Origin of the sequence: Citrobacter sp. MNAZ 1397 (genome assembly GCF_023613995.1) — a bacterium.
GTDB classification, from domain to species: Bacteria; Pseudomonadota; Gammaproteobacteria; order Enterobacterales; family Enterobacteriaceae; genus Phytobacter; species Phytobacter ursingii.
In genome coordinates this window covers 918,798-1,841,543 of the sequence record NZ_JAKIVH010000001.1, presented here as the reverse complement: position 1 = coordinate 1,841,543, position 922,746 = coordinate 918,798, and the positions used below count along the sequence as shown (strand labels likewise).

Annotated in this window: 846 protein-coding genes, 4 tRNA genes, 5 other RNA genes, 7 pseudogenes and 2 other annotated features; of the genes and pseudogenes, 425 read left to right on the top strand and 437 right to left on the bottom strand. The window is 52.9% G+C overall.

The features are described from left to right. The first annotated feature begins 454 nt into the window (after positions 1–454). Positions 455–2,377, top strand: a complete 1,923-nt coding sequence (dhaR, locus tag L2097_RS08480) for a dihydroxyacetone kinase operon transcriptional regulator DhaR (protein ID WP_250353149.1) — start codon at positions 455–457, stop codon at positions 2,375–2,377. Between the two features lie 10 nt (positions 2,378–2,387). On the opposite strand, the gene L2097_RS08475 is transcribed toward dhaR, so the two are convergent. From L2097_RS08475 to L2097_RS08455, 5 genes are all read right to left on the bottom strand, one after another. After that, positions 2,388–3,140, bottom strand: a complete 753-nt coding sequence (locus tag L2097_RS08475) for an alpha/beta fold hydrolase (protein WP_250352589.1) — start codon at positions 3,138–3,140, stop codon at positions 2,388–2,390. A gap of 186 nt (positions 3,141–3,326) precedes the next feature. Beyond that, positions 3,327–5,012 (bottom strand): NAD-dependent malic enzyme, encoded by a 1,686-nt coding sequence (locus L2097_RS08470; protein WP_142518785.1) that lies wholly within the window; start codon positions 5,010–5,012, stop codon positions 3,327–3,329. A gap of 185 nt (positions 5,013–5,197) precedes the next feature. Then, positions 5,198–6,136 carry an AEC family transporter gene (locus L2097_RS08465; RefSeq protein ID WP_047370704.1) on the bottom strand — a complete coding sequence of 313 codons (939 nt, stop codon included), beginning with the start codon at positions 6,134–6,136 and terminating at the stop codon, positions 5,198–5,200. Positions 6,137–6,352: 216 nt separating this feature from the next. Further along, entirely contained in the window at positions 6,353–8,002 is a 1,650-nt protein-coding gene (fumA, locus tag L2097_RS08460; protein ID WP_142518784.1) for a class I fumarate hydratase FumA, read from the bottom strand. Positions 8,003–8,092: 90 nt separating this feature from the next. Further along, a complete protein-coding gene (locus L2097_RS08455) occupies positions 8,093–9,604 on the bottom strand; it encodes an anion permease (protein ID WP_047370703.1) in 1,512 nt (503 codons plus the stop codon). Positions 9,605–10,239: 635 nt separating this feature from the next. Here L2097_RS08455 and L2097_RS08450 point away from each other — a divergent pair. Together L2097_RS08450 and L2097_RS08445 are read left to right on the top strand one after the other, a co-directional pair. Then, complete coding sequence (locus tag L2097_RS08450) at positions 10,240–13,023, top strand: flavocytochrome c (protein ID WP_250352588.1); 2,784 nt, start codon at positions 10,240–10,242, stop codon at positions 13,021–13,023. Positions 13,024–13,067: 44 nt separating this feature from the next. Beyond that, complete coding sequence (locus tag L2097_RS08445; protein ID WP_250352587.1) at positions 13,068–14,036, top strand: FAD:protein FMN transferase; 969 nt, start codon at positions 13,068–13,070, stop codon at positions 14,034–14,036. Here L2097_RS08445 and dcuR read toward each other — a convergent pair. Further along, positions 14,017–14,736, bottom strand: coding sequence for a two-component system response regulator DcuR (gene dcuR, locus L2097_RS08440; protein ID WP_047370700.1), 720 nt, complete (start codon positions 14,734–14,736; stop codon positions 14,017–14,019). The two genes, L2097_RS08445 and dcuR, sit on opposite strands and share 20 nt — an antisense overlap. Further along, the gene (locus L2097_RS08435) at positions 14,733–16,310 is read right to left on the bottom strand and encodes a sensor histidine kinase (RefSeq protein ID WP_142518780.1); all 1,578 of its coding nucleotides are present in this window, start codon (positions 16,308–16,310) and stop codon (positions 14,733–14,735) included. The genes dcuR and L2097_RS08435 overlap by 4 nt, the downstream gene beginning before the upstream one ends. A gap of 218 nt (positions 16,311–16,528) precedes the next feature. Between L2097_RS08435 and L2097_RS08430 the strand changes: the two genes are divergently transcribed. Then, on the top strand, positions 16,529–17,401 hold the full coding sequence (locus L2097_RS08430; protein WP_047370698.1) for an N-acetylmuramic acid 6-phosphate etherase: 873 nt from the start codon (positions 16,529–16,531) through the stop codon (positions 17,399–17,401). A 124-nt stretch (positions 17,402–17,525) separates the two neighbouring features. Here L2097_RS08430 and L2097_RS08425 read toward each other — a convergent pair whose 3' ends face one another. Then, on the bottom strand, positions 17,526–18,008 hold the full coding sequence (locus L2097_RS08425) for an RES family NAD+ phosphorylase (RefSeq protein ID WP_250352586.1): 483 nt from the start codon (positions 18,006–18,008) through the stop codon (positions 17,526–17,528). A 51-nt stretch (positions 18,009–18,059) separates the two neighbouring features. Next, entirely contained in the window at positions 18,060–18,953 is an 894-nt protein-coding gene (locus tag L2097_RS08420; protein WP_085007105.1) for a LysR family transcriptional regulator, read from the bottom strand. Positions 18,954–19,196: 243 nt separating this feature from the next. Between L2097_RS08420 and L2097_RS08415 the strand changes: the two genes are divergently transcribed. Further along, positions 19,197–20,393: an MFS transporter gene (locus L2097_RS08415; RefSeq protein WP_250352585.1), complete on the top strand. Its 1,197-nt coding sequence runs from the start codon at positions 19,197–19,199 to the stop codon at positions 20,391–20,393. Between the two features lie 206 nt (positions 20,394–20,599). Beyond that, complete coding sequence (locus L2097_RS08410; protein ID WP_250352584.1) at positions 20,600–21,103, top strand: GNAT family N-acetyltransferase; 504 nt, start codon at positions 20,600–20,602, stop codon at positions 21,101–21,103. A gap of 451 nt (positions 21,104–21,554) precedes the next feature. On the opposite strand, the gene L2097_RS08405 is transcribed toward L2097_RS08410, so the two are convergent. Both L2097_RS08405 and L2097_RS25770 read right to left on the bottom strand, forming a co-directional pair. Then, positions 21,555–21,986 carry an SRPBCC family protein gene (locus L2097_RS08405; protein WP_250352583.1) on the bottom strand — a complete coding sequence of 144 codons (432 nt, stop codon included), beginning with the start codon at positions 21,984–21,986 and terminating at the stop codon, positions 21,555–21,557. Between the two features lie 242 nt (positions 21,987–22,228). Then, positions 22,229–22,444: a winged helix-turn-helix transcriptional regulator gene (locus L2097_RS25770; protein ID WP_350028995.1), complete on the bottom strand. Its 216-nt coding sequence runs from the start codon at positions 22,442–22,444 to the stop codon at positions 22,229–22,231. On the opposite strand from L2097_RS25770, the gene L2097_RS25765 reads away from it, so the two are divergent. Further along, a complete protein-coding gene (locus L2097_RS25765) occupies positions 22,349–22,744 on the top strand; it encodes an NmrA family NAD(P)-binding protein (protein ID WP_350028994.1) in 396 nt (131 codons plus the stop codon). The two genes, L2097_RS25770 and L2097_RS25765, sit on opposite strands and share 96 nt — an antisense overlap. A 256-nt stretch (positions 22,745–23,000) precedes the next feature. Here L2097_RS25765 and L2097_RS08395 read toward each other — a convergent pair whose 3' ends face one another. Next, a complete protein-coding gene (locus L2097_RS08395) occupies positions 23,001–23,837 on the bottom strand; it encodes a MipA/OmpV family protein (RefSeq protein ID WP_250352581.1) in 837 nt (278 codons plus the stop codon). Positions 23,838–24,040: 203 nt separating this feature from the next. Between L2097_RS08395 and L2097_RS08390 the strand changes: the two genes are divergently transcribed. Both L2097_RS08390 and L2097_RS08385 read left to right on the top strand, forming a co-directional pair. Then, positions 24,041–24,718: a response regulator gene (locus tag L2097_RS08390; protein ID WP_085007112.1), complete on the top strand. Its 678-nt coding sequence runs from the start codon at positions 24,041–24,043 to the stop codon at positions 24,716–24,718. Further along, positions 24,718–26,106 carry a sensor histidine kinase gene (locus L2097_RS08385; protein ID WP_250352580.1) on the top strand — a complete coding sequence of 463 codons (1,389 nt, stop codon included), beginning with the start codon at positions 24,718–24,720 and terminating at the stop codon, positions 26,104–26,106. The genes L2097_RS08390 and L2097_RS08385 overlap by 1 nt, the downstream gene beginning before the upstream one ends. Before the next feature lie 283 nt (positions 26,107–26,389). Here the strand turns inward: L2097_RS08385 and L2097_RS08380 are convergent, their stop codons facing one another. Next, entirely contained in the window at positions 26,390–27,292 is a 903-nt protein-coding gene (locus L2097_RS08380) for a LysR family transcriptional regulator (protein ID WP_250353148.1), read from the bottom strand. 90 nt (positions 27,293–27,382) lie between these two features. Here L2097_RS08380 and L2097_RS08375 point away from each other — a divergent pair, with 90 nt between their 5' ends. Next, on the top strand, positions 27,383–28,399 hold the full coding sequence (locus L2097_RS08375; RefSeq protein ID WP_250353147.1) for an NADP-dependent oxidoreductase: 1,017 nt from the start codon (positions 27,383–27,385) through the stop codon (positions 28,397–28,399). A gap of 230 nt (positions 28,400–28,629) precedes the next feature. Continuing rightward, positions 28,630–31,377, top strand: a complete 2,748-nt coding sequence (locus tag L2097_RS08370; protein ID WP_250352579.1) for an ATP-binding protein — start codon at positions 28,630–28,632, stop codon at positions 31,375–31,377. On the opposite strand, the gene L2097_RS08365 is transcribed toward L2097_RS08370, so the two are convergent. Beyond that, positions 31,374–32,540: an MFS transporter gene (locus L2097_RS08365; protein ID WP_250352578.1), complete on the bottom strand. Its 1,167-nt coding sequence runs from the start codon at positions 32,538–32,540 to the stop codon at positions 31,374–31,376. The two genes, L2097_RS08370 and L2097_RS08365, sit on opposite strands and share 4 nt — an antisense overlap. A gap of 166 nt (positions 32,541–32,706) precedes the next feature. On the opposite strand from L2097_RS08365, the gene L2097_RS08360 reads away from it, so the two are divergent. Next, positions 32,707–33,513, top strand: a complete 807-nt coding sequence (locus L2097_RS08360; protein WP_250352577.1) for an SDR family NAD(P)-dependent oxidoreductase — start codon at positions 32,707–32,709, stop codon at positions 33,511–33,513. Between the two features lie 547 nt (positions 33,514–34,060). Continuing rightward, on the top strand, positions 34,061–35,974 hold the full coding sequence (locus tag L2097_RS08355; protein WP_250352576.1) for a methyl-accepting chemotaxis protein: 1,914 nt from the start codon (positions 34,061–34,063) through the stop codon (positions 35,972–35,974). Between the two features lie 127 nt (positions 35,975–36,101). On the opposite strand, the gene L2097_RS08350 is transcribed toward L2097_RS08355, so the two are convergent. The 3 genes from L2097_RS08350 to L2097_RS08340 are packed head-to-tail and all read right to left on the bottom strand — an operon-like array spanning position 36,102 to position 37,834. Beyond that, positions 36,102–36,950 carry an MBL fold metallo-hydrolase gene (locus L2097_RS08350; RefSeq protein ID WP_250352575.1) on the bottom strand — a complete coding sequence of 283 codons (849 nt, stop codon included), beginning with the start codon at positions 36,948–36,950 and terminating at the stop codon, positions 36,102–36,104. A gap of 13 nt (positions 36,951–36,963) precedes the next feature. After that, positions 36,964–37,290 carry a hypothetical protein gene (locus L2097_RS08345; protein WP_085007123.1) on the bottom strand — a complete coding sequence of 109 codons (327 nt, stop codon included), beginning with the start codon at positions 37,288–37,290 and terminating at the stop codon, positions 36,964–36,966. 4 nt (positions 37,291–37,294) lie between these two features. After that, complete coding sequence (locus L2097_RS08340; protein WP_047370673.1) at positions 37,295–37,834, bottom strand: hypothetical protein; 540 nt, start codon at positions 37,832–37,834, stop codon at positions 37,295–37,297. A gap of 164 nt (positions 37,835–37,998) precedes the next feature. Here L2097_RS08340 and L2097_RS08335 point away from each other — a divergent pair, with 164 nt between their 5' ends. From L2097_RS08335 to L2097_RS08305, 7 genes are all read left to right on the top strand, one after another. Next, positions 37,999–38,910, top strand: coding sequence for a LysR substrate-binding domain-containing protein (locus tag L2097_RS08335; protein WP_250352574.1), 912 nt, complete (start codon positions 37,999–38,001; stop codon positions 38,908–38,910). Between the two features lie 158 nt (positions 38,911–39,068). Next, on the top strand, positions 39,069–39,512 hold the full coding sequence (locus L2097_RS08330; protein WP_047370671.1) for a VOC family protein: 444 nt from the start codon (positions 39,069–39,071) through the stop codon (positions 39,510–39,512). Between the two features lie 106 nt (positions 39,513–39,618). Beyond that, positions 39,619–40,185, top strand: a complete 567-nt coding sequence (locus L2097_RS08325) for a GNAT family N-acetyltransferase (RefSeq protein ID WP_047370670.1) — start codon at positions 39,619–39,621, stop codon at positions 40,183–40,185. 179 nt (positions 40,186–40,364) lie between these two features. Continuing rightward, on the top strand, positions 40,365–41,270 hold the full coding sequence (gcvA, locus tag L2097_RS08320; RefSeq protein WP_085007128.1) for a transcriptional regulator GcvA: 906 nt from the start codon (positions 40,365–40,367) through the stop codon (positions 41,268–41,270). Between the two features lie 75 nt (positions 41,271–41,345). Then, entirely contained in the window at positions 41,346–42,173 is an 828-nt protein-coding gene (locus L2097_RS08315; protein WP_250352573.1) for an EamA family transporter, read from the top strand. A 20-nt stretch (positions 42,174–42,193) separates the two neighbouring features. Beyond that, entirely contained in the window at positions 42,194–43,084 is an 891-nt protein-coding gene (locus L2097_RS08310; RefSeq protein WP_250352572.1) for an oxidoreductase, read from the top strand. Positions 43,085–43,415: 331 nt separating this feature from the next. Continuing rightward, positions 43,416–44,165 carry a phage antirepressor KilAC domain-containing protein gene (locus L2097_RS08305; RefSeq protein ID WP_047370666.1) on the top strand — a complete coding sequence of 250 codons (750 nt, stop codon included), beginning with the start codon at positions 43,416–43,418 and terminating at the stop codon, positions 44,163–44,165. On the opposite strand, the gene L2097_RS08300 is transcribed toward L2097_RS08305, so the two are convergent. The 3 genes from L2097_RS08300 to L2097_RS08290 all read right to left on the bottom strand — a co-directional run bounded on the left by L2097_RS08300 (position 44,160) and on the right by L2097_RS08290 (position 46,606). Next, positions 44,160–44,930, bottom strand: a complete 771-nt coding sequence (locus tag L2097_RS08300) for a hypothetical protein (RefSeq protein WP_250352571.1) — start codon at positions 44,928–44,930, stop codon at positions 44,160–44,162. The genes L2097_RS08305 and L2097_RS08300 overlap by 6 nt on opposite strands. 2 nt (positions 44,931–44,932) lie before the next feature. Next, on the bottom strand, positions 44,933–45,130 hold the full coding sequence (locus L2097_RS08295) for a hypothetical protein (RefSeq protein WP_039079301.1): 198 nt from the start codon (positions 45,128–45,130) through the stop codon (positions 44,933–44,935). Between the two features lie 153 nt (positions 45,131–45,283). Beyond that, positions 45,284–46,606, bottom strand: a complete 1,323-nt coding sequence (locus L2097_RS08290; RefSeq protein WP_250352570.1) for a cation:proton antiporter — start codon at positions 46,604–46,606, stop codon at positions 45,284–45,286. Between the two features lie 223 nt (positions 46,607–46,829). On the opposite strand from L2097_RS08290, the gene L2097_RS08285 reads away from it, so the two are divergent. The 3 genes from L2097_RS08285 (at position 46,830) to L2097_RS08270 (ending at position 51,707) form a co-directional block, all read left to right on the top strand. Further along, positions 46,830–49,226 carry a membrane-bound PQQ-dependent dehydrogenase, glucose/quinate/shikimate family gene (locus L2097_RS08285; protein WP_250352569.1) on the top strand — a complete coding sequence of 799 codons (2,397 nt, stop codon included), beginning with the start codon at positions 46,830–46,832 and terminating at the stop codon, positions 49,224–49,226. A gap of 739 nt (positions 49,227–49,965) precedes the next feature. Beyond that, positions 49,966–51,159: a zinc-dependent alcohol dehydrogenase gene (locus tag L2097_RS08275; RefSeq protein WP_250352568.1), complete on the top strand. Its 1,194-nt coding sequence runs from the start codon at positions 49,966–49,968 to the stop codon at positions 51,157–51,159. Between the two features lie 50 nt (positions 51,160–51,209). Further along, complete coding sequence (locus L2097_RS08270) at positions 51,210–51,707, top strand: 2-oxo-tetronate isomerase (protein ID WP_085007135.1); 498 nt, start codon at positions 51,210–51,212, stop codon at positions 51,705–51,707. Between the two features lie 14 nt (positions 51,708–51,721). On the opposite strand, the gene L2097_RS08265 is transcribed toward L2097_RS08270, so the two are convergent. The 9 genes from L2097_RS08265 to L2097_RS08225 all read right to left on the bottom strand — a co-directional run bounded on the left by L2097_RS08265 (position 51,722) and on the right by L2097_RS08225 (position 57,865). After that, on the bottom strand, positions 51,722–51,856 hold the full coding sequence (locus L2097_RS08265; protein WP_082137055.1) for a DUF2474 family protein: 135 nt from the start codon (positions 51,854–51,856) through the stop codon (positions 51,722–51,724). Beyond that, complete coding sequence (cydB, locus tag L2097_RS08260) at positions 51,856–52,866, bottom strand: cytochrome d ubiquinol oxidase subunit II (RefSeq protein ID WP_250352567.1); 1,011 nt, start codon at positions 52,864–52,866, stop codon at positions 51,856–51,858. The genes L2097_RS08265 and cydB (L2097_RS08260) overlap by 1 nt, the downstream gene beginning before the upstream one ends. Further along, positions 52,866–54,266 carry a cytochrome ubiquinol oxidase subunit I gene (locus L2097_RS08255; RefSeq protein WP_047370659.1) on the bottom strand — a complete coding sequence of 467 codons (1,401 nt, stop codon included), beginning with the start codon at positions 54,264–54,266 and terminating at the stop codon, positions 52,866–52,868. Before L2097_RS08255 ends, cydB (L2097_RS08260) begins: the two co-directional genes overlap by 1 nt. 69 nt (positions 54,267–54,335) lie before the next feature. After that, positions 54,336–55,211, bottom strand: coding sequence for a manganese catalase family protein (locus L2097_RS08250; protein ID WP_047370658.1), 876 nt, complete (start codon positions 55,209–55,211; stop codon positions 54,336–54,338). 21 nt (positions 55,212–55,232) lie between these two features. Beyond that, the gene (locus tag L2097_RS08245) at positions 55,233–55,739 is read right to left on the bottom strand and encodes a ferritin-like domain-containing protein (RefSeq protein ID WP_250352566.1); all 507 of its coding nucleotides are present in this window, start codon (positions 55,737–55,739) and stop codon (positions 55,233–55,235) included. A gap of 69 nt (positions 55,740–55,808) precedes the next feature. Beyond that, complete coding sequence (locus tag L2097_RS08240; protein WP_047370656.1) at positions 55,809–56,306, bottom strand: YciE/YciF ferroxidase family protein; 498 nt, start codon at positions 56,304–56,306, stop codon at positions 55,809–55,811. Positions 56,307–56,409: 103 nt separating this feature from the next. Further along, a complete protein-coding gene (locus tag L2097_RS08235) occupies positions 56,410–56,592 on the bottom strand; it encodes a con-10 family general stress protein (protein WP_047370655.1) in 183 nt (60 codons plus the stop codon). A gap of 705 nt (positions 56,593–57,297) precedes the next feature. Further along, on the bottom strand, positions 57,298–57,483 hold the full coding sequence (locus tag L2097_RS08230; RefSeq protein WP_047370654.1) for a hypothetical protein: 186 nt from the start codon (positions 57,481–57,483) through the stop codon (positions 57,298–57,300). Between the two features lie 205 nt (positions 57,484–57,688). Then, complete coding sequence (locus tag L2097_RS08225) at positions 57,689–57,865, bottom strand: con-10 family general stress protein (protein WP_071845887.1); 177 nt, start codon at positions 57,863–57,865, stop codon at positions 57,689–57,691. A gap of 510 nt (positions 57,866–58,375) precedes the next feature. Between L2097_RS08225 and L2097_RS08220 the strand changes: the two genes are divergently transcribed. Next, complete coding sequence (locus L2097_RS08220; protein ID WP_250352565.1) at positions 58,376–58,702, top strand: four-helix bundle copper-binding protein; 327 nt, start codon at positions 58,376–58,378, stop codon at positions 58,700–58,702. Positions 58,703–58,737: 35 nt separating this feature from the next. Here the strand turns inward: L2097_RS08220 and L2097_RS08215 are convergent. From L2097_RS08215 to L2097_RS08205, 3 genes and pseudogenes are all read right to left on the bottom strand, one after another. Continuing rightward, positions 58,738–59,298: pseudogene (locus L2097_RS08215) on the bottom strand (phosphoketolase family protein); the annotation flags it as partial. A gap of 45 nt (positions 59,299–59,343) precedes the next feature. Further along, positions 59,344–60,144 (bottom strand): hypothetical protein, encoded by an 801-nt coding sequence (locus L2097_RS08210; RefSeq protein WP_250352564.1) that lies wholly within the window; start codon positions 60,142–60,144, stop codon positions 59,344–59,346. Between the two features lie 117 nt (positions 60,145–60,261). After that, the gene (locus L2097_RS08205; protein WP_047370650.1) at positions 60,262–60,705 is read right to left on the bottom strand and encodes an ester cyclase; all 444 of its coding nucleotides are present in this window, start codon (positions 60,703–60,705) and stop codon (positions 60,262–60,264) included. 115 nt (positions 60,706–60,820) lie between these two features. Here L2097_RS08205 and L2097_RS08200 point away from each other — a divergent pair, with 115 nt between their 5' ends. Further along, entirely contained in the window at positions 60,821–61,735 is a 915-nt protein-coding gene (locus L2097_RS08200) for a LysR family transcriptional regulator (protein ID WP_250352563.1), read from the top strand. A gap of 14 nt (positions 61,736–61,749) precedes the next feature. Here L2097_RS08200 and L2097_RS08195 read toward each other — a convergent pair whose 3' ends face one another. The 4 genes from L2097_RS08195 to L2097_RS08180 form a co-directional block, all read right to left on the bottom strand. Continuing rightward, positions 61,750–66,441 (bottom strand): ATP-dependent helicase, encoded by a 4,692-nt coding sequence (locus L2097_RS08195; RefSeq protein ID WP_250352562.1) that lies wholly within the window; start codon positions 66,439–66,441, stop codon positions 61,750–61,752. 298 nt (positions 66,442–66,739) lie between these two features. After that, on the bottom strand, positions 66,740–67,504 hold the full coding sequence (locus L2097_RS08190) for an inositol monophosphatase family protein (protein WP_250352561.1): 765 nt from the start codon (positions 67,502–67,504) through the stop codon (positions 66,740–66,742). Between the two features lie 9 nt (positions 67,505–67,513). Further along, positions 67,514–68,533, bottom strand: a complete 1,020-nt coding sequence (locus tag L2097_RS08185) for a LacI family DNA-binding transcriptional regulator (RefSeq protein WP_250352560.1) — start codon at positions 68,531–68,533, stop codon at positions 67,514–67,516. After that, the gene (locus L2097_RS08180) at positions 68,530–69,300 is read right to left on the bottom strand and encodes an MBL fold metallo-hydrolase (protein ID WP_284453922.1); all 771 of its coding nucleotides are present in this window, start codon (positions 69,298–69,300) and stop codon (positions 68,530–68,532) included. Before L2097_RS08180 ends, L2097_RS08185 begins: the two co-directional genes overlap by 4 nt. Before the next feature lie 306 nt (positions 69,301–69,606). On the opposite strand from L2097_RS08180, the gene L2097_RS08175 reads away from it, so the two are divergent. From L2097_RS08175 to L2097_RS08155, 5 genes are all read left to right on the top strand, one after another. Beyond that, positions 69,607–70,656, top strand: coding sequence for an ABC transporter ATP-binding protein (locus L2097_RS08175; protein WP_047370644.1), 1,050 nt, complete (start codon positions 69,607–69,609; stop codon positions 70,654–70,656). A 29-nt stretch (positions 70,657–70,685) separates the two neighbouring features. Then, positions 70,686–71,825 (top strand): ABC transporter substrate-binding protein, encoded by a 1,140-nt coding sequence (locus tag L2097_RS08170; RefSeq protein ID WP_047370643.1) that lies wholly within the window; start codon positions 70,686–70,688, stop codon positions 71,823–71,825. Positions 71,826–71,899: 74 nt separating this feature from the next. Next, positions 71,900–72,730, top strand: a complete 831-nt coding sequence (locus L2097_RS08165) for an ABC transporter permease (RefSeq protein WP_047370642.1) — start codon at positions 71,900–71,902, stop codon at positions 72,728–72,730. Continuing rightward, positions 72,730–73,587: an ABC transporter permease gene (locus L2097_RS08160; RefSeq protein ID WP_229220836.1), complete on the top strand. Its 858-nt coding sequence runs from the start codon at positions 72,730–72,732 to the stop codon at positions 73,585–73,587. The genes L2097_RS08165 and L2097_RS08160 overlap by 1 nt, the downstream gene beginning before the upstream one ends. Positions 73,588–73,687: 100 nt before the next feature. Beyond that, positions 73,688–74,596: a LysR family transcriptional regulator gene (locus L2097_RS08155; protein WP_250352559.1), complete on the top strand. Its 909-nt coding sequence runs from the start codon at positions 73,688–73,690 to the stop codon at positions 74,594–74,596. Positions 74,597–74,695: 99 nt separating this feature from the next. Here the strand turns inward: L2097_RS08155 and L2097_RS08150 are convergent, their stop codons facing one another. Next, positions 74,696–75,862, bottom strand: a complete 1,167-nt coding sequence (locus L2097_RS08150) for an iron-containing alcohol dehydrogenase (RefSeq protein WP_047370640.1) — start codon at positions 75,860–75,862, stop codon at positions 74,696–74,698. 814 nt (positions 75,863–76,676) lie between these two features. On the opposite strand from L2097_RS08150, the gene L2097_RS08145 reads away from it, so the two are divergent. Next, the gene (locus L2097_RS08145) at positions 76,677–78,728 is read left to right on the top strand and encodes a sensor domain-containing protein (RefSeq protein WP_250352558.1); all 2,052 of its coding nucleotides are present in this window, start codon (positions 76,677–76,679) and stop codon (positions 78,726–78,728) included. A gap of 140 nt (positions 78,729–78,868) precedes the next feature. On the opposite strand, the gene L2097_RS08140 is transcribed toward L2097_RS08145, so the two are convergent. From L2097_RS08140 to L2097_RS08125, 4 genes are all read right to left on the bottom strand, one after another. Continuing rightward, positions 78,869–80,119, bottom strand: coding sequence for a flavin-containing monooxygenase (locus L2097_RS08140; RefSeq protein WP_250352557.1), 1,251 nt, complete (start codon positions 80,117–80,119; stop codon positions 78,869–78,871). Positions 80,120–80,248: 129 nt separating this feature from the next. Next, positions 80,249–81,067: an ABC transporter permease gene (locus tag L2097_RS08135; protein ID WP_250352556.1), complete on the bottom strand. Its 819-nt coding sequence runs from the start codon at positions 81,065–81,067 to the stop codon at positions 80,249–80,251. Between the two features lies 1 nt (position 81,068). Next, complete coding sequence (locus tag L2097_RS08130; RefSeq protein WP_047370636.1) at positions 81,069–81,923, bottom strand: ABC transporter permease; 855 nt, start codon at positions 81,921–81,923, stop codon at positions 81,069–81,071. Positions 81,924–81,986: 63 nt separating this feature from the next. After that, positions 81,987–83,018, bottom strand: a complete 1,032-nt coding sequence (locus L2097_RS08125) for an ABC transporter substrate-binding protein (RefSeq protein WP_047370635.1) — start codon at positions 83,016–83,018, stop codon at positions 81,987–81,989. 16 nt (positions 83,019–83,034) lie between these two features. On the opposite strand from L2097_RS08125, the gene L2097_RS08120 reads away from it, so the two are divergent. Beyond that, complete coding sequence (locus L2097_RS08120) at positions 83,035–83,286, top strand: hypothetical protein (protein WP_047370634.1); 252 nt, start codon at positions 83,035–83,037, stop codon at positions 83,284–83,286. Between the two features lie 74 nt (positions 83,287–83,360). Continuing rightward, positions 83,361–84,323, top strand: coding sequence for a LysR family transcriptional regulator (locus L2097_RS08115; protein WP_250352555.1), 963 nt, complete (start codon positions 83,361–83,363; stop codon positions 84,321–84,323). Positions 84,324–84,342: 19 nt separating this feature from the next. Here L2097_RS08115 and L2097_RS08110 read toward each other — a convergent pair whose 3' ends face one another. The 9 genes from L2097_RS08110 to L2097_RS08070 all read right to left on the bottom strand — a co-directional run bounded on the left by L2097_RS08110 (position 84,343) and on the right by L2097_RS08070 (position 92,351). Continuing rightward, positions 84,343–85,272 carry a 2-hydroxyacid dehydrogenase gene (locus tag L2097_RS08110; protein WP_047370632.1) on the bottom strand — a complete coding sequence of 310 codons (930 nt, stop codon included), beginning with the start codon at positions 85,270–85,272 and terminating at the stop codon, positions 84,343–84,345. Next, positions 85,269–85,718 (bottom strand): type II 3-dehydroquinate dehydratase, encoded by a 450-nt coding sequence (locus tag L2097_RS08105; RefSeq protein ID WP_085007246.1) that lies wholly within the window; start codon positions 85,716–85,718, stop codon positions 85,269–85,271. Before L2097_RS08105 ends, L2097_RS08110 begins: the two co-directional genes overlap by 4 nt. A 12-nt stretch (positions 85,719–85,730) precedes the next feature. Then, positions 85,731–86,345, bottom strand: a complete 615-nt coding sequence (locus L2097_RS08100) for a glutathione S-transferase (RefSeq protein ID WP_250352554.1) — start codon at positions 86,343–86,345, stop codon at positions 85,731–85,733. After that, entirely contained in the window at positions 86,342–87,337 is a 996-nt protein-coding gene (locus L2097_RS08095; RefSeq protein WP_250352553.1) for an NAD(P)H-quinone oxidoreductase, read from the bottom strand. Before L2097_RS08095 ends, L2097_RS08100 begins: the two co-directional genes overlap by 4 nt. After that, positions 87,334–88,491, bottom strand: coding sequence for an ABC transporter ATP-binding protein (locus L2097_RS08090; RefSeq protein WP_229220819.1), 1,158 nt, complete (start codon positions 88,489–88,491; stop codon positions 87,334–87,336). The genes L2097_RS08095 and L2097_RS08090 overlap by 4 nt, the downstream gene beginning before the upstream one ends. A 190-nt stretch (positions 88,492–88,681) precedes the next feature. Beyond that, positions 88,682–89,839, bottom strand: coding sequence for an acetylornithine deacetylase (gene argE / locus L2097_RS08085; RefSeq protein ID WP_082137053.1), 1,158 nt, complete (start codon positions 89,837–89,839; stop codon positions 88,682–88,684). A 15-nt stretch (positions 89,840–89,854) separates the two neighbouring features. Beyond that, positions 89,855–90,529, bottom strand: coding sequence for a DUF1028 domain-containing protein (locus L2097_RS08080; protein WP_250352552.1), 675 nt, complete (start codon positions 90,527–90,529; stop codon positions 89,855–89,857). Between the two features lie 4 nt (positions 90,530–90,533). Next, positions 90,534–90,968 carry a RidA family protein gene (locus L2097_RS08075; protein ID WP_085007251.1) on the bottom strand — a complete coding sequence of 145 codons (435 nt, stop codon included), beginning with the start codon at positions 90,966–90,968 and terminating at the stop codon, positions 90,534–90,536. Positions 90,969–91,088: 120 nt separating this feature from the next. Continuing rightward, on the bottom strand, positions 91,089–92,351 hold the full coding sequence (locus L2097_RS08070) for an MFS transporter (RefSeq protein WP_250352551.1): 1,263 nt from the start codon (positions 92,349–92,351) through the stop codon (positions 91,089–91,091). Between the two features lie 518 nt (positions 92,352–92,869). Here L2097_RS08070 and L2097_RS08065 point away from each other — a divergent pair. Continuing rightward, positions 92,870–94,372 carry a sensor domain-containing diguanylate cyclase gene (locus L2097_RS08065; protein WP_250352550.1) on the top strand — a complete coding sequence of 501 codons (1,503 nt, stop codon included), beginning with the start codon at positions 92,870–92,872 and terminating at the stop codon, positions 94,370–94,372. Positions 94,373–94,432: 60 nt separating this feature from the next. On the opposite strand, the gene L2097_RS08060 is transcribed toward L2097_RS08065, so the two are convergent. The 5 genes from L2097_RS08060 to cfa (L2097_RS08040) form a co-directional block, all read right to left on the bottom strand. After that, positions 94,433–94,831, bottom strand: coding sequence for a helix-turn-helix transcriptional regulator (locus L2097_RS08060; protein WP_250352549.1), 399 nt, complete (start codon positions 94,829–94,831; stop codon positions 94,433–94,435). A 120-nt stretch (positions 94,832–94,951) separates the two neighbouring features. Further along, a complete protein-coding gene (locus tag L2097_RS08055) occupies positions 94,952–95,647 on the bottom strand; it encodes a LutC/YkgG family protein (RefSeq protein WP_047370622.1) in 696 nt (231 codons plus the stop codon). Further along, positions 95,647–97,080 carry a LutB/LldF family L-lactate oxidation iron-sulfur protein gene (locus tag L2097_RS08050; protein WP_250352548.1) on the bottom strand — a complete coding sequence of 478 codons (1,434 nt, stop codon included), beginning with the start codon at positions 97,078–97,080 and terminating at the stop codon, positions 95,647–95,649. The genes L2097_RS08055 and L2097_RS08050 overlap by 1 nt, the downstream gene beginning before the upstream one ends. A gap of 9 nt (positions 97,081–97,089) precedes the next feature. Continuing rightward, entirely contained in the window at positions 97,090–97,809 is a 720-nt protein-coding gene (locus tag L2097_RS08045; RefSeq protein WP_085007257.1) for a (Fe-S)-binding protein, read from the bottom strand. Between the two features lie 93 nt (positions 97,810–97,902). Further along, positions 97,903–99,051 carry a cyclopropane fatty acyl phospholipid synthase gene (gene cfa, locus L2097_RS08040; RefSeq protein ID WP_250353145.1) on the bottom strand — a complete coding sequence of 383 codons (1,149 nt, stop codon included), beginning with the start codon at positions 99,049–99,051 and terminating at the stop codon, positions 97,903–97,905. Positions 99,052–99,262: 211 nt separating this feature from the next. Between cfa (L2097_RS08040) and L2097_RS08035 the strand changes: the two genes are divergently transcribed. Continuing rightward, on the top strand, positions 99,263–100,060 hold the full coding sequence (locus tag L2097_RS08035; protein WP_250352547.1) for a helix-turn-helix domain-containing protein: 798 nt from the start codon (positions 99,263–99,265) through the stop codon (positions 100,058–100,060). Here the strand turns inward: L2097_RS08035 and L2097_RS08030 are convergent. Continuing rightward, the gene (locus tag L2097_RS08030; protein ID WP_250352546.1) at positions 100,057–100,959 is read right to left on the bottom strand and encodes a LysR substrate-binding domain-containing protein; all 903 of its coding nucleotides are present in this window, start codon (positions 100,957–100,959) and stop codon (positions 100,057–100,059) included. The genes L2097_RS08035 and L2097_RS08030 overlap by 4 nt on opposite strands. A gap of 105 nt (positions 100,960–101,064) precedes the next feature. Here L2097_RS08030 and budA point away from each other — a divergent pair, with 105 nt between their 5' ends. The 3 genes from budA to L2097_RS08015 are packed head-to-tail and all read left to right on the top strand — an operon-like array spanning position 101,065 to position 104,328. Continuing rightward, positions 101,065–101,844: an acetolactate decarboxylase gene (gene budA, locus L2097_RS08025; RefSeq protein ID WP_047370616.1), complete on the top strand. Its 780-nt coding sequence runs from the start codon at positions 101,065–101,067 to the stop codon at positions 101,842–101,844. A 13-nt stretch (positions 101,845–101,857) separates the two neighbouring features. Beyond that, positions 101,858–103,537, top strand: a complete 1,680-nt coding sequence (gene alsS / locus L2097_RS08020) for an acetolactate synthase AlsS (protein WP_085007261.1) — start codon at positions 101,858–101,860, stop codon at positions 103,535–103,537. Positions 103,538–103,557: 20 nt separating this feature from the next. Further along, positions 103,558–104,328, top strand: a complete 771-nt coding sequence (locus L2097_RS08015) for a (S)-acetoin forming diacetyl reductase (RefSeq protein WP_250352545.1) — start codon at positions 103,558–103,560, stop codon at positions 104,326–104,328. Positions 104,329–104,670: 342 nt separating this feature from the next. On the opposite strand, the gene ychF is transcribed toward L2097_RS08015, so the two are convergent. Next, the gene (gene ychF / locus L2097_RS08010) at positions 104,671–105,765 is read right to left on the bottom strand and encodes a redox-regulated ATPase YchF (protein WP_039079207.1); all 1,095 of its coding nucleotides are present in this window, start codon (positions 105,763–105,765) and stop codon (positions 104,671–104,673) included. 126 nt (positions 105,766–105,891) lie between these two features. Continuing rightward, positions 105,892–106,476, bottom strand: a complete 585-nt coding sequence (gene pth / locus L2097_RS08005; protein ID WP_085006993.1) for an aminoacyl-tRNA hydrolase — start codon at positions 106,474–106,476, stop codon at positions 105,892–105,894. Positions 106,477–106,749: 273 nt separating this feature from the next. On the opposite strand from pth, the gene ychH reads away from it, so the two are divergent. Continuing rightward, positions 106,750–107,025 (top strand): stress-induced protein YchH, encoded by a 276-nt coding sequence (gene ychH / locus L2097_RS08000; RefSeq protein WP_039079205.1) that lies wholly within the window; start codon positions 106,750–106,752, stop codon positions 107,023–107,025. Positions 107,026–107,142: 117 nt separating this feature from the next. Further along, positions 107,143–108,192 (top strand): MerR family transcriptional regulator, encoded by a 1,050-nt coding sequence (locus L2097_RS07995; RefSeq protein WP_250352544.1) that lies wholly within the window; start codon positions 107,143–107,145, stop codon positions 108,190–108,192. Here the strand turns inward: L2097_RS07995 and dauA are convergent. The 4 genes from dauA to lolB form a co-directional block, all read right to left on the bottom strand. Beyond that, positions 108,187–109,866: a C4-dicarboxylic acid transporter DauA gene (gene dauA / locus L2097_RS07990; RefSeq protein WP_071845882.1), complete on the bottom strand. Its 1,680-nt coding sequence runs from the start codon at positions 109,864–109,866 to the stop codon at positions 108,187–108,189. The genes L2097_RS07995 and dauA overlap by 6 nt on opposite strands. Before the next feature lie 122 nt (positions 109,867–109,988). Then, positions 109,989–110,936, bottom strand: a complete 948-nt coding sequence (gene prs, locus L2097_RS07985; protein WP_090085106.1) for a ribose-phosphate diphosphokinase — start codon at positions 110,934–110,936, stop codon at positions 109,989–109,991. A gap of 124 nt (positions 110,937–111,060) precedes the next feature. Continuing rightward, positions 111,061–111,927, bottom strand: coding sequence for a 4-(cytidine 5'-diphospho)-2-C-methyl-D-erythritol kinase (gene ispE, locus L2097_RS07980; RefSeq protein ID WP_085006995.1), 867 nt, complete (start codon positions 111,925–111,927; stop codon positions 111,061–111,063). Further along, entirely contained in the window at positions 111,927–112,550 is a 624-nt protein-coding gene (gene lolB, locus L2097_RS07975) for a lipoprotein insertase outer membrane protein LolB (RefSeq protein WP_047370555.1), read from the bottom strand. The genes ispE and lolB overlap by 1 nt, the downstream gene beginning before the upstream one ends. A 201-nt stretch (positions 112,551–112,751) precedes the next feature. Between lolB and hemA the strand changes: the two genes are divergently transcribed. Genes hemA through kdsA form a run of 6 tightly spaced genes read left to right on the top strand, consistent with a single transcriptional unit; the run spans position 112,752 to position 118,070 of the window. Continuing rightward, a complete protein-coding gene (gene hemA, locus L2097_RS07970) occupies positions 112,752–114,008 on the top strand; it encodes a glutamyl-tRNA reductase (RefSeq protein WP_103279496.1) in 1,257 nt (418 codons plus the stop codon). Positions 114,009–114,044: 36 nt separating this feature from the next. Next, positions 114,045–115,127, top strand: coding sequence for a peptide chain release factor 1 (gene prfA, locus L2097_RS07965; RefSeq protein ID WP_085006989.1), 1,083 nt, complete (start codon positions 114,045–114,047; stop codon positions 115,125–115,127). Then, complete coding sequence (prmC, locus tag L2097_RS07960) at positions 115,127–115,966, top strand: peptide chain release factor N(5)-glutamine methyltransferase (RefSeq protein ID WP_047370552.1); 840 nt, start codon at positions 115,127–115,129, stop codon at positions 115,964–115,966. Before prfA ends, prmC begins: the two co-directional genes overlap by 1 nt. 6 nt (positions 115,967–115,972) lie before the next feature. Continuing rightward, complete coding sequence (gene sirB2, locus L2097_RS07955) at positions 115,973–116,365, top strand: invasion regulator SirB2 (RefSeq protein ID WP_085006987.1); 393 nt, start codon at positions 115,973–115,975, stop codon at positions 116,363–116,365. 3 nt (positions 116,366–116,368) lie between these two features. After that, positions 116,369–117,178 (top strand): invasion regulator SirB1, encoded by an 810-nt coding sequence (gene sirB1 / locus L2097_RS07950; protein WP_047370550.1) that lies wholly within the window; start codon positions 116,369–116,371, stop codon positions 117,176–117,178. Positions 117,179–117,215: 37 nt separating this feature from the next. Then, positions 117,216–118,070, top strand: a complete 855-nt coding sequence (gene kdsA, locus L2097_RS07945; RefSeq protein WP_085006986.1) for a 3-deoxy-8-phosphooctulonate synthase — start codon at positions 117,216–117,218, stop codon at positions 118,068–118,070. A 72-nt stretch (positions 118,071–118,142) separates the two neighbouring features. On the opposite strand, the gene chaA is transcribed toward kdsA, so the two are convergent. Beyond that, positions 118,143–119,243: a sodium-potassium/proton antiporter ChaA gene (gene chaA / locus L2097_RS07940; RefSeq protein ID WP_103279492.1), complete on the bottom strand. Its 1,101-nt coding sequence runs from the start codon at positions 119,241–119,243 to the stop codon at positions 118,143–118,145. 269 nt (positions 119,244–119,512) lie between these two features. Here chaA and chaB point away from each other — a divergent pair, with 269 nt between their 5' ends. Together chaB and L2097_RS07930 are read left to right on the top strand one after the other, a co-directional pair. Next, positions 119,513–119,743, top strand: a complete 231-nt coding sequence (gene chaB / locus L2097_RS07935) for a putative cation transport regulator ChaB (protein WP_250352543.1) — start codon at positions 119,513–119,515, stop codon at positions 119,741–119,743. Between the two features lie 178 nt (positions 119,744–119,921). Beyond that, entirely contained in the window at positions 119,922–120,617 is a 696-nt protein-coding gene (locus L2097_RS07930; RefSeq protein ID WP_250352542.1) for a gamma-glutamylcyclotransferase, read from the top strand. Positions 120,618–120,630: 13 nt separating this feature from the next. Here the strand turns inward: L2097_RS07930 and L2097_RS07925 are convergent, their stop codons facing one another. The 3 genes from L2097_RS07925 to L2097_RS07915 form a co-directional block, all read right to left on the bottom strand. Continuing rightward, entirely contained in the window at positions 120,631–120,873 is a 243-nt protein-coding gene (locus L2097_RS07925; protein ID WP_047370543.1) for a DUF1883 domain-containing protein, read from the bottom strand. 215 nt (positions 120,874–121,088) lie between these two features. After that, positions 121,089–122,873 carry a methyl-accepting chemotaxis protein gene (locus L2097_RS07920; RefSeq protein WP_250352541.1) on the bottom strand — a complete coding sequence of 595 codons (1,785 nt, stop codon included), beginning with the start codon at positions 122,871–122,873 and terminating at the stop codon, positions 121,089–121,091. A 108-nt stretch (positions 122,874–122,981) separates the two neighbouring features. Further along, the gene (locus tag L2097_RS07915) at positions 122,982–123,335 is read right to left on the bottom strand and encodes a DsrE/DsrF/TusD sulfur relay family protein (RefSeq protein WP_047370541.1); all 354 of its coding nucleotides are present in this window, start codon (positions 123,333–123,335) and stop codon (positions 122,982–122,984) included. A gap of 67 nt (positions 123,336–123,402) precedes the next feature. Between L2097_RS07915 and nasR the strand changes: the two genes are divergently transcribed. From nasR to L2097_RS07885, 6 genes are all read left to right on the top strand, one after another. Then, the gene (gene nasR / locus L2097_RS07910) at positions 123,403–124,593 is read left to right on the top strand and encodes a nitrate regulatory protein NasR (RefSeq protein ID WP_250352540.1); all 1,191 of its coding nucleotides are present in this window, start codon (positions 123,403–123,405) and stop codon (positions 124,591–124,593) included. 232 nt (positions 124,594–124,825) lie between these two features. Next, positions 124,826–126,085, top strand: coding sequence for a CmpA/NrtA family ABC transporter substrate-binding protein (locus tag L2097_RS07905; protein WP_047370539.1), 1,260 nt, complete (start codon positions 124,826–124,828; stop codon positions 126,083–126,085). A gap of 1 nt (position 126,086) precedes the next feature. Then, positions 126,087–126,968 carry a nitrate ABC transporter permease gene (gene ntrB, locus L2097_RS07900; RefSeq protein ID WP_047370538.1) on the top strand — a complete coding sequence of 294 codons (882 nt, stop codon included), beginning with the start codon at positions 126,087–126,089 and terminating at the stop codon, positions 126,966–126,968. A gap of 1 nt (position 126,969) precedes the next feature. Beyond that, on the top strand, positions 126,970–127,764 hold the full coding sequence (locus tag L2097_RS07895) for an ABC transporter ATP-binding protein (RefSeq protein ID WP_047370537.1): 795 nt from the start codon (positions 126,970–126,972) through the stop codon (positions 127,762–127,764). Between the two features lie 10 nt (positions 127,765–127,774). Next, positions 127,775–131,842, top strand: coding sequence for a nitrite reductase large subunit NirB (gene nirB, locus L2097_RS07890; protein ID WP_250352539.1), 4,068 nt, complete (start codon positions 127,775–127,777; stop codon positions 131,840–131,842). Further along, entirely contained in the window at positions 131,836–134,415 is a 2,580-nt protein-coding gene (locus tag L2097_RS07885; RefSeq protein WP_250353143.1) for a nitrate reductase, read from the top strand. Before nirB ends, L2097_RS07885 begins: the two co-directional genes overlap by 7 nt. Here the strand turns inward: L2097_RS07885 and L2097_RS07880 are convergent. Further along, positions 134,392–134,943, bottom strand: a complete 552-nt coding sequence (locus L2097_RS07880) for a YbhB/YbcL family Raf kinase inhibitor-like protein (RefSeq protein WP_047370535.1) — start codon at positions 134,941–134,943, stop codon at positions 134,392–134,394. The two genes, L2097_RS07885 and L2097_RS07880, sit on opposite strands and share 24 nt — an antisense overlap. Positions 134,944–135,107: 164 nt before the next feature. On the opposite strand from L2097_RS07880, the gene L2097_RS07875 reads away from it, so the two are divergent. Then, entirely contained in the window at positions 135,108–136,529 is a 1,422-nt protein-coding gene (locus tag L2097_RS07875; protein WP_284453920.1) for a YchO/YchP family invasin, read from the top strand. On the opposite strand, the gene narL is transcribed toward L2097_RS07875, so the two are convergent. Beyond that, positions 136,526–137,176 carry a two-component system response regulator NarL gene (gene narL, locus L2097_RS07870; protein WP_039079179.1) on the bottom strand — a complete coding sequence of 217 codons (651 nt, stop codon included), beginning with the start codon at positions 137,174–137,176 and terminating at the stop codon, positions 136,526–136,528. The two genes, L2097_RS07875 and narL, sit on opposite strands and share 4 nt — an antisense overlap. Further along, on the bottom strand, positions 137,169–138,968 hold the full coding sequence (gene narX / locus L2097_RS07865; RefSeq protein WP_250352538.1) for a nitrate/nitrite two-component system sensor histidine kinase NarX: 1,800 nt from the start codon (positions 138,966–138,968) through the stop codon (positions 137,169–137,171). The genes narL and narX overlap by 8 nt, the downstream gene beginning before the upstream one ends. Positions 138,969–139,274: 306 nt before the next feature. Here narX and L2097_RS07860 point away from each other — a divergent pair, with 306 nt between their 5' ends. The 5 genes from L2097_RS07860 to narI all read left to right on the top strand — a co-directional run bounded on the left by L2097_RS07860 (position 139,275) and on the right by narI (position 147,724). Beyond that, a complete protein-coding gene (locus L2097_RS07860; protein WP_250352537.1) occupies positions 139,275–140,669 on the top strand; it encodes a NarK family nitrate/nitrite MFS transporter in 1,395 nt (464 codons plus the stop codon). A 392-nt stretch (positions 140,670–141,061) separates the two neighbouring features. Then, entirely contained in the window at positions 141,062–144,805 is a 3,744-nt protein-coding gene (locus tag L2097_RS07855) for a nitrate reductase subunit alpha (RefSeq protein WP_250352536.1), read from the top strand. Further along, positions 144,802–146,340, top strand: coding sequence for a nitrate reductase subunit beta (gene narH / locus L2097_RS07850; RefSeq protein WP_250352535.1), 1,539 nt, complete (start codon positions 144,802–144,804; stop codon positions 146,338–146,340). The genes L2097_RS07855 and narH overlap by 4 nt, the downstream gene beginning before the upstream one ends. After that, positions 146,337–147,047 (top strand): nitrate reductase molybdenum cofactor assembly chaperone, encoded by a 711-nt coding sequence (gene narJ, locus L2097_RS07845; RefSeq protein WP_085006976.1) that lies wholly within the window; start codon positions 146,337–146,339, stop codon positions 147,045–147,047. The genes narH and narJ overlap by 4 nt, the downstream gene beginning before the upstream one ends. Continuing rightward, positions 147,047–147,724 (top strand): respiratory nitrate reductase subunit gamma, encoded by a 678-nt coding sequence (narI, locus tag L2097_RS07840; RefSeq protein WP_085006975.1) that lies wholly within the window; start codon positions 147,047–147,049, stop codon positions 147,722–147,724. The genes narJ and narI overlap by 1 nt, the downstream gene beginning before the upstream one ends. Here narI and L2097_RS07835 read toward each other — a convergent pair. After that, positions 147,721–148,617 (bottom strand): DMT family transporter, encoded by an 897-nt coding sequence (locus L2097_RS07835; protein ID WP_250352534.1) that lies wholly within the window; start codon positions 148,615–148,617, stop codon positions 147,721–147,723. The genes narI and L2097_RS07835 overlap by 4 nt on opposite strands. Positions 148,618–148,725: 108 nt before the next feature. On the opposite strand from L2097_RS07835, the gene L2097_RS07830 reads away from it, so the two are divergent. Further along, the gene (locus L2097_RS07830) at positions 148,726–149,169 is read left to right on the top strand and encodes an Lrp/AsnC family transcriptional regulator (protein ID WP_047370527.1); all 444 of its coding nucleotides are present in this window, start codon (positions 148,726–148,728) and stop codon (positions 149,167–149,169) included. Between the two features lie 63 nt (positions 149,170–149,232). Here the strand turns inward: L2097_RS07830 and L2097_RS07825 are convergent. The 8 genes from L2097_RS07825 to L2097_RS07790 all read right to left on the bottom strand — a co-directional run bounded on the left by L2097_RS07825 (position 149,233) and on the right by L2097_RS07790 (position 151,644). Beyond that, a non-coding RNA gene (locus L2097_RS07825) (RtT sRNA) lies at positions 149,233–149,361 on the bottom strand. Between the two features lie 44 nt (positions 149,362–149,405). After that, positions 149,406–149,536, bottom strand: a non-coding RNA gene (locus tag L2097_RS07820) — RtT sRNA. Positions 149,537–149,580: 44 nt separating this feature from the next. Beyond that, positions 149,581–149,711, bottom strand: a non-coding RNA gene (locus L2097_RS07815) — RtT sRNA. A 44-nt stretch (positions 149,712–149,755) separates the two neighbouring features. Further along, positions 149,756–149,840: transfer RNA gene (locus L2097_RS07810), tRNA-Tyr, on the bottom strand. Positions 149,841–149,876: 36 nt separating this feature from the next. Further along, a non-coding RNA gene (locus tag L2097_RS07805) (RtT sRNA) lies at positions 149,877–150,008 on the bottom strand. Positions 150,009–150,051: 43 nt separating this feature from the next. After that, positions 150,052–150,136, bottom strand: a tRNA-Tyr gene (locus tag L2097_RS07800). A 158-nt stretch (positions 150,137–150,294) separates the two neighbouring features. Continuing rightward, positions 150,295–151,137 (bottom strand): formyltetrahydrofolate deformylase, encoded by an 843-nt coding sequence (purU, locus tag L2097_RS07795; protein WP_047370526.1) that lies wholly within the window; start codon positions 151,135–151,137, stop codon positions 150,295–150,297. Positions 151,138–151,173: 36 nt separating this feature from the next. Then, positions 151,174–151,644 (bottom strand): YchJ family protein, encoded by a 471-nt coding sequence (locus tag L2097_RS07790; RefSeq protein WP_085006973.1) that lies wholly within the window; start codon positions 151,642–151,644, stop codon positions 151,174–151,176. Between the two features lie 111 nt (positions 151,645–151,755). Between L2097_RS07790 and rssA the strand changes: the two genes are divergently transcribed. The 3 genes from rssA (at position 151,756) to galU (ending at position 154,882) form a co-directional block, all read left to right on the top strand. After that, the gene (rssA, locus tag L2097_RS07785; protein WP_047370524.1) at positions 151,756–152,667 is read left to right on the top strand and encodes a patatin-like phospholipase RssA; all 912 of its coding nucleotides are present in this window, start codon (positions 151,756–151,758) and stop codon (positions 152,665–152,667) included. A gap of 92 nt (positions 152,668–152,759) precedes the next feature. After that, positions 152,760–153,773 carry a two-component system response regulator RssB gene (gene rssB, locus L2097_RS07780; RefSeq protein ID WP_047370523.1) on the top strand — a complete coding sequence of 338 codons (1,014 nt, stop codon included), beginning with the start codon at positions 152,760–152,762 and terminating at the stop codon, positions 153,771–153,773. Between the two features lie 197 nt (positions 153,774–153,970). Further along, positions 153,971–154,882 (top strand): UTP--glucose-1-phosphate uridylyltransferase GalU, encoded by a 912-nt coding sequence (galU, locus tag L2097_RS07775; protein ID WP_047370522.1) that lies wholly within the window; start codon positions 153,971–153,973, stop codon positions 154,880–154,882. Positions 154,883–155,148: 266 nt separating this feature from the next. Here galU and hns read toward each other — a convergent pair whose 3' ends face one another. Beyond that, a complete protein-coding gene (gene hns, locus L2097_RS07770; protein ID WP_039079166.1) occupies positions 155,149–155,562 on the bottom strand; it encodes a histone-like nucleoid-structuring protein H-NS in 414 nt (137 codons plus the stop codon). A gap of 550 nt (positions 155,563–156,112) precedes the next feature. Between hns and tdk the strand changes: the two genes are divergently transcribed. After that, entirely contained in the window at positions 156,113–156,727 is a 615-nt protein-coding gene (tdk, locus tag L2097_RS07765; protein WP_047370521.1) for a thymidine kinase, read from the top strand. A 539-nt stretch (positions 156,728–157,266) separates the two neighbouring features. Here tdk and adhE read toward each other — a convergent pair. Next, positions 157,267–159,948, bottom strand: a complete 2,682-nt coding sequence (gene adhE / locus L2097_RS07760; protein ID WP_047370520.1) for a bifunctional acetaldehyde-CoA/alcohol dehydrogenase — start codon at positions 159,946–159,948, stop codon at positions 157,267–157,269. A gap of 476 nt (positions 159,949–160,424) precedes the next feature. Between adhE and L2097_RS07755 the strand changes: the two genes are divergently transcribed. From L2097_RS07755 to oppF, 6 genes are all read left to right on the top strand, one after another. After that, positions 160,425–161,072 (top strand): YchE family NAAT transporter, encoded by a 648-nt coding sequence (locus L2097_RS07755; RefSeq protein WP_047370519.1) that lies wholly within the window; start codon positions 160,425–160,427, stop codon positions 161,070–161,072. A 774-nt stretch (positions 161,073–161,846) separates the two neighbouring features. Then, positions 161,847–163,478, top strand: a complete 1,632-nt coding sequence (gene oppA / locus L2097_RS07750; RefSeq protein ID WP_047370518.1) for an oligopeptide ABC transporter substrate-binding protein OppA — start codon at positions 161,847–161,849, stop codon at positions 163,476–163,478. An 84-nt stretch (positions 163,479–163,562) separates the two neighbouring features. Continuing rightward, on the top strand, positions 163,563–164,483 hold the full coding sequence (gene oppB / locus L2097_RS07745; RefSeq protein WP_047370517.1) for an oligopeptide ABC transporter permease OppB: 921 nt from the start codon (positions 163,563–163,565) through the stop codon (positions 164,481–164,483). A gap of 14 nt (positions 164,484–164,497) precedes the next feature. After that, positions 164,498–165,406 (top strand): oligopeptide ABC transporter permease OppC, encoded by a 909-nt coding sequence (oppC, locus tag L2097_RS07740; RefSeq protein WP_047370516.1) that lies wholly within the window; start codon positions 164,498–164,500, stop codon positions 165,404–165,406. Positions 165,407–165,417: 11 nt separating this feature from the next. After that, positions 165,418–166,431: an ABC transporter ATP-binding protein gene (locus L2097_RS07735; protein WP_250352533.1), complete on the top strand. Its 1,014-nt coding sequence runs from the start codon at positions 165,418–165,420 to the stop codon at positions 166,429–166,431. Continuing rightward, entirely contained in the window at positions 166,428–167,432 is a 1,005-nt protein-coding gene (oppF, locus tag L2097_RS07730; protein WP_047370514.1) for a murein tripeptide/oligopeptide ABC transporter ATP-binding protein OppF, read from the top strand. The genes L2097_RS07735 and oppF overlap by 4 nt, the downstream gene beginning before the upstream one ends. A 40-nt stretch (positions 167,433–167,472) precedes the next feature. Here the strand turns inward: oppF and L2097_RS07725 are convergent, their stop codons facing one another. After that, entirely contained in the window at positions 167,473–167,802 is a 330-nt protein-coding gene (locus L2097_RS07725; RefSeq protein ID WP_047370513.1) for an HI1450 family dsDNA-mimic protein, read from the bottom strand. Between the two features lie 34 nt (positions 167,803–167,836). Beyond that, the gene (gene cls / locus L2097_RS07720) at positions 167,837–169,297 is read right to left on the bottom strand and encodes a cardiolipin synthase (protein ID WP_047370512.1); all 1,461 of its coding nucleotides are present in this window, start codon (positions 169,295–169,297) and stop codon (positions 167,837–167,839) included. A gap of 143 nt (positions 169,298–169,440) precedes the next feature. Here cls and L2097_RS07715 point away from each other — a divergent pair, with 143 nt between their 5' ends. The 3 genes from L2097_RS07715 (at position 169,441) to L2097_RS07705 (ending at position 170,652) form a co-directional block, all read left to right on the top strand. Further along, complete coding sequence (locus tag L2097_RS07715; RefSeq protein ID WP_139153702.1) at positions 169,441–169,614, top strand: YciY family protein; 174 nt, start codon at positions 169,441–169,443, stop codon at positions 169,612–169,614. Positions 169,615–169,678: 64 nt separating this feature from the next. Further along, entirely contained in the window at positions 169,679–170,296 is a 618-nt protein-coding gene (locus L2097_RS07710) for a LysE family translocator (RefSeq protein ID WP_047370511.1), read from the top strand. Positions 170,297–170,313: 17 nt separating this feature from the next. Beyond that, positions 170,314–170,652, top strand: coding sequence for an SMR family transporter (locus L2097_RS07705; protein WP_047370510.1), 339 nt, complete (start codon positions 170,314–170,316; stop codon positions 170,650–170,652). Positions 170,653–170,708: 56 nt separating this feature from the next. On the opposite strand, the gene L2097_RS07700 is transcribed toward L2097_RS07705, so the two are convergent. Further along, a complete protein-coding gene (locus L2097_RS07700) occupies positions 170,709–171,005 on the bottom strand; it encodes a YciI family protein (protein ID WP_085007829.1) in 297 nt (98 codons plus the stop codon). 219 nt (positions 171,006–171,224) lie between these two features. On the opposite strand from L2097_RS07700, the gene tonB reads away from it, so the two are divergent. Then, positions 171,225–171,947, top strand: coding sequence for a TonB system transport protein TonB (gene tonB, locus L2097_RS07695; protein WP_250353142.1), 723 nt, complete (start codon positions 171,225–171,227; stop codon positions 171,945–171,947). A 28-nt stretch (positions 171,948–171,975) separates the two neighbouring features. Here tonB and yciA read toward each other — a convergent pair whose 3' ends face one another. After that, complete coding sequence (yciA, locus tag L2097_RS07690) at positions 171,976–172,377, bottom strand: acyl-CoA thioester hydrolase YciA (protein WP_047370508.1); 402 nt, start codon at positions 172,375–172,377, stop codon at positions 171,976–171,978. A 184-nt stretch (positions 172,378–172,561) separates the two neighbouring features. Beyond that, a pseudogene (locus L2097_RS07685) lies at positions 172,562–172,824 on the bottom strand (transposase); the annotation flags it as partial. A 257-nt stretch (positions 172,825–173,081) separates the two neighbouring features. Here L2097_RS07685 and L2097_RS07680 point away from each other — a divergent pair. Next, positions 173,082–173,588, top strand: coding sequence for a ferritin family protein (locus tag L2097_RS07680; RefSeq protein ID WP_250352532.1), 507 nt, complete (start codon positions 173,082–173,084; stop codon positions 173,586–173,588). Positions 173,589–174,262: 674 nt separating this feature from the next. Next, positions 174,263–176,827, top strand: coding sequence for a bifunctional diguanylate cyclase/phosphodiesterase (locus tag L2097_RS07675; RefSeq protein ID WP_250352531.1), 2,565 nt, complete (start codon positions 174,263–174,265; stop codon positions 176,825–176,827). Positions 176,828–177,153: 326 nt separating this feature from the next. On the opposite strand, the gene L2097_RS07670 is transcribed toward L2097_RS07675, so the two are convergent. The 4 genes from L2097_RS07670 to L2097_RS07655 all read right to left on the bottom strand — a co-directional run bounded on the left by L2097_RS07670 (position 177,154) and on the right by L2097_RS07655 (position 180,543). Next, positions 177,154–178,113, bottom strand: a complete 960-nt coding sequence (locus L2097_RS07670; RefSeq protein ID WP_250352530.1) for a diguanylate cyclase domain-containing protein — start codon at positions 178,111–178,113, stop codon at positions 177,154–177,156. A gap of 678 nt (positions 178,114–178,791) precedes the next feature. Beyond that, positions 178,792–179,331, bottom strand: coding sequence for a septation protein A (locus tag L2097_RS07665; protein ID WP_250352529.1), 540 nt, complete (start codon positions 179,329–179,331; stop codon positions 178,792–178,794). A gap of 39 nt (positions 179,332–179,370) precedes the next feature. Continuing rightward, positions 179,371–180,114, bottom strand: coding sequence for a YciC family protein (locus L2097_RS07660; RefSeq protein WP_142518691.1), 744 nt, complete (start codon positions 180,112–180,114; stop codon positions 179,371–179,373). Positions 180,115–180,147: 33 nt separating this feature from the next. Then, on the bottom strand, positions 180,148–180,543 hold the full coding sequence (locus L2097_RS07655) for a YkgJ family cysteine cluster protein (RefSeq protein ID WP_047370505.1): 396 nt from the start codon (positions 180,541–180,543) through the stop codon (positions 180,148–180,150). A gap of 281 nt (positions 180,544–180,824) precedes the next feature. Here L2097_RS07655 and ompW point away from each other — a divergent pair, with 281 nt between their 5' ends. Further along, positions 180,825–181,460, top strand: coding sequence for an outer membrane protein OmpW (gene ompW / locus L2097_RS07650; protein ID WP_047370504.1), 636 nt, complete (start codon positions 180,825–180,827; stop codon positions 181,458–181,460). A gap of 54 nt (positions 181,461–181,514) precedes the next feature. Here the strand turns inward: ompW and L2097_RS07645 are convergent, their stop codons facing one another. From L2097_RS07645 to L2097_RS07630, 4 genes are read right to left on the bottom strand one after another with little or no spacing between them, the layout of a single operon-like run. Beyond that, positions 181,515–181,700 carry a hypothetical protein gene (locus tag L2097_RS07645; RefSeq protein WP_047370503.1) on the bottom strand — a complete coding sequence of 62 codons (186 nt, stop codon included), beginning with the start codon at positions 181,698–181,700 and terminating at the stop codon, positions 181,515–181,517. Positions 181,701–181,732: 32 nt separating this feature from the next. Next, the gene (locus L2097_RS07640) at positions 181,733–182,023 is read right to left on the bottom strand and encodes a hypothetical protein (protein ID WP_250352528.1); all 291 of its coding nucleotides are present in this window, start codon (positions 182,021–182,023) and stop codon (positions 181,733–181,735) included. Positions 182,024–182,047: 24 nt separating this feature from the next. Beyond that, a complete protein-coding gene (locus tag L2097_RS07635) occupies positions 182,048–182,188 on the bottom strand; it encodes a hypothetical protein (RefSeq protein ID WP_250352527.1) in 141 nt (46 codons plus the stop codon). After that, on the bottom strand, positions 182,185–182,352 hold the full coding sequence (locus L2097_RS07630; RefSeq protein WP_250352526.1) for a hypothetical protein: 168 nt from the start codon (positions 182,350–182,352) through the stop codon (positions 182,185–182,187). Before L2097_RS07630 ends, L2097_RS07635 begins: the two co-directional genes overlap by 4 nt. A 36-nt stretch (positions 182,353–182,388) precedes the next feature. On the opposite strand from L2097_RS07630, the gene L2097_RS07625 reads away from it, so the two are divergent. Next, positions 182,389–182,727 carry a MarR family winged helix-turn-helix transcriptional regulator gene (locus tag L2097_RS07625; RefSeq protein WP_250352525.1) on the top strand — a complete coding sequence of 113 codons (339 nt, stop codon included), beginning with the start codon at positions 182,389–182,391 and terminating at the stop codon, positions 182,725–182,727. 35 nt (positions 182,728–182,762) lie between these two features. Here L2097_RS07625 and trpA read toward each other — a convergent pair whose 3' ends face one another. From trpA to L2097_RS07600, 5 genes are read right to left on the bottom strand one after another with little or no spacing between them, the layout of a single operon-like run. Further along, positions 182,763–183,569 (bottom strand): tryptophan synthase subunit alpha, encoded by an 807-nt coding sequence (gene trpA, locus L2097_RS07620; RefSeq protein ID WP_142518686.1) that lies wholly within the window; start codon positions 183,567–183,569, stop codon positions 182,763–182,765. Next, positions 183,569–184,762, bottom strand: coding sequence for a tryptophan synthase subunit beta (gene trpB, locus L2097_RS07615; protein ID WP_047370500.1), 1,194 nt, complete (start codon positions 184,760–184,762; stop codon positions 183,569–183,571). Before trpB ends, trpA begins: the two co-directional genes overlap by 1 nt. 11 nt (positions 184,763–184,773) lie before the next feature. Then, complete coding sequence (trpCF, locus tag L2097_RS07610) at positions 184,774–186,132, bottom strand: bifunctional indole-3-glycerol-phosphate synthase TrpC/phosphoribosylanthranilate isomerase TrpF (RefSeq protein ID WP_250352524.1); 1,359 nt, start codon at positions 186,130–186,132, stop codon at positions 184,774–184,776. Positions 186,133–186,135: 3 nt separating this feature from the next. Further along, positions 186,136–187,731, bottom strand: a complete 1,596-nt coding sequence (gene trpD, locus L2097_RS07605; protein ID WP_079497526.1) for a bifunctional anthranilate synthase glutamate amidotransferase component TrpG/anthranilate phosphoribosyltransferase TrpD — start codon at positions 187,729–187,731, stop codon at positions 186,136–186,138. Then, positions 187,731–189,293 (bottom strand): anthranilate synthase component 1, encoded by a 1,563-nt coding sequence (locus L2097_RS07600; RefSeq protein WP_047370497.1) that lies wholly within the window; start codon positions 189,291–189,293, stop codon positions 187,731–187,733. Before L2097_RS07600 ends, trpD begins: the two co-directional genes overlap by 1 nt. Positions 189,294–189,315: 22 nt before the next feature. After that, positions 189,316–189,410 (bottom strand) — a sequence feature (Trp leader region). A gap of 158 nt (positions 189,411–189,568) precedes the next feature. Here L2097_RS07600 and rnm point away from each other — a divergent pair. From rnm to rluB, 3 genes are all read left to right on the top strand, one after another. Continuing rightward, positions 189,569–190,450, top strand: a complete 882-nt coding sequence (gene rnm, locus L2097_RS07595) for an RNase RNM (protein WP_250352523.1) — start codon at positions 189,569–189,571, stop codon at positions 190,448–190,450. Beyond that, positions 190,447–191,067 carry an L-threonylcarbamoyladenylate synthase gene (locus L2097_RS07590; protein WP_047370495.1) on the top strand — a complete coding sequence of 207 codons (621 nt, stop codon included), beginning with the start codon at positions 190,447–190,449 and terminating at the stop codon, positions 191,065–191,067. The genes rnm and L2097_RS07590 overlap by 4 nt, the downstream gene beginning before the upstream one ends. Positions 191,068–191,164: 97 nt before the next feature. Beyond that, positions 191,165–192,058 (top strand): 23S rRNA pseudouridine(2605) synthase RluB, encoded by an 894-nt coding sequence (gene rluB / locus L2097_RS07585; RefSeq protein WP_047370489.1) that lies wholly within the window; start codon positions 191,165–191,167, stop codon positions 192,056–192,058. Positions 192,059–192,251: 193 nt separating this feature from the next. Here rluB and cobO read toward each other — a convergent pair whose 3' ends face one another. Both cobO and L2097_RS07575 read right to left on the bottom strand, forming a co-directional pair. Then, positions 192,252–192,842, bottom strand: coding sequence for a cob(I)yrinic acid a,c-diamide adenosyltransferase (gene cobO, locus L2097_RS07580; RefSeq protein ID WP_047370488.1), 591 nt, complete (start codon positions 192,840–192,842; stop codon positions 192,252–192,254). Then, complete coding sequence (locus L2097_RS07575) at positions 192,839–193,597, bottom strand: YciK family oxidoreductase (RefSeq protein WP_250352522.1); 759 nt, start codon at positions 193,595–193,597, stop codon at positions 192,839–192,841. The genes cobO and L2097_RS07575 overlap by 4 nt, the downstream gene beginning before the upstream one ends. A gap of 228 nt (positions 193,598–193,825) precedes the next feature. Here L2097_RS07575 and sohB point away from each other — a divergent pair, with 228 nt between their 5' ends. Continuing rightward, complete coding sequence (gene sohB / locus L2097_RS07570; RefSeq protein WP_047370486.1) at positions 193,826–194,872, top strand: protease SohB; 1,047 nt, start codon at positions 193,826–193,828, stop codon at positions 194,870–194,872. Positions 194,873–194,918: 46 nt separating this feature from the next. Here the strand turns inward: sohB and L2097_RS07565 are convergent, their stop codons facing one another. After that, the gene (locus L2097_RS07565; protein ID WP_047370485.1) at positions 194,919–195,170 is read right to left on the bottom strand and encodes a YciN family protein; all 252 of its coding nucleotides are present in this window, start codon (positions 195,168–195,170) and stop codon (positions 194,919–194,921) included. A gap of 398 nt (positions 195,171–195,568) precedes the next feature. Between L2097_RS07565 and topA the strand changes: the two genes are divergently transcribed. The 6 genes from topA (at position 195,569) to acnA (ending at position 203,070) form a co-directional block, all read left to right on the top strand. Continuing rightward, entirely contained in the window at positions 195,569–198,166 is a 2,598-nt protein-coding gene (gene topA, locus L2097_RS07560; RefSeq protein WP_047370484.1) for a type I DNA topoisomerase, read from the top strand. Positions 198,167–198,352: 186 nt separating this feature from the next. Next, positions 198,353–199,327 (top strand): HTH-type transcriptional regulator CysB, encoded by a 975-nt coding sequence (gene cysB, locus L2097_RS07555; RefSeq protein ID WP_039076931.1) that lies wholly within the window; start codon positions 198,353–198,355, stop codon positions 199,325–199,327. A 317-nt stretch (positions 199,328–199,644) separates the two neighbouring features. After that, a complete protein-coding gene (locus tag L2097_RS07550; RefSeq protein WP_075203587.1) occupies positions 199,645–199,806 on the top strand; it encodes a YmiA family putative membrane protein in 162 nt (53 codons plus the stop codon). Position 199,807: 1 nt separating this feature from the next. After that, on the top strand, positions 199,808–199,978 hold the full coding sequence (locus L2097_RS07545) for a YciX family protein (RefSeq protein ID WP_167337881.1): 171 nt from the start codon (positions 199,808–199,810) through the stop codon (positions 199,976–199,978). 138 nt (positions 199,979–200,116) lie between these two features. After that, the gene (gene ymiC / locus L2097_RS07540; RefSeq protein WP_327078458.1) at positions 200,117–200,215 is read left to right on the top strand and encodes a small membrane protein YmiC; all 99 of its coding nucleotides are present in this window, start codon (positions 200,117–200,119) and stop codon (positions 200,213–200,215) included. A gap of 179 nt (positions 200,216–200,394) precedes the next feature. Further along, positions 200,395–203,070, top strand: coding sequence for an aconitate hydratase AcnA (gene acnA / locus L2097_RS07535; protein WP_250352521.1), 2,676 nt, complete (start codon positions 200,395–200,397; stop codon positions 203,068–203,070). A gap of 50 nt (positions 203,071–203,120) precedes the next feature. Here the strand turns inward: acnA and ribA are convergent, their stop codons facing one another. Further along, entirely contained in the window at positions 203,121–203,711 is a 591-nt protein-coding gene (ribA, locus tag L2097_RS07530) for a GTP cyclohydrolase II (RefSeq protein WP_047370482.1), read from the bottom strand. 187 nt (positions 203,712–203,898) lie between these two features. On the opposite strand from ribA, the gene pgpB reads away from it, so the two are divergent. From pgpB to yciH, 5 genes are all read left to right on the top strand, one after another. After that, on the top strand, positions 203,899–204,663 hold the full coding sequence (gene pgpB / locus L2097_RS07525) for a phosphatidylglycerophosphatase B (protein WP_250352520.1): 765 nt from the start codon (positions 203,899–203,901) through the stop codon (positions 204,661–204,663). A gap of 141 nt (positions 204,664–204,804) precedes the next feature. After that, on the top strand, positions 204,805–205,113 hold the full coding sequence (locus L2097_RS07520) for a LapA family protein (protein WP_047370480.1): 309 nt from the start codon (positions 204,805–204,807) through the stop codon (positions 205,111–205,113). Positions 205,114–205,119: 6 nt separating this feature from the next. Next, positions 205,120–206,289 (top strand): lipopolysaccharide assembly protein LapB, encoded by a 1,170-nt coding sequence (lapB, locus tag L2097_RS07515; protein WP_047370479.1) that lies wholly within the window; start codon positions 205,120–205,122, stop codon positions 206,287–206,289. Positions 206,290–206,475: 186 nt separating this feature from the next. Further along, positions 206,476–207,213, top strand: coding sequence for an orotidine-5'-phosphate decarboxylase (gene pyrF / locus L2097_RS07510; RefSeq protein WP_250352519.1), 738 nt, complete (start codon positions 206,476–206,478; stop codon positions 207,211–207,213). Beyond that, positions 207,213–207,539 (top strand): stress response translation initiation inhibitor YciH, encoded by a 327-nt coding sequence (gene yciH, locus L2097_RS07505; RefSeq protein WP_047370477.1) that lies wholly within the window; start codon positions 207,213–207,215, stop codon positions 207,537–207,539. The genes pyrF and yciH overlap by 1 nt, the downstream gene beginning before the upstream one ends. 112 nt (positions 207,540–207,651) lie before the next feature. Here yciH and osmB read toward each other — a convergent pair whose 3' ends face one another. The 3 genes from osmB to yciZ all read right to left on the bottom strand — a co-directional run bounded on the left by osmB (position 207,652) and on the right by yciZ (position 209,160). After that, the gene (gene osmB, locus L2097_RS07500; RefSeq protein ID WP_039076988.1) at positions 207,652–207,870 is read right to left on the bottom strand and encodes an osmotically-inducible lipoprotein OsmB; all 219 of its coding nucleotides are present in this window, start codon (positions 207,868–207,870) and stop codon (positions 207,652–207,654) included. Between the two features lie 258 nt (positions 207,871–208,128). Then, positions 208,129–208,887: a DNA-binding transcriptional regulator YciT gene (yciT, locus tag L2097_RS07495; RefSeq protein WP_250352518.1), complete on the bottom strand. Its 759-nt coding sequence runs from the start codon at positions 208,885–208,887 to the stop codon at positions 208,129–208,131. Positions 208,888–208,977: 90 nt separating this feature from the next. Then, positions 208,978–209,160: a protein YciZ/DeoL gene (yciZ, locus tag L2097_RS07490; protein WP_047370475.1), complete on the bottom strand. Its 183-nt coding sequence runs from the start codon at positions 209,158–209,160 to the stop codon at positions 208,978–208,980. A 194-nt stretch (positions 209,161–209,354) separates the two neighbouring features. On the opposite strand from yciZ, the gene L2097_RS07485 reads away from it, so the two are divergent. After that, a complete protein-coding gene (locus tag L2097_RS07485) occupies positions 209,355–210,224 on the top strand; it encodes a crotonase/enoyl-CoA hydratase family protein (protein ID WP_047370474.1) in 870 nt (289 codons plus the stop codon). Here L2097_RS07485 and pdeR read toward each other — a convergent pair. The 10 genes from pdeR to pspF form a co-directional block, all read right to left on the bottom strand. Beyond that, positions 210,221–212,212 (bottom strand): cyclic di-GMP phosphodiesterase, encoded by a 1,992-nt coding sequence (gene pdeR / locus L2097_RS07480; RefSeq protein ID WP_250352517.1) that lies wholly within the window; start codon positions 212,210–212,212, stop codon positions 210,221–210,223. The two genes, L2097_RS07485 and pdeR, sit on opposite strands and share 4 nt — an antisense overlap. A 311-nt stretch (positions 212,213–212,523) precedes the next feature. After that, positions 212,524–214,458, bottom strand: a complete 1,935-nt coding sequence (locus tag L2097_RS07475) for an exoribonuclease II (RefSeq protein WP_047370472.1) — start codon at positions 214,456–214,458, stop codon at positions 212,524–212,526. 139 nt (positions 214,459–214,597) lie between these two features. Then, complete coding sequence (locus L2097_RS07470) at positions 214,598–215,755, bottom strand: carboxymuconolactone decarboxylase family protein (RefSeq protein WP_250352516.1); 1,158 nt, start codon at positions 215,753–215,755, stop codon at positions 214,598–214,600. 252 nt (positions 215,756–216,007) lie between these two features. Beyond that, positions 216,008–216,796, bottom strand: coding sequence for an enoyl-ACP reductase FabI (fabI, locus tag L2097_RS07465; protein ID WP_039076945.1), 789 nt, complete (start codon positions 216,794–216,796; stop codon positions 216,008–216,010). A gap of 746 nt (positions 216,797–217,542) precedes the next feature. Next, positions 217,543–218,349, bottom strand: a complete 807-nt coding sequence (gene sapF, locus L2097_RS07460; protein WP_250352515.1) for a putrescine export ABC transporter ATP-binding protein SapF — start codon at positions 218,347–218,349, stop codon at positions 217,543–217,545. A gap of 1 nt (position 218,350) precedes the next feature. Next, complete coding sequence (gene sapD, locus L2097_RS07455) at positions 218,351–219,343, bottom strand: putrescine export ABC transporter ATP-binding protein SapD (RefSeq protein ID WP_047370470.1); 993 nt, start codon at positions 219,341–219,343, stop codon at positions 218,351–218,353. Next, a complete protein-coding gene (gene sapC / locus L2097_RS07450) occupies positions 219,343–220,233 on the bottom strand; it encodes a putrescine export ABC transporter permease SapC (RefSeq protein WP_047370469.1) in 891 nt (296 codons plus the stop codon). Before sapC ends, sapD begins: the two co-directional genes overlap by 1 nt. Continuing rightward, on the bottom strand, positions 220,220–221,185 hold the full coding sequence (gene sapB, locus L2097_RS07445) for a putrescine export ABC transporter permease SapB (protein ID WP_250352514.1): 966 nt from the start codon (positions 221,183–221,185) through the stop codon (positions 220,220–220,222). Before sapB ends, sapC begins: the two co-directional genes overlap by 14 nt. Then, on the bottom strand, positions 221,182–222,825 hold the full coding sequence (gene sapA / locus L2097_RS07440) for an ABC transporter substrate-binding protein SapA (RefSeq protein WP_250352513.1): 1,644 nt from the start codon (positions 222,823–222,825) through the stop codon (positions 221,182–221,184). Before sapA ends, sapB begins: the two co-directional genes overlap by 4 nt. A gap of 98 nt (positions 222,826–222,923) precedes the next feature. Beyond that, on the bottom strand, positions 222,924–223,904 hold the full coding sequence (gene pspF / locus L2097_RS07435; RefSeq protein ID WP_250352512.1) for a phage shock protein operon transcriptional activator: 981 nt from the start codon (positions 223,902–223,904) through the stop codon (positions 222,924–222,926). A 166-nt stretch (positions 223,905–224,070) separates the two neighbouring features. On the opposite strand from pspF, the gene pspA reads away from it, so the two are divergent. The 8 genes from pspA to tyrR all read left to right on the top strand — a co-directional run bounded on the left by pspA (position 224,071) and on the right by tyrR (position 230,279). Then, complete coding sequence (pspA, locus tag L2097_RS07430; protein WP_047370465.1) at positions 224,071–224,739, top strand: phage shock protein PspA; 669 nt, start codon at positions 224,071–224,073, stop codon at positions 224,737–224,739. 66 nt (positions 224,740–224,805) lie between these two features. Next, positions 224,806–225,030, top strand: coding sequence for an envelope stress response membrane protein PspB (gene pspB, locus L2097_RS07425; RefSeq protein ID WP_039076954.1), 225 nt, complete (start codon positions 224,806–224,808; stop codon positions 225,028–225,030). Next, entirely contained in the window at positions 225,030–225,389 is a 360-nt protein-coding gene (gene pspC, locus L2097_RS07420) for an envelope stress response membrane protein PspC (RefSeq protein ID WP_250352511.1), read from the top strand. The genes pspB and pspC overlap by 1 nt, the downstream gene beginning before the upstream one ends. Before the next feature lie 17 nt (positions 225,390–225,406). Then, positions 225,407–225,625: a phage shock protein PspD gene (gene pspD, locus L2097_RS07415; RefSeq protein ID WP_250352510.1), complete on the top strand. Its 219-nt coding sequence runs from the start codon at positions 225,407–225,409 to the stop codon at positions 225,623–225,625. A 92-nt stretch (positions 225,626–225,717) separates the two neighbouring features. Then, positions 225,718–226,032 (top strand): thiosulfate sulfurtransferase PspE, encoded by a 315-nt coding sequence (gene pspE, locus L2097_RS07410; RefSeq protein WP_250352509.1) that lies wholly within the window; start codon positions 225,718–225,720, stop codon positions 226,030–226,032. Between the two features lie 113 nt (positions 226,033–226,145). After that, entirely contained in the window at positions 226,146–227,543 is a 1,398-nt protein-coding gene (locus L2097_RS07405) for a YcjX family GTP-binding protein (RefSeq protein WP_250353141.1), read from the top strand. Beyond that, positions 227,540–228,586: a TIGR01620 family protein gene (locus L2097_RS07400; RefSeq protein WP_250352508.1), complete on the top strand. Its 1,047-nt coding sequence runs from the start codon at positions 227,540–227,542 to the stop codon at positions 228,584–228,586. Before L2097_RS07405 ends, L2097_RS07400 begins: the two co-directional genes overlap by 4 nt. 151 nt (positions 228,587–228,737) lie before the next feature. Continuing rightward, positions 228,738–230,279 carry a transcriptional regulator TyrR gene (tyrR, locus tag L2097_RS07395; protein ID WP_047370460.1) on the top strand — a complete coding sequence of 514 codons (1,542 nt, stop codon included), beginning with the start codon at positions 228,738–228,740 and terminating at the stop codon, positions 230,277–230,279. A 42-nt stretch (positions 230,280–230,321) separates the two neighbouring features. Here tyrR and tpx read toward each other — a convergent pair whose 3' ends face one another. Further along, the gene (gene tpx / locus L2097_RS07390) at positions 230,322–230,828 is read right to left on the bottom strand and encodes a thiol peroxidase (RefSeq protein WP_250352507.1); all 507 of its coding nucleotides are present in this window, start codon (positions 230,826–230,828) and stop codon (positions 230,322–230,324) included. 117 nt (positions 230,829–230,945) lie between these two features. Here tpx and ycjG point away from each other — a divergent pair, with 117 nt between their 5' ends. Then, positions 230,946–231,920: an L-Ala-D/L-Glu epimerase gene (ycjG, locus tag L2097_RS07385; RefSeq protein WP_250352506.1), complete on the top strand. Its 975-nt coding sequence runs from the start codon at positions 230,946–230,948 to the stop codon at positions 231,918–231,920. On the opposite strand, the gene mpaA is transcribed toward ycjG, so the two are convergent. Beyond that, positions 231,902–232,615: a murein tripeptide amidase MpaA gene (gene mpaA / locus L2097_RS07380; protein ID WP_250352505.1), complete on the bottom strand. Its 714-nt coding sequence runs from the start codon at positions 232,613–232,615 to the stop codon at positions 231,902–231,904. The genes ycjG and mpaA overlap by 19 nt on opposite strands. A 187-nt stretch (positions 232,616–232,802) precedes the next feature. On the opposite strand from mpaA, the gene L2097_RS07375 reads away from it, so the two are divergent. After that, positions 232,803–234,419, top strand: coding sequence for a peptide ABC transporter substrate-binding protein (locus tag L2097_RS07375; RefSeq protein ID WP_250352504.1), 1,617 nt, complete (start codon positions 232,803–232,805; stop codon positions 234,417–234,419). Between the two features lie 353 nt (positions 234,420–234,772). After that, positions 234,773–234,961, top strand: a complete 189-nt coding sequence (locus L2097_RS07370) for a YdiH family protein (protein ID WP_039076991.1) — start codon at positions 234,773–234,775, stop codon at positions 234,959–234,961. A gap of 55 nt (positions 234,962–235,016) precedes the next feature. Here L2097_RS07370 and L2097_RS07365 read toward each other — a convergent pair whose 3' ends face one another. Together L2097_RS07365 and L2097_RS07360 are read right to left on the bottom strand one after the other, a co-directional pair. After that, positions 235,017–236,237, bottom strand: coding sequence for a diguanylate cyclase domain-containing protein (locus L2097_RS07365; RefSeq protein WP_250352503.1), 1,221 nt, complete (start codon positions 236,235–236,237; stop codon positions 235,017–235,019). A 143-nt stretch (positions 236,238–236,380) separates the two neighbouring features. Then, positions 236,381–237,748, bottom strand: coding sequence for an MHYT domain-containing protein (locus L2097_RS07360; protein ID WP_250352502.1), 1,368 nt, complete (start codon positions 237,746–237,748; stop codon positions 236,381–236,383). A 455-nt stretch (positions 237,749–238,203) separates the two neighbouring features. On the opposite strand from L2097_RS07360, the gene L2097_RS07355 reads away from it, so the two are divergent. The 3 genes from L2097_RS07355 (at position 238,204) to ynaL (ending at position 240,944) form a co-directional block, all read left to right on the top strand. Further along, positions 238,204–239,400, top strand: a complete 1,197-nt coding sequence (locus L2097_RS07355; protein ID WP_250352501.1) for a methyl-accepting chemotaxis protein — start codon at positions 238,204–238,206, stop codon at positions 239,398–239,400. Between the two features lie 135 nt (positions 239,401–239,535). Beyond that, a complete protein-coding gene (zntB, locus tag L2097_RS07350; RefSeq protein ID WP_250352500.1) occupies positions 239,536–240,519 on the top strand; it encodes a zinc transporter ZntB in 984 nt (327 codons plus the stop codon). A gap of 275 nt (positions 240,520–240,794) precedes the next feature. Beyond that, positions 240,795–240,944 (top strand): proline-rich small protein YnaL, encoded by a 150-nt coding sequence (gene ynaL / locus L2097_RS07345; RefSeq protein WP_167337880.1) that lies wholly within the window; start codon positions 240,795–240,797, stop codon positions 240,942–240,944. 31 nt (positions 240,945–240,975) lie between these two features. On the opposite strand, the gene ttcA is transcribed toward ynaL, so the two are convergent. Both ttcA and L2097_RS07335 read right to left on the bottom strand, forming a co-directional pair. Then, a complete protein-coding gene (ttcA, locus tag L2097_RS07340) occupies positions 240,976–241,911 on the bottom strand; it encodes a tRNA 2-thiocytidine(32) synthetase TtcA (RefSeq protein ID WP_047370453.1) in 936 nt (311 codons plus the stop codon). Positions 241,912–241,960: 49 nt separating this feature from the next. Next, a pseudogene (locus tag L2097_RS07335) lies at positions 241,961–242,224 on the bottom strand (tyrosine-type recombinase/integrase); the annotation flags it as partial. Between the two features lie 132 nt (positions 242,225–242,356). Between L2097_RS07335 and L2097_RS07330 the strand changes: the two are divergent. After that, on the top strand, positions 242,357–242,557 hold the full coding sequence (locus tag L2097_RS07330; protein ID WP_047370451.1) for a hypothetical protein: 201 nt from the start codon (positions 242,357–242,359) through the stop codon (positions 242,555–242,557). 344 nt (positions 242,558–242,901) lie between these two features. Here the strand turns inward: L2097_RS07330 and L2097_RS07325 are convergent, their stop codons facing one another. From L2097_RS07325 to nifJ (L2097_RS07310), 4 genes are all read right to left on the bottom strand, one after another. Continuing rightward, entirely contained in the window at positions 242,902–243,327 is a 426-nt protein-coding gene (locus tag L2097_RS07325; protein WP_250352499.1) for a hypothetical protein, read from the bottom strand. Positions 243,328–243,795: 468 nt separating this feature from the next. Beyond that, on the bottom strand, positions 243,796–243,891 hold the full coding sequence (locus L2097_RS07320; protein WP_142518653.1) for a YoaK family small membrane protein: 96 nt from the start codon (positions 243,889–243,891) through the stop codon (positions 243,796–243,798). A 462-nt stretch (positions 243,892–244,353) separates the two neighbouring features. Beyond that, a complete protein-coding gene (locus tag L2097_RS07315; RefSeq protein ID WP_047370447.1) occupies positions 244,354–244,566 on the bottom strand; it encodes a KTSC domain-containing protein in 213 nt (70 codons plus the stop codon). Positions 244,567–244,688: 122 nt separating this feature from the next. Next, a complete protein-coding gene (gene nifJ, locus L2097_RS07310) occupies positions 244,689–248,213 on the bottom strand; it encodes a pyruvate:ferredoxin (flavodoxin) oxidoreductase (RefSeq protein ID WP_250352498.1) in 3,525 nt (1,174 codons plus the stop codon). Positions 248,214–248,762: 549 nt separating this feature from the next. Here nifJ (L2097_RS07310) and L2097_RS07305 point away from each other — a divergent pair. The 3 genes from L2097_RS07305 (at position 248,763) to L2097_RS07295 (ending at position 250,235) form a co-directional block, all read left to right on the top strand. Then, positions 248,763–249,233: an Hsp20 family protein gene (locus tag L2097_RS07305; RefSeq protein WP_047370445.1), complete on the top strand. Its 471-nt coding sequence runs from the start codon at positions 248,763–248,765 to the stop codon at positions 249,231–249,233. A 232-nt stretch (positions 249,234–249,465) separates the two neighbouring features. Beyond that, positions 249,466–249,672 carry a hypothetical protein gene (locus tag L2097_RS07300; protein ID WP_047370444.1) on the top strand — a complete coding sequence of 69 codons (207 nt, stop codon included), beginning with the start codon at positions 249,466–249,468 and terminating at the stop codon, positions 249,670–249,672. Positions 249,673–249,968: 296 nt separating this feature from the next. Next, positions 249,969–250,235, top strand: a complete 267-nt coding sequence (locus L2097_RS07295; protein ID WP_250352497.1) for a putative hemolysin — start codon at positions 249,969–249,971, stop codon at positions 250,233–250,235. Here L2097_RS07295 and hslJ read toward each other — a convergent pair. Both hslJ and L2097_RS07285 read right to left on the bottom strand, forming a co-directional pair. Then, positions 250,229–250,657 carry a heat shock protein HslJ gene (gene hslJ / locus L2097_RS07290; RefSeq protein ID WP_229222201.1) on the bottom strand — a complete coding sequence of 143 codons (429 nt, stop codon included), beginning with the start codon at positions 250,655–250,657 and terminating at the stop codon, positions 250,229–250,231. The genes L2097_RS07295 and hslJ overlap by 7 nt on opposite strands. 112 nt (positions 250,658–250,769) lie before the next feature. Continuing rightward, positions 250,770–251,759 (bottom strand): 2-hydroxyacid dehydrogenase, encoded by a 990-nt coding sequence (locus L2097_RS07285; protein WP_250352496.1) that lies wholly within the window; start codon positions 251,757–251,759, stop codon positions 250,770–250,772. A 208-nt stretch (positions 251,760–251,967) separates the two neighbouring features. Between L2097_RS07285 and L2097_RS07280 the strand changes: the two genes are divergently transcribed. Both L2097_RS07280 and L2097_RS07275 read left to right on the top strand, forming a co-directional pair. After that, on the top strand, positions 251,968–254,610 hold the full coding sequence (locus tag L2097_RS07280; RefSeq protein WP_250352495.1) for a YdbH family protein: 2,643 nt from the start codon (positions 251,968–251,970) through the stop codon (positions 254,608–254,610). Next, positions 254,607–254,801, top strand: coding sequence for a YnbE family lipoprotein (locus L2097_RS07275; protein ID WP_250352494.1), 195 nt, complete (start codon positions 254,607–254,609; stop codon positions 254,799–254,801). Before L2097_RS07280 ends, L2097_RS07275 begins: the two co-directional genes overlap by 4 nt. A gap of 4 nt (positions 254,802–254,805) precedes the next feature. Here the strand turns inward: L2097_RS07275 and azoR are convergent, their stop codons facing one another. Continuing rightward, positions 254,806–255,411, bottom strand: coding sequence for an FMN-dependent NADH-azoreductase (gene azoR, locus L2097_RS07270; RefSeq protein ID WP_039076975.1), 606 nt, complete (start codon positions 255,409–255,411; stop codon positions 254,806–254,808). Positions 255,412–255,612: 201 nt separating this feature from the next. Between azoR and hrpA the strand changes: the two genes are divergently transcribed. After that, complete coding sequence (hrpA, locus tag L2097_RS07265) at positions 255,613–259,515, top strand: ATP-dependent RNA helicase HrpA (RefSeq protein ID WP_250352493.1); 3,903 nt, start codon at positions 255,613–255,615, stop codon at positions 259,513–259,515. 694 nt (positions 259,516–260,209) lie between these two features. On the opposite strand, the gene L2097_RS07260 is transcribed toward hrpA, so the two are convergent. The 5 genes from L2097_RS07260 to L2097_RS07240 are packed head-to-tail and all read right to left on the bottom strand — an operon-like array spanning position 260,210 to position 265,464. After that, positions 260,210–260,869 (bottom strand): O-methyltransferase, encoded by a 660-nt coding sequence (locus tag L2097_RS07260; protein ID WP_047370438.1) that lies wholly within the window; start codon positions 260,867–260,869, stop codon positions 260,210–260,212. A 15-nt stretch (positions 260,870–260,884) separates the two neighbouring features. Next, the gene (locus L2097_RS07255) at positions 260,885–262,273 is read right to left on the bottom strand and encodes an efflux transporter outer membrane subunit (RefSeq protein WP_047370437.1); all 1,389 of its coding nucleotides are present in this window, start codon (positions 262,271–262,273) and stop codon (positions 260,885–260,887) included. Further along, on the bottom strand, positions 262,270–263,352 hold the full coding sequence (locus L2097_RS07250; RefSeq protein ID WP_047370436.1) for an HlyD family secretion protein: 1,083 nt from the start codon (positions 263,350–263,352) through the stop codon (positions 262,270–262,272). Before L2097_RS07250 ends, L2097_RS07255 begins: the two co-directional genes overlap by 4 nt. Before the next feature lie 25 nt (positions 263,353–263,377). Further along, a complete protein-coding gene (locus tag L2097_RS07245; protein ID WP_250352492.1) occupies positions 263,378–265,033 on the bottom strand; it encodes an MFS transporter in 1,656 nt (551 codons plus the stop codon). Continuing rightward, positions 265,033–265,464, bottom strand: a complete 432-nt coding sequence (locus L2097_RS07240) for a MarR family winged helix-turn-helix transcriptional regulator (RefSeq protein ID WP_250352491.1) — start codon at positions 265,462–265,464, stop codon at positions 265,033–265,035. Before L2097_RS07240 ends, L2097_RS07245 begins: the two co-directional genes overlap by 1 nt. Before the next feature lie 216 nt (positions 265,465–265,680). Here L2097_RS07240 and L2097_RS07235 point away from each other — a divergent pair, with 216 nt between their 5' ends. Beyond that, a complete protein-coding gene (locus L2097_RS07235) occupies positions 265,681–266,478 on the top strand; it encodes a YdcF family protein (protein ID WP_250352490.1) in 798 nt (265 codons plus the stop codon). Between the two features lie 198 nt (positions 266,479–266,676). Continuing rightward, positions 266,677–268,116 carry an aldehyde dehydrogenase gene (gene aldA / locus L2097_RS07230; RefSeq protein ID WP_250352489.1) on the top strand — a complete coding sequence of 480 codons (1,440 nt, stop codon included), beginning with the start codon at positions 266,677–266,679 and terminating at the stop codon, positions 268,114–268,116. A 70-nt stretch (positions 268,117–268,186) separates the two neighbouring features. Here aldA and L2097_RS07225 read toward each other — a convergent pair whose 3' ends face one another. Together L2097_RS07225 and gap (L2097_RS07220) are read right to left on the bottom strand one after the other, a co-directional pair. Then, positions 268,187–269,077, bottom strand: coding sequence for a prolyl oligopeptidase family serine peptidase (locus L2097_RS07225; protein ID WP_284453982.1), 891 nt, complete (start codon positions 269,075–269,077; stop codon positions 268,187–268,189). A 139-nt stretch (positions 269,078–269,216) separates the two neighbouring features. Continuing rightward, positions 269,217–270,218 (bottom strand): type I glyceraldehyde-3-phosphate dehydrogenase, encoded by a 1,002-nt coding sequence (gap, locus tag L2097_RS07220; protein WP_250352487.1) that lies wholly within the window; start codon positions 270,216–270,218, stop codon positions 269,217–269,219. 182 nt (positions 270,219–270,400) lie between these two features. Between gap (L2097_RS07220) and cybB the strand changes: the two genes are divergently transcribed. The 3 genes from cybB (at position 270,401) to L2097_RS07205 (ending at position 273,073) form a co-directional block, all read left to right on the top strand. Beyond that, positions 270,401–270,931 (top strand): cytochrome b561, encoded by a 531-nt coding sequence (gene cybB / locus L2097_RS07215; RefSeq protein WP_250352486.1) that lies wholly within the window; start codon positions 270,401–270,403, stop codon positions 270,929–270,931. A gap of 215 nt (positions 270,932–271,146) precedes the next feature. Continuing rightward, the gene (locus tag L2097_RS07210; protein ID WP_250352485.1) at positions 271,147–272,472 is read left to right on the top strand and encodes an MFS transporter; all 1,326 of its coding nucleotides are present in this window, start codon (positions 271,147–271,149) and stop codon (positions 272,470–272,472) included. Between the two features lie 364 nt (positions 272,473–272,836). Further along, positions 272,837–273,073 carry a DUF1272 domain-containing protein gene (locus L2097_RS07205; RefSeq protein ID WP_071845876.1) on the top strand — a complete coding sequence of 79 codons (237 nt, stop codon included), beginning with the start codon at positions 272,837–272,839 and terminating at the stop codon, positions 273,071–273,073. Positions 273,074–273,077: 4 nt separating this feature from the next. Here the strand turns inward: L2097_RS07205 and L2097_RS07200 are convergent, their stop codons facing one another. Beyond that, complete coding sequence (locus L2097_RS07200) at positions 273,078–273,770, bottom strand: tetratricopeptide repeat protein (RefSeq protein ID WP_250352484.1); 693 nt, start codon at positions 273,768–273,770, stop codon at positions 273,078–273,080. Here L2097_RS07200 and L2097_RS07195 point away from each other — a divergent pair. Then, a complete protein-coding gene (locus L2097_RS07195) occupies positions 273,740–274,396 on the top strand; it encodes an MgtC/SapB family protein (RefSeq protein ID WP_250352483.1) in 657 nt (218 codons plus the stop codon). The genes L2097_RS07200 and L2097_RS07195 overlap by 31 nt on opposite strands. A gap of 66 nt (positions 274,397–274,462) precedes the next feature. Here the strand turns inward: L2097_RS07195 and L2097_RS25680 are convergent, their stop codons facing one another. Then, positions 274,463–276,085 (bottom strand): methyl-accepting chemotaxis protein, encoded by a 1,623-nt coding sequence (locus L2097_RS25680; RefSeq protein WP_284453918.1) that lies wholly within the window; start codon positions 276,083–276,085, stop codon positions 274,463–274,465. Positions 276,086–276,557: 472 nt separating this feature from the next. On the opposite strand from L2097_RS25680, the gene L2097_RS07180 reads away from it, so the two are divergent. The 4 genes from L2097_RS07180 (at position 276,558) to L2097_RS07165 (ending at position 280,448) form a co-directional block, all read left to right on the top strand. Beyond that, on the top strand, positions 276,558–276,833 hold the full coding sequence (locus L2097_RS07180; protein WP_250352482.1) for a metal/formaldehyde-sensitive transcriptional repressor: 276 nt from the start codon (positions 276,558–276,560) through the stop codon (positions 276,831–276,833). Positions 276,834–276,865: 32 nt separating this feature from the next. Next, complete coding sequence (locus L2097_RS07175) at positions 276,866–277,984, top strand: S-(hydroxymethyl)glutathione dehydrogenase/class III alcohol dehydrogenase (protein WP_250352481.1); 1,119 nt, start codon at positions 276,866–276,868, stop codon at positions 277,982–277,984. Positions 277,985–278,138: 154 nt separating this feature from the next. Further along, the gene (locus L2097_RS07170; RefSeq protein ID WP_047370424.1) at positions 278,139–279,836 is read left to right on the top strand and encodes a methyl-accepting chemotaxis protein; all 1,698 of its coding nucleotides are present in this window, start codon (positions 278,139–278,141) and stop codon (positions 279,834–279,836) included. Positions 279,837–280,007: 171 nt separating this feature from the next. Then, a complete protein-coding gene (locus L2097_RS07165; protein WP_250352480.1) occupies positions 280,008–280,448 on the top strand; it encodes a lysozyme inhibitor LprI family protein in 441 nt (146 codons plus the stop codon). Positions 280,449–280,562: 114 nt separating this feature from the next. Here L2097_RS07165 and L2097_RS07160 read toward each other — a convergent pair whose 3' ends face one another. The 3 genes from L2097_RS07160 to L2097_RS07150 all read right to left on the bottom strand — a co-directional run bounded on the left by L2097_RS07160 (position 280,563) and on the right by L2097_RS07150 (position 286,565). Next, the gene (locus tag L2097_RS07160; protein WP_250352479.1) at positions 280,563–282,947 is read right to left on the bottom strand and encodes a glucose/quinate/shikimate family membrane-bound PQQ-dependent dehydrogenase; all 2,385 of its coding nucleotides are present in this window, start codon (positions 282,945–282,947) and stop codon (positions 280,563–280,565) included. A gap of 255 nt (positions 282,948–283,202) precedes the next feature. Further along, on the bottom strand, positions 283,203–285,500 hold the full coding sequence (locus L2097_RS07155; protein ID WP_250352478.1) for an FdhF/YdeP family oxidoreductase: 2,298 nt from the start codon (positions 285,498–285,500) through the stop codon (positions 283,203–283,205). Between the two features lie 141 nt (positions 285,501–285,641). After that, complete coding sequence (locus L2097_RS07150) at positions 285,642–286,565, bottom strand: LysR substrate-binding domain-containing protein (protein WP_047370421.1); 924 nt, start codon at positions 286,563–286,565, stop codon at positions 285,642–285,644. A gap of 292 nt (positions 286,566–286,857) precedes the next feature. On the opposite strand from L2097_RS07150, the gene hglS reads away from it, so the two are divergent. Together hglS and L2097_RS07140 are read left to right on the top strand one after the other, a co-directional pair. Next, complete coding sequence (gene hglS, locus L2097_RS07145) at positions 286,858–288,201, top strand: 2-oxoadipate dioxygenase/decarboxylase HglS (protein WP_047370420.1); 1,344 nt, start codon at positions 286,858–286,860, stop codon at positions 288,199–288,201. 42 nt (positions 288,202–288,243) lie between these two features. Further along, complete coding sequence (locus L2097_RS07140; RefSeq protein WP_250352477.1) at positions 288,244–289,752, top strand: carboxylesterase/lipase family protein; 1,509 nt, start codon at positions 288,244–288,246, stop codon at positions 289,750–289,752. On the opposite strand, the gene L2097_RS07135 is transcribed toward L2097_RS07140, so the two are convergent. Further along, entirely contained in the window at positions 289,749–290,591 is an 843-nt protein-coding gene (locus L2097_RS07135) for a LysR family transcriptional regulator (protein WP_047370418.1), read from the bottom strand. The two genes, L2097_RS07140 and L2097_RS07135, sit on opposite strands and share 4 nt — an antisense overlap. Positions 290,592–290,702: 111 nt before the next feature. Between L2097_RS07135 and L2097_RS07130 the strand changes: the two genes are divergently transcribed. From L2097_RS07130 to rimL, 4 genes are all read left to right on the top strand, one after another. Then, positions 290,703–291,872: a pyridoxal phosphate-dependent aminotransferase gene (locus tag L2097_RS07130; RefSeq protein ID WP_047370417.1), complete on the top strand. Its 1,170-nt coding sequence runs from the start codon at positions 290,703–290,705 to the stop codon at positions 291,870–291,872. 12 nt (positions 291,873–291,884) lie between these two features. Beyond that, positions 291,885–292,664 (top strand): transporter substrate-binding domain-containing protein, encoded by a 780-nt coding sequence (locus L2097_RS07125; RefSeq protein ID WP_047370416.1) that lies wholly within the window; start codon positions 291,885–291,887, stop codon positions 292,662–292,664. A gap of 385 nt (positions 292,665–293,049) precedes the next feature. Further along, a complete protein-coding gene (locus L2097_RS07120) occupies positions 293,050–294,705 on the top strand; it encodes a glucan biosynthesis protein D (RefSeq protein WP_229220548.1) in 1,656 nt (551 codons plus the stop codon). Positions 294,706–294,752: 47 nt separating this feature from the next. Then, positions 294,753–295,304, top strand: coding sequence for a 50S ribosomal protein L7/L12-serine acetyltransferase (gene rimL, locus L2097_RS07115; RefSeq protein ID WP_250352476.1), 552 nt, complete (start codon positions 294,753–294,755; stop codon positions 295,302–295,304). Here rimL and ydcK read toward each other — a convergent pair. Beyond that, positions 295,299–296,279, bottom strand: a complete 981-nt coding sequence (ydcK, locus tag L2097_RS07110) for a YdcK family protein (protein WP_250352475.1) — start codon at positions 296,277–296,279, stop codon at positions 295,299–295,301. The two genes, rimL and ydcK, sit on opposite strands and share 6 nt — an antisense overlap. A 137-nt stretch (positions 296,280–296,416) precedes the next feature. On the opposite strand from ydcK, the gene tehB reads away from it, so the two are divergent. Next, positions 296,417–297,010: a tellurite resistance methyltransferase TehB gene (gene tehB / locus L2097_RS07105; RefSeq protein ID WP_250352474.1), complete on the top strand. Its 594-nt coding sequence runs from the start codon at positions 296,417–296,419 to the stop codon at positions 297,008–297,010. Here the strand turns inward: tehB and pepT are convergent. Then, positions 297,007–298,236, bottom strand: a complete 1,230-nt coding sequence (gene pepT / locus L2097_RS07100; RefSeq protein WP_250352473.1) for a peptidase T — start codon at positions 298,234–298,236, stop codon at positions 297,007–297,009. The two genes, tehB and pepT, sit on opposite strands and share 4 nt — an antisense overlap. A 117-nt stretch (positions 298,237–298,353) precedes the next feature. Between pepT and L2097_RS07095 the strand changes: the two genes are divergently transcribed. Both L2097_RS07095 and L2097_RS07090 read left to right on the top strand, forming a co-directional pair. Continuing rightward, positions 298,354–299,949 carry an ABC transporter substrate-binding protein gene (locus L2097_RS07095; protein WP_250352472.1) on the top strand — a complete coding sequence of 532 codons (1,596 nt, stop codon included), beginning with the start codon at positions 298,354–298,356 and terminating at the stop codon, positions 299,947–299,949. A 157-nt stretch (positions 299,950–300,106) separates the two neighbouring features. Next, a complete protein-coding gene (locus L2097_RS07090) occupies positions 300,107–300,769 on the top strand; it encodes a DUF3313 domain-containing protein (protein WP_047370409.1) in 663 nt (220 codons plus the stop codon). 36 nt (positions 300,770–300,805) lie between these two features. Here L2097_RS07090 and L2097_RS07085 read toward each other — a convergent pair whose 3' ends face one another. Continuing rightward, complete coding sequence (locus L2097_RS07085; RefSeq protein ID WP_250352471.1) at positions 300,806–301,702, bottom strand: DMT family transporter; 897 nt, start codon at positions 301,700–301,702, stop codon at positions 300,806–300,808. Positions 301,703–301,873: 171 nt separating this feature from the next. Between L2097_RS07085 and L2097_RS07080 the strand changes: the two genes are divergently transcribed. Continuing rightward, on the top strand, positions 301,874–302,743 hold the full coding sequence (locus tag L2097_RS07080; RefSeq protein ID WP_047373277.1) for an AraC family transcriptional regulator: 870 nt from the start codon (positions 301,874–301,876) through the stop codon (positions 302,741–302,743). Here the strand turns inward: L2097_RS07080 and L2097_RS07075 are convergent. Beyond that, positions 302,723–303,889, bottom strand: a complete 1,167-nt coding sequence (locus L2097_RS07075) for a benzoate/H(+) symporter BenE family transporter (protein ID WP_250352470.1) — start codon at positions 303,887–303,889, stop codon at positions 302,723–302,725. The two genes, L2097_RS07080 and L2097_RS07075, sit on opposite strands and share 21 nt — an antisense overlap. Before the next feature lie 91 nt (positions 303,890–303,980). Here L2097_RS07075 and L2097_RS07070 point away from each other — a divergent pair, with 91 nt between their 5' ends. After that, a complete protein-coding gene (locus tag L2097_RS07070) occupies positions 303,981–304,553 on the top strand; it encodes a helix-turn-helix domain-containing protein (RefSeq protein WP_250352469.1) in 573 nt (190 codons plus the stop codon). A gap of 317 nt (positions 304,554–304,870) precedes the next feature. Continuing rightward, positions 304,871–306,835: a peptidase U32 family protein gene (locus tag L2097_RS07065; protein ID WP_229220542.1), complete on the top strand. Its 1,965-nt coding sequence runs from the start codon at positions 304,871–304,873 to the stop codon at positions 306,833–306,835. Between the two features lie 55 nt (positions 306,836–306,890). On the opposite strand, the gene L2097_RS07060 is transcribed toward L2097_RS07065, so the two are convergent. Further along, a complete protein-coding gene (locus L2097_RS07060) occupies positions 306,891–307,205 on the bottom strand; it encodes a hypothetical protein (RefSeq protein ID WP_250352468.1) in 315 nt (104 codons plus the stop codon). A gap of 543 nt (positions 307,206–307,748) precedes the next feature. Here L2097_RS07060 and L2097_RS07055 point away from each other — a divergent pair. Continuing rightward, entirely contained in the window at positions 307,749–309,629 is a 1,881-nt protein-coding gene (locus tag L2097_RS07055; RefSeq protein WP_502799307.1) for a methyl-accepting chemotaxis protein, read from the top strand. A gap of 78 nt (positions 309,630–309,707) precedes the next feature. On the opposite strand, the gene L2097_RS07050 is transcribed toward L2097_RS07055, so the two are convergent. The 3 genes from L2097_RS07050 to L2097_RS07040 are packed head-to-tail and all read right to left on the bottom strand — an operon-like array spanning position 309,708 to position 312,252. Then, complete coding sequence (locus tag L2097_RS07050; RefSeq protein ID WP_071845874.1) at positions 309,708–309,836, bottom strand: DUF2474 domain-containing protein; 129 nt, start codon at positions 309,834–309,836, stop codon at positions 309,708–309,710. After that, a complete protein-coding gene (gene cydB / locus L2097_RS07045; RefSeq protein WP_250352466.1) occupies positions 309,836–310,846 on the bottom strand; it encodes a cytochrome d ubiquinol oxidase subunit II in 1,011 nt (336 codons plus the stop codon). The genes L2097_RS07050 and cydB (L2097_RS07045) overlap by 1 nt, the downstream gene beginning before the upstream one ends. Beyond that, on the bottom strand, positions 310,846–312,252 hold the full coding sequence (locus L2097_RS07040; protein WP_250352465.1) for a cytochrome ubiquinol oxidase subunit I: 1,407 nt from the start codon (positions 312,250–312,252) through the stop codon (positions 310,846–310,848). Before L2097_RS07040 ends, cydB (L2097_RS07045) begins: the two co-directional genes overlap by 1 nt. 152 nt (positions 312,253–312,404) lie before the next feature. Between L2097_RS07040 and L2097_RS07035 the strand changes: the two genes are divergently transcribed. The 7 genes from L2097_RS07035 to L2097_RS07005 all read left to right on the top strand — a co-directional run bounded on the left by L2097_RS07035 (position 312,405) and on the right by L2097_RS07005 (position 320,067). After that, the gene (locus L2097_RS07035) at positions 312,405–313,814 is read left to right on the top strand and encodes an aminotransferase-like domain-containing protein (RefSeq protein ID WP_047370400.1); all 1,410 of its coding nucleotides are present in this window, start codon (positions 312,405–312,407) and stop codon (positions 313,812–313,814) included. 347 nt (positions 313,815–314,161) lie between these two features. Next, positions 314,162–315,304: a putative ABC transporter substrate-binding protein YdcS gene (gene ydcS / locus L2097_RS07030; protein ID WP_229220536.1), complete on the top strand. Its 1,143-nt coding sequence runs from the start codon at positions 314,162–314,164 to the stop codon at positions 315,302–315,304. Between the two features lie 17 nt (positions 315,305–315,321). Further along, complete coding sequence (locus tag L2097_RS07025; protein ID WP_250352464.1) at positions 315,322–316,335, top strand: ABC transporter ATP-binding protein; 1,014 nt, start codon at positions 315,322–315,324, stop codon at positions 316,333–316,335. Next, positions 316,335–317,276 (top strand): ABC transporter permease, encoded by a 942-nt coding sequence (locus L2097_RS07020; protein ID WP_250352463.1) that lies wholly within the window; start codon positions 316,335–316,337, stop codon positions 317,274–317,276. Before L2097_RS07025 ends, L2097_RS07020 begins: the two co-directional genes overlap by 1 nt. Further along, positions 317,266–318,072 (top strand): ABC transporter permease, encoded by an 807-nt coding sequence (locus L2097_RS07015; RefSeq protein ID WP_142518596.1) that lies wholly within the window; start codon positions 317,266–317,268, stop codon positions 318,070–318,072. The genes L2097_RS07020 and L2097_RS07015 overlap by 11 nt, the downstream gene beginning before the upstream one ends. 25 nt (positions 318,073–318,097) lie before the next feature. After that, positions 318,098–319,522, top strand: a complete 1,425-nt coding sequence (patD, locus tag L2097_RS07010) for an aminobutyraldehyde dehydrogenase (protein ID WP_142518595.1) — start codon at positions 318,098–318,100, stop codon at positions 319,520–319,522. Between the two features lie 314 nt (positions 319,523–319,836). After that, entirely contained in the window at positions 319,837–320,067 is a 231-nt protein-coding gene (locus L2097_RS07005) for a hypothetical protein (protein WP_047370394.1), read from the top strand. Positions 320,068–320,256: 189 nt separating this feature from the next. Here L2097_RS07005 and L2097_RS07000 read toward each other — a convergent pair whose 3' ends face one another. Then, positions 320,257–320,697: an ECs1072 family phage-associated protein gene (locus L2097_RS07000; RefSeq protein ID WP_047370393.1), complete on the bottom strand. Its 441-nt coding sequence runs from the start codon at positions 320,695–320,697 to the stop codon at positions 320,257–320,259. A 307-nt stretch (positions 320,698–321,004) separates the two neighbouring features. Between L2097_RS07000 and L2097_RS06995 the strand changes: the two genes are divergently transcribed. From L2097_RS06995 to L2097_RS06980, 4 genes are all read left to right on the top strand, one after another. Continuing rightward, on the top strand, positions 321,005–321,301 hold the full coding sequence (locus L2097_RS06995; RefSeq protein ID WP_502799293.1) for a hypothetical protein: 297 nt from the start codon (positions 321,005–321,007) through the stop codon (positions 321,299–321,301). A gap of 128 nt (positions 321,302–321,429) precedes the next feature. Next, positions 321,430–321,687, top strand: a complete 258-nt coding sequence (locus L2097_RS06990; protein ID WP_047370391.1) for a zinc ribbon domain-containing protein — start codon at positions 321,430–321,432, stop codon at positions 321,685–321,687. A gap of 181 nt (positions 321,688–321,868) precedes the next feature. After that, positions 321,869–322,042, top strand: a complete 174-nt coding sequence (locus L2097_RS06985) for a GhoT/OrtT family toxin (protein ID WP_071845873.1) — start codon at positions 321,869–321,871, stop codon at positions 322,040–322,042. 104 nt (positions 322,043–322,146) lie between these two features. After that, positions 322,147–322,320 (top strand): GhoT/OrtT family toxin, encoded by a 174-nt coding sequence (locus L2097_RS06980; RefSeq protein ID WP_071845872.1) that lies wholly within the window; start codon positions 322,147–322,149, stop codon positions 322,318–322,320. A 60-nt stretch (positions 322,321–322,380) separates the two neighbouring features. Here L2097_RS06980 and L2097_RS06975 read toward each other — a convergent pair whose 3' ends face one another. The 3 genes from L2097_RS06975 to L2097_RS06965 are packed head-to-tail and all read right to left on the bottom strand — an operon-like array spanning position 322,381 to position 328,923. Further along, a complete protein-coding gene (locus tag L2097_RS06975) occupies positions 322,381–324,552 on the bottom strand; it encodes a virulence factor SrfC family protein (RefSeq protein ID WP_250352462.1) in 2,172 nt (723 codons plus the stop codon). Then, positions 324,549–327,530: a virulence factor SrfB gene (locus tag L2097_RS06970; protein WP_250352461.1), complete on the bottom strand. Its 2,982-nt coding sequence runs from the start codon at positions 327,528–327,530 to the stop codon at positions 324,549–324,551. Before L2097_RS06970 ends, L2097_RS06975 begins: the two co-directional genes overlap by 4 nt. A gap of 4 nt (positions 327,531–327,534) precedes the next feature. Beyond that, entirely contained in the window at positions 327,535–328,923 is a 1,389-nt protein-coding gene (locus L2097_RS06965) for an SrfA family protein (RefSeq protein ID WP_250352460.1), read from the bottom strand. Positions 328,924–329,203: 280 nt separating this feature from the next. Between L2097_RS06965 and L2097_RS06960 the strand changes: the two genes are divergently transcribed. After that, positions 329,204–330,802 carry an ABC transporter substrate-binding protein gene (locus L2097_RS06960; protein WP_250352459.1) on the top strand — a complete coding sequence of 533 codons (1,599 nt, stop codon included), beginning with the start codon at positions 329,204–329,206 and terminating at the stop codon, positions 330,800–330,802. 11 nt (positions 330,803–330,813) lie between these two features. Further along, positions 330,814–331,047: a YdcY family protein gene (locus L2097_RS06955; RefSeq protein ID WP_047370386.1), complete on the top strand. Its 234-nt coding sequence runs from the start codon at positions 330,814–330,816 to the stop codon at positions 331,045–331,047. A 1-nt stretch (position 331,048) separates the two neighbouring features. On the opposite strand, the gene L2097_RS06950 is transcribed toward L2097_RS06955, so the two are convergent. Both L2097_RS06950 and L2097_RS06945 read right to left on the bottom strand, forming a co-directional pair. Further along, a complete protein-coding gene (locus tag L2097_RS06950; RefSeq protein ID WP_250352458.1) occupies positions 331,049–331,498 on the bottom strand; it encodes a DMT family transporter in 450 nt (149 codons plus the stop codon). Then, positions 331,498–332,013, bottom strand: a complete 516-nt coding sequence (locus L2097_RS06945) for a GNAT family N-acetyltransferase (RefSeq protein ID WP_250352457.1) — start codon at positions 332,011–332,013, stop codon at positions 331,498–331,500. The genes L2097_RS06950 and L2097_RS06945 overlap by 1 nt, the downstream gene beginning before the upstream one ends. A gap of 38 nt (positions 332,014–332,051) precedes the next feature. Here L2097_RS06945 and L2097_RS06940 point away from each other — a divergent pair, with 38 nt between their 5' ends. The 4 genes from L2097_RS06940 (at position 332,052) to L2097_RS06925 (ending at position 336,795) form a co-directional block, all read left to right on the top strand. Continuing rightward, a complete protein-coding gene (locus tag L2097_RS06940; RefSeq protein ID WP_250352456.1) occupies positions 332,052–332,627 on the top strand; it encodes a helix-turn-helix domain-containing protein in 576 nt (191 codons plus the stop codon). A 67-nt stretch (positions 332,628–332,694) separates the two neighbouring features. Beyond that, on the top strand, positions 332,695–333,732 hold the full coding sequence (gene curA, locus L2097_RS06935) for an NADPH-dependent curcumin/dihydrocurcumin reductase (RefSeq protein ID WP_250352455.1): 1,038 nt from the start codon (positions 332,695–332,697) through the stop codon (positions 333,730–333,732). Between the two features lie 259 nt (positions 333,733–333,991). Beyond that, positions 333,992–334,648 (top strand): GntR family transcriptional regulator, encoded by a 657-nt coding sequence (locus tag L2097_RS06930; protein WP_047370381.1) that lies wholly within the window; start codon positions 333,992–333,994, stop codon positions 334,646–334,648. Between the two features lie 215 nt (positions 334,649–334,863). After that, positions 334,864–336,795 carry a methyl-accepting chemotaxis protein gene (locus L2097_RS06925; protein ID WP_250352454.1) on the top strand — a complete coding sequence of 644 codons (1,932 nt, stop codon included), beginning with the start codon at positions 334,864–334,866 and terminating at the stop codon, positions 336,793–336,795. 52 nt (positions 336,796–336,847) lie between these two features. Here the strand turns inward: L2097_RS06925 and pqqU are convergent, their stop codons facing one another. Further along, positions 336,848–338,962, bottom strand: coding sequence for a TonB-dependent receptor PqqU (gene pqqU, locus L2097_RS06920; RefSeq protein WP_250352453.1), 2,115 nt, complete (start codon positions 338,960–338,962; stop codon positions 336,848–336,850). A 258-nt stretch (positions 338,963–339,220) separates the two neighbouring features. Here pqqU and yncE point away from each other — a divergent pair, with 258 nt between their 5' ends. Further along, positions 339,221–340,282, top strand: coding sequence for a 7-bladed beta-propeller protein YncE (gene yncE, locus L2097_RS06915; protein WP_250352452.1), 1,062 nt, complete (start codon positions 339,221–339,223; stop codon positions 340,280–340,282). Positions 340,283–340,348: 66 nt separating this feature from the next. Here yncE and ansP read toward each other — a convergent pair whose 3' ends face one another. Beyond that, the gene (ansP, locus tag L2097_RS06910) at positions 340,349–341,842 is read right to left on the bottom strand and encodes an L-asparagine permease (protein ID WP_250352451.1); all 1,494 of its coding nucleotides are present in this window, start codon (positions 341,840–341,842) and stop codon (positions 340,349–340,351) included. 763 nt (positions 341,843–342,605) lie between these two features. Between ansP and L2097_RS06905 the strand changes: the two genes are divergently transcribed. The 7 genes from L2097_RS06905 (at position 342,606) to L2097_RS06880 (ending at position 349,288) form a co-directional block, all read left to right on the top strand. Then, positions 342,606–343,622, top strand: a complete 1,017-nt coding sequence (locus L2097_RS06905) for an MsnO8 family LLM class oxidoreductase (protein WP_250352450.1) — start codon at positions 342,606–342,608, stop codon at positions 343,620–343,622. Beyond that, positions 343,619–344,740, top strand: coding sequence for an amidohydrolase (locus L2097_RS06900; protein ID WP_250352449.1), 1,122 nt, complete (start codon positions 343,619–343,621; stop codon positions 344,738–344,740). Before L2097_RS06905 ends, L2097_RS06900 begins: the two co-directional genes overlap by 4 nt. Positions 344,741–344,803: 63 nt before the next feature. Then, complete coding sequence (locus tag L2097_RS25885) at positions 344,804–346,117, top strand: LLM class flavin-dependent oxidoreductase (protein WP_502799292.1); 1,314 nt, start codon at positions 344,804–344,806, stop codon at positions 346,115–346,117. A gap of 28 nt (positions 346,118–346,145) precedes the next feature. Then, positions 346,146–347,078 carry an ABC transporter substrate-binding protein gene (locus L2097_RS25880; protein ID WP_502799291.1) on the top strand — a complete coding sequence of 311 codons (933 nt, stop codon included), beginning with the start codon at positions 346,146–346,148 and terminating at the stop codon, positions 347,076–347,078. A 10-nt stretch (positions 347,079–347,088) separates the two neighbouring features. Then, positions 347,089–347,598 carry a GNAT family N-acetyltransferase gene (locus tag L2097_RS06890; RefSeq protein WP_142518578.1) on the top strand — a complete coding sequence of 170 codons (510 nt, stop codon included), beginning with the start codon at positions 347,089–347,091 and terminating at the stop codon, positions 347,596–347,598. A 9-nt stretch (positions 347,599–347,607) separates the two neighbouring features. Further along, entirely contained in the window at positions 347,608–348,531 is a 924-nt protein-coding gene (locus L2097_RS06885) for an amino acid ABC transporter permease (RefSeq protein WP_250352448.1), read from the top strand. Then, the gene (locus L2097_RS06880) at positions 348,515–349,288 is read left to right on the top strand and encodes an amino acid ABC transporter ATP-binding protein (protein WP_047370371.1); all 774 of its coding nucleotides are present in this window, start codon (positions 348,515–348,517) and stop codon (positions 349,286–349,288) included. Before L2097_RS06885 ends, L2097_RS06880 begins: the two co-directional genes overlap by 17 nt. 45 nt (positions 349,289–349,333) lie before the next feature. Here the strand turns inward: L2097_RS06880 and L2097_RS06875 are convergent, their stop codons facing one another. Both L2097_RS06875 and L2097_RS06870 read right to left on the bottom strand, forming a co-directional pair. After that, positions 349,334–350,644 carry an MFS transporter gene (locus tag L2097_RS06875; protein ID WP_250353140.1) on the bottom strand — a complete coding sequence of 437 codons (1,311 nt, stop codon included), beginning with the start codon at positions 350,642–350,644 and terminating at the stop codon, positions 349,334–349,336. A 578-nt stretch (positions 350,645–351,222) separates the two neighbouring features. After that, positions 351,223–352,419, bottom strand: coding sequence for an L-talarate/galactarate dehydratase (locus L2097_RS06870; protein WP_039079073.1), 1,197 nt, complete (start codon positions 352,417–352,419; stop codon positions 351,223–351,225). 316 nt (positions 352,420–352,735) lie between these two features. Between L2097_RS06870 and L2097_RS06865 the strand changes: the two genes are divergently transcribed. The 4 genes from L2097_RS06865 to pptA are packed head-to-tail and all read left to right on the top strand — an operon-like array spanning position 352,736 to position 355,220. Further along, entirely contained in the window at positions 352,736–353,749 is a 1,014-nt protein-coding gene (locus L2097_RS06865) for a LacI family DNA-binding transcriptional regulator (protein ID WP_250352447.1), read from the top strand. A 4-nt stretch (positions 353,750–353,753) separates the two neighbouring features. Further along, positions 353,754–354,284 carry an AAA family ATPase gene (locus tag L2097_RS06860; RefSeq protein WP_142518575.1) on the top strand — a complete coding sequence of 177 codons (531 nt, stop codon included), beginning with the start codon at positions 353,754–353,756 and terminating at the stop codon, positions 354,282–354,284. A 32-nt stretch (positions 354,285–354,316) separates the two neighbouring features. Beyond that, the gene (locus tag L2097_RS06855) at positions 354,317–354,934 is read left to right on the top strand and encodes a glutathione S-transferase family protein (RefSeq protein ID WP_250352446.1); all 618 of its coding nucleotides are present in this window, start codon (positions 354,317–354,319) and stop codon (positions 354,932–354,934) included. Positions 354,935–354,989: 55 nt separating this feature from the next. Then, positions 354,990–355,220, top strand: a complete 231-nt coding sequence (gene pptA / locus L2097_RS06850) for a tautomerase PptA (RefSeq protein ID WP_142518573.1) — start codon at positions 354,990–354,992, stop codon at positions 355,218–355,220. 267 nt (positions 355,221–355,487) lie between these two features. Here the strand turns inward: pptA and L2097_RS06845 are convergent, their stop codons facing one another. Then, positions 355,488–356,060, bottom strand: coding sequence for a flavin reductase family protein (locus tag L2097_RS06845; RefSeq protein ID WP_142518572.1), 573 nt, complete (start codon positions 356,058–356,060; stop codon positions 355,488–355,490). A 194-nt stretch (positions 356,061–356,254) separates the two neighbouring features. Here L2097_RS06845 and L2097_RS06840 point away from each other — a divergent pair, with 194 nt between their 5' ends. Beyond that, positions 356,255–357,349: a malate/lactate/ureidoglycolate dehydrogenase gene (locus tag L2097_RS06840; protein WP_250352445.1), complete on the top strand. Its 1,095-nt coding sequence runs from the start codon at positions 356,255–356,257 to the stop codon at positions 357,347–357,349. A 36-nt stretch (positions 357,350–357,385) separates the two neighbouring features. On the opposite strand, the gene L2097_RS06835 is transcribed toward L2097_RS06840, so the two are convergent. Further along, complete coding sequence (locus tag L2097_RS06835; RefSeq protein WP_250352444.1) at positions 357,386–359,185, bottom strand: diguanylate cyclase; 1,800 nt, start codon at positions 359,183–359,185, stop codon at positions 357,386–357,388. 243 nt (positions 359,186–359,428) lie between these two features. On the opposite strand from L2097_RS06835, the gene L2097_RS06830 reads away from it, so the two are divergent. The 4 genes from L2097_RS06830 to L2097_RS06815 all read left to right on the top strand — a co-directional run bounded on the left by L2097_RS06830 (position 359,429) and on the right by L2097_RS06815 (position 363,705). Continuing rightward, entirely contained in the window at positions 359,429–360,130 is a 702-nt protein-coding gene (locus L2097_RS06830) for an ABC transporter ATP-binding protein (protein WP_250352443.1), read from the top strand. Next, positions 360,127–361,089 carry an ABC transporter substrate-binding protein gene (locus L2097_RS06825; protein ID WP_250352442.1) on the top strand — a complete coding sequence of 321 codons (963 nt, stop codon included), beginning with the start codon at positions 360,127–360,129 and terminating at the stop codon, positions 361,087–361,089. Before L2097_RS06830 ends, L2097_RS06825 begins: the two co-directional genes overlap by 4 nt. 42 nt (positions 361,090–361,131) lie before the next feature. Beyond that, entirely contained in the window at positions 361,132–362,787 is a 1,656-nt protein-coding gene (locus L2097_RS06820; protein WP_250352441.1) for an ABC transporter permease, read from the top strand. A 75-nt stretch (positions 362,788–362,862) separates the two neighbouring features. Beyond that, the gene (locus L2097_RS06815; protein WP_229220517.1) at positions 362,863–363,705 is read left to right on the top strand and encodes an arylamine N-acetyltransferase; all 843 of its coding nucleotides are present in this window, start codon (positions 362,863–362,865) and stop codon (positions 363,703–363,705) included. Here L2097_RS06815 and L2097_RS06810 read toward each other — a convergent pair. Next, positions 363,687–364,277 (bottom strand): TetR family transcriptional regulator, encoded by a 591-nt coding sequence (locus L2097_RS06810; protein WP_047370358.1) that lies wholly within the window; start codon positions 364,275–364,277, stop codon positions 363,687–363,689. The two genes, L2097_RS06815 and L2097_RS06810, sit on opposite strands and share 19 nt — an antisense overlap. 112 nt (positions 364,278–364,389) lie before the next feature. Here L2097_RS06810 and L2097_RS06805 point away from each other — a divergent pair, with 112 nt between their 5' ends. Further along, positions 364,390–365,892 (top strand): MFS transporter, encoded by a 1,503-nt coding sequence (locus tag L2097_RS06805; protein WP_250352440.1) that lies wholly within the window; start codon positions 364,390–364,392, stop codon positions 365,890–365,892. Here L2097_RS06805 and L2097_RS06800 read toward each other — a convergent pair. The 3 genes from L2097_RS06800 to yddG all read right to left on the bottom strand — a co-directional run bounded on the left by L2097_RS06800 (position 365,876) and on the right by yddG (position 367,745). Continuing rightward, a complete protein-coding gene (locus tag L2097_RS06800) occupies positions 365,876–366,352 on the bottom strand; it encodes an RES family NAD+ phosphorylase (protein ID WP_250352439.1) in 477 nt (158 codons plus the stop codon). The two genes, L2097_RS06805 and L2097_RS06800, sit on opposite strands and share 17 nt — an antisense overlap. Then, entirely contained in the window at positions 366,352–366,798 is a 447-nt protein-coding gene (locus L2097_RS06795; protein ID WP_229220514.1) for an Xre family toxin-antitoxin system antitoxin, read from the bottom strand. The genes L2097_RS06800 and L2097_RS06795 overlap by 1 nt, the downstream gene beginning before the upstream one ends. 65 nt (positions 366,799–366,863) lie before the next feature. After that, a complete protein-coding gene (gene yddG / locus L2097_RS06790) occupies positions 366,864–367,745 on the bottom strand; it encodes an aromatic amino acid DMT transporter YddG (protein WP_047370354.1) in 882 nt (293 codons plus the stop codon). A gap of 223 nt (positions 367,746–367,968) precedes the next feature. Between yddG and fdnG (L2097_RS06785) the strand changes: the two genes are divergently transcribed. The 3 genes from fdnG (L2097_RS06785) to fdnI (L2097_RS06775) are packed head-to-tail and all read left to right on the top strand — an operon-like array spanning position 367,969 to position 372,561. Further along, positions 367,969–371,016, top strand: a complete 3,048-nt coding sequence (fdnG, locus tag L2097_RS06785; protein WP_250352438.1) for a formate dehydrogenase-N subunit alpha — start codon at positions 367,969–367,971, stop codon at positions 371,014–371,016. Positions 371,017–371,027: 11 nt separating this feature from the next. Beyond that, positions 371,028–371,912: a formate dehydrogenase subunit beta gene (fdxH, locus tag L2097_RS06780; RefSeq protein WP_250352437.1), complete on the top strand. Its 885-nt coding sequence runs from the start codon at positions 371,028–371,030 to the stop codon at positions 371,910–371,912. Beyond that, entirely contained in the window at positions 371,905–372,561 is a 657-nt protein-coding gene (gene fdnI / locus L2097_RS06775; protein WP_250352436.1) for a formate dehydrogenase-N subunit gamma, read from the top strand. The genes fdxH (L2097_RS06780) and fdnI (L2097_RS06775) overlap by 8 nt, the downstream gene beginning before the upstream one ends. Before the next feature lie 90 nt (positions 372,562–372,651). Here fdnI (L2097_RS06775) and L2097_RS06770 read toward each other — a convergent pair whose 3' ends face one another. Further along, a complete protein-coding gene (locus L2097_RS06770; RefSeq protein ID WP_250353139.1) occupies positions 372,652–372,840 on the bottom strand; it encodes a CcdB family protein in 189 nt (62 codons plus the stop codon). A 33-nt stretch (positions 372,841–372,873) separates the two neighbouring features. Continuing rightward, positions 372,874–373,692: a polyphosphate kinase 2 gene (gene ppk2 / locus L2097_RS06765; RefSeq protein WP_047370349.1), complete on the bottom strand. Its 819-nt coding sequence runs from the start codon at positions 373,690–373,692 to the stop codon at positions 372,874–372,876. Positions 373,693–373,937: 245 nt separating this feature from the next. On the opposite strand from ppk2, the gene araJ reads away from it, so the two are divergent. After that, the gene (gene araJ, locus L2097_RS06760; protein WP_229220509.1) at positions 373,938–375,113 is read left to right on the top strand and encodes an MFS transporter AraJ; all 1,176 of its coding nucleotides are present in this window, start codon (positions 373,938–373,940) and stop codon (positions 375,111–375,113) included. 41 nt (positions 375,114–375,154) lie between these two features. On the opposite strand, the gene L2097_RS06755 is transcribed toward araJ, so the two are convergent. Together L2097_RS06755 and L2097_RS06750 are read right to left on the bottom strand one after the other, a co-directional pair. Further along, positions 375,155–375,592 carry a VOC family protein gene (locus L2097_RS06755; RefSeq protein ID WP_250352435.1) on the bottom strand — a complete coding sequence of 146 codons (438 nt, stop codon included), beginning with the start codon at positions 375,590–375,592 and terminating at the stop codon, positions 375,155–375,157. A 182-nt stretch (positions 375,593–375,774) separates the two neighbouring features. Further along, positions 375,775–377,490 carry an ABC-F family ATP-binding cassette domain-containing protein gene (locus L2097_RS06750; RefSeq protein WP_250352434.1) on the bottom strand — a complete coding sequence of 572 codons (1,716 nt, stop codon included), beginning with the start codon at positions 377,488–377,490 and terminating at the stop codon, positions 375,775–375,777. 376 nt (positions 377,491–377,866) lie between these two features. Here L2097_RS06750 and L2097_RS06745 point away from each other — a divergent pair, with 376 nt between their 5' ends. After that, complete coding sequence (locus tag L2097_RS06745) at positions 377,867–379,270, top strand: glutamine synthetase family protein (RefSeq protein ID WP_250352433.1); 1,404 nt, start codon at positions 377,867–377,869, stop codon at positions 379,268–379,270. 102 nt (positions 379,271–379,372) lie between these two features. Here the strand turns inward: L2097_RS06745 and L2097_RS06740 are convergent, their stop codons facing one another. From L2097_RS06740 to L2097_RS06725, 4 genes are all read right to left on the bottom strand, one after another. Then, positions 379,373–381,070 carry an NAD-dependent malic enzyme gene (locus L2097_RS06740; RefSeq protein ID WP_047370344.1) on the bottom strand — a complete coding sequence of 566 codons (1,698 nt, stop codon included), beginning with the start codon at positions 381,068–381,070 and terminating at the stop codon, positions 379,373–379,375. A gap of 177 nt (positions 381,071–381,247) precedes the next feature. Then, on the bottom strand, positions 381,248–381,382 hold the full coding sequence (gene sra, locus L2097_RS06735; RefSeq protein WP_047370343.1) for a stationary-phase-induced ribosome-associated protein: 135 nt from the start codon (positions 381,380–381,382) through the stop codon (positions 381,248–381,250). Positions 381,383–381,549: 167 nt separating this feature from the next. Then, positions 381,550–382,626, bottom strand: a complete 1,077-nt coding sequence (locus L2097_RS06730; RefSeq protein ID WP_250352432.1) for a mannuronate-specific alginate lyase — start codon at positions 382,624–382,626, stop codon at positions 381,550–381,552. A gap of 57 nt (positions 382,627–382,683) precedes the next feature. Further along, positions 382,684–384,228: a methyl-accepting chemotaxis protein gene (locus L2097_RS06725; RefSeq protein ID WP_047370341.1), complete on the bottom strand. Its 1,545-nt coding sequence runs from the start codon at positions 384,226–384,228 to the stop codon at positions 382,684–382,686. Positions 384,229–384,832: 604 nt separating this feature from the next. Here L2097_RS06725 and L2097_RS06720 point away from each other — a divergent pair. Both L2097_RS06720 and L2097_RS06715 read left to right on the top strand, forming a co-directional pair. After that, entirely contained in the window at positions 384,833–386,050 is a 1,218-nt protein-coding gene (locus tag L2097_RS06720) for a diguanylate phosphodiesterase (protein ID WP_047370340.1), read from the top strand. A 281-nt stretch (positions 386,051–386,331) separates the two neighbouring features. After that, positions 386,332–387,891, top strand: a complete 1,560-nt coding sequence (locus L2097_RS06715) for a GGDEF domain-containing protein (protein ID WP_047370339.1) — start codon at positions 386,332–386,334, stop codon at positions 387,889–387,891. Positions 387,892–387,894: 3 nt separating this feature from the next. Here L2097_RS06715 and L2097_RS06710 read toward each other — a convergent pair whose 3' ends face one another. Further along, complete coding sequence (locus L2097_RS06710; RefSeq protein WP_047370338.1) at positions 387,895–388,320, bottom strand: GNAT family N-acetyltransferase; 426 nt, start codon at positions 388,318–388,320, stop codon at positions 387,895–387,897. Positions 388,321–388,392: 72 nt separating this feature from the next. Next, a complete protein-coding gene (locus tag L2097_RS06705; protein ID WP_250352431.1) occupies positions 388,393–389,664 on the bottom strand; it encodes a lipase family protein in 1,272 nt (423 codons plus the stop codon). A 154-nt stretch (positions 389,665–389,818) separates the two neighbouring features. On the opposite strand from L2097_RS06705, the gene L2097_RS06700 reads away from it, so the two are divergent. Both L2097_RS06700 and L2097_RS06695 read left to right on the top strand, forming a co-directional pair. After that, positions 389,819–390,523 carry a GNAT family N-acetyltransferase gene (locus tag L2097_RS06700; RefSeq protein WP_250352430.1) on the top strand — a complete coding sequence of 235 codons (705 nt, stop codon included), beginning with the start codon at positions 389,819–389,821 and terminating at the stop codon, positions 390,521–390,523. A 95-nt stretch (positions 390,524–390,618) separates the two neighbouring features. Beyond that, the gene (locus L2097_RS06695; RefSeq protein WP_250352429.1) at positions 390,619–391,011 is read left to right on the top strand and encodes a cell envelope integrity TolA C-terminal domain-containing protein; all 393 of its coding nucleotides are present in this window, start codon (positions 390,619–390,621) and stop codon (positions 391,009–391,011) included. Positions 391,012–391,065: 54 nt separating this feature from the next. On the opposite strand, the gene L2097_RS06690 is transcribed toward L2097_RS06695, so the two are convergent. Next, positions 391,066–392,481 (bottom strand): MFS transporter, encoded by a 1,416-nt coding sequence (locus tag L2097_RS06690; protein WP_250352428.1) that lies wholly within the window; start codon positions 392,479–392,481, stop codon positions 391,066–391,068. Between the two features lie 121 nt (positions 392,482–392,602). On the opposite strand from L2097_RS06690, the gene L2097_RS06685 reads away from it, so the two are divergent. Together L2097_RS06685 and L2097_RS06680 are read left to right on the top strand one after the other, a co-directional pair. Further along, positions 392,603–393,517 carry a LysR family transcriptional regulator gene (locus tag L2097_RS06685; protein WP_250352427.1) on the top strand — a complete coding sequence of 305 codons (915 nt, stop codon included), beginning with the start codon at positions 392,603–392,605 and terminating at the stop codon, positions 393,515–393,517. 64 nt (positions 393,518–393,581) lie between these two features. Next, positions 393,582–394,022: a GNAT family N-acetyltransferase gene (locus L2097_RS06680; RefSeq protein WP_250352426.1), complete on the top strand. Its 441-nt coding sequence runs from the start codon at positions 393,582–393,584 to the stop codon at positions 394,020–394,022. Here L2097_RS06680 and L2097_RS06675 read toward each other — a convergent pair whose 3' ends face one another. Together L2097_RS06675 and L2097_RS06670 are read right to left on the bottom strand one after the other, a co-directional pair. Beyond that, positions 394,023–394,346, bottom strand: a complete 324-nt coding sequence (locus L2097_RS06675; RefSeq protein ID WP_047370332.1) for an AzlD domain-containing protein — start codon at positions 394,344–394,346, stop codon at positions 394,023–394,025. A gap of 1 nt (position 394,347) precedes the next feature. After that, the gene (locus tag L2097_RS06670; RefSeq protein ID WP_047370331.1) at positions 394,348–395,088 is read right to left on the bottom strand and encodes an AzlC family ABC transporter permease; all 741 of its coding nucleotides are present in this window, start codon (positions 395,086–395,088) and stop codon (positions 394,348–394,350) included. A 116-nt stretch (positions 395,089–395,204) separates the two neighbouring features. On the opposite strand from L2097_RS06670, the gene L2097_RS06665 reads away from it, so the two are divergent. After that, complete coding sequence (locus L2097_RS06665; RefSeq protein ID WP_250352425.1) at positions 395,205–396,041, top strand: helix-turn-helix transcriptional regulator; 837 nt, start codon at positions 395,205–395,207, stop codon at positions 396,039–396,041. A gap of 110 nt (positions 396,042–396,151) precedes the next feature. On the opposite strand, the gene L2097_RS06660 is transcribed toward L2097_RS06665, so the two are convergent. Continuing rightward, a complete protein-coding gene (locus tag L2097_RS06660) occupies positions 396,152–397,045 on the bottom strand; it encodes a DMT family transporter (RefSeq protein ID WP_250352424.1) in 894 nt (297 codons plus the stop codon). 118 nt (positions 397,046–397,163) lie between these two features. Between L2097_RS06660 and gcvA (L2097_RS06655) the strand changes: the two genes are divergently transcribed. The 9 genes from gcvA (L2097_RS06655) (at position 397,164) to L2097_RS06615 (ending at position 404,485) form a co-directional block, all read left to right on the top strand. Then, a complete protein-coding gene (gene gcvA / locus L2097_RS06655; protein ID WP_229220499.1) occupies positions 397,164–398,063 on the top strand; it encodes a transcriptional regulator GcvA in 900 nt (299 codons plus the stop codon). Positions 398,064–398,126: 63 nt separating this feature from the next. Further along, positions 398,127–398,657 (top strand): GrpB family protein, encoded by a 531-nt coding sequence (locus L2097_RS06650; RefSeq protein ID WP_250352423.1) that lies wholly within the window; start codon positions 398,127–398,129, stop codon positions 398,655–398,657. A 256-nt stretch (positions 398,658–398,913) separates the two neighbouring features. Then, a complete protein-coding gene (locus tag L2097_RS06645) occupies positions 398,914–399,768 on the top strand; it encodes a transporter substrate-binding domain-containing protein (protein WP_250352422.1) in 855 nt (284 codons plus the stop codon). Positions 399,769–399,775: 7 nt separating this feature from the next. Further along, positions 399,776–400,438, top strand: coding sequence for an amino acid ABC transporter permease (locus L2097_RS06640; protein WP_229220497.1), 663 nt, complete (start codon positions 399,776–399,778; stop codon positions 400,436–400,438). Then, complete coding sequence (locus L2097_RS06635; RefSeq protein ID WP_250352421.1) at positions 400,435–401,076, top strand: amino acid ABC transporter permease; 642 nt, start codon at positions 400,435–400,437, stop codon at positions 401,074–401,076. Before L2097_RS06640 ends, L2097_RS06635 begins: the two co-directional genes overlap by 4 nt. Before the next feature lies 1 nt (position 401,077). After that, positions 401,078–401,893, top strand: coding sequence for an amino acid ABC transporter ATP-binding protein (locus L2097_RS06630; RefSeq protein ID WP_047370325.1), 816 nt, complete (start codon positions 401,078–401,080; stop codon positions 401,891–401,893). After that, positions 401,890–403,143, top strand: a complete 1,254-nt coding sequence (locus tag L2097_RS06625) for a M20 family metallo-hydrolase (protein ID WP_250352420.1) — start codon at positions 401,890–401,892, stop codon at positions 403,141–403,143. Before L2097_RS06630 ends, L2097_RS06625 begins: the two co-directional genes overlap by 4 nt. Next, complete coding sequence (locus L2097_RS06620; RefSeq protein WP_047370323.1) at positions 403,140–403,841, top strand: DUF1989 domain-containing protein; 702 nt, start codon at positions 403,140–403,142, stop codon at positions 403,839–403,841. Before L2097_RS06625 ends, L2097_RS06620 begins: the two co-directional genes overlap by 4 nt. A 56-nt stretch (positions 403,842–403,897) precedes the next feature. Next, complete coding sequence (locus L2097_RS06615) at positions 403,898–404,485, top strand: cupin domain-containing protein (protein WP_047370322.1); 588 nt, start codon at positions 403,898–403,900, stop codon at positions 404,483–404,485. 57 nt (positions 404,486–404,542) lie between these two features. Here L2097_RS06615 and gap (L2097_RS06610) read toward each other — a convergent pair whose 3' ends face one another. The 3 genes from gap (L2097_RS06610) to L2097_RS06600 form a co-directional block, all read right to left on the bottom strand. Beyond that, positions 404,543–405,553, bottom strand: a complete 1,011-nt coding sequence (gene gap / locus L2097_RS06610) for a type I glyceraldehyde-3-phosphate dehydrogenase (RefSeq protein ID WP_250352419.1) — start codon at positions 405,551–405,553, stop codon at positions 404,543–404,545. A gap of 79 nt (positions 405,554–405,632) precedes the next feature. After that, on the bottom strand, positions 405,633–406,613 hold the full coding sequence (locus tag L2097_RS06605) for a GlxA family transcriptional regulator (protein WP_085007741.1): 981 nt from the start codon (positions 406,611–406,613) through the stop codon (positions 405,633–405,635). Between the two features lie 188 nt (positions 406,614–406,801). Continuing rightward, on the bottom strand, positions 406,802–407,545 hold the full coding sequence (locus L2097_RS06600) for an alpha/beta hydrolase (protein ID WP_502799306.1): 744 nt from the start codon (positions 407,543–407,545) through the stop codon (positions 406,802–406,804). A 150-nt stretch (positions 407,546–407,695) separates the two neighbouring features. On the opposite strand from L2097_RS06600, the gene L2097_RS06595 reads away from it, so the two are divergent. After that, positions 407,696–408,703, top strand: coding sequence for a GlxA family transcriptional regulator (locus L2097_RS06595; RefSeq protein ID WP_250352417.1), 1,008 nt, complete (start codon positions 407,696–407,698; stop codon positions 408,701–408,703). Here L2097_RS06595 and L2097_RS06590 read toward each other — a convergent pair. Genes L2097_RS06590 through eitA form a run of 4 tightly spaced genes read right to left on the bottom strand, consistent with a single transcriptional unit; the run spans position 408,700 to position 412,746 of the window. Next, on the bottom strand, positions 408,700–409,935 hold the full coding sequence (locus L2097_RS06590) for an MDR family MFS transporter (RefSeq protein WP_250352416.1): 1,236 nt from the start codon (positions 409,933–409,935) through the stop codon (positions 408,700–408,702). The genes L2097_RS06595 and L2097_RS06590 overlap by 4 nt on opposite strands. A 14-nt stretch (positions 409,936–409,949) precedes the next feature. Beyond that, positions 409,950–410,711, bottom strand: coding sequence for a siderophore ABC transporter ATP-binding protein EitC (gene eitC / locus L2097_RS06585; protein WP_047370317.1), 762 nt, complete (start codon positions 410,709–410,711; stop codon positions 409,950–409,952). Continuing rightward, the gene (locus L2097_RS06580) at positions 410,711–411,748 is read right to left on the bottom strand and encodes a FecCD family ABC transporter permease (RefSeq protein ID WP_047370316.1); all 1,038 of its coding nucleotides are present in this window, start codon (positions 411,746–411,748) and stop codon (positions 410,711–410,713) included. Before L2097_RS06580 ends, eitC begins: the two co-directional genes overlap by 1 nt. Next, entirely contained in the window at positions 411,748–412,746 is a 999-nt protein-coding gene (gene eitA, locus L2097_RS06575) for a siderophore ABC transporter substrate-binding protein EitA (RefSeq protein WP_250352415.1), read from the bottom strand. The genes L2097_RS06580 and eitA overlap by 1 nt, the downstream gene beginning before the upstream one ends. 279 nt (positions 412,747–413,025) lie before the next feature. Between eitA and L2097_RS06570 the strand changes: the two genes are divergently transcribed. Next, entirely contained in the window at positions 413,026–413,439 is a 414-nt protein-coding gene (locus L2097_RS06570; protein WP_250352414.1) for a nuclear transport factor 2 family protein, read from the top strand. 366 nt (positions 413,440–413,805) lie between these two features. Here L2097_RS06570 and L2097_RS06565 read toward each other — a convergent pair whose 3' ends face one another. Next, entirely contained in the window at positions 413,806–417,171 is a 3,366-nt protein-coding gene (locus L2097_RS06565) for an AAA domain-containing protein (RefSeq protein ID WP_250353138.1), read from the bottom strand. Between the two features lie 1,101 nt (positions 417,172–418,272). On the opposite strand from L2097_RS06565, the gene L2097_RS06560 reads away from it, so the two are divergent. Together L2097_RS06560 and L2097_RS06555 are read left to right on the top strand one after the other, a co-directional pair. Then, positions 418,273–418,863 carry a phage tail protein gene (locus L2097_RS06560; protein WP_085007735.1) on the top strand — a complete coding sequence of 197 codons (591 nt, stop codon included), beginning with the start codon at positions 418,273–418,275 and terminating at the stop codon, positions 418,861–418,863. A 17-nt stretch (positions 418,864–418,880) separates the two neighbouring features. Continuing rightward, positions 418,881–419,216 carry a hypothetical protein gene (locus L2097_RS06555; RefSeq protein ID WP_047370312.1) on the top strand — a complete coding sequence of 112 codons (336 nt, stop codon included), beginning with the start codon at positions 418,881–418,883 and terminating at the stop codon, positions 419,214–419,216. A gap of 305 nt (positions 419,217–419,521) precedes the next feature. Here the strand turns inward: L2097_RS06555 and L2097_RS06550 are convergent, their stop codons facing one another. From L2097_RS06550 to L2097_RS06535, 4 genes are all read right to left on the bottom strand, one after another. Beyond that, the gene (locus tag L2097_RS06550) at positions 419,522–420,286 is read right to left on the bottom strand and encodes an SDR family oxidoreductase (RefSeq protein ID WP_047370311.1); all 765 of its coding nucleotides are present in this window, start codon (positions 420,284–420,286) and stop codon (positions 419,522–419,524) included. 50 nt (positions 420,287–420,336) lie between these two features. Next, a complete protein-coding gene (locus tag L2097_RS06545; RefSeq protein ID WP_250352413.1) occupies positions 420,337–421,290 on the bottom strand; it encodes a 2-hydroxyacid dehydrogenase in 954 nt (317 codons plus the stop codon). Positions 421,291–421,357: 67 nt separating this feature from the next. Continuing rightward, positions 421,358–421,732, bottom strand: a complete 375-nt coding sequence (locus L2097_RS06540) for a VOC family protein (RefSeq protein ID WP_250353137.1) — start codon at positions 421,730–421,732, stop codon at positions 421,358–421,360. Between the two features lie 127 nt (positions 421,733–421,859). Beyond that, positions 421,860–423,188 (bottom strand): MFS transporter, encoded by a 1,329-nt coding sequence (locus L2097_RS06535; RefSeq protein WP_047370308.1) that lies wholly within the window; start codon positions 423,186–423,188, stop codon positions 421,860–421,862. Between the two features lie 696 nt (positions 423,189–423,884). On the opposite strand from L2097_RS06535, the gene L2097_RS06530 reads away from it, so the two are divergent. After that, entirely contained in the window at positions 423,885–425,075 is a 1,191-nt protein-coding gene (locus L2097_RS06530; RefSeq protein WP_250352412.1) for a citrate synthase family protein, read from the top strand. 61 nt (positions 425,076–425,136) lie between these two features. Here the strand turns inward: L2097_RS06530 and L2097_RS06525 are convergent, their stop codons facing one another. Together L2097_RS06525 and L2097_RS06520 are read right to left on the bottom strand one after the other, a co-directional pair. Continuing rightward, positions 425,137–426,600 carry a pyridoxal phosphate-dependent decarboxylase family protein gene (locus L2097_RS06525; RefSeq protein WP_047370306.1) on the bottom strand — a complete coding sequence of 488 codons (1,464 nt, stop codon included), beginning with the start codon at positions 426,598–426,600 and terminating at the stop codon, positions 425,137–425,139. A 17-nt stretch (positions 426,601–426,617) separates the two neighbouring features. Next, a complete protein-coding gene (locus L2097_RS06520) occupies positions 426,618–428,003 on the bottom strand; it encodes a diaminobutyrate--2-oxoglutarate transaminase (RefSeq protein WP_071845871.1) in 1,386 nt (461 codons plus the stop codon). Positions 428,004–428,786: 783 nt separating this feature from the next. On the opposite strand from L2097_RS06520, the gene lysC reads away from it, so the two are divergent. Continuing rightward, entirely contained in the window at positions 428,787–430,148 is a 1,362-nt protein-coding gene (lysC, locus tag L2097_RS06515) for a lysine-sensitive aspartokinase 3 (protein ID WP_250352411.1), read from the top strand. A gap of 57 nt (positions 430,149–430,205) precedes the next feature. Here lysC and L2097_RS06510 read toward each other — a convergent pair whose 3' ends face one another. Beyond that, on the bottom strand, positions 430,206–433,133 hold the full coding sequence (locus L2097_RS06510; protein WP_250352410.1) for an HD domain-containing phosphohydrolase: 2,928 nt from the start codon (positions 433,131–433,133) through the stop codon (positions 430,206–430,208). 346 nt (positions 433,134–433,479) lie between these two features. Here L2097_RS06510 and L2097_RS06505 point away from each other — a divergent pair, with 346 nt between their 5' ends. Then, complete coding sequence (locus L2097_RS06505) at positions 433,480–434,757, top strand: glycoside hydrolase family 10-like protein (protein WP_250352409.1); 1,278 nt, start codon at positions 433,480–433,482, stop codon at positions 434,755–434,757. Between the two features lie 212 nt (positions 434,758–434,969). Here L2097_RS06505 and L2097_RS06500 read toward each other — a convergent pair whose 3' ends face one another. Further along, entirely contained in the window at positions 434,970–435,335 is a 366-nt protein-coding gene (locus tag L2097_RS06500; RefSeq protein ID WP_047370302.1) for a hypothetical protein, read from the bottom strand. A gap of 118 nt (positions 435,336–435,453) precedes the next feature. On the opposite strand from L2097_RS06500, the gene L2097_RS06495 reads away from it, so the two are divergent. Next, on the top strand, positions 435,454–436,065 hold the full coding sequence (locus L2097_RS06495; RefSeq protein WP_047370301.1) for a GNAT family N-acetyltransferase: 612 nt from the start codon (positions 435,454–435,456) through the stop codon (positions 436,063–436,065). Here the strand turns inward: L2097_RS06495 and L2097_RS06490 are convergent. Then, positions 436,058–436,951 carry a LysR family transcriptional regulator gene (locus tag L2097_RS06490; RefSeq protein ID WP_047370300.1) on the bottom strand — a complete coding sequence of 298 codons (894 nt, stop codon included), beginning with the start codon at positions 436,949–436,951 and terminating at the stop codon, positions 436,058–436,060. The genes L2097_RS06495 and L2097_RS06490 overlap by 8 nt on opposite strands. A 141-nt stretch (positions 436,952–437,092) precedes the next feature. Here L2097_RS06490 and L2097_RS06485 point away from each other — a divergent pair, with 141 nt between their 5' ends. Genes L2097_RS06485 through L2097_RS06460 form a run of 6 tightly spaced genes read left to right on the top strand, consistent with a single transcriptional unit; the run spans position 437,093 to position 442,794 of the window. Continuing rightward, positions 437,093–437,791 (top strand): CoA transferase subunit A, encoded by a 699-nt coding sequence (locus tag L2097_RS06485; protein WP_250352408.1) that lies wholly within the window; start codon positions 437,093–437,095, stop codon positions 437,789–437,791. 9 nt (positions 437,792–437,800) lie between these two features. Continuing rightward, a complete protein-coding gene (locus tag L2097_RS06480; protein ID WP_142518426.1) occupies positions 437,801–438,457 on the top strand; it encodes a CoA transferase subunit B in 657 nt (218 codons plus the stop codon). An 11-nt stretch (positions 438,458–438,468) separates the two neighbouring features. Further along, entirely contained in the window at positions 438,469–439,650 is a 1,182-nt protein-coding gene (locus L2097_RS06475) for an acetyl-CoA C-acetyltransferase (protein ID WP_250352407.1), read from the top strand. A gap of 11 nt (positions 439,651–439,661) precedes the next feature. Continuing rightward, positions 439,662–440,579: a 3-hydroxyacyl-CoA dehydrogenase family protein gene (locus L2097_RS06470; RefSeq protein WP_250352406.1), complete on the top strand. Its 918-nt coding sequence runs from the start codon at positions 439,662–439,664 to the stop codon at positions 440,577–440,579. A 39-nt stretch (positions 440,580–440,618) separates the two neighbouring features. Then, complete coding sequence (locus tag L2097_RS06465) at positions 440,619–442,013, top strand: GntP family permease (protein WP_250352405.1); 1,395 nt, start codon at positions 440,619–440,621, stop codon at positions 442,011–442,013. A gap of 10 nt (positions 442,014–442,023) precedes the next feature. Beyond that, positions 442,024–442,794 (top strand): 3-hydroxybutyrate dehydrogenase, encoded by a 771-nt coding sequence (locus L2097_RS06460; protein ID WP_250352404.1) that lies wholly within the window; start codon positions 442,024–442,026, stop codon positions 442,792–442,794. Between the two features lie 26 nt (positions 442,795–442,820). Here the strand turns inward: L2097_RS06460 and L2097_RS06455 are convergent, their stop codons facing one another. The 3 genes from L2097_RS06455 to L2097_RS06445 are packed head-to-tail and all read right to left on the bottom strand — an operon-like array spanning position 442,821 to position 444,010. Next, complete coding sequence (locus tag L2097_RS06455; protein WP_250352403.1) at positions 442,821–443,261, bottom strand: DUF6691 family protein; 441 nt, start codon at positions 443,259–443,261, stop codon at positions 442,821–442,823. Positions 443,262–443,279: 18 nt separating this feature from the next. Continuing rightward, positions 443,280–443,711, bottom strand: a complete 432-nt coding sequence (locus L2097_RS06450; RefSeq protein ID WP_250352402.1) for a YeeE/YedE family protein — start codon at positions 443,709–443,711, stop codon at positions 443,280–443,282. Further along, a complete protein-coding gene (locus L2097_RS06445; RefSeq protein WP_047370291.1) occupies positions 443,708–444,010 on the bottom strand; it encodes an ArsR/SmtB family transcription factor in 303 nt (100 codons plus the stop codon). Before L2097_RS06445 ends, L2097_RS06450 begins: the two co-directional genes overlap by 4 nt. Before the next feature lie 330 nt (positions 444,011–444,340). Between L2097_RS06445 and L2097_RS06440 the strand changes: the two genes are divergently transcribed. After that, positions 444,341–444,892, top strand: a complete 552-nt coding sequence (locus L2097_RS06440) for a cytochrome b (RefSeq protein ID WP_229221193.1) — start codon at positions 444,341–444,343, stop codon at positions 444,890–444,892. A gap of 55 nt (positions 444,893–444,947) precedes the next feature. Here the strand turns inward: L2097_RS06440 and L2097_RS06435 are convergent, their stop codons facing one another. Further along, entirely contained in the window at positions 444,948–445,706 is a 759-nt protein-coding gene (locus L2097_RS06435) for a DeoR/GlpR family DNA-binding transcription regulator (protein WP_250352401.1), read from the bottom strand. A gap of 86 nt (positions 445,707–445,792) precedes the next feature. Between L2097_RS06435 and L2097_RS06430 the strand changes: the two genes are divergently transcribed. After that, on the top strand, positions 445,793–446,377 hold the full coding sequence (locus L2097_RS06430) for an NUDIX domain-containing protein (protein WP_229221195.1): 585 nt from the start codon (positions 445,793–445,795) through the stop codon (positions 446,375–446,377). Positions 446,378–446,384: 7 nt separating this feature from the next. Further along, a complete protein-coding gene (locus L2097_RS06425; protein WP_047370288.1) occupies positions 446,385–446,747 on the top strand; it encodes a hypothetical protein in 363 nt (120 codons plus the stop codon). 46 nt (positions 446,748–446,793) lie between these two features. On the opposite strand, the gene L2097_RS06420 is transcribed toward L2097_RS06425, so the two are convergent. Beyond that, complete coding sequence (locus L2097_RS06420) at positions 446,794–447,723, bottom strand: DUF7916 family protein (RefSeq protein WP_250352400.1); 930 nt, start codon at positions 447,721–447,723, stop codon at positions 446,794–446,796. Positions 447,724–447,931: 208 nt separating this feature from the next. Between L2097_RS06420 and L2097_RS06415 the strand changes: the two genes are divergently transcribed. The 6 genes from L2097_RS06415 to L2097_RS06390 all read left to right on the top strand — a co-directional run bounded on the left by L2097_RS06415 (position 447,932) and on the right by L2097_RS06390 (position 457,447). Further along, a complete protein-coding gene (locus L2097_RS06415; protein ID WP_250352399.1) occupies positions 447,932–448,681 on the top strand; it encodes a GntR family transcriptional regulator in 750 nt (249 codons plus the stop codon). Positions 448,682–448,936: 255 nt separating this feature from the next. Beyond that, a complete protein-coding gene (treZ, locus tag L2097_RS06410; protein WP_250352398.1) occupies positions 448,937–450,724 on the top strand; it encodes a malto-oligosyltrehalose trehalohydrolase in 1,788 nt (595 codons plus the stop codon). Then, a complete protein-coding gene (gene treY, locus L2097_RS06405; protein WP_250352397.1) occupies positions 450,721–453,261 on the top strand; it encodes a malto-oligosyltrehalose synthase in 2,541 nt (846 codons plus the stop codon). The genes treZ and treY overlap by 4 nt, the downstream gene beginning before the upstream one ends. 47 nt (positions 453,262–453,308) lie before the next feature. Further along, entirely contained in the window at positions 453,309–455,384 is a 2,076-nt protein-coding gene (gene glgX, locus L2097_RS06400) for a glycogen debranching protein GlgX (protein ID WP_047370283.1), read from the top strand. A gap of 147 nt (positions 455,385–455,531) precedes the next feature. Continuing rightward, positions 455,532–456,494 carry a dicarboxylate transporter/tellurite-resistance protein TehA gene (gene tehA / locus L2097_RS06395; protein WP_250352396.1) on the top strand — a complete coding sequence of 321 codons (963 nt, stop codon included), beginning with the start codon at positions 455,532–455,534 and terminating at the stop codon, positions 456,492–456,494. Further along, complete coding sequence (locus L2097_RS06390; protein WP_250352395.1) at positions 456,491–457,447, top strand: zinc-dependent alcohol dehydrogenase family protein; 957 nt, start codon at positions 456,491–456,493, stop codon at positions 457,445–457,447. Before tehA ends, L2097_RS06390 begins: the two co-directional genes overlap by 4 nt. A gap of 14 nt (positions 457,448–457,461) precedes the next feature. Here L2097_RS06390 and L2097_RS06385 read toward each other — a convergent pair whose 3' ends face one another. Further along, positions 457,462–458,796: an aminotransferase-like domain-containing protein gene (locus L2097_RS06385; RefSeq protein WP_250353136.1), complete on the bottom strand. Its 1,335-nt coding sequence runs from the start codon at positions 458,794–458,796 to the stop codon at positions 457,462–457,464. A gap of 102 nt (positions 458,797–458,898) precedes the next feature. Here L2097_RS06385 and L2097_RS06380 point away from each other — a divergent pair, with 102 nt between their 5' ends. Beyond that, positions 458,899–459,777 carry a DMT family transporter gene (locus tag L2097_RS06380; protein ID WP_223883591.1) on the top strand — a complete coding sequence of 293 codons (879 nt, stop codon included), beginning with the start codon at positions 458,899–458,901 and terminating at the stop codon, positions 459,775–459,777. 60 nt (positions 459,778–459,837) lie between these two features. Further along, positions 459,838–460,728: a dihydrodipicolinate synthase family protein gene (locus L2097_RS06375; RefSeq protein WP_250352394.1), complete on the top strand. Its 891-nt coding sequence runs from the start codon at positions 459,838–459,840 to the stop codon at positions 460,726–460,728. Between the two features lie 43 nt (positions 460,729–460,771). On the opposite strand, the gene L2097_RS06370 is transcribed toward L2097_RS06375, so the two are convergent. The 19 genes from L2097_RS06370 to L2097_RS06280 all read right to left on the bottom strand — a co-directional run bounded on the left by L2097_RS06370 (position 460,772) and on the right by L2097_RS06280 (position 490,087). Next, on the bottom strand, positions 460,772–464,788 hold the full coding sequence (locus tag L2097_RS06370; RefSeq protein ID WP_250352393.1) for an eCIS core domain-containing protein: 4,017 nt from the start codon (positions 464,786–464,788) through the stop codon (positions 460,772–460,774). 3 nt (positions 464,789–464,791) lie between these two features. Then, the gene (locus L2097_RS06365) at positions 464,792–466,207 is read right to left on the bottom strand and encodes an ATP-binding protein (protein ID WP_250352392.1); all 1,416 of its coding nucleotides are present in this window, start codon (positions 466,205–466,207) and stop codon (positions 464,792–464,794) included. A gap of 105 nt (positions 466,208–466,312) precedes the next feature. Then, positions 466,313–467,536 carry a hypothetical protein gene (locus tag L2097_RS06360; protein ID WP_250352391.1) on the bottom strand — a complete coding sequence of 408 codons (1,224 nt, stop codon included), beginning with the start codon at positions 467,534–467,536 and terminating at the stop codon, positions 466,313–466,315. Positions 467,537–467,555: 19 nt separating this feature from the next. After that, positions 467,556–469,298 (bottom strand): hypothetical protein, encoded by a 1,743-nt coding sequence (locus L2097_RS06355; RefSeq protein ID WP_250352390.1) that lies wholly within the window; start codon positions 469,296–469,298, stop codon positions 467,556–467,558. Between the two features lie 62 nt (positions 469,299–469,360). Next, positions 469,361–472,663, bottom strand: a complete 3,303-nt coding sequence (locus tag L2097_RS06350) for a contractile injection system tape measure protein (protein WP_250352389.1) — start codon at positions 472,661–472,663, stop codon at positions 469,361–469,363. Further along, on the bottom strand, positions 472,650–475,502 hold the full coding sequence (locus L2097_RS06345) for a baseplate wedge protein (protein WP_250352388.1): 2,853 nt from the start codon (positions 475,500–475,502) through the stop codon (positions 472,650–472,652). The genes L2097_RS06350 and L2097_RS06345 overlap by 14 nt, the downstream gene beginning before the upstream one ends. Then, positions 475,502–479,185 carry a baseplate J/gp47 family protein gene (locus L2097_RS06340; protein ID WP_250352387.1) on the bottom strand — a complete coding sequence of 1,228 codons (3,684 nt, stop codon included), beginning with the start codon at positions 479,183–479,185 and terminating at the stop codon, positions 475,502–475,504. Before L2097_RS06340 ends, L2097_RS06345 begins: the two co-directional genes overlap by 1 nt. Then, a complete protein-coding gene (locus L2097_RS06335) occupies positions 479,169–479,603 on the bottom strand; it encodes a GPW/gp25 family protein (protein WP_250352386.1) in 435 nt (144 codons plus the stop codon). Before L2097_RS06335 ends, L2097_RS06340 begins: the two co-directional genes overlap by 17 nt. 3 nt (positions 479,604–479,606) lie before the next feature. Next, complete coding sequence (locus L2097_RS06330) at positions 479,607–479,906, bottom strand: PAAR domain-containing protein (RefSeq protein WP_250352385.1); 300 nt, start codon at positions 479,904–479,906, stop codon at positions 479,607–479,609. An 11-nt stretch (positions 479,907–479,917) separates the two neighbouring features. Then, on the bottom strand, positions 479,918–481,705 hold the full coding sequence (gene vgrG / locus L2097_RS06325; protein WP_250352384.1) for a type VI secretion system tip protein VgrG: 1,788 nt from the start codon (positions 481,703–481,705) through the stop codon (positions 479,918–479,920). Further along, positions 481,702–482,412 carry a CIS tube protein gene (locus L2097_RS06320; RefSeq protein WP_250352383.1) on the bottom strand — a complete coding sequence of 237 codons (711 nt, stop codon included), beginning with the start codon at positions 482,410–482,412 and terminating at the stop codon, positions 481,702–481,704. Before L2097_RS06320 ends, vgrG begins: the two co-directional genes overlap by 4 nt. Before the next feature lie 25 nt (positions 482,413–482,437). Next, entirely contained in the window at positions 482,438–482,608 is a 171-nt protein-coding gene (locus tag L2097_RS06315) for a DUF5908 family protein (protein ID WP_250352382.1), read from the bottom strand. A 17-nt stretch (positions 482,609–482,625) separates the two neighbouring features. Further along, positions 482,626–483,084, bottom strand: a complete 459-nt coding sequence (locus tag L2097_RS06310; RefSeq protein WP_250352381.1) for a phage tail protein — start codon at positions 483,082–483,084, stop codon at positions 482,626–482,628. After that, a complete protein-coding gene (locus tag L2097_RS06305) occupies positions 483,074–483,538 on the bottom strand; it encodes a phage tail protein (protein ID WP_250352380.1) in 465 nt (154 codons plus the stop codon). Before L2097_RS06305 ends, L2097_RS06310 begins: the two co-directional genes overlap by 11 nt. Before the next feature lie 71 nt (positions 483,539–483,609). Further along, positions 483,610–485,193 carry a phage tail sheath family protein gene (locus L2097_RS06300; protein ID WP_250352379.1) on the bottom strand — a complete coding sequence of 528 codons (1,584 nt, stop codon included), beginning with the start codon at positions 485,191–485,193 and terminating at the stop codon, positions 483,610–483,612. A 132-nt stretch (positions 485,194–485,325) separates the two neighbouring features. Continuing rightward, positions 485,326–486,135: a hypothetical protein gene (locus L2097_RS06295; protein WP_250352378.1), complete on the bottom strand. Its 810-nt coding sequence runs from the start codon at positions 486,133–486,135 to the stop codon at positions 485,326–485,328. Further along, on the bottom strand, positions 486,135–486,716 hold the full coding sequence (locus L2097_RS06290; RefSeq protein WP_250352377.1) for a Pvc16 family protein: 582 nt from the start codon (positions 486,714–486,716) through the stop codon (positions 486,135–486,137). The genes L2097_RS06295 and L2097_RS06290 overlap by 1 nt, the downstream gene beginning before the upstream one ends. Before the next feature lie 1,029 nt (positions 486,717–487,745). Beyond that, positions 487,746–489,128: a M24 family metallopeptidase gene (locus tag L2097_RS06285; protein ID WP_250352376.1), complete on the bottom strand. Its 1,383-nt coding sequence runs from the start codon at positions 489,126–489,128 to the stop codon at positions 487,746–487,748. 41 nt (positions 489,129–489,169) lie between these two features. Beyond that, a complete protein-coding gene (locus L2097_RS06280; RefSeq protein WP_250352375.1) occupies positions 489,170–490,087 on the bottom strand; it encodes a LysR family transcriptional regulator in 918 nt (305 codons plus the stop codon). Positions 490,088–490,574: 487 nt separating this feature from the next. Between L2097_RS06280 and L2097_RS06275 the strand changes: the two genes are divergently transcribed. Together L2097_RS06275 and L2097_RS06270 are read left to right on the top strand one after the other, a co-directional pair. Next, positions 490,575–491,921 carry an MFS transporter gene (locus L2097_RS06275; RefSeq protein WP_250352374.1) on the top strand — a complete coding sequence of 449 codons (1,347 nt, stop codon included), beginning with the start codon at positions 490,575–490,577 and terminating at the stop codon, positions 491,919–491,921. Then, positions 491,918–493,405, top strand: a complete 1,488-nt coding sequence (locus tag L2097_RS06270) for an amidase (RefSeq protein WP_250352373.1) — start codon at positions 491,918–491,920, stop codon at positions 493,403–493,405. The genes L2097_RS06275 and L2097_RS06270 overlap by 4 nt, the downstream gene beginning before the upstream one ends. Positions 493,406–493,476: 71 nt before the next feature. On the opposite strand, the gene nifJ (L2097_RS06265) is transcribed toward L2097_RS06270, so the two are convergent. After that, positions 493,477–496,989, bottom strand: a complete 3,513-nt coding sequence (gene nifJ, locus L2097_RS06265) for a pyruvate:ferredoxin (flavodoxin) oxidoreductase (RefSeq protein ID WP_047370274.1) — start codon at positions 496,987–496,989, stop codon at positions 493,477–493,479. Positions 496,990–497,402: 413 nt separating this feature from the next. Here nifJ (L2097_RS06265) and nifH point away from each other — a divergent pair, with 413 nt between their 5' ends. The 14 genes from nifH (at position 497,403) to nifM (ending at position 510,608) form a co-directional block, all read left to right on the top strand. Then, entirely contained in the window at positions 497,403–498,284 is an 882-nt protein-coding gene (gene nifH / locus L2097_RS06260) for a nitrogenase iron protein (protein ID WP_039078970.1), read from the top strand. A 25-nt stretch (positions 498,285–498,309) separates the two neighbouring features. After that, on the top strand, positions 498,310–499,758 hold the full coding sequence (gene nifD / locus L2097_RS06255; RefSeq protein ID WP_047370273.1) for a nitrogenase molybdenum-iron protein alpha chain: 1,449 nt from the start codon (positions 498,310–498,312) through the stop codon (positions 499,756–499,758). A gap of 55 nt (positions 499,759–499,813) precedes the next feature. Next, positions 499,814–501,376: a nitrogenase molybdenum-iron protein subunit beta gene (gene nifK, locus L2097_RS06250; protein WP_047370272.1), complete on the top strand. Its 1,563-nt coding sequence runs from the start codon at positions 499,814–499,816 to the stop codon at positions 501,374–501,376. A 44-nt stretch (positions 501,377–501,420) separates the two neighbouring features. Further along, positions 501,421–501,639: a putative nitrogen fixation protein NifT gene (nifT, locus tag L2097_RS06245; protein ID WP_047370271.1), complete on the top strand. Its 219-nt coding sequence runs from the start codon at positions 501,421–501,423 to the stop codon at positions 501,637–501,639. 10 nt (positions 501,640–501,649) lie between these two features. Then, a complete protein-coding gene (locus tag L2097_RS06240) occupies positions 501,650–502,309 on the top strand; it encodes a NifB/NifX family molybdenum-iron cluster-binding protein (RefSeq protein ID WP_229221207.1) in 660 nt (219 codons plus the stop codon). Positions 502,310–502,484: 175 nt separating this feature from the next. After that, positions 502,485–503,858 carry a nitrogenase iron-molybdenum cofactor biosynthesis protein NifE gene (nifE, locus tag L2097_RS06235; RefSeq protein WP_250352372.1) on the top strand — a complete coding sequence of 458 codons (1,374 nt, stop codon included), beginning with the start codon at positions 502,485–502,487 and terminating at the stop codon, positions 503,856–503,858. Between the two features lie 10 nt (positions 503,859–503,868). After that, positions 503,869–505,251 carry a nitrogenase iron-molybdenum cofactor biosynthesis protein NifN gene (nifN, locus tag L2097_RS06230; protein ID WP_250352371.1) on the top strand — a complete coding sequence of 461 codons (1,383 nt, stop codon included), beginning with the start codon at positions 503,869–503,871 and terminating at the stop codon, positions 505,249–505,251. Further along, complete coding sequence (locus L2097_RS06225; protein WP_047370267.1) at positions 505,238–505,702, top strand: NifB/NifX family molybdenum-iron cluster-binding protein; 465 nt, start codon at positions 505,238–505,240, stop codon at positions 505,700–505,702. Before nifN ends, L2097_RS06225 begins: the two co-directional genes overlap by 14 nt. Before the next feature lie 198 nt (positions 505,703–505,900). Then, positions 505,901–506,728, top strand: coding sequence for a Fe-S cluster assembly protein NifU (gene nifU / locus L2097_RS06220; protein WP_142518399.1), 828 nt, complete (start codon positions 505,901–505,903; stop codon positions 506,726–506,728). Between the two features lie 34 nt (positions 506,729–506,762). After that, positions 506,763–507,965, top strand: a complete 1,203-nt coding sequence (nifS, locus tag L2097_RS06215) for a cysteine desulfurase NifS (protein ID WP_250352370.1) — start codon at positions 506,763–506,765, stop codon at positions 507,963–507,965. A 12-nt stretch (positions 507,966–507,977) separates the two neighbouring features. Beyond that, entirely contained in the window at positions 507,978–509,120 is a 1,143-nt protein-coding gene (nifV, locus tag L2097_RS06210; protein WP_142518397.1) for a homocitrate synthase, read from the top strand. Between the two features lie 2 nt (positions 509,121–509,122). Further along, positions 509,123–509,380 (top strand): nitrogenase-stabilizing/protective protein NifW, encoded by a 258-nt coding sequence (locus tag L2097_RS06205; RefSeq protein WP_047370263.1) that lies wholly within the window; start codon positions 509,123–509,125, stop codon positions 509,378–509,380. After that, a complete protein-coding gene (locus L2097_RS06200; RefSeq protein WP_250352369.1) occupies positions 509,377–509,817 on the top strand; it encodes a nitrogen fixation protein NifZ in 441 nt (146 codons plus the stop codon). Before L2097_RS06205 ends, L2097_RS06200 begins: the two co-directional genes overlap by 4 nt. Further along, positions 509,814–510,608 (top strand): nitrogen fixation protein NifM, encoded by a 795-nt coding sequence (nifM, locus tag L2097_RS06195; RefSeq protein WP_250352368.1) that lies wholly within the window; start codon positions 509,814–509,816, stop codon positions 510,606–510,608. The genes L2097_RS06200 and nifM overlap by 4 nt, the downstream gene beginning before the upstream one ends. Before the next feature lie 608 nt (positions 510,609–511,216). Here nifM and L2097_RS06190 read toward each other — a convergent pair. Then, complete coding sequence (locus tag L2097_RS06190; protein ID WP_047373270.1) at positions 511,217–511,747, bottom strand: flavodoxin; 531 nt, start codon at positions 511,745–511,747, stop codon at positions 511,217–511,219. Positions 511,748–512,105: 358 nt separating this feature from the next. Here L2097_RS06190 and nifL point away from each other — a divergent pair, with 358 nt between their 5' ends. The 6 genes from nifL (at position 512,106) to L2097_RS06160 (ending at position 520,514) form a co-directional block, all read left to right on the top strand. Further along, positions 512,106–513,593 (top strand): nitrogen fixation negative regulator NifL, encoded by a 1,488-nt coding sequence (nifL, locus tag L2097_RS06185; RefSeq protein ID WP_047370260.1) that lies wholly within the window; start codon positions 512,106–512,108, stop codon positions 513,591–513,593. Then, entirely contained in the window at positions 513,590–515,161 is a 1,572-nt protein-coding gene (nifA, locus tag L2097_RS06180; protein ID WP_047370259.1) for a nif-specific transcriptional activator NifA, read from the top strand. The genes nifL and nifA overlap by 4 nt, the downstream gene beginning before the upstream one ends. Positions 515,162–515,328: 167 nt before the next feature. Continuing rightward, positions 515,329–516,729, top strand: coding sequence for a nitrogenase cofactor biosynthesis protein NifB (gene nifB, locus L2097_RS06175; protein WP_250352367.1), 1,401 nt, complete (start codon positions 515,329–515,331; stop codon positions 516,727–516,729). After that, the gene (locus L2097_RS06170; RefSeq protein ID WP_250352366.1) at positions 516,726–517,241 is read left to right on the top strand and encodes a nitrogen fixation protein NifQ; all 516 of its coding nucleotides are present in this window, start codon (positions 516,726–516,728) and stop codon (positions 517,239–517,241) included. Before nifB ends, L2097_RS06170 begins: the two co-directional genes overlap by 4 nt. A 193-nt stretch (positions 517,242–517,434) precedes the next feature. Then, positions 517,435–518,673 (top strand): EAL and HDOD domain-containing protein, encoded by a 1,239-nt coding sequence (locus L2097_RS06165; RefSeq protein ID WP_047370256.1) that lies wholly within the window; start codon positions 517,435–517,437, stop codon positions 518,671–518,673. A gap of 263 nt (positions 518,674–518,936) precedes the next feature. Further along, positions 518,937–520,514 carry a methyl-accepting chemotaxis protein gene (locus L2097_RS06160; protein ID WP_250352365.1) on the top strand — a complete coding sequence of 526 codons (1,578 nt, stop codon included), beginning with the start codon at positions 518,937–518,939 and terminating at the stop codon, positions 520,512–520,514. A gap of 246 nt (positions 520,515–520,760) precedes the next feature. On the opposite strand, the gene L2097_RS06155 is transcribed toward L2097_RS06160, so the two are convergent. Then, the gene (locus L2097_RS06155; RefSeq protein ID WP_250352364.1) at positions 520,761–522,176 is read right to left on the bottom strand and encodes an aldehyde dehydrogenase family protein; all 1,416 of its coding nucleotides are present in this window, start codon (positions 522,174–522,176) and stop codon (positions 520,761–520,763) included. A gap of 98 nt (positions 522,177–522,274) precedes the next feature. On the opposite strand from L2097_RS06155, the gene L2097_RS06150 reads away from it, so the two are divergent. Continuing rightward, a complete protein-coding gene (locus L2097_RS06150; RefSeq protein WP_250352363.1) occupies positions 522,275–523,177 on the top strand; it encodes a LysR family transcriptional regulator in 903 nt (300 codons plus the stop codon). On the opposite strand, the gene L2097_RS06145 is transcribed toward L2097_RS06150, so the two are convergent. Further along, positions 523,169–523,648 (bottom strand): carboxymuconolactone decarboxylase family protein, encoded by a 480-nt coding sequence (locus L2097_RS06145; protein WP_250352362.1) that lies wholly within the window; start codon positions 523,646–523,648, stop codon positions 523,169–523,171. The two genes, L2097_RS06150 and L2097_RS06145, sit on opposite strands and share 9 nt — an antisense overlap. 92 nt (positions 523,649–523,740) lie before the next feature. On the opposite strand from L2097_RS06145, the gene pdxR reads away from it, so the two are divergent. Next, a complete protein-coding gene (pdxR, locus tag L2097_RS06140; RefSeq protein ID WP_250352361.1) occupies positions 523,741–525,138 on the top strand; it encodes a MocR-like pyridoxine biosynthesis transcription factor PdxR in 1,398 nt (465 codons plus the stop codon). A 383-nt stretch (positions 525,139–525,521) separates the two neighbouring features. On the opposite strand, the gene L2097_RS06135 is transcribed toward pdxR, so the two are convergent. The 8 genes from L2097_RS06135 to sad all read right to left on the bottom strand — a co-directional run bounded on the left by L2097_RS06135 (position 525,522) and on the right by sad (position 535,577). Next, positions 525,522–526,973 carry a tagaturonate reductase gene (locus L2097_RS06135; protein WP_047370247.1) on the bottom strand — a complete coding sequence of 484 codons (1,452 nt, stop codon included), beginning with the start codon at positions 526,971–526,973 and terminating at the stop codon, positions 525,522–525,524. Positions 526,974–527,317: 344 nt separating this feature from the next. Next, positions 527,318–528,286 (bottom strand): sensor domain-containing diguanylate cyclase, encoded by a 969-nt coding sequence (locus L2097_RS06130; RefSeq protein ID WP_250352360.1) that lies wholly within the window; start codon positions 528,284–528,286, stop codon positions 527,318–527,320. A gap of 110 nt (positions 528,287–528,396) precedes the next feature. Further along, a complete protein-coding gene (locus tag L2097_RS06125; protein WP_250353135.1) occupies positions 528,397–529,389 on the bottom strand; it encodes a sensor domain-containing diguanylate cyclase in 993 nt (330 codons plus the stop codon). A gap of 209 nt (positions 529,390–529,598) precedes the next feature. Next, the gene (locus L2097_RS06120) at positions 529,599–531,044 is read right to left on the bottom strand and encodes a GGDEF domain-containing protein (RefSeq protein WP_250352359.1); all 1,446 of its coding nucleotides are present in this window, start codon (positions 531,042–531,044) and stop codon (positions 529,599–529,601) included. 122 nt (positions 531,045–531,166) lie between these two features. Next, positions 531,167–531,523 carry a DUF4186 domain-containing protein gene (locus L2097_RS06115; protein WP_047370243.1) on the bottom strand — a complete coding sequence of 119 codons (357 nt, stop codon included), beginning with the start codon at positions 531,521–531,523 and terminating at the stop codon, positions 531,167–531,169. Continuing rightward, on the bottom strand, positions 531,523–532,449 hold the full coding sequence (glsB, locus tag L2097_RS06110) for a glutaminase B (protein WP_250352358.1): 927 nt from the start codon (positions 532,447–532,449) through the stop codon (positions 531,523–531,525). The genes L2097_RS06115 and glsB overlap by 1 nt, the downstream gene beginning before the upstream one ends. 49 nt (positions 532,450–532,498) lie before the next feature. Beyond that, entirely contained in the window at positions 532,499–534,088 is a 1,590-nt protein-coding gene (locus L2097_RS06105; RefSeq protein ID WP_250352357.1) for a methyl-accepting chemotaxis protein, read from the bottom strand. A gap of 100 nt (positions 534,089–534,188) precedes the next feature. Then, a complete protein-coding gene (gene sad, locus L2097_RS06100) occupies positions 534,189–535,577 on the bottom strand; it encodes a succinate-semialdehyde dehydrogenase (RefSeq protein ID WP_250352356.1) in 1,389 nt (462 codons plus the stop codon). A 104-nt stretch (positions 535,578–535,681) separates the two neighbouring features. On the opposite strand from sad, the gene ptrR reads away from it, so the two are divergent. Next, on the top strand, positions 535,682–536,560 hold the full coding sequence (gene ptrR / locus L2097_RS06095; RefSeq protein WP_047370239.1) for a putrescine utilization regulator PtrR: 879 nt from the start codon (positions 535,682–535,684) through the stop codon (positions 536,558–536,560). On the opposite strand, the gene L2097_RS06090 is transcribed toward ptrR, so the two are convergent. Then, positions 536,514–536,996 (bottom strand): GNAT family N-acetyltransferase, encoded by a 483-nt coding sequence (locus tag L2097_RS06090; RefSeq protein WP_250352355.1) that lies wholly within the window; start codon positions 536,994–536,996, stop codon positions 536,514–536,516. The genes ptrR and L2097_RS06090 overlap by 47 nt on opposite strands. A gap of 147 nt (positions 536,997–537,143) precedes the next feature. On the opposite strand from L2097_RS06090, the gene L2097_RS06085 reads away from it, so the two are divergent. Further along, positions 537,144–538,088 (top strand): L-lactate dehydrogenase, encoded by a 945-nt coding sequence (locus tag L2097_RS06085; protein WP_047370237.1) that lies wholly within the window; start codon positions 537,144–537,146, stop codon positions 538,086–538,088. Positions 538,089–538,174: 86 nt separating this feature from the next. On the opposite strand, the gene L2097_RS06080 is transcribed toward L2097_RS06085, so the two are convergent. From L2097_RS06080 to dtnK, 3 genes are read right to left on the bottom strand one after another with little or no spacing between them, the layout of a single operon-like run. Beyond that, positions 538,175–538,936, bottom strand: a complete 762-nt coding sequence (locus tag L2097_RS06080; RefSeq protein ID WP_047370236.1) for a DeoR/GlpR family DNA-binding transcription regulator — start codon at positions 538,934–538,936, stop codon at positions 538,175–538,177. Position 538,937: 1 nt separating this feature from the next. After that, a complete protein-coding gene (locus L2097_RS06075) occupies positions 538,938–539,924 on the bottom strand; it encodes a D-threonate 4-phosphate dehydrogenase (protein WP_047370235.1) in 987 nt (328 codons plus the stop codon). Next, complete coding sequence (dtnK, locus tag L2097_RS06070) at positions 539,917–541,152, bottom strand: D-threonate kinase (RefSeq protein WP_250352354.1); 1,236 nt, start codon at positions 541,150–541,152, stop codon at positions 539,917–539,919. The genes L2097_RS06075 and dtnK overlap by 8 nt, the downstream gene beginning before the upstream one ends. Positions 541,153–541,327: 175 nt before the next feature. Between dtnK and L2097_RS06065 the strand changes: the two genes are divergently transcribed. The 6 genes from L2097_RS06065 to L2097_RS06040 all read left to right on the top strand — a co-directional run bounded on the left by L2097_RS06065 (position 541,328) and on the right by L2097_RS06040 (position 547,179). Continuing rightward, a complete protein-coding gene (locus tag L2097_RS06065; protein WP_250352353.1) occupies positions 541,328–542,467 on the top strand; it encodes an iron-containing alcohol dehydrogenase in 1,140 nt (379 codons plus the stop codon). Positions 542,468–542,488: 21 nt separating this feature from the next. Continuing rightward, positions 542,489–543,373 (top strand): dihydrodipicolinate synthase family protein, encoded by an 885-nt coding sequence (locus L2097_RS06060; protein WP_142518371.1) that lies wholly within the window; start codon positions 542,489–542,491, stop codon positions 543,371–543,373. Positions 543,374–543,448: 75 nt separating this feature from the next. Continuing rightward, on the top strand, positions 543,449–544,867 hold the full coding sequence (locus L2097_RS06055; protein WP_142518370.1) for a sodium:solute symporter family protein: 1,419 nt from the start codon (positions 543,449–543,451) through the stop codon (positions 544,865–544,867). Between the two features lies 1 nt (position 544,868). Then, positions 544,869–546,032, top strand: a complete 1,164-nt coding sequence (locus L2097_RS06050) for a sialidase family protein (RefSeq protein WP_250352352.1) — start codon at positions 544,869–544,871, stop codon at positions 546,030–546,032. Further along, the gene (locus tag L2097_RS06045; protein WP_047370230.1) at positions 546,029–546,499 is read left to right on the top strand and encodes a NanQ anomerase/TabA/YiaL family protein; all 471 of its coding nucleotides are present in this window, start codon (positions 546,029–546,031) and stop codon (positions 546,497–546,499) included. Before L2097_RS06050 ends, L2097_RS06045 begins: the two co-directional genes overlap by 4 nt. A 2-nt stretch (positions 546,500–546,501) precedes the next feature. Further along, positions 546,502–547,179, top strand: coding sequence for an SDR family NAD(P)-dependent oxidoreductase (locus L2097_RS06040; RefSeq protein ID WP_250352351.1), 678 nt, complete (start codon positions 546,502–546,504; stop codon positions 547,177–547,179). A 52-nt stretch (positions 547,180–547,231) separates the two neighbouring features. Here the strand turns inward: L2097_RS06040 and L2097_RS06035 are convergent, their stop codons facing one another. Next, positions 547,232–548,026 (bottom strand): PhzF family phenazine biosynthesis protein, encoded by a 795-nt coding sequence (locus L2097_RS06035; protein ID WP_047370228.1) that lies wholly within the window; start codon positions 548,024–548,026, stop codon positions 547,232–547,234. 170 nt (positions 548,027–548,196) lie between these two features. On the opposite strand from L2097_RS06035, the gene L2097_RS06030 reads away from it, so the two are divergent. After that, positions 548,197–549,399, top strand: coding sequence for a sugar transporter (locus L2097_RS06030; RefSeq protein ID WP_047370227.1), 1,203 nt, complete (start codon positions 548,197–548,199; stop codon positions 549,397–549,399). A 103-nt stretch (positions 549,400–549,502) separates the two neighbouring features. Here the strand turns inward: L2097_RS06030 and L2097_RS06025 are convergent, their stop codons facing one another. Next, positions 549,503–550,177 (bottom strand): MarC family NAAT transporter, encoded by a 675-nt coding sequence (locus L2097_RS06025; protein ID WP_250352350.1) that lies wholly within the window; start codon positions 550,175–550,177, stop codon positions 549,503–549,505. A gap of 239 nt (positions 550,178–550,416) precedes the next feature. On the opposite strand from L2097_RS06025, the gene marR reads away from it, so the two are divergent. Genes marR through marB form a run of 3 tightly spaced genes read left to right on the top strand, consistent with a single transcriptional unit; the run spans position 550,417 to position 551,500 of the window. After that, positions 550,417–550,851, top strand: coding sequence for a multiple antibiotic resistance transcriptional regulator MarR (gene marR, locus L2097_RS06020; RefSeq protein WP_039078921.1), 435 nt, complete (start codon positions 550,417–550,419; stop codon positions 550,849–550,851). Between the two features lie 18 nt (positions 550,852–550,869). Beyond that, positions 550,870–551,253, top strand: a complete 384-nt coding sequence (gene marA / locus L2097_RS06015) for an MDR efflux pump AcrAB transcriptional activator MarA (RefSeq protein ID WP_139153698.1) — start codon at positions 550,870–550,872, stop codon at positions 551,251–551,253. A gap of 31 nt (positions 551,254–551,284) precedes the next feature. After that, positions 551,285–551,500: a multiple antibiotic resistance protein MarB gene (marB, locus tag L2097_RS06010; RefSeq protein WP_047370225.1), complete on the top strand. Its 216-nt coding sequence runs from the start codon at positions 551,285–551,287 to the stop codon at positions 551,498–551,500. Between the two features lie 37 nt (positions 551,501–551,537). On the opposite strand, the gene eamA is transcribed toward marB, so the two are convergent. Beyond that, entirely contained in the window at positions 551,538–552,431 is an 894-nt protein-coding gene (eamA, locus tag L2097_RS06005; protein WP_047370224.1) for an O-acetylserine/cysteine exporter, read from the bottom strand. Positions 552,432–552,627: 196 nt separating this feature from the next. Here eamA and ydeE point away from each other — a divergent pair, with 196 nt between their 5' ends. Next, complete coding sequence (gene ydeE / locus L2097_RS06000) at positions 552,628–553,815, top strand: efflux MFS transporter YdeE (protein ID WP_229221076.1); 1,188 nt, start codon at positions 552,628–552,630, stop codon at positions 553,813–553,815. 8 nt (positions 553,816–553,823) lie between these two features. Here the strand turns inward: ydeE and L2097_RS05995 are convergent, their stop codons facing one another. The 3 genes from L2097_RS05995 to L2097_RS05985 form a co-directional block, all read right to left on the bottom strand. Then, the gene (locus L2097_RS05995; RefSeq protein WP_047373267.1) at positions 553,824–555,059 is read right to left on the bottom strand and encodes an MFS transporter; all 1,236 of its coding nucleotides are present in this window, start codon (positions 555,057–555,059) and stop codon (positions 553,824–553,826) included. A 155-nt stretch (positions 555,060–555,214) separates the two neighbouring features. Beyond that, complete coding sequence (locus tag L2097_RS05990) at positions 555,215–556,318, bottom strand: cobalamin-independent methionine synthase II family protein (protein ID WP_250352349.1); 1,104 nt, start codon at positions 556,316–556,318, stop codon at positions 555,215–555,217. A gap of 152 nt (positions 556,319–556,470) precedes the next feature. Continuing rightward, complete coding sequence (locus L2097_RS05985; RefSeq protein ID WP_250352348.1) at positions 556,471–556,866, bottom strand: rhodanese-like domain-containing protein; 396 nt, start codon at positions 556,864–556,866, stop codon at positions 556,471–556,473. A gap of 67 nt (positions 556,867–556,933) precedes the next feature. Between L2097_RS05985 and ftrA the strand changes: the two genes are divergently transcribed. Then, a complete protein-coding gene (gene ftrA, locus L2097_RS05980; protein WP_047370220.1) occupies positions 556,934–557,938 on the top strand; it encodes a transcriptional regulator FtrA in 1,005 nt (334 codons plus the stop codon). 109 nt (positions 557,939–558,047) lie between these two features. Next, positions 558,048–558,143, top strand: coding sequence for a protein MgtS (gene mgtS, locus L2097_RS05975; protein WP_039078912.1), 96 nt, complete (start codon positions 558,048–558,050; stop codon positions 558,141–558,143). 289 nt (positions 558,144–558,432) lie between these two features. Here mgtS and L2097_RS05970 read toward each other — a convergent pair whose 3' ends face one another. The 3 genes from L2097_RS05970 to L2097_RS05960 all read right to left on the bottom strand — a co-directional run bounded on the left by L2097_RS05970 (position 558,433) and on the right by L2097_RS05960 (position 560,109). Next, positions 558,433–558,630, bottom strand: a complete 198-nt coding sequence (locus L2097_RS05970; RefSeq protein WP_047370219.1) for a hypothetical protein — start codon at positions 558,628–558,630, stop codon at positions 558,433–558,435. A gap of 533 nt (positions 558,631–559,163) precedes the next feature. Further along, a complete protein-coding gene (locus L2097_RS05965; RefSeq protein WP_167337878.1) occupies positions 559,164–559,325 on the bottom strand; it encodes a hypothetical protein in 162 nt (53 codons plus the stop codon). A 397-nt stretch (positions 559,326–559,722) separates the two neighbouring features. Further along, entirely contained in the window at positions 559,723–560,109 is a 387-nt protein-coding gene (locus L2097_RS05960; protein ID WP_250352347.1) for a winged helix-turn-helix transcriptional regulator, read from the bottom strand. A gap of 99 nt (positions 560,110–560,208) precedes the next feature. Between L2097_RS05960 and L2097_RS05955 the strand changes: the two genes are divergently transcribed. Next, positions 560,209–560,940: an SDR family NAD(P)-dependent oxidoreductase gene (locus L2097_RS05955; protein WP_047370216.1), complete on the top strand. Its 732-nt coding sequence runs from the start codon at positions 560,209–560,211 to the stop codon at positions 560,938–560,940. 63 nt (positions 560,941–561,003) lie between these two features. On the opposite strand, the gene L2097_RS05950 is transcribed toward L2097_RS05955, so the two are convergent. Next, a complete protein-coding gene (locus L2097_RS05950; protein WP_502799290.1) occupies positions 561,004–561,552 on the bottom strand; it encodes a thioredoxin fold domain-containing protein in 549 nt (182 codons plus the stop codon). 257 nt (positions 561,553–561,809) lie between these two features. Between L2097_RS05950 and L2097_RS05945 the strand changes: the two genes are divergently transcribed. Genes L2097_RS05945 through L2097_RS05930 form a run of 4 tightly spaced genes read left to right on the top strand, consistent with a single transcriptional unit; the run spans position 561,810 to position 565,600 of the window. After that, positions 561,810–562,625, top strand: a complete 816-nt coding sequence (locus tag L2097_RS05945) for an SDR family NAD(P)-dependent oxidoreductase (RefSeq protein ID WP_047370214.1) — start codon at positions 561,810–561,812, stop codon at positions 562,623–562,625. 26 nt (positions 562,626–562,651) lie between these two features. Beyond that, positions 562,652–563,413 carry an SDR family oxidoreductase gene (locus L2097_RS05940; protein WP_250352346.1) on the top strand — a complete coding sequence of 254 codons (762 nt, stop codon included), beginning with the start codon at positions 562,652–562,654 and terminating at the stop codon, positions 563,411–563,413. Between the two features lie 41 nt (positions 563,414–563,454). After that, positions 563,455–564,654: an MFS transporter gene (locus L2097_RS05935; RefSeq protein WP_502799305.1), complete on the top strand. Its 1,200-nt coding sequence runs from the start codon at positions 563,455–563,457 to the stop codon at positions 564,652–564,654. Positions 564,655–564,664: 10 nt separating this feature from the next. Next, positions 564,665–565,600: a GlxA family transcriptional regulator gene (locus L2097_RS05930; RefSeq protein WP_250352344.1), complete on the top strand. Its 936-nt coding sequence runs from the start codon at positions 564,665–564,667 to the stop codon at positions 565,598–565,600. 53 nt (positions 565,601–565,653) lie between these two features. On the opposite strand, the gene L2097_RS05925 is transcribed toward L2097_RS05930, so the two are convergent. Next, positions 565,654–566,586: an AraC family transcriptional regulator gene (locus tag L2097_RS05925; protein WP_250352343.1), complete on the bottom strand. Its 933-nt coding sequence runs from the start codon at positions 566,584–566,586 to the stop codon at positions 565,654–565,656. Between the two features lie 121 nt (positions 566,587–566,707). On the opposite strand from L2097_RS05925, the gene L2097_RS05920 reads away from it, so the two are divergent. Both L2097_RS05920 and cspE read left to right on the top strand, forming a co-directional pair. Then, on the top strand, positions 566,708–567,241 hold the full coding sequence (locus L2097_RS05920; protein ID WP_047370209.1) for a carboxymuconolactone decarboxylase family protein: 534 nt from the start codon (positions 566,708–566,710) through the stop codon (positions 567,239–567,241). Positions 567,242–567,632: 391 nt separating this feature from the next. Continuing rightward, a complete protein-coding gene (gene cspE / locus L2097_RS05915) occupies positions 567,633–567,845 on the top strand; it encodes a transcription antiterminator/RNA stability regulator CspE (protein WP_250352342.1) in 213 nt (70 codons plus the stop codon). Between the two features lie 175 nt (positions 567,846–568,020). Here the strand turns inward: cspE and L2097_RS05910 are convergent, their stop codons facing one another. The 5 genes from L2097_RS05910 to L2097_RS05890 all read right to left on the bottom strand — a co-directional run bounded on the left by L2097_RS05910 (position 568,021) and on the right by L2097_RS05890 (position 573,472). Then, complete coding sequence (locus L2097_RS05910; RefSeq protein ID WP_047370208.1) at positions 568,021–569,157, bottom strand: response regulator; 1,137 nt, start codon at positions 569,155–569,157, stop codon at positions 568,021–568,023. Continuing rightward, positions 569,150–570,223, bottom strand: a complete 1,074-nt coding sequence (locus L2097_RS05905; protein WP_250352341.1) for an HDOD domain-containing protein — start codon at positions 570,221–570,223, stop codon at positions 569,150–569,152. Before L2097_RS05905 ends, L2097_RS05910 begins: the two co-directional genes overlap by 8 nt. A 5-nt stretch (positions 570,224–570,228) precedes the next feature. Further along, a complete protein-coding gene (locus L2097_RS05900; RefSeq protein WP_250352340.1) occupies positions 570,229–571,323 on the bottom strand; it encodes a sensor histidine kinase in 1,095 nt (364 codons plus the stop codon). 3 nt (positions 571,324–571,326) lie between these two features. Further along, complete coding sequence (locus L2097_RS05895; RefSeq protein ID WP_047370205.1) at positions 571,327–572,439, bottom strand: FIST N-terminal domain-containing protein; 1,113 nt, start codon at positions 572,437–572,439, stop codon at positions 571,327–571,329. Between the two features lie 238 nt (positions 572,440–572,677). Beyond that, positions 572,678–573,472: an AraC family transcriptional regulator gene (locus L2097_RS05890; RefSeq protein WP_250352339.1), complete on the bottom strand. Its 795-nt coding sequence runs from the start codon at positions 573,470–573,472 to the stop codon at positions 572,678–572,680. 77 nt (positions 573,473–573,549) lie between these two features. Here L2097_RS05890 and L2097_RS05885 point away from each other — a divergent pair, with 77 nt between their 5' ends. From L2097_RS05885 to L2097_RS05870, 4 genes are all read left to right on the top strand, one after another. Further along, positions 573,550–575,601 (top strand): FUSC family protein, encoded by a 2,052-nt coding sequence (locus L2097_RS05885; RefSeq protein ID WP_250352338.1) that lies wholly within the window; start codon positions 573,550–573,552, stop codon positions 575,599–575,601. Then, positions 575,591–575,806 (top strand): DUF1656 domain-containing protein, encoded by a 216-nt coding sequence (locus L2097_RS05880; RefSeq protein ID WP_250352337.1) that lies wholly within the window; start codon positions 575,591–575,593, stop codon positions 575,804–575,806. The genes L2097_RS05885 and L2097_RS05880 overlap by 11 nt, the downstream gene beginning before the upstream one ends. Next, complete coding sequence (locus L2097_RS05875) at positions 575,803–576,666, top strand: efflux RND transporter periplasmic adaptor subunit (protein WP_250352336.1); 864 nt, start codon at positions 575,803–575,805, stop codon at positions 576,664–576,666. Before L2097_RS05880 ends, L2097_RS05875 begins: the two co-directional genes overlap by 4 nt. 169 nt (positions 576,667–576,835) lie before the next feature. Beyond that, on the top strand, positions 576,836–577,123 hold the full coding sequence (locus tag L2097_RS05870) for a hypothetical protein (RefSeq protein ID WP_250352335.1): 288 nt from the start codon (positions 576,836–576,838) through the stop codon (positions 577,121–577,123). Between the two features lie 107 nt (positions 577,124–577,230). On the opposite strand, the gene L2097_RS05865 is transcribed toward L2097_RS05870, so the two are convergent. Further along, positions 577,231–577,662, bottom strand: coding sequence for an NUDIX hydrolase (locus tag L2097_RS05865; protein ID WP_250352334.1), 432 nt, complete (start codon positions 577,660–577,662; stop codon positions 577,231–577,233). A gap of 60 nt (positions 577,663–577,722) precedes the next feature. After that, positions 577,723–578,292, bottom strand: a complete 570-nt coding sequence (locus tag L2097_RS05860; protein ID WP_250352333.1) for an LOG family protein — start codon at positions 578,290–578,292, stop codon at positions 577,723–577,725. 187 nt (positions 578,293–578,479) lie between these two features. On the opposite strand from L2097_RS05860, the gene L2097_RS05855 reads away from it, so the two are divergent. Then, complete coding sequence (locus L2097_RS05855; RefSeq protein ID WP_167337877.1) at positions 578,480–578,626, top strand: hypothetical protein; 147 nt, start codon at positions 578,480–578,482, stop codon at positions 578,624–578,626. A gap of 80 nt (positions 578,627–578,706) precedes the next feature. On the opposite strand, the gene L2097_RS05850 is transcribed toward L2097_RS05855, so the two are convergent. The 3 genes from L2097_RS05850 to L2097_RS05840 form a co-directional block, all read right to left on the bottom strand. Further along, the gene (locus tag L2097_RS05850) at positions 578,707–578,883 is read right to left on the bottom strand and encodes a hypothetical protein (protein ID WP_167337876.1); all 177 of its coding nucleotides are present in this window, start codon (positions 578,881–578,883) and stop codon (positions 578,707–578,709) included. A 117-nt stretch (positions 578,884–579,000) separates the two neighbouring features. After that, positions 579,001–579,303 carry a hypothetical protein gene (locus tag L2097_RS05845; RefSeq protein ID WP_047370198.1) on the bottom strand — a complete coding sequence of 101 codons (303 nt, stop codon included), beginning with the start codon at positions 579,301–579,303 and terminating at the stop codon, positions 579,001–579,003. Between the two features lie 195 nt (positions 579,304–579,498). Next, positions 579,499–579,693, bottom strand: coding sequence for a hypothetical protein (locus tag L2097_RS05840; RefSeq protein ID WP_047370197.1), 195 nt, complete (start codon positions 579,691–579,693; stop codon positions 579,499–579,501). Between the two features lie 467 nt (positions 579,694–580,160). Between L2097_RS05840 and L2097_RS05835 the strand changes: the two genes are divergently transcribed. After that, complete coding sequence (locus L2097_RS05835) at positions 580,161–580,445, top strand: hypothetical protein (protein WP_047370196.1); 285 nt, start codon at positions 580,161–580,163, stop codon at positions 580,443–580,445. A gap of 237 nt (positions 580,446–580,682) precedes the next feature. Here L2097_RS05835 and L2097_RS05830 read toward each other — a convergent pair whose 3' ends face one another. Both L2097_RS05830 and clcA read right to left on the bottom strand, forming a co-directional pair. Next, positions 580,683–580,961 (bottom strand): hypothetical protein, encoded by a 279-nt coding sequence (locus L2097_RS05830; RefSeq protein WP_250352332.1) that lies wholly within the window; start codon positions 580,959–580,961, stop codon positions 580,683–580,685. Positions 580,962–581,199: 238 nt separating this feature from the next. After that, positions 581,200–582,597: a H(+)/Cl(-) exchange transporter ClcA gene (gene clcA, locus L2097_RS05825; RefSeq protein ID WP_284453916.1), complete on the bottom strand. Its 1,398-nt coding sequence runs from the start codon at positions 582,595–582,597 to the stop codon at positions 581,200–581,202. Between the two features lie 230 nt (positions 582,598–582,827). Between clcA and L2097_RS05820 the strand changes: the two genes are divergently transcribed. Next, positions 582,828–583,346 carry a DUF6622 family protein gene (locus L2097_RS05820; RefSeq protein ID WP_250352331.1) on the top strand — a complete coding sequence of 173 codons (519 nt, stop codon included), beginning with the start codon at positions 582,828–582,830 and terminating at the stop codon, positions 583,344–583,346. A gap of 68 nt (positions 583,347–583,414) precedes the next feature. On the opposite strand, the gene L2097_RS05815 is transcribed toward L2097_RS05820, so the two are convergent. Together L2097_RS05815 and dcp are read right to left on the bottom strand one after the other, a co-directional pair. Next, positions 583,415–583,657, bottom strand: coding sequence for a hypothetical protein (locus L2097_RS05815; protein ID WP_250352330.1), 243 nt, complete (start codon positions 583,655–583,657; stop codon positions 583,415–583,417). Positions 583,658–584,066: 409 nt separating this feature from the next. Continuing rightward, on the bottom strand, positions 584,067–586,112 hold the full coding sequence (gene dcp / locus L2097_RS05810) for a peptidyl-dipeptidase Dcp (RefSeq protein ID WP_250352329.1): 2,046 nt from the start codon (positions 586,110–586,112) through the stop codon (positions 584,067–584,069). A 172-nt stretch (positions 586,113–586,284) separates the two neighbouring features. Here dcp and ydfG point away from each other — a divergent pair, with 172 nt between their 5' ends. The 3 genes from ydfG to ydfZ all read left to right on the top strand — a co-directional run bounded on the left by ydfG (position 586,285) and on the right by ydfZ (position 588,185). Beyond that, a complete protein-coding gene (gene ydfG, locus L2097_RS05805) occupies positions 586,285–587,034 on the top strand; it encodes a bifunctional NADP-dependent 3-hydroxy acid dehydrogenase/3-hydroxypropionate dehydrogenase YdfG (protein WP_047370190.1) in 750 nt (249 codons plus the stop codon). Positions 587,035–587,124: 90 nt separating this feature from the next. Further along, positions 587,125–587,811, top strand: coding sequence for a GntR family transcriptional regulator (locus L2097_RS05800; protein WP_047370189.1), 687 nt, complete (start codon positions 587,125–587,127; stop codon positions 587,809–587,811). A 170-nt stretch (positions 587,812–587,981) separates the two neighbouring features. Next, the gene (ydfZ, locus tag L2097_RS05795; protein ID WP_047370188.1) at positions 587,982–588,185 is read left to right on the top strand and encodes a putative selenium delivery protein YdfZ; all 204 of its coding nucleotides are present in this window, start codon (positions 587,982–587,984) and stop codon (positions 588,183–588,185) included. A 32-nt stretch (positions 588,186–588,217) separates the two neighbouring features. Here the strand turns inward: ydfZ and L2097_RS05790 are convergent, their stop codons facing one another. The 4 genes from L2097_RS05790 to L2097_RS05775 form a co-directional block, all read right to left on the bottom strand. Continuing rightward, entirely contained in the window at positions 588,218–589,681 is a 1,464-nt protein-coding gene (locus tag L2097_RS05790) for a mannitol dehydrogenase family protein (protein ID WP_047370187.1), read from the bottom strand. 205 nt (positions 589,682–589,886) lie between these two features. After that, positions 589,887–591,221 (bottom strand): MFS transporter, encoded by a 1,335-nt coding sequence (locus L2097_RS05785; protein ID WP_250352328.1) that lies wholly within the window; start codon positions 591,219–591,221, stop codon positions 589,887–589,889. A 59-nt stretch (positions 591,222–591,280) separates the two neighbouring features. Then, entirely contained in the window at positions 591,281–592,495 is a 1,215-nt protein-coding gene (manD, locus tag L2097_RS05780) for a D-mannonate dehydratase ManD (RefSeq protein WP_250352327.1), read from the bottom strand. Positions 592,496–592,603: 108 nt separating this feature from the next. Then, positions 592,604–592,930, bottom strand: a complete 327-nt coding sequence (locus tag L2097_RS05775; protein WP_250352326.1) for a YnfA family protein — start codon at positions 592,928–592,930, stop codon at positions 592,604–592,606. A gap of 143 nt (positions 592,931–593,073) precedes the next feature. Between L2097_RS05775 and L2097_RS05770 the strand changes: the two genes are divergently transcribed. Then, complete coding sequence (locus L2097_RS05770; RefSeq protein WP_039078872.1) at positions 593,074–593,415, top strand: DUF1283 family protein; 342 nt, start codon at positions 593,074–593,076, stop codon at positions 593,413–593,415. A gap of 62 nt (positions 593,416–593,477) precedes the next feature. Further along, positions 593,478–594,038 carry a spermidine N1-acetyltransferase gene (speG, locus tag L2097_RS05765; RefSeq protein WP_047370183.1) on the top strand — a complete coding sequence of 187 codons (561 nt, stop codon included), beginning with the start codon at positions 593,478–593,480 and terminating at the stop codon, positions 594,036–594,038. Positions 594,039–594,056: 18 nt separating this feature from the next. Here the strand turns inward: speG and L2097_RS05760 are convergent, their stop codons facing one another. After that, positions 594,057–594,755 (bottom strand): YnfC family lipoprotein, encoded by a 699-nt coding sequence (locus L2097_RS05760; protein ID WP_250352325.1) that lies wholly within the window; start codon positions 594,753–594,755, stop codon positions 594,057–594,059. Positions 594,756–594,923: 168 nt separating this feature from the next. Between L2097_RS05760 and L2097_RS05755 the strand changes: the two genes are divergently transcribed. The 10 genes from L2097_RS05755 to osmV all read left to right on the top strand — a co-directional run bounded on the left by L2097_RS05755 (position 594,924) and on the right by osmV (position 604,180). Next, positions 594,924–595,271: a type 2 periplasmic-binding domain-containing protein gene (locus tag L2097_RS05755; RefSeq protein ID WP_250352324.1), complete on the top strand. Its 348-nt coding sequence runs from the start codon at positions 594,924–594,926 to the stop codon at positions 595,269–595,271. A 193-nt stretch (positions 595,272–595,464) separates the two neighbouring features. After that, positions 595,465–595,770, top strand: coding sequence for a DUF1161 domain-containing protein (locus tag L2097_RS05750; RefSeq protein ID WP_047370181.1), 306 nt, complete (start codon positions 595,465–595,467; stop codon positions 595,768–595,770). 155 nt (positions 595,771–595,925) lie between these two features. After that, positions 595,926–598,364: a selenate/tellurate reductase subunit YnfE gene (gene ynfE, locus L2097_RS05745; RefSeq protein WP_250352323.1), complete on the top strand. Its 2,439-nt coding sequence runs from the start codon at positions 595,926–595,928 to the stop codon at positions 598,362–598,364. 10 nt (positions 598,365–598,374) lie between these two features. Then, positions 598,375–598,992, top strand: a complete 618-nt coding sequence (locus tag L2097_RS05740; RefSeq protein ID WP_047370179.1) for a DMSO/selenate family reductase complex B subunit — start codon at positions 598,375–598,377, stop codon at positions 598,990–598,992. 1 nt (position 598,993) lies between these two features. Continuing rightward, entirely contained in the window at positions 598,994–599,851 is an 858-nt protein-coding gene (locus L2097_RS05735) for a dimethyl sulfoxide reductase anchor subunit family protein (RefSeq protein ID WP_047370178.1), read from the top strand. 20 nt (positions 599,852–599,871) lie between these two features. Beyond that, complete coding sequence (dmsD, locus tag L2097_RS05730) at positions 599,872–600,486, top strand: Tat proofreading chaperone DmsD (protein ID WP_250352322.1); 615 nt, start codon at positions 599,872–599,874, stop codon at positions 600,484–600,486. Between the two features lie 255 nt (positions 600,487–600,741). Continuing rightward, a complete protein-coding gene (gene osmY / locus L2097_RS05725; RefSeq protein ID WP_250352321.1) occupies positions 600,742–601,452 on the top strand; it encodes an osmoprotectant ABC transporter permease OsmY in 711 nt (236 codons plus the stop codon). Between the two features lie 20 nt (positions 601,453–601,472). Then, positions 601,473–602,375 carry an osmoprotectant ABC transporter substrate-binding protein OsmX gene (gene osmX, locus L2097_RS05720; protein ID WP_047370175.1) on the top strand — a complete coding sequence of 301 codons (903 nt, stop codon included), beginning with the start codon at positions 601,473–601,475 and terminating at the stop codon, positions 602,373–602,375. Between the two features lie 9 nt (positions 602,376–602,384). Continuing rightward, a complete protein-coding gene (gene osmW / locus L2097_RS05715; protein WP_047370174.1) occupies positions 602,385–603,032 on the top strand; it encodes an osmoprotectant ABC transporter permease OsmW in 648 nt (215 codons plus the stop codon). Then, positions 603,032–604,180, top strand: a complete 1,149-nt coding sequence (gene osmV, locus L2097_RS05710) for an osmoprotectant ABC transporter ATP-binding protein OsmV (RefSeq protein ID WP_047370173.1) — start codon at positions 603,032–603,034, stop codon at positions 604,178–604,180. The genes osmW and osmV overlap by 1 nt, the downstream gene beginning before the upstream one ends. Positions 604,181–604,278: 98 nt before the next feature. Here the strand turns inward: osmV and bioD are convergent, their stop codons facing one another. The 3 genes from bioD to ynfL all read right to left on the bottom strand — a co-directional run bounded on the left by bioD (position 604,279) and on the right by ynfL (position 607,347). After that, positions 604,279–604,974, bottom strand: a complete 696-nt coding sequence (gene bioD / locus L2097_RS05705; protein ID WP_047370172.1) for a dethiobiotin synthase — start codon at positions 604,972–604,974, stop codon at positions 604,279–604,281. A 125-nt stretch (positions 604,975–605,099) separates the two neighbouring features. Beyond that, positions 605,100–606,320: a sugar metabolism global transcriptional regulator Mlc gene (gene mlc / locus L2097_RS05700; protein ID WP_047370171.1), complete on the bottom strand. Its 1,221-nt coding sequence runs from the start codon at positions 606,318–606,320 to the stop codon at positions 605,100–605,102. A 130-nt stretch (positions 606,321–606,450) separates the two neighbouring features. Next, positions 606,451–607,347, bottom strand: a complete 897-nt coding sequence (gene ynfL, locus L2097_RS05695) for a multidrug efflux transcriptional activator YnfL/SxtR(Kp) (RefSeq protein ID WP_103279307.1) — start codon at positions 607,345–607,347, stop codon at positions 606,451–606,453. A gap of 108 nt (positions 607,348–607,455) precedes the next feature. On the opposite strand from ynfL, the gene ynfM reads away from it, so the two are divergent. From ynfM to L2097_RS05670, 6 genes are all read left to right on the top strand, one after another. Continuing rightward, positions 607,456–608,706 (top strand): multidrug efflux MFS transporter YnfM/SxtP(Kp), encoded by a 1,251-nt coding sequence (ynfM, locus tag L2097_RS05690; RefSeq protein ID WP_047370169.1) that lies wholly within the window; start codon positions 607,456–607,458, stop codon positions 608,704–608,706. Between the two features lie 178 nt (positions 608,707–608,884). Further along, a complete protein-coding gene (locus tag L2097_RS05685; protein WP_250352320.1) occupies positions 608,885–610,372 on the top strand; it encodes a carboxypeptidase M32 in 1,488 nt (495 codons plus the stop codon). Between the two features lie 59 nt (positions 610,373–610,431). Continuing rightward, positions 610,432–610,902, top strand: a complete 471-nt coding sequence (locus tag L2097_RS05680) for a GNAT family N-acetyltransferase (protein WP_250352319.1) — start codon at positions 610,432–610,434, stop codon at positions 610,900–610,902. A gap of 312 nt (positions 610,903–611,214) precedes the next feature. After that, the gene (asr, locus tag L2097_RS05675) at positions 611,215–611,610 is read left to right on the top strand and encodes an acid resistance repetitive basic protein Asr (protein ID WP_047370166.1); all 396 of its coding nucleotides are present in this window, start codon (positions 611,215–611,217) and stop codon (positions 611,608–611,610) included. Positions 611,611–611,705: 95 nt separating this feature from the next. Further along, on the top strand, positions 611,706–611,789 hold the full coding sequence (gene ydgU / locus L2097_RS25875) for a small membrane protein YdgU (protein ID WP_090088754.1): 84 nt from the start codon (positions 611,706–611,708) through the stop codon (positions 611,787–611,789). Positions 611,790–611,890: 101 nt separating this feature from the next. Further along, positions 611,891–612,712 carry a trypsin-like serine peptidase gene (locus L2097_RS05670; RefSeq protein WP_047370165.1) on the top strand — a complete coding sequence of 274 codons (822 nt, stop codon included), beginning with the start codon at positions 611,891–611,893 and terminating at the stop codon, positions 612,710–612,712. A gap of 2 nt (positions 612,713–612,714) precedes the next feature. Here L2097_RS05670 and L2097_RS05665 read toward each other — a convergent pair whose 3' ends face one another. The 5 genes from L2097_RS05665 to L2097_RS05650 form a co-directional block, all read right to left on the bottom strand. Next, positions 612,715–614,877 (bottom strand): bifunctional diguanylate cyclase/phosphodiesterase, encoded by a 2,163-nt coding sequence (locus L2097_RS05665; RefSeq protein ID WP_250352318.1) that lies wholly within the window; start codon positions 614,875–614,877, stop codon positions 612,715–612,717. A 113-nt stretch (positions 614,878–614,990) separates the two neighbouring features. Continuing rightward, on the bottom strand, positions 614,991–615,320 hold the full coding sequence (gene mdtI / locus L2097_RS05660; RefSeq protein ID WP_047370164.1) for a multidrug/spermidine efflux SMR transporter subunit MdtI: 330 nt from the start codon (positions 615,318–615,320) through the stop codon (positions 614,991–614,993). After that, entirely contained in the window at positions 615,307–615,669 is a 363-nt protein-coding gene (gene mdtJ, locus L2097_RS05655; protein ID WP_142518516.1) for a multidrug/spermidine efflux SMR transporter subunit MdtJ, read from the bottom strand. The genes mdtI and mdtJ overlap by 14 nt, the downstream gene beginning before the upstream one ends. Positions 615,670–615,782: 113 nt before the next feature. Further along, the gene (locus L2097_RS25870) at positions 615,783–615,881 is read right to left on the bottom strand and encodes a protein YdgV (protein WP_455430649.1); all 99 of its coding nucleotides are present in this window, start codon (positions 615,879–615,881) and stop codon (positions 615,783–615,785) included. Between the two features lie 189 nt (positions 615,882–616,070). After that, the gene (locus tag L2097_RS05650; RefSeq protein WP_142518325.1) at positions 616,071–617,138 is read right to left on the bottom strand and encodes an AI-2E family transporter; all 1,068 of its coding nucleotides are present in this window, start codon (positions 617,136–617,138) and stop codon (positions 616,071–616,073) included. A gap of 362 nt (positions 617,139–617,500) precedes the next feature. On the opposite strand from L2097_RS05650, the gene umuD reads away from it, so the two are divergent. Both umuD and L2097_RS05640 read left to right on the top strand, forming a co-directional pair. Continuing rightward, positions 617,501–617,923, top strand: coding sequence for a translesion error-prone DNA polymerase V autoproteolytic subunit (gene umuD, locus L2097_RS05645; protein ID WP_229221892.1), 423 nt, complete (start codon positions 617,501–617,503; stop codon positions 617,921–617,923). Positions 617,924–617,936: 13 nt separating this feature from the next. Then, positions 617,937–618,109, top strand: a pseudogene (locus tag L2097_RS05640) (DUF1304 family protein); the annotation flags it as partial. A gap of 62 nt (positions 618,110–618,171) precedes the next feature. Here the strand turns inward: L2097_RS05640 and L2097_RS05635 are convergent. Next, a complete protein-coding gene (locus L2097_RS05635; protein ID WP_167337875.1) occupies positions 618,172–618,864 on the bottom strand; it encodes a fimbrial protein in 693 nt (230 codons plus the stop codon). 371 nt (positions 618,865–619,235) lie between these two features. Further along, entirely contained in the window at positions 619,236–619,946 is a 711-nt protein-coding gene (locus L2097_RS05630) for a fimbrial biogenesis chaperone (protein ID WP_250352317.1), read from the bottom strand. Positions 619,947–620,822: 876 nt separating this feature from the next. Between L2097_RS05630 and L2097_RS05625 the strand changes: the two genes are divergently transcribed. Next, complete coding sequence (locus L2097_RS05625) at positions 620,823–621,104, top strand: flagellar transcriptional regulator FlhD (RefSeq protein WP_052958824.1); 282 nt, start codon at positions 620,823–620,825, stop codon at positions 621,102–621,104. A 309-nt stretch (positions 621,105–621,413) separates the two neighbouring features. Beyond that, the gene (locus L2097_RS05620) at positions 621,414–622,970 is read left to right on the top strand and encodes an EAL domain-containing protein (protein ID WP_250352316.1); all 1,557 of its coding nucleotides are present in this window, start codon (positions 621,414–621,416) and stop codon (positions 622,968–622,970) included. Between the two features lie 67 nt (positions 622,971–623,037). On the opposite strand, the gene L2097_RS05615 is transcribed toward L2097_RS05620, so the two are convergent. The 9 genes and pseudogenes from L2097_RS05615 to L2097_RS05575 form a co-directional block, all read right to left on the bottom strand. Next, positions 623,038–623,784: an IucA/IucC family C-terminal-domain containing protein gene (locus L2097_RS05615; RefSeq protein ID WP_250352315.1), complete on the bottom strand. Its 747-nt coding sequence runs from the start codon at positions 623,782–623,784 to the stop codon at positions 623,038–623,040. Continuing rightward, entirely contained in the window at positions 623,771–624,607 is an 837-nt protein-coding gene (locus L2097_RS05610; protein WP_250352314.1) for an ABC transporter ATP-binding protein, read from the bottom strand. The genes L2097_RS05615 and L2097_RS05610 overlap by 14 nt, the downstream gene beginning before the upstream one ends. Continuing rightward, entirely contained in the window at positions 624,580–625,611 is a 1,032-nt protein-coding gene (locus L2097_RS05605; protein WP_250352313.1) for a FecCD family ABC transporter permease, read from the bottom strand. The genes L2097_RS05610 and L2097_RS05605 overlap by 28 nt, the downstream gene beginning before the upstream one ends. Beyond that, complete coding sequence (locus L2097_RS05600) at positions 625,601–626,587, bottom strand: FecCD family ABC transporter permease (RefSeq protein ID WP_250352312.1); 987 nt, start codon at positions 626,585–626,587, stop codon at positions 625,601–625,603. The genes L2097_RS05605 and L2097_RS05600 overlap by 11 nt, the downstream gene beginning before the upstream one ends. Next, a complete protein-coding gene (locus L2097_RS05595; protein ID WP_250353132.1) occupies positions 626,584–627,495 on the bottom strand; it encodes an ABC transporter substrate-binding protein in 912 nt (303 codons plus the stop codon). The genes L2097_RS05600 and L2097_RS05595 overlap by 4 nt, the downstream gene beginning before the upstream one ends. 33 nt (positions 627,496–627,528) lie before the next feature. Continuing rightward, on the bottom strand, positions 627,529–629,625 hold the full coding sequence (locus tag L2097_RS05590) for a TonB-dependent receptor (RefSeq protein WP_502799289.1): 2,097 nt from the start codon (positions 629,623–629,625) through the stop codon (positions 627,529–627,531). A 475-nt stretch (positions 629,626–630,100) separates the two neighbouring features. After that, positions 630,101–630,943, bottom strand: a complete 843-nt coding sequence (wcaA, locus tag L2097_RS05585; protein WP_261802797.1) for a colanic acid biosynthesis glycosyltransferase WcaA — start codon at positions 630,941–630,943, stop codon at positions 630,101–630,103. A gap of 84 nt (positions 630,944–631,027) precedes the next feature. Beyond that, positions 631,028–631,306, bottom strand: a pseudogene (locus tag L2097_RS05580) (pentapeptide repeat-containing protein); the annotation flags it as partial. A gap of 307 nt (positions 631,307–631,613) precedes the next feature. Continuing rightward, positions 631,614–632,528, bottom strand: coding sequence for an alpha/beta fold hydrolase (locus L2097_RS05575; RefSeq protein ID WP_250352311.1), 915 nt, complete (start codon positions 632,526–632,528; stop codon positions 631,614–631,616). Between the two features lie 91 nt (positions 632,529–632,619). On the opposite strand from L2097_RS05575, the gene L2097_RS05570 reads away from it, so the two are divergent. The 4 genes from L2097_RS05570 to L2097_RS05555 all read left to right on the top strand — a co-directional run bounded on the left by L2097_RS05570 (position 632,620) and on the right by L2097_RS05555 (position 635,763). Next, a complete protein-coding gene (locus L2097_RS05570; RefSeq protein ID WP_250352310.1) occupies positions 632,620–633,195 on the top strand; it encodes a CGNR zinc finger domain-containing protein in 576 nt (191 codons plus the stop codon). A 579-nt stretch (positions 633,196–633,774) separates the two neighbouring features. Continuing rightward, the gene (locus tag L2097_RS05565; RefSeq protein WP_250352309.1) at positions 633,775–634,341 is read left to right on the top strand and encodes a TetR/AcrR family transcriptional regulator; all 567 of its coding nucleotides are present in this window, start codon (positions 633,775–633,777) and stop codon (positions 634,339–634,341) included. A gap of 64 nt (positions 634,342–634,405) precedes the next feature. Then, entirely contained in the window at positions 634,406–634,882 is a 477-nt protein-coding gene (locus tag L2097_RS05560) for a nuclear transport factor 2 family protein (protein WP_142518311.1), read from the top strand. Positions 634,883–635,295: 413 nt separating this feature from the next. Continuing rightward, complete coding sequence (locus tag L2097_RS05555; RefSeq protein WP_085007753.1) at positions 635,296–635,763, top strand: DUF2846 domain-containing protein; 468 nt, start codon at positions 635,296–635,298, stop codon at positions 635,761–635,763. 206 nt (positions 635,764–635,969) lie between these two features. On the opposite strand, the gene L2097_RS05550 is transcribed toward L2097_RS05555, so the two are convergent. Next, complete coding sequence (locus L2097_RS05550; RefSeq protein ID WP_250352308.1) at positions 635,970–636,443, bottom strand: GNAT family N-acetyltransferase; 474 nt, start codon at positions 636,441–636,443, stop codon at positions 635,970–635,972. A gap of 473 nt (positions 636,444–636,916) precedes the next feature. On the opposite strand from L2097_RS05550, the gene L2097_RS05545 reads away from it, so the two are divergent. From L2097_RS05545 to L2097_RS05515, 7 genes are all read left to right on the top strand, one after another. Next, on the top strand, positions 636,917–637,453 hold the full coding sequence (locus L2097_RS05545) for a dihydrofolate reductase family protein (RefSeq protein ID WP_250352307.1): 537 nt from the start codon (positions 636,917–636,919) through the stop codon (positions 637,451–637,453). Between the two features lie 255 nt (positions 637,454–637,708). Beyond that, positions 637,709–638,095 (top strand): VOC family protein, encoded by a 387-nt coding sequence (locus L2097_RS05540; RefSeq protein WP_250352306.1) that lies wholly within the window; start codon positions 637,709–637,711, stop codon positions 638,093–638,095. Between the two features lie 91 nt (positions 638,096–638,186). Then, positions 638,187–638,669, top strand: a complete 483-nt coding sequence (locus L2097_RS05535) for a glutathione peroxidase (RefSeq protein WP_250352305.1) — start codon at positions 638,187–638,189, stop codon at positions 638,667–638,669. Positions 638,670–638,975: 306 nt separating this feature from the next. Next, the gene (gene codB / locus L2097_RS05530; protein WP_250352304.1) at positions 638,976–640,238 is read left to right on the top strand and encodes a cytosine permease; all 1,263 of its coding nucleotides are present in this window, start codon (positions 638,976–638,978) and stop codon (positions 640,236–640,238) included. Between the two features lie 2 nt (positions 640,239–640,240). Beyond that, positions 640,241–641,476 carry a PucR family transcriptional regulator gene (locus L2097_RS05525; protein WP_250352303.1) on the top strand — a complete coding sequence of 412 codons (1,236 nt, stop codon included), beginning with the start codon at positions 640,241–640,243 and terminating at the stop codon, positions 641,474–641,476. Beyond that, a complete protein-coding gene (codA, locus tag L2097_RS05520) occupies positions 641,473–642,711 on the top strand; it encodes a cytosine deaminase (RefSeq protein WP_250352302.1) in 1,239 nt (412 codons plus the stop codon). The genes L2097_RS05525 and codA overlap by 4 nt, the downstream gene beginning before the upstream one ends. Before the next feature lie 747 nt (positions 642,712–643,458). Then, entirely contained in the window at positions 643,459–644,997 is a 1,539-nt protein-coding gene (locus L2097_RS05515) for a methyl-accepting chemotaxis protein (RefSeq protein WP_047370140.1), read from the top strand. A 266-nt stretch (positions 644,998–645,263) separates the two neighbouring features. On the opposite strand, the gene L2097_RS05510 is transcribed toward L2097_RS05515, so the two are convergent. After that, positions 645,264–646,247 carry an NAD-dependent epimerase/dehydratase family protein gene (locus L2097_RS05510; RefSeq protein WP_250352301.1) on the bottom strand — a complete coding sequence of 328 codons (984 nt, stop codon included), beginning with the start codon at positions 646,245–646,247 and terminating at the stop codon, positions 645,264–645,266. A gap of 94 nt (positions 646,248–646,341) precedes the next feature. Here L2097_RS05510 and L2097_RS05505 point away from each other — a divergent pair, with 94 nt between their 5' ends. Next, positions 646,342–647,250, top strand: a complete 909-nt coding sequence (locus L2097_RS05505) for a LysR family transcriptional regulator (protein ID WP_250352300.1) — start codon at positions 646,342–646,344, stop codon at positions 647,248–647,250. 57 nt (positions 647,251–647,307) lie between these two features. Here the strand turns inward: L2097_RS05505 and L2097_RS05500 are convergent, their stop codons facing one another. Next, positions 647,308–647,766, bottom strand: coding sequence for a winged helix-turn-helix transcriptional regulator (locus L2097_RS05500; protein WP_047370137.1), 459 nt, complete (start codon positions 647,764–647,766; stop codon positions 647,308–647,310). 61 nt (positions 647,767–647,827) lie between these two features. Between L2097_RS05500 and L2097_RS05495 the strand changes: the two genes are divergently transcribed. Next, positions 647,828–648,064: a tautomerase family protein gene (locus L2097_RS05495; RefSeq protein ID WP_085007691.1), complete on the top strand. Its 237-nt coding sequence runs from the start codon at positions 647,828–647,830 to the stop codon at positions 648,062–648,064. 106 nt (positions 648,065–648,170) lie between these two features. Here the strand turns inward: L2097_RS05495 and araE are convergent, their stop codons facing one another. Next, positions 648,171–649,589, bottom strand: a complete 1,419-nt coding sequence (gene araE / locus L2097_RS05490; protein ID WP_115465160.1) for an arabinose-proton symporter AraE — start codon at positions 649,587–649,589, stop codon at positions 648,171–648,173. A 307-nt stretch (positions 649,590–649,896) separates the two neighbouring features. Further along, positions 649,897–650,796, bottom strand: coding sequence for a LysR family transcriptional regulator (locus L2097_RS05485; RefSeq protein WP_085007693.1), 900 nt, complete (start codon positions 650,794–650,796; stop codon positions 649,897–649,899). Positions 650,797–650,894: 98 nt separating this feature from the next. Between L2097_RS05485 and L2097_RS05480 the strand changes: the two genes are divergently transcribed. Beyond that, positions 650,895–651,617, top strand: a complete 723-nt coding sequence (locus L2097_RS05480) for an SDR family oxidoreductase (RefSeq protein ID WP_250352299.1) — start codon at positions 650,895–650,897, stop codon at positions 651,615–651,617. Positions 651,618–652,056: 439 nt separating this feature from the next. Here L2097_RS05480 and bamE read toward each other — a convergent pair whose 3' ends face one another. The 3 genes from bamE to L2097_RS05465 all read right to left on the bottom strand — a co-directional run bounded on the left by bamE (position 652,057) and on the right by L2097_RS05465 (position 654,691). After that, positions 652,057–652,404 (bottom strand): outer membrane protein assembly factor BamE domain-containing protein, encoded by a 348-nt coding sequence (gene bamE, locus L2097_RS05475; RefSeq protein WP_250352298.1) that lies wholly within the window; start codon positions 652,402–652,404, stop codon positions 652,057–652,059. Continuing rightward, on the bottom strand, positions 652,401–652,922 hold the full coding sequence (locus tag L2097_RS05470; protein ID WP_229222878.1) for a hypothetical protein: 522 nt from the start codon (positions 652,920–652,922) through the stop codon (positions 652,401–652,403). Before L2097_RS05470 ends, bamE begins: the two co-directional genes overlap by 4 nt. Positions 652,923–653,611: 689 nt before the next feature. Continuing rightward, positions 653,612–654,691, bottom strand: coding sequence for an FAD-dependent oxidoreductase (locus tag L2097_RS05465; protein ID WP_250352297.1), 1,080 nt, complete (start codon positions 654,689–654,691; stop codon positions 653,612–653,614). Positions 654,692–654,769: 78 nt separating this feature from the next. Here L2097_RS05465 and L2097_RS05460 point away from each other — a divergent pair, with 78 nt between their 5' ends. Continuing rightward, on the top strand, positions 654,770–655,225 hold the full coding sequence (locus L2097_RS05460) for a MarR family winged helix-turn-helix transcriptional regulator (RefSeq protein WP_250352296.1): 456 nt from the start codon (positions 654,770–654,772) through the stop codon (positions 655,223–655,225). Positions 655,226–655,398: 173 nt separating this feature from the next. On the opposite strand, the gene L2097_RS05455 is transcribed toward L2097_RS05460, so the two are convergent. Continuing rightward, positions 655,399–656,472, bottom strand: a complete 1,074-nt coding sequence (locus L2097_RS05455; RefSeq protein ID WP_142518291.1) for a LacI family DNA-binding transcriptional regulator — start codon at positions 656,470–656,472, stop codon at positions 655,399–655,401. A 268-nt stretch (positions 656,473–656,740) separates the two neighbouring features. Here L2097_RS05455 and L2097_RS05450 point away from each other — a divergent pair, with 268 nt between their 5' ends. Beyond that, a complete protein-coding gene (locus tag L2097_RS05450; RefSeq protein WP_250352295.1) occupies positions 656,741–658,006 on the top strand; it encodes a maltoporin in 1,266 nt (421 codons plus the stop codon). Between the two features lie 246 nt (positions 658,007–658,252). Here L2097_RS05450 and L2097_RS05445 read toward each other — a convergent pair whose 3' ends face one another. The 6 genes from L2097_RS05445 to L2097_RS05420 all read right to left on the bottom strand — a co-directional run bounded on the left by L2097_RS05445 (position 658,253) and on the right by L2097_RS05420 (position 665,395). Next, entirely contained in the window at positions 658,253–658,573 is a 321-nt protein-coding gene (locus L2097_RS05445) for a PTS sugar transporter subunit IIB (protein ID WP_047370128.1), read from the bottom strand. A 67-nt stretch (positions 658,574–658,640) separates the two neighbouring features. Next, positions 658,641–660,698, bottom strand: a complete 2,058-nt coding sequence (locus tag L2097_RS05440) for a beta-galactosidase (protein ID WP_250352294.1) — start codon at positions 660,696–660,698, stop codon at positions 658,641–658,643. A gap of 31 nt (positions 660,699–660,729) precedes the next feature. Then, entirely contained in the window at positions 660,730–661,929 is a 1,200-nt protein-coding gene (locus L2097_RS05435) for a glycoside hydrolase family 53 protein (RefSeq protein WP_250352293.1), read from the bottom strand. 4 nt (positions 661,930–661,933) lie between these two features. After that, a complete protein-coding gene (locus L2097_RS05430; RefSeq protein ID WP_047370125.1) occupies positions 661,934–662,785 on the bottom strand; it encodes a sugar ABC transporter permease in 852 nt (283 codons plus the stop codon). Between the two features lie 10 nt (positions 662,786–662,795). Beyond that, on the bottom strand, positions 662,796–664,103 hold the full coding sequence (locus tag L2097_RS05425) for a carbohydrate ABC transporter permease (RefSeq protein WP_047370124.1): 1,308 nt from the start codon (positions 664,101–664,103) through the stop codon (positions 662,796–662,798). Between the two features lie 56 nt (positions 664,104–664,159). After that, positions 664,160–665,395 carry an extracellular solute-binding protein gene (locus L2097_RS05420; protein WP_047370123.1) on the bottom strand — a complete coding sequence of 412 codons (1,236 nt, stop codon included), beginning with the start codon at positions 665,393–665,395 and terminating at the stop codon, positions 664,160–664,162. A 353-nt stretch (positions 665,396–665,748) separates the two neighbouring features. On the opposite strand from L2097_RS05420, the gene L2097_RS05415 reads away from it, so the two are divergent. The 3 genes from L2097_RS05415 (at position 665,749) to galK (ending at position 669,138) form a co-directional block, all read left to right on the top strand. Further along, the gene (locus L2097_RS05415; protein ID WP_047370122.1) at positions 665,749–666,858 is read left to right on the top strand and encodes an ABC transporter ATP-binding protein; all 1,110 of its coding nucleotides are present in this window, start codon (positions 665,749–665,751) and stop codon (positions 666,856–666,858) included. Between the two features lie 82 nt (positions 666,859–666,940). Further along, complete coding sequence (gene galT / locus L2097_RS05410; protein ID WP_250352292.1) at positions 666,941–667,987, top strand: galactose-1-phosphate uridylyltransferase; 1,047 nt, start codon at positions 666,941–666,943, stop codon at positions 667,985–667,987. Positions 667,988–667,989: 2 nt separating this feature from the next. Continuing rightward, complete coding sequence (gene galK, locus L2097_RS05405; RefSeq protein ID WP_250352291.1) at positions 667,990–669,138, top strand: galactokinase; 1,149 nt, start codon at positions 667,990–667,992, stop codon at positions 669,136–669,138. 152 nt (positions 669,139–669,290) lie between these two features. On the opposite strand, the gene L2097_RS05400 is transcribed toward galK, so the two are convergent. The 4 genes from L2097_RS05400 to L2097_RS05385 form a co-directional block, all read right to left on the bottom strand. Beyond that, positions 669,291–669,827, bottom strand: a complete 537-nt coding sequence (locus tag L2097_RS05400; RefSeq protein WP_250352290.1) for a GNAT family N-acetyltransferase — start codon at positions 669,825–669,827, stop codon at positions 669,291–669,293. A 238-nt stretch (positions 669,828–670,065) separates the two neighbouring features. After that, the gene (locus tag L2097_RS05395) at positions 670,066–670,569 is read right to left on the bottom strand and encodes a DUF1003 domain-containing protein (RefSeq protein ID WP_250352289.1); all 504 of its coding nucleotides are present in this window, start codon (positions 670,567–670,569) and stop codon (positions 670,066–670,068) included. A 432-nt stretch (positions 670,570–671,001) separates the two neighbouring features. Continuing rightward, entirely contained in the window at positions 671,002–671,766 is a 765-nt protein-coding gene (locus tag L2097_RS05390) for an ankyrin repeat domain-containing protein (RefSeq protein WP_250352288.1), read from the bottom strand. Further along, entirely contained in the window at positions 671,741–673,159 is a 1,419-nt protein-coding gene (locus tag L2097_RS05385) for a Tle-like phospholipase domain-containing protein (protein ID WP_502799288.1), read from the bottom strand. The genes L2097_RS05390 and L2097_RS05385 overlap by 26 nt, the downstream gene beginning before the upstream one ends. A 215-nt stretch (positions 673,160–673,374) precedes the next feature. Here L2097_RS05385 and L2097_RS05380 point away from each other — a divergent pair. Beyond that, a pseudogene (locus L2097_RS05380) lies at positions 673,375–673,692 on the top strand (DDE-type integrase/transposase/recombinase); the annotation flags it as partial. A 193-nt stretch (positions 673,693–673,885) separates the two neighbouring features. Here L2097_RS05380 and L2097_RS05375 read toward each other — a convergent pair. Both L2097_RS05375 and L2097_RS05370 read right to left on the bottom strand, forming a co-directional pair. After that, the gene (locus tag L2097_RS05375; protein ID WP_250352287.1) at positions 673,886–674,650 is read right to left on the bottom strand and encodes an ankyrin repeat domain-containing protein; all 765 of its coding nucleotides are present in this window, start codon (positions 674,648–674,650) and stop codon (positions 673,886–673,888) included. 170 nt (positions 674,651–674,820) lie between these two features. Beyond that, positions 674,821–675,738, bottom strand: coding sequence for an alpha/beta hydrolase (locus L2097_RS05370; RefSeq protein ID WP_250352286.1), 918 nt, complete (start codon positions 675,736–675,738; stop codon positions 674,821–674,823). A gap of 367 nt (positions 675,739–676,105) precedes the next feature. Here L2097_RS05370 and L2097_RS05365 point away from each other — a divergent pair, with 367 nt between their 5' ends. The 7 genes from L2097_RS05365 (at position 676,106) to L2097_RS05335 (ending at position 683,279) form a co-directional block, all read left to right on the top strand. Next, complete coding sequence (locus tag L2097_RS05365; protein ID WP_250352285.1) at positions 676,106–676,387, top strand: YtcA family lipoprotein; 282 nt, start codon at positions 676,106–676,108, stop codon at positions 676,385–676,387. Next, entirely contained in the window at positions 676,384–677,412 is a 1,029-nt protein-coding gene (gene mdtN, locus L2097_RS05360) for a multidrug transporter subunit MdtN (RefSeq protein ID WP_047370114.1), read from the top strand. Before L2097_RS05365 ends, mdtN begins: the two co-directional genes overlap by 4 nt. Before the next feature lie 9 nt (positions 677,413–677,421). Next, complete coding sequence (locus tag L2097_RS05355; RefSeq protein ID WP_250352284.1) at positions 677,422–679,356, top strand: FUSC family protein; 1,935 nt, start codon at positions 677,422–677,424, stop codon at positions 679,354–679,356. Next, positions 679,353–680,822, top strand: a complete 1,470-nt coding sequence (locus L2097_RS05350) for an MdtP family multidrug efflux transporter outer membrane subunit (protein ID WP_085007068.1) — start codon at positions 679,353–679,355, stop codon at positions 680,820–680,822. Before L2097_RS05355 ends, L2097_RS05350 begins: the two co-directional genes overlap by 4 nt. Before the next feature lie 119 nt (positions 680,823–680,941). After that, positions 680,942–681,487, top strand: coding sequence for a GNAT family N-acetyltransferase (locus tag L2097_RS05345; protein ID WP_047370111.1), 546 nt, complete (start codon positions 680,942–680,944; stop codon positions 681,485–681,487). 126 nt (positions 681,488–681,613) lie between these two features. Further along, on the top strand, positions 681,614–682,258 hold the full coding sequence (gene leuE, locus L2097_RS05340) for a leucine efflux protein LeuE (RefSeq protein WP_250352283.1): 645 nt from the start codon (positions 681,614–681,616) through the stop codon (positions 682,256–682,258). Between the two features lie 277 nt (positions 682,259–682,535). Then, positions 682,536–683,279, top strand: coding sequence for an SDR family oxidoreductase (locus tag L2097_RS05335; protein ID WP_250352282.1), 744 nt, complete (start codon positions 682,536–682,538; stop codon positions 683,277–683,279). A 304-nt stretch (positions 683,280–683,583) separates the two neighbouring features. Here the strand turns inward: L2097_RS05335 and L2097_RS05330 are convergent, their stop codons facing one another. Further along, a complete protein-coding gene (locus L2097_RS05330; RefSeq protein WP_250352281.1) occupies positions 683,584–685,419 on the bottom strand; it encodes a M48 family metallopeptidase in 1,836 nt (611 codons plus the stop codon). Between the two features lie 1,029 nt (positions 685,420–686,448). Here L2097_RS05330 and L2097_RS05325 point away from each other — a divergent pair. Continuing rightward, entirely contained in the window at positions 686,449–686,931 is a 483-nt protein-coding gene (locus L2097_RS05325) for a cold-shock protein (RefSeq protein ID WP_250352280.1), read from the top strand. A gap of 183 nt (positions 686,932–687,114) precedes the next feature. Further along, positions 687,115–687,360, top strand: coding sequence for a YmjA family protein (locus L2097_RS05320; RefSeq protein WP_047370106.1), 246 nt, complete (start codon positions 687,115–687,117; stop codon positions 687,358–687,360). Positions 687,361–687,466: 106 nt separating this feature from the next. Here the strand turns inward: L2097_RS05320 and L2097_RS05315 are convergent, their stop codons facing one another. Further along, positions 687,467–688,360, bottom strand: coding sequence for a PhzF family phenazine biosynthesis protein (locus L2097_RS05315; RefSeq protein ID WP_250352279.1), 894 nt, complete (start codon positions 688,358–688,360; stop codon positions 687,467–687,469). Positions 688,361–688,591: 231 nt separating this feature from the next. Between L2097_RS05315 and L2097_RS05310 the strand changes: the two genes are divergently transcribed. Both L2097_RS05310 and L2097_RS05305 read left to right on the top strand, forming a co-directional pair. Next, positions 688,592–690,016 carry an EAL domain-containing protein gene (locus L2097_RS05310; protein ID WP_250352278.1) on the top strand — a complete coding sequence of 475 codons (1,425 nt, stop codon included), beginning with the start codon at positions 688,592–688,594 and terminating at the stop codon, positions 690,014–690,016. Positions 690,017–690,500: 484 nt separating this feature from the next. Beyond that, entirely contained in the window at positions 690,501–692,063 is a 1,563-nt protein-coding gene (locus tag L2097_RS05305; protein WP_250352277.1) for a methyl-accepting chemotaxis protein, read from the top strand. A 141-nt stretch (positions 692,064–692,204) separates the two neighbouring features. Here L2097_RS05305 and L2097_RS05300 read toward each other — a convergent pair whose 3' ends face one another. Then, the gene (locus tag L2097_RS05300; RefSeq protein ID WP_250352276.1) at positions 692,205–692,747 is read right to left on the bottom strand and encodes a GNAT family N-acetyltransferase; all 543 of its coding nucleotides are present in this window, start codon (positions 692,745–692,747) and stop codon (positions 692,205–692,207) included. A gap of 40 nt (positions 692,748–692,787) precedes the next feature. Then, on the bottom strand, positions 692,788–693,999 hold the full coding sequence (locus tag L2097_RS05295) for an MFS transporter (RefSeq protein ID WP_229222484.1): 1,212 nt from the start codon (positions 693,997–693,999) through the stop codon (positions 692,788–692,790). Positions 694,000–694,329: 330 nt separating this feature from the next. Here L2097_RS05295 and L2097_RS05290 point away from each other — a divergent pair, with 330 nt between their 5' ends. Then, the gene (locus L2097_RS05290; protein ID WP_047370100.1) at positions 694,330–694,869 is read left to right on the top strand and encodes a DUF2058 domain-containing protein; all 540 of its coding nucleotides are present in this window, start codon (positions 694,330–694,332) and stop codon (positions 694,867–694,869) included. A 1,061-nt stretch (positions 694,870–695,930) separates the two neighbouring features. Here the strand turns inward: L2097_RS05290 and L2097_RS05285 are convergent. Then, positions 695,931–696,629, bottom strand: coding sequence for an RluA family pseudouridine synthase (locus tag L2097_RS05285; RefSeq protein WP_250352275.1), 699 nt, complete (start codon positions 696,627–696,629; stop codon positions 695,931–695,933). Positions 696,630–696,696: 67 nt separating this feature from the next. Then, a complete protein-coding gene (locus tag L2097_RS05280; RefSeq protein ID WP_250352274.1) occupies positions 696,697–697,587 on the bottom strand; it encodes a LysR substrate-binding domain-containing protein in 891 nt (296 codons plus the stop codon). A 307-nt stretch (positions 697,588–697,894) separates the two neighbouring features. On the opposite strand from L2097_RS05280, the gene L2097_RS05275 reads away from it, so the two are divergent. Both L2097_RS05275 and L2097_RS05270 read left to right on the top strand, forming a co-directional pair. Beyond that, complete coding sequence (locus L2097_RS05275; protein ID WP_250352273.1) at positions 697,895–698,500, top strand: glutathione S-transferase family protein; 606 nt, start codon at positions 697,895–697,897, stop codon at positions 698,498–698,500. Between the two features lie 132 nt (positions 698,501–698,632). Beyond that, complete coding sequence (locus tag L2097_RS05270; RefSeq protein ID WP_250352272.1) at positions 698,633–698,980, top strand: DUF1304 domain-containing protein; 348 nt, start codon at positions 698,633–698,635, stop codon at positions 698,978–698,980. Between the two features lie 81 nt (positions 698,981–699,061). On the opposite strand, the gene L2097_RS05265 is transcribed toward L2097_RS05270, so the two are convergent. From L2097_RS05265 to crrC, 5 genes are all read right to left on the bottom strand, one after another. Further along, the gene (locus L2097_RS05265; protein WP_047370095.1) at positions 699,062–699,922 is read right to left on the bottom strand and encodes a hypothetical protein; all 861 of its coding nucleotides are present in this window, start codon (positions 699,920–699,922) and stop codon (positions 699,062–699,064) included. After that, complete coding sequence (locus L2097_RS05260) at positions 699,919–700,578, bottom strand: hypothetical protein (protein WP_047370094.1); 660 nt, start codon at positions 700,576–700,578, stop codon at positions 699,919–699,921. The genes L2097_RS05265 and L2097_RS05260 overlap by 4 nt, the downstream gene beginning before the upstream one ends. A 204-nt stretch (positions 700,579–700,782) precedes the next feature. After that, a complete protein-coding gene (locus tag L2097_RS05255) occupies positions 700,783–701,853 on the bottom strand; it encodes a helix-turn-helix transcriptional regulator (RefSeq protein ID WP_250352271.1) in 1,071 nt (356 codons plus the stop codon). 180 nt (positions 701,854–702,033) lie between these two features. Continuing rightward, entirely contained in the window at positions 702,034–705,150 is a 3,117-nt protein-coding gene (locus L2097_RS05250) for a multidrug efflux RND transporter permease subunit (protein WP_250352270.1), read from the bottom strand. A gap of 195 nt (positions 705,151–705,345) precedes the next feature. Further along, on the bottom strand, positions 705,346–705,753 hold the full coding sequence (crrC, locus tag L2097_RS05245; protein ID WP_047370091.1) for a colistin resistant protein CrrC: 408 nt from the start codon (positions 705,751–705,753) through the stop codon (positions 705,346–705,348). 375 nt (positions 705,754–706,128) lie between these two features. Here crrC and L2097_RS05240 point away from each other — a divergent pair, with 375 nt between their 5' ends. Together L2097_RS05240 and L2097_RS05235 are read left to right on the top strand one after the other, a co-directional pair. After that, on the top strand, positions 706,129–706,833 hold the full coding sequence (locus L2097_RS05240) for a response regulator (protein ID WP_250352269.1): 705 nt from the start codon (positions 706,129–706,131) through the stop codon (positions 706,831–706,833). Beyond that, positions 706,830–707,906, top strand: a complete 1,077-nt coding sequence (locus tag L2097_RS05235) for an ATP-binding protein (protein WP_250352268.1) — start codon at positions 706,830–706,832, stop codon at positions 707,904–707,906. Before L2097_RS05240 ends, L2097_RS05235 begins: the two co-directional genes overlap by 4 nt. A gap of 15 nt (positions 707,907–707,921) precedes the next feature. Here the strand turns inward: L2097_RS05235 and L2097_RS05230 are convergent, their stop codons facing one another. The 5 genes from L2097_RS05230 to L2097_RS05210 form a co-directional block, all read right to left on the bottom strand. Then, positions 707,922–708,836, bottom strand: a complete 915-nt coding sequence (locus L2097_RS05230; RefSeq protein ID WP_085007085.1) for an ATP-grasp fold amidoligase family protein — start codon at positions 708,834–708,836, stop codon at positions 707,922–707,924. 195 nt (positions 708,837–709,031) lie between these two features. Further along, positions 709,032–709,685 carry a formate dehydrogenase-N subunit gamma gene (gene fdnI / locus L2097_RS05225; protein ID WP_047370087.1) on the bottom strand — a complete coding sequence of 218 codons (654 nt, stop codon included), beginning with the start codon at positions 709,683–709,685 and terminating at the stop codon, positions 709,032–709,034. Beyond that, the gene (gene fdxH / locus L2097_RS05220; RefSeq protein ID WP_047370086.1) at positions 709,678–710,565 is read right to left on the bottom strand and encodes a formate dehydrogenase subunit beta; all 888 of its coding nucleotides are present in this window, start codon (positions 710,563–710,565) and stop codon (positions 709,678–709,680) included. Before fdxH (L2097_RS05220) ends, fdnI (L2097_RS05225) begins: the two co-directional genes overlap by 8 nt. Positions 710,566–710,577: 12 nt before the next feature. Further along, entirely contained in the window at positions 710,578–713,628 is a 3,051-nt protein-coding gene (fdnG, locus tag L2097_RS05215; protein WP_250352267.1) for a formate dehydrogenase-N subunit alpha, read from the bottom strand. A gap of 535 nt (positions 713,629–714,163) precedes the next feature. After that, positions 714,164–714,853 carry a VIT1/CCC1 transporter family protein gene (locus tag L2097_RS05210; RefSeq protein ID WP_085007088.1) on the bottom strand — a complete coding sequence of 230 codons (690 nt, stop codon included), beginning with the start codon at positions 714,851–714,853 and terminating at the stop codon, positions 714,164–714,166. Between the two features lie 361 nt (positions 714,854–715,214). On the opposite strand from L2097_RS05210, the gene L2097_RS25760 reads away from it, so the two are divergent. Further along, the gene (locus L2097_RS25760) at positions 715,215–715,475 is read left to right on the top strand and encodes an SDR family NAD(P)-dependent oxidoreductase (RefSeq protein WP_350028993.1); all 261 of its coding nucleotides are present in this window, start codon (positions 715,215–715,217) and stop codon (positions 715,473–715,475) included. On the opposite strand, the gene L2097_RS05205 is transcribed toward L2097_RS25760, so the two are convergent. Continuing rightward, positions 715,426–716,205 carry an SDR family oxidoreductase gene (locus tag L2097_RS05205; RefSeq protein ID WP_085007089.1) on the bottom strand — a complete coding sequence of 260 codons (780 nt, stop codon included), beginning with the start codon at positions 716,203–716,205 and terminating at the stop codon, positions 715,426–715,428. The genes L2097_RS25760 and L2097_RS05205 overlap by 50 nt on opposite strands. Beyond that, positions 716,205–716,531 carry a nuclear transport factor 2 family protein gene (locus L2097_RS05200; RefSeq protein ID WP_250352266.1) on the bottom strand — a complete coding sequence of 109 codons (327 nt, stop codon included), beginning with the start codon at positions 716,529–716,531 and terminating at the stop codon, positions 716,205–716,207. The genes L2097_RS05205 and L2097_RS05200 overlap by 1 nt, the downstream gene beginning before the upstream one ends. Before the next feature lie 90 nt (positions 716,532–716,621). On the opposite strand from L2097_RS05200, the gene L2097_RS05195 reads away from it, so the two are divergent. Continuing rightward, positions 716,622–716,948 carry a winged helix-turn-helix transcriptional regulator gene (locus L2097_RS05195; protein WP_085007091.1) on the top strand — a complete coding sequence of 109 codons (327 nt, stop codon included), beginning with the start codon at positions 716,622–716,624 and terminating at the stop codon, positions 716,946–716,948. Positions 716,949–717,030: 82 nt separating this feature from the next. Here L2097_RS05195 and L2097_RS05190 read toward each other — a convergent pair whose 3' ends face one another. Then, positions 717,031–717,576, bottom strand: coding sequence for a GNAT family N-acetyltransferase (locus L2097_RS05190; protein WP_250352265.1), 546 nt, complete (start codon positions 717,574–717,576; stop codon positions 717,031–717,033). Positions 717,577–718,015: 439 nt separating this feature from the next. Here L2097_RS05190 and L2097_RS05185 point away from each other — a divergent pair, with 439 nt between their 5' ends. Both L2097_RS05185 and guaD read left to right on the top strand, forming a co-directional pair. Next, a complete protein-coding gene (locus L2097_RS05185) occupies positions 718,016–718,258 on the top strand; it encodes an HTH-like domain-containing protein (RefSeq protein WP_250352264.1) in 243 nt (80 codons plus the stop codon). 279 nt (positions 718,259–718,537) lie between these two features. Then, positions 718,538–719,857, top strand: a complete 1,320-nt coding sequence (gene guaD / locus L2097_RS05180; protein ID WP_250352263.1) for a guanine deaminase — start codon at positions 718,538–718,540, stop codon at positions 719,855–719,857. 78 nt (positions 719,858–719,935) lie between these two features. Here the strand turns inward: guaD and uraH are convergent, their stop codons facing one another. The 3 genes from uraH to L2097_RS05165 are packed head-to-tail and all read right to left on the bottom strand — an operon-like array spanning position 719,936 to position 722,116. Further along, positions 719,936–720,259: a hydroxyisourate hydrolase gene (gene uraH, locus L2097_RS05175; protein WP_250352262.1), complete on the bottom strand. Its 324-nt coding sequence runs from the start codon at positions 720,257–720,259 to the stop codon at positions 719,936–719,938. Then, on the bottom strand, positions 720,256–720,756 hold the full coding sequence (uraD, locus tag L2097_RS05170; protein ID WP_085007095.1) for a 2-oxo-4-hydroxy-4-carboxy-5-ureidoimidazoline decarboxylase: 501 nt from the start codon (positions 720,754–720,756) through the stop codon (positions 720,256–720,258). The genes uraH and uraD overlap by 4 nt, the downstream gene beginning before the upstream one ends. After that, positions 720,734–722,116 (bottom strand): nucleobase:cation symporter-2 family protein, encoded by a 1,383-nt coding sequence (locus L2097_RS05165; RefSeq protein ID WP_250352261.1) that lies wholly within the window; start codon positions 722,114–722,116, stop codon positions 720,734–720,736. Before L2097_RS05165 ends, uraD begins: the two co-directional genes overlap by 23 nt. A 267-nt stretch (positions 722,117–722,383) precedes the next feature. On the opposite strand from L2097_RS05165, the gene hpxO reads away from it, so the two are divergent. After that, complete coding sequence (gene hpxO, locus L2097_RS05160; RefSeq protein ID WP_250352260.1) at positions 722,384–723,538, top strand: FAD-dependent urate hydroxylase HpxO; 1,155 nt, start codon at positions 722,384–722,386, stop codon at positions 723,536–723,538. Positions 723,539–723,847: 309 nt separating this feature from the next. Here hpxO and hpxR read toward each other — a convergent pair whose 3' ends face one another. Continuing rightward, the gene (hpxR, locus tag L2097_RS05155) at positions 723,848–724,771 is read right to left on the bottom strand and encodes a LysR family hpxDE operon transcriptional regulator HpxR (RefSeq protein WP_250352259.1); all 924 of its coding nucleotides are present in this window, start codon (positions 724,769–724,771) and stop codon (positions 723,848–723,850) included. Positions 724,772–724,898: 127 nt separating this feature from the next. On the opposite strand from hpxR, the gene hpxD reads away from it, so the two are divergent. Next, a complete protein-coding gene (gene hpxD, locus L2097_RS05150; protein WP_250352258.1) occupies positions 724,899–725,936 on the top strand; it encodes a molybdenum cofactor-independent xanthine hydroxylase subunit HpxD in 1,038 nt (345 codons plus the stop codon). 8 nt (positions 725,937–725,944) lie between these two features. Continuing rightward, entirely contained in the window at positions 725,945–726,910 is a 966-nt protein-coding gene (locus tag L2097_RS05145; protein WP_250352257.1) for a PDR/VanB family oxidoreductase, read from the top strand. Positions 726,911–727,025: 115 nt separating this feature from the next. On the opposite strand, the gene L2097_RS05140 is transcribed toward L2097_RS05145, so the two are convergent. The 4 genes from L2097_RS05140 to argC form a co-directional block, all read right to left on the bottom strand. Continuing rightward, the gene (locus L2097_RS05140; RefSeq protein ID WP_250352256.1) at positions 727,026–728,564 is read right to left on the bottom strand and encodes a methyl-accepting chemotaxis protein; all 1,539 of its coding nucleotides are present in this window, start codon (positions 728,562–728,564) and stop codon (positions 727,026–727,028) included. Positions 728,565–728,985: 421 nt separating this feature from the next. Then, positions 728,986–730,017, bottom strand: a complete 1,032-nt coding sequence (locus tag L2097_RS05135) for a methionine synthase (RefSeq protein WP_103279229.1) — start codon at positions 730,015–730,017, stop codon at positions 728,986–728,988. Between the two features lie 27 nt (positions 730,018–730,044). Continuing rightward, positions 730,045–731,025 carry a DUF1852 domain-containing protein gene (locus L2097_RS05130; RefSeq protein WP_250352255.1) on the bottom strand — a complete coding sequence of 327 codons (981 nt, stop codon included), beginning with the start codon at positions 731,023–731,025 and terminating at the stop codon, positions 730,045–730,047. Between the two features lie 242 nt (positions 731,026–731,267). Beyond that, positions 731,268–732,191: an N-acetyl-gamma-glutamyl-phosphate reductase gene (gene argC, locus L2097_RS05125; RefSeq protein ID WP_250352254.1), complete on the bottom strand. Its 924-nt coding sequence runs from the start codon at positions 732,189–732,191 to the stop codon at positions 731,268–731,270. Between the two features lie 111 nt (positions 732,192–732,302). Here argC and L2097_RS05120 point away from each other — a divergent pair, with 111 nt between their 5' ends. After that, a complete protein-coding gene (locus tag L2097_RS05120; RefSeq protein WP_250352253.1) occupies positions 732,303–733,190 on the top strand; it encodes a LysR family transcriptional regulator in 888 nt (295 codons plus the stop codon). 117 nt (positions 733,191–733,307) lie between these two features. Here the strand turns inward: L2097_RS05120 and tcp are convergent, their stop codons facing one another. Then, a complete protein-coding gene (tcp, locus tag L2097_RS05115; RefSeq protein WP_047370080.1) occupies positions 733,308–734,972 on the bottom strand; it encodes a methyl-accepting chemotaxis citrate transducer in 1,665 nt (554 codons plus the stop codon). A gap of 236 nt (positions 734,973–735,208) precedes the next feature. Between tcp and umuC the strand changes: the two genes are divergently transcribed. Next, the gene (umuC, locus tag L2097_RS05110) at positions 735,209–736,462 is read left to right on the top strand and encodes a translesion error-prone DNA polymerase V subunit UmuC (protein ID WP_047370079.1); all 1,254 of its coding nucleotides are present in this window, start codon (positions 735,209–735,211) and stop codon (positions 736,460–736,462) included. A 7-nt stretch (positions 736,463–736,469) separates the two neighbouring features. On the opposite strand, the gene smrA is transcribed toward umuC, so the two are convergent. Beyond that, complete coding sequence (gene smrA / locus L2097_RS05105) at positions 736,470–737,033, bottom strand: DNA endonuclease SmrA (protein ID WP_142518237.1); 564 nt, start codon at positions 737,031–737,033, stop codon at positions 736,470–736,472. A 554-nt stretch (positions 737,034–737,587) separates the two neighbouring features. Here smrA and ogt point away from each other — a divergent pair. The 3 genes from ogt to uspE all read left to right on the top strand — a co-directional run bounded on the left by ogt (position 737,588) and on the right by uspE (position 740,159). Further along, positions 737,588–738,103: a methylated-DNA--[protein]-cysteine S-methyltransferase gene (gene ogt, locus L2097_RS05100; RefSeq protein ID WP_047370077.1), complete on the top strand. Its 516-nt coding sequence runs from the start codon at positions 737,588–737,590 to the stop codon at positions 738,101–738,103. Between the two features lie 208 nt (positions 738,104–738,311). Beyond that, positions 738,312–739,064: a fumarate/nitrate reduction transcriptional regulator Fnr gene (gene fnr, locus L2097_RS05095; RefSeq protein WP_061495443.1), complete on the top strand. Its 753-nt coding sequence runs from the start codon at positions 738,312–738,314 to the stop codon at positions 739,062–739,064. 144 nt (positions 739,065–739,208) lie between these two features. Then, entirely contained in the window at positions 739,209–740,159 is a 951-nt protein-coding gene (gene uspE, locus L2097_RS05090; protein WP_047370076.1) for a universal stress protein UspE, read from the top strand. Between the two features lie 44 nt (positions 740,160–740,203). On the opposite strand, the gene L2097_RS05085 is transcribed toward uspE, so the two are convergent. Beyond that, the gene (locus L2097_RS05085) at positions 740,204–741,079 is read right to left on the bottom strand and encodes a LysR family transcriptional regulator (protein ID WP_047370075.1); all 876 of its coding nucleotides are present in this window, start codon (positions 741,077–741,079) and stop codon (positions 740,204–740,206) included. A gap of 101 nt (positions 741,080–741,180) precedes the next feature. Here L2097_RS05085 and L2097_RS05080 point away from each other — a divergent pair, with 101 nt between their 5' ends. Then, the gene (locus L2097_RS05080; RefSeq protein ID WP_250352252.1) at positions 741,181–741,636 is read left to right on the top strand and encodes a multidrug/biocide efflux PACE transporter; all 456 of its coding nucleotides are present in this window, start codon (positions 741,181–741,183) and stop codon (positions 741,634–741,636) included. Positions 741,637–741,657: 21 nt separating this feature from the next. Here the strand turns inward: L2097_RS05080 and L2097_RS05075 are convergent, their stop codons facing one another. The 3 genes from L2097_RS05075 to pntA all read right to left on the bottom strand — a co-directional run bounded on the left by L2097_RS05075 (position 741,658) and on the right by pntA (position 745,801). After that, a complete protein-coding gene (locus tag L2097_RS05075) occupies positions 741,658–742,779 on the bottom strand; it encodes a mechanosensitive ion channel family protein (RefSeq protein WP_047370073.1) in 1,122 nt (373 codons plus the stop codon). A gap of 90 nt (positions 742,780–742,869) precedes the next feature. Then, on the bottom strand, positions 742,870–744,258 hold the full coding sequence (gene pntB / locus L2097_RS05070; RefSeq protein ID WP_047370072.1) for a Re/Si-specific NAD(P)(+) transhydrogenase subunit beta: 1,389 nt from the start codon (positions 744,256–744,258) through the stop codon (positions 742,870–742,872). A gap of 10 nt (positions 744,259–744,268) precedes the next feature. Beyond that, a complete protein-coding gene (gene pntA / locus L2097_RS05065; protein WP_047370071.1) occupies positions 744,269–745,801 on the bottom strand; it encodes a Re/Si-specific NAD(P)(+) transhydrogenase subunit alpha in 1,533 nt (510 codons plus the stop codon). Positions 745,802–746,328: 527 nt separating this feature from the next. On the opposite strand from pntA, the gene ydgH reads away from it, so the two are divergent. The 3 genes from ydgH to folM all read left to right on the top strand — a co-directional run bounded on the left by ydgH (position 746,329) and on the right by folM (position 749,601). Then, complete coding sequence (gene ydgH / locus L2097_RS05060) at positions 746,329–747,273, top strand: DUF1471 family protein YdgH (RefSeq protein WP_250352251.1); 945 nt, start codon at positions 746,329–746,331, stop codon at positions 747,271–747,273. A gap of 184 nt (positions 747,274–747,457) precedes the next feature. Further along, complete coding sequence (locus L2097_RS05055; protein WP_250352250.1) at positions 747,458–748,840, top strand: amino acid permease; 1,383 nt, start codon at positions 747,458–747,460, stop codon at positions 748,838–748,840. Positions 748,841–748,878: 38 nt separating this feature from the next. Next, on the top strand, positions 748,879–749,601 hold the full coding sequence (folM, locus tag L2097_RS05050; RefSeq protein ID WP_250352249.1) for a dihydromonapterin reductase: 723 nt from the start codon (positions 748,879–748,881) through the stop codon (positions 749,599–749,601). Here folM and L2097_RS05045 read toward each other — a convergent pair. Further along, entirely contained in the window at positions 749,598–749,933 is a 336-nt protein-coding gene (locus tag L2097_RS05045) for a GlpM family protein (protein ID WP_103279205.1), read from the bottom strand. The genes folM and L2097_RS05045 overlap by 4 nt on opposite strands. Positions 749,934–750,062: 129 nt before the next feature. On the opposite strand from L2097_RS05045, the gene rstA reads away from it, so the two are divergent. From rstA to tus, 3 genes are all read left to right on the top strand, one after another. After that, on the top strand, positions 750,063–750,782 hold the full coding sequence (gene rstA / locus L2097_RS05040) for a two-component system response regulator RstA (protein WP_047370065.1): 720 nt from the start codon (positions 750,063–750,065) through the stop codon (positions 750,780–750,782). A 26-nt stretch (positions 750,783–750,808) separates the two neighbouring features. Further along, the gene (gene rstB / locus L2097_RS05035) at positions 750,809–752,098 is read left to right on the top strand and encodes a two-component system sensor histidine kinase RstB (protein WP_047370064.1); all 1,290 of its coding nucleotides are present in this window, start codon (positions 750,809–750,811) and stop codon (positions 752,096–752,098) included. A gap of 78 nt (positions 752,099–752,176) precedes the next feature. Then, the gene (gene tus, locus L2097_RS05030; RefSeq protein ID WP_250352248.1) at positions 752,177–753,106 is read left to right on the top strand and encodes a DNA replication terminus site-binding protein; all 930 of its coding nucleotides are present in this window, start codon (positions 752,177–752,179) and stop codon (positions 753,104–753,106) included. On the opposite strand, the gene fumC is transcribed toward tus, so the two are convergent. Continuing rightward, positions 753,103–754,503, bottom strand: coding sequence for a class II fumarate hydratase (gene fumC, locus L2097_RS05025; RefSeq protein ID WP_250352247.1), 1,401 nt, complete (start codon positions 754,501–754,503; stop codon positions 753,103–753,105). The genes tus and fumC overlap by 4 nt on opposite strands. A 145-nt stretch (positions 754,504–754,648) precedes the next feature. Beyond that, positions 754,649–756,295 (bottom strand): class I fumarate hydratase FumA, encoded by a 1,647-nt coding sequence (gene fumA / locus L2097_RS05020; RefSeq protein WP_229220666.1) that lies wholly within the window; start codon positions 756,293–756,295, stop codon positions 754,649–754,651. 198 nt (positions 756,296–756,493) lie between these two features. Between fumA (L2097_RS05020) and manA the strand changes: the two genes are divergently transcribed. The 4 genes from manA (at position 756,494) to add (ending at position 761,184) form a co-directional block, all read left to right on the top strand. Then, positions 756,494–757,672, top strand: coding sequence for a mannose-6-phosphate isomerase (gene manA, locus L2097_RS05015; protein ID WP_250352246.1), 1,179 nt, complete (start codon positions 756,494–756,496; stop codon positions 757,670–757,672). A gap of 98 nt (positions 757,673–757,770) precedes the next feature. Beyond that, positions 757,771–759,324 carry a YdgA family protein gene (locus L2097_RS05010; protein ID WP_047370059.1) on the top strand — a complete coding sequence of 518 codons (1,554 nt, stop codon included), beginning with the start codon at positions 757,771–757,773 and terminating at the stop codon, positions 759,322–759,324. Positions 759,325–759,546: 222 nt separating this feature from the next. Beyond that, the gene (gene uspF, locus L2097_RS05005; protein ID WP_047370058.1) at positions 759,547–759,981 is read left to right on the top strand and encodes a universal stress protein UspF; all 435 of its coding nucleotides are present in this window, start codon (positions 759,547–759,549) and stop codon (positions 759,979–759,981) included. 201 nt (positions 759,982–760,182) lie between these two features. Further along, the gene (gene add, locus L2097_RS05000) at positions 760,183–761,184 is read left to right on the top strand and encodes an adenosine deaminase (protein WP_250352245.1); all 1,002 of its coding nucleotides are present in this window, start codon (positions 760,183–760,185) and stop codon (positions 761,182–761,184) included. A 32-nt stretch (positions 761,185–761,216) separates the two neighbouring features. Here add and L2097_RS04995 read toward each other — a convergent pair whose 3' ends face one another. After that, positions 761,217–762,257: an oxidoreductase gene (locus L2097_RS04995; protein ID WP_250352244.1), complete on the bottom strand. Its 1,041-nt coding sequence runs from the start codon at positions 762,255–762,257 to the stop codon at positions 761,217–761,219. 214 nt (positions 762,258–762,471) lie between these two features. Here L2097_RS04995 and blr point away from each other — a divergent pair, with 214 nt between their 5' ends. From blr to nth, 10 genes are all read left to right on the top strand, one after another. Continuing rightward, positions 762,472–762,609, top strand: a complete 138-nt coding sequence (gene blr, locus L2097_RS04990) for a division septum protein Blr (RefSeq protein ID WP_041851532.1) — start codon at positions 762,472–762,474, stop codon at positions 762,607–762,609. 239 nt (positions 762,610–762,848) lie between these two features. After that, complete coding sequence (gene ydgT, locus L2097_RS04985; RefSeq protein WP_041851533.1) at positions 762,849–763,064, top strand: transcription modulator YdgT; 216 nt, start codon at positions 762,849–762,851, stop codon at positions 763,062–763,064. A 74-nt stretch (positions 763,065–763,138) separates the two neighbouring features. Then, positions 763,139–763,576, top strand: coding sequence for a DUF2569 domain-containing protein (locus L2097_RS04980; RefSeq protein WP_250352243.1), 438 nt, complete (start codon positions 763,139–763,141; stop codon positions 763,574–763,576). A gap of 77 nt (positions 763,577–763,653) precedes the next feature. Then, the gene (gene rsxA, locus L2097_RS04975) at positions 763,654–764,235 is read left to right on the top strand and encodes an electron transport complex subunit RsxA (RefSeq protein WP_041851535.1); all 582 of its coding nucleotides are present in this window, start codon (positions 763,654–763,656) and stop codon (positions 764,233–764,235) included. Further along, the gene (gene rsxB, locus L2097_RS04970; RefSeq protein WP_047370054.1) at positions 764,235–764,813 is read left to right on the top strand and encodes an electron transport complex subunit RsxB; all 579 of its coding nucleotides are present in this window, start codon (positions 764,235–764,237) and stop codon (positions 764,811–764,813) included. Before rsxA ends, rsxB begins: the two co-directional genes overlap by 1 nt. Continuing rightward, entirely contained in the window at positions 764,806–767,001 is a 2,196-nt protein-coding gene (gene rsxC / locus L2097_RS04965; RefSeq protein ID WP_250352242.1) for an electron transport complex subunit RsxC, read from the top strand. Before rsxB ends, rsxC begins: the two co-directional genes overlap by 8 nt. Continuing rightward, positions 767,002–768,054: an electron transport complex subunit RsxD gene (rsxD, locus tag L2097_RS04960; protein ID WP_085007303.1), complete on the top strand. Its 1,053-nt coding sequence runs from the start codon at positions 767,002–767,004 to the stop codon at positions 768,052–768,054. Between the two features lie 9 nt (positions 768,055–768,063). Then, positions 768,064–768,684, top strand: coding sequence for an electron transport complex subunit RsxG (rsxG, locus tag L2097_RS04955; RefSeq protein ID WP_250352241.1), 621 nt, complete (start codon positions 768,064–768,066; stop codon positions 768,682–768,684). A gap of 2 nt (positions 768,685–768,686) precedes the next feature. Beyond that, the gene (locus tag L2097_RS04950) at positions 768,687–769,379 is read left to right on the top strand and encodes an electron transport complex subunit E (protein ID WP_085007302.1); all 693 of its coding nucleotides are present in this window, start codon (positions 768,687–768,689) and stop codon (positions 769,377–769,379) included. Beyond that, positions 769,379–770,014, top strand: a complete 636-nt coding sequence (gene nth, locus L2097_RS04945; RefSeq protein ID WP_047370049.1) for an endonuclease III — start codon at positions 769,379–769,381, stop codon at positions 770,012–770,014. Before L2097_RS04950 ends, nth begins: the two co-directional genes overlap by 1 nt. 12 nt (positions 770,015–770,026) lie before the next feature. Here nth and L2097_RS04940 read toward each other — a convergent pair whose 3' ends face one another. Then, a complete protein-coding gene (locus tag L2097_RS04940; RefSeq protein ID WP_047373255.1) occupies positions 770,027–770,458 on the bottom strand; it encodes a CopD family protein in 432 nt (143 codons plus the stop codon). 739 nt (positions 770,459–771,197) lie between these two features. Here L2097_RS04940 and dtpA point away from each other — a divergent pair. Then, positions 771,198–772,700 carry a dipeptide/tripeptide permease DtpA gene (gene dtpA, locus L2097_RS04935; protein WP_229220657.1) on the top strand — a complete coding sequence of 501 codons (1,503 nt, stop codon included), beginning with the start codon at positions 771,198–771,200 and terminating at the stop codon, positions 772,698–772,700. A gap of 104 nt (positions 772,701–772,804) precedes the next feature. Continuing rightward, the gene (gene gstA, locus L2097_RS04930; RefSeq protein ID WP_250352240.1) at positions 772,805–773,407 is read left to right on the top strand and encodes a glutathione transferase GstA; all 603 of its coding nucleotides are present in this window, start codon (positions 772,805–772,807) and stop codon (positions 773,405–773,407) included. Positions 773,408–773,475: 68 nt separating this feature from the next. On the opposite strand, the gene tyrS is transcribed toward gstA, so the two are convergent. The 4 genes from tyrS to anmK all read right to left on the bottom strand — a co-directional run bounded on the left by tyrS (position 773,476) and on the right by anmK (position 777,132). Further along, complete coding sequence (tyrS, locus tag L2097_RS04925) at positions 773,476–774,750, bottom strand: tyrosine--tRNA ligase (protein WP_047370046.1); 1,275 nt, start codon at positions 774,748–774,750, stop codon at positions 773,476–773,478. A 124-nt stretch (positions 774,751–774,874) separates the two neighbouring features. Next, positions 774,875–775,531 (bottom strand): pyridoxamine 5'-phosphate oxidase, encoded by a 657-nt coding sequence (pdxH, locus tag L2097_RS04920; protein ID WP_047370045.1) that lies wholly within the window; start codon positions 775,529–775,531, stop codon positions 774,875–774,877. A gap of 57 nt (positions 775,532–775,588) precedes the next feature. Further along, positions 775,589–775,912 (bottom strand): C-type lysozyme inhibitor, encoded by a 324-nt coding sequence (mliC, locus tag L2097_RS04915; RefSeq protein WP_085007299.1) that lies wholly within the window; start codon positions 775,910–775,912, stop codon positions 775,589–775,591. A 95-nt stretch (positions 775,913–776,007) separates the two neighbouring features. Next, positions 776,008–777,132 (bottom strand): anhydro-N-acetylmuramic acid kinase, encoded by a 1,125-nt coding sequence (anmK, locus tag L2097_RS04910; protein ID WP_250352239.1) that lies wholly within the window; start codon positions 777,130–777,132, stop codon positions 776,008–776,010. Between the two features lie 280 nt (positions 777,133–777,412). On the opposite strand from anmK, the gene slyB reads away from it, so the two are divergent. Further along, positions 777,413–777,880 (top strand): outer membrane lipoprotein SlyB, encoded by a 468-nt coding sequence (slyB, locus tag L2097_RS04905; protein WP_047370042.1) that lies wholly within the window; start codon positions 777,413–777,415, stop codon positions 777,878–777,880. Between the two features lie 87 nt (positions 777,881–777,967). On the opposite strand, the gene slyA is transcribed toward slyB, so the two are convergent. After that, positions 777,968–778,408 carry a transcriptional regulator SlyA gene (gene slyA, locus L2097_RS04900; protein ID WP_047370041.1) on the bottom strand — a complete coding sequence of 147 codons (441 nt, stop codon included), beginning with the start codon at positions 778,406–778,408 and terminating at the stop codon, positions 777,968–777,970. A gap of 177 nt (positions 778,409–778,585) precedes the next feature. Between slyA and L2097_RS04895 the strand changes: the two genes are divergently transcribed. Genes L2097_RS04895 through L2097_RS04885 form a run of 3 tightly spaced genes read left to right on the top strand, consistent with a single transcriptional unit; the run spans position 778,586 to position 781,700 of the window. Continuing rightward, positions 778,586–778,822, top strand: coding sequence for a DUF1656 domain-containing protein (locus tag L2097_RS04895; protein ID WP_047370040.1), 237 nt, complete (start codon positions 778,586–778,588; stop codon positions 778,820–778,822). A gap of 2 nt (positions 778,823–778,824) precedes the next feature. Further along, positions 778,825–779,688, top strand: coding sequence for an efflux RND transporter periplasmic adaptor subunit (locus L2097_RS04890; protein WP_250352238.1), 864 nt, complete (start codon positions 778,825–778,827; stop codon positions 779,686–779,688). Beyond that, the gene (locus L2097_RS04885; RefSeq protein WP_250352237.1) at positions 779,658–781,700 is read left to right on the top strand and encodes an FUSC family protein; all 2,043 of its coding nucleotides are present in this window, start codon (positions 779,658–779,660) and stop codon (positions 781,698–781,700) included. The genes L2097_RS04890 and L2097_RS04885 overlap by 31 nt, the downstream gene beginning before the upstream one ends. Here L2097_RS04885 and sodC read toward each other — a convergent pair. The 3 genes from sodC to L2097_RS04870 form a co-directional block, all read right to left on the bottom strand. Next, positions 781,690–782,211: a superoxide dismutase [Cu-Zn] SodC gene (gene sodC / locus L2097_RS04880; protein WP_250352236.1), complete on the bottom strand. Its 522-nt coding sequence runs from the start codon at positions 782,209–782,211 to the stop codon at positions 781,690–781,692. The genes L2097_RS04885 and sodC overlap by 11 nt on opposite strands. Before the next feature lie 78 nt (positions 782,212–782,289). Continuing rightward, positions 782,290–783,186: an aldo/keto reductase gene (locus L2097_RS04875; RefSeq protein WP_250352235.1), complete on the bottom strand. Its 897-nt coding sequence runs from the start codon at positions 783,184–783,186 to the stop codon at positions 782,290–782,292. A gap of 48 nt (positions 783,187–783,234) precedes the next feature. Further along, positions 783,235–783,474 carry a DUF1289 domain-containing protein gene (locus tag L2097_RS04870; RefSeq protein ID WP_047370035.1) on the bottom strand — a complete coding sequence of 80 codons (240 nt, stop codon included), beginning with the start codon at positions 783,472–783,474 and terminating at the stop codon, positions 783,235–783,237. 119 nt (positions 783,475–783,593) lie between these two features. On the opposite strand from L2097_RS04870, the gene L2097_RS04865 reads away from it, so the two are divergent. The 4 genes from L2097_RS04865 to rnt all read left to right on the top strand — a co-directional run bounded on the left by L2097_RS04865 (position 783,594) and on the right by rnt (position 786,573). After that, the gene (locus L2097_RS04865) at positions 783,594–784,190 is read left to right on the top strand and encodes a TetR/AcrR family transcriptional regulator (protein WP_047370034.1); all 597 of its coding nucleotides are present in this window, start codon (positions 783,594–783,596) and stop codon (positions 784,188–784,190) included. Between the two features lie 53 nt (positions 784,191–784,243). After that, entirely contained in the window at positions 784,244–785,338 is a 1,095-nt protein-coding gene (locus tag L2097_RS04860) for an alkene reductase (RefSeq protein WP_047370033.1), read from the top strand. An 84-nt stretch (positions 785,339–785,422) separates the two neighbouring features. Continuing rightward, positions 785,423–785,830 carry a lactoylglutathione lyase gene (gloA, locus tag L2097_RS04855; protein WP_047370032.1) on the top strand — a complete coding sequence of 136 codons (408 nt, stop codon included), beginning with the start codon at positions 785,423–785,425 and terminating at the stop codon, positions 785,828–785,830. 92 nt (positions 785,831–785,922) lie between these two features. After that, entirely contained in the window at positions 785,923–786,573 is a 651-nt protein-coding gene (gene rnt / locus L2097_RS04850; protein ID WP_047370031.1) for a ribonuclease T, read from the top strand. Positions 786,574–786,611: 38 nt separating this feature from the next. Here the strand turns inward: rnt and grxD are convergent, their stop codons facing one another. Further along, complete coding sequence (grxD, locus tag L2097_RS04845) at positions 786,612–786,959, bottom strand: monothiol glutaredoxin 4 (protein ID WP_041851561.1); 348 nt, start codon at positions 786,957–786,959, stop codon at positions 786,612–786,614. A 340-nt stretch (positions 786,960–787,299) separates the two neighbouring features. Between grxD and L2097_RS04840 the strand changes: the two genes are divergently transcribed. Both L2097_RS04840 and sodB read left to right on the top strand, forming a co-directional pair. Further along, complete coding sequence (locus L2097_RS04840) at positions 787,300–788,136, top strand: C40 family peptidase (protein WP_250352234.1); 837 nt, start codon at positions 787,300–787,302, stop codon at positions 788,134–788,136. Positions 788,137–788,256: 120 nt separating this feature from the next. After that, the gene (gene sodB / locus L2097_RS04835) at positions 788,257–788,838 is read left to right on the top strand and encodes a superoxide dismutase [Fe] (protein WP_250352233.1); all 582 of its coding nucleotides are present in this window, start codon (positions 788,257–788,259) and stop codon (positions 788,836–788,838) included. Between the two features lie 29 nt (positions 788,839–788,867). Here sodB and L2097_RS04830 read toward each other — a convergent pair whose 3' ends face one another. Continuing rightward, a complete protein-coding gene (locus L2097_RS04830) occupies positions 788,868–790,037 on the bottom strand; it encodes an MFS transporter (protein WP_047370028.1) in 1,170 nt (389 codons plus the stop codon). A 166-nt stretch (positions 790,038–790,203) separates the two neighbouring features. Beyond that, a complete protein-coding gene (gene cydH, locus L2097_RS04825; protein ID WP_090086635.1) occupies positions 790,204–790,293 on the bottom strand; it encodes a cytochrome bd-I oxidase subunit CydH in 90 nt (29 codons plus the stop codon). Between the two features lie 298 nt (positions 790,294–790,591). Here cydH and purR point away from each other — a divergent pair, with 298 nt between their 5' ends. After that, positions 790,592–791,617: an HTH-type transcriptional repressor PurR gene (purR, locus tag L2097_RS04820; protein ID WP_047370027.1), complete on the top strand. Its 1,026-nt coding sequence runs from the start codon at positions 790,592–790,594 to the stop codon at positions 791,615–791,617. Between the two features lie 16 nt (positions 791,618–791,633). On the opposite strand, the gene punR is transcribed toward purR, so the two are convergent. Then, a complete protein-coding gene (gene punR, locus L2097_RS04815; protein ID WP_047370026.1) occupies positions 791,634–792,545 on the bottom strand; it encodes a DNA-binding transcriptional activator PunR in 912 nt (303 codons plus the stop codon). Positions 792,546–792,657: 112 nt separating this feature from the next. Between punR and punC the strand changes: the two genes are divergently transcribed. Together punC and cfa (L2097_RS04805) are read left to right on the top strand one after the other, a co-directional pair. Continuing rightward, a complete protein-coding gene (gene punC, locus L2097_RS04810) occupies positions 792,658–793,857 on the top strand; it encodes a purine nucleoside transporter PunC (protein WP_250352232.1) in 1,200 nt (399 codons plus the stop codon). Positions 793,858–794,158: 301 nt separating this feature from the next. Further along, on the top strand, positions 794,159–795,307 hold the full coding sequence (gene cfa, locus L2097_RS04805) for a cyclopropane fatty acyl phospholipid synthase (protein WP_085007293.1): 1,149 nt from the start codon (positions 794,159–794,161) through the stop codon (positions 795,305–795,307). Between the two features lie 133 nt (positions 795,308–795,440). On the opposite strand, the gene L2097_RS04800 is transcribed toward cfa (L2097_RS04805), so the two are convergent. Together L2097_RS04800 and L2097_RS04795 are read right to left on the bottom strand one after the other, a co-directional pair. Continuing rightward, positions 795,441–796,082, bottom strand: a complete 642-nt coding sequence (locus tag L2097_RS04800) for a riboflavin synthase subunit alpha (protein WP_103279168.1) — start codon at positions 796,080–796,082, stop codon at positions 795,441–795,443. A 127-nt stretch (positions 796,083–796,209) separates the two neighbouring features. Then, complete coding sequence (locus tag L2097_RS04795; RefSeq protein ID WP_250352231.1) at positions 796,210–796,818, bottom strand: class I SAM-dependent DNA methyltransferase; 609 nt, start codon at positions 796,816–796,818, stop codon at positions 796,210–796,212. Positions 796,819–797,309: 491 nt separating this feature from the next. Here L2097_RS04795 and mdtK point away from each other — a divergent pair, with 491 nt between their 5' ends. From mdtK to L2097_RS04765, 6 genes are all read left to right on the top strand, one after another. Further along, positions 797,310–798,683 carry an MdtK family multidrug efflux MATE transporter gene (gene mdtK, locus L2097_RS04790; protein WP_047370021.1) on the top strand — a complete coding sequence of 458 codons (1,374 nt, stop codon included), beginning with the start codon at positions 797,310–797,312 and terminating at the stop codon, positions 798,681–798,683. A gap of 116 nt (positions 798,684–798,799) precedes the next feature. Beyond that, a complete protein-coding gene (locus L2097_RS04785; protein ID WP_250352230.1) occupies positions 798,800–799,084 on the top strand; it encodes a hypothetical protein in 285 nt (94 codons plus the stop codon). A 148-nt stretch (positions 799,085–799,232) separates the two neighbouring features. Beyond that, complete coding sequence (locus L2097_RS04780; protein WP_250352229.1) at positions 799,233–800,174, top strand: 2-hydroxyacid dehydrogenase; 942 nt, start codon at positions 799,233–799,235, stop codon at positions 800,172–800,174. 266 nt (positions 800,175–800,440) lie between these two features. Then, positions 800,441–800,517, top strand: a tRNA-Val gene (locus tag L2097_RS04775). A 10-nt stretch (positions 800,518–800,527) separates the two neighbouring features. After that, positions 800,528–800,604: transfer RNA gene (locus L2097_RS04770), tRNA-Val, on the top strand. Between the two features lie 221 nt (positions 800,605–800,825). Next, positions 800,826–802,337 (top strand): T6SS phospholipase effector Tle1-like catalytic domain-containing protein, encoded by a 1,512-nt coding sequence (locus L2097_RS04765; protein ID WP_250352228.1) that lies wholly within the window; start codon positions 800,826–800,828, stop codon positions 802,335–802,337. A gap of 102 nt (positions 802,338–802,439) precedes the next feature. Here L2097_RS04765 and L2097_RS04760 read toward each other — a convergent pair whose 3' ends face one another. Continuing rightward, positions 802,440–803,495 carry an NAD(P)-dependent alcohol dehydrogenase gene (locus L2097_RS04760; RefSeq protein WP_142518195.1) on the bottom strand — a complete coding sequence of 352 codons (1,056 nt, stop codon included), beginning with the start codon at positions 803,493–803,495 and terminating at the stop codon, positions 802,440–802,442. Between the two features lie 307 nt (positions 803,496–803,802). Between L2097_RS04760 and L2097_RS04755 the strand changes: the two genes are divergently transcribed. The 4 genes from L2097_RS04755 (at position 803,803) to L2097_RS04745 (ending at position 807,048) form a co-directional block, all read left to right on the top strand. Then, on the top strand, positions 803,803–804,594 hold the full coding sequence (locus L2097_RS04755) for an inositol monophosphatase family protein (RefSeq protein ID WP_250352227.1): 792 nt from the start codon (positions 803,803–803,805) through the stop codon (positions 804,592–804,594). 257 nt (positions 804,595–804,851) lie between these two features. Continuing rightward, positions 804,852–805,076: a protein YnhH gene (ynhH, locus tag L2097_RS25865; protein WP_425503335.1), complete on the top strand. Its 225-nt coding sequence runs from the start codon at positions 804,852–804,854 to the stop codon at positions 805,074–805,076. 14 nt (positions 805,077–805,090) lie between these two features. Beyond that, complete coding sequence (gene pykF / locus L2097_RS04750) at positions 805,091–806,503, top strand: pyruvate kinase PykF (protein ID WP_047370016.1); 1,413 nt, start codon at positions 805,091–805,093, stop codon at positions 806,501–806,503. A gap of 308 nt (positions 806,504–806,811) precedes the next feature. Next, positions 806,812–807,048, top strand: a complete 237-nt coding sequence (locus L2097_RS04745) for a major outer membrane lipoprotein (RefSeq protein ID WP_007374746.1) — start codon at positions 806,812–806,814, stop codon at positions 807,046–807,048. 65 nt (positions 807,049–807,113) lie between these two features. On the opposite strand, the gene ldtE is transcribed toward L2097_RS04745, so the two are convergent. From ldtE to zinT, 10 genes are all read right to left on the bottom strand, one after another. Then, a complete protein-coding gene (ldtE, locus tag L2097_RS04740; RefSeq protein WP_047370015.1) occupies positions 807,114–808,130 on the bottom strand; it encodes a L,D-transpeptidase LdtE in 1,017 nt (338 codons plus the stop codon). Positions 808,131–808,225: 95 nt separating this feature from the next. Then, a complete protein-coding gene (sufE, locus tag L2097_RS04735) occupies positions 808,226–808,642 on the bottom strand; it encodes a cysteine desulfuration protein SufE (protein WP_047370014.1) in 417 nt (138 codons plus the stop codon). A 13-nt stretch (positions 808,643–808,655) separates the two neighbouring features. Continuing rightward, positions 808,656–809,876, bottom strand: coding sequence for a cysteine desulfurase SufS (gene sufS, locus L2097_RS04730; protein WP_250352226.1), 1,221 nt, complete (start codon positions 809,874–809,876; stop codon positions 808,656–808,658). Next, positions 809,873–811,144 (bottom strand): Fe-S cluster assembly protein SufD, encoded by a 1,272-nt coding sequence (gene sufD, locus L2097_RS04725; RefSeq protein WP_250352225.1) that lies wholly within the window; start codon positions 811,142–811,144, stop codon positions 809,873–809,875. Before sufD ends, sufS begins: the two co-directional genes overlap by 4 nt. Then, on the bottom strand, positions 811,119–811,865 hold the full coding sequence (sufC, locus tag L2097_RS04720; protein ID WP_047370011.1) for a Fe-S cluster assembly ATPase SufC: 747 nt from the start codon (positions 811,863–811,865) through the stop codon (positions 811,119–811,121). Before sufC ends, sufD begins: the two co-directional genes overlap by 26 nt. 16 nt (positions 811,866–811,881) lie before the next feature. Beyond that, a complete protein-coding gene (gene sufB / locus L2097_RS04715) occupies positions 811,882–813,366 on the bottom strand; it encodes a Fe-S cluster assembly protein SufB (RefSeq protein ID WP_250352224.1) in 1,485 nt (494 codons plus the stop codon). A gap of 8 nt (positions 813,367–813,374) precedes the next feature. Beyond that, positions 813,375–813,743, bottom strand: coding sequence for a Fe-S cluster assembly scaffold SufA (gene sufA / locus L2097_RS04710; protein WP_250352223.1), 369 nt, complete (start codon positions 813,741–813,743; stop codon positions 813,375–813,377). A gap of 354 nt (positions 813,744–814,097) precedes the next feature. Then, the gene (locus L2097_RS04705) at positions 814,098–814,727 is read right to left on the bottom strand and encodes a histidine phosphatase family protein (protein ID WP_250352222.1); all 630 of its coding nucleotides are present in this window, start codon (positions 814,725–814,727) and stop codon (positions 814,098–814,100) included. Between the two features lie 426 nt (positions 814,728–815,153). Further along, positions 815,154–815,792, bottom strand: a complete 639-nt coding sequence (gene leuE, locus L2097_RS04700; RefSeq protein WP_047370007.1) for a leucine efflux protein LeuE — start codon at positions 815,790–815,792, stop codon at positions 815,154–815,156. Positions 815,793–815,907: 115 nt separating this feature from the next. Next, positions 815,908–816,558: a metal-binding protein ZinT gene (zinT, locus tag L2097_RS04695; protein WP_047370006.1), complete on the bottom strand. Its 651-nt coding sequence runs from the start codon at positions 816,556–816,558 to the stop codon at positions 815,908–815,910. A gap of 187 nt (positions 816,559–816,745) precedes the next feature. Here zinT and L2097_RS04690 point away from each other — a divergent pair, with 187 nt between their 5' ends. Further along, a complete protein-coding gene (locus L2097_RS04690; RefSeq protein ID WP_047370005.1) occupies positions 816,746–816,955 on the top strand; it encodes a hypothetical protein in 210 nt (69 codons plus the stop codon). Positions 816,956–817,137: 182 nt separating this feature from the next. On the opposite strand, the gene lpxP is transcribed toward L2097_RS04690, so the two are convergent. The 3 genes from lpxP to ydiJ all read right to left on the bottom strand — a co-directional run bounded on the left by lpxP (position 817,138) and on the right by ydiJ (position 821,728). Beyond that, positions 817,138–818,055, bottom strand: coding sequence for a kdo(2)-lipid IV(A) palmitoleoyltransferase (gene lpxP / locus L2097_RS04685; protein ID WP_047370004.1), 918 nt, complete (start codon positions 818,053–818,055; stop codon positions 817,138–817,140). Between the two features lie 209 nt (positions 818,056–818,264). After that, a complete protein-coding gene (menI, locus tag L2097_RS04680; RefSeq protein WP_047370003.1) occupies positions 818,265–818,675 on the bottom strand; it encodes a 1,4-dihydroxy-2-naphthoyl-CoA hydrolase in 411 nt (136 codons plus the stop codon). After that, the gene (gene ydiJ / locus L2097_RS04675; protein ID WP_250352221.1) at positions 818,672–821,728 is read right to left on the bottom strand and encodes a D-2-hydroxyglutarate dehydrogenase YdiJ; all 3,057 of its coding nucleotides are present in this window, start codon (positions 821,726–821,728) and stop codon (positions 818,672–818,674) included. Before ydiJ ends, menI begins: the two co-directional genes overlap by 4 nt. Before the next feature lie 194 nt (positions 821,729–821,922). On the opposite strand from ydiJ, the gene ydiK reads away from it, so the two are divergent. Then, positions 821,923–823,035 (top strand): AI-2E family transporter YdiK, encoded by a 1,113-nt coding sequence (gene ydiK, locus L2097_RS04670; protein ID WP_250352220.1) that lies wholly within the window; start codon positions 821,923–821,925, stop codon positions 823,033–823,035. 174 nt (positions 823,036–823,209) lie between these two features. Next, positions 823,210–823,317: antisense sRNA RprA (rprA, locus tag L2097_RS04665), an RNA gene on the top strand. Positions 823,318–824,008: 691 nt separating this feature from the next. On the opposite strand, the gene L2097_RS04660 is transcribed toward rprA, so the two are convergent. Together L2097_RS04660 and ppsA are read right to left on the bottom strand one after the other, a co-directional pair. Beyond that, positions 824,009–824,224 (bottom strand): hypothetical protein, encoded by a 216-nt coding sequence (locus L2097_RS04660; RefSeq protein WP_047369999.1) that lies wholly within the window; start codon positions 824,222–824,224, stop codon positions 824,009–824,011. Between the two features lie 493 nt (positions 824,225–824,717). Beyond that, the gene (gene ppsA, locus L2097_RS04655) at positions 824,718–827,096 is read right to left on the bottom strand and encodes a phosphoenolpyruvate synthase (protein WP_250352219.1); all 2,379 of its coding nucleotides are present in this window, start codon (positions 827,094–827,096) and stop codon (positions 824,718–824,720) included. Positions 827,097–827,428: 332 nt separating this feature from the next. Here ppsA and ppsR point away from each other — a divergent pair, with 332 nt between their 5' ends. The 3 genes from ppsR (at position 827,429) to hemP (ending at position 829,788) form a co-directional block, all read left to right on the top strand. Beyond that, positions 827,429–828,262, top strand: a complete 834-nt coding sequence (gene ppsR / locus L2097_RS04650) for a posphoenolpyruvate synthetase regulatory kinase/phosphorylase PpsR (protein ID WP_047369997.1) — start codon at positions 827,429–827,431, stop codon at positions 828,260–828,262. A gap of 152 nt (positions 828,263–828,414) precedes the next feature. Next, positions 828,415–829,461 carry a 3-deoxy-7-phosphoheptulonate synthase AroH gene (gene aroH, locus L2097_RS04645; protein ID WP_250352218.1) on the top strand — a complete coding sequence of 349 codons (1,047 nt, stop codon included), beginning with the start codon at positions 828,415–828,417 and terminating at the stop codon, positions 829,459–829,461. A 135-nt stretch (positions 829,462–829,596) separates the two neighbouring features. Then, the gene (gene hemP / locus L2097_RS04640) at positions 829,597–829,788 is read left to right on the top strand and encodes a hemin uptake protein HemP (protein ID WP_085006320.1); all 192 of its coding nucleotides are present in this window, start codon (positions 829,597–829,599) and stop codon (positions 829,786–829,788) included. A gap of 4 nt (positions 829,789–829,792) precedes the next feature. On the opposite strand, the gene selO is transcribed toward hemP, so the two are convergent. From selO to thrS, 14 genes are all read right to left on the bottom strand, one after another. Continuing rightward, a complete protein-coding gene (gene selO, locus L2097_RS04635; RefSeq protein ID WP_250352217.1) occupies positions 829,793–831,235 on the bottom strand; it encodes a protein adenylyltransferase SelO in 1,443 nt (480 codons plus the stop codon). A gap of 61 nt (positions 831,236–831,296) precedes the next feature. Beyond that, entirely contained in the window at positions 831,297–832,007 is a 711-nt protein-coding gene (locus tag L2097_RS04630) for an EAL domain-containing protein (protein WP_250352216.1), read from the bottom strand. A gap of 324 nt (positions 832,008–832,331) precedes the next feature. Next, positions 832,332–832,793 carry a C40 family peptidase gene (locus tag L2097_RS04625; RefSeq protein ID WP_085006323.1) on the bottom strand — a complete coding sequence of 154 codons (462 nt, stop codon included), beginning with the start codon at positions 832,791–832,793 and terminating at the stop codon, positions 832,332–832,334. A gap of 76 nt (positions 832,794–832,869) precedes the next feature. Beyond that, positions 832,870–833,616: a vitamin B12 ABC transporter ATP-binding protein BtuD gene (btuD, locus tag L2097_RS04620; protein WP_047369992.1), complete on the bottom strand. Its 747-nt coding sequence runs from the start codon at positions 833,614–833,616 to the stop codon at positions 832,870–832,872. Next, positions 833,616–834,167 (bottom strand): glutathione peroxidase, encoded by a 552-nt coding sequence (locus tag L2097_RS04615; protein ID WP_047369991.1) that lies wholly within the window; start codon positions 834,165–834,167, stop codon positions 833,616–833,618. Before L2097_RS04615 ends, btuD begins: the two co-directional genes overlap by 1 nt. Before the next feature lie 207 nt (positions 834,168–834,374). After that, positions 834,375–835,355 carry a vitamin B12 ABC transporter permease BtuC gene (btuC, locus tag L2097_RS04610; RefSeq protein ID WP_250352215.1) on the bottom strand — a complete coding sequence of 327 codons (981 nt, stop codon included), beginning with the start codon at positions 835,353–835,355 and terminating at the stop codon, positions 834,375–834,377. 99 nt (positions 835,356–835,454) lie between these two features. Continuing rightward, complete coding sequence (gene ihfA, locus L2097_RS04605) at positions 835,455–835,754, bottom strand: integration host factor subunit alpha (protein WP_006820203.1); 300 nt, start codon at positions 835,752–835,754, stop codon at positions 835,455–835,457. A 4-nt stretch (positions 835,755–835,758) separates the two neighbouring features. Continuing rightward, positions 835,759–838,146 (bottom strand): phenylalanine--tRNA ligase subunit beta, encoded by a 2,388-nt coding sequence (pheT, locus tag L2097_RS04600; RefSeq protein WP_250352214.1) that lies wholly within the window; start codon positions 838,144–838,146, stop codon positions 835,759–835,761. Between the two features lie 14 nt (positions 838,147–838,160). Continuing rightward, positions 838,161–839,144 (bottom strand): phenylalanine--tRNA ligase subunit alpha, encoded by a 984-nt coding sequence (pheS, locus tag L2097_RS04595; protein WP_047369988.1) that lies wholly within the window; start codon positions 839,142–839,144, stop codon positions 838,161–838,163. A gap of 51 nt (positions 839,145–839,195) precedes the next feature. After that, positions 839,196–839,319: a sequence feature (Phe leader region), on the bottom strand. Continuing rightward, positions 839,270–839,314, bottom strand: coding sequence for a pheST operon leader peptide PheM (gene pheM / locus L2097_RS04590; RefSeq protein WP_001386830.1), 45 nt, complete (start codon positions 839,312–839,314; stop codon positions 839,270–839,272). Its footprint overlaps the feature before it by 45 nt. A 243-nt stretch (positions 839,320–839,562) precedes the next feature. After that, positions 839,563–839,919, bottom strand: coding sequence for a 50S ribosomal protein L20 (gene rplT, locus L2097_RS04585; RefSeq protein ID WP_013366084.1), 357 nt, complete (start codon positions 839,917–839,919; stop codon positions 839,563–839,565). Between the two features lie 50 nt (positions 839,920–839,969). Further along, the gene (rpmI, locus tag L2097_RS04580) at positions 839,970–840,167 is read right to left on the bottom strand and encodes a 50S ribosomal protein L35 (protein ID WP_001124225.1); all 198 of its coding nucleotides are present in this window, start codon (positions 840,165–840,167) and stop codon (positions 839,970–839,972) included. 96 nt (positions 840,168–840,263) lie between these two features. Further along, positions 840,264–840,806, bottom strand: coding sequence for a translation initiation factor IF-3 (infC, locus tag L2097_RS04575; RefSeq protein WP_071845866.1), 543 nt, complete (start codon positions 840,804–840,806; stop codon positions 840,264–840,266). A 3-nt stretch (positions 840,807–840,809) separates the two neighbouring features. Continuing rightward, positions 840,810–842,738 (bottom strand): threonine--tRNA ligase, encoded by a 1,929-nt coding sequence (gene thrS, locus L2097_RS04570; RefSeq protein ID WP_047369987.1) that lies wholly within the window; start codon positions 842,736–842,738, stop codon positions 840,810–840,812. Between the two features lie 366 nt (positions 842,739–843,104). On the opposite strand from thrS, the pseudogene L2097_RS04565 reads away from it, so the two are divergent. Further along, positions 843,105–843,327 (top strand): annotated as a pseudogene (locus tag L2097_RS04565) (DinI family protein). On the opposite strand, the gene L2097_RS25860 reads toward L2097_RS04565, so the two are convergent. The 3 genes from L2097_RS25860 to fumD all read right to left on the bottom strand — a co-directional run bounded on the left by L2097_RS25860 (position 843,283) and on the right by fumD (position 846,743). Further along, on the bottom strand, positions 843,283–843,789 hold the full coding sequence (locus L2097_RS25860) for a hypothetical protein (protein ID WP_502799287.1): 507 nt from the start codon (positions 843,787–843,789) through the stop codon (positions 843,283–843,285). The pseudogene L2097_RS04565 and the gene L2097_RS25860 sit on opposite strands and share 45 nt — an antisense overlap. A 64-nt stretch (positions 843,790–843,853) precedes the next feature. After that, positions 843,854–845,746 carry a potassium transporter Kup gene (locus tag L2097_RS04555; protein WP_250352213.1) on the bottom strand — a complete coding sequence of 631 codons (1,893 nt, stop codon included), beginning with the start codon at positions 845,744–845,746 and terminating at the stop codon, positions 843,854–843,856. Positions 845,747–846,527: 781 nt separating this feature from the next. Further along, a complete protein-coding gene (gene fumD, locus L2097_RS04550; protein ID WP_047369986.1) occupies positions 846,528–846,743 on the bottom strand; it encodes a fumarate hydratase FumD in 216 nt (71 codons plus the stop codon). A 110-nt stretch (positions 846,744–846,853) separates the two neighbouring features. Between fumD and L2097_RS04545 the strand changes: the two genes are divergently transcribed. Further along, complete coding sequence (locus L2097_RS04545) at positions 846,854–847,099, top strand: helix-hairpin-helix domain-containing protein (RefSeq protein ID WP_250352212.1); 246 nt, start codon at positions 846,854–846,856, stop codon at positions 847,097–847,099. A gap of 27 nt (positions 847,100–847,126) precedes the next feature. Here L2097_RS04545 and L2097_RS04540 read toward each other — a convergent pair whose 3' ends face one another. Next, complete coding sequence (locus L2097_RS04540) at positions 847,127–847,885, bottom strand: DUF481 domain-containing protein (RefSeq protein WP_085006330.1); 759 nt, start codon at positions 847,883–847,885, stop codon at positions 847,127–847,129. A gap of 292 nt (positions 847,886–848,177) precedes the next feature. On the opposite strand from L2097_RS04540, the gene pfkB reads away from it, so the two are divergent. The 3 genes from pfkB to L2097_RS04525 all read left to right on the top strand — a co-directional run bounded on the left by pfkB (position 848,178) and on the right by L2097_RS04525 (position 850,475). Then, positions 848,178–849,110, top strand: a complete 933-nt coding sequence (pfkB, locus tag L2097_RS04535; protein WP_250352211.1) for a 6-phosphofructokinase II — start codon at positions 848,178–848,180, stop codon at positions 849,108–849,110. Between the two features lie 107 nt (positions 849,111–849,217). Further along, positions 849,218–849,508, top strand: a complete 291-nt coding sequence (ghoS, locus tag L2097_RS04530) for a type V toxin-antitoxin system endoribonuclease antitoxin GhoS (protein ID WP_085006332.1) — start codon at positions 849,218–849,220, stop codon at positions 849,506–849,508. Positions 849,509–849,614: 106 nt separating this feature from the next. Further along, positions 849,615–850,475 carry a fructosamine kinase family protein gene (locus L2097_RS04525; protein ID WP_047369981.1) on the top strand — a complete coding sequence of 287 codons (861 nt, stop codon included), beginning with the start codon at positions 849,615–849,617 and terminating at the stop codon, positions 850,473–850,475. 34 nt (positions 850,476–850,509) lie between these two features. On the opposite strand, the gene L2097_RS04520 is transcribed toward L2097_RS04525, so the two are convergent. Then, positions 850,510–851,046 (bottom strand): YniB family protein, encoded by a 537-nt coding sequence (locus L2097_RS04520; protein WP_047369980.1) that lies wholly within the window; start codon positions 851,044–851,046, stop codon positions 850,510–850,512. Between the two features lie 145 nt (positions 851,047–851,191). Here L2097_RS04520 and hxpB point away from each other — a divergent pair, with 145 nt between their 5' ends. From hxpB to L2097_RS04500, 4 genes are all read left to right on the top strand, one after another. Further along, positions 851,192–851,860 carry a hexitol phosphatase HxpB gene (gene hxpB / locus L2097_RS04515; protein WP_250352210.1) on the top strand — a complete coding sequence of 223 codons (669 nt, stop codon included), beginning with the start codon at positions 851,192–851,194 and terminating at the stop codon, positions 851,858–851,860. Between the two features lie 136 nt (positions 851,861–851,996). Beyond that, the gene (kduD, locus tag L2097_RS04510; RefSeq protein ID WP_142518162.1) at positions 851,997–852,758 is read left to right on the top strand and encodes a 2-dehydro-3-deoxy-D-gluconate 5-dehydrogenase KduD; all 762 of its coding nucleotides are present in this window, start codon (positions 851,997–851,999) and stop codon (positions 852,756–852,758) included. Between the two features lie 96 nt (positions 852,759–852,854). Continuing rightward, complete coding sequence (locus tag L2097_RS04505; protein ID WP_047369977.1) at positions 852,855–853,445, top strand: metal-dependent hydrolase; 591 nt, start codon at positions 852,855–852,857, stop codon at positions 853,443–853,445. A 130-nt stretch (positions 853,446–853,575) separates the two neighbouring features. After that, on the top strand, positions 853,576–854,967 hold the full coding sequence (locus tag L2097_RS04500; protein WP_250352209.1) for an L-cystine transporter: 1,392 nt from the start codon (positions 853,576–853,578) through the stop codon (positions 854,965–854,967). A 54-nt stretch (positions 854,968–855,021) separates the two neighbouring features. Here the strand turns inward: L2097_RS04500 and cedA are convergent, their stop codons facing one another. After that, positions 855,022–855,276: a cell division activator CedA gene (cedA, locus tag L2097_RS04495; protein ID WP_071845984.1), complete on the bottom strand. Its 255-nt coding sequence runs from the start codon at positions 855,274–855,276 to the stop codon at positions 855,022–855,024. A gap of 210 nt (positions 855,277–855,486) precedes the next feature. Here cedA and katE point away from each other — a divergent pair, with 210 nt between their 5' ends. After that, positions 855,487–857,745, top strand: coding sequence for a catalase HPII (gene katE, locus L2097_RS04490; RefSeq protein WP_250352208.1), 2,259 nt, complete (start codon positions 855,487–855,489; stop codon positions 857,743–857,745). A 36-nt stretch (positions 857,746–857,781) separates the two neighbouring features. Here the strand turns inward: katE and chbG are convergent, their stop codons facing one another. The 7 genes from chbG to osmE form a co-directional block, all read right to left on the bottom strand. Beyond that, entirely contained in the window at positions 857,782–858,540 is a 759-nt protein-coding gene (gene chbG, locus L2097_RS04485) for a chitin disaccharide deacetylase (RefSeq protein WP_250352207.1), read from the bottom strand. Between the two features lie 7 nt (positions 858,541–858,547). Further along, entirely contained in the window at positions 858,548–859,894 is a 1,347-nt protein-coding gene (locus L2097_RS04480; RefSeq protein ID WP_250352206.1) for a 6-phospho-beta-glucosidase, read from the bottom strand. 100 nt (positions 859,895–859,994) lie between these two features. Continuing rightward, positions 859,995–860,831 (bottom strand): transcriptional regulator ChbR, encoded by an 837-nt coding sequence (gene chbR / locus L2097_RS04475; protein ID WP_047369971.1) that lies wholly within the window; start codon positions 860,829–860,831, stop codon positions 859,995–859,997. 20 nt (positions 860,832–860,851) lie between these two features. After that, positions 860,852–861,196 carry a PTS N,N'-diacetylchitobiose transporter subunit IIA gene (gene chbA, locus L2097_RS04470; RefSeq protein WP_250352205.1) on the bottom strand — a complete coding sequence of 115 codons (345 nt, stop codon included), beginning with the start codon at positions 861,194–861,196 and terminating at the stop codon, positions 860,852–860,854. Positions 861,197–861,247: 51 nt separating this feature from the next. Beyond that, positions 861,248–862,606, bottom strand: coding sequence for a PTS N,N'-diacetylchitobiose transporter subunit IIC (gene chbC / locus L2097_RS04465; protein WP_047369969.1), 1,359 nt, complete (start codon positions 862,604–862,606; stop codon positions 861,248–861,250). A gap of 79 nt (positions 862,607–862,685) precedes the next feature. Next, positions 862,686–863,003, bottom strand: coding sequence for a PTS sugar transporter subunit IIB (locus L2097_RS04460; protein ID WP_047369968.1), 318 nt, complete (start codon positions 863,001–863,003; stop codon positions 862,686–862,688). A gap of 274 nt (positions 863,004–863,277) precedes the next feature. Beyond that, entirely contained in the window at positions 863,278–863,619 is a 342-nt protein-coding gene (osmE, locus tag L2097_RS04455) for an osmotically-inducible lipoprotein OsmE (protein WP_041851625.1), read from the bottom strand. A 253-nt stretch (positions 863,620–863,872) separates the two neighbouring features. Here osmE and nadE point away from each other — a divergent pair, with 253 nt between their 5' ends. Continuing rightward, positions 863,873–864,703, top strand: coding sequence for an NAD(+) synthase (nadE, locus tag L2097_RS04450; RefSeq protein ID WP_047369967.1), 831 nt, complete (start codon positions 863,873–863,875; stop codon positions 864,701–864,703). An 84-nt stretch (positions 864,704–864,787) separates the two neighbouring features. Continuing rightward, complete coding sequence (gene cho, locus L2097_RS04445) at positions 864,788–865,654, top strand: excinuclease Cho (RefSeq protein ID WP_047369966.1); 867 nt, start codon at positions 864,788–864,790, stop codon at positions 865,652–865,654. Here the strand turns inward: cho and ves are convergent. The 3 genes from ves to L2097_RS04430 all read right to left on the bottom strand — a co-directional run bounded on the left by ves (position 865,648) and on the right by L2097_RS04430 (position 868,142). Beyond that, the gene (gene ves / locus L2097_RS04440) at positions 865,648–866,205 is read right to left on the bottom strand and encodes an environmental stress-induced protein Ves (protein ID WP_047369965.1); all 558 of its coding nucleotides are present in this window, start codon (positions 866,203–866,205) and stop codon (positions 865,648–865,650) included. The genes cho and ves overlap by 7 nt on opposite strands. A gap of 311 nt (positions 866,206–866,516) precedes the next feature. After that, positions 866,517–866,987 carry an ATP-independent periplasmic protein-refolding chaperone Spy gene (gene spy, locus L2097_RS04435; RefSeq protein ID WP_085006339.1) on the bottom strand — a complete coding sequence of 157 codons (471 nt, stop codon included), beginning with the start codon at positions 866,985–866,987 and terminating at the stop codon, positions 866,517–866,519. 414 nt (positions 866,988–867,401) lie between these two features. Continuing rightward, complete coding sequence (locus L2097_RS04430) at positions 867,402–868,142, bottom strand: class I SAM-dependent methyltransferase (protein ID WP_085006340.1); 741 nt, start codon at positions 868,140–868,142, stop codon at positions 867,402–867,404. A 1,247-nt stretch (positions 868,143–869,389) separates the two neighbouring features. Here L2097_RS04430 and L2097_RS04425 point away from each other — a divergent pair. Beyond that, positions 869,390–870,736 (top strand): glycosyltransferase family 9 protein, encoded by a 1,347-nt coding sequence (locus L2097_RS04425; RefSeq protein ID WP_502799304.1) that lies wholly within the window; start codon positions 869,390–869,392, stop codon positions 870,734–870,736. 82 nt (positions 870,737–870,818) lie between these two features. On the opposite strand, the gene astE is transcribed toward L2097_RS04425, so the two are convergent. The 15 genes from astE to L2097_RS04350 all read right to left on the bottom strand — a co-directional run bounded on the left by astE (position 870,819) and on the right by L2097_RS04350 (position 888,981). Continuing rightward, on the bottom strand, positions 870,819–871,784 hold the full coding sequence (gene astE / locus L2097_RS04420; RefSeq protein ID WP_085006342.1) for a succinylglutamate desuccinylase: 966 nt from the start codon (positions 871,782–871,784) through the stop codon (positions 870,819–870,821). 11 nt (positions 871,785–871,795) lie between these two features. After that, positions 871,796–873,121, bottom strand: a complete 1,326-nt coding sequence (astB, locus tag L2097_RS04415; RefSeq protein WP_250352203.1) for an N-succinylarginine dihydrolase — start codon at positions 873,119–873,121, stop codon at positions 871,796–871,798. Beyond that, a complete protein-coding gene (gene astD, locus L2097_RS04410; protein WP_250352202.1) occupies positions 873,118–874,596 on the bottom strand; it encodes a succinylglutamate-semialdehyde dehydrogenase in 1,479 nt (492 codons plus the stop codon). Before astD ends, astB begins: the two co-directional genes overlap by 4 nt. Further along, positions 874,593–875,627, bottom strand: a complete 1,035-nt coding sequence (gene astA / locus L2097_RS04405; RefSeq protein WP_250352201.1) for an arginine N-succinyltransferase — start codon at positions 875,625–875,627, stop codon at positions 874,593–874,595. Before astA ends, astD begins: the two co-directional genes overlap by 4 nt. After that, positions 875,624–876,844: a succinylornithine/acetylornithine transaminase gene (astC, locus tag L2097_RS04400; protein ID WP_085006346.1), complete on the bottom strand. Its 1,221-nt coding sequence runs from the start codon at positions 876,842–876,844 to the stop codon at positions 875,624–875,626. The genes astA and astC overlap by 4 nt, the downstream gene beginning before the upstream one ends. A gap of 402 nt (positions 876,845–877,246) precedes the next feature. Beyond that, complete coding sequence (locus tag L2097_RS04395) at positions 877,247–878,332, bottom strand: iron-containing alcohol dehydrogenase family protein (protein ID WP_250352200.1); 1,086 nt, start codon at positions 878,330–878,332, stop codon at positions 877,247–877,249. Between the two features lie 40 nt (positions 878,333–878,372). After that, the gene (locus tag L2097_RS04390; RefSeq protein WP_047369955.1) at positions 878,373–879,521 is read right to left on the bottom strand and encodes an alpha-hydroxy acid oxidase; all 1,149 of its coding nucleotides are present in this window, start codon (positions 879,519–879,521) and stop codon (positions 878,373–878,375) included. Next, the gene (hisC, locus tag L2097_RS04385) at positions 879,518–880,684 is read right to left on the bottom strand and encodes a histidinol-phosphate transaminase (protein ID WP_250352199.1); all 1,167 of its coding nucleotides are present in this window, start codon (positions 880,682–880,684) and stop codon (positions 879,518–879,520) included. Before hisC ends, L2097_RS04390 begins: the two co-directional genes overlap by 4 nt. A gap of 56 nt (positions 880,685–880,740) precedes the next feature. Beyond that, positions 880,741–882,423, bottom strand: a complete 1,683-nt coding sequence (hutU, locus tag L2097_RS04380) for a urocanate hydratase (protein ID WP_047369953.1) — start codon at positions 882,421–882,423, stop codon at positions 880,741–880,743. 42 nt (positions 882,424–882,465) lie between these two features. After that, positions 882,466–884,016, bottom strand: coding sequence for a histidine ammonia-lyase (hutH, locus tag L2097_RS04375; RefSeq protein WP_250352198.1), 1,551 nt, complete (start codon positions 884,014–884,016; stop codon positions 882,466–882,468). A gap of 116 nt (positions 884,017–884,132) precedes the next feature. Next, positions 884,133–884,918 (bottom strand): ABC transporter ATP-binding protein, encoded by a 786-nt coding sequence (locus tag L2097_RS04370; RefSeq protein WP_047369951.1) that lies wholly within the window; start codon positions 884,916–884,918, stop codon positions 884,133–884,135. After that, positions 884,918–885,799 carry an ABC transporter permease gene (locus L2097_RS04365; protein WP_047369950.1) on the bottom strand — a complete coding sequence of 294 codons (882 nt, stop codon included), beginning with the start codon at positions 885,797–885,799 and terminating at the stop codon, positions 884,918–884,920. The genes L2097_RS04370 and L2097_RS04365 overlap by 1 nt, the downstream gene beginning before the upstream one ends. Before the next feature lie 11 nt (positions 885,800–885,810). After that, the gene (locus L2097_RS04360) at positions 885,811–886,794 is read right to left on the bottom strand and encodes an ABC transporter substrate-binding protein (RefSeq protein ID WP_047369949.1); all 984 of its coding nucleotides are present in this window, start codon (positions 886,792–886,794) and stop codon (positions 885,811–885,813) included. Positions 886,795–887,023: 229 nt separating this feature from the next. Continuing rightward, a complete protein-coding gene (locus L2097_RS04355) occupies positions 887,024–887,611 on the bottom strand; it encodes a HutD/Ves family protein (protein ID WP_250352197.1) in 588 nt (195 codons plus the stop codon). Beyond that, positions 887,608–888,981 carry a formimidoylglutamate deiminase gene (locus tag L2097_RS04350; protein ID WP_250352196.1) on the bottom strand — a complete coding sequence of 458 codons (1,374 nt, stop codon included), beginning with the start codon at positions 888,979–888,981 and terminating at the stop codon, positions 887,608–887,610. Before L2097_RS04350 ends, L2097_RS04355 begins: the two co-directional genes overlap by 4 nt. A 237-nt stretch (positions 888,982–889,218) precedes the next feature. On the opposite strand from L2097_RS04350, the gene hutC reads away from it, so the two are divergent. From hutC to L2097_RS04320, 6 genes are all read left to right on the top strand, one after another. Continuing rightward, positions 889,219–890,010 carry a histidine utilization transcriptional repressor HutC gene (gene hutC, locus L2097_RS04345; protein ID WP_142518138.1) on the top strand — a complete coding sequence of 264 codons (792 nt, stop codon included), beginning with the start codon at positions 889,219–889,221 and terminating at the stop codon, positions 890,008–890,010. A gap of 165 nt (positions 890,011–890,175) precedes the next feature. After that, positions 890,176–891,438, top strand: a complete 1,263-nt coding sequence (gene hutI / locus L2097_RS04340; RefSeq protein WP_250352195.1) for an imidazolonepropionase — start codon at positions 890,176–890,178, stop codon at positions 891,436–891,438. Further along, positions 891,435–892,253 carry an N-formylglutamate deformylase gene (gene hutG / locus L2097_RS04335; RefSeq protein ID WP_250352194.1) on the top strand — a complete coding sequence of 273 codons (819 nt, stop codon included), beginning with the start codon at positions 891,435–891,437 and terminating at the stop codon, positions 892,251–892,253. The genes hutI and hutG overlap by 4 nt, the downstream gene beginning before the upstream one ends. Positions 892,254–892,430: 177 nt before the next feature. Then, the gene (xthA, locus tag L2097_RS04330) at positions 892,431–893,240 is read left to right on the top strand and encodes an exodeoxyribonuclease III (RefSeq protein ID WP_250352193.1); all 810 of its coding nucleotides are present in this window, start codon (positions 892,431–892,433) and stop codon (positions 893,238–893,240) included. A 60-nt stretch (positions 893,241–893,300) separates the two neighbouring features. Beyond that, positions 893,301–894,497 (top strand): sulfurtransferase, encoded by a 1,197-nt coding sequence (locus tag L2097_RS04325; RefSeq protein ID WP_085006356.1) that lies wholly within the window; start codon positions 893,301–893,303, stop codon positions 894,495–894,497. A 2-nt stretch (positions 894,498–894,499) separates the two neighbouring features. After that, positions 894,500–894,913 carry a pyrimidine (deoxy)nucleoside triphosphate diphosphatase gene (locus L2097_RS04320; protein WP_250352192.1) on the top strand — a complete coding sequence of 138 codons (414 nt, stop codon included), beginning with the start codon at positions 894,500–894,502 and terminating at the stop codon, positions 894,911–894,913. On the opposite strand, the gene L2097_RS04315 is transcribed toward L2097_RS04320, so the two are convergent. Further along, positions 894,876–895,160: a YnjH family protein gene (locus L2097_RS04315; RefSeq protein WP_047369940.1), complete on the bottom strand. Its 285-nt coding sequence runs from the start codon at positions 895,158–895,160 to the stop codon at positions 894,876–894,878. The genes L2097_RS04320 and L2097_RS04315 overlap by 38 nt on opposite strands. A gap of 235 nt (positions 895,161–895,395) precedes the next feature. On the opposite strand from L2097_RS04315, the gene gdhA reads away from it, so the two are divergent. Beyond that, positions 895,396–896,739 carry an NADP-specific glutamate dehydrogenase gene (gdhA, locus tag L2097_RS04310; protein WP_047369939.1) on the top strand — a complete coding sequence of 448 codons (1,344 nt, stop codon included), beginning with the start codon at positions 895,396–895,398 and terminating at the stop codon, positions 896,737–896,739. Between the two features lie 88 nt (positions 896,740–896,827). Here gdhA and L2097_RS04305 read toward each other — a convergent pair whose 3' ends face one another. From L2097_RS04305 to L2097_RS04290, 4 genes are all read right to left on the bottom strand, one after another. Further along, positions 896,828–896,998 carry a hypothetical protein gene (locus L2097_RS04305; RefSeq protein WP_167337872.1) on the bottom strand — a complete coding sequence of 57 codons (171 nt, stop codon included), beginning with the start codon at positions 896,996–896,998 and terminating at the stop codon, positions 896,828–896,830. A gap of 180 nt (positions 896,999–897,178) precedes the next feature. Beyond that, positions 897,179–899,125 (bottom strand): DNA topoisomerase III, encoded by a 1,947-nt coding sequence (locus tag L2097_RS04300; protein WP_047369938.1) that lies wholly within the window; start codon positions 899,123–899,125, stop codon positions 897,179–897,181. 4 nt (positions 899,126–899,129) lie between these two features. Continuing rightward, complete coding sequence (gene selD, locus L2097_RS04295; RefSeq protein WP_085006359.1) at positions 899,130–900,173, bottom strand: selenide, water dikinase SelD; 1,044 nt, start codon at positions 900,171–900,173, stop codon at positions 899,130–899,132. Positions 900,174–900,289: 116 nt separating this feature from the next. Next, a complete protein-coding gene (locus tag L2097_RS04290; RefSeq protein WP_085006360.1) occupies positions 900,290–900,841 on the bottom strand; it encodes an NAD(P)H nitroreductase in 552 nt (183 codons plus the stop codon). A gap of 162 nt (positions 900,842–901,003) precedes the next feature. Between L2097_RS04290 and sppA the strand changes: the two genes are divergently transcribed. The 3 genes from sppA (at position 901,004) to pncA (ending at position 904,656) form a co-directional block, all read left to right on the top strand. Next, positions 901,004–902,857 carry a signal peptide peptidase SppA gene (sppA, locus tag L2097_RS04285; RefSeq protein WP_047369935.1) on the top strand — a complete coding sequence of 618 codons (1,854 nt, stop codon included), beginning with the start codon at positions 901,004–901,006 and terminating at the stop codon, positions 902,855–902,857. A 130-nt stretch (positions 902,858–902,987) separates the two neighbouring features. Next, positions 902,988–904,004, top strand: a complete 1,017-nt coding sequence (gene ansA, locus L2097_RS04280; RefSeq protein ID WP_250352191.1) for an asparaginase — start codon at positions 902,988–902,990, stop codon at positions 904,002–904,004. Between the two features lie 10 nt (positions 904,005–904,014). Beyond that, positions 904,015–904,656: a bifunctional nicotinamidase/pyrazinamidase gene (gene pncA / locus L2097_RS04275; RefSeq protein ID WP_047369933.1), complete on the top strand. Its 642-nt coding sequence runs from the start codon at positions 904,015–904,017 to the stop codon at positions 904,654–904,656. Between the two features lie 34 nt (positions 904,657–904,690). Here pncA and L2097_RS04270 read toward each other — a convergent pair whose 3' ends face one another. The 10 genes from L2097_RS04270 to msrB form a co-directional block, all read right to left on the bottom strand. Next, positions 904,691–906,046 carry an MFS transporter gene (locus L2097_RS04270; RefSeq protein WP_047369932.1) on the bottom strand — a complete coding sequence of 452 codons (1,356 nt, stop codon included), beginning with the start codon at positions 906,044–906,046 and terminating at the stop codon, positions 904,691–904,693. A 169-nt stretch (positions 906,047–906,215) separates the two neighbouring features. Continuing rightward, positions 906,216–906,974 (bottom strand): DeoR/GlpR family DNA-binding transcription regulator, encoded by a 759-nt coding sequence (locus L2097_RS04265; RefSeq protein ID WP_047369931.1) that lies wholly within the window; start codon positions 906,972–906,974, stop codon positions 906,216–906,218. Positions 906,975–907,109: 135 nt separating this feature from the next. Further along, entirely contained in the window at positions 907,110–908,093 is a 984-nt protein-coding gene (gene ydjG, locus L2097_RS04260; RefSeq protein ID WP_250352190.1) for an NADH-dependent methylglyoxal reductase, read from the bottom strand. Positions 908,094–908,100: 7 nt separating this feature from the next. Further along, positions 908,101–909,048 carry a carbohydrate kinase family protein gene (locus L2097_RS04255; RefSeq protein ID WP_085006502.1) on the bottom strand — a complete coding sequence of 316 codons (948 nt, stop codon included), beginning with the start codon at positions 909,046–909,048 and terminating at the stop codon, positions 908,101–908,103. Between the two features lie 4 nt (positions 909,049–909,052). Beyond that, a complete protein-coding gene (locus tag L2097_RS04250) occupies positions 909,053–909,889 on the bottom strand; it encodes a ketose-bisphosphate aldolase (protein ID WP_250352189.1) in 837 nt (278 codons plus the stop codon). Positions 909,890–909,910: 21 nt separating this feature from the next. Next, a complete protein-coding gene (locus tag L2097_RS04245; protein WP_250352188.1) occupies positions 909,911–910,954 on the bottom strand; it encodes an NAD(P)-dependent alcohol dehydrogenase in 1,044 nt (347 codons plus the stop codon). A gap of 22 nt (positions 910,955–910,976) precedes the next feature. Next, positions 910,977–912,359 (bottom strand): MFS transporter, encoded by a 1,383-nt coding sequence (locus L2097_RS04240; protein ID WP_250352187.1) that lies wholly within the window; start codon positions 912,357–912,359, stop codon positions 910,977–910,979. Between the two features lie 138 nt (positions 912,360–912,497). Continuing rightward, complete coding sequence (locus L2097_RS04235) at positions 912,498–913,571, bottom strand: zinc-binding dehydrogenase (protein ID WP_047369925.1); 1,074 nt, start codon at positions 913,569–913,571, stop codon at positions 912,498–912,500. A gap of 308 nt (positions 913,572–913,879) precedes the next feature. Continuing rightward, a complete protein-coding gene (locus L2097_RS04230) occupies positions 913,880–914,158 on the bottom strand; it encodes a YeaC family protein (protein WP_250352186.1) in 279 nt (92 codons plus the stop codon). A gap of 40 nt (positions 914,159–914,198) precedes the next feature. Next, a complete protein-coding gene (gene msrB / locus L2097_RS04225; RefSeq protein ID WP_047369923.1) occupies positions 914,199–914,612 on the bottom strand; it encodes a peptide-methionine (R)-S-oxide reductase MsrB in 414 nt (137 codons plus the stop codon). Between the two features lie 342 nt (positions 914,613–914,954). Here msrB and gapA point away from each other — a divergent pair, with 342 nt between their 5' ends. Both gapA and L2097_RS04215 read left to right on the top strand, forming a co-directional pair. Further along, complete coding sequence (gapA, locus tag L2097_RS04220) at positions 914,955–915,950, top strand: glyceraldehyde-3-phosphate dehydrogenase (protein ID WP_047369922.1); 996 nt, start codon at positions 914,955–914,957, stop codon at positions 915,948–915,950. Positions 915,951–916,149: 199 nt separating this feature from the next. Beyond that, positions 916,150–917,034, top strand: a complete 885-nt coding sequence (locus L2097_RS04215; protein ID WP_142518129.1) for a D-hexose-6-phosphate mutarotase — start codon at positions 916,150–916,152, stop codon at positions 917,032–917,034. A 45-nt stretch (positions 917,035–917,079) separates the two neighbouring features. Here the strand turns inward: L2097_RS04215 and L2097_RS04210 are convergent, their stop codons facing one another. Then, positions 917,080–917,937, bottom strand: coding sequence for an aldo/keto reductase (locus tag L2097_RS04210; RefSeq protein ID WP_250352185.1), 858 nt, complete (start codon positions 917,935–917,937; stop codon positions 917,080–917,082). 91 nt (positions 917,938–918,028) lie between these two features. Further along, positions 918,029–918,775 carry a MipA/OmpV family protein gene (locus L2097_RS04205; protein WP_047369919.1) on the bottom strand — a complete coding sequence of 249 codons (747 nt, stop codon included), beginning with the start codon at positions 918,773–918,775 and terminating at the stop codon, positions 918,029–918,031. A 434-nt stretch (positions 918,776–919,209) separates the two neighbouring features. On the opposite strand from L2097_RS04205, the gene yeaG reads away from it, so the two are divergent. Both yeaG and L2097_RS04195 read left to right on the top strand, forming a co-directional pair. Beyond that, entirely contained in the window at positions 919,210–921,144 is a 1,935-nt protein-coding gene (yeaG, locus tag L2097_RS04200) for a protein kinase YeaG (RefSeq protein WP_085006506.1), read from the top strand. 201 nt (positions 921,145–921,345) lie between these two features. Then, the gene (locus L2097_RS04195; RefSeq protein WP_047369917.1) at positions 921,346–922,629 is read left to right on the top strand and encodes a YeaH/YhbH family protein; all 1,284 of its coding nucleotides are present in this window, start codon (positions 921,346–921,348) and stop codon (positions 922,627–922,629) included. Positions 922,630–922,746: the final 117 nt, after the last annotated feature.

The following is a 922,746-nucleotide window of genomic DNA, read 5'->3' as shown; positions in this document are numbered from 1 at the left end:
TACTCCGCAGGAGGTGAACCAGGCCATCCGCTGCGCGCAGGCCTGATGTTGTAGGGTATCAGCGGCGGATAACCGACATCCGGGTTTCCCTGGCCGATGTGCTGATTCTCCTCTGGTGCGAGAAAAAGAAAATGTCTAAAAATTGGGTTTCATAGTGAAACACTCTTATGAACAAACGTTCCAGATTGAAACGCTGCTGCCGTAAAAAAGGTGAAAATGCGACCGGCGATCACTTTTTAACCTTTTTCTCGCTGCAGGATATATTTTGTCCAGGACGTCAGCGTACCCGGACGGCGATCTCTGCCAGTCGCCTCGTACGGCGGCCAATGAGAGGCGGATCGCATGACGCACTATCGTTGTTGATGAAGGTTCCATAATGGAACGTTTTGCGTTGATTTCTTTTTGGGGATACAGCGACAATAACCGTCTCTACCTGACCCCGACGGAACTGCGTATGACTCAGTATCAGATGACAGAACAGGATGTCGCCTCCTTCATCGCCCATTCCTGGCAGCGCTGCGAAAAAATGATGCAGCGTGAAACCTGGGGGACACCGCATCAGGCGCAAGGGCTGACGTTTGAAACCATCAGCCGTCGTAAAACCGGGCTGCTGACGATTGGTCAGGCGGCGCTGGAAGATGCCCTGGAATATATGGAAGGGCGCCCCTGCGCGCTGTTCATTCTTGATGAGTCCGCCTGTATTTTGAGTCGCTGCGGTCATCCCGACACGCTTGATGCGCTGGCCCGGCTGGGGTTCCTGCCCGGCAGCTACTGTGCGGAAAGTATTATCGGCAGCTGTGCGCTATCCCTGGCCGCGATGATGGGCCAGCCGGTTAAGACGCTGGGCAACCAACATTTCAAACAGGCGCTGTTCCCGTGGGCCTTTTGTTCAACGCCGGTATTCGATAATCATGGCCGTTTGTCAGGGTCTATCGCGCTGTGCTGCCGGGCGGAGCATGCTTCATCAGCGGATCTTTCGCTGACGCTGGCAACGGCCAGGGAGATAGGCAACTCACTGCTGACAGACAATTTGCTGGCGGAATCCAACCGCCACCTGAACCAGATGTACGGTCTGCTGGAAAGTATGGATGACGGGGTGATGGCCTGGAATGAGCAGGGGGTGTTGCAGTTTCTCAACGTGCAGGCGGCGCGCATGCTGCATCTCGACGCCCAGGTCAGTCAGGGGAAAAATATCAGCGACCTGGTGACATTACCCGCGCTGCTTCGCCGGGCGATTAAACATGCCCAGGCGGTTAACCACGCAGAAGTGACATTTGAAAGCCAGCATCAGTTTATTGATGCGGTGGTGACCCTCAAACCGATCGTCGAAGCGCAGGGTAACAGCTTTATTTTGCTGCTACATCCGGTGGAGCAGATGCGTCAGCTAATGACCAGCCAGTTGGGTAAAGTCAGCCATACCTTTGAGCAGATGCCTGCCGACGATCCGCAAACCCGCCGTCTGATCCAGTCTGGTCGGCAGGCGGCGCGCGGTGCGTTTCCTGTTCTACTATACGGGGAAGAGGGGGTGGGGAAGGAGCTGATGTCTCAGGCTATTCATAATGAGAGTGAACGTGCCGGGGGGCCATATATCGCCGTCAACTGCCAGTTATATGCTGACAGTGCGCTGGGGCTTGATTTTATGGGCAGCGCGGCGACAGAAAATGAGAAAGGGCGTCTCAGCCGCCTGGAGCTGGCCAACGGCGGAACGCTGTTTCTGGAAAAAATCGAGTATCTGGCCCCCGAGCTACAATCAGCGTTATTGCAGGTGATTAAGCAAGGGGTGCTCACGCGGCTTGAGGCCCGGCGTCTGGTGCCGGTGGATGTCAAAGTCATTGCCGCCACCACGGTCGATTTGGGGAATCTGGTTGAGCAAAACCGCTTTAGCCGCCAGCTCTACTATGCTTTGCGCGCTTTTGAGATAGTGATTCCGCCGCTGCGGGAGCGTCGTGAGAGTATTCCTTCACTGGTACAAAACCGTCTGCGCGGACTCGAACGGCGATTTTCTTCGCGCCTTCGGGTGGATGACGATGCGCTGGCCCGGCTGGTGGCCTACTCCTGGCCGGGGAATGATTTTGAACTCAACAGTATTATTGAAAATATCGCTATCAGCAGCGAACAGGGCCATATTCGCCTGAGTCATCTGCCGGACTGGTTGTTTAACGAAGGCGGCGCGCAGCAGGAACCGGGCGCCAGGTTGTCGGCAAATCTCACGTTTTCTGCCGTCGAAAAAGAGGCCATTATCCAGGCCGCCAGGGTGACCAACGGGCGAATACAGGAGATGTCGCGGTTGCTCAACATTGGTCGTACCACCCTGTGGCGCAAAATGAAGCAGTACGACATTGATGCCAGCCAGTTTAAGCGCACACACCTGCGCTAATGGCCTGGGGTTATTCGTATTCTGAGCAGAACGCGGCCAGCGCAGCGGCAAGGGCGGGTGGGTTCTCCCACGACATATTATGTCCGCAGTCGGCCAGTTCCACGGTGGCGATACCCATGGCACTCAGCTGCGTAAAATCAGTATCCGGCAGGGATTTTTCGCCAAACAGCAGGCAGACAGGCTTATTAAGTTCAACAAACATCTCAAACCACTGATTGCCGGCAATCAGGCTGGATGCGCCACGCCAGACAGCCCAGGGGGCGGCGGCCGATAAACTTCCGGTCCAGGGGTTTTTATAGTTGTTCATCATGAGCGCATAGACATGGGTGATATAGGTCTCTTCATCGACCCGGCAAATCTGACGGCTAAAAAATCCCCCATCGGGGCGGAAGTTAGGCTCGGAGACGATCAGTCCACGTAAACCGTCCAGTTGAGTTGCGGCTTCAATGGCGATACTCCCGCCCATGCTGTGTCCATACAGAAAGTAGTCATTGAGCTGTAAATGGGTAATCAGCTCGGCGACGACACGGGCCTGTTCGCTGATGGAATAGCTAAATTCTTTCGGTTTCTCGCTGTACCCATAACCCGGCAGGTCAATCAGGATGGCGCGTCGGCCCTGGAAGTTTGGGTCGCAAACCACGCGCGGGTACTCGTACGAAGAGGCACAGCCAAGGCCGTGTACAAAGACCAGCGGCACACCGTCGCCGGGGAGATCTAACCAGCGGACAACACAACCTGCCCGGGTAGAGAAAAATGCGTTCATCTGTTTTTCCTTGCGATGAAGTTTTTTGCGCGGGCCGACAGCATCCACGCATCAGCGAGAGAAGGCCATCATCACTCCTTCATTCAGGGGATGTCAAAAGTTATAAACTGCTAAGCAGATCAGGCATTTTACGAGACGGTGTGTGGTTTGAAAGCAGGGGAGGTCCATTCCCCTGCCTGCGCGAACTTAGAACGACGCGCGTTTATAGGGGGCGTATTGCGCTTCCCAGAAGGTTTTCTCGATGGCCGCATTCAGTTCGTCGTCGCTGGCCTGCGGGGCGACCCCATCCTGCTGAGCGGCACGTGCAGTGGCTAAGGCAATGGCGCGGGAAATCTCACCGATATCCTCCACTGCCGGTAACAAACCGCCGCGCTCCAGGGTGGCCTGCGGTGAATGTGCGGCCAGCGCCTGGCTTGCCGCCATCAGCATGTTTTCCGTTACCCGTTTGGCTTTCCCGGCGAGGATCCCAAGCCCCAGCCCCGGGAAGATATAGGCGTTGTTGCACTGGGCAATCTCGTAGACCGCGCCATCGTAATGCACTGGCGCAAACGGACTGCCGGTGGCAATCAGCGCCGCACCCTGGGTCCATTCAATCAAATCGCGTGGCTGCGCTTCCGCCCGTGAGGTCGGGTTGGAGAGCGGCATAATGATCGGACGCGGGCAGTGGCTGTACATCTCTTTGACGATCTCTTCACTGAACAAGCCCGGTTGACCGGAAACACCGATCATCACCGTCGGGTGGGCGTTACGCACCACATCCAGCAGGGAGATATTGTTCTGCTCCACATCCCAGTGGGCGATAGCCTCGCGCGGCGTGACCAGTTTTTGCTGGAAGTCGAGCAGGTTCGGCATGTCGTCCGTCAACAGGCCAAAGCGGTCAACCATAAAGACGCGGCCGCGCGCCTGCGCTTCGCTAAGACCGGTTGAAACCATATAGGCAATGATTTTTTCCGCAATGCCGCAGCCTGCGGAGCCACCCCCTAAAAAGACAATCCGCTGGTCCTGTAAATTCACGCCTGCGGTGCGCGAGGCGGCAATCAATGTACCCAGGGTGACGGCAGCGGTGCCCTGAATGTCATCGTTGAAGCAGCACAGTTTATCCCGGTAGCGGTTGAGCAATTTCGTCGCGTTCTTCTGGGCAAAATCTTCGAATTGCAGCAGAACGTCGGGCCAGCGGGCTTTGACCGCATCGATGAACATATCCATAAATTCCATGTACTGGTCATCGGTGATACGTGGGTGCCGCCAGCCCATATACAGCGGGTCTTCCAGGCGTTGGGTATTGTTAGTCCCGACGTCAAGCATGATAGGCAGCGTGGTGGCCGGGTTGATCCCGCCGCAGGCGGTATAAAGGGAGAGCTTGCCGATAGGAATGCCCATTCCACCCACGCCCTGGTCGCCGAGGCCCAGAATGCGCTCACCGTCGGTTACGACAATGACACGGATATCGTTACGTGAAAATTGTTGCAGCATCTCATCAATCTGGTGGCGGTTCGGCCAGGAGATAAAGAGGCCACGGGCGCGGCGATAGATATCGGAGAAATGCTCACAGGCTTCGCCCACCGTCGGGGTATAAATGATGGGGAGCATTTCACTTAAATGCGTGCGCACCAGGTTGTAAAATAATGTCTCGTTGGTGTCCTGAATATTTCGCAAATAAACATGTTTCGAAATGTCACGTTTGAAATGGCAAAACTGCGCCCATGCCCGGTCAGTTTGTTCTTTAATGGTTTCTATCGTGTCGGGGAGCAGCCCATTTAAATTCAGTGCCTGGCGTTCTTCCTGAGTAAACGCCAGCCCTTTATTTAATAATGGAGTTTCCAGCAATACCGCCCCGGTATAGGGCGTGTACAGCATCTCTTTTTTTAACATGTTACGACTCCTGAATAAACACATACCTTGCCTGCAAAAACGGCAACGTATTGCCGTTATTAATGAGGTCGCCTGGTGTTGATTAAAGTTACGCCATGCCATTCTAATCGCACATGGCGTTGGTTTTTGGTTTGTTTAATTTAAAAAAGCTTTAATTAGTTAAATAACATCTGTTGATACTTGATTTATGAAACCAAATAAATCATGAACCCTTCGGTTATTACGCCAAGTGCCGTGCCTAATAATATGGACGATGACGCTGATTCGACATAGGTGTCACTACGCAGGGCAAACATGCCGGCGGCAATAGCTGATGGGGTCGCACCAATAATAACAACTTGCTGCATCAGCGTATGATTGAGACCGAACGCTAACCCGGCAACGGCCATCATGATCGGCTGAATTAAATTTTTAATGCCAATATTGGTACAGGTCTGAATGTTGAAAGAAGGACGCTCGCCGTAAAACAGCAGACCGAGTGCGAAGAGCGATAAGCCACCGGCGATTTTGCCTACCATCTCAATGGGCGAGCTGAGCAGGTGCGGCAATTTTACGCCTGCCAGGCTCAGCAGAATACCGGTTACCGGGATCCAGACGATAGGGTTACGCGCCGCTTTCCACAGATTTTGCAACACCATTTTCACCGGGTTCAGGTCTTCGGTGTGATTTTTATCGCCCATACGGATAAGGACAATGGTCAGTGGGATCATAAATACGCTGGTCACCACATTGCCAATCAACACGCCGAGAAAACCTTCTGGCCCGATTAATACCGCCAGTACCGGTGCGCCAAAATAGGCCATATCCGGGAAGGCGCAGACCAGTGATTGAATGGCGCTGGTCTTAATATCGTGGCGAAACACGAAGCGGGAAACAAGCAGAGTAAATAAATAAGAACCCATCAGGCCAATAACCAATACTGCCATAAATGACAGATTTTGTATTTTCTCCGGGTCAGTATTTAATGCGCCAATAAATAGATGAAAGGGCAGCGCGAAGCGGATAACCACAGATGCCATGACATTGGCATCTTCACGTTTAGTATAACCTAATTTCCCGCTCAACCAACCTAATACCATGATGAAAACTAAAGGGAACAAAGATTGAAGTAAAATTGATTGCATAAATGATCCTGTGCCAATGTTTTATTATAAGGGATACTGACAGTGGATAATTTAGCGATCTCTTCTGCAATAATGAGTGATGGTAGTCACATTCACTCTGGTTTAAATAATTACAGAATGCTTACTTTAGTTTAATTAGTAAGGAGAGGTGATGAGCTAATAATATTGCTTTTGCGGGAAATCGCAAGCCGGAAAATACCGGCCTGCGTAAGTTAATTATTTCATTGCACAATTAGCGCATTGTTTATTCTGGATCTGCTGGAAAAAGTCATTGCCTTTGTCATCCACAAGAATGAAGGCCGGGAAATCTTCCACCTCGATTTTCCAGATAGCTTCCATACCCAGTTCCGGGTACGCCACACACTCAAGGCTTTTTATACTCTGCTGCGCCAGTACCGCCGCCGGGCCGCCAATGCTGCCGAGGTAGAAGCCGCCGTGTTTATGGCAGGCATCGGTCACCTGCTGGCTGCGGTTGCCTTTTGCCAGCATCACCATGCTTGCGCCCCGGGCCTGTAACTGATCAACATAAGAGTCCATACGCCCGGCCGTGGTTGGGCCGAGGGAGCCAGAGGCATAGCCTTCCGGCGTTTTCGCCGGGCCTGCGTAATAAATCGGGTGGTCTTTAACATACTGCGGCAGGGCCTCGCCACGGTCGATAATCTCCTGCAATTTCGCATGGGCGATATCGCGAGCGACGATGATCGTGCCGGAAAGGGACAGGCGGGTTGAGACCGGGTGCTGTGACAGCTGTTTGAGAATGTCGGCCATCGGTTGATTGAGGTCGACTTTTACCGCATCACCTTCACCGGCTTCGCGCAGTGCCTGTGGAATGTATTTTCCCGGATTCGACTCCAGTTTTTCAATCCAGATACCATCGCGATTAATTTTAGCTTTGATATTACGATCCGCGGAACAGGAGACACCCATGCCCACCGGGCAGGAGGCGCCGTGGCGCGGCAGGCGAATGACCCGAATATCGTGGGCGAAGTATTTGCCGCCGAATTGCGCGCCGAGACCAAGATTTTGTGCCTCGATCATCAGTTCTGCTTCAAGCTGAACATCGCGGAACGCCTGGCCGTGCTCGTTGCCTTCGGTCGGTAGCCCATCGTAGTAATGGGTAGAGGCGAGTTTGACCGTTTTCAGGGTGGATTCCGCAGACGTGCCGCCAATGACAAACGCAATATGGTACGGCGGGCAGGCGGCAGTACCGAGGGTACGCATTTTTTCCACCAGGTATTTTTTCAGCTTCGCTGGCGTTATCAGCGCCTTGGTTTCCTGGTAGAGGTAGGTTTTGTTGGCAGAGCCGCCGCCTTTCGCCATACACAGGAATTTGTACTCGTCGCCATCGACGCTGTAGAGGTCAATCTGCGCAGGCAGGTTGGTGCCGGTATTGACCTCTTTGTACATATCCAGCGCCGCGTTTTGCGAGTAGCGCAGGTTATCTTCGGTATAAGTGTTATAGACGCCGCGGGTCAGCGCCGCTTCATCACCGCCGCCAGTCCATACGCGCTGGCCTTTTTTGCCCATGATGATCGCCGTGCCGGTGTCCTGGCAGGTCGGTAACACGCCTTTGGCGGCAATCTCAGAGTTACGCAGGAATTGCAGCGCCACGTACTTGTCGTTTTCGCTGGCCTGCGGGTCGGTCAGAATCCCGGCAACCTGTTGCTGATGCGCCGTGCGCAGCATAAAGGCGGCGTCGTGGAAAGCCTGTTGCGCCAGCAGAGTAAGAGCCTGCGGCTCGACTTTCAGTATCTGCTGCCCCTCAAACTCGGCAACAGAAACATGCTCGCGGCTGAGGAGATAATATTCCGTATCGTCATGCGCCAGCGGGAAGGGATCCTGATAGTAAAACGGTTTCGTCGACATAGCTCTCTCGCTTTTTTTAAGGTTAGAGCCGCATACATCCATGCGGCAGCGACAAAAAAACGCCGCCGGAGGGTCTCCGGCGGCGAGGAATCAGAACATCATGGAAATCCACGGATAACCAATCAACAGCAGGGCGGCCAGGAAGATGGCACCGAAAATGGTCCCCAGACGCCAGTAGTCTTTGGTGGGCAGATAGCCGCTACCGTAGTAAATCGGACTTGGGCCGGTACCGTAGGGGGTGATGATGCCCATCACGCCCAGCGACGTGACCATCACCAGTACAAAGACCTGCATATTCATTCCTGGAATGGTTGACGCGATGGTCAACATAGCCGGCAGCAGTGCGGTGGTGTGCGCCGTGGTACTGGCGAACAGGTAGTGCAGCAGGTAAAACGCCAGCAGCAGAACAATGGTCGCCACGCCCGGTGAGACGTTGCCCATCAGCGAACCGCCTTCTTTACCCAGCCACGCGATAAAGCCGGTGGAGGAGAGACCGTCGGCCAGCGCTACCAGGGTGGCAAACCAGACGAAGGTGTTCCATGCGGCTTTGTTGCTGGTGATGTCGTTCCACTCCAGCACGCCGGTCCACAGCATCAGCACGATGATAAGCAGCGCGGCGAGGGCCGGTTCAATCCAGTTGGCGGCAAAGATCCACATCACCAACGCGGAACAGACGAACACCAGCAGCAGGATTTCATTGCGCGACAATTTGCCCAGCTTTTCCAGCTCACGGCTGGCCCACAGAGGGACTTCATCGTTCACTTTCACTTCCGGCGGGTAGAACCAGTACGCCAGCAGCGGCATGGTCAAAATCAGCAAAATACCCAGCGGCAGGAATGCCAGGAACCAGGTCCCCCAGGAGATGTCGAGCCCGGTAATGCTTTTTACCAGTGCCAGAGACAGCAGGTTTGGCGCCAGCGCAGACAAGAACATGGAACTGGTGATACAGGCCGCAGTGATCGCCACCCACATCAGATAGGAGCCGATTTTACGCGCGCTCGGATCGTTGGGTTTTGAACCGTACAACGGCGGCAGGTTGGCAATGATCGGGAAGATGGTGCCACCGCTGCGTGCGGTATTAGACGGTGTGAACGGCGCCAGCAACAGATCGGCGAAGGTGATGGCGTAGCCGAGCGTCAGGCTGCGACGGCCGAGATATTTCACCAGAATCAGCGCCAGACGGCGACCGAAGCGGGTCTTGTCGTAGCCGGCGGCAAACATAAAGGCACCGAAGATAAGCCACACGGTGGAGTTGCTAAAACCGCTAACCGCCCATTTAAAGGACTGCGCTGCGAGTTTGAATTTCGGATCCACGAGTTGCTCAGGGCTGAACAGCAACCACTGGCTGCACAGCGCAATCACCACCACGCCGGTCATACCGATAACTGCGCCGGGCAGGGGTTCAAAGATAAGCCCGACGATCACGCCCACGAAGATGGCGAAATAGTGCCATGCAAACGGTGGCAGGCCTTGCGGAACAGGCACGAACAGCAGGAGTACCGCGACAATAACCGGTAGCGCCAGCATCAATAGCTTGCTCGGGTTGCCACTCTTTTTACTGCTCACCTGTGAAGGTGCTAAAGCGGATGATTTCTCTTTCATAGTAGCGTTCTAAGGTTGATAAGGATTCTGTTTCCACGCCGGGTAATACGAATTTAATGACTTTAGTTACAAAACTTTTTTTACTTATTAAATTCAAACCTGGCACGTTAAATAAATGGGTTTTAGCCGCAATAAAGCATGCGAAAAATTAAAAATCGGGTCTTTTTCTATAATGCTATTTTCGCTTTATCAGCAATTGATCGCGATCAAGAAAATTATCTAATGGCGTCTTTGTGTACCATTGAAATAAAAAACAACGAGGCTTTTTTATTTTTGCTGAATCGATACACTTTTTCTCTGTGCATGTTCGTGTTTATTACATTTTCTAGCTGATTTATGGTTATAATTTATTGATTTTATTAATTTTTATTTGATTTTATTCGTTTTTAAATACTTACGAAGTAGTAGCTTATTGGTTATATTTGTTAGCGCAAATGTTAATTGTGTTTTATTTAATTAATAACACCTTTGAGTTATTAATGTTATTGAAGGGATTAAATAGTTTTATAACTAAAGTAAGCAATTAAGAAACTAAAGAAATTATTATATTAATGGCATGGATTCGGCAAAAACGACAACGAAAATAACGTCCGACAAGAATTCTCAAATTTCACTTTTAAGTTTGGAGTTTATTTATGAGCCTTTACTCGCAAATTTTCACCCCCTTTACACTACCGAATGGTACCGAGCTAAAAAACCGTCTGCTGATGGCGCCTATGACCACCTGCACAGGCTATTTTGACGGTACGGTCAGCAGTGAGTTGATCGAGTATTACCGTGAGCGTGCCGGGGCCATCGGGGCGGTGATTGTTGAATGCTGCTTTGTTGATAATCTGGGTCTTGCGTTCCCTGGCGCTATCGGGATTGATAACGATGCAAAAGTGGCGGGGCTGGCGAAAATTGCTAACGCCATTAAATCCAAAGGATCAAAAGCTATCCTGCAGATTTACCACGGCGGTCGCATGGTCGACCCGAAACTGATTGGTGGCCGCACACCGGTTGGCCCAAGCGCGCTGGCGGCACCGCGTGACGGCGCGGCCACGCCGGTTGCCCTGACCACTCAGGAAGTGGAAGAGATGGTCGCGAAGTTCGGTGACGCCGTACGCCGCGCCATTCTTGCTGGCTTTGATGGCGTTGAGTTACATGGTGCCAACACCTATCTCATTCAGCAGTTCTATTCACCAAACTCCAACCAGCGCGATGACGAGTGGGGCGGCAGTCGCGATAACCGCGCGAAATTCCCACTGGCGGTGCTTGATATCACCCACAAAATGGTCCGTCAGTATGCGGATGACGCCTTTATCATCGGTTATCGCTTCTCACCGGAAGAGATGGAAGTGCCAGGGATCCGCTTTGATGACACCCTGTATCTACTGGAAAAACTGGCTGCGCGTGGCCTGGATTATCTGCACTTCTCCGTTGGCGCAACATTGCGTCCTTCCATTGTTGAAACCACCGATCCCACGCCGCTGATTGAAAAATATGTCGCCCAGCGTTCCGAAACCCTGGCCCAGGTGCCGGTGATGGGCGTGGGCGGTGTGGTAAACGCGGCTGACGCCCAGGACGCGGTTGACCACGGCTATGATCTGATTGCCGTGGGGCGCGCCTGTATTGCGTATCCGGACTGGGCGGATCGCATCATGCGGGGTGAAACGCTGGAACTGTTCATCGACAGCACCCAGCGTGAAGCGTTGACCATCCCGGAACCGCTGTGGCGCTTTTCGCTGGTCGAAGCGATGATCCGCGACATGAGCATGGCGGATAAAAAATTCAAACCGGGCGTTTACACTGAAACGGTACAGGATGATACCCGCGAGCTGGTACTCAATATCAGCCTTGAAACCGACCGTATCGCTGATATCGAACTGCTGTCAGAGGCTGGCGATGATGTGGATTTTGTCACCAGTTTTGATGAGATTCGTTCACGCATTCTGACCGCCAACAGCCCGCATGTTGATGCGATTTCCGGGGCAACCAGCCAGAGCGAATCGGTGAAAAAAGCGGTCTCCAAAGCGATGGTGAAATCGGGTAAAGCGCTGGCGCAGGAAGAGGGCGCGGATGACACCACGCCGAAAAATTATGATGTGGTGGTGGTCGGCAGCGGCGGCGCCGGACTGGCGGCGGCGATTCAGGCGCATGACGAAGGTGCACGCGTACTGATCGTCGAAAAAATGCCAACCTTTGGCGGTAACACCATCAAAGCATCCGCCGGGATGAATGCCGCTGAAACTCGCTTCCAGCGTGTGAAAGGCATTGAAGACAGCAAAGAACTCTTCTATCAGGAGACGCTGAAAGGCGGCCAAAACCGCAACAACCCTGAGCTGTTGCGTTGTTTCGTGGAACACGCGCCGCAGGCCATCGAATGGCTGGCGAATCGTGGAATTATGCTCAACGACATCACCACGACGGGCGGCATGAGCATTGACCGTACCCACCGTCCAAAAGACGGTTCAGCGGTAGGTGGTTATCTGATTAGCGGTCTGGTACGTAACGTGACCAGGCGCGGCATCGACGTGATGCTCGATACGTCGGTTGAAGAGATCCTCTGCGAGCAAGGAAAAGTCAGCGCGGTACGTCTTGTCAATGACGAAAACGAAACCCTCACCGTCGCGGTGAAAAGCGTGATTGTTGCTACCGGTGGGTTCAGCGCTAACAGCGAGATGGTGGTGAAATATCGCCCGGATCTGGCGGGCTTTGTCACTACCAACCACAAAGGGGCAACCGGGGGCGGTATTGCGCTGCTTCAACATATCGGTGCAGATACCGTGGATATGGGCGAAATTCAGATCCACCCGACGGTGGAACAGAACACCTCTTACCTCATTTCCGAATCGATTCGCGGCGGCGGGGCGATCCTGGTTAACCAGAAGGGCAACCGCTTCTTTAATGAAATGGAAACCCGCGACAAAGTCTCCGCGCAGATCATCGCCTTGCCGGAACAGTATGCGTATATCGTCTTTGACGAACATGTACGGGCGAAAAACAAAGCGGCAGATGAGTATATCGCCCGCGGCTTTGTGACCAGCGCCAGCTCACCGCGTCAGTTAGCGGAGAAACTGGGTATGGATTATCATGCTTTCCTGGCAACGCTTGAGCGTTACAACGGCTTTGTTGAGCAGCAGCATGATAGCGATTTTGGCCGTACGACCGCACTGCGTAACCCGATTAATGAAGGTCCGTTCCACGCGATCCGCATTGCGCCGGGGGTGCACCATACTATGGGGGGTGTGACCATCAACACTGAGACAGCGGTGCTGAATAAACAGCAGCAGGTCATTCCGGGGGCGTTCGCCGCAGGCGAGGTGGCCGGTGGGATCCACGGCAGCAACCGTATCGGCGGTAACGCGGTAGCGGACATCATTATTTTTGGTTCACTGGCCGGGCACCATGCGGCAAACTGGGCGAAAGCGCAGGCCTGATGATAAGCCCCGGCCTTGACCGGGGCATTTTTTTAGGAGTGAATATGGAACAGCAAGAAGGTGTCTGGTCATACTCCGCCGTCCTGATGGGATCGCCAGTCCTGCTCAAATTATTCCTTCACGATCCCTCGCTTGCCGCCCGCACCTTTCGCCTGATTAAACGTTATGAAGATCTCTTCACGGTCAATCGCACGCCTTCGCAAGTGATGGATATCAATCTGGCCGCCGGGCAGCATCCGGTGGTGGTGAGCCGTCCGGTCTATGAGTTAATTGCCTGCGCGAAGGCGGCAAGCCTGGTCAGAGGCGGTTGCTTTAATCTGGCGATTGGGCCACTCGTCAAGCGCTGGCGGATTGGTTTTCGCCACGACAATGCCGTACCACCCGCGGATGAACTGGCGGCCCTGCTGGCGCTGACCGACCCACAAAACGTGTTACTGGACGAGGCCGCAGGCTCGGTTTATCTGGCGCTGCCGGGGATGGAGATCGATCTGGGGGCGATTGCCAAAGGCTATATTGCTGACCGGGTACGTGATTTCCTGGGTCGGGAAGGGGTTACACAGGCGTTGATTAATCTCGGCGGTAACGTGCATACGCTCGGCGCGCCGCAGGGAGGCTGGGGCATTGGGCTGAAAAAGCCGTTTTCGGCGGCAGATGCGCTGGTCGGGGTTATCGATGTGGAAGATAAATCGGTGGTCACGTCGGGAACCTATGAGCGCTTTTTTGAGGTAGACGGCAAACGCTACCACCACATTCTTAATCCGGCGACGGGATACCCGCTCGACAATGAACTCGACAGTGTGACGGTAATATCGACCGACTCACTGGATGGCGATATCTGGACCACGCTGTTATACGGGATGGGAGAGGAACAAGGGTGTCAGGCGCTTCGTCAGAAGCCGGAGATCGAGGCGATATTCATCACCAAAGACCGACGGGTGGTGGCCTCATCCACGCGTAATGTCCGTTTTACGCTGATGGATGATAGCTACACGTTTACTGACAGTACTGTTTAAGCAATCCGTACTGCTCCTCAAGCAACCGATAACGATAGACCGGGCGCCCCGTGACCCCGTAGTGGATGGTGGTAAACAAAATGCCAATCTGCGCCAGCCACATCAGATATTTACGACAGGAGACGCGGGAAATATTGACCGCATTCGCCAGCTCATCGGTCGAAAATTCGATATCCGGGTGCGCATCAATCCACTGACAGATAGTCCGCAACGTCTGCGGGGTCAGCCCTTTTGGCAAGCGCCGGGTATCGGCAACCTCCTGCGGCCCGCCGTGGAGCAGCCTGTCCACATCCGCCTGTTCGTAATACTGCTGCGCGCCCATCAGTTTCTTTTTTTCCTGCCAGTGGGTCAGGGCTTCTTCAAAGCGCGGAAACTGGAACGGTTTGATTAAATAATCCACCACGCCGTAGTGCATCGATGTCTGAATTGTCGCGGCATCGGAGGCGGAGGAGATCATGATGACGTCGATTTTACGTCCGCTGGCGCGGATGATCGGGAGCAGTGACAGGCCGTTGTCCTGCTGCATATAGACATCAAGCAGGATCAAATCGATATCCAGCGCCGGGTCGTTAATCATGTTTTCGGCCTGACGCAGGGTGGAGGCGACGCCACAACAGGTAAAGCCTGATAACCGCGTGGTATAGACGCGGTTCAGCTCCGCGACCATGGCGTCATCATCGACAATTAATACATTAATCACACGCTTTTCCTCTCACTGTCCCAGGGGAGTTGTACAAAAAATTGAGTAAATACGCCAGGTTCTGACTCCACCGTAATGCTGCCGCCGAGATTTTCGCACTGCTGGCGGGCGAGGAACAGCCCGACACCACGGTTTTCGCCTTTGGTTGAGTAACCTTTATGGAATATGGCATCGATATGTTCCGGGGCAATACCGGGACCATCGTCGCTCACTTCGGCGCTTAGCCAGCCGTTTTGATAATGCAGCAGCAGACCAATTTCGCCGTCAGATTGCCTGGACATGGCGTCGAGGGCATTTTCAATAAGATTACCCAGGATGGTCACCAGCGCCGTCACCTGCTGCTGGTTGGGGTTATCCGGTACCAGGGATTCATTCGCCAGGGTAAGGATAATCCCGGCTTCTCTGGCGCGATTGATTTTGCCCAGCAGAAAACCTGCCACCACAGGAGACTGAATCTGATGCTGGAGGGTGCCGATGTCGTTCTGATAACCTTCTGCCGTCTGCAGCACATACTCTTCAAGCGTGTCATAACGCTTCATGTTGAGCAGGCCGAGGATCACGTGCAGCTTGTTCATAAATTCGTGGGAGTGGGCGCGTAGCGCGTCCACATAATTGACCATCCCATCGATACGTTGCAGTAACTGACTGATTTCGGTCTTATCCCTGAATGTGCTGACCGCGCCAATGACCCCGTCCTGGCCGCGCACGGGCACGCTGTTACACAGCAGTAAATGCCCGTTGCAGCCAATCTCCTGATCGGACAGTGGCTGCCCGCTGTGCAACACGGTTTGCAGATCGGCAAAGAGGGGCGTGTGGCGAATGTCGCTGGTGACGTGGTTATTGGTGTTGAGCAACATCTGACGCGCCGCCTGGTTGGCCAGGGTGATATTTCCCTCGCGGTCAACGGCAATAACCCCTTCTTTGAGGGATTGCAGCATGGCCTGGCGTTGCTCAAAAAGGGTAGAAATTTCATAAGGCTCCAGGCCAAAGAGAATACGTTTGAGCACCCGCACCAGCACCCAGATGCCGAGCGAGCCGACCAGTGCGCTAAACAACATCGCGAGCAGCAATCCCCAGCGGCTGTGGCTTATTTGCTTATCCACTTTACTGAGCGAGATGCCGATAGCGACCACGCCGATTTGCTGATGCCGGGCATCAAATACCGGTGTAAACACGCGCAGCGCCTCGGCGAGAACGCCATGGTTGACCGAGACATTCTCCCGGCCATGCAGGGCCGGGATCAGATCATCACCAATAAAGTGTTTACCGACTTCACTGACGTCGCGATGGGATAAACGGATGCCGTTCATATCGGTCACGACCACAAAAAGCAGGTCATTTCTGCGTTGTACGGCCTGGGCGAGGTCTTGTACCGTTTCGTTACCGGTGGGCATAGACAATGCGCGTTTGATCTCCGGCTCATCGGCAAGCGTGCGGGCAACGGCCATCGCAGTGTCCTTTACCCCTTCACGGGTGACATTGGCGATCTGAACAAAATAGAGCGCATAAACCACCAGTAGCACCGAGACAATGACGCTGCACAGCATCAGCGTAACCAGGGTACTGAGTTTCATGGCGCGTTTGCGCGAAGCAGGATGTGGATGCCTTCCGTTCACTGCGGCCTCAAAATCATTCACAGAAAGAGGGTAATTATCGCCGAACGGGCGCGTATCTCAAAGCGGCTAACGGCTTGTCACCTTTGAATTTATCCCCTCATTTACGTGACACGTCTCGCAAGGCAATTATATGAATCGCTTTATAGTAGGGCAGGATAAATAAAAAGGAGGTAATGATGAGCACTTTGTTAACGGCAGCGGCGAAAGCACGACGTAATGACCGGACAACGGAGATAGACAGACTCTCAACAGACGATGTCCTGCAACTCATTCATCAGGAAGATATCGCTGCGCACGACGCAGTGGCGCACTGTTTGCCTGATGTAGCGAGAGTCGTTGAGCATGCGGTGGCGGCACTCAGTCGCGGCGGGCGCGTGGTGATTATCGGGGCCGGGGCCTCCGGCGAACTGGCGCAGCAGGCAATTTCTGATTTTTCCCCGGACAGCCAGGCGCAGGTGCGCTGCATTGCAGTTAATGACACCCAGGCAGACGACTACGACGGTGGGATCGGTGCGCTACAGGCGATTGATTTTAACCACAATGATGTTCTGCTGGCGCTAACGTTAAGCGGTAAAACGCCATGGGTGTGGGGCGCGTTGCGCCAGGCCAATAATACTGGCGCAATGGTGGCGGTATTGACTGCCGATCAACAAAGCGAAGCGGCAAGCCTGGGGGATATTGTGATTGTGCCGCCAACGGGCGCGGAAGTGGTTGCCGGTTACGGTCATCCCAAAGCACGACGCGCGCAGCAATCCATTCTTACGATGTTAACGACCACGCTGGCTATCCGCAGTGGCCGGGTATACAGCAACCTGCGGGTGGATATTCCGGCGACGAAAAGTAAATGGCAGGAGCGCCAGATAGCGATCGTGATGGCAGCCTGTGATTGTTCACGTAAAGAGGCGAAAGCGGCGCTGGCAAGCTGCAATCAGCAGTGCAAAACCGCCATTCTGATGCTGCTCGCAGGCATGGAGGCGTGGGATGCCAGCGAAGCGTTACAGCGTAATAACGGGCATTTACGCCTGGCGCTGAAAGAGAAGAGAGGATGAGTGTTCGGCCACCACTGCACAGGCAAGGTGGCCAGCGTGCTGGATAAACGCTGAGGGCATGGGTAAATCCACGCCCCGAAGAAGCGAAAGACAGTGCGATAAAGAACCGCCTGAACGCGTCCATTCATTCAAGCAGAAATACACGAGAATGACTGTCATGGTTCCAGCTAAAAAGAACCAGATGCCAACGTCCGGGCGCTTTTCGTGAAGGGTCAATGAGCCCCTTTATCCCAAGCGATTCCAGATGATTACGGACTTTCCATGACCGCGGAACACCGCCTTCGCGGACAATTTCCTGCCATGGCGCGATAGCATCGCTAAGGTCAATACCTGCGGCCAACAGTGCTTCATCATTTCTGAGATCGATAATTTTATCAGTGGTGACGCTAACTCTGACAATGTCGAGGTTGGCACGCCTGTTAGCACTGTGGGACTTCATCGCTGCCTCAACCCCTTCTGGCGATGAACTCAGGTACAGTGTGGGTTGATCACTGTCTGAATAACGGCCCGGCCCCCTGGAACCCGATAACGCAAAATTGCGATAAGCGGGATCGATTGCCCGATAAAAAATACCGTCGATATCAGTTAAATAGTTCGCTATATCCATAAATTATCTCAATTTTCATCTGACATGCAGAAAACGCTCTGTCATCAAAAATCAGGGCAATGCCAGGTACGCTTTATGTTCATCAAATAAGGCAATTAAGTGGTCCGCAACCACTCTTACCCGCCGTGACCCCGCTAAGTCTGAATGCATCACCAGCCATAACGCCTGATCCACGCCAGGATCAGGATTAACGCAACGCAGACCGTTTTGCCTTGCCATAAAGTGTGGCAAAACGCCTAAACCGAGGCCTGCTAAAACCGCGGAGACCTGGGCTGCAAGGGTGTTTGCTTCCAGACGGCATGGCCTGCCGCGAAGCATACGCGTTATCCACCGCGCAGCAGGCAGATGCTGGTGTGATTCCGGCCAGCCTACATAGTGCGCGTGAGGTAAAGATAAGCCCGCAGGCCCGCCAGGCACTTTTTTTAGATAGGCATCAGAACCGTACAATCCAAACCCCACGGTTCCCAGACGCTTTAACGTCAGATTTCCGCTGTCAGGTTTCACCATACGTATCGCTAAATCGGCATCTCTTCGGTGCAGATTCACTGATTGCACGCCGCTGAGCACGTCGACCCGCAGTTCCGGATAGGTGTTCATAAGCCCTTCCAGCGAAGGCAGAATAAAATGGGTTGCCAGATTGTCTGATGTCGCCAGCCGGACAAGTCCTGCGACATTACCCTGTAATTTAGCCTTCTCAGCAAAAGCGAGACCGGCATATTCCAGCGCTTCTGCCTGTTCCACCAGGGCCTCACCATCATCCGTCAACCGGTATCCGCTTTGATGTCTGCTGAAAAGCGGCACGGACAGTGACTGCTCAAGCCTGTCCAGCCTTCTCGATATTGTGGCGATGCCCATTTCCATTGCTTCTGCTGCGCCGCTCAAGGTTCCTGCACGGGCGATTGCCAGAAAAATCCGCGTATCGTCCCAGTTAAAATTGGCACTCATAGTTTTTCCGTTTATGGAAAACGGCTCTCCATTTTCAGGTCTATTTTATCGATTTTAACAAGTTAATACTGCAGTTCCCATAAGGAGATAAACATGCAAAAACCTGAACTGATGCCATCGCTCAAGGTAACCGACCTTGCCGCAGAACGAGGCTCGCCGGACGGAATCAAAGGCGCGAATGCCTGAAATCAGTCGCTGAAAAACGCCGCAGAGAAATTTCCCTTTTTTAAGAGTATTTATTTTATGAATGAAACGGCTGTACATGTAAATTCCGTGCCTGTGCGCACATGGCTGGCAGTAACCGTACTCGGGATCAGTGCATTTTCCATCGTGACAAGCGAGCTTGCGCCGGTGGGTATGCTCAGTACGTTAGCAAAGGATTTGAATCAGACCGAATCCGCAGCGGGTCTGGTCGTGACCGCTTATGGCTGGGTTGGCGCGCTCGCGGCGTTGCTTTCGGCAGCGATACCTGCGCGTATTTCCCGAAAGGCTCTGCTTGTTAGCCTGATGTTTATTCTTGCACTTTCCTGTGTGGCAGCGACCTGTTCCTCCTCCATGAGCACCTTGATGAGTGCACGCATGGTCGGCGCTGTAGCGCACGGAGCTTTCTGGGCATTGATTGGCATCGTCGCCGCCCAGCTTGTTCCGGCTGAAAAGCTTGGACTTGCCACCTCCATCATTTTTGGCGGCGTCTCGGCTGCCAGCGTTCTGGGTGTGCCTTTGTCGAGTTTTATTGCAAGTCTGGCCGGGTGGCGCAACGCATTTATGCTCATTTCGTTTTTGGCGCTGGCTGCCGCCTGCGCGTTATTCTGGACGCTTCCCACACTGGCGGCGCCTCAACCATTAAGGCTGCGTCTTTACTGCGGGATATTCAAAAACCCCGTGCTCATATCCCTGTATTGTGCAACGGCCTGCATTATTTCGGCTCATTTTGCAGCCTTCACCTACCTGGAACCGCTGCTGATGAACGTCCATGCTGTGCCAGCGGCTTGCGTATCAGGTCTGCTGCTGTTGTTCGGACTTTCGGGCCTGGCAGGCAATATGATTGCCGGTAAGCTGATTGACCTGCATCTTAAAAGCCTTATTTTCACTTCGCTGCTCCTGAGCGCGGTTGCGCTCGGTATGCTTGGCATGGGCAGCGTCGCACCGCTTCCATTCTGGTTAATGGGTATGCTGCTTGCCATGTGGGGGGCAGGTATCTCGGTTGTGTTCGTCGGATTACAGACGTGGTTACTTCATAGCGCCGGTGATGCCGCACAACCCGCGTCAGCCATCTACGTCGCCATTTTCAACGCAGCGATTGGAACCGGTGCGCTTGCAGGGGGACAGGCGTTAGCCATTACAGGTTTTCAGGGACTGGCGTTACTGGCAGCAGGGGTCATTGCCTGCAGTATGCTGCTTGTCTTTATGTTGAAAAACCCCGGGGAGAAGGCGTTCTGACAATTCGACTCATTTTCGGGTCCGTTCGAATGAAGAGGGCGACGACCCACTCAGCAGTCAGGATGGATCGATGCAGATGCAATAAGTACAGCGTCCGGGCAGACATGGCAACGCGACTGTTCGTACGCGGTGATGGCATCGTGATATGTTGATTCAGGATGAACAGGTCACCGAAGCAAACACCTTTACGTAACAAGGAATCTCAGATGGAATTAGACACCGCGCGTCTAACGCTTGAACCTTATAATGACTCACACTACGAAGGCTTAAGAAGAATGGATAGCGATACCCGTGTGATGCGTTATATCAACCAGGGTATTGCTAAAACACCGGAAGAAACCTGGGAAGGTATCAGACGTGTCCAGGCCCGCTGGGAGCAATACGGGTACTCATGGTGGGTTATCAAAGAGAAAGCGTCCAAAGAGATCGTTGGCGCAGCCTGCCTCCAGCATCTGGCAAGCGTCGATGGCGCGCCATTAGAGATTGGCTGGCGTCTCGTCCCGGAACATCATGGCAAAGGTTATGCCACCGAAGCCGCCAAAGCGATTATTGCTTTCGCGGTAGAGCGGACAGGTACAACGTATCTGGTTGCGGTTGCCGATCCTGACAATATTCCCTCGCATCGCGTCATGCAGCGCCTTGGCATGACGTATAAGGCAATTGAAGAGCATTATGATGTGCCCTGCGTCGTTTATGAACTGACTCTTTGAGGGACTGATTAAGCCTTTCGCTTATAGCTTCTGCGAAGCAGATTGTCGAATAAGGCCATTATTTCAGGGCAGGCGCGCCGCAGAGTAATGTATTGATGATGAGGAGGAGAATAGTCTTTCGCTCCTCGTTTCCGCAGGCGAGATTGCGCTGTTTGTGTCAGACGCAAACGTTATTCGTGTCACGTCAACGCAAGCAGTGAATCGCCACGACTTTGATAGTCATTCTGTTAGTTGACTACCGTGCTTCTCGGCTATTGATGATGAACGTTAATTCCTGCTCCTCACTCATAGCCGACATCTTAAGCGTCAACCTGCCGTCTTTATGTCCACAGCGGGGGGACCAGTTCATCAACGGCCCGGGAGTGATTACATTATCCGTGGCGATTCAGCCAGGGTTATCATCCGTCCCTTCGAAAGAGCCGGGGAGGGGCTTATTGCTTTTCGGTGTCATTTACATCGAACCGGTTGCGGCGAGGTACTTAGCCAGTCCCTCCATCACCTCCGGGAAGTCCGCGCTGACGCCCTCTCCGAAAGCCTTCGCCTGCGGCCCCAGGGCGCTGATAGCATAAATCAAGGTACTCTGATCGGGGCCGGATTCCTCAATGCGATGTTCAACTTTGACCCGTGTTTCATCCAGCCAGGTCTCATCAATGAAATATTTTTCCTCAGAAACATCGGTAAGCTGACTACGGATAATATCCCCGTCGGGTAACGCCATAGTGAACCAGGTTCCCGTCTGAAATGGCCCCTCGATAGTGATTGACGTTACGCCGGGGTTCCATTGCTTCCAGTTATCGGTGTCAATAAAGGCTTGCCAGATTGCTTTCGGCTTGCTTCTTACCGCGAGTGTATAGGCCTTGTTCCAGACATTGTTTTCATTCATAAAATTGCTCATCAGGTAGCGTAAGTGACATCGAGTATGTGTACTTATAATGACGTAATGCCAAAAATGCCAGGCTCAATTTCTCATTGAGGGAGAGTCATCTCGCTCAGGCAGGCATCTGATAAATTAATCACGAACCAGCAGGCCCGCGAAAGGGCCGCTGAGATGTCATCCTGACTGGTGACCAGTTCCCTGTTGATGGACAAAGAAGACTTTTAACAACGTTCACTTATCGCGCTGAATTAACGGGACGATGTCGTCTTTTTTTCAGCCGCCTCATCAAAGGCTTTTCGGGAAGCCTCAATATCCTGCCATGTATCCCTGATCCAGGCGGTGAACCCGGCGAGAGGTTTCAGCATCGAATGGCCACGGTCAGTCAATTGATATTCCACCCGAGGAGGAAGCTCCGGGTAATTGCGCAGGGTCGGGAAGTCAGGGCCTTTGTACGGGATCCACATAGCGAAAAGGCTCAGGCTTTGAGGGCCGCAGGGATCACGCTCGCGATTGGTAATCTTTTTGACAGGGCTTCCATTGAACACGCTATGGAAGGTATTAAAGGCGTTTTCAGCGTTCAGACCAGCTCTCCGCGGGGAGAAATAAGCGATGAGCAGGAGATCATTCAGGGAAAAGCCATCGCTGACAGTGCCCTTGCGACCGGCGTTAGCCATCTTGTTTATTCCTCGTCCGGCGCAGCCGGAAAAGGGCTCACAGGTATGGGACATTTATTCCGGCACTGGAGAAGGTGTTCGGTGAGATGATGAAACTGGATCAATGGCTTACAGGCCCGGGTAAACACCTGTTCAACGCTGCACTTAACGCGCCACAGACTGAAATCACGCTACGCTAAATGATTGCCGGAAGCCCTCGGGCCCGCCGGCCACGTTATTTCAGCGTGGCCATGACTCACAGAACATCCGAAGTAGCGCCCCCCGTCATCTGAGCCGGGACGGCGCGAAAGGGATTCATTGAGATTGCATAGCCATAAGTTTGCCGGAAACGCACCGCGAATAGCGATCAGAAACGGTATGTCACCTTCAGGCTTCCGGTGGGCGATGCTTCACGTTGAACAATGGGGCTATTACGTGCATCCCCCGTCAACTGCGTAAAGCCAGCTTCGGTAATCACGCTCCAGTCCTGATTAACCTTATACGTCCAGTCAATATTCGTTGACCAGGCATAAATGCCGGAACCGGCATCATATCGCGTAAAGCCTGATGCGACCGACTGTGATGCGCTTACCCCGTAGTAAGTCTGCATATACTTGCTCGTCCCCCAACTGCCGGTTAACGCCAGCGTCACGGAGTTTTTCGCTGACTTATAGAGCGGGCTGACAATACCAAAATGCAGGGCCGTGCCATTGTCTCGCTCAGAAAGAGGCACCTCAGCCTGCAATTGCACATTAAGCCAGTCGGTCACCCCATATCCCAGGGTCGGTACACCGATAGCTGAACCTTTGATATCGCCCATACCGCGCAAATAATCGCTGCCTCCGTTTATCGAGTCGCTGTCCACGTCACGATCTTTACGGCCTGCACGGTAACTCAGCGCTGCGCTGTAGTTAAATTTGCCGATGTTGTTGCCGTAACCGAGACCGCGCGTAGTGCTGACGAAGAGACCATTTGTCATAGCGTAATCAAGTACCAGGGCAGTGGTGACACGACTTTTATCCGAACCCGAATAGTAGGGCGCAACATCCACGCCTCCACCCAGGGTCAATTCGTTGCTCTGTTTCTGTTCCGCCGCCAGTACCGGGGTGGTCAGTAATGCCAGGACAACGCCCGGCACCATTTTTTTCAGGCTGCGGCACGGAAATGAACAGGGGGACTCAGGATGCAGGTTTATATTTTTCATTAAAGAAGTCCTTGTAGATTCAACTGATTACGATACTGACGTTGTTACACGCCAGAACGCTCAGTGTGCCTGCTCCCCCTAAAGTTCTTATGAGCCAAAAATGAAGAAAGACTGAAGCGCGTACCGCTGCGGCAAACCTGATAGATTTCCTGATACCGTTTTTCTTCAGACGATCTTCATTCACTGTTGATACAGTCATTATTGTGAAAATACTCCTAATCGAAGACGACCTGGATCTCGGCAACGGCGTACGTATTGCGCTTGCGGATCAAGGGTTTGATGTTATATGGGTTCGCCGCAAAGAGGATGCGCTGCATCAAATCGATGCCTGCGTGCCAGAACTTGTGCTGCTCGACCTTGGACTGCCCGACGGCGATGGCATGAGCCTGATGGCGTACATGCGCCAGCAGCTCAAAGGGATTCCCGTCATCATCCTGACAGCACGAGGTACGCTGCAGGATCGCCTGAGTGGGCTGGATGCCGGGGCGGATGATTATCTCGTCAAACCTTTTGTTCTCGCTGAGTTACTGGCAAGGGTACGGGCACTTGCGCGACGCAGTTACGGTTTTCGGGATGAGGTGATAGACATTCGTGGCTTAACGCTCCATGTGCCGACCCGACGCGTGACAGTCAGCGCACGTAATATTGAACTGACGGCAAGTGAATATGCCCTACTTGAAATTTTAATGTTGCGCACCGATCGCGTGCTGACACGTAGGTTTCTGGAAGAGAGAGTATTCGGCTCAAAAGAAAATATGAGCAATGCTCTTGATGTGCATATGGGCAATTTGCGGCGCAAAATTGGCGAAGGCTATGTGAGAACGGTGAGGGGCGTCGGGTATGTGATTGATACCGTGCCGATCCAGAAAGGGGACGGTTGATGCGAAATTTTTGGCGCAATCTGAGGCACCCAACGCTGGTCCGGCGAATTATGGTCGCCCAGATGCTGCTGCTTACACTCCTGTGGTCTCTCTTTCTGACCTTCGTTTTGTGGGAGGATTTGCGCAGCCCTTCGATACTGACGGGCAGTAAGACTTACGACATCGTTTTTACCCTGGTTCAGAGTATGAGCGAGCGCCCGCAGGAGAGAACTGTCGTTCTTGACGCGTTCAGTAAGGCGTTGCGGGAAGGGTATGGCGGCGGTGAAGATCCAGCGCTCTCAATCAGCCTGATTGTTCGCCAGAATAAAGCGCTAATTTATTCATCTGCTGGCGCGCCAACCGCGGTAACAAATACCCGAATTGGGGAAATTCAGCGTATTCAGAGTGAGGGGCGCTTTTGGACCAGTCGTACATTAAAGTCAGATAACGCGGATGTTGAGGTAACGCTTGTTACCCCCGCCGCAGGCTGGAATTTCTTTTTTTACCTTAATTCGCGTGGCTACTACATATTGCCGCTGCTGGTGTGCATTCCTTTTCTTTTGTTTCCTGCGTGGTTATCCATCCGCATTGCAATGCGCCCCTGGAACAACGTGGTTAATGAAGTTTCCTTACGAACGCCAGACGATCTCTCTCCCTTAAAAGAGGTGCCAAAGCACAGAGAGCTTCGCCAGATGGTTGACGCGATCAATGTGTTTCTGGCCAGGGTGCGAGAAAGCACGGAAAGGGAACGGGTTTTTATTGCCGATGCCGCTCACGAACTGCGTACTCCCCTGGCGGCGATGCGTATCAATGTTGAGGCCTTGCAGTCTTATGTAAGCAGCGACAGGCAACAGGCGTTGCTGGCGGGAATTATTCGCAGCAATAGCCGTGCGGCGCGTCTCGTCAATCAATTGCTGCTGTTGATGCACAGTGAAGCGCGCATGGATGCTGTTATGGAGCCTGTGGCGCTGACGACGCTTATCCAGGAGAGAATGGCTGTTCTGGCGCCGCTGGCCGCGGAGCGCAGGGTTGAGCTTGAATTCTACTCTCATGATGATGCCTGGATTACCGGTGTCAGGGAGCGCCTGATGTCGCTGATCGACAACGTCATTGAAAATGCCGTCAAGTACAGCCCTGAGGGCGGACGGGTTGAGGTAGACGTCCGCGTGTTAGATAAATCCACTGAGCTACGTGTCTCAGATGCCGGACCGGGTATTCCCGTTGAATTGAGAGCGCGCGTGTTTGATCGATTTTTTCGCGATCCTAATCAGATACAAAGCGGGAGTGGCCTCGGGCTTGCCATCGTCAAAGCGGTTGCGCAGCAACACAGCAGCAACGTCAGCCTCAGTACGTCTGCAGAGGGTGGGCTCATGGTGACCGTGGAGTTTCCACACCGCCAACTCGGTTGAATGAAAATACGTAACCCAGTCCAGCGGAGAGCCTCTGGCGGAATAATGGAGTTGACAGTGAAATATCTGACTCTGGCTACACTCTTATGTTCAATCTTGCTGAGCGGGTGCGCCATTACCGTCAGCGATTTGAAAAGCAGCCAGCATTATAACGATGAGGCAGGCAGCACGGAGTAACGGTAGAGCAGGCGAAGCGGCAGCGTCAGGCTGGTCTGCTGCAACCTGCCAATGAGATCCCGTGATGTGTGCTCCGTACTCTGTGCTATCGCCACAGGCCGGTGGCTCAAAAAGGGGTAAGCATATGATCCAGAAAAGCGCGTACCGCAGGATTGGCGCGTCGGCTTTCGTGCCAGACAGCCGACAGATCGCGCCGCTCCACCGCAAAATCGCCGAGCAGGGGAACAAGCTTTTTCTCGCTTACCCGAGACGCCGCCATAAAATTCGCGGCCATCCCGATCCCGGCGCCGGCAACTATGGCGGCAATGACCGCTTCGCTGGTATCCGCAATGATCGTGGACGACGGCACCATTTCTAACTCGCGCTCCCCGACGCGAAACGGCCAGCGAAAAAGCTGCCCTGTATTTTGGTAACGCAGATTGATTGTCGTATGCCCGGACAAATCATTGGGATGTTGCGGAGGCGCGCAGCGGGCTAAATATTCAGGCGAGGCGTAACAACCTATCTGATAGGGCGGAAGGCGACGCAACAGGAGGCTGGAATCCGCGAGCTCGCCAAGTCGAATGGCAATATCAATATTCTCATCAACGAGGCTGACCACCCGGTCACTCAGGCGTAAATCAATCGTCACTTTTGGATAACGTGCGCAAAAGGCGGGAAGGAGAGGAGCAATCACATGGATCCCCACCGGCAGTGACGCCGCAATGCGTAATATCCCAGCGGGCTCCGCACGCGCCTGTTTCGCTATCTGTTCAATCTCCTCGGCATCCCGTAATAATCGTAGCGCCCGCTCGTGCAATTCACGCCCTTCGGCAGTTAACACCAGCGAGCGTGTCGTTCGGGTGAACAAGGTGATGCCGAGCTGCTTCTCAAGCCGCTGAATACTTTTACTGATGGCAGAGGGGGAAACAGAAAGCGAACGGGCGGCGGCACTGTAGCTACCCAGAGCGCCTGCGCGAGCGAATGCAATAAGACCCGTGAGTCTGTCTAAACCGATTTGTTCCTTCATGGCATAAGTAAAGCGAAATCCAGCCATATTATCAACCCGGGTTATTGATCCTATGCTCTGTCACCTGAGGTCTTTTAGAGCGAGATGATGATGACTGAGATGATGAAAGCAGTACAACTCCATGCGTTTGGCGGGCCTGAAAACCTGCTTTATGAAGAGACAGCCCGGCCACAAGTGGGCAACGACGATGTCCTTGTGCATATGCAAGCAGCCAGCCTCAACCCGCCTGACTGGTATCTGCGCGACGGCTTTCGCACACTGCCACCTGAATGGCGGCCCGATCCCGCTTTTCCACTTATTTTGGGGACGGACATATCAGGCGTTGTTGCGGCGGTCGGTAAAAATGTGACGGCGTTTCGCCCCGGAGATGAGGTCTATTCGATGGTGCGTTTTCCTGAAAACGTGATGACGGGCAGTGGCGCCTATGCCGAGTATGTCAGCGTTCCTTCATCAGAGCTGGCGCGCAAACCCCGGGGGATTGGACATGTGCAGGCGGCCGCTGCGCCAATGTCATTGCTCACGGCCTGGCAGTTTCTTATCGAAACGGGGCATGACGCGATGAATCCCTTCCAGCCTTTTGCGCATAAAGCGGTGCCATTACAAGGCCGGACGGTGCTGGTCAATGGTGCCGGCGGCGGCGTGGGACACCTTGCCGTGCAAATCGCCCGCTGGAAAGGGGCGAAGGTGATTGCAGTGGCCTCTTCGCGCCATGAAACGCTGTTGCGTGAGCTGGGGGCAGATGAATTTATCGATTACACCAAAACAGCCGCCGAGAACGACGTCAGAAATGTTGATCTGGTTCTTGATGCGGTGGGTGGGGCAAATATGGATCGTTTTCTGCGTTGCATAAGGCCTGGCGGGGCGCTCTTTCTGGTCAATCCGTTGGGTTTTACCGCAAGGGAAGAGGCTGCCCAAAAAGGGATTACGGTCTCTTCCACGCAGGTACGCTCCAGCGGCGCGCAATTAGATGAAGCAGGACGTCTTCTTGAAGCGGGACTTATCCGGGTTGTTATTGATAGCACCTATCCGTTAGCAATGGCTTCCGCCGCCCATCAGCGTGCTGCAATGGGGGGGATTCAGGGCAAAATTGTACTGACGAACTTCTGATAATGGCGCCTGTTTATGACGCATCGGCTGATACCCGATGCGTTGACGTCGACATCACAGAGCTATGCGACAGGGGGGATGACTCTATAATTATCAACGACTCAGGTCAGGTTGTCTGAATTCCGGGCGGGCAGGCGATCGCAGGGTCTTACCTGTATCCTTGCGTTAATCATGACTTTCCCCGCATGCTATGAAGGTGTGATGGTTAACAAACAGAAGATCTCAGGACGATGATAACAACCGATGAGGTACGCTTTGCTGAATGGCAGATATGGCCGCAGCTCAGGATCCTGCTGCACCGGGGGAAGCCGGTAAAAATATCTGCCAGAGCGTTTGATGTTCTGGTTGTTCTGGTCAGGGCTGACGGTAAAGCGGTCAGTAAAGCGTCTTTACTGACTCAGGTGTGGGGAAATGAAATCGTCGAAGAGAATAATCTTCAGGCGCAAATTTCAGCGCTGCGCCGCCTGTTGGGGCGCGATCGACATCTTCTTGTGACTGAATTTGGTTGTGGCTATCGTTTTAACATCGCTGGCGTGCCGTTGCAGGCTTCCCCTGACCCGGAAATAACGACCCCGGTTGCTATCCCCTTTTTGAGCTCGATTTTAGGGCGTGACCAGGCGGTACAGGAGGTCTGTGATTTATTAACTCACCACCCGCTGGTGACGATAACCGGTTCAGGGGGCGTGGGGAAGACGCGTCTGGCATGGGAAGTTGTTAACATTCTACACCCGCACTTTCCGGATGGATTCTGTGTGGTTGAGCTGGCGCATATTACTGATGCCGCCAGTGTTCTCTCTGTTTTTTCACAGGCATTACACCTGCCATTATCCGGCGTTCAGCATGATGCCGATTTACGCCAACAGCTGGTGCGACGCCAGTGTTTGCTGCTGATTGATAACTGTGAGCATGTGACGAGTGAACTGGAACCGCTGATTACGCTGCTTCTGAGGCTGGCTCCCCGGATCAAATTGTTATTGACCAGCCAGGTGGCGTTGCAGATTACCGGCGAACAACAATATTTACTCCCGCCACTGCAAGTCCCGCAAGAAACGGGCAGCGATAACGCCGCGTTAATGTCTTTTGCCAGCGTCCGTCTGTTTATTGAGCGAGTCCAGGCCAACCAGCATGATTTCCATCCCTCTGAGCGTGAACTGGCGCTGATTGGCGAATTATGCCGTCACCTTGATGGCTTGCCGTTGGCCATTGAACTGGCGGCTTCACGTCTGCCATTTATGAGTATCAGGGAGATTTATAATCGGCTGGAGGACCGTTTCCCGTTATTGAGCAATACCCACGGTTCTCTGGAACCGAGACATCAGAAAATAGTGACGACCCTTGAGTGGACTTATCAGCTACTCAACGCACGCGAGCAACGGTTATTCAGGACGCTGGGCATTTTTACCGACACATTCAGCGTGGAATCTGTCAGCGATTTTCTCCTTACAAACGACAATCATCGCTGGCAGGTTATTGACGATTTACAGCGGTTGTTGTCCCTGTCACTGATTCAGGTCAGTAGTCAGATACCCGTTACGCGTTTTCGTCTGCTGGAAACCATGCGTCAATTCGCCTGTGCGAAGCTCAGGGCGCAGGGTGAATATACCGCGCTGGCGGCCGATTTTGCCCACTACAATAAAGTGCGGGTGGAACAGGCGCAGAATGACTGGCTCAGTTTGCCGACGGAACAGTGGCGGGAACGCTATCGCCCTGGTCTGAATGACTTGCGTAGTGTTTTACAGCAAACCCTGGTCGAAGGGCATGATGCCTCAACAGGCGTGGCGATCTTACAGGCGATGACGCCGTTCTGGATTGAATACTCACTTTATGATGAGTGTCAGCGTCATATTTCTCCTCTGCTCTATGAACCGGGTGCGCGGATTGAATTAACGTTACATCAGAGAATGCATCTGTGCGCCGCAGCAGGTAAGGCATCAACCTGGGCGAAAGGCCCTACCTCTGAAACCCATTCAGCCTGGCAAACCGCACTGGCGCTGGCAGAAAAGCTCGACGACAACGAAACGCGTTTACAGGCGCATTACGGCTTATGGCTGTACTGCCTGCGCACGGGGGGGCTGGAAACCGCGCGTGAACATGCGCAGTCTATGTGCGAGCTGGCGCGGGAAATAAATGATGCGCAAGCCCATGCCGCCGGGCTGCGTATTCTCGGCGTATCGCTGCATTTTTTAGGGCAGCATAGCGAAGGCCGCGATTATCTGCTGCAATCTCTGGCCTGGTACGAGCAGGAGAAGATGAGTCATTCCTTCCGTTTCGGTCTGGATCAGGAGACCGCCGGTATGGCTTTTTTGTCACGCTTACTCTGGGTTCAGGGGGAGTATAAGGCCGCGAAACAGATGGCCTGGCGCGGGGTTAAAAAAGCCGCGCGTTTGCAGCATGCCTGTTCTCTCTGCTGTGCGCTGGCCGAGGGAGCCTGCATGACAGCGGCACTGGAGCGTCATCCACGATGGGTGGTCAGGGCTGCAAATTGGCTGGTTCAACTGGCGGCAAAGCATGATTTGTATTTCTGGAAGACCTATGGCGAGCTGTTTCTTGTCTGGGCCCAACAGTTCCGTCATACCGCCGTGAGTCAAACCACACTGTTTAGCTCGCTGCGGGCGATGGGATTAGACTGGCAGTATTCCCCTTTGTTGTCTGAAATTGATGTCGGCCTTGCGCAGCAAACCACCAGCCGGGGGCAAGAAAACTGGTGCGCACCAGAGCTGATGCGGCTTTACGCCATGCAATTATCTCCGCAAGAGCAGCGCTTAGCGCTAACGCAGGCACTGGACAAAGCGCGTCAGCAACAGGCTTACGGTTGGGCCCTGCGTATTGCGTATTCGCTGGCGACAGCGCAGGCCCAGTCCGGGGAAAATGACGCGGCTATGCAGTTATTACAGGAAGCTTTACAGGATGTCGATGCCTCAGACAGGGCAACGGATGTCAAAAATGCGCTGACCCTGTGTGCCCGAATAGAACGTTAATCTTTTCGTCTTACGGCAAGTAACATGCCGCTGAGTACAAATGCGCCGCCTGCTAAAGAAATCAACGTCCAGTTATGTGTGGCTTCCCATAATCCGGTGGCCGTCAGTGAACCACAGGCTCCACCAATAAACATAACGCACATAAAGAGAGTATTGAGACGGTTTCTGGCATCCGGACGCAAAGCGTAAATAGTATGCTGGTTAGCGATTAATACACATTGTTCGCCTGCATCCAGCAGCAAAATACCCACTACCATTCCGGCCATATTGTTCCAGCCTAAAAAAACAATCCAGGCCAGCAGCATGAGGGCTACACCAAAAACGACCATCCACAATGGCCCCCGACGATCGCTGAAACTTCCCGCCACAGGCGCACAAAGAATGCCGATTAATCCCAGGGTTGCCAGCATTCCGGTTACCCCCGCGCCGTAACCGTAGCGATGGGCTAACCAAAAAGGCAGCACGGTCCACAATACGCTGAACGAGGCAAACAGCATGGCTTGGGTAAGCGTTGCATTACGTACCTGCGGCTCGCTTTGCCATAGATGTCCTAATGAACGTAATAGCGTCAGGTAGTTAAATGTTGGCGCGGGCAACGACTGAGAGGGCAAAATGCGCAAGATAAAAAACAGTGCCAGCAGTGTCATAACCGCCCCGAACAAAAAGACGCCGCGCCAGTCGAAATACTGTCCGATAAGACCGCCAATCGCCCGCCCGGAAAGAATACCGGCGAGAACGCCGCTCATCACAGTACCCACCGTTTTTCCCCGGGAAGAGGGAGCAGAGAGAGAGGCCGCAAGCGGCACGATCTGTTGGGCAACGGTTGCGGACATACCCGTAATAAAAGAGAAGAACACCAGCACCGTCGCCGTTGGGGATAACATCATGCCGATCAGGGCCAGAAAAAGTACCTGCGCCTGTCGCAGGATAAGCCGCTGACGCTCAATATAATCGCCTAATGGGATGAGAAAGAATAAACCCGCCGCATAGCCCGTCTGGGTGGCCATTGGGATCAAAGAAACCGCTTCCCGTTCATTGGGAAAGGAACCCGCAATCAAATTCAGAACGGATTGATTAAAATAAATATTCGCCACCACAATACAGCAAATAATCGCCAGCATCAGAATCCTGGCCGAAGAAAGCGCGTGGTTATGGGTACACATTGACCACTCCTTACCCTGAATACAACGTTGCCGCAGTATAAGCAGGGGGAGGCTTAACGCTTTGAGCACTTTTTTCAGACGTCTGAATTCTGCCGTGCAAGCCCCTGAAAAAGGGATTTGTTACTCCTATTGTTCTGATAACTCTGTTTACTATGAGGAGCAATGTATGGATTTAAAACTGACTGGAAAGGTGGCTCTGGTCACCGGGGCACGAAGCGGAATTGGTTTCAGTATTTGTGAAGAACTGGCGCTGAACGGGGTGCATGTAGTGATGGTATCCCGACAAGAATCGGGCCTGATGATGGCCGCGAAGAAGATTGCCGATAAATACGGCGTGGCGACGCTGCCGGTCGCCGGGGATGTAACCGATCCCACACTCCCTGCTCGGGTAGTTGAACGCGCGGAAAATGTTTTCCAGCATGTTGATTTATTGGTCAATAATGCCGGGAGAGCGCATGCGGGCACGCTGTTAACCACGTCGGAAGAAGAGTGGCAATTAATGACAGAGACCAAATTTTCAGCGATGCGACGTTTTTGCAAGGCAGTTATACCAGGTATGCAGAAACGAAACTGGGGACGTATCGTTAATATTTCATCCATTGGCGGTATTTATCCTAACCCGCAGCTTTCCGTCTCTCATGCCCTGAACGCGGCCATCAACAACCTGACCCGTAGCTTAGCGCTGAGCGTGGCGCCGGAAGGCATTCTGGTCAATGCGATTGGCGTGGGCGCTGTCGCGACGGATAACTGGGCGCAGAATATGCTGCCAAATGTCCGCCATCGCCGTCCTGAGCTGGCGGGGAAAACAGACGAAGAGGTGATGGTGTTGTTGGGTAAAGAGAAAACCCCGGTAGGGCGTTTTGGGCTTCCTGAGGATATTGCGGCAATAACGGCTTTCCTGCTTTCTGAACGAAATCAGTTTGTTACCGGACAGACAATTGAAGCGTCCGGCGGAGCAGACCGCTTTATGTGATTCCTTCCGTTCGCTCAAAAGTGAGGTATTGCGTCTGGTTGAACCGCGCCGTAAAACAGGTGTGGTTCGTCAGGTCAGGGCTAAACGACTAAAGAGGATTGCCGGAGGCGTTAATCAGCGTTGCCAATAGCTGAATGATTAATATTATTGATATCACCCAGAAAAATGTCCTAAATGATAATTAATCACATGCCAAACGTTAATGTCGGAATATCCGGAGATAAGGGGGGTATAATATATCTTATAATTTCGAATTATCTTTTATCTGACGTAAACAACTTTGCAGGATCATGATTACCACGATAAGAACACATTAATGTGCAGCCTTGCTCACATTATTTATGCAACATTGTTCATTTTTGTGGAATATATTTTCTCCCGGTCTTTTTTTTGATTTTTTCATTAAATTAAATGTCGTCATTGACGATAAGTAACGTGATAGCCAGGTTTTTCTGACTCCTCAAAAAGAAATGAAAAAATGCTTTCGGATGTGATGTGAAATGAAAACATCTTTTGAAAATTAAAAAAGATCACCGAGGATACTTCTATGTCAAAGCTGTTACCGTCAATAAAGAATCTGCCTGTGGCTGCCAAGCTGTTTGGCGGGTTTGCAGTTTTAATCGTTATTATTGTTTTGTCCTCACTCATCAGTATTCAGCAGTCCGCGAGTATCCGTGAGCATGCCTTAAAGGGCAAGTTAATCAATGAAATCAGCACCGAACTTAATACGGCGCGACGTAACCGTTTGACTTATCAATTAAATCATGATGATAAATCACTGCAGGCAAATAAAATCGCCATTGATAAGATGGATCAAAAAGCGATTACGGGTCTCGACTTTACCTGGGACAGTGATGCCCGCGTTTTGTTTGATGACTTGCGCAGTACTATTCCTGACTATGCCACCCATCGTGACACCTTCGTTAAACTCGAACAGGTGACCGTCGAAAAATCGCAGAATTTAACATCGCCAACTTTGAAAACGGTACTGGATAAATTCAGTTCCCGCCTTGAGCAGCAGGAAAACGTTTCAAAGGATGAGGTTGCGTTACTTAATCGCCTCAATAGCCTTTGGGCGGCCGCTTATCAAATTCAATCATCCGCCGGTAAGCAGGGGATGGATACCTTTAAAGCGCAATATGATGAGGCGTTGAAGGTTATCCATTCTGAAAATGTCACTTTTACCAGCGAAGACAAAGAGATGGCACAGTCATTCCTGAACGGAATGCAGGAGAACGTTGTCGCTTATACGAATGCCCTGAAGGAATCGCAGAGTGCCGCGACAGAACTCACCGGCGTTGCAGAAAAAATTAATACCGTTACTAATGATTTAGTTACTGGTCAGACTCAGAAAAATATCGATATTATTCAACGTGTCATGATAATTATGGGCATCGTCGCGGTTTGTGCAGTGCTGACAGGGTTACTGGTAGCCTGGCTGCTTACCCGCCAGATGACCCGCCAGATTAAACACAACCTGACGCTGGCAGAACGTATTGCCCAAGGCGACCTGACCGCCACCATTGAGCCGCAGTCAACCGATGAGCTGGGCCGTCTTACGATGGCAATGGGCGTCATGAACGATAAGCTTCGTGACATGATCACCCAAATTAAGGAGTCGGTCATTCATGTGGCAAATGCCTCGTCGGACATTTCCGCAGGCAATACTGACCTTGCTTCCCGCACCGAAGAGCAGTCTGCTGCGGTAGTTGAAACGGCGGCGAGCATGGAAGAGTTGACCTCAACGGTTAAACGCAATGCAGACAATGCGCGTGAAGCCAGCCAGCTTGCAGGCGTGGCGGCAGAGCATGCACGTTCCGGCGGTAAAATTGTCTGGGACGTGGTCAACACGATGGAAACCATCACCGAAAGCTCCAACAAAATTACCGATATTATCAGCGTAATAAATGGTATTTCGTTCCAGACCAACATTCTGGCGCTTAACGCTGCCGTTGAGGCGGCGCGTGCGGGCGAGCAGGGCCGCGGATTCGCGGTGGTGGCAGGGGAAGTAAGAAGCCTTGCCCAACGTAGCGCGCAGGCCGCCAAAGAGATTGAAGGGCTGATAAAAGAGTCCGTGCAACGCGTCACAACCGGTTCAGAAATGGCCAATAAAGCCGGTACGACGATGGAGCAGATTGTCTCCTCCGTCACCAACGTGAGTGGGATCATGAACGAGATTTCCAGCGCCTCGGAAGAGCAGAGCAGGGGTATCGATCAGATTGGCAAAGCCGTCACGGAACTGGATTCCACCACCCAGCAGAACGCCGCGCTGGTTCAGGAGTCGTCTGCGGCGTCACTCTCACTGGAACAACAGGCCGAACAACTGGCACAGTTGGTTTCCGTGTTCAAGCTGAATTCAGAGACCGCTAAGCCGAAATACACACCTGCGCCAGTGCGTGGCAAAGCCAGCCTGCGCCCCGCAACGTCAACAGCGAGTGGCTCTGACTGGGAATCGTTCTGACCATCAGCGCATAAAAACAGTGCCCTCCTGAGGGGGAGGGCACGGCTTAACATGTAATGAGAGGCCCGGAAAACGCCGGGCGCTTAACCACGGCATTGCATCTATCGGCGCTACACACCGCCGGAAGTCATCTCCGTTCCTCAGGGCACGAAAGCGCGTAGCCCGTCTCATTTCTGACAACTCCGGCAAAGCCAGCGTTGCCTAAATGCATACCTGCAATCAGCAGTTTTTCACGCCCGGCTTGTGCGAGTATCTTTTTTCGGGTCTCTTCGGCCTGAGCGGGATCGGCATCAAACATGATGGTCACGGTGGGGTGTGCTGTCTGAATATAAGGATAGTGAACGATATCTCCCCATATCAGTAAGCTTCTTTCAGCCGAATCAATGCGAAACCCGGAATGTCCCGGCGTATGGCCCGGCAACCAGACCGGAGAAATGTCCTCTGTTATGTTGTCCTCGCTAAAGAGACGGACATTGCCTGCATAAGCATCCAGCGTCTGACGGGCCAGCCTGAAATTACGCTGTCCGCGCTCATTCGCCATTTTGAGCTTTTCATCATCCCGCCAGTATTCCGCTTCGCGATAATGCATAAGGAGTTGCGCATGTTCAAAGACAGGCCGTCTTTCGGCATCAAGCAGGCCGCCAATGTGATCCGGATGGCAGTGCGTTAACAATACGGTGTCCACATCGTTATGGCTGACGCCGACGGCTGCGAGGTTGGCCTTAAGTTGCCCCCCTGCATTGTTTACACCGCCTGTGCCGGCATCAACCAGTAGGGTTCGCCCCCGACCGCGGATAAGATAGCAGTTGATATGGATATTTCCCGGTTCTGTGATGCCGGCCTGGCGCTGAATGGATGCGGCATCCGCCGTTGCAATGCCTGACAGCAAATCCAGACTGGCGGACATATAGCCGTCGCTCAGCGCCGTGACCTGAAAATCACCAACCTGGCATGACGGGAAGAAGGGAGGGTTCATAAGGGCCTCGGAATCAGTTTAGGGCATACGGGTGCGGAGCAGAAAATGCAAAACAGCGAATACGCGCCATGAATCCCCAGGCCTGCTGAGTGGCGCTATCCAGTTTGCGCATAAAATGTTCCATCACCTCAGGCGTACGTTGTGTCGTCAGGCGATAAAACAGTTCGGCATAGACCGGATGCCCGCACCCCGGTTTAACCGTGATGAAGATGATATGTATGTTGTCCGGTTCTGCGGCAAGAATGTCACGACAAAGGTCGCTACAGATGCGGGTGAACGCGGGAAGATCGCTGAAACGGCCTGCGTATTCCTGCGAAAGATAAAAGGTCAGGTTGGGCATGGTCTTACACCTCCCGTTGATGCTCAAAAGCATGCTGCAGCTGCGATGTCAGAGGTTCGTAAAGATAAACATCAGGCATGTGTATCAGTGGTAAGGCGCATTCACGCGGCAACACGCACATCGTGCGGCGGGCCGGAGAACGCGCCAGTCCGACCGCGTGCATTTCTGTTGCCTGGTTTATCGACGCCGCGACCAAAGCACTGCTCGGTTGGGCGCTGAGCAGCAGAATTTCATCTGACGAAACGGCCGGGGCCGACGCGTCGTATGCATACAGATTACGCTGCCAGTCAGTGATCCAGACCTGCCAGCGAGAGAAGTTACCGCCTCCTTTGTGTCGATATTCCTCACTGCTAAGCACATCGGCATCCTTCACCGTGTGAATCGCAAGATAAGCAGGGCAGCCCGGTTTTATGGCACGAAAACGCTGAGACGAACGAAATCCAGTCACCGAGACCAGCGCTGGCAATTTTTCCCGACTGTAAAATTCATTCCATTCCCCCTCGCTCGTAGGATCGCGATATGAGCATTCAACGAAATACAACATTGTCCTGATTCCTCATGCGTAAACAGCAGATCATAAATAGTCCTGCTTAATGATTTTTACTCATGCTATGAGGTGTTTTACGTGCGATAAATCGATAATATTTCATTAATCAGTGACATTAATTCACTGAATGGCGTAATCAGTTGCGAAAAAGAGTCCCGTTTATGCGTAGAAAAATACCCAGTAGCACATCCCTGCAGGCGTTTGATGCCGCCGCACGACACGGCAATTTTGCCAGGGCCGCAGAGGAACTCTCCCTGACGGAAGGGGCGATTAGCCGTCAGATAGCGCGCCTTGAATCTTTGCTCAACTGCAAACTGTTTGACCGCACGGGAAGCCGCGTAAAGCTTAATCCTGCCGGAGCCCGCTATGCTCGCCATGTTCACGAAACTCTGGCGCGGCTTGAGAGGGATACCCAATACATCATGGGATTGCCAGAGGGGGGAAAGAGTCTTGATATTGCTGTCTTGCCGACCTTTTCCAGTCGCTGGCTCATTCCCCGGCTGAAAGGCTTCATGTCGTTGCACCCGGAGATTACCTTAAATATCGCGGCCAGCACCGACCCCTTTATTCTGACCGGAAGTGGCTTTGACGCTGTGGTTCATTTTGAGCACCCCGCCTGGGCGGGCATGCGCGTGCAATTTCTGTTTCAGGAAACACTGGTTCCGGTGTGTCATCCCTCGCTGTTATCGCAAGCGGATATGTTTCAACAGTTAAACGCACTTCCGCGTATTCACAGACGACAGAATCCGGAGGCGTGGCATCTGTATGCCCGGGAAAAGGGAATAAGCCTGGATAATCCGGGACAGGGCGTGCGCTACGATCTGCATGAAATGGCAATAGCCGCCGTGATGGCGGCGCAGGGGGTGGCGCTGGTGCCGCGGATGTATGTCGAAAATGAATTAAAACATGGCCTGCTTGTTTCACCCTGGCCGGAATCAGCAACCCTGAGCAAAAGATTCTGCTTAATCAAACCGACGGAAACGGGGATGAATAATGCTGCGGTGGAGGATTTTGAACGCTGGTTGCTTGCTGAAATTGCACCCCATCCCGACGCCCTGGCAAAAGCGCCTTAACAGCAGAGTGTCTTGCATCAGGAAGCGTGCAAGCCCGGGCGCTTTGCTCTGAAACACTACAAATATTAGTAGCCGACGGCGATTATCTTGTTGTTGACCTCAGGTTAACTTGAGCTTTTATGATGCCGGCCACAAGCTGACAAGGAGTTATTCTGAATATGCACGAGATCGATGTTGGATTCACCCATGTTGCCTTTATGGTCAGGGACTTGGACAAAAGTATTGCTTTCTATCGCCGCTATGCAGGCATGGAGGTGATACATCAGCGCGAACCCGGCATTCCGGATGCCCGTAAGGTCGCGTGGTTAAGCGATCGTACCCGTCCGTTTGCGCTGGTGCTGGTTCAGGCGGATACCGTAACAGATACGCCGCTGGGGCATTTTGGCCACCTTGGCGTGGCTTGTGCGACCCGCGAAGAAATCGACCGTAAAACCGAGATGGCAATAGCGGACGGTGTATTACGAAAAGCGCCGGAAAACCTGGGCGACCCCGTCGGTTATTATGTGTTTTTTGCCGACCCGGACGGCAACACGTTAGAACTGTCATTCGGGCAACGTGTCGGGCTGGAAGCGATCCGGGCTGAAAACCAGGATGCCCGTTAGCAGAAAAGAGAAACAGAAGAAAGCGTACCGCCTCGCAAATTATGGTTTGCGGGGCTTTCAATCTGGAGATGCGGGTATTTCGCCCGGATGAGTTAAGAGAGGAAACATGGCGTCCGAATTGCCGCTATACACTCCACGGTTATTATTGCGCGCACTGATGCGTGATGATCTGCCGCAGCTTGCGCGCTACCGTAACCTGCCCGAGGTCGCCAGGTTTCAAAGTTGGGATCATTATACTGTGCATGATGCGGAGCAATTATATGCGCAGCAGTGTTCGCTGGCGTTCAACAGCGAGGGAACCTGGTATCAACTGGCCGTTGAGCGGCTGGAAGATGGCGCGCTGATCGGCGATTTGGGTATCCATTTCTTTGATGAGGGAAGGCAGGTCGAACTGGGTATGACCTTTGATGTGGGGTATCAGAAACAGGGGTATGCCAGAGAGGCCATAAATCACCTCATTGCCCTGCTGTTTAATGATTTTGCAAAGCATCGACTCACCGCTGTTATTGATACGCGCAACACGTCGGCGGTGAACCTGCTGGAAAAACTCGGTTTCCGCCGTGAAGCACATTACCGGCAGAATATTTTCTTTAAAGGCGCATGGGGCGATGAGTATCTCTATGCACTCTTAAAGCGCGACTATACCCAGGCCTCTTTTTCGTCGTCCGTGTAAGTTATCGCCGTGCCACCGATTTCTCCGGCAACGTCTTTTCGACTGGCTTTTCTGTGAATCAGTTGCCGGGCAACTGGCTTACACGGCGTTATGCCGGGTAGCCGATTCTGTTATTTCGCTGGCGCAGAGGCGCACCGCTATGGTGATATGAGTAATCACTCATTAGCAGGGCGAAAAGCATGCGTCACCTTCCACCGACTGCCACCTTGCGCGCGTTTGAAGTCGCCACGCGTCATGCCACCTTTACCGCGGCCGCCGAAGAACTGTGCATTACCCAAAGCGCCGTCAGCCATCAGCTAAAAAACCTTGAAGAACTCTGGGGGCTGCAACTTTTTCAGCGCGGCAAGACCCTGAGCCTGACGCCTGCCGGCGCAGCGCTTGCGCCGCTGGTGCGCGAATTTTTCAGCAAACTGGATACGACCCTCGCCGATCTGCGTGAACAAAATGGCCGCGTAAGATTGCGTGTCAACACCACCTATTCGTTTGCGCTGAAATGGCTGTTGCCGCGTCTGCCAGCCCTGGCGCGGTTACATCCGGACATTCTGGTGTCACTGGACAGTTCGGATAAAGTCATCAATTTCGCGGGGACCGAGTCCGATGTGGCCATTCGTTTTGGCCACGGTAACTATCCCGCGCTGTTTACCGAATTTTTATTTCGCGAACAGATATTCCCGGTGGCCAGTCCGTCACTGTTGCAGCGTTTTGGCACCCCTGCTGAACCCGCCGAGCTGTTGCGCTACCCGCTACTGACGCGTGACGGTGCTGACCTGGTACCAAAATGGGATGCCTGGTTTGAGCAAACCGGCGTCAATATCAATGTCCTGCACGAGAGTGTGCGCTTCGCGGATACCAATATGACCATTGAGGCCGCGCTTCTCGGGCAGGGTATTGCGCTGGCGCGTAGCGGACACGTGGAAAAAGAGATTGCCGATGGCACGCTGATTCGGCTTTTTGATATCCGGTTTCCTTCACCGGCGGCCTATTATTTTGTCTGCCCGCAGGGGATCGAGACGCAGCCGCACATAATAAAATTCCGTCATTGGTTACTGGACGAGTCCGTGCAGGCGCAGCGGCATTATCGTTAATGTATGAGTATTTGCTCATGCCAGGATGACAACGCTTCACTGTTCATCAGGGTGAATGCTGTTTAGCATCAGTGCATGCCTGCGACCATTATCTCACTGACGTTATTTGCGGCTTTGCTGCATGCCACCTGGAATGCACTCTTACACGGAGGCACAGACAGGCTATGGTCTATGACCATCATGTGCGTTGCGATTGCCGTTGCCAGCATCGTCATCGCGCTGTTTCTGCCGCTACCCGCTCGCGCAAGCTGGACATATGCGCTGCTGTCCGCCCTGTTGCATGTGGGCTATAACTGGTGTCTGGTACGCAGTTATCAGAGTGGCGAGCTCAGTCAAACTTACCCGGTTGCACGAGGCTCGTCGCCGCTTCTGATAACCTGCACGGCGGCGCTTTTCGCCGGGGAAAAAATCGCCTTTCATACCCTTGGCGGCATCTTACTTATCTCGGGCGGGATCCTGATGCTGGCATTCAGAAACCGTCGGCTGGCGATGCCGGGCATAAAACAGGCCCTGGCGACCGGGGCGTTTATCGCCGCTTATAGCGTGGCAGATGGCATGGGGGTGCGCCTTTCCGGTAATGCGCTCTCCTATACCGTGTGGATGAGCATGCTCTGGGGGGTGTTGATGCCTGTGCTTTATATCAGCCTGCGCGACAGTAAAAGTTTGCTTCGCTGGCGCCCGGGTTTACTGAGTGCGGCGACAGGCGGGCTGGTATCGCTACTGGCTTATGGCATCATTATTTTCGCCATGGCTGCGGCGCCGATGGGCGCCGTGTCTGCGCTGCGCGAAACCAGCGTGCTGTTTGTGGCCGCGCTCGGTTATCTGTTTTTTGGCGAAGCGTTGACGTTCAGAAAACTACTGGCGTGCGCGGTGATTGTCACCGGCACACTGCTCATGGGTTAAGTGAATCAGGAGAACCAACGATGTCAGAAAATCCGACCATCGCGCTCATTGGCCCCGGTGCGATTGGTACAACCATTGCCGCCGTACTGCATGAAGTTGGCCGAGCGCCGCAACTTTGCGGACGTACGGCGCATCCGGCGTTAGTGTTGCGTCACGATGAAGGCGAAATTGTGGTGCCGGGTCCGGTATTAACCGATCCGGCGAAGATCGAGCATCCCGTCAGCCTGGTTTTTGTGGCGGTGAAAACAACCCAGAATGCTGACAGCGCGGGCTGGCTGAGGGCATTGTGTGATGAAAACACGGTGGTCTGCGCCCTGCAAAATGGTGTGGAACAAAAAGCCCAGCTAGAGCCCTGGGTCAATGGCGCAACGATACTGCCGTCGGTGGTCTGGTTTCCGGCACAGCGTGAGCCGGATGCTTCCGTCTGGTTGCGCGCCAGCCCGCGGCTGACGCTGCCGGATGTCCCGCAGGCAAAACGGGTCGTTGAGGCATTGCACGGCACGCGCTGCTCGGTTGAACTGTCGGCTGATTTCTCTTCTGTTGCATGGCGTAAGCTGCTGCAAAATGCAGCTGCCGGCCTGATGGTGCTTGCCAATCGCCGCGCCGGAATGTTCACCCGTGAAGATATCAGCGAACTGACGCTGGCGTACCTGCGCGAGTGCCTTACTGTTGCCAGGGCCGAAGGCGCGGAACTGGACGACGCGGTCGCACAGGAGATTGTGGCGGGTTTTAAACGTGCGCCAGCCGATTTAGGGACCTCGATTCTCGCTGACCGTCAGGCCAACCGGCCAATGGAGTGGGATATTCGCAACGGTGTCATACAGCGCTACGGCCACCGTCACGGTATCCCCGTTCCCATCAGCGATGTCCTGGTCCCCCTGCTGGCGGCGGGTAGCGAAGGGCCCGGCTGATATGCGCAAGGCCACTTACTGACGCTTGCGGCAGTGGGACACTGATAGCAGGAGAGGATGTTGTATGCCGTCTTCATGGAAGACGGCTTAGCGGAGTATCCTGATGGCCCGGTGCGTCTCCGTTCAGAAAGCGCGTTTTTGCGTTTCATCCCGCTCAGTGCGCCAGTAGCACGACGACGCGCGCTCTCCACACCGACAATGTTGTACTTTCACTACCGGCATCTTCCCAAAGCATCCCCCTCCTGCGTTTAAAAATCATACTGGATATTTAACCAGGTAATTGTATACTAATTCTGCAAGTTGGTGGTTTTTAGCATAAGTGGTGAACGCTATGGTGATTCCTTTGGATACTCTCAATTTGAATGATCGGTCGTCAGTGATGAGCAGCCGTGAAATCGCAAAGCTGACAGGGATAGCCCACAATGAAGTTAAACGCATGGTCAAAAGCCTTGAGACGACCCAGCGTCTGTCGCAACCCGTGCAGATGCAGCTCTACGAGCGAGAAGGGGAGATGCGTCAGGAGTTTCTGCTTAATAAGCGGGATTCAGTGTTGACCGTAGCGCGTATCTCGCCCGGTTTTACCGCAGATATCCTGGACAAGTGGCAAGAGCGTGAACGAACCCTGAATTTGCCGGATTTCACCAACCCGGCGGCAGCGGCTCATGCGTGGGCCGAGCAGTATGAAAAGCGTCAGCAGGCGGAAGCGCAGCTCGCGCTGACGCTGCCAAAGGCTGAGTTTTTTGACTGGTTCGTCAATGTTGATGAGTCGCTGGGGTTCCGTCAGCTTTGTAAAATGCTCAAGGCAAAAGAGCCCGAGTTTCGTCAGTTTTTGCTCGAGCGCAATATTATGCAGCGCGTCAGCGGTACGCTACTCCCGGCGAAGCAGTATAGCCAGGCCGGGTATTTTACGGTGCATGATGGCGTAGGTGAAAATCAGCGCACCTGGTCACAGGCACGCTTCACCGCGCGGGGAGTGAAATGGATTGCCGGGCTGTGGGCCGCGCATCTCGCGTCACGTCAGATAGCATTGCGCCCGCCTGAACGTACTGAACCCGCCGCGCCCGGTCGCAACTGGCTATAAATGTTGCGCCGGGGTGTCCGTGCTTTTGTGAATGCCCATCGCCATCACCTGTGCCGGGTGGAACAGCGACAAGCTTTCCACCTGCGACAGCAGCAGGACTTTGCGGAAATCTACCGCCGCGCGCACGTCAATGTCATGGTCGGCGTACCATGCGCTGTAGTTGTGCTCCACATGCAGATCCAGCGTTTCGCGGTCGCGATAACCGCTCAGCATAGGGATCAGCACAATGTTATTGGCATCCGCGCTGTCAAAGGTGGCGGTGTGGATCATGCCAATATAGATACGTTGCGACGTCAGGGTAATCCAGGCCAGATCGCCTTTCTCCATACACTGATAGACCAGCCCCTCAACACCGTTGGCGCGGGATAAATGCTTATACAATTCTCTGCGCCCGCTGGTATCAAGACGTGCGGCAGGTGACCAGTTTGAACGCCATAAACAAAAAACGACGGCGAAGGCCAGCATAATGACCACCGGTGCCTGGATGCCTAAAAAGGTCCAGTTGATAAACGTCATATGCCAGTGGTGATATTCCGGACCAAAGATACCGGGTAACGCATTCGTGACGAGTGAGCTTACCAACAACACCAGCCATAAAACGGCGGTTGCCAGCATACCCTGTAACACGAAGACGCAGCCATAAAGGGCGACAAGGAAATAGACATCCCAGCCAAAACTGCGTTTGAATTTGAAACGGGTTGAGAGATCGTGCGAGCTATACCAGTAACCACACACCATCAACACCATAAAAATCGCTGTGCCCATCCCTAAGCCCTCTTTAATGCATCAACATGCCGTTTGAAATCATCCTGGACCTTCTGGCAATGGATATTCACCGACGTGTTACCATCCGCATCAACAACAATCCGTTCGCCATCCTCAATGGCGTCCTGAATTTCACTGTGGCTCATCACCTGCAATAAGGCGTCCGGGCTGGCAAATAAAGATTTAAAAAACGTTCTCATCAAAAACCTCCGACACTAAGTATAGAGGCAAGTGACAACTCTTCTGGTCGCCGCAGGCGTGAAGCCGGGTTTGCTACGCAAATCCAGATTATCGCTACCCGGTGTAGGAGGCGGGGCGTCTTGGTTCGGGGACTACCACGGCGAAAAGCGGCCTTACTGGTCCTCTTCACGCTTTCGGCGTAGCGTCAATAAAGGCGTCACCGAAATACCATGGATAAACACGCTGAGGGTCACAACCGTGATGGCAATATCCGCCATTCTGTTTGCATCGACGCCCGACAGACCATGAACCCAGGCATAAGCGATATAGTTCAGGCTACCGATACCCCGGATGCCGAGCCATCCGAGACTTATCCGATGGAACCGTGATTCTTTAGCACGCCATGTCAGGATAAACACCGAAAGCGGGCGCACGACAACGAAGATAATCAATGCCAGCATCAGGGCCGTGGCGTCCCAGTGTAATGCGAAAGTCACCCCCAGAACGGTGACCAGCGTGGCTGCCAGCAAACGCTCCACCGTATCGCCAAAAGACAATGCATCACCGATGACCAGGCCGACTTGCTTTATTGGGTTGCGCTCTTCAAGCGCATGGCGGGTATGGGGATTCACCTGCATTTCAGCGGGCAAATCATGGCCTTCTTCCTCAGAATGACGTTTCTGCACGCTCACTTCCGCACTACGCAAGCCGACGCCTGCGGCGAACGCCGCCAAAAAACCGGAAGCGCTCACCGACATGGCCAGCGAGAAGCTCAGACAGATGAGGGATAAGGCGATGAAATCGCTGGGAGCCACTTCCCCTTGCGCATGGCGGGAACGGGTCGCAGCAAGGCCAATGACCCGGCCAAGCAGAAAACCTATCAACAAACCGCCCACCAGGGCCCAGACCAGGTCAATGCTCAGCCAGTGTAGCCATTCATCCCCGCTTATCGTACCGCCTGCTTTATACCAGACCAGTGCCAGCATCAGGAATGGCAAAGCGGTGCCATCATTCAGCCCGGCCTCGCTGGATAAAGCGATTCGCAGGCGATCGCCGTCGCGTGCGTCGTTGATTGCCACCAGACTTGCCAGTACCGGATCGGTGGGGGCCAGGATAGCGGCTAATGCCAGTGAGAGGGGCCAGGAGAGATCTGTCAGAAAATGGGCCACAACCATAATGCCCGCAATGGTTAATAACATACCGGGCAGAGCCAGCAGTATTCCCATTCTCCAGTAAGGGGAGTTAAGCGGAAGACGAATTTTAAGGCCGGTAATAAACAGGGATGCCGCCATGGCAATTTCGGTTATCCGGCTGGTTAAGGATGCGTGTTCGACGATATCAAGATTAATCAGGTCAAGACCCCAGGGGCCGCAGCCGATACCCACGATAAGATACAGCCCAAAGACAGGTACCGGTACGCGGCTAATCCAGCCATAGGACAACGACATCAAAAGTAATAAACCACCGGTTGCAGCAGTCCACGCCAGATATCCCATACCTCTCCTCAATCCTCTGCACAGCGCCTGTTCATCGAAAGGGTATAGTCCTTAACCGCGCGTTCTTCCAGGCCGGACAATACGCATAACGCACCAGCGCTCATCTCATCATGTTGAAAGTAAATAGATTTTATGGTTTGAATACTCCCGATTCTGGTTTTGAACACGCCTTATGTGAAATTTCCTAAGCTTTATTGACGTGAATTTACAAAAGGGGTGGGCTGTGTCACAAACAACATCGCGTTTTTGGGGGCGAGTAACCGCTGTTCTGGTGCTCCTCTTCGGGCTTGCATTTTTATTGCCCGGTGGCTGGCTGGCCTTTATTGGCGGTTCGCCTGGGTATCTGCTTTTTGGTTGTGGCTTCTTACTCAGTAGCGTGTTGTTGTGGCGAAAGCATCTGGCCGGGGTCTGGATTTATCTTTTCACTTTTGTCCTGTGCGTCATCTGGTCCCTGTGGGAAGTTGGCCTTGATGGCTGGCAACTGATGCCTCGCTTACTGGTGCCTGCGCTTTTGGGATTATGGGTAAGCATGCCCTGGGTGATACGCCCCCTGACGCGCTCAGCGCCGGCCAGACGAAACAGCAGTGCCGCCGCTCTGGTGTATGTGGTCGCTATTATCGGCGTTTTCTGGAGTGGCTGGCAGATTTCGGATGCCCGTTTTGTCCATCACCAACCGTTTCCGGCAGAAAAAACGCCTTCTCTGGCGGACGGTGAAACGGACTGGAAATATTACGGTCGCACCGCCGATGGTCAGCGATATTCACCGCTGGCACAGATAACACCTGCAAATGTCGGGCAACTAAAACTGGCGTGGCGCTTTAACTCTGGCGATGTTATGCAAAAAGGAGAAGATAAAGCCGGACGTGAATTTAACCTTGAAGTGACGCCCGTCAAAGTGGGCAATGCGTTGTATATTTGTACCCCCCATCGGCAGGTGATCGCCCTTAACGCCACGACGGGGAAGATATTGTGGAAGTTCGACCCACAGAACGATACCTCGGCAAATGAATATCTGGCGTGTCGCGGTGTGGCGTGGAGCGAAAATAGCGGGGATACGATGTGCCCGCAAAAAATTATCACCACCACGGCGGATGCCAGGATGGTGGCGCTCAACGCGCAGACGGGTAAGCCCTGTACAAACTTCGGCAATCATGGCTTTGTCAGCCTGACCGATCATCTGGGCGAGGTGCCGCCCGGCTTTCATTTCATTACTTCACAGCCGATGGTTATGGACGGGCGCATTGTGCTGGGCGGGTGGATATACGATAACCAGTCCACCGGTGAGCCCTCTGGTGTCGTACGGGCCTATGATGTTAACAGCGGTGAGCTGGCGTGGGCCTGGGATATGGGGCGCACTCCGCCGACAGCGCCGCTTAAGCCCGGCGAGAACTATACCCGTGGGACGCCGAATGGTTGGGGAACCTATACCGCAGATGCGCAACTGGGCCTGGTTTATATTCCGTTAGGCAATGCCACGCCTGATTATTATGGTGCGGGTCGCCGCCCCTTTGATGACCGTTACTCCAGCGCCATTGTGGCGCTGGATATCCGCACCGGTGAGGAGCGCTGGCATTACCAGACAGTTCATCATGATGTATGGGACTATGACGTGCCCATTGGTCCAACGTTAATTGACCTGCCAGGTGATGGCGGTGAAACGATACCCGCGCTGGTGCAGACCACCAAAATGGGGCAGTTATTCTTACTTGACCGTCGAACGGGCAAACCACTGGCGCAGGTTAACGAAAAACCTGTTCCACAGCGTCCCTCACTGCCGGGCGAGCGATTATCCCCGACACAACCCGATTCCGTGGGGATGCCGGCTCTCTCTCCGGCTGATTTACGCGAAACCGACATGTGGGGCGCCACGCCGTTTGATCAGCTCTGGTGCCGCATCCAGTTCCACCGTTATCGCTATCAGGGCAAATTTACGCCGCCCGCAGAGGGCACCTCCATTGCCTATCCGGCATTTGACGGGGTGATCGACTGGTACGGCGCCTCTGTCGATCCGCGTCATCATGTGCTTATTGCCAACACCAGCTATATCCCGTTCACCATGCAGGTCATGAAGAGCGAGGAGGCGATTAAGCAGGGGTTAATGCAGAAATGGGCCGGCTGGGGCAGTGGAAAACCGTATCCCAAACCGAAAGCGTTTTCTGTCGGGCCGCAATATGGCACCCCCTGGGCGGCAATCGTTAAGCCCTGGCTGGGGGCGCTGGACGCCCCGTGTAACGCGCCGCCGTGGGGGAAAATTTATGCCATCGACCTGGTAAGCAAAAAAGTTATCTGGGAACGTCCGGCGGGAACCACCCGCGATATGAACATTTTCGGTACGCATACCAATCTGCCTCTGCCGACGGGGATTTTTATGATGGGGGGAAATGTCATTACACAAAGTGGGCTGATTTTCACCGGCGCTACTGCAGATGATTACCTGCGCGCATTTGATGAAGCCAGTGGTAATGAACTCTGGCGCGCGCGGCTTCCTGCGGGAGGGCAGGCGACGCCGATGACCTACCAGGGCGATGACGGCAAACAGTATGTGGTCATTGCTGCGGGTGGGCATGGTGGTCTGGGTACCCGCTCCGGAGATGCATTAATGGCGTATGCCTTACCGTAATTAAACAGTGTTTAATCACGATATTCGCGTTCCCGTATTTTACTTTCACAGGCCTGCTTATTCAGCAGGTCTGTTTTATCGGGTCACAGGAGATGCCCAATGTAACCCTCTTATCTGTTTGCTTTAATTGATGCATAAGCCATACGCAATCATCAACAAGCGTAACGGTATTTCAGATTTAACGTAGCGTTTGCCGCCTGGCATATTTTTCACCACAACGCCTATAGTTACTCTCTTAGTAAAAACAGGAGGAGGCTTGTATGCAATATATTGAAAAAGATGATCCCCGCGAAGCACCTGAGTCCGGTGATAAAAAACCTGATCCGGTTAAAAAATAGAAGGGTATAAAGGCCACGCTGGGTGGCCTTTTATAATCAATTTCTTCTTTTCTACCCAGCCTTGTTAGCGCCGATAACCTTAGCCTATAACACATGGGCGTTTCGCGTATTTAGCAGCAAGATTCATTAACCCTTCGCCCAACAATATCAGTCATTCCTGTCGTTCTCGGCAAATATATTTTTAAAAAAAGATTCCGCTGCGCTTGTTGTTTTTATTTTATTGGCTAACGCAAGGGGCGTTAAATGGAATCTCTATTTTTGTTCTATCCTTTATATTCTTAACAGATAAATAGGGTGATGAGCAATCAACGCGGCCTAAATAAAGGGCAGCAGATAATTCAGATTAATACGCAAAATTTACCGTTCTGTTTATTCGACGCCGTTAATCAGGAGACGCGCCTATGAAAGCACTCACTTATCATGGACCTCATAACGTTAAAGTTGATACGATGCCCGACCCCGGCCTTGAAGCCCCTGATGATATTATTCTGCGGGTAACCGCAACGGCTATTTGCGGCTCAGATTTACATCTCTATCACGGTAAAATACCTGGCACCCATCATGGCGATATTTTTGGTCATGAGTTTATGGGTGAAGTGGTTGAAGCGGGTCCGGACGTAAAAAATGTCAGTCCTGGCGATCGGGTTGTTATCCCGTTTGTGATTGCCTGCGGCGACTGTTTTTTCTGCCGACTGCAGCAATACTCCGCCTGCGAAAATACCAACAGCGGGAAGGGCGCCGCCCTTAACCGCAAGAGCATCACGCCCCCTGCGGCCCTGTTTGGCTACAGTGACCTTTATGGTGGTATTCCCGGCGGACAGGCGGAGTACGTCCGTGTTCCGAAAGCGAATACCGGTCCCTTCAAAGTCCCCGCCCACTTACCGGATGAAAAAGTGCTGTTCCTTTCCGACATCCTGCCAACGGCCTGGCAGGCCGTGAAAAATGCGGAGATAAAACAAGGAGCGAGCGTGGCAATCTACGGCGCCGGGCCGGTAGGATTACTGACAGCGGCGTGTGCGCGACTGAATGGGGCCGAGCAGATTTTTATGATTGATCACAATGGCTATCGGCTGGCGTTTGCCCAACAACGCTATGGCGTTATTCCCATTAATTTCGACAAGAATGACGATCCTGCCGCCTGGATAATTGAAAACACGGCGGGCCATCGTGGTGTCGATGCGGTGATTGATGCGGTGGGCTTTGAAGCGAAAGGGAGCCTGACCGAAACTGTCATGAGCAACCTCAAGATTGAAGGCAGTAGCGGCAAAGTTCTCCGGCAAGCCATTGCGGCTGTGCGCCGTGGCGGTATTGTGAGCGTACCTGGCGTCTATGCCGGTTTTATCCACGGCTTTATGTTTGGCGATGCCTTTGATAAAGGATTGACCTTCAAAATGGGCCAAACCCATGTCCATGCTTTCCTGCCTGATTTGCTTGAACTGATTGACAAGGGACACCTTTCACCGGAAGAGATTGTCACTCACCATCTCTCCCTTGAAGAGGCGGCGAGGGGATATGAAATCTTCGATAAGCGTCAGGAAGAGTGCCGTAAAGTTATTCTGATACCGGGTCTGGACGCAGAAAAAGCGACCCTCTAACGGAAGATGGCGGTAGCCTGCGCCACCGCCTTTTTATTAACAGGAGGTGAATGATGACGACACCCGCTTTGTCTATCGCCAACGAACTGGGGCGATTATTAACTGAAAAAAAATTAAGACTGACCACGGCAGAATCCTGCACCGGCGGGCTGGTCGCCTCGGCGCTCTGTGCCGCGGACGACACGCCTTCATTTTATGGCAGTGGATTTATTACCTATACGGATGACGCCAAGATCACGATTCTGGGCGTCAAAGAAGAGACGATTTCAGCCCATACCGCTGTCAGTGAACAGACGGTGAGAGAGATGGCCTGTGGCGCTATCGACCGTTCCGGGGCGGATGTCAGCCTTGCCATCAGCGGTTATGCCGGACCGGATGGCGGTGAGGACGGAACCCCTGTCGGGACGGTCTGGTTTGCCTGGCAGCTTCCTGACGATGTTGTTGTCGCCAAAGTAAAACGTTTTGCGGGCGATAGCGAGTCGGTGATAAAACAGGCAACGAGTTACGCATTAGGAACCTTAATGATGCTCTTAACGGATAATCAGTAAGCGCCTCTCGTTAATCAGGTATGAAGGCCTGCCATCGACATCAACAATTTAATTACTGTGCTGGCGATAAATAAAGCCAGCACACTGCCAAACCACAGCGAAATAAACCAGATAATTTTTTTCGCTGTGCCGCTTTGTCTACTGTTCATTAATGATAGCCCTCCCCGTGCTCAATTTTTCCGCGAAACACGTAATAGCTCCAGAAGGTATAGACAAGGATCACGGGAATAATCAGTAACGCGCCCACCAACATGAATCCCTGACTTTGCGGCGGCGATGCTGCCTGCCATAACGAAATATCGGGCGGAATAATATTTGGCCAGATACTGATGCCGAGTCCGCTAAAACCAAGAAAAATTAAACCCAATGTCATCACGAAAGGCAGGGTATGATGATGCGGATTAGGTAATGTCCGCCACAGACCCACGCTTAAAATCAGTACCAGTAAAGGTACGGGCGCAAAAAACCAGAGATTCGGAAAACTGAACCAGCGCGTCGCAATCGCAGGGTGGGTCAGTGGTGTCCAGAGACTGACGATCGCCATGGCCAGCAGCAAGCCTAAAAGTAATGTCCTGGCAGCAACGCGCATTTTATGCTGCAAGGCGCCCGCGCTTTTCATCACCAGCCAGCTTGCGCCAAGCAGACCATAAGTCACCACAAGTCCAAGACCGCAGAACAGGTTAAATGCTGTTAGCCAGTCCAGCGCGCCGCCGCTAAAGGTTCGGCCGGTAACGGTGAAACCATTGATAACCGCGCCAACGACCACCCCCTGAGTAAACGTGGCAAGGAACGAACCAGCAAGGAATGCATTGTCCCAGAAAGGCTTATGGCGAGGTGTCGCTTTAAAGCGAAACTCAAAGGCAACGCCGCGAAAAATGAGGCCAATGAGCATAAGCGTGAGAGGAATAGCCAATGCGTCGGTGATCACGGCATAGGCGAGAGGGAAGGCCCCAAACAGCCCGGCACCGCCGAGCACCAGCCAGGTTTCATTGCCATCCCAGACCGGTGCGACGCTATTGACCATGATGTCCCGTTCCCCTTCGTCCTTGATCAGCGGGAACAGAATGCCAATGCCAAGATCAAAGCCATCCATCACGATATACATCAGTGTGGCGAAGACAATAATAACAAACCAGATAAGCGATAAGTCGATACCCATTATTTTCTCTCCCCGGTTTGCAAGCTTTCGCCAGCGGCTGAGAGCGGGCGTGCAGGTCTGCCATCGGTGGGGTGCGCATCCCAGGGCTGCGGCCCTTTTTTGATCAGGCGCGCGATATAGCCATACCCGACACCAAAGACGGAGGTGTAGACGATAATAAAGGTCGCCAGACTCAGACTCATTTGCAATGTGCTGTGTAAGGAGACAGCGTCAATCGTGCGCAGGAGACCGTACACCACCCAGGGCTGGCGGCCTGACTCCGTGGTCACCCATCCTGCAAGGAGGGCGACAAGGCCTGCCGGGCCCATCCACAGCGCGAAATGCAAAAATGGCCTTGAGGTATACAAACGGTGTCGATATCGCAGCCACAGCGACAGAATACCCAGCGCGATCATCAGTAATCCCATCCCGACCATCAGGCGAAAAGACCAGAAAACAATCGTGGAGTTTGGCCTGTCTGCTTTTGGAAAGTCTTTTAGCGCCGGAACCTGTTCATGCAGGGAATGGGTCAAAATCAGGCTGCCCAGGGCGGGAATGGCAACAGCGTAACGTGTCCGTTCTTGCTCCATATCCGGCAAACCGAAAAGCAATAAAGGCGTGGCTTCACCGGGCGGATTTTCCCAGTGTCCTTCAATGGCGGCGATTTTGGCCGGTTGATGTTCCAGCGTGTTGAGTCCATGCATATCGCCTACAAAAGCTTGCACCGGGGCTACCACCAGCGCCATCCACATCGCCATTGAAAGCATTTTTCTGATGGCTGGGGTGTCATTACCACGCAATAAGTGCCAGGCCGCCGAGGCGCCGACAAAGAGGGCGCTACTTAAGAAGGCGGCAATCGTCATATGCAGCAAACGGTACGGGAATGAGGGATTGAAGATGACGGCAAACCAGTCGGTGGGCACCACCTGACCATTAACAATCGAAAAGCCTTGTGGCGTATGCATCCAGCTATTGGAGGCCAGGATCCAGAAGGTGGACATCAATGTGCCGAGCGCCACCATACAGGTAGCAAAAAAGTGCAGACCCGGGCCTACCTTGTTCCAGCCGAAGAGCATCACCCCTAGAAAACCGGCTTCAAGGAAAAAGGCCGTTAAGACTTCATAGGTCAGCAAGGGACCGGTAATGCTGCCGGCAAACTGGGAAAACCCGCTCCAGTTAGTTCCGAACTGATAGGCCATCACCAGACCGGACACGACCCCCATCCCAAAGTTAACCGCAAAAATTTTTAACCAGAAATGATACAACGCGCGCCAGTCAGGATTTTTAGTCTTCAACCATAACCCCTCCAGTACCACGAGATAGCTGGCAAGCCCAATCGTGATAGCCGGAAAGAGAATGTGAAAAGAGACCGTAAAGGCGAATTGTATTCTTGCCAGATGGAAGGCATCTAATTCCAACATCGCGATCCCCTTATCAAAAAAACACCCCTTAGCTAAGGGGTGAATAACACAGGCATGCGACTGCAGCTGTTATTTGGGTTGTGGTTCCCCGTCTCCGAGTTCGGCGCCGGTAAGGGGGTCGACAGAAGGGTCGGATTGCGTACGTTTCGTCATCGCTTTAACCAGCGCCTGTTGCTCTTTACTGAGGGTGACAGAGGCCAGGCCATCGCCGCCGTCAACGGCGGGTTGCGGATCGGCAACATACTCAAAGTTTTCATCGCTATTCCAACTGCCACGCGGGTCATCCCCTTCGGACATGTTGTAATAGACGTTGGTGTATTGCTCGATAGGCGGCAATTTGCCCGGCGGGAAATTGTTGCGAATCGAATACAATGCTTTCTCGAAGGAGAGCATATGCGCGGCTTCACGGGTCATTAAGAAACTCAGCGCGTCTTTCACACCCGGATCGTCGGTAACGTTAATCAGACGCTCATAAATAATCTTGGCGCGCGCCTCGGCGGCGATATTGGAACGCAGGTCTGCCGTGACTTCGCCGATGGTATCAATATAAGCCGCAGTCCAGGGATAACCCGCTGAGTTTGTTAAGGCCGGGCCGCCGCCGTAGAGCAGGGAGGTGACATGGCTGTCATTCCCATTCTGCGTTAATGAACGGTAAAGCTCCGCTTCGTTCTCCGTCCCTTCTGCCAGCTCGCCTTTAGCGCCTTTATTGAGCATGCCTACCAGGGAGCCGATGATTTCGAGGTGGCTTAACTCCTCGGTCGCGATGTCCATGAGCATCTCTTTGCGACCGACATCATCATCACCCAACCCCTGGGTGAAATAACGGCAGGCTGCGGCTAATTCGCCTTGCGGTCCGCCGAACTGTTCCAGTAATAGATTGGCAAGGCCGGGGTTTGGTTCACTGACGCGAACGGTATATTGCAGCTGTTTAACGTGTCGAAACATAGTGTCTCCTGATGTGGCGTGTTATTTTTTCGCTTCGACGCCGTCGGCGGCATCACGCAGTAAAAATTGTTCGGTCACATCCGGCAGATGCTTACGTGCCCAGTCTGCCATTGCCTCTTCCTGGGCGAGGATTTGCTCGAAGATTGCCACGCTTGCAACGTCGCCGACCTTTTTTGCCGCGCTGATTAAAGAGGTATAACAGGCGATTTCGAACTGCTCGAAAACGTAGCTGCTAATCGCCCCTTTTACGATCTCGTCAGAGGCAAACATGCCGCCTGCGGCCTGACCCATGGCGCTCATTTTGCTGGTGGCATCTTTCATGATGGAGCGGTTAATGCCGTTGCGATCAAGCACCTCTTCAAGAAGAGTGATTTGCCCTTGAGTCTCCGTCAGATGCTGTTCAATTCGCGCACGCAGGTCTGGATAATTATCGATACGTTTGCTCATGGCGCTGAGCATTGACTCGGCCTGTTTTTCCATCGCGTGGGCATCGCGCAACCAGTCGTGATAATTCTCTTGTGGGGTCATGTTCTTTTCCTTTCATCGTCATTTTTACTTACCAGTAATTGAAATTAAGCGAATGAAATACGAGGGCGTTTATTTGCCTTCAGCTTTCTTATTAATCGATGAAGTTGCAATTTTGGTCAGGAGATTGTCGGTGGTTTTTTCTTCTTCGAGCGTCGCGGAAAGCAGGTCATGCGCTTTTTTAAGGCCTAACTGGCTTGCCAGAGTACAGAGCGTGCCGTAAGAAGCAATTTCATAATGTTCCACTTTCTGCGCAGCAGCAATAAGCCCGGCATCACGAACACTCCCTTTCTCTGTCGCTTCGATGACTTCACCTGCTTCCTCAATAAGCCCTTCCATCGCATGGCATTTCATACGCTTGAGCTTAATATTCGGCTCGGCTTCAATGAGTTGGTCGAGACGTTCAATTTGTCCCTGAGTTTCTTCATAATGTTTTTTAAACGCATCAGCGAGCTCAGGGTTAGATGATTCGCGGGCAAGTTTCGATAATGCACGAGTGAGCTGTTTTTCTGCGCTATAAATATCTGAGAGACTATGGATAAAGAAATCAGTCAGTGAGTTGATTTGCATAAATATTACCCTCGATGTCAGCGAAAATAATAGCGAGTCGAACTCGACTCGCTATCAATATTGATATTTAACTAAACGTTAAATATCGAAAATCGGCGAAAGCTTAGTTACCCGATTTGCGGCCGCCGCCATGGCTTTGCTGACCGCCTTTTTTTCCTGCCTCAGAAGCGCGCTGCGGATCATTTTTAAAATTACCGCCACTATGTTGACCACCTTTACGACCTGCTTCGGATGCTTTTTCACGATTTTCTGCGAAATTACCAGAACCGCCACGATGTTCAGCCATGTTATTTCTCCAGTTTCGTTGTTTAAATAAAACGACATATTTTGCATCTCATGTCGTCGGTGTTCGTATTCAAAATTAGCCGAGTACTGAAATTAGTCAAAGCGAAGCGGGAAAGTTATTTCTGACTGAGAATTAACCAACTGCTTTTATTTTAAGCGTTAGTGGTATTTTGCATATATCTTTTCAAATAAGGAGGTTAAGTCATTATTCAATGCAAAAGAATTAATAACCTGCGTTATCATCTATCAAAACCAGGGATCCAGGGTGCTTTTCTTGACATTAATTGACATTTCTCGCGCTTTATTTGTCTGCGATTGATAACGTATTTTAATGTTTTTAAGACTAATCTCAGAGGATCGCTATGTGAATAAATTATTGAAAAATGACGGAGATACTCATTTGGTGGTGGTGTGCGCATTGCGTGTCCGTGGGAGAGAAACGTTCTGATTGAATACGATAATTGATAGAGGGTGTACCACGGCTGGAGCAGGGAAATGGCCCTGCGTTTGCGGGGGTTACAAACCTTATACAGAGTTGCGCTCAGACAGCGCCTGATCACGTCTGTATGCCATAAAGACGTGATCGGCAACGTGACGGCATTGCCGCGATAAAATGCGGAAGAACCAGTGAGCCAGTGGGATCGAATAAATCAACGTGCCGGGCGCGAAGAAGAGTGATGCGCAGAAACCGCAATTCCCGTCGCTTTTATTCTCCGTCGTTCAATAATTTACGGTTGGCTAAATATTGCACCAGCCGTAACTGCAAGGGGGTAAGACGAAGCGGTATATCGTCGTTGTTATAGTAATGAATGGTGATGATACCTTGAGAATAAACGACAGCATTTTCTGCTATGTCTGATTCATTCTGTTGTGGCGTGCCTTTTACTGACATGAAAAACTCTCTTGTTTTTTACGATTGAGTTGCGAGTACATTGCAATATTATGACTGACGGCTTCATGTGATAAATCCTGGATTAACAGATGGTTTAACGTTATCTGTACGGTTGTAAGTATGTTTCTAAATAATAAACGAGCCGTTAGCGACTCGTTTATTAAATATCGGTCAGAGCCGAATCTTCAGGAGGTAGAGCGAACAATTATTTTTTGTCGCCGCTGTGGCTGTTCTGGCCACCTTTTTTACCCGCTTCTGATGCGCGTTCAGGATCATTTTTAAAATTCCCGCCGCTGTGCTGACCACCTTTTTTTCCTGCTTCTGAGGCTTTCTCACGATCTTCTGCGAAATTACCTGAACCACCTCTATGTTGTTCCGCCATTTTATATCTCCCGTATGGGTTTTAATATAATCGATACGGCAATGAATACCGTGTCAATCGCGTTCAGGAATTAACTCTAGTTGTTCTTAAAAATTCGTCAAAGCGTAGCGCGGAAACATTTGGTCGTAAAGATAAGGGGAATTTTCTGCGATTTATCGCAATAAAAAGTTGCATTACAAATAAAAGTTTATTGAATCAATGGAATTGGCGTGAAAGTGTATGGAGTGATATTGATTGCATGTGTTATTAGTTGTGGGATGTTGCTGATTTTCTATGTTCTAAAAGTCGCATTTATACAAATCTTTACAAATGATAAGGGAATAAATTCTACGCTCAGTAAGGACGGTATAGTAAATCGATGGCCTGGTGGATCTGCGATTCTCTGTTTTGATTTGCTACGCTGTTTAATACGCCGTTGCCGAGCGTGACATCGGAACATAAGAAGTTGATTTTGCGTGAGAGAGCGAATTTCAGAAAGGGTGATTCGCTCATCAACATGAGGAGACGAATATGCATTCCGAACATCAGGATTGTATTGATGCCTGTTATCAATGTGCCATAGCCTGCGAGCACTGTGCCGCAAGCTGTCTGAACGAAGACGACCTTGCGATGATGCGCGCTTGCATCAAGCTGGATGTGCAGTGTTCCGCCCTGTGTCGCCTGGTGGCCCAATTCATGACGCTGGAAAGCGATCATATTATGCCGCTTTGCCGTATTTGCGTGGATGTCTGCAGAGCATGTGCCGAAGAGTGTGGGAAGCATCAGCACGCACATTGCCAGCAATGCGCTCAGGCCTGTCGGACCTGTGCGCAAGCGTGTCTGCAAATGGTCGCCTGACACCGGGGCAAGAAAACCACGGTCTTTCGTTATTCTTAAACCGTGCCTTCCCCTTGCCGGGAAGGCCATTTCCCGTTTTGTATCTCAGGGAGATCCTCGCCATATTCCCGAACATAATGATGATGCGCGGCAATTTTCTGCTGTAACGCCTCCAGAATATCCTCCACATTTCCCTGCAAAGACGGCACGCGTAAAAGCGCCTCCTGAGCCAGATGAAAACAGTCGAGCCCGTTGAGCACTGTCATATCAAAGGGCGTGGTGGTGGTGCCTTCTTCCATAAAACCGCGAACATGAAAATTTTGATGGTTATTACGCAGATAAGTGAGACGGTGAACCAGGCTCGGATAGCCGTGGAAGGCAAAGATAACCGGTTTATCACCTGTAAAAAGGGTATCGAATGCCACTTCACTCAGGCTATGCGGATGCTGATCCTGTGTCTGTAGTGCCATTAAATCCACCACGTTCAACACCTGTATGCGCAGTGCCGGGAGATAGCGGCGCAGAAGGTCGACGGCGGCAATCAGCGCTGGGTTATCGAACACGGCGCCGAAAGCATGCGCAAGCGAATAACCCAGCTCGCCCCCTTCGTTAATGGAGCCGGGCGTGGCAAGGGCCTGGCCGTTCTAGGCTTACGAACGGGATCAGGGGGTATTCTGATAAGCCACCTGTTGGGCGCCCGTATCAAGCTGCTGTTGCACCGCGTCGATATCTTTTTTCGTCGCGGGGTCATCTTTGTCATCATCGCGCATTTTACGTTTGACCATCGACAGCAATGCGCGCAGCTCACGCTCGACATCTTTAAACAGTTGCGCGTCTTTATGGCGCGAATCGCGCTCCTGCAATTGTTCGCGGATCCCGTTATAAATCGACTTCATGCTGCTGGCGCTATTATCCGTTTCGCTGCCATCGCTCGCTGATGCGTCGTCTGCCGGGTCATCAATGAAGGACTGCGCGCCAGCAAGCGTAGCGGTTTTGCTCCCGGCGTCACCGTCAGTCAGAGACTGGATAGCGCTATAAGCCGCCGTACTGCTGTGAGGGGTGGCGGCGCTGTCACTTTGCCCGAGTTGCGATGCCGCCTGACCCAACTGGGCCGAGAGTTGTTTGAGCTGTTTAAGGACGTAAGCCGAGGCGTGACCAAAACGCATCAGCAAGGCTTTCAGACGCTCGATTTCACGCTTTATCGCCTCCAGTCTGGCGCGCGCGTCGGCTTTGCGCGAGGCGGCGCTGAACTCATCTAACCGGTTAAGGGCTTCAAGGTCGTTCTGGAGACTGGCGAAGTAATCTTTCGCCTGCTGGCTTAATGAGACCGTACTGTCAGCAGGAGGGGGTGTCTGTTCGGGAAGCGGGCTTGCTGAATTTTGCTCGCGGTTTCGGGACGTCGTGTCCAATGTCGCGGTGGATAACAAAAAGCGGGCATTACCTGTCAGGGTTGGTCGTAGCATGCGTATCACTCCGGAGGTCCATTTTTTCTATTAACGGCACGCTCAGCGGATGCTTTAACAACATTCGCATCCTCTCAGGGCAATTACGCCGTGAAAGGATGCGAAAAGCAGAGAAAATCACGGTTGTGGCGGAAACTGTCCTAACTGCATAAATAAACCGAGCCAGTCTTCCATATGCCAGGTGGTCGTAATACGCTCACCGTTAAGCTGATGCATTTCATGCAGGCGAATGCTCACTGCTTTGCCCGTTGCGGCAATACCCATAAAGGTGCCTTTATGCGTGCCGGTTATCTCGGCGCGAACGGCAATCTGGCCCGGCACCTGAATTAAATCATGAATAACGATGCGAACATCCGGGAACGCCTCGGCAAACATAGCAATGATAGGCTTGAGTCCTTCCGGTCCTGGGCCCTGGCCGGGCGCTAACGGGATATCAGCCCAGTCGGCGGTGACGGCCTCATTGACTAAGTCCGGCTGTTGCAGGCTAAAGGCCTGATAGAGCGTTTCGACGGCTTTACGTTCTGTCAAAAGACGATGGGCGATTTCATGATTGTCTGACATTGTTTTACCTCTGGCTGGGGGGCTTTTTTTAGCGAAAACTGTATTGCGCCGTCAGTATCCCATCGGCAAGTGTTATAAATGAAATAGATAACAGATATAGAGGAATATTCGTTCTATGGATTTTAGAGGGCTTGATCTGAATCTGCTGGTGGCCTTCGATGCCCTGATGGAAGAACAGAATGTGACCCGTGCGGCCATTCGGGCCTCGGTGAGCCAACCGGCCATGAGCGCAGCACTGTCGCGCCTGCGAACACATTTTGCCGACCCGCTCTTTATTCGCAGCGCAGCTGGCCTGGTGCCGACCGCCAGGGCGAAGGAGATTGCGATTCATGTGACGAAAGCGCTACAGGAGTTGACGCACCTGCTGACGCCGGATGACGACTTTGCGCCGCACGAGAAAAAAATCGCCTTTACGCTGGGGATGTCTGAGTACCCGACGATGGTGTTGCTGCCGGGCATCATGCGCACTATCAGCCAGCACGCGCCTGGGGTAACCCTTCATGTGCACACCTTTGTCGATCGCGATGAGGCAGTGTCGATGCTCGATGCCGGCAAAGTCGATCTGGTTATCGGCATTGCGCCCACTCAGTCGGAGAGCCGAATTCTTTCACAGCCGCTTATCAGCGACGAGTTTGTGACCCTGGTGCGTGGTGACAGCGACGCGGCGCGCAACGGCATGACGCTCGAAACCTACCTCAGTATGGGACACATCCTTGTGTCGCCGGAGGGGAATCATTATGGCCTCGTGGATGAGTGGCTCCGGGCCAGAGCGTTACGCCGGGAGATTCGCCTGACGTTACCCGTCATGGTTGCCGTCTCCTCAATTGTTCAACAGACAAATTATGTCGCGACAGTACTCAGGCGTAGCGTGCTCGCCAGCGAGCAGAGTAAGGACGTGGTGATGCTTACGCCGCCCGTCGAATTGCCCGCCATTCAGTTTAATTTGCTCTGGCATCGCCGTTCCGATGGCGGCAGTGCGCAAAAATGGCTACGCAAACTGATTTGCGCGTACGCCAGTGAACTGATGTAAAGAGTGGGATGTTGTTAACCCCAGTCCAGCCCGCGCGGTGAACTCGAAAAACCGACGTCACGCAACAGGGTAAAAAGCGGCATCTGGCGCACCGGGGTGTCGTTAATCTCTTCCAGCGTGAAGTGCAGACGCGGCTCTCGCCGAAGCGCAACCGCCAGCGCCCGGAAGACTTGTCCGACAATCGCGTCGTCATCGTCTGGCCAGACAATCATCTTCTTTCCACCCTGGGCAAGGTAGAGACGCAGTATCCCCCCGGCAATCACAATCAGGGCGCCGTTGCGGCGAGTGGGAACCAATGAGGAAACATGAGACGGCCATGGCAGTTGCGTACCGAAGGGGTTCGCCGGATCGCTGGCAGACAGCGCGACCGGCGTGAAGAGGGCTTTCTCGGGTTTAATCGTCGCCAGCTCGCGCAGGCGATCGATGGTCAGACGTTCGGCAAATTGCGTACCGCCCATACCTTCCACAAAACGTCCGTGCAGGATTCGTCCGACATCTTCCATGTTGCGATAAACGGTCTGCATCGCCGGAAAGCCGCCAGGCAGATTCTCCATCATGACCGCCCGTCGGCTGACTATCCCATAGCGGTCGAGCATGTTATCCGCCAGCGCAAGTAACCATTCCGTGTCATTAAGCTTATCAGCGTGCAATAACGACCAGCGCCCGGCAAGCGTCGGCGTGCTCAATGATATCTGTGTCGGCAGGGGCGCGCGAGGTGCCAGCGCAGGGCGACCGCGCCGGCTTCGAACGCGACGTTGAGATGAGGGACGAGGCGAGTTTCCGGCGCGAGAGAGCGCGCGCAGAGGCGACCAGATATCGGTGGTGATATACCCCTGCCAGACCAGCCCCCACAATGCTTCGTGCAGGGCATCAGCCGTCAGCGACAGTGTTTCATCGCCTGGGGCGCGACGCGATTCGATAAGCGCGCTGAGCTGATGGGCGAACCAGGCCCCGCCATGAGACAGTGCGCCCAGGATAGCCTGCTGGAGTGGCGAAAGAGTGGTGCTGTCTTGTGGCATGATAAGAGTTTCCGCAGCATATTCCTGGATATGCAGGGCGACCAGCCCGTCATCGTCGCCGAGTTTTTTCTGCCCGGACCAGATCACTTCGCCGGTGGACAGCAGCTCATCCAGCATCTCCGGGGCGTAGTCTCGCACGCGCGCGGGTAAAATCTGGCTTTCCCACAGTGTTGCCGGTAAGCCCAGCCCGGCCAGTTGCTCGATAACGCGCAGGACACCGTCAACGCCTTCAAACACGCCGCCAGAGAGGTCGCTATGAAACGCCGGGCTGCCATCCGATCCCGCAAGCAGTCCCTGACGCTCCAGTAGCAGGCGGGTAAAGGCCGTCGCCGGTACCGGACGTGTCGCTTCACGTGCGGCCTGCAGCGAGCGGATACGCAGGCGACGGAAAATCTCTTCGCCCACCCAGTCTGAGGAGGAGAGCGCATGTAGCTGCCCGGACTGGGCGGGCTGCCCGGCGCGCAGGCGCATGACTTTGCCCTGTTCGCGCAATTTTTCCAGCGCCTCCTGCGCCACGGCGACGCCAAGGCCGAACGCGTGGGCGATCTGCTGGACGGTAAATAATGTGTGGGTCTGAACGTAGCGCAAAAACAAGTCAGCGAGCGGTGTCGCCACCGGATTGAGCCAGGCATCGGGCAGATCCGCAGGCAGTCGCACCCCCAGCGCATCCCGAAGCCGTGCGGCATCATCCATACAGGCGATGCGCTGGCTTTCGCCTATCGTAAGCGTAAAGGCGCGCCGTTCAGCCAGCAGTTCATCCAGCCAGACGCTGACTGCCTCCCGGCTTTCCCGGTGGCGTGCGGCGAGGTCGTCCAGGGTCATTGGTCCCAGCTCGCGCAGCAGGTCAAAAAGGCCTTCTTTACCACGGGCTTTGCGCTCAGGTGCAAGGCGCTGCAACTCCTCCTCGATCCGGCGAATAACGGAAGGATCGAGCAGTTCACCGGGATCGGCCTGGCCCAGCAAGTTCCCCAGCAGTTCACTATCCAGAGACAATACCGAGGCCCGGCGTTCGGCCAGCGGGGCATCGGACTCATACATAAATTCTGCGACATAGCCAAACAGCAGGCTGGCGGCGAAGGGGGACGGGGTGGCGGTAGTAACCGCGGAAATCTGCACCTCCCCGGTATTCAGGCGGCGCATCAGCCTGTCCAGGGCGGGCAGATCGTAAACATCCTGCAGACATTCGCGTACGGTTTCGAGCAGGATAGGGAAATCCGCATAGCCACGTGCGATCTCCAGCAATTGGCCCGCCCGCAGGCGCTGTTGCCAGAGCGGAGAACGACGGCCAGGCGTGCGCCCCGGCATCAGCAATGCGCGCGCGGCGCACTCGCGGAAACGGGCGGCAAAAAGCGCGGAGTTGCCGACCGCATCCCGAACAAGTCGGCTGAGCTTTTCGGGGTCGAAAAGAAACACGGCCGCGTCCGGAATTTTGCCCTCGGAATCCGGAAGCCTGGCGACGATACCGTCATCACTGGCGACAACAGAGGCGTCGGCCCCCCATAACGCATGAAGACGTCCGGCGATCGCCAGCGCCCAGGGTTCATGCACCCGACGGCCATACGGTGAGTGCAGAATGACGCGCCAGTCGCCCATTTCATCGCGACAGCGCTCCAGCACCAGATGCCGGCTGCCCGGAATAATCCCGGTGGCGCTGCGTTGTTCCTCAATGAGTCCTTTGATGTTAGCGAGTGCGTTTTCATCATGGCTCAACCCCGGCAAGGTCAGTTTGTCGGGGGAGGAGAGAAACGCATCGTCGGCGAGCGCATGCATAAAATCGCCGATCAGTTCACCAAGTTCGGCCGGACGACCGCTCCCTTCTCCACGCCAGAACGGCAGCTTGGCGGAGCGACCGGGAGCCGGGGTCACAATGACCTGGTCGTGGGTGATTTGCTGGATGCGCCATGAGGTTGCCCCAAGCGTGATGATGTCATTGACGCGGGACTCGTAGACCATCTCTTCATCAAGCTCCCCCACTCGCCGGGCGCCCACCTGTTCTTCCCCTTCCGGGAGCAGCACGCTGAACATGCCTCTGTCAGGGATGGTGCCGCCGCTGGTCACTGCCAGCAGCTGTGCGCCGGGGCGGGCGGTGAGTTGGCCGCTTTCCCGTTGCCAGATAATCCGTGGGCGGAAAACAGAGAAATCACCGGACGGATAGCGCCCTGACAGCATATCGAGGGTGGCGTCAAAGACCTCCCTCGGCAGGGCTTTCCACGGCGCTGCGCGACAAACTGTGGCATACCAGTCATCCACATTCAGCGCCTCCATCGAGACGGCGGCGACGGTTTGTTGGGCCAGCACATCAAGCGGATTTCGCGGCGGAGTCAGGCTCTCAAGTTTGCCCGCCAGCATGCAGTCGACCACAACCGTGGAATCAATCAGCTCACGCCGGGTACGCGGATAGAAAAGGGCTTTTGATATACCGCCAACCTGGTGCCCGGCGCGGCCGATACGCTGTAAGCCGCTGGCGACAGAGAGGGGGGAGGCAATCTGAATCACCAGATCCACCGCCCCCATATCGATGCCCAGCTCAAGGCTTGATGTGGCAACCACGCAGCGTAATTCCCCCGATTTCAGCGCCTGTTCAGTGACCGCCCTTTGTTCTTTTGATACCGAACCATGATGAGAACGGGCGATAAACGTCGCACCGGTTTGCGCCCGGTTGGATGTCGCCCCGGACGACGAAACATAGTGCGCGGCGTCGGTTTGCACGTCGGAAGCCTCTGCCATGCGCGATGCATAAAGTTCATTGAGCCGGGCGGTCAGTTTTTCGGCGAGCCCACGGGAGTTGGTGAACACAATGGTGGAGCGATGGTTCAGTACCTGGTCAAGAATACCGGATTCAATATGCGGCCAGATAGAACCTTCTCTGCCAGCGTGGCTGGTTTCGCCGGTACCGGTGCTGGTGGAGAGGACGTCATCCAGATTGGCAAGGGGCACCACAATACGAATATCCGGATGGCGAAGCGCCGGTGGGTTAACCACGGTGACCGGACGATCGCCCCCCAGAAACTGCGCAACGTCGCTCGGCGAACGCACCGTCGCAGACAGACCGATCCGTTGGGCTGGCCGGGCGAGGAGGGCATCTAACCGCTCCAGACTGAGCGCCAGATGCGCGCCACGTTTGTTGCCCGCCACCGCGTGCACTTCATCAAGGATAACGGTTTCGACGCCGCGTAGCGTTTCGCGCGCTCTTGAGGTCAGCATCAGGTAGAGCGACTCTGGGGTGGTAATCAGGATATCAGGAGGGCGGCGCACAAGCGTTGCCCGCTCCTGAGTTGACGTGTCCCCCGTGCGCATCGCCACACGGATGACCACCTCCGGCACGCCGTGTTTTTTTCGCTGTTCGCTGATGCCCTGTAACGGGATCTGCAGGTTGCGCTGAATGTCGGTGCCCAGCGCTTTTATCGGCGAGATGTAGAGGATACGCGTGGTTTTTTTCCGTTCGACGGTATCCGCAGACGGGGTGTCACCTTCACGAAAAAGCTGGTCGAGGGCGTAGAGAAAGGCAGCCAGCGTTTTGCCGGAACCTGTAGGCGCGATAGCCAGCACATGTTCCCCGGCATTCGTTGCCGTCCATGTCTGCGCCTGTACCGGCGTGGGATGCTGAAAAGCAGAGACAAACCAGTCGCGGGTGGCGGGCGAAAAGATATCAGTGAGTACGGAGGGTAAAACGGTTTTCTTTGACATCTTTCCTGCTCCCTGTGATGTCTGCTGCGACCGGAATAGTAATAATGGCTAAAGGATAAGTGTAACGCAGACGCAGGGGGTTGAGCCGAGGGTATTTCATCATTAATAACAGTGACGTGACGGGCGGCATTCGGGCGATTGTTGGCGAAAAATTTAAAGCGCAAGCGCCACCGCCCGAAGGGCGGGAACCTGCAACGAAACCCGGATGGCGGCGCAGGCGCCTGATCCGGGCTACGGAAGATGAGCGAGTAGCCCCGGTAAGCGCAAGCGCCACCGGGGAAGCCCTCGAAGGGCGGTGTTAGTGACTCACCAGCAGCGCGGAAAGACGCGCCTGAACATCAATACATCCGGCCAAAACCAGATTGCCATTTAACAGACCGTCATCGGCCAGAAACGCATTACTGACACCGCCTGCCTCCACGATGATCAACATCCCTGCCAGCGCATCCCAGCTATTCATATGTTCTTCGTAATAGGCATGCACCTGCCCGGTAGCCACATGGGCGAGCATCAACGCTCCGGCACCAAACCGGCGGTACTCCATGCCTGCATTGATCACGCGGGCGATCGTGCGGGTATAGTTTTCGACCGGCGCGCGGCTGGAGCGTCCCATACCAATAATTACTGTCTCCGGATCCGGCTCGCGCAACGTCAGACGTTTATCATTAAGAAAGGCCCCCTTGCCGCGACGGGCAAAGAAAAATTCATCACGATCCGGAGCGTAGATAATCCCCAGATCAATTTCATTCTGGCGAACATAAGCCAGTGAGATGCACCAGTAATCCATTCCCTGAATATAATTGGTGGTGCCATCGATAGGATCGAGCACCCAGGTGCCCTGTTCACCGGCCTGCAGGCCGCTCTCTTCCCCAAGGAAACCATCCTGCGGGCAGTGGCTGCTCAGCCAGTTTTTGATCTCTTTTTCCACAAACAGATCCGCATGGGAAACAAAATCCTGGCGGGCTTTTTTATCGACCTGTAATCCCGCATTACGTAATGCCTGCGCCTGTGCGCCGAGCTTACGAATCAATGCACATAATGACTGCTGCTGTTCTTCCGTCATGGCCTGCTCTTATTGAGATAATGGCGACGTGCGCCGATGAATTAATTGCACATCCACCCATGTCGTGCGCGAAGGCTGTTGTGGATCTTCAGCCCGTTCCAGCAGGCGGGTTAGGGCCTGGCGGGAAATCTCCGCAACATCCTGATGCAGGGTGGTCAGTTGATAACTGTATTGCGCCGTTTGCGGCGTATTGTCAAAACCAATGAGCTGGAAATCGTCCGGGGCGTGTCTGCCGCGCTGGCGCATTCCGTCAAGAAAACCGCAGGCGAGCTGCGCATTGGCGCAGAAGATCCCCTCAGGATGTTTATCGGCGCTGAGGGCGGCCTGAAATCCCCCGTCGTATCCCTCCGTGGGCGCGATGAGCGTCTGCAAATCGCGCGTGGTATCCACGCCGAGTGTGGAAAGCGCCTGATAAAAAGCCTCTCCGCGCATCCGTCCGGCCCAGGTCGAGTGGGCGGTATTTAGCCAGCCGAAACGTCGGCAGCCATTGCCGACCAGTTGCCCGGCTGCGAGCGTGGCGCCACAGGCATTATCGGAACAGACATAATCCACGAACGGAATATCCGGCTGACGGTTGATGCCGACCACCGGGATCTGCTGCGAAACGCACTCATTGACCAACGTTTCCGGCGGCTGTCCCGAGGTGACGATAACCCCGGAGACGCGAAACTGAGCAAAACGCCGTAGGGTGCGGGCCAGATCCTGTTCGCTGCGAATTTCGCTTACCAGTGCCTGAAAACCGCGACGCTGGATCTCGCCGAGCAAAGCATCAAGCAAACTGCTGCGAAACGGATCGCTGATGCGCGAGACCATGACCCCAATCAGATGACTGCGCCGACGATTGAGTCCCTGGGCAAGGAAATTAACCTGATAGCCAAGCTCTTCCGCCGCGCGTAACACCCGCTGCCGGGTGTCAGGAGAGATACTGCCGTTATTGCTGAGCGCTCGTGAGACAACCGCCCGCGAGACACCTGCCCGGTGGGCCACATCCTGCGCGGTCACGCTCTGTTTACGTGGCAGTGTGCTCATGCCGGACGTTCCTCCGGGGCATTGTGTGGCGTAGTCAAGGTTATCTGTAGACCGTCATAACTGACAAACAACCCGTTCCAGGGTTCACAGGCGGCCTTGAGGTCATCGAGGATCGCGTCGTAGCAGTGATAGAGTCCGAGTGCCGGGATATCCAGTTGCTGGAATAGCGCCAGGCAGGAGGGAAAATCACCGTGGGAGGCGTCCTCGCTGAGCGCCGTCAGCGATGCGCACTCCTGGAAAGCAAGATCGGCCCCGGCCATTAGCGCGATGGACTGCGGCGTTGGGCGGCCGTCACCACTATAAAACAGTGTCTGCCCGCCCTGGGTGATGCGAATGGCGCGATTGGGCAATTCATGCTGGGTTTCGGCGGTGCGGATATGCCAGTCGTGCCAGTGCCATGTGTCGGTCGCGTCGCGCCAGTCGAGATCAAAACCCAGCGCGGTCTGCGGCCAGCTTGCCAGCGCAGCCAGTTGCATCAAGACCGGACGTTGCTGCGGCTGACTGTAGATAACCAGCGGTTTCTGGCGCGAGAAGCTTTTCCAGTAATTCAGCAGCGCCGTCAGCCCGACACAGTGGTCCGGGTGGACGTGGGTGAAATAGATAACGTCGATATCGTTGATATCCCCGCCACGCTGCCAAAGTGCTCTCGGAATGGTGGGGCCACAGTCAATCAGCCATTGCCGGTTCGTATCATCCATTATCCGCAGCGCAGAGGTATTTTGTTCGCGGGAGAAGGCGCTACCGCAGCCAAGCACATCTATTTTCATTTTCCCTCACCAAAAATTTTTGACGCTTAGACCTGCCCATCAGGCGTAATTGTTGCAGTCAGTTTGGTTTCAGGCCAGCGCGCAAGAACCGGAGCGTACACATTGTACGTGAGGTTATGAGCACTGCCCTGGGCCAAACTGGCAAATAAAATAGCCTGATGGGTAGAGTCTTAATTAAATTGTCACAAATACCCGACAAAGTAGGCTCACATAATGTCGAGTCAACATTGCATTTTTTTTACATTCGAATGAACACGTGTTCATCGGCGTTAAAAAAATAAACGCAGCGATTTTTGGGTAGCGAATATGAGTTATTTACAGGTGGCCGGGCTTAAAATTAGCTATGGCGAAAAGGTGGTATTGCATAATATCGATCTGCAGGTCGAGAAAGGGGAGATGATTGCCCTCTTAGGCCCGTCAGGCTGCGGAAAAACAACGCTGCTAAATGCACTTTGCGGTTTTATTCCGGTGCAAACCGGGGAGATTACCGTTGCCCGGCGCGATATTACCCACAGTGCGCCAGAGCAGCGAAATATCACCATGGTGTTTCAAAGCTACGCGCTATGGCCGCACCTGACGGTGGCACGCAACATTGGCTACGGGTTAAAGCTCCGTAAATGGCGGCGTGACGATATCGACCGCCGTGTGGCGGAGCTGTTGAACATTGTCAATCTCACCGGTCTTGCAGACGTGAAGGTGACTGAACTCTCTGGCGGGCAGCGCCAGCGCGTGGCTCTGGCGCGGGCACTGGCAATTGAGCCGGACGTGCTGGTTCTCGATGAACCCCTGTCGAATCTGGACGCCAAAGTGCGCCTCAACGTGCGCCACGAAATTAAAGCCCTGCAAAAACGTCTGGGTTTTACTTCATTAATTGTCACCCACGATCAGCAGGAAGCGCTGGTTATGGCAGACCGTGTTGCGGTATTAAATAATGGTCGCATCGAACAGATTGGCACCCCGGAAGATATTTACCAGCGTCCGGCAACGCCCTTTGTCGCTGATTTTATGGGGGCGGACAATAAAATTTCTGCTAACGATCTCTTCGCCGCATCGGATATTTCCCTGCGCGCTCAGGGGAAATATTCTGTCGGCGATTTCCGCGATCGCACCTTGTATTTTCGCAGTGCCGATACGGCGCTCAGTACAGTCAATACGCACACGCCGGAAGATGGCCTGACGCTTCATGGCGTCGTTGAGCAAAGTGCGTTTCTTGGCAATTTATATCGCCACAGCGTGCGTTGTCATGATCGGTTATTACTGGCGGATTCAACACAGTGTTGGCCCGCACAGTCAACCGTCCGACTCCACGTCCCGGCGCTCGCGTTACATATTTTTCCATCATCACAAGCACGTTGACATCATCGTATTCACTTTGGGGACAGACCATGTTTATTAAAACGAAAGCTGCGGTAGTGACTGCATTATTTCTGAGCTATGGCGCGCAGGCCGATACCATCCTGAACGTAGCCACAGCAGGCGATCAGAATATGGTGGATTACGTGAAAACCTGGCTCGGACCGAAATTTGAAGCGGCGCATCCCGGCGTAAAAGTCCAGGTTGTTGGCACCGGCCCCGGGGATGCCGGTTCGAATAAAATCATCGAAAAACTGACTGCGCAAAAAGAGAGCGATGCGAAAACCTGGGATATTGATGTGGCGGTCGTTCATCAGAAAGCCGGGGGCGAACTGGTGGAAAAGGGGCTGCTTGCGAAATACCGCCAGCAGATTAGCACCGGCAGCATGGTCAGCGCGGAGAACGCGAAAAATGCCCTCGGCGTCAACGTCGACGGCTACGTGATGCCGATGTTTTTGAGCCAGACTGCCATCGCCTGGAACAGCGAGGCGATCAAAACCCCGCCAGCCTCCTACGATGAACTGGTGAGCTGGACGCAGAAAAATCCGCAGGCCTTTGGCTATAACGGTATCAAAAACGGGATGTCCGGCGTGAGCTTTGTGGTGGGCTGGATGTATGCCTACGGTACCGATGCTCAGCGTCTTTCTGCGCTGCCTTACGACAAAGGCGTGGAGAAAAACTGGAGCCAGGCATACGAGAAGTTAAAAGCGTTCAATAAGAACGTGACCTTTACCCCAGGCAATGCCGGTACCCTCGATATGCTCAGCCGTGGCGAGATCACCATGGGGCCGGTGTGGGTCGATATGTTCTACAGCTGGAAAGATCAGGGCAAGCTGCCGCCATCGATCAAACTGGCGCTGTTGTCGCCGGGTATGCCGGGACAACCGATGTACTACGTGACCCCGGCGAAGGCGGCTAACCCGCAGCTGGCGCGTGAGTTTATCGAGCTGGCGACCAGTCCGGACGTGCAGGCACAGGGGATTGTGAAACAGTTTAACTGGTATCCGGGTATCGATGCCGAACATGTGAAGCCGAAGCTGGACCCGGCCACCTGGCAGAAGCTGTTCGCGGAAATTTCGCCGAAAGCGCTGGCCGATTACGGCAAAAGCTTCCCGATTACCCCCTATTTTGACGACATTAAAGAAGGCTACGAAAGCCAGGTCGCTAATTAGAAGATATACGGTTAAAGCTCAGGCGCGGCACAACGCCGCCCTGAGCGTTTCATTATTCTGATGTCAGGTCTGCTATGCGTACTTCGCTGAAATATCTATTGCTGGTCGCGCCCGCCGCGCTGATGATTGCCATCCTCTTTTTATACCCGCTGGGGTTCTCGCTGATTGCCGCGTTTACTAACGATGCGCGGCAGCTTACCCTGGCCCATTTCAGTAAGGTCTACGCGCTCTATTCCAGCGATATCGCCTTTACGCTGGTGATTGTGCTGATTTCCGTGGCGCTGCTGGCGGTGATTTCCATCACCCTTTCGGCGGTGATCACCTTGTCACCCTGTCGGCCCATTGTGCGGATGCTGGGTTTTTTGTACCGCCTGCCGTTATTTATCCCCTTTATTGTGGCGGCGCAGATGATGCGCACCTTTCTGGCTAAAAACGGCCTGATGAACAATGCGCTGGTGGCAACCGATCTGTTCACCCCAATGGAGACGGTCTCCTGGCTGGGCTGGAAAGGGATCATCATTACCTTTGTCTGGAAACAGCTGGCGTTCGCCACATTGCTTATCTGCGGCGCGATGGCGGCGCTGGAGCAGTCACAAATCCTGGCCGCGCGCAATCTCGGGGCATCACGCCCGCGTATTCTCTTCGACATCATCCTGCCGCAGGTGCTGCCCGCCATCGGCGTGGCGCTGGTGCTCTCTACCGTGACCATGATGTCGGTGCTGTCTGTACCGCTGATGATTGGTGTGGGTACGCCAACAATGATGACCGTGGATATGGCGTTCCGCGTGAATTCCTATGGCGATTATGCGGTGGCCAATGCGCTGGGCGTAGTGTCGCTGCTGATTTGCGGTGCACTGTCGTGGTTCTATCTGCGCCACAGTCTGCAACAGAAGGGAGGCGAATGATGAAAGAGGCAATGATGACGTTACCGAATACGTGGCTGGCGAAAGGGCGCAGAAAATTGAGTACCAGCCTGCCCCTGCAGACGCTGTTGTTGATTTTTATGCTGCTGGCGATGTTTGGCCCACTGTTGAATTTGCTTATCTGGACGGTAGCGGAGAGTTGGTTTTTCCCGCATACCCTTCCTGCTCAGTGGGGGCTTAAATACTGGTATCAGGTCTTTAGCCCTTATAGCGATGTCTCCGGTTCATTGATAACCAGCGTGTTGATTGCGGTGTTATCGGTGGCGGTGTGCCTGCTGATTTCGGTCCCGGCAGGATATGCGCTCTCCCGACGGGGCATGCCGTTACGGGTGCTTTTTATGCTGCTGTTTTTGATTCCGCAGGCGTTTCCGAACCTGACGGTATATATGAATATCGCCCGGCTGTTCTATCAGTGGGGGCTCAACGGCACGGTAGCCGGCGTGGTGCTGGTGCACAGCGTACATGGCCTGATGTACTCGGTGTGGATCTGCGTGGCGGCGTTTTCCGCCGTGGATCCGCTGCTGGCGAGGGCGTCACGTAACCTCGGCGCCGGACCGGTTTACACCTTCTGGCATATCGTACTGCCGCAGGCCTCGCCGGGCATTATTGCCGCCAGTATTTTTGTCTTCCTCGAATCACTGGATGAATTTACCGGCACCTTTTTCGTCGGCGCGCCGGATATCACCACACTACCGCTGCTGCTGTATAACGCCAGCATGTCGGGCAATTATCAGGTGTCGTCTATTACCGCCCTGATTTTGCTGGTGCCGTCGCTGCTGTTTATGCTGGTCATTCATAAATTTATGCGCCCGGAAATGCTGTCGAAACTGGGGAAATGATAAAGCGGTTATTAAACTGGCGAAACAGCCGTTGCCCTTGTGAATACATCAAATAAATCACTACAATGCATAACCATTATCGACGACATGTTGAGAATTTATGGAGCGCATCAGTGACATCTCGCTGTTCCTGCGAGTGGTGGACTTAGGTTCAATCAGCGCCGCCGCGCGCAGTGAAAATCTGTCTCTGGCGGTGGCCAGCAAGCGAATACAACGGCTGGAGGAGAGTCTGGGCGCACGGCTCCTCAATCGTACAACCCGGCGTCTTTATCCCACCCCGGAAGGGGAATTACTGGCATCACAGGGGAGGCCGTTGATTGAGGCGCTCAATGCCCTTGGCGAATGTCTGCATACCAGCCGTTCCGAAGTGACCGGGACTATCAGGGTCACGATGTCGGCGTCCTTTGGGCGCTTATTTATTTCGCCGCTACTGGCGGAATTTCAGTCGTTACATCCGGATGTCAATTTTGTCGCGCACCTCAGTGATGAAGTCGTTGATCTGGTGAAAGGGGGATACGACCTCGCTATCCGCATCGGCAATCTTAAAGACTCCAGTCTGGTGGCGCGACGCGTCGCCCCAAACCGACGCGTGTTGGTAGCGTCACCGTCCTATCTGGCGCGACGTGGTGTGCCGCAGCATCCAGCCGATCTGGCTACGCATGACGGATTACTCATGACGGATGTCGATGGCAAGCGGGATATCTGGAAACTGATAACGCCTGAGGAAGGGATTTTTCGGGTGAAAATAAACAGTAAAATCGAGAGTAATTTCGGTGAATTGTTACGCGACGCGGCGGTATATGGCCGGGGTATCTCCCTCCAGTCGGTCTGGCATGTTGCCGATGATCTTAACGCCGGGCGCTTGCAGGTTATCCTGCCGGATTATCCGCTACAGGAAAGTCATATTCACGCTGTGACGCCCACACGGCTGATGCAGACGCCGCGCATTAAGGCGTTTATCGATTTTCTCCAGGAAAAGTTTGCCGAATCGGCGCTCTGGGAGCGATAAGTCAAAGGGAAAGCCCGGTGGGATAGTGTCGGAAAAACGATCCACGCCGTGGCGTGGATCGTTGTTTGTCGCGTAGCCGGATAGGCTAAATGGCGTTAATCAGAGCGCGCCTTCCCCTTCGTAGGCCTGACGATACAGTTCGATGACCTGCTCTTTGGTCGCTTTTCTTGGGTTGGTTAACTGGCAAACATCTTTTTTCGCGTTGTCCGCCATAATGGCAAAGTCTTCCGGTTTAACCCCCAGGCTTTTCAGATCGGCAGGAATACCGACCTGTTTGCTCAGGCGACGAATGGCGGATATCGCTTTTACTGCCGCTTCATCGGTCGACAGTCCGGCGACTTTCTCACCCATGGCCTCTGCAATATCACGGAAGCGATTAAGGTTGCCGATAAGGTTAAATGACTCAACATACGGCAGGAGAATCGCGTTACATACGCCATGAGGAAGGTTATAGAACCCGCCCAACTGGTGTGCCATCGCATGGACATAGCCCAGTGAGGCGTTGTTAAACGCAATCCCGGCGAGATACTGGGCATAGGCCATGTTGTCCCTTGCTTTCATATACTCACCGTTCGCTACCGCTTTGGGCAGGTACTGCGTGATCATTTTAATGGCTTGTAAGGCAGCGGCATCGGTTAGTGGATTAGCCATTGTCGACACATAGGCTTCGATAGCGTGCGTCAGCGCATCCATGCCGGTCGCAGCGGTAAGGGAAGGGGGCATACCGACCATTAATACCGGATCGTTGATGGAAATTTGCGGTGTGACGCGCCAGTCCACGATTGCCATTTTCACCTTGCGCTCTGTATCGGTAATAATACAGAAGCGGGTAATTTCAGAAGCGGTACCTGCGGTGGTATTAATCGCCATCAACGGGATCATATCATTGCTGGATTTATCGACCCCTTCGTAATCGCGAATATTGCCGCCATTTGCCGCGACCAGACCAATCCCTTTTGCACAGTCATGAGACGAACCGCCGCCGAGTGAGACAATCCCGTTACAGCCATGTTCGCGGTAGCATTCGATGCCTGCAGCGACGTTTTTATCCGTGGGGTTTGGTTCCGCGCCACCAAATATATGCACATCGATACCGGCTTCTTGATAAATTTTCGCGACCTTATCCGCCATGCCGTTTTTTGCCAGAAATGCATCCGTGACGATAAGGATTTTTTTCACATTTAACGTTTTTGCCAACGTACCGGCTTCCTGAACACTACCTTCACCAAATACATTTCGTGTTGGTAGAAAATAATATGTCGACATTGATCATCCCCTGTTCATAAATGTGATTGTAAGAGTGTCCATGACTGCGTTTAAACTCCTGGCAAAGTGTCAGTGCCTCAGAATATCGATACTCTGATGCTGTGAATAAAAGCGCTGACTGAACATGCGCAGGCAATGTTAAGGAAAAGCTGACAGGGAACAGTGAACAACCTCACAAAACAAGTGGTTTTTTAACAAAAAGCATCAATTTTATTTACAGAGGGGGTTTCTAATCATCACGTTATGTTATTAACTTGTTGTAAAGGAACAAGGTAAAAATGATCAGTGGACGGGCATCTTCATCTGGCGATTTACTGAGTGTTTTTGGTGTAATTGATTGTATTTGAACTATTATTTATTCAGGCAGGCGGCGTAATCCGCAGAGGCGCATGATCTCTCCTGTCGCGTGGGTCATACTCAGCAGAGCGTCAGGGCCGCTGCCGGGACGATACGGTGATTGGCCTGGGTGCTTCTCTCGTGCATTCATCTGTTGCGAGATGCCATCCGGGACAGGAACAACGTTCGGGCAGTTACGTTTAAGCCAGTGCGGATACGTTCCTTTTAATCACGACCGTAGTACAAGACACTCATTACCATAAATTGGGGGGTGAACGTACAGGAAAGCTATTTCCAAAGAACGCGAAAGAATACATGATATATACGTTGAATAAGATAATGCGATTCTGTTAATTTCCGCGTCATAAGCCTGTTAACTGCCGGTGCCCATATTGAGTTTAATTATTTTGGGGTGAGGTTGAAACAGTGAATACGCACTGAGGGAAAATCACCCTTTTTTGATCGTGGCGGGGGCAATATGAATAAATCTCACTGGGATGAAAGTGGCTTATTTCAGGCAATCCTCGACAAATGTCCCGTCGGAATAGCGGTAATTGATTATGAGGGACTTTATCTCACTGTTAATCCCGCTTATTGCGATATCTATGGCTACACGCAACATGAGATGTTGCATCACTCCTTCACCATGATTTTTCCCGCTGCCGATAAACAGGCTGTGCTGGAGCGCCATCATCGATTTATCAAAGAAGGCACCCGCCTTGGCGGAGAATGGCCTGTCCTGCACCATGATGGATCGCAGATGACGGTCTTTTCTGAGTCCGTGACGTTTTACCCTACCCAGGGGCTACCGGCCAGGCTGGTCTACGTTCAGAACATTACCGAACGCAAAAAGGCGCAGGAGCAAATGAAAATTGCGGCTGCCGTGTTTGAGGCCAGCCAGGAAGCCATTGTCGTCACCGACGGCGATAATAATATCATCAGTATTAACCCGGCTTTCACCACCCTGACGGGGTGGTCTCTGGAGGAGGTTAAGGGACGTAATCCTCGGGAGTTTAAATCAGGCCGCCATCCCCGTTTTTTTTATACCGAGATGTGGCAGGCATTAAACGACACCGGGCAATGGATGGGTGAGGTATGGGATCGACATAAAGACGGCACTGAATTTCTCAAAGAGTTGAGCATTTCGGTAATAAAGGATCCAACTGGTAATGTGATTAATTACGTTGGCATGTTTTCTGATATTACCTTACGCAAACAACAGGAAGAATTGATCTGGCAACAAGCGAATTATGATGCGGTCACTGGTCTGCCCAACCGTCATTTGTTTCAAAGTAAACTGGAACAGGCCGCCCGGCATGCCTCGCGAACACGTCATATTATGGCATTGATGCTGATCGACCTCGATCAATTTAAATCGGTTAATGACAGCATGGGGCACCGGGCGGGCGATGAATTGTTAGGCCGGGTGGGGATGCGTTTACTCGAATGTGCCGGCAACGCCGAATGTATCGCCCGGCTCGGTGGCGATGAATTTGCAATTATTCTCGCGGATATTAACGATCCGTCAGAATGCACGGATATTGCCCGCAGTATTCTCAGAAAGCTGGAGATGCCCTTTACGATCAATGGTGAGACGATGTTTGTTTCGGCCAGTATTGGCATTTCTCTTTATCCCACGGATACAGAAAACCTCGAAGATTTATTTAAAAACGCTGACCAGGCGATGTATGCGGTTAAAAATGCGGGACGTAAGAATTTTCGTTACTACTCCCGCGCCCTACATGATGCGATTCATGCGCGCCTGCGGATGATGAGAAATTTAAGAAAAGCGCTCGAAGAGAGCCAGTTTGCGGTCTATTACCAGCCTATTGTCTCGCTGACCACGGGGCGTATTACCCGAATGGAAGCACTGGTTCGCTGGATCCACCCGGTGCAGGGGATTATTAGCCCGGATGCCTTTATTCCGCTGGCCGAAGACACCGGCCTTATCGTCCCTTTGGGGAACTGGATCGCAAACCAGGCCATTACGCAACTGGCTTACTGGCGGCAAGAATATGATCCTCAACTTAAAATGACCATTAATCTGTCGCCGGTGCAGTTACGCAGCCAGGAATTTGAAGATATCCCCTGGATTCGGGATCTGCAGAGCAACAAACTCAATGGTGATGCGATCACCATTGAAATTACCGAAGGGCTGCTGCTTAACTCGGAAACACGCGTGAATCACAACCTCAAAATGATGCATCAGACGGGTATTCAGATTGCTATTGATGATTTTGGCACCGGTTATTCATCGCTGGCCTATCTGAGAAAATTTAACATTGATTTTCTCAAAATTGACCGCTCCTTCGTTGAGGATTTAAAAGGCGTAGGCTTTGAACTCTGTACGGCGATTATTGCGATGGCGCACAGCCTGGGACTCGGCGTGATTGCCGAGGGGGTAGAAACAGAGGAACAGAAAAAATTGCTGATTGATCTGGGGTGCGATTATATGCAGGGATACCTGTGCTCGAAACCATTGCCAGCCGGTGAGATCGAGAAGCTGTTTCTGTCATCGTATGTCCGATAAGCCTTCTGTTTCAAAAAGGGGCCGCATTCATCTGACCCCCGTAAAATAACGGGGAGCCAGGATTGATGCGGTGTTTCCGTTTTATCTTTCCACAACCAGATGGCAAAAAAATGGGGGATAGCCCAGCTATACCACCAACATTATGATTTAACGTAGTCGGTGTAGGCGTTCTGCAAAACAATATGATCAGCAATATATTTTGCGTCGTGCCATACGCCGTAAATAAACGAGGACGCACGATTCACCAGGTTCGGCAGGCCCAGAAAATAGATACCGCGTTCTGCTGAAATACCGCGCTTATGGAACGGCAGACCTTTTTCGTCGAAGGCATCCACGTTCAGCCAGCCGAAATCAAATTTAAAACCCGTCGCCCAGATAATCGTGGTAATACCGGCGGCGGCGATATCTAATTGTGTCAGCGGGTTGAGCAGGCATTCCGGGTCTGGCTGTAACTCCCATGCCTGTGGTTCCGGCGGCAGATCCAGCCCGTTGCGTTCGATATACGCGTCCGCATCGCGCAATACGTCAAAATAGGCGCTATCGCCCGCAGCGATATTCTCAGCCAGCCCCCCGGCAAAACTCAGCACGCCGTTATCCCAACCTTTGGTGATACCAACCAGCGTAATGCCCGTATGCGCCAGACGGCGGAAATCGACGGTTTTTCCCCCTTCATAACCGCTTACCGCAAAGGCAACGTGCTCTTTTTTCGGTTTTATTTTCACTTCATCCCACAGACCCAGCGCCCCCAGCCACCAGCAGTAATCACGGTCACGGTAAGTGCGCGGCGGACGATAATGCTCACCGACAGACAGATAAACGTCGCGCCCTGATTGACGGAGCTCTTCGGCAATTTGCGTACCGGAAGCACCTGCGCCTACGACCAGCACGGCGCCCTCAGGCAATTGCTGTGGATTTTTGTAAACCGAGGAGTGGATCTGGTGCACCCCGGCGCTTTCCGGAACGATCTGCGGGAATGATGGTTTCTGAAACGGGCCTGTGGCGGCGACCACATTGTCGGCTTCAAATTCACCGGCAGAGGTGAGAACGTTGAATCCGCTGCGTCCTGCCAGGCGCGTAACCTGATGCACTTCAACGCCTGTGCGCACGGGGGCGTTAATCATTTGCGCATAGTCTTCAAAATACTGTGCCATGCGCTCTTTCGGCGGGAAAGCTTCCTGAGAGATATTGTCGAATTTAAGCGACGGGAAGCGGTCGTGCCACGCAGGCCCGTTTGCTACCAGCGAATCCCAGCGTTCAGAGCGCCAGCGTTCAGCGATCCGGCTACGCTCCAGGACAACGTGAGGCACGCCCATTAAGGCCAGATGTTCGCTCATGGCAATACCGGCCTGACCTGCGCCGACAATCACGGTATTAATTTTTTCTGCTGACATAGTGAATCCCTAAATATAAGCGGCCCTCGATAGTTTTATCGCTACGCGTCATCGGGGCAGTATTAATGACAATCAGGTTTTTTAAATGCGCCACGTCGGATTATCCGGCGTGCATTTATTCACGGGTTATTAATGTCGGGTTTCAATATTTAATATTTTCCCCAGACCTAAAAACGTGTTGGCGATAATGAGCATCAGGGCGGTGACGGCAATATAAATGACCGACAGGGCGGCGAGTGTCGGATCGGCAAATTCGCGGACATAGTTGTACATCGCCACCGGTAAGGTCTGTGTTACCTGAGTCGTAATAAACAACGATGCGGTGAATTCGTTAAAGGAGAGGATCGCGGCAAACAGCCAGCCGCCAAACAGGCCCGGTAAAATCAGCGGTACGGTGATGGTCCATACCACGCGTAGCGGCGATGCCCCCAGACTTGCCGCCGCCAGTTCAATACGCTGTTCAAGGTTTTTTAACGACACATACACACTCCGCAACACAAACGGCAGTACCAGGACAATGTGGCAGAAAATCACCAGCGGGTAACCGCGCCCGAGGTTGAGCTGCGAAACCAGCATCAGCAGCCCCAGACCAATCGTGAAGTGGGGAATAAACAGCGGTGAAAGCAGGATCCCTTCCAGCGCCTGCTTGCAAGGAAACGAATAGCGTTCAATGGCAATCGCCAGCATGGCGCCGATGATGACCGCCAGCGACGATGCCCACGCGGTAACAACCAGCCCTGAGTAAAACCCATGACGGAAATCGTCATAATTTACCGCCCGCTCAAACCAGCGCAGCGACCAGCCTTTGGGCGGGAAAAACAGCACGGCGGTGCTGCTGAACGAGGAGATAAACACCACGATGGTTGGCAGCATGACAAACAGCAGAATAGCGGCGACCAGCAGACGACCCGCCAGCGTTATCAGTTTGTCGTTAAGTGAACGGGTCATATTAATGTTCTCCCATCGCGTGCAGGAATCGGGTCATGCGTTTTAGCGCCATCAGCAACAGGATGGTCAGGATTAAACCGGCGATACTCAGTGCGGCAGCAAACGGAAAGTTCATCGATGAGAAGCCCAGTTGATAGACCATCGTGGCGACGGTGCTGACGCGTCCGCCGCCAATCAGTTGCGGTGTGGCAAAGGCGCTAAACGTCCAGGCAAAAGCGGTAGTGAGGCTGGCGACGATGCCGGGGATGGACAGGGGGATCGTTACGGTCAGCAGGGTGCGGATTGGCCCTGCACCGAGGCTGCTGGCGGCTTTCTCATAATCCGGATTGATGTGCGATAACGCGGTCGCCAGCATCAACACCATGATCGGCATGGTGACATGCACCAGTGCCAGAACCACGCCGGTTTGCGTAAACATAAACTGAATGGGGGTTGAGATAACACCCAGCGCCAGCAGCAGGCTATTAAGGAAGCCGCTGTTACCCAGCACGATAATCCAGGAATAGGTACGCACCACTTCGCCAAGAAACATCGGCGTAATCGCAATAATCAAAATAGCGGACTTGATCCATAGGGTGCGGGTACGCACCAGCGCATAGGCCAGCGGATAACTCATCAACAGGCCAAAAATAGCGGTTTTGGCGCTCAGCATGACAGTGTTAATAAACGCATCGGCATAGATACTTTTAAACAGACTGTTGAAGTTTGCCAGCGTAAATCCGCCCACGTCGAGCGAACCGGGTATATACGCGCGCACGCTGAATTGCATCACCGCGAGCATCGCGATGACCAACCCGACTGCGGTTAGCGTGGCGGGAATAATGAACCAGGGTAAAAATGTCGGTTTTCTCGTCATAACGTGCTGCCTGAGTAAAGTGCTGCCGGTAGAACCAGGGCGACCCGTAAGCCGCCCGCTAAATCAATGAGACATGATGTTTTCAGAGAACCACTGACGCCACTCGGCGGTTTTCTCCGCACGCAGTTGCGGATCGGTATTGATGGTGGCGTTCCATTGCTCAGGTGTGGTCAGCATGCCCGGCAGTTTCGCCAGTTCAGGATCGATATGCGCATTGGTTACCGTTGGGCTGCCGTGATAAATCTTCGCCACCTGTTCCTGGATTTCGGGCTTGAGAGCAATATTGATAAACCTGTAAGCGAGTTCGCTATGGCGGGTGCCTTTGTTGATCCCAACGGTATCTACGCCCAGAATCGCGCCCTCTTTCGGCATTGCCAGTTTGACGTCCACCCCTTCGGCCATCATGTTGTAGGCGTTCATCGACAGCATGACCTGAACCGGTGTTTCGCCGGTGGAGATGAGTTGCTGGCTATTGGCGTCATCGGTATAGAAGGATTTGATGTTCGGGATCAGCGCTTTGAGCTTCGCCTGGCCCTGCTGCCAGTGGGCCGCATCGGTGCCGGAGAGTTTGGCGGCCACAGCAATAATGTGGCTTGGATCCCAGTCGGGCAGCGCGAGTGTGCCTTTGAGCTCCGGTTTCCACAGATCGTTCCAGCTCGCGAAGGTTTCGCCTTTGGGTACCAAATCCGGACGGTAGCCGATGGTGTAAACGTAGCCCCAGACGCCGAGGTGATAAGGGCTGACTTTAGCCTGTTGCACCAGGTTTGCCGCGTTCGGGATTTTGCTCATATCGAGCTTTTCAAACAGCCCTGAATTCGCATAGAGATAGCCCACGTGCGCAGTGGTGAAAGTCACGTCCGTTTCCGGTGAACCTCCGGCCAGTTTGGCTTTGTTGAGGCGATCAATGGTGCCGCCTGTAACAAACTGCACTTCCACGCCGGTTTCTTTCGTAAAGGCTTTCGCGATGGTCTCATCGATCAAATCTTTAAAGCCGCCGCCCCAGGTGCTGACAATCAGTTTGTCCGCGGCCATCGCATGTCCTGCGCTTAGCACACATGTGGTTAACAACGTTAAGGCACGAATTTTACGCAACATATTCTCATCCCCATATATGAAATGGCTGTTGTGGCTATCTGAAACCCGGCGCGCCAGAACGGTGCAAACGGTGTTCCCTGGTGTGAAAGCGATAATGACGTGGCGAAGGGATGGCGTAAAACAGCCTTTTCCTCGCCGTTGCATCGGAATTTCTGAGGCTAAAAAAAGCGCTGCTTTGCAACGGATTTTCTTAATCAGTGATAAGGATGAAGAGAAGAAGGGCACAGTAAAAGCAGGGGATTATGCTGTTATTTTTCATTTGGCATGATAAATGCATGAAAATGAGTGCTATTAGAATGACTGGCGCGACATGATCGCGTCGGCGATCTCAGGAGAACCTGCATGCTCAGTCGCATTACCCAGCGTCAGCTGGAATACTTTGTCGCCTCCGGGGAGGCTGGCAGCATCATTGGCGCCTCAGAAAGGATCCATGTTTCATCGCCCTCGATCTCGGCCGCCATCACGCACATCGAATCTGAACTTGGCGTACAGCTCTTTGTGCGCCATCACGCGCAGGGCGTTTCGCTTACCGCCATCGGCCATCAGGTTCTGAAAGAGGCGAAGCTCATTCTGGAGCAGATGTTGAATCTTTATACTATCGCCTCGGAATCCATGAACAATGTGCGTGGCCCGCTACGTGTAGGCTGTCTGGACACGCTGGCCCCGATGTTGACGCCCGAACTGGTCTTCGGCTTTGGACGCGCCTTTCCTGGCGTGCGCATTACGCTTGTCGAAGGCAACCACGAACAGTTGCTCAAACAGTTACGTACCGCCGATATCGACATCGCACTGACTTATGATTTAGTCCCCGCCAGCGATATCGCCTTCACATCGCTGGCGCAATTGCCGCCGTATGTGATGGTGGGGGAACATCATCCATTTGCGACGCAGTCGGCGGTGACCATTGAGGATCTGGCGACCATGCCGATGGTCTTGCTGGATATGCCGTGGAGCCGTGAATATTTCCTCGGGCTGTTTAGCGAAGCGGGCGTTACGCCTAATGTGGTGATGCGCTCCAGTAATATGGAAGTGGTGCGCTCGATGGTGGCAAATGGCGTGGGATTTGGCATCGCCAACGTGCGACCAAAAGCGCATCTGTCCCAGGATGGCAAGCGCCTGATTCGCGTACGCCTGGCAGGGGCGAACAGAGCCATGCAACTGGGTTACGCTACCGCGGCCCATACTCAGCACTCAATGGTGGTTAACGCCTTTGCTGAGCGCTGCCGTGTTTTTATCTCCGATCAGTATATTCCCGGCATGGCGGCGCCGAGTTATTTCGATCCGCAGGTGGTGCGGGTGGCGTGACGCCGGGCGTGGCGACAACTTAGTAGCCACGCTCCGGAAATACCTGCCCGTTGACCGGTTCGCCGCGTGCGGCGCGCTGTATGTTGTCTGCAACCTGTTGTGCGGCGCTGGCTGGAATGGCGACCGATGCCAGATGTGGCGTGATAAGGACATTGTCCATGCGCCATAACGGATCGTCTGGCGGCAGCGGCTCGCGATCAAACACATCCAGCGTGGCCTGGGCAATCTGCCCCGCGCGCAAGGCCTCAGTCAGTGCCGCCTGATCGACAATCGCACCGCGCGACACATTGATAAACGCCGCGCCTGCGGGGAGGCGGGACAGCCGTTCAGCGCTGAGCAGGCCCGCCGTCTGCGGCGTGAGGGGCAGCATGACCACCAGAATGTCGCTCTGGCTGAGAAAATCATTCAGCGACGTCAGTCCGCTGCAACACTGAATACCCGCGATCGCTTTTGGCGTACGCGACCAGCCGCGCACGTCGAAACCCTGTCGTGCCAGTTCCTGGGCCGTATACGCACCCAGTTCCCCCAATCCCAACACCCCGACGCGGATGCCGGAAGGACTACGCGGATGCAGGTAATGCCAGCGCTGCTCACGCTGCGCGCGCTCGAATGCCGGGATATCGCGCGCGTAGCGCAGAACGGCAAAAAGCACGTAACCGGCCATCATACGTGACATATCCGGGTCGGACAGACGAACAATCGGAATGGCCGGCAGATCGTCGCGCCCCACCAGTGAATCGACCCCCGCGCCGAGATTAACCAGCAGCTTGAGATTGCGATACGGCGCAAAGAATCCGTATGGCGGTTTCCATGCCAGCGCATAGTGCACATCATCAGGATGTTGCACTGTTTCGGCGCGGCAAATTCTCACGCCGGGCAAATGTGGCGCAAGTAAGGCCGACCACGCGTCGAAACTATCGAATTCGCTGTAAAACACTAAGGTACTCATGCGCTGTGCGCCTCCATCAGCGTGACCACCGCATCAATTGCCAGCTCGTAACCTACCGCGCCCAGTCCGGCAATCACCCCGGTTGCTGCTTTCGATATCAGAGAGTGGTGGCGGAACGGCTCGCGCCTCCAGATGTTGCTCATATGCGTTTCAATGATCGGGCCGTCAAACATCAGCAAAGCATCAAGAATGGGCACGGAACGGTAGGTCAAACCTGCGGCGTTGATGATTAACCCTGACGCGTGCTGACGTGCTTCCTGAATCCAGTCAACCAATACGCCCTCGTGATTGCTCTGGCGAAAATGCAACACCACGCCGTGTGTCCCGGCGCGGCGCTGGCAGCGCTCCCCGAGACTGACAAAACTTTCGCTGCCGTACGTGCCGCTTTTATCCAGCCCATATAAATTGGCGTTCGGCCCATTAAGAAAATAGATCTGCGGTGACATGTTCACTCCTGATTAAACGTGCGGATGCGTGGCGGTCATCGCCGGATGCGCAGCGAAGAGGGCGAACCATGCGGCGGTCAGCGGGTGGCCGGCACGCCAGTTGAGTTCGGCAAAGCGAAAGTCGAGATAACCGAGCGCGCAGCCGATGGCAATGAGCCCGATATCGTCGGGTTGTTCACTAAACGTGCTGACCTCGCTTTCAATCTGCGACAGTGCCGCGGCGACTTTTTTCAGTTGCGCGTCGGCCCAGCCCTGCCACTGTTTCTCGGGCGGGCGTGCTGTGAACTCGTAGCGCGCCAGTAATGCGGCATCGATAATGCCGTCGCCCAGCGCCTGCCATGCCAGACTTCTCCAGCGCGCATCTGCGTTTTTCGGGTATAAATGGCCCTGCGCACGCGCGTTGAGGTATTCACAAATGACCCGGCTGTCATAGAGACAGAGCCCCTCTTCGGTACGCAGTGCCGGGACTTTTGCCAGGGGATTAAACAGAGCGATACGTTCATCGCGCACGACAGGATGCGCGGCAGAATCGAGCCGTTCTATTTCCCCGTTAAGACCCAGTACGTTTGCGCACACCATCACTTTGCGAACATAGGCGGACGTGCTGGCAAAAAAGAGTTGCATCATGGCGCCACCTCCAGCAGTACTTTACCGATATTAGCGTTGGCTTCCAGAATGCGATGGGCCTCGGCGGCCTGTGCTAAGGGCAGGGTTTGATAAATGCGTGGCGCGATTTTGCCTGCGGCGATCAGGGGCAGCAGATGTTTACTGATGCACTGCGCCAGGCGCATTTTCTCGGCCAGGCTTTTGGGGCGCAGGGTGGAAGAGGTCAGACTCAGGCCTTTGCGCATCACCTGTTGCAGGTCCAGTTCAATCGTTGCGCCCTGCATAAATGAGAGACTGACGTGGCGCCCGCCCGGCGCTAACACGCTCAGATTGCGTGCCACATAATCGCCCCCCACGTTATCCAGTACCACATCCACACCACGACCCCCGGTTGCCGTCAGAACGACGTCGACGAAATCTTCGTCGTGGCGGTTGATGGCGCGCCAGACCCCCAGTTGTTGCAGCGCGGCAATTTTTTCCGCGCCGCCCGCGGTGGCCATGACGCGCGCTCCACACGCCTGCGCGCATTGAATGGCAAATGTTCCTACGCCGCTGGCTGCTCCGTGAATCAGTACGGTTTCGCCGGGTTGCAAACGCCCCAGTTCAAACAGGTTATGCCACACGGTAAAGGCCGCTTCCGGCACGCCTGCCGCCTGCGTAAGGGGCAGATTTTCCGGAACGGAAAGACAGAGTTCGGCGCGCGCCACGCAGTAATCTGCATACCCCCCGCCATTGAGCAATGCCATGACCGACGAACCTGGCGCGGGGAATTCAACGCCCGCGCCCAGCGCGATAACGGTACCTGAGACCTCCAGCCCCAGCACATCGGTGACACCTGGCGGTAAAGGCATGCCGTTGCGTTGCAGGATATCGGGACGATTGACGCCCGCACCGGTCACGCGAATTAGCACTTCACCGGCTCCTGGCATCGGTATCGGGCGCTGCACTTGTTCCAGGACCTCCGGTCCCCCCGGTCGGCACGCAATAATGGCATTCATCATTTCAGGGATCATCCGCGTTTATCCTGCTCTGTCGCGCTAAACGCGCATACGCCTTCGTCATCAACATTCACCCCCACCAGAGACCCGACAGGCCAGCGTGTCAGCGAGTGAAGACCGGACTGGCGCGCAAACAGCGTGGCGCTGCCCAGCGCGGGCACATCGAGATGCACATCGACATGATCGCCCTGAAAAACATGCGCAATCACCGTGGCGCTGAGCAGTGAATGCGGGCCCAGGGCTGCCAGTTGAATATTTTCCGGGCGCACAAACACATCAAGGCGTTCGCCAATCGAGGCATGGACACGTTCCGCTGGCAGGCGTAGCACGTTACCGCCCAGATCCAGTATCGCCGCGCTATCGCGACTGACGTAACGACCCGGCAAAATATTCACATCGCCTACAAACCCGGCGACAAAGGGATCCTGCGGACGACGATAAATCTCATCCGGCGTGCCGATCTGGCGTACATGTCCTGCCGACATCACCACCACGCGATCGCTCATGCTCAGCGCTTCGCCCTGATCGTGTGTCACGAAGACGGTGGTGACGCCAAGCTTGCGTTGAATCGCTTTCAACTCAACCTGCATCGACAGACGCAGATTTTTATCCAGCGCAGAGAACGGCTCATCAAGCAGCAGGACTTTGGGACGGATCACCAGCGCGCGCGCCAGCGCGACACGCTGCTGCTGGCCGCCAGACAGTTCACGTGGTTTGCGATGGCCGTAACCGGCAAGCTTCACCAGCGCCAGAGCCTGCTCAACGCGCTCAGCGATGTCGGCTTTGGGCACACCACGCATGCGCAGACCGTAGCCCACGTTCTTCTCGACCGTCATATGCGGGAACAGCGCGTAGTTCTGAAACACGATGCCGATTTCACGCTGCCAGGGGGGGGTATCGGTCACCAGATCGCCATCAATAAAGATTTCGCCGCCATCCGCTTCGGCGAAACCCGCCATCAGGTTCAACAACGTGGTTTTGCCGCAGCCTGACGGGCCGAGCAGGGTAATAAATTCGCCTTCTTCAATCATCAGGGAAATCTTGTGTAGGGCAATGGCGTCGCCAAAGCGTTTGAGCACGCCATCGAGTCGTACGGCAACATGCGTGTTGTTCACGTCGGGTTGCAGCGTTGGGGGCTGCGGGAACAGGGTGACTTCTGCACTAACCATGTAATCTCCATAAATGGGCTATCGAATGCCTGAAACCAGCATACGGGTTAAACGTCTGTCGCGCGGTTAGTGCTTCCCGAAGCTGGCGTTTGGAAAAGTTAAAGCAGAAAGACAGTGAAACGAGCGGAAGAAGGGCGGCCGCTGTCCGCCCTGAACAGAAGGGAATCGCGCTGAATAGTGTTCGGTGATGTTACGTTTTTTGACACATCCACGCGGCAAGACGACGCAGCAGGGCATCGCAGGCGTTTAACTGTTCGACCGTAATGAATTCATCCGGTTTATGGCCCTGCGCCATGCTGCCTGGCCCACATATCACGCTGGGGATGCCGACCTGATGGAATAATCCGCCTTCCGTACCGAACGCGACAGTACTGAACCTTTCGGAGCCGGTGAGATGGGCAATCAGCCGTGCGGCGGCGCTTTGCGCGGGGGTGTACAAACCGGGATAACCGCTGATGGGATAAAAACGGATCGTCGCGTCGCGACTGACGGCCTGCATGTCGGGCAGAAGCTCGCGCTGTGCGTAATGTTCCAGTTCCCGGGCCACCTCCTGCGCATCGTCCTGCGGCAATGTGCGCACTTCAAAGTCAAACGTACACTCGGCGGGCACGATATTCAGCGCCCGGCCGCCCTGAATCAGACCCGTTTGTACCGTGGTAAACGGCGGATCAAAACGCGCATCATGATGTTCCGGCGCAGCCAGCCGCTGACCTATGCGCGTAAGGCGGTGGATGAGCTTTGCCGCATACTCGATGGCATTAACGCCCTGTGGTGCATAAGCTGAATGACAGGCGGCGCCCTGGACTTCACAGCGCACGCCGAGTTTGCCTTTGTGACCGAGAACAGGCTGCAATTGTGTGGGTTCGCCGATAAGGCAGATATCGGGCTTTTCCGCGCGACGGGAGAGCGCATCCAGCAGCGTACGCACGCCGAGGCAGCCGACTTCTTCATCATAAGAAATTGCCAGATGCAGAGGTTGCGCCAGTGGCTGCGCAAGAAAGTAGGGGACGGCTGCGAGGATGCAAGCAATAAAGCCTTTCATGTCCGCCGTGCCGCGACCATACAGTTTGCCGTCGCGCTCAGTCAGGGTGAAAGGGGGAACGCTCCAGTTCTGCCCGTCAACGGGGACCACATCGCTGTGACCAGAGAGCATAACGCCGCCCGGTCCCGGCGGGCCAAGTCGCGCATAGAGATTGGCTTTACTACGCTCAGCGTTATGAATGCGCTCATAGTTAACGCCGAGCCCGGTTAAGTAGCCGCCGATAAAGTCGATCAGCGCCAGATTAGATTCACGGCTGGTGGTATCAAACGCCACCAACTGTTCCAGCATTTCACGGCTGGTCATCATCAGACCTCCTTGCACTTACTCGTCGCCGGGCACGCCGTAACCCGGCGCACTACGCGGATCAAGCGCTCGCGTTAAATAGTCCTGCATCTGGGGTTGATAAGCGCGCCAGAGTTTGCCGAGTTCATCGATGGGATCGGCGTCTGTCCAGTCGACGCGCAAATCAACTATCGACCAGACGTGAGAATCGACAATCGACAGCGCTGATGAATGTACCGGGCCTGCTTCTCCGCCTGCGGCAAGGCCCGCCTGCATTGCAGCAATGAGCCTGTCAGCCAGATGCCCGGTTTGCTGTTCGAACGCGTTTATCATCGCGACAATGACGTTCGGATCCGCGAGCAGATTACCCGCCGCCACACAGTTATCACCGTTCAGAGCGTTGTGGACGCCGAGCGTTTTGTCGCCGCTGTAGAAAGCGCTTTCTCCTCCGGCCGTCATCACGGTGACCTGTCGGTAGGTAAAATAATCATCCGTGCTCAGCCCCGCCTGTAGCGCCGTTTCAGCACTATCACCCTGTTGCAGTCTTTCAAGAATACGCGGTCCCAGCGCCGGTAAGGTGATGTTTTGGGTTGATACCGCGCCCACCTTGCTACGTAGCCACGGGCAGCGCGCCCCCACCGCAATACTGGAAGAACTAATGGCAATGCCTATCTGACCGGTCTGCGCGCAGCGACCAATAATTGATAATGTCATGGTCTTAGTCTCCCGTTGGTGATGGCCAGTTATCGGGAATCACCGCGATAACATCAATTTCCATCAGCCACTGTGGCTGACCCAATGCGGAAATGACCAGCCCGGTTGAGATGGGAAACACCCCTTTTAGCCATTTGCCGACAACCTGATAAACCGGCTCGCGATAACGGGGATCGATGATATAGGTGGTCGTTTTGACGATGTGTGAAAGGTCACTACCTGCCTCTTCCAGAAGCTGTTTTACGTTCTTCATCGCTTGTTCAGCCTGGGCGGCCGGGTCGCCAAGCCCGACCAGGTTACCATCAAAATCGGTACCAATCTGGCCCCGAACGTACACGGTATTGCCGGCACGAACTGCCTGACACAGATCGTTATCCAGCGACTGATTCGGGTAGGTGTCTTTGGTATTGAATTTGCGAATGCGGGTATGTGTGCTCATCGTTGCCTGCCAGTAAAGGGGTTCCCCGCAAGGTATACCTTCTCAGGCAAAACAAACAAAACAGCATAATCCGAGGCTTTAGTTTAGAAAATGCGAACGGGCCTCCAGGCCCGCCTGGCGTCAGGGCGCGAGTGACTGCCCTTCAAGGGTTGTTGCGCGTCTGATGGGGATGAGCAAAGGCAGAATGCAAAGCACCAGTAGGGCGACAAGCATTAAGGTCTGTTGTACGCCCATCACATCTCCTGCCATACCGTAGATGACGGGCATCAGGGCGCCGCAACCGAGCGAGGCGGTATAAAAAATCGCAAACGCGCGGGTTTGCTGTTGCGGGCGGGATAACTCGGCAACGCTACCATACAGAATCGAGGACGTTCCGTTCAGCGCCACACCTAACGGAATCAGCAATAACCAGGTCACTTGCAGCGGGGCAAATGCCATCCCCAGCACGATGGCGGAGGTGATTATCTCACTGGCCGCGACGCTTTTGATCACGCCGAGCCGGGTTGACAGTATTCCGCAAACCAGTTTACCGAATGCCCCGCCAATAAAGATTAATGTCAACGCAAGGCCTATTTGCGTCGCCGAAGCGCCGCGTGAGGCCATCAAAAAAGGCAGGAAAGTCAGGGTGCCCGTGCGCGTTGCATTATCAATACTCCCGATCACGCATAACGCGGTGAATGCCCTTCGGCGCAGCGGTTCGGGGAGTTTCATCGCCGGCTGCTGAGGCTTGTCGTGGTGCGTTTCTTTGGCGGCGAGAGGCTCCACTTGCGCGGGTTTGCTATCTCCAGGCAGTAACAGGTACAGGCCAAGGGTGACGAGGAAGCCAAAGAGAGCAATCCATTGCAGGGCGCTGCCCCAGGCGATGATAAGCAGGCAGGCCGATAGCGTGCCGGGAATCACCCCTTTGCCGACATCGCCAAAGAAATTGTAGGTGCTCAGCGCAATACGGGCGTGCCTGGGGGAATAATAGTGCGTAATAAAACTCGATGACAGAGGATGCTGAACGCTGGCGCCCAGACCGCCGACGACAATCAGTATCATGAGCTGTATCAGCGTTGATGAGGTGCCGTAGAGGAGCAGCGCGACGGTCAACAGCAGGGTGCCAGCCATTAATACTCTGCGTTCGCCGTACTTTCGGCCTAATTCTCCTGCGGGGATCTGAAAGGCTGACATCGTGCCGGAAAACAGCATCTTAAGCAGTCCTGTCTGCGCCATGGAAAGCCCAAACTGCTGCTGCCAGAGAGCAAAAAGGACATAGTGCAAGTCGGTGGCACCATCATGGAAAAGGTGAGCAAGACTGGTTGCGCCCAGGACTTTACGGCTTTGCCTCTTTTCGACGGTAGCCGGATGCGTGTTATCGGGGGAACCGGACGTCAGACCCATTCATGTGCTCCAGGAATTAAACGAGTATCTTTACCTTAAATTTTCCCTGCGGGGAATAGCGTGTATGTAAGTTTTTTGGCGCTGTATCTATCTCAATAATACCTTTCGACGCCTTTATGAAATGCAGGAATTGTTTAATGAGAAAGACTTTTATGTATATTCGTTATCAGTCTTTAAATATAGTGCTTATATCAATTTAAATATAAACAAGACGGGCTATTTGATTTTAGCATGCTAACTTAGCCGTGTTGGTTCACTTATTGCAGTGAGATTATCCTCGACAGACAAATTTACGGCATATGCAGAGATTGTTGCGCAACATACAGATTCGATGACTACGAGGATTTTCTGAGAGCATTGCATGAGTAAATGTCAGTTTCACAGAGATCGCCTGATATTGTTAAGATGCTGGTTCCTGTTTTGTTTTGCCTTTTCTGGTGACATACTATGCACCTTTGTGATTGGACAGATTTCTGAATGCGCTGCTGTTTTTTTAGTTGCATGTATGGGTAAGCAACATGAAGAAAAAGAAATTTTATTTATCACTGGTTATAACGGTTGCTTTCCTCATTGTTTCTGTGTTACTGACCTTCCAGGTTTTGTCAGCGCGAACTCAGACGATAAATGAGCTTAATATAAATGTCATCAATTTAAGCCGCACGCTTGATACTTATTCGGAAGGTGTTATTCGTCAAGGTGAAATGATTATAAAAACCATATCTAGCATGACGGAAATATATGGAATAAAACAACCAGAACTTGAACGCATAAGAACACTTCTGTCGGATCAAACAACGTTTATCGAACAACTTAATAATATTGTCATCTATGATGACAAAGGAAATCAAATTCTTGCCATGCGTGATATCCCTAAAGGGAGGCGAAATGGCGCAGATAGATCGTTCTTTATTTATCACCGTAACAACGTATCTAAAGATATTTTTATTGGCCCTCCGGTTATTAGTCGAACGACGGGCAAATGGGTTATTACCATCAGCAGAAGGCTGGAAGATGATAACATGACGTTCAAAGGTGTGGTGGTTTTAACACTGAACGTTGAAAATTTTCTCGAAACATACGGTAAATTAGATATGGGGAAGAATGGGTCTATCTCGCTCATTAGCGATTCAGGCACGCTTATGATTCGTTTCCCTTTTAATGAAAATTATATCGGTAAGGCATTTTCTGATTCGCTGCTGTTTACGACTTATCTCAAAAAAAGTGACTCAGGAACGGCAACCGTTATTTCTCGTGTTGACCATATTGAACGCATTTTCGCTTTTCAGAAAAATAAGCGCTATGGGTTAGTCACGACGGTTGCGGTCAGTACAGATGAAGCCTTGAATTCATGGAGACATCATGCTGAGATTCTGGGCGCGATAGTGATATTTCTTATTGGATGTGCCATTTTTTCAGGGGGTTATGTTTTTAAAGAAATCAGTAGGCGTGTGCAACTTAACAAAGAACTCGCCAATGCCAAAGAGTCATTGATGTCTGCCAACGCACAATTAAAAGAGATGGCCTCTGTTGATAGTCTGACAGGTCTGGCTAATCGCAGGGAGTTTGATCATATTTTTCCGAAAACAATTCAAACGTGTGCAAAGAATAAAAAATCGATATCGTTGTTACTGATTGATATCGATTTTTTTAAAAATTACAATGATAAATATGGACATCTGGACGGTGATAACTGTTTACGCAATGTGGCTGCTATAATAAAACAGAGTTTGGCAGAGCTAAATGCCGTAGCCGCCCGATATGGTGGCGAAGAGTTTGTCGTTATCTTACCAGAAGCAGAACTGGAATTAGCGAAGAAGATTGCTGAAACCATTACCCATAATATAATCAATGAAAAATTAATCCATGAGGCCAGCCCTTTTGGCGTAGTGAGCGTCAGCACGGGTGTTTCACATGCGCGTGCGGCAGACCTTGATGATGACGGGACCTCGCTTATTGAAAGTGCCGATACGGCACTTTATCGTGCAAAATTTTGCGGGCGCAACCAGGTTAGCATCATTTGACAGCGTCTTACCGATACGCTTTTTTGTGAAACGTTTTGTCAATGGCATTGCGTAAAGAGATTAACGATGTGTGCCTGTGAAGCGATTAACCTCAAGCCCGCTATAAAGCTTATCCTTCACCCACAGACGATACTGTCCTGGTGTGCGATGATAGTGTTCCCGAAACGCACGGCAGAATGTGGACTGCTCCCGGTAACCCAGTTGCATTGCAATTTCAGTGATTGAGCGATTGGTATCATGAAGTAAATCGCGGGCAATCACCATTTTTCGATATCGTATATATACGCCAGGCGACATACCCGTAACTTTTTTAAATCCCCGCTGAAAATGCCATGCAGAATAACCTGATTTTTGTGCCAGGGCGCTGAGTGGCAGAGGCGTTGCGATATTACATTCTATCCAGTCGAGAATATCCTTTATCGTTAGTCTCATCAGGCACAATGCGCTTTCCTTTGTCATTTCAATACCTTTTTATTGGCGAAGTCAGGGGGAATCGTTGTCATAAAAAAGCGCCCCGACTGAAAGAATAATGGCTTAACCGGGCGCAGTGACACGCAGTCACTGCGCCTGTTTATTGCATCAACAATCTTCAATAATTAAATAGACCGCGTTCAATGGCCCATGAACCCCAACGACCTTAATAAGTTCAATATCTGCCGTCGAGCTTGGTCCGGCGATGAGATTGATACAGGAGGGCAGGGGTTCTCCTGATTGTTCTCTCTGGCGGAGGATTTCAGCCAGTTGCGTGACGCCAGGCAGCAACCGGCTTTTATAGACAACAAACAACGTCGTCGGGGGAAGCAGGCTGATGGCTCGTCCTTGCCAGGGCGAGGAAAACAGAACCACCCCCCCTGTTTCACACAGGCCGTATTCGGCGAAGACCACGCCAATATTGGCCCCAGCGGCTATGCGCAGGTTGTCTTCTCTTCCCGGCGAGGCCCAGCAATTCGCCGGGAATGACCTCTGCAAGTGCGCAGTGATGCCTGTTTTTGCCAGTCGGGCGTCGCCGCTTATCAGTATCGGGCCGCCGCCATACTGGTTACAGAGACCTTCTGCGACCTGTGAGAGGTCTGCAAGAGGGGCCAGTTCGCAGTGGACCTGCATCATCTGTGAGGCAAATTCCATGAAACTGTCGCAAGGTTGCTCTGCTATTTTTTCGGCATAACGGCTTCTCAGCGGCGCAGAATGCGTAACGGGCAATGGCTCAGGGAGTTGACGTGGCTCGCGGCCGAGCTGCCGGGCAATGTGTTGCATGAAGGCATCGCGGTTTTCCATTATGCACCCTCCCCATTTTTGCGCTGTTTTTGATGTGTTTTGAACCAACTGCGGAAACTCTCTCCATCCGCCTGTGGCAGATCACGGGTTTGCGTCCACTTGCGGATTGCGGCAATGCTAAAGGGCATCTTCCCGTTGCGAATCATCAGCTGTGCCGCACGTGCGCCCGCCACCATACCTACCTTCCACAGGGCGTGATGCTGGTTAGCGTAATTGAACAGATGCACTGTGTGACGTTCCATCGCGGGCGTCATGCCGCTTTCAGCCAGCGTACGGCGGTGCTCAAGAATTAATGAGGACAAGGGAATACGAACCGGGCAGACGTCATCACAGGCTGTGCATAACGAACAGGCATAGGGCAGGTTTTTGAAATCCTCATAGCCGCCGAGCAGCGGCGAGAGCACCGCGCCAACAGGGCCTGGATAAATCGAACCGTAGCCGTGCCCTCCAATATGACGGTAGGCAGGACAGGTATTCATGCAGGCGCCGCAGCGTATACAACGCAAGATATCCTGAAAAGCAGACCCCAGCACTTGCGAACGACCATTGTCGACGATCACCAGATGGAGCTCCTCGGGGCCGTCACTTTCCGCCTGAGCGCCGGGGCCAGTAAGCCAGGTATTGTAGCCGGTCAGGCGGGCGCCCACGGCGCTGCGCGCCAGCATGGTCAGAATGATGTCCAGCTCTGCAAATGAGGGAACCACGCGCTCCATACCCATCACGGCAATGTGTGTTCGCGGCACAGTGGTACAGAGCCGGGCATTGCCCTCGTTGCTCACCAGGCTAAGTGTGCCGCTTTCTGCGACCGCAAAATTGCAACCGGTAATGCCGATATCGGCGTTAAGGAAATCTTCGCGGATCTTCTGTCGAATAAAGCGTGTCATCGCTTCCGGGGTTTCGGCACCCTCGTAGCCCAGTTTCTCCCGCAGGATACGCTGAATTTGATGGCGATCTTTATGTATCGCCGGGACAACCACATGCGAAGGGGCATCTTTGGCCAGTTGCAAAATATACTCGCCCAGATCGGTCTCCACGACCTCAATGCCTGCCGTCTCCAGCGCGGCATTCATCCCGATCTCTTCGGTCACCATCGATTTCGATTTAACGATTTTGCGAGCGTGTTTCTGCTGCGCAATTTGCACAATGTAGCGTGTGGCATCTTCTCGCGTGTTGGCAAAAAAAACGGTGCCGCCATTCGCGGTGACCTTTTCACTCAATTGATAGAGATAGGCATCCAGATTATCAAGAACATGGGCGCGAATCTCTGCGGCGCGGGAACGCCAGGCGGGCCAGTTCTCAAGCTCATCGATCATTTTCTGGCGATTAATGCCAATGCGATCCTGCGCGTTCGCGACAGCGTGGCGCATGACCGGATCGTCGATTTGCTGCTGTACCCGATCGTAAAACGGGAGGTTACTGGTTTTAAGAAACATATTGCCTCCTTAGCGGCTCATCAGCACATCGGCGATGTGAAGTACGCGGACGGGGTGGCCTTCTCGCTGCAAGCGACCGCCAATATTAATCAGGCAACTGGCATCTGCGCCGATCAAATAATCCGGCCTGGCTTCCATAAGATGCATCACCTTTTCCTTCACCATCTCCCCGGAGATCTCTGCCATTTTGACCGAGAAAGTGCCGCCAAAACCGCAGCAGGTTTCCTGGTCGCTAAAAGGGATGATTTCCAGTTCACGAACTTCACGTAACAGGGCCAGTGGTTCATCGCGAACGCCAAGCTTGCGAAACAGACTGCACGAAGGATGATAGACAGCCCGTCCTGGCAGGCGCGCACCGACGTCCGTCACGCCAAGCTGGTTAACGATAAACGAGGTCAGATCGACCATCCGGCTGGCAACGTTCGCCGCGCGCATTGCCCATTCGGGCTCATCGCGTAGCCAGTCCTGATAGTGGCGAATGGCATTCATACACGACCCGGCGGGAGAGATAATGGGATAGTCATTGATCTCAAGTGCGGTAATTTGCGCTTTCATGCCCGGCAAGGCATCGGTAATGTAGCCGCTATTGATTGCCGGTTGCCCACAACACCCCTGATGTTCAGGAAACTGGACGCAACAACCCAGTTGTTCGAGCAGCAGAACACTGTTTTTTGCCATGCGTGATTTAAGCGCGTCGCCAATGCAGGTTACAAAGAAATTCACGTTCATATTATTTTGCTTCCGGAAAATGTCATGACTCGCGTCTTTATTAAATAAGACCGTCAGTGAGGGTGTTTTTAACCACCTTATTAAAAGATGTATTTAGCGAGCCACACGCAGCCCGCCGGTGACGCCACGGCTTAGTACCAGTTGCCAGAGCTGAATATTTCTGGCGCGAAATGCGCCCGCACAGGCAGTCAGGTAATAGTTGAACATTCGATGAAATTTGACGGAGTAATTTCCTGACAATTGCGGCCAGGCCTTATTGAAGCGACTATGCCAGGCCATCAGCGTCTTATCATAATCGGCGCCGAAGTTATGTACGTCCTCTATGACGAAATAGGGTTCACTGGCCTCAGCAACTTGTTTTAGCGAGGGGAGACAGCCGTTAGGAAAGATGTATTTATTGATCCAGGCATCAACGTTATGTTGGGTTTTATTTGAACCGATGGAATGCAATAAAAAAAGACCGTCAGGTTTCAGGCAACGATCGACCGCCTTAAAATACGTCGCGTAATTTTTCGGACCAACATGCTCGAACATGCCGACCGAAACGATACGATCATATTGCTTATCCAGATCGCGGTAATCCTGGAGCAGGATGCGCACATCTTTCCCGGCACAGAGGTGTTCGGCATAGGCTTTTTGCTCAGCGGAAATCGTTATGCCTTCCACATGCACACCATAGTGATGTGCCGCATATTCTGCTAATCCCCCCCAGCCGCAGCCAATATCCAGCATCGTCATGCCGGGTTTAAGCTGTAGTTTTTCGCAAATCAATGCCAGCTTGTTTTCCTGCGCGACAAATAATTCGTCGGCCTCTTTCCAGTAGCCGCAGGAATACTGCATATGAGGATCGAGCATGCGGTTAAAGAGATCATTGCCCAGATCGTAATGCACTTCGCCAACCTGCCAGGCACGTTTGCGTGATTGTGGATTAGCAAGGCGGGCAAACGCGATGCGCAGAAGATCGGAAAAGCTGGCGGGGCGTTGCTCATCCAGCCGGGCACAGAGGAGCTTATCAAAAAAGACATCAAGCCGTTTACAGTCCCACCAGCCTTCCATATAACTTTCACCCAGGCCGAGCGAGCCTTGTTGTAATACGCGTTTAAAAAAACGGGTATCGTGCACCCGGATATCCCAGGGTTCAGGCCCATTAATAACAATTCCCGCCTGTGATAGCAGTTCCTGCACAATCCGCAGCCAGTGGTTTGGTTTGCTGATCACATCGACGGTACATTCATTAGCCATCATCTCTCCTTTAACGTAGCGTGACTGCCAGTCAGAAAATATCCCCGTTACGCCAGTCAGTGTTTGCGAAAAGGCTTATCCCTCAGGCAGATGGCTGGTAAATTATTCATGACGGGTGAAACAGATTTATGACCGCTTCATTATTCAGTAAACCCGCCGTGTCTGCGCTGTGCTATCAAGACAAACTTCATCGAATAGAGGCCAGGTGCTTATGTGCTCAACGTTAGTGTTACCGCCGAGTCAACCGGTTAGCGGCCAGCCCGCGCCGGTGCTGATGGCATTGCCGCGTGCGGTTTACTTTCGCAGCTACCCCTTGATGGACGATACGGGTGTGGACAGACATGAGCACCCCTTCGCTGAATTTCTGTATGCGCGCAATGGCAGTATGCGTGTGGAGATTGAAGGCAAGACGCTGGTGGTCCCCGTTCTCTATGGCGTATGGATCCCGGCTCATGTGCCGCATCGCATTTTTGCCACCAGCGACGTGCTGCTGGAAAGTCTCTATGTTGAAGCCGATTTCGCGACCATCGCTTTCAGTGGCAGCAAAGTGGTGGTGGTCAGTGATTTCGTGCGTGCGTTTATTCACTATGCGACGCAAAATGTGCCGGAGCTGTATGACGATGAAGGGGAAGATGGGCAGCTTGTGCAGGTGTTGATTTCATTACTCAGGCGGTTGCCGGATGCCGGCCTGTCAATCTCCTGGCCGGGCTCACCTTTACTGATGAAGGTCTGCAGCCAGATCCAAAAAACACCGGGTGAAACGCACAGCATTGAGAAGTGGGCTTCCGGTAGCGGCATGTCGGTGCGCACGTTTTCACGTCGCTTCAAAAAGGAAACCGGGGTGGCCTTCAGCGAATGGAAAAAACGTGTGCGCTTGCTGGAATCCGTCGTGATGTTAAAAAACAAGCGTAGCGTCACACAGGTTGCACTTGATCTGGGCTATTCAAGCCCGGCCGCATTCACCTTTGCGTTTCGCGCCATGTTTGGCGTGCCGCCGACACGGTATTAAGTCGCCTTCCAGGATAAAGGGTCTTCATTCAGCATCGACAAAAAACGTTTCACCGTTCGTGAGCGTTCAAAACGCCGCCAGCACAGCGCGATATCGGTATAGAGCTTCGGTGAGATAAGCGGATGATGAGTGACATTCGGCGGAGAAATGACCACCATCGACTGCGGCACCAGGGCAAAGCCACTGCCTGCAGATACCATGCTGACAGACGACGAAAGCTGTGAGCACTGTCGCGCGTGTTCCATATCAATCCCGGAGCGTGCGCAGCAGGTGTAAACGCGATCATACAAGCATGGCGCTATTTCCTGCGGGAACAAAACCACTGGCGTATCCTGGAGCTGATCCAGCGTCAGAGCACCGCGCTCTGCGAGAGGATGATCGCAATGCAGTACCACCACCATCGGTTCCCGGTCCAGTATTTTCAACTCGAACGCTTTACTGCTCTCACAGGGCAGACGTACGAAAGCAATGTCCAGTTCCCCCTCAGCCAGCATCGTCGTAAGAGAGGACATATTGGCTTCCCGTTGATGGATCTTCACCGCCATGTTCTGCAACTGAAAATGGCGAATAAGCGTGAAGATCATGGGATGAAAAGCGTCGGAACTGGCAATCCCGATCGACAGATTGCCGTTTAGGCCACGGGCAATGCCCCGAACTTTTTCGACGGCTATGTCGCTCAGCGCCAGGATCTCACAAGCGTCTTCATAGAAGGCTTTTCCCGCTTCGGTCAGTTCCACGCCTCGCGTCAGGCGTCTGAAAAGCGGCGTCCCCACTTCCTCCTCAAGCCGTTTGATTTGCTGGCTCAGAGGAGGTTGCGACATCCCCAGCGCTTTGGCCGCCTTAGTGAAGTGTCTCTCGCGTGCTACCGCGACAAAATAGCGCAGATAACGAAGTTCCATATCTCAAACGTCTCAAACCAGCATGGATTCTATATTGGAACTCTCTGCTGAATCCGGTCAACATTTATTTAACCTTTCTAAAAAAAGTTGAAGAGGACGAGCATAATGATGCATTCATCGGCATGCGACTGTGAGGCCAGCCTGTGCGAGACCGTACGTGGGTTCTCTGCCCGGCACCCTGACAGCGTGATCTATCAGACATCGCTAATGAGCGCCCTGTTAAGCGGCGTATACGAGGGAGACACCACCGTCGCCGATTTACTGGCGCAAGGTGATTTTGGTCTGGGCACCTTTAACGAGCTGGACGGCGAACTGATTGCCTTTAGCAGCCAGGTGTACCAGTTGCGCGCCGACGGTAGCGCCCGCGCCGCGAAGCCAGAGCAGAAAACGCCGTTTGCGGTGATGACCTGGTTCCAGCCGCAGTATCGCAAAACCTTCGATACACCGGTCAGCCGGCAGCAGATCCACGAGGTGATCGACCAGCAAATCCCCTCCGATAACCTGTTCTGCGCGTTGCGTATCGACGGCAACTTCCGCCACGCCCACACCCGCACGGTACCGCGCCAGACGCCGCCGTACCGGGCGATGACCGACGTCCTGGACGACCAACCGGTGTTCCGCTTTAACCAGCGCGAAGGGGTGCTGGTCGGATTCCGCACGCCGCAGCATATGCAGGGGATTAACGTGGCCGGCTATCACGAACATTTCATCACTGACGATCGTCAGGGTGGGGGCCATCTGCTCGACTACCAGCTGGAGAACGGCATGCTCACCTTCGGTGAAATTCACAAGCTGATGATTGACCTGCCCGCCGATAGCGCGTTTTTACAGGCCAACCTTCACCCCAGCAATCTGGATGCAGCGATTCGTTCCGTTGAAAACTAACAGGAGAACCACCGTGAACAGTGATAAACAGGCTCGCCAGTGGGCGCACGGCGCCGATATGGTTGTCGGCCAACTGGAAGCGCAGGGCGTGAAGCAGGTTTTCGGTATTCCGGGTGCGAAAATCGACAAAGTCTTTGATTCCCTGCTGGACTCCTCCATTGAGATCATCCCCGTGCGCCACGAGGCGAACGCAGCCTTTATGGCGGCAGCGGTAGGGCGGTTGACTGGCAAAGCCGGGGTGGCGCTGGTCACCTCCGGACCTGGCTGTTCAAACCTGATCACCGGCATTGCCACCGCCAACAGCGAAGGCGACCCGGTTGTGGCGCTGGGCGGGGCGGTGAAGCGGGCGGATAAAGCGAAACTGGTGCATCAAAGCATGGATACGGTTGCGATGTTCAGCCCGGTCACCAAATATGCTGTCGAGGTCAGTTCCCCGGACTCGATTGCCGAGGTTATCTCCAACGCGTTTCGTGCCGCCGAGCAAGGCAGACCGGGGAGCGCGTTTGTCAGCCTGCCGCAGGATATTGTCGACCAGCCCGCCACAGGCACCATTTTGCCTGCCAGCGGCCCGGCGATAATGGGCCCGGCACCCGAATCGGTGATTAACGATGTGGTGAGGCTCATCGAGAATGCTAAAAATCCGGTCATCCTGCTGGGGCTGATGGCGAGTCAGCCTGCCAACAGCACGGCGCTGCGTAAGCTGCTGGAGAAAAGCCGTATTCCGGTTACCAGCACCTATCAGGCCGCCGGGGCAGTGAACCAGGAGCACTTCACCCGCTTCGCCGGGCGCGTCGGCCTCTTTAATAATCAGGCGGGCGACCGGCTGCTGCACCTGGCGGACCTGATCATCTGTATTGGCTACAGCCCCGTTGAGTATGAGCCGTCCATGTGGAACAGCGGCGATGCCACGCTGGTGCACATTGATGTGCTGCCCGCGTATGAAGAGCGCAATTATGTGCCTGACATCGAGCTGGTGGGGGATATCGCCGCCACGCTGAACCAGCTTGCCAGCCGGATTAACCACAAACTGGAACTCAGCCAGCGCGCGTCAGAAATCCTGGTCGATCGCCAGCATCAGCGGGATCTGCTCGATCGCCGTGGCGCCTCGCTCAACCAGTTTGCCCTGCATCCGTTGCGTATCGTGCGGGCCATGCAGGACATCGTGAATAACGACGTAACGCTCACCGTGGATATGGGCAGCTTCCATATCTGGATTGCCCGCTATCTCTACAGCTTCAGGGCGCGTCAGATGATGATCTCCAACGGTCAACAGACCATGGGCGTCGCGCTGCCATGGGCGATTGGCGCCTGGCTGGTGAATCCGGGGCGCAAGGTGGTTTCTGTCTCCGGCGACGGCGGCTTCCTGCAGTCGAGCATGGAGCTGGAAACCGCGGTGCGTCTTAACGCCAACGTGCTGCATATCATCTGGGTGGATAACGCCTACAACATGGTGGCAATCCAGGAAGAGAAAAAATACCAGCGACTTTCCGGCGTAGAGTTCGGTCCGGTCGATTTCAAAGTGTACGCCGACGCCTTTGGCGCGAAAGGTTTTGCCGTGGAGAGCGCCGATGCGCTCGAGCCCACACTACGTGCGGCGATGGAGGTCGATGGCCCGGCCGTGGTGGCCATTCCCGTTGACTATAGCGATAACCCGCTGCTGATGGGCCAGCTCCATCTCAGCCAGATTTTATGACTTACTATAAGGACAGAAAAATGCAAAAAGTGGCTCTCGTAACCGGCTCAGGCCAGGGGATTGGTAAAGCAATAGCGCTTCGCCTGGTGAAAGATGGCTTTGCCGTCGCCATTGCCGACTATAACGATGCGACGGCGAAGGCCGTTGCCGATGAAATTATCCATAACGGCGGCCATGCCGTGGCCGTGAAGGTGGATGTCTCTGACCGCGAGCAGGTGTTTGCGGCGGTAGAAAAAGCCCGCAACGCGCTGGGCGGCTTCCACGTTATCGTCAATAACGCCGGGATCGCACCCTCTACGCCCATCGAATCCATCACCCCGGAGATTGTCGACAAAGTTTATAACATCAACGTGAAAGGGGTGATCTGGGGGATTCAGGCGGCGATTGAGGCGTTTCGCAAAGAGGGGCACGGCGGCAAGATCATCAATGCCTGCTCCCAGGCAGGCCACACCGGCAACCCGGAACTGGCCGTCTACAGTTCAAGTAAATTCGCGGTGCGCGGCTTAACCCAGACCGCCGCACGGGATCTTGCCCCGTTGGGGATCACCGTTAACGCCTACTGCCCGGGGATTGTGAAAACGCCTATGTGGGCGGAAATCGACCGTCAGGTCTCTGAGGCGGCAGGTAAACCGCTCGGCTACGGGACTGAAACCTTTGCCAAACGCATTACGCTTGGCCGCTTATCCGAACCGGAAGATGTAGCCGCCTGCGTCTCGTACCTTGCAGGGCCAGACTCCGATTACATGACCGGCCAGTCTCTGCTCATCGATGGTGGGATGGTGTTCAATTAAATTCTAATATACCCGTCATACTTCATGTTGCCTGTGCGTTGATTTGACGCGGTCTGTGAGCTTGCCCCGTCGGGACTTGCGCAAGCGTTGTTCAAACTGGAATAACCCGTTTGTCCTCGCTCACCCCGGTCACGTACTTTTGTATGCAACCTGGCTTCGCTGCGTCGCCACGTTCAGGCAACCCGAATAAGTAAGAGTAAACGCTCTGACATGCGTTTTCCCCTGCACCCTTGCAGGGGCTTTTTATAGACAAAAAGAAAAATCCACGCAATGGCGTGGATTTTAGTGGGTTTTGTGAGCTTTATGAGATGTTATGAAAACTCATGAGACGACAAAACTAATTTAGACGTTGAACAGGAAGTTCATCACATCGCCATCTTTTACGATGTAATCCTTACCTTCAGCACGCATTTTGCCCGCTTCCTTCGCTCCTTGCTCACCTTTGTAGGTGATAAAGTCTTCATAAGCGATGGTTTGCGCACGGATAAAGCCTTTTTCGAAGTCTGTGTGGATCTTACCTGCGGCCTGAGGCGCCGTTGCGCCAACCGGGATAGTCCATGCGCGCACTTCTTTCACGCCCGCAGTGAAGTACGTTTGCAGGTTCAGCAACTGATAACCGGCGCGAATAACGCGGTTCAGACCCGGCTCTTCAATGCCCAGTTCGGCCATAAATTCTTCGCGGTCCGCGTCGTCCAGCTCAGCGATATCAGACTCAACCGCCGCACACACCGCTACAACAACAGAACCTTCGGCATCGGCGATTTCGCGTACTTTATCGAGATAGGGGTTATTTTCAAAACCGTCTTCATTAACGTTCGCGATGTACATGGTCGGCTTGAGCGTCAGGAAGCTCAGGTATTTAATCGCGGCTTTGTCTTCTTCCGTCAGGTTTTTCAGGGCACGCAGCATGCCTGCGTTTTCCAGTTGCGGCAGGCATTTTTCCAGCGCAGCCAGTTCTGCTTTTGCGTCTTTATCGCCGCCTTTGGCTTTTTTCTGTACGCGATGAATAGCGCGCTCACAAGTGTCCAGATCAGACAATGCCAGTTCGGTATTGATAACCTCAATATCATCCGCCGGATCCACTTTGTTGTTCACGTGAATGATATTGTCGTTCTCAAAGCAGCGGACGACATGACCAATGGCTTCGGTTTCGCGAATATTGGTCAGGAACTGGTTACCCAGGCCTTCACCTTTGGATGCGCCTTTAACCAGACCGGCGATATCCACAAACTCCATCGTGGTTGGCAGAATACGTTGTGGCTTGACGATCTCCGCCAGCTTGTCCAGACGCGGATCGGGCATCGGTACGACACCGGTGTTCGGCTCAATAGTACAGAACGGGAAGTTAGCCGCTTCAATACCGGCTTTGGTGAGCGCGTTGAACAGGGTGGATTTACCTACGTTGGGCAGGCCAACGATACCGCATTTGAATCCCATGATGTGATTACCTTAAGTTCTGAATAATCAACCCGTTATAGAAAACAGATTGCATAAAAGTTAATAACTTTGCCTATTATACACGTAACCGTTGTATCGCGTGGCAAAAATGGCAGATGGCAAGCGTTACTGGGCCTTAAAGGCATGCAAGCGGTTAGTTGCTTTCGTCAGACCGTCTTTCAGCCAGATTTCCGTGCAACGTGCCGCTTCATCTACCGCTTCGTCAATCAATTTCTGTTCAGAAACAGGCGGTTTACCCAGTACAAAACCGACAACTTTGTTTTTATCGCCCGGATGGCCAATTCCCACGCGCAAACGGTGGAAATTCGGGTTATTGCCAAGCTTACTGATAATGTCTTTTAACCCGTTGTGACCACCATGACCGCCGCCCAATTTGAATTTCGCCACGCCCGGCGGTAAGTCCAGTTCATCATGGGCAACCAGGATTTCGTCCGGGTTGATGCGATAAAACGTTGCCATGGCGGCAACGGCCTTACCGCTGAGGTTCATAAAGGTGGTAGGGACCAGCAGCCGCACATCCGCGCCCGCCAGATTAATCCGTGAGGAATAACCAAAAAACTTCGGCTCTTCACGTAGCGGAGCACGAAAACGCTCAGCCAGCAAATCGACATACCATGCGCCTGCGTTGTGGCGTGTCGCGGCATATTCCGCGCCGGGGTTTGCCAGCCCGACAATCAGTTTAATCGTCACTTTTTATTCCTGACAAGGTCAATATCTGGCGCGTAGTTTACGTCGTGCGGCGTATGATGACAAAGTTCTCAGGACGAAACGGCGAAAATGCCAATGATTACCAGTCTGAACCATTAGAAACACAAGTAGTTCAGTGGGTTATTTGTAAATATTTGTGGTCTTAAAATGTGTAATTGTGATCGTACACGCAATCGCCATAACCCCCGCTGTCTATACTTTACCCACAAGCATTGGGGTTATTCCCTTTCAACCCATCGTTCCGGAGGTGACACCATGAAACGCAAAAACGCTTCGTTACTCGGTAATGTGCTTATGGGCCTGGGGTTAGTCGTGATGGTCGTCGGCGTGGGTTACTCTGTCCTGAATCAGTTGCCGCAGCTTAATCTGCCGCAGTTCTTTGCCCACGGTGCAATTCTCAGCATTTTTGTCGGAGCAGTGCTCTGGCTTGCAGGCGCACGTATTGGTGGCCATGAACAGGTCTGTGATAAGTACTGGTGGGTTCGCCATTATGACAAACGTTGCCGCCGTGACGGACACGGGCATAGCTAATCTATAACATCACACGCAAGCGGTTTCCTCGGGAAGCCGTTTTTTTTGGCTTTTTTCTTGACCCTTACGTAACGTTAGGCCCGAGAGTGCCCGACAAGGGGAAGAAAAGGAGCCGTTATGTTAATTCAAGCTGGTGAACTGGCACGTCGTGCCGGGATCACCGTCCGTACACTGCACCACTACGAACATATCGGACTGCTTACGCCTTCATCCCGAAGCGCTGCCGGTTACCGCTTATATAATCTCGCTGACGTCAAACGCCTGCATAGGATTCAGGTACTGGCGAAGGCGGGTATGGCACTGGCAGCCATCAAGGATTACCTGGCGCGGGAGACGCGCCCGCTCCATGTGCTGCTCGATGAACAAATCAGCCTGCTTGATGCGCAAATGCGCACTATCCAGACGTTGCGCAAGCAACTGCTGATGTTACAGCGTGGCATGGAAAGCGGGGCTGAACCTGACCTGGAGTCCTGGTTACTGACTCTGGAGTTAACGAATATGTACGATCGTTGGTTTAGTGCCGAGGAATTGCGCGAGCTGCCGTTTGCCGCTCATGACGAGGAACGCAGCCGTGAATGGGCGAAAATGGTGGCGGAAGCCAAAGCGCTGATGGCGCAGGGGTGCCCGGTTGATGATGAAAAGGCGATGAATCTGGCTACGCGCTGGATGACGCGTCTGGAGGAAGATACGGCGCGCAGGCCGGAGTTCTTGACCCGACTCAATGAGATGCACCTGGTGGAGCCGCAAATGCGCGAGCAGACCGGAATTGATGATGAGACAATTAATTTCATCACTCGCAGTTTCGGCGAAAGCAAACTGGCTATCTGGCAGCGCTATCTGACGCCAGATGAGATGGCGTTTACCCGTGCGCACTATTTTGATCGAATGATGGAATGGCCGCCGTTAGTCACTCGCGTTCGCCAGGCGGCACTCGAGGGGCTTGACCCGCAGTCAGAAGAGGCGCAGTCGCTGGCAAAAACATGGCTTGAGTTATTCCAGTCTTACGCCGGAACCGATCCGCAAACCCAACAGAAGTTTCGCCTGTCGATGCAGCAGGAACCTCATCTAATGAAAGGAACCTGGGTAACGCCAGACCTGCTGCAATGGCTGCAGCAGGCGGTAGATGCCCTGATGCGCAAGCGCTACGGGGCATCGGGTTCATCATAAATCCGCTAACGCCGCGTCACGGTTTGGCCAGAACGACAAACGGCCAGGAATAGGTTTGATGCCTGCCCGCGCCATGGTGCGCAGCGGCTGAAACTCCAGATTACTGACGCGCAACTCGGTGCCTTCCGGCAGGCGATTGACAAAACGCTGGAAGGCATCGAGTCCACCTGCATCAAGCAATGGCACCGCATCCCATTTCAGTATCACTACCCGTTTGCCTGCAATTCTTGACTCCAGTTCCGTGAACAGGCCATCGGCAGCGGCGAAAAACAGCGGACCAATCACGCGTAACACCAGAATATCGTCCGCCACGTCCACATTAACAGGCGAAAGACGGGTCATGCGCGCGATACGACGCATAAACAATAGCGACGCCAGAACAATACCCACACTAATGGCGATAACCATATCGAACAATACAGTCAGCGACATACAAATCAGCATGACGATAATGTCATCTGTCGGCGCACGGCGCAGCAGGTTTACCACCTTATGCGCTTCGCTCATGTTCCAGGCCACCATCAGCAGCAGCGCGGCCATGGCGGAGAGCGGCAGCCAGGAGAGGAGTGGCGCCAGCACCAGCAGGGCAAGAATCACCAGGACCGCATGAATGATGGCTGATACCGGCGATGACGCCCCGGCGCGAACGTTAGCCGCTGAACGGGCAATGGCGGCGGTGGCAGTGATGCCGCCAAAGAAGGGCGCGACAATATTTCCCAGCCCCTGGCCTATTAATTCGCTATTGGCTTTATGGCGGGTTCCGGTCATGCCATCCAGCACTACCGCACAGAGCAGAGACTCAATAGCCCCCAGTAATGCCATTGAGAACGCGGCGGGCAGCAGCGCCTGCAGAGAGGCCCAGCTCAGGGTAAAGCTCGAACCAGGCAGATCCCAGGGTAAAACAAGCTGTGGCAGCAATTGTGGAATGCCGTTGCCCTGGGAACCGTCCGCCAGAACATAGTGAAACTGAGAACCGATGGTCGCGACATGGCCGCCCAACAGATTAACCACCGCCATGACGGCACAACCGGCAAGCAGTGCCGGTAAATGCCCAGGCAGGCGAATGCGCAGGCGCGGCCAAAGAATCAGGGTGCCGAGGGTGACGATGCCAATGGCGGCATCACCGACATTAATACTCGGCAGCGCCATTGCCAGCGCACCGACTTTTTGCAGGTAGTGCTCCGGCATATGGGCAACCTGCAAGCCGAGGAAATCTTTTATCTGCATGGTACCGATGGTAATGCCGATACCTGACGTAAATCCCAGTGTGACAGAGACGGGAATGTATTCGATCAGGCGGCCAAAACGCGCGAGGCCAAACAGAATTAAAAAGACCCCCGACATTAATGTCGCGACCAGCAACCCGCCGAGACCAAATTGCTGCGATACCGGATAGAGAATGACGACGAAAGCAGCGGTAGGGCCGGAAACACTATAGCGTGACCCCCCGGTCAGTGCGATAACGATGCCGGCGACAGCCGCCGTGTAGAGTCCGTATTGCGGCGCAACGCCGCTGCCAATCGCCAGCGCCATGGCTAGCGGAATGGCGATAATACCAACCGTTACGCCGGCAATGAGATCGCGCGTAAAACGCGCCAGGCTGTATTTTTCCTTCCAGCAGGCTTCGATAATGGCGCTGAATGGCATCACATGTGGAGAAAAGAGTCTTTTCACAGAAGATTAATCCCTGGTCAAATATCACCATTACAAATTTGCATGCTCAATATTTATTAGTCATACAAATAAAACTCAGGAATAAAAAAACCCGCCGTAGCGGGTCTTTGTGCCGATTCCAATCAATGTTCGAACATTGCGGAAATGGATTCTTCGTTGCTGATGCGACGAATCGCTTCGGCCAGCATGCCAGACAGGGTCAAAGTACGCACGTTTGGCAGCGATTTGATTTCATCCGTCAGCGGGATAGTGTCACAAACGACCACTTCATCGATAACGGAATTGCGCAGGTTATTTGCCGCATTGCCAGAGAAGATCGGGTGAGTCGCGTAGGCAAATACGCGTTTAGCACCACGTTCTTTCAGCGCTTCTGCTGCTTTACACAGCGTACCGCCGGTGTCAATCATGTCGTCAACCAGCACGCAGTCGCGACCTGCGACGTCACCGATGATATGCATAACCTGAGAAACGTTCGCACGCGGACGACGTTTATCAATGATAGCCATATCGGTATCGTTAAGCAGTTTGGCGATAGCGCGAGCGCGAACTACGCCGCCAATGTCCGGAGAAACCACGATAGGGTTATCCAGATTGAGTTGCAGCATATCTTCGAGCAGGATAGGACTACCAAAAACGTTATCAACCGGCACATCAAAGAAGCCCTGGATCTGCTCAGCGTGCAGGTCAACGGTGAGGACGCGGTCAACGCCTACGCTGGAGAGAAAATCCGCGACAACTTTTGCGGTGATAGGTACACGTGCGGAGCGCACGCGGCGGTCCTGACGAGCATAACCAAAGTAAGGAATAACGGCGGTAATACGACCTGCGGAAGCACGGCGCAGGGCATCAACCATAACAACCAATTCCATCAGGTTGTCGTTCGTTGGAGCACAAGTGGACTGGATGATGAAAATATCACCACCGCGTACATTTTCATTAATTTGTACGCTGACTTCGCCGTCGCTAAAGCGACCAACAGCGGCGTCGCCGAGAGAAGTGTACAGGCGGTTGGCAATACGTTGTGCTAGTTCCGGGGTGGCGTTACCAGCAAAAAGCTTCATATCAGGCACGAGAAGAACCTCAGGCATGCGTCCATTGGTGGATAGAATAAGCCATAAATGTGCGGTTCAGACATAATCCTATCCATGCGGTGTATTAAAGAGCGCGATGCAACGTCTGGAACAAGTGACGTTGTCACCGGTACTCAGCTTGCCCGGCGAGGGCGCTGGCCAGAGGCGAGAGGTTTACACCTCGTGCGACAAAACCGTGTAGCCATGCCGGGGCTTGCTCTAACACCTGAAGAGCAGCAGACTCTGTGTCAAATTCAGCAAAAACACAGGCCCCTGTGCCAGTCAGGCGCGACGGCGCGTATTCTAGCAGCCAGGTAAGCGCCTCATCAACCTTACGAAAACGTTTTCTTGCGATAACCTCGCAATCGTTGCTGAATTCACATTTTAGTAACGTTTCTATTGACCGTTTTGGCGTATTTCTCGGCAGTTCCGGATCGCTGAAAATGGTCGGGGTAGGAATACTGACACCAGGATGGGCGACCAGATACCATTTTTCTTCGGGTTCTACTGGGGTGAGTATCTCGCCGACGCCTTCCGCGAACGCCGCGTGACCCCGGACAAATACCGGGACATCCGCCCCCAGTGTCAATCCAAGCTCTGCCAGCTCATCAACCGATAAACCGCAATGCCACAGATGGTTAAGCGCCACCAGCACCGTCGCCGCGTTTGAGGAACCGCCGCCCAGTCCTCCCCCCATTGGCAGACGTTTGTCGATCTGGATATCCGCGCCGCTGCCCTCTGGCAGACGGCCCGTCCTTTGCGCTTCTCGCATCAACAAACGGGCTGCACGAACGATCAGGTTTTCTTCATCCGGCACGCCTGCAACAGGGGTTAACAACCGAATAATGCCATCTGTGCGCAGTTCAACGCCTAAAGTGTCACCGTAATCAAGAAACTGAAACAGGGTTTGCAGCGTATGATAACCATCAGCCCGTTGCCCGGTGATGTACAAAAACAGATTAAGTTTCGCCGGTGCGGGAAAGCGCATCATCATTTCGCAATCCAGTTATCCATTTTGAGCTTAATACGCTGACCACCGTCGCTCAGCTCGAGACTGGAGGGCAGAGCAGGCTTCGTATCGCTATCATAACCGCCGTAGACGACTTTCCAGTTTTTGCCCCCCTGGCTGTAGTTAAGCTCGCTCAGACGATACTGATCATCAAGCTTGTAATCAGTCGCGTCGCCTGGCAGGCCCAGAATCCACTGACGCAGGCTGTTAAGCGGAATCGGCATGCCGGTCAGTTTGCCAATCATCTCTTCCGCATCGGTGGCGGTATAACGCTTGCCTTTATTGTCGACCAGTTCCACTGCGCCAGGTTGGGCGTTGAGCTCCAGTTCTGTGCTGCCCAACGGGTTTGTCAGCAGCAGGCGATAGCGATCCTTCCCGGTTTGTTGCCAGAAAAAGCGAGCATAGACTTTCTGCTCATCGGAGATGAAGGCGAAAGCGCCACGCGTCTGAAACTGGTTCAATTTGCTGACTTCTTGCTGATGTTGACGCCACTGGGGGGCATCCGGACTCTGGCCCGGACCTTTCGGCGCGTTGAGGGTACAAGCAGTGAGTACGAGGCTTGCCAGCGGCAGCAAACGAATAAGGCGAAAATCCGGCAAAGTCATAATGATGACGAATCCTTGAGGTGCGTTGCAGTAAATATTCTTAATGCTAGCGCCGGGCAGGGATAGCGTCTACGTTCAAGTTGTCTTAAATCATTAAATTACCGATTACTCCAAAAGGGGGCGCTCTCTTTTATTGACCTCGCGCATCCTGTATGATGCGCACAGTCTAACCTTATCAACGTTGGTACTATTCCTGCTCACATGACTCTTCTGGCGCTCGGCATCAACCACAAAACGGCTCCCGTTTCGCTGCGAGAACGTATTACGTTTTCGCCGGATACGCTCGACCAGGCGCTGGATAGCCTGCAAGCGCTGCCGATGGTGCAGGGCGGGGTGGTGTTGTCGACATGTAACCGCACAGAGCTTTATTTAAGCGTTGAAGGGCAGGAAAACCTCCATGAATCGCTGATCCGCTGGCTGTGTGATTACCATCAAATCAGTGAAGAAGAACTGCGTAACAGCCTTTACTGGCACCACGATAACGATGCCGTCAGCCATTTAATGCGCGTGGCGAGCGGGCTGGACTCACTTGTATTGGGTGAGCCGCAGATCCTCGGCCAGGTGAAAAAAGCGTTTGCTGATTCTAACCGCGGTCATCTGAAGGCCAGTGAACTCGAACGTATGTTCCAGAAGTCGTTCTCGGTCGCCAAACGCGTACGCACAGAAACCGATATTGGCGCCAGTGCGGTCTCGGTTGCGTTTGCCGCCTGTACGCTGGCCCGGCAGATCTTTGAATCACTCGCATCTGTCACCGTGATGCTGGTTGGCGCAGGGGAGACCATCGAACTGGTGGCGCGTCATCTGCGCGAGCATAAAGTGCAGAATATGATCATCGCCAACCGTACCCGTGAACGTGCGCAGGTTCTGGCTGATGAAGTGGGGGCGGAAGTGATTTCCCTCAGTGATATCGATTCACGCCTGAAAGATGCCGATATTGTCATCAGCTCTACCGCCAGCCCGTTGCCAATCATTGGTAAAGGGATGGTCGAGCGGGCAATGAAGGCGCGTCGTAACCAACCGATGCTCTTGGTGGATATCGCCGTCCCTCGCGATGTCGAACCGGAAGTGGGTAAACTGGCGAACGCCTATCTGTACAGTGTTGACGATTTACAGAGCATTATTCAGCACAATCTTGCGCAGCGAAAAGCGGCGGCGGTGCGGGCTGAAACCATTGTCGAACAGGAAACAAGCGAATTTATGGCCTGGCTGCGTGCGCAAAGCGCCAGTGAGACCATCCGTGATTACCGCAGCCAGTCTGAGCAGATTCGTGATGAATTGACTGCCAAAGCGCTGGCCGCCCTTGAACAGGGTGGCGACGCGCAGGCCATTATGCAGGATCTGGCCTGGAAACTGACCAATCGCCTGATCCACGCACCAACCAAATCTCTTCAGCAGGCCGCCCGTGACGGGGATGATGAGCGCCTGCATATTCTGCGCAACAGCCTCGGGCTGGAGTAGCACAACAATCTCTAATAACAGGGTGCATTTACGCCTATGAAGCCTTCTATCGTTGCCAAACTGGAAGCCCTACACGAGCGTCATGAAGAAGTTCAGGCGCTATTGGGTGACGCGCAAACTATCGCCGATCAGGAGCGATTCCGCGCCTTATCCAGAGAGTATGCGCAACTAAGCGACGTATCGCGCTGTTTTACTGACTGGCAACAGATTCAGGAAGATATCGAAACCGCACAAATGATGCTTGATGACCCGGAAATGCGCGATATGGCGCAGGACGAGTTACGCGAAGCAAAAGAAAAAAGCGAACAGTTAGAACAACAACTGCAAATTCTTCTTCTGCCTAAAGATCCTGATGATGAACGCAGCGCCTTCCTTGAAGTGCGTGCCGGAACCGGCGGCGATGAAGCGGCATTATTCGCAGGCGATCTGTTCCGTATGTATACCCGCTATGCCGAGTCGCGTCGCTGGCGCGTTGAGATCATGAGCGCGAATGAGGGGGAGCATGGCGGCTATAAAGAGATCATCGCGAAAGTGAGTGGTGAAGGCGTTTACGGACGTCTGAAATTTGAATCCGGCGGTCATCGCGTGCAGCGCGTACCGGCAACCGAATCACAGGGGCGAATCCATACCTCTGCCTGTACCGTTGCGGTGATGCCTGAACTGCCGGAGGCCGAGCTTCCGGACATCAACCCGAGCGATCTGCGCATCGATACGTTCCGTTCATCCGGGGCCGGTGGGCAGCACGTTAACACCACCGACTCCGCAATTCGTATTACCCACTTGCCGACAGGCATCGTGGTGGAGTGTCAGGACGAACGTTCCCAGCATAAAAACAAAGCCAAAGCGCTGGCTGTTCTGGGTTCGCGCATTCGCGCGGCGGAAATTGCTAAACGCCAGCAGGCGGAAGCCTCAACGCGTCGAAACCTGCTGGGGAGCGGCGATCGCAGCGATCGTAACCGTACCTATAACTTCCCGCAGGGACGTGTAACCGATCATCGTATCAACCTGACGGTCTATCGTCTGGACGAAGTGATGGAAGGCAAGCTGGATATGCTCATTGAGCCGATTGTGCAGGAATACCAGGCTGACCAACTGGCAGCGCTCGCCGGACAGGATTGATGGATTATCAACACTGGTTGCGTCGCGCGATAAGTCAACTGTCGCACAGCGAAAGCCCGCGCCGGGACGCGGAGATTTTACTGGGCTTTGTAACCGGAAAAACGCGCACCTATATTCTTGCCTTCGGCGAAACAGCGCTTTCAGACAGAGAATGTGAGCAGCTTGATGATCTGCTGGCCCGTCGTGAACGGGGCGAACCGGTCGCACATCTGGTGGGCGTTCGCGAATTCTGGTCTTTACCGCTATTTGTCTCGCCTGCGACGTTGATCCCGCGCCCGGATACCGAATGCCTGGTTGAACAGGCGCTGAAACGTCTGCCGGAACAACCGTGCCGGATCCTCGATCTGGGGACCGGTACCGGCGCTATCGCGCTGGCGCTGGCCAGTGAACGGCCGGATTGCCAGATCACTGCGGTCGACGTAATGCCCGATGCCGTCGCGCTGGCCCTGCGTAACGCGGAACATTTAGGCATATCGAACGTCACGGTTCTGACCAGCGACTGGTTTAGCGCCCTTGCCGGGCAGCATTTCGATCTGATTGTCAGCAATCCGCCTTACATTGATGAGCACGATCCTCATCTCGCTATGGGTGATGTACGCTTCGAGCCGCGTTCCGCATTGGTTGCGGCACAAGAAGGGCTTGCGGACCTGGCGTGGATAATCGCACAATCAAGGCGTTTTTTGCGCGCGGGTGGCTGGCTGTTACTGGAACATGGCTGGCAGCAGGGGGAAGCGGTACGTGCGCTGTTTGGCAATCAAGGATATGTGCAGGTGGAAACCTGCCGGGACTATGGTGATAACGAGCGTCTGACGCTCGGGTGCCTGCCGCTACAGGAGTAACAGGGCGTGAGTGCGTATACATTTCTGATTAGCCTGCATTTGACCACGGTGATTCTGACCATTAGCCTGTTCGTGCTGCGTTACTGGTGGAATTTTACGGGCAATCCCCGCGTTCAGGCGCGTTGGATGCGCATCGTGCCTCACGCAGTGGACACGCTGCTATTGCTCAGCGGCCTCGGGCTTATCGTGGTAACGCGCTATATCCCATTTACTGCTAATGGCGCATGGCTGACGGAAAAGCTGTTTGGCGTTATCATCTACATCGTTTTGGGTTTCATTGCGCTGGGGCGACATCGTCCGCGCAGCCAGCAAACGGGGTTTATTGCGTTTTTGCTGGGGCTGGTGGTGCTGTACATCATCATTAAACTCGCCGCCACAAAGATACCGATACTGGGGTAAGACATGCGGTCGTTAGCCGATTTCGAATTTAACAAAGCACCATTGTGCGATGGGATGATCCTGATATCAGAATTGATTCGTGATGATTTTCCCTCGCAGTTCGTGCACGACGAACTTGAGCGTCTGATCCGTCTGGCGCGTGAAGAAATAAGTCAGGCTCAACCGCAGGATTTGCAGCTGGAGAAACTTCTTGAGCTGTTTTACGGCGAATGGGGTTTTAAAGACACCCGCGGTGTGTACCGTCTGTCGGATGCGCTGTGGCTGGATAAAGTCCTGCAAAACCGCCAGGGTAGCGCGGTGTCGCTGGGTGCCATTCTGTTGTGGGTTGCCGGGCATCTTGACATCCCGTTGATGCCGGTGATTTTCCCAACGCAGCTCATTCTCCGCGCAGAGTGGCTGGATGGGGAAATGTGGCTGATCAATCCATTTAATGGCGACACGCTGGATGAGCATACGCTGGACGTCTGGCTTAAGGGTAATATCAGCCCTGTTGCTGAGCTGTTTAATGAGGATCTCGATGAAGCAGATAACGCGGAAGTCATTCGTAAGCTGCTGGATACATTGAAATCAGCATTAATGGAAGAGCAACAGATGGAACTGGCTTTGCGAGCCAGTGAAGCCCTGTTGCAGTTTAACCCGGAAGACCCGTATGAGATCCGCGATCGTGGTTTAATTTATGCGCAACTCGAGTGCGATCATGTTGCGCTGCACGACCTGAATTACTTCGTAGAGCAGTGTCCTGAGGATCCCATTAGCGAGATGATCCGTGCGCAAATTAACACCATTTCGCACAAGCAAATTACGCTGCACTAAACTGAATTAATAGACTGAATCTTGATAAGGGAATTATATGAAACAAAAAGTGGTTAGCATTGGCGACATCAATGTCGCGAACGATCTGCCGTTTGTTCTGTTTGGCGGTATGAACGTGCTGGAGTCCCGCGACCTCGCCATGCGTATTTGTGAGCACTACGTTACCGTTACCCAGAAACTGGGTATTCCGTACGTGTTCAAAGCCTCTTTTGACAAAGCCAACCGTTCCTCCATCAAGTCTTATCGTGGACCGGGCCTGGAAGAAGGGATGAAAATTTTCCAGGAGCTGAAACAGACTTTCGGCGTGAAAGTGATCACTGATGTTCACGAAGCCAGCCAGGCTCAGCCCGTCGCTGATGTGGTTGACGTAATTCAGTTGCCGGCTTTTCTGGCGCGTCAGACCGATCTGGTCGAAGCCATGGCGAAAACCGGTGCCGTCATTAACGTGAAAAAACCGCAGTTCGTGAGCCCTGGTCAGATGGGTAACATCGTGGATAAATTCCATGAAGGCGGTAACGACAAAGTTATCCTGTGTGACCGTGGCAGCAACTTCGGTTACGACAACCTTGTGGTTGATATGCTTGGCTTTAGCGTAATGAAAAACGTCTCTGGCAACTCGCCGGTCATTTTCGATGTGACGCACGCATTGCAGTGCCGCGACCCGTTTGGCGCAGCGTCGGGTGGCCGTCGTGCCCAGGTTGCTGAGCTTGCGCGTGCGGGGATGGCGACAGGCCTGGCCGGTCTGTTTATTGAGGCGCACCCGGATCCAGCCAACGCGAAATGCGATGGCCCGTCCGCACTGCCGCTGGATAAACTGGAGCCGTTCCTGAAACAGATCAAAGCGATTGATGATCTGGTGAAAAGCTTCGATGAACTGGATACCAGCAACTAAGATAAAAAACCCGCTTCGGCGGGTTTTTTATTATTCGCGCAAGGTACGCGAGAAGACTGTAGCCTGTTTAAATCAGGCAAAAATTGTCATCAGATAGGCCGCAAACAGCGCCAGATGCGCAGCACCGTTAAGCACATTGGTGCGCCCTGTTGAGAACGAAATATGGCACAGCATCAATGACGCCAGCATCACCACCAGTTCCGGTTTGCCCAGGCCAAACATCAGTTCATTTCCCGTCAGCCAGGCAATCAGCGTGACAACCGGCACCGTCAGTGAAATAGTTGCCAGTACGGAGCCGAAGAACAGATTCATCGCGCGCTGCACCTGATTATTTAAAACCGCTTTCAGGGCACCCAATCCTTCCGGCGAGAGAATCAACAGCGCAACCAGGAAGCCGGTAAAGGCGACCGGTGCATTCAATTCCGTCAGCAGATTTTCCAGCGGATGGGCATTCATCTTGGTGACCGCAATAACGGCAATCAGATGGACCAGCAGCCAGACGGTGTGCCAGCCGCTGCTGTGCGCCGACGGTTTACCGTGATGAGGGTCATCATCGTCGCTTTCATCTTCGTGCTCATAGACGAACAGGTTCTGATGGGTTTTGGTTTGAATCAGCAGGAAAACACCATACATTGCGGCAGAAATAAGCGCGACCAGCAATGATTGTCCGGTCGTGAAATTGCCACCCTCTAAGGCCACCGGAAAGACCAGCACAATAATAGCCAGCGGGAAGAGGGCAATCATATATTGTTTGATGCCGAACAGGTTCACATATTGCGTGGCAAATTTCCGCCCACCCAGCAATAACGAGAAGCCAACCAAGCCACCGCTAACGATCATAATGATGGAATAAAGTGTGTCGCGCATGAGCGTTGGCGCAGCATCGCCGGTGGCCATTAACGCAGAAATTAGACTCACTTCAAGAATAACGACAGAAAGGCTCAAAATTAATGAGCCATAGGGTTCACCGAGACGGTGAGCCAGAACATCGGCGTGGCGAACGACGCTAAATGCGCTGGCAAGAATACCCACCAGGGCAAGAATGTTCATTCCGATTATCACTGGCAGCGACTGACTGTTTCCCCAAAAAAGCAGCACTGCCAGTGCCAGAACCGGGAAAATGAGCGAAGTCTCCTTGTGGCGGGTTTTAACCGCCTCGTGCGTTGTAGTCATTGTTGATCTCCATCCAGCAGGTATTTGTAATTATAGAAAGAAATTCAGGCCGCATAAAATAACAAACATTCCTCTGCCATTATCCCTTTTTTACGCTTTTTTACGTCATGAGGATTTTCTTATGCAAGATGCTCATTTACTGATGTTTCGCCAAAAACATGCTTAATTTACAAAAAGATATTTTTTAAATAGTGTTGAAGACATCATTGGGTTGGATAAGACGCGAAGAATCAACCAGACTTAAGTTTTTACTTAAGGAGGTGTGAAAAATGCCCTATAAAACGAAATCGGACTTACCTGAGAGCGTGCAACATGTCCTCCCTGCGCACGCCCAGGAAATCTATAAAGAAGCCTTTAATAGCGCCTGGGAGCAATATAAAGATAAAGACGATCGTCGCGGTGATGCCAGCCGTGAAGAAACCGCGCACCGCGTGGCCTGGGCGGCTGTAAAAAATGATTATGAAAAAGGGGATGATGATAAATGGCATAAAAAGCGATAACCCTATGAAATAGTGAGCTGCGTTCTCATATTGCCAACATGATTATTCGCCATCCGCGTTACACCCTATAGAGTTCACTTGAAAACGGCCTGTGAATTGCATATCGTCATTGAAAAGCGCCAGGAAAGCAGCAGTAAAGTCGTTGCACGGAAGCATGCAGTGGCGGAGGTAGAAAGAGATGTTAACGCGTGATTTCTTAATGAAGGCAGATTGTAAAACGGCGTTTGGAGACATTGAGGAATCGCTGTTATGGTCGGCGGAACAACGAGCAGCATCGCTTGCTGCGACGCTGGCTTGCCGTCCGGACAACGGCCCGGTATGGATTTTTGGTTACGGTTCGCTGATGTGGAACCCGGCTCTGGAATATGACGAGTCCTGTACCGGTACGCTCCCCGGCTGGCACCGCGCATTTTGTTTACGTCTGACGGCGGGGCGCGGTAGCGCCTGTCAACCCGGACGTATGCTTGCACTAAAAGAGGGCGGGCGCACCACCGGCGTGGCGTATCGCCTTGCAGAATCGACGCTACATGAAGAGCTTTCTCTGTTGTGGAAACGTGAGATGATCACCGGTTGCTACCTGCCGAGCTGGCGCAGGCTGGAACTCGATGACGTGCGCACGGTGAATGCGCTGGTGTTTATCATGGACCCTCGTCATCCGCTTTATGAGTCCGATACCCGCGCGCAGACCATTGCGCCACTTATTGCCTCTGCAAGCGGCCCGCTTGGCACCAACGCGCAATATCTGTTCTCGCTGGAACAAGAGTTGATCAAACTGGGTATGCAGGATGATTGCCTGAACGAGCTGGTGGGAAGAGTGCGTCTGCTGCTGGAGGGAGAAAAACCAGGCCCGGAGATGCAACCTGGTTTCGCCTGATTGTCGTGCTAACTTATGCTGGAACGTAACTGATGGAATGTTCCAGCGACTGGCTGTGGCTATCGATCAGCACATTCCAGATACCGCTGTAAGGAACCGCCAGATACGCACTGGCACGATCCTGAACGCTTAATACATCAGTCTGAGCGGCGGCCTGGCCTTTATCGCTCATCAGATGAATATGGCAGCTTTCAGAACAACGTACTACCACTGTATCCCCACCAAATAACTTCAAACTTGTTTTTACCAACGCCATTGTTTTAAACCCCGTATGTATCGACAACGCACTCCCTGCGGGATAATCCCGTGCGTGATTTTGCTCACAATTCACTCATTGCATAACACCAAACGAGAGGGGTTCAGATGCTGACTTTGATCAAAAAATGGCGTAACGATTAAACAATAATGACAAAATTCGGTAGGGGTTTGTGTCGGCGCGTTAAATTCGGGGAAAAACGCGCCGACAGAAGATTAAATGCGGAAATGACCGGCAGTTTCAGCAAGCTCGCCCGCTTGTTCCTGTAACGCACCTGCGGCGGCGGCTGACTGGATCACCAGTTCGGCGTTTTGCTGCACCATACGGTCAAGATCGATGACTGCATGATTGATTTCCTGGATGCCTTTCATCTGCTCGTTAGTGGCGACGGTGATTTCACGCATAATGACAGAGACGCTGTCGATACTGGAGACAATTTCCCCCATACTTTCCCCGGCCAGACGCACGTAGCGGGAACCTGTTGCTACGCTGTCTGTTGTCGAGTCAATCAACGACTTGATCTCCTTCGCCGCCTGAGCACTGCGGCTGGCAAGGTTACGCACCTCGCCGGCAACCACTGCGAAACCGCGCCCCTGTTCGCCTGCACGCGCAGCTTCGACCGAGGCATTCAGCGCCAGGATATTGGTCTGGAAAGCGATACCGTCGATCACGCTGGTAATATCTCCAATTTTGGTCGAAGCCACTTCGATAGATTGCATGGTTGAAATGGCCTGCGATACCACTTTACCCCCGCGTGACGCAGCCTCAGAGGCGGTATGTGCCTGATCGTTGGCCTGTGCGGCGGAATCCGTCGACAGAGCAACAGAAGCGGTAATCTGCTCAACCGCACTGGCGGTCTCGCGCAGACTGGACGCTGCCTGTTCTGTCCGTTCTGACAGATCCTGGTTACCCGCCGCAATTTCTTGCGCCGCCTGCTGAACGGAATGGCTGGAATCGCGCAGTTTAACCATCACTACGGACAATTTGTCGCTAAAGGCGTTAAACGCATGGGCGATTTGCGCGACTTCATCATTACCCTGCTCCGGCAGGCGCTGTGACAGGTCATCCGTGCCGCTGCTGATCGCATTCATCGCGTCACGAATGGTGATCAGTCGCCTGAGCATGGTGGCGACAATCCAGTGCATGAGGGCACCGGCCAGGATGACCAGCACAATCAGTGAAACGGCCGAGGCTTTTAATTGCGCGCGCAGGCCCGCGGTAGAGTCTGCACTGTCCAGTGCGACAACTAACAGCCAGTTGGTGCCGTTGACTTTGGTGGCAAGAAACGACTTTTCCGCGCCAGCAAAGACGCCCGTCACCGGTTTACCCGCCTGTAGATCGGCAAATTGCACCTCACTGATGGCCTCGCCAAACGGTTTCAGCGTCAGTTTGCCATCGTTAGCGGCAATCACGCTGCCATCGCTGTTAAGCAACAACCCGCTACTGTTTGGTGTGGGTTTAATACCCTGCACGTTGGCCACCACGTTGTCCATGGATACATCACCTGCGACCACTGCTTTAAGCGTACCGTTCTCTTTTACCGGCACCGCGAAGGTCACCACCAGTTTCCCGCTGCCTGCATCGACATAAGGTGCGGTAACGATCGGGGCATCCGCTTTAGCGGCCTGCTGATACCAGGGGCGAATAGTCGGATCATAATCCGCAGGCACGCCGTCCGGGTTTGAGAATTTGGCCGTTTTACTGGCGTAACCCACATAGACGTTAATAAAGCCGGCAGCCTGAGCAATCTGGGTGAACACCGGAACGGGATCGTCAGTTAATGCTACTTTCTGCAGGGAGGCGATGGCGGTTGTTTTACTGCTGACCCAGTCACTGATGGCGAGGCTATGGCTACCGCTGGTGCTGGTGAGGATGTCCTGCTGAGCGTATTGATTATGCTGGCTGGTTACCTGGTAGTTAATAACGGTGTTAAGAAGAAGGGCAATAGCGAGACAGCCCGCTGTCGCCGCAATGATACGAGCGCGAATTGACCTGAACATATATATGAGTACCTGCTGTGTTGTCTTTAATGCCTATCGGCAGCACAGCAGGCAAACTTGATGCCGGAGGAGCATCCATAAGAAAAAAGTATTAAAGGCCGATCACGATTAGAACATTAAAACCTTGTCAGCCGCCAGGGTCCATTGTGCCAGCTCCACCAGCGTACCAATGGCGACGCCATCCACTAATGGCAGCGTTGTGATACCCCTGCCGTCGGTGCAGGTTTTGCACAACTTAACCGGTACGTTTTGCGCGGTAAGGATTTCCAGCATTTGCTGAATGTTGTACCCCTCGGCAGGTTTTTGCCCACGCAGCCCGGCGGTCACCGCATCGGACATTAAAAAGAGGCGTAAATCGAGGTCGGCTTCCTGCTCGCGCAGGGCGATCGCCAGACGCAGACTGTTAAATAAGGATTCACTGCCATACGCCGCGCCGTTGGCGACAATCACAATCTTTTGCATCTTCACTCCTTCGATAGGGCATGGTTATTGCTTATTACTCCCCAGCAGACAGCCACGGAGAGTAAGCATGAATAATTATACTGATGCGACACCCGACGCCACCGACTGGTTTCGCTACGCGCGTCAGGTCCAGAAACAGCAGCTTCACCAGCTTGCGCAGCTTGGCGTGCTGGCGGGAAAAATCAGCCATCTGACCCATATGCTGCAGTGCGAGCGCGGAGCATCAAATATCTGGCTGTGTTCAAAAGGGCAACTTTATGCGCTGGAATGTCGTGCCAGCAGCGCGCTTGCCGATGAGAACATCACCCCGTTTTTACCTTTGCTTGCCACGCTCAGGCCACTCGCCAGTAGCGCATTATGCCACCGTATTGCCGCCGCTGTCGGGTGTCTGGAACAACTTCCGCAATTACGTGAACAAATAAAAACCCAGCGTATTACGGCAGAGCAGGCGATGGCGCAATTCAGCCGCACCATTAGCCATCTGTTGAGTATTATCCCGCAGCTTAACGACAGTGTTGATGATCCCAGAATCGTTAAACATCTGGTGGCGCTCTACAGCTTTATGCAGGGAAAAGAGCTGGTGGGGCAAGAGCGTGCGCTGGGGGCGATTGGGTTTACCCAGGCGGCGTTTAGCGATGCGCTGCGCCAGTCGCTGGTGGACCGGATTGACGGGCAGCAACCCTGTTTTGAAGCCTTTCTGTCGCTCGCGGCGCCTGATGTCAGTGCGATATTTGCCCGCGAATGCACCGCCGGGCTGGAGATTGAACAGCTTCGTCGCCAGGCCTGCACCCGCGTGCCGCCTGCAGATGGCGGAGAAGGGGCGCTACGCTGGTTTGCGCTGCAAACCCAGCGGCTGGAGCATCTGCGGGCACTGGAAGAGGTGCTGATCAATGAACTGATGCATACGACGGCGGCCATGCTGGAAGAAGACGACGTAAACCTTAATACCTGGATTGATGATACGGCGGACGCTCGCCTTTCCGGGCGGCTCGATAGACAACTCTTACCTCTGGTGCGCCAGCAGGCCCGTGAACTGGAGCAGCTCAGTGCGCAACTGGCGTCGTTACAGGACTCCCTGGAGGAACGTACGCTGATTGATAAAGCGAAAAACATCCTGATGAATCACCAGAATATGAGCGAAGAGCAGGCCTGGCAATGTCTGCGTAAAATGGCCATGGACAAGAATCAGCGCATGGTTGAAATCGCCCGCGCGCTACTCACTGTGCGCGCGTTATGGCCTCTAACACCTAAGGAGTAGTTGCACATTGGGCGGGCATTTCTTGCACATGCGCAGTGCGAAAAAAACGACAAAACGGCTGAAAAGTGAGAAAAACAGCGGCTTGTGACCTGGCATGCGGGTTGCATTGTTATCGAGTGTAAGTGACAACAAGAGTGGCGGGGAACCAACGGCGGTTCACTGACCCTTCGGATAAAGGCGTCCATTGGTGCGAAAGCATCAACGGGCGCTTTTTTTTTGCTTCGGAGTGGATATGGGCGATTCATCGGTTTCATTAACGCGCAGGCGTTTTCTACAGGCAGGGGCAGCACTGGGCGGCGCGATGCTGATGCCCGGCCTGATGCAGGCGGCGTGGGCGGCGGGTTCCGACAAACCGGAACAGACCACCGTTCGCGTCGGGTTTATTCCGCTGACCGATTGCGCGCCACTGGTCATTGCGGCCCTGAAAGGGTTCGATAAGAAATACGGCATTACCCTGGTGCCCACCAAAGAGGCCAGTTGGGCGGCGGTGCGCGACAAACTGGTCTCTGGCGAACTGGACGCCGCGCATGTGCTTTATGGTTTGCTGTATGGCCTGGAGCTTGGTATCGCCGGGAAAACTCAGTCGATGGCTAACCTGATGACGCTCAACCAGAACGGCCAGGGTATTACCCTCTCGACAGATTTGCAGGGTAAAGGCATCACCGAGGGTGAAAGCCTGAAAAAAATGATTGGGCAGAGCGCACCCGGGACCTACACCTTTGCCCATACCTTCCCGACCGGGACCCATGCCATGTGGCTCTACTACTGGCTGGCGAGCGCGGGCATCAACCCCTTTACCGATATCCGTACGGTAGTCGTGCCGCCGCCGCAAATGGTGATGAACATGCGGATCGGCAATATGGTCGGTTTTTGCGTCGGTGAGCCGTGGAACGCCCGCGCCATTAATGATCGCATCGGATTTACCGCCGCGACCAGCCAGTCCGTGTGGCCGGATCACCCGGAAAAAATCCTTGGCACACGCCGCGCATGGGTCGAACAAAACCCGCATACCGCCCGTGCGCTGGTCTGTGCGGTGATGGAAGCGGCTCGCTGGATTGACGCATCCGATGATAATCGCCGTGAAACCGCACGCATTCTTTCGCGTCGGGCGTGGCTCAACACCAAAGAGCAGTATCTGACCGGGCGCATGCTCGGTGAATACGACAACGGTGCGGGCAAACGGTGGCAGGACGCGCACGCTATCCGCTTCTTCAATGAGGGCCAGGTGAGCTACCCGTGGCACTCCGACGGCATGTGGTTTTTAACCCAGTTCCGCCGCTGGGGCCTGCTGAAAAGCGCCCCGGATTATGCCGCCATCGCCAGCCGCATTAACCGTATCGATATCTGGAAAGACGCCGCCACGGCTATCGGGGGAATTACGCCGCCAGCACAGACCATGCGAACCAGCACGCTGATGGATGGCACTCGCTGGGACGGTACCGACCCGGAGCGCTACGCCAGACACTTCGACATTCAACGAACAGGGGCCTGATATGAAACATCAACAGAACACACAGCGCGTTATACCACCGTCTTCGCCAGGTGAAGTGATTACGCTGCCACCGGTGAAAGTCCGCACCCGCAAGCCGGCCCTGTCGCGCAAAACGCGCGCGGTAGCCGAACGTGTGGTTCCCGCGCTGCTGGGGCTTGGGCTGCTGCTTATCGCCTGGGAACTGGCGGCCATCAACAGCAAAGGCTTTCCGACGCCGCTCAGCACGCTGGATTCGGCAATGACATTATTTGCTGACCCGTTCTATCAGGATGGGCCTAATGACATGGGGATCGGCTGGAATGTACTGGCGTCATTGCAACGCGTCGCCATCGGGTTTGGTCTGGCCGCGCTGGTGGGGATCCCGCTCGGTTTTATGATTGGCCGCTTTATCTTTCTGGCGCGGATGTTTAACCCGCTGATTGCGCTGCTGCGCCCGGTTAGCCCGTTGGCCTGGCTGCCGATTGGTCTGCTGCTTTTCCAGAAAGCGGAACCGGCATCAAGCTGGACCATCTTCATCTGTTCTATCTGGCCGATGGTTATTAACACCGCGGAAGGGGTGCGCCGCATTCCGCAAGATTACCTCAACGTGGCCCGCGTTCTGCAATTATCCGAATGGACGGTTATGCGCCGAATTTTGTTCCCGGCGGTATTGCCCGCCGTGCTCACTGGCGTCCGTTTATCGATCGGCATCGCCTGGCTGGTGATTGTCGCGGCCGAAATGCTCACCGGCGGTCTGGGGATCGGTTTCTGGATCTGGAACGAATGGAACAACCTCAATGTGGAAAACATTTTAATCGCCATTGTCATCATTGGTGTCGTTGGTCTGCTGCTTGAGCAGGGGCTGATGCTGATAGCACGTCGTTTTAGCTGGCAGGAGAAATAAGATGAGTCAAAAACCGATTATTCAGGTGCAGGCGGTGAGCCAGCGTTTTTCCACTGCTGGCGGCGAGTTTGTGGCGTTGCAAAATGTCTCTTTCGATATTCATGAAGGGGAAACGGTCAGCCTGATTGGCCATTCAGGCTGTGGGAAATCGACCTTACTTAACCTGATTGCCGGTATCACGCTCCCCACCGAAGGCGGTTTGCTGTGTGATAACCGGGAAATCGCCGGACCAGGACCCGAACGCGCAGTCGTGTTCCAGAACCACTCTTTATTGCCGTGGCTGACCTGTTTTGACAACGTGGCGCTGGCGGTGGATCAGGTGTTCCGTCGCACCATGCACAAAGCGGAACGTCGCGAGTGGATTGAGCACAATCTGGAGCGCGTACAGATGGGCCACGCGCTGCATAAACGTCCGGGGGAGATCTCCGGTGGGATGAAGCAACGAGTCGGTATCGCCCGTGCGTTGGCGATGAAACCCAGAGTATTGCTGATGGATGAGCCGTTTGGCGCCCTTGATGCATTAACCCGCGCGCACCTGCAGGATGCGGTCATGCAGATCCAGCAGTCGCTTAACACCACCATCGTACTGATTACCCATGATGTGGATGAAGCGGTGTTGCTCTCTGACCGGGTGCTGATGATGACCAACGGCCCGGCGGCGACCGTCGGAGAAATCCTTGACGTTAATCTGCCGCGTCCGCGTAACCGGGTACAGCTGGCAGAAGACAGCCGTTATCACCATCTGCGCCAGCAGATCCTCCATTTCCTCTATGAAAAACAGCCGAAGGCGGCCTGAGGTGAGTGAAATGACCCTGCGACTGTTAATCATTGGCAACGGCATGGCGGCTACCCGCCTTGTCGAAAAACTCAGCGAATCGACCCCCGACCGCTATGCCATCACGATGATTGGCGACGAGCCGGGACATGCCTATAACCGCATCCAGCTATCACCGGTGCTGGGGGCAGAGAAAACGTTCCGCGACACCATTCTGCACGACGCCCACTGGTACAAGGCGCGCGGCATCAGGGTGCTGACGGGGGAAACCGTGACCCAGGTTGATGTGCAGGCTCGCCGGGTCATCACCACCCAACGCGAGCTGGACTGGGATGAGCTGGTGTTTGCTACCGGGTCGACGCCCTTTATCCCGCCCGTACCGGGGCATGATTTACCGCATGTCCATGGCTTTCGTCGTATCAGCGATGTGGAGGCCATTCTGGCAGGCGACGGGCCGGTTGTTGTTCTCGGCGGTGGCGTGCTGGGGGTTGAGGCGGCTGCGGCGCTACGCTGTCATGGTGACAACGTCACACTGGTTAACCGGGGCGAATGGTTGATGGAACAACAGCTTGACGCCCAGGCCGGAGGGCTGCTGGCAGCGAATCTGCGCGGTCGCGGTATTGACTGCGAACTGTCTGCCAGCATCAGCCACATTACCCCCGAGAGCGTCACGCTGACCAACGGACGCGTTTTGTCGGCAGGCCGCGTGGTGATGACCGCCGGGGTTCGCCCGGCGAAAGCCCTTGCCGAGGTCAGTGGTATTCCCTGTGCGCGCGGAATCGTCGTGGACGGGCAGTTACGCAGCGCGATCGCCGGGGTAAGCGCCATCGGTGAATGCTGTGAAATCGCCGGGCAAACCTGGGGGCTGGTGGCCCCTTGTTTACAGCAGGCGGACATTCTGGCAGCACGTCTGCTCGGTACGCCTGAGGCGGATTTTCAGTGGCAGGAGGGGGGGCTGCGACTGAAAGTGACAGGCATCGACCTGTTCAGTGCCGGGGACGTTCAGGGGCGCGAGGGTGACGATATCTGGACCACCTTCGATCCGCTCAGCGGCCATTACCGTCGCCTGGTGATACGGGAAAACAGATTGTGCGGTGCACTGCTGCTGGGTGATTGCACCAGCGCAGCCCCTCTCGCCGAACGATTACATACGCCGGAACCGCCGCAGGCGGACTGGCTTTTCGACAGCTTTACAGCGCAGCCAGCGGCTGCCGGGACCCCAAAGATGACAAAACCTACTCTGGTTGTGGTCGGACACGGTATGGTCGGCCACCATTTTCTAGAACAGTGCGTGAGCCGCAACCTGCATGAGACCTATCACATCGTGGTATTCGGCGCGGAGCAGTATGCCGCCTATGATCGTGTGCATTTATCTGAGTACTTTGCCGGGCGCAGCGCACAGTCACTCTCAATGGTCGAAGGGGATTTTTTTGACCGGTACGGTATTGAGCTGCGTCTCAGTCAGACCATTACCGCAATCGACCGCACAGTGCAGGTGGTGCGGGATGCGCTGGGGCATGAAACGCGTTGGGACAAACTGGTGCTGGCGACCGGTTCATACCCGTTTGTGCCGCCGGTGCCGGGGCATGATGCCAGCGGCTGTTTTGTCTATCGTACCCTGGATGACCTGGACGAGATTGCCGCTCGCGCGAAAAGCGCCACCCGCGGTGTCGTGATTGGCGGCGGGCTGCTGGGTCTCGAAGCGGCGAATGCATTAAAACAGCTGGGGCTGGAAACCCACGTGGTGGAATTTGCCCCGGCACTGATGGCCGTTCAGCTCGATGAACAGGGCGGCGCCATGCTACGCAAGAAAATCACCGCGCTGGGGGTGCAGGTTCATACCAGCAAGGCGACCCGGGAAATTGTGGCGAATGACAACACACTCACACTCAACTTTGCCGATGGTGAGAGTCTGACGACCGACATGGTGGTCTTTTCCGCCGGTATTCGCCCGCAGGATGCGCTTGCCCGCAGCGGGGCGTTGAGCCTGGGGGAACGCGGCGGGATCAGCATTAATGAACAATGCCAGACCTCAGATGAAAACATCTTCGCCATCGGCGAATGCGCAGTGTGGGAAGGCAAAGTATATGGTCTGGTGGCGCCAGGATATCAGATGGCGCGTGTGGTGGCCGCTCATCTCAGCGGCGAAACGACGGCCTTTACCGGCGCGGACATGAGCACAAAACTCAAATTGCTTGGTGTTGACGTGGCATCGTTTGGTGATGCCCATGGACGCACGCCAGGATGTCTGAGTTATCAGTGGACCGATGGCCCGGCGCAAGTCTATAAAAAAATCGTGGTCAGCGAAGACGGCAAACAGCTACTCGGCGGTGTGCTGGTAGGAGAAGCCAGCGACTATGCGACGCTGCTGCAAACCATGCTCAACGGGCTGGCGCTGCCGGCGCAACCGGAAAGCCTGATTCTGCCTGCGCTTGCAGGTAGCGCACCCAAAGCGCTCGGCGTGGCGGCATTGCCGGACAGCGCGCAGATTTGTTCCTGCCATAACGTCAGCAAGGGTGATATTTGCCAGGCGGTCAGTGCGGGGGCCACCGACATGGGGGCCATTAAAAGCTGTACCAAAGCGGCCACCGGCTGTGGCGGTTGCAGCGCGCTGGTCAAACAGGTCATGGAACACCAACTGGCGTCGCAGGGTGTGGAAGTGAAAAAAGATATCTGCGAACACTTCCCGTACTCGCGCCAGGAGATCCATCATCTGGTGCGCGTCAATCATATTCGCACTTTCGCGCAGTTGATCGGCCGTTATGGTCACGGGCAGGGCTGCGAAGTATGTAAGCCGCTGGTCGGGTCGATTCTGGCCTCCTGCTGGAATGAATATCTGCTCAAACCGGCGCACCTGCCGCTACAGGATACCAATGACCGTTATTTCGCCAACATCCAGAAAGACGGCACCTATTCCATTGTGCCGCGTATGCCTGCCGGAGAGGTGACGCCGGATGGCCTGATTGCCATCGGGCAGATAGCTAAACGCTATCAGCTTTACAGCAAAGTCACCGGCGGACAGCGTATCGACCTCTTTGGTGCGCGTCTGGAGCAGCTTCCGGCCATCTGGCAAGAATTGGTGGATGCCGGCTTTGAAACCGGGCATGCCTACGGCAAGTCGCTGCGTACGGTGAAATCCTGTGTCGGTTCGACCTGGTGTCGCTATGGCGTGCAGGATTCTACCGGGCTGGCGGTCACCCTGGAGCATCGCTACAAGGGGCTGCGTGCGCCGCATAAGATCAAAATGGCGGTCTCCGGTTGCACCCGTGAATGTGCAGAAGCGCAGGGCAAAGATGTGGGGGTGATTGCCACCGAGAAAGGCTGGAATCTCTATGTGTGCGGCAATGGCGGCATGAAACCGCGCCATGCGGATCTGTTTGCCAGCGACCTGGACGAAGCCACGCTGATACGCACCGTGGACCGTTTTCTGATGTTCTACATCCGCACGGCCGACCGTCTGCAGCGCACCAGTACCTGGCTGGATAACCTGGAAGGTGGCATCGATTATCTGCGTGAGGTCATTTTGAACGACAGCCTGGGGATTGCGGGTGAACTGGAAGACGAGATGGCGCGGGTGGTGGACAGCTATCAGTGCGAGTGGCAGACCACGCTGAACGATCCCGATCGGCTGGCGCTGTTCCGCTCGTTTGTTAACAGCGACGCGCCGGATGAAACCGTTCACCGTGAGGTTGTTCGTGACCAGCCGCAGCTCGCTGTGGCAGCGGAACAGCCAGAGGGGCAGTTGCCGTGGCGGCCATGGCAGGTTATCTGCGACATCGCCGCGATTCCTGAACAGGCGGGAATCGGCGCGCGTCTGGGCGAGCGGCAAATTGCGCTGTTCCGCTTTGGCGAGGCCATTTATGCCCTTGATAACCACGAACCGGGCAGCAACGCTCAGGTCCTGTCGCGCGGGATCCTGGGCGACACTAACGGTGAGCCGCTGGTGATTTCGCCGCTTTACAAGCAGCGTATCCGCCTGCGTGACGGCTGCTATGCGGAAAGTGGTGAACCGGCGGTCCGCGCCTGGCCGGTCAAAGTGGAAGGCGGCAAAGTGTGGGTCGGCAATCAGGTTCTGTTGATGCGCGCGGAGGCATCATGAGTACCCGCACGACCTGCCCATACTGTGGTGTGGGCTGTGGCGTGGTGGCGACCGTCACTGACGACGGGGTCAGCGTGGCGGGTGACCGCGCGCACCCGGCTAACGCCGGTCGACTGTGCGTGAAAGGGGCGGCGTTGGGGGAAACAACCGGATTAGCGGGACGGCTTCTGGCCCCGCAGGTGGATGAGCAGACGGTAAGCTGGCAGACGGCGCTGGATGCTGCCGGTGAACGCCTGAATGCCATTATCCGGGAATTTGGCCCGCAGGCAGTCGCGTTTTACGCCTCCGGACAACTGCTTACCGAGGACTATTATGCTGCCAACAAGCTGATGAAAGGCTTTATCGGCGCGGCAAATATCGATACCAATTCACGGTTGTGCATGTCCTCTGCCGTCACGGGCTACAAGCGGGCGTTTGGCGCAGATGTCGTGCCGTGCAGCTATGAAGATATTGAAAAAAGTGACCTGCTGGTTCTGGTGGGGTCGAACGCCGCCTGGACCCATCCGGTGCTCTACCAGCGAATAGTGCAGGCAAAGCAGGATAACCCGGCGCTGAAAGTGGTGGTCATCGACCCGCGCGTTACCGCCACCTGCGCGATTGCCGATCTCCATCTGCCGCTTGCGCCGGGGAGTGACGCCGGGCTGTTTGTCGGCCTGTTAAATATGATCGCGACGGGAAATCATTCCCTTTGTGATTTTGATGAGGGCGAGGCGGCGCTGGCTGTTGCTCGTGAGTGGACTCCGGAGGCTGTAGCGACATTTTGTGCACTACCGCGTGACGTTGTCACAACGTTTTATGACTGGTTTATTACCGCGCCGCGGGCGATGACGCTGTTCACGATGGGAATTAACCAGTCAGCAAGTGGCAGCGATAAGTGTAATGCCATCATTAATGTGCATCTGGCCAGCGGTAAATTTGCCCGTCCGGGCTGTGGGCCGTTTTCGCTGACCGGACAACCGAATGCCATGGGCGGGCGTGAAGTCGGCGGCCTGGCAACCCAACTGGCGGCGCATATGAATTTTGAGGCGGCGGATATTGCCAGACTGGCTCGCTTCTGGCAGACGGAGAGGCTGGCACAAACGCCGGGACTGATGGCCGTGGAGCTGTTTGAGGCCATCGGTCGCGGTGAAGTGAAAGCGGTGTGGATAATGGGTACCAATCCCGCAGTCTCACTGCCGGACAGCCATGCCGTATGCACCGCACTGGCGGCCTGTCCGCTGGTGATTGTCTCTGAGGTGGTTGCCGAAACCGATACCAGCCGCTACGCCCATATCCGCTTTCCGGCGCTGGCCTGGGGGGAGAAAAACGGCACGGTGACCAATTCCGAACGACGTATTTCACGTCAGCGGGCATTTTTACCGCCGCCGGGTGAGGCGAAAGCCGACTGGTGGATTATCGCCCAGGTCGCCCGACGTCTGGGTTTTGGCGATGCGTTTGGCTGGCAGCATGCCCATGAGGTGTTTTCAGAACATGCGGCGCTCTCCGGTTTTGAAAACAACGGTACGCGGGCGTTTGATATCAGTGAACTGGCCGGGTTAACGCGCGAGCAGTGGGACAAGCTGGAACCCTACCAGTGGACGGTGGCCCCGGCGGCGTTACAACGCGGCTGGCGGCCTGCCGGGCGTTTACGCACCGTACCGGTATCGCCAGTACGCGCAGTAGCACAACCGACGTCGCGCTATCCGCTCTTGCTTAATACCGGGCGGATCCGCGACCAGTGGCATACGATGACCCGCACCGGCACCGTTGCGCGCTTGATGCAGCACATTGTCGAACCCGTTGTCGATATTTGCCCGCCTGATGCGGATCGTTTTGCGCTGGGTGAAGGAGATCTTGTGCATCTTAGCTCAACCCGTGGCGTTATGGTGGCGCGGGTGCGTATTCAGCCCGGTCAGCGGCAAGGGGAACTGTTTACGCCGATGCACTGGAACCATTGCTTTGCGCGTCAGGGGAAGGTTAACGCGCTGGTGGCCCCGGTGTGCGACCCGCATTCCGGGCAGCCGGAAAGTAAACAAACGGCGGTGCGCATAACCGCCTGGCAGCCAGGCTGGCAGGGTGAACTCTATGCGCGCGAAATGCCGGATCTCCCCGCGGATCTCTACTGGGTGCGCAAAGCGACGGAAAGCGCTTTGCATTTTACGCTCGCGGGTAATAGCGATGCAGTGCCATGGCTGACGGCCTGGTGTCAGACGCAAGGATGGCAGACGCAGAGTGCCAGCGCCGGTACGGTGAGAAATCTGCTGGCATGGCACAAGGGGCAATTGATGCTGGGGTGGTGGAGTGACACGCGCCTTCCTGCTATCGCGCATGACATCATTGTGCAGGCGTTTATCACCGCGCCCGCAACGGCGCAAGCGCGACACAACCTTCTGGCAGGGCGGGCAGCGGCCAGCTCACCCTCGCCTGGGCGCACGGTCTGTAGCTGTTACAGTATTGGGGAAAATGCGATTCGTGCTGCTATTGTTACTGGGTGCGACAGTACCGCAGCGCTGGGGAACGCCCTGCGCTGCGGCACGAACTGCGGATCCTGTCTGCCGGAATTAAAAGCGCTACTGTCCGAAGCGGCCAATTAGCCCAGCCGCACCCAGGGTGTGGCCTTTGAGTTTGGCAAACAGTTCGTCCCGGGTTAATCCTTTAGGGAGATCCGGTGCGAGGCTGGTGGCAATCAGCGTAAAGGTGTAGTGGTGTGCGCCACTACCTGGTGGCGGGCAAGGGCCATACCACTGCAGGGTACCGGGGGTATTTTTACCGCCGGTATAGCCTTTAGCATCACGCAGATCGTTTTCGGCGAAACCGGTACCGGACGGAGGAATGTTATAGGCCACCAGGTGGGTAACGCCAAGGCCCATTGCGCCTTCCGGGTCATGCACCACCAGGGCGAAACTTTGCGTTTTCGCAGGGGGGTTGTTCCACACCAGCGCCGGGGAAATATTCTCGCCTGTGCAGTTAGGATTACTGCTGGCATTACCCGCGTATTTTTTCTCCATCAGTGCGTTATCACCGAAGGCCGGGGATTGCAGCTGGAAAATGTCGGTGGCGCTGGCCGACACGGCATACAACAAAATGGAACTGCACATGGCCCATCGTAGTGTGTGAGTCATTGGTTTTTTCTCAGTTATCAGCATTCAGTTAACTGTAGTCCGACGAAGCGGGATGGATTAAGGATTTTCCTGAAATTTCCACAAAAGCTGAAATTGACGGCCAAAGCCGCTAACCTGAACGACTGGCGATCATTTCAGGCCCGGAGCGACCCCCTACAAACGTGATGCAATGGTTTTCCTCTTCCCCATTACTGCTCTTATTCTTGCCGCTGGCGGGAAGCGCTGTCAGTGATTTACAGACCTCTGCGCAGTCCTGGTATGTTCAACAGGCTCAACATCCGTTTGATAATGATGGCGATACATTGCCCGATCTCGGTATGACTCCGGACAAAGGCAATAGCGAAAAGCACCTTGCTGAAATGGCTAAAGCCTTTGGCGAAGCCAGCATGACTGATAATGGGCTGGATACCGGGGCGCAGGCGCGCCAGTTCGCCTTTGGTCAGTTGCGCGATGTCGTGAGCGATGAGGTAAACCAGCAGGTGGAATCCTGGTTGTCGCCCTGGGGCAGAGCGACGATAGATGTCAAGGTCGATGACGACGGGGGCTTCACGGGTAGCCATGGTGACTGGTTTGTCCCGTTGCAGGATACTTCCCGCTACCTTAGCTGGAGTCAGCTTGGCCTGACACAACAGGACGACGGTTTGGTTGGTAACGTAGGTATCGGGCAGCGCTGGATTTCCGGTGACTGGCTGCTGGGGTATAACACCTTCTATGACAATCTGCTGGATGAAAACCTTGCCCGTACCGGCCTGGGGGCGGAAGTGTGGGGGCAGTCGCTGCGTTTTTCCGCCAATTTCTATCAGCCTCTCTCCGACTGGACATATCGCTCGGCGACGCTTGAGCAGCGTATGGCACGCGGCTATGACATTACCGCTCAGGCGCGTTTACCCTTCTGGCAGCAGCTTGATACCAGCGTCAGTGTGGAACAATACTTTGGCGAGAGCGTGGATTTATTCGATTCCGGCACCGGGTATCGTAACCCCCTGGCGGTAAAAGTGGGGCTGGATTACACCCCTGTCCCTCTGGTAACGCTGTCGGCGCACCATAAACAGGGGGAAAACGGTGAAAGCCAGAACGATTTAGGCTTAAAACTGAATTATCGTTTTGGCGTTCCCCTCTGGAAACAACTTTCCGCCAGTCAATTGGGCGAAGAGGCGTCTTTGCGTGGCAGCCGTTATGATAATCCGGTACGTGATACGCTTCCGGTCTTTGAATATCGCCAGCGTAAGACGCTTTCAGTCTTTCTCGCCACACCGCCCTGGGATTTGCAGCCAGGCGAAACGGTGGCTCTGAAGCTGGATATTCGCAGTACGCATGGAATACGTGAATTACACTGGCAGGGGGATACCCGGCAACTTAGCCTCACGCCTCCCGCGCGTTCCAGTAGTACGGAAGGCTGGTCGATTATTATGCCGAAATGGGATAGCAGCGAAGGGGCGACTCACGAATGGCATCTGTCGGTGATTGCCGAAGATGAAAAGGGTCAGCGCGTCTCGTCCAATGAGATTGTGCTGACACTGACGCCACCGCTGGTTGACACGTCCGATGTCGCACCGCGCTGGGACCTGATGGCGCCGGAAAATTAAAAAATGCGCTCCTGATGGACCCAGACCGCCGCTTCCACGCGGGATTTAAGGCGCATTTTTTTCAGCATATGTTTCACGTGCACTTTAACCGTACTTTCGGTGATATCCAGACGACGGGCGATCATCTTATTGGGCAGACCTTGCGCGATGAGCTTGAGAATGTCGCGCTCGCGCGGCGTTAACTGGCTTATGTCGCGGTCTGAGGTTGCACGGTTAGCGCGCAAGCTGGCAGCGAGCACGGGGGTTAATGCATCGCTCAGGACCATCTCACCCGCCGCAGCCTGCTGGAGGGCTTTGAGTAAATCCTCTGGCTCCATATCTTTGAGCAGATAACCATCGGCGCCGCGTTTAAGGGCAGTGACAACATCTTCTTCGTGATTCGATACGCTGAATACCACCACGCGACCAGACAGCGTTTTCTCACGCAGCTTATCCAGCGTTTCAAGGCCGTTCATCCCTGGCATATTCAGATCTAACAGAATCAGGTCCGGGTCCAGATCCTCTGCCAGCTCGATGCCCTGTTCGCCATTACTGGCTTCGCCGACAACGGTGATTTCAGGCGACATGCTGATAAGTTGCTTGACGCCGGTACGCAACATCGGGTGATCATCGATGAGCAAAATAGTGGCCGGTTCCTGGTTAGTCATAGTTATCTCCTTGTACAGATGAGAGAAGATTTTCGGGAATAAACGTCACGGTCACATCGGTACCGCCGGACTCACGCCGTCGAACCTGGCAATCGCCACGTAAGCTTTGCGCACGGTCGCGCATGATAATCAAGCCATAATGGTTGGTCCGCGCTGCGTTTTCCGGCACGCCGCAGCCGTTATCACGAACCTGCAATATTACTCGTTTTTCCTGTTGAACGACCGAGACGATAACCTCAGTCGCGCCAGAATGTTTTAGCGAATTGCTTAATGCTTCGCGGGCAATCTGCAATAAATGAATCGCCTGGTGCGAAGGCACGAGACGCGCAGGGAGTTGATAATCCAGCCTGACCTGGAAACCAAAGCGCGCGCTGTATTCCTGACAACTCGATTCCAGTGCCGGACGCAGTCCGGGCTCAGTTAATTGTAAGCGGAATGTCGTCAGCAGCTCGCGCAACTGTGCCCATGAAGTATTAAGTTCGGTACGTATTTGCCCCAGCAATTGCTGGCTGCTCTCGGGCAGGCTGCCACCCTGCATCTGCAAACAACTGACCTGCATCTTCATACACGAGAGCGACTGAGCGATGGAGTCATGCAGCTCCCGGGCGATGGTGGCACGCTCTTCCATCACCATCATCTGCTGTAGATGCTCCTGGTGACGATCCAGCGCCAGAGTCGCGGTTAACTGCTCAACAAGGGTATCGACCAGCTGTTGCTGATCATGGCTAAGATGCCTGCCGTTGGGGAGTTGCGCCAGCAGCAAACCGTATTGCGTATGGTTGTCCGCCAGCCGCCATTTCAGGGTTGAACTGCCGCCAGCGGGAGCAGAAGGCATGCCGCGCGGACATAAATGACACCCTCTATCATCACAGGTGATATCCGAATGGCAGGTGAACTCCTGATGGTTTTTCTCATCTTCCTTATCGTAAACACGCAGTTCAAGATCATGCAGCAGCGTCAGATTTTGCAGGCCGTGAAGTACCGGTGACAACCGTTCGCACAGGGGAATGCGCGAATGCAGACGATGGTTGGCCTGCCACAGGAAAGAGAGAATCTGGTTTTTTTGTTCAAGTCCGGCGGTTTTTTCCTGAACGCGCTGTTCAAGGACGGCGTAACTTTCCGCCAGCTCTTCCGACATGTTATTCAGCGCTGTGCCAAGGGTCGCCATCTCATTGCGTCCGCTGATTTGCGCCCGTCGGGTAAAGTTACGTTGACTGACCGCCTGGGCCATTTTCAGTAGTTGTTCCCAGGGCTGGAGCAGGCGGGCACGAAGCCAGACGACGGTGAAGAGCAGCAGTAAGCCCAACAAGATGGCCATCACCCGATGCAGAATCACGACGCGCGCCATGCGCTGTTCAGTGCTGTGATCGAAGGCGGTAACCAGTGTATCAATCCGATTAACATAAGTAGCAATCTTATCGCTGACAGCCTGAGGTTCCTGAGCCTGCTTAAGGGCCGGAGCAACGTCGTTGCGCCAGAAATGCTGTAACGCCTGTAACTGCTGTTGCTGTCCGTCACGTTCGGCGACATCGGCCAGTTCAGCACTGAATGCCGTCTGCTCCATCTCTTTGAGTAAGACATCATCTGCCGGGCGCAGCGGCACGCTTGCCAGCAGACGATAACTTTGCATGCGCAGTGAACCCGCTTTATTGATGGCGTGGGCGCTGCCCTGAACGCCAAGCACCAGCCAGCCGGAAACCGCCATGCCCGCCACGCCGATAACCGTGGACAGCAGCATTGTCAACGCGACCTGGTTAACCAGGGAGAGCGGGGTAAAGAGGCGTTTAAGCATAGAGGGCAAGGCTCCGGCGTGCAGAAACAGAGAATGGTCGACATTGTCCGTCATACCCTGAGGTATACCCATACCTACAAAGAAGTACCCCTTTATCGTTGCCTGTATCCATAAAAGGAGTGGGTCTTTTTCACAATGCGACAGGGTGGTGAAAAACCACACTTTTTTAAGAAAAGGGATCTACTCACTAATGAGCATGGTTGTTTTTTGCTCGTCATTACGCAGACTTTTCCTTTGATTTATATCAACTTACCTTGCGCTGTAAAAACTAATGTGGCCTCGTCAAATCAATAACCAGAGGTGTCTATGAGTCACTCTTCTACCCCCCAAAGAGCGTCAGGCCGAGTAATTAGCGACTGGCGTCCGGACGATCCGCTTTTCTGGCAACGCCAGGGCCACGGCGTCGCCAGTCGTAACCTGTGGATTTCGGTCCCGTGTCTGTTACTGGCGTTCTGTGTATGGATGTTGTTTAGTGCTGTTGCCGTAAATCTGAACAAAGTCGGTTTTCAATTTTCGACTGACCAACTTTTTATGCTGACTGCCTTGCCGTCCGTTTCGGGCGCACTGCTGCGCGTACCGTACTCTTTTATGGTCCCGGTATTTGGTGGCCGCCGCTGGACAGCGTTCAGTACCGGGATACTGATCATTCCTTGTGTCTGGCTGGGCTTTGCGGTTGAAGATACCTCAACCCCCTTCAGTACATTCATTATCATCGCGCTGTTATGTGGTTTTGCGGGAGCGAACTTTGCTTCCAGCATGGCGAACATCAGCTTCTTCTTTCCAAAAGAGAAGCAGGGGAGCGCGTTAGGGATTAACGGCGGCTTCGGCAATCTGGGCGTGAGCGTGATGCAGCTTCTGGCACCGCTGGCGATTTCGTTTTCCATGTTTGCCGTATTTGGCGCAACGGGTGTTGCCCAACCGGATGGCAGCATGATTTTCCTGGCGAATGCCGCATGGGTATGGGTGCCGTTGCTGGCGGTCTTTACCCTGGCCGCCTGGTTTGGCATGAATGAACTGACCGCCTCGAAAGCGTCGCTGAAAGCGCAACTGCCGGTGTTAAAGCGTAAGCACATGTGGATCATGAGCTTTCTCTATCTGGCAACCTTTGGTTCGTTTATCGGTTTTTCAGCCGGTTTCGCTATGTTGTCAAAGACCCAGTTCCCGGACGTGGTCATCATGCATTATGCCTTCTTTGGGCCACTCATCGGCGCGCTCGCCCGTTCTGCTGGTGGGGCGCTGTCGGATCGCCTGGGGGGGACACGTGTGACGCTGGTGAACTTCATCCTGATGGCTATTTTTAGCGCCTTGCTGTTCCTGACGCTGCCAACCAATGGTACAGGTGGCAACTTTATCGCCTTCTTTGGCGTATTCCTGATGCTATTCCTGACGGCCGGGTTGGGCAGTGGTTCCACCTTCCAGATGATCTCAGTCAATTTCCGTAAGATGACGCTCGAACGGGTGAAAACTGCTGGCGGCAGTGAAACCGCAGCATTGCGTGAGGCGGCAACCGAAACGGCTGCAGCGCTGGGCTTTATTTCAGCGATTGGCGCTATTGGCGGCTTCTTTATTCCGAAAGCCTTCGGTACGTCACTGGCACTCACCGGCTCCCCGGCGGGCGCGATGAAAGTGTTCCTGGTGTTTTATATCGCCTGTGTGGTGATCACCTGGGCTATCTACGGACGGAATTCTAATAAAAACTAAGTAAATGTTGATTATCCTTGCGCGGGCCTGGCCCGCGCTTTTTTTTGAACTCCATTAGTTACAACATACTTTAAGAGGGGTTTACTTACTATGGCGAAAAACCTCGTCTTTAGGGGGGATATACTCCTTAATACCTGCTTAGCGTAATTTTTCCCGCTCTTCGTTATTTCAGCTTGGTAATTTCTTTATTTATCAGTTAATTAAAGTTGAAAATATTCTACCCTTTTAGAGGTAGAGAGTAATTTCGCGCCCGTTATGAAGCTGTTGCAGCTTGATCGCCATCAATTCTTCCCGCCTTTCAGAGCGTTACTTTCGCCGCACATGCTGTAACCCCTAATTTGCGCAATGTCGATTTATCAGAGAGCCGTCAGGCTCCATACAGGAGAAACCCGATGAGTAAATTCCTGGACCGATTTCGCTACTTCAAACAGAAGGGCGAAACCTTTGCCGATGGGCACGGCCAGCTTCTCGAAACAAACCGGGACTGGGAGGATGGATACCGCCAACGCTGGCAGCACGATAAGATCGTGCGTTCTACTCACGGTGTAAACTGCACCGGGTCTTGCAGCTGGAAAATTTACGTCAAAAATGGTCTCGTCACCTGGGAAACCCAGCAGACAGACTACCCACGCACTCGCCCGGACATGCCTAACCATGAGCCACGCGGCTGCCCACGCGGCGCCAGCTACTCCTGGTACCTTTACAGTGCGAACCGTCTGAAGTATCCGCTGATGCGCAAACGCCTGATGAAAATGTGGCGCGAAGCGAAAGTGCAGCACCCGGACCCGGTAAATGCCTGGGCCTCGATCATTGAAGATGCTGAGAAAGCCAAAAGCTTTAAACAGGCGCGCGGACGTGGCGGTTTTGTTCGCTCCTCCTGGCAGGAAGTGAATGAGCTGATTGCAGCGTCCAACGTTTATACCGTGAAAACCTACGGCCCTGACCGCGTCGCGGGCTTCTCGCCGATTCCGGCGATGTCGATGGTCTCCTATGCGTCCGGCGCGCGCTATCTATCGCTGATCGGCGGTACCTGCCTGAGCTTTTACGACTGGTACTGTGACCTGCCGCCAGCCTCGCCGCAGACCTGGGGTGAGCAGACCGACGTACCGGAGTCTGCTGACTGGTATAACTCCAGTTATATCATCGCCTGGGGTTCTAACGTACCGCAGACCCGCACCCCGGACGCCCACTTTTTTACCGAAGTTCGTTACAAAGGCACCAAGACCGTTGCGGTAACCCCGGACTATGCTGAAATTGCCAAGCTGTGCGACCTGTGGCTGGCGCCGAAGCAGGGCACCGATGCGGCAATGGCGCTGGCGATGGGCCACGTGATGCTGCGCGAGTTCCATCTGGATAATCCGAGCCAGTACTTTACCGATTATGTGCGTCGTTATACCGACATGCCCATGCTGGTGATGCTTGAGCCGCGTGAAGGATATTACGCCGCAGGCCGTATGCTGCGTGCTTCGGATCTGGTGGATGCGCTGGGACAGGAGAATAACCCGCAATGGAAAACCGTTGCGTTCGCTGATAACGGCGAAATGGTGGCGCCGAACGGTTCGATCGGTTTCCGCTGGGGTGAGAAGGGCAAATGGAACCTGGAACAACGTGACGGCACTACTGGCGTTGAGACAGAGCTGCAACTGAGCTTGCTGGGGCATCAGGATGAGATTGCTGACGTTGGCTTCCCCTATTTTGGCGGCGAGAGCACGGCACACTTTAGCAAGGTTGAGCTGGAAAACGTTCTGCTGCATAAACTGCCGGTTAAACGTCTGCAACTGGCCGATGGCAGCAGCGTACTGGTGACGACGGTTTACGACCTGACTCTGGCGAACTATGGCCTGGAGCGCGGTCTGAATGATGAAAACTCCGCCACAAGCTACAACGATATCAAAGCTTATACCCCGGCCTGGGCTGAAAAAATCACCGGCGTACCCCGTGCCAGTATCATTCGCACCGCCCGTGAATTTGCTGATAACGCCAATAAGACACATGGCCGCTCGATGATCATCATCGGCGCCGGGATGAACCACTGGTATCACCTCGATATGAACTATCGCGGGATCATCAACATGCTGATCTTCTGCGGCTGTGTTGGTCAGAGTGGCGGCGGCTGGGCACACTACGTTGGCCAGGAAAAATTGCGCCCGCAAACCGGCTGGCAGCCGCTGGCGTTTGCCCTTGACTGGCAGCGTCCGGCGCGTCACATGAACAGTACCTCTTACTTCTATAACCACTCCAGCCAGTGGCGTTATGAAACTGTTACCGCGCAGGAGTTTTTGTCTCCGCTGGCGGATAAATCACGCTACACCGGTAGCCTTATCGATTTCAACGTCCGCGCCGAGCGTATGGGGTGGTTGCCATCGGCACCGCAACTCGGCACAAACCCGTTGCGTATTGCCGAAGAGGCGAAAAAAGCAGGTATGTCGGCGGTGGATTACACCGTGAAATCCCTGAAAGAGGGCTCCCTGCATTTTGCGGCGGAGCAGCCGGAAAACGGCAAAAACCATCCGCGTAACCTCTTTATCTGGCGTTCAAATCTGCTGGGCTCCTCCGGTAAAGGCCACGAGTACATGCTGAAATACCTGCTGGGCACGGAAAACGGTATTCAGGGCAAAGATCTCGGCAAGCAGGGCGGCGTGAAGCCGGAAGAGGTGGAATGGAAAGATAACGGGCTTGACGGCAAGCTGGATCTGGTTGTCACCCTGGACTTCCGTTTGTCCAGTACCTGTCTCTATTCCGATATCGTGCTGCCGACGGCGACCTGGTATGAGAAAGACGATATGAATACCTCGGATATGCATCCGTTTATTCATCCGCTGTCTGCGGCCGTTGATCCAGCCTGGGAGTCAAAAAGCGACTGGGAGATTTATAAAGCGATCGCCAAAAAATTCTCCGAAGTCTGCGTGGGCCATCTCGGTAAAGAGACCGATTTGGTGACCTTGCCAATTCTGCATGACTCTGCCGCTGAACTGGCACAGCCGCTGGACGTGAAAGACTGGAAAAAAGGCGAATGCGACCTGATTCCGGGTAAAACTGCACCGCACCTGATTCCGGTAGAACGTGATTATCCGGCGACTTACGAACGCTTTACGTCTATCGGCCCGTTGATGGAGAAAATCGGCAACGGCGGTAAAGGCATTGCCTGGAATACCCAGAGCGAAATGGACCTGCTGCGTAAGCTCAACTACACCAAAGCAGACGGCCCGGCGAAAGGTCAGCCGATGCTTAACACGGCGATTGATGCCGCAGAGATGATCCTGACGCTGGCGCCGGAGACCAACGGTCACGTGGCGGTAAAAGCCTGGGCAGCGCTCAGTGAATTTACCGGTCGCGATCACACGCACCTGGCGACAAACAAGGAAGAGGAAAAAATCCGCTTCCGCGATATCCAGGCGCAGCCACGGAAAATTATCTCCAGCCCGACCTGGTCTGGCCTTGAAGATGAGCATGTTTCGTATAACGCGGGTTATACCAACGTTCATGAGCTCATTCCATGGCGCACCCTTTCCGGTCGTCAGCAGCTGTATCAGGACCATCAGTGGATGCGTGATTTCGGTGAAAGTCTGCTGGTCTATCGTCCGCCCATTGACACCCGTTCAGTGAAAGAGGTCATAGGCGAGAAGTCCAACGGTAACCCGGAAAAAGCGCTCAACTTCCTGACGCCGCACCAGAAATGGGGAATTCACTCCACTTACAGCGACAACCTGTTGATGCTGACCTTAGGCCGCGGCGGTCCGATTGTCTGGATGAGTGAAACGGATGCCAAAGAGCTGGGTATTGAAGACAACGACTGGATTGAAGTCTTTAACAGCAACGGGGCGCTGACCGCCCGTGCTGTGGTCAGCCAGCGCGTACCGGCCGGGATGACCATGATGTACCACGCTCAGGAACGCATCGTGAATATTCCGGGGTCAGAAATCACTGGTCAGCGCGGCGGTATCCATAACTCAGTAACCCGAATTACGCCGAAGCCAACCCACATGATCGGCGGCTATGCACAGCTGTCCTGGGGCTTTAACTACTACGGAACGGTTGGCTCCAACCGCGATGAGTTTGTGGTGGTACGTAAGATGAAGAACATTAACTGGCTGGATGGTGAAGGCAATGACCAGGTACAGGAGAGCGTAAAATGAAAATTCGGTCACAAGTCGGCATGGTGCTGAATCTCGATAAGTGCATCGGCTGTCATACCTGTTCCGTCACCTGTAAAAATGTCTGGACCAGCCGCGAAGGGATGGAGTACGCATGGTTTAACAACGTAGAAAGTAAGCCAGGCGTCGGTTTCCCGAATAACTGGGAAGATCAGGAAAAATGGAAGGGCGGCTGGATCCGTAAAGTAAATGGCAAGCTGCAGCCGAGGATGGGTAACCGCCCGATGCTGCTGGGGAAAATCTTTGCCAACCCGCATCTGCCGGGCATCGACGATTATTATGAGCCGTTTGATTACGACTACCAGACGCTGCATACCGCACCGGCTGATAGCAAACACCAGCCTATCGCCCGCCCGCGCTCGCTGATTACCGGCCAACGGATGGATAAAATCACCCGTGGGCCAAACTGGGAAGATGACCTGGGCGGTGAGTTCGAGAAGCTGTCGAAAGATAAAAACTTCGAGAATATGCAGAAGGCGATGTACGGCCAGTTTGAAAACACGTTCATGATGTATCTGCCGCGCCTGTGCGAACACTGCCTTAACCCCGCCTGTGTGGCGACCTGTCCGAGCGGTGCGATTTACAAACGTGAAGAAGACGGCATTGTGCTGATCGATCAGGATAAATGCCGTGGCTGGCGTATGTGCATCACCGGCTGCCCGTACAAGAAAATCTACTTCAACTGGAAGAGCGGCAAATCCGAGAAGTGCATTTTCTGTTATCCGCGTATCGAAGCCGGTCAGCCGACGGTTTGTTCTGAAACTTGTGTGGGTCGTATCCGCTACCTAGGCGTGCTGCTGTATGACGCGGATGCCATTGAGCAGGCGGCAAGCACAGAAAACGAGAAAGACCTTTATCAGCGCCAACTGGATGTGTTCCTTAACCCGAACGATCCGAAAGTAATTGAGCAGGCGATCAAAGATGGCATCCCACTGAGTGTTATTGACGCCGCCCAGCAGTCGCCGGTGTACAAAATGGCGATGGACTGGAAACTGGCGCTGCCGCTGCATCCGGAATACCGCACGCTGCCGATGGTCTGGTACGTGCCGCCGCTGTCACCGATTCAGTCTGCGGCTGACGCAGGTGAACTGGTTAGCAATGGCATTCTGCCGGATGTGGACAGTCTGCGCATCCCGGTTCAGTACCTGGCAAACCTGCTGACCGCAGGCGATACCGCGCCGGTACTGCTGGCCCTGAAACGGATGCTGGCAATGCGTCACTTCAAACGTGCGGAAACCGTGGACGGCAAAATCGATACCCGTGCGCTGGAAGAGGTAGGTCTGACCGAGGCGCAGGCGCAGGAGATGTATCGTTACCTGGCTATCGCCAACTACGAAGATCGTTTTGTGGTCCCGAGTAGCCATCGCGAACTGGCGCGTGAAGCGTTTCCTGAGAAGAGCGGTTGTGGCTTTACTTTTGGTGATGGCTGCCACGGTTCGGACAGTAAATTCAACCTGTTCAACAGCCGCCGCATCGATGCCATTGATGTTTCAGTGAAAACGGAGCCGCACCCATGATTGAGCTGGTCGTTATTTCCCGCCTGCTGGAATACCCGGATGCTGCCCTGTGGCAGCATCAGCAGGAGTTGATGGAGGCGCTGCAATCGTCAACGCACTTCACGCCGTCTCAGTCGCAAGGCGTTATCGATTTTCTGCAGCAGTTGACCTCACAGGATCTGCTGGACGCCCAGGCAAACTACAGCGAACTGTTTGATCGGGGGCGCGCCACCTCATTGCTCCTGTTCGAGCATGTTCACGGCGAGTCCCGCGACCGTGGACAGGCGATGGTCGATCTGCTGGCGCAATATGCCCGGCAGGGCCTTGAACTCGATAGCCGTGAGTTGCCGGACCACCTGCCGCTGTATCTGGAATATCTGGCGCAACTGCCACCGGCAGAGGCGTTGGGCGGATTGCAGGATATTGCGCCAATCCTGGCGCTGCTGAGCGCACGTCTGCAACAGCGGGAAAGTCACTACGCGATGCTGTTTACGCCGCTGATCGACCTGGCGAATACCGCTATCGATCAACAAAAAGTGGCCGAGAAAATCGCGGATGAAGCGCGTGATGATACCCCGCAGGCGCTGGACGCCGTCTGGGAAGAAGAGCAGGTGAAATTCTTTGCCGAACAGGGGTGTGGCGAATCTGACATCACCGCGCATCAACGTCGCTTTGCGGGTGCTGTTGCGCCGCAGTACCTGAATATCACAACCGGAGGACAGCAATAATGCACTTCCTGAATATGTTCTTCTTTGATATGTACCCGTACATTGCCGGGACGGTGTTTCTGGTAGGAAGCTGGCTGCGTTATGACTACGGCCAGTACAGCTGGCGGGCAGGTTCCAGTCAGATGCTGGACCGCAAAGGGATGGTGATTTGGTCGAACCTGTTCCATCTGGGGATCCTCGGCATCTTCGCCGGGCACTTCCTCGGGATGCTGACACCGCACTGGATGTACGAATCCTTCCTGCCCATCGAAGTGAAACAAAAAATGGCGATGATTGGCGGCGGCGCGAGCGGCGTGATGTGCCTTGTGGGCGGGATCATGCTGCTGAAACGTCGGTTGTTCAATCCACGTATTCGTGCGACCTCTACGGCCGCCGATATTCTGATCATGGCCTTGCTGATGGTGCAGTGTGCGTTGGGGCTGCTGACGATTCCCTTCTCCGCGCAACATATGGATGGCAGCGAAATGATGAAACTGGTGGGCTGGGCGCAGGCCGTGGTGACGTTCCACGGCGGAGCCTCTGCACATCTTGATGGGGTGGCATTCATCTATCGTATGCATCTGGTACTGGGGATGACACTGTTTGTGTTGTTCCCATTCTCGCGGCTGGTGCATATCTGGAGCGCGCCCGTTGAATATCTGACGCGCAAGTATCAGATTGTCCGCGCGCGCCGCTAGCTGCGCAATTTGATTTCAACCCCGCCGTCGCGGGGTTTTTTTTCACCCCAACCCAGGTTGTTACCTGCGGCGGCAAACAGGATCAATACACCGCCCGCCAGTTGAGTGGCGTTGAGCGTATGGTCAAAGACGAGTTTATCGACCACAATCGCGACGACCGGGTATATAAAGGAGAGCGAACCCGTAATGGGCGTCGGCAGTTTCTGAATCGCGCTGTAGAGCAACTGGTACATTACGCCGGTGTGGACAATCCCAAGCGTAAGTAAAATCAGCCACGGAAAGTCAGCGGAAAACGTGGGTATGCTGGCCAGTGGTAACAGGAGAATGACCCCGGTTAAGACCTGGATAAAGGCAATGTGCTGCGGAGCGATCCCGGTAAGTTTGCGGGTGATGATCGCGGTCAGCGCATAGCAAAAAGCGGCACTCAGGGCCAGCACGATACCCGTAAACCATTGGGCGGGATGTCCGGAGGTAAGCTCACCGGACAGCAGAATCACCACCCCGCCAAAGGCGAGTAAAAGCCAACCCCATTTGACCAGACTGACCCGCTCGCCCAACGCCATCCCCATTAAAACCAGCATGAACGGCTGCGTATTGTAGACCACTGTCGACAGGCCAATCGAAATACGGCTATAGGCGGCGAACAGCAATAACCAGTTGACGACAAGGGCAATACCGCCCGCAATGGCCAATGCCAGTGTCATTTTCGTCAAGGGACTAAAGGGCTGTTTACTTACCCGAATAAAGATAAACAGGGTGAGCGCGCCGATCAGGCACCGCCAGAAAACCACTTCTGTGACCGGTAATCCTGAGAGCAAAACGAACGCGCCAATCGAACCGGAAATCAGCATTGCCAGGCTCATCTGCCAGACGCCTTTTTGTCTGTTACGCATAAACCACCTCCTCAATAAGTATCCTTATTGTCGAAAATGGCAGACCACTTTTACAGAGATGTTGTAAGGTGGAATCTGCGGTTGGCTTTTATTAATTAGGTGAAAACAATGGAATACCTTATCGACGAGATCGACCGGCTGATTCTGACGTGCCTGGTGGAAGATGCGCGGATGTCGCTGAAAGTTTTGAGCGGTCGTGTTGGACTGTCGTCACCCAGTACGGCGGAAAGGCTTAAACGGCTTGAAGAAAAGGGTGTGGTTGAAGGATACGCCGCGCGGGTTAATTTGATGGCGTTAGGGTATACCCTGCAGGCGCTGGTACGTGTACGCCCATTGCCGGGGTTATTACAGAAGGTAGATAACTATATTCAGGCGATGCCCGAGTGCATTGAGAGCGATAAGGTCACCGGAGAGGATTGTTTTGTTATCCGGCTGGTGGTGCGTACTATCGAGCAACTGGACACGTTACTTGATGGCTTAGCGGAATACGCCCAGTGCAATACTTCAATTGTGAAAAGCTCGCCGGTCAAACGCCGCTTGCCGCCCGTGTAATGATTTTGAAAGCCCGATGCGCTGCGTTTATTCGACGTACGGTCGGGTAGCCCTGATAAGCGAAGAGCATCAGGCAAATGTTAGTTGGTGCTGCTCCTCGCCCTTCGGGTCGTTGCCTGCGGCAACGCTTTCTCGCTATGCTCGAATCGAACCTTAATCGAAGCTTCTCATCCTTCCCGCTGGGCAAGGATAATAGGGCATTGCAGATGGATTGGGTGCGTTGCTTTATGAAGTGATGGTGGTGGGGGAAGGATTACTCGTCGCGTAACTCCTCGCCCTTCGGGTCGTTGCCTGCGGCAACGCTTTCTCGCTACGCTCGAATCGAACCTTGGTCGAAGCTTCTCATCCTTCCCGCGTGGGCAGGATAATAGGGCATTGCAGATGGATTGGGTGTGTTGCTTTATGAAGTGATGGTGGTGGGGGAAGGATTACTCAGCGCTGCGCGCTTCGCCCTTCGGGTCGTTGCCTGCGGCAACGCTTTCTCGCTACGCTCGAATCGAACCTTTGTCGAAGCTTCTCATCCTTCCCGCATGGGCAGGGTAATAGGGCATTACAGATGGATTGGGTGTGTTGCTTTATGAAGGGATGGTGGTGGGGGAAGGATTCGAACCTTCGAAGTCGATGACGGCAGATTTACAGTCTGCTCCCTTTGGCCGCTCGGGAACCCCACCAGGGGTAATTCATATTATTGGGTGCTGCTTTAAGAATGGTGGTGGGGGAAGGATTATTCGTCGCTTCGCGCCTCACCCTTCGGGCCGTTGCCTGCGGCAACGTTGTCTCGCTTTCGCTCGACGCGAACCTTAATCGAAGGTTCTTACCCTTCCCGACAAGTGCAAACTTCGCGAACGCTCATCGGAATTACTACATTGCAGTAGTGAATAATGGTGGTGGGGGAAGGATTCGAACCTTCGAAGTCGATGACGGCAGATTTACAGTCTGCTCCCTTTGGCCGCTCGGGAACCCCACCACGGGGTAATGCTTATACTGGCCTGCCTCCGTTTCGGGAAGCGGGGCGCATCATATCAAATGACGCGCCGCTGTAAAGCTTTCCTTCAACGAAACTGAACCGTTTGTGTACTTTTCATCCGTAACGAATTAAAGCTAATCAATTCATTTCGTTAGCGATTAAAGAATAATCGTTCTGTTACCGTAAACGAAGACACGTTGCGCCAGTACCTGATATAGCGCGCGGCTTAAGACATTCTTTTCAACATCGCGACCTGCACGCATCATGTCCTCGGCAGTGTAAGTGTGATCCACGTGAATCACGTCCTGCATGATAATCGGTCCTTCGTCCAGATTATCGTTTACGTAATGTGCCGTCGCGCCGATGATTTTTACCCCGCGCTCATAGGCCTGGTGGTAAGGGCGCGCGCCGATAAATGCCGGCAGGAATGAATGGTGGATGTTGATAATCTTATTCGGAAAACGGGAGACAAAGCCCGGCGTCAGTACGCGCATATACTTCGCTAAAACCACATAATCCGGTTGATGCGCTTCAATGGCTTGCGCCATCAGATCATCGTGCTCTTCACGGGTGAGTCCTTCATGGCTGACCAGTTCAAACGGAATATCAAAACGTTCTACCAGGGAACGCAGCGTCTCATGGTTGCCGATGACTGCCGCAATCTCAATATCCAGCCCGCCGTAATTGGCTTTCATTAATAAGTCGCCAAGACAATGCGCCTCTTTCGTCACCAGAATGACCACGCGACGCTGCCCTGCAGGGTTCAGTTCACGAACAGAGCCTTCTGGCAGCGCGCTGTCCAGGTCGGCCAGCAGTGTTGAGTCGTTAAAAATACCTTCCAGCTCAGTACGCATGAAAAAGCGACCGGTGCGGTGATCAACAAACTCGTTGTTTTGCACGATATTAAGTTCGTGTTTGTAACAAATGTTAGTAATCCGCGCGATGAGACCTTTTTGGTCAGGGCAAATGGTGCGTAATACTTTACGTTGTAATGAATGCATTGCCGGGTAAATCCTGTTGATGGTGTTTGCTATGAATTATCGCTGGGCGTATTGCCCGCAGCACTTTTTGAATTTCTTGCCAGACCCGCACGGACACGGATCGTTACGGCCAAATTGCGGACGTGTGCCGTCAATATAATACCACCGGCCGTTCTCCTTTAAGAATCTGGAACGTTCAATAATTGCTCCCGCTTTGCCATCCTCATTGAAACGGGCAATAAAACTGACGTAACCTTCTGTGTCGTTTTTTCCGCTGGCATGCTCGAACACCGTCAAACCCAGCCATTGGGTACGGTCGAAGCCGGCTTCAATTTCCGGACGAAAGGTGGCGGCATGACAATCCGGATGCCAGGTGCTAACTAAATAGTTGGCATCTTTCATCACAAACGCGCTGTAACGGGAGCGCATAAGATGTGATGGATCTGGCGCAACCTGTGCGCCAGACAGATAAGGCTGACAACATAGGCTATACTCGACTGCGCTACCACAGGGACAGAGTTGAGACAAAATCGGCTTCCTGTACAAAAATAACGGCACTATAAGCCAGAGTAGCGTTATGTTAACTGAGCTGTAGCGTTGTGGCTACGCCAGTCGTTCCGGGGGACAAAAATCCAGGTAATGAGAACGGTTAAAATTGGGTTGGCGCTGGGATCAGGCGCCGCCAGAGGCTGGTCACACATCGGTGTGATAAAGGCATTGCAACATGCAGGGATCAAGATTGACGTTGTGGCGGGGTGCTCTATTGGTTCCCTTGTGGGTGCCGCCTATGCCTGCAACAAACTCCCTGAACTGGAAGCGTGGGTGCGCTCTTTCAGTTACTGGGACGTCCTCAAGCTGATGGACCCATCGTGGCGTCGCGGTGGATTATTACGCGGCGAACGCGTTTTTAACCACTATCGACAGGTCCTGCCAGATGCGCTTTTCACTGATTGTCAGTTGAAATTCGGTGCGGTAGCAACCAACCTCAGTACCGGGCGAGAGCTATGGTTTACCGAGGGCGATCTTCATCTCGCGGTGCGTGCCTCGTGCAGTATGCCCGGTCTGATGTCACCCGTTGCCCATAATGGTTATTGGCTGGTTGATGGCGCAGTGGTGAATCCGGTTCCTGTTTCCCTGACGCGCGCACTGGGAGCAGATATCGTTATTGCGGTTGACCTGCAACATGATGCGCATTTGATGCAACAGGATTTAGTGTCGACAACATTAATGGAAGATGCGCAAGAAGAGGTGGAGAGTGACGACTTGCGCTGGCATGAACGCCTACGGGACAGACTGAGTAAAATGACGGCCCGTCGCACTGTTGTTGCACCAACGGCAATGGAAATCATGACCACATCCATTCAGGTGCTTGAGAATCGGCTTAAGCGAAACCGAATGGCTGGCGATCCCCCCGATATTTTAATACAGCCAATGTGTCCGCAAATTTCGACACTTGATTTCCATCGGGCAGAGGCGGCAATCGCGGCGGGGCAACTTGCTGTTGAGAAGAAAATAGATGAACTACTACCGTTGGTAAGGACAATAGACTAAGTATGTTTTTTTATTCGAGTTCAGCAAATTCTGACAGGCGATTATTGATAGATCATGCCACTATTTAATTATCGTCGGGCAGGGGAGATAAGATGACGCAGCCGTTAGCAGGAAAACAGATATTGATCGTTGAAGACGAACCCGTCTTCCGCTCGCTGCTGGATTCCTGGCTCTCCTCTCTGGGAGCGGAAACACTGGTCGCGGATGATGGTGTCTCAGCGCTCGAACAGCTGGAAAATGCCTCGCCGGATCTCATGATTTGCGATATTGCCATGCCGAGAATGAATGGCCTTAAACTTGTCGAACATTTGCGCAATAAAGGCGATCAAATGCCGGTGCTCGTCATTTCTGCGACCGATAACATGGCAGATATTGCGAAAGCGCTGCGTTTAGGCGTGCAGGACGTTTTACTTAAGCCAGTTAAAGATCTTAATCGTCTCAAAGAGACCGTGTTTGCCTGTCTCTATCCCAATATGTTTAATTCGCGTGTCGAAGAAGAAGAGCGTTTGTTTCAGGATTGGGATGCGCTGGTAGAAAACCCGCAGGCGGCTGCCAAACTTTTACAAGAATTACAGCCACCGGTTCAGCAGAAGATGTCGGGCTGCCGGGTTAATTACCGCCAGTTGGTTTCGGCCGATCAGCCAGGCCTGGTACTTGATATCGCGCCAATATCATCGCGCGATCTGGCCTTTTATTGCCTTGATGTGACACGGGCAGGGAATAATGGCGTTCTGGCGGCATTATTACTGCGGGCGCTGTTCAACGGCTTACTTCAGGAACAGTTGTCACATCAACACCAAAAACTTCCCGAGATGGGCAGTTTGCTCAAGCAGGTAAATCAGTTACTGCGTCAGGCAAATTTGCCAGGACAGTTTCCTCTGCTGGTTGGGTATTATCACAGCGAATTAAAGAACCTTATTTTAGTGTCGGCAGGCCTTAACGCGACATTAAATACCGGTGAACACCAAATTCAAATCAGTAACGGTGTACCGCTGGGCACATTAGGAAATACTTATCTGAACCAATTGAGCCAACGGTGCGACGCCTGGCAATGTCAGGTGTGGGGAGCTGGTGGCCGTCTGCGTTTAATGTTGTCTGCGGAATGAGCAATCGCAACGTATTCCGCAGATAGCTTTACCTCCTTTTTAAAGCGAGTGGTACTATCGCCACAGTTTTGCGTATTAATCCTAATTAAACGTTATAGCGTCCTTTTCAGACCAGCTCATTACGATGGTACTGATATACTCAGATGCGAATTAATTCATGAACATGCTCAAAGCGTGAACAGACCAGGAGATTTTCAATGGCTGCCATAAATTCGAGAGTGACTAAAGCAGTTATCCCGGTTGCGGGATTGGGAACCAGGATGCTGCCGGCGACAAAGGCTATTCCTAAAGAAATGTTACCGTTGGTTGATAAGCCATTAATTCAGTATGTCGTGAATGAGTGTATCGCTGCGGGTATTACCGAAATTGTTCTGGTTACGCATTCGTCGAAAAATTCGATCGAAAACCACTTCGATACCAGCTTTGAACTTGAAGCAATGCTGGAAAAACGCGTGAAACGCCAACTGCTGGAAGAAGTGCAGGCTATTTGCCCGCCGCATGTCACCATTATGCAGGTCCGTCAGGGCCTGGCTAAAGGGCTTGGACACGCGGTGCTGTGCGCGCATCCGGTTGTAGGTAATGAGCCAGTTGCGGTGATTCTGCCGGATGTCATTCTGGATGAATTCGAGTCCGATCTTTCGCAGGATAACCTGGCTGAAATGATCAAGCGTTTCGATGAAACCGGTGCCAGCCAGATTATGGTTGAGCCTGTTGCAGATGTCACTGCATACGGTGTTGTTGACTGTAAAGGCGCAGAACTCAAACCGGGTGACAGTGTACCGATGGTCGGCGTGGTAGAAAAACCGAAAGCGAACGTCGCGCCGTCTAATCTGGCCGTTGTAGGCCGTTACGTCCTCAGCGAAGAGATTTGGCCGCTGCTGGCTAAAACGCCTCCGGGAGCCGGTGACGAGATCCAGTTGACCGACGCTATCGATATGCTTATCGAGAAAGAAACCGTCGAAGCTTACCATATGAAAGGCAAAAGCCATGATTGCGGTAATAAGCTGGGTTATATGCAGGCTTTCGTAGAATATGGTATTCGCCATAACGTACTTGGCAAAGAATTTAAAGCCTGGCTCGAAGATGTTATCGGTGTCGCTAAAGCATAACCTGCTTTAGTCGTAAGGAATAAAGCCGGATTGATGCTTATCACTCCGGCTTTTTTATTGCCATCAGGCATCTTCGGGATGGTTGACCATGCGCCGTGAGAGATCTTTGCGCTAAGAGGGAATATCAATACGGGAATGTAGGTGAGCAAAAATCATCAGCAATGCACGCTTATCTTCACCGCTATGCAATATTGCTTCGCAACAAGGGTAAAAAACTGGTTAAAAAAAATCCCGCCATTGGCGGGATTTTTCATAAAGGCTTAGGATTATTCCTGGATCAGGAAGTCTTCCAGTTGTTTACCTTGTTCGTCCATCGCTTTTTTGATTACTGCCGGGGTGCGGCCCTGGCCGGTCCAGGTTTTAGTTTCGCCGTTTTCGTCAACGTAGCTATATTTAGCCGGACGTGCAGCGCGTTTAGCTTTAGTTCCGGTTTTAGCAGCGACCATGCTGTTCAGCAGTTCATTCGGATCAATACCGTCAGCAATCAGCATTTCGCGATATTGCTGCAGTTTACGAGTACGTTCTTCGATTTCAGCAGCTGCAGCGCTTTCTTCTTCACGACGCTCGTTAACGACCACTTCTAATTTTTCCAGCATTTCTTCGAGCGTTTCCAGAGTGCATTCTCTTGCCTGCGCACGAAGAGTACGGATGTTGTTCAGAATTTTAAGTGCTTCGCTCATTGTAGTAATCTCAAACTTATATTGGGGTGGTTTGTTGAGCTAATAATAGAGCGTTAATTTGAGTAGTGCAATAGGTGAGAATGTAAGGAATTCAAATTTCCTCTTTATTTACCTCATTTTTAAAAACCGCTAACTTAAATTTTTCTTGCGGAACCGCACAAAAAAGCCATATTGAAAGCATTATCACCCAAACGGTTCAGGTGTTTAATCGGCGTTTTTAACTGATTAATCTCATACGAATTATAGTTTCGATGGATAAATATCAACCTTTTTTATTAGTGTTCACAACAGCATCGTTTTGCATAAAACATTAATAATTTCTTGTGCCTGGCGCTGAAATTTCTTGTTTTTTATACCCAGGCAAGATGCGGTACGCTTATTGTTTGTTTCTTTGGCAGCAACAGCTTGCGCAGGGAAATAGCGTGAAGTATATCAACGAAATCATGTCAGGAAGCTAAGTAAAGTGTGCGTTCGGCATTCCGGGAGGCACGTTAAAATATGATACAATCCTGCTGAGGAATATCACACTTTGATTGGGGTCTTGCGGGCAATGGCGCAACTTTATTTCTACTACTCAGCGATGAATGCCGGAAAATCCACGGCTTTACTACAGTCTTCCTACAATTATCAGGAACGTGGCATGCGGACGCTGGTCTATACAGCGGAGATTGATGACCGCTTTGGTGCAGGGAAGGTAAGTTCTCGAATTGGTTTATCATCGCCAGCGCGTCTTTTTAACCAAAACACATCCCTTAAAGATGAAATTAATGCAGAGCATCAGCGCGAGCCTATCCACTGCGTTTTAGTTGATGAAAGTCAATTTTTATCCCGCCAGCAGGTATATCAGTTGTCCGAGGTCGTCGATGAACTTGATATTCCCGTGCTCTGTTATGGATTACGAACGGATTTCCGCGGCGAGTTGTTTATCGGCAGCCAATATCTTCTGGCGTGGTCAGATAAACTGGTCGAACTAAAAACTATCTGTTTCTGCGGGCGTAAAGCCAGCATGGTGCTGCGACTTGATCAAGCCGGGCGACCATATAATGAGGGTGAGCAAGTCGTTATTGGTGGTAATGAGCGCTATGTGTCCGTTTGCCGCAAACATTATAAGGAGGCGCTCGCAGAAGGCTCTCTGGCCGCTATTCAGGCGCGTATAAGAGGGTAATGCTCCTGTATGTCTACGCGCTCACCTGATTGATTACAGACATAAAGAAACTGCCAACAGGCCAGAGCTCACAAGTATCAGACTCTGCGCCTGGGACGCTGTCCGCATCGCCTGGCGTATTTACCCTGATTGTCGGGCTAACGGGCGTTATCGCGACATCAGGGCACACGGCCTGACAATTTTTTCCCGCATGCTGTACCCGCTTTTACTTTATTCCAGCCTCATGCATGCTCAGATGCATCAGGACGTGCGAATTCACTGACCTGCTCTCACCATCAGCCACGCAATGCATGCTTCTGGGACGTTTACGCTTACGCTTACGGATAGGGATCAGACACCCATTCTGCAGAAGTGGCATCTGATAGCAGGAAAGCGAGGAGGGCGCTGAGAACTCGGGGTGGCGTCAAGCCGGATAGCAAATATAAAAAAGCCCCATCAAAGAATTGATGAGGCTTTTATCGTCAACCCGCCGGACCGTTTAACCGATCATCTTCGTTGACAGGGGTTAGCCATCAGACGGGTTATGCTGGATAAGACAATTAAGCGGTTTTCTTCGCTTTTTTGTCTGCTTTATCCGTTTTAACCGCTTCTGCTTTCACTTCTGCTGTTGCGCCTTCTTTGAACTCACGTCCGTAGTAGGTATCCAGCAGGATCTGTTTCAGCTCGGAGATCAGCGGGTAACGCGGGTTAGCACCGGTACACTGGTCATCGAACGCATCTTCGGACAGTTTGTCAACATGAGCAAGGAAGTCAGCTTCCTGAACGCCTGCTTCACGGATTGACTTAGGAATGCCCAGTTCAGCTTTAATGGTTTCCAGCCATGCCAGCAGTTTCTCGATTTTCGCAGCAGTGCGGTCACCGACAGAAGTCAGACCCAGGTGATCAGCGATTTCTGCATAACGGCGGCGAGCCTGCGGACGGTCGTACTGGCTGAATGCAGTCTGTTTAGTCGGGTTGTCATTCGCGTTATAGCGGATAACGTTCGCGATCAACAGGGCGTTGGCCAGACCGTGCGGGATATGGAACTGCGAACCCAGTTTATGCGCCATGGAGTGACACACACCGAGGAAGGCGTTCGCAAACGCGATGCCCGCGATGGTAGCGGCACTATGTACACGCTCACGTGCAATCGGGTTTTTAGAACCTTCATGGTAGGACGCTGGCAGGTTTTCTTTCAGCAATTTCAGAGCCTGCAGAGCCTGACCATCGGAGAACTCAGACGCCAGTACAGAAACATAAGCTTCCAGCGCGTGGGTTACCGCATCCAGACCACCGAATGCACACAGTGATTTCGGCATGTCCATGACCAGATTCGCGTCGACAACCGCCATGTCCGGAGTCAGTGCATAATCTGCCAGCGGATATTTCTGGCCAGTCGCATCGTCAGTTACCACAGCGAACGGTGTGACTTCTGAACCCGTACCGGAAGTAGTGGTGATAGCAACCATTTTCGCTTTCACACCCATTTTCGGGAACTTGTAGATACGTTTACGGATATCCATAAAGCGCAGCGCCAGTTCTTCGAAATGGGTTTCCGGATGCTCGTACATTACCCACATGATTTTTGCCGCATCCATCGGGGAACCACCACCCAGCGCGATAATCACGTCAGGTTTGAAAGAGTTCGCCAGCTCTGCGCCTTTACGTACGATAGTCAGTGTCGGGTCAGCTTCAACTTCGAAGAAGACTTCTGTTTCTACGCCAGCCGCTTTCAGTACAGAAGTGATCTGGTCTGCATAGCCGTTGTTGAACAGGAAGCGGTCAGTCACGATCAGCGCGCGTTTGTGACCATCAGTAATCACTTCATCCAGCGCGATTGGCAGAGAGCCACGGCGGAAGTAGATAGATTTCGGAAGTTTGTGCCACAACATGTTTTCAGCTCGCTTAGCAACGGTTTTCTTGTTGATCAGGTGTTTCGGACCAACGTTTTCAGAGATGGAGTTACCACCCCAGGAACCACAACCCAGAGTCAGGGAAGGTGCGAGTTTGAAGTTATAAAGGTCGCCGATACCACCCTGAGAGGCTGGGGTGTTGATCAGAATACGTGCGGTTTTCATTTCCGCGCCGAATTTCTGCACGCGAGCCGGCTGGTTATCCTGGTCGGTGTACAAGCAAGAGGTATGACCGATACCGCCCATGGCAACCAGTTTCTCTGCTTTTTCTACCGCATCGTCGAAATCTTTAGCGCGGTACATCGCCAGAGTCGGGGACAGTTTTTCGTGAGCGAACGGTTCGCTTTCGTCAACAACAGTCACTTCGCCGATCAAAATTTTGGTCGTTGCCGGAACAGTGAAACCTGCAAGTTCAGCGATTTTGTATGCCGGTTGACCAACGATAGCGGCGTTCAACGCGCCATTTTTCAGGATAATGTCCTGAACAGCTTTCAGCTCTTTACCCTGCAGCAGGTAGCCGCCGTGGGTAGCAAAACGTTCGCGAACCGCGTCGTAAACAGAATCAACAACCACAACAGACTGTTCGGAAGCACAGATAACGCCGTTGTCGAAGGTTTTGGACATCAGAACAGAGGCGACAGCACGTTTGATATCTGCAGTTTCGTCGATGACAACTGGGGTATTGCCTGCGCCTACGCCGATAGCCGGTTTACCGGAGCTGTATGCTGCCTTCACCATGCCTGGGCCGCCGGTCGCGAGGATCAGGTTGATGTCAGGGTGGTGCATTAAAGCGTTAGACAGTTCAACAGACGGTTGGTCAATCCAGCCAATCAGATCTTTTGGTGCGCCCGCAGCGATAGCCGCCTGCAGAACGATATCAGCCGCTTTGTTCGTTGCATCTTTAGCACGTGGGTGTGGGGAGAAAATAATGGCGTTACGGGTCTTCAGGCTAATCAGTGACTTGAAGATTGCAGTAGAAGTTGGGTTAGTCGTCGGAACAATACCGCAGATAATACCGATAGGTTCAGCGATGGTGATGGTACCAAAAGTGTCATCTTCCTCAAGGACGCCGCAGGTTTTCTCATCTTTATAGGCGTTGTAGATATATTCAGAAGCAAAGTGGTTTTTAATCACTTTATCTTCGACGATACCCATGCCGGATTCGGCAACAGCCATTTTAGCGAGAGGGATACGGGCATCAGCGGCAGCCAGGGCGGCGGCGCGGAAGATCTTGTCAACTTGCTCTTGAGTAAAGTTGGCATATTCACGCTGGGCTTTCTTCACACGTTCGACGAGTGCGTTAAGTTCAGCGACATTAGTAACAGCCATAATGCTCTCCTGATAATGTTAAACTCTTTTAGTAAACCAGCTGTCCGAAACGACAGTATAGACAGACCGGGTGCAGGTTGCGTAAATTACAGAAAAACAAGTAGTTAACGCCTCGCCCAACCTAACTGATTTACTGAAAGAGCCTCAACGAAACATCATTAAAACAGATGGTTCTACTCCCTGACGACGTCTCCAAGAGTACTCACTTCTGAGTACCGATTACGTGATCTAAATCAAGTTACAGCAAAGCTGACACCTTTCAGCAGGCTATTTTTGGGCATTTGTATCAAATGTTAATGATAAAAGGGCGGCGCTAGCTAACATTATCATAATTAGTACAAATGCATAACATGCCAGGATGTAGGGAAGATGACAGGATTTAGGGTGAGATATGCTACAAATAATCGTATATTTAGCAGGGTCTTATTGTTTACATACCTTCTTTCTTTTTGCCTTGCACTGCTGCGGAGCACTCTGTGACTCAAACATTGTTTGACTTTCCAACCTGGTTTAAGTTTTTCATCGGCCTGTTCGCGTTGGTAAACCCCATCGGTATCATCCCTGTCTTTATCAGTATGACCAGCTATCAAACTGCCGGGGCGCGGAATAAAACCAATCTGACTGCTAACCTTTCTGTTGCCATCATTCTCTGGACATCACTTTTTCTGGGTGATGCGATTCTTCAGTTGTTCGGTATTTCAATTGATTCATTTCGTATTGCCGGCGGGATTCTGGTGGTAACCATCGCGATGTCGATGATCAGCGGTAAGCTGGGGGAAGATAAACAGAATAAACAGGAGAAATCAGAAACTGCGATCAGAGAGAGTATTGGCGTTGTGCCTCTCGCCTTACCTTTAATGGCAGGGCCGGGTGCAATCAGTTCGACAATTGTCTGGGGAACGCGTTACCACAGCGTGGAATACCTCGCTGGGTTTTCAGTCGCAATAGCCCTTTTTGCTTTTTGTTCGTGGGGGGTGTTTCGCATCGCACCCTGGCTGGTGCGTCTTCTTGGCCAAACCGGGATTAACGTGATAACCCGTATCATGGGCTTATTGCTCATGGCGCTGGGTATTGAATTTATCGTTGCTGGCGTAAAAGGAATATTTCCGGGGTTACTGCACTAACTTGCCTGAGGCGAAAATAATGCTGCGCAGGGCGTTGGAAACGCAGCATTATCAGCAAATCATATAACTAAAGTCAGAAAAAACCATAAATATAATAAATCAACATGATTTAAATAAAACCTTAAATTTCAGTTAATTACATTTTGTTGCATTGCCGACTGGCGATAAATTCATCCATCAACACTGTTATTTCCCTCACACGATACTCTGGGGCTTGCTGTCAGATAATTGAAATGATATTAGTAATTTCTTCGCTCAGGCAGACAAATGTGCTAGATAATAATCGAATGTTGATTTTTTGTGCAAAAAATACGCAATCGTATTGCAAATGTAACAACGACGATGAATTACTATCTATCTGCCTGATTGAAAAGACTAATTTTTTCTTAGCGCATGACTGTAAGTTCTTGCAGTACTGATAGAAGCGCTAATAAAAGAGAATTAGTTAACAAATTTGCAAATTGTATTGGCGACGGAATGGGCCATTTGGTACTTTCCGGCCCTATATTTGCAATAAGAACACGCGCAGATGAGAATTATTTTCAAATAAAAATCTCGTCATGCAAAAGTAACATGCGTCTCGACAGGGGAGACGTAGATGAAATCGACGTAAGGGCGCCATCCGAGCGGCTTGTAAGAAATAAAGTCGGTGATAGCAAGCAGTAAACGATGCCTGACAGCAGCCAAAAGCTCCTGCGCTGTACAGGCCCCCCTCAGGGGACAAAACAGGCTGGCATTAATGTCAGTAATTATAATGAGTGGAGTATCAACACAATGTCCATCATCACAAAAAAAAGTCTCGTAGCGGCTGGAATTCTCACCGCGCTAATTGCAGGTAACGTAGCCATGGCGGCGGATGTTCCTGCTGGCGTTCAACTGGCAGAGAAACAAACGCTGGTTCGTAATAACGGCTCTGAAGTACAGTCGCTTGATCCGCATAAAATTGAAGGCGTGCCGGAATCGAACGTAAGCCGCGATTTGTTTGAAGGTCTGTTAGTATCAGACGTTGAAGGCCATCCGAGCGCGGGTGTTGCTGAAAAGTGGGAAAACAAAGACTTTAAAGTCTGGACTTTCCATCTCCGTAAAGATGCGAAATGGTCCGATGGTTCGCCGGTTACGGCACACGACTTTGTCTATAGCTGGCAGCGTCTGGCAGACCCAAAAACTGCATCCCCATACGCCAGCTACCTGCAATATGGTCACATTGCGAATATCGATGACATCATCGCCGGTAAAAAACCAACCTCAGACCTGGGCGTAAAAGCGATTGATGACAATACTTTTGAAGTGACGTTGAGCGAACCGGTTCCTTACTTCTACAAATTGTTGGTACATCCTTCCGTCTCCCCGGTACCGAAAGCCGTTGTCGAGAAATTCGGTGACAAATGGACCCAGCCCGCGAACATCGTTACTAACGGCGCGTACAAACTGAAAGATTGGGTGGTCAACGAACGTATCGTGCTTGAGCGTAATACCAATTACTGGGATAACGCGAAAACGGTGATTAATCAGGTTACTTACCTGCCTATTTCCTCAGAAGTGACTGACGTTAACCGCTATCGCAGCGGTGAAATCGACATGACCTATAACAACATGCCGATTGAACTGTTCCAGAAACTGAAACAAGAAATTCCAAAAGAAGTCCACGTTGACCCCTATCTGTGTACTTATTACTACGAAATCAACAACCAGAAAGCGCCGTTCACTGACGTTCGCGTTCGTACCGCGCTGAAACTGGCTCTTGATCGTGACATTATTGTCAACAAAGTGAAAAACCAGGGTGACTTGCCGGCATACAGTTACACTCCGCCATACACTGACGGTGCAAAACTGGTTGAGCCGGAATGGTTTAAGTGGTCACAAGACAAACGTAACGCAGAAGCGAAAAAACTGCTGGCAGAAGCAGGTTACACTGCTGACAAGCCGCTGACATTCAACCTGCTGTACAACACGTCTGACCTGCACAAAAAACTGGCTATCGCCGTTGCTTCTATCTGGAAGAAAAACCTCGGTGTGGACGTCAAGCTGGAGAACCAGGAATGGAAAACCTTCCTTGACAGCCGTCATCAGGGCACCTTTGACGTGGCGCGTGCAGGCTGGTGTGCGGACTATAACGAACCGACATCCTTCCTGAATACCATGCTGTCTGACAGCTCTAACAACACCGCGCACTATAAGAGCCCGGCCTTTGATAAGCTGATTGCCGACACGCTGCAAGTTACCGACGAAGCGCAACGCACCGAGCTCTATACCAAGGCTGAACAGCAACTTGATAAAGACTCTGCGATCGTCCCGGTGTATTACTACGTGAACGCCCGTCTGGTGAAACCGTGGGTGGGTGGTTATACCGGTAAAGACCCGATGGATAATATCTACGTTAAAAACTTGTATATTATCAAGCATTAATGGCAATGAGTGGGGCAGGGTCATCCTGCCCCACAGTGTCTTATTTCATCGCACTACAAAGGCACAGGCCAGAAGGTACGGGCAATGTTGAAATTTATCCTACGTCGCTGTCTGGAAGCGATTCCGACGCTATTTATTCTTATCACGATCTCATTCTTTATGATGCGCCTTGCGCCGGGTAGTCCTTTTACCGGTGAGCGTACGCTGCCGCCAGAAGTCATGGCGAACATCGAAGCGAAATATCATCTGAACGATCCGATTCTGACCCAATACGCCAGCTATCTGAAACAGCTTGCGCACGGTGATTTTGGGCCGTCATTTAAATATAAAGATTACACGGTGAATGATCTGGTCGCTGCCAGCTTCCCCGTTTCCGCGAAGTTAGGCGCTGCGGCATTTTTGTTGGCGGTGATTTTTGGCGTGAGCGCAGGTGTCATCGCCGCGCTGAAACAAAATACCAAATGGGACTATTCCGTGATGGGGCTGGCGATGACCGGGGTTGTAATACCGAGCTTCGTGGTTGCGCCGCTGCTGGTGATGATATTCGCCATTACGCTTAAATGGTTACCTGCCGGGGGATGGAATGGCGGCGCGCCAAAATTCATGATCCTGCCGATGGTCGCATTGTCTCTGGCCTATATCGCCAGCATTGCGCGTATAACACGTGGCTCAATGATAGAGGTGCTGCATTCGAACTTTATTCGTACCGCACGTGCGAAAGGCTTACCGATGCGGCGCATTATTTTCCGCCATGCGCTTAAACCCGCGTTATTACCTGTGCTCTCCTATATGGGGCCTGCCTTTGTCGGGATTATCACCGGCTCGATGGTTATCGAAACGATTTATGGTTTGCCGGGTATCGGTCAGCTGTTTGTGAATGGCGCATTAAACCGTGATTACTCGCTGGTATTAAGTTTGACCATACTGGTAGGGACGTTGACTATTTTATTTAACGCGATCGTTGATGTGCTGTATGCCGTTATCGATCCGAAAATTCGTTATTAACACTGGAGTACGCCATGATGTTAAGTAAAAAAAACAGCGAGGCGCTGGAAAACTTCAGTGAAAAACTGGAAGTAGAAGGTCGCAGTCTCTGGCAGGATGCTCGCCGTCGCTTTATGCACAACCGCGCGGCGGTCGCCAGTCTGGTGGTGTTGTTATTTATCGCGCTCTTCGTGGCCCTTGCGCCGATGCTGTCGCAGTTTAGTTACTTCGATACGGACTGGGGCATGATGTCCAGTGCCCCTGATACAACCTCCGGCCACTATTTTGGTACGGATTCATCCGGCCGTGATCTGCTGGTGCGCGTTGCCATTGGTGGACGTATTTCGCTGATGGTCGGCATTGCAGCCGCGCTGGTTGCGGTTATCCTGGGGACGCTTTACGGCTCCCTGTCCGGCTACCTCGGCGGTAAAGTGGACTCCGTGATGATGCGTCTGCTTGAGATCCTCAACTCTTTCCCGTTTATGTTCTTCGTCATCCTGCTGGTGACATTTTTCGGGCAAAACATCCTGCTTATTTTTGTGGCGATCGGTATGGTTTCCTGGCTGGATATGGCGCGTATCGTTCGTGGTCAAACGCTCAGCCTCAAACGCAAAGAGTTTATCGAGGCTGCTCAGGTCGGCGGTGTATCGACTGGCAATATCGTGATTCGCCATATCGTTCCGAACGTGCTGGGCGTGGTGGTGGTGTATGCCTCGCTGTTAGTACCGAGCATGATTCTGTTTGAATCTTTCCTCAGTTTCCTTGGCCTGGGGACGCAAGAACCGTTAAGCAGTTGGGGCGCTTTGCTCAGCGATGGCGCGAACTCAATGGAAGTTTCCCCGTGGCTGTTGTTGTTTCCGGCAGGCTTCCTGGTGGTGACGCTGTTCTGTTTCAACTTTATCGGCGATGGGTTACGTGATGCCCTCGACCCGAAAGATCGTTAAGGAGTGCTGTTGTGAGCAAGCATGAAACCTCATTGGCGCCACAGGCGCAGCAGCATTCGGACATTCTTCTGGATGTTAACGATCTGCGAGTAACTTTTAAAACGCCGGATGGTGACGTTACGGCGGTAAACGACCTGAATTTCAGCCTCCGCGCCGGTGAGACGCTGGGTATCGTGGGTGAATCTGGTTCGGGCAAATCTCAGACCGCATTTGCACTGATGGGGCTGTTGGCATCGAATGGGCGTATTGGTGGTTCGGCGAAATTCAATGGCAAAGAGATCCTGAATTTGCCGGAACATGCGCTGAATAAGCTGCGTGCTGAACAGATCTCCATGATTTTCCAGGATCCGATGACCTCGCTAAATCCCTATATGCGGGTCGGCGAGCAGTTAATGGAAGTGCTGATGTTGCATAAAGGCATGAGTAAGGCCGAAGCGTTTGAAGAGTCAGTCAAAATGCTCGACGCGGTGAAAATGCCGGAAGCGCGTAAGCGTATGAAGATGTATCCGCATGAGTTCTCCGGCGGGATGCGCCAGCGCGTGATGATTGCCATGGCGTTAATGTGTCGACCGAAGCTGCTGATTGCAGACGAACCGACCACCGCCCTGGATGTGACCGTGCAGGCGCAGATCATGACGTTGCTCAACGAACTTAAGCGCGAATTCAACACCGCCATTATCATGATTACCCACGATCTCGGCGTTGTTGCGGGCATCTGTGACAAAGTGCTGGTCATGTACGCCGGGCGTACCATGGAATACGGGGTGGCGCGCGATGTGTTCTACCATCCGGCACATCCCTATTCTATCGGTCTGCTCAATGCTGTACCGCGCCTTGACGCCGAAGGCGAAGAGTTGCTGACCATCCCCGGTAATCCGCCGAACCTGTTGCGGTTGCCAAAAGGGTGTCCGTTCCAGCCGCGTTGCCCGCATGCGATGGAAATCTGTAACAGTACTCCGCCGCTGGAGGAGTTTGCCCCGGGACGTTTGCGCGCCTGCTTTAAGCCGGTGGAGGAACTGGTATGAATGCCGTTACTGAAGAAAGAAAAGTACTCCTTGAAATTGCTGACCTGAAAGTCCATTTCGACATTAAAGACGGTAAGCAATGGTTCTGGCAACCATCCAAAACACTGAAAGCGGTAGACGGCGTCACGCTTCGTTTGTATGAAGGGGAAACCCTGGGGGTCGTGGGCGAGTCCGGTTGCGGAAAATCGACTTTTGCCCGTGCGATTATTGGTCTGGTCAAAGCCACCGACGGTAAAGTGGCCTGGCTGGGCAAAGATTTGCTCGGTATGAAGCCTGATGAGTGGCGCGATGTGCGCAGTGACATTCAGATGATTTTCCAGGACCCGCTGGCGTCCCTGAACCCGCGTATGACGATTGGTGAAATCATTGCAGAACCGCTGCGTACGTATCATCCGAAAATGCCGCGTCAGGAAGTGCGTGACCGCGTCAAAACCATGATGATGAAAGTGGGCCTGCTGCCCAACCTGATTAACCGCTACCCGCACGAGTTCTCCGGCGGCCAGTGTCAGCGTATCGGTATTGCGCGTGCGCTGATCCTCGAACCGAAGTTGATTATCTGTGACGAACCGGTTTCCGCCCTGGATGTGTCTATCCAGGCGCAGGTAGTCAACTTGCTGCAAAAACTGCAGCGGGAAATGGGGTTGTCGCTGATATTTATCGCCCACGACCTGGCGGTGGTGAAGCACATCTCTGATCGTGTTCTGGTAATGTATCTTGGCCATGCTGTAGAGCTGGGAACCTATGACGAGGTGTACCACAATCCACAGCATCCTTATACCAAAGCATTGATGTCTGCCGTACCGATTCCGGACCCGGATCTGGAAAAGAATAAGCAGATTCAGTTGCTGGAAGGGGATTTGCCTTCGCCAATCAATCCGCCATCAGGCTGCGTGTTCCGCACGCGTTGCCCGATTGCTGGCCCCGAGTGCGCACAAACGCGCCCGGTTCTGGAAGGAAGTTTCCGTCACGCGGTCTCCTGTCTTAAGGTCGACCCGCTCTAAATGAAAAAGGCTGACGAAAGTCAGCCTTTTCTTTTTACCATCACTCGCGCCAGAGAATATGGCACAACTTATGGTCTTTCTCTCGACAGAGCAGTACGCGGGCAAATACATCATTGATTTCGCCGCCGTCACTATCCGCCAGGCCAATGACCACTTCTGCGAAAAAGTCCGGATTTAGATCGTAATCAACGTGCTCTTGCCAGTCTTCGCCTGGATCAAACAATTCCGCACCGCCACGCTCTTCAAACTGAAGATTGAACAGAATGATGTCTGCCGGATCGAGATTATCCGCCGCAAGTTCGAGAAAAATATCGTAAGCCTGCTCCAGCGTTTCGTCTTCGCTCAGGCGGTTGTTCAGATCCATTTCCATAATGACTACCTGTTTAATATCATTTGGGCACGTTTTACAGCAATGGGCTAAAGAAGTAAAACAGTCGTTCTGCAATCCGGTGCCAGAACGGACGCTTAACCCACAGACGCGCGTCCAGTAAGCGAGAACGCGAGATATAATCATCCTGAACGGCGGCCAGATCGCTGCCAAACCCGGTATCGTCAATAACCAGCGTAATCTCGAAATTAAGCCACAGACTACGCATATCAAGGTTCACTGTTCCCACCAGGCTTAACTCGCCATCGACCAGCACGCTTTTAGTATGCAGAAGCCCACCTTCAAACTGATAGACTTTTACCCCCGCAGCCAGCAGCTCGGTGAAAAAGGCCCGACTGGCCCAGCCAACAAGCACCGAGTCATTCTTACGCGGCAGGATAATGCTGACGTCCACGCCTCGCTGCGCGGCGGTACAAATGGCATGCAGAAGATCATCGCTGGGGACGAAGTAGGGGGTCGTCATAATCAGGTATTCGCGCGAGGCATAAACCGCGGTCAACAACGCCTGGTGAATAAGATCTTCCGGGAACCCCGGGCCGGAGGCGATGGTGTGGATGGTATGTCCGCTGGCCTGCTCGAACGGCATGATATTGGCATCGGGCGGCGGTGGGAGGATGCGTTTACCGGTCTCTATTTCCCAGTCGCAGGAGTAGACGATTCCCATCGCGGTAGAAACCGGGCCTTCCATGCGAGCCATCAAATCGACCCATTGACCGACGCCAGCATCCTGTTTGAAGAAACGAGGATCCACCATATTCATACTGCCGGTATAAGCGATGTAATTATCGATGAGGATCATCTTACGGTGCTGGCGCAGGTCCATCCGACGCAAAAAGACACGCATCAGATTAACTTTTAGCGACTCAACCACTTCAATCCCGGAGTTGCGCAGCATATCGGCCCACGGACTGCGAAAAAAGGCTACGCTGCCCGCTGAATCAAGCATTAAGCGGCAATGTACGCCGCGCCGGGCGGCAGCCATCAAGGATTCAGCGACCTGATCGGCCATTCCCCCCGGCTGCCAGATATAAAACACCATCTCGATGTTATGGCGGGCAAGCTGAATGTCGCGGATTAATGCCTGCATAACGTCGTCTGAGGAGGTCAGAAGCTGGAGTTGATTCCCTTTCACGCCCGCAATGCCCTGACGCCGTTCGCAGAGTTTGAACAGTGAAGTGGCAACGCTGCTGTTTTCAGTAGCGAAAATATGATGATAGGTCTTAAGGTCTTTTAACCACTTGGCGGTGGATGGCCACATCGCACGAGCGCGTTCTGCCCGGCGTTTGCCAAGATGTAGTTCCCCAACGGAAAGATAAGCAATAATTCCCACCAGAGGGAGAATATAAATAATCAGTAGCCACGCCATGGCAGAGGGGACCGCCCGGCGCTTCATCAGGATGCGAAGCGTCACACCTGCGATGAGCAGCCAGTAGCCCAAAATGATCAGCCAACTCACAACCGTGTAGAAGGTTGTCATAACAAAAAATCCTTTTGAAAATCTGATATAAGGAGTTTACGCATAAGGACTCATCTGGCAAATAAAAACGGCGCTGAAAAGGGGTGGTCTGGTGGCGACCAGGGTTTATAATGGGGCTTCTGTTTCAGGAAAGAGTCGTAAAAATGAAGCGTAGTAGAACGGAAGTGGGGCGCTGGCGCATGTCACGACAGACCAGTCGTCGCAAAGCGCGCTGGCTGGAAGGGCAGTCCCGTCGCAATATGCGTATCCACTCGATTAGAAAGTGTATCCTAAATCGGCATCGCAATGCGTTAGTTTTTGATTTTTACGGGTTCTGATGATCATGGGCACCTTCATGGTGCCCACAGTTTTTTATAGGGTTCTTAAAAAGGTGAATGCGCAATGTCTGTTATCGATAGTTTGATTGCTTTTACCTTTGCGGCGACACTGCTTACGCTCACACCGGGTCTCGATACCGCGCTAATTTTACGTACTGCCGCAGTGGAGGGACGTAGTCAGGCATTTAAAGCCGCCTTCGGCATTAACACCGGTTGTCTTATTTGGGGAGCCGCCGTTGCTTTTGGCCTTGGGGCATTAGTTGCGGTATCGGAGCTCGCGTACGCCATTCTTAAATATTGTGGTGCTGCCTATTTATGCTGGCTGGGACTGAATATGCTCTTTCGCCCGCGTACCGCTGTTTTTTCTGTTGCCGATGAAGATAAAAAGCAGAACTGGTTCATTCGTGGCATGTTAGGCAATGTGCTGAACCCGAAAATGGGTATTTTCTATGTCTCTTTTTTGCCACAGTTTATTCCGCATGGACAGCCTCTCATTATTTGGACATTTGGCCTGGTAATGATCCACGTGGTGCTGGGAACCGTATGGTCGACAACATTAATTGCGGCGACGCGCCCGTTGTCATCATTTTTACGTAAAGAAGCCGTTATACGTTGGATGGATCGCACAACCGGTGTTGTGTTTTTGCTCTTCGCAACGCGTCTTGCGCTAAGTAAACGTTAATTTGTCAGTGGATAACCATGAATAAAGAAGCCATTATTTTTCTCGCCCTTGCGATTATCTCCGAAGTCATCGCGACCACTGCGCTTAAATCGTCTGACAGTTTTACCCGTCTGGTACCCAGCATTATCAGTATTGTCGGCTATTGTATTGCCTTCTGGTGCCTGACCATTCCTATGCGCACCATACCTACCGGAATAATTTACGCGATCTGGTCCGGGGCAGGCATCGTATTAATTGGTACCGTCGGCTGGATTATGCATGGGCAGAAACTGGATTTTCCGGCGATGCTGGGGATGGGATTAATTATTGCAGGCGTGGTAATCATTAATGTGTTCTCGAAAACCATCGCCCATTAAAGGCCGGTAAAATAAGGGGTAATGTGTATTCTTACCCCTTTATTGTTTCTGGCAAATCAGAATACTTTTTTAAACGGTTTCACGGTGACCTGCTGGTAAACCCCTGCCGCAACATACGGGTCAGCATCGGCCCAGGCCTGTGCCGCTTCCAGAGATTCAAATTCTGCGATAACGGTAGAGCCGGTAAAACCCGCAGCACCCGGGTCGTTACTGTCAACGGCTGGCATGGGGCCTGCCGTTAATAAGCGACCTTCATCATGCAACATTTGCAGGCGCGCCAGGTGAGCAGGGCGCACGGAAAGGCGTTTTTCGAGAGAATCAGCGACGTCCTGCGAGAAAATAACGTAAAGCACGGGTAGGGCTCCTTCACCATGAGAAAACCATTACGTTATGTGAATCCATAAATACCTGCAACGCAAAGATGAAGGCAGAAAGGTATCCCTTTTCATTGTGTGCTTTTTTTAACCGAAAACGCGCAAAAAAACGGTCAGATGCGTTGGCTGGTTGAATATGATTGCTATTTGCATTTAGAATCTAGCTTTGCTTTTTCAACTGAAACGATTATGACTTCAATGGCCCTTGATTTACCCCGTCGCTTTCCCTGGCCGACACTGTTGTCCGTCGGTATGCATGGCGCTATTGTGGCGGCCATCTTGTATGCCTCGGTACATCAGGTTATTGAATTACCGGCACCCGCTTCGCCGATTACGGTGACTATGGTGACACCGGCCGAGCTGGAACCGCCGCAGGCGGTGCAGCCGCCACCAGAACCCGTCGTGGAACCCGAACCCGAGCCCGAGCCCGTTTCGGAGCCACCCAAAGAGGCGCCGGTGGTCATCCACAAACCTGAACCAAAGCCAAAACCCAAACCGAAGCCGAAACCGGAGAAAAAGGTTGAGCAGCCTAAACGGGAGGCAAAACCAGCCGAACCCCGCCCGGCGACATCGGTCGAAAGTAATACTCCGCCGCGTCCGGTGATGAATAGCGCTCCAGCCAGCACCAGCAAACCGGCGCCGTCGGTCCCGGCAGCTCCGCGGGCATTAAGCCGTACTCAGCCTCAATATCCGCCACGTGCAGAAACGCTGCGTATTGAGGGACATGTTCGTGTGAAATTTGACGTATTAGCGGACGGGCGTATCGACAACGTGGAAATTCTTTCAGCGCAACCAGCGAATATGTTTGAACGTGATGTGAAAACGGCCATGCGTAAATGGCGTTATGAACCAGGTAGACCGGGCACCGGTATCACGGTCAATATCATCTTCCGCATGGATGGTGGCGCGACAATGGATTAAGCAATAAAGCCTCCGTTGGAGGCTTTTTTTATGCCTGCGCCGGGAGTGGGCGCGGTTTACCGTCGTTATCTACGGCGACATAAATAAACAGTGCCTCCGTGGCCTTATAACGTTGACCGATAGGCTCTGAGGCGACCTTTTTAATCCAGACTTCGACGTTGATGGTGATCGACGTATTTCCGCGCTTCACGCAACGCGCATAACAGCACACCACATCGCCCACAGCGACTGGACGCAGGAAACTCATGCCGTCCACACGGACCGTGACGACACGTCCATGAGCTATCTCTTTAGCAAGGATCGCACCGCCCATATCCATTTGTGACATCAGCCAGCCGCCAAAAATATCACCGTTTGCGTTGGTATCCGCCGGCATCGCCAGTGTGCGCAGGACAAGTTCGCCCTGCGGTGCATCCTGAGTGTTAGACATGATCATCTCATTAATAAAAAAGGGGGAATTCTGGCAGGATGCTACTATGGATTTATAGCTGAAAACAATTAGATAAGCTGATATATGGGAAAAAAGCCGGGTTGCTGGGTTACGCACAGGCACGCTGTTTGCCCTGGCAGTTGAAATTCAGCCTCGGCAGGCAGACGCATCACGAACGGTATTCGCGGCAATCGTAAACCGTTCTGCTCAGATTCAGGCTCCGGAAGGCCTGACGAATACTGATTTCGAATGTCGTTATCAGATGAGCCAGTCGCTCACGCTGAAGGCTTGTTTTAAAGTTTTTCCGATAACATCTTTCAGCGCCCGGCTCTCAAGACCGAGATCGGTAAACATCTGTTTGAGACGGCGGTTCTCATCTTCAAGCGCCTTTCTCTTTTTAATATCAGAAGATTCTATGCCGCTGTACCTGGATTTCCAGTTGTCATAGCGATCTCCTTCGATGGTTCAAATAAAGATCATGAATACGGTTTAATCTTGTTATTTTTAATATATCGCTTGATTTTTAAATTACGGTGGGTATAGATTATTAACATCAAATATTTCAAATGTTTAACGACTGCTTCTTAGAGAATTCACTCTGGCTTAATTATCAATGCATGGACTTAATGGATTATTTGATTAGCAGGCACATGATTTACACATTGAAATATTAAGCACATATTATCTCAGGTACGGGGGAGCTTATGTTACCTTGCGAACTATTTATTAAACTAAAGCAGCATATGAATACGGAATATCGGAGTGCAGGTGTCTATATAGCAACAAGCTCCTGGTTTTTTGACCATGATTTTATAGAGCTTGCTCAAGTCTCCAGAGCGTTAGCTCAATATTCAGTCACGAGGGTTATGCGGTTTTATGATTTCTTGAATCATTGTCAACAAAATCCATTTATTTATCAGAGTGTGTTATCTCCTCACTTATCGGCACTTTCGTTAGAATGCATAATCCATGATATATTATTGGATTATCGCACAAGAAATAACGGTATTTCGGAAATAGAAAAGGCATCCATAATCACAAATAACATTAAAACTAAATTATTTATTGAAAAAATAAAACCTTTTTATCTCGAAGAAGCTGATCTTTTAATGTCTTTTTTTAAGAGTGATACTCTTTTGAATAAACTTAAACCTGAGGATTATAGATTATCTGAAATGTCACGGTCTTCAGAAGCCTTACATTGCATTTGATACGGTGCGCCCAATGCGAAACCATGATAATTAATTGATATTAAAATATTATTTTCATTGTTTTGCATGTGGCTTGAATAATTTTAAGCATCTTGCTTTATACACTGACAGTGTAGTATCGGTTATAATTAGCTAAATCCACGACTGAACGGAGGTTGCTTGATTAGAGGACGGCATAAGAATGGTATCTGCTTTGAGTCATTTTTCTTGCAATGGCAGTGGAATGCAACCTTAATCATCATCACCTTCGGAAAAATGCAGTCAGAAAGCTTGAATTATTTCGTACGTGATCGCAGTCGAAGGTTGCCTTATTGCCAGGAGAATTATCACCTGAGTATCCGTGAAACCACTCATTGTTTGCCAGTCTACTATTAAAGGTAAAAATTACTTCATTCCATTAAACAACTATTGTTGATGTGTGATATGACATTCGCTCTGTCAACTGAAACTTTGAAGGTCCTGGAGACGCCATAGTCATATGGCAGAGGTAAAATAATGATACAACTCAAATATTTTATTTTTACGCCTCAATAATGGTTAGTGAAAATGAAAATTGTATGATCTACTTAACACAATTAGAGGTAGTTAAAAAAAGCTAACGATACAGCGCATATTGCCGATAATCCTTCTAAAGCTACTGCCCATGCAGTTAAACTAAAGCCGGTGGTTCATATATGAACTGGAAAGCATTCACCAATCATAAAAGGAATACTGAGCAATCCCGTAACCTTGTTAAAAAAACTTTTACCGTCATTATTCCCCTCCTGACAGTCATTTTTCTGACTGCCCTCGTGTCGTTGCTGTCATTAACGCATGATATGAACACCGCCCGTGACAGACATGACAGGCAAATACTGAAAAAAGCGCTGCTCTATCGGCAGGAAAGTATTCGTTCGCAAGTTGAAAACTATTCTGACTGGGGAGAGGCCTATGAGCATCTGCATAAAGAGCTGGATACAGGATGGGCCTGGGGCAGCCAGAATCTGGGAGAGTCATTTTTTAAGGTATTAGGCTATGAAGGTGTTTTTATTCTCTCCCATGAGGGAATGACGCGCTATAGCGTTGTTGATGGTCAGTGTGATACTGAGCCGCTTGATGACTGGACAGGGACAAAGATAACAGCAAACCTGCAAAGAGACGTGGATGCGAATCATGGCGCCGCAGTATCTCACTTGATCCTGTCTAAGCAGGGTATTTCGATTGTTGCAGGGGCCGCGATCAGAATTGGAGGTGATAACAACGTCATTGCAGTACCAGGAAAGCCCTCGCTGATGGTTTTCGTTTATCGCCTTACTCCGGCTAAACTGGTCTCATTAGGCGCCGAATACGGCATCCGTAACGTTCGTTTAACCGGGGCAGGTGATCCAGATGACGATATGTCGATTACCCTGTCGGATGTAAATGGCGACAATGCTGTTCTGACATGGGATAGCCAGAATCCGGGACGTGCGCTGATTCTTTTCCAATTGCCGCTCTTTATCGTACTGATAATATTAACATTTTTCCTTATCGTCATGATGATGCGAAATCTGCTACTGAAAGCGAAGATAATTGATGAAAATGTTTTCCTTCTTGATAAAACCCATTTGGCATTAGCAGAAAGCGAAAAACGATTCCGTGATGTCATGGAAATCACTACCGACTGGTTATGGGAAGCCGATGCCCACCTTAAAATTACCTGGTTGTCAGAACGGTTTTCCGTTATCACAGGTCTTCATTCGCAAGACTGGATGGGAAGAAATCTAACGGGTCTGTTTCCGGATGAAGGAGAGGAACTCCTTGACTGGAGGAAACGGCAGCCATCAGGAGCATCTCTCAAACTTACCAACCGCAGGTATCTCTCTTCACGTTCCGGAACGTATTATTGCAACCTTGTCGCTAAATACATTTTATTCCCTGATGGCACTCCTGGGTTTCGGGGGGCTGTAACTGATGTTACGGCAGAGGTGGAAGCGTTACGCCGTGTTCAGTACCTGTCTTATCATGACGAACTGACAGGGTTGCCAAACCGCAGCCATATGAAAGACTTCCTTACGGGGCAATTACTGGCTAATGCTGGTAAAGACCACCCGGTAGCCCTGATTAGCCTTGATCTCGATAAGTTTAAACAAGTGAATGACACTTTTGGACATGCGACAGGCGATGCATTACTGGCGGAAGTTTCTGCTCGTCTGAAAAAATGTATACAAAACGGTGATCTCGCATCAAGGCAGGGAGGGGACGAATTTATTGTTCTGCTTGATAATATCGGGGGAACACATGCAGTTGATGTCATTTGCAGGAAGATCATCGATGAAATAAGCATGCCTTATAAGATTCACGGAAATGAAATATCAATAGGCGTGAGCCTCGGTGTCGCACTTTCTCCCTTACAGGGGAATAATCCCAGCGATTTATTACGTTTTGCTGACCTCGCGCTATATCATGCTAAAAATTCTGGCAGAAGCACCTGGGTTTATTATCGCAGTGATATGTCAGAACAACTCTCTCAGCGTCTAAGCATGGAGGCGGAGCTCAGAGCGGCCATTTTTGATGGTCAATTATTTCTGTGCTATCAGCCCCGTTTTAATGTAAAAGACAATAAAATCGATGCGGTTGAAGCTCTCGTTCGCTGGCTTCATCCGCTGAGAGGAATACTCACACCAGACCACTTTATACCTCTGGCGGAGGAATCAGGTCTCATCATAAATCTTAGCGACTGGGTACTCAATAAGGCATGCGAGGAGGTAATGCAATATTCCGAAACTATTTCTGTTTCTGTAAACATTTCTGCCATCGAGTTTCAGTCAAGTAATTTCGCTGATAGAGTTAAGAGTATCCTGGAAAAAACATGTTTTCCGGCTGAAAGATTAGAAATTGAAGTGACGGAAAGTGTAGTTTTAATGGACCCAGATCGAACCTTTACTGCAATGAAATCTCTCAGAGAGCTCGGCGTACGCTTTCTTATTGATGATTTTGGCACCGGCTATGCATCCATTAGCTATCTGCATAATTTTAAATTTGACGGAATTAAGCTGGATAAGAGTTTTACAACAGCAATGGGAAAAGATTCCGATAGTAAAAAGATCGTTGAAAGTATAATTGATCTCGGTAAGGCTTATTGCCTCGAAGTAACAGCGGAAGGCGTGGAAAATGCGGAGCAGCTTGCTTTTCTTAAAGCGCATCATTGCGATGTAGTGCAAGGTTATTTTATTGGAAAGCCAGTTAAAATATCAGAATTAAAAGTGGAGTTTCAATAAAGAAATGAAGGTGAAGACATGGATTTGAAATTAAATATTATCACTCGTAATATGATGCGTCGTTGTGCAAAGCGATTATAAGGATAGCAAGGGAAAAGATTTTTATAAATGAAAAATATTATTCAAGCAGGTTTTCTGTTTTATTAAATTCATTGTTTTCCTGACATGTAATGAATATAATTGGAGACGCCAGTACTAAACAATGCTCCATTTTTTCTATACTGCCTATGCACACATGCATGCAAATAGTGCGTACAGCGCGATATTGAATGAATATGTTCGCTGTACGCGAATCCATGAAGCAGCGATACACTAACAGCCGCTATTTATGTGTTACGGACGATTTCGCTATAATTAACCTTGTTGCTCTGCATAACAAAATCCCACACAGTACCTGCTGGATCATTTTCACTTTCCGCCATGCCGTAAGAATAACACATACTGTATGGTTTTTTATTTTTATGGTTATATTTATCGACTTCGTTCTGTATATGAAGAAGTAGCGTATCAGCGCTAAAAATGTCAGTTTTTGTTAAGAGCGCATAAAACACGCCATTTCCGACGTGAGCTAAAATACAATGCTCTCCCGCAATTTGTTCAAGAATTGTTGAGAATTTTTGTATCAGGTTTTCACCTTCTGCGTTACCCAGAAGTTCATTTATAGCCATAAAGTTAAGTAAATGAAATGTGATCATCGCGAAAGGGAGGTTTTTTTGAGACAAAGTAAGTATCTGCTCTTCTCCTCTTTTCAAAAATCCTCGTTTATTGAGCAAACCTGTCACTTCATCAGTCATCATAAAACTTATCTGCTCAAACTCGTCTTCCACAATTGAAGCCAGGTCAAGTAATGTATTAACCTCGTCTGATGAAAAAAAACGTGGAGAAGTATCAACGACACAGATTATACCCGCTATCATGCCATCAGGTAATCTCACGGGACACCCGGCATAAAATCTTACCCTGGGCTGATTCTTCACATACGGATTATTACAAAATCTTGTATCTTTTAAAGTGTCACGGATAACGAAGACACCCTCCTCAAGTATTGCGTGAGCGCAAAAGGAGACCGTCCTGGGAGTTTCTTCAACATCTGTTCCAACGGCAGAAAGTAGCCACTGTTTGTCTTTATCCAGAAGGCTTATAACAGCGATAGGGACATCGAATGTCTGTTTGGCTAATCGTGTAAGTCTGTCAAACCGGGCAAGACCATTTTTACCAATTAAGTCAATTAAATAAAGTGATTGCAGTCTTTGCTTTTCATTTTTTGGTATTCCTGGCGTTTTCATAGTATATCCTTAACTATTTCCGCTGTGGCGTGTTAAAAATACAATATAAAGATGGGGCAATCTGTACTCAGTTTAGTCGATAAATACGATAAAAAATGAAAATTAACATACAAATTTTATTATTTCCGAACTGATTTCTTTTTAGCAGAAGTGAACGCCGCCGTGATAGTCTGGAATATATACTCAACTCGACAGCAGTGAGTCGATGAATGTGACAGAAACTTTTACACGATGTGCAATCTGACATAATCGCGAAAAACGCCGTTCACCACGCAAAAGAACATTTGTGCAAGGCGCGACCTCGTATCGGCCAACGGGTTCTGTTCTGGATCGCCTGTAATGACGCGATCAGCGTCATTGGTGAGATAAGCAAGGTACTCTTCACACGTTGGGCATGGGCGAATTGTCCACACGAGCTTCTCCGAGTGGCCAGATTTAAATTATACGAAATGGGTGAATGTCGAAAAGGTTAAAGCAGGAACCGGGGGGGATTTTCGTTTGAGCGTGGCTTGCTTTGTTAACCGTACAGATGAAGACGACAGCCAGGTGATGTGATGAGTCAATGTCATCAAAAAATAAGCACGCTTCGTTTAATGTGTATACGATAGCGTGCTTATTGAACGTTTTATGCACCAATAAAATCAACAAGCAGTTGAAAATATTGATATTTAGTCTTCACTATGATTTATCGTCCTGCGGCATATGGCGATAAATATAGACGCCGCTTAAAACGGTAAAGATGAGCGTCAGTGCGGTTAAACCAAACACTTTGAAATTCACCCAGATATTCTGCGGTAGCCAGAAGGCGATATAGATATTCGCCAGACCACAGAGGATGAAAAACAGCGCCCAGGCGAGGTTCAGTCGTTCCCAAACCACTGGCGGCAGCGTGAGCTCTTTACCCAGCATGCGCTGGATAAGCGGTTTTTTCATGACCCACTGGCTAAACAGCAGCGCACCAGCAAACAGCGCGTAGATGACCGTGACTTTCCATTTAATAAATTCATCATTATGGAAGAATAGCGTCAGCCCACCGAACACGGCCACCAGGATAAACGTAATCAAGGCCATCTTTTCGACTTTGCGGTAACGCACCCAGCTATAAATCAGGACAACAGCCGTAGCGATGATCAGGGCTGTCGTCGCTGCATAAATGTCATACAGCTTGTAAAACGCGAAAAACACTACCAGTGGGAGAAAATCAAGAAACTGCTTCATTCTACGGTTCCGTTAAATTGCCTGCATGCAGGCGAAAAATCACTGACGTATCAGCATATACAGGCGAAACAGATAAATGAGCAACGCTACAGATATCATGTTGCTTACCGTGTTGGCGACCACCGCACCGATTTCAGGCGTGAGAAACGCTAAATTGTGCGCAAACATCATCAGGGCAATTTTCGCTATCAACCAACCGATCACCGCAGGCGCGACCAGACGCATGTTGTCCCAACCCAGGCGCATACTGCTGCGCATCGACGTAAACACCCCCGCTCTATCCTGGACGATCATCACTGGCGCGAATGCCAGAAGAATAGCCAGTATGACGCCGGGTACGAAGATGAACATCATGCCAAGTTGAACCAAAAAGGTTGTCAGTATGAACAGGATAAACAGCGCGGGCAAAACTGGCGCACTGGCTCCGATTGCACGAAGCGCGCTAACACGTTGCCCTGCCGAGATCATCCGAATCATCATCAATACGCTGCCCGCCAGAATGGCATTTCCGATCAAACCGGAGAACGTGGCAGCCGCTGATAAGTGCAATAATACCTGCTGCTGTTCTGGCGTCATGTTACGCACCAGGTCGAACAACCCGGTGCTTTCCGTCAGATAATTGCCTTCACCCAGGATCGAAAGCTGGGCTTCGCTGGGCGAAAAGACGCGCCCTAACAGCACTGTAATAAATGCACATAGAAGTGCAATCAGCAAAATGGTAACAAACTGATTACGAAAAAAATTCCCCGTGTCACGGTAAACGGATTCCGCCGTGATAGACATGCACTCTCCTTGAGTTCTGCAATGTTAAATTCATCACAATTGTACCCTGAAAGCGTCATCGGTGGCAGCCTCCGTAGATGTATGGAAAAGCATATCTTTGTAAAGCGGCGGTAATCCGTAATACGCACGGGCGCGATCGCAGGCCTCATTTGCCTCGTTATTCTCGCCCGACATCATAAATTCACGGCATGGAGACGGACGTTGCTCATAAATGCGGCAACGCGCTGATTCACCCGGCACGCCTTCCAGCGCGACACAATGGCTTTGCTTCTGATTGGTTCCGCACATACAGCGTAAAAATGGCGTGACAGGCTCGGTTAGGTGAGCCGGGACTGTGCCGCCAGCATCATCCGCCTCGGCCCAGTAGAAAGAGACACGAAAATAAGCACAACAGGCTCCGCACGACATGCACGGGTTGAGATCACTCATGGCACACCTGCAATCACTACGCATCAATTCAAATTATGAGTTGATAAAAGTAGACCCACGGGCACGTGTCCGCAAGAGGGAGCGATGACGATATTTTTGGCAAGTTTAAACGGAAAAATTGATGTGAATACAAAAGCTAAGTGTTGCGAATGACAGTCAAAATTAATTCAGATCAATAAATGTTAAATTAGCGAATGTAATGTGATCCAGATTGGATCACGGTGTACTTATTTATAGGTATATTCACGGCGCCTATGAAAAACCACATACATGGAGTGGATATGAATAAATTAGCCGTGGCAACATTGATCCTGAGTAGTCTTTCCGCAGGCGCTTATGCGCATGAAGCGGGTGAATTCTTCGTGCGTGCCGGTACCGCAACCGTCAGGCCGACGGCGGGGTCTGATAATGTGTTAGGGAGTCTGGGGAGTTTTAACGTCGATAATAATACCCAGCTTGGCCTGACCATGACGTATATGGCAACAGACAACGTTGGCGTGGAATTACTGGCGGCGACGCCATTTCGCCATAAAGTAGGAACGGGCCCAACGGGTGATATCGCGACCGTTCACCATTTACCTCCGACACTGATGGCACAATGGTATTTTGGCGATGCCGCAAGTAAAGTCCGCCCTTATATTGGCGCCGGTATCAACTACACCATGTTCTTTGATGAAAAATTCAACGATACGGGTAAATCGGCAGGACTGTCTGATTTGAGTCTGAAAAATTCCTGGGGCGCGGCAGGACAGGTTGGGGTGGATTACTTAATTAACCGCAACTGGCTGATTAATGCCTCGGTCTGGTACATGGATATTGATACAGACGTCCGCTTTAAAGCGGGAGGCGCGCAGCAAAGCGTGAGTACGCGTCTCGATCCGTGGGTCTTTATGTTTGCAGCTGGCTATCGCTTCTGACAAGCGTTATATAAAAACTGGCCTCATGGTGGCCAGTTTTTATCAACGATACGATCATGTTAGTTTTTTCAACATGCCATACGATCCCCAGTTGATAGCCATCGCGACAATAACCCCTATGACCCAGGGAATACGTGAACCGGCAAAATAGTAATGCCCAATATAACTGCCAAGGGTAAAACAGGTGAAAATAGTGGCAACGGTAAACCAGCCTCTTATTAAGGCGGCTTTATTAAACATCTGGATATCCTTACCATTAAAGACAGTAGCGTCTAACGGATGATGAATACGCTTCGTTTTTTACTGTCATCCGTGTCCCACACATCCGCGACATTATTGAGCGGCAGCGGCATGCAGGCAATGGAGAACTGCCCCGGTACGGCGGCGGCGAATAAAGATTGTGTTGCAGTTAACAATTGCGACAGCGTAAGGATACCGATTCCACTTCCCATCAGTTGAATCGGGGCGGAACGTAAAAAGGCACCGGGCAGGGTGATTTCGCCACAGGAAAGTGAACCGACCTGCACATAACGCAGCGCGCTTTTGGTTTTGGCGGCCGCCATCAGTATGTTTTCGGCGCTCGTACCCTACAGATAATCCACCACCACATCGATACCGTTGGCGAATTGCGCCGCCAGTTGTTCGCGAAGCGAGGTGTCATCCTCGTTGAGGCAAATCGCCACATCACCACCCGCCTGCGCCACTGCCTGAGGATTACGCCCGGTCATAATGATTTTTCTGGCTCCAGGATAACGAGCGATTTGTACAGCGAGTTTTCCCGCGTGGCCCAGGCTGACGTCCCCGGATGGGCCATGGCTGCGGCGGTAACGCTATCCAGCTCGTCCGGCAACGCTATGCTATGGTTCAGGGCGACAGGTGCCTGCTCCGCCATACTTCCCCAGGGAGCGCGAAGGAAGGCAAAAGTGTGATGAATCATCCCTTACGCGATGTAGAGTTGATGCGTAAGGCAGACATTAATCTGGATCAGACGCTCTTTCCCTTGCTGGTGGCAATTGAACGCTTTGGGCCGCTCGGTGTGGTCGACCTGGCAAATCGGGCGGGGCTGGTACAAAAGACGTGTAACCCTGAGGACAGGCGCGTCAGCGCGGTATCGGTCAGCGAGGCGGGTAAAGCGATGACCCTGAAAATTGATGTGGCGCGTCAGCAGATGATGAATGCCACGTTTGAAAACTGGACGGCGCAGGAAGTGCAGGATCTGTTTCGGCTGGTGGAGAAATACGCACGCACCCTTTCACGGAGTGAGTGAAAAACGCCCGGCGACGTGCCGGGCGTTAGAGAGAATTACTGACGGGTTCCCGCCTTCATCGCCCGGACAAATGCGCCAAGCTCTTCAAGCATCGTGGCAGGTTTATCCACGTTCTTCTCAATAATCTTGACGATAGCCGAACCTGAAATTGCCCCGGCAGCACCGGCGTCAATTGCCGCAGTCACCTGATCCGGTGCAGAGATGCCAAACCCCTGTAACGGCGGCGCGGCATTATACTCGGTCAGTTTTTCGACCAGATGATGTAACGGCAGTGCGGCGCGGTTTTCGGCGCCGGTTACCCCTGCGCGGGAGAGCAGGTAGGTGTAGCCGCGGCCGTGCGAAGCGATTTGACGTAGCAACTCGTCATCGGCGTTTGGCGGGCAGATGAAGATCGGCGCAACATTATGACGCAGCGCGGCCTGACGGAATGGAGCAGACTCTTCTACCGGCACGTCGGCGACCAGTACGGAGTCGACGCCCGCTTTTTCGCACTGAGCATAAAACTCATCAATACCGCGACTGAACACCAGGTTGGCGTACATCAGCAGGCCAATTGGGATCGTCGGGTGTTTCTGGCGAATCGCGGCCAGCATTTCAAAACACTGGCTCGGTGTGACGCCCGCGGCAAAGGCGCGTAGAGTAGCGTTCTGAATGGTCGGGCCGTCTGCCAGTGGGTCGGAAAACGGGATCCCTAATTCCAGGGCATCGGCACCCGCTTCAATTAGTGTATCGATAATTTTCAGCGATTGTTCAGGCGAGGGATCGCCCAGCGTGACAAATGGAACAAATGCGCCTTCCTTGCGTTCCTTCAATTGCTTAAACAGTGTCTCGTAGCGTTCCATCAGATTTCCCCTCGCGCTTTCAAAATATCGTGTACGGTGAAGATGTCTTTATCTCCACGGCCAGACAGGTTTACCACCAGCAACTGCTCTTTTTCCGGGTTTTCACGCATCATTTTCAGCGCATGGGCCAGGGCATGGGAGGACTCCAGCGCCGGGATGATCCCTTCGTGGCGGCACAGCGTCTTAAAGGCCTCGAGCGCCTCGTCATCGGTGATGGAGACATAATCCGCACGACCAGTGCTGTTCAGATAAGCGTGTTGCGGCCCCACGGACGGGAAATCCAGTCCCGCGGAGATAGAGTAAGATTCCTCAATCTGCCCTTCATCGGTCTGCATCATTGGCGATTTCATACCGAAATAGATCCCCACGCGGCCATGCTTGAGCGGCGCGCCATGTTCACCGGTCTCGATGCCGTGTCCGGCAGGTTCTACCCCGATAAGGCCTACGCTGGTCTCTTCAATGAAATCGGCAAACATCCCGATCGCATTTGAACCACCGCCCACGCAGGCGATCACGGCATCCGGCAGACGGCCTTCTTTTTCGAGGATCTGCGCTTTGGTCTCTTCACCAATCATCCGCTGGAATTCACGCACAATGGTCGGGAAGGGATGTGGACCTGCAGCAGTACCGAGCATGTAGTGCGCGGTGTCGTAGCTACCAGACCAGTCACGCAGCGCTTCGTTACAGGCATCTTTCAGGGTAGCGGAGCCACTATGCACCGGGATCACTTCCGCACCCATTAAACGCATCCGGAAAACGTTTGGCGATTGGCGCTCCACATCTTTCGCGCCCATGTAGATACGGCATTTCAGGCCGAGCAGGGCGCTGGCGAGCGCCGAGGCCACACCATGTTGACCCGCGCCAGTTTCGGCGATGATTTCGGTCTTGCCCATCCGCTTCGCCAGCAGTGCCTGACCCAGCACCTGGTTGGTCTTATGCGCGCCGCCGTGCAGTAGATCTTCACGCTTAAGGTACAGGGTGGTTTTGGTACCCTCGGTGATGTTCTGACATTTGGTCAGCGCGGTCGGGCGACCAGCGTAGTTTTTCAGTAAATCGGTGAACTGAGCCTGAAACTCGGGATCTTTTTGCGCGCTGACAAAGGCTTCTTCCAGCTGACGCAGTGCAGGCATCAGGATTTGCGGCACATACATGCCGCCAAACTCACCAAAATAGGGGTTTAATAATGTCGTCATGATTTTCTTCCTTAATAAGCGCGTAAAGTTCGGAATACCGAGGCCACTTTTTCGGCGTCTTTCTTCCCGGGTTCAGACTCTACGCCTGAATTGAAATCGAGTCCGGCACAGCCGGTTTTTGCCGCTTCTACGCAGTTATCTGCGCCAAGCCCGCCAGCAAGCAGGACGTTGTCCAGCGTTTGCCCTGATAACAGGCTCCAGTCAAAACGCTTACCGCTGCCGCCCTGACCGTTATCAAATAGATATTTATCGACGTGGTTCAGGTCGCGGGCTGGCAGGGTGTCGCCCACACTCAGGGCCTTCCAGATTTGCACGCTGTCCGGCAATTGCTTACGCAGCGTGTCGATGTAGTTCTGGTCTTCACTGCCGTGTAACTGTACGGCGACTAACCCCAGTTGCTCGACGTTTGCCGACACGGTTTCGACAGGGGCATTTCGGAACACGCCAACATACTGGAGCGGCGCGCCGGCCATCACCGTACGGGCCTGCGCGACGTCGACAGCTCGGGGGGATGAGGCGACGAAAATCAGACCGCCATAAATCGCGCCTGCTTCATGGGCGACACGGGCATCCTGCGCACGTGTCAGACCACAAACTTTATTCTCACCAAGCAGGACGCGTTTCACGGCAGCGTCAAGATCGTCATGAGACATCAGCGCGGAGCCAATCAGGAAACCGTTGGCGAAATGGCTCAGCTCACGCACCTGGGCATAAGTATTAATGCCTGACTCGCTGATAACCGTGACTCCAGCGCCGAGGCGCGGCGCCAACTGACGCGTACGGTTCAGATCAATGGACAGATCGCGCAGGTCGCGGTTATTGATGCCGACCACTTTCGCACCAAGCGCGATAGCGCGTTCCAGCTCTTCTTCGTTGCTGACTTCTGTCAGTACGCCCATGTCCAGGCTGTGGGCAACGGCAGAAAGCTGGCGGTATTGCTCATCATCCAGTACCGAGAGCATCAACAGACAGGCATCGGCCTGGTAAAAGCGCGCCAGATAAATCTGGTAAGGGTCGATAATGAAGTCCTTACACAGAATTGGCTGATGCGCGATGCGGCTGACGATGGGCAGAAAATCAAAGCTACCCTGGAAATATTTCTCGTCGGTCAGCACAGAGATCGCCGACGCATGATGCTTGTACACCCCAGCGATACGCGCCGGGTCGAAATCATTGCGAATCACCCCTTTGGACGGGGAGGCTTTTTTGCATTCCAGGATAAACGCGGTGCGCGTACCCTGTAGGGCGTCGTAGAAGCGACGGGTGCTCGGCACCACGTCGTTCTGAAAACTGGCCAGCGGCTGCTGCTCCTTGCGGGCGGCTACCCAAATCGCCTTATCCGCGACGATTTTTGCTAATACGGTTTGCATTCTTTACCCTCTTGCCGCAAGTGCGGTGACTTTGTCATAGGCGGCGCCGCTGTGCAGCACCTGCAGAACTTTCTGCGCGTTGGCTTGCAAATCTTCTTCTCCATGTAAACGCATCAACATGGCGACATTTGCAGCAACGGCGGCCTCATGGGCGGCTTCACCTTTACCTTGTAGTAAGCGTGTCAGAATGTCACGGTTTTCTTCCGGCGTACCGCCTGCCAGTTGCTCCTGATGATACGGCGTCAGACCGAAATCGGCAGCGGTCAGCTGGTAGCTCTTGATCTCGCCATCGCGCAATTCGGCCACTACCGTCGGGGCATGGAGGGAAACTTCATCCATGCCACCGCTGTGCACAACGGCCGCACGCTGATAACCCAGTACGCGCAGAGTTTCGGCAATCGGCAGCACCAGCTCCGGGCTGTACACGCCAATCAACGCCAACGGTGGGTGCGCCGGGTTAATCAGGGGCCCCAGCACGTTAAACAGGGTGCGTGTTTTGAGCTGCTGGCGCACCGGCATCGCGTGGCGGAACCCGGTGTGGTACTTCGGCGCGAACAGGAAACACACGCCCAGCTCATCCAGCGCAGTGCGGGATTTGTCGGCGTTCATATCCAGGTTAATACCGAAAGCGGCCAGTAAATCGGAGGATCCGGAACGGCTGGAAACGCTGCGGTTACCGTGTTTTGCGACTTTGAGACCGCAGGCTGCCGCAACAAACGCACTGGCCGTTGAAATATTGATACTGTTGCTGCCGTCGCCACCGGTGCCCACGATGTCGGCGAACGGATAATCCGGGCGCGGGAACGGCGCGGCATTTTCCAGTAACGCGGTGGCCGCCCCGGCAATTTCATTCGGGTGCTCACCACGTACTTTCATACTCACCAGCGCCGCGGCCAGTTGCTCAGGTTTCAGTTCGCCGCGCACAACGGCAGAGAAGAGCTGGTGGCTTTCTTGCTGGCTCAGTGTTTGCGCCTGATACAGTTTCTCCAGTACCGGTTGAAGCGTATTGGTCTGCTCCAGTTTTTGCAGCGCCCATGCCAGAGTTTGTTCCAGCAAACGGGCTCCCTGTGAGGTCAGAATAGATTCCGGATGGAACTGGAAACCGCAGACGCGATCCGCATCATGGCGCACGGCCATGACCATGCCGTTAAAGTGCGCGTTGATAGTTAACCCTGCCGGAATGTTGCTGCCTACCAGTGAATGGTAGCGCGCCACCGGTAGCGGGTTCGCCAGGCCGGCAAACATTGCCTGGCCGTCATGTTCAATGCTGGAGGCTTTGCCGTGCAGAATTTCGCCAGCCTGACCGACATAGCCGCCGTAGGCTTCCACAATCGCCTGGTGTCCCAGACAGATGCCGATTATCGGCAGTTTGCCGCGCATGCGGGTCAGCAACTCAGGCATGCAACCCGCTTCCGAGGGGGCCCCTGGTCCTGGCGAGAGCATTAGCACCGGGTTTTTCATGGTCGCCAGGCGGTCAATCAGGGTTTGTGCCGGGACATGGTTACGGTAAATCACCACGTTATGCCCGCTGGCGCGTAATTGATCGGCAAGGTTATAGGTAAATGAGTCGATATTATCGAGCAGCAGAATGTCAGCCATCAGAACGTCTCCTGAGCGTTATGCGCTTTAGCAATGGCGCGCAGAACCGCGCGGGCTTTATTACGTGTTTCATCGGCTTCTGATTGCGGTACCGAATCCAGTACCACGCCAGCGCCTGCCTGAACGGTGGCAACACCGTCTTCGACCCAGGCAGAACGAATCACAATGCAGGTGTCCAGGTCACCATGGGCGGTGAAATAGCCCACGGCACCGCCATAACTGCCGCGGCGGGAACCTTCCGCATCAGCAATCAATTGCATGGCGCGTACTTTCGGCGCGCCGCTGAGCGTGCCCATGTTCATACAGGCGCGATAGGCGTGCAGTACATCGAGATCCTGGCGCAATTCACCGACCACACGCGACACCAGGTGCATAACAAAGGAGTAGCGGTCGACTTTGGTCAGATCCGCGACATAACGGCTGCCCGGAGTACAAATTCGCGCCAGATCGTTACGTGCGAGATCAACCAGCATCAGGTGCTCGGATAACTCTTTATGGTCGGTACGCATTTCGAGTTCAATACGGCTGTCCAGATCCCGGTCCAGCGAACCGTCAGCGCGACGACCGCGTGGGCGTGTCCCGGCGATGGGGTAGATTTCAATCTGGCGTGAGGTGGCGTCATATTTGAGCGAGCTTTCCGGCGATGCGCCAAACAGAGCGAAATCGCTGTCCTGCATAAAGAACATGTACGGACTTGGGTTGCTCTTTTTCAGCACTTCATAGGCAGCCAGCGGTGACGGGCACGGCAGGGTGAAGCGGCGGGACGGAACGACCTGGAAAATCTCACCGGCGCGAATCGCTTTTTGCATCTGACGCACAACCGCGCCGTACTCTTCATCGCTCTGGTTGCAGTCGCAACGCATAGTGCTGACGGATTCAACCGGCAATGGCGCTGGCGGTACGTTTAGCTGTTCATGCAGTGTTTCAATGCGCTGCGTCAGACGCGCTTTTTCGTTGGCATCAGTGGAAAACAGACTCACCTGAATGCGGGTGTGACGCTTCTGATGGTCGATCACCAGTAAGGTTTCTGCCAGATAAAAGCAGTAGTCCGGACAGCGGCGGTCATGACTCAGTGCAGGTAAATCTTCAAACCCGGCCACCAGGTCATAGGCAAACAGGCCGCCGAAGAACATGGCTTCACGCTCGTCAGTCGGGACATCAACCAGCCCCTGTAGCAGACGGAAGGCATCGAAAACTGAGAGTGAGCACAGACGTGCATCTTCATCGAGCAGGGTGCTGACCGGCGGAAAACGTAATACGCGAGAATCTTTCTGGATGGTGTTCTCAACCCCTGCCGGAAGTGCGGCATCCAGCAGCGGCAACAGTGAAGCACCATTTTGGGTTAAGGCCTGAATAGTGACAGTGTCACCCAAAGCAGTAATGCGCAGCGCACTATCCACCAGCAGCAGGCTTTTTAAATCATTTTTGCTGTCGATATCGGCGGATTCCAGCAACAACGTTGCCGGGCGTGCACCACACAGTTGATGGAATAACGCGGTCGGGTTCTCCCGGTACAGCGCGTTGCTGGTGAGCAATTCAAGTGTCGGTTTTTGCGTTTGCATAGTTGCTCTCATAAATATGTTCAAAAAAAAGCCCGCTCAGTTGGCGGGCCGGGTATCGGTGTGCTGAATACGCACGTGAAACACTGCCCAATGTCAGGGAGTGCGCCACCAGCGGTTAACGGAAAAATGCATATTCATCAGGGATACCTCGTGGAGTGAACTTGCGTACTAGTTAACTGGTTCGCGCAAGGAAAGTCAACCCTCGATTTCAGAAAATCGCCGCAGAACGTTATGATAGGGCACAGTTATTGTTTTATCGGCCATGGGAGCCGCTTTTGAGCGACACGAATTACGCAGTGATTTATGACCTGCACAGCCACACTATTGCCTCTGATGGCGTCCTGACCCCACAAGAACTGGTCCACCGTGCGGTTGCAATGCGTGTGGGAACCCTGGCGATTACCGATCACGATACGACAGCCGCTATTCCCGCTGCGCGTGAAGAAATTGAACGCACCGGGCTGGCACTGACATTGATAGCCGGTGTGGAGATTTCCACCGTCTGGGAAAATCACGAGATTCACATTGTGGGCCTGGATATCGATATTGAACATCCAGCGTTATGTTCATTTTTACAGGAGCAGCATGAGCGGCGCCAGCAGCGCGGCAGGCTGATTGCTGAGCGACTGGAAAAGGCCCATATCCCGGGCGCCTGGGAAGGCGCGCAGCGACTGGCGCAGGGGGCTGCCGTCACGCGCGGACATTTTGCCCGTTTTCTGGTGGAGTGCGGTAAAGCCTCCAGTATGGCGGATGTATTCAAAAGGTATCTTGCGCGCGGGAAAACCGGATATGTTCCACCACAGTGGTGTACAATAGAACAAGCTATTGAAGTGATTCATCATTCTGGCGGAACGGCGGTGCTGGCCCATCCGGGCCGATACGATCTCTCCGCTAAATGGTTGAAAAGACTGCTGGCGCATTTTGCCCAGAGTGGCGGAGAGGCGATGGAAGTTGCCCAATGCCAGCAGGCTCCCAATGAGCGTAAACAGCTCGCCGAGTATGCCCGCCAGTTCGGTTTACTGGCCTCCCAGGGATCGGATTTCCATCAGCCATGCGCATGGATTGAGCTGGGGCGCAAGCTTTGGCTACCCGCTGATGTGGAGGGCGTCTGGCGCAAATGGGAGCAGCCGCAAAACAGTGAAGAGAGGGAAGTATGAGTCAGTTTTTTTATATTCATCCGGAAAACCCTCAACCGCGTCTGATTAATCAGGCGGTTGAGATTGTCCGTAAAGGCGGGGTGATTGTTTACCCAACCGATTCAGGGTATGCGTTAGGCTGTAAAATTGAAGACAAAGGGGCGATGGAGCGTATTTGCCGCATCCGTCAATTGCCTGATGGCCATAACTTTACCCTGATGTGCCGCGACTTGTCTGAGCTGTCGACCTATGCGTTCGTCGACAATGTGGCTTTTCGTCTGATTAAAAATAACACCCCAGGCAATTACACCTTTATCCTGAAAGGAACGAAAGAGGTGCCGCGTCGCCTGTTGCAGGAAAAACGTAAAACCATCGGCCTGCGTGTCCCGGCGAACCCGATTGCGCTGGCGTTGCTCGATACCCTTGGCGAGCCGATGCTTTCTACCTCGCTAATGCTGCCCGGGAGCGAATTTACCGAGTCCGATCCTGATGAAATTAAAGATCGTCTGGAAAAGCTGGTGGATTTGATTATCCATGGCGGTTATCTGGGACAGCAACCGACAACGGTTGTCGATCTTACGGATGATTCCCCGGTTGTTATTCGTGAAGGCGTCGGCGACGTTAAACCTTTCCTATAATGAAGCAAGCCGCTATACTACGCGGCCATTTCACAGGCGCCGCAGTGGCCTGATGACCCTATTCGACGCCTGTGAAGGCGACACCCGAGGAAGCTCTATGAGCGAAAAATTACAGAAAGTGCTGGCGCGAGCTGGCCACGGTTCCCGCCGTGAAATAGAAACCATCATCGAAGCAGGCCGCGTGAGCGTAGACGGCAAGATTGCCACGCTGGGCGATCGCGTTGAAGTGACCCAGGCGCTGAAAATTCGTATCGACGGGCATCTGATTTCGGTGAAAGAGTCCGCTGAACAAATCTGCCGCGTGCTGGCGTATTACAAACCTGAAGGCGAGTTGTGCACGCGTAACGATCCGGAAGGCCGTCCGACCGTTTTTGACCGTCTGCCAAAACTGCGCGGCGCCCGTTGGATTGCGGTTGGCCGTCTTGACGTCAACACCTGTGGTCTGCTGCTGTTCACCACCGACGGTGAGCTGGCGAATCGCCTGATGCACCCCAGCCGTGAAGTGGAACGTGAATACGCGGTGCGTGTGTTCGGCCAGATTGAAGAGGCCAAAGTGCGAGAACTGTCGCGTGGCGTCCAACTGGAAGATGGCCCGGCAGCGTTTAAAACCATTAAATTCAGCGGTGGTGAAGGGATTAACCAGTGGTATAACGTGACCCTGACCGAAGGACGTAACCGCGAAGTACGTCGCCTGTGGGAAGCGGTTGGCGTGCAGGTTAGCCGCCTTATTCGCGTGCGCTACGGTGACATTCCGCTGCCGAAAGGGCTGCCGCGTGGTGGGTATACTGAGCTGGATCTGGCCCAGACCAACTACCTGCGCGAACTGGTAGGGCTGACGCCGGAAACCGCATCAAAAGTGGCGGTCGAAAAAGATCGTCGTCGCATGAAAGCCAATCAGATCCGTCGTGCAGTGAAGCGTCACAGCCAGGTATCAGGCAATCGTCAGACGTCCGGCAACCGTCGCTCCGGTGGGCGTAGCAACAACGGCTAATCCTCTCACGTTTCCGGTTAATTTGCCGGAAACGTCTTTTTTCTGCGCATGTGATGATGTCAGCCAGACCGTCAGAAATGATTGTACGTGGTGAAAGGCCGTGACAGTGTCACGTTAAAGACGTAGTTACGCGGATGATGCGGATGATAAAAGCGAGACAGGGCCGTAGCGCAACGCCGCAGCCCGCGGTGTCTTAATAGTCGATACCTATCTGTGCCTTTACGCCGGCTTCGAAAGCATGTTTTACCGGGCGCAGCTCGCTGACCGTATCAGCAATCTCCAGAATATCGCGATGGCAGCCGCGTCCGGTGATGATCACCGTCTGGTTGATCGGGCGATTGTCCAGCGCATCAAGCACGGCTTCCAGCGGCAGGTAATCGTAGGCCACCATATAGGTCAACTCGTCGAGCACCACCATATCCAGCGATTCGTCGGCCAGCATACGCTGCGCATGCGCCCACACTTCAAGGCAGGCGGCCGTATCGCTCTCGCGGTTCTGCGTGTCCCAGGTGAACCCGGTTGCCATCACCTGAAATTCGACTCCATGCGGTTCCAGTAGATTGCGCTCGCCATTTGGCCAGGTACCTTTAATAAACTGAATCGCACCGACCTTCTTTCCATGGCCAACGGCACGTGCGGCGGTGCCAAATGCAGCGGTAGTTTTGCCTTTACCATTGCCGGTAAAGACAATAATGATGCCGCGCTCTTCCTGTGCCGCCGCCACGCGGGCATCGACTCTTTCCTTCACCCGCTGCTGGCGTTGCTGATAACGTTCTTCACTCATTGTGATATCCCCGGTTTTCGTCCTGGCTGAGCATCAAAACTCATGCCGGTTTTGCGACGGCTGTCATCGCCCATCAGCCATAAATAGAGCGGCATAATATCGGCTGGCGTTTTTAATTTCTGCGGATCTTCGCTCGGAAAGGCGCTGGCGCGCATTTGCGTTCGGGTACCGCCCGGATTGATGCAGTTGACCCTTAAGCGATTTTGATACTCCTCAGCCAGAACCTGCATCATGCCTTCGGTGGCAAATTTCGAGGCGGCATAGGCCCCCCAGTTTGCGCGCCCCTGACGACCAACGCTCGACGATGTGAAGACCAGTGAGCCGCTTTCCGCGTTGAGTAATAAAGGAAGGAGCGCCTGAGTCAAATAGAAGGTGGCGTTGACGTTAACCTGCATAACGTTATCCCAGACGTCAGGCCGCTGTTCGTTCATGGGACAGACATCGCCCAGTACGCCAGCGTTATGCAGTACGCCGTCCAGTCGTGGATAGTGTTTAGCAATCTCGTCCGCGAGACGCAGACAATCATTGGGCGTACAGGTGGCCATATCCAGCGTGAAGAGGCTGGCGGCCTGACCGCCCTCGGAGGCTATCTGTCCGGCAACCGACTGCAATTTGTTTTCGTTACGCCCAAGTAAGATGACGCGTGCGCCGTAGCGGGCATAGGTGAGCGCCGCCTCTTTGCCGATGCCGTCACTGGCGCCGGTGACCAGAATAATGTGGTTTCGCAACAGGTCGCGTTGTGGCTGATAATGCACGCTAACTCCTTGGTCTCAACCCGTCTTTAAATCGTGTTGGCTTTATGCCTGAAATAGAAGGCGATTTCAATCAGTCTGGCAGAGAGTCTCCCGTGCGCTGGCATCATGTATAGCGGAATGTGCTGAAACTGGTCGACTGAATGCCAGAAAGGGGGTAATGCGAGACGTGCCAGGAAGGCTCATGTACACTGGATGCGATCGTTAAGTGGCTGAACCAAGGTGGAATGCGTGGAATTACTGTCTGAATATGGTTTGTTTTTAGCCAAAATTGCGACGGTTGTCGTCGCGATTGTGGTAGTCGCAATTCTTATTGTTAATCTGACACAGCGCAAACGTCAGCGGGGTGAATTACGCGTTACCCGCATGAGCGAACAATATAAGGAAATGCAGGAAGAGATGGCCGTGGCGCTGCTGGACAGCCAGCAGCAAAAACTGTGGCATAAAGCCCAAAAGAAAAAAGCCAAACAGGACGCGAAAGCGGCAAAAGCCAAAGCAAAGTCTGGCGACACGGCCTCGGCGGATAAACCTCGCGCCTGGGTGCTGGACTTCAAAGGCAGCATGGATGCTCATGAAGTTGGCGCGCTGCGTGAAGAGATCACCGCAGTATTGACGCTGGTCAAGCCAGAAGATCAGGTTGTTCTCCGTCTGGAAAGTCCTGGTGGCGTTGTTCATGGCTACGGGCTGGCGGCTTCTCAGTTACAACGCCTGCGCGACAAGCAGGTTCCGCTGACTGTCGCAGTCGATAAAGTTGCCGCCAGCGGGGGATACATGATGGCTTGTGTTGCGGACAAAATTGTTGCAGCACCGTTTTCTATTATTGGATCGATTGGCGTCGTGGCGCAGATCCCTAACTTCAATCGTTTCCTGAAAAGCAAAGAGATTGACATCGAATTGCATACTGCCGGGCAGTTCAAACGCACGCTGACGCTGTTGGGTGAAAACACCGAAGAGGGGCGGCAGAAATTCCGCGAGAGCCTCAATGAAACGCATGACCTGTTTAAAGGTTTTGTCCATCAGATGCGCCCGCAACTGGATATAGAACAGGTGGCGACTGGCGAGCACTGGTATGGTTCGCAGGCGCTGGAAAAAGGTCTGGTTGATGCGGTGGGTACCAGCGACGAGTTGCTGCTGGGGCTGTTTGAGAGCCATGAGGTGATCGGCCTGCGTTATCAGCAGCGCAAAAAACTCATCGATCGCTTGACCGGCAGTGCCGCAGAGAGCGCAGACCGACTGCTAATGCGCTGGTGGCAGCGCGGGCAAAAACCGCTCATGTAGACGCAAGTACTAATAAAAACGCGAGGCCATGGCCTCGCGTTTTTATCTAATCGATCAGATGGTATTTTTCAGACAGCTCATGGGCCAGATATTTGAACATGTTGAATACCGCGGTGCTTTTCCCGGTCGGCAGCCCCTGTTCATCCAGAAAATACTCGCCGCTGAATACCAGCACCCCGTTGCGCTGACTTACACCGGTTGCTTCAATACCGGACAGCGTGTCTTCATGATCGCGAATGAGTTGGTTTGCCAGCTCAAGCAGAGACTGACGATCGATAGGTTGCTTATTCGGCTCCATTTCGCCCCTCCTTAAAAATTTAACAAGTTTACGCCCCACACGGCCCAGGGGCAAATTTTCCCTGCACAGGCAAGGGGTTTCCCGTTACGGTAGTGCTGGCGCGATTCGATTTTGCATGCTAATAAAGTTGCGTAACAAATTTTATCAGGTACAGTGTGACCCTTTCGTCAATCTGGCAACAGATTTGCTTGACATTCGACCGTAAAATCGTCGTGCTGTATCGTATACTAGCGAAAAAGCCTGTTAACTCAATCACCTGCTAGCGATTACTTTCGCTTATGGTCAAATATAGGGTTGATATCCATTGTCGCCACCGCAATATCATTGGCTCGTCGCCAGCGGAAGGTGAATCAATGTGCGACGTATTCCTGGAAGAATTTTATTAGGTAAAGGTGAATATGGGTAAAGCTCTCGTCATCGTTGAGTCCCCGGCAAAAGCCAAAACGATCAATAAGTATCTGGGTAATGACTACGTGGTGAAATCCAGCGTCGGTCATATCCGCGATTTGCCGACCAGTGGCTCAGCACCTAAAAAGAGCGCTGACTCTGCCTCCACCAAAACGGCTAAGAAGCCTAAAAAGGATGAACGCGGCGCTCTTGTCAATCGCATGGGCATTGACCCATGGCACAACTGGGATGCGCACTATGAAGTGCTGCCCGGAAAAGAGAAGGTGGTTTCTGAGCTGAAATCGCTCGCTGAAAAAGCCGACCATATCTATCTCGCAACCGACCTTGACCGCGAAGGGGAAGCCATTGCATGGCACCTGCGGGAAGTGATCGGCGGCGATGAAACGCGCTATAGCCGCGTGGTTTTTAATGAAATCACCAAAAATGCGATTCGTCAGGCATTCGAAAAGCCGGGCGAACTGAACATTGATCGTGTGAATGCCCAACAGGCGCGGCGCTTTATGGACCGCGTAGTGGGTTACATGGTCTCTCCGCTGTTGTGGAAGAAGATCGCTCGTGGCCTGTCTGCCGGCCGCGTACAATCGGTTGCTGTGCGTCTGGTGGTTGAGCGTGAACGTGAGATTAAAGCTTTCGTTCCGGAAGAGTACTGGGAAGTTGATGCCAATGCCGCCACGCCTGGTGGCGATTCTCTGCCACTTCAGGTGACGCACGAAGGGGATAAACCTTTCCGTCCGGTTAACCGCGAACAAACGATGGCGGCCGTGAGTCTGCTCGAAAAAGCGCGTTATACCGTGCTTGAGCGAGAAGATAAGCCGACCAGCAGCAAACCAGGCGCACCCTTTATTACGTCCACGTTGCAGCAGGCGGCGAGTACCCGCCTGGGCTTTGGCGTGAAGAAAACCATGATGATGGCCCAGCGTTTGTACGAAGCGGGTTACATCACCTATATGCGTACCGACTCCACCAACCTGAGTCAGGATGCGGTCAGCATGGTGCGCACGTTTATTGGTGACAAGTACGGTAAAAAATACCTGCCGGAAAATGCTAACCAGTACGCCAGCAAAGAGAATTCGCAGGAAGCGCACGAAGCGATCCGTCCATCCGATGTTGGGGTTGAAGCGGACGCCCTAAAAGACATGGAAACTGATGCGCAGAAACTGTATCAGCTGATCTGGCGCCAGTTTGTGGCCTGCCAGATGACGCCGGCGCAATACGACTCCACCACTATTACTGTGGGCGCAGGTGATTATCGTCTGAAAGCACGCGGTCGCATTTTGCGATTTGATGGCTGGACGAAAGTCATGCCTGCACTGCGTAAAGGCGATGAAGATCGCACGCTGCCTGCGGTAAATACGGGGGATGTCCTGTCGCTGATTGATCTGACGCCTGCCCAGCACTTTACAAAACCACCTGCGCGCTTTAGTGAAGCGTCGCTGGTTAAAGAGCTGGAAAAACGTGGCATTGGCCGCCCGTCTACCTACGCGTCAATCATTTCGACCATTCAGGACCGTGGCTATGTGCGCGTGGAAAACCGTCGCTTCTACGCGGAAAAAATGGGTGAGATTGTTACCGACCGTCTGGAAGAGAACTTCCGTGAGTTGATGAATTACGATTTCACCGCGCAGATGGAAGATCGTCTCGACCAGGTGGCAAACCACGAAGCGGAATGGAAGAAGGTGCTGGACAGTTTCTTCGGTGATTTCTCTCGTCAACTTGATCAGGCAGAAAGAGAGCCGGATGAAGGCGGGATGCGTCCGAATCAGATGGTGCTTACCAGTATTGATTGCCCGACTTGCGGTCGTAAGATGGGGATCCGTACTGCCAGTACCGGGGTGTTCCTCGGCTGCTCCGGTTATGCCCTTTCGCCAAAAGAGCGTTGCAAAACCACCATTAACCTGGTACCGGAAAACGAAGTATTGAACGTTCTGGAAGGCGATGATGCGGAAACCAACGCACTGCGCGCCAAACGGCGTTGTACTAAGTGCGGTACGGCGATGGACAGCTACCTCATTGATCCGAAACGTAAACTGCATGTTTGTGGTAATAACCCGACCTGCGATGGTTATGAAATCGAAGAGGGCGAGTTCCGCATTAAAGGTTATGACGGCCCGGTGGTGGAGTGTGAGAAATGCGGCTCTGAAATGCACCTGAAAATGGGACGTTTCGGTAAGTACATGGCCTGTACCAACGACGAATGCAAAAACACGCGTAAGATCCTGCGTAACGGCGAAGTCGCACCACCGAAAGAAGATCCGGTACCGTTGCCGGAGTTACCGTGCGAAAAATCGGATGCCTATTTCGTTCTGCGTGATGGCGCTGCCGGGGTCTTCCTTGCGGCTAACACGTTCCCGAAATCACGCGAAACGCGTGCTCCGTTAGTGGAAGAGTTATATCGCTTCCGCGATCGTTTGCCGGAAAAACTGCGTTATCTGGCCGATGCCCCGCAACAGGATCCGGATGGGAATAAGACCATTGTCCGTTTTAGCCGTAAAACAAAGCAGCAGTATGTTGCGTCGGAAAAAGACGGCAAAGCGACAAACTGGTCAGCGTTTTACGTTGATGGAAAATGGGCGGAAGCCAAAAAATAAAGCTTTAAGATTAATGGGTTAAAACGAGGGCCGGTTATCCGGCCCTTTTTTTATTACACCGTTATTATTTTTTCATCGAATCTATACATAGAAGATATAAATGATATAGTGGTTATAGTTAAATCTTTTTTTATTATGAAATCGTCTTAAGCGATTGCCCGTTTGCGCGAATTTGGATGGTCTTTCATGAAATTACAGCAGCTTCGCTATATCGTTGAAGTGGTAAACCACAACCTCAATGTCTCCTCAACCGCAGAAGGTCTTTACACCTCCCAGCCAGGCATCAGTAAGCAAGTTCGCATGCTGGAAGATGAACTGGGGATCCAGATCTTTGCCCGCAGTGGTAAACACCTCACTCAGGTGACGCCAGCCGGACAGGAGATCATCCGTATTGCCCGGGAAGTTCTCTCTAAAGTGGATGCCATTAAATCCGTGGCGGGGGAGCACACCTGGCCGGATAAAGGCTCGCTCTATGTTGCGACCACCCACACGCAGGCGCGTTACGCTCTACCCAACGTCATTAAGGGATTCATCGAACGTTATCCTCGGGTCTCGTTACATATGCATCAGGGATCGCCAACGCAAATTGCGGAAGCTGTCTCCAAAGGCAATGCGGATTTTGCTATCGCGACCGAAGCACTGCATCTCTATGACGACCTGGTGATGCTGCCATGCTACCACTGGAATCGCTCGATTGTGGTTACCCCCGACCATCCGCTGGCCGGTAAGCCATCGGTGTCGATTGAAGAATTGGCACAATACCCGCTGGTCACTTACACCTTTGGTTTTACCGGACGCTCTGAGCTGGATACCGCGTTCAACCGGGCTGGGCTATCGCCGCGAATCGTCTTTACGGCGACCGATGCTGACGTTATCAAAACCTATGTGCGCCTGGGGCTTGGGGTGGGGGTCATTGCCAGCATGGCTGTCGACCCGATCTCTGACCCGGATCTGGTAAAACTGGATGCGCAGGAAATTTTCAGCCATAGCACGACTAAGATCGGCTTTCGCCGCAGCACGTTTTTGCGCAGCTATATGTATGATTTCATTCAGCGCTTTGCGCCGCATCTGACGCGTGATGTGGTTGATGCCGCCGTGGCGTTACGTTCGAATGAAGATATTGAGGCGATGTTTAAGGACATTAAACTTCCGGAAAAATAATGATTAGCGGGGTAGCCTTTTATAGTAAAAGGAGCCCCTTAACCTTCCCTAAGTCGAATTACCGTTATCATTCTCTTATTTTCAGCTCATACTTTTGCCTGATTGATTTTCCCTCCTGTTTCTTAATCTGGCGTAAATTTGCGACAAACATAGAAACTAAATTGCCCCCGCGCAAATTTTTCACTTCAATAATTTATTTGCGGTCAAAAGATTAAATATTCTTTGAACAGGTTGCGTAAATTCACTAGCTTTTCGACTAAAGTTTCTTTAGGATTTATCTCATCCATGATTAATTGTACCGATTGTTGGTGCCTGAAATGATAAGTGATGTCGATTGTACGAGGTTAGCAATGCCATCAGGAAGCGAAGAACCGCAAAGGGACCCGCAGCTCAAGCGTAAAGCGTGGCTGGCGGTATTTCTGGGTTCTGCCGTCTTTTGGGTCGTGGTAGCGTTAATTATCTGGAAATTCTGGGGTTAAAATGGCTGTAACAGGTCGCTCTGAGCCAGTGAAGCAAGTGTGTCATCCGCATGACAAACCACAAGCAGCGAAACCGCAAGCTTCAACTACGGTACCGGCGTCCTGGAAATTGACGCCACAGCAACAGGCGTTTATTGACACCTTCGCGGAAGACGAAGTGCCAAAACAATAATTATTATCATTAGAAGTTATGAGGAAATTATCTCGTCACTCTGATGTGTACTTGTGTACTACTAAATAAATACACCACAGCAATAATAAATTGCGTATCAACGCATCTTTAATGAATACATTCTCTGGTGTGTATATGATGAATAATCGTCGTTCTGTTAAATACTGGTCATGGGTGAGCGCGTTTTCTTTTTCCCTGTTGTTTTGGGGGGAGCTCATCCGGATATGGTTGTTCTAATCAATGAAAACCTCGCCCAGGCGAGGTTTTTTGCTTTTACTCTCCAGCACTTGCCCGCATGACATCAAGATTTAGCCTTTTGAGTTGTTATAAAAACGTTACGACATGTTTGTGTTATCTTTAATACAGACCCTGATAAGCATCAGGGTTTCGCTATCCCTGTTATTAAGGAGGAGCTTATGTCGTCAACCCTACGCGAAGCCAGTAAGGACACGTTGCAGGCAGAGAATAAAACGTATCACTACTACAGCTTGCCGCTGGCCGCAAAGGAACTTGGGGATATTGCGCGTCTACCCAAGTCGCTAAAAGTGTTACTCGAAAATCTCCTGCGCTGGCAGGATGACGATTCTGTCACAGAAGAAGATATACGAGCCCTGGCGGGATGGCTGAAAACAGCCCATGCCGATCGTGAAATCGCTTACCGTCCCGCCCGCGTTTTGATGCAAGACTTTACCGGCGTACCCGCCGTGGTCGATCTTGCCGCCATGCGTGAAGCGGTTAAACGCCTCGGTGGCGATACTGCTAAAGTGAATCCCCTTTCCCCGGTTGACCTCGTCATTGACCACTCTGTCACTGTCGATCATTTTGGTGACGACGACGCTTTCGAGGAGAATGTTCGCCTTGAAATGGAGCGTAATCACGAGCGCTATGTTTTTCTACGCTGGGGACAACAGGCGTTCAGCCGTTTTAGTGTCGTACCGCCGGGTACCGGAATTTGCCACCAGGTCAATCTGGAATATCTGGGCAAAGCGGTATGGAGTGAATTACAGGACAAAGAGTGGGTTGCTTATCCTGACACCCTGGTAGGAACCGACTCACATACCACGATGATCAACGGTCTCGGCGTGCTGGGATGGGGCGTCGGGGGAATTGAAGCCGAAGCGGCTATGCTGGGCCAGCCCGTCTCGATGCTGATTCCTGATGTGGTGGGGTTCAAACTGAGCGGTAAATTACGTGAGGGGATCACCGCCACTGACCTCGTGTTGACCGTAACCCAAATGCTGCGCAAGCATGGCGTAGTAGGAAAATTCGTCGAATTTTACGGCGACGGTCTGGATTCGCTGCCTCTGGCTGACCGGGCGACGATCGCCAATATGGCGCCAGAATATGGCGCAACCTGCGGCTTTTTCCCTATTGATGGCGTGACACTGGAATACATGCGTCTCAGTGGACGCAGCGAAGAGCAAGTTCTCCTGGTTGAAGCCTACGCTAAAGCGCAGGGGATGTGGCGTAACCCGGGCGACGAGCCCGTCTTCACCAGTACGCTTGAACTGAATATGGATGATGTTGAAGCCAGCCTTGCCGGGCCGAAACGTCCTCAGGACCGTGTGGCTCTGGGTGATGTGCCGAAAGCCTTTGCTGCCAGCTCTGAACTTGAACTCAACACCGCCCAGAAAGACCGCAAGCCAGTAGAATACGTCTTCAAAGGTGAAAAACATGAGTTGCCTGACGGCGCTGTCGTGATCTCCGCGATTACCTCATGTACCAACACCTCGAATCCCAGCGTCCTGATGGCTGCCGGTTTGCTGGCAAAAAATGCCGTGAAGGCTGGTTTAAAACGTCAGCCATGGGTGAAAGCCTCACTGGCGCCAGGCTCTAAAGTGGTGTCTGATTATCTTGCTCAGGCGAAATTGACACCTTATCTCGATGAGTTGGGATTCAACCTGGTAGGATACGGTTGTACCACCTGTATCGGGAACTCGGGGCCACTGCCCGAACCTATCGAACAGGCTATCAGGCAGGGGGATCTGACGGTTGGCGCGGTGCTGTCGGGTAACCGGAACTTCGAAGGGCGCATCCATCCGCTGGTGAAGACCAACTGGCTGGCATCACCGCCTCTGGTGGTGGCCTATGCGCTGGCGGGTAACATGAACATTAATCTGGCCACGGATCCGTTGGGTCATGATCGTAAAGGTGATCCGGTCTATCTGAAAGATATCTGGCCGTCCAGCCAGGAGATCGCCCGTGCCGTCGAGCAAGTCTCCACCGATATGTTCCGCAAAGAATACGCGGAAGTGTTTGAAGGGACGCAGGAATGGAAAGCCATTGAGGTGGAAAGCTCGGACACCTTCGGCTGGCAGAATGATTCTACCTATATTCGTCTCTCCCCGTTCTTTGAGGATATGGGCGCGATTCCGAAACCGGTTGAGGATATTCACGGCGCACGTATTCTGGCCATGCTTGGCGATTCCGTCACTACCGACCATATCTCGCCAGCGGGTAGCATTAAAGCCGATAGCCCCGCAGGTCGTTATCTGCAAAGCCATGGGGTAGAGCGGCGGGACTTCAACTCTTATGGCTCGCGTCGTGGCAACCATGAAGTCATGATGCGCGGAACGTTTGCAAATATCCGCATTCGTAACGAAATGGTTCCCGGTGTGGAAGGAGGAATGACCCGTTATTTACCGGGAGAAGAAGTGGTTGCTATCTATGATGCAGCAATGCGCTATCAGCAGCAGGGGACGCCGCTTGCGGTCATTGCCGGTAAAGAGTACGGTTCCGGTTCCAGTCGCGACTGGGCGGCAAAAGGTCCGCGCCTGTTGGGTGTGCGGGTGGTGATTGCGGAATCTTTTGAACGTATCCACCGCTCAAACCTGATTGGGATGGGCATTTTACCGCTGGAGTTTCCGCAAGGCGCAACGCGTAAAACACTGGGACTGACCGGGGAAGAGAAACTGGATATCGCCGGGCTTAATCAGCTCAAACCTGGTGCAACCATTCCGATGACATTAACCCGTGCAGACGGTACGCAAGAGACGGTGAATTGTCGTTGTCGTATCGATACTTCAACAGAGCTGACCTACTACCAGAATGACGGCATCCTGCACTATGTGATCCGCAATATGCTGCATTAAACGGTGGTGATGCCGGGTAGCAGCGTGACCGTTACCCGGCATAGTCAGCACTACTCGCTCAGCAGGTGTCCCATTTTCGCGGCTTTGGTATCGAGGTAGTGGGCATTTTTCGGATTGCGTCCGACAATCAGCGGCACACGTTCCACGATATTGATACCGGCTTCGGTGAGGATCTCGACTTTGAGCGGGTTATTGGTCAACAGACGCACTTCATCCACGCCCAGCAGTTTGAACATATCAGCACACAGGGTGAAGTCACGCTCATCGGCGGCAAATCCTAACTGATGGTTTGCTTCGACGGTGTCATAGCCCTGATCCTGGAGCGCATAGGCGCGAATCTTATTGAGCAGCCCGATATTGCGACCTTCCTGGCGGTGGTAAAGCAACACGCCACGGCCTTCTTCGGCAATATGCGTTAATGCCGCTTCAAGCTGGAAACCGCAATCGCAGCGTAAGCTGAACAGCGCGTCACCCGTAAGGCATTCCGAATGGACCCGCGCCAGAACCGGTAACTGCCCGGAAATATCTCCATAGACAAGCGCAACATGATCCTGTCCGGTTGCCAGTTCTTCAAAACCCACCATCAGGAAATCGCCCCATGGGGTTGGCAGTTTGGCTTCTGCCACACGTTTAAGCTGCATGTGATTCTCCAGATTTATGCTGGCCGTCAGACAACTGGCCTTTTGTATCTCTTTATTTTGCCACAACGCGCTTTACATCACTAACCACCTCCTGACGCATTGCTGTTAAAACGCACAAATCTGGCACTTTTCCCGAAAATGTTATTTATCAGTTATGATTGTGAAGCCACAGATCAAAGGAGAAGCGATGTTTTCTATTGCAAAGCGCACGACAGTCGGTGCGGGAATACTGTTAATCATGCCTGTCGCCGTATGGATATCCGGCTGGCGCTGGGAGCCGGGTGAAAACGGTGCGTGGCTGCGCGCAATGTACTGGATGACGGAGACCGTAACTCAGCCCTGGGGCATTATTACGCATGTGATTCTCTGCGGCTGGTTTTTGTGGTGTCTGCGTTTTCGATTAAAAGCCGCGCTTGTGCTGTTTGCTATTCTGGGCTGCGCGATCCTTGCAGGCCAGGGCGTTAAATCCTGGGTGAAAGAGCGGGTGCAGGAACCCCGGCCATTTGTGGTCTGGCTTGAAAAAACACATAATATTCAGTCCGATGAATTTTACAGTCTCAAACGTAAAGCGCGTAGCCGACTAGTGGAAACACAATTGATCAATCAGACGGACATTCCCGTGTTTTTACGTAAACACTGGCAAAACGAAACGGGGTTTGCGTTCCCATCAGGCCATACTATGTTTGCCGCCAGTTGGGCGCTTCTGGGGGTCGGTTTGCTTTGGCCACGTCGTCGTACCTGGACCATTGTCGTGCTGCTGGCGTGGGCAACAAGTGTAATGGGCAGCCGATTAGTGCTGGGGATGCACTGGCCTCGTGATCTGGTCGTCGCGACCCTCATCTCCTGGATACTGGTAACGATCGCTTCCTGGCTTGCGCAACGTCTTTGTGGACCGCTGACTCCCCCCGTCGAAGAGAAGCAGGAAATCGCAGAAAGAGAGCAGGAAAGTTGAAATTCTGCGTTTAGACCCTAAATCAGTATGAGGTGTTACGCATTTCCGTTTCGCGTCCGACGCTAAAATGGTAGTTTATAAGGCTGGATGCAGTCAGTTGAACATAACTTATTCGCTCACAACCACATAACGGGAAGTAATGTGAAATATTTACTCATTTTCTTATTGGTGCTGGCGATTTTTGTCGTTTCGGTCACGCTTGGTGCACAAAACGATCAGCAGGTGACCTTCAATTATCTGCTTGCCCAGGGCGAATATCGCATTTCGACGTTGCTGGCTATCCTTTTTGCCGCCGGTTTTGTCATTGGCTGGCTGATTTGTGGCCTGTTCTGGTTGCGCGTACGCGTTTCTCTCGCGCGTGCGGAGCGGAAAATTAAACGTCTTGAGCATCAACTCGCGCCTGCTACCACGGCTGCTGTGAATCCCGGTACGCCGGTAGTAAAGGAATAATCGTATATGTTGGAGTTGTTGTTTCTGTTGTTACCTGTTGCGGCTGCATACGGCTGGTACATGGGGCGCAGAAATGCTCAACAAACTAAGCAGGACGAGGCAAACCGGCTATCGCGTGATTACGTAGCCGGGATGAACCTGCTTCTGAGCAACCAACAAGACAAGGCGGTGGACCTGTTCCTCGACATGCTCAAAGAGGATACCGGCACTGTCGAAGCCCATCTTACCCTCGGAAACCTGTTCCGTTCGCGCGGCGAAGTCGATCGCGCGATCCGCATTCACCAGACCCTGATGGAAAGCGCGTCGCTCTCTTATGACCAGCGATTACTTGCCGTACAGCAACTGGGCCGTGATTATATGGCCGCAGGGATGTATGACCGCGCGGAAGATATGTTCAATCAACTGGTTGATGAGACCGATTTCCGTATCAGTGCACTCCAGCAGCTACTGCAGATTTATCAGGCTACCAGTGACTGGCAGAAAGCCATCGATGTCGCGGAGCGGCTGGTGAAGTTGGGTAAAGATAAACAGCGAGGCGAAATTGCCCATTTTTACTGTGAACTGGCGTTACAGCAAATGGGTAATGACGATATGGACAGGGCGATGGCCTTGCTGAAAAAAGGTGCTGCCGCCGACCGCGATAGCCCGCGCGTGTCGATCATGACGGGACGCGTGTTTATGGCGAAAGGGGAATACGCTAAAGCAGTAGAGAGCCTTTTACGTGTTATCGATCAGGATAAGGAACTGGTCAGCGAAACGCTGGAAATGCTGCAAGTGTGCTATCAGCATCTGGGTAAGCAAGATGAATGGGCTGCGTTCCTCCAGCGCTGTGTTGAAGAGAATACGGGCGCAACAGCGGAATTGATGCTGGCGGAAATCATGGAGAGCCGCGAAGGGCAGGATCCTGCCCAACTGTACGTCACGCGACAATTGCAGCGCCATCCGACGATGCGCGTTTTTCACAAGTTAATGGATTACCATCTGAACGAAGCGGAAGAAGGCCGTGCTAAAGAGAGCCTGATGGTGCTGCGCGATATGGTGGGTGAGCAAATTCGCAGCAAGCCGCGTTATCGCTGCCATAAATGCGGTTTTACTGCCTTTACCATGTACTGGCATTGTCCGTCATGCCGTGCCTGGTCGACCGTCAAGCCTATCCGTGGTCTCGACGGGCAGTAGTTTTTAAAAAAATCTTTTTTAGTTACAACATACTAATTATGGGTTCACTACGCATACCTGACCTCCGCATAAATATCGCCTGGCAGTGGGTGAATGGAACCTGTCAATTCCGCTTTAGCACAGGTAGAATGCTCGCCGTTTATTATTCGCGCCTGAGCGGGTGCCCTCATCAAAGAAGGTCTCATCATGACGTCTACTGCTTCATCTATTTCCCGCGCGTTAACTTCTTCTCCGGTCGTGGTTGCGCTTGACTACGATAACCGTGATAAGGCCCTGGCCTTTGTCGATCGTATCGATCCCCGTGATTGCAGGCTGAAAGTCGGCAAAGAGATGTTCACACTGTTTGGCCCGCAACTGGTTCGCGATCTGCAAGAACGCGGTTTTGACGTGTTCCTGGACTTAAAATTTCATGACATCCCGAATACGGCAGCGCATGCGGTAAAAGCAGCAGCAGATTTAGGCGTGTGGATGGTAAACGTACATGCTTCTGGTGGCGCGCGTATGATGACTGCTGCCAAAGAAGCGCTGGTTCCTTTCGGTAATGATGCACCGCTTCTCATTGCGGTAACGGTACTCACCAGTATGGAAACCAGCGATCTGCAAGGGCTGGGGATTAACGCAACCCCTGCCGAATACGCAGAACGTCTGGCGGGCTTGACTCAGCAATGTGGTCTGGATGGCGTAGTCTGCTCTGCACAAGAGGCGGTGCGATTTAAAGCCGCTTTTGGTCAACAATTTAAGCTGGTGACACCCGGTATTCGCCCGCAGGGCAGTGAGGTGGGCGATCAACGGCGTATTATGACCCCGGAACAGGCGCTGGCGGTCGGTGTAGACTATATGGTCATTGGTCGCCCGGTGACGCAATCTGCAAATCCGGCACAGACACTGCGCGATATTAATGTCTCTCTTGGCCTGGGGGTATGATGAGCGATAATAATAGCCGTCTGGTCTATTCCACCGAAACCGGACGCATCAATGAAGAAAAAGCTCCTGTTGAGCGCGCCAAAGGCGATGGTGTTGTACGCATACAGCGTCAGACCAGCGGCCGCAAAGGGAAAGGGGTATGCCTGATCACAGGTGTTGAAGGTGATGATGCTGTGCTTGCGACCCTGGCGGCAGAACTTAAAAAGAAATGCGGCTGCGGTGGCTCAGTAAAAGATGGTGTCATTGAAATTCAGGGCGACAAGCGCGATTTGCTTAAATCGCTACTGGAAGCGAAAGGCATGAAAGTTAAACTGGCAGGCGGGTAAAATTACTGCCAAAGAGAAAAGCCGCGATAATTATCGCGGCTTTTTTACACTGCGTATTCAGACCTGAAAGAAAGTATCTTTTATTCTGTTTTAAGTGCCGTGATGAAATGAATTATTTACCAACCTGGTGACCGATAATACCACCAACCGCCGCGCCACCCAGTGTACCCAGTGTGCTACCATCCGTTAAGACAGCACCACCCAAAGCACCCGCGCCGGCACCGATTGCGGTATTACGATCGCGTTTAGACCAGTGACCGCATGCGCTCAGAGACATCGCCAGGGTTACAGCCAGCAGAGCAGCTGCCATTTTTTTGCTTGTTAACATCATCATACTTTCTCCTGAATAGTTGATTCACGGAAAGTGTTCTCTTTAAGTATAGTGCCTGTCGCCCGTCCTAAAGACTTTCCGTTAAACCTTGTGGCGCAGGTGTTACTAAATTCACGCGTGTGATAGTCACGTCCTGTTATATCGCTGAATATAATTTTACGTCTGAACATCTTTACCGGCAGGGTAAATAGTCTTAATTGGCGGGTCGGAATAGTCTCAGATATGAAGGAGATAGCCCGGCTGAGCGGGCTGTTTCTATTAAAGCAAGGCGGCTGTGTTGACGATATCGACGATAAGGCCTGATTCCTGCAACTGGCGCTGAGCATCAGCGGGAATACTGGCGTCAGTGATCACGCGGTTAAAGCGACTGCCCACGCCCAGTGTGTACGGATGCACTGCGCCAAATTTTGAACTATCTGTCAGGACAATGGCTTCACTGCCTTTTTCCAGCACGGCGTTAACCACGTCAGAGCGCATCATATCTCTGCCAGTAAAACCGGTGTCAGGTAGCCACCCATCAATGCCAATAAATGCCTTGCTGAAATGCACTTGCTGAACATATTGCCGGGTGAGGGGGCCGACAACACTTTCACTTTTCTTCTGGTAAATACCGCCCAGCAGAATAACGTCGCACAGCGCATCTTTAAGCAAGTGCGCGATATAGCTACTGACGGTGATAATGGTGATGCCAGATTGCTCACCCAGGCGGCGGGCCAGCAGAGCATTGCAGCTACCGTTTTCGATGAAAACCGTTTCGCCGTCACTCACCAACGACGCGGCGTAATCTGCCAGCTCCCGCTTCACGGTGTAGTTATTCATCATGCGCGTTTCGACGTCATCGCTATCCAGCGGCACGGCAAAACCATGCGTACGACGCAGGTAACTCTGTTTTTCAAGGGTATTGAGGTCCTGTCGGATGGTCACTTCGGAAACGCCTGTCATTTTTGACAGATCCGAAACGCTCATCCGTCCCTTATCAATTACCGTTTGCAGTATTAGTTGTTGTCGGGAATTCATAGCCACTACTTTCAGAGTCGTTACGTCTATTAATAAAAAGCTATAACGGCGCCATGTTCCTGTGGTCCGCTATCGCGAGAGGGGTATCAGTCAGACTTCCCAGGGTGTTTTAGGGTTGCCGGCAGACGCGGATTTATCCGCATTATCGAGGTGCTGTAATTCAGCCTTCAGAATTTCCAGGTTACGAATGGCGGATTGGTAGTCGCCCGCAACCAGAATATCCAGCACGGTATCAAGCCGTCCCGTCAGTTGCTTTACATCAATGTCGGCCATGTCTTCACCTTTATGTTTGAAAATTAACACATTGAATGATGCAGAAAATAGTTTAAAAAGAGAAGGGGAAAAGCGAAATCTCAAAATATTATAAGTACTAATTATATATTCATTAAGTTACATACAGCTAAGGTTGCTGCTGGATTAGTCTTGCTCTGCGCACACCGCGCTTTTTTTACCGGAGGAGTAAGTCTATGACAGTTATCAACCAGGCTACGTGTAAACTTTTTACGGATAATGAACGTTTTACGCAACTTTCGGGTTACTACGAAGAAGAGCGTCGCACAGTATGGATGATGTTGCGCGCTCAGCCACGACCCTGCTTTAACCATGTGTTAATCGAAGAGATCATGAACATCTCCTGGCTTGTCCGACAAGCGGGATTTGCCGTGGACTTTTGGGTAACGGGCTCGCTGGTTCCCGGTATGTACAATGCGGGGGGCGATCTGAATTTTTTTGTGGAATGTATTCAAAATGGTCGCCGGGAAGCGCTGCGTGCGTATGCTCGTGCTTGTGTCGATTGCGTACATGCGGCGTCGCGCGGGTTTGATACTGGCGCAATTACGCTGGCCATGGTCGAAGGTAGTGCGTTAGGCGGCGGTTTTGAAGCGGCGCTGGCGCACCATTTTTTACTGGCGCAACGCGATGCTCGCCTCGGTTTTCCGGAAATTGCCTTTAACTTGTTCCCGGGTATGGGGGGGTATTCGCTGGTGGCCCGGCGCTCAGGGATGAAGCTGGCGGAGGAGCTCATTTATAAAGGCGAATCCCACACCGCGGAATGGTATGCGCAGCATGGGCTGGTGGATCAGCTTTTTGAACCCGGGCAAAGCTATCTGGCTGTTCGTACGTTTATCGATACGCTGCAACCCCGGCTCAATGGCGTCCGCGCGATGTTACGAGCGCGTCAGCGCGTGATGCAACTGCCTCGAAGTGAGCTCATGGACATTACCGAAGACTGGGTTGATGCCGCCTTCTGCCTGCAACCTAAAGACGTGGCCTATATGGAACGTCTGGTGCAATTACAGAACCGGCATTCGTCCACCAGTTTAAGTAAAGCCAGTTAGCGCTTTTTTCGCGCCTGATAGCGCTTATACCATCGCTCGAATACGGCTGCGGGCATGGGTTTAGCAAATAAGAATCCCTGCCGTTCGTTGACGCCGTTCTTGGTAAGGAAGGCGTCTTCTTTCGCGTTTTCAACCCCTTCCGCAATTACCTGCAAGTTCAGCGCCTGTGCTACCGCAACAATCGCCCGCACCAGCGACTGCGAGACAGATTGTTTATGGATATCCTTAACGAAGGATTGATCAAGTTTTATCGCATCGATAGGGAAACGCGCCAGTTGCGACAGGGAAGAGTAACCGGTGCCAAAGTCGTCGAGATGTACCTGTGAGCCCAGGTCGCTGAACTGTTGAATGACTGACAGCGCCAGATCCTCGTTTTCAATCAGGCAACTTTCTGTCAATTCAACGTCGATAGGGCAATATTCGAAATTCAGATCATGCAAAGCCTGTTTCAAATCGCTGAATATCGACTGGTCCGCCAGCTGTCGCGCTGAAACGTTTACCGCCACACGCAAATTGATGCCCTTATCGCGCCATTTCGCGACCTGACGCACGACATCCAGCATAACCCAGCGTCCCAGCGGAACGATCAGCCCCGACTCTTCTGCATACGCAATAAAATCCTGTGGCGGGATTAACCCGCGCTCCGGCGATTGCCATCGGACCAGCGCTTCAAGGCTTCGCACTTCGCCGCGCCAGGTCACTTTGGGCTGATAGTGAATGACCAGTTGGTCATTATCGAGTGCTTTACGCAGATTGGTATCGAGCCATAAATATTCGAAAACCCGCTGATTCATTTCCGGGGTGAAAACACAAAACTTTCCGCGTCCGTTTTCTTTTGCGATATACATTGCGGTATCGGCGTTGCGAATAATACTTTCGCGATCGTTACCATGCTGTGGGGCAAGGGAAATCCCCAGCGAACAACCGGTGTAAATCTCGATAAGGCCAATCCGGAAGGGCTGGCGCAGACGGGTGATTATACGAGAGGCCATCGCCTCCAGCGCGCTCTGTGACGAATCTGTCGCCAGAACGATAAATTCGTCACCGCCCAGGCGCGCAAGGGTCTGGCCTTCATCCAGACAACTTAAAATCGCCAGCGCCACGGCCTGTAAAAGTTGATCGCCGAACATATGACCATAGGCATCGTTTACTTTCTTAAAATTATCCAGGTCCAGATAAACGATACCAATTTGCGTGTCGCCACGATTATCAATCGCGTTGCTGATTAATTCGTGAATAGCATTACGATTGGGTAAACCAGTGATCGTGTCGGTATTCGCTAAAACCCGTAAACGCTCTTGTGCCCGACGCTCTTCGGTAATATCTGTACCGGAACAAATAAGGAAGATTTCGTTTTTTCCGCTGCCGCTATGGACAAATTTATTACGAAATAAAAACAGGCGCTGCCCTTTTCGCGTCTTAATCCAGCGTTCAACTTCATAAGACGCGCCGTTACGGAAGAATTCAGAGATATTGCGTTTAGAGGCTTCGGCCTCGTTATGGCTCATAAAGAGTTTAAAAACGTTTTGCCCAATGACCTCTTGCTCTTTTAATCCCGTATATTCTTCACAAAGTCGGTTAAAACGCTGGATATTGCCATGGCGGTCGAGGATGACGATCACAGAATTGGCTTCGGAAACAACCTGTTCGGCAAAGGAGAGACCCTGCACCAAATCCCGCGCCACGGACGACGTGTCATTCCATGCCGATGCGGTTCCGGCCCACTCGGTTTTATTAATTTTCCGGCCGACTAAATGTACAGGAACGTTATCGCCAAATAATGAAATATGCATGGTCAGGCTGGAAGTAATAACGGTCATTTGTCGTAACTGTGCTGCCTGCTCATCATTCAGTGTCACCACCTGACTTGATTCAGACTCTTCATCAGGAGCGAAATGTAACGCGTTGCTATCAGCGGTCAATCGCCAGAATGGGCTGCTGGAACCCAGGTAACGAAACAGTAAATTCTGTTCCTGATCGTCTTTCATGCTGTCTCCCAACCCACCAAAAAGCGCAACGGTTACTCATCTAATGACGGATTAACCCCCATTTATTAAGGGGTAATCAGGGATGAAGGTATTGTTTTTATTTACAATCTTATAATAGAACGGGCCCCGGACAAAAGAACAGCAGGTGCGAAAAAATGCATAAAACGCCGCAAAAATGCGCAAAGTTATTTTTATTGTGGTCGCTTTTAACGCTTTTTGTGGGGATTTGAAAAAAAATGAGGGTGTTATCGCTTTCACAAACTAATATTTGCTCCCTCGGTACGGCTGAGGGAGCAAAACAACGTGAGTTATCAGGCGGCTGGACGCGCGATAATACTCCGCGTTTCCATACGAACTTCCGCAATGGTGACATCAATAACGTCAGTCACTTTATAAACGGTTTCGCCTTTAATTTGCACAGTCCCGGTTTCCTGACTGCACACTAACTCATCGCGTACTGCATGAAGGAACGGCGCCGGGATAAAGGCAATCGCACCATTATCCACCAGACGAACACGCATGCCGCCACGGCTGATATCGATAATCTCAGCGCTAAAACGGGCCTCGGTACCTGCTTTGTTCTGCAGGAAGCGAGCATACAACCAGTCGCCGACATCGCGTTCAGCCATGCGGTTCAGACGACGACGTTCAGCCATCTGTACGGTCGCTTCCGCTTGAGGACGCGCTGCCGTTTCGCCTTTGATTACCGCTTTCAGCAGACGATGGTTAATCATGTCGCCATACTTACGAATAGGGGAAGTCCAGGTGGCATAAGCTTCGAGGCCCAGACCGAAATGTGGACCTGGATCGACGCTGATTTCCGCAAAGGACTGGAAACGGCGAATGCGACTGTCGAGGAAACCAGAAGGCTGTGCATCCAGCTCGCGGCGCAGCTTACAGAAGCCATCCAGTGTCAGCACTTCTTCCGCATCCACGTGCATACCGTGGCCTTTCAACAGCGTGGCAAGCTGTTCGCTATTTGCCGGATCAAAGCCCATATGCACGTTGTAAATACCAAAACCGAGCTTGTCGCGTAACACGCGGGCAGCGCAAATATTGGCGGCAATCATTGACTCTTCGACGATACGGTTGGCAATTCGACGCGGCTCGGCAACGATATCCAGCACTTCGCCTTTTTCGCCAAGAATAAAGCGATAATCAGGGCGGTCTTTGAAGACCAACGCATGAGTCTGACGCCATTGAGAACGTGCCAGGCATACGCGATGCAGCAGGCGAATTTGAGCGGCGATAGCGTCGTTCTGCGGCTGCCAGGAGCCGCTGTTCTCCAGCCAGTCGGAGACGTCGTCGTACACCAGCTTGGCTTTGGATGTAATGGTCGCCGCAAAGAATTCGATATTATCTTCGATAGCGCCTTGCGCATCTAAGGTCATACGGCAGGCCAGCACCGGGCGAACTTCATTGGCGCGCAGCGAACACAAGTCATCAGACAGTTCACGCGGCAGCATCGGAATGTTGAAGCCCGGCAGGTAATTGGTAAAGGCACGCACTTTGGCGATATTATCCAGCTTGCTGCCTTCTGCGATCCACGCGGTCGGATCGGCAATCGCAACGGTCAGTTGCAGTTTGCCGTCAGCGGTTTCTGTAACATACAGCGCATCATCCATATCTTCGGTGCTGGCACTGTCGATGGTGACGAAATCCAGTGCGGTTAAATCGATACGCTCAAGACCTTCATCCAGCATCGTGGTCGCTACGCCGTCAGGCGCTTCTTTTTCAAGATTATGTCGCGCCAGAGTAACCCACCATGGCACGAAATGATCGTCGCCAAAGGTGATGAACTGCGTCAGCTCAGCATAAAAACTGCGATCACCTTTGAGCGGGTGACGGCGCATTTCAGCAACTGCCCAGTCCCCGTCTTTGAAATCGTGGGTTACGCCACGTTCAGCGCGGCAAGGGATAACATCTTTAATCAACGGATGGTCAGGTACGATAGAAAGGCGATCATCTTTCTTCTGCACCCGGCCAACAAAACGGCTCAGAAACGGCTCAACCAACTCTTCCGGTTCAGCGGATTCGCGTTCCTTTTCGGTATGGATCACTGCGATGATACGATCGCCGTGCATCACTTTTTTCATCTGCGGCGGCGGAATAAAATAGCTTTTTTGCGCATCGACTTCGAGGAAACCAAAGCCTTTTTCCGTGGCTTTAACGACACCTTCCGCACGGGGTGTTTGGGAATGAAGTTGCTGTTTTAGCTGCGCTAGCAGCGGGTTGTCCTGAAACATAATTTTGTATTTTCGTGGCTGAAAGAGCGGCTGACAGTTTTACGCGAATCTGCCTGTTGCAGCAAGCGCTGTTTCTGCAAAATGCCCGTCCCTGAATCAGCATAAAGCCACGTGCTGAACCAGGGCGCTTGTACCAGAATCAGGCGACATCACCTAAGGCAATTTTCAGACGGTTTAACCAGCCGCACAATGCACACCAGATAAGTAATGCGATGGCTGACGATTCATTGATTCCATTATCTTTCAACTGCGCGAAAAGCGTCGGGCTGAAGCGATCTGGCGCACAGGTCAATATCTGGACAGCCTGCGCAATGGCGCTTTCTTTACGCCGAGTTTGCCCCAGGCGTTTGAGTGCCCGCTCACCATTGCGTACTGCTTCGGCAAGCTCATTATCACCGCTCCAGCTTTGCCACGCTTCGCTAAAGCAGTTTAGGCTGCCGTTAATTCGCGCGGTATAGAGGGTGACCAGTTGTTTGATGTCGTTGTCCACCAGCGCTGGTAACGCGCCGCTATAAATCTCGCCCAGCGCATCCAGCGAAGGGTACTCATGTGCCAGTACGGGCGCGAGAAGCTGAAAAGCAGGCAAAGGTTGCCAGTTGGCAAGGGATTCCATCTGACGTGCGCTGGCGGTGCGTAAATTTACCGGTGCAATGCCTGGCGTCCACTGCGTTTGCGCCGCGACAAACAAGGCGTACTCTGCCTCTTGCTGCATCTCCATGCCGGGGATCAAACGCACGGGCTGCCCCAGGAGCGCCTGAAAGGTGGCGATAACGCGCGCCTGAAAACCAATAAAACCGATAACCTGATCCATCAGAATAATGTCGTATTCCGTTAACCCCACTTCATCAAGCTGACGGCGGGCGCGGGCGTCGATAACCCCGGGTGATAGCGCAAGCTGGCGGGCATATTGCGTGATTTGTGCCAGGCGGCGATTACTCTCACGAGACGAGTCGGGGCCGGGAAGGGGTGCCAGGCGGGCGGCATAGTGATTACACAGCCGCTGTACACCGTATACCTGAGCGACAGTCAAAGCCGTACTCAGGCGGTCATAGCCACTGAATGTGTGCAGTCGGTTAACCGCTACGCGTTGGGGAAACAGGAATTTGTACAGTGTTCGTGCCGGCGTTAGCCAGTTGCTGCACATCTGAATTAGCCAATCCGGCAGGGTAAGGTTTAACAGAAACGGATCGTCAACAGTAGCCGCTTCGGGAACTAAGGGTAGCACCTGAGCCTGACGGGCGCTCGACTGGGTTTCATGATACCACTGGCTTTTGCCGGAAACACGGCGTTGTTCCATGGTCGTTCCTTGGTCTAAAAAGTGGCGATCCGGACTCGTCGTTATGCTGGTACGCGGATCTTTTTCGCTGTTTTATCCTGGCGTAAGCGGTGAAAGGGATGAAAGAATGTTACGTGATAATAAATATCAGAAAGATATATAAAACGTTAAAGCGTTCGGGCCGCAGCGTGAGAGGCAGGACAAGTGTAACAAGGAACAAAAAAAGAGGAAGGGTAACGAAATACGCCCCCCGAAACGGGGGGCGAGGGAAGATTATTTCAGTTCCAGCTCGTTCATGGCTGCGATATTGAAACCGCCATCAACGTGAACAACTTCACCGGAAATACCTGCGGACAGGTCAGAACACAGGAACGCAGCGGTGTTACCCACATCTTCAATGGTAACCGTGCGGCGAATCGGGGTAACCGCTTCGCAGTGAGACAGCATTTTACGGAAATCTTTGATACCAGACGCCGCGAGGGTGCGGATCGGGCCAGCAGAGATGCCGTTAACACGAACACCTTCCGGACCCATCGCGTTCGCCATGTAACGAACGTTCGCTTCCAGAGAGGCTTTAGCCAGACCCATAACGTTGTAGTTAGGAATAGCACGTTCTGCGCCCAGGTAGGACAGGGTCAGCAGCGCGGAGCCCGGGTTCAGCATTTCGCGGCAGGACTTAGCCAGGGCCACAAAGCTGTAGGAGCTGATGTCATGTGCGATTTTGAAGCCATCGCGGGTTACGGCATTAACGTAGTCACCGTCCAGCTGGTCACCCGGCGCAAAACCGATGGAGTGAACGAAACCGTCAAATTTCGGCCATACTTTAACCAGTTCGCTGAACAGGGCTTCGATGCTGGCATCTTCCGCAACGTCACAAGGCAGTACGATGCTGGAACCCAGTTGAGCGGCAAACTCTTCCACACGGCCTTTCAGTTTGTCGTTCTGATAAGTGAACGCCAGTTCAGCGCCTTCGCGATGCATAGCTTGCGCGATACCGTAGGCGATGGAAAGTTTGCTGGCAACACCCGTTACCAGAATGCGCTTACCGGTAAGAAAACCCATAGCTTTTAATCCTTATAGTCATTGCTTTTATTTACTTTAACAATCAACAGGTTATGATTGCCATTTCAACATAAATCAAAACGAAATCGAATTATCCCAGCAGCCGCTGCTGGTGTCACGTTTTTTCCGTGATGGCTGGCTGCACTGAGGATTTGTTTCAGACTGAATCATTAACAGTTCGATACCGCAAAAGTATATCACTAGTCTGTCATTTCGGGTCATCCAACCAGCGGTAAAGGAGGGGATATAAGCGCAGCAATACGATTGAGATATCTGACCATATAACGTTTAAATAAGCGTATTATTTTAACGGAATCTCTTTCATTTTTAATTGATAAGCCACTCTATTTTTACGCAGTTTCTTTTTATGGATAACGCGGCATTGTGAGGCAAATCGGTGTGCCGTCGATCTATTTACATTCACCGATAATCAACGGACTAAATGCAAGGTTGTCATATTTGGGATGACCGAAATGCCCGTGAGGCTGGCTCCACGGTGTATTCGGTGAAGAAGAGATGTCAGTGATTTATATAAACAGGACAATACTAATCTTAATCGAAAGGCAATACCGGCGATAAGTGTTGGTTGCTATATTTTGTCAGTGAGTCATACCCTTCTTTTGTAATAGTCGATTTTTTAGGGAGAGGGGTGCCATCCGTCAGAGCACCCGGTAAATGACCCATTACGCCAAATGAATGGCTATCACGGTACTCTTTGCCTGGTGCGAAGCGAGTTGACAGGCTTATTAGCGATCCTGCCGCCAGGCATCGGCGGTCAATGCCTCGCCAAAATGGCCGGCAATCAAACGTTTAGTCAGATCATGCAGCGGTGAGGCCAGTACGCTCGCGGTACTACCGCGCTCAACCACCTCACCCTGGTGCATCACCAGAACCTGATCGCTAATATGTTTCATCATACCGATATGCTGAGTCACATAAATATATGAAATGCCCTGTTTTTCCTGTAATTCCAGCATAAGGTTAATGAGTTGTGAGCGCATCGACATATCGAGTGATGCCAGCGCTTCGTCCGCAATGATCACTTTCGGGCGTAATATCAACGCGCGAGCAAGCCCCAGACGCTGCTTTTGTCCCGGCGCGAACATATACGGGTAATAACTGGCGTGATCGGGTAACAGGCCGACCATGCGCAACGTTTCATAGATACGCTTTTGCCGCGCTTCCTGCTCAAGGTCTGTGTTCAGACGCAGCGGGAAATCGAGGATCTGGGAGATGCGCTGACGCGGGTTCAGAGAGGTCGATGGATCCTGAAATATCATGCGGATGCGCTGGCTACGAAATGAATAGTCGCCGTAATGCAAAGGATGATCGTCAATCAGTAACTCTCCGGTGGAGGGTTCAACCATACCTGCCAGCATCTTCGCCAGGGTCGATTTGCCGGAGCCGTTCTCGCCAATGATGGCCAGCGTTTGCTTCTCACGCAGAGTAAAACTGAGCGACTTCACCGCTTCCACGGTTTGCGGGCGAAACCAGCCGGTACGATAACGGAAAGTCTTACTCAGATTGCGTACTTCGAGCAGCGTTTCAACCATCTCACTCTCTCTCCATATTTAACGGGAAATGACAGGCATAGAGATGGTTTTTTGCACCACTCAGACGCGGTCTTTCTACACATTTGCGCTGGGCATAAGGACAGCGGGGCCCAAGACGACAGCCAATCGGCAGATGTTCGAGCAGCGGAATGGCACCCGGCATGGTATTCAGGCGGCTTTTATGCGGCATGGCACTGCCAAAATCAGGGATCGCACGAATCAGCGCCTGGGTATAGGGGTGATGTGGCGTTGTCACCAGCTCTTCGCTGGGCGCGGTCTCCACGGTTTGTCCGCAGTACATGACGTTAATACGGTCAGCCCATTTACTCAGCATCTGCAAATCATGACTGATCAACAAAATGGTGGTGTTGTTGTTCTGGTTCAGTCGGGTTAACAGACGGAAAATTTGCGCCTGCGTCGTCGGTTCCATTGCGTTTGTCGGTTCATCGGCAATCAGCAGGCGCGGTTGGTTAGCCAATGCAATAGCGATCATCACTTTCTGGCATTCCCCTTCGGTCAATTCATAGGGGAAACTGCGCATCGCATCCTTATGATCTTTAATGCCAACACGGTGCAGCAACTCGATAGCGCGCTGTTTGCGCCAGCCAAAACGACGGAAGAAACCGCCTTTCCACGTCCAGCCAGGGATGTTTTGCATCAACTGTTTGCCAATACGTTCAGACGGGTCAAGACACGACTGCGGCTCCTGAAAAATCATGGAGACGTTATGACCCAGCAGCTTACGACGTTCGCGTGAGGAAAGCCGCATCAGATCGATATCATCGAAACGCATACGATCGGCGGTAACACGCCAGTTTTCTTTCGTCACACCGCAAATGGCTTTGGCGATAAGACTTTTACCGGAACCGGATTCACCCACCAGACCGCGGATTTCGCCTTCGGCCAGCGTCAGGCTTACGCGATCAACGGCTTTAACCCAGTCGTCACCGGTCTTCACTTCAATGGTCAGATTGCGGATATCCAGCAGTGGCATTATTCCACCCCCGCATTAATCGCACGGCGAATACCATCGCCCAGCAGATTGACTAAAAGAACACTCAACATAATGGCAGCACCCGGAAGCATCACTGTCCAGGGGGCGACATAAATGAGTTCCAGTGCATCACCGAGCATGGCGCCCCATTCCGGAGAGGGCAATTGTGCGCCTAAATCGAGGAAGCCCAGTGCGGCGATATCCAGAATTGCCATCGACAGCGAACGGGTAATTTCGGTGACCAGCCCGGAGGTCATGTTTGGCAGCACGGCAAACCACAGAATATTCAGCGTTGATGCGCCATCAAGACGGGCGGCGATAACGTACTCTTTCTCCAGTTCATCATGCACCAGGCTGTAAACCGATCTCACCATGCGCGGCAGGAGCGCCAGCCAGACGGCAAACATGGCGTGGGAAAGGTGCGGCCCGGCGAAGGCCACCACAATAATGGCCAGCAGCAGTGACGGAATGGAGAGCAGGGTGTCGAGAATATGATTAAGTACCGCCGAGCGCAGACCATGGGTCGCACCGGCGAAGACGCCCAGCGCCAGCCCAACAAGCGTGGCGGCGAGCGTCACCACAAACGCGCCCCCGACGGTGGGGGCAGCACCACTGAGTAAGCGGCTCAACACATCGCGGCCCAGATCATCGGTACCCAGGAAGAAAGAGACCTCGCCATAACGCGACCAGGATGGCGGCAACAACTGATAACCTAAAAACTGCTGATCTATGCCATAAGGCGCGAACCAACCACCGAACACGCATAACACCGCCAGCGCCGCACAGCCATACAGACCAATCATAGCGGGGGTATCACCATAGAATTTTCGCCAGGCGGTCAGCAGGGTGCTCGGCGGGCGCTTTTCGCTATAGACGCTATCGTAAGGCATACCATTCCTTATGTTTCAACGGGTTCGCCAGCGCGCCCAGAATGTCAGAAAGCACGTTCACGATGATAACCAGTGAACCTATCACCATTACCCCGGCTGAAATTGCCGCATAATCTTGTTGGCGGATTGCGTTGATGACCCAGCGCCCAAGGCCAGGCCAACTAAAGACCATTTCGGTGATCATCGCCAGCGTTAGCATGGTCGAAAATTGCAGTCCCAGGCGCGGAATGACCGGCGGCAGGGCATTATGCAGAACGTGGCGGCGTAAAATGGTCAGACGCGACATACCACGCGTGGCGGCGGCCTTGATATAGTTTTTATCGAAGACTTCGATGGTACTGATACGCATCAGCCGTATGACTTCGGTGGTGGGGGCAACCGCCAGCGTCAGAACCGGCAACACCATATGACGGATGGCGCTGACGATCATTTCGTCACGCCATGGTGAATCAGACAGCCACGCATCAATAATGGAGAATCCGGTGACAGGCTTCACTTCGTAGAGCAGATCGAAGCGGCCAGAAACCGGAAGCCAGCCCAGCGTCAGGGAGAAGAAAAGCGTTAAAAGCAGCGCCAGCCAGAACACTGGAATCGAGAAACCGAGCAGGGCGATAGCGCTGATCAGTTTATCCTGCCATTTATTGCGCATTATGCCCGCCATCATGCCTATGGGGATGCCCACCAGCAAGGCAAAGCCAAAGGCGAAAATACACAGCTCCATGGTCGCCGGGAAAACGTCTTTCAACTGTTCAGAAATCAACTGCCCATTGATGCTCGATACACCAAAATCCCAGTGCAGTAACCCGTTAAACCAGAAAACCCATGCGTTCCAAAGCGATGCTCCCTGCAACGGCGCATGTGGCGTGAAATAGCTCAAACTAAAACCGATAAATGTCAGCAAAAACAGCGTCACCAGCAGAAGTAACAGGCGGCGTAAGGTAAAAATGATCATGGTTTTTTCACCTCTTCTTCTTTTTCCCGCGTCACCCCGGCAAACGAGGCGCTGCCAAACGGACTCAACACCAGCCCTTTAATATCGTAGCGATAAGCTTGCAGGCGCAGTGATGAAGCGAGCGGCAGTACAGGCAGCTCCTGTGCCAGCATTTTTTGTGCCTCATCATAGGCATCGATACGCGAGGAAAGCTGCTGTGACGCCAGTGCTTTTTGCAATACGCTGTCAAAATCGCGGTTACACCAGTGGGCGAAATTGGTTTGTGAATCGATAGCCGCACAGCTCAATAACGGGCGAAAGAAGCTATCCGGATCATTACTGTCGGTTGCCCAGCCGGAGAGGGTGAGATCATGGTTCATGTCCATCAGACGCGCTTCCTGGAAACGGCCTTCTACGGGAACAATGACGACCTTGACACCAATCTGCGCCATGTCTGCCTGTATCAATTCTGCCGTTTTGAGCGGGCTGGGATTCCAGGCCTGCGATGTTGTTGGCACCCATAAATGCAGCGTCAGGTTCTCCAGCCCAAGCTCTTTCAGGCGTGTTCGTGCCTTCTCGGGATCGTATTCGGTGACTTTGGCTTCACTGTCATAGGCCCAGGAGGCGCGTGGTAAAATCGATGCCGCCGTTTCAGCCGTGCCGTAGTAAATGGATTGCATCAGCCGCTGATTGTTAATGGATAATGCCAGCGCGTGGCGAACTTCCGGGTTATTCAGCGGCGCTTTGTCAGTATTAAACGCGAGGTAGGCGATATTCATCCCCGGACGCAGCGTCAGGCGCAGGCGTGGGTCGTCGCGCAAAATCGTTAACTGACTCGCCGCAGGCCAGGCCAGTACATCGCACTCACCGGTTAACAATTTTGACAGTCGGCCGGTGCCACCGGAACCGAGATCGACCACCACTTGTGGCATCAGTGGTGTACCGCGCCAGAAGCGTGCGTGACGTTGTAACCTGACATACTGACCAGCGCGGTACTCGGCTAACTGGAACGGCCCTGTGCCGACCGGCTGGCGGTCAAGCAGTTCCTGACGATCGGATTTTGCCAGCATCGCAGCATACTCGGCAGACATCACCGAAGCGTAGTGGGTCGCCAGATGCCATAAGAATGAAGCGTCTGGCTGGCGCAGGCGAAACTCAACGGTGTGGTTATCCAGTTTGCGCACGCTCTGCACAGAGTCCGCGAATTGCAGACTGTCAAAATAAGGGAAACTGGCGCCGTTAACGTTATGCCAGGGGTTGTCGCGATCAAAAATGCGCTGAAAGGTAAACACGACGTCGTCTGCGTTGAAATTACGTTTGGGTTTGAACCACTCCGTTGTCTGGAAGGCGACGCCATCACGCAGGTGAAAGCGATATGTCGCACCGTTATCCATGACTTCCCAGCTTTCCGCCAGTTCAGGCACCAGGCGGTAAGTATACGGATCAACATCCAGCAGGCGGTCATAAAGTTGTGCCGCCAGCGTATCGACAATCAGACCACTGCCCGCTTTCTGTGGATTAAATGTACTTACCTGTCCGTTAACACAATAAACGAAGCCGCTATCGCGAATATCGGCTGTCGCCGTCTGCGGTGAGGCAGATTGCGCAATACCGGCCCACAGGCTCGCGGTGATTAGCAGGAAAGGGGGGAGCAGACGCATGTTTTATTCAACGATTTTAGATTCATGAGCAAAGTGTATCGCACTTGCCATGGCTTCGTACAAATGTCTGATAACGACTGCTGTTATTGTCAGCGATTTCAGCTTATCTGGTGCTTTTTCAGCAGTGCGCGCAACTGGTGATAAGTCAAACCTAACAGTTCAGCCGCCCGTTTCTGGTTAAATTTTGCCTGCTGCAGGCTATTTAACAATAATTCGCGTTCCTGCTGGTGCTGAAACTGACGTAAATCGACTGGCAGTGTGGGCAGGGCGTCGGACTGCGGAAAAATAGCCTCAACGATCGGCGTCCCGCTGTTAAAGGGGTCAATGATGATCTCATCAAGCGGCGTTTCACTCGTTCCGTGTCGATATACCGAGCGTTCGACCACGTTTTTAAGCTCGCGAATATTCCCCGGCCAGGTATAGCGCAGCAACGTTTCACGTGCGCGGTCTGTAAATCCAGCAAACAGCGGCAGTTTGAGTTCACGACACATTTGTATAGCGAAATGATCGGCCATCAGCATGATATCGCTTTGACGCTGGCGTAAGGGGGGAAGTTGCACCACATCAAATGCCAGACGGTCCAGCAAGTCGGCGCGGAAAGTGCCTTTGTAAACCATCTCCGGCAAGTTGGCATTGGTGGCGCATACCAGACGAACGTTGACCTGCAGAGGCTGGCTACCGCCGACGCGCTCCAGCTCACCGTATTCAATCACGCGCAGCAGTTTTTCCTGCACCAGCATAGGTGCGGTGGCCAGTTCATCAAGAAACAGGGTGCCGCCATCGGCACGCTCAAAACGTCCAGGATGGCGTTTTTGCGCGCCGGTGAAGGCTCCCGCCTCATGACCAAACAGCTCGGTATCAAGCAGATTTTCATTAAGGGCGGCACAGTTGAGGGAGATAAACGGCCCCTGCCACCGGCTCGACAGATAGTGCAGACGATTGGCGATTAACTCTTTCCCTGTACCTCGTTCACCGATGATAAGCACCGGTTTATCGAGCGGCGCCAGACGCGAAACCTGTTCCAGCACTTCAATAAAGCTGTTGGACTCGCCCAGCAGATTGTCTCTTTGTTCAGCCATGATGAATTTCGCCACTTGTTAGCGTTATTCACCACTGTAGACTAAAAATACGCAACGGTAAAATAACGTGTTTTCTTTAAAATCAAATAATTAAAAAATTGGCACGAAGATTGTAATACCTGAGAGCAGGGCAAGGCCCGATTACAGAAATCAAGAGGAACAGATTATGGGTATTTTTTCTCGTTTTGCCGACATCGTGAATGCCAACATCAACTCGCTGCTTGAGCGTGCAGAAGATCCGCAAAAGCTGGTGCGTCTGATGATCCAGGAAATGGAAGACACGCTGGTCGAAGTGCGTTCAACCTCAGCCCGTGCGCTGGCGGAGAAAAAACAGCTCGTACGTCGTATAGAGCAGGCGACCGCACAACAGATTGAATGGCAGGAAAAAGCTGAGCTGGCCCTGCGTAAGGATAAAGATGATCTAGCTCGTGCGGCGCTGATCGAAAAGCAAAAAGTCACGACGCTTATCGACACGTTAGAGCAGGAAGTGGTGCAGGTTGATGAAACGCTTGCCCGGATGAAAAAAGAGATTGGCGAGCTGGAAAGTAAACTCAGCGAAACACGTGCACGCCAGCAGGCGCTCTCTTTACGCCATCAGGCGGCGAGCTCGTCCCGTGACGTGCGTCGCCAGCTTGATAGCGGCAAGATTGACGAAGCCATGGCCCGGTTTGAGTCTTTCGAACGTCGCATTGACCAGATGGAAGCCGAAGCGGAAAGTCACGGTTTTGGTAAACATAAAACGCTGGATCAGCAGTTCTCTGAACTGAAAGCAGATGACGAAATCAGCGAACAACTGGCGCAGCTAAAAGCAAAAATGAAACAGGACAATCAATAATTTTTTGCGAGACATTGCAGGCGGCATCGGGAGATGTCGCCCCATTATCACCTGTAAGGAGTACACATGAGCGCGCTTTTTCTGGCCATTCCTCTGACGTTATTCGTGCTGTTTATTTTGCCGGTCTGGTTATGGCTGCACTACAACAACCGTACTTCACGCGGTGAATTACCGCAAAGTGAGCAGCAACGGCTGGTGCAACTGACTGACGACGCCCGGCGAATGCGTGAACGTATTCAGGCGCTGGAAGACATTCTTGATGCAGAGCATCCGAACTGGAGAGATCGCTGATGGCAGGTTTAAACAGCAATAAGAAATTATGGCGTATCCCGCAGCAAGGCATGGTGAAAGGGGTCTGTGCTGGCGTTGCGCACTATCTGGATGTTCCGGTGAAACTGATCCGTTTGATAACGGTGCTGGCCATGCTGTTCGGGCTGTTTTTCCCGGTTGTGGTGATCTATATCGTCATGACTTTCGTCCTGGATCCGATGCCGGAGAGCGCAGTGGATGCCGAAAACGCCCCCACCAGCAGCCAACTTCTGGATGCTGTGGACGCGGAACTTGAAGCCGGTGAGCGTCGTCTGCGTCAGATGGAGCGCTATGTCACCTCTGACACGTTCTCTCTGCGCAGTCGTTTCCGACAGCTTTAATTAAGAGGTATCAGGCAATGGCAACCTGGCGACAGGCTACACAGAAAGTTAAACCGGGGATGAAAATCGCTGGCAAAGTGGTCCTGCTGGCCGCGCTGCGCTATGGTCCGGCAGGGGTTGCAGGCTGGGCGGTAAAATCGGTGGCGCGGCGGCAGGTAAAATTGCTGCTGGCTTTTGCGCTTGAACCCTTACTGAATCGCGTGGCGAGCAGATTCTCGAAGCGTTTTATGAAGTAACCCGTACGCAAAATGCGATAACGGCGCTACAACCGCGTTAAGGCCGCGCGTATAGTTGGCGAAGGATTTAACAAAAACCAAAGGAAGGAACGATGTTAAAACAAACGGTTATCGCCGCTGCACTTGCCGCCAGCACACCGACTTTTGCCGCGGAGCACTGGATCGACGTGCGGATCCCGGAGCAGTATCAGCGTGAACATATTCAGGGCGCGCTGAATATACCGCTCAGTGATATTCAGGCCGGGACCTTTTCGCCACTGGCAAAAGAGGACACCCTTTATTTGTACTGTAATTCCGGGCGCCAGGCGACGCTGGCACAGGACGCATTACAGCAAATGGGTTACCGGCACGTCATTAATATGGGCGGCATCGCTGGTCTGAATAAGCCTGTTGTTACCTCCAAATAAAATCTCCTGGCGGCGGGACATTCGCCTCGCTGCCATTGATATCTGCCGAAGTGCACCTTATCTCATATATCCTGTGAATAAATTTTCTGATTTCATGGCGGCACGGAATGACGATTGAACGATGGAAAAATGAACTTAACGCCCTGGTAAACCGGGGTATGGATCGCCACCTGCGATTAGCCGTCACCGGGCTTAGTCGCAGCGGAAAAACGGCTTTTATTACCGCAATGGTGAACCAGTTGCTTAACGTTCACGCGGGCGCGCGGCTTCCATTACTCAGCGCGGTACGTGAAGAGCGACTGCTTGGCGTTAAGCGGGTTCCCCAGCGTGATTTTGGTATTCCGCGTTTTACCTATGATGAAGGGCTGGCGCAGCTCTATGGCACGCCTCCCGTCTGGCCAACGCCTACACGTGGTGTCAGTGAGATTCGCCTCGCGCTACGTTTCCGCTCGCAGGATTCTCTGCTGCGCCATTTTAAAGAAACCTCCACGCTGTATCTGGAAATTGTCGATTATCCTGGTGAATGGCTGCTGGATTTGCCGATGCTGGCTCAGGATTATCTGAGCTGGTCGCGACAGATGCGCGGTCTGTTGCAGGGGCAACGTGGCGAATGGTCGCAGAAATGGCAGGCCATGTGTGAAGGGCTGGATCCGTTAGCGCCTGCCGATGAAAACCGCCTGGCGGATATTGCCGCCGCATGGACCGATTATTTGCATCAGTGCAAACGCGAAGGGCTGCATTTTATTCAGCCGGGGCGTTTTGTCCTACCCGGTGATATGGCCGGCGCGCCTGCGCTGCAATTTTTTCCGTGGCCCGATGTGGACGAAGCAGGGGAAGCCAGACTGGCGCAGGCGAGCAAGCACACGAATGCGGGTATGCTGCGCGAGCGGTATAACTACTATTGCGAACAGGTAGTGAAGGCGTTTTACAAAAATTACTTCCTGCGTTTTGACCGTCAGATAGTACTGGTGGATTGTCTGCAGCCGCTCAATAGCGGGCCACAGGCTTTTAATGATATGCGTCTGGCGTTGACGCAACTGATGCAAAGCTTTCACTATGGCCAGCGGACGCTGTTTCGCCGTCTGTTCTCGCCGGTTATCGACAAACTGCTGTTTGCCGCCACAAAAGCGGATCATGTCACTCTCGATCAGCATGCCAACATGGTATCGCTGCTCCAGCAACTGATTCAGGATGCGTGGCAAAACGCCGCGTTTGAAGGCATCAGCATGGATTGTGTCGGTCTGGCATCCGTCCAGGCAACGCAGAGTGGCGTGATTGACGTTAATGGCGAGAAAATTCCGGCCTTACGTGGTCACCGACTGAGCGATGGTTCCCCACTCACGTTTTACCCCGGCGAGGTGCCGGCGCGCCTGCCTGGTCAGGCATTCTGGGAAAAACAAGGTTTTCAGTTTGAGTCCTTTCGTCCTCAGGCGTTGGATGTGGATAAACCACTGCCGCATATCCGTCTGGACGCTGCGCTGGAATTTTTATTGGGAGATAAATTGCGATGAGCGAACCCCTCAAACCGCGTATCGATTTTACCGGGCCGCTGGAAGCGGAGACCGTCATGCAGGTCAAAGCGGCACAAACATTTGGTGACGAACTGGCTGAAAATTTTGCACCGGTCAATCCTGATGAAATACGCGAAGAAGGTCCGGCAGAAGCCGCCGTGGAAGCGGCGCTGCAACCAAAACGCAGCCTGTGGCGCAAAATGGTGCTGGCCGGGATGGCGTTGTTTGGCGCAAGCGTTGTCGGTCAGGGCGTGCAATGGGCGATAAATGCCTGGCAGACCCAGGACTGGGTGGCCATGGGCGGATGTGCCGCCGGGGCTTTGATTGTCGGTGCGGGCGTCGGTTCCGTGGCGACGGAGTGGCGTCGTTTATGGCGATTACGTCAGCGGGCCCAGGCGCGGGACGAGGCGCGTGAATTGCTTCACAGTCACGGAACGGGGAAAGGGCGCGCATTTTGTGAAAACCTGGCGCGTCAGGCCGGGCTTGATCATGCGCATCCTGCGCTGCAGCGCTGGTATGCCGCTATCCATGAGACACAAAATGACCGGGAAGTGGTCTCGCTGTATGCCCATATCGTTCAGCCGGTGCTGGATAACCAGGCTCGGCGAGAAATCAGCCGCTCGGCGGCTGAATCAACGTTAATGATTGCCGTCAGTCCGCTTGCGCTGGTGGATATGGCCTTTATCGCCTGGCGCAACCTGCGGCTGATTAACCGCATTGCCACGCTTTATGGGATTGAGCTTGGGTATTACAGCCGACTGCGTCTGTTTCGCCTTGTTTTGCTTAATATCGCCTTTGCCGGGGCCAGTGAAATGGTGCGTGAAGTGGGCATGGACTGGATGTCGCAAGATCTTGCCGCACGTCTCTCTGCCCGTGCGGCGCAGGGAATTGGCGCAGGTTTACTGACTGCCCGGTTAGGGATCAAAGCCATGGAGTTATGCCGCCCGTTACCCTGGCTTGGCGATGATAAACCGCGGCTGGGCGATTTTCGCCGCCAGTTGGTGGTGCAGCTCAAAGAGACAGTGCAAAAAGGTAAAGCGTGATGGGCGATAAATTGCGCGCCGCGCGTTTAACTTTACGGCACAGCGCCCATTTTTCCACCGTGCTGTCAATATTTCTTGACAGACATCTTCCTGCCAGACAGTAACTGACATATCATCCTGGCATTAGTTGATTATGTAGGGTGATATTTTCATGCGTCTTGAAGTCTTTTGTGAGGACCGGCTGGGTCTGACACGCGAACTGCTGGATTTACTGGTGTTACGTGGCATCGATTTACGCGGAATTGAGATAGACCCTGTCGGGCGCATCTACCTGAATTTTGCTGCCCTGGAATTTAATACATTCAGCAGCCTGATGGCGGAAATTCGCCGTATCCCCGGCGTAACTGACGTGCGCACCGTATTGTGGATGCCTTCCGAACGAGAGCATCGTGCACTGAGCGCGGTGCTGGAGGCGTTGCCGGAACCCGTTTTATCGCTGGATATGAAAGGGAAGATCGAACTGGCGAACCCGGCCAGTTGTCAGCTCTTTGCGCTGGACCAGAGTAAATTGCGCAATCACAACGCGGTACAACTGATTTCCGGTTTCAATTTTACGCGTTGGCTGGAAAGCAACCCTCACAGCTCTCATAGCGAACATGTCGCCATTAATGGGCAAAACTTCCTGATGGAAATCACCCCGGTCCACCTGGAAGGAGAAACCGGAGAACCGGTTCTGACCGGCGCGGTGGTCATGCTACGTTCCACCGTGCGAATGGGTCGCCAGTTACAAAATCTTTCGCATCAGGATCTGGGGGCATTCAGCCAGATTATCGCTGTCAGTCCGAAGATGCGTCAGGTGCTGGAGCAGGCCCGGAAGCTGGCTACGCTCACCGCACCGCTACTGATTACCGGTGATACAGGTACCGGTAAAGATCTGCTGGCACGGGCCTGTCATCTGGCGAGCCCCCGGGCGGCAAAACCATATCTGGCGCTAAACTGCGCCTCGATTCCGGAAGATGCCGTCGAAAGTGAACTGTTCGGTCATGCCCCGGAAGGGAAAAAAGGGTTCTTTGAACAGGCTAATGGCGGATCGGTGTTGCTGGATGAAATCGGCGAAATGTCGGCGCGTATGCAGGTTAAACTGCTGCGTTTTCTCAATGACGGGACATTCCGCCGGGTTGGTGAAGACCATGAAGTTCACGTTGATGTGCGGGTAATTTGCGCCACCCAGCGTAACCTGGTCGATTTGGTGCAAAAGGGCGTTTTCCGAGAAGATCTCTATTACCGTCTGAATGTTCTGACGCTAAATCTCCCACCATTGCGGGAGCGCCCGCAGGATATCATGCCGCTGACCGAACTTTTTGTTGCCCGTTTTGCCGATGAGCAAGGCGTTCCCCGGCCTAAATTGTCAGCCGAACTGGGTAATGTTTTGACGCGCTATGGCTGGCCGGGCAATGTCCGTCAGTTGAAAAACGCAGTTTATCGCGCGCTTACCCAACTGGAGGGGTACGAACTCCGCTCACAGGATATCCTGCTGCCGGACTTTGATGCCGCCACTATGCCTGTCGGCGAAGATGCCATGGAAGGGTCGCTCGATGAGATCACCAGTCGTTTTGAACGCTCGGTGTTAACACAACTTTATCGCAGTTTCCCCAGTACACGTAAGCTGGCTAAGCGCTTGGGCGTCTCGCATACAGCGATCGCGAATAAATTACGGGAGTATGGATTGAATCAGAAAAAGGGCGACGAGTAGGATGCATGGCCCGGCAAACAGGATGTTGCCGGGCAGACTTTCTTAGCCTTTCAGCACTTCCAGTGCGGCAGCGTAGTCAGGCTCATTGGTGATTTCATTCACCAGCTGACTGAAAATGACGTTGTCATTTTCGTCAATGACCACCACGGCACGTGCCGCCAGACCTTTCAGCGCGCCTTCGGAAATTCCCACACCATAATTTTCCAGGAACTCAGCGTTGCGCAGCGTGGAGAGAGTAATGACATTGCTCAGACCTTCTGCACCGCAGAAGCGAGACTGGGCGAACGGCAGGTCAGCAGAGATGCACAGAACGACAGTATCGTTTACGCCTGTTGCCAGTTCGTTAAATTTACGTACTGATGCGGCACATACGCCGGTATCAATGCTCGGGAAAATATTAAGAACTTTACGTTTACCAGCAAACTGGCTTAAAGCAACATCAGACAAGTCTTTCGCCACGAGAGAGAACGGTGCGGCTTTGGAACCGATCTGCGGAATCTTACCGGCAACGGAAACTGGATTACCCTGGAAATGGACAAGTTGTGACATAGATATCTTCCTGTTTACATATAGTTAACTTCGTCGCTAGTGTATTCTGAAAGCAAGGACCACGGCAAACCTAATTTCACATCTATAATCGTGGAAAGGGCGGCAGAGGAGAAAGGGATGAGAAGCGTTAAGGTTTATGATGAAACCTGGCCGTTACATACGCCTTTTGTGATCGCACGGGGTGCGCGCAGCGAGGCTCGGGTAGTGGTCGTTGAGCTGGAAGAGGACGGTGTCAAAGCCGTAGGCGAATGCACGCCATACCCACGTTATGGCGAAAGCGAGGCTTCGGTGATTGCGCAGATTATGACGATTCTGCCGCAACTGGAAAACCGACTGACCCGTGAAGAGCTTCAGACATTGCTTCCTGCCGGCGCGGCGCGTAATGCCGTAGACTGCGCGCTTTGGGATCTGGAAGCCCGGCGACAGGGAATAACGCTTGGGCAGTATGTGGGGGTGACATTGCCCGCCGCAGTCACCACCGCGCAAACAGTGGTCATCGGTACGCCTGAACAAATGGCCGCCAGTGCCGCAGCGCTGTGGGAGGCCGGCGCCAGGCTACTTAAGGTGAAACTTGACGATCACTTAATCAGCGAAAGGCTGGTGGCAATACGCGCCGCTGCACCGGAAGCAACGTTGATTGTTGATGCTAATGAGGCCTGGCAAAGCGAAGGTCTTGCTGCCCGCTGTCAGCTTCTGGCGGATCTTGGCGTGGCGATGCTCGAACAGCCGCTTCCGGCAGGCGATGATGCCGCGCTGGATAACTTTATTCATCCGTTGCCCATCTGTGCCGATGAAAGTTGCCACACGCAACGGGATCTCGCTGCGCTGGCGGGGCGTTATGAAATGGTTAACATCAAGCTGGATAAAACCGGTGGGCTGACAGAAGCGCTGGCCCTGGCCCGTGCGGCGCGAGAGCAAGGTTTTGGGCTGATGCTGGGGTGCATGATTTGCACCTCACGGGCCATAGCTGCGGCACTGCCTTTGGTGGGTGAGGTTCGCTTTGCCGATCTCGACGGCCCCACCTGGCTTGCGGTGGATGTCGAACCGGCGTTGCAATTTACGCCGGGTCAGCTTCATCTTTCCGTATCATGATGCAATAGTGCGATCATCGCGCTGAGGTATTTCTCGCTGGCTTCATCGGCAGAAACTGGCGGGAATTCCATTGTAATGCAGTGCAAATCCATATCTGCACACCAACTGCCGAAAGAGCCTGGCGTTTCGTAACCCACACTGGTGACCAGCGGTAGGTTAAACGCCTGCGCCAGCCACTGACCAAACGCACTATTACGCGGATCTTCCACACACGCCAGCGGGTCATGAAACGACACCACCCAGGCCGGACGCACCTGGTGAATCAACTGGCATAATGCCTGGGTTTCCGGTTCGGAGCCGGGGGTGTCGCCAGTGGATAACACGACATCACGCGCTTCGGCAGCACTATTCCAGCGATAAACCGTTTCGCCGGGTTTCCAGTTTGCGGCCGGAAAATTGCGATTCAAATCCACGCCATTAGCATTAGCACGCAGGCCAAGCTGGCAACCATCGGGATTAACAGCCAGCACCACGTGGTGGTGCCGCAGTTCTGGTTTAAGCGTACGTAAGGCGCAGGAAAGCGTCACGATAGAGGAATTTTCATCTCCGTGCGTTCCCGCGATGATAAGCCCGCTGGCATGTGAGGCTTCGGTTGCCGGAAACCACATGAGCGGAGCACCTAACAGAGAACGTCCGTAATGTTCGCTACCGGAAGGAAAAGCACCCCGTTCCGGGCGTGGGCGTGAAGCAGGCATAGTCATCCTTTTTCTGGTTGGCTTATTGCAAGTGTCAGGCATATTTCTCGCCTGGGCAAATTATTGCTCTATTCCGGTAAAAAGGAATAGCCATCAACTTTCCATCGACGAAAATTTGCATTCGCTCGTTCTAAAACAAATAATTACCTCATCTTTCGCTTTGCTTCAAAACAGAAAAGGGGATCTCATGAAGCATCCTGTCTCGTTGCTCAGTTGTGCGCTTTTACTCTGTGGTTTTTCCTCATCGCCCTGGGCAGCGGATGTTCCGCCAGGTACGGTGCTGGCCCAGAAACAGGAGTTGGTTCGCCATATTAAAGACGAACCCGCGACGCTTGATCCGGCGAAGGCAGTGGGACTGCCGGAAATTCAGGTCATTCGCGATCTTTACGAAGGGCTGGTGAATCAGAATGAGAAAGGTGAGATCATCCCGGGGGTAGCCACTCAATGGCAGACCAGCGATAACCGCGTCTGGACATTCTCCCTGCGTAGTGATGCAAAGTGGTCTGACGGTACGCCGGTCACCGCGCAGGATTTTGTTTACAGTTGGCAGCGCCTGGTCGACCCGAAAACAACGTCACCCTTTGCCTGGTTTGCAGCGCTGGCCGGTATCACCAGTGCCCAGGACATTATTGATGGCAAAGCCTCCCCGGATAAGCTTGGCGTGACGGCGGTTGATGCCCATACGTTGCGGGTGCAACTCGATAAGCCGCTGCCATGGTTTGCGAACCTTGCAGCTAATTTCGCGTTTTACCCGGTGCAGAAAGCCAATGTTGAAAGCGGCCCGGACTGGACACGTCCCGGAAACCTGGTCGGCAATGGCGCTTATGTGCTGGAAAGCCGGGTGGTGAATGAGAAAATTGAACTCAAACCTAACCCCCATTACTGGGACAACGGTAAAACCGTTATTCAGAAAGTGACGTTTGTGCCGATCAATCAGGAAACAGCGGCGACAAACCGTTATCTTGCCGGGGGGATCGATATCACTGAGTCATTCCCGAAAAATCAATACCAGAAATTGCTCAAGGATATTCCCGGCCAGGTTTACACACCACCGCAGCTCGGCACCTATTACTATGCCCTCAATACGCAAAAAGGGCCAACAGCCGATCCGCGCGTACGGCTGGCGCTAAGTATGACGGTCGATCGCCGCGTGATGGCTGAGAAGGTATTGGGAACAGGGGAAAAACCGGCCTGGCGATTTACACCGGACGTCACCGCAGGGTTTAAACCGCAGCCGTCGGCACTCGAAAAGATGAGCCAGGCGGAGCTCAATGCCCAGGCAAAAACACTTCTCCAGGCTGCAGGTTATGGGCCACAACGTCCGCTGGAATTGAAGCTGCTGTATAACACCTCCGAAACGCATCAGAAAATCGCGATTGCGGTGGCATCGATGTGGAAAAAGAATCTGGGCATTGATGTCAAACTGCAAAACCAGGAATGGAAAACGTATATCGATAGCCGTAATACTGGCAACTTTGATGTTATTCGCGCCTCATGGGTGGGGGATTATAATGAACCGTCCACCTTCCTGTCGCTGCTGACATCCACTCACAGCGGCAATATTGCCCGTTTTAACGATCCGGCCTATGACAAGATTATTAGTCAGGCTGCTCAGGAGACGCAGGCCGACGCCCGTAATGCGGATTACAATGCGGCAGAGAAAGTCATTGCCGAAAAAGCGCCAATCATCCCGGTCTATCAATATACCAATGGTCGTCTGATTAAGCCGTGGTTGAAGGGTTACCCCATTACTAACCCGGAAGATGTGGCTTACACCCGCACGATGTACTTGATAAAGCATTGATTTTATACGCTCACTTGAGCAGTTATAACGCTTTTCAACATCTCAACTGGCGCTGATGAAGCGCCAGTATCGCGTTGTTCGCATCAACCGATTCTGTCACTGAAAAGGGGGGGCCTGCCGGGTTGCGTCGCGATGACGGGCCAGGAGGAACAGCAGGTGGCATCCACACTGGCGAAAGTCATGAATTTTTTATCGGCAAGTTGTGCAATTTTCAGTTCGGCATAACCTCTTGAATTTTCATGCCTGCTATGCACAAAAATTAGTGTGATGGCGAACATATATACGATTTTGGTCAAAAAATGGCCGAAAGAATGTGTTATAGTGATTATGTTTTAACCACATATGAGGATTATATGCACACCGAATTAGACCCCACTCAACTGGCAATTGAATATCTCCGTCGCGATAAAAGCGGATTAACGCCTGCGGAATACCTTAAGAAATTAAAACAACTCAGGCTGGAATTTGCGGATTTGCTGACACTCTCGCACAGCGAGCTGAAAGAAGAGATTGATTTTGCCTGGCGGATGGGCATCCACTAAATATCGCCCATCGTTGAAAAGCGCCCTCGCAAGGGCGCATTTTTTTGCCGCGAGTTCAGGCTGCCAGCACTTTATTACGCCCACTGTTTTTTGCACGGTACAACGCATCATCAACACGCTTAAACAGGTCATCCAGTGACTCTCCCGCCAGGTGTCGAGCGACGCCAATACTCACAGTACAGCCTGGCAGTTGGGGTATATTGATACCGGCGACGGCTTCACGTAACTGCTCAGCGACGCCAATAGCGGTTTCCTCTGTCGTGTGAGGCAACAGTATTAGAAATTCTTCACCTCCCCAGCGGAAAACATAGTCTCCGCGTCGACAATGTTGCTCAAGTGTGCGGGACAGTTGTATCAGGACTTCATCGCCTTTCTGGTGTCCATACTGATCGTTGATGCGTTTAAAATGGTCGGTATCGACCAGCAACAGGCTGAAATCGAACGCAGTCGGCATAATGTGTTCGGTCAGATGGTAGAACTGTCGGCGGTTCAGCAAACCGGTGAGTAAATCACGGTGTGCGGCATATTCCAGTTCCTGCTCAAGACGTTTCTGCTCGGTAATGTCGTGGATGATGCATAGCATCAGTCGCTCATTATAGATTTCAACCGGGCCTGCATAGGTCTGGACATGGCGGGTAGAGCCATCTGCCAGTTTGTGCACAAAATTGAGTGGCCTGTGACCGCCAGGCAGATGAGCGATCTCCGCCATCACCGGCAAAATGCCACGTCCGAGGGTGTTGATTTCCCAGGTATGCTTTTGGCATATCTCATCGTAGGAGTAGCCGTAAAAACGTAATGCGGCGAGGTTGGCATCAACAATCAGGCCATCTCTGGCGGGATCAATAAGCAGGATGGGGGCAGAATTTGTATAGAAAAAGCGAGCATAAAAACCCTGTTTGCGTGGGCGGTACGGGGTTGAACGGCTGGCTTTAAGTCTGACGGGTGTTCCCGATGATACTCCTTCAAAAAGAATCACCTCGCCTACGTCACTGATTTCGCGCAGCGATGCTTTACAACTCAGGCTAATCGCTTCGCCATCAATATGAACAGTCCAGACTTCGACAATATTATGCTGGTTCCTGAGGCCCGGCAGGTACATAGCTAAGCTGTGCTGCGCATAGGCGGAATATTTGCCGGTTCGCAATTCCCGTAATGAACCCTCGGCGGTCAATTTCTTTGCCGCTATGTTGGTGAAGAGCAACTCTTCACTTTCAGGTGAGACTACCCAGACCGGTGTCGTCAGCAGATTCAGCGCATCCAGGTGATCTGTCAGCATGGGTTTATCCCCTTATTTTGCGCGTCGCTTTCATTATTGGAACCTGGTGAATAATAGCTTTTTCGGCAGCTTTTTTATCAGGCTTGAGGAAAATCTAACGTAAAAAAAGGTGAATTGGTATGTATCGCTGCAATAAGAAACTTTTACTTTTGATTGATGGAGATATCTGAGAGAAAAAAAGGAGTATTTGCCGCATTGTGAGTGATTGCCGGATGCCAGACTTCCCAACCATTACGTCCATTTTTTTTGACACGGTACATTGCGGCATCTGCTTTAAATTTGAGGTCCTGCACGGTATCCCCATGCTGGGGATAAAAACTGATGCCCACACTTAATGACACGTTAATGACATGGCCTTGCTCGTAAAATGGAAAATGAATCGTGTCTACCAGTCTTTTCGCCAGTGTGGTGATTTCTTCATCAATACAATCAGGTACCAGCAAAATAAACTCATCTCCTCCAAGACGCGCCAGCGTCATTTTTGCATTAACACATGTCGAAAGTCTTACGGCTACAGATTTCAATAATAAATCGCCAACGTGGTGTCCATAGGCATCATTGACCTGCTTGAAACGGTCAAGATCCATAAATAATAAGGCGAATCGCTGCCGCTGGGCTGCTGCACTGGCGAGGCATGCATCCAGTAAGACATCGAATTGAATACGGTTTGCCAGGTTGGTCAGGGGATCGAAATGGGCCTGCATCTCCAGTTGGTGATTCAACTGACGCAGGCTTTCTGTAAGTCGTGAGGTGCGGATTTGGGAATCAATGAGCGAAATAAACAACATGATTCCCAATACAATGAGCGTGGAGGTGGATACCCAGATTGAAAGGCCGGCTTCGCTCACGCTGGTATGCGTAGAGTAGTAGGCGGTGCTGCGAACAATAATTCCGGTGCTGTCTTTACCATTGCTGAACTCAACGGCGCTCATCGCCACATAATGCATTGCGCATATGGTAATGCCGAGGACGAGACCTGCGAAAACCCGATAGATAAAGGCCCGGTGCTGATTGAACTGGCGAACAAAGGCAAGCCATAGCGAAAAGCCGGAGGCGAAAAAGGCAATGGTTACAGAGAGGACAAGACGCGGCGTATTCCAGTATAGAGTGACGTAATCGGTGAGGGCCGCCATACCGAGAGCGTGCATTCCCACTATACCCAGAGACAATAAACAGGTCGCCAGCATCAGGCGTCGAAAAGGGAGCATCTCTTCGCTAACTACCACATTGATGGCAAGTGTCGCGGCAATTAACGCAACGACAAAAGAAGCAATGGTCAACACCAGATCGTAATGCATCACAATGGGCATGCGCATTGCCAGCATACCCACAAAATGCATTGACCATATTCCCATGCCCAATGTCGCTCCGCCGCAGAATCGCCAGAAAAGTGCGCCGCGAGCTGAGGAAGAAAAAATTTTGCTGGCGCTATCCAGCGCCACGAATGAGGCAATGAACGCCACGACAAAAGAAATACCAATAAGAATAGGATCCCACGATACATAAAGCATTATGCATTTCACGCCCGCTAAAAAGAATGGGTTAATTGTAATTATTATTCTAGCAGCTAACCTGATGAATTTATGTTGTTGGAAGTATTTATTATTTATACTGCTATTTAAGCTAAATTAAAAGTAATTTATTATTATCGGCATTCGCGATAATAACTTTAGGGATGTGAATCATTGTAGCATGGCTTAAATATAAGTTAAGCTGTGTCATAAATTATGATGCAGGGGGTTTTACGCTGATTTTTATTCGATGGATCAGCTCTGGCATAACGAGTTATGTAGGTTTCTTACCATTAATATTTGCACCTTACCTTATTTTTGAATGATTACTCTGCGCTTAAGTCAAATTGTGGTGATGTAGAGCTTAACCTGAATCAGGATCAAATTCGAGATGAAAAAGTGAATGTCGAATGCTATAAGAATAGCACCCCTCGTGATGTATTTATTGGTGCCCCATGCTTAAGAATATTAGTGTAAGAAGTTTTATATTATCGTTCCTGATTGTTTCTTTTCTTATTATGGATTTTTTAGTGATCGCCATCTCAAAAAACATGGCCTTATTAACAGCAATTAGCGTGGTTTGGGTAGCAACTTTGGCTTTGCTTTGGTTGTATATGACTTATTATTTAGTCACGCCAATTAATACGGTGAAGAAAAGTATCGAAGAAGTGACCTCCGGCAATCTGTCGATTACGATTCCGGAATTTGGCAACAATTGCGCCGGGCGCTTAATTCCGGGTATTAATAGCCTTTCTGCAAGCATCGCAACGCTGGTTACTGAGATTCGTATCTCTTCACAAAATGCAATGGAACTCTCCGATCAACTGGCCTCGCGAAGCGGTGAATTGTCGGTTAAAACCGAAGAGCAATCTGCGGCGCTGGTGCAAACCGCGGCCAGTATGGAGCAGATGGCCAGCAGTACCAAAAATAATGCCGAAAACACGCGGCTTGCCAGCACTCGGGCAAGTGACGCCAGTGCGAGTGCGCGTAGAGGTGGGGATTTAATGGGCCAGGTAGCTAAAAATATGCAGTCAATTACCGACTGTGCGGGCCAAATGGCAGATATTATCTCCCTTATTGATGGCATCGCTTTTCAGACAAACATTCTTGCGCTTAATGCTGCTGTAGAAGCAGCAAGAGCGGGGGATCACGGTAAAGGCTTCTCGGTTGTAGCTGGAGAAGTCAGGGGGCTGGCGCACCGCAGCGCGGAAGCAGCAAAAAATATCAAGACATTGATTGCCGTCACCACCGAAAACGTGACGCAAGGGGCAACAGTCGTCAGCGAGGCCGAACAGAACATGCATGAGATTGTTTCTGGTGCGAGTGTGGTCAGCAAGCTGATGGACGAGATTGCGGTATCGACCGTGGAACAAGAAAAAGGCATTTCGCAGATCACACTCGCACTGTCCGAACTTGAAAAAGTCACGCAGAGTAATGTCACGATGGTCGAAGAGCTGGCTGGCTCTTCTGACATTCTGAAAAACCGGGTTATTGAACTGCAGGCACGTACGTCTAAGTTCCGCCTGGCAGAGAATCAGTTAACAAACGTTGATCCCGTAGCGACAGCCTTAACTACTCCTTCCGAAAACCGTAGCACTCGCCTGGTAAGCCCGGTCATGCGTAACCAGGAAAATTACTGGCATTCCTTCTGACTTTCAGGTCATCCTGCCTCTGGCCCGCTTAAGCGGGCTTTTTTTTAATATTTGTAACGAATTCAGCACGATGGTTGCTTAACGTGCGCAGAGCGCTAGACTGACAACAACACTTATGTTGATTGTGGGGGCGCTGTGGAAGCGATCAAAGGAACGGATGTCGATATTCCGGATGCGGTTTTCGCCTGGCGTCTGGATGGAAAAGGCGGAGTCAAACCGCTGGAACCTGATGATGTGATTGATGCACAGCATCCTTGCTGGCTGCATCTGAATTATACCAATCCGGAGAGCGCGCAATGGCTGGCATCAACACCGCAATTGCCCAATAGCGTTCGTAACGCGCTGGCCGGGGAAAGCCTGCGTCCACGTGTGAGTCGTGTAGGGGAAGGTACGCTTATCACGCTACGCTGCATTAACGGTAGCACAGACGAACGGCCGGATCAGTTGGTGGCGGTGCGTGTCTATATGGATGAACGAATGATCATCTCGACACGTCAACGTAAGGTTCTGGCACTGGATGACGTAGTGAATGATCTGGAGGAGGGGACCGGGCCGGCGGATTGTGGCGGTTGGCTGGTTGATGTTTGCGACGCATTGACCGACCATGCCAGCGAGTTTATTGAAGAGTTACACGACAAAATTATCGACCTGGAAGACAACTTGCTTGACCAGGAGATCCCCCCCCGAGGTTTCCTCGCATTACTGCGTAAGCAATTAATTGTGATGCGTCGTTATATGGCGCCGCAAAGAGATGTTTTCGCAAGACTGGCCAGTGAGCGGCTGCCGTGGATGACCGACGATCAGCGGCGTCGTATGCAAGATATTTCAGACCGACTGGGGCGGGGACTCGATGAAATTGATGCCTGTATCGCGCGCACGGCGGTAATGACCGATGAAATTACCCAGGTGATGCAGGAGTCACTGGCACGCAGGACCTATACCATGTCGTTGATGGCGATGGTCTTCCTGCCCAGCACATTTTTGACCGGGCTTTTCGGTGTCAATTTGGGCGGAATACCTGGCGGAGGCTGGCGATTTGGTTTCGCGCTTTTCTGCATTATGTTGGTCATCCTGATAGGGGGTGTTACCTGGTGGTTGCATCGTAGTAAATGGCTGTAAAATTTCACTTTTTTAACAAAAAATGAACATAAAAACGCCGTTTACTTTGAGCAATATCAATAAATGCCATACGCAACCAGTGCAATATTGCACTCGCAGGTGAATGCAACGTCAAGCGATGGGCGTTGCGCTCCATATTGTCTTACTTCCTTTTTTGAATTACTGCATAGCACAATTGATTCGTACGACGCCGACTTATAAGAGTCGGCTTTTTTTTGCCTCTCAGTTTGTCCGGTCTACCCTTAAAGAATGGCAACGCGAAAAAGGAGGCGAAAATGCGTACATTAACCCGACTGCAGATGAGCGACCCGATTCCAACAGATCCGGTTCCGGTGCCCGACCCTATACCAAAACCACAGCCCATCCCCGACCCGCCATTCGACCCGGATCCACGACCGATTATCGATCCGCCGCCGCACAGATAAAAAAAGCCCTCTTTCGAAGAGGGCTGTTGGTTTATTTGATTTCGAGGATGTCGAGACGGTTGGCCGTGAAGGCTCCCTCGTCTTCATCAGGCTGCCAGCCAGCCGGTTGTAAGGGGATTTCTTCACGATCGAACGCGAGATCGCCGCCATCGACCACCGCAGAGCCGTGATGAATGGATTTGAAATCAAACAGCGTGGTATCACTCAGGTGTGAAGGCACCACGTTCTGCATCGCGCTAAACATCGTCTCAATACGTCCGGGATAACGTTTATCCCAGTCGCGCAGCATGTCGGCGATAACCTGACGTTGCAGATTCGGTTGTGAACCGCACAGGTTGCAGGGAATGATAGGGAAGGCTTTCGCTTCAGCAAAACGTTCGATATCTTTTTCGCGACAGTAAGCGAGCGGGCGAATCACAATATGCTTACCGTCATCGCTCATGAGCTTAGGCGGCATGCCTTTCATTTTGCCGCCATAGAACATGTTCAGGAATAACGTTTGCAAAATGTCGTCACGATGATGGCCCAGCGCGATTTTTGTGGCACCCAGTTCGGTGGCCGTACGGTACAAAATGCCACGACGCAGGCGTGAGCAGAGTGAACAGGTGGTTTTCCCTTCCGGAATTTTATCTTTTACGATCCCGTAGGTGTTCTCTTCTACGATCTTATATTCAACACCCTGCTGGTCCAGGTAGGCTGGCAGAATGTGCTCCGGAAAACCCGGTTGCTTCTGATCGAGGTTTACCGCCACAAGGCTGAAATTAACAGGCGCGCTTTGTTGCAGGTTGCGCAGGATTTCCAGCATGGTATAGCTGTCTTTGCCGCCGGAAAGACAGACCATGATGCGATCGCCTTCTTCGATCATATTGAAATCGGCAATCGCTTCGCCCACATTACGACGCAGGCGTTTTTGCAGCTTGTTCAGATTGTATTGTTCTTTCTTGGTAATATCTTGATTTTGCGACATTTATTAGTTACTCAAATATCAAATGGGGCACTGGTGGGGCAAATGGACTTTAAAGTACCAGCGTTGAATTCAGCATTGCCACCTGCTCGTTATTCATTTCTTCAATCCATGTAGCATAGATTTCATACACCATCTGCGCATTATCGTGCCCCATCTGATTAGCAATAAAAGACGGGTTAGCGCCTGCAGACAACAACCAGCATGCGAAAGTGTGCCGTGTATGGTACGGATTGCGGCGACGAATGCCAGCACGTTTTACAGCAGAGTTCCAGTGAGTGCCAATACTGCTCAATGAGTAGCAAGGTTTTGGGCGCCATTTTTCGTTTTGGACATAGGCGCAAACACTGCGAAAAATGGTAGTTATTCGGCGAATACCTCTGATCACGCTTTATTCGGATAAATCTTAAGACTATTCTACGGACGTGTTTATGAAAAGGAGGTTGTAATGCTTGCCAACTATATATCGAAGACAAGCGAAGAGAATAATCGCGCAGAAGTCGTAAAAGCAGCCTTAGAAATTGCAAAGGTATCTGTTGGGCGCTATGACGCAGCTGCGGCATGCAAAACAGATAGAGAAATGCAGCATGTTGCACAGCAAATTAAAGCTCTCGCTGATGCAATAGATGATGCTTTAAAAGTGTCCTGATGCTGACATTTTTATCAACTGTAGCCTCGCGGTAGCGGGGTTTTTTTATTATGCCGCCTGTGCGTAGCCTGCCGATATCCTTCGGTCGTGAGTCTGAGGCATTGCGCTTTACCGGGCGGTCTTCTTTTGCGACAGACACATCCAAAAGGAAAACACCTATCACCAAAATTTACCTGGCGCTGTATTTTTTAAGCTGGATACGCTTTTCTGTCGTAGCGCGCTGGTTAAACTATCCGGCAGCAGCCAAAGCCCCGACTCATGACAACAAGTCCAACCAACCTGGTCGTTGGAGTATGAGTATTAGGAAAGTCTCTTAATATGCGATTCCGATAACGAAATGAGCATTATTTATTTCGGACCTGGCGAACAAACAGAATTCTAACCAGGTGTCCATCCACATTCATTGTACGATCCTCACCCGGTTGCATTCTGTCCTCCCAATTAACGTTTTGATCATTATGTTGTGTATGGAAGCGTACGGTATAAATGTCAGTGTTTTTTAGTACCTGAAGAGTCAGAGATGTAATCTCATCTCCGTGTTTCATCGTTGACGTTTGTGTCATGAACAAACCAATTACTTGCGGAACAAAATTTACGCCATCAATTATCACCCTTACAGAGAACATCTCACTGAAATTCCAGCATTTTCTCGATTCTGGATCCGGCTCTCCTAATGGCTTGAATTTATATGTGTTACATAAATCTTGATTTGCGTTTGCTGTGTGCGAAATGAAAAATAATAGTGATGCAAGGACAATTGAACGTTTCATAACCCCCCGTTAAATGAGAATGAATTGATTAATCAGTGTTAAGTATCAAATATTATTAGAACGGTTGGGATGGTAATTTCGAACTGCCAGCTCATGGACATCGGCAATGATTGTATGACAGCTGATTGAGGTATAACCATCAACCAATATTCAACATACGTAATTATTAAACAGCCAATCTACCCGGTGCTGCCTGTGCTCGCGCGTAGGGAGTATTTCGTTCAGGTCTGTCTGTCAAGTAACTTCGGCGAATGCTCCAGGAGGGATTTTATTAAAGCCATCTTTGCTGGTTAAAAAGCAGATACCGGCAATCAGCTGGTTCGTGAATACGGACTATTTCTATCGAAGAAAAATGCAACAACGACCATCGCAGCCGGCATTATGCTGACGGCGCTGTTCCTGCTGGCGGGAGGACGAGGAGTATCTGATTCGCGGCTTCCACGAGAGAAGTTTTCAGGCCTGCCGCTATTAGCCCGGCGTAGCGTAGCCACCAATGATAAACCAGCTGAGAAACGCGACTGCGACGATAAATACGATGATAGGGAAAGCAATACCCACTCTCATAACTGTTCTCTAATGCTTGAGGTGAAAAAGCAGGAGAGAACATTACCCAAAGCGGATCGACTGTGCAAATGTTATCACGCGAAAAGCGGAATATTGCTTACCGACCATTGCCTGGATAACTGTTTTAGACATAAGGGGAAAGAGTATTGCCGTTACGTTGAGCACATAACGGCGGACAAGGACAGTTACTCAGGATCTGCGGTTAGTCAGCACAAGGCTGAACTTCTTCCATTGATTTTCGCGTTGGCGTTGCAGGCTCCAGTGAATCTGCATCGTGCGGCGAGTTCTGCTTAATTTCATTCAATTGTTCTCAATTGCGAAGGAATAGTCAGACAGTGGTTCAGGTCTGAACATGAGTATGGCTGAGTTATTTGACAGTTTTATATCAGCGATGTCTGTTATGGCAGGATTTTCAGTGAACAGGCGAGTTTCTTGCAGGTATTGTGAGGAAATGCCCGTCCTTCAGACCACTTTCTGTTCCGGGAATTTGCCTTTTACTACGCCGTCGTAGTAGCGGCCTTTTGATACAACCGTCAGAAATACGGTGAAAATTCTTTCCGGCACGCCGTGGTACTGCAATGCGCTTTTATCATTAAAGCGGACTTCCAGCGTATTTGTGCGCTCATCATAGCCAATGGACGCAATACGGGAGGATTTTACGGGATGGTGTCGCATGCGGGTGTCCTTTACAACTCGGCGCGGGGAAGGTCTATCATCCACCAGATGCGCGGTCTGTTGCAAGACGCACAGAAACAAAAAGCCTGCAAATATGCAGGCTTTTTGTTCGGCTTATCCCATTATTCTGTCGAACTTTTTTCCGATTTACCCGCCATTTGGGCGAGGAAGTCATAACGTTTTTGCAAATCGGCGGCGGCATCTTTCCAGAGTTGTTCTGCCACCTCCGGTTGCTGGGCGTTGAGGCGTCTGAAACGTTGCTCGTTGAGCAGCGTTTCGGCCAGCGCATCGGACGGCGGACGGGAATCGAGTGCCAGCGGCAATTTGCCTTCATCCGCACGGCGCGGGTCGAAGCGATAAAGTGGCCAGAAGCCGGTTGCCGTGAGTTGACGCATCTGATCATGACTTAACGCCAGGTCATAGCCATGTTCCTCGCAGGGACTATAGGCAATGATCAACGACGGGCCAGGATAGGCTTCTGCCTCCTGAATCGCTTTGACCGTCTGGTTGAGCTGCGCGCCAAGTGAAATCTGCGCAACATAAACATGACCGTACATCATCATGCTGACGCCAAGATCCTTACGTGCCTTACGCTTGCCATGTTCGCCAAACTTGGTGACTGCACCAAGCGGCGTGGCTTTCGATGCCTGACCACCGGTGTTGGAATAACACTGGGTATCCAGCACAAGGATGTTGACGTTCTCGGTCAGGCTCAACACATGATCGAGGCCGCCAAAGCCTATGTCATAGGCCCAGCCGTCACCGCCAATCAGCCAGATAGATTTCTCAACCAGCGCATCGGCATCGGTCAACAACGCTTTGGCTTCCTCGACACCGGCCAGCGCCTGACGCAGCGCAGCAACCTGTTCACGACGCACTTCCGGAGTCGCGTCGGCATGCAACGCATCATTGAGTTCGCCCGGAATGCGCCCGGAGAATTGTTCCAGCAGGCGCATCACGCGTTTGCGGTGCTGATCGACGGTCAGGCGGAAGCCCAGACCAAACTCGGCGTTATCCTCAAACAGGGAGTTTGCCCATGCCGGGCCACGTCCTGCCGCATCGGTGGTATACGGCGTGGAAGGTAAGTTACCGCCATAAATCGACGAACAACCGGTAGCGTTAGCTATCAGCATACGATCGCCATAAAGCTGGGTCAGCAGCTTGATATACGGTGTTTCACCACAGCCGGAACAGGCACCGGAATATTCGAACAGTGGGCTGATAAGCTGCGAGGTACGAATATCGATACGTTCCAGTTTGCTGCGGTCAATTTCCGGCAGATTGAGGAAGTAATCGAAATTCACTTTCTCTTCTTCTACGTGCTCCAGACGCGACATCATATTGATGGCTTTAATGTCCGGGTTCTGACGATCTTTGGCCGGGCAAACTTCGACGCACAGGTTGCAGCCGGTGCAATCCTCTGGCGCTACCTGTAATACATACTTCTGGCCGCGCATATCGCGGGATTTTACATCCAGCGAATGCAGACTTGCCGGGGCATGTTCCATCGCCTCCGGTGAAACGACTTTGGCGCGAATAGCTGAATGCGGGCAGGCCGCAACGCAGTGGTTACATTGCGTACAGAGTTCCTCTTTCCAGACAGGGATCTCTTCGGCGATATTGCGTTTCTCCCAGCGCGTGGTCCCCATCGGCCAGGTGCCGTCTGGCGGCAGCGCAGAGACGGGCAGGGCGTCGCCCAGGCCTGCCAGCATGGCGGCTGTGACGGTTTTGACAAAATCGGGTGCGGCATCGGAGACCACCGGCGGACGGTGCGCGCTGGCAGGATTTACCTGCTGCAACGGAACTTCAAACAGCGATTCGCGCGCCATCGCCAGCGCCTGCCAGTTGCGTTCAACCAGTTCCTGACCTTTATTGCTGTAACTTTTTGCAATTGCGCCCTGCAACTCTGCCAGCGCGCTGTCACCCGGCAGGATCCGGGTCAGATGGAAGAAGGCCATCTGCATAACCGTGTTGATACGCGCGGCCAGTCCACATTCGCGGGCAATTTTCGCTGCGTTAATGACGTAGAAATGGGCTTGCTTCTGGTTCAGCACGGCCTGGACTTCCTGCGGCAGTCGATCCCACACTTCGTCCGCATTGTACGGGGTATTGAGCAGGAAAATGCCGCCGGGTTTCAGGCGCTCCGCCATTTGGTATTTATCAATAAATTGCAATTGATGGCAGCCAACGAAATCCGCCTGTGATACCAGATAAGCCGAACGAATCGGATGTTCACTGACGCGCAGGTGCGACACTGTCAGGCCGCCCGCTTTTTTGGAGTCGTAAACAAAATACCCCTGCGAATACCATGGGGTTGAATTACCGATAATTTTGATGTTGTTCTTGGTGGCCGAAACACTTCCGTCACTACCAAGTCCATAAAACAGGGCTTCCAGCCGGGATGTTGAGGGCAACGTGTTTTCCGGCAAGGGCAGCGACAGGTTTGTCACGTCATCATAAATGCCGACGGTAAAACGCGGTTTAGGTTTGCTGGCACGCAACTCATTGAAGACGGCCAATACACAATCCGGGCCAAACTCTTTGGATGACAAGCCGTAGCGTCCACCGATAACGCGGGGCAGCGTTTCACGTTCACCATGGTTAAAGGCTTCTGCGAGTGCGGTCATCACGTCCAGATAGAGGGGTTCAGCCAGTGCGCCCGGCTCTTTTGTGCGATCGAGTACGGCAATAGTTTTTACCGACTCCGGTAAGACGGAAAGCAGATGCTGTGCGCTGAACGGGCGGAACAAACGCACTTTCAGTACGCCGACTTTCTCACCACGGGTGAGCAGTTCATCGACGACCTCTTCACAGGTACCAATCGCCGACCCCATCAGGATAATAACGCGCTCAGCCTGAGGATGTCCGTAATATTCAAACGGTTTGTACTGACGTCCGGTGGCGGTTGCAAACGCATCCATAGCCTGCTCAACGTGGTTATAGACGGCGTTGTACCAGGGGTTGGTTGCTTCGCGCGACTGGAAAAAGGTATCCGGGTTGGCGGAGGTACCGCGAATGACCGGGTGTTCCGGATTAAGCGCGCGTGAACGGTGGGCATCAATATCGTCCTGCGGCATCAGGGCGCGGATCGTGTCGTCAGAGAGCGGTACAATCTTGTTGATTTCGTGCGAGGTTCGGAAGCCATCAAAGAAATGAATAAACGGCACACGGCTTTTCAACGTCGCGATATGTGAAATCAGCGCAAAGTCCTGCGCTTCCTGAACACTACCCGCACAGAGCATCGCACAGCCAGTCTGTCTGACGGCCATCACATCAGAATGATCGCCAAATATAGAGAGCGCATGAGTGGCAACCGTACGGGCCGCTACGTGTAATACGAACGGTGTGAGCTGACCGGCGAGTTTATACAGCGTCGGGATCATCAGTAACAGACCCTGCGACGAGGTAAAGGAGGTGGAGAGGGCGCCCGTCTGCAGCGCACCGTGTACCGCAGCAATAGCCCCGGCTTCTGATTGCATCTCCACAACGCGTGGCGTATCACCCCAAACGTTACTGAGCCCATTTCCGGCCCAGGCATCTGCCTGCTCAGCCATGGTTGAGCTTGGCGTAATGGGATAGATGGCGATAACTTCACTGGTGCGGAACGCCACCGAAGCGACCGCGCCATTACCGTCAATAGTGATCATATGGAAACTCTCATTGCTTAAATGTCAGTTTTAAAGCGACGTTATGCGTGCATTGCGACTCGCTGGATCAGCGCAGTTACAGGCATTTTTTATTTAATAGATTTATCGGGTTTATTCAGGTGTCTCTTCGCTTCGTTTTCAGGGGCTCGTGGTTTGTCCTTTTCCCATTCCAGTTGCCCCTCTTCGCCATGCTTTACGTCAGTATAGACAGCCAGAGGCCGGAGGTTTTTGATCTCATGGGCTCTGGCGGCAGTTATCAGCCTGATAAATGTATTCTATTCAGTCGTTCGGGCTCTGGTGGTAACCACTTGAGCGTGTCGTGTTATGTTCATTCACCCGGAAAATAGCGCAATTTTGTTATCGCCATTTTCCCGTGAGTAGCACTACTTCGTTTTGCAGGGGGTTATGTGAATCCCTGTGACGCACAGCAGGGAAAAAAATTTTTTTTGAGCCCTTGAAAAACGGTTTTCAGTGCTTATTTTAATCAGCGGACAAGCCAGGCTTGCCTTTAACTTGAACTTTTGAATCCAACATTCAGGAGGTTAATTTATGGCACTCAGAACCTTGTCAGCACTTCCGGGCTTTTCTGATTCTGTCTTTGCTGACCGTTTCAACCGTATCGATAAACTTTTTAGTCAGTTAACCGGGGATTCGCCTGTTTCGGCGTTACCCGCCTATGACCTGAAAAAAGTTGATGAAAATAACTATCTCCTAAACGTAAGCGTTCCAGGCTGGAAAGAAGACGAGCTTGAAATCGAAACCGTGGGCGGCACTCTCCATATCTCGGGTAAACGTGCTGTTAATGACTCCCAGGATGAACAAGGGTGGATTTACCGAGGCATACGTCGTTCCGATTTTCGTTTAAGTTTCTCGTTACCAGAGCATGCGAAGGTCAGTAATGCAAAACTGGAAAGCGGGCTTTTAGAAGTGACTATCTATCAGGATATTCCTGAACATGAAAAACCGCGGAAAATCGCCATTGAGAACAGCCAAAAAGTGATTGAGCATCAAGCTGAATAATTTCCGTTAATATTTTGCCTGTCACAGGCCCGCTCAGGCGGGCCTTTTATGCAGGCGGACGCCAGATAGGCCGCGCAATTAACGCGAATCCGCCGGTGCTGTTTCGCCCGCAGAATTTTTCCGCCCATGCAGTTGTTCACAGCTTCCTGGATACGTTTAAACATCGCATACAACTTTTTACTTTTGCTCCAGCAATATAGCCGCTGCATGTTACCAACATACAGGGTCATTGATGATGGGTAAGACGTTAAGAACGGCGTGGTTTTTACTGATTTTGTCATTGGGTTCGGCCGCAGCTTACACAGAACAGCCTCCAGTTCTTTTGCAGGGGCACAATAATGTCGTCCGACATTCATCCGGGGAGGGTGATATTGCCGAAAATCCTGATGAACATGTCAGAGAATCAATGGAACAGTTCTTCCGTAAGGCACATCGCTGAACGCGTGTGTAAAAAGTCTTAGAGAACCTGTCCCTCTGACAGGTTTTTTATTTCCGACTTGACCAATCGCGCACGATCGTCCCACTACGCAGCACATAAATCTGAATCGTTTTTTTATCTCCAGAACCTGTCAGCCATGCCGTTGGCCAACGCATTGCGGTTTACTATTTTGCGTTTGCGCAAAAAAATAGCATCAAAATGTTTCCAGAACGCATAAAGGTGCGGTTGCGCTCTCGACGTACCGCGCTGTGCTGCCTATGATGCTTAGGTTTTGCTAAATCATTGGGGGATGAGAAATGCGTTCAGCGTTTTGGGTAGGGTGTGCTGTGTTATTACTCTCTGCATGCAGCAATGAACCCGTACAGCAGGCAACGGCCGCACATGTGGCGCCGGGATTACGCGCGTCCATGTCCAGCAGCGGCGAGGCGAATTGCGCAATGATCGGTGGGTCATTGTCTGTCGCACGTCAACTGGATGGATCTGCTATCGGGATGTGCGCGCTACCTAACGGCAAACGTTGTAGCGAACAGTCGCTTGCCGCCGGAAGTTGTGGCGCTTACTGAGCCTGGTCTGCCTGGGTGTAAATCAAGGTTTGATCGGCGGTTGTCAGCGTAAGCTGGCCATCGGTAAGATCGACCTGCGCACCTTCACTGAGCATTTTACCGATGACATTGTCCAGCGCGTTGCGCTGGGCATCAGCACACATCATCCGCGTCATCGCCATCTTTTTCACCGTCAGCGTGCCTTCGGATAATTTCCCCTGACCCGTAAAGCGATTGCACATGCTGCCAGAGACAAGCATTTTAGCGTCAAAATGGATTTCTGCCGGATGCTCGCCCTTATCGACGGCTTGTCCGTTTACTGTTTCCAGCACGAAGCGGTGCTGTGCAAGCTGTGTTTCGTTTACTGAATTTTTGCTCACGCCGTGACTTACGCAACCGGATAGCAGCGCGCCAAAGGCTAACAGGGTAATGATCCTTTTCATCTGGTCCTCAAAGAAAATCAACATAACGGCAGGATAGTAACAGACTGCGGTAATCTGATATTGGCAGGAATTGTCTTAAAGGGTTCCCTTCGCAGGAAGGGAACCACAGCGTTTACACCAGCGCGTTAGGACAGGTTTCGCCGTTCTCAAGCTGACGCAGATTATCCAGTGTGGTTTCAGAAATACTGATCAGCGCTTCTGCCGTCAAAAATGCCTGATGCCCGGTAAAGAGCACGTTATGACATGCCGACAGGCGACGGAAAATATCATCCTGAATGACGTCGTTCGACTTGTCTTCAAAGAAGAGATCGCGTTCGTTTTCGTACACATCCATTCCCAGCGAACCGATTTTCTGGTTTTTCAGTGCCTCAATTGCCGCTTGTGAATCAATCAGACCGCCACGGCTGGTGTTCACGATCATGACGCCATCCTTCATTTGATCGAAGGCTGCGTGGTTAAGCAGGTGGTAGTTCTCCGGCGTCAGTGGGCAGTGCAGAGAGATAACATCGGACTCAGTAAAGAGGGTCGTGAGGTCGACATATTCTACGCCTAACTCAAGTGCAGCAGCGCTCGGGTAAGGATCAAATGCCAGCAGACGCATACCGAAACCTTTCAGGATGCGCAAAGCGGCGACGCCAATTTTCCCGGTACCAATAACACCGGCCGTTTTACCATGCATAGTAAAGCCCGTCAGACCTTCCAGAGAGAAGTTGGCGTCACGGGTACGCTGATAAGCGCGGTGAATGCGGCGGTTCAACGCCATCATCATACCGACAGCATGCTCTGCCACGGCTTCGGGAGAATAAGCCGGAACACGCACGACTTTTAGTCCTAACTCTTTTGCCGCATCCAGGTCGACGTTATTGAAACCGGCACAACGTAGCGCGATGAATTTCACGCCATGCTTTTTCAGCTCTTCCAGGACCGGGCGACTGCCGTCATCATTAACAAAAATGCAGACGCCCTCGCAGCCATTAGCCGTTTTTGCCGTTTTCTCGGTAAGTAGAAAGTCGAAAAATTCAATCTCGTAGCCGAAATGCTCGTTTACGTGCTGCAAATACTTTTTATCGTATTGCTTTGTGCTGTATACCGCGAGTTTCATAAGACTTTCTCCATTAGATTTGTCACCACATTAGCATGATTAAAATAATCGTGTAAATACTAAAAAATATTTGATAAACAGAGACATATAAAACAGTTTAAAACATCTACGCTTAAAATGGGCAACGACTTCACCTGTCAGGCTAAACATGCCACAATAATGGCCAGAATCGGCTTAATTATACGCAAAATCAGGATATTAACTGCCCATGAAGGGTAAATACAAAGCCGCAATCGCACTGCTACTGCTGTTTATTTTGCTGCCGCTGACGCTGCTGCTTACGCTCGCGTATTGGGTGCCCACGCTCGCAGGCATCTGGCTACCAGCCGGTACGCGTATTGTTTTTGAAGACAGCCCACGTTTTACCCGCCATTCGTTGGAAATCCCTGATCTGCATTATCTGATTGAGGATTGCCCTCTGGCGCTGGTCAAAAATGCGCACCTGACGCATCCGAGCCGCTGGAAGCTCGAAATAGGGTCGTTGGACATCAACACGGCCTGTCTGGCAAAACTTCCCGATACGGAACCGTCTCCGGGTGCGCCGACAACCCTGGCAGAATGGCAATCCATGCTGCCTAAAACGTGGGTTGATATTGACCGCTTCACCGTCTCGCCCTGGCAGGAGTGGCAAGGGAAAATCTCGCTGGCGTTATCCGAAGAGGTTCAGGTGATCCACTATGACGGCGCGCAGGTTTCCTTCGGGGCCCGTCTGCGCGGACAGTTGCTCACGCTGACGCAAATGCAGTTGCGTCTGATCGAGGGCGAACCGCCCGTCACGCTGGGAGGCGAGTTTATCCTGCCAAATGTACCTGATGGCCTCCCGGTTAATGGTCATGCCAGCACCACGCTTACGCTACCGACGGAACCATTTCTGGTCGATGCCGATCTGGAGTGGCGTAATAACGAAGGGCAACTGATCATTACCGCACGCGACAATCCAGAACCTATTTTGGATCTGCCCTGGCAGGCGACAAGGGAACGTTTGACCATTAGCGATGGGCGCTGGAACTGGCCTTATCAGGGTTTTCCCTTAAGCGGGCGCATCGGATTACGTATCGATGGCTGGCAGGATGGTTTGCAGAACGCAGAAATCAGCGGGCGCCTGAACGTCCTGACGCAGGGCGATGCCGGTAAAGGGAACGCAGTACTCACCATAGGTCCGGGGCGTCTGGATAGTATAAACAGCGATATGCCGCTGCAACTGACGGGCGAAGCTAAACAGGGTGAGATGATTTTCTACGCCGTGCTGCCTGCTCACCTGACAGGCGGGCTCAGCGACCCGAAACTGGCGTTTACGCCCGGCGCGTTGCTGCGCTCCAGTGGACGCGTGATTGACGCACTCAATATTGATGATGTTCGTTGGCCTCTGGCGGGCGTCAAAGTCACCAGAGCGGGCGTGGACGGGCGGTTACAGGCCATTCTCCGTGCCCATGAAAACGCGATGGGTGATTTTGTTTTACACCTTGACGGCCAGGCACGCGATTTCCTGCCAGACGATGGGCTGTGGCAATGGCGTTACTGGGGGACAGGCAATTTTACCCCTATGAGTGCCCGTTGGGATGTCAATGGACGGGGCGAATGGCGTGATAAAACTATTTTACTCAATGATTTGTCTACCGGTTTTGACCAGTTACAATACGGCACGATGCATGTTAGTTCGCCACGTCTGGTGCTGAATGAACCCGTGCGTTGGCTGCGTGATGCGGATCACCCGCTTTTCAGCGGCGGGTTAACCCTTGATGCCGGCAAGACTACCTTCACCGGCGGGAGCATCCTGCCGCCTTCAACCTTAACGTTTAGCGTTGAAGGGAGCGAACCGACGATCTTCCAGTTCAAAGGCGATTTACGCGCGGAAAAAATAGGGCCGGTGCGGGTAAACGGGCGTTGGGACGGTGAGCGCCTGCGGGGTCAGGCATGGTGGCCGCGCCAGTCGCTGACGGTTTTCCAGCCTTTGGTTCCGCCCGACTGGAAGATGAATTTACTGGATGGTTCTCTTTATGCTCAGGTCGCCTTTTCCGCCGCCGCCGGGCAGGGCTTTGAAGCGGGTGGGCACGGCGTGTTGCGTGGCGGCAGCGCCTGGATGCCGGATAACCAATTCTCAGGCGTCGATTTCGTCCTGCCTTTTCGTTACCGCGAAGGAAACTGGCAACTGGGGACGCGCAGACCGGTATCGTTGCGTATTGGTGAAGTTGTCAATCAGGTAACCGCACGCAATATTGCTGCCGATTTACAGGGCAATTATCCCTGGAGTGAAGAAAATCCCTTACAGTTGAGTGACGTGAGTATTGATGTCCTGGGCGGAAAAGTGACGATGAGTCAGTTGCGTTTACCGCAACACGATCCGGCGCTGCTGCGCTTGCGTAATATCTCATCAAGCGAGTTAATCAGCGCCATTAACCCTAAACAGTTCGCAATGTCCGGTCCTTTCGACGGTGCGCTACCTTTATGGCTGGATAACAACAGCACATGGATTATCAAAGACGGCTGGTTGCATAACCCCGGTCCCATGACCTTACGGGTGGACAAAGACACGGCTGACGCTCTGGTGAAAGATAATATAGCGGCCGGTGCGGCAATCAACTGGTTGCGCTATATGGAGATATCACGCTCCTGGACGACGCTCAATCTGGACCGTCAGGGCGTATTGAAAATGAAGGCGGCCATTAAAGGCACCAGTTTTGTGGAAGGAAAGAGTAATACGGTGAACCTGAACTATGCCCACGAAGAGAATGTCTTTGAGTTATGGCGCAGTTTGCGCTTCGGCGACAATCTGCAGTCTCTGCTAAAACAAAAGGCAAAGTTACCCGCGGTTCCCTGTGCGAATGGGAAAAAGTGTGAGGATAAACAATGAAAACGCTGCCAGTAATAACGATGACAATGATGCTGGCTGCCTGTACGCCGCGGATTGAGGTGGCTGCACCGAAAGAGCCGATCACCATCAATATGAATGTGAAGATCGAGCATGACATCAATATTAAAGCTGATAAGGAAGTGGAGACGCTGCTGGAGAAACAGAACCCTCCTGCGAGCGCAGGAGGGTAAATACTCAGGCTGCGACCAGGCTGTCGATCGCCGCTTTCGCGTCGGTCTGCGCTTTGGTAGCCACTTCCGGACCGTAAGCGATACCTTCTGCGAACACGAAGTTCACGTCAGTGATACCGATAAAGCCCAGGAAAAGTTTCAGGTACGGGGCGACCAGATCGCTCGGGGTGTCTTTATGGATACCACCACGGCTGGAAACAACAACAACACGTTTACCGGTTACCAGACCTTCCGGGCCTTTCTCGGTATAACGGAAGGTCACGCCAGCACGAGCAACCAGGTCAAAATAGTTTTTCAGCTGTGTCGGGATGTTAAAGTTGTACATCGGGGCATTAATGACAATCACATCATGCGCCTGCAGTTCCGCAATCAGTTCGTCAGAAAGCGCCAGCGCTTCCTGCTGACGCGGAGTCAGCGGCGCGTCGGAAGGACGCAGTGCGCCAACCAGTTCGCCATCCAGTACCGGAATAGGGTTTGCAGCCAGGTCGCGAACGGTGATTTCATCAGCGGCGTGTTTTGCTTTCCACTGATCAACAAAATAGTCAGCCAACTGACCAGACTGAGAGTACCCTGCCAGAATACTGGATTTAAGAACTAATACTTTGCTCATGGGTGTATCCTTGTTATTTGATATGGGGCGCGTGCCCCGTTGCTGTATGACACTCTATTCACAAAAGTGCTGCATGAATAGCGCAATATATCGAATCCTATGTTCGAATTTCTTGAACAAGAAATGATTTATTCCGATGTGGTATTCTACGGGTATTAAGCCAAAGAGATTTTTTCCGTCAGTGCGCTGACCGATAACACTATGACAGAACAACAGAAATTGACCTTATCCGATCTACATCAGCAGTTAGACTCGCTGATGCTACGCGATCGGTTGCGTTTTGCCCGTCGCCTGCAAGGGGCAAAGAAAGTTAAAAATCCTGAAGCACAGCAGGGCATTTTTCAGGCAATGCGTCAGGAGATGAACGAGGCCGCAGGGAAGGTTGTGCTGCGCGAGGCGTCTCGTCCTGCCATTACCTATCCCGATAACCTGCCGGTCAGCCAGAAGAAACAGGCGATTCTTGACGCCGTGCGTGACAATCAGGTCGTGATTGTTGCGGGGGAAACCGGCTCCGGGAAAACCACGCAGTTACCAAAAATCTGTATGGAACTGGGGCGTGGGGTGAAGGGGCTGATTGGCCATACCCAGCCGCGTCGTCTGGCGGCGCGTACCGTCGCGAACCGTATTGCCGAAGAGCTGCAAACCGAGCCGGGCGGTTGTATCGGCTATAAAGTCCGTTTTAGCGACCATGTCAGCGACAACACGATGGTCAAGCTGATGACCGACGGTATATTGCTGGCAGAAATTCAGCAGGATCGCCTGTTGATGCAGTACGACACCATCATCATTGATGAAGCGCACGAGCGCAGCCTGAATATTGATTTCCTGCTCGGTTACCTGAAAGAGTTATTACCCCGGCGTCCGGATCTGAAAATCATCATTACCTCGGCGACCATCGATCCGGAACGTTTCTCGCGCCACTTTAATAATGCGCCGATCATCGAAGTATCGGGGCGTACCTATCCGGTGGAAGTGCGCTACCGTCCGATTGTCGAAGAAGCGGACGATACCGAGCGCGATCAGTTACAGGCCATTTTCGATGCGGTTGACGAACTCAGTCAGGAAGCGCCGGGCGATATTCTGATTTTTATGAGCGGTGAACGTGAAATCCGCGATACCGCCGATGCGCTGAACAAGCGCGATCTGCGCCATACCGAAGTGCTGCCGCTGTACGCGCGGCTGTCGAACAGCGAACAGAACCGCGTGTTTCAGTCGCACAGCGGGCGGCGCATTGTGCTGGCGACCAACGTAGCGGAAACCTCGCTGACGGTGCCGGGCATTAAATATGTGATTGATCCCGGTACCGCGCGTATCAGCCGCTACAGCTACCGTACCAAAGTACAACGCCTGCCGATTGAGCCGGTCTCCCAGGCTTCCGCAAACCAGCGTAAAGGCCGTTGCGGGCGTGTTTCCGAAGGGATTTGTATTCGTCTTTATTCGGAAGATGATTTCCTGTCGCGCCCGGAATTTACCGACCCGGAAATTCTGCGTACCAACCTTGCGTCCGTCATTCTGCAGATGACCGCGCTGGGATTGGGCGATATCGCCGCGTTCCCGTTTGTTGAAGCGCCGGATAAACGCAATATCCAGGACGGTGTGCGACTGCTGGAAGAACTCGGCGCTATCACCACTGACGAGCAGGCCACCGCCTACAAATTAACCCCGATGGGGCGTCAGCTCAGCCAGTTGCCGGTAGACCCACGTCTGGCCCGTATGGTGCTGGAAGCGCAAAAACATGGCTGTGTGCGCGAAGCGATGATCATTACTTCGGCGCTTTCCATTCAGGATCCGCGCGAGCGTCCGATGGACAAGCAGCAGGCGTCCGATGAAAAACATCGCCGCTTCCACGACAAAGAATCCGATTTCCTCGCCTTTGTGAACCTGTGGAACTACCTCGGCGAGCAGCAAAAAGCACTGTCGTCGAACCAGTTCCGCCGCCAGTGCCGCGTCGATTTTCTTAACTACTTGCGCGTGCGCGAGTGGCAGGATATCTACACTCAACTGCGCCAGGTAGTAAAAGAGCTTGGTATTCCGGTGAACAGTGAACCGGCAGAGTATCGTGAAATCCATATTGCGTTGCTGACCGGGCTGCTGTCGCATATCGGGATGAAAGATGCCGATAAGCAGGAGTTTACCGGTGCGCGTAATGCCCGCTTTTCGATTTTTCCGGGTTCCGGGTTATTCAAAAAGCCGCCTAAATGGACGATTGTTGCCGAACTGGTGGAAACCAGCCGACTGTGGGGGCGCATCGCGGCGCGTATCGATCCGGAATGGGTGGAGCCTGTCGCCCAACACCTGATCAAACGTTCTTACAGTGAACCGCATTGGGAACGTTCGCAGGGTGCGGTGATGGCAACGGAGAAGGTAACGGTTTACGGCCTGCCGATTGTCGCCGCCCGCAGCGTGAATTATAGCCAGATTGACCCGGCCCTGTGCCGTGAGTTGTTCATTCGCCACGCGCTGGTGGAAGGTGACTGGCAGACGCGCCATGCCTTTTTCCGCGACAATCTCAAACTGCGCGCTGAAATCGAAGAGCTTGAACACAAATCCCGTCGCCGCGACATTCTGGTCGATGACGATACGTTGTTTGAGTTCTATGACCAGCGCATCAGCCATGACGTGATCTCGGCCCGCCATTTCGATAGCTGGTGGAAGAAAGCGAGCCATGAAACCCCGGATCTGCTCAACTTTGAAAAGAGCATGCTCATCAAAGAAGGGGCGGAGAAGGTCAGTAAGCTGGATTACCCCAATTTCTGGCATCAGGGCAACCTGAAACTGCGTCTGACCTATCAGTTTGAACCGGGTACGGATGCCGACGGTGTGACGGTGCATATTCCACTGCCGTTGCTTAACCAGGTAGACGAAAGCGGGTTTGAATGGCAAATTCCGGGGCTGCGTCGTGAGCTGGTGATTGCGTTGATTAAATCATTACCCAAACCAGTAAGACGTAACTTTGTACCGGCGCCAAACTACGCGGAAGCGTTTTTAGGCCGCGTAACGCCGCTTGAACTGCCACTGTTAGAGGCGCTGGAGCGTGAGCTTCGGCGCATGACCGGGCACACGATTGATCGCGAAGACTGGCACTGGGATCAGGTTCCCGACCACCTGAAAATCACCTTCAGGGTGGTGGATGATAAGAACAAAAAACTCGCCGAAGGTCCGTCGTTAACTGCACTGAAAGAATCGCTGAAAGGTAAAGTTCAGGAGACGCTTTCCGCGGTAGCGGACGACGGTATTGAGCAAAGCGGGCTGCATATCTGGAGCTTCGGTCAGCTTCCGGAAAGCTACGAGCAGAAACGCGGAAACTATAAGGTGAAGGCCTGGCCGGCGCTGGTAGATGAGCGCGACAGTGTAGCCATTAAGTTGTTTGATAATCCGCTGGATCAGCAGCAGGCGATGTGGAACGGGTTACGTCGTCTGTTGTTGTTAAATATTCCCTCGCCAATCAAATATTTGCACGAGAAGTTGCCGAACAAAGCCAAGCTAGGTCTGTACTTTAACCCGTATGGCAAGGTTCTGGACTTGATTGATGACTGCATCTCCTGCGGCGTTGATAAGTTGATTGACGAAGCGGGCGGACCGGTCTGGACGGAAGAGGGGTTTACAGCGCTGCACGAAAAAGTCCGGGCTGACCTGAATGAAACGGTGGTGGATATCGCCAAACAGGTCGAACAGATCCTCACCGCGGTGTTCAATATCAACAAGCGGCTGAAAGGGCGCGTTGATATGACCATGGCACTGGGGTTGTCGGATATCAAAGCGCAAATGAGCGGGCTGGTTTATCGCGGTTTCGTTACCGGCAATGGCTTCCGCCGCCTGGGTGATACGCTGCGTTACCTGCACGCAATTGAAAAGCGTCTGGAGAAGCTGGCGGTTGATCCGCACCGCGACCGGGCACAAATGCTGAAAGTCGAACAGGTTCAGCAGGCGTGGCTGCAGTGGCTGAATAAGCTACCGCCAGCGCGTCGTGAAGATGAAGAAGTGAAAGCGATTCGCTGGATGATTGAAGAGCTTCGCGTCAGTTATTTTGCGCAACAACTCGGCACGCCGTATCCAGTCTCCGATAAGCGCGTGTTGCAGGCGATGGAACAGGTGAACGCGTAAATTGTATCCCCGGATGGCGGCGTAAAACGCCTGATCCGGGGTACGGGATCGGTTCCCTCTCCCTGAGGGAGAGGGCCAGGGTGAGGGGGGAAATGTGGCTCGGGAGGTGGATTTCGTTCACCGTATGTTCATGGCGAAATGTCACCCTCGAACACGTGAACGGGTAAAGGGGAACACCGCGTTCCCCTTTACAATCCCCGCGGCCCCGCAAAGAAATCGATGCTTCGCACTGCGTTCGCCTCCCGCCCCGTTGCCTGCGGACGGTTTGACTCGAGTTACTCGCCCCATCCCTGGGGCTCGCCCTTCGGGCCAACGCGTTGCGTTGTTCAAAATCGCTCCGGACGCTTTTGTCGTGTCTCGACAAACCTCAGTCCGCCATCCCTGGCGGCCTGACCTTGTCATCGGGTCTTCGTCTCACCGATTTCAGCGGGGACTCACCCCCCTCGCTGCACGCTCTGCGCCAGGGGGGACAAAGATGTCGCTATGGTTATCATGCGCGAAAACGAGTAAGCCAAGACTAAAAAGGGTTGAAGACGTTCACAGTATCTACGCTTCGATGTTGCGGGTGTTATGTTGCCGTGGGGTGTTGTTCCCCCGGATGGCGGCGTAAACGCCTGATCCGGGCTACGGTTCGATGTTGCGGTCGCGCTGATACGTAGCCCGGCTAAGCGAAGCGCCAGCCGGGTAAATGAATTCAGGCATTCACCCACGCCAGGGTAAATCCATCCCAGCCTTTGCTACCCACCGTCTGAATCGCCGTTGCGGTTAGCCGAGGGTCTTCGCCCATCATTTCAATAAAGGTTCTGACGCCCTGCACCCTTTCGTCATCGCTCTGCGGATTGGTCACCTCACCGTCGCGGACCACATTATCGCCAATGATTAATGTGCCGGGGCGGGAATACCGCAGCGCCCAACGCAGATAAGCTGGGTTGTTTGGTTTGTCGGCATCAATAAAAATCAAATCAAATGGCGGGCGGTCGCCCAATTTTTCGAGGGTGTCCAGCGCAGGGCCTTCAACCACGTTGACTCGTTCATCCAGCCCTGCGAGTTGCAGATTCTGCCGGGCAATGCTGGCGTGATGCGCGTCGGCTTCCAGCGTCAACAATTCCCCGTCGGCCGGTAACTCGCGCGCCATCCAGATGGTGCTGTAGCCGCCGAGCGTACCGATTTCAAGGATACGTTTCGCCCCCGTCATGCGCACAAAAAGGGCCAGTAGCTGACCCTGATTGGCCGCCACATCAATGGCGGGAAGCCCTGCTCGCTGGTTATTCGCCAGCACTTGCTCAAGCATGTCATCCTTTGGGATGAGCTTTTCAATCAGATAATTATCGACATTTGACCACTGTTTCTGCATAGCATAACTCCCTGGTTAACCGCTCACTGCTGGCGAGGACCATCCTCCGCCCAGCGCGCGATATAAATCGATTTGTGCCAGTAGCAGGTTACTTTTCGCCTGAACGACGCTGAGCTGCGCGGAGAATAGCGTGCGCTGGGCATCAAGTTCATCCAGATAGGAGGCATAACCGTTGCGATAGCGATTTTGCGCAATGCGTAATGCCTCCTGCGCGACCCGCGTTTGCGCCTGCAACTCCGTGAGTTGTTCCTGCAAATGGGTTATCGCGTCCAGACTGTCGTTGACCTCTTTAAAGGCATTTCGCACCGTCTTTTCATAGGCATACAGCGCCTGATTGCGTTGTGACGCCGTCACATCGACCTGCGCATTCAGCGCCTGACGATTAAGCAACGGGGCCAGAATACTGCCGCCAACGCTCCAGAGCTGGAGCGGATTATCCAGTAAACCGGGCAGGGTTCTGTCCTGAATGCTTCCCGTGGCGGTGAGATTGAGGGATGGCAGCAAACTGGCACGGGCGGAAGCCAGCGTGGCATCGGCGGCGATCAGCTGTTGTTCCGCCTGGGCAATATCCGGACGGCGGTTAAGTAATGACGACGGCAAATTTGACGGGATCTGCAGTGGCGTAAGTTGATCGAGTGCATTTTGTCGGGCGATGCGGCCAGGATTGGCGCCGATGAGCAGACTGAGCGCATTTTCCTGCTGGGCGATTTGGTGACGTAAGCCAGGAATTTGTGCCCGCGTCGCGCGCATCTCAGAATCTGACTGCATCAGTTCCAACCGCGAACTGTATCCCATTTCATATTGCCGTTGCGCCAGCCTGAACGCTTCTTCCCGGGCTTTTAAGGTCGATTCGGTGACCCGCAGTTGATTATCAAGCGAAAGCAGACTGACGTAGCCGGATGCAACTGAGGAGGCAACGGTCAAATCAGCCGCCGCGGCCGCGGCTTTTTGTGCCGCCAGCGAAGCCTGAGCGGCATCGGTGGTATTGCGATGAACACCCCAGATATCCACATCATAACTGGCCGTTAGCGTGCCTTTATATAACGTGCTGTAGATGGGCAAACCTGTGACCGCCGACTGACTCCGGGCGCGCGTGCCGCTAACACCAGCGCTGAGCGAAGGAAAGAGACTGCCCTCGGCGCCGTAAACCCGAGCCTGGTATTCATTGACCCGCTCACGGGCAATCAGCACGTCGCTGTTATAGCGCAGCGCCTGATCTACATAGGTGTTGAGCGCGTTATCATGAAAATTGCGCCACCAGACTTTCTCGACTGAACTTGATGGACCGACGGCGCTACGCCAGTCTGCGGGGATCTGTAACGAGGGTTTTGCCGGTTTAACGTCAACGGACTGGCACGCCGTCAGTAACAGACAGGTGAGTGCGACGAGAGGGCGAACGGTCATTGTTTTCCCTCCCGGGTATCAATATGGACCTGTACCGACATACCGGGACGCAAGCGGGCAATGTCTTCCTCTTTACCATTCACTGCAATGCGCACCGGAATACGCTGGGCGATTTTCACAAAGTTGCCCGTGGCGTTGTCCGGCGAAATGGCGCTAAATTCCACGCCAGTCGCCGGAGAGATACTTTCAACGCGTCCTTCAAACGCTTTGCCGTCCAGTGCATCGACGGTGAATCGTACCGGCTGACCGGGATGAACATTTGCCAGTTGCGTCTCTTTAAGATTGGCGATAACCCAATGCTGGGCGGGGACCAGTGACGTCAAATGTGTACCGGCAGTGACATATGCCCCCAGTCTGACGCTAATTTGTCCAAGCTGGCCGTCGCGCGGAGCGACAATTCGGGTGTTTTGCAGGTCGATGTCCGCCAGTTCCAGGGCTGCTTTGGCGTTTTCTACATCCGCTTCCAGGGCGCCGCGATTAACGATAGTGGTCTGTAGGTCCTGACGAGAGACATCAAGGGTGGCCTGCGCCTGCGCAATACTGGCATTGCCCTGTGCCGCGCTGGCGAGCGCCGCATCGCGCTCGCGAACAGAGAGTGAACCGTCTGCGCTCAGGGCTTTTACGCGTTTAAGGTTCGCCTGCGACTGGATATTCTGTGCCTTCGCGCTGGCCAGCGCCGCCTCGTTACGCTGAATCACCGCCTCGGCACTTTTCCGTTGCTGAATATTGTTGTTCAGCGCCGCGATTTTCATTGCCAGCTGCGCCTGCGCCTGATGGACGCGCTGACGATAAATACGATCGTCAATCTGCATCAGCAGATCGCCTTTTTTCACCCTGGCGAAATCCTGAACATTTACCTGGGTGATATAGCCGTTTACCTGAGGACTAATGAAGGTCGTCAGACCGCGCACATAGGCGTTATCGGTAAACTGGGTTTGCCGGGTAAAAGGGGGTAACTGCCAGGCGTAAAGTATGACCAGCACGCCAACAATGCCAATAGCGGCAGCAGCGAAAATTGACACAATACGCAGGTTACTGCGGGTATTTGCGCGCTCTTTGGCGGCATCCTGCTGACTCATAGAGACTCCAGTGAAGTTAGCACTCTTATTTTTTGGTTCCGGTTGCCTGTCTTAATACGATACGCGCGGTGATACGCAGGCGAAGCAGTCGCCAGAATATCCACACCAGCGTGGCGGCGGCGACAGAGGCGGTTAACAGATAAGTATCGTTGTAAGCGAGAATATTCGCTTCCAGGGTGGAAACGTTCTGCAATTGCGTGACGGCCTGTGCGCTCAGTAATGTGCTGTCGCCAATCATGCTCTGGTACATCTGACTGTAGAGTTGCAGTCGCTCGTTGACCAGCGGGTTAAGCGTGGTGAGCTGGTCTGCAAGCAGGCTGGAATGGTATTTCTCACGCCAGGTCTGGAATGTCCCCAGAATGGCGGAACCCAGTAGCCCGCCGATATTCTGGCTCATCCCAAACAGCACCGAGAAGCTGACCAGATTACGTGGATCGGCGACCACGCCGCCGATCCCGGCCAGCATCGCAGGCGCGAGGAAGAAGGCGCTGCCAAAACCGAGTAAAAACTGGCTTATCATCAGTTGGTCCGGGCGCGTCAGGTTGGTTGACTGACTGTCCATCAGCGAGGCAATGATCATCAACACCAGCGAGGTAACAATAGGCCAGGCCAGGCGTTGGGGCTTTATGGTCAGACAACTGGCGATAATGCCGCAGATAATCCCGGCGAGAATAGACCACGCGAGGTTGGTCATCTGTTCATTCTGCAAACCGACATACTGCAACCAGCCAAATACACCGGTGTTTTGCTCTGCCAGCACGATACGGATTAACAGCATAATTAAACCAAGTCGTACGATACTGCCGCTGGAGAGCCAGCGCGTATTTAAGAGCGGGTTGCTGCGGTTATGCTCGAACACAATGGCACTTACGATCAGCACCACAGCCAGCGCCAGCGACCAGCCAATCCACGGAGCTTCAAACCACCAGTCCAGACGACCCAGCGACAGTACGGCACAAATCAGCGCCATGCCGGGCGCAAGCAAAAAGAAGGTAATAAAATCCTTCTTTTCAAACACCTTTTTGCGATCGCCGGGGGGAAGTTTAAGCATCATCACACAGGCAAGGGAGATCAGCGCCAGGCCCAGTTCGAAAAAGTAGAGGCCGCGCCATTCATCAAGTTGCAGGAGTTCGGTGGAAAATAGCCTGGCAATGGGAATTGCCAGCGACGAACCGGTGATACCTATTGTCAGGGCCTTCAGGCGGTGGCGGGCGGGCCAGGCCTGAATTTGATAATAGATCCCAAGCGAACTGAGCGCCGCAGCAACCATGCCATGAGCCGCACGCACCAGTAACGCTGAACTGAGATCGTTGACGAACAGGTGAAAGAAGGTCACCAGCACGTAGAGCACCAAAAATCCCTCGGTAAAGGCACGCAGTCCGAACTGCTGGCGGAACTTAACCAGCAGCAGGTTGATAGACACGTTCGTCATGACGTAGACGGCGGGTAGCCAGGCAATTTCCGTCGACCAGGCGGCAAAGGTTCCTTGCAGGTTTTGCAGATTCGCGGTGACCATTGCATTGCCCAGCGCACCGGTCATGCAGACCAGCAGCCCGACGATGCCATAGGCGATGCGTTTAGGCGTGCTGTGAAACGGGGTTGAGGGTGACCCCAGTAGCATCGGCTTTTCGTGTGGTGCCCATTCCCGTGGTGCATACGGATCGCTTTTCGGCAGTCGCATTACTTCTTCTCGACTTCTATAAGCAGTTTTTCCAGCACCCGGCGGGTTTGTGCCTGCTCCTCGGGGCTGATGACCGATAAAATCTCTTCACGCAGGTCATCGGCTACTGTCTTTACCTGGTAGTAAAGCGCCATACCTTGTTCTGTCGCTATCAGCAGGCGTTTGCGCTTGTCCTGATCGGTCAATACGCGCTGTACCAGTTGTTGTTCTACCAGGCGGTTAATCAGCGGTACCAGCGTGGCGTTCTCAATGCCCAACTCCTGCGCGAGTTCACTTTGCGATAACGGGGTTTCATTGCCGGCGATAGCGGCGACCGCAACCCAGCTGGCCTGACTCATGCCCAGTCCACGCAGGCGACGGTTGACCGCCAGGCGCCAGTGATGTGCCGTGAGATAGAGCAGATGAGAAAAAGTGAGGTCACGGTTATCCATATCGTTTTCTGATGATTAGTTAGATATCTAACGAGTTTATCGTTCGCTGCCTGAATATTTCAAGTGTATTAGAAAGCACAGGTTTTGTAGGAGAGCGTGTAAAGATGGCAACAGATATGTTTAGCCCTGCATAATAGACGGGCTTTTTACGGGGCTTTACGCTGTAGTCACGCTTCACTACGCTGTATTGAGGCTTAAAAAAGGAGGGCTCTTTCCATGACGCTTTTTCCCTGCATACCTGAACCGACGCTTGCGGCTGCGAATACGCTGGGTCAGTGGCTGGCACAAAATGACTTTGCCAGTAAACCTGCGCCAGCCCACGTCGATGCGGTGATTATCCCAGGCCACTCGGTTATTCCGGTGATTGATGCAGCCTGTGCCATCGCGTCGGGGCAGCATATTCCCTTGATCATTAGTGGCGGTATTGGGCATTCCACGCCATTCCTTTACGCCGCGGTTTCCCGGCACTCTGCGTACAATTTAATTCCCACTACGGGGCGTAAAGAAGCGGAAATCATTGCGGACATTGCAGAGAAATTCTGGAAGGTTAAGCGCAAAAATATGGTTGTCGAAAAACAGTCGACAAACTGTGGCGAAAATGCCCGATTCTCGATTGACATGATGTTATCGCACAGCATGAACGTCAAAACCGTATTGATTGTGCAAGATCCCACCCTGCAACGCAGAACGATGGCGACATTTGCCCGCGCGAGCCAGGGCTGTGCCAATGCCCCCCACTGGTTGAGTTACTCAGAGATTCCTCCTGAACTGATTAATACCCCTGATGGTCTGGCTTTTTTATCTCCGAAAGAGGGGATGTGGCCGGTTGATCGTTATTTATCTCTGATTTTGGGTGAAGTGCCGCGCTTAAGAGACGACGCGAAGGGCTATGGTCCGGCAGGACGCGATTTTATTGTTCACGTTGATTTTCCCCCGTCGGTCGAGCAGGCATGGCAGGTTCTTTCGGCTGATGAGGTGCTTTACGAAACGCTGCGCCATCGTTCACTGGTTTAAGCAATGCCCGTTTGCGGCGGCGCTGGCGCAAACGGGCAGCCAATGTTGGTTTAATGTTATTTCATTGTTGTGTTTATGCTTTTCTTTTATGAGTTAACTCACAAAACTCACTCTCTCCCCTGGGAAACAAGCCGTGCACTTGTAGATTTTTAACAATGAGTTCACTTGTTAAAAACAATGTCATTACAGGAGCAGGTCATGACAGCACCCGTACAGCACCCTATGTATATCGATGGGCAATTTGTTACCTGGCAGGGCGATGCCTGGATTGATGTCACCAACCCGGCAACTGAGGCGTTGCTTTCGCGCATTCCGGACGGGACCGCAGAAGAGGCGCGTAAAGCGATTGATGCTGCTGATAAAGCGCAGCCTGCATGGGAAGCCTTACCCGCCATCGAACGTGCCGGATGGTTACGTAAAATAGCCGCCGGTATCCGTGCCAGAGCGAGTGAAATCAGTGCACTTATTGTTGCCGAAGGCGGGAAAATCCAGCAACTGGCCGACGTGGAAGTTAATTTCACTGCCGACTATATCGATTACATGTCAGAGTGGGCGCGTCGCTATGAAGGCGAGATCTTGCAAAGCGATCGGCCGGGCGAAAATATCTTCGTCTTTAAGCGTCCGCTGGGCGTTACCACCGGGATCCTGCCGTGGAACTTCCCGTTCTTCCTGATTGCCCGCAAACTGGCGCCAGCGCTGATTACCGGCAATACCATTGTCATCAAACCGAGTGAATTTACCCCGAATAACGCTATTGCTTTCGCACAGATAGTGCATGACGTCGGATTGCCTAAAGGGGTCTTTAACCTGGTACTGGGCCGGGGGGAAACCGTAGGGCAGGAGCTGGCGGGTAACCCGAAAGTGGCGATGGTCAGCATGACAGGCAGCGTGGCGGCGGGTGAGAAAATCATGGCCGCGGCGGCGAAAAATATCACCAAAGTATGTCTCGAACTGGGCGGTAAAGCACCGGCTATCGTGCTTGATGACGCCGACATGGAACTGGCGGTGAAAGCGATCGTCGACTCCCGCGTGATCAACACCGGGCAGGTCTGTAACTGCGCCGAACGTGTCTACGTGCAGAAAGGCATTTACGACCGTTTTGTTAATCGGCTGGGCGAGGCGATGAAAGTGGTGCAATTTGGCGATCCGGGCCAGCGTAACGATATTGCGATGGGGCCACTGATCAACGCAGCCGCCCTGGAGCGTGTGGAGTCTAAAGTCGCTCGCGCGGTGGCTGAAGGCGCGCGCGTGGTGCTGGGCGGTAAAGCAGTAGAGGGCAAAGGCTATTTCTACCCGCCGACGCTGCTGCTGGATGTGCGCCAGGAGATGTCCATCATGCATGAAGAGACCTTTGGTCCGGTGCTACCGGTTGTGGCGTTCGATACGCTGGAAGAGGCGCTGGCGATGGCCAATGACAGCGATTACGGCCTGACATCATCGGTCTACACGCAAAACCTGAACACCGCGATGAAAGCCATTAAAGGGCTGAAATTCGGCGAAACCTATATCAACCGTGAGAATTTTGAAGCGATGCAGGGCTTCCATGCAGGCTGGCGCAAGTCAGGGATTGGCGGTGCCGATGGCCGTCATGGCCTCGAAGAGTACCTGCAAACCCAGATGGTTTATCTGCAGGCATAACGGGACATTCCCGGTGGCGTTTGGTTGCCCGGATAAGGCGGTTTACCGCAGCATCCGGGACATCCGCGACTCATACCTTCGTTTCAATCCAGTTCATCATCAGATCCGGCCAGACTGCGGCGGGTAATCCCTGTGCATCGCGGATACCAAAGCCATGTGCGCCTTGTTCGAAAAGATGCATCTCCACCGGCACGCCAAGACGACGCAGCGCGGTAAACATCACCACGCTGTTTTCTACCTTTACAGCCGGGTCATCTACCGCATGAAGTAAAAAGGTCGGCGGTGTCTTGCTGTCCGCACGTTCTTCTAACGAGTAATGATGAATCTGTTGTTCCGCAGGCGTATCGCCAATGAGTTCATGGCGAGAACCAGGATGGTCAATCTCTTCCCGCATGGTGATCACCGGGTAAACCAGTGCCATAAAAGCCGGGCGGGCGCTCAGACCATCGATATCATCCCGCACCGGATAGACCTTTTCAGCGTAGCGTGTGCCCAGGCTGGCGGCAGCGTGGCCCCCGGCGGAAAACCCCATTACGCCCAGACGATCCGGGTCAAGCTGCCATTCACGCGCCCGTGCCCGCAGGGTTCGCATAGCGCGCTGAACATCGGCGAGCGGGGCGTTGGCGCCTTCGGTATGGCCATCACCCGGCAGGCGATAGGTCATGACAAATAACGTGTAACCTCTTTCAGTGAAGAACGGCGCCAGCGCACTGCCTTCTTTATCGAGTACCACGCGGCGGTACGAGCCGCCAGGCGTTACCAGGATACCGACCCCATTGGGTTTTTGTGGCGCGTAAACGGTGATTTGTGGCGAACGAACGCCCGTCACAGAGCGGTCAAACGCGGAGGGGCCAGTATGTTTTTCTTCCAGTTGGAAGACCACCGGGCTGGCAATGGCGCCGGGCGCTTCTTCCTGGGGCCAGACGGGGAATGTCGTTGAACGGGCCACTGCATCGTGCATAAGGTCAACTAACTCTTGCGTACTGATGTGCTTCACGCCGTATCTCCACAAATTGAAACGGTGGTTTATATCACAGGCATCAGCCAGAAAGTGTGGTCGGGGTGGGAAAAGCGAGTGGCAAAACCACCCGCTTCATAACTTAGAGTTGGCGATATTTTTCAAGCACGCGAACCAGCTGAGTAACGAAGCCATATTCGTTATCGTACCAGGAGACGGTTTTGACTAACTGCAGATCGCCAACCTCGGTGATTTCAGTTTGCGTGGCGTCAAACACCGAACCGAAATGGCTACCAATGACGTCAGAAGAGACAATTTCTTCGTCGGTATAGCCGAAAGACTCGTTATTTTCAGTGGCTTTTTTCAGCGCCTGATTCACTTCATCCGCCGTCACTTTTTTGCCGAGAACGGAGACGAGCTCAGTGACGGAACCGGTTTTCACCGGCACACGCTGGGCATGACCTTTCAACTTACCGCTCAGGTCGGGTATCACCAGACCAATCGCTTTGGCTGCTCCTGTCGTATGCGGAATAATGTTTTCCGCCGCGGCCCGTGAGGCGCGAAGATCCTTCCCGCGTGGCCCATCAACCAGGGCCTGTGTGCCCGTATAGGCATGGATAGTGGTCATCGTGCCGACCTTAATGCCAAAGCTGTCATGCAGCGCTTTTGCCATTGGTGCAAGGCAGTTGGTGGTACAGGAGGCGACGGAAATAATGGTGTCTTGCGGTGTAATCGTGTCGTCATTGACGTTAAACACGATGGTTTTCATCTCGCCGGCAGGGGCAGAGATCAACACTTTTTTCGCGCCGGCTTCCAGATGCGCCTGTGATTTTTCGCTGGAGGTATAGAAACCGGTACACTCCACGATGACCTCAGCACCAGCGCTACGCCATGGGATGTGTTTCGCCTCTTTTTCCGCATACACGGTGATTTTTTTACCGTCAACGATCAACGAATCTTCCGTGAAGTCCACGCTCCAGGGGAACGGGCCATAGTTTGAGTCGTGTTTTAACAGATAAGCCAGTACTTTTGGGGAGGTCAGGTCGTTGATAGCCACGACTTGCGCATCGCTGCCCACTTCGAGCAAACGGCGTAATACCAGACGACCAATACGCCCGAAACCATTAATGCCAATTTTACTCATCACTCTTCTCCATCGGGTTCAAAAAATTCACTTCACCAGGCATAGCCTGGGTTACAGACAACGGCAAATGACAGCTTCTCATCCAGGCGTAACCGATTGATAATTGATAAAGAAAAGTTAATGAATTTTTAAGAAAAGCTCGGTATGTTGGCTTTACTTCTGTTTCGTTTCAGGATTGTCATATGCGCAACAACTATTCCGGGTTTCAGATAGCTATCCACTGGCTGGTGTTTCTTCTGGTCATTGTGACGTATTGCGCCATGGAGTTTCGTGGTTTTGCGCCGCGCGACTGGCGTTCCTATTTCAATATTGTCCATGTCTCCTGCGGTATCACCATTTTGATATTGATGGTTGCACGCCTGCTGATTCGTCTTAAGAGTCCGACCCCGCCCATCGTGCCGAAACCGTCACCCGCACTGACCGGCCTGGCGCATCTGGGTCATCTGATCATTTATCTGCTGTTTATCGCGCTGCCGATTCTGGGCGTGTTAATGATGTATAACCGCGGTGGTAACTGGATAGCCTTCGGTTTGCCGATGCCGCACGCGGCAGAAGCCAACTTTGATCTGGTGGATACGCTTAAGGAATATCATGAGACGTTGGCCATGCTTGGTTATTATGTCATCGCTCTGCATGCTTTGGCCGCGCTCGCACACCATTATTTCTTCAAAGACAATACGTTATTGCGCATGATGCCGAAGAAACGTGTATAAATATAAATGCGATAGCGGTGTTACCTTGCCGTTATTTTTAAGCCTCGCCTGGTGCGGGGCTTATTTTTTGCCTTAAAGAAATGTGATCGTCTTTGGTTTTTCACTGAGAAAGCAGGGCGGTTATCACATTTTGGGCGTTATCTGCTGTGCGAAATTCGAACTGTCAGTGTAGATAGTATATCTATTATAGAAACACTATCATACATGGAGGGGCTATGACACAGCCTGCACAGCAATCGCTCGAACGGACGGTTTTGTCGGAGGATGCCACTACGTCACGCAAATTACGTAAAGTTCTGCTGGCCACGGGCGTCGGCCATTTTGTTGAATGGTTCGATTTCGGTCTCTACGGAACACTTGCCGCCATCATCGGCTTACAATTTTTCCACGCCGAAAATCCGAGCGTGGCGCTCCTGTCATCGTTCGCAGTCTTTGGCGCAGGTTTTGTTATGCGCCCGCTCGGCGGCCTGTTTTTTGGTTCTCTTGGCGACCGGAAAGGGCGGCAAAAAGTCCTTGCCACTGTTATTCTTCTGACCTCTGGCGCGACCTTTGTGATGGGATTGCTGCCGACCTATCACCAGATTGGTATCACTGCCACCGTGTTGCTGGTGATTACCCGCCTCATTCAGGGATTTGCCGCCGGCGGTGAAAGCTCCGGTGCAACGACCTACCTGGCAGAATACGCGCCTGTTAATAAACGTGGTTATTTCACTTGCTGGATAGATAACTTCGGCTTTATGGCATTCGTGGCGGGTTCCGGGCTGGTATTTCTGTTGACGGCTTTTCTGGGCGAAAGTGCCATGAATGACTGGGGCTGGCGAATTCCATTCCTTATCGCCGGGCCATTAGGTTGGGTTGGGCTTTATTTGCGTACGCAACTGGAAGATTCCCCCGAGTTCCTGGAAGCGAAAAAACAGGGGAAAACAGACGCCACGCCGCTGCGTTCCGCGGTAACACATGCCTGGGCGGCGCTTCTTTTCTGCGTGGGATTTGTGGTCATCAAAGCGGTGGGTCACTGGACGCTACAAACTTTTATGCCTGGTTATCTTTCAACGGAACTGCACTACTCGAAGCTGGACTCCTATGCCATCACCACAATCGGCCTGTTTTCGGTTGCGGTACTGGTGCCGTTTATGGGCTATTTATCCGATAAATATGGCCGCAAGCCGTTGATGCTGACCGGATGTGCCGGTTTCATATTGCTGAGTTATCCGGCAATGATGCTCATGGCTAACGGTGATTTTTTCTCAGCGGTACTCGCGATGATGATGCTCGGCGCGTTTATTGCCGCTTTTGACGGCGCCTGCAGCGCGGCGATGGCGGAGCTTTTTCCCACCAGCGTACGGTATGGCGGGTTGTCAATCGCCTATAATTTTGCTGTCGCATTCTTTGGCGGTATTACACCGTGGTTCTCTATCTGGCTGATAACCTCGACGGGGGATAAATTCTCTCCGGCGTATTACGTGATGGCCGCTGCGTTGATTACCTTCCTGACGGTCCTGCGTGCCCGCGAAACGGCCGGATTGCCTCTGAAGCGTTAATATCTCGCCCGGTAGTCTTTTCTGCCGGGCGATCGTCTCTTATATGGCGGGTGATTGAAAAGTGATCTTTTGATCGGTTTTGTCGATCAATGATATATTTTTATTTGATTAATCCTTTCAATTGCATAGACTCAATTCTGTTCTGCCTGTTAGGCCAACACCAGAAAAGGCAGAACATGTTGCCCTGGCAAGACCTGTGCGGTCTTTCAGCTCGCTCAAGGATGACGTACTCATTCTTGCCAGGGCGACACCCTTTATTTCCCGCCGTACTATTTTGCCGCGATCGTGCTGTATTCATTTCGGTATATTATTGACTTAGCCTGAACACACCCGACGTTGATAACGCACCTGAAAGGAACACGTTATGCTGGAACTGAGACCCAACTGCGAATGCTGCAATACCGATCTTCCCCCTGATTCCGCTCAGGCGCTTATTTGCTCGTTTGAATGTACATTTTGCAAGGATTGCGCACAGAAAATGGCGATGCGCTGCCCGAACTGCGGCGGCGAACTGGTCAGGCGACCCCAAAGGCCGGCCGCAAAACTGGTGAACAACCCCGCATCAACAACACGCATTTTTAAACCGCAAGGGTGCGCTTAACTGCTTACGCCCCGGTAAGGTTCCGGGCGTAATAGTGCAAGGCTTTTTGATAACGTCTAATATTCTCTGTCGGCGGGTGCCGTGCAACCAGTTCCAGCATCACCGACATTGCCTTATCACTTTCGCCAAGATTATGCAGGCATAGGGCATAAAAGGGGATAATTTCCGTTGCCTCTGGCCAGGCTGCCCGTATTTCGGTAAAACGCGCTTTGGCTGAGGTGTATTTCCCGAGACACCGGTAAGTACAGGCGAGGCCAAATAACGCTTCAAACTTATCTTCTCCTTCAAGACCTGCCTCTAAAGCGGCTTGATAATATATTTCCGCTTTGTCTTCCGCGCCCTGGTTGTCCCAGGACCAGGCAATATTGAGTAGGGCGCGTGCTTTTAATTCCGCATTATTAATAAGGTCTTCAAGTAATTCACGGCTTTTTTCATATTCGCCTGCTTTACGCAAAGCAATGGCCGTCTGCAGATTCTTTTCCATAGGTTCTGTTTTCATATTTTCAACCAGATTGATGTCATTCCCGACAGTAAAATGAATAACAGTAAAGAGAAAGGATAATTTCCTGGAAACTGAGGAGGCATGGCAACTTGTCTTGCGATCGCGCTGATATGTGCTTTGGTTGAATAAAGCAATCGTCGTGAGGATAGATGAGGAAGTGAGAAATGGTGACTGATTTATTGCTACGCGTTGCACTGGCGGGGTTACTTGGCGGGCTTATTGGCCTTGAACGTCAGTTGCGCGCAAAAGACGCCGGGTTAAGAACACATGTCCTTGTCGGGATTGGCAGCGCGCTGTTTATGATTGTCTCCAAATATGGCTTTGAGGATATTTTGCAGGAGAACCATGTCGCCCTCGATCCCAGCAGGGTCGCCGCACAGGTGGTCAGTGGCGTGGGGTTTCTGGGTGCCGGAACCATCATTATTCAAAAACAGATCGTCAAGGGGCTCACTACAGCGGCAGGGATGTGGGTGACATCAGCCATTGGCTTGGTCATCGGCAGCGGAATGTACGCCATTGGCATCTATGGCGCCTTTATGACGCTCTTTGTGCTTGAGGTCTTCCGGCAGTTAAGTCACCATTTTTTGAGTAAGCATTATGGTGTGCAGATCAAACTAAAACCAGAAAGTGTGCCCATTGTTTTGGCGGCGTTACAGGAAAGGTCAGTTAAATTTGCCTTTCGTTCCCTGAAAAACAGCCAGGCGGGGGATAAAACCAGTGAATTATTTCTTGTTTTGACGCTACGCCCCGGTATGCCAATAAACGATATCGGCGCGGATTTATGCCGAATTGAGGGCGTGAAATCGCTGGCGGTGAAATAAAAATCTGGAAGGTCTGGGGCAGAAAACCTTTGTGCGCCAGGAGAGGGACCCCGGCGCACGATGAGGCTAAACCACGCGGAAGGTCCCAACTGTTTGCGTCAATGTTGACGCCTGTTCTTCCAGCGATGCTGCGGCAGCGGCGGCTTGTTCAACTAACGCGGCGTTTTGCTGCGTCACGTCGTCCATCTGGTTCACCGCCACCCTGATATGTTCAATACCGGTAGATTGTTCTCCGGACGCCGTTGAGATTTCAGTCATCAATGCAGCGACTTCATGAATGGAGGCCAGAATTTCATCCATCGTGGAGCCAGCCTGACCGACCAGCGTCGCGCCCTCCGATACTTTGGCGCTTGAGGCTTCAATTAACTCTTTTATCTCCTTTGCAGCGGTCGCGCTTCGCTGGGCCAGACCACGAACCTCACTGGCGACAACAGCAAAACCACGGCCTTGCTCTCCCGCTCTTGCCGCTTCCACAGCCGCGTTTAATGCCAGGATATTTGTCTGAAAGGCGATCCCTTCAATGGTGCTGATGATCTCGACGATGTGTTGCGAACTGTCGGAAATAGAGCCCATTGTAGTAATGACATTTTGCACGACCTTGCCGCCACGCTCCGCGACAGACGAGGCAGTGGCCGCAAGCGTACTGGCATTCTGTGCGTTAGATGAGTTTTGGCGTACCGTCACTGTCAATTGTTCCATGCTGGCCGAGGTCTCAATGAGCGACGCGGCCTGTTCCTCCGTGCGGCTCGATAAATTCGTGTTGCCGATTGCTACCTCTCTGGCCGCCTCGTCAATTGACGCTGCCGAATCCTGAATTTTTTCAACAAGGGAGCGTAACTGTATTTGCATGGCATCCAGCGCATTCAGCAGTTGTCCGGTTTCATCACGAGAATGCCCTTTAATGGAAGACGTTAAATCACCTTGCGCAATTGCCTCTGCGGTTTTTACTGCAATCTGCAATGGTGTCGTAATAATGCGTGAGATAATAACGCATAATGCTACAGCAATAATCACACTCAGGATCGCACCGAAAAGAAGAATAAATCGGGTTTGCGTCTCGGTCGATTTCACGGTGTCCTGCCTGACATGCAGTAATACACTTTCCGCATTAATCATCTCATCAATTATACCCCGCATACTGTCCATCTGACTTTTACCTGTATTCGCTTCGAAGCGGGCATTAAAGTCATCGGCACTCATCTTTTGATTCGATACATCCCGGCGGTTATTAATAATTCTCTCAGCCACATCATGCAACCATAGCGAATACTGTTCTGAAAGGTGTTTAAGCCGGGCCTGTTGGGCGGGATTGTCGGCGGTAAATTCTTTAAGCGCGTCCCAGTGGGTAGAAAATGATTTCTGACCGCTATTATACGGCTCCAGCATCTCCTCCTTTCCGGTAAGCGCAAAACCGCGTAATCCGGTTTCCATATTCACCAGGCTTAGTGTCAATGCCCTGTTTTCATCAATCACTTGATAAGTATGTACGTTCCAGTTGTTTGCAGTTATAAGGGTCGCAAAATTATAATAAAATACGCCGCTTAGCACCATTAAAACCAAAATGATCAAACCAAAAGCCGATGTTAACTTCCTGCGGATGTTCATATTCTTAACCATATCGTCCTGCTCCAGCGTGAAACCCAAAAATATTGCGATTGTGAAAATGTGCAGTGAAACAATTATCGTCATAATGGTTCATTAATTTATATTGCCGAGAGAAATAAATACCTTGATTATTATAGGTTTCGATATATCAATAAGTTGGGATGAAAATGAGATTTTAAAATACGATAATTATGAATATTGCGGGGCGATATTATTTAGTGAGTCTACATTAAGAAATAGCATAGCTAAACTCGGTAGTTGGATATATCATTGTTAATTCTTGATGCATACATATGCTAATTTCACAAGATATATTTTGTCTGGATGGGATGCGTAAATATTTAGCGCAAAAATGTTTTCTAAAGATGACGCCATAAGTGGGAGTCAAATTAATTATCAGGTCAGAGGGAAGGGCGGCAGAATATACTTAACGGTGTCTCATAGATACGTGAGCGCTATCCCGGTGCCAGGTTTTTATGATTTCCACAACATATTAATTTTGCAGCAAGATTCGAAACCATGTACCATACCCCCCTATAGTATATAAGGAGTGGTTATGCCGCATTCACCTGAAGATAAAAAACGTATTCTCACCCGGGTTCGTCGCATCCGTGGGCAGGTTGACGCACTGGAGCGCGCGTTGGAAAACGGCGATCCCTGCATTGCTATTCTGCAACAGATTGCTGCCGTACGTGGTGCGGCGAATGGTCTGATGGGGGAAATGGTGGAAATACACCTGAAAGATGAACTGGTCAGTGGCGAGACCACACCCGATCAGCGCGCTGTCCGCATGGCGGAAGTCGGTCATCTTTTGCGCTCTTATCTAAAATAAACATTTACGTACACCGAAAAAGGAAGAGTTTGATGAAATCACGTGCTGCTGTTGCGTTTGGGCCGGGTCAGCCGCTCAAAATTGTTGAGATTGATGTCGCACCGCCAAAAAAAGGCGAAGTCCTGGTTCGCATTACCCACACCGGCGTTTGCCATACTGACGCTTTTACCCTTTCAGGTGATGATCCGGAAGGCGTATTCCCGGCGGTACTCGGTCACGAAGGCGGTGGCATTGTTGTGGAAGTCGGCGAAGGGGTGACCAGCCTGAAACCCGGCGATCATGTTATTCCGTTGTATACCGCAGAATGTGGTGAGTGTAAGTTCTGTAAATCCGGTAAAACGAATCTTTGTCAGGCCGTTCGCGCCACTCAGGGCAAGGGCCTGATGCCAGATGGCACCACCCGTTTCTCCTACAATGGTGAGCCGATTTATCACTACATGGGGACCAGTACGTTTAGCGAATATACGGTGGTGGCTGAGATTTCCCTGGCGAAAGTCAATCCGCAGGCGCCACTGGAGAAAGTGTGCCTGCTGGGCTGCGGCGTGACCACCGGTATCGGTGCGGTGCACAACACGGCAAAAGTAAAAGAGGGGGACACCGTTGCGGTGTTCGGGCTCGGCGGTATTGGTCTGGCGGTCATTCAGGGCGCGGTTCAGGCCAAAGCCGGTCGCATTATTGCCGTCGATACCAACCCGGAGAAGTTCACCCTCGCGAAAGAGATGGGGGCAACGGATTTCGTGAATCCTAAAGATTACGAAAAACCGATTCAGGAGGTGATTGTTGAGCTGACTGATGGCGGTGTTGATTTCAGCTTTGAATGTATCGGCAATGTAGATGTCATGCGTTCGGCGCTTGAATGCTGCCATAAAGGCTGGGGCGAAAGCGTCATTATCGGTGTTGCGGGCGCGGGCCAGGAGATCAAAACCCGTCCGTTCCAGTTAGTGACAGGCCGCGTATGGCGTGGTTCTGCCTTCGGTGGCGTAAAAGGGCGCACGCAGTTACCGGGAATGGTGGAGGATGCGATGGCGGGTAAGATTCGTCTCGACCCGTTTATTACCCATCGGCTTCCGTTAGATCAGATCAACGAAGCCTTTGATCTCATGCATGAAGGTAAATCTATTCGTACTGTCATTCATTTCGGCGATAAATAAGTAAACCACTGGCCAGCGGTTAAGCCGCTGGCATTTTCAATGTCTAAATCTGTGACCCGCCTGACATTTTTCCCCTTAACATAAATCCCACAATTGCCGATACCTTTCTGACAGGCGTGTTTTACGCATCTTATACAAAAGAGAGTCGATAGCCATGGATAACACAGCAGCGATGCACAGACAGCAAGGCATTGGATTTATGCACAATATTCGATTGGTTCCCCTATTTTCCGCTATCCTGAGTGGCATATTGCTGTTATTTGCGTTGAGTTCCGGGTTAGCAGGGTATTTCTTGATGCAGGCTGACAGAGACCAGCAGGATGTGACGCAAGAAATCCAGGTTCGTATGGGGTTATCTAACAGTTCCAATAACTTACGTATAGCGCGTATCAGCCTGATCCATGCCGGGGCGGCCAGCCGCATTGCCGAAATGGATGATATGAGAAAGAACATTGCAGATGCGGAAAAACGTATCAAGCAGGCACAGGAGGGCTTTAATACCTATATGGCCCGTGCGGTTAAAACGCCGGAAGATTTAGCGCTCGATGGCGAACTGACCACCCGATTTAACGCCTATTTCGACGGCATGCAGCCGATGCTGAAATATGCCAAAAACGGCATGTTTGAAGCCATCATCAACCACGAAAATGAGCAGGCGCGGGTTTTAGACAGCGCATTCAATGAATATCTGCTTAAAGCGATTCAGATTCGTAGCGATCGCGCAACTCGCCTGGGTGAACAAGCACACCAGCGCACCCAACTGGGGCTGATCTTTATGGCGGGCGCATTTGCCGTCGCGCTCTTCTTAACGGTCATTACCTTTACCGTATTGCGTCGTGTGGTGATCAATCCGCTGCAGCGTGCTGCCAGACGTATTGAACATATTGCGGGCGGTGACCTGACTGTACCTGAGGAAGTCACCGGTCGCAGTGAGATTGGCCGCCTGACCAACGATTTGCAATTGATGCAGCGTTCCCTGGTGAAAACCGTGACCACCGTGCGTGATGGCGCTGAGGAAATTTATCGCGGAACCAGCGAGATCTCTGCAGGAAATACCGATCTTTCTTCACGTACTGAGCAGCAGGCCGCAGCGATTGAGCAGACCGCAGCCAGTATGGAAGAGCTTACGGCGACCGTGAAACAGAATGCGGACAATGCGCATCATGCCAGCAACCTGGCGCGTGATGCCTCCGGTAAAGCGACCAAAGGCGGTGAGATTGTTGATGGTGTGGTACAGACCATGGGCAATATTACGTCCAGCTCGAAGAAAATTTCCGAAATTACCGCGGTGATTAACAGTATTGCCTTCCAGACAAACATTCTGGCGCTGAACGCCGCAGTTGAAGCCGCGCGCGCCGGTGAGCAAGGCCGTGGTTTTGCGGTGGTAGCCAGCGAAGTCCGTACCCTGGCGAGCCGCAGTGCGCAGGCAGCGAAAGAGATTGAAGCGTTAATCAGCGACTCAGTGAGTTTGATTGATAAAGGCTCCAGCGAAGTCGTGGCCGCCGGTGAAACCATGGATGAGATCGTGACGGCGGTAAAACGCGTTACCGATATCATGCTGGAAATTGCCGCCGCGTCGGATGAGCAGAGTAAAGGTATTACTCAGGTTAGCCAGGCTATCACCGAGATGGATAATGTCACCCAGCAGAACGCCTCCCTCGTGGAAGAAGCAACAGCAGCGGCAACCTCTCTGGAAGAGCAGGCCGCGCGTCTTACCGAAGCGGTTGGTGCGTTCCGCGTGCATGCCAGCGGTACAAGTCGTCCGGTGAAATCCTCATCAACCCCGCTGAAGCCCGTCGGTACTCAGCGTCCTGCTATGGCACATGGCAGCGAGAACTGGGAAACGTTCTGATGGTATAGGGCCATAAGGCCCGTCATAGAGGCCGTGGTGAACATCACCACGGCTTTTTTTATGAATGGATCGGGGCGTGAATCGCAAGGATGTTGTAAATTATCGGTAATACGACGTGAGATTGAGTTGTAATCAGTGACGAACAGGTATTCGTGACAGGAGTCTTTAGTAATGAATAAGCTACCTATTTTTATGTCACTCTTATTTATATCCTATGGTTTACCGGCGGCCCCCACGGGCAATATAACCACATCAAAAGAAGTGGATAAATGTTTCGATAAATACGGCGAAAATAATGTTGAGTGTTTAGAGGATTTAAATGATAAATCGGATCATCAACTTGAGCAAAGTTACCAGCATAAATTAAAAGAAATTGATGCTTTTGATTATACAAAATGGTGGATGGCTGATGAAAGCCGAAAAGCGGGCATGATTGACGACTTAAAGAAAAGCCAGGTGGAGTGGTTGAAATATCGTAATGATTACTGCAATGCTGCGACGACTGCTGCACAAGGCACGCACTATCTGGGTGCCGCTTTCACAAGTTGCAATATTAATATGAACAAAAGGCGAATTGCTGAAATTGAAATGATCAAACTGGAAGCAGAGTAAGCTGATTTTTTTGTTATAGATCCCACAACTTGTCAGCATTAAAAATCTTCGTTGAAACTTCATGTTGAATAACAAACCCGCCATGGCGGCGGGTTTGTTGATAACGCGCCCGGTTTACGGCTGATCCGGCAACGCATAAGCAATAATATAATCACCGCGATCCGGTGACTGACGGGCGCCACCCGCATTGATGACGATGTACTGTTTGCCCGTTTTCGGCGAAACATACGTCATCGGGCCAGACTGACTTCCCACCGGCAGACGATCTTTCCATATCTCTTTACCCGTTGCCGTATCAAACGCGCGAAGGTAGAAATCCTGGGTACCGGCAAAAAACAGCAAACCAGACTGGGTGGATAGCGATGCGCCCAGTGTCGGCATACCGACCGGAATCGGCATATGCATGCGAATACCCAGCGGGCCGGTGTCCTGAACGGTGCCCACGGGAACCTGCCACACTATTTTCCCGGAAGTCAGGTCGATAGCAGACATGGTTCCGAACGGCGGTTTCTGACAAGGAATACCCAGCGGCGACAGGAAGCGTTCGCGCATTGCGCCAAACGGCGTGCCATCCATCGGGACGATACCCATCTCAATCCCACTGGCGTTTTTGGCGACGTTTTCACGTGGCACCATGTAGTTTGCCAGTCCCAGGCGCATATCGTTGACGAACATCAGGTTGTTGGTCGGGTCAACGGAAACGCTGCCCCAGTTCATGCCACCCAGCGAACCCGGGAACTGCAATGCGCGATCGAGGCCCGGTGGGGTGTAAACCCCCTGATGGCGCATGCCCTTAAAGGCGATACGGCACATCAGCAGATCGACAGGCGTTGCACCCCACATGTCAGACTCTTTCAGGGTTTCATTACCGATCATCGGCATGCCCACCGAGTACGGCTGGGTAGGGGAATAGCGTTCGCCTTTCACATTACCGGCTGGAACCGGGCGTTCCTCTACCTTCGCCACCGGCTCACCGGTTTCGCGATTGAGCATGAAGATCATGCCCTGTTTGCTGGTCTGCACCAGCACCGGCGTGGTGCCGCCTTTGCCGTCAGGTAAGTCATACAACAGCGGCTGTGACGGTAAGTCGAAATCCCACAGGTCGTGGTGAGTGGTCTGGAAATGCCAGCGTACGTCACCGGTTGTTGCGTCCACCGCCACAATGGATGAGCTGTACTTATCATCCAGCGCGGTACGTTCGCCCGCCCAGAAATCTGGCGTAGCGTTGCCTGTCGGCAGATAGATCAGATTCAGTTTCGCGTCATAAGACATTGCCGACCAGACGTTAGGCGTACCGCGCGTGTAGGTTTGACCTTCTGGCGGCAGGCCTTTCCGAGCCGGGTTGCCCGGATCCCACGCCCACGCCAGTTTGCCGGTGTGAACATCATAGGCACGGACAACGCCTGGTGGTTCGTCGGTGGAGAAGTTATCCGCCACACGGCCACCGACCACAACGATATTCCCCGCAACCAGCGGTGTGGACGTTTGCTGGTAGTAACCGGGTTTGATTTCACCCATGCCGACACTCAAATCAACGGTACCGTTATCACCGAAGTCTGCGCACGGTTGGCCGTTATCGGCATTGATTGCAACCAGACGTGCATCGGTAGTGGGCAGGAACAGGCGGCGTTCGCATGTTGCAGGTTGTGCCTGTACGGCAGGAGTGACAGCGGTATGCGGTTCTTCGTAATACCCTAAGCCACGGCAGCGCTGCCAGTTTGGTGCTGTCGCTTTCGCGTCATAACGCCATTTCTCTTTACCGGAATCGACGTCCAGCGCCAGTACTTTACTGTACGGGGTACAGACATACAGCGTGTCGCCAATCTGCAGCGGTGTGTTCTGATCTTCCGCGCCAGAGCCGTTGCTTTGAGGGATATCCCCGGTGTGTGCAACCCAGGCGACTTGCAGCTTATCGACATTTTGTTTGTTGATCTGGTCAAGCGCGGCAAAACGATCGCCGTGGGTGGTATTGCCCCAGTGCTTCCAGTCATGCTGTTCGCTGCCCGACTGAACCGCTTTGACGGTAACGGATTCGGTCGGGGCGATCACATTCCAGGTTTTAAACATCCCACCAACGCTGGTCAGAAGCACAACCGCGAGGATTGCCGCAACGCCGAACGCAGATTTGTTAACCGGTTTTACCGATTGTTGTGCGCGCATAAAAGGCCACAGCAGGGCAGCCAGAAATGCCAGAACGGCGAAGGTAAACAAGCGTGAGAACAGAGGCCAGAACGCCCATCCGGCATCGTAAATTGCCCAAATGATGGACGCGATAAAGCCCAGTGCATACAGAATGATGCCGCCGGGACGATTTCGTAGAATAAGTATCGCGGCAATCAGCATCACGATACCCATCGTGGCAAACCAGACGCTGCCGCCTAACGTGATGAGTTTGATGCCAGGAATGCCGATTGCCAGACCGATGACGAGCATCAGAATGGCGAGGAGCCAGCGCAGAAGGGTAACCAACCTGCGTGGGGTGCTGCTGCCAGGTGCCATTTCCATCTCCTTTAACACACCGATTATCCGATACGTAATGGTGCATATGTACCAAATGGATAACGGCATTAGAGGGTTATCATTTTATTGCAGATGTTATTGAGGGTATCCGCGTGGAAAACTCACTTTTTATATGGAAAACGAACCATTTGGTGAATTTGCGAATATGATAAATCTGTTAAATTACTTGACGCAATTGTTAAAAAATTAGATCGCATTATTTGAGAACTGGCCCGCGCATGGCGGGCCGCTTGATCAGGCGATACGCTGCGTATCGACACTTCGCGAGGGGGTAATCGTCACAGGAATGGATTTAGAGGTCGGTGTTCCGGTACCGTCACCGTAGCGGGTCAGGGGGACCAGTGGATTCGTTTCCGGATAATAGGCCGCAAGATTACCGCGGGGGATGGCGTATGCAACGAGACGGAACCCTGTAACCTGACGGGTAATGCCGTCGGTCGCCAGGGTGGTGATATCGACGCGGTCGCCGTCGCTCAGCCCCAGTGCCAGAATATCGTCCGGATGCATAAACAGGACGTCGCGCTGCCCATAAACACCGCGATAGCGGTCATCCAGACCGTAAATCGTCGTGTTGTACTGATCGTGCGAACGTAATGTCTGTAACACAAATGGCGCGCTGATCTCCGGGCAGACGGCAGCTGGAAGCGGTGCGCTGCTGAATTCTGCTTTACCGGACGGTGTTGCAAAGGTGAGTGATGCCGCACTGTTTCCCAGCCAGAAACCACCGGGCTCTTCGCAGCGAGCATTAAAGTTGTTGAAGCCGGGAATAGTGGCGGCGATATGATCGCGAATCAGGTTGTAATCATCGGCTAAGGCCAGCCAGTCCAGCTTGCTGTTTCCCAGTACCGCGTGGGAGATACCGGCAACGATCGCGGTTTCCGATTTTTGCGTTTCTGCCAGCGGCTTACCGATACCTTCTGAGGCATGAACCATGCTAAATGAGTCTTCGACGGTTACGAACTGACGACCTGTCGCCTGCATGTCCTCTTCGGTACGTCCCAGGGTCGGTAAAATGAGCGACTGCGCACCCGGCATCAAATGGGTACGGTTGAGTTTGGTACTGATATGCACGGTCAAACCGCAACGTTTCAAAGCCTCGCGGGTCAGTGTGGTGTCCGGCGCGGCGGCGGCAAGATTACCGCCAAGCGTAATGAGGACTTTCACTTCATCACGCAACATAGCCTGAATGGCGGCCACGGTATGATGTCCTGGGGCGCGCGGTGGTTCGAAACCAAAATGACGTGCCAGGCTGTCGAGCAGGGCGGCAGGAGGTTTTTCATCAATCCCCATTGTCCGATTACCCTGCACATTACTGTGTCCGCGCACCGGGCACAGCCCCGCGCCCGGTTTGCCCAGATGACCGCCGAGCAACTGCAAATTGACGATTTCACGTACCGTATCCAGCGAATGTTTATGCTGGGTAATGCCCATAGCCCAGGTACATATGACCCGCCTGGCGCTCTGCCAGACGGCGGCGGCGTCACGCAATTGCTGCTCGCTCAAACCGGATTGCGCTTCAATGGACTGCCAGGACGTAGCATCGATTTGCGCAAACCAGGCCTCGATACCCGTGGTGTGTTGAGCGATAAACGCATCATCGAAGATACCGGCTTCCCCGTTCGCCAGGCGCTGGCGATGCGTTTCCAGCAACGCTTTCGCCATCCCACGCACGGCGGCCATATCCCCCCCCAGATTCGGCTGGTAATAGGCCGAACTGATTGCGCCTGCCCTGGAGGTGACGACCTCCAGCGGTTTTTGCGGGTCGGCAAAACGTTCCAGCCCCCGTTCGCGCAGCGTATTAAAGGTAACGATCCGCGCGCCGCGATCGGCAGCGTGGCGCAGGCTGTGGAGCATACGCGGATGGTTAGTGCCTGGGTTCTGCCCAAAGACGAAAATCGCATCGGCCTGTTCAAAATCGGTGAGATGAATAGTGCCTTTACCGATGCCGATACTGCGTTTCAGCCCTGCGCCGCTGGCCTCATGGCACATGTTTGAACAATCGGGGAAGTTGTTAGTGCCGACCATGCGACCAAACAGCTGGTAAAGATACGACGCTTCATTACTCGCTCGCCCTGAGGTGTAAAGTTCCATCTGGTTCGGGTGATCCATTTCGCGAATATGGCGTCCAATCAGGGCAAATGCATCATCCCAGCTCACGGGTTCGTAGCGATCGGTGTGCGGGTTATAGCGCAACGGTTCCGTGAGTCGGCCCTGATACTCCAGAAAATAGTCGCTCTGACGGTTGAGGGCGCTTACGCTGTGTTGCGCAAAAAAGCTGGCGTCAATCTGGCGGCGTGTTGCCTCCCAGGTCACCGCTTTCGCGCCGTTTTCGCAGAAACTAAAGGTGCTTTTGTTGTCATCGCCCCAGGCACAACCGGGGCAGTCAAAGCCGCGGGCTTTATTCATACGCAGTAGATTGCGCAAGTTTTTAAGGGCATTTTTGCTGTCGAAAACGAAGCGGGTGGTTGCTTCAAGAGAACCTAATCCACCGGCAGCGGCGCGATAAGGTTTTATGGCAGTTTTGAATTTCATGTGTTCTTCCGGACAGCGGATTGCTCTTGCGCAAACACTACGCTGCGTAACAGCAATCCTTAATCAACAACTATCTTTTATCACACAATTAACAATAAGTTTACCATTTGCGCAACGGTCCGTGTCTGGCGCGCGTACAGATTAATCTGGCACGGTTTTACGAATAGCAGCGATCAGCGTTTGCACGCCGATAGAGAGGGGGGCATCCACGCGAGTGAGAATGCCGATAGGATCGCCCATACCCGGCGGTACGATGGGTAGCGCGGTGAGTGAACCTTCGCGCAAATCATTTTTGACTGCGCCGGAAGGAACAAACCAGACGTAATCAAAATTCACGGTCAATTGTCGTGATAACGACGCAGAGAGTGTTTCAATGCAGCCGGTCGGAAGCTTGCAGCCCTGACTTTGCAGCAAATCCTCCGTATTCTGGCGTGGCACTGTACCGGTTGGCAGTACGACGACAGGCCATTCCAGCACCCGGCTCAGCGTAATCGTGGTTTGTAGCAGCGGATGGTTGGGGCGCACCACCAGTTTGAGTGACTCAAGAAATAACATCTCATAGGTCAATCCGCTCATCAGTTCCGGATCTGACATACGGCCGATGCCGACGTCCAACTCACCGGATTTCAGCCCGGCCAACAACATAGGATTATTGGTGGTCGCCACCTGAATGGTGATATCAGGCTGCTGCTTATGTACCTGACCAATCACCGACGGCAGAATGCCCAGCGCCGCAGTGGGTAATGCGCCAACACGGATCACGGCATTGTTTTGTTCAGGTTTGTAGTTGAGCGACTGGCCTGCGGTATTGAGCGCATCAAGTACGCGCACAGCATGGGTTAAAAACTGCTCACCCACCAGGGTGAGTTGCGCTCCCAGTCGGCCACGCTCAAACAGACGCGTTCCGGTGAGTTGCTCCAGTTCATTCAGCGTCTTGGACAACGCGGGTTGACTAAGGTTAAGGGTCTCTGCCGCACGCCCCAGGGTTCCCTGCTGAGCGACGGCGACGAATGTATGCAGATGGCGCAAGCGTATGCGCTGGGAGAACAAACCGTTTTTTTCCATAAGATGATGTAAAAACGAAGCGATGTCCGTGGCAAGTAAAGTTGCTTAATTATGTTAACTTGGTAGCAAAACATTCTTAACATTTAATCTCGTTGAGTTACAAACAAATTTTCCCGGCAGTGTGATGTCAACCGCATGTCTATGGGGGGTTAAGCATAATTTTTGGTTATGCAAATAGCCGGAAATACGGCATTTTTGGTTTTCTGCCGCGATCACACTTCGTAAATTCTCTCCCACAGGCGCGCGACGGCTTCTCTACACTCCAGGTAATACATACTGGAGGCATGACAACATGGCGAACACCATCACGGCTGATGACATTCGGGAGCAATTTTCGCAGGCAATGTCAACGATGTACCAGCAGGAAGTTCCGCAGTACGGCACCTTGCTGGAGCTGGTTGCGGACGTCAATCTGGCAGTACTGGAGAATAACCCCCGGTTGCATGAAAAACTGGTTAACGCAGATGAACTGGCGCGCCTGAACGTCGAGCGCCATGGGGCAATTCGCGTTGGACGCCCGGAAGAACTGGCGACGTTACGACGGATGTTCGCCATTATGGGCATGTTTCCGGTGAGCTATTACGATCTGTCTCAGGCGGGGGTTCCTGTACACTCCACTGCCTTTCGCCCCATTGATGATGCGGCGCTGGCACGTAATCCGTTTCGCATTTTTACCTCGTTATTGCGCCTCGAACTGATTGAGGATGCGCAACTGCGCGACCAGGCCGCCGCGATTTTACAGCGCAGGGATATTTTCACTCCACGTTGCCATGAACTCATTGCCTTACATGAACAAACCGGCGCGTTCACTGCCGTCCAGGCGAGTGAATTTGTGAAAGAGGCGCTGGAGACCTTTCGCTGGCATCGTCATGCCACCGTGGATGCCCTAACATACCATGCGCTCCATACTGAGCACCGCCTGATTGCCGATGTGGTCTGCTTCCCCGGCTGCCATATCAACCATCTGACGCCGCGCACGCTGGATATTGACCAGGTTCAGGCGCTGATGCCGAAATATGGAATAGAACCCAAAATCCTGATTGAAGGGCCGCCGCGCCGCGATGTGCCAATCTTATTGCGCCAGACCAGCTTCAAAGCATTGGATGAACCGGTATTGTTCGCAGGCGAGCAGGAGGGGACGCATACTGCGCGTTTTGGTGAGATAGAACAGCGCGGCGTGGCGCTGACGCCAAAAGGCAGGGCGCTTTACGACCGGTTACTTAATGAAGCCGGCACCGGGAAAGACAATTTGACGCATCAGTTACATTTACAGGAGATATTTCAATCTTTCCCCGACAGCGAAATGCTGTTGCGACGCCAGCAACTGGCCTACTTCCGCTATCGCCTGACGCCTTCTGGCGAGGCTCACCGTAAGGCGATTCGTCCGGGTGACGATCCGCAACCGCTTATCGAGCGCGGTTGGGTAGTTGCGCAACCCATCATCTACGAAGATTTTTTGCCCGTCAGTGCGGCCGGGATCTTTCAGTCAAACCTTGGCAACGAAACGCAACAGCGTAGCCACGGTAACGCCAGCAAGCGGCGTTTTGAAGAGGCGCTCGGCTGTGAAGTGCTTGATGAGTTCACCCTCTATGAGCAAGCAGAAGAGCGCAGCAAACGACGTTGCGGTCTGTTGTAAAAAAGGTACTCTGCTACGGGTGTGCATAAACAGGATGTTGTCATGGAAAATCCCTCCGCGCCGTTAGCAGAAACCCGCCACGGCACGTTGATTGGTGTGACCGACGAGGATTGTCTCGTCTGGCGTGGTATTCCCTATGCGGCGCCTCCCGTCGGGCCGCTGCGCTGGCGCGCGCCGCAACCGTCAGAACCCTGGGAAGGTGTCCGCGTGGCGGATACTTTTTCGGCTTCCTGCTGGCAGAACGGTGAAATCTGCACGCAAATTGCCGGCGGCGATCCGGGTAAATTGTCCGAAGATTGTCTGTATCTCAATGTGTGGGCTCCGGCGGCGCGCAGTGCGCCACTCCCGGTGATGGTCTGGCTGCACGGTGGCGGTTTTACCATGGGGGCGGGCGATTTGCCGCCCTATGATGGCAAAGCTCTCGCCCGACGCGGTGTGGTGCTGGTCACCCTCAATTATCGGCTGGGGCATCTGGGATTTTTCGCCCATCCGGCATTGCAAGAAGAAGAGGGCGAAACCGTCTGTAACTTCGGCCTGCTCGATCAAATTGCCGCGCTGCGCTGGGTTAAAGAGAATATCCATGCCTTCGGTGGCGATGCGCGTAATATCACGCTGTTTGGCGAATCCGCCGGGGGACGAAGTGTGATGTCGCTGATGGCCTCGCCGAAGGCAAAGGGGCTCTTTCACAAAGCCATTATTCAAAGCAGCTACACCTTGCCGGATACGCCGCTTGAGCGCGCGCTGGAAAAAGGGATCGCCGTTGCAGAGCATCTCGGCGCACCCAATGCCACGGCAGAGCTATTGCGCGCGATCCCGGCCGAGGCATTCTGGCCGCTCCCTTCACCGCTTAAGATCGCTCCCGCGCCGATTGCCGGAGACGACGTCCTGCCTGTGCCGGCACTGGAGGTTTTTTTCAACGCAACACAGCATCCGATGCCGGTTATTGTGGGGTCGAACAGCGATGAAGCCAGCGTGATGGCCGAGTTTGGCGTCGACCTCGCCGGACAAATTGATAAGTTACGTCGTGAGCAACGTTTTGGCCTCGGGATCATTAAGCTGCTTTACCCCGGGGTAAAAGGGGATACGGAACTGGGGCGCCAGGTTTGCAGGGATATGGCGTTCACCTCGCTCGGACTGGTGATAATGCAGGCGCAACAGCGCATCGGGCAACCATGCTGGCGCTACTGGTTTGATTACGTGGCAGAAGCCGAGCACGACACCTACATCAATGGCGCGTGGCACGGAAACGAAGTGCCCTATGTGTTTGATAATCTGATGCTGACGGAGCCTGCGTGCCATTACGTCAATGATCGAGATCTGGCATTTGCGGCAAAGGTTGCCGATTACTGGGTTAACTTTGCCCGCGAAGCCAGCGTCACTTGCGATGTGCTTCATGGCCCTGTTCGCTGGCAGGCTTGCCGAAAAGGGCGCGACAGGCTGCTACGCATGGGACTGAATAAACATGCGGGATTTCGCATGGCAAATCGGTTTATGCGGGCACGCCTGACACTGTTTAAACGGGTCATGCGGCATCACGTCAAACTTGATTAATTATCCAGCAAGCTCGCGCGAAATGCCGCCAGCCCGGCGGCATTATTCTGTGAATCTCTCAGAACCAGACGATAGCTCGCCCCTGTCTTAACGCTCTGCCCATAAGGACGCATAAGGCGACCGGCGCGGATATCCTCTGCGACCAGCGTTTCATCAGCAATGGCCACGCCAAGCCCCTGAATGGCCGCCGTGATCGCCAGATCCATGGTGTCGAAGTGTTGATTTTTTTTCATAACCCACGTTGTGCTGTCCTGTTTCGCCAGCCACAGCGACCAGTCTGTTTTATCTCTGGTCGGATGCAGAAACGTCAAATGACTGAGCGTGTCATCGGCCGTCAATTGGGGACTCATGACCGGCGTAAGCGCTTCATCAAACAGCAGATCGCCCGCGCTGAAATGGGTACCAAAAACGATTGCCGCATCGTACGGCTCAGTTTTGAAGTTAACGCCATGGTCAGTGGTGGTCGTCAATGCCACCTGCAAGTCAGGGCTGGTTTGCTCAAGCTGAATAAGACGCGGAACCAGCCAGCGCATCGCACAGGTCGGCGCTTTCAGACGGACGACCGTTTGCTGTGCCCGTGCCTGCGCGGCAAGGGTTTGCAGATGCTCAAACGCTGAACGTAATTCCGGTAGCAGGGCACTGCCCTGAGGCGATAACCGCAAACCCCTGGCATGACGCTCAAACAGCGGGAAACCAAACCATGTCTCCAGTGAAGCAATCTTGCGGCTTACCGCCCCCTGCGTCAGACATAACTCTTTTGCGGCATGGGTAAGATTTAAATGGCGGGCCGTAACCAGAAAAGCGTCAATGGCATTCAGCGGCAAGGTACGGTTTGGCATGGTGACTCCAGCTATGCAATTTATTCATGGCTATTATGACAACAAATCGATTGTGGACTCAACGCGCTTTTATTTGAATGGTTATGCACTTTTAATGAGAAAGGATTAAGAATGACTCTGCGTACACCGGTGAAAACCCGTTCAAAATTGCCCGACGTGGGTACGACCATTTTTACCGTTATTGGTCAGCTTTCCGCACAGCATAATGCGATTAACCTTTCTCAGGGCGCGCCCAATTTTTCCTGCGATCCGCAGTTGATCTCCGGCGTGACCAGAGCGATGCAGGCCGATCATAACCAGTACGCCCCGATGACGGGGTTACGTCCGCTGAAAACACGCATTGCCGAGAAGATCAGTGATCTGTACGGCACGCAGTATGACGTGGACAGCGAAATACTGATTACCGCCAGCGCCAGTGAAGGTCTCTATTCGGCCATCAGTGGCCTGGTTCATCCGGGCGATGAAGTTATCTATTTCGAACCGTCGTTTGACAGCTATGCGCCCATTGTTCGCCTGCAGGGGGCGACGCCTATCGCCATTAAACTCACGGTCCCCGATTTTGCGGTGAACTGGGACGAAGTTCGCGCGGCCATCACTCCCCGCACGCGCATGATCATTATTAACACGCCACATAATCCGAGCGGTCAGGTTTTCTCTGCTGACGATCTGCAACAACTGGCGGCGTTGACGCGCAACACCGATATCGTGATTCTTTCTGACGAAGTATATGAACATGTCGTCTTTGACGAGCAGCCGCACCATGGTATGGCGACACATCCGCAACTTGCGCAGCGCAGTGTGATTATCTCGTCCTTCGGTAAGACTTATCATGTCACGGGCTGGCGCGTGGGTTACTGCGTTGCGCCATCAGAGTTGATGGATGAGATTGTGAAAGTCCATCAGTTTTTAATGTTTTCCGCCGATACGCCAATGCAGTACGCTTTTGCCGAGCATATGACGGATCCCCAGACCTGGCTGTCGCTGTCGGCCTTCTACCAGCGCAAACGCGACTTGTTGCAAAGCCTGCTGGCAGCATCGCCATTTCGCTTATTGCCGAGCGCGGGCTCGTTCTTCCTGTTGGCGGATTACAGCCATTTCAGCGACGAGAGCGACAGCGAGATGGTGAAAAGGTTAATTACCGATTACGGCGTTGCCACCATTCCGTTATCGGCGTTTTACACTGATGGTACTGATAACAAATTGATTCGCCTCTCTTTTGCCAAAGACGAGGCCACACTCAGAGCAGGCGCGCAGGCCCTGTGTCGTGTTAAGCCACGCTAAGGAGCGTTAACCGTGAAATTGAAAGCACTCTTTCTGGGCATGGGCATGCTTTGCTCATTATCTTCTTTCGCAGCAACCCAGTTACGCTATGGCCTGGAAGCGGAATATCCACCGTTTGAAAGCCGCAATGCTTCTGGCCAACTGGAAGGTTTTGATATCGAGCTGGGCAATGCCATCTGTAAAGCCGCAGAACTGAAATGTACCTGGGTCGAAACTTCGTTTGATGCGCTGATCCCTGGTCTTGTGGCGAAAAAATTTGACGCGATCAATTCAGCGATGAATATCACCGAGCAGCGTCGTCAGAGCATCGATTTTACCCAACCTATCTACCGCATTCCCTCTCAACTGGTGGGCAAGTCGGGTGATGGTATGGAAGCGACGGCCGAAGGTCTGAAGGGTAAAACTATCGGTGTATTGCAGGGTTCCATTCAGGAAACTTATGCAAAAGAGCACTGGGAAAAGCACGGTGTCACCGTGGTGTCTTATAAAGATCAGAATATGGCCTGGGGTGATTTGCTGAATGGCCGCATTGACGCCTCGCTGGTCATGTCAGCGGCCGGGCAGGCAGGTTTCCTGAGCAAACCGCAGGGTAAAGGCTTTGGCTTTATTGGCAAACCGGTATCTGACGATACGATCCTCGGCAGTGGCATCGGTTTTGGGTTGCGCAAAGGTGATGAGGCCACCAAAAAGCAACTCGACGCCGCAATTGATAAAGTACGCGCCGATGGCACCATCAAAACGCTGGCGGAGAAATACTTCCCCGGTATTGATGTGAGCGTCAGCGCTAAATAACAAGCCGACCTTTTCTGACCCCAACCGTTGATGTCCGGATGGGGTCTTTTTATATCAGCAATCCCTGCGCATCCCTGGCTTTCTACGCTCTTTACTGCTTTCGTACCGTCATCGTGCTTTATGCCCCTGGTGCGAAAAGGGCAGCGATGCAGTGAGCAACGTAACGGGATATTTTCCGCGCAGTAAAAATCATACCTTTCTTTACACAGTTTTCAGGCCGATCCCATCGACAAAAATATTTCCAGCTTTGCGCAGAATATCACCCGCCAACAATTGGATTCTCAATCAATTTTGTCTAGAGTGTGCGGTCATAACTGTTAGCTTTTGCCGTGGTTTTGTTTTGTACAACACCGCTTCTCACGACCATAAGGACGTATTATCAGGCATGAACCGCAGACGTTTCATTAAGGCATCAATGGCGCTGGCCGCAGCGTGCGGGACTTCCGGCTTTGCTTCTCTGTTCTCCCGTGCGGCATTTGCTGCAGATTCCGATATCGCCGATGGTCAGAGTCGTCGTTTCGATTTTTCCGTGTTGCAGTCCATGGCGCATGACCTGGCGCAGCAGCCGTGGGGCGGCGCGCCGCGTCCTTTGCCGGATACGCTCGCCAACATGACGCCACAGGCCTACAACGCCATTCAGTACGATGCGCAGCATTCCCTGTGGAACAATGTTGAAGGTCGTCAGCTGGACGTGCAGTTTTTCCATATGGGGATGGGTTTCCGTCGCCGGGTGCGCATGTTCTCGCTCGATCCCGCCACCCAACAGGCGCGCGAAATTCATTTCCGTCCTGAATTATTTAACTACCATGACGCGGGCGTTGACACAAAGCAGCTCGAAGGGCAAAGCGATCTAGGGTTTGCCGGTTTCCGCGCCTTTAAAGCGCCTGAACTGGCACGTCGCGATATCGTCTCTTTCCTGGGGGCCAGCTATTTCCGCGCGGTAGACAGTACTTACCAGTACGGGCTTTCTGCACGTGGCGCGGCAATCGACACCTTTACGGACACTCCGGAAGAGTTTCCGGACTTCACCGCATTCTGGTTTGAAACCGCGAAAGCCTCTGATACCTCATTTACGGTCTATACCTTGCTCGACAGCCCGAGTCTGACCGGGGCATACAAATTTGTGATCCACTGTGAGCAGAGCCAGGTGATCATGGAGGTGGATAACCACCTGTATGCGCGTAAAGACATCAAACAGCTGGGTATTGCGCCGATGACCAGTATGTTTAGCTGTGGTAACAATGAACGTCGCGTGTGCGATACCATTCATCCGCAGATCCATGACTCCGATCGGCTGGCCATGTGGCGCGGCAATGGGGAGTGGGTTTGTCGTCCCCTGAATAACCCGCAGAAACTGCAATTCAACGCCTTTTTGGACGACAATCCGAAAGGTTTTGGCTTGCTGCAACTGGACCGCGACTTCTCTCATTATCAGGACGTAATGGGCTGGTATAACAAACGCCCAAGCCTGTGGGTCGAGCCGCGTAACCAATGGGGTAAAGGCAGCGTCGGATTAATGGAGATCCCGACGACGGGTGAAACCCTGGATAACGTGGTCTGCTTCTGGCAGCCGGAGAAACCGGTTCGTGCAGGTGACGAACTGGCTTTTCAGTATCGTCTGTACTGGAGCGCCATGCCGCCGGTACGTTCGCCGCTGGCGCGTGTCTATGCCACTCGCACCGGTATGGGGGGCTTCCCGGAAGGGTGGGCACCGGGCGAACATTACCCGGAAAAATGGGCTCGTCGTTTCGCCATTGATTTTGTCGGCGGCGATCTGAAAGCCGCTGCGCCGAAGGGGATTGAGCCCGTTATCACCTTGTCGAATGGGGAAGCTAAGCAGGTTGAAATCCTGTACGTTGAGCCCTTCGACGGCTACCGTATTCTGTTCGACTGGTATCCCACGTCTAATTCCACCGACCCGGTTGAAATGCGCCTCTTCCTGCGCTGTCAGGGCGATGCGATCAGCGAGACCTGGTTGTATCAGTATTTTCCGCCTGCGCCGGATAAGCGCAACTACGTGGATGATCGCATCATGCGCTAAATCGGTAACCTCCCTCGGGGAGGGAGGTTCTGATATGAGGAGATGTTATGGAATCCACCGACAGCCTGATCGTCGTCAACGACCATCTGGCGCTGCATGCCATTGATGAGCGTTTTGTTCACGATCTACATCAACTGATCGTTAAAAATCGCGAATGGCTACAGCACTTTCTGGACTGGCCGCAGTATGTCCGCTCGGTTGACCAGACCCGGCAAACCGCGCAAAGCAATATTGTCCTGCATCAGCGCGGCTACGCCAAAATGTTCCTGATCCTCGAAGATAACGTGCTGGTGGGTGTCCTCTCTTTCAACTCCATCGAACCGACGAATAAAACCGGCTATATCGGTTACTGGCTCGATAAAGACAAAGAGGGCAAGGGGATTATATCCGCCTGCCTGCAGGCGTTTATGGCCTTTTACGCGCGTCGCGGCGATGTTCGTCGGTTTGTCATTAAATGCCGCGTGGCGAACGAAGCCAGTAACCGTGTCGCACTGCGTAACGGTTTTATCCTCGAAGGTTGTCTGCGCCAGGCGGAGTTCCTGAACGGCAGTTTTTATGATCAAAATATTTACGGTCAGATTATCGATCGCTCATCATAGCAGCCCGGCTAATGGCGTACGGGTTATATACTGTGTGCCATTAATGACCTTCTGACCACGCAGCAAAATACTGTCGCCTTCTGGCGCTTCCACCACCGCGTCATCGGTGATTTCAATATGATGCTCGATCAATACATTGCCCCTGATACGTGCATTTCCCTGAATAACGACTTTTTCATCAAGCAGAATCGGCCCGCCGAGTAAGTGCGCATTGCCACCGACAAGGACGTGATGTTTGAGTACGCAATTGCCTTCGATCGTCGCATTTTCCGCAACCTGCGCGCTATAGCGCAGAGTAGGGATGGCATCCTCTTCATGTCCGGCCACAATTCGCGCTTTACCGTAAACTTTGGCACAGTCGCACACCCAGACATCATTTTGCTCATTGCCTTCCAACAAAGCGAAATCAAAGACCTCAGCCCGATGTTCGATAAACGCAAACTTAACGATGGCATCGCCATAAATTTGCGCCTGGTGGACCACGCGCGAATGGGTGACCGTGGCGCGGTCATAAATTTGCAGTATCTGTTGATTATCCGGGGTTAGACCCTGTGCGGCGATGATTTCGCAGCCGTGTAAAATACGCGCATGGCCGAACAGATGGCAGGCGCCGCGAACGGTAGATGTTTGCACGGTGACGTTGTCACGTAAGACGGCACCATGGCTTATCTCAGCAGCATCAACCCAGCTGTTGCCGCTAATTTCAACATCATGACAGACAAGACAGGGTTGCGTCAGACGCGCGTCATCGCGCACATGACTGTTGGCAAATACCATGCTGTTTACATCGTAAATCCAGCAGTTGCCTTCCTGCGACAAGGCGGTATCTTCATCCACCCAGCCCCCGAAAGTCCCTGCGGTCACGTCGCCAAAGTCGCGTAACGCAATAATCTGGCGCAACGAGACCTTCTGTTTTTCGCCGTTGATCTGGTAACTGAACGCACGGCGCTCATCACTGAGTCGGTATTTTTTCATTGTTTGCTTCCGTTATTTCCCCACGATAAACGTAGCAAACTTTGCGATACTGGCTATTCAGAATGAAAAAACATAAAATGCATTTTAGATGCAACTTATAAGTTTTGCGCTTATACATGAAAAATTAAGGAACGGTAATGACCACATTTGACGATTCGTATTTTACTGAGAAATATGGACTGACTCGCACCCATTCCGATGTCCTGCATGCAATGCAGTTTGTGAAACCGGGTAAAACCCTGGATCTGGGCTGCGGTAACGGACGTAACAGCCTCTATCTGGCGGCCAACGGTTTTGATGTGACAGCATGGGATAAAAATGCGTCTGGCATCAATAATATTAAGACCATCTGTCAGGCTGAGGGGCTTACCAACCTGCAAACTGCCGTTGTTGATTTGAATGCACTCGGCTTTGAGGGCGAATATGATTTTATTCTCTCAACCGTGGTGCTGATGTTTCTTGAACCGCAAACCATTCCGGGTCTGATCGCCAATATGCAGCGCTGCACTAAATCGGGCGGCTATAACCTGATCGTGGCGGCAATGGATACCGCTGATTTCCCGTGCACCGTCGGTTTCCCGTTTGCTTTTAAAGAGAATGAATTGCGTAACTACTACGCAGGCTGGGAACTGGAAAAATACAATGAAGACGTCGGTGAGTTGCACCGCACCGACGCCAATGGCAATCGCATTAAGTTGCGTTTTGCGACTTTACTGGCGCGAAAAGCTTAACGCGCCGCCAGCAGGCACAACTGTAATGCAACCTGGTAAGAGGCCTCGAACGACTTCAGCGGCAGAAACTCAAATTGTGAATGGAAATTGTGCGCGCCGGTAAAGAAGTTCGGCGTCAATAACCCTTTCGCGGACAGCGCTGCGCCATCTGTGCCGCCGCGCATGGGGGTGGGTTTCGGCGTAATCCCAAGTATATTCATGGCCTCAAACAGTAAATCGATTGCGCGCTTGTCTTCGCCGATGGCGTTACTGATATTGCTGTAAATATCGCTGATGCTGTACTCCACTTTCGCGGTGGGGTACTGCGCAGCAATTATGTTTGCAACATCGGCAATCTGCTGTTTTCTGCGTTCGAAGCTCTCCTTATCAAAGTCACGGATGCTGGCGCTAAGATGCGCGTGCCCCTGAACGGCTTCCATTCCGTTAAACCAGACATAGCCCTCGCGACCTTCGGTGTGTTCCGGCGTTTGCAGACGATCAAAGTGGCTGATGTAATCCATGGCCATCAGCAGGGGGTTAACCAGCACGCCTTTTGCCGACATCGGATGCGCGGTAACGCCAGTAAAATCGATAGACGCCGAGGCGGCATTGAAGTTTTCAAAAACAATTTCACCTTTTTCGCAGCAGTCGATAGTCCAGGCAAAATCAACATCAAAACGTGTTAAATCCAGCGCCTTCGCTCCACGCAACCCGACTTCTTCATCCGGAACAAAGGCCACGACGATATCACCATGTTGCTGTTCTGACGTCAGGTTTTCCAGCAAAGTCATCACCACCGTGACAGCGGCTTTGTTATCTGCGCCCAGTACGCTGGTGCCATCGCTAAAGATGATCTCTTCATCACGATACGCGTTGATTTCCGGATGCTCGGCTACCCGTAGCCAGATCTCTTTTTCAGCATTCAGACAGAGATCTTCCCCCTGAAAACGCAGAATTTGCGGATGAATATCCGGTGATAACCCCACGTCTACGGTGTCGATATGAGTGATAAAACCAATACGCGGCGCGCCCGGCACTGTCCCTTTTTTCACCGCCGTTACCGTGGCGTGTTCATCGAGCACAATCTCATCCAGACCCAGCGTTTGCAGCTCTTGCGCCAGGGCACGCGCCATGTCGAATTGTCCGGGTGTGGTCGGTAATGTCGTGGCTGCCGCATCGCTTTGACTGGTGATGGCAAGATAGCGAAAGAAGCGTTGCGTTAATTGACTGGCGAGGGGCGATGGCATAGTGATTCCTTCTTTATTTGACTTATCAGGTGCTTGCAATATGACTTTAATGTTATTTATGAAAGCGCAAACAACAAGCACTATTTGGCTCATGGAAAGAAAACAACAGGAAAATCTATGACTAGAAAACAGACAACAGTTGCACTGGCCTTGCTGGCTCTGGCAGTGAGTTCCTCTGTGGCAGCAAAAACCCTGGTCTACTGTTCAGAAGGAAGCCCTGAGAATTTCAACCCGCAACTTTATACCTCGGGCACCAGCGTCGACGCCAGCGCGGTGCCGGTTTATAACCGACTTGTCGATTTTAAAGCCGGGACGACCGAACTCCAGCCGAGTCTTGCAGAGCGTTGGGAGGTCAGCGACGACGGCAAGGTGTATACCTTCCACCTGCGCAAAGGGGTGAAGTTTCAGAGCAATAAATATTTTACCCCCACGCGTGATTTTAATGCTGATGACGTTATTTTCTCGTTTATGCGGCAAAAAGATCCTCAGCATCCTTACCATAACGTCTCTAACGGCAACTATTCCAATTTCGAGAGCCTGGAGTTTGGCAAGCTGATCACCGCTATCGATAAAGTGGATGACAATACCGTGCGCTTTACGTTGACACATCCGGAAGCGCCTTTCGTACCGGATCTGGCCTGGTATTTCGCCTCTATCTTATCTGCCGAATACGCCGATGCGATGTTAAAAGCCGGGACGCCGGAGCGAGTGGATATGGAACCGATTGGCACCGGTCCGTTCAAACTTGCCCAGTACCAGAAAGATTCGCGCATCCTGTTTACCGCCTTCCCGGAATACTGGCAGGGCAAAGCGAAAATCGACCGTCTGATATTCACCATTACGCCGGATGCCTCAGTGCGCCTGGCCAAGCTTGAAAAAAATGAATGTCAGGTGATGCCATTCCCGAACCCGGCGGATTTGCCACGTCTGAAAGAAAACAAAGACATTACGCTCATGAGCAAATCGGGGTTGAATACCGGTTTCCTTGCCTTTAACACGCAAAAAGCGCCGCTTGATAATGTCAAAGTGCGCCAGGCGCTGGCGATGGCCATCAATAAACCGGCCATTATTAATGCGGTATTCCAGGGCACCGGAACTGCTGCGAAAAATCTCCTGCCGCCAGACGTCTGGAGCGCGGACAGTGAATTGCAGGATTACGCTTACGATCCGCAAAAAGCCAAAGCGTTATTGAAAGAAGCGGGGCTGCCAGAGGGCACCACGATTGATTTGTGGGCAATGCCGGTTCAGCGACCCTATAATCCGAATGCAAAACGCATGGCCGAGATGATTCAGGCCGACTGGGCGAAAGTCGGAGTCAATGCGAAAATTGTTACGTATGAATGGGGTGAATATTTAAAAAGGGTTAAAGGTGGCGAGCATCAGGCGGCATTAATGGGATGGACAACGGCCACCGGCGATCCGGATAACTTCTTTGGCCCGCTGTTTACCTGTCAGTCTGCGAATGGCGGTTCAAACTCGTCAAAATGGTGTTATCAGCCGTTTGACAAAATTATCGCCGAAGCGAAAACCATTACCGATCACGACAAACGCGTGGCGCTATATAAAGAGGCCCAGCAGATGATGCACGATCAAATGCCTGCGGTAATGATTGCGCACTCAACGATTTTCGAACCTGTACGTAATGACGTAAAAAGCTATGAAGTCGACCCGTTTGGCAAACATATTTTTTACCAGGTCGATATTCAGCAATAAAACGCCGCGCCAGTGTCCTGCACTGGCGCAAATTTTTCTGGTGCGGTGGAAGCATATTTTTTTATAGAATTTGCGCCAGTAAGCTTTTTTATGCCATCACCGTAGTCGGTTGTTTGCTATACCTTTTAAGGTATCCATACACTTAAAGGGATCTTCCATGCGTACTGTATTAAAAGTTGCAGTGATGGCAGGCCTGCTTGCGTTAGCGGGCTGCGCTTCCAAAGTGACTCAACCTGAACAATACTCTGGCTTCTTAAAAGATTATTCCAACTTACAACAAACCACCTCCGCAAGCGGTAAACCCGTATTGCGCTGGGTGGATCCGTCATTCGACCTGAATAAATACGACAGTATTGTTTACCATCCGGTGACCTATTATCCGGTAGCAAAACCAACCAGCCAGGTCAGCCAACAAACGCTGGATGGGCTGCTGGCGTATACGAACACCAAACTGAAAGCCGCAGCCGCGCAGCGTAAACCGCTGGTGACCTCTCCAGGCGCGCATAGCCTGATTTTCCGTGGCGCCATTACCGGTGTGGATAGCAGCAAGCAAGGTCTGCAGTTCTATGAAGTGATCCCGGTTGCGATGGTGATTGCCGGTACGCAAGCGGCCACAGGGCACCGAACCATGGATACGCATCTTTATTTCGAAGGTGAACTGATCGACGCACAGACCAATAAACCGGTTATTAAAGTGGTGCGTCAGGGCGAGGGTAAAAGCCTGAGCAATGCCAACGCGCCAATGACGGTGGATACTCTGAAACAGGTTATTGATAACATGGCGACAGATGCCACCATGTTTGATGTTTCCCACAAGTAAAGACGCCAGCGCCATCCTAAAGGATGGCGCTTCTTCTCAGGCTAACTTCCGCTTAAACGACAATGTTCCTGGTCGTGAAAACATCACTAAATTTCCCGTCAAAATCAGCAGCAGACCTGCAATTCCATTCATATGCCAGACATAGCCTTCATAGACCGTTGAAATACTTAGCGCCACAAGGGGAAACAGCAGGGTGCTATAGGCAGCATTACTGGCGCCGATACGGCCAATCAGGGTGAAATAGGCGCCAAAGGCAATGACCGAGCCAAAGAGGGCGAGATAAACCAGCGCGCCCAGATAGCTGAAAGTCCATTCTGGAGTGAAATCATCACCACGGAACAACGCAATTGCGCCCATGATTATCGTTCCGTACAGCATCGCCCAGGCATTGGTGGTCATGGTCTCCAGACCGTTGCGTTGATGGCGCATGCTGATCATATTGCCAAGGGAAAAACCAAATGTGCCCAGCATCGAAAGACAAATGCCCAATAACAGGGTGCTGTTCAGACCGCTGGCCAGCAAATCATCCCAGAATAGCGTCACAATTCCCGTCAACCCCAGAATCGCCGCAGGATAGAAGCGTGAAGGGGGTTTTTGACCGAAGAACAGAAAACTATTAACTGCGTTAAACAATACGGCCATTGAGAAAATGACCGACTCCAGCCCGGTATTAATCCACGCGGCGGCGGTATAAAAACAGAGAAAGTTGAAGCCAAAAACACAGCATCCTTGCAGGATGCAAAAAAGATGATCCCGCAGGACAAGTTTACGCAGTCGCCGCAGGGCAATTAACACCACCATCATGGTGAGTGAGGCAATCGCAAAACGCCAAAAAATGGACACAGGTGCAGCGACCGGACCCTGTTGCAGAAAAATAGCAATCCATGTCGTGCCCCATATCACCACTACCAGACAATATAAAAAAATGTTCATCACAATCCCCGTTATGCCAACAGGTTTCCAGTCTTGCCAAAAAATCTCTCTCCGGCTTGCATAAATTCACGGGTCACTTGCAAATTCTTGCGTTTTTTTAGCGAAACACTGGTATCGGGCAGACGCAATTCATAGACTGAGATTCTGGTGAAATTTTTGTTAATTGCGTCCATGACTGTTTATAAAGCCTTCGAAAATCTTCAACATCACAATGCTGTTTTGCATGACTCGGTTGCGCTGCATTCTGGTATTCAACTGGCGGCATGGTCTAACAAGCGCGATAACATCACCCAGTATTGCGATCATCACACCCTGAGTCTGTACATTGCCGATGGCTACGAGAGCTACCATAAGACCTCGCAGGGCTGGAAAAATGGCGGTGGACCGGACCGGTTTTGCCTGATGCCGAAAGAGAGCGAGTCCAGTTGGGATATCCGTGATGATTTGTCGTTTGTGCACCTTTATTGCACTGACGAACACCTGCGGGATATTGGGGAGAAAATTTGGGATCGCAGCCCGGCGTCGTTTACCCTTGATGAGAAAACCTTCGCCCAGGATGAGCGTATTACGACTCTCTATCGCCAGTTCCTTCTTAGCAGCGACTGGCACCAGCAGGCGAATCAGCTCACGCTGAGCACCGCGTCAACGCTGCTCCTCACCCATCTTATTCAGCATTACAGTAATGTGCAGTGGCGCTTGCCCACGGTTAAAGGCGGGCTTGCGCCAGTGGTGTTGCGCCAGGTGCTGGACTGGATAGAGGCGAACCTTTCCCAACCGTTGTTGCTGAGCGATCTGGCGGCGCAGGCGGCGTTAAGTGAGTACCATTTTGCGCGTATGTTCCGCCAGTCGATGGGGGTTGCGCCGCATCAGTATGTGATGCATCGCCGGATGGCGCAGGCGAAAGCGCAATTGTTAAACACCGAACTCCCGCTGACGACAATCGCCATGGCCTGCGGTTTCAGTTCTGCCAGCCATTTCAGTAATCGTTTCCGGGCTGTTTTTGGCATGACGCCGTCGCAATTACGCGCGGCGAACCCGTGACAATGCAGCATAACAGACACCACCGGCAACCAGCCCCCAGAACGCTGACCCCACGCCAAGCAGCGTTACGCCGCTGGCGGTGACCAGGAACGTCACGATTGCGGCGTCACGCTCTTTTTCTTGTGACAGAGCCTGGAAAAGACTGCCGCCGATCGTGCCGAGTAAGGCAAGGCCTGCCAGCGTCTGGATCCAGCTCAGCGGTAAGGTCGCCAGCAATGCGGTGATGGAGCCGCCAAATACGCCCGCTAACAAATAAAAGAGACCCGCAGCGACCGCGGCCTTCCAGCGTTGTGCGGGGTCGGGGTGCGCGTCCGGGCTTTGACAAATTGCTGCTGTAATGGCGGCGATGCAAATTGAGAAAACCCCAAACGGCGAGAGCAGCAGCGCCAGTCCTCCGGTAACGATAATTAGCGGCGATACGGCCGCCCGGTAGCCCGCAGCCTGCATCGTGGCGAAGCCCGGCGCATTTTGTGACGCCATCGTCGCGAGAAAAAAGGGAATGCCGATACTGATGAGCGATCTCCAGTTGAAGACCGGAGGGATAAATTCCGGCATCACAAAAGTAGAGTCCATTTTGGCCATGACAACGTCGCCGCTAAGCCAGGCGACCAGCGCACCAGCTATCAGCGTCACGACAATGGCATAGCGTGGGGCGAGGGCTTTACAGACCAGCCAGGCCAGTAGCATACTGCCGCACAGCACAAAATGGCCCTCAACGTTGCGAAATGCCTGCAACCCAAAACGCAGCAGGATTCCGGCGAGCATGGCTGCCGCGAGAGTATGCGGAATAATTTTCATCAGCCGGGCGAACAGCCCGGTGACGCCGCAAAGCACAATCAGCGCATTAGCAAAAATGAACACGCCTATGGTCTCAGCGAGCGTTAATCCTTGTAAACTGGTCGCCAGCAATGCGGCTCCGGGCGTAGACCATGCGGTCAGCACCGGCATGCGGTACCACAGCGAAAGGACGATTGTGCTGACGCCCATGCCTAAACCGAGCGCCGTCATCCAGCCGGCAATTTGTGTGGCGCTGGCCCCCGCTGCGACAGCGGCCTGCCAGATAATGGCCGCAGAACTGGCATAGCCGACCAGCACGGCCACAAAGCCCGCCAGAAGGGTGGTAAAAGGAAACACGTGAGCGCGCATGAACGACCCTTTGTGCGTTATAACGTCCAGACAATGTATCATCGTGCGTTATAGCATACAAGCATGCGTAGCGAGACTGACAGGAGAGAATATGGATCTAACTCATTATCTGGCGAGCACCTTAAAAAATCTGCGCCAGGCGCGTGGCTGGAGCCTCTCCCGGCTGGCTGACGAAACGGGTGTGTCAAAAGCGATGCTCGGGCAAATTGAACGCAATGAGTCCAGCCCTACGGTGGCAACACTGTGGAAAATCGCCACGGGCCTCAATGTCCCGTTTTCATCCTTTATTGCGCCTCCGGAAAGCGAAACGCCTCTTTCATTTGATCCACAACAGCATGCGATGGTGGTTACCCCGCTGTTTCCCTGGGATGAAGCATTGCATTTTGATCTCTTCTCGATAATTCTGGCACCAGGCGCTCTTAGCGAATCAACGCCGCATGAGCAGGGGGTCATTGAGCACGTCGTGGTGATTGGCGGGCTGCTGGATATGTGTATTGAGGGGCAATGGAGAACCCTGACGGCAGGCAGCGGGATTCGTTTCGCTGGCGACCGCCCTCACGCCTATCGTAATAGCTCAGGACAGAGCGCGCATTTCCACTCGCTTATTCACTACCCAAAAGAAAAAACCGCAAGCAAGCTTGCGGCAAAGAACGACGACGAGTAAACAACAATGTACAACGTGACGAGGAAATGTCCGATTACACTTCATCTTTCAAACGGCCTCTTGATTGGCTGCCTCAGGCCACCTCCGTCACTTACTGCAGTAAGCTCCCGGGGATGCCCCTTGTTGCTGCCGCGACGCCATTTGAAAAGCTTTCGCGTAATGTTGATTAACTTAACCTGCGTCGTTACGACTGGAAAATAGCAATTTCTTCAATGCTTTGCCGCCACATGGAAAATGCCTTCTGGCGCAGGTGGTGAAACGTCCGCGAACTGACTACAATAGCCGCCATTTTGCACATAATGGATAACGACGATTGTATGCGCCTGCAACCCCATCATCTTGAACTCTTAAGCCCTGCCCGTGACACCGCGATCGCTCGCGAAGCCATTTTGCACGGTGCGGACGCGGTTTATATCGGCGGCCCGGGGTTCGGTGCCCGCCATAACGCCAGCAACAGTCTGCAGGATATTGCCAGCCTCGTTCCGTTTGCTCATCGCTATGGCGCGAAAGTATTTATCACGCTCAATACCATTCTGCATGATGATGAGCTGGAGCCTGCTCAGCGCCTGATTACCGATCTGTACGAAACCGGGGTTGACGCCCTGATTGTGCAGGATATGGGCATCATGCAACTCGATATCCCGCCGATTGAGCTGCATGCCAGTACGCAGTGTGATATCCGCAGCGTAGAAAAGGCGAAGTTCCTCTCTGATGCCGGTTTTAGCCAGATTGTGTTGGCGCGCGAGCTAAACTTGCAGCAGATCCGCGATATTCACGCCTGTACTGACGCCACCATAGAATTTTTTATTCATGGCGCGCTCTGCGTGGCCTATTCCGGTCAGTGCTATATTTCCCACGCCCAGACAGGGCGCAGCGCCAACCGTGGCGACTGTTCACAAGCCTGCCGACTGCCGTATACCCTGAAAGATGATCAGGGGCGCGTCGTTGCCTACGAAAAACATCTGCTGTCGATGAAAGATAACGACCAGAGTGCCAATCTTGGTGCGTTAATTGATGCCGGTGTGCGTTCCTTTAAGATTGAAGGGCGCTACAAAGACATGAGCTATGTGAAAAACATTACCGCGCATTATCGTCAGATGCTGGATGCGATTATTGAAGATCGCGGTGACCTGGCGCGCGCATCAGCAGGGCGCACGGAGCATTTCTTTATTCCGTCCACCGATAAAACTTTCCATCGCGGTAGTACCGACTATTTTGTGAATGCCCGTAAAGGCGATATCGGTGCGTTTGATTCACCGAAATTTATCGGTCTGCCGGTTGGTGAAGTGCTGAAAGTGACCAAAGAGTATCTGGACGTTGACGCCAGCGAACCGCTGGCAAACGGCGATGGTCTGAACGTGCTCATTAAGCGTGACGTTGTCGGTTTCCGCGCCAACACAGTAGAAAAGACCGGAGAAAATCGTTACCGCGTCTGGCCGAATGAAATGCCGGCGGAAATGTATAAAGTGCGTCCGCACCATCCGCTGAACCGTAACCTCGACCACAACTGGCAACAGGCACTAACCAAAACCTCCAGTGAACGTCGCATCGCCGTGGATATTGAAATCGGCGGCTGGCAGGAACAACTGGTGCTGACCCTGACCAGTGAAGATGGCGTTAGCGTGACCCATACTCTCGACGGGCAATTTGATGAGGCGAATAACGCGGAAAAAGCGATCAATAGCCTGAAAGAGGGTGTGGCAAAACTGGGGCAAACCCTCTATTACGCCCGTCATATCGATATCAACTTGCCGGGTGCGTTGTTTGTACCGAACAGTGTGTTAAATTCGTTTCGTCGTGAAACTGTCGAAATGCTTGATGAGGCGCGCCTGGCGAATTACCAGCGCGGTAGCCGTAAAGCCGTTTCTGACCCGGCACCGGTCTATCCTGATACCCATCTGACCTTCCTGGCGAACGTTTATAACCATAAAGCGCGTGAGTTCTACCAGCGTTTCGGCGTACAGCTAATTGATGGCGCATATGAAATGCATGAAGAGAAGGGCGATGTGCCGGTGATGATCACCAAACACTGTCTGCGCTTTGCCTTTAATCTGTGTCCGAAACAGGCCAAAGGGAATATCAAAAGCTGGAAGGCAACCCCAATGCAACTGGTACATGGCGACGAGGTACTGACGCTGAAATTTGATTGCCGTCCATGCGAAATGCACGTGGTCGGGAAAATCAAAAATCACATTCTGAAGATGCCGCTGGCAGGGAGCGTTGTGGCGTCGGTCAGTCCTGAGGATCTGTTGAAAACGCTGCCTAAACGCAAAGGCGTGTAAAGCAGCGGGTCGCGCATAGTAGCGGCAGATACCCTGCCGCTAATGCATTTAAAACTTAACGTTTCTCCTCTGGCAGCGGCGGTTTTTTACCGTCTCTGGGCGGCCGTTTGCCGTCATGGTTACGCATGTTGTCATCGTGTTTCCACTCTTTGTTGTCGTGGTTTGATGACTTTCCGTCATGTTTCCACGTCTTACCGTCTTTATTCGTACGTTCCCGCAGGTGTTGCGGGTTTTTATTGTCATGACGCGGCGGCTGACCGTCCTGCGTTGCCGGGTATTTTGGTGGCGGGACAGGCGTGTTGTCTGCAGCATACACAAGAGACGTTAAACTCATGGCCAGAATGGCAGACAGTGTCACTACCTTTTTCATACTTACTCCTTTTCTCATTTATCTGAGTCACACGAATTTCAACAACAAATCGTGGAGAGAGTATGAAGACAGGTTCAATTAAGACTATTCCTTCCATAATAACTGCAAATAATAAACGAATTTGTTATCGGGTAGACAGTAATTTTATTATTTGCCGCAATTTATGCGTTGCATCACATTATTAACATTATTTCCACACGGATAATTATGATACGGCTGTCTCATTTTGTTACTCATTGATATTTAAAGTTTAATTATAAATTCAAACGCAGGCAGGGTATCTGGATACGCTAAAGATTTCATTTTATTTGACGATAATTACGCTGTGGTCAAAATATATTCGTGGAATTTCCTGGCACTGTAAAAAGCATAGACTTGATGTATAGCCTGCTAAGTTCCATAAATTCACCAGGCGCTCCATCCTATAAATGTTCTAATAATACAAAAAGGTGAAATATGTTATCTATGGCGAAAAGGTTTTTAACCGCACCGTTTGGTCGCTGCAGTTCACAACCTGCGAATGGTACCTATGATTGCCAGAATATGCCTCAGTCATTAACGGCCGCGGGTTTAAGCAACAAAGCCAGTGGTATCCTCATGACATTCGTTCCCCCTGGCGCTGACTATTCAAGCGTGAGCCAGATGTGGCAGCGTTTTACTTCTCCAGCCTTGACGGTTATTACCCTTTCTTCCAGTGGCGCGCTCAGTAGCAGCTGTCGCGAGACGACCTATTGTGATGCGGCGGGGCAACAAGGAAGTTGGTTAATGCTGCCCAGGACTCTTATTGCCGAACATGAAACTCATATTATTGATTTACATGTAAAAGATACCCGAACAGCAACAGATCGCATTATTGCCATTCAGAACGAACTGGAGCGGTTACAGGTGCGTATGCCGCTCTCCTCCGATCGCACGTTTGCCATGGTGTACTGTGATGGACTTTCTGCTTCCGAAGGGTTTCTGATGCAGGCCTGGTATAATTGCGGGCGTTTTCCGTGCCTGGCGATCGGCGGTTCGGCAGGTGGCAAACTCACCTTTGACGGCACCTGGATAAGCGTGAATGGCAAAGTGCTGCAGGGCAAAGCGGTGATTATCTTTTGTAAAATGGCACCGGGAAAATCCTTTGCGCCGTTCAAAAGCCAAAACTTTAAACCACGGAATAAAAGCTGGCTGATTGCGCAGGCGGATCCCGTTGCCCGGACGGTGACCTCAGTGTTTAACGAGCAGGGGGAGCAGAAGCCTTTTACCGCTGTACTGGCCGATCTCCTGAAATGTGATGAGCAACATGTGGCAGAAAAACTCAAAGGGTTAACGTTTGGCGTGAAAGTCGGCGACGAATATTTCATTCGCTCTGTCGCTAAAATTGATACCGACGGTGTTCATTTTTTCTGTGATCTGGAATTTGGCGATCGTTTGCATTTACTGGAAGAGACTGACTTTAAGCAAGCGACATTGCATGACTGGAAAAACTTTATTACCGGGCGGGGTAAACCGGCGGCCATTCTGATGAATGACTGTATTTTGCGGCGCCTGGGGAGTGAATCGCATTTACACAATGCGCATTTCTTTAAAGGTTTACCCGCTGCCGGCTTTTCCAGCTTTGGGGAGATTCTTGGCGTTCCCATTAATCAGACGCTCTCCGCGCTGGTCTTTTTCAATCAGGACGTCAAAGCAATGGCGCATTTCCCGGTGGAATATGCAAGGTATGCCGGGCATTACGCCCAGCGAGCGCTGCGTCGTTGGGAGGCACTGAATGATTTTCAAAGTGGCGTAATTAATCGTGTTGTGGCATATCAACAAAAATTAGGTCCCCTGATGACGGCCTTACCGATGCTGGAAGCCGCGACGCAGACACAAAATGACACCCTGGGTATGGCCGAAAACAGTATCCGTTCTATCAGCGATATTGCCCTGCAGAGTCAACAGGCGCAAAACCGGCTGGTGGAAGGGCTGGATGACCTGGAGAAAATCTCAGCGGGTATTAATGAGATAACCAGTGGCATCAGTAATATTGCATTTCAGACGAACATCCTGGCGCTGAATGCGGCGGTGGAAGCTGCGCGAGCCGGTGAAGCAGGGCGTGGCTTTGCGGTCGTGGCAAGTGAAGTACGGCGGCTGGCGCATTCGTCCAAAGAGCAGGCAGATGCTACCGCAGCCAATATTAACCAGGCGGTAAACACGATTTCACGCATTCGTACCGTTGCTAACAATACCGTGGAGACTGCCAGCAATATGGCTCAGCACTCCATTTCCGCGGCCGATACCATTGCGGCGATGAGCAGTAAAACCAATAACGAACGGGACAATATTGTCAAGCATCTCAGTAGCCTGCACGCGCTGACCTCCGGCATGGATGCTATGCAAGAAGCGGTGGCGCAACTGACGGTGTTGCAAAAACTGTCCACCCGCCAGGGCCAGCACTAAACAGATGCCCTGATGTTCAGACGTCAGGGCATATTTACTCCCGGCTTAGCGCACTCGCTTCATTCTATTGCCATGAAGCTAGTGCGATTTAAACCCCGCAGCGGTCATCAGTACGCGAAAAAACAGGCCGACCAGCGCGAGAGCCAGCACGCTGCCGCCCCACAGAATGACCAGCCACATCAGGCGTTTCCATAATGGCTGTTGCATCAGTGATATCCCTCCCCATGCTGAACCTTGCCGCGAAACACGTAGTAGCTCCAGAAGGTATAGACAAGAATAACAGGGATAATCAGCAGCGCGCCAACCAGCATAAAGCCCTGGCTTTGCGCGGGCGCAGCCGCCTGCCACAGCGTAATGGAGGGCGGAATAATATGCGGCCAGATACTGATACCAAGCCCGCTGAAACCGAGGAAGATTAGCCCGAGCGTCAGCACAAAGGGTAATTTTTCACTTTGCGAGTGATTCAGACTGCGCCATTGCCACAGGCTCAACAGCAATACCAGCACCGGGACGGGCAGCAGGAAGAACAGATTTGGCAGCGTGAACCAGCGGCTTGCTATCACCGGGTGGGCAAGCGGCGTCCAGAGGCTAATGGCCGCTATCACCGGCAGTAGCGCCAGTAAGAGTCTTTTGGCCGCCTGGCGCATCCACACCTGCAACGCATTTTCGCTCTTCATCACCAGCCAGGTCGCCCCCAGCAAGGCATAGGCGATCACAAGCCCAAGGCCACAAAACAGGGTAAAGGGAGTTAACCAGTCGAAGGGGCCACCGGCAAAAGTGCGCCCGCTGACCGGAAAACCGTTAATCACCGCCCCGACAACAACTCCTTGAGTGAAGGTCGCCAGAATAGAGCCGCCTGAGAACGCCTTGTCCCAGAACGGACGATGCGCAGGCGTTGCCTTGAAGCGAAATTCAAAGGCTACGCCACGAAAAATTAGCCCCACCAGCATCAGCGTCAGCGGAATGGTCAGCGCATCGATAATGACCGCATACGCCAGCGGGAAGGCGCCAAAAAGCGCCGCGCCGCCGAGCACCAGCCAGGTTTCGTTGCCGTCCCACACCGGGGCGACACTATTCACCATCACATCGCGGTCATCAGCGTTTGGCGTGGCGGGAAAAAGAATGCCGATCCCCAGATCAAAACCGTCCATCACGATATACATCAGGGTGGCAAAGACGATGATTACAAACCAGATGAGCGAAAGATCGATACCCATTACGGTTTCTCCTGCAGATTGTCGTGCGTATTTACCGCAGAAAGCGGTCGGGCGGGGCGGCCATCCTGTTCAGTGGCAAACGATTCATTCGCCTGGGGTCCTTTTTTAATCAACCGCACCATGTAGCTGTATCCCACGCCGAATACGGAGCTGTAGACGAGGATAAACCCCAGCAGGCTGATGCTCATGTGCAGCGTGCCATGAGCAGAAACGGCATCGGCAGTGCGCTGCAAGCCATAAACCACCCATGGCTGGCGACCCACTTCGGTGGTCACCCAACCGGCAAGAATAGCCAGCAAACCCGATGGCCCCATTAATAACGCGAACCACAGAAACGGGCGCGAGTGATAGAGGCGCTGTTTGCGGCGCAGCCACAATGCGACAACGCCGAGCAATATCATCAACACGCCAAGCCCTACCATCAGGCGAAACGACCAGAACACCACGGTCGAATTCGGACGATCTTCTTTGGCGAACGATTTCAGTGCGGGGACCTGTTTGTCCAGGCTATGGGTCAGGATCAGGCTGCCCAATGCCGGGATCGCCAGCCCATAACGGGTGCGTTCTTGCGCCATGTCCGGCCAGCCAAATAACAACAATGGCGTCGGCTCTCCGGGAACATTTTCCCAGTGGCCCTCTATCGCGGCAATTTTGGCAGGTTGATGCTCAAGCGTGTTCAGCCCGTGCATATCGCCGATCAGCGCCTGAATGGGAGCCACAATGAGCGTCATCCACAGCGCCATTGAAAACATGGTGCGAATGGCGGGTGAGTGGTTGCCTTTCAGTAAATGCCAGGCGGCCGACGCGCCAACAAACAGCGCGCTGCTCAGGAAGGCGGCAACGGACATATGCAACAGGCGATACGGGAATGAGGGGTTAAACACCACCGCAAACCAGTCGACCGGCACCACCTGGCCATTAACAATTTCATAGCCCTGCGGCGTTTGCATCCAACTGTTGGAGGCGAGGATCCAGAAGGTGGAAATAATCGTCCCCAGCGCCACCATGCAGGTTGCAAAAAAATGCAGCCCTGGCCCAACCTTGTTCCAGCCAAACAGCATCACCCCTAAGAATCCGGCTTCGAGGAAAAATGCGGTCAGCACCTCGTAGGTCAGTAACGGGCCGGTGATGCTACCGGCAAACTGGGAAAATCCGCTCCAGTTGGTGCCAAATTGATAGGCCATCACCAGACCGGAGACCACGCCCATGCCAAAATTGACGGCGAAAATTTTTGACCAGAAGTGGTAGAGCGAACGCCACACCGGATTACCGGTTTTCAACCACAGACCTTCCAGCACCGCAAGGTAGCTGGCAAGACCGATGGTGATGGCCGGGAAAATAATGTGGAAGGAAACCGTAAAGGCAAACTGGATCCTTGCCAGATGAAACGCATCTAAACCCAACATACACAACCTCTGAATAGTGACTCTCAGGGAAATGGTAAAGAGCGGCGGGCATGATTATCAGAAACAGAAGAGACAAATTTATCTATAACAGTTGGTAAAAATGTGCTTTTTAGGTGCGCTGATATAGAATAAAAGCAAGGAAGGAGAGAGCAATGAAAAAATACCAGCGCCTGGCGCAGCAAATTATTTCGCAAATTGAGCTGGGCGTCTGGCGACCCGGCGACAGGCTGCCTTCGTTGCGCGAACAGGTAACCAGCAGTGGTCTGAGTTTTATGACGGTTGGTCATGCTTATCAGCTGCTGGAAAACCAGGGCTATATCACCGCCCGGCCTCAGTCAGGCTATTATGTGGCGCCACGTTCTCACCGTCCGCAAACATTACCACCTGCCACGTTAAAGCAAGATGAAGCGGTGGATATCAATACCTATATTTTTGATATTTTACAGGCCAGCCGCGATGCCTCGATATTGCCATTTGGTTCGGCCTTTCCGGATCCGCGCCTGTTTCCGCTGCAACAACTGAATCGCTCATTAGCGAATGTCAGTAAAAGCGCGACCGCCGTCAGCATTATTGAAAACCTGCCGCCGGGAAATTCCGGGCTGCGTCATGCCATCGCCCGTCGTTACGCCCAGCAGGGAATGACCATTTCACCGGATGAAATTGTGATTACCGCTGGCGCACTGGAGGCGTTAAATCTGAGTTTGCAGGCTGTAACAGAGCCCGGTGACTGGGTGATTGTTGAAAATCCCTGCTTTTATGGCGCGCTACAGGCACTTGAGCGCCTGCGTTTAAAAGCGCTGTCGGTGCCGACAGATATAAATGATGGCATTGATCTCCAGGCGCTGGAACAGGCGCTAAAGAGCTATCCGGTAAAAGCCTGCTGGCTGATGCCCAACAGCCAGAATCCGCTCGGCTTTACCCTGAGCGCAGAAAAAAAAGCACAACTGGTGGCGTTGCTGATGCAGCACAACGTGACCTTAATTGAAGACGACGTCTACAGCGAGCTCTATTACGGGCGGGAAAAACCGTTGCCCGCGAAAGCCTGGGACACTCAGGACATGACGCTGCATTGCTCCTCTTTTTCAAAATGTCTGGTCGCCGGGTTTCGTATCGGCTGGGTCGCTGCCGGGAAACATGCCCGTCGGATCCAGCAGTTACAGCTAATGAGCACCTTATCCACCAGTTCGCCGATGCAAATGGCGCTGGTCGATTACCTCGGCACCCAACGTTATGATGCGCATCTGCGCCGTCTGCGCCGCGCCCTGGCGGAACGCAAGCACCAGGCATGGCAGGCGTTGGTGCGCCATCTGCCCGGCGAGGTGAAGATCCATCGCAGCGACAGCGGTTATTTTTTATGGCTGGAGTTACCGCCGGAACTGGATGCCGGGGAGTTAAGCCAGCGCGCACTGGCTCATCAGGTCAGCATTGCGCCGGGGAAAATGTTCTCAACCTCCAGAGAGCCTACGCCGTTCTTTCGCTTTAATGCCTCCTGGCAATGGGGCGAGCGTGAAGAACGCGGCGTTATACTGCTCGGCAAAATCATTCGCGAAATGATGAAATAAAAAAGGACCCTGTTGTTCTTATTTTCTGAATAAAGTTTTCTCAATTTAAAAATATCTCTGCGGAAATTTCAGCCGCAGAGGTCATTATTTTCTGTACTTGCCCATCAGGCATTCATACGAAATGCGAATGGGAACATAAATTAACCTTTATCTGCTAACTCCTTGTCTATACTCCAGAAGATACACAGAGAGCATTTCTGCAATTAATGTAATGCGCTGTATGTCACAACCTGGCGAAATTTCTTATTGGCGGGATTCAGCCTTACGGCGCTCCGTCTACCTTTAAATCAGGAGATATTTTTACGGCAAGGCGGCCGCTCATTTTCATTACGACAGGAGTAAAACATATGAGCAAGAAATTTGCCCCGAGCTGCCTGTGCGCACTGGGCATGACCATCATGACAGCACACGCCGCCGAGCCGACGGAAGTAGGGAAAGGAGAAGGTCGCCTGGATATTATCGCCTGGCCGGGTTACATCGAACGTGGCCAGACGGATAAGCAATATGACTGGGTTAGCCAGTTTGAAAAAGAGACGGGCTGTGCGGTAAACGTGAAAACGGCAGCAACGTCCGATGAGATGGTCAGCCTGATGGCCAAAGGGGGCTATGACCTGGTGACCGCGTCCGGCGATGCCTCGCTGCGCCTGATTATGGGCAAACGCGTGCAGCCTATTAATACCGCGCTGATCCCGAACTGGAAAACCCTGGATCCACGTATAGAGAAAGGCGAATGGTTTAACGTCGGCGGCAACGTTTACGGTACACCGTATCAGTGGGGACCTAACCTGCTGATGTATAACACCAAAACGTTCCCGACGCCGCCAGATAGCTGGTCAGTCGTTTTTGTGCAGCAAAATCTGCCGGATGGCAAAACCAATAAAGGTCGCGTACAGGCCTATGACGGGCCGATTTATATCGCCGATGCCGCGCTGTTTGTCAAAGCCACTCAGCCGCAGCTTGGCATTGAGGATCCCTACCAGTTAACCGAAGCGCAGTATCAGGCTGTACTGAAAGTCCTGCGCGATCAGCATCAGTTAATCCACCGTTACTGGCATGACACCACGGTTCAGATGAGCGACTTCAAAAACGAAGGCGTTGTGGCGTCCAGTGCCTGGCCATATCAGGCAAACGCCCTGAAAGGGGAAAACCAGCCGATCGCCACCGTTTTCCCGAAAGAGGGGGTAACGGGCTGGGCGGATACCACCATGCTGCACGCGCAGGCGAAACACCCCAATTGCGCCTACAAATGGATGAACTGGTCGCTGACGCCGAAAGTACAGGGGGATGTCGCCGCCTGGTTTGGTTCACTGCCGGTGGTGCCGCAAGGCTGCAAAGCCAGTGATTTACTGGGTGAAAAAGGCTGCGAAACGAACGGTTACAGCTTCTTTGACAAGATTGCGTTCTGGAAAACACCCGTTGCCGAGGGAGGAAAATATGTCCCTTATAGCCGCTGGACGCAGGATTACATCGCCATTATGGGTGGACGTTAATCGGTCAGGAGTGATGTATGACCTATGCTGTTGAATTTGAAAATGTCTCACGTCTGTATAGTGATGTTCGTGCCGTCGACGGCGTCAGTCTGGCGGTAAACGACGGGGAATTTTTCTCCATGCTGGGGCCCTCTGGCTCCGGCAAAACTACCTGCCTGCGTCTTATCGCCGGTTTTGAACAACTGAGCGGTGGGGCTATTCGTATTTTTGGTCGTGAGGCCAGCGAATTGCCTCCCTGGGAACGTGACGTCAACACCGTTTTCCAGGATTACGCATTGTTTCCCCACATGTCGATCCTCGATAACGTGGCGTATGGTCTGATGGTCAAAGGCGTGGACAAAAAAATACGCCATGCCAGCGCACGCCAGGCGCTGGAAAAGGTGGCGCTGGATTTTGTTCACACCCGTAAGCCATCGCAACTTTCCGGCGGTCAGCGCCAGCGTGTGGCTATCGCCCGGGCGCTGGTCAATCAGCCTCGGGTTTTACTCCTTGATGAACCGCTGGGGGCGCTGGATTTGAAATTGCGCGAACAGATGCAGTTCGAGCTGAAAAAGCTGCAGCAGGATCTGGGGATCACCTTTATTTTCGTCACTCACGATCAGGGCGAAGCGCTCTCGATGTCCGACCGGGTGGCGGTGTTCAACAATGGCAAAATTGAGCAGGTTGATACACCGCGGGAACTCTATCTGCGCCCACGCACGCCGTTCGTGGCGGGCTTTGTCGGCACGTCTAATGTTTTCGACGACAGGCGGGCGGGTGCGTTGTGTGCGATGAACGGCATTTTCTCATTGCGGCCAGAGCATATTCGCCTTAACCAGCCGGGAGACATTCAGGTACAGGGGGTGGTGCAGGCAGTACAGTATCAGGGGGCCGCCACTCGTTTCGAACTGAAACTTAGCGACGGTGAAAAACTGCTGGTCAGCCAGGCGAACATGTCCGATGCGTTATTGCCAGATACGCTGGCACCGGGGCAAACGGTGCTGGCTTCGTGGTCAAGAGAGGCGATGGTGCCGTTACGGGGAGCGGGGTGATGGAGATGAGTCTGTCCCGTTCATCGCAGCGTAAACCAGGTAGCCGCCTGAGTGGCCTGTTCTGGCGCAAACCGGCGCTGGGGTTGTTCCTGCTGTTGCTGGGGCCACTGATGTGGTTCGGCATTGTTTATCTGGGGTCGCTGCTGACGCTGCTATGGCAAGGCTTCTATACCTTTGATGATTTCACGATGTCGGTGACGCCGGATTTCACTCTGGCTAACCTGCAGGCGCTGTTTAATCCCGCCAATTACGACATCATCTTGCGTACGCTCACCATGGCGGTCGCCGTGACGCTGGCAAGCGCTATGCTGGCCTTTCCGATGGCGTGGTATATGGCGAAATACACCAGCGGTAAATGGAAAGCGTTTTTCTATATTGCCGTGATGCTGCCCATGTGGGCGAGCTACATCGTCAAAGCTTACGCCTGGACGCTACTGCTGGCGAAAGACGGCGTTGCCCAGTGGTTTCTCGGCCATATGGGGCTGGAGCCCCTACTCGGCGCGCTGCTGACACTGCCCGGTATCGGTGGTAATACCCTGTCGACCTCGGGGCTGGGGCGTTTTATGGTCTTTGTCTACATCTGGCTGCCGTTTATGATTCTGCCGATTCAGGCCGCGCTGGAGCGATTGCCGCCGTCGCTCTTACAGGCCTCAGCGGATCTTGGCGCTCATCCCCGGCAGACCTTTCGCCACGTGGTGTTGCCGCTGGCTATTCCGGGCGTTGCCGCCGGTTCTATCTTTACGTTCTCCCTGACGCTGGGTGATTTCATTGTGCCGCAACTGGTGGGGCCGCCGGGGTTCTTTATCGGCAACATGGTCTATTCGCAACAAGGGGCGATCGGCAACATGCCAATGGCGGCAGCCTTTACGCTGGTCCCCATTGTATTGATTGCCCTTTATCTGGCGTTCGTGAAACGTTTGGGAGCGTTCGATGCACTCTGACCGCGCACCGTTATTTCTCAAAATTGCCGCCTGGGGTGGGGTTATCTTTCTCCATTTCCCGTTATTGATAATCGCCATCTATGCTTTTAATACCGAGGATGCCGCGTTTAGTTTTCCCCCGCAGGGCTTTACGCTGCGCTGGTTTAGCGTAGCGGCGGCGCGGGGCGATATCCTGGATGCCGTGACACTGTCACTGCAGATCGCGGCACTGGCGACTTTTATTGCTTTAATCCTTGGCACGCTTGCTGCAATGGCTCTCTGGCGCAGTGAGTTCTTTGGCCGGAACGCCATCTCACTGTTGCTGCTGCTGCCGATCGCCTTGCCCGGCATTATTACCGGCCTGGCGCTGTTAACGGCGTTTAAAACGGTGGATCTGGAACCGGGTTTTTTCACCATTGTTGTCGGTCATGCCACGTTTTGCGTGGTGGTGGTTTTCAACAACGTGATAGCCCGATTCCGTCGCACGTCGTGGAGTCTGGTTGAAGCCTCAATGGATTTAGGTGCCACCTCATGGCAGACGTTTCGCTATGTGGTGTTGCCCAATCTCGGTTCGGCGCTGCTGGCCGGGGGGATGCTGGCGTTTGCATTGTCGTTTGACGAAATCATCGTCACGACCTTTACCGCAGGGCATGAACGCACGTTGCCGCTCTGGTTGTTAAATCAACTGGGGCGCCCGCGTGATGTGCCGGTAACCAATGTGGTGGCGCTGCTGGTCATGCTGGTAACGACCCTCCCGATTTTGGGTGCCTGGTGGCTAACCCGTGACGGTGAAACCGTAGCCGGAAGCGGCAAATAACTGACAACTCTGAAAGGATAGCGCTATGCAACATCAATTATTTATCAATGGAGCACTGGTCGACGGCGAAGGCGAAAAACAGGCCGTGTTTAACCCGGCCACCGGCGAGGTGTTGCTGGAGATTGCCGAAGCCTCGCCTGCGCAGGTGGACGCAGCGGTGAAGGCAGCCGATGAGGCCTTCAAAACCTGGGGACAGACCACGCCAAAAGCGCGCGCTGAGTGCCTGCTGCAGCTGGCGCAGGTGATTGAAGATAATGCCGAAACCTTTGCGATGCTTGAATCGCTGAACTGTGGTAAACCCTTGCACTGTGTGCTGAGCGATGAAATTCCGGCGGTCGCGGATGTCTTTCGCTTCTTCGCAGGCGCCGCGCGTTGCCTGAACGGACTGGCCGCCGGGGAGTATCTGGAAGGGCACACCTCGATGATTCGCCGCGATCCGGTTGGCGTTGTGGCCTCTATCGCGCCGTGGAACTACCCGTTGATGATGGCGGCCTGGAAGCTGGGCCCTGCGCTCGCGGCAGGTAACTGTGTGGTCATTAAACCATCAGAAATCACGCCGCTAACAGCGTTGAAACTTGGTGAGCTGGCGCAGGATATTTTCCCGCCAGGAGTACTGAATGTGCTGTTCGGTCGGGGGAAAACCGTGGGTGATCCGCTGACCGGCCATGAAAAAGTGCGTATGGTCTCGCTGACGGGGTCTATTGCCACCGGTGAGCACATTATCGGCCACACGGCGTCTTCGATTAAACGTACCCATATGGAGTTGGGCGGCAAAGCGCCGGTGATTGTGTTTGATGACGCCGATCTGGATGCGGTTGTCGAAGGGGTCCGTACCTTTGGTTTTTACAACGCCGGGCAGGATTGTACCGCCGCCTGCCGCATTTATGCCCAACAAGGGGTTTACGATGCGCTGGTTGAGAAACTGGGTGCCGCGGTGGCTAGCCTGAAAATGGGGGCGCCGGATGATGAAACCACCGAGCTGGGGCCACTGAGTTCCGAAGCCCATTTAGCCCGCGTCAGCAACGCGGTGGAAGAGGCCAAAGCATTAAGCCATATCCGTGTGGTCACGGGTGGCAACAAACGCGAGGGGGCAGGGTTCTACTACCAGCCCACGCTGCTGGCTGGAGCCAGACAGGACGATGCGATAGTGCAGCGCGAAGTCTTTGGTCCGGTCGTCAGCGTGACAGTCTTCGACGATGAAGAACAGGTGCTGGGCTGGGCCAATGATTCACAATATGGTCTGGCATCGTCGGTGTGGACCAAAGATGTGGGTCGCGCGCACCGCCTGAGTGCGCGTCTGCAATATGGCTGCACCTGGGTGAATACCCATTTTATGCTTGTCAGCGAAATGCCTCATGGTGGACAAAAACTCTCGGGATACGGCAAAGATATGTCGATATACGGGCTGGAGGATTACACGGTGGTTCGCCACGTGATGATCAAACACTGAGCCTTCAACAACTGAATGTAGTGTGAGCGTGAGCGTTACCGTTTCTGTAACAATTTCTTCATAGGTACAGAATAATTGCGGTAATTCTCACGCTTTATAATTTCTAGTGTGTCAAAAAATGTAAAGATGGTATATTCCTGATTATGTTTTACGCGCCTTACCCGCGTAGCAGGGCCCATAATAAAATAATCCTACAAAACATATTATCTGACATATCAAGGCAGGGGATGTCACACTAATTTAATGAGTGCGACAAATTATCGTCACATCCCGCCATTGATAATGTCGCATTTTCGTTCTCTGGGGGACACATAATGAGTAAAGTAGTTGTGGTGCTGCTACCTGGCGGTATCCCTGAATATTTGACGGTTAATGATAACGACACAACCATCACCTGGGCTGTAAATCAGACACCGGAAGGCTTATCCGGCCTGACGCTTCCTATAGAAACCTATTTTTGCGAGGGTGAGGAGCTTCATTTCGCCCGTTATGAACCTGCGTTAAATGGCGCAATGGTTGAGCCGTATTTTCATTTATCTGCCTGAAAATGACGCCTGCTAATTGGGCAATTTACTGATAATAGCGGTTGTTAATAGTGCTAAATGCTAAACCTTAGCAGGCTATGCGAAACAGAACTTGTTCCCGAATACAGTGATCGGTGTGTACGTATTAAATAGTGGCAGCGCGAAATAAAAAAGGGCGCGCAGGCCCTTAATATTCTAATAGTTTGCAGGCTATCGTTTGAGGATGTTTTCATTATCCCGTGGGGCCCAGTCTTTTTCTGAGAAATCATATAGCGAATAAGACTGGTCGCGTAATCCATTAGCGCGCAAAATTCCTCGCACATCCGCAGGCAGGTTTTCATCACGAAACAGTTCAGCGATTACAAACATCGCGTCGCTGAATGACAGCTGTTTAATTTCAAAGGGTTTCCAGCCAGTACGCTTGAAAATAAGATGCCACAGAGCTTCTTCCCCGGCCAGCGCAACATAAGGGCTGGCATACTTCTCCCGATGACGAGACAGCAGAACTTCCAGGGTAAAAATGTGTGCGACGCGTTGCTTCGCGGCGGCCCCCCTGGCAGTCGTTTCGTTCGTCAGTTCTTCGTGCGTTATGTCATTGTTTTCACACACTCTGGTCTCGATGGCTTGCCATAGATCGTCAAACTTTTGCATTGCTGTTACCCTGTAAGAATTATTTACGGCCCTGTGACAATACCAGAGAAATCAGCCATTCGCCAAAGCAAGCAACAGATGAATTTATGGCAAAAACGACGTTATCCTGTGCTGTTTTTTTACATCAGCCTGATGTTAAGTTTAATCTTATGATTTATAAATAACTTAAATTAAATCTATAAAGAAAAATAGATTGCGAATGATTAAGCAGACTGAAGAATAAACGGGGATATTGCCTGCGATCAATATTGTCATGAATGCCCCGTCCTACATTTAAAGCTTATTCTCTCCTTACTGAGAAGCCTAAATGAAATTCACCCCGTGGATGTTGATCGTGCTGACAGTAACCAGTGTGCTGAGTATCGAAGGCAGTCTGGCTAAAACTCAGGTATTGAGTGACGCACAGGTTAAACAAAAGGTGATTGAGGAATCGATTGCAGCGTATCCGGGACCTTGTGCCTGTCCGTTCAATCAGGCCAGAAACGGCAGTAGCTGCGGTAAGCGTAGCGCCTGGAGCAAACCGGGCGGCTATGATCCCATCTGTTATGCCAGTGAAGTGACACCGCAGATGATCAAAGCGTGGCGTGAAGAACATAAACAGTAGAGGGCTGTGCAACAGCGTCCATTTTGTGACCGACCACGTAAACACGCCATCCCGATGTTCAGCACGTTTTAATGCCGTTTACTCTCGCGGCTATATAGTGGCGCCAGTGAGATCATCAGGACGTTACAATGTTCGAATTTGCATGCGATAAATGCGGAAAAACCGTGATTATCGAAGATTTGGCAGCTATCGCCAAAGACAAGGCGAGGGGGGTAACATTCTGCCCTCATTGCCATGCCAGCATTGCGGACGAAAAGATTGTTGCTCATGCAAAAATCAGAGCGAGTGAAATGATCCATACCGCACTTGATTCCTTAAAGGCACGACAGACTGCCGCAAGCGCTGGATCGACGACCATCGCCAGAGAACTTCAAACGCATTCTTAATAAAAATTATTGCTACATAACCTGTTGAAGCAATCATGTGGGTGAGGCATTACCCGTTCGCAAAACCTGTGCATATCAATTTCCTCCTTGCAGCAAATCGCACGATAAGTGAAAAAACTTGATAAATATCAATAAAAGCTGCATATTGCGCCCGTTTTGTTATCACAGGGTTAGTGTGGCTATGTCGCTTTATCAAAAAATGCTGGTTTTTTACGCAATCATGGCGCTACTTTGCGCAGTTATTACCTGGTTTTTATCCAGCGATCGTAAACGGATTCGTTTTCTGAGTGCTTTTCTGGTGGGTTCGACGTGGCCGATGAGCTTTCCGGTAGCGTTACTGGTGTCGCTATTTTGATCTTTTGTTAAAGGGTGACGCAAGGCGTGACCGGTGAGACAAAATAAAACGTAAAAAATGTGCAACATAGTCTGCGTATGTTTTCCATGGAAAGGAGGCGGACGATGGATATGTTCACTAAAATGTTGATGTTTTATGCCGTCATGGCGCTACTGACCGGTGTAGTGACCTGGTTTTTATCCAAAGAGACTCGCCGTATCAAAACGCTCAGCGCATGCTTAGTCGGGGCAACATGGCCAATCAGTTTCCCGGTTGCCCTGGTATTCTCATTTATCTAATGTACTGAGCGTGGAGAAGCAATAAGGCCCGACGCACCGTTTACGGTGGCCGGGTCTTTTTTATGGCAGCAGCGTTTTGAGTTTCTTACGTGCGGCGGGAGAAACATCATGCGGGTGGCTATAGCCCATATTTTCCACTGAGCGGGTATACAGGGCGACAAGCCAGTCGTAAACATAGCGTGTTGCAGCGTGAACAGGTTGCTCACCTAAGCGCGTTAAGCGTTCCGTCGAGCCAGAATTTGTCGAGGCGAACACGGTACTGCCTTTTTGTACGCGGCTGGCAGGGCGCTGGGCTTCCGGGACATCGGCATAGCCTAACCAGGCGACAAAATTACCTATGGCGGCATAGAGCTGCGCCGCAGACGCGGTATCGCGCTGCATAATCTTCTGCAACTGCTCCGGCATATTCAGTCGGTAGCTGCTGATAATGATGATTTCCGCCATCTGACGCACCGTGGCAGATGAGAGGCCCAAACGGGCGGCGTTATCATCATTACGGCTCCACTGACGTAAGTGATTGATCCACATAGCATGCGCCTGTTGACCAGCATCGCGGGCGACCTGGGCCTGCTCGCTGCTCTCAGCCGCCTCACCAAAGAGATCGATGGCTTCATTAAACAAACCGCTGACTTGCTCTTCGCGCGGTTGCTGCACCTTCCACAGAGAATCAAATTGCTGCATGTCCGGCAAAAGACCTTCCAGCAATTCGCCATGACGCGCCGCATGGGTTTGCAGTTCACGCACCACCGCTTCTGCACGGGTACGCTGAGCGGCGTTCTCTTTAGCCGGTGCGATAAGCCAGGCCTGCATCAGATCGCGCAACGCCAGTTGATGACGTTCGCGTAGGGATTTAAAGCGATGCTGACGCAGCGCCGGGGCGGTCGCCTGGGCCAGCCACTCAAGAACCCGTTGTAAACTGCTGGCATCCAGCGCCTGCAACGTGCCCCAGTGCTGGCCAGGTTTTCCGACCAGTTGTTGCACCATTTCGTCGAGATTCTGGCCGCTGGTAAAACGGGCATCGTGCGGGGTGATGGTCCAGACCAGGCCAGGCAGCGCTGTCTCATGACCGGACTGCGTCTCCTTCACCCAGTTGAGTAGCGCTTTGGCCGTTGCCGTCGTGGTTGAGCGATGCGCTGTGGCATTGCAAATCAGTAAGACATCCGGCTGTAATTGCTGACGATAGCTCTCAAGCAACCAACGGCATTTACTGTTCCATAGCGGATGCCCCTCCTGCGGCGCCGGGGTGGGGATATCCAGAATATCCACACCCTTGAGCGCACTGTTCTCAACCGGGAGCACCAGTTCTTTGGTTAACAGCGCCAGCGTCGAGACAGGGATGCTGACCGCATTTTGTAATTGCTCTTCTGACCATGGATGCACCACCACCTCACCGGCAAAGGCTTCACTGTCCTGTTCTGGCGGGGTGAGAAAACCTTCTGTCGGCAGGGCGAAGTTATCGACTAACAGACTCAATGGCGCAGCCAGTTCCCCGGCGTTACCGGTCTGGTGCAGCGTATGCGCCAGCGACAGCCACTGCTGCGTTAACTCCTGCTGCTCCCCCCACAAAAGCGCCCAGGCGCTGGCGCGAGCGCTCAAGTCCAGCGATGGCAGAAGACAGGCGAACTGATACCACAACGCGTCATCCATATGCTGTTGTGATGACGGTACGACCGAACGCCAGAAACGGGCAATGGCCCCCACATCTTCCGCGCTAATGCCTGGTACCGGGTTTGGCTGACGCAGTGCACGCCATTTTGCCAGACGGCTTTCAATGACCGTTTTGTCGACGACACGCAACTCCGGCATGGCCTGCGCGTGCGCAATAAAGACCTGCACCAGTTCCGCTTCGCTGATCAGGCGTAAACGCAGGGGAAAATTGTCGTCGACATGCGGGTTCTCACGGCTAAAGCGCAGTGCCATGCTGGTCAACATATGGCCGGGGTTGAGATGGCTGAAATAGTCCAGCGTCTTCTCGCCCAGCAAGACATGCAGGCGGCCGTTGCCACTGTCGCACAGGGCGGCAAGTAAATGGGCTTTGGCGGCCTGCGAGTGGCCAAACAGCCCAACGGTGCAGGGCATTTTCGCGGCGTTTTCCAGCGCGGTTTCCTGTGCCGTTAGCGCCGTTAAGCGCGCCAGTAGCGCGTCCGCGTCATCATCCAGCAACGGCGAAATCTGACGGTTGTCATTTATCCATGCACCGATCGCCTGGGTCGTGGTCATGCTTGCACTCATTTCAGATACACACTCCCGCTGTCGATCCAGTAATGGCTACCGCTGTGGCGGCGATCGGCCAGCGTATTCAATTTGAAGGTTAACGCATCGGCCGGAACCGGCGTACCATCCTGCAGCCAGGCTTCGCTCAGAATAAACGATTCCGGACCGTGGTGTTTGTTACCGCCGCTAAACTGCAACCGCACATTCAACACCCCGTCGCCAGCGATGGTCTTCGCCAGTTCAGAAGAGTTGATGCTCAGGGTATAAAGCGGAGTGGCAGGCCAGCGGGCATTCGCCAGTTGACGAAAGCCGAGCGTGACATTGCCGCGCAGCGGGAAATGCAGACGGGCATCCAGTTTGGCGCCTGGTTTATCCAGATCAATATCGTGATACCAGATGTTCTCGTCACGCAGGGTGTTGACGACGTTATCCAGCACGCCGAGATAGCGCACGGTTGAGTACGCGCCGATGTCTGCCGCTTTAAAGTTGAAACGCGGCAGACGCAGATCCAGCGCCAGGCTACACAGCATGGCCCCTACCGCAGCGGTAGATTTCGGGTTGCCGATTTTGCCTTGCTGGCTGAACGGATACCATTCGTGTACGCGATATTTATCAAGCCAGACCATGCGGTTAACCGGTACCGGCTGTAAATGGCGAATCAACGCCTGCACTCCCGGTAGACAACCCGGGCGTCCGGTAATCAGTAACACATCACAGCAGTAATGGCTGATAGCCTCGCACACCGCATGCAGCGGTGAGGCCAGGGTAAATTGCCCGGCGAGCATGGCCTCCTGCAATTCACGGAAATTGACCTGCACCGGAACATTCAGCACATCAAACTCCGGCGAGCCGGCAGGCAGCGCGTGGTCGATGGCCTGCTTTAGGTAATTCATCACGTTGCGCGTTGGCAACTGGGTCAACAGTTCGCCGAAAGTGGCATGCAGTCCGGCAAGCGGGTCGTTGATGTCACTCTCTTCCCACGCCGCCAGAATGGCATGGCCAATGGGCATAAACAGTTGCAGGGTGGTTTGTTGGCGCAAAACGGCCTGTGTATCAATACGCCCGGAATCGCCAAACAGGGTTGCCAGCAACGACGCAGCATCCGTAATACCGGCTTTTTGCAACTGGGTTTGCATCGCAGGCAGTACGCAGCGCTGAATGACGTCAAGCAGCACATCATCACCGGCGACTTTAAACCCTTCACGGAACAGCAACTGCGGGGTGATCTTAACGTTACTGCCGGTACCATCATCAAGCTGATAATGGGTAATCGCCATATCGGTTGTGCCACCGCCGATATCTACCGAGGCGACGCGCAGCGAGCGTCCCGGACGCGCGCCCGGGGCTTCGACCCGATCGGGGCGGGCCATGGAAGCAAAAAACGTTTCGGTTTGCCCGGCATAGCGGGAAATGGCCTCGTTATACAGCCAGACGAGTTGTCCGCAACTGGCTTCGTCCCACTCCATCTGGATATGGGGAACCGGTACCACGCTTTTTTCCTGCTGTTTACGATTAGCAAAGTCATCATCTTGCGGATGCCAGCCCATGGCTTTCCAGACCAGCGCAATGGCTTCGAACATCCGGCGGCGGAAAATTTCGCGCTCCTGCTTCGGCATCGCCGACGGCAGGGTCAGAATGATCGTGCGCAACTGTCGCGGCGAGGCGGGAAAACCCAGACGTAAACGAGTGGCGACACTATTAATTTGCCCGAGCGCCTGTGCCAGTAGCTCGCACAGCATATGCGTCATCAATGTGCTGCGACTGTATTGTGGCGAAAAGACGGGCAGACGCTCATCAACTGGCAGGGAATAGAGCGGCTGGCCTTCATCATTCATGAGGTTCATCAGCGGAAACGCGGTCGCCAGGGGTTCGCGCTGCGTTTTGCTGTTCATCTGGCTAAAACGCCAGTCCTGCAATACCGGGGTTTCATCCCAGAGGTAACGGCGCGGGCTGGAAATGCCGCTGTTGCCTTCGGTACCCAGCCGCTGCATCGCCAGTTTGCGCGCTTCGTCGCCAACGCGCACGATAGAAGGCCAGATAAAGGCGTCTTCGCGGCCGCTTTCTACCGAGAAATGCTGTTTGCCAAAGCGCGCTTCAGAAAACTCAAGACGGCTGGTGAACAGGGGTTCATTGAGAAACTGGGGTTCGCTTAAAGAGCGCACCTGAAGCTCGGCGGTTTGACGCAGGCCATCGTTGGCATCGCCATGATCTTCAATGATTACGCCACATGTGTGGGTGTTGCCAACATCGAGAATTAAATCCACCGGGATAGCCGGGGTGCTCAGCGTATGGGTGACAATTTTTACCTCAGGCACCAGAATCTGCGTTCCCAGAAGGGTCAGCAAATTCAGCCAGTGCGCCTGATATTCAAAGCTACGCAAAGCCTGGTTGATTTCACGTTCACTGCGCTGCTCTTCCTGATTGATGGACTGCAGAAACGCTTCCCGTAGCCAGCCATCTACCCAGGTCTGATCGAGAAAATCCGCCACTTCGTCATCGCGCCAGGCCAGTGCGAAGCGTGTCCCGTTAAGGATATCGTTCTCTTGCGGTGCCAGTGCTGACGGGGAATTACCGTTGATCTGGCTGTCGAGGGCCAGCGTAACGCGATGGGTATTCCCGGCGCCATCGGGTTCACTCAGTTTACGAATCTGTACCCGCGCCCAGTTTTCTGGCCCTTCGACAAAGGTGCGCGGCGGGTTAAAGCGTAAGAAAGGGACAGGCAGCCATACGCCGTCGAGCACCGCCAGCGACGCGTGAAGCGACTGGGTGCTTTCCGGTTTGACCACCTCGGGCAGGCCGCCATTTTGCGCCGGAAGGGTATAGCGCTCATTGACCAGATCGTAATCCAGACGTAACAACGGACCATTCGCCGTTTTGCGAACAAAGCGACCGCTTTGCGCTGACTCCTGCGGCGTCAGGCCAAAATCAAGAAACTGGACGCCACTGTTGGCGATAAGCGTGACGCTCTGTTTGTAATCACAAAGATTAACCAGCATAAAATCAGGCACCTGTTTTTCTGAAGGTCACCGCAACGGGCGTACTATTTGCTTCAAAGCGCGCACTGCATTCCGCAATATCATTTGTCCCGGCTTTGCAGGAAATCTCCGGCATTGGGTAGCGGGAACCGTCGGTGCAACGTGCCGTGCTGCGACTCTTAATCATTAAAACCCCGGTTTCGTGCAGGCCGGAGTACAGGTCGGCGCGACAGCTCAAATTATTGCCCTGAATCACACGCGCCGTGCCTTTATTGTTCTGAATCTGGAACCGCATGGTCAGATCCTTGCCGGTAGACTGGTCTTTCACGTCCATAACGACACGCCAGTTACCGTTCAGGAAACGGGTTGAGCCGGTTTTGACTTCCAGCGCGTCCATGACCAGCGCGTCTTTCGGGATAGCGGTAATCACCAACGGCTTTTTCTCATGTACCACAGGCTCAGGCGTTTCCACTTTTGGCGCAATCACCTCGGCCTGGTGGAGCGGGAGTTGTGCATTTAGCGCTGGGATATGACGTGCGACGGCAACCGGCGTAGGTTCCGGGCTGGCAACCACGGGCGCCGACTGCCCGATTTTCGGCTGTGTTGCAGGCGCATCATGCTGCTGATTTAACAATAATGGCGCGGCAACCGCTACCGCCACGGCAGCGGCAACCGGCAAGGCCCACAGGCCGTAACGGCGGCGTTTTACCGGTACCGGGGCTGGCGTCGGTTCTGGTTCAGGTTCAGGGACGGGCTCGGGTTCCGCCACCGGCGAGGCCATCTGCATTATCGGTTCGTCTTTCGCAACCATTTTACTGACGCCCGGCATCGGGGCGAGCAGCGGCTCGTCGGCGTGGCTGATCGTGACCGTGGCAACGGGTTCTTCGGCAGGTTCCGGTTCCGGTTCGATAACGGCAAGCGGCTCCGGAATATCTTCTTTACGCAGGCATTCCAGCACATCTTCTCTGGCACTTTCATTGAGATTAACAAAGCCCCAGAAGGTAATTACCGGCTTACCGTCGACAAGGAAAACGTGGTTTTCACCAGGAAATTGCAACGCTTTTTCCAGCAGTGAACCAAACAGTTGCTGTGCAGTTTTAGGCGACTGCATACATTTGCGGCTGAGAGTTGCGGCACTGTCCAGGGTGCTTTCGAGGTAGCGTAAGGCACGAAAACGCGCATCCTCGTCAGCGGCTTTCCATGCCTGGGCGCGGCCTTCAACAGGGGAATACCAGTCAACGCGGTCGCCTTCATCATTCACCTGCGGTATGGCAAGGCAGTCAACCAGCGCCTGCTGCTTACGCAGACGCAGGGTTTCACGAATTTGTAATGCCGAATCAAAAACGGCCTGACCGCCGCCGCCCACGGCTTGAAAATCATCAAGATCGCCGCTGCGCAAGAGTGTTTTTGCCACGTTTTCATCCCATAGACTTTTTCACGCGTCTACTGTACGCAATGTCATCACAAACAAACGGCAGAAGAGAGCGCAAAACCATTGAATTCTCGACGCATTGAGACCGTCTGATAAACCTTGACGGCAAGAAGTTCGTTTAAGTTAAATGATAACGTTAATTTTGCTGGAAAATTCAGCAAAAACAACTGGATTAGAATAACCTGATAGTGATTCGTTATTTGCCAGTTCACTTCTGCTGTGCTGAGATTAATACTCCAGATAATAAATAAGGCCCGAATCTATGTTCGCAAGGAAATCCCTGCTCGCGCTGACGCTGAGCACATTATTACCTGCAGGTGCCGCGTGGGCGGCAAACTATGACACCCTTGTCTATTGCTCCGAAGCCTCGCCGGAATCCTTCAACCCGCAAATCGCCAGTTCTGGCCCCTCGTTTGTTGCCAGTTCGCAGGTGCTGTACAACCGTCTGGTGAACTTCGATCCGGTGAAAAATACCCCGATTCCTTCGTTGGCAACCGCGTGGACAATCTCTCCGGACGGAAAAACCTACACCTTTACGCTGCGTCAGGGTGTCAAATTTAACAGCAATAAATACTTTCAACCGACCCGCGATTTTAATGCCGATGACGTTATTTTCTCGGTCATGCGTCAGAAAGACCCTAAACATCCTTATCATAATGTTTCGAAAGGAAATTACGAATATTTCAACGATGTTGGGCTGGATAAACTGATTCAGGATGTCAAAAAGGTTGATGACTATCACGTTCAGTTTGTCCTGAGTGAACCTAACGCCGCGTTTCTGGCTGACTGGGGAATGGATTTCGCCTCAATCCTCTCGGCGGAATATGCCGACGCCATGCTGAAAAAAGGGACGCCGGAGAATGTCGACAACTGGCCGATCGGTACGGGTCCGTATGTCTTACAACAATACAAAACCGACGCGCAAATCCGTTATCTCGCGAACCCCAACTATTGGGACGGCGCGGTGCCGACAAAACACCTGATTTTTGCCATCACCCCGGATGTCCAGACCCGTCTGGCGAAACTGCAAACCAACGAGTGCCAGATTATCCCGGCGCCAGCGCCGGTTCAGTTTGAGCAGATTAAGGGCAACAAAGATCTGACCCTGCACACCATTGATGCGCTGAATGTCGGCTATCTGGCGTTTAACACCGGGAAAAAACCGTTTGATAACGTACTGGTGCGTCAGGCATTGAACTACGCCACCGACAAAAAAGCGATTGTCGATGCGGTCTTCCTGGGGTCGGGTACCGTGGCAAAATCGCCGCTGCCGCCAAATATGCTGGGCTACAAAAAAGATCTGCAAGACTACGGCTACGATCCGGAAAAAGCCAAAGCGTTGCTGAAACAGGCCGGGCTGGAGAAGGGGTTTGAAACGACTCTCTGGTCAATGCCGGTACAGCGTCCGTATAACCCGAACTCACGTCGCATTGCGGAGATGATCCAGAGCGACTGGGCGAAAGTAGGCGTGAAAGCGAAAATTGTCTCTTATGAGTGGGGCGAATACCTGGCGGGGATGCGTCGCGGCGAGCATGATACCGCGCTGTTTGGCTGGATGTCGGATAACGGCGACCCGGACAATTTTGCCGATACCCTGTTAGGCTGTGGCAGCGTGAAAAGCGGTTCGAATGCCGCACGCTGGTGCGATAAAGCGTATGATGGCCCGGTACAGCAGGCAAAACTGACCAGCGATCCGGCAAAACGCGCCGAGCTTTACGGCCAGGCGCAAGAGGTCTTCTATCAACAGGCGCCCTGGATTGCGCTGGCAAACGGGAAAACCTTCTATGCTACACGCAGTAATGTCACGGGTTACAGTGTCAGCTTGATGGGCAGCGATTTTTCAAAAGCAAAACTGAATTAACAGGGGGAGGCATGTCACATCTGGATGAAGTAATTGCCCGCGTTGATGCAACGATTGCAGAAAGTGTGATTGCAAATATGAACGCGCTGCTGGTTGCACTGAGCGATGATGGCGCGCTGAGCCGGGAAGAGCGTTATACCCAGCAACAGCGCCTTCGTCATGCGATCGCGCAACATGGTCGTCAACATAAAGAAGATCTGGAAGCGCGACGCGAACAGCTCACCAAAGGTGGCAGTATCCTGTAAATCAGAACTGGCGTCTGGCAACCAGCCAGGCGCCAATCACTAACAGTACCGCACCGCATACCGGGCCAATCAGGGCCTTGAGGGCAACGCCCTGGCTTCTGACCACATCCATCACCAGTCCCCCAATCAATTGACTGGCCACTAGTACAGCTATGGTGGTGGCGGCACCCACGTACTGATAGCCGCTGATGCTGGCAAAAACAAAAAACGAACCGAGCAGGCCGGGGATCAGCGTCCACCAGTGAACCGTTGCCAACAGTTCGCTAAAGCCTGCCAGCCCGTGTTTCACCAACAAGATACTGACAAACAGAACGATCCCCACCAGCGAGTTCAGCAACATCGCGATCAAAATAGTGGAAGACGACTGGGTGATACGCACCATCAGCGTGTTTTGCACCACCAGGCCAATGCCAGCGGCAACCAGAAAGCAGAGAGTGAGGGACTGGTTCATCAGATGGCATCCGGGTCCTGACGCTTATCCAACTGCAACTGCATAAACGTCAGATCCAGCCAGCGACCAAATTTGGTGCCTACCTGCGGCATCTGCGCGGTGATGGTAAAACCCAATTTCTCATGCAGATGGAGAGAAGCATGGTTTTGGGATTCAATACCCGCGACCATCACATGTTTGCCAATGCGTTTGGCTTCGCTAATCAGTTGCGCCATCAGCGCCTGGCCGATTTTCTTACCCTGATGATCCGGATGAACATAGACAGAATGTTCGACGGTGTGGCGAAAACCATCAAATGCGCGCCAGTCGCCAAACGATGCATAACCAGTGACAACGTCACTTTCTTCACTCACCAGCACGGGATAGCCCTGTAACAGACGTGCTTCAAACCAGGCAATGCGGTTATCCACATCAACCGTCTTGTCATTCCAGATGGCGGCGGTGTGTAATACCGCGTGATTGTAGATATCTGCAATAGCTGCACAATCGTCTTTGCTGGCGTAACGAATAATCATGGTTGAACCTCTGTGGTTGTTCACTATAGTATTACGATATGAATACTATTACAGACAACATAAATCAACGGATCAGTGCGCGAATTCGCGTCGAGCGGGAATCTCGAGGCTGGTCGCTCAGCGAACTGGCTGAACGCGCCGGCGTATCCCGCGCTATGATCCATAAGATTGAACGCGGGGAAAGTAGCCCTACGGCGACACTGCTTGCCCGCTTGTCCGGGGCTTTTGGCATTAGCATGTCTACCCTGATTGCGCGTGCCGAGATGCAGGAAGGTAAACTGTTGCGCTTTGCCGACCAGCCTGTCTGGAGCGACCCACAGACGCATTATCTGCGCCGTCATATCTCACCACGCAGCGATCTCCCCATCGACCTGGTACAAATCGATTTACCCGCCGGCAGCAACATCCCGATGCCAGCGTCCTCTTATGCGCTTGCCCGACAATTAATCTGGTTACAAGAAGGGGAACTGGTATTTATGGAAGGCGATACGCGCCATGAAATGAAAGCGGGGGATTGCCTGGAACTCGGACCGCCGAACGACTGCCGCTTTATTAATGAAACCGACGCCTCTTGCCGCTATCTGGTGGTTCGCCTCAATCCGGGCAGCGCATAATGGATGTGCATCTCCTGTTTTCCACGACTAGTATCAATAGAACATTTCATGGGAACAGGAGAGCTACATGAAACAACAACATGATCGCAACCGCCGTTGGGTCCTGGCCTCAAGGCCAAAGGGAGCGCCGACAGTCGATAATTTTCGACTTGAAGAAGACACTATTGCCACCCCAGGCGAAGGCCAGGTTTTGCTCCGCACCGTCTACCTTTCACTTGATCCCTATATGCGCGGCAGGATGAACGATGCGCCTTCCTACAGTCCTCCCGTGCCGATTGATGGCGTCATGTGCGGCGCGACCGTCAGCCGCGTCGTACGCTCACAACATAACGATTTCCACGAAGGTGATTGGGTGCTGGGCTATAGCGGCTGGCAGGATTACGAAATTTCGGGTGGTGAAGGGCTCATCAAACTGGGCGAAAATCCCCAACATCCGTCGTGGTCGCTCGGTGTACTTGGCATGCCAGGTTTTACTGCTTATATGGGATTGCTGGATATCGGGCAGCCGAAAGCGGGAGAGACACTTGTCGTGGCTGCGGCTACGGGGCCGGTTGGGGCGACGGTCGGTCAGATAGGCAAGCTCAAAGGTTGTCGGGTTGTCGGTGTCGCCGGGGGCAGTGAAAAATGTCGCCATGCGGTCGATACCCTGGGTTTTGATGCCTGTATTGATCATCATGCCAGCGATTTTGCCGAACAACTGACTAAAGCGTGTCCGCAAGGCATCGATATTTATTTTGAAAATGTCGGCGGTAAGGTATTTGATGCGGTGTTGCCATTATTGAATACCGCCGCTCGAATTCCGTTGTGTGGGCTAATTAGCGGTTATAATGCGACCGCTTTGCCGGATGGTCCGGATCGCGTACCGTTATTAATGGGGACGCTTCTGAAAAAAAGAATTCGCTTGCAAGGGTTTATTATTAGCCAGGATTATGGTCACCGCATAAATGAATTTCAGCGTGACATGTCGCAGTGGGTTAAAGAGGGAAAAATCCATTATCGCGAGCAAATCACTGACGAACTTGAAAGCGCCCCAGAGACCTTTATCGGCTTACTTGCCGGGAAAAACTTTGGTAAAGTTGTGATTCGCGTAGGCGCGGATGACTAAAAATGGTGGTGACGGTGAAAACCGTCATCATAATACGTGCAAAATTTTTAAAAACGTCTTTAATTATACAAGCATAAGGAATCGACGACCTTATCGGTAACGGTTCCTGGTAGTTGTGCATAAATAATAACATTTTGTTCTAATTTTACGCGTTCATCCAATACCAGGCATGATTATACATAATATATTCTCAGGAATTATGTTCACCGACACGCTACCAGGCTGAAAATAAATAAGAATTTGGACGGGACACAATCACATGCTTGATTTGGAAAAAGCGCAGCGGACCAGCCTTACCCTGCAGGTAGAAGCCAGTCTGAAGAGTGCGCTTATTATTGGTGCGCTTAAACCTGGCGCCCGACTCATCACGAAAGAAATTGCCGATCAATTAGGAACCAGTATTACGCCTGTAAGGGAAGCATTACTTCGGCTTGTTTCCGCAGGTGCACTTCACGCGACTCCTGCACAAGCATTCCTTGTTCCGGATGTGGGTAAGGTACGATTCATAGAAATTAGTGATATCCGCAAAAAGCTGGAAGGTATGGCTGTTCGCGCAGCCTGTAAAAATATGACCGCAGGCAAAGTTCACGAATTGCGTATTCTTGCTGAGGCTTTTACTGAAGCTGCAAAAACCGGAAATACGGAATTGACATTGCAGTCGAATCGCGTATTTCGTTTTGCTGTTTATCATTATGCGGAAATGCCAACGCTCGCCGCAATTATTGAACAATTATGGGTTCGTATCGGCCCATGCTTTAATTATCTTTATCCTTCATCACCGGAGTTATCGCTTGGATATGATTATGGCGATTTATTATCCGCCTTCGAAAACGGAGACGAAAACGGTTGCGAAAAAGCCATATACCGAACCATCGATGAAGGCGCTGGCATACTGCTCAAACAGTTCAATAACTGAATGGTTCAATAGCTGAATGATAGTTTAGTATTGAAATCATTCAGTGCAATTTGATGATTTTAGAATGCTCCTCACCAAAAATTTGGCAAAGGGGAGCATCATCATCACGTTTTTCATCTTCAACGGTGTTTCCCCCTTAACTCCCTGTACTGCCTGCCGATAACCGATGAGTGCCAAGTTGAGCGCTAACATTGATGTGACGCAAGGAGTTTGGGATGTCTTTTAGCCAGGGGTTGAAAAATATTACTATCAGTAAAAAGCTGTCAGTCGGGTTTGGCATTGTCCTTTTTCTGGTTGCCATCGCTACCGTTTTGAGCGTTTTGCGGTTTAAAGAGATCCGCGATGTCTATGCAAAAACCAATCTGATTTATAGCGTTAACATTGAGGTCTTCCAGGCCAAAATTAATCGTCTGAAGTATCTCTACGGTGATGACAAAGCCGGTCCGATCATGTCCGACTACGTAAAACATGCGTCGCAGCTCACCGCCAGTGCGAGTGAGTTGTCATGGAATGATGAAGAGAGTGCGCTTTTACATACGCTGGCAGGCCATCTGGCGAACTTCGAGGCCGGGTCTGCTGAAATGCAGCAGGCGACGAATGCCATGAAATCAGTGCGTGATGCCATGGACAAGATGGGTTCAGACGAACAGCGCGCGCGCTTTACAGCACTTATCTCCACGCCGGTATCAGATAACGCATTAACCGCCCAAATTTTTGATCAACTCATTGCCATTGGTGGGGTGCGCGATGCAGCGTTAATGGTGCGTTTTAGCCCGACGAAAGAGACGCGCGATATTCTCGACGACCGCTTCAACAAAGCACAGGCTGCGGTACAAACGCTAACTGGCCAGCTTCCGGCGGAGTTGGTTTCGCCGTTGCAGGCACTCTGGGGCGAAACCACCCGTTATCGCGACCTGAGCATCAACTACTTTACGGCGGTTCAGGCGATCAAAACGGCTGAGGACAAAGTCAAAATTGCGGGTGATGACAGCAGCGCCGACATCAAGAAATTGATTGCGAGCGTTAAAACCTATAACGACGCGCTGGCCGATAACTCCAGCACCACGGCGTCCATCATTGGTATTATCGCGATTCTGATTGGCGTTATTGTCTCCTGGTGGATTATTCGCCAGATCACCCGTCCCGTTGTCCATAACCTGGCGCTGGCTGAGCGTATCGCCAGTGGCGATCTTAGCTCGCAGATCACCGCGCAAAGCGACGATGAACTGGGCAAACTCACCGCCGCGATGGGTCGTATGAACAGCCGTCTTCGCGAGATGATTTTTGATGTTCGTAACAGTGTGGCGCAGGTTTCGCGTGCGGCAACGGAGATTGCCGAAGGCAACACCGATCTCTCTTCCCGTACAGAGCAACAGGCCGCTGCTGTCGTGCAAACGGCAGCAAGTATGGAAGAGTTAACGGCGACGGTGAAAAACAACGCGGATAATGCACGTAACGCCAGCAGGCTTGCGGCACAGGCATCAAATACGGCCAGCGAAGGTGGCAATGTGATGCGTGATGTGGTGAAAACGATGAATGATATCCACAACAGCTCAAACAAAATTGCAGACATTACCGCGGTCATTAACAGTATTGCCTTCCAGACCAATATCCTGGCGCTTAACGCAGCGGTAGAGGCAGCTCGCGCAGGAGAGCAGGGTCGCGGTTTCGCGGTCGTTGCCAGCGAAGTGCGTAGTTTGTCTCAACGCAGCTCTCAGGCGGCGAAAGATATCGAGCAACTGATTACTGAGTCGGTGTCGCGTATTAATACCGGAAGTGAACTGGTGGCAAAAGCCGGGGAAACGATGGGGCAGGTCGTGCAGTCGGTCACCCGTGTTAATGACATTATGGGTGAAATTTCGTCTGCATCTGAGGAGCAAAGCCGCGGGATCGAGCAAATTGCACGTGCAGTGGGTGAACTGGACAGTACGACCCAGCAAAATGCGGCGCTGGTGAGCGAGTCGTCAACCGCAGCGGGTTCTCTTGAAGAACAGGCACTGCATCTTGAACAACTGGTCGCGACATTCCGTCTTGAGTCTGGCGTGGCGCCAGTGAAATCATCTGCGCCTGCCAGACCGCAGCCTCCGGTCTCTGCGCCGCGTCAACCTGCTGAGGTGACCAGCGACGACGGCTGGACCACGTTCTGATACGACAGAGGCCCTCTTTGCAAAAAGAGGGCCTCTGGTTATTCAACAGCCATCACTCAAAGCGATACGCAACCGACAAACCTACGCCATAATTGCGCCCCGGCGCCGGTTCGTAATAACGATCAATTGATTCGTTAACGATCACCGATCCCACATATTCACGATCAAACAGGTTATCCACGCGCCCGAACACATCCATCATCCAGTTACCGTAGTTAAACTTGTAGCCAGTATTCAGGCCGACCACCGTCCAGGAGGGAGCGGTTGCCGTGTTTTCGTCATTGGCGGCGATATCGCTCATATAGCGTACATCGGCACCTGCATACCAGCCCTGTTCGGGGACATAGCCCAGTGAGGCAAATCCCATATTGCGCGCGATCCCGGGAATACGGTTGCCGTTACATTGGCTGTCGCCGCAGACTTCGCTGCGGTAAGTCGCATCCAGATAGGTCCACGCCAGCTTTGCCCGCCAGTTTCCGGCGAATTGCTGATCGAGCGCCAGTTCTGCACCCTGACGGCGCGTTTTGCCGGCATTCTTATAAGTGGTGCGTCCGCCGCTGTTGGTATCGGTGACAATCTCGTTATCCGTATCGGTGTGGAACAGCGCGGCGCTGAGCAGTCCATAACCCACGCGTGTTTTGCTGCCGATTTCAACGGTATTGTTTGTCGACGGCTTAAGCGCGAAATTGAGCCCGCTTTTCCCGCCAGAACGGTAAGAAAGCTCGTTAATGGTGGGCGTTTCAAAACCACGTCCCGCCGCAGCATACAGATTCCAGCTATCGGTAACCGCATACTTCAGCGACCCGGCAGGCAGCCATTTGTGGTAGCTGGCATCACCGCTGTCATCGCCATTGCTTGCCGTAATATAGTGATCGTTTGAATCAAACCAGACCGAGCTATAGCGCAGACCCGCATCCAGCGATAGCTTATCGGTCAACTGCCAATGGGTTTGCACATAAGGGTCGACGTTCCACATCAGATTGCGTTCGTTGCGGCGCAAGTTCCCCTCGCGACCATAATCCGGCGCGCCATTAACCATCACAAAGTTTTCATAGCCTTTACGCTGTTCGCTCATGGTTTCATAATTCAGCCCGCCGGTGACGGTCACGGGTATCAACAATTCGCCGCGATGGGTCCAGCGGGTATCGATCCCCTGGTAATGGCGGGTCAGGTCGATTACCCCTCCGGCATGCTTCGGGTTCAACTGGGGACCGCGAAAAGTTGACTGGTACTGGGTGGTTTCACGCTCACCGGCGTACATCATGACACTCACATCGTCTTGCTCGCTGAGCTGGCGCTCATAACGTAATCCGGCCTGTGTCTGTTTGACCGTTTTGCGCGTGTCAAACTGTACGGCGCGCGGTGACTGGCGCGGGTTATCGTGCCACTCCTCTTTCGTCAGGCCGCCCGGGTCGTTGGCCTTAATGTCGACGCTGTTGAAAATCAGCGTCAACTTGCTGGCCTCATTGATACGCACGCCCAGTTTGGCGTTGGCCAGATTTTTACGTGCGCCGCTGCGATCGCGATAGCCATGGGTGACAAAACGGGTCGAGGAGACCGTGTAATCCACATCCCCTGGCTGCGTGCCATCACCCACCGCACCGCTGGCTTTGGTGCCATAGCGCCAGCTTCCGTAACTGCCGTAATAACTGCTGGCTTCAAGTTCCGTTGGTTGTCGGCCCGTCTGGGTGGTCACATTCACCACGCCGCCGGACGCATTGCCGTACAGGGCAGAGAAGGGGCCACGCAAAACATCGATACTCTCGACGCTGGTGAGATCGATGTTCGAGGTTTGCCCCTGTCCGTCAGGCATGGTGGCAGGAATACCGTCGACATACATGCGGATTCCTCGCACGCCATAGGTCGAGCGGGAACCAAAACCGCGAATGGAGAGTTGTAGATCCTGCGCGTAGTTCTGGCGATTTTGTACCTGCAAGCCAGGTACGCCGCCAAGCGATTCCGAAAGATTGATCTGTGGTGTGGCCTGACGAATATCATCGCCATTCACGACACTGATCGCCGCCGGGGTGTCGAGTTCTGAAACCGTGCGGGGTGCCGCGCTGACGATCATCGTTTGTTCATTGTCCGCCGCCAGCACGGCAGGCGCATAGATGACCGGAAGGAACAGCGCGGGAAACGCCGTTCTTGAAAGGGCAAAAATATTCATAAATTGACCAGAATAAGAAACGAACCAAATGGGAACATGGCGTAATGTTAATATCTTTAACAATTCATGAAAACTTTAAGGGCACATTACGTTAACAAAAAGTGTAGACGTTACCGCCGATGGCAGTAAAAACAGATTTAATGCTCCACATTACACATAATAATGATTACTATTCTCAATAAATAAGACAGGGCTACGACCCTGGCGTCATGGAAGCATGTGAAGCAAAACTATCTGTGTTTATCAAAGGGAGTCGTCATGTCTTTACGTTATCTATCCACGCCACGTCTGCGTCGTTCACTACTGTTAGGTTCACTGCTGCTTGCCGGGGCATTTCATGCTCAGGCGAGTGAAGAGATGCTGCGTAAACCGGTTGGTAAAGGTGCCTATGAAATGGCCTGGAGCCAGCAGGAAAATGCGCTGTGGATGGCTACCTCACAGAGCCGTAAAGTCGATAAAGGAGGCGTGGTCTACCGCCTTGATCCGATAACACTGGATGTGACGCTGGCTATCCACAACGATCTGAAGCCGTTTGGCGCGGCTATCAATAGCAAAACGCAGACCCTGTGGTTTGGGAACACGGTTAACAGCGCGGTAACGGCAATCGACGCGAAAACGGGCGATGTGAAAGGGCGCCTGGTGCTTGATGACCGCCAACGTAGTGAAACCGTGCGTCCACTGCAGCCGCGCGAACTGGTAGTGGATGAAACGACCAATACCGTTTATATCAGCGGTATCGGTAAAGAGAGCGTGATTTGGGCGGTTGATGGCGACACGCTGAAACTGAAATCCACCGTTGCCGACACCGGTAAATTCAGTACTGGCCTGGCTATCGATACGGCGGCGAAGCGTCTTTACGTCACCAACGGTGACGGTGAATTGCTGACTATCGACACCGCGACCGATAAAATTCTGTCGCGTAAAAAATTGCAGGATGACGGCAAAGAACACTTCTATTTGAATCTGAGCCTTGACACCGCAGGTCACCGCGCCTTTATTACCGACTCTAAAGAGCCTGAGGTTCTGGTCGTCGATCTGCGTGACGGGAAAGTCCTGCAAAAAGTCGCTGCGCCGGAATCCCTGGCCGTGCTGTTTAACCCCACCCGTAACGAAGCCTATGTGACCCATCGACAGGCGGGCAAAGTCAGCGTTATCGACGGTAAAACCTATAAAGTGGTGAAAACCTTCGATACGCCAACCCATCCGAACAGCCTGGCGCTCTCTGCCGACGGTAAAACGCTGTATGTGAGTGTGAAACAGGCGGCAAGCAAAGAGAAAGAGGCCACAGAGCCGGACGACATTATTCGTATCGCGCTGTAACCACAGCCATAAAAAAAGCCAGCCGGTGAAATACCTGGCTGGCTTTTTAATTATCAGCACGTCAGATTACTTTGCGGTTTCTTCCACAAGCTCCGCAGGCGGGGTGCTTTTACCCACGACCGGCGCGCCGCTGTGAATTTCCGCAACGCGTTTGCGCACACCGAACCAGCCAATCACCAGCAGCACAATCAGCAGCGGGAGACAACCAATGGTCAGGGTGCCATTCGGATAGTCAAATGCCATCAGCACCAGGACAGAGAACAGGAACAGCAGCGTCAACCATGAGGTGAAAGGCGCACCCGGCATCTTAAAGCTCACTTCCGCCGCTTTGCCTTCGTTGATCGCTTTGCGCAGACGCATCTGGCAGAGCACGATAAAGCCCCAGGAAGCAATAATACCCACTGATGCCTGGTTGAGGACGATTTCAAAAACCTGCGCCGGAACCAGATAGTTCAGGAACACGCCCACGACATACACGGCCAGCGTCGCGAGGATACCCGCGTACGGTACGTGTTGTTTGTTCATTTTGGACATGAACTTAGGTGCGGAACCGCCCATCGACATAGAGCGCAGGATTCGACCCGTGCAGTACAAGCCGGAGTTCAGGCTCGACAGGGCGGCGGTCAGGACCACGATATTCATCACGTCGCCCATGTACGGCACGCCCAGTTTGGAGAAGAAGGTCACAAACGGACTCTGACCCGGCTGGTACGCCATCCACGGCAGCAACAGAACCAGCAGCACCACGGAACCGACGTAGAACAGGCCAATACGCCAGATAACGCTGTTGATCGCTTTCGGTACGGTTTTTTCCGGATCTTTACATTCACCGGCAGCGGTACCGACGAACTCGATAGAGGCAAAGGCGAAGACCACACCCTGGATCAGGACCAGTGCAGGGAGCAAACCGTGGGGGAAGAAGCCGCCATTGTCGGTAATCAGATGGAAGCCCGTTGCGTTGCCGTCAAGCGGTTTCCCGGATCCCAGGACGATGGTCCCGACAACCAGGAAAGCGACAATGGCCAGCACTTTGACCAGCGCGAACCAGAACTCCATTTCAGCGAACCACTTCACGCCGATCATATTCATGGTCCCGACAATGGCGAGCGCGCCGAGGGCGAAGACCCACTGCGGTACATCGCCAAACGCGCCCCAGTAATGCATATATAACGCAACGGCGGTGATATCCACGATACCGGTCATCGCCCAGTTCACGAAATACATCCAGCCGGCGACGTAGGCCGCTTTTTCGCCCATAAATTCACGGGCATACGAAACAAAACTGCCGCTGGACGGACGGTGTAAAACCAGCTCACCCAGTGCACGTAAGATAAAGAAAGAGAAAAGACCACAAACCAGATAAACGATCGCCAGTGATGGCCCCGCCATCTGCAGACGCGCCCCGGCGCCTAAGAATAACCCCGTCCCGATTGCTCCGCCGATAGCGATCATCTGCACGTGGCGATTACCCATCGCTTTGTTATAACCCTCCTCGTGAGAGTTTAACCAGCGTCGTTTCGCGGCCTGATGCTCCGCCGCGTTATTGTTGTTTGTTTTCATTGCGTTACCCGTTGACCTGTCTGAATCTTTTTAAATTTCTTCGACCCCGCAGAGCAGCAAGACAATCGTTTGCTCTTTTGGGAAAGCGTTCTGCCTTTTCAATCATTCTACGTATGAATAAGACATAACATGGCGCAGCATCCTACCTGCATTTTTTTGACGACGCAAAACATACCAGACGAAAAAATGATGGGGATGAGTTGAATTTGTGACACAAGTGTTGCTTAGCAGTTTAACTGATTCAATATGGCGAAAAAGGCGGCAGAAATGACTAAGCATGCAAAAGGAAAGATGATGTCGGCGAGGTTGCACGGCACAGGGGCATGCGGGCTTATTCATAAGCGCAAATAATGACTACCGTCTCTCTGTGGGGTAAGGAATCCCCACAAAAATGCGAGCACGAACGGTCCCTTCTCCCTTGAGGGAGAGGGCCAGGGTGAGGGGGGGGAATGCGGCTCTGATGGCCATTCCGTTCACCTTATGTTCCTTGCTTTTCTGTCGCGACAGAACCCGTGAACGTGCCAGGGTGGCTCACCGCCACCCCCCTGGCGACCCGGGCTCCCGGCAAAGAAAATCGCCGCTGTCACGGTTTTATTCTTATTAAGCGGCGTTATCGCTGTAAAACGTAAGATTACGGGGGATTCCTCAGCTTTGAGGGGGCTACTTTGCAAATTTTTTGCTTATTTAATGTAAATTAATTGTTTCACAAGGTCGTAAAGCCATCCCAATAATGCAGACATGTTACTCAACAAGAGTGTGCTGCATGTCTTATCGTCTGAGTTTGCTTGATAAAAGCCCGATTGCGGAAAACGAAACCGCGCAGGATGCACTAAACCGAACGTTACAGATGGCGCAGCTGGCCGAGAAAGGCGGTTTTCACCGCTTCTGGATTGCGGAACATCACAATACTTCCCAACTGGCCAGCCCATCTCCCGAACTGCTTATCGCCTGGATTGTAGGACAAACGCAGCGGATCCGCATCGGCTCCGGTGGGGTCATGCTGCAACATTACAGTCCCTATAAAGTGGCGGAAAACTTCAACGTACTGGCCTCTCTGGCCCCTGGTCGTATCGATATCGGTATCGGTAAAGCCCCTGGCGGACTGCCACTGTCTACACGCGCACTGCAACGCGGGCTGCGCCAGGAAGATAAAGGCAGTTTTGCTGACCAGCTCGCTGAGCTGGCTAACTGGCTTAAGCCGGGGCAGTTTACTGCCGATGCGGAATCCCTGGTAGCCACGCCGCTTCCCACTGTCCATGCAGATGGATTTCTGCTCGGCGCGAGCCTGGACAGCGCACGCCTGGCGGCAAAACTCGACTGGAACTTCGTTTTTGCCGCCCATCTTAATGGCGATAAAACATTATTGCGTGACGTTGTCACACAGTGGCGAGCGCTGACGCAGCGCGACGTTATTATCGCCGTACAGGTGATTATTGCCGTCACGCAAAACGAAGCCGAACGCCTCGCGCAGCAGGTGGAGATATGGGGAGTGGAACTGGAAAACGGTCAGCGGGTTAGCGTGGCCAGCGAAGCGCAGGCGCAAGCTTTCGCGCGTCAGGCGGGAAGCCCGGCAGTGCGTATTTATCGCCGTGAACCGTCGCTGATTAAAGGCACCGCAGAAAGTGTGCTGGCTGGTCTGGATGCGTTGGCCGCAGAGTCTGGCGTGGATGAGTTCATCCTTGATAACCCGCTGGTTGACGGCAGCGCGCGTATTGCCTCACTGCGCCTGCTGAGCGAAACCTGGCGTCAGAGAACGGCCATCCGGGAGGTAGCGCAATGAACTTTGCCCAACAATTGATTACCTGGCGCCGTGAATTGCATCAGTACCCGGAACTGTCATTGCAGGAGTTTGAAACCAGCCGCCGGGTCCGTCACTGGCTCGAAAATGCCGGTCTGCGTCTGCTGCCCACCACGCTACCCACGGGCGTGGTCGCGGAAGTGGGCAGTGGCGACAAAGTGATTGCCCCGCGAGCAGACATCGATGCTTTGCCGATTGAAGAGGCGGTCGACGTACCCTACGCCTCGCGCAATAAAGGGGTGATGCATGCCTGTGGTCACGACATCCATACCAGCGTCATGCTCGGCGCCGCACTGCTGCTAAAAGAGAAAGAGTCTGCGTTACCCGGACGTGTGCGCCTGATCTTCCAGCCAGCCGAGGAAAACTTCGGCGGAGCAAAGCGGCTCATTCAGGCGGGAGTACTAAACGGTATCAGCGCCATTTTTGGTATGCATAACGAGCCCGGTCTGCCGGTGGGCACGTTCGCCACGCGCGGTGGCCCGTTTTATGCCAACGTTGACCGCGTTGTATTGCAGGTCGGCGGTAAAGGGGCACACGCCGCGCGCCCTCATGAAGGCAATGACGCCATCCTGCTTGCCAGCCAGCTTGTCGTCGCGCTGCAAACCATCGCCAGCCGTAACGTCAACACGCTGGACTCGGTGGTGTTGAGCGTCACGCGTGTGCAGGGCGGGAATACCTGGAATGTGCTGCCGGAACAGGTCGAACTGGAAGGCACGCTGCGCACGCACCGGACTGAGGTACGCGAGCAGGTGAAAGCCCGCGTCAATGATATTGCCGCCGGACTGGCGCGCGCCTTTGATGCGCACATTACCGTTCGTTGGTACGAAGGCCCATCGGCACTGGTCAATGATGAACGCTGGGCCGCCTTTACCCGCGATGTTGCAGACTGGCATGGCTATGACACGCAGGTCGCACAGTTGCATATGGGTGGGGAAGATTTTGCCGTCTACCTCGAACATATTCCCGGCGCATTCGTCAGTATCGGCAGCGCCAGTGAATATGGCTTGCACCATCCGTCGTTTAATCCCGACGAAGCATTAATCGAAGACGCCGCTCGCTATTTCGCGCTGCTGGCGGAAAAAGCCTTACTCCAGCCATAACGGAAAAAAGCAACCTGGGGCGACAGCTCCGGGGAACCTGTTGCCTGAAAATGAGGATGGATTATGTCACAAGCTCGTCAACTGCGTCTGGGTACGATATTACATGGCGCATCCGGAAATATGTCCGCCTGGCGACACCCGGCGGCCAAAGCCGATGCCAGTATTAATTTTAACTTTGTCCAGGAAACAGCATTAAAAGCAGAAGAGGGGAAGCTCGATTTTTTATTTGTCGCCGATGGCTTATATATTAATGAAAAATCCATACCCCATTTTCTGAACCGTTTTGAACCCATCACTGTTTTATCGGCGCTGGCGAGCGTCACCCGCCATTTAGGGCTGGTTGGCACGCTTTCCACGTCTTACAGCGAACCGTTCACCGTGGCCCGCCAGTTTGCCAGTCTCGACCATTTAAGCAACGGGCGCGCGGGCTGGAACGTCGTCACCTCGCCGCTGGAGGGGTCGGCTAAGAACTTTTCCCGCCAGCAGCATCCGGAACACGCGCTGCGCTATCGCATTGCCGATGAATACCTGGACGTGGTGAAAGGGCTGTGGGATTCCTGGGAGGAGGATGCCTTTATTCGAGATAAAACCACCGGGCAGTTCTTTGATCCACAAAAACTGCATACGCTTAATCATCACGGCGATTTTTTCCAGGTTGCCGGGCCGCTGAATATTGGCCGTACGCCGCAGGGACGGCCCATTATATTTCAGGCAGGCGCATCTGAGGATGGTAAGAAATTAGCGGCGCGACACGCCGATGCCATTTTTACCCACCACGATACGCTCGACGAGGCCAAACAATTTTATCGCGATGTCAAAGCACAACTGATTAAAAATGGCCGTCGGGAAGATGAACTCCATATCTTCCAGGGCGTCAGCGTAATTGTCGGTGATAATGCTCAGGACGTTGAGCAGCAATACCAGACCACCGCGGCGCTGGTCTCCATTCAGGATGCGCTCAATTACCTTGGCCGTTATTTCGAACACCACGATTTTAGCCAGTACCCGCTGGATGAACCTTTCCCGGATATTGGCACCCTGGGGCAAAACAGCTTTCGCAGTACCACCGATGAAATCAAACGCCATGCCCGCGAGCGCAATCTGACGCTGCGCCAGGTGGCGCTGGAAGCGGCCTCCCCGCGTCCGCGTTTTTCCGGTACCCCGGAGCAGGTAGCGGACGGCCTGCAACAGTGGTTCGACGAGCAGGCAGCTGACGGTTTTATTATTCAGGGCGGCACGCCGGATACCTTCCCACGCTTTGTCGACACCGTAGTGCCGATTTTGCAGGCCCGTGGCTTGTTCCGTAAGGCGTATCCCGGCACGACCCTGCGCGAAAGTCTTGGCTTGCAACAACCTGCCAATCAATTCAGCCAATAAATTCACAAAACAATAAAGAGAATACGCTATGCAAAAATCATCGCTTCTCCTCGCCGTGGCGCTGGCGTTCGCGCCGCTGGTCCAGGCCAGTGACGTCACGATTAACGGTACTGGCGTTAGTCTTGAGGCCAACAAAACGCCCATTAATACATCGCGCAATGCGGAGGCAGTGGCGCAGTTGCCAAAAGATTATCATTTTGCCGTGCCTGGAAAATTTACGGTGGCAGTGGCCGCACTGAACTCACCGCCGCTGACCGTGTTTTCTGATGACAATAAAACGCTGCTCGGTAGCGAAGTGGATATCGCCCGTCTGGTTGCTGACAGTCTGGGTCTGGAACTCAACGTGGTGCCGACCTCGTGGGAGGACTGGCCGCTGGGGGTAACCTCCGGCAAATATGATGCGGCGATCAGCAATATTACCGTTACCAAAGCGCGCAAAGAGAAGTTTGATTTCGCTACGTACCGCAAGGATTCCCTCGGCTTTTATGTGAAAGCCAGTAGCCCGATTAAAACCATTGAAAAGGCGGAGGACATCGCGGGGCTGCGTATCATCGTCGGCTCCGGCACCAATCAGGAGGCCATTCTGCTGGCATGGAATGCGGAAAACGAGAAGAAAGGCCTCAAACCGTTCACGCCGGTTTACACCAAAGATGATGCCGCCCAGACGCTGGCACTCCAGTCTGGTCGTGCGGATGCCTTCTTTGGCCCGAATGTCATTGGTGCCTGGAAAGCCGCGCTGACCAACAAAACCCGGCTGGTCGGCAGCGTGGATGGCGGCTGGCCGAAAGCGGCGCATATCGCGGTCACGCTGAAGAAAGGCAGCGGTCTGGTGGAGCCAGTGCAGATTGCGCTTAATGGCGTCATTAAAAATGGCGATTACGAAAAAGTACTCAGTCGCTGGGGTGAGGGTGTTGAGAAGATCCCGGCCTCTGAGATCAACCCCGCCGGACTGGGCGACTAAGGAGGCGCAGATGAGCGAACGTTTCCGTGATATTTCCCCCGACGCACCGGAATTGCAGCCCGTCATTGCGGGTCTGTTTGGCGAATATGCTGCCCGTTATGGCGATTACTTTTCCAAAGATGCCGAGGTGGAACTGACTGAGTGGTATCTGCCGCCGCAGGGGCTTTTTATTGTGCTGGAGCGTGACGGAGAAATTATTGCCACCGGCGCGTACAAACCGAAAGATGCCCACACGGCGGAAATTAAACGTATCTGGACGCAACACGCCCTGCGCAAACAGGGACTTGCCAGGCGGGTGGTGGCTGAACTGGAGCGCCGCGCGGTTCTTGCGGGGTACAGCCGCATGTTTCTGACCACCGGATTTCGCCAGCCTGAAGCGGTGCAGCTCTATCTTCGCCAGGGATACGACGCGCAGTTCGATCTCACGCGTGACCCGGAGGAGTACAGCCAGCCGCCGTTCGATGGTCGCCTGCGGTTTACCAAAACCTTAGCGGTCGACACGCTCAGTAAAACTGCCTGAGGGGTAAACATGAACACAACAGAGTCTATCAAAGTCGTCCCGGCGCGCTATCCAATGCGGATCGTCGGCGCCGTTATTGCGTTGATCGTACTGGCGATCGTGGTCCAGTCCGTTGCCTTTAACCCACGCTGGGAGTGGCGCGTGTTTGCCCGCTGGTTCTTTGATCCTGTGATCCTGGAAGGTCTGGGTCAGACGCTGTTATTAACACTACTCGGTACGGCATTAAGTATTGTTTTTGGCGGCCTGCTGGCGCTGGCGCGCTTATCAGGCTCCTGGCTATTGAGCAGCCTTGCGTGGAGCTATATCTGGTTGTTTCGCTCGCTACCGCTGATTGTGGTGCTGATTATTCTTTACAACTTCTCTTATCTCTACGACACGCTGACGATTGGCATTCCGTTTACGCAGCTGAGCTGGGCGCATTACGAAACGGTCAATGTACTGGGACAATTTTCAACGGCGGTGGTGGGTCTGACGCTGGTGCAGAGCGCCTATACGGCAGAAATCATTCGCGGCGGGTTTTTAGGGGTCGATCACGGGCAGTATGAGGCCGCCGCTGCATTAGGATTGCCGGCATGGCGACGCACTTTGCGCATTATTCTGCCCCAGGCGCTGAAGACCATTTTGCCGTCGGGTTTTAATGAAATTATCAGCCTCGCCAAGGGAACGGCGATGGTCTACGTACTGGCGATGCCGGAGCTGTTTTATACCATTCAGATGATCTACAACCGCACCCAGGAGGTGATCCCGCTGCTGATGGTGGGGGCCGTGTGGTATCTGGTGATCACCAGCGTTCTGTCGGTTATTCAATACATGGTAGAGCGCTGGCTGGCCCGAAGCGAACGTCGATCCGCCGTTAATTCTCGTCGGGTGCGGGCAACGACACCTGCTCGCGCCGCGCAACCACAGGAGCCGATTCATGCCAGCCTCTCTTAATGGTCATATTTCGATTACCGGCGTCAGCAAGTACTTTGGTCGCCATAAAGCGCTGGACAATGTATCGCTTGAGATCCCGCCGGGCACCGTGACTGTGATCCTCGGGCCTTCCGGTTCCGGTAAATCGACGCTTTTGCGCACCATTAACCATCTGGAGCGTGTTGATGAAGGCTTTATCCAGATTGACGGCGACTATATTGGCTATCGCCGCAAAGGGGATAAGCTCTATGAATTGAAAGAGCGGGAGATCCTGCGCCAGCGGGTTAACGTGGGCTATGTATTCCAGAACTTCAATCTCTTCCCGCACCTCACGGTACTCGAAAATCTGATAGAAGCGCCGATCGCCCATCAGCAACTCAGCCGCAAAGAGGCCATCGAGCAGGCGTATCAGTTGCTGGATGTGGTGGGGCTACGCAATAAGGCGGAAGCCTGGTCACGTCATCTTTCCGGTGGGCAGCAGCAGCGCATTGCCATTGCCCGTGCGCTGGCGCTGCGCCCTCGGGTAATCTTGTTTGATGAGCCGACCTCCGCGCTGGATCCGGAACTGGTGGGCGAAGTGCTCGATGTCATCAAAAAACTGGCCCGTTCCGGTACCACGCTCGTGGTGGTTACGCACGAAATCGGTTTTGCCCGGGAGGTGGCGGATCAGGTGGTGTTTATGGTGGAGGGTAAAATTGTGGAGCAGGGCGACAGCGACAGTGTGCTCAATCATCCGCAACACCCAAGGACGAGACAGTTTTTATCGAAGGTGTTGTGAGAGAACACGCTGCTTCGCAACTGGCGGAGCAGCGTACGGTTATCCTCAGGCGGCCGAAGGCGTAAGCTGAATACGCTCCAGTGAACCGACGATAAACAGGTAAGAGCACAGGCCAATTAAGCCCATTGAACCGACATACAATATGGCGTAATCAAACGACTGGGTACTGGAGAGAATTACCCCAATGACCAGCGGTGTGATAATACTGGCCATGTTGCCGCACATATTAAAGACGCCACCTGCGATGCCCAGCACCTCTTTCGGCGAGGTATCGCTCAGTACACACCAGCCTAAATTCCCGAAGCCTTTGGCGAAGAAAGCCAGGCTCATGGCGGCAATGACCACCACTTCTGAGCTGGTATAGTTGGCAACCACAATCACACAGGAGAGTAGCATGCCGCAGATAACCGGGAATTTGCGCGCGGTGGTCAGGCTGTAGCCGCGTTTTAATAACCAGTCGGAGAAGACGCCGCCCATCAGGCCACCAATAAACCCGGCGATCGCCGGAATACTGGCAATAAAACCGACTTTGAGAATCGACATGCCTTTTGCCTGATATAAATAGGTAGGAAACCAGGTCAGGAAGAACCAGGTAATAGAGGTCACGCAGAACTGGCCTATATAGACGCCAATCATCATGCGATTCACACAAACGCTTTTGATCTGGGCGAGAGAAATCTTTTCCGATTTCTTCGCATTACCCAGTTCCGGTTCACCGCCGCCTTCGCGGATATAATCCAGTTCCTGCTGGTTGATTTTCTTGTGCTGTAGCGGATCTCGAATTTTTGCCAGCCAGACAATCCCCAGCACCACGCCGATTGCCCCGATATAATAGAACACATAGTGCCAACTCATGTTGTGCAGGATAAGCGTCATCAGCGGCGTGACAATCCCCAGCGAAATGTACTGCGCCGCCTGATACACCGCCGTCACGAAACCGCGCTCTTTATTGGGGAACCACTGTACACTCAGACGGCTGTTCGCCGGAAAGGCCGGTGCTTCAATTGCCCCCATCAGCAAACGCAAAATCACCAGCACAATTAACGGGCTGGCAAAAAGATAAATCGTCCCCTGGAACATAGTGACAATTGACCAGCCAATTAATGCACAGCCATAAACCAGGCGTGAGCCATATTTATCCAGCAGCCATCCGCCGGGAATTTGCATGATCACATACGAAATACCAAAAGCCGAGAAGGCCAGCCCGAGCGCTTCCGGGTCAAAGCCTAATTCTTTACTCATAATAGGGGCGACCACCGAAAGGGTCGCACGGTCAGCATAGTTAAATACCGTAGCCAGAAATAAGAAAATAAGAATACCGTGGCGCACGCTGGTGCGCTTAATAACATTACTCATCATCGATTCCTCGACGAGGTTATCACCCCGACGTGTGTAATAAACGGGAACGGCCCCGTCGGCTATTTACTCCGTGGCATTGACCGCGTGGGCAAGCAGGTCAGCCAACGACAGAGCTCTGTTGCTGTGGCATAGCGGGTACGTTGTCTCTTGGCATAAGAGGGCGCGCCAGTACAGGCACTTAAAGTCATGGAACACTCCTTTTTTCGTCATGAATGTTTGCGCTAACATTTATATAAAAATACCCAGGGAGGATCCATAATAAATGTATAAATGTGCCCTCAAGATCACATATATTCTGCAATCGCATTATCAGGGGATGAAATGAAAAACGCTTAATCGATAGCGGTTTATTAGGGTAATAGATGAGCGCAATAAATATATTAAAAATGGGCGGGCAGGGGTAATGCCAGGAAACTGACGCAACCTGTGACTGTGGTGGGTTATTTATATTGCATACACGATAAATAAAAAACGCTGCTCCGTCGGGAGTACACGAATATGCGAAACAGCGTGGCATAAATATGCCAGTTTTCGTACTGAAATAAAGACGGAATATCTCCCGTCTTTATTATCTGTTACGGGCGTTTGCCAAATTCACAGCTTAGCTGAGTCCAGGCGCGCGCTTGTTCACTGAGGGTGAAGCCCAGACCATGGCGGTCGGAAACGTACATGCGGCCATCGCGCAGTTCGAGCTGCTCGTTAAACAGCGGGTTCAGCCATTCGAAGTGCTCCAGCCATGGCTCCAGCGGATAAGCGGCAGAGAGGTGCAGGTGTACTTCCATGGCAAAGTGCGGGGCCAGTTTACGACCATGTTTCGCTGCCAGATCCATGATTTTCAGGAACGGAGAGATACCGCCAACGCGCGGGGCATCCGGCTGAACGAAGTCGCTGGCATTACCCAGAATAAGCTGTTCGTGCTCGCGGAAACTGGTCAGCATTTCTCCGGTCGCGATGGGGGTGTCCAGCGCGGCCGCCAGTTGGGCGTGACCTTCCACATCGTAGGCGTCCAGCGGCTCTTCAATCCAGATCAGATTGAACTGCTCCATTTTACGGCCCATGCGAATGGCGGTTTCGCGGTCCCACTGCTGGTTTGCGTCAACCATCAGCGGGAAATCGTCGCCCAGCGCTTCACGCACGGCGGTTAAACGGCGGATATCTTCTTTGGTGTCCGGCTGGCCAACTTTCAGCTTGATACCCCCGATGCCGTTTTCACGGGAGATCACCACGTTTTTCAGCACCTGATCCAGCGGGGTATGCAGGAAACCGCCGGAGGTGTTGTAGCACTGCACGGAGTCACGGTGCGCGCCGAGCAGTTTTGCCAGCGGCAGACCTGCACGTTTCGCTTTCATATCCCACAGCGCGATATCGATAGGGGAGATGGCCTGCACGGCCATGCCGCTGCGGCCAACGGATGCGCCGGCCCACAGCAGTTTGCTGTAAATTTTGTCGATATCGTTCGGGTCTTCGCCCAACAGGTTATCCGCAATTTCTTTGGCGTGCGCATAGATGCCCTGACCACCGGCGCGTTTAGAGTAGCTAAAACCGACGCCTTCGAAACCGTCACGGCTGCGAATTTCCGCGATGATAATGGCGACTTCGGTCAGCGGCTTCTGGCGACCGGTCAGCACTTTTGCATCACTGACGGGGGTCGCCAGCGGCAGGAACGCGAGGGAGAGTTTTACCCACTCGATACGGTCGCCGGTTTCGGCAGCAGTTTTAACACCCTGCGCTTTGGCATAGGTTACGGCAGCGGAATTCGCGCTTACGGTCATGATTAACTCCTGTGAATGGTAATAATGTTTGCGCTAACATTCTTAATTAGATTAAAGATGGAACGCCAGCATTTTGCCGTCAAAATGTACAGTCGATCACAATAACAGACTTCATTGTGGGCTTTTATTCGTTCTGGCTCACAATTCAAAATCGTTTATGGAATGGTTTATGTGTAAATGATATCGCTAACATTAAAGCGGGGTTATTTTTTTAATCTACTGATTTTAAAGACGATTAAAATAATGAGAGAGAAGCGATTTAAGCTAACAAATCGCTTATAATCCCTGTCACAAAAACAAGCCGTTGTGAGTTTACATGTCGAAAACCTCTCGTCCTGCGCCGCCTCGCGCCCCCACATTAGACGATGTCGCCCGCGCGGCGGGATTGTCCTCCATGACCGTCAGCCGGGCGTTGAACACGCCGCAGCTGGTGCGTCCTAAAACGGTGGAAAAAGTGCTGGCGGCGGTTAAAGCCACCGGGTATATCCCCAATGCGCTGGCGGGTGGTCTGGCATCCCGACGCAGTAAAATGATTGCCGTTGTGGTGCCGCAAATTAATAACAGTATGTTCGTCGATACCATTCAGTCGATAAGCGATGAGCTGGCGGCACGCGGTTATCATATGCTGCTGTGTGTAGCGGGTTACGCCCAGCAAACCGAAGCGGAGCTGGTTGCCACGATCTTGTCGCGCCGTCCTGACGGCATTGTCCTGACGGGGATTCACCATTCGACGGAATTAAAGCGAGTTATCCTCAATGCCAGCGTACCGGTGGTGGAAATCTGGGATCTCACCCCCACGCCGCTGGATATGCTGGTAGGTTTTTCCCATGAAAAAGTGGGGGAGGCGACGGCGGATTATTTGCTGCGTAAAGGCTATAAACGTCCCGGTTTGCTGTGGACGGTGGATAATCGCGCGGCGCTGCGTAAAAGTGGGCTGTGCGAGGCGCTGGCGCGCCATGACATTCACGATCCTGCCGTAGTAGATGTCCCGCTTCCGGCGCGTTTTGCCGCAGGACGGCAGGGGCTTCGTGACTTGCTGAATAAGGGCAGCTTCGATGTGATTGTCTGCAGTTCGGATACCCTTGCGCAGGGGGCGATGGTCGAAGCGCAGGCCAGCGGATTGCGCGTGCCGCAGGATCTGGCGGTCATCGGTTTTGGCGATCTCGATTTTGCCGCCGATACCCATCCCTCCATCACGACGGTCAGCGTCGACCGACAGGTTATCGGTCAGCGTGCCGCCACGCTACTGGCGGACCGTATTGAAGGGCTCCCTCAGGAAGAAACGATTGTGGATATTGGTTTTCATTTTGTAGAAAGGGAATCGGCGTAACGGTATGAAAATTAATGTCATCGGCACCAGCGGCAGCGGTAAAAGCACGCTTTCGCGGCGGCTGGCCGCGCAGCTTAATGTGCCGTATATCGAAATGGACAGACTTTACTGGTTGCCCGAGTGGCAAGGGCGCAGTGATGAGGACTTTTACGCATTACTGGAAGAGACGTTAAATGCCACGCCTGGCTGGGTACTGGACGGTAATTATAACCGATCCCGCCCGATCAAATGGCGGGATGTTGATCTGGTTATCTGGCTGGATTACGGCTTCTGGCGCACGCTGCGCCAGGCGGTTCTGCGGGTGGTTCGCCGGGCCTGGCATGGAAAAGAGCTTTGGCCCGGTACCGGTAATACGGAAAGTTTCCGCCGTGCTTTTTTTAGCCGCGACTCGATCATTATCTGGACACTCAAAACCTGGCGTAATAACCGGGTACGCTACGCCGCGGATATGGCGAATCCGCAATATCAACATATTCGCTTTGTGCGTCTCACTCACCCGAAGCAGGTCGATAGCCTTATTGCCAGTTTGACGTAGACTTACTACTCACACGCAAGAAAGGAGGTCATATGATCACCGTTTACGGCGCACCCGGCTGGGGTTCAGCCATCAGTGAACTGATGTTGACACTGGCAGACATCCCGTATCAGTTCGAGAATATTGACGGCTTTGATTCGCCAGGGCACAACCAGGAAAAATTGCTGAAACTCAACCCTTTGTGTCAGGTGCCAACGCTGCAACTTGACGATGGCAGTATCATGACCGAGTCGGCGGCCATCGCCTTAATGATTCTTGATAAACACCCGCATCTTGCTCCTGCGCCCGGTACAGCTGAGCGCAATCAGTTCTGGCGACTGTTGGTCTGGCTGGTGGCCAATGTTTACCCGACATTCACCTATGCCGACTATCCCGAACGGTTCGTGCCCGATGCTGCGGATCAGTTGCGGGAGCACTGTGTGGCCTATCGAAAATCACTGTATATCTGGTTTGATCAGCAACTCAAAGCCGCGCCTTATGCATTTGGCGAACAGCTGACCTTGTTGGATATCTATATCTGTGTGATAAGAACCTGGGGGCCGCGGCACGACTGGTTTAAGGAAAATACGCCGAACATCGCCGCGATTGCCGACGCGGTTTGCGCCGTTGCGAAGCTCCAGCCTGTTTTACGCCGTAACGACATTATTTGATAACCAGCGCTTTTTCAGTGTGGTAGGTTGATAGGCCCATAACAAGGAGCACACCATGCCACACATTGATATCAAATGTTTCCCCCGTGACCTGAACGATGAGCAAAAAACCGCATTGGCTGCCGATATCGCCGACGTCATTGTTCGCCATTTAGGCAGCAAAGACAGTTCAGTCAGCGTCGCGTTAACTCAGATCGACCCGGACGCGTGGAAAGGCGAAGTATGGGATACGGAAATCGCACCACAGATGGCGCGGCTGATTAAGAAGCCCGGTTATCAGATGTGACAGGCCGCAGGGGAAATGTCTGCACTGGCTTTTTCCCCTCACTCCCGCTTTCTCCCGGAAGGCTGAGAAATCCCCGGTCATATTATGTTTTACAGCGATAACACCGCGTAATGAGAATAAAACAGGGTCCGACTGAAAATCGATGAGGCGGTGACGGCTGACCGGCAACCGCAGCGACATTTTTACACCCCATTAGCGCAGAGTGTGCAGCTAGCCGCCTCCGGGAGTTATTCCCGCAAGCGCTAGCTTAGCGGGGCGATTTTCGGGTCACCCCGGTACGTTTATCAACTTGCCACTGGTGACGAAATTACCGCCGCCCAGATGGTGGATGGTATTCAACAGATCATCATCAAACTGCCAGTGACCGTTACTAAAGGCGCGTTCATCCGCGGCCGCAGAAACCACCTCGCCAAACAGGGTGTCATATTTTTCCTGCGCCGCTGTCGGCGGTAACAGGCGACATTCCATCCACGCCAGACATTTTTCCTCCACGACGGGCAAACCCAGCACCGGGCCAGCGATAGCCGGAATACCGTAGCAGTTGAATTTATCCTCTTCGCGACCGCTCACGCTGCCCACCGCCCAGGTCCAGCGAGTGGCCGCCACGCCCGGAACCACAATGCCAAACATCCCGCTGCGTTCTATCAGCTCACGCGACCAGGTGCTTTTATCCACCACAATAGCGATACGGGCAGGGGAAAACTCAACGGGCATTGACCACGCAGCAGCCATGACATTGCGGCGGTCGATGCTCTCATCACGGCTGGTTATCAATATGGTAGGGCCGTGATTCAGCAAGCGGCTGGCGTGTTCCAGTGCCACCGGACGAAAAAAACTCATAAGCCACTCCTTCGTTCTGTCATGGAGAAATTAAAGCATAGATGCCCGGCACTGACACCGTGGATTGCATGTTTATCCCGCTCAGAAACAATCTCCAGGTCATTATTCTCTGTGTCAGTACAGTTATTGACCTCAGGCAAGCGCAGATGCAGCATGGAAATGCAGACAACAACATAATAAATGGAGAATTTTCAATGAATACAGGGCTTCGTCTTCATCCCCGTCGCTTACACCATTTTATCGAGAAAATCCTGCACTATGCGGGCAGCGAGCCTCAGGAAGCTCAGCTGGTTGCGGAGCATCTACTCGCGGCGAATCTTGCAGGACACGATTCTCATGGCGTAGGGATGATCCCGAGCTATGTTCGCTCCCTTGAACAAGGTTACCTGCAACTCAACCGTCATGCCAGCGTAGTGAAGGATATGGGCGCGGTGGTGACCCTCAACGGGAATCAGGCTTTTGGCCAGGTCGCGGCGCATGAGGCGATGACGCTTGGCATTGAAAAGGCCAGACAACACGGCCTCGCCGCCGTTGGACTGCATAATTCCCATCATATCGGACGTATTGGCTACTGGGCCGAACAGTGCGCCGCGGCCGGTTTTGTCTCTGTCCATTTTGTCAGTGTCGTGGGCGATCCAATGGTGGCCCCTTTTGGTGGAACAGACAGCCGGTTCGGAACAAATCCTTTTTGCGTGGTTTTCCCGCGGGAAGGGCAGCCACCACTGTTGTTGGACTATGCCACCAGCGCCATTGCATTTGGGAAAACGCGAGTGGCTTACCACAAAGGCGAACCGGTGCCCGATGGCTGTCTCATTGATGCGCAGGGGCAGCCCACTAACGATCCGTCGGTCATGCATCGTTCGCCGCTGGGGTCACTGTTGACGTTTGCGCAACATAAAGGGTATGCGCTGGCGGCGCTGTGCGAAATTATGGGGGGAGCCCTCTCCGGCGGACTAACCACCCATAAAGACACTCTCCAGGAGAGCGTCGATGCCATATTCAACTGTATGACCACCCTTATATTGAACCCGGAAATGTTTGCCGCGCCGGATATGCAGCAACAGACGCACGCCTTTGTTGAATGGGTGAAACAATCGCCGCATAGCCATGATGAGCCGATTCTGGTGCCCGGCGAGTGGGAAGAGAACAATCGCCGTCTGCGTAAGACGCAGGGGATTCCGTTGGATCCGGGGAGCTGGCAGGGGATTTGCGCGGCGGCAGTACGCGCGGGTATGCCCCAGGGGGAGGTCGATCGCTTACGCGCTGATTGTGAGCAAATGACACTGTAACGCAATGGCTGCGCGCCGTGCCGCGCAGCCGTCATGTCAGGCGGAAACGTGCGTCTGCGGCGCGTTTGCGTTGCGGGCGGTTACAATCTGGCCGCGACCCTGTTCTTTGGCCATATAGAGCGCAAGGTCCGCTGCACGGATCAGGTTCGCCGCCCGTGCATGTTGCGGCCAGGTCGCCAGACCGATAGAGATCGAAACCTGCCCGATATCACGGGATTCATAGAAAATGCGCTGGTTCAGGACATTTTGCAGCAACAGTTCAGCCAGTTTTCTGGCATCGGACTCGCTGGTATCAGGCAAAATAATCAGAAACTCTTCGCCGCCATAGCGGAAGGCAACACCGTTATCGCCCACCGTTTCCTGCAACAACCGCGCAATTTCGCGCAATACTTTGTCTCCCGCTTCGTGCCCGTGGCTATCATTGAGCTTTTTAAAGTAATCGATATCGATCATCAGGCAACTCAAACTGGCTCCGTTAGCCATGGATTGATCAATCAGGGTGCGCAGCGTCTCCTCCAGATTATGGCGGTTGCGTAAGCCAGTCAGCGAGTCATGGGTTGCTTTCTCTGTCAGGGTATCGCGCAGTATCTGGTTTGCCAGCGCCAGTGCGATGGTCTCAGCCATGAGTTCCAGATAGGCGTAAGTGGGCTCTTTCTGCTGTTCATTGTCGAAGGTGAGTAAGCCGATAATTTTGTTTTGCGCAATTAACGGCACACAGATGGCCCGTGCGGCAACCTCCGGCATAAGATGTTCGCACGGCATATCTACCGAATCATGCGACGGGCAGTGCAGTTGCCCGCGTTTTAACGCCCAACAGGCATCAGGAGTGAATGGGGCATCCTCGCCGGGCGGTAAGAGCCAGCGGGCCGCACACTTCATGCGGTTTGTCCGCGCATCCAGAATATAGAGTCGTCCCCCCATGTCCGGGATGATTTTTGGTGCGAAACGGCCCACAACCCTGACAATGCCGGCATGGGAGTCGCAGCCCTGCAGGCGTTGCGTCATCCTCGCCAGCAGCGTGCGTGAAGCCCACTCGGCATCACGCTCTTGCTCCAGTCGCTGGCGGGCCAGGCCGTTTTCCCGAAAAATATGGATGGCCTGGGCCATATCGCCAATTTCATCGACTTGCGCCAGAACCGGTGTTTCTACCGCGTAATCCTGTGTCGCCAGCCGGTTCACCACATCACTCAGCGTGACCACCGGGCGCAAAATGCGGTGTTTGATAATAAAACCAAGCACAAACAAGAAAAGCAGGGCTGTAATGGCCACCATCACTTCGGAGAGTGTGCGTAGCCGTTGTGATAGCGACGTCGCTTCGGCAATCACATTCGCCGTGCGTTGATCCGACAAACTGCGAAAATGGGCAAAGCGGTATTCGGCCTGAGCAATCTGATCTTCGTACTGCTGGCCGAAGATAATATTCATCGCTTCATTTACATTGCCCGCTTCCACTGCAGATATTGCAGCACGCTGCTCATCTTCAAGTTGATCAAAGACTTTAAGGCCATCTCTGAGGATCAGGATTTCCTCAGATGTTGCGCCGTTATCATGTAAACCCAGCAGATAGTTTTCGAACTGGACATCTTTTTCCAGCATTTGTCGCCAGGCCTTGATGTTGTCCGGCTGCCGTTTCACCACTGCCTCACGAGCAAGATCGCTCAACGCATAAGCTTCTCTTTCCAGGTCATCGGTCAGCGTATCGAAAAGGCGGCTCTGGGCGACGGCGGCGCGTTCAGCCCGGTCCGCACTGGATGCGCTAAACAGCGCAAAGCCTGAAGAAAGTGTCAGAACAACGGTAGCGATATAAGCAAAATTTGTGATCGTTGCGATACGCACGTAATCACCTTTTTCTATTAGGGAAAATCAGGAGAGATCTTCTAAGGGTTTACTATTCTTCTATATAAATCAAGACGCAACACTATCGTAATTTTTACGTCACATTTCCTGCCTATAGTCAGCGGCATCAAATCCCAAAGAGGATAACAATATGTTCGCTCCCCTGACGTTCGTGCAGGTGGACGCGGCCCGTTGGATGAAGACCACGGGTACCAGACGCTTTCTCATTGTGGGAGAGCGCTAATGGACGCGTTCACAGAAATCCGCCTGGAAGGTGTGTCGTATGCCTTTGGCAGCCACACCGTTCTCAATCAGATCGATCTCCTTATTCCCGCTGGCTCTATCGTGGCATTGCTCGGTCCCTCAGGCTGCGGCAAAAGTACGCTGTTGCGCTTACTGGCCGGATTAACACAACCTGCTGATGGCACCATTACCTTCGGTTCGCGTCTGGTGGCGAAGGCCGGCTGGGCGTTGCCACCGGAATCCCGTGATATTGGCATGGTTTTTCAGGACTATGCGCTATGGCCGCATATGACGGTGGAAGAGAATATCGCTTTCCCGTTAAAGATGCGCAATGTCCCGCGCGCTGAGCGCGAACACCGCGTCCTGCAAGCACTGGCACGCGTTGGCCTTGGCGAGTTTGCTAAGCGCAAGCCCGCAGGACTCTCCGGAGGCCAGCAGCAGCGAGTGGCGCTGGCCAGGGCCATTGTCGCCGAGCCGCGCGTATTGTTGTTTGATGAACCCCTTTCCAATCTCGACAGCGAGTTGCGCGAATCATTGTGCCGTGACATGGCATCACTACTGCGCCAGCTCGGCATTACTGCCGTTTATGTCACCCATGATCGTCGTGAAGCCGAGATCCTCGCTGACCGTATTGTTCATTTGTCTGCCGGTCGTGTAGACGCGATTCGTTCTGTTACTACATCCTCAGGGGAAATTGCATGAAAATATCAGTGAAACAAGGAGTTGCTCTAGCTATGGTGTTATCGTCCGTGATGATGTCCAGCGCGCATGCGCTCACCGTTTACACCGCCGGGCCAGGTTCACTGGCGAAAGGTCTCGCCAGTGGATTTGAGAAGAAAACCGGGGTGAAAGTGGATATCTTCCAGGCCACAACCGGCAAAGTGATGGCGCGCCTTGAAGCTGAGCAGGCCAATCCGCAGGCCGATATCCTGATTTCCGCTTCCTGGGATACGGCAGAAGATCTGCATAACCGTGGCTGGTTGCTGCCTTACCAGAGCGCTAACGCCGAAAAAGTACCTGAGATGCTCAAAAGCACGGATTTTGTCGCGCAGGGGGTCTCTGCGCTGGGTATCGTCTGGAATACCAAAAGCGGCACCCCGGAACCGAAAGAGTGGAAAGATCTGACCGCAGCCGCGTTTAAAGACAAAGTCACCACCCCGGATCCTGCTCTGTCTGGCGCATCGCTGGATCTGCTGATTGGCCTGCAAAACGGCATGGGCGACAACGCATGGGCATTGTTTGAGGAACTCAAGAAAAACGGCATGGTGGTCAGCGGCCCTAACGCCCAGGCGGTTACACCGGTGATGCAGGGCGCAAAAGCGGCGGTGTTCGGTGCGGTGGATTATGTGACCTACGGCAATATTGAGCAGGGCGAATCACTAAAAGTGATTTTCCCGGCCAGCGGTACCGTGATTGCGCCGCGCCCGATGATGATCCTCAAATCCACGCAGCACGAAGCCGATGCCAAAGCGTTTGTGGACTATGTGCTCTCGCCGGAAGGGCAGAGACTGGTGGCCGATGCCTGGCTGATGCCAGCGCGAACCGATGTGCAGGCAAAACGCCCACTCTTTAACGAGTTGAAAATTCTGCCGACAAAAAACGACGGCACCAGCGAGCGCGGCGCTGTGCTCACGCGTTTTAGCACACTGTTTGCTCAGTAATCATCACCCGACGGGGGCAACCCCGTCGTCTGGATACTCGCCGTGAACCAACGATTAATCTCGCTTGTGACTGTGGCCATTCTGCTGGTTCTGGTCGCGCTGCCATTGCTGTTTATTGTTCTGCAGGCCGTTTTCCCGCAATTTAGCGCTGGCTCTCTTCAGGGCGCCTTTTCCGGGTTACGCCCGCTGTTTTCCGACGCTCAACTCCCGGCGATGTTTGCCGGAACCCTGCAAATTGCCGCAGGCGTTGCGCTGCTGAGCGCCTGTATTGGTCTGCCGCTGGGCGTTGCGCGTGGACTGTTCGATTTACCCTGTCCACGGCTGTGGGATTTGTTGTTTCTTATCCCATTTCTGACGCCCCCCTATATTGCAGCGCTCTCCTGGATGCTGGTTTTACAAACCAATGGGTATTTAGCCCAGTTGCTGGGATTCGATCTCAATGCATTGCTGTTTAGCAAAAGTGGGATCGTGCTTGTTATGACGCTCAATATTTTCCCGGTCGTTTACTTCGCCGTATCCCGTAGCCTGCTCGCCAGCGGACAGCGCCTGGCGCTGGTTGCCCGCGTCCACGGCGCTACGCCCTCGCGCGCCTTTTGGCATATCACGCTGCCGATGTTGTCGCCTTCGCTGGCGGCAGGCATGCTACTGGCCTTTACACTGGCGATTGAAGAGTACGGCGTCCCTGCCGCGCTGGGCGCCCGTTCCGGCGTGGTGATGTTGACCGTTGGTATTGAGAAAAAACTGGCTGACTGGCCCATTGACCTGCCGGGCGCCTCAATGCTGTCGCTGATTCTGGTCGCGATAGCGCTTAGCGCATGGTGGTTGCAGGGCAGACTGACCGGTGGCAAGGATGTCACCAGCGTGACCGGTAAACCCGCGGAAAATACCGGCGCGAAGCTCGGTATTACGGGCGTGCCGGTCGTACTTGCAATGGCATTTATCGGCTTTCTGGCAGTGGTGGTGCCGGGCTTATCGATGGCGATCACCGGGGTCATGTCGACCCTGTCAGGCAGATTATCGCTGGCAAATGCCACGACTGCCCATTATGCCGCGCTGTTTGCTCAGCAGGGCGATGCCCTGGCGGCGCTGGGGACCAGTTTGTCGCTGGCCTTTGCGTCGGCATTAATCACCGGTGTTGTCGGGTTGCTTGCCGCCTGGCTTGTGGTAGTGCAACGCATTCAGGGCCGAAGCGTCATTGATGCACTGTCATTGATGCCAGCGGCGCTGCCGGGGATCGTGGTGGGGGTGGGGCTGATTCTGTTATGGAACCGTACATTCTGGCCCGTTTCGCCGTATAACACCTGGGCTATTTTACTGCTCTCGTACTGCTGCCTCCTGCTACCCTGGCCGGTTCGCTATGTCGGGAGTGCGCTGCGTCAGCTAGGGGGGAATCTGGAACCCGCCGCCCGTGTTCACGGCGCCAGTGCGCTACAGGCGTTGCGTTATATTGTTCTGCCACTGGTTTTTCCGGCCATGCTGGCGGCGATGCTGATGGTCTTTGCTATCGCGTCGCGCGAGCTGGTGACATCGCTGCTACTGGCCCCGGCGGGAACACAAACGGTGGCCGTCTTTATCTGGCGGCAATTTGAGCAGGGTTCGGTTGGACAAGGCATGGCGATGGCGACGCTGACGCTCATTACCGGGCTCGCATTGATGCTGACCGCGCTGGCGATAATGCAGCGCAGCACGCAACGATAAATGCAGGGCACAAAATTCCCTGTGCCCTGAAAAAAATGCGATATAACAGAAGGACATCTATTGCAGGAGCTTCATATGACCTCGTTTTTGGACGACTATTTCGCCCGTATTGGCTATACCGCTGTCCCCGCTGTAAATCTTGAAACATTGCGTACTTTGCATCTGCAGCATAACAGCCGCATTCCATTTGAAAATATTGAGGTCGTACTGCCTCGGGAAATCGAACTGAGCGATGAGGCTATCTTTAACAAACTGGTAGTGGCCCGTCGTGGCGGCTACTGCTTCGAGCAAAATGGCCTGTTTGAGCGGGTATTACGCGAAATCGGCTTTGAAGTTCGCAGCCTCCTGGGACGCGTGGTGCTGTCAAATCCGCCGCATATGCCACCGCGCACGCATCGCGTAGTGCTGGTGACCTTAGGCGATGAGCAGTGGATTGCGGATGTCGGCTTTGGCGGGCTAACGCTCACCGCGCCTGTACGCCTCAAGGCGGAGAGTGAACAGGAGACGCCGCATGGCCTGTACCGCCTGCAACAGGCCGGCCCGGACTGGATTTTGCAATTTCGTCATCACGATCGCTGGCAGTCTCTCTATCAATTCGAGATGGGCCAGCAATATCAGGCCGACTTTGTGATGGGTAATTTTCACTCAGCACACTGGCCGCAATCGCACTTTCGCCACCATTTGCTGATGTGTTTGCATCAGCCGGACGGGGGAAAACTGACGCTGACCAACTATCACTTTACCCACTGGCGGAACGGGCATGCGGTGGAGGAGAAGACTTTACCGGATACCCAGGCATTGTACGACATCATGCAGCAGCGATTCGGCCTGGGTACTGATGACCCGCATTATGGTTTCAGCGTTGAGGCGCTCGACACCCTGATGTCGCGTTTCGATCTTCACGGGGAAGGGGCGTAAAACAGCTCGCGATGAATCATGGCGTCCAGATGTCGGTCAAACGCCGCATCATCGACATCTGGCATGCCAAGCACGTAGATGCCATCAAGCCCGCAGACCAGGGCAATTAAGCGCCATGCAATGTTTTCCGTCGAATCATGACGGACAAATTCACCCGCCGTCACGCCCGCATTAATGATAGCGACCACTTTTTCATGCCACATTTCCATCGTCAGCACATACGCGCCTTTTAACTCAGGTTCTTTGCTTGCCAGCACCTGGGCTTCCCGCCACAGACGAATATAAGGGTCGAAACCGTCTTCATTGCTGCCGAGCATGGCGTGTAAACGTTCGCGCCAGCTTGCGGATTCGGGTAACACATCGACATCCAGCAGTTCGCCCATTACTCGCACGAATGCCTGTGCTTTTAGCTCTGCTCCCGAGCTGAAATGGTGATGCACCTGTCCCGTCGCGACGCCAGCTTCATTGGCTATCCTGCGCACGGTCATCCCGGCAAACCCATCGCTTAGCGCAACACGCATCGCCGCTTTCAGGATTAATTCCCGGCGCTCATCCCGACTCAAATAGCTCATACATCCCCCTAAACGTGAAGGAAACGGAGTCTAACAAAAAGCTGGACAGTTGTTCAACTTTCCGTAGGATCGCCATTCTGGACGCGTGTCCAGGATAGGTTATGAGGAAGTTATGATTCGTCAGTGGTTAACATTGGTCATTATCGTGCTGGTTTATATTCCGGTCGCTATTGATGCTACCGTCCTGCATGTGGCATCGCCTACGCTGAGCGCAGAACTGGCAACCAGCGGTAACGCGTTACTGTGGATCATTGATATCTATTCCCTGGTGATGGCGGGCATGGTATTGCCCATGGGAGCGCTGGGAGACCGCATCGGTTTTAAACGCTTACTGCTTACTGGAAGCGGGCTGTTTGGGCTGGCCTCTTTTCTGGCGGCAATGTCTGCCAGCGCCGAACAGTTGATTGCCTCGCGTGCCATACTCGCCATTGGCGCGGCGATGATTGTTCCGGCGACGCTTGCCGGTATCCGCAACACATTTTCGCAAACAGAACACCGAAATATGGCGCTTGGCGTCTGGGCTGCGGTGGGCTCCGGCGGTGCTGCGTTTGGCCCGCTGATTGGCGGCTGGTTGCTGGCGCATTTCCACTGGGGCGCGGTATTTCTGGTCAATGTACCGATTGTAATGCTGGTGATGGCACTCACCGCGCGTTATGTGCCTCGCCAACAGGGACGGCGTCAGCAACCGCTCAATCTCAACCAGGCGGTGATGCTGATTGCGGCCATTTTAATGCTGGTATGGAGCGCCAAAACGGCGCTCAAAGGCAGCGTTGCCGTATGGGGAGTGATCGCGGTGTTCTTAACGGGTGCGACACTGCTGGCAGGATTTGTACGCCAGCAGCTTGCGGCACCTGTACCGATGATCGATCTGCGTCTGTTTACACATCGCATCATTCTGACCGGGGTGTTAATGGCCGTGACGGCGATGGTTGCCCTGGTAGGTTTTGAGCTGCTGATGGCCCAGGAGTTACAGTTTGTTCACGGCTTTACGCCATTTGCAGCCGGGCTGTTTATGCTGCCGGTTATGCTGGCGAGCGGGTTCAGCGGGCCGATAGCCGGTCTACTGGTCTCCCGTCTGGGCTTACGCCAGGTGGCATCCGGCGGCATGGCGCTGAGTGCTTTTAGCTTTCTGGGCCTGTCAGTAACGGACTTTTCCAGCCAACAAACCCAGGCCTGGATCCTGATGGCGCTGCTGGGCTTTAGCGCGGCGAGCGCATTACTCTCTTCCACGGCGGCCATCATGGCGGCAGCCCCGAAAGAAAAAGCAGCCGCTGCAGGGGCAATCGAAACCATGGCGTACGAACTGGGGGCAGGGCTTGGCATCGCGCTGTTTGGCCTGATTCTGACCCGCAGCTTCTCCTCTTCAATTACGCTACCCGCCGGGTTAAATGGCGCGCAGGCCGCGCTGGCTTCATCCTCTATTGGCGAGGCGTTCCAGTTGGCGCAAGAGGTCTCATCACCACTGGCCCAGGGGATCAGATGTGCGGCCAGAACCGCGTTCGTCTCGTCACATAGCGTGGCATTAAGTGCCGCCGGCATGATGCTGATGCTGCTGGCGGTCGGCGTGTGGCTGAGCCTCAAAGGTGTCGATAAACAGGCTAGCAAGGGCGGCTAAGACGTGGATCGAGCATAAAAGGTTCGGACTTTACGCTCTTAAGGACTTTCGCCGCCTGTGGGTGTTCAGGGTTAAACAGCGCGTTCCATTCACCGGTGATGGTGCTGGGGACGCGCAGTACCAGTCCATTTTTCGTTGACGCCAACCACTCATCGCCGATGTGTTGTGTTGAAACAGGCGGCGGGTCGGCTTTCCAGTCTGCGGGCAGGGCGGACAGATCCAGCGTCGCGATAAGATTACGCGGTACGTCGAGGGTTAAAAAACGGTAGCCCTTTGCGATATCTTCAATCTCAAGATGCACCAGCGTTTCCAGCACGCAGAGGGCTTTTGATTCGCCCAGATAGACGCATTCATGGCCCGGCGAATTCCAGCGTCCGCCAAAGGTACGCGCGCCGTAGCCGTCGAAGGCGGTCAGCGCATAGCGCTCTTTGACCAGACGCCAGAAGGTGACATTTTCCATTAGCTGATAACACCATGCTCAAGGCGACCAATTAACGTCAGTACCGCTTCCGCACCGGCAGGGGTGGAGAGGAGCTCTGCGGGTTTTTTACCGCCAAGCCCTTTCGCGGGTTTATTGAGCCAGTTGGCCATGCGTTCGCTGTCACCTTCAAACAACTCACGAGCGGCACTGATCACCCGCGCCAGCGTGTAGACACGAGCGCTCTGTTCTGGTGAAAAGCGTTTTTCCGCGCTGTTAAGGCGGCGGCTATAGGTATTGCGGTCGATGCCGGCCATTCGGCACAGCGTGACTTCATCAAGGGAGACGGCGCCCGCGATATCACGCAACACACCGGCACTCAGACCGGCGTTTATGCTGTCATGAGCGGCAATCGCCGTGGCGGGAAGCCCCAGGATGCTGAGCAGGTCGTGCGGGATAGCCCGGACCTCTGGTGTATAGAGTTGCATTATTCTGCTCCATCTGTTCATTTGATATTAATTTTAGTTCAAATGAACAGGCGGCGCAATGACCGCTACTGCGGTCGCGTTGCCCACCAACAAAGCAGCGATCCGCCGCAGACCATAAACGCGCCCTGCCAAAAGGAAAACGACAGCGGGGCGCTCAGCACGGCGGCCGCCAGCGCCGAGGAGAGTACCGGTGTAAAATAGGATGCTGCCGCCAGCACGGCAACGCGCCCGTGTAAAATCCCGGTATTCCAGGCGGCATAACCGAAGCCCAGCGCAATGGCAGTGACTCCCAGTTTAATCACCACAGGAAGTGTAAAGTGCATGGACGGTTGATCGGTCAGGGCAAATTTTGTCCATAAGGTCGCCGCCGTCAGTAGAATAAAGAGCGTAATGCCGTTTGAACCTTTGGCATATTTGCTGGTAACAGTACAGTAAGCTGCCCAAATAAAAGCACCGACAAAAGCAAGAGAATAACTTAACGGGCTGGAGAGAATGTTTTGTGTAATATCGTGAATATTCAATCCCTGTTCGCCGCCCAATACCCAGCTTACGCCGATTATCGCCAGAATGAGTCCTGGAATTACCCACAGAGTGGCTTTTTGACCATTAAACAGGATCGCAAATAATATGGTGAAGCTTGGCCATAGATAGTTAACCATGCCGACTTCAATCGCCTGCTGGCGGGTTCCGGCAAACCCCAGCGACAGCGCGAGGCAAAGTTCATAGCTGACAAATAAAACGCTGCCTGGCAGTAAATAGCCGCGAGGAAAGCGGCGAATATCGGGAAAACCGACGGTGAGAATAAGTAAAACGCCGCTGAGCGTATAAATCATCGCCGCGCCGCCAACCGGCCCCAGGCCTTCGCTGACCGCGCGAATCAGGCCCACCATCGTACTCCACAACACGATGGCTAACAGCCCGATCAACGTGGCTTTTTTCTTATTCATACAGCTGTATTCCTTTTAAAAACGGCAAAGGGGGAATTTATAGCACTTAACGCACGATGCCTACTAATAAATCACGAGGAAACCTCATCCTTTTGGGGTAAATAAAATCGCCGAAAAAGACTATTAAGAAGTTGGTGTATAGCGATATTGATTTGCCGCAAATTATACAGGGATATTGCTGTTAGTTTTTGCGCTGAAAGAGATCCATATAACGAGGAACACAATGGACGTTAGCCGCAGACAGTTTTTTAAAATCTGCGCGGGTGGTATGGCCGGGACAACCGTTGCTGCGTTGGGATTTACCCCAAAAGCGGCACTGGCACAGGCGCGAAATTATAAGCTCCTGCGTGCGAAAGAGGTTCGAAATACCTGCACATACTGCTCCGTGGGTTGCGGGCTATTAATGTATAGCCTGGGCGATGGGGCGAAAAATGCCCGCGAATCGATTTACCACATCGAAGGTGACCCGGATCATCCGGTCAGCCGCGGCGCGCTGTGTCCGAAAGGGGCGGGCCTGCTCGATTATGTTCACAGTGATAACAGGTTGCGCTATCCGGAATATCGTGCGCCAGGATCGGACAAGTGGCAGCGCATCTCCTGGAACGATGCCTTCGATCGCATCGCAAAACTAATGAAAGCCGACCGAGACGCCAACTTCGTTGAGAAGAACGCCCGGGGGGTGACGGTCAATCGCTGGCTCACCACCGGAATGCTATGCGCCTCCGCGGCCAGCAATGAGACCGGCATGCTGACGCAAAAATTTGTGCGCTCGCTCGGCATGCTGGCAGTAGATAACCAGGCGCGCGTCTGACACGGACCAACGGTAGCAAGTCTTGCTCCAACATTTGGTCGCGGTGCGATGACCAACCACTGGGTTGATATTAAAAACGCTAACGTCGTGATGGTGATGGGCGGTAACGCCGCCGAAGCCCATCCGGTGGGATTCCGCTGGGCGATGGAAGCGAAAAATAACAACGATGCGACGCTGATCGTCGTCGATCCGCGCTTTACGCGTACGGCATCGGTGGCCGATATCTATGCGCCAATCCGCTCCGGCACGGACATTACGTTCCTTTCCGGCGTGCTGCTGTACCTGATTGAAAACAACAAAATTAACGCTGAGTACGTTAAGCATTACACCAACGCCAGCCTGCTGGTGCGGGAAGACTTTGCCTTTGAAGACGGGCTGTTCAGCGGCTACGACGCGGAAAAACGCCAGTACGATAAGTCCTCCTGGAACTATCAGTTCGATGAAAACGGCTATGCGAAACGCGACGACACGCTCACCGACCCGCGCTGCGTGTGGAACCTGCTGAAACAACACGTCTCCCGCTATACGCCGGAGGTGGTGGAGAATATCTGCGGGACGCCGAAAGCCGACTTCCTGAAAGTGTGTGACGTGCTGGCATCGACCAGTGCCGCGGACAGAACCACCACCTTCCTGTATGCGCTGGGCTGGACACAACACACCGTAGGCGCGCAGAACATCCGCACCATGGCGATGATCCAGTTGCTGCTCGGCAACATGGGGATGGCCGGCGGCGGCGTGAACGCGCTGCGTGGTCACTCCAATATTCAGGGGCTGACGGATCTGGGTCTGTTGTCGACCAGCCTGCCGGGTTACCTGACGCTGCCGTCAGAAAAACAGGCGGATCTGCAACACTACCTGACGGCAAATACACCGAAAGCCATGTTGCCCGATCAGGTTAACTATTGGGGCAACTATCCGAAGTTTTTCGTCAGCCTGATGAAATCCTTCTATGGCGATGCGGCGCAGAAGGAGAACAACTGGGGCTTCGACTGGCTGCCGAAATGGGATCAGGCATACGACGTTATCAAATATTTCAATATGATGGATAAAGGTAATGTCACAGGCTACCTCTGTCAGGGCTTTAATCCGGTTGCCTCCTTCCCGGACAAAAACAAAGTTGTCCGCAGCCTGAGTAAGCTGAAATACATGGTGGTTATCGATCCCCTGGTCACGGAAACCGCCAATTTCTGGCAGAACCACGGCGAGATGAATGATGTCGATCCGGCAGCCATTCAGACCGAAGTTTTCCGTCTGCCATCGACCTGTTTTGCCGAAGAGGATGGATCTATCGCCAACTCCGGCCGCTGGCTGCAGTGGCACTGGAAGGGGCAGGATGCACCGGGTGAAGCACGCAATGACGGTGAAATTCTGGCCGGTATTTATCATCGTCTGCGCGAGATGTATCGCACGGAAGGAGGCAATGGTGCCGAGCCGCTGCTGAAAATGCGCTGGGATTACAAGCAGCCTGACCATCCAGAGTCGGAAGAGGTGGCGAAAGAGAATAACGGCGTTGCGCTGGCGGATCTCTACGATGCCAGCGGTAATCTGTTGGCGAAGAAAGGCCAGCTGCTGAGCAGTTTTGCGCTGTTGCGAGACGACGGAACAACGGCATCTTCCTGCTGGATTTACGCCGGTAGCTGGACGGAGCAAGGCAACCAGATGGCGAACCGTGATAATGCCGATCCGTCAGGGCTTGGCAATACGCTGGGCTGGTCCTGGGCATGGCCGATGAACCGCCGTGTGCTCTACAACCGCGCGTCGGCAGATATCAACGGTAAGCCCTGGGATGCGAAACGGATGCTGATCGAGTGGAACGGCAGCAAATGGGCGGGGAACGATATCCCTGACTTTACTACCGCTCCGCCGGGCAGTGCGACCCATCCGTTCATCATGCAGCCGGAAGGGCTGGGGCGTCTGTTTGCCCTCGATAAGCTGGCAGAAGGACCGTTCCCTGAACACTACGAGCCGATGGAAACGCCGCTCGGCACTAACCCGCTGCACCCGAACGTGGTCTCCAGCCCGGTCGTGCGTCTGTATGAAGACGATGCCGCGCGTCTGGGTAAGAAAGACAAGTTCCCATACGTCGGCACCACCTATCGCCTGACGGAGCATTTCCACACCTGGACCAAGCATGCGCGACTGAATTCCATCGCCCAGCCGGAACAGTTTGTCGAGATCAGCGAGACTCTGGCGAAAGCCAAAGGCATTGCCAACGGCGACCGCGTGAAGGTGAGCAGTAAGCGTGGCTTTATTCGCGCGGTGGCTGTCGTTACCCGCCGCTTGCAAACGCTACACGTTAACGGCCAGCAGGTGGAAACGGTCGGTATTCCGCTGCACTGGGGCTTTGAAGGTGTAACGCAGAAAGGCTACATCGCCAATACCCTGACGCCCAACGTCGGCGATGCCAATTCGCAAACGCCGGAGTACAAGGCGTTTTTGGTTAACATCGAGAAAGCGTAAGGAGCGATGACATGACAATGGAAACACAGGACATTCTCAAGCGCTCCGCGACCAATCCCATAACCCCCGCGCCGCGTGCGCGGGATTATAAAGAGGAAGTCGCCAAGCTGATTGATGTCTCCTCCTGCGTGGGCTGTAAAGCCTGCCAGGTGGCCTGTTCTGAGTGGAATGATATCCGCGACGAAGTGGGGCATTGCGTGGGAGTGTACGACAATCCGGCAGATTTGAGTGCCAAATCCTGGACTGTGATGCGCTTTAGCGAAACCGAACAGAACGGCAGGCTGGAGTGGCTGATTCGTAAAGATGGCTGTATGCATTGTGAGGATCCTGGCTGTTTGAAGGCGTGCCCGTCCGCCGGGGCGATCATTCAGTACGTCAATGGGATTGTCGATTTCCAGCAGGAGAATTGTATCGGCTGCGGATACTGCATCGCCGGGTGTCCGTTTAACATCCCGCGCCTCAATAAAGAGGATAACCGGGTCTATAAATGCACCCTGTGTGTGGATCGCGTGAGCGTCGGCCAGGAGCCAGCCTGCGTGAAAACCTGCCCGACCGGTGCCATTCATTTTGGTACCAAAAAAGAAATGCTGGATGTGGCACAGGAGCGCGTCGATAAGCTGAAAGCACGTGGTTATGACCGCGCAGGGATTTACAACCCGCAAGGGGTGGGCGGCACGCATGTGATGTACGTGCTGCACCACAATGATCAGCCGGAGTTGTACCACAACCTGCCGAAGGACCCGGCCATCGATACGTCAATCAGCCTGTGGAAAGGGGCGCTGAAGCCGCTTGCAGCCGCTGGTTTTATCGCCTCGTTTGCCGGGCTGGTTTACCACTACATCGGCATTGGGCCAAACAAAGAAGTGGATAACGATAAGGAGGAACACCATGAGTGATTCGAAAATGATCGTGCGCACTAAGTTTATCGACCGCGCCTGTCACTGGACGATGGTGATTTTCTTTTTCCTGGTGTCGCTGTCGGGGATTTCTTTCTTTTTCCCGACGCTGCAATGGCTGACGGAGACCTTCGGTACGCCGCAGATGGGGCGCATTATGCATCCGTTCTTTGGCGTGGCGGTCTTTCTGATCCTGATGGTGATGTTTGTGCGCTTTGTGCATCACAACATTCCGGACAGGCAGGATATTCCCTGGCTAAAAGGGATTGTGGAAGTCCTGAAAGGCAACGAGCACAAGGTGGCGAAGGTCGGTAAATATAACGCCGGGCAAAAGATGATGTTCTGGACCATCATGAGTATGATTTTTGTTTTACTTGTATCCGGCATCATTATCTGGCGCCCCTGGTTTGCTCAGTATTTCCCGATACAGGTGATCCGCTACAGCCTGCTGATTCACGCAACCTCTGCGATTATCCTTCTCCATGCCATCCTGATTCATATGTATATGGCGTTCTGGGTGAAAGGCTCGATTAAGGGGATGATCGAAGGGAAGGTGAGCCGCCGCTGGGCACGCAAACATCATCCGCGCTGGTACCGTGAAGTCGAAAGACAGGAAGCCAAAGAAGAGAGCATGCACGGGCTGAGGTAGCGTTCGGTTCTTATGCAGACGGTAGTTGCCCGCTTACCCGGCCTGGCGTGTTTACAGGCGTCAGGCTGGGTAAGGTGGAGGTAGAGAGAGTTACGTATTCGTCACTAACGCATCAATAGCTCCAATGACCCGTGATCGTGCACTGCTCAGATTACATACAAAACATCTATTGCTTAATTTCTTTTTATCCACACTTGTTATTCCAGGCGTATTAAGAAATAACGTCTGAAAATCAATATTCACTAATGGTGTAGCCACATGTAATAAAGGCAACCGCATTGGCAGTGATAACCGATGCAGCAAAACAATTATTCAGAACGGTTCGGGAATAATACGAAACGGATAATGGGTGGGTTTAACTTTACCTATTTTGCGTTTCGGGAACTCCACGGGATCGTCCGGAATATCCTCGTAAGGGATCTGCGTTAGCAGGTGGGTAATGATATTTAGCCGTACGCGTTTTTTGTCCTCGGAGCGGGCGACAAACCAGGGCGCCCATGAGGTGTCGGAGGCTTCGAACATTGCGTCTCGCGCAACGGTGTAATCATCCCAGCGGTCGAAGGATTTGATATCCATGGGAGACAGCTTCCAGGTCTTGCGGCCATCGTTTACGCGGTCGCGCAGGCGGCGTTCTTGCTCTTGCGGCGTCACTTCAAGCCAGTATTTCAATAAGATAATGCCGGACTCTACCATGGCGCGTTCCATCATCGGGACGCTTTCCAGAAATTTGTCCACTTGTTCCATTGTGCAAAAACCCATCACCCGCTCAACCCCGGCGCGGTTGTACCAGCTACGGTCAAAGATAACAATTTCGCCAGCGGCGGGCAGGTGTGGAAGGTAGCGCTGCAGGTAAAGCTGGCTTTTTTCGCGCTCGGTTGGGGCAGGCAGGGCGACAACGCGGAAGATGCGCGGACTGACGCGTTCGGTAATCGCTTTGATGGTGCCGCCTTTACCCGCGCCATCACGGCCCTCAAAGACGATGCAGACTTTGAGCCCTTTGCTGACGACCCAGCGCTGAAGTTTCACCAGTTCAACGTGAAGGCGCCGTAACTCTTTTTCATATTCCTTGTTTTTAAGCGGCGCCGCAGGAGGTGCATCAGCGATGGTGCTGGTATTTTTCTTTTTTCCCATGACTCTCTTCCTCTTTCAAATAAATAACGGGACGCTTAAGAAGTGTAATGTCGGCTACAGGCATGCGCGAAAAATACTCGTGTCATTGTATTTCAGGGACTTCCGATATAGCGCCTCAGGTGCGAAAACATTCACAGCCTGAACTGAATGTATGGATGAATATGCCAGCGAGAGAGTTTGAGCTGGTTCACACTTAACGAATGGTCGATAATGCTTGTTGCATTCTATTAACATGTGGTTGTGGTATGAAAAAGACGATTTTTTCGTTAGCGCTGGGCACGTTTGGCCTCGGCATGGCGGAATTTGGCATCATGGGTGTGCTGACCGAACTGGCGAAGGATGTGGGGATCTCCATTCCGTCGGCAGGCAATATGATCTCCTTTTATGCTTTCGGCGTGGTGATCGGCGCGCCGATTATTGCCGTGTTCTCCAGCCGTTTTTCTTTAAAAACAATCCTGTTGTTCCTGGTCGCCATGTGCGCAGTGGGAAATACGATTTTTACCTTTTCATCGTCATATACCATGCTCGCGATCGGCAGGCTGGTGTCGGGATTCCCTCACGGCGCGTTCTTCGGCGTCGGGGCGATTATTTTGTCTAAAATCGCGCCACCGGGAAAAGTGACGTTGGCCGTCGCGGGTATGGTCGCCGGGATGACGGTAGCGAATCTTGCGGGCGTACCGCTGGGAACCTGGCTTGGTCATGCCTTTAGCTGGCGCTACACCTTTATGCTGATTGCGCTGTTTAATTTATTGGTACTCGTTTCGATTCTGCTCTGGGTACCTCAACTCTTTGATAAAGCTGAGACCCGCTTCACCGAGCAATTTCGCTTTCTGAAAAAGCCGGAGCCATGGTTTATCTTCGCCGCTACCATGTTTGGCAACGCGGGCGTCTTCGCCTGGTTCAGTTTTGTGAAGCCATTTATGCTGAATGTTTCCGGCTTCTCTGAGATCTTCATGACGATTATCATGATGCTGATGGGGCTGGGAATGGTATTGGGCAATTTGTTGAGCGGCAGATTGTCGGGGCGTTATAGCCCACTGCGTATTGCGGCGACCACGGATCTGGTGATTGTGCTGTCTCTGCTTCTGCTGTTTGCCTTCGGTGAAAACAAAATTGCTTCTTTAACGATGGGCTTTATCTGCTGCGCGGGTCTGTTCGCTCTGGCGGCACCGTTGCAAATACTGCTATTACAGAATGCCAAAGGCGGTGAGTTGCTGGGCGCGGCGGGAGGGCAGATTGCCTTTAATCTCGGCAGCGCTATCGGGGCTTATTTTGGCGGTCTGATGATTACGCTCGGTCTGAGCTGGGATTACGTTACGCTGCCCGCAGCTGTCCTATCGTTCTCCGCAATGTCGGCACTGCTGATGTACGGGCACCTGAAGGCGAAGCGGATACGCGCTGACGTTGACGCACTGGCCTGAAAAAAACGCTCCCTATGGAGCGTTTCTCGTAACATCAGCCATTAATTACGGAGCCACGGCGTCATACTTAAGCCAACCAGCATGCCTTCCGGGCTGAGAAAGCGAGTGATGCTCTGCCCCCAGGGCTCAAGACGGTTTTCTACGAGCAGGGCGTAACCTTTGTCGCGCAGGACACGGGTTGCACTGTCGAGATCGGCGACTTCGAACTCAATCCAGCTTTGCGGCGCCGGAATATCAGCAGGCCATACTGCTGTGCCAAAGCAGGACTGTGCCGCCTGGTGTAGCGGCCAGAGCGCAAAATGTTTGACGCCGTCAAGCGCTCCATGTTCGGCTAACAGGTAATCTTCATTGCCCGCCATGGGCTTAATGGGAAGACCTAACGTCTCCTGATAAAGTGCTTTACTGTCGCCCACATTACGTGGGACAGGGCCAAAACCTGCAATAAACAACACATCCAGGCCACGGGTCGAAATATCCATATCTGTTGCACCTCAGTCGGTATGCGAAAAAATCATGACAACGCACGTATAATGGCATGTAAAAAGCAATCTGCCGTTATGCGGGGACATCTTTAGCACTTACGTTGTTTTTTACAAGAGATAACACATCAGCCGCCACGAGAAAAAACAGGCGCATAAAGCGCCTGTTTTACGTAGGTGTTTTACATCAGTAACCGGTTGATTCTGGCAATCTCCTCTCGCCACTGCGCCTGGAGCAACGGTTTTTGATGCGCGGGTTTGCGCGCCAAATCCTGCTCAAGACGGGTTTCCAGCGCAATCAACTGCTCCAGTAACGCGTCGGTTTCATCGACCCGCACCGTTGATGTCGCTGTTGCCGTCACCGGCGTCTCAGTCATTTGTTGTTCCTGACGCAGACGTTCGTAGACCGCCTCAACGTCGTGCCACTCGCTAAACTGACCCTGTTCAACCAGCCAGAAGCGGTTACAACTGTGACTAATCAGCTCCCGGTCATGGCTGACCAGCAGTACGCCGCCTGAGAACTGTTGCAGCGTCTGCATCAGTGCCTCTTTACCGCTCATATCGAGATGGTTAGTCGGTTCATCAAGCATCAGCAGGTTGTAGCGCGCCAGCGACAGGCCAACAAACAGCAGCCGGGAGCGTTCGCCGCCGCTGAGTGTTGCCACTTTTTGCCCGTGACGAACCCAGGCAAACCCGGCGCTGATTAATGTCATTTTGCGCAGTTCCGCCGACGGTGCGAACGGCTCCAGCGCGTCCAGAAGCGTCGCGCCATCGGGCAGTTGCTCCAGCGTCTGGTCATAGTACCCGGCGTGCAGACGTGGATGAACTGCCATCCCTGGCGCGGCGATATCACTGGCCAACTGGCGCCAGATAAGCCGTAATAGAGAGGACTTCCCGCAACCGTTTTGCCCGATAATGGCAATCCGATCGCCGGTTTTCACCCGCGCCAGCGGCACGGAAAAGAGCGGTGGCAAACCCGGCGCGGCGCTGACAGGGAGATTTTCCATCGCCAGCAAACGGTCGGCAATCAGCGGTTCGCCCTTGAGGGTTAAACGCCACAGACTGCCTGCCGTCAGTTGCGTCTGGCTCTCTTTCAGACGTTCTACCTGCTTTTCCATTTGCTTTGCTTTGCGCGACAGATCCTCATTGTCATAGACCCGCCCCCAGGTCGCCAGCCGTTTGGCACTGCTGGTTACCCGGTCTATCTCTTTTTGCTCTGCTTTGTGGCGCAATGCATCGCTGGCATCTCGCTCCTCCAGCGCCTGACGCGCGGCAGAGCAGGGAAGTGCGAAGTAATGCAGCCGATTATCGCGCAGGATCCAGGTGCCATTGGTCACCGCATCCAGCAACGCCCGGTCGTGAGAAACCAGCACAAAGCTGCCAGACCAGCGTTGCAGGAATCGCTCCAGCCAGAGCATGGTCGGCAGATCGAGATGGTTACTGGGCTCATCCAGCAGTAATAAATCAGGATCAGTGATCAACGCCCGGGCCAGTAATAGCCGGGTATGTTGCCCGCCACTGAGGGTTGCCGCAGGTAAGGCTATCTCGTGTTCACTCAGTCCCATCCCGGCTAACAACGCCTCTGCACGCCAGCGTTGAGCGTCACGTTCACCCGGCGCGAGTCGGGCAAGCACCGCGTCGAGCAGGGTGAGATCCAATAGCGTGTCAGGCAGATGTTGCTCAACGCGCGCCATCAGACAGTGATTAGCCACAGAAACGCTGCCCGCAGAGGGCAAAACGGTGCCATCAAGGACTTTCAATAGCGTACTTTTGCCGCAGCCGTTGTCGCCAATGAGAGCCAGACGGTCGCCTTGTTTTAGGGTAAAGGAGATATCAGAAAATAACGGACCAAATGCCGTTTCAACACGTAATGATTGTGCAGACAGTAATGTGCTCATTGCTTACTCAAGAGTTACAGGCATAGATATGCCTCGTCAAACATCGCTGACGATAACCCGGTAAGCCCGAGGAAGGGGTTTAGTTAGCTTCGCTCAAGCCGAAGTTATCGCAGCACGATACCGATAACGCTTGAGCTGGTGCGATCACCAAAGGCATGTGAAACGAGAAAACGTTCACAGTACGACATAATTATCCTCCTTTTATTTATCCAGTTAATGGGTAGCGGCAGTGTAGCGAGGTTTTACAGAGGATGCCAGTGTCAATACCGGCGAGATTTACACTTTTTTTATGCCCGTTATTTCCCTTTTTACAGGCTCTTTATACTGCTTATTTTATGCTGGTTTCATCGCCGCGAGGCCCGAATGAAAGAAACCCATGAACTCACTGATGAATATTACCTCACTGAAAAATATGCGCGCTCTTTTCCCGTTTACGGCATCACCCTCTCCGGTTGTTACCCTCATGGAAAGCGCAAAGAAGAGGAGCGAAAGTGAATTTGCGAAAGAAGTTCACCATTATCTGGCGCGCTATCCGGATACCCGCCACGTTGATATTTATCTGACCGATACCCACGGTATATTTCGCGGTAAGCGCATCGCCATCGGCGCATTAGATGCACTGGCACGGGGATGTTATTTCCCGCAGTCGGTGTATACCATGGATAAAAAAGGCAATGTCGTCAGCCGTTGTGAAAATGACAATGCAGACGACGAGCCCGATAATCTCTGTATGCCCGTTCCCGGAACATTGCGTCCCTGCGCTCAGGACCCCCGGCATCATGCACAATTATTACTGATGATGCGTAATCCTGACGGTGACGGTTTTGAGTACGATCCGCGCTATATTCTCGAAAAAGTGTTGGCGAAATTTCATTACCACGGTTTATATCCTGTCATCGCGCCGGAAATCGAATTTTATCTTATCGATCCACAACAGCAGCATCAGCAAGACGCCGGGTGTTTTCATTTATCGCTGTCGGCCGCAAAGACAGCCTTTGTTGAAGAACTGGAAACCATGGCCGCCGCACAAAACTTGCCGTTGTCCGGCATTGTCTGTGAGGCAGAGCCTGGGCAGTTTGAACTGAATTTGCACCATTCCCGCGATGTGGTGGCCCTGTGCGAAAACGTGCTGGCACTGCGCAAATTAACCGCTGCTGTGGCGGAAAAATTTGGCTTGCAGGCGAATTTCATGGCGAAGCCCTTTTCTGCGCTCGCGGGCAATGGCTTGCATTTTCATATCAGTCTTAACACTATCCATGGCGAAAATATCTTTTCTGCCGATGAAGGTGAATTGAATGAGATGACCCGTCTGTGCCTGGCCGGATTGCTTCGGCTTATGCCTGCGTCGTTAGCCATCATGGCACCGGGAGTCAATGGGTTCAGGCGATTGCGCAAGCGTATCGATACGCCAATATTCAATGCCTGGGGCTTTAACAAACGCTCGGCTGCCTTGCGCATACCCTGTTCAGATAAAGCGAATCGACGTATTGAATACCGCCTGGCTGGCGCCGATGCCAATCCTTATCTGGTCATGGCGACCATACTGACTGGCATGTTGTATGGCCTGGAGCAGGTAAATGACCACGCGTTGCCGGATATACTCGCTACTGCGCCAGCGTTACCGCTTTTTCAACAGGACGCTCTCACTGTCTTCGGCGAATGCGACTACCTCAAAGCGGCGCTGGGTAGCGAATTTTCCCGTTACTGGATCCAAAGCCGATTGATGGAATTAAGCGCTTTCGAAGGTATTGTGACGGCCGAAGAAACGCATTTCCCGTGATGAATCAGCCTGCTGTGGTGAGGATGCCTGACGGGAAAAGACAAAAATAGCGGCGGGCAAGAGAGAAGAAAACCCGGCAACATCGCGCGGCCGGGTTTGCGATTAGATAGAGGTCCGACGATAGTTGCGATACTCCGGCAACCAGAAGTTATCGTCAATCGCCTGCAATAGCGCTTCTTCGGACGTTTTCACGGCAACACCTTGTTGTTGGGCGACTTTTGCCACCGCGAAGGCAATCGCGCGGGAAACGGTATGGATGTCTTTCAGCTCCGGTAAGACCAACCCTTCGCCGTTAATCACCAGCGGAGAGTACTTCGCCAGTGTTTCGCTGGCCGACATCAGCATATCGTCAGTAATACGCGATGCGCCGCAAGCAATCACTCCCAGACCAATCCCCGGGAAGATATAGGAGTTATTGCACTGCGCAATGGGCCAGGTTTTCTCATTCCAGGTCACCGGTGTGAATGGACTCCCCGTCGCGACCAGCGCCATACCGTTCGTCCAACTGATAATATCCTGCGGCGTTGCTTCGACGCGTGAGGTTGGGTTTGACAACGGCATGACGATCGGGCGCGGGCAATGCTTGTGCATCTCACGGATGATCTCTTCTGTAAACAGCCCCGGCTGACCAGAAACACCAATCAGAATGTCCGGTTTTACGTTACGCACAACGTCAAGCAGCGACAGTGCCTCGGTCTGGGCGTCCCAGTTCTGCAGATTTTCGCGCTTTTGTACCAGCTTGTTCTGGAACGGCAGCAGGTTCGGCATCTGGTCAGTAAGCAGGCCAAAGCGATCCACCATATAGACTTTCTGACGAGCATCGGCTTCGCTTAACCCTTCACGCTGGGTCTGGGCAATAATTTGCTCGGCAATCCCGCATCCGGCAGAACCCGCGCCGAGGAAGACAATCTTCTGGTTGCTGAGCTGGCTGCCCGCCGCGCGGCTGGCGGCGATCAGTGTCCCTACCGTCACGGCGGCGGTTCCCTGAATATCATCATTGAAGCAGCAGATTTCGTCGCGGTAGCGATTAAGCAACGGCATCGCGTTCTTCTGGGCAAAATCTTCGAATTGCAACAGCACATTCGGCCAGCGATGTTTTACCGCCTGAATAAACTCATCGACAAACGCGGTGTAGTCGTCGCCGGTAATGCGCGGATGGCGCGACCCCATATACAGCGGATCGTTGAGCAACTGCTGATTGTTAGTACCGACATCCAGAACCACCGGCAGGGTGTAGGCCGGACTGATACCACCGCAAGAGGTATAGAGGGAGAGTTTACCGATAGGAATCCCCATCCCGCCGATGCCCTGGTCACCGAGGCCGAGAATACGCTCGCCGTCAGTGACCACAATCACTTTGATGTTATGGTTAGGCACATTTTGCAGTATGTCATCCATACTGCCGCGGTCTTGCCAGGAGATAAACACGCCGCGCGCGCGACGATAGATTTCAGAGAAACGCTCGCACGCCCAGCCCACGGTAGGGGTATAGATGACCGGCATCATCTCATCAAGATGATTTTCGACCAGACGATAAAAGAGGGTTTCGTTGGTATCCTGGATATTACGCAGGTAAATATGCTTGTCGATATCCGTCTTAAAGCCCTGGTACTGTAACCAGGCGCGTTCAGCCTGTTCTTCAATGGTTTCCACCACGGCTGGCAACAGCCCCAGCAGGTTGAAGTGACTTCTCTCTTCTACGCTAAATGCGCTGCCTTTATTGAGTAAGGGAAACTCAAGTAATACAGGCCCGGCATAAGGAATATACAGCGAACGGTTTTTATTATGCTTCGTATGCATTTTACAACTCCTAAGTCGACGATTCCGGCGCGAATGCCTGCTCGCGGCGGGTACAGCGGCGCGCGTCAGTATAAAGCATAGATATGGTAAATACTTCTTGTTCGCGTGATTTGGAGGATGAATTTTACGAAGCACAATGCCACCCCGGACGGGGCGGCATGAAAGGGGATACGTACGTTATTCTTCGCGACGATGACGACCAGAACGGTGCGTCACGGTAACTTCATGGTCGTCCTTATTCACCACTTTCCTGATATTAGAGACTTTGTAATCCAGCCCCATAATATGACGTGCCTGACGGTTCGATTTCATGCTTACTCCTTAATCCAGTTGATGTTTCAAGGACAAGCCCGGCGCGTTGACCGGGCGAAATATAACCTGATCCGCTGCGACTAAACTGTAGTCGCAAAAGTGATGGTCTGCTAATCCGCCCCGAAGTGCAATGACCGATGCCCGCTTTAGGAACAGTCCGGCTGCGGTTAATGGGCGGCAAAAAGCCAACTCAGGTCGCCACCCAAACGGGTGCTGTGCAGCGGACGCAGTGCGGCAAGCCGCTGAGTTAACTGTGCATCGCAGGTTTGCAGCGCACACCAACCCTCAAGCCAGGCAAGGCTGGAGGCCTGGCGGGTAAAAGCGACGTCCTGCTGAATACCGGTTTGGCGGGTGAACTCATCCGGATTGTCGAACCCGGACAGAATGCGCGCGGCCAGGCGCTGTAAAGCCTTATCATTTTCCGCCGTCACCTCAACACCATTGCTGCGGGCGAAAAGGGCAATCATAACCAGCGGCTGAATGGCATAGTTGTGATATGAAAAGGCGCGTTGCCTGCGGCGAAGCTCATTAGGTAAAAACCCCGCGCTATCCACCTGGTTCGCGGCGGTGCGGTACATCGCCAGCGACTGGTCAAAGAGATCGCGTCGGTCGATAACAACGGCTGTCGCCATAATCGCCCAGGCCGCCCAGTAGCTGTGGTTGTTAACGCGTTTCAGCGGCAGGTCGCGCCAGTCTGCCACCGTCAAATCCGCGAGATGACTGAGCCAGAGCTCAACGGCGGCTGCTTTTTCCTGCTGCCCCGCTAACGGATGCGCAGGGGAGAATTTCAATTGCAGCCAGGATGATGAAAGCGTCGCCAGCGCCCACTTTCGCATCGATTTCCCGGTGTGATTTTTAGCAACAGAGGTTAATGCGCCGGCTCGGGCCCATGAATCCAGACCATTGACCACGCACTGCGCTCGCGCCGGGTTGCCATCATGGGCGAATCCTGTCACAACCTGACTGACCACTTTTTCAAGTTCAGTGATCGCCTTTGTTTGTTCATGGAACGCCCGATCGGCTTGCGGATTCAGCGTGGCGCGAGCGCTGTCCGAACCTTCATATTTACTGGTGAAATCGAGTGCGCCGGTAAAGGGAGGCGGAAAAGCCGGGCAGGTAAAGTGGGAGGTGTTCAGGTGTTGCGGCGTTTGCTGATAACCTGCCGGAGGTTGCAGACTTGCCCCGGCAGATGCCGCCGTTACGGCGGCAATAATCAAACACATTCTTCTGACCAAAGCGAGCATCGGTAACCCTGCGCGTCAGCATAGTGGGACACTGACTATAGCATGGGTCATAAAGAATTAGCCTTCGCTACCGCCGAACACATGTACTGCGCGGTGCAGTCGCGCTGCACGTTCAGAGAGGTTTTCTGCCGCACTGGTCACGTTTTCCACCATGCTGGTGTTGTTATGCGTCATCACGCCAACGCGGGAAACGGATTCATTGATCAGTTCCAGTGCCTGTGTCTGTTCATGCGTTGCCGTGCCAATCTCTTTGATCATCGTCGACATAGTAATGACGTTATCGATCATCGCCGTCAGGTGCGTTTCAGTGTTTTCCACCATTTCGACGCCATTTTTGACATTCGCCACGTTCTGTTCAATCAGTGCCTGAATCTCACGCGCTGCAGATGCCGAGTGCTGCGCCAGGTTGCGAACTTCCGCCGCAACAACTGCAAAACCACGCCCCGATTCGCCCGCGCGCGCCGCTTCAACCGCAGCGTTCAGTGCCAGGATATTGGTCTGGAAGGCGATACTGTCAATCACGCCGATGATATCGACGATTTTGCTATTGTCCTGGGAAACGGCCTGCATCATCGAGATGGTTTTCTTCATGATGTCGCCGCTGTTTTTCGCACTGACGCTGGTTTCATCTGCTCGGGTCATCGCCTCGGCGGCCGTTTCAGCGGTTTGCCTTACGGCGCTGGCAATCTCCTCAACCGCAGCAGCGGTTTGATGCAGGTCTGCTGACGTTTCTTCTGTACGTTTCTGCAGGGATTCGCCTTCATCGGTAATGCGCTGGCTGATATCACGGATGCCGTTGATTTGCGCGGAAACGTCGCCTACCAGCGAATTAAGATTAAGGCCTGACTGATTTACCAGACGCATCAGTAAACCAATTTCATCCACACGATTAAAATGGCGGTAATCGGCTTTTCGCCCGGAGACCACTTTTTGCATCTGGCTGAGGATAGCTTTCAATGGACGACAAATTTGCGCCTGTAAATATAGAGACAGCAGGGCCAGGATCCCCATTGTCGCACCGACTTTTTCTACCAGATTAAAAGGGGCAAATTGCATCGCCACTAATAATGCGGCGGTGATAAAAAGCCCAAAGTTAGTCCGGCGCGTGACGCTCATGCGCTGGAAAATGGATAAAAAAGAGAGCAGGCCACGGCGGACCACCAGACCTTTATAAAAACGATGACCGCCTAATTTATTATCATTGACTAACTGGTAAAGTTTTTCGCTGGCGTTAATTTCCTCACGTTGCGGAATATTACGCACTGAAATATAACCGGTTAGTTGCCCCTGCTGATAAACAGGCGTGACATTAGCCCGCACCCAATAATGGTCACCATTCTGGCGGCGGTTTTTCACCATGCCGGTCCAGCTGTCGCCTTGCTGAATGGTATACCACAGATCGCCAAACGCGGCGGGCGGCATATCCGGGTGTCGAATAAGGTTGTGAGGTTCACCGACAAGCTGGTCTTCAGTGAATCCGCTGGCGTCTATAAATGCTGTGTTTGCATAAGTTATATGGCTATGTGTATTCGTCGTCGAAAGCAGTGTCGTGCCTTCGTTAAGCAAATACTCTCTCTGTGTAACAGGAGTGTTACGCTTCATAAATAACCCCACAATAAACTGCCTACAATAAACAGGATTTTTTCTGCCGATGATGGTGTTTTTTTTATTAACCCGACAGAGGATTTTTTTGTTATTACCAGTGCATTTTCCACGAACTGCTATACAACTGAAAGTAGCTACGTTAAATATTTTTTTAGCCAGACTTACGGTGATTTATTTAAATATTGTTATGATTTTGCAAAAGAAAAAAGGAAGATAGTTTTCAGTCAGGAGGAAAAGATAGACTTAATGCAAATTAAAGGCGGTAAATACAAGAAAGGACGCAAAATAACCGATGAAAAATAGAAACATTAACATAGCAAACTAATATATTCGCAAAATTGTAATGATTTTGTCATTATCAGATCGAAATCTTCTGGTTGATATAGGGTACATAATAAAGCGTAGCTAAAAATCTGTTGGAGAGTGGTTAAAATGTTTATCTGCGGGGAAGTCAACCTCTTCTGGCGGCAGGGCTAGTCCGCGATAACAGGCAGAGAACAGGCTTTAATCAGTGAACGGAATTTGAGCTTACTTGTTACACTATTACCATTGCGTCTATTCCTGCAGCGTTTGTATGGATATTTTTTGAGGGAAGTACTCAGTGTTAGCGACTTTGATCTATCGTAGCCGGCTCAATCATGCATTGGATCCCTCGCAACTGGCAGGGCTAGTAAAGCAGGCAAGCTTACGGAATACGGCGTTACAGGTCACCGGTGTGTTGTTGTTTGATGGCAGACAGTTTTTGCAGGTGCTGGAAGGTCCGATCTCCGCGGTGAATGCCGTTTTTGAACGTATCAACAGAGACGTTCGCCATGCGAATATCGTGGAATTGATGCGTGATTTTGCGCCGCATCGCCGCTTCCTTGACCAGGGGTTGGTATTGTTTGATCTGAGAAACACCAGACCGAGCGCAGTACTCCGTAGGGTCATAAAATTTGGCAGGTTAAAATACCATCTTGCCTGTAATGATCGCGTGTATAAATTTATCCGTAACTTTGTCTCGTCGCCGTTACCGTCAAAACAGGTTTTAAATCTCCCGGCAGACCGCTGGCAGCTAAATACTAAACTTCCGCCGTTTGATATGGCTAACATTCCCGTTTTACAAAACCAGCCTTGTCAGTTTGCTTTTCAACCTATTGTTGATCCCGCGCGAGGGAATATATCCTCACTTGAGGCGTTAATCCGTGGGCCCGACGGTGGCAGCCCGCAGGATTATTTTTCAACGATTCCTGAACATAAATTGCATGAGGCAGACCTGGCATCAAAAGGCTGGGCGCTGGCAATGGCTCGGCGTCTGGGGATAGGGAATCACAAGGTGGCCATTAATTTGCTGCCGATGTCACTGGTCAAGATCCCCGGCGCAGTCAATATTTTGCTGGATCATATTAAACGCAATCAACTTGATCCAGAGCAGGTCATTGTGGAGGTGACCGAGGATGAGGTGATTTCCAGGTATGACGAATTTACGTCTGCGATTCGTCAGTTACGTGCTGCGGGAATTGGTCTGGCGATCGACGATTTTGGTTCCGGATTTGCCGGTTTGTCATTACTTGCCAAGTTTCAGCCGGACAAACTGAAGATCGACCGGAGTATCGTCACCGATATCCATATGCACGGGCCGAAGCAGGCTATCGTCAAAGCTATTATCGATTGCTGTGCTGAGATGCAAATTACCGTCGTGGCGGAAGGCGTCGAAAAAGTAGAAGAGTGGAGTTGGCTTGATGCTGCCGGGATTGAGCGATTCCAGGGCTTCCTTTTTGCACGCCCGATACTCAACGGTGTTTCGTCGATTAACTGGCCGCAGCGCATAAAGCGTTAACACGGCGTTGGCACAATAAGAGGGAGAATGGGGTAATATCATTCTCCCTTTTATATCACCCGTTTCTTCTTTACGGCTGAATAGCGGACACAAGGTGTCGCAGGATATATCCTTTGATATGACGTGATATAATCGATTTAATTTCAATCAATGAACCCCCTTTATTCGCTGGGAATAGCGCCAGTCATCGCAGTTCATCCTTCCCGGAACATTATCTTGCTTATAAAGCATCTTATTTTCATGCTTAACTTAAAGGACGGGATGCGAAGCAAGAGGAAAAAATGAAAATCAATAAACATATATCAGGCGCGCTGGCGCTGAATTCCTCCCTTGGACGCAGCATCACTTTTTTCATGACCGCACTGTTACTGGCGGGCGTGGCCGCCAGCACCTGGACACTCACCCGCTCATGGGACCGTGCCGTCGAGGATATGGAACGTAATGCCATCAACCTGTCCGTTTCCCAGGCGCGTCAGGCGGAAGATACCTTTCTACAGGCCGAACTGGCACTGCGCGATATACGCCGTACCATACCGTCAGATAATATCTCAACATTGAATGCCAGCCGGTTCGATGTGCTATTAGCCGACCTGAAAGACCGCCTGCCGCAACTGCACGGACTGTTCATCTATGATGCGCAGGGAAACATGAAAGCCACGGCATTGGGCAGATTCCCACCGATCAGTAATAGCAGCGATCGCGACTATTTTATCTATCACCAGCGTAACGGGCACAGCAATATTCATATCGGGCGGGTGATTACCAGCCGTTCAACAGGGGATCTGGTGATCCCCGTCTCAATGCGCCTTAGCGATTCGGCAGGAGGCTTTGCCGGGGTAGTACTCGCGACTATTCGGGTAGATTACTTCCGCCACTTCTACAGCTATTTCGAACTGGAAAACCGGGATCTGCTGGCTTTATTAATTACTGACGGTACGGCGTTGTATGTACGTCCATTCCCGGATGATGTCATTAACCGCAATTTGTCGGCGAGCCCGCTGTTTACCCGTGAACTGGCGAGAAAAGATCGCGGTAATGCCACCTGGATTTCGGCGCTCGATCACGTCGAGCGTATCTTTGGATTTGCACGGGTTGAACGCTATCCACTGGTCGTGGCCGCCGGTTATGACAAACCGGCACTCTGGTCACGCTGGTTAAAAGACAGTCTGCCGGATTTGGTGCTTAACGCCATGTTGCTGCTGGGCACGTTGCTGATGGGAACTATCGTTTTTCGCCAGGTGCGGATGAACGTGCGTAATCAGACCGAACTGGCGGAACTGCGTGATGAGTTGACCAGTATCAACCATACTTTGCAATTGATGGCGCTGGCAGACGGGTTAACCGGGCTTGCCAATCGCCGTCAGTTCGATCTGTTTTTGAACCAAAGTCTGAAAGCCTCTTCGCTGAGTAAAAAGCCACTTTCGCTGGTGATGCTCGATATCGATTTCTTTAAGCGTTATAACGACTTCTACGGCCATGTGGCAGGCGACAACTGTCTGCGCACGGTTGGCGAAATCATCCAGAAACTTAAACTGCGCAATGCCGATTTGATCGCCCGTTACGGGGGCGAGGAGTTTGCGATTATTCTGCCGGATACCGGGCCAGAGGCCGCGCTGTTTGTTGCCCGTCAGGCGGTGGCAGCCGTGCGCAACGCAAAAATACCGCATGGAGAATCGGGAGCGACAAACAAAGTCGTGACCCTCAGCGCCGGCTGTTTTTCCCTGATCGGCAGTGGGAGTGAAGATGATGTTATTCGCCTGAAAGAGGGGGCCGATAAGGCATTGTATATGGCAAAAATTCAGGGCAGAGACCGGGCGCTGGCTAACCCGGACTCCCTTTAAACATTACAGGCTGTCCAGCGTCTTGGTAAGATAATGGCGCTGGATGCCTTTTTCGGGAAAATCATTGAGCGTCATCTGCAGCACATAACCCTGCTTTTGGTAAAACGGCAATGCCTGAAAGCTAAACGTATCCACCAGTGATTGCTGACACCCCTGTTTCACCGCTTCTCTCTCTGCCGCCCTGATCAATTCTGTACCCAGTCCGGAACCACGCATGGCTTCGCTAACCCATAAATAGCTGATAGACAGCCATTCGCTTTTACGCGTGCCAATTAATCCACCGGTCATTTTGCCGTTTACATCGCGACAAAATACGCCAATAGGCCCCCATTCACGATTCTGGATAAAAGGGCGGTTAAATTCCCGTAAACCGTCCAGCAGTTCGTTTTGCTCTTGCTCGGTTACTTCTGTCGTTACGCGTAAAAACATAAGGCATCCTTTTTATGGCGGGTCCGTATTATTGAGCAAACCATTCTCTCAGAAACGGCGGCGCTTAAAAAATCAGTTGTTATACAAAATGCCTTTTGTTGCTGGCTGCGCCTTTCCCGGAATAACCAGTGACCCGCAGCTGTTTGGCTGCGGCTTGCCGGCAAGCACCCCCTGAACAAAGGCGAGCTCATCCGCAAACGCGGTGTTCACAATGCCGTTATGGGTAATGCCCGCGTAGGTTTTCCATTCGAGGGGATTGCCTGCGGCGCATAGCGCGGCCACGGCGGCATACTGGTGATAGGGCGACAGCGTGCGGTCTGCCAGACCGGTCGCCAGAAACAGCGGTGCGGGAAAACGAGCTAATGGCATATCTGTGACGGGTTTCAGCGTAGCTGTGATCTGTTCACTCCCCCCCACAAACGCATTGTCAGCATTCAGATGCAGCCTGCGTTGATAATGTCCGAGTTCCGGCATGCAGGAAATCTTAGCCCTTGCCAGCAGCGTTGCGCCGTTTGCTGTCACCAGTTTTTCAGGCGCAGGTGCATCATCTGCCAGCGAACCACCGATCAGGCGTAGCATCTCCAGCCGTGGCGGTGTGCCATGAATTCGCCCGTCTCCGGCCGCAATGGGACCCTCAGGGAACGTTGCGACCAGACCCGTGGCAATGGTTGCCAGCAGTTTCAGCTCAGGCGCGTAGGAGGGAGCCATGTAGCTCGCCCCCAGCGATGCCCCTGAGCCTTGCGACTGCCCGGTTATCACAAGGCGATTGGCGAGCTGTTGCGGGTAGGCCTGTAGCGCCGCGCGGACGCTATCAAGTACAGAGCGCCCCTCGGCCTGCCAAATCAGATAAGGATGCGGCCCCGGCCCGCCAAGTCCCTGATAATCCGTTGCAACAACGGCAAAACCCTGTTGCAACCATTTATTGAGGTAACTCGCGTCGCGCGGTGTGTGGCCCGTCCAGGAGGGGGCGCAGGCGTCAGCAACGCCCAGCGTGCCGTGAGCCCAGGCAATCAGCGGCCAGCCGCCGGGTGGCGGTTTGCCTTGCGGAAAATAGAGCGTCCCGCTCACGGGGACAATACCCGCATTCCAGCGCACATCGCGGGAGGTGTAGAGGATGCGCCGCGATTGCCCCGCCACAATCTCCGGCTGGCGCGTCATTGGCTCTTCACGCAACATTATGCCGGGTTTGTCGGGCAGCGCGGCATCCCAGCGGTAAAAGGGGGATAAAGTCTGATCGCCCACCTCCGGTCCGACCGGTAAAGCGGCAAGGCTCACGCCAGGCAACAGTATGCTAATCGCGAGCGCAAGTGGCGCACGGCATCGGAATAGGGGGTGATATCTCACGTGTTGTTCTCCAGACATGGCATCACAAGGGTGATAAATAATCATGGAACACTATTGCGCCATCATTAACAGTATGCCGTAATCAATGTTTCATCATGCTATAAAAAGATGAAACATAAGGTAAAACGCCTCTCGCCCATCAAGGATGTTACCGATGAAGAACGTTACCCAAACCAACCAGTACGGCCAGCAGGTCGGTTTTGCGCTGCCGGACTGGCAGCCTGTCACGAGGCCCGCGCGTATGACATTGCGCGGTCAGTACTGTCTGTTAGTGCCCCTCAGCCCAAACCATAGCGATGCGCTTTACCAGGCCTTTTCGCTGGCGGAGGATGACCGGGACTGGACATGGCTGGGAGCAAACAGGCCAGCGACTCCGGACGAAATGGCCGCGTGGGTGGCGCACAAAATGACGGACGACAGTCTGGTGCCGTATGCCGTTATCAACGGTGCCGATAGTCGTGCCTGTGGCGTGGTGTGCTGGAATGCGATTGATACCGTTAACGGGGCGATTGAAATCGGTCACGTGACCTGGTCCCCGTTAATGCAGCGCAACGTGATGGGTACAGAAGCGCTCTATCTGCTACTGAGTCAGGCCTTCGCCCTGGGGTACCGCCGGGTGGCCTGGCGCTGCGATGCAACGAATATCGCCTCACGGCGCGCTGCTGAACGGATCGGGTTCACGTTTGAAGGGCGTTTTCGCCAGGTGATGACCCGTAAGCAGCGCAATCGCGATACCGACTGGTTATCCATTATCGATAGTGAGTGGCCCCGGCTACGTGTTGCGCTCGACGCGTGGCTGGACCGCGAGAATTTTGATGATAAAGGGAAACAAAAGCGTGCGCTGGATAGTTTTAAATAGGCAAAACCCCCGTGTGGCACTGTCACTCGATGCGTGATTATTTTGCCAGAAAATAAAATAACTTTTTTATAATCAATAATTTCAATGGGAAGGGAATGAAAAAAATTCTGATGCTCGTCCTCCTGACGGGCGCGGTTGCCGGCTGCACACCTTTGCACCCGGATAACTGCCATAAAACGATCGCGCTGAGTGACTGTGATTCCGGACGTTATACCGACCAGGATGAATACGGAAGACAGGCGCTTGCTATAAAAGAGGCTATTGAATCCCAGTTAGCCGACCGCCACGCCTGGAAGAATAAAAAATGCCGGCTGCACATGGATTTTGCTTACGATGGCAAGCTTCACAATGTCGAGTCGCGTGATGGGAGTAAAGCCTACTGCGAGGCGCTGGTCAGTGCGGCAAAAAAAGCCACTTTCCCGCCATTCCCTAATCAGCATGTCTATGAGGCTTTTGCCAGCTCGCGGTTTGTTATCCTGGGCGAGTAAGGTAAAAATGCCGTTCAGCCTCTTCGCAGAACGGCATTTCTGGCCCTGCACCCTTTACGTTGCGGGACGGACTTTTAAACGACTGAGACTGACCACAATCGCCAGTAGCGTTGTGCCCGCCGCCAGCCACAATCCCAGCCGTACCGCAAACGCCTCTTGCGCCAGGGAGCCTGAAGGGGCACAGACTGACAAGATCACCCCAATCACTGCCGCCCCCAGACACTGACCAAATGTGCGCATGATGGCGAGAATGCCCGACGCATAACTGCTGTGTTCCCGGGACGCGCTGGCCAGCATCTCCCGGTTATTGGGGCTTTGAAAACAACCAAACCCCATCCCGCACACCAGACCACGAAGACAGATGTCCCAGACCGGCGCATTATCCGCTAACAGCGCTAACAACAGGAGCCCGAGGGCAAAGAGACATAATCCGGCCGTGGAAATCACGACGGGTGCATAGCGATCGGCCAGTCGTCCGGCGTGGGGAGCAACCAGCACGATGCCAACCGGCCAGGCGGTGAAAAGCAGCGCGGAGGTAAACGCGCTATAGCCATAAACGCTCTGAAACAGAAACGGCAGCGCAACGAAGGTCATCCCCTGGCTGACGAATGAAGAGAGCGATGTTAAAGCGGCCAGTGAGAAACGGGCAGAAGAAAAAAGCGCAAGTGGCACCAGAGGATGGGCCGCACGGCGCTGGCGGTAAATAAAAGCGATGCCCGAGACAACAGCCGCAAGCCCGTAGAGCGCCGGGGTCAGAAGCGTGCCTCCCCTTTCACCGGGTCGCGAGAAGGCGTTTGAGGCCATGATCACGGCGCCCAGCATCATGGCTGAAAAGAGGGCGCCGGCAACATCAAAGCGTCCGTTCATCCTGGCGCGATGGGCAGGCACAACGCGCAGCGTCAGTAACAGGGCAATGACGCCGAAAGGGAGATTGATTGCAAACAACCATTGCCAGCCAAAGGACGCGAGTAATGCGCCGCCGACAACCGGGGCGATTGCCGTGTTGGCGGCGATGAGCAGGGCGTGGATCCCCAGGATCCGCCCCAGCAACCGGCCAGGGAAAATGGAGCGCAAAATGGCGGGCGCAATACTTAATGTCGCGGCCCCGCCAATCCCCTGCAGCAGACGCATCGCTACCAGCATCTCCAGTGAGGTCGACAGGGCGCAGCCCAAAGACGCCAGCGTAAACAGGCTTATTCCGGCGGCAAAAAGGGCACGAAATCCTGTCCGGGGTGCCAGCGCGGCGAAAATGGCCAGTGTCATGGCGGCAGATAACAGATAGCCATTGGCAATCCATACCGCATCGCCCGAGGAAATCTCAAGCACACGGGCAATGTGCGGCAGGGCGATATTAACCATCGAACCGTCAAATACGGCCATTGTGGTACTGGTCATTACTGCTGCCATCGCCAGACGGCGTTCGTGCCCCGGCAGGCCTTCATCACCCGGCTGATCAGTGAACAAGTGCATAAAAAAACCTCTGCGAAATAGATGCGAGAGGTCACTATAATGACCCGATATACAGGGCGGAAGACGCAGCATTTGCACTTATAACCTGCACCAGACGCCTCATATCAATAAAGGACATAGAATGACCGAACCCGATCTGAATCTTCTGTTTGCGCTGGATGTCCTGCTCGCCGAAAGAAGTGTTGCGGTGGCGGCGCGCCGTCTCGGATTGAGCGCCTCGGCGATGAGCCGCACGCTCGGTCGTCTGCGGGAGACTACCGGCGATCCTTTACTGGTGCGGGCGGGGCGCAATATGGTGCTAACGCCTTATGCCGAAGGGATCCGCGAGCGTACGCAAAATGCGGCTTTTGAAGCCCGCGCCTTACTGCGCCCGCTACACACTGAACTGAATATCCGCACCCATGAACAGCTTTTTACCCTGCGCGCCAACGACGGTTTTGTGGAAGTATTTGGCCCGGCGCTGATTGCAGAAGCGGCGATAGTTGCACCGGGAATCACCCTGCGTTTTGTCGCAAAGCCGGAGAAGACGCCGCACCCTTTACGTGAAGGGCTGGTGGATCTTGAGATTGGCGTGCTCAGTGAGATGGGGCCGGAGATCCGCGTCCAGGCGCTGTTTCGCGACAGATTCGTCGGTGTGGTGCGAAAAGGGCACCCGCTGGGACAGCTTAAAGAAGTGACAACGTCACATTATAGTGAGTGGAAACACGTTGTGGCTTCACGCCGGGGAACCCTGTCCGGCCCGGTGGACGAGGCGCTGGCAGAAGTGGGGCTTACACGAAAAGTGGCGGCCATCGTTCCCGGTTTTCCCGCTGCGCTGGCTGTGGCCCGGGCGACGGATCTGGTTGCGCTGGTTCCGGCATCGTTTCTCATAAATCAGTCGGCGGTTGCCGATCTGTCGGTATTCGAACTGCCGGTGAAAACACGCGGGATCACCGTATCGCTACTGTGGCATCCCCGTTCTGACGTCGATCCGGCCCACCGTTGGTTACGGACGTTTGTACGTGACGTATGCCAACGCCAGCTACCGGAAAACTGAGCTGTCTTACAGGAAAAAACGGGCGTAATATCGCTCCTCGCGTGATGTTTCAAAAGGATAAAAAATGGACGTAGAAGTACGCGAGGCCAGACCCGAGGACTATGCTGCATGGTTAGCGCTGTGGCAGGGCTATCTGGATTTTGCCGGCAGCACGCTAAGTGATGTCGTCACGCGCGCAACCTGGGCGCGCATTCACTCCCCCGAATCCACACTGTTATGCCGTGTCGCCATTGTCGATGGGCAACTGGCCGGGTTTGCCCTGTGCGTCATGCATGAAGGTACGTGGGTAACGCAACCCATCTGTTATCTGGAAGACCTGTATGTAGATACGCAACAGCGCGGTCGCGGTGCGGGGCGAGCGCTGATTGAGGCGATTCGTCAGGAGGGTGAGAAGAGCGGCTGGGCAAAACTCTACTGGGTGACGCGAACGAACAACCCAGCCCGAAAACTGTATGATCAGGTTGCGGAACTGGGTGATGTCGTGCGTTATAACATCAGTTTGTGACTATAAGCCGAAAAAATACCGCAGGCCCGAATAGGCCACCATCCCGGCGATAACGGTGGCAAAAAGCCCACGCGTGATAATCCCGGTAATGGCGGCAATGGCGGCCGCCAGCAACGATATGCTGATACCGTTGCTCGTCATGGCCGGTTTTTCGATCAGTTCCGCCGCAATAATGGCAGCCATAATGGCGGCGGGAATAAACCCCAGCCACTGCTGAACGACCGGAGCCAGGCGAAATCGGGAAAGCAGTAAAATAGGCACCGTGCGCATCAACGCCGTCACCAGCGCCGCGATCGCAATCGTCAGTAGAATGTTTCTCTCCATCTTATTTCGCTCCTTTTTGCGTCGCGCGTAATAATGCCGTTGCCAGCGTTGCCGACAGTGAAGCGGCGACAATCACAATGACGCTCAGCGCCATATGACCGGCGGCAAAGAACGTGACGAGCACAGCAATCGCCACGCTGAACGTTTCCAGTTTTTTCTGCCGACTGGCAAACCACATCATCAGCACCAGGCCGATAAACATCGAGACCAGGCTGAAACTTAATCCTTCCATTAATGCGGGCGGCAGCGCAGAGGCAAGACTTCCACCTACCACACAGGCGAGGATCCAGTTCAGCCACGCGGCCAGGTTAAGCCCAAACATCCATGCGAACGGCACCGTACCCTGATGGCCGCCGCGCTGAACCGCCACGCCAAAGGTTTCATCGGTCAACAGTAAACCGCTCACGATTTTCTGCAGCGTCGTCTGCTCGCGAAAGAAAACGCTCATTGCGGAGCTCATCAGCAGATAGCGTAAATTCACCAGAAACACACTCAGTACCACCGACGCCATTTCTGCGCCCGCAGACCAGAGCGAATAGAACAAAAACTGGGCCGAGCCGGTATAGAGCGCGGTCGCCAGAAACGCCGTTTGCCAGACGGTAAACCCGGACAGGGTCCCGATAGCCCCTGCGGCGAAACCGATACTCCAGTAGCCAGGGATGGTAGGCAGGCAAGCGGCAACACCGCCACGAAACAGGGCGGTGGGATCGTCCTTGCGCATGGCGTTACTCTTCATCAACATCACTTTTCCCTTTCTTTCTCGTCGGAATGTGCAATCTTAAGGATCCTGAAAAATCGCGATAGTAAAATCCTGCGCATTTGTAAAAATTACAGGGGTAAAGGCTGGAGAACGAGGACGTGACGCAAAACAGACGGGATGACATCAGGCTCTGGCGTGATAACGAACTGCATGGGGGAATGGAAATCCTGCAGGCCTCATGTTATGAGCACAGTTATCCGCCGCATTTCCATGACGAGTTCGTGATTGCGGCATTTGCCCGAGGTGCCCAGCGCACCCGAATATCCCGACAGAAAGGGATTGCGGCGGCGGGAACATTAATGGTGATCATGCCCGGCGAAGTGCACACGGGTGAGGCAGTGCAGCGTGATGAAGGCTGGGACTATTGCGCGTTCTATCCTTCGCAAAGCCTGATTAATGACGTAGCTGAAACCGTACTGAAAGGGCGGGGAGACGTCAATTTTGGTACCGACGGCATGCGCCACGATCCACGGATTGCCCGGCGTATGCTTCATGCTGCCCGGGTGCTCAATGCCAGTGACGACCCGTTGGAAAAAACGTGCGTAATGTACCAGATACTCAACATTCTCATCGGCAATTATGGTGAACGGTCAGTCAAAGGCGCACGTCAGGATTTTATGCGCGCCGATATCCGCAAAGCCATTGAGTTTCTGCATTGCAGTTACGCGCAGACGCTGACCGTGAAAGAGATTGCGGCTGTCGCAGGCTTAAGCGAGTTTTACTTTATGCGGACTTTCCAGGCCATGACCGGCCTGTCAGTGCACCAGTATCTGACGCAGATTCGCCTGGTCAGGGCGAAAGGTCTGCTTTCCCGTGGCGTAAACGCCTCACAAGTCGCCAGCGATGTGGGTTTCTTCGATCAAAGCCACCTGATAAAACACTTCCGCGCACACTTTGGCACCACGCCAGGCTTATTCGCTGCCGCCTCGGCCTGAGGTGCTCACATCCCTTATCGCCAGCGACGCGATGAAATGGGCGGCGACCGCCGGCCTGGACGGCATCGGACACGGCGCATGTCTGCTCCCCATCGATAAGGAGTGAATCTTTACTGCGCGGGGGTTTTGCCTGGGCTTACAATCATCCAGACCGCAAGACAGACGATCAGCGCGCCCATGCCGAAGCCTTCGCTCAGGGTTTCCCCAAGTACAAGGTAGCCCCACAACACGGCAAAGGGGGGAATTAAAAACGTGACGGTTAATGAACGTAGCGGACCAATATCAGCAATCAACCGGAAATAGAGAATATAGGCAAGGGCTGTGCACATCAGCCCAAGCGCGATAACGCTCGCCCAGACGCCGCCCTGTAGCCAGAAAATAGCAGGGCCATGGCTGACCGAACCGACAAAGAAAGGTAAGAGAAACAGCGTGGCGCCGAGCTGGCTGCCGAAGGCGACCATCTTCGGGTCCAGTCCCCCGCGCTGGCTTATCCAGCGACGCGTCAGAAAACCGGCCAGCCCGTAGCAGGCGGTTGCGACAAGACAGGCAATGACGCCTATGACAACACTGCCTGTTACGTCCGTTTTCGCTGTTGTCGTGATAATCATGATGCCAACGATTCCGGAAAGCACGCCGCCCCATTTGCGCAGCGTTAGCGTCTCGCCAAAAAAGAGGCCGCCGATTAACGCTCCCATCAAGGGAGTGGTGGCATTGAGGATAGCTGAATATCCCGCCGGCAAGCGCGTTGCCGCCAGGCAATACATCAGAAAAGGCAAGCCGGAGTTAATCACCCCGAGCATCAGCGCTACGCCAAATTTTCCCTCGAAGCGAAAGGTGGATTTCATCATAACCAACAGACATGCCAGACCGATAGCGCCAAACAGAACGCGGAGAAAGGCCGTGGGGACTGCGCCGAATTCGGGGGCGGCAATACGCATAAACAGGAAACTGGCGCCCCAGATAGCGGCCAGCAAAACGAGTCGTGAGTAGTCAGAAGGACGCATGTGATAACCATGTGTTTCGTCAGCAGGTGGCAAAAAAACTAAAACGTAAGCCCGGGACATGACAAGCAAGGATTTCTTCTATAATTAAGTTTTCCTAAATCATGGAATTGACGCGACGATGAAATTGCCACCTTTACATGCGCTTATGTGCTTTGAATCTGCGGCAAGACACATGAGTGTTAAGCGGGCCGCCGAGGAGTTATGCGTGACGCCGAGTGCCGTGAGCCAACAAGTGTCCAAACTCGAAGAGATGCTGCATTCACGCTTGTTCATTCGAGGCGCGCGGGCGCTGGAATTGACGACAGAAGGGCGTATTTATCTGCGTGCTATCCGTCCGGCATTTGACCAGATATCCGAAGCCACACAGCGTCTGATGGACGACGAGAAGCAAAACAGCATTACCGTCAGTTGTACCAGTGGTTTTGCTATTCAATGGCTGCTGCCGCGCCTGCCCGCGTTCGAAAAGCAAAATCCCGGCGTTGAGGTACAAATCAGTACCACTAATCGTCAGGTGGATCTGTTAACCGAAGGGATTGATTTTGCCATCAGACACGGTGCCGGAGGCTATCCGGGCCTGGAGGCCGAATGTCTGATCAACGATCGTCTTCTTCCGGTATGCAGCCCAACGCTTATTCCCGAAGGGCAAACACTGACCTCGCTGCTGGACCTGACCCAATTCACCCTGCTGCACGATGAACATCGCATGGACTGGGCCGTCTGGTTTAAGGCCGCCGGTATTGCACATGCCATTGAGGAAAAAGGGCCGGTATTTGTCGACTCGAATGGCGTACTGGAAGCGGCGATTGCCGGGAAAGGCATTGCGCTTATTCGGAGTACGCTTATTCGTGATGAATTGAAAAAAGGGCTGTTGATCAATCCGTTGCGCATCGCCATTGATTCGCTGCTGGCCTATTATCTGGTCTATGACGAATCGGCGCTGTTGCAAAAGATGAGTCGCAAATTCCGCGACTGGATTGTCTCCACCGCCAGTGCGGAGAGCAATGAATATTCATCCTGAAAGACCAGCAACCCAGTCTTCACCATCAGGCAGGAAACCGTTGTATCTCTTAAGGGGAACAAGATGACCGGACGCCGTATTTCTATCGAGCAAAGTGATCCCACCTGGCCCGAGCGCTATCAGAAAGAAGCGTTATTATTACAACGCGTGTTATCAGATATACCTGTCGCTATCCACCATATTGGCAGTACCGCCGTTCCCGGCCTTGCGGCAAAACCCATCATCGATATCCTGCTGGAAGTGCCCTCGCTACATCTGCTGGATAAATATAACGACACCCTGCGCCAGGCGGGCTACACGCCACGAGGTGAGTATGGTATTCCGGGCAGGCGCTATTTTGTCAAAGGCGAGAATCAACGAACTCATCATCTTCATGCCTTTGAGCTGGGCAGCCAGCACACGCTACGACATCTGGCATTTCGTGATTATTTGCGCCAGCACAGCGATATCGCTCAGGAATACGAAAGGGTAAAACGCGAGGCAGCAGAACACAGTGGAAACCTGTCTGAGCGCTACAGCCAGCTCAAAAATGACTTCATACAGCGCCATGAAGCGCTGGCGTTACGGGAAAAATCACATCGTCAGCCGGGCTGATTCAGGTTATCGATAACGCACATTGCACTCTTTTTAAGCAGCAAAAGCACCATGCCCATGCACGCCAAATGTGCACATGCCGATCCCTGATAGCCGACAGGGATCGCAATTGTTACACTCACTTGTAAGATATCGCTTATTTTTCAATAAAATATGAAATTCATCGTCGCTGCTCACCCAGTTGGCACGTTTCATGCCTCTCTAATATCGTTCAAGTAACTTTACTAACGTTCAAATCACTTTCAGAGAGCATGCCATGACACTGACCCGTTTGACTTTACCCGCCTGTCTGACACTGATATCTGCCAGTCTTTTTTGCTCTTCGGCGTTCAGCGCCGATCTGCTTGCAAGAGTCAAAGAGGCCAAAGAGATATCTGTTGCCACCGAAGCACGATATGCCCCCTTTGAATATGTCGATAACGGAAAAATCGTCGGCTACGACGTTGACCTGATGAACCACATCCTTGCGAAATCCCTGCCCGGCGTGAAAGTGAAACAGCTGGATCTGCCTTTCCAGGGCATCCTGCCGGGGCTGGATGCGAAGAAATTCGATTTTGTGGTCACTGCCGTTACCGTCAATAAACAGCGTATTGAGCACTTTGGCTTTACCGCCCCGATAGCGGAATCTACTGTTGCCCTGCTCAAAAGGGCGGGAGACGACGCGATCAAAACCCCGGATGACCTGAGCGGCAAAGTCGTGGGATCGCAGGCCGGTTCCGGTCAGTTGCAGGTACTGCAATCCTTCGACCAGGTGCTGCGCGCCAGCGGCAAACCGGGCATTAAAGAGATCAAACAGTATGTGGCCTTTGATGAAGCTTACGCCGATCTGGCCTCTCGCCGTCTTGACGGGGTCGCCCAGTCGCTTTCAAACCTGGGTCCGCTGATTAAAACCCGTCCGGGCGTGTTTGCCACGCTCCCGGAAATGATCGGGCCGCAAACCTTCTTTGGTTGGGTAGGGCGTAAAGATGCTGACAGCGCCTCGCTGGTTAAGCTTATCAGCGACGGTATTATCGAAGCCAACCGCGACGGCACCATGAAGGCGCTGCAGCAGAAGTGGTTCGGCTTCACGATGACTGTACCGGCAACAGAAATGCCTGAACCGGCGCTGTGAGCAGTCAATGATGACGGATTTTATCGCGAGCTTTATCCACTGGCTTCCCATGCTGACGCAGGGGGCGCTCACGTCGACAGCGCTGTCCCTGACGGCGATGGTCGCTGGTTTTCTGGTGGGTATTGGCGTCTGGCAGATGTCAACAAGTCCGTTACGGATTTACCGCACGATGGCCCATGGATGGGTCAGTCTTTTCCGGGGCACGCCGGTGCTGGCGCAGTTGCTGCTCTGCTTTTATTTGCCCTCGCAGTTGGGTCTCGATATTCCTGGCTTTGTGGCCGCCGCGCTGGCCTTAACGCTGAACACGGCCGCATATCAATCGCAAATCCTCAGCAGTGGTTTCGCCAGTATTCACCCGGGGCAACTGGAGGCCGCGGCGATTTGTGGGCTGAGTCCACGGCAAATTTTGTGGCGTATTCAGGTGCCGCAGGTTGTCCGGGCAACGTTGCCGTCGCTGATTTCCGAACTGATTGATGTGATCAAAGCATCGGCGGTGGTGTCGGTTATCGCGCTGACCGATCTGATGCGCGTGGGCCAGCAACTGGCGTCATCCACTTACCAACCGCTACAGGTCTATCTGGCTGTCGCCCTGGTCTATTTACTGCTGACTAGTCTGCTGGCGCTGTTGGGCCGCCAGGCGGAACGGCACTGGCAGAGGGAACAACGATGACCGAACTCATGCAATACCTGCCAGCGTATATTCAGGCGCTGGGTGTGACTCTGTGGCTAAGTTTGTGTGCCGCGTTCGGCGGCATGCTGCTGGGCTTTGCCTTGAACGGACTCTGCGGCAAACGTGGTCTGGCGTTTCGCCTGTGGCGTGTTTATGTGTGGGCTGTCCGGGGGACCCCGTTTTTGGCACAGCTGGCCGTCATCTACTTTGGCCTGCCGTCTCTCGGCATCATGCTGAGCGCGGTTGAAGCCACACTGCTGTCGCTGATGCTGTATAGCGCCGCCTATTTCGGAGAAATTTTCCGCGCCGCGTGGAACAGCATCTCACCGGGACAACGCGAAGCGGCGCTGGCCAACAACATCTCGACGGTGCGCTGTTTCTGGCATATCCAGACACCGCAGGCCGTTCGTTTTGCGCTGCCGCTGTTAGGCAACCAGTTCATTCTGACTATTAAAGAGAGCGCCATCGCGTCAATCATCACCGTCCCGGAATTGACCATGACGACGAGTCAGATTGTCGCCAATACCTACAGCTATGTCTTGCCTTACGCCCTGCTGATCATCAGTTACTGGCTGCTGGCACAGGGCGTCAGTCTGGGCGTAAGAACACTGAGTCATGTACTACGAACCGGAGAATAATATGAGCAATACCTCTGCGCCGGTGCTCGAAATGCGCCATGTAGGCAAGTCATTCGCAAACCATGTGGTGCTGAATGACATCAATTTACGTGTCGATCATGGCGAGATAGTCACCCTGATTGGCCCATCCGGTTCCGGAAAAACTACTGCGCTTCGCTGCATGAATTTTCTCGACGCGTACGACAAAGGCGACGTGCTGATTAAAGGGCAACTGCTCGGGTATTCCGGCACACAGCGCGGCCCGGCCCATGTCGACAGCGCCAGCCTGATTGCCGAGGTGCGTAAGCCACTCTCGATGGTGTTCCAGCAGTTCAATCTCTGGCCTCACATGACGGTGCAGGAAAATGTCGCCGCACCGCTGGTGCTGGGCAAAAAGATGTCACGGCAGGCGGCAAAAGCGGCGGCGATGGCCGCGCTGGATCGCGTCGGCATGGCGCAAAAAGCCGATGACTGGCCGGTGCGTCTGTCCGGTGGTCAGCAGCAGCGCACAGGCATTGCCCGCGCGCTCGCGCTCAATCCTGAGCTATTGCTGCTTGATGAGCCCACCTCGGCGCTCGATCCGGAGCGGGTGGAAGAGGTGCTGGATGTCATTCGAAGCCTTGCCGGGCAGGGCATGACCATGGTGATGGTCACCCATGAGATGGCGTTCGCCGCCCATATCTCGTCACGGCTGGTGTTTATGGCTGACGGCCACATTCTTGAAAGCGGTACGCCGCGACAGATGTTCACGCAGCCGAAAAGCGAGCGCCTGAAAAACTTTCTCGCACCGCTGTTTCGTCGTCCACTGCAAGTCGAAGAACTGGAGAAGTTACCATGAGGGAAACGAGTCTACAGGTCGCCCGACAGCTGGATGAAGACTGGCTGAACCATCTGCTGGCGCAGTTGGCCGAATTTGGCAAGTTAGCGGATGGCGGCGTCGATCGCCAGGCATTAAGTGAGGTGGAACTTGATGCACGGGCCTGGCTTATTGATCTCGCTCGTGAACTCGGTTGTGAAATATACCGTGACGCCGCCGCTAATTTATTTTTCCGTCGTCCGGGACGATTAGCCGTTTCGCCCGTCGTCACCGGCAGCCATATTGATACGCAACCGTCCGGCGGCAATTACGATGGCTGTTACGGTGTAATAGCCGGGCTGGTATGCCTGAAAGCGCTCAATGACGCGCAGGTTGTCACTGAACGTCCGGTTGAAGTGGTTATCTGGACTAACGAAGAGGGCAGCCGCTTTGCGCCTGGAGCGATGGGGTCCAGTGCTTTTGTTAACCCCGGGAAATTATCCGACCATCTTGGCGCAATGGGCGTGGATGGCGTCTTGTTTCGCGATGCGCTGGCACAGCATCAGACGCGCTTTGCGGCAATTCCATTGCGACCGGACCGCGAGATGGCCTGCTTCCTTGAGTTGCATATTGAGCAAGGCCCGGTGCTCGAAAACCGCAATTTGCCGCTGGCCATCGTCAAAGGCATTCAGGGTGTGCGCTGGTATCAGGTGACCTGCCATGGGGTATCGGCCCATGCCGGGACCACACCGATGACGCTGCGCCAGGATGCGATGACCCTGGCCCGGCAACAGCTTGTTCACATTGAGCAGGCAATGGGGGATGCAACAGATGACGCGTTGCGTCTGACCTTTGGTCGCTGGCAGGTCACGCCGAATGCCATCAACACCATTCCGTCATGCGTGCGTTTTACCCTCGATTTCCGTCATCCATCGACAGAGAAGCTGGCGCAGCTCGACGCGCTGATGCGCTCGCTTTCGAGTGAACATGTCACCGTTGAGCCGCTATTAAATAAAGCGCCGGTCACCTTTGACGCGCGTATTAATCACATTCTGCAAGAGGCCGGAGAAGCGCTGGATATCGCGCATACGACACTGCTGTCGGGTGCGTTTCACGACGCCATGTATCTGGCCGAACTTTGTCCGACCAGTATGCTTTTTGTCCCCAGCCATCAAGGCATTAGCCATAACCCGGCTGAATATACCGATCCTCGCTCACTGGCGGCAGGTGCCCGTACGCTGGCCTGCGCGCTGACTGAGCTATCCCAATCATTTAAAGGAGTGACATCATGACTGCAACTGCACACTATCCAACCTGCTGCGAGAAAGACAATGGCGATGCGCTGGGGATCAACCCGACGGCAACATCCCCGATTTCAGTCGATGGCGCGCCAGTGTTAAATGAGCTGTATACCATCCCGCCACGCTGCGGACGCGCCGTTTTGCTGAAAAAAGGGCAGGTCATTAAGGTAATCAACACCCCAGGAAGCCAGGTGTGCGATACCTGGTTTTTTAACAGCAGCGATCTCAGCGAATTTGCCTCAATGGAGCATACCCGGGCCTTTATCGACAAAATCATCCCACAGCCAGGTGATGTGCTGGTGACCAACCAACGTCGCGCCATTGCCACGCTACTGACGGATACTTCGCCAGGCGTACATGACACGCTGATTGCCGCCTGCGATCTGTACCGTTATACCAATATGGGGATTACGGAGTACCACGACAGTTGCGCCGATAATATGCGTATGGCACTCAATGCGATTGGTCTGCGCGCCCGTGAAGTACCGCAACCGCTTAATTTATGGATGAACACGCCGGTAAATCCTGATTATTCCATTTCCTGGTTGCCCACTGTCAGTAAAGCAGGTGATTATGTAGAGATTCGTGCCGAGCTGGATTGCGTGGTCGTCATGTCTGCCTGTCCACAGGACATCGTGCCGATTAATGGCTGCTCACCGAAAGAGATCCAATTCGTCGTTGTGGGATGATTTTTCTTGCCAGGCCTGCGTAACGCAGCCCTGGCAGACTTTAATGAAGCAGACAGATGAAAAAAAACGCTGACAACAAATCTACCGGAACGCCGCTGGGCATGCGGCTGCGTCACGCCCGCCTGGTGCAAGAAATGACCCTCAAGCAGCTTGCACAAAAAGTGGAATGCTCGGAAAGTCTGTTATCCAAACTGGAAAATGATGCCGCTTCGCCATCGCTGGCGATGTTGCACCGTCTGGCAAAAGCGCTGGAGACCAGTATTGCCGACCTGATGGCCGATGACTGGACAGCCGATCAACCCGTACTGAAACCTGAACAGCGAAACCGTAAGCGGTTTTTACAACGCAGTAAAAAAGGCGGCATTGAACTGGAGAACCTGACCTGGCATCACAAAGGCGGTTTACTGCAGGGCAACATTCATATTATCGAGCCGGGCGTCGCCAGTGATGGACTGATTGAACACCATGGCGAAGAGATGGGTTATGTGCTGGAAGGTGAGCTGGAACTGCGTCTGGGAGACGATGTCTGGACTCTGGCGCAGGGGGATTCGTTCTATTTCCCGAGCCAGATCCCGCATGGCTACCGCAATACCGGCACTGTGGTCGCCAGAGTGCTGTGGGTGAATACCCCGGTCACGTTCTAATCGCGCGATAAGACGAAAAAACCACGCCGCAGCGTGGTTTCGTTCTGGCGGGTGTTATTACAATCCGCGTTGTGCCATTTTTTTCGCAAGGTCAACCAGGCGGTTAGAGAAGCCCCATTCGTTGTCGTACCAGGCAAGAATTTTCACCAGATTGCCGCCAATCACCAAGGTGGAGAGGCCATCAATAATGGACGAGCGCGGGTCGCCCTGATAGTCGCTGGAGACCAGCGGTTCGTCACTGTAACCGAGAATCCCTTTCAGCGGACCCGCTTCGGCAGCTTTGCGGAACGCCGCATTCACTTCTTCGACTGTCACATCGCGTTTTAACGTCACGGTCAGGTCGACAATCGACACCACCGGGACAGGCACACGTAAGGAATACCCGGTAAGGCGGCCATCCAGTTCCGGGATCACTTTCCCCAGTGCTTTCGCCGCGCCACTGGAATACGGCACAATAGAGAGTGCCGCTGCACGCGCCCCACGCAGATCTTTCTCTGGCTGATCGTGCAGGGCCTGGCTGTTGGTGTAAGCGTGCGTGGTATTCATCAGGCCGTGTTCAATACCGAAATTCTGATGCAACACCTGGGCGGCCGGGGCCAGACCATTGGTGGTGCAACTACCATTGCTCACAACGAAGTGGCGGGCCGGGTCGTAGTGCTGGTCGTTAACCCCCAGAACAATGGTCAGGTCATCATTTTTACCCGGAGCGGAGATAATCACGCGTTTCGCACCACCGCTGCTGATATGGACCGCCGCTTTTTCGCGATCGGTAAAGAAGCCGGTAGCTTCAATCACAATGTCGACGCCAGCGTCACGCCAGGGAATATTTGCCGGATCGCGCTCGCTAAAGACCCGTACGGGCTGCCCGCCGACAATCAACTGACCTTCGCCTGATTCAACGGGGACGGGGAGGGTGCCGAGGAGTGAATCGTGTTTTAACAGATGCGCCAGCGTTTTGCTGTCAGTCAGATCGTTAATTGCCACAATCTGAATCTCTTTATCACCCAGTGCAACACGTAAAACGTTGCGACCGATCCTGCCAAAACCGTTAATACCGACCTTAACCATGATGAACTCCTTCTTATCTGATGTCTGAGTTCACTGTAGGTCGCCAGCGGTTTGGCGTAAATGACAAATAAGGATCACTTTACGCCATTTTGCGGCAATGGAAACGTTGACGATATTCACCGGGGGTAAGGTGCAACTGGCGTTCGAAAATCCGCCGTAAATTGATACTGCTGCCAAAGCCAGTCTCAGCAGCAATCTTGTCCAGCGTCTCATTGGTTTGTTCCAACCGATGACGTGCTGCGGCAAGGCGCGCCTCGGCAACGTAACGCGCCGGCGGGGCTCCCGTTTCACGGGTGAATACCCGAGTGAAATTGCGCGGACTCATTGCCGCACGCTCCGCCAGCTTATCGACGGATAAATCCTCATCCAGATGCTCAAGGATCCAGCTTTGCAGGTCACGGATGGGGCCAACGCTACTGGCCTGCTGCAAATTGTAACGGCTGAACTGGAGCTGCCCGCCGGGACGGCGCAAATACATCACCATATTCTGGGCAACCTCCAGCGCGAGGCTAAAGCCATAATCGTCTTCAACCAGCGCGAGCGTCAGGTCAAAGCCCGAACTGACACCGCCAGAAGTCCAGACAGGCCCATCCTGAACATACAGAGGCCCGGCTTCGAGGGTAATCTCAGGAAAGCGCGTTTGCATGGTTTCCAGCAGTCGCCAGTGGGTGGTTGCTCTTCGTCCATTGAGCAAGCCCGCCTCGGCCAGCAACATCGCGCCACCGCAAATGGAGACCACCCGTCGCGCATGGGGGGCAGCAAGGCGTAGCCAGTCGACCACCGCAGTGCCTTCGTATTCATCCTCGCCGCGTCCGGTAATCATGATGGTATCCCACGGCTCACGCGGGTCGATTTCATGCAAACGGCTATCGGCGAGCAGGTTCAACCCCGATTGACCGTGGATGACCTGGTGAGGTTGGGTGGTGGCGAGCGTAAAGCGGTAACGCGGTTGTGAGAGGCCATCCGCGTGCAGACGATTAGCCTGCATCAGAATGTCGGCGATACCGGCGGCTTCAAACAGCATGCCGCCATCAGGAACGATTATCAGGAGTGTTTTCATGTCCTGAAAAGTACACCTATTACATTTTAAGTCAAGGCAGAGAGAGTAAATGCGGAAACTGTTGTGGTAACAGTCGATCGCACTTTTGACATGCGGAATCTCTTCCGTGGCCTTATTTACATCGCGCTGGCGCTGCGTAACCTGAAATCAACAGGTAAGATTTTCATGATCAATACACCTGTATAAGGTCACTGTTTAATGTTGTGTGCTGCTTTATCAATAAGCGCCGCAACGTCCTGCGGGTGCGATACCATTGACATATGGCTTGACGGAACACGGATGATATTAGCGCCAGCTTCCCGGGCTAATAAGTTCTGTACGGCAGGTTTAAGCGCATTGTCATTTTCAGTTAATAAATACCACGACGGCTTATTATGCCAGGCGGCGAGATTAACTTTTTCACTGAAGGCTTTCGCCGCAATAGGTTGTTGTGCTGCGGCAAGTAAACGCGCCTGAGGTTCAGGCAGATCATTTGCCATCACGTTGTGGAACATCTCCGGGTTATCCAGCCAAATCAAGCCATTCTTATCGGCCTGCAACCCATTCATAGGGGCATTAAGGCGCGTAAGAGTATCGCTAACGGATTCACCGCTGTCGGGCACCAGGGCCGACAGATAAACAAGCCCTTTCACATTTTCAGCATTGCCAGCCTGAGTAATCACGGCGCCTCCCCAGGAGTGACCAACCAGCAGTACGTCGCCGTGTTGTCGTTGCAGAACGCGCTCTGTGGCCGCCACATCATCTGTAAGTGAGGTCAGCGGGTTTTGCACTGCGGTAACGGTATAACCTTTGGCCTGCAGTAGCGCGGTCACCGCAGACCAACTCGAACCATCGGCAAATGCGCCATGAACCAGAACGATGTTTTTGATATTTAACTCCTGCGCGTCAACGCTTGTTTCGAAGAGGCAGAGCAGGAGTGACGTGTATTGCATGATTTTATTGATAAAAAATGACATAGCAGGGCATTCCCGATCCGCATAAATAATGTTTAAAGAGTGTAACTCCGCGTCATGATCGCGATAAAGTGTCATTAATGACAGGTATCATGCAAAATCGGACATTAGGATGAGCAGGATTTGATTATGCGAATTGCATTACTCGCAGTGCCGGGAAGTATGAAATCGGCCCTTTCGGGATTGTCAGATATGTTCTGGCTGGCAAATCAGGTGGCAGAGCAAAATCCGGCGCTGCGTCATCGCGATGTCGGTAATGAACCTGGTTTTAGCGCGCAGATCGTCACGGCGGATGGTCAACCCGTCATCGACGCCCAGGGCAGGCAGATTGAGAGTGAAGGATCTTTTGAGAGCGATAAATACGCACTGATCATTGCCAGCGGTATGCGTCTTGATAAAGAAAAATATCCGCTTTCCAAAGCAGCAATCACCGATGCAGCGCGGTGGGTAAAAGCACAACATCAGCAGGGATGTGCTGTGGCTGGTGCCTGTGCGGGTGGATTTGTCCTGGCGGAAGCCGGGCTGTTAAATGGGCGGATGTGTGCCACGACATGGTGGTTATTTCACACGTTTCGTGAACGTTATCCGCTGGCAAAACCTGTCTGGGGGAGAGCGCTGGTGGAAGACCACAATATCATCACCACCGGCGGGCCGCTTTCATGGGTGGATCTGGCGATACACATTGTCAGGCGGTACGCGGGTGATGAGATGGCAAAACTGACCGCTGATATGGCTGTTGCTGATAGCCAGCCGCTATCCCAACATCTTTATGCGCCCGCTGGTTTTCTTCATTCACGCCATCCGTTACTTATCAAAGCCGAACATCTGGTACGTTTCCAGGATCCATCGATGACTGTTGAGCAACTTGCTGCATCGCTTAATATGACAACCAGAACGCTCAATCGCAAAATGACAGAACTCACGCAGGAAAGTCCAAAAAACTTTATTACCCGCGTACGTATCGAGTCAGCGGCTATGCTGCTGGAAAATCGCGGCAAAACGATTTCTCAGGTAGCAAGTGAATGCGGCTACAACGATGAAACGGCTTTCCGGCGTGCATTCAATTCCGTAATGGGCATGTCTCCCGGCATGTACAAAGAGTGGGTGAAAAATAGATCGGGTGACATGGAGCGTTAACGTCTCTCTTTTTTCTGCCCGGATCGACAGATAAAAAACAGGGCAATGGCACTTAATAATGGAAATACCGCCAGTTGCAACCAGGGATAGATGGCATCGGTGGAGGGCGTTAACGCCCGGTCGAGCTGGCTGCCCAGCAGGAAATTGCCCGCCAGCACCGCAATACCACCTGCGGTTGCCAGTGCGCCGTAGTGCGCACCCAACATGGACGGCGTGGCGAACTGTGGGATCATGTCTTTTGCTGAGGGCACCAGTAACATCTGCCCCATGGTCAGCAGTGTAACAAAACAGGCGGCGGGCAACAGGCGAAGCCAGCTGTCCGGGGGCGTCGATGCGGCGAACAAGGCGACGCTCAGAAATGACGCGGACACCAGCAAAAAGCCACAGGGCAATATTCGTATTGCGCCAACACGCCGGGCAAAGCGGGCGAGGGGAAGTTGAAACAGAATAACCAGCCCCGATGCCAGCATAAACAACGGGCCTAAATCCTTCTCGCTGCCGCCGGCGCGGGCAATCTCCACCGGCAGAGCCAGGTATAGCTGGTTGTAGCTCAACAGCCATGAACTGTAGGCGATGATGAACGCCACAAATCGCGGCTGACGAAAGGTAGTCCACCATGGCGTAATATGCAGCGCCGCCTGGCGCGGCGGATGACGTGGCAGGCAAAAATGTAATACGCCAAGCGCAACGATAAACACTGCGGCCCCCGCCAGGGCTACCTGTCGAAATCCCAGTCCGGCAAGGACGGAACCCAGAACAGGACCGAGCACCGCGCCAAGTTCGCCGCAAACGGCAAAGAGCGCGAACCATTCCGCGCGGTTGCGCTTGCCGCTCGCCTCACTGTCCGTGCCCGCCTTTGCCAGCAAGGCTTCTATGGACGGAGAGAAAAGGGCGCCGCCGATGCCCGTCAGGCAAGCGCCAAGAATAATGGGCGCGATGCTGTCACCCAGCGCCAACAGCAGATACCCCACCACCCGGATAACGCAGCCGCAGAGGATAATGCTGCGGGCACCGAATCGGTCGGAGAGCGCACCGCCAACGATAAACATGCCTTGTTGTGAAAAGGTTCTTAACCCCAGAATCAGGCCGATCATTCCGCCGGAAAGCAGCATGTCATCACGAAGAAAGATCGCCAGAAAGGGAACGACGGCGTAAAAACCGATATTGAAGACAAACTGGCTGCCCAGTAACACGGGCGGCCAGAGATGTGTGGCGGGGCGGAGTAAATGCATCCAGAGAGTCTTATTCAGATAAGGAAGTGAATATGCTTCTTGCCATGAAACGCCGAGATCTCAATACGCGTTTTCACCCGGAAGACATCCCAGAGTAACGCTTCGGTCAGAATCTCCTGCGGCGTGCCTGTGGCAATCACCTGGCCCTGTTGCATAACAATCAATGCATCACAGAACATCGAAGCATGATTGAGATCGTGAATAGCGACAATACTGGTCACCGGCAATTCACTGATCAGCTTCATTAATTGCAGCTGGTGATGAATATCCAGGTGGTTGGTCGGCTCATCCAGGAGGATCTCGCTCGGTACCTGAGCCAGTGCCCGGGCGATATGCACGCGCTGACGTTCACCGCCGGATAAACTCAGCCATCCCTGATCGCTCTTTCCGAGCATATCAACCCGCTCAAGGGCGGCGTTTACTGTCTCATCATCATGGGAGGTCCAGCCTGAGAAAGCTGAATGGTGCGGAATGCGGCCCAGTTTTACCACATCACGAACCCGCATATTGGACTCGGTCATCCCGTGTTGCTCGACAAAGGCAATACGACGGGCAAGCTGCTTTTTAGGTAAGCGGGCAATGTTGTTGCCATCCAGGGTAACCGTACCTGCATCCGGTCGGCGTAAACCGGCAAGAATACGCAGTAACGAGGATTTTCCTGAACCGTTCGGGCCAAGTAATCCCACCGTTTGCCCCCTGGAGACAGACAGTGAGACATTATTCACGATAGTTTTCTTCGCTATCTTCCAGGTAATGTTTTCAGCAGTGATGCTCATTACTTATTCCTTGAACGATAGATAATGACGGCAAAGAAAGGGACGCCAACCAGCGCAGTGACCACGCCTACCGGCAAACTCTGCGGCGCGATCAGCATCCTTGAGGCGATATCGGCAAGCACCATCAGGATCGCGCCTGCCAGAGCACTGGCAATCAGCAACGTACGGTGAAGCGGGCCAAAGAAGAAGCGCATCATATGCGGCACAACCAGACCGACAAAGCCTATCGATCCAGCCATACTGACAATGGTGGCGGTTATCAGCGCGGTGGCTGTAAAGAGGATCAACCGAACCACAGGGACATTGATGCCAAGGGATGCCGCGGCATCATCACCAAAGGTAAAGGCGTCCAGCGCGCGGGAGTAAAAAAGGCATACCGCAAGGCCAAGCAGCACGACGACCAGCGCCAGCTGAAACTCCGGCCAGCGAACGCCGCTAAAACTGCCAAGCAGCCAGAACATGACATCCCGCGCCTGTTGTGCGCTGGCGGAGGTGCTAATGGTATAAGCCGTGATCGCGTTGAAAAGTTGCGATGCCGCCACGCCCGCCAGAATAGTCCGCTCATTACCGCCGCGTGCGCCGTTAGTAAGAAAGGCGACAAAAGCGAAAGCGGCAAAAGCGCCGGCAAAAGCGCCGGCAGAAAGGGAGACAGCGCCAGTACCAACGCCGAGGACCACGACAGACACGGCACCCGTTGATGCGCCCGCCGATACCCCCAGTACATAGGGTTCTGCCAGTGCATTTTTCAGCAGACTTTGCAAAACGGCACCACAAATCGCCAGCCCTGCACCACAGCAGGCCGCGACCAGCGCACGGCTCAGACGGAAATCCCAAATCACACTTTCATGAATGCGGCTGAGTGGCACCTCGGTGAGTCCGGCTTTGTTGGTCAGCGCATAAAACACACTGCTGAGTGGAATGGACAGTTCGCCGACACTGACGCCTGTGGCAATTACCAGCAACAGAAGGATCAGCGCGAGTACCGTCGATGTGGTGAGTATCAGGCCCTGACGGGCCTGTTGTACTGCGCAACTCATCAATTCAGTCCCATTTTTCTGAGCTGTTCGGCAATCTGTTCAGCGCCATAAATGGTACGAATCGTCGGGTTCATCGCCTGGCCGTCCATCACGACAATGTGACCTTTTTTAACGGCATCAAGCTGACTTACCGCCGGATCGCTTTTCAGGAATTTGATTTTTTCTTCGGCGTTATCCAGTGCCCAGCGGTTGCGGTCAAGACTGGAGACCACGATGACATCGGGGTTAGCGGCGATGATGCTTTCCCAGCCAACCGTTGGCCATTCGGTCTCTGAGGTAATGGCGTTATGGCCGCCAAGGACATTTGCGATAAATCCTGACGCACTGTTCTTGCCACCAACATAGGCGTCAGCAGACGGGGAGGAACTGGAGAACCAGAAAACAAACGAGAGGTCTTTTTTGTTTTTACTGAACTCGGCACGCAGATTATTTTCCCGTTTTTTGAAATCCGCAATCAGCGCATTGCCGCGATCTTCAACATTAAAAATAGTCGCGAAATCCGTGATTTCCTGGTAAAGGAAGCTCATATCCCACAGCTTCTGGCGGCTTCCGTACATATCGCCAACGCCTTTTTTGGTGGCGCACATTCCGGGAGACATATAGCTGTTAACACCCACAGTGGTGAGATCTTCGCGTTTGGCGACCTTGCTCTCTGGCCCCAGTAATAAAGGGATCTGGGCAGGGACAAAGTCCGGATTTTGCGCGAGAATGGATTCCAGAGTCGGGATTTCAACGGTCAGATTTTTGATTTTGCTGTTTTTTTCCGCAAGTGATGGCAACACTTTTGTCGGCCAGAATGCGCTGGCAACCACGATATCCTCAAGGCCAAGCAACAGAAGGATCTCAACGGTGTTTTGACCCAGCGCGACGACGCGCTCAGGCGCTTTGGTGAATGTTTCTTTGTATCCGCAGTTTTCGATGGTGACAGGGTAGGTGGTAGCAAACGCGGAACTGACCGAAGCGAAAACCAATCCTAAAGCACTGATGACCTTTTTCATGTAACGCTATCCTTCGTTAGCGAGTTTCCTGGCCGGAAACGGGTAAAAACGTAAATGAGAATTAATAACAAGGCGCGGTTTTATACAATGCCAACGATAGGGTGTCAACGGTAATGGTAATCATTTGTTATTAATACATTTTTAAGGACTAAGAATTTGGATTAAAGCACACAAGAATTCATACGCGGCGATTAGGCCATCAGAACACCAATACAGGCCATGATTGCCGGTCTGAAACGCATCGGGTTCGGCCTGGAACAGTGAATAAGGGAGATCGGGATGACAAGAGAATTGCTGGCATTGCTCATGCACAACGAGCAGAAACTCCATCATAGAGAAACGCGAAGTCAGAGGTCATCACTGGAAAAATTGCTGCATCAAGATTTTTTTGAAATTGGTCGTTCAGGCCAGCGATATGACAGAGAGCATGTCATCAGTGCATTAATAGTGGAAACCAGCGGTCAGGAAATTCATTCCAGTGATTTTGCATTGTCAGTGCTGGATGACACGTGCGTGTTATTAACGTACCGGAGTTATACGGTTGACCAGCAAGGCGGCATCGGTCGACAGACATTGCGAACATCACTTTGGGTGAAGAGCACAAACGAACCAACTGACTGGCAGATGCGATTTCATCAGGGAACACCGCAGATGCCTGACACAACAAGCGCAAGTGACAGAGACTTTAGCTAGTACGTAAAGGCAGCGTCATGGTGTTGGCAAACCGGCATTAAAGGCCGGAAATGGACAGGACAAGGATGACCAAAGAAAGCCGGATTCTGTCTGATTTAATGTCAGTGCGCATAATGTATATTATGTTAAATTAACTATAGTGGTAAATAAGTTCACAAGCCAATTACACGTTCTGATAAATCAATGTCTTAGTAATTTCTAACTTCCCTCCCGTTTCTTGTATTAGGTACAGAGTACATATTCTTCATACCCGTGTGAATTGTAAGGTTAAAGTCATGTACTCACTTAGTCAGTTGGCTCTCTTCGGCTGTAAAAGGCAATGGATTCTGATGGACATGGAAACATGTTTGCCATTGTTCTATCCCCTCAGATATCACATTGAGCATTTGGCTCATCGTTCATTGTCCACACAGTCTGCTTCGCTACAGGCTGTGAAATGGCAGCACTAAATGTTGCATTCGTTGGTAAATTTTTTGCCAGCGTAGAAAAATACCGGTATTTTTGCCAGTCTGAACGACTACCTATAACGTACAAACGTTGCTTCGCCCTACTCACTGCGACATTTAACAGATTAGGTCGACTGGCTGCCCATGCTCTGGCTCCTGGTTTTTGTACATTGCCACCGAGAACGAATACCACCACACTAGCCTCTTTACCTTGGGTAGTATGTACAGTGCCGGTTTTCTTTGTATTAAAACCAAGATTGGCAGCAAGTTGCCATAACTTTCTGGCACAATCTTTGAACGGGGAAATAAGGAAAATATTCTCTGTCGCAACGTTATGAACATCACGCAATTCGGTCAACAGTTTTTTAACTGCCACCCCTTCTTCTACAATCCAGTTACCCTCACTGTGCTTACCAACGATATCTATCCAGCAGCTTTGGGGTAAGGGTGTAGGCGTTTCCTTTTTCCCATGCACCATTAATCCATCATAAGCAACTGTGTTACTGACAGTGAACATCGGATCGTCACAGCGCCGATGAACGCGTAGTGGGCACCCGACCCAGACCGTCTTTCCTTTATCCTCATCCGGGAGGCGGGTTCCTAAGTCCATTGTTTGGTCAGCCAGAACCTGCGCTGATACCTCACTGGGCCACCAGGAAGACGGAACCCCATAATGCTGCGCAAGAGCTCCTTCCACTATTGGCGAAATCCCACTTACTGGCTCCAGTTGCTTAGGATCACCGACGACAACCGTTCTTGCTGCACGCCAAATGGCTCCCGCTGCTTGTTGAGGTAATGCTTGCCCGGCTTCATCAATCAAAAGCCAACCAATCGTTTCCCGATCTATCTTTTTAAACATACGCGGTATAGAGGCAAAAGTCGTTGAAATTACAGGGATGATAAGGGATAAAGAGTCAAGGGCTAGTGCAGCCTGAGCCTCTGGTATGTTTTTGCCCTGAAGCCAATTACTCGCCAGATAGAGGTTACTCAACATCTCTCTTGGATGCGTCTCAATAAAAGCTCGGTGAATATCCAATGCGGCTAAAAACAGCCTCTCCCTGGCCTTGCGCCAGTCTTCATACGCCCATGGCGCTGATTTTTCCCTCTCATCATCCTGTGCCGAAGGGTTTGGCCAAAAATGTCCCATTGCAGATTGTGCTTTTTTAAACAAGGTGACTTTCTTGTCGAGATGGTTGTTCACTTGATCAAGAGAACCATCAGCCTGGCGTAATTCGGACACCCATTTCGCGACAGAGTCATGGATATCAGTTCGCCTTATTTTTGTGGATGCCAGCGCTTTTTGTTGTGGATCAATCCCTTCCCTTGCTAAATCGAGCTCGCGCGTCAATCGATGATATCGCTCCCACCATTCTCGATGCGCCCGACCTAGGGTCGAGATCCAGGCTAGAAATCCTGGTCTATGAGACTCATGCTGCATTAAATGGTGCTCAGCAATACCCATCTGATTGCGCTGATCGTTGCATGCTTCCTCTAATTGCGTGACCTTTGCATCCCATTCTGACCATTCTGCACGCGCCTGAGTAAGTTTGGCGACGATCAGCTCGCGCGCATCTGTCGTTTCTTTCACTTGGAGACGGAGTTCGCTTATCTGCTCGTTTAACATTGAATATTCAATCAGTCGGTTGCGTATGGTTTCTTCGTGTGCCTGGGCTTTTTGAAAACGCGAGACAGCATCACACCACTGTATGGCAGGTGTTCTTATCCCGTCTCTAATCAGTTGAAGATGGTAAGCCAGTCCTTCTCCCCGTTTAGGGGTGAACGTATCTGGCGGCAATGTCGTGTCATTCTGGTTTTCTTCTGGCTTCCGCCACCAGAAAATTTTCAGAAATTCATCCCTGTTGCTTTTGTTGCCTAATCTGGCGGCCAGAAGGCCCCAACCCGGTTTACCAATAAGTTCGGAGACCAGACCCGCAAAATAATCGCTCTGACTAAGCACGCTCTTGGGGACGGCCTCTTCACCTGGTAGCTCAAGAGATATATTTTCCACTGCCCCGTTATTCGCTGAAGCCACGACAATAAAAGATCCTGTTATTGCCGAGTGTAGTGAAAAATAGGGGATCCAATTTTCTCCTAGCTTGATTGATTTCTTTTCCGAAAAGGCCTCATCCACACACCTGATTAGTTTTTTCGCCCTCTGTGTTACTACCGCAGCAACAACATCACGGAGTAATGTGGTTTTGCCTGTTCCTGGAGGACCATTAACGGCAAAAATACCTGTCTTATCGGCATTGCGCCGCCAAATCTCGTTGACTGCCAGTTGCTGGCTGAATGCCAATGGATAGTTTGATGGCCAGGCACCTGCAGGCGTCTGTGTGGGTAGTAATCTTTGGAATGCAAGGTCCAAACCGTTTGGCGAACGGATATCGATTCGCTGCCTTCTTGGCTGTGAAATCGCATTCATATACTCAGCGAACCCTAAGCCAACATCTTTACGTTGCCATGCTCCACCAAGATGGCGTAATTCCTGAATGAAAAAACTGTTTAATAAATCATCAGCGGCAGCCACTACAGGGTTTTCTTTTTTTACTTTTCTTGATTTATCGTCTGATTCTTGCGTCTTGGTTTCGTTGGCCTGTTCGGTTTTAGGCGCTTTAACCTGAACACATTTAGTAAGACAGACGAGTCTGGAAGCCATAACGACACGCGGAAACTTTGTTTTTTCTATCACTATCTCAGCCAATTTGATAATCCAGGACAAATCAGCTTTCAGCCGTTCTTTACGCATATATGCGGCTTCATCTGCTACCCATTGCATAAGGTGTTTGGTTAACTCATCGAAACCAACGAAACCACTATCAATAGTAGGAATGATATCGCCGGGAGTGGGTAAATCAGATAAATCAGCTGGGATGCTTTGCTCCAAGGAGAATGAGCCCTGTTCTTGCTGTAAGATCTGCCCCGCAGACCACACGGGAAGTGATAGCATGAAGGATTCAAACTGCGGTATTCCATGTTCATTGACGCTAATATCGAAAAGCTGGCTTTGGCTATTTCCCCTGTCTTCGAAAACTTCTTTATGTGGGCCAATCTTCTCTTCAAGCAGCGTTGAGATTGCTGTGAGATCATAGATACCGGACTGAACTGTATAGCGCCACACCTTGCCGTAAGGAAGTGGTTTACGAGTATGCTTCGAATTATCCCAAGGCAGAACACCACCAAATTCAATCTTATATGACGGAGTAAACATATCATCGGGATTGTCTTTATCGAGCTTCTGCGGTGTTAACGCCTCAACTGCTCTCCAGAAAGAAAAAACGTGCTGCATCTGAATCACCTAAACCTCATGTTGTAGATGTGCTGCCCGGCGCATTGCAAAGTACAGCGCCTGATACACAGCAAATGGCTCTGGCTCCATGTGCCTCGATCCTGAACAGTTATTGCCGTTATAAAGACATAAGCACCGCTTCCAGTGTGAATGTATCTAAATGTTACCTTTCTTTACGCAGTGGTCAACATAGCAATCAGATAACTACTAGATTTATAGGTTTATTTTAGGATGTTCCGATTGAAAATAGTTCATGAACTAAAATTGTCGAGGATGGTTGAAAAATGAACATTAAGTATTGGTTCATGAAGTAGATTTGATACAATGTGGATTATTTTAAATAAAAAACAATAAAAACAATGTATTATAAGATGTATTGTTAATGAGCTATACTTGTGCACAACATAAGTTAAATGATGCTGATTGTTCACTGACTTCCTGACCTTAGACGGTTTACATAAAATCATAGGGTTAAGTGCCCCCCTTCATCTTTCGTTTTCTAGCCTCCCGTCTAAAATCGATTACCTGAAAGTGGCGGCTCCCTGTCGCGTCCGGGCTTGAAGATTGCGTCGGTATGGTTATCCGTCGTAATCCGCGTTTTCGCCAGAATAAAAGCCGTATCGAGCCTCTCCGGATCCTGACCGGCCACCCTTTCTGTCCCGGAGCCACTCCCTGATATCCTTCCCGCCGCTGAAAAGCGCGAGAAACTATCGGGGAGTCTTCAGGTAATGACTCCGGCGCTGATTCCCGTTTACTTGCTGCGGCATTTATTTGTGACGGAGGAACGGAATACCCCGAGCATAGATGAATAAATTTCTCATTAATCTCACCGAAACCCCTATAGTGAGGAAACTTTTGACATGCCACGTAAAAGGAACAATATGTGTTGAAAAGGATACACTGGACTTGAGCGTTGAACATTCAACATAAAAATAACACAGTCCGGTTTTTAATTTAGTGCCAATACAATATTTATAAGTGCCACTGTAGCGTAAATTATTCGACAAACAGCATTAATCGTCCACACTATTAATGTCATTTCCCAATGACACCGACCAACTATGTAAGCTCCACTAATCATCTTTTAAACAAGGAGTTATTATGGAAGTCTATATGGGTACAATTCTTCCCTTTGCATTTAACTACCCTCCATATGGTTTCGCTTTATGCTATGGGCAACAATATAGCGTTGGACAATATCAAGCCCTGTATTCATTACTGGGTATATTCTATGGCGGTAATGGCACCACGACATTTAACCTGCCAAACCTGTCTGGTCGAATGCTTATTGGCAGCGGGCCGGCACAAATCGATATCAATATGCCCGCGCATAATGTTGGCGCCAAAGGTGGCAACAGTATCGCCGCATTAACAACCGCAAACATGCCTATGCATACCCATGGCACAAGCAATCTGAAGGCACAACTACTGGCTGGCGGCACCCCTGTACCCGCTACTCCGGCGAGCAAGCCATCAACCCAAGCGTCATTTATTGGCGCATCAAGTGGAGGTACCGGGCTGGCCAATATTTGGTCCAGCACACTGTCCGATCCTGTGAGCGTTGGCGGGATGGGCATGAGCGGAAATCTTGACCCTGCAGGAGCAAACGCACCGTTCTCTGTTATGAACCCATTTCTGGCTATCAATTTCTGTATTGCCATCGAAGGACTGTATCCGCCTCATAATGACTAAAATACCTGGATGAAATTATGCTGAAAGATATTTGCAGCCACAACTTTACCCCATTCATTGGGCAATCCTGTGTCATGTATGCAGATAATGGTATGGAATTGCCTTTACTGGTTAAAAAGGTAATATTAAAACCAAATGCACAAATACCTACGCAACGAAATCAATCACGCGAACCCTTTCTGGTAGAACTGCAGGGGCCCGCCAATACGTTACTGGTGAATGCTTTTGGTATTTTACAATTGCCTGAGTCGTCGGACCATCATGGGTTAAAAATAGAGGGCATCAGTATTAATCGCATACTGGATATGGGAAGAGATCCTGCATACAGTTATTTTCAGCTTATTTTTAATTAGCGTACAGGCGCAGAAAAAATCTGCGCCTTTCAGTGCTGCTGTTTTAATGGATACCATACCTATTTATCCACCATCAAAGAAAACCAGGTGCACATCACGAACTAAGTCTAAGCCGCTTGTCGTAAATTGATGTACACACTCTTTCCGGGACCGCCGTGTCAATGGTAGTCCCCCTCCTCCTCTGCTCATGGCATCTGAGGAAGGCGCTGTCACGTGAAGAGGCCGGGATAATTCGCGACTCAGTCCGTTTAGCCATTAACGCGTAAGCGGACTGTGTCCTGGGTGTGAATAGATTTTCTGAACGTTTAACCACGCCCGACAAACGGCATTTTGGTCGCCATCACGGTGATAAACTGTACATTGGTATCAAGCGGGACGCTGGCCATATAGACCACGCTGTTGGCGACCTGCGATACATCCATCATCGCCTCTACGACCAACTCGCCGTTCGCCTGCTTCACGCCTTTAGACATACGTTGCGATAATTCAGTATACGCATTCCCAATATCAATCTGGCCACAGGCGATATCATACTTTCTGCCATCGAGCGAAATACTTTTCGTTAACCCGGTTACGCCATGTTTGGTCGCCGTATATGCCGCCGAATCGGGACGCGGTGCGTGTGCGGAGACAGAACCGTTGTTGATGATGCGGCCCCCCTGCGGGGTTTGTTCCTTCATCAGGCGGAATGCGCCCTGAGCGCAAAGGAACATACCGGTCAGATTGACATTGACCACGGCGGACCATTTCTCGTAGCTCAGATCTTCGAAGGGGATACCGGGGAAATTGGTCCCGGCATTATTAAACAGCACATCGAGGCGCCCCAGTTTATCCTTGATCCGCGCAAACAACGCAGTAACCGATTCGGGATCGGTAACATCAGTTGGGACGACCATCGTCTGGCCGCCGTCGCTGCTGTCTTCCATCGCCGCAACTGTCTCCAGTAGCGGGTCCAGACGGCGACCAGCGAGAACAACAAAATAACCGGCACGGAACAGCGCCAGCGCAGTTGCCCTGCCAATCCCACTGCCCGCACCGGTAACCAGCGCAATCTTTCTTGACGTGATCATAACGGCTTCCTTTTTTAATAGTTTGATAAATATGATAATAGCAGTTCTGATCAACGGGTCAGACTGTTATCCGGGCGCTGTCCGGAAAGTGCCTGTGCCAGGCTCGCCAGCACCATTTCCCCCATCGCAGTACGCGTTTCCACTGTGGCACTGGCTCGATGCGCCTGCAGCACAACGCTGTCCAGACCAAAAAGCACCTCAGGAACGTTCGGTTCATCAACGAAAACATCCAGTCCCGCGCCGCTGATGCGCCCTTCGGCCAGAGCCGCAACCAGATCAGGTTCATTGACCAGTTTTCCACGGGCGATGTTAACAAGAAAGCCGTCCGGGCCGAGCGCATCAAGTATGGCGGCATTAACAATGCCTTCCGCTTTATCCGCAGACGCGGAAAGGATCAGCGCATCACTCTGGCGGGCCAGTTCCTTCAAGTCAGCAATAAACGGGTAATCCAGGTCCTTCATCGCGTGAAGGTCGGTATAGCTGATCGGGCATCCGAATGCCGATGCGCGAGCAGCAATGGCGCGCCCCACTCGCCCCATCCCAACAATACCAATCCGCATACCGCTGAAACGACGGGAAAGCGGGATGGAACCGGGATGCGGATTTTTCGCCCACAGCCCGTTACGCACCACGCGGTCGCCGGAACAGATGCCGCGACAGGTGGCGATCAGCAGGCCAATGGCGAGGTCAGCCACATCTTCGGTGAGTGCGCCAAGCGTCGCTGTGACATCAATACCGCGCTTGCGGGCGTAATTCAGATCAACCGCATCCACCCCTACGCCATTAATGGCGACCACTTCAAGGGCGGGCAGTTTTTCCATAAGCGCATTGCTAATACCTGTATGGCCGCCGGAAACAACGCCGCGAATGGAATTACCGTGTTCTTTAATAAAGGCCTCTTTATCTGCGATCTCGAAATAGCGATGCACGGTATAGAGGGAATGTAATTTCTCGCTAATCGCGGGAATCAGAATGGGATTTAACTGTAAAATGCTGGGTTTCATAAAAAAATCCTGGTTTCGCCAATCAGTGGCTGATGTGTTAGTCGTTTTTACCTGTGAGCTTCGTCATTTATGGCAAGTGTCTTTCAAGTATTTCGATGGAGATATTTTGTGGTCCACGAATAAAACATCCGCGTACGCCGGGACGGAGCGTTTTCGGCTGCTGGGTGAATACCACGCCGCGTTGTTTTAATTCGGCGACCACCTCATCAAGGTTGTCGACCGTCAGACCAAAATGGTCCAGCCCCTGATAAGGCGGCAGTGGTGCTGGCGCAACGCCATCGCCGTCAACCACTGGCGCGATAAAGATATCGATCCCGGCGAGGCGGATATCCACTTTGCCTGGCTTACGGATGATTTCAGCCTCCAGGCAACGTTCAAACCATAACGCGGTCAATTCCGGGTCCGGGCTGCGCAACTGTAAATGATCCCACTTAAACATCATCACTTCGTTTCTCCCTATAAACACATCCAGCCTGGTTGCCTGAGGCAGTCAATCAATCACGACGCAGGCTGGAGAAATCAGTGAACAATCACTGTGCTATTAATGAGTTGATATCGTGGTTCGCGCCTCAATCCATTTCGATACGGGACAATGGCCCCAGCAGGAATGAATAGGCAAAGGCACCAATCAAACACATAATCCCCATCATATTGAGCGCCCAAAAGAATTGGCCGGTAACATGGAGAATATAACCAATCATTATCGGCGTGGTGACGCCGGCAATATTGGCCGCAAGGCTGGTGATACTGCTGGTTAAACCAATATATTGGCGCGGCGCAATTTCAGATACCGCAGCCCAGGAGGATGAACCCACACCCTGCGCGAAAAAAGAGATGGTCAAAATAACAATGATTAATTCATTAGACGTCACGAAGTTAACTAACAGAATGGATGAACCTAACAGTGTACCAATAATCAATGGCGCTTTGCGGGCCACCGACATGGAATAACCACGGCGAATAAAGAAATCGGAAAAAAAGCCTGCGAGTAATATCCCGGCGGTTGCTCCGAGGAACGGTAACGCCTGGAAAATACCCACTTTAATCATCGTCATTTGACGTTCTTCAACCAGATAGGTCATAAACCAGGTCGTAAAGAATACCAGGATGGCGTTATTACAGAATTTTCCCAGACAAATCGCCAGAATCTGACGGTGTTTCAACAGACGTAGCGCATTTTTCCAGTCAAAGCGGTCACGCTCTTTTTTACCGACAAGACCACCACCTTCACGAATATGTTTCAGTTCGGCTTCATTGGCTGAACGATGATTTAACGGATCGCGATACCAGATATACCACAGAATACCGAACAGGAGGCCCGCACCGCCGGTTAAATAAAAGGCGGAGCGCCAGCCAAAACCGTTTGCGATCCACAGTAGCAACCCGGTAAATAAAGGCGTGCCAATATACTGCCCCATGACATAAACACTGGTGGCAAAACCACGCTCGCCAGTAGGAAACCACATCGTCACCGCACGGGCGTTTGACGGAAAAGCGGGCGCTTCAAGGGCGCCAATCGCCAGACGTGAGCCGAACAACATATTAAAACCACCGGCTAACCCTTGCGTCATCGTAGCCAGTGACCAGGTGATCAGAGAAAATGCGTAAGCAATACGCGAACCCAGTACATCGGCAATAATTCCGCCAGGCACAAGCGCAAAGGCGTAAGTCAGGCCAAATGCGGCGAAAATCTGTCCCATCTGGACTTTATCTAATGCAAGATCTTTACTGATAAACGGCGCCAAAATGCCGAGACTCGACCGATCGACGAAGTTGATTATTGTGGCAAACAATATCAACGCAAGCATGTAATAGCGAATGCGTGTTGCCTTTCCGGATGTTGCCACGTCGGCAACTCTTGCTGCCTCGGTAAGCTCTTGTTGTTGTACCTGGTTCATATTTTTTCCTTCACGGATTTGTAGGTGTTCTTTATATTTTTCTACCTGTACTTTCAGGTGGCTAATAATTATGAGGTAAATATTCTGTTCGACTAAAATGCCCGCTATTTGTTGTAGAGAATGTGATTATTGCAAACGCATGCTGTGGTTAAAAAATTGACACAGCGCCCTATATAGCCATGAATTTCCTTTTCGTTATCACCATTCTCAATAACAGTCATTCTTACTCGTAAATCACTTTATCGTTTTTATCATTGAGTACTTATTTGACGGTAGAATAAGGTCTGGCGCGGATCAATCTTGATTAAATTAATCAATATAAATATCCGTCATCATCGTCCGGTTGTGTGATGAATGAACGATAGATTGCTTTTGTTTGTTGACAATTTGCTGTTTACGGTATCTTAAAATACGGTGGTATGTGTAAGCGAAGCGGTGCGCCGCTTATTCCCGCCTGAAAAGTGACGGTCCTGGCAATATCTCACCGTTTTGCGATCTGTTTATCAGTTGATTGTGTTAATCAACATTGATGGGACGCCAGGTGAACGATAAGATTTATTAATTCGGTTCAATATCGCTGTTCGGCTGAAAGCGTCATGCCGCCCTCGCCCGTTATTCCCGTTGAGGGCATGCAAAATCCTGGTGCCCAACAACTGGCTGTGCCAACGTTGCTTTACCACCCCATTTTCAGGCTCAATGATGGAATCCAAGAATAAAGTAGCGACATGGCTTACGCTGGAGGAGGTTCAGGACTATCTTGGCGTACGCGCACAAACCATCTATGCGTACGTTAGCCGGGGATTGATTGCGTCACATCCGGATCCGCAGAATATCCGTCGCAGCCTTTACAGCGCCGAGACTATTCAGAAGCTGAAACAGAAAAAACAGCAGGGTCGGAAGCGGGAAACCCTCGCTGCGAACACCCTTTTTGGCACCGAGCCCAGTATTCCAACAGCTATCTCAACGTTTGCCCGCGGTCGGCTGTACTACCGGGGAAAAGATGCGGTCAACTTTGCCAAAGAGGCCACGCTGGAAGAGACCGCCCGCCTGCTATGGGATGCGGAAATCCTGAATGTGTTTTCCATTCAGGAACGCGACTACCCGCCCTGCCCGCCGGATCGCACGCATGCTTTTGTGGCGCTGGCGGCGGCCACTGCTACGGGCCATTCGACTCACGCACGCACCGCACGCGTCTTGCATGCAGAAGCGGCAACACTGGTGGGCCATCTGGCCTCGACATTCGGTGCGGAAAATAATCCCTCTTTGCTGATTCATCAGCGTCTTGCAAAGGGCTGGGGAAAAGAAAAGGATGTGGCGGATATTCTGCGTAAAGCGATGGTGCTGCTTGCCGATCATGAGCTGACCAGTTCCGCCTTTGCCACGCGCATTGCCGCCTCTAACGGCGCATCGTTACCCGCCTGTTTGCTGACCGGGCTGGCGACCTTCACCGGCCCGCTGCACGGCGATGCCACCCCGCGCGTGAAAGCACTGTTAGATGAGGTCGAGCGTTCCAGCGCCGAGCAGGTGGTCAACCGCTACCTCTCCTCGGCGCTGCCGATTCCGGGCTTTGGCCACCACCTTTATCCCGATGGCGATCCGCGCGCCATTGCACTACTGGAAGAGTTTGAGCCGCCGGATGAAATCGCCAAATTTATCGAAAAGGTAACCACGCTGACCGGTCTTTATCCCAATATTGATGCGGTGCTGGCCGCGCTGGTGACCCGTTACCGGCTACAGGGCGATGCGGCCTTTGCACTTTTCTCTATCGCCCGCAGCGTCGGACTGCTGGCGCATGCTATGGAACAAATCAACACCTGCAAGGTGATTCGCCCGCGCGGTCGCTACATCGGGCCAGATCTGAATGTGCCAGTGAACGGGCGCAACTGAGCAGACATAAAAAAACCGACAGCATCTCTGCTGTCGGTTTTTTCTCGCGTAGCGGGTTAAATCAGGCGTTCAGCAGTTGCTGACCGCAGGCTTTAACGCTTTCCAGCAGCACTTTAACGTCCTGCAGGTTTACGGTCGGGTTCAGCAACGTCAGTTTCAGGCAGGTGATGCCGTCCGCTTCGGTGACACCCACGTTCGCAGCGCCGGAAGCCAGCAGCGCGTCGCCGATGCGCTGGTTCAACAGGGCAACAAAGGCCATATCTCCCTGCGCCGGACGGAAGCGGAACAGTACGCTTGCCAGCTGCGGCTTCATGACCAGTTCCAGTTGCGGCTGCTCAAGAACCCAGGCAGCCACATCCTGTGCCAGCGTCACACCGTTATCGATGATTTCGGCGTATTTCTTCTGACCGAGTGCTTCAAGGCCCATCCACAATTTCAGGGCATCAAAACGACGTGTGGTCTGTAAAGACTTCGATACCAGGTTCGGAACGCCGTGCTCTTCGTCGAAGTCGGAGTTCAGGTAGGCCGCCTGGTAGCGCATCAGCTGGTAGTGACGTGCATCTTTCAGCAGGAACGCGCCGCAGCTGATGGTCTGGAAGAATTGTTTATGGAAATCCAGGGTAACTGAATCCACTAACTCCAGGCCGTTCAGGTAGTGGCGATACTTCTCAGACAGCAGGAGCGCGCCGCCCCATGCTGCATCGACATGAACCCAGATACCTTCTTTCGCTGCCAGTGCCGCGATATCTGCCAGCGGGTCGATAGCCCCCGCATCGGTGGTGCCGGCAGTAGCGACAATCGCCATCACCTGCTCGCCGTTCGCTTTCGCCTGCGCCAGTTTTTCGGACAGATCGCTCACGTCCATACGCGAGAATTCGTCTGTTTTCACCAGCGTGACAGAACGGTAACCCAGCCCCATCAGTGCCATGTTTTTCTGTACGGAGAAATGCGCATTTTCCGAACAGAACACTTTGAGCTTGCTGAGATCGCCCGTTAAACCGTTCTGCTGAACAGAGTGGCCCTGACGAGCAAAGAACGCATCACGCGCCAGCATCAGGCCCATCAGGTTACTCTGCGTACCGCCGCTGGTGAACACACCGGCGTCGCCCGCGCCGAAACCAACCTGTTCGCGCAGCCATTCAATCAGCTTCACTTCCATGATGGTGGCAGACGGGCTCTGGTCCCAGGAGTCCATACTCTGGTTGGTGGCGTTGATCAGCACTTCCGCCGCCTGGCTAATCACCAGACTCGGGCAGTGCAGATGCGCCACGCACTGCGGGTGGTGCACGGACAGACTGTCTTTGAGAAAATACTCAACGGCGCGCTCAATAGCGGCCTGGTTACCCAGGCCCTGAGCGTTAAACGCTAAATTGATGCGCTCGCGAAGCTGCTCGACGGTCTTGCCCTGATACATCTCAGGTTGCTGTAACCATTGCACAACGGCTTTCGTGCTTTGCTCAATGGCGTCCTGATAGGCAGCAATGCTCTGCTCAGAACCTGACAGAATCGGATTAATATCAGACATGCTATCGACAACTCCGATTAAACAGGTTTAACGCCAGCGTTCAGCAACGCGGTTTCAAATTTATCCAGGAAGATTTCCAGTTCTGCATTGCTGATCAACAGCGAAGGCAGCAGACGCAGTACGCAACCGTTACGGCCGCCGCGCTCCAGAATCAGCCCTGCTTTGAAGCACTCTTTCTGTAACAGTGCAGACAGTTCGCCGTCAGCCGGGTAGCAACCCATGTGATCTTGCGCTTCGTGCGGCTTAACGATCTCAATACCGATCATCAGACCCAGACCGCGAATGTGACCGATGACCGGGTAACGTTGCTGCAGCTCGGCCAGTTTGCCTTTCAGCCACTCGCCCTGCACAGCGACTTTATCGGCAATGCGATCGTCTTTCAGGATTTTCAGCGTGGTCAGGCCGGTTGCCATCGCCAGCTGGTTGCCACGGAAGGTACCGGTGTGGTGACCCGGCGCCCAGGCGTCGAACTGTTTTTTGATGCCCAGAACAGCCAGCGGCAAACCGCCACCGACAGCTTTAGACATAACAATGATGTCAGGCTCAATGCCAGCATGTTCAAAGGCGAACAGTTTACCGGTACGGGCAAAACCAGCCTGCACTTCGTCGATAATCAGCATAATGCCGTGTTCCTGCGTCACTTTACGGATACGCTGCAGCCACTCCGCCGGGGCCGGGTTAACGCCGCCCTCGCCTTGTACAGCTTCCAGGATCACAGCAGCAGGCTTACGCACACCGCTCTCGACATCATTGATCAGGTTGTCGAAATAGTAAGTCAGCGCTTTAACACCGGCTTCACCGCCGATACCCAGCGGGCAACGGTACTGGTTTGGATACGGCATAAACTGCACTTCTGGCATCATACCGTTGACGGCTTCTTTAGGTGACAGGTTACCTGTCACAGAAAGCGCGCCATGGGTCATGCCATGGTAACCGCCGGAGAAGCTGATCACGCCAGAACGGCCGGTGACCTTTTTCGCCAGTTTCAGTGCGGCTTCAACGGCGTCAGCGCCGGAAGGACCGGTAAATTGCAGGCAGTACTCTTTACCCTGACCCGGCAACAGCGACAGAAGATAAGATGAAAATTCATCTTTCAACGGCGTGGTCAGGTCGAGCGTATGTAACGGTAAGCCACTGGTAATGACACTTTGGATGCTCTGAAGCACTTCAGGATGGTTATGACCAAGCGCCATCGTCCCGGCACCTGCGAGGCAGTCAAGATATTGATTGCCCTCGACATCAGTGATCCAAACGCCCTGCGCTTTGGCAATCGCTAAAGGCAATTTGCGCGGATAGCTGCGGACATTGGATTCAAACTCAGCTTGTCTTGCTAAAAAGGTTTCATTGCTTTGCGGTAATGAATTAGCACTCAAAGTATCAATACGGACTTTATCCGTCATCATATCACTCCTACAACCGCGGGTATGATTAACGCCGGGTTGAATTAATGTTTAAGGGGGGGGTGTAAAAAACGCGGCTAATATATGTTTTTTTAGCAACGGACTCAATATTTTATTTTCCACACCGTTTTAAGACATTTTTATTTGAAATCAATGAGAAACAACGCAACTGGCTTTATTGTAAGCATCATATTTTGTAACTAATTCTGTTACTTAGTGCGTAATGCCTGATTTATGTACAACATCGTGATAACGGCATCGCCTTAACCTATATTATGGTTATTTATTCTGGATTTGCTGTCATTTAAAGTTAATGATGATGGAAGCATTTGAGTGCATTATTATTTTTTTTACTTCTTTGCCATAAAGCGTAAGGAAATTATCGATCCGGCGGGTTAAATCACTTACTATGCCCGCGATAAAATCCCTGTACATCGCAATACCTGGTAAAGGCGGCGATGACGTTTGCCAAAATTAACCAGAAAACGTGACATTTTCACGACAGCTTAACCCTGCGCGACAAAGAAGAAACGCGTATTGCAAAAGGAAATTAATAATTTAAGTAATAAATAAGTAACACCCCGGTAACGCGTTACAGGCAAACATGTTATCGACAACGGGAGCAACATCCTGGGTTGTAATCAGAAATGTTCGCGGGCGGACATTTCGTAAGGCGTAAGCCGCTGACGTAACGGGGTTATTCCCCCTTTCTCAGCCCGCTTCCCTTATGCCGAGAATGAAAATTTTCATGCCATTCCTTATATGGCGCCCTGATATGAGATTGTTATGACTCGCATTTATCCACAAATCGTTGTTGCAAAATTTGGCGGCACCAGTGTTGCTGATTTTGACGCGATGAACCGTAGTGCCTCCATCGTCCTTGCCGATCAAGATGTTCGTCTGGTTGTGTTGTCCGCCTCTGCTGGCGTCACCAATCTGTTAGTGGAGCTATCCGCTGGCCTGGAGAGTGGTGAACGTACGGACAAAATCGAAACGCTACGCGCCATTCAGTACAACATTATTTCCCGACTGAGCCAGCCAACGGCTATTAGTCAGGAAATTGACCATCTGCTCGACAATATCAGCCGTCTTGCCGAAGAAGCGGCCAGTGTCAGTTCAACGGCGTTGAACGACGCGTTAGTCAGTCACGGTGAGCTGATGTCCAGTCTGCTGTTCGTCGAGGTGTTGCGTGAGCGCGGCGTTGAAACACAGTGGTTTGATGCACGAAAAGTGATCCGTACAAATGACGGTTTCGGCTGTGCAGAACCGATGCCGGCGGCAATCGCGGAACTGGCGGAAAAACAGCTACGCCCTCGCCTGGAACAGGCGTTAGTGATCACGCAGGGGTTTATTGGCAGTGATGCGAAGGGGCACACGACGACCCTGGGGCGCGGCGGTAGCGATTACAGCGCCTCATTGTTTGGTGAGGCGTTACACGCCGCACGCGTGGATATCTGGACCGATGTTGCCGGGATTTACACCACCGATCCGCGGATTGTTCCCCAGGCACAGCGCATGGATAACGTCACCTTTTCTGAGGCCAGCGAAATGGCGGCCTATGGCGCTAAAGTGCTGCATCCTGCCACTATGTTGCCGGCAATGCGCAAAAATATTCCGGTCTTTGTGGGTTCCAGTAAAAATCCGTCTGCAGGCGGTACACTGGTGTGTTGCCATGCGGATAATCCCCCCCGCTACCGTGCGCTGGCCGTGCGTCGCAAACAGACGCTGCTGAAATTGCACAGTCTGAATACCCAACCTGCGTGCGTATTCCTGGCTGAGATGTTTGCAGTGCTGTCACGTCATAATACGGCGATTGATTTGGTGACCACCTCAGAAACCAGCATCGCGCTGATCCTCAATGCGTCGGGCGCCACCTCGGGTGATGCAGACTCGCTGACCACGTCGTTGTTGACCGAACTCTCTTCCCGCTGTCGCGTTGAGCTGGAGACCGGTCTGGACCTGGTAACACTTATCGGTAATGACCTCACTCAGGCGTCCGGTGTCTGCAAAGATGTGTTTACTGAGCTGGAAAAACATCACGTGCGGATGATTTGCCACGGCGCGTCCGACCATACGCTCTGTTTCCTGCTGCCTGCCGCCTCATCAGACAGCGCAGTCAAAGTCCTTCATCGCAGTTTATTCGAATAAAACTGTGCCGCCCGAAGCGAGCCGATGCGGCGCTCGCTTCGGGTGATTAAGACGGCGTTACGCCGGGCTGGTTTCAGGCGTTACCTCTTCACTCTGCTGCGGCTTAATTTTTGCCAGCAGCGCCGAAACATTCACGCGGTCCGTTTTCTCCGGGTCTAAATAGGTCTGCGCATAGTCAAGCCAGACGCCCGACTGCAGGAACAAGATAAATAGTTCCCGGTCCAGGTGATGCTCATTCACCATACTGACCATGATACTGAGCGCTTCAGAGAGCAATTTTCCTGGTTTGTATGGCCGGTCAATGGCCGTTAACGCTTCGAAAACATCCGCAATCGCCAGCATTTTGACCTGCATACTCATCTGCGAATCCTTAAGCTGGTATGGATAACCGTTGCCGTCCATGCGTTCATGATGTCCACCAGCAATCATCGGCACATTGGCCATCGTGCGCGGAAACGGCAAATTATCCAGCATGATAATGGTCTGTATGATGTGCTCGTTGATTTTGTAGCGCTCCTCATCATTGAGCGTGCCGCGGCGGATACTCAAATTATAAATTTCGCCATAGTTATACTGGTAGAGCGGTTTTTTCAGCTTGAAGTGATATCGGTCGGCCTCCCTACTGACATCGGTGCGGTAGACGATATGCTCTTCTTTATCTGCCAGCATCGGCTCCTGCACGGGTAACGCAGCGCCAGGCTGGCGTCTTTTACGCGTTAACTCGTCCTGTGAAACGCCTGCGGTATCGTCGAGGGTGCGCGTCCAGCGATATTCGGCAATCGTCTTAATCCGTGCCAGTGCGTCATCAGAGAGAAACTCACTGCCAATATTACAGCGGGCAATAAAGTAGAAATCATCATCAAGCTGGCGAAGCGCCGCTTCCAGCGTTTGCGCGTCAGCATGCTCATCGTGATGTCGCAAGAATTCAATTTCTTTTTCCCGTTTAAGCAGTTCAAAGCGCATACGGATTTCATGGATCCGGTTGTAGATCTGCTCAAGCTTGGTGGCTTTATCAACGACAACTTCCGGGGTAGTGATCTTCCCGCAATCATGCAGCCAGCAGGCGGTATGCAATTCCTCCCACTCGCTGTCAGAAAGGGTAAAGCTGGCGAACGGTCCCTCTTGTGCTTCAACAGCGGCTTTTGCCAGCATTTTTGTGATAACCGGTACGCGCTGGCAATGGCCGCCGGTATAAGGGCTTTTCTCGTCAATCGCCCCGGCAATCAGTTTAATGAAGGCATTCAGCAGCTTCTTCTGTTCTGCCAAAAGATGCTGGGCTTCGATCGCCACCGACAACATTCCGACCAGCGAATTGATCAACTGAATTTTGGCATTTTCCTGTTTATCGGTAAGCACATCACTATTGAAAAGCAACAGGAAACCCATCGGGTGATTATCGTGAGTTTGCATCGGTACGGCGACATAACGCACTGGCAGATGCGGTAAAAGAAACGCCAGCAGTGACGGCGGAGTATTTTCACGACTTAACATGCCGCTTACCGTCTGTCCCTGCAATAGTTGCCAGAATCCGGCACAGTGATCGTGGTCCACGGTGAGCGGCTGAATGTCAGAGAAGTCGATGTTTTCCTCACGCCAACGAAAGGCGGCAGGCGTAAATTTGTTGACATCTTGGTTTGACAGAAACACCATCCCGCCTGTCATGTCGGCGATTTCCGTCGTTTCGGCCAGGAGTCCCTGCATCTGCTGGGTAAAATTATTCTTAACACTCAACATACTGCCCATTGAAATAAACTTGATCAGCGTTTGTTTCATTTTTGCCATCGCCGTATGCAGATCATCTATCTCTTCAATGATCGAGCGGGTACCCGGCTGCTGTTGCGCCTCAAAGTTTAACTGGCTTATCTCTTCCGCATCTTTGCGCAATCTGAGCAACGGATGGGATATTTTGCGCGAGAAATACCAGATAACCGGCAGACTGAGGAGAAGTAACAGGAAAGCGATCAGCGTGGAACGATGACTGATCGCACTGGCATCGGCCGTCAAAAAGGTCGCGGGCGTGGCTATCGCAAGTTGGTAGTCATTTCCGCTACTGTGAATCTTAACTACTGAACCATACCAGTCTTCATTTGCAACATTGAAAATACCACTGCTTCCGGCATTCTCATGTGCCAGTAATGATTGTAAGACCGGCAAGTTATCCATGTTCAAACTGCCGTTATTACCAGCCCCACGCGTTGGCTGACTGGCGATGACCTCACCTGATTCAGACAGAATTGCGGCCTGGCTACCAGGCGGTAGTCCTTGTTTTTGCAAAAACGCGGAAAGTGAGGCGAGAGAAACATCGAGCCCAATCACTGCATGTTGATTATCTGCCAGCTGACTGTAGGTAAACCCGGTTTCACCTGTGGCCTTAAACATATAATTGGGCGAGGTAACCAGCCCTGTTTCGCTGCGGGCAAGCGTATACCATTTCCGGGCGCGCGGATCGTAATTATCATAAGGCACAAGGGCCGATGAAATAATGTTTTGCGCACTGTCTAAATAAGATGCTTTTTTCTGCGGCGGATTGACATCCAGTCGATAGTTTTGCACCAGCCATTGCGCATTGGCGGGGCTTTTAAATAACAGCCGATTTTGGTTCGTTAAACGGCGAAGAATAAAAAAGTCTCCGTTATCCCAGGCGCAATATACGGAACTGGCGTAATCATTCTGTTGTAGCACCATGATGAAGCTACTCAATTGCGCCATCCGTTGTGGCTCTGTCGCCGCATCAGCGACCGCCATTTTCGTCAGGATGTTCACCGAACCCGCCATCGTTCGTGTCAGTGAATTCAGTTCCGCAGCTATCGCCTTACCCGTTTGTTGATAACGTTGGTGCGTACTGATTTCCGCAAGCTTAGTCAGCCGACTATGACTGAAAAGAATAATAATGCTGCCAATTGAAACAATGAGTAGCGTAAAAAGAACGGTTATCTGGATGTGCAACGGATATCGATTTTTTAGTTTGCTTATTCGCGTTTTCATTGGCGCTTTTCCTTGGGTTTTTCCAGGAAAGATACGACGAGTTTTATAAGCATAACCGAAGCCGTAAAAAGCGACAGACGTGGCAAAAAAAGACTGTTTTTCTGCGTATTTAGCCAGAATTTGCCAGATCCTGTCATGCATTGCGTCCTGCCAGCTGTGGTTATCACTGGCACTGAGATATCGGCAGGCTGCTCAGGAGTTGTGCGCAATAGTCTTTAGCGCATTGACATACCCTGCAATAAGCCGAAAATGAGCCTCCAGGCGACAACCTGAAATACTGGAGTATCCCATTAACCGCTCACGTCGTTTTATTCCATTAACGAGAATCAAAAAAAGCAGTGTGTTTATGGCAACGGCGTTTTTGCTTGCCAGTTGTACCTCAAAACCACCCGTTTCTCTCGTTACCCCGCTTCCGCCAGTCGCTAAACATCCGCTTGCGGGCAACGCTTTGCAAAATAACGAACCAGTTCGCGGAGTCTGGCTGGCAACGGTTTCCCGCCTTGACTGGCCGCCGCTTGCCTCGGTGAATGGCGTCGGCACTGCGCAAAGCCGTATTAATCAGCAGCAGCAAGCCATGCGCGTGAAGCTGGATAAACTCAAAAGCCTTGGCATCAATACCGTCTTTTTCCAGGTAAAACCAGACGGCACGGCGTTGTGGCCGTCAAAAATCCTGCCCTGGTCCGACACCCTCACAGGGAAAATTGGCCAGGATCCGGGTTACGATCCGCTGCAATTTATGCTTGATGAAGCGCACAAACGCGGTATGCGGGTACATGCCTGGTTTAACCCCTACCGTGTTTCCACCAATATTAAGCCCTCTACGGTTGCCGATCTGAATTCTACGCTGCCATTGCATCCGTCAAGTGTCTTTGTCCTGCACCGCGACTGGGTGCGGACGGCGGGCGATCGGTTTGTCCTTGATCCAGGTATTCCGGATGCCCGTGACTGGATAACCAGTATTGTTGCGGAAGTGGTCAGCCGTTATCCGGTCGATGGCGTGCAATTCGATGACTACTTTTATACCGAAACGGCGGGATCTGCGCTTAATGACGGCGAGACGTTCAGAAAATATGGTCAGGGGTTTGCCTCGAAGGCTGACTGGCGGCGTCATAATACGCAGCAGTTGATTGAGCAGGTTTCGCGCACCATCAAACAGATTAACCCGAATGTTGAGTTTGGCGTCAGCCCTGCCGGAGTATGGCGTAACCGCTCTTTCGACCCGGCAGGTTCCGACACGCGTGGTGCTGCCGCTTATGATGAGTCTTTCGCCGATACCCGCCGTTGGGTACAGCAAGGTTTGCTGGATTACATCGCTCCGCAGTTGTACTGGCCGTTTTCCCGTGACGCAGCGCGTTATGATGTGCTGGCAAAATGGTGGGCCGAGGTCGTTAAACCAACCCATACCCGTCTCTATATTGGCGTTGCGCTGTATAAAGTGGGCGCACCTTCATCAAAAGAGCCTGACTGGAGCGTAAACGGCGGTGTGCCGGAACTGAAAAAACAGCTCGATTTGAATGAGTCGACGCCGCAAATAAAAGGCACGATTTTGTTCCGTGAAGATTACCTGAACCAGCCGCAAACGCAGCAGGCGGTCAATTACCTGAAAAGCCGCTGGGGTAATTAGTCGCCGTCTGGCGGGTGTTATTTAAACGCCCGCCGGATATTAATGATCGCGCATTACTGGATTATGTCTTACGCGTATACTGTCGCTGAAATGAACACCCTCCAGCATTGAATAAGCTGTCTGGAAAACGGGGGGGTACTGATATCGATATATCCCTTTATGAATCTCTCCGTCAGCCCCCTTATCGCCACCGTTGCTCTATCACATCTGCATTACATCAACTGCCTCAGCATTTTGATATTTTTATCATTCGGCTCCTGATGCAACTCAATGCAATACTTTTCACCATACACTTCGAGTAATTTTTGTACTGTGCCGCGACTGTTTCGGCTGTCCATCCACAGCTCTTCTCGCGCCTTATCGCCAATTTTAACCATCTCGTTGTGGCTTAGCGCAGGCGGAGTTGTACCGAAAAATAACATACTGTTCTTTTTATAATTATCCTGCGCATGTTCATTGCCTAATTCATCAACGGCTAAACCACACTTTAATAACTTTTTAACTTTCGTTTCCTGGCTGTCACAACCTTGCAAAAGAAGAAGACTAAAAGCAATTATTACTGCTCTCGTAAGTTTCATTACTGACCTTAACTAAAATAAAAAGCCGCGATTTCATGCGATTATATTAAAATCCTCCTGAAAGATGTAGTCTGTCCTTAAATAACTGAGAGCACGCACCTGCAATTAAGGAAAATAAATGAGCACTGCACACCCCCCCATCGCCTTAGGATATTCTGATGTCCCACCGGGACATGTGGCATCGGTCGTCACCTGCCTCGAAATGCGGGCTAAACCACAACAAGAAACCCTCCCCCTGCCCGAAGGCATCACCCTGGATCCGCTGGTTAATGTCGATCTGGTCGCCTACCGTGCGCTGTTTCGTAAGATTGGTGCTAAATGGCTGTGGTTTTCCCGTCTCTATATGGCCGATGACAAACTGTCATCTATCCTGAACGACCCGAACGTTGAAGCCTGGATTATTCGCGATGGCGAGGCGGAGATCGGCATGCTTGAGCTGGATTTTAGTGAGCCCGGCCAATGTGAACTGGTGTTCCTGGGGTTGACAGAGGCGACAACCGGCAAAGGACTGGGCCGCGCCATTATGAGCAACGCGACTGAACGCGCCTGGGCCAAACCCATCGAACGTTTCTGGGTGCACACTTGTACCTTTGACCATCCGTCGGCGCTCAGTTTTTATATCCGCTCAGGCTTTGTCCCCTACGCTTTTCAGGTTGAAGTACAGGCCGATCCGCGTCTGACGGGCCATTTGCCTGCCGACGCCGCCCCGCACATTCCGCTGATTAGCTAACGTCGTAAGCGGCGCGAAGCGTATTGAGCAGCGCCTGCGCCGCCGTGGAAAGTTGCGCGTGGTCCAGGCGAATAATCCCCACGCGCCGTTCAATCACCGGGTTTATCAGCGGTACACATACCGCCCCCAGTTCGATCATCTGTTTTTCACACAACGCAGGCACGGCGCTTGCGCCAAGGCCACTCGCCACCATCCGACCCACCGTGACCAGTTGATGGCTTTCGAAGGCCACTTCCAGCTTATGCCCGCTACGGGACAGTCTCTCTTCAAGCATGATGCGAACCGCAGAAGGCCGCTGTAGCGTAATAAAATCGAGTTTAAGCAGTTCGCGCCAGCTGACCTGCTCTTTTTGCGCCAGTGGGCAGTCTCGCGGCACCACCGCCAGAAAGCGATCCATGGCCAGCGGCGTAAAGTGCAGGCTGGACGCGGGTTCGGGTTCAAAGGCGATACCCATCTCCACCCGCCCGTCACTTATCATCTCGATCACCTGTTCGTTAATCACATCGTGCACCGTCACGTTAATGCCCGCATAACGATCGCGGAACGCCTTGAGCACGGGAGGCAGCGCGTTAGCGGCAAAAGAGGGCATCGCGGCAACCGACACCTTTCCTCTCTGTAAGGTAAAACGCTGGCGCAACGCCTCTTCGGCGTTATCACAATCAGCAATGAGCTGACGCGCCATCGGGAACAGCGCCTCGCCTTCCGGCGTAAGGGTGACCCGTCGCGTGGTTCGCGTCAGCAATGCGCCGCCGAGTACCTCTTCCAGTCCACGGATAGCCAGACTCAGGGCTGGCTGCGACATATTCAGCTTTTCACTCGCGTGGGCGAAGTTAAGAGTGTGAGCTACCGCTAAAAACGCGCGTAACTGTTTGATGGTCATTCTCATTTATCATTTCATTAACTTATTGAAAAAGATTAATTAACAAAAGATTAATAAGAAAAGCAAATTAATGCGTCACAAAATCAAAATTAACAAATCATTTTTTGCCCCGGATGATGCCGCAAACAACAACACGGAGGCAAACGTATGGCTGGGCTGGATAAACGCGTCGCGAGCTATCACGAGGCGCTGGAGGGACTGTGCGACAACATGACAGTACTGGCAGGCGGTTTTGGCCTGTGCGGTATTCCGGAAAATCTCATCGCCGAAATTCGCCGCCGCGACGTACACGGCCTGACGGTGGTTTCCAATAACTGCGGTGTGGATGGCTTCGGCCTCGGCATCCTGCTGGAAAGCCGCCAGGTCAGTAAAGTCATCGCCTCTTACGTTGGCGAAAATGCGCTTTTTGAAGAGTTGGTGATCAAGGGCGAGCTGGAAGTGGAACTGACGCCGCAGGGCTCGCTGGCTGAGAAGATCCGCGCCGGCGGCGCAGGTATTCCGGCCTTTTTTACCGCCACCGGCTATGGCACCCCTGTCGCCGAAGGCAAAGAGGTTCGCGAATTTGCTGGTCGCCCGTACATTCTGGAACCGGCGATTACCGGTGATTTCGCCATCGTCAAAGGCTGGAAGGCCGACTGGTACGGCAATGTCATCTATCGGCACACGGCGCAGAATTTTAACCCGCTGATGGCCACCGCCGGAAAGATAACCGTGGTGGAGGTGGAAGAGATTGTGCCACCGGGTGAACTCGACCCTGCAGCTATCCACACCCCCGGTATCTATGTAGATCGCCTGATCCAGGGCCAATTCGAAAAACGTATTGAACAGCGCACATTGCGTGCATAAGGAGCCGACATGTTGACTCGTGAACAGATGGCACAGCGCGTGGCGCGCGAGCTGCGTGACGGCTACTACGTCAATCTGGGTATTGGTATCCCGACGCTGGTGGCGAACTTCGTCCCGCCAGGCGTCGATGTGATGCTGCAATCCGAAAACGGCCTGCTCGGTATGGGGGCGTTTCCTGACGAAGCTGAATTGGACGCCGACATGATCAATGCCGGAAAACAGACGGTCACCGCCAGACCCGGCGCGGCCATTTTTGACTCGGCGCAGTCCTTCGCCATGATCCGCGGAGGCCACGTGGATTTAACCGTCCTTGGCGCGTTCGAAGTGGATGTCGAGGGCAATATCGCCTCCTGGATGATCCCCGGGAAAATGGTGAAAGGCATGGGCGGCGCCATGGATCTTGTGGCAGGCGCGGAAAACATCATCGTGGTCATGACCCATGCTTCGAAAAGTGGCGAGTCGAAACTGCTGGCCCACTGCACCCTTCCGCTTACCGGGGCCAACTGCATTCGCCGCGTTCTGACGGACCTGGCCTACCTGGAAATTGAGAACGGCGCGTTCGTACTGAAAGAGCGTGCGCCGGGCGTCAGCGTGGAAGAGATCATCAGCAAAACCGCCGGACGTCTCATCGTGCCTGATGATGTACCAGAGATGCGTTTTCAATGAGGAGCGAACAGATGCAGGACGTGGTGATTATCGCAGCAACCCGCACGCCGACCGGTAATTTTCATGGCGCTCTGGCCCCGCTGTCAGCGGTTGAGCTTGGCGTCTGCGCAGTGAAAGCGTTGCTGGAAAAGAGCGGGGTTCGTCCCGAACAGGTAGACGAGGTGATTATTGGCCAGGTATTAAGCGCGGGCTGTGGTCAGAACCCGGCGCGTCAGACGGCGCTGCATGCGGGGATCCCGGTGACGACGCCAGCGGTGACCGTCAATCAGGTGTGCGGTTCCGGCCTGAAAGCGGTGTTGCAGGCGGTCCAGACGATCCGCAGCGGCGACGCGCACATCGTGATCGCAGGTGGTCAGGAAAGTATGAGCAATGCGCCCTATCTTGTGGACGGGGCACGCGCCGGATTACGCCTCGGCCATAGCAATATGCTTGATAGCGTTATTCACGACGGGCTATGGGACGCGTTCAACGACTATCACATGGGGATCACGGCAGAAAACCTGGCAGAGAAATACGCGATTGACCGTGCGCGCCAGGATGCCTTTGCCCTTGCCTCACAGCAGAAAGCCGTTGCGGCCCGCGAGGCCGGGCGTTTCAACGCAGAAATAACCCCCGTCAGCGTTCCGCGTGCCAGAAAAGAACCACTGATCGTCAGTCAGGATGAGCCGCCCCGCCCGGAAACCTCGCTGGAATTATTACACCGTCTGCGCCCTGCGTTTCGCCCCGAGGGCGGTACGGTGACAGCGGGTAATGCATCACCTTTGAATGACGGCGCCGCGGCAGTGCTGGTCATGAGCGCGGAGAAAGCCCGGGAACTGAACCTTACCCCAATGGCCCGCATTGCCGGGTATGCGGTGGCGGGCGTTGATCCGGCGGTCATGGGGCTTGGTCCGGTACCGGCAACGCGTGAAGCCCTGAAACGCGCAGGCTGGGCTATCAACGAACTTGATCTGATTGAAGCTAACGAAGCATTTGCTGTCCAGGCGCTGGCGGTGGGCGACGAACTGGGCTGGAACAGCGAGCGCGTCAATGTGAATGGCGGCGCTATCGCCCTCGGTCATCCCATTGGCGCCTCGGGGTGTCGCATCCTGGTGACACTCCTGCACGAAATGCAGCGCCGGGACGCGCATAAAGGGCTGGCGACGCTCTGCGTCGGCGGCGGTCAGGGCGTCGCACTGGCGGTATCCCGATGAAGGAGAATAGCATGCAACAGACCGTGATCATTGGCGCCGGCCTGATGGGGATTGGTATAGCCACCCACTTCGCCCGCTTTCATCAGGATGTGCTGATTTACGATACAGACCCGACCCGCCTTTCAGAAGTGGCAGGCGCCGCCAGCGCTATCTTCAACGAACTGCGGGACGCCGGACAATTCAACGAGGCAGACAAACCGGCAACTCTGGCAAGGCTTAACGTGACAACGTCACTTGACGATCTTGCTGATGCCGGCCTGCTGATTGAGGCTATTCCTGAACGGCTGGAACTCAAGCACGCGCTTTATGAGGAACTGGAAAAACGCATTTCTCCTGAGGCGATCATTGCCAGTAATACCAGCGGCCTGCCGCCGGATGCGCTGGCGGCCAAACTGACGCATCCCGAACGCCTGCTGATCGCCCATTTCTGGAACCCACCGCACTTCATTCCGCTGGTTGAAGTGGTTCCGGGTAGCAAAACCGACCCGAAGTGCGTTGAAACGGTGTATCAGTTGTTACGCAGCCTTGAGCTGGAGGCGGTAAAACTCGATCGCGCCGCCCCCGGTTTTATCGGCAACCGCCTGCAGTTTGCCTTGCTGCGCGAAGCCTTGCATATCGTTCATAGCGGCATTGCCAGTGCAGAGGTGGTGGATCAGGTGATGCGTGCTTCGCTTGGCAGGCGCTATGCCATGGTAGGCCCGCTGGAAGCGGCGGATATGACCGGTCTTAACACGGTGCTGGACATCTACCGTCACCTTCTGCCGGAGCTTGCCCAGGGCGACGAGATGCTGGAGCTGATCAAGGAGAAAACGCAACGCGGCAATATCGGCGAGCGCAGCGGAGACGGATTTTATCACTGGGATGAGGCGCGACGCGCACGCATCCAACAACGACGCGCCTGGCAACTGCGTCATGCCTTAAAGCCTTAATACCCGTTTCTGTTCCCTACAAAATAAGATTCAGGAGTCATGATGAGCGTAATAATTGCCCTGGCTGCTCTGGCCTTGCTGATGGTCGCGGCTTATCGCGGCTACAGCGTCATTTTGTTCGCCCCGATTGCCGCTTTAGGCGCCGTGCTTCTGACCGATCCCGGCGCGGTTGGCCCGGCCTTTACCGGCCTGTTTATGGAGAAGATGGTCGGGTTCGTTAAGCTCTACTTCCCGGTCTTTTTACTTGGCGCGGTGTTTGGCAAGCTGATCGAGCTTTCGGGGTTTTCTCGTTCGATTGTCGCCGCAGCAATCCAGTTACTAGGCCGGCGCCACGCTATCCCGGTCATTGTGCTGGTGTGTGCGCTACTGACCTATGGCGGCGTCTCGCTGTTCGTGGTGGCGTTTGCAGTTTATCCGTTTGCGGCTGAACTGTTCCGTCAGAGCGGCATTCCGAAACGGCTTATTCCCGCCACCATCGCGCTGGGCGCATTCAGTTTCACCATGGATGCCCTGCCCGGTACGCCGCAGATTCAGAACATTATCCCAACCAGTTTCTTCGGCACCAACGCCTGGGCCGCGCCGTGGCTTGGTTTGATCGGCTCGATATTCATTATTGTGGTCGGCCTGTTTTATCTCGAACGTCAACGACGCAAAGCGCAGGCGAATAATGAAGGTTACGGTACTGACTTACAGAATGAGCCGGAAACGCCGGATAACATCAACCTGCCCAACCCGATCATTGCCATTGCGCCGTTGATTCTGGTCGGCGTCTTCAATTTGCTTTTTACCCGCTGGATCCCGGTCTGGTATGGCGGCACGCATGAACTGACGCTCCCCGGTCTGGCGAAACCTATCGTCACCGAGGTGGGTAAAATTAACGCCATCTGGGCAGTGGAAGCGGCCCTGTGCGCAGGCATTTTGATGGTGGTGATCTGTGGCTTTCGCAATATTCGCGGACGGCTGGCAGAAGGCAGTAAAACGGCCGTAGGCGGCGCTATTCTGGCGGCAATGAATACCGCATCTGAATATGGATTTGGCGCAGTCATCGCCGCTCTGCCAGGCTTTCTGGTGTTGTCCAAAGGACTGGCGGCCATCCCCAATCCGCTGTTGAACGAAGCCATCAGCGTAACGGCGCTGGCCGGTATCACCGGTTCCGCTTCCGGGGGAATGAGTATTGCACTGGCGGCAATGGCCGACACGTTCGTCGCGGCTGCTCACGCGGCCAATATTCCGCTGGAAGTGTTACACCGCGTGGCGTCAATGGCCAGCGGCGGTATGGATACCCTTCCGCATAATGGCGCGGTGATCACCCTGCTCGCCATTACGGGGTTATCGCACCGACAGGCGTATGGCGGCATATTCGCTATCACCCTGATTAAAAGTCTGGCGGTCCTGTTTGTGATCGGCGTGTTCTACATGACGGGTATTGTTTAAGGAGAACAAAATGCATCTGAACGGTAAAGTCGCACTGGTAACAGGCTCCACCAGCGGCATTGGTCTGGGGATCGCCTGCGCACTGGCAGAAGCGGGCGCAGAGCTTATTCTCAACGGTTTTGGCGAGGTAGACCGCGCCAAAGATAAAGTAGCCCGCTATGGCGCAAGACCGGGTTATCACGGTGCGGATCTTAGCGACCCGGCGCAGATCGAAGCCATGATGCAGTATGCACAAAGCGAGTACGGCGGCGTGGATATTCTGGTCAATAATGCCGGGATCCAGCATGTCGCGCCCGTCGAACACTTCCCGGTTGAAAAGTGGAACGCTATCCTGGCGATCAACCTCTCCTCTGTCTTTCACACCAGCCGACTGGCGCTACCCGGGATGAAAGAGCGCAACTGGGGACGGATTATCAATATTGCCTCGGTACACGGACTGGTGGCATCAAAAGAGAAATCAGCCTACGTCGCCGCTAAACATGCGGTGGTCGGCCTGACGAAAGTGATCGCGCTGGAAAATGCACAGACCAATATTACCTGTAATGCCCTGTGTCCCGGTTGGGTACTGACGCCACTGGTGCAACAGCAAATTGAGCAACGCATCGCCTCCGGGATCGCACCCGCGGTGGCGCGTGACACACTCCTCGGGGAAAAACAGCCCTCCGGTGAATTCGTCACCCCGGAACAACTGGGCGCGCTGACCCTGTTCTTATGTAGCGATGCGGCCTCCCAGGTACGCGGCGCGGCATGGAATATGGACGGTGGCTGGGTGGCACAGTAATCAGAACAGGTTCGTCACCGTTGCTGTTAGTGGGGACGAACCTGTTGCTCATGCTGCCGGTACCCTTCAAACCACTGAAAAAGCAGCATCCCGGCGAGCATGGCCAGCACAAATATCACGCCCTGACTGAACCCGGCCCCCAGCAACACCAGCCCTGGCCCGGGGCAGATGCCCGCCAGTCCCCAGCCGATGCCAAATAACAGCGCACCGCCTACCAGCCGTTTATCAATGTGATTCGCCGTGGGCAGATGCATCTTATCGCCACACAGCGGCCGTTTACGTTTTGCTGCCATACGAAAAGCAAAGAAACCAACGCTAATAGCCCCGCCCATGACAAAAGCCAGCGACGGATCCCACACGCGGGTGATATCCAGAAAGCCCATGACTTTTGCCGGATTGGCCATACCGCTGACAATCAGACCAATACCAAACAGCAGACCCGACAACAAGGCGAAAAATATATTCATCACAGCACTCCTTTACGCTCAGCTACGCCAGAAACCAACCAGCCACACAGTAATAAACGCCGCGGCCATAAAGACGAGTGTGGCGACCAGTGACCGCAGCGACAAACGCGACAGCCCGCACACACCGTGGCCGCTGGTACAGCCGGAACCGTAACGCGTCCCTACTCCCACAAGAAGGCCAGCTACGATCAGCATGGGCCAGGACGCGTCGATCGTTACCGCAGGCAGCGGCGCCACCAGACGCCAGAGCAGCGGGGAAAGTATCATGCCGAGCAGAAAGGCGACTCGCCAGCCCTTGTCTTTGTTCGTGCGTGACAGTACGCCGCCGAGAATGCCGCTGATGCCGGCGACCCGTCCACAAAACAGAATTAGCATCGCCGCCGCCGCGCCAATCACTAAACCACCTACGGCGCTCGCCAGTGGCGTGAAATGTGTCCAGTCAATCATCATTCTCCCTCCTCGCTTTCCGCTGCCGGGCAATAGAGTGTGTAAAGGGTGTTGAGCAATGTCAGTACGTCTGGCGCCGCCACCCGGTAGAAGATCTGTTTTCCTTCACGCCGGGTTTCTACCAGTTGCTGGCGGCGCAGCACCCCCAGTTGTTGCGAAAGTGTCGGCTGTGTAATGCCCAGCGCCAGCTCAATCTCGCTAACTGACGTTTCGCCCTGGCTGATATGGCACAACAACAGCAGGCGGTCTTCATTGGCCATCGATTTCAGCACCCCTGCCGCTTTGGCGGCAGCGGCGTACATCTGTTGCTTATCGGGTGTTTTCACGCGCAATCTCACGTTTATCTGCAATACAATATACTTTTTAATATATTACAAAAAAGTATATTGTTCAACGGCTCTTTTCTTGCGACAGCGACGTGCCTCACTGGCGTCTCAACAAGCCATGAAATACACAATTCTTCCTATTGTCGGGCTTTGTTACAGATAAAAAATCCAGCAATAAAATGATATGAAAATGAGTGCAAACAGAAAGATATCCGATCGTGAGCCTGAATATAAAAGGTTGTATTAATGTCGGCTTAAGGTTGTTTATTTATATCTACGTCACCGTTATTCATGAGGGACATTCCGGTGAAAAATACATTTGCTCGCAGCCAGCGCATCATGCACTGGCTGGTGTTATTAATGATTGTTATCGCCTACGCGGCAATGGAGTTGAAAGGTTTTACCACGAAAGGCAGCGCGCCGCGCGCGTTGCTTGTTCTGACCCATTACACCGCCGGTGTAAGCGTACTGGTATTCATGGTGGTGCGGGTTGGTCTAAAACTCACGCACCACGATCCTGATATTATCCCGCAGCCGCCGCGCTGGCAGATTATCTCCGCCAAAGCTGTACACGGTTTGCTTTATCTGATGTTTTTAAGTTTGCCGCTGCTCGGGGTACTTTCACTCTACGTCGGGCAGGTGGAGTGGTCATTTTTGGGCCTGCAAATGCCTGTCGCCGCCGCGAAAGACCCGGAGCTCCAGCACACCCTGAAGTCGGTACATGAATTGATCGCTAACGCCGGTTATTTCCTGGTAGGTTTGCATGCCGCCGCCGCGCTGTTTCATCACTACATTGTTCGCGATAACACGCTTGAGAGGATGTTGCCCTCCATGCACCCACGCGATAACCGGAAATAGTATCGCGGAACAGAGTCCATCACTTTTCTGTTATAGAGGCGTGATGGACTCCATTTTAGTCTGCCTTCACCACCACCACACCCGCCTTTTCAAGCGCGGTGACCAGACCGGCATCAGCTTCTTTTTCCACCACCATCGTATTCACCATCGATAAATCACCGATGACATACGACGATGCCGCATTTATTTTTTCAGCTGAGGCCAGCACGATAGTTTCTGCCGCGCGTCGGGAAAATGCCCGTTTGACACTGGCTTCTTCGTAATCGCCGGTGGTCAGCCCCGTCCCGGCATGAATCCCCGTCACCCCCATAAAAAACAGGTCGGCGTGAATGGCGGAAATCCCGTCGATGGCGGCAGTGCCGGTGGTGACAACCGAGTGTTTAAACAGCTTTCCGCCGATCAGGATGACATCGATGCACGGGTGTTCTACCAGCGCGAGGGCAATACTGGGGCTATGCGTCACCACGGTAATAGACAAATCTGCTGGCAAGAAGGTAACCAGCTCCGCCGTCGTCGTGCCGCCATCAATCATCACCACCTGACCGGGCAGGATCAGCTCAGCCCCCTTTTGCGCCACCCGCTTTTTCGAATCCAGACGCAGAGACTGACGCTCAGCGAAAGTGGCTGTCGCTCCCGATGCAGGGAGCGCTCCGCCGTGGACGCGCTGTAATTCCCCCTCAGCCGCGAGTTCACGTAAGTCACGGCGAATAGTATCTTCCGATACCGCAAATTGTGTGCTGAGTGCTTTTGACAGCACCTGGCCTTCACGGGCGAGCTGTTCGAGGATAAGGCGTTTACGTTGACTGGTAAGCATAAGGCGATTCCTGTTTTGCACGAATTATCTTGATCGTGCACGAAAATGCTGTTTATGATGCCTACTCTACGTATGGAGGTGGTATTGTGCAATCAAAACGTGCAGAAGTACGCATTGAGGACAGCAAAATATTGTCCAACGACTGGTATACGTTGACGAAATATACCTTTGACCTGCGTCGCCGCGACGGTGAGTGGCAGCGACAACATCGTGAAGTCTATGACCGCGGCAACGGCGCAACGATCCTTTTGTATAACCGTCAGAAACGCACGGTCATCCTGACTCGCCAGTTTCGCTTCCCGGTCTTTATCAACGGACATGACGGCTATCTGATTGAAGCCGCCGCGGGCCTGCTCGATAACATGGATCCGGAACGTCGCATTAAAGCGGAGGCCGAAGAAGAGACCGGCTATCGCGTGGAGAATGTGCAGAAGGTGTTCGAAGCCTTTATGAGCCCCGGTTCTGTCACCGAAAAACTCTACTTTTATACGGCGGAGTATCAGTCAGGCGACAAAATAAGCCAGGGCGGCGGTATTGAAGCCGAAGGGGAAGATATCGAAGTCATGGAAATGACGCTCGATGATGCCCTCGCGGCGGTTGACAGCGGCCTTATTTGCGACGGTAAGACCATCATGTTGCTCTACCATGTCGCGCTCAAAAAATTATTGTGAGGCCAACATGAACCGACAAATCATTCTTATCGCTGGCCCTTATCGCAGCGGGACTCAGGGTAATGCTGAGTTGATCGCACAGAACCTTGCCAGACTTGAAGAGGCGGCGCTGGCGGTCTGGCAACGTGGACATATTCCGGTGATTGGCGAATGGCTGGCCCTGCCGCTGGCAAAAGCAGCAGGTTCCACGAGGCATGACGACGAGATCTGCGAGGCGATGCTTTATCCTGTCGCGCATCGGTTAATAACCCGCTGTGACGCCATCTTTCGTATTGCCGGAGAATCCCGCGGTGCGGACATGGATATCGACGTCGGCAGGCAACATGGCCTGACTATCTACCCGTCGCTGGAAAGCATTCCCGCCGTTTAATCGATAAAGCCGGTATTCGCTGCAGGCGGATACCGGCTCCTGCAGGTTAGCGGTTTACCGAACGCGCAATACGCGTATAGGTATGTCTGACACCGCGAATGGCGACGCTATAGGCCAGAATATTTTCCGGCAGGGCCATGCCCATATAACCCGTATCGCCAATATGATGCAGATCGGCTCCGGCCATTTTACTCATCAAGGCAATCTGGCGAATCGTGTTGATATCGGCCCCTTCCTGAGACGTTCCGATGGCCGTCATCGCCAGAACGCCGCTGGCATGCGCGCAATCAATAAGCGCCGCAACCTTTTCCTGACTCATGCCAGGCACCGTACCGGGGGCCGGGATCAATACAATATCTGCCCCTTGCTCGGCAAACCCGTTCACATCTTCTTCGCTAATAATGGCGCTCCCACTTTCCCGGACAATGCCTGCGCCATGCATTTTACCGGTTATCAATACCGCGCTATCGCCAATCGCATCACGAATCTCTTTTAGCGCCAGTCCCAGCGCCTTATTACTCACGCCATTGTTGGGATTACCGGTCAGTACGAGGATTTTAGCTCCCATCTCTACCAGTTTTCGCGCATTTTCCGCCGTGGCCGCGCGCCCCGGGTTCATTTTCCAGATATCCTCATGGTTACGGGCAAAGTTGGGATCGACGGCCTCCAGGTTTACGCCGATGATTCGCCCGGTCAGTTGTGCTAAGCGATGCAACACTTCTTCCGGTTGGGTATCCGCAGGCATGCCCTGAATCTGTGGATGCTCACTGTCGAACATATTGATAAGCAGAATATCCGCCCCCTGTGATGCCGCAAGCTCTGCATTGGTGACATTGTTAAGCAGCGGCTGCGTAATCGCGATCGTTTCACTGATCAACACGCGCCCTTCACTGGCTCGAATTGCATACAGCAGCGCCGCTTTGTCCATCTGTACCAGGTCGGAAGCACAGCAGTCCAGTAAACGTTTGGTTGTCATATTTTCACCTTCAATGAATGAACCATTTATATACCAATTACTCACCTTAAATAAATCACATGCCTCAAAACCAGCCAGGCATGTTGAATTTACGATCGCTTTCACATTAATAATCGTACAAAGCGGTGTGAACGGGATGACAAGTGGCGCAATATGGTTAAGGATTGGTACACAATAAACCGCTAAAGAAATTCATTCCGGAGATGTGATGCCCGCTGTCTTTGCCCTCGATCCGTCAGATGGCTTGCCGCTGTATATGCAACTGATCAATGTCATTAAACGCGCTATTGCAGAGGGGCAACTGCGCCCTGGTGACGCCATTCCCCCGGAGCGCGAACTCGGGGAAATGTTGGCGATCGCCAGGGGGACGGTGCGTAAGGCATTTCAGCAGTTGTTTGAAGAGGGAATACTTATTCGCCAGCAGGGGGCGGGAACGTTTGTCGCTCCTCACCTGCGCCAGTCGCTCCCCTTGCTGGAAAGTTTTAGCGAGATGGTCGATGCCAGCGGTGGTCAGGCGCAAAGCGAACTGGTTGGCTACCAGCGCCGGATCGCCTCTCCGCAGGAGTGTCAGATCCTGCAATTAAGTACACAGCAGACCGAGGTGGTCGAACTGACCCGGGTGCGCAAAATTAACGGCATTGCCATCTCCGTACAAACGGCGCTGTTACCCGCACAACTGCTGGAGAAAATTACCGACCTACCAGATTCGCTCTATCGTTACCTGGAACAAAAAGGGATGCCGGTACTTCACGCTAATCAGCGTTTTGCCGCCGTCGCGGCGGACGACAGGCTGGCACACTATCTGGGCGTCCGGCAACAAACACCGCTTTTGTTGGTCACCCGTACAGGGTGGAGCCATAACGACGTGCCTGTGGAATATACCCGGACCTGGTGCCTGAGCGATTATCACGACTTCACCCTCGAACTCCATAAGGCAACTATCGCTGAAAGCGCATGATTTTGCGCTCTAAAAAGGCTAATAAAGCGGTCAGGGGCGCCCAACCGGTAAACGCCCCGCCGTGTCGCTCAGACAACGAGACTCACTCACCCCTTTCCCGTCAGAATCGCGCTCATTCTGCATGCTGTATAAGTGACACTGTCACATCACTTTTCCCATTATCGTCTATGATCAGCTTCGTATGCCTTGAGGTGTCGCGTTCTTAAGGCACTTTTTGTCGGCCATTGATCGCTTTGCATTAAACGAGGTAATTGAATGGAGTCAACATCATTTCATAAAAGCTGGGGGGCCGAATGGCTCGGGAACGGCGCTGTCCGGTTTCGTGTCTGGGCATCCGGTCAGCCCACCATCACTCTACGGCTTGCAGGTAAAGATCTGGACATGCGTCCGTGCGACGAGGGCTGGTTTGAACTTACCGTAGAAAACGTCGCGCCCGGCACGGAATATCAGTATGTTCTCGCCGATGGTATGACTATTCCCGACCCGGCCTCTCGCGCACAGAAAGCGGATGTTAATGGCCCGTCGCTGGTCATTGACCCCACCCAGTACCGCTGGCAACACCCGCAGTGGCAAGGGCGCCCGTGGGAAGAGACCGTCGTGTATGAGTTGCATATCGGGACATTTACGCCGGAGGGGACCTTCCGGTCCGCTATCAGGAAACTGCCTTATCTTGCCGAACTGGGGATTACCCAAATTGAAGTAATGCCCCTGTCGCAGTTTGGCGGCAACCGGGGATGGGGCTACGATGGCGTACTGCTCTACGCACCGCATTCTGCCTATGGTACACCGGACGATTTCCGCGCGTTTGTCGATACCGCCCATGGGCTAGGGCTTTCAGTGGTCCTTGATATTGTGCTCAACCACTTTGGCCCGGAAGGTAATTATCTTTCTTTACTGTCACCCGACTTCTTCGATAGCTCCCGTTCCACGCCCTGGGGGGCGGGTATTGCTTATGATGTGGACGCGGCCCGTCGCTATATTGCGCAAGCGCCGCTCTACTGGTTGACCGAGTTTCGTCTTGATGGATTACGCTTCGATGCCATCGATCAGATTGAGGATAAATCCGAAAAACACATCCTCATGGACATTGCCCGGCGCATTCGGCAACAGATAACCGACCGCCCCATTCATCTCACTACTGAAGACAGCCGTAACATTATCGACCTGCACCCACGCGACGAGGACGGCTCAGCCTCTCTCTTTACCGCCGAGTGGAACGATGATCTTCACAATGCCGTGCACGTGCTGGCGACGGGGGAGACGCAGGCATATTACCAGGATTTCGCTGATGCCCCTGAAAAATGGATTGCCCGTGCGCTCGCTGAAGGATTTGCTTATCAGGGCGAAGTCTCCCCACACAGTGGGGAACCGCGCGGAGTGGACAGCCGGGGCCAGCCGCCAGCCGCCTTTGTCGATTTTATCCAGAATCACGATCAGGTCGGTAACCGCGCATTAGGTGAACGGTTGATTAGCCTCGCAGGACCGGAACGCAGTCAACTCCTGCTGGCTGCCCTGCTGCTCTCGCCGCATATTCCGCTGATATTTATGGGTGAAGAGTATGGCGAGACGCGGCCTTTCCTGTTCTTTACTGATTTCCATGGCGAGCTCGCCCGCGCCGTGCGTGAAGGACGGGCAAAAGAGTTTGCCGGCCACTCCGGGTATGACGGCGTTGATGTGCCCGATCCCAATGCCGAGCGTACCTTCACCCTGTCGAAGCTCAACTGGCAGGCCCTGCAAAGCACCGAAGGTAAAGCCTGGTTAGCCTTAACGCGTGAATTACTGGCACTGCGTCAGCAGTACATTGTGCCATTGCTGGCCCAGACCTCAGGGCAAAACGGTAGGGTCGTGGATACCGCGCCCGGCTTCCTCGCCGTACGCTGGACATTCCCTGACGGCACGTTATCGATGGCGCTCAATCTCGGCGAGCACGCCATGCCTGTACCTGACTTTCCCGGCAACACACTGTTTTCCCGTCCCACTATCACAAACGAACTACCGCCACATTCGATTGTGGTTCGCCTCGCGTCAGGAGATGCGCAATGACCATTCCAACGGCAACGTACCGTATTCAGTTTCGTAACGGCATGACCTTTGACCGTGCCGCGGCACTGGTGCCCTACCTTAAACGACTGGGCATTAGTCACCTGTATGCATCGCCTGTTTTTACTGCCACCACCGGATCAACTCACGGTTATGACGTGACAGACGCTAATGAAATTGACCCGGCCATTGGTGGGCGCAAGGGGTTCGATCGGATGGTAAAAGCGCTCAAAGAGTCGGGGCTGGGGCTGATTCTCGACATTGTGCCAAACCATATGGCGGCTTCACTGGAAAACCGCTGTTGGCGCGATGTCATTGAACACGGTCCACGAAGCCGTTACGCCCACCATTTCGATATTGACTGGACGCGTCCGCTCACGCTGCCGTTTCTGGGCGATACCTTTGAAAATGTGCTGGAGCGTGACGAGATCCACGTACAGCCGGACCCGGAAACCGGACATCCCGCCTTTGCCTATTACGACAGTTTTTATCCATTGACGCCGGAAAGCTGGCAAGACGACCCCGATGCGATCCTGAATCTGACGGATAAATCAGCCATCAGCGCGTTGCATCAGCGTCAACCCTGGCGGCTTACCTGCTGGCGTGACGCGCCTCATTCTCTCTCGTATCGCCGCTTTTTTGAGATAACCGGTCTGGTGGGCGTGCGGGTTGAAGATAAAACCGTCTTTGATGATACGCACCGGCTGATTCTCGAACTGGTGCACAGCGGCGTCGTTGACGGGCTGCGCATCGACCACATCGACGGGCTGGCGGACCCGAAAGGCTACCTTGAGCGTTTACGCCAACAGGCCGGGCCGGACTGCTACATCACCGTGGAGAAAATCCTTGCTGACGGCGAACAGCTACCGCCAGAGTGGCCCGTCTCCGGGACCACCGGTTATGAATTTATCGCCGCTTTATCCGACGCGCTGGTCGATGGCGACAACATGGCGACGCTCAGCCAGGCCTATGAAGAGGTACTGGGCAGAACGGTTGATATGGCGAACGAACTGCGGGCCGCCAAGCTATTGATGTCAGGGCGCAATTTTGAAGGCGAATTTAACACCCTCCTCAGGCTAAGCCTGGACATTGCCACGGCGGAAGGTGCGGCAATGGATGAAACCGCCATGAGTACGGCCCTGCGAGAACTGCTGGTCGCCTTCCCCGTTTACCGTACCTATGGCACCAACGAAGGGCTGACCCCGGCAGACGATGCCCTGTTACAAAACGTCGTCGATTCGGTGAAGGCGCCCGGCACCTTGCCAAATCCTGAGGCGCTGGATTTCCTGCAACGGATCCTCACTGGCGAGCTGGAGGACAGCACCGCCGATAATGTACTCGTCTTTCGCACGCGCTTTCAGCAGCTGACCGGGCCGCTAATGGCGAAATCCGTGGAAGATACCCTCTTTTTCCGTCAGCACATGGCGCTGGCGCTCAATGAAGTGGGATCGGAGCCGTTACCACGACCTTATGCGTTGTCCGCTTTCCACAAAGAGATGCAAACCCGCCGCGAGCGGCAGCCGGATGCCCTGTCGACCACCTCCACCCACGACACCAAACGGGGGGAAGATACCCGCGCGCGGCTGTATACCCTTACCGAAGCGCCCGAAGAGTGGGCACAGTGCGTGGTTCGCTGGCGCGAGATGAATAAATCTAAAGTCGTGCTGATTGATGACGGCGCCGCGCCGCGCTCCGGCAGCAAATGGATGATCTATCAGGCGCTGGCGGGTGCGTGGCCCGTCACATTGCGCCCGGATGATCACACATGCCTTAAAGCCCTCGAAGACCGTTTTCTTCCGTATGTTGAAAAAGCGCTGCGCGAGGAGAAATTACGCACGAGCTGGGATGACAACAATGACGCCTACGAACAGGCGGTTCTGGGTTATGTCACGCATCTGCTCTCAGCGGATAACCAGCCGTTTCTGGTCGATTTTCACCGCGCCCTGCAGCCTTTTATTCGCGCTGGACTGGTGAACAGCCTGACACAGGCAATAATTAAGCTTACTGCACCCGGTGTACCGGATATCTACCAGGGGAGCGAAGCGTTCAATTTTAGCCTTGTGGATCCGGATAATCGCCTCGAACCTGATTTCTTTGCGCTTGCCAGCGCGCTCGACGACGAGGAAAAACCGCTCAACACCGACCAGGACGCCTGGTTTAGCGGCAGAACGAAACAGCAGGTTATCGCCCGCCTTGCCCGTTTTCGCCAGCAAAAACCGCGGCTATTTCGCACAGGCGATTATCTGCCGCTTTCCGCCTCAGGTTCGCAGGCGAAAAACGTTATCGCCTTTGCCCGTACCTGTGGCGACGAGGCGCTGATTGTTATCGTACCGCGTCTGGTTTTCGCTGCGCTGGCGGCACATCCCGACTGGCTCTACCCGCCAGGCCTGCAAGATACCTCAGTCATGCTGACGGATACCCTTGCCGGGCGGCGTTATCGGGATCTCTTTACCGGAAAAGAAGAAAACCTGAACAAGGGCATCGACCTGGCGTCAGGTGATGGCAGTCTGCCCGTACGTGTTTTATATAGTTCATTTTAACCTTTTGTATTTATGGCAAAAATCGTCATTAGCGGGAGAAGGAAAAAATGTCAGACGGAAAGTCATTTACTATTACGGCAGGAAATTATCATCAACTCGGTGCTAATTACGATGGTGAGGGTGTCAACTTTGCGCTCTTTTCCGCACACGCGCAGCGCGTTGAGCTGTGTCTCTATGCCCCCGACGGCAAACAGGAAATCGCAAGACTCGACCTGCCAGAGTACACGCATGAAATCTGGCATGGCTATGTCCCCGGGCTGAAACCCGGCGCGCTGTATGGTTTTCGCGTCCATGGCCCTTATGACCCGGAAAATGGTCACCGTTTTAACCCGCATAAACTGCTGGTTGACCCGTATGCCCGCGAACTGGTTGGCAACGTGGAGTGGAATGAATCGCACTTCGCCTACGATCTGTTACATGAAGACAAAGATCTGACATTTGATACCCGCGACAGCGGTCCTTATATGCCCAAATGCCGGGTAATCGACCCGAATGAATTTGACTGGCAGGACCAACATCGCCCGATCATTCCCTGGTCCAGGGCGGTCATCTACGAAACTCACGTGAAAGGCTTTACCCAGCTCAATTCCGCGCTGCCGCAGGAATTACGCGGCACCTTTGAAGGCATGGGCCATAAGGCGACGGTGGATTACATCAAAAATCTCGGCATCACCTCGGTTGAACTCCTGCCTGTCCACTGGTTTCCGGATGATCAACATTTGCTGGATAAAGGGCTGAAAAACTTCTGGGGCTATAACACGCTGGGCTTCTTTGCCCCGGCTTCGCGTTATTACGGGCCTAAAGGCATTCAGGGGGTGCGCGATATGGTACGCGCCTTTCACGATGCCGGTATCGAAGTGATCCTGGATGTGGTCTACAACCACACGGCGGAAGGCAACGAACTTGGCCCAACGCTCTCGTTTAAGGGGATCGATAATTTCTCTTACTACCGTACCTTGCCTGAGCAGCATCGCTATTACATTAACGACACCGGTACGGGTAATACGGTGAACACCTCGCATCCGCGGGTGCTACAAATGGTGATGGATTCGCTGCGTTACTGGGCAGAGTCGATGCATATCGACGGCTTTCGCTTTGACCTGGGAACCATTCTGGGGCGTGAGCCGGAAGGCTTCGACCAGCGTGGCGGCTTTTTTGACGCCATGATGCAGGACCCTTTGCTATCACGACTGAAATTGATTGGCGAACCGTGGGATATCGGTCCGGGCGGCTATCAGGTGGGGGGGTTCCCGCCTGGCTGGGCCGAATGGAATGATAAATATCGCGACACGGTGCGCGAATACTGGCATGGCGATAATGTCTCCAGCGATTTTGCCGCCCGGCTGCTGGGCTCCGGCGACCTCTACGATCTGCGCGGACGTCGCCCGTGGGCCAGCGTCAACTTTATCACTGCCCATGACGGTTTCACCCTTAACGATCTCGTGTCGTACAACGACAAGCACAATGAAGCCAACGGCGAAGACAACAACGACGGCCACAACGATAACCGCTCCTGCAACTATGGGGCGGAAGGGCCTACTGAGGATGAAGGCATTAACGCCGTGCGCGAGCGGCAAAAACGCAACTTCCTTGCCACGTTGTTCTTTTCTCATGGCACACCCATGCTACTTGCGGGGGACGAATTTGGCCGCAGCCAGTTGGGGAACAATAACGGCTACTGTCAGGACAGTGAAATCTCATGGGTGCACTGGGATAACCTGCCGGAAACGGCCAGTACACTGCGTGAGTTTACCCGCCACGTTATCAAACTGCGCGCCGACCAGCCGCTCCTGCGCCGTGAAAACTGGCGCGATGGCATGGTGATCGAGTGGTTTAATGCCGGGGGCGGCTTTCAACAACCCGAACAATGGGATGAGGGTTCGACGCTCGGCGTCTATATTGGGCGTCCGGACCTGCAAACTGAACAGGGTATCTGGCACGATGTCCTGATGCTGTTTAATCCGTTTGAAGGCAACGTGCCGTTTCGCATTCCGCAGTTTGGCGAAGGGGGCTGGGTGCTGGAGATTTCTACCGCAGACAATGACAGACAGGGGTTGGTGATCACCAAAGAGATGGATTTTGAACTGGAAGGGCGCTCTATCGTCCTGTTCAGACGTCCGTAGCGACATGTGACATTGTCACTTTAAACAGTCATTCCTGAGCAGGCCGCGCGCCTGCTCATTTTTAGCCCACCCGCTTTTTGCTGCCGTTTACGCCCTGCCTGCAACTCTATACACTTCCTGCTTCGCAAGACGATACAAGAAAAACAAATGAACAAAACACGTATTAACCTTCCCGCCGGTTATTTTGGCATGGTACTGGGCATTATTGGCCTGGGTTTCTCCTGGCGATTTGCTGCCACTATCTGGCCTGTCACCACGTTACCTGCCGATGTGCTGGTCATTTTAGCTATCCTTATCTGGGCGCTATTGATGTTTGCGTTCATTACCCGTCTGATACGGCACGCAAGTACTCTGCGTGAAGAGATTGGGCATCCGCTAAAAAGCAGTTTTGTCAGCCTTGCGCCCGCCACCAGTATGCTGGTCGCTATTGGCCTGACGCCCTGGTGTCATACCCTTGCCCTGCTGCTGTTTTTGATTGCCGTGACCGCCCAGTTGACCTATTCCGCCTGGCAAACCGCCGGATTATGGCGCGGCACACACCCTAAAGAGGCCACCACGCCGGGCCTCTATCTGCCCACGGTGGCGAACAATTTTATCAGCGCCATGGCCTGCGGCGCGTTCGGCTTTAACGATGTCGGCCTGCTCTTTTTAGGTGCCGGTGTTTTTTCCTGGCTGAGTCTCGAACCGGCCATTCTGAGTCGAATGCGTAATCTGGAAGAGATGTCGCCTGCGGTCCGCACCTCGCTCGGTATTCAGATGGCTCCGGCGTTCGTTGCCTGCAGCGCCTGGCTGATGCTGAACGGTGGTCAGGCGGATGTTTTTGCCAAACTGCTCTTTGGCTACGGCCTGTTGCAAACGCTGTTTATGATCCGCCTGATTCCCTGGTATAGCGCGCAACCGTTTAATCCCTCTTTCTGGAGCTTCTCGTTCGGCGTGGCGTCGCTGGCGACCACGACCCTGAAACTGGGGCACGGTTCTCCCGATGGCGCACTTTACTGGATCGCCTTTCCGCTGTTTATCGCCTGTAATTTGGTGATCGGGATACTGATGGTGAAGACCTTTATGCTGCTGGTGCGCGGCAAATTGATCATCCGCGAAGAAAACCGATGAGCAATAACCTGGCGCTTATCTACCGCGCCTTTGGGGCGCCAGACGCGGTGCTGTCGCTGCAAACGCTAAAGGCTGAGGAACTGGCGGCTGACAGGGTTCGGGTCGCGATGACGCTTTCCCCGGTTAATGCCTCCGATCTGATCCCCATCACCGGCGCCTATCGCCACCGGATCACCCTGCCCGCCATTGCCGGTTATGAAGGTGTGGGCACCGTAATTCAGACACCAGTGCAGGCCGCCCATCTGCTGGGAAAACGGGTTTTGCCGCTACGCGGACAGGGCACCTGGCAACGCCTGGTTGATAGCCCGCTGGCGTTTACCGTACCGGTACCGGACGATATCAGCGATGTGCAGGCCGCCAGGGCCTACATCAACCCGCTCGCCGCGCTGTTAATGCTTAATCTCTACCCGCCTGCGGGAAAACATGTACTGATTACCGCCGCCGGGTCTGATTGCGCCATCCTGCTCGGCCAGTGGGCGCTCAAACGCGGTGCGCTGAGCGTAACGGGCGTTCATCGTTCGCCCGTTCATCGGCAAAAGCTGGCAGAATGCGGCATTCAGCCGCTTGAGGAGACGCGCAGCGCGGAAATCGAGGCCCTGGCGCAAACGACAGATATTGTGTATGACGCCACCGGCGGCAAACTTGCGGACTTACTGCTCTCATCCATGCGCAAAACAGCGCTGTTTGTCAGCTATGGCCTGCTTTCCGGACAGCCTTATCGCATTCTTCCCCACCATCCATCGACCCAGTGGTTCCATATTCGCAACGCTCTGGATGCCGTCTCTGCGCCGCAGTGGCAGAGTCTGTTTGCTGAGATCTGGACGTTACTGCGCCAAAGCCGGATCAATGACGCCAGCGTTTTCCCGCTGGCGCACTGGCAAGAGGCCATCGCGTTCTATAAAACGTCGGGCAGGACGCGCAAACCCCTGCTCGCTTTTTCCGCTAAGCCATAGGGAAAAGTCAGACGCTACCGGGCGTTGAAATACTCGATGGTTTCTCTGACTTTGCGTGCAGCACTTTTCAGGGTGTCGATGTCCACCGAACCAATGGCCATACGCAGCGCGTGCGGTGTGTGAATGGACGTGCTGAAAGGCTCGGCGGTGGTCAGCGAAATGTTCTCTTTAAGTAACGCGCTGACCACACGATCCGCGCGCACCTCTTCCTGTAGCGGCAGCCAGACAAAATACGATGAGGGATGACTTACGCAACGCAGCGGCGCCAGATACTCGCGAACGACAGACTGGCGATAGCGGGCATCTTCCCTTTTCAACCGCTCAAGCCGCGCCACGGTGCCATCCAGCACCCACCCGCAGACAATCGCCGTCATCAGGGCGGGTGTATTCCATGTGGTTGCCCTGATAGCGCGTTCAATACGCTGCTTTTTCTCCGCCGGCGCAACAACCATCCCCACACGTAGCCCGGAGGCCACGTTTTTTGAAAAGCCCGCAAGATACAGTGTCCGTTCCGGCGCATAATGGTGGATGGGCAGCGGCGGGTTATCTACCAGCCAGACGTAGGTCGCATCTTCGATAATCAGTAGATCGTGTTCGCTGGCAATCGCGGCCATTTCGCGACGAAACGCATCATTTGCCACCCATCCGAGGGGATTATGCAGTGTGGGCATCGTGTAGATGGCTTTCACCCGGCGCTTTTTGCAGAGCTTACGCAGTGCCTCAAGATCCATCGCTTCGCCCCAGGCCGGTACCGCCGCCAGTTCCAGATGAAATTGTTCGGCCAGCACCTTAAATCCCGGGTATGTCAGCGCGTCAACCGCGACCACATCGCCGGGCTGGAGCAAGCCCATCACCGCGACCGTCAGTCCGTGTTGCGTCCCGTTGACAATCATCAGGTTCTCAGGGGCCGTTTTTACCCCGAACGGTGTCAGGTAATCGGCAAACACGCTCCGTTCGCTGGCTTTGCCGCCGTGTGGCTGATAACGCAGTAACGATTCAATGTCACCGCTGACCGAAAGCTGGCGCAGCGCGGTTCTCAGCAATTCCGCCTGTTCAGGCAGCGCCGGATAGTTAAAGCTCAGATCAATCACATCGGAGGCGATCGCGTGCCGATCGATCCCCTGCCCGCGCGGCAGCATGATCTCTCTGACGAACGTCCCGCGTCCTGTCTCACCGCTGACCAGCCCCATTGCCTCCAGTTCCGCATACACGCGGGTCGCCGTGACCAGCGAAATATGGTGCTGCGCCGATAAAACGCGATGGGTCGGTAACCGCGTCCCGGCAACCAGTTCTCCGGATTTGATGGCATTCGCAAACTCATCAACAAGGCTTTTGTAGCGCGCTTTCATCATTGTATCCATGACAATAATTTGATTGTCATGAATTCTCAGCCGTATGCTCCGTTCTGTCAAACAGGTTCAGATAACACTAACCACACATTGAGGTGCACTGTGCAAGAAAAGCAAAACAACCCGCCCCTGAGCGGCTGGATAAATGGCTTTGTCGGTATGATCATTTTTAGCGGTTCGCTTCCGGCCACCCGCGCCGCGGTACTGGATTTCGATCCTCTGTTTCTCACCGTCGCCCGCGCCTCCATTGCCGGTCTGCTGGCATTACTGTTAGTCATCACCCTGCGCGGAAAACGCCCGAACGGCGCTCAGGTGCTCTCCCTGATAGTGGTCGCCCTCGGCGTGGTGATTGGCTTTCCTCTGCTTACCGCCTTTGCCCTGCAACATGTGACGTCGGCGCACTCCATCGTATTTCTCGGTCTGTTGCCGCTCGCTACCGCCATTTTCGGTGTCCTGCGCGGCGGTGAAAGGCCACGCCCGGCTTTCTGGATTTTTTCAGGTCTGGGCAGTTTACTGGTGACCGGATTTGCCTTAAGCCAGGACATTGCCGTTTCGGCCGTGGGCGATTTACTGATGCTGGCAGCGGTGGTTGTCTGCGGCCTGGGCTATGCTGAAGGTGCCCGCTTAACGCGGGTACTTGGCGGCTGGCAGGTGATCAGTTGGGCGCTGATCATTGCGCTGCCGTTAATGTTAACCGTTGCAGTGTTAACCCGGCCGGCCAGTTTTTCAGGGATCAGCGAGCCCGCTTGGTTTTCATTGGGTTATGTCTCATTGTTCAGCATGCTGATTGGTTTTGTGTTCTGGTATAAAGGGCTGGCGCAGGGCGGCATCGCCGCTGTCGGCCAGCTACAGCTTCTGCAACCCTTTTTTGCACTGGCGCTGGCGGCGACTTTTTTGCAAGAGTCCGTCAGCATCATGATGATCCTGGTCACTATGGGGGTCATTATTTGCGTGGCAGGATCGCGTAGGTTTGCACGTTAACAGGTTTATCGGGCCTCTATGCCCCGGCATAAGGCCCTCTTTCACAGCAGGAGAAGCGGTATGCTAAGAGGTCTGAGTGCCTTTCCACTCACCCCTATCACCAACAACAACGTGGATGAAGCCGCGTTTGTTCATCTGATTACTAATCTTGTCGCGGCGGGCGTGGACTCCATCGGCGCAGTGGGGTCGACAGGCAGCTATGCCTACCTTACGCGCGATGAGCGTCGCCGCGTGACAGAACTGGCCGTGCAACATGCCGAAGGGATTCCGGTGCTGGTGAGTATCGGCGCGATCCGCCTGGATGATGTGCTGGCAATTGCGGAGGACGCACAGCGCGCCGGGGTGAAGGCCGTTATGATGGCCCCGGTCTCCTATCAACGGCTTAATGCGGAAGAAGTTTATACGCTCTACGACACCGTTACCCGTCACCTTTCCGTGCCGCTGTGTCTCTACGATAACCCGGCGACCACCGGTTTTGCCTTTACGGATGACTTACTCGCTGAGATTGCTGCGCTTCCCGCCGTCTGTTCAATCAAGCTTTCTGCGGTCTCAACCGATCCGACGAAAGGCAAAGAGCGCATTGATGATTTGCGCGCACGCATCCCCGCGTCCGTCACCATTGGGATCAGCGGCGACTGGCAGGCTGCAACCGGCTTTGCGGCCGGATGCGATGTCTGGTATTCAGTGATTGGCGGGCTGTTCCCACAGGTAAGCCTGGCTCTCACCCGCGCCGCGCAGGCGGGGAATCATCGCCTTGCAGGCGAACTGTCCGACCAACTGGAACCGCTGTGGCAGCTGTTTCGTATTCACCGCAGCCTGCGGGTGATGGCGGCAGCGGCGGAAATCCTGGGCGTGGTCGGCCCCTCCTGTCTGCCTTTTCCTCTGCGCCCACTGGTAGGTGAAGACAAAGAGCACCTGCATGCGGTCCTCAAGTCTACCGGCCTGGTGTAGCGGTTACGGGCAGGCCTGTGCGTCGGTCTGCCCGTTTATGATGTTAATGGAACGCCTTAAGCGCCGCTCGCACCTGTTCTTGTAATACTTTCACCACCGGCCCCCTGCCGCTTTCCGGGCTGGTTGCCAGATAGGTTTTGATAGCCTGCTCCAGTAATATCAGTTTCGCTTCGGTTTTATCGTTATGGAAGGCTGCAAGCGCGGTATCAACACTCTTTATATTTTTACGTCGAGTAGTGCCAAAAAACTCGCGCGTTGTGGAGTGCAGTTCAAAATCCGCAGCGCTCATGACCCGATTGATGCCTGTAATCACCACATTATCTCGTTGGATTGCGGCATCCAGCCCCTCGCTCGCCAACGCCAGTGACTGACTGAAAGATTGCGTATCGGGCAGTTCCAGCCCATCGGTTGCTTTTTGGCTTTCCTCAACGGCGGAAAGCGGCGCTGCCAGCCCGCCTTTTTCCAGCACATCGCGGTTTACATTCGCCAGGGATGCCAGCTTATTCAGATATTTTTCAATATCATGCGTCAACATCTCTTCTTTCTCGACCAGTCCCGCGTAGTGTTCCTGTAAGCTTTCGATGCCATATTTTTGGTTGAACTCAGCCAGTCGTTTATTCGCTTGCGAGCTGTTGAGTGTTTCAGAGAGTGAATGGAAATAACTCACCTTCTTATTCATCAGGCGGATATAGCTTTCTTCAAGCTGGCGACGCTCTGTGGCAGCCTTAATACTTTGCGCTTTCATTTCATTCAGTTGTTTCGTCACCTCGCCACGTTCTTTATTCAGGATTGCCATGCGCTCGTCACCGCTGTGTTCGATCCAGCGGTCGCTTTTAAGCAATGTCTGCGCCTCTTCGCCTTTGATTTCCCGGTAATCCGGCATTGCGGTTTTGGGACCCTTGATACCGAGTTCTTTGGGTTTATCCGGCGCAAGGGCATTCTCTTTATCCCCGATGGTGCCGACCAGCGCATAAGTGCCCATTCGCCACTCGGCTGCCGTGTATTCGAAAAGCGTCTTCTCAAAGAGATAGAGCGCTCTGGCTTTCACCACCACGCCAATTGAAGCGATGGCTTCCGGTTTGAAGCGATAATCAATCACCAGTGGTTTGTCGGTTACGAATTTCCGTTTATTGCGATCAAAATGTGTTACGCCACTCAGTTTCGCTCCGGCATCCAGTTTCGCCTCACCTTTGGCAAACAGCCCGGCGCTCAGTGCAACTAACATTTGCGATCCCGCGTTCGCGCCAAGCTCAGCTTTGACAAAAATAGAACCGATGAAATTAGCATGGTCGCCCACCGCCCAGAGGCCCTCATTACCCTTCGCGCTCAGCGCAATATCGATGTCCAGCCCTGCGCCCGCTTCCAGCGAGCCATACACCTCCAGTCCCGGAAATACCGGAAAAATCATTGAAACCTGTAGCGGCAATCCGGCTACCAGATCTTTAAGCTCGATCCGATTTTTGTAGCCCCCCTGGCCCGTTTGATTTGTTGGATCGAGCTCAGCGAAAGCGCCAAACGCGGCAAAGCTAATTTTATCGAGAGTGGGTTTAAACGACTTAATCGATAGCCCGTCCTGGTTGATGCTGATATCACCGACTTCAAACCCGACAGGAAGGAAATCCAGCCATCCCAGGTTGAGATCCGGGACGTAATTTTTCATCTCTTTTTCTTTGTCGCGACTGCGTTGATCGCCTAACCTGAATTGCGCAGTTTTGACACTCAGTCCCTCTTTGTTAATTTTTGCATCCGAGAATCCCAGCGCAAAAACCGGCGTCTTGACGTTAGCTGACGCGATCGAACCTTCAAATCCATCCGCTTCTACACCAATGCTTATCTGTTTTGCTTCACCCTCAACGCTGCCAATACCCATTTTTGCGTTACTGGAAAGGGTCATCGATTTGCCGTTTTCACGAATTAACAACTGCATTTCTTCGAGGGTAAATCCTTCGAACAGCGACAGCTCGCGCGGGCCTTTCACCAGGGCGGTATTGAATTTCACGCCATTCTTGTCGATAGTGACATTTTCCACGCTCCCATCGACGGTTTTGTCGTGGATTTTCGCGATCAGTTTCGCGGTTTCCATCGTGAAAAGTTTATCGTCATGGTTGTAGCCCAACCCTTTTGCCTCGAAATGCAATCCCTTGTAGTCGGCTGAAAATTTGCCTTCGGAGAGCGTGATATGGGTCTTATTCTCTTTACTGTTATAACGAATACTCGCTTTACCACTGGCTTGAACATCCGGAAATATTACGCTCAATTTTGCCTGAGCTTCGGCTTCCCAGTGTTCGGTCTCAGCAGTCAATTTCCCTTCAATCGTGTCGAGTTTCACTTTTTCATCCCACAATGGGATGTTGTTCCCCGAGACCTTCGCAATACCCGTTACCGAGCTGTCTTTCACGCGCAATTTTTCAATAACTGCCTGGATATCTAACCCGGTCAGAGCAAGAAGATTGAGTCTGGCATCACTAAGCGTCAGTCCCTCTGTACGGCTAATTTGGGATTCGCCGATCGTGACCAGATTGCTGTTTTCTTTGAAATCTTTCATCGTTCCTTCGCGAAAGTTTCCTTTTTCATCAAGCGCCAAAAGAAGGTTGGCGCCGCCTTCCCATCCATACAATTTAACCCCCGCGCTGGCTGAAAATGTCGCCCCCTCATCTTTGTGATACCCGGCCTTAATCTTGTCCGCATAGACGGTTCGTTTCGCAATGGAAAATTCGTCCAGCTCTAATGTCAGGTCACGTAGTCCTTCATTACTGACATTCAACAGCGTCATATCCAGTTTTCGAACCACAAACAGATCACCGCCAAAGACAATCTTATCGACGAGGTTAACGCGTCCCTTAGATTCCAGAATCGCACCGCCTTCCCAGGGCAATATAAGTGTTAGCTTGCCGTCGTCCCCCAGTGAACCTTCGTGATCAAACAGGCGATATCCCAGCGCAAAGGTGGCATGCAAACCGCCTTTTTGTTCGTCTTTATCCTCTGTTTTTTTCTGGGTGTTTTTCAGGCCAATCGAGCCCACTTTCAGCCAGATAATATGCAAATCGATACTGGCGAGATCTTTCTTGCGCTCCTCCGGTGTAGTGTTTTTTTTGTCTTCGTGGGTGGATTCTGTCTTTTCGCCTCCCCACCACGTGGAATAAATATGCTTTCCTAAATTAAAAACGCTGGTGACCGGGTTTTTAACTGCCTGAATAATCATTTGCAGATAGTCCAGTACCGTACGCAACTGGCCCACGGCTCCGTCTCCATCCGCGGCGACCAAAAGCGTGTGACTGTAATTAACTAGCGTCTCGTTCGGTAAATAGGTCGCTACTTTCCCGGTGAGAAACAAGATCCCGGTTTTGACGGGGGCGGGAATGGCATCCCAGATATTGATAGCGATGGCCAACGCATTGGCGAACGTCGTCACTTTGCCCACAATTTGGGTAAAGGTTTCAAGACGCGTCAATAAATAGAGCGTCCCCGTATCGGCAAGTGTCAACAAGCCATTAAGCCCCAGTGTTTTAAACTGTGAATCCAGAAGCGACCACGTAAAATCAGAGACCACGCTGCGCTGCATTACTGCGTTGTCGCTCTGCCATGCATAACGCTGTATCGTGCCAGAGGTCGCAGGCATCCGATGGTCAGCAAGATGACGGGGGCTTGCGGACACCTGTGCCTGATCGCCCATTTGCGTTGCCTCAGCTTCCAGCCCTGGATCATCATTTAACGCCACCCCCTTCATCTGCCGCGTAACGCTTACACGTCCCTGCGCCTGCTGAACAACGTGCCCAAGCTCATGAGGTAAATGGTGCTCCTGACCCGGTGCCAGGTGAACATCACTCCCCTGGGCATAGGCGTGGGCGCCGTACTGATCGGGTTTGGGCGAGTTGTAATGCACCCGCACATGATCCAGTGAGATGCCGGAGACGCCCTCCATACCAGCTTTTAACTTGCCTGGGATGCCGGTTTTAGCGGACGAACGATTATCCTCCAGCGCGGTGCGCACCGGCCGCTGCGCTGCCTGCTTGTGCGTTTGTCCCAGGGGATCTGTGCGACGTTGCGTGTACTTTGCCATGGTTTACGGCTCTTGCGGCGGCGAAAACGGCGATGCGGCAGAAGACGAAAAACGCATCGTTTTGTTCTCTTTGTGAAATTCCTGACGGATACCGCTGATCAGTTCATCGCGGTATACCACCCGCTGGTCGTGGCTGATAGCCTGGAGTGCGCACTGGCGCAGAACGTTGATGATTTGCCCCCCGGAGAGTTCAAAATCATCGGCTATTTGCACTAAATCAATGTCGTCGCCTAACTCGCACACATCCTCAAACGCCTGCTGCCAAAGCAGTAAACGTTCGTCGGGGCCGGGTAATGTAAACTCGACCATGCTCTGGAAGCGGCGGGTAAAGGCCTCATCCATATTGGCTTTCAGGTTGGTGGCAAGAATCACCGTGCCGGGGAAATCCTCGATGCGCTGCAACAAATAGCCCGTGAGCTGATTGGCATGTCGGTCATTTGATGATTGCGTGGCGGTACGCTTGCCAAACAGGGCATCCGCTTCATCAAAAAAGAGGATCCAGTCTTTGTAGCTCGCGGCGTCAAAAACTCGGGAGAGGTTTTTCTCCGTTTCGCCAATATACTTTGAGACCACCATTGCCAAATCCACCCGATACACCTCGCGCTCACTCACCTTAGCCAGCAGTGCGGCGGTGAGCGTTTTTCCGGTGCCCGGCGGGCCATAGAACAGCGCGCGATAACCCGGTTTCACTTTCCGGTCCAGTTGCCAGTCCTGCATCAGGATATCGCCGTAGGTAAGCCAGGCGCGGAGGTCGTTGACCTTCGCCATCACCCGGTCGTCCAGTACCAGATCATTCCATTCCAGCGGTGTCTCCAGGGGATGTGCGGGAAAATCCATACTCATCTCCGGCCGTGGATGTTGGCCAGTAATGAGAAATGTCAGCCACGGTTCATTAATACGGTAGACTCCTGCCCACGCGGGCAACGCCGGGTCGGCAGGTAGCAGTGTCGTGACCTGCTCGGCCATAAAACGGTGTCGGGCTGAGAGAATATGCATGGTCTCGAGTCGCCAGGCCGGGTCATTTCCCGCTAATAAAAAGTTAAGCGTCTGCCCGGTAGGCACAAACCCGCCAAACGCTTTATCTGTGACTCCACCAAATTCACTGAACCCGCGATCGGTATGCTGATTGAGCCCAAAAAACCGATCGAGCGCATCGGGGCGAATGGCGGGTGCCATTGCCAGCGCCAGCGCCAGGCGCTCGAAAACATTCAGCTCCCAGTGCATTACCAAATCAGCGTAGACACTGCTGTGCCGTTCCAGCGCCGGAGGGGCTATCTCGAGCCAGTGGTTTTCATGCCCTGGCTGGCGCAGATAACAGCGAATGACCTGCTCAATGACCTGTGATAACCAGCCCGTTTCACGATAAAGTGCAGCTATATTGTGCTCAGGGGCAATCACGCTATGCCTGGATGACGCCATGATCTCTACCTCGTTAACCTCTCGTCTGGCCCGTTGACGCCGCGTCACGGCCGGGGCGCGGTCGAAAGACCGGCCCGGCAGATAAACGCGGCCCCTGCCGAATCGTTACGCGGCAAAGGCGGCCGCTTTTGCCGCCCCCAGCCCGGCATTTAACGAATTGAGCGACGCCGTGGCGCGGGCCAGCTCGGCTTTTGCAGACTCCAGTTGAGTGTTTGCCATGTTGCTGGCCGCTAAAGCCGACTGATAGTGTTCAACAGCACGCTGGTAACCGCGTTGGATCAGGGTATAGAGCGCGTTGTCCTGCTGACTGCGGATAACCTGGTTGAGTTGGGCGATATAGAAGTCTGCCTGACGGGTAAGATTGTTGAGCGTTTCGCTGGAGTCGCGATATTCCTGACGTGCGCTATCCATCGCCAGTCGGGCCTGGATAGCCTCCTGTTGCAGGCTCTGTACCTGTTCAGACAGCGCCTCGCTTCTGCTCTGCGCCGAAGCGCTCTCCCCCTCAGCGGAAGTGACGGCGTCACTGGATGCGCTATCCGCAGGCAGTGCGCTGGCCGTCGTCGCAAGAGCGACAGGCCTGTTGAGTTGCCCCAGTTGTACTTCATATTGCCGGGTCTTCTCATTTTGCTGGGACATCAGGTTTTGGTTTTCCCGCTGTGCTTTACCCAACGCTTTGAGCACCTTCTCAACGCTTTTAATGACAGCATTAACCCGTTTCTGCGCGGTACTCTCCGGAATATCAAGAGAGGTTCCCGTCAACAAGGTCAGCCACTGTTGCGCCTGTCTGGCTTCCAGCGCCGACACGCTACCGGCTTCATCCACGGAGGCCGCGCTGGCATAGCTGCTTTGTAGCGCAGTCAGGGTTAACGCGACGGCGTTGTTGGCATCACTCGTGGCCTGGTTTAATACCGCGACCAGCGCATCGGGAATCACATTGTTCGCCGCCTTCTGACGATTAACAAAACCCGAAAGTTTCTCTACCACGTCTGCGGAAAAGATCAGCTGTTCGATCAGCTCTGCCATGTGATTGCTCGTCTCTCTGACGTTTTTCAGGCTTTTGTCCGTCTGCTGGCTGACCAGAATGGAGTAACGTTGCAGCGTCTCGACGTTAGCCACCAGGGTTTTAGCCTGATTAAGGTTCGCCAGCGCCACATCTTTTTTACTGTCGGCATCGCTCAACAGTGCGGCGAAATTGGCCTGTTTCGCTGTCAGAGATGTCACCACGGTAGTCAACTGATTCACCCGAAATTGCGCTTTGTTTACCTGGCTTGTCAGCGCGTCAATCTCGGCATTCTTCTGTTCGGCAATGCCATTTCTCATGCTTTTCATCCTCTGCGCTCCTTACGGGTTAACCTTCGGTGGGGTGTTCGTTGTCATTGCTACTGGCACTGGAGACGGGTGCGGCGGCTTTCGCGACAACCGGCACATCATCACGACTACCTGCCAGCGGAATCAGCGTTTCCGCTTTCCCCCCGAACGACAAGGTACTGCTCCAGGCACTGGCGTTTGTGTTGATGGCTGAAGGAACCGCCAGCACCACCGGCAGGTATTCGATACCGGCAACCAGTAACGCGCCAAAATTGTCGGTCATGTCATCCGGGATAACCGCTTTCATGCTGCGCTCGAGTCCCCCTGCTACCCGTTGTGTACTGCTGCAATGTGCAATGCGGTAATTCGCGCTCGGCACCTGTTCGGCAATCGCTTTGTTGAAGTAAAAACCGATCGCCGCATCGCTACTTTGCGCATCGGTGTCCTCACTGGTCATAAAGCCTCCGGTTAACGGCTGCCCCGAGTGCAATAACATGACGCGGAACTCCTGTTGGGTGATGTCTTCGCTCAGCGGCGGCAGTGTGAACAGAATCGATTTCTTGTCCGGGCTAAAGGCAATGCCTTTCGCCTGACCAAGTGGCGCCTGCAGGGTGACGGGTAACGAGACGCAGGAGAGGATGTTATTGAATGAGTTAATATATTTCTGATAAGGCAGGCTAAGCACAACATACACGCCCGCCACATAACTGACGCCTGTGGCCAAAAAGTCACCGTCGATATCCGTGACCGTCGCTTCTGATGCGGGTACTGGCAGCACCACCTGCCAGTTATCCTCTGTGGTTACTGCGTGGAAATATTTCGTTGGTTCGGTACTAAACAGCGCTTCTATCTGCTCCAGTTTCACGCTCGCGGCATTTTCCGCTTTCGCGATAAATACATAATGTTCAGGGTTGGCTGCAGGAACAGTGATGTCGCTTCCCAGGTGAATTCCCGCGCCTTCCGGCCAGGTGGTAAAAGGCTGCTGATACGGTTCCAGACGCACGGCAAGACCGTCAAACGTGTCGGTGACACTGGCGATAAGATTAAAGTTGAGCGCCCGATTGCAGTCATTCACGGCGCTGTTGATCGCGTTCATTTCGCGCTCGGTATCCTCCAGCACGCCTTCGGCCAGTTTCTCAGCATTGCTGGCCGTTGCGAGCGTAGTTTGCCCGGCGACAACCTGCTGAGAGAGAGCGGTAAACTGGGTATTAGCCGCCCCCTGCACCGTTTTCAGCGCCGCACGGGCCAGCGCGGATTGATTAACCAGATCGGTGGCAATCACTTCCGAACTGGCGGCGGCAGCATCCATGGCCAGCCGGGTGATGTACTCCGCATGATTGGCGGTGGTGCGGATAAAACTATTGGCCTCGAGCGTCTTTCTGTAGATATCCGTGCCGTAACAGGCAGCCGCGGCAATGTTCAACGCACTGCCCAGCTCCGCCGCCAGCGTGGAAATCGCCTTTGCGGCAGCCTGAATACCTGCCGCCGTGGCGGCGCTATTGGTCACAGTGGTCGCGGTCGCCTGTTGCACCAGCTTTGCCGATGCGTCCAGATTGGTCGCCAGGTTATCGCACTCCACCCCTTGTTCGCTTATCAAACGACTAGCCAGCAGTTGTTGTTTCACCTCCGTCAGGCTCTCATAGGCATTGAGTTGCGCGCCCTGTGCATAGTACAAACTGTATTGCGCGCTGCAATTCTCCGATTGCAGTTGTTGCTGCTGCGTGTACAGGCCCGCAAGGGTATTTCCTGCGGCGCTCTGTACGTTTTCCCGGTACGAGTTCATCGTTTCACCTTCCCCTTCGTTCGTTGATTAACGTTCCACGGCATACCCCGTCACAGCACCGTTCAAATCGGCCAGGTGACATAAATCGGTTTGCCCATCCACGGCAATCGCACAATGGTGTATGACAACGACGAACGACGGATGAGTATGTCGTAAGAGCGTCGCTCTACCACCAGATCCCAGTGCTCACTTTTTTCTGTCAGGGTGCCGCCCCTGAGCAGCCAGTTACCCTGAAATCCCGCCACTGAGGTTTTGCCAATGGCGGGCCAGTACTGCGCCACCGCCTGAATCAGACTGTGGATAATCTCGGCCTCGTCACTGTCGATCCCGATGCCGCTTTCAAGAGGCTGTGACAGCGGCAGCCCACACAGGACTTTGTTCAGTATCAGATGGTGTTCTTCGCTGCGGGATTGCCCGCAAATCAGATATTGCAGGTAGTGTGTAGCCGCCCGTTGCGTGCCGGCGCTAACAAACTGGTCGTCATGAATGAGTTTCAGCCGCTCAAAAAGCGGTTTGATGTAGCTTTGCAGCAGCACAATGCCCGCGTTATTGATAACCATCGGTCCTGTGCCTGATGCCTGTTGGGGGGATAACGTGGTCGGTACGCGGAGCGAATCAGCGGTGGTCATGGCATGCTCTTCTGCTACTGGCCGCATAGCCCTGCCAGCAAGCGTAAGGTGGTATCTCAGGCTGTGGCTGGCGGGCAGACCGGGCGCGCTCAGCGCGTCGCACAACTGTTCCACGGAACAATCCCCGTGGCGTAATAAGCGCCAGCAGAGCTGATTGATAAGCCAGGAGACGTCTCTCTCCCCACTGCGGGTAAACCAGCCTTCCAGCAAACAAGCCAGCAACAATTCCTCACGAACGGCCATGCTGATAAACGGCAACGTCAGCGCGGGAAGGAGCAGGTATAGTTCTCGCAGTCTACTGGCGCTGACGGGCGCGCTTTGATCGGCATGCGTAAACAGTGCGATCAACTGCGCCAGCGAGAGGTGCTTTATCAGCCGGTAGCGCACCGCAGGCTGGTCAAAGTGTGGCGCAACAATCCGCCGAAATGCGCTCAGGTCGCGCCCTATTACGCCATGAAGCCACTCGCCGACAGACAGTGACGCCGTCATTGCCTGCATGGGCAGCACGCCGGATAACAGCCACTGGACCAAATCATGGTGGCCTTCGTTAATCCCGCCATGGTGTTGCTCCGCCAACACAGGTTCGGGAGACGGCGCAGCAAACATGTTATCCCGCTGGCGATGCGGCAGATTGAACGGTAATGCGGCAGGCGCGCGCTCGTCCATGAGCTTACGCAGCGCGCCCGGCGGCACCAGCGGATAGAGCGCAGCATCCAGTTTTCCCTCCTCCCGGTCGGCCTGTGCGTTGCGCTGCCAGCGGCGGATCATCTCAGGTATTGTGGTTGCCGTCTGGCGGGCGAGGATCGTCCACACCTGCGCTAACCACTGTCTGACTGTCAGGGTGGCGCCCGCATGCCCGAACAGTGCCTGAAGCAGCGCGATAATCAGAATACTCTCTGCCACCGTTGCCCCGGATTGCGTCAGCCGACCCTCACGGTTCCAGCGGCGCAGCGTAACCAGCAGCGCCAGTGCCGGGGCGCTTAAGTCTGGTGAAAGCCGTCGCATTAGCCGATGCAACGTTGAGAGCGTGATCTCACCCTGCACCATCAAAATAGTCAGCAGGCGACGGGCCAGCGCCTGTTCATCACCCGTACCGGTGCGCGACTGGCGAATCACCGCCAGCAGCACACCGGGCGGTGAAGGCATCAGCAGCAATGTGCGCAGTGCAATCAACTCTGAGCGGAGCGTCGCATCCGGGGGGATGTGACCGTTCATCGTGAAACGCCCGTGGCGCAAATAATCACGCAGCGGTAGCCAGCGATGACTGGCGGCATGGTGTCGCTTGCGCTGTTGCTGGACCAGTTCGTGTAAAATGACCAACAGCTCAAAATGACCAGGATGCGGTTGAGGTGCGGCGGCCTGCATCAACATCGTTAACAACAGGACATACTCAATGCCACTGCGGGCGCTGATAGCCATCAGCGTTTCCTGCACAAACTGACGACGGCTGAAATGACTGCCTGAATTGACCAGTAGCCACGCCAGTAATACCTCCCAGACCAGCCGCCGTGGATGATGTTGCTGGCGTAACAGTGTCTGAGTACGCGTAATGTGCGTCATGATAAAGCGGTGGTCGCGCGGCTCCAGCACGGCCACCAGTTGTGCCAGTTGTAACGTGCTCAAACGCTGTAACATATAATCGCGCACCTGCGACGTGCGGCCCTCTTCACGCAGGATACCGGCTGTTCGCGCCCGGTCTTTAGCGGCAAGTTGCGCCAATAGCTCCGCCAGATGGACCACATCGCCATTGTGCCGCCAGTTGTCGGCGCGATGATGCAACAGGCGCTGGAACTGAAACCACAGGTTATCGTCGTGTGGTTGCGTCATCGCGGAGACAGGCAGGTGAGTCTCCTCATGTTGCAAATCGGTCAGTACCTGCAAAAAGACCGGGGCGACGCGCCCGCTTATCTGCAAGTGTTCAACCGCCTGGGCCAGGCCAGCCACAAGCTGATGGAAATCCAGTTGATAGTGCTGCGCCATTTGCCAGAGCGTGGCGCGGACAAACTGGCGGGTATTGAACAACGTTCCGCGCTCAACCAGCAGAGGGGTAAGGATCCAGTACCATAGTTGCCCGCTGAACCCACTGTCCTGGCGCTGAACAATACGCTGTTGTTGCTGGCAGGCGACGACCCTGTCGGCATAGTGGCAGATAAACCCCGCATGCCACGGCTCAAGTCGCCTGATAGTCTGCCGGATATGTTTGTCGCTCCACTGCCAGGCCATACGCCGACGCGCAACATCCCCCTGTCCCACCTCGCGGATCAGCCGGGTGAAGGGTTGCGCATCGCCTTGTAACACGTGTTCCACCAGTGGCTGTAACGAGAGCCGCTCGCTGCGCCACCAGGGCGACGTCCCCTGGAGTAAAAACCAGCGCAACGCGTCCAGATCGTTCATCTCGCCCGCCACCGCATGGCCCGACGCCGCCGATGTCTTGAGAAAACGCACCTCCTGGCGGTGAAACGCCCGACTGAGCGCCTCCTCCAGCGCGGATTCAAACCGCTGCGCTAACGTCTCGTCCAGGGAGGTGAGATCAATGGTCCCTAAATCCAGTTCAAGCGATTCAATACGCCAGCGTTCAGTGGCAGGACAATGTCTGGCGAAAAAGCGCGCCAGAATAGCGGGCATGATCTGCTGGCTCCACTGGCTGATTGCGTTTTGCAATGCGACGGCGCAGGACGGCTGGTCAAAGCGCGTCTGCCACTCACAGCGCGCGATCATATGCTCAGGCGTCATCATCTGACCTCCCGCTCTCCCCGGTTCGCAGGGCATTGAGAAGTCCCGAGGTTGCCTCACGCAACAAGGCCTGCGGTGAGGGCGTCGCATCCGGCAACCGCAGGTTGTACCATTGACACCATGCGTTGATAAGCGACGCCATTTGTCCAACATTGCGCTGCTGGATGTGCAGAGTGATATGCCCCGGCCAGTGCAACTGCCGCAGCATATCCAGACTCTGCAAAAAGGCGGGATTGCCGGTCAGCGTCACATAATCTGGCAGCGCCAGCGTGGCCGATAGCCCGCCCATCTGCGTCGTGTCATCCGGCACCATGGCGCGAGGATCTGTTTGCAATAAACCCTGTTCTACCAGCACCATGCCCTGGCGAACGCCCCCCAGCCAGGCCAGTTGATCAACATACTGCTGCAAACCACTGACCGTAAGCGACGGTGTATCTGGCAGTTGCAGCACGCACTGGCTGCCGATGAATACTGCTAAACCGACGGCGTTTTTTTGCATCGACACGTCACCGGTGATCGGATCATCTCGCTCCGGTTGCCGGAACGGTGTTGTGCAGCCTGCTGACAGCCACTCAATAAACTGCGGCTGTTGTAATAAGCGCGCCAGCGTGGCGGCCAGCAGGCGCAAATGCGCAGGCAGGCCTGACAAAATGGCACATTTCAGTTCAAAGGTGCTGAAATCGGCAAACGCCTGCCCCGGCAGACGGCTCTGGTGTTCCAGCCTGGCCAGATCCCATTGCCCGTCACGTCGACACACCTCATCTTCATTGAGCACTCGTTCGATAATGCGAATATTGCCGTCTTCACGCAAAATCACCTCTTTCAGGCGCAAACGCCACTGGAGAATAGCCTGCAGAGTCAGATGGGCGTCGTTATGGTCTCTGTCCGGCAGGAAGGTTCTGGCGCACGCGGCGGTGATAGCTTTCGGGCTGTCGAAGCTTTTCAGATATAAAGCATCGATTAACGGCACTACTGATGGCGGACAGGCCATTTTCCACTGCCGATACGCCGCCTGCGAAAGACAATAGCGCCCCGGCGGCGTAACGGGCGTGGCACACCCGCGATCGCCCGCCTGCGCCCGACGAGACGAGAGCGCCTGTAAATTCAGCAGCCAGGTGCTTTTCACCCTGATTCGGGTTTTCAGCATACCGCCAGACCACTGCAGAGCATCGATAATGGCATTGTAGACATCAGCGGGTTCACCGTGGCGCGCCAAAAGGTGGCTGAGCATCTCATCACGGCGCTGCTCCGCGCTTTCTATACTCTCCATTGCCTGAACCAGTCCATAGTGATACGCATTAAAGGGATCACGCTGAAAACGTTGCCAGGCCAGTTGCGATCGCAGGCGGGCATCGGCGGGGTCATCCGGTGCGATATACTGAAAGCGCTCGCCGCCCAGTAGCAGCGCCTGGACATCGGGCACGTTATACAACGGCTGGCAAAACAGGGTCCGAATAGCGGGCTGATCGGGGATCCCACGCAGCGGATCGGGCCGGGTCAATAAGGTTCCCACATCCTCCGGCCCGGTGACGGGCGCTCGGGTGAAGCCAAATGAGAAGAGATTGCCAAGATTGGCCAGCTGCGCGAGCTGGTTAGCCATCACCTGATCGAAAAGCATCAGATATCCTTTTAACTGCCGCGCCTGTGCGACCCGGTAGTCCGGCGTATCGGCCTGCAAGGAGTTCGGCCCGATGGCATAAATGTTGGGAAACGTGTTCTGTACCGAGTAATACGCCGGGATATTGCGATAACGCCCGGTCGGCAACGCAGGCGCAATGTCAATTTTCGCATCAATGCTGCTACTCTGGTGGCGGGCTTGCAGTTGTGCCAGCGAATTCAGCGCCGCATGCTGCGCCGCCACCCCCGCAGTGGAGGTATCCGTTTGTGTGGATGACGGCGTAAAGCGCAGTCGCGCGATACCGTCTTCCTGCAGCAGGATGCTATCGGACTCACTATGTTGCGCATCGCTAAACCGGCACCCCGCCACGCCCTCCACGCCTTCAACGCCGCTAATACAGACAACGATGTCCATCAGGTGGATGACGCGGCGTTTTTGCGCCGCCAGGGTCCCACTGACAATCCAGCCGTTGTGCATTTCCGGCCCGTTGAAAATCGCAGAAGCATCCAGCCCCCGGGCACGCAACTCCGCATAGCCGCAGCGCCGGGCAAATGGCGCCACATAGTCCGCCAGCGCCTGATTGATTTGCGCATACACCTGCTGAGCATTGGCATCCGGCGCCATAAACAGCGTGGCCGTGATGTTAATGACCTGTGCTTTCAGCAGCGTGGGAGGCAGGAAGCCTTCTCCAATATTACGCTGGCCGTTAAGCAGTCTGTCAATCCGCGCCAGCAGGCGACCTACGGCATCCTCTTGCGCCGGGAGAGAGGTGTCGGCGACATCTACCGACACCTGATACCAGCCGGTCGGCGTTTGCCCGCGTAGCAGCGGCAGCAGATAAATATTATCGACCTCCGGCACGTTATCCAGCACCAGCCGCTGGTAGTCCTCAGGGGTAACGGGGCCGCTGGTCAGAATTTCTTCAGCGGCAAAGAATTGTTGCGCCCAGGCGATACGCTGATCGGGGCCGGTAAGCACATCTTCAATCGGGAAACTGTTCACATAACCCAGTTCGGTCAGGGCATAGCAAAGCTGCTCAAGAATAGTGACGCCCGGGTCGCTGTCGTTGTAATTACTCCAGGACTCGCCCGCCATCGCTTTGAGGTAGCGAATACCTTCCTGTTTGAGAAAAGTGATGTTTTGCTCCGCAGGCAGCGGGCCGGACTGAATACTGTTTTGCATCACCTGCTGTGCCAGCGGGACAGCCGGAGTCATTTCGCTCATCACCAGGCCTCCGATAACGTATTCTGCGGCATCGATAACGTTGCGCTGGCGGCTGACTCAGGTCCGTCACTACTGGCGCGGATAAACGTCAGTTGATGCGTGAAGGCCGACACCACTACCCGGCGGGCATCGGAGGGTACCAGCAGACCGTCTGTGGCATGGCTTTTTTCGCCGTTGTCGGCGCCTGATTTGCACAGTTGCAAGCGCTGTACGGCGGCCACCCCGTCAAAGCTGGCTAAAAAGCTCAACACTGCGGAATGGCTGACGCCAAGCGAGACGGAATATTGCGCCTGCGCCGCCTCTATCCATGGGGAAAGAAATAGCGTTATTCCCTGAGTCAGGGATTGCATCAGATCGTTGGCATTGACCCAGGCGCCGATAACCAAAGTGGCTATCACCTGTACCGGTTCGTATTGCAAGTTGCAGACCGTCACCTGCGCCATTGCCGATAAGCGCCGGGCGAGATATTGCTGGATAAGTTGCAAACCATCCGAAGAGACCGCCGGACGGAGCGCGCCGATAGCGCCAGCATTGTCATAACGTGGGATCACGCCGACACAAACATCACCAGGCCGTATCGCGGGTAATATCCGGGTATAAAACGCGCCGGGAAAGACCTCGCGCGTCAGAGTCAGGCTATCCCACTGGCTGCTCAGACGATCTTTGGTCCTGAGACGCTGGCTCACCCGCTGGCGAAACATGACAGGGTCTTCTGCCGGGCTGCCGCCGATGGAGTCAAACGGCTGAATAACCCCGGCAATTGCGGGTTGGGTGATAAGTGGCGCGACAATACTGCCCGCCAGCAATTTTGGCTGCTCGCCAGGTGACAACGTCACGTTAAGCTGTCGTTGCACCCGCACTGCCTGCGTATTGCAGTACACCACCTGCACCCGTTGCGCGACATTTTGCGTCATCATTAGCCAGCCGCACGGTTGTCCGGGTGTCACGTCTGCCGTCAGCACCGGAGAGTCCAGCGCCATATCCTGCGGCAGGTCAAGCACCATAATGCCGGAACGGCGAAGTCCGCCCGTCTCATCACTCACCACGCTGAGCGCCTGCCAGCCGTTCACGCTCCAGTAAAAGAGCTGAATTTCTGCCGTCGCCCCCTCCGGGTCGACCGCCTGCATCAGTTCAATAAATAAGCTCAGACGACACGGCGTCGCTACCTGGACAAGAGAGATAAACAGTGAACCCGCAGCCTGATTAACGCCCTGGAAAAGCGCCAGCCCAGGGGCGTCAGTCGCACCAGGCTGTAATGCCACTGTCGCCAGCGAGATTTGCGCGGCCTCTTCACCTGCGACCTTGTGAAAATAACAGTATTCCGTCAACGCCCCCTGATGAATGAGCGTGAAGGCCGTGGTTGTCGCCAGTGGCCGGGTGAAATCGAGACATTGACTCGCCTGATAATTCACCAGCGCCCGATTGGCTTTCGGCACCCAGGGCAGGTTCGGCATCGGCGTAGTATCGCTTTTACCAAACAGCGACATCAGCGCTTTGGCATTCTCAAGGCTGATATCCGCCACCAGTTGCGGATAAAGGTTAAAACCAAACCCCGGCCCAGGCGCAATCAGCGTCATACGCATTCCTGGCCCGGTCAATGCACTCTCCGCGTTCCAGGTGAGCGCCGTCGGGAAGTGGAATGTCCAGGTACTGGAGGCGGCATTGAGGCAGGTTTTGCCCGTCTCCCGTTGGGCAAACAATCCGCCAGGTAACTGCGGATCGGTCGCAGAAAAGGTGTGTGGCGTGCTGTGCAGGCGCTGCCAGATCCGCTGCCACCATGAACGGCGGGCGGCTGATGTGGGCGGTGGCGGTACCCTGTCAGAAGGGGGCACAATCGTTAATGTCGCGGGTAATATCTGCCAGCCCATGGCGCTGTTTGCCTGCCAGGTCACGCGAAAGGCGCTGTTGCTCCAGGTTTTTGCCTCTTCATCGTCTTCATCCGCCCAGTGATTCCAGGTGGCGTAATACCCGGCAAAATCGGGCGGCTGGTTGTCCCAGAACAGTTGCAGACTCAGCCCGCTGAGAGGTTTGCCGAAGACCTCCGGCGCGTTGAGATAACAGTGATGCCCCACCTCCGGAATGGGGCCAAAAACGGGCATAACTTTGTCAGCCACCATCGGTCCATTGTCATTACTGAGGCTCAATGCCTCGCTCTGTGTCACGTTGACCGAAATGGTCAGGCTCAGCAGACGCGGTGGCTGACGTAAATCCACTTTTGCGGGCAGGGTCACCCGACACCAGGGCGCGGCGGCATCAAAAGGCCCGACGGGGGCGGCGGTAAAGACCGATACGGGGGCAAAGCCGCTGTCCAGGGTCAGCGTGAGCACCAGTTGTTGCGCGTTATCGCCCCGTTGCCAGGTGCCATAGGGTGTTGCATCCTGCCACTGTTGCGCGCCGCTTAAGGCAATAACCGCGTGCTGCCAGAGGTTGGGGTCGACCGTCTGCGCGAAGGTAAAGGTCAACGTCACCTCGCGCGTCCCGCTGGTCAGCCAGAGCATGGGGCTGGCAAAGGCAAACCCATGGGGTTGTGTCTGTGGCGCACTGTTACCAAACCAATCGCTGGCCAGAACCGTATTATCAGCATCCCGACGGATCGGGTTTGGTGCCGCCAGCGTATTCACATACTGCTGCCAGTCGCCATTGGCATCCTCCGCGTAGCGACAACTGATTGTCAGACCGGGCCTGGCGGTGTTGATTTCCATCGCCTGCTGAGTTGCAAAGATAATCGGCTGCTTCTGGCGGTCCTGGCCTGCCATAAACGCGGTACCCACAGGCAGCGTCACGGGAGATATCCCCTCAACCGGCATCAGGCAGATCACCGTATGATCAGGCAGCGCCGGGCGCTGTTGCTGGTGTAAAAGCCGCTGATAATAAAAGTCGAGATGACGACGACTAAACGTGTTCAGACCCGTGCGGGAAAATTCCAGTAGCCGATTAAACGCGATGATCAGCGCCGTATCGGGATAATCGTTCTGCTCTTCGCGTAATGCAGCAAAGGCGCGGTTTGCGTGGTTAATCACCTGAACAAAGAACGAAAAGACCTGCTGATAGAGCCTTTCCAGTGTACTCAGGACCTCTTGCGGCGAGCGTGGTCGGGAGAACTGCGCGCCGCGAAATTGCCACGCATCGCCAAACACACTGAGATCAAGGGTGGGTAATGCGCACTCTGGCCACGCCTGAGCCAGCCAAATCTGCAGATCTACCCGTCGCCACAGGCACGGTGAGAGGGTCACGCTGACCTCTTCACTCACAAATTTCTGCAACGGAAAAGTGACCGTACTCTGCGGTAAATAGTGATGCCAGGTATTGATCTGTCCGAACATGTTGTCCAGCAGCATAAACAGGTGCGCAACCGCCTGTTTATCTCCATCATTCGGGCTGGCGTTCGCAGGTAACGACTGAAACGGTTTTAGCCGTTCCTGCAACTGGTTAAAACGAAAATGCAGTGCCTGATACGCCGTTTTACCGATCACCGCCAGCAGAATCGCCGGATCTTTTAATACCAGCGCGCGCCAGTTTCCTGCCGCCTGGTTGTGCTCATCGTAAAATACGATAAGGTCCGCAATAGCGGCGACAAACGCCAGACGATCGCGCATATCACGGCCATCGATGGCAATGCCATCGGGATCCAGCCGTCGGTTGATGTCGCCCGCAAGGGCATCGATGTCAACGTTGATGCGCACCCTGCTGCTCCACGGTAAGGTTCGTCCCTTCAAGCAGAGAGAACGGGAAGACATGGTTATGCCGCGAGTTGGTTTGCCTAATCAGGTAACCGATATGGATAACCACCATGGCGGGTTCCGGTGTAAAAGAGACGTCAATCGATTCAACGGTGATTCGCGGTTCGTCATTAAGCAACGTCAGGCGTACGGATTGGGTGATTTCGTCCTTGAGGGTCGCGTCCGGCTGGCGGAACAAAAAGCTGCGTAATTCGCTGCCGAAATAGGGCAACAGGCAGCGTTCGCCACGTGCGGTGCGCAGTATTAAATCGATGGACTGATTGATATTATCCTGCGCGCTGTTCATCGACACTTGCCGAATTGCCCCGGAAAATGCAGGGGGAAATTGCCAGCCGCGACCAAGAAAATCATGCTCACTCATCTCCTAGCCTCCGATAATGACCGTGAATTCGCCAAGCACAATCGATCCCCCGTGCGCAGTCTGATCCCCTACTCTGGCCGCCGGTAAACCCCCGATGAAAACCGTTGCAGATCCCTTGATGATGGTGTCCGGCGGACCGACGCAAACCAGCATGTCGCCCAGACGGGCAGCGGGCAGCTTGCCAATGAGCACCGTCGGACACCCCACCTGAATGATGGGACCGCCGACATGGGGAATCGGTGGTAGCCCTGGCGTCACCATCGGGCACTGATGAAAATCGGTCAGTCTTGCGGCAGGCGGCATGGTTCCTCCTCTTAATTGATCATCACGATTGCACCCTTGAGGGTCAGTTCCGCCCCGCCCTGTACCTGTGCACTGGCATTTCCCTTCGCACTTAGCGCAATGTCGGCGTTGGCATTCACATTCATGCCGGAAATAGCGACATCGCCGGAAGACGCCTGAATACTGACGCCCATATTTCCGCTGATATTGACCTTCTGGTCGGCATGAATGGTGATCGATGCGGGGCTTTTGAGTTCAATACCGGACGACGACATTGTGATGGCATTGTTGTTTTGGTCGGTGATGCTGATTTGCTGCTTTTTGTCGTCCAGCACGATGACATTGTTGGCTTTGGTGGTGATCGTCATGATGCTGTCCTTATCATCAAAGACGATGCGCATTTCACTGTGCGTGACGATAGCCTTTTTGCTGTTGTCCGCATCCGGTTTCAGATCATTGAATGGGGCTCGTTTGCCGCTATAAACGCTGCCAAGGATCACCGGGAAACAGGGATCCAGGTTGAGAAAACCGACGATCACTTCATCGCCCACTTCCGGCAGGAAAAAGGCCCCCACGCCGCTGCTGGAATAAAAGTTTGCCATCCTCGCCCAGACACCGTGCCCTTCGGTATCAAAGAGCGGCAGCGTCACCAGAATTCGGTAGGCATTGTCCGGGTCCTGATCAATTTTCTTCACCGTGGCGTTAAATAACCCCTCAACGCCGGGAAGTACCCCAGCCGCTGCGGGGGCCATGACGTCATGTTGCTGAACGAACCACAGGGAAGAGAGACCCAGCGAGGCTTTGGTAAACCAGTTTCCCTCGGCGAATTCATGCTCGACGCCCGAGACAAAATAGTCGCCATCAAAACGATCGCCAACGCCGGCCACCGTCAGCCAGACGCCCGGAATGACCGCCGCGTTGCCCGCGACACGCACCTCACCGGTAATTTTCGCCAGTTCGCTTTTCTGCATTTGCGCCTTCGACCACTCGGTCAGCGCGCCGTTATTAAGCGTGGCGGTAGACTGGAGCGTAAAGGTGGGTAACCCCACCACCGCCGAGAGTTTTTTGCTGCTGATATTACCCGGCCCGCTGAGCGTGTTATTGGCCGTGGCGGAGATGCATTGCTGTGTGGCGTAATCCCAGGCGCGGGCTTTCACCTCGCCCAGTTGCGTGACGGCGTCCATATCCGCACTGAACTGGTAGAGATTATCGCCGTAGGTCACCGTCAGGACCGACGTCGTGTTTTGGGTTGGCGAAAACACGGAGACTTTGCCGTTCAGTGTGCTAACCACCAGGCCATTGATATCGGCACGACTGAGCATAAAATCCCAGTCGCTGCAGTAATACTGCACCAGTTCCGCCAGCGTCAGCGACGTGCGGGCAACATCGCTACTTAACCCGGACTGACTGATCAGGGCGCTTATCACATCGCTGTCGGTTTTGTTCGGGTAGACCGCGCTGCGGCGGCCAACGCTCATTTTGATGGCTTTATCGCAGCACTCTATCGACAAAATGGGGCCAATATTGCCTTCCACCTGCACAGACTGACGCGTAACAATGCCGGAAAAGACGCTTTTATTTTCTGTGTCGTACCCCAGCGAGATAGCGATTTCCGCGCCGGGAACGAAGGTTGACGAGGCGCTGACAGTAAAGTTTTCTGCGTCGGCGGAGCCATCAAGTATCTCCAGCGTGGCGCGGCTAATACGGTTAATCCGCTGGTCAACCTGGATACGCAAAATCTGATAATCGCCGGGAATCGCACTGCCATTGGCCGTGATCGTATAGCTTGCAAGGCCGCCAGACGGAGGGTTGCCGCTCATGCGTTGCCTCCCTGTATTAACGGAGGAACTTGCAACGTCGTGCCTGAGTCCAATTGGCGAAATTTATCGAGTTGGTTAAAGGCCGCCAGTTGAACATAGAACGACGGATCCCGATAAATTGCCTGGCTAATCTGCGGCAGGCTGTCACCATCCACGACGGTGATGCGATGGGTCAAATCCGGTGACTTGCGATCCTCTTCTTTCGCCGCCGTTGTCGGGTCAAGGTAAGAGGTAAATTGCAACGCCACTTTGGCGCGCAGCGCGGTGCCATCAGGGCGAAAAAAAGTATAAGTGGTATCAAAGACCTGTAGCACGCCCTTAAACGAGAGGCCCTGTCCCCAGTAGAGGATCACATAGTTAGGGCGGTGAATATTGCCGTTATAGTCATACACCGTCTTCTTGAGCAGGTTTATCTCCTGAGTCAGATCGGTACGGGTGCTGTCAACCACGCCGGTACAGTCAATCACCAGGTCAAAACTCAGTTGTTCCCCCGGGGTCGCCCGATATTTGGACGACAGTTTACCGCTGCCCGGAGCCTGTTCTTCGTTGTAACTGACGCTGCGATTAATGCGAATTTGCTCAGGATTGAGGATGACGAAATATTCGCCGCCGCTGACCTTGTTGGTGAATTTTTCATCACTGTAGGCCACCATCCGCATTTTCTTTATTCCACCCATTGGCCCTTCCTGAATCAGTAACGTTTCCATGGGATGTGCCGGAAGACCGTACGACTTAACGCTCCAGCGGATTTTTTCTGTCGTTCTTTTTAAGCTGGCGCAGACAAGACTGAATCACCTGCTGCTTAAGTGCCTGTAGTTGCAGTGGATCTAACTGCATCTGCGTGGGTTCGGGTTGACTCTGAATCGCGGTTTTGATGACCAGTTCACGTATCTCAACGGGCATAGCGGCTTCTCCCGGCATTAGTAAGTGTCAAAATTGGGCATGTCAAAGTACTGATAGGCAAACTCCAGCGTTTCGATGAAAATTTCACTCTCCTGTGACCGTAAGTTGCTGGCGGACCACTTCACTGGCCATGCGGCGATAAAATTCCAGTCCATGCTGATGTGACCATTCTCATCAAGTAACCAGACCTTGATATCGCGGGTTTTGATAGGGGCAGAGAGCCCATTATCCAGCGTATCTTTCACCCAGCCGATAAGCGCAGACTCTGCCTTAACCACTCCGCGCCGCAGCACGAGGTTCTGAAACGATGTCTGAGCGGGAAGACGGTACTTAAACCGGTTTTCCCCTCCACACACCACCTCTTCGATACCCAGTTCCTTACTCAGACCGCTCACTTCCTGGAAGGCGGCATCGCTGCCGCCCATCCCGGTGATCGAGACGCTGAAATAAAAACTGGTTTGCAGGTTATGATCCATTGGTCACGACGAGCTGTTCGTGAGCGATTTCCAGCGTATCCACGGCCACCTCATTGGCATCGGATTTCAAATCTGTGCCCGTGATTTTGGTTGGCCACGCATTATTCAGTTGCCACTGCATGGTGACCGCGCCATTCTCGTCGAGCAGCTTGATGAGTACCGTTCTGCGTTTTACGGTGTTCATCTTGATTTCATCCATCCACTTCCAGAAATTGTTGTCGTTGACGAACACGCCACGCTTCATCGTGATGTTGCCGTACTTCGCGATCCCCGGCATTTTGATGGTCGAGAACAGCGTACTGTTACTGTGCCGGTACTCGATCACCTGCACCTCTTTATCCATCCCCGAGACTTCCTGAAACGCTACCCCTTTAAGTTCCGAGCCCAGATCAACCTCGAACCGGAACTTGGGCATAGGCCATGTTGTGCCTTCTTTGCTGCCGTCATCTGCCATGAGCATGCTCCTTAACAGTCGCTAATCAGTAAATTGACTCATTGATGTGTGAACAGGCCTTACCGCTTCACTTAGCCTGATTTCGCCATTTCCTGCTCAAAGGTGATGACGAGGAATTCAGCCGGACGCACGATGGCAACTTTCACGGTGACATTAAGGAAACCGTTCAGGATATCGTCGCCCGTCATGGTGGAGCCAAGGCCGCAAAAAACCTGAAACGCATCGTTTGCCGTGGCCCCCTGTAAACCGCCCTCTTTCCAGATATCGGTCAGGAAGCTGGAGATTTCGCTACGCACCGCGGCCCAGGTATTAGCCGTATTGGGTTCGAAAACATATGCACGTGCCGCCAGCTTCACGGATTGTTCGAGGAAGGTCATGGTGCGGCGCACGGAGATGTAACGCCAGTCCTGGCTATTGCCATCGAGGGTTCTCGCCCCCCAAATCAGAATGCCCTGCCCGTTGAAAAAGCGGATGGCATTGATGGACTTACCGGATACCGCATCAATATTGAGATCCGCCTGTTGGGCATCGGTTAAGCGGATGGGTAATCGCGCCGCTCCGACAATGCTGGTATTGGCGGGAGCATTCCAGACGCCGTTCAGGTTGTCATTGACGGTATACACGCCGGCCATCGCGCCGCTCGGCGGCAAAAGGTTGGAGCAGGTCAGCACGTTATTGATGATTTGCGAGTAGGTTTTTGATGCGTTGAGCAGCGCAGCATTGAGCTGCGAGTTGCTCATCGGGTTGGTTTGCGGCGGCGTTTCAATCATTCCGAGGATCTTCGTCACCACCGGGTCCTGCGCCGACGGCGGGTTAATCACCGCTCCCAGTTGTTTAATATCTCCGCCAAACAGGTTAGTGAAATTGATATCACTGCCCTGCATGATGGTTGTACCGATAAAGGGATAATAAGCGACGCCGTAATTCAGTCCATTTGAGCCGGTACTGTTGCGAAACGCCTCAATGTCATTGGTGTACATGATCGGATCAGGCGTGTCGCCGCCGATAATATCGAACAGGCAGACCGCGGTCTGAAGCGCTGAAGCCTGCAGCAACATGCTCTGCATCAGGGTGCCATTATCTGCCGGGGAAAGCAGCGTGGCTTCCGGACAGATGTACATGGTGGGCTCCTGCTCGTTTTCCAGCAGCGCCAGACCGGCTTGCAGATCGGCGAGTTTCACGTTCGGATTAACGATTTGCGCCCCCACATCGCCGGGTTTGCCGCTCGATTCCCCATAGCTGCCCACCGAGACAATATACGCATCGCCGCCGCCGTTGAGATAGAACAGGCGAATGCTGTTATAGAGGTAATAGATGGTGTTCGGGTCCGGCACTATCGAATAATACGTACCGTTCAGTAACAGATACTCCCCTTTTTCCGGCTGCGTTTTTTGCGCCACCAGATAGTATTCAGGATTGTACTGCGATGCAGGATCCGCGGGCGGCTGCGGATTCGCATTCATGTAGATGGCCTGAAATTCAGCAAAAGAGGTGATCTTCTGCGCCTTGTTGTAGTAGGACTTGCCCTGATACTGCGCGTTGGGTGTATAGCCGATAAAGGCCGGAACCGCGGTGGCGACAGGGACCACTGAGTTCGGAAAGGCATTCAACTCGTTGATATACACACCCGGAGTTTTGATATTGGATGCTAGCATGTCATGGTTTTCCTTTGGTTCACTGAGTGAAAATCCTGTACTGCATGTCGTTAACCTGAAAAGGCATTAGCCCAAAAACATCAGAATCCGACTCCTGTTGGCCTGCGGGTGATGCGTGTTGCGCCCCTTTCATCAGACATACACATACATAACCGACACGGGCTGCTGATCCGCGCAATACGCGGTGAATAAACGATCTGCCACAGGCGTTGGCAGCACAGACATCACCGTCTGCTGTCGGGTACGCCCGCTTTGCGTCTGGGTTTGCGGGATATCCATTAACGCAAAACGTTGTGGCGGCACCTGTTGCAGGGTAATCGCTGAGGTGCTGCGGGTTACCCAGCCCGTTTGTCCGTCGCCATCCCCACTGTGCAGGCTGGCGGGGTTGAACGCGATCAGCCCTGATGTGTCCACGATTTGCGGGTTTTGCAACCGTCGCTGTCCGCGCGGAATCAGGCGATATTCCCAGACGGTAGCGCGTGCCTGGAGCGTCACAGTAAAAGCCTGTCGGGAGAGCAAATCCGCCGGATAGAGACAAATTTCACCCGTCGCGACGGCGGGCGCGCTCTGCGCTTGCGCAGGCCCCATGATCATCTCGCCCGGAATCTGCCCGTCGGATGCGGTAATACGCTCACTACTGAACCCGAGCACCCCTTTCCATTCGCCGGGTAGTGCCGTGACCGCCAGTAACCCGGTACCAGGCTGCGCCAGCCAGAAACGAAATGGAGTACACACTTCCTGGGAAACGCAGTACTGCAAAAATACTGTTCTGCCCGTCGGGGCATAGCCATAGATGCGCCATACATTGCCTGATGCCACCAGGTTCAGCCCCAGACGTCGCATGGCTTCATGGGTGTTTTGATCGGGCAATAGTGTGGCTTCACGCCAGATACGGCCCGGAAAAAACTGATGCTGCAAGGTAATTTCCGCAATCACAAACATCAGCGTCCGGCCTGCGCCTGGCTGCCAATCTGCCTGAGCACCGGCAATTCCCCGCTAATCTGGTTTGCCTGAATCGCGATATGGCGAATTTTGTAAATGATCGATGGCTGATACCGCGCGCCCAAGGCGCTCCAGAGGTTGTGTGTGTTTTCGTAAGGTGAGTTCTCGATTTCAAACTGCAACTGCTCAATGCCATCCGGGAGATCAGGAAAATTCTGCCGTTTGATGATGGGGGTCGCCTGAAAAAAAGCGATGACCGCAGAGAGAAAGCGCAACGATTCGCTATAGTCATCAAAGCTGGCGGTAAGCAAGACATCCAGATTAAATCTCACCGTCGGCATCATCTGCCTGACGATATTATTTTTTGTATCTGGCGTGGTCCTCGCACCATAAAATGGCTTGCTGGTTTCATGTTCCAGATTGATAAGCGTGAGTACTAATTTATTTTGATTCTTTAAAGGTAGGCTGCCGTTCGAATCGACCAGATTATTTAAAACAACCATATTCCCGGCAATATCAAACTGGTTGCGTAATTGCTGATCAAGAATGTCTTTAATATAACTCAGTGCATCATCAAGCATGTAATGTCCTTAATGAGGAAATTGCCAGTCGCCACACAGCGAACCGCCAACCTGACACACTTTAATGTTTGTCTGCAAACATTAATTATTTTGGGCAACATCAAGCCCATAAAAATAAAGACAGCAGCATTCGGCGCCTTTAATTTTTAAAGACAAGACTGATCCTCTGCATAAAACAGACAGAAGGCGCTACTTTATCGCTAACCGTGATGTGCTGTATGTATATTCGATGGGCAAAACCTCCCACGCAATAAGAAATGCGCTCTTATCGTTTCTATTTATAGTGAAAATTTAAAACAAGTGGCATATCGGCATGGTTCACATGCAACGATGTTTTTTCAGTATAAGCGGGAAATCAGAAAATTCTATAAAATTATTAAAAAAACACCCTGATTTTAAAATTAGATAATTTTCATGGAGATAGCGTTTATGTCAGCCTCTACCACTTCACGCGCCGGGCATCACGACAGCAACAGAAATACAGGCATAGTGCGCCATGCAGGGCAGAAAATATGCCAAAAACGTCGACATGAAAAGCGACCGTCAAATTTACAAAAAAATTGCATAAAGAATTTTAGATAAGTGGCCCTCGCCCACTATTTCTTTTTTGCTTACGAAATGTTTAGTCGTAGTAAAACCATTATGAAACTATAAGATTAATAATCTTGCCGGAGGTTGTCTTTTCATTACATGTCAGACCAGACATTTCTCTGATACGGTGGAAATACTCAGAATAACAGTTAAGGATATATTCAACTTTCAGAGATGGGAGCGAAGATAACATCAACGAAGGGTATGAGCGCTAATCACATACAGAGAGAATGTGACAGGTTAATTCTGAGGGTAAAGGATGTTCGATCACACGAAACAATATGCTTCCGTTGTCGTTTTCTTTGTAATAGAGTGCCGTATCTTTACATGAAAAATCCAGACCAACTGCCCGCAGCTTATAACCTGGAAATTATTTGCAGTGTTATTATTTACAACGTCATGCATGAGAGGCAGAAGCTATGCATGACGTTGCCGATATTATGCTTTCACTACGGCCTTATTTTTATCCAGTAAAAAAGGACGCAGATACCCTACGGTGTTGGACAACAAAATGACTTCGACAGGCAAATCTATTTTCAATACGTCGGTGACATAGTCGCGACGCGCCTGCATACGCGCCCACACCTGCGGATAATCCTGCGCCAGCTCATCGCGAAGCCGCTCATCAGCCAGGCCAACGGTATCTTCAATGCTACAACCGCCATAACCCGGCACTGAGGGAATAATATCGATTTGCAGCAGCATGCCGCTTTCCAGACGCACCGCAGAAGCAGGGTAAATGGGCGAACTTAACCACTCTTCATCGGCAACCAGATGGCCAGGATTGAGATGCCAGTGCCAGCGATCTTTAGGTAACACCGACTCCACCAGGCGGTAGACCTCCGCGCCCGTCACGCCCGGGCGGATAAATTCAAGCCACTGGACCACGGTGTGATAGTAGGGAATGGCCACGCGGGTCAGGTAGTCTGCAACCGGCTCCGCCAGCTCATTTTCACTGGCGACAACGTATGCTGAACGGCTGGTTAACCCGCCTTTGTAACCGACGGTGAGGGAAAATTTATCGCCGCGAGCGATGACCTTATCCGTTGGGTAGAGACAGGCGCGGGCAAAGCGCTCGCCCGTAGCGGCAATCATCACCACATTGTTAGGCTGTCCCCACCCCGCCAGATGCTGACCAATCTCTTTTTCACGCCGCCCTGGCTCGATGGCATTGAGCGCGGTAAGCAGCCGGGTGGAGGCGAGGTTGGCGCCGTATTCATAAAAAGCAATTTCGCAGGCGCTATTCAGCCGCCGTACGCCGTATTCCGGCGAGATAAACAGTCCGGTAGCATTGTGCACATTTTCCCGCCCGCCTGCCGCGCTGAACACCGCATCAAGAATAAACGCCGGTACATCAAACAGCGCGGTATGACCGGTGAATAATTTCCAGCCCACGACACCCACACAGCTCGCTTTATCGATGCCGCACGAGGCGAGCAACCCGGCCAGCGGCGCGTCACCTTCCATTGGCTGGTTGGGTAAGGAAAACAGCGGCGTATGCAGGCATTTACCGCCATTACGCGCAAAAGGCACCAGCTTAAGGTTCTCATTGCCCATGATGTAGCTCAGCGCGCCTGCGGCATTCACTACCAGCAGTGCTTCCTCAAAACGGGGAATAAACCCGGCAAGATACTCAAAATTGGCGCCATGCTCTTTGTCGGCATAGATAACCAGATGCGTAAAACCACGTTCCTGCATCGACTGCAGGACATTACGCAACCGTCGTTTCATGGTGTCGTCCGAAAGGACGGGATAAGCAATATCCGGGTAGGTTTGCGGCGCAGGTATTGTCTGCAGGTGATAGCGCGGGACCGTTGTCATGGCGTCATTCCTTATGCGGCGGGGAAAAGATCCTGATTGCTTTATGCCGTTGTGTTGACCAGAACATTCTGACCATCAATACGCTGCGACAACATATCATGGAACAGACGGGTCGCCATGGATAACGTCCGTTGACGGGGCAAACAGAGATCGACCTTCACCTTTCCCATCAGCGGGTCGGCCAGCGGCACCGCCACAAACATCGCCTGCCCGTTCTGCTCCTGATGATGTAGCTGGGGCAAAATGAGCAGCGTCTTACCCTGCAGTGCCAGCGTCTTTTGTACCTCCATTGAGCTGGTAATAAACCGCATATCAAAATGGACGGCTTCGCGTCTGGCTGCGGATTCCAGTAACTGGCGTACGGCGTAGTTGGCAGGGGGAATGGCTATCGGGTGGGCGGCAATCTCTTTCAGGGTTAGCCGCGACTTCGTCGCCAGCGGATGATGGGCGGCCATCAGTACCTTGTGTTCCAGATGACAACAATGGGTCACCTGAATCTCCGCACTGACAGGGGTATAAAAGGCCAGCGCGACATCAGCGTGCCCGCTAATAAGCTGTTCGGCGATATAGGGCGCGCTGCCGGTGTCAATTTCGAACGACACCTCCGGGTTATGCTGACCAAACGCCTCAATGACGGGGGCGATAAACAGCGCCACCAGGCTCTCGGCGGCACAGATTTTTACCGTACCGGACACCACGCTGCGCCTTGAAGTAATACGCGCTTTCACTGACTCCAGCTCCCGTAACGTGGCCTCCACCGCCTGCGCCAGAAGCTCCCCTTCACGCGTCAGTTTAATGCCGCGTGGGCCCCGTTCAATCAATTGGGCGCCATAATAATGCTCAAGAATATCGATTTGCCGCGTCACGGCCCCTGGCGCAACAAATAACTTATCCGCAGCTTCACGAAAAGAAGCAGACTTTGCGACCTGACTAAAATATTTCAGCGCCCGTAATTGCATTGTCTCTCCCGCTGGATGAAACCATTGCAGCGACCTTATTACGTCAGTGAAATATTGGCAAACGACGCTACGATGACGGCGCTATTGCACTCTTTATAAGCAACGAGCGCCATTTCTGTGCAATCACTACCCCCTTTTTTAAAGCCAACATCCCGTAACGGGCGCGCTATGCGGCATGACCTGTCAATAACCATCGCTTTATTTTGACGTGTATTTTGCTGACAAAGCACATTTTAAGTGCGCCCGCCAATGAAGTTATTTACTGACTCAAAACACAGACGCGAATGCCGATATTAATAGCCAATATAAACAACAGGTTAAATTTATTCATATTATTTTCTTATTCACTCGCCTTATTGTCAGTGCATACATTTTTTGAACACTGACCTCGCCTAATTGTGATAGTGGGCGGATCTACGCCCTGTTATATGTCTGCTATGTCTTTTCACCTTTCATTTCGCCTGAACATATTGAGGAAGGTCATACGATGACAAACGAAATAAGTCATAGCGCTTCAAAACCCAAAGCATCGCGTAAAGAAGTGGTTGCTGTTGTGCTTGGCGCTGCGGTTGAGTTTTTCGATTTCAGTGCTTATGCCACCTTTGCCGTCATGATCGGTAATATTTTCTTCCCCTCAGATAACCCCTTTACCAGCCTTTTATTGTCGGTCTCTGTTTTCGGTATCGGCTTTATTGTCCGCCCACTTGGTGCCATATTTATTGGCAGCTATGCCGACCGCGTGGGACGTAAACCGGCAATGCTACTCACTATGGTGTTTATGACCATTGGCACCGGCGGGCTGGTCTTCCTGCCTGGCTATGAAACCATTGGTATGGCAGCTCCAGTCATTCTTGTGCTTGTCCGTATGCTACAAGGGCTGGCCTGGGGCGGCGAAGCAGGCCCTGCGACAACATTTATTATGGAAGCTGCGCCAGAAGGAAAAAGAGCGTTCTATACCAGCTGGCAAATTGTCGCGCAGGGGCTGGCGGGCATCAGCGCTGGCTTGATTGGTTATACCCTGACACTCATCCTGACGCCTGAGCAACTCTCTGCCTGGGGCTGGCGCGTGCCTTTCGCGTTTGGACTGCTCATTCTGCCCATTGCCATCTATCTGCGCCGTAACCTTAACGAGACCTTCACCGCTGAGAACAGCGCTGCCAGTAAGTCCACCGGTAGCCTGCTCGGTGAAGTGATGCGCAACTACCGCGGCCTGATTCTGGTGGGTATTTTTATTCTTTCAGGCAGTACCATCACGCAATATTTTCTCAATTACATGACCACTTATGCCTTAAAAGAACTGGCCTTCGCGCCGGGTACGGCGATGGCGTCGACCATTCTTATCGGCGTGTGCGTGGTGATATTTTCCCTGGTTGGCGGCTGGATGGCGGATCGCTTCGGGCGCAAGATAACCATTATCGCGCCACGCCTGCTTCTGCTGCTCCTGCTGCTACCGGGTCTTGAGATGATCAACGCCTGGCGTAGTGAAGGCGTTTTCTTTGCCATCATCACTCTCTTTGCCGCACTGCAATGTATCAGCGGATCCGGCGTGTTGGTGGTGCTGTGCGAAAACTTTCCGCGCTATATCCGCTCAACCGGTTTTTCCATCGCGTTTGCCTTCGGTATCACGCTGTTTGGCGGTACAGCACAAATTGTCTTCTCGTGGCTGATTAAATGGACCGGTGACCCGGTTTCCCCTGGCTACTACCTTATCGCCGCTAATATCCTCTGCCTCATAGCGACACTGATGCTTAAAGAACGCGTCCCTCACAGCGTCCCTCGCCGGGTGAAAGCGCAGCAGGGCAAGATCCAGTTTGCGAAGGAGAAATCACAATGAAAACCGTACTACGTTGGGATGAGTGGGCAGCCTGCGACGCCACCGCGCTGGCAGAACTGGTCGCGTGCGGCGACGTCAGCGCCCGTGAGCTGGCGCTACAGGCACAGGCCGCGACGCAGATGGTTAACCCACAAATCAGCGCCGTCGTTGAGCTGTTTGATGACGCCATCGACCTACCAGAAACCGACGGCACTTGTCTGGCGGGGCCATTCAAGGGTGTCCCCTTCCTGATGAAAGATTTAGGACCGGGGGTAAAGGGGCGTTTGCAGGAGCAAGGCTCCGCCTTTTTGCGCGGTAATCGTCCGGCCGAAGACGCCTTTTTAACCACGCAAATCCGCCATGCCGGGCTTAATATTATCGGCCGCAGCGCCACGCCGGAGTTTGGCGTTTGCGGCTCGGCGGAAAACCCGGCTATTTACGTGACACGCAGCCCGTGGAACCCGCAATACACGACCTTTGGCTCCTCCGCCGGCGCCTGCGCGTCGGTGGCTGCCGGCATTATTCCCCTCGCCCACGCCACCGACGGCGGCGGCTCTATCCGCATTCCGGCGGGGTCCAATGGGCTTATCGGCCTGAAAAGTAGCCGGGGGGTATTCTCCATTGGCCCGGCGCTATCGGATATCACGGGTTATGTCTCAACACAAGGCTGTGTGAGTCGTAGCGTGCGTGACACGGCTCGCTTTGTGGATAGCTGCAGAGGCGGCGCGCCGGGCGAGTTTATGCCTTACTGGCAACCCTCGCAGCCCTGTAGTGAGATGATCACCCGCGATCCGGCACCGCTACGCATTGCTGTGTCCCACGAATGGGGGAATTACCGTTCAACGCCGCATTTTGTCGCTGAGCTGGAGAAAACGACGCGCCTGCTTGAGGAGCTGGGACATCAGGTGGAATGGGTGACGCCGGACATTCCCTTCGAAGAAGCGTTTGCCGCGCAAACTGCCTGCTATATCAGCAACTTCGCACAATTTATTCAGCGTCTGCTGGAGAAAAACAATCTCAGCGCCCCGCCGGAAGATAATGTCGAGCCGATGAATATTCGAATCTGGCAAAAAGGGATAAATATGTCCTACAGCGAGCGCTGGAAAATGCAAGATGCGTTTAACCAGATATCCCGCAAACTGGGAGCGTTTTTTCAGGAATGGGATCTGATCCTGACGCCGACATTTTCCAAACCGACGCCGTTGCTTGGTGAGAAAAGGTACCTGACACTCAGCGATAACCCGGACGTAATGGACTGGTTCTATTCGCTGTGGGATATCTTCTCCTACACGCCGCTCGCCAGTTTAACCGGCACGCCGGGCATCTCGTTGCCACTGGCCTGGCAACAATCCGGGCTGCCGCTCGGGATGCATTTCCAGACGCGCCAGGGTAACGACGGGCTGCTGCTGCAACTGGCGGCCCAGCTTGAGCGCGCATCCGGCGGGCGGTTTATTAGCAACGCCACGCCGCAGGTGCATGTCACCGTTAATGCCGGACGCAAATAGAAAGGCCGGAGTGCACCACTGTCGCTCCGGCCTGCTTTGTTTCTGCCCGGTAGATACCGGGCTTGTTACCTTTACTCTCCAGCCAGACGCCTGTACTGGGCGTAGCGGTCTTTCGCATCCTGCTCAGTCTGGGCAAATAGACTGTCTGCCACCTCCGGCGAGGTTCGGCCCAGCGAGGCATAACGCACTTCCCCCATCAGGAAGTCACGGAAACTCTCCTCCGGCTCTTCCGAATCGAGAATAAACGGGTTCTTCCCTTTAGCCAGCAACTGCGGGTTGTAGCGCCAGAGGTGCCAGTAACCGGCCTCCACCGCGCGTTTCGCCTCGCTGATACTGCGCCCCATCCCGGCTTTCAGCCCGTGGTTAATACAGGCCGCGTAGGCAATAACCAGCGACGGCCCTGGCCAGGCTTCGGCTTCGGCAATGGCCCGCAACGTCTGGGCTTTGTCGGCCCCCATCGCCACCTGGGCGACATACACATTGCCGTAACTGACGGCCATCATCCCCAAATCCTTTTTACGGGTCCGTTTGCCTTCAGCGGCAAACTTGGCGATGGCGGCCACTGGCGTGGATTTCGACGACTGCCCGCCGGTATTGGAATAGACCTCGGTATCAAATACCAGAATATTCACGTCCTCGCCGGAAGCCAGCACATGATCGAGGCCGCCAAAACCAATATCATAAGCCCAGCCATCGCCGCCAAAAATCCACTGCGAGCGCTTAGTGAAGTAATCCTGGTTTTGATACAGGCGATTAAGCAGGTCATCGTCACCCTTCTCCGCCGCCAGCAGCGCGCTCAATTTTTCCGCCCGCGCACGGGTACCTTCGCCGAGATCTTTATGTTCCAGCCAGTCACGCAGGGCCTGTTGTAAATCCGGATGCAACGGTCTTTCCAGCACACTTGCCGCATCGCTCGCCAGTTGTTCACGAATGGCGCGACCGCCCAACATCATCCCCAGACCAAACTCGGCGTTATCTTCAAACAGCGAATTCGCCCAGGCCGGCCCCTGGCCTTTATGGTTAGTGGTCCACGGAATGGACGGCGCGCTGGCCCCCCAGATAGAGGAACAGCCCGTGGCGTTGGCGATCATCATGCGATCGCCAAAAAGCTGGGTAATCAAGCGTGCATAAGGGGTTTCGCCGCACCCGGCGCAGGCGCCGGAAAACTCCAGTAACGGGGGTTCGAACTGGCAGCCTTTGACCGTGGCTTTGCTGAACGGATTCTCTTTTGGTGCCAGGGCCAGCGCGTGATCCCACACCGGGACCATATGGCGCTGGCTATCGAGGGGTTTCATGGCCAGGGCTTTACCTTTTGACGGGCAAATATCAACGCAGTTGCCGCAACCGGAGCAGTCGAGCGGAGAGACCGCCAGATGATACTCATAGTGTTTGGCCCCCTGTGCCACCTTGCTCAATAACGCAACTGGCGCCGCTTCACGCTCTTCGCTGCTCAACAACGCCGGGCGAATGGCCGCATGCGGGCAGATAAAGGCGCACTGATTACACTGGGTACAGCCTTCCGGCTGCCAGACCGGTACCTGCATGGCGATACCGCGTTTCTCCCAGGCGGCGGTGCCGGGTGGAAATGTCCCGTCCTCCATGCCAAGAAAGGCGCTGACAGGCAGTTTGTCGCCGTTCTGGCGGTTCATCGGCTCCAGGATGTTGCGAATAAAATCCGGCATGAGTTTGCCGTCATTGTTCGCCTCTTCTTCCACATACGCCCAGTGGTCGGGCACGATAATCTCCTGTAGCGCATCCATCCCCAGGTCAATAGCGGCATTGTTCATATCCACCACGTTCTGCCCTTTGCTACCGTAGGATTTCGCCACCGCTTTCTTAAGGTGCTCTGAGGCGGTTTTGGCATCAATAATGTCGGTCAGTTTGAAAAATGCCGCCTGCATCAGCATATTGAATCGACCGCCGAGGCCGAGTTTCCGCGCGATATCGACCGCGTTCAGGGTGTAAAACCGTACCCCCTGACGGGCAATGATGCGCTTCATTTTATTCGGCAAATGGCGTTCCACCTCTTCGCCAAACCAGGTGCAATTGAGCAGGAAAATCCCGCCCGGATTGATGCCATCCAGCAGATCGTATTTGTCCACATAGGACTGTTGGGAACAGGCAATAAAATCCGCGTTATGAATAAGATACGGCGAGGTGATCGGGCGCTTACCAAAACGCAGATGCGACATGGTTATGCCACCGGATTTCTTCGAATCGTAGGCAAAATAGGCCTGCGCGAACATCGACGTATTATCGCCGATAATTTTGATGGCGTTCTTATTGGCGCTGACCGTACCGTCGGAACCCAGCCCCCAGAATTTACAGGCGGTGATGCCCTCACGGGAGACATGAATGTCATAAGCCGGTACCGGCAGCGAGGTATGGGTAACATCATCAAAAATCCCCACCGTGAAGCCATCCATCGGCAGCGGTTTTTTCAGGTTTTCGAACACGGAAACAATGTGTCCCGGCAGGACATCTTTACCGCCCAGAGCATAACGTCCGCCGACGATCAGCGGCGGGTTATCATGGTGATAGAAGGCATTTTTGACATCCAGACACAGCGGTTCCGCCTGCGCCCCCGGCTCTTTGGTACGGTCGAGTACGGCAATACGCTTCACGCTGGCGGGGATCTTCGCCATAAAATGAGCCAGCGAAAAAGGCCGGAACAGATGCACGGAAACCAGACCGACTTTTTCCCCGCTGTCGATCATCGCATCCACCACTTCCTGGATAGTGTCGCACACTGACCCCATCGCAATGATGATTTGCTCAGCATCCGGTGAACCGTAGTAATCAAACAGGTGGTATTCACGCCCGGTGATGCGATAAATCTCCGCCATATACCCTTCAACGATATCCGGCAGCGCTTGATAAAAGCGGTTTGAGGCTTCGCGTTCCTGAAAATAGATGTCCGGGTTCTGCGCCGTGCCGCGAATGACGGGGTGGTCCGGGTTTAAGGCGTTGCGGCGAAAGAGATTGAGCGCCTCCTGATCCAACAACGGCGCCAGCGCTTCATGCTCCAGCACCTCGATTTTCTGGATTTCATGGGAAGTACGAAAGCCGTCGAAGAAATTGATAAACGGCACGCGGCCTTTAATGGCCGAGAGATGCGCGACCGCCGACAGATCCATCACCTGCTGGACATTGTTTTCCGCCAGCATCGCACAGCCGGTCTGACGCACGGCCATTACGTCCTGATGGTCGCCGAATATGTTCAGCGAGTTGGTCGCCAGCGCCCTGGCGCTGACATGAAATACCCCCGGCAATAGCTCGCCCGCAATCTTGTACAGATTGGGGATCATCAGCAGCAATCCCTGTGATGCGGTATAGGTTGTGGTCAGCGCCCCTGCCTGCAATGCGCCGTGTACGGCTCCTGCCGCACCGGCTTCTGACTGCATCTCCATCAGACGCACCGGTTGACCAAACAGGTTTTTCTTACCCTGTGCTGTCCATTCGTCGACGTTTTCCGCCATCGGTGTTGAGGGTGTGATGGGATAAATCGCCGCGACATCAGTAAAGGCATAGGAGATCCAGGCCGCCGCAGCGTTGCCATCCATCGTTTTCATCTTTCCGGACATTTCTCGTTCCTCGAATGTGAGAGGCAAAATCGCCGCCTGCTGACGGCAAACCGTAGTACCCCTGCTTTGCACAGCCTGTGCCATATCGAGAAAATGCAACATAGACCTTTAAATTCAATTCATTAGTAAAAAATAGCACGTTGTTCATATTCCGACATTGCGTGGAATAAGACAGGCAGTACGACATCCTGTTGAACAGCTAACAAAGTGTCAGCGCCGCAGCGGCACTGGCTGACGCGGTGGCGAATTGTCCTGTTTCCAACAATTGGTCTGCATATTGTTCAGTGTTTGTTTTGCCCCCACAGAGGCAATAAAAATAAAAACCAATAAATACAGAAAATTAGATGTTCTGGCACGGCTGGTATGTTCCCTGCACTAGGTAATGGGCAAACACACAAACAGGAGAACACACCATGACCATGCGTCAATGCGCCATTTATGGCAAAGGTGGGATCGGCAAATCCACCACCACACAGAACCTCGTCGCCGCACTCGCGGAAATGGGCAAAAAAGTGATGATCGTCGGCTGCGACCCGAAAGCGGACTCCACCCGTCTGATCCTGCACGCAAAAGCGCAGAACACCATTATGGAGATGGCCGCCGAAGTGGGTTCTGTGGAAGACCTCGAACTGGAAGACGTGCTGCAAATCGGTTACGGCGGCGTGCGTTGTGCGGAATCCGGCGGCCCGGAACCAGGCGTGGGCTGTGCAGGACGTGGTGTTATTACCGCCATCAACTTCCTTGAAGAAGAAGGCGCCTATGTCAGCGACCTCGACTTTGTCTTCTATGACGTCCTCGGCGACGTGGTCTGCGGCGGGTTCGCCATGCCAATTCGTGAAAACAAAGCGCAAGAGATCTATATCGTCTGCTCCGGGGAAATGATGGCAATGTATGCCGCCAATAACATCTCCAAAGGCATCGTGAAATACGCCAAATCCGGCAAGGTGCGCCTGGGCGGGCTGATTTGTAACTCCCGTCAGACCGACCGCGAAGATGAATTGATCATCGCGCTGGCAGAAAAGCTGGGCACGCAGATGATTCACTTTGTACCGCGCGACAACATCGTCCAGCGTGCGGAAATTCGCCGTATGACGGTTATCGAATATGACCCGAAATGCAACCAGGCCGACGAATACCGCGCACTGGCGAACAAGATCGTCAACAACACCCTGATGGTCGTCCCGACCCCTTGCACCATGGATGAACTGGAAGAGTTGCTGATGGAATTCGGCATTATGGATGTGGAAGACGCCAGCATCATCGGTAAAACCGCCGCCGAAGAAAACGCGGCCTGAGCCGCCTTGTAACAGGAACACAGTTATGAGCAATGCAACAGGCGAACGTAATCTGGAAATTATCCAGGAAGTGCTGGAGATCTTTCCGGAAAAAACGCGCAAAGAACGCAGAAAGCACATGATGGTGACCGACCCGGAGATGGAAAGCGTCGGGAAATGCATCATCTCTAACCGCAAATCGCAGCCGGGGGTGATGACCGTCCGTGGCTGCTCCTACGCCGGTTCGAAAGGCGTGGTTTTTGGGCCTATTAAAGATATGGCCCACATCTCCCACGGCCCTATTGGCTGTGGGCAGTACTCCCGCGCCGGGCGTCGCAACTACTACACCGGGGTCAGCGGCGTTGACTCCTTCGGGACGCTGAACTTTACCTCTGACTTTCAGGAGCGCGATATCGTCTTTGGCGGCGACAAAAAGCTCAGCAAACTGATTGAGGAGATGGAGGAGCTGTTCCCGCTGACCAAAGGCATCTCCATTCAGTCGGAATGCCCGGTTGGCTTAATCGGCGATGATATCGAAGCCGTGGCGAACGCCAGTAAAAAAGCGCTCAACAAACCCGTGATCCCGGTGCGTTGCGAAGGCTTTCGTGGCGTATCCCAGTCACTCGGCCACCATATCGCCAACGACGTGATCCGCGACTGGGTACTGGATAACCGCGAAGGTAAACCTTTCGAATCCACCCCGTATGACGTGGCCATCATCGGCGATTACAACATCGGCGGCGACGCCTGGGCCTCGCGCATTCTGCTTGAAGAGATGGGGCTGCGCGTGGTGGCGCAGTGGTCCGGCGATGGTACGCTGGTAGAGATGGAAAACACCCCGTTTGTGAAGCTGAACCTGGTGCACTGCTACCGCTCCATGAATTACATCTCTCGCCATATGGAAGAGAAACACGGTATTCCGTGGATGGAGTACAACTTCTTTGGCCCGACCAAAATCGCCGAATCACTGCGTAAAATCGCCGATCAATTTGACGACACCATCCGCGCCAATGCGGAAGCGGTGATCGCCAGATATCAGGCGCAGAACGACGCGATTATCGCCAAATACCGCCCGCGTCTCGAAGGCCGCAAAGTGCTGCTCTATATGGGAGGCCTACGTCCTCGTCATGTGATCGGCGCCTATGAGGATCTGGGTATGGAGATTGTCGCCGCGGGATATGAATTTGCCCATAACGACGATTACGACCGCACCCTGCCGGACCTCAAAGAGGGCACGCTGTTGTTCGATGACGCCAGCAGTTATGAACTGGAAGCGTTCGTGAAGGCGATTAAGCCGGACCTCATTGGCTCGGGCATCAAGGAAAAATACATTTTCCAGAAAATGGGGGTTCCGTTCCGCCAGATGCACTCCTGGGATTACTCCGGCCCGTATCACGGCTATGACGGCTTTGCCATCTTTGCCCGCGATATGGACATGACGCTCAACAATCCCGCCTGGGGCGAGTTGACCGCACCCTGGCTGAAATCAGCCTGAATACTATCCTGACATCCCGTTTGTTCACCGATTTGTGGCGCGGGAGGAGAACATCATGAGCCAAACTGCTGAGAAAATTGTCGCCTGTCATCCGCTGTTTGAACAGGACGAATACCAGACGCTGTTTCGCAACAAGCGCGGTCTGGAAGAGGCGCACGACCCGCAACGTGTGCAAGAGGTTTTTGAATGGACCACCACGGCGGAATACGAAGCGCTGAACTTTAAACGCGAAGCGTTAACCGTCGATCCTGCGAAGGCCTGCCAGCCTTTAGGATCGGTGCTCTGTTCACTGGGCTTTGCCAATACCCTGCCCTATGTGCATGGTTCCCAGGGCTGCGTAGCCTATTTCCGCACCTATTTTAACCGTCATTTCAAAGAGCCGATCGCCTGTGTATCGGACTCAATGACCGAGGATGCGGCGGTATTTGGCGGCAACAACAACCTCAACACCGGGTTGCAAAATGCCAGCGCGCTGTACAAACCGGAAATCGTTGCGGTCTCCACTACCTGTATGGCGGAGGTCATCGGTGATGACCTGCAGGCCTTTATCGCCAACGCCAAAAAGGATGGGTTTATTGATGCCGCTATTCCGGTGCCGTACGCCCACACGCCAAGTTTTATTGGTAGCCATATCACCGGCTGGGACAACATGTTCGAGGGTTTTGCCCGCACCTTCACCGCGGATCACGTGGCGCAACCGGGCAAACTGGCAAAGCTAAACCTGGTGACCGGTTTCGAAACCTATCTCGGCAATTACCGCGTGCTCAAACGCATGATGGCCCAGATGGACGTGCCCTGCAGCCTCTTGTCTGACCCGTCTGAGGTCCTGGATACGCCTGCCGACGGCCACTACCGCATGTATGCGGGCGGTACAACGCAACAAGAGATGCGTGAAGCCCCCGATGCTATCGACACCCTGCTGCTGCAACCCTGGCATCTGGTGAAGAGTAAAAAAGTGGTGCAGGAGTCGTGGGGTCAGCCCGGTACAGAAGTGTCAATCCCGATGGGATTGACCGGTACTGATGAACTGCTGATGGCGGTCAGTCAGTTAACCGGCAAACCGGTGGCGGATGAACTGACGCTGGAGCGTGGGCGTCTGGTGGACATGATTCTGGATTCCCATACCTGGCTGCACGGTAAGAAATTCGGACTCTATGGCGACCCGGATTTTGTCATGGGGCTGACGCGTTTCCTGCTGGAACTGGGCTGCGAACCGACGGTAATTCTCTGTCATAACGGCAGCAAGCGCTGGCAGAAAGCGATGAAGAAAATGCTTGAGGCATCGCCCTACGGTCAGGAGAGCGAAGTCTTCATCAACTGCGATCTGTGGCATTTCCGCTCGCTGATGTTTACCCGTAAACCGGACTTTATGATCGGCAACTCGTACGCCAAATTCATCCAGCGTGACACGCTGGCGAAAGGCGAACAGTTTGAAGTGCCGCTGATCCGTCTCGGCTTCCCGTTATTCGACCGACATCACCTGCATCGCCAGACCACCTGGGGTTATGAAGGGGCGATGAATATCGTCACCACCCTGGTCAACGCCGTGCTGGAAAAAGTCGACCGCGACACCATCAAACTGGGCAAAACGGACTACAGCTTCGACCTTGTCCGCTAACCATGACGCGCCCCGCCCTGTGCGGGGCCGCAAGGGGGAAAACAATGCCAATTGTCATTTTTCGTGAGCGCGGGCCGGACCTCTGGTGTTACATCGCTAAACAGGACCTTGAGGCAAAAGTCATCGCAATTGAACATGACACCCCGGATAACTGGGGTGGTGCTATTTCTCTGGAGGGGGGACGCCAGTATGTCGTCAGCCTGCAACCCGGGCGACCTTCCTTTCCCATCAGCCTGCGCGCCACGCGCGGCGCGCTTTTGTGAAGGTGGTCAGATGAACGATAACGATGTCCTTTTCTGGCGCATGCTGGCGCTGTTTCAGTGTCTGCCGGAGCTGCAACCCGCGCAAATACTGGCCTGGCTGACGGGAGAGCGCGACGAGGCTTTAACCCCGGCGTACCTCGATAAGCTCAATGTCCGCGAACTGGAAGCCACCTTCCCGTCTGAAACGGCGCTGATGTCGCCCGCACGCTGGAGCCGCGTTAACGCGTGCCTTCACGGTACGCTGCCCGCGCACCTGCAGGTTAAAAATACCGCTCGTCAGGGGCAATTACGGGTGGCTTTTTGTTCGCAGGATGGCTTGCTGATCAATGGCCATTTTGGTCAGGGGCGGCTGTTTTTTATCTATGACTTCGATGAACAAGGCGGATGGCTGCACGCGTTACGCCGTCTTTCCTCGACCCCACAAACCCAGGAACCAAATGAAGTTCGGGCTCAGTTGCTGAGCGATTGTCACCTGCTGTTTTGTGAAGCCATTGGCGGCCCTGCGGCGGCCCGGCTGATTCGTCACAATATCCACCCCATGAAAGTGTCGCCTGGCATGTCCATTGCCGCCCAGTGCGACGCCATTACCGCACTGCTGAGCGGACGTCTGCCGCCGTGGCTGGCAAAACGTCTTGAGAAAGCCAACCCGCTGGAAGAACGGGTGTTTTAATCTGCGCGCCCCTGCATCGGAGTGTGGATGCAGGGGGCTTTTTCCGTTGTCCTCATTACGCCAATTGTCTTCTTTGTCGCAAACCCGACAGAATATTCCTCTTAGAAATCAATAACTCATTTCTGGCTTGCGAATTGCAACATTGTGCACAGCCCAACAAGTCAATGAGGTCACTATGAAGGGAAATGACATTCTCGCGCTGCTGGATGAACCTGCCTGCGAACACAACCACAAACAAAAATCCGGCTGTAGCGCCCCCAAACCCGGCGCGACGGCGGGTGGTTGCGCCTTCGACGGCGCGCAAATCACCCTGCTGCCACTGTCAGATGTGGCGCATCTGGTCCACGGGCCGATTGGCTGCACGGGCAGCTCCTGGGATAACCGGGGCAGTATGAGCTCCGGCCCCAGTATCAACCGGCTCGGGTTTACCACCGATTTGAATGAGCAGGATGTGATAATGGGACGCGGCGAACGGCGGCTGTTCCATGCGGTGCGCCACATCGTCGATCGTTATCATCCCTCTGCGGTATTTATCTATAACACCTGCGTGCCGGCGATGGAGGGTGATGATATTGACGCCGTTTGTCAGGCGGCGGAAACCGCCACCGGCGTGCCGGTGATTGCCGTTGACGCCGCCGGATTCTATGGCAGCAAAAATCTCGGCAACCGCCTCGCGGGCGACGTGATGGTTAACAAGGTCGTCGGACGCCGCGCGCCTGCACCCTGGCCGGACGATACGCCCTTTGCGCCGGAACATCGCCACGATATTGGCCTGATAGGCGAATTCAATATCGCCGGGGAGTTCTGGCACGTTCAGCCGCTGCTTGATGAGCTGGGTATTCGCGTGCTGGGCAGCCTGTCGGGGGATGGTCGTTTTAGCGAAATCCAGACCCTGCACCATGCGCAGGTGAATATGCTGGTCTGCTCCAGAGCGTTGATCAATGTTGCCCGTACCCTTGAACAGCGCTATGGCACGCCCTGGTTTGAGGGCAGCTTTTACGGCGTACGCGCCACCTCCGATGCGCTGCGTCAGCTGGCATCCCTGCTTGGCGACAGCGATCTGATGGCTCGCACCGAAGCCGTGATTGCCCGGGAAGAAGCCGCGGCAAATCAGGCACTGGCCCCGTGGCGCGAACGGTTACAGGGGCGCAAAGTGCTGCTTTATACCGGCGGAGTGAAATCCTGGTCGGTGGTTTCTGCATTGCAGGATTTAGGCATGACCGTGGTGGCGACCGGCACACGAAAATCCACCGAAGAAGATAAACAGCGTATTCGCGAATTAATGGGCGATGACGCGCTGATGCTGGAAGAAGGTAACGCCCGCACCCTGCTTGATGTGGTGTACCGCTACCAGGCAGATTTAATGATTGCCGGCGGGCGCAATATGTATACCGCCTACAAAGCGCGACTGCCATTTCTGGATATCAACCAGGAGCGCGAACACGCCTTTGCAGGTTATCGCGGTATCGTGACCCTCGCCCAACAACTTTGCCAGACCATTGAAAGCCCCGTCTGGCCGCAAACTCACGCCCGCGCGCCGTGGCACTAAGGAGTGAAAGATGGCAGACATCATCCGTAATCACAAACCTCTGGCGGTAAGCCCGGTAAAAAGCGGCCAACCGTTAGGCGCCATCCTCGCGAGCCTTGGCTTTGAGCACAGTATTCCGTTGGTGCACGGAGCACAGGGATGCAGCGCGTTCGCAAAAGTATTTTTTATCCAGCACTTTCACGATCCTGTCCCGCTGCAATCCACGGCAATGGACCCCACCTCAACGGTGATGGGGGCAGACGGCAATATCCTTACCGCGCTCAACACGCTATGCCAGCGCAACAACCCGAAAGCCATCGTCCTGCTGAGCACGGGTCTGTCTGAGGCTCAGGGCAGCGATATCAGCCGCGTGGTGCGCCAGTTTCGCGAGGATTTTCCACGCCACAAAAATATCGCCCTCCTGACGGTCAACACGCCAGATTTCTACGGCACGCTGGAGAACGGCTTTAGCGCAGTGGTGGAAAGCGTCATTGAACAGTGGGTACCGGAAAAACCCCAGCACGGCCTGCGTAACCGGCGGGTCAACTTGCTGTTAAGCCACCTGCTGACGCCCGGTGATATTGAACTGCTGCGCAGCTACGTGGAGGCGTTTGGCCTGCAACCGGTCATCGTTCCCGACCTGTCGCAGTCGCTGGATGGTCACCTGGCAAACGGCGACTTCTCGCCCGTCACCCAGGGAGGAACGCCCCTGCGCGTCATTGAACAGATGGGGCAAAGTCTGAGTACGTTTGCTATTGGTGTGTCGCTGTCCCGCGCCGCCTCGCTACTTGCGCAACGCAGCCGTGGTGAGGTTGTCGTTCTCCCCCATCTGATGACCCTGGAACACTGCGACCGCTTTATTCACCAGCTGAAGATCATTTCCGGGCGCGAGGTTCCCGCCTGGATTGAGCGCCAGCGCGGACAGTTACAGGATGCGATGATCGATTGTCATATGTGGCTGCAGGATGCCCGGCTCGCACTGGCGGCTGAGGGCGACCTGCTGGCAGGCTGGTGCGATTTCGCCCGCAGTCAGGGGATGCTCCCCGGCCCCGTTGTCGCGCCGGTCAGTCAGCCGGGTCTGCAACAGCTTCCCGTTGAAAAAGTGGTCATTGGCGATCTGGAAGATATGCAGGATTTACTCTGCGATATGCCCGCCGACCTGCTGGTCGCCAATTCTCATGCGGCAGATCTGGCCGACCAATTTTCCATTCCGCTTATCCGCGCCGGTTTTCCCATCTTCGACAGGCTTGGCGAGTTTCGTCGCGTGCGTCAGGGCTACCCCGGCATGCGTGACACGCTGTTTGAGCTGGCAAACCTGATGCGCGAACGTCACCATCACCTGCCACTGTACCACTCGCCCCTACGCCAGCAGTTTTCCCGGGACACTGACGGAGGACGATATGCAACATGTTAATCGTCAGTTCAGCACCATCTGTTCCGGCGAATGGTCGATGAAGGTCGCCTTCGCCAGTTCCGATTACCATCATGTGGATCAGCACTTCGGTGCCACGCCTCGCCTGGTGGTATACGGCGTCAAAGAAGATGACGTCACCTTACTGCGCGTCGTCGACTTTACCGTGCTGGCCGGACATCAAACCGAGAAGATCGCCAGCCGCATCAGTGCGCTGGAAGATTGCGTCACCCTTTATTGTGTGGCAATTGGCGAAACGGTATTTCGTCAACTACTGCAAATAGGCGTGCGCGCCGTCCGCGTGCCGGAAGACACGCCGATTGTCGGTCTGCTACAGGAAATCCAGCACTACTGGTATGACAAAGAACAGCGTAAAAACACGCGGCATCGCGACCCTAATCGCTTTTCGCAACTGCTGCTGGAAAGTCAGTGGCAGGACGACGATGAGCGCTAAAGATTGTGTCGTTTCTGCGACAAACCTCACATAAACCACGACATTGCGCGTGAGTTTATGTGAGGGAATTTTAATAACTCAATGAAAAATAAAACTTTTACTCTCTGGTACTGCTTTTGCTTAATCTTTATACCCGCTGTTGATTAACGCGGTGAATGGCGCCCTGCGCTGTCCGTCATAATCCTGGGAGCTGAAAGCATGTGGAACTATTCCGAGAAAGTGAAAGATCATTTTTTTAATCCCCGTAATGCCCGGGTCGTGGCAGAGGCCAACGCGATTGGCGATGTGGGTTCGATAAGCTGCGGCGACGCCCTGCGTCTGATGCTGCGAGTCGATCCGCAAAGCGAAACCATTCTTGAGGCCGGGTTTCAGACCTTTGGCTGCGGCAGCGCCATCGCCTCCTCATCGGCGTTAACGGAACTGATTATTGGCCGCACGCTGAAAGAAGCGGAACAGGTCACCAACCAGCAAATCGCCGACTATCTCGACGGGTTGCCGCCGCAAAAAATGCACTGCTCAGTCATGGGCCAGGAAGCGCTGCGCGCGGCGATCGCCAACTACCGGGGCGAAACGCTCGATGACGATCATGACGAAGGCAAACTTATCTGCAAATGCTTTGGCGTTGACGAAGGTCAGATTCGCCGCGCGGTGTTGACCAACGGCCTGACCACCCTCGAAGAGGTGATCAACTACACCAAAGCAGGCGGTGGCTGCACCGCCTGTCATGAAAGTATCGAACTGGCGCTGGCGGATATTCTGGCCGAGCAGCAGGCGGCACCGGCTGTCGCGGTTGATGCGACAAAAGATCCGCACTGGCAGGAAGTGATCGACGCGATTACCGAACTGCGCCCGCACATCCAGGCTGACGGTGGCGATATGTCGCTAATTAATGTCGCGAATCACAAAGTCACCGTCAGTCTCTCCGGCAGTTGTAGCGGCTGCATGATGACCGATATGACGCTGGCCTGGCTGCAGCAGAAATTAATGGAACGTACCGGCTGTTTTATGGAAGTCGTGGCGGCTTAAGCCACACCTCACTATCCGTTATGGGGGAATAAAGATGAAACCGATTTATCTGGATAATAACGCCACCACCCGTATCGACCCGATGGTGCTGGAGGCGATGATGCCGTTTTTGACTGAGCATTACGGCAACCCTTCCTCGATTCATGACTTTGGTCTGCCCTCGCGCGGGGCGCTGGAGCGTGCCCATCAACAGGTCGCCGCCCTGCTTGGCGCCGATCACGCCAGTGAAATCATTTTTACCTCCTGCGCCACCGAAGCGACCTCGACGGCGCTGCATGCCTGCACGGAATTGATGCCGGAACGCCGCGAAATCATCACCACCACGGTAGAACACCCGGCGACGCTGGCCGTCTGCGAACACCTGGAGCGCCAGGGCTACCTGGTCCACCGTATTGCGGTCAATGCCGACGGCGCAATCGATATGGCCCAGTATCGTCAGGCTCTCAGCCATCGGGTAGCGGTCGTCAGCGTGATGTGGGCCAACAATGAAACCGGGGTTATTTTCCCGGTGGCAGAAATGGCAGAACTAGCCCATGAATATGGCGCGCTGTTCCACTGTGACGCGGTTCAGGCGGTGGGGAAAATTCCGCTGGCGGTCGGCAAAACGCAAGTAGACATGCTGTCATGTTCTGCCCACAAATTGCACGGGCCGAAAGGCGTCGGCTGCCTCTATTTGCGTCGTGGCACACGCTTTCGCCCGCTGCTACGCGGCGGTCATCAGGAGCGGGGACGGCGCGCAGGCACAGAAAATATTGCCGGGATTGTCGGTATGGGCAGCGCCTGTGAACTGGCGCAGGTTCATCTGCCCGGCATGAGCGAAATTGCCCGACTTCGCGATTATTTGCAGGAGGAACTGGTCAATCGTGTGCCGTCGGTGAGGGTGATGGGCGGCAACCAGCCACGGGTACCGGGCACCGCGAATCTGGCGTTTGAGTTTATTGAAGGCGAAGCCATTTTGTTACTGCTTAATCAGGCAGGGATCGCCGCGTCCAGTGGCAGCGCCTGCACGTCGGGCTCCCTTGAACCGTCGCATGTGATGCGCGCAATGAACATTCCCTATACCGCCGCTCACGGCAGTATTCGCTTCTCCCTTTCACGTTACACGCGTGAAAAAGAGATTGATTACGTCATTGACGCGTTGCCGCCGATTATCTCCCGGTTGCGGATGCTTTCGCCTTACTGGCAGGACGGTAAACCACTCCCGGTGGAATCATCATTTGCGCCGATTTACGGCTAAGCGGAGGCGGCTATGGCCAGTGTGCTGATTAACGACACAACGCTGCGGGACGGCGAACAAAGTCCCGGGGTGGCGTTTCGCGCAAGCGAAAAAGTCGCTATCGCCGAGGCGCTGTTTGCTGCCGGCGTCACGGCGCTCGAGGTGGGAACACCGGCTATGGGCGATGAAGAACGCACTCGCATTCAGTTAGTCCGTCGCCATTTACCGACGGCGACACTGATGTCCTGGTGTCGAATGAATGCCGGGGAAATCCGCCAGAGCGCCGATCTCGGTATGGACTGGGTGGATATTTCCATTCCGGCGTCCGACAAACTGCGTCAGTACAAATTACGTGAACCGCTGGCTGTGCTGCTTGAGCGGCTGGAAAACTTTATCGGCCTGGCGCGTACGCTGGGGCTGGCAGTCTGTATCGGCTGTGAAGATGCGTCACGCGCGGATGACGACACGCTTCGCCAGATAGCGAGTGTCGCACAGGAGGCTGGCGCACTGCGTTTACGCTATGCCGATACGCTGGGCCTGTTGGATCCTTTCGCAACTGACAACGCTATCCGTTCGCTACGTCGCGACTGGAACGGTGAAATTGAGATGCACGCCCATAACGATCTGGGGCTCGCCACAGCCAATACCCTGGCGGCGATACGCGCCGGGGCGACCAGCGTGAATACCACTGTGCTGGGGCTGGGTGAACGTGCGGGAAATGCTGCACTGGAGACCGTCGCCCTCGGTTTAGACCGATGCATGGGGCTTGATAGCGGCGTTGATTTTAGCCAGTTGCCCGCACTCTGCCAGCAGGTCGCCGAGGCCGCCCAGCGCCCTATCGACGCCCAGCAACCGCTGGTTGGCGAACAGGTCTTTACCCATGAATCCGGGGTACATGTCGCCGCGCTGTTGCAGGACAGAGAGAGTTATCAGGCGATTGATCCGGCGCTGATGGGGCGTGAATATCGCCTCGTGCTGGGAAAACACTCTGGCCGCCAGGCGGTGGACGGGGTCTTCGCCCGGATGGGCTACCCCCTTAACGCGCTGCAAATCGACATACTCCTTCCGGCCATTCGCCGCTTTGCGGAGAGCTGGAAACGTACGCCGAAAGATTATGAACTGATCGCCATTTACGATGAGCTGTGCGGCGAACCCCTTCGCCAGGTGGGAGGCTGAGTATGGAGTGGTTTTATCAGATTCCCGGCGTCGATGAGCTGGAAAGCGCCGAATCCTTCTTTGAGTTTTTTTCCGTTCCGTATGAGCCCGCCGTGCTGCGCAGCCGCTGCCTGCTTGTACTTAAAGCCTTCAACCAGAAACTACGCGCCAACGTACCGTTGCGTAATCTGCTGGAGGACGACACGCGCGCGCCGTGGCTCCTGGCCCGGCGGCTGCTGGCAGAGAGTTACCAGCAACAGATGCCCGGAGGTGGACAATGACCCCGGCGTTTACCTTTGGCGACGAGGTTCGCGTAACGCGGGCCATTCGTAATGACGGCACGATGCCTGGCTACGCTCGCGGTCAGTTGCTGGTACGACGTGGCAGCACCGGGTTTGTCCGGGAATGGGGCGTGTTTTTGCAGGATCAGATTATCTATCAAATTCACTTTCTCGACGGTGACATCGTGGTTGGCTGCCGTGGACAGGAGCTGATTCCGGCAAGCGAGCCCTGGAATGCCGGGATGCTGCAGTTCGGCGATCGCGTCATCTCTTTACAGCCCTTGTCGGTCAATGGCGTGGTGGTAGTCAGCGTCGGGGAAACCGGGCAGATCGAAGCCACCGATCAGGAGGACGGCAATAGTTACACCGTCACTTTTTCCGGACGCTGGTTTCAGGTTCCCGCCAGCGCCCTGCGCTTAGCGGAGGAGTACGCATGAGTGAAGCCTGGGAACAATTCGCACGGTGGCGTCTGGCGAAAACCCGCTGGAACTGCGAGCCACAGGATATTCCGGCCAGTGAAAAAGCGGCGTTTGAACAGGCGTGGCGTCGGCAATATTTTCTGGAACAGGCGATCATTCAACAGGCCCGTGATTTGCCGCTCACCGATGCCCTGCTACAGCGTATTGACGCCTCGCTGGCGGAGTTACTTACCGAAAGGGCGTTTACCGGGGAAGAACGTCAGGCAGTGGTGCGTCATCATGCGCTGATGGAACTGCAATTTGTGCGCATCAGCGGACAGACGCCCTTACCTGATGACCTGACGGTACTCACCTGGTATCAGCATAATCAGGAAAAATTTATGCGCCCGGAGCAGCGGTTAACCCACCATCTGTTGCTCACAGTTGATAATGACAACGACGTTGTACGCCGCCAGGCGATGCAGTTTTACCGGGAAATTCAAACCTCGCGTGAGGCGTTTTCGCGTCTGGCAAAACGTTATTCCCACTGTCCGAGTGCCTTAGAAGGTGGGCTGCTGGGCTGGATCAGTCGCGGTTTGCTTTATCCCGAGCTTGAATCCGCGCTGTTTGCCTTGCCGGAAAACGGCATCGCCGCACCGGTGGAAACAGAGTTGGGCTGGCATATTGTCTGGTGTGAACATATCCGTGGGCCTCAGGCATTGCCACAGACAGAGGCGCTGGAAAAAGCACGGGATTTTTTATGGCGGCAGAGCCAGCAGCAGTGGCAACAGACGTGGCTCAATCGCCTGCTTGCAGAGATGCCTGCTTGAGGGTGGGCCGATTTTAGATTACCCCCTCACTCTGGTTCTCAGGGTGAGGGAGCCCCAGTAATATTACGTTTTACAGCGATAACACCGCGTAATGAGAATAAGGCAGGGACAGCGATGACAGGGTCCGGCTGAAAATCGATGAGGCGTTGGCGGCTGACCGGGGCCGCCCGCAGGGATGCGGGCGGAGGGGATAGCCTGCAAGGACGCAGGCTGGTCCCCGACCCGAAAGTCAGACGGCATAAGACGACAAAATTGCCGGGAGCAATTTTGAATAGCGCTTGCGCTAGCCCCGTAGGGGTGAGCCCCAGGGATGGGGCGAATAATGGCGCGCCAGCGGCGATTTTCCTGGCCGGGAGCCCGGGTCGCCAGGGTGGTGGCGGCGAGCCACCCTGGCACGTTCACGGGTTCTGTCGCTATAGAAAAGCAAAGAACATAAGGTGAACGGAATGACCACCAGAGCCGCATTTTCCCCCTCACCCTGGCCCTCTCCCTCAGGGAGAGGGAACCGATCGTGCTCGCATTTTTGTGGGGACTCCTCTCCCCCTCTACGATCGGGCACCGAAGCTGTAGCCCGGATAAGGCGCGTCACGCGCCGCATCCGGGAAAAACTACAAAATCTGCGGCTTAATCTGCTCCAGCCACGACTCCACCCGCTCATCCGTCAAATCAAACTGATTATCCTGATCCAGCACCAGTCCGACGAACTTATCCCCCTCCAGCGCGGCGGAAAAGGAGAAATCATACCCGTCGCCAGGCCACTCACCGACAACCTGCGCGCCGCAACCCACCACCGCGTCATAGAGAGGGCGCAGCGCACTGGCAAAGTTATCCGGATATCCCTGCTGATCGCCAAGCCCATATAAGGCGACGATTTTACCGCTCAGGTTGGCGTCTGCCAGTTGGTCGATAAACTCACCCCAGGATTCACTTTCACATCCGGCGGCAAGACCCGGCAACTGTCCATCCCCCAGGGTCGGTGTACCGAGTACCAGCACCGGGTACGACAAAAACGTCTCCAGCGACGTGCGATTAATATTGACCGGCGCATCCGCCACATCCCCCAGTTTTTGCTGGATCAGTTTGGCGATTTTGCGGGTTTTTCCCGTATCGCTGCCAAAAAAAATACCAATGTTAGCCATGTCGCGCTCCTGTTGAGAAAGAATAAGGCCGCCTGCAAACGGCGGGTATCCCTCCTCCTGTTGCGAAGGCTGTGCCAGGTTTTTAAGCGGCTTTCGCTGCACTGAAATGGGCGAAAAGATGACTCTTTTTTGTGCAACACACGCCTTCGCCCCGGCATCCAGGACGGTCCTGAATGCCTCCAGAGACCAAAACAGGGCGAAAATACGAACCAGGATCAATGTTTCGGCGTGTTACCTGCTTTAAAGGTGTACTCTTTGCATGGTTAATCACACCCAATCAGGGCAGCGGATGTCGGCCGTTTCACAACACAAAATGTTGTAAATGCGACACAGCCGGGCCTGAAACCAGGAGTGTGTGATGACCTTTAATATGATGCTGGAGACCAGCGCGCCGCAGGAGCTTGCGGGTAACCTATCCCTTCAACATCCCGGACTGTTTTCTACGATGGTTGAACAGGCGCCGATCGCGATTTCATTGACCGACCCGGACGCGAGAATTCTGTATGCCAATCCGGCCTTTTGTCGCCAGACTGGTTACAGCCTGGCGGAATTGCTCAACCAGAACCATCGCATACTGGCAAGCCAACAGACACCGCGCAGCATTTATCAGGAACTGTGGCAAACGCTGCTACAACACATGCCCTGGCGCGGCCAGCTCATCAATCGCCGTCGCGATGGCAGCCTCTATCTCGCAGAGGTTGATATAACTCCGGTCATCAACAAACACGGCGAACTGGAACACTATCTCGCCATGCAGCGTGATATCAGCGCCAGCTATGCCCTCGAACAGCGATTGCGCAATCACACCACCATGAGCGAAGCGGTGCTGAACAACATTCCTGCCGCCGTGGTGGTTGTTAACGAGCAGGATCAGGTGGTACTGGATAACCTCGCCTATAAAACCTTTTGTGCCGACTGCGGCGGCAAGGAACTGCTCACCGAGCTTGATTTCTCCCGGCGCAAAAGCGATCTCTATGCCGGGCAAATACTGCCTGTAGTACTGCGCGGCGCCGTGCGCTGGCTCTCTGTCACCTGCTGGCCATTGCCGGGTGTGAGCGAAGAAGCCAGTCGTTACTTTATTGATACCGCGCTTCCCCGCACATTGGTGGTGATTACCGATTGCACCCAGCAACAGCAACAGGCCGAGCAGGGCCGCCTCGATCGACTTAAACAGGAGATGACCACCGGGAAACTGCTGGCGGCGATCCGCGAATCGCTGGATGCCGCACTGGTCCAGCTAAACTGCCCTATCAATATGCTGGCGGCGGCGCGCAGACTCAACGGCGAAGATAACCATAACGTGGCGCTGGATGCGGCGTGGCGCGAAGGCGAAGAGGCGCTGGCCCGCCTGCAACGTTGCCGCCCTTCTCTCGATCTGGAAGAGTGCGGGCTGTGGCCCCTGCAACCGCTGTTTGACGACCTGCGCGCGCTTTACCATACCCGTTTTAATAATGGCGAAAATCTGCACGTGGAAATGGCCTCTCCGCATCTGACGGGGTTTGGTCAACGCACGCAGATCCTTGCCTGTCTCAGTTTGTGGCTGGACCGCACGCTGGCCCTTGCCGCAGCGCTGCCGGACAGAGCGCTACACACCCAGCTTTACGCCCGAGAAGAGGATGGCTGGCTGTCTATCTGGCTGACCGATAATGTTCCGCTCATCCATGTGCGATATGCCTACTCCCCCGATGCGCTGAACGCCCCCGGCAAAGGGATGGAACTCCGGCTGATTCAAACCCTTGTCGCCCATCACCGCGGCGCAATAGAACTGACCACCCGTCCCGAAGGCGGTACCTGCCTGACCCTGCGATTCCCGTTATTTCTTTCACTGACTGGAGGCCCACGATGACCCAGCGACCCGAGTCGGGCACCACCGTCTGGCGTTTTGATCTTTCCCAGCAATTTACCGCCATGCAGCGCATCAGCGTGGTGTTGAGTCGCGCAACGGAGATAAGCCAGACGCTGCAGGAGGTGCTGTGCGTCCTGCATAATGACGCGTTTATGCAACACGGCATGCTGTGTCTGTATGACAACCAACAGGAAATCCTGAGTATTGAAGCCTTGCAGGAGGCAGACCAACATCTGATTCCCGGCAGCTCGCAAATTCGCTATCGTCCGGGCGAAGGACTGGTGGGGGCCGTGCTTTCCCAGGGGCAATCTCTCGTGCTGCCCCGTGTCGCCGACGATCAACGCTTTCTCGACAGGCTGGGTATCTATGACTATAACCTGCCGTTTATCGCGGTCCCGCTGATGGGTCCGGGCACGCAGCCGATTGGCGTGCTCGCGGCTCAGCCGATGGCGCGTCTGGAGGAGCGACTTCCTTCCTGTACGCGTTTTCTGGAAACTGTCGCCAATCTGGTCGCACAGACAGTACGGCTGATGACCCCGCCGACCGCCCCGACACCTCGGGCTGCGATTGTCCAGACCGAGCGCCAGCGCAATTGTGCATCGCCTCGTCCCTTCGGCTTTGAGAATATGGTGGGCAAAAGCCCGGCTATGCAGCAGACAATGGAGATTATCCGCCAGGTATCACGTTGGGACACCACGGTACTGGTGCGTGGCGAAAGCGGCACCGGTAAAGAACTTATCGCCAATGCTATCCATCACAACTCTCCCCGCGCCGCTGCACCGTTTGTAAAATTTAACTGCGCCGCACTGCCGGATACGCTGCTGGAGAGCGAATTGTTCGGCCATGAAAAAGGGGCTTTTACCGGCGCGGTTCGCCAGCGTAAAGGGCGTTTTGAACTGGCGGACGGGGGTACGCTGTTTCTGGATGAGATTGGCGAAAGCAGCGCCTCTTTTCAGGCAAAACTGCTGCGTATTTTGCAGGAGGGCGAAATGGAGCGCGTTGGCGGTGATGAAACCCTGCGCGTCAACGTGCGGATCATCGCCGCCACCAACCGCAATCTCGAAGAAGAGGTGCGAATGGGCAATTTCCGCGAGGATCTTTACTATCGCCTCAATGTGATGCCCATCTCCCTGCCCCCGCTGCGTGAACGTCAGGAGGACATTGCAGAACTGGCGCATTTTCTGGTGCGCAAAATCGCGCAAAACCAGGGGCGCACCCTACGGATCAGTGATGGCGCCATTCGGCTGCTGATGGGCTACAGCTGGCCCGGTAATGTGCGTGAACTGGAAAATTGTCTGGAACGTTCGGCGGTGATGTCAGAAAACGGCCTGATTGACCGTGATGTGGTGCTGTTCAACCACCGTGAAAACACGCCTAAGCTGGCGATTGCCGCCACACCTAAAGAGGATAGCTGGCTTGATCAATCGCTGGATGAACGTCAACGGCTTATTGCCGCGCTGGAAAAAGCCGGATGGGTGCAGGCCAAAGCGGCGCGCCTGCTGGGAATGACGCCCCGTCAGGTCGCCTATCGGATACAAATTATGGATATCAGTATGCCCAGGATGTGACGGTTCACTTTGTGGCATTCAGCACATTGTCAGCTAAACGCCACATTTACGACAAACAACGGCGAACACGGGTTTTATAATATCTTAATTTTCAAAGAATTAACTTTTTTGTGAGCGGTACGGGTTTTGCAGCAGGAAGACATGACTACGCAAATTAAGGAGCGATCATGACTTCCTGCTCTTCCACGACTGGCAAGCGTTGCCAGACATCTGATGAACCGTTGACCGATTTTATCGCTGGCAAGGTGGCGTCACACCCCTGCTACTCCCGCAGCGGCCACCACCGTTTCGCCCGCATGCACCTGCCGGTCGCACCTGCCTGCAATTTGCAGTGTAACTACTGCAACCGAAAATTCGATTGCAGTAATGAATCCCGCCCCGGCGTCTCGTCGTCGCTACTGACCCCCGAACAGGCGGTGGCGAAAGTTCGCCAGGTCGCGACGGCGATTCCTCAACTGTCGGTGGTGGGTATTGCCGGTCCCGGTGACCCGCTGGCTAATATTGGCCGCTCCTTCAGAACGCTGGAACTGATCCGCGAGCAATTACCCGATTTGAAACTGTGTCTGTCGACGAATGGCCTGATGCTGCCCGATGCCGTTGATCGCTTGCTGGATGTTGGCGTTGACCACGTCACCGTGACCATTAACACCCTTGACCCGGATATCGCCGCAAAAATCTATGCCTGGCTGTGGCTTGACGGCGAACGGTACAGTGGTCGCGAAGCCGGACAGATCCTTGTGGCCCGCCAACTCGAAGGGGTGCGCAGACTGACGGAGAAAGGCGTGCTGGTGAAGATCAATTCTGTGCTTATCCCCGGTATCAACGACCAATCTCTGGTAGATGTCAGTCGCACATTGCGGCAATACGGCGCGTTCATTCATAACATTATGCCGCTGATTGCCCGACCCGAGCATGGCACCGTTTTCGGTCTTAATGGTCAACCTGAGCCAGACGCGACAATGCTTGCCGCCACCCGCGAGCAGTGTGGCGAGGTCATGCCGCAAATGACCCACTGCCACCAGTGCCGCGCCGATGCGATAGGTATGCTTGGTGAAGATCGCAGCCAGCAATTTCTGTTTACCCCGACGGAAAACGCGCCTGCGCCCTGGCTGCCGACCTTACATAAACGCGCCAGGCTACATGCCAGCATAGCTACTCAGGGCGAGTCAGACGAGGCGGATGCCTGTCTGGTGGCGGTCGCCTCCACACGAGGAGACGTGATTGACTGCCATTTTGGTCACGCGGATCGTTTTCGTATCTACAGCCTTTCCTCGGCAGGCGTGGTGCTGGTGAATGAGCGTTTTACCCCAAAATACTGCCAGGGGAGCGACGAATGCGAACCGCAGGAAAGTGAAGCGCGTATGGCGGCGATCATGGCGTTGCTGGCGGATGTCAAAGCCGTTTTTTGTTCACGTATTGGCTACGGTCCCTGGCAACAACTGGAGGCACAAGGTATTCAGCCTTGCGTCGATGACGCCTGGCAACCGGTCGTCCCGACGCTTGCGCACTGGTGGGAAAAGGCACGTCAGCAGTGGCAACAACACGATCGTCGCAAGGGGGTGGCATGACGGCCTTCGCGCAACACGACTGGCTTCGTCGCTTGCTGCATCTTTATTCGCATGGCGAAGGTTGTTATCCCTTGCAGATGGGGCTTTCCGACACCCGCTGGCTGGCGATCAGCACGCATAACATACCGCTGGATTGCGCACCGTCGGATGTGGTTTTGCGGCGTAAGTTGATGTCGGAACTGATCGCCAGCCGTGAAGAGGAACGTATGCAACTGGCTGACTGGCTGGCGTGCTATATGTTGCCGGCGGCGGAGCCGATGCATCAGATCATTGCCAGTGTATCGCTGGCATTTAACCATCTGTGGCAGGATCTCGGGCTGAGTTCACGCGAGGAATTGCGCGAACTGATGACCGACTGCTTTCCGCAACTGGTAGAGATGAATAGTGAAAATATGCGCTGGAAGAAGTTTTTCTATCGCCAGCGTTGCCTACAGACAGAGGGGGAACTTATTTGTCGCTCGCCCAGTTGTGACGCATGTTGCGAACGGCAGCTCTGTTTTGATGTGCATTAACCCTTCTGGCCCTGCCCGCATGCAGGGCCTTAATGCTTTACCTTTCACAAATTGTTAAATCACGTATTTAAGCCTATATTTTTTATTATCATCAGAGAAATTATGCGGGGCAAACGTGTTCATTTACCTGCGGCGTTAAGGTACCTTGTATTATCGAGAATGATGTGAGGCGTGCGGATTTGTGAGGTAATGAATGTTTTCTTTTGTGGCCAGACAGGCAATTTTCGATAACAAATTAAACACTGTCGGTTATGAACTGCTTTTCAGGGATAGTATGGTAAACCGTTTCCCTGATGTTTCATCGGAACAGGCAACCACACAACTGATTGAAGAACAGTTTTTTGGTGCGCCGGTTGGTCGTAAGAATGAGAACAATTCCGTTTACGTTAATTTTCCGCATCAGTTATTGGTGGATGGCCTCGCCGAAACCCTGCCAAAAGATCGTGTCGTCATTGAAATTCTCGAAACCTCCAGTCCCGACCAGCGCTTGCTGGAAACAGTAAAACGGATGCAAACCCACGGATTTCGTATCGCACTGGATGATTTTTCGCTCAGTGCAGAATGGGATGCGTTTATACCCTATATTAATATTATTAAATTCGATATTCAGAGAAATTCACGAGAAGAAATTGCCGCTTATATAGACAATAAGCACGAGATGTTACGTCACACCGTTTTTCTTGCCGAAAAAGTTGAAAGTTATGACGAATTTGAAGCCTATAAAAAAATGGGGTTTCACCTCTTTCAGGGTTATTTTTTCAGCAAACCTGTAGTACACAAAAGAAACAAACTGTTACACAACCGCGCATTTGCCTTAAAACTCATGCATGAAGTGAACGTCGAATCTCCAAATTTGAATCGTATTGAAGACCTGCTCAAGCGCGATGTATCGCTGTCATTCAAAATTATGCGTTACGCGCAAAATATCCTTTACAATAAAAGGGGAATTACCGGTTTACGTAACCAATCGCTGAAAGATATTGTCGTTTATCTCGGGATTAATGAGCTACGTCGCTTTGTACTGGTAGCCTGTTTAACGTCATTCGAAACCGTTAAGACCACTGAAATCTATTACCTGAGCCTGATTCGCGCCAAATTCTGTGAACTGGCTGCGGCCCAAACCCCCTCACGCTCGTTATCTAACGAAGCCTTTATGGTTGGATTATTCTCGTTACTGGATGTGATCCTCGAAATGCCTCTGGAAGATCTGATGGCGCAAATTGCGGTATCGCAAGAGGTCATTATGGCTTTGCAGCACCAAAACGGCGTGCTGTATCAATACGTCTGTCTCGCTATGCTCTATGAGCAGCGCCTGTGGGAAGAAGCCAGTGAAATGGCGCAAGGCATCGGACTACCGGAAGCGGCAGTGAGTGAGATGATGAATACAGCGACGAAATGGGCCGATGAGTTGCCGGTAAGTTTTGCAAAATGAATAGCTGAGTGCTTCTGGCAGTAGTTATTTCCACTGCTAAATTATTTTGCATTGAAACATTATTTCAGTTCCTGAATGAGCATGTTTTTTCATTTTGTTAACATTTTTAACATATTTATCATTCCGATCGAAGATCATTTTTTAACCACGCAAAGCCTCACCGCAATAAAATAAAAATATGTGATTAAGATCAATTAAAAACAATCAACCTTTTCACTCTGATTACCGATAAAAGTATTACCTTTCATTAAAAAAAGACCACTATGAAAAAATTTTCTCAGGCATCCGTCTTAGCAAAATTGCTGACCGGCTTTTCCATTCTTATCGCAATGATGTTAGTTCTCGGCATCGTCTCGATTTATCAGTTGCATGTCAGTAAAACCCATATTGATAAATTCCGCGATAATCGTATGCCAGGCGTTCGATATACCCTGGAGATGCGCGGCGTATTATCAGAAATGCGCTTACAGCAAATTCAGTATATCGGCTCCGTCACGCCGGCCGAACGCGAACAACATCGTGGTGAGCTCCTGCAAAATCAGGAGACATTCTTAAAAGCACAGCGCGAGTTCGCCAAAATCTCTGCCGACGCGCCGGAAGATACCCGCACGCTGTTTAATACTGTTGTCGATAATTTCCGGAATTTCGTCGATGTCAACGCCAAAGTGATTGAGGCTGTCAGCGCCGGGCGGCTTGAGGAGGCATCTAAAATCAGCGGCGCGGTGTCGTCCAAATACCGCACCCAGTTGATGAAAGACCTGGCCACACTGGTGGACAAAGAGGTCGCCAGCGGAGAAGAAGCAGGCGTGATTGCGCAGTCCGGCTACGACAAAGCACTCTACACCTTCTGTGGGTTGTTACTGCTGGCACTGCTCGCCACCGGATTCATCGCACTCGTCATCTCCCGCAGCCTCTCCCGCCAGTTAGGTGGCGAACCCTCTTATGCTGTGGAGATCATGAAAGAAATCGCGTCAGGTAACCTGAAGGCTGACGTCAAACTAAAAGACAACGATACCCAAAGCCTGCTGGCCACCATCAAGTTTATGAATGGCAAACTGGCCGATATCATTGATGGCATTATTCACGGTAGCGAGGCAATCTCTCTTGCCGCCGGAGAAATATCGCAAGGTAACAGCGATCTGTCCCAGCGTACCGAGGAACAGGCTGCCTCGCTGGTGCAAACCTCATCGAACATGCAGCAGATTACGGAAAACGTGAAGAGCAATGCGGATAACGCCCGTCGCGCCAGCGATCTGGCGCGCGAGACCTCTCAAACTGCCGTCAAAGGCGGTAAAGAAGTGGACGATATGCTTAAGCGGATGCATGAAATCGCCGACAGTTCGCAGAAAATCGTCGATATCATTTCTGTGATTGAAGGGATTGCTTTCCAGACGAATATCCTGGCGCTCAACGCCGCCGTTGAAGCCGCCCGCGCCGGTGAACAGGGTAAAGGTTTTGCCGTGGTCGCGGGTGAAGTGCGTACTCTGGCGCAAAAAAGCGCCAACGCCGCGAAAGAAATTAAGCAGCTCATTGAAGGAACGGTTCACAAAATTACCGACGGGTCGCGCTATGCCGATACGGCCAGCCGCGCCATGGAGCAAATTGTCACCTCGGTAAACAAAGTGACGGACATCGTCGCGGAAATTTCCGCCGCCTCCACCGAACAGCATCAGGGGATTCGCGAGATTAGCGTCGCCATTGACCAGATGGATCAGGTTACCCAGCAGAACGCCACGCTGGTGGAACAGGCCGCTGTCGCCGCCCACTCAATGTCCGAGCAGAGCGAGCAGCTGCGCAACTCCGTACGTTTCTTCCAGTTGAATATGCAAGAAACCCGCTAAAACAGGTGACGCCGGGAAACCGGCGTCTCTTTATCACCCTCAACCTTCCCTCATTCCTCATCAGTTCTCTTCTGATATTCCCGACACCAGACCCAGAAAACCCTTAGCATCATCCTGGAATTCGTCCGGAATATAGGTTTAGTACACAGACCTGGTTACTCTGTATACCCCTACGGTCGCTGGTAATCCCGGCTAAAAGGATCTCTGGCAGATCCTTTTCGTTTTCCGGTTATAAACGGGTCTTCGTTAGCTAATCAACGCCTTCGGCTCCATAAACGCTGCAATTCCCCAGCGCCCCATTTCGCGGCCGATCCCTGAGTGTTTAAAACCGCCAAACGGAGCCCCCGCTTCATGTGCCAGAGTGTTGATTTGCACGCGGCCAGAGGCAATTCTCTCACCGATTCGCTGTGCGCGTCGGGCATCGGTACCCAGAACCAGCGCGCTGAGCCCATAATCCGTGTCGTTAGCGATCGCCACGGCATCATCATCGTCGCGATAGGAAATGATCGACAGTACCGGGCCAAAAATCTCTTCACGGGCGATGCGCATATTGTTATCCACATCGGTAAACAGTGTCGGCTTCACAAACCACCCCTGTCCGCTGTTTTCCGGCCGTCCTTCACCGCCTGCGAGCAGACGCGCGCCCTCCTCCAGCCCCAGACGAATATATTTCTGGACCCGCTGCCACTGTTTCTCACTGACCATCGGGCCAATTTCCGTCTGCGGGTCGAGTGGGTCGCCGGATTTGATCGCCGCAACTGCCCGGCGAAGCGCCTCTTCACACTCCGCTTTTCGGGAGAGCGGAACCAGAATCCGGGTACCGGCAATACAGGCCTGGCCGCTGTTCATAAACCCGGCCTGGATGGCCAGCGGTACTGCCGTCGTCAGGTCGGCATCATCCAGAATAATCGTTGGCGATTTACCGCCAAGTTCCAGCGTGACGCGCTTAAAGCTGTCGGCGGAATTTCGCAATATCGCTTTTCCGGTCTGTGTCGAGCCAGTAAAGGAAATTTTGGCGACATCCGGATGACGGCTGATAACCTCGCCTACCTCGGCTCCGTAGCCGGTAATGATGTTACACACACCCGGCGGCAACGCTGCAGCGTGCAACGCTTTCATTACTACGTGAGTTTGTAGCCCGCTCATCTCACTCGGTTTGATCACCGCCGTACATCCTGCGGCCAGCGCGGCGGCCAGCTTGCCGCAGATAAAACCGGCATTGCTGTTCCACGGGGTGATAAGCCCGGCAACCCCCAGCGGCGTCATTTTCACCTGGGCTTTGCCAACGGTGGTGAAAAACGCAAACTCTCGCAGGTCTTGCATGACCTGGTCAATCACCGCCACCGGATAGCTTGCCATCCAGGCAGAGCGTGATGCCGGCGCGCCGTATTCCTGAATAATCGCCCGTAACAGTTCATCCTGGCAGGCGGCCATGGCATCCCGCATTCTTTGCAAAACAGCCAGACGTTCATCGACGCGGGTTTGCGACCAGTGGACAAACGCCGCTTTAGCAGCGGCAATGGCGCGCAGCGCATCCTCGGTATTCGCCAGGCGAATACGTCCTGTCACTTCGGCGGAAGAAGGGTTGTACAAATCAAAATACGTCTCCCCTTGAGCAACGGTAAATTCACCGTTAATCCAGACATATTCAAGCTGTTGCATAGTGATCTCCTCGATTGATGGGACCAGTGTGGCATAGCTTTATCGCGCCGATAATCCGCGCTATCCTGCAAGGGTTGTTTCGATTATCAGGATAATCTATGCATCGTTCAGGTTTGATTGAGCTGGAAGTGGTGATGGCGGTTGTTCGCCGTGGGAGTTTTCGGGCTGCGGCGCAGGAACTGGACATGTCGGCAACGGCAGTCAGCAATGCCATCGCCGGGCTGGAAACGCGTCTTGACGCCAGACTCTTTAACCGCACGACCCGCAGCGTCGCGCTCACCGAAGCCGGAAAGCGCTTTGTTGCTCGTATTGGCCCGGCATTGCAAGAGATCCAACAAGCCGCCGACGAAATTCACAGCCAGCCTGATGAACCATCCGGCACACTGCGCATCAATGTACCGCAGGCTATCGGGCAGCTTTTTCTCGATGAAATGGTGATTGCCTTTCTGGCTCGTTATCCGCAAATGCGCATGGAAACCGCCAGCGATGCCCGGATGATCGATATTATCGCGGAGGGATACGATGCTGGCGTTCGCCTGGCGGAATCAGTTCCACAGGATATGATTGCGGTGCCGCTGACGCCGGATATTCACATGCGGGTGGTCGCCACGCCACAGTGGTTTGCTGAGCATGGCACTCCTGTGACTCCCGAAGCCCTTACCCGACAGCAAGGCATCTGCATGCGGATGTCGCACGGCGGTATATATCGCTGGGAGTTTATGCGTCATGGCGAACAGTTTGCCATTGCCGTGCCGCCGAGGCTTGCCACCACCGATCTGTTTACGTCAGTTGCCGCGGTACGCGCCGGGCTTGGCATCGGTTTTTTGCCGGAAATGTATATTGCAGACGATTTACGTTCAGGCCGACTGGTTAGCGTGCTAAATGAATGGACACAGCCCTTTAAAGGACTGTGTTTATATTACCCCGGTCATCGCCATATCCCGGTAGGGTTACAGGCGTTTATTACATTTATCCGCGAGTACAGGCAGCACTCACTGTAACCCGGCGCGGTCCAGACCGTAGGCTGCGTCCTGTGAACCCGGCGTCATTTGCGCCAGAATTTGCAGCCGGTTCCAGGCGTTAATGGTGGCGATAGCAAACGTCAGTTCGGAAATCTCTACCTCGCTAAAATGTTCCCGCACGTGGCGATAAACCTCATCCGTCACACCTTCCGGTCCGATATGTGTTAAGGCTTCGGTTAAGGCCAGTGCCGCTTTTTCTTTGGCGCTAAACAACAGTGATTCCCGCCAGATTGCCACATGATAAAGACGCAGTTCGCGCTCGCCGCGCAGTTTGCCTTGTTTCAGGTGCATATCCAGACAAAACGCGCAGCCATTAAGTTGAGAGGCGCGAATATCCACCAGGTTTTTGATTGCCCCCTCCAGTGAGCTTTTGTGCGATGCCTGGCTTGCTTCGACCAGCGTGTTGATAAGCACAGGTACGGTCTGGAAGTGGTTAGCGCGAGTGGTCATAGTCATTTTCCTCATGAATTGATTCGACAAGCGCTATATTAGAGATTTATGACGTAGTAAAAAGATACATAATCCGACATATGAGGTAGGACATGAAAACGGGCTACCGCGATATTTACGCGCGCTACCGGCACAACATTCTCAGCGGGGTGCTGAAACCCGGTGACAAAGTCCCTTCCGTGCGTGTGCTGGCCGACGAACTTGAGGTCGCGCGAAAAACAGTGGAAACCGCATATGCCATTCTGGTGGGCGAAGGTTTTCTGGTAAGCCAGGGCGCGAAAGGTACACGAGTAAACCCGGATCTCCGGATCTCTGAAAAGGCAGGGCCACCCGCTCAGGTATGGACGGCTGACACACAGCTCAAGTCAATGGTAGACGTTCGCGATCAGGAGGGATACCTGCGTCTGGGCATCCCGGCGCTGGATGCTTTCCCTTACAAGAAATGGTTGCTCCTGTCCGGCAAAGCCGTGCGCGCCATGTCCGCCGCAGAGATGACCAATCCCCCACTGATGGGTTATCCGCCGCTGCGTGAGGCCATTGCCCGTTATCTGACCTTTTCTCGCGGACTCACCTGCACTGCGGAACAGATTTATATCACTGGAGGTTATCGTAATAACCTTACGCTAATCCTGAGCGCGCTGGCGGCGCGCGGCGATAAGGTCGTCATTGAAAACCCGGGTTATATCTTTGGCCAGCAATTACTGAAAAGGAGCGTGGAAAACCTGCATTACGCACCGGTAGACAAGCAAGGGCTCGATGTTGACTACTTGTTGAAAAACCATGCGGATGCCCGCTTTGTCTGCATCACTCCCTCACACCATAGCCCGCTGGCCGTCACTCTTTCCCTGCCGCGTAAACGTCAGTTACTGGAGTGGGCCGCAGCGAACAACGCGTGGATAATAGAAGATGACTATGACGGCGAGTTTCATTATACCCGCAAGGTACTGCCTGCCCTCAAAAGCCTTGATATTGAGGATCGGGTCATATATATGGGCACATTCAGTAAAACGGTGATGCCTGCACTGCGTATCAGCTATCTGGTTATGCCGCGCAGTACGCTTAACGCATTCCATGAGACCGGCGAAATTATCGAAAGCGGGCAATCGGTTCTGACACAAAAAATCGTCGCAAGTTTTCTCAACGAAGGACACTTCTTTCGCCATTTAAAGAAGATGCGCACCCTTTATCAACAGCGCCGCCAGAGGGTGCTCGATGCGCTACACCAGGTTTTTCCGGATCTATTCGATGTTGAGGTCAATGATGGCGGCATGCATATTATCGCTTTTCTGCGCCACGGCACCGGTGATGTACACCTGGCGCAAATCTGGCAAAAAAAGCAGCTAAAGGTCAGTCCGCTTTCAGAGTGGTATAACAGCTCTGAAAAACGCTACGGGTTAATCATCGGATACACCAATATTCATAGCAGCGAAGAAGCGGTGGCATTATTACAGCGGGTTGCGAAAGAGACGCGGGAATGGCTTAAAACCTGAAGGGGAACGAGTCCCCTTTCAGGTAACTACTCAGGGTAACGTACTGACGAATGAGATATCCCAGGCCGTGGCAAGAAGCGAAATACTGACGACCAGACCCATGACAACAGGCACCGCTCTTTCCAGCTTTTCCATTGCTTGTCCCTCTCTTTCGTTCTTGTTGCGCCGACTGCGGCAACAACGGATTTCCCTGGCCGAATGTCTCGGCACTGGTGTGGCACAGTAAAGTATAGAAAAGATCTTCCAGCCTGAGAGACCTTTTCGTTTTTTTCCGCCGATTCCGATGCGCCTGTTATTAGCACCATAATAAGTATGTTGTAACTAATGACGTCAAAAAGAAAACCCGGCGTAAGCCGGGTTCATAGCAGTCTAACCGAATGCTATCAGCACAACGGTTTCACAGCCTGACGCATGCCCTGCAGCAGGATAGCGTCGAGATCCAGTGAAACCTGTTCTACCAATCCACTAACCTGGGTCAGATCCTGCTCCCAGTGTTCGCTGACCGACAGTACCGCTTTCACAAGGTCGCTGGTGCTGATCTGATGGTCGCCGTGCTGGCCCCAGAGCTGCTGATAACGGGTGATCCAGTGTGCGTCGTCCTGTACCGGATAGGCTTCGCCATTACGGTCTGCGCGGTAAAAAGCAATCAGCGCGGCCAGCGCAAAGGTCAGACGCGCGGGCAGTTTACCGGTAGCTTTTTGCCCTGCCAGCAATTGCGGCAGAATACGGGTACGGAATTTGGTCATACCGTTCAGGGCAATAGAGAGCAACTGGTGTTTGATGTACGGGTTACGGAAACGCCCGGTCACCGCGCTGGCAAAGGATTCCAGCTCATCGCGCGGCAGGTCAAGAACCGGGATGATCTCCTCATAAATCGCTTTCTCAACAAAGGCACAAATTTCGCTGTCGTTCATGGCTTCGCCCACAGTATCGAGACCTGCCTGGAAAGCTACCGGCACCAGTGCGGTATGCGCGCCATTCAGAATAGCGACTTTGCGTTCTTTATACGGTTTGATGTCATCGACAATCAGCACGTTCAGCGGATATTTGTCCAGACGCAGCTCTGCAGCCAGTGACTGCGGCCCCTGGATCACAAACAGGTAGAAGTGTTCTGCGGTGTCGAGGAAGTTGTCGTGATAGCCCAGCTCCGCTTCAATTTTTGCCACTTCATCGCGCGGATAGCCCGTTACGATACGGTCAACCAGTGTGGAGCAAAACGTGTTCGCGGTGTTGAGCCATGCCACGAATGCGTCACCCAACGCCCAGTCCTGCGCATAACGCAGCACCAGTTCGCGAAGCGCATCACCGTTGTAGTCAATCAGTTCACACGGGATGATGACCCAACCTTTATCTGCCGCGCCGTTAAAATGACTGAAACGTTCAAATAAAAGACGGGTCAGTTTAGCCGGGTAGCTAACCGCGGGCGCATCATCGAATTTATCGCCAGCATGGTAGCTAATACCGGCTTCGGTGGTGTTGGAGAAGACAAAACGCATCTGGGGATTATGCGCAAGTTTCAGGAACTCATCGTACTGCCTGTAAACACTGATTTCACGATTCACGGAACGGATCAGGCGGGAGTCGCTGACCGCTTCGCCCTGCTCGTTCAGGCCACGAATGATAGTGGTATACAGGCCGTCCTGGGTGCTCAGAGACGGCGGGAAGTCGCTGTCGATTGGACGAACAATCACCACCCCGGCATCGAGGTCAGTGTGCTCATTCAATAAATCGATCTGCCAGTCGATGAAGGCACGCAGAAAGTTGCCTTCACCAAACTGAATCACACGCTCAGGGTAAGAAGCGCCGGGAAAATCGCGACGGTTAACTGTGTTCACAATGGGTTCCTTTTTTGATTAGTCATACAACCTAGGAAGATTGGTGTAATAACTTACCAAACTTTTCGACCATGAACCCCTGTTTTGATCAAAGCGAGACAACATTTCCGCTAGCAACCACAAAAATACAACATCCGTCACAAAAACTGCTAAAAAGGCCCGTCGCAACGCTCTGCACGCCGTCTTGCAGAACGTGACAGCGTTTTATTCATATAGATACGGATTTAACGGGTATACAGGAGGCGAACAGAAGAGAAAGTGGTCATTTTTTTCCTTAAAAGCAACCACGGTGAGATTCACATATTGTAAACACGACATTCCGTGTCAGCGTTTTTTCCAGGGTATTAGCGTTCGCGATGGTTTTTGGTCTTCATGGCGTACATTTTGGCATCCGCATCTTCCAGCCAGGCTTTTATATCGCCATTACCGTTATGATCGAACTCACTCACTCCCCATGAAAAAGCAAGCTTCCAGGGTTTACCGGAGGACAGGTTCCAGGCCTCGGTCTGCTCAACCAGGTACTCAACGGCAATCCACGCACCTTGTTCATGCGTGTCGGAGAAAAGCACCGCGAATTCATCGCCACCATAACGCACCAACAGATCCGCTTCCCGAAAGCTTTCGCGCATCACTTTTGCCATTGAACGCAGGGCTTCATCGCCTTCGTTGTGGCCCCAGTTGTCGTTGATCTGCTTGAAACCATCAAGATCAAGCCACGCCAGCGCCAACGGTTCAGCGCGACGACGGGCACTGCTAATCGCGAATTTCACCAGGTTATCAAACGCACGGCGGTTAAACAGCCCGGTGAGTTCATCGGTCGTGGCAGCGCTCATCACTGCGAACTCATTTTCCACGATCAGCGCAAAATCTTTCAGAATCTCCACCTCGGCCGATGAGAACGCGCGCGGGCTGCGATCGAGCAAACAAAAGGAACCGACAAGCGCGCCATCGGGCAGGCGCAGTGGATAGCCTGCATAAAAACGCAGATGGGATTCTCCGGTTACCAGCGGGTTATCACAAAAGCGCTCGTCGCTACCGGCATCGTTGACGATAAGCGGCGTTGTGCTGAGGATGGTGTGTCCGCAAAAAGAGAGATGGCGCGGCAGACTTTCGTGGGCGTGGCCATCACTGGTTTTAAAATGCAGGGTCTTTTCCCCCACCAGCGTTACCAGCGCGATAGGAACATTGAACAACCGCTTTGCCAGCCTTGTCAGGCGGTCGAAACGTTCATTAGTTCCTGAATCAAGCAACCCGGATTCGCGCAACGATGCCAGGCGTTTTTCCTCGTCAAAGGGAAGAGCAGGAGTTTTCATAAAGAGCCTATCTCGCTAGTCAGTATCGGCAGGTGTCCGCGTTTATAAGGCGTGATCGAGCGATCGATTCGCGGTGTACAGGATAAAGCTTAGCGTATTCAGCACGTTTGTCAGTGTGAGTAGATTTGATTTTTACCGCGACGTTTTGCTTTATAGAGGGCGTCATCCGCTGCTTTCAGCCAGTCGGTGACGTTTTGCATCTCCTGGGTTGCGCTGGCAATGCCAATGCTGAGGGTACAGTGGAAGGCATATTCCTGGCTTACGCTCATCACGGCGGCGGAATCCATAATTCGCCCGGCAACGGCGAGCGCCTCTTCCGCTGTGGTATCCGGAAGCAAAATCACAAATTCATCTCCCCCCAGGCGGGCCGGCGTATCAGTCTTACGCGTTGCGGCATGTAAAATCTTCGACACTGTGACCAGCAGCGCGTCGCCCACTTTGTGGCCAAACCGATCGTTGACCTCTTTAAAGTTATCGATATCGATGAACATCAGCATTGAATTGCGCGGCAATTCACGCAGTTTATCGAGTTCATACTGGATACGTTTTTCCAGCAGGCGGCGATTAGCAATATCCAGCAGAGGATCCATCATCGCAATGCGTTCCAGCTCGCGGCTTTTATTTCGCAGCTTAACGGCAATATTATGGGTCAGTACGCTGAGCGCCAGCATATAAATGGCAATCAACGGCAGCGTAGCGAACATGGTGCGCTGAGACACTTGCACATCAACATGCATCCCCTGCGCAACCCAGGCTGCTGCAAATGCCGCCAGCATTAACAAACCGGCTTTACGCATCAGGTCAATGCCGCCCGCCGAGAGGCGATCGGACAACAGGATTGTGGCGATGACCACTGAGGGGAGTGGGTTAACCGACATCATCGCTATCCAGAATCCCCCGGCAGCGGCGTCTAAAATCAGATTTTGATGTTCCAGGGTCAGGGGAGTATCGGAGAAACGGACTCGCAAAAAAGCCAACGTCGGCCAGATAAAGGCATTAGCGCCCAGCAAAAGTATCAGCCAGAGGGGACGATGTAACTCAAGCAATACCGAAAGAATGGGGAAAAAACAGAGAAATGTCCCAAGAATACGCATCAGGTACATGCGTCTGACAAACCTGCCGCCAGAGATCCGCTCGCTGTTCTTCAAATTGTCAGATCCATTCATGGCGCAAATTATTTCCGGTACATATACTCAGTTATAGTATTGACGATGAAAATTTGTAGCAAGCAATTTAATAACTTATCTCTATCGTTTTGCCTTATAACAAGGCAAACATGGCCTGTCGAATCAGGCCATTCAGCAAGCTGATCTTAGAAACCGACCGAAGATTTTAAGGCTTCTTCCGTTGGCGACTGACGCATGCTGGAGCAATTTCGCCCCGCTTTTTTGGAACGATAGAGATACTCATCCGCCTCAGCGAGTAATTTATTAAAGACCTCCGTCAACGAACCGGAAAGCACCTGCCCGTTACTCACGCCAATACTAACCGTCAGGCGCAGTGTTCGGGCATGCCAGTGAAAAAGATGTTCCTCAACCGACTTGCGCAGTCGTTCAGCCAGTAATAAACCGGCTTGCGGACCGGATGTGACGGCCACCACCGCGAACTCTTCCCCCCCCATTCGGGCAATAACCCCCTTCCCCCCCAACTCCTGACGTACCTTCTGCGCAAACGAGGCGAGCACCTGGTCGCCACACTCGTGCCCGTAGTTATCGTTGACGCTTTTGAAGTAATCGATATCCAGCAGCATTACCGTCAGATGTTTGTCAGCAAAGCCATTGCTGTCGCGGTTGAGTGCTTCATACAGGCCGGAGCGGGAGTAAACACGGGTCAGAAAATCGTAGTCCGCGCGCAAGGAAACATGACGCATCAGACGGTTGATGGTTTCCATGCTGACAGAGACAATGACCGGGCAGATTGCCATAGTGGCTATTCCCAGTCGGGCAGAAAACATGCGCGACATCTGCAACGGCGAGGCGACAAAAATATCGATCATGCCTTTGGCTATCAAAATGATCTCCAGTCCACCGGTTATTAATGTCAGCAGACAGGTCACCGGCAAGGAGAAAGTGAGGGCGCACCAGATAAGCGCAGGCAGGGGGAATGCCAGGCTGCCCGCGCCACCGATCCACACCGATCCCAGTACGGAGGCAATCAACACCAGTATCGGCAGCAGCGTTTTACTGTTAAAAGCAGGCTCTTTTGTTGGCCAGACGGCAGTCAGAATGCAAGGCAGGATCAGTACCCCTGTCGAGAACTGCTCGCTGAACCAGTCGCCAAACAGCATCAGGAAATCCTGGTTGATGACCACCCCCATCGAGCCAAAAGCGCCGAAAAGCGCGCAGAGCATTGCCGATACCAGGCAGTAACCAAAAAGGTTAAGGGCGTTGATCGGTTGTGGCGCGTGACGCATAAGCCGCTGTTCGCGCTGCACCAGCTGCGCTATGGTCACGATAAAAATCATGTTGGAAAGGTTAATCACCACCGATGACCAGCCCCACGAAGTGGTTACGCCATCGTAGATGAGCATTGCCAGATAACTCATCAAATAGTAAGGCCAGCGCTGTAAAAAAGCGTAACGGGCAAAGATCCCTGCCATCACTGCGTTTAGCGGCCAGAAAAGCGAAAGTGCCTCGACCAGACGCAGCATCGCCCCGACAAAATAAAAAAGCGTGGTGATCAGAAAAATCACCGTCGCATTGATGAACGGCTGATCATTTCGCAACAGGCGAAATGTAGGCGAAAAAAGAGCGCGCATTACATATCAATCCCAGATAAGGATGTAGCAAGTCATTTCGACGTGGCAAAAATAGCGTATAGCTTAATGTAATGCATTTACAACAGCCTGGTAACATGCCTTTACCGCTTAATTCATTAATTTTATGAATTCATTTGCAGTACCAGCCAGTGGTAAATAACGCCGACGATATAGCGCTGCTGCACCTCAGTTAGCTCAGCGCCGGCGGGAATAGCGTGCCATTTTGCCAGACACCCCCGACAGCAGGTAGCCGTGGCATGCTGGGCAATAAAGACCGGATGACCGCGCATGGGCGTCTGTTTGCCGTCATTATGCGGTAACGCCGGGGCCAGACGCCGGGCTACAAAGTCAGCCGCGTGTGTCGCGATCGCTTCGGCCCCTTTTTCCATGCAGTACTGGCGCTCTTTCGCCCCCAGACGAAAGCGGGAACGAAAAGGGGAACGGGCAAGCCGCGCAAATAATGCGTCGTATTCAGACATCAATACACTGAACGCCCCAGTTGCCGGGTAAGCGCCTCCAGTAAGGCAATCCCCGCCAGTGAATTTCCGGCCTCATCCAGTTCCGGGCTCCAGACCGCAATGGCCATCTCTTGCGGTACAATCGCCACAATTCCACCGCCCACGCCCGATTTTGCCGGTAAGCCTACACGCCAGGCGAACTCGCCGGCATTTTGATACATCCCGCTGGTTGCCATCAGCGCGTTGACCTGCCGGGTTTGTTGCGGCGTTAACACTGGTTGCGCAAGATGCGACGCCGTACCTTTATCGGCCAAAAAGAGAAAGGTACGCGCCAGCTCGACACAGCTCATTTTCAGCGCACAGTAATGAAAGTAGTTTTGCAGTACCGTGGCAACATCATTATTGAAGTTACCAAAGGACTTCATCAGCCAGGCTATCGCCGCGTTGCGTGCGGAATGTTCGAACTCTGAACGGGCCACCACGCTGTCAAACGCAATATCCGGCGTAGCGGAAAGTTTGCGCACGATTTCCAGCATCCGCTGGCGCGGGGCGCTAAGGCGGCTTTGCAACATATCGCAGACCACCAGCGCACCGGCATTGATAAACGGATTACGCGGTTTTCCCTGTTCGATCTCCAGTTGCAAAAGGGAATTAAACGGCTGGCCGGAAGGATCTTTGCCAACTCGCGTCCAGATTTCATCTTCCTCGTAATGGTTCATCGCCACCACAAGGCTGAGCACTTTTGAAAGGGACTGAATAGAAAAACGTTCATTGGCGTCACCGGCCTGGAACTGTTCCCCGTCGACGGTACAAATGGCGATACCCAACTTGTCCCCGCTGACGGTTGCCAGCGCGGGAATATAGTCTGCCACTTTCCCCTGACCTTTCAACGGACGTACCTGCTCAAGCAATGCCTCAAGTACGCCATTATCCATGACTGTCGCCACACCCGATCCTTACTCACAGCCGTAAATGGGGCTGCGAGTATAGCAAAAATCAGGCCGGGAGACGAAAGCGGGAAACTGCCTGCATCAGCGCGTGAGAATCATTATGCAATTGCACCGAAGCTTCGGTGGCATCGGTGACCAGTTCCCCGGTGCGCCGCGCTACGTTATTCAACGAATGCAGTCGACGGGTCATATGATGGATGCTCTCCCCCTGGCTGAGGGTAGCCGTGGAGATATCGTTCAGTAAGCCGCTCAGATGTCCAACCAGGCCGGTGACCTGTTGCAGATTATCTTCCAGTTTGCTTACCGCGTGGGTGCCGTCGTTAATGCCCTGTAAAGAGTGGTTGATCAATTGCTGAATGGTTTGCGTCGAGTGGCTGCTCTTACGCGCCAGCAGCCCTACCTCTTTTGCCACCACAGCAAAACCGCGCCCATGGTTACCCGCGTGCGCCGCCTCGATGGCGGCATTAAGCGCCAGAATATTGGTCTGGAAGGCCACCCCGTCAATTAACTCAACGATGCCGCGCATTTCAGAAGCACGACCGACAATCGCCTGCATCGACTGGTTTACCGTCTCCATCATACTGTCGCCCCCCGCCGCAACCTTGCGCGCTTCATCCGCACGTTCACTGGCAAGCCGGGCATAACCGCTATTACCTTCAACATGGGATTCAAGCGTCGCAATATGGGCCGTGACGTCCTCCAGTTCTTGTGCCTGACGGGTCGATTGCTGATACAACTTCTGGTTGCCCTGCGCCAGACTATCGATATTGTTCACCATCGAACGGGTGGCGTGACTCACCTGACTGACAAGTTGTTGTAGTCCGTGCTGCATGGTGTCGACGCTCAGGACAATCTGGTCAATTTCGCGGTTGAAGCGTTTGACGTCGGGCAATGGCGTGGAAAGGTCGCCGGCAGCCAGGGTATTGATATGGGCAATGAGCCGACGTAGCGGTGTGATGAGCCAGCGCGACATGGCAAACCAGACCGCAATCGCGATAATCACCAATAGCGCAGGCACCAGCACAAACACCTGCTGCAGACGCGCCAGCCCGCCCATTAAGGTCAAACGACCTTCATCGGCCCGCTTTTCGCTGGCCTGCTGAAAGCGCGCGTAATTATCGTTAAAGTCGGCCTGAAATGCCTGGGCCGGAACGGCAAAAAAGGCATCGATCGAATTGGTTTTGACCAGCCCGTCGGCCTGCTCTTTGATTGCACCGTAGAAAAGCTGGTAACTGTTGACCAGCCCGTCATCTTTCGGGGGATTCATCGCAAGCCAGGCCTGCCAGGCTTTCTGTGACGTCGCAAGCGCAGCCTGAGCTTCATCCATCAGGCTATGCCAGCTACCATCAGAACCGGTCTCTTTATCCTGCATAAAATAGACACCCGCGCGGTTAAGCAGATCACTTGCCGCCAGTAATGCTACACGGGCTTCATCTACTTTCACTTGTTGCAGGTGAGTGTGTTGATTGAGTTGTTCATTGTGCTGCGCATCGCGTAACGACAGGGTGAGAACGAAGGATGACGCTATCTGGAGTGCGGAAAAAAGTCCGATTATCCAGAAGATACCTGCCAGTAAGCCAAACTGCCGGGGTGTCAGTTGCCGAAAAATTCGGCGAAAAATTTGCTTTAAGTTCATGATATTCTTCTATAACCTCACGATGCCCGCGAGTTTACGAAAGAACTATGACGAAACCATGACATTCACAGACGGCGCACCCCGCAGGGCGCGCCTAAGATCACAGGCGATCTTTCCATACGGTTTGCGCATTACAAAACTCGTGCAAGCCGAAATGTGACAACTCACGGCCAAATCCGCTTTTCTTCACACCGCCGAAGGCGACACGGGCATCGCTGGCACTGTATCCGTTAATAAAGACCCCGCCACACTCCAGGCGGGCGGCAAAATCCTCTGCCAGCGCCATATCCGCGGTAAATACCGTCGCCGACAGACCAAAATCGCTGTCATTGGCCAGCTCAAGGGCATGTGCCGCATCGCGCGCCACGGTGATGGCTGCCACCGGGCCAAACATCTCCTGACGAAAAGCGGTCATCTCCGGCGTCACATGGGTCAGTACGGTTGCCGGATAGTAGTTCCCTGCCCCCGAAGGTTTCACGCCGCCAAGCGCCAGGGTTGCCCCCTCACTCAGAGTCGCCAGTACCTGTGCGTGCAACTCATCGCGCAGGTCGTAACGCGCCATGGGGCCAAGGTAGGTGCTCTCATCCAGAGGTTCCCCCTGTGGCAAGGCCGCGGCCGCCGCGATAAATTTCTCCGTGAAAGCATCGGCAATGCCGGCCTCCACAATAAAGCGTTTTGCCGCCGCGCAAACCTGTCCGGTATTTTGATAACGTCCGGCCACTGCCGCTTTCACGGCCAGATCGAGATCCGCATCATTGAGGACGATAAACGGATCAGAACCGCCCAGTTCGAGAACACATTTTTTCAGCGCGGCGCCTGCCTGGGCGCCAATCGCCGCCCCGGCACGCACGCTGCCGGTGACGGTGACCGCCGCAATGCGCGGATCGTTTATCGCCTGGCTCACGCCGTCGTTGGTGGCATTTACCCAGCCAAACACGCCCTGTGGTACGCCCGCCTCGGCAAAGATTTTGCCTGTCAGATCCGCACAGCCCAGCACATTCGGCGCATGTTTAAGCAGATAACTGTTGCCCGCCAGCAGAATCGGCACCGCGCCGCGCAGTACCTGCCACAGCGGAAAGTTCCATGGCATCACCGCCAGAATCGGCCCCATTGGTCGGTATTCAATCGTCGCCCGATTGTTTTCTACCAGGGTCGCTTCCGAACCCAGCATCGACGGACCGTGGTCGGCGTACCAGTCGCACAGATTGGCTGATTTGGTGACTTCACCGCGCGCCTGGGTTATCGGCTTGCCCATTTCTTGAGAAATCAATTGCGCCATCGCCTCACCATGGCGGCGTAATACCGCGCCGACCGCGCGCAAGACCTGCGCACGCTCAGCGATACTTTTTTGTCGCCACTGGCGATACCCGCTGGCGGCAAGTTCCAGTGCCGCGTCAATGTCTTCACGACTGGCCCAGGGCGTCGCCGAGAGGGTTTCTCCGGTTGCCGGATTGACAGAAATAGCATGGGTGGCAGATGAAATTGACATAATTCTCTCGCTTTCGCTGTTCAGGTATTGCGCTATGGTCGCTGAATTTGCTATTTCTGAAAACTGAATAATATTAACTTCACTATTCACGAATGGAGAACACTATGGATTTAACGCAGCTTGAGATGTTCAACGCCGTGGCGCAAACCGGCAGCATTACCCAGGCCGCGCAAAAAGTGCATCGTGTGCCGTCAAATCTCACCACCCGCATTCGCCAGCTGGAGGCGGACCTCGGGGTAGATCTCTTTATTCGTGAAAACCAGCGGCTGCGTCTTTCCCCCGCCGGGCACAGTTTTTTACGCTACAGCCAGCAGATCCTCGCGCTGGTTGATGAAGCGCGGATGGTGGTGGCCGGTGACGAGCCGCAGGGACTGTTCTCACTTGGCTCGCTGGAGAGCACCGCCGCGGTGCGCATTCCGGCCACGCTCGCGAAATATAACCAGCGCTATCCGCGCATTCAGTTTGATCTGGCAACCGGGCCCTCCGGCACCATGATCGACGGTATTCTCGATGGCACCCTGAGCGCCGCCTTTGTCGACGGACCGGTAATGCATCCCGGGCTTGAAGGGATCCCTGTCTATCGTGAAGAGATGATGATTGTCGCCCCACATGGCCACGAGCCCATCACCCGGGCGGCCCAGGTGAACGGTTCCAGTATTTATGCGTTTCGCGCCAACTGTTCCTATCGTCGCCATTTTGAGAGCTGGTTTCACGCCGATCAGGCGACCCCCGGTAAAATCCACGAAATGGAGTCCTATCACGGGATGCTGGCCTGTGTGATTGCCGGGGCCGGGCTGGCGCTGATCCCACGCAGCATGCTGGAAAGTATGCCCGGTCACCACCAGGTTGGCGCCTGGCCGCTGGCGGAAAACTGGCGCTGGCTGAATACCTGGCTGGTGTGGCGGCGCGGTGCGAAGACCCGCCACCTGGACGCCTTTATTGAGCTGCTGAACGCCGATCCGCAGTCAGCCGTTTTTCCATAAAAATGCTGAGCGGATCTTCTGCATAAGGGGCAAAAGCCTCCCGCTGCTGATATCCACTGCGCGAATAAAGACGGACCGCCGCGTGTTGTTTAATGCCCGTTTCCAGGCGCAATGTGTGGCATTCGCGATCCCGTGCCGCATGCTCAAGGGCTACCAGCAGCTTTTCCCCCAGTTGCTGGCCGCGATGGTGCGCATCAATATAGACCCGTTTCATCTCGCCGGTACCGTCGTCATTAAGGACTATGGCACCACAACCGACCATCGCACCGGACGCATCCACGATGGCCTGCATGATGACGCGCTCAGGTGGCAAAGATGCCAAATCGAGGAGATGATTGCTCTCAGCCGGGTAAAGTTCAGCCTGATATGCATCAAGGGCGGCAATCAGGGCGCGAATACCTGGCTGAGTTGCCGAGGCAGGAATAAAGGTATACATGACTCCTCCTGTTATTGTTCTGTTAAATTACGCGCAAACCCTGCTCACTTCGCCATACAATTAACTTATATATCCCTGTCCGGATTGCATAAAATGCGCCTGCGGCGGTAATTTACGCTCACGCGTAATCGTGATAACGGAAGAGAAATGAATACCAGAGCCCGCAAAGTGATGATCATCGGTACCGGCAATGTTGGCGCATCGGCGGCTTACGCCCTGCTGAATCAGAACATTGCCGAAGAGTTGATCCTTGTTGATTTGAATCGCGATCGCGTTGAAGGTCATGTGCAGGATCTGGCGGACGCCGCCGCATATATGCCGGGCATGATGCATATTACCAGCCGCGATGCCGCTGACTGTGCCGATGTGGATATTGCGGTCATCACCGTCTCCGGTGGCCCGCTTAAGCCAGGGCAGACCCGCCTGGACGAGCTACAGAACACCGCGCGTATTGTCAAAAATATTGTGCCGCAGATGATGGAAAACGGCTTTAATGGCATCTTTCTGATTGCCACCAACCCCTGTGACATCATCACCTGGCAGGTATGGAAACTCTCTGGCCTGCCGCGCAGCCAGGTCATTGGTACCGGCGTCTGGCTCGATACCACCCGATTGCGGCGCGCGCTGGCGCAAACGCTGGATATCGGCGCGCAAAGTATCGACGCGTTTATCCTTGGCGAACATGGCGACACTCAGTTTCCGGTGTGGTCGCACTCCTCCGTTTACGGTTCGCCGATTGCCGATGTCTGGAAGCGGCGTACCGGGCAAAACATCGATTTTGACGGGCTGGCAGAGAGCGTTCGTAAACACGGTTTTGAAATTTACGCCCGTAAAGGCTGCACCGAGTACGGGATTGCCGGGACGATTGCGGAGATCTGCCGCAATATCTTTACCGGTAGCCACCGCGCGCTGGCGATCTCCTGCGTGCTTAACGGTGAGTATGGCGTGAGCGATGTCGCCATTGGCGTGCCTGCGGTCCTGACCCAGAGCGGCGTGCAGCAGATTATTGAGTTACAGCTTGAAGCGGACGAAGTGGCGAAATTTAACCACTCCGTGTCGGTGATTAAGCAGAATATCTCTCGCCTGCCGTAACAGGCGACTCGCTGCTATCGAACAAACGGCGTGGCAATGAGCACGCCGTTTGTTTTAACGAAATAGAGCAATCAATGGGCAGGATGCTAACTGGCAATGGTTAACCGGGCAGGCAAGACGGCAAGTTTCTGGCGAATATCGTCGCCAAGGTGACTGTCGGTGACAATGTCCGTCAGCGAATCAAGACGGGCGACATTAAACAGCGACCACGCCCCGTATTTACTGCTGTCAGCCAGCAACACCCGACGCTGTGCATTATCAATCAACGCCCGTTTCAGCGCCGCTTTCTCTTCGGTTGGCGAGGTGATGCCTTTTTCCAGATCCCAGCCGTTACAGCTAACGAAGGCCAGATCCGGCCAAATCCCCTGCAACAGCTTACGACCATGATCGCCGATGCATGACTGGCTGGTATCATCAATTCGCCCGCCAATAATGGTCACTTCGATTTGCTTAAACTCAGAGAGAAACAGCGCGATATGCAAATCGCTGGTGATGACCCTCAGCGGCAGATGCGTCAACTGGCGAGCGAGTTCAATCATGGTGGTGCCCGCATCAAGCACAATGGCGTCGCCCGCTTTCACCAGCGACGCGGCCGCACAGGCGATAGCATGTTTTTCCGACAGATTACGCTGCATTTTCTCAAGCGTTGTCGGCTGCGAGGGGATAAACCGGTTAAGCGTAACGCCGCCGTGTGAACGGCTTATCACCCCTTCCTGATCGAGTTTGATCAAATCGCGGCGAATGGTGGCAGGAGACGCGTTGGTGATTGTCACCAGTTGGTCTACCGTTACCAGATTATGGCCTTTCAGATAATCCATAATCTGTTCTAACCGGTTATATCCCTTCATATTATTCTCGTGTGATTTGCATAGCTAACTGGATGGAGACCGCCATGCTCTCCGGTTTCGCTTTTCCGGTCCAGGCGATATCAAAGGCGGTGCCATGATCCGCAGAGGTACGGATAAACGGCAAACCAGCAGTGATATTAACCCCATCGTAAAAGCCCAGCAATTTTAAAGGAATATGCCCCTGATCGTGGTACATCGCCACCACCATGTCATACATCCCTTCATTGCACTGCATAAAGACCGTGTCCGGCGGGCACGGGCCGTAAACGTTGAGCCCTTCGGCTTTCATCGCTTCAACCGCCGGGCCTACGGTAGTGATCTCTTCATCGCCAAACAGGCCATTTTCTCCGGCATGCGGGTTCACCCCGGCCACCGCGATACGCGGGTTTGCAAAACCAACACGTTTGAGGAAAGTATCCGCCACACGAATTACCGTCTTGATACGATCCTGATTCAGGGTATCAAGGAATTTACGCAGCGCAATATGAGTGGTGACGTGAATCACTTTGAGTTTGTCGGTATAGAGCACCATCGCATAGTCGTTAATATTGGTCAGTTTCGCCAGCAGCTCGGTATGACCCGGATAGTGGTGACCACCTGAGTGCAGCGCTTCTTTGTTCAGCGGTGCGGTGGCAATGGCTTTTACTTCGCCGGCCATCGCCAGTTCCGTCGCGCGCCGCACGCAACGGTAGGCCAGATCGCCCGCCTGGGCTTGTACTTTGCCGGGTTCCAGCGCCTGCGGATCCGCCAGCGGTTCATCGAGCACGTTAATCACGCCAGGCGCGAAGCGGGCGTCGCTGACCTGGTTGATAATGCGCAGTTCCGCATGCGGCGTCACGTTCAGCGCCAGGATACGGTTGAACGTTTGGGCGCACCCCACAACCACAACCGGCGCCCCGGACAGCTCCCCTTCGACCAGCGATTTAATAATAATCTCCGGACCAATCCCCGCAGGATCACCCATCGTTACGGCAATAATGTTAGTCACTCGACTTCTCCTCAATAAAATACAAAACCTTGCGCAACGTGGTTTCGTCGCCAAAACCGCCCGCTTTGGTCATCACTGGTCGTTGCCATTCGCAACCTGAAAAATATCCCCAGGGCACGCATTCAGCGGCGCGCCCACGAATCTGAAACCCTTTTGCTCCCAGCGCCCTGGCGACAGCTATCGCCACATCTCCGCCGGAGAGATAAAGTCCGTCAGGCGTACTGTGCTGCAGTACATCCCGGGTCAGTGCACCTAAATAATCACAAATACGCTCACCGCACTCCGCCCGGCTCAGCCCCCAGCGCTCGCATAGCGCAGCCACCTGATGGCGCGCCTGTTCATCCGGGCAGGTATGCACCAGACAGTGTTTGCCCGCGTTAAGCGCGGTGGTAATCGCGGCGCGGTAGTCGGTGGAAGACGGCTGGAAGACATCATTGATATCAATAAAGATGTGTTCACAGCGAGGATGCTGCGCAGCTGTACGCACCTGTTTTTGAGCGATTTCACTCATTGAACCGACCACCGCCAGCACCACCGCCTGTTTTTCCGGCGCCAGACGGCGTGACAAGGCGTCACACAGCCCGGCAGAACCCACCAGCAACGGCCTTTCGCTCGCCTGCATAGCATGGGTGATGATGTCATCCAGATCGGCGTCCGTTTGCGCATCCACTACCAGTAGCACAGGTGCTTGTGCACGGGCGTGTGAGAGCGCGACGGGTAATTGTGAGGGGGTAATGTTCTGGCTATGCCCGATAAAGAGCGCTCCCACATCCGCGCTGGTAATCGGCGTTTTCGGATCGCTGGCAAACTCGGTGTCGGTGAGCAGTACGCCATTTACCAGGCATTTCCCCTGCCGGGTAATGCGTCCTGCCGCTGGAAACGCCGGGGCGATAATCACCGCCGCCGCCCCCGTAACCTGCTGCATGGCCATCACTTCGGCTCCCGGATTACCGCGTAGCGTGGAATCTATCTTTTTTACCAGCCACGTCGGCGAATACTGACGTAATACGCTTTCAGTCAGCGCGGCCACCTTCTCTTGTGCCGCATCCGCCGTCAGTGCGCGGCTATCGCTGTTATAAATGAGCGCCTGCGCATCGCTTTGGTATGTCGCTTCCAGCACGACGTCCACACGCATCCCTGCCTGCGCCAGGCTCACGCCCGCATCGTTCGCGCCTGTGAAGTCATCGGCCAGAATGACCACTTGTTGGTCCGAGGTTTGTTTGTTCATCCCTACTCCGGGTCGTTACGTTCTGGATATGATTATATTCAATCATAATTGATTATATGTGAGCAAGATCAACTTATTTAATTTGCGAATAAATTATAAATTTATGCCATACAGTGACCGTGATTGAAAAAATATGATTGATTTCAATCACCACAAAGACAGACAGGAGAACGTTGTGGTAACAATAAACAGCACCCTGATAAGCGGCGCAGGGGCCATTCCCGCCATCGCGCCATTGCTTACGGGTAAAAATAAACTCTTACTGGTTAGCGACAGCAACGTCATCAAACTTGCCGCAACGCAACAGATCCTGACACTGCTGCAGGCGGAAGGCCGACGGGTACAGGTTATTGACAGCGTACCGCCAGAACCCAGCCAACATGATGTCGCCCGTATTCTTGGCGGCTCGCCGGACTCAGCATTCGATCTGGTCGTGGGTATCGGCGGCGGCAGCGTTCTCGATGTCACCAAACTGTTATCGGTCCTCTGTCATCCTCGCTCACCCGGCCTTGACGCCCTGCTCGCCGGGGAAAAACCGACCGCACGCGTCCCTTCTTTATTGATTCCGGCCACCGCAGGGACCGGATCTGAGGCCACGCCAAACGCGATCCTGGCGATCCCGGAACAGAACACCAAAGTGGGCATCATCTCTCCGGTATTGCTGCCGGATTATGTCGCGCTGTTGCCGGAATTGACCACCAGCATGCCAGCGCATATCGCCTCTTCTACCGGTATTGATGCCCTGTGCCACCTGATTGAATGCTTTACCGCTACGATCGCCAACCCGGTGAGCAATAACGTAGCCCTGACCGGTCTGCGTAAGCTTCTGCACAATATCGAAACCGCCGTTAGCGAGCCGCACAACCTGACCGCGCGCCTCGAAATGTTATGGGCTTCTTATTACGGCGGTGCGGCAATCACCCATGCCGGGACGCATCTGGTGCATGCGCTCTCCTACCCACTGGGTGGCAAATACCATCTGCCGCACGGTGTCGCGAATGCCATTCTGCTGGCCCCCTGTATGAAAGTGGTGCGCCCGTACGCCGTCGAAAAATTCGCGCAGGTGTGGGATCTCGTTCCGGACGCCGACACCACGCTCAGCGATGAGGATAAATCCCACGCGCTGGTGGATTACTTTGCTGCGCTGGTAAAACGCCTCGATCTGCCGGACAACCTGGAAGCGCTGGGGGTACCGCGTGCGGATATTCCGTCGCTGGCCGATGCCGCCCTGAACGTTAAGCGCTTGATGAATAACGCCCCTTGCACGGTTGATCACAGCGCCGTGCAGGCGATTTACCAGACATTGTTTCACTGATTTATCACGGAGAGATGTGCAATGAGTAAGAAAATTGAAGGCGTGCTGACGGCGATCGTCACGCCTTTTGATGCAGAAGGTGGATTGAATGTTCAGTCACTGAAAGAACAGGTCAATCGCCAACTGACGGCCGGAAACGGCATTTTCTGCGGCGGCACCAACGGTGAGTTTTTTGTGCTTAACGAGCAGGAAAAAATCACCGTCACCGCAGCCTGCGTTGATGAAGTGGCCGGTCGCGCCAATGTGGTGGCACATATTGGTGAGATCGCTACCCGCGAAACCATCCGTCTGGGTAAACAGATTGAAAAACTGGGCGTCGACGCGGTTTCCGTGATCACCCCCTATTTTGTCCCCTTAAAACAAAACGAATTAATTACCCATTATACCGCCGTCGCGGATGCCCTCAGCGTACCGGTATTTCTGTACAACATCCCTGCCCGCACCGGGAATACCCTTGAACCACAGACTGTCCGCGTGTTGGCGGAACATCCGAACATTATTGGCATTAAGGACAGCGCAGGCAGCTATGAAAGCCTGAGTGGATTTCTGAACGCCGTTAAAGATATCGAGAATTTCGATGTCCTGAATGGACCGGACTCCCTGATTCACCGGGGATTCGTGGAAGGATGTTCTGCCTGTATCTCTGGTCTTGCGAACGTCGCACCAAAAGAAATCAATGCCATTTGGTCGCATTTCAGGGCTGGCGACGTGGAAGGCTCCCGTCAGGCACAAGAAAATGTCACCGGTCTGCGTACCGATCTCTATAGCGTAGGGTTCTCTCCGGCGGCGGTTAAAAAAGCAGTGCAACTTATGGGCTATAACGTCGGCGAAAGTCGTTATGCCGTTTCATTTACCGAAGAACAACAGCTGCAAATTCGCCAGATCGTAACGCAGTACGTGCGTTAAGGCGTTTTTCATTCGTCATTAGAATATTGGGCACCTCAGGTGCCCTGGCTTCACTCGCCCCAAAGAGAGGCAAAGATGAACACGTTTACTTCACAAGATACCCTGATCATTGTCGGTATAGTCATTGCCTATATCGTCTTTACCACCTGGCTTACGTTCCGTTTACGCAGTAAAAACTCCGGCGACTTTATGGAAGGCTCCCGCGCGATGCCGGCCTTTATCGTTGGTATCTTATTAATGTCTGAATACATTGGCGCGAAATCAACTGTCGGTACCGCACAGGCCGCCTTCGAAGGCGGGATTGCCGCCTCATGGTCAGTTCTGGGTGCGGCTATCGGTTTCCCATTGTTTGGCCTGCTGCTGGTCAAACGCATTTATAACACCGGCAAAATCACCATCTCCGGCGCAATTGCAGAGAAGTACGGCAACAGCACCAAGAACATCATTTCTATCATCATGATCTACGCATTGCTGCTGGTGAATGTCGGCAACTACGTGAGCGGCGCGGCGGCGATTTCTACAGTGTTGAAAGTGAGCCTGCCGGTGGCCGCCTTTATTACCGCCATCGTCAGTACCTTCTACTTTGCCTACGGCGGCATGAAAGGCGTGGCCTGGGTTACCCTGCTGCACAGTGCGCTTAAGTACTTCGGTATTCTGGTCATCATGGGTTTTGCACTCTACAAAACCGGTGGTTTCACCCCGATGGTTCAGAAAATGCCGGACTTCTACTGGACCTGGGATGGTAACTTCGGTGCCAGCACTATTTTCGCCTGGTTGATTGGGACTATCGGGTCTATTTTCTGTACCCAGTTCGTGATTCAGGCCATCTGTTCGACCAAAGATGTGCAATCGGCGAAACGTTCCACCTGGATAGCATTTTTCTTCTGTATGCCGATTGCGCTGGCGATTGCCGTTATCGGCGTCGCGGCAAAATATCTGCACCCAGAAATTAACAGCCTGTATGCGATGCCGATTTTCCTGCAGGATATGAACCCATGGATTGCCGGACTTGTGACAACGTCACTTGTTGCTTCTATTTTCGTGAGCGTCAGTACCGTTGCGCTGGCTATCGCCTCGCTGGTGGTGAAAGATTTCTATGTCCCTTACCGTAACCCGACACCGGAGCAAGAATTTAAAGCCACGCGCTGGTTATCTTTATTGATTGGTTTCCTGCCGCTGATTTTCGTGCTGCTGGTCCCGGAAGTGCTGAAACTGTCGTTCTTTACCCGAGCGATCCGTCTGTCCATCACGGTGGTTGCAGTGATTGCTTTCTACGCCCCGTTCTTTAAAAGCACCCGTGGCGCGAACGCCGGCCTGATTGGCTCCTGTGTTGTGACATCACTGTGGTATGTGCTGGGCGACCCGTTCGGTATCAACAACATGTATATCGCGCTGATTACCCCGGCGGTGATTATGGTCCTGGACCGAATTATCCCGAACAAAGCGCACGCGAAAACGAAAGCACCAACACCTGTACAAAATAGTGGAGTTTGATATGTCCGTTACTGTTAATCGCGATGGCGTATTACGTCAGCAAGAAGATGCACGTGTCATCAGCGCGATGCTGCCCTCGCCCTGCCCGCAAAACCACGCGGCCAACATTCTGCCGCTGCCTGATGGCACGCTGATGTGCGTCTGGTTTGGCGGCACCCAGGAAGGCGTTGCGGATATTTCCGTGTGGAGCTCACGCCTCGTAGCAGGCTGCGACAGCTGGAGTGAGGCGGTCAAACTGTCTGACGATGCCAGTCGTTCCGAGCAAAACCCGGTACTGTTCCTCGCCCCGGATAACGTACTGTGGTTGATGTGGACCGCGCAGATCTCCGGCAACCAGGACACGGCAATCGTCCGCTATCGCCAGTCGACCGACCTTGGTGTCAGTTGGGGCGAAATTGCCACACTGCTCGATAAGCCAGGCACGTTTATTCGCCAGCCGATCACCGTGCTGGAAAATGGTAACTGGCTGCTGCCGGTCTTCTATTGCCGCACCAAACCGGGTGAGAAGTGGGTCGGTAATGATGATATCAGCGCGGTAAAAATCTCCGCCGATCAGGGGAAAACCTGGCGCGATGTGGAGGTTCCGGAAAGCCTCGGCTGTGTGCATATGAACATCACCGCACTGCACAACGGCACCCTGGTTGCGCTTTTCCGCAGTCGCTGGGCGGATAACATCTATTACAGCCAGTCGACCGACGATGGTGAAAGCTGGTCTGTGCCGGAACCGACGACCTTGCCAAACAACAATTCGTCCATTCAGGTCACGACCCTGGCGGACGGCAATCTGGCGCTGGTGTTTAACTACATGAGTGCCGCCGGGGCGCTGGAACGCCGTGCCTCGCTGTATGACGAAATTGACGATGGCGATGGACGCAAAGAGCCGGAAGTAACCAGCGGTCGCAGCGCATTCTGGGGTGCACCGCGTGCGCCGATGACCGTGGCTATCTCACCTGACGGTGGGAAAAGCTGGCCTTGGCAGCGTCATCTGGACGAAGGTGACGGCTATTGCATGACCAATAACTCACAGGAAAAACTAAATCGCGAGTTCTCCTACCCGAGCATCAAACAGGGAGCGGACGGCAGTTTGCATATCGCTTATACCTATTTCCGCCAGGCGATTAAATACGTTCGCGTATCGCCGGAATGGATTAAGGAGTCAGTGTGATTTTTGGCAATCTTAACGCCCTGCCGCAGGCAGGGTTGCCTGCGGTGTTGCGCGATATTCTGGCGCTTCCTCAGTGCGCATTCGACGCATTGCAGGCGCGCGACGATGGGCGTTTTCAGCTACCGGGGGCAGAGTGGTTCTGTACCGTCGGCCCGGCCAATACGCAACGGCGTGAAATCCGTCATACGGAATATCACCACCAGTGGGCGGATATTCAAGTGCTGCTGACGGGTGAAGAGCTCATTTGTGCCGGCACGCAGTACGTGCCGCTGGCAACCGATGAGGAGCGTAAGCCGGATCTCTTTATCACCACCACCGCCGAGCTACCGGTCAGTATGCTGCTGCAGGCGGGTGATTTTGCCGTATTCTTGCCGGGCGAACCGCATCAGGCGCTGTGCGCGGCGGCAGAACCAATGACGATCCGCAAAGCAGTGTTTAAAGTTCCGCGTGCGCTGCTGGAGGTATAAATATGCCACACGCAATCGTAACTGGTGCAAGTTCCGGAATTGGCGAGGCTATTGTCAGCCGTCTGCTCAATCAGGGATGGAATGTCACCGGGCTTAGCCGTTCAAACGTCAAGCGTGACAACACGGGATTTAACAGCATATGTGTCGATCTCAGTGACGGCGCGGCGCTGCGAGAGGTGCTGACCACCCTGGCTGAGCCTCATGCAGTCATCCATGCCGCCGGAATGATGGCCTCAGCACCGCTTGGCGAGTTAACACCTGAGGTCAGTCAGCGGTTGTGGCAATTGCATGTGCTGGCGGCGGAGACGCTGATCAATCACTTTGCCCCACAGATGGCGTCCGGAGGCAGGATAGTGGTCATTGGCAGCCGGACGTCGCGCGGTGCATCGGGACGATCGCAGTATGTTGCCACCAAGGCGGCGCTGGTGGGCATGGTGCGCAGTTGGGCAGCAGAACTGGCGCCGAGGGGGATCACCGCCAACGTGGTCGCTCCTGGGGCGACACAAACGCCGATGCTCAGTGCGCCCGGACGCGCAAGCTCGCCGCCCACTATGCCGCCCATTGGACGATTGATTTCGCCTGAGGAAGTGGCAGCACTGGTAGGATTTGTCCTGTCACCAGAGGCGGCGGCCATTACCGGTCAGGAATTGGTGATCTGTGGCGGCGCATCGCTTAAGTAACGAAAGACGGGTGACACTGTCACCCGTCTTAATTTCTCATCTACGCTTGTATTCAGCCGCGCAAGTAGACTTTACCTATCAGATAGGTGGTTGCCTGACCGCCAATCAATACCCTTTCGCCACGCGCTTCGCAGCGCAGTTCACCGCCACGGGCTGAAAGTTGACGTGCCTGCAAAACGGATTTACCGAGTTTATCCGCCCAGTATGGAATCAGCATGCTGTGGGTCGAGCCGGTTACCGGATCTTCCGGCACCGATTCGCCCGGACAGAAAAAGCGACTGACAAAATCATGCTTGTCGCCTGGCGCGGTAATACAGACCATTTTCTTTAAAGGGATCATCGCGGCGATGTCAGGGGTCACCGCTTCAACCTGCTGCTGGTTTTCCAGCACCACCATATAATCGCGCGCCACGCGTACCTCTTTGGCCTGGGTGATACCCAGTGTTTCAAACAGCAGCGCAGGCGGTGCTGCCACCCGTTCTGTCTGCCAGGCCGGGAAGTCCAGGGTCAGCCAGTCGCCTTTGCGGCTTACGATAAGCGGGCCAACAAAACGGGTAGTAAAGTTAATGTGTGTATCGGGGTAGTCCAGGTATTCAAAAATCACGTGCGCGGCGGCAAGCGTGGCATGCCCGCAAAGGTTGATTTCGTACTGCGTGGTAAACCAGCGCAGCTCAAAGCCGTCGTCGTTACGAACAAAGAACGCCGTCTCAGACTGGTTGTGTTGCTGTGCCATTTTCAACAACACATCATCCGGCAACCATTCCGTTAGCGGACAAACTGCGGCGGCATTACCGCCAAACGTATGGTCGCTAAACGCGTCCACCATATAGAAGTCGATTGTGTGCATAGCCTTTCCTCTTGTTTTCCTTTGTTTTTCTCTTGTATTGCTTTTTGTTTCAACTGACAACGTTGTGCCCCAATTAAAAATGAGACATTGATCACAAAAAGTTTGTATTTTGAGCAGAATTAGATCTAAGATCTGCCCATATTCTTCCCCTGCAACCGATCCCAAAAGATATGACAACACAAATGGTTTCACGAAAAGTCGCGTGGCTTCGGGTGGTTACGCTTGCCATTGCCGCGTTCATTTTCAACACTACTGAGTTCGTGCCTGTGGGGCTGCTGTCGGACATCGCGCAAAGTTTCAATATGGAAACCCCGCAGGTCGGTATCATGCTGACGATCTACGCCTGGGTTGTGGCGCTGATGTCACTGCCGTTTATGCTGCTGACCAGCCAGGTAGAGCGTCGCAAGCTGCTGATTGGCCTGTTCGTTTTGTTTATTGGCAGTCATGTCCTCTCCTTCCTGGCGTGGAATTTCCATGTGCTGGTAATCAGCCGCATTGGTATTGCTTTCGCCCATGCGATTTTCTGGTCCATCACCGCGTCGCTCGCAATACGACTGGCCCCGGCAGGTAAACGCGCGCAGGCGCTGAGCCTTATCGCTACCGGTACCGCGCTGGCGATGGTGCTGGGTATTCCGATTGGTCGCGTCGTCGGCCAATATTTTGGCTGGCGTACGACCTTCTTCGCCATCGGCTTTGGCGCGCTGGTTACTCTGCTGTGTCTGATTAAACTGTTGCCGAAACTGCCCAGTGAGCACTCAGGTTCACTGCGTAGTCTGCCTGAACTGTTCCGTCGCCCGGCACTGTTGTCCATTTATTTGCTGACGGTCATTGTGGTTACCGCCCACTACACCGCCTACAGCTATATCGAACCGTTCGTGCAGACGGTGGCGGGCCTCAGCGGTAATTTCGCGACCTTGTTGCTGCTGATACTCGGCGGTGCGGGGATCCTCGGTAGCGTGCTGTTTGGCAAACTGGGCAATAAACATGCCTCCGGCCTTATCAGCGGCGCGATTGGCCTGCTGGTTATTTCGCTGTTGTTGCTACGCCCTGCGGCAGGCAGTGAGATAAACCTGGCCGTGCTGAGCATTTTCTGGGGTATCGCAATTATGATTATCGGCCTCGGTATGCAGGTGAAAGTCCTGGCGCTGGCACCGGATGCGACCGATGTGGCCATGTCACTGTTCTCGGGAATTTTCAATATCGGGATTGGCGCAGGCGCGCTGGTCGGTAACCAAATCAGCCTGCAGTGGTCGATGTCAGCCATTGGCTATGCGGGTGCTATTCCTGCGCTGGCCGCGCTGGTCTGGTCGGTCGTGATTTTCCGGCGCTGGCCGGTATCAGCAGAAGAAAGACAGCAACCGCACACTCTGTAATGCCTCACCGTCAGCGGGTTGTCGTTTCGCAACCCGCTGACGGGTTCTTCTCCTCGTCCCGTCTCAGTCATCACGGGCTGTTGGCCGCTCTCACGCGGTCGCATCAGGCCGTAGCGTGGTAGGTTGCAATGATTTCCAACACGCCATTAATGATAAACTGAACCCCCATACAGACCAGCAAAAAGCCCATCAGCCGGGAGATAGCCTCAATCCCACCCTTACCCACCAGCCGCATTATCGCGCCGGAGCTACGCAAACATACCCACAGAATCACTGCCACGACGGCGAAAATCAGCGGGGGCGCAACCATTAACACCCACTCAGGGAAGTCGGTGCTTTCGCGCACGGTCGACGCGGAGCTGATGATCATCGCAATCGTCCCCGGCCCGGCAGTACTCGGCATCGCTAAGGGAACGAAAGCGATATTGGCCGTCGGCTCCTCTTCCAGCTCTTCCGATTTGGTTTTGATCTCCGGCGCCTCATGCATTTTCTGCGGCGGGAAAAGCATACGGAAACCGATAAAGGCCACGATCAGGCCACCGGCGATACGCAACCCCGGTATCGAAATTCCGAAGGTATTCATCACCAGTTGCCCGGCATAATACGCCACCATCATGATGGCAAAGACATAGACAGAGGCCATCAGCGACTGTTGGTTGCGCTGGGCGCTGTTCATATTGCCCGCGAGCCCCAAAAAGAGCGCCACGGTGGTAAGCGGGTTCGCCAGCGGAAGGATCACCACCAGTCCAAGGCCAATAACTTTCAATAAATCCATCATCTACGAAGACACTCCAGGGCCAACAAACGTACCCGAGAGTATATCTTCAGCGTGGCTTTATCGGCACTGGCTTTGCTTATCCATTAATTAAACTCATAAAAACATACACATAGTCGAGTAGAAAAACAGACGTAACCCTGTTTTAGCAAATCGTGGCATGCCCCAATTCATTCAGTTGACTTATACTTGCCTGAGCAATAATATCTGCCGTGACTAATATACTTGCCGGGGCAACCACTGTGAAAAGCACAAGTGATCTGTTTAACGAAATCATTCCACTTGGTCGCTTGATCCATATGGTTAACCAAAAAAAAGATCGCTTACTTAACGACTATCTTGCGCCGCTGGATGTCACCGCCACGCAGTTTAAGGTGCTCTGTTCTATCCGCTGCCAGGGATGTATCACCCCGGTCGAATTAAAAAAGATCCTCTCCGTCGACCTTGGTGCGCTAACGCGCATGCTTGACCGACTGGTCTGCAAAGGCTGGATCGAAAGAAATCCTAATCCGCATGACAAGCGCGGCGTGCTGGTGCAATTAACCACCGACGGCGCCGCGCTGTGTGAGCAATGTCATCAATTAGTAGGGCAAAACCTGCATCAGGAATTAACAAAAAACTTAACGGCAGAAGAAGTGGCAACTCTGGAGCACTTGCTCAAGAAAATCTTGCCGTAACGAAAAAGAGGTATGACGATGTCCAGACGCAATACTGACGCCATCACTATTCATAGCATTTTGGACTGGATTGAAGATAACCTGGAATCGCCGCTCTCACTGGAAAAAGTGTCTGAGCGTTCGGGTTACTCCAAATGGCACCTGCAACGGATGTTTAAAAAAGAGACGGGGCACTCACTGGGGCAGTACATTCGCAGCCGTAAGCTGACTGAAATCGCACAGAAGCTGAAAGGCAGTAATGAACCGATCCTGTATCTCGCGGAGCGCTATGGGTTTGAATCGCAACAAACCCTGACGCGTACGTTCAAAAACTACTTTGACGTGCCGCCACACAAGTATCGTGTGACCGAAATACCCGGCGAGTCTCGCTATCTATTTCCGTTAAACCACTGTAATTGCTAATCGCCTGTTTTAAAGACGTATCGAGGAAATCATGAAACGTATTGCCTGTGCCGCCCTCACCGTGATGGTGTTACTGACCGGCCAGAGTTATGCGGAACAATTCGCACACCCTGCGAAACAGAACCCACGTGACACAATGGTAATGCCCACTTCCCATGAACAGTCGCCTTTCGACTTTAACCACATGGGGGCCGGGAGTGATAAATCCGACGAGTTGGGCGTGCCTTATTACAACGCACGCACCTGATCGTTTTGCCCCGCCTTCGGCGGGGCTTTTTTATCCCCTACGCCTGAACCGCACGGCGTAAGCGAAAACCAAACACATTAATGTACAACCCCGCCATAATCAGCACCGCCCCGCCCAGTTGTAATACCGACAGCGACTCACCCAGAAGCAGCGCGGCACTGGCCATTCCCACTACGGGCACCAGCAACGACAGCGGCGCCACACGCCAGGTTTCATAACGCCCGAGCAGCGCCCCCCAGATACCATAACCGACAATTGTTGCCACAAACGCCAGATAGACCAGCGACAGAATCGTCGTCAGGTCAATACTGACCAGACTTTGTAGCATTAACGCCGGGCCTTCAAATATCATCGAGGCCACCATAAAGGGGATTATCGGAATCAATGCACTCCAGACCACCAGTGACATGACCGGGGGGCGCGAAGTGTGGCTCATGATTTTCTTATTGAAGATATTGCCACAGGCCCAACTGAACGCCGCCGCGAGGGTCAGGGCAAATCCGATCATCGGAATATGTTGCCCGCTCAGGCTGGCCTCAATCAACACCAGCACACCCAGTACCGCAAGCGTAATACCCGCCAGTTGTTTCCCCTGCAGACGTTCGCCGAATACGCCGGCGCCAAGAATGATGGTGAAAAATGCCTGAGCCTGCAGCACCAGCGACGCCAGGCCCGCAGGCATGCCGAATTTGATGGCGCAAAATAAGAAGGCAAACTGGCCAAAACTGATGGTCAGCCCGTAGCCCAGGAGTAAGCGCAGTGGCACTTTAGGCCGCGCAATAAACAGTAGTGCCGGAAAGGCGACCAGGACGAAGCGTAAACCCGCCAGCATGAGTGGAGGCATATTATGCAACCCGACTTTGATCACCACAAAATTCAGGCCCCATACCACCACGACCAATAGCGCCAGCAGTCCATCTTTACGCGTCATTTTCGCCTCTGTTTTTTTAAACTTTTGTAAAAAAAGTTACGTTAACGCAAAAAACAGTCCAGAGACAGATCATTATTTTTGGCAGGTCCATTTTGGCATCCCGTGATAAATCAACCGGTGTACATCACGCTTTATGCATGTTATTGCTGTTAGACATCACAAAAAACTATAACAACAGGCATTGTCGGGCAGGAAAATGATCTCAACACAAAAGCGGTCTACCGCCGCGTTACTGGCGTCGTCGTTACTGTTAACCATCGGTCGCGGGGCAACACTGCCCTTTATGACTATCTATCTCAATCGCCAGTACGCCATGTCTGTTGACCAGGTGGGTTATGCGATGACAACGGCCTTGACTATCGGCGTGGTCTTTAGTCTTGGCTTCGGTATTCTGGCGGATAAGTTCGATAAAAAACGCTATATGTTGCTGGCGATCGCCGTCTTCTTGTTTGGTTTTAGCGCCATTCCCCTGGTCAGCCACGCCGGTCTGGTGGTGCTCTTTTTCTCGCTCATTAACTGCGCCTACTCAGTCTTTTCGACCGTTCTGAAAGCCTATTTTTCCGATACGCTGGGTGCGGCGGCGAAAGCGCGGATTTTCTCTCTCAACTACACGTTTATTAATGTTGGCTGGACCGTCGGTCCACCGATTGGCACGATGCTGGTCATGTACAGTATCAATCTGCCCTTCTGGCTTGCGGCCTTCTGTTCTGCGGTACCACTGGTGTTTATCCAGATGTTCGTTCGCCGTGTCAGCGTGGCGCAGAGCAGCGAAAACAGCGTGGCCTGGTCGCCGTCAGTGTTGTTGCGCGACCGTGCGCTACGCTGGTTTACCTTATCCGGACTGCTGGCCTCCTTTGTCGCCGGATCGTTTGCGTCTTGCATTGCTCAGTATGTCATGTCAATCGCGGACGGCGACGTTGCCGAAAAAGTGGTTGCCGTGGTACTGCCGGTCAATGCCGCCGTGGTGGTGACACTGCAATACGGGCTGGGAAGTAAGCTGACGGCAAAGAACCTGCGTCCGTTAATGGCCTTTGGTACCGTCTGTTTTGTCCTTGGCCTGGGCGGCTTTATGTTTTCCGGGGACAATCTTTGGTTCTGGGGCGCATCGGCCGCCGTCTTTACCCTTGGCGAAGTCATTTACGCGCCCGGCGAGTACATGCTGATTGATAACATTGCCCCGCCGGGAATGAAAGCGAGCTATTTCTCGGCCCAGGCGCTGGGCTGGCTGGGCGCGGCAATGAACCCGTTGTTAACCGGGATTATCCTGACCACCCTGCCGGCATGGACGCTTTTCGTCATTATGATGGTGACCATCGTCCTGGCCTGGCTGATGATGCTGAGGGGGATGCAGGCAAAACCGCTGGGTGTGTTGCAGGCAAGCTAGCGCCTGCCTTACCTTTCGTGGTTCGTGCGGATCTGCGGCGTGTTGTCGAGCAGACGGATGGCGGGCACAAAACAGGCTGCCACCGTCGCCAGCACCACCGAAAGCGCGCAGGCCAGCAGGACACTGGTGCTGCCATAGTGCTGTGCCAGCGGACCGGCGGCAATTTCACCCACCGGGATCGCCACGAACGAGCCCAGCGCATCATAAGCGTAAACTCGCGCGAGTTTTTCCGGCGGGATATGTGTTTGCAGTGACTGCGCCCATACCACGCCAAACAGACCAAAGCTCACGCCTGCCAGGAAGAAACCTGCCATGAGCGCTGTCGTGGTGGGATACACCCCCAGCGCCAGTAGTGGCAACGCACAAAAGTTTACCATCACCACGCCAATAAACAGATCGCGCCGGGGCCGCCAACGCAGCGCAATCAGCGAACCGGCAATCAGGCCAACGCTTTGCGCCGCCACGGCAAGCCCCCAGCCGGTACGCCCAAATGTTTCATCCGCCACGATCGGACCGAGCACCATCGCCATGCCACTAAAGGCCGCATTGACGATGGTAAACTGCACCACAATTGCCCATACCCAGGTGCGGGCGATAAACTCTTTCCAGCCATCGCGCAAATCCTGCACAATATTTGATTGCGCATCGTGCGATGCGATAGCCCCGACACGAATCAGTAAATAGAGCGGAGCCGAGGCCGCAAAGCCAAGCGCATCAATCGCCAGCCCCCATCCGGGACCGATGGTGCTGGTGAGCATACCGCCAAGCGACGCGCCAATCACCGTGCCGCCATAAACGCCAAGCTGAATAAAGGCATTGGCTTCGCGCAGGGTACGTACCGGCACCGTTTGCGGCACCATCGCCGAGGAGGCGGGTAAGGCAATGCCCGCCGCCGCGCCGTTAAGCGCCCCGAGCACAGCCAGCAGCATGATAGTTGCGCTGCCGTCCAGCACCAGCCATGCCACCATCCCCTGCGCCACTGCCGCAACCAGCGACGAGGAGACCAGCACCAGGCTTCGCGAGTAGCGGTCTGCGAGCACGCCGCCGAGCAGCAGGAAGATAACGTTAAAGAGTGAACGGGCCGCCACGACCAGACCTAAGTCCGTCGCAGAGCCACCGATATCCAGCACCGCGAACGCCAGCGCAATCGGGGCAATACCGTTTCCCAGAACGGTCAGCAGGCGGCCGAAAAACAGATAGCGAAAGGATGAAGAGTGAAAGGCCCGTTGACCGCGCGACGCCATCACCTCAGTTTCCACGAGGCTGCTCCCAATCATCCCTTTTTGTTGTCATGAATGACTCCATGTGTCTGGCTTAGGCCCAGCCGAATAAATAAAGAAAGGACATGCAGGAGACCCCGCATGCCCATGGCATTTCGTGCGTCGTTATGACTCGCGGATTACCACACCTGTTGCGCTATCTGCGTAACGAGGCGCACTTTATCCCATTGTTGCTCTGCTGTCAGCGTGTTCCCCTCCTCCGTTGAGGCAAAACCACACTGCGGGCTCAGGCAAAGCTGGTTCAGACAGACATATTTCGCCGCTTCCTGTAAGCACGCTTTGATACCTTCCGGGTTTTCCAGCTCACCCTTTTTGGTAGTGATCAGCCCTAATACCACCTGCTGTTTACCCGGACGAATAAAGCGCAATGGTGCGAAATCACCGGAGCGGTCATTATCATACTCAAGGTAGAACGCATCGACATTCACGCTGCCAAACAGCACTTCCGCTACCGGCTCATAGCCGCCTTCGGAAATCCAGGTGGAGCGGAAATTACCCCGGCAAACATGCAGACCAATCGTTAAGTCAGCGGGTTTGCCTTCCAGCGCTTTGTTCAGCACGCGGGCATAGATGCTGGCCAGCTCATCCGGGTCTTCGCCGCGTTCACGGATCTGGCGACGCTGATCGTCAGAGCAGAGGTAGGCCCAGACGGTGTCGTCCAGTTGCAAATAGCGGCAACCCGCGGCGTAGAAGGCATGGATCGCATCGCGCCAGGTCGTCGCCAAATCCTCAAAATAGTCTGCCAGGTCCGGATACACGGTAGCGTCGATATCTTTACGACCACCGCGAAAATGCAACACGCTCGGGCTTGGAATGGTCATCTTCGGTTGCGCATTGCCGCAAATGCTTTTCAGGTAAATAAAATCTTCCAGCATCGGGTGATCGCCAAAACCGAGTTTTCCGGTCACCCGTACGCCATGAGCTTTGGTCTGCACACCATTAAACTGGATGCCTTTATCCGCGTCGTAGCGCTCCACGCCCTGCAGGCCATCGAAGAAATCAAAATGCCACCAGGCACGGCGGAACTCACCGTCGGTGACCACGTGCAGGCCGCAGTCACACTGCTGCTGAACCACATGGCGAATCGCCTCATTCTCCACGGAGCGCAGTTGTTGAGCGCTGATGCTGCCCTGCGCATATTGCTGGCGTGCCTGTTTAATGGTGTCCGGGCGTAAAAAACTGCCAACTACGTCTGCGCGGAACGGGGCCTGATGTCGCTGCATGGTGTTCTCCTTGCACGCCGGCCAGATAGTTTACCGGCGTGATAGTTCATTATTTGAATTTTTAGCCATCTGGACGGCTAAATGTCCAAATAAAATGTCACATGCAGTGTCCGTGTAGCAAACGAGAATTTCTCATCACCCATGAAAAATATTCAACTTGCCACAAAACGGTATCCTTCATCTTCCCAGCCGGTTAACCCGCCGAGCATGATTTTTACCGCCAGCCCCATTCGCGCCAGTTTTAGCGCCGCACGATCAGCCCCGTTACAATGGGGGCCTGCGCAATAGACGACAAAGAGCGTGTCCTGAGGCCATTGCGCCATGCGCTCTGGTGTCATTTGCGAATGTGGCAGATGGATCGCGCCTGGAATATGGCGCCTGGCGAAGGTCTCCGGGCTACCCACGACATGTAACAGCACAAAATCTTGTTCCTCGTGCGTCAACGCATGGTGGACATCGGCGCAATCGGTCTCGACGCTCAGGCGGCGTAAAAAGTGGCTGGCGGTCACCTCAGGCGAGGCAGCGGGGACTTCCGAAACATAGCTCATAGTGCTTTCTCCAGGTTTGTGTTAACACTAATCTAACGAAAACAAGACACCGTGACCGTATAGCTTTATGCCAGATAACAACAAAAACATGACAATTTCACCGCCCCCCGGACAGCAGCATGTTGTCGTCGCTCTCGCATACGATGGTTTATGTACCTTTGAGTTTGGCGTCGCCGTGGAAATTTTTGGCTTGCCACGTCCGGAGCTGGGCGATAACTGGTATCACTTTGCCGTTGCGGCGGTGGATGAAGGAGAGCTGCGCGCGACAGGCGGTATCCGCATTATGACCGAAGGCGGCGTGGAATTGCTTGAGCGGGCCGATACGATTATTGTTCCCGGCTGGCGCGGCGCACAGACGCCGGTACCGGAAGCACTTTGCCATGCACTGCGCCAGGCCCACCAGCGCGGATGCCGGATAATGTCTATCTGCTCCGGAGTGTTTGTGCTTGCCGCTGCCGGGCTCCTCAACGGTCGAAAAGCGACAACCCACTGGCGGTATACTGACCTGCTGCGTCAGCGCTATCCGGCCATCGAAGTGCTGGAAGATGCTCTCTATTATGATGAGGGTCGCGTAATGACGTCTGCCGGAAGCGCGGCGGGCATCGATCTGTGTCTGCACGTCGTCAGAACCGATTTCGGTCGCGACATCGCCAATAATGTCGCCCGGCGTCTGGTGGTTCAGCCCCACCGCGACGGAATGCAGACGCAAAAAGTGACGGCACCGGTTGCCCGTTCAAGGGAGAGCCAGTCGCTGGGGAAATTGTTTGATTTCCTGCAACAGCAACTCGACGCGAGCCACACCGTTGAGTCGCTTGCCCGTCATGTCGGCATGAGCCCGCGTACCTTTTTACGCCGTTTTGCCGAGGCCACTGGCACCACGCCCGCCCGCTGGATTTTGCAGGCTCGTCTGCGCCGGGCCGAAGAGCTACTGACGCAGTCGAAGATGAATATTGATGCGATCGCCGGACAAATCGGTTTCAGCAATGCCGCCGCCCTGCGCCATCACTTTCAGCAACAATATGCACTCACCCCAGGACAATTTCGCAAAAAATTTACGCTCGCAAATAAATAGTTCACATAATTAAGCTATTGTTTAGATTCAGTCAGGTAGTATTCCAATCAACGCGGCAAATAATGAAAGGTAAGTGAGGTCAGAATTATTCAGTAACAGGAGAGTAACGATGTTGGGAAATATGCATGTCTTTATTGCAGTGCTGGGAATCATTTTATTTTCTGGTTTTCTTGCTGCTTATTTTAGCCATAAATGGGACGACTGATGAACGGAGATAATCCCCCACCAAACAGGCCCCTCGCGCCGAAACACCGCGGGGGGCCTTCTTTTTTGCTATCGTACAGATAAAAAAAACCGCCAGTAGAGACTGACGGTAAAATGCTTGCATGGATAGATTTGTGTTTTGGACTATACGCTACCCTGTAGCCACAGGATTAACGATTCACTTTTAATCTACCCGGTACTTCCTAAATAAAGAGTAAACGATGACGAACTAAGCTCAGAAGTCACATTTGTAATGGCCTTCGTGTGATGCCGCTCAACGTCGTGGATTTTTATTTCCCTTTCATTACCAGATTCGCCGCTTGCGCGAAAATGGCATCCTCCACACCGTCACCCCTGTCTCTGCCCTGACGCTCTATCTCTTCAATGATATTGTCACGATTAATGATCTTACCGCCCGAAATCAGCCCAATAACAGCGGCCCCAATGGCTAATCCAATGAGTCCCGTGCGCTCGTCATTGAATTTCATACCGTTTCCTCTCTTTTCGACTTCTTTGTGAAGTCAGAAAAAATTTAGCATAGGGTTTTCAGCTCGCCATGCTTCGTGACTAAAAAGCGATAAAATTCTTACTTAATGCAGGGTTTTTAGGCAAAACGAAACGGTGTGACGTGTTCTGATAAAAGAGACGCACGAAGATAATTCGCCTAATTGACTGATTTTCCAGCGGCTAAAAAGCGCAGGTCAGCCCCATAGCGCTTGATGACATTCGCTGATGCGCAGACGAAAAAAAATGTAACCAATCCTGACATTCCAGAATTAACGAAGCGCAGGTCAGCACGCAACGCAGAGGAGGAAGGGTTATCGTTGTACAAGCCGGTAGTCTCGTTGACCGAAAGACAGAAGAGATTTGTTCGGTTCACGCCAGTGATGAAACCTGAATGGTCATCGCGTTTGCTATCATGGCCAGAAGCTGGCTTTGCGATAAATAAAGAGGGTGAACAACATTATGAGCCCTGACGTTCGCCAGGGCGTATATTATGCAGCTAATTTTGCATGATTATTCAGTGCCACTTCAGACCATAATGTTCGCGCACGACTTTTTCCAGGGCAACGCGATCAACTGTCACTGCCGACCGTTCTTCGGGAATGGCCAGTCGATATTCGCAGCCGGGGATAATAGTGGTTAACCGATGCAGTCTTTTCTTATAACGAATCCATTTCATACGCCATCCCCCTGTCTCTGTAACGCTATTCATTGTTGCTTTATTTTATTGTAGCCAGCGTTAATCATAAACCTACTGATAAAGATCATCTATTTATTTAGTTTTATAAAAATCACCATCATCAGGCAGAGGCATTGTCAGAAATGCTCACCTGTTGCATCTGAAATCGCGCACCTGATATACAAAGTTAACGCACGAAAAATATCCACCACACCTTCATATGAAAGCCACACGACAAATAAATATTCTTTTTCCCTCAAATGGTTTTTGCTATCTACGATATTGTCGTAAACACGCTGATATTCTTCCAGCGTGTTTATGAAATATTCAGGCACTCTTCATGGCGACGTCTGAAAAAATGAGCAGCGGAATGTCCCTTGAGCCATACAACATCCTGTTAGCCGACGAACTCTTCCTCATGCGCTTGTTTGTCATACTCTTTTTGTGCAGCTTCCAGGGTCGGGCCATGTTCCAGCGCCCACTGATACAGCGCCTCGAAAGGTTCGCGCAGTGAATGCCCCAGAGGCGTGATGCTGTATTCCACCCCTACCGGCATTGTGGGTAGCACTTTTCGATAGACAAGCCCGTTGCGTTCAAGTCGCTTAAGAGCATCAGCCAGCGCCTTATGGGTTATACCGTCCAGGCGGCGACGGATTTCATTGAAGCGAGCGGGCTCAGTGCACAGGACGGTCAGGATGAGAATCGACCATTTATTGGTGATGTGTTCGAGCACCGGACGCGTTTTTCCTACTTCTCTCAGGCTATTACAGTCAATCGTTGTCATGTCGGTATATCCAATGATATCTGGTATAAACAAAGTGCGTAATTGATACTAAATATAAAACTTATATCATCTGTTTTCCACTCAATGAGGAGAGCAATGATGAACAGATTGAATAATAAAGTATCCGTTGTACTGGGCGGCGCCAAAGGGATCGGTCTGGCGATTAGTCAACGTTTCGCTCACGAAGGGGCATCCACCTGGTTTACTTCTCGCCGGGACGAAGAGTTGCAAGCCGCCGTTGCCACCATCGGAAATAATGCCCTGCCATTGCGCGCCGATGTCAGCCAGCAAAGCGAACTCACCCGGATTATGGAAAAAGTGCAGGCGCAATCCGGTCGTATTGACGTGCTGGTGATTAACGCCGGTATGTCAGAACACGCCACGCTGGAACAGATTTCATCCGATCATTTTGACCAGATTTTTGGGCTTAACGTCCGCTCCCCGGTGTTTGCGTTGCAGGCGGCCCTGCCCTTGCTTAATCCCGGCGCCAGCGTGGTGTTAATTGGTTCGATCGCTGACGTTATTGGTTCGGCAGGTTATGGCGTCTACAGCGCCAGTAAAGCCGCGCTGCGCTCTTTTGCGCGCACCTGGACGCGTGAACTCGCCCCCCGTGGTATTCGGGTAAATGTCGTCGCGCCAGGCCCGGTGGACACAGAGATGATGGCCGCCGCATCGGAGGAGTTTCGTCAGGGGATCATCAGCGCCATTCCATTAGGCCGAATGGGGACGCCGGATGAAATTGCCAGCGCCGCGCTGTTTCTTGCCAGTGATGACAGTCGCTATATCGCCGGTGCGGAAATTTGCGTCGATGGCGGACTGACGCAAGTGTGATAAGCGTTGTACCGTAAAAAGGCCGCGGTGCGGCCTTTGAAACAGATCTCGCCGCGCACAGTATTACTGTAATGCAGAGAGAATTTTATCCGGCGGTAGACTGCCCAGGAAGGTGTGCATTGCGGGATCCAGCACAACCATCACGGGTGTTACCTTAATCCCAAGCCGATCCGCAAGCTCTGATTGCTTAATAATTAGCTGCTTACATTGTTCTGTGCTGTCATTTGCGGGTAAGAACCCCGCCATCGCGTTTTGCAGGCTTTTCGGTCGATCTGGCGCGCACCATACTCGGGACATATCCTCTATGACCGAATCTTTTATTGATGGCGGAACGACTGTCACAAATGACATGGTCAAACCTGCATCCGTGTATTTCTTAATATTTTTGATGACGAAACTACAATAAACACACTGGTTATCAACAAAAACCAGCAGTTTGTGTTTTTCTGCGCTGGCCTGAAAGGTAATCGGCTCAAGCGCAGGTAAAGAGCGCGAAATATCCTCGTAGGCCATCTGCGGTGTGGCATCTGTGGCAGGCACAGACGACGCCAGCGCAACAGAACTGGCCGACAGCATAAAAGCTGCGCCTAATGTTTTAAGCAAACCCCTCATTCCTTTTGTCCTTGCTGTTTTGCTATCGGATTAACCCCTTTCTCGCACAGCCAGTTAACACCTTATCCATTATTTTTTCTGCATTTTTTTCATCATTCTTCTCCGCTTCATGCAAACAGGCATTGCCCGTTCCCACCTGGACAGGGCGAAGGCGAGACACAGAATGTCCCAAATAACTACCATTAACGTCATTCGGGACACCTTTTTCTTACTTATGATGCTTTCATCGAATCAATGGTGACTGAAAGGAACCTGCTATGAACATCGCTACACAACCCGGTAAAGGCACTGCAGTGATCACCGGCGCATCAACTGGCATCGGCGCTATTTATGCTAATCGGCTGGCGCGTATGGGTTACGACCTGATCATCGTTGCCCGCAATCACAACCGCCTGAATCAGATGGCAAGCCATATCACCGCCGATACAGCCCGTAATGTGGAGGTCGTGGCCGCCGATCTTGGCGATAGCCAACAACTTAACGCCCTGGAGAAAAAACTGCACGACGATGCCAGCATTACACTGCTGGTCAACAATGCGGGCACTGGCACACATACGCCGCTGTTATCCAGCGATGTCGACCAGATGCAGGCGATGATTAACCTTAACGTGATTGCGCTGACTCGCCTCACGTATGCCGTTGTTCCCGGATTCGTCGCGCGCGGCAATGGCGCCATCATCAACATCTCTTCCATCGTCAGCCTTGCACCGGAATTGTTGAACGGTGTGTACGGCGGAACAAAAGCATTTGTACTGGCCTTTAGTCAGTCACTCCACCACGAACTGGCCGATAAAGGGATACAGATCCAGGCCGTATTACCAGGCGCGACGGCAACGCCGTTCTGGGATAACGGCGGTCTCCCACTGGAACAACTCGATAAATCGATAGTGATGAGCCCTTATGACCTGGTGGATGCCGCGCTAACAGGCTTTCTGCGAGGTGAGCTGGTCACGATCCCCTCTTTGCATAACGAAGCGGAGTGGCTGGCGATGGAAAACAGCCGCAAGGCCATGATGCCGCACCTTTCGAGCAATATCCCGGCTGAACGCTACCGCGACAGCGCAGGCCACTAACCCTTTTACCCAACAGGAATGACAAAATGAAACTCACCGGAAACACCCTTTTTATCACTGGCGGCACCTCGGGCATCGGTCGCGCCATGGCGGAAAAATTTCATCAACTTGGCAACCAGGTGATTATCTCTGGTCGTCGCAAAGCGCTGCTGGACACCGTGACTGCCGCCAATCCGGGTATGGATTCCGTGGTACTGGATGTCACAAATGCGTTAAGTATTAAAGACGCGGCGCGGGAAGTCCTGTCTCGCTATCCGGCACTAAACGTGGTGATAAATAACGCAGGCATTATGCCGTTTGATAATCCTGCCGCTGAACTGGATGATGAGATGGCGACCACGCTGCTGGATACCAATCTGCTGGGCACTGTTCGGGTGAGCGCCGCGTTCATTGAACATCTTAAGCAGCAACAGGATGCAGTACTGATCAATAACAGTTCCATACTGGCCTTTTTGCCGCTGGTCACGAATGCGCTCTATTGCGCAACCAAAGCGGCGATCCACTCCTATACCCTCTCCCAGCGCTTTTTGCTTCGCGATGCGGGCGTGAGCGTAATAGAGATTGCGCCACCATGGGTAGATACCGATCTGATCTACAAAAGTGGTGATTCCCGGGCGATGCCCCTGGCGGACTTTATCGAACAGACCTTCGAAAAACTGGCCACGGATAACCCCGAAGCCATTGTCGATAGCGTGCTCCCTGCCCGCGCAAATCCCGGCGCGAATGAACACGCCATGGTTAACGCGTTTAATCAGTCAATGATGGAAAACCCGATCCCGGTTGCGTGATCTGATGCGGGGCAGGCAACTGCCCCCGGCAGGAGTTAATGATGCAAAATCACATTGCCACGCCGCAACGACGCGCGCTCAACGCCCTGAGTATTGCTTATTTTATTCAGGCGACAGGTTCTCTTTCCGTTGCAGGCAGCCTGGCTGCCATTTCCCTTGAGTGGGGACTCAGTGATGCACAAAGTGCTCGCCTGCTCTCTATTTTCGGCCTGACGTTTGCCCTGGGCGCGCCGCTGGCGCAAGTGATGTTCGGCACGTTGATGCGCAGGGCGCAGGTACTGGCAGGCATGCTGGTGTTCGCGCTGGGGGCGGCTATTTTTGCTCTCGCGCCGAATTACACGTTGCTGGTTATTTCACGTATCGTGATGGGGCTTGGCGCGTCGTTAATAGGTCCGGTACTGGTGGCGCTTGGCGCAGAGTTAGTGTCTCCCAAAGAACGTGGCAGCGCCATCGCCATGATTCTGCTCGGCGTGTCGATGGCAAGCATGGTGGGTATACCGCTCGCCGCGTGGATAGCGCATGCATGGGGCGCGCGGATCTTGTTTGCCCTTGTCGCGCTGATAAGCCTGCTCACGGCTGCGGGTGTGTGGCTGCTGGTGCCGAATGTGGTAAAAGGCGTCGATATTCGTTTACGCCATGTCGGCCAGGTACTGACCGACGGTAAAACTCTGTCTGCGTTTTTGGTGGTCTTTTTTATCACCTCGGGGGTATACGATATGTATGCGTTTATCTCGCCGATAATTCGCGATCGCTGGCACGGCGAAGCCGCTGATGTCTCTATCGCCCTGACGGTTATTGGCGTGGCGGGTATTCTGGGAAACCTTTTTGTCAGCCGCGCCGCACGGCGTTACAGTGCGGAACGCTTGCTGAGCGTCGGCTTGACTTTGCTGGTCGCAGATATGCTGCTCATAACGCTGTTACCCGCCCAACTGGCGTGGTTGTTTATTCTGTTGGTGGTGTGGGCCTTTTCAACGGATCTGATATGGCCAACGCAGCAGCGACGTATCGTGGAAATATCGTCTGCAGAAACGCGGGGAATTTCACTGGCCTTAACCAGCGCCTTTATGTTCTGCGGTATCGGTTTTGGTTCAGCGGTGGCCTCCTGGCTTTATCCGCTGACCGGTTTTTACGGCGTGATGATAAGCTCAATGCTGTTTCTGTTGCTGGCACTCGTCAGCCTGGGTATATCGGAACGGTTACGTGCCCGTTCTGCGCAATGGGCCAGTGCTGAATTGCCATAAAGAGGTTGCGATGCACCGGATAGGATTGATTATTTCTGACCATTTTCAGATGCTGGCCTTGTCAACGCTGACGGTCTTCGAATTTGCTAACCTCATTACTGAAAAACCCTTTTACCAGTTGACGGTCTATTCCGAATCCGGCGGCAAAGTACGTTCATCCTCAGGAATTGGCGTTGATTCTGAACAGTTCAGCGATGAAACGCCGGTAGATACCTGGCTGGTAGCGGGGGTGCTTTCCCCGGTGGAGGAGCCCGCAAGTCCGGCGGTCATTCATTTTCTGCAAACGTCCGCCCGCAAAGCACGCCGCATCGCCGGCATCTGCACTGGCGCATTTGTGCTGGCGCAGGCCGGGCTTCTGGAACAAAAACGCGCGACCACTCACTGGGCGCATGCCCGCAACTTCATGACGATGCATCCCGGCATTCAGCTTGAAGATGACCGGATCTTTATTATTGATGACACCATCTGGACATCTGCCGGGATGACCGCCGGGCTGGATATGGCGCTGGGTATGGTGGAAAAAGATTTGGGCGCAGATATTGCCCGTATTGTGGCGCATCGTCTGGTCATGAATCAACGCCGTTCCGGAGGCCAGACACAGCATTCGGAAATGCTGTCATTGGCCCCACGTTCGGATCGTCTGCAAAGCGCGCTCGAATATGCCCGCAACAACTTACACAAAACGCTGACGGTGGAACTACTGGCCGATGCCGTGCATGTCAGCGCCCGCCAGCTCAGCCGCCTGTTTCGTCAGGAAACGGGGAAATCGCCGGCCAAAGCTATCGAAGGATTACGGCTTGAAGCGGCAAGATTAATGATTGAGCAAAGCCGCCTCTCCCTCGATACCATTGCCCGCGAGGCCGGTTTTCGCGACAGGCGTCATATGCGGGAAGTGTTTATTCGCGGTTATGGCATCCCGCCGCAGTCCCTTCGTACGGGCAGATAACACGGAAGAGTAAGAAGCCCGTCTGCCCTGAACACGCATGTCGCGGAGCGACGCTAGCTGTCCCGCGCTCCCGGTTTTTGGCTCTCTTTTCGGTACGCGGCCGGAGTAATGCCATAGCGTTTTTTAAAGGCTTTAGTGAACGATGAGAGCGATAAAAAGCCGCACCGTTCGGCGATGGCGTCCACCGCCTGCGCCCTTTCATCAATCAGTAACCGCGAGGCCAGCGCCATGCGCAACTGTGTCAGCCATGATTGTGGCGTCTGGTGATAACTGTGCGCAAAATGCCGGGCAAAAGTGGCGCGCGATAAAAAGCAACGCTCAGCCATAGACTCGAGAGTCCACGGGTATGCCGGGTCCGCAAAGACGGCTAATAATGCCGGTGAGAGGCGCTTATCACTCATTAGCCGCAACATGCCGGGCGGTGGTTGTCGCAGTGAAAGTAATATCCGCAGCATCATCGCCAGTAGTGTATTCGCCAGCCCTTTAACCATCGCCAGACTGCCCGGCAAACTGTTCTGGCTTTCACGGACTAACATCGTCAGTAACGTTTCCAGTTCAGGAAAGCTTTTGCGCTCCGCCGTCTGAAGATGAATAAGCGCCTGCTCTTCGGCGAACAGCCAGCGGCAGTCCGGACCGAAATGAAACTCCCCGCACAATACTTCAACGGATGGCCCTGGCCCTTCCGTACTCACTTGCGTCAGAATGCCATTATGATGTCCCTGCGCCGGTACGACCTGTCCCCACTCCACCAGGCTTTCAAGGAGATGGGGGGAACCATGAGGAAGGAGCAGAACATCCCCTGCGCAGACATTGAGGGTTTTGCCCGCAATATGCAGGCGCGCCTCCCCGCGCATGATGACATGCCATGGCACAATGCCGCCAGGCCGCTGCTGATGGTCAGCAGCCCATCTCCCGTTAAACCGACAATGTAGATTCACAACGCATTGCGGGGCCAGCACAGCAAGTAACGAACTGAGGTTATCCACTCGCGCTCCTGAGACGTTAAGACAAAAAATAGCGGCTTTGGGGCCAATAATAGCATGCCCGACGCCCTATGATGTCTCTATCGCCGATACGGTGACACACATTAACTGACAGGAGAAAATCATGAGTCGTTTAACCTCAATTCAGGTCGAAAATGCCACAGGCCAGACTGCCGAACTTTTCACTATGATCAAACGTGCTATGGGTAAAGTGCCAAACGCCTATCAGACTATCGGTATTGCGCCAGAGATCCTTGCCCAGGCGCTGCAGCACAATGCTACGCTTGCAAAAAGTACGCTCAGTAAACAAGAGCTGGAAGCCATCAACCTGGTTGTGAGCGAGCGCTCCGGCTGCGATTATTGCCTGGCCGCGCATACCTTAACGGGCAAAATGGCCGGTTACAGCCTCGCGCAAACGCAGGCATTGCGTCGGGGAGAATATCCGGATGACGCCCGTATTGATGCCCTGGTGAAATTCGTCTCAACCGTCGTCTCAACCCGCGGAACGCTGGCGGAAGAAACAGTAACCCGCTTCCTGGCGGCAGGCTTTAGCGATCGTCAGGTGGTGGAAATCATCAGTGCGATCAGCGCAATTCTGTTCACCAATATGATCAACCGTGTCAACGATACCGTGGTGGATTTTCCGCACGTAAACTAAACACGCGCTGGCGGTCGGTTTTTATCATGGCGGGCGGGATCAATGACACACCATTACTCGCTTCGCCTTGTGCAATGACTGCGCCACGGTAGCCAGCGGCGGCTGGGCGTCTGCGCTGGCCGCCGCATCGTTATAGCTGGTAACAGACATCGACCGGCAGTTAAAATAAAAAAATATAAACGTTGCTTAATTAATTTCGCTATGTCTTAATAGCGTCATCGGTTTGGAATACAGACCTTATGAAAGCAGTTTTAGTAAAGCAGTCCTCAGTTCAAGTGTTATCCATAGATACCCTTCTTCGTGAGCCTCCTCCTAAGTGCCAAATAAGTTACTCTAACATTACAGGCCATTATTGCCACTCTGCGTGGCCCATAAATTTAAGGAAGTATCTATGTCTAACAAAATGACTGGTTTAGTAAAATGGTTCAACTCCGATAAAGGTTTTGGCTTTATCACTCCTGATGACGGCAGCAAAGATGTCTTTGTTCATTTCTCTGCTATCCAGAGCGACAGCTACAAAACGCTTGATGAAGGCCAGAAAGTTTCCTTCACTATCGAAAGTGGCGCGAAAGGCCCTGCGGCTGGTAACGTCACCCCGCTGTAAGTCGCGCTAATTATCAGTGATGTTTACAATAGCGATGAAGACATTAGTCTGAGCAGATAAAATTTACTGATAAAAATAAACCCGCCTGGTGCGGGTTTTTTATTGCATTATATTCAGACATCGACTCGGTATTATTTCCTGCCAGCGCGATCCTTTCAACGACAGAGGGCAATAATTACGTTCCTGAGGTCGTTGTTCCCCGCACGCGAATAGGCTCTTTAATGGCATCGACAGACAACAATCGCTGAAGCGCAGAAATAGCGGTGTCAGTAAGTTCATGCCCTTTTGTCAATACCATCAGGCCATTCGATGTCAGGATATCTTCCTCAACCACCCATCCGGGCAGCAGTTCGCGAATATGCGCAGAACGAACACCGCTCACGTTTGCACGAAAATCTGACAACGCCTTAATGATGTAATCGGGCAGTGGTGGCGTTGCCGCACGCAAAATTTCCCATGGGCGCTCCAGGCTCCAGCCACGTACGGCATGTTTTTCCAGTTCAAGCGCGGCACGTAGCAAATGCGCCCCTCGCAAAACCTCCAGCGGAACATTCGGCGCCGGTTCTTTCGCCTGGTGACGTATAATTCCCGCTACCAGTTCGAGGCGCGGAATATTCTCTACCAACCGTCCGGCGACCTCCGGATGCCCGAGCAGCAGTTTTTTCTCTTCCTCCGACAGTTTTCGTTGGGCCGCATCTGCCTGGACGATATCCGCCGGAATACCAACGCAACCTATCTGGCTCAGCGAAGCCGCGATGGTGTAAATCCATTCATCGGGCCACTCCAGTTTCGGTAACGCATGAATCACACATGACTGAGCGAAAGCGGAGCGCTGAAACGCCCATGGAGCGACCATCGCCAGCACTTCGGTCAGCGTTTTCACCGATGCCGTCAGGGTGGTGGCCAGCAACTCTTTTTCGGCGCGAATCAGCCGATACTGACGCACCGCGTCATTCAGCGTGGCAATCAGCTCGTCTTTTGGACAGGGCTTGCACAGATAGCGAAAAATGGCGCCTTTATTGATAGCCGCGATGGAGGATTGCACATCAGCCTGACCGGTGAGCAGTATTCGCACACTATCGGGCGAGATTTCTCTCGCTTTCGCCAGAAAAGTCGCCCCGTCCATACCCGGCATACGCATATCGGATACGATGACGGCAAACTTTTCTCCCCAACGAACGGCATCAAGACCCGCCTCGCCGCTCTTTGCCACCACCACCTCAAATTCACCAAAAAGATTGCGTTCAATAGCGGCGAGCACATTCGGTTCATCATCCACGCACAGCACCCGAGCGAGGGCAGTATCAGTCATGAAGGTTCTCCTTTATATGAGCAAGCATTTGCTGCCACAAAGGGAGCTGGTTCAGCATGCCTGTTTGTTCAAGATAAACGTGATCGGGTTCGTCGTTGTTCGCCAGCGCGACCGCAACATGTACGGTACCCATGGCGCCGAAAAGATTATTTGCGAAACGGGAAGGCTCAGCGTGTCGGGCAACAATCTCTACGAGATCCCCGGGCAATCCCCACAACGCCAGCAAATAAGCCCCCACCGTTGCGCAACCCGCAGAGGAAAGGTTGGCGTGTGCATCAGGAAGAAGCTGAGCAATATTGGCGAGCAAGGCGGCTGTTGACTCCAGACCCTGATGGCCGCATATGCGCGCGGCAAGTTGGGAGGCAAGAAAGGCGTTACGTTGTAACGCCTTGTTGCGGGGCTGACTGCTCTCATCAGCAAAAAATTCGGGGGTCTGGATGAGTAACCTTATCTGCTCCAGGCCCAGATGGGTAAGAGCACTCGCGATATCGTGACTCTGTGCGCCGCGTGTGAACCATGCTGAATTCGCAATCTGTATAAATCTGGCCGTCAGCGCGGGATCGCGTCCAACGAGTTCAATGATGCGCTGGATATCGTTATCCGTATCGGAAAGGCGCTGTTTGAGTTCGGTGAATATCTCAGGCGCGGCTGGCAGGTGGCTGATATGACCCACGATGTCAATGACCCGCGGATCCTCAATAGCATGACGTCGCGTGAGCGTGTTTTCGATCATCGCTATCAATGCCGTGCTGTCACAGGGTTTAGAGACAAATTGGTGAGCGACCTGAAGCATGCGCTGGGTCGATGTAGGTTCTGAATAGCCAGAAAGGATAATCCGAACCGTACCGGGCCAGCGATCGCGAATCCGGGCGAGCAATTCAGCCCCATCCATAAAAGGCATGCGCATATCCGATACCACTACATCCGCCGGAGTCTCTTCAAGCATGGTAAGCGCTTGCGGACCACTACTTGCGAAGCGACATTCCCAGTCGGGGTTATACATCATGACAGATCTCTCAATGCCCGAGAGGATACGATTTTCGTCGTCGACAAACATGACCTGCATGCCGTTCACCCCTCCTTGCGACTATGAAGCGGAAATTGCAATATAAACGTCGAACCCACCCCTTCCTCAGACTCGCAACGGATATGCCCCATGTGTTTGTCCACTACCGTCGAGTAAACAATCGCGAGCCCCTGCCCCGTGCCCTTACCCACGGCTTTGGTCGTGAAGAAAGGATCGAAAATACGGTCGCGAATGGCGGCGGGTATACCGCTACCATCGTCCTGCACGCGTATTTCCATAACGTCACCGTTTTGCCCGGCAGAGATAACAATACGGCCTTTTTCCTTAACACCTTTCTGCAGCGTATCCGCAATCGCATGGGCAGCGTTGACCACCAAATTAAGTATGGCCTGCCCAACCATATCGCGCAGACAGGGCAGCAACGGCAGATCGTCGCCAAATTCGGTTTCCAGGTCGGCGACATATTTCCATTCATTGCGCGCCACCGTCACGGTTGTACGAATGACTTCACGGACATCGACAGATTCTTTCTCGTTTTGCGAGGGGTGAGAAAACTCCTTCATGGCAGCCACAATTTTCGCAATGTGGCCAAGCCCTTCCAGAGATTCATCTAACGCTGAGGGGATTTGGTTGCGCAAAAAATCAATCCGGGCGCGTTTTAATACCGCATCGAATGCCTCGATCGTCGGCTCATTGCCCAGTTTCGCACGCGCAACCTCAACCACCGCAAGCGCGGCATCGAGTACGTTTGTCAGCGTTAAATGGGCGGTTTTCACAAACCCGACATTGTCTGAAACGTACTGGGTCGGTGTGTTAATTTCATGAGCAATGCCTGCGGCAAGCTGACCAATGGATTCCATTTTCTGCGCCTGCAACAGTTGAGCTTGCGTTAAACGTAATTCGGATAACGCTTTTTCCAGTTCACGCCGCTCGTTCTCGAGTTCCATCGTCTTGCGGGCAACGACTTTCTCGAGACCAATATTTTGCTCCAGAATAGCGAAAGGCGTTGTGTGGCTATGCCTGGCCTCTTGCGCTATGCGACGTTTCAGGACGTCTATCGTTTTATCGCGGGCGAGAAGTTTGCGTTCATACTCTGCCTGTGACAGGCCCGCGTGGGGTGCCTGAGTAAAAGAAGACATAATTTATCCTCCGATAGCAACACCCGTGAATGTCTGGTTAACGTGCAGTCCATTGTACTGCTCGCCGTAGGTCGAAAAACCAATCACATTATTCTGTCGCATAATGTCGCTAATCGGTTGTTCAAGCCCTTCTTCTTCAAACTGGAGACGGCGAAGAATACAATCGCAACCGATGATGACACGCGGGTCCGGAATTATTTCATTAACCTTTTCAAAAGATTGTCTAAAGGTCTCAATGGGGTCTTCCGCTATGCCAATCGAAATAATTAACCCCTCTTCAATGGCGCAATAGCAGGTTAACGAAAAATCGTCGTTCCATTTCTGAATAGAGCGTACATAAGGTTCATCGCCAAATGAGAGTACCAGTGGGTTACGCGAAAATATCGTCGGCGTTAACTCGTCCACGCTCAGGCCAAGGGATTCGGCGTAAACTTTTGCCGCAGGTTCGCCATTGATCTCAAAAATAACCCGTTTCTCAGGATCGGCTTCTGTAATCACTAATTCCACGTCACTGGGAATAAAGTGTTGAATTTTGAATGTGGTGAGAGGAGATCTGGTCTCAATAACTGCAAACACCGCAGCATCTGAAATGAATTTGCCATGCCCGTCGTAAATAAAGCTTTGTTCAAAGCGCAGGTCATCGCCAGCCGATCCTCCGATGATAGGCACATTGCCTATCTGCTGATAAAGATTAGCGACAAGGCGCTCTTCCGCCATCGAAAGCCCATCGACGAGCAACAAACCGAAGCGATTAATATTCGGCCTGGCCTCGCTGTCAAAACGGATTTTTTCAGCCATATCAGCGATAACGGCAGAATATTCAACTAAGGGATGGATCATAAAAGCGGTGGCCCGGAAATCACGCCCTAAGCCCAGGCCGAGCATCCCGGAGTGCTGAAAACCCTCCAGGCCAATTTGACCCGAAGAGGTACATCCTATAAGGGTGCATGAAAAGGTTTTTTTTAATTCGCTGCCTAAGATTTCAAGATCATAGTCCGGAGAGCAAAAAAATAAGATGGTTTCAATATCCTCATGGCCAATCATGCTGGCAAATTCGGCTACGGCCTGGACAGGATCGCGTAATTCACTACTTGCATATTTTAGGTTGGCATTCACGGCATATTCTCCGGCTGAGAAAAGCGATAGTGTTTATTTTAAACAGTACATACTCAAAAAAATGCTCGTCTGGATTCAACTGTTGGGGGAATCATAAATGGCGCCACCAGGCCACCTCTGAAGGTCTTACTCAAATAGTTATACATGCATGTCATTTCTGTTCAAAGACGCCCATTAACTTTCTTTTCATGCCGCCGTCTGGATCACTTTTGTTCAGCTTTCATACAAAACCTGCCAATTAACGGACGTCAGTTTTGCGTTCGGTAAAATAGTGCGCCGGCGTGCTGCCCATTGTTTTTTTGAACATGGTGATGAAAGCATTCACTGATTCATACCCCAGGTTTGCCGCCACGTTCTGTACCGAGACGCCGCTTGCCAGCGCCTGTAGGGCAAGAATCAGATGGAGCTGTTGACGCCATCGCCCGAACGTTAGCCCTGTCTCACGTAGCATCAAGCGCGCCAGCGATCGCTCGCTGAGCGCCAGCCGTTTTGCCCATGTTTTAAAGGTGCTGCGATCCTCCGGGTTACTGACCAGTGCATCAGCCATTGCACGTATTTTGGGATGGGCCGATACAGGCAGACTTAATTTCTGTTGCGGCATCGTGGCTAACTCGTCAAGTGTCACTCTGGTCAGCCGGGCTGCATGACTATCGGGCGGGTATTCAATGCCCTCTCGCGTTAGTCGGTCTACCAGTTCTTTAATCAGCGGCGAAATCGCCAGCGTGCAACATTTCTCCGGAAGCGCCGTGGCGCCGGGTTCAATAAATAAATAATTAAGATGCGCATTCCAGGTGGCTTTGGCGCTATGAGGGATCCCGCCAGGTATCCATACGGCGCAATTGGGCGGCACTATCCATATGTCATTTTCCGCGCGGCAGATAACCGCGCCATACAGCGCAATGATCAGTTGCCCCTTCCGGTGCGTATGCACCGGCACTTCGGCCTCGTAATCAATAAAATCCAGATGGCGCGCCACTGCCGGCGATGATGTGGCATCAGGGTCAAACAATGTTGTAACGAATTGCGGCTTCATGGAATTGGCAACATTTAGGTATTTTTTGACAGAATAGAGTATTTAATGGCATACGCAAGCCGGTAATAATGCCCGGCATGAATACATTCGCTCTCTATCATTGTCATTTTTTGCGTGCTGTCAGCAAGCTGTTACGCCGTGCGGCCTCTCCTGCTTTGCTAAACGATGCTAACGCGCTGCTCTATTCGGCAAAGACTTTTACCGCTGCGATGCTCGCCTATTTTATTGCGCTATCGATAGGTCTTGAGCGCCCATCCTGGGCAATCATTACCGTATATATTGTCTCGCAAACGTCGGTGAGCGCGTCACTCAGCAGAAGTCTTTATCGTCTGGCCGGGACGGTCGCAGGAGCCGGGGCGACCGTCTTGATCGTGCCGACTTTTGTGAACACGCCGGTGCTTTGCAGCGTGATGCTCACAGGCTGGATAACCTTCTGCCTCTATTTATCCCTCCTTGTACGCACCTCGCGTGCGTATGCTTTTGTATTAGCCGGTTACACCGCAAGCCTGATTGGTTTTCCTGCGGTGTTTGATCCCGGCTCTATTTTTAACATCGCTATTCTTCGCGTGCAGGAGATCATGATTGGTATTTTCTGCGCCGCGTTTATTCACAGGTACGTGTTGCCTGCGCGTATTTCAGGGCTGTTCAACAATAAATTATCGCAGACACTGCGCTCGGCACGGTTGAGGATTGCCGACACCCTGGCAGGCAAACCCGATGAGAATTCAGATAGTCTTCATCTGGCGCTGACGCTGCAGTTCCTGCAGGGTATCAGCCACCATATCCCTTATGACTTTACCCTTGCGGCACCGGTCCGCCAGGCAAGAAAAGCCATCCATGACAGACTGGCACGTCTGTTGATTGTGAATTGTGAATTACGCGACCGCTTACAGGCGCCTGAGGAAATGCCGGTCGAGTTGCAGATATTGCTACAGGATGTCCGGACATGGCTTACCGTCGGGGAGGAAAGCGAGCAGAAAATCACCGCCGATGGGCTCCAAAAACGCAGTGAGCAGTTAACGGGGTTGTACGCTTCGCAGATGGCGACAATTCAGGACGCGATAAAGGTCAGTTTTACGCGCCACCTGACCGAGGCCATTGTTCTTTTGCAGCAATGCGCACGTCTTTCTAATGCGATTCGTCATGCGAAACCCGCATCGGTGCTACCCGAGGTCAACGCCGCAAAAGGTTATGTTTTCCACCGTGATCCCCTTAGCGCCGCGCGCACCGCGCTGGGCGCTTTCTCGATAATATTAAGCGGCTGTCTGATTTGGATTTACTCTGCCTGGCCAGATGGCGCAACGGCGGTCTCTGTTCTTGGGGTCTGCTGTACGCTGTTTGCCAGTTTCGACACGCCAGCGCAGCATCTTGTGAAATACATTATTGGTTCCGTCTGGGGCGTGTTGATAAGCCTGTTCTACAGCTTTGTCCTGCTTCCACAAGTGACCGACTTCGCGGTGTTGATTGCGGTGCTTGCGCCGGCATATTTGCTGGCCGGATCGCTCCAGGCGCGCCCGCCGTCTACGTTTATGGCCATGGGTATCACCCTCACACTGCCTATCCTTTGCGAATTAGGTGCGCATTACAGCGGAGACTTCGCCGGCGCCATCAATACGTCGATTGCCTTATTTGCCGCTATCGGCTTTGCCGTCGTCAGCATGAGTTTGCTGCAAACGGTACAGGCAGACGCAGCAATAAACCGCCTGTTGAAACTATGCCGACGTGATATCCGCCGCAGTGTGAAAGGTGTTTTTAGACCCGATGAAATGTACTGGACCAATCTGATGATCGACAGAACAGCTTTATTGCTGCCGCGTTTGCAACGCAGTGAACACGCCTCGGGACAGGTGCTTGAGCATATGTTGCACTACCTGCGTATTGGTCTCTCTGTCATGCATTTACGCCACTGCTATTCGCGGGCGGAAAGGGATACCGCCAGAGAGATCAATGACCTGCTTTACCAGCTTATCCACACAAAAGACATTTTTGCCTTACGCGAACGTATTGCGTCAACGATTAGCCTCTCTCTGCCTGCGGCAGATGAGCCATCGCGCCAGGTGGTTGACAGGCTCGCTGACCTGTACTGCGCGCTACGGGATCGCAACAAGGAACATAAGAATGCTGAATGACATTAATATTGGGGGCGTCTATCTCCCCGGGTTGCTGGTCATTGCGCTCGTTAGCCTGGCCTGCACACTGTTGCTGGTGCCGCTTTTATCTTTCAGCAGGCTCTATTGCCGTTTGCCTTGCCGCCCGCTGATTGGTTTATCCATGTATATCGTCACTTTTTTCCTGCTCCTGCAGGATTTTAACGCACTGGGGTTATTTGCATGAAATCGTTCCTCTCTTTGTTGACCCGCTATGCGCTGACACTCAGCGCTGTCGCTGTGTCAGCTATTCTGGCTTTCATGCTGTGGAAGCATTATGCACAGACGCCCTGGACCCGTGATGGCCGGGTTCGTGCTGATGTGGTACAAATCGCGCCGGATGTATCAGGGCCGGTTATCAGCGTAGCGGTCAGAGACAATCAGTGGGTTAACCGTGGCGATGTACTCTACACCATCGATCCCCACTGGCTGACGCTGGCGTTGCTCAGCGCGCAGGCTGATGTCGATGCTAAACGTCATGAAATGCTGATGCGCCAGGATGCCGCCCGACGCCGTGCGCAGATAAAAGGCATGATATCTAGCGAGGATTTGCAGCAAACGAGCAGCGCGGCGAATGTCGCAACCGCGAATTATCATGGCGCGCTGGCCGCGCTGGAACTGGCAGAGCTCAATCTGTCCCATGCCACCGTTCGGGCGCCGGTTGCTGGATATGTCACGCATCTCAGGCTTCGCCCTGGTGACTATGCAACTGCCGGCGAAACGAAAGTGGCCATCGTCGATGCGAACAGCTTCTGGGTAGTAGGCTATTTTGAGGAGACGAAGCTGCGCCATATTCGCGTGGGAAATACAGCGCATATTGCGTTGATGGGATTCGAGCCCGTACTGACAGGTCACGTTGAGAGTATCGGGCATGGGATTGGTGATAATAACGACGACACGGGCGGGCTTGGCCTGCCCGAAGTGGAGCCGACGTTTAACTGGGTACGACTTGCTCAGCGCGTCCCGGTACGTATTCACATAGATACCCTGCCACAGGGTGTAGAGCTGGTGGCAGGATTATCTGCCAGTATATCCATCGCACCTTAGCCACGCAGGTTATAAATGTTATCCCGTTGGCTACCCCATCGAATATGTGCCGGTGTTTTCAGTCCAGGGATTGAGGCGATGTAAAAATCATTCCTAAGCAGGTGCCTGGTTTGATTAAAATTGGTACGCTGTTAAAGCTTAATGCCCTTTCCTCCTTAAGGAGCGCCTCATGCCGGAATACTGTTTTTTTAAAAAGGATAAACAGACCGTTGTTCTGAAAAAATCGGAGGAACAACGTGCCGTTGAGTTGACTGAGCAGGGTTATGAAAAGCAGTTTGAAGAGGTCATCGCCGCGAATGAAACACTGGCGCTTGCTCGCTTTGCTGATATTCGCAAGGAAAAGGAAATAGATCAGCATAACTTCATGGCAGGCGCAATAGCCATGCCTCTTATAGGGATTGTAACGGCCGCGGCGACGTCTCTTTTAACAAAGAAAAAAGACACTAGCAAAACATAACACCTTTGATTACGGAGCAGCGGATTGACGGGCCGCAGTTGTGAATGTTGCGGCCTGCCAACGGTGATACCGTTTTTCCGTTAACTTCATTGCGATAATATCGACACTCACGAATGAACAGCGTTGATCTGTTTTATCGCCAGTTCCACGACATCTTTACTGAAAGAAAAATCACCGCTCCGTAAATCAGCAGCGTTAAACCAACGTGCGTCAAAAACATCCGATGCGGCACTCGGTTCCCCTCCCTGCCAGGCACAAATGACTGGGATCAGCAGATAATGGTAGCGAAGCTCTCCGGCTGCGCCGTAATCGAATGCCTCCAGAGGCACATCTTTCGCCAGGCAAATTACCCTCAGCCCGGTCTCTTCTTTTACTTCGCGTATTGCCGCCTGTTCCAGGGTTTCGCCTGCCTCGATTTTTCCCCCCGGAAATCCCCAAAAACCTGCGTCCGGTGGGTTAGAACGGCGTACAAGAAGTATACGAGATTCATGAACGATTACCCCCAGAACGGCGGCGACGGGATGTACAGTGTGTGGCATAACACTCTTTCCTGCGTGTACTGCGCCGGGAGATTTCCGGCGCAGCAGAATTCAATGTGGTTAATTTTTTACCCACTTACTCGCGGGCGCCTGATAGTTACGGAAATACGTCACGACACGTTCGACATCCGTTGAAAACGGTAACATTTCGGCGTAGCGGGCATGCATAAATCCCTCGGCAACCATTTTCTCAACCATCGCCTTTAACGGATCGTAGTAACCATTGATATTAAGGAACGCGCAGGGTTTGTGGTGAATGCCAAGCTGTGCCCAGGTCCACTGTTCGAAGATCTCCTCCAGTGTACCCGCTCCACCTGGCAATGCGATAAAGCCATCCGACAGCGCCGCCATTTTGGTTTTTCGCTCGTGCATATTTTCAACGACGTGAAGTTCACTCAGCCCCTGATGAGCGATCTCCTTTTCGAACAGCCCGCGAGGCATAACCCCCGCCACATGTCCGCCATGCGCCAGGCAGGCATCGGCAACGGCGCCCATCAGGCCAACCTTACCGCCACCGTACACAAGAGAAATGTCAGCCGTCGCGAGGATTTTACCCACATCGCGCGCTGTTTCGATATACAGCGGATTCTCCCCGGAAGATGAACCACAAAAAATACCTATCGCTTTCATTACAACACTCCGTTGTTAGTGGAGGCGTTAATCTACCATATCTTTGTGTCAGCTTATTCGCGCCTGCTGGTTGCACATGAACGGTCTGGGCATTGAGGGAATTAAATGCGGAACAGTTGATTCAATAAGCTCAGTTTTTGTTCCGCAATTAATGCGTACACTCGCGTTAACCAATAAGGAGGTACGCATGAATATCGATAGCTGGCTCAATCAACTGTTTCACTCGTTCGCCAAACAACACAAACCAGCATGGCTACCCCAGCGCCTGTGGTTATCACCGCAGCAGAAGGTCGAGATTATCCGTGAGTTGGTCTCTCCACTGAGTAAAAAGTAAAGCGCCAGATAGGGCTGATGAAGGTAATGAACGATGCGGACACCCCATAAACAACGGAGTCAGGGATAGGTCCGCAATATTTACTCCTCTTTCTCTCCCAGTATACGCTTGATATCATTGAGTTTTGCTGTCTGACGGCGCATTTCCAGTAGGTAGAGCGCTTCATAGGCCTCAATACCAACGAGATTTTGTTCACCCAGCATATCTAAATCCTCTACCAGTAACGCAACCTCTTCCGGTGTGATTTTCGGTCTCATTGTCACTCTCCTTTGGGTTAAACAGGCCTGTTGTGCATCAAACGATCCACGACAAGCGGTAAGTATAACGATAGCAAATCCTTATTACGGCAAAAGCCGCCCGAGAGCGGCGTAGTGCTAAACATACTTGTTTCGGTGTCGCTGGCAATAAAGCAGAAGATAGTCTTCAAATGAGGGCGGTAAATTGAACGTTATCGCCTGTTGCGCCACGTTGATACCGTAGTGTTCAAAATAATCACTGCGCGTTACATGAAACTGATCAATGAGTAGTAATGGTTTAGGCTCAGCCATCGTGCTTTTTTGCTCGTCAATGACCTTCACTAAATAGGTATCGGAGTCTGTCGCGATAATGTCATAACGAACAAGGCGATCGCCGGATTCTGCTGACAGGTAGTGCGTTTTTATGGATGAGTAAATCATTGTCTTACCCCTTTTATAAGCGGCTCATAAAAAGTATATCCGCTCAAATCAGGAGTGAGATCTCAGCATTCACATTTCTGCCAAAGCGTTTATTCAGCCCAAATGTGGCATAAATATGACTGCCACTATTCACTGGCGGAACCAGGATAAAAACAGACGGACTCGCTAAGCTAAGCAGCACATGATCAAACACATTTAACCTTTATCCGTTAAGGCAAGGGGTCCGCCAACGATTTCCACATCAAAATCATGGCAGATCTCAAACCCTTCAGTAAGTCGCCAGACACCGGTCATTATTTTTCCTGTATCCATATCTTCAACTTTATCGTGGGTATAGTAAGCCACCTGCACAATACCCTGATGCTGGATCCAGTAATAACCCTCTTTCATGGGGACGCTCTGCGAGTAATTCGCCGGGATGAGTGTTATGCAAGTTCACTCAACATGTACGGCAAAAGAGAAAGACTCAATAAGGAGAAAGGAGTCTTACAGGGTGTAGAAACTGTGATGCCGGGTGCCTCCCGGTGTTCCTGACGGTCAGCCAGAAACGCATTCGCTATTCACGACTTGCATGGTATTAAGACCAGCCCCGCCGCTGAGGGGGATTCATCACGTCATAACTGTTGCTTGTCGGCTTGCCAGACCAGACCATTTAAGTTTAGTCGCACCGGGTATGTTTTACTAGTCTGGCCCTCCGCTTGTGTGCGGCATAATGAATTAATGCAAAGTAAACATATTCTTAACTAAAAAATTGATTCTGGATAGCGAAAAAACTCAACTTATTCCCCACCAGGCCGTTAATATAAATATGGGATAAAAAGTGAATGCAGATAGTCTGTCTGCCCGAGGAGAGAAAAATGCCGAAAATTTCTTTTGATCCTGAGTCCGGTGAACATAAAGTCATTGGTGTAATCACAACCGTCAATGTCAAACATGGCGGTTCCCTCTTTATCACTGAGACAGAAAATGCCGGTGTAACGACAACAACCGTCGAGTTTAATAACGGAGGGTACGTTTCTTCTACGCCAAAAGCCGAGGGATTACGTGTCGCCAGCAAAGACGTACTGATTACCTATACTGACGATCCGAACAATAAAGGCGGCGTCACAATGAATGTGACAATGGACGAGAGCGTCAAATAAATGCCTGGATTGTTTACAATGAAAGCGTCGCTTTCAGGTCGTGTGGCGACGCTTTAACGACTATTTATGCATTTCCCCTCTGACTGCCTGAGAAACTGGCCTGTTCCCCCGTTTTTACATCGCATTGACCATACCGCCAAATCCCCTTTTTTAACAAATATGACCATTTCCTTCGTCATGGAAACCACGAAACTCAGGCATTGAAAGTGCCAACGCACCTACATTTCTGTTGAATATTTAGCTGACCGAATTGCATTTTTCGCCAAACGCTTTCACTTTCATTTTAAAGGTTTCAAGGTCATCTTGCTCTGCAAGTAATATGATATTTCCGCAGAGATTGTTTATTTGTTCCCGGTGGGCATCCGTCAGTTTTTGCAATGCGATAGGCTGCAGAATGATAGCCGAGATATTTAATAATTTTTCACCGGACCGTTCAGACATCGCCCTGATAGCGTCAGGAAAGTATCCTGGCGCACCGGCCATTACGCTGTTTATAATCAAGAAAAAATAGTCCATCGCGCACTCCCTCTCTTGAACAGGTTTTAGTACGGATTACTTTTATCGAATTGCCCGGCAGTAACGCGGCATTGATATTATCAGCATAGTATGGCGCTGATTAACAAGCGTAAAATATCGGGAAGACGATCCAGATTAAAAAATCGCAATGATCCGACCGTTTTGATCTCAGCAACAAGGTGATCGTGGTGAAATTCGACGGCACAGGCTAAGGGCCGTCGAACCGGAGCGGTGGGCGTTATGAGCGTACGGCGCTTTCTTGTGTCGCCTGTTTTGCCAATGTACGCGCCAGAATTGAAGAATATAACGGTTTTCCGCCGAGAAATTGCGCGAGTAATGTCGCACCAAGGCAGGTAATAATCATAGGAAGTATTAACTGATAATTATCTGTCATTTCCAGAACCAGGACGATCCCTGTCAGCGGAGCACGAACGGACGCAGCAAAGAGTGCCCCCATTCCGGCAATCGCGAACGTACCAGCCTCAAGCCCATAGGCCGGGAATAAATCCGCCACGCCAACACCGTAGGCGGTACCCAGCACAGTGCCCAAAGCCAGCATTGGCGCGAAAATCCCGCCAGGTGCCCCGGAGCAGAAACACAGCAGTGTTGTCAGCAGACGGACCAGAAACATCACAATCAACGCATAAAAGGTATAACCCCCGTGGGCAGCGTCGGGGATCAGCTCAAAACCGCCACCGGCACCAGGCGCATAAAGGAGCGCAAGAATGCCGCAACCGCCGCCAATACATCCCCCAATCAGCAGAGTTCGTCCCGTTCGCCCGGCATAGATATGCTGAAAACCGTCCTGAAAAAGAAACACGAGGCGATTGAATAACACACCGACGAGACCAAATAACATCCCCAGCACCAGATACAGCCACAATGTATTGACCGGCGCACTGGATAACTGCCCTACGGCAATGACCGGGCTTTCGCCATTAAATATGCGAAAGACGATGCTGGCCATGATCACGCCAATAAAAACGGCTTTAATGGAGATAAGGTTGTAGCGAAATTGTGGTCTCATCTCTTCAAGAATAAAGAGGATCCCCGCCAGCGGGGCATTAAACGCGGCGGCCAACCCGGCGGCGGCCCCCGTTGCCAGCAGTGAATGGCGAGCCTCGCCATGCTGTATCCGCAGCAGGTCAGTGACCATTCGGCCAATATTACCGCCGAGTTGAACGGTTGGCCCTTCTCTGCCCAGCACCATACCTGCTCCGAGTGTTCCCATGCCGCCAAAAAACTTCACAGGTATGACTCGCCACCAGCGTACAGGACGTAACTCTTCCAGCGCACCTTCGATTTCCGGAATACCTGAACCCGACGCCTCAGGCGCGAAACGTCTGACGAGAAGATAACCGAGCATCGCCAACAGCCCGGAGATGATAAAAGCCAGAACCCAAAGCGACCACCCGCTTATGTTTGCCTGATGCAAAAAGGTTGTTCGCCAGTGCTGCACGGCATTCACGGCGCGAAAGAACGCAACACCAATAAGCCCGACGAGGGTACCGACAATGGCGGCAGAAATTAATACTGCGACAGGCGTGCGGTCACGGTACAACAACGCTTTAAACATGCTTTTGCGTGCCAGTTCCGTTTCAGGAACCTGCACATCGGATGAACCAGGAAAAATCATTATTAGCTATGTCATCTACCAACAAGGAGGGAGATTTTAACGCACCTTGCGTCGAATAAACAAAAACGATGTCGTTACAGGACGTATCACCGCCATAAAAACAGCGCGCTGCGCGAGTAATAATGCCCTGTCGTGTTGATGTCATGCCTCTGTCGTGCACAAGTCGTGTTGTTCTCTTCTGTCTTTGCACATACTTCTGCCGGACAAAACATTCCGACAGGAGAATAACCGTGACCATTTTCGGCATCATTAGTCATACCCCGTTCTGGGTATGGATACTATTTTTCTTTCTTATTCTGCGGGGTTATGCCGCACTCTCAGCGCGAGAGATGAATATCAGTCAATTATTTATTTTACCGCTACTCTTTCTGATATGGGGTGTATGGGGTTTAAAGGAAGCATTTAATTTTAATGTTGCATCTCTAATGGGGATGTCAATCGGCCTTGCGTTTGGTATTCTGGCTGGGTGGCAGTTGTGGAAAAACCAGCCTCGTTTAAAAAACAAACCACACAGTGAAAAGATTATTCGGGCGGGCACACCGCTGACGCTAATCTTTATTATTATTGCCTTCGTCTCGAAATATTGTCTGCTGGTTTGGTTATCTTTGCATCCTGAGGCGCATCATGCTGCACAATTCAGCGCGTTGTTCGGCGTTATTACCGGCCTCGTTGATGGCGTGTTCTGGGGTGGGACACTGAATCTGTTTTTCTCATGGCGCAAACTGTCACCCCATGTACGAGGCGCTTAAGCCGATTCCTGGGCGGTCTGGTACCCATTATGCGGCCTGCTGTATTTATAGCAGGCCCCGTAACCTATTTACTTCTCACCGTTGCGTACCAGCTTATTCCAGGCCTCTACAAGATGCGTTTGAGAAACATAGCGGTCTGCGACAAAAGAGATGGCACCACACTTACCATTGCTAAACGTGACAAAGGCAATCTCTATGGCCAGACTTCTTACAACCGCCCCCGGGTAGATACAATTAACCTTACGCGCATAAGGTTTGACGTCGATTAATTCTACTGGTTTATCTTTGATAAATAACAGTACTTTCCTCATCTTGCATTCACATTAATAAACACGTACCTGAGTGGGATGTAATTATTACATCATACTGGCTGACATATTAATTTCAGGAATAATCCGAGCGTAAATAATACTCATCAAACCGGCTTGCCTTCCAAATTGCACAACTTCCCCGTTTATAACCGGAAGAAAGCAAAGATAATACAACCAGAGAATCAGTCAGCAGGGTTTAAATAATCAAATATCCAAATCCATACGCCCATCGTTTAACGATAGCTATACATGATGAATTATCACACTAAAAAATTATTTCATTATCAACTATGTCGCTTGAATCACATTGCGCCGCCTCCGCTTGCGCTTCGTTTTAACGAAAACGTAATAGTGAATAACGACGCGTAAAAAAACCGGGAATTTTCCCGGTTCTTCTTTCTTTCACAGCCTACTCGCTCAGGCCTCGGTTTTTCAGCATCGGTTCAATCTGCGGGTCATGACCGCGCCACTGGCGATAAAGTTCAGCTAAATCAGTACTATTGCCACGTGACAAAATCGCTTCGCGGAATCTTTGCCCGTTTTCTCGGGATAAACCGCCCTGCTCCACAAACCACTGGAAGCCATCGTCCGCCAGCATTTGCGTCCACAGATAGGCGTAATAACCCGCTGCGTAACCACCGCCGAAGATATGAGCAAAATAGCTGCTGCGATAACGGGGCGGTACCGCGCTGATATCAAGCCCTTCGTGGTGAATCGCCTGCGCTTCAAAGGTATCGACATCACTGACCTGGGTAGCGCTATCCAGACTGTGCCAGTTCATATCCAACAGCGCCGCACTGAGCAACTCGGTCATGTCATAACCTTTATTGAACTGGGTACTGCGCAACATTTTATCGCGCAGCGCTTCCGGCATCGGTTCACCGGTCTGATAATGGCGCGCAAAACGCGTGAACACCTGCGGATGGCTTGCCCAGTGCTCATTAATCTGTGACGGGAATTCGACGAAATCGCGCGGCGTATTGGTACCCGAAAGAGTGGCATAGCGCTGGCGGGCGAACAAACCATGCAGCGTATGACCAAACTCATGAAAGAGCGTAATGACATCATCCCACGATAACAACGCTGCCTGCCCGGCTGCTGGTTTCTGGTAATTGCAGACATTGTAAATAACCGGTTTGGTGGAAAGCAGCGTCGATTGCTCGATGAAATTCCCCATCCATGCGCCGCCGCTCTTTGAGTCGCGGGCGAAGAAATCGCCGTAAAACAGTGCCAGCCCTTCATCATTCTGGTCAAAAATTTCCCAGACTCGCACGTCCGGGTGGTAAACAGGAATATCAGTACGCTCAACGAAGCGAATACCAAAGAGCCGGTTCGCGGCAAAGAATACCCCTTCGTTCAGTACCGTGTTGAGCGCAAAATAAGGGGCTACCTGCGATTCGTCGAGATCGTATTTAGCGCGTCTTACTTGCTCAGCATACCATGACCAGTCCCAGGCCTGCGCGGCGAAGCCTCCCTGCTGTTCATCGATGACCTGCTGAATATCTGCCAGTTCACGTTCAGCGCGGGCGCGAGCCGCCGGGGCAATACCGCGCATAAAATCAAATGCAGCCTGCGGAGAGCCCGCCATCTGATCCGCCGTTTTCCAGCTGGCGTAATCCGCAAAACCCAGCAATGATGCCTGTTGCGCACGCAATTGCGCCAGCCGTAAGACTATTGCGCGCGTGTCATTGGCATCCCCCTGCGAAGTACGTAACCAACCGGCAGTAAAGAGATTTTCGCGCGTCTGACGGTCCCGCAACGCGGCCAGAGCCGGCTGCTGCGTCGTGTTTAATAGCGAAAGTAGCCAGCGATCGGTCAACCCTTTTTCTCGCGCGGCATCCGCGGCAGCGGCGATAGCGTCATCGCTCAGTCCGTCGAGTTGGTGAAGATAATCCACCACCAGGCCACCGGCTTTGTCTGCCGCCAGCAAGCGTTGGTTAAACTGGCTGGTGAGCGTCGCCGCCTCAGTATTTAATGCTCTCAGCGCAGCTTTATCGTCAGCGGAAAGCGTCGCGCCCGCCAGCATAAAACGCTGGTACATGACCTCAACCAGGCGTAACGACTCATCATCAAGACTGGCTGATTCCCGATTGCGCCAGACAGATTCAACACGCGCAAACAGCGCGTCGTTGAGATAAATATCATTTGCCAGTTGCGCCAGTTCAGCGGAAAACGCTTCGTCCAACTGCTGTAGAAAATCATTGGTATGCGCGGAGGTCATTGCGAAAAAGACACTGGTCACTCGCGTCAACAGCTCACCACTGCACTCCAGCGGCAACAGGGTATTATCGAACGTAGCGGGAGCCGGGTTTTGCGCAATGGCGGTCACCTCGGCTCGTTTTTCCTCAACCCCTCGATTAAATGCGGGGCGATAGTGATCCTGATGGATAAGATCGAAGCGCGGCGCCTGATACGGCAGTGCGCTGACATCGAAGAAAGGATTCGTTACCGACATATTTTACTCCTGAATGCGGTTAGTTACCCCAGACCAGACATCCAAGGTATTGGCTGTGATGATCTATCAGTAGCACAAAGTGAAGATTTTTTGCCAGGCTTAACTTAGGTTACCGCCACTGAGCGGTGCGTGCTATCGTAATACACCACAAAAAGCGTTGAGGAACAGCAAGATGATAATTTTGGTTACCGGGGCAACAGCGGGTTTTGGCGAGAGTATCACACGTCGTTTTATCGAAAATGGACACAAAGTCATTGCCACAGGCCGCCGTCAGGAGCGCCTGCAAGAACTGAAAGATCAACTGGGCGATAGTCTGTTTACCGCGCAAGTCGATGTGCGTAACCGTGCAGCCATTGAAGAGATGCTGGCAAATTTGCCTGCTGAATGGAAAGAAATTGACGTACTGGTGAATAACGCCGGGTTAGCGCTGGGACTCGAACCTGCCCATAAAGCCAATGTGGATGACTGGGAAACCATGATCGATACCAACAACAAAGGTCTGGTGTATATGACCCGGGCAGTGTTGCCGGGTATGGTCGAGCGTAATCGCGGTCATATCATCAACATCGGCTCGACGGCGGGGAACTGGCCGTATGCTGGTGGCAATGTCTATGGCGCCACCAAAGCCTTTGTGCGGCAGTTCAGCCTGAATCTGCGCACCGACCTTAACGGTACCGCTGTTCGCGTGACCAATATTGAGCCGGGACTGGTAGGCGGTACGGAGTTCTCTAATGTGCGTTTTAAAGGCGATGACGCAAAAGCCGAAAAGACCTATGAAAACACCAACGCCCTGACGCCGGAAGATGTTACCGAAGCGGTCTGGTGGGTGGCTACGCTGCCAAAACACGTCAATATCAATACTCTGGAGATGATGCCCGTCAGTCAGACCTACGCGGGTCTGAGCGTCCATCGCGCTGGTTAGTTTTCCCGCCCCGGCCTGCGGGCCGGGTATGGGAACGGCGTCTATTTAATGGTATGGTAGATGGGTTAACCTCTTAAAAAGTAAGTGCGAATGATCGTTGAAACCCAGCTCAACCCGACGCAACCCGTCAACCAGCAAATCTACCGTATTCTCCGTCGAGATATCGTTCATTGTCTGATTCCGCCGGGTACGCCGCTTTCTGAAAAAGAAGTGTCGATCCGTTTTGACGTTTCACGTCAGCCCGTGCGCGAAGCCTTTATCAAGCTGGCGGAAAACGGTCTTATTCAAATCCGCCCCCAGCGCGGCAGCTATGTGAATAAAATATCCCTGGCTCAGGTTCGCAATGGCTGCTTCGTCCGCCAGGCCATTGAGTGTGCGGTCGCTCGCCGCGCCGCCGGGATGATGACGGATAGCTATTGTTATCAGCTGGAGCAGAATCTTAATCAGCAGCGCACCGCCATCGAGCGTAAGCAGTTGAATGATTTCTTCCAGTTGGACGATGAATTTCACCAGAAGCTCGCGCAAATTGCCGATTGTCAGCTTGCCTGGGACACGATTGAAAACCTGAAAGCGACCATGGATCGTGTACGCTATATGAGTCTCGACCATGTATCTCCCCCGGAAATGTTGCTGCGCCAGCATCAGGATATTTTTGATGCGCTGGAAAAAAGAGACGCCGATGCGGTGGATAACGCCATGACACGCCACCTGCAGGAAATCAGCGGATCTGTGAAGCTCATCAGTCAGGAAAATCGCGACTGGTTTAGTGAAGAGTAATTCCCCTCCTCCTGTTTCGTTTTTAAAACGTCGTGCTGTTTTTACCCACTAAAAAGTGTGACGTTGATCAAAAACAAAAAATCATCTGAGCAAAAGCGTTTTCATAAGGCGTCCGTGACGGGGACGCCTTGCCCCGGCATGTTTTGCGGATGATAAAAGGAGAAACCACCATGATGACTTATGATCGTAACCGTAATGCAATCACCACCGGCAGCCGCGTCATGATTAATGGCACAGGTCGTACCGGGAAAATTGTCGCTATCCATGCCGATGGACTGACGCCAGCTCAGCTGCGTCGTAGCAAAACGGTAGAAGTGGAAGGTTGTGAAGGCCAGTTCGAACCTGTTGAATTGATTCGCCTTGGCCTGCACTAACGGTGTTATGCCGCCTGAGGGCGGCATTTAGATCAGAATTTCGCTGCGTACTGCGCCACCGTCGCTTTCGCTCCATTTGCCAGCAGTGCCTGATAGGCGCGTGTTACCTGCTCAACAAAGGTCTCATCTTTCGGCAGTTCAGTACCAAAAATCGCTTCAATACCCAGCAGTGCGTTAACGCGAGCGTCCCCTTCTGCGCTGCTCGCCACAGCGTTCTGAATCACAGCCAGCAGCGGATCGCTGACTTCAATCGCATTACCTTGCTCATCCACGCCGCCCACATAACGCATCCAGCCAGCAACACCCAGCGCCAGCAAATCAAAGGGATGACCATGCACACGATGCCAGCGCACGGAATCCAGCATACGCTGCGGCAGTTTCTGGCTACCGTCCATTGCAATCTGCCAGGTACGGTGACGCAGAGCCGGGTTGCTGTAACGGGCAATCAGCAGATCGGCATAATGTGCCAGGTCTACCCCTTTCACTTTCAGCGTCGGCGCTTGTTCCTGCAACATCAGCGCATGAGCGGCGCGACGGTAGTTATCATCTTCCATGCACTCATTGATGTGCTGGTAACCGGCCAGATAGCCCAGGTACGCGAGGAAAGAGTGACTGCCATTGAGCATACGCAGTTTCATCTCTTCAAACGGCACCACGTCAGAGACAAGCTCGGCCCCGGCTTTTTCCCATTGCGGGCGACCTGCCACAAAGTTATCTTCGATAACCCATTGACGGAACGGCTCACAAGCTACACCCGCCGGATCGCGCACACCCGTCAGCTGTTCGATTTTATCCAGCGTATCCGCCGTCACAGCGGGAACAATACGGTCCACCATGGTTGACGGAAACGTCACATTCGCTTCAATCCAGTCGGCAAGTTCTGCATTTACTGCGCGGGCATAAGCGCAAATGACGTTACGTGTTACATGGCCATTTTCCGGCATGTTATCGCAGGACATCACGGTGAAGGCGCCCAGCCCTTTCGCTTTACGACGCGCCAGTGCTTCAACAATCACCCCGGCAGCAGATTTCGGCTGTTGCGGATGTTGTAAATCAGCGGCAATAAACGGGTGATCGAGCATCAATTGCCCGGTAGCCGGCGAGTGGCAGTAACCCTTTTCCGTAATCGTCAGCGACACAATCGCCACCTGCGGTTCGCACATTGCCGCGAGAACCGTTTCCAGACCATCAACCTGGGCATGCAGTGCACGTTTTGCGACGCCAACAACACGCGCAGTCCAGGCATCAGCCGACATTTCCGCCACAGTATAGAGATTATCCTGTGCTTTCAGATCGGCAATTTGCTGCTCACCGCCAATCAGGTTGACCTCACAATATCCCCAGTCGCTGCCATGTTCTGCAGCCAGAATATCGGCATAAACGGACTGGTGTGCGCGATGGAACGCGCCAAAGCCGAGATGCACAATGCGTGAGACAAGACGTTGACGGTCGTATGCCGGAACAACGGCATTCGCCTTTAACAGCTGATTTTCCATGGTTTTACTCATTTGATAGTTAAAAATCGCTTCATTGCGGTGAGTGACATCATCATGTTGTAAACCATCTCATTTGATTGGTATGACATCTTTGATTCAGGTCAACTACCATACAAGAAGGATGAGGTTTTGCCGTTGTTTTAATGAATTGTCACCTCCAGCGAGGAGGTGACAAAAGAAGGTCAGTTAGTCCTATCTTTAATTATCAGTGTTGTCCCCACTGCTGGTACTCCCCCTGGCGTCGGCGCGGGGCGGTTTCAGGCATCAGCGCAAGTCCAATGACTGAAATCACACCCAATACGATGACATACGCCGCCATACCGTAATAATGCCCACCCGTCATCTGCAGGATTTTCACCGCAACCAGACCCAGCACACCGCTACCGATCAGCGAACCGACCTGCCAGATCAGGGCGATACCGCTGCAACGGATATGTGTCGGGAACAATTCCGGGAAGAACGAGGCCTGGGGGGCATAACACATGCTGTGGCCAAAGGTAATAACCATCACCATCGCTATCTGCGTCAGCCAATAGCTGTCCTGATTGATTGCGAGGAAGAACGGAATAATGGCGATCACTTGTAATAATGCTCCGGTGATATAAACCGGTTTACGGCCAATTTTGTCGCTTAACGCCCCCATCGCCGGAATGGCAATAATTTCCAACAGTACGGCGACGATCATGGCATCCATCAGAATATTGGCGCTTAAGTTATTCGCTTTACCGTAAGCCAGCACAATCACGGTAAACATGGCAAAGGTACAGGCTTCAATTAATTTTGCGCACACCCCTTTCACCACAATGCCCGGATAATGACGGATGACTTCGACAACCGGGCGGGATTCAACCGCTTTGGTTTCGCGAATTTTGGCAAACACCGGTGACTCATCAATACGTAAGCGAATAAACAGGCCGACGATCACCAACAATGCGCTCAGCAGGAATGGAATACGCCAGCCGTAATCCATCATCGCCTCTGGCGAGAGAACGCCGTTGAGTAAAGCAAAGAGCGCCATCGGCAACAGGAAGCCGGCTGGCGCGCCAATTTGTACCCAGCTCGCAAAAAAGCCCCTGCGTACCGGTGCGGAGTATTCGGCGGTCATTAATACCGCCCCCGCCTGTTCTCCCCCGACGCCAAAACCTTGTAATACACGGATCAGGATGAGTAATACCGGCGCCCAGATACCGATTTTTTCATACGTCGGTAATAAGCCGATGCAGAATGTCCCCAGGCCCACAATTAAAATGGTGATGACCAGGGCTTTTTTACGCCCGACTTTATCGCCGATATGGCCAAAGACGATGCCGCCCAACGGACGGGCTAAAAAACCGACCGCATAGGTGGCGAATGCCGCCAGGGTACTAATAAGGGGATCGCTGCTGGGGAAAAAGAGATGACCAAAAAACAGAACGGCCGCCGTGCCGTAAGCGAAGAAATCATAATATTCCGCCGCAGTACCGATCGCCGACGCAGTGGCGACACGTTTGATTACAGGCGTATTGTCTGTTGCGTTTTTGATATCCACTGAACTAACCATAATTATATTCCCGAGTAAGAGAGTTATTATTTAATGAACGTCCATGTCAACGAGCGTTATTACCAGTTCCACAACGTGCCATCTTCCAGCCGGGCAACCGGCAGACAGGCAGGGTCATAGGGGTATTTCGCCGCCAGTTTTTCGTCAAACTCGATGCCGAGGCCAGGTCTGTCGCCTGGATGCATATAGCCGTTATCAAAGCGCCAGCTATGCGGGAAGACCTCGAGCATTTGCTCTGAGTAACCCATGTATTCCTGAACACCGAAGTTCGGTACCCACAGATCGAAATGCAGCGCCGCTGCATGGCAAATGGGTGAAAGATCGGACGGGCCATGCGAGCCAGTACGTACCTGGTAGAGTGAAGCGAAATCAGCGATACGACGCATACCGGTAATGCCGCCCGCATGAGTAATCGTGGTACGGATATAGTCGATAAGCTGCTCTTCGATAAGCTGCTTGCAGTCCCAGATGCTATTGAAGACTTCGCCAACGGCGATTGGCGTAACGGTATGCTGGCGAATCAGACGGAAGCACTCCTGGTTTTCCGCGGGTGTCGGGTCTTCCATCCAGAACATGCGGAACGCTTCAATGCTTTTGCCAAAGCGCGCGGCCTCAATGGGCGTCAGACGGTGATGCATGTCATGCAACAAATGTTCATTGAAACCGAATTTACTGCGCACGGCATCGAACAGTTTCGGGGTGAAATCGAGGTACTTTTCGGTGGACCAAAGTTGTTCTTCCGGCCACAGACCTTTGGTTGCCGGTTCGTAGGCCAGACCTTTGCCTTTCGCCATACCGTAGGTGGTTTTCATTCCCGGTACGCCGCACTGCACGCGAATCGCTTTAAAGCCCATCTCTTTATGCCGCGCGTAATCTTCCAGCACATCATCAATAGTGTGACCGGTCGTGTGGCAATAGACCATTACCCCGTCGCGAGAGGCGCCGCCCAGCAACTGATACAACGGCATATTGGCGGCTTTGGCCTTGATATCCCACAATGCCATGTCCACTGCGGATATCGCCGACATAGTCACCGGGCCACGGCGCCAGTACGCACCTTTATAGAAGAACTGCCAGATATCTTCGATGCGATGTGCATCTCGCCCCACTAACTGTGGGCAAAGATGATCTTTCAAATATGACGCTACGGAGAGTTCGCGGCCATTAAGGGTGGCATCGCCGAGCCCAACAATACCGTCATCGGTGGTGATTTTGACGGTAACGAAATTACGCCCCGGACAGGTGACAAAAACCTCAGCTCCAACAATTTTCATTTCTTATTCCTTGCCTCTTTCATTGCGATGCAGGGAATTTACGCAACTGAGCTACTACCATACAAGTATAATGATCAAAAAAGCCGCGACCGATCACAAAACAGGCGCTCAGGCGCGCCCCCACCCGGCAACGATGATCAGCATGCCGCAAAGGGCAATGGCGGCCCCCATCCAGTCATACAGGCTGAGCTTCACCCCATCGACCACCCGCAGCCAGAGCAAGGCGGTGCAGACATATACCCCGCCGTAAGCGGCATACACTCTTCCACTGGCGGCAGGATGCAGTGTCAGCAGCCAGACAAAAAGCGCCAGCGCTGCCGCAGCCGGAAGCAGTAACAACGGCGTAGCGCCCCGTTTCAACCACAGCCAGGGTAAAAAGCAGCCAACGATTTCACATAAGGCGGTCAGAAAGAAAAGCAGGGTTGTCTTGATCATCTCTCGCGTTTTCATTATGTCGTGATTGAACTATCTTAACGGATAACCCACTAATATGTGGACACCCGGCAGGGTATGCGTCCAGGGATGAATCGAGTAGAATCGCTCTGTAGCTTTTAGATCCCCTCAAGAAGGAAATTGCAATGAACATTTCACTGAGCAAACGCCTGTGCCTGACGGCAATGCTGACGCTGGGTGCCATCGTGTACACCGCCAGCGCCCCAGCGCAGACCAATAAGTTAGTGATTGAATCCGGCGACAGCGCACAAAGCCGCCAGCAAGCAGCCATGGAAAAAGAACAGTGGGATGACACCCGTTCGCTGCGCCACAAAGTCAACAAACGCGTGGAAAAAGAGTGGGATAAGACTGACGTCGCCTTTGACGCCCAGGATAACTGCCACAAAAGCGCCAACGTGAATGCATACTGGGAACCCAACACCCTGCGCTGCCTTGACCGCCGCACCGGCCGTCAGATTACGCCATAACCCCCCTTTCGTTCCCCGGGCGTTAACCAACGCCCGCCTTCGCGTTGTTAAAAGGATTTCATATGACCGATGTTGCTCATATCAAACTTCGTCCGCTCGAACGTGAGGATTTGCGTTTTGTGCATCAACTGGATAACAACGCCAGCGTCATGCGTTACTGGTTCGAAGAACCGTATGAAGCCTTTGTCGAGCTGTCAGATTTATATGACAAGCATATTCACGATCAAAGTGAACGCCGTTTTGTGGTGGAATGTAATGGCGATAAAGCCGGTCTGGTCGAATTGGTTGAGATTAACCACGTTCACCGCCGGGCCGAATTCCAGATAATCATTTCGCCTGAGCATCAGGGAAAAGGCCTCGCCACCCGCGCGGCAAAACTGGCGATGGACTACGGCTTTACGGTATTAAATCTGTATAAGCTCTATTTGATCGTGGATAAAGAGAATGAGAAAGCCATCCATATCTACCGCAAACTCGGGTTTATGGTGGAAGGCGAATTGATTCACGAATTTTTTATTAACGGTGAGTACCGTAATACCATCCGGATGTGCATTTTCCAGCAGCAATACCTGGAAAATCATAAAAGCAGCGGCGGGACCTTACTGAAGCCCACCGCGCAATAAGCGCGGCGGTCAACGCCATCAATAGTATTCGATGGTGTTCTTAATGCTGTATTTCTTCGCAACAGAAGGCGTCACGCTCGTATCGACAATCTCTAACTTGCAGGCTACCGGATTATCATGCTTGTCGTACTCGCAGCTCTGTTTGACATTACCCAGTGGTTTATCGTTCAGCGTGCTGACCGACGTGTAATCAAGCTTCTTACCTTTTATATTCGACGGGGTCGAGATAACTGACAGATGCATATCTTTCGAGGTTGTTGATTTCCCCAGCGGATAGCCTTCGTCGTCGTAGCGGTAGTTCACTTCTACATCTTTGCCGCGTGCGGAAGAGATAAAGCCGCGCTCATCCGTCTCCCAGGTCAGACCTGCGCTGGGGAATTCCGCCAACTGGCATTTCCCCTGCAGACGCAGACGCTTTTCCTGCGTGTCGGCATCAAGGTAATAGTTGGCATTCAACACCAGCGAAACCCCGGTGTTGTTTTCCAGGTCGTGCAATTCCAGTGAATCGAAACACCCTTCTTTGGACATCGTCCCGCTGACGCGCTTCGATACCTCACCTTTCTCATTCAGTAACGTCTGGCTGAAATCTTTTACTGGACCGCGTAGTGGGTCAAAGTCGAATTCATTCGAAAAACTCGCCATCTCCGGCGTAAAAGATACAGGTCCTTTGCTATCATCGCAGCCCGCCAGCGTGGCGACCAGAGCGATGAGTATCATTTGTTTTTTCAATAGGTTCACCCAAATTTCACAATGCGTTGCGCTTATCTTAGCAAATCTTGTAATTATTCGGGCAGTGGGAATCTCATTTCGTCACAGAAAGAGGGGTTTTACCCCCGATGCCCGGCAAAGCCAGCTCCGTGGTTTAGCGTTATCACCCCGGCGAAAGTGCCCAGCATCGGGATGGATATCGACAATGTCGATTTCACCAAAGAACCTTTCGATTGCGCCATCCTGCCTGGTAACGGACATTTCGGTGCGGGAACGCGCTATTTACATCTGTTTGATGAATGGTCGCTCCCCCTTTGTGCCCCGGATTTGCTTGAAAATACGCGCGATAATCTGGCGTCCTGCGAGCATATCCCCCCTCACGCGAGCGACGGGACTGACAGCGATGGGGGACATGGCGTTACGATTGGCGATTTTCTGCTCATCCAGACCGCGATGGATCAACACCTTCTCGCCCCACTGTTCCCACTGGCGATCGGTACTGGCGAGGGTTTTTACCTGGTGTGACCTGCTGATTCGGCACGGCAAAACAATATTGATAAGCTTGCCCGTTTTCTACAGAAAACACACCACGCTATATATTTTATAATATAGCGATACAAAACTAAGATAATGCGCATTCCTGTTTTATGCTGATTTGGCTTAGCCTTATATCTCAGTTGCTATGCATTTAACGTTATTAATGTAGAAGGAGTCGCAAATGAAACATTCACTCTGGTTAGGTGCACTTTTATTCCTCGGTTCGGTCTCCGCTTATGCCGCGCCGGATTCCTGCGAAAGAGTAAAAAACGATATACAACAAAGAATTATAAATAACGGCGTACCAGAAACAGACTTTACGCTCACCATCGAACCTAACGATCAAAGTAGCGCGTCTGGTGCGCAGGTAGTGGGTCATTGCAGTAATGACAACTGGAAAATTGTTTATACCCGCACCCGGGGTAGCGCAAACTCACAATCTGGTGAAATAACGCCGCAAGAGAGTGACAAACCCGCCGCGCAATAAATTTATTTCCCTGCAAAAATAATGGGGATTAGCCCTCTTCTTGATCCCCATTAAGATCCCTCTACCTCTTCTTAAGTAACATCACTCCCATTGTTAGCCTGCTCGTAATTTCGGTGGGTAATATCTTTCTATTATAAGCTATAACGGAGTGAGCTATGTCCATTATTGAGAGTGGTGGCGGGATCAGCCGACGAACACTCGTTAAATCCACCGCGCTGGGTTCGCTGGCGCTGGCGGCAGGCAGTTTTTCTCTTCCTTTTGGTATGCGCGCCGCGGCGGCTGCGGTTCAAAGCGCCCTGCAACCCGCCGAAGATAAAGTGGTATGGGGCGCGTGCTCCGTGAACTGTGGTAGTCGCTGTGCGTTACGTTCTCACGTGCGCGATAACGAGGTCTACTGGGTCGAGACCGATAACACCGGGGATGATGTTTACGGTAATCACCAGGTTCGCGCCTGCCTGCGCGGGCGTTCAATCCGCCGTCGCATCAACCACCCGGATCGTCTTAATTACCCAATGAAGCGCGTGGGCAAACGGGGCGAAGGCAAATTTGAACGCATCTCCTGGGATGAAGCGCTCGACACCATCGCAGGCAGTCTGAAAGGAATTGTGGAAAAATACGGTAACGAGGCAGTCTACATTAATTACTCCTCGGGTATCGTGGGCGGCAATATCACCCGCTCTTCCCCTTCTGCTTCTATTATTGCCCGCCTGATGGCCATTTATGGCGGCTTCCTCGGCCAGTACGGCACTTACAGTACGGCGCAAATCGCCTATGCGATGCCTTACACCTACGGCTCCAATGAAGGCAACAGCACGTCAGACATCGAAAACACCAAACTGGTGGTGATGTTTGGCAACAATCCGGCCGAAACCCGTATGAGCGGCGGCGGCATCACTTATTTTCTGGAACAGGCTCGCGAGCGTTCCGGCGCGCGGATGATCGTTATCGACCCGCGTTATACCGATACCGCTGCCGGGCGCGAAGATGAGTGGATCCCCATCCGTCCGGGCACCGATGCCGCGCTGGTTGCCGGTATTGCCTGGGTCTTAATTAACGAAAACATGGTCGACCAGCCCTTTCTGGACAAGTACTGCGTCGGGTATGACGAAAAAACCCTGCCGGAAGGCGCGCCAGCTAATGGTCATTACAAAGCCTATATTTTAGGTCAGGGTGATGACGGCATTGCCAAAACGCCGCAATGGGCCTCTGCCGTGACCGGCATCCCCGCCGATCGTATTGTCAAACTGGCGCGTGAAATTGGCCAAACCAAACCCGCCTGTATTTGCCAGGGCTGGGGCCCGCAACGTCAGGCGAACGGCGAACTGACCTCCCGCGCTATCGCGATGCTGCCTATTCTGACCGGGAACGTCGGGATCAACGGCGGAAACAGCGGCGCGCGCGAGTCCACCTATACCATTACCATTGAACGTATGCCGATGCCGGAAAACCCGGTAAAAACCAAAATCTCCTGCTTTACCTGGACCGATGCCATTGCGCGCGGGCCGGAGATGACAGCCCTGCGTGATGGCGTTCAGGGTAAAGACAAACTCGACGTCCCCATCAAATTTATCTGGAACTACGCCGGAAACACCATCACCAACCAGCATGGCGACATCAACCATACCCATGACGTTTTACAGGACGACAAGAAATGCGAAATGATTGTCGTCATTGAGAATTTCATGACCTCGTCGGCAATGTACGCGGATATCCTGCTGCCTGATTTAATGACCGTTGAGCAGGAAGATATCATTCCGAACGATTACGCGGGGAACATGGGTTATCTGATCTTTATCCAGCCGGTTACCGCACCGAAATTCGAGCGCAAACCGATTTACTGGATAACCAGCGAGATCGCCAGACGCCTTGGGCCGGATATTTATCAGAAATTCACCGAAGGGCGCACACAGGAAGAGTGGCTTAAGTATCTTTACGCCAAAATGCTGGCAAAAGATCCTCAGTTGCCCTCCTATGACGATTTGAAAAAAATAGGGATTTACAAGCGTAAAGACCCCGCCGGGCACTATGTGGCCTATAAAAAATTCCGTGACGATCCGCAGGCTAACCCGCTGAAAACGCCCTCTGGCAAAATTGAAATCTACTCCAGCAGCCTGGCTAACATTGCCAATACCTGGGAGATTCCTGAGGGGGAAGTGATCAGTCCGTTACCGGTCTACGCCTCGACGCCGGAAGGTTGGGACGACCCGGCGCGTAGCAAATATCCGCTACAGCTGTTCGGTTTCCATTACAAATCCAGGACGCACTCCAGCTACGGGAATATCGATATCCTTGAGGCCGCCTGCCGCCAGGAAGTGTGGATTAACCCGATTGATGCGCAAAAACGCGGCATTGCCAGTGGGGATACCGTCAGGGTGTTCAACGGCCGCGGCGAAGTACGCATTGCGGCCAAAGTGACACCGCGCATCATGCCGGGCGTGAGCGCCATGGGCCAGGGCGCCTGGCACAACGCCGATATGAATGGCGATCGCGTTGATCATGGTGGTTGCGTGAACACTTTAACCACCCACCGTCCGTCGCCACTGGCGAAAGGTAACCCGCAGCACACCAATCTGGTCGAAATCGAAAAGGTTTAAGGAGTAGCCGATGAGCACACAATATGGATTTTATATCGACTCCGCACGCTGCACCGGCTGCAAAACCTGTGAGCTGGCGTGTAAGGATTACAAGAACTTAACCCCGGATGTCAGCTTCCGCCGCATTTATGAATACGCGGGTGGAGACTGGCAGGAAGATAACGGCGTCTGGCACCAGAACGTTTTCGCCTATTACCTCTCCATCGCCTGTAACCACTGCGAGGATCCGGCCTGTACCAAAGTCTGCCCCAGCGGGGCGATGCACAAACGCGAAGACGGCTTTGTGGTGGTGGACGAAGATATCTGCATCGGTTGCCGTTACTGCCATATGGCCTGCCCGTACGGCGCGCCGCAGTTCAACGCCGAAAAAGGGCACATGACCAAGTGCGACGGCTGCTACAGTCGCGTCGCCGAGGGGCATAAACCCATTTGTGTGGAATCCTGTCCGCTGCGTGCGCTGGATTTCGGCCCGATTGACGAGCTGCGCAAAAAACACGGTGAGCTGGCGGCTGTCGCCCCGCTCCCGGCGTCGCACTTCACGAAGCCGTGCATCGTGATTAAACCTAACGCCAACAGCCGCCCGACAGGGGATACCACCGGCTATCTGGCAAATCCGCTGGAGGTGTAAGATGGGAAACGGATGGCATGAATGGCCGCTGGTGCTGTTCACCGTGTTAGGGCAATGCGTGGCGGGTGGTCTAATCGTCACCGGTATGGGCTGGATGGCGGCGAAAGACGATGCGCCCGGTCAGCGTCGCATCACGCTGAGCATGTTCTTTCTGTGGGTACTCATGGGGATCGGTTTTGTCGCCTCCATGATGCACCTGGGTTCACCGATGCGCGCGCTTAACTCGTTAAACCGCGTGGGCGCCTCTGCGCTGAGTAATGAAATCGCCGCGGGGTCGTTGTTTTTTGCTGTCGGCGGCTTCTGGTGGCTGGTCACCGTGCTCGGGAAAATGCCCGCTGCGCTGGGCAGAATATGGCTGATTGTCAGCATGGTGCTGGGCGTGGTATTTGTCTGGGCCATGACCCGCGTCTATCAGATTGATACCGTTCCGACCTGGTATAACGGTTATACCACTGTCGGATTCTTCCTCACTATGCTACTCGGCGGCCCGTTACTGGCGGCGCTGCTGCTGCGTCTGGCGCACATTACTTTCAACGGCGCGACCTTCGCCTCGCTGAGCGCAGTGGCGTTGCTGGCAAGCCTCGGTCTGGTTATCCTGCAAGGCATGAGCCTTGCAGGGATCCACAGTTCCGTACAGCAGGCCAGCATGCTGGTGCCCGCCTGGGGCGAAATGCAGGTCTGGCGGATGGTCCTGCTGGCTGCTGGCCTCGGCTGCTGGATCTGCCCGCTGGTCATGCGAAAACAACCACGCGCGGTAAGCCTGGTGGCCGGTATCGCGCTGGTGGTCGTAGGTGAGCTGATTGGCCGTGGTCTGTTCTACGGGTTACACATGACTGTCGGCATGGCAGTTGCTGGTTAAGCTGAGTTGCAGGGAACCTAATGACTGACACTTTACATACAGACGATTTCGCCTTTTCGGCACGAATACTGGGTGCGATGTTTTACTACCCGCCGGAAAGCGAGCAGGCTCAAGCGCTGATCGCCGCATTTTGCGAAGGGGAATGGCAAACACAATGGCCGCTGGCACCGGAGGCACTGGTACCGCTCGTGCCCTTATTCTGCGCTGAAAGCGAGGAGACGATTTCCGAGGCCTGGCAGCGATTGTTTATTGGCCCGTGGGCGCTGCCTGCGCCGCCCTGGGGATCCGTCTGGCTGGACAAAGAGAGCGTCCTTTTTGGCGAATCTACACTCGAACTTCGCCAGTGGATGCGTGACAACCAGATAGCCTGGGAGGCCAGCCAGAATGAGCCGGAAGATCATTTTGGCACCCTGCTGATGCTGGCAGCCTGGCTTGTTGAAAATCAGCGCTACACCACCTGCGATGAGCTACTTGCCTGGCATCTTCTGCCCTGGGCCGGGCGCTTTCTTGAAGTTTTTGTAGCGCAAGCCCGTCACCCGTTCTGGCAGGCTACCGGCAGGCTTACGCAATTAACCCTGAGCGACTGGCAGAGCCGTTTATTAATGCCGGTTGCCCAAAAAGCGTTATCCCGATAATCAGCTGCATTACGCCCTTAAAGTGACAACGTCACTTTAAGGGCGTGATTTTAAGACAATTCTTTAGCTCCCCTCTTAACCGTTATCCCATCAGCGATGGCGTAAATCATCTGCAAAATCCGCATCTTAAAAGATTCTCCTGAAACTGGAATCCTTCCCAGGTCATTGCTATAGCTCAACTACCCTGCCGAACATGGCATAACAACACGCAACCCTCCGTTGCCATAACGCATGCACACAGGGAGACACACTGCAATGCACACTTCTGCGCTCTCACGCGCCTTGCTGTTTACTGCGGCGATCGTCGTCGTACTGGCGCTCCTGGTCTGGGGTATTGGTCTGGATACCATCAGAGCCCGCCAGGTCGATTTAGTCTATCTCGGGCAACAGCACCTTATTCTGGTGTTCAGCTCCATGTTCTTTGCGCTACTGATCGGTATTCCCAGTGGAATTGCGCTTAGCCGCCCGGCTGCGCGCGGTGTCGCCGAATACGTGATGCAGATTTTTAACGTTGGTAACACGTTACCACCACTGGCTGTGCTTGCCCTGGCGATGGTTATCGTCGGGATTGGTGATAAGCCCGCCATCTTCGCCCTTTTCCTGGCCTCGCTGCTGCCCATTGTGCGAAATACCTATGCAGGGCTCTGCTCGGTTCCGGCAGCCTTGCTGGAAGCCGCGAACGGTATCGGCATGACCAAATGGCAACGGCTCTATCAAGTGGAGTTGCCCAATGCGCTGCCGGTTATCCTCTCCGGGGTGCGTATCGCCACGGCAATCAATGTGGGCACCGCGCCGCTGGCCTTTTTAATCGGCGCCAGCAGTTATGGTGAGCTGATTTTCCCGGGCATTTATCTGAACGATTTCCCGACCTTGATCCTGGGTGCGGCGGCTACCGCTCTGTTTGCCCTGATTCTGGACACGCTGCTGGCGACGCTCGGGCGTTTTCTGAGTCCTCACTCGGCCTGATAATAAGAAAAGGAATCCCTATGAGACTGACTTCACGCCTGTTGGGGCTATTGAGTGCCACGCTGCTTTTTACCGCCAGCGTGCACGCCGCCCCACTGATTCTGGCGACCAAAAGCTTTACGGAGCAGCACATTCTCTCCGCCCTGACGGTGCAGTATCTGCAAAAAAAAGGGTTCCAGGTGCAGCCGCAAACCAATATTGCCACGGTGATTTCCCGCAACGCCATGATCAACAAACAGGTTGATATGACGTGGGAATATACCGGCACCTCGTTGATTATCTTCAATCATATAAAAGAGCGGATGACGCCAGAGCAGTCTTACGAAACGGTAAAACGTCTGGATGCAAAACACGGTCTGGTGTGGCTAAAACCCGCCAACATGAACAATACCTACGCCTTTGCCATGCAGCGCAAACGCGCGGAAGCCGAGCACATCAACACCATGTCGGACATGGTGGCGAAGATTGAGCAGATTCGGAAGAGCGATCCCAAACACAACTGGATGCTGGGGCTGGATCTTGAATTCTCCGGACGTAGCGATGGCATGAAACCCTTCCAGCAGGCCTATAACCTGGCGCTGGACAGGCCGCAAATCCGTCAGATGGATCCCGGGCTGGTTTATAACGCCGTCCGTGATGGTTTCGTCGATGCCGGTCTGGTCTACACGACAGATGGTCGGGTAAAAGGCTTCGATTTGAAAGTGCTGGAAGACGACAAAGGTTTCTTCCCCAGCTATGCCGTAACGCCGGTCGTGCGGAAAGACACGCTGGCGGCCAACCCGGGGCTGGAAGAGGCGCTTAATACGCTCTCCGGCCTGCTCAATAACGATGTCATCATGACGCTCAACGCAAAAGTCGATATTGACCATCAGACGCCACAGCAGGTGGCGCACGACTTCCTGCGTGAGAAAGGTCTGCTATAAGGAGCGCCTGTGGATACGATTCATTACATGATTGATAACTGGAGCTATCTGGCAATGCTCACCGTTCAGCACCTCTGGCTGGTACTGCTTGCTGTCGGTCTGGCCATTGTGACGGGCGTGCCGCTGGGGATCCTTATCGTAAGGCATAAATGGCTGGCAACGCCGGTGCTGGGACTGGCAACCATTGTCCTGACCATCCCGTCGATTGCCTTGTTCGGTTTGATGATCCCGCTGTTTTCGCTGGTCGGTCAGGGGATCGGCGCCCTGCCCGCTATCACCGCCGTGTTCCTTTATTCTTTACTGCCTATAGTCCGGAACACCCATACGGCGCTGGACAGCCTGCCTCCAGGCCTGCGCGAAGCCGGGCGCGGTATTGGCATGACCTTCTGGCAACGTCTGCGCTGGGTAGAAATACCCATGGCGCTGCCGGTGATTTTCGGCGGCATTCGTACTGCCGTAGTGATGAATATTGGCGTTATGGCCATTGCGGCAGTTATCGGCGCTGGCGGTCTTGGGCTGCTGTTACTCAATGGTATCGGCGGCAGCGATATCCGCATGCTGATTGCGGGCGCGCTGATGATCTGTTTACTGGCCATCGTGCTTGACTGGTTACTGCATCGCTTGCAGGTGGTACTGACACCGAAGGGGATTCGATAATGATAAAACTGGAAAATTTGACCAAACAATTTACACAGAAAAATGGCCAGACCGTTAAGGCTGTCGACAACATCAACCTGCACGTGCCGCAGGGTGAAATGTGCGTACTGTTGGGCCCGTCCGGCTGCGGCAAAACGACCACGCTTAAGATGATTAACCGCCTGATTATGCCCAGCAGCGGTAAAATCCTGGTCAATGACAACGATACCAGCGAAATGGACATCGTCAGCCTGCGGCGCAATCTTGGCTATGTTATCCAGCAGATCGGTTTGTTTCCCAACATGACCATTGAAGAAAATATTACCGTGGTGCCGCGCATGCTGGGCTGGGATAAAGCCCGCTGTAAAAGCCGCGCCGAAGAGCTCATGGAGATGGTGGCGCTCGATGCGAAAAAATTCCTTCACCGCTACCCGCGTGAAATGTCCGGCGGCCAGCAGCAGCGTATCGGGGTGATTCGCGCACTGGCGGCAGATCCACCGGTCCTGCTGATGGATGAACCGTTCGGCGCGGTCGACCCCATTAACCGCGAAGTGATCCAGAATCAGTTTCTGGAGATGCAGCGCACGTTGAAAAAGACGGTCATGCTGGTCAGTCACGACATTGATGAGGCGTTAAAGCTGGGCGACCGGATTGCGGTATTCCGCCAGGGACGTATTGTGCAATGCGCCAGCCCGGACGAACTGCTGGCGAAACCGGCTAATGAGTTTGTCGGTTCTTTCGTCGGTCAGGACCGCACATTGAAACGCCTGCTATTGGTTTCTGCAGGCGACGTCACCGATCAACAGCCTACGCTGACGGTACGTGAGTCAACGGCCGCGCAGGAGGCGTTCGCAATGATGGATGATAACGATATTCGCGCGATTACCGTGGTCGATGGCGACGGTAAACCGCTGGGCTTTGTGAAACGTCGGGAGGCGCGCGGCGCGCAGGGCGACTGCGCCGGGCTGTTGCATCCATTCCGTATCACCGGCAAAGCTGAGGATAATCTGCGCGTGGTTCTGTCAAAATTGTATGAGAGTAACACCAGCTGGATGCCCATTGTTGATGAAGCCGGGCGCTATAACGGGGAGATTTCACAGGATTATATCGCGGATTATTTAAGCTCCGGCAAAACACGTCGGGTGCTGAATATTCACAGCGATGCCTGATCCTGGCTGGCGCGACGCTTAACCGGGCTACGTATGTGCCGCACGAAACGTGTAGCCCGGACAGGCGCTTGCGCCGCCATCCAGGTCTGGCAGTCGGTTTACGCCAGCACGCGCTCGGCGGCCAGCATCCCCTTCGCCATCTGCAAATTGATATAATGCGCCAGGTCGCGCTGTTCGGCGCGCGGTAAATAAGGCAGCTCGCCCACCAGCGGTGCAGGCAGCTTGCGGCTGAGAACATTGATGATTTCAGCGTAATGCGCGAGCCCTGGATTAATACGGTTGGCCACCCAGCCAATCAGCGGCAGACCATCGCTGGCGATAGCTTGTGCGGTCAATAGCGCATGGTTGATGCAGCCTTCCTGTATTCCGACCACCATCAACACGCCCATTTGCTCCTGCACAACCCATTCGGAAAGCGGACGCAGATCGTTCATCAGGCTACGCCAGCCTCCAGTCCCTTCCACTACCACGTGATCAACCTGATCGCACAGGCTCGCCAGGCCATTGGACAACAGGGTGTAATTAATCGCAGAACTGTGCGCCACGCTACTTTCATCTTCGCTAAACGCAATGGGATTGACAGCAGAATACGGTAAATCAATTGAAGAGACGCTTTGCAGCACCAGCGCATCTTTATTGCGCAGGCCTTCCGGCGTCTCTTTACTCCCTTTAGCGACTGGCTTGTAACCCGCGACGGTACTGCCGCCAGCGGCCAGCGCCTGTAGCAGCGCGCGGGACACCACTGTCTTCCCGACAGACGTATCAGTACCCGTTACAAAGAAACGCTTAAGCATCGCTAACTCCACCGTTGTGCTACGAAAATATAAATCAGGAAAATAATTCAGTAGCGAAAGTCTACGTTAGGGCTGCGGTGTTCAGCTTGAGATAGCGCAATTTTTAGTAGAACAGTGTAAAAATGTTACCCCTGCAACAAACGAATCAGCAAGGATCCGTTATACATCGCGTCCTTCACCAGTGCCGCACCGGCCATGGTGCCCTGATTGGTAAACTGTGTGCTTTCGACGGCAATATGTTTGCTGTAGGCGGGCAGCGCCTGCTGGCGAATGCAGTCAGCAATCGCCGGGAAGAGGATATCCGCCGCCTTACTGAGCGGCGAACCAATGAGGATTTTTTGCGGATTGAATAAATTCACCATGATGGCGAGAATGCGACCGACATTCGCACCCACGCCGCTGATAATATCCTTCGCCAGTAAATCGCCCTGCTGCGCCGCATCGCATAATGATTCTACTGTCAGCGGTTGTTGGTGCAGCATCGAGCTCATCGACTGACTCATGCGTAGTTGTGCCAGCTCCAGCACACTCTCCACGCTGGCAATGGTTTCCAGACACCCGTGGTTACCGCAGTAGCAGCGTTTACCGTACGGGTCGACCTGCGTATGGCCGATCTCCACCAGGCTACTGCTACCCGCGTGGAGCAGGCGACCGTCGGTGATCACTCCGGCCCCGACGTTATGGTCAATAACCACCTGGATAACATCACGCGCCCCACGCGACGCGCCAAACAGCGCCTCAGCCATGGTCCAGGCGCTGATGTCATGCTGCACATAGACCGGCACGCCGGTATGCTGTTCCAGCATTTCGCCAAGCGGCATATCTTTGACGTCTTCATAAAACGGCATGCGGTGCACAATGCCATGTTCCGTGTCGATAATTCCTGGCAGGGTGATGGCGATGGCGGTTAAACGCTCCAGCTTTTGCTGATGGCGAATAAAGAACTGATCGATATGAACAATGATGCGCTGTAGCAGCGGCTTATCGTCGGTCAGCGGAAGCTCCTGCCGCTCTTCAACCACCAGTTTGCTGCTTAAATCACGCAATGAGAGAAAGATCTCCCCACGGCTGATGCGCAAAGAGAGGTAATGCCAGGCTTCGGTCTCAACCACCAGCCCAACAGCTGGCCGCCCGCGGCTACCCGGCTCCTGAATTTCAGTCTCCTGTACCAGGTGCGCTTCAAGCATTTCCCGCACAATCTTGGTAATACTGGCCGGCGCAAGCTGCGCCAGACGTGACAGATCGATGCGCGACACCGGGCCAAGCTGATCAATAAGGCGGTAGACAGCCCCTGCATTGGTCTGCTTAATTTGATCAATATGCCCAGGCTGACTATCAGCAACCACCTCTGACTCCCTTTATTTTCGAGCTCGAAATAAACTTTGGGATATGGTGAAGCACTTCAATAGTCGCCGTCAAATATTTACGTAGGCTTGTGATTTACCGCACGTTTTGCAGACGTATACTGACCATTTTTTATGCATTCACAGCAGAAATGAGTTGCTGTCTGAAACGCTGTGCCGCGGTTCCCTGTTCATGATGCTTTGCCCATACGAGCCACATTTCCGAGACCGCATCCGTTTCCAGGATCGGTACCCAGCGCATTTCTTTAAGCTGCACACGTCGAAATGAGGCAGGTAAAATCGACACGCCGAGCCCCGCCGCAACCAGACCAATGATAGTCATCGCCTCCCCCACCTCCTGAGTAATCAACGGCGTCAGGTGATAACGGCGCAATAATCCGAGAATATCGTCATACAGCCCGGTACCTACATGCGGGTCGAAAAAGACAAACGGCTCACGCGCCAGTTCCGCCAGTGAAACGCCGGGTTTCGCAGCCAGAGGGTGATCGCGATGAATCATCGCCAGCAACGGCTCTCGCAAAATGACCTGCCAGGCCAGCGTGTCAGGCAGTAGGGTATTGCGCATCAACCCGAGGTCAAGTTTGCCCTCATTGAGCGGGGCAATCTGCTCACGGGTATTGATTTCCCGGGTCTGGATATGCACATCCGGATAACGCTGGCGAAACGACGACAGGGTGTCTGATACCGCAGTAATAAACGGCGCCGATGAGGTAAATCCAATACGCAAATCCCCGGTTTCCCCCTGATGCAGCCGGGCCGCCCGACTAACGGCATCATCCACCTGGCTTAATATCTGCCGACTGTCTGCCAGAAACTGTCGGCCTGCGGGCGTCAGCGACACGCTGCGATTAGTCCGCGCCAGTAGCTTCGCGCCAATTTGCTGCTCAAGGATTTGGATTTGCTGGCTAAGCGGCGGCTGGGAAATATTTAACCGCGCCGCCGCATGACCAAAATGCAGTTCCTCAGCAACGGCAATAAAATAACGGAGATGACGAAGCTCGATATTCATATTTTAAACGTATCATTTGAGATTATTAATATATTAGACAGAACAATGCCTGTTTCATACCCTTAAATACATCCCCGCCTGACCGGGATGTAAACTTAAGGATTTCAAGTGAGCCGTACAACTACCGTTGACACTCTTCCGGCAAGTGGTGTTGATGAAAATAATCGTTCTTTGCCGACACAATTTATTAAACGTGGTACCCCCCAATTTATGCGCGTCACTCTGGCGCTCTTCTCCGCCGGACTGGCCACCTTCGCCCTGCTCTATTGCGTACAGCCTATTTTGCCCGTGCTGTCGCAGGAATTTGGCGTCTCCCCGGCAAACAGCAGTATTTCCCTGTCCATTTCTACCGCCATGCTGGCTATCGGTCTGTTATTTACCGGTCCGCTATCAGATGCAATTGGCCGCAAGAAAGTCATGGTCACCGCTTTATTGCTGGCCTCATGTTGTACGCTGCTCTCAACGCTGATGACCAGTTGGCACGGCATTCTGCTTATGCGCGCTCTGCTTGGGCTGTCATTGAGTGGGGTTGCCGCCGTGGGCATGACCTACCTCAGTGAAGAGATCCACCCGAGCTTTGTCGCCTTTTCCATGGGGCTGTACATTAGCGGCAACTCGATTGGCGGCATGAGCGGACGTCTTATTAGCGGCGTATTCACGGATTTTTTTAACTGGCGTATCGCACTGGCCGCCATTGGGTGTTTTGCGCTGGCTGCCGCGTTAATGTTCTGGCGTATCTTGCCGGAGTCACGCCATTTTCGCCCAAGCTCGCTACGCCCGCGCACCTTATTCATTAATTTCCGTCTGCACTGGCGCGATAAAGGTTTGCCCTTATTATTTCTTGAGGGATTCCTGTTAATGGGTTCGTTCGTTACCCTGTTTAATTACATTGGTTATCGGTTAATGCAGTCGCCGTGGTTTTTAAGTCAGGCGGTGGTGGGATTACTTTCCGTCGCCTATTTAACCGGGACCTGGAGTTCGCCTCGCGCCGGGGCAATGACCGCCAAATATGGCCGTGGGCCGGTGATGGTGGCCTCGATTGCGATTATGCTTTCCGGTCTTTTATTAACGTTATTCCCTTCACTGTGGACGATTTTTATCGGCATGTTGCTTTTTACTGCTGGTTTCTTCGCCTCCCACTCCGTCGCCAGTAGCTGGATTGGCCCACGTGCGCGGCGCGCCAAAGGGCAAGCTTCATCACTGTATTTATTCAGTTATTATCTGGGCTCAAGTATCGCAGGTACGCTCGGTGGCGTGTTCTGGCATAACTATGGCTGGAATGGCGTTGGCGGCTTTATTGCGCTGATGCTGTTACTGGCGTTATGTGTCGGCAGCAGACTCCACCGCCGCTTACGTTAAAGCGGTATGAGGTAACCGATAACCCCGGGCTATTTCCGGGGTTTTTATTCTGTACCCGAGCTCAGGCCAGTTGTTCATTCCCCCCCATAAACCAGCGCATAACTTTTTTGTCCGTTGCTAACGGCCTGAATCTCTGTACTCTCATTAACATCGTTCCGAACTCGCTTGCAGAGGCAATATGGATAACAATCAAAACTATCAATCCCTTACCCGCACCTTCACTCGTCTGAGCCGGTTTCAACACCTCTCCGCCATCGCTGGCTGGGACATGTTCGCCATGATGCCGCCGGGGGGGAGCACCGCCCGTGGCGAAGCGCTGGCTGAACTGGGTGTGTTACAGCACCAAATTCTGACCGATAAAAAGGTCGGTGAATGGCTACAAAATGCCCTTTCCGAGGATCTCAATGATGTTGAGCAGGCAAACCTGCGTGAGATGACGCGCCAGTACCAGCAGGCCGCGTTGTTACCGGAGTCGCTGGTTGAAGCGAAAGCGCTGGCGGGCAGCAAATGCGAACATGCCTGGCGCACTCAGCGTCCGGCGAACGACTGGACCGGCTTTAGCGCCAATTTGAAAGAGGTCGTCAAACTCAGCCGCGAGGAGGCGAAGATCCGCGCCCGGGCGAAAGGTTGCTCGCCGTATGACGCCCTTCTGGATATTTTCGAACCGGACATGACCAGCGCCCGTCTGGACGTGCTGTTCGCCGACCTGAAATCCTGGCTCCCGGACCTGCTGCAGCGTGTGGTTGACAAACAGTCGCGTGAAACGCTGATCGCGCCAGTCGGCCCCTTCCCCGTCGCTACCCAGCGTGAGCTGGGGCTGGAAGCAATGACGCTCCTCGGTTTCGATTTTAACGCCGGGCGGCTGGACGTGAGCGCGCACCCGTTCTGCGGCGGCGTGCCGGAAGATGTCCGCATCACCACCCGCTATGATGAAAATGAGCTGCTCAGCGCGCTTTTCGGTGTGGTTCATGAAACCGGGCACGCTCGTTATGAACAAAACCTGCCGCGTCAGTGGCTGGGGCAACCGGTCGCGCTAGCGCGTTCTACCGCCATCCATGAATCGCAAAGCCTGTTTTTTGAAATGCAGCTTGGTCGCAGCGAAGCCTTCCTGAAACGTCTGCTGCCCGCGATTATTCAACGTTTCGGCGCACAACCCGCGTTTGAAGAGGGTAACTTTATTGCCTGGAACCAGCGGGTCAAATCGGGTTTTATCCGCGTCGATGCCGACGAAGTCAGTTATCCGGCCCATGTGATCCTGCGCTACGAAATTGAGCGGGCATTGATTAATGGCGAGATAGAAGTGGACGATATCCCTGCCCTGTGGAATGAAAAAATGCAGGCGTGGCTGGGTTTATCCACCGAAGGCAACTATCGTAACGGCTGTATGCAGGATATCCACTGGACGGATGGCGGGTTTGGCTACTTCCCGTCATACACACTGGCCGCGATGTATGCTGCTCAATTGTTCCAGGCCGCACGTACCGCACTGCCAGGACTCGACGATGCCATCGCGCAAGGCGATTTTTCCGCGCTGTTTGACTGGCTGCGACAGAATATCTGGCAGCACGGCAGCCGTTTCTCCACCTCACAGCTGATTGAACAGGCTACCGGCGAGGCGTTGAACAGCCGCTATTTCCGTCAGCATTTGACGACACGTTATTTGTAATCGTCCCCGGCACAGCTCGCGCGCTGATCTGTGCCGGCTCACACTCTAAAAGGCAAAATATGATTGTGCTTCACCCCATGTCTGCAACGGATTTTGCAGGTTTTCTGGCCTATTTTATTCCCGACTATGCTGAGGAAATTGCCGCTAATTATCACTTATCCCAGGAGGAGGCGGTAGCGCAGGCAAAACGGGAAATCGCCGCCAGCTTGCCTGACGGTGAGAAAACGCAAGGTCAAAGCCTGAAAAGCATCGTGCATACGGACAACGGCGGCGAACAACAGATTGGCTACTTGTGGTATCGGGCAAATACGGAGGATCAATCGGCATTTATTTATGATTTTTACCTTCTACCCGCGTTTCGCAGTCAGGGACTCGGTAGCCGCGCGATGCAAAGCCTGGAGGCTCTGCTCACGGGCCAGGGTATCCGGCAAATCAAATTACGCGTCGCTGCCGAAAATGCACATGCCAAAAAAGTTTATGAAGCTAATGGCTATCAGGTCACCGGCTATAACATGAATAAATTGCTTTAAATCCTGCCAGGGGGGGATGCGTCTGGTGTCCACACAAGCTTTCAGCCCCTTTTTTGGCGTCATTGCGGCAATAATGATGACATCCACCTTACGGATGCACATTGGATAGCTGATAAATATAATTCTAATTAACTGAAAATAAACACTTTTTCATTCTCGCAGCAACCCTGAGCTGTGACCCCCGGCTCGTTTGTACATCCCGTTACACGCCGAAACCAATCACTCACGGAAAGAGCGCATCGGTGTGGGTATAGTCTCTTCAACGGCCCCGCAGTGGGGTTGAACGATGAAACCAAATTCGAGGATATCAGAATGAAAAAAGTATTAGCTCTGGTTGTTGCCGCTGCTATGGGTCTGTCTTCTGTTGCGTTCGCTGCTGATACTGCGGCCACAACTGCGGCACCTGCTCCTGCTGCTACCACCACAACTGCTGCTCCGGCTGCTGCTCCGGCTAAAACCACTCATGTGAAAAAAGTTCACAAGAAAAAAACCGTTGCACAGAAAGCTCAGGCTGCTAAGAAAAAACATCACAAAAAAGCAGCCGCTAAACCAGCTGTAGAGCAGAAAGCTCAGGCTGCCAAGAAAAAACACCACAAAAAAGTCGCCGCTAAACCGGCTGTAGAGCAGAAAGCTCAGGCTGCTAAAAAACACCATAAAAAACACGTAAAACACACTGCAACTAAACCAGCTGCTCAACCGGCTGCATAAGTTACCGTGTAATACCCCGCCTGCTGTACAGGCTGAGTAAATCGTCGGCGCTGAACCCTGAGGTGAAGCGCCGTTTTTCTCTGGAGGGCCTATGTATGCTGCGACGTTATCGTTTCGAGTTCATCCTGTTAATGCTAATTGTTTGCGCGCTCATTGCCCTTCGGCTTTTTCTTTCCTGATGTAGCACGCTGATTTTGCTCCCACTTTTTTCTCGCCCCGTCTATAGTTTATAAATCCGGGTTCACATTAAATAATCATAATTACCCCACCAGAGTGTGATATGCGAAAAACCGTTGTGCTATTGCTGGGATCGTTTTTTCTCTTTTCTGCTTACGGACATGCCGACGAAGGTGATGATGACACCATCGATGCGGCTCAGATCAAGACGCTGTTCTTTGGTCATGACGATCGCGTTCGTGTGACCACGCCGACCCGTTCGCCCTGGGATGCGATTGGGCAACTGGAAACGGCCAGTGGCAACTTATGTACCGCGACGCTCATTTCTCCGCATCTGGCCTTAACCGCCGGGCACTGTCTGTTGACGCCGCCCAACGGCAAACCGGATAAAGCGGTAGCGCTGCGTTTTGTTGCGCAGAAAGGGACCTGGCGCTATGAAATCCACGGTATCGAAGGGCGTGTCGACCCCTCGCTGGGTAAGCGGCTGAAACCTGATGGCGATGGCTGGATTGTGCCTTCGTCTGCCGCCCCCTGGGATTTTGGGCTGGTTGTGTTGCGCAACCCGCCGTCCGGCATTACGCCGTTACCGCTGTTTGTGGGTGATAAAGCGGCGCTAACGGATGCGCTAAAAGTGGCTGAGCGCAAAGTCACGCAGTCGGGCTATCCGGCCGATCATCTGGACACGCTGTACAGCCACGAAAATTGCGTGGTTACCGGCTGGGCGCAAAACAGCGTGTTGTCTCATCAATGCGATACCTTGCCCGGCGACAGCGGCTCGCCGTTGATGCTGAAAACGGCCGAAGGCTGGCAGCTTATTGCGGTGCAGAGTTCCGCCCCTGCGGCCAAAGATCGCTGGCGCGCCGATAACCGGGCCATCTCGGTAACCGGTTTTCGTGACAAACTCGAAGCGCTGGCAAAAGAGTAAGGTCATCCCTGCCGTTGGCGACGTAAGTGCAAGATGTCTTCCAGCGGCATGGGCTCACTAAACCAGTAACCTTGTAGCTGGTCGCAGCCGGCCAGGCGTAGCATCTTCATCTGCTTTTCATTCTCCACGCCTTCCGCCACCACCATCATTCCCAGCGCGCTGGCAATACGGATAGTACCGCTCACCAGTGCCGACGCTTGTTCGTCATCATCCACCAGCCCGGCGAGTGATTTATCGATTTTGATCGTTTCAAAATTAAAGCGGCGCAGATAGCCAATACTGGAGTAGCCGGTACCAAAATCATCCAGCGCAACCGACATGCCCAGCGCTTTCAGGGTAGTAATGGCGATATGCGCACGCTCCGGGTTTTCCAGGACATAGGTTTCGGTCACTTCCAGTTGCAGGCGCGCCGCCGGGAAACGAGTGCTTATTAGCACCTTCGCCACCTTGTCCTCAAAATCCGGATCGCGAAATTGCGCCGGGGAGATATTCACCGACAATTTTAAATCGCTGTACGCCTGGAGATCATGACAGGCGCGGCGCAGAACAAATTGTCCGAGCTCATAAATCAGGCCGCTGGTTTCCGCAATCACGATAAAATCCTCGGGTTTGAGTTCCCCGGCCGGGCGCCGCGGCCAGCGAACCAGCGCTTCGACTCCGGTCATCGCCAGGGTACGCGCATCCACAATAGGCTGATACCAGACATCAAATTCACCGCGCTCCAGCCCGCTACGGATATCATTTTCAATCAGTAATTGCCACTCGCGGGCGCTGTTCAGCGCCGCATCGTAGTGCGTGATGCGTCCTTTGCCGAGGCTTTTTGAGTGGTACATAGCAATATCAGCGCGGCGGAAAAGCTCAGTACTGGTGCACTCCACCAGTGTGCCGCTGGCAATACCAATACTGGCACCAATATGAATTGTTCGCTCGCCCACCTGAATCGGGTTATTCAAATACGCCAGCACACGCTCGGCAAATCTTGCAGTCTGCTCCTCTGCCCAGGGGCCGCCAATGGTCATGGCAAACTCATCTCCACCCATTCGCGCCAGCATCCCCTGTGCGGGTACTTTTTCCCGTAGCGTCTGGGCGATGGTTCGGATCAGGCGGTCGCCAACGTCATGTCCGTAAATGTCGTTCACATCCTTGAAGCCATCGAGATCGACAAAGGCGACACTCATCATACTGGTATCGCCCTGCGCAGCGAGTTTATCGAGATGTTCAATCAGACCGCGGCGATTCGGCAGATGGCTCAGCCAGTCGGTTAAGGCAATCCTGCGAGCAATTTTCTCCCCTTTCGCCAGCTTATACAGCCCGGCGCTGCTCAGGAGAATAAACAGGAGGATCAATCCCGATGCCAGCAGGGCGATTTGACGAATATTGGCAGAGGCCGCCTCGGCAGCCTCTGCGCCCGGCAAACGCGGCGACCAGTTTAGCCAGCCCAGCACTTCCCCCGCCGAACTTTCCAGCGGCACGGCGGATTCATCCTGCTTCTGTTCCGTAAACGCTAAATCAGCAATCTGAAATGTATCGCCCAACTCTTTAAGGATTTGTGTATTGAGGTGGCGGGTGATTACCAGATAACGCCGCGTATTATCATTAACCTGTAAATTCCCCACCATCGGGCGGATAAGGCCAATCCCTACAAACGCAATGCCGTTGCGGGTACGGGTAATCCCGGCATAAATTTCATTGCTGGATACCAGCGAGGCCGAATTATTACGAATGAGGGTTTGTAAACCCTTACCAAAAAAGTCGAGTGAATGCTCTGTAAACCTCGTGCTGTGAAACGATCCCCATAAGACGTTAAAATTTTCATCCAGGATAAAGGTACCGTCATAGAGATTATTGACTTTAAATCCCTCACCCCAGGTTTTGTAGAGCCATTGAGTGTCAAGCTGTGAGCGGTAGGCCTCCCGCACCGCATCATCCCAGACGGCGTTATCAATCACCAGCGAGCGCACACGATTCACCGAGGTCTGAATCGCCCCCTGTACCGACAGAGCGGTACGATGTTCATCAATTTCATTGGCTTTGCTACTGATAAGATGCAATGAAAGATAGAGCAGTGCGACGATGGAAAAAATAAGCCCAATGCCCGCCAGGAAGATCATGACGAACAGGGTTTTGGCATTCGGGATATTCCGCCAGCTAAATGGGTTCAACATACACTGCCTCCCTCTTAATCCTTAACAGGAAAAACAGCCGGTTGAGGACTTCCGTTAACTAAGCGTAATACAGTCGGTGGATTTCGCTGCCCCTGATAAGGGCAGCGATCACATCAGGCGAGTTTTATTAGTATCATACCCACAATCAGTAAGATAACCCCTGCCCAGCCTTTATTATTCAGGCGCTGGCCGAAGAGGATCCAGCCCGCCGCCAGAGTCGCAGCGATACCGAACCCGCCCCATAACGCATAGGCAACTGATAAATCTATACCTTTCACTGCCTGTGACAGCGCGGCAAAGGCGGCGAGCACTGCCGCCAACGAGCCAATTCCGTATAATTTATGACGAAAACCCGCTGATAATTTAAGGAAAATATTGCCGACGATCTCCAGGACAATAGCCGCCGCCAGCCAGGCACCATGAACCCACTCAAACTGTTGCATTGCGGCGCTCCTGCGGTGTGTTGACCGCTTTACGGGTACCCGATTTGATCAGCACAATCCCGGCAACCAGTGTCATCAGTCCGGCAATTTTCAGTGGGGAGAGCGCTTCATCAAACAACACAACGCTAAACAAGGTGATCAGTAAAATACCGATCCCCTCCCACAGCGCATAGGCCACGCCGAGAGCGATTTTTTTCACTGCGAATGATAATAAAATATATGACAGTGCAATCATCACCAGCATCAGAATAAAACCGGTGTGTCCGTCGGTCACACTTGCCCACTTCATTGATAATGTGCCGGTTATTTCAGCCACAATGGCCAGCGCTAATAATACCCAGTAAATCATCATGCTTCTCCTGCTTGAGAATATAATTGTGCAGGGTCCTTCCATAACGGAAAACCCAGGGGGTAAAAATGACAGTCGCGTGGTTTACGCGAGCCTAAGCAGGGAGGAAAAGACTATAGCGCCGAGCGCCAGTGTTGTTCGCCGGAAAGCAAAAGGGCAGAAGAAGTAAGACGGGAAAAGCCAGAGATGAACGTCCTGAACAAATTATCCATAAAATTACAATATCCGCACATTGCTTCTCATCGTGGCGGAGCGATTGTCCTCAGTAGTAAAACACGCTCTCTTTCTACCACAGAGCCTGTTTTTCCTCAAATTCTTTTCACTTCTTTACCCGCGGTTACCCGGCTTGTAGAAAGTTAATCGCAGCCGCCGCAGGAAAATATCTACGGCGGCGATACAGATTATGGTTCCGATTTCATTGCCAGTGCCCGGTCCTCGGCGAGTAAATTCCAGGATGCAATAAATAGCCCGGCAATCATGGGTCCCAGGACAAAACCGTTAATGCCAAAGAATTGCAGCCCGCCAAGCGTGGTCAGCAAAATTAAATAATCGGGCATTCGGGTATCTTTGCCGACTAATAATGGCCGCAGGATATTATCAGCCAGCCCCACCACCACAATAAAATAGAGCGACATCATAGTACCGGTGATAATTTCCCCGGTGGAGAAGAGAAAAATAGCCGCCGGGACCCAGATAAGCGCCGTGCCGACCGCCGGGATCAGCGACAGGAACGCCATCAGCGAACCCCACAACAAACTACCGTTAATGCCGGAAAACCAGAAACCAAAGCCCCCCAGCGCGCCCTGCACAATTGCCACCACCAGCGTCCCTTTTACCGTTGCCCGGGAGACGCTGGCAAATTTATGGAACAGGCGACGTTTAATTTTGTCCGTCAGTGGAATAGCCGTAAAGATTCTGCGTACCAGCCGGGAACCGTCCTTCAGTAAAAAGAACAGCAGATAGACCATCAGACAGAAACTGACGCTAATACTCAGCGTGTTTTTACCGATAATCACCGCGCTGCCAGCCAGATATCGCCCGGAGCTCAGCGCCACGCCGGATAATTTTTCGCGAATGGCCCCCACGGAGTCAAAGTCATTTTCACGCAAATATCCCTGTGCCCAGCCAGGCAGATAACTAATACTGTCAGTAAAGAGTTGCGGTAAGTCCGTGGCGTTATTTTGCAAGCGTTGATAGAGCGCATTAATTTCTGTAATCAGCGACGTGACAATAATCATCAATGGAATAAAAACTAACACACAGATAAGCAGTACGGTCAGTAGCGAGGCAATACCATCACGCCCCCGCAACCAGCCGGTTAATTTCACCCGTAACGGATAAAAAATAAGCGCCAGAATAACAGCCCAGATAATAGCGGCATAGTACGGCTGGATCAGGCTAAAAAATGCCACACTGACCAGCAACAACAGAACGATAAAAAAGAAATTATGAGTTTTCAATGCCGTCATCTTCGCCATCCAATGGTTAAACTGCCACTAAGTGTAGTGGCTGGCCCCCTGAATGTAAAAAACGACTGCCGCCGCGAAATAATACGTCACAGCCGAAATATCATCATTTCGCTTATTCGTCGCACAGTCCCGATGCTCAGGCAATGGTGGAAAATACCGGGATGCGCATTTTTTCAGCAAATAACAAAAATCCTTGTGCCATCAACCTCTTCACAAAAATCGCGCCCGGGCCGCTTGATCGATACGTTTTTTTGACGATACTGTATATAAACACAGTAATACATAAAAACAGTCACCATGGATGTATCAAAGGCGAAAGCCTCACTTTTACCAGGACGTCGACAGGTTTGTCAGGCAGCCTTGTGCCTGTCATTACGTGGGAGCAACATGCAATGACAACCAGCGCTTTTCCCAGCCCGGCAGCGGATTATATCGAAGGGGCGATCGATCTGGTGGCACATTTGATCAGCCATCCGTCAGCAACCTATGTGCTGCGCACCGCCAGCGATGCCATGTGCGGCGCGGCGATCCTGCCCGGATCGTTACTGTTAGTAGACAGCAGCCTGCAGCCGGTGGATGGCGATATCGTTGTAGCCCGCCTGCTGAGCGGTTTTACCGTCCGGCGACTGCGTCTCTCGCCGCCGCGACTGGTGGCGGAGAACGAAAACTATCGCACGGTATATATTGATGAAGAGGAAGGCGCACATATTGTCGGCGTCGTAACGACCATCATCACGACGCCCCGGCGCACCCTGCACGTTCGTGCGGCGAGCGTGCGGGCGTGAAGAGGGGCGCACGTTTTTGTGGGATATCCAAACAGGCCGCAAGGCCTTTAACCTGAGCGCCGATTTCGCCTGCGGCAGCCGGGGTAATGGCCGCCAGCCAGGAGTTATATAACGGTTTTTTAGCTGTGGAGGCTATGGCTGGACAATAGCGGTTTGCAGTTCAGGCTTTTCTTCCGGGTCAGCGTGAATACAACATCGCATCCAGGACGTATTTACGGCTCGGCCCCACGCTCAGATTGTCGCCCACGTTATTCATACGCCATCGTGAATTCCACCGCAGATTCCGCCGTGCCGGGAGTAACCTCTCCGGTGCGGATAAAGCGCGCTTTCATCGGGATAACATAGTCGCCGCCCAGCGAGGCGTTATAGCCCGTGTATTTCACTGCGGTATTAAACGGCACCAGCGTGTCGTTGGCATACAGTACCTGCACCCCCACCCCGCTTGCCGTGGAGCCGGTTCGCAGGGTGACGTGCTGGTTACTGGCGCCCGGGTTTACCAGGTTAATACCCGCGGCGGGTTTGAAGGTGTATTTCACCGCTGCCATATCTTTGCTGCATTTTTTGATTTCAAAGTTAAACGGCGTGGCGGCGCTGGTCGAGCCAACGGTCGTGAAATCCGGTTTACTGTGCTTTTTCAGGTCAACAAGAATATCGGGGGTTTCGCAGGATTTGACGGTAACGGGGACGTGGCCAGTGATGGTCAGTCGGCTCCACTCCACTCCCCCTTCAGTAGAATTTCTGGTGGTATTATTCCAGCCTTCAATCGTAAAATTCAAATCCAGAGCATCAGCCTCATCCCCGATCGGGCCGGTAACGTACAACTGAGCTTTGATAAGAAAGTGCTGTGCAGCTTCAAAAAAACCGTCTCCGAAACCATGGTGGTAGGAACCAAGATTATTCTTCACAACTATATTGGGGGGATAAACTTCGGTCCATACCATAATACCTATCCCAGAAATATTGGTATTATAAATACCGGGATAAGGAGACTCGGTCATAGGCGTACCATATCTTATCATTATGTAATTTATCTTAGGATTACATTTAAATTCTACAATTTCTCCGTTCGGAAAACTAATCACCGGCCCCAATTTTGTATTAGGCTGCTGGTTTCTTGCCACGGAAAGAGATGCAATTGTACTGTCAATAGAATAACTATAATCGTAGCGACTGTGCCCCGGCTTGAAGTTGCAGCCCGCATAACTTATAAAACTGAACAAACACGATGTAACGATAATTACTAGTCTAAGAATAACAATGAATTTATTCATATTGTTCTCCACTCCCCTGTGTAACATATAATTAATTCCCTTTAACCTGTGTACACGGCACTATGCCGGGCAAAACCACCATAATCACTGATGGTCGTGAAATAGACTTTCCCCGTTTCCGTGCCTTCCAGCGTAAAGGCTGCGCTGCCCTTTGCCGGGCACATGCCTTTGACTTCTTCATTGGGCCGATCTGTTGCGTAAAGACTGATGCGGGCCAGTGAAACGTTAAACGCCGACGGGTTTTCGCAGATGATTTTCATTGCGCCGGCCTCGCGGCTAAGCCGCCAGCGTAGCGTGTTAACCGCCCCGCCCGGCGTGCCCGGTAAGCCCGCCGGGCGGTAAAATACTTTCAGACGTGTGCGCACAGGAAAATGCACAAGATTCGGGTTCTTTGCGCCGCGCTCCGTTTTCGGTTGCACTTCCAGCACATTCAGCCACCACACCGATTCCCGGTCCTGTGGGACTTTGCCACCGGTAAAGCGGATGCGCAGCGACTGCCCTTTTTCGGCATTCAGGCGAAACACCGGCGGGGTGACAATAAACGGCACTTTGCCGGTTTCGGGGCGCAAATCAGGATTACCGTCATCCATCCACGCCTGCAACAAGCGCGGCCCGCTGGCATTATTGGTGAGCGCGAGCGTAACTTCGCGTTTCGCTGCCGGGTAAATCACCCGCGTGCCGTCGAACTGAACAGCCGCCTGCGCTGTTGCACTCGCAAGCAGAAAGAAGAGAAAAAAGACCTGTCCCTGCATGGTATATCCCTCCGTGGAATATATATGTCAGCCCTCTATATTCAGATAAATAATACGTTATATTATTCATTAGAATTATAAATACAATCGATACATAACCAACATGAAATTAAGATTGCAGAAATTACCTGATGTAATATTGTTTTGTCGAATTCTACTGAAAATCACCTAACTTTTTCAACCCACAAGAGTTTTATTTTTCAGATGAAATTGTATGAATAAATGAATTTTAAGAGTGAATAAATGAGTGTCAGAGGAATGGATAATGTATAATACAAAGCTGGCAGCGCGGGTTTGCAATAAGGCAATGATAGTTTAGTTTTCAGTGTATTAACACAGCTCAATGCCACAGGCCTACATCAGCATTCATTTTATTAATGGCCTTTTTCCGCACCGAAACAGCTGCCACATGAATATAAAAATACATACACTTTTGTCGATCACATAAAGCGCGAGGTACGTCAAAGAGAAACCCGCACGGTGTTTCCTTCCGTGCTGTGCAGAGGGAAATAATAGCTGTAGCGCATAGAATACCCTCTCCGCATGGCATCTGTTTGTTCACATGCAGGTATCTGCTCCCCTTCTCCCCCGATAAATCCGGTCAGAGTCTTTTTATCTAAAACAGAAAAGGGTATGTAAGCCGCCCTTTAAATTTTTCTGTTATAGAAACAAAATATTCGTAACGCCAACGCGAATGACTTTCATTATTAACTCACTCTCAGAATGACATCCTGGAAATATTTTCGTGCCAGATATAAACGCATTGTGAAAATAATGTAAATTTTTATACTAAAGTTGTATTTTGCATGTATCATATAAGGCAATGGGTTTCTTAAACTGCATACTCTTTCTTCCGTTTTTTAATCCGGCGTAAAAATGATCACACCTGTTTCTGTCCTGAAAGAAATTCACAACCTTAATTTGTCATATCTTTTACTGGCACAACGCGTAGCAGCAGAAGATATCAAACAAGCCGAATGCTTTTTAAACATGGACATTGAGCTGATTCAGGCAGTTAAGCAATTGACCGCTACGCAAATACTCGCGCTGGCTGAGACCAATCAGTGCCTCATTAAAGTGCAGTCAAACCTGGTTACCTCACTTGCTGAACAAGAAAACCCTCAGCCCGCTCATGGCCTTCATCAGCGCGGGCTTTAGAATAGTTATCTTTTTTAATATTTACGGACAGGGAACATGTTGTCGCTAAGCTAATCTTTACAGGAATCACTCTTTTTAGCATTACTCTTCGAAACTGTGTTTTGTGAAACTGAAAAATGTGATTTCACCGGAGTTGACAACGGTCGTGAGAATCTACAGAAATCACGGATAAAGTCCCGCGCCGTACGGCCGATAATTACGATAAGTACGGTTTACCTCTCAAGGCAGAGGGCAAAGACTGAGATAGAGTGAAGACTGTGCAAAGCGTGCAAGCCGGATAACCATAACGACAGGGGAATGTTGTCAACAATGCCACTGCAAATACTGAGAACTATCCACCACAAGATCGGCATTTACGCATTATCTATAGTGTTAACCTTCGGCGTTCTGTATGGCGCAGGCCTGGGGGTGTACTATATCTATGCTCATGAAAAACTGGAAGATTATGCTGAGTCCATTCTGGCACGCAGCAATAGCCTTATCTCACAAGTAAAACTGATTGACGGACTGCGACAGGAGTTTGCGGTCTATGAGCCGTGCAGCGAACAGTACGTGCTGGCACTGCGTAAACGGCTTTGGCCTTATCCGCTGATCAAGGATATCGCCTATGTTCAGGACGAGAAAATTGTCTGTTCGGCCCTCTGGGGCAAACTGAATGCCCCCCTCTCTCTGAATATGTTCAGAAATAAGGTCAACCGGGGAAGCTATACGTGGGTCTTTGATGCGCAGATTGAAGAAAACATTACGGCAGATGTCCTTTATACCAGTAACTTCGCCATAACGGTCTCCCCTTTTGCCTTCCAGCGTTTCTGGGAGGAGGCCAATAAGATGGATTTCGATGCCATTATAGGTGATTTCAAACATGACAATCATTTTTTTATGATTGGAAAAAACACACATTTACTGGAATCTGTAGAACATAAAAAACAACGTTCATACTTGTATTTTACTGAACATGCCTGCAATAGTGTGAATAACATTTGTGTTATTGCCGGGACATCGCTCCCTTTATTTTTCAAAAACAATCTTTATTTTCTGGTCTCTCTTTTTAGTGCATCTCTTATCATCGGCCTGTTGATTGCCGCCCTTTATGTTAATAATACTGCACATAATCAATCTCTCCTTGCCCGACTAAAAAATGCGATTGAAAAGCGTGAATTACATTTCGTTTATCAACCTATATATAAAATTAAAGATCGAAAAATAACCGGCATCGAGGTGCTGTTACGCTGGACGGATCCACAAATCGGACACATCGGCCCTGATATCTTTATTCCGCTTGCGGAAAAAAATGGCTTGATAAATAAAATCAGCCTATATGTCGTTGAGCATGCCATCAAAGAGTGTGCATCGGTATTGCAGAGCAGTGATATCACCCTCAGCATTAACGTCAGTTGCGCGGATATCTGTTCCGAGGCGTTTCGCGAAAAATTGCTGAGCACGTTACAACACGAGAACGTAGCTGGCGAATCAATTATTCTTGAAATTACGGAAAGGCAAAGTTCCGGTACCGAAGATATTAAGCGTTCCATGGATCTTTTTAAGGGCACCGGGATAATATTCGCCCTCGACGACTTTGGCACCGGTTATTCCAACCTGAACTGGCTTTCATTACTTGACGTGGGTGAAATCAAAATTGACAAATCAATCACTGATTCCATAGGGACAGAATCCATCAATAATCACATCCTTCCCGGACTGATAGAGATGTTTAAAAACATGCCTAAAATCGTGGTTTTCGAAGGGGTAGAGACCGACATACAGTATCAATTTCTGAAGGAAAACATACCGGGGTGTTGCGCCCAGGGGTGGTATTTCACAAAAGCGGTCCCTTTAAGCGAACTACGTACCGTCCTTGTAGCCTAACGTTAGCCGCGCGTTCCTGCGGCTCATTGTCTCGGCCCTTTTCCCGCGATGGCGCCTGTCCCCGGAATCAGGTTACCTTGCACAGCGGGCAATTATGGCAATACGCCACAGGTTGCACCATTTTGTAATAAAAACAGCAGGTACGGCGAAAGCGCACTCTGGTTCCCGCCGCACTCTGTTGTAGCGGGCGGCGAAAGCGTTTGAGCGGGTTCCATGGCAGACCAAACAGTGACGGTTCGGCCCCTTCCAGCAGCCAGGCAAAATCCGCCTGTTGGCGTTCCTCCTGCTCTACAGTCAGCCCTTCCATTCGTCCCTGATATAAGGAATAAACCCGCACAGCCGTGTTCTCCCACAGGATATGCTGCGACAGACCGCTCACCTGCGACAGGCTTTGCCACAACGGCGCGAAGAATGTTCGGAATAACGCGCCGACGATAGCCTCACGCCACGCCTCACGCGCTCCCGGCGTGTACGCCGTCGCAGTAACATCCATCGGCAGTGACGAGGTCCACAAACCGCCATCGTGAGCATATTCCAGCCGACAGGTATTAAGTGATAACGGCAGGCCTTTATCAAAGACACTCATTGCATAGAGCACATTCCCGGATGCGAGAAATGCCACTCGTTTGGCAAAAAGCGATGCGGCAATTGCCAGGTCCGGCGCGCCAATTAGCGGCATCACGCGTTCCAGTAACACCCGGCACGTTTGTACATCTCCGATAGCCTCGCCCGGCACGCTGCGCCTGTCTGCCTGTGCGAGCGTACGCAGGCGAAACACGTTTTGCAGGTACGCATATTCCTCACTCGTCAGCATGCGTTTCTCCCGGAAAAGGAATGCACAGCGGCGTATGGAAAAAGGGGTCGTCAATAATCCGACAGCGCAGATTAAACACCTCTCTCACAAGGGTTTCTGTCATGACCTGTTTTGGCGTCCCTTGTGCATATATCCTGCCTTTATGTACGGCCACCAGATGATCGGCATAACGGCAGGCCAGGTTCAGGTCGTGCAGGACCATCACAATGGTTTTGCCCTGCTGCTGGTTGAGTCCGCGCAACAATTCCAGAATCTCTATCTGATGCGCCAGATCCAGGTAGGTTGTCGGCTCGTCCAGTAACACGGTGTTCGTCGCCTGCGCCAGCGTCATGGCAATCCACACCCGCTGACGCTGCCCGCCGGATAACGCATCCACCGGACGATGCTGCAGGGCTGCGGTTCCCGTCAGGCGTAACGCCTCCTCCACCTGCTGTTCATCGTCTATTGACCACTGACGCAACCAGTTCTGGTAAGGAAAACGCCCAAGACTGACCAGCTGGCGCACGGTGATGCCCTCCGGTGCAACGGGCGTTTGCGGCAGGATGGCCAGTTTGCGGGCAATCTGCGCCGTATTACTGGTGTGAATGTCCGCCCCCTCAAGAATGACCGTTCCTGACTGCGGCGTCAGCAATCGCGCCATAGCTTTTAGCAGCGTGCTTTTACCGCAGCCGTTGCTACCAATGAGCACCGACACTTTGGCGGCTGGCAGGGCTAAATCCAGCGAATCGATCACCTGCTGCTGCTGGTAGCTGATGCTCAGCTTTTGGGTTGTGAGAGACACGTTTTCCTCATCAGTTACGTTCGCTGCCGGATGAGCAGCCATAAAAAGAACGGCGCGCCGGCCAGCGCCACAAAAATCCCCGCCGGAAGATCGGCGGGTTGAAACAGGGTTCGCGCCAGCAGATCAGCCGTGACCACCATGCAGCCCCCACCGCAAACAGTGACAAATGCCTGACCAAAAAAGCCGTTACGCACCACCAGTCGGGCAATGTGCGGCGCTATCAGTCCGACAAATGCCATGGCCCCCACCAGCGCAATCGCCCCGCCGGAGAGGACTACGCAGCCGAGTAACAGCAGCACCCGCAGGGGGTGTACTCGTACGCCGAGTCCGCTTGCCAGCTCATCATGCAATTGCAACGTTTTCAGGTAGCGCAGCAAGAAAAGCAGTAACGGGAGCGCCCAGAGATAAATCATCAGCAGTTTCAGCACTTTATCCCAGGTCGCGGCATAAACGCTGCCGCTTAGCCACACCCAGGCGGAAAAGGTGGTGGTGAGCGGGCTGAGGACCAGAACGAAGGTGACGACCGCCCCCGCCAGCGCCGACACACCGACACCGGTCAGGATCAGGCGCAGTGGCGTCAGCCCTTTACGCCATGACAGCAGGAAAATTAGCCCAACAGCGCAGGCCGCTCCCGCCATCGCCGCCCAGGGCATCAATGCGCTGCCGTATTGCAGACTGAAAAAAGAGAGCCAAATCAGCGCACCGGCGCTTGCCCCGGTCGTTACGCCCAGGGTATCCGGCGAGGCCAGCGGGTTTCGCACCAGTGTCTGCATGATGAGCCCGGACATCCCTAATCCACCGCCGGCCAGCAGCGCCAGCGTCACGCGGGGTAAACGCAACTCATGCAAGATAAAACGTTGTGGTCGGTCGTCGGGCTGGAACAGAAGCCATAAAGTTTGCGGCAGCGAAATCGTCACATCGCCGATACTCAGCGCCACGAGAGTCACGAGCATGGTGAGGAGTGAACACCCCAGTAACACCGGCAGCAAACGCCGGGAGAACGGGCGTGAAAATGGCCCCAGACGGAAGAGTTGGTTATCCGGCATGTTCCCCCCTTCGCTGCGCCAGCAAAATAAAAAACGGCGCGCCCATGAATGCCGTCATCACCCCGACCGGGACTTCCTGCGGCAAAATCACCACCCGGGCGGCAATGTCTGCAACCAGTAGCAGCAACGCGCCGAGCAAGGCACTGGCCGGCAGCGACTGGCGCAGGTCACTGCCAAACAACTGACGCGCAATATGCGGGACGATAAGCCCGACAAAGCCAATACTGCCCGCCAGCGCCACAGCGCAGCCGGCCAGCCCAACCACCAGCACGCTTGCCAGCAGCCGGACCAGGGCGATGTTGAGCCCGAGTCCACGGGCTATCTCTTCGCCGGCATTCAGTACGTTCATTTGCCCGGCAAACAGGCAGGCAGCGACCACCAGCAGCACGCCGGGAATCAGCAGCGGGTAAAGCTGCGCCAGATCATTACCCGCAAGACTGCCCGCCAGCCAGAACAGCATGGTATCGAGCGTTTCCTGATCGACGACGAGTATTGCCTGCGTAAAGGCATTACACAGTGCGGTAATGGCAACACCCGCCAGCACCAGGCGCAATGGGTTGAGCTGTCCTTTGCTGATACGGCTGCTAAACCAGACCAGCGTGCCGGTGGCACAGGCGCCGGTAAATGCCAGCCACAATGTTAGCCAGGGGGAGATAACGGCAAAAAAACTGCCTACCAGCACAATCATTAACGCCGCACCTGCGTTAACGCCAAACAGCCCCGGTGAGGCTAATGGGTTACGGGTCAGCGCCTGCATTAACCCGCCCGCCACCGCCAGAAATGCCCCCACGCCCATCGCCAGCAGGGTACGCGGCAGACGTGAAGTACGAATAATGGTATCCACCGCGCTGGTCGGGTCCGCATCAGACAGTGCTTTTATTAATTGCGCGAAGGTATAAAAGTGGGCGCCCGTCATCATACTGACCACCGCCATCACTGCCAGCAGTAGACCACAGAGTAGAAATCTTCCTCTCATCGCCGCCCCCTGAGTAACGCATATTCGACATCGCTCAGGATTTGATTTGCCCCCAGAATGCCCCCGGACAAACTCCAGGGCACGCTGTCCACAACCCATAATTGCCCCGCTTTCACCGCCCGCATCTGCTGCCAGAGAGGATGTGCCGTTAGCGTTTGATACTGCCGGGCGATCGCCGGGCTATTTGCCCGCAGCAAAATGAAAAAGATATCGGCGTCCAGCAAGGGAATATTCTCCATACCAGAGAAACGCAACGATGCGCTTTGCGCCTGCATCGCCTGTTCATTCCAGGTAAAACCCAGTTCAGACATCACCGAGCCCGGAAAGCTTCGTGCAACGTAGCTACGAATATGATCCGGACGTACTTCAATCACCGAGACCTGCGGCCTGTTCGCTGTATCAAATCGCGCCGGGATAAGGCTTCGCAGCGAGGCAACACGTGCATCCCAGCGTTCAAGCAGAAGCCCTGCGGCGCTCTTCATTGCCAGATTTTCGCCCACTACCGTCAGCGTTTTCCTGAACTCAAACACATCATCCAGTAGCGCAACGGGGGCAATTTTCCGCATCAGCGGCGCGATATCCTGGTGACGGAAACGGGATGCAAAAATGATATCCGGCTTGAGCAACACGATTTTTTCCAGCGCAGGCTGCGTTTCGAGGCCGAGTTGCGGGACGCCGGAAAGCTGCGGACGCAGATAGCGATAAACCGGTTTCTCCGTCCATGACTCAACAATGCCTGCGGGGGTGACACCCAGTGCGACCAGGCTGTCGGTCGCCCCCTGGAACAGTGACACGACGCGCGGCATGGCCGGTTGACGGGCAAATAACGTCGGTGAGGTGACACCCAGCAACAGTGACTGGAGTATGCGTCGACGCGTCAGAGAAAATGAGAGTGTATTTTTCATCATCATTGATACCGCCCCACAACGGGGCGGTCTGCGTCAAAAATCAATACTGTAGCCGAGCGTGGCTGTGCGCCCGCGTCCCGCAAAATAGCGGTCCGGGTCGACAGAGGCACTCTGGGAATAGTAGGTAATGTACTGCTTATTCAGCAGGTTAGAGATGCCGAGATTTAACTTTCCGTAAGGCAGTTTGTAGCCCACGGCAGCATCCACCAGCGCATAGCCGGAAAAGTCTTTCTCTGCGTCATCGAATTCTTTGCTTAACGCCCAGTTAGCCTGCAGGAATGTACTCAACTCAGCATTCCAGTTGGCTGACCAGCTGGCGATGATGCGATCCGGGGAGATATTCAGTCCATCGAGTTTTGCATCAAGGCTGCCGTTGTCATCGCTGTCATAGCGACCGCGCATGTGCGACCAGGCGACGGTGAGTTTGTGGTCCGCATTGGGGCTGTAGCCCGCGCTAATTTCCACACCGTCAATCTCCGTTTTTTCGCGACGAGCGACAAACGCATCATTGACCAGTTCCACACGACTCCCCAGTTTCGAGGTGGATTTGTAATAACTGGCCTCGAAATCAAACGGGGCTTGCTGTACCCGGAATCCGACTTCACTGTTTTTAGTGACGATCGGCTGCAGCCCGCTGTAATCATTGAGTTTAATCCCCGGCGTATCGATGCCACGCAGTACGCGTCCGACATCCGGCACGGTAAAGCCTTCGCTGTAGCTGGCAAAGAGGCTGAGCGGCTCAATGGGGGTCCATACCACACCTGCGTTATAGAGCGTCTGGTCGAAAGACGGTGTTCCGCCCTCCACTTTCACACGGTCATTCGCCCATACCGTCTGGTAATTGTCGATCTTCAGACGCGCGTACTCATAGCGCACGCCGCCGCTTAGTTTCACCGACTCGACGGGGGCAAATTCCAGTTGCAGGAAGGGAGACAGGTCGGTGTAATTAATTTCCGGCACATAGGTGCGCCCGGTTGACCACAAATCCTGCTTTGAGCTATCAAACAGGGTATCGAATCCCAGTGTCGCTTTGATGCGATCATCCCAGATATCATCCCTGGTCAGCGCGATTTTACTGCCGTATTTGTCGGTATAGGCCCGGCTCTGATCATAGAGGGTCCCAATGGGCGCGATGGCAGGATCCTGGAAAGATGATGAGTTGGTTGCGCCAAATAAGGCTTCATAGCGCTGATAGTAAGCCAGTGCCGTCAGCTTCATGCCCGCGAGATTGTAGTTATCGTAGGTTGTGCCCACAGTCCAGACATCGTTATGGGGAGCACTGCCTTCCGGGTTGCCCTTAACCGACGTGGTGAGCACGCCAGCGTCACGGTCTCCCCTCACGCTAACGTAGTTATCTTTATTTTTCAGACGGTAACGGTTGAGACTGAGTTGGATGCGCTGATCGTTATCCAGCCAGTACCCCACCTTAGCCAGCATGTCCCACGCGCGGGAATCCATCAGGTCACCCTGCGTGTTATCAACGCCAATGGCATGATTATTCGCGTCCTTAAACAGGCCCTGATCTTCATAGCTCAACGAAAAAAGGTAGTCGATATACTCTTCGCTGCCATTGATGCTGTAGTTGGTTTTATACGCCAGCGTATCGCGGTCAAATTCCGCCGTAGGGGTGGTAGTTTCGACGCTGAAATGCTGGTTCACGCTGCCCGGTTGCGCCCGTTTCGTGATGATATTGATCACCCCTCCCGTTGCGCCGACGCCGTTGCTGGCGTTTGCCCCTTTGATCACCTCAATACGCTCAATCATCGACGAGTCAATGGTATGCATTTCGCGTCCGGTTGGACGCAGCGGGTTTGACTGTGGAATACCGTCAATCATCACCAGCGGTGTGCGCCCACGAAGCGTTTCCCCACTGCCGGACATCTTCTGCCGCGGCGGCGAAAATGACGGCAGTAAATTGCTGAGAATTTGTGACGTGTCTGAGGTGATTTGCCGTTGTTGGGCAATTTCTTTTTCGCTGATGACCTTTATGACCTGGGGGGAATCATTACGTGACCCCTCCGTACGTGTCGCGCTAACAATCAGTTCATCATCACGACTTGTCGCTTCCTGCGCATAAAGCGGCGAGGTGAAGACCAGAGCCATCGCGCCGTATAAAGGGGAAAATCTCATGCAAACAACCCTCAATCATTATTCCCCATCTTGTTTGGGGATCATTCCGTAAGAGAAACAAATAACAACAATAAGAAATATTTTGATAATGATTATCAATATCACGAATGAAATGTAAAGCAGAGATGAGATTTTTTGACGATGACACGGCTGACGCCATGGTCAGAAGGATATGACACCGGGGGTGTCACGGGCGGCGAAAACCGGGGGATTATTGGGTGCGTATAACGTGGCGAAAACAGAGGATGGTGCCCCAAGTTCATCCTGAATGGCGGGAATCGGGATGAACAGGGGTACAGGAAGGTAAGCGTGCACAATAAGCTACACGTAACGCTTCACTCTTCTCTCTACTATGTAAGGTGTCGGGACTTATGTGCGTGACGCTGTGCAGATTCATGCCAGCGCACGTAATTGCGCAAATTAAATAACGTTAAAACCCTGCAAACATACCCCGACAATGTGAGCATGTAACGTTTTAAAATTTCTTATCTTTAAATACGGTATGAAGCATCATGTAGCGCTTAACATTGCGCAAGCACAATAAGCGCCTGAAAACCCGAAAAGACATTGGTTTCTTGCGAATATAATAGAGGGTAAAAAGTTGATACTTCTTGCTTGACTTGTCAAACTTACTGCTGTGTTTCTTATAAAAAGAGAAATAACCCGAAAATTTTTTCCGCGAAGCCGTTATTCTTACTTCACCGTGGTTTACATAAAGAATCTGAGTGGCCATTTTTATTTTAAAAGGTCCACCATATTGCTCAGCAAGTCGATAAAAAGCGTCATAATCTTGCGCGGCAGCAAGCTGCGTATCAAAAAGAATAGTCTGCAAACGCGATGTTAACGTGAAGACCTGATTGCCGACAATGTTCTTTTTATTAAATAATTGCTGGTTATAATCTGGTTTTGGATAAATCCTCAAGCTCTCCAGCGAAAGATAGCCTGATGTATCACAAATATAATCATCAGCATACAAAAACGCGTGCTGATGGAGTTTGTGCTGATCCTTAAGAAAGGACGTTAACCGATTAGGCAACCACTCATCGTCATCATCAATGCCCGTAATGAATTCACCCTTCGCCAGCTTAATGGCTTGATTTCTCACAGCACAAGCGCCGGAGTTATAGTCATTCCTGATGTATTTTATGCGTGAGTCCGCCAGTCCCTCAATAAACCCCTGAAGGTTAAGATAATTTGGCGAGCAATCATCAACGATAATTAACTCCCAGTTTGTATATTCTTGCTTCAAAATTGATTCGACTGCGCGTTTTGCTAACGCCTCTCTGTTCCATGTAGGCATATAAATTGAAACCAGCAGGTCGGGTTTTACGACGGAATCCGATAACGTCTCTGACTCTGAAACCGTTTTGTAAAAACTCGCATTTTCAGGATCGCTTTCCGTAAAATTCACGCCATAACAATTAGCATAATCAAAGATGGCTCCTTTTAAAGAGCAATAGCTAAGATTGGCGCCTCGTAAACATGCATATGAAAAATCGGCATTTCTCAGATCGCTGAATGACAGATCTTCACCTGTAAAATCAGCGCTTCTAAAATTTAACCCCGCATAATTCTTAAAACGATGGTCGCCGTTAAGAAAAATATTTTTAATGCTCTTATTGCCATGCTGCTTAACCTTATATTCTTTTTCATAAGGTGCAGCTTTTTCGTTTAAAAGCATGATGTTTTCCTGTCTATCTGTTCCCAGAGAGAGACAGCATATCAAGCCATTTTTAAGTCATGTATAAATATTACAATTTATAATTATTTTTCAGAACTTCCTTATTAACAAACTGCATGAAGGTTAATTTTATTATTTACTATCAATAAATTACACCACCTCAAAACAGTGTAATTGTATTACAGAGTGTGAAACCATCCGGAGTATTTCCGTTGCAATGTGGTACAACCTGAGTGACGCCATCGAGCATTAACACGGCCAGAGAAAAAACCCGGCAGGATATTAGGCCGCTCTGCCGGGAGGGGCGTCAGCCTGACGTGCGGACATGCCGATCAAGAAAATCACGAATGTCCATACCTATCTCGGTAACATGCGTTTCGAGCGCGAAGTGGCCCGTGTCATAAAACTTTATCTCTGCCTTCGGCAGATCACGTTTCCATGCTTTAGCGCCTTCCGCGAGGAAAAACGGGTCATTTTTCCCCCATACGGCCAGCAGTGGTGGCTGGTATTCACGGAAATAACGCTGAAAGGCGGGATATTTATCCACATTCGCGGCGTAATCGAGCAACAGGTCCAGTTGGATCTCCGCATTTCCCGGCCGGGATACCTGTATTCCTTCAAGCGTATAACCATCAGGCGAAACCAGAGACGGGTCGGTAACCCCTTCGAGATACTGCCATTTAATGGAAGCTGGTGTGGGGAATTCCTGCAGTGCCTTGCGGTTTTCCGGCGTAGGTTCGCGCCAGTATCGCTGAATAGGCGCCCAGGCTTCACCCAGCCCTTCTTCATAGGCATTGCCATTCTGAGAAATGATCGCAGTCACCCGCTCCGGGTGTGCTGCTGCCAGTCGCCATCCGACAGGCGCGCCGTAATCGTGGACCATCAGCGCATACGCGTCGAGATTGAGTTCCTCGGTAAATCGGTCAATGGTTTCTGCTAGCTGGTCAAAGGTATATGAATAGCTACCCTTCTCCGGAACCCCGGTAAAACCAAAGGCCGGTAAATCTGGTGCGATTAGATGGTAACGATCGGCCAGTTGGCTAAAAAGCTCACGAAACATAAACGATGAACCTGCGAAGCCATGAAGCATAAGTAACACCGGCGCCGTGCTATCACCGGCCTCGCGATAGAAAACGTTAACATCGCCCGCCTGTTTATAGCGGTAATGAATCTGAGTAGCCGACGAGGCAGACGCAGGTAATGCGGAAGTGGAAGACACCATAAAATTCCTGTGTAACCGTTAAAATGTGAAATTGAAGGTTACAGGCAAATCTGGTAACCTGTCAAAATGATTTTATGAGTTACGGTCAGTGATGGATATCAAACAGCTTTCTTCTCAACCTCTCTTTCTGGCCGATAACCTCGCGCTGGATTTCATCAATAGTGAATACGGGACAGGTGATGAGCGATATGATTGTTTCGCAAGCGATCTCAGCGTCATAGCGTGGCTGGAAACAGCAGGTCTTGTCCCGAAAGGTACTCAAGCGCCTGCTGGATTATTGGCTGAGGCTCGCCAGCTCCGCGATGCCGCCAGAAAGGTTGTGCATGCGGCTATGGCGTCCGTTGCAGCGGATCTGACGGTGATTAACCGGATCCTTGAAGAAGGGCATCCTGAAACAAGGCTACAATGGGATGAAGAGGCGCAGCGATACCGTGTTGAAGTTCATTCAGACGCGCGTACCCCCGCCAGCCTTCTCTGGCCTGTTGCTGACGCACTGGTGAAACTGATCGCTGACGACAAATTTGAATACGTGCGTGAATGTGAAGCCCATAACTGTATTTTACTTTTTCACGATTTAAGTAAATCGCATCGCCGCCGCTGGTGCAGCATGGCGACATGCGGCAATCGTATGAAAGTGGCAGCCTTCCGAAGCAGGAAGAATATGTAGTGATTCTGGCCTCTTGTAAGAGTCAGGTGTTTAACCGCACCTCTGGTTTGCTTTAGCGCAGGAAAACGCAGAAATCGTCTGGACCTGTGGGCCGACCCCAGGTCGTTCGAGGTATAAAATGAGTTCGAGGTATAAAATGAACTGGTTGTTTTTAAAAGGGCGATGGTACCTGATATCTCGTATGCCATTAACTGACGAGTTCCGGTTGACTGTACCCGGTGAACGCACCTGTCTCATTCTTAACAGACGCCAGATGGAACGAGCGGTTAAAGAGAGTCTGGCGTTATCGGGCCGCCCTTCCGTTACAGCTTGCCTCCCGAACTGATGAATTATTTCCCTCAAAAATAACGGCCTTGTTCGCCGGGTCGCCGCATCCTTCCTTTGCACACAGATTGCACAAAATCCCCCTGTCGGAGATCGGTTTTCCGTTCCGGCAAAGTACATTTTGTAGAAACTTTCAGACCATGAAAAAAATAGTTTATTGATTTAAAAGTATTTTATTGCCGTTTTCCGCTGATAAGTCAAAAAGATTATGAACTCACACTTGAAAAGGTAGAACGATCGTTCTACCATTGTTTTATGAACAAAAACACAACTAACACCCGAGACAAGATTCTCGCGACCGCTGAAGAACTCATCTACCAGAACGGTATTCATGCCACCGGCATGGATCTTCTGGTGAAGACCTCAGGCGTGGCCCGGAAAAGTATTTATCACCATTTCGCAAACAAGGACGAAGTGGCTGCCGCAGCGCTGAATGCACGTGATATCCGCTGGATGGAATGGTTCCGGACCGAATGTGACAAGGCGGCTACGCCACAAGAGCGCATCCTGAACATCTTCACCGTACTGAAAGGCTGGTTCGAATCGGAGGGGTATCGCGGATGCGCATTTATCAACACGGCAGGCGAAGTCGGAGATGCTTCTGATCCGGTTCGTCAGATAGCCAGAATGCACAAAGAGAAGCTGTTGGACTACGTACTTGAGCTTACCGGCCAGCTGAATACAGCGCAGCCGTTACCGCTGGCCCGGCAGCTACTGATACTGATTGAAGGCGCTATCACCATGTCTCGTGTTATGGGTGATTACAGCGCTGCCGATGATGCAAGAGATGTCGCTCAGCTGTTACTGAAACAGATCCCGTAGCAAGGATCTGCATTCCAACCATGAAATACTCACTGAAATATCCACTTATTCTGGAGGCACCACTATGTCCGCTTCACAAGTCCGCCCACCCCTTCCGCCGTTTACTCGCGAATCAGCAACTGAAAAAGTAAGACTTGCTGAGGATGGCTGGAATAGCCGCGATGCTGAAAAAGTGTCACTCGCCTACTCTCTGGATACCCAATGGCGCAACCGCGCAGAGTTTGCCAATAATCGTGAAGAGGCCAGAGAATTCCTTGAGCGTAAGTGGAAAAAAGAGCTGGAGTACCGCCTCATTAAAGAGCTGTGGGCGTTTGACGGTGATCGCATTGCGGTCCGTTACGCTTACGAGTGGCGCGATGACTCCGGTAACTGGTTCCGTTCTTACGGGAACGAAAACTGGGAATTTGGCGAAGACGGGCTGATGCATCACCGCTACGCATGTATCAATGATATGCCTATCAAAGAAAGTGAGCGCAAATTCCATTGGCCTCTGGGCCGTCGTCCGGATGACCATCCGGGTTTATCGGAGCTGGGCCTGTAACGCTCCTGGCATACTTGTCCGGGCGTCCGGCTGCACGCCCGCCTGGATGCCTGGCTCATCGGGGTGATATAACGTCGCCCTCGAAGCGGGAGCCGTCTCCGTCATCTGAACATACAGCTTTAGTCTTCCGGGCATGGAATGCCGGGTTTAAAGGAAAAATGGCTACAGGCAATTCTGCAGCCTCAGGATAAATTCGCTGAATGGGTGAGCTGTTGTGTTTGATGCCAACCAGGAAGGGTATTTAAAGACGTAAGGGATTGCAGGTGATGAATGTCTGCTGTGAGCGGGGAGCTGACATTGACGGCTTCAAGAGGAACATTGGGCGTGTCATGATTTAATGCTTCCCTTAGTGACGCACGTGTAGAATAAGATTATTCTTATCACGCTGTTTTACTTAACTCTATGAGAATTCTATGAACAAAATAATATTCTCCACAGTCATTCTTTCCTCAATGCTTCTGGGTGGCTGTGCATCGGTTCCTTTGGCCAGTAATGCTGAAAACGCAACTGCTAAGTCTTTTCCTGTTCCGGAAAATGGCAAAGCAGGTCTTTATGTATACAGAGACAGCTTTGTCGGTAAAGCTTTAAAAAAGGATGTGTATCTTGACGGGCGTTGCCTTGGTGAAACGGCCGACAGAGTCTTTTTCTATCAGCAAATATCGACCAACCAACCACATACGCTGGGAACTGAATCCGAATTTTCACCTAATAATTTGACACTTAATGTCACGTCTGGGAAAAACTACTTTGTTCGCCAGTACATCAAAATGGGCGTATTTGTTGGTGGCGCTGGACTTGAGCAGGTTTCCGAAAACGAAGGTATCCGCGTCGTCTCTAAATCTGAAGTTAAGTTAGCAGTGCCAGGTCATTGCGATAACTGATCGGCGGAAAAGCTAATATTCAGCCCTCATCAGGGCTGAATATTATTTCCTTTACTGCCCGTTCCCTACTCCATGGCGATATATTCTTTTTACCCCATTAATCAGTGCCATCACCGCATGCCTTTATCGACCATTCACTGTTAAAAATTCTGTAATGACATTCATTGCTTGTCGATCCTTTGAAAAAATCCGCATCTTTTAACTCATTAATTTTTTTTGAGTTGCAAAGACTCCATTAAACGAATAGAAGCCAGGTTGCGAGAGTCAATCAATGCATCGACATGAGATAATTTATAATGATTAAATAAAAAATCTATCAATATGCTGACACACTGTTTTGCCACCCCTTTTCTTTGATACGTCGCAAACACATGATAAGCAATATAGGCCCAGCCCTCATTAACCATAAGGGTAGACTGGACATATCCCAGATACGCACCAGATTGACGATTTATAATGACCCAATTGAGCCATATTTCACGTTTATCTGGCGAATGTCTCTGCGAAATTCGCTCATAGCGCGCTATCAACTCAGCAAGGCTTGTCGGCGGGTTGGAGGGGATATATTTATAATCACCTTCAATAGACAATCCGGCATACATTCCGGGCGCATGCGACTTAACCAAAGGCTCCAGACAATATAAATCCGACATCAAAGGCTCAATTAATTTCGCATTCACAGTACAAACTCCATAAGGCCTGACATCATGATTGAGAATAGGCATGCAACGGCAGCACAACCTTTACCTTATAGCAAAAATCAATATCCATGACGGGTATTTTGGTCATAAAAAAATGTCAGACTCGACACGCTTTTCTGGCATTTAAACCCTGCGCGCGAGACGCATTTGCACTCCAGTTGCCCGAAGCAGGCACTGTTAACCTCTGCCCGCGGGATTCCACCTCATCCAGCAATCGAATAAAAATCCGGTTGGCACGTTTATACGTTAAACACATGTTGATGGTGAACGCCTGATTAACGAAATAGCGTTTTTTTGCGCCATACAGGATGCAACGCCACGCGATTTTTTGCCTTAATCCATAAAAGGGACTTTGCTCATCTCATGCGGCGGTTTTTCCACAGAGAGTATGTCAATATTGCCAACATCGCTAAACTCAACAGAATATATGTAGCCTGAATACGGAGCACCTGATGGTCACCACACACGTTTTTATCGCAGCCAGTCTTGATGGTTACATCGCCCGAAAGGATGGCGATATCAACTGGCTGTTGCAGCGCGATGACCCGACAGAAGATCATGGTTATGCCGCATTCATCGCGGACAAAGACTGGATCGTGATGGGTCGAGGGAGCTATGAGAAGGTGTTGACCTTTGACGAATGGCCTTATGATCGGCCCATCCTGGTGCTCTCCCGACAGCTCACCGATACCCCCGTGCCCGAGGCGCTAAAGGGCAAAGTGCAGTTCTCCCGCCGCACACCCAGGGAAGTGATTGATGACCTGGCTGCGCAGAATGCACATCGCGTCTATATCGATGGCGGGCAGGTAATACAGTCGTTCCTGCGCGAAGGTCTGGTCGCCGATATCGTTATCACTACTGTTCCTGTCCTGCTCGGTTCGGGAATACCGCTATTCGGATCGCTGCCCCATGATATCGATTTGACGCTGTTATCAAGCCGCAGCTTCCCGTCGGGTCTGGTGCAGTCGCACTATCGGCTGACGTCATAACCCTCTGGCTTTTCTGCGTTCAGCTATCATCCTGATACCTGCCCTGCTTCTTGATGAGGGACGATACAGGAAACGCTGCCATTGACGGTTGAAGTGCCTTTCTCCTCCAGGCGGAAATGACGTCCGGTTTTCGCTCAGCGCGGAAGTGCATAATGTGAGAAAAACGCATGGCCCTAACCGACAAATCAAAAAAAGAGTCGTATGTAAAATCAGACCAGATTTCGCAACCTTGATACAGTAAAAGGAATATCCGGGATGTTTACTCACATGCGCATTGCCAGGCCCGTTACAAACCTGGAAAGATCTTTTCTGATGTACCGCCATGGATTGGGCCTGCAAAAAATTGCAGAGTTCACGGATCACGATGGTTTCAACGGCATAATGTTAGGCTGTGAAGGCTTGCCCTGGCATATTGAGATGACGGTATGCCTGAACCATCCGGTAGCCCCTTCCCAGACGGCAGAGGATTTGCTCGTTCTCTATTATCCGCAAAAAGATGAGTGGTTACGGACCTGCATAAGGATGGCCGAGGCGGGTTTTCAAGAGGTCAGCGCCTTTAATCCTTATTGGGATGTCAACGGAAAGACGTTTATTGATCCCGATAAGTACAGCGTTGTTATCCAAAATAAGGCGTGGGGATAACCGATATTAACCCTTGTCATGCCCCAAACCCGCAGTAACGCGCTACGTGGCAATGTCGACATCGAACGGGTTCTGCTTTGAGGATTTCGCTATGACTACCTTTTACCAACTGTCAGCCACCAGCCTGGGCGGCCAGCTTATTTCAATGGCCGACTACGCGGGTAAGGTGGTCCTGGTCGTGAATACCGCCAGCCATTGCGGCTTCACGCCACAATACGGCGGCCTTGAAGCGCTCTACAAAAAATACGCTGCCCAGGGTCTGGTGGTATTGGGTTTCCCCTGTAACCAATTCGGTAAACAGGAACCCGGCAGCGCCGAGGATATCGCACAGACCTGTCACATTCATTATGGTGTGAGTTTCCCGATGTTCGCGAAAGTTGAGGTCAACGGAAGCTCAGCGCACCCGGTGTTTCGTTATCTGAAACAGGAATTACCCGGCGTGCTGGGTGGGCGAATCAAGTGGAACTTCACGAAGTTCCTGATCGGACGCGACGGTAAACCGCTCAAACGTTTTGCGCCGTTCACTACCCCGGAGAAAATGGAAGCCGCGCTCCTTGCGGCGCTCGAAAGCTGAGTGTTTCGGTCATTCGAACGATGCGGGGTTGTCGCCTACCCTCTTCTGATGCGGGTATATCCCCCTTTCCGGGTCGGGCCTCTATATACGTGAAGAGTGGATGCACACCGAGACAGGTTCGTTCGCCGCTGCTCTGTTATGGTGCGAAAATTTGCACCATGCACATTCTCCTGACAATGACCTGTCGATTAAGGGAGTTTTATGTGCAATGTGCCCACTTCGTTGTGTCACCACTGCCCAAATAATTTTGGCATACCTCTTGCTATTTTGGCATAGCCATTAAGATAGCCACTCAGAGGTTCAATTATGTCAAACAGCAATGATTTTCCGCTCATCGAAGCGCCAGCCTCCGGGCGTAAGGGCGTATTTTCGATCTCCATGGTCCTGTTCAGCTTTACTTTTTTTACCGGCACAATGTTCGCAGGCGGCAAACTTGGCGTCTCCTTTTCTATCGTCAATCTGTTGTGGATTGCGGTTATCGGTAACTTTCTGCTGGCCCTCTACGCCGCCTCACTCGGCTGGATAGCCGCCCGCAGCGGGCTTAATACCGTACTGATGGGTCGTTTTTGCTTCGGGGAAATTGGCAGCAAACTCGCCGATTTTATTCTCGGCTTCGCCGAGCTGGGCTGGTATGCCTGGGGTACCGCGACCGTCGCCATTTCGCTGGTGAAAATCCTCGCCCTGCCTGCTGTCATGACCATCCCCCTGATGATCGTGTTCGGGATCCTGTTCTGTGTCACCGCGCTGGTGGGCTACAAGGGGCTGGATGCGCTATCCCGCGTGTCGGTGCCGCTGATGTTTATTCTGCTGGTGGTTTCGATGTATCTGGCCGCCCATCACGCCGGTGGCTGGCAGGCAATGACCAAAATTGAACCGGGTGAAACCATGACCTGGTCGGCGGCCATCACCATGGTGTTCGGTACCTTCGCCAGCGGCGCGACCCAGGCAACGAACTGGACCCGGCTGGCCAACTCCAGCCGCACCGCTATCGTCGCCAGCATGAGCAGCTTCCTCATCGGCAACGGGCTGATGATTGTTGCCGGAGCGTGGTGCGCCATCGTCTATCAGCAGGCCGATATTGTGGAAGTGCTGATTCTGCAGGGGCTCTCCGTCGCCGCGGTAATAATGCTGTGCCTCAACCTGCTGACCATTCAGGGGCCAACAATTTATAACGTCTCAGCCGCCGCCTGCCACCTTTTGCGCAGCGAGCGCCGCCGTACTTTGACCGTGCTCGCCGCTGGCGTCGGTATTGTGCTGGCGATTGGCGGTATGTATGAAATGCTGATCCCTTTCCTCGTGCTGCTGGGCAGCATTATCCCGCCCATCGGCGGCGTTATCCTCGCCGACTACTGGTTCTATCGCGGCGGCCGCTATCCGCTGCTGCAGGCTGCCCGTTTACCTCGCTTTAACTGGCTGGGGCTTAGCGCCTACGCAGTGGGCGCGGTGGTGGCTTACCTGTCGCCGTGGATCGCCCCGCTGGTTGGCATTAGCGTTTCCGCGCTGGTCTATATCGCCCTGACCCGCCTCGGCAAACGCCAGCCCGCCGCTGATTCCATTGCGGAGCAGTAGTCATGAGCCTGACGGTCAGCGAAATCCTTGCCCTGGAGGAACTCTCCGCCATGCGCCTGCGCGCGGGTAAACAGGGTCTACAGCTGGCGGTTCGCTGGTACTACGTGGCGGAAAATGAAAATATCGCCGAATGGATTATGGGCGGGGAGCTGGTATTTATCACCGGAATCAACCATCCCCGCGATGAAGACAACCTGGTCCATTTGTTGATGGAAGGCAAGCAGCGCGGGATAGCCGGAATGGTTATTCTCACCGGCGATGCGTATATTCAGGCCATCCCGCCGCGTCTGATCGCGCTGGCCGATGAACTGGGTATTCCGCTGATCGAACAGCCCTATTTGCTCAAGATGGTGATTGTCACCGAGCGCATCGGTACCGCGCTGGTGCGCAGCGAAAATGCCCTGCAATCCCAACGCGATATTCTGCTACAGCTGTTAACGGGCGATTTTCCCGATCTGCAAATCCTGCAGCAACGCGCCCTCCACCAGCGACTGGATTTTACCCGTCCCCTGCGGGTAGTGGCATTGCGTCTTGAGGGGATACAAAACCTGTTTCGCCAGTTTCCGCCCGAGCAGGCCGAAGTCTGGTTACAGCAGGCCCGCCGTATCATAAGCCAGCGATTGCAGCAGCAACTCAATCAGCAGGACAACCCCTATCCGCTGGTAGAACGTAGCAATATGTTTATCTTCCTGCTCCCGGATGAGGACGGTGAGTTTTATCAGCAGAAAAATTGGTTAGCACAGTGGCTGTTCGCGCTGGCAGAAGGTGACGACAGGCTGTCGCTACTGTGTGGCCTTTCCGCGAGAGTGCAGCAATTACAGGATTATCAGCGTGCGCTGTCGCAGGCGCGGCAGGCCCTGGATCTTAGCGATACTCTGCGCCCGGCCCAGCGCATTACCGACTATCAACAACTCGGCTTTATCAAACTCCTCTCTGCCATCGGTGACCCTGCACTGTTGAGCGATTTTATGCATGACACCCTCGGTTGCCTGATAGAACGCGATCGCAAAAGTCCGTGGCTGTTAATGGAGACGCTGGAGACCTTGCTCCAGGAGAACGGCAACGTGGTCAGGGCCGCCGAGCGGCTTGGCATTCACCGCAACACGCTACATCAACGCATCCAGCGCATCGAAAAGCTGACCAGCTATCCGATAAGCCATCCTCAATTTCATCTCAACGCCTCGGTCGCTTTAACGATCTGGCGTATGTCACAAAACCATTTACGGGAACATTTATGAAAATTATCAACGCGCGTCTGCGCCATAAAGAAGCGCTTTATACGATTGAATTAGATGGTGCTGTGATTAAAAGCATCACTTTGCAGACCTCAACGCCAGTGGCCGGGACAGGCGATCTCGACGCACAACAAAAGCTGGTTATCCCGCCGTTTGTTGAACCGCATATCCATCTTGATGCCACCCTGACCGCGGGTGAGCCGGAGTGGAATATGAGCGGTACGCTGTTTGAGGGTATCGCCCGCTGGAGCCAGCGCAAAGCGAGCGTAACGGTTGAAGATACGCGCCAGCGGGCGCTGAAAACCATCGGTATGTTACGCGATAACGGCGTGCAGCACGTACGCACCCATATTGATGTGACCGATCCGTCTCTGACGGCGCTGGAGGCGATGCTGGCAGTGAAAAAAGAGGCCGCCCATCTTATCGACCTGCAAATTGTCGCGTTTCCACAGGAGGGCATTGAATCCTTCCCCGGCGGACGTGAGCTGATGACCCGCGCTATCGAGATGGGTGCCGACGTGGTGGGCGGTATTCCGCACTACGAAAACACCCGCGATAAAGGCGTCAGTTCGCTGGGTTTCCTGATGGACCTGGCCCAGCGCCATGGCTGCCTGGTGGATGTGCACTGCGATGAAATCGACGACCCGCAGTCGCGCTTCCTGGAAGTACTCGCAGAAGAAGCCCGGGTGCGAGGCATGGGCGCGCAGGTGACCGCCAGCCATACTTGCGCCATGGGCTCCTATGATAACGCCTACTGTTCGAAGCTGTTCCGCCTGCTCAAAGCGTCGGGCATCAACTTTATCTCCTGCCCGACCGAAAGCATTCACCTGCAAGGGCGCTTTGATACCTGGCCGAAACGCCGCGGCGTGACGCGAGTTGCAGAACTGGACCGCGCCGGTATCAACGTTTGCTTTGCTCAGGACTCCATCCAGGATCCGTGGTATCCGCTGGGCAACGGCAATATCATGCGCATTCTCGACGCCGGGCTGCATATTTGCCATATGCTGGGATATGAAGATTTGCAACGCTGCCTCGACCTGATCACCGATAATAGCGCCCGTGCGCTGTGCTTAGGTGATAACTATGGCATTGTCGAAGGGCGCCCGGCGAACCTGCTGATTCTGGATGCGGAAAATGATTACGATGCGGTGTGCCGCCAGGCGAAAGTGCTGACCTCTGTTCGTCACGGTAACGTCATTATGCAACGCCAGCCGGAAGAGATTTGCTATCCGGTCTGATACGTGAAACATGCCCGACCGGTAAACCTGTCGGGCTCAATAACCTATTTTTTAACCCACAGCCGCAGATTTTCATCAGCGTGCGGACAAACGGCAAACTGTCGCCCTGCTAATGCGTCATCCATCGCTTTTTGCGCCTGACAACCTGACCATTCGGGTAGCCCTTTTCGCCACGGCCCGATCTTTTATATGCCTGTTATCGCGCAACAGCGAAGCGTAAACCTTATTAAGCGCAAGAAGTATCACTGCAAAAAGGGCCAGGAGCAGCAGGATATGGCTCAGCCACCCAAAAAATGTATCTGAGGGAGTTCCTGCTTTTTTGTCGGTATATTAATCATCGCCGTCGCGGGTAAATGCGCTCGGAAAAATATTGCGCTGTATATCCTTGTCGTATTCTGGATGAAACGCCTCACCTCCGCGCGCGTTACCGTTCCCATCACCCACTGACGAAGGCAGTACAACAGTAGTAATGAATTATTTCCCCTGTTGCGCTTGTTGTCCCTTTCAAATCTGGGCACCAACGGTTCCGGCATAAAACACCCTATTAATAGCGGGTGCAACTGACCTGCGCGTTGTTAATTACTACGCGGCTTCGCTAGAAAACTCCATCTGCTATGGAACAACTACGAAATTCCGCCTTACCGATTAATTTTTTCTCTTCATTTGCCGATAAAGAGATTAAGCGTGGCCTGATATCGAAAGGCTTGCGCAATACCTGCCTATACAACAACAACAGGCTAAAATGTTATGAAATTATCCTTTGCGCATAAACTGTGGCTTCCACTTGCTGTCGCACTGTTAAGCCTTGCCGGGTCATTATTCTTTGGCTCAGTAAAAATTAAAGATGACCAGCTGGCGCTACGAAAAAAGGAATTAATGTATGTTTCCCAGTTAGCCCTCAGCGTGGTGAAAACGCAGGCTACACTTGTTGATAAGGGACTGATATCAAAAGAGGAAGCACAACAACGTGCAATCCTGATCATTAAAGACTTACGCTATGGCGACACAGGGTATTTTACTATTCTGAATAACCAGGCGCAGGTCATTATGCATCCCATCAATGCCGCGTTAATTGGCAAAGGGCCGGATGTTGCCGATGCGAATGGCGTATATATTTACAGAGATATGGTCACACTGACGAAGGATGGCCATGATGGTTTTACCGCCTATGATTTTCCGCGGCCGGGAGACACCGTTCCGAAACCCAAAATTGCCTACAACATTCCGTGGTCTCCCTGGGGATGGATTATTACGACGGGTCTTTACGTTGATGATATCCACGAAGTGTTTCTCAATTCTCTTTACCAGAATATCGCCCAATTTCTCGCTATCAGCATTCTACTCTTGATACTGGTTTATCTGATTAACCGTAGCACACTGAAAACACTGGGCGGAGAACCGCGTTATGCGGCTGAGGTTGTGTCGCGAATTGCCGCCGGGGATCTGACGACTCCGGTGATCCTTCGTCACAATGACACAGCCAGTCTCATGGCGTCGCTTGACAGTATGCAAGCGAATCTGCGCGGACTGGTGTCGCAGATTAAAGATTCAGCCGCATCCGTAGCAATGGCAGCCGATGAAATTGCACAGGGTAATACAGAGCTGTCCTCCCGCACGGAACAGCAGGCCGCCGCCCTGCAGGAAACGGCCGCCAGCATGGAGCAACTCACCGCCACGGTGAAAAGTAATACAACAGGCGCGCAGCAGACTGCAGAGTCAGCCCGCGAAACGGCCTCTCTTGCCCGCACCGGTGAAGCAAACATGCATCGTATGTCGGAAACCATGAACGCCATCTCACAGAGCGCGGCAAAGGTAAGGGATATCACCGCCGTCATCGAGAGTATTGCCTTCCAGACGAACATTCTTGCCCTCAACGCTGCGGTGGAAGCCGCCCGTGCCGGTGAAGAGGGGCGTGGGTTTGCTGTGGTGGCAGGCGAAGTCAGAACGCTTGCCCAGCGTAGTGCTAACGCCGCACGGGATATTAAGCAACTCATCGAGCAGGCTGTTGAGCAGGTGGAAAGTGGTGTGGAAGTGGCTGCAGGTACAGGTCAGAGCATACTTAAAATCGTCGGCATGGTAGGCGAGCTCGCGGAGGCCATGGACAACATTTCTCATGCCTCATCAGAGCAGATGCAGGGAATTTCGCAGGTCAGCATTGCGGTGAACCAGATGGATGGAGTCACGCAGAATAACGCCGCACTGGTTGAAGAATCTTCGACAGCTTCACAGTCTCTGTCAGAGCAGGCTCGCGCGCTTCGGGGAATGGTGGAAATCTTCCAGGTTTGAAACACCGGTTATCAGACCGGCGAACCGGGTGCGCAATAGGCTCTTCCGGTTCGCCGGTCAGTCCCGGGTATAACCTGAAGCGTGGCCCGGTCATGCTTCGGGAACCATACATTTCGCCACGGAGCTGACCTGATCTCCATCTATTAACGCACCATCAACTATGGGATAAATTACGAACTTTCGCTGTTCGCTCGCAGCGGACCTCTCTATGCCTGACTTTGCCGCTGCGCACCAGAAGTGGCACTCGATGTCACCCCCTGCACCGCTCACGAATGCGGCAATAACGCCTCGTTAATGCAGCCCTGGCCGATTAAAGTGCTACGCACAGCCTCAATAAGCGGGGTATGCGGTTCGTGGCCTAAAAAAGCGATCAGTTTGGCGTTGTCCATCTGTATTGCCTGTTCCCATAAATAGCGCATCTCCTGCATTTCATGCAGCGTGGTGTTGAAAGGCGCCATCGCCCTAATGAGCCACCAGGGGAAAGATTTTACTTTTGCATTCACACCCGCACGTTGTGCGACACGCTGTATGGCTCCAGTCATCGCCGTACCATCTTCATCCCAGTGTCCTCGCATATGAAAACAGGCAAAAGGGTCAAGTTGCTCCCGACGCGCTAACAGCGCAACCAGCGTTTCGGCGACATCCGGCAGATAGGCCCATTGATGGCCTGTCCCAGCTTTGCCAGGATTTTTAATTATCCGCGGGTGTTGCCCCGGTTTGATCAATCCCTGCGAAAACCAGTTGTTGCCTGCGTCAGGGCCAAAGAAGTCACCGGCGCGCAGAATCAGCACCTTTCCGCCACGCTGCGCGTAAGCGAATAAGGCCTTCTCCATTTGCACCCGTATTGCCCCTTTTCGGGTGACAGGATGTTGGGGAGAGTCTTCCCGCAAGAGTGGAAAGGCGTCCGGACCGTAGTTGTAAACGGTGCCGGGGAGAACGATTAATGCGCCATTTTTCTCTGCGGCATTGATGGTATTCTGTAACATGGGCAAAACCAGTTGTTCCCAGTTTCGATAACCCGGCGGATTAACAGCATGAACTATCACACTACACCGTGACGCGGCAGCCGCGACCTGCTCAGCATTCAGCGCATCACCGTTTATCCACGTTATATCCCCATGCTCTTCATTCTGTGGCGTATTGCGGCGCAACGCACGAACGTCCCATTTTTCGCGGATGAGTTTACGGGCGATTTCACCGCCGATTCCACCCGTTGCGCCCAGTATGAGTACCGTGTTTTTACTTTTCATTTTCTTGCCTTTGCTGGATGTCTGCTTGACATCGTAAAGCCCACGCGGGCTAAATGTAATTGCATGACATCAGACAGCAGGTATGCATTTTTGTATGAAGCAAAATATTCCATGGGAATGGTATCGAACCTTCCTCGCAGTGATGAAAGAAGGTTCCCTGTCGGGGGCAGCCCGTCTGCTGGCGATTACCCAGCCCACTGCGGGGCGTCACATAGCGGCACTGGAATCCGCCCTTGGTCTGGTTTTGTTTACACGTTCGCAAACGGGCCTGCAGCCCACGGATGCGGCAGCCGCGCTGCAAGGCCATGCACAAGCGATGGAAAACACCGCCAGTATGATTGAGCGTTCGGCTGCCAGCTTCAGTGCCCACTCCGCCGGCTTACATGGCGTGGTTCGCGTTTCGGCGAGCGAAATTATCGGCACTGAGGTGCTGCCACCTCTGATTGCACGAATTAAAGAAGATTATCCGCAGCTTATCCTTGAACTGGTGCTGTCTAACCGAATGCAGGATTTATTGAACCGGGAAGCGGATATTGCGGTACGCATGAGCACACCGGTGCAGGAACAACTGATTGCGCGTCGGTTAGGCAGTATTGAAATTGGTCTGCATGCCTCGCCATCCTATCTGGCACGCCACGCCGCACCGGAGAGTATTGACGCGTTGTTCACCCATACGCTTGTGGGCTTTGATAAAACGACACCCTTTATTTTACAGGCACTGAAACACTTTCCTCAGTTAAATCGTGAACGCTTTACCGTGCGCACTGACAGTGATGTGGCGCAATTGAACCTTATCCGCGCCGGTGCGGGTATAGGAATGTGTCAGGTTCAACTGGCCGATTTTCCTGTTCCGTTAGAGAGAGTGATGCCTGATTTTTTTGCGTTTCATCTCGACACCTGGCTTGTGATGCATGAAGACTTGCGCCACAGCAAGGCCTGTAAAACGGTATTTGATATTCTTGCCGCGGGCTTACAGGCTTATATTAGCAAAGCCGGTTTGTGAAAATTCCGTCAGGAAACCAGCGCGGCACAACCCGCGAAAACTAGCGCAAGAGAGAAATTAACGTTTAAAAGCCACTATCTGGAGGTTGTTAGCATCAACAACCTCTCCCTTCGCTGAGACAAATGCGCTATGTACTACGTCTCCCGTACTTTTATTAATTAATGAAATATGCGGCTCATCATGCAATAGGTTTTTATGCCCCCATTCCATCAGGGAAATAAGAAGCGGTGCCAGAGATCGGCTTTTTGGTGTGAGAACATATTCATAGCGTTCACGAGCCCCCTCTTCCTGATAGGGCATTTTGCACAGCAGACCGAGTTCAGTCATTTTTTTTAATCGGTTTGCCAGGGTCTGTTTTGTCATTTTTGTATGTTCACGCATCGTTTCAAAGCGCGTTATCCCGTAAAAAGCTTCCCGTAGAATCAACAAAACCCATTGATCACCAAGTAGTTCTGCTGCTGCGGCAAGCCCGCAAAGCTCAGGTAGTAAGTACGGTAATGAATTATCTTTTGACATGTCTGCAGTTGCCTCTTAATCTAAGTATGATTTTCATACCCAGCTATTTCAGGAGAATACAATGCCCTTCGTCAATGTGCAAACCATTAAAGGGATTTTGAGCCCGGCGCAAAAAAATGAACTTCTGCGCCGTATGACTGACCTTATTGTTGAAATCGAGGGCAAAGGCGATCCGGAGTTTCGCCGTTCCGTATGGGTCCGAATTGACGAGCATGAACCGGAACAGTGGAGTCTTGGTGGAATACAACCTACCGCTGAAATGATTGCTGCAAAATTTGGCTCACCGCAGCGGCCATAATTTAGCAAAGATAGTGTATCGGTAAGGATTCTGGATTAAAGCAGGCTAATTTATTAATTAACCTGCTTTACTGCTCACCAATGCGGGATAAATTACGCGCGATAAATTACATCCCAATATTACGCAGTTTTTCACCCGTCATAAGACGACGTTCAATATGTTCCAGCGTCACATTTTTGGTTTCCGGAATCAGCCAGAACGTTAATGCAATGAAAGCCAGATTGAGTGCGGTGTAGAGCCAGAACGTACCCGCCGCGCCAATCGCGTCAAGCAGGGTAAGGAAGGTTGCGCCGATAATCATGTTCGATACCCAGTTTGTGGTGGTTGAACAGGTAATGCCGAAATCACGGCATTTTAAAGGCTGGATCTCAGAGCACAGGATCCATACAACCGGTGCCGCGCTCATCGCATACCCTGCAATACACATCATCGTCATACCGACAGAAAGCCATGAAAGACTGCTTGATGGCGAACCGTTATCGAACTGCATGAGGCAGTATCCGAGGATCAGCGTGCCGATAGCCATCACGCTAAAACCGATTTTCAGCGCAGGTTTACGCCCGGCTTTATCGACGGTGAATACCGCAATAAACGTGGCGAACATAAAAGTCAGCCCAACCACAAGGGTGGCGATCATCTGCTGCTCAGTGGTTGTAAATCCAGCCATTTTAAAAATGCGTGGCGCGTAATACATAATAATATTCATGCCCGTGAATTGCTGCATCGCCTGCAACAGCATGCCAAGGTACACGGCTCTGCGCACATTACGATTAGCTTTGAACAACTGGAAACCACCCTGCGTCAGCTTCAAACTTTCGCGGATCTCGTTCAGTTCATCGCGCGCCTTTTCAGAGGTATCACGCAACATACGCAGTACCTCTTCTGCCTCAATGTGTCGCCCTTTTTGGGCCAGCCAGCGTGGGCTATTGGGCAGAAACACGACCAGAATAATCAGGACAACCGCAGGCAGCGCCAGCACACCGAGCATGGCTCGCCAATTGCCACTGTAGCTGAAAGCAGTATCGGAAAGGAACGCCAGCACAATGCCTAAGGTGACCATCAACTGGTACATGCTGATCATCTTCCCACGCACATTTTCGCTGGCCATTTCAGAGAGATAAAGTGGTGCAGTGTAAGAGGCAATGCCGACCGCAACGCCCAGCAGCACGCGGGAGAGCAACAACACCTCAACATTGTGGGCAAAAGCAGAGCCAAGTGAACCTGCGACAAAAAGTATTGCGCCCGCCATCAGGCTGTATTTACGCCCTAGACGAAATGATAACCACCCGTTGAAAAGCGCACCTAGCGCTGCGCCCAGCATCATGCTGCTGACGACCCACTCCTGTAAACGGCTGGAAAGCGCAAAATGCTCGGAAATAAAGGGCAATGCACCGGAAATCACCCCGATATCCAGACCAAACAACAGCCCCGCAACAGCAGCCGAGATAGAAACAAACAAATTCATGCGTCGGGTATCACGTAGTGCGCGCGGTAACACTACAGAATCACTACTCATAGAAGCCATTTTTCCTGCCTGCAAAAAAGTAAGGTATCGAATGAAAGTAAATCAGCACTGGGGCAGAGTGTCAGTGAGTGACATGCGAAAATATGGACGAATTTGCTGTAACCTGTGTTTCTGTGATGGACTTTACAATTACACAAAAAAACATAAAAGTGACATCATTAATTAACTTATTAATTTAAAAAAATAACTTAAATACCATCTTTAAAAAATATGGATTTTTGAATTTACAGAATATGGATTAACCAGGTGAGTTTTTGAATATTGACCCACCTGTCGCGTTCTACCTTTTCAGCGCTGTTCTCCGCTATTACAGTTCCTGCTGCCGCCATCGCCTGACATGGTCGACAAGGGCACGGAGTTTTGGCGCCATATTGCGGCGATGAGGAAAGTAGAGATAGAAACCCGGGAAATAAGGCAGAAACTCGTCCAGCAATGAGACAAGCTGCCCTTTTTCAACAAAAGGTCTGAACGTGTCCTCCGTGGCAAACGTAATGCCGCCACCGGCAAGCGCGAGCCGCAACATCAGGCGCAGATCGTTCGTCGTGATCTGTGGTTCAATCGCCAGGTTGAAAGGTTCTCCCGCCTCTTCAAATTCCCAGCGATAAGGGGCAACATCTTTGGCTGGACGCCAGCCGATACATCGATGATGGATCAATTCGCGAGGATGGGAGGGTACGTTGTTCGCCGCTAGATACGCGGGCGAGGCAACCGCCATTTCACGCTGCTTTCCTGTAAGCGGGACGGCAACCATATCCTTTTCGATAACCTCCCCAAGCCTTACGCCAGCATCATAACCCGCAGCCACAATATCGAACTCTTCATCCGTCACGACAATATCAACCGTCACGGCTGGATAGGCTGCCGCAAACGAGGCGATCAGCGGACCGGAAAGAAACGCTTCGGCAATCGAGGTCACTGCGATCCGAAGACATCCTCGTGGCATAACGTCCGACGCCACTTCTTCAAACGCCGCTTCAATACTCGATAACGGTGATGACAGGGATTGACGCAGCCGCTCTCCGGCTTCCGTCAGCGTTACTGAGCGAGTCGTGCGCATTACCAGCATTGTGCCGAACGCGTCCTCAAGCCGCCTGATTCCCTGGCTCACCGCCGATCGGGTGACATCCAGACGCGCAGCGGCGGCGCTGAAATTACGTTCTTCGGCCACCGCGAGAAAAACAGGTAAAAGATTAAGATCAATTTTCATTGTTTAACATTGCTAACCAGTGAGTCCAATGAAACCAGAATACTGGAACCAATCATGACGTTCTATGATCGTTTCGAACTCAACGAAAGGAGCATGCTATGAATAAAGTGATATTAATTACCGGCGCATCCAGCGGGATTGGGGAAGGTATTGCCAGAGAGCTTGGAAATGCAGGCGCGAAGGTGTTATTAGGGGCTCGCCGACAGGAGCGTATCGACGCCATTGCCGAAGACATCCGCAGCGCGGGCGGTATTGCCCTGGCGCGGGAGTTAGATGTCACCAGCCGCCCGTCGATGGCGGACTTCGTGCAGGTCGCTCTGGAACAATGGGGCCGAATCGACGTGCTGATCAACAATGCGGGCGTCATGCCGCTTTCTCCACTTGCAGCTGGCAAACAGGATGAGTGGGAACGCATTGTCGACGTGAATATCAAGGGAGTGCTCTGGGGGATAGGCGCTGTTCTTCCTGTAATGGAAGCGCAGGGCTCCGGTCAGATAATCAATGTGGGGTCTATCGGCGCCCTTGCTGTCGTACCAACTGCCGCCGTCTATTGCGCGTCAAAATTCGCAGTACGAGCGATTTCAGATGGTTTACGTCAGGAAAGTTCGAATATACGCGTGACCTGTGTCAATCCTGGCGTGGTAGAAAGTGAGCTGGCTTCCACCATTACGCATGCGGAAACCAAAGCGGCGATGGACGTGTACCGTTCTGTTGCACTTAAACCTGCGGATATTGCCCGTGCCGTACGGCAGGTCATTGAGGCTCCAGAGAGTGTTGATACAACAGAAATAACCATCAGACCCACGGCATCTTCCAATTGAAAGACCTGACTGACGACTGGCGTTAATGTTTATTGGATATTAAATACGGTCCGCAGCCATTCAGGTATGGGAATCGCTTATCTCGCCTGTTGGCTTGCGGCCCTGGTATTAACGCCAGTTTATCACCCCAGCTATACTTATTAGAGTGAGCAGAGATTGTTCTTCCGGTTAAGGAAAATTTGCGACGACGGCATAGAGCAGTACGTCACAGATGCCGTATATTAGCAGCCAGCCCAGCCCTTAATTGCCGGCATTACCCAGCACAACAATTTGTGATGGTGCATCATTTTTATAGCGGATAGTCACATTTCCCTGGCCGTTCCTGACGTTTATGGCCGTCGCGTTTCTCTGTGCTTATTTTGGTAATAAGCATGCTTACAGGCCGGGGGCGAGAAATCAGTGATTGAAAAAGCCGGCAGGCATTACGCCTGCCGATGAATTACTTCTCGGTGTAATCCATTTTGCTCACGACACCAGCATCATTGAATTGCAGCAACAGCAGTTGATCCCGGTCGCGGAATACCGGAATAAAGAAATAGAGGCGACGATCCACCACCTTTGAAGCGTAAATCCAGGTGTTTACCGTTTTAAAGTCTTTTGGCGTGAGAGGAGCCCCAAGGAGTAACAGCACATCCTTTTTGGTGGATTTACCCACAACAATACTGTCCCGGATGACCTTCTCTGAGTAATTATTTAAATCAGACATCCGTGTTTTGTCTACGTTTGCAGTACAACCGCTCAACGCAATGGTACTCAACGCCAGCAGAAGGAAATGTTTTATTTTCATTTCACATTATCCTCGTAATAAATACCCATGTCAGCGTCGTATTTAATTTCTTTTACATAAATGACGCAGTAACCGGTCTTGTCGGCATAGCTGTAATGAACCTCATACAACGCTTTTTTCTTCGGGGTAAAATCCAAATTAACACTGCAACCACCGTGTAAAGAGTGATGGATGGTTGTCAGACGATCGGGAAGTAAAGTCGTTTCGAAAAAGGTGTCGCTATAATCTTTATTTTTTAATTTAGGAAACCCCAGATTATGGGTATTGCCAAGGAGAATATTGAAATAAGCACTATGTTCCTGAACCCAGCCGCCGGTTTCCTTACCATCACTGTCTTTCTGATACAGAGCGTAACTCATGGGTGCGCCCATCAAACGAATCTTCGCGATATCCGGCGAGTTCGCGGGGGGAACATACAGCGCAGGTTTAGAAAAATAAGTACTACAGCCAGCTAATAATAACATGACACATAAGGTAGCAGCTTTGCCTGCTCCACTCTTGCTAATGAAATGACTCATTAATGTAATTTCCTTGTGGTATTTGTTTTTGAATTGTTATTACTAACAGAGAGGTAACTCAGACGCATTAACAGCATGCAGCGATGTGCTGGTCGTTTTATTTGATGACAACTCGCGAAGAGCGGTATGGCGAGTATGAGACCACGGGCTAAATTAACGGCCAATCCTTGCATCATTTTCCTCCCTGTTTAGAAAATAATATCGGCAATGCTCTTCTGTTCTTTAGGGGAAAATGATATTGGAAGGAAGGTCTGTTACTCATACGTTATTACTTTCGTGGTGTGGCGCAATGAGGTTAATTTACACCCGCACAACCTCATCTACCGGAGCATTCATTTCTGCGAGTCATACTGCATATCAGCGAGAATAATGTCCACTTTGAGGTCAGAGCAGAGTGGCCTCCCCGCATGCCGACCGCTCTGTGCCAGAAGCGAGCATCAGTGATGACGACAAGAAAACGCAGTAGCTCTCTTTTACGGGTTATCGGATTGAAGGAATGTCACTACACGTTCAGTCGATTTGCGCTATATGCCACGGATTTCAATGCTTGCAGAGCATCCCGTCGCATGTTGAGTGCTGTTTCAATTTATCGACACCTTAAATGCTCACCGTGCGCACGAGACCGGTTTGATGAGCCTTTATGATGGAAAAAGAGACCGACATAACCGTGCGTAAGCAGAATCGTCAGGCTATTCTTTTTCGCTGAACCAGTTCTGAAAGCCAGATATTGCGCCGGGCATAATATCGCGCGCACGTTCCATGATGATGGTTTCCGCATAGCGTAACCCGTTCAGCGGATGCGATGCCTCGCACAATGCCAGAGCAACGTCTGAGGCATCAAGCATGGCCAGGTTGACACCTACGCCCACGGGCGGCATCAGATGCGCCGCATCGCCAATGAGCGTTATGCCTGGACGCGGCGTCCAGCCAAAATCTATGGGCAGGCTGTAAATCGGACGCCTGACATAATCACCGGTCGCATTAACGACTGACTGCAGGCAAGGAGCCCAGTCCTTGTAGCCGTCACGTACACAGGCGTTAATCCCGGAAGACGCTATATCTTGATTAAGGATATCCATGTCGCGTTTCAGGGCCGCGTATACGCAAATCCTCCCCCCGCCGTTCCGTTGTGTAATGAGCGCCTGAGCCCCTCCAAAGCTGAATGCAGTCCCTTTTCCCGCAATGCTATTGATTCCCCCGGTTGGTTGGTCTATCCAGCCTTCAAAAAAGGTAATCCCCGTGTAAAACGGGCGCTCCGGCGTCAGGTAAGTTCTGACCCGCGACCAGGCACCATCCGCACCAATGATAATGTCGGCTTCAACACGCCTGCCGTTTCTGAAATTTAGCCCGTGCTTTCCATTCAGGCCGTAGTCAATGTAATGAAGTTTATGCCCCCACTGAATGGTTTCGGGTAAGAGGGCATTTAGCAGCAGATTTTTCAGCTCGCCACGGTCAATTTCAGGTTTATCCATTTCGCCTTCCGGCGTAAGCATGTCGCCCTCAACTTCTCCGGTACGGTAGTTCAGCACCCTGCTTTGCTGATCCTCATGCCTGGCTATTTTTAGGAATTGCGCAAGCAGGCCTGTTCTGCGCAGCGCTTCCTGACCGCTGTCAGCGTGCAAATCAAGCGAGCCTCCCTGACTGCGCTCAGAATCAGCAGATTCGTCTTCGAATACGGTTATGTTAAAACCGCTGCGCTGAAGGATAACGGCCGCAGTGAGACCCGCTGGGCCTCCGCCAACGATGGCGATGTTCAGTTTGTCCGACACGTGTCTTTTTCTCAGGCGTCAAAACGTATACTGTATAACCACATAGTTGATACATCAACCAGGAGTTCTGGATAAATTATGACGACCGCAGAGATTTCAGACGAAGAGTGGATGGCATGGCGCAGCTATCGTCGGCTTGCAGAAGTGATAACGGGGCGTATTGTCAGGGACATTAATGATGCTACCGGTCTGTCCGGTCCGGATTTCATGATCCTTATGGCACTCAGTAAAAATCCACATGGCGCACTTCTTCAGCGTGATCTGCTGGAGTACCTCGAGTGGGACAAGTCCCGGCTTTCACACCAGCTCTCACGCATGGCCTCCCGAGAACTTGTACAGAGAAGCCGCACTCACTTCGCAGGTATTTCGGTAAGTATTACGCAAGCTGGATGTCAGCTACTCGCCAAAGCACGGCCAGTGCATACGGAAAGTGTGCGGCGGAATTTTCTCGATAAGCTGACGCCAGAAGACGTTCATGCGCTGATCGCCATCACCGGGCGGTTGCGGCAGTCTGACAGTGGTGTTATCGAGTAATCCGCTGGCGACCAGCACAGGGGAGAGAATGGCGCCCGTATCTATCCACGTGAATCACCTCTCCCCCGCTTCACGCCGACCGCATTTGACGAACCCATCGCGCAGTAGCACGGTTAAACGGGATGCAACAAAAAGCGACGGGCTTTGGTATGGCGTCAGTAGCCAAACGTGAGTTACTTCCACAGCTTATGTGCTATTTCCTGCAATTGCCGGGCGATATCCTGCAGGTTAATCTCCTGTTCCTGTACACCCCCGGTGGAGTGACGGACGATAAGCTTCGCCGGTAACACTGACGAACTGCGCGCCGAATCACCGTGGCCGCTATCGAGCAGGCGGCGCACCGCTTCCTTTCCCTGCAAATCGAGATCCAGCGAAACGGTGGTCAATGCCGGATGGAAGAACGAACTTTCATAGGTCCCGTCATAACCCACGACCGATTTCTCACCCGGAATAGCGACCTGGTGTTGATGAAATGCGCTGAGTACGCCGAGCGCCATCTGGTCGTTCCCCACCAGCACGGCGGTGAAATTCGGTGTTTCACGTAACATCTGCAACGCGCCCGCATAACCGCTCTGCGCATCCCAGGTACCATGAAAAATGGTCACCGGTTTCAGTCCATAACTGTTAAGCGTATCTAGCCAGCTTTTCAGCCGCAGGTTGGCTGACACGGAGGTTTCCGGCCCGGCCAGCAGCGCAATCTCCCGGTGGCCCAGGTCATAGAGATGTTTGACGCTGGCACGGGTGCCGTCTGCCGGGTTAAACGAAACGTTAAACACGGAACTGTAGGGATCGACATCGAGGAACAAGCAGACAATGTCATCGTTGTCAGAAGCGATGCGTTGCGCCTCTTCGGTTTCCAGCGGCACGTTGATAATGACTTTATCCACCAGTTGCGACTTGAGTTCGTTGATGGCGAATTGAATATCTTGATTGACGTTCTCATCGATCATTGAAATCAACACCTGGTAGCCATCCAGATTGGCGTAGCGTTTCACCGCCGCCGCCACCTGTGAAGGAGCATGGAGCGCCAGAGAGGTGGTCACCAGGCCGATGGTCTGGCTTTGCTTACCGACTAGCTGCTGCGCCAGCCGGTTCGGTACATAACGCAATAACTCTATGGATTTCTCCACTTTTAAACGCGTGGTTTCGGATACATTGGCAGATTTGTTGAGTACCCTGGACACGGTCTGGTAGGAGACACCCGCATGACGGGCTACGTCTTCCAGCGTTGCACTTTTAGACTTCATGGTCCGGTTCCTTATGTTGTTATACGCCAAGTGTAACAGGGGCGACCTGAAAAAACGCTCGTCACGCATCCCTCCGCGTCATTTTAACAAAATAAGTATGACGCTCACAACCGCCAACATTGTGAACAGATTCGCTATCTGTAACAAAATACGCTGATTTATTTGCAGTTAATCACATATTCACAATCGTTAGTTTGCCAGTTTTTACATTTAGGCATTTTATGACACTGCTTATGTGAACGTAATACAAAACAATAAGAGGAATGATATGAACACTACGCTACGCACTCTCTCTCTTGCGTTAGCCACTGCGCTGACTTCAACTTCTTTGCTGGCTGCGACATCTGTCCCTATCGACTTTCACGGTTACCTGCGCGGCGGCGTAGGCGTGTCCGGCGATGGCGGACAGGTTGAGTGGCAAAAGAACAAACTGGGTCGTCTGGGTAACGAAACCGATACCTACGGTGAGCTGGAACTGGGTTCCGAAGTCTATAAAAAAGATGACGTGAGTTTTTACCTCGACAGTATGGTCAGCATGGTTTCTGACGGTTCTAACGACAACGAAACCACCATTGGCGACGACGCACAGTTCGGCTTACGCCAGTTGAACCTGCAAATTAAAGGGCTTATTCCCAACGATCCCAATGCGGTTATCTGGGGCGGTAAGCGTTACTACCAGCGCCACGATCTGCATATCATTGATACCAAATACTGGAATATCTCCGGTTCCGGCGCCGGGGTCGAAAACTATACCGTCGGGCCAGGTGCAGTCTCGGTGGCCTGGATCCGCGGTGACGCCAATGATGTTGATTACCGCGTCGATAATGACAATGACGTCAACATCAACTATATCGACGTTCGCTACGCGGGATGGAAGCCGTGGTCAGGCGCCTGGACAGAGTTCGGCATTGACTACGCGATGCCAAATCCGACCAAAAAACAGAAAGATTACGGCGGATTATACGAAGCGGATGACGGTGTCATGGTGACCGGCGAAATCAGTCAGGATATGTTTGGCGGCTACAACAAACTGGTGCTGCAATATGCCAACAAAGGGCTGGCGCAGAACATGGTATCGCAGGGCGGCGGCTGGTATGACATGTGGCATTATGTGAACGACGCCAGCGGTTATCGCGTGATCAACACCGGGCTCATTCCAATTACCAGCAAATTCTCGCTCAACCACGTGCTGACCTACGGATCTGCTAATGATATTACGGAATATACCGATAAAACCCGCCTGGTTTCACTGGTCGGTCGCGCGCAGTATCAGATGACCAACTATGTTCGCCTGATCGGTGAAGTCGGTGGTTTCTATCAGAAAGACGACTATAAAAACGGCACCCATTACAAACAGAGCGGCGAAAAATACACCTTCGCGGTGGGTCTGGCAGATGGCCCGGAATTTATGTCACGCCCTGAATTACGCGTATTTGCTTCGTATTTAAATGATTCGGAAAATGGTAAGTCATTTGAAGATGGAACCAAAAATAATACGTGGAACTTTGGCGTACAGGTCGAAGCCTGGTGGTAAATAAACATTATCATCCCCGTTATCGCTTTATCAGTTGCATCAGTTACTACCGATTGCTTATATCAATAAGCCCTCGGATATGTCCAGTGCTACCGTCGCGATATAACGCGAGATGATTTTGTTTAGTAATGTATTACCCTCGTTATTTATCTCCGAGAACTGCCGGGTTATTACCTGACAGTATTTATATTGCCATTGTTTTCCTTTTATTTATTTCGGGATACCCTTGCGGGTATCCCTTTTTATTTATGTGCGGGAAAAGAAATGTTCATCCAGTAACTTGCGCAGCGCATCGGACTGCTTGCCAAATATGGCATGCACCTGTTGACCAATAATAATGACCCCCAGCGCCCCTGCATGTTGCAGCGCCTGGGAGTCCACAATGGCCAGGTCTTTCACCGTTACGCGTAACCGGGTCAGACAGGCATCCACATTCTCAATATTCTGCGCACCACCAAATGCCTGCACCAGCCGCTGGATCAATTGCCGCTCAGCTTCGCTGATGGGCGCTGCTGCGGCATTTTTCGGTTCAGAGAAGTAGTGCAGGAAGGATTTAAGACTCACCATCATCGACTCCTGATTTTCGACAGATAAAAAAAAGCCTGCCCGAATGGGCAGGCGCATAAGTCAGACCTTACGCCTGACGGCGAACAACACGGCAATCCCAGGGCGTCAATGTCAGCGAACCACTGACGGACGCGGTAGACAGACAATCCTGATAGCCTTGGGGCAGGGTTATCGTCTGTTGCTGGGCGCTAAAGTTCTGAATAAAGACAAACGTGGTCTCCCCGTCGGTACGTGCTGTGGCCACAACACCTGGCGGGAAATCCTGTTCAACGGCGCGCGGTAGCGCCAGTTCATCTATAAGGCTGGCAAAGAAATCGCGCTGGAACGCCAGATCGTTGCGCGAAGCTACGTGCCAGGCCTTACCTTTACCGAACGGGTTGACCGTCACCGCCGGGCGACCGGCATAGAAGTCATCCCGATAAGTCGCCAGTGGTTTGGCGCTCTCTGCATGAATCAGTTCACACAGATGACGCGCCTGATACGGCCCCTGTAATCCGGCATCGTTCCCCGCCAGCCCCTGCACCAGGTTGCGCTCATTGTCATCCAGACAGTCGATCTCCTCAGCCCAGATGCCAATCAGCTTGCGCAGCGGGCCAGGGAAACCGCCGAGATAACAGAGATCGCTCTCGTTCACCACCCCGGTCCAGTAGGACGTGACCAGATGCCCACCCGCCGCAACAAAGGCCTCGGCGCGTTCAGCAAACCCTTCGCGTACCATATACAGCATCGGTGCGATCACCAGTTGATAACGGCTCAAATCGGCGTCGGCGTTAATGACATCGACCGCAATGCCTTTTTCCCAGAACGGGCGGTAGTGTTCATTGACCGTTTTTTCATACTCCATCCCCTTGTTGCGCGGCCCTTCAGCATCGTCCAGCGCCCAGCGGTTTTGCTGGTCAAAGATGACCGCCACGCGCGCATCGGTACGACACCCCATCACCGGGGTGAGTTTTTCGAGCATCTCACCCAGCGCGCATACTTCACGCCCGACGCGGGTATCAAGATGACCGACATGATCGATGATCGCGCCGTGGAACTTCTCGACAGAACCGCGACTTTTACGCCACTGGAAGTACTGTACCGAATCCGCACCGTGCGCTACCGCCTGTAACGAGGATAAGATATGCATCCCCGGCTTTTTCACTTTGCTGGTCGGCTGCCAGTTGGTGACGCTCGGCGTTGACTCCATCAACACAAACGGCTTGCCGCCCTTAAGCGTGCGCATCATGTCGTGGTACATCGCGGTGTAGCAGGCAAGCTGCGTTTCGTCTTTGTCCCGGTGCCACATGGGATAGCTGTCCCAGGAGATAAAATCGAGCGCCGGCGCGAGCTGCCAGTAATCGTAATCGTAGAAATACTCCATAAAGTTGGTGGTCACCGGAAGCTGCGCATTCGCCGCTTTCAACGGAGCGATTTCATGGCGGCAGAAATCGGTGACCTGCGCGGTGTTAAAGCGTCGCCAGTCAAGATTCAGGCCGTGGATTGACACTTCGCCCTGCGGCGACGGCGACTGGATTTGCGACCAGTCGGTATAGGTGTGGCTCCAGAAATCGCTCCACCAGGCGTGGTTGAGGTTTTCCAGCGTCTGATAACGAGCTTTCAACCAGTCACGGAATTTTTGCTGACACAAATCGCAGTGGCATTCGCCGCCATACTCGTTGGAGATATGCCAGCCGAGGACCGCCGGATGGTGTGCATAGCGTTCCGCTAACAGCGTATTGATTTTCAGCGTTTTTTCCCGGTACACCGGCGAGGTCATACAATGATTATGCCGCCCACCGTGCAGTGCCGGGACGCGATCGCGTCCGACACGCAGTACTTCCGGGTATTTCTGCGACATCCAGGCAGGCCGTGCGCCGCTCGGCGTGGCGAGGAAAATATGTATTCCCGCCGCATATAACTTTTCAATAACCGAATCCAGCCAGACGAAATTAAACTCCCCTTCTCGCGGTTCCAGTTTTGACCAGCTAAATATCCCGACCGACATGACATTGCATTTTGCTTGTTTCATCATGGCAATATCTTTATCAATAATGCCTGGATAATTCTCCCATTGCTCCGGGTTATAGTCCGCGCCATGCAATAGCGAGACAACCTTCGGGCTTAAAGGCGCAAATTTATTCATATTAAAGATCCTGAAATTTACAACACCAGAGTTAATTAAAAACTTTCACCGACGGCAGTACTTTCCCCTGACAATCAAACAACGCCTGGTTTTCCCGCGCATTGCCTTCTTTCCATTTGTCGTTGATATAATTCATTCCCGCCTGCGTCGCCCAGGTATTTCCGGGAACCGCAATCCAGCTCGGTTCCCAATAAAAAATACCTTTGCCGCGATGGCCCTGAACATTGGCAACCGACTGCATTAAATCGTGGATATAGTCATATTGCCCCTGCACGGTGCCAAGGTAGCCGCCAGCTTTCTCTTCTTTTTCCTGAAAGCTATTTTCAGCGTTATCGCAGTTGGCCAGCGTATAGCCATAAGCCGCTTCCACCACAATGACATCTTTGTTGTAGCGTTTGCTGATGTCGTCCATATTGCTCTGCAACGCGCTGATCGGCCCGTTCCAGTAGGTGTACATCGACAAGCCAATCACATCGAACGGCACATTGCGTTTCGTGATTTCATCAAACCACCAGCGGAAGGTATCGTTTTTCGTGCCTTCGGCCAGGTGCAGCATAATCTTCACCTGTTCGCCGTTTTTCAGGTTCTCTTTAAGCCCGTCGATAGCGGAATTGAGCAACCCTGCCAGTCGGTCAAACTCACCGCCGCCCTGCCCCCAGCTTTTGCCTTCCGGCCACAGCATGCCGGAGTTAATTTCATTGCCGATTTGCACCATATCCGGCAGCACACCCTCCTGTTTAAAACGGGCAATGGTGTCGCGGGTATAGTCATGGATCGCCGTTTTTAGCTGCGGATAATCCATTTTTTCCCAGGCTTTCGGTTTGAATTGTTTGCCCGGGTCGGTCCAGAAATCACTGTAGTGGAAATCGAGCAGCAGCTTCATTCCCTGCGCTTTCGCGCGTTTTGCCAGCGCGAGCGTGGTCGCCAGATCGTTATCGCCGCCGCCGTAGGCCTGGCCTTGCGCATCTTTCGGGTCGACCCATAAACGCAGACGCACATAGTTCACGCCATTGGCTTTCAGGATGGCGAGCGCATCTTGCGGCTGATTCTTGTCGTTATAAAACTTCGCCCCGTGCTTTTCGGCATCCAGCAGGGTTGAGATATCTGCCCCTTTAATAAAGTCGGCTGGCATGCCGCTGAACGGGCGCGTCTTTAACGCGTCGGCGGCAAAAGCGCTGGCGGACAAACTACAGAGACAAACAGCAAGCAGAGCGGGTGTAAATCTTTTCATGTGGTTATCCTTTAGTGCTGCCGGAGGTGAGGCCGGAGACGAAGTATTTTTGTAAGGCGAGGTAGAGAATGGCCACCGGCACGGCGATTAACACCGCGCCCGCCGCGTAGGTGGTGTAACTGGCCCCCATTTTTTGTGCCACCAGGTTGTACAGACCTATCGGCAGCGTGTATTTGTCCGGGGTGCGTAAAATGGTGCTGGAGAGAATGAAATCCCCCAGCGGTCCGGTGAAGGAGAACAGCGCGACCACCGCCACAATCGGCTTGGACAGCGGCATAATGATCTCGATAAAGATGCGGAAGTTGCTGGCGCCATCCATGCGAGCCGATTCGTCCAGATCGCGCGGAATGGCGTCGAGATACCCCTTCATCAGGTACGTATTCATAGGGATCATCCCGGCAACGTAGATCAGCACCAGCGCCATATGGCTGTTGATCAACCCCAGCAGTTGCGACAGCACGAAGATGGCGATCAGCGCAGAGAACTGCGGGATCATCTGCAACAGCAAAAACAGCATCAGGCCGTTCTGGCGCCCTTTAAAGCGGAATCGCGAAAAGGCGTACGCGGTAAAGCTGACGCTGATTAAAGTCAATATCATCGTCAGCAGGCTGATCTTCATCGAATTCCAGTACCAGGTCAGGTAGTTCACCTGGCCGTTAAACAGATCGGCATAGTGCTGGAATGAGAGATTCTCCGGGATTATCGATGTGCTGAGCAGGCTGTTACCGGCATTCAGTGAGGCACCCACCGTCCACACCAGCGGATAGATAATAATCACCGATACCAGCACGATAACCAGCCAGGAGAGCGACAGGCGGATCCACTTTTCGCGGCGGATACTTTGTGATTTAGCCATTTTTCTTCCCTTATGCCATGTCGTCGTTTTTAAAGGATTTGGTGGCACGGAACTGCCACAGCGCCAGGCCGACGACAAAAATCGACAGCAAAATGGTGATGGTCGCGGCAATCGCATACTGCGATGAGGACATGGTCAGCTTGTAGATCCACGACACCAGGATATCGGTTCCCCCCGCGTTTGCCCCTGCCACCGCCGGGCCGCCGTTGTTAAACAGGTAGATGATGTTGAAATTATTAAAGTTGAAGGTGTACTGGGTGATGATGATCGGGGCAATCGAGTAGAGCACCAGCGGCAGCGTAATCGTGCGCAGGCGTGTCCAGGTACTGGCGCCATCCATCTTCGCCGCCTCATACAGATCGTCAGGGATTGCCTGCAATACCCCGGTGGTCATCGCAAAGACAAACGGGAAACCAAGCCAGGTTTGCATCATGATCAGCGCCGTCTTCGTCCAGAAGGGGTCGGTAAGCCACGCTTTCGGTGCGATACCAAAAAACGCCAGAATCGCGTTATTAATCACGCCAAAGGAGTCGTTAAACATCCCGGCGAATACCAGAATGGTGACAAAACCCGGCACCGCCCACGGCAGAATAAAGATGGTGCGCACCAGAGGCTTAAACCGCAGGTCTTTCTGATTGACCAGAATCGCCAGCAGTACGCCAACGGTGCATTGCAGGGTGGTTGCCAGCAACGTCCAGACCACGGTCCACTGCAACACATCAAGAAACGTCGAACGCCAGATAGAGAGGGTAAAAATATTGACGAAATTCTTTAATCCCACCCAGTCCACCAGCTTGGCGGGCGGCGTGTGATAAAGGTTGTAATTGGTGAACGCGATAGAGAAGCCGAACAGGATCGGGAAAATCACCACAAACACCAGCAGAATAAAGCCAGGTGTGATCATCAAATAAGGAAACCCATCGCTGAGTAGCATCTGATACTGCTTGCGCACACTATTGAGCGGCTTGCCTTCGTCACGCTTTTTACCGTTAATCCATGCATCGCGCAAAGAAAGAGACCAGACCATCACGCCAAAGGCGATGATCAGTACGCTGATGATCCCTTCCGCCAGCAAAAAGATCGAATTATCGCGCGGCACTTCTTCCCCAAGGGTATATAACCCCCAGAGTCCTTCGCGCAAAAAATCATAGAAAATGCCGGTAAAACTGCTCAACAGAACAAGAAAGATGAGGCCTTTTAACCACTGACGATGATAAAACTGACCAAAGCCCGGCACGATGGCCAGCAGCAGCCCGCACCATGCATGACGGCCAGCACTTTGCGTTTTGGCAAAATTCTCGCTGGGACTGATAATCACGTACGACTCCTTTTCGACAACGGGAGGTTGCCCTCCCGTTCTGCTACAACAAGCGGTTACTGGTTACTGGCCTGCATGGCTTCAACTTGCATATGAATTTGTTTGGTGGCGGCATCGAGCGCGGCCTGTGGTTCCTGCTTCCCGGTCAGACTCAGCTCCAGCGCCGCGTTTGCCGGTCCCCAGACCTCCCCCATTTCCGGAATGCCCGGCATTGCCGTGGCACGCGCGGCCTGCACCGCTACCGCACTGGCTTTCTCATCGTTTTTGATCATCGGATCGTCAATCATCGCTTTCTGCGCCGGGATCTCGCGGGTGGCGATATAGCGTGTTTTCACATACTGCGGCTGGTTGATGAATTCGAGAAATTGCTGTGCCAGTTGCTTATCTTTACTCCAGGTAGAGACCACATATCCTTTCACACCCAGGAAGGAGCTCATCGGTTTGCCATCCGGCAGGTTTGGCAGCGGCGCCACGCCGTAGTTAACGCCAGCGGCTTCATACGGCTGGAAAGCCCACGGGCCGTTAATCACCGCAGCAGCTTTTTTCTCGGTGAACAGTGAATCGATGGCGTTCAGCCCGTTGTCACCGAGGATCCCCGACGGGAAGACCCCTTCGCTGTAGAATTTTTTCAGGAAAGTGACCGCCTCTACCGCGCCGGGTTTATTCAGGCCGATATCCTTCGGGTTGAAGCCGCCCTTGTCGTTTTTTCCGAACAGATAGCCGCCCATGGGACCGATAGCGCCCCAGCTGTAGTAGATTTGGTCAAATTTGGCCAGCAGACCGTATTTGTTCTGCTCACGCTGTTTTTTCGAATAGTCGAGCCACTCCGGCAGGCTTTGCAGCGGTTTGTCGAGCAGATCTTTGTTGTAAATCAGCACCAGCGTTTCGACCGCTTTCGGTACGCCATACAACGTGTTATCCAGACGGAAGGCATTAATGGATGCAGGTGTAAAGGCGTCAACCTTTTCTTTGTCCAGATTCAGGGGGGTCAGCAGCCCTTGCACAACCGCGCCGCCCAACTGATCATTGGGGATAACCAGCACATCCGGCCCAATACCTGCCGGGCCATCCAGGCGTAATTTTTCCAGCTGCTGCGCGTAGGGCATCTCCTGAACATTCACTTTAACGTCGTACTTTTGCTCAAAATCTTTGACAGCGTCCTGGATACCGACGGACTTTTTAATGTCTTCCCAGACGTTAAGCTGCTTTGTCGCCGCATGCGCCGACAGGCTAATAAGCTGGCCGGCAGCCAGTGCAGAGAGGATCAGTGCGGTAAGTGTTCTCTTTTTCATTATCACCCTCATGTCAAGGTATAACATTCTAGTGGTTTTCAAGTTATGACATCCGATGAGACAACGTTAAAATCACCTGATATCACTGGGGTTAAAACGTATTTATACGCTTAATTGAATTTGTTATACGTTACGCTTGAGTGACTAACAAAACGAGAATTAACTGTCAGTTGTGTGACAGACGCAACAGAAATGAAAATTCGATATAGGGCGCTAAAACACTGGAAGTTATAGTCTGAGCATGAATTTTCGCGGTTGAGCAGCCCTGTCGTCTGATTGTTATACGTAATACAAAAACATCTGACAACGCGCTTATCGCTGCACATAACGGTTACTAATTTCGGGGAACGCTGATGTCCAATATACGACTGAGGAATGTCACCAAGCGCTTTGGTGATACGGTGACGCTGAACAATGTGAATCTGTCGATTGAAGACGGCGAGTTTGCCGTGTTTGTCGGCCCTTCCGGCTGTGGAAAATCGACCATGCTGCGCATGATTGCTGGCCTGGAGGAGGTAAGCGAAGGGGAAGTATTGATTGGCGATGAGGTGATGAACGATGTTGCCCCCGCCCATCGCGGCGTGTCGATGGTGTTCCAGTCTTACGCGCTCTATCCGCATATGACCGTGGCGGAGAATATGGGTTACGGGCTGAAGGTCAATAAAGTCCCGAAGGAGGAGATCCGCCGTCAGGTGGAGATGGTCGCCACGACCTTGCAACTCAGCCATCTGCTCGACAGAAAGCCGAAACAGCTCTCCGGCGGTCAACGCCAGCGCGTGGCGATTGGTCGCGCAATTGTGCGTAACCCGCGTGTGTTTATGTTTGATGAACCGCTCTCTAACCTCGATGCCGAGTTACGTGTCGAGATGCGTCTGCATATCGCGCGCCTGCACCAGGAGCTGAAAACGACCATGGTGTATGTCACCCACGACCAGGTGGAAGCGATGACCCTGGCCGATAAAATCGTGGTGATGAATTACGGCAATATTGAGCAGATGGGCTCGCCGATGGCGCTCTATTACAACCCGATAAACAAGTTTGTCGCCGGGTTTATCGGCTCGCCGAAAATGAATTTCCTGCCATCGACCGTTAAGGCGTGGCAGCCGGGCGAGCTGACGGTCACGCTCGCGCAGGGACATTCATTAACGCTTCAGATAACTACGTCTCGTCTTGAACCTGGCGCGGAGGTCACGCTGGGGATCCGCCCGGAACATCTCTCTACGGATATCACGCGCGGCACGCAACTGGAATTCCAGTGCGAAGTAGTGGAACGACTCGGCAACAATACCTATCTCTTCGGCCAGTGCTATGGCCACGACAACATTAAAATCCTGCTCCCCGGCGATGTGCACTTCCGCCCATGGCAAAAAATCACCCTCGCGTTTGACAGCCAGCACTGCATGATTTTTGACAACCAGGGGCTGCGTGTCAGCAAAGAAATTGCCTTGCCAAACCATGAATAAACACGGCGCCCCCCCCCGCAAAACTCATCTCCCCGTAGAATCGGTTTCCCCTCTTCGGAGGGTGATGTAAACAAGGTGAATCATGACGCAATTTAACCCGGTCGATCATCCGCATCGCCGTTATAACCCGCTGACAGGGCAATGGATTCTGGTATCGCCGCACCGGGCCAAACGCCCCTGGCAGGGCGCCCAGGAAACCCCGGCGAAACAGACCCTGCCGTCCCACGATCCCGACTGTTTTTTATGTCCGGGCAACACCCGTGTCACCGGCGATAAAAACCCCGATTATCCCGGTACGTATGTCTTTACCAATGACTTTGCGGCACTGATGACCGACACGCCGGACGCGCCGGAAAGCAGCGATCCGCTGATGCGCAGCCAGAGCGCGCGCGGCACCAGCCGCGTTATCTGCTTCTCGCCGGATCACAGCAAAACCCTGCCGGAACTGAGCCTGAGCGAGCTGGAAGAGGTGGTGAAAACCTGGCAGGAGCAGACCGCCGATCTGGGCCGGACGTACCCGTGGGTTCAGGTCTTTGAGAATAAAGGCGCGGCAATGGGCTGCTCGAACCCGCACCCGCATGGCCAGGTGTGGGCCAACAGTTTCCTGCCCAATGAAGCCGAACGTGAAGACCGCCTGCAGAGTGACTATTTCCGCCAGTACGGCTCCCCCATGCTGGTGGATTACGCCGAACGTGAGCGCAGGGACGGCAGCCGTACCGTCGTTGAAACCGAACACTGGCTGGCCGTGGTGCCCTACTGGGCGGCCTGGCCGTTTGAAACGCTGCTGTTACCCAAAGCGCCTGTCCGGCGGATCACCGAATTAACCGACGCACAGCGCAGCGACCTGGCGCTGGCCCTCAAGCAACTGACCAGCCGTTACGATAACCTGTTTCAGTGCTCCTTCCCCTACTCGATGGGCTGGCACGGGGCGCCCTTCACACAACAGGATCACAGCCACTGGCAGTTGCATGCGCATTTTTACCCGCCGTTATTACGCTCCGCCACGGTACGTAAGTTTATGGTCGGTTATGAAATGCTGGCCGAGACGCAGCGTGACCTGACGGCAGAACAGGCGGCTGAACGTCTGCGCGCGGTCAGCGCTGTTCATTTCCGCGAATCCGGAGTTTAACCATGAGTCTGAAAGAAAAAACACAGTCCCTGTTTGCTGAAAAATTTGGCTACCCTGCCACCCATACCCTTCAGGCACCGGGGCGCGTAAACCTGATCGGCGAACATACCGATTATAACGACGGGTTTGTGCTGCCCTGCGCCATTGATTACCAGACCGTCATCAGCTGCGCCACGCGGACAGATCGTACCGTGCGCGTTATCGCCGCCGACTACGACGGCCAGCAGGATGAATTCTCGCTGGACGCCCCCATCGTGACCCACCCTTCGCAACAGTGGTCGAACTATGTGCGTGGCGTGGTGAAACATCTGCAAAAACGTGACAACACGTTTGGCGGCGCGGACCTCGTTATCAGCGGCAACGTGCCGCAGGGTGCGGGCCTGAGCTCGTCCGCGTCGCTGGAAGTGGCGGTCGGCACCGTGTTTCAGCAGCTGTACCACCTGCCGCTGGACGGCACGCAAATCGCCCTGAACGGCCAGGAAGCGGAAAACCAGTTTGTCGGCTGTAACTGCGGCATCATGGACCAGCTCATCTCGGCGCTGGGTAAAAAAGGCAGCGCACTGCTGATCGACTGTCGCTCGCTGGGCAGCAAAGCGGTCTCCATGCCGGAGGGCGTCGCCATCGTCATCATCAACAGTAACTTTAAACGCACCCTGGTGGGCAGCGAGTACAACACCCGCCGTGAACAGTGTGAAACCGGGGCGCGTTTCTTCCAGCAAAAAGCGCTGCGTGACGTGAATATCGATCAGTTCAATGCCGTCGCGCACGAACTGGATCCGGTGGTTGCCCGGCGCGTCCGCCATGTGCTGACTGAAAATGCGCGTACCGTGGAGGCTGCCGACGCACTGGAAAAAGGCGACCTGCAGCGAATGGGCGTCCTGATGGCGGAATCGCATGCCTCCATGCGTGACGATTTCGAAATCACCGTGCCGCAAATCGACACCCTGGTGGAGATTGTGAAGACCACCATCGGCGACAAAGGCGGGGTGCGCATGACCGGCGGCGGTTTCGGCGGCTGCGTGGTCGCGCTGGTGCCGGAAGCACTGGTGCCAGCGGTGAAAGAGGCCGTTGCGGCGCAGTACGAAGCCAAAACCGGGATTAAAGAGACCGTCTATGTCTGCAAGCCTTTAGCGGGGGCAGGACTGGCTTAAAAAGAGCGGCGAAAGGATTCATAGCGCTTTATATGTACCCGCGAATGCCGACAATTACTGACTCTGCCTTTCGGGATATCTTTCCGGAAGGCATTCATCGGGCGGCATCAACGCCCGCGTCACGTTCAGAACAGAAGTGAAGACAGACGGGTTTATCTGGAATTGCTCAGCCATTCATCCACGGTCAGTGAATACAGGAGGCTTGGCGGTGCATCTTTGACATCATTGATTTCTTTGATATAGCGTAGCCCCGTTTTCATGAGCACCTTACGCGAAGCCAGATGGTTTTCTCTTACAACAGCGGAAATTTCGCTAAATTTGATAGTCTCAAATCCATATCTCAGCGTAACCGTAGCAAATTCGGTAGCCAGGCCTTTTCCCCAGGCATCCGTCGAGAATCGATAGCCAAGATTATTAATCATAATGTCGCCCTGGCGACGAATGTTCAGCCCACCAAAACCAATGACTTTGTCAGGATGATCGAGCAGCGATATTGCCCAGTTTCCGAACCCATGAGTTTGCCAGTGGTCGAGCCAGCGAATGAGAACCGTTTTTGCGTAGTCAATGTCCGGGTATGGTCCGGCGGGATTAAACGTGTTCGTCGCGGGATCGCCGTAAATTCTGTACAGATCGGCGACGTCTGTTGCCCGTAAGGGACGAAGGCGCAATCGGGATGTTTCAACGTGCAAACTGAGTTCCTGAGATGTCATTGTGAGGGTTTTGCCTTATTGAGGGGTACTTTCTGATTTAAGCACATTTTTGTTTTGATGCTTTCGCGTCGATGCGGTGACTGAGTCTGTCCCCTTGACTCCCTGAGACATTCAACATGCTTTTTATGGCCTCAGCAAAGAAGCATCGTGTTCCAGTCAGCGTCGTCATCGGATAACTGCGATAACCACCCACTGCCTCCCGCACGCCAGCAGAAGATTATGACTGCGGTCCGTGAAACTCACGCTTCGCAAGCTGCAGGGTGAGCGTTTCGATACGCTCAGCCATTTGCCGTGTAAGCTCGGTCAGTTGCGTATTTTGTTTCAGCAATTCCAACAAGTGTGCCGACTGCTCCTCGGCTAACAACTGGCGCTTCGTCATTGCGTCATCCAGATCTTCCCGGTGTTGTGCATCCGCCAGGGCATGCGCCTGATCGCGCTCCGCCTGGCGGGTTTGTGCCAACAAGATCAGCGGAGCGGCATAAGCCGCCTGAATGCTGAATGCCAGGTTCAGTAAAATAAAGGGATAGGGGTCAAACTTCACGACGCCGGAAACGTTCAGGGCAATCCAGACGATCACCGCGAGAGTCTGTCCAATCAGAAACGTCGGCGTACCGAAAAAACGTGCGAAGGCTTCTGCTTTCAACGCAAACCACTCGTCACCGAAAGTATGCGTAATCCCCTTTAGGGGGTGATATAACCGAAATTTTTTATCTGTAAGCATATTAAAACGTCCTGTTGGCGCGTTACCGGAACGGCTGAAATTTTTAGCATCAGCATTTATGGGAGCAGAAACCTACTCATACGAAAACATACGCTAAACGTTACGTTTCATCACTATTTTGGCCGCCAGCCCCCTGCCACTGTCGGCAAAAAAACACAGAGGTGAAACCGGGTAATTGGCGTCGATGGCTGCGCTGAATGATGGTGGCATTATCTGGCAACGCATCTCACGAGCCGGGAAACAGAAGAAGAATTAACCGCACTCCGGGGGTATGGGTGATGGGCGAAAATTCGCGGATGTTGCGCATTCATAACCCTGGTACGACGAGGCGCATTTTATGACTGGCGAGTGGGGGAATTTCACGGAGGGTGTGGCGCAGGCTCCGTCCCTTAGGTTACAGCGCCTGCGCCACACTTCACTCTTTCCAGCACATCACTGAGACAGGCTGTCGATTTTTTCTTTTAATTTCACCACACGATCGTAGTACTCAGTACCCTGTTTAATCTGTCCTAAGTGCCTGTCTACCATTTGCCCGAAGGAACGACCTTGCTTATTTACTGGATTAGGGTCTGCTCCATGGTCCAGGAGAAAGGAAACTTTATCCAGGTCGGCTTTAAAAAAAGCGTCAACAAGCGGCGTGTTACCCAGGATATCCCGGGTATTAATATCGGCACCCCGTTCAATCAAAAGCGCAAGCGTGGCTGTATTTTTTGCACTTAGCGCTGAAAAGATAAGAGGAACATTGAGTAATTTATCCCGAGAATTAGGATCAAGTCCGCCGTCGAGAAGCGCTTTAAGCCATATATCTTTATCACCCATTGCCATCATTTGGGCCGGTGTGCCGCGCGCATTCGGTTGTGCTTGTTGGGGGTCCGCTCCTGCACGTACAAGCTCCGTGACAATATCTAACCTTTTTTGCGGATTGCCGTTATACATAACCTCATTCAGAGCAAAAAACAGCAGGGTAAAATGCTCGTTTCCCGGGGTGTTCAGATCGGTTGTTTTTGACAGGCGGATAACAGATTCACTATCTCCCGCCTGGATAGCCTTAGCCAGAATAAGCTGCGGGCCAGTGAAATATTTTTCAGGTTCTATCTTTTTCATATCATTGCACGCCGATAAAAGAACAAACAGAAAAGAAAAAACTATCGCGGAGGCGATTTTTTTCGCGTTATACCCTGCTTTTAATGATTCCAATGTCCTCATCCTTCTGCGCTTCGATACAGTCAATGACCTGTGTCATACCGTGCTTGTCCATCATGCTTCCGGTACCGCCAGCAAGTCCGACGGTTTTACCTATGGCATTAGGGAGCATATTTGAGACACCCACTTTCGCTGCAAAAAGAGACAGATCAAAATTCGCATCAATCAGATCCGTAACACTCACTTCCTGAAGCTTAGTCAGTACCTCACCATTGACTCTGTAGGCCGTTATCGCAGAGCCATCACCCATCAGCTGGGCGCCATATTTTTCAACTGTGCCAGGATTGAGCCCCGAAGCATTGAATGTCCACGTTTGTTGGCCGCTGGCCATCCCGGCAGCAGACGCCAGACCACCGCCAAGAGAATGGCCCGCAATGTCGGCTTTGCTACCATTCTCTGAGATCATACGACCAATATTTACGGCTTTTTCATAATAGGATGAGTCGAATCCTGCGCCCTGACTGAAGTTGTTGTCCCAGTCTTGCATCACCTCTGGCCGCGTCCCCCGAAAAACAACTGTTGGGTTCATATCATCCCCGAAGACATATTTATCAGGGGCATAAACACGGCTAAAAAAATTAGGGTCAACCGGCTGGTCAAATAACATCTCGCGTTTCAAGCCCAGAGAGGCTAACGCTTGATCATCATTACTGATATCAAACCACCCCTCAGGCACATCCGGCATGGTTTCAAATGAATTTATCGTCTGCCCTGCGCGGCCATAGACATTCTGAGCGAGCTTTGCCTTTTCGACAGCGATATTATTCTCAGCCAGCCGGTTAGCAGCGGTCTGCGCATCGGGATAGACACTACGCCGGCCTTTACTGATGAGATTTTTTCTCTCCTGCCAACGCTCAGCTTTTGTGAGCGGGCGGACAGGCTCATTTATTCGACTACTACGGCCACCGCCCGCACTGGGTTCTTCACCTCGCATAGCTGTGTCAGCACGACTAAGTTGACTTAGAGGAATATCTGTTGGCGCGGGGCGATTACCAAATGTGCTGACCATTTCTTCATATCGACGGATGATAGAGCTAACCGGATAATTATCAGGCAGCGTCGCCGAATACAGTTGAAGGCATCCCTCATTATCAATGAAGAACACAGCGACGGCGGGCGACCACAAACCAAAGCTATCATCAATAGCCACCATCGTGCCACGCTCAATATCCACAGTGGCGACAGTATGAATGTCCCGACCAGCCTGATAAGGATTTGCTCCACTTTGTGGCTGATGTGAATTCGGACGGCTTAACATCGAGCTCAGCGAAGAAGGGGGCATCGTTCTGATTCTTTGCACTGCAAGATGGGGACGGACAATAAAGGGAAAGCGCCATGGAGCAACTTTTTCTTCGAAAATGTAAGTCAATGACATGTAATTTGTCACGATATCGACTCCTGAAACACACCATACCATTTATCGGTATGCATTTGTTATCCTTAACAAAAAGGCTATTCTGTGGGTGAGCAGAAAGCCTACTGGCTCGCAACATCCTGCCCGGTTTGATACAGAAGTATATAAACTCTTGCAGTAATTTAAAGTAACGGCGCCTAAAGTCGCCTGCCTGGACCAGGATTATGCCCAAGGGAAATCGGCACACAGGCAAAAATCGGGTGGGCCGTATTATGCCACTAAACCAAATCAAAGCGGTGCGCGGTTATAAAGCGCCGCACCGTATCGCTGGCCGACCTTCAGTGGTTGTCCCTAATCGCGTGCAGCGACAGTTTAGTGTTGTCCGGGCCAATCAGGTCTGGGTCGCCGACATCATTTATATCCATTCCTGGCAGGGCTGATTGTATCTGGCGGTCGTTATCGACCGCTTCGCCCGTAACGTGGTGGGCTGGTCGATGAGGCCGCCTCTCTCACGCGAACTGGCACTGGCTGCGCTGAATGATGGTGGCATTATCTGGCAGCGCAAACAGAAGAAGAATTAACCGCACTGCGGGGGGTTATGGGTGATGGGCGAAAATTCGCGGATGTTGCGCATTCATAACCCTGGTACGGCGAGGCGCATTTTATGACTGGCGAGTGGGGGAATTTCACGGAGGGTGTGGCGCAGGCTCCGTCCCTTAGGTTACAGCGCCTGCGCCACACTTCACTCTTTCCAGCACATCACTGAGACAGGCTGTCTATTTTTTCTTTTAATTTCAATAAATTATCGTAATATTCACTGCCTTTTTTGATCCTTTGAAGTTCAAAATCAACCATCTGCCTGAAGGAACGACCTTGCTTATTCACCGGATTGGGATCAGCACCGTTGTCCAGCAGAAAAAAAACCTTCTCAAATTCTGATCTAAAAAAAGCGTCAACAAGCGGCGTTTGGCCTAAGGAGTCTCGAGTGTTGATATCGGCTCCCCGCTTGATTAGCAGCGCCAGCGTTGAATTATTTGTTGATTTAATCGTCGAAAAAATAAGGGCCTCATGATGCAACTTATCCCTGGCGTTAGGATCCAGCCCACCATCGAGCATCGCCTTCAACCAGATGTCCTTGTCACCTTTTGCGGCAACCTCAGCGGGGCTACCCGGCATATTCATTTGCGGCTGTAGGGGATCTGCTCCTGCATGAACCAAATCCGTTATGATCTGCAATCGCTCAGGAGGGTTATTATTGTAAAAACACTCATTCATTGCGAAAAATAAAAGTGTCAGCTCCTCAGCCCCTGGTCTATTAAGGTCAGTCTCTTTCGCCAGATGGAGAATGGCCTCACGATCTGCCGCCTGAATAGCCTTCGCCAAAATCAGTTGCGAACCCGTAAAATATTTTTCCGGTTCTATCTTTTTCATATCATTGCACGCCGATAAAAGAACAAACAGAAAAGAAAAAACTATCGCGGAGGCGATTTTTTTCGCGTTACACCCTGCTTTTAATGATTCCAATGTCCTCATCCTTCTGCGCTTCGATACAGTCAATGACCTGTGTCATGCCGAGCTTGTCCATCATGCTTCCGGTACCGCCAGCAAGTCCGACGATTTTACCTGTGGCATCAGTTTGCTGGCCTCATGCCGCGAAAAACAACCGTTGATGCATCTCATGCCCGCCAGGCGAGTTAATGGTGTATTGCGTTATGCGTCAGAAACTGCGCAATGGCGTCGACCACTCCGGCCGCCAGGGGAAGCGACGCGTTTGTATAAGCCGCATTATTCTCCCCCCTGTCGTCCGAATTTACCGCTTTAAGGACATGGTTTACATTCGGCAAGAGAACAAGGGTTGCATTCGGATTGGCTGACTTAAGCTGTCGGGCATCATGTTCCGGAACCTGGAGATCGCGTTGCCCCTGTAATACCAGTACTGGCTTAGGCATTCGCGCGATGAGATGCGTTGGGTTAAAGGAAAAAATGTTTATAAGAAATCCCTGCACCGCCGGGTAAAATAAATTTTGGACAGCGAAATGCATATTCTGAACATCAACACGCCTACCCTGCTCCAGTTCGTTAATAACAAAAAACGCATCGTCCAGCAGAATTGCATTGTCCGGATTGGCTTTAAGCTGTTCTCTTAACACTTCCCCCAGCGGGCGCGAGGGTGTTGCAACCAGCATCAGACCACAGACATCAGGTTCCTGCGCCGCGGCCAGTGCGACGATTCCCCCTTCACTGTGCCCGAGCAGCCAGATACAGGGGGTTTCCAGTTGCTGTTTCAATACCGTTATCCAGGAACAAACATCATCAACATAATCATTGATGGTCACAGCGTTTGCGTCCGTTACCGCCGCTGAACTGGCAAACATTCCACGCTTGTCCACTCGCAACGTTGCAATGCCCTTTAGCGCCAGATTTTCCGCCATAAGCCGATAAGTTGACGCATTAACCCCAAGAGGATTATTGCCGTCGCGGTCAGTGGGTCCGGAACCGGGAATAATCAGAATGACATGTTCTGGCTTCGGACAGGGGCTAAGTAAAGTGCCTTTGAGAGAGCCTTGCGGGCCTGGTGCTTCCAGCAATGTTTCATACAGGGTGTTATGCATAGCCAGGTGAGCCATATAAAGTTAGGGTGTAAAGAATGCCAACGGCATTTTTGTAATGCTTTGAATATAGGAATTAAAACATGGACAATCCATATTGTTTTACTTTTATATTCACGGCGATAGCGCCGCGCTGGCATGATGCTGCTTCAACCTTGTTCTTAATGTTAGGCTGGGCAGAACATTGCAAAGTGCGCCGGTTTCACTAAAGCCAGCATCACCTTCCCGGACCAGTGGTGAAATGCTCGCCAAACCATGTAGCCAGCGAAAGAGAGAAGTTCTGCTCCGGATACCGGACGAGTTACTTTTATTTCACAATCAAGGAGATTAAACTCATTTCACCATGACACGAGCACTCAGGTATTGATTGTTGAATCGCATTATAAAACTGGCGCGCCCTACGCTTTTATTCTCGCTGTTTACACTCTCCGGCTGCTCATTATCCCCGGCGATTCCGGTATTAGGCGCAGTATTTCCCGGCTGGTTCTTCTGTTTATCAGGCGCTGCGCTTTTACTTATTCCCTGCCATATCCTGATCGTTCGTAAAGGATGGCAATCGCGATTTTCTCCGCTGGTCTTCAGCTATCTGGCGCTGATGTTCCTGTTCGCCACGATTTTGTGGTTCCTGTTCTTCGTAAATCCAATCCTATGACTCCATCCCGCTCAAGCGTTATCCGCAAAAAATGGCCCCTGCTGGCGCTCGTTCTTGCCGCTATCGTGGCGCTGATTCTGGTTATCTGGCAGTTGCAAACCTCACCGGAAACCAACGATGCCTATGTTTATGCCGATACCATCGACGTGGTGCCGGAAGTAAGCGGGCGGATCGTCGAGATGCCGATTCGCGATAATCTGCGGGTGAAAAAAGGCGATCTGCTGTTCCGCATCGACCCGCGCCCCTACCAGGCGATGCTTGATGACGCCAAAGCGCGACTGACCACGCTTGATGCGCAGATCATGCTGACCCAGCGCACGATCAAAGCGCAGGAGTACAACGCGCAGTCGGTCAGCGCCGCCGTCGAGCGCGCTAAAGCGCTGGTTAAACAGACTACCTCGTCACGCATACGTCTTGAACCGCTGGTTCCGCAAGGGTTTGCCTCACAGGAGGATCTTGACCAGGCGCGAACGGCTGAAAAAGCGGCGCGCGCCGAGCTGGAGGCCACGCTGTTGCAGGCCAAACAGGCTTCCGCCGCCGTGACCGGCGTCGATGCCATGGTGGCGCAGCGCGCGGGGATCCTGGCGCAAATTGCGCTGGCCGAACTGCATCTCGAATTTACCGAAGTCCGCGCGCCGTTTAATGGCGTGGTGGTGGCGCTGAAAACGACGGTCGGGCAGTATGCCTCAGCCCTTAAGCCGGTCTTTACCCTGCTGGATGATGACCACTGGTACGTGGTGGCGAACTTCCGCGAAACCGACTTGCAGAACGTGCGCCCCGGCGTCCCGGCCAGAATCACCGTGATGACCAACCACAGCCGCACCTTCGAGGGCGTCGTCGACTCGGTCGGCACCGGCGTTCTGCCTGATGGCGGCAGCGTGATTGAGGGCCTGCCGGTCATCCAGAAGAGTATTAACTGGGTGCATGTCTCCCAGCGTTTCCCGGTCAAAATTGCCGTCAAAGACCCGGATCTGAATCTGTTTCGTATGGGCGCTTCCGCCAGCGCCGTCCTGCAGCCGCAATAAGGAGACGGCATGCAAAGCTTTTGGTCGTTTCTGACCCGGGAACTCCGCGATGCGCCGGGACGGGCGAACTACACCCTACGCCTGACGCTGAGCTGCGCAGTGCTGATTGTGTTGTTTATGACGCTGCATATCCCCTTCCTCGCCGTCGCGCTGATCGTGGTGTTTTACGTCAGCCAGCCTAATATTTTGATGATCAAGCTGGTCAGCGTGGTTTTTGTAGTCACCGTCAGCGTCGCCCTGGGCGGTGTGCTGCTGATTATCAAATGGACCTATGACTATCCGCTCATTCGTCTGATTGCCTCGGTGTTTCTGTTCTTCTGCGCAATTTACCTGATGCGGGTGCTGGGTAAGCTGGGGATGGCCTTTTTCGTGGTGGCGCTGGCGGTCATCTACGCCCAGACCTTCCCGTCAATGACCAGCCAGAGTGAAATTCTGGTGCGCCTGCTAATGTGGCTGTGGGTGGCGATTAACACCGCCATTCTGGTGACGCTGCTGGTCAATGCCTGTTTCCGACAGGCTTTTCCCGGCTATCAGTTCAAAGCCCGGCTGGTGGTGATGCTGCGCCAGACGGCACGGGCCCTTACCCATCCCGACGATGGGCAACCTACTTTCAAAGCGCTGGCCGAACAATTTAACCAACTGCAGTCTCTGTATCAGCAGGCCACGCGCGCCACGCCGGAGATTGCCGCCAGCCCGCAGGTCTGGCAGTCGCTGATGGCCGCCGCGCTGCGCTGCTATCATTTGATAACCCTGCTACAGCCGGGCAACGACCATTCCGATGCGCGTCAGCAGTTAGCCCGCGAGTTGAACGCGCTGGCGGATAATCTGCCCACCACGGCGGCGGATTGCCAGCCGCTGGTGATCCCGCGCGAGAGTGCCAACAGCGCCATTTTGCAGGAAATCGCCGCAGTTCTGGCGCGACTGGCACGCGGCGAAGCCATCCCGCTGCCGCGGGGCGAAGTGGAAAAAGCGCCGCTACTTTTGCCGGACGCGTGGTCCAATCCCGCCTATCTGCACTTTGCCCTGAAAACGCTGCTGGCTACCCTGCTGTGCTATGTTTTTTACACCGCCGCCGACTGGCAGGGCATTCACACGATTATGTTGAGCTGTGTGATTGTCGCCCAGCCGGGTCTGGGCGCCACCCTGCAAAAGACGTGGCTACGCATCGGCGGCGCGCTGCTGGCCACGCTGATTGCGCTGATCCTGATTGTCTTTGTGCAGCCCTGGACCGACTCGCTAAGCGGGCTGCTGGCAATGACCCTGCCGGTCTTCGCGCTGGCCGCGTGGATTGCGGCAGGTTCGGAACGCATTGCCTACGCCGGGATCCAGATAGGCTTTACCTTTGCACTGGCGTTTCTCAGTTGGTTTGGTCCGCTCAGCAACCTTACCGAGCTGCGCGACAGGGTTATCGGGATCCTGCTTGGCGTGCTGGTTTCCTCTATTGTTCATCTCTATTTATGGCCGGATAGTGAAGCGCCACAGCTCAAAGCGCGGCTGGCGCAGCTCTATCGGCAACTGGCGCAAACCCTCTCTGCCCGCAACGATGAAGTGCAACTGGTACCACTCTTTGCTGCGCTGACTGAAAGCGAGACATTACTCAACCGCGTTGCCGCCGAGCCGCTGGCAACCTACGCGCATCCGTGGCCGGATGCGAAAAACTGGCCGGTACGGGCGACATTCCGTCAGGCAGAGGAGATCCTGCGTCTCAGCGAAGGCTATCGCCTGTACGCCACGCCGGAGGATACCTTTTTAGCCCGCTGCGCCGGGCGGCTTGAAGGCTACGCCGCCGATATCGACCAGCAACAAAGCACAGCGATAACCCCTCAAGTGCTTCACCCGGACCCGGCGAACCCGTTTGGCGCGCCATTGCTCAACGCGTTGGCCGCGCTTCCGACGTGGTCATTTGCGACTTCCGTTATTCCGCGACAGGCAGCCCGATCATGACAAACATTACTCCTTCCCCGCGCGTCTGGTGCTCACCGGCACTTGCCTTCGCCCTGACGTTATTAACCGGGTGCGCGTTAATTCAGGACGATCCCGGCCAGGTTCCGCTGGTTAATCCGCAGCAGGCCGAGCTGGCGCAGGTGATCCACCTGGCGAACAGCGGCTGGCCGACGGCGCGCTGGTGGGAAGGCTATCAGGATCCCCAGCTTAATATGCTGGTCAATCGCGCGCTGCAAAACTCCCCGACCATGCAGGCCGCGCGGCTACGGATTTCGCAATCGCAGTCCACGGTGGAGTTGGCGCAATCGGCAATGGGCGTACAGGCCACCGCCGTGGCGGCGCAAAACCACCTGCGGGTGACCAATAAACAGTTCACCTGGCCCTACTCCTTCTCCCTGCCGGTGGATAAAAACGGCCCGTGGTACACGCTGAATACGGTCGGGGTCGGCGCAACGTTGAATATCGATCTCTGGGGTTCCGACCGCGCCCGTGTTGCCGCCGCGATTGGCGAAAAGAATGCCCGCCAGGCGGAGACCGCCGGTATCGAACTGGATCTCGCCAGTAGCGTGGCTCAGCTCTATTTTGCGATGCAGGCAACCTTTCAGAAAATTGAATTACTCAATCAACTGGAGGCTATCGCCAGCCTCTCGGTGCAGGCGCATGAGCATCGTACCGCGCGCGGCGTCGAGGATAGCGTTGATGTCGCCAATGCCCAGGCCGAGCTCCTGGCGGCGCAGCAGCAAGTGATTACGGCGCAGGGGACGCTGACGCAGTATCGGGAAACGCTGCGCGCGCTCATCGGCGCCGATGCGCATAGCCTGCCGGAGATCCACCCTGTAGCGCTGCCGACCCTGCAGGAGACACTCCCGGACTCGCTCTCGTTTGAGCTGCTGGCTCGCCGCCCGGATCTGCAGGCGCTACGCGGTTATGTCAGCGCCTCCATGAGCCAGGTGGACGCGGCAAAAGCGGCGTTTTACCCGCACGTCGATATCAAGGCTTTCTGGGGCTACAACGCGCTAAGCGTCGGCGACCTGTTTAAGTCCTCTTTCCAGCAGATCAATATACTGCCGGGGCTCTATTTACCGCTATTTGACGGCGGGCGCTTAAACGCCAACCTGAAATCGACGCGTACGGCGAGCAATATACTGATTAAACAGTATAACCAGGCGGTGCTGGACGCGGTGCGCGACGTGGCGATTAGCTCCAGCCAGCTTAATGATTTGAACCAGCAGGCCGCGCTGCAGCAGCAGAAAGTGACGGCGGCGATGCTAACCACCCGCAGCGCCAGCGCGCACCATCAGCGCGGACTTATCAGCAACTATGCGGCGCAGGAAGCGCGTCGTCCGGCTATCGCGGAGCAGCTTTTACTGCTGGATATCCAGGCCCAGCGGCTCAGCACCGATATCACGTTGATTAAAGCGCTTGGCGGTGATTACCGTGGTCCACAGTCTGCCAGCAGTAAATAACTGAAACAGAGAAGTTCAGAGCGTGTTTAATGCGGCAGACATTGCCGATTTCTTCGCCAACAACGCGCTCGCGGTGGTAATTTAGAAGAATCATAAAACTCACACTAAAAGGGTAAACAATGCTGATACAGCAAGCGCCACAGCTTGAAACAGAGCGCCTGATTTTAAAGCAATACACGCTTGAAGATTTCCCGGCGCTCAAGGAATGCTGGGCCACTCCGGAAATGGTTAAGATTAATGGCGGAGAAAAACCGACTGCAGAAACGGTCTGGGCCCGTTTGTTACGCGATATCGGGCACTGGCAGATGCTGGGTTATGGTTACTGGGCTGTCTTTGAAAAATCAACCAACCGTTATGCGGGTTCGTTTGGCTTTATGAATGCTCATCGTGAGATCACGCCTGCACTGGAATATCCTGAAGCGGGATGGACGTTAATGCCAGAAGTACGTGGCAAAGGTTATGCGGCTGAAGCGCTGGGCGCAATTTTACAATGGGCCGATGAGACATTTTCCTCTCCAGTGTGCTGTATTATTGATGAAGAGAACAAACGTTCAAATTATCTAGCTGAGCGCTTTGGTTTTCAGTTTCAGGACAATGTTAACTATCGTGGTAAGCAAATACGATTACTGGTACGCCAGAAAACTCTGCCCCAGCCCCCCCAGTGAGCAGGCTTACTTTCCGTAGGTTGCCAGGAGTGGACATGCTTTGCCTTGAAAGTCGCGGTGATGTGTTTTCATTAACGCAACTTTAGTTAGAATGGCCTCGTTGATAACGAGAGAACTGGAGGGAAGATGTTTGCTGATTTTGGTGTCGTTAACTTCTGGACATACCTGCTTGGTGCAACGCTGATCGTCCTTGCGCCTGGCCCTGAAACCATGTTCGTGATTAAAACGAGTATTACCAGCGGTATCAGCCGGGGTTTTGCTGCAATATTTTCAATCCTCCTGAGCGACGTAATCCTGGTTCTATTGGCTTGGTGTGGGCTGGCGGCGGTTATCAATTCAACGCCTGCCCTGTTCAACGCTATCAAATACGCAGGCGCTGCTTATCTTTTCTATCTCGGTGTACAAACGATACGCACCGTGTTTAAGCCAGTCGTCGAAACGAGTAAGGAAAAAAAATCTTCAGCTGATGCGGGAGGGATCATCGGGCGCGGAATGCTGGTTACGCTATTGAATCCAAAGACGCTGTTGTTCTATATCTCTTTCTTCGCCCAGTTTATCAATGTTCAGGCTGAGCACTCCTGGATGGCGTTTATCATTCTTGCAGCAGTGATGTTCGCAATTACTCTCGTATATTTCGGCTTTCTCGTTTTCTGCGGCTCCTATCTGCTTAGTCGTCTTAAAGGCAATCGTTGGCTATCTGCAATCGGAAACGCGCTGGTAGGGATGTTCTTTATTGGATTTGCAGCACGACTTGCAAGCGCCACTTCTTAATCACATGTCTAAGCTGCCGCAAGGCGGTTTTTTTACGACCTTTCGCTGGTTGGGATGCTCGCTTCTCGCTGTGAGTTCAGCCGATAGACGCAACACACTTATTGAACCGCTCTGCGCCACAAATGGACGCAACTACTCCGCTGGCAGACCATTATCAGTTTGCGGTGCGTCGCATTCATATTCCTCATATACAAATAGCACTCACGGAAAGAAGTCACTCCCCCTCCTCCTGTATATCTACATCCACACAGAGCCATTAACAAAAGGATGCAGGAAGATGCTGAGAGGTAAAAGAGCGGTTATTACCGGTGGAGGCGGAGGATTTGGCCAGGCGCTGAGCGTGTGGCTGGCGCGAGAGGGTGTCGAGGTGGATTTTTGCGCGCGGCGGGCAGAGGATATTCAAAAAACCTGTAGCATCATCGCGGCTGAAAGCGGCACTGCAAAAGGGTATCTCTGTGATTTAACCCGGCCTGAATCCGTTTCTCAGTTTTCTTCACAGCTGTTGGCCGCAGATAAGCCCATAGACATTTTAATCCTCAATGCCGCGCAGTGGTTATCCGGGAGATTAGACGATCAGCCTGACACAGAAATTATCAATACCGTCAGTTCAGGCCTGACAGGTTCGATTCTGTTGACTCAAGCCTTGCTGCCCGGGTTAAGACGTTCTGACAGTGCTGATATCGTCTCGATTATCTCTTCATGCGGGGTACCGAATTTTACCGATTCCATTGCGCATCCTGCTTTTTTCGCCAGCAAACACGGGCTTAGTGGGTTTACAACGAAACTGTCACAGCAGTTGTCCGGGGAAAATATCCGTGTAACCGGGTTGTACCCGCCGGATTTCGAACTCACAGGATTAGATACGTTTGTCGAGAGTCAATCCAGAATGGGGGAACGTCTAATGAATGGGCGATCGGTTTGGGAAACGATTCGTTTTGTGCTGTCTCAACCGCGTAGTTGCCATATAAGTAGCATCTACTTTCAAGGGCCCACTCGCGAAGACCTGAGTGTCGGGAGCTGAATCGGGTGACCTTGAACTCACAGCCAGGCGCGACCGTTATTAACTCCATCCTGCGTTAGTCACAAATGCAACAGCAACAGGGGAATGACATCAGCTTTTCACCATTCCCGCTCTCCGCTATCAAGAAAAGTAACCCATCATGCGTCATGGCAGGTTTTTATCGGCATATAGCCTGCGCAGAGTACGGTTACTAATCTAGCGGGAATGACACTTCTGGTCGTGTTTTAAATACGGTCGAACCTTGAGAACGTTAATGAGCAATAACGATTGCAGCTCAACCCCTGTCACAGGGTTGAGCCACCGGTTATGCGTCGTGCTGAGCCAGCGTCTGAGCTTGTGCCTGTATTGACCGTGCCGTCTGGTGGCGATGCCAGTACCAGGCCAGCACGCCTTTGAATCTATCAATCTCTTTCTTGAGGCCCGGCAGAGGGATTTTGCTGCGTTTTTTGCCGTGGGCGTTCGGTTGCACATGCTGGACATGCAACGTATCCCGGCCAAAGTTTCGAAGCACGTTGATATTTTTAACGTTATCCCACTCCAGCAGCTCAGCCGTTTTCGGCAATACAATGCCCTGCCAGGTGATTTCGATCTGCGAACCGTCTTTCAGTGTAAAGGGAACATTGGGGAAATACTTAAGAACCAGCGCGGTCTCGGCTTCGCCCGTGGGCTGGTAGCGCCATGCCAGGCTCTCTTCATGGTTAGACGAGAAATCACGTTCATATTTCTGCCACAGCTGCTGTTCGATGTTGTCGGCAACGGGCATTAAATCGACCCAACTCTCCGTCGGGAGTTCCGCTGCCACCGAGGAATAGGCGCTTTCTTCAACGGAAAAACCAACGTTACGCATTCTTTCAGCCAGGGGGGGGTGTGAATCAAAGGGATGCGGCACATTCTGTTCACGCATGGTGCTGATAAAACCAGGGGAATTCACATGCGCAGGCAAACCGGCTGCAATGGTTTTACGGATCCCCAGTTCACTCTCATGCAGCGCATTGTTTTCAAAGAGATTGCGCTCAACCTCATAGCGATAACTGGCATAGGCTGAAATCTTGATCAGGGATTCAATAATCGCAGCAGGTGAGATGAGCGCAGAGGCATTGCGATCGGCCACGAACTCACGTTCACGGCTGTTGCGCTGCCATGCCAGTTCAAACAGCATGCGATACAGATAAAGCGGATAGTAGACAATCAGCGTGGCCACATTCTCGCTCATCAGAGCGATATAGAGATCGAAACGGTGCAGCTTCGGCCCCAGTAACGCGCCCGACGCCGTATCGCCTTCATGCAGGTGAGTCAGCTCATGCACCATGACGCCATCGGCCTGCGCGAGGGTCAGCTGACGCAACAGCGGTATACTGACATACAGTTTACGGCCCGTTAACAGATGGTCATTTACGCGCATCGGCGCTTCTGTCACGTAGAAATTGGTGTCGATACCGGCAACAATATGGTCCGGCGGGGTTGTTCCTACCCGGGCAGCCAGCGCATCAATTCTTGACCACAGTGCAGGGGCGGCTTCGCGGCTTACCACTTCGCCTTCGATATTCTCCTCAGGCGGAAGCTTTTTGAAGATGCCTTTGATGATGTAATAGATACCGCCCAGCACCATCAATCCCACTATTATAACCAGTTTTGGATAGTAGGTTTGCGTGAAGAAGGCGGTTCCCCAGAAAGAGAGCCATACCAGCATCCCACCTTGCACAATCACTTCAAGTGAACCCGCGAGCATCAGGAATGGACGCGCCAGCATCAGGCTTAACAGTTGACTCCGGCGATTCCTGAAGGCCAGCGCGCTGAATAACACGATCATCAGCAGTACAATGCCGCCGGCAATCAACGTCCACAATGCAACGTTGCCCATCATGTAAAACTGCCAGAGCTCTGAGCCCGGTAAACAGACTGCTTTTTTGTAGTTGAGCAGATCTTCGTCAACCGGACCGCAGACGCTTGAAGGCGGATTCTGTTGCAGGAACCCGGCGAGTTTATCGGCATCCTGATGTTGTTTTTGTGCATCCTCAATAAAGAATTGTGTGTATTCCTGATTGAGTGATTTACTCCCGTATTCAGCAAAACCTAATGTGATTGCTGGTATGAGAAACAGGGTTAACAGAAGCCAAAAGATTACCTTTGTATAACCCATTTTCAATTCCGTTATGCTTTTCAACGTTATTAACTCATCCACTGTGTGTAATGGGAAAAACGACTTTCGCGGCGTGCGCCCGAAGAAGTTTGCTATACCAGTTAAAGGGATAATTACCCTCCCACTAAGCTTACACTATTTTACAAACAGTGCATTTTGATTGTAAACCTACCTTTGTTAGTTATAGAAACAGGCAATGTATTTTCTACGGATATTTCAGCACGAGATGGTCACTGCGCAAGTCGCAGTAAATTTAAGCCTCAGATAAGAAAAAACGAATGCAGGGAGTGCGAATGACTTCGCGAAAAAGACATTGTAGATAACTCATCTGTTTAATTATTTTTTATAATAAAAACAATGACTAATGAATTTAATTCCTTGTAATATTATAAATATTATTTATCCACAATAGGATAATTCGCAATTCGTGTTTTTATTTCTTCTTCACTCATAAAAGAAAGTCCCATTTTTCCGTTCTCATTCATCATTGGGGTTTTGCTTGAGTGAATTCTCAGGCAGAAAAAAAGTTGTCAGAATGGGATATGATTATCCCGCCCTGTTGATGCTCACTTAGGTTCTACTCTGTTGGCACTGCATTTCAGAAAAGGAAATAACACCATGAGGAGTTCGCAATCACGTTAAAGAATATATCTGATATGACAGATATATTCTTTAACGCAGCGCGGGGTTGCACAGTAAATGTGGCATCAGCCGCCAGGGTGCGGACGACGGAAAAAACAGCCACCACCACGAAACAATCGCGCCACTGGATGTAATGCAGAAATTCACATTCCCGGATTATCAGACTCAGCCCGTTCCTGGCGATAGAGCGCGAGAACCAATCTTACAAGCTCGCAAGCTTTAGCGCATCACCTCGCCCCCTAATCAACCGTTTTGCCTTTTCTTCCCCGCCCTCGCCTCCGCCAGGTTTATCACCCACACTTAATCCAAAGACGTAGTCTGCGCGCGCATTGTGCTTTACACTGCGCGCTGCAAAAATTGAGTAGATAAACGATTAATCAGGCGGTAATGGCGATGAACGGAACGATCACAACGTGGTTTAAAGATAAAGGTTTTGGATTTATCAAAGATGAAAACGGCGACAACCGGTACTTTCATGTGATTAAGGTCGCCAACCCTGATCTGATCAAGAAAGATGCAGCGGTGACCTTCGAACCGACCACCAACAATAAAGGATTGTCGGCATATGCGGTCAAAGTCATCCCGGAAAGCAAATACATCTATATCGCAGGCGAGCGCCTTAAACTCGCCTCGATCAAGTCTTTCGTGGTGTTCAGTGAAGAAATGCCTGTTGAAACCGGCATTGATAAAGAAAATGCTGTCCTGTCGGTGGGTCTGTTGATGAACAATATCAAGCCGAAATCCGCCGCGAAACCAGGCGAAATGCGTGCGGTAAAAAAACTGGCGATCACCACCTTCCAGGGCACGACGTTAATCTTCTCGCAAGATGAAATAGATGTCGAAGCCACAGTTAAAATGCTCAAAGTCTGACATCATCAGACTGCCCCTGTGCCGACATCGCACGATTGATATAGCGCATGCCGGCACGACTTACTGCCCCATTTAGATATTTCCGTATTCATCCGGCGATTTTCGCTCGGGGAGTAAAATAAGACTGCTATTATCTAAGCCACATCGGCAGTATCAACTGGCTCAGGACTTAGGGAACGACTTATGAACAACGAAATACCACTTAAATTTTATGACATCGTGGATGAGTATTCGACGGAAAGCGAGAAGCCGGTGAGCGAGTCAGAACGCGATCCCCTGGCACACTATTTTCAGTTGCTCATCACCCGTTTAATGGCTAATGAAGAGATCAGCGAAGAGGCGCAGCAAGAGATGGCCCGCGAAGCAGGCATCAATGAAAAACGTATTGATGACGTCGCAAACTTCCTCAACCAATGGGGCAACGAGTAACGTCGTCTCAGTCTTTATTGGGAAGGCGGCAGCCTGTGCTGTCTGTCCCCTTCCCGCTAATTTTTCCCCCGGCGCAATGAAGTCAGCCCAACAGGCTGACATGGCTTCACAGGTTAAATGTCCCTTCCATGGTGATCACACTGTTTCCCCCTACCCGCACAACCGGTTTACCCTGCGAGGCGTCATACTCTGCCAATAGCAGGCTGGCCCGCCCCATATCCACCCCCTGACTTACACGCAAAGAGAGCGTCCTTTTATCGTGCAGAGAAGCCAGTAGCGCCGTCAACGCAGCCGTCGCGCTGCCTGTCGCCGGGTCTTCGGTCATCCGCGGCGTGAACATCCTTGCCTGCAAATCGCAATGCTCTTCCCGCGTTGTGTCCAGGGTATAGGCATAAATGGACACGGCACCGTCCAGCGGGAGAACGGCCCGAAACCCTTGTAGATTCGGCACACAGCGGCGTAGCGCATCGCGGGAGGCCAGTTCAACAATTAAAAACGGCAGCCCCACCGAGGCCACCAGCGGCTGATGCACAGCCGTACGGATACACTCTGCTTCCAGCGACAAACAGGCGGCAACCTGCCCCGCGCTTACTTCGGAGCGGCAAGACAACAGCTCCGGCACCCGCAGTTCGGCCCCGCTAATGGTGCCGTTGTTTTTGAGCAGCCGAACGGGCACCAGACCTGCCGCTTCTTCAAACAGCAATGTCTCAGGCAGCGTCTCGTCCCTCGCCGTTGCATAACTCGCCAACACAAAGGCGGTACCGACATTAGGATGCCCGGCGAAAGGAATTTCCCGCGTGGGGGTAAAAATGCGCACATGCGCCGTGTTTGCTCTGTCTTCCGGCGGCAGTACGAATGTCGTTTCGCTGTAGCCAAATTCAGCGGCAATCTGTTGCATTTGCCCGGTGCTCATCCCTTCTGCATCTAACACGACAGCGACAGGGTTGCCAACAAACGGCGTATCCGTAAAAACATCTGCAATCACATAACGTCTTTTCATTCTCAACTCTGTATTCAATGGTGTAGTAAACAACGAGTACCACAATTTAGCGCTCAGCAACACCGGTCAGATTCATCAGTATGGAAAATATCAGGTATAGTAGACTGAATTGTTGCCTCTTTTAAAAAGGAATGCGAAATGAAAGACAAGAAGAGAAAACCATTAATCCGTACCTCTCAGGATCTATGCTGAAATGACTATTTTCAATAATAAACAAATTCAGGGGATCGCATGCATTCTTTATTAAACTCATTCGTTTGTTTTTTTGAATCTTACATTCAGAGACTGCCTCGTTGTAATCATACAAGACGGCAGTATTTTTTACTTTTCCTGACCGGGATTATCTGTTTGACAGGAGGTGCAGCCTGGAGTACAGCATATCTGTTTGCTGACAAACCTTATATCGCCGCATTATGTTTATCTGTCATTCTTGTCGGTTTTTATGCCATGAAGATGGCATTTAATGGGATCACAAAGCAAAACACGCTTATTTTCTCCCACCTGATATTGATTGTTTGCACTGTGATCCCTTTAACGGATTACCCTCTTGCTGCCATACCCCGTTCGTCTCACTCTTACCTGCTGGTATATGCTGTTGGTGGGGCTTTATTTCTCAGGCATGAACGATTCTATGTGAAAACAGTAATGCCTTTTCTTGCCTTTGTTTTCTATTTGACCTACTCAGTGTCTGATCTTTCTTTTACCAGTGAGCTTCTTCACCCGCCAGAATACATCATGACCAAAGGTGTTTTCATAAACTACGTTACTGCTGTTGCACTTATATTTGGTATCTTGATCATCTTCCGCGGCGATTATACTAATGAGAAGTATCTTACCTACGCACTATCGAAAGCCATAAAAACTAAACAACTCTCTGTTTATTATCAGCCGCAAATCGATCGTCAGGGGAAAGTTGTTTCAGCAGAAGCATTACTGCGTTGGAAACATCCCGTCAGAGGTTTTATAGCGCCCGATTATTTTATTCCGATAGCCGAGGCGTCCGGATTAATATTACCCATCGGCTACTGGGTTTTGGAACGTGTAGGTGATGATATGCTGGCGCTCAAAAACAAAATAAAAGACATTACGGTTTCTGTAAACATCAGCCCAATACAATTAATGGATGCTGAGTTTCCCGATACCGTTGACAGCATTCTCAATAAAAACAATCTTAACCTCAAAAATATCAAGCTTGAAATAACAGAAGGTGCTTTTATTTATGATAAGAAGTATATCTTAAACGTCATGAATGAATTCTCGAGGAAAGGAGCATTATGGTCGCTTGACGACTTAGGCTCTGGTTATTCTTCATTAAATATCTTAAATGAAATGCCATTTAGTGAAGTAAAAATTGATAAGAATTTATTAAAAGGCATAGATCATAGTTTAAAAAATAGAGTAATCTTAGAGAAAATCATCGAAATTGCAAACGATGTAGGTATGAACATCGTTGTTGAAGGTATTGAGACACAGACTATGGCCGACACCGTATTTAAAATGGGGTGCGATCTGCAACAGGGCTATCTTTATGCGAAGCCAATGCCCTTAGATGAGTTCTTATTATTTTGCGCGCAAAATAATACCCAGGATGTCAGATATGGCCGGGAAGTCACGGGTGATTATTTTCCTGAGCCTCTGACTGATAACAATGAATAAGTATGGCGAGTAATAGCGGCTTTGGCCGCTTCGCCGGATGAAAGCGTTTTATAAGGTAATTTTAGAAAAGTGAGGGTAAAGCACGAAACACAGGCGCAATGCGCCATCGGATCGACTGTCATCATCAAGATTTGCTTATGTCCTGTGGGTTATCATTTTACGTTTATCGTCAGACTCCATCACCTTACCCTGGCTGTCTTTTTTTAAATTCCCTTAGCAATTCGACGGTTAAAAGCCAACCTTGTTCTTTTCAATACGCATTGCGAATAATAGCACAAATCGTTCAATAAATTTGTTGCATTAAATTTATGCAACATTCCATCGATCAATCGAATTAATTTCAATAGTCACAAACTATCAATAATTTAATTTTTTTAGTTTTTAACGATCAATGGCTAAGTATTATCAGCATCATGCCGATGTGTATTAAATGCCCTCTGCAGGAGCAGATCGGCATAACTTCAAATTTAACAAGGAAAGAAAAATGAGAAAAGTTAAGACCAACAGTCAAACACAAGGTTTAAGTATCAAAAACAAAATATTACTGGCATTCGGCATCATATTGCTTTTGATGGTATTTATTTCAGCAAACTCTCTTTTCAGGCTTAATGAAGCTAAAGATAAAATATCGAAAATCGTAACGGAGGATTATCCGACAACTGCTCTTGGCAATAATGTTATAAGAGAGGTCAATAACGCGACAACGTTATTACTTAACGCAATTATCGAAAAAGAACCAGAGAGAAAAGATCAGCTTTTGCAGGCATTGAATGCTAAAAGTAAAGAAGTAACGGCGTTATATGAACAACTGAGGGAAAAAGCAGACGATGAACCTTCACAATTATTATTAAACAAGATATCTGAAATGCGTACAGCTTACATTCAGTCACGCGCTTTAGTGATAAAAAACCTTAAAACCGATCCTGAGGCCGCCGTCAATGAGTACACCACTCACACCCGTGCTTACGAAGGTCAATACCTGGAGAAAATAACCGAATTTATCGATCTACAGCGTAATGAAATGCAGACATCCTATGCGGATTTTCTCGGTGATTACGCATTAAGCAAAGCGACAATGATCGTTGTATCAATAATCTGTTTAGCACTCGGTATCATCATGGCACTTCTGATTTCACGTGCCATTGTCCGTCCTATCAATCATGCCGTCAGTGCCGCCACCCGTATTGCCAAAGGCGATCTCGGTACTGACATCGTTATTACTTCTAAAGATGAAACAGGGATTCTGACCGGGGCCATTGCCCATATGCAGCAAGAATTACGAAAAATCGTAACTGAAATTCGCAGCGGGGCGGAAAATATCGCGACAGGTGCCTCACAAATCATGGCTGGCACCAGGGATTTGTCCGCGCGAACGGAGGAACAGGCCAGTTCGGTTGAACAAACCGCCGCGTCGATGGAGCAGATTTCCGTCACGGTGAAAAATACCGGGAGTAATACAGCGAATGCTTCCCTGCTCTCAGAAAATGCCAGCATAACGGCCAAAGATAATGAAAAGTTAATGTCGTCTCTGACGCATGAAATCCACAATATCACCAACTCCGCAGATAAAATGTCTGACATCATTAGTCTGATTGACTCCATTGCTTTCCAGACCAATATACTGGCCCTCAACGCGGCGGTGGAAGCCGCCCGCGCAGGTGAACACGGAAAAGGATTTGCCGTCGTTGCTCAGGAAGTTCGCGTTCTCGCGCAAAAAACAGCGAACTCGTCAAAGGATATCCGTTCTCTGATTGAAAATTCCATGCAGCAAAGTTCCCGGGGTCTGGATATGGTGCGTCAGGTTAGCGGAAAAATGGATGGTCTTGTGCACAACGTTGACAGCGTCTCGAGTATTCTTAAAGAGATCGAACAGGCCAGTCTGGAACAGAGCGAAGGGGTGCATCAGATTAATATTGCGATCGGTCAAATTGATACCACGACACAGCAAAATGCGGCATTGGTTGAAGAATCCGTGGCGGCATCAGAAATGCTTAACGAGCAGGCCAGAGTGCTGAAAGACCTGGTTAGCGTATTTAAAATGGCCTGAATGCCCATCTAACATCTGTTATTAATCGAGAATGAAAGACAATCCGGTAATACATTATCGCGGTTATCGGATTGTCTTAATATTCTCTTTCTCGCGAATAAAACCTGACAGGTGAGATAATCTCTCGTCCCGTCACCGAACTCAAAACGTCGCTTGCCACTCTTTTTTAAGCAGCGCGTAGACATACGTAGAGTCGTACCGCTCTTCGCCCTTTTCGTCTGTAAACGAGACAAACTCCTTAAAACAACCTTCCTGTCGCATGTGCAGGCGAGCACAGAGTTTTTGTGACGGCAGATTATAGTCTTCCACATAGGCATACAGGCGCCGTGCTTCGTTTTGCGTAAACAGATAAGTGAATAGCGCGCTGACAGAGGCGGTGGCAAATCCCCGCCCTTCATATTGCGGATTAAAGTGCCAGCCTATGCTCCAGGTATGCGGATCGGGTTCCCCGTGGTTATCGGCAAAAAGATGACCAACAAGCGCATCACTCTCTTTAAGGCAGACGGCGAACTGGGTCTCATCGCTGGCGCGTTTAGCCACGTCTTCTTCGGCTTCTGCCAGGGTGCTGACTTTCTCATCATAAAAACAGGGCACACGCGGCGAAGCCATATAAGCATAAAAAGCCGCGGCGTCTTTGCGGTGAAAGCGCCGGATAATAAGCCCTGGCATGGTCGTTAAAATCATCTCACTCCCCTGTTCATTGTTTTTCCCCTTTCGCGCCGCCTCAATAAGATCGCCGCTCCTCGTGGGTTCCATAAAAAAAGCGGCGCAGGGTCCAGATAAGCAGCGCCAGTAACGCAATTGCCCCCAGCACGGCAAAAGCCACGCTGTAGGAATATTTTGCCGCAATACTGCCCGCCAGGCCCGGACTGAATGCCGCGCCCGCCCCCTGTAACAGCATGACAAAGCTTTGCCCGGCATTGGTATGCCCGCTGCCTTCCAGCAACTTGACGATATAACCCGGAACCGCCACACCCAGAAGGCCTGCCGCCACGCCATCCATAATCTGCACCGGTATCATAAAAAGTGGGTCGGCTGAGGTGCAAGCCAGCGCCGCGCGCAGCGGCAGGACAATTAAGGCCGCCGCGATCAATAGCGGATAGCCATATTTTTCCGCTCTGGCCGCGGCGAATAAGGCCACGGGGATCATCACCAGTTGCGAAATGACAACCGTCGCCGCTGCATACACGCCCGCGCTTATTTCCCCTCCCGGCGCCGATGCCACACGCATACTGAGCATCGGCAGCAGCGCGGCGTTTGCCAGATGAAAAAGCAGCAGCGTTACCCCGATGGTAATCACCGCGGGGTGTGCGAGAATAACGGACAGTTTGGGAAGCGCCGCAGGATCCGCACTGCCACTTAATCCACGGGCGACACGGTTATCGATGTCATCATTGCGAATAGCAAACACCGCCATCGTGGCGCAAATCGCCATACCGGTCATCAAAATGAACACGGCATCTGTGCCCAGGTAGAAGACCAGTACACCCGCCAGTATCGCGGCGCTCATATTTCCGCCGTGGTTAAACGCCTCGTTTCTGCCCATTTGATGGTTGAACCCGGATGAGCCCGTTAACCCAAGTGTGATCCCGGTTAGCACAGGGGCAATGAAAGCCGCAGACACTCCCGTGACAAGCTGAGAAAAGCCGACGATATACAGCGTCGGAAATACCCAGAGCAGCAGCGTCGCGGCAGTGATGAGCAGACCGCAGGTAACGAGTATTGCCCGCTTATGTCGTGACGCATCAGCAACCAGCCCGGAGGGCATCGTGGCAAGAAGCCCTGCCACACCTCCAAGCGTCATCATCCAGCCAATACTGTCGGTTTGCCAGTGATGTTCAGTGAGGAAGATCCCTAAAAAAGGGCCGAGACCGTCCCTGACATCCGCCATAAAAAAATTCACTAAACACAGCGCCTGTAGCGATCGTAAAGACATGAAACCTCTTCTTAAGTGGCAATCCCGCGAGGGTTTCGCATTCACAAATCGAGTATATGTGCCGCCATTTATACGCCGCACTTCCCATATTCCATTTTAAAATCAGCAGGTTGGAAATCAGGTATGTCACGTCATATCCGCAAGAAGAGAGAGTAACGAGTTTTCAAGTCAGAAGCATGATACATAAATGTAACAATTGATTCCGCTACGTCCTTCTTTATACCAGCGTCAGGTTTAGGACGCGTAACGTCACGGTCACGGCCACACCTGTTACATCCGCAATAATTACCGTTATAATCACGCAAATTCTTTACCAGGTTAGAAACGACGATGACAAAACTCACCTTACAAGAGCAGATGCTGAAAGCAGGTTTAGTAACCAGCAAAAAGATGGCCAAAGTCCAGAGAACGGCCAAGAAATCACGCGTTCAGGCTCGTGAGGCAAGAGAGGCGGTAGAAGAGAACAAAAAGGCGCAACTTGAGCGCGATAAGCAGCTGAGCGAGCAACAAAAGCAGGCGGCGTTATCGAAAGAGTATAAAGCGCAGGTGAAGCAGCTTATTGAGATGAACCGAATCGTCATCGCCAAAGGCAATATCGATTTTAACTTCACCGACAATAACCTCATCAAAAAGGTTGTGGTAGATAAGGCAACGCAGACACAACTGATCAATGGCCGCCTCGCCATTGCACGTCTGGTAACCAACAGCAATGGCGACAGCGAATACGCGATCATCCCTGCCGTCGTCGCCGATAAAATTGCCCAGCGCGATGAGAGTTACATTGTGTTAAACAGCGCGTTGAGCGAAGAAGTGCAGGACGAAGACGATCCGTACGCCGATTTCAAAATACCTGACGATTTGATGTGGTAATCCGCAGCATTTAATCCCCCTTTGCCACCGCACTTATGTACCGCGCCGGGCATCCTCCCGGCGCTTCATCCGGATCTACAGGTTCGGTGCCCGATCGTAGAGGGGGAGAGGAGTCCCCACAAAAATGCGAGCACGATCGGTCCCCTCTCCCTTGAGGGAGAGAGCCAGGGTGAGGGGGAAAATGCGGCTCGGGAGGTGGGTTCCGTTCACCGTATGTTCATGGCGAAATGTCACCCTCGAACACGTGAACGGGTAAAGGGGAACACCGCGTTCCCCTTTACAATCCCCGCGGCCCCGCAAAGAAATCGATGCTTCGCACTGCGTTCGCCTCCCGCCCCGCTGCCTGCGGTCGGTTTGACTCGCATTACTCGCCCCATCCCTGGGGCTCGCCCTTCGGGCCAACGCGTTGCGTTGTTCAAAATCGCTCCGGACGATTTTGTCGTGTCTCGACAAACCTCAGTCCGCCATCCCTGGCGGCCTGACCTTGTCATCGGGTCTTCGTCTCACCGATTTCAGCGGGGACTCACCCCCCTCGCTGCACGCTCTGCGCCAGGGGGGACAAAGATGTCGCTATGGTTATCATGCGGGAAAACGAGTAAGCCATGACTAAAAAGGGTTGAAGATGTTCACAGTATCTACGACCGGTTTTCTCCCTCTCCCCCGGGGCTGAGGAATCTCCAGTAATCTTATGTTTTACAGCGATAACGCCGCTTAATAAGAATAAAACAGTGACAGCGATGACAGGGTCCGGCTGAAAATCGATGAGGCGTTGGCGGCTGACCGGGGCCGCCCGCAGGGAAGCGGGCGGAGGGGATAGCCTGCAAGGACGCAGGCTGGTCCCCGCCCCGAAAGTCAGACGACATAAGACGAATGGACCGCGCCAGCGGCGATTTTCTTTGCCGGGAGCCCGGGTCGCCAGGGTGGCGGTGAGCCACCCTGGCACGTTCACGGGTTCTGTCGCGACAGAAAAGCAAGGAACATAAGGTGAACGGAATGACCACCAGAGTCGCATTTTCCCCCTCACCCTGGCCCTCTCCCTCAACGTTCACAGTATCTACTGTTCAGAACGGGCTGGCGTGGCAGGCGTTTATCGGTTCTGCGCTGACCGGATGGACAAAATGCAATTCACTGGCGTGTAGCATCATTCGCGGTGTTCGCGCTGTGCCCGGTAGCCTCAGACCGCCATACAAGTCACAGCCCAGAATCGGATGGCCCAGATGCTGGCAGTGAATGCGCAATTGATGGGTGCGCCCGGTCTCCGGAATCAGTATGACCCGCGTCAGTGGCAGTAACGTTCCGTCTTCCCCTTCCTGAAAAAAACGGTCCACGACCCGGTAGCGTGAGCGTGCGGGTTTGCCGTGAACAGCGCAAATCGACATCAGCGGAAACAGCGCCGGATCTTTGGCGATCGGCGCGTCGATCACCCCGCCATCATTGGCCAAATGCCCGCAGAGCAACGCAGTGTAGACCTTGTTCACCGTGCGCTGGCTGAACTGGCGGCAGAGTGCAGCATTGATCGCCTTGTTGCGCGCCACCACCATCAGCCCGGAGGTACCAAAATCAAGGCGGTGGACCAGCGTGCAGCCGGGGAATAGGTTGACCAGCCGGTGATGCACAGAGTCGAGATTTTGCGGGTTTTTCCCGGAGAGGCTAAGCAGCCCGGCGGGTTTATTGATGAGGAGCAGATGTTCGTCTTGCCAAAGGATCGTAACTTCCTCCTGGCATGGCGGGGCAATAAAGGTATCGATAATCTCAGACATCAGGCTGCCCGGCGAAAAAGGGAGAGCGGATAATAGCGGATTCTCCGCCACCTGGCGAATCTGGCCTTCACGGCGTCTGCTCGCGCCACAGGGCTATCTCTTCATCCAGCCAGGCGATGAAAAGAGAGATTTCCCGCGCTTTCTCTGTCTGTGCAGAGGTCACCAGCCAGTAGTGCCAGGGATAAGGCGCCGAGAATGCGGTTATCTGCACCAGTTCGCCCCGCGCGATAGCGTCCCTGACCAGAGAACGGCGCTCAAGCGCAATGCCAGCGCCCAGCCGGACGGCTTCAAGCACCAGGTTCGAATCGTTGATACGCAGTCCCGCTGGCACGATCTCTTTTTCCAGGCCGGCATTCAGGCACCAGCTTTTCCACGACTCCGTCGAAAAGATAATGTGACTCTTCGCCACCTCTTGCGGCGTGGTGGGTAAGTTGCCATTGTTATAGCCAGGTGCCGCAACGACAATCAGCTCATCAGAAAAAAGAAAGCGGCTGTCCATGCCTTCCCAGTCGCCCTGCCCCATACGGATCGCAATATCAATGACTTGCTGTTGCAGGCTGGTAACCGTCAGACTGACCTGTAAACGTAACGATATGAGAGGAAATTTCTCGCGAAACCGCATCAGGCGCGGCATTAACCAGTGATTGCCAAAAGAAGGCACCGTCGCCAGAGTCAGTTCCATCGTGCGCGGCTTAACCTGCACCAGCCGGGTGGCATCTGAAATGTGATTTAACGCCTCGCGTATCTGTAACGCATACAGCCGTCCTTCTTCGCTAATCTGCACCCCGCGCCCGTGACGGATAAACAGTTTTACGCCCACCAACTCCTCAAGGATTTTGATTTGCTGACTTATGGCAGAATGAGTCACGTTCATCTCTTTTGCCGCCTGGGTCACACTACCCAGGCGTGCAACGGCCTCAAAACTTCGCAGGCTGGCGATCGGTGGGAAATCCGACATCGTGCTTTCCTCAAACACAGGATCCAATACGTTAACGTTACTACCAAACAGGCTTTCTTAAATCAACGGCAGATAACTGTAAAGCGATAAGCCAATGATGTTCGGTCAGTTAATTTTAACGTTATTTGCAGGACACACGATGACCACATTAAACGTTAGCAAAACTAACACATATGGTAAGAAACCCGTGATATTCGTCCCCCCCGATATACGGTAAGGTTTCTTCGTCTTCTACACCGGGGCATCACTGTGACAGGTGTCGCGGTCAATCAATTAACGGCTGTTGCTGGAATGGGCAGGAATCACGATGAAACTCATTGGCATGATGGACTCGCCTTACGTCAGGCGTATTGCGGTATCCCTGGAACTCTATGGCATCGAATTTGAAAGTATACCGCTGTCGGTTTTTCGCTCATTTGACGCGTTCGCTCGTATTAATCCGGTGGTCAAAGCGCCAACGCTGCTGCTGGATAACGGCGTACAGTTAATGGAATCCACGCTTATTTTGTACTATTTCGAGACACTGGCGGGCGCAGAGCAGAAATTATTCCCCGCAGAGCCGGAGGCGCTGGCACACGACCTTCGTCTGCTGGGTGTGGTGCTGGCCGCCTGCGAAAAAGCGGTGCAACACATTTATGAGCACCATCTCAGACCGGAAGAAAAGCAGCATCAGCCATGGGTGGCGCGAGTGACACAGCAGTTGTTAGCCGCCTGCCAGGAGTGGGAGACGCTGCTGGCAGGCCGCCCTGCCGCGCAGCGCCCCGATCAGGTTTGCGTCACCAGCGCGGTAGTGTGGACATTTATTCAGTCGATGATCCCACATGTCGTACTGGCTGGCGATTTTAAACACATTGCGTGGCTTGCTGATTTCTGCGAGACCCTTCCCGCGTTTAAAAAATATCCTTTATGCTAAAAACGGAGCGGGTTAATAACCGTGTTTAGTCGTTAGCCCGCATCCACACGATAAAACGAAGGGATTTTTCTTCGTTTTTTTATACCGTTATCTATACTCCAGATACCCTGCTCTTATCCGTTAAGGTTCCTTGTGTTAGCAAACATCCTCATCGCGCTTGTCGCCGCTATCCATGTCTACATTCTGGTTCTTGAAATGTTTTTGTGGGATACCAAAACAGGCCGCAAGGCGTTCAACCTTAGCGCCGATTTTGCCCGTGACACCCGCGTGATGGCCGCCAATCAGGGACTGTATAACGGCTTTTTAGCCGCCGGTTTGCTGTGGGGTCTGTGGCTGGGGGACGCCGGGTTTCCAGTCAAACTGTTCTTCCTGGCATGCGTATTGATAGCCGGGGTATTTGGCGCAGCAACCGCCAGCAAGAAAATCCTCTATGTTCAGGCGCTACCGGCGCTTATCGCGATGGTCGCACTGCTGATGTAATGAATGTCTGAAATGAGAGGGATTACCGATATGCATTGGTAACCGACAGTGACTACCTGTAATGGCGGACTCTACCGCACGCTAATCATCAAGAAGCACCTTCTGCGCGGGTGTTTCTTTATTTTGGGGTATGCCAAAATCACGTCGGATATCTTTTACGCACTCCCCCTCCCGGCTTTTACTGGTTGACTGGGTGCAGTCGCGTATCATCGTCCAGCGCCCGGACTGGCAACGGTAGGCTCTTTTACCATAAGAAACAGACTGCCCCTCGGAATAGAAACAGACACGCGACTGGCAGCTCTCTGCGTCCTTTACAATGAACCATGAGCAGGATTTGCCTGTATAATCAAGACCCTCATCACTCGGTTTATCGGTCTGAACACTTTTCTTCTGCTTCCCGCTGTCCTTATTACTTGCCAACTGTTTCATTAGCTCGGGTGTACACTCCGCTGGTAGCGCATCGCCAGGATCGGACGTTTCCACGCCTGCACGACACATTAACGCTGGCATAATTTTTTGCCGGAATTCATCTGCGCCATGACGGGCCAGCGCCCTGGCCCATGCGGGAACCTCAGATTCCGGTAACGCTGCATAACGGTCATATTCGGCAATTTGTACTTTTGACATTTCGATGGCGGCAGCCAACGAACCATGGGTCTGAATTAGTAACTCCGGCGAGGTTTCCAGACCCTGACGCTCATCGCCCACCCCGGTAGCGATTTCGTACGCCACTGTCGGGTTGGGACAACTTTTTTTGCTTTTAACCTTTTCCACGCTCGCAGGTGTTTTACTCATCCAGGCGGCACACTTCCCCAGAGTATGTTTTTCAATATTGTTTTTTTCTTCCTGGGTTTGGTATTTTTTTCCCGTACTCAGGAGATCATCATAGGTCGATGCCGCGCACAAAAAAAACAGGCTAAGAATAATCAATAATGTCTTCATTTTGTTTTATTCCATTCGACATCGTGGACTTCGTTATCAATTACCACATGAAAAAAGAGTGGTGAATCAAAATTAAGATTTTGAGCAATAATCACCCCACCATAGCCTTCGCCAGGAGCAATGCGTTTTTCGTTCAAAGACTCATTAGAGAATTTGTTATTAATAAAGTCAGATTCGTTTTGAATCTGCTGGGTTGTTTGTTCAAGAGAGTTGGTATAATCACTGGCCACTGAGGGCTGTTTTGCGAGACCTGCCGCAACGCCCATCAAAAGACCCGAGATCATCGAGAAGGTATTGTGCGAGCTCATTTTATCATCCTGAACCTTGCTGACATCCGCTGAACTCATAAGCATGACGGGCGTAGCGCCGTTTTTCACATCGAAATTACGCACGCCAAAATCAAATGGATGATCAGATTTATTCATCGCTGCGACTTTATAAACGGCGCATTTACTGCAGTACCCTTTTTCATCGTATAAATAAGTAATAATAAACCTGGAGTTATTACGCTCAGAGACAATCACTTTTTGACCGGTATCCGTCACATCCAGTTTTTGATAATTAGGATGATAGACTCTGTTATTATAGCTATCAGATGAACAGGCACTTAAAAATGCGATAGCCAGTACAATAAATAAGAGAGAAGATCTTAGCATATCAAAACCTCGCCAATAGACGACAGACAGATGTTTAAAATCACATCCATTTGCAATGACTTTCCTTAACAAGGAGACAGCAGCACACAACCGTGGCTGAGGAAATAATGCCCGGCCAGGCAGATAGCCGCTTGTCCTGTTAAATCCGAGTATAATTTCCGCTGGAAAAAATCCTCTCATTCATTTAGATGAGAGGATAAAAAATTAGCCGTGAACTGCTCTCGCAATCAACAGCAGCTCAGACTGGTTACGGGTGTTGGTTTTTCTGAACAGCGCGCTCAGATGCGTTCGCACCGTAGCAATAGAGACGCGTAAATGGAGCGCGCACTCTTCTGCCGTCATTCCACGAATCAGCAATCCTGTCAGGGCATTTTCACTGGGGGTAAGCCCGAAGAGATCGATAAGCGGCGTACCGCTGAGTAAGGGTAACGGAATGATAATGCTGGCAACGCCGACCATTTGCGCTGAAGGCAGCACAAGCACTGGCATCGTCTTACTTCCTGTCGTATAGCACAGACCCGCTTTTGGCAGTGAATCGGTTGACGTGGCACGCCGAATAGCCTGCTTTAATTTTTTACTGTCGGTATTGATATTCAGCGTATCGTGACAGGTTGCCCAGCTATCCCTGTACCTGTCGTGATAATGTTCGGCATGACGGTTCGCATAGAGTATTTTTCCCACACCGTTCACTAACCATACCGGATAAATATGATTATCAAGCAATGCGTTCTGATATTTTAAATTTTCCCGCAGTGACTCAAATCGGGCATGAAGATGAGTGGCTGTAATTAACGCAGGTATAAGACGCTTAAAAAGATCAAAATGCGATTGTTGTGGGTAAAGCGCACCGTTAGCAGTCATTAGCGATAAAAAGCAGGCATAACCATTGACAGCACTTAATTTAACGCTGGTCAGATAATTCATATCGTTAGGACGATGAAATTCATTGTAATAAACGCTTGAGGCAATAAATTTATCTCCCAATACCTCTCTGTCCTGATAGAGCTCTCCCACTGGGGCACTGGTCAATATTTTCTCAGCAGGATCCAGCGCCAAAAATACATCACGATAGGCGGTAAATACTTTTTCTTCACAGAGCAGGGCATCCGTCAGCAGTTGCGCATTGCCTTTGTCGTAAAAAAGTAACGCGGCATATTGATGCCCTACCAGTAAGGCGATTTTTTCAAGCACGCAGGACCACACCTGAGGCTCGATCGTCGCGGCGAGGAGGAGCTCTAAAATTTCCGAATAAAGTCTCTCATCTTTCAGGGCCATAGCTCTACCTGCGTGCGCAATACCGTGCTTGTGTTTACATCTGCGTAAACCAGCACAACGACTGAAATTAAGAATAGTCTTAGATTTCAGGTTCTGCTATTACACCTCTACAGGACCTCGCGCAGTAAGCTCGGCACATCCGCCCACCGCAAAGGTACTGGATGGAAGCGATAGTGGAGATTACCTGTTTCGGGGTTTATTCTGGCCGAATTTTCGCGTTTCAAGAAAGCGGACAATGACGACGAAAAATACGGGAACAAAGAAAATAGCCAGTAACGTTGCGCTGATCATCCCTCCGAATACCCCTGTTCCTATAGCATGCTGAGTGCTGTCGCTTGCACCTTTGGCAAGCATCAGGGGAACCACGCCTAATGTGAACGCTAAAGATGTCATGAGTATCGGGCGCAAACGCTGTCCGGAGGCAATGAGTGTCGCCTCGATGATGTTTTTGCCCTGGTGCATTAATTGTCTCGCAAATTCAATAATCAGAATGGCGTTCTTGGCAGAGAGCCCAATAAGGGTTATCAGACCGACTTTAAAAAAGACGTCGTTCGTCATATTCGCAACGGTTACCGCCAGTACGGCGCCGAGCAAACCCAGCGGAACAACCAACATCACCGCAAAGGGAACAGACCAGCTTTCATAGAGCGCGGCGAGCACCATAAACACCACTAACATCGACAGAACAATGAGCCCCGGAAGCTGTGATGCTGATGCCTTTTCCTGTAATGAACTGCCTGCCCATTCGCCCGCAAAACCTGACGGTAAGTTTTTTGCAAGTTCCTCCATTGCCGCCATTGCGGTACCTGTGGATTCACCGGACGATGCATTTCCGGTTATACGAATGGCGGGATAGCCCTGATAGCGGTTCAGTTGCTGCGGCGCGACCTGCCAGGAGAGCGTTACAAACGTGGACAACGGAAGCATCTGCCCCTGGCGGTTTTTAACCGATAAATGTAATAACTGTTCCGGCTGCATACGGAAAGGTGAATCAGCCTGGACAATGACCTGCTGAACCCGGCCATTATTGATGTAATCATTGACATAGTTTGATCCCGTTGCGACGGAAAGGGTTTGATTAATCTCATCAAACGAAACCCCCATGGCTTCGGCTTTTTCCCTGTCAATGTTAAGGGCGAGCGTTGCTCCCTCCGCAAGACCATCAATGTAAACATCGGTCAAATATGGGTTTTTATTAGCCTGCACGACGAGTTCATCCGCTGCCTTTTTTAACGCCTGATACCCCCTGCCTCCCCGGTCTTGCACATAATACGTGAACCCGGATGAGGTCCCCATATCAGAAATAGCCGGCGGAAGCAGACTCATTGTGACCCCGTCGGACACACTCTCCATTCTTGACTGAATAGCGTCAGCCTGATCTTGTGCGCTCATTCCTTCGCGTTGTTTCCAGTCCTTAAGGGTGGTGAACGCCATGGCTGAATTCTGACCGGAGCCTGAAAACCCAAATCCCAGAATCATAATGTTGCTTTCGACCGCCGGTTGACCGGCGATTTCCTCTTCAAATTTTTGCACCACCTTAAGCGTACGCTGCATCGTCGCGTCTGAGGGAAGCTGGATTGATGACATAAAGTAGCCTTGATCTTCATCCGGTAAAAATGATGACGGTAACGAAGACAGACCGAGAAAAAGCGCCATGCACAACGCGGCATAGAGCATCATCATTCGTCCGGTCCGTTTCAGAACAAATCCGAGGCCGGAGGCGTAAAGCGAAGTAAGCGCATAAAAACGACCGTTGAACCACGCGGAAAACGCGCTGCCTCTATGCGAGGTATGATGATGGGGTTTTAATAACGTTGCGCAGAGTGCTGGCGTAAGCGTCAGTGCCAGAAAGGCGGAGAGTAAAATAGACACCGCCATAGAGATACAGAACTGCCGGTAAATAATCCCGACAGACCCTCCGGCAAACGCCATCGGGATAAATACCGCCGTGAGCACCAGCGTAATACCCATTATGGCCGGCGTGATTTCATGCATCGCTTGTCGCGTTGCCTCCTTCGGTGAGAGCGCCTTGTCTTCCATCAGGCGTTCAACGTTTTCTACGACAACGATGGCGTCATCAACGATAATGCCGATTGCCAGCACCATGCCAAACATGGTCAAAATGTTGATGGAAAAACCGCTTAACAACATCACCGTAAAGGTCCCCAACAGCGCCACAGGCGCAACGATGGCAGGGATCAGCGTGCAGCGGATTTTATGCAGAAAAAGCAGCATGACGAAGAAGACCAGAACCATCGCTTCAACGAATGTCTCCAGCACCTTCATTATGGATAATTTAACGAAAGGCGCTGTATCAAAAGGAACCGTAAATTCCATTCCCTCAGGAAGTACGCCTGACAGCTCAGCCAGTCGCGCTCGGACACCGGATGCCGTATTGATAGCATTTGCACCGGGCGAAAGCTGGATAGCGGCAGCCGTTGCCGGAACACCGTTTTCACGAATTCCAAAGGCATAGCTTTGTAACCCGGATTCAACGCGGGCAACATCGGCCAGGGTCAGACGAGCGCCGGAGACCTCCGATTTAAGCGTAATATTGCGAAACGCCTCAACAGAGGAGAGTTGCCCCCTGACGGTTATCGGATAGGTAACGGCCTGACCAGAGACCGCTGGCTCGTCTCCCGTTCGGCCAGGAGAGACAATCACGTTTTGCTGACTCACTGCGGTTAATACGTCCGTAACAGAGAGTCCGTAACCGTGTAATTTCATCGGGTCAAGCCAGATCCGCAGCGCTTTCTCACCGCCAAATAGCTGCACTTTCCCGACACCCGGCACACGTCGCAGTTCATCCGTCAAATTTCTGGCGAAATAATCACTTAAATCCGCTTCCTGATATTCGCCGGTGCGGGATTTTAAACCCACCATCATAAGAAATCCGGAATTAGCGGCCTCAACATTAATACCATTTTGCCGCACAGCCTGCGGCAAACGCGGCTCAACAATCTTGATCTGGTTTTGCAGGTCCATCTGGGCGAGTTTAATGTCTGTACCCGGCCTGAAAGTGACCGTAATAGATGCCATACCGGTGGTATCACTGGACGATTCAAAATACAGTAAGTTATCCACGCCTGAGATCTCGCGTTCAATAAGCGAAACGACAGAGGTGTTCATGACATCCGGACTGGCGCCGGGGTAACTGAGCGAGATGATAATACCGGGCGGTGCAACCGCCGGATATTGTGCTACGGGCAGTTGGGGGATAGACAATAGGCCGGTCAGAACAATAAACAGCGCAACCACCCAGGCAAATATGGGTCTTTCAATAAAAAAGTACGGCATCAGAAATAATTCCAGTCAACTGACATAACGTTCAGGAAAATTAAAAAATTCACTAGCCTGCCTCACCCTTCCCGGCGGAAAGTCATGTGATAAATGATGTGTTTCAATGATAAAAAAACGATATTGACCACGTATGACAGGTTTATGGAAAGAGTGTGGAGGCGGACTTTCTCTGTCCCTTTATGCATCACACAATTACTTTATGGTGAAAAAAGTCCACATCATCCGCATCAATAAATACACTGGCGTACCGAAGAAAAAGACACTTAAAAAACATCCGTAATAAAATATAAAATCATCCATCCCTGGCATCATATTGAGAAGTAAATTGAACACCAGAATAGTATAAACAAAGACAACAATAACATAGAACGTTATGACGGCTAACTCCCTTAATGCCCCTGGTTTCTTTTGAATGATAAAAAAGAAAAAAGCGATGACCACACAGGTAAACGCCAGGGGCAAAGAGATGACCGCGACATCTGCTTTTTCTTCAATAGTGTGCGCAACAAACAACCACGGAAACAGTAATATGCACGATACCAGAAAAAACAAAAAAGAATCCCAAATTACCTTTTGAAAAATACGTTCAATGTCTTTCATATTACTTTCCCTGACACAATCTAACGTGCATCAACTATGCATAAAGTTCTGGCTTTAGACGTTATAAATTTTGAAAATAAATAGCGTTCGGCGTCTTGCCTGGTTTCTCCAGTTGAAATGATTGCATCAGATTGTTGATTGTTTATTTCGGGATTGTGTAGCCAGTGTGGAGATACCTTCACGCAGTTTATTTCTTGCGGAAAAGCGCACAGGAATGCAACTTTTTTGGATTGGAACTGTCAGATTAGTCCTAACAAGGAGTAATATCAGACAAACAGACTTTACGCACATTGTATTCAATAACCTTTAAACAAGTACGACATAAGATATTTTTAGATAGAATAATTTCTATCATCGGTACTGGTGGAAGATAAAATGAACAAAGACAACCTGATCATTGTTGCTGAAGACGACGATGAAATTGCCGACATACTGATAAGCTATTTGCAGCGCGCGGCTATGAAAACCTTTCGAGCCAGGGATGGTGAGCAGGCCATAAATTTTACTCGCCTGCATAAACCAGACCTCATTTTACTTGATATCCATCTGCCTGTTTACGATGGATGGAATGTTCTTACGACCTTGCGCAAAGAGAGTAACGTACCGGTTATTATGGTAACGGCACTCGATCAGGACATCGACAAACTGATGGGGCTGAGGCTCGGGGCAGACGATTATGTCATAAAACCGTTTAATCCTTCGGAAGTTATCGCACGGGTTGAGGCTGTACTGCGCAGAACCCGAATGAACACAGAACTCGTTAATACCAGGCCGATAAGAACAGCGTATCTGACCATTTATCCTGATGATTTTTATATTGAAATAAACGTCAGGGACGAAGTCGTTACGCCGGTGTTGACGACGACTGAATTTAAACTTCTCACCTATCTGGCGAGAAATCCGCGAAAGGTATGCTCACGCGAAGAGTTACTTGATTCCTGCCTGCCAGAAGGTGATTCACTGGACAGAACCGTAGACAGCCACATGAGCAAGCTGCGCAAAAAGCTGGAAAATGCGGGACTGAAAGGGATCCCGGAGAGTATCAGAGGGTTGGGTTACCGCCTGGGTGAGAATAAATGAAAAAAGACCCTATTCTCAGTCGTCAAATATTGACATATATGCTGTCGCTCACCTTCATTATTATCGCTATCGCCGTACTGGGCTCTTATTTATTTTATACTTTTTTAATTTACTATTTGCCTGGAGGGGCCCTGACAGGAAATGAAGATGAAATGACCATGGTGGACTGGCTGTGGATCATGATAGCTTCGCTGACCAGTCTGGTCGTTTCGCTGTTCTTTACGGTGAAATTGTCCTCCAGAATTCTGACGCCGTTAAATGCGGTCGCGTATAGCCTGAAACAAATTTCCCAGGGCAACCTTGACGCAAGGGCAACCTGTACGAGCTCTCAGTTGGGAGAGATGAATAATCTCGTCAACGATTTCAATGAAATGGCAGAAAAACTGCAGACCCTGGATATTCAGCGGAACTTATGGAATTCGGCTATCGCGCACGAGCTTAGAACGCCGGTGACGATTCTGCGAGGAAGATTGCAAGGACTGGTTGACGGTGTGTTCGAGCCAGCGCCCGTCCTGTTCCAGAACCTGCTTAAGCAAACCGAAGGTCTGGCGCATTTAATCGAAGATCTGCGGGTTGTCAGTTCTTATGGTGGGGCCGGATATACGCTAACCCTCAGTGAGACTGACCTTGAGGTAACGATTAGGAGTGTGCTTGATAACTTTTTACCCGAATTTCAGCGCGCGCACTTTACTATCACCACTGAACTTGAGCACCAGCAGTGTTTCTGTGATCCTCTACGTATTATGCAATGCCTGACGGTGCTTTTTGATAATGCATTAAAATACGCGTCGTCACGATCGTTACGGGTAAAAAATGGCATTGCCGGGAAGGAAAACTTCATTCTCGTTGAAGACAGCGGCCCAGGCATTCCTGAGGAACGCCTGGGCCTGTTATTCCAGCCTTTCCAGCGAGGAGAACAGGCAAGAAAGAGTAACCCTGAGGGGTGCGGATTAGGGTTATCAGTGGTCAGAGCGATTATGCTCGCCCATGGTGGGAATGCAACTTACTGCCAGACCCAAGAAAAACACTCAATTTTTAAGATATCGTGGCCTGTCAGTCAGGAAAAGCAATAATACGGTAAAGCAGGCTCAATGGAGCCTGTTTTTACACAGCGTCAGATCCCACATCTCGCCTAATTTCGCATTCCAGCTTGCAGGCGTGATCTTTAGTTTCCCGCGCATAGGGCTTAATGTTATTTCGCTAAAATAAAGGTCATTCCCTTGCAGCATCAGGTCGACACGACAGTAGTCAATTTCATCAGCCAGCTCCTGAGCCGCAATAATGGCTTTATAGAATAACCGTGGCTCCTCAACGGCATCCGGTGTGTTTGGGTATTCCATCTGAAAAGGTTGTAGCTTCCATGACCTGTCATAAACATTGATGTATTCGTTGCCGCTTTCATCGCTAAAATCGGCCTCTACAAAACACGCCACCCCATGAAAGCAATGTATTCTGAACATTTCAGGCGTCTTTTTTCTCACCACCCCAGAAAAAATATCGATATATTTTTCGCAGAGAATCACCGGCGTTATAGATTTGTACTGCCACTCTCTGGTGGTGTAATACATGTTTTTATTGAGCGCAAGCTTCAATTTGTTCAATGCTTTCGCAGGCTCAAACCTGTCTTTATCTTTACAAATTACCGTACTTCCACTGTCATGGTTGCATTTTAAAACAAAGCGTTCGGGTAACGTACTAAAATCAATATCGTCAACGCGGTGGTAGACGCCAATCAATGGGATGGTTTTAACCCGCCTGGTTTTTGCATGTACATAATCACGGACGGCGAGTTTATCCGCTAATAATGTATAAAAAGGGTTACGATCAAATACCAGCCGGTGACAAATTTTCTCACTCAATGTCACAGGATTGATCAGGTCTGCCTGACTTCCGGAAATTTTATTAAGCGCTGCTGTGTGAAAATAGAGATCCGGGGTAACAAACACCCTGGTTTTTCTGATTAAATATTCGGCATATTTTAGAATGTAATTAAGCTTATTCATGGTTCCTCCTGAGCACGATCGATATTGTGTCGGAGGAAGATTGCTTTATATTGTCCAGTTAATGGAGAGAGTATGGAGCACGCTACAATAAATAAGCCTGATTCATTTAAATGGCAACGCTGGCGTGTTTATTTCTCAACGCAAAACGCAACGTCTTACAACAGCGACCACCGCAGCGCGGTGGTCGCCATTACGTCACAAGGGCTTGCTCTCTTGCGCCTCTTTTTCGGCAGCTTCAACGTCACGATACCAGCGCGGGTGATGCTTCTTCGCCCAGCGGCGGCTGACTTTGCCTTCAATCATGCCCTTAATGGAGCCCTTCACCCAGAACGCCATATACATATGGATCAGAATGGCGTGAATGAGCACAATCGCGGCCGTCGCGTGGATTAATAAACTCCAGCGGACAAAGGTGATGGAAAAATAATGGGCAAAATAAGGTCGCCAGATAATGACGCCGGTGACCAGCAGAACAAAAATCAGACTCATAATGCTCCAGAACATCATCTTCTGGCCGGCATTATATTTCCCGACATCCGCCACTTTATGTTCATTGCCTTTCAGTACCTCCACAATCCCTTTAACCCACGGAATATCCTGCTTATCGGGAATGTTGTGATGCACAAAACGGACAAACATAAACATCAGCAGGACGAATATCAGCACGCCAAAGAAGGGATGCAATATGCGCCCGACCTGTGGCGTTCCGAACGTTTCGGTCAACCATTGCAGGGTGGGGAAAAACAGCGCAATGCCGGAAAGCGACACCAGAAAGAAACTGATCACTACCGTCCAGTGACAGGCGCGGTCAATAAACTTCGTGCGCAAGATCATTTTGCTTTTACTCATGACCGTTCTCCTCTTCGTCATCATCCGTCTCTTTGTTCGGCCCTATTCCCACGTAGTGGTAAATCAGCCCGGCAAAGGTGGCGATAAACCCGGCTGCGGAGAGCGGTTTGAGAACGCCTTTCCATAAATTGACCGGCGTGGAAATCTGCGGATCGTTCGGCAGGTTGTGATAGAGCGCTGGCTGGTCCGCGTGATGCAGAACATACATCACATGTGTGCCGCCCACGCCCTGTGGGTTATAGACGCCCGCGTTGTCATAGCCGCGTTTTTTAAGCTGTTCCACGCGGTTTTCTGCGACGTTGAGCATCTCTTGTTTGGTACCAAACTGAATCGCCCCGGTCGGGCATGTTTTCACACATGCAGGCTCCTGCCCGACGCTCACTCTGTCCACACAAAGCGTACATTTATAGACGCGATTATCGTCCGGGTTCAGCCGTGGGATGTTGAACGGGCAGCCGGCAATGCAGTAGCCGCAGCCAATACAATGCTCGGACTGGAAATCCACAATCCCGTTGGCATACTGAACAATCGCGCCGGCAGACGGGCAGGCTTTAAGGCAGCCCGGATCCGCGCAGTGCATACAGCCATCTTTGCGAATAAGCCATTCCAGTTTATCGTTCTGCGTGGTTTCGCTAAAACGCATCACCGTCCAGGACTTCGCGCTCAGATCGGTCGGGTTGTCATAGACACCGTTGCAGTAGCCCACCTCGTCGCGAATGTCGTTCCATTCAGAGCAAGCGACCTGGCAGCCTTTACAGCCGATACAGACGCTGACATCGATGAGTTTTGCCACTTCCGCACGGAAATCCCGTGCCTGTGGAGGGGGCGTCAACCCATTGGTCGCGGAACGTTTAATAACATCTTGTGATTGCATAGCCATAGGTTCCCTCCTTTACACACGCTCGATGTTAACCAGAAACGCCTTGTACTCCGGCGTTTGCGAGTTGGCATCGCCGACCGATGGCGTCAGCGTGTTGGCAAGGAAGCCTTTGCGCGTTGCCCCTTCAAAACCCCAGTGACAAGGAATGCCGATGGTATCGACCGACTTCCCGTCTATGGTCAGCGTCTGCAGACGTTTCGTCACCACCGCTTTGGCTTTGATAAAGCCGCGTTTCGAACTCACTTTCACCGTATCGCCTGCCGCGATGCCCTTTTTCTGCGCCAGCGATTCGCCAATTTCGATGAACTGATCGGGCTGCGCGATGGCGTTGAGGCGCGCGTGTTTGGTCCAGTGGCGGAACAGCTCGGTGATAGAATAGGTGGTAGCGACATACGGGAAAGCGTCCGCTTTACCCATATTGGCGATATCGTCATGGAAAATACGCGCCACCGGACTGGAGACCACCGCCGGATGCAGCGGATTAGTGCCAATCGGCGATTCAATCGGTTCGTAATGTTCCGGGAACGGCCCGTCGTTCATTTTGTCGATAGAGAACAGGCGCGCCACCCCTTCCGGGTTCATGATAAACGGCCCGACATTGCTGCCCGGTGCGGCCTGGCTGTAATCCGCCACGTCCATCCCGCTCCACTTTTTACCATCCCAGTGCAGCAACGCGCGTTTGGCATCCCACGGTTTCCCTGATGGATCGGCGGAGGCGCGGTTATAGAGGATGCGACGGTTAGCCGGCCACGACCACGCCCATCCTGGCGTACAGCCAAGACCATACGGATCGCTGTTATCGCGGTTAGCCATCTGGTTGCCCTGCTCTGTCCAGCTTCCGCAGTATACCCAACAAAAACTGCTGGTGGTGCCGTCATCACGCAACTGGGCAAAGCTACTGAGCTGTTGGCCTTTTTTGGCGATCAACTGCCCTTTGTCGTCATACAGATCGGCCAGCGCCATCCCGTTCGCTTCCCGGGCAATCTCTTCCGGATGCGGATCGTACGGATCTTTATAGTTCCAGTTGATGTTCATCAGCGGCGCCGGGTTCGCGCCCCCTTCCTGCTGGTAAAGCTCACGCAAGCGCATGAACAAACGTCCAAGAATCTTACCGTCGTGCAACGCTTCGCCTGGTGGCTCCGCCGCCGCCCAGTGCCACTGGAGCCAGCGCCCGGAGTTGGCAATCGAACCATTTTCTTCGGCAAAGCAGGATGACGGCAGGCGGAAAACTTCCGTTTTGATGTCCGCAGGATTGACGTCGTTCATCTCCCCGTGGTGCTGCCAGAAATTTGACGATTCCGTCACCAGCGGGTCAATGACCACCATGTATTTGAGCTTCGAGAGCGCGCGGGAGGATTTGTTTTTATCCGGGAACGCTGCCAGCGGGTTAAAGCCTTGCACGATATAGCCGTTAATCTTCCCTTCCAGCATCAACTCGGCCTGGGTCATCACATCATAGAGGCGATCCCATTTCGGCAGCCAGTCGTAGCCCCAGTTGTTCTCTGCCGTCGCATGCTCACCCCAGAAACTTTTCATCATGCTGATAAAGAATTTCGGTGTGTTTTGCCAGTAGTTGACTTCGTTCACCCCCAGCGCAGGCGGGGTAATTTGTGAAATATAAGTCTGGTAGTCGGGCTGTTTTTCCGATGGCAGCGGCATATAGCCCGGCAGGTTGGTTGATAACAGGCCAAGGTCGGTGTAACCCTGAATATTAGAGTGACCACGAAGCGCGTTGACGCCGCCTCCCGCCATGCCGATATTCCCGAGCAGCAGTTGCAACATTGCCGCGGCGCGGATGATTTGCGCCCCGGCGGTATGGTGCGTCCAGCCCAGCGCGTAAAGAATCGTCGCGGTGCGGTCCGGCACGCTGGTGCTGGCCAGGATCTCGCAAATGCGTTTGAAATCGGCCAACGATGTACCGCACAGACGGTTGACCATTTCCGGCGTGTAACGTTCGACATGTTTTTTCAGCAGGTTCCAGACACAGCGCGGGTGGCTTAGTGTCTCGTCATGCAGAGCATTGCCCTGCTCATCAAGCTGATAAAACCAGCTCGATTTATCGTACTGGCGCTTTTTCGCGTCATAGCCACTGAACACGCCGTCTTCGAACTGATAGTCGTCGCGGATAAGCAGACTGGCGTTGGTGTAATGGCGCACATAGTCGTGTTGAACGCGATCATTTTCCAGCAGATAGCGAATCACGCCCAGCAGGAAGGCGGCGTCTGACCCCGCGCGGATAGGCGCATAAAGATCGGCTACCGCGGCGCTGCGGTTAAAGCGCGGATCGACCACCACCACCGTGGCGTCATTTTTCGTTTGTGCTTCAACGACCCATTTGAAACCCACCGGGTGTGCCTCTGCGGCGTTGCCGCCCATGATCAGCACCACATTGGCATTTTTAATATCAACCCAGTTGTTGGTCATCGCACCACGACCAAAGGTCGGTGCCAGCGCAGAGACGGTTGGCCCGTGGCACAGGCGTGCCTGACAATCGATGGCGACCATCCCCAGGCTGCGGGTGAATTTACCGTCGAGAATACCGGTTTCGTTACTGGCGGCCGAAGAGCACAACATACCGGTGGTGGTCCAACGGTTGACGGTCTGCCCCTGGGCATTTTTCTCGACAAAGTTCGCGTCACGGTCATCTTTCATTAACCGCGCAATCCGGTTAATGGCCTCATCCCAACTGATGCGCACCCATTTATCTGAGCCTGGCGCACGGTATTCGGGATACTGCAGGCGCGTCTCGCTGTGAATATAATCCAGCACGCCTGCCCCTTTAGGACACAATGACCCCCGGCTTACCGGGTGGTCCGGGTCGCCTTCGATATGGTAAATGCTTTCTTTCACGTTTTTGGCCGTATCGCCAAGGCTGTACATCAGCATGCCGCAGCCGACAGAGCAGTAAGTACAGTTATTACGCGTCTCTTTTGCTTTTAAGAGTTTGTATTGACGTGTTTCCGCATGAACGGAAAAAGATGATAAAAATCCGAGAGATGCAACAGTGGTTCCTGCCATACCGCCCGCGCAGATTCGAAAGAACTGCCTCCGGCTGAGCTCCATGTATCCTCCAGCTTAAACTTAAGACATGAAAAGGGACGGAGATTATAGGGGCAATCGAGACGGGAAACCATTACTCTTATGTGGTTATTGATACAGGTCAATATTTTGATTGTATTGAAGAAACCGGAAACTGATCAGAACAAGTAATTTGCCTGGCTAAATGCTGATTTTCGCCTTATTTGTGCCTGAAAAAATCGATACGGGAAGCGGCTACGGCTTGAACATACCCAGCCACATCTGCGCCCGATGGCGGGCAGATCATTCGCGAAAAATTTCTCAGGCGCTTCGCATACGCTGATACAACCCTGAGCACAGCCCACTACCTGCCAGGTCTTTCTTCCAGCGTGGCGGATGCTTATCTCTCTACCGTGCCGGACTGGCGCGCCCTTCTTTTCGATCGACCTGGATCACTGGCCCGCGCTAGCAACGTTTATGACGTCATCGCCTTGCCAGTCCGTGATATTTTTATGTTTATCCTGGAAAGGATTATTCACTTGTTCACTGGACGCATTTTTTCTGAGAATTAAAGCATGTGCTAAAACAGTGACTGCCCGGCAAGATGACCTATTCCCATCGATAAAACCATCGCCATGGTACTCCAGAACGTAATTCTGATTATTGCCCTGAGCGGATTCGCTTTGCTCACCACCGATGATATATAGCCAAGGACAGCCAGTGAAAAAAGAGTGGAAAGGATTATAAACAAAGAAATCAGTGACGTGGGGGTAAGCCAGGCAATGATGACAGGCAGTACCGCGCCGGCAGAAAAGCTCCCTGCCGAGAAGATGGCCGCCTGCAGCGGTTGCGCAGAATTGGTACCTGTCAGACCGAGTTCTTCCCGTGCATGGGCATCAAGCGCATCTTTCATCATAAGCTGTTGCGCCACCTGACTGGCAAGCGCTGGCTCCAGCCCCCGTTGCATATACAGTGAAGTCAGTTCCTGTACTTCGCCCTGGTAATCTGTTTCCAGTTCCTTTTTTTCCTGAGCGAGAGCCGCGTTTTCAGTATCAGACTGAGAGGAGACGGATACATATTCCCCTGTCGCCATCGACATCGCGCCAGCAACCAGCCCGGCAATCCCCGCCAGTAAAATCGCAGAAGGGTTCGGATTCGCAGACGCTACCCCGAGAACAAGGCTTGCCGTGGAAACAATGCCGTCATTAGCCCCCAGTACGGCAGCCCTTAACCATCCCACGCTTTCAATGCTGTGTCGTTCAAGATGCATGTTTCTGTTTTCCAGTAAATGTGCAGGTTAATAACACCAGTATTGCTCATAGATAAAAATGCGCATTCCTTTATTTTGGAGGTTAAATCTTAAGTTTGTATTAACGTTGAATAATGGCTGAGCGCTAAATGTTGATAATATTATCCCGCCTGCCTTTGGTCGAAATGATAATAAATATCATAGTTGTTCAGTGGCGACGTAAAAAAGCATCGTTAAGTATTAGCGTAAATTCTTTATTTATATGTTCTCTGCCTGGTGGATATTCAGGAAATCAAAACGTCATTGCTGATAGTATTTCCCCTTTTCGTATTGCTCTCAGACTGTCTAAGCCTGATCGGGTGTAAACGCATCTGTCATAACGGTGAATGTTACCCAGCCCGGCATCCTGCCCACTGATAGGCAACGCGAGGCGTTAGGCGAATCAGTGCCTGAATCACTGATCGCCTTTCATCCCATCCGTCTTATCGCCACACTCGAAGAAGTGGCCGCCATGGTGAGGTATCTGGCGGGTCCGCAAGAAGGCTATATCACAGGCGGCATTATGGATATTGCCGGTAGACTGAGGACCAGGGTTACACCGTCGGAATCGTGCCGCCATCTATCACATATTCAGTACCAGTGATGGTGGCCGCATAGGGTGACACAAGGAAAGCAATCAGATTCGCCACCTCAATCGGCTTAGAGGGACGCCCCAGTGGGATCCCGCCGAGTGCATTCATGATGATCTGCTTGCCGCCTTCGTAATCCGTACCCGCCTCCTGCGCCAGCCGCTCAGCCATCGCCACCGAGGCTTCGGTTTCGATCCAGCCAGGCGCAACGCGAACTACGCGAATACCTTTCGGTGAAACCTCTTTCGACAGGCTTTTACTGTATGCCGAAAGCGCCGCTTTAGCCGCCGCGTAACCGGTTGTCGATTGCGGTAATGGCAGCTCACGCTGAATAGAAGTGACGTGGATAATCACCCCACTCCCCTGCGCCAGCATCCCGGGCAACAACGCACGATCCAGGCGAACTGCGGGCAACAAATTAAGATTGAGTTCCTGTTGCCACTCCTCTTCGCCCAGCGCCGCAAAACCGCCGCCAGGCGCCGTAGAACCGCCCGCCACATGAATGATGGCGTCAACACCGCCCAGATGTGTCTGAACAGCATGTGCGACGCTGGCACATCCTTCAACGGTGGTCAGATCCGCCGCCACGAAGGCATCAGCAACACATTCCGTGGGTGCGTGACGAGCAGTGGTTAATACCCTCGCCCCCCACTCTTTTAATAGCCCGACGACCGCTTTGCCGACGCCTTTGGTGCCCGCGGTTACCAGCACGCGTTTACCCTGGAAATCAAGTTTCAATGCCATTATACGATCTCCAGCGTGTTGATCTTGCCGCCAGAAAGCCCGAAAGCATGCCTGAGCGTTACCGGGCTACCGGGGAAATTGCCGACAACCTTCGAAGTGACGGTCACCCGGTCATCTTCGGTAAGTATGTCAAGCGGTTCGACGCTGTAATCAAATGCAGTCCGGACGGCGCGTTGCCATGCCGCGATAGCCGCGTGTCCCTGATGGGTTTTACCTTCATCTTTTACAATAGCGTCAGCGGTAAAACAGTGCTCAACGCTGGCGATATCGCCGCCATTGCTTATCACAAAATAGGTCGCAATAGCCTGGGGTAATAATAAAGACATGGTTCTTGACTCCCGTTATTTACAGTACGGGTATATTCAACATAGACTGTGAAATTGACAAGTACGCACAAAAAAGTGAGCTACTGAATTATGAGTAAGTTATATAGCCCGGAATCAGCCGCAAGCGGCGTGGAACAGGTTCTGCGCCTGCTTGAAGGCCGATGGAAATTAATTATTCTTTTTCATCTGTTCGATGGAAAAGTACAACGCTATTCCGATTTTGAAAAACTGATCCCCGGTATTTCGCAGAAGATGCTCGCCCAGCAATTGCGCCAGCTGGAATCAGACGGGATAGTATCACGTACGGTATATCCGCAGGTGCCGCCGAAGGTGGAATATCGCCTCACCGAGTGGGGCCAGGCGCTGTGCCCGGCTCTCGATGCAATGCTCAAATGGGCTGAAAAACGCGAGATTTAACGGCAGGTGGGGTTCGTTGATAACGAGGTGAAACGCTCTGCCCACGCCTTTGAGTGAATGCTCTTTTTGCTTGTCCTGTGTATTAATTCTCGGGAAGCACAAGTGAATTCAGAACGTGATCCTGCCACTTACCGTTTATTTTGAGGTAAGAACTGGCATACCCCTCTTTAATAAATCCGAGGCTTTTAAGGGTATTTGCGCTACGTTCATTGTCGGGGAGATGATTCGCCATAATACGATGCAACCCATAATGTTTGTGTATATAGCTAATCGCCTCGCTGAGGACTTCGCGCATCAAGCCTTTCCCCTGATAAGAACGATCAAGCGAAAAACCCAGGTAACAGGCCTGGAAAACACCATAAACAAAATTGGTAAAGTTGATGTTACCAATGATTCTATTCTCTCCTTTCATGGTGAAGACAATAGATAGATTTTTCTTTTCTTCGAATTCATTACATGAGCTTTTTATCCTGGTGATAATATTTTCCATGGAGAAATACGCTTCATCGCGTAATGGTTCAAATTGCGAGAAATAATTTCTGTTGTCAACAATATAATACCGAAAGCTTTCAGCCAAATTTTCTGTTAATAACCAGGCGTCTGTTCGTTGTGATGAAAATAATTTCACTTTCCGTCTCCCGGGAATTTAAGGGGGAGTGAGTGTATGGCTAAACGCTCTCTGTTTCAAACAGTTCTACTCTTGCAAGCATTCTCAACGCGAATATACCCCCCCGGCAAACGCCCTTCCTGTCGGATTATACTCATCGACTGCGCTGGTCAGTGACCCGCCAGGTTATAGTGCAGGGTATGAACGTAAGAGGCGTTGCTCCGAAGCCCCAAACAGCAACAGGATGCCGCTGCTCTGCAGTACGGACTGCTACCCCCAGGACACACAAAATGTAGGCCATGGGATCATGGAGCGCAGATGCAGTAGAATTCGCCAGAATTTACATACAGGATATATCTTCATAATGTGGAGGCCATACCTTTCATTCATCACGTGAATATGTGTTAAAAGTAAATAACCTTCAGTAATACTTAGCAGCAAAACAAGTAAGGTCTACTTAATGGATAATCAGGAATACATCTATGCAGAGATTAAAAAAGCTCTGCGTGACGCCCCCCCTCGCGCTAAATCAGCAGAAATGCATCTGCAACTTATTAAATATGCTGATGAGTTGAAGCATGTGCCAAGTGACATTGTTTGCGATCGAATTGGCGTTAATCAATCATTCCGAACGGTCGTCAGTAAAATGATTAAAATCGTCAATCGCCTGAAAGCAGCCGGGCTGGATGTTTCGAAAATTTGATGGACTTTGACCGTGGCGTCACGGCTCAGGTAAAACCAAAACGAAATCTACTTGCTGTTATGCAGTCATCAAGCGCCTCTTCTCACCGTTAGCCCTGATGCTGTGTGCATGTTGCCGCAGGTGCACACGCCCTCTTCTCACCACAAAACAGTTCTTTTTCCGCCCGTCAAAGGGGCCGATTTTTGGGTGTACCACGCCGTCTCCCCCACCATTCATCCTTCACTGGCACTCATCTTGCATAATTTTTTTACCCGTATGGAAACAACGAAGGCAGAAAAGATGATTGACTACCATGTCGCTATCCGCGGCGCGCTGTTTGATATTGCTCAGGTCTGCGACAGCGCAGACGAAATCGCCCTTAATGCGCGTTTTATTGAAGACGGGCTGCTGTTTATCCGCGACGGTTACATACAGGCGCGAATGACCTGGCAGGAGGGAGAACAGCATCTTGATGCGCAAAAAGGCTACACCGACCGGCGTGGCAAGTTGCTGCTGCCCGGCTTTATCGATGCCCATGTGCATTACCCGCAAACGGAGATGATCGGCGCGTTTGGCGAACAACTGCTGGAGTGGCTGACCACTTACACCTTCCCGGTAGAGAGCCAGTTTGCCGATGAAGCTTACGCGGACGAGATTGCCAGGTTCTTCATTGAGCAGTTGCTAAGCCACGGCACCACCACGGCAATGGTGTTCTGCACATTGCATCCGGCGTCGGTCAATGCCCTGTTTAGTGAAGCGTTACGCCTGAATATGCGCCTGATTGCCGGTAAGGTGATGATGGATCGCCATGCACCCGAGTACCTCAGTGAAACCGCTGAAGAGAGTTACCGGCAAACCCGTGAGCTGATCCTGCGCTGGCAACATCAGGGTCGACTGGGCTATGCCCTTACGCCACGCTTTGCGCCCACCTCAACACCTGAGTTGCTTGATGCTGTGCGCCGTTTGCGCGAAGAGTTTCCGCAGACCTGGCTCCAGACGCATTTAAGTGAAAACCCCAATGAAGTGGCGTGGGTGAATGATCTCTGGCCAGAGCATGCGCGCTATCTCGACGTTTACCACCATTATGGGTTGACCGGCGAGGGTAGCGTCTTTGCTCACGGTATCCATCTGCATGATGAGGAGTGGCAATGTCTGCATGATACCGGTTCTGCGGTGGCCTTCTGCCCGACCTCAAATTTGTTTCTCGGCAGTGGGCTGTTCCGCCTGCCCGCCAGTTGGCAGCACAAGGTTCGCATGGGCATTGGCACGGATGTGGGCGCAGGTACCACGTTCAGTATGTTACGTACGTTGGGCGAGGCTTACAAAGTGGGCCAGTTGCAAAGCTATCGTCTGCGCGCCAGCGAAGCGTTCTACCACGCCACGCTTGGCGGCGCACATGCCCTGCGTCTGGATGATAAAATAGGCAATTTCGCCGTCGGGAAAGAGGCTGACTTTGTGGTCATCGATCCGGCAGTTACACCGTTGCAGCGCCTGCGTAACGAGCGCTGCAAGGACATTTATGAGCAACTGTTTGTGCTGATGACCCTTGGCGATGACCGTAATATCAGCGAGACGTGGATTAACGGTCAGCGCGCCTGGGGGAATCTGGCTGAGGAGTAACCCCGTTCCCGGGTGGCGGCGCAAGCGCCTTACCCGGGCTACATCCGTAGCCCCGGTTAGCGCAGCGACACCGGGGAATCAGCTCCCTCTATAGGTTGACCAGCCGCCGGGGGCAATTAAAAACGGCAGATGGAAATGTTCCTCTGCCCCCTCAGTAATCACAAAATCAATTTGCGCGCAGGGAAACAGTGTCGCCACATCATGCTGCGCAAACCACTCCCCTGTTTGCGCCACCAGCCTGTAACGCCCCGGTGTCAGCGGCACAGAAAACGCACCAATGCGCCCATTACCGTCGGTGATACCCTGCGCCAGCACGCGCTCATCGCGCGCCAGAAAGACCGTCACGCCGGGTGCCGGTTTACCGGTAGAAATATCAAGAATATGGGTACTAAGGCTGCTCATTCGCCAATCGCTCCTGCCAGTCGTAATAAGGTTATTTCGCGTAACTGTTCCAGCGCCACCGCCATTTCTTCGGTTACGCTGTTAGCCAGCCGCTGTTCTAGCGCATGCAGGATCTCTTCCCCGCTGCGACCTTTTGCCCGAATCAAGAAGACCCTGCCAAAACGTGCTTCATAGCGTAGATTGCCCATCCGCAATGCCTCTGCCAGTTGCATGTCATCTGCATTGACCGCCGACTGCTCCTGGCGCGATAGCGCGGCATGCGTCTGCTGACCTGCGGGTTTTTCGCCAATACGCGGATGTGCGCTCAGCGCCTGTTCCAGTTCGGCACTTCCCCAGGATTCAGCCAGCGCCTGCGCGGTGTGGCGCAATGCGGCAAGACTGGCAAACGGACGTGCGGCAACCAGCGCCGCTGTCCAGCCGGGGAGCGCCACGCAAGGCTGTAACAACGCCATCGCAGCATCAGGCTCCAGTTGATTAAAGTGACTCAGCGCGATCATCGTGACTCCTTGTGTCAGCAACGATAGTTGGTTTTTCTTCCGGAAGAATAAGATTCAACACAATCGCCACTAAACCGCCGCAGGTGGCCGCTGAGCCAAACAGATTACCGATAATCGCCGGGAAGTGGGCAAGAAAAGCGGGTACAGCTTCGACGCCCATCCCGAAACCGAACGCCAGCCCGACGATCAGCATGTCGCGGCGGGTTAACGGGTTCTGGGTAATGATGCGGATACCGGCAGCCACGACGCAACCAAACATCACCATGGTCGCGCCGCCCAGTACCGGCAGTGGGATCTGGCGCAGCACTTCGCCAAATGGCGGAAACAGCCCGAGCAAAATCAGGATCACGCCGATATAGCGCCCGACAAAGCGACTGGCAACGCCGGTCATCTGGATAACGCCATTGTTTTGCGCAAAGGTCGTATTCGGAAAAGCGCAGAGCATCGCCGCAATCATGCAACTGATGCCATCGGCGAGGATGCCGCCTTTCAACCGGGAACGAAAGGCGCTGTTATCAATCGGCTGGTGGGAGATCAGACAGTTGGCGGTGAGATCGCCTACTGCCTCAAGAATACAGACCAGCGATACCAGCGCCACCGGCAGAAAAATGGCGCCGTTGAACTGGAAACCAAACGGGAATAGCGCCGGCAAACGAAACCAGGTCTCGCCGAGACCGTTGAAATGAAATTTTCCGGCAAGCGCCGCCGCAATACAGCCAACAGAAATGCCAACCACCACGGAAGAGAGGCGCAACCAGCGGTTCTTCGCGCAACTTAATAGCACAATCACTGCCAGCGTACCTGCGCCAAGGGCGATATTGCTCATGCTGCCAAAATCTTTCGCCTGCACACCGCCGCACCAGTTATTCACGCTGACTTTAATCAGACTCATACCGATAAGGGCGATCACGCTGCCAGTAATGATCGGCGTAAAAATGCGTTTGAGCGGCTCAATAAAACGGCTGACGATCATCGGTACCAGCGCGGCGACCGCATTCACGCCAAACAGCATCGCCATGACATCCTGCGCGGTCCCCCCCTGACCTTTCACCCACATTCCGCCGGCGATAGCCACGCCGAGAAAAGCGAAACTGGTGCCCTGCATACAGATCATCCCGGCCCCAACGCCCCATACGCGGTTGGATTGAAGAAACGTACCCATACCCGAAGCCAGCAACGACATGCTGATCAGATACGGCATCCACTCACCCAGCCCCAGCGTCGCGCCGATAATCAGCGGTGGCGTGATGATGCCGACTAATCCGGCCAGCACATGCTGTAACGCACTGAAAAAAGCGGGCAGCGGCGGGATCCGCTGTTCCAGCCCGTACAATAAACCGTTGTTTTTCTCATCAGACATGGCCTTGCATCCTGTTATCGATTAGCGTCAACGGCCTGATGCACAAAGCAGGCCAGAGTCAATAATCCCTGACACCGCTGTGAAACTTTCGATTCTCTACATCTGACGGAGAAATTTTTGATTCACAAAAAGGCAACACTATTGCAAATATGCACAACAATAGTGCAACAAAATGGTGCATTGGTTGATTTACCCTGCTTTTACGCCTGCGCACATCCTGGTACGCAAATTGCTGAATCTCTTTCAGGCAGATAAAAGGAGAGCAGAATGAAAGCACTGGTGATTGGCGCAGGTATAGGCGGGTTGAGCGCTGCCGTCGCGTTAAAAAATGCGGGCATTGCCTGTGACGTTTTTGAGGCGGTAAAAGAGATTAAGCCCGTCGGCGCGGCAATTTCCATCTGGCCCAACGGCGTGAAGTGCATGCGTCATCTGGGTATGGGCGAGATGATGGAGACTTACGGCGGGCCGATGCGCGCTATGGCCTATCGAGATTACCGTCAGGGCGAAACCCTGACGCAGTTTAGCCTTGCCCCCCTGGTCGAACGGGTTGGTGGTCGTCCGTGCCCGGTATCGCGCGCGGAGTTGCAGCGCGAAATGCTCAATTATTGGGGACGCGATAATGTGCAGTTTGGCAAGCGGGTCAGCGGCGTGGAAGAGAACGCCGACGGCGTTACCGCGTGGTTTACCGATGGCAGCACTGCGCACGGTGATTTTCTGATTGCTGCCGATGGCAGCCATTCGGCGCTGCGTCCCTATGTGCTGGGCTATACGCCGCAACGCCGCTACGCGGGTTATGTCAACTGGAATGGTCTGATCCGCATCGACGAAGCCATTGCCCCTGCCGAGCAGTGGACAACGTTTGTCGGCGAAGGCAAACGGGTGTCGCTGATGCCGGTCTCAGATGGGCGCTTTTATTTTTTCTTCGATGTACCTTTGCCTGCCGGGCTTGCCGAAGATCGCACCACGCTGCGTGATGATCTGACGCGCTATTTTAGCGGCTGGGCACCACCGGTTCAGCGGCTGATCGCCGCCCTTGATCCACAAACCACCAACCGCATTGAGATCCATGATATCGAACCGTTCGATAAACTGGTGCGTGGCAAAGTGGCATTGCTGGGCGATGCCGGGCACAGCACGACGCCGGATATCGGCCAGGGCGGCTGCGCGGCAATGGAAGATGCGGTTGTGCTGGGAGAGATGTTCCGTAAGCAGACCAACATTGAACGCGCGTTGCGCGAGTATGAAGCGCAGCGCTGTGACCGGGTGCGCGATCTGGTACTCAAGGCACGAAAACGCTGCGATATCACGCATGGCAAGGATATGGCGTTGACGCGGGCCTGGTATCAGGAACTTAAAGAAGAGAGCGGCGAGCGCATTATCAACGGCCTGTGCGATACCATTCAGGGTGGGCCGTTAGGGTAATCAGCGCGCAGATAGCGATATCCCGTAACCCCGGCGGCGGCGCGCGGCGCCTTGTCCGGGCTACCCTCCCGCAGACAGCGATACCCCGTAGCCCCGGTAAGCGACAGCGCCACCGGGGAGCCTCCCCGGCGGCGGCGCACGGCGCCTTGTCCGGGCTACTCTCCCGCAGACAGCAATGCCCCGTAGCCCCGGTAAGCGACAGCGCCACCGGGGAGCCTTCCCGGCGGCGGCGCGCGACGCCTTGTCCGGGCTACTCTCCCGCAGACAGCGATACCCCGTAGCCCCGGTAAGCGACAGCGCCACCGGGGATCAGACCAATGGCGGGTGCAGAATCTGCATCTCCTCCATCACCGTGGTCAGTTTCTGGATAACCATTTGCGCCGGGCGGGAAAGCTGACGCGACGGCGCGGTGCACAGCGCCAGCGTCAGTGGACGCAACAGTTTGTTACGCAGCGGGACAAACGCCAGTTGCCCGCTTTTCACTTCGTCAAGTACATCCAGCAGGCTCAGCACCGTGACGCCGCTACCTTTTAACACCAGCGATTTGATAAGCCGGATATCGTTGCAATTGATGGTGTTCGTCGGCGCCAGATCGTAGTGCCGATAGAGCATGCCTACCCGATCATGCACAATCAGCGGGGCGCCGGGCAGAATATGACGCGCATCGCTCAGCTCACCCAGCGACAATACCGATGCCTGGGCCATTTCATGATCCGGGCGCATCACAACCCCCATCTCCAGTTCAGCAAATGCCAGCACGTTCAGCCCCGTTTGACCTTCCGGATCGAGGATCAAGCCAAAATCGAGATCGGCCTGCCGCACCTTCTGGCTGACGGTATGGCTATCCGCCACCTGCAACACCAGCTCCAGCCAGGATTGCCCGCTAATAATATCGGCCAGCGCGCTGGCAAAACTCCCCTCCGCCAGCGCCTGCACCATCCCCACGCTGACCGTGCCGCGTTTTAGCCCCTGCAACTCATCAAATTTCTGCCGGGTAAGCTGAAACTCCTTTCGCCAGCGCAGCAGGTTGTCGTAGAGCAATTCCCCCGCAGTGGTCATGCGTAAGCCTTCCGGAAGCCGTTCAAACAACGGTGTACCGAACGCCTCCTCAGCCTGCAGGATCTGCCGGTTAATGGCTGACGGGGAGATATGCAATTTTTCTGCGGCGCGTCGCAGACTGCCACTACGGGCAACTTCGGCGAAATAGACGGCGAAACGTGAAAAGGGACTCATGCAGCACCTGTACAGTTTTTTGCAACGGGGGTGTGAATTAATGGTGATGGATGTGCACACCCTAATATGACAACAATAAAGTTACAACAATTAAACAATTGCTTTTCTGTGAGCAGGAAGGATGACCATGAAAACAGTACTCCCCACCCCACCCGCCCATTGCACCTTCGAACCGGAGGACTGGTTACGGCTGGCGCAATGCTGGCACCCGGTCGCCCGCGCCTGTGACATTGGCGCCGCGCCGGTGAAGGCCACGCTGCTTGATGAGCAGTTGGTGATTTATCGCGTGAAAGGTCAGGTGGTGGTCGCCCGTGATGTCTGCCCGCATCGCGGTGTGCCGCTGACGCTTGGTTTTCACGATGACGAAGGGATCGTCTGTCCCTACCACGGGCTGCGTTTCGGTGAGGATGGGCGCTGCAACCGCATCCCCTCCAGCCCCGGCCAGGCGGTCCCGGCAAAGCTCAACCTGCTAACTTATGCGGTTGAAGAGCGCTACGGCCTGATCTGGACATGCCTGGCGTTTGACGCGGAAAACCCCCAACCGCTGCCAACCATGCCCCACTGGGATGACGCTGGGTTTCAGCAGATTAACTGCCCGGCCTTTGAAGTGAACGGTTTTGCCGGACGGCAGGTAGAAGGCTTTTTGGATGTTGCCCATTTTGCCTGGATCCACACGGCAACCTTTGCCGATGCCAGTAACCAGGTCGTCCCCGATTATAACCCGCAGGAAACCGAGTTCGGGTTTATCGCCGATTACTGGAGTTCGGTAGGCAATTATCCGGCGAGTTCTCAACATCAGGCACCGGAGGGTTTTCAGTGGCTGCGTCATTTTGAAATGCATCTGCCCTTTACCGCTACGCTGACGATCCATTTTCCCGGCGAAGCGCGGCTGGTGATTATGAATGCCGCATCGCCGGTTTCTTCGCGTGTGACCCGCATGTTCGCACCTATCGCGCGCAATTTCGACCTGCATGTCCCAATCGAGGATGTCCATGCCTTTAATCTGCGCGTATTTGAAGAAGATCGTCTGATGGTGGAAACCCAGCGTCCGGAAAGATTGCCGCTGGATCTGACGCTGGAAGCCCATATTCCGGCAGACAGAAGTTCAATTGCCTATCGCCGTGGCCTGAAAAAAATGGGCTTTGGCGAGTTTTTCCTGGTATGAGGTGTCCCATGAACGAGATGCTGAACGTGGTGGTTGACGGGCTGTGGCGCCAGGGTGACAAGAGTCTGGCCGTGCGACTGGTTAGCGCCAGTCAAGAACCGCTCCCCGGTTGGGAGCCGGGTGCCCACATTGATGTCCATCTGCCCTGCGGCCTGATCCGCCAGTATTCCCTGACCGGCGAAAGTAGAGCGGAGAGCTACCTTATTTGCGTGGCGCAGGAGAACGCATCGCGTGGCGGTTCACGCTATGTTCACCAGACGCTTCGCCCCGGCCAGAGGCTGATGATTTCCGCGCCGCGCAACCTGTTCGCCCTGCACGACGATGGCCCGGTTCTGCTGCTGGCGGCCGGGATAGGCATCACCCCTTTGTATGCAATGTTGCTGCAACGGGAAGCCGCAGGTACGCCATATGTCCTGCACTACTTCGTCAAGCGTCGGGAAGAGGCCGCATTTTTGCGCGAGCTCTCCCGGCCACTCAGACATGGCATTTGCGTGGTGCATTGTTCTGCTGAGGGTGATAGCCCGCGTCAGACGCTGGCGACCCTCCTTCCAGCTCCCGACGGCGGAGAGCGCATTTACACCTGTGGGCCAGTGGGGTTTATGGCGGCAGTCAGGGACGCTGCGGTGAAAAAAGGCTGGGCGCAGACGCATATCCACAGCGAAGCCTTTGCGCCCGTTACCCCGACGTCGACTGCACAGAATGAAGCCACCTTTACGATTACCCTGGCGTCCAGCGGGGAGAAGTGGCCCGTACCGGCCAACAAGAGCATCGCGCAGGTGCTGCAGGATAATGGCGTGGCAGTGCCGCTTTCCTGCGAAATGGGGATCTGCGGAGCCTGCCTGACGCCGGTTCTCGAGGGTGTTGTCGATCACCGGGATACCGTGCAATCACCCGCAGAGAAATCCGCGGCCGCACAACATGTCGCGCTGTGCTGCTCGCGGAGCCACTCCGGAGAACTGGTGATTGATTTATAGTCAGCCATTCCGGCCTGATATCCGCTAAGCAGGCCTGCTCCGTGTCTTTATCAGCGTCTGGCACGACACGAGCATAACGCAGGTCTGCTATTAATAAATCGTCGATCAGACGCCCTTATAAGTGGAATGCTTCCACTTCACGTAAGAGTGTGCCAGCCTGCTGACTTAACGAGTTTGCTGCGGTGGCCATCTGTTCTACCATCGCCGCATTTTGCTGCAAGTTACCTTCCATCTGGCTTACGGCAATGTTGACCTGTTCGATGCCATGGCTCTGCTCGCTGGAAGAGTGATTCACCTGGTTAATGAGCTGTGTCGTTTCATCTACCATGCCCAGGGCATTATTCATCTTCGTGGTGACACTGGCTGCATACACCACGCCTTTATTAATATTTTTCAGCGCCTCTTCAATTAAGTCGCGAATATCGCGGGCGGCGACGGAAGAACGCTGAGATAACGAACGCACTTCGCCTGCCACGACGGCGAACCCTTTCCCCTGCTCCCCGGCACGAGCCGCTTCCACTGCTGCGTTAAGCGCAAGGATATTGGTTTGAAAAGCGATGCCGTCAATGATGGATGTAATTTCTGCAATCTTGCTTGAAGATAAGGAAATATCGTCAATAGAGCCTTTCAGAGCGCCCAGTTCCTGATGGCTTTCATTGACTATCGACTGGACTTGCCCAATAAACGCATTCGCTTGTTTGGCGTTATCCATATTATGACTCACGGTAACTGACAGCTCATTCATACTTGCCGCCGTCTCCTCCAGAGAAGAGGCCTGGGATTCAGTTCGTGAAGAGAGATCGTCGTTACTCATGGCTATTTCATTCGCCGCGGTATCGACTTCTTTGCTGGCATCTTTTACGCTTGCTAATGCCCCTCTGATTTTCTCAACCAGCCCATTAAAACTTTTTGCTGTCATACCAAGCTCATCATTTTTATCAATGTTTAAGCGAAGGGTAAGATTCAGCGTCTCACTGATAGTGGCCATGCTTTCCTGAAGGGTGCGTAATCCTTTTTTCAGATATGTCAAAATTTGCCATGAGAAAAGGGTGATAACTGCAACCGCAGAAATAATTATAATACTCAGGAACCACACAGTTTCATGATACTGATTATGGTTGTCTTCGGCATAATTAACAGCGATTTTATAATTATACTCCAGCATTTCTTGTATCGCCGCGCTAAGCGCTACAGAAGCGATGGCCGTTGCGCCCCCGTCAGATACCAGTAATCTGGCGGCATCAAGACCGTCTTTCTCATAGACATTTTTCATGTCAGCCACTTTTGCTTTATATTCTTCAAACGTGCGGATGGTTTTTTTAATTAATTCACCATCATGTTGGTCTGAAACGAGTTTTGATTGATATTCATTCAATATGCTTTGAACTTTATTTAACTCACTGGTCGCCGTAGCGATATGTTTTTCAAACACTTCTTTGTCATTTACCAACAATGACATGAGAATCTGACGCCTCGCCTCTTCCCTGTGTAGCAGAGCTTCACTGAGTTTACTGATGCTCGGCATACTATTTGTTGTCACATATTCGAACCGGTCTTGTGCGTTATTGAGCGCTTTCAGGCTAAGTCCACCAAGGGTGATCATTATCACAATTGAAAAAATAAATATTAATGTCAGTTTCTTAAGAATGGTCATGTTCAGCCTCATCAGCGCAAATGCGGTTTTATTTTTATCGGCGCTGGAATGCTTATCTTTATATCGGCAACAGTAAAAATTTCAGTTAAGGAATGCTTACTCAATATTAAGTGGTATTAAATTATTTTTTTACACTTTAATCTTGAGAGGGGATTTTACATATAAAACACGTTTTTATCGCCAGGGTATAACATGCAAAAAATTAAATCGCAGCAAGCTTGTTGTTAATTACAGGCAGATGAGGAAAATATATTATATACGAGATATTTATTTTGTTATGCAACTGGAGGTAAGCAGTCGCCGTGCTTCATCCATGTTAACGGCAATCTCAGATAACATGCAGTCCGGCTATTCAGACAAAAAAACGATTGATCCCCCACCGGACCGGACTGCACGTGTAAAACGTCCCTGACGGGTAACGTTATTTGCCCGACAGTTCACGGCGGATGATTTCCGCCCCTGCGCTTAAGGCATTGAGCTTACCATTGGCGACCCGACGCGATAAAGGCGTCATGCCACAGTTAGTCGAAGGATAAAGCTTATCAGCATCAACAAATTGCAGGGCTTTGCGCAGCGTACTGGCGACCTCTTCAGGCGTCTCAATAGCAGACGTTGCCACGTCAATCGCCCCCACCATCACTTTCTTACCGCGAATCAGTTCCAGCAGATCCATAGGTACGCGCGAGTTATGGCATTCCAGCGAGATAATATCGATATTTGACGTCTGCAACTTCGGAAACGCCTCTTCGTACTGCCGCCACTCGGAGCCCAGCGTCTTTTTCCAGTCAGTATTGGCTTTAATGCCATAGCCGTAGCAGATGTGTACCGCCGTTTCGCATTTCAGCCCTTCAATGGCTCTTTCTAATGCGGCGACACCCCAGTCATTGACCTCGTCAAAGAATACATTAAAGGCAGGTTCATCAAACTGGATAATATCAACACCCGCCGCCTCTAATTCTTTTGCTTCCTGATTGAGGATTTTGGCAAATTCCCAGGCCAGTTTTTCGCGGCTTTTGTAATGGGCATCGTAGAGCGTATCGATCATCGTCATCGGCCCGGGCAGCGCCCATTTAATCGGCTGTTTAGTCAGTTGCCGTAAGAATCTGGCATCTTCAACAAAAACCGGTTGTTGACGCGCTACCTCACCCACCACGGTCGGCACGCTCGCCTCATAGCGATTACGAATTCTGACGGTCTCACGTTTTTCAAAATCAACACCGCTGAGGTGTTCGATAAACGTTGTCACAAAATGCTGGCGCGTTTGTTCACCATCACTGACGATATCAATCCCTGCCCGCAGTTGATCGTAGAGAGATAAACTGAGGGCATCTTTTTTCCCCTCAATTAACTCTTCATTGTGTAATTTCCAGGGGGACCACAATTTTTCTGGCTCGGCCAGCCAGGACGGTTTCGGCAAACTGCCCGCAGTTGACGTGGGGAGCAATGTTTTCATAATAAATGACCTTTTAGTCTCGATTAATTAGAGAGCGTAGTTAGCAGACCATTGCTCAAGAATATTTTTGTAGGGTTTGATAAAGTGCTCTTCAGTAAACTTACCCTGCTCGATTGCCAACTGGCTGCGCTCTTCCCGGTCATAGACAATTTTGGTTAATGAATGGTCCTGATGATTCAGGTCTGGCTGATAATAATGACCGGCGACAGCATTAGCATTGTAAATTTCAGGACGATAAATCTTCTGAAATGTCTCCATCGTACTGATGGTACTGATCAGCTCAAGGCTGGTGTAATCACGCAGTAAATCACCCGAAAAATAAAAGGCCAGCGGCGCAACGCTGTTTTGCGGCATGAAATAGCGAACCTGCAGGCCCATTTTGTTGAAATACTGCTCCGTCAGCGATGTACCGTTGGGCTGGTATTCAATACCCAATACAGGGTGTTGATTGCCCGTGCGCTGATAAATGTCTTTGCTGGACACGCTCAGGCAGATGACCGGTGACTTTTTAAAGTTTGCTTTGTAGGCACTGGAGTTGACGAAATGTTTGAAGATATTGCCATGCAAATCGCCAAAATTGTCAGGAAGACTAAACCGAGCCTGGTCTTTATTATGTTCTAATAACAATACGCTAAAGTCATAATCTCGCACGTATGAAGAGAAGTTATTTCCGACAATTCCCGCAATACGTTCATTGGTTTTCTTATCTACAATATGCGTTTCCAGGATTTCAATGGCCGGGAATGCAATACCCTCTTTAGCGCTAATCGTCATCTCTGCGGAGATAATTTCAAGTTCGACCGAATACCGATCGCTTTTGGGATTATCCCAGTGAGCCAGGGCATTAAAGCGATTATCGATCATCACTAATGTATTGCGCAGGTTTTCCTGTCGGTTATCGCCTCTGGCCAGATTGGCAAAGTTAGTCGTAATGCGCGTATTTGCCGCGGGGTTATAATTTTCGTCGAAGCGACTGCGCTTAATGGTAAACGTGAAATCTTTATTCATCGCGATTTTGCACCCGGATGTCTGACATGAAAACCTTATCCCTTCATTGAGTTACCAGGCGCTCTGGTTTCTCAGTCGTCGTTTTCATGTTATCAATAAGTTAATGTTAAATATTTATGCCAGAGCCATCGGATGAGTAAAAGCGAGTTAATTTCATTACAACATGAGCCATCTTCATGATCGGCTTACCCGCCGACCAGGAGCAGATGCCGGGCATAAAAGCCCGGTTTGATGGCTGCGTGTTAGTCGGCACCGATCAGCAGATTGAGATTTTGCACGGCAGCGCCCGAAGCCCCTTTGCCGAGGTTATCGAAGACCGCTGTCAGCAGTATTTGTCCATTTTCGGGGTTTGCAAATACGCCAAGCTCCATATCATTCGTGCCGTTCAGACGCTCCGGGTTGATCCGATCTGCATCGCCGGCTGTCATCCCGGGCCGCACCCTGACATGCTTGCTATGGCGGTAATGCTCTGTCAGGCAAGCATGTATCGCATAAGCGCTGGCGTTTTTAGTCAGTAAGCGTTGCTGTAACGGCACACTCACTACAATCCCCTGACGATACCCACCGTAAGCGGGCATAAAGACGGGCGGAACAGAGAGCCCGGCGTAGCGCGTCATCTCCGGAACATGCTTGTGTCTGAGAGCCAGACCATAGACCTGGAGCGCAGGTGCCGCATCTGCCTGTTCGCCTTCGTACTGCGCTATCGCCGCCCTTCCCCCGCCCGAATAGCCAGAAACAGCATGAACAGAAAGGGGATAATCGGCGGGCAACAGTCCGGCATTGACCAACGGCAGCAGGAGACCAATCGCTCCCGTAGGGTAACAGCCAGGGTTCGTGATGCGCGTTGACGCCCTGATACGATCGGGCTGGCCGGCGCTCATCTCAGGAAAACCGTAAGTCCAGCCGGGCGTGACCCGGTGGGCTGAACTGGCATCGATAACCCGCACGTGCGGATTTTTCACCATCGCCACCGCCTCGCGAGCAGCCTCATCAGGTAAGCACAGAATAGCGATATCGCAGCTGTTGAGCATCTCTGCGCGCAGGCGCGTGTGTTTACGCTGTGAAACAGGAAGCGTCATCAGAGTGATGTCTGCACGACCGCGCAGTCGGTCATGTATCTGTAAGCCTGTTGTGCCCTGCTCACCATCAATAAATACGTTTGTCATTGTCACTCCTGGTCACGGATAGAATTTCATGACATGGATATTGTGCCCGTGTTAAGAATAGGTAAAGTTGAATTATATTTACGTGAAATTCAGTTTTTCTGAGGTATGTTGATGCGTGAGATTAACCTTGATCAGTTACGCACACTGATAACCATTGCCGATACCCGCTCTTTCAATGAGGCCGCCGGACGACTGCACTTGTCTCCCCCAACGGTCAGTCTGCATATTTCCGAACTCGAAAATCGTATAGGGGCGACACTACTTTCCCGTACCCGTGGCAACGTCAGACCAACGGCGATTGGCGAAAAGCTGGTCACGCATGCGCGTCGGTTACTGGCGGATGCCGCTTATGTGCTTGAGGATATCTCGCGTCAGGCGCAGGGTCTGACCGGGCAGGTCCGACTGGGCGCCTCAACAGGCGCTATCGCCAATCTTCTGCCGCAGGCAATTGAAAAACTGGCTCGGCTCCATCCGAATATTGATGTGCAGATTACCGTGCTCACGTCTCAGCAGACCCTTGAGCAACTGAAATCCGGTTCACTCGATATTGGGATTGTTGCGCTCCCACAACTGCGGGGTAATGGTCTGGAAATCGATACCTGGCGGCGGGATCCGGTTGTCGCTTTTCTGCCTGCCAACTGGGAAATACCGGATGTGGTGTCGCCTCAATGGTTGATTGAAAAACCGCTGATCCTCAACGGTTCTGGTACCCACTTATCACAACTGACAAACCATTGGTTTGCCAAAACGGGACACCGCCCTACGCCGCGAATTAAACTTGATTACAACGATGCGATAAAAAGTCTGGTAGGCGCAGGTTATGGCGCCACGCTGTTACCGCTTGAATCGGGTACGCCAGACTCCCGTGATAAGCGCATTGCGGTTCGTCCCCTCAAGCCAACATTGTGGCGGGAGTTAGGATTAGCCTGGAGAGAGGGGGAAAATGATATATCGACACAACATTTACTGGCGGTGTTGCGGGATTTAAAACAGGCGTGAAGTGCGGTTTGTTATTTTCAGCCTGTCCCCCACGGAGGCGGGGGAGCAGAACAGCCCCGTTGATTTCCCTCTCCTTCAAAGAGAGGGAATAACGGCAAGTCATCTGACCGGGTAAACTCAGAACGTTTCCCAGTTGCCGTCGCCAACAGCAGGTGCGGCGGCGGTAACGGTCGTGCGCGGCGCGATGGTTGGTTTACCGGGCTTACTTTGCAACAGCGTGCTGTGACCATTTACGCGGAAGACCGCGACGGCCTGACGCAGTTGTTCAGCTTGCTCTTCCAGTGCTGCTGAGGCCGCAGCGGACTCCTGCACCAGCGAGGCGTTCTGCTGGGTAACGCTGTCCATTTGCGATACCGCGAGGCTCACCTGCTCAATGCCTTTGCTCTGCTCGTCCGATGCGGAGGCGATTTCGCCCATAATATCGGTTACGCGCGTCACGGCATTGACGATCTCTTGCATGGTATTACCGGCTTCTGCCACCAACGAAGTGCCAGAGTTGACGCGGTTGACGGAGTTCTCTATTAGCGTTTTGATCTCTTTTGCCGCCTGCGCACTGCGACTAGCCAGTGTGCGAACTTCCCCTGCGACCACCGCAAACCCGCGCCCCTGCTCACCGGCACGCGCGGCTTCAACCGCGGCGTTCAGCGCGAGGATATTGGTCTGGAAGGCAATGGCGTCGATCACGCTGGTTATCTGCGCTATCTGCTGAGAACTGCTGGAGATCTCGCTCATGGTACGTACCACATCGCTTACCACACGGCCGCCGCGTGCGGCGGTGTCGGAGGCATTTTTCGCCAGGTTTGAAGCCTGACGGGCGTTATCGGTGTTTTGTTTCACCGTCGCAGTCAATTGTTCCATACTGGCGGCGGTCTCTTCGAGTGACGCGGCCTGTTGTTCAGTGCGGGAAGAGAGATCGTTGTTACCGGCAGAGATTTCGCTCGCACCGGTATATATCGAATCGGAACTGTTACGCACCGCGCTCACGGTTCTGACCAGCGAGGATTGCATGTCATGCAGGCTACTGGTCAGTTGGCTCATCTCATTACGGCCTTCTGCGGAGATCGGCTGTGTCAGGTCACCATCGGCAACAGCGCGAATATGTCCCATCACACTGTGCAGTGGTTTAAGCAGCAGATGTTGCAGCCCCAGCCAGATTACGGTCATGACCGCGATCACCACCAGCAGAATCACGCCAAGGGTCCACTGCATGCTGGTAAAGCTGCTCTGGTTTTCCCGGGCGGCTGCCTGCAGGAAGGTGTTGTTTTCGTTGCGCCATTTCGCATAGCTGGCGTCCATATCATCCTGCGCCTGTTGAGCATCCAGATTGCCATAGGCTTCGTAGTTGTTTGCCCGCAGGAAGGTGATGGACTGCTGCAACACGTCGTGCATTTTGGTGATGTTTTGCGAAACTTCGTTGGCTAACGCGGCATCCTGGCCTGCCACGGGCGGCGTATTTTTATAGTTGTTAAAGTACCCTTCGGCCTTGCTCAGAGATTCAGAGGCCGTCGTAAGCAGTTTATCGATACTGGCAAGCGATGCCGGATCGCGTTGATTTTTTAAAAAGCGGATCGCCACACGGGTAACGGTGACGCGTGTTTTAATCAGCGTATTGACGCTATCGCCAAGATTTTCCTGCTGTGCGCTAAGGATGCCCGTATTCTGAAAGTTCACTCTGTCATTATTAACAGCGGAGTAGAAAAGTCCGCCGGTAACGAGCTGAAGCAGACAAAATACCGACAAGGCAATGATGATGCCGGTGATGACACGTATATTTTTGAGCATATTATGGGTCCAGGGAAGAGGCAAAGTTGCCCAATATATATCGACACGGCAGGCATTAACTTTATGGTGACTCAGGCCAGACCTGTTAATTGTCGGGGTTGATGAGAGGGATTGACGCGTTGCCTGCGGCCCTTTTATTTCATGCGCCTGGCGTCCAGGCGAACAAGTCCTTGATCATTTCTCTGACCAGAAGTACTGTATATAAAAACAGTATTTATGGAAGAGGTCAGATCGCTATGTTTGCCCTTGTTGACGTTAACTCCTTCTACACCAGTTGCGAAACCGTCTGGCGGCCAGATCTGAGTGGTAAACCGGTCGTAGTGCTTTCAAACAATGATGGCTGCATTGTGTCCCGCTCTGCCGAGGCGAAAGCGCTGGGCATTGGCATGGCAGAGCCTTATTTCAAACAAAAAGATCTGTTACAGCGCCATGGTGTGGCGGTATTCAGCAGCAACTACGCCCTCTATGGCGACATGAGCCATCGGGTGATGAGTACGTTGGAAGAAATTTGCCCGCGGGTGGATCAATACAGTATTGATGAAGCATTTGTGGATCTTTCCGGTATTCCCCACCTCAAGCGCTTCGGCAAATATATTCGCGATACTGTTTATCAACGCACCATGCTGACCGTGGGTGTGGGCATCGCACCGACGAAAACGCTGGCGAAGCTGGCAAATTACGCGGCCAAAAGATGGCAGGCGCAGAGCGGCGGCGTGGTGGATCTCTCAACCCCTGCCAGTCAACAACGGTTGATGGCATCCGTCCCCGTGGAGGAGGTCTGGGGTATTGGTCGGCGTCTGACAAAAAAGCTAAACACCATGAATATCACCACTGTGCTGGAGCTGGCAAAATGTGATTTATGGTTTATTCGTAAAAACTTCAGCGTGGTACTGGAAAGAACCGTTCGCGAGCTACGTGGTGAGCCATGCCTCGGTTTTCAGGAATTCTCGCCAGCAAAGCATGAAATTATTAGTTCGCGATCTTTTGGTCAGCGAATTAGCGATTATTCCTCAGTCCGTGAGGGGATCAGTACCTGGGCGGCCAGAGCAGCAGAAAAATTGCGTGCCCAGCATCAATATTGCCGATATATCGGCGCTTTTATAAAAAGTAGCCCGCACGACCCTGATGAACCTTATTACAGTAAGAGTGCAGGAATTACGCTGCTTACCCCCACGCAAGACACCAGAGATATTATTGCCGCGGCAACGCGTAGCCTGGATATTATCTGGAAGCAAGGCCCGCGATATCAAAAAGCGGGTGTTATATTAGGAGACTTCTTTAGTCAAGGCGTAGCACAACTTAATTTATTCGATGAGTATGCCCCCCGACCAAATAGTCAGGCATTGATGTACGTAATGGATCGCATGAACGAAAAAGGCAATAAAATGTGGTTTGCAGGCCAGGGCGTTGCCCCGACCTGGTCAATGAAACGCTACCTGCTCTCCCCGGCATGGACGACCCGGATAGAGGATGTGCCATTAGTGGAGTAACCGCCGTTCAACGGCTACGCTTGGCGTGACGCTCCCAGTTTTCTTGCTTCGCCTCTGCCGATTTTCGCAGCGATACATAGCATGCGCCGTTGCCGCCATGCCGTGGTTGCGCAGCGCAAAATGCCTGAACATCGTCAAATTCGGTCAACCAGCGGGCAAGATAACTGCGAACAATATTGGCATGGGAATTATCTTCCCGCCCTTTTCCATGGATTATCAGAAGATTACGCAATCCATCCTGCCGCGCCTGATGCACAAAGCGGAATAGCAACTGTCGGCACTGCTCAACGGGCTGGCGTAACAGGCTAAGGCTGGCCTGCTGGGAATACTTGCCGGTGCGAAGTTTATCAATCACCCCGGTTTGCAGCCCTTCGCGGCGAAATTCCAGCGGTGTATCAAGGGGCAAAATATCGAGGAATCCGGTGGTCAGGAAATTATCAAGCTGCAACGTGTCGATATGCTGTGGTGCACGCGTATTTCGGGCCGGATGCCAGTGAACATCGGCACAGCGCTTAAGTGGCTGGACATCCTCCATGGCGTCAAGAAACAGTGATTTGTCATCAGGGTTCATGGTTTAGTCCTCCCGCTACATCAGAGGGGCTTACTATAGCGGGCGCGGCAGCATGCCACAATGCCTGATATTCATTTAACGGGTAGCAATTAATGTGATATTTGAAGCAATTATCGAAATTAATTTCGCTCGCTATTTAACCTCGCTTAACTAGAAGTTTACTGTCATTAATATCCAGAATTTAAGTTAAATTATCGTGAAACTAATCACCATTTCAACTGGAAATATCCAACAGCAGAACTATAACTGTATTTACCGCGCAAGGATGAAGTTTAAAATAATTATCGAACGGACGCGTTGCTGTGTGTACTGTAGAGCCTGACGGATGTCGGCAGGCTCTATTTTTTTATTTTCTCGATAATGGAGAATATATCATCTATTGGATAACCACACATTTCCCATAGTGATAGCAATATATTCCATGAATAATTGTTAGCCTTTCCCGATTTTGCCTGATTTATTGCACCTCCAGGGGGGTATAGAGCCACATTCTCGATCGTGTTAAATTGCGCAATTCCCCCCGTTTTGCTGCGATGTTTGAGAAAGGATTGCCGATGCTTACGCTACTTGAGGATAAAATTGCCACCCCGCTGGGCCCACTGTGGGTCCTGTGCGATGAAACATTCCATTTGCGCGCGGTTGAGTGGGAAGAGCATAGCGATCGCATGGTTGAACTGCTGAATATTCATTATCGCAAGGAAGGTTATACACGCCGCCCTGCCACCAACCCTGGTGGGTTAAGCCGCAAACTTCTGGACTATTTTGAAGGCGATCTGGCGGTAATAGACACCCTGCCAACCGCCACGGCGGGTACCCCCTTTCAACGCGAAGTCTGGAAAACGCTACGCGAGATCCCGTGCGGCCATGTCATGCACTATGGTCAGTTAGCGGAGATGCTGGGTCGCGTCGGCGCCGCGCGCGCGGTAGGTGCCGCGAACGGTTCAAACCCGGTCAGTATTGTGGTTCCCTGCCACAGGGTAATTGGTCGCAACGGAACCCTGACTGGATATGCCGGTGGCGTACAGCGTAAAGAGTGGTTATTGCGCCATGAAGGTTACTTGCTATTGTGAAAAAAAAGGGCTCTTTGTGCTCTTTTTCACGGGATTCTGTGATAAAAGCCTTACTGAAACGATGGAATATCAATAAGATGGTTTGCTCACCTGTTTCATCGTTTCTGATACCTGTTTTAATTCTACTGAATTGACGTTTCGCCAGGCTTACGCGTTCAAGAAAAAGATGATAAAATTGACTAAAATCAATTACGGCTTGAGCAGACCTATGATCCCGGAAAAGCGAATTATACGACGCATTCAGTCTGGCGGATGTGCAATCCATTGCCAGGATTGCAGTATTAGCCAGCTCTGCATCCCCTTCACACTCAATGAACACGAGCTCGATCAGCTCGACAATATCATTGAGCGCAAAAAGCCCATCCAGAAAGGTCAGACTCTGTTTAAAGCCGGGGATGAACTGAAATCGCTTTACGCTATTCGTTCCGGCACGATCAAGAGCTACACCATCACTGAACAGGGTGACGAGCAAATCACCGGTTTTCATCTGGCGGGTGATCTGGTGGGCTTTGACGCCATCGGCACAGGCCACCACCCGAGCTTTGCTCAGGCGCTGGAAACATCAATGGTTTGTGAAATCCCGTTCGAAACGCTGGATGATCTGTCAGGCAAAATGCCGAACCTGCGCCAGCAGATGATGCGCCTGATGAGCGGCGAGATCAAAGGCGATCAGGACATGATCCTGTTATTGTCGAAAAAGAACGCCGAGGAGCGCCTGGCCGCGTTTATCTATAACCTGTCGCGGCGTTTCGCCCAGCGAGGATTCTCTCCCCGTGAATTCCGCCTGACCATGACACGTGGCGATATCGGTAACTATTTAGGCCTGACTGTAGAAACCATCAGCCGTCTGCTGGGTCGTTTCCAGAAGAGCGGAATGCTCGCGGTGAAAGGCAAATATATCACTATCGAGAACAGCGATATCCTGGCACAGCTTGCCGGACATTCGCGTAACGTCGCCTGATTTTACCCCCTCCTTTTGACCTTTTGCCGGGCACTTAAATTTTTATGATTTATTGATCTGGCAAAAGGTTTTCCCTGTTTCATTCAGTACTTATAGGTTATCTTGTAATTACAGACTGTGGTGACAGATGTAAGGAGACCCTGTATGGCTAAGTATCAAAATATGCTGGTCGCCATCGATCCTAACCAGGACGATCAGCCCGCATTACGACGTGCCGTGTATTTACATCAACGGATTGGCGGCCGGATTAAAGCATTCCTGCCGATCTATGATTTCTCTTACGAAATGACCACCCTTCTGTCCCCTGACGAACGCACAGCCATGAGACAAGGCGTGATCAGCCAGCGTACGGCCTGGATACGTGAACAGGCGAAGTACTATGTGGATGCTGGCGTTCCTATTGATATTAAAGTGGTATGGCATAACCGTCCCTTCGAGGCCATCATTCAGGAAGTGATATCAGGTGGTCACGACTTGCTGCTGAAAATGGCCCACCAGCATGACAAACTGGAATCGGTTATCTTCACCCCCACCGACTGGCATCTGCTGCGTAAATGTCCTTGCCCGGTTTGGATGGTGAAAGACCAGCCGTGGCCTGAAGGCGGTAAAGCGCTGGTGGCGGTCAATCTTGCCAGCGAAGAGCAATATCACAATGCGCTGAATGAAAAACTGGTGAAAGAGACCCTGCATCTGGCTGAACAGGTCAACCACACTGAAGTGCATCTGGTCGGCGCTTATCCGGTCACCCCAATTAACATTGCCATTGAACTGCCGGAGTTTGACCCGAGCGTCTATAACGACGCGATTCGCGGCCAACATCTGATTGCCATGAAAGCCTTACGGCAGAAATTCGGTATTGATGAAAAAGTAACCCATGTAAATAAAGGTCTGCCGGAAGAAGTCATTCCGGATCTGGCGGAACATTTGCAGGCAGGGATCGTCGTGCTGGGTACTGTTGGACGCACCGGGATCTCCGCCGCTTTCCTCGGGAATACCGCTGAACAGGTGATCGATCACCTGCGTTGCGATCTGCTGGTCATCAAACCTGACGACTATCAGAGTCCGATTGAACTGGACGACGAAGAAGACGATTAACCGCAGCCCACAGCATAACGCCCGCCACTCGCGGGCGTTTTCTTTTATTGCTTACCTCGCCAGTGCTGCAAATAGTGCCGCAGCCAGCTCCCGGCAACGCCTGGCGGCTGCTTTTTATTCCACAGCAGGTCAATAAGGATACTTTGCGGCCACCCCGGCACATCGACACGCGTCAATTTTTTCGCCCCGGAAAACTCATCCACCAACGCGCAGGGTAATGCGCACCAGCCAAACCCCTGCTCAGCCATGCTGAGTAATAGCAGATAGCTCGGCGCTGACCATACAGGGCCGCGCGCAGGCATATTACGGTTTTCCAGATAGGTATTAAGCCGCAACTCACGCCAGGTACGTAACTGCTCCTCAGAGACGCTGCCCTGCTGTGCCAGCGGATGCCCACGCGCCACGTAAATATCCATGCGACTCTGCATTGGCAGGCGCATCGCACCGATGTCCGTCGGATAGGTATCACGGGCTTCCGTTAAGCCTAACTGCGCGCGTCCCTTTTGCAGCAGATCGATAACATCCTCGTTTTCGCCAATCAGACATTCGAATTCAGTATGCGGATAGCGCTTGTCGAACTCCCCCAACAGATCCGCCAGTGTATCCGGGTTCAGCGTATCGGAAAGTATGAACGTCAGCCGCGTTTCCGTTTCCCCCACCAGCCAGACTGCCAGCTCATCCAGTTTATCGCTGGCGGCGAGAATGGCCTGCACGTAGCTGAGCGCCCGCATCCCTTCTGGCGTCAGCACCGGATGACGGGCTGAACGATCAAAGAGCGTCACGCCTAAGTCGGCTTCCAGATGAGCGATAGCGGTACTGATAGTGGACTGGCTTTTCCGCAGTTTCCGCGCCGCGGCAGAAAAAGAGCCAGAGGCAACGGTTTCAACAAAGGCAGTGAGAGCTTCCGGAGAGTAGCGCATGATGTATCTATTTAGTCGATGGTATCTATCTTTAATTTATCTCATAAAACGATAAAAATCCTCTCAGTAAACCCGTCGAACGACAAAGAGGACCCGAAATCATGCAACAACATGCCGTACAGCGCCGAAGCCTGGCCGAGCGCATTTTTCACGCAGTGAGCTTCGAAGCGATTGCCACCGCTATTTGCGCCCCGGCCAGCGCCTGGATAATGCAGCGTCCGGTGCTGGAGATGGGGGGACTGACATTGCTGCTGGCCACTGCGGCGATGATCTGGAACGTGATTTATAACGCACTGTTTGACCGGCTTTGGCCCGTTCATCGCCTGACCCGCACCGCGAAGGTTCGTGCCTGGCATGCGCTGGGCTTTGAAGGTGGTTTTATCATCATTGGCGTGACGATAGCCTCGCTGACGCTTGGCATTGGGCTGGTTGAGGCTTTCTTACTGGAAATCGGCTTTTTCCTCTTCTTTCTTCCTTACACCATGGCGTTTAACTGGGTCTACGACATACTGCGCGCCAGGGTAATCCACCGTCAGGCGGCGCGCATATGTCAGTAAGGTATGCCGGGTGAGTGTGTTTTAACTGCGCGTCCCGGTCATCGTCTCTTGCTGGCTGTCGGCATCCGGCACGCCAGCAGGCCATGGCCCTTTCACAACGGTTGTAGGCAGTGCCAACTGCACGTCATTCGCCGCCAGTTGCTCCATAATGCGAATATTAATCTCCTGCTGGATATCCATATATTTATTGTAATCTGCCGTATTGACGATATGTACGACTTCAAAGTTAAGTCGATCGGTGCCGAAGCCAAGAAAATGGGCGCGGTCGAATTTAGTTTCCCCGACGTCATTGATGATGGTTTTTATCATTTCACCTATCTGGCGGAGTTTGTCCGGCGGCGTTGACAAGGCAACACCGAAAGTAAAAACGATACGTCGGGTTTGCATACGCTTATAGTTATGCAGCGTCTGTTGCAGAAGAATCGCGTTACCACAGACAATTTGCTCACCGCTCAAACTGCGTATGCGCGTGGTCTTAAGACCGATATGCTCAACAGTCCCGGCGACATCGTTAAACACCACGAAGTCCCCAATCTCAAAAGGCTTATCAAAACCAATCGACAACGAGGCGAAGACATCGCTGAGGATAGTCTGTACCGCCAGGGCGATGGCGATGCCGCCGACGCCGAGACTGGCCACCAGCGCGGTAATGTTCACCCCGGCATTCGCCAGAATCGACAACAGCATAACGGTCCAAATCAGCATCCGTAGCAGCAAGCCGGTAATGACCAGCGTCACCGGATTTTTGTGCATGCCGGGTTCATAACGCAGTTGGTGCAGCCAGGAAATAATCCCCTGATCAAACCAGAGCGCCATTTGAATGGCGAGCACCAGAAACCAGGCATGACTGATTGTCGCGGAAAGAGTAGTGGGGAGTTCAACAAAACGCAGGCTAAATAGAAAGGCGGCGATAAAGAGCAGCACCTTACTGGTTCTGACTAACATGTCATTGAGCACCAGACGCATTTTCTGCGTGCTGTGATGCTTATCGCCCCAGCTCTGAACGCCTTTACCGACGATACGCAGTAAACGGTTAAGCAGCCAGTAAGCCAATATCGTAATGATGACGACCGTGAAGACAGCAATCCAGAACGATGGCGTCATCATTAAAGATATCAAATCAAAACGTGATAAAAATTCCATTCTTTCCCTCGTCATAACCGTGAAGAGAAAAAGTATAGACGCAGACAAAAAAAAACCGCTCCGAAGAGCGGTTGAGATAAGCGCGGCGCGTTACAGCGCTTTCAGAATCGCATCCACGCTGGCTTTGGCATCGCCAAACAGCATCTGGGTATTCTCTTTAAAGAACAGTGGATTCTGTACCCCTGCATAACCGGTATTCATGGAGCGTTTGAACACGATAACGTTCTGCGCTTTCCATACTTCCAGAACAGGCATACCTGCGATTGGGCTCTTCGGATCGTCCTGCGCCGCCGGGTTAACGGTGTCATTCGCACCAATAACCAGTACGGTGTCGGTATCGGCGAAGTCATCGTTGATTTCGTCCATTTCCAGCACGATGTCATACGGTACTTTCGCTTCTGCAAGCAGTACGTTCATGTGTCCCGGCAAACGGCCCGCTACCGGGTGGATACCGAAGCGCACTTTCACGCCGCGCGCACGCAGTTTCTCGGTAATTTCGGCCACCGGATACTGCGCCTGCGCTACCGCCATACCGTAGCCTGGGGTGATGATGACTGAGTGCGAGTTTTTCAGCATTTCAGCCGTCTCTTCGGCGTTGATCTCGCGGTGCTCGCCCACTTCTTCATCGGCGCCCGTTGAGGAGCCGTCGGTACCAAAGCCACCGGCGATAACGCTGATAAAGGAACGGTTCATCGCCTTACACATGATGTAAGAGAGGATCGCACCCGAAGAGCCCACCAGCGCACCGGTGACGATCAGCAGGTCGTTGCTCAGCATAAAACCAGCCGCCGCTGCCGCCCAACCGGAATAGGAGTTCAGCATTGAGACCACAACCGGCATGTCAGCACCGCCGATAGAGGCCACCAGATGCCAGCCGAATACCAGCGCAATGGCTGTCATTACCAGCAGCGCGAGAGACTGCAGGCCCACGCTTTCTGTACGAACAAAGATAACCAGCAGTATGAAAGAGACCACCAGCGCCGCAAGGTTCAATTTGTGACGGTTTGGCAGCATCAGCGGTTTTGAGGAGATCTTGCCGCACAACTTACCGAACGCCACGATAGAACCGGTGAAGGTGACCGCACCAATAAAGATGCCCAGGAACACTTCGGTCAGGTGAATGTTGACCAGGATCGGCTCCATGCCCGGTTCGTGGTACAGGTAGCTGTTAAAGCCAACCAGCACCGCGGCCAGACCTACAAAGCTGTGCAACACGGCGACCAGCTCAGGCATCTCGGTCATTTCAACTTTACGCGCCAGGCGAATACCGATTGCACCACCGATGATCATCGCAACGATAATCCACGCCACGTTGCCGGTGTCCGGCCCGAAAATCGTGGCAATCAGCGCAATCGCCATCCCGGCAACGCCAAAACGGTTACCCTGCTGGGACGTCTCGTGTTTCGATAGCCCTGCCAGGCTGAAAATAAACAGGATCGCGGCAACAATGTATGCAGCTGTAACTAATCCTCCAGACATGTGCTACCCCTTAGTTCTTCCGGAACATTTTCAGCATGCGCTGAGTGACGGTGAAACCACCAAAAATATTAATGCTGGCAATCAGTACGGCGATAAAGCTTAAGAAGCTGACCCAGCCACCATGGCCGATTTGTAAGAGCGCGCCAACGACGATAATGCCGGAGATGGCGTTGGTTACCGACATAAGCGGGGTATGCAAGGCATGGGAGACGTTCCACACTACGTAGTAACCCACCACGCAGGCCAATGCAAACACGGTGAAGTGACCAAGAAACTCTTTAGGCGCAACGTCGGCCAGCCAGCCGAAGAGGATAATGACCAGCGCCATGATGCCGTATTTCAGCCATGGCGATGTGGGTTTAGCCTCTTCTTTCGCAGCGGCAGGCGCCGCTTTTGCCGCAGCCTGCGGTTGCGCGGAGACCTGAATCGGTGGAGCCGGCCAGGTGACTTCGCCATCGCGAATCACGGTCACGCCGCGCACGACAACGTCCTCGAAATCTACCGTCACATTGCCGTCTTTTTCCTTGCACAGCAGTTTCAGCAGGTTGACGAGGTTGGTACCGTAAAGCTGAGAAGACTGCGTCGGCAGACGACCCGGCAGGTCAGTATAACCAATGATTTTAACGCCGTTCGGCGTGGTAACGACTTCGTTCGCCACGGTGTATTCACAGTTTCCGCCGTTTTGCGCCGCCAGGTCGACCACCACGCTGCCGGATTTCATGGAATCCACCATCTCGCGGGTAATCAGTTTCGGCGCCGGTTTGCCCGGAATCAATGCGGTGGTGACGATGATATCAACGTCTTTTGCCTGCGCGGCAAAGAGTTCCATTTCCGCTTTGATAAACGCTTCGGACATCACTTTCGCGTAGCCGTCGCCGCTACCGGCTTCTTCTTTGAAATCCAGCTCCAGGAACTCAGCGCCCATACTCTGGACCTGTTCCTTCACTTCTGGACGGGTATCAAACGCGCGAACAATCGCCCCGAGGCTATTCGCGGCACCAATTGCGGCCAGACCGGCAACACCTGCGCCAATGACCATCACTTTCGCTGGCGGGACTTTACCTGCGGCAGTGATCTGCCCGGTAAAGAAACGGCCAAATTCATGGGCGGCTTCCACAATAGCGCGATAGCCAGCAATGTTCGCCATGGAGCTCAATGCATCCAGCGCCTGAGCGCGAGAAATACGCGGCACAGAATCCATCGCCATGACGGTAATATTACGGGCAGCCAGTTTTTCCATCAGCGGCGCATTTTGCGCAGGCCAGATAAAGCTGACTAATGTCGTGCCCGGATTAAGCAAGGCTATTTCTTCATCGGTCGGTGCATTCACCTTGAGGATAACGTCAGAGTGCCAGACATTATTTTCGTCCACCACGGTTGCGCCAGCCTGGGTAAACGCGTTGTCATCGAAGCTTGCCAGTTTGCCCGCGCCGCTTTCAATCGCGACGGTGAAACCCAATTTAAGCAATTGCTCTACCGTTTTCGGCGTCGCCGCAACGCGGGTTTCATTGGCCAACCGTTCTTTTGGTACACCAATACGCATAGTTTTCCCTTCCATCGATTTTAGATGATGGTTTGTCAGTGATGCCCGGGCATTACGTTGCCTGCCAGAGATAAATAAACAGACTGCATCCCGGAAAATAAAACAGTAACAAACTTTCTATAACCTACTGAAAATAACGCCTGTGATCTACCGTCAGAAAACAGAAATTCTGTTTTTATCTGCGAAAACCGGGCAGGTAGCGGAGCTGACAGGGTTATTTCCCTTTAATTCATTTAAACAAGCCGATATTCCGCTCAGGCGAAGCGGCAAAACACGATTAATCTCCAGCGCACATCGCTATTTTAACAATGTATTAACTTATAAAACTCATATGCTTTATGACTTTTGCTGGTCAACAGCCTGTTTTTTCAACATATCATTAAACGTTATCGTAAAACGTCTGGCGTGTAGCACACTCAGTGAAAAATGACGCAGACAGTCGTGTTGATTAAATGCAATAATCAGCGACGTTTTTAAGTCAACAACAACACCAGTATCTGGTTTGCGCAAGGCGAAGGATCATTTTTATGAAGCTTAAGTACACCCTCCTGGCGTCAGCACTTTTGTCCGTTACGGCCCTGTCAGTCAACGCAGCGACAGAGTTAACGCCGGAGCAAGCGTCAGCATTGAAGCCCTACGATCGCGTTGTTATCACCGGTCGCTTTAACTCTATTGGCGATGCCGTTAAAGCCGCGTCGAACCGTGCTGATAAAGAAGGCGCGGCCTCGTTTTATGTTGTAGATACCTCCGATTATGGTGAGAGCGGCAACCAGCGTGTCACCACGGACCTGTATAAAGCCGATGCACCGAAAGCCGATGCGCCAAAACTGCGCGTCATCAATGGCGTTACTGAGCTGCCGAAGACCCAGGCCATTGAGCTGGAACCGTTCGATACCGTGACGGTGCAGGGATTCTATCGCTCCCAGCCGGAAGTAAACGATGCCATCACCAAAGCGGCGAAAGCGAAAGGGGCTGCCTCTTTCTATATCGTCCGTCAGGTGGATGCCAACGAAGGCGGCAACCAGTTGATTACGGCCTATATCTATAAAGCCGATGCCAAAAAACGCGTACTGCAGAGCCCGGATGCTATCCCACGTGATTCCGAAGCAGGCCGCGCGGCATTAGCGAAAGGCGGTGAAGAAGCCAAAAAAGTAGAAATTCCAGGCGTCGCCACTACCGCTGCGCCGAGCGCTGAGGTGGGTCGTTTCTTCGAAACACAATCCTCAACCTCAAACCGTTACACTGTCACATTGCCTGATGGTAAAAAAATCGAAGAAGTGAATAAAATCACTGCTGCGCAAATGATTCCGTTTGACAGTGTCACCTTCACCGGTAACTACGGCAACCTGACCGAGATCTCTTATCAAGTCGCTAAACGTGCCGCGGCGAAAGGCGCCAAGTACTACCACATCACCCGCCAGTGGCAGGAAAATGGTAGCAATATCACCGTCAGCGCTGATTTGTACAAATAAGTCTCCCCTTCACCTTAAAGGCGGCCCAGGTCGCCTTTTTTATTTTTTTCACGAAATTCACCCGTCACGCATTGCATGCCATAACGACTCTCCGTAAAATCCCGCGCCTCAGTGATATCCACCATTTTTATGCGCATATGCGAAATAATTATTCTGGATTGAGTCCGTTCATAACAGGATACCCATGGAAAAGAAACTTGGCCTGAGCGCTTTAACTGCGCTGGTATTAAGCTCAATGCTCGGCGCAGGCGTTTTCAGCCTTCCGCAAAATATGGCGGAAATCGCCAGCCCAGCCGCGTTATTGATTGGTTGGGCTATTACCGGCGCGGGGATATTACTGCTCGCCTTCGCCATGCTTATCCTGACGCGTCTTCGCCCGGATCTGGACGGCGGTATTTTCACTTATGCCCGGGAAGGTTTCGGCGAACTTATTGGTTTTTGTTCCGCCTGGGGCTACTGGCTTTGCGCGGTGATCGCCAACGTCTCATATCTGGTGATTGTCTTCTCTGCGCTAAGTTTCTTTACCGATACGCCAGAGCTGCGCTTCTTTGGCGACGGTAATACCTGGCAGGCGATTGTCGGCGCCTCCCTGCTGCTGTGGTTTGTTCACGCATTAGTGCTGCGCGGCGTGCAGACGGCGGCCAGCATTAATCTCGCCGCGACACTCGCCAAACTGGTACCGCTTGGTCTGTTTATTGTGCTGGCGGCAATCGCCTTCCATTACGATACGTTTAGCCTGGATTTCTCCGGTATCGCACTCGGGGTACCCGTATGGGAGCAGGTGAAAAACACCATGCTCATTACCCTTTGGGTGTTTATCGGGGTTGAAGGCGCCGTGGTCGTTTCTGCGCGCGCGCGCGACAAGCGCGATGTGGGACGCGCCACCCTGCTGGCAGTGCTGGCTGCCCTCGGTGTCTATTTGTTGGTGACATTGCTGTCTCTGGGGGTAATACCGCGCCCGGAACTGGCGGCAATGCGTAACCCATCCATGGCCGGCCTGATGGTCAGGCTGATGGGATCCTGGGGCGATGTGGTCATCGCTGCAGGGCTGATTGTTTCGGTCTGCGGCGCCTATCTGAGCTGGACGATCATGGCTGCGGAAGTGCCGCTACTGGCCGCCACCCATCAGGCGTTTCCACGCCTTTTTGCCCGCCAAAACAAGAATAATGCCCCGGAGGCATCGTTGTGGTTAACCAATATCAGCGTGCAGGTCTCGCTGGTGCTGATCTGGCTCACAGGTTCTGATTACAATACGCTGTTGACCATTGCGTCCGAGATGATTCTGGTTCCTTATTTGCTGGTCGGGGCATTCTTACTGAAAATCTCTCGTCGCCCGTTGCACCGCGCCGTCGCTATCGGCGCCTGCCTCTATGGCTTATGGTTACTGTATGCATCCGGTCCGATGCATTTGCTGTTGTCGGTTGTGCTCTATGCGCCTGGCCTGCTGGTCTTTATCTATGCACGCCGCACGCATGACATAGCCAGTCTGCTTAAACGTCGGGAAAGAGTGCTGATTGGTCTGCTGCTGATCGCCGCCATTCCCGCCACGTGGATGTTGATGGGGTAAACAGCGCGTACGCCCCGTTGAGAAGGAGAACGTATTCGATGGGAAACACGAAGACACGCCCGATATTGATTACCGGAGGAGGCCGTCGCATCGGCCTCGCCCTCGCCCACCATTTTCTTAGCCAGCAGCAGCCGATTATCGTCAGTTACCGGACACACTATCCGGCGATTGAACAGTTAACCGCTGCGGGCGCTTTATGCATTCAGGCAGATTTCAGCAGTGATGAAGGCGTTCTGGCCTTCGCCGATAGGGTGAAGGAGAAAACGCAGGGGTTGCGGGCCATTATTCACAATGCGGGCGACTGGGCGGGTGAAAAACCCGGCGTTGCGCTGCCCAATGTCCTTTCCAGGATGCTGCAGATCCACGTCCATGCTCCCTACTTACTTAACCACGCACTGGAGAGCTTATTGCGCGGCTTCGGGCATGCTGCCAGCGACATTATTCACTTTACCGATTATGTCGTTGAGTGTGGAAGCGACAAACATATTGCCTATGCCGCCAGTAAAGCGGCGCTGGATAATATGACCCGCTCTTTTGCCAAAAAGCTGGCGCCGGAAGTGAAGGTCAATGCTATTGCCCCGGCGCTGATCCTGTTTAATGACGACGATGACGCGGAATACCGTCAGCAGGCGCTTAATAAATCGTTGATGAAAATCGCCCCCGGCGAGAAAGAGATTATCGATCTGGTCGATTATCTGCTGACCAGTTGCTACGTCACGGGACGTACGTTCGGTGTGGATGGCGGCCGTCCGCTGCGCTAGTGGAGACGGCTCCAGATAAAAATTAACAGCCATGCGCTGAGGCACCAGCAGAACACTGCGGCGCTCAGCGCGTATCCAACACGCATAAATCCGGTGAAATACCACAGTGACAGCAGGTAAAGAAAATAGGGAATAATGGACCACATGCCAAAAACGATGGTAGTACGTAACGCCTCAACGCCCCGCTCGGTTGCCACAATATAATGGGCGATTAAGGCAAAGGTCGGAAATAACGGAATGAGTCCAGCGATATAGTAATTTTTCGTTTTTGACAGCAATCCAATTAATAATACCACCAGCGCGCCGATTGCCGCTTTTATCACCAGGGCCATCAGGTTCCCTTTCTCATCATGACAACAAAGGCCTACAGCATAGCGGATGGGGAGCATGTTTAGAAAAGATTAATGGCAGGATCAATAAAGGCAGTGTATGTTCATCTTTTTGACTCATCACGATGATATATGAATAAGATCGTTTTTGTGGAAGACGACCCGGAAGTGGGCGCGCTTATTGCGGCATATCTGGGCAAACACGATATGGATGTGATCGTTGAACCGCGTGGTGATCGAGCAGAAGACGTCATCGCCCGTGAAAAACCAGATCTAATTCTCCTGGATATCATGCTCCCCGGCAAAGATGGGATGACACTGTGTCGCGATTTACGCCAGCAGTGGAGCGGCCCTATCGTCCTTCTCACCTCGCTTGATAGTGATATGAACCATATTCTGTCGCTGGAGATGGGCGCGAATGATTACATTCTCAAAACAACCCCCCCTGCGGTTTTACTGGCGCGTCTGCGACTGCACTTACGCCAGCAGGCCGGCACCACCCAGCAAGAATCTGCCCCGGCATCGCTTAAGCAGCATAAGACGCTGCAATTCGGCACACTGACCATCGATCCGGTAAACAGGCAGGTGCTCCTGGCAGGCGAGCAGGTTGTCCTCTCTACCGCCGATTTCGATCTGCTATGGGAACTGGCTACCCACGCAGGACAGATCATGGACCGCGATGCGTTGCTGAAAAACCTGCGCGGCGTGACCTATGATGGGATGGACCGCAGTGTTGATGTGGCGATTTCGCGCCTGCGCAAAAAATTGCTCGATAACGCCACCGAACCTTTCCGTATTAAAACCGTGCGCAACAAAGGCTATCTCTTCGCCCCGCACGCCTGGGATAACTGAGTCCGGTCCTCTTCGCGGGTGTCGCCATGAAAAAACTTTTCGTCCAGTTTTATCTGTTACTGTTTGTCTGCTTTCTGGTGATGACCATGCTGGTCGGGCTGGTTTATAAATTCACCGCTGAGCGTGCGGGGCGACAGTCGCTGGACGATTTGATGAAAAGTTCGCTGTACTTAATGCGCAGCGAACTGCGTGAAATCCCGCCGCACCAGTGGAACAAAACACTCAAAGAGCTGGACCTGAACCTGTCGTTTAACATGCGCGTGGAGCCGATGAGCAAGTTCACACTCGAAGCCCCCGCGCAACAGCGTCTACAGGAAGGCGATATTGTCGCGCTGGATTCGCAATATACCTTTATTCAGCGCATTCCACGTAGCCACTATGTCCTGGCAGTAGGCCCGGTCCCCTACCTCTTTTACCTGCATGAAATGCGTCTGCTTGATATGGCGCTGATGGCGTTTATTGCTATTTCATTGGCCTTCCCGGTGTTTATCTGGATGCGTCCCCACTGGCAGGAGATGCTACGGCTGGAATCTGCCGCCCAGCGCTTTGGGGAAGGTCATCTGGAAGAACGTATCCATTTTGACAGTACATCCAGCTTTGAACGATTGGGGATCGCCTTTAACCAGATGGCGGATAATATCAACGCCCTGATCGCCAGTAAGAAAATGTTGATTGATGGCGTGGCCCATGAATTACGCACACCGCTGGTCAGGCTACGTTACCGCCTGGAGATGAGCGATAACCTGAGTGATGGCGAACGTAGCGCGTTGAATCGCGATATCGGGCAACTCGAAGGACTTATCCAGGAGTTGCTCACCTACGCGCGCCTCGATCGCCCACAGACCGAACTGAAACTGACCACGCCCGATCTCAACGCATGGCTGGACGGTTATATGCTGGATGCCCGCAGCGTCAATCCGGACCACCAGCTGGCGCTCAATAATCAGCCCGGTGACTATGGTTCGCTGGACATGCGTCTGATGGAGCGAGTGCTGGATAACCTCATCAATAATGCCCTGCGCTACTGCCAGAACACGGTAAAAGTGACATTACAACTTGAAGGCTCGCAGGCAAGCCTGATTGTTGAAGACGATGGGCCCGGGATTGCCCCTGATGAGCGCAGCCGTATATTTGAGCCCTTTGTGCGCCTGGACCCCAGCAGAGACCGTGCAACTGGCGGTTGTGGTCTGGGGCTTGCCATCGTGCATTCTATCGCCCAGGCGATGAGCGGTGAAGTCAGATGCGAAGAGAGCGATGCAGGCGGCGCCCGCTTTTGTTTCCAGTGGCCGGTCTGGCACGACACTTCCCTCACCTGAAAAGCGTGACTTGCACCGTGTTCAGGTGTAGATAGTTGTGCTACAACATAAGTATGTTGTAACTAAAGGAATGAAAAAATGGCCGCGTACGACCTGATTGAACGCCTGAACACCACCTTTCGCCAGCTCGAACAAGAACTGGCAGGCTTAAAAGGGCAACTCGCCGATTGCCGTTTACTGGCGGGCCGCGTTTTCACTCTGCCGGATGTTGCCAAAGGCGCGGAGCACGAGCCGCTGCCTGCCATTCAGGTTAAGCAACTGGTGGGCAAGCGTGCCGCTGACGCTGCCTTGCGCCACTATACCCATCTGTTTATCCAGCAACAGTCGGAGAACCGCAGCAGTAAAGCCGCCGTGCGTTTGCCTGGGGTCATTTGCTATCAGGTGGATGTGCCAACCCGTACCCGACTTGAGCAGACGATTAACACCATTAATGCCCTGAAAATGACCTTTGAACGCATTGTGACCGTCGATTCCGGACTGGCAGCGACTGCCCGCTTCGAGTGGGTGCATCGCCATTTACCCGGTCTGATTACACTTAATGCTTACCGCACCCTGACTCACCTGCGCGACCCCGCCACGTTGCGCTTTGGCTGGGCTAACAAGCATATCATCAAGAATTTTACCCGCGATGAGGTGCTCGCACTCCTTGATAAAAGCCGTAAATCGCCGCGCGCCGTCGCTCCCTGGACGCGAGAACAGTGGCAGGAGCGTCTTGAGCAAGAGTACGCCGCCATTGCCTCTTTGCCGCAGCAGGCGCACCTGAAAATTAAACGTCCGGTAAAGGTACAGCCGATAGCACGCGTCTGGTATGCGGACTCGCAAAAGCAGGTGCAGTACGCCTGCCCGACGCCGCTGATTGCGCTGGTAAGTGAAGAACACGGCGGGAAAGTGCCGGACATCGGCGAACTGTTGAATTACCAGGAAGATAATGTCCAGCACCGTTATAAACCGCAGGCGCAGCCGTTGACGCTACTAATTCCCCGGCTGCATCTGTATCTTGCCGATTAAACGGGCTTCATGCTGCCCACCATCGATTCCGGACGTACCCAACTGTCAAACTCGGCTTCGGTCAGGTAGCCGAGCGCCAGCGCCGAAGCCTTGAGCGTCAGGCCTTCTTTATGGGCTTTTTTGGCAATTTCTGCCGCTTTGTCATAACCGATATGGGTATTCAGGGCAGTCACCAGCATCAGAGACTCATTGAGCAACTGATCGATACGCTCACGATTCGGCTCGATCCCCACCGCACAGTGTTCGTTAAAGCTTTCCATACCATCAGCCAGCAGACGCACCGACTGCAGGAAGTTATGGATAACCATGGGCCGGAAGACGTTGAGCTCAAAATTACCGGATGCGCCTCCCATATTGACCGCCACGTCGTTACCCATCACCTGACAACAGAGCATGGTCATGGCTTCACATTGCGTGGGGTTGACTTTACCCGGCATGATGGAGCTTCCCGGTTCATTCTCCGGAATAGAAATTTCGCCAATCCCACAACGCGGGCCGGAAGCCAGCCAGCGCACGTCATTAGCTATTTTCATCAATGATGCCGCCAGCCCTTTCAGCGCACCGTGGGCATGAACCAGTGCATCACAGGTGGCCAGCGCCTCAAATTTGTTCGGTGCGGTAATAAACGGTTGCCGGGTAAAGGTGGCCAGCTCTTCTGCTACTCGTCTGGCATATTCCGGATGGGTATTGAGCCCGGTTCCCACCGCCGTCCCGCCAAGCGCCAGCTCGCCCAGGTGCGGCAGGCTCAGTTCGATGTGTTTGAGGTTATGCTCCAGCATCGCCACCCAACCGGAAATCTCCTGGCCGAGCGTTAGCGGCGTGGCGTCCTGTAGGTGAGTACGACCAATTTTGACAATATCGGCGAAGGCAATCGCTTTTTCATTCAATGTTTTTTTCAGCACCAGAAGCTGAGGCAGCAAATGTTCGCGCAGAGCAATCACCGCCGCCACGTGCATCGCCGTAGGGAAAACGTCATTCGAGCTTTGGCTTTTGTTAACATCGTCATTCGGGTGCACTTTGCGCCCCATACCACGTTCGCCGCCAAGCAATTCGCTGGCACGGTTCGCCAGAACCTCGTTCATGTTCATGTTGCTCTGGGTGCCGGAACCTGTTTGCCAGATAGCCAGTGGGAATTCATCCGGGTGTTTTCCGGCAAGCACCTCATCAGCCGCGTCGATAATGGCTTGTGCTTTTTCCGCTGTCAGCAGCCCTAAATCCTGATTGACCTTTGCCGCCGCACGTTTGGTCAGTGCCAGTGCGTGGATAAGCGAGACCGGCATTTTTTCCGTCGAGATGCGAAAATGCTCAAGCGACCGTTGGGTTTGCGCCCCCCACAACTTGTCTGCCGGGACGTCAATCGCGCCCATCGAATCTTTCTCACTACGATGCGTTGTCATTACTTTCTCCCTGTTACGAAGTGATGTTGAGTACCGACATTGCTCACCTGCAAACAAAGCTTAAGTATTGATGCTTGTTATGACGACGTTTATTGCTTCGTGCGCTTAACCGGTGCAAAAAAACCGCCCCGAGGGGCGGCAGGTTTTATTTTACACAGCGTGCGCACTGGCCCGACTGGATTTGCTGGAAGAAATCATTCCCTTTGTCATCCACGAGGATAAAGGCCGGGAAATCTTCAACATCGATTTTCCAGATAGCTTCCATACCCAGTTCCGGGTAAGCCACACATTCAAGGCTCTTGATGCTGTTTTGCGCCAGAATCGCCGCCGGACCGCCGATACTGCCAAGGTAAAAACCACCGTGTTTATGGCAGGCATCGGTCACCTGCTGGCTACGGTTGCCTTTTGCCAGCATGATCATGCTGCCGCCTTGTGACTGCAACTGGTCAACGTATGAGTCCATACGCCCGGCGGTAGTTGGGCCAAGTGAGCCGGAAGCATATCCCTCCGGCGTCTTCGCGGGTCCCGCATAGTAGATGGGGTGATCTTTCACATACTGCGGCAGCGGCTTGCCTTCATCCATCAGCTCTTTAAGCTTCGCATGCGCAATATCACGCGCCACGATGATAGTCCCGGTCAGCGACAGGCGTGTGGATACCGGATACTGTTTGAGCTGGCCGAGGATCTCTTCCATCGGACGGTTAAGGTTGACCTTCACCGCCTCGCCCTCACCGGCCTGGCGCAGCGCTTGCGGAATGTACTTGCCGGGGTTTTGCTCCAGTTTTTCCAGCCAAATGCCTTCACGGTTAATTTTGGCTTTGATGTTACGGTCAGCCGAGCAGGAAACTCCCATCCCCACAGGACAAGAGGCACCGTGGCGCGGCAGGCGAATCACGCGGATATCATGCGCAAAGTATTTACCGCCAAACTGCGCGCCAAGGCCGAGCTGTTGGGCTTCAAGCAGCAGTTCTTTTTCCAGTTGCACATCGCGGAACGCCTGACCGTGCTCATTACCTTCGGTGGGCAGGCCATCGTAATACTTGGTCGACGCCAGTTTGACCGTTTTGAGCGTGGCCTCTGCACTGGTGCCGCCAATCACAAAGGCGATGTGGTACGGCGGGCAGGCAGCCGTGCCAAGGGTACGCATTTTCTCGACCAGATACCCTTTCAGTTTCGCCGGGGTGATCAGCGCTTTCGTTTCCTGATACAGATAGGTTTTATTGGCGGAGCCGCCCCCTTTGGCGATGCAAAGGAATTTATACTCGTCGCCATCAACGCTATACAAATCGATCTGTGCCGGCAGATTAGTCCCGGTATTGACCTCTTTGTACATATCCAGCGGCGCGTTTTGCGAATAACGCAGGTTATCTTCGATAAAGGTGTTATAGACACCGCGCGCTAAGGCCGCCTCATCGCCGCCCCCCGTCCACACGCGCTGCCCCTTTTTACCCATAATGATGGCCGTGCCGGTATCCTGGCAGGTGGGCAAAATACCTTTTGCGGCAATCTCGGAGTTACGCAGGAATTGCAGCGCGACATATTTGTCATTTTCGCTGGCATCCGGATCGCTGAGGATATCGGCAACCTGTTGCTGATGTGCCGGGCGCAGCAGGAAGGAGGCATCGTGGAAGGCATGTTGCGCCAGAAGGGTCAGCGCCTGAGGATCGACTTTGAGGACTTCCTGACCATCAAACTCGGCGACGGAAACGTAATCGCTGCTGAGTAAATAATATTCGGTTTCGTCCTTTTTCAGCGGAAAAGGCTCTTGATAATAAAAAGGTTTATTCGACATTGTTCTCTCACTTACAGCACGAACTGGTTATTGTTTCGGCAGGACATCCATCTGCCACAAAAAAGCGAGTCCGCATATCCTACACAATTATTTAACAAAAACTGAGACTAGTACGACTTTTTGCCTGCTCTGATTACTTCGAACAAATTTATTGCTTTAATACGAGCAATCAAGTTGACCACGATGAAGGGCGGGATAATGCAAAAACTCATTAACTCAGTGCAGCACTATGCCTGGGGAAGTAAAAACGCGTTAACGGAACTCTATGGCATTGCCAACCCAGACAACCAGCCTATGGCCGAGTTGTGGATGGGCGCTCATCCAAAGAGCAGCTCAAAAGTGCAGGATGCACAGGGACATCTTCTCTCGCTTCGCGAGATGATTGAACAGGATAAAGCAGGTCTACTGGGCAGCGCGGTCGCCGAACGTTTCGGCGAGCTGCCCTTTTTGTTTAAGGTGCTGTGCGCCGACCAGCCCTTGTCTATTCAGGTGCACCCGAACAAACACGCGTCTGAAATCGGTTTTGCGAAAGAGAACGCCGCCGGTATTCCACTCGATGCGGCCGAGCGTAACTACAAAGACCCGAACCATAAGCCGGAACTGGTCTTTGCACTGACGCCCTTCCTGGCGATGAACGCCTTCCGTCCGTTCTCTGAGATTGTCTCGCTGTTGCAGCCGGTGGCGGGCGCTAATCAGGCTATCGCTCACTTCTTGCAAGAACCCGGTGCGGAACGCCTGAGCCAACTGTTCGCCAGCCTGCTGAATCTGAAGGGTGATGAGAAATCGCGGGCGCTGGCGGTACTGAAAGCGGCACTCAACGGCCAGCAGGGCGAACCGTGGCAAACTATTCGTGTGATTTCTGAGTTTTATCCCGATGACAGCGGCCTGTTCTCCCCGCTGCTGCTTAATGTGGTGAAACTCAATCCGGGTGAAGCGATGTTCCTGTTCGCCGAAACCCCGCATGCCTATCTACAGGGGGTTGCGCTGGAGGTCATGGCCAACTCCGATAACGTACTGCGCGCGGGATTGACGCCGAAATATATCGACATTCCGGAACTGGTGGCAAATGTGAAATTCACCCCTAAAGCGGCCGGTGAATTACTGACACAACCCGTAAAACAGGCGTCCGCTCTGGAGTTCCCGATCCCGGTTGATGATTTTGCTTTTTCGCTGCATGACCTTTCAACCACCGGAAGCGATCTGGCACAGCAGAGCGCGGCCATCCTGTTTTGCGTGGAAGGCGAAGCGGTACTCAGCAAGGGCGATGAGACACTGGTGCTGAAACCCGGCGAATCGGCATTTATTAGCGCCAGCGAATCTCCTGTGCGGGTAAGCGGCGTGGGCAGACTGGCGCGGGTCTACAATAAGCTCAACTAGTTACTGAACTTTTTAGCAAGGATTGCTAAGCTCTACAGAGCCTTTTCACATACCCAGGCGGATGATCCCGCCTGGTTTTATTTTTAGGGATAATAACGATGAAAAAAACGCTGGTTGCTGCCGGAGTTGTTATTGCGCTGGGGATCATCTGGACAGGTGGTGCCTGGTACACGGGTAAACAGCTTGAAAGCCGTCTGGGTGAGATGATTAGCCAGGCGAATGAACAGATTAAACGCACCGCGCCTGAAGCCAGCGTGGAGTTATCCTCTCAAAATTACCATCGGGGTCTGTTCAGCAGCCAGATGGAACTGGTGGTAAAACCGGTCGAGGGTAAGGAAAACCCATGGTTTAAGCCGGGCCAGACCATCGTACTGCATGAAAATATTGACCATGGTCCTTTCCCGCTGGCGCAACTTAAAACGTTGAACGTCGTCCCGTCCATGGCATCGGTTCATTCCACGCTCGTCAACAATGAGATGACAAAGCCGCTGTTTGATATCGCGAAAGGGCAATCGCCATTCGTTGCTGAGACCCGCATCAGTTACAGCGGCGATACCCGTACGGATCTCACGCTGCGTCCGCTTAACTCGGAAAAAGAGGGCGAGAAAGTGGCCTTTAGCGGTGGTGAATTCCGTATAAGTTCCGATAAAGACGGCAATGCGATTACCGTCAGCGGCCAGGCGCAGAGCGCGCTGGTTGATACGGTTAACGAATACGGTCAGAAAATTCAGCTCTCGCTCAACAACCTGAAAACCGAGGGGACCACCCAACTCGCCAGCTTCAACGAGCGCGTTGGCAGCCAGAAAGTGACCCTCGACAAGCTGGCTATCTCTGTTGAGAACAAAGAGATGGCTGTCATTGAAGGAATGAATCTGAACGGCAAATCCGAAGTCGCGAAAGATAACAAAACCATTAATAGCCAGCTCGATTACACCATCCAGAGCCTGAAAATCCAGAATCAGGAAATGGGCAGCGGCAACCTGACGCTGAAGATTGGCCAGATTGACGGCGAGGCCTGGCACCAGTTTAGCCAGCAGTATAATGCCCAGACACAGGCATTGATGGCGCAGCCCGATGTCATGAAAGACCCGGCGCTGTATCAGCAAAAAGCGGCGGAAGCCTTCTTTAATGCCTTCCCGTTGCTGTTAAAAGGCGAGCCGGTCATTACCATTGCCCCGCTGAGCTGGAAAAACAGCAAAGGTGAAACGGCACTGAACCTCTCCCTGTTCCTGAAAAATCCGGCCGCAGATACGGCGGTTACCGCGCCGCAGACGCTGGCCCAGGAAGTGGATAAAAATGTGAAGTCTCTGGATAGCAAACTGACCATCCCGATGGATATGGCGGTGGAGTTTATGACGCAGATTGCGAAACTGGAAGGCTACCAGCAGGATGAAGCAGCCAAACTGGCAAGCCAGCAGGTGAAAGGCCTGGCGGCAATGGGTCAGATGTTCCGTATTACGACCCTGGAAAACAATACCATTGGCACCAGCCTGCAGTATGCCAATGGTCAGGTGACACTGAACGGCGAGAAAATGTCGCTGGACGAGTTTGTTGGTATGTTCGGCCTGCCCTCAATGCCACTGCAGGAAGATTCACCGGAAACACCGGATGATCCGACAGCACCTGTCGAACCTGCGGTGCCACAACAGTAACCCTAAAGCCCCTTTCAGGGGCTTTTTTTTAAGCGCTATAAGCACTTCAACACCGCCGCCACGCAACTCATCCACGACGCTCGCTACATTGGCAAAATAACAATGACGCTACGACAAAAGTTGTAATTGCTGTTATTTACCGGGAACTGAAACCGATCACACACTTTTTTTATGGTTAATGGCGTACTATTTAACCTGTATGAAATCATACAGGAGGTCTATATGTATCGCTCCATATTAGTACCCATCGATATTTCTGAAAGCGAACTGACCCGACAGGTCATCCCGTATGTTCAGGCGCATGCCGTTATCAATATTGCGAAAGTCCATTTTTTGACGGTTATTCCTTCTCATCCTTATTATTCAACGCTGGGACTGGCGTATTCAGCTGCATTACCAAAATTAAAAGACCTGCAGGAAGAGGCGCTATCGCGACTGAATGAAATCGTCAAAGAGTTTAAAATTCCCATGGAAAAAGTTCAGACGCATGCTGTTACCGGGACGCCGAAGGATCAGATCCTTAAACTCGCCGACAGTGTAAAAGCCGATCTCATCATCATTGCTTCACACCGACCGGATATGACCACCTATTTGTTAGGCTCAAATGCCGCTGCTGTGGTCCGGCACGCAAAATGCCCGGTACTGGTTGTTCGTTAACTATCTGAACACGTCGCGATAAACGACATCACTCCCCCTGTGACGTTGCAGGGGGAGATAAAAAGCATAAGCCGCTCTTAGCCATTCTTAACCGCAGACGCGAAAAGCTTCATTATAAGTTCAATCTATTATCATTAATGCTGATGCGCTGTCGGCATGTGGTATAATGTATCGCACTTTACCTAAAATAAGAGTGCGACCATGATTGATACCAACCTGCCATTAACTGATATTCATCGCCACCTGGACGGCAACATTCGGGCACAAACCATCCTCGATCTTGGCCGTGAGTTTAATATTACCCTTCCTGCGCAATCTCTTGAAACATTACTGCCACACGTACAGGTCACTGCCAATGAACCCGATCTGGTGAGCTTTCTTGCGAAGCTTGACTGGGGCGTAAAAGTGCTGGCTTCCCTCGATGCCTGCCGTCGCGTGGCTTACGAGAATATGGAAGACGCCGCACGCCAGGGGCTGCATTATGTTGAACTGCGTTTCTCCCCGGGCTATATGGCAATGACGCATAATTTGCCTGTCGCTGGCGTGGTCGAAGCGGTTATCGCTGGCGTGCGCGAAGGCAGCCAGGCGTTTGGCGTTGAAGCGCGTCTAATCGGGATTATGAGTCGTACCTTTGGCGAAGCGGCCTGTTTGCAGGAGCTTGAAGCTCTACTGGCACATCGCGACAGCATCACAGCACTGGACCTCGCGGGCGATGAGCTGGGCTTTCCAGGTAGTCTGTTCCTGCCCCATTTTAATCGCGCACGCGATGCAGGCTGGCATATCACCGTCCATGCAGGCGAAGCGGCTGGCCCTGAAAGCATCTGGCAAGCGATTCGTGAACTGGGCGCCGAGCGCATTGGTCATGGGGTAAAAGCGATTGAAGACCCGGCACTGATGGCCTTTCTTGCCGAACAGCGCATTGGAATCGAATCCTGTCTGACCTCCAATATCCAGACCAGTACCGTGTCGTCGCTGACACGACATCCCCTGAAAACTTTCCTTGAGCATGGCGTGCTGGCCTCGATTAACACAGATGATCCGGCCGTACAGGGTGTGGATATTAGCCATGAGTATCAGATTGCTGCACCGGCCGCCGGACTGAGTCGCGACCAGATTCGTCAGGCGCAGATCAACGGCCTGCAAATCGCATTTCTCTCTGTGGCGGAAAAACAGGCGCTCAGAGAAAAAGTTTTGCAGGGCTAAAACAATGCCGCTCGGTTGAGCGGCATTTTTAGTCAGGTCAGATTAAGCGTCGCGCGATGTTTTGCCGACTCAATCCCCAGTTCGATAAGTTCCATTATCTGGATTGCCTGACTCGCCGGAACCGGGTTCTCACCCGCGCCGTTTAACGCATCGCGAATAGCCGCATAATAGGCGGGATAGTTGCCCGGCACCGTCAGCCAGGTTTCTTCAATGCGGGCATCGCCATTGACACGGGTTAAGACCCCGTCGCGCATATCGTATCCCCAGTCTTCTTGTGGCAGTTTTGCTCCCGATTTCAGGCGTTCTTCCTGCGGGTCGAGGCCAAACTTCACGTAACTCCCACGCGTACCATGGACGATGTAGCGCGCTGATTCCGCCGCCGCCAGCATGGTGCCATGAAGAATAACTCTGCGCTGCGGATAAGAGAGCACCGCATGGAAATAATCTGTCGCCTGCGCGCCCGGACGCAGTTGCGCCAGGTCCACTGTCAGGGAGACGGGCAGACCAAACAGGTTTACAGCCTGATCCAGTAAATGCGGGGCCAGATCGTACCAGATACCGCTTCCCGGGCCCGCCTGTTCACGCCAGCGGTTACGAATTTCCGGGCGATAGCGGTCAAAATGGGATTCGAAAAAGGTCACCTCACCTAAAGCACCATCTGCCAGCAAGGTTTTTAGCGTCAGAAAGTCGCTATCCCAGCGGCGGTTATGAAACACGGATAAGACGCGACCACAGCTTTTTGCCAGCGCATCCAGCTCCCTGGCCTGTGACAACGTCACCGTAAAGGGTTTATCGACAACCACATGTTTGCCCGCTTCCAGTGCCGCTTTAGCCAGTGGGAAATGGGTATCGTTAGGCGTGGGGATGACAATTAAGTCAATTTTGGGATCATTAAATAAGTGTTTCGGTTCCGATACGACCGACACTGCCGGCCAGTCCGACTTCACTTTCGACTCATCGCTACTGGAGATTGCCGCCAACTCCATTCCCGGCGTGCCGTCAATCAACGGTGCATGGAAGGTTTTACTGGCGTAGCCATAACCAATTAGTCCGACACGGATATTGTCACTCATAAAGCGGCCTCTCATTATTGGAATGTGTATTTCACACCATCTCTCTTTCAGGGACAACAGCGACATATGCGCTTAAGAAATTTCTCCTGTGAAAGGGATTCCTCATACCCTCACTGTAATGATACGGAATTATCTAAAAACAGGCGTCAGTCCCTTGTCGTCTGCGGTTTGCCCGGTTAACATCCCTGACCAGACCTAAGGGAGTTGTAGAGTTATGGCCACTATCATCAATCGGATTATTGAATTAACAGGCTGGGTTGTATTGGGTGTTTCGACCGTTCTGCTGGTGTTCGCCAGTCATATTGATAATTACCAGCCGCCGGAACAGAGTATCGTCGCGCAGAAAAAATAAAATACGACGCGAACGTGGACATACCTAAATATGGTACTGCGTTGCGTATTGCCAGGCGTGGCGAAGAGCGCTAATCTTCTTGACGGATGCCGTTCTGGCATCCGCTTAACCTAAAGAAAATTCTTAATTTCATGGCAATACATTCAGAGACAATTTACGTCCTGATAAGCCCGACTATTATTCGAACGAATTACCCGCGAATGTATTAATGCCTTTTTATAACATGGATAACGCTTAAAATGACCGTTCAGGACTATTTATTAAAATTCCGCAAAATCAGTTCCCTTGAAAGTCTGGAAAAATTGTTTGATCACCTTAACTACACTCTGACCGACAACGAAGAAATCATTAACATGTATCGCGCTGCCGATCATCGTCGTGCTGAGCTGGTATCGGGTGGTCGCTTGTTCGATATTGGCCGGGTGCCTAAATCCGTATGGCATTACGTGCAATAACGCCACTGGCATCCGGCGCATAATGCTTTATACTCCCTGGCCGATAAATCCGTGACCGCCTACGAGGAATAAGCATGATAACGACACCTGCAGAGAGAATCGGGGGCTGGCTGCTTGCGCCTTTAGCCTGGTTGCTGGTCGCATTGTTGGGCCAGACGTTACGGCTCCTGGATATCGCTAAAGCACAGATTCCGCTGGTCATTGCCGCCATCGGCGTGCGGCCACTGGCGGAATTGTTGACGTGGTTTGTCTCGTTTGCCTTCGCCGCAGGCGTCTGGTACTACACGCTATGGCTGGTTATCGCCTTTTTTAAACGCCGCCGTAGCGTCCTGAAACATATGATTATCTGGTTACTGATTAGCGTGCTGCTGGCGCTGAAAGCCTTTGCCTTCTCCCCCGTTTCTGACGATGTGGCGGTACGCGGGCTTTTATCGGCATTACTCGCCGCCGCGCTGATTGTGCCCTATTTCAAGCGATCGCAGCGGGTCAAAGCGACCTTTGTGAACCCGTAATAACCTTACAGTTATCCTGTTGTCGCCCGGTGCTGTTTGACCGATAATAGGCGGCTTTTTTTATTTCAGGCCAAATAATGACAGACTATCTGCTGCTATTTATCGGAACCGTTCTGGTCAATAATTTCGTACTGGTGAAATTTCTTGGCCTGTGCCCATTTATGGGGGTTTCGAAAAAACTCGAAGCCGCAATGGGTATGGGTCTCGCTACAACCTTCGTTATCACGCTGGCGTCTATCTGTGCGTGGATTATCGACACCTGGTTGCTCATTCCGCTGGATCTCATCTATCTGCGTACGCTGGCATTTATTCTGGTCATTGCCGTGGTGGTGCAGTTCACCGAAATGGTGGTGCGTAAAACCAGCCCGGCACTGTATCGCCTGCTGGGGATTTTTCTGCCGCTTATCACCACCAACTGTGCGGTGCTGGGCGTGCCGTTGCTGAATATCAACCTCGGGCATAATTTCCTGCAATCCGCGCTGTACGGATTTTCCGCCGCCGTTGGATTTTCGCTGGTCATGGTGCTGTTTGCCGCCATCCGTGAGCGTCTTGTCGTCGCCGATGTGCCAGCGCCGTTTCGCGGTAATGCGATTGCTCTCATTACCGCCGGTTTGATGTCTCTGGCCTTTATGGGCTTTAGTGGTCTGGTGAAGTTGTAATGAATGCAATCTGGATTGCCATCGCGGCCCTGAGCGTACTCGGGTTGTTGTTTGGTGTTGTACTGGGATATGCCTCGCGTCGTTTCGCGGTGGAAGACGATCCCGTCGTCGAGAAAATTGACGATCTTTTGCCGCAGAGCCAGTGTGGGCAATGCGGCTATCCGGGGTGTCGCCCTTATGCTGAGGCCGTTGGCCTGCAGGGTGAGAAAATTAACCGCTGCGCACCGGGCGGGGAAGCGGTGATGTTGAAAATCGCCGAAATGTTAAATGTAGAGCCGCAGCCCATCGACGGCGACGTTGTCGTATCAGAACCGGTACGCATGCTCGCCATTATTGATGAAGCGAACTGCATCGGCTGTACCAAATGTATTCAGGCCTGTCCGGTCGACGCGATAGTCGGCGCGACCCGTGCCATGCACACGGTAATGAGTGACCTTTGTACCGGCTGTAACCTCTGTGTGGATCCATGCCCGACGCAGTGTATTGAACTGCGTCCGGTGGAAACCACCACCGCCAGCTGGAAATGGGATCTGCAGGCCATTCCCGTGCGCATCATTCCCGTGGAACAACATGCTTAAGTTATTTTCTGCTTTTCGCAAAAACAAACTGTGGGATTTCCACGGCGGTATTCATCCGCCGGAAATGAAGACACAGTCCAGCAGTACACCGCTGCGCCAGCTTCCGCTGGCGACGCGTTTTGTTATTCCTTTAAAACAGCATATCGGCGCTGAGGGTGAACTGTGCGTCAGCGTGGGCGATAGCGTGCTCCGTGGTCAACCCCTGACCCGTGGTCGCGGGCGTATGTTGCCGGTTCACGCGCCGACTTCAGGTAAAATTGTCGCCATAGCCCCCCACTCTACCGCGCACCCCTCTGCGCTGCCTGAACTGAGCGTCATTATTGAGGCGGACGGTGAGGATCGCTGGATTGAACGCGACGGCTGGAGCGATTACCGCTCGCGCGATCGCAACGCGCTGATTGAGCGTATTCACCAGTTTGGCGTTGCCGGACTGGGCGGCGCCGGTTTCCCGACCGGCGCGAAACTGAAAAGTGGCGGCGATCTTATTGAGACATTGATTATCAATGCCGCCGAATGTGAACCCTATATCACCGCTGATGATCGCCTGATGCAGGATTGCGCCGCGCAAATAGTCGAAGGCGTGCGCATCCTGATGCATATTCTGCAACCCCGTCAGGTGCTGATCGGTATTGAAGATAACAAACCGCAGGCTATCTCCATGCTGCGTGCGGTGCTGGCGGGTTCGCATGATATCCAGCTGCGCGTCATCCCGACCAAATACCCATCCGGCGGTGCAAAGCAACTGACGCAAATTCTGACCGGCAAGCAGGTTCCTCACGGCGGTCGTTCATCCGATATTGGTGTGCTGATGCAAAACGTCGGCACCGCTTATGCCATTAAGCGCGCCATTATTGACGGCGAACCCCTCACCGAACGTGTAGTGACTTTGACCGGAGAGAGCGTGAGCAAGCCAGGAAACATCTGGGCACGGCTGGGAACACCGGTGCGTCATTTACTCGAACACGCCGGCTTTTGTCCGTCCGCCGAACAACTGGTTATCATGGGTGGACCGTTAATGGGCTTTACCCTGCCCTGGCTCGATGTCCCGGTGGTCAAAATTACCAACTGCCTGTTGGCCCCTTCCGTCAGTGAAATGGGTGAGCAACAGGAAGAGAAAGGCTGTATTCGTTGTAGCGCCTGTGCTGATGCCTGTCCGGCGGACCTGCTGCCGCAGCAGCTTTACTGGTTCAGTAAAGGCCAGCAGCATGACAAAGCCACTGCACACAACCTGTCAGACTGCATTGAATGCGGCGCCTGTGCGTGGGTCTGTCCGAGTAACATCCCGCTGGTGCAGTATTTCCGTCAGGAAAAAGCCGAGATTTACGCTATCTCGCAGGAAGAAAAGCGCAACGCCGAAGCTAAAGCGCGCTTTGAGGCACGCCAGGCCCGTCTGGAGCGGGAAAAAGCCGCACGCGCTGAGCGCCACAAAAAAGCGGCCATTCAACCCGCCGCAAAAGATCAGCAGGCCATTGACGCGGCCCTCGCCCGCGTGCGTGAAAAACAGGCCACCCGCACGCAACCCATCGTGGTTGAGGCCGGAAGCGTGCCGGATAACAGTGAGGTGATTGCCGCCCGCGAGGCGCGTAAGGCGCAGGCGCGCGCGCGTCAGGCAGAAAAAGCGCAGCAACAAGATGTGCCGGAGAGCGCAGCTGTCGCCAGCGAAACTGTCGATCCGCGTAAAGCCGCCGTGGAAGCGGCGATTGCACGCGCTAAAGCCCGCAAAGCCGCAACCTCAGATACGCAGGCGGCTCCTACTAACGCCGAACCAGTCGATCCGCGCAAGGCAGCTGTCGAAGCGGCTATCGCCCGTGCGAAAGCCAAAAAATTACAGCAGCAAGGGACCAGCGACGTCGTTGTGCCAACGGAAGCTCCCGTTGTCGCTGAACCCGTCGATCCGCGAAAGGCAGCCGTCGAAGCGGCTATTGCCCGCGCGAAGGCTAAAAAATTACAGCAGCAAGGGGCCAGCGACGTCGTTGTGCCAACGGAAGCTCCCGTTGCGGCTGAACCCGTCGATCCGCGAAAGGCAGCCGTCGAAGCGGCTATTGCCCGCGCGAAGGCTAAAAAATTACAGCAGCAGGCCGCACCGGCCCCTGCTGCTAATGACGATCCCCGAAAGGCGGCAGTAGCGGCAGCTATCGCCCGGGTTCAGGCAAAAAAAGCCGCTCAGCAAGCAGTTAACGAGGATTAAATGGTTTTCAGAATTGCCAGTTCCCCTTATACCCATAACCAGCGTCAGACATCGCGTATTATGTTGCTGGTCGTGCTTGCGACTGTGCCTGGTATCGCAGCGCAACTCTGGTTCTTCGGCTGGGGAACGCTGTTGCAGATTATCCTTGCCTGCGTGAGTGCGCTGGCGGCGGAAGCGCTGGTATTGCGGTTGCGTAAGCAGCATGTGGGGGCCATCCTCGCAGATAATTCCGCCCTGTTGACAGGTTTACTGCTCGCGGTCAGCATTCCGCCGTTCGCCCCGTGGTGGATGGTGGTCCTGGGTACGGTGTTCGCGGTCATCATTGCCAAGCAACTCTATGGCGGCCTTGGGCATAACCCGTTTAACCCGGCAATGATCGGTTATGTCGTCCTGCTAATTTCCTTCCCGGTACAGATGACCAGTTGGTTACCGCCTTTTGAGATAGCCAAAACGGTTCCTGGCCTGATGGACGCCGTACAAATCATCTTCACCGGACATGCCGCTACCGGCCACACAATGGACAGTCTGCGGATGGGGATTGATGGCATCAGCCAGGCCACGCCGCTGGATACCTTCAAAACATCGCTGCATGCCGGTCACCCGGTTGATGAGATCCTCAAATCGTCGATTTACAGCGGCGTGCTCGCGGGCGCAGGCTGGCAGTGGGTCAATCTGGGTTATCTGTTGGGCGGTCTCTTCCTGCTGTGGCAGAAAACTATTCGCTGGCATATCCCCGTAGCCTTCCTCGTTTCGCTGACGGTATGTTCAACGCTGGGCTGGATTTTTTCACCGCAAAGTCTGGCATCGCCACAACTGCATCTGCTCTCAGGTGCCACCATGTTGGGCGCGTTTTTTATTTTGACTGACCCGGTGACCGCGTCCACCACCAATAAAGGTCGTCTGATTTTCGGTGCCCTTGCAGGGTTGCTGGTCTGGCTTATCCGTAGCTTTGGTGGTTATCCGGATGGCGTGGCGTTCGCCGTGCTACTGGCAAACATTACCGTGCCATTGATTGATTACTTCACACGCCCGCGCGTGTACGGCCATCGTTAAGGAGTCGCCATGCTAGATACCATGCGTAAATACGGCATGACGTTGACGCTGTTCGCGGCGGCTTCAACCGGAATGACGGCAGCCATTCACCTGTTGACCAAATCCACCATTGCCGATCAGGCGGTACAGCAGCAAAAGGCATTGTTTGGCCAGGTATTGCCTGCCGACATCTATAATAACGCCTTGCAGGAGAGCTGTTACGTGGTCGAAGCGCCCGCGCTGGGGAAAGGCAAACATAAGGTCTATATCGCCCGTAAAGACGATACGCCGGTCGCAGCGGTTATTGAAGCGACCGCACCAGACGGCTATTCCGGCGTTATTCAACTGCTGGTAGGTGCCGATTTTAACGGTACTATTCTCGGCACCCGTGTGACCGAACATCACGAAACACCGGGACTGGGTGACAAAATAGAGCTGCGTGTTTCTGACTGGATCACCCATTTCGCTGGCAAGAAAATCGCAGGGGCCAGCGATCCGCACTGGGCCGTGAAAAAAGATGGTGGCGATTTTGATCAGTTTACCGGTGCGACCATCACCCCGCGAGCAGTGGTCAATGCGGTGAAACGCGCCGGGCTGTACGCGTCAACGCTACCCGCGCAACTTTCCAGTTTACCGAGCTGTGGAGAGTAACCATGAGCGAAATTAAAGACATTATTGTCCAGGGGCTGTGGAAGAATAACTCCGCGCTGGTTCAGTTATTAGGTATGTGCCCCCTGCTGGCCGTGACCTCTACGGCAACCAACGCGCTGGGCCTCGGCCTTGCCACTACGCTTGTACTGACGCTGACCAACTTTACGATTTCGCTGGTACGCCACTGGACGCCATCTGAAATCCGTATCCCTATTTACGTGATGATCATCGCCTCCGTTGTGAGCATCGTCCAGATGCTGATTAACGCCTATGCCTATGGTTTGTATCAGTCACTCGGTATCTTCATTCCGTTGATTGTCACCAACTGCATTGTGGTGGGGCGTGCCGAGGCTTTCGCGGCAAAAAAAGGGCCAGGATTGTCTGCCCTTGACGGTTTTTCCATCGGCATGGGGGCTACCTGTACCATGTTTACACTCGGTTCGATTCGTGAAATCCTCGGCAACGGAACCTTATTTGATGGCGCGGATGGCTTGCTCGGCAACTGGGCGAAAGTCTTGCGTATTGAAGTGTTCCATACCGACTCGTCTTTCCTGCTGGCCATGCTGCCGCCAGGGGCATTTATCGGTCTTGGCATGCTGCTGGCAATCAAATATCTGATTGACGAGAGAACGAAGAAACGTCGCGCGGCGACCATTGCCAACGACACTGCGCACACGGTGCCCGGGAAGGCCTGATGAACAAAACAAAGCGGCGGGAGATCCTCACCCGCCTGCGGGATGCAAATCCGCACCCGACCACAGAGCTTAACTTTAACTCACCCTTTGAACTGCTGATTGCGGTACTGCTTTCTGCGCAGGCAACCGACGTTAGCGTGAATAAAGCAACTGCCCTGCTCTATCCGGTTGCAAATACCCCGCACGCCATGCTTGAGCTGGGGGTCGAGGGCGTCAAGTCCTATATCAAGACCATTGGCCTGTTTAATACCAAAGCGGAAAACGTCATTAAGACCTGCCGTATTCTGGTGGAAAAACACGGCGGCGAGGTGCCGGAAGATCGTGCGGCGCTGGAAGCGCTACCGGGTGTCGGACGTAAAACGGCGAATGTGGTACTGAATACGGCGTTTGGTTGGCCGACCATTGCTGTTGATACGCATATTTTTCGCGTCTGTAACCGCACCCACTTCGCGCCGGGGAAAAACGTCGAACAGGTTGAAGAAAAGTTGCTCAACGTTGTCCCGGCGGAATTTAAGGTCGATTGCCATCACTGGCTGATTTTGCATGGTCGCTATACCTGCATTGCCCGTAAGCCACGCTGCGGCTCCTGCATTATTGAAGATCTGTGCGAATTCGAAAGCAAAACCGAACTCTGAATTCGCCTTTGTTCAGAACGGTCTGAAGACGACCAGCAAAATGATGACCGCCACGGCCACGATAACGAAGGTCGTGGCGCGTGGTACCATTCCCGGTACTTTCGCGATTTCACCGCCAGCGAGACGACGCAAGGTTGCAGATAACATTCCATGAATGCCTGACAGCAACACCACCACAACCAGTTTGAGAATCAGCCACAAATGCGGCATCTGGCCGTGTGCCAGCACCATCGCCAGCCCCATAACCCACAATACGATCATCGCAGGCGTCGTGACCTTACGACTCCAGCTGCGCACAAATGCCGCCAGAGCGGTCGCCGCTGGTGCATTTTTCCCGCCTGCCTGTGCGCACCAGGCCGCAGCCGTCGCCATCACAAAAATTCCGCCAATCCAGATTACCGCCGCGATGATATGTAATGCGTTAAGCCACGAATGCACGTTCATGAAAGGACTCCGAAGATTTGCGAAAAGAAGTTGGACAGTATCGCGTAACACTGCCATCGACTTGCTCATTTAAAGGAAAAAATTCGTGAAAACATTGATCTACTGCATTCTGATGCACATGGCAATAGGCGGGAATTTTTGGTTGTGCAGTTAATGTCTTGTCATAAGTAAAAAGACATACCTGCATTGTTTCCCTGATAACGCGCTTTATAACGTTCAACTCGCTTTTTAATCATATTATCTGTTGCTTATTAGCTTTTAATCAGAGGCAATGTTTTTTTATGAAAAAAAATTCTACAGCAATGTGATTTTTATCACATTGATGCGCAGGTGTTAAAAAAAGGATCTTTGGCTTAATAAAAACCTGGTGAGAGAGGGGGATGCAGGGATCAAACCAACACATAAGACCATTAATTATAATCAGACCAGGCTGATTAACTACAGTTACCGCTTTACAGCAGAATATATCACCTTTGTGGAAATCTCACCGCCCTTCATCAGTGAAAAAAACTGCCATTAATTTACATGCGAAATTTAACTCTGAATAACATTTCTGCCGCTGGATTATAATATCGTTAAAGATAAATGTAACAGATCATTACAAAAGCCTTGCCTCGAATCCCAGGATCAGGAACATTACCCGCCGTTTTCCCTCCCGCAATAATTATAAGCGCGATGAATACTGGGCATCGCGTCTCGAATCACCCCGTTAATATGGGATGTAAAAAAAGAGGTATATGTGTCAACTGCAAACAAACCAACCGAAAGCGTGAGTCTGAACGCTTTCAAACAACCTAAAGCGTTCTATTTGATCTTCTCCATCGAGCTGTGGGAGCGCTTCGGCTTCTATGGCCTGCAGGGGATCATGGCTGTTTACCTGGTAAAACAACTGGGTATGTCCGAAGCGGACTCAATTACACTGTTTTCATCTTTTAGCGCTCTGGTTTACGGTCTTGTCGCTATTGGCGGCTGGCTGGGTGATAAAGTCCTGGGGACAAAGCGCGTTATCATGCTGGGTGCCATTGTACTCGCCATCGGTTACGCACTGGTTGCATGGTCTGGTCACGATGCCGGTATCGTGTATATGGGCATGGCGGCGATTGCAGTCGGTAATGGTCTGTTTAAAGCCAACCCGTCTTCCCTGCTCTCTACCTGCTACGCAAAAGATGACCCGCGTCTCGACGGCGCATTCACCATGTACTACATGTCCGTCAACGTCGGTTCGTTCTTCTCTATGCTCGCTACGCCGTGGCTGGCCGCACAGTTTGGCTGGAGCACCGCATTTGCTCTGAGCGTCGTTGGTCTGCTGATCACCATCGTGAACTTCGCGTTCTGCAAACGTTGGGTGAAAAACTACGGCTCTAAACCTGACTTCGAACCGGTTCGTATGGGCTACCTGCTGGCAACCATCGTCGGTGTCGCGATCCTGATTACCATTGCCACCTGGCTGCTGCATAACCAGGGCATCGCACGTATGGTTCTGGGTGTGGTTGCACTGTGCATCGTATGCATTTTCGCAAAAGAGACCTTTGCTCTGCAGGGTGCGGCACGCCGTAAAATGATCGTCGCCTTCATCCTGATGTTGCAGGCCATTGTCTTCTTCATTCTGTACAGCCAGATGCCGACGTCTCTGAACTTCTTCGCCATTCGTAACGTTGAGCATACCCTGCTGGGTATCACGTTCGAGCCGGAACAGTTCCAGGCACTGAACCCGTTCTGGATCATCATTGGTAGTCCGATCCTGGCCGCTATCTATAACAAAATGGGCGATACCCTGCCGATGCCGTACAAATTTGCCATCGGTATGGTGCTGTGCTCCGGGGCGTTTCTGATCCTGCCGCTGGGCGCGAAATTCGCCTCTGATGCCGGTATCGTCTCGGTAAGCTGGCTGGTTGCGAGCTACGGGCTGCAGAGTATCGGTGAGCTGATGATTTCTGGTCTGGGCCTCGCCATGGTGGCACAGCTCGTTCCACAACGTCTGATGGGCTTTATCATGGGTAGCTGGTTCCTGACGACCGCCGGTGCGAATATTATCGCAGGCTACGTCGCTAATCAGATGGCTATCCCGGAAAACGTCACCGACCCATTGATGTCACTTGACGTCTACGGTCACGTATTCCTGCAAATCGGTATTGTGACGGCTGTTATCGCCGCGCTGATGATTCTCACCGCGCCGAAACTGAACCGCATGACCCAGAGCGGTGATAAAGACGCGAAAGTGTCGGAAGCCGCGACAGCATAAGACTGCGCAGAGTTTCAACAGAAAGCCGTTAACGCACGTTAACGGCTTTTTTTTTATACCTGCAGGTAATAACCTATGCCGGATTTCAACCAACGGAGTGAAGAATGAAACTGTTTTATAAACCCGGCGCCTGCTCACTGGCTTCCCATATTGTTCTGCGCGAAGCAGGTAAAGAGTTTGAACTGGCGCGCGTGGATTTGGCAAAAAAATGTCTGGAGAACGGCGACGACTTTTTGGCTATCAACCCGAAAGGCCAGATCCCGGCCCTGGCCATTGATGCCAACACCCTGTTAACCGAAGGCGTTGCGATCATGCAGTATGTGGCTGACAGCGCGCCGAAAAGCGACCTGCTGCCACCGGTAGGTTTCCTGAGCCGCTACAAGACCCTGGAGTGGCTGAATTTCGTGGCGACGGAACTGCATAAAGGGTTTACTCCGCTGTTTCGCCCGGATACGCCGGAAGCGTTCAAACCGACCGCCCGCGCCCTGCTGGAAAAGAAACTGGAGTATGTTGACGCGGCACTGGCAAATCAACAGTGGATAAATGGTGAAAACTTTTCCATTGCCGATGCATATCTGTTCACAGTGTTGCGCTGGGCGGTAGCCGTGAAACTGAACTTCCCGCAGGCTGGTCATATTGCCGCCTATATGCAACGTGTCGCCTCTCGACCGGCCGTTGCCGCAGCGCTGGCCGCAGAAGGCATTTAATTTCCCGCTTTTTTGCCGTAAAAAAAAGGAGTGGTTTCCCACTCCTTCTCGTTTATCACTTATCTGACTTATTTCCAGCACACCAGGCAATAGTTCTTCTTACCGCGACGTAACAACGTATAGCGACCAAAGAGAATGTCGGTTTCCTGGAAGAAATATTCCGGGTCAGACTGTTTTTCACCGTTGATGGTGACCGCATTGGAAGCGATTGTTTTACGCGCCTGACCACGAGACGGCTGCAACTCTGAATCCACCAGCGCCTGCATCAGATCCGCACCTTTTTCCATCTCGATCATTGGCACACCGTCCTGCGCCAGTTGCTCGAAATCAGCTTCACTGAGATCGCTCAGGTTGCCGTTAAACAGGCTCTCGGTAATGCGTTTTGCCGCCACCAGACCTTCTTCGCCGTGGACCAGTTTAGTCACCTGTTCGGCCAGCACATACTGGGCGCGCGGTGCTTTGCCGCTGTTCTTGTCTTCTTCTTCCAGGGCATTGATCTCTTCAATGTCCATAAAGGTGAAGAATTTCAGGAAGCGATAAACGTCGGCATCCGCAGTGTTGATCCAGAACTGGTAGAATTTGTACGGGCTGGTTTTCTTCGGATCAAGCCAGACAGCGCCACCTTCGGTTTTACCAAACTTCGTGCCATCTGCCTTGGTGATCAGCGGAACGGTCAAACCAAAGACCTGGTTCTGATGCAGGCGACGGGTCAGATCGATACCAGAGGTGATGTTGCCCCACTGGTCAGAACCACCGATTTGCAGCGCTACACCGTGCAGTTTATTCAGGCAGGCAAAGTCATAACCCTGCAGCAGGTTGTAGGAAAACTCGGTAAACGAAATCCCCTGATCGTCGCGGTTCAGACGCTGCTTGACCGCTTCTTTGTTGATCATCTGATTAACGGAGAAGTGCTTGCCAATATCGCGCAGGAACGTCAGCACGTTCATGCTGCCGAACCAGTCGTAGTTGTTGGCCGCAATAGCTGAGTTTTCGCCACAGTCAAAATCGAGGAACGGCGCCACCTGTTTGCGGATTTTATCTACCCACTCCTGCACCGTATCTTCGGTATTCAGTTTACGCTCCGCGGCTTTGAAACTCGGGTCGCCAATCAGACCCGTTGCGCCGCCCACCAGCGCGACAGGTTTATGCCCGGCCTGCTGGAAGCGTTTCAGGCATAACAATGGAACAAGATGCCCCAAATGCAAGCTGTCAGCGGTGGGATCGAAGCCGCAATAGAGCGCGATCGGGCCTTGCGCCAGTCGCTCTGCTAACGCTTCCTCGTCCGTCACCTGGGCTACCAGCCCGCGCTCTTGCAATTGTTTAATCAAGTTATTGCTTGCCATCAAATTCTCCATTTAAAACGACTGCACCTCTGCCGGTACACGACTTTTCGCCAGTTGCGAAAGTTACATAGAATAAAGCGCCGGATGCAGGAGCACCAGCGCTTAGCGCAACATTTTTCAGGGTTTACGGCGCGAGGCGATCAATTTTCCATGCGTCGTTTTCACGCTGGTATAAAAAACGATCGTGGAGGCGGTGCGCGCCTCCCTGCCAGAACTCCATCTGCTCGATGCTGACGCGATAGCCGCCCCAGAAACTGGGTAACGGAACTTCGCCCTGCTGGAATTTCTGCTTGAGTTCAAGGAACTTGCTTTCGAGAATACCGCGCGCGGAGATGCGGCTCGATTGCTGCGAGACCCATGCGCCAATCTGGCTGTCGCGTGGGCGACTGTGGAAATACTTCACCACTTCCAGAGTAGAAAGACGCTCAGCTTTACCGATCACCATGACCTGGCGCTCCAGCATGTGCCATGGAAACAGTAAACTGATGGCCGGGTTTTTCTCGATCTGGTGGGCTTTGCGGCTACCCAGGTTGGTGTAAAATACCAGCCCTTTCTCGTCATAGTGCTTGAGCAACACAATACGCTGATAAGGCTGACCGGTTTCATCAACAGTCGCCACAACCATCGCGGTCGGGTCGGCGAGTTTAGCTTCGCACGCCTGACCAAGCCAGCGCTCAAACAGCGGCAACGGTTCGGTGGGGAGATCGGCGCGGCGCAGGCCGCCTTTGGTGTATTCGCGGCGTAAATGCGCGATTTGCTGCAATTGATCGTTATCAGACATGGCGTTAGCAAGATGAATTATCAGGTGGGGCTATTGTGCCCCCCCCTTGCGAAAATCTCAACGCCGCGGGTTTTGTAACTGGCAGTTATTCAGTACGATGCGGTCACGCTTATAGACCGTAGCGCTATCCCCCTTCGACCAGAAAACGTAAATACCGTCAGTATAACGAGCCCCCGATGCCGACAGACCTTGCTTAAGGATTAGCGGCGTATTGTCATAGATAAAGCTCACTTCCTGGCGAGGATGGTTTAATTTCACCGTAAGCGGCTTTTCATCACACTGATAGTTAAGCGTATCCGTATTCATGCGCTCAACAAACTGGTTGTAGTAACTACACCCGGCGAGAAGCGCGGGCAGGCAGGCGACTAACACTCTTTTCATTAGATTTTCCCGAGACTGTCCTGGTCATGGAGGACGCGAATAACGTCCCCCTTAAACAACGGAGTCTAACGGTACGCAACCCGGGTGAAAGTCAGTTAACTCTGATTCTGTCGCGGATTAGCCGGATAAATAGCCCCCAGCACAGTGGCCTGCGATGCGCCCGTGACTGAGGGTAAATTACCCGGTAATCCCGCCAGCGTACGCCAGGCAAGCCAGGCAAAAGCCAGAGCTTCCATATCATCGCCGCTGATTCCCGCCTCATCCGTTGTGGTTACTTCGGTGCCCGGCAACAACGCAGACAGGCGCGCCATCAACAGCGGATTGCGGCTTCCCCCACCACAGACCAGTAAACGCTCGCAGCCGCCGCACAGCAGCACCTGTTCAGAAATCGTCACCGCCGTCAGTTCAACCAATGTGGTTTCGACATCGCGCGGGTCAAGCGCCGGGAAAGCGGTTAACTGGCGCTCAAGCCAGCCAAAGTTAAAGTATTCGCGCCCGGTACTTTTCGGCGCCGGAGCAGCAAAATAGGGATCGCTGAGCATAGTTTGCAGCAGCGGTAAAACGACTTTCCCGCCGCTCGCCCAACCGGCGTCTTTATCGTATGGCTTGCCAAGCTGACGCCAAATCCACGCATCCATCAGCATGTTTCCCGGCCCGGTGTCATACCCTCGAACCGGTTTATCCGGGAAAAGTAGCGAGATATTGGCTATACCGCCGATATTCAGCACTATCCGGCGCTCAGTGGGGTGTGCCAGCAACGCCTGGTGAAACGCCGGAACCAGCGGCGCGCCCTGCCCGCCAAGCGCAATATCGCGGCGGCGGAAATCCCCGACAACGGTCACGCCGGTTAATGCGGCGATTTGATTGTTATCACCAATTTGCAGGGTATGAGGCGCATCGCCGGTGGGTTCATGCCAGATAGTCTGACCGTGGCAGCCAATAGCCACGATATCTTTTGCACTGAGATGTTCTCGCTCCATCAACGCAAGGACGGCGTCGGCAAAAAGCTTACCCAGGCGCGTATCCAGTTGCCCCAGTTGCGACAGGGTGAGCGGCTGGCCCTGACAGATGCTCAGAATGGCCTCTTTCAGCGGAATGGGCATCGGCCAGGTGAGGCTGGCCTGCTGGGCGACCATCTTGTCATCAATAGCGGCAAGCACGACATCTACGCCATCAAGGCTTGTTCCCGACATTACGCCAATATAGCGACCCGATTTCATACGCCTTCCTCGTTGTAGGGCTTTAGACGTTCACTCCATCATAAAGCGTTTTGTAAAGCTATCGATTACAAATACTTTTTAACAATCGAATCAGCGTTCGCGGAATGAAAAAATGCGCTATACGCTTATAATCTGCTCGTTTAGGACCGGTTAAATCCATCACTGTTATTATTTTTGCTATGTTTTGGCAGAAGATGTGACCCGATGTGACTAAATGCCATATAATTTAACCATGACGGATGCTCAGCAGAGCATGTTTTGGTGAACAGGAGATTCATAGATGATGTTACGTGCACTGGCAGTTACGCTGGTTGGATTTACTCTGGCGGGTTGTGTTAATGACAATACTCTTTCGGGAGATGTCTATTCCGCCTCAGAAGCCAAACAAGTACAAAATGTCACTTACGGCACCATTGTCAACGTTCGTCAGGTACAGATCCAGGGCGGCGATGAAAACAACGTTGTCGGCGCTTTGGGTGGCGCGGTACTGGGTGGCTTCCTGGGTAACACCGTGGGTGGTGGTGCCGGGCGTTCACTGGCAACAGCGGCGGGTGCTGTTGCAGGTGGCGTAGCCGGTCAGAGCGTGCAGGGTGCGATGAATAAATCACAGGGTGTGGAACTGGAAATTCGTAAAGACGATGGCAGCAGCATTATGGTTGTGCAGAAACAGGGGAACTCCCGTTTCGTCGCAGGCCAGCGTGTCGCACTGGCAACCAATGGTCGTCAGGTTACCGTTTCCCCGCGTTAATCGCCTCTACGCTTAAACAGGCGACGACGTAAACGTCGGGATAAAAAAAGCCTCGCAAACGCGAGGCTTTTTAATTACCGCTGAGCGTTAGTCTCGCGACTGCAGCTCATTGATGTTCTGTTCCAGCCTGGCAATCAGGCTTATCAACAAATCCAGCTCTTCCGGAGAAATACCCGAAAGAATTTCGCCCCGCGTTTGCTTAATCACCGTTTCCATTTCTTCGATGATCGGGTCAGCTTTTTCTGTCAATTTGATCCGTTTTGCACGGCGATCGTTGGCACAGGTCTGGCGAGAGATAAGCCCTTTCTCTTCCAGTTGGTCCAACGTACGCACCAGCGAAGGCTGCTCGATGCCGATCGCTTTTGCCAGTTGAATTTGCGACTGATCGGGAGGCAGCTGATGAATGTTATGCAGCGTGACCCAATGCGTTTGCGTCAATTCCAGAGGTTTCAGGCGATGGTCAATCAGAGCACGCCAGATGCGCACTAAGCGTGCCAGATCAGAACCTAATGGCGATTCCAATTTCATCTCCTTATAATTAGCTTGCTAAGTTATTATACTCATTTTAGAATAGTGTGCAGCATTTATATTGCTAAAACAAATGCATTGCTGCATTCACAGTGTTCGCCCATTCTTAACACCTCTGTCTGGCGGTCTGCGCCATCAAAATGAACCGGTGAATCTTTCTGTAAAGGACTAACGCTTGTGACGCTGACAATTCACTCCCCGGAATTTCCCCTGCAGGACCTGATCTTCGGCGCTTCGGTTTATTTTCCCCCTATCTTTAAAGCAGTACTGCTGGGATTTATGGTGTGGCTGGTTCTGCATCGCTTACTGCGTGACTGGATGTACGCAGGGGATATCTGGCATCCCATCCTGATGGATCTCTCACTGTTCGTGATCGCTATCAGTCTGTCTCTCGGCTTTTTGATCATGTGGTAACTATGCGCCTGAAATCACTTAAATACTTTTCGACGTTACTGGTTCTGGCCGTGGCACTCGCCGCTGGCTGGTGGTTATGGAATTTCTATATGCAGGCGCCCTGGACGCGCGACGGTAAAGTCCGCGCCGAGCAGGTCAGCATTACGCCGCAGGTGTCAGGAAGCATTACGGAGCTAAATATTAAGGATAACCAGTTGGTGAAAGCGGGCGATATCTTGTTCCGTATCGACGAAACACCGTACAAAATCGCTGTGCTAAATGCCCAGGCACAGCTGGCGCGGGCACAGACGGATTTGTCCAAAGCCAACAATGAAGCCAACCGTCGTCGCCATCTGTCGAAAAACTATATTTCGGCAGAAGATCTCGATACCGCCAATATTAACGTCAAGGCAATGCAGGCTAGCGTTAATGCAGCCGAAGCCGCCCTTGAACAGGCGCAGTGGCAGCTTTCACAGACGCAGGTCAAAGCGCCCGTCGACGGCTGGATAACCAACCTTTCCACCCGCACAGGCAACTATGCCTCCGCCGGGCAACCGCTTTTTGCGCTGGTCGACAGCCACTCCTTTTACGTGGTGGGTTATTTTGAAGAGACAAAATTGCGGCATATTCATGAGGGCGCCGCGGCACAAATCGTTCTCTACAGCGACAATATTACGTTACAGGGTCACGTCTCCAGTATCGGCCGGGCAATTTATGACCAGAGCGTGGAAACCGACAGCGGCCTGGTGGCGGACATCAAGCCGAACGTACCCTGGGTACGTCTGGCCCAGCGCGTGCCTGTTCGAATCCAGTTCGACGCCCTGCCTGCGGATGTGACCCTGGTCTCCGGGACCACATGCACGGTATCCATCGGCGGCGCGAAGTGAAAATCGCGCTTACCCTGCCCTGGCTTACCGCGACGCGCCCTCAGTGGCGGTACGCCATGCGCAACAGTATCGCGATGTGTCTGGCCCTCACCGTCGCCTATTACCTCAATCTTGACGAGCCTTACTGGGCAATGACGTCCGCCGCCGTGGTGAGTTTTCCGACCGTGGGCGGGGTAATCAGTAAAAGTCTGGGTCGCGTCGCGGGCAGCCTGCTGGGCGCGACGGCGGCGATGATCATTGCCGGGCATACGCTCAATGATCCCTGGCTATTCCTGTCCGCGATGGCCGCGTGGATAGGTTTCTGTACCTGGTCCTGTGCGCAGTTCAGTAATAACGTCGCTTACGCCTTCCAGCTTGCGGGATACACCGCGGCGATTATTGCCTTTCCGGTGGTCAATATTACGGACACGACCGAATTGTGGGATATCGCCCAGGCCCGCGTCTGTGAAGTGCTGTTGGGGATCGGATGTGGCGGCATGATGATGATGATTATGCCGAGTACATCTGATGGTACCGCGTTACTTAGCGCGCTGAAAAAGATGCACACGCGTCTGCTCGAACATGCCAGCCTGCTCTGGCAACAGGAGACAACTGACGCCATTCGCACGGCTCATGAAAGTGTTATCGGGCAGATACTGACCATGAATTTGCTGCGCATTCAGGCTTTCTGGAGCCACTACCGTTTTCGGCGTCAGAACCGGCTTCTCAACCACCTGCTCCATCAGCAGTTACGTCTGACCAGCGTTATCTCGAGCCTGCGCCGACTGCTCCTGAACTGGCCGCATCCACCGGATAATACGCGGGCTATACTCGAAACCTTACTGGCAGAACTTGCCCGGCCCGGCGCACACTTTTATAGCGTGGCGCGCATTATTGCTCCCCTGGCCCCGAAAGATGATTACGATTACCGGCATCGCGCCTTCTGGCACCGCTTGCGATATTTTTGCCGCCTGTACCTTGCAAGCAGCCGCTGGCTGGCGCGACTGGAAAAGGCCACCCCGATAACCGAGTTTTCGCTGCCCCGAAGCCGGGCGCTGGCACGCTTTACCGATAACGCCGAAGCGCTATGGAGCGGGATGCGCACCTTCTGCGCCCTGAGTCTGGTGGGCGCATGGACCATCACCAGTCAATGGGAGTACGGTGATGCAGCGCTGACGCTTGCCGCCATCAGTTGCGTATTGTATTCAGTTTCTCCCGCCCCGTTTAATTCATTGACGCTGCTTCTGCGCACTCTCGCGTTACTTACGTTATTCAGTTTTGTCGTCAAGTTTGGCCTGATGGTACAGATCAGCGATTTATGGGTGTTCTTACTTTTTTTGCTGCCGCTATTAACCACAATGCAACTGCTCAAACTACAAATGCCAAAGCTGGCGGGTCTGTGGGGGCAACTGATTGTTTTTATGGGATCGTTTATTTCGGTGACCAATCCCCCGGTCTATGACCTGGCAGATTTTTTAAATGACGATCTGGCGAAAATTCTCGGCGTAGGGCTGGCATGGCTGGCGTTTGCCATTTTGCGTCCCGGCTCAGATGCGCGCAAAAGCCGCCGTCATATTCGTGCGCTTCGGCGAGGCTTTGTCGACCAGCTCAGCCGTCTTCCGACCATGAGCGAGCATGAATTTGAGTCTGTGGTTTATCACCATATCAGTCAGTTGAGTAACAGCAAAGACGCGCTTGCCCGCCGCTGGTTGCTACGCTGGGGGGTGGTGTTGCTCAACTGTTCGCACGTCGTCTGGCAACTGCGCGACTGGGAGGCACGCTCAGATCCGTTGTCGAAAGTGCGGGATCTTTGTCTGAGCCTGTTACGTGATGTGATGAGTGAACGTGGCGTACAACAGCGCCCGCTGGCAGTAACGCTTGGCGAACTGCAACGGATTTGTGATGCGCTGGCACGTCATCATCAGCCTGCCGCTCGGGAGCTGGCATCGCTTATCTGGCGATTATATTGCTCTTTATCGCAACTGGAGCAAGCCCCGGCAGCAGGCACACTGGCCGATCCCGCTAGCGGATAACCCCACAGGCATAACGCGCCCCGCCGCCGCCCAGCGGTTTCGGCGAATCAGACATGTTATCGCCGCCAACGTGAATCATCAGGGCTTTATCTTTCACTTCACTGAGTTTTTTCAGGCGCGGCGCAACCACCGCATCGGTCGCCTTACCATCATTGTTGACCACCAGTACGGGCAAATCACCTAAATGCCCCATCCCTTCCGGGCCTTCGTGTTTGCCGGTTTTATCCGGGTCGAGGTGACCACCAGCCGCCTCGGCAGCTGAGGGTTTTCCCTCTTTCATCGCAGGTTCGCATGACCCTTTAGCATGAACATGAAAGCCATGTTCACCGGGCGGGAGCCCTTTCAGATCGGGCGTAAATTTCAGCCCCTTATCGGTTTCGCTGATTTTCACCGCTCCGACCGACTGACCCATCCCCTCGGCAGTGACGAGGTTCATCTTCACTTCGGTACTGGCCGCCTGCGCACCGGCGCAGACGAGCAGTGTCAACATTGCCAGACTAAAACGCTTCATATGACCTCCGTTTTTAGCTTTTGCCCTGTAAGTTTAAACCAGGGAAAAAGATTTGGCGGAAAGTCACTCAGATGTTCATCAGGGAACGTCGTAACCCAGGGCTGCTTTACGGATGCGGAACCACTGCTGGCGCGTCATCTCAAGGCTTGCCGCTTCCAGCGCAGAACGAACGCGTTCAATTTTTCCGGAACCGATAATCGGCAGCGGCTGCGACGGCAAACGCATCACCCAGGCATAGACGACCTGTTCAATACTCCGGGCATTCAACTCTTGCGCGACTTTCGCCAGTTCGTCACGGAGTGGCTGGAATGCCTCATCGTTGAACAGACGCCCACCACCCAGACATGACCATGCCATCGGTCGAATACGTAATTGCTGCAGCTGATCCAGCGTACCGTCCAATAAGAGCGGCTGGTGAACCGGAGAAATTTCTACCTGGTTGGTCGCAAGCGTAAACGGCAGACGCGACTGGAGCAGCGAGAACTGCGCCGGTGTAAAGTTCGATACGCCAAAATAGCTCACTTTGCCACTCTGGTGCAGATGCAGAAAGGCCTCAGCCACTTCATCGGCATCCATCAGCGGATCCGGTCGATGAATCAGCAGCAGGTCCAGACGTTCAGTCGCCAGATTCACCAGAGATTGCTCGGCGCTGGCAATAATGTGATCGCGGCTGGTGATGTAGTGGCCCAGCGCATTCTCAGCGCGCGCGGTGGTGGCAATGCCGCATTTTGAGACAATCTCCATGCGTTGACGCAGATGCGGAGCCAGCTTAAGGGCCTCGCCAAAAGCCGCCTCGCACTGGTAGCCGCCGTAGATATCCGCATGGTCGACGGTGGTGACGCCGAGATCCAGGTGCTCCTCAATAAAACTCACCAACTGACGGGAAGACATATTCCAGTCCATCAGTCGCCAGTAACCCATGACAAAACGGGAGAACTCCGGTCCCTGCGGTGCAAGGGTAATTCTCTGAACCATAACCACTTCCTCAGCAATAATTTGCCATGAGTATACGCAATTATGGCGTCAAAACAGTGAAGGTTGCTCAGGTTCTTCAGGCGGCAGGGGTTTATTCGCCCGTAATTTGCGCAAAAAGCGCTGACGACACAGGCGAAGGACATCCTGCTTTTGCGCATCGCTCATGGTTTGCCAGTTGAACCGCTCTTCGCGGCTGCGCATACAGCCACGGCAAAATCCCCGCTCATCTGACTGGCATATTCCCCGGCACGGGCTCTGGACGGGGAAAAACTCCAGTTGTTCTGGCACGCAACGCCTCCTGTGGTATTTGTCTCTCTTTATTGAAGACTGCGCGCGCGGAACCTGCAAGATTGAGAACGCATGTATTGCTACTTGCAATAGACCGATTGGTCTAGTAGATTGTGCACATGAGCAGAAATACTGAACACGATACCCGCGAACACCTGCTGGAAACCGGCGAGCGCTTATGCATGCACCGCGGTTTTACTGGAATGGGATTGAGCGAATTACTGAAAACAGCAGAAGTGCCGAAAGGCTCTTTCTATCACTATTTTCGCTCAAAAGAAGCGTTCGGGGTTGCGATGCTCGAACGCCATTATGCCGGATATCACCAGCGTCTGGCAGACCATTTTGCCAGGGGCGCGGGAAACTATCGCGATCGCCTGCTCGCTTATTATCAGCAGACGCTGATCCAATTTTGCGAGCAGGGTATTATCAGCGGTTGCCTGACCGTCAAACTTTCTGCCGAGGTGTGTGACCTGTCAGAAACGATGCGTGAAGCCATGGACAAAGGTGCCAGCGGCATTATCACCTTACTGGCGCAGGCGCTGGAAAATGGCCGCCATGATAAATGTCTGACAATGGCAGGTGATGCGCTGACGCAGGCTCAGGTACTCTATTCCCTGTGGCTGGGCGCGAATCTGCAGGCTAAGATTTCACGCAGTGCCGTGCCGCTGGAAAGCGCCCTGGCCCATGCGAAAACGATTATTGCAGCGCCTCTTTAACAGGCGTTTTTATTTACCCTATTACTAGTCGACCGGTCTATTCAGGAGAATGTATGTCCAGTAATTTGTTTACGCCGCTGAAAATTGGCGCGATTACCATCCCAAACCGCGTGCTGATGGCTCCGCTGACACGTCTGCGCAGCATTGAACCTGGCGATATCCCGACCCCGCTGATGGGCGAATACTACCGCCAGCGCGCCAGTTCCGGCCTTATCATCAGCGAAGCGACCCAAATCTCCGCACAGGCAAAAGGCTATGCCGGCGCGCCGGGCCTTCACAGCCCGGAACAAATTGCTGCATGGAAAAAAATCACCGATGGCGTACATGCTGAAAACGGCCATATGGCGGTTCAGTTATGGCACACCGGGCGTATTTCGCACACCAGCCTGCAGCCCGGCGGTCAGGCCCCTGTTGCTCCTTCGGCGATCAGTTCCGGCACCCGCACGTCCCTGCGCGACGCTAACGGCAACGCCACCCGTGAAGACACCTCGATGCCGCGCGCGCTGGAGACCAGCGAAATCCCGGGCATCGTCAATGATTTCCGTCAGGCGGTCATCAACGCCCGTGAAGCGGGTTTTGATTTAGTCGAACTGCACTCTGCCCACGGCTATCTGTTGCACCAGTTCCTGTCACCGTCTGCCAACCAGCGTACCGATCAGTATGGCGGCAGCATCGAAAACCGCGCCCGCCTGGTGCTGGAAGTCGTCGATGCAGTCAGCGCCGCCTGGAGTGCGGATCGCATCGGTATTCGCGTCTCCCCTATCGGTTCTTTCCAGAACACCGATAATGGCCCGAATGAAGAAGAAGACGCGCTGTACTTTATCGAGGAGCTGGGTAAACGCGGGATTGCCTATCTGCATATGTCCGAGCCAGACTGGGCAGGCGGCCAGCCTTATACCGAAGAATTCCGTCGCAAAGTGCGTGAACGTTTCCACGGTCCGATCATTGGCGCGGGCGCGTACACCGTAGAAAAAGCAGAAGATCTGATTGCGAAAGGTTTGATTGATGCCGTGGCCTTTGGTCGTGCTTACATCGCTAACCCGGACCTGGTTGAACGCCTGAAACGCAAAGCTGAACTGAATCCGCAACGCCCGGAAAGCTTCTATGGCGGTGGCGCGGAAGGTTATACCGACTACCCTTCTTTATAATCACTTCATTGATAGCGGCAGGGATCCGCCGCTATACTAAAACTCTGTTTCGAATGAAAATTCATTGACGCTTAAGAGGACATTATGCGCTTACTTCACACCATGCTGCGCGTTGGCGATCTGCAACGCTCCATCGATTTCTACACCAACGTGCTGGGCATGCAACTGCTGCGTACCAGCGAAAACCCGGAATATAAATATTCACTGGCTTTTGTGGGTTATGGCCCGGAAACCGATACGGCCGTTATTGAACTGACCTATAACTGGGGCGTCGATAAATATGATCTGGGCAGCGCTTACGGTCATATTGCGCTTGAAGTGGATAATGCGGCAGAAGCCTGTGAGCGTATTCGTCAAAATGGCGGCAACGTGACGCGTGAAGCAGGACCGGTAAAAGGCGGCACCACGGTTATCGCTTTTATTGAAGATCCTGACGGCTACAAGGTCGAATTGATTGAAGCCAAAGATGCCGGACGCGGTTTGGGCAATTAATGCTTTACGGGCGCCTCTGGTGCCCGCTGTTTTACATCCCTTCGCAAAATTTGCCATAATGCGCTGCCATTTTCCCTTAGCAAGAGACTCCGATGTCCGATAATGCCCAACTTACCGGTCTGTGCGACCGTTTTCGCGGTTTTTACCCTGTCGTGATTGATGTTGAAACCGCCGGGTTTAACGCCAAAACCGATGCACTGCTGGAGGTCGCTGCCATCACGCTGAAAATGGACGAGCAAGGCTGGATAATGCCTGACAGCACGCTGCATTTTCATGTTGAACCCTTTGAGGGGGCTAACCTGCAGCCGGAAGCGCTGGCGTTTAACGGTATCGACCCGAGCAACCCGCTACGGGGTGCCGTCAGTGAACACGATGCGCTACACGCAATTTTTAAGATGGTGCGTAAAGGTATTAAAGATCAGAACTGTAATCGCGCCATTATGGTGGCCCATAACGCCACTTTCGATCACAGCTTTATGATGGCTGCCGCTGAGCGTGCATCGCTTAAGCGTAATCCGTTCCATCCATTCGTGACTTTCGATACCGCATCGTTAAGCGGACTGGCGCTGGGTCAAACGGTGCTCTCAAAAGCCTGCACCGCGGCCGGGATCAATTTTGACGCAACCCAGGCGCACTCCGCGCTGTACGACACTGAGCAGACCGCGCTGCTATTTTGCGAGATAGTTAACCGCTGGAAACGTTTGGGCGGCTGGCCACTCCCCATCGCAGATAGCGAAGCATAAAAAAAAGCGACCCGAAGGTCGCTTTTTTATTGCGGTGATTATTCCGCGTCCGGCTCTTCGGATTTGTACTTCGCCGCAGTCTCTTTGATCAACTGCTGCAGTTCGCCGCGCTGGTACATTTCAATCACGATGTCACACCCGCCTACCAGTTCGCCATCAACCCACAGCTGTGGGAAGGTGGGCCAGTTTGCATATTTCGGCAGCTCGGCGCGAATGTCCGGGTTCTGCAGAATATCAACGTAAGCAAAGCGTTCGCCACAAGCGGAAAGTGCCTGCACTGCCTGTGCAGAGAAGCCGCAGCTTGGCAGCTTCGGGGAGCCTTTCATATACAGGAGAATCGGGTTTTCAGCGATCTGGCGCTGGATTTTTTCAAGGGTAGAGCTCATTGTCTTGCTTCCTTCAACTTCTTTTCGGCAGATAGTCATCATTGTAACGGTTAAGGTGCGTAACCGAAAATAACATTTTGTTCACCACTCATTATTTTATCGTCTGTGGCGATAAGTTGCTTTCAAAATGTCATTTATCTCACGTTTTACCGCACGCAATAGTTCACTATTTGACCTTCCTCCAGGGGCAATTGGCGATTTTTTTTGCGCTTGCTAACGAAACACAGTTTTAGATGCAAAAACCCTATTAACTTTTCGGCTTTTTTTAGATTAGAATCGACGCGGTTCTAAATCATACGCAAGCATTATTGAATGCCTGCACTTATCAGGGGATTGCTCAGTGGCGCGAATTCATACAGCTTCGATCACGCTCTGTGCTTTGTTGTTCACCACGTTGACTTTCACGCCATTAGCGAGTGCTTCCGAGCAAACGCGAGGTTCGGCCGTGCATAAGACAACGCATCTGGCGAAAGCATCCGAGAGTAAGAAAAAAACCACCACAGAAAAAACATCAAAGAAAAGCAGTCGCACCGAAACAAAAACAACGGCTAAAGCCGGAAATAAGAAAGCAGCAGCGACGAAAAAAACGTCGACCAGCAGCAGTAAAACCACCAGTAAGAATTCCTCCCGTCACAGTAAAACCAGCACGAAACCCATCGCCGCTACCGCTATGACGGAAAAATGCACAAAGCGTAAAGGCCATAAGCCGCATTGTGTAAAAGTGAAAAGCAGCAAACCTGTTGCTCTTTCCGAAGCGCACAAAGTCCGTATCCAAAAAGTACAGAAAACTGCCATGTCCAAGCTGATGAATCAGATTGGCAAACCTTACCATTGGGGTGGCACCTCCCCGATGACCGGGTTTGATTGCAGTGGTCTGGTCTATTACGCCTATAAAGATCTGGTGAAATTCCGCATTCCCCGCACCGCGAACGAAATGTATCACCTGCGTGATGCGTCTCCGGTCAACGTTGCGGAACTGGAAAGCGGCGATCTGGTATTCTTCCGTACGCAGGGCCGTGGTACCGCTGACCACGTGGGTGTTTATGTCGGCAACGGCAAATTCATTCAGTCGCCACGCAGCGGCCAGGATATCCAGATTACCTCATTAAGCGAAGATTACTGGCAGCGTCATTATGTGGGTGCCCGCAGAATGGTTACGCCAAAAACCATCCGCTAATCTCTTACCTGCCGCTCAGGCGGCGGGTAACTCTCTCTTTTTTATCCCCTTTCGATTTGCTACCCTATCCTTACACTCAATAAGGTTATTGAGTGCATTACAACAATAAGGAGTGAAGCAATGTCGTTCGAATTACCTGCATTACCGTATGCAAAAGACGCCCTGGCACCGCATATTTCTGCGGAAACGCTGGAGTACCATCACGGCAAACACCATCAGGCTTATGTCACCAATCTGAATAACCTGATCAAAGGTAGCCCGCTTGAAGGCAAAACGCTGGAAGAGATTATTCGTAGCTCTGAGGGCGGCGTGTTGAACAATGCAGCCCAGGTCTGGAACCACACCTTCTACTGGCATTGTCTGGCCCCGAACGCAGGCGGCGAACCTGCTGGTGCAGTAGCAGCTGCGATTGCCGACGCATTTGGCAGCTTTGCTGAGTTTAAAGCGAAATTCACCGATGCCGCAGTGAAGAACTTTGGTTCAGGCTGGACGTGGCTTGTGAAAAACGCCGATGGCAAACTGGCCATTGTTTCGACATCGAATGCCGGAACACCGCTGACCACCGACGCTACGCCGCTGCTCACTGTGGATGTGTGGGAACACGCCTACTACATTGACTACCGTAACGCCCGTCCAAACTATCTGGACCATTTCTGGGCGCTGGTCAACTGGGAGTTTGTCGCGAAGAATCTCGCTGCATAATCATCAGGAGGGGAAACCCTCCTGTTTTTTTATTCCGCCGCTGTGCAGGTGCGCTCTGCATTCGTTCTACCGGAAAGCAACACCAGCAGTAGCGCCATCCCCGCGATAATCGCCCCGGTTACCGGCACGACGGTATATCCCAGTCCACCCGAAATCACCGCGCCCCCTGCCGCTGCCCCCAGCGCATTGCCCAGGTTAAATGCACCGATATTGACAGATGATGACAGGCCCGGGGCTTCATGCGCCACGCGCATAACACGCATCTGCAACGGAGGCACCACCGCGAAGGTTGCCGCGCCCCAGATAACCATACTGATTGCCGCACCGATTTCACTGCGCGCCAGCCAGGGAATAGCAGCCATAATCACAATCAACAGCAGCAAGAAGCCTTTCAGGGTCGCCGTAACCGAGCGGTCGGCCAGCTTACCGCCAAGGTAGTTGCCGATGGAGAATCCAACGCCCACCAGTACCAGCATTGCGGTGATAAACGCAGGCGTGGCATCGGTAATACGGTGCAGTACCGGTGAAATGTAGGTATAAAGCGTGAACATCGCCCCGGCCCCCAGAACCGTCGTCAGCAACGCGGAAACCACCTGAGGACGCATTAATACTGCCAGTTCTTTGCGCACATCAGGACGTTCACCGGCGCGACCTTTCGGCAATGAAAAGTAGAGACTGACCATAGCTATGATACCCAGCCCCGCAGTGGCAAGGAACGACATGCGCCAGCCAATCGCCCCGCCCAGCCAGGTTGCTGCAGGCACACCGCCGATATTGGCGATAGTCAGCCCCATAAACATAGTGGCCACTGCGCTGGCCTGTTTTTCTTTTGCCACCACGCTTGCGGCCACCACAGAACCAAGCCCAAAGAAAGCGCCATGGTTCAGACTGGTAATGATCCGCGAGAGCATTAATGTTGTGTAATCAGGTGAAAGCGCCGACAGTACGTTCCCGAGGGTAAAAATCGCCATCAGAAATACCAGCGCATTACGTCGCCCCCGATGTGAAAGCAGCAACGTCATTAACGGTGCGCCAACCATGACGCCAATGGCATAGGCGCTAATAAGCATACCCGCTGCCGGGATCGAGACATCCACGCCCTGGGCGATAACGGGGAGTAACCCCATGGGTGAAAATTCGGTCGTACCGATGCCGAAAGCGCCAATCGCCAGGGCAAGCAGTGGGAAATTGATCTTCATAAATAGACTCCGGAATTGCCGTGTCGACGCGCGACACCGTCACAGAAGTCAAAAGTATGACATTAATCACAAAAAACAGAAGTTAGCGAAATGGGAAAAGACTATTGCCAATTTGATGACAATCGGGGAGAGAGACGGGGGAAAGAGGGCTCTCCCCCGGGATAAATCAATGCAGTGCGGCAGTCAGTCCGCCAGCAACAATCAGAGCAAGTACAATTACGGTAGTTACTAAAGAAAACTTCAGGTCGGTGCTCATCAATTTTTCTCCTTATTAATTCCCACACAAAAAGTGATGTAACGCATTTTTGCACAAATAAACGTAAAAATCTTGCAGGATTTAGAGTGATACACGTTTTAGCACTTCCCCTTTTGGCCAAGATCAGACAAAATTCGACGCTAAATTTATTAGCGTACCGGCCATTGACTCCCCTCCTGACGTCCAGTGTCTTTTTCCCGGCGTATTGCAATCCCTTCTATGGGTACAGGGTGATGGAAGGCAAACGTTTACCTTATGTATTATCAGGAGTTTACGATATGGTCTGGAGTAAGATCTGATGGCAACGATTAAAGACGTAGCGAAGCGAGCAAACGTTTCCACCACAACCGTATCACATGTAATTAACAAGACGCGTTTCGTTGCAGAAGAGACGCGTAACGCGGTCTGGGCAGCGATTAAAGAGTTACACTACTCTCCCAGCGCGGTTGCCCGCAGTTTGAAAGTTAATCACACCAAATCTATTGGCTTGCTGGCGACCAGTAGCGAAGCGGCTTATTTCGCCGAGATCATTGAAGCAGTCGAGAAAAATTGTTTCCAGAAAGGCTACACCCTTATTCTCGGCAATGCCTGGAACAACCTGGAAAAACAGCGCGCCTATCTGTCCATGATGGCGCAAAAACGTGTCGATGGCCTGCTGGTCATGTGTTCTGAATATCCGGAATCGCTACTCAGCATGCTGGAAGAGTATCGCCACATTCCTATGGTGGTAATGGACTGGGGTGAAGCAAAAGCCGATTTTACCGATACGGTAATCGATAACGCCTTTGCCGGCGGCTATATGGCTGGTCGTTACCTGATTGAACGGGGCCATCGCGAGATTGGCGTTATCCCTGGGCCATTAGAGCGCAACACGGGCGCGGGTCGTCTTAGCGGCTTTATGAAAGCGATGGAAGAGGCCCACATCACCGTACCGGAAAGCTGGATTGTGCAGGGTGATTTTGAGCCGGAGTCTGGCTATCGTGCAATGCAACAGATATTGACCCAGTCTTCTCGCCCGACCGCGGTATTCTGCGGTGGTGACATTATGGCGATGGGCGCGTTGTGCGCGGCCGATGAAATGGGTCTGCGCGTGCCGCAGGATATTTCGGTGATCGGTTATGATAATGTGCGCAATTCACGTTTCTTTACCCCTTCACTGACGACTATCCACCAACCGAAAGACTCGCTGGGTGAAACCGCGTTTAACATGCTGTTGGACCGCATAGTAAACAAGCGTGAAGAGTCGCAGTCTATTGAAGTGCATCCACGCCTGATTGAACGCCGCTCGGTTGCCGACGGTCCTTTCCGCGACTATCGCCGTTGATCCTGCCGGGAGCAGTTCATTCCTGCTCCCGCAGCCATTCCCTGTTCAGCGTTTCGCTGTCGCCCAGATAATCCAGTAACCAGCTCAGCGCCGGTGAAGCGTCATTCTGCTGCCAGGTCAGACAACAGGCGGCGTCCGGGAAAGGATTTTCGAGTGCCAGCGCAACCCACTCACCGCGATCAATCCACGGTCGGGCGAAATGCGCAGGCACCATCCCGATACACAGCCCGGCAGACAAGCAGGCCGCAGATGATTCCCAGTCAGGCGCGACGACCCGCTTCTGATTATCCAAAAGCCAGGTGATGCGTTTAGGCAGCGAACGGGAGGTATCTTCGCGTACCAGAGATGGCCAGTTCCGTAACGTATCATCACTGAGCGGCGATGCCATCGCCGCCAGCGGATGATGGCGAGCGACCACGCATTTCCAGCTCAACATGCCCATATCGCGAAAGGTATAACGACCCCCGACCGGGATCGCCTGGGTTGCGCCGATAGCCAGTTCAACACGTCCATCGGCCAGGGCATCCCACACACCGTTAAACACCTCCTGGGAAACCAGCAGTTCGACATCGCTAAAATGGCGATAGAAATCGACAATCATCTGCCGCGTACGTTCCGGTTTAACGATGTTATCAACGGCGATGGATAACTGCCCCCGCCAGCCGTTGGCAATTTGCTGACACTGTTGACGGGTGATCTGCATTTTTTTGATAACAGAACGACCCTCTTTCAAAAACCACACGCCAGCGGGCGTCAATTCGACATCCCGATGACGTCGTTCAAACAACGGCACCGCCAGCCACTCTTCAAGTTGACGTACGGTATAGCTGACCGCAGAAGGCACACGATGTAACTCCTGCGCCGCACCGCTAAAGCTGCCATTTCGGGCCACGGCATCAACCACTTCAAGGGAATATTCTGACCACATAATCTGCCTGCAAAAATTTTGAAACCACCGGACAAATATTAGCGTTTCACAAGCTGACTTGCACTCCTTAGACTCTGGAGCCCTGTTTACCTGCCACAAAAAGAGATCTGCCATGCAACCTGGAAAAGGATTTTTAGTCTGGCTCGCGGGCTTAAGCGTACTGGGCTTTCTGGCCACCGATATGTACCTGCCGGCGTTCGCCGACATTCAGCAAGATTTAAATACGTCTGCCGCCGCGGTCAGCGCGACGCTGAGCCTGTTCCTTGCCGGCTTTGCCGTTGCCCAACTGGTATGGGGTCCGCTGTCGGATCGCTATGGTCGTAAACCTGTTTTGCTCAGCGGACTGGCCATTTTCGCCGTCGGCTGCCTCGGCATGCTGTGGGTGCAGAACGCAGTATGGTTGCTGGTGCTGCGTTTTATCCAGGCCGTCGGCGTTTGTGCGGCTGCCGTGACCTGGCAGGCACTGGTGACGGATCATTATCCGGCGCAGCGAACAAATCGCATTTTTGCCACTATCATGCCGCTGGTGGGTTTATCTCCTGCCCTCGCGCCTCTGCTTGGCAGCTGGATTCTGGCGCACTTCTCCTGGCAGGCAATCTTCGCCACATTATTTATGATAACCGTCATATTGATGCTTCCGGCGCTGCGTCTGCGCCGTGGCGCACAACTCCCTGCACAAACCACACAGGCGCTGACTTTCGCCGCGCTGCTGCGCGATAAAGCCTATCGCGGCAACGTGCTGATTTATGCCGCCTGCTCAGCCAGCTTTTTCGCCTGGCTTACCGGTTCACCGTTTATTCTTCATGAGATGGGATACGGCCCCGCTGTGATCGGTCTGAGTTATGTGCCGCAAACCATCGCCTTTCTGGTCGGGGGTTACGGCTGTCGTGCCGCATTGCAAAAATGGGCTGGCGCCCGTTTATTACCGTGGTTGCTGCTGGCCTTCGCATTGAGCGTTGCGGCAACCTGGGGGGTGGGGCTATTGCCTGGCGCCTCGCTGACCGCCCTGTTGATCCCCTTCTGTCTGATGGCGATGGCAAATGGCGCCATTTATCCGATCGTGGTGGCTCAGGCGCTGCGTCCCTTCCCGCAGGCTACCGGCAGGGCGGCTGCCTTGCAGAATACACTGCAACTGGGGCTCTGTTTTGTTGCAAGTCTGGTGGTCTCGGGGTTCATTGCCCACCCTCTGCTTGCCACCACCAGTGTGATGCTGTCGACGGTCATTCTGGTTGCTTTTGGCTACCGTATGCAACGCCAGGAAAGTGAGAGTTATCATGCAGATGAGGTCAGTGAATCGTCTTCGCATGCGTAGTTTCACGAGCGACTATGTTACAGTTTAGTGATTAGCTTGCTAACAGTTTTCTGTTGTATCACCGGATTTTGAGGCCTATACTCTTTTCCGGCTAGTTACAAATACGATAAATATTATGTATTAACGGGAGCCGGAGTGCTCCCGTACGACCATGGAAGGCCTTTCTGGCAAGGGGCATCTCCCTTCCTCTGTTCTACGTCGGATATCAGCCTCACGGCGCAAACCGTGAGATTTCTCACATACCTCAAAAAGCGTCTACGCTCTTTTAAGGTTCTGATCACTTGCTGGTGGTGGAGAAGTTATGAGTTCATCGTGTATAGAAGAGGTTAGCGTACGGGATGATAACTGGTTCCGTATCGCAAACGAGTTGCTGAGCCGCGCCGGTATCCAGGTAAATGGACCGTCGGCATCTGATATTCAGGTTAAAAACCCTGATTTTTTTAAACGCGTTTTGCAGGAGGGTTCGCTCGGGCTGGGGGAAAGTTATATGGACGGCTGGTGGGAATGTGACCGGCTGGACGTGTTTTTTACGAAAGTCTTGCGTGCCGGGCTGGAAAAACAGCTCCCTCGCCATTTGAAAGATACCCTGCGTATCGCCGGAGCAAGACTCTTTAACCTGCAATCCAAAAAACGCGCATGGATCGTCGGCAAAGAACATTACGACCTGGGCAACGATCTTTTTACCCGCATGCTGGACCCACAGATGCAATACTCTTGCGCCTACTGGAAAGAGGCTGAACGCCTTGAAGACGCGCAAATTGCCAAACTACGCCTGATTTGCGAAAAACTGCAACTCAAGCCAGGGATGCGCGTGCTGGATATTGGCTGTGGCTGGGGCGGCCTGGCGCAATTTATGGCGCAGAATTACGCGGTAAGCGTCGTGGGTGTCACGATTTCTGCCGAACAACAAAAACTGGCGCAACAGCGGTGCATGGGGCTGGATGTCGATATTCGCCTGCAGGATTATCGCGATCTGAACGATCAGTTCGACCGCATCGTCTCTGTCGGTATGTTCGAGCATGTCGGTCCAAAAAATTACGACACGTATTTCACGGTCGTTGACCGTAATCTTAAACCGGATGGTCTTTTCCTGCTGCATACCATTGGCTCACGGCGCACCGATCATAATGTGGATCCGTGGATTGACCGCTATATCTTCCCCAATGGTTGCCTTCCGTCAGTACGGCAGATAGCGAATGCCAGTGAATCTCATTTCGTGATGGAAGACTGGCATAATTTCGGCGCAGACTACGATAAAACGTTGATGGCCTGGCATGAACGCTTCCTCGCCAGTTGGCCAGACATCGCCGATAACTATTCCGAACGGTTTAAACGTATGTTCAGTTACTACCTGAACGCCTGCGCAGGCGCTTTCCGTGCGCGGGATATTCAACTCTGGCAGGTGGTATTTAGCCGGGGTATTGAACACGGACTTCGCGTAGCACGCTAACAACCGACCCCGCTTTCGCGGGGTTTTTTCTTTCTGTCTGAACCGTGCAGCACTCAACCGACGCTTAGCCATTTTCTGATGGCATAAAAAAGGAGAACACGTACATATTCTCCTTATTACTATTTTTACGGACTTATTCGTCGTTACTGACCATGACTGCCGCCGCCTCTTTTGCCGCCAGCACACGTTCCACGGTATCAACGACCGCCTGCGTTTGCGGATCAATTTCGATATTCACGCGATGGCCCAATTTTTTACTGCCAAGCGTGGTGCGCTGCAGGGTTTCCGGGATCAAATGCACGCAAAAACGCGTTGGCGTCACTTCGCCTACCGTCAGGCTGATGCCATCAATACCAATAAAACCTTTATAGAGGATGTATTTCATCAGCGCCGGATCCTGTACCTTAAACCAGATCTGACGGTTATTCTCGGAAGTCAGGATTTTAACGATTTCGGCGGTGGTCATAATATGACCCGACATTAAATGTCCGCCAATCTCGTCACTGAATTTTGCCGCACGCTCAACGTTGACTGCGTCACCGACCGCCAGCTCACCCAGATTAGTGATGCGCAGCGTCTCTTTCATCAAGTCAAAACTGATATGGCTGCCATTAATATCCGTGACCGTCAGACAGCAACCGTTGTTTGCGACAGAGGCTCCCGTCTCAAGCCCTTCCAGCATATGATCCGGTAGCTCGACGACGTGAGTACGGAAATTGGGCTTATCATCGATGGACACCAGTTTTGCCGTGCCCTGTACAATACCAGTAAACATGCCTACCACTCCTGTATGTCATTTACGGCACCGCCGTTTTCTAAACGCACAATAACAGGAGGAAAATCATGTTGCCAGCCTCGCGGGGCGGATGATGGCGACTGAGGTATAAAACCACAGGATCATCTCAATTTACTTTTTTACACAGCCAGATAGAGTGATAACCACATTCCGGATCCTCAAACTGCACATCGACAACGGTGAACCCATGTTGCGCCAGAATCTCACGGTATTCCTCGGGTGCCAGACTCGCGTGATATAGCGGCTCGCCTGCAAACGTCCCCATCGCGGTGCCATTCGACGTGCCGCTGGTAAACATCAATGCACTCCCCGGGTGGCTAAGTGCAGCAAACCGGGGAAACATGGCACGTTGGTCATTCTGGGTCAGATGAAAAAAACTGTCCCAGGCTATCAGACCATCAAATGTCTCATCCATCGTCAGGTGCCGCATGTCCCGGTGGATCCAGCGTTGCGCCGGGAAATGCGTTTGCGCCTGTGCAATCATCGCCGCTGAGCCATCCACGCCCGTTAGCGTAAAGCCGCCAGCAATAAAATACTCCGCGATGGGTTTACCGTTCCCGCAGCCGATATCCAGAATATGCCCGCGCGGACGAAGTCGCTGTATAAACTTGTCCAGCCACTTTTTTTCGAACAGATCGCGAGGTCGCAGCCTGGCGAACTCATCAGCATGCCTTTCGTAGAGCGAAAGAATGTGCTTTGCCGCGTGAGATTCCATGATGTTCAGCCTCTCTTTTTAGATGTCTGGCTCAGAGGGTAAGCGAACTGGCGCGCCGCCTCCCCCTGCTAAAAACAGTGGGACGGATAATGATCGCTTATCGTTAACGTGGCAAAAACAGGTAACAACCTGTAAGATTTGTCGGTAACCTCGATAGCAGAATAAAGAAACAACCGCTTCGCGTTAATATCCCGGCACTGACGGGAGACGACGATACTTTTCGGGCACACGATACCGTCCCCCGACACATTTTTCGCGCTGGTTTTCCCCGGCGACGTTCCTTTATTAACAACCGACCAGAGGGGCCCATGATAGCCCGAATGGTTTACTCAAACTGACAAGCAAAATGAACAAGGATTTGATCGCAATGCTTAACGCTATGCTGGATTTCTGACCATCCCCGCAGTGTCCCGGACCAGAAGACACATCTATATTCTTTTTTAATGAATTGAACGTTCATCGCATATAACAACTATACCAAGGTGTTTTCAGTGCAGAAGTACTTTACAGAAGCGCGCCAGTTGCTGGCTCTGGCTATTCCGGTGATCCTCGCGCAGATCGCCCAAACCGCAATGGGGTTCGTTGATACTGTCATGGCTGGCGGATACAGCGCCACCGATATGGCTGCCGTCGCCATTGGTACCTCTATCTGGCTGCCCGCCATCCTTTTTGGTCATGGATTGTTGCTGGCGTTGACTCCGACTGTTGCGCAACTTAACGGTTCCGGACGCCGCGAACGTATTGCGCACCAGGTACGCCAGGGCTTCTGGCTTGCCGCTGCGGTGTCGATCCTGATAATGATCGTGCTGTGGAACGCCGGTTATATTATTCACGCCATGCATGACATCGATCCGCAACTGGCGGATAAAGCCGTGGGTTATTTACGCGCCCTGCTGTGGGGCGCACCGGGCTATCTGTTCTTTCAGGTCGTACGTAATCAGTGTGAGGGGCTGGCGAAAACCAAACCCGGGATGGTGATGGGGTTCCTCGGCCTGCTGGTGAACATTCCTGTTAACTACGTCTTTATTTATGGTCACTTCGGCATGCCGGAGCTGGGTGGCGTTGGTTGCGGGGTGGCAACGGCATCGGTCTACTGGGTAATGTTTATTGCCATGCTTTCGTACGTGAAACGTGCGGGCTCCCTGCGCGATATCCGCAGTGAAACGCACTCAGGCAAACCGGATCTGAGCGTACTGAAACGTCTGGTACAGCTTGGTCTGCCTATTGCGCTGGCGCTCTTTTTCGAAGTGACGCTGTTTGCCGTCGTGGCCCTGCTGGTTTCGCCGTTGGGGATTGTGGATGTCGCAGGGCACCAGATCGCCCTTAATTTTAGTTCGCTGATGTTTGTCTTGCCGATGTCGCTCGCCGCCGCCGTCACGATTCGTGTCGGCTTTCGCCTGGGACAAGGTTCCACGCTCGATGCGCAAACGGCCGCACATACCGGCCTTGGCGTGGGCGTGTGCATGGCAGTACTGACCGCTATCTTTACCGTTGCGCTGCGCGAACATATCGCGCTGCTTTATAACGATAATCCGGAGGTGGTGACGCTGGCCTCGCAATTGATGTTGCTGGCAGGTTTGTACCAGATATCCGATTCTATTCAGGTCATCGGCAGCGGGATTCTGCGCGGTTATAAAGATACGCGCTCTATCTTCTTTATTACTTTCACCGCCTACTGGGTGCTGGGCTTGCCGTCAGGTTATGTACTGGCGTTAACCGATCTGGTGGTCGATCGGATGGGGCCGGCGGGCTTCTGGATGGGCTTTATCATCGGGCTGACCTCCGCCGCTATTTTGATGATGCTCAGAATGCGTTTCCTGCAGCGCCAGCCGTCGTCTATTATTTTGCAGCGCGCGGCGCGCTAATATCAGCATAGCCGTCATCAGGCGGCTACGTTTTCTTGCCCGGCGACGTGCTTTACATTCGTTTAGCCAGGCAAAACATTCGGGTTAAACGTGAAATTCAGCAAAAGGAGTGCCGGATGGCTGGCATTGTTGCGTTAGTTTACTTTGTTGTGGGTTTTGTGGCTTTCACACGTAAAATCAAGCTGTTTACCATTGCATCCAGTCTGCTTCTGTTTGCCGCGTTAAAGATTATTGCCGCCAGCCAGGTACTCACCTTTTTTTTTATCGCGCTTCTGGTCAGCGTATTTGTCGTGTTGACCGTCGTGAAAACCGACCGTGACACAAAAAGTATCTTTTATTTCTCGCTTCCCTGCTGGCTGCTTATCGGCGCGGTTCTGATTTATCTGTTTTATCTCACCTGATTTTTTGTCACACAATCGTCTGGCGACAGACTAAACCGTCGCTTGCTTTTGTGTAGCATGAGGATCATTCTCAGGCTATGTATCTCCGGCAGTTTGTTGAATGCGTTGCCCCTCCCTCTAAAGTCAATGGATATAGAAAGGCACCGTTATGTCGATCCCTTTACTTGTTACGATTGAACTTGCGCCACAGCACCTTTCCCGGCTTGCCGCGGCGGGCTTTGAAACACACTATGCCCCCACAGCGTCGGATCGCGCGCAGGCTGTAGAACACGACGGTGAGCGCATCCGCGCCGTCCTCACCAACGGTTCAACGGGCCTCAGCGCCGCTGTGATAGCGGCACTCCCGAAACTCGACATTATCTGCGCGCTGGGTGCCGGGTATGAAAATATCGATGTATCGGCTGCGAAAGCGCGAAATATCATCATCACCCATGGACCGGGGACCAATGATACCTCCGTGGCCGATCATGCAATGGCTCTGCTGATGGCAATCGCGCGGGGAATTGTTCAATCTGATTCGGCGGTCAGGCGCGGCGAATGGGCAGCGTCCCGGCAAGTGCGGCCAATGGTCTCCGGCAAGAGACTGGGGATTTTAGGACTGGGGAATATCGGTGAGCAGATAGCACGGCGCGCTTCTGCCGGTTTTAGCATGTCGGTGGCCTATCACAGCCGCACACCGCGTGCCGATTGCGCCTGGCATTATCTCCCGTCACCTGTCACCCTCGCGCAGTGGTCAGACTTTCTGGTGGTGGCCACTCCCGGCGGCGCAATGACCAGACATCTCGTGGATGACGCGGTGCTCAATGCGCTCGGTGCGGACGGTTTTCTCATCAATATCGCCAGAGGCAGCGTGGTCGACACGTCTGCGCTAATTAATGCCCTGAAAAAGGGGTCTATTGGGGGTGCCGCGCTGGATGTTGTGGAGGGTGAGCCGGACGTCCCTGCGGAGCTACTTGCACAAGAGAATGTGATTATCACTCCGCACATTGCCGGGCGCACGCCTGAGGCGGCAGAAGCCACTATCAAATTAGTATTAGATAATCTGCAGGCCTGTTTTGCCGGTCAATCGGTGCTTACCCCTGTCCATTAAGCAAAAATCAGGGCGCGTTGCGATTTTTGCGCCATCAAATGTAGCGCCAAAAGAAGGAAGAAAAATCACGCACTGTACAGAGAATCATCACAGCAATCCTCCGGAAAGGCATTTTGCTCAATCATTATCCTTTAACATCAGTGAAATATGCCCTTCATGTATAAAAGTTCCGCAGTCGGTTGCATTCCGGCAGAAAATCGCGATTTTCTTCTTGCCACATTACCAGGCTGCCGCTAATATTCGTCCCCGTTGTCAGGCACAACAATGCGTTCATAGCTCAGTTGGTTAGAGCACCACCTTGACATGGTGGGGGTCGTTGGTTCGAGTCCAATTGAACGCACCATCTCTTTAGTGCGTCCGTAGCTCAGTTGGTTAGAGCACCACCTTGACATGGTGGGGGTCGGTGGTTCGAGTCCACTCGGACGCACCATTCTCAGTCGTTTCTTTTCTTTCTTTTTCTCGTCTGTTTGTTTGCGCAACACCAGCATTTACCGTTTCGCTTACCACGCATTTCCGCTGTTTTACCTGTAAAAATGCAAATTACCCGCAGCTTAGCGTCTTCTTTCAAAGATATACGCGCAAAACGCCACAATACACTATTACTGGATCGTCATTAGCCATACTTTTCTTGCGGTTAACTGGAGATCCAAAATGCACCTCATCGTATTTTGCGACGGCACATGGAACACGCCGGATCAAATGGATAATGGAATTCCGGCTCCCACCAACGTTGTCAAATTACGTAATGCCCTGGCCGTTACGCCTGAACAACAGGTGTATTATCACCCTGGTGTCGGCACCGATGGCGGGTGGTGGAATCGTGTGGTCGGCGGGGGAACCGGTGAAGGGCTGGATAATAACATTATGAGCGCCTATAACTGGCTGGCCCGTCATTACCAGCCCAATGCGGCCATCTGGTTGTTTGGCTTCAGTCGTGGAGCTTATACCGTCCGTAGCCTGTCTGGCATGATCGCCCGTTGCGGGTTACTGAACCCTGCAGGATTAAGTGAGCGCGATATCTGGTCTGCCGTCAGCGATATTTTTGCCCACTATCGCGATCCGACGACGAAAGTCCCCGCCTGGCCCGTATATGAAGGGGGAGTCGATCTGCCGATTCATTTCATTGGCGTCTGGGATACCGTCGGGGCGCTGGGCGTACCGGACGATATGGTGATACTTAATCTTATCGACAATCCTGACAACTATCGTTTTCATAATACCGCGCTGAGCCACAATATTCTTCATGCGCGCCACGCGATGGCTATTGATGAAAAAAGGCAAAGCTTTATCCCCACACTATGGACCGATATCCCTGCCGGGGCAGATGTTATTCAACTGTGGTTCCCTGGTGTCCATTCCGATATCGGTGGCGGCTATTCGCGCTGCGGCCTCGCCGACGGTGCGCTGGAATGGATGATAAAAGAAGCGCAGGCGCTGGGATTACAATTCCGTGACGATGTACTGCAACAGATCAAACCTGACGCATTCGATCAATTACATGATTCTGTAACCGGCGTCTTCGCGTCGCTAAAAACCCGCCCCCGCAATGTGCCTTGTTTTGAACTCCCCGCGTCACCCTTCCACCCTTCTGCCATGACTCGCCACACCTGCCCTTCTCTAGTCCAGGGCATTTACTGGCCGGGCATGATCTTAAAAATCCCGGGCGATAAGGCAACGCTGAAGGTTTATGCCCGCGAGCACTGGAACGCTACCGGGATCTATCTGGAAGGCGGCGTGACATATAGCCTGAGCGCCAGTGGCGAGTGGAAAGACAGCAGCATTATCTGCGGCCCACAGGGGAACAATGACGGAAAATTCCAGCCGGGAGAAGCGGTACAAATGGCCGCCTCGCTGTTAGGAAAAGCCGAAGTCCTATATCAAAAACTGACGCATAACCATCAGGCGGATTTCTGGTATACCAGGCGTGAAGAGGACGCGCCCTGGTTTGCCTTGATGGGGATGGTCGCTAATGACGTCTTGCCCGAAACGCCACCGAAAAATGCCACCAATTTTCTGCCTCATGAAGTGTTTCGCATTGGTTCAGGTTGTACGTTTACGCCGCAAAAGAGCGGCTATTTGTATGCCTTTGCCAATGATGCCTGGCAGATGTATGCCAACAACAATGGCAGTGTGGAGCTGACGGTGACCCGTACCTCGTTTTAGATGTGCTGGAGGTCAATTGAGACGGCCCCCTCGCTGGGATGTCAATCTACCCGGTTCACTCATAAGAGACGGCAGGTTCTTCCTGCCGTCAAATGCCCTCACTCAGTCCGATAGCGTCTGCATATCGATCACGAACCGGTATTTCACATCGCTTTTCAGCAAACGTTCAAAGGCATCGTTGATCTGGTCCATACGAATCACTTCTGAGTCTGCCGTGATGTTGTGCTGACCGCAGAAATCGAGCATCTCCTGCGTTTCGGCAATACCGCCGATACACGACCCCGATACGGAACGACGCCCCAGAATCAGCGGCAAAGTGCTGACCGCCGGTTCAATATCGCCCAGCAGGCCAACAAACACCAGCGTGCCGTCCAGCGTCAACGTCGGCATATACGGGTTGATGTCGTGGGCATAAGGCACGGTGTCGATAATAAGCTCAAACTGCCCTTTTACCGCCTCCATTTGTTGCGGATCGGTCGACAGCACCACGTGTTGCGCACCCAGTTGCCGTGCATCTGCCTCTTTGCCAGGTGAACGGGTGAATAGCGTGACTTCCGCCCCCATCGCATGCGCCAGTTTCAGCGCCATATGCCCTAACCCACCCAGCCCGATCACCGCGACCTTGCTACCGGCTTTCACCCCCCAGCGACGCAACGGCGACCAGGTGGTAATGCCCGCGCAAAGTAACGGTGCAACAGCCTGTACATCAAGGTTTTCCGGAATGCGCAACACGAAATCTTCACTGCAAATAATCGTGCGCGAATAACCGCCGTAGGTCGGCATATGGTCATGTCGGTCAATGCCGTTGTAGGTCTGAATGTTGCCCTCTTCGCAATACTGTTCAAGCCCCTGCTTACAGGAGGAGCACTCGCGACAGGAATCCACCATGCAGCCGATCCCCACCAAATCTCCGGCCTTGAATTTACTTACACTCGGTCCTACACGGGTGACGCGGCCTACGATCTCATGCCCCGGCACCAGGGGATATTGGCTAAACCCCCAGTCATTACGCGCCTGATGTAAGTCAGAGTGACACACACCGCAATACAGAATATCGATCACCACATCATCCGCTCGGGGATCCCGACGCTCAAAATAGTACGGTGAGAGAGGGGCTTTACTCGATTGTGCGGCATAGCCAAGTACTTTTATCGTCATCTTTATCACTCCAGGTTCTGACATGATTGACCAGGGTTCATCCTGAGACGGTACATACGCTCATGACGCCTGGTGTTTGAGTATCTACAGACTGTATGTCCCGCGCTTTGCACTTCCTGTCATCCGGTGACCCGAGACCGTACGGGTGGCCGCTCGATTATGTTCACTTCACCAGACCAGGCGCCGTATCTTGCCGGTTGCGCAACATAACCATGATAATGATTTGAAGCACAACCAATAAAGATGCACAATCGAGCAATAACGAGCATGGAAGACTTACGGTAATTTTATTGATGAGGACGTAATCATGGCCCACGCTGTACCCGATATTGCTTTTTTGCATGAACTTGCTGATGCGGCAGACAAACAGACGTTGCCGCGTTTTCGTTCGCAATTAAACCTGCATGTGGATACAAAACCAAAAGAAGGTTATCGCTTTGACCCCGTGACCGATGCGGACCGCGAGGCAGAACGCGCCATTCGCGCCATCATTGACACCCGTTACCCTGACCATTCAATTATGGGCGAAGAATTCGGAATCACCGGAAGCGGGCCGTTGCAATGGGTATTGGATCCGGTCGACGGCACCCGCCCCTTTCTGTGTGGTATTCCGGTATGGGGAACGCTTATTGGCCTGACCGTTGAAGGTCGTGGTCATCTGGGCATGATGAGCCAGCCATTTACCGGTGAGCGTTTCTGGGCAGATGGCAGGCAGTCATGGCGCAGTGGTCCGCAGGGTACTGCACCGCTCAACACCCGCAAAGGCCTCTCGCTTGAGGGGGCGATTTTGCATATCACCTCGCCTGAACCCATTGCTCGTTTCCCGGAAATTAACTTTGCGGCACTGGACGATGCTGCGCTGATGACACGTTATGGCGGGGAGTGCTATGCCATGGCAATGCTGGCTGCCGGGCAGATTGATCTTTGCCTGGAATACTCTCTTCAACCCTATGATATTGTGGCATTAATTCCCATTATTGAGCAGGCAGGCGGTATTGTAACCACCTTAAACGGCGATCGCCCTGAGGCAGGTGGACATATTCTGGCGGCCGGCTGCCCCAAAGTTCATGCTCAGGCGCTGCAACGGCTCCATAGCTAAATCGGTTAAGCCAGGTTCTTTTGGCGCAAAAGACCGGGGCACTTGTTGCCACTATGTTGCCATAAATCGATAGCCGCCCTGTCAGTAAACCGTCCCAAACCTTTGCCTTTTTGTGAGCAAAGGTTTTATTTTGCCGTCAACAATGCAAATTCAATTTTGTGATAACTTAACACGTTGATAACACTTCGTTGTGAAACTGCCCAGATGATTTTTGAAACAGCGTTTTCATTTTCCTTTTGCTCGTTTTTCATCGTATAATGGCATCCTATTCACTCTTGAATGGTTTCAGCTCATTGAACTGTAAAACTCAACCATTACATTACGACTTACCCGGCTGGGCTGAAACACAGGCACACATTACTCTGCACGCTTTTTTGATGTCACCTATCCTTAGGCAGTGGCATCGCAACTTTCGCAACACAGGTTTGACTCCGAAGCTTCGCGCTAACCGGAGCGTGATTTCCATATCCTTCTCAACTTAAAGACTAAGACTGTCATGAAAAAGACCAAAATTGTTTGCACCATCGGTCCGAAAACCGAATCCGAAGAGATGTTAGCAAAAATGCTGGACGCAGGAATGAACGTAATGCGTCTGAATTTCTCTCACGGTGACTATGCTGAGCACGGCCAGCGCATCCAGAACCTGCGCAACGTAATGAGCAAAACCGGTAAAAAAGCGGCGATTCTGCTGGACACTAAAGGTCCGGAAATCCGCACAATCAAACTGGAAGGCGGTAACGATGTTTCGCTGAAAGCGGGCCAGACGTTCACCTTTACCACCGACAAAACAGTTATCGGCAACGCTGAAACGGTTGCAGTTACCTACGAAGGTTTCACCAGCGATCTGCAGGTTGGCAACACGGTGCTGGTTGACGATGGCCTGATCGGCATGGAAGTCACGGCGATTGAAGGCAACAAAGTCATCTGTAAAGTACTGAACAACGGTGACCTGGGCGAAAACAAAGGCGTGAACCTGCCTGGCGTTTCCATCGCTCTGCCGGCGCTGGCTGAAAAAGATAAACAAGACCTGATCTTCGGCTGCGAACAAGGCGTTGACTTTGTTGCTGCCTCTTTCATCCGCAAACGTTCTGATGTTGAAGAAATTCGTCAGCACCTGAAAGCGCACGGCGGCGAGAATATCCAGATCATCTCCAAAATCGAAAACCAGGAAGGCCTGAATAACTTCGACGAAATCCTCGAAGCGTCTGACGGCATCATGGTGGCTCGTGGCGACCTGGGCGTAGAAATTCCGGTTGAAGAAGTCATCTTCGCGCAGAAAATGATGATCGAGAAATGTATCCGCGCGCGCAAAGTGGTTATCACTGCGACCCAGATGCTGGACTCTATGATCAAGAACCCGCGTCCGACCCGTGCGGAAGCGGGCGACGTTGCCAACGCCATCCTTGACGGTACCGACGCCGTTATGCTGTCTGGTGAATCTGCGAAAGGTAAATACCCGCTGGAAGCGGTGACCATCATGGCCACCATCTGCGAACGTACCGATCGCGTCATGACCAGCCGTCTGGATTTCAACAACGACAGCCGTAAACTGCGCATCACCGAAGCGGTGTGCCGTGGTGCGGTTGAAACGGCTGAAAAACTGGATGCTCCGCTGATCGTGGTAGCAACCCAGGGCGGTAAATCTGCACGTGCTGTACGTAAATACTTCCCGGATGCCACCATCCTGGCGCTGACGACCAACGAAACGACCGCGCGTCAGCTGGTGCTGAGCAAAGGCGTTGTCGCACAACTGGTTGAAGAAATCGCTTCTACTGATGATTTCTACCGCCTGGGCAAAGAACTGGCCGTACAGAGCGGTCTGGCGCAGAAAGGCGACGTTGTCGTGATGGTTTCCGGCGCCCTGGTCTCCAGCGGCACGACCAACACAGCATCGGTACACGTCCTGTAATAATACCCGGACGAATATTCGTGTTTAAAAAAGCGCCTTCGGGCGCTTTTTTTATATATCAGAAATCGCCTCGAATAAAAAAGCAAATCGGATTTCACTATTTAAACTGCTTATTATCTAAGATGAATCCGATGGAAGCTTGCTGTTTTATCACACTTTTTTTAACGTTTTATTCAAAGTCGGTGTTTCTTTGAGCGAACGATCAAATTTAAGTGGATTCCCATCAAAAAAATATTCTCAACATAAAAAACTTTGTGTAATACTTGTAACGCTACATGGAGATTAACTCAATCTAGAGGGTATTTATAATGAATCGTACTAAACTGGTACTGGGCGCGGTAATCCTGGGTTCTACTCTGCTGGCTGGTTGCTCCAGCAACGCTAAAATCGATCAGCTGTCTTCTGACGTTCAGACTCTGAACGCTAAAGTTGACCAGCTGAGCAACGACGTGAACGCAATCCGTTCCGACGTTCAGGCTGCTAAAGACGACGCAGCTCGCGCTAACCAGCGTCTGGATAACCAGGCTCATTCTTACCGTAAGTAAGAGTACCTGTGATGAAATGGCGCACATTGTGCGCCATTTTTTTATCTGTGATTTACCTTCCCTGATTATTGCGTAACGGTCTTCCCGCCCTCCTCAGTATTCACTTCTGTATCAGCGCCGCGATTCTGCACTGACAGCACGCTCTGTGTTGTGACCTTTCCGCTCTGGTTGGCCGGTATTGCCACCGGATAACCCGCGCGACGGTATAATGCCTTGTCAATCAGCGCCCTGTCGCCACCGCCTTGCTCAATGGTACTCGCCAGGCTCATTGAGAACGCGATGGGCAGCCGTTGGGTGTCCTCACCGACGTTTTGTGATAACGGCCTGTGTACCTCGATATAGTGGCGTCCGTCCGGCTCCACAGCATATTTTACCGGCTCGTTAAGGATGGTTACCCGTGTACCGGTATTGACCTGCGAGAAGAGCGCCTGAATGTCTGCCGCATTCATCCGCATACACCCTGAACTCACACGCAGCCCTACGCTGTCAGGCGCGCTGGTACCATGTATGAGGTATTCGCCGTTTCCTATCCCCAAACGCAGCGCATAGCGTCCCAGAGGGTTATTTGGCCCTGCGGGTACCACAGGAGGCAATTCAATACCTTGCGCCAGAGAACGCGCACGGATGCCTGCGGTAGGTGTCCAGGTGGGATTGGGGATCTTCTGGCTAATACGGGTGGTTGTTACCGGTGTTTCAAGACCCTGTTGACCAATCCCCAGCGGGAAGACCTGAACGATGCCTTTACCTGGGGGATAATAGTAAAGCCGCAATTCGGCCAGATTAACGACAATCCCATCCCGTGGCGTATCCGGTAGCAGCATCTGTGACGGAATGGTCACGACCGTACCCGCTCTGGGTACCGGAGCAATAGTATTGTTGGCTTCAATAATCAGCATTGCCGCGGTGTCAAAATGCCGCGCAATGGCTTGCAGGTTTTTATCACTCTCCTGAACGGTATAGGTCTGGTTTTGACCGATAAGACGACTTCCGGCCGGCGGGAGCGGATAATCCACAGCCCAGGCCATCTGGATAGCGCTAAAAGCGCCAATAAGAGACAGTGTTATAGTAGACGCGCGTTTCATACTGAATGTCCTGTATCACGGCAAAGGCCGAAAGCTGAAAAACCAACGAGGCGCGCATGCACCTCGCGTAACAGGATGAAAGCTGTCTATTTAGTTTAGCTAATGTTGGCGGCTTTGGAACGGATTGCGCGAATCATTGCTTCAAGCCCCTGAGAACGGGAAGGCGTAAGGTGCTGAGTCAAAGACATCTTTTCAAACCACGGGCGCACATCGAACGCCACGATGTCCTGAGCAGTCATTTGTTGATAGAGAATGAACACGATGGCAATAAGCCCTTTAACGATGGCAGCATCGCTGTCGCCAGCCAGTTCTATCATGCCTTCATCATTACGGCGCATCACAATCCAGACCTGGCTCTGGCAGCCCTGAATAATGTTTTCCGGACTGTGCGCCTCGTCGCTAAGTGCTGGCAACCGCTGTCCCAGCTCAATGATGTACAGATACTTCTCTTCCCAGTTGGCGCAGCGCCCAAAATTGCGCAGCAGTTTGTCTCTGTCGGGTAAAACGGCCATGTTTGCCTCTCTGTTAACCCAGCAACTGATGAATACGTTTCAGGCCAGCCACCAGACGATCCACCTCTTCTTCCGTGTTATACATTACCAATGACGCACGACACATTGCCGGAACATGATAAAACTCCATCAATGGCATTGCGCAATGATGCCCTGTTCGCACGGCCACACCATAATTATCGAGGAAGCTTCCCACATCGTAGGCGTGATGTTTACCCAAATTAAAGGCAATCACCCCCAAACGCTCCTGAGGGCCATAAAGCGTTAAATCAGGCACATCCGCCAGCGCGTTCAGGGCATAACGCATCAACGTCTGTTCATACTGCGCAATCGCATCCAGCCCCAGTCCGCTGACGTAATCGATAGCCGCACCCAGCCCAATAATCCCTCCGGTATTCGGCGTGCCCGCTTCGAAGCGCCACGGCGCTTTGGCATAAGTGGTCCCTTCGGTAAGGCTCACGGTGGCAATCATAGCCCCCCCACCTTCCCACGGCGGCATAGCCTGCAGGATGTCTTCTTTAACATACAGCACGCCAATCCCCGTCGGCCCGTAGAGCTTATGACCGGAGAAGACATAGAAATCGCAATCCAGCGCCTGCACATCGACCGGGTGATGCATGATGGCCTGCGCGCCATCAATAAGCACTTTCGCGCCATGTTGATGCGCCAGGGCAATAATGTCCGCTACCGGATTTTCCGTTCCCAGCACATTGGAAACGTGAGTAATTGCCAATAAGCGCGTGCGCGCATCAAACAAGCCGGGCAGCGCCTCAAGCTGTAATGTCCCGTCGATATTAATCGGTATGACCCGCAACTCGGCACCAACGCGCTCACACAACATCTGCCAGGGCACGATATTCGCGTGATGCTCCATCGCGCTGATGATGATGTTGTCACCGGCATGTACCTGACTGGCGCCCCAACTATTGGCCACCAGATTGATGCCTTCGGTGGTGCCGCGCACGAAAACCAGTTCTTCCGGCAAGCGGGCGTTCAGAAAACCGGCGACCTGCGTGCGAACCAGTTCCATGCGCTGCGTCGCTTCAGCACTCAGGGTATGGATCCCCCGGTGCACCGCCGCATAACCGTGGCGAAAAAACTCCGCCTCGGCATCAATAACCTGATTGGGTTTTTGCGCGCTGGCGGCGCTGTCCAGATACGCCAGCGGTACCCCGTTAACTTCACGCGTCAGTATCGGAAAATCGGCGCGTACGTTATGAACGGAAAAACTCATGCTAAGCCTCCCGCAAGGCGTTCGCCAATGCGCGCCATCACCTGCTGCCTGAGCGCTTCGTCGCTGATAGCTTCGGTGAGCTCAGCGGCGAACGCGTAAATGATCATCTTTTGCGCCGCCTGCTGGTCAATGCCACGCGAACGCAGATAAAACACTTGTTCGTCGTCAATACGCCCGACCGTTGCGCCGTGGCTACATTTCACGTCATCAGCATAGATTTCCAGTTGCGGTTTGGTATCCACCTCCGCCAGTCGTCCCAGCAACAAATTATTGTTGGTCATCTGTCCGTCAGTTTTGATGGCGTGTTGCGCAACATTGATCAGGCCATTGAATACCGCACGGCCTTTATCACTCACGATCGTTTTGTGTAACTGCCGACTGTTGCAATAGCCTTTATTGTGCTCAAGCCAGGTCCGGGTATCACACACTTCTGATTTCACTGGCATCGCCAGGCTGTTCATGCGCAGGGTGGTATTTTCACCGTTGAGTTGAGTACTGGTATTGTGGCGCAACACGGCACCGCCCAGCAGGAAGCTATGGCTGTACGCTGCGGCATCGGCGCCAAGGCGTATGTCATTGTGGGCGAAGTGGTAACTTTCCGGGTTTTCAAACGCCAGTTTTACATGGTGCAACCGGGCGTTCGCCGCCACGTCCATGGTCAGCCGCGCGCCGGTGAAATGGCGATGGGCATTAAGGCTGACATAGTGTTCGTAAAGGGTCGCTTCGGCCCCTTCGGCCAGCGAGATGTGGTGGCGATAATGAGCCGTGTTCATCCCGGCTCCGGCCAGCCCCTGGGTGATATGCATCAGCAGCAGCGGTTTGGTCGCCCGCTGATTACGTCCGACGCTGATGTGAGTAATGCTTTGCGCCAGGCTTTCGGTTAAGTGTAAAAACACCTCCGGCTGTACCGGGGCCTGCAAAGACTGCCGGTCGTCGTTAATGGTCACGGTGAAACCAGAACCGGCAATATCGTCGCTGAGCGATGCATTGTAATAGCCATCCACAAATACCAGGCGTAGCGCATCGACCGGCAATGCGAGCGCATCACACTCTTGTACGCTCAATGCGCCCGCCGTGGTAACAAACTGGCTATTTAACAAACCATCGAGCGGCGTGTATTTCCAGTTTTCGTGCTTGCGCGTCGGCAGACCTAAACGCAGCATTTGTTGCAGATGCTGCTGCGCCTGCTCTGAGCGTGCCCCGCCTTGTTGTTCAAACAGATGATGCCACTGTTGCAGCGCGTTACTGCTGTTCTGTAAGCCAGCCATAACCTTGCTCCTCCAGTTGCTTAACCAGCGTGAAATCACCGGATTTCACAATGCGCCCCTGATACAGCACGTGGACATAGTCCGGTTTGATGTAATCCAGGATCCGCTGATAGTGCGTCACAATGATGAAAGAACGCTTATCGTCGCGCAGCGCGTTAACGCCGTCGGCAACGATTTTGAGCGCGTCAATATCAAGCCCTGAGTCAGTTTCATCCAGGATACATAAATCAGGTTCCAGCACGGCCATTTGCAGGATGTCGTTACGCTTCTTCTCGCCACCGGAGAAGCCCACGTTAACCGAGCGGGTCAGCAGGTCTTCCGGCATCTTCAGTAGCTTGATTTTGTCTTCCATCAGGTCCTGAAAATCAAAGCGGTCCAGTTCGTCCTGCTCACGGTATTTGCGCACGGCGTTGAGTGCCGTTTGCAGGAAAAATTGATTACTGACCCCGGGAATTTCAACCGGATACTGGAAGGCCATAAACACCCCTTCCCCGGCTCTGTCTTCCGGAGAAAGTTCCAGCAAATCTTTACCTTTGTACTCGACGCTACCGCCGGTGACTTCGTAATCTTCACGTCCTGCCAGCGTTGCAGATAGCGTACTTTTACCGGAGCCGTTGGGCCCCATAATCGCGTGCACTTCCCCCGGACGCACATCCAGGCTCAGGCCACGCAGAATCTCTTTATCTTCAACGCTTACCTGCAGGTCTTTAATACGTAACATGTTTATTCCTTCATTCTTAACCGACGCTGTGTTCGAGACTAATAGCCAGCAATTTTTGTGCTTCAACGGCAAACTCCAGCGGCAACTCGGAGAACACGTCTTTACAGAATCCATTAACAATCATTGAAATGGCGTCATCTTCGCTGATACCGCGTTGCAGGCAGTAGAACAACTGATCCTCCCCAATGCGTGAAGTCGTGGCTTCATGCTCCAGCTGCGCACTGTTATTGCGGCACTCCACATAGGGGAAGGTATGCGCCCCACAATCCGGGCCTATCAGCATGGAGTCGCATTGGGTGAAATTACGCGCGTTGGTGGCGCTCGGCATGATTTTCACCAGCCCGCGATAGCTGTTCTGGCTGTGCCCGGCCGAGATCCCTTTCGAGATAATGGTCGATTTTGTGTTTTTGCCGATGTGAATCATTTTGGTGCCGGTATCTGCCTGCTGATGCCCGCTGGTCAGTGCCACGGAGAAGAACTCACCGATGGAGTTATCGCCGCGCAGGATGCAACTGGGGTATTTCCAGGTGATAGCTGAACCCGTCTCCGACTGCGTCCAGGACATTTTACTGTTCTCGCCTTCGCACAGCGCACGCTTGGTCACGAAGTTGAGGATCCCGCCAGTGTTGTTATCCCCGGGGAACCAGTTCTGCACGGTAGAGTATTTTACTTCTGCATCTTTATGGATGATGACTTCCACCACGGCAGCATGAAGCTGGTAGCTGTCGCGTACTGGCGCGGAGCAACCTTCGATATAGCTAACGTAGCTGCCTTCATCCGCTATCAGAATGGTACGTTCGAATTGCCCGGTTTTTTCGGCATTGATGCGAAAATAGGTCGACAACTCCATCGGGCAACGCACCCCTTTCGGGATGTAGATAAACGTACCGTCAGAGGCGACAGCCGCATTCAACGCCGCAAAGAAGTTGTCGTTGGAGGGCACGACGGTACCCAGGTATTTTTTCACCAGTTCCGGATGGTCGTGAATGGCCTCGCCAAACGAGCAAAAAATAATCCCCTGTTCGGAAAGTTTTTCCCGGTAGGTGGTGGCCACAGATACGGAGTCAAAAATGGCGTCGACCGCCACTTCACGCCCTTCACGGACCGGCACGCCAAGTTGATTGAATGCCGCTTCCACTTCGTCAGTCAGAAACGCATTCGCGCCAGTTTGCTGTACCGCCCCCGGTTGCGAGGCAAAAGTATCATCACAGCTTCCGCAGGATGGCGCGGAGTAATAGCTATAGTCCTGATAATCGAGTTTCGCATAATGGGCTTTCAGCCAGTGAGGCTCTTCCATCTCAAGCCAGGCGCGAAACGCGCTCAGGCGAAATTCCAGCATCCATTCCGGCTCGTTACGTTTGGCCGAAATCGCGCGCACGACATCTTCATTAATGCCCTTCGCCAGTTCGTCAGTGGTTAACCGGGTAAAAAAGCCCTCTTTATAGTTGAGGTTTCCGGTCCAGGTTTTGACATCGTCTGTTGCTTCAGTATTACGAGACATAGTACCGCCTATACCCCAAAGCTTTCGCCACAGCCACATTCGTTCTGGGCTTTCGGGTTATGAAATTTGAATAACTGGTTTAATCCTTCGCGCACATAGTCCACTTCGGTGCCATCAATAAATGGCATCGCGCCGAGCGGCACGTACAATCTTGCGCCATCTTTTTCAAAAAGCAGGTCGTCTTTATCCGGTTGCGTGACGGTATCCAGCACATAGCCAAAACCTGCACAGCCGGTTTGTTTAATCCCCAGCCGGACCCCCAACAGGTCGGGTTGCTTACGGGTTAATGCGCGAATGTGTTCTGCAGCGGCAGGCGTCATCGTTAGCCCGCGCCAGGCAAAGTCAGCCGGGTCGAACGTCTCTGATTGCGATTCCATAGGTCTACCTCACGTCATAAATCCTGAAAGACATAACACTATGTTAGTGATAATGATTATCACTTCAACCTCTATTCCGAAGGGTTATTCGTGTCCTGCCCGTTTTTTAAGCACATGGTATAAGCATAGACTCTATGCGAAGGCTTTACAGAGAAGTGAAAGATTGTTTAATGATTTGATAAATAATAGCTATTTTCGCCAGCGAGTATGGCGCGCCTGCGTCAGGAAAAGATGTATAGGTAATACCTATTTTTGAGATAGGGAGCAAAAAGAGGAATTCCGAAAATTTTTCCTGATATCAAAAAGTTAACTTCATCACAAAACGGAATATCAAGAAGATACGTAACACTCGGTCTACAGCGAATCGAACCCAGGTGGCGTCCGTCGGGAAAAGAGATGGGTCGACATTCCCCATTTTTCTACCGCGAGTCCTTTTTCCGTACAAGCGAGAATAGAATACGCGCCATTCAAATGCGCATATCGGTCAAAATTTTCGGGATTATTATCTATCAGCGTACTGATAACCGACTGGATAACGTGCCCGTGGGAAACGACGCACACATTGCCCTCGAAAACCGACAAACCGGACAGTGCGGTCAGGACTCTTCGGGTAGCCTCCTCTGGCGTCTCTCCATTTTGCGGTCTGATACCCGGAGTGCCGGAAAGAACCATCGCAGCGTGCGTGCGCTCTTTTTCTGTTAATTCGTCAATACGTTTCCCTTCTAAATCGCCGAAATGACGTTCAACAAAGGCAGGATCGAGTTGAAGCGGGCTATCGAGCCAGGACGCGATTTGCCCGGCAGCGGTTACCGATCTTCCCAAAGGCGAAGCAACGACAAGGCCAATAGATTTGTCTATCAGATCCCGACACAGTGCAGTGATCTGTCTGGTGCCTTGCCCGGTAACCGGGCTGTCCAGATGCCCCTGAATTCTGTTTTCAACATTCCAGACGGTTTCACCATGCCGGACCAGATAAATTTTCATCACACACACCGCATAAGAGTTATGTTCAGGTAGACGACACCGTTATTTCATCAATACTCGCAGTAAATACATCACTATGTCCATCACCCGCACAGACAAAACAAGACACTGTTATGCCTGTATTTCATACGCGAATTGAATGCATTGTACAGGTCCTATAATGGTAAAATGTATCAACAGTGTCTCTACCCAAAGTGGCCGTCATTATGCGTTGGTTCCTGGGCATTCTTGCCGTTGTCATCATCCTCGCTGTCCTCGTTATCCGCTCCCGATTAAAAGATACTGATGACGATTATTAACCTTGCCGTCGCATCAGAAAAAGTGGGTTCGAAGAAAAAAGGCGCGGGAGTGTGTCTGGATATTGCAGGCTAAGTGTAGCGACTCAACGTTGCGATAAGGCCCGTTAAACACAGGCCTCAGCGCTATTCAGGATTGCAGCGTTGCCAGTCGGGCGGCAAAACCGACAAAAATAAGACCAATGAGAGAGTTACCGAGTTTTGCGAGACGTTTTTTCGTTTTCACAAACTGTGTCACATAGGACCCGGATATGATCAGGAAACTGAAATAACAGACGCTTATTAATTCCAGCGTACTGGCAAGAATAAAGAACGCCATTCCTGTATTGGTATAATGAACGTCGATAAACTGCACGAAAAACGATACGTAAAACAGAATCGCTTTCGGATTGGTAAGACTCAATACCAGCGAACGTTTGAAAATATCGCCCCTGTGCTCCTCATGCTCATTCACGCTTTTACCCTTACGAAAAAACGTACTGTAGAGCATTTTTACACCCAACCAGAGCAGATAAAACGCACCAAGATAGCGGACGAGATTGAACAATACCGGCGTTGTTTTGATAAGTGTCGCCACCCCCATATAGGCCAGAAACATCAATACCGCATCACCGATAAATACGCCCGCCGCAGCGACATAGCCATTTTTCAACCCACCTGCCACGCTGGTTTTAAGCACAAAGAATGTATTGGGGCCAGGTACTAAGATAATGAAAATCGCCCCGATGAAATAGGACCAGAAACTGATAACACCATATTCGGCAAACACATTGCCTCCTGCAAATACCGTTAAACCGATGAGCGGCATATGCTACAAGAGCTGGCAGCGAAACTAAAGCGCAGGGAGGCACAAAAGGCCCGCAGAAGCGGGCACAGATATTCAATTAGTGGTGAAGCATCTCATCAACAATCTGATCTTTTTTAAGCTGATAAGGATAATAGGTTGGCCAGTTGTCCATCTCTGCCAGCAGCGCCTCCTGAGAGGCATTCCCCATAAAGATATGGAAATGTGCGGAGGTACGCGGGGCGATGATGTGGTCGCTGAATTGCACATATCGTGGCGCCTTACTGCTGGCATCTTTACATTCAAACAGGTATCGCACCCCCTTCTTACCGGAAGAATAGGTAAGAATTTTATGCCCGGCGTAATCATATTTACAGGCACTGACCTTGTCGCCGATGTGGAATTCGATCACACCCTTTTCAATACCGATCGTATCAATATCGGTGGCATATCCCTTTCGGTAGTACGCTTTAATTTCATCGAACGATTTACTCTTTTCTTTTTCTGCTTTTTCCCGCAATACCGGGTCCAGATCGCCGTTTTGCAGGTAAGGATAAAGAGACTGCCACATACCGTCCCAGTCGCTCAGCTTCCTGTCCTTGACATCGCTGTCGTTAAATTCGCCGTTCGCCGCTTTCTTCTCTATGTCGCTTAGCGGCTTTCCGTGCGAATGATGGCCATGAGAAAATGCGCTTGCACTCACTAGAAGAGTTCCCAGAACTACCGTTGTTTTTGCAAAATGACTGACCAAAATCCGTCCCTCGGTTTACGAAAAGAAATAATGTTATGTTATAATATAACATTATTCAAGATGTAAAATTTCCCGGTGAACGTTACGTGCTCCCCCCTGCTTAACGGATGCAAATTTCGCCATTGCCTGCTATAAACCAATGGTCAGGTTTTAACCATTTCGCCATCATTTCTGAGGTTTTTATATCATGTCGATAGCCAAAGCACACAGCTTAAAGCAAGTTTATCAGATGCTTAACTCAGGGAAATACAGTGAAATCGAACTGGCGTTCGATGTAGACGCAGACGCGTTTTTCCAGCTCTCAACCGAATACTGTGATGACGGCGCGAAAATTACCCGCCATGAAAATCACTTCGTCATCAAGCTTAAAGGGCTGGCGATCCCGGCGCTCGATTAATACGCCCCTGAAGCGAAATCGCTGACGTCTGGTGAAGGTGCATTGCACTGCCGCGTAAACAACGTCGACAGGTCTACAGGTCGTAGACATGGTTTGATTTGGCCTATCGTCAGGAGAAAAATCTGACGGTGCCTTTCTTGCAGGCTGGTATCCGGTCGGCTGAGCGCCGACCGGGATAATCATTACAGGTACAGCGATGCTTCTCCCGGCGGACGCGTTTTGAAGCGACGATGGATCCACAGATACTGTTCCGGCGCGCGCAGAATCTCACGCTCAATGACTTTATTGATATAACTGGCGGCCTCGTGCTCATCTTTCGCCGGGTAGTCGGTCATCGCCTTACCGATATGCAGCGAATAACCTGAGCGATCCGCTTTACGCACCATGGTAACCGTCAGCATTGAAGCCCCGGAAAGGCGGGATAAGACATAAGTGCCGTTGGTGGTTGCCGCATTCTCGACAGAGAAAAATGGCGCAAAGGTGCTGCCTTTACTGCCGTAATCCTGATCGGGGGCAAACCAGACGGCCTCGCCTTTTTTCAGCTCGCTCACCAGTCCTTTCAGATTACGTCTGTCGATCATTGATTTATTGGAACGCATCCGGCCTCGCGTCTGCACCCACTCCATCAATTCACTGTTATGCTGACGGTATGTCGCCATCATCGGCTGACATAACCCCATTACGCGGCCGCCGAGCTCCAGCGACATAAAATGGACACCGACGACCATTACGCCGCGTTGGCTCGCCTGTGCGGTAACAAGATTCTGGTAGCCTTCAACATCGAACCAGCGGCGCACACGGCTATCAGGCCAGAACCAGGCCATACCCGTTTCAAATAGCGCCATGCCGAGCGACATGAAGTTTTTCTCAATCATCGCTTCGCGAAGTTCGTCGTCCATATTGGGGAAGCAAAGTTCCAGATTGCGGCGGGCAATACGTTCGCGACGCTTAAGAAAAGGACGGGCGAGTTTCCCGAGCGTTTCCCCAAGCTGAGAGAGAAGAGGATAAGGCAGTTGAACGAGCAACCAGAGCAGGCCAAGCCCGGCCCATGTGCCCCAATGGCGCGGGTGTAAAAACGCCCTTTTAAACGGTGAGTGCATTGTTGTTACCTGTAAGCCTGTAGGGAGTAGCGCTTAAGGAAACAACGAATCACTTCATTAGGTCTTTATGCGTTACAGCGTCTGGCTTCGATGACCATCGAAGCGGTTTTCAAACGCGCCCAATATAGCACGAATGGATAAGTCTGAATGTGAAAATGAATGAAGAAAATATGAATTTTTGCGACAGGTTTCCCTGTCGCAAATTTATCTCAGATGACTGCAGTCGTGAGGCGCGATGAGCAGCATAATTTATCCTGCTCATCGTAAATATCGATTTGCCATACCTGATGGCGACTGCCGGTATGCAGTGCGCGACAGACACCGCGCACACGCCCGCTACGTGCAGAACGGATATGGTTGGCATTCACCTCCACACCCACCACTTTGCGCTCCCCTTCGGTACATAAATACCCGGCGACGGAACCGAGCGATTCCGCCAGCACCACGGAGGCTCCGCCATGCAGCAAACCAAACGGCTGATGTGTACGGCTATCAACCGGCATTGTCGCTTCCAGCGCATCGTCATGAATTGCAATAAAGCGAATATCCAGCAGACCCAGCATATTCCCCTCGCCCATCGCATTGAGCACGTCAAGGGTCACCTCACGTTTCCAGATCATCCCATAATCTCCAGTAGCGCCTGTAGCGGGTGGCGCACGCCATTTCCTTCCACGCGCTTCACCTGACTGCGGCAAGAGTAACCTGTCGCCAGACAGCGGCTACGCGGTAGACGTTGCAGCGCCTGATGCCAGGACAACTCGTAAATCCCCAACGAGTTAGCGTGGTTCTTGACTTCATGTCCATAGGTTCCTGCCATACCGCAGCAACCTACGCTGACATTTTCCAGTTTCGCGCCCAGACGGGCAAAAATGGAGGTCCATTGCGAAACAGAAGCAGGTAACGCAGTCACCTCAGTACAGTGACCAAAAAGATACCAGGGTTCACCGCTGATAGTGCGATTCTCACGCCCTTCCAGTGCGGCAGGCAACCATTCATGTACTAACATGACATGAAAATCGCCGCGCTTCTCGCCGAGCGTCTGCTTGTATTCATCACGGTAGCAGAGCACCAGCGCCGGGTCGACGCCCACCATCGGCATTCCGAGTTGCGCAACACGGTTAAGGAAATCCGACGTTTTTTGCGCTGTTTTCGCAAAACGTTGCAGGAAGCCTTTGATATGCTGCGCTTTGCCATTAGGCGAAAAGGGCAGCACAACGGGCTGGTAGCCCAGTTTTTCAACCAGGCGAACGAAATCCGCCACCACTTGCGCATCGTAGTAACTGGTGAACGGATCCTGCACCACCAGCACCGTGGTGGCTTTCTGCGCATCGCTCAGCGTTTCAAGCTGCTCCAGCGTCAGGTTCGCCGAACGGTGCCCCATCATCTGTCGCTGTAAAGAGGGAACAGACAATAGCGGCAGATCCACCATGCCGATATGTTTTTGCGAAAGCGAACGCACCCACGGCTGGCCCATGAAGAAATTGAACGTTTTTGGCGCACGTGCCATCAGCGGTGCGTAGCTTTCCACGGTCGCGACCAGATGATCGCGCATCGGACGCAGGTAACGCGTGTGGTAAAGCTGCAGAAAGCGCGAGCGGAATTCCGGCACATCTATCTTAATCGGACACTGAGTCGAGCAGGCTTTACAGGCCAGACACCCCGACATGGCCTCTTTCACTTCATGTGAAAAATCATACTCGCCGTGACGCGCGTGCCAACTGTTGCGGGTACGCTCAATGAGCGAACGCAGGCTGGCACGCTTTTCCGGCATCTCTTTTTCCAGCTTCACCGGGTCGATACCGCGATCGGCCAGCAGACGCAGCCACTCACGGACCAGCGTGGCGCGGCCTTTCGGCGAATGAATACGATCTCCGGAAATTTTCATCGACGGGCACATGGGACTTTTGGCATCAAAGTTAAAGCACAGACCGTTGCCATTGCACTCCATCGCGCCGCGCCAGGAGGAACGCACAGCAATCGGAATTTGTCGGTCGAAGCTGCCACGTTTGACGTCATCCACCTGCTTCATCGGCGCATCTATCCCCTCAGGCGGACAGATTTTGCCTGGGTTGAGGCGGTTTGCCGGATCAAACGCGGCTTTCACTTTGCGCAGCTCCGCATACAGTTCCGCGCCAAAGAACGCCGGACTGTATTCGGCACGGAAACCTTTACCGTGCTCACCCCACAGTAAGCCACCGTATTTCGCCGTCAATGCCACCACATCATCGGAGATTTTCTTCATCAAAACCTCCTGCTGCGGGTCGCACATGTCGAGCGCCGGACGCACGTGCAGTACGCCCGCGTCCACATGACCAAACATGCCGTAGCTCAACCCATGGCTGTCAAGCAGTGCGCGAAACTCGACAATATAATCTGCAAGGTGTTCCGGCGGCACGCAGGTATCTTCGGCAAAGGGAATCGGTTTTGCCGCCCCTTTTGCATTACCCAGCAGGCCGACGGCTTTTTTACGCATCGCGTAGATACGCTCAATGCCGGTCAGATCGTCGCAAATTTGCCAGCCGATCACCCCACCAGCCCCTTCTGCCATCAGCGCATCAAGGCGGGCGCAAAGAGAAGTGACCTGCTCAGCGATCAATGCTTCGTCATCGCCGGCGAATTCAACGATATTCAGACCCAGCATGGTCTTATCCGGCACATCGGTGATGAGTTCGTTTACGGAGTGCCAGATAATATCTTCACGTGCCAGATTGAGAACTTTTGAATCCACCGTTTCGACCGACAGCGCGCGTGCTTCCACCATAAACGGCGCATTACGTAGCGCAGAGTCGAATGAATCATATTTCACATTCACCAGGCGACGCACTTTCGGCAGACGGGTAATATCCAGACGCGCTTCGGTGATGAATGCCAGCGTTCCCTCAGACCCGGTCAACACGCGGGTCAGGTCAAACTCGGTCATCTCATCATTGAAGACATGGCGTAGGTCATAACCCGTGAGGAAACGGTTTAGTTTAGGGAATTTGTCGATAATCAGTTGACGGTTATCCCGACAACGCTCATATACGGTGCGGTAGATGCGCCCCACCGCCGTATTCGCTTTCCCAAGCGTCTGCGCCAGTTCGACGGGCACCGGCTGAGTGTCAAGAATATCGCCGCCGAGCAACACGGCCCGTACGCCCAGCACATGGTCGGACGTTTTTCCGTAGACCAGTGACCCCTGACCGGAAGCGTCGGTATTGATCATGCCACCGAGCGTTGCGCGGTTACTGGTGGACAGCTCCGGCGCAAAGAAATAGCCGTACGGTTTAAGAAACTGGTTTAGCTGATCTTTAATGACCCCCGCCTCAACCCGCACCCATCCTTCCTCAGGATTAATTTCCATAATGCGGTTCATATAACGGGACATATCAACGATGATGCCCTGGTTCAGCGCCTGGCCGTTTGTGCCGGTGCCACCGCCCCGCGGTGTGAAGACCAGCGACTGAAAACGCGTTTCCGCCGCGAGGCGCGAAATTAAGGCGACATCAGAGGTGGAACGGGGAAAGACGACTGCATCGGGTAGCAATTGGTAGATACTGTTGTCGGTCGCCATGGTCAGCCTGTCGGCATAACTTGTGGCGGTATCGCCGGTAAAACCTTGTTGCTCCAGTGCCTGTAAAAAATTCAGCACCAGTTGAACGACGCCCGGTGCCTGAGAAATCTGTGGGATCATTACTCTTGACCCTGCCTGACTGTTAGTAGTTGTGAATAGTTAATCGTTTGCTTGCAGCATCCATCGTTGTATCACATTTTTTTCTTATACGCCCACCAGAATTACGGGCAGAATCAGACTGTCAAAAATCGCTGAAATCATTAATCATTATCGTTACTGATTCCGCATCCTCCTATTAAAGGTGATTACGTTTTATGGCCTTTCAATCGCAGTTCAGGGATGTACCGCAGGTGATGCTGTCGGTACTGTTTTTAGCCCTTATGATCATCGCCTGTTTGTGGATCGTTCAGCCTTTTATTCTTGGTTTCGCCTGGGCTGGTACCGTGGTCATCGCCACCTGGCCGGTACTTTTGCGCGTTCAACGGGTACTGTTTGGCCGCCGCTCACTGGCGGTCATCGTGATGACGTTATTATTGATTCTGTTATTTATTCTTCCGGTAGCGCTGCTGGTTAATAGCCTCGTGGATAACAGTGGCCCGGTCATTCAGGCCATTACGTCGGGTGAAATGACGCCACCGACCCTGGAGTGGCTCCATAGCATTCCGCTGATTGGAGACAAGTTATACAGCGGCTGGCATAACCTCCTGGATATGGGCGGCAGCGCGATACTTGCTAAAGTCCGCCCTTATGTCGGCACGACCACCACCTGGTTTGTCGGTCAGGCTGCGCATATTGGACGCTTTATGCTGCACTGTGCCCTGATGCTGCTGTTTAGCGCCCTGCTGTACTGGCGCGGTGAGCAAGTTGCACAGGGGATTCGCCATTTTGCCTATCGTCTGGCGGCCAAACGCGGCGATGCCGCCGTTCTGTTGGCTGGCCAGGCCATCCGCGCCGTGGCGCTCGGCGTGGTCGTCACGGCGCTGGTGCAGGCGGTTCTGGGAGGGATTGGCCTGGCGGTAACGGGTGTGCCATACGCCACGTTATTCACAGTCATTATGTTAATGACATGCCTGGTACAACTGGGGCCACTGGTCGTGCTGGTGCCTGCAATTATCTGGCTCTACTGGAGTGGCGACTCGACCTGGGGCACGGTATTGCTGGTCTGGAGCTGCGTCGTTGGTACGCTGGACAACTTTATCCGTCCAATGCTGATTCGTATGGGAGCCGACTTGCCGATGATTCTGATTCTTTCCGGAGTTATTGGCGGTCTGGTAGCCTTCGGGATGATCGGATTGTTTATCGGTCCGGTATTACTGGCCGTTTCATGGCGACTCTTTTCCGCCTGGGTTAATGAAGCCCCGATGCCCGGGCCCGAAGAAAATGATGCGCTGAAAGATAAACAGAGCGCTGAGGATACCCGTATCTGATATGCCCGTGAATATGATTATGAAGCATTGCTAATCATTTATTTACTCTCCCTCCCGTGCGCAAGCCTCCTGACAAAAGGTTTGCGCCGTTTCCTCCGCAAAATCTTAACCACCGTTTAACTAATGAGACGAATCTGATCGACGCTAAAATCCCGGATAGCCTACTATAAGGTCACGGTTATAAATCAACACCTTGATTTATAAGCATGGAAATCCCCTGAGTGAAACAACGAATTGCTGTGTGTAGTCTTTGCCCATCTCCCACGATGGGCTTTTTTTTTACCCATCAAACAGGCTAATGCGGGGAAGCGTCAGCGATGCGGTTAACCGCCTGTCGTACCTCACCGGGGAGTATCCTGAATTGCCCATACGGCAAACAATAAAAAGCCGCCAGTGATAAACCATCTCATACATTCGCTCCTGTCATGACCGCACAGTCTACGACAGGGTTAGTGAAGTTAAAATACATGATGTTCTTCTTTACTGTCCTGAATAGCGATGTTGTCTGTCTTATCGTCATATTTAAAAGGGTAAATTCAACGGCATCCGCTGTGCTGTCCTGACTGTCGAAGACCTTCATGCCTTTTATCGTCGAACTATTTTCCTTCACGGCTATATCCAGCGTGACATGGGCTAACTCAGCATCGGTATAATCATATTTAATTACTAGCACAGCGTTAATACAGATAATGGACTGCTTCGCTCCCTATTCACTGGACTTGCTAAAACCGCGCAAGAATAAACACAGGAAGTTAATAATAATAACAATCGCATCATAGATTCACGTTAATGTCTGCCAGCGTCGAACCACATTGGGACATAAAAGTATTATATGCATCTTCGGTGTGTATTCTGAGGGCCTTTTCTCCCGCATCGCATAACTGCGCCAGCGTATTTTCACAATGGCGATTTTCATGGCTAAGCTCTCTCAGACGTGCGACGACAGCGCTCAGGGTATCCGTTTGATAGAAGTTCATTTTACGCCGTCCGTGTTGTTAAAATGCGCGCCGTTGCCGGTAACAGCGCAGGCTCCGTTATCCAGTACTGCGCCTATGGGCAGATAATCAAAGGCCAGATGCGCGGTACTGACATCCTGCCCGTCACACGCCTTAATATGTTCGTTATATGATGCGCAGCCATTAAGCGCCATGCAAGACAGTACGGTGATAATCAGCAAAAAACGTTTCATAGAATATACCTTAATTAAGAGGAGATAATCCGGATGAGCGAATATGAGACTTACCCACCACGATAGAAATAAACTCACAGGATCCTCTGGTTAATCGCACGCAAAGCCGCCTCAGCCATTAACAAACGGCCTGTCGTTATTTTGCGATTCTGATTGCCAGCTAAAATATAAGTACAAGACGTGAGCACGCCAGGGTAGCCATATTCGCACAGCAATACGCGGTCGCGTAAATTCCCTGCAATAGGCAAAAAGAATATATCTCTGACGCAGCACATGCGATCAGCGCTATCTGCATGGAATGGATAATTGAGTCGATGAATCGTGCAGATGTGTTAAAACGAGGCCAGTGTAATTCGATTGATGACACATCTCTAAGGTAAGCGTGCGCAAACACATTTTGTTTCAGCTAAGAATTAACTTATTTCAAGCGTATTTCGGCATAAAAAAACCTCACTCCCGCAGAAGTGAGGCTTTATCCGAAGGCACAGGGAGCTTATTTGTTCAGTTCAGCCAGCGTCAACCAGGTTTGAACCACGGTGTCCGGGTTCAGGGACAGGCTATCGATCCCCTCTTCCATCAGCCAGGCCGCAAAATCTTCATGGTCCGACGGGCCCTGACCACAGATCCCCACATATTTGCCGTGTTTTTTGGCGGCGCGAATGGCCATCGACAGCAGGGCTTTCACCGCATCATTACGCTCATCAAACAGCTCTGAGACAACGCCGGAATCGCGATCGAGGCCTAACGCCAGTTGCGTCATGTCGTTTGAGCCGATAGAGAAGCCGTCAAAGTACTCCAGGAACTGATCGGCCAGCAGCGCATTCGACGGGATCTCGCACATCATAATGATCTTGAGTCCGTTTTCACCTCGCTTGAGTCCCTGGCGTGCCAGCTCTTCCACCACCGCTTTCGCCTGCTCAACGGTGCGAACAAACGGGACCATAATTTCCACGTTGGTCAGCCCCATCTCGTTGCGCACGCGTTTCACCGCCTCACATTCCAGCGCGAAACAGTCGCGGAAGCTGTCGGAAACGTAGCGACCAGCACCACGGAAGCCGAGCATCGGGTTCTCTTCGTCCGGTTCATAACGTTCGCCGCCGACGAGGTTGGCATACTCATTGGATTTAAAATCTGACAATCGCACGATTACGCGTTTGGGATAGAATGCCGCCCCCAGCGTTGCAATACCCTCGGTCAGACGCCCGACGTAAAACTCTTTCGGCGAATCATAGCCTTTCATGATTTCGCGGATTTCGTTTTGCAGTTTCACGTCCTGGTCATCAAACTCCAGCAATGCACGCGGGTGCACGCCGATCATACGGTTGATGATAAATTCGAGGCGCGCCAGACCTACACCTTCATTCGGCAAGCAGGCAAAATCAAACGCTCTGTCCGGGTTGCCGACGTTCATCATGATTTTCAGCGGCAGCGCAGGCATTTCATCAATGCTTGAGCTTTTCACGCTAAAGTCGAGCATCTCGGCGTAGACATACCCCGTGTCCCCTTCGGCGCAGGAGACAGTCACCTTATCGCCATCTTTCATGCGTTCCGTTGCGTCACCGCAACCGACGACTGCCGGGATCCCCAGCTCACGCGCGATAATGGCTGCGTGGCAGGTACGGCCACCACGGTTGGTGACAATCGCGGCCGCTTTTTTCATGATCGGTTCCCAGTCCGGGTCGGTCATGTCAGTTACCAGCACATCACCTGCTTCGATACGATTCATTTCACTGATATCGTGAATCACTTTCACCGGACCGGCACCGATACGCTGACCAATCGCACGCCCTTCGGCGATGATTTTGCCCTGCGCATGCAGCGTGTAACGCTCCATTACTTTACCGCGAGAGCGCACGGTTTCCGGACGCGCCTGTACTATAAACAGTTTGCCAGTATGGCCGTCTTTCGCCCATTCAATGTCCATCGGCCGGCCATAGTGTTTTTCAATCTGCACAGCCTGTTTCGCCAGTTCCTGCACTTCCTCATTGGTCAGCGAGAAGCGATCGCGATTAGCCTGTTCAACGTCCTCAATACGCACCTGCTTGCCATGCTCCTGGGTCGGCGCATAGACCATGCGAATTTTCTTCGACCCCATCGTGCGGCGCACGATAGCCGGACGCCCTGCCGCCAGCGTTGGCTTGTGAACATAAAATTCATCCGGGTTCACTGCCCCCTGTACCACCATCTCACCCAGGCCCCAGGCCGCGGTGACGAATACCACCTGATCGAAGCCGGATTCGGTGTCGATAGAGAACATGACGCCGGAAGAACCGATGTCCGAACGTACCATCCGTTGCACCCCGGCCGAGAGCGCTACGCCGCGATGATCGTAACCCTGGTGTACGCGGTAGGAGATCGCACGGTCGTTGAACAGGGAAGCGAAGACATGCTTCACCGCCACCAGCACAGCGTCATACCCCTGCACGTTCAGGAAGGTTTCCTGCTGGCCCGCAAAGGAAGCGTCGGGCATATCTTCTGCCGTCGCAGAAGAGCGCACAGCAAAGGATGCCTGCTCGTCATCAGCGGACAGTTTGGCATATGCCTGATGGATTGCCTCTTCAAACGCCGGCTGGAACGGGGTATCGACTATCCACTGGCGAATCTGCGCGCCAGCTTTCGCCAGCTCGGAAACGTCGTCAATGTCCGTTTTATCCAGCAGGTCATAGATGCGCTGATTCAGGCCGCTTTGATCGAGAAACTGGTTAAACGCATCGGCAGTGGTTGCAAACCCATTAGGTACGCTTACGCCCATACCGGACAGATTCGTAATCATCTCACCAAGGGAGGCATTTTTGCCCCCAACTCTGTCTACATCATTCATGCCGAGTTGGTCATACCAAAGCACCAGCGGAGACGAGCCATTGTTGGACATCTAAACAATCCTTTTGTGATATTTGAATGGGGTAATAAAGCATTTACTACCTTTTCATCCTGGCATAATTATTCCGCCTGAAAAAACGGTGAATCGTTCAAGCAATTTAAATTTTTGTCTTTTCGGACACTTTCCCGTCAATGGTTACGTATCTGATAATCGGAAAAACCTCAAAATCATTCTTTTTTTGCGCCCATAATAAAAATGAACCGTACTTTTCATTAAAAACAAAAATAGTGTTTCACTTTAAAAATTCAGAAAAGGCGCTACGCAGATGCGTGACTTTAATTTATGCTTTCAGATAATTACGCATGACAATCAGGAAGGGTAAAATGGACAGCGCTGTGGATCGCCAGGTTTTTTATATTTCCGATGGTACCGCTATCACTGCAGAGGTATTAGGCCATGCGGTGATGTCGCAATTCCCTGTCGCCATCAATAGCATCACGCTGCCGTTCGTGGAGAATGAAAGCCGCGCCAGAGCAGTGAAAGAGCAGATTGACGCTATCTATCAGCAGACGGGCGTACGACCGTTAGTGTTTTATTCCATCGTACTACCAGAAATCCGAACCATTATTTTACAGAGTGAAGGATTCTGTCAGGACATTGTTCAGGCACTGGTTGCGCCACTACAGCAAGAATTAAAACTCGACCCGACACCTATTGCGCATCGCACCCATGGGTTAAATCCAGGCAACCTGATAAAATATGACGCAAGGATTGCCGCTATTGATTACACGCTGGCTCACGACGACGGTATTTCGTTGCGCAACCTGGATCAGGCCCAGGTGATTTTGCTGGGTGTTTCTCGTTGCGGTAAAACGCCAACCAGCCTTTATCTGGCAATGCAATTCGGTATTCGCGCAGCTAATTATCCTTTTATTGCCGATGACATGGATAATCTCGTCCTGCCTGTCTCACTCAAACCTCTCCAGCATAAATTATTTGGTCTGACCATTAATCCGGAACGTCTGGCGGCTATTCGCGAAGAGCGCCGGGAAAATAGCCGTTACGCTTCATTACGCCAGTGCCGTATGGAAGTGGCAGAGGTGGAAGCGCTTTACCGCAAAAATCAGATACCGTGGTTAAACAGTACCAACTATTCGGTTGAAGAGATCGCCACCAAAATTCTCGACATGATGGGGCTAAACCGTCGCATGTACTAACACACTAGTACGTGGGTGACATTTTTGCTATCATGCTGGCCTTCGATGTGATGCGCATCACAACCTGCTATTGAATTAAGCAAGGATTGGTTTAAGGTGTGCGCATCGCCTCCGGCATTTGGCCGTTTGAGCACAAAATTTTGAGAATTCTGATGAACAAAACCGATGAACTTCGCACTGCGCGCATCGAGAGCCTGGTCACGCCGGCTGAGTTAGCGCAGCGGCATCCCGTTTCCCTTGCGGTTGCCGAACATGTCACCCAATCCCGTCGCCGTATCGAGAAAATCCTTAACGGTGAAGATAAACGGCTGTTAGTGATTATTGGCCCGTGCTCTATCCACGATCTGGATGCCGCGATGGATTATGCCCGTCGCCTGCAGGGGTTAAGGCAAAAGCACAGTGCGCAACTGGAAATTGTGATGCGCACCTATTTTGAAAAACCGCGAACCGTGGTGGGCTGGAAAGGGTTAATTTCCGATCCCGATCTGAACGGCAGCTACCGCGTTAATCATGGTATCGAACTGGCGCGCAAACTCCTGCTCGCAGTCAATGAACTGGGTGTACCGACAGCGACCGAATTTCTGGATATGGTGACGGGACAGTTTATTGCTGACCTGATTAGTTGGGGCGCTATTGGCGCACGCACGACAGAAAGTCAGATCCACCGCGAAATGGCCTCGGCGCTCTCCTGCCCGGTAGGTTTCAAAAACGGTACCGACGGTAATACCCGGATTGCGGTGGACGCGATTCGCGCTTCCCGCACCAGCCATATGTTCCTCTCACCGGACAAGAGCGGACAGATGACGATCTATCAGACCAGCGGTAACCCTTACGGACATGTCATTATGCGTGGCGGTAAAAAACCCAACTTCTACGCCGAAGACATTGCCGCCGCCTGCGCTACCCTGCGCGAATTTGATCTACCGGAGCAACTGGTCGTCGATTTCAGCCACGGCAACTGCCAGAAACAGCACCGTCGCCAGCTTGAGGTATGCGATGATATCTGTGAGCAGATTCGTGGCGGCTCCACAGCAATTGCGGGGGTTATGGCCGAGAGTTTCCTGCAAGAAGGCACGCAAAAGATCGTCAAAGGCCAGCCGCTGGTCTATGGCCAGTCCATCACTGACCCTTGCCTGAGCTGGGAAGACAGCAAAGTGTTGCTCGAAAAACTCGCTGCTGCCGTCACATCTCGTCTGTAACTCTTTTTCCCGTCGGGTCTCCCGGCGGGACGCACTCCCTACCCCAAATGATTGGTTTTTAAAATATGACTTGCAGCCCACTTCGCTGATATTAATAATAATTATCATTGTCATATCCATACAGTTACCCGTGCCATGTCGAACAAGGATAAGCCGACCGCTCCGGCAGAGAAACAACCGGCCAGCCCGGCAGTCATCCTTCCCGAGGATCGCAGAATCAGCAGCAAAACGCTATTGGGGGATGCGGCGCGCGTTGTCATCGAGCATCAGGGACAAGAATATCTCTTGCGACAGACGCACGCCGGGAAATTGATACTAACGAAGTAGAGACTCAGCTTGAACAGCTGACCTCCAGCCTTTTACCCCAGTCAGGTGGGCGTCGGCTATAGTCATCGTTGCGATCCGCATAAGGCTCACGCAGGACGGCATGCAGACGCTCCAGCTCTTCGGTACTGCCCTGCTCCGCCTGTTCAATCGCCCGCTGCGCGAGCCAGTTGCGCAGCACAACCGCCGGGTTCACGCTTTGCATCAGTTGCTGACGTTGCGCATCCGAAATGTGCTCCTGCGCCAGACGCGCGCGGTAACGACTAAACCAGCTGTCAAACGCTTCGCGATCGATAAATTCATCACGTAACGCGCTGCTGGCGCTCATCTGTTCGGTATGGCTTAACATGCGGAACGTACGGGTATAATCGCTGCCTTCACGTTCCATCAGAGCGAAGAGATCGCTTAACAACACATTGTCATCTTTTTGCTGGCTAAAAAAACCCAGTTTCTGGCGCATCAATATGCCATATTCGCTCAGCAATACGGGCTGATAACTGTCCAGTGCTGCATTGAGCACATCGGCACTCATGAACGGCGACAGGGTTTGCGCCAGTCGCTGCAGATTCCACAGGGCAATGGTCGGCTGGTTATCAAAGCTGTAACGTCCCTGATAGTCAGAGTGATTGCAGATAAAGCCGGGCTGATAATCATCAAGAAAACCAAAGGGGCCATAATCAATGGTCAGCCCGAGGATCGACATATTGTCCGTATTCATCACCCCATGAGCAAAGCCCACCGCCTGCCAGCGTGCCATCAGCGCAGCGGTACGGGCGATGACATCCCGGAACCAGATGTCATATTTGTCGGTCTCATCCAGCAGATGAGGCCAGTAATGACGAATCACAAAATCTGTCAGCTGGCGTACCTTTTCTGGTTCGCGCCGATAATAGAAGTGCTCAAAGTGACCAAAGCGGATATGACTTTGCGCAATACGCATCATCATTGCCCCCTGTTCGACGCTTTCGCGATAAACAGGCGTGTCGCTGGTAACAATTGAAAGCGCACGCGTCGTTGCGATCCCCAGATGATGCATTGCCTCAGAAGCCAGGCTTTCACGAATGGTTGAACGCAGAACAGCGCGACCATCACCCATGCGGGAATAGGGCGTAAGCCCGGCGCCTTTAAGGTGCCAGTCCAGCGTTGTGCCATCGGGCAAGCGCTGTTCGCCGAGCAGGATACCGCGCCCGTCGCCCAGCTGTCCCGCCCAGACGCCAAACTGATGTCCGCTATAGACCTGGGAAAGCGGCGACATGCCGGGAAGCAGCGTTTCGCCACCCCATACACCTGCCCCCTCTTCGGGGGCAAAAAGGGCGGGATCGATACCCATCGCTTCTGCCAGTGCTGCATTATGCCAAAGCAGCCGCGCATGACTCAGTGGTGTCGGGGAAAGGCTGGTATAAAAACCTGGCAGCTCATCGCGCCAGCGGGTAATAAAAGACAGGGCCATAGTTCCTCCTGTCTTTATTGTAGTGTGTTTATATGATGTTAAATACGGGTTAAAGGCAAGGTTATCCCTGGACCAGACTGGTGATTTGAGCGGCAGGGACTGCCGGCCATAACGTCCCCTGCATGGCGCTGAACTGATACGGCTTCACCCGCTTTAAGGTTTTTTCATCGTCAATACCGTCAATCATTACTGAACGGCAATAAGGGGAAATTTGTGAGACGATTGCACGCATGAAGGGTTCAAATGAACGCGACGCCAGGCGTTGATGAATAAAATTTTTATCCAGCGTCACCCGCCTGAAAAGCCCATCAAATATGGCGCGAGTGGAAGCCGACCCGGCACCAAAATTTCTCAGGATTAAGGGATAACGTTCGCTAAACGCGACGAGTGAATTATTTTCATTGCCCTTTGTCAGGTTGGGATAATTCTCATTCACAGTAAATTCGAGGAAAGGATATGTCGTTATCGTCTCTTCAGGTACCGCATTCGAGAGTAACGCATCGACAATAACGGGTGAAATATTTATCCAGGCGAGAAGTTGATGCTGAATAAAGAATAACTTACAGGATTCAAGTAATTCTAATTGCTCAGTAAAAAGCGTCAGCGTTTCGTCTGCGCTCAGGCGTGGCACTATCCGCTCTGCAGGGGCCCTTACAGCGCCCGCTCCAACGAAATTGACCACAATTTCAATTCCGACAAGCGTACCGTAACCATTGCGCGCAGGCTGTAGTAAAAACTCTGAGCGATAGGTGTCATCAAACGAGACGATCATGGTGCCAACCCCGCATTAAGGTTGATATCCTGCATCGAAAAACCAATGCGCACATGCTTCAACGTAGTTGAACTAAAGAAAACTGACTTCATCATTTCCCATTATATTGTCGAAAATTCCTTATTTTCGTGCGCAAGCTTATCCTGGTTAAATTGCCCATACCAGCGCCTGCTACGATACTGACAGCCCTTTAAGGTAACGAACAGTTAAATAATAAATATTGAAGAAAGAATGAATGAACAGTGAGGAAAATAACAAAATTTGCGTTTAGTTCACAAAAGCAGCGAACCGGCCAGCCATTCGCTGCTTGTTGTCGGAAGGGGATCAGATACGACGCGCCTGCCAGAAATTCTTCCGCCAGTAGACATTGTTTAATGAAGAACGCACGACCCCCTGACTGGTCGACGCATGGATAAACGCATTATCGGTATCGTAGATGCCTACATGCAGACCGTTATCACCGGAGCCCGTTTTAAAAAACACTAGATCGCCAGGCAGCAGTTCATCTTTATCTATTTTCGTTCCCACTTCCGCCTGTTTACGCGTATCGCGGGGAAGGACAAGGTTAAATTTATCGCGGAAGGTCATCATCACGAAGGCGGAACAATCGACGCCATTGCGGCTCATGCCGCCATAGCGATAAGGGGTGCCACGCCAGTCACGCAGTTGATCATTCAACCCGGCAATGACGGTGATGGAATCAGAAAGGCGAGCGTTAGGCGGCGGCGCACGATGACTGCTGCACCCTGAAAGAATTAATACCGCCAGAAGAAACCAGATGCGCATCCAGCAAAACCTCTATTTTCGTTATGCTGGAATAATTTAGCGTGTGAATTGCAATCCTTGCAAGTTTCGTTTGCTGCTATATCTCTGGAATGAGCATCCGGTGACCAGCCAGGTCGAGACGGCGGAATGGCATACCGTATGCCGATGCCAGATTTTGTGGCGTTAATACCTCATCACGTGGGCCACTGGCAATCAGTTTGCCCTGCCGGAGTAGCCACACCTGATGCGCACGACGTAGCGAATGGTTAAGATCGTGGCTACTCATCACAACGGTGATCCCTGCCACCACCAGCTCGCTTAAAATGCCATCCAGTGCGGCCTGCTGGGCAACATCCAGACTGTTCATCGGCTCGTCTAATAACAAGAGTTGCCCATCCGCATTAGCGGCCGGATGAATTTGCGCAATCACCGCAGCCAGCCGAACCCGCTGCCATTCCCCACCGGAGAGCTGATTGACAGTGCGCCCCAGCTTATCCCCCAGTCCGAGTTTATGCGTAATCTCTTCAACCACGCTGTCGTTGATCTGCTGATGCTGATGCAGTGACAAATAATGCCATACCGGCATGGCGAAGGGGGGCGTCTGCTGCTGGGCCAGGTAAGCGCGATGGCGAGCCAGTTGTGGCGCATGCCATTGCGCCAGCGGACGCCCATTTAGCTGCACACAGCCCTTTCCTTGCGTCAACCCGGCGATACGCGCCAGGAGCGTGCTTTTCCCGGCGCCATTTGGCCCGACCAGGTGCAACATTTGCGCGTTGTCGACCAGGGCCGTAACAGGCCCCAGCCTTCCAGCTTCCTCAAGAGCATGAAGTTGCAGCAACGGCATTATTTTGCCAGCGCCAGCTTAATCGCTTCCATCAGGATAGGATCTTCGGGCGTCATATCCGGCGAGAAGCGCTGAACCACCTGACCATCGCGGCCGATCAGGAATTTTTCAAAGTTCCACAGGATGTCATCCGGATAGAGCGGCGCGCGCCCTTTGCTGGCCATGCGTTCGTAAAAACCGCTACCTTCCGGGGCGACAGCTTTCGGCACAGCGGCAATCAGTTTCCGATACAAAGGATGACGGTTTTCACCGTTGACATCGACTTTGGCTGCCATTGGGAAAGTTACGCCATAGGTAGTGCTGCAGAAGGTTTTGATTTCTTCTTCACTGCCCGGCTCCTGCCCGGCAAACTGATTGCATGGAAAGCCCAGCACGACAAAACCGTCTTTCTCCCAGGCTTTCTGAATATTCTCCAGCTGCTCATACTGCGGCGTCAGGCCGCATTTGGATGCCACATTCACCACCAGAATAACCTTGCCCTGGTACTTTTCCAGTGTGATATGTTCGCCATCAATCGTCGTAATCTCGGTGTTCAAAATATCCTGGTGCATAGCATCCCCTCAGTCGGTTCATTCAGACGCCGGATCTCTCGCCCGGCCAGTCATTAATAATAGCCAGATAATGCGTGATAGTCCTTCTTCTGTCATGTAGCAAAAATGATGTAAAAACAGTCAATCAGGCGAGTTTCCTTTTTTTGACGCGTCGTTGTTACACACTTTTACGTTATTGTTGCCTGCAGGTTATGACGTCCTCAACCCTTAGCGTTTTGCCGTGAGCAAGAGCCAGATGAACACCGGCGCCCCCAGCGTTGCCGTCACAACACCAATAGGTAATTCTGCGGCGCTCAGCGCCATTCGGGCGACGATATCGGCAAACAGCAGTGTCGTCGCCCCCGCAAGCGCGCAGGCGGGCAGAAGCGCACGATGGTCGGTGAGCCCACATAGACGAAGAATATGGGGAATCACCAGGCCAATAAAGCCAATCGAGCCAGCCAGCGCGACACTGACGCCCACCATCCAGCCCGTTGCCACGACCAGCACATTGCGCCAGAACCACAGAGGTAACCCGAGTTGACGGGCAGATGTCTCACCCAGCGCAAGTACGTTGAGTGGCTGCGACTGAAAGCACGTCCACCCCATCACCGGTAGCAGTGCGACCATCAGCCAGCTTTGTCGCCAGTCAACGCCGCCAAAACCGCCCATCATCCAGTACATGAGCTGACGCAGGTCGAAAGAAGTGGAGAAGTAGATGGCCCAGGTCATCAGTGCGCTACAAATGATCCCTAACGCGACGCCCGCTAACAGTAGACGGCTGGTCGACAAATGCCGTCGGGCAAAGCGCAGCAGAATAAGTGTGATGACCAGAGCTCCGGCAATGGCACAAAGTCCCAGCGCCCAGCCGGGCAATACGCCTTTTCCCAGCAGCACTGCGGCTATCAAACCCACCCCCGCGCCGTTAGACACACCCAAAAGCCCTGGTTCGGCCAGCGGATTCTCAAATAACGCCTGCATAATAGCGCCGCTTAACGCCAGCGCCGCCCCCACCAGCAACACGGCTAGCGTACGGGGTAGGCGTATTTGCCAGACAAAAAGTTGCCCACGGGCCTCGAACCAGTTTGCAGGACCAATCCACTGATCGCCCACACACAGGCTTATAAACAGCGCGATCAGCAAAAGCAGCGCAAGGCCGCAGAGCCACTGACCATTGCGACGCTGTTGGAGTTGTGCGTAATTCAGCATGCAGTTCAATTAATGCGTTATTGAGTGAGTTGATTTTAAAGAGGGTATTCAGTGCTGAAAGAAAAAGGCCGCGATTGCGGCCTTTTTAATTAGTCCAGATTACTCTGCTTTGGGCGAAGCGTTTTCGACGCGGCTTTTTAACTTCTGGCCGGGTCTGAAGGTCACCACGCGCCGGGCTGTAATGGGAATATCCTCGCCCGTTTTCGGGTTACGTCCCGGACGTTGATTCTTATCACGCAGGTCGAAATTGCCAAAGCCGGAGAGTTTTACCTGCTCGCCATTTTCCAAAGCACGACGGATCTCTTCGAAAAACAGCTCTACCAGCTCTTTAGCATCTCGCTTGCTAAGCCCAAGCTTATCAAACAGATATTCGGACATTTCAGCTTTTGTAAGCGCCATAGGTTCAATCCCTCAATGATGCCTGGAATCGCTCTTTTAATGCCTCTACACATTTGGCGACGGTAGCGGCAATCTCCTCTTCTTCGAGTGTACGGCTGGTATCCTGAAGGATCAGGCTAATGGCGAGGCTCTTATACCCCTCCGCAACACCCTTACCGCGGTACACGTCAAATAAGTTTACGCCAACTACCTGATTTACGCCAACTTTCTTACATTCGTCTAAAATATCCGCCGCGGCCACATTTTCAGCGACCACGACAGCGATATCGCGACGGTTCGCCGGGAAGCGAGAAATCTCCTGCGCCTGAGGAACCACGCGGTCTGCGACCTTATTCCACTCCAGTTCAAACACCAGCGTACGACCATTCAGATCGAGCTTACGTTCCAGCTCCGGATGCACGACACCGATGAAACCAACATATTCATCTTTCAGATAAATCGCTGCGGATTGCCCAGGATGCAGTGCCGGAATCGCCTCTGCGCGGAACTCAATCGCGGACAATTTACCGGTCAGGTCGAGTAAGGATTCCAGATCGCCTTTCAGGTCGAAGAAATCAACACTGCCTTTAGCCAGATCCCAATGCTCTTCATAGCGGTTACCGCAGATGGCACCCGCCAGCATCAGATCCTGACGAATACCTAAAGGCGCCTGTGTATCCGGCACAAAACGCAGACCGGTCTCGAAGATACGCACACGGCTCTGCTGGCGGTTCTGGTTATAGACGATCGTTCCGAGCAGACCGGTCAGCAATGACAGGCGCATGGCCGACATTTCGCTGGAGATCGGGCTTGGAAGAATCAGCGCCTCTTCTCCCGGATGGATCAACTGCTGAACTTTCGGATCAACGAAACTGTAGGTGATCACTTCCTGGTAGCCTTTGTCATTCAGCAGCGTTTTAACGCGTTTGAGCGACAGATTGGCTTCGCGGTGTGACCCCATCACCAGCCCGGCTTGTACCGGTGCGTTCGGGATGTTGTTATACCCGTACAGGCGCGCAACCTCTTCTACCAGGTCTTCTTCGATCTCCATATCGAAACGCCAGCTCGGCGCAACAGCCAGCCACTCATCCTGACCTTCGGTAACGTCACACCCCAGGCGTTTAAGGATGTCGGTAACCAGCTCATCTGCAATGTGATGACCAATCAGGCGATCCAGCTTGCTGCGGCGCAGACGGATGGTCGCACGTTTTGGCAGTGTGGCTTCATTGGTGATATCAACTACCGGACCGGCTTCACCACCACAGATATCGATCAGCAAACGGGTAGCCCGTTCCATTGCTTTGTACTGCAACGCCGGATCCACACCACGTTCATAGCGATGCGAAGCATCCGTGTGCAAACCATGACGACGCGCACGACCAGTGATGGACAGCGGGCTGAAGAACGCACATTCCAGCAGCACGTTTTGTGTCTCGCTGTTCACGCCAGAATGCTCACCACCAAAGATGCCGCCCATCGCCAGCGCTTTATGGTGGTCAGCAATGACCAGCGTGTCAGTCGCCAGTTTGGCTTCGCTACCGTCGAGCAGTACCAGCGTTTCGTTCTCTTTCGCCATACGGACAACGATACCGCCGTCGATACGATCCAGATCGAAGGCATGCATCGGCTGACCCAGCTCCAGCAGAACATAGTTGGTCACGTCCACAACCGCGTCGATAGAACGCACACCACAGCGACGCAGTTTTTCTTTCATCCACAGCGGGGTCGGCGCTTGTACATTGATGCCTTTAACTACACGTCCCAGATAACGCGGGCACGCATCCGCGGCATCAACGGTGATCGGCAGCGTGTCGTTAATGGTGGCAGCAACCGGAGCAATTTCCGGCTCAACCAGCGGTGCTTTGTTCAGCGCGGCGACATCACGGGCGACACCGATGATCCCTAAGCAGTCAGCACGGTTCGGCGTCACGCTGATTTCGATGGTGTTGTCATCGAGTTTCAGATAGTCGCGGATATCAGTACCAATCGCGGCATCCAACGGCAGTTCGATAATGCCGCTGTGGTCGTCGGAAATTCCCAGCTCAGAGAAAGAGCACAGCATGCCTTCTGACGGTTCGCCGCGCAGTTTGGCCGCTTTAATTTTGAAGTCACCCGGCAGTACTGCACCGATGGTGGCAACAGCAACTTTCAGCCCCTGGCGGCAGTTAGGCGCGCCACAGACGATATCCAGCAGGCGTTCGCCGCCCACATTCACTTTGGTGACACGCAATTTGTCGGCATTCGGGTGCTGACCACACTCTACAACTTCACCCACAACCACGCCGTTAAAGGCGCCAGCCACCGGCTCGACACCGTCAACTTCCAGGCCAGCCATGGTGATTTGGTCGGAAAGCGCTTCACTATCGACAGCCGGGTTAACCCACTCGCGTAACCACAGTTCACTGAATTTCATTATTTATCCTGCCCTTATTTAAACTGTTTGAGGAAACGCAAATCGTTTTCGAAGAATGCACGCAGATCGGTCACACCGTAACGCAGCATGGTCAGGCGCTCCATCCCCATCCCAAATGCAAAGCCAGAGTAAACTTCCGGGTCAATACCCACATTGCGTAGAACGTTCGGATGCACCATGCCACAGCCCAGCACTTCCAGCCATTTGCCGTTTTTACCCATGACATCCACTTCTGCGGACGGTTCGGTGAACGGGAAATAGGACGGACGGAAACGGACCTGCAGATCTTCCTCAAAGAAATTGTTCAGGAAATCGTGCAGCGTGCCTTTCAGGTTGGTAAAGCTGATGTTGGTATCAACAATCAGACCTTCCATCTGATGGAACATCGGCGTATGCGTCTGGTCGTAGTCGTTACGGTACACGCGGCCCGGCGCGATAATACGAATCGGCGGCTGCTGTTCTTTCATGGTGCGGATCTGCACGCCAGAAGTTTGCGTACGCAGCAGGCGGGTGGCATCAAACCAGAAAGTGTCGTGGTCAGCGCGTGCCGGATGGTGGCCTGGAATATTCAACGCATCGAAGTTGTGATAGTCATCCTCGATTTCCGGGCCCGTCGCCACGGTAAAGCCAAGCTCACCGAAGAAACTCTCAATGCGATCGATAGTACGAGTGACCGGATGCAGCCCGCCGTTTTCGATGCGGCGCCCCGGCAGGGATACGTCAATGGTTTCCGCAGCCAGGCGCGCGTTTAGGGCGGCATTTTCCAGCTCAAATTTACGCGCGTTCAGCGCCTGCTGGACCTGCTCTTTCGCTTCGTTAATCACCGCCCCCGCAGCCGGGCGCTCTTCTGGCGGCAGTTCACGCAGGGTGGTCATCTGAAGGGTCAGATGCCCTTTTTTACCCAGATATTCAACGCGTACGTTATCTAACGCAGCAACATCTGAGGCATCATTAATGGCTGCCCGTGCACTGGCAACCAGCTCTGCGAGATGTGACATAATTTTCCTCGTTATGTCCTTGTTATTGGACTTTTTACTTAAAATTCAGACACAAAAAAAGCCTCCTGTTGGAGGCTTTTGGCGTTAATTTTCCGTTTCTTCTTTCACGCGCTAGCCTCCCGGAGTCAGGTGCTAAAGTAAAAAAAGAAGCGGAAAATAGCAGCATTCATGCTTGCGTTACCTTGTGTGGTAAAAAGCGGATTACCTTTATTGAAAGGGCTCACCGGGAAAAAGTCAATCATCTGATAATGTTATACCCCAAATAATTCGCTTTGCAGAAAAGCGGCGAGAGTGTGAATTCTCAGAAGCTTACGTAAGTAAGTGACCGGGTGATTAACCTTAGTCTACGCGCATGCAAGGTGAAAAATGACGGGTATAAACGAAAAGAGGGAGCATTGCCCCCTCTTCCACTGACTTATTAAGCCAGAGCTGCTTTCGCTTTTTCGACCAGAGCGGTGAACGCTACTTTGTCGAATACTGCGATATCAGCCAGGATCTTACGGTCGATTTCAACAGAGGCTTTTTTCAGGCCGTTGATGAATTTGCTGTAAGAAATACCGTTCTGACGTGCTGCTGCGTTGATACGCGCAATCCACAGTTGACGGAACTGACGCTTTTTCTGACGACGGTCACGATAAGCGTACTGACCTGCTTTGATAACAGCCTGGAAGGCAACGCGGTAAACGCGTGAACGCGCACCGTAGTAGCCTTTAGCTTGTTTCAAAATTTTCTTGTGACGTGCACGTGCAATTACACCACGTTTTACGCGAGCCATATGTGCTCTCCTGTATCTATTCTAAGTTAAAAAAGTTAAACGTTAACGACTTATGCGTACGGCAGGCACGCGATTACCAGGCCCAGATCGCCTTTGGAAACCATGGCTTTCGGACGCAGGTGACGTTTACGCTTGGTAGCTTTTTTGGTCAGAATATGACGCAGGTTAGCGTGCTTGTGCTTAAAACCACCTTTACCGGTTTTTTTGAAGCGCTTAGCAGCACCGCGTACGGTCTTAATTTTTGGCATTTTAATAACTTCCACTTCGCATTGTTAATAAACGAAACCCAGGCGAACAAAACCTGTGAAGCCCAAAGGCACCACAGGAATTGCTACTTGAAGGCCTTACTGTTTCTTCTTAGGAGCGAGCACCATGATCATCTGGCGGCCTTCGATCTTCGTAGGGAAGGACTCGACTACTGCCAGTTCACTCAGATCGTCACGGACGCGGTTAAGCACTTCCATACCAATCTGTTGGTGGGCCATCTCACGACCGCGGAAACGCAGTGTGATCTTGGCCTTATCGCCATCTTCCAGAAAGCGAACCAGGCTGCGGAGTTTTACCTGGTAGTCGCCATCATCTGTGCCAGGTCGGAATTTAATTTCCTTAACCTGAATAACTTTTTGCTTTTTCTTCTGTTCCTTAGAAGACTTACTCTTTTCATAAAGGAACTTGCCGTAGTCCATGATACGACAAACTGGCGGTTCGGCGTTAGGGCTGATCTCAACTAAATCTACTCCAGCTTCTTCAGCTTTTTCGATAGCTTCTCTCAGACTCACAATCCCCAGTTGCTCACCTTCCAGACCCGTTAAGCGAACTTCCTGGGCGCGAATCTCGCCATTGATACGATTCGGACGTGCCGTTTGAACTCGTTTTCCGCCTTTAATACCTTATTCCTCCAGTTGTTGAAGACTGCGGCTGCGAATCTCTTGTTGCAGCTTCTCAATCACTTCACTTACGTCCAGGCTGCCCAGGTCTTTACCGCGGCGGGTGCGAACGGCAACTTTGCCTGCTTCCACCTCTTTATCACCACAGACCAACATATAAGGGACACGACGTAAAGTGTGCTCGCGGATTTTAAAGCCAATCTTCTCATTTCTCAAGTCTGCTTTTACGCGAATGCCCGCATTTTGTAGTTTCTGCGTCAATTCTTTAACGTAATCCGCCTGAGAATCGGTAATGTTCATCACCACGACCTGAACTGGCGCAAGCCAGGTTGGGAAGAAGCCAGCAAACTCTTCGGTCAGGATGCCGATGAAGCGCTCCAGAGAACCGAGAATTGCACGGTGAATCATGACCGGTACCTGACGCTCGTTGTCTTCGCCAACATAAGAGGCGCTTAAACGCGCAGGAAGAGAGAAGTCCAGCTGTACAGTACCGCACTGCCATGCGCGATCGAGGCAGTCATATAGGGTAAATTCAATTTTCGGACCGTAGAATGCGCCCTCGCCCAGCTGGTATTCGAACGGAATACCGTTCTCTTCCAGCGCCACAGCGAGATCCGCTTCTGCGCGATCCCAGGTCTCATCGCTACCGATACGTTTTTCCGGACGCGTTGAGAGTTTGACCACGATCTTCTCGAAGCCAAAGGTGCTGTACATATCATAGACCATACGAATACAGGCGTTAACTTCATCACGAACCTGATCTTCCGTACAGAAGATATGCGCGTCATCCTGTGTAAAGCCACGAACACGCATCAGACCGTGCAGCGCACCTGATGGTTCGTTACGGTGGCAGCTACCGAACTCCGCCATACGCAGCGGCAGGTCGCGGTAGGATTTCAGACCCTGGTTGAAGATCTGAACGTGGCCCGGGCAGTTCATTGGTTTGATGCAGTATTCACGGTTCTCAGACGAGGTAGTGAACATCGCATCTTTGTAGTTGTCCCAGTGGCCGGTTTTTTCCCACAGCACACGGTCCATCATGAACGGACCTTTCACTTCCTGATACTGATACTCTTTCAGTTTGGAGCGGACAAAGGTTTCCAGTTCACGGAAGATAGTCCAGCCGTCGTTATGCCAGAATACCATGCCCGGCGCTTCTTCCTGCATGTGGTATAAGTCGAGCTGCTTACCGATTTTACGGTGGTCACGTTTCGCCGCCTCTTCCAGGCGTTGCAGGTAGGCGTTCAGAGCCTTTTTATCAGCCCACGCGGTACCATAGATGCGCTGCAACATCTTGTTGTTGCTGTCGCCACGCCAGTAGGCGCCAGCGATTTTCATCAGTTTAAAGTGATGGCAGAAACGCATGTTCGGCACGTGCGGTCCACGGCACATGTCAATGTATTCTTCATGATGGTACAGGCCTGGCTTGTCATCATGAGCAATGTTTTCATCAAGAATAGAAACTTTGTAGCTCTCGCCGCGCTTCACGAAGGTTTCACGCGCTTCGTGCCAGCTGACTTTCTTCTTAATGACGTCATAGTTGGTTTCGGCGAGCTCGTGCATACGTTTTTCGAGCGCGTCGATATCTTCCTGGGTCAGGGTATGGTCAAGGTCGACATCGTAGTAGAAGCCGTTGTCAATAACCGGGCCAATTGCCATTTTGGTGTTCGGCCACAGTTGCTTGATAGCGTGACCCAACAGGTGTGCACAGGAGTGGCGGATGATTTCCAGACCGTCTTCGTCTTTGGCGGTGATGATAGCCAGGGTAGCGTCATTTTCAATCAGATCGGACGCATCAACCAGTTCACCGTTTACACGACCGGCAATCGTCGCTTTCGCAAGGCCCGGACCTATATCCAGAGCCACATCCATTGGGCTAACAGCGTGGTCGTAATGGCGTTGACTACCATCAGGAAGAGTAATTACAGGCATTTCATATCCTTAATTCGCAGTGGTGACCCACACGAAAGATCACATGCAAAATCATATTTCAAATAATTATCAGCAGGTTAGATAAGGTTTTCGTCTTCACTCTGACGAATGCGTACATTAGCGTGTACATAATGCCAAACGTACCCTTCTCTTCTGCTAATAAGCTCACCACAGATAGTACACGTCTAATCAGTATGATAAAAGTTTAGCGTTAATCTCATCACATTACGGAGTCGTCGTTTTCGCCAGGGAGGTTAACGAAATACGTTACACGCATAAACAAAATCACACCTTCCTCTTTCTGCTTTAGTCTTTCCGACATTCTTTCATTTTCTGTTTTTTAAATCTGACGGAATGGCAGTGTTTATGTTCGTTGCGCTTGTTTACGCCAAAAGAAATGTTGATGGTTTACCCGGTGAGATAGAAATCATTCTGGCTGAACTTACAAAGCGAGTACACCAGATATGCCTCGTTACTGAGGTTGAACGTTCAGTCAATGCAGGTGCTCCTGTACAGAGACTGTTCTGAAACTGAAAAGGAGGGATTAAACCTCATGCTTGAGAAAATGATCGATAAAGCAGATATGTGAATAGTGGCTGATTAGACTTATCAATCTGACATTAAAAGAACTGCAACACCGCAGGCCTGAGATGCGGCAGTTAAGGCCTGTAACTATCAGGGGGAAGCGGCAGGCTGCCAGGAATGACGATGTATTAGAATGCTTGCCAATCTCCATCTCTCGCGCCATACCTGCCGCAGCAATTGCAAGTCGAGGAGTCGGCATTATTTTACTGGCCTGTTTTGTCTTTTTCTCTGTACCGGGCAGGCGAAAAACATCTACCATTTTCTGCAGTTTTGTTGACTGATCTTCAGGACTCGTTGCAGCAGCAGAGGACTCCTGCACAAGCGACGAGTTTTGCTGCGTTATGGTATCCATTTCTGTCACGGCCATCGCAATCTGTGCGATCCCCCGGTCCTGTTCAGCGGAGGCTGCTGCTATTTCCTTCATCAAATCGTTGACCTGAATCACCGAACTAACAATACCGCTCATGGTTTGGTCAACCTGGCGTGTCCCCTCTTCATCGACCAACAGGTTTTGTAGGCAACCAAGCCATTTAAATAGCTACCCGCCGACTAATTTCAACAACCTGATCATTAGGTAACTGATAATAATTTATAACATGGGTGCAATTCCGCACCATAAAAGCAAAGCTATTCCGCTGCCATGCAGCCATCCCACATCCATCATCACGCCCTACTATTGTCTCATGACCAACATAATAGGTGGCATCATCAGAGACAAACTGGTCGTTAATCTTTTCAATCTCTTTCATTAATTCAGGAAGATGGGGGCGTTCCATAAAACCATACTGAGCAATAATTCTCCAGCAATCAGGCCTCAGCTCAGTAACGACGAAACGTTGACCAGGATCGACGACCGGCACATTAAGAGTATCGATTGTGACTGATAGGACTTTATTTTGCAAAGCACGGTTTCGCGCGACATGCCAGCGCATTACAGGTGGTGCTTCATTTCGGGTTCGAGTTAAAAAAACAGCCGATCCCGGGACTCGCGGTATCCCTTTCTCTCGAATTTTGATAAAAAAATCATCAATACTCATTCCTTTTTCACTAATAGCCTGCATTGTTGCTTTAACCCCCCGATTCCATACAAACATAACTGTACAAATCATTGCAGCAAGAAGCAGAGGGATATAGCCGCCGTCAATCACTTTGATCATATTTGCCACAAGAAAACTTGTGTCGAGTATGAGAAAAATTGTCGCTATCGAAACACTACAGATGAGGTTCCAGTGCCATATAGTCCGCATTGCTATAAAGAGCAGATATGATGTCATCAGCATGGTCAGGGATACAGCAATACCATATGCTGCGGCGAGGTTATCAGATGACTTAAAGAACAAAGCGAGGCCAACGGTTACAACCATTAATAGCCAGTTTATTGTTCCAATGTAGATTTGGCCGTAATTGTCAGCAGCAGTTTGTTTAATTCGCAAACGAGGCAACCAACCTAGTTGCATTGTCAGTCTGGTCATAGAAAATGCACCCGTGATTATTGCCTGACTGGCTATTATTGTGGCGCACGTTGCCAAAATTATCAGCGGAATCCGCATTGCAGAAGGACACAAAAGGAAAAAAATATTCTGGGTTAAATCAGCACCAGCTAAAATGAGTGCTGACTGACCGGCATAGTTAAGCAGTAAGCTGGGAAAAACCAACCCGAACCAGGCTATCCATATAGGTTTTTTCCCGAAATGCCCCATGTCTGCATAGAGTGCTTCGGCTCCCGTCACACAAAGAAAAACCCCGCCCAGGACCAGAAAGCTGGCCAAACCATCCGAAAAGATAAAATTAATGGCATAGTAAGGATTAACAGCCAACATCACTTTTGGGTTTTGAGCGATACCCAGTATCCCAAGGCCTGCAATTGCGAAAAACCACAATGCCATGATTGGCCCGAAAACTTTACCAATTTTAGCTGTGCCAAAAGGTTGAATAGCGAAAAGGGAAATCAGAATGACGACAGTTGCTGGCAAGACGAAAGACTGAGCTTCCGGTAGAACAATATTTAAACCTTCAAGTGCAGAGAGTACAGAGATAGCTGGAGTAATTGCCCCATCACCATAAATTAGCGCAGCACCCAATAAAGCAGAGAAGATGACCCATCGACTTTTTTTTCCTTTGCTTACTAATAATGACATCAGGGCCATAATCCCTCCCTCGCCATTATTATCAATACGCATAGCAAAAAATGCATACTTAATAGAAGTTACAAGGATCAACGTCCAGATAATCAGCGATAGCAAGCCTAAAATTACAGAAGGGTCTGGGTTATTCCCTGATAGCCATAAAATTGTTTTCAGTGTATATAGTGGGCTTGTTCCAATATCTCCAAAAACTACACCAAGGGCGCTTCCCGCAAGGATGATGCCTCCTGGAGATTTATGGCCGGTAACCGGGTTAGCAGCTAACTCTAGCTTATCCATCAAAATAGTTCCTTAATCACTATGCTACTGCTGTTTCTAGAGTTTCAATGTAATTAATAGGCCAAATAATGCCATCTCAACTTCTTATCTGCCATTGATTATAGCAACCCGAAGACATGATATGAGGCTGACATCACATTGCTATAATATATCGTCTCAAGGAACAATTATTAGGTTCAGTATGTGTGATTGGCCAGAGCCATTTAAAGCCCCTTAAAGCAAATCGCCCATTCCCCTAACGAGAGATTTCCCCGTAAAACGATCAGAGAACAACAACCCGAACGCAGCAAAGAGAACACTGGCTCCATTAGCATGCTTCCTCTCAGCCTGAATCACAGCCTGACCACCCGGGATTTCAATAATGCACGTAGTATCGTCGACATGGCATACTTGTTTTTAATGAAGAATCTCCGCAATGTCATATTCAATATTATCGGCCCACATTAAGACTGTATATTAATACAGAGGATTTTAATTGCGCTCAGATCAACAGGAGCATTTACTATTAAGAGACTAGCGCCTGAATTTGGCTTTTACGTTTTTCGACTTCGGCCATCAGAATAAGAATCGCCTAATGATGCTGGGCTGTCGCCACACCCGCAGCATCAGGACTCAAAATATCTTCAAGTATCGTGCCGTACTCCAGCCTTACACAAAAGATCACATACGGGGTAACCATTTGTTTAGTTGAGATAAATTACGCTTCCACTACCCGACCATTGCTAAATTGGCACGTAATTTGCCACATCAATAAAAGCCATCATGGCTCACAAAAAGAATCTCAGGAAGCCTCAAAACCAAGCGCACGGATAACTTCCGCCATGGCCTGTTTGGTTAATTCCGTACGCGGTACACGCTGATTCGCCAGCATCGTTCGCACCATCCCGGCGATAACCACATGTTTGGGCTCCTGGCCAAGGTCTCGCATCTCAAGTACGACTTTTCCGACAACCCGGCACATTTCTTCGTATAACTCGGCATCTTTTGTTTTACCCATTCACTCCCCCATGAGGTGATCACGACTTTCGGTAGTTGGTCATTCTTTTGTTATTCCTTAATAATACTGGATATCTACAGCAAGGCGATCATCACAATAAGGAAATGTCGATGCCATTTAGCGCACAAGAACGTACGGCCCTGCTCGCCTGTAACGGTGTCGGTCCGAAGGTAATTGAACGTCTGGAGCAAATGGGATTTAGCTCACTGCATCAACTCAGTGGCGCAGTCGTTGACGATATCCTCGCCCAGGGGGCCGCGCTCGTCGGGTCAACCTGCTGGAAAAACAGTCCGCAGGCAAAAGCCGCGATCAGCAATGCCATTGCGCTGGCAAAAACAACATATATGGGGAAATAAAGGGCCGGAGAACCCGGCCCAGTGCGGTTACATCTTGTAGCCGAGGGAGACCGTGGTTCGACGATCGGTATGCTCTGGCGCTGAGGATGGCGGCTGAGAGTTCCAGGTCACGTTGTATGCCACTTTCAGACCAAAGTGGTCATTAATAGCAACATTTAACGCAGTCTCAGAGTTCAGCGTCGTGTCATCTGAACCAAACACAGAGACACCCTGCGTGAATTTGGCGTTGTCGGTCATCTGCCAGGTATAAGTACCGGAAGCATAGCCCAGGCCTTGCGTTTTGGTGTCCCCGTCAGTGTATTCGTCGTAACGAACACCGGGACCAAATTCAAAGCGGAAACTGTGCACCGGACCATTGAGGAACTGACGACCGTAACCAGCGGTCAGAACGTCACGCTCACGATAACCGTTGTAGCGATCGGTCAACCAACTCGCCTGGCCAAACAGATAATCGTAATCCGTCATGTTGTAACGGCTACGTCCACCTGCGGAATATTTCTCTGAGGAACGCTCATCATTTGATGAGGTGTTGCTCGCGGTTCCCCATAAAGACCATGCGGTAGTTGAGCCATACCAGGTCAGGGTGGAGTCCGCAGTCAGAGAAGAACTGGTGGTATTGCCAGACTGGGCCAGGTAACCACCGTTAACGCTACCTTCAAACGGTTTCTTGGCGGTGGAAGGGTCATCCATAACAGTAAAAACGGTGTCATCTGCGGCAGCATTCAACGACGCAAGCACGCCTCCCGCGAGAACAATCAGCACGGGTACTGTCTTAAAAAGCTTCATTTATTAGGAGTCCGAACAACAAAAAAAGAGACCGTAACGGTCCCGGAAACTTTCAGGTGGATCAACGACCGACGGTCCATTGAAAGGTAACAAATTATAAAAAGTGCCGTTAAACATAGCAATGAATTCTTATTTCATTTTTTGAATAAGACAGATCTCAAATAGACATTAAATGTCTAAAAGTTTCATCTCAACTTATCGGAAATTCATATTCCAAATCATCGTGTTATTTACATTGCCTTCTGCGTATCAGATGCCAGAATTAATACACTCACCGTAAAAGGAGATCATTATGGTATCGGTTTATACCCTGACGCTGGCCCCTTCCCTCGATAGCGCGACGCTTACGCCACACATTTACCCGGAAGGGAAACTCCGCTGTAGCGCGCCCGTCTTTGAACCCGGCGGCGGCGGGATTAACGTCGCACGCGCCATTGCCCATCTGGGTGGAAAAGCAACGGCGATTTTCCCGGCAGGTGGTGCAACAGGCGAACACTTAACGGCGCTGCTCGCCGATGAACATGTTCCCACGCAATGCGTCGAAACGCACGACTGGACCCGGCAAAACCTGCATGTCCACGTTGAGACCAGCGGTGAGCAATACCGTTTTGTGATGCCTGGCGCCACCCTGACCGTTGATGAATTCCGCCGACTGGAAGAGAAAGTGCTCGCCATTGAGAGCGGCGCGATCCTTGTGATTAGCGGTAGCCTGCCGCCAGGTATTGACGTGACAAAACTGACGCAATTGATTAAGGCCGCCCAACAAAAAGGGATCCGCTGCATTGTCGACAGCTCGGGAGATGCCCTTTCCGCTGCGCTCGATATCGGCAATATCGAGCTGGTCAAACCGAACCAAAAAGAACTCAGCGCCCTGGCAGGCCGCGAATTGACGCAACCGGATGACGTGCAGAATGCGGCAAAAGAGATTGTTCGTCAGGGTAAAGCGCTGAGAGTCGTGGTTTCTCTCGGTCCACAGGGCGCGCTGGCCGTCGATGGCAACCAGTGTGTCCAGGTTGTGCCGCCACCGATGAAAAGCCAGAGCACTGTGGGCGCAGGCGACAGTATGGTCGGCGCGATGACGCTAAAACTTGCCGAAGGCGCGTCGCTTGAAGACATGGTCAAGTTCGGTGTTGCTGCCGGGAGTGCTGCAACGATCAATCAGGGGACAAAATTGTGTTCCCGCGCCGACACACAAAAAATCTACGATTACCTGCGTAATCTCTGAAAATGCGCCCTCGCCTTACCGCGGGGGCATCACCTCGACTGGCGGCAGTCGACAAATCCCCTTCGCCGACTATGCTAAAAAAATTCAGGATAACAATGAGGTGAATTATGAGCAGTGACGGTATTACCCGCTACGTGGTCACCGTGAAATTTCACGAACAGAGCCTGGCTGAAATCAATGAACTGAATAACCAATTTACGCGCGCCGGATTTCTGCTGACGCTCACAGACGAAGAAGGCAAAGTCCATGACCTTGGGACAAATACCTTCGGCCTTATTAGCCCACTGAGCGAACAAGAGGTCAGTGAACTGGCCAGTGGTCTTGCAGATAGCGTCGTGAGCGCAAAGCCTGACATCAGTGTTGCAACCTGGGAAGAATGGCAAAAACAGACACAATAAGTGCCATTGCCCGTCCCAGGATGCGCAGGTGTGCGTTGGTTCGTATTTTTCCAGGGTATTAGTGCGCTAACCTTATGATCTGGCTGATAACATGGGGGGACATATCATGTGGCAAGCAATTAGTCGTCTGTTAAGCGAACAACTCGGTGATGGTGAGATCGAACAGCGTGACGAGTTGCCAGGTGGAGAAATCCATGCTGCATGGCACCTGCGTTATGGCGGTCAGGATCTGTTTGTAAAATGCGATGAACGGGAATTACTGCCCATTTTCACCGCAGAAGCTGACCAGCTTGAACTGCTCTCCCGCAGTAATACGGTACGCGTACCCAAAGTCCTGGCTGTCGGCAGTGACCGCGACTACAGCTTCTTGGTCATGGAATATCTCCCGGCCCGTCCTCTCGATGCCCACAGCGCTTTTTTACTCGGCCAGCAGCTGGCACGGCTGCATGAGTGGAGCGATCAACCGCAGTTCGGTCTTGATTTTGATAACGATTTGTCGACAACACCGCAACCCAATGCCTGGCAACGCCGCTGGTCAACTTTCTTTGCCGAGCAACGTATCGGCTGGCAGCTGGAGCTGGCGGCAGAAAAAGGGCTGGAGTTTGGTAATATCGACGCCATAGTCGAACATGTTCAGCAGCGCCTTGCTTCGCACCAGCCTCAGGCATCCCTGCTCCATGGCGATCTGTGGTCAGCAAACTGCGCGCTTGGTCCGGACGGCCCGTTTATTTACGATCCGGCGTGTTACTGGGGAGACAGAGAATGTGATCTGGCGATGCTCCCGCTACATCCGGATCAGCCACCGCAAATTTATGATGGCTACCAGTCCGTATCCCCCTTACCCGGTGATTTCCTCGACCGTCAGCCCGTGTACCAGCTTTACACCCTCTTTAACCGGGCGATTTTGTTCGGTGGGCAGCATCTGGTAACGGCGCAAAAAGCGCTGGAGCGGGTACTTGCCGCATGACGGAACGATAAGGCCACCCAGAGGTGGCCTTAGTTCAAAGGAAGCCGAGCAGAGAGAAAAAGAAGTAACCTGCGACGATACAAATAACAGGCAGGACATAGAGCGGGAAAATCTGCAGGAAGATGGTGTGATGCGGCACGACAATACGCGCTTCAATCTCTTCGCGTGATAGCCCTTCGGCACCTTTTGCTTTTTCCAGAATCAGTTGATCCTCAAGGTTTTCACGCAGAAAACGTGTCTGACGACTCATCCTTGCCCCGGAGGCCTGCAGCGCCAGCCCGACAAAAATCAGCACGAAAATAATCCAGAAACCGATATTAAGCTGATGGTGAAAATCCGGCGTGGGAGAGTTGTACCAGAAAAAATTGAGGAATGGCGTGTTAAACCGCATCATCTCAATCATCACATGGGCGAAATCCAGCATAACGGCATTGATGCCAGGCTGTTTTTCACTGTGGTCGTACATAAACTTAAGTACTGAAATAATTGTCGAAATCACCGATGGGATAAAAATAACCCACCCCAGGACGCGTTTTAGGATGGCAATGCGTCCAGCTTGTTGATACGTCATGGATTCCCCTTGTGAGACGTTCCGTTTTCCGCCTAAGTCTACCCTCTCATATTCATTTTCGCCCGTTCTTTAAAGACGGTATGATGGCCTTCTGACCATAAAAAGTGTTTCTCCCTGTGTTCTGACGCAAAAAAGAGAGGTGTTAATGTCTGCCCCGCGACAAATACTCGCTGCCATTTTCGATATGGATGGATTAATTATGGACTCAGAGCCACTCTGGGATCGTGCTGAACTGGAAGTCATGGCAAGCCTGGGGGTTGATATTACCCGCCGAGATGAGCTACCGGATACCCTTGGCCTGCGCATTGATGTGGTTGTTGGCCTCTGGTTTGCACGGCAACCCTGGAGCGGTCCGGACTGCGATGAGGTAACCCATCGCATCATCAGTCGTGCCATTACTTTGGTGGAGGAGACGCGTCCACTGCTGCCAGGCGCGCGCGAAGCGATTGCTTTGTGCAAAGCCAGCGGTCTGAAAGTGGGTCTGGCCTCGGCATCACCGCTGCATATGCTGGAAAAAACGCTCACGCTGTTTGGCCTGCGCGATAATTTCGATGCGCTGGCGTCGGCAGAAAAACTGCCATACAGCAAACCCCATCCGCAGGTTTATCTGGACTGCGCCGCAAAGCTTGGTGTTGACCCGCTCGCCTGCGTGGCGCTGGAAGATTCCGTCAATGGAATGATCGCCAGTAAAGCCGCCCGGATGCGTTCTATTGTCGTGCCAGCCGAGGAAAACCGTGATGATCCACGCTATGCGCTGGCCGATGTGAAGTTATCCAGCCTTGATGCGCTCACCCTGACGCATCTTTGCGGCTAAGCTTCGTCACCAGAGATAGTCTGTACTGTCTCTGGCTTTTATTTTTAAAACATCGTTTCAATTTATTTGTAATTCTCCCTTTCTGCCCCTATTCTCATCTCAGGCAATATGACAATAACCAGGACCTGGGGGAATTATGATTCTTGATGCCTTTTCGCTTGCAAATAAAGTCGCTATTGTCACCGGTTGCGATACCGGGCTGGGACAAGGAATGGCGCTGGGGCTTGCCGAAGCAGGTTGCCATATTGTTGGCGTTGGCCGTAAGCGACCACAAGAGACCGCCGAACAAGTGACTGCGTTGGGCCGTAAGTTCCTTGCTATCCAGGCCGACCTCGGCAAACAAGACTGTATTAATGACATCGTCAGTAAGACCGTCTCGCAGTTGGGTCGCATTGATATTTTGCTCAATAACGCCGGGACTATCCGCCGCTGCGATGCACTCGAATTTAGCGAGAAAGACTGGGACGATGTGATGAACCTCAACGTCAAAACGGTCTTCTTTCTCTCCCAGGCCGTCGCCCGTCAGTTTATTGCCCAGGGCGACGGCGGGAAAATCATTAATATTGCTTCTATGCTCTCGTTTCAGGGCGGAATCCGCGTGCCGTCGTATACGGCGTCCAAAAGTGGAGTTCTCGGATTGACCCGCCTGCTGGCCAATGAATGGGCATCGCACAACATTAATGTTAATGCCATTGCTCCTGGTTATATGGCTACCGATAACACCCAGGCTCTGCGGGAAGACGCAGAGCGTAACCAGGAAATTGTTGATCGCATTCCGGCGGGACGCTGGGGAAAGCCGGATGACCTCAAAGGCCCGGCGGTCTTTCTGGCCTCTGCGGCCTCTGACTATATTAATGGCTACACCCTCGCCGTGGACGGTGGCTGGCTGGCGCGCTAAATGTCACTCTTGTGACAAAGAGTTACACCGTCACCTCTTCCGCCTACTGTATAAAAACCCTATACTGTATGCATCGACAGTTTAGCGAGTTTTATCATGACGGCGGAAGGACACCTGCTTTTTTCCATTGCCTGTGCGGTGTTTGCCAAAAATGCCGAATTGACGCCTGTGCTGGCACACGGGGATTGGTGGCATATCGTTCCGTCAGCCATTCTGACCTGTCTTCTACCCGATATTGACCACCCGAAGTCGTTTCTTGGGCAGCGGCTAAAGTGGGTTTCAAAACCCGTGGCCCGCATGTTCGGTCACCGGGGATTTACCCATAGTCTTCTGGCTGTATTTATTGGTTTAACCCTGTTCTATCTCAAAGTGCCCGACAGCTGGATTATCCCGGCAGATGCACTGCAGGGGATGGTTCTGGGTTATTTGAGCCATATTCTTGCCGATATGATAACCCCTGCGGGCGTCCCGCTTCTGTGGCCCTGTCGCTGGCGATTTCGTCTGCCATTACTCTCACCGCAGCGCGGTAATCAACTGGAACGTGTGTTATGCATGGCGCTGTTTACCTGGGCGCTGTGGATGCCGCAGACATTGCCCGATAACAGTGCAGTGCGTTGGTCATCGCAGATGATTAATTTGCTGCAAAACCAGTTCAATCGCTTTATTCATCACCAGACTGACCATTAAATCGGCACTTTCTACCCTTACGGCATAATACATTCCATTTGGATATAAGACTTGCGAACCTCTTCTGCTAACCTTCCGCCATTGGCTGACCTTTGGATGCCGGCCTTATAATGAGATCAGGAGAACGGGGATGAACTTTCCTTTAATCGCAAACGTTGTGGTGTTCGTCGCACTGCTGCTGTTGCTGGCGCAAACGCGTCACAAAAAGTGGAGTCTGGCAAAAAAAGTACTGGCCGGTTTAGGGCTGGGCGTGGTGTTTGGCCTGGCGTTGCAGGCTATCTACGGCTCGGATAATCCGATACTGAAGAATTCTATTCAGTGGTTTAACGTGGTCGGTAACGGCTACGTGCAGCTGCTGCAAATGATTGTTATGCCGCTGGTTTTTGCTTCTATTCTGAGTGCCGTTGCACGCCTGCACAACGCCTCTCAGTTGGGGAAAATTAGTTTTTTAACCATCGGCACCCTGCTGTTTACAACCATGATTTCAGCGCTGGTTGGCGTCATGATGACCAACCTCTTCGGTCTGACCGCCGAGGGGCTGGTTCAGGGTTCCGCCGAAACGGCGCGTCTGACGGCGATTCAGACCAACTACGTGGGCAAAGTGGCCGATCTGAGCGTACCGCAGCTACTGTTGTCGTTTGTACCGAAGAACCCCTTTGCCGATCTGACGGGTGCAAACCCAACCTCCATTATCAGCGTCGTGATTTTCGCCGCGTTCCTGGGTGTCGCCGCCCTGAAACTGCTCAAAGATGATGCGCCGAAAGGCGAACGTGTTCTCATCGCCATTGATACGCTGCAAAGCTGGGTGATGAAACTGGTGCGTCTGGTGATGCAACTGACGCCGTACGGCGTACTGGCGCTGATGACCAAAGTGGTAGCCGGTTCTAACATTCAGGACATTATTAAGCTCGGCAGTTTTGTTATCGCCTCTTATATTGGTCTTGGCATTATGTTTGTGGTGCATGGCCTACTGCTGGGTGTCAATGGCATCAGCCCGCTGAAATACTTCCGCAAAGTATGGCCCGTACTGACCTTCGCCTTCACCAGCCGTTCCAGCGCCGCGTCTATTCCGCTAAATGTGGAAGCGCAGACTCGTCGCCTGGGCGTACCTGAGTCTATCGCCAGCTTCTCCGCCTCGTTCGGCGCAACCATCGGTCAGAACGGCTGTGCAGGCCTCTACCCGGCAATGCTGGCGGTCATGGTTGCCCCGACAGTCGGCATCAACCCGCTGGATCCGATGTGGATTGCGACCCTGGTCGGTATCGTGACGGTCAGTTCCGCAGGCGTTGCGGGTGTAGGCGGCGGTGCGACCTTCGCCGCACTGATTGTGCTGCCTGCGATGGGTTTACCGGTTACGCTGGTTGCACTGCTGATTTCGGTGGAACCGCTGATCGACATGGGGCGTACCGCGCTTAATGTCAGCGGCTCAATGACCGCAGGTACACTGACCAGCCAGTGGCTTAAGCAGACGGACAAAACCATCCTGAACAGTGAAGAGGACGCCGAACTGGCACATCGCTAATTTCGCGTCATCAGAAACGAAAACCGCCTGACACATCATTGCAGGCGGTTTTTTTTATTCGTCGATTTCGCCTTCCTGGCGAATCTGCGTTGCCCAGCGCTGAGCGGCTTCAGGCACGCTAAAAACAGGTGAACGCGTAAAACGCTCGCCCTGCAACACGAAGGCCACATATTTTCCGCGCAATAACCAGACGTCACGAAACCCGTCAACCTTCACAGCATGTTCAGGGGGTGCAGGCTCGATACGGGGTACATAGCTGATAACACGACGGTTTTGATGGCGCAAAGGTTTCATAAGCGAAGAGTTCACAAAAACGAATTCCACTAACACGAAAGTCCTATCATAGCCGATCGTCACCCCGCGCGTCGCCTCCGGACTGATTTTCTGCGGTTTTTTGCCGTCTTATCTGCCCTCCCGTCGCCGTTGCGCCTGAGTATCGCCCTGAGTTGTTCTATAGTTAGAAGGGTTTTGCCAAAGCAACGACAATTTTTCAGCAATGAAAACAGGAGAACATACTCAATGTCGGATAAAGAACAAAACCCTAAAAATCATCAATCACCGGTGCATGATGCAAGTGAGTCAAAGCCCGGTCTGGATTCGCTGGCACCGGCGGACGGTTCCCATCGCCCTTCCCCACATCTCTCCGCGCCCGGCGAGCAACCCACCGCGCCAGGCAGTTTAAAGGCCCCTAACACTGCCAATGAGAAACTCACCGCGCTGGAAGCCTTTCGTAAGGGCAGTGAAAATTTTCCACTGACGACGAATCAGGGCGTACGCATCGCTGATGATCAGAACTCACTGCGGGCAGGCACGCGGGGACCGACGCTGCTGGAAGACTTCATCCTGCGTGAAAAGATCACCCATTTCGACCATGAGCGCATTCCTGAGCGTATCGTCCACGCACGGGGTTCTGCCGCCCATGGCTATTTCCAGCCTTACGAAAATTTATCGGCCATCACCAGGGCGGATTTCCTCTCAGACCCGGAGAAAATCACCCCGGTATTTGTACGCTTTTCCACAGTTCAGGGGGGAGCGGGCTCCGCCGATACCGTGCGTGATATTCGTGGCTTTGCCACCAAGTTTTACACCGAAGAGGGGATCTTCGATTTGGTGGGCAACAACACGCCCGTCTTTTTTATTCAGGATGCGCATAAATTCCCGGATTTTGTTCATGCAGTAAAACCAGAGCCCCACTGGGCAATTCCCCAGGGGCAGAGCGCTCATGACACCTTCTGGGATTATGTCTCTCTGCAGCCAGAGACATTGCATAATGTCATGTGGGCGATGTCTGACCGAGGGATCCCTCGCAGCTATCGCACCATGGAAGGTTTCGGTATTCATACTTTTCGTATGATCAATGCCGAAGGCAAGGCCACGTTTGTGCGTTTTCACTGGAAACCGCTGGCGGGTAAAGCCTCTCTGGTGTGGGATGAGTCGCAGAAATTGACCGGACGTGACCCCGATTTTCATCGCCGCGATCTGTGGGAAGCGATTGAAGCGGGTGATTACCCGGAATATGAACTCGGATTACAGCTCATTCCAGAAGAAGACGAATTTAAGTTTGATTTTGATCTCCTCGACCCAACGAAACTGATCCCGGAAGAGCTGGTGCCGGTGAAACGGGTGGGCAAAATGGTGCTCAACCGTAATCCGGATAATTTCTTTGCCGAAAACGAGCAGGCAGCGTTCCATCCCGGCCATATTGTTCCAGGCCTCGATTTCTCTAACGATCCCCTGCTGCAGGGACGTCTGTTTTCCTATACGGATACGCAAATTAGCCGCCTTGGTGGACCAAACTTTCATGAGATCCCGATAAACCGTCCTGGCTGCCCGTACCATAATTTCCAGCGCGACGGCATGCATCGGATGGATATCGACACCAACCCGGCAAATTACGAACCCAATTCGATTAATGATAACTGGCCGCGCGAGACGCCGCCTGGTCCCAAACGGGGCGGATTTGAGTCGTACCAGGAACGGGTCGAAGGCGGTAAAATTCGCGAACGTAGCCCTTCATTTGCAGAATATTATGCGCATCCTCGCCTGTTCTGGTTAAGCCAGACGCCATTCGAACAGCAGCATATTATTGATGCTTTCAGCTTCGAGCTGAGTAAAGTCGTGCGCGAATACATTCGTGAACGGGTGGTTGACCAACTGGCGCATATTGACGTGCATCTGGCCAATGCCGTCGCCGGGAATCTCGGCATTACGTTAAGTGAAGAACAACGCAACGTCGCGCCGCCGAAAGACGTTAACGGCCTGAAAAAAGATCCCTCGCTCAGCCTCTATGCCATCCCGGAGGGTTCCATAAAAGGTCGTGTCGTTGCCGTGTTGCTGAATGATAAAACGCGTGCCAGCGATGTGCTCAATATTCTGCAACGTCTTAAGGCAGAAGGCGTGCACGCAAAACTGCTCTATTCCCGAATGGGCAATGTGGTTGCCGATGATGGTTCAGTATTACCTGTCGCAGGAACCTTTGCGGGCGCACCGTCGCTGACCGTTGATGGTGTCATTGTGCCGGGCGGCGATCTCAGCCAGCTCGTGAATAATGGCGATGCGCTTTACTATCTTCTGGAAGCCTACAAACATTTAAAACCCATTACGCTGCTGGGCGATGCCCGTCAATTCAGCTCCGTTTTACAGGTTGGTACGCAGGGTGAAGAAGGTGTGGTACAGGCCGACGATGCCGCGGGTAGCAGCATGGACGATTTTCTCGGATTGTTGCGCGCGCACCGTATCTGGTCACGCATGAGTAAAATCGCCAGTATTCCTGCCTGATAAACGCGCACCACGGCCTTCGCCGCGGTGCGTTACTTACAGATCCCGAAAGGTAGCCAGCCTGAAGGCTCGTTCGTCAATTGCCTCTTTCAGCGATGGCTGCGTCAGGACATCGAGCTCGTCTAAGCGTGGATAACAGTAGTTGCTGGTCATCAGCGCCTTATCGACAAAAGCCGGATGACTCATCATTTCCAGCGAACTGTCACCACGCTGCAAGGCAGCATCGAGAATGGACACAAATAACGAGGGTGATATCTCATCGCCATAAAAGGCGCTGGAAAAACCGCTTGTGCTACGAACCTCGTTGGTCTCAATTCCCTGGCGCCGCGCGTCATCACGATCGACACGCAACGGGATGCCTTTTTCGTGTGCAAACGCCGCGACCAGCGGGAAAATGGCGCCAATCATATGCACATGATGATGACTGTCGATATGTGACGGTGGCTCGCCAAACAGCGCAATAAAGCGCGCATACTGGCAGGCCAGTTCATCGGCAATCTCCTCCAGCGGCAACGCACCTTGCGCAGCCAAATCCCAGATCCCTTTCCCCAGTAGCCCTTCTCGCGTCAGAGATGGCGTATTTCCCACAGGTTTTCCCAGCGTCAGAGTGAAATGTAACCCCACCGCCAGCGCCGGGATCTGAGCGCGCAGAGCAACGGCATGGTCGACAGCGGCGCCGTTCACCAGCGCAGTCGTCGAGGTGACGACACCGTTGCGACAGGCTTCGACAATGCCATAGTTCTGCCCACGGCTTAAGCCAAAGTCATCCGCATTGACGATTAAGAGTCTTTGCATAACTCCCTCACTCTTCGAAGGATGCTATTGCCGGAGCAAAACGCGGTAGCCATTGCTGATTGGCCAGCAGCATATCGCGGGCCAGTTTTTCCGCATCTTTATCTGAGTGAATCAATGGATTAAGATTGAGCGCCAGTAAAATATCATTCAATTCACCGCTCAGCGCCGCTTTGCTTGCAGCAATCTCAAAGCCCTTAATGGTATAAATCAGCCCAAGAACCTTGTCGTCAAAGTGTCTTATGCGTGGATGCGGCGTTGGTCCATCGCGCCCCAACAGGCAGGTCATTTCTACCGCCCACTCCGCAGGAATATTTTCCACGCTCCCCCGGTGCGGCACATTCACATAATGTTCCGTCTGCTTATCATTAAAAATCGCGTTGATCACTTCACAAGCGGCATCGGAATAATACGCCCCACCACGCATCTCCAGCGCTTTCGGTTTCACATTGAGGGTTGGATCTTTGTACATTTCAAAGAGATTTTTTTCCACCTCCTGAACAACCTGAGCACGCGTCCCTCCTTTGTAATATTCCCCCATTTCGATGCCCAGCATCTCTTTGGATTTGAAATAATATTGCAGATATGAGCATGGCAGCAGGTTGAGCGAACGCAGCAGTCCCTCGGAGAACGGTAGGTCAAAAATATTCTTCACCGATGATTTTGCCAGCCGTCCGGAAGCAACCCCCTCCATTAACTCGGCAAAACGCGACTCGCCATTCACCAGCACATCTTTGATAAAGACCAGATGGTTGAGACCAAATAAATCGAGCGATAGCGTGTCAGTAGTCGCGAGTTGCAGAACATCACGGACAAACATTTTCATGCCGACGGGGACATTACATACGCCAATAAAGCGACGGAAGTTGGTATGGCGGTAAACCGCTTCTGTCACCATACCGGCCGGGTTAGTGAAATTGATCACCCATGCCTGCGGGCACAGTTCTTCCACATCGCGAAGAATATCGAAAATCACCGGGATAGTGCGTAACCCTTTGAACAAGCCACCGGCGCCATTGGTCTCCTGACCAAGGTAACCGTGACTTAAAGGAATGCGCTCATCAAGCTCCCGTGCTTTGAGCTGGCCGATACGAAATTGTGTAGTGACAAAATCCGCATCGCGCAACGCTTCACGTCGATCGAGGGTTTTAAATATCTTTAAGGGTACCCCCGCTTTGTCAACCATGCGGCAGCAAAGATCATAAATGATATCCAGCTTATGTTTCCCCTCCTCCACATCTACCAGCCATAATTCACTGACGGGTAATTCATGGTAGCGAAGAATAAATCCTTCCAGTAATTCCGGGGTATAACTGCTGCCGCCGCCAATGGTGACAATTTTCAGTTTGGTCGTCATATCTTCTCCCTCTGGCCTGATGTTAAGACAAGCCGTGTCATTACCGCAGTGCGATAATTATAAAATGATGATGTTTGTTAGCGGGGCATTACCCCGCAAATCAGGAAATATTGGTCAGTTGTTTACGGTAACTACCCGGTGTAAATGAGGTCAATCTTTTAAAAGTTTTAATAAACAAGCTGGGGCTGCTGTACCCTGCCTCCCATGCAATATCATTAATAGAGAAATTCGAAATTTCGAGTTGTTTGCGGGCAAAATTAATCCGAATTTCATTAATAATTTGCAGCGGTGTTTTATGATAATAGCGCTGCGTCGCCCTGGTTAAATATTCCTGAGATTTCCCCGACAGGGCGACCATATTTTCCAGCGCGTGCTCACCAAAACGGTGTTTGTCGTGCATACCCTCTACTGTCATTTTTAACCATTGAGGAATGCAATCCTCCTCCTGCTGCTCACGATAATGACGCAGGCGATTGATAACATGGAAGGTCACATTTTCAATAAACTCATCAAGTTCGCTATCACGAAAATTGAGCGACGCAATGACCGATTCGATGTATGCCAGAAACGTGGCCTTGATGCGATAACTCTGCGAGGCAACGAAACAAAACGGCACCAGTGAAAGATAATGGGTTTCAAAAAATTGTTTGCTGATCCCGACATTAAGAATTCGCGTCACGCCAAACTCATAAAAGCTCTGGTGGGTCGAACCGACGGGTATAAAGACAAAATCGCCTCGCTCCAGCAACACCCGTTTCCCATTGATTACCTGATAGTAACGCCCGGTCAGAACAAGCGTAAATTCATAGTAATCATGCTGATGCAGCCCGCTGATACTCTCAACTTTGTTGTAGATAAACACGTGAAAAGGGCGGCCATTAAAAAGCTGCTGCTCTCTGACTATTCTCGCGTCCGTCGCGTTTACCTCTGGCTGCATCGTGGGTTTCTCCTTTATCGTCACATTTTCTCGTGCAGTTCAATCAACTCGGTAATGAGCTCACGCGCCAGCATGGCTGTCATCAGGTGATCCTGTGCGTGAACCAGCACCAGACTCACCTTTATCTTACCCTGCCCCTCATCGCTTTCAATGAGCTGTGTCTGTACGCGGTGCGCTTCATGCAGGGCAACATGGGATTGCTCCATCAGCGTTTTTGCCGTCTCAAAATCACCGAGTTTGGCTTGTTTTAACGCATTGTACGCCAGGCTTCGCGCCTGACCCGCGTTGATAATGAGCCCCATGACGACCTCTTCCAGGGTGTCGGCGGCGGCGTCGGTTTCCGGCAGGTTATCTAAATCCAGCATGATGACTCCTCGTCTGTTGCCGCGGCGGTACACCGGCCGCGGCTATTTTCCTTAAAATTTCAGCGCCTCAGCGATATCTTCCTCGCTCTCTTCGGCTTCGATAGTGTTTTGTGCTTTATTCGATATCACGACGAACGGCAGATAGAGCAGCGTCGCCACGCCGAGGTTGAACAGCGCCAGTAACAGGGCTGCGATACTGCCGTTGGTATTAAAGAATGCCCCCAGCCCTGTGGGCATAGTCCAGGGTGCGATATTGGTGACAGGTGGAATGATCCCCATGTAGTAGGCCGTCATGGTGATGGCTGCCAGTAAAGGTTGCACCAGAATAAACGGAATGAACATCACCGGGTTCATGATAATCGGCAGGCCGAACATCACGGGTTCGTTAATCTGGAAAATGCCGGAAGGCAACGCCAGCTTCGCCACCTGACGGTGATCGGCACGACGAGACGCAATAAAGATGGCAATAATTAACCCCAGTGTCGCCCCGGTACCGCCCAGGAAGATGTAGGAATCAAGAACCGGTTTCGCCCATGCATGGAAGGTTTTACCCGCGGCCAGCGCCGCATCAACGGAGCCGTACTCGGTATAAAGCGCCACGTTCTCCAGCGCCCACGGCGTCATAATTCCGCTGTCCAGCGCGGCCAGAGCCAGAGAGCCATGGACGCCAAAGAACCACAGCAGCGAGGTAAATATGACATACGCCCAGCCGACTACCCCGCCCATTGCCGCCAGCGGCTTAGAGATGGAATCCATAATGATCTGATGAAAGGTTGTTCCGGCGCCGGCCAGTCCCCAGGCGATAATCCCCATGATGGAGAGGATCACAAAACCCGGAATCAGTGCCGAAAAGGAACGCGAAACCGAGGCAGGCACGCTATCGGGCAATTTGATTACCCAGTTACGCCGAACAACAAACGTGAACATTTCCGCGACCACAAGCCCAATCAACATACCGGAAATAATGTTCGAGCCGCCGAGCCAGTTGGCATCGACCGCGTAAGCCTCCCCCACGCTATACGGGGTTACCGTCATAAACGCCGCCACGGACAACAACCCCGCCGCGAGGGGATCAACTTTGCGTTCCTCCGCCAGCGCCATACCAATAAAAAAAGGCGCCATCAGCGACATAATGCCCAACGTACCGTTATAGACATTACCGCCGATGGCTTTAAGGCCATTCAGGGAATCAATTGTTGACGCATCCAGTCGAATGCCAAGGGAGTAGAAAAAAGATCCTTCGCCAAAACTCAGAAAGACGTTATTTATTAAAACAAACATGGCCCCAGCGAGCGTTAATGGCATTAATTTAATAAATCCATTTTTAATCGCGTTGACATGCGGTTGCTTGCCTATTTTTACTGCGAACGGTAGCAGCATCTTTTCCAGATAATTGATCGCTTTACTCATACAAATAAGCCCCTAAGTGCCGCAACGTTAATTGCGGCATGAATGTGTGAAATTACTCTTTGACGGGAAAAATAAAAAATTAAAGCGCTGCTTTTTTAATGGCAGCAATGGCACTTTTAAGAACAGCTAAACCATCGATTTTGCCATAGAGCAATGAATCAATAACTTCTACTGGCTTATCGGGTAAAATACGCTGGATTTCTGGCAGCATATACGCAATTTGCGGACCCAACAGAACAACATCAGCCTGTGGACCTTTCTCTGCTGCCAGCGTTTCCGGAAAGGCATCAATTATCACTGGCACATTATATTTTTCCGCCTGCGCACGCATTTTCGACACCAGCAACGAGGTAGACATGCCCGCTGAGCAGAACAAATAGATGACTTTCTTATCCATAAAACCTCCCTTGAGCGGCGTTTATCATCGCAAGAATGTGTGATTACGTCGTATGGCGAGACGCCGTGTTATCTGTTTTTGATGTTGTATTGAGTATACGTTGGTGCGTTACAAGGGGATAATTCACGACAAACCAAAATTGTCTCTCATTGACCAGGTATCATGACTCTCTTCACATTCCGGTCAAATAATTCGCTTCGTTAAAAAAGATCCTGACGTAAAAAAACCGGCCCTCAGGCCGGTTGAGTTCTGCTCAGGCAAAGAGATTTAAAGGTTACTGCTTAGGCGCTTGCGGGTCGGTGTCATACTCAGCACAGGTCTGGTAGCCTGAGTTCATCACGTGACCCGTTTCATCCAGCGCGACGAAATAGGTTTCAGTTTTACCATTACGTTGACCCAGGATATAGGTCTGACACGTACCACGCGCGTGGATCATGGTCACTTCGGAAGAAGGACGACCGGCAACCTGCATAACCTGCTGGCGCGTCATCCCTTTTTTCACATCTTTGACCACTGGCTGGCTCACCTGATCTTTAGCGCGATCATAAGCCGTACACCCTGCCAGCATAGTCAGTACCGCCGCTGCACCCAGAATTCCTGCGATGTTCTTGTTCATATTCCATCCTCTTGTTTATCCGCTTGTGTATCAGCGTGTTATCTAAGCCTGGAATATAAAATTGCATTTTTCAACTATACAGAATGACTGGCATAACTTTCGGAAAATTCTAATAAAACTACGCATGCCTGCAAAAACGGCGTATTTTACGACACTCAAATGCGTGATCCTTGTCGTTTTACCGTCAAAGGGTTAATTTGGCTTCATCACCTATTTGCTACCTGCATAGCAGGCCACATGACGGAGGGGTTAAATGACTCTGCAACAAGAAATTATTCAGGCGCTGGGCGTCAAGCCGACTATCAATGCCGAAGAAGAAATTCGCCGTAGCGTAGATTTTCTTAAATCCTATCTGCAAACCTATCCTTTTTTACGCTCGCTGATTCTGGGGATAAGCGGTGGCCAGGATTCAACCCTGGCCGGTAAGCTTTGCCAGACCGCCATCTCCGAGCTGCGCCAGGAAAGCGGGGATACCAGTTACCAGTTTATCGCGGTACGTTTGCCCTACGGCGTACAGGCAGACGAAAAGGATTGCCAGGATGCCATTGAGTTTATTAAACCGGATCGTGTGCTGACCGTTAATATCAAGGGAGCCGTGCTGGCCAGTGAACAGGCGCTGCGCGAAGCAGGAATCGAGCTGAGCGACTTTATACGTGGTAATGAAAAGGCCCGTGAGCGTATGAAAGCCCAGTACAGCATCGCCGGGATGACGAAAGGCGTGGTGGTAGGTACTGACCATGCGGCAGAAGCCGTGACGGGCTTCTTCACCAAATACGGTGATGGCGGTACCGATATCAACCCGATTTTCCGCCTCAACAAGCGCCAGGGTAAACAGCTACTGGCTTCCCTGGGTTGCCCGGAGCACTTGTACAAGAAAGCGCCCACCGCTGATCTGGAAGACGATCGCCCTTCTCTACCCGATGAGGCGGCACTCGGCGTGACCTACGAAAACATTGATGATTATCTGGAAGGAAAAACGCTGGACGCCGGTACCGCGCAGATTATCGAAGGCTGGTATCTGAAGACGGAGCATAAACGTCGCCCGCCGATTACCGTTTTCGACGATTTCTGGAAAAAGCAATAAATCCCAGGGGCGGCGCAAGCCGCCTCTTTTTTCACCCGCCAGAGCCTGTTACACTGGATATCCAGACAGTATCAGGAGTCCGCAGTGAACAGGCGTCAATCCGCCCCGCGTCTTGAGTTTGAAGCGGCGGCTATTTATGAATATCCCGAGCATTTACGCCCATGGCTTGAAGCACTGCCAAAGCAGCCAGGCGTCTATTTTTTCCATGGCGAAAGCGACGCGATGCCGCTGTATATCGGTAAAAGCGTGAATATCCGCAGCCGGGTTCTTTCCCATTTGCGTACCCCCGACGAAGCCGCGATGCTTCGTCAGTCCCGGCGTATCACCTGGATATGTACCGCAGGCGAACTCGGCGCCCTGTTGCTTGAGGCGCGTCTGATAAAAGAGCAACAACCGCTTTTTAATAAACGCTTGCGTCGTAACCGCCAGCTTTGTTCGTTATCAATCAAAGGCGATAAACCACTGGTGGTCTACGCCCGCGAAGTGGATTTTTCCTCAGAAAGCGGCTTGTACGGCCTGTTTGCCAACCGTCGCGCCGCCCTACAAACATTGCAGTCCATCGCCGATGACGAAAAGCTCTGTTATGGTCTGCTTGGCCTGGAGTCATTAACCCGTGGTCGCGGCTGTTTCCGCTCGGCGTTACGCCGGTGTGCGGGCGCGTGTTGCGGTAAAGAAACAGTAGCCGAACATGATGGTCGTTTTCTGGCGGCAATGGAACGCATGCGCCTGGTGTGCTGGCCCTGGAATGGGCCGATTAGCTTGCAGGAAGTAGGAGAAACGATGACGCAATACCATATCATCCACAACTGGCTGTGGCTTGGGGCCGTCAACCATTTAGATGAGGCGGCAGAATTGCTCCGCACGCCCGCAGGGTTTGATCACGATGGCTATAAAATACTCTGCAAACCATTGCTGTCCGGAGAGTATCTGATTAGCGAATTCCCTCAGTGACCGGGAAGCCAGGTAATTTCACTAAAAAGCAACTGGCCTTCTGATTTGAGCAAGCGCAATGTCTGGCGACCTTCACTCCAGAAGGCGCCCTGATCGGCGGTAAGCAGCTTATCGCCAAGTTGCCATGCGCCACTCAGCACGAAGATCACGCCTCCCCGAGTACCAAAGGTTGTAAAAGTCCGGTCTGCAATACGCACTTTCGCACGGCAGCGATCGCGGCGAGTCATGATATTGAAATCCATCGACATCTGCCCGTCATGAAGTTGTACTTTTACCGGCTGTTCTCCGGCAAAGGTAAAAGGCTGGAATTTTTTCAACGTATGACAGAATTCATGGCCGCCATCCAGGGTAACTTCGCCACCTTCAATCAGTGTAATGACACGATCAACTCCCGGAAATTGCGGAAACTCGCCATTACTGGCCAGCGACGCGATACTTGCCCGCCAGCTGAAATCCCGCGTCGCCTCCGGAAAACAGCAAATTTCTCGGGTTTCGCCTGCACCATTACGCCAGAGATTTACCGGCATTTTGCGGATATCAAAGAATTCCATCATCACTCCTGAATGGCGCAGCCAGAGAACGCCGCGCCGCTGCTTCTAAAGGCAGCGTGTCATTATCATCCATCCTGCCATTAAAAGATTATCGGCAGCAAAGCAGGATGCCTTAGCAATACTGTTGCCAGCATGTAAAAAAATTAACGTAATGATACGCGGAAATTTTCTGTCAAAAACGAGCAGGTTGAGGATACCGTGATACAGGCGGCAGACAAGGGGGGCAGGAAAGAAAAACCGCCAGTCCTGCCCACAACGTAAACACGTGCTATGAGCAAGACCGGCGGTCTTGATAGGGGTTGCTGAATCAATTATTCAGCAGGTTGAGGCATTTTACCTTCTGGCGCAGGACGTTCTGTCAGACGCTTCTCAAAATTGGCATTAAACTGTTTTTTCTGCTCCGGCGTCAGAACGTTGTAGATTTTGTTCTGCGTTTCCAGATGTGCCAGCATATGTGCTTTACGCTGCTCATCCATTTTGGCGATTTGCGCTTCCGCTTTCGCTTTATCGAAGGTGTCGCTGGCAATAATGCTGTGCATATCGCGGCGTTCTTGCTGCATTTGCTCATACTCGCCTTTCCTGATATCCCGGATCTGCTGTTTCTGCGCATCCGTCAGGTTCAGACCTTTGAACATCATGTCATGATGAGGTCCACGCGGGCCTTTATGATGCATTAGCGGGCCGCCATCAGCCGGTGCAGCAGTGGTATCGGCAGCATGCGCCAGGTTAGCAGCGCCAAGAGCCAGGGTAGAGGCAACAAACAGAGCGGTGAGTTTACGCATAATATAGTTCCTTACTATTCATGTTTTCTTGCGGCGTATGCCGTGTTGACGATATTCACTTTAACCTTTTCTTCGTCAATAAATCAGAGCATCAGTAAAACAATGAAAGTGTAAAAAACATTTTTACAGCAATTGTGGAGAAAATATGAATAAACGGTGGAGAGAGGCAAACGAAATATAATGGCAGGCAGTTTCACAGGTAATAATGGAGATTATATAAGGCGTGAGAATAATAACAAGCCAATGCAACAAGAATAATCTGCATATGGAGTTAAAAATCACACAAACAGTTCAAACATGGCTGGCACGTCACTGTCGGCTGCCTGGTCATGCGGGCCTGCAACTCGGGTCCGCTGACTTTGATTGAGCAAGAAAAGCCTCACATCGGTAAGATAATGAGGCCAGAATATCGTATCAAGCGTCCGCTGGCGTTGGAAAATATGCTATATGCACGCTATCGCTAAAACTGAACACTTCCATGCCAACTTTCGCAAAAAGAATTGAAAGTGATTTCTTAGTATGGATGGTCACATGACCATTTCTGGGCGCAACATACCAACTATGGGTTCCTTCATTGGTCATGGAATCGCTGACTAATGTTGAAAAGAAAATTGCCCCTCGCTCATCCAGAAAACTGAACGCTTCAAAGAGCGTTGCAACGGGGGTAGGCGTATGTTCGAAAACTTCAAAAGAGGTGATTAATTCAAATTTGCCTTGTGGCAACGCTAAATTTAAATGAAACGGATCCCAGCCAACGGCTTTTACACCCTGCTCACAGAGTAAGTTTGCAAGCTGGCCATCACCACCACCATAGTCGAGTACATTCCATTTCAGTATTGGCTTGAAATTAGACATAACCAATTCTGCATTATTTCTTGGACGGACACCCAGAAAATCAGGATCGTGATTTATATAATCATCATTATAAATGTATTTTTTAAAATCATCGAATCCCCAGTCATCAAATGCATGAGTATAGAGCAGTCCACAATTCTCGCAGCGATGATAATAAATGGGTATCCCGGTCAATGGTAAGACTGCATGGTCGGGTAACTTACTGTCGCATGAAGTATTAAAGTCAACAACTCCACACAAATGGGCATCGCTTTCACAGACTTTGCATTTCGATGAATGTACAAGGCTTTTAATTATCATGCATCCTCACAAAACCAGGTTCTAATCGTTCAATATCCATGTAGTCGTATGAGGCTTGGTATTTCACTCAACATTTAGCTCGACTACACCCTACCTCCCAGAGCAATAATCTAGAATAACAGCTGCAGCGCCCATTTACGTCAGGATAAGACGCTACTTTCGTGCTCAGTTTAAAGTATAGAATTACCTTAACACTGCATGTTGAGGATGCTGGAAGGGTAACCATGTCTGGCTGCGGGATGCTTTTGCGCCCTTGTAAAGAGGTTCTTCATGTCGATACATTGCGCAACGCATGGAGAGACGAGCGCCATAATGCGCGACTGTTCATCGCCATGACAGTTGATTTTTAGTCGACAAAAAATAAAAATCACATATTTATCAATTAGATATTTCACAAGCTCCGTTTAAAGACGTTAAGTGCAATTGCTCTAATTAGATAGCAAAAACGGGCCTAATCCTCAGTTAGAACAAGGTCGGGCATGCTACCCTTAAATTTTAATAAGATAGATAATAGATCAGTTAGGCTATGGATAGCTCATTGAGGAATTGAGAAGATGAAGTTCCATTTTTACATCGAAACTAGCCCATCTGCGTTTAGCATGCAGGCAACCGATATTGCCGAAAAAATTAGCGATACCAGTTCGCATACTTTTATATTACGACAGGCATTAGATTACAAGGACGAATTTAAAGAAAAAAGCAATGTCACCATTATCAACATCACTTATGCAAACTTTCCCGATGTTGTAAAAGATATCTTATATGGCATTAGCCAAAAATCAATTCCTTCTGTTTACCTTCATTTTGGCACCGGACATGCCGAAGATATTGGCACGATCCTGAGCAAATCGCGCCATCCAAGAAATAAAACACATTTAAGAATTTATGAGGATGATCCTCTTTCTATCATAACGCGTAATACATTACTTGCATTACCTGCTGCACAACGCCAAAATGCAATCGCTACATATGCTCAACATTTACAAGATAAAATATTTACTAAAAAAGAGAATCTTATATCAAGCAGAGGGTGGAATCCTGTCGTCACATACTCATTTGGAAAAATTTACGACACCAAATATTATTCATGCGACAACACTCTGCTTAATGAGCATGGGTTATCCATATCACCATTAGAAACCAACCCAAATGTCAAAACGGTGCTTTTCAATTTCCCTGAAATCGAAACAGCGCGCGATTTCATCGATGGCAATACCTTATTAGTCATTTTAAAAAATGATTATTCCATGCGCGATTGCCAGGCGAATATCGAGAACCTCATTAGCGAACTTCGCGCCAATCCAGAGAACAACCATTTTAATAAACTTCTCGTGTGGGGTGGCAGAAAAGGCATAACTTATCCGCATGATCTACAGGTTTTACATCTACCAAATACAATTCCGCTGGTCTTTCTTGATAGATGTAATGCTCTTCCCGGGCAGATGGTTGGAGAATTATGTACCGAGATGTTTTTGATGAACGGGAATGAGGTTATTTTGACATTGCCGCGCATGGAAGAGACGCCATTAGAACAACTGACCGGTAAATTCGCCTGTTTTGCAAATACCAAAAGCCTTGAACTCATTGACAATGATGCACTTTTATCCCCTGATAACCTGCGCATTTTTCGTTGTGCGGCCTCAATGGGTGACGTTGTTTTTGCGCTTGGCGCATTAACTGCGCTGAAAACACAAACAACGGAGAAATTTGTCCTTATTGCCAACAAGCTTTTTGAGGATATGGCCTCAGCTTGTCCGGCAGTAGATTACTTTTGGCCAATGAATTCCGTTACGGAAGGAAAAAGCAAACTCATTGAAAAAGTGGGCATGCAAGAGAAGATTCACATTTTTGATAAATGGGATCAGATCCTGGCGCCAAAACATATGTCCCTGGCTTTTCTGGATGAATTTGGCACACAGTGGCGAGAAAGCGATTTACAGCCAAAGATCGATTTAAGTCATCTTGATACGACCCGTGTCGACGCATTCATAAAAAAGCATAACCTTAATGCGGGCAAAACCGTGCTGGTGCACCCAAACGTTGGTGCGCCAAATCGAACCTGGACAGAAGAGGGCTGGAATGCCGTAACCGATCATATGGTCGATGCGGGATGGCAGGTGGTTATCATTGGCAGCGATAAAAATAATAGTCATAAGCGCGATCTGATGACCATTACAAACCCGCACGCCATTTCCGCAATCAACGCCTTTTCAATTATGGAAACGATCTACTTTATGCGCCATTGTGCGCTGTTGATCGCCTGTGATTCCGGTCCGGTTGCGCTTGCTGGCATGACCTCGATCGGCATCATTTCTATTTACTCGCAGATTGAGGCGAAAAACCGTTTACCCTTCAGGAATGGCGTTCAGGGCTGGAATGCATTAGGTATAGATGTTGCCTGCCCGGCTTACGGCCCATGCGGCAGACTGGTCAGTACAGATCCCAAAGAAACAAACGGGGTCTCTTTTGCTGAATGGTGTCCTAAAGATAAAACCTATGAGTGCATGCGTGGCCTTTCAGGACAGACCATGATCTACCTGATTAACCATTTCCTGCAATCTGAGGATTATATTCCGCAGAGTGCTAACGCCTGAGCAATCATCGCAAAGCGCGTTTAGCGATAAAAGCGCGCCCGACGTCATGTCAGGGCGCGCTCTTTTTCGGATATCGTCAGCGCTAACTGATGCGTTCCAGCATCAACCCCGCTCGTAACCCTACCGCAACCTTCGGATTAGGAAAGAGCACATATTCCTGATCGCGCTGGACAACGTAACGCTCACCACGATCTTCTGCCAACAGCGTACCCGCCGCAAACGGGGTGAAATTGAGCGTCTCATCCGACATATAAAGCACAAAGTCTTCACTGCGGCGTGTTAACTGCTGCACCACGCGATAGCGCAACGGTACGGTTTCTGCTTCGGGAACCACATCGCCGGAAAGCAACGCCGCCAGCGCCCAGCGAGTGCGTTCAAACTGACTCAGATCATTTTCACCAAACGGTAGTGCTTTACCAAGCTCCAGCGTGCAGGAGTGGGCCTGGAACTGTTCACAGGTGTAGTGGGTAAAGGTTCCCGCAGGCGATTGATGGAAGACCAACGCCTCCAGTCCGGCATCGCCGAGCCACTTGAGAAAAATTTCATCCCAGGGTTCAGTCCGCGCAGGGAGTACGCCAAAACGTACATGATATGAACCACGTATCGCCGTGTGCAGGTCAAGGTGCCAGCGTTCTTCGTCGTCCTCCGCATAGAAATGGGTGACGGCCCGTTCCAGTTGCGCGGCGCGGATCGTCTCATCACTGGCCGGAAAACCTTGCCATCGTGCGCCAAACAGGCGGTTGAGGTCGTTACGCAAAAAACGTTTATTCTGCCCCAGCGCCTGAGGGTTACCGATAATGATCAGCAGGCGCCAGCTCAACGCCAGCGTCCCGTTTAATAGCTGTTTTAACAGCCCATCCAGCATCTCCACCGGTGCGGTTTCATTGCCGTGAATGGCACAGGAAAGCACCAGAGAGCGCTTTACTGGCTTTGGGGGCAGCAGCTCCAGTACGCCCTGTTCATGCCATAACCAGTGGATCGCACCTGCTTCCCCTGCCATCCTGCGGGGCATTTCACCTGACAGCGTCATTGCGAGAAAATTGTCCATACGGCCTCCTGTCACTGCTGGAAGGGATAAACGGAACCTAATCTCAACATTTGCGTCAACGTATCCAGTGCTTCCCGGCTCTCCCGTAATAGCATCGGATCGGCCAGATCGGCCTGTGTTAACCTGTCACGATAATAACGCTCAATCCACTCATTTAGTGCGCGGAACAGCACATCATTCATCATAACTGCCGGATTCACCGCCTGTGCCTCGTCATCTTTCAGGACGACGCGTAGCCGTAAACACGCCGGGCCGCCGCCGTTAGACATACTTTCGCGTAGATCAAACACCTTGATTTCGCTGACGGGATTGTCCTGCTCCAGCAGCGTGGTTAAATAGCGCCAGACGCCCGCATGCTCACGAGATTCCTGCGGCAGTATTAGCACCATGCTGCCATCTTCGCGGCTCAACAACTGGCTATTGAACAGATAGGTTTCCACCGCGTCGCTGACAGAGACCTCGGCCTCCGGAACCTCCAGCGCCATAAATCCCTGTACCCGCGCGCGAAGCTGACTAAACAGCGCCTGTTGATGCAAAAACGCCTGCTCATGGCAGAAAAGCACCTGCCGGTTTGATACCGCGATAACGTCATTATGGAACACGCCCTGATCGATTACCGCGGGATTTTGCTGGGCGAAGATAACCTGCCGCGGGCAGACCTGATTAAGCCGCGCCACCGCCTGGCTGGCTTCCAGTGTCTGGCGGGCAGGATAGCGGCCGGGGGCGGCGTTACTGCCCTCTTCGCGGCCATAAACAAACAACTGAACCCCCTGCTCGCCGTAGTCGCCACCAAGACGATTATGGTTAGCTGCCCCTTCATCACCAAACATCGCCACCTGTGGCAACGCCGGATGCACGGCAAACATACGCTCATCGCGGAAGATGGCTTTTAGCACGGCTTCGGTGGTCGGTGCTTCGATGGCGCGGTGAAATTTATTATTCAGGTTAGCCACTGTCAGATGCACCCGCCCGTCGAGCGCATCGGCTGAAGGACAGACCGTCGCCGCGTTCGCCACCCACATGGATGATGCAGAGCTGACAGCAGAAAGTAAGTGAGGTGAATGCGTTGCAGCTTTCTCAATCACCTGCTCATCACTTCCGCTAAACCCGAGCTGGCGCAGAGCAAGCACGTTCGGCCTTTCCTGCGGAGGGATCACTGCCTGCGGAAAACCGGCATCCGCCAGCGCTTTCATCTTTAACAGCCCCTGCTTTGCCGCCAGCTTCGGGTTAGAGACCCGGTGACGGTGTTTCGTCGACGCCTCATTGCCAAACGACAGTCCGGCATAATGGTGTGTCAGGCCTACCAGGCCATCAAAGTTAACTTCCCGCGCTTTCATCGCGTCGCCTCCCGGCTGAAATCAAGCCCAGGGCTGAGTGATTGCGGCAGGACAAGCTCTGCCGATTCGAGACTGGCCATAGGCCAGGCGCAATAATCGGCGGCATACCAGGCGCTGGGGCGATGGTTGCCTGAGGCGCCCACGCCGCCAAAAGGCGCAGTACTCGCCGCACCGGTGAGCGGTTTATTCCAGTTGACGATCCCGGCGCGCGCCTCCAGCAGCAACTGCTCAAATTGTTCACGGTCCGGTGAAATCAACCCACAGGCCAACCCGTAACGGGTATTGTTTGCCAGCGCGATGGCTTCATTAAAGTTGTCATAGCGCCAGACACAGAGTAACGGACCAAAAACCTCTTCATCCGGTACATTCTGCGCATCCGACATCTCAACAATGCCGGGGCTCAGCAGTGATGTTCCGGCCTGCAGTAGATGCGGCTCAAGTAAGGTTTTGCCGCCACGTTCAACGTGCTCCTGCCAGGCCTGCCGGACATGCTGTGCCGCCTGTTCTGAAATGAGCCCGCCGAAGAAAGGCTGCGGATCCGCATCCCACGCCGCAGGCATCAGGCGCGAGGAGACCTCCACCAGACGGCGCAAAAAAGCATCCCCCGCCTCGCCCCGCTTCACCAGCAGACGACGCGCGCAGGTACAACGCTGCCCGGCGGTGATAAACGCCGATTGAATAGTCAGATGCACGGCGGCGTCCAGATCCGCCGGGTCTTCAACAATCAGCGGATTGTTACCGCCCATTTCAAGGGCAAGGATCTTCTCCGGCTGCCCGGCCAACTGGCGATGCAGTTGAAAACCGGTACTGGCGCTGCCGGTAAACAGCAGGCCGTCAATGCCCTCAAGCGAACTTAACGCCTGACCGGTCTCCCGTCCTCCCTGCACCAGGTTCAGCACGCCAGGCGGCAGACCTGCCTGTTCCCAGAGTTTAACTACTGCCTCGCCGGTCAACGGCGTTAACTCGCTGGGTTTGAAAATCAGGGTATTACCCGCCAGCAAGGCCGGAATAATATGCCCGTTGGGGAGATGACCGGGGAAATTGTAGGGGCCAAATACCGCCAGAACGCCATGTGGACGGTGGCGCAATGTTGCAGCCCCGTCTGGCATCTCGGTGTGCTGCGTGCCGGTGCGCGCGTGGTACGCTTTTACCGAAATGGTGGCTTTATTGATCATCGCCGTGATTTCAGTGGTCGCTTCCCAGCGCGGCTTACCCGTTTCACGAGCGATAATCTCAGCTAATGCGGTTTTGTTGGCTTCCAGCAGTGCGGCGAATTTTTCGACAATCGCCTGGCGCTGCGTCATCGTGAGTCTGGCCCAGGCCGGAAACGCAGCCCGCGCCGCTTCGCAGGCGAGCCCGACCTGAGAAGCGTCGGCGTCATTACCCTGCCACACGGTTTCGTTACTGACCGGGTTCTTTTTGATGCGTCGGGCACCCAGACCCGCAATCCACTCGCCATTAATCCATTGATTCATGATTTTTTATCCTCTGCGCACAGGCGTACCAGGCGCACTTTGTCGCCCGGATGACATTTGAGTGCATCAAGTTGTGCAGCGCTCAGTACCAACCGCTCCGTTGCCGGGTCGGCATAGATAAGCATGGCTCTGAATTGATGATATTGCTCGTTGGCCACCATACAGGCAGGCCATTCCCCCGGCGCAGGCTGGCCTTCCGCCACCTCAACCAGACGACTTTTACGGATTGCGCGAACGCGGTCAATGTCGCATTCAAGCGTTGGCCCGCCGTCGAAAATATCGACATAGTTACAGTAGCGGAAGCCTTCTTTCTCCAGTACCGCGCGAGCGGGCGCTGTTTGTGGATGGACCTGGCCAATCACCGCTTGCGCCTCGGACGAGAGAAAATCGGTGTAAATCGGGTGCTTGGGCATCAGTTCGGCGATAAATGCTTTCTGCCCGGTGCCGCACAGGTAATCCGCACGGGCAAACTCCATAGAAAAGAAGCGTTTGCCAAGGCTCTCCCAGAAGGGCGAATAACCGGTCTCGTCGATGACCCCACGCATCTCCGCGACCACTTTCTCATTAAAGCGGTCGCGGAAAGCGGCCATAAACATAAAACGCGATTTAGAAAGCAGATACCCGTTGCCCTCTTTGCGCCATGCCGGGTCGAGAAATAAGGTGCAAAGCTCGCTGCTGCCCGTATGGTCATTGCTGAGGAACAACGTGGGCAGCGCGTTATAAACGTTAAGCTCTTTTGAAGCATGGACCAGCGTGCCAACGCGGTAATTATACCAGGGGTCATTAAGCCCCACAGCGACCTCAATGGCGCAGATCCCGGCCACTTCGCCGGTTTCAACCACTTCAAGGACAAACACATAGCCCTGCTCGCTTTTCGCCAGCTCACCGCGCCAGGTTTTCAGGGCACGCTCAATGCGCGCTGAGAGCGTGGCTTCATCCGCAGGCAGCGAGGTCAACCCGCCGCCTGTTTTTCCTGCCAGCGCCATCAACGCCGGAAGATCGTCATGCTCAACAGGACGGATCACCATCATGATGGACACCCCGCAACGAATTTATCGCAGGCGATACCAAAGCGCGCCAGCCCGCGAGAGACCTCATCTTCGCTAATATTGAGCGCAGGTGCGAAACGCACCACGTTTGCCCCGGCAATCAGCACCATGACGCCTTCTGTGGCCGCCAGTTGCGAAATCTGTTTCGCTTTTCCGGCGTACTCAGCGTTGAGTTCACAGCCAATCAATAGCCCCAGACCACGAACTTCACGGAACAGACCGCAGCGGGCATTAATGGCCTGCAATTGTTCGTTAAACCATTGGTGGCGCTGTTTCACGCCATCCAGCGTCTGCCGGGTATTGACAATATCCAGCACCGCGCCGGCGACTGCAGAAGCAAGTGGGTTACCGCCGTAAGTCGTACCGTGGGTGCCAACGGTCATCACGCGGGCATATTTTTCCCGGGCCAGCATCGCCGCCACCGGAAAACCGCCGCCCAGCGCTTTGGCGGTGGTCAGCACATCAGGTGTTACGCCATAGTGCATATACGCATATAGTTCGCCGGTACGCCCGACGCCCGTTTGTACCTCATCGAAAATCAGCAGCGCATTATGGCGATCGCACAGCTCACGCACCCCCTGTAAGAACGCAGTAGTGGCAGGCACCACGCCCCCCTCCCCCTGAATGGGCTCGACAATGACCGCGCAGGTATCGTCATTGATGAGCGCACTGGCAGCCGCCAGGTCGTTGTACTGTGCATGCGCAATATCCGGCGGTAACGGTGCAAAGTCTTGCGAATAGGCTGGCTGGCCGCCGGCGCTTACGGTAAACAGCGTGCGGCCATGGAAAGCATTTTTGAACGCCACAATGCCCGTTTTCTTACCGCCAAAGGCATCGTGGGCATATTTGCGCGCCAGTTTCAGCGCCGCTTCATTGGCTTCCGCCCCGGAGTTGCAGAAGAAGACTTTTTCGGCAAACGTGGCGTCGATTAAGCGTTTTGCCAGACGTAATACCGGCTCATTGGTGTAGCCGTTTCCGGTGTGCCAGAAGCGCGACGCCTGCTCGCTTAACGCTTTGCATAACGCCGGGTGGGCATGCCCCAGTGCGTTAACGGCAATGCCGCCTGCAAAGTCGATGTACTCTTTATCGTCTTGATCCCAAAGGCGAGAACCCTCGCCACGGACCGGAATGAAAGGCGCTGGCGCGTACACTGGCATCATCCATTCATCAAAGTTTTCACGTGTAATTGACTGCGACATAGCGACCTCATCCGGTAAATAATTGGTTGAATATATGTTAAAAAATATGAGTATTTACGCTGTAAATGTATATTGCACAGGACGTGCCAGCCAGCGTTCAAAATGCATAAACGCGGCCTGACAACGAAATATCAATAAGTTAAAACCCGTCGCTATTCACTTAAATTGCATAAAAAGTGAATAATATTAGATGAAGTCTGGATAGCGGAGAGAAAATCAGAAAGATTATGCATGGATAAAATATAATTCTGAATCTGTGATCGTCTGCGAAATTTATCGGTTAATCCTGCGACAATTTGGGGCGTTACGCACTGTTATGGGGCGCCACACCTGTTCAACAGAATGAAAAAAGCTGGCATCGCTGCCAGCCCTTTGGGTGATATGACCAGGCCAACCGTCAAGTCAGACGACTGCCGCCATCGCTTCAACGCGGGCAATGGCCTGATAAAGAGCGTGGGCGGTGATGTTATCCGGCATATTTTGCATATCCGGCGCATGCAATGACATTTGCACAATCTCTTCAAGCTCGCTGGCATCCAGCGCGGCAATATCACTCAGACGTAGCGGTATCGCGCAGGCATGCGCCAGGCGCACCGCCTCAAGCAATTCCGCATCACTGCGATTTTCCAGCGCCAGCAGACACAGGTTGCCAAAACCCACCAGAAGCCCGTGACCAAATTCGCGGGTTTTATCACAGACCGTAAAGCCTTCATAAATCGCATGGGCGGCCGCGGCATGAGCACCGCTGCTCATCATCGAGGTCAGTCCGGCAAACATAAAGATGGCATCCAGCACCTGTTCCAGCGCGGCACTGGGTTTCCCTGCCCTTACGGCGTCACAGGCAGCAGGGCCGTGGGCCTGAATAAGGTCATAGCAGATACGGCTGTTGGCACTGGAAGCCTGCGCGACGCCGCTGTGATTCTGATGCTGCGTGCTGATTGCGCGAAATTCATACCATTTTGCCAGCGTGTCGCCAAGGCCCGCCGCAAGCCAGCGTAACGGCGCGGTGGTCAGAATTTCGCTATCGATAATCACGGCAGCGGGCGCCTGGGCTAAGGGGAACAGATCGCGAAAATGGCCATTGGCATGATAACGGATGGTCAATGGCGTCACGGCCGCACAGGTTGCGGCAATGGTCGGAATAGTGACAATCGGCACATGTCTCTGTACCGCCACGGCTTTACTGGTATCAAGCGCTTTCCCGCCGCCGACGCCTATCACCATCTCCGCCCCCGTCACCTCGACCTCTCGTGCCAGGCGCTCAATATTCTCTTCAGTGCATTCACCGCCAAACCATTGCAGGCCTACCAGTTCAATCCCGGAGGCCGCCAGTTGATGGCGAATCTGCGTATCCACAGCGGCCAACCCGGCATGACCGCCAATGACCAGCGCGCGCTTGCCCAACGCGGCGCATATCTCGCCAAGGCGGGTGATAACGCCTGCGCCACGTAAAATTTGCGCCGGGAAGATGATGTTCAGTGCCTGCATAAATGACTCTCCGTGATGAACAAACCTGCCTCCTTACTTGTCAGGATTGAGGTCGCAGTAAATGTGGCCCTAACCGGGCAATAGACGTGCATCCCAGCTGTGCGAGGGTGCGGTCAACTTCCTGCAAAATCAGCGCCAGCGCCTGCTTCGCCCCGGCCTCACCGTCAGCCGCCACGCCATAAAGCATGGGCCGCCCGAGCAAAACGCCGTTCGCCCCCAACGCCAGCGCTTTCACCACGTCAGTGCCACGGCGAAAACCGCTATCGATAAGAATCGTTGCGTCCGGGCCGCAGCGATGACGGATCTCAGGTAACACTTCCATCGCACTCACTGACCCGTCAAGTTGTCGCCCGCCGTGGTTCGAGAGCACAATGCCATCAATACCTGCCGCAAAGGCCCGCGTTGCGTCATCCGGCGCGAGAATACCTTTAATCAACATTGGCCCTGACCACTGGCTACGGATCCAAGTCAGCGTCTCCCAGCTCAGGCGCGTGTCCATCTGCGCGGCAAAGTAGCTGGCGCCCCCGGCCCCCCGCCGCTTATCCGCCGGGATATAAGGGGTTAAATTGCCAAATCCCGGTACACCCGCAGGCCGAATGGTGCGCCATACCCAGGCGGGATGTAACGCGATATCAAACAGACTGGGGAGAGAGAGCTTCATGGGACGGCGGTAATTGCGCTTATCCTTTTCGCGATTGCCGAAATGCACCGCATCAACGGAGACCACCAGCGTGGTGCAGCCTGCCGCTTTTGCGCGTTCAAGCAGCCCCGTGGTGACCGTCCGGTCTTTGAGCACATACAGCTGAAACCAGTGTTGGGGCAGGTGTTCATCCGCAATTTCCTCAATCGGTGCGGTCGACACGGTACTCTGGATATAGCCAATACCGGCATCTCTGGCGGTACGCGCTAACATCGCATCGGCGCCATAACGCAACATGCCGTTATAACCCGTCGGCGCAATCAGCAGCGGTGCCGCCAGTTTTTGACCACAAAGGGTAACCGAGAGATCGCGTTCGCTCGCGTCGTTCAGCACCGGAGGAATAAAGCGCCAGCGGGCAAAGACACGGCGGTTATCGCGTAATGTTTGCTCATCATCCGCGCCGCCTTCCAGATAACTAAAAGCAAAACGGGGTAGCGCGCGTTTGGCTCGCTGGCGTAGTTCTTCAATGTTCAGTGCCAACCGTTTCACACCGCCCCCTGCGCAAGGATCGCTTTCAGGGCGTCGATAAACTGCTGGTTATCCTCTTCGTTGCCCATCGACACCCGGATCCAGTGCTCATAGCCTGGCTCCCGCCACGGCTTGATAATGACGCCATAGCGCAATAAATGCTGCGCCATTTCGCCGCTGGGGCGTCCACAGTCAAAGAAGAGAAAATTGGCGTGTGAGGGCGCCACGTAAAATCCCAGACGTCTGAGTTCGGCGGCCACACGCTCCCGCTGCGCGTTCACCAGGGCAACGCTCGCCTTCACATGCGCCTGGTCGCCTAACGCGGCCACCGCCGCCGTTTGCGCCGCGCGATTAATATTAAATGGTGTACGTACGCGGTTGAGCAAGTTGACGAGTTCAGGGTGACTGGCTAAGCCATAGCCCACGCGCAGGCCCGCCAGACCCCAGGCTTTCGAAAAAGTACGCAGCACAATCCACGGGCGCCGCTGCGCGGCCAGTACTGCCAGGCTATCGGGGTAATCCGGGTTCTCATGGCAATATTCGAAATAGGCTTCATCAATGACCAGCACACATTCCTGCGGCGCGGCGGCAATGATGCGGGCAAAACCGTCTTTGTCGAGCATGCACCCCACCGGGTTTGACGGATTGCTAAAAATGACCATTTTCGCCGGCGTGGAGAGCGCCTGCTCCCAGGCCGCAATGTCGAACTGTTGTCGTTGATCAACCCCCACCAGGGTCACGTCCGCTCCCATCATGCGCGGGAAGATCTCGTGCAGGCCAAACGACGGAATCAGCGTGACAACGCGATCACCAGGGTTAAGAAAAGCCAGCGCCAGCATATGCAGGATGTCTTCTGAACCATTGCCTGTGACAATATTTTCGGCGCTTACGCCGGTATAGTCCGCCAGCACATCGCGCAACCGGGCGCTGGCGGCATCGGAATAGACCGCGCTGAAATCAGCATCTGCCTGTAATGCTGATACCACCTGCGGGCTGGCGCCCAACGGGTTTTCATTACTGGCCAGTTTGGCGATATGGGTTACGCCATATTTCTGCCGCACAGCCTCTGCCGACAGGCCCGCGTTATACAGACCCAGGCTGCGTGTCGTGGGGCGAGCAAGATTGTTGAGTGTCTGTTGTTGTTGCGCAAAGAGTGGATCGGAAACCGCGACATCGAACGTCATTACGTATCCCTCAGGAAAAGCCGGATGAGCGCGAGCCGCCCATCCGGCGCTGATGATCAAAGCATCGGTAAGTTCAGGTGATTACGCTCGGCGCACTCCTGCGCCTGTTCATAGCCCGCATCCGCGTGGCGCATCACGCCCGTGGCCGGATCATTCCACAGCACCCGTGCCAGACGTTCATCCGCCTCTTTGCTGCCGTCACAGACAATGACCATCCCGGCGTGCTGAGAAAAGCCCATTCCCACGCCGCCACCATGGTGCAGACTGACCCAGGTTGCGCCGCCAGCGGTATTGAGCAACGCGTTGAGCAGCGGCCAGTCAGAGACTGCATCAGAACCGTCTTTCATCGCTTCCGTTTCACGGTTTGGCGAGGCCACAGAGCCGGTATCCAGATGGTCACGGCCAATGACAATTGGCGCTTTTAACTCGCCATTACGCACCATCTCGTTAAAGGCCAGCCCGGCAAGATGACGCTCCCCCAGGCCAAGCCAGCAGATACGCGCAGGCAGCCCCTGGAAGGCAATACGTTCACGCGCCATATCCAACCAGTTGATCAGATTGGCGTTATCCGGGAAGAGCTCTTTCAGTTTGGCGTCGGTTTTGTAGATATCTTCCGGGTCCCCGGAGAGCGCCACCCAGCGGAAGGGGCCTTTGCCCTCACAGAAGAGCGGACGAATATAAGCAGGAACGAAGCCCGGGAAATCAAAGGCATTGGTCACCCCTTCCTCTTTGGCAACCTGGCGAATATTGTTGCCGTAATCGACGGTCGGGATCCCCATGGCGTGAAAATCGAGCATCGCCTGTACATGCTTCGCCATCGACGCGCGAGCCGCTTTCACCACTGATTGCGGGTCGGACTGGCGTGCCTGCTGCCATTGTTCCAGGCTCCAGCCCTCCGGCAGATAACCGTTGAGCGGATCGTGCGCCGAGGTCTGATCGGTGACAATGTCCGGGCGCAGGCCGCCTGCTTTCGCCCGTGCCGCCAGTTGGGGCATCAGCTCGGCGGCGTTGCCCAGCAGGCCAACAGAGATGGCTTTGTTCTCGGCGCAGGCTTTTTCAATCATCGTCAGGGCGTCGTCCAGGCTGCGGGTTTTGTAGTCGAGATAGCGCGTGCGCAGACGGAAATCGATGCGTGATTCCTGGCATTCAATCGCCAGCACGCATGCGCCTGCCAGAACTCCCGCCAGCGGCTGGGCACCACCCATGCCGCCAAGCCCGGCGGTTAAAATCCACTTGCCGCGCAGGTTGCCGTTGTAATGCTGGCGACCGGCTTCGGCGAAGGTTTCGTAAGTGCCCTGCACAATGCCCTGCGCACCAATGTATATCCATGAACCGGCCGTCATCTGGCCGTACATCATCAGACCGGCTTTATCCAGTTCATGGAAGTGTTCCCAGTTCGCCCAGTGAGGAACGATGTTGGAGTTGGCAATCAACACGCGCGGGGCGTTGCTGTGGGTGCGAAAAACGCCGACCGGTTTTCCCGACTGGACCAGCAGCGTTTCGTCTTCCCGCAGATTGCGCAGGCTCTCAAGGATCGCCTCAAAGGCCGGCCAGTTGCGAGCTGCTTTGCCGATGCCGCCATAAACCACCAGGTCTTCCGGGCGCTCGGCGACATCCGGATCGAGGTTGTTCTGAATCATGCGATAGGCTGCTTCAATCAACCAGTTCTGGCAGCTCAGTTCGGTCCCCTGGGGAGCGCGGACAACGCGGGCTTCGGCATTTTTGTGTGGCGCATTCATGTTCATTTCCTTCTCTAAATTTGAATTTTTTGCACAGCGTTATCAGGCGAAGCTCGGCAACAGCGCTTCGATTTCTGCGGGCCAGTGTTCGCGGGACGCCCACAGACGCATCATTTCGACGTCCGGCGCCATCAGGCGATCTTTTTCAAGAAACGCGACGTTCTGGCGAATGGCGTTCATTTCGTTTTCCAGCGTTTTTGAGCTTTGCAGCGGACGATGGAAATCCACCCCTTGCGCGGCCGCCATCGCTTCAATGCCAACCACAACGCTGGTGTTGAAACACATATCCCCCAGACGGCGCGCGGCGTAGGTCGCCATTGAGACATGGTCTTCCTGATTCGCAGAGGTGGGCAGGCTGTCGACGCTTCCTGGATGGGCCAGCGATTTGTTTTCCGAGGCCAGCGCGGCGGCGGTAACCTGGGCAATCATAAAGCCGGAGTTCACACCGCCGTCACGCACCAGGAACGGCGGCAAACCGGACAACCCGGTATCAAGCAGCAGGGCCATACGACGCTCCGAGATGGCGCCAATCTCAGCGACCGCCAGCGCAATAATGTCGGCGGCGAAGGCCACCGGTTCGGCGTGAAAATTACCACCGGAAATCACATCGCCGTTTTCGGCAAAGACCAGTGGATTATCGGAAGCGGCATTGGCTTCGATGCGCAAGATGCGTGCGGCATGGTGCAAGTTATCAAGACATGCGCCCATCACCTGAGGCACGCAGCGAATGGAATACGGATCCTGTACGCGGCCACATGCCGCATGGGAGGTCACAATGTCGCTCCCGGCGAGAATTTTGCTCAGCGCGGCCGCCACGGCAATCTGCCCTTGCTGTCCGCGGGCTTCATGAATACGCGGGTCGAGCGGTTTAACGGAACCTTTGATGGCTTCCAGCGACAGCGCGCCGGCCACCAGCCCGGCGGAAAAGACGCGCTCCGCCTCAAATAGCCCCGACAGTGCCAGGGAGGTCGACACCTGAGTGCCGTTAAGCAGCGCCAGCCCCTCTTTCGGCCCGAGTTCAAAGGGGCGTATCCCCGCACTTGCCAGACCTTCCACCGCAGACATTGTGTTGCCCTGCACCGTCACCGTGCCTTCACCAATCAGCATAAGCGACAGGTGCGCCAGCGGGGCTAAATCGCCGGATGCCCCTACCGAACCTTTTTCCGGAATGCAGGGATAGACCCCGGCATTGAAGAGCGTAATCAGGGCGTCAATCACGTCAATGCGAATGCCGGAATGGCCACGCGAAAGACTGAGGATCTTCGTTGCCATCACCAGGCGCACAATGTTATCCGCCAGATATTTACCCGTCCCCACACTGTGCGACAACACCAGATTGCGCTGTAATTCCGCCAGGCGTTCGGCCGGAATACGGGTCTGCGCCAGTTTGCCAAACCCGGTATTGATGCCGTACACCACGTCCCCCGATGCCACAATGCGGGTAACCGTCTCCTGAGAGGCCAGCACATCGGCACGGGCCTCTTCCGCCAGCGCGAGATGAACATTGCCCTGATAAATCTGGCGCAGCATGGGCAGGTCTACATGGCCTGGCTGCAGGCGGCAAAGGGTGAAACCGGAGGATGAAGGAGCCATAATCTATTCCTGTATATACAAGTAGAGCTGAAAATATACCCGGTCAGGACTCGGCCCACCGGGTGCTTACGCACAACCTGACAAAAAAGTGGCAACACGACGCAAAAAATAACCGATCAATGATCCATGGTCTGCATCGTTTCGGTACGAATCTCTTCCGTTATCCGCGCCTTGAGCGTCATAAACTCCGGTGACGTCTTTAACGTGTAATCACGCGGGTGCGGAAAATTCACCGCCACTTCGGTTTTGATTCTCCCTGGGCGGGCGCTGAAAATCGCCACTTTATTGGCCATAAAAATGGCTTCATCAATATCGTGGGTCACAAACAGCACCGTTTTGCGCGAGGACTCCCATATCGACAGCAGTAGCTCCTGCATCATCACGCGTGTCTGGTTGTCGAGCGCGCCAAAGGGTTCATCCATCAGCAGAATTTTCGGGTCATTGGCCAGCGCACGGGCAATAGCCGTACGTTGCTGCATGCCGCCTGACAGTTGACGTGGGAAGTGATGCTCAAACCCACGCAAACCGACCTTATTAATAAAGTAGTCGCTGCGCTCCTTTTGCGCCGCTTTACTCACGCCTCGCTCCTGTAAACCGAAGCGGATATTTTGCTCAACGGTGAGCCAGGGAAAAAGCGTATAGCTCTGGAATACCATGCCGCGGTCCGCGCCGGGGCCGTCAACGAGTTCCCCATCCAGCCAGACTTCACCACTCGTGGGCTGATCCAGACCGGCGACAATGCGCAGAAGCGTCGATTTCCCGCAGCCGGAAGGGCCGAGGATGGTAATAAAATCGTTCTCATTGACCTGATAATCCACCGGCAACAGGGCCTGGGTTTTTTCACCTTTCGGGCCACTGAAGACACGCTCCACCTGGCGAACACTCAGCTTCGGATAGTTCATTACAGAGAACTCCATACAAACAGGCGGCGGTTAACCGCTTTAAACAACAGGTCGGAGAGCAATCCGATACAGCCAATGACGATAATGCCGAAGATCATCTGCCCAGTGTTGAGTAACGCCTGGCTGTTGACAATCATATGGCCTATCCCGCTGGATGAACCGATGAGCTCCGCCACAATGACATAGGTCCAGGCCCAGCCGAGCACCAGACGTAAAAGCTCGGCGATTTCTGGCGCCGCACCGGGAATAATCACCCGACGCACCACGCTTTTATTGGTCGCCCCCAGGGTGTAGGCCGCCTCAACCAGATCGCGACGCGCAGCCCCTACGGCGACAGCCACCATCAGGGTTATCTGGAAGAAAGAACCAATAAAAATCACCAGGATCTTCTGCATTTCACCAATACCGGCCCACAGGATCAGCAGAGGCACAAACGCGGAAGCAGGCAGATAGCGACAAAATGAGACAAACGGCTCGAAGAAGGCTTCGATAAGTTTGTATGAACCCATCCAGATACCCAGCGGCACGGCAATAACGCAGGCCAGGATAAACCCGCCCAGTACACGCATTACTGTCATACCGATATCCGTGGTGAAATCGAAATCGGTAAACAGCAACACCCCTTCCTGTAGCATACTGGCTGGGCTTGCGAGGAAGGTCGGAGCAACCAGGCCGGTAAAGGTCACCAGCGCCCATAAGGCGAAAAACAGCACAAAGAAGCAGAAACCCAGAAACCAGCGGTGCCGCGGCGCAACGGGGCGTAATGGCACCATCATCGGGTTATGCCAGACCTTTTTGCTTGCCGGCAGAGGTGCCGGCTCGCGTAAGTCTGTCGTGGTCTTGCTGGCGTAGTCCGCGGCCTGACTGACAGGACTGTTCATATCGTGGTCCTTCATGGCTGAGTAACGTACTTCGCGTCATACAACGTGTTGATGTCCGGCGTTTTACGCAGAATTTTCATCTCCGTGAGCAGACGTGCCGCCTCATTGGTGAAGCTCACGATTTCGCCGCTAAAGAATTTTTTGTTCGCATCGCGATCCTGCCAGCGCAGATAGCTGGACTCTTCGGCAAACTGTTTACCGGTCTCTTTCACCGCCGCGCCCATGATTTCATTGGCTTTATCCGGGTCAGCTTTGATCATATCCAGTGCTTCGAAGTAGCTATTGACCAGCGCCTGGGCCGCTTTCGGGTTTTTATCCAGCCAGGAAGGCGTGCAGCCGAGGGTATCCATGACCATAGGATAGTCGAGCGTGGTGGTCAGGATTTTGCCCTTATCCGGACTCTGGCGAATGTTGGAGAGATAGGGTTCGTAGGTCACGGCGGCATCGTTCTGCCCGGCAATAAACGCATGTGCGGCGGCGTCCGGCCCTAAGGTCGCAAGCTTGACGTCTTTCATCGTCATGCCGTTTTTATCGAGGATCCACGCCAGCAGAAAATAAGATGAGGTGCCGGGGGCATCGACGCTGATGGTTTTGCCTTTCAAATCCGCGACGCTATTGATACCGCTGCGCACTGCGATACCGTCCGCGCCGTACGATTTATCCAGTTGCACGATTTGCTTAATCGGCACACCGCTGGCATTCCAGGTGAGATAGGTTTCTACCGTGGTCGCCGCGCACTGCAGCGAGCCGGAGGCAATCGCCAGATGACGGGATTGCTGCGGGACCATTTTCAGGGTCACATCAAGACCGTTCTTTTTGAAAATGCCCGCTTTGTCAGCCAGGGTCAGCGGCGCAAAGCCGGTCCAGCCGGAAATCCCGATCGCCACCGGCGTATCCGCCGCCAGCGCTGTGTTAGCCACACCACCTAACGCGACTGCCAGACCTAACAGAGATAATGAACGCTTTAGTACAGTCCTGGAAATCATGTTGCTCATCTGCCACTCCTGCCAAATTACCTGTCTCGGGGAATGCCTGCGCAGCAAATTGCCACCGGCGAATGACGCTACTGTATATTCTTGTCTATACAATTAAGCCGAGAAAGATAAAGCAAGCTTTGTGCCAGTCCGGAAGTACGCCCGCATCGTTGCTTTCGCCCACGGTCCGTGGGCCTGAAGAATCAAAGTAGTGCGCCCGGCGCGCCATTTCAGTGCAGCCTGCCCCGGGTTAGTCCGTGACCGCAGCCCACAACAGCAAGCGACATCCAGGTTGCGATTGTGCCAGCGGCGAAATCGTCCATTGCGCCTGTGCTTGCCCGTCGCTTGTTGACCACCAGAAACCCTCGCCTGTGCCAAAATGGGTGCCGTCCGGCAGTTGCCAGTCGCCCTCAATGGCATACAACACGCCGCCTTTCTCCGCAGTGATTGTCCCGCGCTCACGCAGGGCGACCACCCGGGAGGCGCAGGTCGTGCGGCGCGTCATCAGGTTGAAATCCATCGTCGTACCGCCCAGGAGATGTGCGCTCAGAGAGAGATCGCCACTGAAAGGAAACGGTGCGCCGACGGTGCTCAGGCGGTGGTTAAGCTGCCCACCATCTGACAGATTCACGCCCTCTCCGCTCAGTAACGTTATCGAACGGTCAATCCCCGGGAAGGCGGAAAACGGGCCATCGGCAGCGATAGTGGCAATACTGGCGCGCCAGTCAAATTCCGCCCCCCCCTGCGGCCAACTGACGATCTCGCGGGTTTCTCCCCCACCATTGCGCCAGCGACTCACCGGCAATCTGCCGAGGGAAAACGGATGCCAGTTGTTCATGCGCTCTCCTGAGAAAGCTGTTGCAGCAGGTGCAGAAAATCTGACGCTGCAGCCTGTTGCTGCGGATGAACCCCATCGACAACGCGCGCAACGCCGCCAACATAAACATCGCGAATCTGACCAACATGCCCCGCAAATAGCCAGCGGTTAAGCAACGCGTTGTCGGTGGCCGCAGCCAGATAAGGGTCCTGATTGTCGAGCACCAGCCAGTCGGCGCGATAACCGACCGAGAGTTGCCCCACCGGCACGCCGCAAGCCTGCGCGCCACCGGATAACGCCTGCAGGTAAAGTACATCCCCTACCCGCGTTTGCTCCTGCGCAATCAGTCGATTACGCCGCTGGTCACGCAGACGCTGACCATATTCCAGCCAGCGTAACTCTTCCACTACGTTGAGCGAGACATGGCTGTCTGAGCCAATACCCCAGCGTCCTTCCTGTGCCAGATAGTCAACGCCCGGGAAAATACCGTCGCCAAGATTCGCTTCGGTGGTCGGGCACAGGCCGGCAACCGCACCGCTGTGCGCCATTTTCGTCACTTCGTAGGCATCCGCGTGGGTGGCATGGATCAGGCACCAGCGGGCATTGATATCCAGATGGTCATACAACCAACTGATGGGGCGCTGACCGCTCCAGTTCAGACAGTCGTTGACCTCTTTTTGTTGCTCGGCGATATGAATATGCACCGGGAGCGTCGGGTCGCTGGCTTTCAGCACCTGGTACATTTGTTCCGGGGTGACCGCACGCAGGGAATGGAAACACAGCCCCAGGTTTTGCAGCGCGTTGCCGTTAATTTGCCGTTGAATCACCGCCTGCTGCTGTAAATAACTGTCGACATCCTGAATAAAGCGTTGTTGCCCCGCCTGTGCAGGCTGTCCGCCAAACCCGGCATAGCTGTATAGCACCGGCAGGAGTGTCAGGCCAATCCCCGCGTCCCCGGCTGCGGCGCTCAGGTGAGCGGTCATCTCACCGCGATCGGCATAGGGCTTGCCGCTAATGTCATTGTGCAGATAGTGGAATTCAGCGACCTGGGTATAGCCGCCTTTGAGCATCTCAATATAGAGCTGGCGGGCAATCACACCGACCTGTTCCGGGGTCAGACGCTGCACCATGCGATACATAAGTTCCCGCCAGGTCCAGAAGCTGTCCTGCGGGTCGCCCGCCACCTCCGCAAGCCCGGCCATAACGCGCTGAAAGGCATGAGAATGCAGGTTTGGCATCCCTGGCACCACCGGGCCGGAAAGAGGGATACCCTCATGGGAAGAGGCTTCCGGCGTGATGGCGGTCAGCATGCCGAGTTCATCAACCTCCAGTCGGACATTGTGCGCCCAACCCGTAGCAAGCAAGACACGTGGAGCAAAATATGCAGGCATAACAACGTTCCTGAGAAGGGGAAAGCAAAGCCTGCACACCTTTGCGCAGGCTACTGCCAAACCTTTGACCAATTTGTCTATACATATACATATGCCTGAATTGGCTGTAAACTTGCAGCGTGTTTTTTTTACTATTTTTCGTTTTTCGGCCACCTGTGCTGATCCCCTGAGTGGTGGAGATAGCCGGGCGTTGTGAAAACGTTCCTGATACCTGTGGATCTTTTGAGAGGTAAGAAAATGTCGGAGCCTTCACCGAACGGTGTAGCACAACACGGCGTGACCCGGCAGGCACTGTCTGAGCTTGCCGCCGCCATGAGTGATACCCCTGCCCCGATTTATCAGCGCGTGAAGCAGGCAATCATCGGCCAGATTCGCTCTGGCGCCTGGAAGCCCCATCAACGTATTCCATCAGAAAGCGAACTGGTCAATGAAATTGGCGTAAGCCGCATGACCATTAACCGTGCGCTGCGTGAACTGACCAGCGAAGGTTTTCTTATTCGCATGCAGGGTGTCGGCACCTTCGTGGCAGAAGCAAAGGCCTACACGCCAATGCTGGAAGTGCATAATATTGCTGATGAAATCGCCCAGCGTGGTCATCGTCACGACAGTAAAATTCTGGTATGCGAAGCCCGCGAGGCCGATGCCGATCAAGCCATGCAATTAGGGATCGCGCCCGGCGACACCCTGTTCTATTCGCAGATCGTCCATTACGAAAACAATGTGCCGGTGCAAATCGAAGACCGTTACGTTAACCCGGCCGCCGCGCCGGATTATCTGCGCCAGGTTTTCAACAAACAGATGCCTTACACCTATCTGATGGAAATATCACCGCTGACGTCAGGTGAACATCGGGTCGAAGCGGTCAGCGCCAGCGACGAGCAGCGCGAATTACTGCAACTGGCAGAACATGAACCCTGCCTGCTTATCCACCGCCGTACCTGGAGCGGCAGCCGCATCGTTACCTCCGCCCGCCTGGTTTACCCGGGCTCGCGCTACCAGCTGTTTGGCCGTTTCACCAGCCACGGCTAATTTCCGCTTTACCGATAGCGGCTTTGTGGCCGCTATCGCGTTCCTGAATATGTAAGCCAGCCAGCAATAAGAAAAAACTCTTTCTGCTCGCCTTGCCGCGTTTTCGGTTATGCGTTAGGTTGACTTTAATTGTCTATACAAGATAAATCCAACCCGGAGTGTGTCATGTCGTTAACCGACCCTTTGCCGTTTTCCACGACACCACCAGCCCGTTGCGATAGCGTATGGCGTGGCGCCACGCTGGTAACGATGCAAGACGGACACTATAACCTGATAGAAAACGGCGCTATCGTCGTGGCTGACGGGAAAATCGTCTGGCTCGGCCCGGTTGCTGATTGCCCTCCTTTCCCCGACGCCGAACAGCATGAGTTTGCCGGCGGGATCATTACGCCCGGCTTTGTTGATTGCCATACTCATCTGGTCTTTGGCGGCAATCGCAGCGGCGAGTTTGAGCAGCGGCTTAATGGCGTAAGTTATGCGGAGATCGCGGCAAGCGGCGGTGGAATCATCTCCACGGTTAACGCCACCCGTGAGGCTACAGAAGAGGAGTTGATCGAATCGGCGCTATTCCGTCTGCGCCCGCTGTTAGCCGAAGGCGTCACCTGTGTTGAGATAAAATCGGGTTATGGGCTTTCTATCGACAGCGAACTGAAAATGCTTCGGGTGATCCGCACCTTAGCGACGCGGCTTGCGGTGGAGGTTAAATCCACCTGTCTTGCCGCGCATGCGCTCCCTCCCGAATATAAAAACCGGCCCGATGAGTATATCCGCCTGATTTGCGACACCCTGCTGCCGATTGTCGCCCGGGAAAACCTGGCCGATGCTGTCGACGCGTTTTGCGAGCATCTGGCGTTCTCCCCGGCCCAGGTTGAGCAGGTGTTCAACGCCGCAAAAGCCCTGGGCCTGCCGGTGAAATTGCATGCGGAGCAGCTCTCTTCACTGCACGGCAGTGCGCTTGCAGCCCGCCATGGCGCCCTGTCAGCCGATCACCTGGAATATGCCACCGAAGACGATGCCATCGCCATGGCGACCGGCGGGACCGTTGCCGTATTGTTGCCCGGCGCGTTCTATTTATTGCGCGAAAAACAGCAGCCGCCGGTGGCCTTCTTCCGCCAGCATAAGGTGCCAATGGCGCTGGCGAGCGATGCTAACCCCGGCACCTCCCCGGTGCTCTCGCTGCGCCTGATGCTGAACATGGGCTGCACGCTGTTTGGCCTGACACCGGAAGAAGCGCTGGCCGGAGTAACCTGCCACGGCGCTCGCGCGCTCGGTTTGCAGGACTCTCACGGCACGCTGGCACCGGGCAAGGCGGCTGATTTTATCCACTGGCCGCTCTCGCGACCGGCTGAGCTGGTCTACTGGCTGGGCGGAGAGTTGCCCTGCACGGTGGTCTATCGTGGAAACGTTCGAGGAAACCATCATCTATGAGTCTTTCACCCATCACCGCCCCCTATGAATTCACGGCGGGCACATCGCCGCTGCTGATCAGTATTCCCCACGCAGGAACACGCCTGACGCCTGAGGTCGCAGAAGGCCTCAGCGAGGCGGCACAGCCGCTGGGCGATACGGACTGGCACATTCCACGCCTGTATAATTTTGCCCGGGCGCTAGGGGCCAGTGTGCTGGTCGGGAATTATTCCCGTTTTGTTATCGACCTGAACCGGCCCTCTGACGACAAACCGCTCTACACCACGGCAACGACGGGCCTTTATCCGGACACCCTGTTTGATGGTCGTGACACGTTTAAGCCCGGCAAGATACCGACCGACGCCCGGCGTCAGGATTATCTGGCGCAAATCTGGCAGCCGTATCATCAGCGGATTCAGTCCGAACTTGCCCGGATTAAGCAGCAGTTTGGTTATGCGCTGCTCTTTGATGCGCACTCCATTGCGTCGGTTATCCCGCGGTTGTTTGACGGACAGTTACCCGATTTAAACCTCGGCACCAATAACGGCGCCAGTTGCTCGCCCGAATTAAGTGAAGTGCTGACGGGCATTTGCCAGCAACAGTCGCGGTTCAGCCATGTGCTTAACGGGCGTTTCAAAGGGGGTTATATCACCCGAGCGTATGGCCAACCCGATGCCGATATCCACGCCGTGCAGCTTGAACTGGCGCAGGTGAACTATATGGATGAAACGCCCCCTTATGCCTGGTCTGAAACCCGGGCCCCTGCCTTGCAGTCCTTATTGCAACAATTACTGGAAGGGATGCTGGCATGGGGGAGCGAACAGTATCGCAAGTAAGGCGTGAAAAGGCTGACGTGTGTAAGTTCAGCGTAACAATGGCATGTGGGCGATGTTTGCTTTAATAAATGCATTGCCCCCTTTCCAGGCCAGGACCGCAGCCCAATCCCATAGCCATTCTTCTTCATTTTCTGCTAACATCCCTGCCACATTTCCCACAGCAATCTGGCGGCGACTATGAAATTTGTCTCTTTTAATATCAACGGCCTGCGAGCCCGTCCCCATCAACTTGAAGCCATTGTCGAGCAGCATCAGCCCGACGTGATTGGCCTGCAGGAGACGAAAGTCCATGATGATATGTTCCCGCTCGAAGAGGTGGCGAAACTCGGCTACAACGTCTTTTATCATGGGCAAAAAGGGCACTATGGCGTGGCGCTACTGACCAAAGCGACGCCAGTCTCCGTACGTCGTGGTTTCCCGGACGACGGTGAGGAAGCACAGCGCCGCATCATCATGGCGGAAATTCCGTCTCCGCTGGGTAATATCACGGTCATCAATGGTTATTTCCCACAAGGGGAAAGCCGCGACCATCCCATCAAATTCCCGGCCAAAGAGAAGTTTTACCAGGATCTGCAAAACTTCCTCGATAATGAGCTGAAAAAAGAGAATCCGGTCCTGATCATGGGGGATATGAACATCAGCCCAACCGATCTTGATATCGGTATCGGTGAAGAGAACCGCAAACGCTGGCTGCGGACCGGCAAGTGCTCCTTTTTACCGGAAGAGCGTGAATGGATGGGTCGCCTGGTGAACTGGGGGCTGGTGGATACCTGGCGTGCGGCAAACCCGGACAATAACGAGCGCTTCTCGTGGTTTGACTACCGCTCCAAAGGGTTTGATGACAATCGGGGGCTGCGTATAGATCTGCTGCTGGCAAGCTCACCGCTGGCGGAACGCTGCATCGAAACCGGCATCGACTATGCGATCCGCAGTATGGATAAACCCTCCGACCATGCCCCGGTATGGGCTACGTTTAAGGTCGAATAAGCGTCACTTTCCCATTGTGGCGGTCGCCTGTTATGACCGCCCCCTTGGACCTGACACGCAATGGCTAAAAACATCACCCTTTGCCAATTCCGCCAGCACAATGGCGTGGTTATCGATACTCGCGACAGCGCATTGTATAACGGCTGGCCGGATGCGCTGTACGGGACATCCGGCCACCTCCCAGGCGCGCGTAACCTTGCCGCATGCTGGCTGGACGAGATGACGGACGCACAGTTTGCCTCCTGGTCTGCCCTGCGCCCGGTTAGCGCTGAAACCCGTATCGCGCTCTATGGTGCACCGCAAGACAATGACGCGATCGAGGCCTGGTTACACCAGAAGGGACTCCATGCGCCCTGGCGTATCAGCGACGCATTTTCCTCCTCTCTTGCACTTGAGCGTCTGCCCGGTTTTCACCATATTGTTCCGGCAAGCTGGCTTAACGCGTTAATGACCCATCGCCAGGTCAGCGAGAAGCCCGTCGGTACGTGGAAGGTGATAGAAGCGGGCTGGGGCGTGCACGACGAGTTCCGGCAAGGGCATATTCCCGGCGCGGATTATCTCGACACCCTGGAGCTGGAAAACGAGCCGCTGTGGAACGTCGTCGCTTCTGAGACTCTGCGTGGCGTGCTGTCCGCGCACGGCGTTTGCTGCGATACCACGGTCATTCTCTATAGCCGTAACCCGCTTGCCGCCGCGCGCGTGGCCCATATTCTGTTGTATGCCGGGGTGCAGGATGTGCGTGTACTGGACGGTGGCTGGCGAGCCTGGCTTCGCGCTGGTTTTCCGGTGGCCTCCGGCGAGGCGCTATCCATCACGCCCGCCCGCGATTTTGGTGCACCGATCCCGGCGCAACCGCAGTTGATGCTTTCCCTGCCGCAGACCCGGGCGTTGTTGAACCGTAAGGATGCCTCGGTGGTGAGTGTACGTTCCTGGGCTGAGTATTCCGGCGCGACCAGTGGTTACGCGTATATTGATGTCAGGGGCGACATCCCCGGTGCGCGCTGGGGACGTGGCGGACGCGGTAAAGATGGCATCGAGGATTTTCTCAACCCTGATGCGACCTTACGCTGCGCGAATGACATCACGGCCATGTGGGACGCATGGAATATTACCGCAGACCAGCAAATCGCCTTTTACTGCGGAACCGGCTGGCGCGCCTCGCTGGCATTTATCTGCGCGCGCGCCATGGGCTGGACAAACATCGGGGTATATGATGGCGGCTGGTATGAGTGGAGTCTGCAGCACAAGAATGGATAATCATGCTTAAAACGATAGAGGTTGTCGCCGCCATTATTGAGCGCGATGGTCAGATTTTGCTGGCGCAGCGCCCGGAACAGGGCGATCAGGCGGGGCTGTGGGAATTTGCTGGCGGTAAGGTAGAAGCCGGGGAGAGCCAGTCAGACGCACTAATACGCGAACTTCGCGAAGAGCTTGGCATTGAAGCCACGCCGACGGAATATATCGCCAGCCATCAGCGCGAAGTCTCCGGGCGCATTATCAATTTGCACGCATGGCATGTGCCGACCTTCACCGGCACTCTTACCCGTCATCACCACGCGGCGCTCATCTGGTGTGCGCCGCAGGAAGCCTTTAACTGGCCGCTTGCGCCTGCAGATATCCCTCTGCTGGAGGCCTTTATGGCTTCACGCGACGCCAGACCAGCGGGTTTGTAGACACCGTGCGTTCGTCGCGCTGGCACTGGAGCAGCACGCCTTCGGCTTTAATAACCGCCCCTTCGGTGTAATTCTGATTCTGATAAACGCAGCACTGATTACAGGGCTGCGAACTCTGCTGACCGCCAGAAGTAAATACTTCCGGAGGAACATTCACCTGTACATCCGGCGACAGATGTCGCTCCGCACTGGCCCCCGCTGAGACGAACATCAGCACACAACCCCAACCCCACAGTGAACGCTTCATAGCATTTTCTTCCTGAATAGAACCCTTTATCACTATAACGTATCTCTATTAACGAACCGCATTTTCTTTCATCATCGGTTTTTGTTATGACTTGACGCCTATTATTAATTTGATATCGCTGACCTATTTTTGCTTGCTTTACCGCATATTGCAGATGATATAGTCGAAAAACGCTGATTTTTTAGCTCACAACAACCATAAAATCACACCATCAACATAAGAGGCTCTTATATCTATGGAACAGACATGCTCTCTTGAATCGTTTCTTTCCCACGTTCAAAAGCGCGATCCGCATCAGCCCGAGTTCGCTCAGGCCGTACGTGAAGTAATGACCACACTGTGGCCTTTTCTCGAACAAAACCCGCGTTATCGTCAGTTATCACTGCTGGAAAGGCTGGTTGAGCCGGAACGTGTTATTCAATTCCGCGTCGTGTGGGTGGACGATAAAAACCAGGTGCAGGTTAACCGCGCGTGGCGTGTGCAATTTAACTCCGCCATTGGTCCGTTTAAGGGCGGCATGCGTTTCCATCCGTCAGTCAATTTGTCAATCCTCAAATTCCTTGGTTTCGAGCAGACCTTCAAAAATGCCCTCACCACCCTGCCGATGGGCGGTGGTAAAGGCGGCAGCGATTTTGATCCTAAAGGGAAAAGCGACGCGGAAGTGATGCGTTTCTGCCAGTCGCTCATGACCGAACTGTATCGCCATCTGGGTCCGGATACCGATGTCCCGGCAGGTGATATGGGCGTAGGCGCGCGTGAAGTGGGCTTTATGGCCGGGATGATGAAAAAACTCTCCAACAATAACGCCTGCGTGTTCACCGGCAAAGGGCTCTCCTTCGGCGGCAGTTTAATTCGCCCGGAAGCCACGGGCTACGGCCTGGTCTATTTCACCGAGGCGATGCTCAAGCGTCATGGTATGGGTCTGGAAGGCCTGCGCGTGGCCGTTTCTGGCTCCGGTAACGTGGCGCAATATGCTATCGAAAAAGCGATGGCCTTTGGCGCACGCGTGGTTACCGCTTCTGATTCCAACGGTACCGTGGTCGATGAAGCGGGCTTCACCCGCGAAAAACTGGCACGTCTGATTGAAATTAAAGAGCAGCAGCATGGACGCGTGGCGGATTACGCCCGTGAGTTTGGTCTGCAGTACCTTGAAGGCCAGCAGCCCTGGTCGGTGCCGGTCGATGTTGCTCTGCCGTGCGCCACCCAGAACGAACTGGATGTCGATGCCGCACGTACGCTTATCGCCAACGGCGTGAAAGCAGTCGCTGAGGGCGCCAATATGCCAACCACGATTGCGGCGACCGATCTGTTCCTGGACGCAGGCGTACTGTTTGCGCCGGGTAAAGCGGCGAATGCCGGAGGGGTGGCAACATCAGGGCTGGAAATGGCACAGAACGCGGCGCGTCTTGGCTGGAAAGCAGAAAAAGTGGATGCGCGGCTGCACCACATAATGCTGGATATTCACCACGCCTGTGTGGAGTACGGCGGCGATGGTAAGCAGACTCACTATGTTCGCGGCGCCAATATTGCGGGCTTCGTGAAAGTGGCGGATGCGATGATCGGTCAGGGGCTTATCTGAGTCATTCTGCCGGGCGGCACGGCGTCGCCCCGGCTTTCCTGTTCCATGCCCGGTAAGCGCAACGCCGCCGGGCAATCTCATCAGGCGTTCAGTTCACCACCAGCGATGAGACAATTTCCCTGTGACGTTTAAGAATGATCGCGATTTGCTCATCCGCGGTGAGTTCGTTGAACATTTTTTCTTTGCGATCGGATTGCGCGTTGCGCACAGTGGCGGGGATACGTACTTCGCTTCTTTCTATGGCTTTTTGCTCGCTCATTTTCCAGTCCTGCTACTCAATGGTCTGTGTTCGCGCGCATAATAATCCCGTTTCGCCGTGACAGGAAGACGACACCATCACGTCTTTTTACGAATTGTGCAAGTTAACGTCATCTTTGGGCAAAATCACGGTGTTTCCCCCGTGACCGCCCCCCTTCTTATGCATATGCTGATACGCGCCTCAGGCAGCGGGCTGCGGAGGTGTTGGGTCATCTTTGCGCGGTTTACGTGTTGCCCGCTTACCCGATGTTTTTTTCTTCTCACCCGCCGGGGCGGTAATTCCCCGAAACCGCTGTACCGGCGTGTTGCGAGCCTGATGAATCAGCTCATGCAACGTGCCAACCAGCGGCTGCATAAAGTCCTGATAACGACACTGCTTCTCGCTTATTTGCGTCAACACAGACTCCCAGTGCGCGGTCATATCCGGTCTGGCGGCCATCTCCGGCAGAGAGTGAATCAACGCACGTCCGGCGTCAGTCGAGAGGATATAGCGCCCTTTTTTATTCAGAAAACCGCGCTTAAACAGCAGTTCGATAATGCCTGCGCGGGTGGCCTCGGTACCCAGACCGTCCGTTGCTCGCAAGATTTTTTTTAGCTCTTTGTCCTGCACAAAGCGGGCAATACCCGTCATCGCGGAAAGCAGCGTCGCATCAGTAAAGTGGCGCGGTGGCTGGGTCTGACGCTCCACGACCTCACCTTTTTCACACAAAAGTTCGTCGCCTTTCGCCACGACCGGCAGCGGCGTGCCATCGTTCTCTTCGTCACGCTCTTTGGCCCCCAGCAGCGTGCGCCAGCCCGCTTCGGCAAGGAAACGCGCTTTGGCGATAAATTTGCCGTTGGCAATATCGAGGTCGATCTGGCATTTACGGAACAGCGCATCGGGACAAAACTGCATCAGATACTGACGCGCAATCAGAGTGTAAACATTGGCCTCACCTTCGCTCAGGTTTACCTTTGAACTGCGCGCGGTGGGAATAATGGCGTGGTGGGCATCCACCTTTTTGTCATCCCAGCAGCGATTACGCAAATCGGCGTTCACCACAGGCTGCGGCAGAAGATCCGGCGCATGAGCGCCAATCGCGTTCATCACCGCATGACGCCCGGCATAATGTTCTTCTGGTAAATAACGACAGTCCGAACGCGGGTAGGTAATCAGCTTGTGGGTTTCATACAGCTTCTGGCAGATATCGAGAACGTTCTGCGCGCTCAGGCCATAGCGTTTCGCGGCTTCAATTTGCAGCGCTGAAAGCGAAAAAGGTAACGGCGCCGGTTCTGATTCCCGTTTATCGTTATAGGCGGTAACGTTCGCTGGCTGCCCGGAAATACGCGCGACCACGTGCTCAGCCAGCGGGCGGTGCAGCAAACGCCCCTCTTCATCCTGATAAGGTTCACAGGCCTCGCTCGGCTGCCACAGGGCGGTGAACCGCTCCCCTGCCGGGGTGACAATATGCGCCTTCACTTCGAAAAAATCTTTTGCCACGAAGTTCTCGATCTCTTCGTCGCGGCGCACCACCAGCCCAAGAACTGGCGTCTGTACGCGACCAACGGAAAGCACCCCCTGATACCCGGCGTTACGCCCAAGCAATGTATACGCGCGCGTCATGTTGATGCCGTACAGCCAGTCGGCGCGGGCGCGGGCCAGTGCCGAAACGCACAAAGGAATAAATTCGCTGTTGGCGCGCAGGCGTGAAATCGCGCGCTCCACCGCCTGGGGGTTAAGATCGTTAATCAGGCAGCGCTGGACCTGCTGACGCTTTTGCGGCGACAGTTCAAGGTAATCGAGTACTTCATCAACCAGCAACTGCCCTTCTCTGTCCGGGTCACCGGCGTGGACGACTTCCGTCGCCTCAGAGAGCAGACGCTTGATCACATTAATCTGTTTGGTTACCGAGGGACGTGGCTGGAGCCGCCATTTTTCGGGCACGATAGGCAGATCCGCCAGGTTCCAGCGTGCATAGCGGCTGTCGTAGACATCCGGCTGCGCCTGCTCCAGCAGATGACCAATACACCAGGTCACCACCTGCCCATTGCCACATTCAATATAGCCGTCGCCTTTGCGATGCGGCTTGGGTAGCACATCCGCAATGGCGCGGCCCAGACTGGGTTTTTCGGCAATAAACAACCGCATTGGATTAACGGATCTCAATCATCGGACGCCCTGCGCGTGCGCTAACCAGCTCGCCCACCGCCGCAAGGGTAATGCCATATTCTGCCGCCGTGGCGTAAACGTCGCCTTCTGCCTCGGCGCTCACCGCCAGCAACAAACCGCCAGAGGTTTGTGGATCGCAGAGTAAATCACGCACCGCATCCGGCATCTCGCCCATCAAATGGCCGTAGCTGGCGAAATTACGCTGGGTGCCGCCCGGTACCGCACCAAGCGCAATGTACTCTTCAACACCCGGTAATTTCGGCACATCCTGATACCAGATTTGCGCCTGTACGCCTGCGCCCTGGCACATTTCACTGAGGTGGCCCAACAGACCAAAACCGGTAACATCGGTCATTGCCTTCACACCGCTGATGCCCGCAAACGCGGCGCCGGCCAGGTTCATCTGGCACATCACCTCCGTTGCCAGCCCAATGTGTTCGGGTTTCAACAGCGATTTTTTCTCGGCGGTTGTCAGCACGCCAATGCCGAGCGGTTTAGTAAGGAAGAGTCGGCAGCCCGCCTGCGCGGTACTGTTTTTCTTGATGCGCTCGGTCGGCACCACGCCCGTCACCGCCAGCCCGAAAATGGGCTCTGGCGCATCAATAGAGTGCCCGCCCGCCAGCGCAATACCCGCCAGTCGGCAGGCATGGCGGCCACCTTCGACAACTTCACGGGCAATTTCAGGCGCCAGTTTGTTGACAGGCCAGCCTAAAATCGCGATCGCCATGATCGGTTTGCCCCCCATGGCGAAAATGTCGCTAATGGCGTTAGTGGCGGCGATCCGACCAAAATCGAAAGGATTGTCGACAATGGGCATAAAAAAGTCGGTTGTGCTGATAACGCTGGTGCCATTGCCGAGATCGTATACCGCCGCGTCATCGCGGGTTTCGTTCCCCACAAGCAGGTTCGGGTCGATAAACTTCGCTTGCTCGCTATGCAGAATAGTATCGAGCACTTTGGGGGAAATTTTACAACCACAACCCGCTCCGTGGCTGTATTGCGTCAGACGAATACCGTGTTCGTTCATGGACAACTCCTGTCAGGACAATCCGGCTATGGTAACGCCCAAAACGTTGCATGATAAGCGTGACTGTCCGAATTGCGGCGATTCGCTCACAATCCAGACAGTTTTACCAACAAGTATCAGAAATAACGGACGAAGGGCGCGGTATCCGGCGTGCTAATGGTCGTGGAGACTTTAAGTTGCGGGGTGCCAAGGTATAAGAAACCGACCACTTTATCCTGCGCGCGGCAGTTCAGTGCGTCGCGCACAACCGGACTGTCGGTCAATGGACCGGTGCGCCAGATGCCGTTGAACCCCTGCGCCAGCGCCGCCATCTGCATCGCCATCACAGCACAGCCTGCCGAGAGCAGTTGTTCCCACTGCGGCACTTTCGGGTTCTCTTCACATTTCGCCACCACGGCGATAATCATCGGCGCACGGGACGGGGAAGTCCGTGCTTTTTCTACCGCTTTTTCGTCCAGCCCGGCGCTGAGGGCGCCCTGCTCAAGCGTCCTGCCAAAGCGAGCAAGGCCCTCGCCTTCAATAATGAAAAATTGCCACGGCTGTAGCGTGCCGTGGTCCGGCGCACGCATCCCCGCGCGGATAATATTGTCCAGTTGTTCGCCTGTCGGTGCCGGTTCAGCCAACCGGGAAGCGCTACGGCGGTTGACGAGCAGTTCAAGTGCATCCATTAGTTAAACTCCTGTATTGAAATTTGTTCCTAAAATTAACACGTGCGTAGATTTTGTTACAGCACCAGCAGCGATTCCTGCTGACAACAGGAGCCAGGCTAATTAGGATAACCACACTTGTCGCTCAGGGCAGCGGCAAACGTTACTAACCAGGGAGAATACATGCGAACCCTTTGGCGCTTTATTGCCGTTTTTTTTAAGTGGACATGGCGATTGCTGAACTTTATCCGCAATCTGGTGCTCAATTTGTTCTTTATTTTATTGGTGCTGGTCGGCGTCGGTCTGTGGATGCAGTTTAGCGACAGCAAAGCAGAACATGCCAGCCGGGGTGCGTTATTGATGGATATTACCGGTGTGGTAGTGGATAAACCGTCTGCCAGCAACCGACTCGGCGCACTGGGCCGCCAGTTCTTTGGCGCAAGCTCCGACCGCCTGCAGGAAAACTCGCTGTTCGATATCGTCGACACCATTCGTCAGGCGCAATCAGACCGGAATATCACCGGGATTGTGCTGGATTTGAAAAACTTCGCCGGAGCGGATCAGCCTTCTATGCAGTATATCGGTAAGGCGCTGCGTGAGTTCCGCGACAGCGGTAAGCCGGTTTATGCGGTGGGCGATAACTACAGCCAGGGCCAGTATTACCTTGCAAGCTTTGCCAATAAGATTTGGCTCTCGCCGCAAGGGGTGGTTGATCTGCATGGCTTCGCCACTAACGGGCTGTATTACAAATCCCTGCTCGACAAACTGAAAGTGAGCACCCATGTGTTCCGCGTCGGAACCTATAAATCCGCCGTCGAGCCGTTTATCCGCGACGACATGTCTCCGGCCGCGCGCGATGCCGACAGCCGTTGGGTAGGCGAACTCTGGCAAAATTATCTCAATACCATCGCCGCCAACCGCCAGGTTACCGCACAGCAGATCTTCCCAGGCGCCCAAGGCGTGCTGGACGGGCTGCGTAAAGTTGATGGCGATACGGCTAAATACGCGCTGGATAACAAACTGGTGGACGAACTGGGTTCAAGCGCCGATGCGGAAAAAGCGCTGACCAAACAGTTCGGCTGGGATGATAAAGACAAAAATTTCCGCGCCATCAGCTATTACGATTATCAGTTGAAAAAACCGAGCGATATGGGCGACGCCGTCGCTGTCGTCTTTGCAAATGGCGCGATCATGGACGGTAATGAAACCCCGGGGAACGTGGGGGGTGATACTACCGCGTCGCAGATCCGCGATGCACGACTGGATCCGAAAGTGAAAGCCATTGTCCTGCGTGTTAATAGCCCTGGTGGCAGCGTAAGCGCCTCGGAAGTGATTCGCTCTGAATTGGCCGCAGCGCGCGCGGCAGGCAAACCGGTCGTGGTCTCCATGGGCGGTATGGCGGCATCCGGCGGTTACTGGATCTCAACGCCTGCGAACTACATCGTGGCCAATGCCAGCACGCTGACCGGGTCGATTGGCATTTTCGGCGTTATCAATACGCTGGAGAACAGCCTTGACAGCATTGGCGTGCATACCGACGGCGTGGCAACGTCACCGCTGGCGGATGTCAGCATGACCAAAGCGCTGCCGCCAGAAGTTCAGCAGATGATGCAGATAAGCATTGAGAACGGCTACAAACGCTTTATTACTCTGGTTGCTCAGTCGCGTAACAGTACGCCGGAACAGATTGATAAAATCGCCCAGGGTCACGTCTGGACCGGGCAGGATGCGAAAGCCAACGGGCTGGTCGACGGGTTGGGTGATTTCGACGATGCGCTGAGCAAAGCGGCAGAGCTGGCGAAACTCAAACAGTGGCATGTGGACTGGTATCAGGATGAGCCCTCATTCTTTGATCGCGTGATGGACAGCATGTCAGGTTCCGTACGCGCTATGTTGCCACAGGCATTGCAGGCGTATCTGCCTGCGCCACTGGCCAATGCGGCGGTTCAGGTCAAAGCTGAAACAGACAAACTGGCGGCGTTTAATGATCCGCAAAACCGTTACGCGTTTTGCCTGACCTGCGCCAACATTCGCTAATAAACTGAACATTTTGTAAGCAGGCGGAGATCGGCATCACGCTGACTCCGCCTTTTCTTCGCGCTTTCGCTGCATCATTCATTCACTGCGTATATACTCCCCCCCACTCTGCGACAACACATTTTCTATCATGCAAAAGAAATCGATTTATGTTGCCTACACTGGCGGTACCATCGGTATGCAACGCTCCGAACACGGCTATGTTCCCGTCTCCGGTCATCTGCAACGCCAACTGGCGTTAATGCCTGAATTCCATCGCCCCGAAATGCCTGACTTCACCATCCACGAATATGATCCGTTGATGGACTCCTCCGATATGACGCCGGAGGACTGGCAGCATATCGCTGACGATATCAAAGCCCATTACAACGATTATGATGGCTTTGTCATCCTGCACGGCACCGACACCATGGCATACACTGCCTCGGCGCTGTCGTTTATGCTGGAAAACCTGAGTAAGCCGGTTATCGTCACCGGCTCGCAAATTCCGCTGGCGGAACTGCGTTCCGACGGGCAGATTAATTTGCTCAACTCGCTGTACGTGGCGGCCAACTTCCCGATTAACGAAGTGACGTTGTTTTTTAACAACCGCCTCTATCGCGGTAACCGCACGACGAAAGCGCATGCTGACGGTTTCGACGCCTTTGCCTCGCCGAATCTGTCGCCGCTGCTGGAAGCGGGAATTCATATTCGTCGCCTCAATACGCCACCTGCGCCGCACGGTAGCGGCGAACTGATTGTCCATCCGATCACCCCGCAGCCGATTGGCGTGGTGACGATTTATCCTGGCATCTCGGCAGACGTGGTAAGAAACTTCCTGCGTCAACCCGTTAAAGCGCTGATCCTGCGCTCTTATGGTGTGGGCAACGCGCCGCAAAACGGCGAGTTCCTCAAAGAGTTACAGGAAGCCAGTGCGCGTGGCATTGTGGTGGTTAACCTGACGCAGTGTATGTCGGGTAAGGTTAATATGGGCGGTTACGCCACCGGCAACGCACTGGCGCACGCAGGCGTGATTGGCGGTGCGGATATGACTGTTGAGGCCACACTGACTAAACTGCATTATCTGTTGAGCCAGGATCTGGACGCGGCCACGATTCGTAGCGCCATGACGCAGAATCTGCGCGGTGAACTCACCGCTGACGAATAAGGAAACCCCGATGAAACAACGCGCGTTGCTCCTGGTCGACCTGCAAAATGATTTCTGTGCAGGCGGCGCGCTGGCCGTGGCAGAAGGCGACAGCACGGTCGATGTGGCGAACACGCTGATTGACTGGTGCCAGGCACGCGGCGAACCTGTACTGGCGACGCAGGACTGGCACCCGGCTAATCATGGCAGTTTCGCCAGTCAGCATCAGGTTGCGCCCTTTTCACAAGGTGTGCTTGATGGCCTGGCGCAAACCTTCTGGCCGGATCATTGCGTGCAGCACAGCGAAGGCGCGGCGTTACATCCCCTGTTGAAAGCCTCAGCAATGGATGCGGTGTTTCACAAGGGGCAAAATCCGGCTATCGATAGCTACAGCGCGTTTTTTGATAACGGACATCGGCAGAAAACCGGGCTCGACGACTGGTTGCGTCAGCATGGCATTGCTGAGCTAACCATCATGGGGCTCGCCACCGATTATTGCGTGAAATTTACCGTACTGGATGCGCTGAAACTGGGTTATCGTGTCAACGTCATTACCGACGGCTGCCGTGGGGTGAACATCAATGCGCAGGATAGCGCGCATGCCTTTATGGAGATGTCAGCCGAAGGTGCAACGCTTTATACGCTGGCTGACTGGCAGGAAACGCAAGCCTGATAGTGTCGTCCGGCCCACAAACCGGACGACATTTTCACGACAGCTCCGAAATCTTTTCCAGCGATATCATCCGCGTTTCAATCCCAAACAGAAACAGGATCAGCGAGCAGCACACCAGCATCACCCCCAGCGCCGAAAAGACCGCGTATGTGCCGTAGTGGGTCAATAATGCCGCCACGCCGTACGGGGTGAAGACGGCGACGATACGCCCCACCGCATTCACAAAGCCGGAGCCTCGCAGGCGCAAATGGGTCGGCCATAATTCAGGGACGTATACCGCCGAGGCGAAGCAGACATACATGTAGAGGAAGAAAATGAGCACCAGACCGAGGGATAAAATGGCCCACTCCTCTTTTTGCAGCGAATAGTAATAGCCCAGCACCGCCACAATCAGCAGCAGAATGGAACCAAACCAGCGGCGCGGGAATTTATCGATAATCATCGCGGCAATGAAAATCCCCAGGGGGGCACCAATCATAATAATGGCGGTCATAAAGATCGATTTGGTGACATCAATCCCCGAGTTAACGAATATTGTGGGGATCCACACGGTAATGGTATAGAGCGAAAAATTCATTGCCACCAGTACCGTGATCGCCACCAGCGTTCTGCGCAGCATATCGCCGCGAAAGAGCTGCCAGAAACTGCCTTTTTCCGTCCCGGCAGATCGATGCGCGACGGGTTTTATCTCCGCCAGGGCTATGTTTTTCTCCCGGCTAACCTGCTGCTCAATCTCGCATACCACCTGCTGTGCAACATCGCCTTTGCCCTTCCCCGCCAGCCAGCGCGGTGATTCAATAAAATAACGCCCCGACAGCCACCAGGCGACCAGCATCGATACCCCGCCCAGCAAAAACATGACCCGCCAGCTCAAATAACCGATCACCACCACGCCGATAGCGGCCGAGAGCATCGGGGACCAGTTGCCGACAAACGACAGGCGCGCGGACCATTTGCCACGGATAGCTGCGGGAATAAATTCGGTGAAAGAGGCGTACCCCACCATAATCAGCGCCCCCATTCCGGTCCCCATCAGACAGCGCAGGAAAATAAGCCAGTACATGTCCGGAGAAAAGGTGGCAGCGGTGGCGGTAAATCCGACGATCAGCAAATTGATGCGAAACGCCTTGCGCCGCCCCAGATAATCGCCAACAAATCCCCCCATCAGCGAGCCAATGAAATAGCCGAGCATCAGGGCGGAGGTGAACGCCGCATTGAGGTAATTATTTGACCAGCCATTACTGACCAGTTTTGCCAGCACGACATTTCCCGAATAGCTGAGAAAACCGGTAATTAATAAACTCAGCCCGATAATGCCAAATATCCGGTAATGAAAAGATGAGAGTGGCAAACGATCCATGCGGATGCCAATATGGTCATATTGTTCCATTATCTATGCCTCAAAATATGCCTGGTGAAAGTCACAACCAGAATAACGAATATGCATTCGCTCAGTCCGTTTAACGATTTTTTACACCAGGAATCATTAACCATATTTGAGGGATAATGACCAACAGGCTGCCACGCACATTCGCGCGATATTCAGCCCACCCCCAAACTTAATAAATCAGTTGAATATTGTTTTTCTGACAAAATGAAATCCACTGATCGCCTGGTTTTTTATCCGTAATAATATAATTAATGTGGCTAAAATCGACGAGCTGAACAAAGGCCTTACGGTCAAATTTTGAATGATCCACCAGCAAAGCAACTTCTGTCGCCTGGCTGATCATCATTTTTTTTATTTCTGCTTCTGCTTCGTTGGAATCAAGCGCACCGCTGTCGATGTCCAGACCTTTACAGCTCATCACCATAATATCGACATGGTATTTACCAATAATTTCTTTAGTAATGCGCCCCTGAAAAGAAAGCGTATTCTTATTAAACTCGCCCCCGGTTGATACGATATTAATGTCCGACTGTGCCAGTTCGCGAAAGGCTTCGGTTGAGTTAGTCAACAGCGTCAGGTCTTTGCGGTCTTTTAATAATTTCAACAGCTCCATTGCGGTAGTACTGGAATCTGCAGACATCGTGGTCTTGTTATTAATAAACGGCAGCGCATTTAGCGCAATAACCTGCTTCTCTTCAAAAAAAGATTTCGCGCGTTTATAAAAATGAACGTTATCCGTGATGCTGGCACTGTTGAGCACCGCACCACCATAAGTGCGGGTAATGATCCCTTCGGCTTCCAGCTTTTCTAAATCGCGACGGATAGTCTCTTCGGTAACCTGAAAGAGCTGGCTCAGTTGAGTCACCTGCACTTTCTTTTCGTTGGTTACCATCTGTTTAATGGTTTGCAATCGGTCCTTTGCAGCCACGGTATGCCTCTGCTTCGTTTAATAACATGATATCCAGGCAGTATGTCACACGCCATGTTTACTTTCAAAAGAATATGTTTGAATCACAGATTTATTCATGTATTTCCGAGAAACAAAGACACACCGTCATTTCTGTTACTTATTAATAAGCGCGTCAGCCATCTCTTTCATTATTAATGCATCGGCATCGCTGAGATTAATGGCCGTTGCCCGCACATTTTCCCGCACCTGCTGCGGTGAGGTCGCGCCGCTCAAAATAGAAATCAGCCTGCTTTGTTTCAATATCCACGCTAGTGCGAGTGTGGGTACCGTGCAATCGTACTTTTTACACAGCGGCTGCCATTTCTCCAGCATATCAATAACCTGTAGCATATTATCATGCTGGAACCACACTTTATTTGCCTGCGCACCCACCGGAACATAGTCGCGCGTCACAGTGCCGGTCAGCAGTCCCTGCTCCAGCGGTGAATAGACTTGCAGGACGATGCCGTGCTTCTGGCAAAGCGGCAGTATGTCACGCTCGATTTGCCGATCAAGGAGGCTGTATTTCGCCTGTACTATATCCAGTTCGCCATGACGCAGGTACTCTTCGATATGTCCGATGTCCACATTTGCCGCGCCGATGGACTTGATCTTGCCCTCTTTCTTCAACGCGTTAAGCACTGCGACGGTTTCTGCAATTGGGGTAAAGAACGGCGGCACCGACTGCCAGTGGGTCATGTAGATATCGATGCAGTCAATCCGCAGGCGTTGCAGGCTGGCGTCCACCTCTTCGCGGATAGATTCCGGCGTGAGGTTTTTATACAGCTGGCGGTCGCCCACTTTATTAAACAGGCTGCCTTCACGCTCCCACACAATGCCGCACTTGGTTTCGACAATCACCTCGTCGCGCGGTAAGTCAGTCAATGCCTGGCCGACAATGCGCTCACTGTTACCGAAGTTGTACCCCGGTGCGGTATCAATCAGGTTGATGCCGCAGCGGTGCGCTTCCACGATTGTATCGATACAAACCTGGGTATCCAGGTCGCCATTCCAGGCGGGACCACCGCCGATGGCCCAGGTACCCAGACCGAGTTGCGAAACGGCAAGCTGGGTTTTTCCCAACGGTATCATTTTCATGCTTTATTTATCCTTCATACTCATCAAGCAGTTGTTCGACAAGCTGTCTGTTTTTCACGCCCGTGGTCGCACCGACGCTGAGCACCGAGATCGCAGCCGTGGCATTGGCAAACAACGCGCAGTCACGCAGCGATTTATCCTCCAGCAGGCCGCAGATAAACCCGGAGGCAAAATTATCCCCGGCCCCGATGGTGTCGATGGCGGTGATCCCTTTCACCGCAGGCACTTCAAGGCGCGTCTCGCTGTTCTTAATAAAACAGCCCTTCTTGCCCGTCTTGATCACCACCGTTTTGACGCCACAAGCGAGAAAGCTGTCGGCAATACCGTCCAGCGACGTCTCACCGGTGAGCAGCTTCGCCTCTTCATAGTTGGGAAAGAGGAAATCCACGTAACTTAAGGCCTCGCGGATATCGTCCAGCGTCTCGCCCAGGCGTGGTTTGATCATGTCGGCACAGATAAGCAATTGCTGTGCTTTGGCGCGGATGAAAATCTCTTTCAGCGCGTTGCCATCCAGCAACGGGCTGTTAAAGATGCTCGCCAGCGACAGCAATCTCGCCTCGGCAAAGCGGCTGAAATCCACATGCTCCAGCGCCAGCTTCCACAGACTGCCGTTGCGATTCGTCACAAAGGTCCGTTCACCGTCGCTGGTCACCAGCCCCACGTTGATCGAGGTATCGACACCCTCGTCCATGCGCAGACTGTAAATATCGATGTTCTCCTGACGGCAGCGTTCGAGGATGAAATGCCCTGCCGCATCATTGCCGATGCGGCTGTTAAGGGCGGTTTTATGCCCGAGGCGAGAAATGATCATCGCCTCGTTGATGGCATCGCCGCCTGTGGTCATCGCAATGCGCTCCAGCGGATAAGAATCAACATCGAAAATGTTCTTACTCACCGGTTGCAATGGGATGTCGACAATCGCGGCCCCCACGCAAATGACATCTATTTTACCCATGTTGCTATTCCGCCTTACCGTCCGAACCAAACAGACGGATTTTCTCCAGCGCACGTTCTTTAACGGCTTTACGCACTTCGCGCTCCAGATGCAGGAACGGCTGATGCTGGTTCTCTTTTATCGCCACCATTGCCGCCTGGCACAGCTCGGTATGGATGTTGATTTTGGCGATGCCCAGCGAGATGGCTTTTTTGATGTCCGCATCGCTGATCCCGGACGCGCCATGTAAAACCAGCGGAACCGAGACAGCTTCACGAACGCGGCGGACAACTTCAAAGTTAAGCTGCGGCGCGGAGGTATAAATGCCGTGCTGATTGCCAATCGCCACCGCCAGCGAGTCACACCCGGTGCGCGCAACAAACTCCGCAGCCTGGTCCGGGTCGGTATAGTGATAATCCGCCAGCGCCTCTTCGTAGACCGTTTCGTTGCCAACATGGCCCAGTTCCGCCTCGACCGGAATACCCAGCGGATGGAAGAAATCCACGGCCTCTTTGGTCAAACGGATATTTTCTTCAAAGTCGAATGCCGATGCATCACGCATTAAAGAGTTCATCCCGTGCTGCCAGGCATTGTGAATAATCTCCATGCTGCGGCCATGGTCCCAGTGAGTAATAACCGGAACCGTGGCTTGTTTCGCCATGGAGACCATCATATGAGAGAAGTCTTCAAACGATGTATTGCCTACAAAACCTGTACCAAAAGAAATAATGACCGGAGACTTTGTCTCTTCCGCCGCATCAATAACGCCCATCAACATCTCCGCATTCCAGACATTAAAATGCGCAATCGCATAATGGTTTTCTTGTGCGTGATTTTCCCAGAATCTGATATCTGCCAGCATGAATAACACCTCATTAATGAATTAAGCTAAAATTTTAATAACGCCTTTAATGACTTCGCGTTTGTTATTTACCGATTCGTCGAATGCGCGTTGCACATCGTCATAATCGTAAATATGGGTGACCATCGATTTCACATCGAATTTACCGGAGGAGATAGCCTCAATAGTTAATGGATAGCGATTGGCATAACGGAATACCGTTTGAATGCTGACTTCACGATTAATTTTCAGGAAATTAATCGCAGAGTCGCCCGGTACAGTACCGACAATCATTATTTTGCCACCGCGCATCACCAGATAAGGTGCCTGTTTTACAGTGATGGCTGAACCGGCCGTTTCAAAAACGATATCCGCCCCCATCTCACCAATACGTTCGGCACAGCAGGCCACCGTGTCCTCTTTCGCGCCGTTAATCACCGCGCTAGCGCCCAGTTTTTCCGCCATCGCCAGTCGTTTTTCCAGCACATCAACCACCACAATTTGCGTGGCGCCCAGATAGCGGCAAGCCTGCAGAGTCATCAAGCCGATACAGCCTGCGCCGAGAATGACAATCTTTTTGCCGGGCTTTACGTCAGCCAGCATCGCGGCATGAATCCCCACCGCCGCAGGCTCGACCAGTGCGCCCTCCATGGTGTCCATATTTTCCGGCAGCTTGTAGGTAAAGCTTTCAGGGTGACAGAGGTAATATGTCAGAGCGCCACGGTAATTTGGCTGGGTTGCCATAAAGTCGACATCAGGACAGATGTTATATTTGCCTTCCAGGCAGTAGCGACATTTTCCGCAGGGCACACCGGGTTCAATATTGACTTTATCGCCCGGTTTGAATTTTTTAACATTACGGCCAATGGCCACCACGGTACCGGCACACTCATGGCCGAGACCAATTTCCTGGCTCGGATCTTTCGGCGGAATAAAAGGGCCAGATTCGAAACCGTGAACATCCGAACCACAAATACCGACATATTCCACTTTAATTAAGACTTCATCATCTTTTGGCACCGGCATATTCGCCGGGAGAATTGTCATCGTGCCGGGTGTTTTTAAAATTGCTTTAGAGTTTTGCATACACTTTCCTTTCGAAGACGCATTATTTGGTGGTAACGGCATCCATCCCAATACTTTCGACAGACGCCCCTTTTGTTTCGATACCGATGGTTGCAATCGCCGCCGCGACGATAATGGCCACGACGCTGAGCAGAATAAAGACACCGGTGACGCCATAGTTACTGAGCAGAACTGCCACAGCATAAGGTGCGGCAATTCCGCTAATGCGACCCACGGCGTTCGCCAGGCCCGAGCCACGCAATTTTGCTTCGGTAGGCCATATTTCAGGTACGTAGACTGCCGAGGCATAGCAGACATACATATAAACAAAAGTAATCAGGAAGAAGCCACAAACGGTAATCATCAGCATATTGGTCTGCAGAGAATAGAAATAACCCAGTGCAGCAATAAATAGCAGTAATCCGACACCCATTGTTTTGCGTGGAATTTTGTCCATCACCATCATGGCGATAAAAATGCCAAACGGTGCGCCAAACATGCTCATGGTATTCAGCACGATGGAATCTTTAAGGTTAATCCCCTGCGACATAAATATGGTTGGCAGCCAGTTAATTAGCGTGTACTGCACCACATTCATGGCGATTAAGACAAACGATCCCAGAATCACCCGTTTAAGTAACGCTCCTTTCAGCAGCGATGAATAAGGCACCACGGCGGGCAGGCTTTTACTCTCAGTGGGTGTCACCACGCTCAGTGTCTTGCCGGTTTGCAGACTGACTTTACGTTCGATCTCCGACATGATGGCCTCTGCTTCCGCATAGCGTCCACGCGATTCCAGCCAACGCGGGGATTCGGGAAAATAACGCCAGGCAAGCCAGGTGGCAATCAACGAGAGCACGCTCGGAATAATAAGCTGTACACGCCAGTTCCACTCCGCGCTGACCATTGTCGTCAGCCCCATCGCAATTAATGAACACAATGGATATGACCAGTTGCCAATAAAGGAGACGCGACTAGACCAGGTTCCACGACTACGCCCCGGCATGTATTCGGTGTAACCGGCAAACAGCGTCACCAGCAGCGCGCCCAGACCAAATCCCATCACCAGACGGCAGGCAATCAGGAACGTCATATCCGGAGAGAGCGCACCGGCAATCATTGACACAATATGAATAACTTCATAAAGGATAATGGCTTTCTTACGGCCAATTTTATCGCCAATGATGCCGCCAATTAATGCCCCGGCGAACATCCCCGCCGTGGTAATAGCAGAAAAGGTTGCGGTCGTTGAATTATCTGTCCATCCGAGCTCTTTTAACTGCGCCAGAATTAACCCACCAACGGCGTTACTCCAGCAAACTAATAATCCGAAAGCCACCATCCCAAACATAGTATAATGCCAGTGGCTGTCCGGAAGACGGTCGAGTCTTGCCCCACAATTGGGTTTTTCAATTGTGTTTCCCATAAGATATTCCTCACGAAATAAAGCATTAATTTTTGTATTCGTGTATTCCGTCCGCGACGTCTTGTTTTATTATTTCCTTCAACATTCAAAATAAAGGACAAGATCGCATTGGTGATGCTAATAACAAGGAACGGTTTATCAATCGAAGTCGTAGGTCATGATGACTTTGATTGCCGTTTTATCGACCATCGCGTCAAAGCCTTTTTCCCACTCTGACAGCCCAATACGGTGGGTGATCATCGGTTTCACCTGAATATCACCGGAGGCCAGCAGGCGAATGGCGTTGCGCCAGGAGGTGGAGTCATAGGCCATGTGCCCAATGATGCTCTTGTTCCATGCAGTGATGTCGTTAATAGAGAAATCGAGCGGTTTGAAGCCCATACCTACGCGCACCACTTCCCCATTCGGTCGCAGCATTTCGATGGACTGTTTCAGCGCGATATTGGCCCCTGAGCACTCAATCACCAGCCCGAGGTTATCTTTGCCGCAAATCTCCTGGCAACGGGCAACAACGTCTTCTTTCGAACCGTTGACCACCGCCGTTGCGCCGAGCTCTCTGGCTACCGGGAAACGAACATCAACATCTTCATCCAGCCCGACGACCACAATGTTGACCGCCCCCATAATGCGCGCCATCTGGACAGAGAACAGACCCAGCGGTCCGGTACCGATGACCACAACGTCCTGGCCGGGCAAGAATTTGGATTGTTGGGCGATAGATTTATAAGCATTACAGATAGGATCGAGAACTGCCGCTTCTTCGTAGTCGACGCCTTCCGGGATCTCCCACAGTGCGCGACGGTGGATTTTCAGGATCTCACCGGGCACCAGGCAATATTTCGAAAAACCGCCACCCCAGGTGTTGTTATCAAGACCAAGGTTCACTTTTTCTGTACAACACAGAAAATCACCTTGTTCACAGGCAGGACACACGCCGCAGACGTGGCCGCTGTTATCGGACACTACGCGCTGGCCGACTTTCCAGTCCTTCACGTTTGCCCCGGTTTTACAGATGCGTCCGGCAAATTCATGGCCGCGGATTGAGTTAAAAACATCGGAACCGCTGTCGACTTTGTAATGTTTCATATCCGCACCGCAGATCGCTGCGGCTTTGATTTCAATGACGACATCATCCGGGCCGCACACAGGCTCAGGTACGTCAATCATCTTGTAACCGCCAAATGCCTTGCCGAAACGCGCTAATGCTTTCATCGCTTGCTCCTCAGTGATTTCATCTGTTTCAGTGAGGATATTATTCGCGCCATGCATTTTTGAAGTCAACTTTAAATCTGCTAAACACAGATTTTATTCTGTATTACCCAACGCAGATCACAAATGCGGGCACGAAGAATCAACAAAACTCATTAAAATCAACAGATTAATAAAAACAGATTAATGTGTGGAAAAAACAGATTTTTGCGACGAGGCCATCAAGAGTAAGTAAGGAGTGAAAAGGAGGGTAAAACAGGAAGGACAAAAATGCGGGCGAAGCGCTATGGCCTCGCCGCTTATCAAGGGTGTTATTGCATTTTCAGCGTCGCAATCGGCTTCGGCGCAATACCAAAGTCTTCTTTCAGTTGTTGCTTGCTCTTCATCACCATCTGTCCGTGGGTGTCGATGGTCATATGTTGCGCGTCGGTGTTATGGCGGGCCTGCCAAAGCATGACCAGTTGCAGGCTGTTCTCTTTTTGTTCCACCGTCAGCGCAACACCGTCCGGCCACTTGCCCAATTCAACAGCGGTAACCAGACGCTGGTAGATGTCCGGCGTCATACTGTTAATGACTTGTTCGAAATCCATGCTAAATTAACTCCAGTGGAATAATAGCTGAATCGATTCCTCATCCCTGAGTCCGATCGCCGTTTTCATCGTCGGTAAAACTCAAAGAGGCGGAATTTACGCAATAACGTTCACCGGTCGGTTGTGGTCCATCCGGGAAAACATGTCCCAGATGCGCGTCACAATTACCGCAACGAATTTCAACGCGCTGCATGCCGTGCGAGTAATCATTAAGGTAACGGATAGACTCTTCACTTACCGGCTCGAAAAAACTCGGCCAGCCGCAACCTGAATCATATTTGGTCTGCGAATGAAACAGCGGCGCGTCGCATACCAGACAGTGGTACACGCCTTCACGCTTGTTGTGTAAAAGACGACCTGTAAAAGGCGGTTCGGTACCGTGATCTTGCGTCACATAGAATTGCATCTCTGTCAGATTTTGTTTCAGGTCATCCTGAGAGGATTTCGTCGTCATAGGCTCACATCTCGCGGTAAGAATTCGTACAACTTCCCTTCGATTCTAACAAAACATTAACAATGAAGTGATAACTTTTGATCTAAACTTACTTGCTGCGAATTCCCGGGCGGGTAATTGTGATCACTCTCACATTTTTATCCTGCATGACCTTTAAAATTCGGGGCGGCGTCCCCATAAGGGGAGCATGCTCATAGGAAGAGTGAGACGAGTCAGTCGAACAAAGGTTATGCGGAGGATTGATTTGTCGCAATGATTGACACGATTCCGCTTGACGCTGCGTAAGGTTTTTGTAATTTTACAGCCAACCTTTTATTCACTAACAAATAGCTGGTGGAATATATGACTATCAAAGTAGGTATCAACGGTTTTGGCCGTATCGGTCGCATTGTTTTCCGTGCTGCTCAGGAACGTTCTGACATCGAAATCGTTGGTATCAACGATCTGTTAGACGCAGAATACATGGCTTACATGCTGAAATATGACTCTACTCACGGCCGTTTCAACGGTACCGTAGAAGTCAAAGACGGCCATCTGGTTGTTAACGGCAAAACCATCCGTGTTACTGCTGAAAAAGATCCGGCTAACCTGAAATGGAACGAAATCGGCGTTGACGTAGTAGCAGAAGCTACCGGTATCTTCCTGACCGACGAAACTGCACGTAAACACATCACTGCTGGTGCGAAAAAAGTTGTTCTGACTGGTCCTTCCAAAGACAACACCCCGATGTTCGTTCGTGGCGCTAACTTCGAAACTTATGCTGGCCAGGACATCGTTTCTAACGCATCCTGCACCACTAACTGCCTGGCACCGCTGGCAAAAGTTATCAATGACAACTTCGGCATCATCGAAGGTCTGATGACCACTGTTCACGCGACTACCGCTACTCAGAAAACCGTTGATGGCCCGTCTCACAAAGACTGGCGCGGCGGCCGTGGCGCAGCACAGAACATCATCCCGTCCTCTACCGGTGCAGCTAAAGCTGTAGGTAAAGTACTGCCGGAACTGAATGGCAAACTGACTGGTATGGCGTTCCGCGTTCCGACTCCGAACGTATCTGTTGTTGACCTGACCGTTCGTCTGGAAAAAGCAGCGTCCTACGAAGAAATCAAGAAAGCAATCAAAGCGGCTTCTGAAGGCGCAATGAAAGGCGTTCTGGGTTACACCGAAGACGACGTTGTCTCTACCGATTTCAACGGCGAAGTTTGCACTTCCGTGTTCGATGCTAAAGCAGGTATCGCACTGAACGACAACTTCGTGAAACTGGTATCCTGGTACGACAACGAAACCGGCTACTCTAACAAAGTTCTGGACCTGATCGCTCACATCTCCAAATAAGTTGGGATGAGAAATTGATCTATAAAGGCGACTTCGGTCGCCTTTTTTTATGTTTCGCGTCATCCTGAAAGCTGCTTCCTCACTGGCGCTGCTCGCGGATACTGGCCACAGAAACGTCTGTGTTCCCGGCTCTCCCCCAGACTTGCCGTCCTGATGCAGCTTTCATGATTTTGTGTCTTGCTAAACGAAGGATTGCACCATGATAAACAAAATTTTTGCTCTCCCGGTTGTTGAACAAATTACCTCCACCCTCTCTCGCCGCCTGATGGATGAACTGGAGGTTATCGTTATCGATCACCCACAAGTTAAAGCCTCTTTTGCTTTGCAGGGGGCGCATCTGCTCTCCTGGAAACCGCAGGGTGAAGACGAAGCACTGTGGTTGAGCGGCAACACGCCGTTCAAAAACGGCGTAGCGCTGCGCGGCGGCGTACCGATCTGCTGGCCCTGGTTTGGTCCGGCAGCGCAACAGGGTCTGCCTGCTCACGGCTTCGCCCGTAATCTGGCATGGACACTGAAAGCACATAATGAAGACGACAATGGCGTTGTGCTGACATTTGAGCTGCACAGCAGCGAAGCATCCCGCCAATACTGGCCGCATGAGTTCACGCTGTTTGCCCGCTATAAATTGGGTAAAACGTGCGAAATCGAACTGGAAGCGCACGGTGATTTTGAAACCACCTCAGCACTGCATACCTATTTCAACGTTGGCGATATCCATGCTGTAAAAGTCAGCGGCCTGGGCGATCGTTTTATTGATAAAGTGAACAACGCGCAAGAAGATGCATTGACCGATGGCGTGCAGACCTTCCCGGATCGTACCGATCGCGTCTATCTGAACCCGGAAGCCTGCAGCGTGATTCATGACAGTGCGCTGAACCGCACCATTGAAGTGATCCACCATCATCATAAAAATGTGGTCGCATGGAACCCGGGTCCGGCACTCTCCGCCAGCATGACCGATATGCCGGATGATGGTTATAAAACCTTTGTCTGCGTTGAGTCTGCCTGCGCGACCGCGCCGCAAAAAACCACCGAAGAAAAACCGTCTCGCCTGTCTCAGACGATTCGCGTCATCAAACGCTAATGCTTCAGTCTCTCTCCCCGCACGGGAGAGAGACCCTTTCCTTTATTACACCACGTCCAGCGGTGTTTTACGGCCCGGCGCCGGAAATGCGTCATTCAGGCGTCCCAGATCCTCTTGCGTCAGGGTAATATCCAACGCAGCGGCATTTTCCTGCGCATGCGCCACAGTGCCCGCCTTTGGAATCGCCATCACCCCTTTGTGACTAATAACCCATGCCAGCAGAATTTGCGCCGCCGTCGCGTTGTGGGCGCGGGCAATATCGGTCACCACGCTGTTATTCATCAATCCGTCCCGCAGGCGACCAGCCTGTGCCAGAGGGCAATAAGCCATTACCGGCATCTGTTGTTCCTGACACCAGGGCAGCAGATCATATTCGATCCCGCGCGAACCCAGATGGTAAAGCACCTGATCGGTCACACAGGCTTTACCACCCTGCACCTGCCAGAGTTCTTGCATATCGGCATAGTCGAGATTCGATACGCCCCAGCGGCGGATTTTGCCCTGTTCAATCAGGGTCTCCATCACATCGACCGTTTCGGCCAGCGAGAAATTGCCACGCCAGTGCAGCAGATAGAGATCCAGATAGTCGGTTTTCAGACGGCGCAGGCTGGCCTCACAGGCCGCAATCGCCTTTTTACCGCCGGCATTCCATGGATAGACTTTCGAAACCAGATAGATGTTGTCGCGTAAGCCCCCCTGGAGTGCCTCACCAACCACCTCTTCTGCCCCACCGTCTGCGTACATTTCCGCCGTATCGATGAGCCTGAGCCCCGCGTCAATGCCCGCCCGTAGTGCATCCACCTCTTTACTGCGCTGACGGTCATTTTCCCCCATATACCAGGTACCCTGACCAATAGCAGGCAGCGCCACTTCGCCCGCGAAGACTACATTTCTCTGAGCCATATCATCCTCCTGCGCTAAATGCACCACCGTAAAGCAAAACAGGGCCAATAGCCCTGTTTTGATGCACAGATTGCACTATAAAAAAGCACAATCAAAAACGATACGTTACCCCTGTGGATAACAATCCGGCCCAGGATTTATCCACCATCGGACTGTCTTTGATTTCATCAGACAGATGGGTGAAGCGCCCGGTGCCGTAAACACTCCAGTTATCTGTCAAACGATAGCTGGCGGTAAGTTCCAGGTAAGGGCTCCAGCCATTGTCCGGATCGTAACTATTAAGGCCGCTGCGACGCGATTCCGCGCGCGATACACCATAATAGTACTCGTTTTGATTATCGCTGTTCCATTCAACGCCGATGCCCGGCGTCAGCGTCAGACCACCATTGGTATAGCGATACAACCAGGCCAAATCCCATGTCACACCATTACTGTTATCAAGCACATCGCCTGCCAGTGACGTACGCAGAAAGCCATATTCGGTGTTATGGATATAAGAAAGCCCCGCCACTGCGGTTGACTTACGTTTATTCAATTGACGCAGTTGATTATTGTCACTGTCACCCGGCTTAAAGCTCCAGGGCGAGTAGGCAGCGAAGACAGAGAGTTGGTCGGCCTGATCCTTCCACAGGTAGTAGCCACCGCCTAAACCACGAAACCAGAAGTCATCGCTTTCATAGGTAATAACCGGAATCGGATAGGCTTTATTGTCGTACTGTTTATACGGCGTCTCTACCACGCCCACACCCGCGCCCAGGGAGAAATTGCTTTCGGCGCTGGCAGCAAATGTAGAAGAAGCGATCAGCACGCCCAGTGCCAGGAGTTTGAGTTTCATCACAGTCCATTAATTCCTGTAGTCAATAATCGGCGGAGTGAAGTTTAACCGTCCAGGACAGTCATCCCAAATTTTTTTACTTAATCATTACAAAACTAAACCCTATAGCCTGTGGTCTGTATATGACAGGGGGCTTACTGTTTTATGAAGCCGCTGTGATTTGAGAGTGGAAGGCTTATCACAAAAGAAAGCTTTTATGGATGAGTTATTGATATGTCATTGAAATTAGTTTTAGGCGGCATGCAAGTTTTGCAAATGCCATCTACGCTTAAATATAAGAAGACGATTTAACGAACCCGCATTTTGTTAATGACATGCAACCTGGCATGAGGGTTGCTGTATGACTCTTAGCGTCGTTCAGTTAACGCTTCCGGGAGCCTCTACTATTCATATGAACGGCTCTTTACCTGTGCTAAAAAACGAAAGGACGGCATGCCATGAATATATTCGATCACTACCGCCAGCGCTATGAAGCTGCCAAGGACGAAGAGTTCACACTGCAGGAATTTCTTACCATCTGTCGGCAAGACCGCAGTGCCTACGCTAACGCGGCAGAAAGGCTACTGATGGCCATTGGTGAGCCAGTGATGGTGGATACTGCCCAGGAGCCACGGCTTTCCCGTCTCTTTTCGAACCGAGTTATTGGACGATACCCGGCATTTGAAGAGTTCTATGGCATGGAAGAAGCAATCGAGCAAATTGTTTCTTATCTCAAACACGCCGCCCAGGGTCTGGAAGAGAAGAAACAGATCCTGTATTTGCTCGGCCCGGTCGGTGGCGGTAAATCCTCGCTCGCCGAACGCCTGAAATCCTTAATGCAGCGGGTGCCGATCTACGTATTGAGCGCCAATGGCGAACGTAGCCCGGTAAATGACCATCCGCTGTGCCTGTTTAATCCCCAGGAAGACGCGCAAATTCTGGAAAAGGAATACAACGTTCCGCGTCGTTACCTCGGCACCATCATGTCGCCGTGGGCGGCTAAACGCCTGCATGATTTCGGCGGTGACATCACCAAATTCCGCGTGGTCAAAGTCTGGCCATCCGTACTTGAACAGATTGCCATCGCCAAAACAGAACCGGGCGATGAGAACAACCAGGACATCTCTGCACTGGTAGGTAAAGTGGATATCCGTAAACTGGAAAACCACGCGCAAAACGATCCTGATGCTTATGGTTATTCCGGCGCACTGTGCCGTGCTAACCAGGGCATTATGGAATTCGTTGAGATGTTCAAAGCGCCCATTAAAGTACTGCACCCCCTGCTGACCGCTACCCAGGAAGGTAACTACAACGGTACCGAGGGGATTTCTGCCCTGCCCTTTAATGGCATCATCCTTGCGCACTCCAACGAATCAGAGTGGGTCACGTTCCGTAATAACAAAAACAATGAGGCGTTCCTTGACCGTGTCTATATCGTCAAAGTGCCTTATTGCCTGCGGATCTCCGAAGAGATCAAAATTTACGAAAAACTGCTTAACCACAGTGAGCTGACCAGCGCGCCATGCGCCCCTGGTACGCTGGAAACACTGGCCCGCTTCTCGATTTTGTCGCGCCTGAAAGAGCCGGAAAACTCCAGCATCTACTCGAAAATGCGTGTCTATGATGGTGAGAGCCTGAAAGATACAGACCCGAAAGCCAAGTCCTACCAGGAGTATCGTGATTACGCCGGGGTGGACGAAGGGATGAACGGCCTGTCCACGCGTTTCGCGTTTAAGATCCTCTCCCGCGTGTTTAACTTCGACCATGCGGAAGTGGCGGCAAACCCGGTTCATCTGTTTTACGTCCTGGAGCAGCAGATTGAGCGTGAACAGTTCCCGCAAGAACAGGCGGAGCGTTACCTTGAGTTCCTGAAAGGCTACCTAATCCCGAAATACGCCGAATTTATCGGCAAAGAGATCCAGACGGCCTACCTCGAATCCTACTCGGAATACGGGCAGAATATTTTCGACCGTTATGTTACCTACGCCGATTTCTGGATTCAGGATCAGGAATACCGCGATCCGGATACCGGTCAGCTGTTTGACCGTGAATCGCTGAATGCTGAGCTGGAAAAAATTGAAAAACCGGCCGGGATCAGTAACCCGAAAGATTTCCGTAACGAGATAGTCAACTTCGTACTGCGTGCCCGTGCTAACAATAGCGGCCGTAACCCGAACTGGACCAGCTACGAAAAACTGCGCACGGTCATCGAGAAAAAAATGTTCTCGAATACCGAAGAATTACTGCCTGTTATTTCGTTTAACGCCAAAACCTCAACCGACGAGCAGAAAAAACACGATGACTTTGTCGATCGTATGATGGAGAAAGGATATACCCGCAAACAGGTTCGCCTGCTGTGCGAATGGTATCTGCGTGTACGTAAATCATCATAAAGCCAATATGGCCCGGCAGCGTAGCGCTGACCGGGCCTGAATAATCTGTGCGTATCCTTGTTTTTTGTGGCACAGGAAGCTGGCAAGCGAGCAGTTCCCGATAGACCGGCATGGGTCATGCATCGGGTAGACGAAAGCCGTCAACACCTGCGGCGCGAAGAACGAAGGATAGAGTTGGCAAATGCAGTACGGGAGGGACTTATGACCTGGTTCATAGACCGGCGTCTTAACGGTAAAAACAAGAGCACGGTTAACCGCCAGCGATTTTTACGCCGTTATAAAGCGCAAATAAAACAGTCGATCTCCGAAGCCATCAATAAGCGCTCGGTCACCGACGTGGAGAATGGCGAATCCGTCTCCATCCCGAACGAAGACATCAGCGAACCGATGTTTCATCAGGGACGCGGCGGTTTGCGCCATCGCGTGCATCCGGGCAACGATCATTTTGTGCAAAACGACCGCATTGAGCGCCCTCAGGGCGGCGGTGGCGGTGGTGGCAGCGGTCAGGGCGAAGCCAGCGCTGACGGCGAAGGCCAGGATGAATTTGTTTTCCAGATTTCGAAAGATGAGTACCTCGATCTTCTGTTCGAGGATTTGGCGTTGCCAAATCTGAAAAAGAACCAGCAGCGTCAGCTTAATGAATTTAAGACCCACCGTGCCGGCTACACGGCGAACGGTGTTCCCGCTAATATCAGCGTCGTGCGTTCACTGCAAAACTCACTGGCGCGCCGTACTGCGATGACAGCAGGCAAGCGTCGTCAGCTACGTGAACTGGAAAGCAGCCTGGACATTGTCGAGAAAAGCGAACCGGCCCAGTTGCTTGAAGAAGAGCGTCTGCGCAAGGAAATTGCCGAACTACGCGCAAAAATCGAACGTGTACCTTTTATCGATACCTTCGATTTACGCTATAAAAATTATGAAAAACGCCCGGAGCCTTCAAGTCAGGCGGTGATGTTCTGTCTGATGGACGTCTCCGGTTCCATGGACCAGTCGACAAAAGATATGGCAAAACGCTTTTATATCCTGCTCTATCTGTTCCTGAGCAGAACCTATAAAAACGTAGAGGTCGTCTATATCCGTCACCACACCCAGGCGAAAGAGGTCGATGAGCATGAGTTTTTCTACTCGCAAGAGACGGGCGGTACGATTGTTTCCAGCGCACTGAAACTGATGGATGAAGTGGTGAAAGAGCGTTATGACCCGGCACAATGGAATATTTATGCTGCTCAGGCATCGGATGGCGATAACTGGGCCGATGACTCCCCGTTATGCCATGAAATTCTGGCGAAGAAAATTCTGCCAGTGGTGCGTTACTACAGCTATATCGAGATAACACGCCGCGCGCACCAGACATTGTGGCGCGAATATGAACATCTGCAGACCATGTTTGATAACTTCGCCATCCAGCATATCCGCGATCAGGAAGATATCTACCCGGTATTCCGCGAGCTTTTCCATAAGCAGAATGCCTCCTCTGGTAATTAGCGATATTGAAAGCCAGCGCCCCACGCTGGCTTTTTTCTCCTCGCCGCAAACGGGCAAATTACGGTACAAAAATGCAGCTATTCGCCCTCTTGTCTCACGGCGAATATGGCATATTAC

Excerpts from the sequence above, each read along its gene's own strand:
- dhaR (WP_250353149.1), top strand. The coding sequence starts at position 455 with ATGACTCAGTATCAGATGACAGAACAGGATGTCGCCTCCTTCATCGCC.
- L2097_RS08475 (WP_250352589.1), bottom strand. The coding sequence starts at position 3,140 with ATGAACGCATTTTTCTCTACCCGGGCAGGTTGTGTTGTCCGCTGGTTA.
- L2097_RS08470 (WP_142518785.1), bottom strand. The coding sequence starts at position 5,012 with ATGTTAAAAAAAGAGATGCTGTACACGCCCTATACCGGGGCGGTATTG.
- L2097_RS08465 (WP_047370704.1), bottom strand. The coding sequence starts at position 6,136 with ATGCAATCAATTTTACTTCAATCTTTGTTCCCTTTAGTTTTCATCATG.
- fumA (WP_142518784.1), bottom strand. The coding sequence starts at position 8,002 with ATGTCGACGAAACCGTTTTACTATCAGGATCCCTTCCCGCTGGCGCAT.
- L2097_RS08455 (WP_047370703.1), bottom strand. The coding sequence starts at position 9,604 with ATGAAAGAGAAATCATCCGCTTTAGCACCTTCACAGGTGAGCAGTAAA.
- L2097_RS08450 (WP_250352588.1), top strand. The coding sequence starts at position 10,240 with ATGAGCCTTTACTCGCAAATTTTCACCCCCTTTACACTACCGAATGGT.
- L2097_RS08445 (WP_250352587.1), top strand. The coding sequence starts at position 13,068 with ATGGAACAGCAAGAAGGTGTCTGGTCATACTCCGCCGTCCTGATGGGA.
- L2097_RS08435 (WP_142518780.1), bottom strand. The coding sequence starts at position 16,310 with ATGAAACTCAGTACCCTGGTTACGCTGATGCTGTGCAGCGTCATTGTC.
- L2097_RS08430 (WP_047370698.1), top strand. The coding sequence starts at position 16,529 with ATGAGCACTTTGTTAACGGCAGCGGCGAAAGCACGACGTAATGACCGG.
- L2097_RS08425 (WP_250352586.1), bottom strand. The coding sequence starts at position 18,008 with ATGGATATAGCGAACTATTTAACTGATATCGACGGTATTTTTTATCGG.
- L2097_RS08420 (WP_085007105.1), bottom strand. The coding sequence starts at position 18,953 with ATGAGTGCCAATTTTAACTGGGACGATACGCGGATTTTTCTGGCAATC.
- L2097_RS08415 (WP_250352585.1), top strand. The coding sequence starts at position 19,197 with ATGAATGAAACGGCTGTACATGTAAATTCCGTGCCTGTGCGCACATGG.
- L2097_RS08410 (WP_250352584.1), top strand. The coding sequence starts at position 20,600 with ATGGAATTAGACACCGCGCGTCTAACGCTTGAACCTTATAATGACTCA.
- L2097_RS08405 (WP_250352583.1), bottom strand. The coding sequence starts at position 21,986 with ATGAATGAAAACAATGTCTGGAACAAGGCCTATACACTCGCGGTAAGA.
- L2097_RS25765 (WP_350028994.1), top strand. The coding sequence starts at position 22,349 with ATGGCCACGGTCAGTCAATTGATATTCCACCCGAGGAGGAAGCTCCGG.
- L2097_RS25770 (WP_350028995.1), bottom strand. The coding sequence starts at position 22,444 with ATGTGGATCCCGTACAAAGGCCCTGACTTCCCGACCCTGCGCAATTAC.
- L2097_RS08395 (WP_250352581.1), bottom strand. The coding sequence starts at position 23,837 with ATGAAAAATATAAACCTGCATCCTGAGTCCCCCTGTTCATTTCCGTGC.
- L2097_RS08385 (WP_250352580.1), top strand. The coding sequence starts at position 24,718 with ATGCGAAATTTTTGGCGCAATCTGAGGCACCCAACGCTGGTCCGGCGA.
- L2097_RS08380 (WP_250353148.1), bottom strand. The coding sequence starts at position 27,292 with ATGAAGGAACAAATCGGTTTAGACAGACTCACGGGTCTTATTGCATTC.
- L2097_RS08375 (WP_250353147.1), top strand. The coding sequence starts at position 27,383 with ATGACTGAGATGATGAAAGCAGTACAACTCCATGCGTTTGGCGGGCCT.
- L2097_RS08370 (WP_250352579.1), top strand. The coding sequence starts at position 28,630 with ATGATAACAACCGATGAGGTACGCTTTGCTGAATGGCAGATATGGCCG.
- L2097_RS08365 (WP_250352578.1), bottom strand. The coding sequence starts at position 32,540 with ATGTGTACCCATAACCACGCGCTTTCTTCGGCCAGGATTCTGATGCTG.
- L2097_RS08360 (WP_250352577.1), top strand. The coding sequence starts at position 32,707 with ATGGATTTAAAACTGACTGGAAAGGTGGCTCTGGTCACCGGGGCACGA.
- L2097_RS08355 (WP_250352576.1), top strand. The coding sequence starts at position 34,061 with ATGTCAAAGCTGTTACCGTCAATAAAGAATCTGCCTGTGGCTGCCAAG.
- L2097_RS08350 (WP_250352575.1), bottom strand. The coding sequence starts at position 36,950 with ATGAACCCTCCCTTCTTCCCGTCATGCCAGGTTGGTGATTTTCAGGTC.
- L2097_RS08345 (WP_085007123.1), bottom strand. The coding sequence starts at position 37,290 with ATGCCCAACCTGACCTTTTATCTTTCGCAGGAATACGCAGGCCGTTTC.
- L2097_RS08340 (WP_047370673.1), bottom strand. The coding sequence starts at position 37,834 with ATGTTGTATTTCGTTGAATGCTCATATCGCGATCCTACGAGCGAGGGG.
- L2097_RS08335 (WP_250352574.1), top strand. The coding sequence starts at position 37,999 with ATGCGTAGAAAAATACCCAGTAGCACATCCCTGCAGGCGTTTGATGCC.
- L2097_RS08330 (WP_047370671.1), top strand. The coding sequence starts at position 39,069 with ATGCACGAGATCGATGTTGGATTCACCCATGTTGCCTTTATGGTCAGG.
- L2097_RS08325 (WP_047370670.1), top strand. The coding sequence starts at position 39,619 with ATGGCGTCCGAATTGCCGCTATACACTCCACGGTTATTATTGCGCGCA.
- gcvA (WP_085007128.1), top strand. The coding sequence starts at position 40,365 with ATGCGTCACCTTCCACCGACTGCCACCTTGCGCGCGTTTGAAGTCGCC.
- L2097_RS08315 (WP_250352573.1), top strand. The coding sequence starts at position 41,346 with ATGCCTGCGACCATTATCTCACTGACGTTATTTGCGGCTTTGCTGCAT.
- L2097_RS08310 (WP_250352572.1), top strand. The coding sequence starts at position 42,194 with ATGTCAGAAAATCCGACCATCGCGCTCATTGGCCCCGGTGCGATTGGT.
- L2097_RS08305 (WP_047370666.1), top strand. The coding sequence starts at position 43,416 with ATGGTGATTCCTTTGGATACTCTCAATTTGAATGATCGGTCGTCAGTG.
- L2097_RS08300 (WP_250352571.1), bottom strand. The coding sequence starts at position 44,930 with ATGGGCACAGCGATTTTTATGGTGTTGATGGTGTGTGGTTACTGGTAT.
- L2097_RS08295 (WP_039079301.1), bottom strand. The coding sequence starts at position 45,130 with ATGAGAACGTTTTTTAAATCTTTATTTGCCAGCCCGGACGCCTTATTG.
- L2097_RS08290 (WP_250352570.1), bottom strand. The coding sequence starts at position 46,606 with ATGGGATATCTGGCGTGGACTGCTGCAACCGGTGGTTTATTACTTTTG.
- L2097_RS08275 (WP_250352568.1), top strand. The coding sequence starts at position 49,966 with ATGAAAGCACTCACTTATCATGGACCTCATAACGTTAAAGTTGATACG.
- L2097_RS08270 (WP_085007135.1), top strand. The coding sequence starts at position 51,210 with ATGATGACGACACCCGCTTTGTCTATCGCCAACGAACTGGGGCGATTA.
- L2097_RS08265 (WP_082137055.1), bottom strand. The coding sequence starts at position 51,856 with ATGAACAGTAGACAAAGCGGCACAGCGAAAAAAATTATCTGGTTTATT.
- cydB (WP_250352567.1), bottom strand. The coding sequence starts at position 52,866 with ATGGGTATCGACTTATCGCTTATCTGGTTTGTTATTATTGTCTTCGCC.
- L2097_RS08255 (WP_047370659.1), bottom strand. The coding sequence starts at position 54,266 with ATGTTGGAATTAGATGCCTTCCATCTGGCAAGAATACAATTCGCCTTT.
- L2097_RS08250 (WP_047370658.1), bottom strand. The coding sequence starts at position 55,211 with ATGTTTCGACACGTTAAACAGCTGCAATATACCGTTCGCGTCAGTGAA.
- L2097_RS08245 (WP_250352566.1), bottom strand. The coding sequence starts at position 55,739 with ATGACCCCACAAGAGAATTATCACGACTGGTTGCGCGATGCCCACGCG.
- L2097_RS08240 (WP_047370656.1), bottom strand. The coding sequence starts at position 56,306 with ATGCAAATCAACTCACTGACTGATTTCTTTATCCATAGTCTCTCAGAT.
- L2097_RS08235 (WP_047370655.1), bottom strand. The coding sequence starts at position 56,592 with ATGGCTGAACATCGTGGCGGTTCTGGTAATTTCGCAGAAAATCGTGAA.
- L2097_RS08230 (WP_047370654.1), bottom strand. The coding sequence starts at position 57,483 with ATGTCAGTAAAAGGCACGCCACAACAGAATGAATCAGACATAGCAGAA.
- L2097_RS08225 (WP_071845887.1), bottom strand. The coding sequence starts at position 57,865 with ATGGCGGAACAACATAGAGGTGGTTCAGGTAATTTCGCAGAAGATCGT.
- L2097_RS08220 (WP_250352565.1), top strand. The coding sequence starts at position 58,376 with ATGCATTCCGAACATCAGGATTGTATTGATGCCTGTTATCAATGTGCC.
- L2097_RS08210 (WP_250352564.1), bottom strand. The coding sequence starts at position 60,144 with ATGCTACGACCAACCCTGACAGGTAATGCCCGCTTTTTGTTATCCACC.
- L2097_RS08205 (WP_047370650.1), bottom strand. The coding sequence starts at position 60,705 with ATGTCAGACAATCATGAAATCGCCCATCGTCTTTTGACAGAACGTAAA.
- L2097_RS08200 (WP_250352563.1), top strand. The coding sequence starts at position 60,821 with ATGGATTTTAGAGGGCTTGATCTGAATCTGCTGGTGGCCTTCGATGCC.
- L2097_RS08195 (WP_250352562.1), bottom strand. The coding sequence starts at position 66,441 with ATGTCAAAGAAAACCGTTTTACCCTCCGTACTCACTGATATCTTTTCG.
- L2097_RS08190 (WP_250352561.1), bottom strand. The coding sequence starts at position 67,504 with ATGACGGAAGAACAGCAGCAGTCATTATGTGCATTGATTCGTAAGCTC.
- L2097_RS08185 (WP_250352560.1), bottom strand. The coding sequence starts at position 68,533 with ATGAGCACACTGCCACGTAAACAGAGCGTGACCGCGCAGGATGTGGCC.
- L2097_RS08180 (WP_284453922.1), bottom strand. The coding sequence starts at position 69,300 with ATGAAAATAGATGTGCTTGGCTGCGGTAGCGCCTTCTCCCGCGAACAA.
- L2097_RS08175 (WP_047370644.1), top strand. The coding sequence starts at position 69,607 with ATGAGTTATTTACAGGTGGCCGGGCTTAAAATTAGCTATGGCGAAAAG.
- L2097_RS08170 (WP_047370643.1), top strand. The coding sequence starts at position 70,686 with ATGTTTATTAAAACGAAAGCTGCGGTAGTGACTGCATTATTTCTGAGC.
- L2097_RS08165 (WP_047370642.1), top strand. The coding sequence starts at position 71,900 with ATGCGTACTTCGCTGAAATATCTATTGCTGGTCGCGCCCGCCGCGCTG.
- L2097_RS08160 (WP_229220836.1), top strand. The coding sequence starts at position 72,730 with ATGAAAGAGGCAATGATGACGTTACCGAATACGTGGCTGGCGAAAGGG.
- L2097_RS08155 (WP_250352559.1), top strand. The coding sequence starts at position 73,688 with ATGGAGCGCATCAGTGACATCTCGCTGTTCCTGCGAGTGGTGGACTTA.
- L2097_RS08150 (WP_047370640.1), bottom strand. The coding sequence starts at position 75,862 with ATGTCGACATATTATTTTCTACCAACACGAAATGTATTTGGTGAAGGT.
- L2097_RS08145 (WP_250352558.1), top strand. The coding sequence starts at position 76,677 with ATGAATAAATCTCACTGGGATGAAAGTGGCTTATTTCAGGCAATCCTC.
- L2097_RS08140 (WP_250352557.1), bottom strand. The coding sequence starts at position 80,119 with ATGTCAGCAGAAAAAATTAATACCGTGATTGTCGGCGCAGGTCAGGCC.
- L2097_RS08135 (WP_250352556.1), bottom strand. The coding sequence starts at position 81,067 with ATGACCCGTTCACTTAACGACAAACTGATAACGCTGGCGGGTCGTCTG.
- L2097_RS08130 (WP_047370636.1), bottom strand. The coding sequence starts at position 81,923 with ATGACGAGAAAACCGACATTTTTACCCTGGTTCATTATTCCCGCCACG.
- L2097_RS08125 (WP_047370635.1), bottom strand. The coding sequence starts at position 83,018 with ATGTTGCGTAAAATTCGTGCCTTAACGTTGTTAACCACATGTGTGCTA.
- L2097_RS08120 (WP_047370634.1), top strand. The coding sequence starts at position 83,035 with ATGAAATGGCTGTTGTGGCTATCTGAAACCCGGCGCGCCAGAACGGTG.
- L2097_RS08115 (WP_250352555.1), top strand. The coding sequence starts at position 83,361 with ATGCTCAGTCGCATTACCCAGCGTCAGCTGGAATACTTTGTCGCCTCC.
- L2097_RS08110 (WP_047370632.1), bottom strand. The coding sequence starts at position 85,272 with ATGAGTACCTTAGTGTTTTACAGCGAATTCGATAGTTTCGACGCGTGG.
- L2097_RS08105 (WP_085007246.1), bottom strand. The coding sequence starts at position 85,718 with ATGTCACCGCAGATCTATTTTCTTAATGGGCCGAACGCCAATTTATAT.
- L2097_RS08100 (WP_250352554.1), bottom strand. The coding sequence starts at position 86,345 with ATGATGCAACTCTTTTTTGCCAGCACGTCCGCCTATGTTCGCAAAGTG.
- L2097_RS08095 (WP_250352553.1), bottom strand. The coding sequence starts at position 87,337 with ATGATCCCTGAAATGATGAATGCCATTATTGCGTGCCGACCGGGGGGA.
- L2097_RS08090 (WP_229220819.1), bottom strand. The coding sequence starts at position 88,491 with ATGGTTAGTGCAGAAGTCACCCTGTTCCCGCAGCCCCCAACGCTGCAA.
- argE (WP_082137053.1), bottom strand. The coding sequence starts at position 89,839 with ATGATGACCAGCCGTGAAATGCTGGAACAGTTGGTGGCGTTTGATACC.
- L2097_RS08080 (WP_250352552.1), bottom strand. The coding sequence starts at position 90,529 with ATGACATTATCAATTATTGGTCGCTGCGCGCAGACCGGTCAGATAGGC.
- L2097_RS08075 (WP_085007251.1), bottom strand. The coding sequence starts at position 90,968 with ATGAGCACACATACCCGCATTCGCAAATTCAATACCAAAGACACCTAC.
- L2097_RS08070 (WP_250352551.1), bottom strand. The coding sequence starts at position 92,351 with ATGGGTCTGACGTCCGGTTCCCCCGATAACACGCATCCGGCTACCGTC.
- L2097_RS08065 (WP_250352550.1), top strand. The coding sequence starts at position 92,870 with ATGAAGAAAAAGAAATTTTATTTATCACTGGTTATAACGGTTGCTTTC.
- L2097_RS08060 (WP_250352549.1), bottom strand. The coding sequence starts at position 94,831 with ATGACAAAGGAAAGCGCATTGTGCCTGATGAGACTAACGATAAAGGAT.
- L2097_RS08055 (WP_047370622.1), bottom strand. The coding sequence starts at position 95,647 with ATGGAAAACCGCGATGCCTTCATGCAACACATTGCCCGGCAGCTCGGC.
- L2097_RS08050 (WP_250352548.1), bottom strand. The coding sequence starts at position 97,080 with ATGTTTCTTAAAACCAGTAACCTCCCGTTTTACGATCGGGTACAGCAG.
- L2097_RS08045 (WP_085007257.1), bottom strand. The coding sequence starts at position 97,809 with ATGAACGTGAATTTCTTTGTAACCTGCATTGGCGACGCGCTTAAATCA.
- cfa (WP_250353145.1), bottom strand. The coding sequence starts at position 99,051 with ATGGCTAATGAATGTACCGTCGATGTGATCAGCAAACCAAACCACTGG.
- L2097_RS08035 (WP_250352547.1), top strand. The coding sequence starts at position 99,263 with ATGTGCTCAACGTTAGTGTTACCGCCGAGTCAACCGGTTAGCGGCCAG.
- L2097_RS08030 (WP_250352546.1), bottom strand. The coding sequence starts at position 100,959 with ATGGAACTTCGTTATCTGCGCTATTTTGTCGCGGTAGCACGCGAGAGA.
- budA (WP_047370616.1), top strand. The coding sequence starts at position 101,065 with ATGATGCATTCATCGGCATGCGACTGTGAGGCCAGCCTGTGCGAGACC.
- L2097_RS08015 (WP_250352545.1), top strand. The coding sequence starts at position 103,558 with ATGCAAAAAGTGGCTCTCGTAACCGGCTCAGGCCAGGGGATTGGTAAA.
- ychF (WP_039079207.1), bottom strand. The coding sequence starts at position 105,765 with ATGGGATTCAAATGCGGTATCGTTGGCCTGCCCAACGTAGGTAAATCC.
- ychH (WP_039079205.1), top strand. The coding sequence starts at position 106,750 with ATGAAACGCAAAAACGCTTCGTTACTCGGTAATGTGCTTATGGGCCTG.
- L2097_RS07995 (WP_250352544.1), top strand. The coding sequence starts at position 107,143 with ATGTTAATTCAAGCTGGTGAACTGGCACGTCGTGCCGGGATCACCGTC.
- ispE (WP_085006995.1), bottom strand. The coding sequence starts at position 111,927 with ATGATGCGCTTTCCCGCACCGGCGAAACTTAATCTGTTTTTGTACATC.
- lolB (WP_047370555.1), bottom strand. The coding sequence starts at position 112,550 with ATGACTTTGCCGGATTTTCGCCTTATTCGTTTGCTGCCGCTGGCAAGC.
- hemA (WP_103279496.1), top strand. The coding sequence starts at position 112,752 with ATGACTCTTCTGGCGCTCGGCATCAACCACAAAACGGCTCCCGTTTCG.
- prfA (WP_085006989.1), top strand. The coding sequence starts at position 114,045 with ATGAAGCCTTCTATCGTTGCCAAACTGGAAGCCCTACACGAGCGTCAT.
- prmC (WP_047370552.1), top strand. The coding sequence starts at position 115,127 with ATGGATTATCAACACTGGTTGCGTCGCGCGATAAGTCAACTGTCGCAC.
- sirB1 (WP_047370550.1), top strand. The coding sequence starts at position 116,369 with ATGCGGTCGTTAGCCGATTTCGAATTTAACAAAGCACCATTGTGCGAT.
- kdsA (WP_085006986.1), top strand. The coding sequence starts at position 117,216 with ATGAAACAAAAAGTGGTTAGCATTGGCGACATCAATGTCGCGAACGAT.
- chaA (WP_103279492.1), bottom strand. The coding sequence starts at position 119,243 with ATGACTACAACGCACGAGGCGGTTAAAACCCGCCACAAGGAGACTTCG.
- chaB (WP_250352543.1), top strand. The coding sequence starts at position 119,513 with ATGCCCTATAAAACGAAATCGGACTTACCTGAGAGCGTGCAACATGTC.
- L2097_RS07930 (WP_250352542.1), top strand. The coding sequence starts at position 119,922 with ATGTTAACGCGTGATTTCTTAATGAAGGCAGATTGTAAAACGGCGTTT.
- L2097_RS07925 (WP_047370543.1), bottom strand. The coding sequence starts at position 120,873 with ATGGCGTTGGTAAAAACAAGTTTGAAGTTATTTGGTGGGGATACAGTG.
- L2097_RS07920 (WP_250352541.1), bottom strand. The coding sequence starts at position 122,873 with ATGTTCAGGTCAATTCGCGCTCGTATCATTGCGGCGACAGCGGGCTGT.
- L2097_RS07915 (WP_047370541.1), bottom strand. The coding sequence starts at position 123,335 with ATGCAAAAGATTGTGATTGTCGCCAACGGCGCGGCGTATGGCAGTGAA.
- nasR (WP_250352540.1), top strand. The coding sequence starts at position 123,403 with ATGAATAATTATACTGATGCGACACCCGACGCCACCGACTGGTTTCGC.
- L2097_RS07905 (WP_047370539.1), top strand. The coding sequence starts at position 124,826 with ATGGGCGATTCATCGGTTTCATTAACGCGCAGGCGTTTTCTACAGGCA.
- ntrB (WP_047370538.1), top strand. The coding sequence starts at position 126,087 with ATGAAACATCAACAGAACACACAGCGCGTTATACCACCGTCTTCGCCA.
- L2097_RS07895 (WP_047370537.1), top strand. The coding sequence starts at position 126,970 with ATGAGTCAAAAACCGATTATTCAGGTGCAGGCGGTGAGCCAGCGTTTT.
- nirB (WP_250352539.1), top strand. The coding sequence starts at position 127,775 with ATGACCCTGCGACTGTTAATCATTGGCAACGGCATGGCGGCTACCCGC.
- L2097_RS07880 (WP_047370535.1), bottom strand. The coding sequence starts at position 134,943 with ATGACTCACACACTACGATGGGCCATGTGCAGTTCCATTTTGTTGTAT.
- L2097_RS07875 (WP_284453920.1), top strand. The coding sequence starts at position 135,108 with ATGCAATGGTTTTCCTCTTCCCCATTACTGCTCTTATTCTTGCCGCTG.
- narL (WP_039079179.1), bottom strand. The coding sequence starts at position 137,176 with ATGACTAACCAGGAACCGGCCACTATTTTGCTCATCGATGATCACCCG.
- narX (WP_250352538.1), bottom strand. The coding sequence starts at position 138,968 with ATGCTTAAACGCCTCTTTACCCCGCTCTCCCTGGTTAACCAGGTCGCG.
- L2097_RS07860 (WP_250352537.1), top strand. The coding sequence starts at position 139,275 with ATGAGTCACTCTTCTACCCCCCAAAGAGCGTCAGGCCGAGTAATTAGC.
- L2097_RS07855 (WP_250352536.1), top strand. The coding sequence starts at position 141,062 with ATGAGTAAATTCCTGGACCGATTTCGCTACTTCAAACAGAAGGGCGAA.
- narH (WP_250352535.1), top strand. The coding sequence starts at position 144,802 with ATGAAAATTCGGTCACAAGTCGGCATGGTGCTGAATCTCGATAAGTGC.
- narJ (WP_085006976.1), top strand. The coding sequence starts at position 146,337 with ATGATTGAGCTGGTCGTTATTTCCCGCCTGCTGGAATACCCGGATGCT.
- narI (WP_085006975.1), top strand. The coding sequence starts at position 147,047 with ATGCACTTCCTGAATATGTTCTTCTTTGATATGTACCCGTACATTGCC.
- L2097_RS07835 (WP_250352534.1), bottom strand. The coding sequence starts at position 148,617 with ATGCGTAACAGACAAAAAGGCGTCTGGCAGATGAGCCTGGCAATGCTG.
- L2097_RS07830 (WP_047370527.1), top strand. The coding sequence starts at position 148,726 with ATGGAATACCTTATCGACGAGATCGACCGGCTGATTCTGACGTGCCTG.
- purU (WP_047370526.1), bottom strand. The coding sequence starts at position 151,137 with ATGCATTCATTACAACGTAAAGTATTACGCACCATTTGCCCTGACCAA.
- rssA (WP_047370524.1), top strand. The coding sequence starts at position 151,756 with ATGAGAACGGTTAAAATTGGGTTGGCGCTGGGATCAGGCGCCGCCAGA.
- rssB (WP_047370523.1), top strand. The coding sequence starts at position 152,760 with ATGACGCAGCCGTTAGCAGGAAAACAGATATTGATCGTTGAAGACGAA.
- galU (WP_047370522.1), top strand. The coding sequence starts at position 153,971 with ATGGCTGCCATAAATTCGAGAGTGACTAAAGCAGTTATCCCGGTTGCG.
- hns (WP_039079166.1), bottom strand. The coding sequence starts at position 155,562 with ATGAGCGAAGCACTTAAAATTCTGAACAACATCCGTACTCTTCGTGCG.
- tdk (WP_047370521.1), top strand. The coding sequence starts at position 156,113 with ATGGCGCAACTTTATTTCTACTACTCAGCGATGAATGCCGGAAAATCC.
- adhE (WP_047370520.1), bottom strand. The coding sequence starts at position 159,948 with ATGGCTGTTACTAATGTCGCTGAACTTAACGCACTCGTCGAACGTGTG.
- oppA (WP_047370518.1), top strand. The coding sequence starts at position 161,847 with ATGTCCATCATCACAAAAAAAAGTCTCGTAGCGGCTGGAATTCTCACC.
- oppB (WP_047370517.1), top strand. The coding sequence starts at position 163,563 with ATGTTGAAATTTATCCTACGTCGCTGTCTGGAAGCGATTCCGACGCTA.
- oppC (WP_047370516.1), top strand. The coding sequence starts at position 164,498 with ATGATGTTAAGTAAAAAAAACAGCGAGGCGCTGGAAAACTTCAGTGAA.
- oppF (WP_047370514.1), top strand. The coding sequence starts at position 166,428 with ATGAATGCCGTTACTGAAGAAAGAAAAGTACTCCTTGAAATTGCTGAC.
- L2097_RS07725 (WP_047370513.1), bottom strand. The coding sequence starts at position 167,802 with ATGGAAATGGATCTGAACAACCGCCTGAGCGAAGACGAAACGCTGGAG.
- cls (WP_047370512.1), bottom strand. The coding sequence starts at position 169,297 with ATGACAACCTTCTACACGGTTGTGAGTTGGCTGATCATTTTGGGCTAC.
- L2097_RS07715 (WP_139153702.1), top strand. The coding sequence starts at position 169,441 with ATGAAGCGTAGTAGAACGGAAGTGGGGCGCTGGCGCATGTCACGACAG.
- L2097_RS07710 (WP_047370511.1), top strand. The coding sequence starts at position 169,679 with ATGTCTGTTATCGATAGTTTGATTGCTTTTACCTTTGCGGCGACACTG.
- L2097_RS07705 (WP_047370510.1), top strand. The coding sequence starts at position 170,314 with ATGAATAAAGAAGCCATTATTTTTCTCGCCCTTGCGATTATCTCCGAA.
- tonB (WP_250353142.1), top strand. The coding sequence starts at position 171,225 with ATGGCCCTTGATTTACCCCGTCGCTTTCCCTGGCCGACACTGTTGTCC.
- yciA (WP_047370508.1), bottom strand. The coding sequence starts at position 172,377 with ATGTCTAACACTCAGGATGCACCGCAGGGCGAACTTGTCCTGCGCACA.
- L2097_RS07680 (WP_250352532.1), top strand. The coding sequence starts at position 173,082 with ATGTTACCTTGCGAACTATTTATTAAACTAAAGCAGCATATGAATACG.
- L2097_RS07675 (WP_250352531.1), top strand. The coding sequence starts at position 174,263 with ATGAACTGGAAAGCATTCACCAATCATAAAAGGAATACTGAGCAATCC.
- L2097_RS07670 (WP_250352530.1), bottom strand. The coding sequence starts at position 178,113 with ATGAAAACGCCAGGAATACCAAAAAATGAAAAGCAAAGACTGCAATCA.
- L2097_RS07665 (WP_250352529.1), bottom strand. The coding sequence starts at position 179,331 with ATGAAGCAGTTTCTTGATTTTCTCCCACTGGTAGTGTTTTTCGCGTTT.
- L2097_RS07660 (WP_142518691.1), bottom strand. The coding sequence starts at position 180,114 with ATGTCTATCACGGCGGAATCCGTTTACCGTGACACGGGGAATTTTTTT.
- L2097_RS07655 (WP_047370505.1), bottom strand. The coding sequence starts at position 180,543 with ATGAGTGATCTCAACCCGTGCATGTCGTGCGGAGCCTGTTGTGCTTAT.
- ompW (WP_047370504.1), top strand. The coding sequence starts at position 180,825 with ATGAATAAATTAGCCGTGGCAACATTGATCCTGAGTAGTCTTTCCGCA.
- L2097_RS07645 (WP_047370503.1), bottom strand. The coding sequence starts at position 181,700 with ATGTTTAATAAAGCCGCCTTAATAAGAGGCTGGTTTACCGTTGCCACT.
- L2097_RS07640 (WP_250352528.1), bottom strand. The coding sequence starts at position 182,023 with ATGGCGGCCGCCAAAACCAAAAGCGCGCTGCGTTATGTGCAGGTCGGT.
- L2097_RS07635 (WP_250352527.1), bottom strand. The coding sequence starts at position 182,188 with ATGACCGGGCGTAATCCTCAGGCAGTGGCGCAGGCGGGTGGTGATGTG.
- L2097_RS07630 (WP_250352526.1), bottom strand. The coding sequence starts at position 182,352 with ATGGCGGAGCAGGCACCTGTCGCCCTGAACCATAGCATAGCGTTGCCG.
- L2097_RS07625 (WP_250352525.1), top strand. The coding sequence starts at position 182,389 with ATGAATCATCCCTTACGCGATGTAGAGTTGATGCGTAAGGCAGACATT.
- trpA (WP_142518686.1), bottom strand. The coding sequence starts at position 183,569 with ATGGAACGCTACGAGACACTGTTTAAGCAATTGAAGGAACGCAAGGAA.
- trpB (WP_047370500.1), bottom strand. The coding sequence starts at position 184,762 with ATGACGACATTATTAAACCCCTATTTTGGTGAGTTTGGCGGCATGTAT.
- trpCF (WP_250352524.1), bottom strand. The coding sequence starts at position 186,132 with ATGCAAACCGTATTAGCAAAAATCGTCGCGGATAAGGCGATTTGGGTA.
- trpD (WP_079497526.1), bottom strand. The coding sequence starts at position 187,731 with ATGGCTGACATTCTGCTGCTCGATAATATCGACTCATTTACCTATAAC.
- L2097_RS07600 (WP_047370497.1), bottom strand. The coding sequence starts at position 189,293 with ATGCAAACGCAAAAACCGACACTTGAATTGCTCACCAGCAACGCGCTG.
- L2097_RS07590 (WP_047370495.1), top strand. The coding sequence starts at position 190,447 with ATGAGTCAGTTTTTTTATATTCATCCGGAAAACCCTCAACCGCGTCTG.
- rluB (WP_047370489.1), top strand. The coding sequence starts at position 191,165 with ATGAGCGAAAAATTACAGAAAGTGCTGGCGCGAGCTGGCCACGGTTCC.
- cobO (WP_047370488.1), bottom strand. The coding sequence starts at position 192,842 with ATGAGTGAAGAACGTTATCAGCAACGCCAGCAGCGGGTGAAGGAAAGA.
- L2097_RS07565 (WP_047370485.1), bottom strand. The coding sequence starts at position 195,170 with ATGGAGCCGAATAAGCAACCTATCGATCGTCAGTCTCTGCTTGAGCTG.
- topA (WP_047370484.1), top strand. The coding sequence starts at position 195,569 with ATGGGTAAAGCTCTCGTCATCGTTGAGTCCCCGGCAAAAGCCAAAACG.
- cysB (WP_039076931.1), top strand. The coding sequence starts at position 198,353 with ATGAAATTACAGCAGCTTCGCTATATCGTTGAAGTGGTAAACCACAAC.
- L2097_RS07550 (WP_075203587.1), top strand. The coding sequence starts at position 199,645 with ATGATAAGTGATGTCGATTGTACGAGGTTAGCAATGCCATCAGGAAGC.
- L2097_RS07545 (WP_167337881.1), top strand. The coding sequence starts at position 199,808 with ATGGCTGTAACAGGTCGCTCTGAGCCAGTGAAGCAAGTGTGTCATCCG.
- ymiC (WP_327078458.1), top strand. The coding sequence starts at position 200,117 with ATGAATAATCGTCGTTCTGTTAAATACTGGTCATGGGTGAGCGCGTTT.
- acnA (WP_250352521.1), top strand. The coding sequence starts at position 200,395 with ATGTCGTCAACCCTACGCGAAGCCAGTAAGGACACGTTGCAGGCAGAG.
- ribA (WP_047370482.1), bottom strand. The coding sequence starts at position 203,711 with ATGCAGCTTAAACGTGTGGCAGAAGCCAAACTGCCAACCCCATGGGGC.
- pgpB (WP_250352520.1), top strand. The coding sequence starts at position 203,899 with ATGTTTTCTATTGCAAAGCGCACGACAGTCGGTGCGGGAATACTGTTA.
- lapB (WP_047370479.1), top strand. The coding sequence starts at position 205,120 with ATGTTGGAGTTGTTGTTTCTGTTGTTACCTGTTGCGGCTGCATACGGC.
- pyrF (WP_250352519.1), top strand. The coding sequence starts at position 206,476 with ATGACGTCTACTGCTTCATCTATTTCCCGCGCGTTAACTTCTTCTCCG.
- yciH (WP_047370477.1), top strand. The coding sequence starts at position 207,213 with ATGAGCGATAATAATAGCCGTCTGGTCTATTCCACCGAAACCGGACGC.
- osmB (WP_039076988.1), bottom strand. The coding sequence starts at position 207,870 with ATGATGTTAACAAGCAAAAAAATGGCAGCTGCTCTGCTGGCTGTAACC.
- yciT (WP_250352518.1), bottom strand. The coding sequence starts at position 208,887 with ATGAATTCCCGACAACAACTAATACTGCAAACGGTAATTGATAAGGGA.
- yciZ (WP_047370475.1), bottom strand. The coding sequence starts at position 209,160 with ATGGCCGACATTGATGTAAAGCAACTGACGGGACGGCTTGATACCGTG.
- L2097_RS07485 (WP_047370474.1), top strand. The coding sequence starts at position 209,355 with ATGACAGTTATCAACCAGGCTACGTGTAAACTTTTTACGGATAATGAA.
- pdeR (WP_250352517.1), bottom strand. The coding sequence starts at position 212,212 with ATGAAAGACGATCAGGAACAGAATTTACTGTTTCGTTACCTGGGTTCC.
- L2097_RS07475 (WP_047370472.1), bottom strand. The coding sequence starts at position 214,458 with ATGTTTCAGGACAACCCGCTGCTAGCGCAGCTAAAACAGCAACTTCAT.
- L2097_RS07470 (WP_250352516.1), bottom strand. The coding sequence starts at position 215,755 with ATGGAACAACGCCGTGTTTCCGGCAAAAGCCAGTGGTATCATGAAACC.
- fabI (WP_039076945.1), bottom strand. The coding sequence starts at position 216,796 with ATGGGTTTTCTTACCGGTAAGCGCATTCTGGTAACGGGTGTTGCCAGC.
- sapF (WP_250352515.1), bottom strand. The coding sequence starts at position 218,349 with ATGGTTGAAACGCTGCTCGAAGTACGCAATCTGAGTAAGACTTTCCGT.
- sapD (WP_047370470.1), bottom strand. The coding sequence starts at position 219,343 with ATGCCACTGCTGGATATCCGCAATCTGACCATTGAAGTGAAGACCGGT.
- sapC (WP_047370469.1), bottom strand. The coding sequence starts at position 220,233 with ATGCCTTACGATAGCGTCTATAGCGAAAAGCGCCCGCCGAGCACCCTG.
- sapB (WP_250352514.1), bottom strand. The coding sequence starts at position 221,185 with ATGATCATTTTTACCTTACGCCGCCTGTTACTTCTGCTGGTGACGCTG.
- sapA (WP_250352513.1), bottom strand. The coding sequence starts at position 222,825 with ATGCGTCTGCTCCCCCCTTTCCTGCTAATCACCGCGAGCCTGTGGGCC.
- pspF (WP_250352512.1), bottom strand. The coding sequence starts at position 223,904 with ATGGCTGAACAAAGAGACAATCTGCTGGGCGAGTCCAACAGCTTTATT.
- pspA (WP_047370465.1), top strand. The coding sequence starts at position 224,071 with ATGGGTATTTTTTCTCGTTTTGCCGACATCGTGAATGCCAACATCAAC.
- pspB (WP_039076954.1), top strand. The coding sequence starts at position 224,806 with ATGAGCGCGCTTTTTCTGGCCATTCCTCTGACGTTATTCGTGCTGTTT.
- pspC (WP_250352511.1), top strand. The coding sequence starts at position 225,030 with ATGGCAGGTTTAAACAGCAATAAGAAATTATGGCGTATCCCGCAGCAA.
- pspD (WP_250352510.1), top strand. The coding sequence starts at position 225,407 with ATGGCAACCTGGCGACAGGCTACACAGAAAGTTAAACCGGGGATGAAA.
- pspE (WP_250352509.1), top strand. The coding sequence starts at position 225,718 with ATGTTAAAACAAACGGTTATCGCCGCTGCACTTGCCGCCAGCACACCG.
- L2097_RS07400 (WP_250352508.1), top strand. The coding sequence starts at position 227,540 with ATGAGCGAACCCCTCAAACCGCGTATCGATTTTACCGGGCCGCTGGAA.
- tyrR (WP_047370460.1), top strand. The coding sequence starts at position 228,738 with ATGCGTCTTGAAGTCTTTTGTGAGGACCGGCTGGGTCTGACACGCGAA.
- tpx (WP_250352507.1), bottom strand. The coding sequence starts at position 230,828 with ATGTCACAACTTGTCCATTTCCAGGGTAATCCAGTTTCCGTTGCCGGT.
- ycjG (WP_250352506.1), top strand. The coding sequence starts at position 230,946 with ATGAGAAGCGTTAAGGTTTATGATGAAACCTGGCCGTTACATACGCCT.
- mpaA (WP_250352505.1), bottom strand. The coding sequence starts at position 232,615 with ATGCCTGCTTCACGCCCACGCCCGGAACGGGGTGCTTTTCCTTCCGGT.
- L2097_RS07375 (WP_250352504.1), top strand. The coding sequence starts at position 232,803 with ATGAAGCATCCTGTCTCGTTGCTCAGTTGTGCGCTTTTACTCTGTGGT.
- L2097_RS07370 (WP_039076991.1), top strand. The coding sequence starts at position 234,773 with ATGCACACCGAATTAGACCCCACTCAACTGGCAATTGAATATCTCCGT.
- L2097_RS07365 (WP_250352503.1), bottom strand. The coding sequence starts at position 236,237 with ATGCTGACAGATCACCTGGATGCGCTGAATCTGCTGACGACACCGGTC.
- L2097_RS07360 (WP_250352502.1), bottom strand. The coding sequence starts at position 237,748 with ATGCTTTATGTATCGTGGGATCCTATTCTTATTGGTATTTCTTTTGTC.
- L2097_RS07355 (WP_250352501.1), top strand. The coding sequence starts at position 238,204 with ATGCTTAAGAATATTAGTGTAAGAAGTTTTATATTATCGTTCCTGATT.
- ynaL (WP_167337880.1), top strand. The coding sequence starts at position 240,795 with ATGCGTACATTAACCCGACTGCAGATGAGCGACCCGATTCCAACAGAT.
- ttcA (WP_047370453.1), bottom strand. The coding sequence starts at position 241,911 with ATGTCGCAAAATCAAGATATTACCAAGAAAGAACAATACAATCTGAAC.
- L2097_RS07330 (WP_047370451.1), top strand. The coding sequence starts at position 242,357 with ATGCTTGCCAACTATATATCGAAGACAAGCGAAGAGAATAATCGCGCA.
- L2097_RS07325 (WP_250352499.1), bottom strand. The coding sequence starts at position 243,327 with ATGAAACGTTCAATTGTCCTTGCATCACTATTATTTTTCATTTCGCAC.
- L2097_RS07320 (WP_142518653.1), bottom strand. The coding sequence starts at position 243,891 with ATGAGAGTGGGTATTGCTTTCCCTATCATCGTATTTATCGTCGCAGTC.
- L2097_RS07315 (WP_047370447.1), bottom strand. The coding sequence starts at position 244,566 with ATGCGACACCATCCCGTAAAATCCTCCCGTATTGCGTCCATTGGCTAT.
- nifJ (WP_250352498.1), bottom strand. The coding sequence starts at position 248,213 with ATGATCACTATTGACGGTAATGGCGCGGTCGCTTCGGTGGCGTTCCGC.
- L2097_RS07305 (WP_047370445.1), top strand. The coding sequence starts at position 248,763 with ATGGCACTCAGAACCTTGTCAGCACTTCCGGGCTTTTCTGATTCTGTC.
- L2097_RS07300 (WP_047370444.1), top strand. The coding sequence starts at position 249,466 with ATGATGGGTAAGACGTTAAGAACGGCGTGGTTTTTACTGATTTTGTCA.
- L2097_RS07295 (WP_250352497.1), top strand. The coding sequence starts at position 249,969 with ATGCGTTCAGCGTTTTGGGTAGGGTGTGCTGTGTTATTACTCTCTGCA.
- hslJ (WP_229222201.1), bottom strand. The coding sequence starts at position 250,657 with ATGAAAAGGATCATTACCCTGTTAGCCTTTGGCGCGCTGCTATCCGGT.
- L2097_RS07285 (WP_250352496.1), bottom strand. The coding sequence starts at position 251,759 with ATGAAACTCGCGGTATACAGCACAAAGCAATACGATAAAAAGTATTTG.
- L2097_RS07280 (WP_250352495.1), top strand. The coding sequence starts at position 251,968 with ATGAAGGGTAAATACAAAGCCGCAATCGCACTGCTACTGCTGTTTATT.
- L2097_RS07275 (WP_250352494.1), top strand. The coding sequence starts at position 254,607 with ATGAAAACGCTGCCAGTAATAACGATGACAATGATGCTGGCTGCCTGT.
- azoR (WP_039076975.1), bottom strand. The coding sequence starts at position 255,411 with ATGAGCAAAGTATTAGTTCTTAAATCCAGTATTCTGGCAGGGTACTCT.
- hrpA (WP_250352493.1), top strand. The coding sequence starts at position 255,613 with ATGACAGAACAACAGAAATTGACCTTATCCGATCTACATCAGCAGTTA.
- L2097_RS07260 (WP_047370438.1), bottom strand. The coding sequence starts at position 260,869 with ATGCAGAAACAGTGGTCAAATGTCGATAATTATCTGATTGAAAAGCTC.
- L2097_RS07255 (WP_047370437.1), bottom strand. The coding sequence starts at position 262,273 with ATGACCGTTCGCCCTCTCGTCGCACTCACCTGTCTGTTACTGACGGCG.
- L2097_RS07250 (WP_047370436.1), bottom strand. The coding sequence starts at position 263,352 with ATGAGTCAGCAGGATGCCGCCAAAGAGCGCGCAAATACCCGCAGTAAC.
- L2097_RS07245 (WP_250352492.1), bottom strand. The coding sequence starts at position 265,033 with ATGCGACTGCCGAAAAGCGATCCGTATGCACCACGGGAATGGGCACCA.
- L2097_RS07240 (WP_250352491.1), bottom strand. The coding sequence starts at position 265,464 with ATGGATAACCGTGACCTCACTTTTTCTCATCTGCTCTATCTCACGGCA.
- L2097_RS07235 (WP_250352490.1), top strand. The coding sequence starts at position 265,681 with ATGACGCTTTTTCCCTGCATACCTGAACCGACGCTTGCGGCTGCGAAT.
- aldA (WP_250352489.1), top strand. The coding sequence starts at position 266,677 with ATGACAGCACCCGTACAGCACCCTATGTATATCGATGGGCAATTTGTT.
- L2097_RS07225 (WP_284453982.1), bottom strand. The coding sequence starts at position 269,077 with ATGCACGATGCAGTGGCCCGTTCAACGACATTCCCCGTCTGGCCCCAG.
- gap (WP_250352487.1), bottom strand. The coding sequence starts at position 270,218 with ATGAGTAAAATTGGCATTAATGGTTTCGGGCGTATTGGTCGTCTGGTA.
- cybB (WP_250352486.1), top strand. The coding sequence starts at position 270,401 with ATGCGCAACAACTATTCCGGGTTTCAGATAGCTATCCACTGGCTGGTG.
- L2097_RS07210 (WP_250352485.1), top strand. The coding sequence starts at position 271,147 with ATGACACAGCCTGCACAGCAATCGCTCGAACGGACGGTTTTGTCGGAG.
- L2097_RS07205 (WP_071845876.1), top strand. The coding sequence starts at position 272,837 with ATGCTGGAACTGAGACCCAACTGCGAATGCTGCAATACCGATCTTCCC.
- L2097_RS07195 (WP_250352483.1), top strand. The coding sequence starts at position 273,740 with ATGGTGACTGATTTATTGCTACGCGTTGCACTGGCGGGGTTACTTGGC.
- L2097_RS25680 (WP_284453918.1), bottom strand. The coding sequence starts at position 276,085 with ATGACGATAATTGTTTCACTGCACATTTTCACAATCGCAATATTTTTG.
- L2097_RS07180 (WP_250352482.1), top strand. The coding sequence starts at position 276,558 with ATGCCGCATTCACCTGAAGATAAAAAACGTATTCTCACCCGGGTTCGT.
- L2097_RS07175 (WP_250352481.1), top strand. The coding sequence starts at position 276,866 with ATGAAATCACGTGCTGCTGTTGCGTTTGGGCCGGGTCAGCCGCTCAAA.
- L2097_RS07170 (WP_047370424.1), top strand. The coding sequence starts at position 278,139 with ATGGATAACACAGCAGCGATGCACAGACAGCAAGGCATTGGATTTATG.
- L2097_RS07165 (WP_250352480.1), top strand. The coding sequence starts at position 280,008 with ATGAATAAGCTACCTATTTTTATGTCACTCTTATTTATATCCTATGGT.
- L2097_RS07160 (WP_250352479.1), bottom strand. The coding sequence starts at position 282,947 with ATGGCACCTGGCAGCAGCACCCCACGCAGGTTGGTTACCCTTCTGCGC.
- L2097_RS07155 (WP_250352478.1), bottom strand. The coding sequence starts at position 285,500 with ATGAAATTCAAAACTGCCATAAAACCTTATCGCGCCGCTGCCGGTGGA.
- L2097_RS07150 (WP_047370421.1), bottom strand. The coding sequence starts at position 286,565 with ATGGAAAAAAACGGTTTGTTCTCCCAGCGCATACGCTTGCGCCATCTG.
- hglS (WP_047370420.1), top strand. The coding sequence starts at position 286,858 with ATGGCGAACACCATCACGGCTGATGACATTCGGGAGCAATTTTCGCAG.
- L2097_RS07140 (WP_250352477.1), top strand. The coding sequence starts at position 288,244 with ATGGAAAATCCCTCCGCGCCGTTAGCAGAAACCCGCCACGGCACGTTG.
- L2097_RS07135 (WP_047370418.1), bottom strand. The coding sequence starts at position 290,591 with ATGCCAAACCGTACCTTGCCGCTGAATGCCATTGACGCTTTTCTGGTT.
- L2097_RS07130 (WP_047370417.1), top strand. The coding sequence starts at position 290,703 with ATGACTCTGCGTACACCGGTGAAAACCCGTTCAAAATTGCCCGACGTG.
- L2097_RS07120 (WP_229220548.1), top strand. The coding sequence starts at position 293,050 with ATGAACCGCAGACGTTTCATTAAGGCATCAATGGCGCTGGCCGCAGCG.
- rimL (WP_250352476.1), top strand. The coding sequence starts at position 294,753 with ATGGAATCCACCGACAGCCTGATCGTCGTCAACGACCATCTGGCGCTG.
- ydcK (WP_250352475.1), bottom strand. The coding sequence starts at position 296,279 with ATGAAAAAATACCGACTCAGTGATGAGCGCCGTGCGTTCAGTTACCAG.
- tehB (WP_250352474.1), top strand. The coding sequence starts at position 296,417 with ATGACCACATTTGACGATTCGTATTTTACTGAGAAATATGGACTGACT.
- pepT (WP_250352473.1), bottom strand. The coding sequence starts at position 298,236 with ATGCCATCGCCCCTCGCCAGTCAATTAACGCAACGCTTCTTTCGCTAT.
- L2097_RS07095 (WP_250352472.1), top strand. The coding sequence starts at position 298,354 with ATGACTAGAAAACAGACAACAGTTGCACTGGCCTTGCTGGCTCTGGCA.
- L2097_RS07090 (WP_047370409.1), top strand. The coding sequence starts at position 300,107 with ATGCGTACTGTATTAAAAGTTGCAGTGATGGCAGGCCTGCTTGCGTTA.
- L2097_RS07085 (WP_250352471.1), bottom strand. The coding sequence starts at position 301,702 with ATGAACATTTTTTTATATTGTCTGGTAGTGGTGATATGGGGCACGACA.
- L2097_RS07080 (WP_047373277.1), top strand. The coding sequence starts at position 301,874 with ATGACTGTTTATAAAGCCTTCGAAAATCTTCAACATCACAATGCTGTT.
- L2097_RS07075 (WP_250352470.1), bottom strand. The coding sequence starts at position 303,889 with ATGCGCGCTCACGTGTTTCCTTTTACCACCCTTCTGGCGGGCTTTGTG.
- L2097_RS07070 (WP_250352469.1), top strand. The coding sequence starts at position 303,981 with ATGGATCTAACTCATTATCTGGCGAGCACCTTAAAAAATCTGCGCCAG.
- L2097_RS07065 (WP_229220542.1), top strand. The coding sequence starts at position 304,871 with ATGCGCCTGCAACCCCATCATCTTGAACTCTTAAGCCCTGCCCGTGAC.
- L2097_RS07060 (WP_250352468.1), bottom strand. The coding sequence starts at position 307,205 with ATGAAAAAGGTAGTGACACTGTCTGCCATTCTGGCCATGAGTTTAACG.
- L2097_RS07055 (WP_502799307.1), top strand. The coding sequence starts at position 307,749 with ATGCCTCAGTCATTAACGGCCGCGGGTTTAAGCAACAAAGCCAGTGGT.
- L2097_RS07050 (WP_071845874.1), bottom strand. The coding sequence starts at position 309,836 with ATGCAACAGCCATTATGGAAACGCCTGATGTGGCTGGTCATTCTGTGG.
- cydB (WP_250352466.1), bottom strand. The coding sequence starts at position 310,846 with ATGGGTATCGATCTTTCGCTCATCTGGTTTGTAATCATCGTCTTTGCC.
- L2097_RS07040 (WP_250352465.1), bottom strand. The coding sequence starts at position 312,252 with ATGTTGGGTTTAGATGCGTTTCATCTGGCAAGGATCCAGTTTGCCTTT.
- L2097_RS07035 (WP_047370400.1), top strand. The coding sequence starts at position 312,405 with ATGAAAAAATACCAGCGCCTGGCGCAGCAAATTATTTCGCAAATTGAG.
- ydcS (WP_229220536.1), top strand. The coding sequence starts at position 314,162 with ATGAGCAAGAAATTTGCCCCGAGCTGCCTGTGCGCACTGGGCATGACC.
- L2097_RS07025 (WP_250352464.1), top strand. The coding sequence starts at position 315,322 with ATGACCTATGCTGTTGAATTTGAAAATGTCTCACGTCTGTATAGTGAT.
- L2097_RS07020 (WP_250352463.1), top strand. The coding sequence starts at position 316,335 with ATGGAGATGAGTCTGTCCCGTTCATCGCAGCGTAAACCAGGTAGCCGC.
- L2097_RS07015 (WP_142518596.1), top strand. The coding sequence starts at position 317,266 with ATGCACTCTGACCGCGCACCGTTATTTCTCAAAATTGCCGCCTGGGGT.
- patD (WP_142518595.1), top strand. The coding sequence starts at position 318,098 with ATGCAACATCAATTATTTATCAATGGAGCACTGGTCGACGGCGAAGGC.
- L2097_RS07005 (WP_047370394.1), top strand. The coding sequence starts at position 319,837 with ATGAGTAAAGTAGTTGTGGTGCTGCTACCTGGCGGTATCCCTGAATAT.
- L2097_RS07000 (WP_047370393.1), bottom strand. The coding sequence starts at position 320,697 with ATGCAAAAGTTTGACGATCTATGGCAAGCCATCGAGACCAGAGTGTGT.
- L2097_RS06995 (WP_502799293.1), top strand. The coding sequence starts at position 321,005 with ATGAAATTCACCCCGTGGATGTTGATCGTGCTGACAGTAACCAGTGTG.
- L2097_RS06990 (WP_047370391.1), top strand. The coding sequence starts at position 321,430 with ATGTTCGAATTTGCATGCGATAAATGCGGAAAAACCGTGATTATCGAA.
- L2097_RS06985 (WP_071845873.1), top strand. The coding sequence starts at position 321,869 with ATGTCGCTTTATCAAAAAATGCTGGTTTTTTACGCAATCATGGCGCTA.
- L2097_RS06980 (WP_071845872.1), top strand. The coding sequence starts at position 322,147 with ATGGATATGTTCACTAAAATGTTGATGTTTTATGCCGTCATGGCGCTA.
- L2097_RS06975 (WP_250352462.1), bottom strand. The coding sequence starts at position 324,552 with ATGAGTGCAAGCATGACCACGACCCAGGCGATCGGTGCATGGATAAAT.
- L2097_RS06970 (WP_250352461.1), bottom strand. The coding sequence starts at position 327,530 with ATGCTGGTTAATCTTTGTGATTACAAACAGAGCGTCACGCTTATCGCC.
- L2097_RS06960 (WP_250352459.1), top strand. The coding sequence starts at position 329,204 with ATGTTCGCAAGGAAATCCCTGCTCGCGCTGACGCTGAGCACATTATTA.
- L2097_RS06955 (WP_047370386.1), top strand. The coding sequence starts at position 330,814 with ATGTCACATCTGGATGAAGTAATTGCCCGCGTTGATGCAACGATTGCA.
- L2097_RS06950 (WP_250352458.1), bottom strand. The coding sequence starts at position 331,498 with ATGAACCAGTCCCTCACTCTCTGCTTTCTGGTTGCCGCTGGCATTGGC.
- L2097_RS06945 (WP_250352457.1), bottom strand. The coding sequence starts at position 332,013 with ATGATTATTCGTTACGCCAGCAAAGACGATTGTGCAGCTATTGCAGAT.
- L2097_RS06940 (WP_250352456.1), top strand. The coding sequence starts at position 332,052 with ATGAATACTATTACAGACAACATAAATCAACGGATCAGTGCGCGAATT.
- curA (WP_250352455.1), top strand. The coding sequence starts at position 332,695 with ATGAAACAACAACATGATCGCAACCGCCGTTGGGTCCTGGCCTCAAGG.
- L2097_RS06930 (WP_047370381.1), top strand. The coding sequence starts at position 333,992 with ATGCTTGATTTGGAAAAAGCGCAGCGGACCAGCCTTACCCTGCAGGTA.
- L2097_RS06925 (WP_250352454.1), top strand. The coding sequence starts at position 334,864 with ATGTCTTTTAGCCAGGGGTTGAAAAATATTACTATCAGTAAAAAGCTG.
- pqqU (WP_250352453.1), bottom strand. The coding sequence starts at position 338,962 with ATGAATATTTTTGCCCTTTCAAGAACGGCGTTTCCCGCGCTGTTCCTT.
- yncE (WP_250352452.1), top strand. The coding sequence starts at position 339,221 with ATGTCTTTACGTTATCTATCCACGCCACGTCTGCGTCGTTCACTACTG.
- ansP (WP_250352451.1), bottom strand. The coding sequence starts at position 341,842 with ATGAAAACAAACAACAATAACGCGGCGGAGCATCAGGCCGCGAAACGA.
- L2097_RS06905 (WP_250352450.1), top strand. The coding sequence starts at position 342,606 with ATGTCTTATCGTCTGAGTTTGCTTGATAAAAGCCCGATTGCGGAAAAC.
- L2097_RS06900 (WP_250352449.1), top strand. The coding sequence starts at position 343,619 with ATGAACTTTGCCCAACAATTGATTACCTGGCGCCGTGAATTGCATCAG.
- L2097_RS25885 (WP_502799292.1), top strand. The coding sequence starts at position 344,804 with ATGTCACAAGCTCGTCAACTGCGTCTGGGTACGATATTACATGGCGCA.
- L2097_RS25880 (WP_502799291.1), top strand. The coding sequence starts at position 346,146 with ATGCAAAAATCATCGCTTCTCCTCGCCGTGGCGCTGGCGTTCGCGCCG.
- L2097_RS06890 (WP_142518578.1), top strand. The coding sequence starts at position 347,089 with ATGAGCGAACGTTTCCGTGATATTTCCCCCGACGCACCGGAATTGCAG.
- L2097_RS06885 (WP_250352448.1), top strand. The coding sequence starts at position 347,608 with ATGAACACAACAGAGTCTATCAAAGTCGTCCCGGCGCGCTATCCAATG.
- L2097_RS06880 (WP_047370371.1), top strand. The coding sequence starts at position 348,515 with ATGCCAGCCTCTCTTAATGGTCATATTTCGATTACCGGCGTCAGCAAG.
- L2097_RS06875 (WP_250353140.1), bottom strand. The coding sequence starts at position 350,644 with ATGAGTAATGTTATTAAGCGCACCAGCGTGCGCCACGGTATTCTTATT.
- L2097_RS06870 (WP_039079073.1), bottom strand. The coding sequence starts at position 352,419 with ATGACCGTAAGCGCGAATTCCGCTGCCGTAACCTATGCCAAAGCGCAG.
- L2097_RS06865 (WP_250352447.1), top strand. The coding sequence starts at position 352,736 with ATGTCGAAAACCTCTCGTCCTGCGCCGCCTCGCGCCCCCACATTAGAC.
- L2097_RS06860 (WP_142518575.1), top strand. The coding sequence starts at position 353,754 with ATGAAAATTAATGTCATCGGCACCAGCGGCAGCGGTAAAAGCACGCTT.
- L2097_RS06855 (WP_250352446.1), top strand. The coding sequence starts at position 354,317 with ATGATCACCGTTTACGGCGCACCCGGCTGGGGTTCAGCCATCAGTGAA.
- pptA (WP_142518573.1), top strand. The coding sequence starts at position 354,990 with ATGCCACACATTGATATCAAATGTTTCCCCCGTGACCTGAACGATGAG.
- L2097_RS06845 (WP_142518572.1), bottom strand. The coding sequence starts at position 356,060 with ATGAGTTTTTTTCGTCCGGTGGCACTGGAACACGCCAGCCGCTTGCTG.
- L2097_RS06840 (WP_250352445.1), top strand. The coding sequence starts at position 356,255 with ATGAATACAGGGCTTCGTCTTCATCCCCGTCGCTTACACCATTTTATC.
- L2097_RS06830 (WP_250352443.1), top strand. The coding sequence starts at position 359,429 with ATGGACGCGTTCACAGAAATCCGCCTGGAAGGTGTGTCGTATGCCTTT.
- L2097_RS06825 (WP_250352442.1), top strand. The coding sequence starts at position 360,127 with ATGAAAATATCAGTGAAACAAGGAGTTGCTCTAGCTATGGTGTTATCG.
- L2097_RS06815 (WP_229220517.1), top strand. The coding sequence starts at position 362,863 with ATGACCTCGTTTTTGGACGACTATTTCGCCCGTATTGGCTATACCGCT.
- L2097_RS06810 (WP_047370358.1), bottom strand. The coding sequence starts at position 364,277 with ATGAGCTATTTGAGTCGGGATGAGCGCCGGGAATTAATCCTGAAAGCG.
- L2097_RS06805 (WP_250352440.1), top strand. The coding sequence starts at position 364,390 with ATGATTCGTCAGTGGTTAACATTGGTCATTATCGTGCTGGTTTATATT.
- L2097_RS06800 (WP_250352439.1), bottom strand. The coding sequence starts at position 366,352 with ATGGAAAATGTCACCTTCTGGCGTCTGGTCAAAGAGCGCTATGCGCTG.
- L2097_RS06795 (WP_229220514.1), bottom strand. The coding sequence starts at position 366,798 with ATGCAACTCTATACACCAGAGGTCCGGGCTATCCCGCACGACCTGCTC.
- yddG (WP_047370354.1), bottom strand. The coding sequence starts at position 367,745 with ATGAATAAGAAAAAAGCCACGTTGATCGGGCTGTTAGCCATCGTGTTG.
- fdxH (WP_250352437.1), top strand. The coding sequence starts at position 371,028 with ATGACAATGGAAACACAGGACATTCTCAAGCGCTCCGCGACCAATCCC.
- fdnI (WP_250352436.1), top strand. The coding sequence starts at position 371,905 with ATGAGTGATTCGAAAATGATCGTGCGCACTAAGTTTATCGACCGCGCC.
- L2097_RS06770 (WP_250353139.1), bottom strand. The coding sequence starts at position 372,840 with ATGCGGTTGCCTTTATTACATGTGGCTACACCATTAGTGAATATTGAT.
- ppk2 (WP_047370349.1), bottom strand. The coding sequence starts at position 373,692 with ATGGGAAAAAAGAAAAATACCAGCACCATCGCTGATGCACCTCCTGCG.
- araJ (WP_229220509.1), top strand. The coding sequence starts at position 373,938 with ATGAAAAAGACGATTTTTTCGTTAGCGCTGGGCACGTTTGGCCTCGGC.
- L2097_RS06755 (WP_250352435.1), bottom strand. The coding sequence starts at position 375,592 with ATGGATATTTCGACCCGTGGCCTGGATGTGTTGTTTATTGCAGGTTTT.
- L2097_RS06750 (WP_250352434.1), bottom strand. The coding sequence starts at position 377,490 with ATGAGCACATTACTGTCTGCACAATCATTACGTGTTGAAACGGCATTT.
- L2097_RS06745 (WP_250352433.1), top strand. The coding sequence starts at position 377,867 with ATGAACTCACTGATGAATATTACCTCACTGAAAAATATGCGCGCTCTT.
- L2097_RS06740 (WP_047370344.1), bottom strand. The coding sequence starts at position 381,070 with ATGCATACGAAGCATAATAAAAACCGTTCGCTGTATATTCCTTATGCC.
- sra (WP_047370343.1), bottom strand. The coding sequence starts at position 381,382 with ATGAAATCGAACCGTCAGGCACGTCATATTATGGGGCTGGATTACAAA.
- L2097_RS06730 (WP_250352432.1), bottom strand. The coding sequence starts at position 382,626 with ATGCTCGCTTTGGTCAGAAGAATGTGTTTGATTATTGCCGCCGTAACG.
- L2097_RS06725 (WP_047370341.1), bottom strand. The coding sequence starts at position 384,228 with ATGAAGCGTAACACTCCTGTTACACAGAGAGAGTATTTGCTTAACGAA.
- L2097_RS06715 (WP_047370339.1), top strand. The coding sequence starts at position 386,332 with ATGAAAATCAATAAACATATATCAGGCGCGCTGGCGCTGAATTCCTCC.
- L2097_RS06710 (WP_047370338.1), bottom strand. The coding sequence starts at position 388,320 with ATGTTTTTACGCGTAACGACAGAAGTAACCGAGCAAGAGCAAAACGAA.
- L2097_RS06700 (WP_250352430.1), top strand. The coding sequence starts at position 389,819 with ATGAAGAACGTTACCCAAACCAACCAGTACGGCCAGCAGGTCGGTTTT.
- L2097_RS06695 (WP_250352429.1), top strand. The coding sequence starts at position 390,619 with ATGAAAAAAATTCTGATGCTCGTCCTCCTGACGGGCGCGGTTGCCGGC.
- L2097_RS06690 (WP_250352428.1), bottom strand. The coding sequence starts at position 392,481 with ATGCACTTGTTCACTGATCAGCCGGGTGATGAAGGCCTGCCGGGGCAC.
- L2097_RS06685 (WP_250352427.1), top strand. The coding sequence starts at position 392,603 with ATGACCGAACCCGATCTGAATCTTCTGTTTGCGCTGGATGTCCTGCTC.
- L2097_RS06680 (WP_250352426.1), top strand. The coding sequence starts at position 393,582 with ATGGACGTAGAAGTACGCGAGGCCAGACCCGAGGACTATGCTGCATGG.
- L2097_RS06675 (WP_047370332.1), bottom strand. The coding sequence starts at position 394,346 with ATGGAGAGAAACATTCTACTGACGATTGCGATCGCGGCGCTGGTGACG.
- L2097_RS06670 (WP_047370331.1), bottom strand. The coding sequence starts at position 395,088 with ATGTTGATGAAGAGTAACGCCATGCGCAAGGACGATCCCACCGCCCTG.
- L2097_RS06660 (WP_250352424.1), bottom strand. The coding sequence starts at position 397,045 with ATGCGTCCTTCTGACTACTCACGACTCGTTTTGCTGGCCGCTATCTGG.
- gcvA (WP_229220499.1), top strand. The coding sequence starts at position 397,164 with ATGAAATTGCCACCTTTACATGCGCTTATGTGCTTTGAATCTGCGGCA.
- L2097_RS06650 (WP_250352423.1), top strand. The coding sequence starts at position 398,127 with ATGACCGGACGCCGTATTTCTATCGAGCAAAGTGATCCCACCTGGCCC.
- L2097_RS06645 (WP_250352422.1), top strand. The coding sequence starts at position 398,914 with ATGACACTGACCCGTTTGACTTTACCCGCCTGTCTGACACTGATATCT.
- L2097_RS06640 (WP_229220497.1), top strand. The coding sequence starts at position 399,776 with ATGATGACGGATTTTATCGCGAGCTTTATCCACTGGCTTCCCATGCTG.
- L2097_RS06635 (WP_250352421.1), top strand. The coding sequence starts at position 400,435 with ATGACCGAACTCATGCAATACCTGCCAGCGTATATTCAGGCGCTGGGT.
- L2097_RS06630 (WP_047370325.1), top strand. The coding sequence starts at position 401,078 with ATGAGCAATACCTCTGCGCCGGTGCTCGAAATGCGCCATGTAGGCAAG.
- L2097_RS06625 (WP_250352420.1), top strand. The coding sequence starts at position 401,890 with ATGAGGGAAACGAGTCTACAGGTCGCCCGACAGCTGGATGAAGACTGG.
- L2097_RS06620 (WP_047370323.1), top strand. The coding sequence starts at position 403,140 with ATGACTGCAACTGCACACTATCCAACCTGCTGCGAGAAAGACAATGGC.
- L2097_RS06615 (WP_047370322.1), top strand. The coding sequence starts at position 403,898 with ATGAAAAAAAACGCTGACAACAAATCTACCGGAACGCCGCTGGGCATG.
- gap (WP_250352419.1), bottom strand. The coding sequence starts at position 405,553 with ATGGTTAAGGTCGGTATTAACGGTTTTGGCAGGATCGGTCGCAACGTT.
- L2097_RS06605 (WP_085007741.1), bottom strand. The coding sequence starts at position 406,613 with ATGAAAACACTCCTGATAATCGTTCCTGATGGCGGCATGCTGTTTGAA.
- L2097_RS06600 (WP_502799306.1), bottom strand. The coding sequence starts at position 407,545 with ATGCAATACACGTCACTCCTGCTCTGCCTCTTCGAAACAAGCGTTGAC.
- L2097_RS06595 (WP_250352417.1), top strand. The coding sequence starts at position 407,696 with ATGCGAATTGCATTACTCGCAGTGCCGGGAAGTATGAAATCGGCCCTT.
- L2097_RS06590 (WP_250352416.1), bottom strand. The coding sequence starts at position 409,935 with ATGCATTTACTCCGCCCCGCCACACATCTCTGGCCGCCCGTGTTACTG.
- eitC (WP_047370317.1), bottom strand. The coding sequence starts at position 410,711 with ATGAGCATCACTGCTGAAAACATTACCTGGAAGATAGCGAAGAAAACT.
- L2097_RS06580 (WP_047370316.1), bottom strand. The coding sequence starts at position 411,748 with ATGAGTTGCGCAGTACAACAGGCCCGTCAGGGCCTGATACTCACCACA.
- eitA (WP_250352415.1), bottom strand. The coding sequence starts at position 412,746 with ATGAAAAAGGTCATCAGTGCTTTAGGATTGGTTTTCGCTTCGGTCAGT.
- L2097_RS06570 (WP_250352414.1), top strand. The coding sequence starts at position 413,026 with ATGACAAGAGAATTGCTGGCATTGCTCATGCACAACGAGCAGAAACTC.
- L2097_RS06565 (WP_250353138.1), bottom strand. The coding sequence starts at position 417,171 with ATGCAGCACGTTTTTTCTTTCTGGAGAGCAGTTGAGGCGTTAACACCG.
- L2097_RS06560 (WP_085007735.1), top strand. The coding sequence starts at position 418,273 with ATGGAAGTCTATATGGGTACAATTCTTCCCTTTGCATTTAACTACCCT.
- L2097_RS06555 (WP_047370312.1), top strand. The coding sequence starts at position 418,881 with ATGCTGAAAGATATTTGCAGCCACAACTTTACCCCATTCATTGGGCAA.
- L2097_RS06550 (WP_047370311.1), bottom strand. The coding sequence starts at position 420,286 with ATGATCACGTCAAGAAAGATTGCGCTGGTTACCGGTGCGGGCAGTGGG.
- L2097_RS06545 (WP_250352413.1), bottom strand. The coding sequence starts at position 421,290 with ATGAAACCCAGCATTTTACAGTTAAATCCCATTCTGATTCCCGCGATT.
- L2097_RS06540 (WP_250353137.1), bottom strand. The coding sequence starts at position 421,732 with ATGATGTTTAAGTGGGATCATTTACAGTTGCGCAGCCCGGACCCGGAA.
- L2097_RS06535 (WP_047370308.1), bottom strand. The coding sequence starts at position 423,188 with ATGAACCAGGTACAACAACAAGAGCTTACCGAGGCAGCAAGAGTTGCC.
- L2097_RS06530 (WP_250352412.1), top strand. The coding sequence starts at position 423,885 with ATGATGGAATCCAAGAATAAAGTAGCGACATGGCTTACGCTGGAGGAG.
- L2097_RS06525 (WP_047370306.1), bottom strand. The coding sequence starts at position 426,600 with ATGTCTGATATTAATCCGATTCTGTCAGGTTCTGAGCAGAGCATTGCT.
- L2097_RS06520 (WP_071845871.1), bottom strand. The coding sequence starts at position 428,003 with ATGATGACGGATAAAGTCCGTATTGATACTTTGAGTGCTAATTCATTA.
- lysC (WP_250352411.1), top strand. The coding sequence starts at position 428,787 with ATGACTCGCATTTATCCACAAATCGTTGTTGCAAAATTTGGCGGCACC.
- L2097_RS06510 (WP_250352410.1), bottom strand. The coding sequence starts at position 433,133 with ATGAAAACGCGAATAAGCAAACTAAAAAATCGATATCCGTTGCACATC.
- L2097_RS06505 (WP_250352409.1), top strand. The coding sequence starts at position 433,480 with ATGGCAACGGCGTTTTTGCTTGCCAGTTGTACCTCAAAACCACCCGTT.
- L2097_RS06500 (WP_047370302.1), bottom strand. The coding sequence starts at position 435,335 with ATGAAACTTACGAGAGCAGTAATAATTGCTTTTAGTCTTCTTCTTTTG.
- L2097_RS06495 (WP_047370301.1), top strand. The coding sequence starts at position 435,454 with ATGAGCACTGCACACCCCCCCATCGCCTTAGGATATTCTGATGTCCCA.
- L2097_RS06490 (WP_047370300.1), bottom strand. The coding sequence starts at position 436,951 with ATGAGAATGACCATCAAACAGTTACGCGCGTTTTTAGCGGTAGCTCAC.
- L2097_RS06485 (WP_250352408.1), top strand. The coding sequence starts at position 437,093 with ATGGCTGGGCTGGATAAACGCGTCGCGAGCTATCACGAGGCGCTGGAG.
- L2097_RS06480 (WP_142518426.1), top strand. The coding sequence starts at position 437,801 with ATGTTGACTCGTGAACAGATGGCACAGCGCGTGGCGCGCGAGCTGCGT.
- L2097_RS06475 (WP_250352407.1), top strand. The coding sequence starts at position 438,469 with ATGCAGGACGTGGTGATTATCGCAGCAACCCGCACGCCGACCGGTAAT.
- L2097_RS06470 (WP_250352406.1), top strand. The coding sequence starts at position 439,662 with ATGCAACAGACCGTGATCATTGGCGCCGGCCTGATGGGGATTGGTATA.
- L2097_RS06465 (WP_250352405.1), top strand. The coding sequence starts at position 440,619 with ATGATGAGCGTAATAATTGCCCTGGCTGCTCTGGCCTTGCTGATGGTC.
- L2097_RS06460 (WP_250352404.1), top strand. The coding sequence starts at position 442,024 with ATGCATCTGAACGGTAAAGTCGCACTGGTAACAGGCTCCACCAGCGGC.
- L2097_RS06455 (WP_250352403.1), bottom strand. The coding sequence starts at position 443,261 with ATGAATATATTTTTCGCCTTGTTGTCGGGTCTGCTGTTTGGTATTGGT.
- L2097_RS06450 (WP_250352402.1), bottom strand. The coding sequence starts at position 443,711 with ATGATGATTGACTGGACACATTTCACGCCACTGGCGAGCGCCGTAGGT.
- L2097_RS06445 (WP_047370291.1), bottom strand. The coding sequence starts at position 444,010 with ATGTACGCCGCTGCCGCCAAAGCGGCAGGGGTGCTGAAATCGATGGCC.
- L2097_RS06435 (WP_250352401.1), bottom strand. The coding sequence starts at position 445,706 with ATGCTTACCAGTCAACGTAAACGCCTTATCCTCGAACAGCTCGCCCGT.
- L2097_RS06425 (WP_047370288.1), top strand. The coding sequence starts at position 446,385 with ATGAACCGACAAATCATTCTTATCGCTGGCCCTTATCGCAGCGGGACT.
- L2097_RS06420 (WP_250352400.1), bottom strand. The coding sequence starts at position 447,723 with ATGACAACCAAACGTTTACTGGACTGCTGTGCTTCCGACCTGGTACAG.
- L2097_RS06415 (WP_250352399.1), top strand. The coding sequence starts at position 447,932 with ATGCCCGCTGTCTTTGCCCTCGATCCGTCAGATGGCTTGCCGCTGTAT.
- treZ (WP_250352398.1), top strand. The coding sequence starts at position 448,937 with ATGGAGTCAACATCATTTCATAAAAGCTGGGGGGCCGAATGGCTCGGG.
- treY (WP_250352397.1), top strand. The coding sequence starts at position 450,721 with ATGACCATTCCAACGGCAACGTACCGTATTCAGTTTCGTAACGGCATG.
- glgX (WP_047370283.1), top strand. The coding sequence starts at position 453,309 with ATGTCAGACGGAAAGTCATTTACTATTACGGCAGGAAATTATCATCAA.
- tehA (WP_250352396.1), top strand. The coding sequence starts at position 455,532 with ATGAACAAAACACGTATTAACCTTCCCGCCGGTTATTTTGGCATGGTA.
- L2097_RS06390 (WP_250352395.1), top strand. The coding sequence starts at position 456,491 with ATGAGCAATAACCTGGCGCTTATCTACCGCGCCTTTGGGGCGCCAGAC.
- L2097_RS06385 (WP_250353136.1), bottom strand. The coding sequence starts at position 458,796 with ATGAAAGCGCGCTACAAAAGCCTTGTTGATGAGTTTGCGAATGCCATC.
- L2097_RS06375 (WP_250352394.1), top strand. The coding sequence starts at position 459,838 with ATGCTAAGAGGTCTGAGTGCCTTTCCACTCACCCCTATCACCAACAAC.
- L2097_RS06370 (WP_250352393.1), bottom strand. The coding sequence starts at position 464,788 with ATGGCAAAGTACACGCAACGTCGCACAGATCCCCTGGGACAAACGCAC.
- L2097_RS06365 (WP_250352392.1), bottom strand. The coding sequence starts at position 466,207 with ATGGCGTCATCCAGGCATAGCGTGATTGCCCCTGAGCACAATATAGCT.
- L2097_RS06360 (WP_250352391.1), bottom strand. The coding sequence starts at position 467,536 with ATGAAAAGCATGAGAAATGGCATTGCCGAACAGAAGAATGCCGAGATT.
- L2097_RS06355 (WP_250352390.1), bottom strand. The coding sequence starts at position 469,298 with ATGAACTCGTACCGGGAAAACGTACAGAGCGCCGCAGGAAATACCCTT.
- L2097_RS06350 (WP_250352389.1), bottom strand. The coding sequence starts at position 472,663 with ATGATGACGCCTGAGCATATGATCGCGCGCTGTGAGTGGCAGACGCGC.
- L2097_RS06345 (WP_250352388.1), bottom strand. The coding sequence starts at position 475,502 with ATGAGCGAAATGACTCCGGCTGTCCCGCTGGCACAGCAGGTGATGCAA.
- L2097_RS06335 (WP_250352386.1), bottom strand. The coding sequence starts at position 479,603 with ATGAGTGAGCATGATTTTCTTGGTCGCGGCTGGCAATTTCCCCCTGCA.
- L2097_RS06330 (WP_250352385.1), bottom strand. The coding sequence starts at position 479,906 with ATGCCGCCTGCCGCAAGACTGACCGATTTTCATCAGTGCCCGATGGTG.
- vgrG (WP_250352384.1), bottom strand. The coding sequence starts at position 481,705 with ATGAGCGGCAACCCTCCGTCTGGCGGCCTTGCAAGCTATACGATCACG.
- L2097_RS06320 (WP_250352383.1), bottom strand. The coding sequence starts at position 482,412 with ATGGAAACGTTACTGATTCAGGAAGGGCCAATGGGTGGAATAAAGAAA.
- L2097_RS06315 (WP_250352382.1), bottom strand. The coding sequence starts at position 482,608 with ATGCCCGTTGAGATACGTGAACTGGTCATCAAAACCGCGATTCAGAGT.
- L2097_RS06310 (WP_250352381.1), bottom strand. The coding sequence starts at position 483,084 with ATGGATCATAACCTGCAAACCAGTTTTTATTTCAGCGTCTCGATCACC.
- L2097_RS06305 (WP_250352380.1), bottom strand. The coding sequence starts at position 483,538 with ATGGCAGATGACGGCAGCAAAGAAGGCACAACATGGCCTATGCCCAAG.
- L2097_RS06300 (WP_250352379.1), bottom strand. The coding sequence starts at position 485,193 with ATGCTAGCATCCAATATCAAAACTCCGGGTGTGTATATCAACGAGTTG.
- L2097_RS06295 (WP_250352378.1), bottom strand. The coding sequence starts at position 486,135 with ATGTTTGTGATTGCGGAAATTACCTTGCAGCATCAGTTTTTTCCGGGC.
- L2097_RS06290 (WP_250352377.1), bottom strand. The coding sequence starts at position 486,716 with ATGCTTGATGATGCACTGAGTTATATTAAAGACATTCTTGATCAGCAA.
- L2097_RS06285 (WP_250352376.1), bottom strand. The coding sequence starts at position 489,128 with ATGACAACGGTCCCGCGCTATCACCTGCAGACAATACCTGCGCCGCAA.
- L2097_RS06280 (WP_250352375.1), bottom strand. The coding sequence starts at position 490,087 with ATGCAATTACGGGCGCTGAAATATTTTAGTCAGGTCGCAAAGTCTGCT.
- L2097_RS06275 (WP_250352374.1), top strand. The coding sequence starts at position 490,575 with ATGACAAACGAAATAAGTCATAGCGCTTCAAAACCCAAAGCATCGCGT.
- L2097_RS06270 (WP_250352373.1), top strand. The coding sequence starts at position 491,918 with ATGAAAACCGTACTACGTTGGGATGAGTGGGCAGCCTGCGACGCCACC.
- nifJ (WP_047370274.1), bottom strand. The coding sequence starts at position 496,989 with ATGTCCGGAAAGATGAAAACGATGGATGGCAACGCTGCGGCGGCCTGG.
- nifH (WP_039078970.1), top strand. The coding sequence starts at position 497,403 with ATGACCATGCGTCAATGCGCCATTTATGGCAAAGGTGGGATCGGCAAA.
- nifD (WP_047370273.1), top strand. The coding sequence starts at position 498,310 with ATGAGCAATGCAACAGGCGAACGTAATCTGGAAATTATCCAGGAAGTG.
- nifK (WP_047370272.1), top strand. The coding sequence starts at position 499,814 with ATGAGCCAAACTGCTGAGAAAATTGTCGCCTGTCATCCGCTGTTTGAA.
- nifT (WP_047370271.1), top strand. The coding sequence starts at position 501,421 with ATGCCAATTGTCATTTTTCGTGAGCGCGGGCCGGACCTCTGGTGTTAC.
- L2097_RS06240 (WP_229221207.1), top strand. The coding sequence starts at position 501,650 with ATGAACGATAACGATGTCCTTTTCTGGCGCATGCTGGCGCTGTTTCAG.
- nifE (WP_250352372.1), top strand. The coding sequence starts at position 502,485 with ATGAAGGGAAATGACATTCTCGCGCTGCTGGATGAACCTGCCTGCGAA.
- nifN (WP_250352371.1), top strand. The coding sequence starts at position 503,869 with ATGGCAGACATCATCCGTAATCACAAACCTCTGGCGGTAAGCCCGGTA.
- L2097_RS06225 (WP_047370267.1), top strand. The coding sequence starts at position 505,238 with ATGCAACATGTTAATCGTCAGTTCAGCACCATCTGTTCCGGCGAATGG.
- nifU (WP_142518399.1), top strand. The coding sequence starts at position 505,901 with ATGTGGAACTATTCCGAGAAAGTGAAAGATCATTTTTTTAATCCCCGT.
- nifS (WP_250352370.1), top strand. The coding sequence starts at position 506,763 with ATGAAACCGATTTATCTGGATAATAACGCCACCACCCGTATCGACCCG.
- nifV (WP_142518397.1), top strand. The coding sequence starts at position 507,978 with ATGGCCAGTGTGCTGATTAACGACACAACGCTGCGGGACGGCGAACAA.
- L2097_RS06205 (WP_047370263.1), top strand. The coding sequence starts at position 509,123 with ATGGAGTGGTTTTATCAGATTCCCGGCGTCGATGAGCTGGAAAGCGCC.
- L2097_RS06200 (WP_250352369.1), top strand. The coding sequence starts at position 509,377 with ATGACCCCGGCGTTTACCTTTGGCGACGAGGTTCGCGTAACGCGGGCC.
- nifM (WP_250352368.1), top strand. The coding sequence starts at position 509,814 with ATGAGTGAAGCCTGGGAACAATTCGCACGGTGGCGTCTGGCGAAAACC.
- L2097_RS06190 (WP_047373270.1), bottom strand. The coding sequence starts at position 511,747 with ATGGCTAACATTGGTATTTTTTTTGGCAGCGATACGGGAAAAACCCGC.
- nifL (WP_047370260.1), top strand. The coding sequence starts at position 512,106 with ATGACCTTTAATATGATGCTGGAGACCAGCGCGCCGCAGGAGCTTGCG.
- nifA (WP_047370259.1), top strand. The coding sequence starts at position 513,590 with ATGACCCAGCGACCCGAGTCGGGCACCACCGTCTGGCGTTTTGATCTT.
- nifB (WP_250352367.1), top strand. The coding sequence starts at position 515,329 with ATGACTTCCTGCTCTTCCACGACTGGCAAGCGTTGCCAGACATCTGAT.
- L2097_RS06170 (WP_250352366.1), top strand. The coding sequence starts at position 516,726 with ATGACGGCCTTCGCGCAACACGACTGGCTTCGTCGCTTGCTGCATCTT.
- L2097_RS06165 (WP_047370256.1), top strand. The coding sequence starts at position 517,435 with ATGTTTTCTTTTGTGGCCAGACAGGCAATTTTCGATAACAAATTAAAC.
- L2097_RS06160 (WP_250352365.1), top strand. The coding sequence starts at position 518,937 with ATGAAAAAATTTTCTCAGGCATCCGTCTTAGCAAAATTGCTGACCGGC.
- L2097_RS06155 (WP_250352364.1), bottom strand. The coding sequence starts at position 522,176 with ATGCAACAGCTTGAATATGTCTGGATTAACGGTGAATTTACCGTTGCT.
- L2097_RS06150 (WP_250352363.1), top strand. The coding sequence starts at position 522,275 with ATGCATCGTTCAGGTTTGATTGAGCTGGAAGTGGTGATGGCGGTTGTT.
- L2097_RS06145 (WP_250352362.1), bottom strand. The coding sequence starts at position 523,648 with ATGACCACTCGCGCTAACCACTTCCAGACCGTACCTGTGCTTATCAAC.
- pdxR (WP_250352361.1), top strand. The coding sequence starts at position 523,741 with ATGAAAACGGGCTACCGCGATATTTACGCGCGCTACCGGCACAACATT.
- L2097_RS06130 (WP_250352360.1), bottom strand. The coding sequence starts at position 528,286 with ATGAAAACTCCTGCTCTTCCCTTTGACGAGGAAAAACGCCTGGCATCG.
- L2097_RS06125 (WP_250353135.1), bottom strand. The coding sequence starts at position 529,389 with ATGTACCTGATGCGTATTCTTGGGACATTTCTCTGTTTTTTCCCCATT.
- L2097_RS06120 (WP_250352359.1), bottom strand. The coding sequence starts at position 531,044 with ATGCGCGCTCTTTTTTCGCCTACATTTCGCCTGTTGCGAAATGATCAG.
- L2097_RS06115 (WP_047370243.1), bottom strand. The coding sequence starts at position 531,523 with ATGTCTGAATACGACGCATTATTTGCGCGGCTTGCCCGTTCCCCTTTT.
- L2097_RS06105 (WP_250352357.1), bottom strand. The coding sequence starts at position 534,088 with ATGAACTTAAAGCAAATTTTTCGCCGAATTTTTCGGCAACTGACACCC.
- sad (WP_250352356.1), bottom strand. The coding sequence starts at position 535,577 with ATGTCAATTTCATCTGCCACCCATGCTATTTCTGTCAATCCGGCAACC.
- ptrR (WP_047370239.1), top strand. The coding sequence starts at position 535,682 with ATGGATTTAACGCAGCTTGAGATGTTCAACGCCGTGGCGCAAACCGGC.
- L2097_RS06090 (WP_250352355.1), bottom strand. The coding sequence starts at position 536,996 with ATGTATACCTTTATTCCTGCCTCGGCAACTCAGCCAGGTATTCGCGCC.
- L2097_RS06085 (WP_047370237.1), top strand. The coding sequence starts at position 537,144 with ATGAATACCAGAGCCCGCAAAGTGATGATCATCGGTACCGGCAATGTT.
- L2097_RS06080 (WP_047370236.1), bottom strand. The coding sequence starts at position 538,936 with ATGAAGGGATATAACCGGTTAGAACAGATTATGGATTATCTGAAAGGC.
- dtnK (WP_250352354.1), bottom strand. The coding sequence starts at position 541,152 with ATGAACAAACAAACCTCGGACCAACAAGTGGTCATTCTGGCCGATGAC.
- L2097_RS06060 (WP_142518371.1), top strand. The coding sequence starts at position 542,489 with ATGAGTAAGAAAATTGAAGGCGTGCTGACGGCGATCGTCACGCCTTTT.
- L2097_RS06055 (WP_142518370.1), top strand. The coding sequence starts at position 543,449 with ATGAACACGTTTACTTCACAAGATACCCTGATCATTGTCGGTATAGTC.
- L2097_RS06050 (WP_250352352.1), top strand. The coding sequence starts at position 544,869 with ATGTCCGTTACTGTTAATCGCGATGGCGTATTACGTCAGCAAGAAGAT.
- L2097_RS06040 (WP_250352351.1), top strand. The coding sequence starts at position 546,502 with ATGCCACACGCAATCGTAACTGGTGCAAGTTCCGGAATTGGCGAGGCT.
- L2097_RS06035 (WP_047370228.1), bottom strand. The coding sequence starts at position 548,026 with ATGCACACAATCGACTTCTATATGGTGGACGCGTTTAGCGACCATACG.
- L2097_RS06030 (WP_047370227.1), top strand. The coding sequence starts at position 548,197 with ATGACAACACAAATGGTTTCACGAAAAGTCGCGTGGCTTCGGGTGGTT.
- L2097_RS06025 (WP_250352350.1), bottom strand. The coding sequence starts at position 550,177 with ATGATGGATTTATTGAAAGTTATTGGCCTTGGACTGGTGGTGATCCTT.
- marA (WP_139153698.1), top strand. The coding sequence starts at position 550,870 with ATGTCCAGACGCAATACTGACGCCATCACTATTCATAGCATTTTGGAC.
- marB (WP_047370225.1), top strand. The coding sequence starts at position 551,285 with ATGAAACGTATTGCCTGTGCCGCCCTCACCGTGATGGTGTTACTGACC.
- eamA (WP_047370224.1), bottom strand. The coding sequence starts at position 552,431 with ATGACGCGTAAAGATGGACTGCTGGCGCTATTGGTCGTGGTGGTATGG.
- ydeE (WP_229221076.1), top strand. The coding sequence starts at position 552,628 with ATGATCTCAACACAAAAGCGGTCTACCGCCGCGTTACTGGCGTCGTCG.
- L2097_RS05995 (WP_047373267.1), bottom strand. The coding sequence starts at position 555,059 with ATGGCGTCGCGCGGTCAACGGGCCTTTCACTCTTCATCCTTTCGCTAT.
- L2097_RS05990 (WP_250352349.1), bottom strand. The coding sequence starts at position 556,318 with ATGCAGCGACATCAGGCCCCGTTCCGCGCAGACGTAGTTGGCAGTTTT.
- L2097_RS05985 (WP_250352348.1), bottom strand. The coding sequence starts at position 556,866 with ATGAGCTATGTTTCGGAAGTCCCCGCTGCCTCGCCTGAGGTGACCGCC.
- ftrA (WP_047370220.1), top strand. The coding sequence starts at position 556,934 with ATGCCAGATAACAACAAAAACATGACAATTTCACCGCCCCCCGGACAG.
- mgtS (WP_039078912.1), top strand. The coding sequence starts at position 558,048 with ATGTTGGGAAATATGCATGTCTTTATTGCAGTGCTGGGAATCATTTTA.
- L2097_RS05970 (WP_047370219.1), bottom strand. The coding sequence starts at position 558,630 with ATGAAATTCAATGACGAGCGCACGGGACTCATTGGATTAGCCATTGGG.
- L2097_RS05965 (WP_167337878.1), bottom strand. The coding sequence starts at position 559,325 with ATGAAATGGATTCGTTATAAGAAAAGACTGCATCGGTTAACCACTATT.
- L2097_RS05960 (WP_250352347.1), bottom strand. The coding sequence starts at position 560,109 with ATGACAACGATTGACTGTAATAGCCTGAGAGAAGTAGGAAAAACGCGT.
- L2097_RS05955 (WP_047370216.1), top strand. The coding sequence starts at position 560,209 with ATGAACAGATTGAATAATAAAGTATCCGTTGTACTGGGCGGCGCCAAA.
- L2097_RS05950 (WP_502799290.1), bottom strand. The coding sequence starts at position 561,552 with ATGAGGGGTTTGCTTAAAACATTAGGCGCAGCTTTTATGCTGTCGGCC.
- L2097_RS05945 (WP_047370214.1), top strand. The coding sequence starts at position 561,810 with ATGAACATCGCTACACAACCCGGTAAAGGCACTGCAGTGATCACCGGC.
- L2097_RS05940 (WP_250352346.1), top strand. The coding sequence starts at position 562,652 with ATGAAACTCACCGGAAACACCCTTTTTATCACTGGCGGCACCTCGGGC.
- L2097_RS05935 (WP_502799305.1), top strand. The coding sequence starts at position 563,455 with ATGCAAAATCACATTGCCACGCCGCAACGACGCGCGCTCAACGCCCTG.
- L2097_RS05930 (WP_250352344.1), top strand. The coding sequence starts at position 564,665 with ATGCACCGGATAGGATTGATTATTTCTGACCATTTTCAGATGCTGGCC.
- L2097_RS05920 (WP_047370209.1), top strand. The coding sequence starts at position 566,708 with ATGAGTCGTTTAACCTCAATTCAGGTCGAAAATGCCACAGGCCAGACT.
- cspE (WP_250352342.1), top strand. The coding sequence starts at position 567,633 with ATGTCTAACAAAATGACTGGTTTAGTAAAATGGTTCAACTCCGATAAA.
- L2097_RS05910 (WP_047370208.1), bottom strand. The coding sequence starts at position 569,157 with ATGACTGATACTGCCCTCGCTCGGGTGCTGTGCGTGGATGATGAACCG.
- L2097_RS05905 (WP_250352341.1), bottom strand. The coding sequence starts at position 570,223 with ATGCAGGTCATGTTTGTCGACGACGAAAATCGTATCCTCTCGGGCATT.
- L2097_RS05900 (WP_250352340.1), bottom strand. The coding sequence starts at position 571,323 with ATGTCTTCTTTTACTCAGGCACCCCACGCGGGCCTGTCACAGGCAGAG.
- L2097_RS05890 (WP_250352339.1), bottom strand. The coding sequence starts at position 573,472 with ATGAAGCCGCAATTCGTTACAACATTGTTTGACCCTGATGCCACATCA.
- L2097_RS05885 (WP_250352338.1), top strand. The coding sequence starts at position 573,550 with ATGAATACATTCGCTCTCTATCATTGTCATTTTTTGCGTGCTGTCAGC.
- L2097_RS05880 (WP_250352337.1), top strand. The coding sequence starts at position 575,591 with ATGCTGAATGACATTAATATTGGGGGCGTCTATCTCCCCGGGTTGCTG.
- L2097_RS05875 (WP_250352336.1), top strand. The coding sequence starts at position 575,803 with ATGAAATCGTTCCTCTCTTTGTTGACCCGCTATGCGCTGACACTCAGC.
- L2097_RS05870 (WP_250352335.1), top strand. The coding sequence starts at position 576,836 with ATGCCGGAATACTGTTTTTTTAAAAAGGATAAACAGACCGTTGTTCTG.
- L2097_RS05865 (WP_250352334.1), bottom strand. The coding sequence starts at position 577,662 with ATGCCACACACTGTACATCCCGTCGCCGCCGTTCTGGGGGTAATCGTT.
- L2097_RS05860 (WP_250352333.1), bottom strand. The coding sequence starts at position 578,292 with ATGAAAGCGATAGGTATTTTTTGTGGTTCATCTTCCGGGGAGAATCCG.
- L2097_RS05855 (WP_167337877.1), top strand. The coding sequence starts at position 578,480 with ATGAATATCGATAGCTGGCTCAATCAACTGTTTCACTCGTTCGCCAAA.
- L2097_RS05850 (WP_167337876.1), bottom strand. The coding sequence starts at position 578,883 with ATGAGACCGAAAATCACACCGGAAGAGGTTGCGTTACTGGTAGAGGAT.
- L2097_RS05845 (WP_047370198.1), bottom strand. The coding sequence starts at position 579,303 with ATGATTTACTCATCCATAAAAACGCACTACCTGTCAGCAGAATCCGGC.
- L2097_RS05840 (WP_047370197.1), bottom strand. The coding sequence starts at position 579,693 with ATGAAAGAGGGTTATTACTGGATCCAGCATCAGGGTATTGTGCAGGTG.
- L2097_RS05835 (WP_047370196.1), top strand. The coding sequence starts at position 580,161 with ATGCCGAAAATTTCTTTTGATCCTGAGTCCGGTGAACATAAAGTCATT.
- L2097_RS05830 (WP_250352332.1), bottom strand. The coding sequence starts at position 580,961 with ATGGACTATTTTTTCTTGATTATAAACAGCGTAATGGCCGGTGCGCCA.
- clcA (WP_284453916.1), bottom strand. The coding sequence starts at position 582,597 with ATGATTTTTCCTGGTTCATCCGATGTGCAGGTTCCTGAAACGGAACTG.
- L2097_RS05815 (WP_250352330.1), bottom strand. The coding sequence starts at position 583,657 with ATGAGGAAAGTACTGTTATTTATCAAAGATAAACCAGTAGAATTAATC.
- dcp (WP_250352329.1), bottom strand. The coding sequence starts at position 586,112 with ATGTCGGTAACGAATCCTTTCTTCGATGTCAGCGCACTGCCGTATCAG.
- ydfG (WP_047370190.1), top strand. The coding sequence starts at position 586,285 with ATGATAATTTTGGTTACCGGGGCAACAGCGGGTTTTGGCGAGAGTATC.
- L2097_RS05800 (WP_047370189.1), top strand. The coding sequence starts at position 587,125 with ATGATCGTTGAAACCCAGCTCAACCCGACGCAACCCGTCAACCAGCAA.
- ydfZ (WP_047370188.1), top strand. The coding sequence starts at position 587,982 with ATGATGACTTATGATCGTAACCGTAATGCAATCACCACCGGCAGCCGC.
- L2097_RS05790 (WP_047370187.1), bottom strand. The coding sequence starts at position 589,681 with ATGGAAAATCAGCTGTTAAAGGCGAATGCCGTTGTTCCGGCATACGAC.
- L2097_RS05785 (WP_250352328.1), bottom strand. The coding sequence starts at position 591,221 with ATGGTTAGTTCAGTGGATATCAAAAACGCAACAGACAATACGCCTGTA.
- manD (WP_250352327.1), bottom strand. The coding sequence starts at position 592,495 with ATGAAAATTGTTGGAGCTGAGGTTTTTGTCACCTGTCCGGGGCGTAAT.
- L2097_RS05775 (WP_250352326.1), bottom strand. The coding sequence starts at position 592,930 with ATGATCAAGACAACCCTGCTTTTCTTTCTGACCGCCTTATGTGAAATC.
- L2097_RS05770 (WP_039078872.1), top strand. The coding sequence starts at position 593,074 with ATGAACATTTCACTGAGCAAACGCCTGTGCCTGACGGCAATGCTGACG.
- speG (WP_047370183.1), top strand. The coding sequence starts at position 593,478 with ATGACCGATGTTGCTCATATCAAACTTCGTCCGCTCGAACGTGAGGAT.
- L2097_RS05760 (WP_250352325.1), bottom strand. The coding sequence starts at position 594,755 with ATGATACTCATCGCTCTGGTCGCCACGCTGGCGGGCTGCGATGATAGC.
- L2097_RS05750 (WP_047370181.1), top strand. The coding sequence starts at position 595,465 with ATGAAACATTCACTCTGGTTAGGTGCACTTTTATTCCTCGGTTCGGTC.
- ynfE (WP_250352323.1), top strand. The coding sequence starts at position 595,926 with ATGTCCATTATTGAGAGTGGTGGCGGGATCAGCCGACGAACACTCGTT.
- L2097_RS05740 (WP_047370179.1), top strand. The coding sequence starts at position 598,375 with ATGAGCACACAATATGGATTTTATATCGACTCCGCACGCTGCACCGGC.
- L2097_RS05735 (WP_047370178.1), top strand. The coding sequence starts at position 598,994 with ATGGGAAACGGATGGCATGAATGGCCGCTGGTGCTGTTCACCGTGTTA.
- dmsD (WP_250352322.1), top strand. The coding sequence starts at position 599,872 with ATGACTGACACTTTACATACAGACGATTTCGCCTTTTCGGCACGAATA.
- osmY (WP_250352321.1), top strand. The coding sequence starts at position 600,742 with ATGCACACTTCTGCGCTCTCACGCGCCTTGCTGTTTACTGCGGCGATC.
- osmX (WP_047370175.1), top strand. The coding sequence starts at position 601,473 with ATGAGACTGACTTCACGCCTGTTGGGGCTATTGAGTGCCACGCTGCTT.
- osmV (WP_047370173.1), top strand. The coding sequence starts at position 603,032 with ATGATAAAACTGGAAAATTTGACCAAACAATTTACACAGAAAAATGGC.
- bioD (WP_047370172.1), bottom strand. The coding sequence starts at position 604,974 with ATGCTTAAGCGTTTCTTTGTAACGGGTACTGATACGTCTGTCGGGAAG.
- ynfL (WP_103279307.1), bottom strand. The coding sequence starts at position 607,347 with ATGAATATCGAGCTTCGTCATCTCCGTTATTTTATTGCCGTTGCTGAG.
- L2097_RS05685 (WP_250352320.1), top strand. The coding sequence starts at position 608,885 with ATGGATAACAATCAAAACTATCAATCCCTTACCCGCACCTTCACTCGT.
- L2097_RS05680 (WP_250352319.1), top strand. The coding sequence starts at position 610,432 with ATGATTGTGCTTCACCCCATGTCTGCAACGGATTTTGCAGGTTTTCTG.
- asr (WP_047370166.1), top strand. The coding sequence starts at position 611,215 with ATGAAAAAAGTATTAGCTCTGGTTGTTGCCGCTGCTATGGGTCTGTCT.
- ydgU (WP_090088754.1), top strand. The coding sequence starts at position 611,706 with ATGCTGCGACGTTATCGTTTCGAGTTCATCCTGTTAATGCTAATTGTT.
- L2097_RS05670 (WP_047370165.1), top strand. The coding sequence starts at position 611,891 with ATGCGAAAAACCGTTGTGCTATTGCTGGGATCGTTTTTTCTCTTTTCT.
- L2097_RS05665 (WP_250352318.1), bottom strand. The coding sequence starts at position 614,877 with ATGTTGAACCCATTTAGCTGGCGGAATATCCCGAATGCCAAAACCCTG.
- mdtI (WP_047370164.1), bottom strand. The coding sequence starts at position 615,320 with ATGCAACAGTTTGAGTGGGTTCATGGTGCCTGGCTGGCGGCGGCTATT.
- mdtJ (WP_142518516.1), bottom strand. The coding sequence starts at position 615,669 with ATGATTTACTGGGTATTATTAGCGCTGGCCATTGTGGCTGAAATAACC.
- L2097_RS25870 (WP_455430649.1), bottom strand. The coding sequence starts at position 615,881 with ATGGATAATTTGTTCAGGACGTTCATCTCTGGCTTTTCCCGTCTTACT.
- L2097_RS05650 (WP_142518325.1), bottom strand. The coding sequence starts at position 617,138 with ATGACGGCATTGAAAACTCATAATTTCTTTTTTATCGTTCTGTTGTTG.
- L2097_RS05635 (WP_167337875.1), bottom strand. The coding sequence starts at position 618,864 with ATGGTATGGACCGAAGTTTATCCCCCCAATATAGTTGTGAAGAATAAT.
- L2097_RS05630 (WP_250352317.1), bottom strand. The coding sequence starts at position 619,946 with ATGCAGGGACAGGTCTTTTTTCTCTTCTTTCTGCTTGCGAGTGCAACA.
- L2097_RS05625 (WP_052958824.1), top strand. The coding sequence starts at position 620,823 with ATGATCACACCTGTTTCTGTCCTGAAAGAAATTCACAACCTTAATTTG.
- L2097_RS05620 (WP_250352316.1), top strand. The coding sequence starts at position 621,414 with ATGCCACTGCAAATACTGAGAACTATCCACCACAAGATCGGCATTTAC.
- L2097_RS05615 (WP_250352315.1), bottom strand. The coding sequence starts at position 623,784 with ATGCTGACGAGTGAGGAATATGCGTACCTGCAAAACGTGTTTCGCCTG.
- L2097_RS05610 (WP_250352314.1), bottom strand. The coding sequence starts at position 624,607 with ATGGCTGCTCATCCGGCAGCGAACGTAACTGATGAGGAAAACGTGTCT.
- L2097_RS05605 (WP_250352313.1), bottom strand. The coding sequence starts at position 625,611 with ATGCCGGATAACCAACTCTTCCGTCTGGGGCCATTTTCACGCCCGTTC.
- L2097_RS05600 (WP_250352312.1), bottom strand. The coding sequence starts at position 626,587 with ATGAGAGGAAGATTTCTACTCTGTGGTCTACTGCTGGCAGTGATGGCG.
- L2097_RS05595 (WP_250353132.1), bottom strand. The coding sequence starts at position 627,495 with ATGATGAAAAATACACTCTCATTTTCTCTGACGCGTCGACGCATACTC.
- L2097_RS05590 (WP_502799289.1), bottom strand. The coding sequence starts at position 629,625 with ATGAGATTTTCCCCTTTATACGGCGCGATGGCTCTGGTCTTCACCTCG.
- L2097_RS05575 (WP_250352311.1), bottom strand. The coding sequence starts at position 632,528 with ATGGTGTCTTCCACTTCCGCATTACCTGCGTCTGCCTCGTCGGCTACT.
- L2097_RS05570 (WP_250352310.1), top strand. The coding sequence starts at position 632,620 with ATGGATATCAAACAGCTTTCTTCTCAACCTCTCTTTCTGGCCGATAAC.
- L2097_RS05565 (WP_250352309.1), top strand. The coding sequence starts at position 633,775 with ATGAACAAAAACACAACTAACACCCGAGACAAGATTCTCGCGACCGCT.
- L2097_RS05560 (WP_142518311.1), top strand. The coding sequence starts at position 634,406 with ATGTCCGCTTCACAAGTCCGCCCACCCCTTCCGCCGTTTACTCGCGAA.
- L2097_RS05555 (WP_085007753.1), top strand. The coding sequence starts at position 635,296 with ATGAACAAAATAATATTCTCCACAGTCATTCTTTCCTCAATGCTTCTG.
- L2097_RS05545 (WP_250352307.1), top strand. The coding sequence starts at position 636,917 with ATGGTCACCACACACGTTTTTATCGCAGCCAGTCTTGATGGTTACATC.
- L2097_RS05540 (WP_250352306.1), top strand. The coding sequence starts at position 637,709 with ATGTTTACTCACATGCGCATTGCCAGGCCCGTTACAAACCTGGAAAGA.
- L2097_RS05535 (WP_250352305.1), top strand. The coding sequence starts at position 638,187 with ATGACTACCTTTTACCAACTGTCAGCCACCAGCCTGGGCGGCCAGCTT.
- codB (WP_250352304.1), top strand. The coding sequence starts at position 638,976 with ATGTCAAACAGCAATGATTTTCCGCTCATCGAAGCGCCAGCCTCCGGG.
- L2097_RS05525 (WP_250352303.1), top strand. The coding sequence starts at position 640,241 with ATGAGCCTGACGGTCAGCGAAATCCTTGCCCTGGAGGAACTCTCCGCC.
- codA (WP_250352302.1), top strand. The coding sequence starts at position 641,473 with ATGAAAATTATCAACGCGCGTCTGCGCCATAAAGAAGCGCTTTATACG.
- L2097_RS05515 (WP_047370140.1), top strand. The coding sequence starts at position 643,459 with ATGAAATTATCCTTTGCGCATAAACTGTGGCTTCCACTTGCTGTCGCA.
- L2097_RS05510 (WP_250352301.1), bottom strand. The coding sequence starts at position 646,247 with ATGAAAAGTAAAAACACGGTACTCATACTGGGCGCAACGGGTGGAATC.
- L2097_RS05505 (WP_250352300.1), top strand. The coding sequence starts at position 646,342 with ATGAAGCAAAATATTCCATGGGAATGGTATCGAACCTTCCTCGCAGTG.
- L2097_RS05500 (WP_047370137.1), bottom strand. The coding sequence starts at position 647,766 with ATGTCAAAAGATAATTCATTACCGTACTTACTACCTGAGCTTTGCGGG.
- L2097_RS05495 (WP_085007691.1), top strand. The coding sequence starts at position 647,828 with ATGCCCTTCGTCAATGTGCAAACCATTAAAGGGATTTTGAGCCCGGCG.
- araE (WP_115465160.1), bottom strand. The coding sequence starts at position 649,589 with ATGGCTTCTATGAGTAGTGATTCTGTAGTGTTACCGCGCGCACTACGT.
- L2097_RS05485 (WP_085007693.1), bottom strand. The coding sequence starts at position 650,796 with ATGAAAATTGATCTTAATCTTTTACCTGTTTTTCTCGCGGTGGCCGAA.
- L2097_RS05480 (WP_250352299.1), top strand. The coding sequence starts at position 650,895 with ATGAATAAAGTGATATTAATTACCGGCGCATCCAGCGGGATTGGGGAA.
- bamE (WP_250352298.1), bottom strand. The coding sequence starts at position 652,404 with ATGAAAATAAAACATTTCCTTCTGCTGGCGTTGAGTACCATTGCGTTG.
- L2097_RS05470 (WP_229222878.1), bottom strand. The coding sequence starts at position 652,922 with ATGAGTCATTTCATTAGCAAGAGTGGAGCAGGCAAAGCTGCTACCTTA.
- L2097_RS05460 (WP_250352296.1), top strand. The coding sequence starts at position 654,770 with ATGACGACCGCAGAGATTTCAGACGAAGAGTGGATGGCATGGCGCAGC.
- L2097_RS05455 (WP_142518291.1), bottom strand. The coding sequence starts at position 656,472 with ATGAAGTCTAAAAGTGCAACGCTGGAAGACGTAGCCCGTCATGCGGGT.
- L2097_RS05450 (WP_250352295.1), top strand. The coding sequence starts at position 656,741 with ATGAACACTACGCTACGCACTCTCTCTCTTGCGTTAGCCACTGCGCTG.
- L2097_RS05445 (WP_047370128.1), bottom strand. The coding sequence starts at position 658,573 with ATGGTGAGTCTTAAATCCTTCCTGCACTACTTCTCTGAACCGAAAAAT.
- L2097_RS05440 (WP_250352294.1), bottom strand. The coding sequence starts at position 660,698 with ATGAATAAATTTGCGCCTTTAAGCCCGAAGGTTGTCTCGCTATTGCAT.
- L2097_RS05435 (WP_250352293.1), bottom strand. The coding sequence starts at position 661,929 with ATGAAAAGATTTACACCCGCTCTGCTTGCTGTTTGTCTCTGTAGTTTG.
- L2097_RS05430 (WP_047370125.1), bottom strand. The coding sequence starts at position 662,785 with ATGGCTAAATCACAAAGTATCCGCCGCGAAAAGTGGATCCGCCTGTCG.
- L2097_RS05420 (WP_047370123.1), bottom strand. The coding sequence starts at position 665,395 with ATGAAAAAGAGAACACTTACCGCACTGATCCTCTCTGCACTGGCTGCC.
- L2097_RS05415 (WP_047370122.1), top strand. The coding sequence starts at position 665,749 with ATGTCCAATATACGACTGAGGAATGTCACCAAGCGCTTTGGTGATACG.
- galT (WP_250352292.1), top strand. The coding sequence starts at position 666,941 with ATGACGCAATTTAACCCGGTCGATCATCCGCATCGCCGTTATAACCCG.
- galK (WP_250352291.1), top strand. The coding sequence starts at position 667,990 with ATGAGTCTGAAAGAAAAAACACAGTCCCTGTTTGCTGAAAAATTTGGC.
- L2097_RS05395 (WP_250352289.1), bottom strand. The coding sequence starts at position 670,569 with ATGCTTACAGATAAAAAATTTCGGTTATATCACCCCCTAAAGGGGATT.
- L2097_RS05370 (WP_250352286.1), bottom strand. The coding sequence starts at position 675,738 with ATGCATAACACCCTGTATGAAACATTGCTGGAAGCACCAGGCCCGCAA.
- mdtN (WP_047370114.1), top strand. The coding sequence starts at position 676,384 with ATGACTCCATCCCGCTCAAGCGTTATCCGCAAAAAATGGCCCCTGCTG.
- L2097_RS05355 (WP_250352284.1), top strand. The coding sequence starts at position 677,422 with ATGCAAAGCTTTTGGTCGTTTCTGACCCGGGAACTCCGCGATGCGCCG.
- L2097_RS05350 (WP_085007068.1), top strand. The coding sequence starts at position 679,353 with ATGACAAACATTACTCCTTCCCCGCGCGTCTGGTGCTCACCGGCACTT.
- L2097_RS05345 (WP_047370111.1), top strand. The coding sequence starts at position 680,942 with ATGCTGATACAGCAAGCGCCACAGCTTGAAACAGAGCGCCTGATTTTA.
- leuE (WP_250352283.1), top strand. The coding sequence starts at position 681,614 with ATGTTTGCTGATTTTGGTGTCGTTAACTTCTGGACATACCTGCTTGGT.
- L2097_RS05335 (WP_250352282.1), top strand. The coding sequence starts at position 682,536 with ATGCTGAGAGGTAAAAGAGCGGTTATTACCGGTGGAGGCGGAGGATTT.
- L2097_RS05330 (WP_250352281.1), bottom strand. The coding sequence starts at position 685,419 with ATGGGTTATACAAAGGTAATCTTTTGGCTTCTGTTAACCCTGTTTCTC.
- L2097_RS05325 (WP_250352280.1), top strand. The coding sequence starts at position 686,449 with ATGGCGATGAACGGAACGATCACAACGTGGTTTAAAGATAAAGGTTTT.
- L2097_RS05320 (WP_047370106.1), top strand. The coding sequence starts at position 687,115 with ATGAACAACGAAATACCACTTAAATTTTATGACATCGTGGATGAGTAT.
- L2097_RS05315 (WP_250352279.1), bottom strand. The coding sequence starts at position 688,360 with ATGAAAAGACGTTATGTGATTGCAGATGTTTTTACGGATACGCCGTTT.
- L2097_RS05310 (WP_250352278.1), top strand. The coding sequence starts at position 688,592 with ATGCATTCTTTATTAAACTCATTCGTTTGTTTTTTTGAATCTTACATT.
- L2097_RS05305 (WP_250352277.1), top strand. The coding sequence starts at position 690,501 with ATGAGAAAAGTTAAGACCAACAGTCAAACACAAGGTTTAAGTATCAAA.
- L2097_RS05300 (WP_250352276.1), bottom strand. The coding sequence starts at position 692,747 with ATGATTTTAACGACCATGCCAGGGCTTATTATCCGGCGCTTTCACCGC.
- L2097_RS05295 (WP_229222484.1), bottom strand. The coding sequence starts at position 693,999 with ATGTCTTTACGATCGCTACAGGCGCTGTGTTTAGTGAATTTTTTTATG.
- L2097_RS05290 (WP_047370100.1), top strand. The coding sequence starts at position 694,330 with ATGACAAAACTCACCTTACAAGAGCAGATGCTGAAAGCAGGTTTAGTA.
- L2097_RS05285 (WP_250352275.1), bottom strand. The coding sequence starts at position 696,629 with ATGTCTGAGATTATCGATACCTTTATTGCCCCGCCATGCCAGGAGGAA.
- L2097_RS05280 (WP_250352274.1), bottom strand. The coding sequence starts at position 697,587 with ATGTCGGATTTCCCACCGATCGCCAGCCTGCGAAGTTTTGAGGCCGTT.
- L2097_RS05275 (WP_250352273.1), top strand. The coding sequence starts at position 697,895 with ATGAAACTCATTGGCATGATGGACTCGCCTTACGTCAGGCGTATTGCG.
- L2097_RS05265 (WP_047370095.1), bottom strand. The coding sequence starts at position 699,922 with ATGAAGACATTATTGATTATTCTTAGCCTGTTTTTTTTGTGCGCGGCA.
- L2097_RS05260 (WP_047370094.1), bottom strand. The coding sequence starts at position 700,578 with ATGCTAAGATCTTCTCTCTTATTTATTGTACTGGCTATCGCATTTTTA.
- L2097_RS05255 (WP_250352271.1), bottom strand. The coding sequence starts at position 701,853 with ATGGCCCTGAAAGATGAGAGACTTTATTCGGAAATTTTAGAGCTCCTC.
- L2097_RS05250 (WP_250352270.1), bottom strand. The coding sequence starts at position 705,150 with ATGCCGTACTTTTTTATTGAAAGACCCATATTTGCCTGGGTGGTTGCG.
- crrC (WP_047370091.1), bottom strand. The coding sequence starts at position 705,753 with ATGAAAGACATTGAACGTATTTTTCAAAAGGTAATTTGGGATTCTTTT.
- L2097_RS05240 (WP_250352269.1), top strand. The coding sequence starts at position 706,129 with ATGAACAAAGACAACCTGATCATTGTTGCTGAAGACGACGATGAAATT.
- L2097_RS05235 (WP_250352268.1), top strand. The coding sequence starts at position 706,830 with ATGAAAAAAGACCCTATTCTCAGTCGTCAAATATTGACATATATGCTG.
- L2097_RS05230 (WP_085007085.1), bottom strand. The coding sequence starts at position 708,836 with ATGAATAAGCTTAATTACATTCTAAAATATGCCGAATATTTAATCAGA.
- fdnI (WP_047370087.1), bottom strand. The coding sequence starts at position 709,685 with ATGAGTAAAAGCAAAATGATCTTGCGCACGAAGTTTATTGACCGCGCC.
- fdxH (WP_047370086.1), bottom strand. The coding sequence starts at position 710,565 with ATGGCTATGCAATCACAAGATGTTATTAAACGTTCCGCGACCAATGGG.
- fdnG (WP_250352267.1), bottom strand. The coding sequence starts at position 713,628 with ATGGAGCTCAGCCGGAGGCAGTTCTTTCGAATCTGCGCGGGCGGTATG.
- L2097_RS05210 (WP_085007088.1), bottom strand. The coding sequence starts at position 714,853 with ATGCATCTTGAACGACACAGCATTGAAAGCGTGGGATGGTTAAGGGCT.
- L2097_RS05205 (WP_085007089.1), bottom strand. The coding sequence starts at position 716,205 with ATGGCATTGAAACTTGATTTCCAGGGTAAACGCGTGCTGGTAACCGCG.
- L2097_RS05200 (WP_250352266.1), bottom strand. The coding sequence starts at position 716,531 with ATGTCTTTATTATTACCCCAGGCTATTGCGACCTATTTTGTGATAAGC.
- L2097_RS05195 (WP_085007091.1), top strand. The coding sequence starts at position 716,622 with ATGAGTAAGTTATATAGCCCGGAATCAGCCGCAAGCGGCGTGGAACAG.
- L2097_RS05185 (WP_250352264.1), top strand. The coding sequence starts at position 718,016 with ATGGATAATCAGGAATACATCTATGCAGAGATTAAAAAAGCTCTGCGT.
- guaD (WP_250352263.1), top strand. The coding sequence starts at position 718,538 with ATGATTGACTACCATGTCGCTATCCGCGGCGCGCTGTTTGATATTGCT.
- uraH (WP_250352262.1), bottom strand. The coding sequence starts at position 720,259 with ATGAGCAGCCTTAGTACCCATATTCTTGATATTTCTACCGGTAAACCG.
- uraD (WP_085007095.1), bottom strand. The coding sequence starts at position 720,756 with ATGATCGCGCTGAGTCACTTTAATCAACTGGAGCCTGATGCTGCGATG.
- L2097_RS05165 (WP_250352261.1), bottom strand. The coding sequence starts at position 722,116 with ATGTCTGATGAGAAAAACAACGGTTTATTGTACGGGCTGGAACAGCGG.
- hpxO (WP_250352260.1), top strand. The coding sequence starts at position 722,384 with ATGAAAGCACTGGTGATTGGCGCAGGTATAGGCGGGTTGAGCGCTGCC.
- hpxR (WP_250352259.1), bottom strand. The coding sequence starts at position 724,771 with ATGAGTCCCTTTTCACGTTTCGCCGTCTATTTCGCCGAAGTTGCCCGT.
- hpxD (WP_250352258.1), top strand. The coding sequence starts at position 724,899 with ATGAAAACAGTACTCCCCACCCCACCCGCCCATTGCACCTTCGAACCG.
- L2097_RS05145 (WP_250352257.1), top strand. The coding sequence starts at position 725,945 with ATGAACGAGATGCTGAACGTGGTGGTTGACGGGCTGTGGCGCCAGGGT.
- L2097_RS05140 (WP_250352256.1), bottom strand. The coding sequence starts at position 728,564 with ATGACCATTCTTAAGAAACTGACATTAATATTTATTTTTTCAATTGTG.
- L2097_RS05135 (WP_103279229.1), bottom strand. The coding sequence starts at position 730,017 with ATGAAAACATTGCTCCCCACGTCAACTGCGGGCAGTTTGCCGAAACCG.
- L2097_RS05130 (WP_250352255.1), bottom strand. The coding sequence starts at position 731,025 with ATGAATAAAGATTTCACGTTTACCATTAAGCGCAGTCGCTTCGACGAA.
- argC (WP_250352254.1), bottom strand. The coding sequence starts at position 732,191 with ATGACAAACGTATTTATTGATGGTGAGCAGGGCACAACAGGCTTACAG.
- L2097_RS05120 (WP_250352253.1), top strand. The coding sequence starts at position 732,303 with ATGCGTGAGATTAACCTTGATCAGTTACGCACACTGATAACCATTGCC.
- tcp (WP_047370080.1), bottom strand. The coding sequence starts at position 734,972 with ATGCTCAAAAATATACGTGTCATCACCGGCATCATCATTGCCTTGTCG.
- umuC (WP_047370079.1), top strand. The coding sequence starts at position 735,209 with ATGTTTGCCCTTGTTGACGTTAACTCCTTCTACACCAGTTGCGAAACC.
- smrA (WP_142518237.1), bottom strand. The coding sequence starts at position 737,033 with ATGAACCCTGATGACAAATCACTGTTTCTTGACGCCATGGAGGATGTC.
- ogt (WP_047370077.1), top strand. The coding sequence starts at position 737,588 with ATGCTTACGCTACTTGAGGATAAAATTGCCACCCCGCTGGGCCCACTG.
- fnr (WP_061495443.1), top strand. The coding sequence starts at position 738,312 with ATGATCCCGGAAAAGCGAATTATACGACGCATTCAGTCTGGCGGATGT.
- uspE (WP_047370076.1), top strand. The coding sequence starts at position 739,209 with ATGGCTAAGTATCAAAATATGCTGGTCGCCATCGATCCTAACCAGGAC.
- L2097_RS05085 (WP_047370075.1), bottom strand. The coding sequence starts at position 741,079 with ATGCGCTACTCTCCGGAAGCTCTCACTGCCTTTGTTGAAACCGTTGCC.
- L2097_RS05080 (WP_250352252.1), top strand. The coding sequence starts at position 741,181 with ATGCAACAACATGCCGTACAGCGCCGAAGCCTGGCCGAGCGCATTTTT.
- L2097_RS05075 (WP_047370073.1), bottom strand. The coding sequence starts at position 742,779 with ATGGAATTTTTATCACGTTTTGATTTGATATCTTTAATGATGACGCCA.
- pntB (WP_047370072.1), bottom strand. The coding sequence starts at position 744,258 with ATGTCTGGAGGATTAGTTACAGCTGCATACATTGTTGCCGCGATCCTG.
- pntA (WP_047370071.1), bottom strand. The coding sequence starts at position 745,801 with ATGCGTATTGGTGTACCAAAAGAACGGTTGGCCAATGAAACCCGCGTT.
- ydgH (WP_250352251.1), top strand. The coding sequence starts at position 746,329 with ATGAAGCTTAAGTACACCCTCCTGGCGTCAGCACTTTTGTCCGTTACG.
- L2097_RS05055 (WP_250352250.1), top strand. The coding sequence starts at position 747,458 with ATGGAAAAGAAACTTGGCCTGAGCGCTTTAACTGCGCTGGTATTAAGC.
- folM (WP_250352249.1), top strand. The coding sequence starts at position 748,879 with ATGGGAAACACGAAGACACGCCCGATATTGATTACCGGAGGAGGCCGT.
- L2097_RS05045 (WP_103279205.1), bottom strand. The coding sequence starts at position 749,933 with ATGGCCCTGGTGATAAAAGCGGCAATCGGCGCGCTGGTGGTATTATTA.
- rstA (WP_047370065.1), top strand. The coding sequence starts at position 750,063 with ATGAATAAGATCGTTTTTGTGGAAGACGACCCGGAAGTGGGCGCGCTT.
- rstB (WP_047370064.1), top strand. The coding sequence starts at position 750,809 with ATGAAAAAACTTTTCGTCCAGTTTTATCTGTTACTGTTTGTCTGCTTT.
- tus (WP_250352248.1), top strand. The coding sequence starts at position 752,177 with ATGGCCGCGTACGACCTGATTGAACGCCTGAACACCACCTTTCGCCAG.
- fumC (WP_250352247.1), bottom strand. The coding sequence starts at position 754,503 with ATGACAACGCATCGTAGTGAGAAAGATTCGATGGGCGCGATTGACGTC.
- fumA (WP_229220666.1), bottom strand. The coding sequence starts at position 756,295 with ATGTCGAATAAACCTTTTTATTATCAAGAGCCTTTTCCGCTGAAAAAG.
- manA (WP_250352246.1), top strand. The coding sequence starts at position 756,494 with ATGCAAAAACTCATTAACTCAGTGCAGCACTATGCCTGGGGAAGTAAA.
- L2097_RS05010 (WP_047370059.1), top strand. The coding sequence starts at position 757,771 with ATGAAAAAAACGCTGGTTGCTGCCGGAGTTGTTATTGCGCTGGGGATC.
- uspF (WP_047370058.1), top strand. The coding sequence starts at position 759,547 with ATGTATCGCTCCATATTAGTACCCATCGATATTTCTGAAAGCGAACTG.
- add (WP_250352245.1), top strand. The coding sequence starts at position 760,183 with ATGATTGATACCAACCTGCCATTAACTGATATTCATCGCCACCTGGAC.
- L2097_RS04995 (WP_250352244.1), bottom strand. The coding sequence starts at position 762,257 with ATGAGTGACAATATCCGTGTCGGACTAATTGGTTATGGCTACGCCAGT.
- blr (WP_041851532.1), top strand. The coding sequence starts at position 762,472 with ATGGCCACTATCATCAATCGGATTATTGAATTAACAGGCTGGGTTGTA.
- ydgT (WP_041851533.1), top strand. The coding sequence starts at position 762,849 with ATGACCGTTCAGGACTATTTATTAAAATTCCGCAAAATCAGTTCCCTT.
- L2097_RS04980 (WP_250352243.1), top strand. The coding sequence starts at position 763,139 with ATGATAACGACACCTGCAGAGAGAATCGGGGGCTGGCTGCTTGCGCCT.
- rsxA (WP_041851535.1), top strand. The coding sequence starts at position 763,654 with ATGACAGACTATCTGCTGCTATTTATCGGAACCGTTCTGGTCAATAAT.
- rsxB (WP_047370054.1), top strand. The coding sequence starts at position 764,235 with ATGAATGCAATCTGGATTGCCATCGCGGCCCTGAGCGTACTCGGGTTG.
- rsxC (WP_250352242.1), top strand. The coding sequence starts at position 764,806 with ATGCTTAAGTTATTTTCTGCTTTTCGCAAAAACAAACTGTGGGATTTC.
- rsxD (WP_085007303.1), top strand. The coding sequence starts at position 767,002 with ATGGTTTTCAGAATTGCCAGTTCCCCTTATACCCATAACCAGCGTCAG.
- rsxG (WP_250352241.1), top strand. The coding sequence starts at position 768,064 with ATGCTAGATACCATGCGTAAATACGGCATGACGTTGACGCTGTTCGCG.
- L2097_RS04950 (WP_085007302.1), top strand. The coding sequence starts at position 768,687 with ATGAGCGAAATTAAAGACATTATTGTCCAGGGGCTGTGGAAGAATAAC.
- nth (WP_047370049.1), top strand. The coding sequence starts at position 769,379 with ATGAACAAAACAAAGCGGCGGGAGATCCTCACCCGCCTGCGGGATGCA.
- L2097_RS04940 (WP_047373255.1), bottom strand. The coding sequence starts at position 770,458 with ATGAACGTGCATTCGTGGCTTAACGCATTACATATCATCGCGGCGGTA.
- gstA (WP_250352240.1), top strand. The coding sequence starts at position 772,805 with ATGAAACTGTTTTATAAACCCGGCGCCTGCTCACTGGCTTCCCATATT.
- tyrS (WP_047370046.1), bottom strand. The coding sequence starts at position 774,750 with ATGGCAAGCAATAACTTGATTAAACAATTGCAAGAGCGCGGGCTGGTA.
- pdxH (WP_047370045.1), bottom strand. The coding sequence starts at position 775,531 with ATGTCTGATAACGATCAATTGCAGCAAATCGCGCATTTACGCCGCGAA.
- mliC (WP_085007299.1), bottom strand. The coding sequence starts at position 775,912 with ATGAAAAGAGTGTTAGTCGCCTGCCTGCCCGCGCTTCTCGCCGGGTGT.
- anmK (WP_250352239.1), bottom strand. The coding sequence starts at position 777,132 with ATGAAATCGGGTCGCTATATTGGCGTAATGTCGGGAACAAGCCTTGAT.
- slyB (WP_047370042.1), top strand. The coding sequence starts at position 777,413 with ATGATGTTACGTGCACTGGCAGTTACGCTGGTTGGATTTACTCTGGCG.
- slyA (WP_047370041.1), bottom strand. The coding sequence starts at position 778,408 with ATGAAATTGGAATCGCCATTAGGTTCTGATCTGGCACGCTTAGTGCGC.
- L2097_RS04890 (WP_250352238.1), top strand. The coding sequence starts at position 778,825 with ATGCGCCTGAAATCACTTAAATACTTTTCGACGTTACTGGTTCTGGCC.
- L2097_RS04885 (WP_250352237.1), top strand. The coding sequence starts at position 779,658 with ATGCACGGTATCCATCGGCGGCGCGAAGTGAAAATCGCGCTTACCCTG.
- sodC (WP_250352236.1), bottom strand. The coding sequence starts at position 782,211 with ATGAAGCGTTTTAGTCTGGCAATGTTGACACTGCTCGTCTGCGCCGGT.
- L2097_RS04875 (WP_250352235.1), bottom strand. The coding sequence starts at position 783,186 with ATGGTTCAGAGAATTACCCTTGCACCGCAGGGACCGGAGTTCTCCCGT.
- L2097_RS04865 (WP_047370034.1), top strand. The coding sequence starts at position 783,594 with ATGAGCAGAAATACTGAACACGATACCCGCGAACACCTGCTGGAAACC.
- L2097_RS04860 (WP_047370033.1), top strand. The coding sequence starts at position 784,244 with ATGTCCAGTAATTTGTTTACGCCGCTGAAAATTGGCGCGATTACCATC.
- gloA (WP_047370032.1), top strand. The coding sequence starts at position 785,423 with ATGCGCTTACTTCACACCATGCTGCGCGTTGGCGATCTGCAACGCTCC.
- rnt (WP_047370031.1), top strand. The coding sequence starts at position 785,923 with ATGTCCGATAATGCCCAACTTACCGGTCTGTGCGACCGTTTTCGCGGT.
- grxD (WP_041851561.1), bottom strand. The coding sequence starts at position 786,959 with ATGAGCTCTACCCTTGAAAAAATCCAGCGCCAGATCGCTGAAAACCCG.
- sodB (WP_250352233.1), top strand. The coding sequence starts at position 788,257 with ATGTCGTTCGAATTACCTGCATTACCGTATGCAAAAGACGCCCTGGCA.
- L2097_RS04830 (WP_047370028.1), bottom strand. The coding sequence starts at position 790,037 with ATGAAGATCAATTTCCCACTGCTTGCCCTGGCGATTGGCGCTTTCGGC.
- cydH (WP_090086635.1), bottom strand. The coding sequence starts at position 790,293 with ATGAGCACCGACCTGAAGTTTTCTTTAGTAACTACCGTAATTGTACTT.
- purR (WP_047370027.1), top strand. The coding sequence starts at position 790,592 with ATGGCAACGATTAAAGACGTAGCGAAGCGAGCAAACGTTTCCACCACA.
- punR (WP_047370026.1), bottom strand. The coding sequence starts at position 792,545 with ATGTGGTCAGAATATTCCCTTGAAGTGGTTGATGCCGTGGCCCGAAAT.
- punC (WP_250352232.1), top strand. The coding sequence starts at position 792,658 with ATGCAACCTGGAAAAGGATTTTTAGTCTGGCTCGCGGGCTTAAGCGTA.
- cfa (WP_085007293.1), top strand. The coding sequence starts at position 794,159 with ATGAGTTCATCGTGTATAGAAGAGGTTAGCGTACGGGATGATAACTGG.
- L2097_RS04800 (WP_103279168.1), bottom strand. The coding sequence starts at position 796,082 with ATGTTTACTGGTATTGTACAGGGCACGGCAAAACTGGTGTCCATCGAT.
- L2097_RS04795 (WP_250352231.1), bottom strand. The coding sequence starts at position 796,818 with ATGGAATCTCACGCGGCAAAGCACATTCTTTCGCTCTACGAAAGGCAT.
- L2097_RS04785 (WP_250352230.1), top strand. The coding sequence starts at position 798,800 with ATGGCTGGCATTGTTGCGTTAGTTTACTTTGTTGTGGGTTTTGTGGCT.
- L2097_RS04780 (WP_250352229.1), top strand. The coding sequence starts at position 799,233 with ATGTCGATCCCTTTACTTGTTACGATTGAACTTGCGCCACAGCACCTT.
- L2097_RS04765 (WP_250352228.1), top strand. The coding sequence starts at position 800,826 with ATGCACCTCATCGTATTTTGCGACGGCACATGGAACACGCCGGATCAA.
- L2097_RS04760 (WP_142518195.1), bottom strand. The coding sequence starts at position 803,495 with ATGACGATAAAAGTACTTGGCTATGCCGCACAATCGAGTAAAGCCCCT.
- L2097_RS04755 (WP_250352227.1), top strand. The coding sequence starts at position 803,803 with ATGGCCCACGCTGTACCCGATATTGCTTTTTTGCATGAACTTGCTGAT.
- ynhH (WP_425503335.1), top strand. The coding sequence starts at position 804,852 with ATGGCATCCTATTCACTCTTGAATGGTTTCAGCTCATTGAACTGTAAA.
- pykF (WP_047370016.1), top strand. The coding sequence starts at position 805,091 with ATGAAAAAGACCAAAATTGTTTGCACCATCGGTCCGAAAACCGAATCC.
- L2097_RS04745 (WP_007374746.1), top strand. The coding sequence starts at position 806,812 with ATGAATCGTACTAAACTGGTACTGGGCGCGGTAATCCTGGGTTCTACT.
- ldtE (WP_047370015.1), bottom strand. The coding sequence starts at position 808,130 with ATGAAACGCGCGTCTACTATAACACTGTCTCTTATTGGCGCTTTTAGC.
- sufE (WP_047370014.1), bottom strand. The coding sequence starts at position 808,642 with ATGGCCGTTTTACCCGACAGAGACAAACTGCTGCGCAATTTTGGGCGC.
- sufS (WP_250352226.1), bottom strand. The coding sequence starts at position 809,876 with ATGAGTTTTTCCGTTCATAACGTACGCGCCGATTTTCCGATACTGACG.
- sufD (WP_250352225.1), bottom strand. The coding sequence starts at position 811,144 with ATGGCTGGCTTACAGAACAGCAGTAACGCGCTGCAACAGTGGCATCAT.
- sufC (WP_047370011.1), bottom strand. The coding sequence starts at position 811,865 with ATGTTACGTATTAAAGACCTGCAGGTAAGCGTTGAAGATAAAGAGATT.
- sufB (WP_250352224.1), bottom strand. The coding sequence starts at position 813,366 with ATGTCTCGTAATACTGAAGCAACAGACGATGTCAAAACCTGGACCGGA.
- sufA (WP_250352223.1), bottom strand. The coding sequence starts at position 813,743 with ATGGAATCGCAATCAGAGACGTTCGACCCGGCTGACTTTGCCTGGCGC.
- L2097_RS04705 (WP_250352222.1), bottom strand. The coding sequence starts at position 814,727 with ATGAAAATTTATCTGGTCCGGCATGGTGAAACCGTCTGGAATGTTGAA.
- L2097_RS04690 (WP_047370005.1), top strand. The coding sequence starts at position 816,746 with ATGTCGATAGCCAAAGCACACAGCTTAAAGCAAGTTTATCAGATGCTT.
- lpxP (WP_047370004.1), bottom strand. The coding sequence starts at position 818,055 with ATGCACTCACCGTTTAAAAGGGCGTTTTTACACCCGCGCCATTGGGGC.
- menI (WP_047370003.1), bottom strand. The coding sequence starts at position 818,675 with ATGATCTGGAAACGTGAGGTGACCCTTGACGTGCTCAATGCGATGGGC.
- ydiJ (WP_250352221.1), bottom strand. The coding sequence starts at position 821,728 with ATGATCCCACAGATTTCTCAGGCACCGGGCGTCGTTCAACTGGTGCTG.
- ydiK (WP_250352220.1), top strand. The coding sequence starts at position 821,923 with ATGGCCTTTCAATCGCAGTTCAGGGATGTACCGCAGGTGATGCTGTCG.
- L2097_RS04660 (WP_047369999.1), bottom strand. The coding sequence starts at position 824,224 with ATGAAACGTTTTTTGCTGATTATCACCGTACTGTCTTGCATGGCGCTT.
- ppsA (WP_250352219.1), bottom strand. The coding sequence starts at position 827,096 with ATGTCCAACAATGGCTCGTCTCCGCTGGTGCTTTGGTATGACCAACTC.
- ppsR (WP_047369997.1), top strand. The coding sequence starts at position 827,429 with ATGGACAGCGCTGTGGATCGCCAGGTTTTTTATATTTCCGATGGTACC.
- aroH (WP_250352218.1), top strand. The coding sequence starts at position 828,415 with ATGAACAAAACCGATGAACTTCGCACTGCGCGCATCGAGAGCCTGGTC.
- hemP (WP_085006320.1), top strand. The coding sequence starts at position 829,597 with ATGTCGAACAAGGATAAGCCGACCGCTCCGGCAGAGAAACAACCGGCC.
- selO (WP_250352217.1), bottom strand. The coding sequence starts at position 831,235 with ATGGCCCTGTCTTTTATTACCCGCTGGCGCGATGAGCTGCCAGGTTTT.
- L2097_RS04630 (WP_250352216.1), bottom strand. The coding sequence starts at position 832,007 with ATGATCGTCTCGTTTGATGACACCTATCGCTCAGAGTTTTTACTACAG.
- L2097_RS04625 (WP_085006323.1), bottom strand. The coding sequence starts at position 832,793 with ATGCGCATCTGGTTTCTTCTGGCGGTATTAATTCTTTCAGGGTGCAGC.
- btuD (WP_047369992.1), bottom strand. The coding sequence starts at position 833,616 with ATGCCGTTGCTGCAACTTCATGCTCTTGAGGAAGCTGGAAGGCTGGGG.
- L2097_RS04615 (WP_047369991.1), bottom strand. The coding sequence starts at position 834,167 with ATGCACCAGGATATTTTGAACACCGAGATTACGACGATTGATGGCGAA.
- btuC (WP_250352215.1), bottom strand. The coding sequence starts at position 835,355 with ATGCTGAATTACGCACAACTCCAACAGCGTCGCAATGGTCAGTGGCTC.
- ihfA (WP_006820203.1), bottom strand. The coding sequence starts at position 835,754 with ATGGCGCTTACAAAAGCTGAAATGTCCGAATATCTGTTTGATAAGCTT.
- pheT (WP_250352214.1), bottom strand. The coding sequence starts at position 838,146 with ATGAAATTCAGTGAACTGTGGTTACGCGAGTGGGTTAACCCGGCTGTC.
- pheS (WP_047369988.1), bottom strand. The coding sequence starts at position 839,144 with ATGTCACATCTCGCAGAGCTGGTTGCCAGTGCACGGGCAGCCATTAAT.
- rplT (WP_013366084.1), bottom strand. The coding sequence starts at position 839,919 with ATGGCTCGCGTAAAACGTGGTGTAATTGCACGTGCACGTCACAAGAAA.
- rpmI (WP_001124225.1), bottom strand. The coding sequence starts at position 840,167 with ATGCCAAAAATTAAGACCGTACGCGGTGCTGCTAAGCGCTTCAAAAAA.
- thrS (WP_047369987.1), bottom strand. The coding sequence starts at position 842,738 with ATGCCTGTAATTACTCTTCCTGATGGTAGTCAACGCCATTACGACCAC.
- L2097_RS25860 (WP_502799287.1), bottom strand. The coding sequence starts at position 843,789 with ATGAGCGGTATTGTTAGTTCGGTGATTCAGGTCAACGATTTGATGAAG.
- L2097_RS04555 (WP_250352213.1), bottom strand. The coding sequence starts at position 845,746 with ATGGATAAGCTAGAGTTAGCTGCTAACCCGGTTACCGGCCATAAATCT.
- fumD (WP_047369986.1), bottom strand. The coding sequence starts at position 846,743 with ATGGGTAAAACAAAAGATGCCGAGTTATACGAAGAAATGTGCCGGGTT.
- L2097_RS04545 (WP_250352212.1), top strand. The coding sequence starts at position 846,854 with ATGCCATTTAGCGCACAAGAACGTACGGCCCTGCTCGCCTGTAACGGT.
- L2097_RS04540 (WP_085006330.1), bottom strand. The coding sequence starts at position 847,885 with ATGAAGCTTTTTAAGACAGTACCCGTGCTGATTGTTCTCGCGGGAGGC.
- pfkB (WP_250352211.1), top strand. The coding sequence starts at position 848,178 with ATGGTATCGGTTTATACCCTGACGCTGGCCCCTTCCCTCGATAGCGCG.
- ghoS (WP_085006332.1), top strand. The coding sequence starts at position 849,218 with ATGAGCAGTGACGGTATTACCCGCTACGTGGTCACCGTGAAATTTCAC.
- L2097_RS04525 (WP_047369981.1), top strand. The coding sequence starts at position 849,615 with ATGTGGCAAGCAATTAGTCGTCTGTTAAGCGAACAACTCGGTGATGGT.
- L2097_RS04520 (WP_047369980.1), bottom strand. The coding sequence starts at position 851,046 with ATGACGTATCAACAAGCTGGACGCATTGCCATCCTAAAACGCGTCCTG.
- hxpB (WP_250352210.1), top strand. The coding sequence starts at position 851,192 with ATGTCTGCCCCGCGACAAATACTCGCTGCCATTTTCGATATGGATGGA.
- kduD (WP_142518162.1), top strand. The coding sequence starts at position 851,997 with ATGATTCTTGATGCCTTTTCGCTTGCAAATAAAGTCGCTATTGTCACC.
- L2097_RS04505 (WP_047369977.1), top strand. The coding sequence starts at position 852,855 with ATGACGGCGGAAGGACACCTGCTTTTTTCCATTGCCTGTGCGGTGTTT.
- L2097_RS04500 (WP_250352209.1), top strand. The coding sequence starts at position 853,576 with ATGAACTTTCCTTTAATCGCAAACGTTGTGGTGTTCGTCGCACTGCTG.
- katE (WP_250352208.1), top strand. The coding sequence starts at position 855,487 with ATGTCGGATAAAGAACAAAACCCTAAAAATCATCAATCACCGGTGCAT.
- chbG (WP_250352207.1), bottom strand. The coding sequence starts at position 858,540 with ATGCAAAGACTCTTAATCGTCAATGCGGATGACTTTGGCTTAAGCCGT.
- L2097_RS04480 (WP_250352206.1), bottom strand. The coding sequence starts at position 859,894 with ATGACGACCAAACTGAAAATTGTCACCATTGGCGGCGGCAGCAGTTAT.
- chbR (WP_047369971.1), bottom strand. The coding sequence starts at position 860,831 with ATGCAGCCAGAGGTAAACGCGACGGACGCGAGAATAGTCAGAGAGCAG.
- chbA (WP_250352205.1), bottom strand. The coding sequence starts at position 861,196 with ATGCTGGATTTAGATAACCTGCCGGAAACCGACGCCGCCGCCGACACC.
- chbC (WP_047369969.1), bottom strand. The coding sequence starts at position 862,606 with ATGAGTAAAGCGATCAATTATCTGGAAAAGATGCTGCTACCGTTCGCA.
- L2097_RS04460 (WP_047369968.1), bottom strand. The coding sequence starts at position 863,003 with ATGGATAAGAAAGTCATCTATTTGTTCTGCTCAGCGGGCATGTCTACC.
- osmE (WP_041851625.1), bottom strand. The coding sequence starts at position 863,619 with ATGAACAAGAACATCGCAGGAATTCTGGGTGCAGCGGCGGTACTGACT.
- nadE (WP_047369967.1), top strand. The coding sequence starts at position 863,873 with ATGACTCTGCAACAAGAAATTATTCAGGCGCTGGGCGTCAAGCCGACT.
- ves (WP_047369965.1), bottom strand. The coding sequence starts at position 866,205 with ATGGAATTCTTTGATATCCGCAAAATGCCGGTAAATCTCTGGCGTAAT.
- spy (WP_085006339.1), bottom strand. The coding sequence starts at position 866,987 with ATGCGTAAACTCACCGCTCTGTTTGTTGCCTCTACCCTGGCTCTTGGC.
- L2097_RS04430 (WP_085006340.1), bottom strand. The coding sequence starts at position 868,142 with ATGATAATTAAAAGCCTTGTACATTCATCGAAATGCAAAGTCTGTGAA.
- L2097_RS04425 (WP_502799304.1), top strand. The coding sequence starts at position 869,390 with ATGCGCGATTGCCAGGCGAATATCGAGAACCTCATTAGCGAACTTCGC.
- astE (WP_085006342.1), bottom strand. The coding sequence starts at position 871,784 with ATGGACAATTTTCTCGCAATGACGCTGTCAGGTGAAATGCCCCGCAGG.
- astB (WP_250352203.1), bottom strand. The coding sequence starts at position 873,121 with ATGAAAGCGCGGGAAGTTAACTTTGATGGCCTGGTAGGCCTGACACAC.
- astD (WP_250352202.1), bottom strand. The coding sequence starts at position 874,596 with ATGAATCAATGGATTAATGGCGAGTGGATTGCGGGTCTGGGTGCCCGA.
- astA (WP_250352201.1), bottom strand. The coding sequence starts at position 875,627 with ATGATGGTGATCCGTCCTGTTGAGCATGACGATCTTCCGGCGTTGATG.
- astC (WP_085006346.1), bottom strand. The coding sequence starts at position 876,844 with ATGTCGCAGTCAATTACACGTGAAAACTTTGATGAATGGATGATGCCA.
- L2097_RS04395 (WP_250352200.1), bottom strand. The coding sequence starts at position 878,332 with ATGCAGGCACTGAACATCATCTTCCCGGCGCAAATTTTACGTGGCGCA.
- hisC (WP_250352199.1), bottom strand. The coding sequence starts at position 880,684 with ATGACGTTCGATGTCGCGGTTTCCGATCCACTCTTTGCGCAACAACAA.
- hutU (WP_047369953.1), bottom strand. The coding sequence starts at position 882,423 with ATGAATGCGCCACACAAAAATGCCGAAGCCCGCGTTGTCCGCGCTCCC.
- hutH (WP_250352198.1), bottom strand. The coding sequence starts at position 884,016 with ATGGCTCCTTCATCCTCCGGTTTCACCCTTTGCCGCCTGCAGCCAGGC.
- L2097_RS04370 (WP_047369951.1), bottom strand. The coding sequence starts at position 884,918 with ATGAACTATCCGAAGCTGAGTGTTCGCCAGGTGGAGCGTGTCTTCAGT.
- L2097_RS04365 (WP_047369950.1), bottom strand. The coding sequence starts at position 885,799 with ATGAACAGTCCTGTCAGTCAGGCCGCGGACTACGCCAGCAAGACCACG.
- L2097_RS04360 (WP_047369949.1), bottom strand. The coding sequence starts at position 886,794 with ATGAGCAACATGATTTCCAGGACTGTACTAAAGCGTTCATTATCTCTG.
- L2097_RS04355 (WP_250352197.1), bottom strand. The coding sequence starts at position 887,611 with ATGAACAACTGGCATCCGTTTTCCCTCGGCAGATTGCCGGTGAGTCGC.
- L2097_RS04350 (WP_250352196.1), bottom strand. The coding sequence starts at position 888,981 with ATGCCTGCATATTTTGCTCCACGTGTCTTGCTTGCTACGGGTTGGGCG.
- hutC (WP_142518138.1), top strand. The coding sequence starts at position 889,219 with ATGTCGGAGCCTTCACCGAACGGTGTAGCACAACACGGCGTGACCCGG.
- hutI (WP_250352195.1), top strand. The coding sequence starts at position 890,176 with ATGTCGTTAACCGACCCTTTGCCGTTTTCCACGACACCACCAGCCCGT.
- hutG (WP_250352194.1), top strand. The coding sequence starts at position 891,435 with ATGAGTCTTTCACCCATCACCGCCCCCTATGAATTCACGGCGGGCACA.
- xthA (WP_250352193.1), top strand. The coding sequence starts at position 892,431 with ATGAAATTTGTCTCTTTTAATATCAACGGCCTGCGAGCCCGTCCCCAT.
- L2097_RS04325 (WP_085006356.1), top strand. The coding sequence starts at position 893,301 with ATGGCTAAAAACATCACCCTTTGCCAATTCCGCCAGCACAATGGCGTG.
- L2097_RS04320 (WP_250352192.1), top strand. The coding sequence starts at position 894,500 with ATGCTTAAAACGATAGAGGTTGTCGCCGCCATTATTGAGCGCGATGGT.
- L2097_RS04315 (WP_047369940.1), bottom strand. The coding sequence starts at position 895,160 with ATGAAGCGTTCACTGTGGGGTTGGGGTTGTGTGCTGATGTTCGTCTCA.
- gdhA (WP_047369939.1), top strand. The coding sequence starts at position 895,396 with ATGGAACAGACATGCTCTCTTGAATCGTTTCTTTCCCACGTTCAAAAG.
- L2097_RS04305 (WP_167337872.1), bottom strand. The coding sequence starts at position 896,998 with ATGAGCGAGCAAAAAGCCATAGAAAGAAGCGAAGTACGTATCCCCGCC.
- L2097_RS04300 (WP_047369938.1), bottom strand. The coding sequence starts at position 899,125 with ATGCGGTTGTTTATTGCCGAAAAACCCAGTCTGGGCCGCGCCATTGCG.
- selD (WP_085006359.1), bottom strand. The coding sequence starts at position 900,173 with ATGAACGAACACGGTATTCGTCTGACGCAATACAGCCACGGAGCGGGT.
- L2097_RS04290 (WP_085006360.1), bottom strand. The coding sequence starts at position 900,841 with ATGGATGCACTTGAACTGCTCGTCAACCGCCGTAGCGCTTCCCGGTTG.
- sppA (WP_047369935.1), top strand. The coding sequence starts at position 901,004 with ATGCGAACCCTTTGGCGCTTTATTGCCGTTTTTTTTAAGTGGACATGG.
- ansA (WP_250352191.1), top strand. The coding sequence starts at position 902,988 with ATGCAAAAGAAATCGATTTATGTTGCCTACACTGGCGGTACCATCGGT.
- pncA (WP_047369933.1), top strand. The coding sequence starts at position 904,015 with ATGAAACAACGCGCGTTGCTCCTGGTCGACCTGCAAAATGATTTCTGT.
- L2097_RS04270 (WP_047369932.1), bottom strand. The coding sequence starts at position 906,046 with ATGGAACAATATGACCATATTGGCATCCGCATGGATCGTTTGCCACTC.
- ydjG (WP_250352190.1), bottom strand. The coding sequence starts at position 908,093 with ATGAAAATGATACCGTTGGGAAAAACCCAGCTTGCCGTTTCGCAACTC.
- L2097_RS04255 (WP_085006502.1), bottom strand. The coding sequence starts at position 909,048 with ATGGGTAAAATAGATGTCATTTGCGTGGGGGCCGCGATTGTCGACATC.
- L2097_RS04250 (WP_250352189.1), bottom strand. The coding sequence starts at position 909,889 with ATGCTGGCAGATATCAGATTCTGGGAAAATCACGCACAAGAAAACCAT.
- L2097_RS04245 (WP_250352188.1), bottom strand. The coding sequence starts at position 910,954 with ATGCAAAACTCTAAAGCAATTTTAAAAACACCCGGCACGATGACAATT.
- L2097_RS04240 (WP_250352187.1), bottom strand. The coding sequence starts at position 912,359 with ATGGGAAACACAATTGAAAAACCCAATTGTGGGGCAAGACTCGACCGT.
- L2097_RS04235 (WP_047369925.1), bottom strand. The coding sequence starts at position 913,571 with ATGAAAGCATTAGCGCGTTTCGGCAAGGCATTTGGCGGTTACAAGATG.
- L2097_RS04230 (WP_250352186.1), bottom strand. The coding sequence starts at position 914,158 with ATGGATTTCGAACAAGTCATTAACAGTATGACGCCGGACATCTACCAG.
- msrB (WP_047369923.1), bottom strand. The coding sequence starts at position 914,612 with ATGACGACGAAATCCTCTCAGGATGACCTGAAACAAAATCTGACAGAG.
- gapA (WP_047369922.1), top strand. The coding sequence starts at position 914,955 with ATGACTATCAAAGTAGGTATCAACGGTTTTGGCCGTATCGGTCGCATT.
- L2097_RS04215 (WP_142518129.1), top strand. The coding sequence starts at position 916,150 with ATGATAAACAAAATTTTTGCTCTCCCGGTTGTTGAACAAATTACCTCC.
- L2097_RS04210 (WP_250352185.1), bottom strand. The coding sequence starts at position 917,937 with ATGGCTCAGAGAAATGTAGTCTTCGCGGGCGAAGTGGCGCTGCCTGCT.
- yeaG (WP_085006506.1), top strand. The coding sequence starts at position 919,210 with ATGAATATATTCGATCACTACCGCCAGCGCTATGAAGCTGCCAAGGAC.
- L2097_RS04195 (WP_047369917.1), top strand. The coding sequence starts at position 921,346 with ATGACCTGGTTCATAGACCGGCGTCTTAACGGTAAAAACAAGAGCACG.